Source organism: Pseudomonas sp. 4CAES_32.4 (genome assembly GCF_058136335.1).
The window spans coordinates 2,275,222-3,197,967 of sequence record NZ_CM176882.1; the positions used below are offsets into that span (position 1 = coordinate 2,275,222).

The following is a 922,746-nucleotide window of genomic DNA, read 5'->3' on the forward strand; positions in this document are numbered from 1 at the left end:
CGTTCAGCACCACCAGGCGCTCGTCGCCATTCTTCACGCCAGAACGTTCGTGTCTGCCACCAAAGTCAGCCGGGATCAGGAACACGCTGGTACGGAGCTCCGGCACCGAAATCTCCCATTCCCACCTCAGCTTGCAAACTTCCTGCTCGCGACAGCCAGTGTTCACCTTGAACAGCAGCCCTGAATCTGCGGCATGTGTTCCTCGGGCATGCCCTCCAGCCAAGTCCTGACGTGTATCGCCTCGTTGAAAGGGCACTTTGATTCGGTGCCGCCGTCGTCGTTGATCAGGCCGTCTGGCGAGCATCCGCTCCGCTGGTTGCCGTTGGGCGCGGAGGGGAGTGCATTCGGGATTGGTCGGGGAGATTGATGACTAGCTGCGCGGACTCATTGCGGTACGACACGCAGAAAAAAGCCCGCGAGAGAGGCGGGCTTCAGTGGGCAGTCTTCAGAGGCAGTCGGACTTGCCTATCTGAAACTCAACTATCGGTGAGCTGGTTGAATCCTTGTACAGAAGGTTTATGGAAAGACCCGTTTTTACGAACTGTCCTAAACCTTTTTCATTGCAGAATGCAGAGACTGCAAGCGCTTTAGCGTCCTTGGTGAACTCATCGGTATCGATTTCGTCCTTCGCTACTTTTGTGAGTGTGTAAGAGATACGCATGACCTCATCGCTGTAGGTCACCGAGTCGATGCGAGTTGAGTCATCAGATGCTTTTCCGGACTGAACACTCATGATTAGCGCGAGACCTTTTAGCTGGCGTTCACGCTCCTGCATTTTCTCTTCCGGAGCTGTCTTCGCATGCCATACCTGTACCAAGATGAAGAGCAAAGTCATTGCCGAGAAAAATATGATTCTTCCGCGATTCTGTTTCAACTGAGTTACCGTAGCAAAAAGCCATTACTTATTTGACCATGCCGCTAGGAGCATCTCAAGCTTGCGGAGCTGCCGGTTACGTTTCCGGCGCCGAGTTCCACGGCCGTGTTCAATTCGCCAGCGCTCGATAGCAACCGATTCTGGGATTTGATGCAGGTGGGCGGTTATAGGCCGCAGTTTCGTCCGCATCGGGGTGTGATCTGGCAGGTGCCAATCCCTGCATCAACCCGTGTTCATTCCTCCGGGTCTCGGCAGCGCGGACTTGCAGCGCCGGGATCACGATGGAGCGCATATTGCCAACGGTGCGCCTACGAGCAGGAGCGCCCGACGGTGGTGATCTCCAACCTCGAAGCCAGCCAGTTGTCGTCCGCGATGGATGATGGCCTGCTCATGAGCATGGCTATTCGCAGTGATCACGCTCTCGGCTGCCCCGGTTATTACGACCAGAAAGGGCTTGGCAGGCCGAACAACGGTGTGAGCCACGCCCGCATGCTGGAGTGTGCTCTCATGTACGACGCGAAGGAAACCAGTAAGCGCCGAATTGTGTTCGAGGCGCTGATCTGTGGATCGCTGAGCTTGGTCGCGTCGAGTCTTATTGAGTGGATGGCCTGGCCTTCCAGTTTGTCGGTCGCTGCCGGCGGCACGCTCGGCTTCCTTGGCGTGACAGGCATTCGCGAGCTGGTGACCCGCTTCCTCAGTCGCAAGGCGGATGCCGCATGAAGGCCTTCGCTGCTGCAATCATCATCGCCCTGGTTGGCCTGCTCCTCATTGGGATTCAGCAGTCGCGCGTCGTCGCCCTTCGCGGGGAGGTGGCATTCGAAGCCAGCGAGAAGAAGAAGGCGGTGGACGCCAACCTCGAAAGCCAGGCCACGATCACCACGCTGCGCGCCGAAGCCCAGCGCAACGCCGATTACCAGAAAGACCTGAACAAGCGGTTACAGGCAAGCCAGGCCAAAGCCAAAAAGGCGGAGAAGAACTTTGAAGAACTCAAGCGCAACAGCAAGCTTGTTCGTGATTGGGCTGCTCAGCCTCTGCCTGACGGCCTGCGCGGGAAAGCCGCCAGTGGTAACAAAGACAGCGGCGGTAAGGGTCGAGCCCCCTGAGCTGGTGCTATGCGAGCGGGTAGCTGATGAAGACCTCGCCGACAACGGCCAGCTGTGGGAGCTGAAGAACCAAGCGATCAACCTGCTCGACACCTGTGCAGACCAGGTGGACGCACAGATCAAGCGCAGTCAGAGCAAGTAGGTCGCGACACGTTTCCGAGTCAGCAAATTGTGTCGCATCAAATGAAAGACGTTAGCCGGTGTGCCACCTGCGTCAGGCTCTTTGCCTTTTCAACGTAACGGCGAGCATGGCTGTCGAGACTATTCCAGGCATTAGGAATATGCACGTGAGTTCGGGAAGCCCGCGCAGGTGGTAGGCGAGAAACATGCCCCAGATCATGGCTACCACAGCAGCCAATGCAAGTGATCGAGGGTTGCGTACGTTTGGTGAGGCTGCCATCGCAAGAGCATAAATTTTCCAGGCTGACCATATCCCAAGCAGCGAGATGATAAATGCGCCTATACCTCCCAGCAGGACTAGAGGGTGCTCTTGGATGAGAAGAAAGAGTGGAATGAACAAAGCCGCGATGCCAACTGCGAAGAGGAGGGTGATCGGCAGAAGCCCGACAAGTGCTCCGATTGTCAGCGCGACTCGCAATTTTGCTAGGTTTTCCATTTTCTACCCTTAGTTCTGCACCGTTGGTTGCGCGGACTTAATACCGGCAACAAGCCATTATTTCAAGCTCAAAGGGGACTATGGGCAGGCCATGATGATCGCTATGCTGGTGTGCATCCGGAGTGCACTGTATGCACTGACCCTCATGGGGCCGAAAGGCGAAGTGACGCTGTTCGGGCTTGGCCCCCAAGTGCGACGACGTGCAATGCCTGGGTGCGATGCGTCTGGGTGAGCAGAAGCTGATTGATGTGCTGCTTGATGGAGGGGAAGGGTAGGTAAGCCGCAGGATTAGTGCGGCTTTGGCTTAGTTACTTGTATGCGAAGGTAATCTTAGCGCTGACTAGAGCCTGTCCATTGATTGTTACCTTGCAGAATTTCACGGGGGTGGACTTTTCCCCGTCGGCCTCATCTGGCTCGCATTCAAGAAGGCCCGTCTTGTCACCGAATGGCAGTTGTTCGCCCTTTGTGGCTTTGCTGAGGTCTATTCGGAACGGTTGACGGTAATTCGCCCCTGCGAGAACTTGTGGCTCGCCATCGCTCAGGAAGCCCGAGCGCGGAGTGGCGCACAGAGTGCCTACAACCCGTTTGCCATCAATAATGTTGGCATCTGTGTAGCAAACAATTTTTCCAGCCTCGGTGACGAGATTAGACGGACCCAAGTTGGTCCAGGTCTCTTCTGGAATAGCGACGCATCCGAAAAGAGTTGTGGCAGCAAGCAGGCAGGCTGCAGCGGGGCGAACATGAGCAAAAAACATGCGGATAAGTGTCCTTACGAATAAAAAGGCGCACACAAATACAGGCAATTAGCCACTATTTCAAGCTAAGGGTGATCCATGGATAGGCCATACCCTCCCTTGTCGCTTATCGAATTATCAGAGCAATCGGACTTTGGTATTCGCCTGACCCCGGCTCCCGAGGTGTGGGAGTGGCTGCAGTCCCAGATCCTTGCTGACACCGGCAGCATTCACAATGAAGAATACGCCCGTCTGATCGACGCGGACATTCGTGTGATGTGGGCGTCTGCCGCCTTCACGAAGAAGGGTCGCACGGTAGTCGGCCAGGCTGAGCAGGTAGCGTTCCGCGCTGGAGGTTGGCAGAAAGCCCGGATGGAGCAGCAGATGCTGGATTGGTTCGGCGACGTGCCGGCCTACATCATCACCCTGGCTGCTGCCTGTCGACGATCGTCTGCAAGAGCATGGAGCACCCGCACCGCATCGTCGGCTTCAACATCGCTCATGCGTTGGTCGACGAGATCGACTGCATGGCGATCAAGAAGGCTGACAGCGCGTGGAAGAAGATCATCGCGCGGATGTCCACGGTGTGGCCGACCCGAGCCATGAACACCATCGACGTCACCACAACGCCGGAGGGCTTCAACTGGGTCTATCGCAAGTTCGTCAAGGAGCTTGTCGCCAAAGCGCAACGACCGGCTCTACGAAATTACAAGGGCTAAGCACGATCTTGCCGAGCTAAAAAAACTGTTCGACGTTGCGAGCTCTAAAAACGGGAAGTCCCCAGAATAGAAAAAACATCGATCCATTTCCTAGATCGCTTATATAAAAAACGAACCTCGGCCATGCCGGGGTTTTTTTATGCCTGCAAAGCGGGCAAACCATACCCAAGGGGTGCACCAAGGTAAGGTGATCGCCGCGAGGGTTCCTGCCTCGAATGAACCCAGAACTTTCTTCTCACTCATTTGATGCTCCTTGCGTTATTCGCGCCGAAATTGGCGCAATCCCAGTCCTTGGGCTTGCAGGCAAAGGACCGAGTGGGTTCCTCCATCCTCTAAATTGAGCTCATTTTTGCTAAGAGCAGAATTTGCTCTAGTCGTTCAAGAGTTGCCTCTTTCTTTGAGCTCGGAAGCATTGAATCTTCGGTGTTGGCTATTGCATGAAGCCATTCTCTAGTTTTTTGCGAGACGAGTGTTGTCGAAGGAATAGCGTGTGTGTTGCCAGTTGGCATATGAAGGCGTGCTACATCCCACTTTTCTACCGGCCAATCGATTAGTACTGCGATCAGCCCGTCTCTGAGGTTCTGAAATTCTTGGTATTTACTAGAGTGCGTTTGGTTAAGCGCGATCTTCAGTTTCACAGTGCGATGTGGCATTGCCAATCCTTTGTCGTATGCAAGGCATTGCGCTACTACGCAACAGTGCCAGCTCGCCACTGTCCTTCCATCCACGCTGGATGCCCGGACAGTGGCAATGGCCAGGGCAAGCTTTACCGGTATGATGGGAGACTATCTTCAGTAATCGGAAAGCAGTTGATGCGTCAGTTTCTTGTGTTTGCTTTGGTGTGCGTCTTATCTGCCTGCACCAAAGTCGGGCGGCCTATATCCCATGCGGAGACTGATCAAGTAACTAAAGGGGTTACCACTCGCGAAGAGCTTCTGAATCGTTTAGGACCACCTTATCTACTGAGCGAGGACGGGAACGGAAACGGTATGGTTACCTGGGTCTATGTTCGGTCGAGTTTTTTAGGGTTCGGCTATAAAAGCCAAGCGTTTACCGCGAGGTTTGATTCTTCAGGCAAAGTCATCGACTCATTGTTGACAGAGAAGTCGGAGCCCACCGCACGCAGGTGAGACGCATTGCCGATCCCTGTCTAACGTTGGGCTTTTTGCATCGGTTCATCGGGTGCTTTACATTGCCCGCATTTCCACAGGAGTGACCTGCATGAAACTGATCTTAGTAGCGGTTACTGCGGTGACTGCACCACCTGCCTCGTCATCGGGGGCGTAAATGGAGCTGTCTCGCCTCAATGAGCTCTTTTTCGAGAACAACTGCGTGGCTTCGATGCAGCTCGAAGTGGTGGATTTAAAATACAACCTCACGCTGTCCATGACTTCTGCCTATGATCCTGAAACCGAGGGTGTGACGGCTGTTTTTCATGACATCAGCACACTGAACCTAAGCGGCTTCGGTGGCGGGCTAACCCAATTCATGGATCTCGTCGTGACTCGCATCGATGACGGTCTGGATAGAATTCGGTACGAGCTGAGGGATAGTGAGGACGAAAAAATCTCGTTTTATTTCTTCACCTTCAGTGTGCCAGTCCACAAAGAGTAAATATGCGGATTTTGATAGGAGCGCTGGCGTTAGCGCTTTTGGCGGGGTGTGCGACTTCGCCAACGCCTTCCAATGAAGCCAAGCAGGCGCCGGCCAGTCAGCTTTCGGCCTACCAGGCCACGCCCTCAGGGGCATACACTGCAGTGATCCGCGACTCTGGGCAGACTGGAAGCCTTTGTTCAATGGCCGTTTTCATCGATGGAAAGCAGGCCGCCAAGCTCGACCCAGGCCAGAAGGCATCGTTCTATCTACCGCCTGATTCGGTTTCAGTCGGTGCGGCTCACACTGGATCTGGAATTTGCTCCGTGGGCGCAGCCCGAGTGGAGCGGGAAGCGATAGTGAAGACGGCGCGGTCAGGAAATACCGAGTTTTCACCGGGGCGATTGACATACTGCCCACGACTCTCTGAACAGACCGCCTCCGGGCGGTTTTTTATTGCCTGGAGAATGGCATGTGCTCAGCAATTATTTACACCCAAATGACCAAAGTGATGCTCTCCGGATCGCTTGCAAAGAAATTTTTTCGCAGCAAGCAATTCCGCCTTTTTACGTTTTTTGACTTCAGAAGTTTGAGCATTCTGCCTCTCTACCTGCTCCCGACCACTTCTCCCCAAAAAAAACAAATATTGCGTAGCGCGGCTGAGCATTAGGCCAAAACAACAAACCGATCAGTCAGATCGGCTTTTTTGTGCTCGCACAAAACCCGCGCATCAGGCTCAGCCCTTCTTTGCAGCCCTTTCAAGTACCACGACGCAGGCACCATAAAAGTTCTTGTGAAACTCGAATATGGTCTTCTCTCGCGTCGCTTCATCCGAATACTGCGGAATGGCGTACGCCTGTTCGATCAACGTCTTGTACAAACCGCCCACATACTCGTTTTGTTTTCCTGCCTCCTCGGCCATTTTGTGCAGTTCGGAGATGGGCAGGCCTCCTTGCCTGGCCTTCATTACCGCTTTGGCCGAGTTTTCTACACGTGCGCATTCTTCGAGACCATCTTTCGAGACATCGGCACTGTGTGCTGAAAGGCTGATGAACATCACTGCTAATGCCGTAAAACTACGTTTGATCATGACGCGTCATCCCTGATTTTGAGCGCGAACTTTAACATTCATGGCTCAGCGCCACCATCCGATGCGTTTTGGCAGCACTCCAAGTCACTGCCCGGATTTTTTAACATCCCCCGAATCACTTGAGCCGGCTGCATCCTTCTGCGTTTCGTGGGTTTCTGCTCCGGAGTTCGAACCCGACGCTTCTTCGCCTTTCTTGTCGGCCTTGTCCTCATTAGAAGCCGATCCGCCCTGGTTCACCCCGGGGATAGCCGTCGGCGGAGCCGAAGACGCACCGGTTTTTTCTGCAGCGAGTGAAAACAGCGGGCAAACGGAAACAAGACCAGCGAGCCCGAGCGCAACTATTTTCTTGTTCATAACGTCGATTTCCAATGTCGGGGGATGTACTGCTTTGGAAGCGCGCGTGTGCGGAACGTGCGGGACATCAGACCAGCGGCCTCTGAGCAAAGGCTCGGTCGGCGGCGAAGGTGTGTGGCAGCTGAGGATTTGCCTTCGCAAAAAACCACTGAAAGGCGGCAAATTGCTGGCCCCCGAGCCGCGCTTTCAACGGCAAACTCGCCTTTTTTCAAAAGGTTAGGTTGGCACCATGCGGACGATTGTCATCACCGTTGCAACGCTTTCCCTGGCTGTTCTCGCCTCGGGAGTTCAGGCGAAGGAATTAAGTAAGGGTCATCGCTTTGCGTGCACTTGGGGTTCGGATATTGCAGCCGGTGCCCAGCAATCGAAGCTGTCCGGCGTCTCACTGTACGGCGCGCGCAAGCAATTGCAGGTGCGCAGGTTTCAGCAGCCGTGGATGCGCATGACGGCGATGGGTATCACCGAACAGACTTACAACAGCAGCTCGAAACTCAAGCCTGCAGCGGTCAAGCAGACGTATTACGAGCAGTGCGTCAGACACGAATTGGCGCAGCGTTAAGATGCCAAAAGCCCAATCCGAAACGGTTGGGCTTTTCTATGCCCGAGCCTAGCGTTTCGTCACGTGGCTCCATTCAATCCCGAAGCGCCCAAGATACTTGCGCAAGCGATCCGCATCATTGGGTTTGGCCTTGGCCTGGCGCGACACGCCAAACAAGCGGCGGCCAGCGTCCGATAAACTCTCCGCCTGACGGCAAACCTCGAGCACGGCCTTGAGTTGCAAGCGGTCAAACAGATCCAGGCTGTCGCCGTCTCCCGGTAACACCTCGGCACTGCTGTCTGGCTGGCCCAAACCCCATGCGTAGCGCAGACGGTCAATTTCCTCTTGCACCTGCGCTTCATCAATCCGCCCGTTGTCCGCCAGGGTTGCCATCCGCGTAATCGACGCTGACAGTTCCCGGAAATTACCCAGCCATGCCGCCTCACGGGAACTGGCGAAGGTGAGATAGCGTCGGCGTGCCTCCAGGTTGAATCGCACACACTGTCCGTGTTCGCGGGCATGGCGCTGCAGTTCAAAGTCGATGTTGGGTTCGATGTCCTCGCGGCGACCGGCCAGGCCGGGCAAGTCGAACGTCCACAGGTTTATGCGTGCGTACAAGTCTTCGCGGAACAGCCCGTCGGCGACACGGCTGCGTAAATCGCGGTGGGTGCCGGCGATGATCAGGAAATCGCTGTCGACTTCCTTGTCCGAACCCAGCGGGAAGAAGCGTTTTTCTTCAATCGCCTTGAGCAGCATGGCCTGTTCGTCCGCACCCAGTTCGCCAATTTCGTCCAGGAACAGCATGCCGGCATCGGCTGCGCGCAACAGACCGTCGCGGGCGTTCTGTGCGCCGGTGAAAGCACCTTTGACATGGCCAAACAATGCGGACATCGCGCCGTCGCCGCGCAAAGTAGCGCAGTTCACTTCGACAAAGCGCCCCTGCATCTGATGGCGACTGCGCTTGAGTTCAAAGATGCGTCGGGCGAGGAAGGATTTGCCGGCACCGGTCGGGCCAATCAGCAGCATCGGTGCTTTCGAGCGCACTGCCACACGTTCGATCTGCTCAATGGAGCGATTGAACGCGGCGTTGCGCGTGGCAATACCGGATTTCAGGAACTCCAGACCTTCAAGGCGTTTGGTGGCGAAGCGCGAGGCGATGCGATCGTAACGGGACAGGTCGAGGTCGATCAGGGCGTGAGTGCCGGTGGCGTGAGCGTCTTCGCTTTTGCGCTTGGCGGGGGAGGTCTGGATCAAGCGCGCTGGCAGGTAGCGCGCCTCTGTGAGCAAAAACCAGCAGATTTGCGCAACGTGGGTGCCGGTGGTGATGTGGACGAGATAATCCTCGCGGTCGGTGTCGAAAGCGTAGGCCGCGGTGAAGTCGTGCAGCGCCCCATACACCTCTTCGAAATCCCAGGGATTGCGCAATGCCATCGGATGCAGGCGCACTTCGGTGTCGGGAGAAACCTGCTGGATATCTGCGCGAACTCGTTCGGCGAGGCTGACGTCGCGGGCGTCGATACCGTGAATCAACTCCAGTCTGTTGATCAATACATCCGGCTGTTGGCATAAGCCCACGCTCGGGCGCCAGTGGCTCCAGCGGTTGGCGCCCTTGCCGACACGATCGAGGGTGGCGCCGATAAAACCGATGGCTACAGTGCGCTTGTTTGGCATGTTTATCTCAAGGGATAAAAAACGATAGCCAATGATAAATCTGTTCTGAATTTTTTGTCGCCGATGCTTTGCCGGAATTCATAAAAATCAAGAAAATGCTTTTAAATCAAGAAGATATAAATAATTTCGTTGGAAAATAAAAAGCTGGCACAGCGGCTGCAATACTTTTCCCAGCGAACATGACAACACAGCATTGCGCAATAACGCCCATCACTGGCCAATGAATAAAGAATAGAAAAATGAAAGAACACACTTACCAACTGCTCGAAGTCGCTAACGGCAAACCGATCAAACTCTGGACCGAAGGCGTGCCGGTCGAAAAAGAGGCCCGCGAGCAGTTGATGAACACCGCGAAAATGCCGTTCATCTTCAAACATCTGGCGGTCATGCCGGACGTGCACCTGGGCAAGGGCTCGACCATCGGCAGCGTGATCCCGACAGTCGGCGCGATCATTCCGGCGGCGGTCGGCGTCGATATCGGTTGCGGCATGATCGCCGCACGCACGTCGCTGACGGCCGCCGATCTGCCGGATAACCTGCACGGTCTGCGCAGCGCCATCGAGCAAGCGGTGCCCCATGGCCGCAGTTCGACTCGTTCGCGGCGCGACAAGGGCGCCTGGGACGAAATCCCGCAACAAGCCGATCAAGCCTGGGTAGGGCTGCAACCACGGTTCAAGTTGATCACCGACAAGTACCCGAAACTGGCCAACACCAACAATCGCGGACATCTTGGGACGCTTGGCAGCGGCAACCACTTCATCGAGGTGTGTCTGGATGAAGCCAACCGGGTCTGGTTCATGTTGCACAGCGGTTCACGTGGCGTCGGTAACGCCATTGGCAACCTCTTCATCCAGATGGCTCAGGCGGACATGCGTCAGCACATCGCCAACCTGCCGGACCGTGACCTGGCCTACTTCGAAGAAGGCAGCCAGCACTTTGATGATTATGTAGAAGCGGTGGGGTGGGCGCAGGACTTCGCCAGGCAAAACCGTGAACTGATGATGCGCGCGGTGATTCAGGCGACACGGCAGATTATTCGCAAGCCGTTTGAAGTGGCGCTGGAGGCGGTCAACTGCCACCACAACTATGTGCAGAAAGAACGGCATTTTGGCGAAGAAGTGCTGGTCACTCGCAAAGGCGCGGTGTCGGCGAAGAAGGGCGAGTTGGGGATCATTCCAGGCTCGATGGGTGCCAAGAGTTTCATCGTGCGCGGCCTGGGCAACGAAGAGTCGTTCAGTTCCTGCAGCCACGGCGCCGGCCGCACCATGAGTCGGACCAAGGCGAAGAACACCTTCACCGTCGAAGATCAGATTCGTGCCACTGCCCATGTCGAGTGCCGCAAGGACGAATCGGTGATCGACGAAATTCCGATGGCCTACAAGGACATCGACAAAGTCATGCACGCCCAGCGTGAGCTGGTGGAAGTGCTGCACACCTTGCGTCAGGTGGTGTGCGTCAAAGGATAAAAGTAGAGCAAATCATGACATTGAAAGAGCGCCACCCGCTGTGCAGCACGATGCGCGCGCGGGTGCGGGAAGAACTCGCGTGCATCAACGCATAAGGATTGAAATGAAACAGGAAGTGATAGAGCTGGACGGCGCCATGGGTGGCGGCCAGGTGTTGCGCAGTGCCTTGAGCCTGTCGATGGTGACGGGCCGGGCGTTCCGCATTAAACAGATTCGCGCCAGACGCAGTCGTCCGGGATTGCTGCGTCAGCACCTGACGGCGGTGATGGCCGCAGCCGAAGTGTGTGGGGCAAAAGTCTGCGGCGCAGAGTTGGGTTCGCAAGCCTTGAGCTTTGAGCCCGGTGCGATTCGCGGTGGCGACTTTCAGTTCGCCATCGGCACGGCCGGCAGTTGCACGTTGGTGTTGCAGACGTTGTTGCCGGCGCTGTGGCGGGCACCGCAAGCGAGTCGTGTGAGGATCTCCGGTGGCACGCATAACCCGTTGGCACCTCCGACGGATTTCCTCGTTCGCAGTTGGTTGCCGCTGTTGCGCCGCATGGGCGCCCAGGTTGAACTGGACCTGTTGCGGCATGGCTTTGTCCCGGCAGGCGGCGGTGAAATCGAGGTGAACGTGCAGCCGTCGAGCCTGACTCGACTGGACTTGTGTGAACGCGGCGAGGCGATTTCGCAACACGCTTTTGCGTTGACCGCCGGGCTTGCATCGACCGTTGCCCAGCGTGAGCTCAACCACGTCGCCAAGCGTTTGGGCCTGCCGCCTGCGGCGCTGCAACATGTGACGCTCGATCCGGCACGCGGACCGGGCAACGTATTGCTGCTCGAGTATGTTTTCGAGCATCTGACCGAAGTGTTCAGCGCGTTCGGCCAAGTGTCACTACGCGCAGAAACGGTTGCCGATGCCGCAATCAATCAGGCGACCGACTGGTTGCGCAGCGGTGCCGCGGTGGCCGAGCACCTTGCCGATCAATTGCTGCTACCGATGGCGCTGGCCGGTGGCGGGTCGTTCACGACTCCGCGAATGACCGATCATCTGCGCAGCAATATCTCGGTGATCAAGCAGTTTTTACCGGTTCGCATCGATTGCCGGGAGGAGGGCACAGACCGGTTGCGGGTTGCCGTCAGCGCGAACTGATCGATGTACAGGACAGTGAATTTCATCATGAGATTCCACTGTCCTTTTTTTGCCTGACGCAAAGTCAGGTTTATTTTTCACTCTCGCAATTGACCATCCACGACACCCCAAAACGATCCACCAGCATGCCGAAGCGTGCGGCCCAGAAGGTCGCTTCCAGCGGCATGTCGACGCGACCGTCCTTGGCCAGCGCGTTGAATACACGTTCGGCCTCGGCAATGCTGTCGACGTTGAGCGAGATCGAGCATCCGCTCATGCCTTGAGTCGGCCGGTCGGGCGTGGTGTCCGAGGCCATGATCATTTGATCGCCGACTTTCAGGCAGGTGTGGATGACCAGATGATGGTGCTCTTTGGGGACATGCTCGGCGGCGGGCGTTTCGCCGAAGGTCATCATCGCCTCGAGTGTTCCTTGCAGCGCTTGCTCGTAAAAAGTGAAAGCCTCGCGGCAGTCGCCGTTGAAGATCAGGTACGGGTTGATTCTCATGTCTGTGCTCCCAGGCAGTCGGGCGCGGAGCGTGGCGGGTGGTCGCCGGGTTCCGCATTGGGCGGTTAAAACATAGCAGAGCGTTGGACGCCGGAAAGGGCAAAGCTTCCCAGACGGTTTTGTTCTGAAAAACGCAGGACTTAGCACAGCATCCGGCCGAGGAACCCTCACCGTGTGAAATTCACACAGGGCGCTGGAGTACCATGACCTACCGTCATCACCAGCCGAGCCCTGCGCCCCATGCCCGATCTATCGCGTTTCACCTCCTTGTTCGATCAGGCGCAGCGCGCCTTGCGCTTGGTCTGGGGGACGTCGCGAGGTTTGTTTCTGGGGCTGGTGCTGGCAACGCTGGTGGCCGGTTTGCTACCGGCACTGGCGGCATGGTTGGGGCAGCGAATTGTCGACGCCGTGGTGGCAGCCATGCAGTTACACGCGCAACACGGCAGTGCGCCGCTGTGGCCGGTGTTGCGTTATGTGTTGCTGGAAGCTGGGGTGTTGGCGCTGTTGTCCGGCACACAGCGGGCGCTCTCGGTGCAGCAGTCGCTATTGCGGGTGCAGCTGGGGCAGAAGGTCAATACGCTGATTTTGCAGAAAGCGCAGACCCTGTCACTGGTGCAGTTCGAGAACTCCGAGTTCTACGACAAACTCGTGCGCGTGCGTCGCGAGGCTTCGACCCGCCCTCTGGCGCTGGTCATGAAGTCGCTGGGCTTGATCCAGAACCTGATCATGCTGATCAGCTTCGGTGTGCTGTTGGTGCACTTTTCCCCGTGGGCGCTGGTGTTGCTGGTGGTCGGTGCGTTGCCGGTGTTCTTTGCCGAGGCGCATTTTTCCGGTGACGCCTTTCGCCTGTTCACCCGCCGCGCGCCGGAGAGCCGGCAGCAGAGCTACATCGAAACCTTGCTGTCCCACGAAACCTATATCAAAGAGGTCAAGCTGTTCGGTTTTGCCCCACTGTTGCTGCAACGCTACCGCGACACGTTTGCCAAGTTGTATGCCGAAGACCGGCGCCTGACGTTACGGCGCGATGGCTGGGGTTTTGGCCTCGGCCTGCTCGGCACTGCGGCATTTTACCTGGCCTATGCCTGGGTGGTGATCGATGCCGTGCATGGCCAGATCAGCCTCGGCCAGATGACCATGTATCTGGTGCTGTTCAAGCAAGGCCAAAGCGCGGTGAGCAGCAGTCTGAGTGCAATCAGCGGCCTTTACGAAGACGGCCTCTACCTGACCAGTCTTTATGAATATCTGGCCGAGCCAGTGCAGGTCGATGCCGGCCACCTGACGGTCGGAGCCCTCCCGGGCGATGGTTTGCGCTTCGAAAACGTCGGTTTCCGTTATCCCGGAGCCAGTCGACCGGCCCTGGAAAACATCGACCTGCAACTGCTGCCGGGCCAGAGCATGGCGCTGGTCGGCGAGAACGGTTCTGGCAAGACCACGCTGATCAAACTGCTGACCCGGCTCTACCGTCCCGATCAAGGGCGCATTCTGCTCGACGGCAGCGATTTGCAGGACTGGCAGGAAACCGCGTTGCGTCGGCGCATTGGCGTGATTTTTCAGGATTACATCCGCTACCAGTTCAGCGTCGGCGAAAATATCGGCGTCGGCGATACTTTGGCATTCAACGATCAACAAAGGTGGCAGGAGGCTGCTATCCAAGGCATGGCGGCACCCTTTATCGAAGGGCTCGACAAGGGTTATGCCACGCAGTTGGGACGCTGGTTTGCCGGTGGCCAGGAATTGTCCGGAGGGCAGTGGCAGAAGATTGCCTTGTCCCGCGCGTACATGCGCCGTGATGCCGACCTTCTTATCCTTGATGAGCCAACTTCGGCCCTCGACCCCGCGGCGGAGGCGGCGGTGTTCGAGCATTTCAGCCAACACAGCGAAGCGCGCATGACGCTGCTGATTTCCCATCGGTTTTCCAGCGTGCGCAATGCCGACCACATCATCGTGCTGCAACAGGGGCGAATTCTCGAGCAGGGTGGCCACGAGCAACTCATCGCCGCTGCCGGGCATTACGCACAACTGTTCGATTTGCAGGCGCGTGGCTACCGCTAGGTGTCCCGCGCGCTGCGAACGGTCGCAGGCCCGGCCACCCGAGGCGGTGGTTTGCTGTGCATCAAGCTGTCGAGCGCCTTGCGATAGTTCTGCCCGCCGAGCGCCATGCTGTTGTTGTGCGTGGCACCGGGTACCAGCAACAAGCGTTTGGGTTGCTGAGCGGCGTTGAACAACTGCTCGCTGAAGCGCGGCGGCACGAAGGCGTCAGCCAGACCGTGCACCACCAGCAAGGGCATATGGATGTCAGCGATTTTGTCGATGGAATCAAATTTCTGCGACAGCAACCAACGCACCGGCAACGACGTATCGGCTACAGCGGCGGCAACATCGGCCAGGGACGTGAAGGTCGACTCGATCACCAGACCCCGCACCGGCAGTGGTACATTTTTACGCGCAGCATCCTGGCCCAGCTCTGCAGCCAGATCGATCGCCACAGCGCCACCGAGTGAATGGCCATAGATCAGTCGTTTGCTCGGGTCGGGCTGCAGCAACTTGAAGCGTTCCCAAGCCACCCGCGCATCTTCGTAAACGCTGCTTTCGGACGGCAGATCACCCTTGCTCTGGCCGAAGCCACGGTAATCGATGGCCAGCACCGAATAGCCCGCTGCGCGCAGTTGTTCGATGCGGAACAGCTGTCCGGTGAGATTCCAGCGTACGCCGTGCAGATACAGGATGGCCGGGGCATTGGGTTTTTCCGCCGGCCACCACCAGGCATGGATGTTTTGTCCGGCCTTGAAACTCTTCGGTTGCAGATCGAGTTCCTGCACGCTGCCGGGCAGGCCGCGATACCAGCCGGCCGTGCCCGGTTCAATGCGAAACAGCAGCTTGCGTTCGGTGTGTTCGAGTACGGCACAACTCGTCGGCACGCCGATAATCAGCGCAGCCATGAAGGCGAACGCCAAGCGGCGGCGACGCAGACGGGTCATGAAGGCAAGGAACATTAAACGTTTCACCAAAGGTCGGGCAAAGAACGCTTTTTACCAGATGCCTTGGCCTTCGCGTGACATTTTCGACCACCGTAACGGCGCAACGATTACAAAATGCTGCAACAACTCAACTGACCTTCAACACGATCTTGCCGATATGGTCGCCGGCCTCCATGTGCGCATGGGCCTGGGTGGCGTCGGCGAGCGGGTAGACCTTGTCGATGAGTGGCAGGCAGCGTCCGGCAGCCAGCGCTGGCCATACGTGCTTGAGAAGTTGGTCGGCAATCTCGGCCTTTTCCGCAGCTGTGCGGGCCCGTAGCAACGATCCAGTAATAACGGCACGTTTGGCCATCATCGCTAATAGATCAAAGTCGTTGGCCTTCGCGCCGCCAAGGAAACCGAGCATCACCAGCCTCCCGTCCATCGCCAGAGCACTGACGTTATCGTTGAGATAAGAGCCGCCCATGATGTCGAGAATCACATTCACGCCCTGACCATCGGTTTTATCGGCGATGACTTTGGCGAACTCTTCTTCGCGGTAGTTGATCGGCTGACCACCGAGCTTGCTGATTGCTGCGCATTTGTCGGGGCTGCCAGCGGTAGCAAAGGCCTCGATACCGAATTCGCGGCAAAGCATCAGGGCGGTGGTGCCGATGCCGCTGGTGCCGCCGTGAATCAACGCGCGCTGGCCTTTGCTGGCGCCACCGAGGCCAAACAGGTTGGCCCACACGGTAAAAAACGTCTCCGGAATCGCGGCGGCTTGCACCCAGTCGATTCCCTGCGGAATCGGCAGCGTCTGGCCGGCCGGCACGGCGGCGTATTCGGCGTAACCGCCACCATTGGTCAGCGCGCAGACGCGGTCACCGACGGCGAACTGGCTGACGCCGTCGCCAAGGGCCACAACCACCCCGGCAACTTCCAGGCCGGGAATCGGGTTCATGCCCGGTTTCATCGGGTATTTACCGGCGCGTTGCAGGGCGTCCGGGCGATTGATCCCGGCGGCGTGCACGTGGATCAGCACTTCGCCCTCGGCGACGTCGGGCAGCGGCACGCGCTTGGCTTGCAGAACCTCGGGGCCACCGGGTTCGGTGATTTCGATGCGGGTCATTTCGTGGGGTAAGGACATAGTGCTTGCTCCTGATAAAAGTGTGTGTAGATGGGAGTCGTGCATCCCTCGATAAATTCAGGTCAATCCCGATAACCGTGTGGGAGCGAGCTTGCTCGCGAAGGCGCCGGGACGGTTAGCGCAGGGTTGTCAGATAAAGCGCTTTCGCGAGCAGGCTCGCTCCCATCTTGGTTTATGCGTGCCCAGATGTTCATGGCTTGTTCCAGGAGCAATGCCACGCCAATCGCGCCGCAGGCAATGATGAACAGCATCGCGTGGTGGCCACCGTTGGCGTTGAACAGCGCCGAATAGCCGAACCCGGCCAGCGCCTGAAACGTGGCAAACGATACCGTGGCGCGGCTCCAGGCGATTTGCTGGCGAGCGTGCTCCGGCACCAGTTCATGCACCCGCGCCAACGCCAGCGGCACGATGCCCGGCGGGAACGAGCCGAGAATCACCGCGAGCAACGCCAGCGCCAAGAATGATTGGGAAACCGCCAACAGCCCGAGGGCAATCGCCTGAATCACCAGCACCAAACGGATGCTCAAGCGTGCGCCGAGCTTGTCGGCGAGAAAGCCATAACTCACCGGGCCGACAATTGCGCCCAAGCCGTACATCACCCAGACCAGCGCGCCGACGTGAGCCCCGGCGCCGAGGCCGCGCGCCACGTAATCCACGAGGAAGACCATGGCCGGCACCAGTCCAGCGGCCATAAAGGCGTATTGGGCGAACAACACATAAACGCCGGCAGGTGTCGGTGCAATCATGGTGTTTTGCGCAACAATCGGCGCCGGCAGATCAGCGGGCCAGCCAAACCAGCTCACCGCTGTGAGCAACAGCGCGATGGCTCCGAGCCCGAACCAGGTGGCTTGCAGACCGAGACTCAACAGGGGCGGCACAATCGTGCCGGAACCGGCAATGCCGAGGCCGATGCCAAGGAAAATCGCGCCACTGGCCAACCCTTTACGCGCCGGCGGAACATGCGGCAGTACCGTCGCCGCGACCAGCACCATGATTGCACCGCCAGCGATGCCGGACAGCAAGCGCCAGCCGAAGAACCAGCTCACGGACAACGGATACGCACAAGCGAAAAACGCCGCAGTCACCACCAGCATCATCAGGCGCAGGGCGTTTTTGTTGCCGAGATGACGCGCCATCGGACGGCCGAGCAGGGCGCCGATCAAGTAGCCAATCAGATTGGCCGCGCCGAGATACACCACATCGTTGGCAGAAAACCACTGCGCCTGAATCAGCGCGGGAATCAGTGGCGTGTAGGCAAAGCGTGCCAGTCCGATGCTGACCAGGCTGGCGCAGAGCCCGGCGAAGATCGGCAGCCAGAGAGCACCGGTAGTTTGAGTGCGCATGATATTGACGTTTCCGAGGAAGGTTTATGGCGCCCAGCATATCGGCTATCGTTGCTGCGTTTATGCAGCGAATTTTCATTGTTGTGATGCGTAATTGCATCACCAGGAGGCAGAGTGAATTGGGATGATGCTCGGGTGTTTCTCGCGGTTTGCCGCGCGTCGACACTGCGCGGGGCCGCGCGTGTTCTGAATGTGGATCAGGCGACTGTCGGGCGGCGGATCAGCGCGCTGGAAAAGTCCCTCGGCGCGACGTTGTTTCTGCGTACCTCCGACGGCTACGCGTTGACGGCGGTGGGCGAGGCGGCGCTGAAGAATGTCGAGAAAATGGAACATTCAGCACTGGAACTTGAGCGGCAGATCCAGGGGCTCGATGATCGCCTGACAGGCAGTGTGCGGGTCAGCACCACCGATTCGCTGGCCATCGATTTCCTGATTCCGGCCATGGCTCGCCTGCATGAGCAGCATCCCCAGGTCCAGGTGCAACTCGATGCCTCTACGCAAATTCTCAGCCTGGCCAAGCGTGAGGCGGATATCGCGGTGCGCAATACGCGGCCGGACAATCCAGATTTGATCGCCCGGCGAATTGCCCGTTGGCCCGTAGGACTTTTCGCAGCTCAGGCGTATGTCGATAGCAATGGCGCGCCGGAGCCGGGCACGGCGTTTGAAGGCCATGATCTGGTGGTCTATCAACCGTATCTGCAGAATAAAAAGGATCTGACGCTGGTCTCTGAGCCAATGAATCGCGGGCGAATCGTCGCCAGTCTCAGTTCCAGTCTGTTGGTACGCCGCTCAATAGCGGCAGGTCTGGGCGTCGGAGAAATCCCGGTGTACATGGGCGAGCGTGACGGTCTGGTCAGGCTCTGGCCAGAGCGAACCCGGCCAGAGCCTTATGAAGTGTGGCTGGTGACCCATGCGGATTTGCGCCATACCGCACGGGTGCGGGCGGTGATCGAGCAGATCGTCGAGGCGTTTGTACTGGAGAACGAGTAGGCGCAAGGGCGGTTTTGGCAGGGCTACAAGGTCTGACGAAACGGCCTACATCCGGGTCAGAATCCGCTGGCTTGTGGGTCTGCGGGGACAAATATATCGTTGACGCCAATGGCCACGGAAGGTCTCGGTAACCCAAAAGGTGTCGAATTGAACGTCAGGGAAGTGCTTCAAAATCCAGTGTGTGACACGTCAAGCGAAAGTCGGAATAGCCAAGCCATGAGTGACATCAGACGCGAAGAGTTCAATGCCAGGATCGAGACCATCGAGGCGCGGATGGATGCTCGGATCAGCGAGGTATCGACAAAAATCGATACCCGGGTGTGTGAAGTGTCGGCAAGAATCGATGCGTTTCTCGTCGCTCAGGCTGAGCGGGACAAATGTCACATCGAACGAGACAAACGTTATGACCTGCTTTCAAGAGAAATGCGAGAGACGGCCAGGAGAACCGAGGAGGCAGCCAGGCAAGGCGCTACGGTAAAGGCCAATGTCTGGGCGGCCACCGCCGTGCAGTTGGTTGGCATCGTGGCGATCGTTGTCGGTGCTTACTATGCCAACCAGGCCAACATGTATGTCGCGATGCAAACGACACTGGCAGCGATTCAGGCGGGCAAGGAGTTCAGCGTACCCAATCCCTTCGAGTTTTCATTGCCTATATCGCCGCAATAAAAAAACGGCCTTCAGTGAAGGCCGTTTTTTGTGGGCGTTAACAAGCTGCATCATGGCATCTGCGGCAACTCCTGGGGCCGCAAGTCAAACACCAGCACTTCGGCATCCACGCCATTGCTCAAGGTCAGTGCCTGTTCTTCACGAACCCGCACCCCGTCACCTTCGCGCAATTGCTCGCCGTTCAGTTCGACACTGCCCCGTGCTACATGCACATAGGCGTAGCGGTTGGCTGGCAGTTCCAGGGTGGCGCTTTCCTTGCCGTCGAACAGCCCGGCATAAACCCGCGCATCCTGACGAACTTTCAGCGATCCGTGACTGCCTTCCGGCGAGATGATCAGTTGCAGACGACCGCGTTTTTTCTGCGCGCTGAAATGCTCCTGCTGGTAACGCGGTTTGGCACCGCTGACTTCCGGCACGATCCAGATTTGTAGGAAGTGCACTGGCTTGCTCGCCGAGTGGTTGAACTCACTGTGCGCCACGCCGCTGCCGGCGCTCATCAGTTGCACGTCGCCAGGGCGGATGACGGAACCGGTGCCCAGGGTGTCCTTGTGTTCCAGCGCACCTTCGAGCACGTAGGAGAAAATCTCCATGTCGCGATGCGGGTGCTGGCCAAAACCTTTGCCGGCCGCTACGCGGTCATCATTGATCACCAGCAGGTCGGAGAAACCCTGCTCACGAGGGTCGCGGTAGCTGGCGAAAGAAAAGGTGTGGAACGACTTCAACCAGCCATGATTGGCGAGGCCACGATCGGAGGCTTTGCGAAGGGTCAGCATGATGAAATCTCCTGGCGGGACGTGAATTCGTCCGAGTGAGGAGAAGGTTACTGTTTACCTCGCTGCACAATAAGTAGATGGAAATTGAAAGACTGTCCTGATCAGGTTGACAGTTTTGCGGCGCTGTTCACGCATTTTCTTGCCCTGGCATCGTTTCACTTGGCCATAATGTTCAGCCTGTCTGAAGCGTTTAACTTTTTTGATCTCAGTGATGGTTCCCATGAAAACCGTGGCAATGGTGCTGTTCCCCGATTTTCTGCTGCTCGACATGGCCGGGCCGATGGAAGTGTTTTCGGTGGCCAACCGTTTCTTGCAAGCCGATTTGCACTATCAACTGGTCACCCTTGGCACCGAGCAGGGGCCGTTGCGCGCTTCCAACGGCGTGCGAGTCCAGGCCGACCGGTACATTGATGACGCCAATGATCACTATGACTTGCTGCTGGTGCCAGGCGGGCCGGGCGCCTACAACGAAAGATTTCCGCAGTTGTTCGCCTGGCTGCCCGGCGCGGTGCAGCGTGCGACTTGCTACGGCTCGATCTGCACCGGCGCTTTCGTGCTGGGGCATGCCGGATTGCTCGACGGCTATCGCGTGACCACGCACTGGAACTACACCGAGCGTTTGATCAAAGGTTTCCCCAAGGCCAGTGTCGCGACCGATCAGATTTTCGTCGAGGATCGTAATCTGATCACCTCGGGGGGAGTCACCGCCGGGATTGACCTGGCACTGGCCGTGATTGCCCGGGATCACGGCAAGAAACTGGCGCAGGACGTGGCCAAGGTGCTGCTGGTGGTGATGAAACGTCAGGGCGGTCAGGCGCAGTTCAGCCCATTGATGGCTGCCGTGGCCCCGCAGGAAACGCCCATCACGCGGGTGCAGAACCATGTTCTGGAACACCTTGACGAAGCCTTCACCGTCGAGCGCATGGCGGCTCTGGCGAATATGAGTGCGCGACACTTCGCGCGAGTGTTCGCCCGTGACGTCAACATGACCCCGATGGAGTTCCTGCAAAGTGCGCGCATCGACTGTGCGCGAAACCTTCTCGAAACCAGCGATCTGCCGCTGAAAACCGTGGCCTACAAAAGTGGCTTTGGCAGCGTGCGGCACATGCGTTCGCTGTTCGCCGAAAAGCTCGGCCTGACCCCCGCACAGTACCGCGAACAGTTCAGCTAGAGCGGTTCTGTCCGTCTGGCGCACCCGGATGTCCGTGCTGCGCCCTGCGTGGTGGTTGTTCCGTCACCTGAGACTGCCAAGATACTTGGCATGAACAGCCATCACGATTTGAACCCGGCGTCGGTGCTGCGTTTCGGCCCTTACGCGTTTCATTTGCGCCAGCGGTTGATCCTCGACGGGGATCGGCAATTGCGCATGGGCGGCCGTGCGCTGGACATTCTGCAAGTGCTGGTCGAACGCGCCGGGCGAGTGGTCAGCAAAGAGCAGTTGATCGCCCTGGTCTGGCCGACGTCAGTGGTCGAAGAGATCAACTTGCGTGTGCACATCGCTGCGTTGCGCCGTGCATTGCGCGACGGCGAAAACGGTCAGCGTTACATCGTCAACGTGCCGCAATGCGGTTACAGCTTCATTGCGCCGGTGCATTACGACAGCACGGCGCTATTGGTTTTCGAGCACCTGCACGCGCCGCAACACAACTTGCCCGCCCGACTGACACCGGTCACCGGCCGTGATGCGCTGGTCGGCAGCCTGGTGCGGCAACTGCCACTGTGCCGGATGATGACAATCACGGGCCCGGCGGGCGTGGGCAAAACCACCGTGGCACTGCGCGTGGCCGAACTGTTGCTGGAGCATTTTTGCGATGGTGTATGGCGGGTCGATCTGGCCTCGTTCGACGACAGCACGCCACTGCTCGAAGCCGTGCTCAACACCCTTCAAACCGATTTCGCCACACTCACGCAGCGCCATGCCTTGTTGGTGCTGGATAACTGCGAACACTTGCGCGAACGCTGTCAGGCGCTGGTGCAACACTTGCTCGACGCCGCACCGCGCCTGTCGGTACTGGCAACCAGCCGCGAGGCGTTGCAGGTCAACCTGGAAACGCTGCAGCCGTTGCGGCCGCTCACGGTGCCAAAATCGTCCGAGTTGATCAGTGTCGAAGAGGCGATGAGTTACTCGGCGGTGCAGTTGTTCGTCAGCCGCGCACGCACCCGTCAGCAGGGGTTCATGCTGCGTGAACAGGATCTCAAAGCGGTCTGCGATATTTGCCGGCGGCTCGATGGTTTGCCTTTGGCGATTGAATTGGCGGTGACGCAGATTGATGCGTTGGCGCTGGTCGGGTTGCAGGCGCAACTGGGCAATTGTCTGCAGTTGCTCAGCCATGGCCGACGCACCGCCGTGCCGCGTCACCAGACGCTCAAGGCTGCGCTGGACTGGGGTTATCAATACCTCAATGACACGGAAAAACTGGCTCTGCAGCGGCTCTCGGTGTTCCCCAAAACCTTCACGCTGGATCAAGCATTGGCCGTTGTCACCTCTACCGATCTGCCGCCGCAAGTGCTGGTGGCCGTGGTTGGGCAACTGGTCGCCAAGTCGTTGCTCTGTGTCGAGCGGGGCAGTGGATTGGCGCGTTACCGGATGCTCAATACCACGCGCAGTTACGCTCGCGAGCAATGGTGTTCACCTGCGGAACGGACAGATGTCGAGCAGCGCTATGCGCGTTATAAAAGCCGCGCTTCAGAGCTTCAGCTGGCGGTTTAAATCATCCAGCAGCCTGCGCACTGTGCGCAAGTCAGGGGTCGCGTAGCCTTCGGTGAAACGTTGATAGATCGGCGTCAGCAGGTCGAGCGCTTCGCGATAGCGATGTTGCCGTTGCCACAGTTGCGCCAGTGAAGTGGCGGTGCGCAACTCCCAGGCCAGCGCGCCTTGGGAGCGGGCGATGGACAGGGCTTGCTGGAGGATCTTCTCTGCTGTCTCAAGGTTATCGCTAGCTGAACTGACGCCATCGCTGGCAAGCCAGCTCCCACAGTGATTTGCAGTTGAATCCAAGTCTTCGGAACACCTCACAATCCTGTGGGAGCTGGCAAGCAAGCTCCCACAGTGATTTGCAGTTGAATCCAAGTCTTCGGAACACCTCACAATCCTGTGGGAGCTGGCAAGCAAGCTCCCACAATGATTTGCGGTAGAGCCCAAATCCTCAGCGCACTTCAAAACCCTGTGGGAGCTGGCTTGCCAGCGATGGGGGCCTGGCGGACTGTCCCGATCCAAAGCCACCAGCCGATCCGCCTGCGCCCGCAAAATCTCCGCCGTGCTCCAACCCGCTTCGCCACTTCGCGCTCGTTCGACCAGCGCCTCGTCGACGAACCGGTCATCCAGCGTGACCATGATTTCCCGGATCAAGCCACTGTCCTGTGCCTGCACCGGTCCAGCGTTTTCGGCATCGATCACCTGCGCGTAATGCCGCGCCCACGTATGGAACAGCAGCACCGAATGCTTCTGCGATTGCTCTAGCAGCAGCTGCACCAGTGCGCGGGCGTTCTGCTGGTCACCGTTGTAATGAGCGATCAGGCACGTGGCCAGCGCCAGCGTGTAACAGATCGACGTGCCGTGGTTGATCTGCACGGCGATGTCCAGCGCCTGCCGCGCGGTTTTCCAGGCCTGCTCGGGGAAACCTTGCAGCCACAGCACCCGCGCCAGCACCGTCAGCGAGGCAACGCTCTGGTCGTATTGCACGCCAAAGCCATGGGTAAACCGATTGAGGTGGCCGCTGTGGGCCATGCGCTCGATCACCTGTTCGGCGTGCTCGCGGGCCTGCGGCTGGTCGCCGGCGTAATGCAACGCCAGCACCCGCAACCGGTGGGTGCTCAGGGACAACAACGGATCGCCGTGAGTGCCGAGCCGGTCGAAGTGTTCGCTCTGTGCCAGCGCCTTGCGGTAATGCCCGCAACTGAGGTTGACCGCCATGTGTCCGGACACCGCGCGCAATTGCCCGGCGACATCGCCATGTGTTTCTGCCAGTGCGTGAGCCTTGACGAACGCTTCAACGGTTTCCGGGGTGCCGCCCCACGTGTGATAGCAAGCGCTACCGAGGGCCAGTTGCAGCGCAATGTTCAGGTGCGGGCAGGGTGGCTGAATACCTTCCAGCAGACGCAAGGCCTGGCGCACGTAGCCGCCGTACTCCTTGAGCAGCGACAGCTCCTGCCAGAGCGGCGCCGAGGCTGCCGTCAGGCGAATCCCCAGGTCGTCCGGTCCTTCATCGTTCAAACACCAATCCAGTGCTGCGCGCAAATCTTCCAGACCTCGGGCGTAGCGCTCGATCCACAGCGTGGTCGGGGTGTTTTCCCAGTCCGCCTGCGCCAGATGCATCAACGCCAGACAGCGTTCGGCATGGCGTTCGCGGGTTTCAGTCAGTTCGGCAGCCTGTTCGAGTTTTTCCAGGGCATAGCGGCGCGTGGTGTCGAGCAGACGGTAGAACACCTCTTCATCACCGACCTCCACGCTGAGCAGCGACTTGGCGACCAACTGCGTGATCGAAGCAAACACCGCCCCGGGTTCGATCTGCGGGCCAACAATCACCGCCGCCGCAGATTCCAGAGTGAAGCCGCCACGAAACACACTCAAACGGCGCAGGCCGGTCTGCTCACAGCGGTTGAGCAGATTGAAGCTCCAGTCCAGCGTGGCGCGCAGGGTCAGATGCCGCTCCAGGCTGGTCTGATTACCCGGTGCCAAGGGCGGCAGACGCCCCTGCAACTGGCTCAGCAAACCCTCCAGCCCCAACTCGGCGACCTGCGCCGCCGCCAGTTCCAGTGCGAGGGGAATACCGTCCAGCCGATGGCAGATTTCAATCGCCAAGGGCAACTGAGCGTCGCCTAATTCGAAATTTTCCTGTGCCGCCGTGGCCCGTTCGGCGAACAGTTGCACGGCAGAAAACGTCAGTGCCTGTTGGCGATCCAGCACAGTCGCCGTTGACGGGTAATCGAGGGAATCCAGACGCTGCACATATTCGCCTTCTGCGCGCAGGCTTTCACGGCTGGTGGCGAGGATATGCACCTTCGGCGCCCCGCGCAGCACGCTTTCGCTGAGTGCCGCGACGGCATCGATCAAGTGTTCGCAGTTGTCGATCACCAGCAACATCTGGCGTTGGCCCAGACCACTGACCAGACTTGCCAGTGGATCATTGTCGACCGACGTCAGATCGAGCAGGGCAGCCACGTGCGAGCAGATCAATCGAGGATCATTGAGCGGTGCCAGATCCACCAGCCGAATGCCGTCGCGATACTGACCGATCAATTGCTCGGCGACGCGCAGGGCCACGGTGGTTTTGCCGATACCGCCGGGGCCGACCAGCGTGATGCAGCGCTGGCGCGGCAGTTGCGCCATCAAATTGTCGACCAGCGCCTGGCGTCCGATCATCCGCGTGCGGCGCAGCGGCAGGTTGTGCCCGGCCGCGTTGGCGACTGTGCGTTGTTCAATGGCTTGCGAAAGAATCGGCGCGACGAAACTGTAGCCGCGTTGCGCCACGGTCACGATATAGCGCTGGCCGGCCTGCCCATCGCCAAGCGCCTTGCGCAGCGCCGCCATGTGCACACGCAGGTTGATCTCTTCGACCACGCTGTCCGGCCACACCGCCGCCATCAGTTGCTGCTTGCTCAGCACTTCCCCGGCATGCGCGAGCAGCGTCAACAGGATGTCCATTGCCCGACGGCCCAGCCGCAAGGGTTGCTCGCCTTCGAGCACCAAACGCTGAACAGGATCAATCCGATAGGGGCCGAAACCGATGGCCTGATTCGGGGAAAGACTCAACAGCTCGCTCCTGCGGTGATGCGGCGGACAAGACGAATCAGGGCCGGGCGCGCGCGCAGGCCTTCTGATCCGGGGTGTCCCGGCATAATCCTCAGGTTTGGGCGTCAGCGCAACGGCTGGCGCAGAAGCGAACGTCAAAACCGGGCAGGTTGTGGGCGGTGGGTCTTCAATTCACGCATGGCCTGACAGCGCCAGGCGAACGGGTTGATGCCTTCACTGCGGGTGAACATGTGGCAGAAATGCGCCTGATCACAGAAGCCGCATTCCAGGCTGATCTGCGTCAGGCTCAGGTCGGTGTGCTGGATCAGCAGCTTGGCGCGGGCGAGGCGCTGGGTGCGGATCCAGTCCTGCGGTGACACTCCGGTGCTGCACTTGAAGGCGCGGGAGAAATGGCTGCGTGACAGCGAACAGGCGCGGGCCAGTTCGGTCACCTCAAGGCTTTCGCCCAAGCGCTCGAGGATCAATTGTTTGACCTGTCGTTCGCGTTGCGGGCTGAGTCCACCAATGGCGCTTTTGCGCGGTTCGCAGGCAGGGGCGAGGGCGACGGTTTGCTGCAAATGAGCCATGGCCAAGGTCCGTGTCGGTGGGGAAGGCGCGGGGGAGCGCGTTCCCACAGGTCAAAATCAACGCTGCGCAGAGGGACTCATTGTTGGACGGGGCGCAGTGACTGACGAGTTAATCGTTGTTAATTTCGCTCTGGCTCCGCGTTCACAGGGCCGTGGATCGCGTACAGTGCGCAGCACTTGCGTCTGGTTGGCTATAAGGAATCCGTGCCCATGAACCGTAACGATCTGCGCCGCGTCGACATGAATTTGCTGGTGATTTTCGAAGCGCTGATGTTCGAGAAGAACCTGACCCGCGTCGCCGAAAAACTGTTTATGGGCCAGCCCGCGGTCAGCGCGGCGCTCGGGCGTTTGCGTGATCTGTTCGACGATCCGTTGCTGTTGCGCAACGGTCGCGGCATGGAACCGACGGCCCGTGCACTGGCCATCCTCAAGGAGCTGCAACCGGCGATGGACGTGATTTCCGGCGCCGTCAGCCGCGCCAAAGAGTTCGAACCGGAGAGCAGCTGCGACGTGTTCCGTATCGGTTTGTCGGACGACGCCGAATTTGGGCTGTTTCCGCCGCTGTTACGCCAGCTTCAGCAGGAGGCACCGGGGATTGTCGTGGTCGTGCGTCGCGCCAACTATCTGCTGATGCCGGCACTGCTGGCGTCGGGGGAAATCTCCGTCGGCGTCAGTTACACCACCGATTTGCCGGCCAACGCCAAGCGCAAAAAACTCCGTGACATTCCCTGCAAAGTCCTGCGTGGCGACGACCGTCCGGGGCCGCTGACCCTCGACGAATATTGCGCGCGCCCGCACGCGATGGTGTCGTTCTCCGGCGACTTGAGCGGCAACATCGACATGGACCTGGCCAAGGTCGGACGCAGCCGCCGCGTGGTCCTCGGCGTGCCGCAATTCAGCGGTCTGCGCGCCTTGCTCGCTGGCACTGAAATGATCGCCACCGTGCCGGATTACGCCGCGTGTGCGCTGGTCGAAGGTTGTGCGCTGCGCGCCGAAGACCCGCCATTCCCGATTGATGCGGCGCAGTTGTCGATGGCCTGGAGCGGGGTGCATGACAACGACCCGGCGGAGAAATGGCTGCGCGCGCGGATCAGCCAGTTCATGGCGGCGCCACTGGATATCCCGGCGATCTGAGTCCCCACCTCCATCTCCGAACCAAAACCAATCCCTTGTAGGAGTGAGCCTGCTCGCGATGGCGTCGTGTCAGTCAACATTTATGTCACTGGAATATCGCTATCGCGAGCAGGCTCACTCCTACAGCGATCGGTGTGAACCTCGAGTTGTCGGTGGTTTAAACACTGCTGTTTAAGCAACACCCTCAGACACTCTTTCAGGCTACGCAACCTTGCGCCTTTGCCTACAGCTACGCCAGAATCCGCCGGCTTGTGCGCTGGTGGTCGGGTCTTTATCGTTTGCTGGTCGCTGAAAGGTTCAGTGATCGGGTTTAGCGACTCGGACCAAAAAAGTGCACCAGTGCTCATGCTTCGTTGCAGGCAATCGTCTGCACTTCGCTATGGCGGCTGTATGCGGGAGACCCTCGGGTCTACCGGGTTGCCTTTTTTCCGGTTCGCTAACCTGCATACGGTCGCCACCCATCCTGTTTAGCGACAGGACGTGGTGATCTCAGCACTAAAAAGGAGATTCACCATGTTCAAAGCCACACCCAACCCTCCGAACATCGATCCCGCATCCGCCTACGAATCCATTGATTCCAGAAAGCTCCACCAAGCCGCCGACCGCGCCCTCGACCATTACCTCTGCCCACCCGGCTCCACGCCACCGCCTCGCAAAACCCGCGGCATTTACGCGGTAACCGCCGACACCAAAAACGAAGCACTGCTGACCGACGCCAGCGAAACCTTGGCTTCTGCCAAAACCATCGCCCAGGACGTCGCCCACCTGTTGCCCGCGCCGCAGCGCCGGGCGTTGTTGGGGATTGCACAGTTGATCATGCTGGGGGAGTTGGCGGTGAATCGGGCGTTGGATAACCTCGATCTCCCTGCCTGAACATGATCGTTCCCACGCTCCGCGTGGGAATGCAGCCCGGGATGCTCCGCGTCCCCTCCAGAGCCGAACGCGGAGCGTCCGGTGATGCATTCCCACGCAGAGCGTGGGAACGATCACTGAGCAATACTCACCGCATCACCATTCATCGGAAACCACCCCGCACCTGTCAACTCTGACAGGTGCGCCATCTACAAAAACGCGCTCTGATCAAACCTGCCCATTCCGCTGCGCAGGAGCGCCGTTCATGACCCTATCCGAGACCGCCGACAACACCGTCCTCGTGCTTTTCCCGCCCATGGTCAATGGCCAGACCGAATCAGTGATTGGCGCGCACATCGGGGTGCCTTTGGTGGCTTACGATCTGGTAACCGACGGCCTGGGAGCGCAAGTGATCGTTGATCCGCCACCGGTGGGCGAGGTCGAGGTGGGGGATGTCTTGTCATTGTGGCTGGAGGGCGAATCGTCAGTGCTGGATGTGCAGACGATTCAGGACCCCAACGCGCGCTGGACGCTGCGCATCCCACGGGGCCGTCTGCATCCGGATCGGGTCAACCTGTTGACCTACACCGTCACGCGCGGCAGCAACAACAAAGGTAAGTCCGAACCGCCGCTGCAGATTCTCTATAATCGCATCCGCCCCGGCCTGCGCGACGAAATGGACGTGCCCGGCGGCCACTCCGAACTCAAACTCGAATTGCCCGACGCGATCAAAAACGGCGTCGGCGCGGATTTTGTCAGTGCGCAGGTGTGCGTCTCCTACCCCTATTGCCGGGCCTACGACGACATCATCCTCAGTTGCAATGGCGAACTGCTGCCACCCGTCACCGTCAGTCGCGACCAAGCCCCGCAACCGCCAAATCCCGGCTCGGAAGTACCGATCACCATTTGCTTCACCGTTACCCGCGCCTATCTGGAGCAAGCCAAACGGCTGGATAAAAAACTCAATTTCCGCTTCACCGTCACCGACCAGATCGGCAACGGCCCGGACACCAATGAGCCATGGTCGCCGGTGCAGCGTGTGGACGAGGATCTGGACGGCACGCAATTGCCGATGCCGATTCTGCTGGAGCGCATGGAAGATTTTCCGGGGGATGACGCGAGCATCATTGACCTGGAAAAACTGGCGGGGGGACCGTTGCTGGTGGTTGTGGTGACTTCAGATAATCGCTTTCAGGTAGGCGACAAAGTAGAGGCCACCTACACAGCGAAACTCGCAGGGCAGCCGGATGTTGTGGTGGCGGTGAGTGGGACGGTCGAAGGGGATCCGTTTGGCGTCAAGCAAACCTGCATCCTGAGAGTGCCTAACGACAAGATCGTGGCGAACAGCGATGTCGCCGTGAGTTATCAACTGAGCAAGCCAAACGGCGATCTGGTCGGCGGTTCCAAAACAGCCAATGCCAAGGTCACGGGCGAGGCCGCACCGGACTTGAAGGCACCGAGCATCAAGGAGGCGTCGGGCAGCAGCCTGGATCCGCTGGCGGCGCTGAACAGTCTGACGGCAGTGGTGGACGCCGGGCTGAAAGTCGGTGACATCATCACCGTCACCTGGATGGGGGCAGCAGGCACAGCGGCGGGTGGGTCGCACACGGCGCCACCGAAAACCGTGCAGGCGGTGGGGCCGCAGGAAATTGCGCTGCCGGTGTCAGTGTTGGCGTTCAATCTGGGCAAAACGGTGACGGTGGCGTACACCGTCACTCGCGCAGGCCAAACCACACCATCGCCGCCGCTGACACTGAGCGTACAAAGTTTGCCGCAGCATGTGCTGGTACAGCCGACCATCATCGAGGCAGCCAACAATGGCGAAGGCGCCGAGCTTGATGTCAGTGGTTTAACCGCCAATGGCACGGCGCGGATGGGCGTTTGGCCGTTCATTGCGCTGGGGCAACCGGTGTGGCTAACCGTGACCGGGACCAATGCGGACGACAGCAGTTACCAAAAAGTGCTGTGGAAAGTACCGGGTGCCTCCACCAATCAGGTGTGGATCAATCAGGGTTTTTTCACCGCTGCGATTCCGCTCGCTGAACTGCAGAATCTTAAACATGGCAGTGCGTTGAGTATGCAGTTTAAAGCGGGGTTGGGCGGGAGTCAGGTTGAGAGTGAGGCGGTGAGTTTTCCGGTGCGGAGTTACAAAGTTCTAGCTGTCTTGGAAGAGGAGACCACTATTAGCGCAGTAACGGCGAGGCCTAGCGGGACTGATGTTCCAGAGGGCGGCAAGATCCGAGAAACTTCAGTCGAGCTGGTAGGGAAGGCGACGCCTGATTTTGAAGTAGAAATCTTTGATGGTGAGATTTCGCAAGGTAAAGCCACAGTGAATGCAAATGGCGAGTGGCGGAAAACTATTTCAGATCTTTCGGTTGATGATCATGTTTTTATAGCCAGGTCGACTTACGGAACGCAGCCAGTGTCGTTGCCTCGAAGGTTTGCTGTTGTTGTTAGCAAGTTGTTAATTAATTCAGTAAAAGGGCTTGTTTATAATACTTGGGCGCAACCAGAAGTGGTTCATGACTCCACAGTCGCCTTTGCATGGCTTAATTTGTATGGGAGTGCTGACTCACAAAGCGTGTTGTTGTACGACGGTTCGGTTTTGATTGAAACAATGGTGGTGATAGACGGATTTTGGTTCTCAAAGAGAGTGAATTTGAGTGTGGGAATTCACGAGTTTGTTGTAAAAACATCCGCTGCTGGAGGTGATGTGTCTGATGTTTTTCGTGTTACTAAAACGAAGAACCCTCCACTGCGTATAACGGGAGGGGGGAGTGCCTATACTGTATTTTTTCCTGCCTGTCCTTTTCCTCGTGTAATCATTGCAAGTTCACCTGTCATTTCTGCGTGGCCCGTTGCGCCAGCGGGATCTACTCAAGTCACGTTGAACACCCCTCCGGGCTATTATTATAGTCAGGCGACTGATCCAACGTTCGATGGGGGAAGTTATTCTATGGAAGTATGGTGAGTTCTAGTGGTGTTGGTTGATTTGGTTGTTTTAAGAATAACTAAATTGATCTCAATTGATCTCCAGGTTTTTCGCCCTTTGGTTGGTAGTCGAACGCCGCTCCCACAGTGAAGCGGTGTGATGCTTAAACGGTGTTTTTAAACAGCGCCGTTTAAGCAACACCCTCAGACACTCTTTCAGACTACGCAACCTTGCGCCTTTGCCTACAGCTAAGCCAGAATCCGCCGGCTTGTGCGCTTGTGGTCCGGTCTTTATCGTTTGCGGGTCGCTGACAGATTCAGCGATCGGGTTTAGCGATCCGGCTTCGACTACAGACGCAACAACGCTCCGCTCTCGATTGTGGGTCTCTGCAATGCAATCGCGTAATGGTGGCTGTGCGTGGGAGACCGAATGGTCTACCCGGGGTTTCTGTGACCCGGATCGCTAACCTGCGTACAGCCGCCACCCTCAACTTGTTTAGCGATAAGTCGTGGCGGCTCAGTCCTTCACGGAGTTTCACCATGATCAAACCAACACCCAACCCTCCGAACATCGATCCCACATCCGCTTACGAATCCATCGATTCCAGAAAGCTCCACCAAGCCGCCGACCGCGCCCTCGACCACTACCTCTGTCCCCCCGGTTCCACACCGCCGCCCCGCAGAACCCGCGCCATGTACGCGGTCACCGCCGACACCAAAAACGAAGCTCTGCTGACCGACGCCAGCGAAACATTGGCTTCTGCCAAAACCATCGCCCAGGACGTCGCCCACCTGTTGCCCGCGCCGCAGCGCCGGGCGTTGTTGGGGATTGCGCAGTTGATCATGCTCGGCGAATTGGCGGTGAATCGGGCGCTGGATAATCTCGATCTCCCTGCCTGAACATGATCGTTCCCACGCTCCGCGTGGGAATGCAGCCCGGGACGCTCCGCGTCCCCTCCAGAGCCGAACGCGGAGCGTCCGTTGATGCATTCCCACGCAGAGCGTGGGGACGATCACTGAGCAATACTCACCGCATCACCATTCATCGGAATCCACCCCGCACCTGTCAACTCTGACAGGTGCGCCATCTACAAAAACGCGCTCTGATCAAACCTGCCCATTCCGCTGCGCAGGAGCGCCGTTCATGACCCTATCCGAGACCGCCGACAACACCGTCCTCGTGCTTTTCCCGCCCATGGTCAATGGCCAGACCGAATCAGTGATTGGCGCGCACATCGGGGTGCCTTTGGTGGCTTACGATCTGGTAACCGACGGCCTGGGGGCGCAAGTGATCGTTGATCCGCCACCGGTGGGCGAGGTCGAGGTGGGGGATGTCTTGTCACTGTGGCTGGAGGGCGAGTCGTCAGTGCTGGATGTGCAGACGGTTCAGAACCCCAACGCGCGCTGGACATTGCGCATCCCACGCGGCCGTCTGCATCCGGATCGGGTCAACCTGTTGACCTACACCATCACGCGCGGCAGCAACAACAAAGGCGAGTCCGAACCGCCGCTGCAGATTCTCTACAATCGCATCCGCCCCGGCCTGCGCGACGAAATGGACGTGCCCGGCGGCCACTCCGAACTCAAACTCGAATTGCCCGACGCGATCAAAAACGGCGTCGGCGCGGATTTTGTCAGTGCGCAGGTGTGCGTCTCCTACCCCTATTGCCGGGCCTACGACGACATCATCCTGAGTTGCAACGGCGAACTGCTGCCACCCGTCACCGTCAGTCGCGACCAAGCCCCGCAACCGCCAAATCCCGGCTCGGAAGTACCGATCACCATTTGCTTCACCGTTATCCGCGCCTATCTCGAGCAAGCCAAACGCCTGGATAAAAAACTCAATTTCCGCTTCACCGTCACCGACCAGATCGGCAACGGCCCGGACACCAATGAGCCATGGTCGCCGGTGCAGCGTGTGGACGAGGATCTTGATGGCTCGCAATTGCCGATGCCGATTCTGCTGGAGCGCATGGAAGATTTTCCGGGGGATGACGCGAGCATCATTGACCTGGAAAAACTGGCGGGGGGGCCGTTGCTGGTGGTTGTGGTGACGGCGGATAACCGGTTTCAGGCGGGTGATGTGGTTGAAGCCGTTTACACCGGGAGACTGGCAGGGCAGCCCGATGTGGTTGTGACGGTCAGCGGCACTGTGGAGGTTGATCCCTTCGGGCAGAAAAAGCCCTGCGTTTTGAACGTACCCAACGACAAGGTCGTCGCCAGCAGCAACGTGACCGTGACGTATGCATTGCGCCGATCCAATGGCGATCCGGTCGGCAACTCCAGAGTAGCCAGCGCCAAAGTCACCGGCGAGGCCGCGCCGGATTTGAAGGCGCCCACTATCAAGCAAGCGTCGGGCAGCACCCTCGACCCGCTGGCGGCGCTGAACAGTTTGACAGCAGTGGTGGACGCCGGGCTGAAAGTCGGTGACATCATCACCGTCACCTGGACGGGAGCCGCAGGCACGGCAGCGGGTGGGTCGCACACGGCGCCACCGAAAACCGTGCAGGCGGTGGGGCCGCAGGAAATTGCGCTGCCGGTGTCAGTGTTGGCGTTCAATCTGGGCAAAACGGTGACAGTGGCGTACACCGTCACTCGCGCAGGCCAAACCACACCATCGCCGCCGCTGACACTGAGCGTACAAAGTTTGCCGCAGCATGTGCTGGTACAACCGACCATCATTGAGGCAGCCAACAATGGCGAAGGCGCCGAGCTTGATGTCAGTGGTTTAACCGCCAATGGCACGGCGCGGATGGGCGTTTGGCCGTTCATTGCGCTGGGGCAACCGGTGTGGCTAACCGTGACCGGGACCAATGCGGACGACAGCAATTACCAAAAAGTGCTGTGGAAAGTACCGGGTGCCTCCACCAATCAGGTGTGGATCAATCAGGGTTTTTTCACCGCTGCGATTCCGCTCGCTGAACTGCAGAATCTTAAACATGGCAGTGCGCTGAGTATGCAGTTTAAAGCGGGGTTGGGCGGGAGTCAGGTTGAGAGTGACGCGGTGAGTTTTCCGGTGCGCAGTTATGGCGTTAAAGTTGTGGCGGATATGAAGCCGACCATTGAGTCGGTAATTGGCAGGCCGAGCGGTGAGATTATAAAACCAGAGGGTACGACTTTTGAAACTGCGGTTACGTTAAGTGGAACAGCGACGAAAGGTCAGCGTATTGAAGTATTTGATGGTGTGGTTTCTATAGGGCAAGAAACTGCAGATGCGGAAACAGGCACCTGGGTGTCGGATCTGTCAGGGCTGAGTGTTGCGAGGCATAGCTTTACAATTAAGGCTCTTTACGGCAGTGGGCATGTTTCGGAACCTCCAAGGACTTTTTCAATATTAGAGAGTGATGTTGTAATTGATTATTTCGGCCCCGAAACATATTTTGTGTCTGGCGTGCCTCGTGATGTTGGCGTTGCGACATTGACATATGTTCGTATGAGTGGAAATCCTAATGTCTTAATCGGCGGTTCGCCATTGTGGTTAGTAAATGGTGCGAGTGGAAACGGAGGATACGGACAGCATAGAATATTGTTTGACTTGAAGGGGCGTTCCTTTAAATCAGCTTTATTGAATATTACTTGTAATACAGGTCCGGGCGATGGAAGCGGTGAAGGAGTCGGAGCGGTTGTAGGTGAAATAAATTTCTTTGGAAAGAACGGTAGTATTTGTTCCCAGCCACTAGTTAGTGTTAACGACAGTACAGTCATAAAGATTCGCATGCCAAATGATCAGTTTTTTGGTGGATTTAATATTGTTCAGCTTACTGCTAGGCAAGGTTGGGGTGCTATGTGCGTAATTCATAAAATTGTGTGTAGCACTGAATGAGATGTGAATACATGGCAGTCCACGTTGCCGAACCACAGTCTCGGTAAACAGCGGCGCGGGCAACGGCGGCTGATTCCAAGTAGGTTGATCATTTTCACGCGCTGTATCGGAATGCCTCAAGGCGCGCACAACGCGTGAACAATCAACGTTGCAGCAAACACTTGGACCCTATGGGAGCAGTGTGATGCTTGGTTTGTCGGCGCTTTAAACAGCGCCGTTTAAGCAACACCCACAGACACTCTTTCAGGCTACGCAACCTTGCGCCTTTGCCTACAGCTACGCCAGAATCCGCCGGCTTGTGCGTCTGTGGTTGGGTCTTTATCGTTTGCTGGTCGCTGATAGGTTCAGTGATCGGGTTTAGCGACTCGGACCAAAAAAGTGCACCAGCGCCCATGCTTCGTTGCAGACAATCGTCTGCACCTCGCTATGGCGGCTGTATGCGGGAGACCTTCGGGTCTACCGGGTTGCCTTTTTTCCGGTTCGCTAACCTGCATACGGTCGCCACCCATCCTGTTTAGCGACAGGACGTGGTGATCTCAGCACTAAAAAGGAGATTCACCATGTTCAAAGCCACACCCAACCCTCCGAACATCGATCCCACATCCGCCTACGAATCCATCGATTCCAGAAAACTCCACCAAGCCGCCGACCGCGCCCTCGACCATTACCTCTGTCCCCCCGGTTCCACACCACCGCCTCGCAAAACCCGCGCCATGTACGCGGTCACTGCCGACACCAAAAACGAAGCACTGCTGACCGACGCCAGCGAAACCTTGGCTTCTGCCAAAACCATCGCCCAGGACGTCGCCCACCTGTTGCCCGCGCCGCAACGTCGGGCGTTGTTGGGGATTGCGCAGTTGATCATGCTGGGGGAGTTGGCAGTAAATCGGGCGCTGGATAGCCTCGATCTCCCTGCCTGAACATGATCGTTCCCACGCTCCGCGTGGGAATGCCGCACGGGACGCTCCGCGTCCCCTCCAGAGCCGAACGCGGAGCGTCCGTTGATGCATTCCCACGCAGAGCGTGGGGACGATCAAGCGTTGGCGTCAGCTCAGCCAACAGCGGCGGCGTCTGACACTTCGCTATCGCTGGCAAGCCAGCTCCCACAAGGGGCTGCAGTGTTCTGAATATTCCGGTACGCCGGCGAACTAAGCACACGTATCCAATTTCCTTTCACCCATCCCCGGCATGATTCCCCCCAATAACTATTCAAGGGTGGGCCCATGCACGTTTCTCCACGGGATGAACAGGCGCGCGACATCGGTTTGCTGTTTCTGCGGATGGCCGGTGGGTTGTTCCTGCTGTGGGTCCACGGTTTGCCCAAGCTGCTGGATTTCACCGCGCAGCTGCAACTGATCGAAGACCCGTTCCACCTCGGTGCTCACCTCACGTTGATCCTGGCGATTTTCGCCGAAGTCGTCTGTCCGCTACTGATCGTCGCCGGGTTACTGGCGCGATTGGCCTGCGTGCCTATTCTCTTTGTGCTGCTGGTGGCGCTGCTGGTCGTGCATCCGCAATGGAGTGTGGCCGAAGGGCAGTTCGGCTGGTTGCTGTTGATCCTGTTTACCACTGTGTTGATCGCCGGGCCGGGACGGCTGGTGATTCCTGTTCGTTTGCCCGGAGTGCTGCGTTATGCCTGAAGTCCTCAATTCACAAGCACCGGGGGCCGATGAGACCGTCACGTTGATCATCAAGCACCGGATCAAGGCCGGTTTCGAGTCAACGTATGAAGCCTGGCTGCGCAATATCGTCCGCGTGGCGAGCCAGCGTGAAGGCCATTTGGGCGTAGACGTGGTGCGTGGCAAACGCGGCCGTCTCGATTTCTACACCTGTGTGCTGCGTTTCAGCTCCACTGAAGCGATGCAAGGCTGGCTGGAGTCGCCGCAGCGTCAGGCACTGGTCGCCGAAGCCGCGCCGATGCTGGCTGATGGCGATCAGACCGAAGTTGCGCCGATCAAAGAATTCTGGTTCTCGCCGCTGGCCGATGCCGCTTCGCCGCCGCCACGCTGGAAGCAGGCCGTGGTCACGCTGCTGGTGATTCTGCCGCACACCTTGCTGGTGCCGCTGATCTGGGGGCCGCTGCTGGGGCTGCATCCGATCCTTTCCAATTACGTGGTCGCCACGTTCCTGATCACCCTGACCATCGTCCTCTCGGTGGTGTACGTGGTGATGCCGCCGGTCACCCGTTTGTTTACGCCGTGGCTCGAAGCCAGCCAGGCCCATGAACACCTCGATTCCCAAGAAACCTCGCCACGCTGAGCGCGCGGGGTTTGCTTCTTTTTACTTTGCTTGAGGAACTGCGATGAGCGCCGATCTGATTCTGTTCAATGGCCAATTTCATACCGTCGACCGCACCAAGCCGCTGGCCAGTGCCGTGGCGATTACCGATGGCCGCTTCGTGGTCGTCGGCAACGACAACCAGGCCATGGCCCTGCGCGGGCCGAACACGCAAGTGGTCGATATGCATGGCCGCTGCGTGATCCCTGGCCTCAACGACTCGCACTTGCACCTGATCCGTGGCGGTTTGAACTACAACCTCGAACTGCGTTGGGAAGGCGTGCCGTCGCTGGCTGACGCGTTGCGCATGCTCAAGGATCAGGCTGACCGTACGCCGACCCCGCAATGGGTGCGCGTGGTCGGTGGCTGGAACGAATTCCAGTTCGCCGAAAAACGCATGCCGACCTTGGAAGAAATCAACCAGGCCGCGCCGGACACCCCGGTGTTCATCCTGCACCTGTATGACCGCGCCTTGCTCAACCGCGCCGCGTTGCGCGTGGCCGGTTACACCCGTCACACGCCGAACCCGCCGGGTGGCGAGATCGTCCGCGACAGCAACGGCAACCCGACCGGCATGCTGGTCGCACGGCCGAACGCAATGATCCTGTACTCGACGCTGGCCAAAGGGCCGAAGCTGCCGCTGGAATATCAGGTCAACTCGACCCGCCAGTTCATGCGCGAACTCAATCGCCTTGGCCTGACCAGTGCAATCGATGCCGGCGGTGGTTTCCAGAACTACCCGGACGATTATCAGGTGATCGAGCAACTGGCCAAAGACGACCAGTTGACCGTGCGCATCGCCTACAACCTGTTTACCCAGAAGCCCAAAGAAGAACTGAGCGACTTCCAGAACTGGACCGGCAGCGTCAAGTTGCACCAGGGCGACGACTTCCTGCGCCACAACGGCGCCGGCGAGATGCTGGTGTTCTCCGCAGCGGACTTCGAAGACTTCCTCGAACCGCGCCCGGACCTGCCGCAAACCATGGAAGAAGAGCTGGAGCCGGTGGTGCGCCACCTGGTTGAACAGCGTTGGCCGTTCCGTTTACACGCGACGTACAACGAATCGATCAGCCGCATGCTCGACGTGTTCGAGAAGGTCAACCGGGACATTCCGTTCAACGGTCTGCCGTGGTTCTTCGACCACGCCGAAACCATCACCCCGCAAAACATTGAGCGGGTGAAGGCATTGGGCGGCGGTATCGCGATTCAGGATCGCATGGCGTTCCAGGGCGAATACTTCGTCGACCGTTATGGCAAGCAAGCCGCCGAGGCGACCCCGCCGATCAAACGCATGCTCGCCGAAGGCGTACCGGTCGGCGCCGGCACCGATGCCACGCGGGTCTCGAGCTACAACCCGTGGACTTCGCTGTACTGGATGGTCAGCGGTCGCACCGTCGGCGGTCTGGCCTTGTACGAAGAGGGTTTGCCACGCACCACCGCGCTGGAACTGTTCACCCACGGCAGCGCCTGGTTCTCCTCGGAGCAGGGCAAGAAGGGCCAGATCAAGGTCGGGCAACTGGCGGATCTGGCGGCGCTGAGCGCGGACTTCTTCCATGTCGAAGAAGAAGCGATCAAGTGGATTGAATCGGTCATGACCGTGGTCGGCGGCAAGATTGTCTACGCCGCTGGCGACTTCGAAGACCTCGGCCCACGCTCGATTCCAGTGCTGCCGGACTGGTCGCCGGTGGTGAAGGTCCCGGGCCACTGGCGACCGAATTCGCCGTTACAGGCGCAGGTTCACCAGTGCAGCGGCCCGTGCGCGGTGCACACCCACAGCCATGAAAAGGCACGGATGTCGAACGCACCGGTCAGCGACTTCGCCGGTTTCTGGGGCGCGTTCGGCTGCTCCTGCTTCGCTTTCTGATTTCCGTCACAAGCGCCGGCCATCCGGTCCGGCGCTTAACGCTTCATCCATCCGTCCATCAGGAGTTTTCCCATGAGCGTTCCTTACACACGTCTGAACAAAGATGACGCAGTCGTACTGCTGGTCGACCACCAGACCGGCCTGATCTCGCTGGTCCAGGATTTCACCCCGAACGAATTCAAGAACAACGTGCTGGCGCTGGGCGACATCGCCAAGTTCTTCAAACTGCCGACCATCCTCACCACCAGTTTTGATGCCGGCCCTAACGGCCCGATCGTGCCTGAGCTGCGCGAGCAGTTTCCGGATGCGCCGTTCATTCAGCGTCCAGGCCAGATCAATGCCTGGGACAACGAAGACTTCGTCAAAGCCATCAAGGCCACCGGTCGCAAGCAACTGATCATCGCCGGTGTGGTGACGGACGTTTGCGTAGCGTTCCCGACCTTGTCGGCGATTGCTGAAGGCTACGAAGTGTTTGTGGTGACCGACTCGTCAGGCACCTTCAACACCACCGTGCAGCAAGCGGCGTGGGCGCGGATGTCGGCGGCGGGTGCACATCTGCTGAACTGGTTCTCGGTGGCGTGCGAGCTGCAGGGCGACTGGCGCAACGACATGGAAGGCCTGGCGCATCTGCTGTCGGAGCGTCTGCCTAACTACCGCAACCTGATCAACAGCTACACCAAGCTCACCGCCAAGTAAGATCAAAAGATCGCAGCCTCCGGCAGCTCCTACAGGGAGATGCTATGCAGGCTGCGATCTTTTGCTTTCAGCGCTTCTGCAACCACCCCAGAAACCCACCTTTCCTCACCGCCACCGGCTTGGCCATCAACGCGAGGCGACTGTTCTGCTGACGCACCGCCTGCAATTTATTCAATGCCCGACCCACCTCCGTGCGCTGTTCCATGCACTGACGGGTGAGGCCCTTGTCGAGTCGATAAATGATGCTCGACGTCAGCGCCGTGAACGTCGCCTGCGACGGCGTATCCGCCAGAATGCTTTGTTCTCCCATGACCTCGCTCGGCCCCATCCGTCCCGCCTCGATTTTGCTGGCGCCGTCCGGCACGGTCGCGCTGACCACGCCTGTGGCGATCACAAACAAACTGTCCGGCACCTCATCCAGATCCAGCACCACTTGGCCTGCAGTGTATTGCTGCGCAACCATCGATTCGGCGAGGCGATCGCGTTCTTCGCTGCTCAGCGAACGGAAGATTTTCACTTCATCCAGCAGCGCACGGGCGCGGGTCGAGGGTTCGATCACGCCGTCCGGGTGCCGGGAAATGCCGGCGGCTTCGAGATGCCGGTGAGCGAGGTCGAACAGTTGATTGCGCACCTCGCTTTTTTTGCCCAGTTCAGCGATGAAACCGCTGGCGACGTATTCCGAGGTGGTTTCGCCGGCCTCTTTCAACACAGCTTTTGGCGCGGGGCTGAGCAACAACGAACTGCTGCCCTGCAAGGTGCGGTCGAGCGCATCGAGCACCCGGCGCGGACGAATGTGGTTCGGTACTTTGATGCTGATCGACACGCCGTGCATGTTGTTCGGGCGACTGAGGTTGACGATTTTCGCCTTGGCCGCCACCGAGTTCGGCACCACGGCCATGGTGCCGGCGCTGGTCAGCAGGTGTGTGGCGCGCCAGTCGATGTCGAAGACCTTGCCTTCGACGCCGTCGATCATCACCAGATCGTCCACTTGATAAGGCTTGGTGGTGTTGAGCACGATCCCGGAAAACACATCGGCCAAGGTGCTTTGCAGGGCCAGACCGACGACGATGGCGACCACGCCGGAAGTCGCCAGCAAGCCTTTCACCGGCAGCTCCAGCACGTAACCCGCTGCCGCGACCGTGGCGATGAGAAACACCAGGGCGCCGATCACGTCCTGCAACAAGCGACCGCTGTGGCCGATGCGACGCATCAGCGCCAGGCCGATCACTTCGGTCAGCACCCGTGCGGCGTACAACCACCAGAGAATTCCCAGCGCCGTTGCACCCAGTTGTGCGACCCGGTCATCGACGAACACCGGCGCTTGCAACGGACTGACACCGGCGTTGATCACCAGCGCCGTGAATGCCAGAAACAGCACCAGCCGCACACCCACTCTCGGGGCGCGATGGGTGAAGGGCGAGAAGTGCCAAAGTACCGCGTCGAGCAGCAGCAGGGCGGCGCTCCAGGACAGCAGGTGGGTGTAGAAAAATGTCATGACCGAAGCTCCGCAGTGTCTGCCAATAAAAAGATCGCAGCCTGCGGCAGCTCCTACAGGGAAATGCATTCCAATGTAGGAGCTGCCGAAGGCTGCGATCTTCTGATTTTAAGGATTCAAATGAGTCTTCAGCTCAGCCGCCGCCTGACGCACGGCCGCTTTCACCTCAGGAATCTGGCTCAGCGGATTGAGCAGGCCGAAGTCATGAATCATCCCGTTGTAACGCACCGAGGTCACCGCCACGCCGGCCGCATCGAGGTGCCGCGCATAGCCTTCGCCTTCGTCACGCAACACGTCGAACTCGGCGGTCTGCACCAGTGCGGCGGGCAAGCCCTTGAGCTGTTCGGCGCTGGCGTTCAGCGGCGAAGCATGGATCTGCGCACGCTCGGCCGGGTTGGTGGTGTATTTGTCCCAGAACCACTGCATCATGCCTTTGGTGAGGAAGTGACCCTCGGCAAATTGCTGGTAAGAACCGTCATCGAACTGCGCGTTGGTCACCGGCCACATCAGCAACTGGAAGCGCAGCGCCGGGGTTTTCTGTTCCTTGGCCATCAGCGCCACGACCGCCGCCATGTTGCCGCCGACGCTGTTGCCGGCCACTGCCAGGCGCTTGCCGTCGACACCGATGTCCTTGCCGTGCTCGGCCACCCATTTCGTTGCGGCGTAAGCCTGATTGATCGCGGTCGGGTACTGCGCTTCCGGCGACGGCGTGTAATCGACGTACACCGCCACGGCGCCAGAGCCCACTACCAAGTCACGAATCAAGCGCTGGTGCGTCGGGTAATCGCCGAGCACCCAACCGCCACCGTGGAAGAACATGAACACCGGCAACTCGCCTTTGACCTTGGCCGGACGCACCACTTTCAGGTTGATGGTCTGGCCATCGACCTTGATCGCCTTGTCGCTGACTTCAACGCCGGACAAGTCGACCTTCACCGAAGCCTGCGCGCCGGTCAGCACCGCACGGGCGTCTTTCGGGCTCAGTTGCTCCAGCGGTTTGCCACCCCCGGCGGCGAGAGCGTTGAGGAAGGCCTGGGTGTTGTGTTCGACACCGCTGCTTTCGGCGGCGAAGGCGTTGCCGATGGACAGGGCGAGGAGGGAAGCGGTGAGGGTTTTTTTGACGATGTTCATGGTGGAAATCCTTTTGAATGTTTTTGATTTTTTATGCCTGGGTTGCGGGCTGCTGTGGCGCTGGGCTTCAGGCCTCAGCAACACCGTGAGCACAGATTAATGAGCTGCTCGAAAGTGAAAAAGCGGCTATAAAGCGTTTAACTGTCCACCAGAGAGTGACAATGAACCCGTTCGAAGACATGCGTATTTTTTGCCAGGTGATGGAGTCCGGCAGCTTCACGTCGGCGGCTGATCAATTGGGGCTGTCCAAGCAGTTCGTCAGCCGCCGTTTGATGCAGTTGGAAGAGCGTCTCGGCGTGCGGTTGTTGAACCGCTCGACCCGGCGCCTGGACGTCACGCCGCTGGGGCAGAGTTATTACGAATCGGCCTTGCGTTTGCTGGGCGAAGTCGAGCAAGTGGAGCAGGGCATCGCCGGGCAAACCGCCGAGCCACGCGGGACAATTCGCCTGAGTGCGCCGCTGTCGTTTGCCGTGGCGCATCTGGGGTGTCTGCTGCCGATGTTTTTGCAGCGCTATCGCGAGGTCACGGTGGAAGTGGATCTGAGTGATCGGCCGGTGGATTTGCTCGGCGAGGGCTACGACTTGGCGTTGCGCATCGGCGTGCTGGAAGACTCGACGCTGATTGCCCGGCGCATTGCGTCGATCGAACGGGTGTACTGCGCCAGCCCGGCGTATCTGGCCGAACGGGGCACGCCGCTTGAGCCGGAAGACCTGCACCGCCATGACTGTTTGCCTTATGGGCATAGCCGTTCGGTGCAGTGGCGCTTCAACGCGGGGCAGGGCAAGCCTGTGTTGGTCAATGTCACCGGGCGCATGCGCGTGAACAACGGCGAACTGCTCAGGGATGCGGCGGTGCAGGGGATGGGGATTACCTATCTGCCGACGTTCATTGTCGGCGCGGCGTTGAAGGATGGCCGACTGGTGCCGGTGCTGGATGACTTGCGCCCCGAGCCGCTGACGTTGTCGGCGGTGTACCCGCAGCATCGCCAGGCCTCCCGACCGGTGCAGGCGCTGGTCGAGTTTCTGCGCGAGCGCCTCAACGAAAGCCACGTCGACCTCTGATCTTTGCATCAATTCAAATGTGGGTCGTCTGCGGAATCTGCGAACACCACAAACCCCTGTGGGAGCTGGCTTGCCAGCGATGGCGGTGTGTCAGGCAACACAGCTGTGCCTGACCCAGCGCATTCGCGAGCAGGCTCACTCCTACAACTGATGGTGGTTGCCTGCGGAATCTGCGAACACCACAAAACCCTGTGGGAGCTGGCTTGCCAGCGATGGCGGTGTGTCAGGCAACACAGCTTGGCCTGATCAGCCCTCATCGCTGGCAAGCCAGCTCCCACAGGTTTTGTGGTGTTTTCTATAACTCAGTTGGCGCGTTTGTCATCGCCGGGTTCGCCGCCAATATGCACGCCGCGATCATCGCCGACTTCGCCGGCACGATGAACGCCGTGGTCATCGCCGACCTCGCCGGCACGATGAACGCCGTGGTCATCGCCGACTTCCCCTGCGCGATGCACGCCATGGTCATCCCCAGGTTCAGCATGGGTGCCATTGCGGCCGGAGGAGGCGGTGTTGCCTGAGTGGCCAGTGCCGTGGTCGCTGCCGCTGTGGCCACTGTTGCTGCCACCGCCACCGCCGCTGTTGCCTCCGCCGCCGTGACTACCACCGCCGCCGCTTCCGCCCCCACCATTTCCACCGCTGCCACCACCGTTGCCACCGTGACCGCCACTTCCTCCACCTCCGCCACCCCCACCGCCGCCTCCGCTACCACTGCCTCCACCACCGCTCCCACCATCCTTGGCATAAGCACTGGATACCCCGGACAAACTGTCTGGAACGAGTACCGTTGACGCCGACAGAACCGCGCCGATGGCCATTGCGAGCGCGAGCTTTTTAATGTGCATATCGTTCTCCGTCTTTGTGGTTTTGTTGGGAACGTTGATGAACGTTGTTGCTTGGGTCCGACCCGTTCCCGAGGTCAGTGAATACTCGAAGCCAGTTCGAAAATCGGGATGTACATCAGGATCACGATGACCCCGATCAGCAGGCCGATGAAGGTCATCAGCAGCGGCTCGAACAATTTCACGAACCACTCCAGCCAGCGGCTGATTTCTTCGTCGTAGAAGTCGGCGCTGCGTTCCATCATCTGCCCGAGATTGCCGGACTGTTCGCCGGCCCGGAGCAGTCGTAGCGACACCGGCGTCACCAAGTGATTGAGTTCCAGCGCGGTGGACAACGACTGCCCCTCGCGCACCCGCTCACAGGCCTGATCCAGGCGCACCCGCGAGGCCACGGTGAGCAAGCCGCGCACCATGCTCATGGCGGTCACCAGCGGAATCCCACCTTGCAGCAGAATCCCCAGCGAACGGTAAAACCTCGCCAGCTCATACATGAAAATCCGTTGATGCACGGCGGGCAATTTCTCCACCAGCCGATCCAGCCCCCGGCGAAACCCCGGCTGCTTTTGCAGCACGGCGAGGGCGATGACCAGCGCCGCCAGCGCGCCAAAGAATTCAGCCTGATGCGCATGCAGAAACATCCCGCTGTTCATCAACACCTGCGACAGCCACGGCAGGTTATCGCCCAAGCCTTCAAACACCAGGCTGAAGCGCGGCACCACATACCCCATCAAGAACAGCACCACGCCACCGCCAACGATCAGCAACAACATTGGATAGATCGATGCGCTGATGATCTTCTGGCGCACCTCGTCCATGCGCTGGCGATAGCTGACGTAGCGACCCAGCGCATCACCGACCGCGCCGGTCTTCTCACTGGACTGTACCAGCGCCACGTACAGCGGCGGGAACACCGCCGACAACTGGCCCAACGCCTGCGAGAACGATTTGCCCTCGTACAGCAGGCGCACCAGCTCGCTTAGGGTTTTGCGGGCAGCGGGGGCGGTTTCTTTTTCGGCGAGGCTTTCCAATGCATCGATCAACGGTAGGCCGGCGTTCAGCAATGTGGTGAGTTCCTGGCTGAATAACACCAGGTTGAAAGTCTCGCGCTGGCGCAGTTTCAACGAACGCCAATGCTTGTCGGCGTGCGAGCTGAGCACGCGCAAACCCTGATCCTCGGCGATGCGCCGCGCCTCGCTGTCACCCGGCGCTTCGACGCTCAAGGACACCACGCCAGCCTTGCCGACCGCTTTCAAATGAAATCGCATGGGCCGCGCTCCGCTCACTGCCAGTTAGTCACTTCGGCATTTTCGCCTTCGCCGCCGGGCTGGCCGTCCTTGCCCATCGACAGCAAGTCGTACTCGCTGTTTTCGCCGGGGTAGCGGTAGGCGTAATTACGTCCCCACGGATCCTGCGGCAGCTTTTTCTGCAAGTACGGGCCGGTCCATTTCGCCTCGTCGCTGGGTGCGGTGACCAAGGCCTGCAAGCCCTGTTCGGTGGACGGGTAATGGCCGACTTCCAGTCGATAGATGTCCAGCGCTTTGCTCAGCCCTTCGATCTGCGCCTTGGCGACTTTTACTTCGGAGCGACCGAGTTGAGCGAAGTATTTCGGCGCGACGATCCCGGCCAACAGACCGAGCACCACCAGCACCACCAGCAATTCGAGCAGGGTAAAACCGCGTTGGCCACGCGGACGAAATTGCAGCTTCATGATGACCTCCCGTGAGTGGCAGCCGTGTCGCCTGAAGGGCTTATGCAATTGCCATGCTCAGCCCCCGGTTAAAACCCGAACGTGCGCTGCACGCCTTGAAATACGGGCCTTTGAATAGTCGGCACAGTGCTTGCGTATGGCTCCAGCGTGATCGGCCATTGGGGCATTTCCCCCAATTTATCGGGGTCGATCCGGGGAGGCCCGACATGAAATTTCTCGCCAGCGGATTGCTCGGATGTGTGCTGCTCAGCGGCGCCGCGCAGGCCGATGTGTTCATCTCGGTGGACGCCAAGGGCAGCTACGTACTGTCCAACGTGCACCGGCCCGGACGCACCTACGAACGGGTGATCCACGAGGCTGAAGCCACGGTGGTCAGCCTCGATCAACAGCCGCAAATGATCGCCAATCAGCCCTACGCGGAACTGGTTTCGGCGGCGGCCAAAGTCAATCAGTTACCTGAAGCATTGCTGCACGCGGTGATCAACGCCGAGTCCCATTACAACCCCGGCGCAACCTCGCCCAAAGGCGCCGGCGGGCTCATGCAATTGATGCCCGATACCGCACGGGAGTTGGGGGTGACCGACGTCTACGACCCCAAGGCCAACATCCAGGGCGGAGCGAAATACCTCAAGCGCCTGATGACCCTGTTCGACAACGACATCGCCCTTGCCGTGGCGGCCTACAACGCCGGCCCCGACGCGGTACTTAGCCGTGGTCGGGTGATTCCGCCGTTCGCCGAAACCCAGCGTTACGTACCGAATGTGTTGCGCCAATACCGGCGCCTGCAAGGGTTGGCGATGGACGCGCCGTTGTGACCCCAACCCGGTTTCCCCACTTTCGGGGCAAACCGGATAGGCCCGAAAAGTGGGGAATAGGGGTGGGGAATATCCCCCGGTTTCTCAAATGGTCGCGCTAACTGATTGAACGGCAATGCAATTTTTTGTGGCACGCGGATTGCTCCTAGGCATTTGTCGAGAAGTGTTCCCAAGAGCACCCACTACGAGGTTACTGATCATGGTTGGCATTCATCACGCTCCGTCCCTTTTGAACTGGCTGCTGATTCTGGCCTCGATGCTTAGCGTCGAGCTGGCCAGCGCGGCCGTGCGTTGCGAGCGCAACCTGGTGGCCAACGTCGTCGCCTTCGATCAACCGCTGATGTTCAACCGCCTCGGTGCGCAGAACATCAACGGCATGATGTTCGCCTTGCGCCGCGATGTCGTTGATGAAAATGAGCAGTCGCTGGCTTACGGTGGCGCCGCGGTGCCGGGCAAAGTCTCGTTGCGCCCGGACAAGCGTCCTCGGCCATTAGTGTTGCGGGTGGCGGCGGGTGATTGCCTGACGATCAATCTGCAAAACCTGCTCGACTATCAGGCCAACCCGAACAAGCATTTTGAAAACGAGGGCGAAGAAGAGGGCGCGGAAAACGCCAACGGCGCCGAAGACTTCAAAGTCGATGAGCAAGTGGCTGATCGTCACGTCGGTTTCCAGGTCAACGGCCTGCAAGCGGTGAACAGCATCGATGATATTTCTTCGTTCACCGGGCGTAACGCCAACAGCCTGGTGCCACCTGGCGCGAGCCGTTCCTACACCCTGTACGCCGAGCGCGAAGGCGCGTTTGCCGTCAGCAGCCGTGGCGCAACGTTTGGCGGCGAGGGCGCGGCCGGCAACGTCGCCAATGGCTTGTTCGGCCAGGTTGTCGTCCTGCCCAAGGGCGGCCGCACCTATCGCAACACCCTCACTGAAGAAGAAATGCGCCTGGCCACGACTGGCCGCGCACCCACCGGCCAACCGATCGTTGATTACCAGGCGCGCTACCCACAGCGCGAACCGTGGCTGCGTGAAGGCAAGGCTGGCACGCCGATCATCGGCATGGTCGATGGCAATGAAATCATTTCCAGCGAAAGCGATGCGATTGTCATGGGCAGTAACGCCGACGGCAGCTTCCCACCCAGCACCTATCCGCTGGAGTCGATGGGCAAACGCAACCCGGCAATCCCCAACCGCCTCGAAGCGTTCCGCGATTTTGCTTCGCAATTTCAGGACGAAACTGCAGCTACCCAAGCGTTCCCTGCGTACTGGGCTGATCCGGTGATGGCCCATGTGCTGGAGCCGACCCGCGACTCGTTCATGATCAACTACGGCTCCGGCGGCATGGGCGCCGAAGTGGTCGCCAACCGCTTGGGCGTGGGGCCGATGCACGACTGCCTGTCATGCGCCTACGAAGAATTCTTCCTCAGTTCGCACACCGTCGGCGATGTGGCGATGCTGGTGGATGTGCCGGCCAACACCGGGCTTGAGAACATCGCCCCTGGCCAAATACCGCGCGCCGATCAGATCGGGGTGAAAGCCACCATGGCCCTGTATCCGTCGGAGCCGTCGAACGTCAACCACAGCTACATCGGTGACTTCGTCAAATTCCGCAACACCCACAATGGCCACGAGCAGCACATCTTCCACCTGCACGGCCATCAGTGGCTGTTCAACCCCAACGACGACAACTCCGATTACGTCGACGCCCAAGGCATTGGCCCGGGCGCCGGTTACACCTATGAAATCGCCAACGGCGGGTCGGGCAACCGCAACCGCGTGGCCGGCGATGCGATCTATCACTGCCATTTCTATCCGCACTTTGCCCAGGGCATGTGGGCCATGTGGCGGGTACATGATGTGTTCGAAGAAGGCACTCGACTCGATGTTTCGCAGCAGGGCGCCGACGGCTACCACAGTGAACCGTTTGCCTTGCGCAGCGGTAAACCGGCGGCCGGCGCACGCGCCTTGCCCGATGGCGAAATCGTTGCCGGTACACCAATTCCGGCCATCGTGCCGCTGCCCGGCAAAGCCATGGCGCCGATGCCCGGCAAAGTCGTGGTGGTGCCGAAAATCGGCGACACCCTGGTCGCCGGCAATGATGACGACGATGACGAAGAAGAGGGCGATGACGACGGTGAACACCATGGCGGCAACGCCGGTGGTCAAGCCATTGGCTCACTGGCGCTGGTCGATCGCAGTGAAGCCAATCGCAATGCCGACGGCAGCCTGAAAAATCCTGGCTATCCGTTCTGGATCGGCGGCATGGAAAGTTCGGTTGGGCAACGTCCGCCAACCCCGCCGCTGGACATGCTCGACGCCGCCACCGCGCAAGCGCTCAAGGCCAGTGGCAAAGCGCTATGGGCCAACCTCGACCCGGCGCAGTCCGGCGGTTGGAACGGCGGTTTGCAGCGGCACGCATTGGATGGCGTCGCGGCCGGTGGCGAAGCGCACACCGTGACCACTTCGCTCGACTTCTCCAAGGAAGTCACCCGCGCCAAACCGATTTACCTGCCGGAAGAAGGCACCGAAGTCGAACAAGCGGCGATGGCTTTCCATGCGAAAAAAGACCACCCAAGCTATGCCTTGCTGCCCGGCAATCAATTGGTGGCCAAGGCGTTCCGCACCAACGGTGCCTTGCCAATGGCCGGCGCGCCGTACTACGAACCGTGCATGGACGACCGGCAAAAGCGCCTGACCAGCAACGCCGGCAGCGGCGAGTTCGCCAGCGGTGAGCGCGTCGACGGCATGTCCTTTGTCGGTGCCTCGACTTTCACCGCCGACCGGCCACGGATCTACAAAGCCGCCAACATCCAGTTTGATGCGGTGTACAACAAAGTCGGCTATCACTTCCCGCAGGCGCGCATTCTGGCACTGTGGGAAGACGCCTGGCCGGTGATCACCAAGCAGCGTCCACCAGAGCCGCTGGTGATGCGCATGAACACCTTCGACTGCGTGCAATACCAGCAAACCAACCTGGTGCCGGCCACTTACGAGATGGACGACTATCAGGTGCGCACGCCGACCGACGTGATCGGCCAGCACATTCACCTGCCGAAGTGGGATCTGACTTCGGCGGACGGCTCATCCAACGGCTGGAACTACGAGGACGGCGTGCTCTCGCCCGGCGCCGTGCAGGAACGTGTGCATGCGATCCGCGAGTTCAACCAGTGCGAAGGCACTGACCCGCGCGACGGCACTCAGGCCTGCCCGAAAGCCAAGAACCATCCGTTCTTCGGCCAGTACGGTCGCGCCGATTGGGTCGGTGCGCGCACGGCGATGCAGCGCTGGTTCGTCGATCCGGTGGTCAACGCCAAAGGCGTCGATCGCGGCCTCGGTACCATCTTCACTCATGACCACTTAGGCCCATCGACGCACCAGCAGATTGGTCTGTACGCCACCGTTCTTGCAGAGCCGGCCGGTTCCACCTGGTTCCACGCCGAAACCGGCGAGCCTCTCTATAGCGGCGCGCGTCAGGACGGCGGGCCGACCTCGTGGCAAGCGGTGATCAACACCGGTGACCTCGACGGCGACGGCAAGAACGACAGCTTCCGCGAGTTCTTCCTCGAATACAGCGACTTCCAGCACGCCTATGAAGCCGGCGTCTATGTCGGTGCCGGTCCTAACGGTGTGCCGAATGCGCAAGCGTTCCCGGCGACTGCCGACAGCTTCCGCTACGCGATCAACCCGCCAGTGCGCAACAACGCCAGTAACCTGCTTGAAGGCGTGCTGGAAGTGCAGGGCGGTCAGGTGCCGGGCTGCCCGAGCCGGCCATGTCCGCAGGCGATCTCGGTGGATGATCCGGGCATGTTCGTCGTCAACTATCGCAACGAGCCGCTGGCCCTGCGCGTGTACGACCCGAACAAGGTCGGCCCGGACGGCAAGCGTGGCATGCAGGCTGACGGCCTCGGTGGCGATCTGTCGTTCGCCATGCAAAGCCGTACCGACCGGGCGATCCCGGCGATGAACCTGGCGCCAAATCTGCTCACCTCGGCGACCGGACCCACCGGCGGCACCACGCTGTTTCCGCCGCACATCAACAAGGGCGGCGCCGAACCCGGTGACCCGTTCACGCCGATGCTGCGCACCTATACCGGCGACAACGTGCGGCTGCGGGTGCATGCCGGCGGCCATGAGGAAGAGCACAACGTCACCCTGCACGGTGTGAAATGGCTGCAGAGCGGTTCCGGTTTCGGCAACAGCTCCAACTCCGGCTGGCGCGCCTCGCAGATGATCGGCATCTCCGAGCAGATGGGCTTCATTGCGCCGGTGTCGATGCTCTCCAGTTCGGCGGCGACCACGGGCGACTATCTGTACTCGATGGACGCTTCGATCGAAGGCTACTGGAGCGGTATCTGGGGCGTGATGCGCAACTACACTGCCAAACGCGCCGACCTGTTCGCCATCCCCAACAACCCGAATCCGGCGGGCATGCGCAACACCGTGGCGTTCGAGGGCAGTTGTCCACGGATCAGCGCCAACCCCAACGGCATCGGCACGCGGCCGACGGTACAGCGCAACTACGAGGTGGTCGCGGCGCTGGCCAACGACATTCTCGGCAATACGCTGGGCCTGACCATCGGCGATCCCGAAGGGCTCGGACAGCATGTCGGCGGGCCGCTGAATCCAGCGGGTGGCACCCTGGTGCTGAACTCGCGCACGGTGAGCATTCCACAAGTCACCGTGACCGATCCGGAGGATGGCGAAACCATCACCATTGGCGGGCAGAGTGGGCCGTTGCATGATCCGACCGCGATCCTCTATGTGCGCAAATCTGATCTGGATCCACTCAGCGGCAAGCTCAAACCCGGCATCCCGGTCGAACCGCTGGTGCTGCGTGCAGCGGCGGGGGATTGCATCAACATCACCCTGGAAAACCGTCTGCCGAGCGTGATGCCCGACCTGACGCAAACCGCGGTGATGCAAGGCATGGTCAAGCGTGATCGCAACAGCGGTCTGGGTTCGACCACCTTCAGCAACAACCTGATGCGGCCCTCCAGCCACGTCGGCCTGCACGCGCAATTGCTGGCGTATGACATCACCAAATCCGACGGCGCCAACGTCGGCGGCAACCCGATCCAGACCGTGCCACCGCGCGTTGGCAACAGCGGCGCGTACCCGACCCGTACCTATCAGTACTACGCCGGGCACCTGGAGCGTGAAGGCAAACCGGTGACGCAACTGGGCCGTAGCGTCGACAACATCAATGCCACGGCGGTCGAGTTCGGCGGTTTGAACATCACCCCGGCGGACGTGATCAAGCAGCCGCAAAAAGGCCTTGGCGGGGCGATGAGTATTCTGCCGATCGGTGCGACTTGGGTTGATGATGCGCGCAAGGTCAACGCCACGGTGACGGCGCCAGGGCAAACCAGCTACCGCGATTTTGCGATGGTCTGGCACAAGGCGTTGAACACCCGTTGGGCCAATGGCCGGCCGGTGGAAGGGATTGCAGCTGAAGGCTTCGGCGTGCCGACCGATCCGCAGGACAACTCGAGCATGGCGATCAACTACAAGACCGAACCGCTGTGGTATCGCTTCGGCCTCGCCCCGGACGCACCGTTTGGTCATGCCGATGGCGCGGGTTATGGCGACATGACCAATGCGCACATGGCTTACAGCAATGCGCTGGTGGGTGGCGATCCGCAGACGCCGGTGCTTTACGCCAAACCGGGGCAGCCGTTCCGTACGCATATTTTGATGCCGAGCGGTGGCAGTCGCGGCACCACGTTCCAGCTCGATGGGCATGTCTGGTCGGTGAATCCGTTCCTGGCCGAGAAGAGCGACACCGGTGGTTATCCGATGGGCTCGCCGGGCGTGGGCTCGGTGCGCTTCGGCTACAACCCGATGTCGATGTACATCGGCGCCCACGAAAGCGTCCTGCCGGCCGCGCACTTCAGCTTCATGATCCCGAGCGCCGGCGGCAGCAACGCGATCCCGGGGGATTACCTGTTCCGCGACTACGCCGCCTACGGCAACACCTCCGGGTTATGGGGACTGCTGCGGGTAACCAACGAACCGGAACCGGCGCCGCCAAGCCAGTAGGCACAAACGCAAGACCTGTAAATGCAAAACCCTGTGGGAGCTGGCTTGCCAGCGATGACGGCGGCACAGGCGCCATTGATGTGACGGAAAGGACGCCATCGCTGGCAAGCCAGCTCCCACAGGGTCTGCGGTGGGCAGTGAGGGAGTGGGATGTATGCAAATCCCTTGTGGGAGCGAGCTTGCTCGCGAATGGGGGCAACTCGGTTTTTAAGGGTGAGGTTGAAGACGCCATCGCTGGCAAGCCAGCTCCCACAGGGTCTGCGGTGGGCAGTGAGGGAGTGGGATGTATGCAAATCCCTTGTGGGAGCGAGCTTGCTCGCGAATGGGGGCAACTCGGTTTTTAAGGGTGAGGTTGAAGACGCCTTCGCGAGCAAGCCAGCTCCCACAGGGACCGCGTCGTTTGGACTGAATGTGTAGGGGAGTGCTAGATGAACAGGATCATCAACATCATTGGTATTTGCACGCTGGCCATGGCCGGGGCGGTGCTGACGCTGAGTGAGATTGCACTGGCGCAAACCGTTGCCGAGCAGTCGCTGAAGCGTGACGGTGTGGCGGTGGATTTCAACCTCAAGCCACTGGCCGCCGACGGCAAGCTGCGCGAAGGCGAGTTCGCCGATGTGCAGTTCCGCATCAGCGACAGTGCTTCCGGCCAGCCGCTGTCCGGCGTGGCGCCGGGGGCCTGGGTCGATCCGCAAACCCTCGCCGCCGATCAGGCTCAGGGCCGCGACCAGAGCTGCAAAGCCCGGGTCGGCGTGTTCCTCAAATCCAACATCGGCGCGCGACCGTTGCTCGACCTTAACAGCTATTTCCTGCTGGTGATGAACCGCGACGCGAGCATCGCCGTGGTCGATCCATCGGTCTCGGTCGGCGGTATCACCAGCACCCTCGCGCGCATCGAACTCAAGCAACCGCCGATGGACTGGGTCACGCCCAAAGACAACAAACGCGTGTTCGTCTCGATGCCGACTGCCGGTGAAATCGCGGTGATCGACAGCGAACAATTCAAAGTCATCGACTCGATCAGCGCCGGCAGCCAACCGTTTCGCGTCGCCCTGCAGCCGGACGAACGCCTGCTCTGGGTCGGCAACAACGCCAGCAAACCTGCAGACTCCGGTGTCACGGTGATCGACAGCCAAAGCCTCAAGCCCCTCAAACATTTGCAGACCGGGCGCGGCCACCACGAAATAAGCTTCAGCAAGGACAGCCGTTTCGCCTTCGTCAGCAACCGCGACGACGGCACGTTAAGCGTGGTCGACATCGCCAGCCTGACCATCGTCGAGCAAATCAAAACCGGCTCCCACCCGTTGTCAGTCGCCTATTCGGCGCTGTCCGGCGCGGTTTACGTGGCCGATGGCAAGGACGGCACCGTGACGGTCATCGACGCCAGCACCCATGCCATCCGCCAGGTGCTCAAACTGCAACAAGGCCTCGGCCCGATGGGCTTCAGCGCCGATGGCCGCTTCGGCGTGGTGCTCAACACCGTGGAAAACCGCGCCACGGTCATCGATGCCGCCACCAACAGCGCCATTCATGATCTGGACGTCAGCGCCGAACCCTACCAAGTGGTGTTCACCCAGGCTTACGCCTACATTCGCGGACTCGCCTCGCCGAAAGTCACCATGATCAACCTGTCGTCCCTCGGCGAAGGTCGCCAGCCGATCAGCCAGGGCTTCGAAGCCGGCCCGCAAGCGCCGCGTCTGGCCGGTGATTTGCCGCTGGCCTCAAGCCTGGCGGTTTCGCGCGACGACAACGCGGTGTTCGTGGTCAACCCGGTCGACAACACCACCTATTTCTACGCCGAAGGCATGAACGCGCCGATGTCCGGTTACCCCAACCGTGGCCAGATCGCCCGTGCGGCCATGGTCATCGACCGCAGCCTGCGCGAAGTCTCGCCTGGGCTGTACAGCGCGCGGGTGAAACTGCCGGCGGCGGGGCGCTTCGACGTGGCGTTCCTGCTCAATCAACCGAACATCATTCACTGCTTCACCGCGCAGATTGATCCTGACGGCAAACCGCAAAAACACCTCGGCCAGCCGCAAGTCGAGTTCCTCCTCGACAAGACTGCCGTCGCGCTCAATGACCCCTACGTCGTGCGTTTCCGCATCGTTCAGGGCAAAGACAAAACCCAGCGCAGCGGGGTTAAAGACGTGCAATTGCGCTACTACCTCGCGCCCACTTCGCACCCCCGCCAAGTGGCGGCGCTGGAAGTCGCCGACGGCGTATACGAAGCACCGATCACCCTCGACCGCAGCGGCGCCTGGTATTTGCACGTGCGCGCCGCCTCGCTGGGTGCCGGTTTCGATGACAAGACCTTTGCCAGTGTTCGGGTGACCCCCGGTCAGGCCCGTTGAAGAGGAGTTTCGACATGAACCGATTTGCATCCAGTGGCCTGCTGACCCTGTGCCTGTTGAGCCTCGGCATTCAACACGCCAACGCTCATTCAGCGGATGAACACGCCGGGCACAAAGCCCCGGCCAGCAGCACGCAAGAGCACACGCAAGTGAAGTTTGCCAACGTGCCGCTGCTCGACCAGACCGGTAAAACCGTGCGCCTTGAACAAGACCTGGTGCAGGGCAAAATCGTCGTCATGAGCTTTATCTACACCAGTTGCACCACGGTGTGCCCGGTGGTTTCGTCGATCATGGGCAAGGTGCAGAAACAGCTCGGCGCGCGCGTCGGCAAGGAAGTGCAACTGGTCTCGATCAGCATCGACCCGCAGCGCGACGACCCGAAACGCCTGCAGGATTACGCGCGTACGTTCCAGCGTGGGCCGGGCTGGAGCTGGCTGACCGGTTCACCGCAATCGATCACTGAAACCCTCAAAGGCCTCGGCAGCTTCAGCGGCGACTTCAAGAATCACCAGCCACTGATCCTCGTCGGCGACGGCAACAGCCGCCACTGGATGCGCTACTACGGCTTCACAGACCCGGCGTTGCTGGCCAAGGAAGTCGAGAAACTCAGCGGCCTGCGCACCCACGCCAAGCACACCGCCATCGCCATGGAGCAACAGCCATGAGACTGCTCGACTGGATCTCCCTGACCGCGTGTTTCTGGATTTTCAGCAGCGTGGCCCTGGCCCACGAAGGCCATGCGCCTGAGGCACCAGCGACGGTTTCCGCCGCGCCGGCCACAGGCACCCACGACGCGAGAACCTGGTTCACCGACACGCCGTTGCAGGACCAGAACGGCGAGACCCTGCGCTTCTACAGCGATGCCCTGCAAAACCGCATCGTTCTGCTCAACGTGATCTTCACCAGTTGCAACGATGCCTGTCCGCTGATCACCCAGAAGCTCAAGGAAGTCCGCGAGCTGCTGGGCGACAAGGCGCCAGACATCACCTTCATTTCCCTTACCAGTGACCCGCTGCGCGATACGCCGGCGGTGCTCAAGGCTTACACCTTGAAGCAGGGTTCCGATGACCCTCATTGGCTTTTTCTCACCGGCGACAAGGCACAGATGGACCTGGTGCTGAGCCGTATCGGCCAGATCGTGCCGACCCCCGAGCAGCACTCCACGCAGTTGATCGTCGGCGATGTCGCCAACAAACGCTGGAGCAAAATCCGCCCCGATGCCCCGGCCGCCGCCATTGCCCAGCGCTTGCAGTTGCTGACAATGCCCGTGGCCGGTCGCTGAGCCCGCGCCATGAAACGCTGCCGCGTCCTCGCCCTGTTCCTGCTCGCTGGCCTCAGCCTTGGCGCGAGCGCTGCGCCACTGACCCCGGAAGAGGCGGCGGGCAAGCGCCTGTACCGCCAAGGTCTGTCGGCCAGTGGCGAAGCGATCATGGCGCGGGTCGGCGCGGCGGGTGTGTTGCTGCCGGCGACCAGCCTGCCGTGCGCCAATTGCCATGGCGCCGATGGCCTCGGGCGCCCCGAAGGCGGGGTGCGTCCGCCGCCGCTGAACTGGGCGCGACTGACCAGCACTTACGGCCAGCAACAGGTCAACGGTCGCAGCTATCCGGCGTACACCGAGAGCAGTCTGGCCACCGTTATCGAGCAGGGCCGCGACCCCGGCCACAATCGCCTCGACCCGAGCATGCCGCGCTTTGTGCTGTCGATGAAGGATCAGCGCAACCTCACCGCGTACCTCAAACGCCTGGCCGATGAACGCGACCCCGGCCTCGATGCCGAGACCTTGCACCTCGGCACGCTGCTGCCCAGCCAAGGCCCGTTGGCGGAGGAGGGCTTGACCATTGCGGCGGTGCTCAACGGCAGCGTGGCGCGGATCAATCAGGCTGGCGGCATTCATGGCCGGCAACTGCGCTTGACGGTGGTTGACCCAGGCCCGGATCGCAGCAGTGCCGAACAAGCCTTGCAACAGTTGATCGATCAGGAACAGGTTTTTGCGTTGATCGCACCGCTGGCGCCGGCCCTCGACGGCGAACTGGCGAACCGCTTGGAGCAGTCCGGCGTACCGCTGATTGGCGCCTTGTCGTCGCTCGGATCAATGCAGGCCAGTCCGCAGATTTTCGAGCCGTTGCCGGGCTTGCGCGAGCAACTGATCGCGCTGGCCGATTACGCCACCGCCAGCCTGCGCGTGCTGCAAGGGCCGACGCTGATTGCCTATCCCGATGATCCGTTGCAGGCGCAAGCGGCCACTACCCTCAGCCAATATCTGCAGGATCACGGCTGGCAGAACGTCCATCTGCAAGCCTATGACCCCACAGCGGAGGCTTTGCCACTGGGTTCGCGCTCGGTGTTTTATCTAGGCAATGGCGGTGGTTTTGGTCGCTTGGCCACACGCCTGCAAGGCGCCGGGCAGGTGCCGTATCTGTTCGCCGCCTCAAGTCAGGTGGCCGGTGAATTGCTGCAAGTGCCGGAAGGCTTTTCCCGGCGGGTCTTCCTCGCCTATCCGTTTGTGCCCAGCGATTGGACCCAGGCCGGGCGCATGGCCCTGACGCTGCTGCGCGAACACCAAGGCCTCGGCGCCCAACATGCGGTGCTGCAAGTCGGCGCCTATGCCTCGATGCTGCTGCTCAGCGAGGGCATGAAACAGGCTGGCCGCGATGCCAGCCGCGAGAAACTGGTGGCGGCGCTGGAAGGCCTGCACGATTTCGACACCGGCCTGACCCCGCGCCTGAGTTTCGGCCCCGGTCGACGCCTGGGCTTAAGTGGCGCCCATGTGGTCACCGTGGATTTGCCCGATCAGCGCTTCTATCTGGTCGCCCCTTATAAACCGATTGTTGCCAGCCCCTGAACGGAGGGCCCGATCATGAAACTCAGAATGCTGATCTTGCTGCTGACCTGTTGGCTGCCACTGACGTGGGCCAACAACGAACCGGCCGTGGCGCGGGTCAATGGCGAGGAAATCTCCGGGTTTCGCTTTGAGCGTTTCTTCGTCGAATACCTTGAAGATCAGGGCCGCGCGGTGGCGAGCATTCGCAATCCCAAGGCGTACAAACAGCTGCGCCAAGCGGCGCTGCAAACGCTGATCGACAAGGAACTGCTGTGGCAGGAGTCGCAAAAACGCGGGGTGCAGATCGACGAGCAAGCGGTGCTTGCGCAAGTCGAGCAGACCCGCAGCGCCATCGGCGGCACGGACAAGTTTCTCCGTCGTTTGCAGGACGCCGGTTTCGACGAGGCGTCTTTCAGCGAATACACCCGCCGCGAACTGGCGGCGCAGCAGACGTTCGCCGCGTTGATTCGGGCCAATACCCTGCAACCCCGGCACCTGCTGGTCCGCGTGCCGTTGCAGGCTGACGCGGCCAAAAATGCGGCAGCGCGTCTACGCTTGATGCAGATGCGCGCCTCGATCATCAGCGGGGCGACATTCGCCAGCCAACCGGTGCGTTCACCGTTCGGCTGGCATGTGATTTATTTGCAGAACCACTTGGAGGCAGCCGATGTCCCAGATTTGCAGGGGCTGGACACAGTCAGGGCAGAGCTCGCCCGACAGCAACAGACCCAGGCTCGTCGCCAAGTGCTCGCGCAATTACGGGTGCAGAACAGGATCGAACGAATTGACGACGACTGAAGGTTCCCCCCCAATAGTGGGGAATGGCTTCGATGCCCATTCAGGTGCTTCCCCGTTTCTGGGGAACGGGGTACCGGGACGAGCGGGCATTGTCATTAATTTCAAGGACATGAAGACTTAAAATTACCGGCACTCAGCCTGGCATGAAGTGTGCGTTACCCCTGGTAAGGCGCACTCTAAGGGCGGGGTCATCGGACCTGCTGTTTCAAGGAGTCGACCTTGGTTAACAAAGTACTGGTTGTCGAAGACGAGCAGCTGCTTGCACAAAACCTTCAGGATTATCTGTCGGCGCAAGGGCTGGACGTCCGGATTGCACATGACGGAGCGACGGGTATCGGTTTGGCCGAAACGTTTGCCCCCGACGTGCTGGTGTTCGATTACCGCTTGCCCGATATGGAAGGCTTTGAGGTGCTCGACGCGGTCCGCCAGAACAGGACGTGCCATTTTGTGCTGATAACGGGTCACCCGACCGCTGAAGTCTGTGAGCGGGCGCGGCAACTGGAAGTCAGCCACATCCTGTTCAAACCGTTTCCATTGGCGGAACTGGCCCGAGCTGTCTGCGACCTTCTTGGCATCAAGCGCGAAGCGAAACCCGGTGCGAGCCCTTCAGAAGGCTTTGTCGAACGACGCCAGAGCAGGACCGAGAGCTTCCCGTTGCAGTTGTACGATGGCAGTTGGGTGTTGGCGGATCGGCGACGGCAGTCGCAATCCATGGCGCCGGACGACGATCAAATGCTCACCGGGGAGTAATGGCGCGATCAGACGTTCCGGCTTTTGCCGCCAAGGTTTGCCGCGCCGACAGGGCTCTAAGCCCCGGTTGGAGAGCAAGCCATGGAACGTCTGTCCGTTGTCGTCGAACCGCTGCCGGCCGAAAGCGCCCCCGAGCGCTTTTCCAGTGAGCAGCTTGCCCAGGCCCGGGCGCGGGCCGCCACCTCCGGCGAACGCGTACTTGAAGCCCTCGGCGTACTCTGTGAACTGGCGCCGATGCCGTTCATTCAGACCCTTGGCGCCACCCTGCATTACCCGGTGCTCGACACCGACAGCCTGTTTCAAGCGACGCCGGTGTTCGACCGCGTCACCCTCGCACAATGCCTGAAACGTGAATTCATTCTGCTGCGCCACAACGACGAAGTCATTGGCGTGTTCGCCGACCCCTTCGACCCGGCGCGGCTGGCCTGGATCGACGATTGCCTGCACGGCGCGCCGCTGCATCTGGTCCACGCCGATGACCTCAAGGCCTATCTGGCCCGCCACGAAGAAAGCTTCCACGCCGTTGAATCGCTGAACGCCCAGGGCGACACCCACAGCGAAATCGACACCCTGCAAAGCCTGTCGCTGACCAGCATCAGCGAAGACGCCAGCAGCGTGGTGAAACTGGTCAACTCGACCCTTTACGACGCGCTGAAAATGCACGCCAGCGACATCCACCTCGGCACCACCGGCAGCGGTCTGGTGATCAAGTACCGGATCGACGGCGTACTCAACAACATCAGCAAAGTCCAGGGTGCCGAGTTTTCCGAGCAGGTGATCTCGCGGGTCAAGGTCATGGCTGAACTGGACATCGGCGAGAAACGCGTCCCCCAGGACGGTCGCTTCAAGATCGGCATCAGCGGCCGCCAGATCGACTTCCGCGTATCGATCATGCCGAGCATCTTCGGCGAAGACGCGGTGCTGCGGGTGCTCGACAAACAGGATCTGGCCGACAAGGTTTGCGGTGTGCAATTGCAGGCGTTGGGCTTTGAAGACGAAACTCTGCGCCAGTTGCGCCGCCTCGCTGCCGAACCCTACGGCATGGTCCTTGTGACCGGCCCGACCGGCAGCGGCAAGACCACCACGCTGTACGCGATGATCACCGAGATCAACCACGGCGTGGACAAGATCATCACCATCGAAGACCCGGTCGAATATCAATTGCCGGGGGTGCTGCAGATCCCGGTCAACGAGAAAAAAGGCCTGACCTTCGCCCGAGGCTTGCGCTCGATCCTGCGCCACGACCCGGACAAGATCATGGTCGGCGAAATCCGCGACCCGGACACCGCACAGATCGCCGTGCAATCGGCGCTCACCGGTCACCTGGTGTTCACCACCATCCATGCCAACAACGTTTTCGACGTGATTGGCCGCTTCACCCAAATGGAAATCGACCCCTACAGCCTGGTCTCGGCGCTCAACGCGATTCTCGCCCAGCGTCTGATTCGCTTGGTCTGCGCCAGCTGCAGCGCGCCGGTCAATCCGAGCGATGAAGAGCTGCGCGCCTCGGGCCTCGATCCGCAGAAAGTCGACCACTACCACTTCGTCCACGGCAAGGGCTGCGGCCACTGCCGGGGCAGCGGTTATCGCGGGCGCACGGCGATTGCCGAGCTGCTGCACCTGGACGACGAACTGCGCCAGATGATCGTCGAGCGCCAACCGATCACCCAAATCAAAGCCCTGGCCTGCGCCCGTGGTTTGCGCCTGCTGCGCGAATCGGCGCTGGAGCTGGTGGAACAAGGTCGCACCACGCTGGAGGAGATCAACCGTGTCACATTTATCTCGTGAGCGTTTTGTCGCCGTGCTCGGCGCCAGCGGTGTTGGCCTCGGTCAGCGGCGTGGCAGCGACACCCTGTGGCTGGGCAGCGTCGGTTACATCGACGAAGGCTTCCAAAGCTACGCGGTGGCGCTGGACACCCTCGACCGCCTGCTCGGTGAGCACGCCCGGGCCGGTGCCGAATTGAGCGTGGTCATCTCCGGGCATTTCAGCCGCTTCTGCCTGGTGCCGTGGAGCGCGCAGATCAGCAGCCCTGAAGAACTGCGCGGCTTTGCCCAACTGTGTTTTGAAGACCTGTTCGGCGCGCCGACTCAAGCCTGGAGCCTGGTGCTGTCCGCCGAACCGGCCGGTTACGACCGCATCGCCAGCGCTTTGCCGCAGGATTTGCTCGAACGCCTGCGTGTGCTCGTCAGCGGTCGTGGTTTGCGTCTGCGCTCGGTGCAGCCGTACCTGATGGCCGCGTTCAACCGCTTCGACAAAAGTCTGGATGCCGGCGACTTCCTGTTCGTTGTCGCCGAGCCGCAACGCAGCGTGTTGTTGCTGGCGAGGGAAGGGCGTTGGGCCGGTGTGCGCTCGGTGGGCGGCAGCGACAGCGATGCGGCGCTCAGTGCGTTGATCGGTCGCGAACGGCAGCTGCAGGCCTCGACCAGCGAACGCGCCTTCAACGTTTATCTGCATGCGCCGGCGCGCCTTGATGCGCATCCGGACGTGGCGGGGGTGCAACTGCGCACCCTTGAAGACGCCTCGATGACCGTGCGTGACGGCTTGTACGTCATGTCCCGGGCGGTGGCCTGACATGCGCGCGCTCAATCTCGACTTTCAGCCACGCCCTCGTTCCGGCCCATTGGGTTGGAGCCTGCTCGGCGCCGGCGTACTGCTGGCGCTGCTGTGCTTCGGCGTGCAACAGCACCTCGACGCGCACACCGAACAGCAACAAGGCCACCTGCAAACCACCCAGCGTCAGCTCACCGGCGACAGCGGTGCCAAGTCCACCCTGAGCCCGGCGGAAACCCGCGAGCAAGCGGCGAACCTCGCCGAGATGCGCAAGGTCTCGCAGCAATTGCGCCGGCCGTGGGAACGCCTGTTCGCCATGCTCGAAGCGATGCCGCGTGATGACGTCGCGCTGCTGACCCTGACCCCGGATGCGCGCAAAGGCCAGGTGCGGATCAGCGCCGAAGCGCGGGATCTGCAAGCGATGCTCGATTTCCACAAACGTCTGGAAGCCAGCGACGAGCTGTCCGACGTGTCGCTGCTGAGCCACGAAATCGTCGTCAAATCGCCGGAACAACCGGTGCAATTCAATCTGTCGGCGACTTGGGAGATGGGCGATGCGAATCCCTAGACTGATCGTCCACGAATACCTGCAAGGCCTCGGCGTTCCGGGCCTGGCCGGGCTGGCGCTGCTGCTGGTCACTGCGGCTTGGGCACTCGGCGGCTTGCTGCCGGGCTGGCAATCGTTGCAGCACTTGAGCCAGCAGACTCAGCAAGCCACCGAGTACCTGGCCAAGGTTGAAGACGGCAGCATCGCGCCGCCGGTGGTGCCGCAGCGTCAGCTCGACGACTTCCGCAACAAACTGCCGGCGCAACCGCAAGCCACCGTCGCCATCGACCGCATCTACGCCCTCGCAGCGCAGGAGCACATCACCCTGGCGCGTGGCGAATATGCCCTCGGTGTCGACCCGAAAACCCATCTGGCCCGCTATCAGATTCTGTTGCCCGTACGCGGCAGTTATCCGCAACTGCGCCGTTTCGTACACGCCTTGCTCGGTCAGTTGCCGGCGGTGGTGGTGGAAGACCTCGAATTGCAACGCAAGAAGATTGGCGACACCGACCTCAATGGCCGGATCCGTATGACCCTTTTCCTGTCGAGGTCGTGATGAATACCAAGCGCGTGACAGGCTGGGTAGCGTTCTTCGGCGTGGCGGCCGCGCTGGCGTGGTTGCCGGGGTATTTCTCGCCGAGCGAAGACGCCGATTCGAACGAGGTCGCCGTCGCCACACCGGGGAAAACCCGTGGCGCGCTGCCGGCCAGCACCGCCAAGGCCAAGGATGCGCCGATCAAAGACTTGAGCCCGGCCGGCGACCTGTTCGCGGCCAAGAGCTGGAAGGCCGCGCCGACCCTGGCCACGGTCACCGAACAAGCGATCAACCCGGCCACAGTGGTGCAAGCCCCGAGCCTGCCACCGGTGCCGTTTCAGTTCGTCGGCAGGCTGCATGACCGCAGCGATCTGCAAGTGTTTTTGCAGAACGGCGAAAAGATCTACGTCGTGCGCAACGGGGATGTGATCGACGACACCTGGAAGATCACCGGCATTTCCGATGTGGAATTGAGCCTGGTCTACCTGCCTTTGCATTTGTCGCAGACCCTGTCTGTGGGGAGTACGCAATGAACCGTTCCCGTTTGCTGATGAGCCTGGGCCTGTGTGCCGGGCTGGCCGCGTGCAGTTCCGCACAAGTGGCCAACAAGGAAGCCGCCGACCTGATTGAACAGGGTCAGTACGAGGCGGGGCTGGCGCGGATCGAGGAAGGACTGCGCGAAAACCCACGGGACACCGAACTGCACCTGCTGCTCAACAGCGGTCGGGCCAAGGCAATCACCGCGCTGCTGACTTCCGGTGATACCGATCGCTCGCGCCGCGATTTCGCTTCGGCGCGTGTCGCCTACAACCGTGCGTTGACCATCGAGCCAAACAACCGCCGCGCTCAGGATGCCCTGCGCCAACTCGACTACCTGCGCAGCATGGACGAGAAACTCGAGCTGGCCCGTGGCGACTTGCGCCGGGGCGACATCTACGGCGCTGATCGGCAAGTCAAACAGATCCTCGAACTCGACCCGAACAACGAGGGCGCGCTGGAGCTGCAAGGCAACATTCGTCTGGTGCAGAGCCGCAACGTCATTCCTTATCCGCAACTGCGCACCAAGCTTGATCGCCCGGTGACTCTGGAATTTCGCGACGCCAATCTGAAAACCATTTTCGAAGTGCTGTCGCAGGTCGCCGGACTCAATTTCATCTTCGACAAAGACCTGCGCCCGGACATGAAAGCGACGATCTTCGTGCGTGACGTACGCATCGAAGACGCCGTAACCCTGCTGCTGCAACAGAACCAATTGCACCAGAAAGTGGTGAACGAAAACACCTTGCTGATCTACCCGGATTCACCGCAGAAAGTGAAGGATTACCAGGAGCTGGTGATGCGCACTTTCTACCTGACCAGCATCGACGCCAACACCGCGCTGAACATGGTGAAAACCATGCTCAAGACCCGCGACGTATTCGTCGACGAGCGCCTCAACACCCTGACCATGCGCGACACCGAAGACGCCGTGCGCATGGCCGAAAAACTTCTGCAGTCGCAAGACCAGTCCAACCCGGAAGTGGTGCTTGAAGTCGAAGTCATGGAAGTCGCCACCCAGCGCATCCTCGACCTTGGCCTGCAATGGCCGAACACCTTCGGCGTGGTCAACAGCGACGGTTCGGCGGTGACCATTCTCGATCAGCTGAAAGGCATCAACTCCGGGCGGATTTCGATTTCGCCATCGCCGCAAGCCAAGATCAACGCTCAGGACAACGACATCAACACCCTCGCCAGCCCGGTGATTCGTGTGAGCAACCGCGAACAGGCGCGCATCCACATCGGTCAGCGGGTGCCGATCATCAGCGCCACATCGGTGCCGTCAACTCAAGGCCCGGTGATCACTGAAAGCGTCACGTACCTGGACGTCGGTCTGAAACTTGAAGTGCAACCGACCGTGCACCTGAACAACGAAGTGGCGATCAAGATCGCCCTGGAAGTGAGTAACGCCACGCCGCTGGAACCGACCCGTCAGGGCACGATCCCGGTGCAGGTCGACACCCGCAACGCGCAAACCTCGTTGCGCCTGCACGACGGCGAAACGCAGATCCTCGCCGGCCTGATGCGCAACGACCACGGCGCCACCGGCAACAAGATTCCGGGCCTTGGCGATATTCCCGGGATTGGCCGACTGTTCGGCAGCAACAAGGACACCGTGGGCAAATCCGAGCTGGTGCTGTCGATCACCCCACGGATCGTGCGCAACCTGCCGTACCAGAGCCCGTCGGACATGGAGTTCTCCACCGGCACCGAAACCAGCATGCACATCCAGGCGCCAGATCGCTCGATGCAGACCTACACCATGCCGTCGCCGTCCGCACAGCCTCGTGGTGTCGGTGAATCGGCCGTGGCCACCACCCGCGTCAGTGTCGAGAAGCCTTGATCATGAACGCCTCCCAACGCGGTTTCACCCTGATCGAAGTGGTGGTGACGCTGGCCCTGATCGGCCTGTTGGCGAGCATGGCTGCGCCGCTGACGGAGACCCTGGTGCGGCGTGGCAAGGAGCAGGAATTGCGCAGCGCGCTGTATCAGATTCGCGACGCCATCGACGCCTACAAACGGGCGTTCGATGCCGGTTACATCGAGAAGTCGCTGAACAGCAGCGGCTACCCGCCGAACCTGAAAGTGCTGGTCGAAGGCGTGCGCGACGTGCGCAGTGCCAAGGGTGCCAAGTTCTACTTTTTACGCCGCATCCCGCGCGATCCGCTGGTGCCGGTCAAACGTGATGACGAAGGGGGTTGGGGCGTGCGCGCCTACAACAGTTCGGCTCAAAACCCGCGCGATGGCGAAGACATCTTTGATGTCTACTCCCACGCCCGGGGCAAGGGCCTCAACGGCATCGCCTACCGCGAGTGGTGAACCTCATGCGCCGGGAAAAAGGTTTTACCTTGCTGGAGCTGATGGTGGTGATGGCGATCATCGCCACGCTGATGACCATCGCGCTGCCGCGCTACTTCAACAGCCTCGACGCGTCGAAGGAAACCACCTTGCGCCAGAGCCTGTCGGCCATGCGCGAGGCGCTGGATCACTTCTACGGTGACACCGGGCGCTATCCGGATTCCATCGAGCAACTGATCGAACAACGTTACCTGCGCAATGCGCCCATTGATCCGATCACCGAACGCAAAGACCAGTGGGTGCTGATCGCGCCACCGGACGGTGTCGCGGGCGGCGTGGCCGATATCAAAAGCGGTGCTACCGGGAGGGCGCGTGATGGCAGCCAGTATTCCGAGTGGTAACCGCGCGCAGCAGGGTGGCTTCACTTACCTGGGCGTGCTGTTCCTGATTGCGGTGATGGGCATGGGCCTGGCCAGCGCCGGCGAGTTGTGGTCGACCGCCTCGCGCCGCGACCGTGAGCGCCAATTGCTCTGGGTCGGCACCCAGTATGCCCAGGCGCTGCGCAGCTATTACCGCAGCTCGCCGGGGCTGGCGCAGTACCCGAAAGAGTTGGCAGACCTGCTTGAAGATCAGCGCTTTCCCGAGGCGAAACATCATCTGCGTCAGCTCTATCCGGACCCGATCGGTCAGGGCGAATGGGCACTGCAACGCGGTTTCGACGGGCGCATCACTGGCCTCAACAGCCCCTCGACCGAGCTGCCATTGAAGCAGGCGGACTTCCCGACGCAGTGGTCGGATTTCGACGGCATGCAGCGTTATTCGGACTGGCAGTTCGTTGCCGAAAAAGCCTTCCTCGACGGCACCAATGGTCCAGCGAAAAACCAGTCGAATTTGCCGCAGGCGTTGCAGCCATGACTCGCCAATGGTGGTGCGCGCTGGTGCTCACCGTGGCGTCGTGCTGCGCCCATGGCGGTGAAGAAGACGAAATGATGGGCTTCATCGTCGACGACACGATCTCGCACATCGGCCACGACTTTTACTACTCGTTCAGTGAACGCCTGCGCGACACCAGCCCGATGGATTTCAACCTGGTGGTGCGCGAGCGACCCGACGCGCGCTGGGGCAGCCTGGTGACCGTGGAATATCAGCAACGCCTGGTTTATCGGCGCTTCCTGCCGCCGAACACCGTGGAACTGAAGGACGAGGCCTACGCGGCCGCCGACTGGGTTCGACGCCAGGTTGTCCAGCGCAAGCTGGAAGCTCTGTTGCAGGACACCACCGACCTTGAGAAGGACGAACTATGAACAGCACAACGTTCTCACGGCGCAGCGGATTCTGGATCTCGGGGTTGTTGATCGGGCTCGCCAGCGCTGCCGCTGTCCAGGCCACTGAACTGGTCTACACGCCGGTCAACCCGTCGTTCGGCGGCAACCCATTGAACGGCACCTGGTTGCTCAACAACGCCCAGGCACAAAACGATCACGACGACCCGGACATCCAGAGCCGTTCGGCAGTGGCCGGGACGTCGGCACTGGAGCGCTTCACCAGTCAATTGCAATCGCGGCTGCTAGGGCAGTTGCTGGACAACATCTCCACCGGCAACACGGGGAGCCTGTCCACCGACTCTTTTATCGTCAACGTCATCGACGACTCCGGGGCACTGAGCATTGAAGTGACCGATCGAGCGAGCGGTGAGGTTTCGGAAATTCAGGTGAACGGCCTCAACCCATGACGGGCTGACAGTTCCGGGGAGTGATGGACATGAAAAAAATAATCGCGCTAGGGCTGATGTTGGCGACATTACAAGGGTGCAGTCTGCGGGAGCCGATGTCGGCCGAGCAGGACACCGAAACCCCGACCCTGACTCCAAGGGCTTCGACTTATTACGACTTGCTGAAGATGCCTCGACCCAAGGGCCGGTTGATGGCGGTGGTGTACGGCTTCCGTGACCAGACCGGGCAGTACAAACCGACGCCGGCGAGTTCGTTTTCCACCAGCGTGACCCAGGGCGCGGCCTCGATGTTGATGGACGCGATGCAGGCCAGTGGCTGGTTTGTCGTGCTGGAGCGGGAAGGGCTGCAGAACCTGTTGACCGAGCGCAAGATCATTCGCGCCTCGCAGAAGAAGCCGAACACGCCGGTGAATATCCAGGGCGAGCTGCCACCGTTGCAGGCGGCGAACATGATGCTCGAGGGTGGGATCATCGCGTATGACACGAATGTGCGTAGCGGTGGGGAAGGGGCGCGGTATTTGGGGATTGATCTGCAGCGTGAATATCGGGTGGATCAGGTGACGGTGAATTTGCGTGCGGTGGATGTGCGCAGTGGGCAGGTGTTGGCGAATGTGATGACCAGCAAAACGATTTATTCGGTGGCGCGCAGTGCCGGGATTTTCAAGTTTATCGAGTTCAAGAAGTTGCTTGAGGCTGAGGTGGGGTACACGACGAATGAGCCGGCGCAGCTTTGTGTGTTGTCGGCGATTGAGGCGGCGGTGGGGCATATGGTGGCGCAGGGGATTGAGCGGCATTTGTGGCAGGTGGCGGGGGACGCTTCTACGCCTGGGCAGGATGATGTTCTGAACAGGTATTTGACCCAGAACAAGATTGATCCTGAGGCGGAGTGAGGTTTTTGCTGTTGAGCTTGGCGGCCTGACAGCCGACCAGGCTCTGGCTGATGTACTCAGTTCCACTGTGGGAGCTAGCCCTGCTGGCGATGGCTTATTGTCAGGCGATGGGGTTCTTTTTGACTGAGTACATATCCGTTTCTGCGGCAACGGCGGCTTAGGGTTTCGCCCTTACGGCGACTCACTTTTTTTACAAACGCCTAAAAAAAGTAAGCAAAAAAATGCTTGCTCCTACGTACGGCCCGCTCGCTAAAGCTCGGGGTTCCTTCGCTCCGGGATCGATCCGGGCGCAGCGCCTACGGTTTGCTTCGCTGCACCTCCTCTCGCTGTATTTGGCTGCGCCAAACGGTCGCTGCGCTCCCACGCCCGGATCAATCCCTCCACTCAGCCTTCCGACGTCGCCCGTGGATCAAGATCAAGAGCAGGCGAGCTGACACTCGGCCTATTGAGTGGTGAAGAGCACGGCGTGCTTGGCTTGCTCGCGAAGGCGGCCTGACAGCCGACCAATCTCATGCTGACAGCACGCGATTCAATTGTAGGAGTGAGCCTGCTCGCGATAGCTATCTCTCAGGCACAGTTGCCATTGCGGATGTACCCAAATCCTTGTGGGAGCTGGCTTGCCAGCGATGGCGGCCTGACAGCCGACCAATCTCTGGCAGATGTACTCAGCTCAAACTGTGGGAGCTAGCCCTGCTGGCGATAGCTATCTATTGGGCACTGAAGATATTGCGAATGTACCCAGACCCTGTGGGAGCTGCGGTGCGAGGATTCGACTTGCCAGCGATGGCGGCCTGACAGACGACCAATCCCTGCCGGTTGCACCCGCTCACTGTAGGAGCTGCCGAAGGCTGCGATCTTTTGACTTTGATTTTTTAAGATCAAGATCAAAAGATCACAGCCTGCGGCAGCTCCTACCCGTGCGTATTTCAATTCGGGATGTTTAAAAGATGTTTCGATTTTGCAGAACCTTCCCACAAGGTTTTCAGGTTGTCCGTCGGACGTCCGGTCTCTAGCCTGTGTTCGTCGCTGCCAATTCAGCGACCGGGCATGGAAACCCGAGGACACGAGAGAGCAGATACGCCTTTCATAACGTATGCTTGCGCACTTCATTGTGTGCACTCTGTTATGGCGGTTGTGCGCGGGAGACATTCGTGTCTGCCGGGTTGCTCTCTCCCGGATTTCCAGCCTGCGTACAGCTGCCACCCATTTTTCCTGGAAGTCGAATGGACCAGCTGCAACTATCAATGAGAGAGAATCACCATGAAAAAACCAACACCCAACCCCCCAGAACCAGACACCAACACCACATCCCCCTACGCCTCAGTCGACAGTAAAAAACTCCACGAAGCCGCCGACCGCGCCCTCGATTTCTACCTCAATCCCACCGCCCATATCATGTCCAGCACCAACGAGCCGGAACCCATGTACCTCGCCAATCCCAGGTACAACACCGAATCCCTGCTGGCCAACGCTAGCGAAACCCTCGGCTCGGCCAGCGAAATGCTGATCAACTTCGCCGCCTCGCTGGAAACCTCACAGCGCAAAACCGCCTTGGGCATCGCTCAAGTCGTCATGCTGGGCGAACTTGCGGTGAATCAAGCGCTGGATCACGTCGAGTTGAAGGATGGCTGATTGATCGTTCCCACGCGCAGCAAAGGAATGCAGCCCTTGACGCTCTGCGTCAAATTCGCGAGCTGGAACGCGGAGCGTCCCGAGAGGCATTCCCACGCAGAGCGTGGGAACGATCAAATGGTATTTTCATGCCTGCGGATTTTTAGGCAATGCTTGAAGGAAACACGGAAGCGCACTATGACAAGAAAAACGTATATAAAAAGTAAGTTGGTTGCCGTTTTGTTGGTTGTTTCAGTGTTTGTGAATATCGCAGTGCTGATGTTTGTCATGTTTAATGGTTTTTCGAGAACCCAAGGCATGAAAATGATTAAGACTAGAGAGCCTATGTTGATTGGTGGGCAGAACGGTGATGAAAATTACTATCTGCTGCCTATGGGGGCTACTGTTTACTATGACAAAAGCTTCTCGGAAGGATTTAGTCGGTACATGGTTTATTTCAATCACCATGGTCCCATTGTTGGTGATGAGGTTCCAATGGAGCCAAAACATCAAGGTTCACTTGTTGATCCCCTTTGGTTGTCTGATGTTGATGCAGATACGTTGAAAGAAATTTTCAAGCGTTTCCCCCTTTCCAAAAAAGACATTGCCGCCGCTATTAAGTCTAATGAAGTAACCAAGGATGATCTGGCCGACATTATTCGCTCGATGCCAGATTGACCAGTTCCATAGGGCCAAAAAAAACCGCGACCCCCCTCACCAGAGAATCGCGGCCCATCAACACCCAACCCCTACTGCTGCAAAACCGTCGCCTGGTTAGCCGACCCAAACTGCTGAATATTCGCCGTCTGCGTCACGCCACTCTGATCGACATTGGCAATGTTCCCCGTGCCGCCCTGGGTCACATACGCCACGTTCATCGTATCTGCCTGCTTAACAGTGATCATGTTGTCGCTGCCGTACAGCTGCGCGGTGTACGCCTGGTTACCCGTCCCGGATTGATCAAACTCAGCACTGTTGCCGGTGCCATTCGAAGAACCCTGCACCATGTTGCCGGTGCCGCGTTGATCGGAAATCAAAATGTTGTCGCTGCCATTCTGATCAAAGTACAGCTCGTTATAGGACTCAGCCTGACTGACCGTGGTCTTGTTGCCTGTCCCGGTTTGATTGGTGGTCATCACATGCCCGACGCCGTCCTGAGTGAAGCTGGCGATGTTGCCACTGCCTGCCTGAGTCACGGTTGCGCGTTGGCCGCTGCCGAATTGGCCGCCGTGTTGCGGGCCTTTCCAGTTGCTGGCGTAGACCTTGTTGTCGTTGCCCACGGAAGTGGCGTTGAGCACGTGGCTGTCGCCGTTCTGGTAGGTGAAGTGCACGTTGCCGTTGCCCACCTGGTACAGCGCCAGCGTCGAGTTGACCGATTCGAACTGGTCGGCGTAGATCGCGTTGGTGTTGCCGACCTGGGTGACGGCGGCGGCATTGTTTTCGCCGAAGCTTTGGTCGACCACGGTTTCGTTGCTGTCGCCGTATTGGTTGACGGTGGCCTGGCTGGCGAGTTGCGAGTCTTGCCAGATTTCGCTGCCGTTGAGGTTGCCGAACTGGTTGATGGTGATGTTGCCGCCGGTGCCGTTGCGCTGGTCGCCGTAGGCGTAGTTGCTGTCGCCGGCCTGGTTGATGCCGATCTGGCCGCCGTTATGCAGCACTTGTTCGGCAGTGCCGTAGTTGGCGGTGCCGTATTGGGTGATCACGGCGCTGTTGCCGGTGCCTTCATAGAGTTGCTCGATGTTGGCTTCGTTGCTGTCGCCGAACTGGAAGGTTTTGCCTTCGCTGCCGTTCTGCGAGTCCTGGTAGACGAACGAGAAGTTGCCGGTGCCTTGCTGCTGTTGCAGCGCAGTGTTCGGTGAGCCGAAGCCCAATGACTGGCTGGCGTGGGTGGTGTTGAAGGCGCCGACCTGTTGCTGGGTGATGGTGCCGTTGTCTTCGTAAAGCTGTTCGGCGTAACCGGCGTTGTAGTCGCCGACGGCGTCCTGGGTGATCACGCTGCTGGCGTGGTCTTGCACGGCGGCGGCGTCGTTGCCCTGGCCCAGTTGGGTCTGGGTGGCGCTGCTGAACGGTGCCTGGGTCTGTTTCACGTCAGCGATGTTGGCCGTACCGGCCTGACTCTGGGTGGACAGGCTGTCGTCGGCCATGGCCTGGGCACTGATCATGACCAGGATGGCGGCGGTGAGGGGCGTCAGTTTGAACATGATGAACTCTCCGATGATTTTGCAGTGCTTAGCGATATTGCTTGACCGAAACGCTCATGCCGTTGCCCGACTGGGTCACGGCGCTTTGCAGCCCCGCGCCGGCCTGCTCGATGCTGGCGTCGTTGTTGTTGCCGTTTTGCGAAATCTGCGCGCGGTTGTGGCTGCCGTTCTGAGTGATCGAAGCGGCGTTGCCTGAACCGTTCTGGTTGATCAGCGCCATCAGGTCGCTGCCCTGTTGCAGGATGTAGGCTTCCTGATTGCTGCCCGACTGCACGATCTGCCCGAGCAGTGACTGACCGTTCTGTTGCAGCAGGGCGACGTTGGCCTGGCCGAGCTGCTCGATCAGGGCTTGCTGACCCACGGGTGGGGGCAGTTCGCCGAGGTCGCTGCTGGTCGGGGCCAGGTCGTCGTTGTCCATCAGGTCGTCGGCACGCACGCCCGCACTGCTGCACAGCAGAAGCAGGCAAAGCAGGGCGGCGGTCGGCGTGTTCATGGCTCTCATCCTGTCAGGCGTTAACCGGTTTCAATTCAGCCCCCAGCCACCCGAAAGTGGCTGGGGTGCTGGCTTACAGCGTGGTCACCGAGACCGTGCGCACGGTGCCCTGGGACGAGCGGATCGTCGCGGTCGGGTTGGCCGATGGCACCACCGTCGTGTTGTTCAGCGTCAGCCGCCAGCGCCCGGTCACCGGTACGGTGGTGGTGCCGAGGGTGACCAGCCCGGTCGGGGTGGTGACCTGCACGGTGATGGTGTTGCCGGTGGTCACCGACGAGGTGCCGGTGAAGTCCCAGTTGAAGCGCCCGCCGGAGCGTGCCTGCACCGTCGATGCGGTCACGGCGAAGGTTTCCGCCGCTGGCCGTGGCGACACTTGCACCGTGACCGTGGCCGGCGTCGACAGGGCGCCGAAGCTGTCCCGGGCGATGTAGGTGAAAGTCGTGGTGAACGCCGTGGTCACGTTGGCCGGTGGCGTGTAGGTGATCACCGTGCCGTCAGTGCTGACCGTGCCACGGCCGGCGGCCGGTTGGGTCAGGCTGGCGACGCCCAGCGGCACGTTGCCTTCCGGATCGGTGTCGTTGGCCAACACGTTGATCGGGATCGCTACGCCCAGGGTGGCGACGCTGTCGGCGACGGCAGTCGGTGACCGGTTTGGCGCGACGGTAATCGTCACGGTCGCCGGGTTGGCCGAGGCCAGGCCTTTGGCGTCTTGCGCCTTGTAGGTAAAGGTCGTGGTCAGTGGCGCGTTCACCACCGCTGGCGGCGTGTAGACCACGGCAGCGGTGCCGCTGAGGGCGACGGTGCCTTGGCCGGCAGCCGGTTGGGTCAGTGCGGTGATGCCCAGCGGATTATCACCATCAGGATCGCTGTCGTTAGTCAACAGACTCAGGGTGATCGGCACGCCGAAGCTGGTGCTGCCGACGTCAGCATTGGCAATCGGTGCCTGGTTCTCACCGGTGTCCGGCGCAGTGCCGACCACGACGACAGACTCGGTGTCACTGCCACCGGCGGCGGATTTCACCGTCACGGTGGCCGGTGGCTGGGTCAGGTCGGCAACGGTAATGCGCTGCAGGGTGCCGGTCTTCGACAGACGTCCGTAGCCTTGGGCAACCATGTCCGGGATCGCCACTTCATCGGTCGATGTGGCTTCGATCAGCAGACTTTTGTTGGCCCAGTTGTAGCGCGCGGTCTGCACTTTCACCACGTCGGTGAGTTTGGCCGAGACAGCGGTCGGACGTGTGGTGCCGGCCGGGTTGGTCGCGGTCACGACCACCACTGGCGGCACCGCACCGTTGCTCAGGCGTTGGCCGAAGAACAGACCGGTGTTGTCACCCAGCAGGTTGGTCTGGCACGGCGTTGGTGGTGGGCCGGGCAGCAGCGCGACGCTTTCGCGGAAGCACAGGGTCGAGCTGGTGTCAGCCTTGGCGAACACTTCGGCACGCACACCCGCTGAGGTGCGGCGATAGGTGGCGCGATCGATTTCGACATGAGTTTGTTGACGGTTGTCGAGCACCTTGCCGGCGACCGTGAACAGGCTGGTCTGAATGGTGCCAGCGCCGGACGGCCCGACGATCCGCACGAAGTTGGTATCGAACGGGCTGCCGGTCACGGCTTCAGTGAGATTCGGGTCGCCGACGAAGGTTTCGACGCTACCGGTGTCCGGATTTACTTCGGTGTAGGGACCGTTGATGCTGCGCAGGAACGGGCCGATGGCACCGTTGAGTGTGCCTGTGAAATCGCCCGGTGCACCGATGCCGATGTCTTTGGTGATGTTGATCGCACGGCGCCCAGGGGTGGTGACGTTGACCGTTTCCACGCCATACGGGTGAGTGATGACGTAGGTGCCGGCCACGGGAACGTTCACCCGGATGCGGATCCGCGCAAAACTTTGCTGATCGCCATCCGCAGGGTTTTCCGAGGCGAACGCCGCTTCGATCCCGGCGACATACGCGTCCATGCCAAAACCGGCACCGTTGTTGGGGATAGCGGTTTCGGCGAGGAACCAGAAGGCTTCCGGCGGCCAGTTGTCGGGGAACACCATCGGCAGGCTGTCGTCGTAGATGCCGGGTTCCGGCAACAGAGTGCACATGTAGGCCGGTGGCGTGGTGACGCCGACGCGCGAACTGGCGGCGCGGGACTGGCACAGTTCCATCGACAGATTATTGTTGTCCTGATACCACATCGGGAATTTCCCGGTGGCGAAGGTGTAGGGGCCGGGGTCGACGGCGGCGAGTTGCGCATAGGCACTGCCGGTCAGCGAGAGAGCGAGCCCGAGCGCGTTGAGCGCGAAGCGTGGCCACTTGTTCATGATGCCTCCTGATGCGGATCTGGGCATGTGAGCGTTCATTGCACGATGACCACTTCTTCGGTATCGCTGCCGCCGTTGGACGACGTCACGCGCACCTTGGCCGGTGGTATCGGCGAGATCCCGGTGGCCAGGCTTTTCACCGCGCCGTCGCCACTCAGCGCACCAATCGCGGCGCCGCTGATGGAGGTGGCGGTGAGCACCGGCGGCGAGGTTTCGTCACTGGTCGACGCCACCAGCGTCAGTTGCCCGGAACTGAGGCTGTACTCGGCGCGCGAAATCACCACCAGGTCAGTCAGGTTCATGGGCAGGGTGGTCGGCGTGCTGCTGGCGATGGCCAGGTGGTTATCAGCGGTGACTTGCAGAACGCTTGGCAAGGTCGGGTTGGCCGACGATTGCGCGTACCAGCTGCCGGTGCTGTTGGCTTCGGTCATGTTCAGCACTGGGGTGGTGCTGGTCACGGCGACGGTGCCCGGCGCTGGTGGTGCAAGGACGAACACGTCTTGCTGCGCCACGGGTGCGCTGTCGCCGGCCTTGCGTGAGTAGGTGCTGCGCTGGGTGATCATTGGCGTTGGCCGCACCACTGTCGACAACTTGCCCGACACGGCAAATGTGGTGGAACGCAGATCCAGCCCGTTCGGGCCTTCGATGCGCACGTAGTTGGTGTTGAACGGGCTGCCAGTGACCGCCTCGCTGAGATTCGGGTCGCCGACGAATTGTTCGGCGGCACCGGTCAGCGGGTTGGTCTCGGTATATGGGCCGTTGACGCTGCGCAGGAACGGGCCGATATCACCCTTGAGCGCGCCGTCGTAGGTTTTCGGCGTGCCGATGCCGATGTCGCGGGTCATGTTGATTGCGCGGCGGCCGGGGGTGTCGATGTTGAACACGTCGACGCCGTACGGGTGGGTGATCACGTAGGTGCCGGCGGTCGGCACATCAACGCGAATACGGATGCGCGCGAAGCTGACTTGATCGCCCTCGACCGGTTCTTCGGCAGCGAATGCGGCTTCGATGGCGCTGACGTAGGTCAGGTCGATGCCGCGTGCGGCGTCGACGAGTGTGGTCTCGCCGGTGAACCAGAACGCTTCATCGGGGAAGTTGCTCGGGAAGACGATCGGCTGGGCGTCATCGAACACGCCGGGGGTTGGCAGCAGCGAGCACATGTACGACGGCGCGCCGGGAGCGCTGGGCACCCGCGAGCTGAGTGCTTTGGACAGGCACAGATCCAGCGTGCGACCGTGGGTGTCCTGATACCAACTGGCGAAACCGCCGTTGGCTGGCGCGTACGGACCGGGGTCAACAGCAAATAGAGCGGCCTGGGCAATGCCCTGGGCCAAGGCGCTCACGACCAGGACGGTCGCGGTTTTGGACAGTAAAGGGTGCATGAGTTAATCCCTCTATCAAAGTACCTGCCCCTTGGGGTTGGGTCAGTTGCACAGGGCCTGTACACCTTCCATGCCAAGGTGTGGTGGATGGGCGGGAGAGGGCCGGGGTAGAGGGGTTTTGCGATTGGGAAGCGCTGGATGGGATGGCTGGGGAAAGGGCGTCATTCCCCAGAATCGGGGACGGTGGGGATCAACACTGAATATCTGTCGATACAGAAACTGTGGGAGCTGGCTTGCCAGCGATGAAGGCGGATCAGTCGACATCCTCGGCACAGACCGACCGCCATCGCTGGCAAGCCAGCTCCCACAGGGATTTGTGGTGGTTTGGGAGGTGTACATCGGGTCGATATCCCCGCAACCGGGCAAACCCCCACCCGTGGGCTATAACCCTATAGGGACGTATCGGGAAGTCGCCGCCATGAACATGCAGTCAAAATCGCTACCGGTCGAGGATGGCAATCTCCGATTGAGCTCGCGCAAGCAGTCGTTCAACCTGCTGCGCTGGTTTTCACTGATCAGCATGGCGGTGATCGGCACCGTCGCTGTGGCGCTCGGGGCGGTCTCTACACGATTCGTCATCGAGGAAAGCGTGCAGCGCGATGCCTTGCTCACGGCGCAGTTCATTCAGGCCATCGCCTCCGCCGAGGTGCGCCACGTCTCCATCCCCAATGTGCGAACCATGGGCGAATTGCTCGACCCGCGTCAGGACAAGCATTTCCCTGACGTCAGCCCGCAGGCACGGGCCGATGCCCGTGGCGAATTTCTCGATCACATCGAACACTTGCCGGACGTGATTCTCGCCAACATTTATGCGCCTGACCGCCAGGTGATCTGGTCGACCAATCCCGCGCTCATCGGCACCAGCATTCATGCCGACGAAGACCTCGATCGCGCCTTCAACGAAAAAATCCCCGTTTCCGCCAGTTACCACGACGTCGACAAGGCCCGTGAAGAGCAGAAGTTCATCACGCCGCCGGACTACATCTTTATTGAAAACTACATCCCGCTGTTCGACGCCGAGGGCAAGAACGTCACGGCGATGGTCGAAATCTACAAAGAACCCAAAGACCTGATCGCACGCATGGAGCGCGGGCTGACGCTGATCTGGCTGGCCACCGCACTCGGCGGCGGGCTGATTTATCTGGGGCTGTACTGGATCGTGCGGCGCGCGGCGATTTTGCTCGCGGCCCAGCAAAAGCAACTGATTGCCAATGAAACCTTTGTCGCCCTCGGCGAGATGTCTTCAGCGGTGGCGCACAGTTTGCGCAACCCGCTGGCGACCATTCGGTCCAGTGCCGAACTGGCGCTGGAGTTCGATGCCGGCCCGGCAGAGAAAAACATCAAAGACATCATCGGCCAGGTCGATCGCATGTCGAAATGGGTGCGCGAGCTGCTGCAATCGCTACGCCCGCTCAACGATGACCCGGAACCGGTGAACCTGGTGGCGACGTTGCACGAAAGCCTCGTTGCCTTCGAGCAACAGATCGCCAGGGCCGGCGTGCAGGTGGTGTTCCACCCACAAAATACGCCGATGGTATTGAGCCAACCGGTGCAGCTGACGCAGATACTTAACAGCCTGCTGGCCAATGCGCTGGAGGCGATGGACAAGGGCGGCACGCTGACCGTCAGCCTGGAACCGAGCGACGACCGGGGCGTGTGCGTGGTGCTCAGCGACACCGGCAAAGGCATGAACGAAGAACAACGCACCATGGCGTTCCGGCCGTTTTTTACCACCAAGTCCGGTGGCCTGGGCGTCGGCCTGGTGCTGGTCAAACGCATCATGGAACGCTTTGGTGGCGGCGTGACGCTGGACAGTCGCGAAGGCGAAGGCACCACCGTTCGTCTGGCGTTCCAGCTCGTTCCGTAATTCCGCGGAAATCCTCTGAACTTCCCCCACCAGTGGGTGTCAAGCCCCGGTCACCGGGGAGTGGGGAAACCCACAGCGTCCTCAAGTCTCTGTTACAACTGGAAATAATTTCTTGGCGCAGTAGTTGCAAAACACCATCACCCCTTCCTTGATGAGGCGGCTGGTGATGGACAAAACAACGCGTGACCCAAGCAACACCTTTCTGCTGACGCCTCTGAGCGTCTTTCTGATGTTGACCCTCGGCACTATGGCCGGCGTTCGCGCCAGCCCCATCGATGACGAGCGACAGCCAGAAACTTCCGACCCGTCGGCGTACTACGACGAACCGGCCGACCGCGCCGGTGCGCTCAACAACATCCTGACCCTGCCCGAGGCCAACGAAGATTCCTTCGACTTGCCTGACGGCGTCAAAGGCAGCCGCGACTCGACTCGCTCGGAAAACATTCTGCCGCCGACCGTGCAGACCAGTTTCAACTACCCCACCAACGGCAAGCCGAGCCCGCTCTATGGCGCGCAGCCGTTCACCCAGCAGTTGACCCTGTTCGAAGAGTTCGGCCCGGAAAAACTCGACCCGACCACGCCGGCCGCGCCGCTGCCATTCCCGCCGGCCGCGATTGGCCCGGCGCCCGCGCAAGACCCGAACAACGTCGCCCGCAGTGCGCCACCCGGCACTGCCCTCGATGCGTTCCTGCGCCAGCCGGGACTGACGCCGTTCCCGAGCCAGTTCTCCAACATCGTCGACCGCAACCCGTGGCAGGCGCAGATCGAAGTGTTCCTCAACCGCCACATCGGCTCATCCGCTGAAGGGCGACCACCAGGAAAAGGCTGGGCGCATCAGCGCTGGAACGAGTTCTACCCGCAAGCGGCCTACAAAACCGTGCAGACCGGTGCGCGCCTCAACGGTGGTCTGCGTGACAGTGTGCAAATGCACCATTACGCCGTCGGCGAATTCGGCCCCGGCGGCCTGTACCACAACGTCGCTGGCGTACCGCTGACCGATGGCACTTCCAAGGGCGTCGACCCGCGCTTTCACCCGGCAATGCCCGTGCAAAACCACAACTCGGTGTGGACCTTCGATGGCACGCTACCGCCGAAACTGTTGATGGTGCGCTATGGCCAACCGGTGATGATGCGCCACTACAACGGCTTGCCAATCGATCCGTCGGCCAACCACGGTTTCGGCCTGCACACCATCAGCACCCACGAGCACAACGGTCACGCGCCGGCAGAAAGCGACGGCTATGCCAACGCCTTCTTCTTCCCCGGCCAGTTCTACGACTATCGCTGGCCGATCCAGCTCGCCGGTTACGACAGCATCAACACCAAGGCCGAAGACCCGCGCGCAGCGTTCCCTTGCGCGCCGGGCGAAACCCTGTGGGTCAACGACCTGGCGCCGGCGAAGAAGACCTGTGACAACGGCACCATCAAGATCCGCGGCGACTGGCGCGAGACCATGAGCACCCACTGGTTCCACGACCACATGCTCGATTTCACCGCGCAGAACGTCTACAAGGGCAACGCGGCGATGATGAACTACTACAGCGCGCTGGATCGCGGCAACGAGTCGGTGAACGATGGGGTCAACCTGCGTTTGCCGAGCGGCAGCGCCTTGCCGTGGGGTAACCGCGACTACGACGTCAACCTGGTGCTGGCCGACAAGGCCTGGGATCAGGAAGGGCAGTTGTGGTTCAACCCGTTCAACACCGACGGCTTTATCGGCGATCAGATGCTGGTCAACTGGCAGTGGAAACCGACCCTCGACGTGCGTGCGCGCAGTTATCGCTTCCGCATCCTCAACGGCTCGGTGTCGCGCTACTTCAAACTGGCGCTGGTACGGGAAATCAAAGGCAGCGGCGGCGAGTTCCAGGGGCCGAAAAATTCCGGCCTGACGTACAGCCGCGTGCCGTTCCACATGATCGCCAACGACGGCAACATTATGGAACACAGCGTGCCGTTCGACGGCTCGATGGACCTCGACGCTGATGGCGATAAGCAGAACCACAACGCGATCCTGCCGACGCAGGGCATCGCCGAGCGCTTCGACATCATCGTCAACTTCTCGAAAAACGGTATCAAGCCTGGCGATAAGCTGTTCTTCGTCAACCTGCAATCCCACGACGACGGCAAAGGCCCGAAAGACGTGATCTCGCTGGCCGACGTGCTCTCGGAGAAATACCTGCCGGTGATCAAGCAGACCAGCAAAGGCCCGCAGTGGGACAAGGGCGACCCGGTGGTCGGCAAGTTCCTGCAGCTCAACGTCAAGGCTTACACCGGCCAGGATCTGGCGATGAATCCGGCAGCGTATGAACCGGCGAAACCGGGCAAGGCTGAAGGGCTGGTGATGATTCCGCTGAAGCTCCACCGCGACAACGCCGCCGACAAAGCCGTGCTGGCCAAGGCCCGTCACCGTACGTTCACCTTCGGCCGTTCCGACGGCACCGATTTGGCACCGTGGACGGTCAAGACTGACGGCGGTTTCGGCTACCACATGGACCCGCGTCGCCTGAACGCCTCGACCCAGTTGTCCAGCGGCCCGACCGACGCCGGTGTGACCGGATTCGGCACCCTCGAAGTGTGGAATATCAAGGCTGGCGGCAAGGGCTGGAGCCATCCGGTACACGTGCACTTCGAAGAGGGGATCATCCTCAGTCGCGGCGGCAAGGCACCGCCAGAATGGGAAAAATGGGCGCGCAAGGACGTCTATCGCATCGGTTCGGAAAACGATGGGCTGGACAGCGTCGAGATGGCGATCAACTTCCGCGAGTTCGCCGGGACCTACATGGAGCACTGTCACAACACTCAGCATGAGGACAATTCGATGCTGCTGCGTTGGGACCTGGAGAAACCCGGCCAACTGCAATTGATGCCAACCCCTCTGCCGAGCTGGGACGGTGTGCGCTACGTCAACTCCGCCGCGCTGCCGACCTTCCGCAACGGCGACGGCACCGGTCCACAAGTGGTAGTCAAGCCATGAACCGCCGCCATGGCGACAGCCAACCGCTGCATACCCCGCGCTCCCGGGCGCTGGGCATGCACCTGGTGCTGCTGCTGGTGGCCTGTGTGCTCGGCAGCCGCGTGCTGCTGGCGCATCAGGCCAGCGTCGGCGCCCCGTCTGCGGCCAGTGAATCCGCCACCCCGTGGGGTGGCGACTACTTCCCCAACACGCTGCTGACCGATCAGGACGGTCGGCAGGTGCATTTCTTCGATGACCTGATCAAAGACAAAGTGGTGGTGATCAACTTCATCTTCACGTCGTGCAGTGACTCCTGCCCACTGGAAACCGCACGCCTGCGCCAGGTGCAGAAACTGCTCGGTGACCGGGTCGGCCAGGACATCTTTTTCTACTCGATCAGCATCGACCCGCTCAGTGACACCCCCGAAGTGCTCAAGGCCTATTCGCAGCGCTTCAAGGTCGGCCCCGGCTGGAAGTTTCTCACCGGCGAATTCGAGGATGTCACCGACCTGCGCAAGAAGCTCGGGCTGTTTATCGACGGCGTCGACAATGGCCGCACCAAGGATCACAACCTCAGCCTGATCGTCGGCAATCAGACCACCGGGCGCTGGATGAAAGCCTCGCCGTTCGAAAACCCGTGGATCCTCGCCGATCAACTGGCCAACACCCTGCAGAACTGGAAGCAGCCGAGCATCGAAGAAAGCTACGCCAATGCCCCGGACATTCGTCCGCCAAGCACCGGCGAAGAACTGTTCCGCACCCGTTGCGCCTCGTGCCACAGCCTCGGCCCGCAGGACGGTCAGGGCATCGGCATGCGCAGCATCGGCCCCGACCTGATCGGCGTGACCCGCAACCGCGACGCCAAGTGGCTGAATCGCTGGATTCGCGAACCGGATCGCCTGCTCGCGGAAAAAGACCCGATTGCCCTGCAACTGTACGAGCAGTACGAGCAAATCCCGATGCCCAACCTGCGCCTCGACGAGCAGTCCGCGCAGTCGATCATCGACTTCCTCAGTGACGAAACCGAGCGCCAGCATCCGTCCACCGCTGCCGTGGCCGACGGGGCGTTGACGCCAGTAAAACCGGGCGATCCAGCCGCAGCGGTGAGTCGTATGCAGTAGCGGCGAAATAGCATCATTGAACCGTGTGTCACGGCCAGAGCCACCTACACTGATGGCTGTAACTGGCTCGATACAAAACTCCAGGGCACTCCCATGCAGCGACTGGAAGGACAAAAAACCACTGCACCGAACGCCTCGGTCGCAGGCAAGGGTTGGCGCGAGCAGTTCAATCTGCTGCGCTGGTTCTCGCTCGCCAGTTTTTTCATCATCGCGGCGGTGGCGCTCGGCCTCGGTTACATCTCCACGCGCTTCGTTGTCACCGAAAGCGTGGAGCGCGATGCGCTGCTGACCGCGCAATTCGTTCAGGCCATTGGCGCGGCCGAGATGCGTCACGCCAAAATCAATACGAACCGGACGATGGGCGAGATGCTCGACCCTCGTCAGGACAACCAATACCCCGATGTTGATCCGGCGCTACAGGCGTCGGCGCGCACCGAGTTTCTCGACCACGTCGAACACTTGCCGGACATTTTGCTGGCCACCGTGTACGCATTGGATCGCACGGTGATCTGGTCGACCAACGCCGAACTGATCGGTGTGCACATCGATGATGATGACGAACTCGACGAGTCGTTCGAGATGAAGGTGCCGGTGTCCTCCAGCTACCACAAAATCGACGACGAACGCCCCGAACAGCGCCTGCTGCGCGAGCCGAAATACCTGTTCATCGAGAACTACATCCCGATGTTCAATGCCGACAAAAGCAAAGTCATCGCCATGGTCGAGATCTACAAGGAACCGTCGGATCTGGTCGACCGCATCGACCGTGGATTCGCGTCGATCTGGGCGGCGACGTTTTTTGGCGGCGCGGCGATCTTTCTCGCGTTGTTCTGGATCGTCCGCCGCGCGGCGAAATTGCTGCAGAGCCAGCAACAGCAACTGATCAGCAACGAAACCTTCGTCGCCCTCGGCGAGATGTCCTCAGCGGTCGCACACAGCCTGCGCAATCCGCTGGCGACCATTCGCTCCAGCGCCGAACTGGCCCAGGAAATTGCCAGCCCCGGCGCGCAACGCAATATTGGCGACATCATCAGTCAGGTCGACCGCATGTCGCGTTGGGTGCGCGAGTTACTGGTGTCGCTGCGGCCGATGAATGACGACGGTGAGGCCGTCGATTTGATGTTGGCGGTGGAAGACACCTTTGGCGCATTTGATGCATTAATCAAACGCAGCGGCGTCGAAGTGCGATTCAGTCCGCAAAACTGCGCGCCAGTCGTCAGTCAAAAGGTGTTGCTCACGCAAATACTCAATAGCCTGTTTGCCAACGCCCTCGAAGCCATGCCCAAGGGCGGCGTGCTCACCGTTGAATTTGAATCGCCGCACCCCGACAGCGTGCGCATGACCCTGAGCGACACCGGCAAGGGCATTAGCGCGCAGCAGCAACTGTTGGTGTTCAAGCCGTTTTTCACCACCAAACAGGGCGGCCTCGGGGTTGGCCTGGCGTTGGTCAAACGAATCATGGAGCGTTTTCAGGGCTCGGTCGTCTTGACTAGCCGCGAGCAGGAAGGAACCCGCGTCAGTCTCAACTTCAAAGTGGCATCGGGAGGGGAATATGGAACACAGCATTCTGCTGGTCGAGGATGACGAACTGCTGGCCGAAAATATTCAGACCTACCTGGAGCGCAAGGACTTCGAGGTGACGGTCTGCCATTCGGCGGAGGACGCGCTGGGGCAACTGGAAACCTTCATGCCCGACATCGTGCTGACCGACAACTCGCTACCGGGCATGAGCGGTCACGACCTGATCCAGAAGCTGCGCGTCAGCGCGCCGGATCTGAAAGTGATCATGATGACCGGTTACGGCAACGTCGAAGACGCGGTGGTGGCGATGAAGGAGGGCGCCTTTCATTACGTCACCAAACCGGTGGCGTTGCCGGAACTCAAGTTGCTGCTGGACAAGGCGTTGGCCACTGAACGGATGGAGCGCACGTTGTCGTTCTATCAGGAACGCGAGGCGCAAAAATCCGGGGTGCAGGCACTGATTGGCGACTCGGCGCCGATGCAGTATCTGAAGAACACCATCGGCCAATTGCTCGACGCCGAACGGCGCATGGCCAACACCGATTTGCCGCCGGTGTTGGTGGAAGGCGAGACCGGCACTGGCAAAGAGTTGGTGGCCCGCGCACTACACTTCGACGGCCCGCGCAGCAAAGGCCCGTTCATTGAATTCAACTGTGCGTCGATCCCGTCGAATCTGGTCGAGTCGGAACTGTTCGGCCATGAGAAAGGCGCGTTCACTGACGCCAAGGACCGCCGCGTCGGGCTGGTGGAAGCGGCGGATGGCGGCACGCTGTTTCTCGATGAGGTTGGGGAAATGGACTTGCTGTTGCAGGCCAAGCTGCTGAAGCTGCTGGAAGACCGGACGATTCGTCGGGTCGGTTCGGTGAAGGAACGCAAAGTGAACCTGCGGGTGATCAGCGCGACCAACTGCAACCTTGAACAGATGGTGCAACAGGGCAAATTCCGCCGTGACCTGTTTTTCCGTCTGCGGATCATTTCGATCAAAGTTCCGCGTCTGTATGCGCGGGGCGAAGATATTCTGCTGCTGGCGCGGCATTTCCTCGCCAGCCATGGCAAGCGTTACGGCAAACCGAATCTGCATTTCAGCGATCAGGCCGAGGAGTTGCTGCTCAGTTACACCTGGCCGGGCAACGTGCGCGAACTGCGCAACATGCTTGAACAAACCGTGCTGCTGGCGCCGAGCGATACGATTGCTGCGCATCAACTCAACGTGTGCATGAGCCTGTGCGACGAGTTGCCGCCGCAGCATCAGCATCAGCATCACGAACCGGCGCCGCACTACGAACCGCGTCCGGCGAGCAATATGGAGTCGATGAACCTGCCGGAAGTCGAACGCGACATGGTGCGCAAGATGCTCGACAAGACCGACTGGAACGTCACCAAATCCGCACGCTTGCTGGGCCTGAGCCGCGACATGCTGCGCTACCGCATCGAAAAACTCGGCCTGGCCCGGCCGGATAAACGGCAGTGGTGAAAATTGAGATGGTTGATCCAACACAAATCCCTGTGGGAGCGGGCTTGCCCGCGATGACGGAGTGTCAGTCGCCAAATTTACAGGCTGACGGGACGCCATCGCGGGCAAGCCCGCTCCCACAGGGTGATTCAGTGTATGCAGATTATGGGTCCAACCCGGATCAATGCTGCTGCCGGCTCAAACACTCCAGCAAACAACCCGGATCCAGCACCTCGTCATTCACATAAATCCCGCGCTCGGCGTCATACGTGCGGATAAACACCCGCACCGTCGCATCCGCCACCGTGGGCAGTTGCGAATCGTAGAACACATGGTCATCCGGAATGACCACAAAATCCTGCGGCGCGGTATCGTCGTAAGACTTGGGCGGCGTGGCGCTCAACGAATACGGGGCAGGGTGGGCGAAGGGCTGGTTTGGCCCGTAGTAAACAAAATTGCTGTCCAGCGCTTGCGCCTGAGTGGCAGCGAGCAGACAACCCATCAACAACAGCCGATCGAACATTTGCATGGCGGCACCTGCGAGTGCGTTTTTCCCCAAGGCTATTAACTATAGCTGCCCAATGTTCAAACAACCGGGTGATTGATCGCATGCCCTGGCTGAGCGCAGGCCTTGAGCACGTAGCCGATTGCGCGAAGAAACTCCTCGTTATCCCCGTCTGCAAGAACCTGGGACAGGTATTCGATGATGGCTTCGTCACTGTCCAACAGAGCTATCACGTCGAAACTCGTCAAAGTCTGGCTCATGGTTAAACCTCCTTAGCCATTTTTTGTGCGCGTCGGATGTCTGCGCTTTGTGAGGGTATCCACGTGAGCAGAGTTGAATAGTCAGCCGTGTCCTTTATCTGTTTTGATAATTCGCCGACATTTGTAGGCCGGAATACCCTGATATGTAGGAGCTGCCGCAGGCTGCGATCTTTTGATCTTGATCCTTAAAAACAAGATCAAAGGATCGTCCGAACGCGGCCCGAGCCTTCGGCAGCTCCTGCAGGGATTGGCTTACAAGTTTGCAACAACCGGGATTGGCAGGGTGATCTAGACTCGGTTTCGCTCAATCACGAGCATCGTCCGGAGTGCGCCATGGAAGTGCCCGATAACAAAACCGCCGTCGAGAGCAATCGACAGGCGTGGAACGATTCCGCTCGTCATCACCAGGATTCGCCTGACTGGCAGGCTTTGCTCAACGAGGTCGCGCAGGCGGATTTCTCTTGTCTTGATGAGACGTTGAGCGGGTTGCTGGAGGTCGACGGCAAGGATGTGATTCAACTGGGCTGTAACAACGGCCGCGAGAGTCTGTCGCTGTTTGCCCTCGGTGCGAAGAGTGTGGTCGGTGTCGATCAGTCGGCGGCGTTTCTTGAGCAGGCGCGCGAGCTGAACAGCCGCTCACCGCACAAAGCTGAATTCATCGAGACCGATATCCATCATTTGCCGACGTCTTTGCACAACCGTTTTGATGTGGCGCTGATCACCATCGGCGTTCTCAACTGGATGCCGGACATCGGCGAGTTCTTCCGCCATGTCGCTTCGACCCTGAAGCCGGGGGGCAAACTGGTGATCTACGAAACCCATCCGTTTCTGGAAATGGTCGACCCGGATGCGGAAGATCCGTATCGCCTCGCCAGCTCGTACTTTCGCGCCGAGCCGTTTGTGCAGGAGCAACCGATTGTCTATGTCGGCAAGGTTGAACAGCAGGCGGCGAAGTCGTATTGGTTCGTGCATAACCTGGGCGCCATCTTCAGCGCTGCCATGGCGGCGGGGCTGAATATTGCGCACTTCAAGGAGTATGCGCATTCGAATCGGGAAGAGGTGTATGACCGCTATTTGAATCAGGAAGCACAGTTGCCGATGTGTTTTACCCTGGTCGCCATCAAGACCTGATTGATCGGTGCGGCTACCGGCCTCATCGCGAGCAGGCTCACTCCTACAGGGGAATGCATTTCAAATGTAGGAGCGAGCCTGCTCGCGAAGGCGGCCTCATGACCGCCACAATATTTAGAACTGACTCAAGCCTGCGCCGCCGCACTCACCACCGGCCGTCCCGGTTTGCGCAGCGGTTCCAGGCGCGAACCTTCATAGCGCGTTTCGCGGAAAAACTTCCAGCGGCCAAACAGGCAATACACGTGCATCACACGCCCCTGTTCGTGATAGCCCATGCGCAGATGCAGCTTCAGCGCCGGAATATTGTGCGTCTCGCACACGTCCACCACCTTGGTGCAACCCTGCGCCGCCATGGCTTCCCATAGCGCTATTTGCACATCCACCGACAGGCTGCTGCCAAAATACGCGCGAATCATTTCACCGCCGAACTCGAAAAACTCACCCGGCTTCACCGGGAAGGTGCAGCCGTAATAGTGACGGTCGTGATAGTCGCGAATGCTGCCCCAGATAAACCCCACCGCATGCCCGTCAGCATCAACGTACATGTGCCCGGTGTGACCCTCGGCGGCAAGCTCCGCCATGGTCTCGACGCGGTCGCCAAAATGCTTGCTGAAGGCGACGGCATTCTCCGCGGTGATGTCGACTTTGCGCAGGCCATCGTAAGGACGCAGCTTGTGCGGCGGTACCGGGCTGACCAGGTCACGCTCCATCCACAACAGTTCCCAATGGAAGAACACGTAGCGTTTCCACAGCGTGCCGAAAGTGCGGCCGAGGCCTTTTTGCCGGATGCGATCTTGTAGTTTTTCGATGACGCTCATGATGCCCTCCGTGGCCGAAGCCCGGGTGTTGTGGATGGTGCTTTTGTGGGTATAGATCACCTGAGCAAACTCATTCCAAAGTGCCATCTTGGAAAGTATTGCAAGGTATGTAAGTCAATCGAGTGCCGTGGCACCGCGTAGAAAATCCTTGTTCAAGTCGGTGTAGGAAACCCGTGGAATACCGCTCAGCCGCCGCTCTAGCACGCGGCTCAGGGATTCATCGGCATTGAGATAGGCATCCCCGAAATCGGCGCCGAGTTGGGTGGGATGGGCGACGATTTCCAGCACGCCGTCGGTCGGCGCGATGTCGTTACGCAAGTCGATCGGCGTGCACACATAGTCGGCGGTGACACCGGCCAGACTCTGCAGACGCCAGTTGAGCAAACCCTTGAACACGCGCTTGGGCAGATTGAGGTTTTGCCCCAGATTGCGTGCCAGCCGGATCGGTACACCTTGTTGCGCCGCGAACCGCGCGACGATCTCGCCAATCGGCCAGATGTTGTGCACGTGCTGGTGCGAATCGATGTGACTGGGGCGCATGCCGTGATCGACGCAACGCTGCCACTGCGCCTGCAATTCATCCTGCACCGCCTCGCGATCCTCGCGCCCAAGCCATACGCTGTGGCGCGGCAGGCTGAGGTCGAATACGCCGTGGTCGTCGCAGAACGTGCGGCGGGCCAGAATCGCCTGGCTCAACGGGCGCCCGTAGGTCAGGTTGAAGTGCAAACCGACCCGGCCTTGCAGCGTCGGATGCCGCGCCATGGCGCACGCCGCTTCGAACGCCGGCATGTTGGCCATCGCCGTGGCAGAGCTGATGACCCCGGCCTGAAAAGCACCGAAGATCACCGCATTTTCATTTGCGCTGAGGCCGAAATCGTCAGCGTTGACTATGACTTGGCGAGGCATGTTCGCCCTCCGTGGTGATCGCGACAGGTTTCAGTGTGGGTTTCGCTGGTTCGGCACGTCGTGCCCGCCAGGCCTGGACATGGGGTTTGAGTCGATACCACAGGCGCAAGCCCAGACCGAGGATCAGGCCGCTCGGGCGCCACGAATAGAAACTCCAGCGCCAGTGCTCCAGTTGCCCGGTCATGCGTTCGTGCAGTTGATGGCTGGAATTTTCCAGGCTGACCCGCGAGGCGTCGATCCAGCGCCAGTTATCGTCCAGCCCCCAGCGAATCCATTCCTCCAGCAACACCCGGCCGCTGCCCAGATCAGCGTATTGCGGCAGGAACGCGAGGTTGTAATCGTAGAGTCGACCTTGTTCGAGCAGGCCAAGCCGATAGCTGATGCAACGGCCGTTCAGCTCCAGCGTGACCACGCGCACCAGACCTTGGCCGGCGAGGGCGATGAAGGCGCGTTCGATCAATTGCCGGCTGCGGTCGCTGGCGAAAATCCCCACGCCTTCGTCACCTTTCCAGCTCAACGCTTCGACTTCGCTGATGACCTGCAACAACGGCCCCATGCTCAGTGCATCGGGAGTGATCCGGCGCACCTCGGCACCGCACGCGGCGATGCGTTTGCGTGACCGGCGCAACTTGTAGCGCGGGTCGCCGGAGACTTCCTGGTGATCGGCCTCGCTGATCAGATGCACCGGCGTCCGACAACTCAAGCGGCGTTCACCGGTGGAGCTGCGCACCATCCATTCGGTCAGCGCACTTTCTTCGCCGACGGGTTCGGACAATTCATTCAGTTGCAGCAGTGCGTGGGGCACGCGTTGACGGATCAGGCTCAACGCCTGGCGCATGTCCTCACTGCCGAGCACAGACAACAGCGCCAAGCGATCCGCCAGCGGATAACCCAAGTGATGCAACACCTGAAACGGCACACCGGCAAAGCGCTCGCGACTCGCCACCAGCGGCAGACACAGACGCAATTCCTCCGCCTCCCAGCCCAGCAGAATGTGCAGACGCTCATCCTCGCCAAGGGCCTGCTCGGCCGCACACAACCAACCGAGGTTGTTGAACGGCGTGTGATCCGTCACCCGCAGGCGCAGCGCTTCATACGCTGCTTCGGGGAAATCGGCAGCGCACAGGGAAGTGCGCCATTGGAATCGCGTTGCCATAGGCTCAGGCCGCCGTTGCTGTTACGGGTGGACGGGACGGTTTGCGCAGCGCATCCAGACGCGAGCCGCTGTAGCGGGTTTCGCGGTAGAAGCGCCAGCGACCGAACAGGGTGTACACATTCATGATGCGGTTTTGCTCGGTATAGCCCATGCGCAGGTGCAGCTTGAGCGCCGGGATGTTGTGGAATTCGCAGACGTCGACGACGGTGTCGCAACCCTGCGCCGCCATGGCCTTCCACAGTTCCAGTTGCAGGTCGACCGACAGCTCGGTGCCCCAATAAGAACGCGTCAGCTCGCCGCCGAACTCGAAGAACTCACCGGGTTTCACCGGGAACAGGCAACCGTAGTAATGGCGGTCGAAGTAGTCCCGCGAACTGCCCCAGATAAACGCCACGGCATCGCCATGATCGTCCAGGTGCATGTGCCCGGTGTGACCTTCGTTGGCCAGTTCGGCCATGGTGCCGACGCGGTCGCCGAAGTAGCGGGCGAAGGCACTGGCGTTGTCCGGCGTGATCTTCACCACCCGCAGCGGCGGGTAGGGTTTGAGGTTGTGCGGCGGCACCGGGCTGACCAGGTCGCGTTCCATCCACAGCAGCTCCTGGTGGGAAAAAACGTAGTGCTTCCACGCTTTGGCAAAGGTGGCCCGCAGGCCTTTCTGCTTAATGTGTTGACTGAGTTTTTGCACAATGCTCATGGTCTTGGCTCCTGATGACGATGCATCGCGCGGCCACAGGCCTGCGCGGCGGAACATCAACGGACGGTTCATGACGCGTTCCAGCTGAGAGTGAACAGGGTTTGCCCCGGCAGCTCGAAACGCACACGACCGTCCTGGCAGGTAAATGGCGCATCGCGACTGCGGTTGTCCGCGCCAAAGTAGCGCAAGGCGCCGTTGTTCAGCGGGCACTTGGCGCCGCTCAAGTCGACACGTTGTAAACGCGTGCCTTTGTTCACTCCCAACAAGCCACGTTGATCGTCGCCGGCCATTGCCAGCACATCGACTTCGAACGCATCGTTCTCCAGCCACAGCACTTGATGCAGCCAATGCCGGGCGATGAATTGCTGAGCCAGGCCGACCGGTTTCAGCTCGAAACGTTGTTCATCCGGCGAAACCCGCAACATGCCCTTCGGGTACTGCGGCTCATCAGCGGCCTGAAACCAGTTGAGCATGCTCAGCAAGCCATCCTGCGAGGCGTTGATCACCACCGATGCCCACCATAGCGAAGCGTAGTGGGTTTCCTGATCGTAGGGGCTGAGGCTGGAGCCGCTGGACATGTTGGTCTGATCGAGCAGCAAGGCTTTGCGCGGCTGGCCTTGGCTGTCGAGGCCAACGAGGTCGGCGGCACGGCGCACGCTGTCGCGGTAGACGCGGGTGGCGAGCAGGTCGCGGATCATCCATTCGTGCCACGCCAGCGCATCGACCTGATCGCCTGATTCACTGAGCAAACGCCGCGCCCAATCGATCCCGCGCTTGCCCGCTGCGTTGTCGGCGAAAGGTCCGTTGACCAGCCGCGAACTGGCCGGCATGGCAATGCGCACGCCAGCCTTGGCATTCGCTGGATCGCTGCGCACCTGGCGGGCCATGCTGGCGAAAATCGCCTGATACTGCGCGTAGCTGGAATAGTTGAGGTTCGGCTCGTCGGCAAAACCGATGTAGTGCGTGCCTTTGCCACCCAGCTTACGGGTGCTGGCCAGCCAGGCATCGAGGCCGCTGTTGCTTTGCACATCGGCGCGCAGATCGGCCTGACGCTGACTGCCGGCCAGCAGGGTGATGTCCTGCCTGATGCCGAAGCGCTCCTGGTAAACCTGGCGGAATGCGTCTTCGAAATGCGGATTCTTCGCCATCACATCGACAAAGCTGTAGTAACTCGCAGCGGTCGGTTTCAGCGCATCGAGTGCGGCATGGCTGGCTGGCGGTGGCATCACGTAGGGCAGGGCGATGCCCAGATCCGGCGTGCGCCCGAGGACTTTGTCATGCAGGGTCAAGCGGGTTTGCCCGGCGTCTTCGCGCAACGCTTTCAGTTGCTGTGGGTTCTGTGCAAACAGATTGGCCGTGCCATCGAGCCAGAACGCCGCTTTGCCACTGCCTTGCAAACGCAGGCGCCAGATCTGTTCGCGCTCGCTGACGGGCAGCGCCACTTGATCGAACTGCCAATAAGCACGATAGGGTTTCAGCGCCAATGTCAGTGGCTGATCATCGCCGACCCGCTGCGCCTGCAGGCCGCTGACGCCGCCATGAAACTTGCCGGCCAGCACCGCGTGCTCACCCGGTGCGACTTTGAAGTACAGTTCGTCGCCGTTATGGGTGTCAGCGCTGAAATGCACTTTCGCCGGGGCGAACAACGCCACCGTGCGCTCGTCATGTTCGATTCGATAATTGCGGAAGCTGTAGCCGGGAATTTCCAGCCGATAACTGGCCGCACCGGGCAGCAACGGCCAGCTCTGACTGCCGCGAGTTTCACTGGCTTTGATGAATCGATCGCCGGCCAGTTTGCCCTGGCCATCGAGCAGATACACATGCTCTTCATTGGCATCCGCCTGCCAGGCGGGCGTCCAGCGCACGGTCAGCGTGTCCGGGCGCTCTGCTTGCAGGAACAGACTGCCGTCGCGAATCTCGCCCCAACGCATCGACGCGGCAAAGGCGTCCAGCGACAGGCCGAGACCGAGCAGCAGGGCCAGGGCTTTCATGCAGTTTTCCGGCGTTGCAGCATCAGCCACATCGGCGTGACGTCGCGGGGCAGGATGATCAGCACTTGCCAGAACGGCACGCCGCTCAATCGGCAATAGAGCACCAGCATTGCCAAGGTCACCGCCAGATAGGCAATCGACGAAGCCGCCGCCGCGCCGACGATCCCGTAGGCCGGAATCATCACCAGGTTCAACGCCAGATTCAGCAATGCACCCAATCCCATCAGAAACGACACCGTGCCGGGGCGATTCTTGCCGAGCAGGTCCAGACGCAGAATGCTTGCGTAGCAGAGGCCCAATAGCCCCGGCAACAAGGCGAGCAACGCCGGATACGCGGGTTGGTAAACCGCGCCGAACAGCGTGACGATCAGCCATTCGCCAATCACCGCCATGGTCAGGCAGGCGCCGAGCATCACCGTGGCGGTCAGGCGCAGGGCCAGTGGCGTGACTTTGTCCATGCCTTCGTCTTGCTGCAGCAGGCGTTTCATCAGCGGTGTGGTCACCGCTTCCGGGACGATCAGCAGCAGTTCGGCGGCAGCGCTGGCCATCGCGTAATGACCGAGGGCGGTGCTGCCGAGCAGGGCGCCAATGAACAGATAATCCGAGCGCAAAATCACCTGCTGGAAGAGCAGATCCGGATGACTGCGCGCGCTGTAGCGCAGCAGTTCATTCTGGCTGGCGCGATCCCATTGCAACTGCAATGGCTGCGAGCGTTTGAGCCAGACCCAACCGGCCAGCACCACCAGACTGATCCCGGCCAGCCAACTGATCAGCGCCGCTTCGAGGGCAGCGCTTTTCCACATCCAGAACAACGCGACAAACAGCAGCAGCGGCGCCAGCGATTCGACCAGGCGCAAGGCATTGAACGCGACCACGCCACCCGAGGCGTTGTGCAAAGTCAGCAAGCCGCTTTTCAACACGGTCAGCGGCACCGCCAGCAGCAACAGCCAGGCGAGCAAGCCGAGCTGCATCGTTACATCGAGTTCGCTGCCGAACTCACGCACCAGTGCCACCACCAGCAAGGTCAGCAACGCCGCGAGCAAACAACCGAACACCAAGACCTGACTGAGCAACACACCCATGGGCCGCTGCTTGGCAGCCTGATAACCCACCGCCGAATTCAAGCCGCCACTGGTGGCCGCGCTGATCAAGTCCGGCAGGGTGCTGAGCAAGGCAAACAAGCCGCGCTCACTGGGCCCGAGAATCCGCGCCAGCAGCACGTTGCGCAGCAAGCGCAAGGCGATCATCGCCAATTTGGTGCCCATGCTCAGCGCCAAATGCTTGAGGTAGTTGCCTCGGCTCATGGCCGCGCCCCGCGAAAGATCCGCCACGACAGCAGTTCTGGATTGCGCGCGGTGCGTTGGCTGACACCAAAGCGCGGCAGGTTCAGCGGGTCGCCTTCACCACGGTAAATCCCGGTGCCGGTGCCCAGCGCAAATGGATAGTCGTGATTGGCAATCTGTTGGCGCACGCGTTCGTCGTTGTCGCCATTGGGGTAGCAATACACCGGCAGCGGGCGGTTGCAGCCGTTGTGCAAGGCGTCGCGACTGCGGGTGATTTCTTCGTTCAGGCGCACATCGTCAAGGCCCGTGAGGATCGCGTGACTGGCGCCGTGCGGGCCGAAACGCACCAGTCCGGAAGCTTCCAGCGCGCGCACCTGATGCCAGTCCAGCGCTTGCGGTTGCGACTCTGGCGGGCATTCGTCGGTCAGGCGTTCAAGCTCCTGCGGGTCAATCGTTTTCAAACCTTGCAGGTAGTGCAGCAGCGCCAGGCTACGGCGGTCGACGTCAATGTCATCGAGCAACACTGGCAAGGGGTGATGCAGGGCGTGCAGGCATTCGATCAAATGCATCCGCGCCTTTTCGCCGTGGCTGCCCCACAGGGTTTCACCGAGGCTTTCCCACCAGAAACGCTGACGGCTGCCGATGAAATCGGTGGAGAGGAAAATGCTCGCCGGCACCTGATGTTTTTGCAGCAGCGGGAAGGCGTTGACCGCGTTGTCGCGCCAGCCGTCGTCGAAGGTCAGCGCCACCCGTGGGCGTTCGGTGCGCAGCGAGTTGGGCTGAAGAATTTCCATCAACGGCACGCAATCGAAATGCTTGCGCAACCACACCAGCAAGTGTTCGAAGGCTTTCGGCCCGACGCACAGTTCGTTGCGGTGCGGCAGGTTGGCGGCGCGGTCATTCGACAGCACCCGATGCAGCATCAGAATCACCCCGGCGCCGTGCAGCTGGTTTCGGCCCATGGACGAGTTGAGATAGAGCCAGCCGCTGGTGCGCTTAATCAGTTGTTTGATCGCCATGGCTTCGGTCCTCTTAACGGTTCTGTTCAGGATTCCACTGGGCATACCGCTGACCACGCAGGAACTGCCACAGACCGAGACTCATCCCGGCGAGGGTGACCAGCAGAAACGCGGCGAGGCGGAAGGGCTTGGGCAAGCGGTGTTGCGAATCCAGCAGCCCGGCAATCGCAATGGCGTAGCCGAACAGTTGCGCGATCAGGGCGAGGCGATAGAAACCGTGCTCTTCCCACAGCCAGAAATTGCTCAGCAGCAGCGGCAACAACAAGATCGGCGCGAGGCGGCGGATCAGTTTGTGGCTGATCAGCGCAATCGAGTACAGGCCATATTTCAGCGGATTGAGCAGCTCGCGGCGCTGGGCGAGGCTTTGCAGGCCACCGACGGTAACGCGTTGACGACGGCGGAATTGCTTGTCCGCCTCATCCACGCCGTGGTCGATCACTTGCGCTTCGGGCACATAGACAATGCGTTTGTGCGCGACCGGCGCGCAGGTGCTGATAAAGAAGTCGTCGTTGACCTCCGCCGGCACGTTCTGGAACAACTCGCGGCGCAGGGCGAGCAGGGCGCCGTCGGCGGAGACCATGCAGCCGGTGCGGTTCTCGACCCGGCGCAGCCAGCCTTCGTAATGCCGATAGAGGCTGTCGCCAACGCTCAAACCACCGCCGGTGACCGGGATCACCATGTGCCCGGCGCAGCCGCCGACCTGCGGATCATTCAGCGGCGCCAGCAGATAACCGAGGGTTTCGCGGGACCATTGGTTGTCGGCATCGGTGAACACCAGAATGTCCCCAGTGCTCAGGGCCACGCCGGCATTCAGGGTGGCGGCTTTGCCCTGGCGTGGCAGGTCGAGGACGGTAATGCGCGGATCGACAACCCTGCGCGCGCAGGCCACGGTGTCGTCGGTCGAACCGTCGCTGGCGAGGATGATCTGCAGAGTGGCCGGCTGATAATCCTGCGCCAGCAACGTGCGCAACTTGTGCTCGATGTGCCGCGCCTCATTGTGCGCGGCAATCACGATGCTGACGTTCAGCGGCGGCGCCGGGGTGTGACGCCAGGCCGGGAACAGCGGCGCGACCAGCGTCAGCAGCAGCGGGTAGCCGACGTAGGCGTAGACCGGTAGCAACAAGCATGTCCAGAAAATGAATTCAGCCACGGGCAGGCCTCCTGGCGTTCCAATGACACAGACTCAAAATGAATGCAGCGCCGGCCAGATGCAGGCGTACGTGATGCAGACCCCACAGTTGCACGGTCAGGCAGACGTTACGGTGCTTGGCGCTTTGCCGCACACTGAGCGCCAGCCCCGGAACCAGTGTCAGCAGCACCATGACGGCCGCGTGATGCGGGAAACCATCGAGCAGCGCGGAGATCGCCAGAAAGTCCAGCAGCCAGACCAATAGAGAGAACATCGGGAAACGCAGCAAACGCAGGCTGAAGCCGTGGCTGCGCAGCAGTTGCAAGTGACTGCCCTGACGCCAGAGCTCCTTGCCCATCCACTCGCGCCAGTTCATTTCGTAGCCCCAGTGCAGCGCGACGCTCTCATTGACCGACAGTAGCCGAGCCCCGTGTTCGCGTAGGCGCAGGGTGAATTCCTTGTCTTCGCCGGTGCGCAGGGTTTCGTTGAAACCACCGATCTTGTCGAACCAGCGCCGCAACATCAGCAGATTGGAGCTGGGCAGCCAGTCGACCAGATGGCTGGTGTGGGTGGACGGGCGCAAAGTGCGGCGCTGCCACGCGGTGGCGTACCACGGCGCTTCGGCGGGGGTGTGCAGATCGAGGCCGAAGACATCGGCCTGGCCGGTGCCCTCGATGTCGAACAATTGGCTCAACCAGTCTTCCGGCATCTCAATGTCGGCATCGATGAACGCCAGCCATTCGCCCGTGGCAATCGCCGTACCGCGATTGCGCAGGGCGCCGATCAGCAATCCTGGCAACACCAACACTTGCGCGCCGAACTGGCGGGCAATGTGCGGGCCCTGATCGGTCGAACCGTTGTCGACCACGATCAGCTCGCATTCGACGTTGGCCGCGTGCGCGGCTTTTTGCGCGGCGAGCAAGGTCCGGCCAATGTGCCGGGCCTCGTTGAACATCGGGATGACGATGCTGATCCGGCTCATGCGCGGGCCTCCGTGGTCAGTGGTGCCTGTTCGGCTTTCAGGCGCAGGACCCAGGTCAACGCCAGCATGATCCACACGTATTTCTGGTTCGGCGCACTGAGGAACATCAGGAACAGCGTCAGCGACAGGAAGCTCACGCCCAGGTGTGTCATCAGATCTGCCTGATACGCATCGCGGCGCAGCAACCATGCAGCGCGTGCGCGAATCAGGTTGTACAGACCGAGGCCGAGCATGCCGACGAACAACAGACCGGCAGGAACCCCGAGTTCGCTGAAGATTTCCAGATAGGTGTTGTGCGCGCGGCGATACAGGTCGCCGATCTTGCGGTTGGCCGAGAATGCCTTGGCGTAACCGGTGGTCGCGTAATGCAGCGGGAACGTGCCGGGGCCGGAGCCGAGGAGCGGGTTCTCGCGGATCATCTGGCTACCGACCACGATGTACGAGGCGCGGCGACCGAGGGATTCGTCCTGCGCCTTGGAACCGGCGCTGAGAATGCTCAGAGACTGGATGCGCGCCATGTAACCGGCCGGCATCGCGTAGATCGCCAACGGAATCACGATGGCCGCGCCGAGCATGGCGAAACCCAGATGCCGTGGCCGAATCCGCGTCAGTTGCGAGCGGTAATGCCAGCAACCGATCAGCAGACTCAAGGCCAGCACCACCAGCCCCGAACGCGATTCGGTTTTGGTCATGCCGCCCAACAGCAGCAGGCAGCAACCACCCCAGAACAAACGGTGCAGCAGGTTCGGGCTGCGGATCACCAACAACAGCCCCATCGGCACGGCAAACGCGATCAGCATGGCAAACGCGTTGGGGTCTTCAAGCAAACCCGCCGCGCGACCCTGATCCTGGAATTTCGCCGAAAACATCGCCATCGCACAGGTGGTGCTGACGGCGAGGGTGACGAGGCGGGCGAACAGATCGAGGTTCAGATCGCGGCCAATCAACAGGGTGATGACAAACAGAATCAAGCCAACGCTGAGTTCACGCAGATGCCCCAGCGACATGCCCAGGTCATCGGTGTTGAGCAGGCTGAGGAAATACAAAACCATGAACCAGACGAGATAGCGCCAGATATTGCTGCGCAAACGTTCGGATGGAATCTGGTGCAGCGCCAGTTGCAGCATCAGGATTACTGCCAGCGAGGCACCGATGAGTTTGCTGCCGGAAAACGACGTGTCCTTGAAGAAGCCTTCAAATGGCACCAGCGCGGCAATCCCGAGCAGGCCCCAGGTCGGCTTGCGGTACAACAGCGCAAAACCGACCAGGCCCAGCACCGCCCCCGGCGCCAGATACGGATAAGGGCTGGCCAGCAAAGCGATACAGGCCAGACCGAGAAAACTGACGATCGAGAGCGGGAAAATCATGCGCGTGCCTCCCGTGCCGTGCGGATGTACAGCTGCGACCAGCGTTCGGCCAAAGCCTTGAGGTCGTAGCGATCCTGTTGCGTGCGTTTTGCGTTGTCGCGCAGTTGCCGGGCCAGTTTCGGCTCGCTCAACAAGGTGTCGAGCTGGCGGGCGAGGTCAGCGCTGACGGCCGGTGTGGCGAGTAAACCGTTGTGCCGGTGTTCGAGCACATCGGGAATCCCGCCGACGCCGAACGCCACCACCGGCACCCCGGCCTGCATGGCTTCGAGCAAAATCATCGGCGTGCCTTCGGTGCGCGAGCTGATCACCAGCGCATCGAGTTGCTGCCACCACGGTTGCATGGCGATCTGGTAACCCGGTAAACGAATGCGTTGCTGTAAACCGGCGCCGTCGATGCGCGCTTGCAACACCTCGCGCTCCGGGCCATCGCCGAGCATCACCGCATCCAGTTGCGGATGCTGATGACACAGCGGGATCAGCGCATCGAGAAACAGATCCGGGCCTTTTTCACTGCTCAAACGCCCGACGTAACCGGCCAGCCAGCGCTGCCGATCCGCGTCCGGCACCATGGCCGCAGCAGCCGGCAAACCGTTGGGAATCACCTGCAGTTTCTCCGCCCGCACGCTGGCCTGACGGTGCAGCGCGGCAATGCTTTCCGCCACGCACACCACCCGATCCACTGACGCGGTGCGGCACAGCTGCAAGCTGAGCCAGGTGTAGAACTTCTGCTTGCGACTGCGCGGGGTGAAGCCGTGCTGGGTGATCACCAGCGGCAGGCGCAACAACGTCGCGCCGACCCAACCAAACAGCAGCCCTTTGAAATTGTGCGTGTTGATCAACGGCTTTTCAGCGCGCCGCTGACGCAAGTGCCGGAGCAATTCCCCAAGCCCGGCACAACCCCGGCAGTCCACCCCGGCCTCGCGAAAGCGCGCGATCAGTTCTGGCGGCGCGTCGAGGAACAGCACCTGATGCTGTCCCGGCGTCGCCAGACAATGATCCAGCAACATCCGCTCGGCCCCATAGAAGCCGCCGCTGCTGAGCAAATGCATGATCGGCAGCGCGGCGTTCGGGGAGGACGCGGTGCTCAATTGCGCACCCAGTGCATCAGGCTTGGCACGCTCCAGCTCTTGTGCGGATTGCTTGGCAGGGCGTTCTGATCGTTGATCACCAGCAGCACCGGCACGCCCAGCTCGTGGCTGATTTGCGCTGGGTGCTTGAAGCGGTGATCGAAGAACTCACGCACGTAGACAAAGGCAATCGCCAACAGCAACCCGGTGAGCATGCCGAACGGAATGATCAGGCCCGGTTTCGGGAACGCCGCTTCGGTCGGTTCGAACGGCGGGCTGAGCACCCGGGCGTTGGACAGGTCGTCGCTGAGCGAACGGGTGGTGCTGCTTTCGGCGAACCGCTGGGCGTAGGTCGAGAACGCGGCGTGCAGCGCATCGATCTCGGTGTCCATCTGGCGCAGCTTGCTTTGGGTCTGCTGCAACTCGTGGATGCGGTTCTTGAACTCGGCGATGCGCGCGGTTTTCTGATCGATGACCTGCTTGACCACCGTCAGATCGTTGGTGCGTTCCTGGATGCGATTGCTCACCACTTTGAGGAACTGCTGACGGGTGCGGGCAATTTGCTCGCGGGTCAGCAGCATGGGCTCGCTGCCTGGCTGGAACACCGCCAGATCATTCATGTAGCGGCTGACCTGAGTGGTCAGTTGCTCACCCATCTGTTTGATTTCCCGATCTTCGAACGCCACGTTGTCGACGGTGGTGGTGAAGGTGTAGGGGAAGGTGTAATCGTTGAGCTTGTTGGTGCTCGCGGCGGCCAGTGCGGTTTTCAGGTATTCGAGCCAGCGCTGGCTTTGCAGCAGGCGATCCTGATACAGGTTCAGCGCTTGCTCTTCGGTGTTGATCGCGTTGAGGCGGAAGGTGATTTCTTCCTTCGGATCCGACGCGCCGACGCTTTCCAGCAAGGCCTGACGGTTACCTTCCAGGCCATCGAGACGCACTTGATACAGGTGCTTCTTGGTTTCGTAGAAAGATTGCGGCAGGTCGATCGATTGCAGCGCCTGACGGCTGACCAGATAGTTCTGCAGCAGGGCGCTGACAAACGTCGTGCCTTGATGCGGATCGGGGAAGCTGTAGACGATCGAGATCACGTTGGAGCCCGGCAGCGTCTCGATTTTCAGGCTGTCGATGGCTTGCTGGGTCAGGGCATCGAGCGCGGTGTCACGCACCGGATCGGTTTCCAGCCCAAGCACGTTGCGCGCCGGGTTGATCACGTACTGGCGCAGCGGCGAACTGACGTAGCGCTTGAACGGCTCGGCCACCAGTTTGCTGAAGATGCCCGGCGAAGGTGTGTATTCACCTTTGTCGCGCAGCTCACTGATGGTCTGCCGGATCAGCGCCGGCGAGCGGAGGATATTGCTCTCGGTTTCCATGTCCGCCAGTGACGGCGGAATGAACGTGGCATTGTCCACGGTGAGCGACGTGGTGGCGTCACCCTGAGAGAGTTTTTTCGACTGCACGATGACCTGCGCGGTGATATCGAAGCTCTGTTTGAGCAGCAGCGGCAGGAGCAGGGCGATCACTGCAAAGATCAGGAAGACCCGTTTCACCAATTGCTTGTTGGCGAAGAAGATCCTGAAGAACTCGTGCAGGTAGTTTTCCTTAGGGTTCATGTCGGTCACCTGAGAGTTAGTTGCTGTCACTGTCTTTGTTGTCGACGCGGTAGCCGAAGCTGAACCCGACGCCCTGGAACAACACCACGTCGGCCAGTTGACGGGCGAGTTCGCCGGCGCTGGCCAGTTTGGTTTTCGGCACGTAAAGCATGTCGTCCGGTTGCAGATAGGCGATTTGCGGCGCCTCGCCCGACAGAGCCTTCTCGACGTCGTAACGCACGGCCTTCACCTGATTACCGTTGCGGCGCATGATCACCACCGAATCCAGGCGTGCCTTGACGTTGGTGCCACGGGCCAGAGTCAGCGCTTCAAGCACCGAGACTGGCCGGCGGATCGGGTAGGAGCCCGGTTGACCGACTTCGCCCAGCACATAGATTTCGTTGCCGGCAGTGGACTTGAGCAGCACGTCCACGGTCATGCGGCCCGGCAGTTGCGCGTACTTCTTGTTGAGGAAGCTTTCCAGTTGATTGACGGTCATGCCTTGCAGCGGCACGGCGCCGATCTCCGGGAAACTCGCGTAGCCGTCGGTGCCGACGGTGATCTCGCGGCTCATGCCGGTGGCCGGGTGATTCAGCGCGCTTTTCAGGTTTTGCTCGTTGGTCAGCGGGCTGATGATCTGCACGGTCAACTGATTGCGGTTGGGCTGGAACAGTTGCTTGCGCTGATAGGCGCGCTGGATTTCTTCGCGGGCCTGATCACTGGTCAGCCCGGCGATTTTCACCGAGGTGTTGGCGCCCGGCAGTTCGATGGTGCCGTCGGGCAGCACCAGTTGATTGCCGTTGAGCTGGCTGGCAGCGGTAAAGTTCAGGCCGATCTGGTCACCCGACTGCACGCGGTAAGCGTCCGAGCCGCTGGTGCTGATGTGGAAGATCACGTCGAGCACATCCTGCGGGCGCAGGGTCTGTTCGATCTTCGGCATATCGGTTGCCTGGGCGTTGGCCGGGGTGGCGGTGAGGATATTCACCGGCATGTTCTGGGTTTCGGAGGTGCTTGAGCAGCCTGCAAGCGGCAGCATCAGCAGCACAAGAATCTTGGCGTTCATGGCGTCTTCCTTCGCGTTCGCTTAGAGGTTTTTGTAAAGCCATTTGGGCATGTAGTACTTGCGCCGGTTGAACACGCTGCCGACCACTTTCGCACCAGCCTGAGTCAGGCGTTGCACGGCGGCCTGGGCGACTTCCCAGCGCGTGTCCTCGGCGCGGACGACAAACACCACGCCATCGACCTGAGTGCTGATCACCAGCGTGTCGGCGGCGGAGTACACCGCATCGCCGTCAATGACCACGAAGCGGTACTGGCTGCCCAGTTGATCGAGCAACGGGCTCAGGCGCTCGGCGGTCAGGTGTTCCATGGTGCGGATCGGCCGGCCGTTAGGCAGGACGTGGAAGGGCAGGCTCGACACCTGCACCAGACAGTCCTGCAACAGCGGCGGGTTGTCCGGGCTGAACAGCAAGTCGCGCAGGCCGCGCTCCTTGCTTAAATTCAACTGCTGCGTGAGGTTGCTGGCCGACTGGCTGGCGTCGACCAGCAGCACTTGGCCGCTGCTCATTTGCGCCAGTTGGCTGGCCAGCGCCAGTGCACTGGTGGTGGTGCCTGCGCCGGGGTTGGCGGCGGTCAGGAACAGGATCCGCAGATCGAGATCCAGCACGGTCGAGGTCAGGTTCGATTCGCTGGGATTGGCGATGCTCAGGCTTTTGTTGGTTGAACCGTCCATTAGCTTGCTCCGTGGCCGCTGAATACTTTGAAAGGGGTTTTCAACAGAATCTTCAGATCAAGCAGGAGGCTCTGCTCGGCGATGTAGCTGAGGTCCAACTCAACGCGCTGGTCGAAGTCGATATTGCTGCGTCCGGAGATCTGCCACAGGCCGGTCATGCCGGGGTAGATCGCCAGACGGGCGAGATGATTGTCCTTGTAGCGATAGGCGTTGAACGAGGTCGGACGCGGGCCGACCAGGCGCATGTCGCCAGTCACTACATTGATCAGGTTGGGCAGTTCGTCGAGGCTGGTGCGCCGCAGAAAACCACCAATACCGGTGATGCGTGGGTCCTTGTCGATCTTGAAATCGATGGCGTCGGCACCGTGTTTGTTCAGGTGACGCAGCGACTCTTTCAGTTCTTCGGCGTTGGCGACCATGGTGCGGAATTTGTACATGCCGAATTTGCGCCCACGGTAGCCGGTGCGTTTTTGCACGAACATCACCGGGCCCTTGCTGGAGTATTTGATCGCCAGCGCCAGACCGAGCAACAGCGGCGAAATCAGCAGCAAAATGGTCAGTGCGCCGAGGCAGGCGACCACGCGGTTGGTGCGCGACAGTTGCCATGGACGACCGCCGTCACGGCCCGTGAACCAGCCGCGACCCTGGCGATGGATCGCCGCGTCGAGGCGCATTCGCTGTTCCGGATCCATGCGCTTGTCACGCTGCAGTTGTTGGATCGGTACACCTTTCTCATGTCCAGTCATGGAATCCTCCGCATTACTTCAGCCGCGCGCGGCGCTTGGGCGATAGGCAGTGGGTAGTAGTCGCGAAACCACGCGACGAAGCGTCCGAGCCCTTCGTCCAGCTCGATGCGCGGCTGGAATCCGGTGGCTTGGGCCAAGTCACTGGCCTCGGCGCAGGTGTTGAGCACGTCGCCCGGTTGTAGCGGCAGCAGCTCGACCATGGCTTTCTGGCCAAGATGTTTTTCCATCAGGGCCAGATAGGTTTTCAGTTCCACCGGGTGCTGCCCGCCGATGTTGAACAACCGCCACGGCGCCATGCTGCTGGCCGGGTCGGGTTGCTCGCGATCCCACTGCGGATTGACCTGCGGTGGCTGCTCGATAAGGCGGGCGATGCTTTCGATGATGTCGTCGATGTAGGTGAAGTCGCGTTGATGCTCGCCGTAGTTGAACAGCTTAAGCAGCGTGCCTTCGCTGATCGCCCGGGCAAACTGGATCGGCGACATGTCGGGACGACCCCACGGTCCGTACACGGTGAAAAAGCGCAGACCCGTGCAGGGAATGCCGAACAGATGGCTGTAACTGTGCGCCATCAGCTCATTGGCTTTTTTCGTCGCGGCGTACAGCGACAGCGGATGATTGACGCCGTCCTTCACAGAGTAGGGCGTGTGCTGGTTCGCGCCATACACTGAACTCGACGAGGCGTAGATCAGATGCTCGACCGGGTGATGCCGGCAGCTTTCGAGAATATTCAGGAAACCGTTGAGGTTGCTGTCCAGGTACGCCCGTGGATTGTCCAGCGAGTAACGCACCCCGGCTTGCGCGGCGAGGTGGATCACCACTTGCGGGCGTTCGCGGACAAACAGTGCGTCGATGGCCGAGGCATCGGCCAGGTCAACCGTGGCGAGCTGGATATCGCCAACCTGCTCGCGCACCCACTGCACGCGATCATGCTTGAGTTGTGGGTCGTAGTAGGCGTTGAAATTGTCCAGGCCGATCACTGAATGCCCGTCGCGCAGCAGCCGCAACACGCAATGGGCACCAATGAAACCGGCGGCACCGGTGACCAGAATCTTCATGGCCGCACGCCTTCTGGCGCGATATGACGCAGGCCGATGCCGCTGTAGTGCAGGCCGGCGGCGGCCACTTGTTCCGGGTTGTAGAGGTTGCGGCCGTCGATGATCACCTTCGAGCGCAGCTTTTCCGAGAGCAGTTCGAAATCGACCACGCGGAAATTTTTCCACTCGGTGCAGATCACCAGTGCGTCGGCGTCCTCCAGCGTGTCGTCACGGGTCGCACACAGGTGCAGATCGTTGCGATAACCGTAGATGCGCCGGCATTCGGACATGGCTTCCGGGTCGTAGGCCTGCACGCTGGCACCTTCGGCCCACAGGGCGTCCATCAGATAGCGGCTTGGCGCTTCGCGCATGTCATCGGTGTTCGGCTTGAACGCCAGACCCCAGATGGCGATGGATTTGCCGGCCAGGCCTTGGGGGAATTGTGCTTTCAGTTTGCTGAACAGAATGTGCCGCTGCAGGTCGTTGACGTCGGTGACGCTGCGCAGCAGTTTCAGCGGCATGCCGTTGTGTTCGGCGGTGTGCAGCAACGCGCGCAAGTCCTTGGGGAAGCACGAACCGCCAAAGCCGCAGCCCGGATAGATGAAGTGGTAACCGATGCGCGGATCAGAGCCGATGCCTTTGCGCACGGCTTCGATGTCGGCGCCCAGCAGTTCGGTGAGGTTGGCCAGTTCGTTCATGAAACTGATGCGGGTGGCGAGCATCGCGTTGGCGGCGTACTTGGTCAGTTCGGCGCTGCGGTTGTCCATGAACATGATTTTTTCGTGGTTGCGGCAGAACGGCGCGTACAGCTCGCTCATCTGCTCGCGGGCTGCGTCATCGTGAGTGCCGACGATGATCCGGTCCGGACGCATGCAGTCGGCGAGGGCGCTGCCTTCTTTGAGGAATTCGGGGTTGGAGACCACACGCACGGTGAGGTTGCCCTTGTCGCGGCGCTGCAATTCGCTGCTGGCGGTGGCCAGCACTTGATCCGCCGTGCCGACTGGAACCGTAGACTTGATGATCAGGGTGCGATCAGCCTCCATGAAACTGGCGATCTGCCGGGCGACGTTGAGCACGTGGCTGAGGTCAGCGGAACCGTCTTCGTCCGCTGGGGTGCCGACGGCGATGAAAATCAGCTCGGCGTGTTCGACCGCATCACTGGCCTGGGTGCTGAACAACAGACGACCCGCCTTGATGTTTTCCTCAAGGGTGCTGGACAAACCTGGCTCGCTAATCGGCGGCACTGCTTGTTGCAGTTGTTTAATCTTGTTCGGGTCAATATCAACACATAAAACCCGATGCCCGACATCTGCAAGTGCGGCGGCTTGTATTAATCCAACATAGCCTGTGCCAAATACGCTCACGTCCATCTGCGCACCCTCGATAGAGCGAAAAGAAGAAGTTCGGAAGGAAACTGTAAAAGGGGTATAGCGCAGCGTTTGGAAAGCGTGTCAGCAAAATGACATGTTGCATCTGTATAACAGTTGAGCCGTTTTTGGCGATTGGCCATCAAGTCATTGCTGCGATTGGATTTGTTGGTTTTTTTCAGATTTGTTCAGATTCAAAATAAGCGATAAACGGTCGTAAGCCTTTAATTTAAAGGCTTTCAGCGTCTCGTGTGTGTCAGATTTGAGTCACCGGTTTTTTGACGCTTTTCAGAAAAAACAGTCAATTCTTGCGCTTTGATGGCAGGGTGCTAGTGTCAGATTCTGACCGACAAACCTTTGACTTCCTGCCTTTTCGGACGCCCGGTATCGCCATGTTCAAATATGCTAAAGAAGTGCTTTTAATTATCTATTTGCTTCTTTATGCCGAGAATTACATTGATCGGTTAAATGCTATCGGCCTCGGTTTTCCTGTACTTCTTTTTGGCGCGATGTTTTTGGCGCTTACTTTGGCGTTATATCTAACTGCCTATATTCGCCAAGCATTCATTCGGCATCTATTCGCATTGGCGATGTTTGCCTCGGCGGTTTTTTTCGACGTTTACACGCGGGTCACGGCGGATTACCTGAGCTACAGCAGTTTTGTCTCACTGGTGTACTCGGGCGGTTTCATTCAGGAAGCCGCTTACCAGTATCGCGATGCGATCATCCACGGTGCGCTTTGCGGTCTGTTGCTATTGTTCGGCATCGGTCTCAAACCCAGGCATGCGCTGTTTGTGCCGAACGCATTGCGCGTGGCAGCTCCGGTGTGCGGTGTGTTGTTGCTCAGCGCGGTGCTGTTTTTGCGCGCGGGCGAGGGCGCTCGCGGTTTGCCGATCATGTACACGCCGCTGGCGTACCTGAACCTGTTTGCCTATGAGGCGCTGCACAACACTGTCGGTCCGCGTGAACCGGTGACGCTGGCACGCACCTCGCCAGCGGTCGGCCACGACATTGTGCTGATCATCGACGAAAGCATTTCCGGCAATTATCTGGATATCAATGCACCGTTCGGCGTGCACAGCAACCTCAAACAGGCGCCGGCAGGTGTCGATATTTTCAATTACGGCTACGCGGCATCTATCGCCAACTGCAGCGCCGATACCAACGTCACCCTGCGCTACGGCGGCACCCGCGCCGATTACATGCGCATCAACAGCACGTTGCCGTCGATCTGGCAGTACGCAAAAAAGGCCGGTCTGCGCACGGTGTACATCGACGCCCAGCGCACCGCCGGCAATCTGCAGAACCTGATGACCGACACCGAGAAAAAGGACATCGACGAGTTTGTGCAATTCGACCAGACCAGCGTGCGCGATCGCGACATGGCGGCAGCGGCGAAGCTGATCGCATTGCTCAACGATGACAAGGCCGAACTGGTGGTGATCAACAAGGTCGGCGCACATTTCCCGGTACACGACAAATACCCGGATGCGTTCATGGCGTACCGCCCGACCTTGCCGCGCGGGCAGTTCACCGAAGTCGCCGACACCGGCGAGCGCCCTGGCTTCAATGGCCAGCCGGACGACTGGGTGCTGTACCGCAACGCCTACAAGAACACGGTGTTATGGAATGTCGGCGAGTTTTTCTCGCGGGTTTTCGCTCAGGGCAATCTGAATAACGCGTCGCTGATCTACACCTCCGATCACGGCCAGGATCTGCATGAGCGCGGCAATCCTGGATTGAATACCCATTGCGGCGGCGACCCGGTCGAGGAAGAGGGACTGGTGCCGCTGGTGGTAATCCAGGGCAGCCAGTTGAAGACGCTGGACTGGTCGGCGCAGCTGGCGGCGAACAAGGATCGCTCCAGCCACTACAACATCTTCCCGACACTGCTGCAGTTGATGGGCTACGACCTGGCGGGAATCGAGGCGGTGTATGGCAAGCCGCTGACGGTGCCGACGGCGGATGAGTTCACCTTCAACTACCGCTTCAATGCGCGGCTCGGCGCCAAGCCTGAGTGGAAGCATATTGATCTGGGCAGCATTGTTACGCCGACGCAGGCGCCGGCGAGTGTCGCGGCTGGTCAGTAGATTTTGGGTGGGCAGGACTGGCCCCATCGCTGGCAAGCCAGCTCCCACAGTGTTTTAGGGTGAATTCAATTTGTGTGAACAACCTCATTCCTTGTGGGAGCTGGCTTGCCAGCGATGAGGCCATTGAGTTCACTGCAAGATTCAGGTCTGTCACCGCCATCCGCTATCCTTGCCACACACTGACCAATCAGGTGGCGGCATGCTTCGCGTTGAAAACGTCTTCAAAAGTTACCTCACTCCCCAAGGCCCACTGCCAGTACTGCAGGGCGTCGACCTGACGCTGACCGCCGGCAGCAGCCTGGCGCTGATGGGCGAATCCGGCAGTGGCAAGAGCACCTTGCTGCACTTGGTCGCTGGCCTGGACAAGGTCGATCGCGGCAGCATCCGCAGCGGCGAGCATCGGCTGGAGGAGATGAACGAGGCGCAACTTGCCAATTGGCGACGCACGGAAATCGGCCTGGTGTTCCAGCAGTTCAACCTGATCGGCAGTTTGCGCGTCGAAGACAACCTGGCGTTTCAGGCCCGTCTGGCCGGGCGTCATGAACCGCGCTGGCAGGCGCATCTGGTGCAGCGCCTCGGACTGGGCGATTTGCTCCAGCGCTATCCGGAACAGCTTTCCGGTGGCCAGCAGCAGCGAGTTGCATTGGGTCGGGCGCTGGCCTCGCAACCGAAATTGCTGTTGGCCGATGAACCCACCGGCAGCCTCGATGAAGCCACCAGCGACGAGGTGCTGCGGCTGTTGCTCGAATTGCTCGATGACACACCGACTACGTTGTTGATGGTCACCCACAGTCAACGGGTCGCCGCGCAATTGGCTCAGCGTGTGGTGCTGTCCAAAGGACGGCTGACGTGATGGTTTTTCGCCAGACACTGCGCGCGCTGCTCAGTCATTGGCGACGGCATCCGGTGCAGTTTTTCAGTGTGCTGACCGGGTTGTGGCTGGCGACCAGTTTGCTCACCGGGGTCGAAGCGCTGAACAGTCAGGCGCGTGACAGCTACGCCCGTGCCAGCCAGATGATCGGTGGCGAACCGCAGGCCAGCCTGAGCACGCCAAGCGGCGCGACGTTCACCCAGCAATGGTTTGTCGATTTGCGCCGTCAGGGCTGGCCGGTGTCGCCACTGTTGCAGGGGCGCCTGCTGCTCAAGGATCACGACAATCAGCGCCTGCAATTGATGGGCATCGAACCGGTGTCGCTGCCTGCCGACTCGGCGGTGGCCGGGCAGGCGTTGCCGATCGAGCGCATCGTCGAATTCTTCACGCCGCCGGGCAGTACGTGGATTTCTCCGGACACCTTGCAGGCACTCAACCTGCGCGAAGGCGACACGCCGCAGACCGTGAATGGGCTGCCGTTGCCGCCGTTGCGCGTGCAAAAGGACATGGCACCGGGCGTTTTGCTGGTGGACATCGGCGTCGCGCAAACCCTGCTCGAACAACCGGGGCAACTGTCGCGGTTGTTATTGCCGAAGGATTTTCACGCTGAGTTGCCGGCCTCGTTCAAAGGCCAGTTGCAGCTTAAGAGCAGCGGCGAAGAAAACAATCTGGCGCGCCTGACCGAGAGCTTTCACCTCAATCTGGATGCCTTGGGCTTTCTCTCGTTTCTGGTCGGGTTGTTCATCGTCCACGCCGCCATCGGCCTCGCGCTGGAACAGCGCCGCGGCTTGTTGCGCACGTTGCGCGCTTGCGGTGTCAGTGCGCGGATGTTGATTGTTTGCCTGATCGTTGAATTAGGTGTGCTGGCGCTGATCGGCGGGCTGTTCGGCGTGATCAGCGGCTATTGGCTGGCCAGCGTGTTGCTGCCGGACGTCGCCGCGAGCCTGCGCGGTTTGTACGGCGCGGAAGTGGCGGGGCAGCTACGACTGAGTCCTTGGTGGTGGTTCAGTGGTATCGGTTTGAGCTTGCTCGGTGCGTTGCTCGCGGGCGGCAACAGCCTGTTGCGCGCGGCACGTTTGCCGCTATTGGCCGTGGCCGATCCGCAAGCCTGGCATCAGCAATACGCCCGATGGTTGCGTCGCCAGGGTTGGTTGGCAGCGGGATTGGGATTGATTGCGTTGGCAGCGTTGATCGGGGGCGACAGCCTCGCCAGCGGATTTGTGTTGATGGCTGGGCTATTACTCGGCGCCGCGCTGGCGCTGCCGGTGTTACTCAGCGCGATATTGAATCAGTTGCTGGGGCGCAGTCGTTCAGTGCTCGGCCAGTGGTTTCTCGCCGATTGCCGTCAGCAGTTGCCCGCGCTGAGTCTGGCACTGATGGCGTTGCTGCTGGCCCTCGCCGCCAACATCGGCGCCGGCAGCATGACCGCCGGTTTCCGCCAGACCTTCGATGACTGGCTCGAACAACGTCTGAGCGCCGAGTTGTATATCAACCCGACCAACCCGGCGCAGTCGCGGGAAATGTACAGCTGGCTTCGGCAGCAGCCGAACGTCGCGGCGGTGTTGCCCAACTGGCAGGTGTCGGTAACGTTGCAAGGCTGGCCGGCGGACGTATTCGGGGTGATCGACCATCCGTACTATCGCCAGCACTGGCCGTTGCTCGATTCCAGCGGCGCTGATCCGTGGGGGCATCTGGCGACGGATGATGCGGTAATGCTCAGCGAACAACTCGCCCGGCGCCTGAAACTGCACGCCGGCGAACACCTGACGATTCCCACGCCAAACGGCGCATGGTCGCCGCGTATCGTCGGTATCTACGCCGATTACGGCAACCCGAAGGGGCACGTGATCGCCAACGTCAATCATCTGCTGCGCGGCTGGCCGCAACTCACGCCGAACCGCTTCAATCTGCGCATCGATCCGCAACATATTCCGCCCCTGCTGAGCGCATTGCAGGCACGGTTTCAGCTGGAGGACAGCCGCATCGTCGATCAGGCGCGGCTTAAAGGCTGGTCGGTTCAAGTGTTCGAGCGCACCTTTGCGGCGACGGCAGCACTGAACAGCCTGACGCTGGCCGTCGCGGGTGTAGCGCTGTTTATCAGCCTGCTGACCCAGAGTCAGAGCCGCCTCGGCCAGCTCGCACCTCTGTGGGCATTGGGCGTCACGCGCAAACAATTGATGCTGCTCAACCTCGGCCAGACCTGGCTGTTGGCGGTGCTGACACTGATACTGGCGCTGCCATTGGGGATTGCCTTGGCGTGGTGTCTGGATGCGGTGATCAACGTGCAAGCATTTGGCTGGCGCCTGCCGTTGCGGGTGTTCCCGTGGCAATTGCTGCAATTGATGGGGTTGGCGTTGCTGGCGACCTTGTTGGCTTCGGCGTGGCCGTTGTATTCGTTATACCGCACGCAACCGGCGGATTTACTCAGGACGTTTGCCCATGAGGATTAACGCTGTGGTGTTGGCGCTGGCGCTGTTGCTGCTCGGAGGCTGCGATCAAGCCGCGCCTGAGCAGAAGGGTTTTGCCGGTATGGGGGATCAGGCGTTGGCGTACACGGCGGTGGTGCCGGGGCGCGTGTTCAGTTTTCCCGCCGATCATGGCGCGCATGATGGCTTTCGCATCGAGTGGTGGTACGTCACCGCCAATCTGAAGGATGCGCAGGGCAATGAGTTCGGCGTGCAATGGACCTTGTTTCGCAGTGCGTTGAAACCCCTGGCAGAGCAGACCGGTTGGGCCAATCAGACGATCTGGCTGGGGCATGCGGCGGTGACCTCCGCGTCGGTGCATCACGCCGCTGAGCGTTATGCCCGCGGCGGAGTAGGGCAGGCTGGTGTGCGGCTGGCGCCGTTCGAGGCGTGGATCGACGATTGGCGCTTTGCCAGTCAGGCGCAGGATCCGTTGCGCGATCTGCAACTCAGCGCGCGCGACAAAGACTTCGCCTATCAACTGCACCTGACGTCCAGTCGTCCGCTGGTGCTGCAGGGTGATCACGGGTACAGCCAGAAATCCGAGGAAGGGCAAGCGTCGTATTACTACAGTCAGCCGTTTTTTCAGGCCAATGGCACCCTGCAGATCGACGGCCAGACCTACACCGTCAGCGGCCCGGCATGGCTCGATCGCGAGTGGAGCAGCCAACCGCTGACCGCCAATCAGACAGGCTGGGACTGGTTCTCCCTGCACCTGGACAGCGGCGAGCACGTGATGCTTTACCGCATGCGCCAGAAGGACGGCGCGCCGTATCTGACCGGGACCTGGATCGCGGCCGACGGTCAGACGCAGACCTTGCGCAGCTCACAGATTCAACTCACGCCACATGACACCGCCAAGGTTGCCGGGCGACCGATGCCGGTGAAATGGACAATCAGCATCCCCGACAAACACCTCGACATTAGCGTCGACGCGCTCAATCGAAATGCCTGGATGGATTTGCGGATTCCGTACTGGGAAGGGCCGGTTCACATCACGGGCAGCCATCCCGGTCGGGGTTATCTGGAAATGACCGGGTACTGACAGCCGCCCACCAACCCCTGTGGGAGCTGGCTTGCCAGCGATGGCGGCAGCCACGTCACCACTGATCAAACTGCCGGAACTCTATCTCCCCCACAACCCTCTACCCAGAAACCGGCCTATTTCTGGACTCAACCATGAGCGACGACCTGCAACCCCCAGACCTGAGTGCCTGGCAGCGTCTGTTCGACGACGAAACCTACTGGCAGCAATCGCCCGACGCTCACTATTTCGACCTGCAGCGCATCGCCGACGACCTGCTGGGCCAAGGCGCCATCGACCTGGAGCAATGGCAGATCCTGCGCGCCAAGGCTGATGATCTGCACAAGGATTCCCCTGCCGTAAACGTCACCCGCGAACTCGACGACCCCGAAGCCTGAGGACAATCACCATGAAACCCATCACCCAAGGCGAACACCCCGACGAACCCCGGCCTGCGGGGGAAACCGAACGCGACAACGATGCCCTGCGGCCGACCAATCCCAAACAGCGCGAGAGCAGCGGCAAAGGCACGCCCAGCGGCGAGTCCACCGCGCAGGAAACCGCCAAGCCCCACACCACCTCGCAGCCCGGCAAAGCCAAGCCCTGAATAGCGTCTATGCTCAGTGGCACGTCCGCCGCCGAAGCCGCTTCGGCGCGGGCGCTGCCATTCATCACAGGGAAAGTATTGCTTATGAAGCTCCAAGCAATCGCCAAAGCCATCACCCTCGCAACCGTACTGTCCGCCACCAGCTTCGGCGCCTTTGCCGCCGACATTCCGCTGTCCGCCACCATCGAAGCCGATCAGGTCACCACCAAAGTGCTCTCCGTCGATGCCGCCAAGCATCAGGTCGTGCTGGAAGGTGCCGAAGGTCGTCAGGTTCACGTTCAGCTCAGCGACAAGGCGAAAAACCTCGCCAATCTCAAGGTTGGCGACCAGGTAAATGTCGAAGTGCAGCGTTCCGTCGCCGCTTACCTCGACACCGATGTGGATAAAGGTCTGCCTGGCTCTACTGAACGTACCGGCGAACTGCGCAACGCACCGGGCAGCGATAACCCCGGCGGCGAGGCGTTCCGTCAGGTTCAGGTGCAACTGAAAATCACCAAAATTGATTTGAAGAAAAACCAGGTGACCTTGCAGAACCCGGCGGGTGTATCGAAAACCCTCGAGGTGAAAAAGCCTGAAATTCAAGCCAAACTGAAAGACTTGAAAGAAGGGCAGAGCGTCATCGTCACTTATACCGATATCTTAAAAGTGACCAGTCAACACGAAAGTTGAGCATTAACTCTACAGGGTGATTGTTCTTGTACAGGTTTGAGTATGAGAACAATCATATAAAAGTGCAGTGTCGGAAGTTTCCCGGCAAATATCGGCGACACACACTTTTTAACTTTCCAGTACATAAATTTCATCATTATCAATGACGACATAACCGACAACTTCTATTAAAATCCCCTCCGTTCGCCCAGTGTCAGGGCTCTTTACCGGTGCATGGATTGCCAGGCCATTACACTGGGCGAACACCTCTTCAGAGTGATGTATACAAATTCTGCAAACAAAAAGGGCGACTCAAGAGTCGCCCTTTTTGTGGTCCCGATTTTAAGCGGCCACGCCTACGCTTGCTGCCCCTGAAAGCGCTTGAGCGACGCCTGATACATTTTCGTGCGCCGATGATCCTTGCCGTAAGTGCCTGCTGCCGCAACGGTTCCGGACTGGATGTGATCCAGATAATGGAAAATCTTTCGCGGCGACAGGAACTTGATGCCGTAACCCAGAGCCGACATCCGATCCTGCAACGTATAACCCGGCACCCGATCATCCATACAGAAGTGCAGGCCCTCGGACTTCATCAACCGCGCATTCCACAACGTGCAGAAACTCTTCAGATGGGTTTCTCTATAAGGTTTTGGCTCTTTGGTTTTCAGCTCCAACTGTGTTTTCGCACGGCGAACATAGTGCTTGCAGAAGCGCGAAGTTAAACGCCAAGTATCACGCAGCGCACCGCGATTGATCTGCTCGACACAACCGACGGCGGCGATGTCCGGCGTTTTAGTGCACTCGCGCATCATCATCGCAAACACTTCCTTGTCGTAAACGAAAGTGTCGGTGTGCAGCAGAAACAGATAGTCAGTGGCAACTTGCTCCAGCGCCAGATCCAGCGCTTTGCCGTGTGCAATATGACCCGCTTCTTTGCCCGGCGAAGGCCGTTCGATGAGGTTAATCCAATCAAGTGAACGCAGGTAATCGAGACTGCCGTCGGCCGAATCGTTGTCTACTACCCAGACGGGAATCTGGTTTTGCGTAACGTGCTCGCGCAACAGCTCCAGGCACATGCGGGTCAGGTCCAGGGTTTTGTAATTTACCAAGACAAGGCTGAAATTCGACGCTGGCTGGGTTGGTAAATCAAACGCTTTCATGACGGAAGGACTCATCTGCGGTTCAAGGGCGACAGGGTTTCGTGGCTGGAATCGTAACGAGGCAACCTTAGGCGAACCTTAATTTGCGGATTTGGCGGTGGGGCGGAGTGTGTCGAGGTGAGACTGCTGAGCCTGTCTGAAAATGCCCAGGGTGCTGCAGATCATTAGCGGCTAAAATGCGCACCCCCTTTACAGTTCAAGGAAGAAACGGCAATCGTCGATCTGTCACGGATGAAACCACTTTCTCTCTACCACCCAGCCCTTTACTGGCTGCGCGTGTGGCAAAAAAGACTGTTCCGCCAGATTGCCTGGCGCTGTTCCGGCAAATGCTACGCACGGCCCGTCGCGGCGGCCGAGCGGCTGCCCTTTCGCTACCTCAAACACACCTCGAAACTCATCCGCAAACTCGGCGACTCCGACCCCGCCTTGCAACACAACAAAGTCATTAACCTGAAACTCGCCGTCGCCGCCATCGACGGCGTCATCATCGCTCCCGGCGAACACTTCTCCTTCTGCCGCCTCGTCGGCCGCCCGACGTTGAAGCGCGGCTACGTTGAAGGCATGGAACTGTCTTTCGGCGAGGCACGACGCGGTGTAGGCGGCGGAATTTGCCAACTGAGCAACCTGATTCACTGGATGGCGATCCATTCACCGCTGGTGGTGGTAGAGCGCTCCAACCACAGCTTCGACCCGTTTCCGGATGAAGGGCGTGTGCTGCCGTTTGGGTCTGGGGCGGCGATTTTCTACAACTACGTTGATCTGGTACTGCACAACCCGACGGATCGGCACTTTCAGCTGAAGTTGAACGTCGGCGAGACACAACTCGAAGGCGAGTTGTTGTGTGATCAGGTGAGGGAATATCGCTACCACGTGTTCCAAGAGGCGCATCGGTTTGTGCGGGAGGGCGCGCGGGTGTATCGGGAGAATGAGATTTGGCGGGAGGTGCGGGAGAAAGGGCAGGTTGGGGAATTGGTGGAGAGGGTTAGGTTGTATCGGAATCGGGTGGTGGTTAAGTATGAGGTTGACGAGCAGATGTTCGAAGCGAGCTAGTATTTTTCCGCAAGAGTTTCATTGGATTTTTTAAGCCACAAGGAAGTAACAAATGAGCAATCGTTTCAAAACTGTCGGTACGGCGAGCACTGCACTTTTTTCAATGTTCATCGCCTGTAATACGTGGGCACAAGCGCCACGTGATTACTACGACGGTATGAAGGCAGGGAAGTGCGCGCCGAATTCTGAGCGGCTGCATGAACAAGCGGTCGCAGGTGATCTTGACGCGCAGACGCAGTTTGGCAAAGCCATTCAGGAGAACCTCTGCGGGGTGGTTGAGCAGTGGTCTCCGGGCATGCCGGAAGTGTGGTTTCGCAAAGCTGCAGAGCACGGTAATGCCGAAGCGCAAGTCGGACTGGCTGAGGAACTGAGTTGGGATAGAAGCGTTGAGGGAGAAGAAGCGGGTGTTTACTGGGATCTGAAAGCTGCGGAGCAGGGGAACGCCAAGGCTCAGTTCAGTTTGGCGCAGATTTACCACAGAGGTGGTCGATCAATTAAGAATCTGAAAGATATGGACAAGGCAGTAGCGTATTACCATCAGTCCGCCGAGGGAAGATATTCCCTAGCCTACATGTTACTCGCCAGCATCTATGAAGAAGGCGATGGGGTCGCGCAGGATGATGTTGCAGCGGCGAAGTGGTATCGAAAATACGCTGAGACTGGTGATAAGTCAGGGCAGTTCTACTTCGCGAAAATGCTGGCTTCAGGGCGTGGCATAAAACAAGACGACGCCCAAGCGTTTAGCTGGTTCGGTAAATCGGCAGCTCAAGGCGATAAATATGCGCAGTATGAGATGGCGCAGATGGTGGAGCAGGGACGCGGTACAGCGCGAAACGAGCGTGAAGCGGTCATGCTTTACCGCAAGTCTGCTGATGCAGATTTCGGCAATGCGCAACTGGCACTTGGGAAAATGTACGCACAAGGACGCGGCGGGTTGCCAAAAAGCAAATCCAAGGCCGAGTACTGGATGCTTAAAGCAATTGATCGTAGTGCACCGGGAGCTAAAGAAGAGCTGCAAAAGCTTTAATGTGTAAAAGAAGGGTATCTTGATTTGAAAAAGGGCGATCATGGGATCGCCCTATTTTTCATTCCCCACCAGCACGCTTTGTAATCATGATCGGCAGAGGACTGGTGAAATCCTTCGTTGAGGATTAACTACCTACGATAGGTGACACGATTCTGAGCGGACTATTTTTACGTGTTGATTTACTCAGTCCACAAATTAACAAAATCATTAGAATTTTTAGCAACGAAATGGGGTTTACTTGAGTTTGGATCAAATACTTCAACAGCAGCCAGGGGCGATTCAGTTTTAGGTTTTTATATGGTGGTCTGATTTTTTTGTTTTAGTTCCAATCTATAGATAGCTTGTCTGGTCGTTCGAAGGGTATCGATACTGTGGTTCCGTTTGATGAAGTGACTACGATTAGGTCATCTTTTATATCGATACTCTCAAAGGGGTTTGTTTCACTCAGAACCAAGAGCCAGACTAGTTCGTTGGTTGACTTTCTAGTCAAGGCGACGAAGCCGTCATCTCCAGAGGCTAAGCATTCACCACATTCAACAAAAGCATCAGCTAATAGTTCTGTTTTTATTATTATCGCGAGTCCTTCACACGTTTCACTGTCGTCAGCCAATAGATCCGCGATGGGAGACCATTTTTTGTTAGTTATTTTGTTTTCTTTTTGTAATAGTTCAAATAAGCAGTAGAAACTCTTATTAAAGGTTCTAGAGTTCTGGCGGACGTATAGACATTAAAATTTTGAGTTGAAAGCTATTATGAAAAAAGGGGCAAAAAAAGGGGGAAAGATTTATTTTCAGTTTGTAGAAGATAAATTTGTCCCCTGGTTTGATGCTTGCTATCTACAGTTGGAATTTGTACTCGTTCTTGTTTGCGCCAAAGTAAAAAACGTCACCTACCCAAGTTTGCGCCAGTTTTTGTTTTAGTCTAGTGGATACTCACAAGTCCATGGGGGTGTGAAAAGTTCGGGGTTTATATTGTGTTCATGAAGGAATGAGTTTATTTCTTCCTCTGTCTCAAAGGTTTCCCATTTAGTTATTGTTGTGTCGTTGGCGCCAATGCTATCTCTTGTTTCAAGAATATGAATTGGAAGGGTGAACTCTACAATAGCATATTTAGAATGCTTTGCATTTTCTAGGAACTTGTAGTAAAGCTCTCCGAGGTGCCTATCTTCGAAGTTTAAATGATAAACAGCGTAGATTGCGATCCACTTTCGAAGTGACTCATCCTGCGTCGGAAGCTCTTGAGCAATTTCTGTATATGATTTTGCCTCTAGGCCCCACCACAATTTTCTAGAGATAGTTTTGGGAGTGTTCATTATGTCCTTCAAACTGGTTTGCCAATAGATTCTTGTTATTCAGGGACAGACCGCGATAAATAGCGGGAAAGAGGAGAGTTTCCAGAGGGTAGATTGTAGGCACAAAAAAGATATCGTATCTGTCTCCTTGTTATTCCAAGTAAATAGCATTTCGGTCAAGCATGGCGTAAGAAGTATGCATTCAGGCAGGCGAATGGTCCTCACCAAAAATAAAGGTCCATTTTTTTGTTTGAGATTGAACATGTCAATATTTTTACTGTCTCGTCAAAGACTTAAAAAAGAAGACGTGGTCTGTCCCTGATTACACCGCTTAGGGTGAGTTTTCTATTCTTGATGAGCGTTGGCTGAAATTTAATTATGCGTCTCTAAGGTTTTGGGAAAAATCAGGGTTAGACCACTTTCTGAATAATAAACCGTAGTCTGTCCCCATTTACGCTATTGTTGTTTAAAGTGGATAATCGCATCGCCATGGGGCAGCAAACAATTCCGGATCGATTTTTAATGTGGCTAGAGATGTGTTGATTTCTTCCTCAGAATCCATGGTTTTAATTTCAGATATGATGATGTCTCTGTCGTCGAGTCCGTCGTTTGTATTGATTTTTTCGATGGGTATCGTAAATATTATTAGTGCATATTTGGAATTTTTTGAGTTGTGAATAAAATCGAAATATTGGTGCGCATCTTCCGTGAATTGATATTTATAAATGGCGTATATTGAAACCCATTTTCTCATTAATGGGTCTTCGGATGCTATTTCTTGGGCGATATTGTCGTAACCGGTTCCATCAAGACCATACCATACACTTCGTGGGATTTTTTTCTGTTCTGTCATTTTTGACCTTCAAATGGGTTTGGCCAATAGATTCGAATTACTTTTCCATCTTTCGGATGCAGTTGCAAGTGTGGCATGGCCGCATGTGGGTCAGTAGGGCTATGATTTGCCATATAAACTTTTCGAGTCTCCAAATTTGATACCGGCGTATCATCCCAATGGTAATAGGACTCTTTGCCTTGAGGGGTTTGAAAGTAATCCTTCGCGGTTACCGGGTTGAATTCTTCGGCATTTCTATATCCTTGACCTACGTATTTCCCTTTGAATAGTTCTTCAGCTTCTGCTCGACTGTTGACGGTTACGTCTTTAGCGCCTTGATCAAGCTGCGCCGAGGCTCTTTTAACGCTAGGACTTGACCAGTCTACATCCGGTGAAGCTGGCTCCTTAGTGTCAATTTTTGCATTTTCAGTCGGTGCCGTGGAGTTTCCTTTCCCTTCACCATCTGGTGGACACCCATTCAACCCCAACGGGTCCACCCACCCCGTAGGGTTAGGCACGTACTGGTAGCTGTTCAACCCACCCGCAAGCTTGATCGGATCCGGCGTCAAAAACCGTCCAGTTCTCGGATTGTAGTAGCGGTGGCGGTTGTAATGTAACCCTGTTTCGGCATCGAAATACTGACCCTGGAAGCGCAACGGGTTATCGATCTCGCTGACATCCAGCGCGGCGAGATTACCGTAGGCTCGGTACTTCGCCGACCACATGATTTCACCGCTGTAGTCGGTGAGCTCTTGCGGGGTGCCGAGGTGGTCGAGTTGGGAGTAGAACGGTGTGGCCTTGCGTGGGCCTTCGCCTTCGAGCATTGCCAACGGGAGGAAGATGCCCGGTTCGTAGAGGTAGATGCGGTAAAGATTGTCGGCGCTTTCTGCGATCAAGCATTCGCCTGCCACAGATACTCGGTGGTGTGAACGTTGACGATATTTTCGCTGCGGCGGTCAAAGGCAGAGGATTCAGGGCCAAGCCATACGTCAAACGTGGTTTTTGTCCTGTTCAGCCGGATGCTGCACTCTGAATTGCTTCCAATGAGTACTCTCGCTGGTATGAACGCAGTCATGATCATCCATATAGATTGGGACTCTCAAATTTCGTCGCCTATCCGGAATGGTAATCAGGTTATTGTGGAAAATAGCGTTTTAAGATTTGTAGATGTTCATGGTTTCCATGTGGATGTGCTGCCTGATCTAAAAAAATTCTTTAAATTATAACGAACAAGACCCCTTATTTCAGAAGCAATAACTAAGGTTGTCAGCTTGGCTGTCAATTCGGAAATTTCTCTCGCTTAGTTTTTATGCTCTAGGGCTTGTTGCGTTGATATTGAATCGATGTCTATTCCAATTATTTGATTGGTATTTAATCGTGGTTCTTGGTTTTTCTTAATAGTCTCGCAAGCTCTGGATAAGAATCCGATTCTTCCGGTGGGAGTAGGTCTATGATTTTTTGTATTTTTACCGTGTATTCTTGTTCAATCGCTGCTTCTGTCCAGTCCAATTCCGATGCCGCAGCGATAGTTACCTCGGGAAATTTCGAGTCAAGGAGTGCTTTTAAAATCGCTATTGCGTCATGAGATCGTAGCTCTCCGAGCGCAGCAGTACTTCGTTCCTGCCAATACTCCTCTTTTGAAAGAATTGTTTCTCGAAGAAGTTTCCAGTCTTCGGAGTCAAATTTTTGCAAAACTCCGTGGGCTACCTGCTCGGTGATGTACTCGTTCCAATTCGAGTCGTCGCTCTGGCCAAGCCAGCAATTGTATTCGTCATAAGTCTTGCTGTTCATTTTTTTCTCGACTTAAGTTGGTGGTGACATTGGGTCGTCGTCTGCTGAGGAAGAAGATGTCACTGCTGCATTTGTTTGCTCTTGGTTGTAGGGTCAGATGGTGTTAGGTTTTAGGTTGTTGTCTTTTCATTTCATGCAGTGCGTTTGTTATCGCTTGGTATAGATCAGTCCAGGTCTTTGCGGTTTCGCAATAAATGGGTGATTCCCAATTCCGATTTGAGATTAGCGAAACCCTAAATGCCCCTTGTTCACTAAACTCCGGATACCACCCTATATCTAATATTTGCCCAAGTCGAAAGGAAGCTTGTAGAAGATCTTCTTTCAGCTCATCGGTGATGAGTGAGATGTCTAATCCGCTTAGGTGAGTAAGGTTATCTAGTGTTATCGTTCCGCCAAGGGCGGTTATGGGCTGAATATTCATAAAGTAATCGGAGACGAGCAAACTTAAAGGGGCGAAGGGCAGAGATAAGTCATAGATCCCATGCATCTGGAAAAAGAAACTGTGATTCTTCGTTTCAATACTTTAGTAGTCATGTGTTTAGAGTTTTAGATCCGTAATTTTTCTGTATCGTGCAAAGATTCCGATTTGCCGCTCTTCACCATTATGCAGTTTTCTGTTGGTGGCCCACTCATAGAGCGTTATTGTGCTTTCTGGGCGCGTACTTGCTTCACCATTAATGCAAAGTTGCATAAGGGGGGCTTAGGGGGGCGGCCGCGTTTAAGATAGCGAGCGAAACTGGCCCAAGCCGTAATCTCTAAATTTTACAGCTGTGGTTTTCTGTCCCTGTGGGCAATCAAGTTTAAAGTTAAAGTTTTTAAGCTTCTATCATAAAAGATTCAATTTTTTGGATAAATTCATGTTTGTGTCTGGTTCGAAATTCGCTAAGGAATTTTTCAGAGTTTTTAATTGGTTTCCCTTTATGGTCGTAGTTAATTATTAGAAAGTCAATTACAAACTCTCCATTAGGATCCCCCTCGGGCTCGACTCTGAAATCAAAACAATGTCCAGTGCTGCGCCGAACTCCACCAATGAGCACTGAGCTGGAGAACCAACTGCTTGTTTCCGGCGTCAGCTCTACCTCAAACAGGTTGTTGATTGTAATCGTCCAGCCGCTTGGAACTCGGATGGGCTGAAGTTCGTACTCTAGTTTTGATCTCATTTCACATTGCCCATATATTTTTTAACTTGTTCAGGAGCTGCTGGAAAGCTATGGATGGCGGAGCCTATGTTGATCTGGCGGAGCAGGTTACCTGCCGGGTCGTAGTGATCTTCGGTTGCCTTTACGGCTGTCATCGATGCCGGCGAGGAGCTGTAGTGGATTTCCTCGCCGTCGGCCAGGGTTTTGACCAGCAGCCGACCAGCAGCATCGCGCAGAAACTCAGTGACCAGTTCGCTACCATCGTCACCGAACTCGGTTTTCTTCAGCAGTCGGCCGTTGAGGTCGTACTAGTAGGCGGTGCGACGACCGTCGAAGCCGGTTTCCTGCTGGATCAGGCCGTTGGCGTAATAGTCGAGGTGGTAATGCCGCGCTCGTTTTCAATTTCGGTCAGCAGCAGGCGCGAGTTGTGATAGCGATAGCGCAGTTGGCTGCCGTCGGGACTGATGCGGCGACTGACCAGATGCAGGTTGTCGGCGTACTCGTAGCGGGTGATGCGACCGAGTTCATCGCGCTCGGCGGTGACATATCCGTAAGCGTTATAGGTAAACGCACGGGTAGCGCCGCCCGGCAGTGTGACTTGGGCGAGACGATTAGCGGCGTCCCACTGGTATTGGGTAACGGCGCCGGATTCTTCCTGGCGGGTGATCTGCCGACCCAGTGCGTCGTAGCGATATTTGCGCTGGCCGCCATCGGGCAGGCGTTCTTCCAGCAACTGGCCGAGGTTGTTCTATCCGATCTGTATCCAAATACCATCGATAATTCGTCCATATTTCATTTTTATCGAGCTTATTTTGATATCAGTATTTTGCATAGATGTATGTGATTCGTTGATAAAAAGTTGGAGAAGGTATGGCGTTTATTTTAGTTGATAGATAATACGATTTCAGCTGTTTTAGGTTTTTATATGGTGGCCTGATTTTTTAGTTTTAGTTCCAATCTATAGACAGCTCGTCTGGTCGTTCGAAGGGTATCGATACTGTGGTTCCGTTTGATGAAGTGACTACGATTAGGTCATCTTTTATATCGATACTCTCAAAGGGGTTTGTTTCACTCAGAATCAAGAGCCAGACTAGTTCGTTGGTTGACTTTCTAGTCAAGGCGACGAAGCCGTCATCTCCAGAGGCTAAGCATTCACCACATTCAACAAAAGCATCAGCTAATAGTTCGGTTTTTATTATTGTCGCTAGTCCTTCACACGTATCACTGTCGTCAGCCAATAGATCCGAGATGGGAGACCATTTTTTGTTAGTTATTTTGTTTTCTTTTTGTGATAGTTCAAATAGGCAGCAGAAACCGTTGTTAAAGGTTACAGAGTTTTGGCGAACGTATATTTCCTCGCTCCAAAGTTCCTGTGTCTTAATTTTGTCGTTGTTGAACATCTTGATTTTTCCTAGTCATTGATCTTTGGTTGATCTTTAAGGCCCGTTGGAGGTACCGGTTTCCCATCGACCCAGTTTCGTTTTTCATTCCTTCTTTGGTTGAAGGCTTTTTCCCATGTTTTTTTCGATCCAGGCATGATGTCTTCTGCTAAGACAATTTCGATTGGAATTTCTTTGAGCTCGGCCAGTTGTGCTGCTCGTAGACGTCTATTGTCATACGATACAAGTTGACCGTCGACCTCCATCACCCGAATTGGGCCAGAGCGCTGCCAGTCCCAAGAGCCGTTACGCATATCCTGCTCGTAGTTCTGTCCGTTTTTATTCACGCCAGGTTGTGTAAAATTTACGTCTTTGGGATTTGCTCTGGCCGCCCCGGGTTTATATTTTCTTCCATACGCGTCCGGCGCTTGTGCTTCTCCTGGGTCAACGCTTGAGCCGGCAGGGCTACTCGGTTCCTCAACGGGAAGTCTGCATTTTTCTGAGTCCGGACACTCTCCGCTTAGACCTAGCGGATCCACCCACCCCATAGGGTTAGGCACGTACTGGTAGCTATTCAACCCACCCGCAAGCTTTATCGGATCCGGGGTCAAAAACCGTCCAGTTCCCGGGTTGTAGTAGCGGTGACGGTTGTAATGTAACCCTGTCTCGGCATCGAAATACTGACCCTGGAAGCGCAACGGGTTATCGATCTCGCTGACGTCCAGCGCGGCGAGATTACCGTAGGCTCGGTACTTCGCCGACCACATGATTTCACCGCTGTAGTCGGTGAGCTCCTGCGGTGTGCCGAGGTGGTCGAGTTGGTAATAGAACGGTGTGGCCTTTCGGGGGCCTTCGCCGTCGAGCATTGCCAATGGGCGGAAGGTGCCCGGTTCGTAGATATAGCTGCGGTAGCGGTTCTCAGCGCTTTCTGCGATCAAGCGTTCGCCTTGCCACAGGAACTCAGTAGTGTTGCCGTCGACGGCTTTTTCAATACGACGGCCGAAGGCGTCGTACTTGTAGGTTGCAATGCTGCCGCCCGGCAGGCTGACGCCGATCAGGCGGTGCTGGCAGTCGTAGCGATATTCGGTGACGAGTTTCTGTCCTGTACCGCGGCGCTCGCGACTTAGGTTGCCATACGCGTCGTACTCATAATGACGATCACCCTGCATCAGCAGGCGGTTGCCTTTGACGTTGGCGAGGTTGGCGGTGCCTTCGTTGTTTTGGCCAAGCAAGTTGCCCGCCGGATCGTGGGCAAAGCTTTCTGGGGTGGCGCCGCGCACGCTGATCAGTCGATCGAGCGGGTCGTAGTGGTAGCTGCGGTTGCCTTTGCGGCTGTCGTCGATACCGGCGAGGTTGCCGTTGGCATCGTAGTTATAACGCCGTTGGAACAGGCTCTTGTCTCGCTGGCCGACGGTGTGTGCTTGCAGGCGACCTTGTTCGTCGTACTGGTATTGGCTGAGCAGTAAACCTTGCTGACGCTGTTGTTCGCGACCGGCGCTGAACTGGTGAGAGGTCAGACGTGAGCCGTTAAGGTCGATGCTGCTGAGTTGCCCGCCTGATTTGTGACGGTAATCAAGTTTGCTGCCGTCAGGCAGGCGGCAGTGTTTTAGTTGGCCGACGCTGTCGTACTCGTAGCGCAGGGTACCCCAGCCTTGGTGTTCTTCGATGAGGCGGTCTTGCAGGTCGTATTTGTAGGCGAGCGGCCAGTGGCCGTCGTCGACGTTTACGAGACGACCGAGGGCGTCGTAGCTGTAGTGGATTTCCTCGCCGTCGGCCAGGGTTTTCACCAGCAGCCGGCCAGCAGCGTCGCGCTGATACTCAGTGACCAGTTCGCTGCCATCGTCGCCGAACTCGGTTTTCTTCAGCAGTTGGCCGTTGAGGTCGTACTCATAGGCAGTACGACGACCGTCGAAACCGGTTTCCTGCTGGATCAGGCCGTTGGCGTAATAGTCGAGGTGGTAATGCTCGCCGCGCTCGTTTTCGATTTCAGTCAGCAGCAGACGTGAGTTTTCATAGCGATAGCGCAGTTGGCTGCCGTCCGGGTTGATGCGACGGCTGACAAGATGCAGATTGTCGGCGTATTCGTAACGCGTGATGCGGCCGAGCTCGTCGCGCTCGGCGGTGACACGACCATATGCGTTGTAAGTGAATGTTCGGGTCGCTCCTCCGGGCAGAGTGATCTGGGCAAGGCGATTTGCAGCATCCCATTGATACTGGGTGATAGCTCCGCTTTCTTCCTGACGGGTAATTTGCCGGCCAAGTGCATCGTAGCGGTACTTGCGTTGACCCCCATCTGGAAGTCGCTCTTCCAGTAGTTGGCCGAGATTGTTCCAGCCCAATTGATGACGGCTGCCATCGCAATGGCCAATCTCCAGCAGACGGCCCTGACGGTCATAGCTGTAGTGGGTAGTGTTGCCGTCAGGATCTGTCTGTTGGGTGATATCACCCTGATTGTTTCGTTGATATGTCCAGACCGCTTTACCGCGACATATCTTGGTTACGAATCCATTGTTATATTCATAACCTGTTGGTTCGTCTTCTGGAGGTATTACGGCTACAAGATTTCCGGATTTGCTGTATCGGAATTCGGTGATCGCACCGAGCGGGTTTTGCTCTGCAACCAAGCGGCCCTTTTTATCGTAAGCCTTGAGGTTTTCGGCTCCGTCAGGGTCTACTTGTGCAATAAGTCGAGCCTGATCGTCGTGGGTGTAGACCTCTTCGCTGCCGTCGGCGTTGGTGACGGTAACGCTACCTTTATCATCCCAAACGTAGTGAGTATCCATCTGCGAGAAATTCGCCCAGTGACGAACACAGCGTGCTGACTTGCCCTCTTTTTCCCACTCCCAGTAAAAACTGGCCCCACCGGCTAACTGGCGTTCAAGAATTACGTTCTGATCGTTGTAGGCATAACGCTCGGCTTCTCCTGCTGCGTTTTTTGCTTCGATCAGGCGATATTGTGAGTCATAGGCATAGCTGACAACTGTTTGGACGGTGCTCCATGCTTCCTCCATATTGTCTGCCGGGCTGAACTGTTGATAGTCGACTGCCACGATATGTTTGCGGTCGTAGCGCAATAGCAAGGCACGACCAGCACCATTGTCGATGCGTTTGATTCGACCGTGAATGTCGCGCGTGATATGAAGTCGATTATCGTACTTGTCACTGATGGCTATCAGTGTTGCGCCTTTTCGATCGTAGCGGAAGTGATAGAACTGAGCATGCCCACCGGCCTGAGTGAGAATAAGTTCTGAAGGATCTTCACCGATGAAAATGGCCGCTTCCGAAAGACTATTGGTAATCGCTGGGCGTTGGATGCTAGGAAGCGGGAATGTGATCACCCGATTCTCATGATCAGTCCAGACTACTTCATCGGTATTGATTTCTATCCGCTGTGACAGCGCATGGCTCCAGCCAAAACCAAGGCCACAATCGATTTCCGCTGCGCTGGTTCGATAGAGGCGAGTCCAGCTAAATGGTGCGAGACCTCCAAGTTCACCATCGGTCAAAGTCAGTAACTCTTCACCTGTGACCATCGAAACAGGGCAACCGTTGGTACACGTTTTTTTAGCGCAAGTTGCGCTTTTGTCATCCGGTGTTTTGGATTGTGCAGGGGCATCATGGTGGGCTTTGGGCGTTTCGATGGTAGTCACTCGCTTTCCATCAAACCGCAACTCGGAAATCCCGTTTCTCACCTTGGCCGTCACGCCACGCGCCGCAACAGCGGTGTATTTCGCGACGTATTCCATAAAGCCATTAATGATCTTGAACAACGACTTCACGAAACCGACGACGGCGTTGAGGACAAGCTCGCCGTATTTCTTCAAGCGGGCGATCAGGTAGATAACGCCGGTGCCTTCAGCCGCAATGGTGAGTACCACGCCAATCACGATGTCTATGGCGATACCGACCACCATTGCCGTGGTGGCTTTCGCGATGTCGCCCGCCATCTTCATCGGCGGCAGGCCTGCCAGCCAGATCACGGCGCTGCGTACCAGCAGGAACAGCGCGGCTTCGTCACTGGCCAGCAACATGGCCTTTTTCATGATGTCCGGCGAGCTTTTGGCAACTTTGATCAGTTCATCTGCACCCGCGCCAAGATCCTTCGCAAACTTGCCGGGGTCCTGCAGGATATCAAGCACTTGGTTGATGCCATCCCATACACCCTTTATCGCCTCCCAGCCACCTTCAAGAATGCCGGTGCCAATCGCCATCGCGGTGCCCGAGGTGGAAAGGTTCGACCATTGCGGTTTGAATCCGGCCCACTCTTTGCGAAGAAAACCTTCCAGGTCTGCGGTCACGCCGCTGTAGGAGCTGAAGAGGGCATCGATTTGTGCCGGCGTCACTTCGTTATGAACGCGGATCTCGTAGAACTTGCCTGGAATACCGCCGGTCCAGGCGGCTTTGCCTTGAGCATCGAGTTTGACCTTGCTGACTGCACCACCCTCAACGGCGACGATCTCGACTTCGATTTCGCCGATAGGAATGTCGTAAACAGACTCGAATTTGCTTTCGATCAGCAACGGCCCCTTGAGCGGGCACTGCGCCACGTTCGAGGTGAAATTGCCGTCGGTCATGCTCACCGCTTTGCTCGAGTCACCAACCTTGATTACTCGCTCCATGCCCAGCAGGGAAGGCAGGTCAGCGGCCCGGCTGGCCTTGTCAGCGACGCGCGCGTACCAGGTTTTGGTTTGTTCCTGATACAGCTTCAGACTGTCCTTGAAGGTGTTCAGTTGGTTGTCAACAAAGGCAACGCGATCCATCAGCCTTGCTCCAGAATCAGGTGGTTTAACAGTGCTTCTTTAAGGTTTTTCGGTGCGTCCGGACGGCGCACGAAACGGCTGACTTTCAGCTTCAGGTTGCTTTCGGGCCAAGCGGTGTAAATGTCCGGACGGTCTTCTTCCAGCCACTGCATCAGGTTGCTGATCAGCGTCGTCGGATTTTCCTTCGCCAAGCCATCCAGTAACGGCTTCGGCACCTCCCACCACGGCCAATCCTTCACCTTCGGCACAACCCGCGTACCAACCTCCAGCGCTTGCCCATTAATCAAATACCGCTCAAACATCGGCAGCACTTCCCCAGCCTTTTCCCCAAGCCCATGCAGAATCGGGTAGATATGCCGGCCATCCCAGAAGCGGAAAAACACTTCGGTCCCATCCGGCATCTTCACCTGCGTCAGGCTGCGCAGATGCTCGAACACTTCGCTCGGCTCCGAGCGCGATACCGCCAGCCAGCCCCAATCGAGGGCGTCGGTTTCGGCGATCCATGGCAGGAATGCCGAGTTGCCCTTGAGTTCGGTGACGTAGGGCATCACCGGTTGCCAGGTGGAGTAGGGCGTGCCGCCCCAGATCGGCAGGAGCTGGGCGGTGGGTTCGGTGAGGTAGAGGTTTTTCAGTGCGTCGGAATCGCTGGCTGCGCTGATGATCAGGTACAGGCGTTCGCCGCTTTGCAACGGCTGTCGCGCCAGCCAATCCTTAGGCGTAATTCGATCAGATGGCACAGGCACCTGCCTTGCATTTTTCGCATTCTTCGCAGAATGGCGCGTTACGTTTGAGGGTGTTGATCTGGGCCGGGGTGAGGACTTGGCCGGCCTTGTCGGCGTCGGCTTGTTTCAGGATGCCGGGTATCAACGGCGCGGCACCGGTGCCGCTGCCTGGACTGCCGCCGGAATTCATATTGATCACCGGCCCGCTCATGGTCACGCCACCGGCATCGATCTTGATAAAGCTGCCACCGCCAATCAGGGTCAGTTCGGCGCCAGCCTCCATCACCACTTTCATGCCGCTGCTGAGGTGGATTTCCTGGCCTGCGTCGATGAACTGGCCGGTGCCGATTTTGATGTGCTGGTTAACGCCGACGGTGAGGTGGTCGTTGGCGCGGGCTTCGACTTTGCGGTCTTCGTAGACGGTGTGGTGTTCTTCGGCTTTGAATTCGCTGTAGCTGTTTTGCTCGACGGTGTCGTGGCGTTCGTTGCCGACGCGGATTTTCTGGTCGTGTTCGATGTTTTCGTCCCAGTCGCGCTGGGCGTGCAGGTAGATCTGCTCCTGACCTTTTTTGTCTTCGATGCGCAGTTCGTTGTAGCCGCCACCGCCCATCGAGCTCAGGGTCTTGAAGGTGCTGCGGGTCTTGTTTGCCGGCAGTGCATACGGGACGGTGTTTTCCTTGTGGTACAGGCAGCCGCTGATCAGCGGTTGATCGGGGTCGCCCTCAAGGAAGGTCACCAGCACTTCCATGCCGATGCGCGGGATGGCGATGCCGCCGTACTGGGCGCCGGCCCAGGCGCTGGAGACGCGCAGCCAGCAGCTGGTCTTGTCGTCGGCCTGGCCTTCGCGGTCCCAGTGGAACTGGACTTTGACGCGGCCGTATTCGTCGCAATGGATCTCTTCGCCTTTCGGGCCGGTGACCACGGCGCTCTGGCTGCCGAGGATGCGCGGTTTCGGATGGCGCAGGGGCGGGCGGTTCGGCACCTCCCACGGCGTGGCCTGGAAACGGTTGCGGTAGCCCTGATGGAAATCGTCTTTCAGTGCGGTAGTGTCGCTGGTCATCGACTCTTCGAGGACTTGCGGCTGCTTGCCTTCATGGTGGACTTCCGTCAGCAGCCAGAGGTCATTCCACTTGGCTTTCGGGTGCGCGGTCAGGGCAAGGAAATGGCCGCTGACCAGCAATGGCTGATCGCTTTTGCCTTCGGCCAACTGGAAGTCACTGCGATGGCGTTCGAGTGCGCGTTTGGCCAAGTGCTTGCCGCGTTCGCGGTCGATGAAACGCCCTGGGTAGTCGTAGTCTTCGAGGTCGGGCAGGGCGTCGCCACGGTTTTCGCTTTCGAGGGTGATGCGCGGTTTTTCGAAATCGTAATCGCGGCGGGTGGTGCGGCTGGTGCGGGTTTCCAGGCGCAGGTCGAAACGCTTGATCACCGGGTCGCTGGCGACCATGCCGGAGTCTTGCTGATAGGCCACCGGCGCCAATTTCGGGAACACCGTCTGGTCATCGCCGAACACCAGTTTGTGCGCGGTGGCGCTGTGCTGGAAGTGGTAGTGAATACCTTCTTCCTCGCACAGGCGCTGGATGAAGTGCAGGTCCGATTCATCGTATTGCACGCAGTAGATGCGCTCGGGATAAATCGAACCGGTCTTGAATTCGTAGGCGTCGCTTTGAATGCCGTGCTCTTCGAGGACCTGGCCGATGATTTTCGGCACCGTGAGGTTCTGGAAGATGCGTTGATTGACGCGGTGCGCCAGGTAGGACAATTGCGGTCGCAGGGTCACCGAATAACGCGTCAGGCGCTTGCCGGAATCGCCTTGCGCGGCGCGGTAGATCTGGCCGTGAATGCCGCTGCCATCGGGCGACAGTTGCAGGAACGCCGGTTTGTGCAGCAGGGTTTCGAGGTCCAGCGACGGCTGCTCACTGACCAGCTCCACCTCGAAGACAAAAGGCTGGCTCACGGCTTCCCGGCCTTGCAGGGTAAACACCTGAAAGTCAGCGGAAAGACCTTCGATGGTCAGGGCAAAGTGGGTTTCATTGGCCGGCGCGAACATCCCTTGTTCCTCGTGCTGTCACAAAAATCTGGAGTTGCGAAAACAACATCGACCAGCAGAGCTGGCCGATGCTTGAAACGATCAGCCGTAATTAAACGACTGGAGCACGCCAGTCATCGGAACCCGAAGTACCGGATACTTCGTGGGTCCAGGTGATTTTGCGGTAGGTGAACTGCACTTCTTCCAGGTGAGTGAAGTGCGCGTTGCCTGGATCCTGGCAGTTGTGCATTTTGTTGTTGATGGCGACGATGATCGCGTCTTCCAGTTTGGTGGTGTAGTAGTGCTCTTGGGTGCCTTGCGCCGAAGTGCGGTACCACTGGATAACGATTTCGCTCATGCGCTCGCCGGAGGTCAGAGCGGCTTGCAGCAGAGGCGAAGCCTTGTCGTAGACCTTGGTGATCACAACTGGCTTGTGAACGCGCTGACCGGTTGGCTGACCGGATTGCGGGTCACGCGGGATGATCACGTCGTGGGTGAAAGCCTGAACCATAACCTGGTCTTCGTGGCCTTCCTGGTAGGTGTTGCCTACGGAGTCAGCGGTGAAAGCGCCTGCAGTGATCAGGCCTTGTTTTTCGCCGGTAACCGACATGTACGCTGGTGTTGCCATGGGGTGCTCTCCTTGCGGATAAAGTTAGGGTGCCCGGGGCGAGATCGCCCGGTGGGTGGCTGACTGTTATCAAGGAGCGTGCCAACAAATGTGCCGCCCTTATGGGCCGGGGTGATGGCGGTTTTTTGCGGGCGGATTGGCGAAAAAAACTGAAAGGCCAAGGCGAAAGTGCGCAAGAAGTTGCGCAGTACTGCGCAACTTCTTGCGCACTTGGCTGCAGGCCTTGAGCGGCGAGGGTTTCAGCGGTGTTGGCGGTGTTTTTCTCGATGCAACTGCGCAACTTCTTGCGCAGTATGGCTCAAGGCCTTGATTGAGCCGAGGCGCCCGCCTCACGATCAAACGATCGCAGCCTGCGGCAGCTCCTGCATTTGGAATGCATTTCTTCTGTAGCTGCGATCTTTATGGCTGTTAGCGGGAAAGCGCGGCCAGACATTCCTCAATCGAACGCCGCTGCGTTTCGGCATACAAGCCCAACTCATCAATGGTCGTCCGCCCCAGCGCCTTCTCGAAGGTTTGGCGATTGGAATGCTCGCCATAATGCGTTTGCGCCGCATCGCCAAGGTTCGACTGAAAAATCCCCGCCGCACTCACCGGGAGGAAATCTTCGTACACCAGCGGCTCTGCTTTCACATAGCCGTCGCGTAATAAATCCTCCAGCGAAGCGTCACTCAGACCACTCGCGACCAGACCTTTTTCCGTGGCGAAATAGCGAAAATACGCCAGCCCTTGTTCGCGCATTCCTTCGACGCTGTCAGGGAATTCGCCAAAGTGTTGCGCCATCAGCGCGTTGTAGCGTGCGGCATTGCCTTCATTGGGAAATGCGCCCAGTTCATCCCGCGCCGCGTTCAGCAAACGGTCATACAGCGCGCGGCCCTTGGGCGTCAGGGCCGCGCCACGTTGTTCGATTTCGCCGAAACGCGCGCTGTGGCTGCCGCGTGTTTCGCTTTGGTCGGTGAAGGCGATCGGCTCGTCCAGTGCTTTGAAACTGGTCTGGCGCAGCAGGATCGGGCATTGCCGGCGCGGCGGCCCTTCGATCACGGCTTTGGGGGTGATGCCATTTGCCGGCATTTGCTCCTGCACGCGGTCGATGTCCAGCGTGCGCGGGGTCAGGTGATTGATGTGCGGGCCTTTGAACGCCACCACGTCGGCAATCAAGCGATGTTGCGCGCTCAGCGTCTGGTACTGCGCGGCGGTGACGGTTGCGCTGTGGTGCCAGCGAAAAGTCTCCAGTGCCTGTAAGACGAATTCCGTGGCGTCGGCCTCGTTCAGGCCGCCGGCTGTTTCCGCCTGTGCGATCAGTCGCAACGCCGCTTCAGTAAAAATTGAGCGCTTGGCCAATACCGACTCGGCAAAGGCGCGCAGTTCAGGATCTTCAATCAATTCCAGACGCAGCAACGAGGTGAAAACCCGAAACGGGCTGATCTGCAGCGCATCCTCATGCACCGCACGAAACGCGGTGGAATGCACCGGCACACCCGCCGGGGTCAGGTCGTAATAACCCACCGGTTGCATGCCCATCACCGCAAACAGGCGGGCGAGGGTGGCCAGTTCGGTGGCGGTGCCGACGCGGATGGCGCCATGGCGCTCCATGTCCAGCCGTTCGATTTCGCCGGTGCTTTTCAATTGTTGGGCAATGTCTGTGTCGCGGTCGAGGACGCTGCGGTTGGTCTGTTCCACCAGTTCCATCAACGCGCCGTACAGCGGCACTTCTTCGCGGTACATGTCGGACATTGCTTTGGAAAAGCGTTGGCGGATCAGGTCAGGGCTGACAAACGGCTGCACGGTCATGAAAAAAATTCCTGCCACGGTCACGGAATGGATAGACGAAAAGATCGCAGCCTTCGCCCACGCGGGCAAACGAAGAATCCTACGAACTTCATTCTGCCAACGACTGATCCACCAGTTCGATCCAGTGCCTGACCGGTGTGCGCCCGGCGCTGGCCAGATGGCTTTGGCAGCCAACGTTGGAGGTGACGATCATGTCAGGACGGCCGCTCTCCAGCGCATTGAGGCGGTTGTCGCGCAGTTGCCGGGCCAGTGCCGGTTGTGTCAGCGAATAAGTCCCGGCCGAGCCGCAGCACAAATGCCCGTCCGGCACGGCTGTGAGGTTATAACCGAGGCGCGTCAGCAGCGCTTCTACCGCGCCACCGAGTTTCAACGCATGCTGCAAGGTGCACGGGCAATGCACGGCAATCCGCCGTTCACTCGCGGCGCAGATCTGTTCCAACGGTTCCTGCGCGAGAATCTGCACCAGATCAACAGTCCGCTCGCTGATCAACTTGGCTTTCGCGGCGTAGGCCGGATCGTCCTCCAGCAAATGCCCGTAATCCTTGATGAATGCGCCGCAACCGCTGGCCGTCTGCACGATGGCTTCGGTGCCGTTTTGCAGGTGCGGCCACCAGGCGTCGATGTTCTGCCGGGCGCGATCGAGGCCTTTGGCCTGGGCGTCGAGGTGATAGTCGAGCGCCCCGCAGCAGCCAGCCTCGCTCACCGGCGTGACGCTGATCCCCAATCGATCGAGCACCCGCGCCGTCGCATCGTTGGTATTGGGCGAAAGCCCCGGTTGCACGCAGCCTTCGAGCAACAACACGCGGCGAGCATGCCGAACGGCAGGGCGCAACCCGCTGATCGGCAAGTGCTGCGGCAGTTTGCTTTCGAACAGCCGTGGCAGCAGCGGGCGAAACGTTGTGCCCATGCGCAGCAAGCCTTTGAACAAACCCGGATTCGGCGCCAGTGCCCGTAAACCTTCGCGCAACAGCCGCTGGGCAGCAGGGCGCGGCACCGCTTGATCGACCACTGCGCGGCCAATGTCGAGCAGGTTGTGATAGTCGACGCCGGACGGGCAGGTGGTTTCACAATTGCGGCACGACAGGCAGCGATCCAGATGCAATTGGGTTTGCGCCGTCGCCGACGCACCTTCGAGCACCTGTTTGATCAGGTAGATACGTCCGCGTGGCCCATCGAGTTCATCGCCGAGCAATTGATAGGTCGGGCACGTCGCGTTGCAAAAACCACAGTGCACGCAGGTGCGCAGAATCTTTTCCGCCTCGGCGGCGCGGGGTAGCTGTCGGGATTGCTCGCTGAGGGTGGTTTGCATGGCTAGACCTCCGCGTACATCCGACCGGGATTGAACAGCCCTTGCGGGTCGAGTTGCGCCTTGAGTTGGCGGTGATAGCGCAGCAGCGTCGGCGCCAATGGCTGGAACGGTAAATCGGTTGCAGCGTGACTGAAACAGGTCGCGTGACCGCCGAGTTCATGGGCCAGAACGTGGATATTCTCGGCATCGGACTTCAGCCAGCGTTGCGCGCCCGCCCAGTCGATCAGCTGCGCGCCGGGCAAATCCACTGGGCCGAGATTGTTCGGCAACGACAATCGCCACAACGGCAGACCCTCATCGAAAAAGCTCAGGCGCTGCTCATTAAGATCCCGCCAGAATCCCGAGTCCAACGGTTCACCGCCGAGGCGTTGATGCGCTGCGGTCACCGAACCTTCGCCGCCCTCGAGACGCAGATAGAGACTGTCACCATCGTGGCACGCGGCGCTGATCGGCAGCGGTTGCTGGCCCCACTCAGCGAGTCTGGCCAAGGCGCGGGCGCAATCGATGTCGAGGCGGATGCTCAGGCACTGACGCGGTTTGGGCAGGACTTTCAGCGACACTTCGGTGATCACGCCGAGGCAGCCGAAACTGGCAGCCATCAGCCGTGACAGGTCATAACCGGCAACGTTTTTCATCACTTCGCCACCGAAACGCAGGTGCTGGCCGAGCCCGGTGATCACGCGCGTACCCAGGACGAAATCCCGCACCGACCCCGACCATGGCCGCCGAGGCCCGGACAACCCGGTGGCGATCATGCCACCGACGGTCGCACCTTCAGAAAATGACGGCGGCTCGCACGGCAACATCTGTCCGGCGCCATCCAGTGCCGCGAGCAGCTCGGACAGCCGCGTGCCGGCGCGCACGCTGACCACCAATTCGGTCGGCTCATAACGGACGATGCCGCGATGGGCGCGGGTGTCGAGCACTTCACCGGTCACTGCTCGGCCGATAAAGGCCTTGCTGTTGCCGCCCTGGATTTTCAGCGGCGTGGCGTTGGCGCGCGCCGCGTTGACTTGTTCGATGAGGGCGCCGCTGGCATCGAAATCCGCCATCAGAAACGCTCCAGCTCGGGGAAAGGCAGTTGCCCGGCGTGAATGTGCATGGCACCGAATTCGGCGCAGCGGTGCAGGGTCGGAATGTTCTTGCCGGGGTTAAGCAGACCTTGCGGGTCGAACGCGGCTTTCACCGCGTGAAACAAGGTCAGTTCATCGCTGTTGAACTGCGCGCACATCTGATTGATTTTCTCGCGGCCCACGCCGTGTTCGCCGGTGATGCTGCCGCCGACCTGCACGCACAGCTCCAGGATCTTGCCGCCGAGGGCTTCGGCGCGGTGCAGCTCGCCGGGCTGGTTGGCGTCGAACAGGATCAGCGGGTGCATGTTGCCGTCGCCGGCATGAAAGACGTTGGCCACGCGCAAGCCATATTCTTTGCCGAGGCGCGCAATGCCTTGCAGGACGCCAGGCAATTCGCGGCGCGGAATGGTGCCGTCCATGCAGTAATAATCAGGTGACAAGCGGCCGATGGCGGGGAAGGCATTTTTGCGCCCGGCCCAGAAGCGCACGCGCTCGGCTTCGTCCTGGGCCTGGCGCACTTCGGTGGCGCCGGCCTGATTCATTACTTCGCGCACCCGTTGGCAGTCGTCGTGGACATCGGCTTCGACACCATCGAGTTCGCACAACAGAATCGCCTCGGCGTCGACCGGGTAACCGGCATGAATGAAGTCCTCGGCGGCGCGGATGGCAAGGTTATCCATCATTTCCAGTCCACCGGGAATGATCCCGGCGGCGATGATTTCGGCCACCGCGCGACCTGCCTTTTCCACGGAATCGAAACTGGCCAGCAGGACTTTTGCCACCTGCGGCTTGGGCAGCAGTTTGACCGTGACTTCGGTGATGATCCCCAGCAAACCTTCGGAGCCGGTGAACAATGCGAGCAAGTCGAAACCTGGCGAATCGAGGGCGTCGGAACCCAGTGTCAGGCGTTCGCCTTCGATGGTCAGCACGTCGATTTTCAGCAAGTTGTGCACGGTCAAACCGTACTTGAGGCAATGCACGCCGCCAGCGTTTTCCGCGACATTGCCGCCAATCGAGCAGGCGATCTGTGAGGACGGATCTGGCGCGTAATACAGCCCGAACGGCGCCGCGGCCTGAGAAATCGCCAGATTGCGCACGCCCGGTTGTACTCGCGCGGTGCGGGCGGCGGGGTCGATGTGCAGGATATTGTTGAAGCGTGCCATCACCAGCAGCAGGCCTTTTTCCAGCGGCAACGCGCCGCCGGACAACCCTGTGCCGGCGCCACGGGCAACCACCGGCACGTTTTGCTGATGGCAAAGTTTGAGCAGGGTTTGCACCTGTTCCAGGCGCCGGGGCAGGGCGACCAGCATCGGCGTAGTGCGGTACGCGGAGAGGCCGTCGCATTCGTAGGGTTTGAGTTCGTCCTCGCGCCACAGGATGTCGAGGTCGGGCACGGCTTGTTGCAGGGCTTTGAGAAACTCGGCCTTGTTCACCTCGGGCAACGGCCCGTCGAGGCGCTCGTCGTAGAGGATGTTCATCGCTGATTTCCCAGAAACTCCCGGTACAGCCGTGCGGTGCTGGCGGGTTGCTCGACCATCGGCATGTGCCCGACGTGGTCCCAGACGTCGACCTGCAGGTTGGCGATGCCCTTGCTCCAGACCGGTACGCTGCTGACATCAATCAAACGATCCTTGCGCCCCCAGAGCAACAGCGCCGGGCACTTGATGTCAGGCAGTTTCGGCTCCATCGGCGGACTGGCGCGGAAGTCGCGGAAGATTTCTTCCAACTCATCACGTTGCTGCTCGTAGCGTTGGGCGATGGCGTCCAGCACCAGATTGGGCACCCACGGCGGCGATTCCATGGTCATCGCGTAGAACTGGCGAAACTCCTCGCGGGAGTTGATCAGAAACGGGTTATGCCCACGGGCCAGATGCCGCTCCATGTCGCTGACTTCGGGCGCGGTAACGCCGGCCGGATCGATCAACGCCACCGAGGCAATGCGGTCTGGATACGTCGCCGCCAGCCACGCGGCAATGTAGCCGCCCATGGAATTGCCGATCACATGGACTTTCTCCACACCGCAGACATCGAGCAACTGGATCATCCGTTTGGCCTGCACCGCAATGTCGTAGCCGCCGCCCGCCTTGAAGCCGGTTTCACCATGGCCGGCCAGATCCGGGATGATCACCCGATACTGGCGGACAAAGTGCCGCGCGCAGCGCAGCCACAGGTTCTTGTCAGCGCTGTAGCCGTGCAGCATCAGAATCGCGCTTGAGGCCTCATAAGGCCCGCCTTGCCAGGTCGACACCGTCATTTCGGCAATCGGCACTTCGATCTTGTGCAATTTGTACAACTTGGCCTCGATGGCCATGTTCAGGTCATACAGCCAATGGCCGACCGCCGGATAACTCAACCAGCTCCAGGCTACGAAAACCGCGAGGGCGACAAACAGCAAAAGCATCGACGTCTTCCTTTTACGTGTTCAGGACAAAATGTGGTCGGCGGGTTTCAGCGCCCGAGTCAATCGGTAGTAGCTGAAACTGAAGCCGGGAAACATCGCGCTCACATGACCGCTCTTGCTTTGATACCAACTGTGGCAACCGCCGGACTTCCACACCGTGCGTTCCATCTCCCGGTGGATCATTTCAGTGTAGGTACGTTCCGCTTCGGGGCGCACTTCGATGCTGCGCAGGCCTTTGACCTGCACGGTGCGAATGCAGTCGATGATGTAGTTCATCTGCGATTCGATGATGAACAGCGCTGAAGTGTGGCCAATTCCGGTGTTCGGGCCGGTGACGATAAACAGGTTGGGAAAGTCCGGCAGGCTGGTGCCGAGGTAGGCACGCGGGTATTGCTCCCAGACATCTCTGAGTTGTACGGCGTTTTTTCCGCTGACCGGGTAGGAAATCACCCCGTCGGTGGCGTCGTAACCCGTGGACCAAATGATCAGATCAACATCGATGTGCTCGCCGTCTGCCGTGTTGATTCCGCTCTCATCGAGCGATGCGACACCTTGCTCGCGGGTGTGCAGCGCGACATTGGTGCGACTCAACGCCGGGTAATAGGTGTTGGACATCAGCACCCGTTTGCAGCCGATCAGGAAGTCGGGTGTCAGTTTTGCCCGCAGCACCGGATCCTGCACCTGACGCTCGAGCCAGCGCAGGGCCTGACGCTGCACCATGCGGATCGCCGGTTTCGAATATTTGAACGCGATCACCCGGGTTTCGAATTGCCAGTAGATCAGCCAGCGCAGCAGCTTATAGGCCGGTTTCAAACCGAGCAGCCAGCGCTGGAATGGCCCGAAGCGCCGATCGGGACGGGGCAATACCCAATGCGGTGTGCGTTGAAACACATGCAACTGTTCGACCTGTGGCGCAATCGCCGGGATCACCTGCACCGCGCTGGCGCCACTGCCGACGATCGCCACGCGTTTACCCTTGTAGTCGTAGCTGTGATCCCAATTGTTTGTGTGAAAAGTCTTGCCCTGAAAGCGATCCTGGCCGGGGATTTGTGGGATCACTGGCTGGCTTAATGGCCCACTGGCGTTGATGACGAATTGCGCATGGAAGATGCCTTTGCTGTCGGTGTGCACGACCCAGCGTTTCTCGATGTCATCCCATTCGATGCGTTCGACGTTGGTGTGCAGTTCTACCCGTTCGCGCAGGCCGAATTGCTCGATCACCTGTTCGGTGTAACGCTGCAACTCAGCCTGTTCGGCAAACATCTGCGACCAGCGGTACGAGGCGAACGACAGCGAATACAGCGGCGACGGCACGTCCACTGCCGCGCCGGGGTAGGTGTTCTGGCACCAGGTGCCGCCGAAGAAATCCCGTCGTTCCAGCAGGCGGAAATCATCGATCCCGGCCTTGAGCAGGTTGACCGCCGCGCATTGGCCGCCAAATCCGCTGCCGATGATCAACACTCGGTAAGTCTGCATGGGGCTCCTTCTTATAGTTGTTTTTCCGTTTTGCTCCTTTCATGTATAGCCAAATATTCGCACTGCGTGCAGCCCTGATGTCGCTCTATTCAGCCCGCTGGCCGGTGATGGCTATTTAACGTTGCCCTGATAGACTCCCAACACATCCGTCCTACGGTGCATCCAGGTTCCGTCGAGAGATCGAGGCCCTTATGGGAAACACGGGAGGAAAAGGACTTTCATTGGCCAGGAGGCTTTATACGTCGCGCACTCTGGGGCTGGCCTTGGGGCTGCTGTGTGTGGGCGTAGCGATGTTTCCGCTCGATCCGCCGCTGTGGGTCTGGGCGCTGATGATCTTCAACGGCCTGCTCTGGCCGCATCTGGCGTTCCAATGGGCGCGTCGTTCCAGCACGCCGTATCACGCTGAACACCGTAATTTACTGATCGACGCCTTTCTCGGCGGCTTCTGGGTCGCCGCCATGCATTTCAATCCGCTCCCCAGTGCCACGACCGTGTCGATGATGGCAATGAACAACGTGGCTATCGGCGGCATACGGTTTTTGCTGGCCGGTCTGGCCGCGCAGATTCTCGGGATTGGCGTCGGTCTGGTGGTGTTCGCGCCGGCGTTCATTCCGCAAACCTCGCCGCTGCAACTGTATGCGTGCCTGCCGATGTTGATGCTCTATCCATTAGCGTTGGGCTTGCTGTGCTTCCGGCAGGCGCACACCCTTGGTCGGCATAAACGCGAACTGCTGGCCTTGAGCCGCACCGACAGCCTCACTGGCCTGCTCAACCACGGCGCGTGGAAGGATCAACTGGAGATTGCCTTTCAGCGCTGCAAACGGCAGAAGCAGGGCGCGGCGATTGCCTTGATCGACATCGATCATTTCAAGGCGATCAACGACACCTACGGCCACGTCGCCGGCGACATCGTCTTGCGCCAACTGAGCAAAATGCTCAAGCAGAACCTGCGCGCGACCGACGTTGCAGGGCGTTATGGCGGTGATGAGTTCTGCGTGATTCTGCCAGAGCTGCCGCTGTTCAATGCCGCGCAGGCGATGGAAGCGCTGCGCGAGCGTTTTGTCACGCTGGGCTATGAGCAGAATCCGACGTTGAAGGTCAGTTTGAGTATTGGTCTGGCGGCGTACGATCCGTCCCATGGCGACGCGACGCGCTGGCTCAACGACGCCGATCAGGCGCTGTATGAAGCCAAGGCGGGCGGGCGCAACCGGGTGATCTGCAATTGCGACAAGCCCCGGCACGAGTTGCTCGACTCGGTCTGAGCCTTGCCACGAAGCCCTTTGTAGAAGCTAGCCCTGCTAGCGATAGGGCCGGCACATCCAGCCATTGTGTCGACTGACCCACCGCTATCGCCAGCAGGGCTGGCTCCCACAGGGATGTGTGTAGAAATTCCCATTGTGGGAGCTAGCCCTGCTAGCGATAGGGCCGGCACAGCCAGCCATTGTGTCGACTGACCCACCACTATCGCCAGCAGGGCTGGCTCCCACAGGGATGTGTGTAGAAATTCCCATTGTGGGAGCTAGCCCTGCTAGCGATAGGGCCGGCACAGCCAGCCATTGTGTCGACTGACCCACCACTATAACCAGCAGGGATGTGTGTTGATCTGGTTGATCAGTGTCGCATTCGGTGTAGAGCCTTGCGCTGATGTCGGGTACGGTTAAATCCCCCCGACGCGAAACAAGGATCGCTTCATGACGTTCTCATTTCCCCGCTCCCTGTTGGCCGCCAGCCTCGGCCTGTCTCTAGCCTTCGCCGCTGCCGGCGCCTTTGCCGAACCGCACAAACAGGTGCTCGCCGATGCCGAGCAGTATCAGCCCGAAGCGCTGAAGCTGCTGGAGCGTCTGGTCAATATCGACTCCGGTTCAGGCTATGAGCCGGGCCTCAAGCAGGTCGGCGACATCGCCATCGACGAGTTGAAAAAACTCGGCGCCACCATCGAGCTTGTGCCCAACACACCGGAAAAATCCAACCATGTGCTGGCCACGTTCAAAGGCACCGGCAAGGCGAAAATCCTCCTGATGGCGCACATGGATACGGTGTTCAAGGAAGGCTCGGCTGCCGAGCGGCCATTCCACATCAAGGACGGTCGCGCTTACGGGCCGGGGGTGATGGATGACAAGGGTGGCATCGTCGCCGGGATCTACGCGTTGAAAGTCCTGAAAAACCTCGACTTCAAGGACTACGCGCAAATCACTTTCCTGCTCGACGCCAGTGAAGAAACCGGCTCGGACGTCGCCACTGACCTGATCAAGAAAACCGCCAAACAGCACGACGTGACCCTCAATCTCGAGCCGGGTCGCCCGGCCGATGGCTTGGTGGTGTGGCGCAAGGGCAGCGCAACGGCGCTGGTAGAGGTCAAGGGCAAAGCTGCCCACGCCGGCGTTGCGCCGGAACTGGGGCGCAACGCCGCAATGGAGGCGGCACACCAGATTCTGCAACTGGGCAAACTCGGCGACGAGGCGAAGAAAACCACCATCAACTTCACCGTGCTCAAGGCCGGTGACCGCACCAACGTGATTCCCGATCAAGCCACGGCCAAGGCTGACGTGCGCGCGGCGGTGCCGGAAGAATTCGACCGCATCGAGAAGGATCTGGCGCGGGTGTCTCAGGACAAGCTGATTCCAGAAACCGAAGTGAAGACTTCACTGCAGCGCGGTTTGCCACCAATGCCGCAGACTGCCGAATCGGATCGTTTGATGGCCATGGCCCAGGGGATTTATGGCGAGATTGGCCGCAAGTTGACCGAGGAAGGCAGCGGTGGTGCAGCGGATGCCAGCCTGTCCGCCGGAGTCGGCACGCCGACGCTGGATGGTTTCGGGATTGTCGGCGGCAATATTCATACGCCGGAGGAATACGCCGAGGTGGCGAGCGTGGCGCCACGGATTTATCTGTTGTCGCGGATGATTATGGAGTTGGCCAAGTAGCCGTGAGCAGAGCCTGATTTGGCGTTGCGGCGGCTGGCCTCATCGCTGGCAAGCCAGCTCCCACAGGGTTTGGTGTGAACCATTAAGTCATGGTTAGCCGCATAAACTGTGGGAGTCTGGCTTGCCAGCGATGGCGTCAGCCCGGTCAATCGATCACTCCTTGACGCTCATGTATTCCTTGGCCCAGAGAATGTATTCCTCCGGCTGGGTATAGGTGTGCGTCAATTCAGTCGCGCTCAGGTCGGACGCCTGAGTGAAGATCTGCCGTTGTTCGCGCAGGCTGTCGTACGTGGCTTTGATCGCGGCAAAGTAAGCGCCGTGGCCATCGATGGTCACGCGCACGCCGAGTTCGGCCAGGCGTTTGTCGTCGCGCAGCGCCGGGTTGCCGTAGGTCACCAGCATCAGCGGCACGGTCAAGTGTTCGGCGATTTGTTCGAGCTGATCAAAATCCTGAATCCCGACCATGCAAATACCATCCGCGCCTGCGGCCTGATACTGGCGAGTGCGGCTGATGATTTCCTGATTCGGCAGAATGCCGGCGTTGGTGCGGGCGATGATCGCCATTTCCGTATCGACGCGGGCTTCCAGCGCTGCACGGATCTTGCCGACGCCTTCGGCAACCGTGATCAAGTCGGTCGATTTGCGGCCGAATTGCGCTGGCAGCAAGGTGTCTTCGATGGTCAGGGCGGCGACGCCGGCGCGCTCCAGTTCAACGATGGTGCGCATCACGTTGAGGGCGTTGCCGTAGCCGTGGTCGGCGTCGGCGATCACCGGCAACTGGGCGACGCGGCCGATGCGGGTGGCCTGTTCGGCGAACTCGCTGAGGGTGATCAGGGCAAAGTCCGGTGCACCCAGCACCTGCAACGACGCCACCGAGCCACCGAGAATCCCCACTTCAAAGCCCAGGTCAGCGGCAATGCGGGCGGACATCGGGTCGAACACCGAAGCGGTGTGATAACAGGTGTCGGAAGCCAGAAGCTGACGGAAATTACGGCGCAAATCTTGATGAGAAAGCCTGGTCATACGAGTTCCACCAATACAAAGGAATGGAACGGCTTGAGCAAATGTGTCAACGCCGAAGAATGAAAAGGCTATCACGCGAATGGGTCAAGGATCATGACGAATTTACGCCGTGACGCTCGATGCGCTGAAAGGGTTCATCCAAAGCGGCGCAGTCAGGCCGCAACGGCCTGTTGCTGTTGATTCGGCAACATCACCGCCCGGACCGAGTTGCCCGGCTGCAATTGCAGACGCTGCGCGGTTGAGCGGTCGATCGCCAGGCTGCTGCCGACCCGTCGGGCGCGGGCGACGGTGATGCGGCAATTCTCCAACCGGCGATTGTGGATCAGCCACAGTGGCGCCTGTTCATCCGGACTGCCAAGGCTCAGGGTCAGCTCCAGGCTATCGCGGACGGTGCGGATATTGCGCACGGGCGCTTCGATCACCGGCCCACCGTCGAAGATGTCGATGTAGCCTTTGTGGGTAAAACCCTCAGCCTGAAGAATTTTCAACGCCGGCTCGGTATTCGGGTGCGCCTGACCAATCGCCGCTTGCGCCTGTTCGGTGAGCAGGCAGGTGTACAGCGGCTGACGCGGCATCAGTTCGGCAATGAACGATTTGTTGCCCAGCCCCGACAAATGATCGGCATGGCTGAAATCCATCTGGAAGAAGTGCCGGCCCAGGCTGTCCCAGAACGGAGAACAACCTTGTTCATCGGCGCTGCCGCGCAGCTCGGCGATCATTTTCTCGCCAAACAGATGGGGGAATTCGGCGACGAACAGCAAACGCCCCAGCGACAGCAGGCGGCCGTTGCTACCGTGACGATGGTCATGGCCAAGAAACAGCGAGCACAGTTCCGATTGGCCAGTCAGTTCATTGTTGAGGAACAGCGTCGGGATCTGCCGTTGAATGCCCAAGTCCGGTGCCGAACTCACGGTCAGTCCGACACGATAGTTGTACCAGGGCTCACGCAGGCCCACCGCGCCGGATAATGCGCTGACACCGACCACGCGCATGTCGTCGTCTTCGAGCACGAACAGGTAATCGGCATCGGCGCGCTCCACCTGCTCGGCGAATGCCCGTTGCGCCCAGCGCACCCGATGGGCGAGTCGATCTTCGTTGCCCGGCAGGGTGGTGAACCCCGGGCCGGCCTGTTGCACCAGCGTTATCAAGGCGGGCAGGTCGCTGACTTTGACCGGACGGACAATCATGCTGGAACTCCTTCTGCGCGCCTGTTCGGGCACTGTCGTGGGGGGCAGAACCTTGCGCGGTTCATAACGCAATCAGCCGGATCGGGTTGCCATCGGTCACGTTCAGCGCCGCACACATTGCAGGGGTGAGGGACAGCGGTTGATCGAGTTGGTAATCCAGTTCGGCGACGGTGGCGCGATAGCCATGCAACGCATCGTTACTCAGCAGAAAGCGACCTCGGCTATTGTTCACCGAGTGCTCGCGGACGGTGACGGTCTGGCTGCGGGCGATCGAACGAATGTTCGCCGTGCGCGCATACAACGTCGGGCCGGCGTCGAACAGGTCGATGTAGCTGTTGGTTTCAAAGCCCTCGCGTTCAAGGATGTCGAAAGCCTCCTGACCGTCCGGGTGAATCCGCCCGATGCATTCCTGTGCGGCCAGGGGCAGCATCGGCACGTAAATCGGGTATTGCGGCATCAATTCGGCGAGGAAACTGCGGCTCTGCAACCCGCACAGACGCTCGGCTTCGACATACGGCAAGTCGAAGAAATGTTTGCCCAGCGCATCCCAGAACGGCGAGTGGCCGTTCTCGTCGCTGTAGCCGACGATCTCGGTAATCACCGCTTCAGCGAAGCGCGACGTATGGGCGGCGATGAACAACAGGCGCGCGCGTGACAGCAATTCGGAAAACGCGCTGCCGACCAGCGCCGCATCAATGTGAAAACCGCGCAGCAGAGTGTGGCCGCTGAGGTCATGGCACAGCGACAACGCCGGCACGCCGTGTTCGATGTTGAGCTCGCGCGACGTGCTGGTGAAGTGGCGGTTGCGCAGGCTATAGAACGGCTCGTCGAAACCGGCAGTGGCGAGGATCTCCGAGCAGCCGACCAAGCGTTGGCTGTCGAGGTCTTCGAGCACGAAGAAGTAATTCTCCGGGCCGTGCGCCGCTGCCACGCTGTCGAACGAGGCGACGGAGGCGGCGATTTTCGCTTGCAGACGTTCGCTGTCATCCGGCAGCGACGTCACGCCGACCAGGCTGTCACGGGCCAGCTGTTGCAACTGCGGCAGGTCGGTTGGCTCAACTGGGCGTAAGACCAGCATGGATGCACTCCTGTATCAAAGGGTTCGGCCTCTTGGCCGAACCTGACTATCACTGTCGGTTTCCACGCGTTAAATCGGCGGTCGCCTGATTTGTTGTCAGACGCCGCTCTTTTTCTTGTCAGCCATTGCTCGGGTCAGGCAGCGCGGTACTGGCGCCGAGCTTGTTGAGGAAGAACAGGTACACCAGGCCCAGGGCGATCCAGATCAGGCCGAGTTTCTGTGCATCGACGCCCATGTTGTACATGATGGCCGCGACGATGATAAAACCGATCACCGGGCAGATCAGATGGCGTACCACCTGACCGGACTTTTGCCGACGCCAGTAGTAGTTGATCACCGTCAGGTGCAGCAGCATGAAACCGCTGAGGGCGCCGAAGTTGACCAGCGAGGTCAGGGTGTCGACCGAGTTGATGAACAGGTAGCAGATCACCAGCGACAGCACGGCAACCAGATAAATGCTCAGGTATGGCGTGTTGTGTTTCGGGTGCACTTTGGCCAGCACCTTCGGCAACTTGCCGTCGCGGGCCATGCCGAACAGCAGGCGCGACACCGCCGCTTGCGAAGTAATCGCCACGGCCACGCCCCAGGCCAATGCAGTCGCCACGCCGGTGACGGTGGCCAGCCAGCTGCCGGCGGCAATCTCAGCGATTTCATAGAACGCCGTGTCGGCAGACTTGAAGCCCATACCCGCCGCCAGATCGGTGGCGATCCAGGTTTGCGCCACGAAAATTACGCCCATCACCACCAGTGTGATCAACGCGGCTTTGCCGACGCTCTTGCCCGGATCACCTTTGATTTCTTCGGCGAGCGTCGAGATCGCATCGAAGCCGAGGAACGACAGCACGGCAATCGACACCGCTTGCATCAGCAGCGCGAAATTGAACGTTTCAGCGTTGTACAGCGGCGCCAGGGTCAGCTCGCCGTTGCCGCCACCGTTGTGCAAAGTGTTCCAGGCGTAGAACAGGAATATGCCCAGAACGACCAGCTGCGCCAGCAGGAAAATGATGTTCATCCGTGCGGTGAAAGTAATGCCGCGCAGGTTGACGAATGTCGCGCTGACGAGGAACGCCAGAATGAAGCCAACCTTGGGAATGTCCGGGTACAAATGGTTGAGCGCCATCGCCGCGTATACATACAGCAGCGGCGGAATCAGCAGGTAGTCGAGCAGCATCAGCCAACCGGCAATGAAGCCGACATGTTGATTGAGGCCCCGTTGCGCGTAGGAATACACCGAGCCTGCAATCGGAAAAGCCTTGGCCATGCTGCCGTAGCTCAACGCGGTAAACAGCATCGCCACCATGCCGATGATGTACGCCAGCGGCACCATCCCCGGCGCTTCGGCGTTGACGTAGCCATACACGCCGAACGGGGCGATGGGGATCATGAAGATCATCCCGTACACCACCAGGTCGGTGAGCGTCAGGCTACGTTTCAACTCTTGCTTGTAGCCGAATTCTTCAATTTCCATGAAGCGCAACTCCTTGTCAGCCAATCGGTCGTTTTAGTTGTTATATCGGTCCATCGTTTACAGCTTCAGCCATCTTCGTTACAGCAATGGCGCGAGGTATCCGGCCCAGCGCGAGATATCTTCGGGACTGCGCAGCAAGTCGTTGCGCACCTCGATCAGCACTGAGTCCAGACCACGGGCATCACCGTGCACTGGCACGGTCATGTCGCCCAGCGGGTCGATCTTGTACGGCTGATTACCGGCAACCTTCAGCGGATGCTCGCCGAGACCATCGAGCAGGCGCTGCGCGTAGTCTTTCGCCTGACCGAACAGCACGCCGATTTCCAGTGCTCGCGGCTGGCCGTAATACACCGGGGTAAAACTGTGAATTCCCACCACTCGCACGGGTTGACCCTGAGCGATGCGCTCGTCGATCAAGGTCTGCAAGCGGGCGTGAAACGGTTTGAACAGGGTCTGACGGCGGTATTCGCGTGTCGCTTCATCCAGTTCACGGTTGCCTGGAATCTGGTAAATCTCGCTCTGCGCCGGGATGCTGTCCGGCGCATGCCGTGGCCGGTTCAGATCGATCAGCAGGCGCGAATAATTGGCGCTCAGCAGCGTCGCACCGAGTTGTTCCGACAGTTGTTCGGCCAATTGCAAAGCGCCGATGTCCCAGGCGATGTGCTCACGCGCGGCGGTATCGTCCAGGCCCAGATTGTTCAGGGCCTCGGGGATGTAGCGACTGGCGTGCTCGCACACCAGAATCAACGGGTGCGTCGAGTCGGCGCGGCTCAGGTTGTAGACCGGACGGGTGTACAACCCCAGCTCGGCGGATTCAGTACAGGCGTGCATAGTGCTCACACAAGTCAGCGGGCGAGAGCTGTTCCGTCAGCGCCAGTTCCTCGGTTTTAAGGGCGTAATAGGTGTCGAGCAACGGCTTGGGCAGCCATTCGATCAAGGCTGCACTGTCGCGCAGGCAATCCAGTGCCTGGTTCAGCGAGACGGGCAGGGCGACGATGCCCCGCGCCTTGCGTTGTTCGTCGTTGAGTGAATCGGGAATTTCATCGGTGATCGCGTTCAGCGCCAGACGCTGCTCAATGCCCAGGCGCCCGGCGATCAATAGCGCGGCCATGGCCAGATGCGGCGAGGCGGTGGCGTCCATGGCACGGAATTCCAGGTTGAACTGGTTCGCCACGGATTTGCCGCCGAGGGTCACGGTCGGGCAGATGCGCAGCGCCGCTTCACGGTTCTGTTGGCCGAGGCAGGCGTAAGAGGCGCTCCAGTGGTGCGGCTGCAAACGCTCGTATGACACCGGCGTCGGCGCGGTGAACGCGCACAGCGCCGGCAAGTAATGCAGGATGCCCGCTGCCCAATGCTGGCCAAGCGTCGACAGACCATTGCTGGTGCCCGCGTCGTAAAGCATCGGCACACCGCCCAGATCGAGCAGGCTGACGTGCAGGTGCACGCCGTTGCACACCGCGTCGGCGGCGGTCTTGGGGGCGAAACTCAGGTCCAGGCCCATTTGTCGGGCGATCTCGCGGGTGATCTCGCGCACATTCACCGCGCGATCCGCCGCCGCAACGCCAAGCGTCGGGCGGCAGGTGATTTCGTATTGGTGCTTGCCGTATTCGGGCAGAAACATTTCCGGCTCGACCCCGCCGGCGCGCAAGGCGCTAAGCAACCAGCCACCGAACTCGGCGCCTTGGCGTTGAGCTTCGAGGGAGAAGGCCAAATGCTCGGCGAAACCGGCATGCAGATTGAATTCGTGCTCGAACGCAGCGTTGACCTGCAAGCCCAACGTGTCGCGATAACGCTCGATTTCATCACGCAACAGCGTGCGCGGGCAGGCGCCCCACGGACGGCCATCGGTCTCGCGGATGTCGCCGTGGATGAAATCCAGCGCTGGCGCATTGGCGTCCGGGCCATTGCTGACGGTGACGCGGCTGCCTATGTCGGGGATCAGGCGCAGATCGCCATAGGCGCCCCATGGATTGGTCGAGGCAATGATGTCCTGCGGCGTCAACGCGCTGTTGGCCGGCACCCAACCACCTCCGGCGGCTTGATAGTTTTCCAGCTCATCGGTGGGAAACGAGCGGCCCCGGGTAATGCCGATCAGGTCAGTGGTGACCAGCGTGGTCATCGGCAGCGGCGTCAGGCGTGCGCTCATGGCTGCATCTGCTGCAAGCGACCGAGCACGGTGTCGGTGTCGGTGATCCAGCAATAACCCTTGATCGCATTCAGGCAGGCGTGATGACGCTCGGCGCTGTAGGTGGCGCAGGCGTCTTCGACCAGCGTGACCAGATAACCGCGATCGGCGGCGTCGCGCACCGCCATGTCGACGCACTGGTCGGTGACGATGCCGGCGATGATCAGATGACGGGTTTCCAGGTTGCGCAGCACGTAGTCGATGTTGGTCGAATTGAACACGCCGGACGACGTCTTGGGCAGGACGATTTCGTTTTCCACCTGGGTCAGCTCGGCAATGACCTGCGCCTGTGGGCTGCCCTTGGGCAAGTGCATGTCCGACAGTTTGTGGTCGAGTGAGCGGTCGCGGCCGTCGGCGGTCAGGCTTTCGATAATCGTGTGCAGCACGTTCTGCCGCGCCTCGCGAAAAGCGCTAAGCAGGCGTTGTTGATTGGGGATCACCTGCGTGCGGGCGCGGTGGAGGAAATACTCGGCGTCAGGCCCGGTGAGGTGCGGGTCGAACTGCGGTTCAAGCCAGGCCCGCTGCATGTCCACCAGCAGCAGAGCGGTGTGGTCAGTGACAAACGGCAAGTTCCGCGGCGAGCGGTGGGGAAGGCTGAACATCCTTATTTATCCTCCAGCAGGTGAGTGGCGAAGTCGTTGCGCAGGGCATCGATGCCTTCCAGGCGATCCGCCAGATCCGGGCCGCGCAGGGTCAGGCAGGCAATCAGCGCCTCGACCTGAGCCAGCGCCGGCACCATGGTGTCGAACGCGGAGGCCGATTCCACCGGGGCACTGATGATCAGGTCGGCCAATTCGCGCAGGGGCGAGGCGTAGATGTCGGTAAACAGCACCACGCGCGCGTTATTGCTTTTTGCCGCGCTGGCCACGCGCAGGGCCTGAGTCTGGTAGCGGCGATAGTCGAACACCAGCACGACGTCCTGGCGTTGCAGGTCAAACAGGCGATCGGGCAGCAGCGCGTTGTCTTCCAGGGCAAAGCAGCCGGGGCGCAGCAGGCGCAGGTGATTGAGCAGGTAGGTGGCCATCAGGCTGCTGAAGCGTCCGCCAAAGCAGTAAACCTGATGCCGGGTGTCGAGCAGCCAGTCGGTGAGGATGCGCACATCCTCGGGTTGGGTCAGCGACTGGGTTTCGGCCAGCAGGCGATGACTTTCGCCCAGATAATGGCCCCAGGCATCATCCTTGTTTTGATGCGCGCGTGGTTGCAACAGCGTGCGCGGAGAGCGCAGGCGATGATCCATGTCGCTGAGCAGGGCGTCCTGGAATTCGGCATAACCGCCGAAACCGAGTTTCTTCACCAGCCTGACGATGGTCGGGTCGCTGACGCCAGCATGCTCGGCCAGACGTGCCATCGGGCCCAAACCATTGCGCGGGTACTGATCCAGCAAGGCGCGAACGACTTTGCGCTCCGACGGGGTTAGATCCAGGCCGGGATCGGTAATCAGGTCTCTGAGAGGGGGCATCCGGGCTCCTGCTGGATGGGGTGTTGAATTCGCTTCACAATCCGTTAAAACAGTATTTATGTAACTGGCGCTACATGTCTAGTTAATTTTTTCGGTTGTTTATGAGGCGCCGATTTGCAGCGAGACGCCCGTGTAACAAGGGCTACGCGGAAGTCGATGCGTCTTGTAGTCCGTTGCCCGTGGCAGTGTCAGACATTGCCGATTTTCTGAAGGATCAGGCGGATTTAGTGCTACAGCTGAACGCCCTGAAACCTGCGGTTTACGGCACAATTGCCGGCAGAGCGGCAGTGCGCCGCTGTGTTCAAGACTCTCGACAGAGTGATTCCCCAGTGCAAACCACCCGTTTGACTCTTATTTGCCATGCGCGAACCGTCGCACAAAAATTGGCGCGTTTTCCTACGAATGAGCCTGTTGAAGATTTGTCTCTGGCGTCTGACGCGTTTGGCACGCGTTTTGGCTCTGAGGTACGCCTGGTCTGCGGCCCGGAATTACGCACACGACAGACCGCTGCGCGGTTCGGCACCAATGCCGAGGTCGATGAGGCGTTGCGCGATTGCGATTGGGGGCACTGGCACGGCAAGGCGATCAAGGATTTACAGCGCGAAGAAGGTGAAGCGCTAAACGCCTGGCTCGGCGATCCGCAGGTTGCGCCGCCGGGTGGCGAGTCCGTTGTGCAGCTTGGCGCGCGGATGGGCGCATGGCTGCAGACGTTGCAGGCTGTGCCGGGCCATGTGCTCGCCGTGACGCATCCGTTCGTGATTCGCGCAGCACTGATGCACGTGATGCAAGGCGCAGCTTTCAACGCCATCGATGTCGAGCCGCTGTCGCTCATCGAGTTACGCTTCAACGGCATCTGGCGACTACGCTTGCCCGGTCTCGAACGTGAGGGTGCTGTCTGATGAAAAAGTTACTGGTGATTGGTATCGGCGCCGGCAATCCGGACTACATCACGATGCAGGCCGTCAAAGCGCTGAACCGCGTCGATGTGTTCTTTCTGATGGATAAAGGTCAGCGCAAGGACAAACTGATCGATCTGCGCCGCGATATCTGTGAGCGCTACATCGACGATCCTGCCTATCGCTTTGCCGAAGCCCACAGTCCGGAGCGCGAGCGAGGCGATGTCGACTACGCGGCCAGCGTCGATGACTTGAACCGCGCCAAACAGCAGACCTTCGAACGGTTGGTCAATGACGAATTGTCTGACGGCCAGTGCGGCGCTTTTCTGGTGTGGGGCGATCCGGCGTTGTACGACAGCACGGTTCGGATTCTGCGGGCGATTCTCGATTCCGGTCGCTGTGCGTTCGAGTTTGAGGTGATTCCGGGGATTACCAGCGTTCAGGCGCTCGCCGCGCAGCATAAAGTGCCGCTGAACACGATTGGTCGCTCGGTTGAAATCACCACGGGGCGGCGTTTGGCGGCCGGGCAGGTAAGTGATGCGGACAGTCTGGTGGTGATGCTCGATGCCGAAGACGCTTACCAGCACGTGGCCGATCTCGAGACCGAGATTTATTGGGGGGCTTATCTGGGCACGCCGGATGAGATTCTGATCAGCGGCAAACTGGGCGATGTGGCGGATGAGATCGAGCGGGTGCGCAAGGCAGCCCGGGCTGAGCATGGGTGGATTATGGATACCTATTTGTTGCGCAAGCCTTAGGTTTGCGACGTCCCGACTGGCCCCATCGCTGGCAAGCCAGCTCCCACAGGTTTTTGCGCTGTTTGCAGATGTCGTAAACAACACAAATCACTGTGGGAGCTGGCTTGCCAGCGATGGGGCCCTGAAGAACAACTCAGGTACTGGCACTAACTCCACGCCCAAACCGCTCCCGATACACCGACGGCGGCACGCCGACCACGCTGCGAAACGCCACGCGAAAACTCTCCGCCGAGCGATACCCGCAACGCTCGGCAATCTGCTCGGTATGGTCCGCCGTGCTCTCCAGCAACTCCCGCGCCCGCGCCAGTCGTTCATGTTGCAGCCAGGCCTTGGGCGATTGGCCGCTGGCTTCGCTGAAACGCCGCAAAAACGTCCGCTCGCTCATCGCCGCTTCACTGGCCAAGTCGCGCACTTCCAGCGGTTCATGCAGCCGTTCACGGGCCCATTGCATGACCCGCGACAGATCGTTGCGCGGCGTCGGGCTGACCGGTGTCGGAATGAACTGCGCCTGACCGCCGGTGCGTTGCGGCGACATCACCAAACGCCGGGCGACGGAATTGGCCACCTGAGTGCCGAAATCCCGCGCCACCAGATGCAGGCACGCGTCAATGCCCGCCGCGCTGCCCGCTGAAGTGATCAACTGCCCCGAATCGACATAAAGCACATCCGGATCAACCTCAATCGCCGGAAAGCGCTGCGCCAGTTCGGTTGTGTAGCGCCAATGCGTGGTCGCGCCATGGCCATCGAGCAAACCGCTGGCGGCCAGCACAAATACTCCCGAGCAAATCGACAACAACCGCGCACCCCGGGCGTGGGCCTGGCGCAGTGCGTCGATCAGTTCTGGTGGCACCGGCGCATGACGGTCGCGCCAGCCGGGAATAATGATCGTGCGCGCCGCGCTGAGCAGGTCCAGGCCACCATCGGCGAGCACCTGAATCCCGCCCAAGGCGCGCATCGGCCCTTGATCGACGGCCACAATTGCGTGTTCGTACCACGGAAAATCGAACTCCGGCCGGGCGAGGCCGAAGATCTCCACGGCGATGCCGAACTCGAAGGTGCAGAGGCCGTCGTAGGCCAGAATCGCGACCAGACCTGGTGAAGTCGGCATTTGGCGGAAAGTTCCCGGTGAGTGTCTTGTGCGCCACTGTAGCGATTTGCGGCGTCTCGATAAAGTCTGTTCATCCCCAACGAGACACAGGAGCAACACCGCATGCCTAGCCTGGTTCGCAACATTCCCGCAGCCCCTTCGGCCATCGCCCTCATGCACTTTAGCAACCGTCTGACATTCGAAACCGATTGTTCCGACGTCTACAGCAGCCATGAGGCCGGCGAAATCGACTTTGTCTTGATCGACGTGCGCGGGCCGCTGGCTTACGAACGCGGGCATGTGCCGGGCGCGATCAACATTCCGACGCGGTTGCTGACGCTGGAAAGTCTGGCGAGTTATCCAATGGGCACCCTGTTCGTGGTGTATTGCGCCGGCCCGCATTGCAACGGTGCGAACAAGGCGGCGGTGAAACTGGCGGCGCTGGGTTACCCGGTCAAGGAAATGATTGGCGGTGTCACCGGTTGGCTGGATGAGGGTTTTCAGTTGAGCGTGCCACAGGGTTCTCAAACCCCGATCGGCTGCGCGTGCTGACACGTTTTTCAGCGATTTCCTGAGCAAAAAAGAAGCCTGTCCTACAGCCTTTGCACCACCACGGCGCAGCTGTTGACCTCGGTCAACGGCTGCGCCGATCTTTCATAAGTATTTGTCGCTTAAACACAATTTACCCTGTGCGCGCCGCCATAGACTGCCGGCCACTTCGGTTTTTGTAGCCAATTGGCCATGACCGAACGCTGAATCGAAAGCTGCCAATAAAAGCCTCCGCACACAGGAGTTATAAATGAAGAAGCTAGTGATGTTTGGTGCCTTGGCACTGTCGATGTTGTCCCTGACCGCTGTGGCCGAAGACGCCAAACCGATCCGCATCGGTATCGAAGCCGGTTACCCGCCATTCTCGATGAAAACCCCTGACGGCAAACTCACCGGTTTCGACGTGGATATCGGCGATGCGCTGTGCGCGCAGATGAAGGTCAAATGTACGTGGGTCGAGCAAGAGTTCGATGGCCTGATCCCGGCGCTGAAAGTGAAGAAAATCGACGCGATCCTGTCGTCGATGACCATCACCGACGACCGCAAGAAGAACGTCGATTTCACCATCAAGTACTACCACACCCCGGCGCGCTTCGTGATGAAGGAAGGCTCCGGCGTCAAAGACCCATTGACCGAGCTTAAAGGCAAGAAAGTCGGCGTGCTGCGTGCCAGTACCCATGACCGTTACGCCACCGAAGTGCTGGTACCAGCCGGGATCGACCTGGTACGTTACGGCTCGCAGCAGGAAGCCAACCTCGACATGGTCTCCGGCCGTATCGACGCGATGCTGGCCGACTCGGTCAACCTCAGCGATGGCTTCCTGAAAACCGACGCCGGTAAAGGTTTCGAATTCGTCGGTCCGACCTACGAAGACGCCAAGTACTTCGGCGGTGGCGCCGGGATTGCCGTGCGCAAGGGCGATACCGCGCTGGCCGAGCAATTCAACAAAGCCATCACCGAAATCCGCGCCAATGGCGAGTACAAGAAAGTCCAGGACAAGTACTTCGACTTTGACGTGTACGGCCATTAATACGCCGTAGAAAAAGTGGCCCCGTTACGCGGTGGCCACTTTTTTTGCGCTCTAATTGTGGTGAGACCCTTGTAGGAGTGAGCCTGCTCGCGATAGCGGTGTGTCAGACAACTATTATGTTGAATGTTGAACCGCTATCGCGAGCAGGCTCACTCCTACAGGGGATCTTTGTGATCCAGATATTGAGGAGGTACCCATGCAACGCATCGACCACATTCTGCCCTGGAGCCACTTGGGCAGTGAGCGCTCCCTCAGCGTGTTCCGTTACGGCGCCGGCTCACGCAAGGTGTACATCCAGGCCAGCCTGCACGCCGATGAACTGCCGGGCATGCGCACCGCGTGGGAACTCAAGCAGCGTCTCAACCAACTTGAAGCGCAAGGCCGTTTGCAAGGTGTGATTGAACTGGTGCCGGTGGCCAATCCGATTGGTCTCGATCAACACGTGCAAGGCGCGCACATGGGCCGATTCGAGCTGGGCAGCGGCAAGAATTTCAACCGCGCGTTTGTCGAACTCAGTACGCCGGTTGCAGCGCTGATCGGCGAGCAGCTGGGTGCCGATGCGGACGCCAACGTGGCACTGATCCGTCAGGCCATGGGGCAGGTGTTCGATGCGTTGCCAGCGCCGGCCTCGCAACTGCAAGCACTGCATCGTCTGTTGTTGCGCCATGCCTGTGATGCCGACATTACCCTCGATCTGCATTGCGATTTCGACGCTTCGATCCACCTTTACGCTTTGCCGCAGCACTGGCCGCAGTGGCAGTCGTTGGCGGCGCGCCTGAAGGCTGGCGTGGCCTTGCTGTGTGAAGACTCTGGCGGCAGTTCGTTCGACGAATCCTGCTCGACGCCGTGGCTGCGTCTGGCCAAAGCATTTCCCGATGCAGCGATTCCAGCGGCCAACCTGGCGACTACGCTGGAACTGGGCAGCATGGGCGACACCCGCGTCGATCAGGCGCAGGCCAATTGCGAAGCTATTCTCGGCTTCCTCGCCGAGAATGGCTTCATCAGCGGTGAATGGCCGGCGGCGCCAGACGAGTGCTGCGAAGGCCTGCCGTTCGAGGGCACCGAATACCTGTTCGCGCCGCACCATGGCGTGGTGAGCTTCCTGCGCAATGCGGGGGAGTGGGTGGAGAAGGGCGACGCGTTGTTCGAGGTGGTTGATCCGCTGCAGGATCGCGTGACCACTGTCTGCGCCGGGACCAGCGGGGTGTTGTTTGCCATCGACCGTGGCCGTTACACCGAGCCTGGGATCTGGCAGGCGAAAGTGGCGGGGCGGGTGCCGTTTCGTACTGGGAAACTGACGAACGACTGATCGATCTTCGCTGAATCTAATGGCCTCATCGCTGGCAAGCCAGCTCCCACAGGGTGAATGGGTGTACACAATATCGGTGATCACCATCAATCACTGTGGGAGCTGGCTTGCCAGCGATGGCGGCATCAGCAACGCCCTTACATTTGGATCCTTCACCGAGGATGTTAGGCTCCCCCCGAACCCGACACCCTGAAAAGGAAGGCTCTATGTTGAAGGTCTTTGCCCTGCTGACGCTCTTGGCGTCCACCGCCGTCCACGCGCAAACCTCGTTGCAATCCGATCTGCCGCTCAAGTACATCGAACAGGTTCACCCCGACGCCGAGCCGCGTCCGCTGGTGATTTTCCTGCACGGCTACGGCAGCAACGAAGCCGATCTGATCGGTATGAAATTTCAGCTGCCGGCGCAGTACAACTATCTGTCGGTGCAGGCGCCGATGGCGTTGGGTGAAGGACGTTATCAGTGGTTTCGCAAAAAGGGCGAAGGTGCCTACAACGGCGAGACCGATGATCTGCAGGTCAGCAGCCAGAAGCTGCGCGACTTTATCGCCCAAGCCGCGAAGAAATATCACGCCAGCCCGGACAAGGTGTACCTGATCGGCTTCAGCCAGGGCGCGATGATGAGTTACGAGGTGGGCCTGCGAGCGCCAGCCGCTGTCGGTGGGTTTGCGGCGTTGAGCGGGCGTTTATTGCCGGTCTTGAAGAAAGAGCTCAAAGCCGAGCAACAACCACTGCCGTTGAATATTTTCATTGGCCACGGCACCGCCGATGATCCAGTGCCGTACCGCAATGGCACGGACGCCAATGCGCAGCTACAGAAACTCGGTTACAAGCCGCAATTCCATGCCTATCCCGGCGTCGGCCACAGCATCAGTGCGGCCGAACTGCGGGATTTGAATGGCTGGTTGCAGCAGCTCAATCCTTGAGGATGGTTTTCACCAAGGCATCGTGACCTTTCTTGTCGCTGGCGCGGGAGATCACCTGAACCAGCGCCATTTTCGTCCCGGAGCCGGCCATCAGCGTGGTGTTGAGGGTCTGGCCACCGCCCTGGGTGGCGGTGCTGTCGACCTGACGCAGACCGAGGCCGGTGCCTTTCTGGGTCAGACTTTTCTCCGTGAGCTTGTTGAAGTCCGGCAAGGCTTTGCGTTGGTCTTCGATAAAGCTCGAGACGCTACCGTCGAGAAATTCGCCGTCGTTGTCCTTGACGTTCTGACCTTGAGGAATCTGGTTTTCGGCGGCGATGACCACGGTCTTGGTGGTTTCGTTGGTGTACATCGTGCCGGTGGCGCCGCCCGGGCTGGCCGGTAACGGATCAGCAACGAAGCCTTTAGGCAGAGTGAAGGTGAACTTGCCGCCGAGCAGCGAGACGTGCTCGCTCGTGGCTTTTTCCTTGGCTTTGGCAGCCTGAGCGTTGATGGCGCCGAGACCGGCGACGGCCGCCAGCAACACGATGACGGCTTTCTTGCTCAACAATGACATTCGAATCTCCGAGGGATGGACGCGCTAGGCGGGCGATCATCCCACGCAGCGCGCCGTCACTCCAGCGCGGTTCGTCAGGGTTACTGCGCTTGCGGCTGTTTCGCCACCGGCCGGGCCAGCAATTGGCGGGTCACACCGAGCATGGCCACCGAGACGGCGACACCCACGGCAAATCCGCTGAGTCCCATGGTCGGCAGCGTCAATGCCGACACCAGACAGAACGCCGAAAACGAATACATCCCTGTCGCCGTCGCCCGTAACAGCACGGCGGTAAATGCCGCGCCTCGGGTTTGCTGGGAAAACACCGCCATCACGCTGCCGAGCACCGGGAATACCGCGAGCAGACCGCTCCAGCGCTCGCCGACGGTGCTGGCCAGCATCGTGACCACCAGCGTCAGCGCGGCGCCGGCGATCATCCGCCAGATCAGTTTGTCTGACTTCGGCGTTGGGCCGTTGAGCACTGGCTGCACCTTGGGAAACAGGTACGGCGAAGACAGCAAAGCAATCGCTGCTGCTGCGACTGAGAACGGCAATGACGGCGGAATCAACGACAGTAGCAGCGCCAGCACCGCCCACACTGCCATGGAAGTCGCCAAGGCCCACGGCCAGTTCGCTCGCTGGGCGACCTGCGCATAGGTGATGCAGAAGGCAATCATCGCAAACATCGCCGATAAAGCCGCCACTGCCGACTGTGCGGCAAACGTCGGCCCCTGTTCGATGGCGAGGAAAAACAAAATCGGCCCGACCACCACGGGCAACCCCGACAGCCACCCGGCCACGCTCGGCCCCCAGCGCTTGCCCGCGAGGGAAATCAGCAGCAGAAAACCGGGAATCAACAGCAATTTGAGGATCAGCACGCACAGGTCTCCGTCGAGTGGTGACGGCCACGTTAGCATCGCTGACCCTTGATTGCTGCAAATGTGTGTGGATTTTGTATACAAAGTGCTGATCGCGATAGCCGACTATGCTCTGACTATCAGGGCTAGCCGGAGTCGATACCGCCATGAACAGAGCACCGAAGGTGTTGCGCGGATGCTGCGGAATCGGCCTGTGGGCGCTGTTGCTGACGCCGACCTGGGCCAATTGGCAGGACGCGGTGCCCGGTGCGCAGATCATCGGCACCGGCGATTTCAGCGTATTCGGATTCGATGTGTACAACGCACGGTTGTGGAGCGCCGCCCGACCGCTGGCGGACGGTCAGCCGTTTGCGTTGGAGTTGATCTACCGCCGCAGCATCTCCCGCGAGGATCTGGTCAAGGCCAGCGTCGACGAAATCAAGCGCTTGGGCGGCGCCACGGTGAGCCCCGCGCAACTGGCCGGTTGGCAGATTCAGATGCAGCAATCGTTCGTCGATGTGCAGGCCGGTACGCGGATCACCGGGGTATATCTGCCGGGGCAGGGCGCGCGGTTTTTTGTCGGTCAGCAGTTGCAGCATGAAATTGATGATCCGCAGTTTGCCCGAGCGTTTTTCGACATCTGGCTGGATCCACGCACGCGCAGTCCCGAGTTGCGTGAGCAGTTGTTAGGTGTGAGTCGATAGATTTTTTTACGCTTCAAGGCTCCGACTGAAACGTCTAAGCTGCGTCTTTCCGACTTGTTTCTGGATGTGTGCGTGAAATTCAGTTTGCCCAAAATCGCCACCGCGCCGTTTTGTCCGCCGGAAGTCGCCGGCAGTGTCGCGGTGGATCCGAGTGCCCCATTCTTCAAACGCGTGCTGCGTTTCGCCGGTCCCGGATTGCTGGTGTCGATCGGCTACATGGACCCTGGCAACTGGGCGACCGCCATCGAGGCCGGTTCGCGTTTTGGCTACAGCCTGTTGTTTGTGGTGTTGCTGGCGAGTCTGGCGGGCATGGTCGTGCAGTGCCTGTGTTCGCGGCTGGGCATCGCGACGGGACGCGACCTGGCGCAATTGTCCCGCGAGCGTTACAGCACACCGACCGCGCGCCTGCAGTGGGTGCTGGCGGAAATTTCAATCATCGCCACTGACCTTGCCGAAGTGCTCGGTTGTGCGCTGGCGTTTCACTTGTTGCTCGGTTGTTCGTTGACCTTTGGTATTGCCCTGACCGCGTTCGACACCTTGCTGGTGCTGGCCCTGCAAAATCGCGGCTTCCGCCGACTCGAAGCGATCATGCTGGTGCTGGTGGCGACCATCGGCGTGTGTTTCTTCGTTGAGCTGGTGCTGATCAAACCGTATTGGCCGGACGTGTTCAGCGGCTTCAAACCCTCGTTGTCGGCGATCAGCGATGCCGCGCCGTTGTACCTGGCCATCGGCATTCTCGGCGCGACGGTGATGCCGCATAACCTCTATCTGCACACTTCAATCGTGCAAACGCGGATGATCGGCAAGGATCTGGCGAGCAAGCAGGACGCGGTGAAACTGGCGCGCATTGACACCATCGGCTCGCTGGCGCTGGCTCTGCTGGTCAACGCGGCGATCCTGATTCTCGCGGCGGCAGCGTTTCATCAGTCCGGGCACACTGAAGTGGTCGACATTCAGGACGCCTATCACTTGCTCGATCCATTGGTCGGCGGCGCACTCGCCAGTGTGCTGTTCGGCGTGGCGTTGCTGGCGTCCGGGCAGAGCTCGACGTTCACCGGCACCATCGCCGGGCAGGTGATCATGGAGGGTTATCTGAACCTGCGGATCCCTTGCTGGCAGCGGCGCTTGATCACGCGCGGGCTGGCGCTGATTCCGGCGTTCATCGGCGTGTGGCTGATGGGCGATAACGCGGTGGGCAAGTTGCTGGTGATGAGTCAGGTGGTGTTGAGTCTGCAACTGCCGTTTGCGCTGTACCCGTTGATTCGCATGACCAATGACAAGCAACTGATGGGGCCGTTTGTGAATCGTTTGCCGACGCGGGTGTTGGCTTGGGGATTGTTTGGGGTGATCAGCGGGGCGAATGCGTGGTTGATTTTGCAATTGGCTGGCTGAAAATTTTGTGCTGACTGGGCTGGCCTCATCGCTAGCAGGGCTAGCTCCCACAAGGGATTTGTGAACCCGATCCACTGTGGGAGCTGGCTTGCCAGCGATAGGGCCATTGAAAGCAACACAAAATCCAGACCAAAAAACACCCGGTGCAACGCAAGTCGCACCGGGTTTTTTGTTGCCAGCATTCAGCGGATGTCGTGGATCCGCCGCCTGCCGTTGAACCTCTTGCTTAACCGCGTTCCAGCGCCAGCGCTACACCCTGACCGCCACCAATGCACAAGGTCGCCAGACCCTTTTTCGCATCGCGTTTGATCATTTCATGCAGCAGCGTCACCAGCACGCGGCAGCCCGATGCACCGATCGGGTGGCCCAGGGCGATGGCGCCGCCGTTGACGTTGACCTTGTTCAGATCCCATTGCAGATCCTTGGCCACCGCCAGCGATTGCGCGGCAAAGGCTTCGTTGGCTTCGATCAGGTCGAGCTGGTCGATGTTCCAGCCGGCCTTGTCGAGGCACCGACGGGTGGCCGAGACCGGGCCGATGCCCATGATTGCCGGATCAACACCCGCGTTGGCGTACGCAGCGATTTTCGCCAGCACCGGCAAGCCCAGTGCTTTGGCTTTTTCCGCGCTCATCAGGATCACCGCGGCAGCGCCGTCGTTCAGCGACGAAGCGTTGCCGGCGGTGACGCTGCCGTCCTTTTTGAAGGCCGGACGCAGTTTCGCCAGGGATTCAGCGGTGGTGTCGCCGCGTGGTTGCTCATCAACCTTGAACGCCACCGGATCGCCTTTGCGCTGCGGGATCAGGATTGGGGTGATTTCATCGACAAAGCGACCGGCCTCAATGGCAGCGGCGGCTTTCTGCTGAGACGCGGCAGCGAAAGCGTCCTGCTGCTCACGGCTGATCTCGTACTTGTCGACCAGATTCTCGGCAGTGATGCCCATGTGGTAGTCGTTGAATGCATCCCACAGGCCATCGCTGATCATGGTGTCGACGATTTGCGCGTGACCCATGCGCAGACCGGTGCGTGCGCCCGGCATCACGTAGTTGGACAGGCTCATGTTTTCCTGGCCACCGGCGATGATCACGTCAGCGTCGCCGCAACGGATTGCCTGTGCACCCAGGTGCAAAGCCTTGAGGCCCGAACCGCAAACCTTGTTCAGGGTCAGCGCCGGCACGGCGTGAGGCAGGCCAGCCTTGATCGCCGACTGACGTGCCGGGTTCTGGCCGGCACCGGCGGTCAGCACTTGGCCCATGATCACTTCATCGACCTGTGCACCGTCCAGGCCGGTCTGCTCAAGCAACTGACGGATCACCGCCGCGCCCAGATCGACGGCGGACACGCTGGCCAAGGAGCCCTGGAAACTGCCGATCGCGGTACGCGTGGCGGCAACAATTACGACGTCTTGCATTTTCGAATTCCTCACTGGGCAGCGAACTGCATTTCCGGTACATGATCCGGGACGATCAGTTTACCAGCGGTTTTGGCGACGATTTCCTCGACGCTGACGCCAGGTGCGCGTTCCTTGAGGACAAAAGCGCCATTTTCGATTTCCAAATAGGCGAGGTCGGTCAGCACGCGCTTGATGCAACCAGCGCCGGTCAACGGCAGGCTGCATTTGGACAGCAACTTCGACTCACCGTCCTTGGAGGCGTGGGTCATGATCACGATGATGTTGTCGGCGCCGGCCACCAGGTCCATTGCGCCGCCCATGCCCTTGACCAGTTTGCCGGGGATCATCCACGAAGCGATGTTGCCCTCGACGTCGACTTCGAACGCGCCCAGTACGGTCAGGTCGACGTGGCCACCACGGATCATCGCGAAGGATTCGGCGGAGTTGAAAATCGACGCACCGATGCGCGCAGTCACGGTCTGTTTGCCGGCGTTGATCATGTCGGCATCGATGGTTTCTTCAGTCGGAAACGGGCCCATGCCGAGCAGGCCGTTTTCCGATTGCAGCATGACTTCCATGCCTTCGGGGATGTAGTTGGCGACCAGGGTCGGAATGCCGATGCCGAGGTTCACGTAGAAGCCGTCCTGCATTTCGCGGGCGACGCGCTGAGCCATTTGTTCGCGGGAAAGTGCCATGTTTTTATTCTCCGTCAGCCTGAATTATTTGCGGATGGTGCGCTGTTCGATGCGTTTTTCGAACGTGCCGCAAATGACCCGATCGACGTAGATGCCCGGGGTATGGATCTGCGAGGGGTCGAGTTCGCCGGGCTCGACGATTTCTTCGACTTCAACCACGGTGATCTTGCCGGCAGTGGCGGCCAGCGGGTTGAAGTTCTGCGCGGTGTGACGGTAGATGACGTTGCCGAAATGGTCGGCTTTCCAGCCTTTGACGATGGCGAAGTCGCCAGTGATGGATTCTTCCATCAGGTACTTGCGGCCCTTGAATTCACGCACTTCCTTGCCTTCGGCAACCGGAGTGCCGACGCCGGTGGCGGTGAAGAAGGCCGGAATGCCAGCGCCGCCTGCGCGCATTTTCTCGGCGAGGGTGCCTTGCGGGGTCAGGATGACTTCGATGTCGCCTTTGAGCAGTTGCTCTTCGAACAGCTTGTTTTCGCCGACGTAGGAGGCGATGACTTTGCTGATCTGGCGATCGGTGAGCAGCACGCCGAGGCCGAAACCGTCGACGCCGCAGTTGTTGGAGACGACGGTGAGGTCGCGGGTGCCTTTGCGCTTGATCTCGGCGATCAGGTTTTCCGGAATGCCGCACAGACCGAAGCCGCCGGCGATAACGATCATGCCGTCCTCAAGCCCGGCCAGGGCTTCCTCGTAGGAACTCACGCGCTTGTCGAAACCTGCCATATGCACCTCTTTTATTATTTGCGGGCGGCTGGCTAGCCGAATGGTTGGAGTGTCTCGCTGAAGGATATATTTGTTAAGTTGATTTTTAAGGTTGATTGATTGATAAAGCTCAATAGTCGCGTTATGTCTTGCCGCTTAACGCTTGTAGCTTAGAACTGGAGCGCAGCGACCATGACCATTAAGCAAATCCGCGCCTTCCTCGCCGTAGCTCACAGCCTGAGTTTCGCCGTGGCCTGCGAGCGTCTGCACCTGTCGCAATCGGCGTTGAGCCTGACCATCAAGGCGCTGGAGGAAGGTTTGGGCGGACGCCTGTTCAGCCGCAACACGCGCAACGTCGCACTGACCCCGGAAGGTGAATCGCTGTTACCGCTGGCGCGACGGTTGATCGCCGACTGGGACAACGCCGAAGACGAAATGCGCCAGCGCTTCAGCCTGCAACGTGGGCGGGTGACGCTGGCGGCGATGCCGTCGTTTGCCGGCAATCTGCTGCCGCCGATCCTCAAATCCTTTCGCGCGCGCTATCCGAACGTCAGCGTCACGGTCAACGACGTGATCAACGAGCAAGTGTTGGAGATGGTCCGCGATCGTCAAGTGGAGCTGGGCGTGGCGTTCGAACCGATGCAAAACACCTCGATGACATTCACCCCGTTGTACATCGATCGCTTCGTCGCAGTGGTGCCCAAGGATTCACCGCTGGCGGTGCGCAGCGAGATCGACTGGCAGACGCTGTTGTCGGAGCCATTCATCACCTTGCAGCGTCCGTCCACGGTGCGGGTCATGCTGGAGGAACACTTGCAGACCCGCGGAATGAAACTGCCGGTGGAGTTTGAAAGTCATCAACTGGCGACGGTTGGGCGGATGGTTGCCAGTGGACTCGGGGTCAGCGCGGTTCCAGCGCTGTGTGCCAAGCAAATGCAGGAGTTGGGCGCGCATTGTCTGACCCTGAGCGATTCGGTGGAGCGGGCGATTGGCGTGCTGACTGAACCTGGCAATGAACTGTCGGCAGCGGCGCAGGCGTTGTTCGATATCCTTCAGGCAGAACACTGACCCTGTGGGAGCCAGCCCTGCTGGTAAATGCTCGAACGCCATCGCCAGCAGGGCTGGCTCCCACAGGGGGGGGGCGTGTTCAGGTAGTGAGGCGTTGTGTCAGCAGAGGCAGCAGTTGTTCGCAGGATGCTTCGATTTTCAGACTGAGCAGATCATCCGCCCGGGTCTTGCCCAGATTGATCGCGATCAACGGTTTGCCGCGATCAACCATCACCCGACACAAACGAAACGCCGAATACGCCATCAACGATGACCCGACAACCAGCATGCCGGCGGCATTCTCAGCGGCGGCCATGGCTCGGGCGGCTGTCGGTTGCGCAACGTTCTCCCCGAAAAACACCACGTCGGGTTTCATCCGCTCGCCGACGCAATACGGGCAGCGAGGCACCTGAAAGCGTGCCTCGAAGGCGGGGTCGAGCAGGGTATCGCCATCCGGCGCCTGCACCGCGTCAACGCCAGCCAGATAGGGGTTTTGCGATTCCATCAGGCGCTGGATCGCATCGCGCTCACTGCGCTGACCGCAATCCAGGCACAGCACCCGATGCAGACTGCCATGCAATTCGATCACGTCATGACTGCCGGCCTGGTCGTGCAAGGTGTCGACGTTCTGCGTGATCAAATGGTTGATCAATCCATGACTCTGCAAACTGGCCAGCGCCGCGTGCGCCGCATTCGGCTGCGCTTGCCGCACCCGTGGCCAGCCAAGCATGGCCCGTGCCCAATAACGGCGACGTGATTCCGGCGCTGCGAGGAACTCCTGATACATCATTGGCTGCCGGCCACGGCGTACGCCGTCGCTATCGCGATAATCCGGAATGCCCGAGGGCGTGCTGATGCCGGCGCCGGTGAGCACCAGAAAATCGCCGTCGGCCATCGCCTGTTGCAGGGTGTCGAGGTGTGCGCGGGTCGGGCTGTCGAGCATGGTCAGCGCTCCGGAGGGGACGGTGCCAGCAGGTTAGCACGCGACCCGCGCAGGTTACTTGCGCGCCTCCAGAATCAGGTTGAACGGTGTTTGCGTGGCGCGGCGAAAGTGTTTGAACCCAGCCTCCGTGAACACTTTGCGCAGACGCAATTCACCGGCCTGCGCGCCCAAGCCGAGGCCGACTTCCTGGGACAGTGAGTTTGGCGTGCAGATAAACGTCGATGCTGCGTAAAACAACCGTCCGACCGGGTTGATGTTGTCGTCCAGCGTGTCGTTGGCGAACGGCTCGACCAGCAACACCGTGCCGTCATCCTTCAGTGATTCGTAGGCATGCCGCGCAGCGCCGACCGGGTCGCCCATGTCGTGCAGGCAGTCGAAATAGCAGATCAGGTCGTAGTCATTGCCAGGATAGTTTTTCGCCGAGCCCTGAAAGAACGTCGCCCGATTGCTCACGCCACCTTCTTCGGCACGCTGCGTCGCCACAGTGATCGACGGCGCGTGGTAATCGAAGCCGACGAAGCGCGATTTTGGAAATGCCTGAGCCATGATCACCGTTGACGCACCATGGCCGCAGCCGACGTCGGCCACTTTGGCCCCGGCTTCGAGTTTGGCGACGACGCCTTCCAGCGCCGGCAGCCATTCGGCGATCAGGTGACCTTTGTAACCGGGGCGGAAAAACCGTTCGGTGCCGGTGAACATGCACGGGTGATGATCGCCCCAAGGCAGGGCGCCGTTGCCGCGCATGGCTTTGACCAGTTTGTCCTTGTCGTGGAAAAACGACGCCACTACGCCGAGGCCGCCAGCGACGTAGACCGGGGAATCCTCCACGGCCAGCGCCAGGGCTTGTTCCTCGGGCAGACGGAACTGGCCGTCGCGATGCTCCATGTAGCCGGACGCCGCGTGGGCGCTGAGCCATTCGCGAACCAGTCGGGGGTTGCAGGTGGTTTTTGCGGCGAGGGCTTCGGGGCTGATCGGTTGGCTGTCGGCCATGGCTCGGTAGAGCCCGAGTTCTTCGCCGACGATGACATTGGCCAGCATCGCCGCGCCGCCCATGTCGTTGACCAGTTTGCCCATGAATTCGTTAAGTCGGGCCTCATCCATCACGTGTGCTCCTGAAACAGGATCACCGTCCGGCGGCGTTAAGGGTCGAGGCAGGCGCCACCGGGCGGTGGTCACGGATATGGGCAGGGCACAGCAGGAGTCCTGCGTCCCCCTCGACTGGGTAATGACTGAGTTTAGCCCGACTCTGGCGGGCTGCAGGCTTTCACACTACCCCTTTGGGAGCGGTAATTTGAGTTCCGCACACAACCCGCCACCCTCGCGGTTGCTGAGGGTCAGTGAGCCGCCGAGGGCGAGGGCCAGTTGCTGGGCGATCGCCAGGCCCAGACCGGTGCCGCCGGTGCTGCGGTTACGCGAATTTTCCACGCGGTAAAACGGTTCGACGACGCGGGCCAGTTCATCGTCGGCGATGCCCGGGCCGCGATCCATGACTTTCACCGACAGACTGTCGCCCTGGGCCTCCACCACGAGGTGTGCGGCACCGGCGAACTTCAACGCGTTGTCGGTCAGGTTCACCAGCACCCGCCGCAAGGCCTGCGGACGCGTATCGATCACGGCGCGGCTTTTACCGCTAAGCAGCACGTTCTTGTCCATGTCCTGATAGTCAAACACCAGGCTGTCGAGAAATGCATCCAGATCGGTACGCCGACTTTCTTCGGTGGCGCCATGAACGCTGCGCGCATAAGCCACGCCTTCACGCACCAAGTGCTCGATCTCACCGAGGTCATTGCACAGTTTGTCCTTCTCGGCTGATTCATCCATGAATTCTGCACGCAGTTTCATCCGCGTGATTGGCGTTTGCAGGTCGTGGGAAATCGCCGCCAGCAACTGCATGCGTTCCTTCAGATACGCGGCAATGCGCGCCTGCATCGCATTGAATGCTCGCGCCGCGTAGGCCACTTCGCGCGGACCGTGCTCGTCGAGATGGATCGGGTGGGCGTTGGGGTCAAGGCTTTCCACGGCGCTGGCGAGTCGGCTCAGCGGGCGCAGGGCGATGCGCACGGCCAGCCAGGTGCAGGCGATCAACAACGCCAATTGTCCGAGCAGCACCACGGGTAACCACGGTGACAGCGGCGCCATGGCCGGACGCACATCGATGGTCACCGGGCTGCCGTCACTGAGGCGCAGATGCCCTTGAAAATGTTTACTCGGCCCGGGAATGTCGCTGAAGCTCAGCGGGTAGCGGTCGCCAAGGGACTCGTTGATCGAGGTGACCGCCACCGGCGCATCGCGCAGGTTGATCGGTGTGCCGGTTTCGCCTTCGTTCAGCAGATAGCCGTAATTGGTTCGGGCCAGACGCTTGAGCCAGTCGGGACGCTCGGCGGCGGGCAAGCGATCGAGGATCGCGATGGACGTCAAAACGTCGGTTTCAAGGGTGCCGAGCATGGTGTTTCTGGCGCTTTGGTAACGCTCGTAATACTGCGCGCCGAACGACAGGGCCTGGGCGAGGATCAGCCCGATCAGAAAAATCAGCGACAATCGTGATGCCAGCGTTCGCGGCCAGTGCAGCTTGAAACTCATGCCGAAGCCCCGAGGATCTCCACGGGCAGCGAAAACACATAACCTTCGCTGCGCACGGTCTTGATGCAAGCCGGCTCGCGGGCATCGTCGAGCAAGCGCTGACGCAAGCGGCTGACCAGCAGATCAATCGAGCGGTCGAACAGATCAGCCTCGCGGCCCTGGGTCAGATTGAGCAATTGATCGCGACTGAGTACCCGCTGCGGATGATCGAGAAACACCCGCAGCAAGCGGTATTCGGCGCCGCTGAGGGCGACCAGGGTGCCGTCGCTGTCGAGCAGATGGCGGGCCGAGGTGTCCAGCTTCCAGCGGCCGAAAGCCAGCAATCGGCCGGCCTCGGTGACCACCAGATTGGGCGGCAACATCCGCGTGCGCCGCAGCACGGCACTGATCCGTGCGAGCAGTTCGCGGGCAGAAAAAGGTTTGGTCAGGTAATCGTCGGCGCCCATTTCCAAGCCAATGATGCGGTCGGTTTCATCATTGCGTGCGGTGAGCATCAGCACCGGCGTGGCCTTGTGTTTGCCCACACGCAATTCGCGGCACAGCTGCAAGCCATCGTCGCCGGGCATCATGATGTCGAGCACGATCAGGTCAACGGTGTTGGCGTCGAGAAAGCTGCGCATCTGCCGGCCATCGGCGACCACCGTGGTGCGCAGACCGTTTTTCTTCAGGTAATTGCCGACCAGCTCGCGGATCTCGCGGTCGTCGTCGACGATGAGAATGTGATCGACATGTTCCATCGGTTCAAACCTCTGACAAAGGGGGAATGCCGCCCAGTCTATAGCGCCGTTAACCGCACGCCTGCCTGCCTTTGTATTGCAGTGTATCTGCTGCAACGGCGGATACACGCAGACGCAAAAACATGATTTTTTCGGGTTTTGTATCCCTGTGTATCTACAGGCAGGGTGGATACACGGCGATTGATTCTCGGCCTTTCCTGACACAGACGCGATACCTCAAGGGCCTCAAATAGGCTCCATCGAGGCACACACACATGTCGCCTCGGCTCAAACCCACTGAAGCCTTGAGGACACCACCATGAACAACATTTCGCGCTTTCTGACCGCTGTGGCTTTTTCCTTCGCCGGTGCGGCGGCCCACGCCAATAGCTCCGTCGAGCACAGCAGTTGTGCCAGCAGCACCTGCTTCCAGCTGACGCCGGTGGCGAAGGAGGGCAGAGATGCATTGATCGCTGCCGATGGTTCCAGCCGCACACCCCAAGGCCAACTCGTCGCGGAAAACGGTGCAAGCCGCACCCCGCAAGGGCAATGGCTGGCCAGCCAGAGTTCATAAACCCATGCGTAAGCCAGACACGGTAGCGAGGGCGCGTGGCCCTTCGCTGCCCGGTCGAGTGCCAGCTCACATATCAAGGTGATCCCTATGTATCTCATCGCATTTCTTGGCGGTCTGCTGACCGTTCTCAGTCCCTGCATCCTGCCGGTGGTGCCGTTCCTGTTCGCTGGCGCCAACCGCACACGTTCCTCCATCCTGCTGACGCTGGGCGGCATGGCCCTGACTTTTGCGCTGATTTCCAGTCTGGCGGTGGTCAGTAGTGAATGGGTGATTCAGGCCAGCAACACCGGCCGCCACGTCGCGCTGGTCGTCATGGCGCTGTTTGCCCTGTCGCTGATCTCGGCTCGTGTCGGCGATTGGCTGACCCGGCCTTTTGTAGCGCTGGGCAATCGCCTCGATCAGGACACCCGCAAGCATGCCGGACCCTTGGGTTCGATCATGCTTGGCGTGGCCACCGGGCTGCTGTGGGCACCCTGCGCCGGGCCGATTCTCGGGGTGATCCTGACCGGCGCCATGCTGCAGGGCGCCAATGCCCAGACCAGCCTGTTGCTGTTGGCTTATGGCGCGGGCAGTGCGCTGCCGCTGGGGGCATTGATTTTTGCCGGGCGCGGTTTGGTCAATCGGCTGAAACCATCGATCCCTTTCACCGGTTGGTTGCGCCGCAGCGCGGGTGTCGTGGTGCTCGCCACCGTGGCGGTGATCGCGACAGGCGCGGATAAAGTCCTGCTGGCCAGTACGTCCTCCGAAGGTGTTGCCAGCGTCGAAAAAGGCGTGCTGGAGAACGTACCGAAAGTGGTCGACTACTTTGTCAGCAAAGTCCGCGCCGACTCGATGATGGACGAAGTTCAAGGCGTGATGCCTTCACTGGCGGGAGCTGTGCAATGGCTCAACTCACCAGAGCTGAGCGCCGAGTCGCTGCGTGGCAAAGTGGTGCTGGTGGACTTCTGGACCTACGATTGCATCAACTGCCAGCACACGCTGCCATACGTCAAAGAGTGGGCGAAGAAGTACGAGAAGGACGGCCTGGTGGTGATCGGCGTGCACACCCCCGAGTACGGTTACGAGCGCATCATCGACAACGTCAAGGATCAGGTGAAAAAGCTCGGCATCACCTACCCGGTGGCCATCGACAACGACTACGCGATCTGGCGCCACTTCGATAACCAATACTGGCCGGCGCATTACCTGATCGATGCCCAAGGGCAAGTGCGCTATAGCCACTTTGGCGAAGGACGCTATGAGGCCCAGGAGCAAATGATCCGGCAATTGCTGGACGAGGCCAAAGCTCCAGCCGCCTGAATGTACAAGCATTGGCTCAGAGGTCGCGCTCCATCAGCCAATGTTCATTGTCCCAAGCGCGAAAACGCTCCAACACCTGCCAGCCGCGTTTGGCGTAGTAATCCTGTTTGCTCTGGGTATGCAGATACAAACGGGCAAAGCCGCGACGTTTGGCTTCCTGACATACCCCTTCGATCAACTGTTCCGCCAGGCCTTGACCACGCGCCTCGGGGCTGACGAACACGCACGCCAGCCACGGGCCGAGGTCGGGCCGATGGGCCAGATCATCACGGGCCAGTGCCGCACCTCCCACCAGCCGTTCACCGTCCATGGCGATCAGGCATGACCAGTCTCCATTGCTTTGCCCGTCGGCAAATTCGCGCTGCCACTCAGCCAACGGTTGATGCGCGTATTCGTAGTGAAACTGTTGGTGGATCCACTCGGCATAGCGGTCGCTATGGTGCAGATGCGCGGCAAGCCAATCCAGATGCGGTGACATCAGTCGAGTCCGTTGCAAAACGTGAGCGAGCATCAGAAACCATTCCACGCAGGCTGGCAATGCGGTGGGTGTTGCAACGGCTTTACAGATTCCCGCCACTCATCGGCAAAGCCGCTGTTTTAGGGGCTTGCCGGACGATCGGCAGGGACGCCGAGCGGGCTTGGGCGCGATAGTGACCGAGCAGGGTCACTGTCGACTCTGTCACATAACAAGTTCGCGAGGTTGCTATGCCGAAGTTCGTGATTGAACGCCCGATTCCGGTGATCAACCCGACTACCGCCGAATGACAGCTGATCCAACCTGTAATGGAGCGCTTGCATGAGTACGCCGATTGACCTCACTGCCTTGAAAGAACGCCAGAAAGTCGCCTGGGCCAGTGGCGACTACGCCGTGATCGGCACCACCTTGCAAATCGTCGGCGAAACCCTCGCCGAAGCTTGCGACCTGCGTTGTGATGAAGAGGTGCTGGACGTCGCGGCGGGCAATGGCAATGCGACGCTGGCGGCCGCGCGGCGTGGCTGTCAGGTGACGTCCACCGATTACGTCGCCGCGCTGCTGGAGCGCGGACAGGATCGGGCGCGGGCCGAACATCTGGACGTGATCTTTCAGGTCGCCGATGCCGAGGCCTTGCCGTTTGCCGATGAAAGCTACGATGCCGTGCTGTCGACCTTCGGCGTAATGTTCGCGCCGGATCAGGTAAAAGCGGCAGCGGAGCTGGGACGGGTCTGTCGGCGCGGCGGGCGAATCGGTCTGGCCAACTGGACCCCGGAAGGTTTCGTCGGGCAAATGTTCAAGACCCTTGGTCAGCACTTGCCGCCGCCGGCGGGTGCTCAGCCGCCCGCGAACTGGGGCTCGGATGCGTGGCTGCACAAACACTTCGATGACCGTGATTTTCTGGTGCGGGTGACCCGCCGCGAGTTCAATTTCCGTTATCGCTCGGCCGCCCATTTCATCGATATTTTCCGCCACTGGTAGGGCCCGGTGCACAAGGCTTTCGCGGTGCTGTCGCCGGAAGTCGGGCAGGCACTGGAGCGTGATCTGACGGATTTGCTCAACCGAATGAATCGCGCGGGGGAGGGCTCGCTGGTGGTGCCGAGTGAGTATCTGGAGGTGGTGATCAGCAAGCGCTGATCCGGAACTTAAGCCGACCCCCTGTAGGAGTGAGCCTGCTCGCGATAGCGGTGTGTCAGCAAACTATCCGTCAACGGACACACCGCTATCGCGAGCAGGCTCACTCCTACAGGTATTGTGCAGGCCGCCCTTATTTCAGAGGCGTCCGATCAAACCACTCCAACGCCGTGCGCCAGATGCAGATCCCCAGAAAGTAAGCCGACATCAGCAGCCACAGTCCCATCACCAGCGGGTTGATCACTGGGTGGTTGAGCACCAGCGACAAACTGCACAGCAGCCAGATCGCCGTCACTGCAATGTTGATCGGCATGAATCGACGTACGCGGAACGGGTGCAGGAATTTCATCCGCGTCACCGTCAGCAGCGCCAGACCGATGACGGTCAGGAAGGTAATCCAAGGACCCGGGCCGATGATGTAAAGACACAGCGCCACCACGTTCCACGCCGCCGGGAAGCCAACGAAATAGTTGTCCTTGCTCTTCATGTTGACGTTGCAGAAACAGAACAGCGACGACACCAGAATCAGCGACACGGTCAGCAGCAGGGTGTAATCGGGCAGCGGGATGTAACGATAGATAAACAGTGCCGGGATGAATACATACGTCAGGTAATCGATCACCAGATCAAGGATCGAACCGTCGAAACTCGGCAGCACCGATTGCACGTTGACCTTTCGCGCCAAAGCGCCGTCGAGGCCGTCGACGATCAGCGCCACGCCCAGCCACATCAGGCAATGGGTCGGCTGATTTTCCAGCAGGGCGAGGGTGGCCAGGAATGCGGTGACCACGCCGGTCGCGGTAAAACCATGGGCGCCCCATGCTTTGAGCCTGGCGATGTGTACGGTCGATATCACGGGGGCGTTCTCCAGAAAGTGAAGCAAGCCGGTTATCACCCTTGAATGGCAAGGGCGCCGGCAAACCGGGTCGGGGTTGCAGCTATCGACCGGTCTGGCCGGGATAAGGTTCACCACCCTTGAATCTTAGCTGGCCCATGGAAAAAATCGCGGGCCGCTTCCCACAAGGTCTCGGATGTCGGCCAAACGGTGCTGGCGCTATGGCCGCAGAGGTCTAGAGTTGCCAGACGCAGTCACTGCCAGCCTTGAGGATGACGCCATGAACACCACTGATTTGCTCGAACAACTGTTAAGAGGCCAAGCCTCGGCGGGACAACAAAGCAGCGCCTCCGCCGGTGGCGGTCTGGGCGGGCTCGGTGGCTTGCTGGGCGGATTGCTCGGGGGCGGCTCGGGCGCGGCCAGCAGCGGCGGATCCGGCGGTGGGCTGGGTGGTTTACTAGGCGGCCTGCTCGGCGGCGGTGGCGGTGGTGGGTTGGGCGGCGCATTGGGTGGCGCACTGGGCGGCGGTGGCGGCACGCAAAGTCGTTCCGGCGGCGGCACCAATTACGCAGCGCTCGCGTCGCTGGGGATGATGGCGTACCAGGCCTATCAAGCCTGGCAACGCAGTCAGGCCAGCGCGGCGCCACAACAGATACCGCAAACCGCCAACCTGCTCGCCGGCCCTGAAGTCGAAGAGCACAGCCACGCCGTGCTGCGCGCCTTGATCGCTGCGGCCAAGGCGGACGGGCGTATCGATGAGGCGGAGAAACACCTGATCAGCAGCGAGATCGGCAAGCACACCGATGACCCGCAATTGCAGCAATGGCTAGATGCCGAGGTGGCCAAACCGCTGGACCCCGCCGAAGTCGCCCAGTCGGCCCAAGGCGATCCCGCCGTCGCCGCCGAAATGTACCTGGCCAGCGTGATGCTGGTGGACGACCAGCAAGACGCCGAACGCAGCTACCTCGACGAACTGGCGGCCGCGTTGCAGATCGATCCGGATCTGCAGGTGCATCTGGAGCAGCAGGCCAAAGGGCAGGCATAAACCGCAAAAGATCGCAGCCAGTGGCGCGTATACAGGAAGCGCTGCCGCTGGCACATATGGCCGTCCGTCCGGGCAATTTTCACGTCGATTGAATTTTTCGCAGGCGCTGCGTCTCTGCTGCTGTAGAGGCGTACGAAACAGCGCCCTGTCAACCGACCGAGAACATTGCCATGACTGTCCTGACTCGCCTGCAATCCGCGCCGGCCCTACCCAAAGCAATCGATCCCTCGGGGAATTTCCGTGGCATGTATGAAAGCCTGCTGCGTGAGGATGATGCGCGGGCGCGGGCGCAATCATTTTTGAATGAACAGCTGCAGCTCGCCGCAGCATTGCCTGAAGAACTGCCGCAGGACCCCTCCACCTGGCACGAGTGGGTCGCTGCGCATTGCGCCGATGTCGCCCGTCAATACGCCGACTATTTGCAACAGCGCAAGGCCGGTGGGCCACGGCAATTTTTCGCCAGCAAGGCGCAGGCGTTGTATTTCCTGCAAGCCGTTGCACCGACCAAACTGGTGGATGGCGCCTGGTTGTACGGCTTGCTGCAACACTGGCGGGATCCACGCTTCAGCGGCCTGCTTTGCACTTATCTGGAAGAACTGGGCGAAGGCAATCCGGCGCAAAATCATGTGGTGATCTACCGCAAACTGCTGGCCGAACATGACCTCGACCACGCCAGCCCGATCCCCGATGAACGTTACCTGCAAGGCGCGCTGCAACTGGCGCTCGGCGCTTGTGGCGATGAAATGTTGCCGGAGGTGATCGGCTACAACCTCGGTTATGAACAACTGCCCCTGCACCTGCTGATCAGCAGTTACGAACTCACTGAACTGGGCATTGATCCGTACTATTTCACTCTCCACGTCACCATCGATAACGCCAGCACCGGGCATGCCCAGAAAGCCGTGCAAGCCGTGCTCGACCTGCTGCCGCTTGAGGCTGATCGCGCCGATTTTCTACGGCGGGTATCACAGGGTTATCGACTGAATGATTTGGGGCAGGGCAGTCGCGCGATCATCGAAGGCTTTGACCTGGAGCGCGAGTTGCTGGCGATGCTTGAACGCAAATGCCCGTTCGCCCAGCACATGCACTCGGACTATTGCCGTTTCGAAGGCAAAACCGTCAATCACTGGCTGGCCGAGCCCGAGCATTTGCCCGGTTTCCTGCAGGCCCTGCAAAACAAAGGCTGGATCAAACGCCACGAAGACCCTCAGGCGAGTCGCTTCTGGCAGTTGATCGATGGCGACGGCGCGGCAATGTTCGGCGTGTTCAGCGCCTACGAAAAACAATTGGTGCATGACTGGATTGCCGGCGATTGGCAACCCGCGAAGAAACCCGCTGCGCTGCGTCGCCACGCTACGACGAACGCACCGATCGAGGTGCCGGAGCAGGACCCCGACGTGCAAATCCTCAACGCCGCTCTGCAAGGTCAGGACACGCACGCACAAATGGCCACGCTCATACCGTGGCTCGCTCCGGCCAGACATGCGCATCCGGCCGGGTTGCTCGCCACTCGCCGGTTCATCGAACTCAAATCTCGTTTGCCTTAAGGAAATCCTCAATGAGTCAGGAAGAACCGCTGTCCACCCATGACCTTGCGCTGTTGCAATTAGGCCGGCGCCTGCAGGCTGATGGCTACCGGTTTATCACGCCGACGCCGCTGACCCATCAGCGAGTCAACGAGCGGGATGAAGGCCAGTTCGCCGATTCCTTGCGCGATGTGTTCGGCTGGTCACGTCTTTTCGAGCCGGGCCTGTTATCGGCCGACGAACAACGCCAATTGGAAGACGCTCAAGTCATCGATTCGTACGCAGGCCATCTGAAGAGCCGGGTGCGCTGGTCGAGCCTGGATGATTTGCTGTTCGTGCATTCGGCGTTTCCGACCGATGCCGCCGACTCGGTGTTTTTCGGCCCGGACACCTACCGGTTCGCACAATTGATTCACAGCCATCTGCAGCAAAACTTCGCCACGATCCGGCGCGCAGTGGACATCGGCTGCGGCGCCGGCGTCGGGGCGATTTTGATTGGCCGAGCACGTCGCGAAGCGCAAGTGCTGGCGTTGGACATCAATCCTGCGGCGTTGCGCCTGACCCGCGTCAACGCCGCACTGGCGGAGGTCGCCAACGTCGAAGTGCAAACCAGTGACCTGCTGCAGGGGGTCGACGGCGAGTTCGACCTGATCGTCGCCAACCCACCGTACATGGCCGATCCTGCCGAGCGCGCCTACCGGCATGGCGGCGGAACACTCGGCGCCGGATTGTCGTTGCGCATCGTCGAGCAGGCGCTCAATCGGCTCGCACCGGGCGGTTCGCTGCTGCTCTACACCGGGGTGGCGATGGTCGATGGCCGTGATCCTTTCCTCGACACCGTGTTGCCCCGCCTCGATGAGCAGCGCTTCGGCTGGACCTATCGGGAAATCGATCCGGATGTGTTCGGTGAAGAGCTACTCAACCCCGGTTATCAACGGGTCGACCGAATTGCCGTGGTCGCATTGACCGTGACCCGTATAGGCTGAAGCAAGGCAGGTGCGCGATGAGCAGAAACCTCGATGACTACAACCGCATGCGCGATTTTTCGGCGACCTCAGAACCGGCCGCAGTCAAACGCGCCGGCAAGAAAAAAGCCACCGATTCCGCCTTGCAGTTCTGCATCCAGAAGCATGACGCTTCACACCTGCATTACGACTTTCGCCTGGAACTCGATGGCGCGCTGAAGAGCTGGGCGGTGCCGAAAGGGCCGTCGCTCGACCCCAAGGTCAAGCGCCTGGCCGTGCATGTCGAAGACCATCCGCTCGATTACGCGACCTTCGAGGGCAGCATTCCCGAAGGGCATTACGGTGCTGGTGATGTGATTGTCTGGGATCGCGGCGTGTGGATTCCGCTGGAAGATCCGCACGAGGCGTACGCCAAAGGCAAGCTCAAGTTCGAACTGCAGGGCGAGAAGCTTGGCGGGATCTGGAACCTGGTACGCACGCACATGCCGGGCAAAAAGGAGAACTGGTTCCTGATCAAACATCAGGACAACGCCGCACGACCGCAGGACGATTACGATGTCTTGGTTGCGGAACCGGACAGCGTGCTCAGTGAACGCACTTTGGTCGATAAACCCAAACTTGCCGCCAAGCAGGTCAAACCGCTGGACAAGCCTGCTGCCAAGCCACGCAAAAAAGCTTCGGGCACGCTCACTGGCGCGCATAAAGCTAAAATCCCCGCCCAGCTCAAACCGGAATTGGCGACGCTGGTCGACAGTGCGCCGGAAGGTGACTGGAGCTACGAGATCAAGTTCGACGGTTATCGGATCATGGCGCGCATTGATCATGACCAGGTGCAACTGTTCACCCGCAACGGCCATGACTGGACGCACAAATTGCCGCAGCAGGCCGAAGCGCTCGCCGCGCTGGGGCTGGAGTCGGCCTGGCTTGACGGCGAAATGGTCGTCGCCAACGAGCATGGCGTGCCGGACTTTCAAGCCCTGCAAAATGCTTTTGAGGTCGGGCGCAGCGGCAACATCGTCTATTACTTGTTTGATCTGCCGTATCTCAACGGCGTTGACCTGCGCGAGGTGCCGGTGGAAGAACGCCGCGCCGCACTGGCGACGATTCTCGGTACTCAGAAAAATCCGTTGTTGCGCTACTCCGAGGCGTTCGACGAAACCCCGGATGCGCTGCTAAACAGCGCTTGTCAGATGCAGATGGAAGGCCTGATCGGCAAACGTCTCGGCTCCCCATATGTGTCACGGCGCAGCGGCGACTGGATCAAGCTCAAGTGCAAACATCGGCAGGAATTCGTGATCGTCGGCTACACCGAGCCGAAAGGTTCGCGCAGTGCATTCGGCGCGTTGCTGCTGGGCCTGCATGATCGCGACAGTGGCGAATTGCGCTATGCCGGCAAGGTCGGCACCGGCTTCAACGAAGCGACGTTGAAAAGCATTCTCGCGCAGTTGAAACCGTTGCAGGCGAAGAAAGCCGCGGTGGTCAATCCGCCCAGCGGCTTCGAAGCCAAAGGCGTGCACTGGTTGAAACCCAAACTGTTGGCCGAAGTGGCGTTCGCCGAAATGACCAAGGACGGCTCGGTGCGCCATGCCGTGTTTCATGGTCTACGCGATGATAAACCGGCCAAGGACATCACTGAGGAGCGAGCGAAATCCGTGAAGACTTCAGCGCCGAAATCCGCTGCAAAGAAACCGCCGAAAAAAGCTGCAGCGAGCAAGGCTGAAGCGGCGCCGTCGCAACTCGGACTGGCCGACGGCAAAGTGCGCATCACTCACCCGGATCGGGTCATTGATGCCGTCAGTGGCACCACCAAAATGCAACTGGCCGAGTATTACGCCAGCGTCGCCGAATGGATTCTGCCGCAGCTCAAGGATCGTCCGGTTGCGTTGGTGCGTGCGCCGGATGGTATCGCTGGCGAGCTGTTCTTTCAGAAAAACGCCGAGCGCCTGGCAATCCCCGGCATCACGACACTGGACAAAGATCTCACCGGCCAACCGGTGATGCTGATCAACAACGCCGAAGCGCTGATCGGCGCGGTGCAGATGAGCACTGTCGAACTCCACACCTGGAACGCCACCACCGTCGATCTCGACAAGCCTGACCGCTTCGTTCTCGACCTCGACCCGGATCCGGCATTGCCGTGGAAAAGCATGGTCGAAGCCACCGCGCTGACCCTCACGGTGCTCGATGAACTGGGGCTCAAAGCATTTCTCAAAACCAGCGGCGGCAAGGGCATTCACCTGGTGGTGCCGCTGACCCGCAAGCATGGTTGGGATGAGGTGAAGGACTTCAGTCACGCGATTGTCAGCCACATGGCCAAGCTGTTGCCGGATCGGTTCTCGGCGGTGTCCGGGCCGAAGAATCGTGTCGGCAAGATCTTCATCGACTACCTGCGCAACGGCTTGGGCGCAACCACGATTTGCACTTACTCGGCGCGTACACGCGAAGGCTTGCCGGTGTCGGTGCCGGTGTTCCGTGAGGAGGTGGCCGAGATCAAGGGTGGCAATCAGTGGAATGTGCACAACGTGCACGAGCGTTTGGCGGAAGTCGGCGACGAGCCGTGGGCCGACATGAAGAAAACCCGCCAGAGCATCACGGCAGAGATGCGCAAACGGGTCGGTATGAAAAAGTGATCAGGTGTCGCGCAGCAAGTCGTGGGCGTTGAGCAATTCGAAGGCGATTTGCTGGTTATTTTCCAGACCCCGGCGGATCGCCGCCGGAATCGCCGCCCGGGTCTTGCGGCACAGGCCCGGTAACTCATCGATCTGAATGGCGATGCCGCGCATGGTGCGCACTTCGTTGAAACCGGGAGCGACGTCCACGCGAATGCCCAGTTGCTCGAACATGCGCTGTTGCAAGTGCTTGAGGTCGTCGAGATCCTTGAGCAATTCCAGGCGCGCGAGCAGGCGTTTTTCCTCTTCGCGCGTCAGGCGCAGGATGCGCAAATCCGCGCCGGGCGTCTCCAGCAACGGATCGCGCCCGCAGATGCAGGCGCCGGGCGGGCAGGGGGAGCGCAATGGCGCAGAAGTCGTCATGGCCTCCATCATAGAGGCCGTGGGACTGTTTTGCCTATCAGCGTTCAGCGGCCGTCCATCGGCTGCCAAGTCCGTGAGCGCTACTGATTCAGGCCTTCGTAATGCACCAGAATCGCGTTGGCGAGATCTTCGTCGCTGGCGTTGATGCCAGGGTTGTCCTGACGAACCTGTTGCAGCACCGATTCAAGATAAACCCCACGAATGGCCCCGCCACTGGCGACAAATGCAGATAAGTCGTCACGGGCCGGAATCACCATTTTGTGATCCTTGAAGGTCGAGTACAGCGACGCGGAGACACCCGCCGAGGTGGCGACATCACCCGCATCGACGCGGGCCAGCGCCGAACCGACTGGCAGGCATAAGAGTAAAGAAGAAACGAGCACTAACTTGCGCATGACAGTGTTCCTCCACAGGCGCGAAGCAAAAAGGAAGTACTACATAATGTGAGAGGGGCGTGGAAGGCGGGAGTTCCGTGTAGCGTTGATGAGGCAGGCGCAGGCAACCTCGTGGCGGGTTGCCTGGTCTTGCAATTGAGGGGATCAGATCACCCCGCAAGCCATGCGATCACCGCCACCGCCCAGCGGTTTGGGCATGTCGGAGTGGTTGTCGCCGCCAGCGTGGATCATCAGAGCATGGCCTTTGATCTCGGAGATTTTCTTCAGGCGCGGTGCGAGCACCGGATAGTTGGCGACGCCGTCGGCCGTCACGTACACCGCCGGCAAGTCACCGAGGTGGCCGTCGCCGTAGGGGCCGAGATGCTTACCAGTCTTTTGCGGATCGAAGTGCCCGCCAGCGGCCAGTGCCGCACCTTTCACACCGTCCTTCATGCCCGCTTCGCAGCTGCCGTTTTCATGGACGTGGAAACCATGGATGCCGGCCGACAGGGATTTCAGATCCGGCGTGAACAGCAAACCATATGGCGTCTCACTGACGGTGATCGAACCGATCGCCTGCGGCGCGCCGTCGGCGCTGACCAGATTGATTGCGACTTTCTCGGTCGCTGCCTGAGCGGAGCCGATGGCGAAGGTGCCGAGCAAACCCAACCACAATGCGCGTTTCATAAGCGTTTCCTTTAGCTGCATGAGTGTTCTGACGACGGACTCAATAGCCGTTGAGCATTAATCGGCGATGAAGGCGTGGCCGTCTGCGTTGCAAAGTGAGACTTGCCGCTCAATCCGAAAGTTTTACCGCTGTTGCTTCTGGTGCCGACACCTGCGGACACGTTCTGGCACTGCAGACCTGCGCAAATAGGCTTAACTGAAGGTCTGACAGGCGTTTACGGGCGAAGCCAAGGAGGAAAACCCGGTGTCAATCAAACTGCGTTTAGTGTTGCTGATTGTTACCAGTCTGCTGACGGCAGTTGCCGTGAGCGTGGTCAGCTATGTCGGCAACCTGCACATGGCCTCAGCGGTGAGCGAAAACGCGGTGAGCATGAGTGCACTGCGCAACCACATGGAAGCCGACATGATGCACGACGCTCTGCGCGCCGATGTCTACTCGGCGATACTGGTGGGGCTGGATAAAAGCACGAGCACAGCGGAAGAGGTGCGCGCTTCAATCGACGAGCACGCGGGGCATTTTCGGCAGGTGCTGGAGGCGAATCTGAAACTGCCGATCAACCCGACGTTGCGCACGGCACTGGAACAGATCAAGCCGAGTCTCGATACCTACATCGATGCCGGTGAGCGGATTGTCGGGCTGGCGCTGGGCAACCCCGACGCCGCGCAAAAAGAGCTTGGCACGTTCAATTCGGCCTTCGCTCAGCTCGAAACGCAGATGGCCGCGTTGAGCGAGCTGATCGAAACCAATACCCGGCAAACCAGTGAGGGCACTGAAGCCGCTACCCGCAACGCCAACATCGCGCTCGGTGTGGTGTTGCTGGCTGGTCTGTTGCTGTTGTTGGTGGAAGGGCGCTGGGTGATGCGCAGCATCATGGGCCCATTGAAAACCGCCAGCCGCATCGCCGAGAGCATTGCTCACGGCAATCTCAGCGAGCCGATTACCGAGCCAACTGGCAAGGATGAGGCCAGTGCCCTGATCCGCACGCTGGCGACCATGCAGCGCGATCTGCGCAACATGATCGACGTGGTGCGCAGCAATGCCCATGGCGTCAGTGGCATGAGCGAGCAATTGAGCCACGGCTGTCATCAGGTCGCCGACAGCAGTCAGCAACAAAGCGTTGCCGCCAGCACCATGGCCGCCGCCGCGAGCCAGATGACGGCGAGCATCGAGGAAATCACCCGCCATGCCGAACGCGCCCTGAGCATGGCCAATCAGGCGGAAACCCTCGCCAAGGAGGGTGGTGGCGTGATTCATCAAGTGGTCAGCGACATGGATGACATCGCCCGTTCGGCGCAGCAATCCGCGCAGGTGATTCGTACGCTCGACCAGGAATCCGAAGGCATCTTCAACATCATCCAGGTGATCAAAAGCATTGCCGATCAGACCAATCTGCTGGCCCTCAACGCGGCGATCGAAGCGGCGAGGGCGGGGGAACAGGGGCGGGGTTTTGCCGTGGTGGCGGATGAAGTGCGCAGTCTGGCGGCACGGACCAGCGCTTCAACTCAGGAAATTGCTGCAATGGTCGCGCGGATTCAAAACAGCACACGCGAGGCGGTCAGCAGCATGGAGGCCGGTGTGGCGCAGGTCGACAAAGGCATGGCGGTGACGGCCGACGTCGAGCGAGCGATTCGCGAAATTCTCGATGCGACGTTGAGCACCACGCAATTGGTCAACGACATCACCCGCACAATTGGCGAGCAGAGTCAGGCCAGTAATGAAATCGCGCATCAGGTGGAGATGATTGCCGGGATGTCCGAAGGCAACAGCCGGGTGATCGGGCAGACGGCGAATACCACGGACAAGTTGTCGAGTCTGGCGGGGCAGTTGGCGCAGTCGGTGGATCGGTTTCGGTTGTGAGGGTGAGGCCAGTCAGGCCCATTGGTGCTGGCCGGACTGCCGCCTTCGCGAGCAAGGTCGCTCCCACCTTTGGAATGCGTTCCCCTGTGGGAGCTGGCTTGCCAGCGAAGGGGCCAGATCAGGCGACATCAACTTTGAATTGATTTACAACCATCAGAACTTGAACGCTTGCCGTCCCACCAACAGCCACTTGCCATCCTGCTTCTGCCAGATCTGGAAGTTCTCGATCTCGGTCGGTATCACTTCAGTCCCCTTCAGCGCCTGCGCGGAAAAGTGGTGACGCACCAGCGCAGTGTCGCCGGACAAGGTGATGGTCTGCTTCTGCATCTCCAGCGTCTTGAAAGCGCTCTTGCCGGTTTCGATGTCGGCGATGAACTCTTTCTTGTCCTGAATCTTGCCGCTGGAGTGGCCATAAGTGAGGTTGGGCGCGGTGAGCGCATTCAGTTCGGCGATGTCTTTGTGCAGCATTGCCTGAGTGAGATGGTCGACTGCCTGGGCGACATCTTTTTCTGCCGGGGCAGGGGCGGCAAGGGTGTAACCGCTGAAGGCGCAGAGAAAACCGATCAGAAGGCGAGTGTTGTTCATTGAAGGTGTTTCCTTGTTGTTATGGGTGGATGGCTGATTAATTCAAAATGTGAATTCGTCAGTCATCGTACAACGTAGCAGATTCTTTAAGGGTTGGGCAGCGACTGCAGGCTCGGGATCAACCACATAAACAGGCTGAAACCCTGGAAGGCTTCAGTCAGAGCCTTTGGCGGTTCATGTTCGGCGATTGACGGCCGATAAGTCCCTGAGCGGAAAAAGACTCTCAAGTCGGGAACAGACGCGCGGGTTTGCCCTGACGTGATATTCTGCGCGCCAACTTGGTTTGACCTAATTCAGTTTGCTTGCCCTCGGGCGAGCTGACGGAATCCCTGTCGCTCAAGTAGCTGAAGCCAATAATGATAAAAAGTCAGTTCAGAAGGGACATTAACTGAGGTCGATGCAACCTGTCGGCCTTGTGTGCCCACCCGTCAAAATTGAAGTGTGCCGGAATCTGCGACGCTAGCCTGAGCGTCACCAAAGCGGATCGCATACCGATAAAAGAGGCGGGCGGAAGGCGTTTTATCATAGGTGCTACAGATGTTTAAGAAAGTGAACACAGCCCTGCTGGGTCTGGCTTTGGCGATGGGGATGACGTCCGCCAATGCTGACGAAGCAAAGAAAGTCGACGTCCTGCTGATCGGCGGCGGCATCATGAGCACCACCCTGGGTGTGTGGATCAATGAGCTGGAGCCAAGCTGGTCGATGGAAATGGTCGAGCGCCTCGATGGCGTCGCCCTCGAAAGTTCGAACGGCTGGAACAACGCCGGTACCGGTCACTCGGCTCTGGCTGAGCTGAACTACACCCCGGAAGATGACAAAGGCAACGTCACGATCCCGAAAGCCGTCGAGATCAACGAAGCGTTCCAGGTCTCGCGTCAGTTCTGGGCCTGGCAGGTTCAGCAAGGCGTTCTGAAGAACCCTCGCTCGTTCATCAACACCACGCCGCACATGAGCTTCGTGTGGGGCGATGACAACATCAAGTTCCTGAAAAAGCGCTACGAAGCCCTGCAGGCGAGCCCGCTGTTCGCCGGCATGCAGTACTCCGAAGACCCGGCTGTGATCAAGAAGTGGGTTCCGCTGATGATGGAAGGGCGTGACCCGAACCAGAAAATCGCGGCCACCTGGAGCCCGCTGGGTACCGACATGAACTTCGGCGAAATCACCCGCCAGTTCGCTGCCCACCTGCAGACCAAACCTAACTTCGATCTGAAACTGTCGAGCGAAGTCCAGGACATCACCAAGAATGCCGATGGCACTTGGCGCGTCAGCTACAAAAACCTGAAAGACGGCACCAAAACCGAAACCGACGCCAAGTTCGTGTTCATCGGCGCGGGCGGCGGTGCACTGCATCTGCTGCAGAAGTCGGGCATTCCTGAAGCCAAGGAATACGCTGGCTTCCCGGTAGGCGGCTCGTTCCTGGTGACCGATAACCCGACCATCGCTGAACAGCACCTGGCCAAGGCTTACGGTAAAGCTTCGGTTGGCGCACCACCGATGTCCGTTCCGCACCTGGACACCCGTGTTCTGGACGGCAAGCGCGTCATCCTGTTTGGCCCATTCGCGACCTTCAGCACCAAGTTCCTCAAAGAAGGCTCGTACCTGGACCTGCTGACCAGCACCACCACCCACAACATCTGGCCTATGACCAAGGTCGGCATCAAGGAATACCCGCTGGTCGAGTACCTGGCCGGTCAACTGATGCTGTCGGATGAAGACCGCATGAACGCGCTGAAGGAATACTTCCCGAACGCCAAAGCCGAAGACTGGCGCCTGTGGCAAGCCGGCCAACGCGTGCAAATCATCAAGCGTGATGAAGCCGCTGGCGGCGTGCTGAAACTGGGCACCGAAATCGTTGCTGCACAAGACGGCTCCATCGCCGGCCTGCTGGGCGCATCGCCAGGCGCGTCGACCGCTGCTCCGATCATGCTGAGCGTGCTGCAGAAAGTCTTCAAAGACAAAGTGGCTAGCCCGGAATGGCAAACCAAGCTGCACCAGATCGTGCCAAGCTACGGCACTCAGCTGAACAGCGATCCAGCCAAAGTGGCTGCAGAGTGGGCTTACACCGCCAAGATCCTCGAACTGCCGACACCACCAGTGATCGGTCAGGTTGCTGCCCCGGCCGCACCTGCAGCTGAAAAAGCTGAAGCGCCGAAGGAAAACGCTGCACGTGACATGGCTCTGTAACTAGATCCCTGACACACAAAACCCACTGAACCGGCGACGGTCAGTGGGTTTTTTTGTGCCTGTTTATCAGGCTTTGGCGGAGGCCAGATATGCACCAAGCCTGCGGCCCATCTCTTCGCCCAGCGCCTGCAACCCGCTCAGCGGCCGCACCATCACTTCAAACTCGACAATCTTGCCGTGCTCGTCAAAGCGAATCATGTCGATGCCTTTGAGCTCTTTCGAACCGACCTTGGCGCTGAACTCCAGAGTCACATTCAAGCCGTCGGCCGTGGCCAGTTCGCGGTGATATTTGAAATCCTCAAACACCTCGAACACAGTGTTGAGGATCATCGACACCACCGGTGCGCCGGGGTAGGGCGTGTGAGCCATTGGCGAGCGGAACACGGCTTTGGGGTCGAGCAACTCGGGCAGGGCGCTGAGGTCACCGGTACGGATCATCTCGTGCCAGCGGTTCAGGGACTCAGCGACGGGGGGCTGCAGGTTCAGATCAGTCATGTCCACTCCAGGATTTTGTTGTTCTTCTCGCGACGATCAAGACTCTAGATCAACCTCACATAATTGAAACCCTTCAGTGTGTCGCTGAATATTCAAACATCGCGGAAGCGGATCAGATGCGCATCTGATCCGTATTTTTCTGTTCAATCTGCCTCTGTAACCGGCGCAGTCATCGGCTCAGAATAGCCCCGCAGTTCGGTGTTTCGCGGCAGTCCTTCATTCCGAAGCGCCCCGTGCACCGCAAGCTCAGCATTGAGGAGAGCTAGATGAACAAGATGGCGATTTTTCTGGGTGGATTTCTGACATTGACCATTCTGATCGGCTTGCTCGCGACCATTTCTCCGGTCTGATCACCCGAGCGCATCAGCCGACGGCCAGCCACTGACCCGCGCCGCCGGCCCACCGGTGGGATCTGCCGGGTAAACAATCAACGACTGGCCCGTGCTGGTTTCGGCGATGAGCTGGCTCGCCGGGCCGAACATCGCGGCGCGCTCTTGCGCTGTGCAGGTCGGCAGGTAAACCCGCAAGACTCGGGGATCATAAAAACGGAACACCAGCAGGTTGCCATCCGGGTCGGTCACTCGCAGCAGCGTGCGAAAGTGGCTGCGCAATTCGTCCAGCGAAACCTGCGCGGGGGCGACGACGAAACTGCCCCAACTTTGCCCCCAGCCTTCTTCGAACAGTCGCCATGTGTAGGGCTGCTGCGGGTCAAGGCGCAGCAGATAGGGGCCGCTGCTGACAGGCTCGGAGCCAGTTCACCGGCGTACAGGCAGGAAAACTCCGCCTCGCTGTTACGCACCAACGACTCGATACGGGGATCACGAGCACCATCGAGCAAGGCGTAAACCCTGGGGGCGTCCGGGCGCGAGCCGTGGGGCCAGAACTCGCTGGTCAACCACTCGGTGAGGCTGGGTCGAAACTGGCTCATCGGTTACAGATCTCACAAAAGGGCACGCCGGTTTTGGCGGCAGCGACCAGTGTTTTTGCTTGCAGGTTCTGTTGGATGAGTCGGGTTTCTGCGCTGGTTGGTGCGGCGGCAGACGCCGGCGTGGCGAGCGGTGCCGCGGTTGTTGGCGTATTGATAGGTGCCGCGCGGAGGGTTTTACCGGCCGCGTCGGCGTCGGCAGGCGTCAAGGCAATCGGCAGCTTGATCGCGATGCCGGTGCCGGATCCTGGGGAACCGCCGGAGTTGGTTTTCACCTCGGCACCGCTGATGGTCACCCCGCCGGCATCCACTTTTACAAAACTGCCGCCAGCCTTGGCGGTGAGTTCCATACCACCTTCGACCACGACTTTGCTGCCGGCGTAGTAGTGGATTTCCTGGCCTGTTTCGACAAAGAACGCCGTGCCGACTTTCAAATGTCGAGTGGTGCCAACCGTGAGGTGGTCATCGGCACGTACTTCGGTTTTGCGATCCAGATGGGTAATCCGGTGCTCCTCAACCTTGAACTCACTCAGCGTATTGGCTTCAACGGTGTCGTGCCGTTCATTGCCGACACGAATTTTTTGGTCGTGCTCGATGTTTTCGTCCCAATCACGCTGGGCGTGGATGTAGATCTGTTCGACGCCTTTCTTGTCTTCGATGCGGAATTCGTTGTAACCCTTGCCGCCCGGTGAGCTCAGGGTCTTGAAGGTGCTGCGGGTCTTGTTCGCCGGCAGGTCGTAGGGGACGACGTTTTCCTTGTGGTACAGGCATCCGGTGACCAGCGGCTGGTCGGGATCGCCTTCGAGGAAAGTCACCAGCACTTCCATGCCCACACGTGGGATGGCGATGCCGCCGTACGCCGCGCCGGCCCAGCCGCTGGCGACGCGCATCCAGCAGGTGGTTTTGTCGTTGGACTGACCTTCGCGGTCCCAGTGGAATTGCACTTTGATGCGGCCGTATTGGTCGCAGTGGATTTCTTCGCCTGCGGGGCCGGTGACGACGGCGGTCTGGCTGCCGAGGACTTTCGGTTTCGGGTGTTCGAGGGCAGGGCGGTAGTGCGCGTCCCACGGGGTGGCGAGGAAGCTGTTGCGGTAGCCCTGGTGGAAATCGCTTTTGTTGTCGGTGACGTCGCTGGTGACGTTTTCGCCGAGCACTTGCGGTTGTTTGCCTTCGTGGAAGACTTCCAGCAGCAACCACATATCGTTCCATTCGCCGCGCGGGTGTTCGGCCAACGTGAGGAAATGGCCGCTGGTCAGGGTCGGTTCGTCACCTTTGCCTTCAGCGAGTTTGTAGTCGCTGCGATGACGTTCCAGGGCGCGAGTGGAGAGGAATTTGCCGCGCTCACGGGTGGTGAAACGGCCGGGATAGTCGTAGTCCTCAAGGTCCGGGGCGAAGTCGGATTTGACTGCGCCTTCGGGAAGGATCTTTGGTTTTTCGAAGTCGTAATCGCGGCGAGAAACGCGGGTGGTGCGGGTTTCCAGACGCAGGTTGAAGCGCTTGATCACCGGTTTGTCGGCGCTCATGCCGGAATCTTGCTGGTAAATAACCGGTTTCAACTTTCGGAAAACCGTCTGGTCATCACCGAACACCAGTTTGTGCCCACTGCTGCTGTGCTGGAAGTGGAAGTGAATGCCTTCCTCTTCGCACAGACGCTGGATGAAGTGCAGGTCGGACTCGTCGTACTGCACGCAGTAATCGCGCGGCGGGTACTCGGCGCCGAGCTGGAAGTCGTAAGCGTCAGCCAGAATGCCGCGATCCTCAAGCACGTGGCCGATGATTTGCGGCACCGTCAGTTGCTGGAAAATCTGCTGATCGTGGTTGTGGCGCAGGTAGGCGAGTTGCGGCACCAGGCTGATGCTGTAGCGGGTCAGGGTCTTGCCGGAATCGCCTTGCTCGATGCGATAGACCAGGCCGTGGATCGTGCCTTCGCCGGTGGCGCCGAAGGTCAGCACGCCGGGTTTGTGCAGGAGTTCTTCGAGTTTCAGGTCGGGGCGGGCGCTGACCAGTTCGAGGTCGAAACGGAACGGCTGGTTGATGGCTTCGCGGCCAACAAAACTCAGCACCTGCAGGTCAGTGGAAACGGCTTCGAGCGAAAAGGTAATGTGGGTAGAGTTTGCGTCCAGCATGCCTGACTCCTTCCGTGGAAAAGCTTCGCCGATGGTGCAGGAATACCAAAGTGCTATCAAGGGGTTTTAAACGCGTTTTGCGGGCGGGTTTAAACTCAATTTCACGGCTGTTTAGCGGAGTGTCCACGACGATGAATGCACCATGGATTCGCTGATTAATGCCGCAGGCCGGGCGCTGGCTGGCGGCGATCCGCTGGCAGCATTGAAGCTTGTGGCATTGCGTGAAGATCCGCCGGCGCTGGCGTTGCGCGGCATCGCCATGGCTCAGCTCGGCGACTTTCCTCGGGCGAAAGCCTTGTTGCAGCGGGCGGTGCGAGCGTTTGGCGCGAATGAGCCGCTGTCGCGGGCGCGCTGCGTGGTGGCGCAGGCCGAAGTGGCACTGGCGGCGCGGGATCTGGGCTGGCCGGTCAAGACGTTGGCGACGGCGCGACAGTTTTTACACGCACATGGCGATGTTTTAAACGCAGCGCACGCCGGTTATTTGCAGATTCGCCGGTGGCTGTTGATTGGTGAACTGGACGAAGCGGAGGCGCTGCTCGGCCAACTGGCCCCGACAGTGCTGCCGCCGGTTCTGCGCGCAGTGCATGAGCTGATGGCCGCCGGCATCGCCCTACGACGGGTGCAGGCGCACACAGCCCAGATCACGCTGACGCGTGCGCAACAAGCCTCCGAGTCGGCGGGCATCCCTTCGCTGAGCGCCGAAATCGAACACGCCTGGCAAATCCTCAAGGCCCCTGCAGCCTGCTTGACCCAGGCTGGTCAGTCGCAATTAGTGACGCTGGCCCAGGTTGAAGCCCTGTTTACCTCGCCAACACTGGTCATTGACGCTTGTCGCAACAGCGTGCGGGGCGCTGGCATGCGTGTGACGCTGGCATCCAGGCCGCTGCTGTTCAATCTCGCCCGCAGCCTCGCTGAGGCCTGGCCCGCCGATGTCTCACGGGAAGTGCTGATCGCCAAGGCGTTCCGTTTGAAGCTCAGCGACGAATCCCATCGCGCACGCCTGCGGGTCGAAATCGGCCGGTTGCGGGCGGCGTTGCAACCGCTGGCGAAGATCACCGCGACCCGTCGGGGTTTTGCGCTGGAGGCCGATGATGTGGCGCTGTTGACCCTGCCCGCAGAGGACAAACACGCCGCGCTGCTGGCCCTGCTCGGCGACGGCGAATCTTGGTCTAGCTCGGCCCTGGCGCTGGCGTTGGGTAGCAGTCAACGCCAAGTGCAGCGGGCACTGGAGACACTTTCATGCGAAGAGAAAGTGCAATCGTTTGGACTGGGCCGGGCACGGCGCTGGATGACGCCGCCGGTGCCGGGTTTCGCGACGATCTTGTTACTCCCGGTGTCGCTGGGTAATGGCTAGTCTGGCCGCTCACACCTTTGAGGATGTCACCATGAAACAGGCAAACGCAGAAGTGCTTCGTGAATACGGGCCGTTCGACGGCGTTGGTAATGTCCACGGCGTCACGTTTGATGGCCAGCAAGTGTGGTTCGCCAGCGACGGTCAACTCAACACGCTCGATCCGGCCAGCGGCGAAACCGTGCGCACGATCAAGGTTGGCGCCGATGCCGGCACCGCGTTCGACGGCAAGCATCTGTTCCAGATCGCTGACAGTCGTATCCAGAAAATCGACCCGGCCACCGGGCGGGTGCTCAACACCATTGCGGCACCGGGCGGCGGCAATGATTCGGGCATGGCGTGGGCCGAGGGTTCGCTGTGGGTCGGGCAGTATCGCGAGCGCAAGATTTATCAGATCGACCCGGATAGCGGCGAGATTCTGCGCACGCTGGAATCCAACCGTTTTGTCACCGGCGTGACTTGGGTGGACGGCGCGCTGTGGCATGGCACCTGGGAAGGCGATGAAAGCGAATTGCGGCGCATTGACCCGCAGGATGGCGAAGTGCTGGAAAGCCTGAAGATGCCCGACGGGATTGGCGTATCCGGATTGGAGGCCGATGGTGGCGAGCGGTTTTATTGCGGTGGCGGCGGTAGCGGGCGGGTGCGAGCGGTGCGTCGGCCCAAGTGATTCATTGCGCCTGAACTGGCCTCATCGCCAGCAGGGCTGGCTCCCACAGTTGGAATGCATTGCCCTGTGGGAGCTGGCTTGTCCGCGAGTGGGCCGTGCCAGACAACATCCATGTTGAATCACACACCGCCATCGCCAGCAGGGCTGGCTCACACAGTTGGAATGCCTGCCCTGTGGGAGCTGGCTTGCCAGCGATGGGGCCGTGCCAGACCTGCACAATTTGTCTGGTGAACGCCGAACCCATGTGGGAGCCAGCCCTGCTGGCGATAGGGCCTGCGGCATCACCTCGAAATCAAGGCGCTCCAAACACCATCGTCCAGTAAACCCCTTCATCACTGCGCGACTCGCTGGCGAACCCGGCGCCGAACTGGGTGAACATCGGATTCATCAGATTGGCGCAATGCCCGGGGCTGGCCAGCCAGCCGGCCATGGCTCTGCCCGGCGAACTCTGTCCGGCGGCGATGTTTTCGCCTACCTGGCGGCCTGGACTTGGTTCAGGGGCAATAGAGAGGCTTTTGTGGCGGGGCGACGAAAAGTGCGATCTGGCAGAATTATAGTTGCGCCGAAAGACGCTATCGCGAGCAGGCTCACTCCTACATTGGAATGCATTTCAAATGTAGGAGTGAGCCTGCTCGCGATGGGGCCGTTGAAAGCGCCGCATTACTCAAATGCAGAACACATCAGCGGTTCAACACATCCCCCATCCACTCCAAATACTGCGGTTGGTCTGAAATCGAGTTATGCCCCGAACCTGGCACCACCTTGAGCAGCGCCACGCCCTTGGGGAAATTTTCCAGCAAGCGCTGCGTACTGTCCCGCGCAATCACCTCGTCATCGCTGGCCGCCAGCAGCAACGTCGGCACGCGGATATGCGCGGCATATTTGCCCGATTCAAAACGATCCTTGAGCAACCACTGCACCGGCACCCACGGATATTGTTTCGCGGCGATTTCTTCGAGGCTGTTGTAAGGCGTCACCAGAATCAGATTTTGCACTGGCCGCTGACTGGCCAGACGCACCGCCACACCGGAACCAAGACTGCGCCCGACCACGGCAATTTGCGGATGACTGACAGCCACTTGATCGAACAGCGCCAACGCATCCTCGGCAATTGCCTCTTCGGACGGCGAACCGCCGCTGCCGCCAAAACCCCGGTAGTGCAGCAGATACAGCGCGTAATCGGGAAACGCCTCGGCAAACTCCGGCAGGTTGCGCGACACGTCCTCGGCATTGCCGCCGAAATAGATCAGCGCCCGCGGCCCCGAACGCTCGCGGGTGCTCACCCACACTTCGGCATCCGGCATCGACAGCTTCAACCGCGAGTCCGCCGACGTCACGGCAGCGGGTTGTGGAAAGTAGATCAGCGAACGCTGAAAAAAGAACAGCGCCGCACACAGCAGCAGGTACACGGCCACAATCAAAACGACGAGTGACATCAGGGTTCGGGACATTCGGCTACTTTTAACGGGGTGAGAAGGTTCGCTGTCGCAGTGTAGTCCAGCGATTCGCTGGGGCAGCCTGCGCACACAACATGCAACAGATTCACGCAGCAGGGGAACCAGCATGAGCCACACTGAGGGTTACTCCCGTCGCCGATTGCTCTCGCTGGCTGCCGGGGTTTCGGCGGTCTTCACCATGAATCGGGCGTTGGCCACTGCCACGCCACCCGCGACTACCCGAGGCCAAGCCATGCAGACCCGCGCCATTCCCTCCAGCTCTGAATCGTTGCCCATGGTGGGGCTGGGCACTTATCGCGGTTTCGACGTCGCGCCGGGCGATCCGGTCTATCGGCAGTTGCCGGCAGTGCTCGATGAATTGTTCACCAAGGGCGGCACGGTAATCGACAGCTCGCCCATGTATGGCCGCGCCGAACAGACCACCGGCGAATTGCTGTCGATCCACGAACCACGGTCGCCGGCATTTCTCGCCACCAAAGTGTGGACCCGCGGCCGCGAGGCGGGCATCGCGCAGATGGAGCAGTCGTTCAGCCTGCTGCGCACCGAGCGCATCGACCTGATGCAGATCCACAACCTGCTCGATTGGCAAACCCACCTGCCGACCCTGCGCGAATGGAAAGAACAGGGGCGCATCCGCTACATCGGCATCACCCATTACACGGCCTCGGCCTATGACGAAGTCGAAGCAGTGCTGAAGGCCGAGCAACTGGATTTCCTGCAAATCAACTACGCCCTCGATGACCGTGGCGTGGAGAAGCGCATCCTGCCGTTATGCCGCGAGCGCGGCGTGGCAGTAATCTGCAATCGACCGTTTGGCGGCGGCGATCTGCTCGCCCGGCTCAAGGGCAAACCGCTGCCGGCGTGGGTGTCGGATGTACAGGTCAACAGCTGGCCGCAACTGGCGCTGAAATTTCTCCTGGCACATCCGGCGGTGACGTGCGTGATTCCGGGGACGAGCAATCCGCGTTACATGGCCGACAACGTCAAGGCCGGGTTCGGGCCGATGCTCACCGATGCGCAGCGGCATCAGTTGATTGCGTTGGTGGGCTGATCACCCGACGGTTAGGCCGGATTCAACGGCTCACTATCTCCAAAGGTTCTGAGAACCTGTCAGATCTGACAGTTGGCGCAATCCTCGCTGCGATCAATCATTGAGGTCTTCGGGTTAGACAAGGAAGACTCTCCATGAACATGGCCAGCCAAACGTTGACCGGCGGTGTCGCTGCCTGCCTGTTGGCGATTTGCCTCAACGCGCGGGCCGAAACGGAGTACATCTGTCTAGGGCAGGAGCGCGGACAAGAGGCAACGGTGCTTGCACCATCTGAGCTACAAGCCGCCGCGCTGGCGAAGGCTCACTGGCGGACCGCTGGTTGTTATAAAAAGTGATCGTTGTGATCAACCGCGATAACGCAACGCCTCCAGCAACAAAGCAAACGCCGGTGCCGCCTGGCGCCGGCTCGGGTAATACAGGTGATAGCCGGCAAATGTCGGGCACCAGTCTTCGAGCACCTGCAGCAAGCGTCCATCGGCCAGATACGGTGCGACGATGTTTTCCGGGATGTAACTCAGACCAAAGCCATCCAGCGCGGCATCCAGCAACGGATAGACGCCGTTGAGGGTGACTTGCCCGTTCACGCGCACTTTCAGGCTTTCGCCATCCTTCTCGAACTCCCAGCTGTAGAGCCCGCCGTTGGTGGGCAGGCGCAGGTTGTTGCAGGCGTGATCTGTCAGGTCGCGCGGGGTTTGCGGGGCAGGGCGGCGGGCGAAATAGCCCGGCGAGCCGACCACCGCCATGCGCATGTCCGGGCCGATACGGGTGGCGATCATGCCTTGGGCGACGTCTTCGCCCAGACGAATGCCAGCGTCAAAACCTTGCCCGGCGATGTCGACGAAACCGTAATCGCAGCTGACTTCCACGGAGATGTCCGGGTACTTGGGCAGGAAGTCTTTGAGCACCGGGCGCAGCAGCCAGTCCAGCGAATGGTCGGTGGCGTTGATGCGGATCTTGCCTGCCGGTGTTTCGCGCAGGTTGCTCAGGGCGGCCAGTTCCACTTCGATCTCTTCGAAGCGCGGGCCGATGGTTTGCAGCAGGTGTTCGCCAGCCTCGGTGGGGGAAACGCTGCGGGTGGTGCGGGTCAGCAGACGCAAGCCGAGGCGCGCTTCGAGTGCGCGAATGGTATGGCTCAGCGCCGATTGCGAGACGCCGAGTTTGGCCGCCGCTTTGGTGAAACTGCGTTCACGGGCTACAGCGAGGAAGGCGAGCAAATCGGTGGCGTTTTCCCGAAGCATTGATGAGTGTCCTGCATAAGTTTTTTCGAATTCTAGTCGATTATCTAAATAGTGCGGGTGGTTAAAGTGGAGCCATTCATAAACTGGAGGACATCCCATGAATCCGATTGCTGCTTCTGCGTTGACCCTTTCCCTGCTGGCGGGTGAGGTGCAGGCCAATGACCAACCGCGCGTGACCGTGACGCCCAATGGCTCGCAACCTTCGGCCCGTGGCCAGGCAGATTGGTTCACCGGCACGGTGCGCGTCGATGCGCCGTTCAAGGGTTCGGATGAAGCGCGGGTCAGTGGCGCCACCGTGACGTTCGAGCCGGGTGCGCGGACGGCGTGGCACACGCATCCGCTGGGGCAGACATTGATCGTCACGGCTGGCTCAGGGTTTGTGCAGGAATGGGGGCAACCGGTTCGCGAGATTCGTCCAGGGGATACGGTGTGGATTGCGCCGGGCGCCAAGCATTGGCACGGGGCCGCGCCCACCACCGCGATGACGCATATCGCGATTGCTGAAGTGCTTGATGGCAAGGTAGTGGATTGGATGGAGCAGGTGAGCGCCGAGCAGTATCCGAGGACAACTGAATAGCTGCCAGGTGGGGCACTAGCATCCCATGCTAGTGCGCTACTTAATTTCCCTTACCCAAGCCTTTCCCGTTGGGAAAGGTCAGGGAGGGATTTTTTCAGATCATTTCCGGCAACGACGAAAGAATCTTGTCCAGCGTGATCGGATACTCCCGCACCCGCGCTCCGGTGGCGTTATAGATTGCATTGGCCACCGCCGCACTCACCCCGCAGATCCCCAATTCCCCAACACCCTTTGCCTTCATCGGCGAAGAAATCGGGTCGGTTTCATCGAGGAAAATCACCTCCTGATGGGGAATGTCGGCATGCACCGGCACTTCGTATCCGGCCAGGTCGTGATTGACGAAAAAGCCAAGCTTCTTGTCCACGGCCAGCTCTTCCATCAACGCCGCGCCGACGCCCATGGTCATCGCACCGATGACCTGACTGCGCGCCGCTTTCGGGTTGAGAATCCGTCCGGCCGCGCACACCGCCAACATCCGCCGCACCCGCACTTCACCCGTCGCTGCATCCACCGCGACTTCGACAAAATGCGCGCCAAACGTCGACTGCTGATACTGCTCGGCAAGGTCGGCAAATTCGATGCTGTCCTCGGCCGTGATCGCGCCGTTTTGCGCGGCGTTGCGCAGCGGCACATGCTTGTCGCCAACGCGCACCTGGCCGTCGACAAACTCGGCTTGATCCGCCGCCAATCCTAACTTCCCGGCCACCGCCTCGCGCAGTTTCATGCACGCGGCGTAGACGCCAGCCGTCGAGCAGTTGGCGCCGAATTGTCCACCCGAACCGGCCGAGACCGGAAAATTCGAATCGCCCAGATGCACCGTCACATCCTTCAGGCCCACGCCCATCATCTCGGCGGCGGTCTGCGCAATGATCGTGTAGCTGCCGGTGCCGATGTCGGTCATGTCGGTTTCCACCGTGACCTTGCCGTCGCGCTCCAGGCGCACTCGCGCGCCGGATTTGACCAGCAAGTTATTGCGAATCGCCGCTGCCACGCCCATGCCGATCAGCCAACGACCTTCGCGACGGCTGCCGGGTTTAGCATTGCGTTTGTCCCAGCCGAATTTCTCGGCGCCGGTCTGCAGGCATTCGATCAATCGGCGCTGGGAAAAGGGCCGTTCGGTTTTCACCGGATCGACTTGGGTGTCGTTGAGAATGCGGAACTGGATCGGGTCGAGTTTGAGCTGCTCTGCCATTTCATCCATGGCAATTTCCAGCACCATCAGCCCTGGAGTTTCACCGGGTGCGCGCATGGCGTTGCCTTCCGGCAGATCCAGCGGTGAGAGACGCATGCTGACCAAACGATTTTCCGCGGCGTACAACAATTGGCTCGGCTGCGCGGCGACTTCGACCTTGCCTTCGGCGAGGTTGCCCGACCAGCCTTCATGAGCAATCGCCGTGAGTTTGCCGTCCGCCGTCGCGCCCATGCGAATGTGCTGAATGGTGGCTGGACGGTGGGTGGTGTTGTTAGCCATTTGCGGGCGGGCGAGGGCAACTTTCACCGGTCTGCCGGCCATCCGCGCGCCGAGGGCGGCGAGAATGGCGTCGGCGCGCACGAACAATTTGCCGCCGAAACCGCCGCCAATGTACGGCGAGATCAAGCGCACCTTTTCCTTGGGCAAACCGAGGGTGGTGGCGATGTCGCCGACGCTCCAGGCGATCATCTGATTCGACGTCCACAGGGTCAGTTGATCGCCTTTCCAAGCCGCCAGCGTAGCGTGCGGTTCCATCATCGCGTGGGACTGATCCGGCGTGGTGTAGGTCTGGTCGAACTGCACCGGTGCGGCGGCGAAGGCCTTGGCGAAATCACCGTGTTTGACATCGGGCAACTCGTCTTTCGGCTCAACGCCTTGATCGCGCACGCTGGCCAGATCGAACTTGCCTTCGGCTGTGACGTAATCGACCTTGACCATTTGCGCGGCAGCACGAGCCTGCTCGAACGTTTCCGCGACCACCAGCGCCACGGCCTGGTGATAGTGCTGAATCTCCGGCCCGGCCAACAACGGCGCGGCGTTGTATTTGCCCTTGCCGAGTTTGCCGGCGTTGGCGGCGGTGACGATGGCGAGTACCCCGGGCGCGGCTTTGGCGTCATCCAGATCGATGTTGTTGATCCGCCCTTTGGCGATGGCCGAACCGACCATAAAACCGTATGCCTGATTGGCCACTGCCTCATGCTGCTCATAGGCATACGGCGCCTGACCGCTGGTTTTCAGCGGACCTTCGATGCGGTCAGTGGGTTGGCCGACAACCTTCAACTGGTCGATCGGATTGGTGGTGGCGGGCGTGTCGAATTTCATGCTTCATCCCTCGCTTGCGCCAACACCGAACCGAGCGTGCGCTCGACCAGGGTCAGTTTGAATTGGTTGTCATGGGTCGGCGTGGCACCGTCGAGCAGGCGTTCGCTGACGGCTTTGGCGCCTTTGGGCAACAACGCTTCGGCGGCTTCGACGCGCCATGGTTTCGGCGCAATACCGCCGACGGCGATGCGGCCGCTGCCGTCCTTTTGCAGAATCAGTCCGACCGAGACCAGCGCAAAGGCGTACGACGAGCGATCGCGCACCTTGTGATAAATGTGCGTACCGCCGAGCGGCGCAGGCAGGGTCACGGCGGTGATGAATTCGCCGGACGTGAGGCTGGTTTCGATGTTCGGCGTAGTGCCCGGCAACTGATGGAAATCGGCCATGGCGATGCTGCGCGTGCTGCCGTCAGGTTTCACCGTTTCGATCTGCGCATCGAGTGCGCGCATGGCGATGGCCATGTCGCTCGGGTGCGTGGCAATGCACGCGTCGCTGACGCCGATGATCCCCAGTTGTCGACTGACGCCGCCAATTGCCGAACAGCCGCTGCCGGGTTGGCGTTTGTTGCAGGCCTGATTGGTGTCGTAGAAGTACGGGCAGCGCGTGCGTTGCAGCAGATTGCCAGCGGTCGTCGCCATGTTGCGCAACTGGCCGGAAGCCCCAGCAAGCAAGGCGCGGGAAAGCAGGGCATAGTCTTTTCTGACGCGCTGATCCGCCGCCAGATCGGTGTTGCGCACCAACGCGCCGATGCGCAAACCGCCCTCGGGTGTCGCGTCGATTTGATCAAGTCCCAGATGATTGACATCGATCAGGTGCAGCGGGGTTTCGATGTCGAGTTTCATCAAGTCGAGCAGATTGGTGCCGCCGGCAATGAACTTTGCGCCTTCAATCTGTGCCGCTTGTGCAGCAGCGGCGGGGGAATCAGCACGGCTGTAATTGAACGGTCTCATGCCGGCACCTCCGCGACTTCACTGATGGCTTCAATGATGTTCGAGTAGGCACCGCACCGGCAGATATTGCCGCTCATGCGCTCTTGAAATTCACGGGCGATCAACTGCGGCGCCTCGGTGAGGCTTTCACTGACGTGGCTCGGAATGCCGTCGCGAATTTCCTTGATCACGGCGACTGCCGAGCAGATTTGCCCCGGCGTGCAATAACCGCACTGATAGCCATCGTGCTTGATGAACGCGGCCTGCATCGGGTGCAGCTTGTCGGGCATGCCGAGGCCTTCGATGGTGGTGACCTCGCTGCCTTCGTGCATCACCGCCAGGGTCAGGCAGGAATTGATCCGCCGACCATCGACGATCACTGTGCAGGCACCGCATTGGCCGTGGTCGCAGCCTTTTTTGGTGCCGGACAGTTGCAGCTGTTCGCGCAGGGCATCGAGCAGGGTGGTGCGGGTGTCGACATCAAGCGCACGCGGCTTGCCGTTGACGTTGATCGTCACTTTGCTCATGGCCGGTTGCTCCAGGTTGGCCGCGTAGGCCTTGAGGCTGATAAACGGCGGCATCGCGAACGCCGTGGCGGTCACGGCGCCGAGGATCAGAAATCTGCGTCGGGAAATCGTCATGGTTCGATTCCTTTTCTCTCTTCATCAGGGCAGCTAGGGGTGAACGGCCCAAGCGGGCAGCCAGCGTGATCGCCGGTCTCGTTAAGGAGTGACCGCCGGAAAGAGGAAAAGGTTTTTGCGGATTTTCGCTATAGAGTTATGCGTGTGGCTCATTAATCGCAGGTAGAGCACAACTCCCCTGTAGGAGTGAGCCTGCTCGCGATAGCGTCTTGTCAGCCAACATAAGTGTCGAATGCCATGACCCCATCGCTGGCAAGCCAGCTCCCACAGATATTTGTGGTGTGAACACAATCTCATGCACAACATGCAACCCTGTGGGAGCTGGCTTGCCAGCGATGGGGCCAGCGCATCCAACTTCAATGCCCGCCAACCACCATCGAAGTAAACGGCGCCACATACGCCTGCAATGTCACCAACCCGCCGACCAGTATCGCCAGCACAATCGAGTGGAAGAACACGTAGCGCAGAATTTCGCCCTCATGTCCGTACCAGCGGGTTGCGGTAGAAGCGACCACGATCGATTGCGCATCGACCATTTTGCCCATCACCCCACCCGAACTGTTCGCCGCCGCCATCAATACCGGACTGATCCCGAGCTGTTCCGAGGTGACTCGCTGCAAGCCGCCAAACAACACGTTCGACGCGGTATCCGAACCGGTCAGCGCTACGCCGAGCCAGCCGAGCAACGTGCCGAACATCGGATAGAAAATCCCCGTCGCCGCAAACGCCAGACCCATGGTCGCGTCGAGTCCCGAATAACGCGTGAGGAACCCCAGCGCCAGCATCGCCGCAATGGTGATCAGCGAAAACCGCACCACCCACAGCGTGCGCAGGTATTGCTTGATCAATTGCGGGATCGAGTAGCCCATCAACAAACCACCGACAATCGCCGCCAGCAAAATCCCGCTGCCCGTCGCGGTGAGCCAAGTGAATTTGTACACCGCTTCTTCCGCTTTCGGCGCGGCGACCACGGGCGGGACTTTTTCGATTTGCAGGTGCAGGCTGGTGAATGTCACGGCCGGGGCAAAAATCGGGTTGGCCTCACGCAGCGGTTTGCCTTGCGGATCAAGCTTGGCTGATTGAGTGACGGGATCAAGCGCCGGGCGGGTGTCGAACATGTTCTTGAAGCCCTGGGTGCCCCAGGCAAACACGAACACGGTGAGGATGATCCACGGCATCCAAGCACGCATCACTGCCGGGCGCGCCTGATCGCTGAAAGCCGCGCTGGCGGTGACTTTTTCCTCTTCGACCTTGGAGTTATCGACACGCCCAGACAGCGCCGCCGACGTGTGAATGGTCGCCGGTTTCCACACCTTCAAAAACAGGGTCAGGCAGGCCATGGATATCAGCGCGGCGATCACATCCACGAGCATCGGCCCGTGGTAGTTCGACACCAGAAACTGCGGCACAGCGAAACTCACCCCGGCCACCAGAATCGCCGGCCAGATCTCGAGCATTTTGCGCCACCCGGCAAACGCCCAGATCAACCAGAACGGCACCAACACCGAGAAGAACGGCAACTGCCTGCCGACCATCATCGACAGCTCCATCTCATCCAGCCCGGTGACTTTGGCCAAGGTGATGATCGGCGTGCCGAGTGCACCAAATGCGACCGGCGCGGTGTTGGCGATCAGCGCCAGACCGGACGCCGCCAACGGCGAAAAACCGAGACCGATCAGAATCGCCCCGGTCACCGCCACCGGCGTGCCGAACCCGGCGGCGCCTTCGAAGAACGCACCGAAGCAGAAAGCGATCAGCAGCAACTGCAAACGTCGGTCATCGGTGATCCGCGCAAGGGAGTCCTGCAGCACTTTGAACGAACCGTTCTCGGTGGTCAGGCGATGCAGAAAGATGATGTTGAGGACGATCCAGCCAATCGGCAGCAAGCCGTTTGCCGCACCAAACAACGCCGCCGAACCGGCCATGCTCGCCGGCATGCCGAAGGCGAAGATCGAGATCAACAGCGCCGACGCCAGCGCCAGCAACGCCGCGAGGTGCGCCTTGACGTGGAAGAACGCCAGCGCCGCGAGCATCACCACCACCGGCACTGCGGCCATAAGTGTAGAGATCACCGGGTTGCCGAACGGGTCGTAGATTTGCTGCCAGACCATGGTCCACCTCTGCTTGTTTTTATTGAGGGCGCAGATCCATTGCGTGGGGCTTGGTTGCAAGGAGTATAGGTGGCATTTCGCCGCCGTCCGCGCAGGGGCGACGGGGCGACAAACGGTCGCTAGTGGCCAGGGAATCAACACCGATTTGCCCGGTCGTATCTGCGGCTGCGCGCACCGCGTCCTGAAGGCGCGGGCAGCGTGGCCGATTCCGTCGTCAAGACCTTGGTTTTAGGGAAGTGTTGAATGAAGCGCACTACAACGATGCTGCTGACCGTGACCGCCGCCGTATTGCTCGGTGGCTGTGTGGCGGATTTTGATGATGACCACCGCCATGGCCGGCATTACGACCGCGATCATGGCCGTGATTACGACCATGACCGGCGCTGGGATGATCGCGATGATCGTCGCGACGGGCGCCGCTATTGCCGTGATCGCGACTGACTGAATAAAGAAGAGGGCGTTCCCGAAAAGGAACGCCCTCTGTCATTGCCCTCGATTAAAAGTGAGCGCTCGCCCGGACGCTGGATCGCGCAGGCACGGAGGCCTCGATGTCCAGCAAATGGGTGGCGAGAATGTCGCTCAGAAAACGGAACTGATCGTTGATGCCGACCACTTCATTGCTGAAGTGATTGCTCGCGGCAGGCATCAGCAGATCTTCGAAATCTTCGTTGAACACCAGCGCCTGAGCCTTGTGCGACACGGCGTGCTGATCGTAATAGTTGCTGCCGAAAACCGGGAAACTCACGGAGAGTGTGACGTGGGTGTGAATCATGTTGTGAACTCCTCGTTGTGTTTCGGATGGGGTAATCGTGCCTTCGATGGGCGGTGGGCGGAAGGCAATCGTGGCGATGGTGAATATCGATGGCAGTGATGGTTTGGGGTTTTGTGATGAATTTTCTGGCCCCATCGCTGGCAAGCCAGCTCCCACAGGTTCTGAGGTGATCATAAAATCTGCGGTCGCTGGAAATCCCTGTGGGAGCTGGCTTGCCAGCGATGAGGCCGGTGCATCCAACATCAGGCTGAATTGACCCACCTATACTCAAATCTGCATCGTCCCAATTTGAAGGAAACCCCTACCGTGAACCCGCGTGCGCTGCTCCTCGCCGCTCTGTTGCTGCTGGCCGGTTGCGCCACCTCGGCGCGGGCACCGGTGGCAGCGCCGCAGGCCGTGTTCGTCTCGCCAGCGACCTGGCAGCAGATCGACCGCGAAATCGTCAGCGCTTCGCAGCAGTCCACCGAGCAGGTCAAGCTGTTCGCCCGTGGTTCGATGGAACATTGGCGCACTCGCGTCTATCAGCAAACTGAAGAAAATTTCATCCCGTGGTTTAGCAGCTACTGGACCCAGGAATGGCTGTCGATGAAGGTCAGTTGGTACACGATCAATGCCGGCGGCGAACAGGACGCCTCGGCCAAACGGCTGGCGACGTATCTGCTTGAGCAATATCAGGAAAAGGTCCTCGCGCCGGTGGCGGTGGAGGTCGACCCGGACGCGATTCTCGGCCAGGCCACGGCGTTCTATGCGCAGTTGATGGCCCAGCAAATGCCGCTCATCGCTCAGCGCCATGGCGTGCCCATTGGTCAGCTCAACGGGCATTTGCAGAGAGTCCCGGCCATCGCTCTTGGCCCGCCGCCGGCACGCGATGCATCGCTGTTTCAAGTGATCAGCACAGAGCCGTTGAACACTTTGCCGGCCTACGCGGCGCTGATCGATAAGATCCACACCGAGGGTGGCGCCAAGGGCATTGCTTCGACTGACGCTGGCATGGCACCGGTGGCCAAGCGCGCGAGCCAACGGATGGAAGCGGAAATGGCCCCGCGTGGTGCGGCCAGTGCGGTGGCCGCCGCTGCCGGCAAGCTTGCCGGCGGTTTGATTTCGGTCGGCGTGGCGGGGGTTCGCGCGATCATCCAGGCCAATGACCGGCCTGACAGTGAGGCGCTGATCCGCAGCAGTCTGGGCAATACGTTCGACAAAGCCTGGCTGAAACTGGTGCAGAACCCGACCACCGGGGTCATGGCCGGCACGCTGCACATGGCCGGGCAAGTCGAACGCCATCTCGCGGGAAGCGAAGGACCGTCGGTCGGGTTCGGCGTGGACCCTGTCGAATGGCAACCGCCGCAATCGACCAATCAGCAGATCGAACCCAACGTACAAGGAGAATGATCATGGCTTACATCGATATTTTTGTGGCGCCGGTGCCAACCGCCAATCGCGAGCAGTACAAAAAGCACTGCGAAATCGCCGCGAAATTGTTCAAGGAATACGGCGCAGAGGACGTGGTTCAGTGCTGGGGCGATGACGTGCCGGACGGCAAAGTCACGTCATTTCCGCTGGCGGTCAAACTCAAGGAGGGCGAAACCGTCTCGTCCGGCTGGCTGGTCTGGCCCGACAAAGCGACCCGCGACGCCGGCATGGCCAAAATGATGGAAGACCCGCGCATGCAACCGGACGTCAACCCGATGGGGTTTGACGGGCAGCGGATGATCTTCGGCGGCTTCAAGAACATCCTCGAATCCTGACGCCACCGCAAATCTCTTGTAGGCCTTCGCCTGCTCGCGATGGATTAGGCAATTTCAACAACATTATTGACTGACCCACCGCCATCGCTGGCAAGCCAGCTCCCACAGGTATTTGTAGCGGGACACAGATACCGCAAACATTCGAGAAACCTGTGGGAGCTGGCTTGCCAGCGATGGCGTCAACACATCCAACACTGCATTGGTTGATGCACCGCAATCGCTAGCAGGGCTAGCTCCCACAGGGTTTGTGTTTACTCGGTAGTTGGCGTGATGCGGCAGCTTTTACGCTCGCGAATCTGTTCGTCCGTGGGTCGTTCGCGGACGAATTCGAAACGCGGCTCGCCCTCGCTGTAATGCACCAGCCAGCCCCATTCCAGTTCGGTTTCGTTCTGCCCAGGCTGCGGTGGCCGGGCCCACCAGGGTTCTTTGCTGAGGATCTCGCGCATGGCGACCTCCGGTTGATGGCAATCCTTGAACTATAGCTGCCTGCCACGAGTCGTCAGATCAGGCTGTAGAATCGGCCCAATCAGGATGAACAAGGGAGCAGGGCCATGACCGATGAACCGTTCAAGCGATTGTTCTTCGCACTGGATTGCCCGCCGACGCAGCGCAAGGCGATTGCGCAGTGGCGCGCGGAGCTGAGCCTGAGAACCGGCAAACCGGTGCCGGCGGATAACTTTCATCTGACGCTGTTGTTTCTCGGCGCTGTACCGCTGGCGCAGATTAACGAAGTCTGCGAGGCCGCCGGGCAAGTGCGCACGCCGGGTGAGCCGTTGAAGATTGCTCTGGATCGTCTGCAGGTCTGGCATCGCGCCGGGGTGTTATCGCTGGCGCCCGAGCAGGCACCGCAGGCCTTGTTGCGCCTGGTCTATGCGCTGGAACAGGCGATGCTGCCGTTCCGATTCGATGAGACACCGCGCGAGTTTCGTCCGCACCTGACCCTGGCCCGCGACTACCGTGCGCCGGAGCCGGAGTCCGTTACGCCACCGGAATTCTTCCTGCGTGCCGAACGCTTCGCCTTGTTCGAATCGCACAAGGGGCGTTATCGGATTCTTCAGGATTGGTCGCTGAGCTGAAGGCACAAAAAAAGGCGCCCGAAGGCGCCTGAGAATTCACCTGAGCCGAGGGAGCCAGGTGAGGCCGTTCAGAGAGAGGTTGCAGCGGTGGTAAGGCGCTGCGCGAACGGGAAATTTTCAGCACTGCATTGCTTTACTGTGGGAGCTAGCCCTGCTAGCGATAGCAATTTGTCAGTCGACATCTCTGCTGATTGACCCACTGCAATCGCTAGCAGGGCTAGCTCCCACATGGGATCGCGCTTATCAATTATTTACCGAGCTTCACCCGGGTCCAGCCGCGAGTCATGATTCGCTGCGTAGCGATCGGCTGATCCGGCACCGCATACAGCGTCGCCATCACCGCTTGCGACGGGTACGAGCCCGGGTCGTTGCGGATCGCTTCATCCACCAATGGCGTGGCCGCCGCGTTGGCGTTGCTGTAGCCGTTGCTGTTGGTGATCTCGGCGATGATGTCCGGGCGCATCAGGAAGTCCATGAACAGGTAAGCGTTCTCGACGTTGGCGGCATCACGCGGGATGGCGACCATGTCGTAGAAGCTGCCGGCGCCTTCCTTGGGAATGCTGTAATCGATCACCACGTTGTTGCCCGATTCCACCGCGCGGGCCTTGGCCTGCAGCACATCGCCGGAGTAGCCGACCGCGACGCAGATGTTGCCGTTGGCCAGATCCGAGATGTATTTCGAGGAATGGAAGTACGCCACGTTCGGGCGGATCTTCATGAACAGCGCCTCGGCTTCCTGGATATGCGCGGTGTCCTTGTCGTTCACCGGGTAGCCCAAGTAGTGCAGGGCGGCCGGGATCATCTCGGTGGGCGAATCCAGGAAACTGATGCCGCAAGCTTTGAGCTTTTCAGCGTTCTCCGGCTTGAACAGCAAGTCCCAGGAGTTGGTCGGGGCGTCGGCGCCGAGCACTTCCTTGACCTTGGCCGGGTTGAAACCGATGCCGATCGAGCCCCACATGTACGGAAACGCGTGGGCGTTGTCCGGATCACTGGCGGCGGCGTTTTTCAGTAGCACCGGGTTGAGATTCTTCCAGTTCGGCAGCTTCGATTTGTCCAGCGTCTGATAGACGCCAGCCTTGATCTGCTTGGCCAGGAAACTGTTCGACGGCACGACCAGGTCGTAACCGGATTTGCCCGCCAGCAAGCGCGCCTCAAGGGTTTCGTTGCTGTCGAAAACGTCGTAGGTCACGCGGATACCGGTCTCGTCTTCGAACTTCTTGACGGTGTCCGGCGCGATGTAATCGGACCAGTTGTAAACACGCAGCACCTTGTCGTTGGCCTGGGCGCCCATGACCATTGCGCCCATTAAGGACAGTGTCAGCAGAGTCCTGCCAAACATTTTCATCGGTACAACTCCATTCTTTTTATTCAAAAAACACAAAGCCAAAACTCGGTTAACAGCGCCTGCTTATTTAGGAGCTGTCGAGTGAAACGAGGCTGCGATCTTTTGATCTTTCACATCAAGATCAAAAGATCGCAGCGTGCCGCAGCGCCTACAGGGTTATGCGGTGGCGGCTTGTTGCGGCTGCTGCCACGACTCGTTCGCGGTCTGATCCATCGCTTCCTGAATCGCCCGTTTGCGGTTGGCTTCTGCCTTGCGGCCGAAGTACCAGACCAGGAAGGTCACCAGCGACACCGCCAGCAGAATCAGGCTGGCCACGGCGTTGATTTCAGGCTTCACGCCCAGACGCACCGCCGAGAACACTTCCATCGGCAGGGTGGTCGAACCTGGCCCGGAAACGAAACTCGCCAACACCAGGTCATCCAGCGACAGGGCAAACGACATCATCCCGCCCGCTGCCAGCGACGGCGCGATCATTGGAATGGTGATCAGGAAAAACACCTTGAACGGCTTCGCACCGAGATCCATCGCCGCTTCTTCTATCGACAGATCCAGCTCCCGCAGGCGCGCGGAGACTACCACCGCCACATAGGCGGCACAAAACGTGGTGTGAGCGATCCAGATCGTCACGATGCCACGTTCCTGCGGCCAGCCGATCAGCTGCGCCATCGCCACGAACAGCAGCAACAGCGACAGACCGGTGATTACCTCAGGCATCACCAACGGCGCAGTCACCAGACCACCAAACAAGGTGCGACCCTTGAAGCGCGTGACGCGAGTCAGCACGAACGCCGCCAGCGTACCCAGTGCAACAGCGGCAATCGCGGTGTAGCAGGCGATTTCCAGCGAGCGCACCACCGAGCCCATCAGTTGCGTGTTGTCGAGCAAACCGACGTACCACTTCACCGACCAGCCGCCCCACACCGTCACCAGTTTGGATGCGTTGAACGAGTAGATCACCAGAATCAGCATCGGCAGATAAATGAACATCAGACCGAAGATCAGCATGAACTTGGAAAAACCGAAGCGTTTCATCCCCGTGCCTCCATCTCTTTGGCCTGGCTGCGGTTGAACAGCAGAATCGGCACAATCAGGATCAACAGCATCACCACCGCCAGCGCGGACGCTACCGGCCAGTCGCGGTTATTGAAGAACTCTTGCCACAGCACGCGACCGATCATCAGCGTCTCCGGGCCACCCAACAATTCCGGAATCACGAACTCACCGACCACTGGAATGAACACCAGCATGCAGCCGGCAATAATGCCGTTCTTGGCCAGCGGCACAGTGATTTTCCAGAAGTTGTTGAAGTTGCTCGAACCCAGATCAGACGCGGCTTCCAGCAGGCTGCCGTCGTGCTTGACGAGGTTGGCGTAGAGCGGCAACACCATGAACGGCAGGTAGGCGTAAACCACGCCTATATACACGGCCGTGTTGGTGTTGAGGATCTCGATCGGGTGATCAGTGAGCCCCGTCCACATCAGAAACGCGTTAAGCAAACCGTTGTTGCTGAGGATGCCCATCCACGCGTAAACGCGGATCAGGATCGCGGTCCAGGTCGGCATCATGATCAACAGCAGCAGGACGTTTTGCGTTTCCTTGCCGGTCTTGGTGATCGCGTAGGCCATCGGGAAACCGATCAGCAGGCACATCATCGTGCTCAGCGCCGCAACTTTCAGCGAACCGAGATAGGCCGACAGGTACAGCTCGTCTTCGCCGAGCATGGTGTAGTTGCCGATGTTCAGCAGCAGCTGGAATTTCTGTTCGGCGTAGGTGTAGATCTCTGAGTACGGCGGGATCGACAGCGCGGCTTCCGAGAAACTGATCTTCATCACCAGGAAAAACGGCAGCATGAAGAACAGGAACAGCCAGATGAACGGGATACCAATGACCAGTTTTCGTCCGCTGGGCACCAGGCGCAGGAATTGCTGATTGAAGGTTTTCATGAGCGCAGTACCACGCCGCTGTCGTCTTCCCACCACACGTAGACCTTGTCGTCCCAGGTCGGACGTGCGCCACGGCGTTCGGCGTTGGCCATGAACGACTGGACGATTTTGCCGCCCGGCAGTTCGACGTAGAACACCGAGTGGCCGCCGAGGTAGGCGATGTCATGCACCTTGCCTTCGGACCAGTTGTAGCGGAACTCGGGTTGGGTGGTGCTGACGAGCATTTTTTCCGGACGGATCGCGTAGGTGATCGACTTGTCCTGCACCGAGGTGCTGACACCGTGACCGACGTAGATCTTCTGCTGCAAGTCCGGGCTGTGGATGATTGCGTGACCTTCAAGGTCTTCCACCACGGTGCCGTCGAAGGCGTTCACGTTGCCGATGAACTCGCAGACCATACGGCTGACCGGCGCTTCATAGATGTCGACCGGGCTGCCGATCTGGGCGATCCAGCCGAGGTGCATGATCGCGATGCGCTCGGCCATGGTCATGGCTTCTTCCTGGTCGTGGGTCACCATCACGCACGTCACGCCGACGCGCTCGATGATTTGCACCAGCTCCAGTTGCATCTGCGAACGCAGCTTTTTATCCAGCGCACCCATCGGTTCGTCGAGGAGCAACAGCTTCGGACGTTTGGCCAGCGAGCGGGCGAGGGCGACGCGCTGACGCTGGCCGCCGGACAGTTGATGCGGCTTGCGTTTGGCGTATTGGGTCATGTGTACAAGGCGCAGCATTTCATCGACACGGGCGTCGATTTCGCTGGCCGGCAAACGGTCTTGCTTGAGGCCGAAGGCGATGTTCTGCGCAACGGTCATGTGTGGGAACAAGGCGTACGACTGGAACATCATGTTGATCGGCCGCTCGTAGGGCGGCATGTCGGTGATGTCCACGCCGTCGAGCAGAATCCGCCCTTCAGTCGGGCGCTCGAAACCGGCGAGCATGCGCAGGAGGGTCGATTTGCCCGAACCGGAGCCGCCGAGCAGAGCGAAGATTTCACCCTGATGGATCTCCAGGGACACATCGTCCACTGCTGTGGTTTCGTCGAACTTCTTGGTGACACGATCGACTTTCACCAGAACCTTTTTCGGTTGCTGATGACCCTCAAGAGCCTTCCTGTAAGTGCTGGAGGCGTTTGCCATGTGAAACTCCCAACATGTTTCAGTCGCCTGGCCAACGTGGCCGGGCTTAAGTGGATTGCAAGCCTGTAAGCGCTGCTCCGGTCGAATCGCCGCAATACCCTGTGGGAGCTGGCTTGCCAGCGATGGCGGTGGGTCAGTCACCATTAATGTTGAAGGTGATGGCCTCATCGCTGGCAAGCCAGCTCCCACAGGGTTTTGCATTGTTGTGACAGGTATTGCACTTACCGATCCGGCTTGTTCGGCGCCGCCGTCCTGGCTGCCTGGGTCGTACTTGTTGTTATCACGGGTGTTGTTGTTCTCGGATGCTGGATGTGCGCAGGCACACCCGACGTCCGTGGGGGCAGTAAATCGTTAGGTATTCTTCGCTGGGGTCAGCGCTGGTTGCGCCGCGCCGCCCGCTGCCGGCATGCCGCGCCGAACGCCTGGAAAATCTTCAGGTAGTTCGGGTTGTCCAGCACTTGCCATTCCGGGTGCCATTGCACGCCGAGGGCGAAGGTCGGGCTGTGCTCGACCGAGATCGCCTCGATCAAACCGTCCGGCGCCACCGCTTCGGCACGCAGGCCGGGAGCGAGGCGGTCGATGCCCTGGCTGTGAATCGAGTTGACCTGGAACTCGCCCGGCAACTCCAGCGCCTCGAACACGCCGCCGCCCAATACCGTCACGGCGTGGGCCGGTGCGTATTGCACAGCGAGTTCCGGGCTGTCGGCTTCGCGATGATCAAGCATGCCCGGCAACTCGTGCACCTTCTGATGCAGGCTGCCGCCGAACGCCACGTTCATCTCCTGGAAGCCACGGCAAATGCCGAGCACCGGAACGCCCGCCGCGATGGCTGCACGCAATAAAGGAAGGGTGGTGGCATCCCGCGCCGGATCGTGATCCGTGCCGGGGGCGCTGGCCGGGCCTTGATAGTGGAAGGGTTCCACGTTCGAGGGCGAGCCGGTCAGCAGCAGACCGTCGAGTTGACCGAGCAGGTCTTCGATTTCGGTCAGGTTGCCAAGGGAAGGAATGACCACTGGCAACCCGTTAGCGCCAACGCTGACAGCACGTACGTACTTGTCGCCGCTGATGTGATAGGGGTGCAGGCCAATCTGTTTGACGCACGCAGTAACGCCGATCAATGGCTTGAATGCCATTTTTATTCACCTCGAAGTTTGACACTTGAACGAGCTTTTCCGGAGCTTATCCGCGTTTATTTTAATTAACAACTGCCATGTAAAAAATTCTAAACGCCGTTCATCATATCTTCATGATTCTCGGGGCTTTGGCGCCTGTATTGGCACGCAGGTGTTAAAAAAAGCCCGGAAAATAAACCTTTGGCGGTCATCTGTTCGCTATTGACTTCACTTTGCCGTTCGGGTTGACTGGCTCGGCGAAACAGCAGTGAACATAATAATTAACAGCTAAATAGGTGCATCATGTCGGTCCCTCTGCGTACCGTTCAACTCAACGAAGCAAACGCATTCCTTAAGAAATATCCTGAGGTTTTGTACGTCGACCTTCTGATTGCGGATATGAACGGTGTGGTGCGCGGCAAGCGCATCGAACGCACCAGTCTTCATAAGGTTTACGAGAAAGGCATCAACCTGCCGGCCTCGCTCTTCGCCCTCGACATCAATGGCTCCACGGTGGAAAGCACCGGCCTGGGTCTGGACATCGGCGACGCTGACCGCATCTGCTACCCGATCCCCGGCACCCTGAGCATCGAGCCGTGGCAGAAGCGCCCAACCGCACAACTCCTGATGACCATGCACGAGATCGAAGGCCAGCCGTTCTTCGCTGACCCGCGTGAAGTGCTGGCTAACGTCGTGCGCAAATTCGACGACCTCGGCCTGACGATTTGTGCAGCGTTCGAACTTGAGTTCTATCTGATCGATCAGGACAACGTGAACGGTCGTCCGCAGTCGCCGCGTTCGCCGGTCTCCGGCAAGCGTCCGGTGTCGACTCAGGTGTACCTGATCGACGATCTCGACGAATACGTCGATTGCCTGCAAGACATCCTCGAAGGCGCGAAAGAGCAGGGCATCCCGGCTGACGCGATCGTCAAGGAAAGCGCCCCGGCGCAGTTTGAAGTCAACCTGCATCACGTCTCCGACCCGATCAAAGCGTGCGACTACGCCGTCCTGCTCAAGCGTCTGGTGAAGAACATCGCCTACGACCACGAGATGGACACCACCTTCATGGCCAAGCCGTATCCGGGCCAGGCGGGCAACGGTCTGCACGTGCACATTTCGATCCTGGACAAAGAAGGCAACAACATCTTCGCCAGCGAGGATCCCGAGCAGAACGCCGCATTGCGTCACGCGATCGGCGGTGTGCTGGAGACCCTGCCTGCGCAAATGGCGTTCCTGTGCCCGAACGTCAACTCGTACCGCCGTTTCGGCGCGCAGTTCTACGTACCGAACTCGCCGAGCTGGGGCATCGACAACCGCACCGTGGCCGTGCGTGTACCGACCGGTTCGCCGGACGCCGTGCGCATCGAGCACCGTGTCGCCGGTGCCGACGCTAACCCGTACTTGCTGATGGCTTCGGTGCTGGCCGGTATTCACCACGGTCTGACCAACCAGATCGAGCCGGGCGCCCCGGTTGAAGGCAACAGCTACGAGCAGAACGAACAGAGCCTGCCGAACAACCTGCGCGACGCACTGCGCGAGTTGGACGACAGCGAAGTCATGGCCCGCTACATCGACCCGATGTACATCGACGTGTTCGTCGCGTGCAAGGAAAGCGAGCTGGCCGAGTTCGAAAACTCGATCTCTGACCTTGAGTACAACTGGTATCTGCATACCGTTTAACGACTCATTGCGATTCCTGATGCACACCACCAATACCTGTGGGAGCGGGCTTGCCCGCGATGGGGCCGTCACCTTCAGCATTGAAGGCGACTGACCCACCGCTATCGCGGGCAAGCCCGCTCCCACAGGGTTTTGGACAGGTCGTGAAGATTGTCGGCATTTCGGCAATCACCCAATTTCTCCCCCCTTGTCGAGCCACAACAATGACAACGACCCGCAACGACTGGGAACAACGCTTCCAGTCCCTGACCATCGAAGCCCGCGCGTTCATCAACGGTGAATACCGCCCGGCCATCAGTGGCGACACGTTTGAATGCTTGAGCCCCGTCGACGGCCGTTTCCTCGCCTCCGTGGCCAGCACCGATGAAGCCGACGCCAACCTCGCCGTTGAAGTCGCGCGTCAGTCTTTTGAATCCGGCGTATGGGCGAAAAAAGCCCCGGCCGAGCGCAAGCGCATTCTGATTCGCTTCGCCGATCTGATCCTGCAGAACCAGGAAGAACTGGCGCTGCTGGAAACCCTCGACATGGGTAAACCGATCAGCGATTCGATGAGCATCGACATCCCGGCGACCGCCAACGCGATCCGCTGGAGCGCCGAAGCCATCGACAAGATCTACGACGAAGTCGCCGCCACACCGCACGACCAACTCGGCCTCGTCACTCGCGAGCCTTCCGGCGTGGTCGCGGCCATCGTGCCGTGGAACTTCCCGCTGATCATGGCCAGCTGGAAGTTCGCTCCGGCGCTGGCAGCAGGCAACTCGTTCATCCTCAAGCCTTCGGAAAAGTCGCCGCTGACGGCGATCCGCATCGCCCAACTGGCGCTGGATGCCGGTATTCCGAAAGGCGTGTTCAACGTCCTGCCAGGCTTCGGCCACACCGTTGGCAAGGCGCTGGCGTTGCACATGGACGTCGACGTGCTGGCCTTCACCGGCTCCACGGCGATCGCCAAGCAACTGATGATTTATGCCGGCCAAAGCAACATGAAACGCGTCTGGCTCGAAGCAGGGGGCAAGAGCCCGAACGTGGTGTTTGCCGACGCACCGGACTTGCGCGCGGCAGCACAAGCAGCGGCCGGCGCCATTGCGTTCAACCAGGGCGAAGTCTGCACTGCGGGTTCGCGCTTGCTGGTCGAACGTTCGATCCGCGAGCAGTTCATTCCGCTATTGGTGGAAGCGCTGCAAGCGTGGAAACCGGGTCATTCACTGGATCCGGCGACCACCGTCGGCGCCGTGGTCGATCAGCGTCAACTCGACAACGTCCTGCGCTACATCAGCATCGGTCGCGAGCAGGGCGCCGAGCTGATTGCCGGCGGCCAACGCACCCTCGAAGAAACCGGTGGCCTCTATGTGCAACCGGCACTCTTCGACGGCGTGACCAACGCGATGACCATCGCCCAGGAAGAAATCTTCGGCCCGGTGCTGTCGCTGATCACCTTCGACACCGCGGAAGAAGCGTTGCAGATCGCCAACGACAGCATCTTCGGCCTCGCCGCCGGCGTGTGGACCAGCAACCTCAGCAAGGCGCACACCTTCGCGCGTGGCCTGCGTGCCGGTAGCGTCTGGGTCAACCAGTACGACGGCGGCGACATGACCGCACCGTTCGGTGGCTTCAAACAGTCGGGCAACGGCCGCGATAAATCGCTGCACGCGTTCGACAAGTACACCGAGCTGAAAGCGACCTGGATCAAGCTCTAACTCTTTTTACAGCGGCGGTCGCCAGCGTCTGGCGGCCATCGGAGAATCGTATGAAACAGCAACACGTGAACAGCTACTACGCAGCGTCCCGCAACGAAGTCATCGACTTCCCGGTTCTGGAAGAAGCGGTGGATTGCGATGTCTGCATCATCGGCGCCGGCTACACCGGTCTGTCCTCGGCGCTGTTCCTCACCGAGGCCGGCTACAAAGTGACCGTGCTCGAAGCCGCGAAAGTCGGCTACGGCGCCAGCGGTCGCAACGGCGGTCAACTGGTCAACTCCTACAGCCGCGACGTCGATGTGATCGAAGAGCGCTATGGCGACAAGACTGCGGAAATTCTCGGCAGCATGATCTTCGAAGGCGCCGACATCATCCGTTCGCGCATCAAGGAATACGACATCAAGTGCGACTACCGCCCGGGCGGTATTTTCGCAGCGATGAACAAGAAACAACTCAACGGTCTGGCTGAGCAAAAGCGCAACTGGGAACGTTACGGCAACCGCAATCTGAAGATGCTCGATGAGGCCGACATCCGTCGCGAAATCGGCTCTGACGCCTACGTTGGCGGCTTGCTCGACATGCAGGGCGGTCACGTTCACCCGCTGAACCTGGCACTGGGTGAAGCCGCCGCCATCGTGCGTCTGGGCGGCAAGATCTACGAACAGTCCGCTGCCGTGGAAATCACCTACGGCGAGCCGATCACCGTGCGCACCGCCAAAGGCCTGGTGCGCGCCAAGTACCTGCTGATCGCCGGTAACGCTTACCTGCCGCAAGGTCTGGACAACCGCGTCACCGCGAAAAGCATGCCGTGCGGCTCGCAGATCGTCGTCACCGAACCGCTGACCGAAAAGCAGGCGCGCAGTCTGGTCACCAACAACTACTGCGTCGAAGACTGCAACTACCTGCTCGATTACTACCGCCTGACCGCCGACAACCGCTTGCTCTACGGCGGCGGCGTAGTCTACGGCGCGCGTGAACCGGACGACATCGAACAACTGATCCGCCCGAAGATCCTCAAGACCTTCCCGCAGCTCAAAGACGTCAAGATCGACTACCGCTGGACCGGCAACTTCCTGCTGACCATGTCACGCATGCCGCAATTCGGTCGCATCGAAAAAAACGCCTACTACATGCAGGGCTACAGCGGTCACGGCGTCACTTGCTCGCACCTGGCCGGCAAACTGATCTCGGAAATGATCCGTGGCGACGCCGAACGCTTCGACGCTTTCGCCTCGCTGCCGCACATGCCAATGCTCGGTGGCCGCACGTTCTCCGCCCCACTGACCGCCCTCGGCGCCGTGTACTACTCGCTGCGCGACCGCTTCGGCATTTAAGTTACCTCCCCGGCGGCGGCCCCCAAGACCCCGCCGGTTTTTCTTATCGCAACACCCCAGATATTCAAATGTGGGAGCTGGCTTGCCAGCGATGGCGCCCGTAAAGGCGCTATCACACCTACTGACACACCACAAAACCTGTGGGAGCTGGCTTGCCAGCGATGGCGCCCGTGAAGGCGCTATCACACTTACTGACACACCACAAAACCTGTGGGAGCTGGCTTGCCAGCGATGGCGGTCTTTCAGCAAAAGGGATGTTGAATAGGCCAACCAATCGCTGGCAAGCCAGCTCCCACAGATTTTGTATTCAGCCCAGATTTACCACCGGCAGGCTCATTTCACCCACCGTCCATCGAACCTGCTGAGCAACACCGGCAAACGTGATTTAATAGCCGCCTTTCACGGTTCCGGGACACGGGAGCAACGTGATCCGCGCCCTCGGCGCGTCACCCGCCACCCACCCCCATCGCCCTTAAGTCGTTCTCACATAAGGCTGTCATGGATACGGGTTCTCGACTCAAACTAGTACGCGAAAGCTACAAACTCTCCCAGCGCGAGCTGGCCCGGCGTAGCGGCGTGACCAATGCCACCATCTCCCTGATCGAACAGAATCGCGTCAGCCCTTCCGTCAGCTCCCTGAAAAAGCTGCTCGAAGGCATACCGATGTCCCTGGCCGACTTCTTCACCTTCGACCAACCGCCGCGCGAACACCAATACGTTTTCCGCGCCAACGAACAACCCGACCTCGGCCGCCACGGCCTGCGCCTGCTGCTGATCGGCGCCTCCGTGCCCAGCCGGCAGATGCGCTTGCTGCGCGAGCAATACGCCCCCGGCGCGAGTTCCGGGGAAGAGCCAATCGTTCACGCCGAGGGCGAGGAGTGTGGGCTGGTTACGCGTGGTACGGTGGAGTTGACCGTGGATGGGTCGGTGAGTGTGTTGAATGCGGGGGATGGCTATTACTTTCCGACCACGCTGCCGCATAAGTTCCGCAATATCGGGGCGGATGAGGCTGAGATTATTAGTGCGAATACGCCGGCTAACTTTTAAAAGCTCCATGGAATGATTGAGTTTTATGCTTGAGCTTCATTCGCCGTTCACAAATACCTACAGTGCTGGCACAACTTTGTTGAATGCCTGGCGGTGGTGTTATGCCGACCTGAAATCGCCAACCATGCGCGGTAATCTGGCGGAATACCTGGTCTACCTGGCCTTGAGTTCGGACAGAACTTTGGCGGCGAACTACCAGACTCGTAAAGATTGGGATGTGGTCGATCTGACGTACGGAAGGGGTATCAGGGAGTTTTCCGCGCACTTTCAACCGCATTGCCACAGCACCCGCTTCGGCTGGGGTATTGAAGTTAAATCTACGTCCAGCAGTAGCAAGCAGGTAGTGTTTGATTTAGAGCCTCGCCAAGGATACGTGTGGAATAACTACGTAACCAAGCAGTATGGAAAAGCGGTCGAACTCTACCGGCGCTGGTCTGATTTTTACGTCCTTGCTCACTTCAAGGACGACGCCCAGGAGACCCGGGAAATTCGAGATTTGAATAACTGGGAGTTTTTCGTCCTGCCAACATGGGGTGTAAAGCAGAACACGATCACCTTGCGCTCCTTAAAGAAGAAACATCCGTCCGTGCATTTTTCTCGTTTGAAAATCACCCTGGATCGATTGATTGCCGAGGATTCTCGTGACGAGGAATTGACGCGTTACAAGTTGGAAAATGATGCGGCTAAGAGGATGTATTGCTCAGGGAAAATCCAATTGGCCCAAAAAAAGTGGTGCCTGCGAGCGGCCAAAAGAGAGCGCCAAATGGCAAACGCCAACCAGATTCCCAATAGAGGCTTGGTCATTTCATAATGTCCTGCGAAAGGCCAATGCTATGTGGGCGTTTTTGATCCCTTCGCACGAGCTATCCAGTGAGTCTATGCCCGAACAGGCCTGGGTTTTATTCCATTAAACCATGACCATTCATCCGATACACCGCACCTTCACGCGAGCCGCTCTTCCAATGCTGTAACTCACCCAGCAAAGGAAAAGCCACCATGCTGAACCATAAAATTGCGGTGTTTACACTCGCGGCGCTCCTCTCCGGCAGTTCGCTATATGCAGTTGCGGCTGGGGAGACGTCCACTCCAACGGCGAACGATGGCAGCAGCCAGACGCGTGAGCCAGCTTCGCCCTCTACCAATGCCGATCCGGACGCCAATGCGCTGCCCCCAGGCGCGGATGGCGGTAAAACCGATAATGGGCCGGTGCCAGCTGGTTCCAAACCAAGTGGTGCGGGTCAGGGCGGAGGCAGTAGCAGCGGTGGCGGCAGCGGAGGCGGCAGCTAGTTAATGGCGTGCATCAAACAGCCCGGCCTTGAGCCGGGCTTTTCATGCATGCCAGATGTTCACTTCGCCTTCCAATGCCCGCCACCATTCTCACAATCAATCCGCGCTTGAGCCAAATGCTCCACGTCGTAGTAATACGTGGTCACTTGAGCGTTGTCAGGGATGTTTAGCGCTTTGGCATTCTTGTCTTTGCTGGTGGAGTGCGGATTCGCCAAGGACTCCTGGGTGATGGTGGCGATGCACGAGGCCTGATAGTGGTCGGCGCAATGTTCGACCTTGTTCTTGGTGCTACTGAGCATGTCTTTGCTCTCGTTGCTGCACGACCAGTCAATCGAGTTCACCGGCATGCCTTCGTATTCATAACAGCTGTGACTTTCGACCGACGGCACGGAGGCGCTGGAGGATTGGGTCTGCACGTCGCAGCCTTCGGCCATGACGCAGGTGGGGATGACGGCGAAAGTGGCGATCAGAAGCAGGAATCGAATGTTCATCGGGCTTTCCTCTCCAATGGCGCCGTGTCTGATCGATGATTTGGCGCTGATACAGTTTCGAGATTGTGCGGAGCAGGGAGGTTCCATCGGGTTTTTGATTTGCTCCCGTCGCATACACTGCGAAACAATCGGAAATATTAAGCGCCCAAGGAATGGAATATTGCCTATGACCCAAACCCTCGAACGCGCTATCGCCATCGCCGCCACGGCCCACGCCGGGCAGGTCGACAAGGGCGGTGTGCCGTACATTCTGCATCCGCTGAAAGTCATGTTGCGCATGAGCACGCTGGAAGAGCGCATTGTCGCCGTGCTGCACGATGTGGTTGAGGATTGCGGCATCAGCCTCGAAGATTTACGCAAGGAAGGCTTCAGCGAAGAGGTTCTGAGCGCTATCGAGTCCGTGACCAAAGTGCCGGGCGAATCCTATGAAGACTTCGTTGACCGCGCCGCGCAGAACCCGATTGGGCGAGTGGTGAAGCTGGCGGATCTGGAAGAGAACAGCGATATCTCGCGAATTGCCTCGCCGAGTTGGGAGGATCTGGAACGGATCGAGAAATACCGTCGCGCGATTGGACGGTTGCGCGCATAAATTACCCGTGTAGGAGCTGCCGAAGGCTCGGGCCGCGATCGGACGATCTTTTGATCTTGCTTTTAAAAACAAAAGTCAAAAGATCGTCCGATCGCGGCCCGAGCCTTCGGCAGCTCCTACGCGGGGTTGTGGTGTGTCAGGTAAATAGCCAGGAAGGCGACTATGAAATCCATTCTATGTGTGTTGATTGCCGCCGGTTTCGGCGCGTTGTTGCAGTTCGAGGGCGTACCCCACGGTCTGCTGTTGGGCTCGATCATCGTCACCGCAGTGTTCGCCAGTAAAACCGGTATCGCACCGGCAACTCCCTATGGACTGGGCTTCATCCAGGTCACACTCGGCATCGCCACCGGGCTGATGTTCGAAGCGTGGGACAGCGCGACAGCCTCGACCATGTTGCCGAGCCTCGGCGTGTTGCTGATCTGCCTGACCGTGCAAATCGCGCTCGCAGCATGGTGGCTTACACGCGGCGCTGGCTGGAATCGCACCGATGCGCTGTTGGCGGTTTACCCCGGCGCACTGGCGGCGGTGTTCGATTTGCTTGAGTCTGAAAAGGCTTCAAGCAAGGTCATCATCGTGCACCTGATGCGCTTGCTGCTGATCACCGTGCTGGTGAGTTTCCTGATTCCTGGCCAAGCCGCAGCGGTGGGCGTTGCCGATGGTGATCCATTGACCACGGGCATGGCACTGACCGCATTTTCGGTGATCGCGTTGAGCGTACTGCTCGGACGCTTGCTGCTGGTGATCGGCGTCCCGGCGCCGTTCATGCTCACGGCGATCATCATCACGGCGGTGTTTGTGAAATCGGGATGGCTACACGGCTTTCACATGCCCGACTGGAGTTTGAATCTCGCGGCGTTGATTCTCGGTGTGCGGATAGGATCACGCTTTCAAGGCCTGGGCTTCGCGGAACTGGGGCGGCATGGGCGCACGGCGCTGGTTTCAGTCAGTGTGATGATCGTGGTTGCTGCGGTATTCGCTGAAGTGGCGGCGCGCTGGTTGGGCAGTGATCCGCTGTCGCTATGGCTGGCGTACATGCCGGGGGCGATTGAAACGATTGCGATCGTCGCGTTTGGTGGTGGGCTGAATGTGGTGTTTATCCTGACGCATCATTTGAGCCGGATGGTGTTGCTGCATTTTGCGCCGGCGTTGTTGGTGCAGGTGCGGCGGGCGCGGGAAGAGGTGTAAATCGCAATTCATTCAGGTTCGATGAGCCGAAGAGATCTGAATATCAAATCATTCGACAGCTAATGCTGCTGAAGTAGGAGGAGGCGTAATGCTTACCAAACCAGTGGCGATATCAACCGCAATTTGGAAAGTACCATCTGTTTCAGGCTTCAAACCTTTTCCTGAGCAAGCTTCAGCATTGAACATGATGATTTTGTAATTTTCTTCCAAAGCGTTGCTGCGCAGCTTTTTTAAAGCTGTGCGCTTTTTGTTGGGGAAGAAGGACGGTGCTGCATTAAATGCTTCACCCGCCAAGCTTAAATTTTGCGTATTCGCGCAAATATCGAATCTGTTTCGGTTCTCATTGCCAAATTCAACAAGGTATTCATCGAAAGGGAAGTATTTGTCCTTTAGAAGGGCTGCAATGCCATGAAGGATCACTAAGTCAGACATAATTCTGTTGGCTGCTTCGAACAAAGAGACGCCCGGATAAGGACCGTGGCCCAAGCGATCTCTCTTTAACGCCAGCATCAATGCCACGCCCGTTTTTCCTGCGATTGACTCTCCGATGACGGCAAGTTCTTGATGAAAAACTGTCGTTATCGAATCGATATTCTCCAGTGTCAACTTGCGGACGGGTTGTCGCATTACCTTCTCCTTGTTAGCGGTGAGACGTCCAAACTAATTATTTGCTGACCTTCTGTCCATTAACCCATTACGCGTGCCCCAACGCCACCGCAAACGACACAACGATCATGCACGCAAACGCAAAATTGAGATTCATGAGGTGTCCATCCTGAGCCTTTAGAAGTGCGGCCATTCTGAACAGGTTGAAAGCAAAGAAAAAATTCGGCTTGTTGATTCCAATGATCGAAACAATTGATGTCCGCCGGTTTGTGTTTGGCAGAGGCTTTCGCTAGTCTCGCAGAAACCTGCAATTACAAGCATAAACAGGCATAACCATGCACGATCATTCCGCAGTCGAACTGCCATCCCTGCGCCGGCAGAAAATCCTTTTGCTCCTCGAACGTGACGGCAAAGTCATGGCGTCGGAGTTGAGCCAGCACTTTGCAGTGTCCGAAGACACCATCCGCCGCGACCTCGCCGAACTGGATACCGCAGGCCTCGTGCAGCGCGTGCATGGCGGGGCGTTGCCCCGTCCGAAGGATTCCGGCAAGGATTACTTCACGCGGCTGGACGAGACCGATGAGGTGAAAATCCGCCTGGCGCAACGGGCGGCGCAGGAGATTGAGGACGGGCAGATTGTGCTGTTCGATTCCGGCTCGACTACTTTGCAGGTCGCGCGGTCGTTGCGTGCAGATATCAGCATCACGGCGGTGACGGCTTCGCCGATGACGGCGATTGCCCTGTCGGAATTCAAAGGCGTGAAGGTGATTCTTGCCGGCGGTCAGTTGAACCCGCGAACGATGGCGGCGGGTGGGCATGAGGCGTTGCGTTTACTGGCGGGGATCCGGGCGGATCTGGCGATCACCGGGGTCTGCGCGATTCATCCGGAGGTGGGCATAACCTCGGTGCATTTCGATGAAGTGCCTGTGAAGCAGGCGATGCTCGAGGGTGCCGCGCGAGTGATTGCGGTGACGTCGGCGGACAAGCTCGGAGCCGTGGAGCCGTTTGTGGTGGGGCCGTGCACGCGCTTGCAGATGCTGATTACCGAGCGGCATGTAGCGTCGGGGAGTGTCGAGGATTATCGGCGGTTGGGGATTGTGGTCGAGCAGTTGGCGGATTGAGGTTTTGTGGTGGATTTGAGGGCCTCATCGCTGGCAAGCCAGCTCCCACAATGTCCGTGGCGGACACGAAATCCCTGTACACCACTAAAACCTGTGGGAGCTGGCTTGCCAGCGATAAGGCCAGTGCAATCAACGCAACTTTTCGAGCATCTGGTAATACCACATCCCCGCTGCCAACAACGGGTTCCCCAGCAAATCCCCCATCGGCACGCGAATGTGCTGGCACTGGGCAAACGTGTCGAACTGCTCCATCTGCCCGGTGATCGCCCGGCTCATGATTTCACCCATGATGTGCGTCGTCGCGATGCCGTGCCCCGAATAACCCTGGCAATACCAGACGTTGTCGGAGAGCTTGCCCAGTTGCGGAATGCGGTTGATGACAATGCCCATCGCGCAGCTCCACTGGTAGTCGATCTGTACGCCTTTGAGCGCCGGGAAAGTTTGCTCGATGCACGGGCGCAGTTCGGCGGCGATGTCCCGTGAATCCTTGCCGCTGTAGTTGGCGCCGCCACCGAACAACAAACGGCCATCGGCAGTGAGGCGGTAGTAGTCGAGGACGAAGCGGCAGTCGTACACCGCCAGATCCTCCGGGTTGATTTGCCGCGCCAGATCGCCGAGCGGCGCGGTGGTGACGATGCCGCCCATGGCCGGGAAAATCTTGCCCTTGAGTTTTTCGGGTTCGAGCTTGTGATAAACATCACCGGCCAGCATCACTTGCTTGGCGTCGATCTGCCCGTGAGCGGTGCGCACGCCCGGTGTCTCGCCGTGAATGATCTCCAGCACTTCGCTGTTTTCAAAGATCAACGCACCAAGACTTTCTGCCGCCCGTGCCTCGCCGATGCACAGGTTGAGCGGGTGCAAATGCATGTTGCGGGTGTTCTTGATCGCACCGTGATACAGCTCGCTTTGCAGCAAATCGCGCACCTGGCTGCGGTCGAGCAGGCTGACCTCATCGCCCAGCCCGCGGCGTACGGCTTCTTCGTAATCCTTGCGCAAATCGGCCATGTGGCTGGGCTTGTAGGCGGCGTGCAGGTGACCGTGTTTGAGGTCACATTGGATGGCATATTTCTCAACCCGTTGCTTGATGATTTCGTGGCCGCGCCAGCGCAGGTGCCAGATGAAGTCATCGACCTGATCGCCGAGTTTCGCGCGCATCTGTTTGCGCATCGCGCCGTCACCGGAGAGGCTGCCGGTCACTTGGCCGCCATTGCGCCCGGTGGCGCCCCAGCCGATCTTGTTGCTTTCGACGATGGCGACTTTCAAGCCTTTTTCGGCGAGTTCTACCGCCGTGGCGACGCCAGTGAAACCGCCGCCGATGATCACCACGTCGACACTGTGCCGGCCTTGCAGGGTCGGGTAGTCGGTGTCCTGGTTGAGGGTGGCGGTGTAGTAGGAATTGCAGCGTTCGGTCATTTTATTTTCCACACAGAATTCGAATTCGGAGTGCAATCCCCTGTGGGAGCTAGCCCTGCTAGCGATGAGGCTCTGTCAGTCACATGGTTGGTGAATGACACACCGCAATCGCCAGCAGGGCTAGCTCCCACAGGGTCTAAGTTGGTTCTCAGGCCTCGGTGAGATACCACCGCCAATCCTGCTCACCCACCTCAGCCATGAACTGCCGATACTCGGCACGCTTCACCGCCAAATACACTCCGAGAAATTCCTGCCCCAAGGCATCCCGCGCCCACACCGAATTTTCCAGCGCCTGCAGCGAGGTCAGCCAATCGGTCGGCAACAATTCCTTCGCCTGCGCATAGCCATTGCCCTCGACCGGCGCTCCAGGATCAAGGTCTTCACGAATGCCGCGATGAATGCCGGCCAGAATTGCCGCCGCCGCCAGATAGGGGTTGGCATCGGCGCCGCAGATACGGTGCTCGATGTGGCGAGTGTTGGCCGGACCGCCCGGTACACGCAGGCTGACGGTGCGGTTGTCGACGCCCCAGGTCGGCGCCAATGGCGCATAGCTGTTGGCCTGGAAACGGCGATAGGAGTTGGCATTCGGGCAGAACAGCAACAACGTATCGAGCAAGGAAGCGAGCATGCCGCCAATCGCCGTGCGCAGCAGTGGGGTGCCGGCCGGGTCTTCCGAGGCGAACAAGTTACGACCTTTGCTATCGGCCAGACTCACGTGCATGTGCATGCCGGTGCCCGCCAGGTCATCGAACGGCTTGGCCATGAATGTCGCCTGCATGCCGTGCTTGTGCGCCACGGCTTTGACCAGCCGCTTGTAGCGCACCGCTTGATCCATCGCCTCCAGCGCATCACCGTGTTCGAGGGTGATTTCGACCTGGCCCGGCGCGTATTCGGAGATCGCCGTGCGCGCCGGAATACCGTGCAGTTTGCAGGCGCTGTAGAGGTCGGCGAGGAACGGCTCGATCTGCTCCAGCTCACGCAAACCGTAGACCTGAGTGTGTCGCGGTCGGCCACCGTCGGCGTCCAGCGCCGGTTGCGGTCGGCCGTTGTGATCGCGTTTGGCGTCGAGCAGATAGAACTCCAGCTCGCAGGCCATTACCGGGTGAAAACCCTCGGCTTTGAGGCTATCGATGACTTTGATCAGCAAGTGCCGTGGGTCGGCGATGCTTGCCGGCATGCCCTCGGTGGGGTGCATGCTCACTTGCACGGCGGCGGTTGGAATCTGCCGCCATGGCAGACGTACCAGGCTGCCTTCCAGTGGATAGGCGCGGCAGTCGATATCGCCGACGTCCCAGACCAGACCGGAGTTTTCCACGTCTTCACCTTGCACGGTCAGGCCGAGGATGGTGCTTGGCAGGGGGCGCCCGCTTTCATACACGGCGAGCAGTTCTTCACGGTGCAACAACTTGCCGCGTGGCACGCCGTTGGCGTCGAGAATGAACAACTCGATCATGTCGATGTCGGGGTTTTGCTCAAGAAACAGGCGTGCGTCTTCGATGGCTGCAAATTTCATAACGATCACTCACGATGGCGCCGCACAGGCGCGCAGATTCGGGCCGGACACGACGCGGCAAAGGCGTGGCTGTCCTGGCAGGGATATCAAGAAGTGGGAGACTGTCGCGGCTTTTTTAACGGGCGCGATCAGACGGGCAGGACGATATCCGGCGGGCGTGCGGAGTGACGCAGCTTGGAACGGCGCAGGGCCATGGGGAGATTGACGATGCGATTCATGCGCGACCCCTGTGACAGAGGGCGCACACAGCGGAGACGTTCAACGATTTTGATTGTTGTGGTGACGTGCTCATAACGCGTGTTTCCGTTGGCGGAAAACGTCGGTGGCGGGATGGTTACCGCCGACCGGTGTGCACGGATAGTAAGGGGGAATTCGCGGACATGTAAACGATCAATGTGAATTATCTTGAACACACAATTTGGTCGATCAGCCGGGATGGGTGTTGGCTGTTCAGGCCTCATCGCTAGCAGGGCTAGCTCCCACATTGACCGGAGTGAACGCCAAACCCTGTGGGAGCCAGCCCTGCTGGCGATGGCGGTGGGTCAGGCATGCAGATGCTGGCTGTGCTGGCCAAATCGCTAGCAGGGCTAGCTAGCTCCCACATTGGCCGGAGTGAACGCCGAACCCTGTGGGAGCCAGCCCTGCTGGCGATGGCGGTGGGGCAGTCATGCAGATGCTGGCTGTGCTGGCCAAATCGCTAGCAGGGCTAGCTAGCTCCCACATTGGCCGGAGTGAACGCCGAACCCTGTGGGAGCCAGCCCTGCTGGCGATGGCGGTGGGGCAGGCATGCAGATGCTGGCTGTGCTGGCCAAATCGCTAGCAGGGCTAGCTAGCTCCCAAATTGACCGGAGTGAACGCCGAACCCTGTGGGAGCCAGCCCTGCTGGCGATGGCGGTGGGTCAGGCATGCAGATGCTGGCTGTGCTGGCCAAATCGCTAGCAGGGCTAGCTCCCACAGGGTTTTGGGGTGTTTGGAGAGCTAAGGATTAGCTCAGGACATAGTCCACAGGCTTCAGCGGTGGCGGTACTTCGGCGCCGAGTTCGGCGAGGATGTCGCGTTCGATGGTGCGCACCAGTGCATCGGTGGGCAGGTCGTTTTCGTCGCGGCCGAAGGGGTCTTCGAGTTCGTCGGCAATCGCATCCAGACCAAAAAACGTATAGCTGACAATCGCTGTAAACAACGGCGTCAGCCAGCCCAGCGGTTCAGCCATGGCGAACGGCAGCAGGATGCAAAACAGGTAAATCGTGCGGTGCAGCAACAGCGTGTAGGGAAACGGCAGCGGTGTGGTTTTGATCCGCTCGCACACCGCTTGGGCCTGGGTCAGGCTGGTCAGGTGATTGGCCAGCAGCATGTAGCGCCACTCGCTCAGCTCGCCGCGTTGATGCAGATCAGAACACTGCTGACCCACCGTTTGCAGGATGCGTGCGCTGTAATCCGGGGTCTGCGGATCGGGTTTCGGCATGATCCATTGACTGCTCGCATCAGCCTCGCTTTCCTTGTGCAACCGCGCGTTCAGCGCATGAGCAAAGCCACACAGATTGAGCAGCAACGGCTTGCGTTCGGCCGACTCGCGAATCACATGGGTTTCGCGAATCACCGAGCGGATATGCACGATCACCTCACCCCAGGCTTTGCGCGCTTCGTACCAGCGGTCATAACAGGCGTTGTTGCGAAAACTCATGAAGATCGACAGCGACAACCCAAGCAAGGTAAACGGCGTGGCGTTGACCTTGGTGAAGCTGCTCGGATGGAGGATCTCTACCAGCACGATGGCCGAGGCGAGCAGGGTGACCATCAGCGTGCGCATGGCAATGCGTTTGGCGATTGAACCCTTGAGGGTGAAGAGAATGGCGAACTGATTGACCTTGGGTCTGATGATCATGCTGTGCAGTTCCGATAACCCATGGAGGTGGCGGATCAGCCGCCGGTCATGTTCATGAAGCGCACGACCTGAACGTCATCGTTCACTTCGAAATTATGTCGATACGGCTTGAGTTTCATCGCCTCGACGATGGCTTTCTCCAGCCGCTGCGGTTGCCCCGGATGGGCGCGCAGCACCGCTTTCAGATCCACCGAATGCTCGTTACCCAGACACAGTAGCAGGCGACCTTCGACGGTGAGCCGCACCCGGTTGCAGGTGCCGCAAAAGTTGTGGCTGTGCGGCGAGATGAACCCCAGGCGAATCTCCGGCGCCTCGGCCAGCCGCCAGTAGCGCGAAGGGCCTTGAGTGGATTCCGCCGAGTCGATCAAGGTATAGCGCTCAGCAATCTTTTCCCGCACCTGCGCACTGGAGAAAAACGACTCCGCACGGCTGTGTTCGCTGATGATCCCCAGCGGCATCTCTTCGATGAAAGAGACGTCGAGCTGACGATCAATCGCGAAGCTGACCAGGTCGTTGATCTCCTGATCGTTGCGGCCCTGCATCACCACGACATTGAGTTTAGTGCGGGTAAAACCAGCCTTGCGCGCGGCATCGATGCCGTTGATCACCTGCGCCAGATCGCCAGTTCGGGTCATTTCTTTGAAGCGTTGCGGATCGAGGCTGTCGAGGCTGATGTTCAGGCGTTTGACACCGGCATCGAACAGCGGCGCGGCGAGTTTGCCGAGCTGCGAGCCGTTGGTGGTCATGCACAGTTCGCGCAGGCCGGGCAGGGCGGCGATCTGCTCGCACAACTTGACTACGCCCGGACGGATCAGCGGTTCGCCACCGGTGAGGCGAATCTTGCGCGTGCCGAGGGCGACGAAGCTCTGCGCCAGCTGAAAGATTTCTTCCAGGGTCAGAATTTTTTGCCGTGGCAGAAACTGCATGTCTTCCGCCATGCAATAGACGCAACGGAAGTCGCAGCGATCGGTCACCGACATGCGCAGATAGTCGACGCGGCGGTTGTAACCATCGATCAAGACGCGCTCTGACAAGAAAGCCTCGCAGGAATGAAAACCGCTGTGGAAAGAGTTGGGCAACGTAGGTTATGGGCAACGTTCCATGACGTCCAATCACTGTTAGTGACTGATCGATTGACGCCGTCGATGACTCGATTGGTGGTTGGCACGGATGATTGGGAAGCACCGCCAATGGAGATGTTGACTGAACTGGCCTCATCGCTAGCAGGGCTAGCTCCCACAGTTTTTGTGTGGGCCGGGGAATATGAGAACACCCCCGAACATTGTGGGAGCTGGCTTGCCAGCGATGGCGGTGGGTCAGTCGATGGAGATGTCGACTGAACTGGCCTCATCGCTAGCAGGGCTAGCTCCCACAGGGATTTGTGTTGGTCGGAGAAGGTAGCGACACCGCCGAACATTGTGGGAGCTGGCTTGCCATCGATGGCGTTGGGTCAGTCGATGGAGATGCTGACTGAACTGGCCTCATCGCTAGCAGGGCTGGCTCCCACAGGGTTTTTTGTGGGCCGGGGAATATAAAAACACCGCCGAACATTGTGGGAGCTGGCTTGCCAGCGATGGCGGTGGGTCAGTCGATGGAGATGTTGACTGAACTGGCCCCATCGCTAGCAGGGCTAGCTCCCACGGGGTTTTGTGTGGGCCGGGGAATATAAAAACACCGCCGAACATTGTGGGAGCTGGTTTGCCAGCGATGGCGGTGGGTCAGTCGATGGAGATGTCGACTGAACTGGCCTCATCGCCAGCAGGGCTAGCTCCCACAGGGATTTGTGTTGGTCGGAGAAGGTAGCGACACCGCCGAACATTGTGGGAGCTGGCTTGCCAGCGATGGCGGTGGGTCAGTCGATGGAGATGTTGACTGAACTGGCCTCATCGCTAGCAGGGCTAGCTCCCACGGGGTTTTGTGTGGGCCGGGGAATATGAGAACGCCGCTGAACATTGTGGGAGCTGGCTTGCCAGCGATGGCGTTGGGTCAGTCGATGGAGATGCTGACTGAACTGGCCTCATCGCTAGCAGGGCTAGCTCCCACGGGGTTTTGTGTGGACCGGGGAATATGAGAACACCGCTGAACATTGTGGGAGCTGGCTTGCCAGCGATGGCGTTGGGTCAGTCGATGGAGATGCTGACTGGACTGGCCTCATCGCTAGCAGGGCTAGCTCCCACAGGGTTTTGTGGTGTGTTTGAGATTGGGTTACTGCGCGCCGAACATGGCGGTCCAGTAGATGCCGGCGTTGCTTTTCGGGTCGGTGGCGTAGGCGGCGCCGAGTTCTTTGTATTGCGGGTTCATCAGGTTGGCGCAGTGGCCGGGGCTGGCGAGCCAGCCTTCGACGACTTTGTGCACGGTGTCTTGCCCGGCGGCGATGTTTTCGCCGACCAGTTGGCCGCTGTAACCGGCGAGTTCGGCGCGGTCACCGGGAGTGCGGCCGTCGCGGTCCTTGTGATCGAAGTAGCTGTTGTTGGCCATGTCGCGGCTGTGATCCTGAGAGATCGTGCCCAGCGTCGCGTTCCAGGCCAGCGGTGCGGCAGCCGTGAATGCCTGGTCACCACACTGACGCGGTTGGCTGCGGGCGACGTTGAGTTCGCTGAGCAGCTTTTGCCCTTCACTTTGCGCATCGCCCAACTTGGCCGACAGCAGCGGCCGCGCCAGCACAATGCGCCAGTCACGGTCCTCGCGGCTGACACCGACGTCAACAAACTGCGGATCGAGCACCACCTGACAGAAACTTTCCTGTATCGCCTTCATCGCCGACGCCGCATCACGCGGGCCGTTGAGGGTGATCGCCTGCACATTGACCATCGGATAACTGGCGCTGGCCATGGCTTGTTGAAGGTCGACAGCACCGCTGGCCCGCAGCCGCAACCGTGGATCAGCCGACAACGGTGGCAGTTCATTGGAAGCCTGCGAACCGCAACGTTGCGGCTGACTGCGGTAGCTGTTGATCGACTCGATCAATTGCGACTCATCGCTGGCCAGCGCCGGGATGGCAAACACAACGCCCACGGACAACGCGGCAAGACGCAAAACGGATGGCATGAAGCGCATGGAAATCTCCCTTGAGCTGAATGCGCCCATGATGCGCGAAAGGCCCCGGGTGGATGCAATGTCTTTTTCTTCCTTCGTCGGTTTTTTCTGCGCAACTTTATCGGGCGATTTGCCGTCTACACTCACCGAAGACCCCGGGAACCGGGCGTCTCCCCGACGTAACACCTTGCCCGACTCGGGCGCTGCCGGAAGAACAGACATGGGATTGAAAGGCTTGGCGGGTTGTCTCGTATTGACCTTGTTGGCAGGCTCCGCATGGGCCACCGATCAGGCCCCGATCAAAGCGAAGGCGGAAGAGAAAGCCCAGGTGCTGGAGGAAAAAGCCGCCGACCAAGTCAGCGCCGCGCCTGCACCGAAATCCGAAGCCATCACCCCCACCGAAGCGCAAGCGGTAGACCCGGCCGGCGCCGCGCCGCTGGACGATCCGCTCACCTGTCTGGCGCGCAGTATCTACTGGGAAGCCAAGGGCAGAGACACCCCGGAAATGGAAGCCGTGGCCAGTGTGGTGATGAATCGCCTCGGCCATGAAGGTTTCCCCGACACGGTCTGCGCGGTGGTCAAACAAGGCTCGGAAACCAAGAGCTGCCAGTTTTCCTGGTGGTGCGATGGCAAGGCTGATCAGGTCAAAGAGGATGCCGAATATGCGCTGGCCAAGGAAATCGCCGGCAAGGCGCTGAACCGCCAGCTCAAGGATCGCACCAACGGCGCACTGTATTTCCATGACCGCAACGTTCATCCGAGTTGGGCCAAGGAATACCGCAAGACCGCCGAAACCGGCAAATTCCTCTTCTACAAACCTGCTGGCGGGGATGCGCGCTAGGCGCAGACTTCCCGCACGCAATCGCGCAACCAGCGATGCGCCGGATCGGCGTCCATGCGCGGATGCCAGAGCATCGACACACTGATGTCCGGCATCGCGAAGGGCAGGGCGAAACTGTGCAGGCCCGTGCGCAGTTTGCTGGTGTGGCGCTGCGGGACCGTGGCGATCAAGTCGGATTCGCGCACCAGCGTCAGGGCCGCCGAGAATCCGCCGAATGAGGTGACGATGTCCCGCGTCAGCCCGAGCGCGAGCAATGCCTCATCGACCGGGCCGCTGCTGCGCCCGCGTCGTGAAATGAGAATGTGCTCGCCGCCGGCAAAACGCTTGCTGGTGACTTTTCCCGAACTCAAAGAATGCCCCTCACGCACCACACCGATCCACTGATCCCGAAACAGGATGCGGCTGTGCAGGGTCGGATCGGTCGTGTCGTCGACCACACCGGTTTCCAGATCGACGCGGCCTTCGCGCAACGGCATGCTGTCCTTGTCGGCTTTCTGCACAAAGCGCAGGCGGACGCCGGGCGCCTCTTGAGCGATGCGCGCGAGCAGGGCGGCGGCAAAGGTTTCGACAAAACCGTCGGTGTTGCGCAGGGTGAAAGTGCGTTGCAAACGGCCAGGATCGAGCACCTCGGCCGGACGCAAAACCGCCTCGGCGTCCTGCACCAGATGACTGACCCGCTCGCGTAACTCCAATGCGCGCGGCGTTGGCACCAGACCTCGTCCCGCCCGAACCAGCAACGGATCGCCAGTGGTTTCGCGCAGACGGGCGAGGGCACGACTCATCGCCGACGGGCTCAACCGCAGGCATTTGGCGGCGCGGGCGACGCTGCCTTCGCGCAGCAAGACGTCGAGGGTGATCAGCAGGTTCAGATCCGGGGCAGTCATGACATGGCGTTCCATGCAGGTATGGAGTGCAAAGCATGCGTCTTGCGCCGTGTGTTGTCGAGGCTCAGGCTATGGCGGGTCACCTTTGCACTGTGAGCCCGCCATGCCCCGAGAATCCCTGAGCACTCCCGCCCGCTGGGCGCTGACCAGTCTGGCCTTGTCGATGTTGATGCCGTCACTGGACACCAGCATTGCCAACGCCGGGTTACCGATTCTCGCATCGGCGTTTGAAGCAACGTTTCAACAGGTGCAGTGGATCGTTCTGGCGTATTTGCTGGCGGTCACCACGTTGATTGTCAGCGTCGGACGTCTGGGGGATGGCGTGGGGCGGCGGCGCTTGCTGCTGATCGGGATTGGTATTTTTTCCAGCGCTTCGTTGGCCTGCGCGTTGGCGCCGGGGCTGGGTTGGCTGATCGGCGCACGGGCGGTACAAGGCGTCGGCGCGGCGATCATGTTCGCGTTGACCGTGGCACTGGTGTCAGACGCCGTGCCCAAATCGCGGGCGGGCAGTGCGATGGGGCTGCTGGCAACGATGTCGGCGACGGGCACCAGTCTCGGGCCGTCGCTGGGCGGGCTGTTGATGACGCATGTGGGTTGGCAGTCGATTTTTTTGCTCAACGTGCCATTGGGCTTGCTGAATATCTGGCTGGTGTACCGCTTTCTGCCGGCGGATCGGGCGACAGGCCCGCGTGCCGCGTTCGATTTTTCTGGCAGCGCAGTGTTGGTGCTGACGCTGACGGCTTATGCGCTGGCGATGACGCTTGAAGGTCTGCTGTTACCGCTGCTGCTGGCCAGCCTGTGCGGCGCGGGATTGTTTATCGTGGTCGAGATGAAGGCCAAATCGCCGCTGATTCGGTTGTCACTGTTCAGCGATGTGCGACTGAGCAGCAGCCTGGCGCTGACATTGCTGGTGACCACGGTGATGATGACCACGCTGGTGGTCGGGCCGTTTTACCTGCACCGGGGATTGGGCCTCAGCAGCACGATGGTCGGAGTGGCGTTGTCCGTCGGGCCGTTGTTGTCCGCGCTGAGCGGCGTGCCGGCGGGACGTCTGGTGGATCGCTTCGGTGCGCACCGGATCGTGCCCGGCGCATTGCTTGGAATGGCCTGCGGTTGCGGATTGTTGGCGGCCGTGCCGATGACGCTCGGATTGCCCGGTTACGTGCTGCCGATCATGGTGGTTGCTGTCAGCTACGCGCTGTTCCAGGCGGCCAACAACACCGGATTGATGGCCGGTGTCAGTCAGGATCAGCGTGGGGTGGTTTCGGCGATGCTCGGTCTGGCGCGCAACCTTGGCTTGATTACCGGCGCGGCGGTGATGGGGGCGGTGTTTGCGCTGGCGGCGGGGGATCCGACGCAGGCGCCTGCTGCTGTTATCGGCAGCGGTTTTCACATGACTTTCACTGTGGCGGTGGCGTTGATGCTGATAGCGCTGATCATCAGCCGAGTGCAGTTCAAAGGTGCGAGCGATAGCGAACTATCTGCCGACGAAGGTGTTGTAGGTGCTGGCCTCATCGCTGGCAAGCCAGCTCCCACAATGATCGGCGCTGAATCCAGGTCTCTGGCCAAACCAAAACCCTGTGGGAGCTGGCTTGCCAGCGATGACGGCGGAACAGTCGATCAAGATCATTGGCGGGCGGGGAAGTAGAGTTCAAAGCAAGTAACGCCATCCTCGCTGCTGACGCTGTAGCGCCCCTGATGCAACTGCATGATGGTCGCGACGATCGACAGGCCCAGACCGTTGGATTGCGCCGAGCGCTCGCGGGATTGGTCGACGCGGTAGAAGCGCTCGAACAACCGCGCCAGATGTTCCGGCGCAATCGTCGCGCCGTGGTTGCGCACCCGCAAATAACTGCCGTCCGGCTCGGCAATCGCTTCCACCTGCAGCGTCGAATCCGCCGCGCCGTACTTGATCGCATTCGCGCACAAATTGGCCAGCGCCCGGCGCAATAGCATCGGCTCGGCCCAGATCACTCCGCTGCCGCGCGCCTCAATGCTCACGCCGACGTCCGCCGCCAACCCTTCAAAGTAATCGGCGATCCGCTGCATCTCTTCCGCCGCGTCCAGTTCCTGACGCTGGCTCAAGGCGCTCGCCGGGTCGGTGCGCGCCAGAAACAGCATGTTGTCGAGCATACGCGTCAGCCGCTCCAGCTCTTCGACATTGGAGGCGAGCAACTGCTGATAAGCCTCGACGCTGCGGTTCTGATGCAGGGCGACCTGGGTTTCGCCGAGCAGGTTGTTGATCGGCGTGCGCAGTTCGTGAGCCATGTCGGTGGACACCTGGCTCAACTGCGCAAAGCCCTTACCGAGGCGATCAAGCATGGCGTTGAAGGCGTCGATCATCGGCAGCAGTTCGCGAGGCGCACCGTGGCTGTGGAGGCGTTCGCCGAGGTTGCCGACGCCGATGCCGTGAGCGTGTTTGGCCAACCGGCGCAGCGGCAGCAAACCGCGATACACCAGCAGACAACCAATCACCGCGAGCACCAGCGCCGCCAATGTCGCCAGGCCATAAACGCTCAAGCGGTAGTTGGCGAGCATCGCCGTGCGTTCGCTCATCAGTCGTCCGGTGGTCACTTGCAGATTGCCCAGTTCGCCGGAATCGATGGCCGCAGCGACGGCAGAAAACGGCACACCGTTGACGCTAGGCAAGTGCTGCACGTCGTTCAACGTCATCGTGTGGTTGATCGGCACGGCGGGCAGTTGCGGCGTGCTCAGATTACCGGGATTGACTACCAGCAACGGCGGCTGCCCCGGTGCGCCAATGGTCAGCAAGGCTTCGCGGTTGCCGAGCATGTTCTGGAACAGCGCCGGTTTGTTCTTGATCAGCTCCAGCGTGTTGCTGTCGTTGAGGAACGTGCGCAACTGATCGACGCGACTGACCAGCGAGATGTCATCGCGCCGAATCAGTTGCTCCTCCAGTTGGCCGTACAGCGCCGCGCCGAGGCCGGCCAGCGAAGCGAAGGCGAGCAGGGCGAACACCAAGGCCAAACGCAGGGTCAGGGAGTAGGTTTTTTGAGTATTCATGGCTGAGTATCAAAGCGGTAGCCGATGCCGCGCACGCTGTGGATCAACTTGAGCTGGAACGGATCATCGATTTTTGCGCGCAAGCGGCGCACGGCGACATCGACCACGTTGGTGTCACTGTCGAAATTCATGTCCCACACCCGCGAAGCAATCAGCGAGCGCGCCAGCACTTGCCCGGTGTGGGTGGCGAACAATTGCAGCAGGGCGAATTCCTTGTTGGTCAGAGTGATGCGCACCCCGGCGCGGGTCACGCGGCGTTTGAGCACGTCGATCTGCAGGTCGGCCACTTGCAGCTGCTCGTCCTCATGGATCGGGCCACGACGGGTCAGGGTGCGCAGGCGCGCCACCAGTTCAGCAAACGAAAACGGTTTGATCAGGTAATCGTCGGCGCCCAGTTCCAGGCCTTTGACGCGGTCGGCGATGTCGTCGCGGGCGGTGAGGAACAGCACCGGCGTGTCGGCTTCCTTGCGCAGCCGGCGCAGGACTTCCCAGCCATCCATCTTGGGCATCATCACATCGAGCACGATCACGTCGAAGCTGTGTTCCAGCGCCAGGTGCAAACCATCGGCGCCGTTGCGCGCCAGACTGACGCTGTAGCCCAATTCCTGCAAACCGTTGAGCAGGTAATTGCCAGCCTTGGGCTCGTCTTCGACAACCAGAATATTCATCGATCAGTCTCAATTGTCATTGATGCAGCCGCTGCCTTGTACCTGATAGTCCAGCACATGTTCGCGGCCCTGATGGTCGAGGTAATTCAATTGCGCCGGCATCACACCGCACGCTTGTGAAATATCAGTGCTGGACAGAACTTTGTCGACATCCAGATGCACATAGAAGCCGGTTTTGTCATGAATCACCGCGGTATCGGGCATGTTGGCGGCAAACGCGGAACCGGTGGCGAGGAGGGCGGTGAAGGCGAGCAGGAGGGTTTTCATGGTCAGTCACTCAGTGGTCGGAGTTGATCGGCATTGGCGCCGGGACAACTTCAGGCTACCGAGCGATCCGCACGGCAAACCGACAGCTGAATGACAAAGTTGTAATGAAACGGTGTGCGAAGACTTTGCAGACTCAACGCTAACCCTGTGGGAGCTGGCTTGCCAGCGATGAGGCCGGCACAGTCAAAGTTTTCATTGACTGATCCACCGCTATCGCTGGCAAGCCAGCTCCCACAGGGTTATAGGGTGTGCCGTTAGCTAGCGTGCGTACTGAGAATGCTCGCCACCTGCTGCGGCTGGCAGTTCAAATATGGCGAGGACTTCAACCAGCGCTGATCCGGATACCACGAAAACATGAACTGGCCATTCTTCAGGCGATCGATCACCTGTTTGGCAATCTGCGGACGCACCGCCGGGCAGCCCTGGCTGCGACCGATGCGCCCCTGTTTTTTGCTCCACAGCGGATTCACGTAACTGGCGGCGTGAATGACGATGGCGCGATCGCGAGCCATGTCATTGAAACCCGGCTCCAGACCGTCCATGCGCAACGAATAGCCGTGGGCGCCGCTGTAACTTTCCTGGGTGCGGAACAAACCGAGACTGGACTGATAACTGCCTTCACGGTTGGAAAACTGCGTGGCGAAGTTTTCCCCGGAATTGGAACCGTGGGCGACCAGATCGCGTAGAACCAACTTCTGTTTGCTCAGGTCGAAAATCCACAGGCGACGTTCAGTCGACGGTTGCGAATAATCGATGATCGCCAGGTGGCGCGACGGTTTCGCCCCGTTGTTGACCGCACACTGCATGGCGTTCAGAGCACCTTTCAGCGCCTGGGGATTGAGTTCTGGCGCGGCGTGCGCGAGGCTGGTGTAGAGAACCGGCGATAGATTGCCGGCGGCAAAAACTGGACTGGACACAACGACGAGGGTCGCGGTGGTCTGCAGAAGTCGGCGCAAAAACGTCAACATTTATAAAGTGTCCTCACTTGCTACTTATTTGGCACTTTGGCTCCTGACTCCCAGTCGTTACCCGCAAGCTCGTAGATCGAACCTGACTGTTCAGCGCACCTGATGTAAGGTTGACCGTCATCTGGACGGCCATGGATTGGAGTAAAGCAGTTGTTCAAAAAGTACGCATGCTACTTGAGCATTTGTCTGATCGCTGCGCCGTTTGTCGCTTGTGCCGATGAGCCGCTGCCGCCCTTGCAGACGCTGCCGACGCCACCGGCCGAAATGCCCGTCGAGCCGCAAAGTCCGTTGCAGGCGGTATTGATCAGCCTGCCTCAGGCCTGCCCGGCAATTGGCACGCAGCTAAACGGCCCGGCGCTGACCCAGTTGCAAGCGTTCTATGAACAGCAGGACTGGATGCCGGTGTGGGCGAGTGAGACTGCACGTTTGCCGGCCTTGCACACGCAATTGCAGCTGTTGGCCGACGATGGCCTCAATCCGAAACGCTACCCGGTCGCCGCCGTACCGCCGCAGGACGGCGAGTTGTGCGCCGACATCGAAATCAGTCGCTACTACCTCCAGGCCCTGCAGGATTTGCATTACGGCCGTCTGTTGCAATCACACTTCGAACCGCTTTGGCATGCCGACACGACCCCGCGTGACCGTCAGGCGGAATTGTTGGCTATTGCCGTGCCGGGCATGCATGACATTACGGCGGCGTTCGATCTGGCCCGCCCGCGTCTGGCGCAATATCAAAACCTGCGTCAGTTGTATGCCGCGCAACGCCAGAAAGCCCTGCCGCAATGGCAATCGGTCGGCGACGGCCCGTTGCTGCGTCCTTCAATGGAAGACAAACGCGTGCCGCAACTGGCCCAGCGCTTGTTCAACGAAGGTTACCTGACCCACGCCATCGGCACGCCGGACAATGCCTACAGCGGTGTGCTGGTGGACGCAGTGAAAAACTTTCAGGCCAATCATTCGTTGCAGGCCGACGGCGTGGTCGGGCCGGGGACGATTGCTGAACTGAATATCAGCCCGCTGACCCGCCGCGAACAGTTGCGGGTCAATCTCGAGCGCTTCCGCTGGATGGCTCAGGACATGGAGCCGGACGGCTTGCTGGTCAACGTCGCCGCTGCCGAATTGAGCCTCTATCAGGGCGGCCAGGTGGTGTGGCAGACCCGCACTCAGGTCGGTCGCGCCGAGCGCCAGACACCGCTGCTCAAATCCCGTGTTACGCGCCTGACACTGAACCCGACCTGGACGGTGCCGCCGACCATCTGGAAAGAAGACAAGCTGCCAGCCATCCGCAAGGACCAGACGTTCCTCAGTCGGCAGAACCTGCAGGTGCTCGACGCTAACGGTCAGCCCATCGCGGCGGCAGACGTCGATTGGGACAATCCCGGCAACATCCTCTTGCGTCAGGACGCCGGGCCGCGCAATCCGCTGGGGCAAATGGTCATCCGTTTTCCCAACCCGTTCTCGGTGTACCTGCACGACACGCCGAGCAAGGCGCTGTTCGACAAAGGCCCGCGCGCGTTCAGCTCCGGTTGCGTGCGCGTCGAGCATCCGCTGCAGTTGCGTGATCTGCTGCTCAGCCCGGCGGAGAAGGCCCGCACCGACACGCTGCTGGCAACCGGCACCACCCACGAATTTCGCCTGTCAGCACCGGTGCCGATCCTGATGACCTACTGGACCGCGCAGGTCGGCAACGACGGCCACGTGCAATACGCACCGGACATCTACAGCCGCGACAGCGCCGTGCTCGCCGGCCTCGACCGCGCGCACTGACCTCCAGCCAATCACCATTCCCCTGTGGGAGCTTGCCCTGCAAGCGATGGCGGTCGTTCAGTCGCAGCCGTAGTATCTGACGCTCCGCTATCGCCAGCAGGGCTGGCTCCCACAGGTTTATGTGTCGATTACAAAATCCGAGTACAGCGCGGATCAGTGTGGGAGCTTGGCCTGCAAGCGATGGCGGTCGTTCATTCGCATCCGTGGTGTCTGACACGCCGCCATCGCCAGCAGGGCTGGCTCTCACAGGTTTATATGTCGATCACAAAATCCGAGTACAGCGCCGATCAGTGTGGGAGCTTGCCCTGCAAGCGATGGCGGTCGTTCAGTCGCATCCGTGGTGCCTGACACGCCGCCATCGCCAGCAGGGCTGGCTCCCACAGGTTTATGGGTAGATCACAAAATCCGAGTACAGCGCGGATCAGTGTGGGAGCTTGCCCTGCAAGCGATGGCGGACATTCAGTTACATCCGTTGTGTCTGATACGTCGTCATCGCCAGCAGGGCTAGCTCCCACAGGTTTATGTGTCGTTCACAAAAGCTCCCACTGGGGCATTTGTAGTGTCATGAGGTGTGATTCGATTCCCCCGCGCAGCGTCTAGCCCCAGTGTCCCCGCGATCCCTTGGGGCGAGACCTGGAACCCGGCATGCAAGCGCTGTTGAACGAGATCCTTGACGCAGTCCGGCCCCTGATCGGGCAGGGCAGGGTGGCTGACTACATTCCTGCCCTCGGCACCGTGCCGGCCAATCAATTGGGCATTGCCGTGTATGGCAACGACGGCGAGATGTATTGCGCCGGTGACGCTGAAACGCCGTTTTCGGTGCAGAGTATTTCCAAGGTGTTCAGCCTCGTGCAGGCCATCGATCATTCCGGTGAGGCGATCTGGGAGCGGCTCGGCCATGAACCTTCCGGCCAGCCGTTCAACTCGTTGGTGCAATTGGAATTCGAACGCGGCCGCCCGCGCAATCCGTTCATCAACGCCGGCGCGCTGGTGATCTGCGACATCAACCAATCGCGCTTCGCCGCACCGACCCTGTCGATGCGTGATTTCGTCCGGCGGCTCTCGGGCAATCCGCAGATCATGATCGATGGCAAAGTCGCCGACTCCGAATACCAACACCGTGCGCGCAACGCGGCGATGGCCTATCTGATGCAGTCCTTCGGCAACTTTCACAACGATGTCGAAGCGGTATTGCGCAGCTATTTCAGCCACTGCGCACTGCGCATGAACTGCATCGATCTGGCCCGGGCGTTCTGCTTTCTGGCCAACGATGGTTTCTGTAAACACAGCGGCGAGCAGATTCTGACGCGCCGTCAGACTCAACAGGTCAACTCGATCATGGCCACCAGCGGGCTGTATGACGAGGCGGGCAACTTCGCTTACCGCGTGGGCTTGCCAGGCAAGAGCGGGGTCGGCGGCGGGATTGTCGCGGTGGTCCCGGGGCAGTTCACCGTGTGCGTGTGGTCGCCGGAATTGAATGCGGCGGGTAATTCGCTGGCGGGGATGGCGGCGCTGGAAATGCTCAGTTCAAGGATCGGTTGGTCGGTGTTCTGAACACGACACCGCCCCCCTGTAGGAGTGAGCCTGCTCGCGATAGCGGAGGATCAGAAAGATCTGTATCGACTGACACGACGCTATCGCGAGCATGCTCACTCCTACAGTGAAAGCGTTACGTCGCGCACAAAAAAACGCCGCTCATCTCACGATGGGCGGCGTTTTTTATTGCGTTGTAACGTTAGGCTTGAACGACCGGGATATTGGCGTTCGCAGCAGCTTCACGGAACTCGGCGATCTGGTCGAAGGACAGGTAGCGGTAGATATCGGCCGCCATGCTGTCGATCTTGCCAGCGTATTCCATGTACTCCTCGACGGTCGGCAGGCGACCCAGGATCGAAGCCACGGACGCCAGCTCAGCCGAAGCCAGGTAGACGTTCGCGCCGTCGCCCAGACGGTTCGGGAAGTTACGGGTGGACGTGGAAACCACGGTCGCGTTCGGCTCTACACGTGCCTGGTTACCCATGCACAGCGAGCAGCCTGGCATTTCCATGCGTGCGCCAGCCTTGCCGTAGATGCCGTAGTAGCCTTCTTCGGTCAGTTGGTGAGCGTCCATCTTGGTCGGCGGCGACAGCCACAGACGGGTTGGCAGCTGACCCTTGACCTGATCCAGCAACTTACCGGCAGCGCGGAAGTGACCGATGTTGGTCATGCACGAACCGATGAACACTTCGTCGATCTTCTCGCCAGCAACGCTGGACAGCAGACGGGCGTCGTCCGGATCGTTCGGCGCGCACAGTACCGGCTCGCTGATCTCGGCCAGATCGATTTCGATGATTTCGGCGTATTCGGCGTCGGCATCGGCTTCCATCAGTTCCGGGTTGGCAACCCAGGCTTCCATCGCTTGAGCACGACGTTCCAGAGTACGCGCATCGCCGTAGCCTTCGCCGATCATCCAGCGCAGCAGGGTGATGTTGGAGTTCAGGTACTCGGTGATCGACTCTTTCGACAGCTTGATGGTGCAACCGGCAGCCGAACGTTCGGCCGAGGCGTCGGACAGTTCGAACGCTTGCTCGAGGGTCAGACCTTCCAGACCTTCGATTTCCAGGATGCGGCCGGAGAAGGCGTTTTTCTTGCCTTTCTTCTCGACGGTCAGCAGACCGTTCTGGATAGCGAAGTAAGGAATGGCATGAACCAGGTCACGCAGGGTGATGCCAGGTTTCATTTTGCCTTTGAAGCGCACCAGGATCGATTCCGGCATGTCCAGCGGCATAACGCCGGTGGCCGCAGCAAACGCAACCAGACCGGAACCGGCAGGGAACGAGATGCCCATCGGGAAACGGGTGTGCGAGTCACCACCGGTACCGACGGTGTCTGGCAGCAGCATGCGGTTCAGCCACGAGTGGATGATGCCGTCGCCCGGACGCAGGGAAACACCGCCGCGGGTCATGATGAAGTCAGGCAGGGTGTGGTGGGTGGTCACGTCGATCGGCTTTGGATACGCCGCGGTGTGGCAGAAGGACTGCATCACCAGATCAGCCGAGAAGCCCAGGCACGCCAGGTCTTTCAGTTCGTCACGGGTCATTGGACCGGTGGTGTCCTGAGAACCCACGGTGGTCATTTTCGGTTCGCAGTAGGTGCCAGGACGGATGCCTTTGCCTTCTGCCAGACCGCACGCCTTGCCGACCATTTTCTGCGCCAGGGTGTAACCCTTGGTGCTTTCGATCGGTGCATCAGGCTTCTTGAACAGGTCGAACGGTGGCAGACCCAGTTCGGCGCGAGCCTTCTCGGTCAGGCCACGGCCGATGATCAGCGGGATACGGCCGCCAGCGCGAACTTCGTCCAACAGCACCGGAGTCTTCATTTCGAAGGTGGTCAGGACTTCGTCGGTGCCGTGTTTGCAGACTTTGCCAGCATGCGGGTACAGGTCGATCACGTCGCCCATGTTCATGTTGGAAACGTCGAACTCGATTGGCAGTGCGCCGGCATCTTCCATGGTGTTGTAGAAGATCGGAGCGATTTTGCTGCCGAAGCAGAAACCGCCAGCGCGCTTGTTCGGCACGTAAGGAACGTCGTCGCCGAAGAACCACAGTACCGAGTTGGTCGCCGATTTACGCGACGAACCGGTACCGACCACGTCACCGACGTAGGCGATCGGGAAGCCTTGACCGCGCATTTCTTCGATCTGCTTCATCGGGCCGATGGCGCCCTGCTGATCAGGAACGATGCCGTCACGGGCCATTTTCAGCATGGCCAGGGCGTGCAGCGGGATGTCTGGACGCGACCAGGCATCAGGAGCAGGGGACAGGTCGTCGGTGTTGGTTTCGCCGGTCACTTTGAACACGCGCAGGCTGATCTTGTCGGCCAGGGTCGGGCGGTTCTTGAACCACTCGCCGTCAGCCCAGGATTGCAGCACGGCTTTAGCGTGAGCGTTGCCGTTCTTGGCTTTTTCCGCGACGTCGTGGAACGCATCGAACATCAGCAGGGTGTGCTTGAGTTGCGCGGCAGCGACTGGCGCCAGCTCGGCGTCGTCCAGCAGGTCAACCAGGGTCACGATGTTGTAGCCGCCCTGCATGGTGCCGAGCAGTTCTACAGCGCGCTTTTTGTCCAGCAGAGGGGAGGAAACTTCGCCCTTGGCCAGTGCAGACAGGAAGCCGGCTTTTACATAGGCCGCTTCGTCCACGCCTGGTGGAATGCGATTGGTGATCAGGTCAACGAGAAATTCTTCTTCGCCAGCCGGAGGGTTTTTCAGCAGCTCGACCAGGCCTGCTGTTTGTTCGGCGTTAAGCGGCTGGGGAACGATACCCAGGGCTGCACGCTCTTCGATATGTTTGCGGTAGGCTTCAAGCACAGTTATTACCCTCATCAGTGGTCCCAAATGGGTGTCCGGGACGCTCATCCCGAAATGGTCGTACTCATGCGCTGCGCGGCGTTGTGGGCCACTTAGCCAGAATTACCGACCATTCCTTACAGAAGCTGCTTTCAAAGTTTTACGCCTGCAGAACGGGGAGCTGATGAGGGTTGGCGATGGGCTTTTCCCCGCTGGAAAAACCCTTCGCCAACACCGCTCTGAAGGAACGACTGTGCTCGTGACGCTTTGAAAACAGCTTCTAACGGACATTGGCGCCTTAAAAGGCTGGCTGATTCTACGGCAAAAAAAATTTAAAGGTAAGTTCGTCCCTGAAGTTTGAGGGGTGATGAATGTTAGACAAAGGGCTAACATGCCGACCTGTTCCGCGTTTCAGTGCCTTTGCCTATCTTATGCCCAATCAGACCATCAAGACCCCCTGCGTCGGCCTCTGCTCCACTGTTTACGGCGATCTGGTGTGCCGTGGCTGCAAGCGCTTCCACCACGAAGTGATCCATTGGAACGGGTACAACGAGGAGGAAAAACGTGCGGTGTGGTTGCGACTGGAGCAATTGCTGTCACAAGTGATGGCGGGCAAAGTCGAGATTTTCGATTCGGCGCGTCTGCGCGAACAGCTCGAACAGCGCAAGATCCGCTTCGTGCCGCATCAGTCGGAATATTGCTGGGCTTATCAGCTGATCGCTCGCGGTGCGCGGGTGATCATTAATCTGGAAGCCTACGGCATGGTGTTGCTGCCCGAGTTTCGCGACTGGAACCTGCCGGAACTGCGCGATGCCATTGATCGGGAATTCTTCCTGCTGTCGGAAGCGCACTACCAGCGCTACATCGCCCCCGGATTTCTCAAGGACGCCTTCGGCGCCTGAAGGTCAAAAGATCGCAGCGTGCCGCAGCTCCTACAGAGACGGTATGGCAATGCCATTTATGTGAATGGCAACTGCACCTGTGGGAGCTGGCTTGCCAGCGATAGCGGTAGTTCAGTCAATATTGATATTGCATGTGCCGGCCTCATCGCTGGCAAGCCAGCTCCCACAGGTTTGTGTGACGCGTTCTACCTGTAGGAGCTGCCGCAGGCTGCGATCTTTTGATCTTTAATGCTTCACCGCCAACTCCACCAAATGATCCTCAACCTCCTGCGGTTTTAGCACCAGCACATCGCTCTCCAGTTCATCCAGCACGACTTCCGCCGTATTACCAATCAAAGCCCCCGACAACCCCGTCCGCGCCACCGTGCCAATCACCGTCACCGCCGCCTGCAGCTTGTGCGCCATAAACGGAATCAACACATCCGCCGGGCCTTCCTCGATGTGCAGATGTTCATCATCGACATCAAATTCCGCCTGGAACGCCCGGCACTGCTCGCGATAACGCGCTTCGATGGTTTCGCTCAGTTGCAGCGTCGGGTCCGCCGCCGACAACATCGGTGACGGATGCGCCGCGATCACATGCAGATGCGCCTTGGCCAGACTGGCAATGTCGTAGCCGTGATCAATGATCGTCGTGTGCAAATGCCGGTGCTCGCCATCGGCATTGCCGACGTCCACCGCCGCCAGAATCACCTTGTCCTTCCACGAACCGGGAGTTTTCACCAGCAGCACCGGGGTAGGGCAGTGGCGCAACAGTTTCCAGTCCGCCGGGGTCAGCAGGGCTTTTTTCAGTGAGCTGTCGGGGAAATGCTGTTTGATCACCAACCCGCAACCCTCGGCCTGCTGCACGTCGATGATGGTTTCGTGCAGGCTCTCGTTCCACGCCTGCTCGGTGGTCACGCTGTAACCGTCCGCCAGCAGCGCGGATTTGAGCACGCCGAGCATCCCGGCGTGGTCGTGCTTCTTGTCGCACACCAGCAGGTGCAGATGAGCCTGGGTCACACCCGCGATCAACTTGGCGCGCTTGAGCGCCAGGCTTTCCGAATGTTCGGGTTCGATGACCACCAGAATGCTGCGAATGGCTTGCATGAGCGGAGTCTCCAGCAAAGAAAAGGCACGGCGTTGCACAACTATAGTTGCTGCCCGAACGTGCGCGACTTGACGCATATCAACGCGCGCGGCTGGTGGTCTGCGGGCAGGCCGGTATAATCGGCGCCCTTCGCTCGAACACCATTAGCCGTGAGCCCCATGATCCTTCCCGAAATCCACGAATTCCTTGGCTGCCGCACCCCCGACGCCTGGGTCCAGGCCGCACTGGCTGATCAGGAAACCCTGCTGATCGACCACAAGAACTGCGAATTCAAAGCCGCCAGCACCGCCCTGAGCCTGATCGCCAAGTATCACTCCCATGTTGACCTGATCAACATGATGTCGCGCCTGGCCCGGGAAGAACTGGTGCACCACGAACAAGTCATGCGCATCATGAAACGCCGCAAGATCGAACTGCGCCAACTGCACGCCGGGCGCTATGCCTCCGGCCTGCGCAAAGTGGTGCGCAGCCACGAACCGGTGAAATTGGTGGATACGCTGGTGGTCGGCGCGTTTATCGAAGCGCGCAGTTGCGAACGCTTTGAAGCGCTGGTGCCGCACCTGGATGAGGAACTGGGCAAGTTTTACTTTGGCTTGCTCAAGAGCGAGGCGCGGCACTTTCAGGGCTATCTGAAGCTGGCCTACCAGTACGGTGACGCGAAGGACATTGCCCAGGTGATCGACAAAGTCCGCGCCGCCGAGCAAGAGCTGATCGAATCACCGGACGAAGAGTTTCGCTTTCACAGTGGTGTCCCAGCGCAGGGCTGACAGCGAAAAAGCGCAGCGCCTGAAACCACAAAACCCGCCGTCCCGGTTGCTTGGGATGGCGGGTTTTTTCTGCCTGGTGAATGATCGTTCCCACGCTCCGCGTGGGAATGCAGCCCGGGACGCTCCGCGTCCCCTCCAGAGCCGAACGCGGAGCGTCCGTTGAGGTATTCCTTTACTGCGCGTGGGAACGATCAGCGATCAGTGACTGTTCACAGCCCCCACCAACTCCAGATTATCCAGCGCCCGATTCACCGCCAGTTCCCCGAGCATGATCAACTGCGCAATCCCCAACAACGCCCGGCGCTGTGGTGCGGGCGCCGTGTTGGCGAAATCCTGGGCGATGGTTTTGGCCGAGGCGAGGGTTGCGCTGGCATCGGCCAGCAGCTCTTCGTTTTTTGTGTCAGCGGTCACGGCGTACATCGAGCGGGTTTTACGTGGCGGCGGCGGGGAGCCGGGTGGGCAGAGGTAATGGTCGAGGGCGCGGTCGGCGGCTTCGTGAAGTTTGTTGGAATCGAGGGATTGGTAGGGGGAGGTGGGGTCGGTTTCGGGTGGGTTGGGTGTTGGTTTGATCATGGTGAAGCTCCTAGAGTCGATGGAGCCGCCACATTTCGCTGCGATACGAAAGGAAGGTGGCAGCTATACGCGGGTCGCAGACCGGGACTCTAGAACCGGCAGACCCTAAGGTCTCCCACGTACAGCCGCCATAAAAAACGCGGGTGTTGTGCGTCCAGAGATCGACGGGCTGCGAGACCCGATCGCTGATTCATCAGCGACCGCCCCACAATAAAACCCGACTCCAAGACGCACAAGCCGGCGGATTCTGGCTTAGCTGTAGGCAAAGGCGCAAGGATGTGTAGCCTGCGTGCGTATCAGCAAGTTTCCGCTAAACAGGGGTGTTTAAAATCAAAAAGTGCCTGATTGTTAAAAACTCTTAAGAGTATGAAACATCACAAGAAACCGGCCCCAGCGGCCGGTTTTTGCTGCCCGCTGTAAACGCCTTGTCGGCAATTGCCGCCATAATGCCGACCTCTTTACACACGGTTGGCAGACGGTCGTTATGGATAACCTGGGTTTTGGCAAAGTCCTGCTGGTGGAAGACGATGAGCGTCTGGCGGCGTTGATCGCGCACTTCCTCGCACAACACGGTTACGCGGTGCGCACGGTGCATCGCGGGGATCTGGCGGTGGCAGCTTTTCTGGAGTTCCAGCCGAAAGTGGTGGTGCTCGACCTGATGTTGCCGGGGCAGAGCGGTTTGCAGGTGTGCCGCGAGATTCGCAGTGTGTCGGACACGCCCATCGTGATTCTCACGGCCAAGGAGGACGACCTCGACCACATTCTGGGTCTGGAATCCGGGGCCGATGACTATGTGATCAAACCGATCAAACCGCCGGTGTTGCTGGCCCGATTGCGTGCGTTGCAACGCCGCCAGGTGCCGGACAGCAGCGTGGTAAGCATTCTTGAATTCGGAAACCTGAAGATCGACCGCAGTTGCCGCGAAGTGCGTCTGGCCGGGGAGGTCATCGAAATGACCACCATGGAATTCGAGCTGCTGTGGTTGCTGGCGAGTGCGGCGGGCAGCGTCCTGTCGCGTGATGAGATCCTTAACCGTATGCGCGGCATTGCCTTCGACGGGCTCAATCGCAGCGTCGACGTGTACATCAGCAAGTTGCGCAACAAACTCAAGGACAATCCCCGCGAGCCGGTGTGCATCAAGACTGTGTGGGGCAAGGGTTATCTGTTCAATCCGTTCGCGTGGGAGTTGTAGATGCTGCGGTTATTTTTCGGCCTGTTTCTGGTGATGACGGTCGGCTTGGTGTTGGCGCTGCAGACGGTCGAGCGCACGTTCGATGCGTTGCTCGATTACCAGCAGCGCGATTACAACCGTGAAGCGGTGCGCGGTCAGGCGTGGACATTGACGCAACAACTGCGCGACCTCGACGGTGCGGTGCGGGAACAACAGCTCGCCTCGATCCGCCCGCACTACGGCTTGGGCCTGACGCTGGTTGATAGCGCTCAACTGAACCTCAGCGATGCGGAAAAATCCGAGCTGGCCCAAGGGCTGCTGGTGATCCGCGACAAGTACACCCAGTACATTTCCGCGATTGACGACGGCCCGCAACTGCTGAGCATTCGCTTGCCGGCCGAACCGAGTCTGATGCCGTTCTACATCGTCGGTGCGTATTTGATGATTGCCGTGGTGATCGGAATCGTCCTGTTCTTCTGGGTGCGTCCGCACTGGCGCGATCTGGAAAAGCTACGGCTGGCGGCGGAGCGCTTTGGCGATAACGATCTGTCGGCGCGCATTCAGTTGTCCAAGCGCTCGAACATCCGCGACCTGGCTGAACACTTCAACCTGATGGCGGCGCGCATCGAAGGCTTGATTGCCAATCAGCGCGAACTGACCAACGCCGTGTCCCATGAACTGCGCACGCCGATTGCGCGGCTGTCGTTCGAACTCGATCAGCTCAAGCAGCAGCCGGATGCGAGCCAGAGTCGTGAACTGATTGCTGACATGTACGCCGATCTTGGCGAGCTCGAAGAGATGGTGTCCGAGCTGCTGACCTACGCCAGTCTTGAGCGCGGCGCGACGGTGATCAAACGCGAAAACATTCAGGCCGCCAATTGGCTCGACAGCGTGGTCGGCAGCGTGGCGCTGGAGGCGGAAGCGGCGGGCGTGCAGTTGTTGATCGGCGATTGCCGGCTCGACACGGTGCGCATCGAACCACGCTTCATGGCGCGGGCGGTGATCAATCTGTTGCGTAACGCGATTCGCTACGCCGAGCAGCGGGTAGAAGTGACGCTGGTGCGCAACGGCGATTATTACCAGGTGCAGGTCAACGATGATGGGCCGGGCGTACCGGTCGATGGGCGGGAGAAGATTTTCGAGCCGTTTTCGCGACTGGATGCCAGCCGTGATCGGCGTACCGGTGGCTTTGGTTTGGGGCTGGCACTGGTGCGGCGGGTGTCGCAGTCCCATGGCGGGCAGGTTGAAGTGGGTGATTCGCCTTGGGGCGGGGCGTCGTTTCGGATGACTTGGGCGCATCTGGATTGATGAGGGTGTCGGTGCTGGCTCTATCGCTAGCAGGGCTAGCTCCCACAGTGTTTTGCGGTGTTCACAGAACCTGTGGGAGCTAGCCCTGCTAGCGATGAGGCCATCAAAACCACTGCAGTTTCCTGCCTAACGAACCAGTCCGAGGCGCTCATGCCACTGGGCAATGGACTCTTCGGGATACACATCAAACTGCTGATCTTTGGCTTTCGCCTCCACCTCAACCCACGGCGCTTTTGAGCCAAGCATCAAATGGGTGTGCTCCGGCGGTACTGGCAGCGGGGTGTCAATGGCTGAGGCGAACGGGTGGATCAGCTCTGGCCATTGCGGGCTGAACAGCCACAAACCGCTGCCGCACAGGGCACAGAAGTGTCGTTCGGCGCTGCTGCGGTGGGCGCGTTTGTCGCCTGCTTCTTTCATCTTGGCGTGGTAGATCGTGATGTTCTTGCGCCCCTGAACCTTGAGCGTGGTCGCGTCGCCGCCGAGGTTGATCGCATAACCGCCACCGCCCTGGGTCTTGCGGCAGATCGAGCAATAGCAGCGTTGATACGGGTAGGGGTGGGCGCTGGTCAGGGTGAATGTCACGGCGCCGCAGTGGCAGGAGCCTTCGAGGTGCATGGGGGCCTCCGGTTGGCTGATTGGGTTCGGTTCAGCCTAGAAGATTTGCGGTGAATATGCTGACCCCATCGCTAGCAGGGCTAGCTCCCACAGGGGTTGGTGTCGAACGCAGAATCTTCATTCCACACAAAACCTGTGGGAGCCAGCCCTGCTGGCGATGGCGGCGGGTCAGTCGATGAAGATGTTGGATGTGCTGGCCCCATCGCTGGCAAGCCAGCTCCCACAGGGGTTGGTGCCGAACACAGAATCTTCATTCCACACAAAACCTGTGGGAGCCAGCCCTGCTGGCGATGGCGGCGGGTCAGTCGATGAAGATGTTGGATGTGCTGACGCCATCACTAGCAGGGCTAGCTTCCACAGGGGTTGGTGCCGGACACAGGATCTTCATTCCACACAAAATCTGTGGGAGCCAGCCCTGCTGGCGATGGCGGCGGGTCAGTCGATGAAGATGTTGGATGTGCTGGCGCCATCGCTAGCAGGGCTAGCTCCCACAGGGGTTGGTGTCGAACGCAGAATCTTCATTCCACACAAAATCTGTGGGAGCCAGCCCTGCTTGCGATGGCGGCGGGTCAGTCGATGAAGATGTTGGATGTGCTGGCGCCATCGCTAGCAGGGCTAGCTCCCACAGGGGTGGGGGGCGGACACAGAATCTTCATTCCACACAAAATCTGTGGGAGCCAGCCCTGCTGGCGATGGCGGCGGGTCAGTCGATGAAGATGTTGGATGTGCTGGCCCCATCGCTGGCAAGCCAGCTCCCACAAGGATTTATGTCGCTCACAGATCTTGTAATCAACACCTAACCTTGTGGGAGCTGGCTTGCCAGCGATGAACGATAACGCGGTGCTACTGGACGCCCACCGCCCATGCGGTCAGCATGTCCGGCTAAAAACAGGGATCAACACCCATGCGCCGATTACCCTCACTGGCCGCCCTCAGAACCTTCGAATGCGCCGCCCGTCACGCGCATTTCGGCCGTGCTGCCGCCGAATTGTGCGTCACCGACAGTGCCGTCAGCCATCAGATCCGCCAGCTCGAAGAACAACTCGGCGTTTCGCTGTTCATCCGCGAGGGCCGGCAGATCCGTCCGACCATCGCCGCCGGGCGCCTGATGCAAAGCCTGCAACAGGCCTTCGAACTGATCGGCGATGCCTGCGACGAACTGCGCGATCCGTCCTCGCTGGCCGTGCTCAGGCTCGCCGTCACCGCCGAACTGGCGCAGAAGTGGCTGATGAGTCGCCTCAGCGATTTCTACGCGCGCTACCCGCACATCACGCTGCACCTTTACGAACAGCCGATCGATGCGAGCGCGCCGGGCGAGGACATCGACCTCGCCATCACCTACGGCACCGGCCCGGTCGACAGCAGCGCCTATTTCGTCCGGCCGTTGCCGGCGCTGCAATTCTTCCCGGTGTGCAGCCCCGGCCTGTTCAACCAAGGCACGCTGAAAACCCCAAAGGACCTGGCCCGCCATTGCCTGCTGCACGACGATCAGGATGGCAAGACCTGGACCGCGTGGCTGACCAGCCATGCCGGCGATCAACGCCCCGAGCGCCAATTGTATTTCGCCCATGCCGGGCTGGCGCTGGAAGCCGCCGCGCAAGGGCAGGGCGTAGCGATGGGCGACAACCTCACCGCGCAGGAAGACTTGCAGAGTGGTCGTCTGGTGCGGCCATTCACCTCCAGCATGACCGCGCTCGGCCAATACGCGTTGGTCTGCGAACGCGTGCGCATGGAGCGCCCGGCGGTGGCGCAGATGCTCGAATGGTTCAACGATCAACTGGCCGATTGATGAATTTAATTCAACTGTTCCGCAATAATCATCGTTGGCTGGCCTGCCGCCGCTGACCGTAGCCTGTGGTCATTCCCATCCCCAAGACGAGGTTTGACCATGGCACGTTCGCTCGACTCCACCCCAAAACAAGACGGCTTCCGTCTGCCCGGCGAATTCGAAACCAAGTCCGGCTGCTGGCTCGGCTGGCCGGAGCGCACCGATGTCTGGCGCAACGGCGCCAAGCCTGCGCAGAAAGTCTGGGTGCAGATCGTCACCGCCATTTCCCACAGCGAACCGGTCACCGTGTGCGCCTCCGCCGCACAATTCGCCACCGCCCGCCGTCAATTGCCGCCGCAAGTGCGCGTGGTGGAAATGACCTGCAACGACACTTGGTTTCGTGACAGCGGCCCATGCTTCGTGGTCAACGACCAGAGCGGTGAAGTGCGCGGCGTCGACTTCGAGTTCAACGCCTACGGCGGCCTCGACGGCGGCTTGTACTACCCGTGGGACAAAGATGATCAGATCGCCAGCAAGATCCTCGAAATCGAACGTTTCGACCGCTATCGTGCACCGTTGATTGCCGAACTCGGCGGCATCCAGAGCGACGGCCAGGGCAGCATCCTCACCACCGAACAATGCCTGCTCAATCGCAATCGCAACCAGCATCTGGGCAAGGACGAAGTCACCCGCCGCCTGACTGATTACCTCGGTGCCGAACAAGTGATCTGGCTGCCACGTGGCTGCAAGTTCGACGAAACCGACGGCCATGTCGACGATCTCGCCTGCTTCGTGCGTCCCGGCGAAGTGGTGCTGCAATGGACCGACAACCGCGACGATCCGCAGTGGGAAATCTATCAGGAGGCCTACGACATTCTGCGCAGCACCCGCGACAGCCGTGGTCGCGAGCTGATCGTGCACAAACTGCCGCAACCCGACGTGCTCGAATGGACCGCCGAAGAAGCCGACGGCCTCGATCAGCAGGACAGCACTCACACCCGTCAGGCCGGCACGAAAATCTGCGCCTCGTACATCAACTATTACGCCGGCAACAGCTCGATCGTCGTGCCGCTGTTCGGTGATCGCAACGACAAGGTCGCCATGGCGACGCTGGCCGAACTGTTCCCGCAGCACAAGATCGTCGGCATCGAAAACTCCCGGGAAATCCTTCTCGGCGGCGGCAACGTCGCATGCATCACCATGCCGCAATACGCCGGCCTGAAAAAAGGAGCCTGAGCATGCGCCTGCACAAACTGACTCAAGCGTTGTTGCTGGTGCTTGCACCCTTGTGTGTGCAGGCCGCCGACAGCGCGAAACCGGTGGTGAATCTGTACATCTGGGGCGAGTACCTGGCCCCGGATACCTTGAAGAATTTCGAGGCGAAAACCGGCATTCATGTGGTCGCCGACCACTTTGATTCACTGGAAACCGTCGAGACCAAACTGCTCACCGGTCGCAGCGGCTACGACCTGGTGCTGACCGCCGGCCAGCACCTGTCGCGGGCCATCGAAAGCGGTGCGATCCAACCGCTGGACAAGGCCCGTGTGCCGCACTTTGCCGGGGTCGGCGAAGAGTTCCGGCAGCACATGGCGGTGTTCGATCCGGGCAATCGCTACGCCGGCATCTACGCTTGGGGCACCACCGGAGTGGGCTATCAGGAAGAAGCGATCAAGCAGCGCCTGCCGGATGCGCCGAGGGACAGTTGGGCGATGCTGTTCGACCCGGCGGTGGTGTCGAAATTTGCCGATTGCGGCGTGAGCCTGCTCAACGATCCCAACGAAGTGTTTGCCGCCGTGATGAAGTACATGGGCCTGGACATAAACCGGCAGAACCTCGACGACCTGAAACTCGCCGAGCAGCAATTGGCGAAGATCCGCCCGTATATCCGCTACTTCGATAACGACCTGAACATCAGTGACCTGGCCAATGGCAATACCTGCGTGGCAATGTCGTGGAACGGCAACGTGGCGATTGCCGCCGGTCAGGCCGAGGCGGCCAACAAACCGTTTAAATTGAGCTACCGGATTCCCAAGGAAGGCACGTTGATCTGGTTCGACGCCATGGTCGTGCCCAAGGACGCACCGCATCCGCAGGCGGGTCTGGCGTTGATGGATTACCTGATGACGCCCGAGGTCATTGCGCCAATCACCGACACCATTCACTACGCCAATGCGATCACGGCGGCGGATGGCTTGGTTGACGCGTCGATTCGCAATGATCCGGGGACGTATCCGTCGGCACAGGTGCGGGCTTCGCTGTACAGCAAGAACGACAATGGCAAGGCCTTCAACCGCGCGTTGATCCGGGCCTTCAGTCGGTTGAAATCAGGTTTGTGAGCGTCTGCGGGGAAGTATTTTGAATTGGTTCCGCTGCGCGGGCAGATCAGGCCGGTGGTATTTTTTCCGCCGCTGGGTCTCTCGCTGCAGGGGCCGATTCAAGTTCCATTCAAGGACGAATGATCCATGGGAAACAAAACCCCCGGTAAAACCACCGGCACTGTCGATGTTCACACCCACCCCGGATCGCCGGACGCTGTTCCGACGCTGCGCCCCGACGGCCCGCCACCCCTGATGGCGGACTCGCACTTGCTGCGTACGCCGGATTCCGTCGGTGCGCCCCGCGTGGCGGATGGCACCGTTCCTGAGACGGCCGCGCCAGCCGTGGAAATTGGCGATGTCACAGCAGCTACCCCGCCCGCTGTTGCCGCGCCGCCGAAAGGGCGGCCGCTGAGGTATTACCGGATTCCCGCCGGCATCCACCTGCCGGATGTCGATGCACAGGGATTCAGGGTGTTTCAGGGGCGGCAGTTTGCCGAAGTGCAGGAGGGCGGCTACGTCCAGGTTGGCATTGATGCCGAGACCGGCCTGTTACGTGCCCGACTCGCCCGTGAGTCGACGCCGTCGGGCCCGGTATTGATACGCAGCCAGGACAGTCGACTGTGGCGCGCGCTGGAAGAGTCCGATACCCAGGTCTATCGCACCGCCGCCGAAGCGGGCACCGACACCCGCCATCCCAAAGAGCGGGAAATGGAGACGGATCACATCGACGAAAGGTTTTTCATGGCCTCCGAATCGATGCCATTCGTGCCTTATTCACCCCATGAACTGGCGTTCATGCGGCAGGTGTCGGGCCACTCGTTCCGCGACAATCAATTGGGTACTTACAACCGCGCCAACAATGGCCGTTATCCCTTGCGCGACAGCCAGGGCCGGCCGATCCGCATTCGCAAGATCGAGTCCACGGTCAGGTCGCACTCCGGGATGACCTACAAGGCCGCCGCCATCAAGCCCTACATCAAGTTCGAAGGCTATGACGAGGTCGCCAGGCTTTACGAAGACAAGCTCGAGGTCCGCCATTTCACCGAGGCCGACGCCAAAGTGCCGCAGGAGCGCACGATGATCGGGCAGATGATGGTGGCGGCCAACCAACGACTGGCCAAGGGTGAAGCGTTGGGCGTATATGGCGGCACGGTCATGCCGGTGAAGTACATTCGCCGTGAAGAGCAGACTTTCACCATGTTTGTCGGCCAGACCTTCCGTTACGGCGTGGGCAAGCTCATCCCCGAAACGATGGTGATCGTCGGTGACAACGCCACCTCGAGAATCAACTCCAACTTCGAATATGACGCCACGGGCAAGCCAATCCGCCAATCGCACGCGGGTTTCAACGTCGAGACCGTGGCGTTCAATGTCGAAGCGCAGCTGATGATCGGTGACACGCCGACGCTCAAGCCCTACGTGCTGACCGCACTGTTTGCCACGGAGGACATTCCGGCGGGCACGGAGCTGCGCATGGATTACGACTATTCCGATCAGGAGATGGGCTGGGTATTTCCGTGAAGGATCGAGCGCGTGGCCCGTTCAGCGCATCCGCCACAGATACCACGCGGCAACAGTGCGGAACGGGCGCCACGCCAGGCCGAGGTCGATCATCTGTTTGCGCGTTGGCTGCACTTCCAGGCCTTTGAGACGTCGATAACCCTCGCGCACGCCAAAGTCGTCCGCGGGCAGAATGTCCATGCGTTCCAGGCTGTAGATCAGCAGCATTTCGACGGTCCAGCGGCCGACGCCGCGCAGGCTGATCATGCGCTCGATCAGCGCTTCGTCATCCATGGCCAGCGCCGTGGCGTAATCCGGCACCACGCCATCCAGCGTGGCTTGGGCAATGCCTTGAATGGTCGCGATCTTGCCGGCGGAAAAACCGCAGCTGCGCAGGCGCTCGAAATCGCTCGCGACGATCTGTTCGGGGCGCGGAAACGATTGACCGGGAAACAATCCGACCAGCCGCCCGACAATCGCATCGCCGGCCTTGGCATGCAGCTGTTGATAGGCAATCGCCCGCACCAGCGACTCGTAAGGATCGCGGGCCGGGTGGGGCTGGTGCAGGCACGGGCCGACCGCGCTGATGTGGCGCTGCCAATCGTCATCGAGTGCGGCCAGGTATTCGCTGGCCGCTTGATAGCGTGCGGACATGCTATTTCAACAGGCCGTTGATATCGCCGTAGCTGAACGCCTTGAGGTCATGGGTATCGAGTTTGCCGGTGGCGAGAAAGCTCTTCACCAGCCCGCCCATCGCGCCATACAGGAATTCGGCGATACCGGAACCGGCGCTCAGGCGACGCACGCCCAGAGCCTGCAGTTCTGCTGGCGACGGCAGGCAGTCGAAGCCGAGGACATTGACCGGCAGCGAGGTGCCTTTGCAGATGGCTTCGATTTCGTAAGCGGAGGTCACACCCGCCGCGAACAAGCCATCCGTGCCGGCGGCCTGATACAGCGCAGCGCGGTGCAGGGTTTCGGCGACGCGATCTTCGGCAGGCACCAGCCCGCGCAGGTAAACGTCGGTGCGTGCGTTGATGAACAGTTTCACCTCGCGTTTGCTGGCGACGTTGCGAGCCACTTCGATCTTGCGTGCCAGCAGCTCGGGATCGGCAGAGCCGTCCTCGATGTTGATGCCCACAGCACCGGCGGCAATCACCGCATCCAGCACTTCGGCGACGCGGCCAAGGTCATCGGAGTAGCCAGCCTCGATGTCCACGGTCAACGGCACGCTGATCACTCGGGCGATGGATTCCACGGTGGAAATCAGCCGTTCGAGGGGCAGGGTGTTGCCGTCGCGGTAGCCGTGGGCCCATGCCACTGCCGCGCTACTGGTGGCGACGGCGGCACCGCCGAGGTGTTCAACCAACCGCGCACCCGTGGCGTCGGCAACGTTGGTCAGAATCAACAAACCTTGTTGATGCAACTGGTGAAACCGAGAATCGAGCGTGCTCATCGAAATTCCTTCTTGTGGATTATCGCTTGCGTCAGAAAGCCAGTGATTGCGTGAGCTGCACTGCGGCGTTTTCCAATCGCAGCAGAAATGCTTTGCGCGGCTGTCCACCACCATAGCCGGTCAGCGAGCCATCGGCGCCGATCACCCGATGACACGGCACCACAATCGCCAGACGGTTTTGCCCGTTGGCCAGTCCTACCGCGCGACTGGCGGCCGGTTTCCCCAGACCTGCCGCGAGCGCGCCGTAGGTGCTGGTATGGCCGTAGGGGATTTGTAACAACGCTGACCAGACTTGCCGGGCGAATTCGCTGCCAGGCAGGTGCAGCGGCACAGTGAACTCGCTGAGGGTGCCGGCGAAATACGCTGTCAGTTGCTGTTCGATCTGTTGCAAATGCGCGTTGTGTCCCGGCGCGACCACATAGCCGTGGCGGTTCTGCAGTTCTTCGACCTCGCGGGTCAACGCCGGTCGGTCGAGAAACTCCAGCAGCACCAGACCCCGGCGTTCAGCCATGGCAATCATCGGCCCCAGCGGTGTGGTCAACCGGGTGAACAGCAGCGGTTCGCTCTGCGCGGCACGCCCCGGCGTTATATGAAACGACTTCTGAAAGGCATCACGAAAACCACTGAGGGATTCATAGCCGGAATCGAACGCGGCGTGATCGATCGACGTGCCTTGCTTGATCCCGCCCAGCGCCATGCCGAGGCGCCGGGTGCGCAGCCAGGCATGGAAGGTCATGCCGAAATGCTGTTTGAACCAGCGCCGCAGTTTCAGTGGTTCGATGCCCTCGGCGAGCAACTGCGCATCGCTCCAGCGCATGTCCGGATCGGCATCGACGGCGTTGAGCAGCCGCTGCACCCAATCCGGGGCGATGGCCGCTGCGTCCAGCGGTTTGCAGCGCAGGCAGGCGCGATAACCGGCGGACAGGCATTCATCGGCATGGGCGAAGAATTCGACGTTCTCCGGTTTCGGCTTGCGCGCGGTGCAACTGGGGCGGCAGAAGATCCCGGTGGTTTTCACCGCCGTGAAGAACACGCCTTCATAGGCAGTGTCGCGTTCGAGCATGGCGCGCACCATCTCGGCGTGTGGGGGCAGGACAACGGTTGGTATGTTCATGGCTTGAGGTTAAAACCAGTTTCTCGATGGCTCCACCGAAAAATCGACAGTGAATTTTTTCCGATTTGCAGCACAATCACCAGGTCGCTGAATTCAGGGAGGCAAGCCCATGCAACCGTTCACCGTTCAACACATCGATCACATTGTCCTGCGCGTCAACGACCTGCAGCGCAGCATCGAGTTCTATGGCGAGGTGTTCGGCGCCGAAGTGGTCAAACTCAACGAACCGCTGGGGCTGGTGCACCTGCGCGCGGGCACGTCGCTGATCGATCTGGTCGACCTGCAAGGCGAACTCGGCCGAAAGGGCGGCGGTGCAGCGGGGGCCGAGCGGCGCAATGTCGATCACTTCTGCCTGCGCATCGAACCGTTCGACGAAGAGGCGCTGATCCAGCACCTGCAAGGCTTCGGCCTCAGCGTCGACAAAGCCGCGACCCGCTTCGGCGCCGAGGGCAACGGTTTGTCGCTGTACTGCTTCGACCCGGACGGCAATCAGGTCGAACTCAAAGGCCCGAGCGCTGCGTAGTGCTTACGCCCGCTTGGCCAACAACAACACTGAAGCCGCTGCCGATAACAGCCCCGCGCAGCAGCGGTTGAAGATCCGTTTGCCGCGCGGCTCGGCGAACCAGCGGCGCATATGCAGGCCCATCCAGGCATAGGCGCTGATGGCGATCCATTCCAGCAGCAGGAACAGCGTACCGAGTACGGCGAACTGGGCCGGCACCGGGCGTGCCGGATCGACGAATTGCGGCAGAAACGCAGTAAACAACAGAATCGCTTTCGGGTTGCCCGCCGCGACCAGAAACTCCTGCCGCGCCAAGGCAAAGAAACCCACCGCTGTGCTGTTTGCCTGTTGCTCGGCCGCCGTGTCGGCGCGCCACAATTGCCACGCCAGGTACAGCAAATACGCCGCGCCAATGACCTTGATCGCATGGAACAGCCATTCCGAGGTCTGCAACACCACCGATAAGCCGGCGCCGGCCAGCGCAATCATCCCGGCAAACGCCAGAATCCGCCCGATACCAGCGGCACAGGCGCGTTGAAAACCGTAGCGGGTGGCGTTGCTCACCGACAGCAGGTTATTCGGGCCGGGGGCCATGTTCAGGGCGAAGCAGGCCGGGAGAAATATCGACAGGGCAGCGAGATCCATGGTGCGGGCTCCAAAAGCACAGAGCGTATTTTTAACACGACAACCCAGCGGTTTGACCCATACAGTCAGGCGGCGCTGTCGCGGTACAGCGGCGGTCAATTCGCGTAGAACTTTTTTGATATCACGCAACTCAGAAGCTGTCATTGGGCAGAAAAAGCTAACTGCCCGGTCAGTACCGATTCTTGCCGTGATAAATTTGTCCCGGTACTACCGACCCCGACTGGCCCCAGGCGGCCCCACCAAGAGCGATTTACATGCAAGCAAAGGCCCGTGAAGTTTATGTGCCACCGGTGCTGCAAGATCTGCGAGCCGGCACTGCCGAACTGCACATCGCACTGGAAAAACGCCTTCCTTTTTTCTCCGATTCCCTGGATACCCCCGCGTTCGCCCGGCTGATGCAGGCCTATTTCGGCTTTTACCAGCCGCTGGAACAGGCGTTGCTCAACAGTCCGATCCCCGCCGATTTTGATCTGATGCCGCGTCTGAAAACCGCCACGTTGCGCCTCGACCTGCAAGCGCTAGGCCTCTCGGGCGAAGCGCTGCAAGAGCTGCCGATCTGCGCGCAGTTACCCGAAATCGACAGCGCCGCCGCGAGCCTCGGCGTGCTCTATGTGCTCGAAGGCGCGACCCTCGGCGGGCAGATCCTGCGCCGCGAAATTGCTTCTCGCCTGGCGCTGGATGCCGACAACGGCGCCGCGTTTCTCGATGTCTACGGCGCCAGCACGGGCCGCCGCTGGCGCGACTTCATCGAATACCTGAGCAGCCGCCCGCTGGACGCCGCCGAACGTGCGGCCGTCGTTATCGCAGCGCAAACCACATTCAGTTGTTTCGAGCGCTGGCTCGAAAGCCGGGAGGTACTGGCATGACTCCGCAAGACCAACAAGCCTTTGAAGAACTGCTGGCCAACTGTGCCGACGAGCCGATCCGCTTCCCCGGCGCGATTCAGCCGCACGGTTTGCTGTTGACCCTGAGCGAACCAGCGCTGGAAATTATTCAGGTCAGCGCCAACGTTGAAACCTTGCTCGCCCGCACGCCGGACACCTTGATCGGCCAGCCGTTGCACGCGTTGATGGGCGCGGAACAGGCGGCGCAAATCCAGCAAGCGCTGCAACAGCCGTCGCTCGCGGACAATGCGCCGCTGCGGTTGCAACTCAACGGCACCGCGTTCGAAGGTCTGCTGCATCGCCATCAAGGCGTGCTGATTCTCGAGCTGGAAATCCACGTCGAGAACTTCCAGCCGCGCAACGTTGCCGGCAATCAGACCCATCTGGGGCGCATGCTCCAGCGTCTGCAAGCGGCCACTTCGCTGCAGGCGCTGTACGACATCAGCGTCAAGGAAATCCAGGCGATGACCGGTTACGACCGGGTGCTGATCTACCGTTTCGAAGAGGAGGGTCACGGTCAGGTTATCGCTGAGGCGTCCGATCCATCGATGGAAGTGTTCAACGGCTTGTTTTTCCCGGCTTCAGACATTCCGGAACAGGCCCGCGAGCTGTACCGCACCAACTGGCTGCGGATCATCCCCAACGCCGATTACCAGCCAGTGCCGCTGGTGCCGAAGTTGCGCCCGGATACTCAAACGCCGCTGGACCTGAGTTTCGCCACCCTGCGCAGCGTGTCGCCGATTCACTGCCAGTACATGAAGAACATGGGCGTGCTGTCATCAATGAGCATCTCGTTGCTCAAGGGCGACAAACTCTGGGGCTTGATCAGTTGCGGAAATCGTCAGCCGCTGCACGTGCCGCATGAGTTGCGCATGGCCTGCCAGACCATCGGCCAGGTGCTGTCGTTGCAGATCAGCGCGATGGAAGCGCTGGAACTGAGCCGCCAGCGAGAGGAAAAAGTCGACGCGCTGGCGCTGCTCAATCAGGCGATGATCGATTCCCCGCAAAATGTGTTCGACGGCCTCGCCGGACAACCCGAAGTGCTGATGGCGCTGACCCGTGCCGGTGGCATCGCGATCATCGAAGACAAACAATTGCACCGCTTTGGCAACTGTCCCGCGCCGGAACAGATTCGTGCGCTGCACAAGTGGTTGCAGGACAGCGGCGAGGCAGTGTTCGCCAGTCATCATCTGGCCAGTGTCTATCCGCCGGCCGCCGATTTTCAGCAAGTGGCCAGCGGCGTGCTCGCCATGAGCTTGCCCAAACCGGTGGAGAACGGCGTGCTGTGGTTCCGCCCCGAGGTCAAAGAGAACATCAACTGGAGCGGCGACCCGCGCAAACCGCTGGACCTGGAAAACTCCGACGCCGGCCTGCGGTTGCGTCCGCGCACCTCGTTCGAAATCTGGAAAGTCGAGATGGCGGGGATCTCCACCAAGTGGAGCCACGGCGACCTGTTCGCGGCCAACGATCTGCGCCGCTCGGCGCTGGAAAACGATCTGGCGCGCCAGGTGCGGCGCGAGCAGGAAGCGGTGCGCGCCCGTGACGAGTTGGTGGCAGTGGTCTCCCACGACTTGCGCAACCCGATGACGGTGATTTCGATGCTGTGCGGCATGATGCAGAAGGCCTTCAGCTCGGATGGCCCGCACACCTCGCGGCGAATCTCCACGGCCATCGACACCATGCAGCAAGCGGCGGGGCGCATGAACACGCTGCTGGAAGACTTGCTCGACACCTCGAAAATCGACGCCGGGCGCTACACCATCACCCCGCAGAAACTCGATGTCAGCCAGATGTTTGAGGAGGCGCAAGCACTGCTCGCACCGCTGGCGCTGGACAAGGACATCAGCATTTCCTTTGATGCCGACCCCGACCTGCGCATCCATGCCGACCCCGAGCGGCTGTTTCAGGTGCTGTCGAATCTCGTCGGTAACGCAATCAAGTTCACCCCGCGCCTGGGCACCGTCGGTGTGCATGCGACGTCGGTCGGTGATGACATCGTCTTCACCGTAAGAGACAGCGGCGAAGGCATTCCCAAGGAAAACCTGCCCCACGTGTTCGACCGTTACTGGACGGTGAAGGAAGGCAATCCAACGGGTTCTGGATTGGGTTTGTACATCACCCAAGGCATCGTCGAAGCCCACGGCGGGCGGATCGTCGCCGAAAGCGAACCGGGGCAGGGCAGCGAGTTCCGCTTCACCGTACCGCGCCTGGACTGACCTCAAGCCTCACAGGGATTTGTGGGGTGACTGAGATTGATGGCATTCCACAGAAACTGTGGGAGCCAGCCCTGCTGGCGATGGCGGTGGGTCAGGTGATGAAGATGTCGGCTGTGCTGGGGTAATCGCTAGCAGGGCTAGCTCCCACAGGGGGTTGTGGGGTGACTGAGATTGATGGCATTCCACAGAATCTGTGGAAGCCAGCCCTGCTGGCGATGGCGGTGGGTCAGTTGATGAAGATGTCGGCTGTGCTGGCGGAATCGCTAGCAGGGCTAGCTCCCACAGGGGGGTTGTGGGGTGACTGAGATTGATGGCATTCCACAAAAATGTAGGAGCCAGCCCTGCTGGTGATGGCGGTGGGTCAGGTGATGAAGATGTTGGCTGTGCTGGCGAAATCGCTAGCAGGGCTAGCTCCCACAGGGATTTGTGGGGTGACTGAATTGATGGCATTCCACAAAAGTGTGGGAGCCAGCCCTGCTGGTGATGGCGGTGGGTCAGGTGATGAAGATGTCGGCTGTGCTGGCGAAATCGCTAGCAGGGCTAGCTCCCACAGGATTCGCGTTCAAACGGGGCACTTCGCAACCACTGAAATCCCTGTGGGAGCTGGCTTGCCAGCGATGAGGCCAGCACTTGCAACATTCCTGTTGCCTGAGCCACCGCTATCGCTGGCAAGCCAGCTCCCACACTGATCAGCAGTGTTTCCAGTTTTTCTGACCAACCACAGACCCCTGTGGGAGCGAGCCTGCTCGCGAAAGCGGTCAATCATTCACTGAGATGTTGATTGCCTGTCCTCAGGGGCATTTTCTTCAATACCGATGAACCGGCGCTGGTTACCGTGGGCGCCTTGTTCCTCGATTTGAAGCAGGTGTGCAATGAGTCTGATTGTTTCGATGGCGGCGTTTGCTCTGGCAGCGTCGATCACGCCGGGGCCGGTGAATATCGTGGCGTTGAGTTCGGGGGCGCAGTTCGGTTTTCGGGCCAGTCAGCGGCATGTCGCCGGGGCGACGCTGGGCTTTGTGTTGTTGCTGGTGTTGATGGGATTGGGACTGCACGAAGTGCTCAAGTTCTGGCCGTTCATGACGCGCGTGGTGCAACTGGCCGGGGTGACGTTCCTGTTGTTCATGGCGTGGAAACTGGCCACGGATGACGGGCAGTTGAACGCCGCTGATTCAGCGCGCGCGCCTTCGATGCTGTACGGCGCGGTGATGCAATGGCTCAACCCGAAAGCCTGGCTGGCCTGCGTGGCGGGCATGGGCGCGTTTGTCGCTGATGGCGAGACGCGGCTGGTTTGGCAGTTTGCGGCGGTGTATCTGGTGATCTGCTATCTGTCGGTGGCGTGCTGGGTGTACGCCGGGACGTTTTTACGCGGATACCTCGGTAATGCGTCGGGGATGCGCGCATTCAATCGGCTGATGGCGGGGTTGTTGACGGTGAGTGCAGGCTATCTGCTGATTGCCTGAGCCCGGCAGCAACCCGTACGGCGAAAGGTACGGGTTGCTTGGCTCCAGGTGTTAAACGGTCAAGCCATGCCGCTCAACAGATTGAATACATGTTTGGGGACAGGTTGAAAGCGGCCTTCACGCAGTTGGCTGATTGAGAACAACGCACTGGCAGTGCGGCCGTTGCCGTCGCCGAATCCCTGAAAACCGACAACGGTTGCCAGCAAATGCTTATCAAAATGGGGATGAGCGATATCCAGCGTCTTCAAGTGCTGCTCCATCAATGCAAAACCGGTGATGCTGCTACCGTACCTGGTCGGCGCCCCCGCTTCGCGAATCGAGTCTGCGAGATCAGGTACCAGGCGACGGTGAATTTCCTTGATGACGCTCGGATCAACCAACGATTTCTGGTTACCCGCATATTCGCGCAGGAGGCCCACGACGTTGTCGAAATCATTACCGCTGGACGTCGAACCGTTCAGCATCCAGGCACCGGCCCTTTGTGCGTGATCGGTGAAACCCGTGGGGTTGAATAGGGCTTCCGGCATCAGGTCAGTGTAAGGCGCGCGGCCCAGATCCTGTTTCAGAACCCTCTGCTGGTAATCCTTCAAGTACGCGACTTTTTTCGTTTCGATCTGAGAAACCACACCCAGAATCTCCGAATAATCCTGCGCCGCTGTGGTGAAACGTCCGTCGCTAAAACGCACCGGCCTGGACTTGATGTAAGTCGTCAGCAGTTGATCCAGTGCGGAAGTGTCAATCAACTTTTCCAGCGCCTGCACTGCCTGAAGATCAAGGGCATTGTGCTTGACCGCGTTCCCGTACAAATGCCCGAGTTCCAGTTCACTCACGCCCTTGGGCAAGACAATTTTTTTCTCGCTCAGGCGCGCCACAACCTGCTGAATGGAAGTGATGCTGTCATCCTGGAACAGCGCTCGAGCGTGATCCAGCGCATCCAGCGACATGCGAATGCGCGGGGCTTCACCGGTATGGTTCAGTGCCTTGAGCAGGTCGTAGCTGCTGGAACCGGTAATGCTGCGCAATTGATGTCGGGCCGCACGGGCCACCGAACTGCCCCCACGCCACACCAGCTTGCTGGCACCCTTGAGCAACTGGCCGCTGCCACTCAGAGGATTGAACAGACTGACCACGGTCGAGGCAACCACCCGCGAACCCGACAGCAATCGAGTAAACACATGGCTGGACTTGCTGACACTGGCGGCGATGCTTCCGGGCAGGAACGCAATGGTCATGGCAATGACGGCAACGTCCATCAAACAACCCGTCAGGGCACCCTGGCGTTTGTCCGGATCACTCGAAGACAGTTCCTGAACGCAGCCCTTGAACGGGATCACTATGTTCAGAAAAATGTCCTGGAAGCGTTCATACGTGGCATCACGGCTTTCACGCTCCGTGCGGTCGATGCCGATTTCCTGCAGTTCCGCGACGGTGAGGTGAGGGCATTTCCCGGCGATCGACCGCGCAATGGCCTCCTTGTGCGGGGAGCGAAAGTAGCGGTTCGGATAACCCGGAATCTTTTCGTGACTGCGCGGCGAAAACGCTTCCATCTTTTCCACGTAAATGTCTGAAGTCCTGCCTGCTTCAGCGACGTTGTTCTGCAGGAAGGCAGCGATATCAACGGGTGCGTTGGCGATGATCCCACTGTCGTTGAACCTGATCGGTTCAGCTGATACCAGCGAAGCAAAGTGCGCTTCAAGTGGCGAGTTGCGTTTGCATTCGAGACGAAGTGGAAACAGTTCATAACAACGAATATTCAAACCGTTGGCCGCGCAGAGAATAAAACCGAATCGGCCACTTTCGCCGTTGACTGGCCTCAGTTCTTCACGCACGTCGCGGCCTTCATTAATGAAATGTGTCTGGACTTTCTTTATGCGATAGATGGCCAGTGCAGCGTGTTCGATCAATAGCGCATCTTCGATAGGCAGTTGGGAAAGTGCCACGACCATGTTGTTTTCCAGTGCTTCAGTCATGGCGAGGTGGTACTGGCTGACTTTATCCTCGTAAACAGCATTGATGTCGGGCAGGTCGATCAGCGCCGGGAACTTTTCATGAACGCTTCCTTGATGGGTCCACAGTCCATCGGACAGTCGGCGCTCCATATAAAGGTCAACTAACGCGGTGGGCGGGAAGGGCGACTGATGGAATTGCATCTGCGGATCAATGCCCGGGACCCGTGCGCTCAGCGCCTCCCGTGCCAGGGTTTTGCGGTGGGGGGCAGGGGTGCTGAGTATCTTGGCCGCATCAAGGGTCAGTTGGGTATAACGCTGATATTCCTCGACTGCCAGGGTCACGGTCTCCTGGTCGAGGCTGCCTTCGGCATTGCGCGAGATGATCTGGTTCATCAAGGCCCAAGTGACGATCGGGTCGCCAGCGTTGACGCTGTGTATGGCCGCCAGTTGCGGGGCGCTTTGCACAGACTGGCCCAGTCCCAGCACATGCGGGTAGGTCATTTGCCGAGTGACACCGGGTGCAAGCCCTTCGGCAAAGTGCACGGCCTGCGTGGCGACCACCCAGGCCGGCGTGCCCAACAGCAGGTCGGTCGGCCAGTCGGCAAACAGATATTCCGGCGCCATGCCAGCCAGTACTATTTCCGCGAGCAACGGAGCGAGGACCCTGTTGACGTTGGAGAAACCGCTCAGATGCGCTTCAAGGCGTTCGCGCACATACGCCGGGCTGCGCCGCAGGAAGTGCGATGAGTACAGGTCAAATCCGGCAAAAGAAGTGCTCGTGCTGTCGATGGCCGGATCAAGGTCGAGCAACATCGCCGCAATCACCAGTTGCTCGATGACCTCGGGAGACTCATCGGCCTGCCAGCCCAGCGCGTTGAGGTAGGCATCCGCGTAGTCTGTGCCATGTTCAATAAGCCTCTGTACAAGATAACTGCGGCTTTGAAACAGACCGTCCGGCGAACCGCCTTCACTGATCAGGCCTTCGCCAAACTGATTGGCCAGAACACCGTCACCGAACAGCGCCCGTGTCGTTTGCCGAATCGTCCTGCGCACCTGCTCCGTCAATGCCAAAGGTGAATCTTCGGGGGCGTCCAGCAGTTGCCAGTAATTTCCAAACCGGGGTGGTTCGGGCAAGGTCGCGAAGTTGAGCAGATCCAGCAACGCCCGCGTGTCTTGTTCATTGCTCGGGTGCGGCAGCTCGTTGAAACGCAGCCATTGGCCGATGGTGATCTTGTCGCCGGTGATGATCCAGCCACCCGTCAATCCGGCCATGGTCGCCAGCAGATTCACGTCTTCCTGAGGGCTGGCAACCCCGGCAATTTGAGCCGTGATGTCATGGGGCAGGAAAAAAGACGTGGTTAGATGCCCCTCCGTGATGCCGTTGTTGTAGGAGTAAAAAACACTCCCGCTGGCATCCACCAGAAAAGTCGATTCTTCGGGAATTGCCCGCAATCTGCGAACTTCCTTGAAGGCTTGTTCTTTTACCATCCGTGACAGACAAAGTTTCGCCGCGTGTTGCAGTTGCTCAAGGCTCGATCCGCCGATGCAACTGACGGCAATCCTGTCCCATGCCCAGCCCAGATCCGCCATCGCACTGCTGTTATTCAAATAGTCGGTGATGGCCATCACGACCGCTTCTTTTTGACGCTGATCGGGCGAATGATATTGCTCAGTGAAAGTCTGCATGGCGAATACTTCAATCCTTGAATAATTAAGTGGCAATTGTTCTGTTCAGCGCTTATGAAGGGCGGTGATTCGGCGCAACTTAATTGAACGGCGATTGGAGTGTCGGGAGGGTGTGTTGCTGTTTGTTTTGATTGGCAGGTGTGGGGCGGTAAAGCGCAGGTTTTCAATGCTGCAATGGCAAAGGTCAGATATGTATCCGGTTATTTGAAAGTTGCTGGTTATTCGTTTTTTTCAACCGCGATATTGTCCGGGTGTTGCCGCCAAGTGCTGTTTGAATACTCGCTGAAAGTGCGCCTGATCGGCAAAGCCAGCTTCAAGTGCAACATCGGCGATCAACTGGCCACTGCGCAAACACTCTCGAGCAAACTGAATGCGCTGATTGATCAAAAAAGCGTGGGGAGTCATGCCGTAATGCTGTTTGAAGGCGCGAATCAAGTAAGACGGGGACAGTTGCGCCGCCGTGCAAATGGCATCGAGGCTGAGCATGGCAGTGCAATGTTCACGAATGAATTCGGCCGCTCGCTCCAGTTTCAGGTTGGGCTCTCGCAGCGGCGTTTGCACCGGGTTCAGGCGCAGTTGCAGGTCACTGAAAAACTCCACCGCCGCGCTGTGTTTACACAACGTATCCTGCTGATCGTCGACCAATATTTCATAAAGCCCCAACAGGTCGCCAAACAGCTTGGGATCTTGCACTTGGGTGGCGCTGAAACGGCGAAATTCAAGCTCGGCACTGAAGCCCAACTGATGCTGTAAATCCGTCAGCCAGGGCGTTTCGACATACAACATCACATACGACCAGGGTTGATCATCAATCGGATTGCACGCATGCACATCGCCCGGATTCATCAGCACCACGGTGCCCGCCGATATTTCGCAGTGCGCCTGCTCGTTCAAGTAAGTGCTGCGCCCGGCGGTGATCGCCCCAATGGAAAAGTGCGCGTGGGAATGCCGGGTATAGCAGACTTCGCGGCCATCGGCGATGGCCCGCGCCTCAATGAAGGGCAGGGCGTCGTCGCGCCAGAAACGCGGGGCTTTCTCAGGATTTTTGGCAGCGGCGTGTTTCATTGTTTTGATTCCCGGCAGACCTGCGCGCCAGTGTATTAGCTCTGGCCGGCAAAGGCCCGTTCGAGTTCGGCGATATCGAGTTTTTTCATCTTGAACATCGCCTGCATCGCTCGTTGCGATTTGCTGGTGTCCGGGTCTTGCATCATGTGCATGAACGCCACCGGGATGATCTGCCACGACACGCCGAACTTGTCCTTGAGCCAGCCGCATTGCTGCGCCTCTACCGGACCGCCTTCCGACAGGTTGCCCCAGAAGTGGTCGACCTCTTCCTGATTCTGGCAATTGACCTGAAACGAAATAGCCTCGCTGAACTTGAACACCGGCCCACCATTGAGCCCGGTGAAAGTCTGGCCGTCGAGCTCGAAACTGACGGTCATCACCGCACCTTCCGGCTGGCCGTGAAATTCCTGACCGACCTTGCTGTAGTGGGTCAGACCGGTGATTTTTCCGTGATCGAAGATCGAGCAGTAGAACTTCGCGGCGGCCTCGGCCTGATCGTCGAACCACAGGCACGGTGTAAGTTTCTGAAAGCGTTGCATGGCAGTCGTCCTCGGCAGGTTAGACACGCTGGACTATCAGCGTAGTCAGTCCTTGGTCGAATGGCGGTGCCGTAGATCGACAAGTGCGCTGGATGGGGCTAGTCGAATTGACTCGTCATGAACGCGGTACAGCCCCCCCATCTCAGCGTTGCCCTGCCACCATCAGCAATGACTGCGGCAGCGAACTTTGCGGATGTTGCGGTTCCTGCAGCGCGATCAACTGGAACCCCGCCATGTCCAGCGCATTGAGCCAGCTCGACAACGTGCGGAAATACCACGGCATCGGCTGCCATTCCCCTTTCAAAGCGGCGAAAGATTCTTCCCGCCAGCCATCCTGATAATCGCCTGCAGCGACGGCCCACGGGTGCAACGTCTGGATGATCAGGGCGCCACCGGGGGCGAGCAAAGCATTCATTGCGCCAAGCAATGGGATGATGTCCTGGTGCAGCAGCGAGAAATTGGCGCAGATCAAGTCGTAGTCGCGGCCGATGTCGACCTCCGCCGCAACCAGCGCTTCATAACGGGCGACATGCACCTGCGCGGCCCCGGCCAGACGCGCCGCGTCGACCAGCGTTGCATCACCGTCAACACCCACTGCATCGATTCCGCGATCCGCCAGCGCCCGCAACAACCAGCCTTCGCCACAACCGAGGTCGAGCACACGTTCGGGTTGACGACCCATGATCGCCAACAGCATCGCCTGATCGGTGACCTGTTGGCGGCTTTCTATAGAGCCGCTGCGGATGGCTTCGATCCAGGCGTCGGCGTTGTGCTGCCAGCTCTGCAGCAGGACGGATTCGGGGGAGGGCATGACAGGGTTCCGGCGGCGAAAAATTCAGTATGGACGTCGAACTGCGGATCGCCACCTGTCGATTCGCAGCGCACGTTCACGTCGGCGTGTTGCCCTAATATTTCCCGGGATTCTTCTGGAAAAAGTCAGTGGAGGTGCGACATGGATCAATTGATCGGCGGCTGCCTGTGCGGCGGTGTCCGTTTCGAAGTGACAGGCCAGCCTTACCGCGTCGGCATCTGCCACTGCCTCGATTGCCGCAAACGCCACGGCGCGCTGTTCCACGCCTCGGCGATATTCCCTGAGGGCGCGTTGAAGGTCACCGGCGAAACCCGCGACTACAACGGCCGATTCTTCTGTCCACGCTGCGGCTCACCGCTGTTCACGCGTTCTGCGGATGAAGTTGAAGTCAACGTCGGATCGCTTGATAAGCCGAACCAGTTCAAACCCACTTACGAACTCTGGACCATACGCCGCGAATCGTGGCTACCGGCGCTGCCACTGGCTCACCATTACCAACGTGACCGCGAAAGCACCGGGCGAACCGAAGAGTAATTGCAGCCCACATCTTCATCGGCTGACCCACCGCCATCGCTGGCAAGCCAGCTCCCACAGGTTCTGTGGAATGCCAACCATCCCAGCCACACCCAAAGCCCCCTGTGGGATATTGTGGGATGCTGACAATCCCGGGCACACCGAAAATCCCTGTGGGAGCTAGCCCTGCTAGCGATTTGGCCAGCACAGCTAACACCTCATCGACCGACCCACCGCCATCGCTGGCAAGCCAGCTCCCACAGGTTCTGTGGAATGCCAACCATCCCAGCCACACCCAAAGCCCCCTGTGGGATATTGTGGGATGCCGACAATCCAGGACACACCGAAAATCCCTGTGGGAGCTAGCCCTGCTAGCGATTTGGCCAGCACAGCCAACATCTCATCGACTGACCCACCGCCATCGCCAGCAGGGCTGGCTCCCACAGGTATTGTGGAATGCCATCAATCCCAGCCATACCCAAGTACCCTGTGGGAGCTAGCCCTGCTAGCGATTTGGCCAGCACAGCCAACATCTCATCGACTGACCCACCGCCATCGCCAGCAGGGCTGGCTCCCACAGGTATTGTGGGATGCCATCAATCCCGGCCACACCCAAAATCCCTGTGGGAGCTAGCCCTGCTAGCGATTTGGCCACCTCAGCCAACACCTCATCGACTGAGCCACCGCCATCGCCAGCAGGGCTGGCTCCCACAAGTATTGTGGGATGCCGACAATCCCGGGCACACCGAAAATCCCTGTGGGAGCTAGCCCTGCTAGCGATTTGGACAGCACAGCCGACATCTCATCGACTGACCCACCGCCATCGCTGGCAAGCCAGCTCCCACAGGTTCTGTGGAATGCCAACCATCCCAGCCACACCCAAAGCCCCCTGTGGGATATTGTGGGATGCCGACAATCCAGGGCACACCGAAAACCCCTGTGGGAGCTAGCCCTGCTAGCGATTTGGCCAGCACAGCCAACACCTCATCGACTGACCCAGCGCCATCGCCAGCAGGGCTGGCTCCCACAATGGGAAGTACACAATGCCTGCAAATTTAGCCGCGAATAAAGGCCAGAAGATCAGCGTTGATGGTGGGCGCCTCCGTCGTTGGCATGCCGTGCGGGAAGCCCGGATAGGACTTCAGCGTGCCATTGGGCAGCAATTTCGCCGACAACGGCCCTGAGTTCGCATACGGCACAATCTGATCATCCTCGCCATGCATCACCAGCACCGGCACGGTGACCTTTTTCAGATCCTCGGTGAAATCCGTCTGCGAGAACGCGACGATCCCGTCGTAATGCGCCTTGGCCCCGCCAATCATGCCCTGACGCCACCAGTTTGCGATGATCCCCTCTGAAGGCGTCGCCCCCGGCCGGTTGTAGCCGTAGAACGGGCCGGTGGGTATATCCCGATAAAACTGCGCGCGATTCGCCGCCAATTGCGCCTGAAAATCATCGAACACCGATTTCGGCAGTCCACCGGGATTGCTCTCGGTCTGCACCATCAGCGGCGGCACCGCACTGATCAGCACGCCTTTGGCGACGTTGTCCTGACCATGCCGGGCGATGTAATGAATCACCTCACCGCCACCGGTCGAGTGACCGACATGCACAACGTTCTTCAGACCCAAATGATTAACCACCGCCAGCGTATCGTCGGCGTAATGGTCCATATCGTGCCCGTCCCAGACCTGACTCGAGCGCCCATGCCCACGGCGATCATGGGCAATCACCCGAAAACCCTTGCCGAGGAAGAACAGCATCTGCGCATCCCAATCGTCCGAGCTGAGCGGCCAGCCGTGGTGGAAGTGGATCACCGGCGCGTCTTTCGGGCCCCAATCCTTGTAGAAGATTTCGACGCCGTCTTTGGTGGTGACAAATCCCATGTTCGCGACTCCAGACCAATGTGATGGATAACCCGCGTGGTAAGCGCGGACCGGTTTTGCTCAGGATGGATTTCTGCTGCGCTGGCTCAGTGCGAGCCGTTATCAACTGTAGGAGCAAAGCCGACATCTGCATGACCGGTGGTCGCAACATCTGGCTTGAAGCGCAAATTAGGCTTTGCTGAAAGGGATAAGCCGAGGCGCGCACAGGCATTGATGGCCGTAGCGACGCCCCTTCAGAACACCGTGAGTCTGAGGAAATTCCCCGATGCTGACCTTGAATATCAATGGTAAGGATCAGGAGCTCGATGTCCCCGCGGACATGCCGTTGCTCTGGGTCCTGCGCGATGTCGCGCACCTGACCGGGACCAAATTCGGCTGTGGCATGGCCCAGTGCGGGGCCTGCACCGTGCACGTTGACGGCGCGCCGTTACGCGCCTGCATCACCCCCGCGACGGCCGTGGCCCACGGCCAGAAAATCCTCACCATCGAAGGCCTGTCCACGGACGGTTCGCACCCGGTGCAGCAAGCTTGGGCCGAACTTGACGTGGTGCAGTGCGGTTACTGCCAATCGGGCCAGATCATGTCCGCCGCCGCGTTGCTGGCGAAAATCCCCAAGCCCACCGACAGCGATATCGATCAGGCGCTCTCCGGCAACATCTGCCGCTGCGGCACCTATCCCCGGATCCGCGCAGCCGTGAAGCGCGCATCGGAAATCGGCTGATTCAATCTGTGGGAGATAGTCGATGAACAGTCCTGTATCGCGTCGCGGTTTTCTCAAGGGCAGCGCCATGTTGGGCGGCGGCCTGGTGGTGGCGTTTGTCGTCCCTGGCGGGCACAAGTTTGCCTATGCGGCAGAGAATGAAGGCAAGGTGTTTGCGCCCAATGCGTTCTTGCGCATTGCTGCGGACAACAGCGTCACCGTGCTGCTCGGACATTCGGAAATGGGCCAGGGCATCTGGACCGGCCTGACCATGTTGATTGCTGAAGAGCTGGACGCCGATTGGTCGAAGATCCGCGTTGAACATTCGCCCGCGTCGGCGGCGGATTACGGCATGCCGGGGTTTGGCGGCATGCAGATTACCGGCGGTTCAACGTCGACGTGGATGGAGTTTGATCGTTATCGGCTGGCCGGCGCGACGGCGCGGCAGATGTTGGTGGAAGCGGCGGCGAAGCGCTTCGAAGTCGCGCCGTCGGCGATTCGCACTGAGTCCGGCGTGGTCATCGCTGGCGATAAACGCGCAACCTACGGCGAACTGGCCGACACTGCCGGGCAACTGCCGGTGCCGGATCCGAAGTCGATCACCTTCAAGGAAGCCAAGGACTGGAAAGTCATTGGCAAACCGACCAAGCGTCTCGACACGCCGGAGAAAATCACCGGTCGCGCCAAGTTCGGCATGGACGTGCAGTTTGAGGGCCTGATGACGGCGATGGTCGCCCGCCCACCGGTGTTTGGCGCCAGCGTGAAATCCTTCGAAGGCGCCGAAGCCTTGGCCGTGCCGGGCGTGCACAAAGTGGTGCAAGTGCCGAGTGGCGTCGCGGTGATAGCCGAGCATTACTGGGCAGCAAAACTGGGCCGTGATGCGCTGAAAGTCGATTGGGATCTGGGCCCGAATGCGGACATGAGCAGCGCGAAACTGCTGGAGAGTTTCCGCAAACTGGCCGCGACACAAGGTACATCAGCGAGTCAGGCCGGCGATGCCAAGGGCAATTTTGGGCAAGCGGCGAAGAAAATCGACGTCGAGTACAGCGTGCCGTATCTGGCCCATGCGCCGATGGAACCGCTCAATTGCACGGTGAAGATCAGCGCCGAAAAATGCGAGATCTGGACCGGCACGCAGTTTCAGACCCTCGATCAAATGGTCGCCGGCAAGATCACCGGGCTGAAACCGGAGCAGGTGGAAATTCACACTGAGTTTCTGGGCGGCGGGTTTGGGCGCCGCGCCAACCCGACCTCGGACTTCGTTGCCGAAGCGGTGCAAGTGGCGAAAGCCGCCGCGATGCCGGTGAAAACCGTGTGGTCCCGCGAGGATGACATTCGTGGTGGCTATTACCGTTCGATGTTTTTGCATCAGGCGAAGATCGGTCTCGGGGCCGACGGCCTGCCGTCGAGCTGGCAACACGTGCTGGTCGGGCAATCGATCATGACCGGCACGTTGATGGAGGCGATGATGGTCAAGAACGGCATCGACCCGACCTCGGTCGAAGGCGTTGCCGACAGTCCTTATGTCAAAGGTCTGGCCCATCATCAGGTCGATCTGCATTCACCGCAGACCGGGATCAATGTGCTGTGGTTGCGCTCGGTGGGCCACAGCCACACCGGGTTTGTCATGGAATCGCTGATCGATGAAATGGCTACGGCGGCGGGCAAGGATCCGGTCGAATACCGACGAACCTTGCTCAAGGATCATCCTCGGCATTTGGGCGTGCTTAATCTGGCGGTGGAGAAAGCCGACTGGAAAGCGCCGCTGCCGGACGGCCATGCCCTCGGTGTGGCAGTGCACGAATCGTTCGGCAGCTATGTGGCGCAGGTCGCCGAGGTGTCGCAGGACAATCTGGCGATTCGCGTGCATCGGGTGGTGTGCGCCGTTGACTGCGGGATTGCGGTGAACCCGCAGAGCATCGCCGCGCAGATGGAGTCGTGCATCACCTTCGGCCTCGGCATGGCGCTGCACAGCAAGCTGACGCTCAAAGACGGCGCGGTGGTGCAGTCCAACTATCACGATTATCAGGTGTTGCGGCTCAACGAGATGCCGGTGGTGGAAGTGCACATCGTGCCCAGCACTGACAAACCCGGCGGCATCGGCGAGGCCGGTGTGCCGCCGACTGCGCCGGCGGTGGCCAACGCGGTGTTCGCCCTGACCGGGCAACGCTTGCGCGAGTTGCCGCTGCAACTGTCGGGGGTGTGAGATGAAACGACATCTAGTATTGGGTACGGTCATTTTGCTGGGCTTGGGCGGTTATGCCTCGGACTTGTTTGCCGATGATCAAGAAGCCCTGAAAGCCTTCGGCACGGTGCAGAAAGTGTTCCAGAGCCCGCGCTGCCAGAATTGCCACATTCCCGGTGATTCGCCGCTGCAGTTCGACGCTGGCATTCCCCATGCGATGAACGTGGTGCGCGGCATGGACGGCAAGGGCGCGGCCGGTTTGCCCTGCGCAACCTGTCACGCGGAGAACAATCCGCCGGCCAGTTACGGCCCTCACGCGCCGCCGGGTGCGCCACACTGGAGCCTGCCGCCGGCGGCGCACAAGATGGCCTGGATCGGCCTGCCGCCAGACAAACTCTGCGCGATGATCAAGGATCGCTCAAGCAACGGCGACCGTGATTTCGCGGCGCTGATCAAACACGTCAGCGAGGACAAACTGGTGCTCTGGGGCTGGAATCCCGGGGCAGGGCGCGCACCCGTGCCGGTGCCGCACGATATTTTTGTCGCGCAATTCAAACTCTGGGCCGATGCGGGCGGGCCGTGTCCGGTGGCGGGGATCTGATGGGTGAAGCCTCGCTGATTTGCGCTACGCTCAAGTGCATTGATGACAACGGAGTGTGCGAATGCTGGTTCCAGGAAAACCCGCCAATGAAGCTGCGCGAATTCAGGTGTTGCACGGCCTCGACCTTCTCGACTCGGCGCCCGAAGAGCGTTTCGACCGACTGACGCGGCTGGCCAAGCGCCTGTTCAATGTGCCGATTGCCCTGGTGACGCTGGTCGACACCAATCGCCAGTGGTTCAAGTCCTGCGTGGGCCTTGAAGCCACGGAAACGTCGAGGGATGTGTCGTTCTGCGGCCACGCGATCCTGCAGAACGAACTCCTGCTGGTGCCCGATGCCCGCGAAGATGTGCGCTTTCATGACAATCCGCTGGTCACCGGCCACCCGAACATTCGCTTCTACGCCGGCTACCCCCTGACCGTGCCCAACGGCAACAAGATGGGCACGCTGTGCCTGATCGACACCAAGCCCCGTGAGCTCGACGACGAAGAACGCGCGCTGTTGCGTGATCTCGCGGAGATGGCCGAGCAAGAGCTGACCGCCGTGCAGATGGCGAGCATGGACGAGTTGACGTTGCTGTCCAACCGACGCGGCTTTAAGCAACTGGCCCAGCATGCCCTGGACGCCTGCGCCCGCCTGGAACGACCGGCGACGTTGCTGTTTTTCGATCTGAATGACTTCAAGCAGATCAACGACCTTTACGGGCATGCCGAGGGCGACAGTGCGCTGAAGACTTTCGCCGATGTGCTGCGCATCGCCTTTCGCGAGAGTGACGTGGTCGGGCGTTTGGGCGGGGATGAGTTCGTCGCGTTGCTGACCGGATCGAGCCACATTGAAACCACCAGGATCATGGCGCGGCTCAAGGAGATTCTCGAAGAACGCAACGCGACGCTGCACCGGGGGTATGCGATCCGCTTCAGTGTCGGCCAGATTGAATATGATTCGAAACGCCATGAAACCGTGGATCGCCTGCTGGCGGATGCGGATGGCGCGATGTATGCGCACAAACAGGCGCTGAAGGGCTGTTAGCGCAAGCCTCATCGCTGGCTGCCAGCGATGAGGGCTGCGCAGCCATCTGCTGATCGACAACCTCTGATGTGCTCGCGCGCTACGTCACTGCGTGAACGGGCTCAGGTTGCGGTAAAACGCCAGCCATGTCTCGTGGCAGGTCTCGGCGTCTGTCAGTTCGGGCGCAGCCAAGGCTCGCTGCAAGGCGGCTGCTTCGTAATGTTTGAACAGGTGATGGGCGGCGGTCGCGGCGATAGCGTTGACCTTGCTGGAGGCAAACGTGTCGGGAACCAGCTGCCTGGTTTGCGGTGCCAGCGCTGCACCTGCGATGTCCAGGCGTGTGATCACCGCGTGGCAGGTTGCCTTGGGCTTGATCGGGGTTCCCAGTCGATAAGCTTCGGCGTCGAAGGGTAATTGCTGCGCCGGCGTGCCAGGAGATGAAGGCGTCAACAGGTTGATGTCGACGTCACGGCGATAGTGAACACTCGCATGGCGGACGGACACTTCGTACACCCTCGATGTCAGGCCTCGCAGCAAGGCAATGATGGCGAAGGGGCCCGGGTCGGAAACGGCCTGAGTGCCCGCTGCAGCGGCCCCGGATGCCTGCGGGTGCAAGGCAAACAATTCCAGCGTGTAGTCTTCGACATCTTCCCACTGTGCGACCGGCAGTCGGCAGAAGGCTTCTTTGATCAGCGCAATGCGCGCGGCTTTCATCAGGCTCAGACGAGCCGTCAGCACGGCGTGAAATTGCCCCGCCACGGCGGTAAGCCTGGAGAACTTCGGCGCCACCGCCGGAAGATTGAAGCCCGCCACGGTCGAGCGCCAGCCCGTCATGTCGGCAGACAGTTTGCCGGCCAGGTGAAGTTCTGCCAGTGAGTAGTAGGTTGCGGAGTTTGCAGTAGCTGGCGTGGGTGTGCCGGATGCGTCCGTACCGAGCCTCGGGGCCAGCAGGATCTTGGCTTCCAGGTGTGGATTGTCGCCGAGTATTTTTTGCAGATCCGTCACGGCGATCGTGTAAGGCGTGGCAAATGTGCGTTGGAACGCTGGCTGGTACAAGCCCTTCATCAACTGGATGTGTGCCTGGAAAATGCTGTCGGCTTTTTTCAGTGTGGCGGCCGTGTATTGGGTGATTTGTCGTTGCGGCTCGCGCTGGATCAGCCCACGGGCGATGGCCCAGTCAAGCCCGACAGCGGCGCTGGCGGGTTTACGCAGAAATGCCTGAACCGTTGACGTGAAGGGGGTCTGGGTCAGGTTCATCAATTGTTTGAAGGTCATGAGGCGTGTCGCCCCCGGCATGAAATCCTCGATGTACAACACCAGTTGTTTCAGCCTGACCCACTGGTACGGGCCCATGTAGGTGAACGACGACGGAATGTCGCGAATCAGGAACTCCGGCGCGATGCCCGAGAGCAGCAGATGAGTGGCCAGTGTCTTGTTGTTCACACTCGCCAGATCGAACTGATGGTCGATGAAGCGACGCACTTCGTCGTAGCTTTCGCCCCAGAAAAAACGATCGTTGAGGGCTTGGCCGACCACCCACTCGTTACGCTCCCCGGCCCGTGAATCGAGACTGAGAAGCAGGGCGGCCAGCAGCAGGCGCTCGCGATTGTTCGCCAACAGCCCCGGGGACGTCTGGAGCGGGGTCAATTTGCTCAGCAGTTGATTGCCCAATGCATGAGCTCGTGGCGTGATCAGAATCCGGCTGATCAGATAGTCGGCCCTGGCCTTGAGAGTGGCGACGGGCAGGTCGGTGTCGATGTCTTCGCACAGATAGTCAATCAGCGGAGCAGAGTCCGGTGGCAGAAACGCTTCGACGGTGTCGATGATGATTTTGCGTTGGGGCGCGGTGAGGCGTTGCGCCTCGCCATCGGGGCGTCCCAGCAAATACCAGTGATCCATCTGACTGGGGCGTATCAGCAGGAACACTTTTTCCCATTGCGCGATGACACGCGCGTCACGGGCATCTGCCGGCGTGGGCATTTCGTAGAAGTTCAGCATTTGTAACAGGCTGACCTGGCCATTGGTGCGCAACGCTCCACCAGCCTGCGTTGCCAGCGGTTTGAGGGTTTCGCGCAGCGCCCTCAGCGCACTGTATTTCTCCACGGCTGCCGTCAGCGCTACCCAACCGGTTTTGCCGGGCGCGCCGACGTGGCCGGTTTCGCTCAATAGCAAACGGCTGTCGGCCGGCAGTTTCTCTTGCTTCAGAATCGTCTGAAAGGCTGGGTGGGATCTGAATTTCAGCAGTTCCGGGGTACCGTTTTTAACCGCCTCGCCTAAAGACGAGGCTTGGTTCGGTTCGTTGTACTCATCCAGCTGCAGCGTTTCGCCTGGCTCTTTGTTCCAGCTCAGAGCCTCGAGGCGGCTGATCGCGTAGCGACAGTCTTCGATATCGCCAAATGCCAAGCGGTAGCGCTGGATGATGTCCGCGGTCTGCACGTATTCATTGACATAGGGCAGCGCTGACCAGGCATGTTCGCGCAAGCGCTGTACCAGGGCTTGGGCATCCATAAGGCTGGCGGGCATGGCGAGTTGATAGCGGGACATGAGCTGGCCCAGCTTCAGCACCTCGTCGCCCGTGGCCAAAGTGGAGCTGGAAGTGAGTAACACGGCCTTGTTGACGAGGGTTGTCGAGTCGAACGCGTTGTGGCGCTGCTCGCTGGCCTGCAGCGTCTGCTCGATTTTGAGGGCGATGGTTTTAAAGTCTTCGAGTTGCGCGTTACGCTCGCTGACCAGTTTGGAGGTGGTATGGCCGTTTTCGTCGATTGTGGCGAAACCGCTGAGGTTCAACTCATCGATGATCACCTGCGCCTGCATCGCATTCTGCGGCTCGGGGTAGCCATAAAACGCCAGAATCACCGAGCGTGGAAACAGGTATCGCGGATTGGCGGACTTGCCGCCAATGTACGGCAGGCCCAGTTCTGCCGGATCGATGCGCTGTGAGATCGACAGCAGCATGGGTGCCATCTGCCACCATCCGGAATCGTCTTCCAGGGTGAACGTTCTGTCGACCGGTGCGCCGTCGGTGAGGATGCGGGCATGGAGTTTTTCGCCCTTGAGGCTGAAGGTGTCGAAGTCGATGTTGAAGGCGCTCGCCCAAGCCAGGAACTCTGTGCGCTCGAGGGCGTTCCAGTACAGCTCGGTCCATTCGCGCAGTCGGCACCTGCCGGGCACTTCGAGTGCCGGCCGGGGTTTTGTGGGGCTAGCGACAGGGGCGGCGGTCAACTCCTTGACGAGTATCTGGACCAAGGCCCGTTCGCGTGGATCGATTATTGGGGCGGAAGGAGTGTTTTTCATCGGCGTTGTCCGTGGTGATCGAAAATCGGTGAGTGCCGATTGTCGAGCGACGCACTTGAACGCAGGCGGTACATATGTAGTGCCAGAATGTTTTTTTCGGCAATAAAAAACCCGCCTGAAACGGCGGGTTTTTTTATTGGCTAAGCGAAGATCACTCTTCGATGTTGCCCATGGCGGTTGTGTTGAAGCCGCCGTCGACGTACATGATTTCACCGCTGATGCCCGACGCCAGGTCGGAGCACAGGAAGGCGCCGGCGTTGCCGACTTCGTCGATGGTGACGTTGCGGCGCAGCGGGGTTTGCGCTTCGTTGGCGGCCAGCATCTTGCGGAAGTTCTTGATGCCGGAAGCTGCCAGGGTACGGATCGGGCCAGCCGATACGCAGTTGACGCGGGTGCCGTCCGGGCCCAGGGAGCCGGCCAGGTAACGAACGCCAGCTTCCAGCGAAGCCTTGGCCATGCCCATCACGTTGTAGTTAGGCATGGTGCGCTCGGCGCCCAGGTACGACAGGGTCAGCAGGCTGCCGTTGCGGCCTTTCATCATTTCGCGGCCGGCTTTGGCCAGGGCCACGAAGCTGTAGGCGCTGATGTCGTGAGCGATGCGGAAACCGTCACGGGTGGTGGCTTCGGTGAAGTCGCCGTCCAGTTGGTCGCCCGGGGCGAAACCTACGGAGTGGACGATGCAGTCCAGGCCGTCCCACTTCTTGCTCAGCGCTTCGAAGACCTTGGCGATTTCTTCATCGCTGGCCACGTCGCACGGGAAGCACAGCTCAGGGCTCGAACCCCAGCCTTGGGCGAATTCTTCAACACGACCTTTCAGTTTGTCGTTCTGATAAGTGAAGGCAAGCTCAGCGCCCTCGCGATGCATGGCGGCAGCGATGCCGGATGCGATGGACAGCTTGCTGGCGACACCGACGATCAGTACGCGCTTACCGGCGAGAAAACCCATGTGTTGCTCCTCTTTCAGGTTATTGCGCAGTGGCTGGTGCCAAAAAAGCGGCTTCCAGCAACTGCTGTGTATACGGATGTTGGGGGGCGGCAAAAATACTTTGCGCGTCTCCCTGTTCGACCACTTGGCCATGCTTGACCACCATTAACTGGTGGCTCAGCGCTTTGACGACAGCCAAATCATGGCTGATAAACAAATACGTCAGGTTGTACTTGGCTTGCAGTGAACGCAACAGCTCCACCACTTGCCGCTGCACTGTCCGGTCGAGCGCCGAAGTCGGCTCGTCCAGCAGGATCAGCGCCGGTTTCAGCACCAAGGCCCGGGCAATGGCGATTCGTTGCCGTTGCCCACCGGAAAATTCGTGGGGGTAGCGGTGCCGGGTTTCCGGATCCAGACCTACCTCCTTCAATGCCGCAATAATCGCCGCCTCTTGTTCCTCGGCGGTGCCCATCTTGTGAATCCGCAGGCCTTCGCCAACGATGTCACTGACACACATGCGCGGGCTCAGGCTGCCAAACGGGTCCTGAAACACCACCTGCATCTCCCTCCGCAACGGGCGAACCTCGTTCTGCGTCAGGCAGTCTAGCTGCTTGCCTTCAAAGCGGATCGCGCCTTTGCTACCGATCAGCCGCAAAATCGCCAGACCCAGCGTGGATTTGCCGGAACCGCTTTCCCCCACAATCCCCAAAGTCTGACCCTGAGGCAGGCTGAAATTGATGCCGTCCACTGCCTTGACGTGATCCACCGTGCGCTTGAGCAGGCCTTTCTTGATCGGGAACCAGACTTTCAGGTCCTCGACTTCAAGCAGCGGCGCGCCGATTTTATTGCTCGCCGGGCCTCCGCTGGGCTCCGCGCCGAGCAATTCCCGAGTGTACGGATGCTGCGGCGAACGGAACAGCTCTTCGCACGATGCCTGTTCGACGATGCAACCGCGCTGCATGACACATACGCGATGCGCAATTCTTCGCACCAGGTTCAAATCGTGACTGATCAGTAACAGCGACATACCCAATCGGGCCTGTAGTTCCTTGAGTAAATCGAGGATTTTCAGCTGAACGGTCACGTCCAGCGCCGTGGTCGGCTCGTCGGCAATCAGCAGTTCCGGCTCGTTGGCCAGGGCCATGGCGATCATCACCCGCTGACGCTGGCCGCCGGACAATTCGTGGGGCAGGGCCTTGAGACGTTTGTGCGGCTCGGGGATGCCGACCATCTCCAGCAGCTCCAGCGTGCGTTTGGTCGCGACTTTGCCGGTCAGGCCCTTGTGGATGCCGAGGACTTCGTTGATCTGCTTCTCGATCGAATGCAGTGGGTTCAGCGAAGTCATCGGTTCCTGAAAGATCATCGCAATGCGGTTGCCGCGAATGTGGCGGATAGTCTTTTCACTGAGGCCCAGCAGATTTTGCCCGGCGTAGTTGATGGTGCCGGCCGGATGGCGGGCCATCGGGTAGGGCAGCAAACGCAGGATCGAGTGCGCGGTCACCGATTTGCCCGAGCCGGATTCGCCGACCAGCGCGAGGGTTTCGCCACGCTTGATGTCGAAACTCACGCCTTCAACGACCCGGTGCACGCGCTCGCCGAAACCGAATTCGACGGCGAGGTCGCGCACTTCGATCAGATTGTCCTGATTCATTTCACTTCCTCGGGTCGAAGGCATCGCGAGCGGACTCGCCGATAAACACCAGCAAACTCAACATCAACGCCAGCACGGCAAAGGCGCTCATGCCCAGCCACGGCGCTTGCAGGTTGGATTTGCCCTGGGCGACCAGTTCACCCAGCGACGGACTGCCGGCGGGCAAGCCGAAACCGAGGAAGTCCAACGCAGTGAGGGTGCCGATGGCGCCGGTGAGAATGAACGGCATAAACGTCATGGTCGAGACCATCGCGTTGGGCAGGATGTGGCGGAACATGATCGCGCCGTTCTGCATGCCCAGCGCCCGCGCCGCGCGCACGTATTCGAGGTTGCGGCCACGGAGGAACTCGGCGCGCACCACGTCGACCAGGCTCATCCACGAGAACAGCAGCATGATCCCCAACAGCCACCAGAAGTTCGGCTGAACGAAACTGGCAAGAATGATCAGTAGATACAGCACCGGCAGTCCCGACCAGATTTCCAGAAAACGCTGCCCGGCCAGATCGACCCAGCCGCCATAGAAGCCCTGCAGCGCGCCGGCAATCACGCCGATGATCGAACTCAACACGGTCAGCGTCAGTGCAAACAGCACCGAAATACGGAAACCGTAAATCACCCGCGCCAGCACATCACGACCCTGATCGTCAGTACCGAGCAGATTGTCCGCCGAAGGTGGCGCCGGGGCCGGGACTTTCAGGTCGTAGTTGATGCTTTGGTAGTTGTAGGGAATCGGCGCCCACAACACCCAGGCATCCTTGGCCTTGAGCAGTTCGCGGATGTACGGGCTCTTGTAGTTGGCTTCCAGCGGGAACTCGCCGCCGAAAGCGGTTTCCGGGTAGCGCTTGATCGCCGGGAAGTACCAGCTGTTGTCGTAATGCACCACCAGCGGCTTGTCGTTGGCGATCAACTCGGCGCCGAGGCTCAGGCCGAACAGGATCAGAAACAGCCAAAGCGACCACCAGCCACGCTTGTTGGCTTTGAACAGTTCGAAGCGGCGGCGGTTGAGAGGGGACAGGTTCATCTCAATGCTCCCGGCTTTCGAAGTCGATGCGCGGATCGACCAGGGTGTAGGTGAGGTCGCCGATCAGTTTCACCACCAGCCCGAGCAGGGTGAAGATGAACAAGGTGCCGAACACCACCGGGTAATCGCGATTGATCGCCGCTTCGAAACTCATCAGGCCGAGGCCGTCGAGGGAGAAGATCACTTCCACCAGCAAGGAGCCGGTGAAGAAGATGCCGATGAACGCCGACGGGAAACCGGCAATCACCAGCAGCATGGCGTTGCGGAACACGTGGCCGTAGAGCACGCGATGACGGGTCAGGCCTTTGGCCTTGGCGGTGACCACGTACTGTTTGTTGATCTCGTCGAGGAAGCTGTTTTTGGTCAGCAGGGTCATGGTCGCGAAGTTGCCGATCACCAGCGCGGTCACTGGCAATGCCAAGTGCCAGAAGTAATCGAGGATCTTGCCGCCGAAGCTCAGCTCATCGAAGTTGTTCGAGGTCAGTCCGCGCAACGGGAACCAGTCGAGATAACTGCCGCCGGCAAACACCACGATCAGCAGGATCGCAAACAGGAACGCCGGGATCGCATAACCGACGATGATCGCCGAACTGGTCCAGACGTCGAAGTGGCTGCCGTGTCGCGTGGCCTTGGCGATCCCCAGCGGGATCGACACCAGGTACATGATCAGCGTGCTCCACAGGCCCAGCGAGATCGACACCGGCATCTTTTCCTTGATCAGGTCGATGACCTTGGCATCGCGGAAAAAGCTGTCGCCGAAATCCAGGGTCGCGTAGTTCTTGACCATGATCCACAGGCGTTCCGGGGCCGACTCGTCGAACCCGTACATGTGCTCGATTTCCTTGATCAGCGCCGGGTCCAGCCCTTGCGCGCCGCGATAGGACGAACCGGCCACCGACACCTCAGCACCGCCGCCGGCAATCCGGCTGGTGGCGCCTTCGAAGCCTTCGAGCTTGGCGATCATCTGTTCCACCGGCCCACCGGGCGCGGCCTGGATGATCACGAAGTTGATCAGCAGAATGCCGAACAGGGTCGGGATGATCAGCAGCAGTCGCCGAAAAATATACGCCAGCATCTGATTACTCCGTGCCCGCAGGGTCGGCTTGCAGTTTGGTTTCGACTTCTACCGCCGGTTTCGCGTCAGGCTTGACCCACCAGGTATTGATGCCGATGTCGTACTTGGGTGAGACCTTCGGGTGGCCGATGTGATTCCAGTAAGCCACGCGCCAGGTCTTGATGTGCCAGTTGGGCACCACGTAGAAGCCCCACTGCAGTACGCGATCCAGCGCACGGGCGTGGGCCACCAGACTGATGCGCGAATCGGCGTTGATCAGGTTCTCGACCAGTTGATCGACGATCGGATCCTTCAGGCCCATGGTGTTGCGGCTGCTGGCCTTGTCGGCAGCGGCGCTCATCCAGTATTCGCGTTGTTCGTTGCCCGGCGAGTTGGACTGCGGGAAGCTGCCGACCATCATGTCGAAATCCCGCGAACGCACGCGGTTGATGTACTGCGAGACGTCGACGCGGCGGATCACCAGATCAATGCCGAGGTCGCTGAGGTTGCGCTTGAACGGCAGCAGAACCCGTTCAAATTCGGTCTGCGCCAGCAGGAACTCGATGACCACCGGTTTGCCGGTGGCGTCGACCATTTTGTCGTCGACGATCTTCCAGCCGGCCTCTTGCAGCAGTTGATAGGCCTCGCGCTGCTGGGTGCGGATCATGCCGCTGGCATCGGTCTTCGGATTGTCGAACGCTTCGCTGAACACCTGCGCCGGCAGCTTGCTGCGGAACGGCTCGAGGATCGCCCGCTGATCGGCATCGGGCAGGCCGGTGGCGGCCATTTCCGAGTTTTCGAAATAACTGCGAGTGCGGAAATAGGCGCCGTTGAACAGTTGCTTGTTGGTCCATTCGAAATCGAACAGCAGACCCAGCGCCTGACGCACGCGCACGTCCTGGAACAGCGGGCGGCGCAGGTTGAAGACGAAGCCCTGCATGCCGGTCGGGTTGCTGTTGGCGATCTGTTCCTTGATCAACCGGCCCTCGGTGACGGCGGGGATGTTATAGGCGTTGGCCCAGTTTTTCGCGGTCATCTCCAGCCAGTAATCGAACTGACCGGCCTTCAGTGCTTCGAGGGCGACCGTGTTGTCGCGGTAGTAATCGGTGGTCATCGTGTCGAAGTTGTAAAAGCCACGGTTGACCGGCAAGTCCTTGCCCCAGTAATCCTTGACCCGCTCGTAGCGCACCGAGCGACCGGCCTTCACTTCGGCGACCTTGTACGGGCCGCTGCCGAGGGGGATTTCCAGGTTGCCCTTGTTGAAATCGCGATCGGCCCACCAGTGTTTCGGCAGCACTGGCAACTGGCCGAGGATCAGCGGCAACTCGCGGTTGTTGCTGTGTTTGAACTTGAACAGTACTTTCAGCGGGTCTTCGGCGATCACTTCGGACACGTCGCTGTAGTAGCCGCGAAACATCGGTGAGCCTTCCTTGGTCAGCGTGTTGAAGCTGAACACCACGTCGTCGGCGCGTACTGGGTGGCCGTCGTGGAATCGCGCTTCGGGACGCAGGTAGAAACGCACCCAGCTGTTGTCCGGGGCCTTTTCGATTTTGCCGGCGATCAGCCCGTATTCAGTGAACGGCTCGTCGAGGCTGTGTTTGGTCAGGGTGTCGTAGATCTGCCCGATGTCATCGGCCGGCACGCCTTTGCTGATAAACGGGTTGAGGCTGTCGAAGCCACCGAAACCGGCCTGACGGAAGATCCCGCCCTTGGGTGCGTCGGGGTTCACGTAATCGAATTGCTTGAAATCGGCCGGGTATTTCGGCGGCTCGTTGTACAGGGTCACGGCGTGTTGCGGGGCGGCGCAGGCCAGCCCGGCGAACAGCAAACCGCCGGCCTGGACGAGCAGGGTGCGGATAGGGTTCATCGATCTTTCTCCGAAGACTTCAGCCACCACGCGCTCAGGCCCAAGGTGTAGGGCGGTGTGGTGACGAAGGCCAACCGATTGCGGTAGGCCAGGCGGTGATAATTCAGATACCAGTTGGGAATGCTGTAGTGCTGCCAGAGCAGCACGCGGTCGAGCGCCTTGCCGGCGGCGACCTGTTCGTCGCGAGTGCGCGCGGCGAGCAATTGTTCGAGCAGGTGATCGACCACCGGGTTGGCGATGCCCGCGTAATTCTTGCTGCCCTTGACGTTCACTTGGCTGGAGTGGAAGTACTGCCACTGCTCAAGGCCCGGGCTGAGGGTCTGGTTAAGCGTCATCAGGATCATGTCGAAATCGAACTGATCGAGGCGTTGTTTGTACTGCGCGCGATCGACCGTGCGCAGACGCGCGTCGATGCCGATGCTGTTGAGGTTCTCGATGTACGGCTGCAGGATCCGCTCAAGATTCGGGTTAACCAGCAACAGTTCGAAACTCAACGGTTGGCCATTGGCGTTTTGCAGACGCTGACCGTTGAGCTTCCAGCCAGCCTCGGCGAGCAGGGCCAAGGCCTTGCGCATGGTTTCTCGCGGGATGCCGCGACCATCGGTTTGCGGCAGAGTGAACGGTTCAGTAAACAGCTTGGCCGGCAGTTGCTCTTTATACGGCTTGAGCATCAGCCATTCATGGCCGACCGGCAGACCACTCGCGCGGAATTCGCTGTTCGGGTAGTAACTGGTGGTGCGCTTGTAGGCGTCGCTGAACAGCGCACGGTTGGTCCACTCGAAGTCGAACATCAGGCCCAGTGCTTCGCGGGTTTTCACGTCAGAAAACGTGGCGCGGCGGGTGTTCATGAACAGGCCCTGACTCTGGGTCGGGATCTGGTGGGGGATCTGCGCCTTGATCACGTCGCCACGGCGTATGGCCGGGAAGTTGTAGCCGTTGGCCCAGTTCTTCGCCTGATGCTCGATGTAAATGTCGAACTCGCCAGCCTTGAACGCTTCGAAGGCGACATCGCTGTCGCGGTAGAACTCGACTTCCATGCGATCGAAGTTGTACTTGCCGCGATTGACCGGCAAATCCTTGCCCCAGTAATCCTTGACCCGTTCGAAGATCAGCTGCCGGCCCGGCGTCACCGAGGTGATGCGATACGGCCCGCTGCCCAGTGGCGGCTCGAAAGTAGTGGCTTTGAAGTCGCGGTCCTTCCAGTAATGCTGCGGCAATACCGGCAGTTCACCGAGGCGCAGGATCAACAGCGGATTGCCCGAGCGCTTGAGTACGAAGCGAATCCGCTGTTTGTTGAGGATGTCGACCCGCAGCACTTCCTGCAGCGCGGTGCGATACAGCGGATGGCCGTCCTTGAGCAGCGTTCGATAGGAGAACGCCACGTCGTAGGCAGTGATCGGCGTGCCATCGTGGAAACGCGCCTCGGGACGCAGATTGAAGACGACCCAGCTGCGATCTTCGCTGTATTCCACCGACTGCGCGATCAGGCCATAGCTGGACGCTGGCTCGTCACCGGACGGCGAGTACTGGCCGGTGCCGACCATCAGCGGCTCGTTCAGCTCGTTGATGCCGTACTGGAGAAAATTCGCTGTGGTGACCGGGCTGGTGCCCTTGAAGGTGTACGGGTTGACCGTATCGAAGGTGCCGAACGCCATCACCCGCAACGTACCGCCCTTGGGCGCTTGCGGGTTGACCCAGTCGAAGTGGGTAAATCTGGCCGGGGACTTGAGCGTGCCGAACTGCGCATAACCGTGACTTTCGGTAATCGTCGCGCTTGCCGTTGAGCTCAAGGCCAGGCTGATCAGGAGCAGGAGGAGGGGACGCTTCAAGTCAGATCCGATCCAGGCGGCTTGGGCTTTGTGGGCCGTACAGTAACAGCTTGTCTGGACAGGAAAAAGATGCGGGTTAATGCTGTGTTAATGCAAAAAAAAGATCGCAGCCTGCGGCAGCTCCTACAGTGATCGATGTAGGAGCTGCCGCAGGCTGCGATCTTTTGATTTTACAATCAGTGCGGCTGATAAACCGTGAGCATCTGCCCCGGCTTCAATGCCTTGCCCGCACCTGGATTCCAGCGCTTGAGATGCTGCATCTCGACGTTGAATCGCTTGGCCACGACGTACAGCGTGTCGCCGCGTTTGACCTTGTATTGGGTCTGCTGCTCGCTGTCGCTCTTGCCTTTGGTCTTGCTATTGGCCGCCACCACGGTGTTGACCCGACCGGACTTGCGCGCCGGGGCCCGCTTGGTGTTGTCCTGCATCACCAGGGTCTGGCCGATCTTGAGGTTCTTGCCGGTCAGCTTGTTCCAGCGCTGCAGATCCTTCACTTCGACCTTGTTGGCCTTGGCGATGGAGCCGAGGTTGTCGCCGCGCTTCACGCGATAAGCACGCTTGAGCTTGGCCACTTCCGACGGATCAGCGCCTTCAAACACCGGTTTCAGCGAGCGCGGGCTGATCAGCTCGTCAGGGCGCATGGTCTGCAAACTGGCGGTGAGCAATTGCGCCTTCGACGTCGGCACCAGCAAATGCTGAGGGCCGTCGATGGTGGTGCGTTGCTTGAACGCCGGGTTGAGCTGGAACAGTTCGTCTTCGTCGATGTTGGCCACCGCGGCAACCTTGGACAGGTCCATGCGCTGGTTGATTTCGACGACCTGGAAGTACGGTTCGTTGGCGATCGGGTTGAGGTTGACCCCGTAGGCTTCCGGCGCCAGTACCACTTGCGACAGTGCCAGAAGTTTCGGCACGTACGCCTGGGTTTCCGCCGGCAGCGGCAGGTTCCAGTAGTCGGTGGGCAGGCCAAGCTTTTCGTTGCGTTCGATGGCGCGGCTGACCGTGCCTTCACCGGCGTTGTACGCCGCCAGGGCCAGCAGCCAGTCACCGTTGAACATGTCGTGCAGACGGGTCAGGTAATCCATCGCTGCGGTGGTCGAAGCGGTGATATCGCGGCGGCCATCGTAAAAGCGGGTCTGACGCAGGTTGAAGTAACGCCCGGTGGAAGGAATGAATTGCCACAGACCCACAGCATCGGCCCGGGAATAGGCCATCGGGTTGTAGGCGCTTTCAATCACTGGCAGCAGGGCCAGTTCCAGCGGCATGTTGCGTTCTTCGAGGCGTTCGACGATGTAGTGGATATAGAGACTGCCGCGTTCGCCGGCATTCTCGAGGAAAGAAGGATTGCTGGCGAACCACAGGCGCTGTTGCTCGATGCGCGGGTTCACGCCGAGGCCTTCCTGCAACTGGAAGCCCTGGCGCATGCGTTCCCAGATATCCTGGGGAACCTGTGGGCTGGGCTTCTCGGTCAGCCAGATCGGCTTCTGCTTGGCTCGCGCAGCAATGTTCGGCGTATGGGTCGCTTCAGTCTGCGGAGCATGGCTTGAACAGCCCGCCAGCGTGGCGGACACAGCCACCGCGATGGCTTGCGCCAGGCGGGTCAATGCGTCTGAATTGACGGACTTACGTATGGATGACGACATTGGCTGGAAGTAAGTTCCGGGCAAAAATGTCGGGCGATTCTAGAAAGCACACCCCCCGAGGTCAACCATTCAGAATTTTTGTACCAAGCAGAGGGGGGCTTAGAACTTATCTTTCCAAGCCCGCAGAGCCGCAAAAACCTCACTCGGCGCCCGGTTTTGAGCGCCTGCCCGTTCGTCCACTTTTTGTGTAACTAATGTTTCACCGGTTCGCAAAAACGGATTTGTGAGCTTTTCCAGGGCAATGGTCGACGGCAGGGTCATGACGCCGTTTTGCCGTTGCTGGGTGACTTTTTCCAGACGGGCGGCAATGTTCGGGTTGCCCGGTTCGACGGCAGCGGCAAACTTCAGATTGCTCAGGGTGTATTCGTGGGTGCAATAAACCAGCGTATCTTCCGGCAAAGCGGCCAGACGACTGAGCGAGTGATGCATCTGCTCCGGCGTGCCTTCGAACAGTCGGCCACAACCGGCGGCGAACAGGGTGTCGCCGCAGAACAGCAGACCATGGTGGTAATAGGCAATGTGCCCGAGGGTGTGACCGGGCACCGCATAGACAGCGAAGTCCCAGCCGAGCACGCTGACACTGTCGTTGTCCTTGAGCGCCACATCACGCGCCGGGATGCTTTCGCTGGCCGGGCCATAGACTTTTGCGCCGCTCGCCGCCTTCAGGCGTTCGACGCCACCGACGTGATCATGGTGATGGTGGGTGATCAGGATATCGCTCAACACCCAGCCCGGATTGGCTTCCAGCCATGCCAGAACCGGCGCGGCATCGCCCGGATCGACCATCGCGCAGCGTTGGGTACGGTGGTCTTGTAACAACCAGATGTAGTTGTCGGTGAACGCGGGCAGGGCACTGATCTGTATCATCGTCGGAATTCGCCAAGCGGAAAACATTGGCGCATCTTAGTAGTTCCTGGCGCGTTGGAGAATGACATGACCGATAAAGCGTTCGCTCAGGCTGATCCGGACTGGCTGGCGTTGATCAGCGCCGCCCGTGAATGGCTGTCGGGGCCGCTCGGGCAATTTCTGCTGGATGAAGAGCGGCGCATGCTCGACGACGAGCTGGGCCGCTTCTTTGGTGGTTATCTGGTGCATTACGGGCCGTCGGCGCAAACCCCACCGTCAGCGCCGCAGGTGCAGCGCAACGTGCGTCTGGGCGCGCCGCTGCCGGGGGTCGAGATCGTCTGCGAAGAGCAAGCCTGGCCGCTGAGCGAGCATGCGGCGGACGTGGTGGTGATGCAGCATGGTCTGGATTTCTGCCTGTCACCCCACGGTTTGCTGCGTGAAGCGGCAAGCAGCGTGCGCCCCGGCGGGCATCTGTTGATCATCGGCATCAATCCGTGGAGCACCTGGGGATTGCGTCATGTGTTCGCCCACGACGCGTTGCGCCAGGCGCGTTGCATCTCGCCGTCGCGGGTCGCCGACTGGCTCAATCTGCTGGGCTTTGCGCTGGAGAAACGCCGCTTCGGGTGCTATCGTCCGCCGCTCGCGTCGCCCAAGTGGCAGGCCCGTCTGGCCGGCTGGGAACGCAAGGCCGGTGACTGGCAACTGTCGGGCGGCGGCTTCTATTTATTGGTCGCGCGCAAGATCGTGGTCGGCCTCAGGCCATTGCGCCAGGAGCGCCGCGAGCCGATGGGCAAGCTGATTCCGCTGCCGATGGCCAAGGTCAATCGCCGCCGCATCGAACCGTAAACCTTCTTTTTATATGTGGCCGGACTTGCTCCGGCCTCGGCCATTGTCGATCCGTGATCGGTGGGGCAAACATCAATTCTGGATAGAGTGGCATGAGCGAAAGCGTTGAAAGCGTCGACACCGTAGAACTGTTCACTGACGGCGCCTGCAAAGGCAACCCCGGCCCGGGCGGCTGGGGCGCCTTGCTGGTGTGCAAGGGCGTTGAAAAGGAACTGTGGGGCGGCGAAGCCAATACCACCAACAACCGCATGGAACTGCTCGGCGCCATCCGTGGCCTCGAAGCCTTGAAACGTCCGTGCGACGTGCTGCTGGTGACCGACTCGCAATACGTGATGAAGGGCATCAACGAGTGGATGGCCAACTGGAAGAAGCGCGGCTGGAAAACGGCGGCAAAAGAACCGGTGAAAAATGCAGACCTGTGGAAAGAGCTGGACGAGCAGGTCAATCGCCACAAAGTCACCTGGAAATGGGTGCGCGGGCACATCGGCCATCACGGTAACGAGCGGGCTGACCAGTTGGCTAACCGTGGGGTGGATGAAGTGCGCGGTTACAAACAGAGCTGATTTCCCCGATAACCGTGGTGCCTTCAATCGCCAGCAGGGCTGGCTCCCACAGGGGATTTGTGGAAGCCACGGATCCAGTGTCGGAGCTAGCCCTGCTAGCGATTGAGGCGACACGGTCTGACTGAAACACCCCGCCGAGCGTGTTAACATCCGCGTTTTTTGCAAGATCGACCCGTTGAGAGCTGAGCACTGATGGCCACCAGATCCGTTGTACTCGATACCGAAACCACCGGCATGCCGGTGACCGATGGTCACCGGATCATTGAAATCGGCTGTGTCGAACTGATCGGTCGGCGCCTGACGGGCCGGCATTTTCACGTTTACCTGCAACCGGATCGTGAGAGTGATGAGGGCGCGATTGGCGTTCACGGCATCACCAATGAATTCCTCGTCGGCAAGCCGCGTTTCAACGAAGTCGCCGATGAGTTCTTCGAGTTCATCAAGGGCGCACAGCTGATCATCCATAACGCGGCGTTCGACGTTGGCTTCATCAACAACGAATTCGCGCTCATGGGCCAGCAGGATCGTGCTGACATCACTCAGCATTGCTCGATCCTCGACACCTTGATGATGGCCCGGGAACGTCACCCGGGTCAGCGCAACAGCCTCGATGCCTTGTGCAAACGTTACGGCGTCGACAACTCTGGCCGTGAACTGCACGGCGCCTTGCTCGACTCGGAGATTCTTGCCGACGTCTACCTGACCATGACCGGTGGCCAGACCAGCCTGTCGCTGGCCGGCAACGCTTCTGACGGCAATGGCACCGGCGATGGCGCGGACAACTCGGCCACCGAGATTCGCCGGCTGCCGGCGGATCGCCAGCCTGCGCGGATCATTCGTGCGACTGAAGATGAGTTGGCGGCGCATCTGGTGCGGTTGGAGATTATCGCCAAATCGGCGGGCGGCCCGGCGATGTGGACGCAGATTGCTGAGGCTGACGCGCAGGCCTGAAGAGCAAAAGATCGCAGCCTGCGGCAGCTCCTACATGAGAATGCGTTCCCTGTAGGAGCTGCCGCAGCCTGCGATCTTTTGCTTTATAAGGACATGAAGCCAACTGGCCACCCTCGCCACATTCGCTGCAACCCTCTACCCTGAGTGCATTGGCAGATTCAAACCTGCCGCCTCAGGACACTGAGCCTCATGTACAAAGATTTGAAGTTTCCGGTGTTGATCGTCCATCGCGACATCAAGGCCGACACGGTCGCCGGTGACCGCATCCGTGGCATCGCCCGGGAGTTGGAGCAGGAAGGTTTCAGTATCGTTTCGGCCACTGACTACACCGAAGGGCGGTTGGTCGCGTCGACCCATCATGGCCTCGCGTGCATGCTGATTGCCGCCGAAGACGCCAGCACCAACTCCCATCTCTTGCAGAACATGGCCGAACTGATCGGTCTGGCGCGGGTGCGTGCCCCGGATCTGCCGATCTTTGCCCTGGGCGAACAAGTCACATTGGAAAACGCCCCTGCCGACGCGATGGCCGAGCTCAATCAATTGCGCGGCATTCTCTATCTGTTTGAAGACACCGTGCCGTTTCTCGCCCGGCAGGTCGCTCGGGCGGCGCGCAAGTATCTGGACGGTTTGCTGCCCCCGTTTTTCAAGGCGCTGGTGCAGCACACGGCGGACTCCAATTATTCCTGGCACACCCCCGGCCATGGCGGAGGCGTGGCGTATCACAAGAGTCCGGTGGGGCAGGCGTTTCACCAGTTCTTTGGCGAAAACACCCTGCGTTCGGATTTGTCGGTGTCGGTGCCGGAACTCGGTTCGCTGCTCGATCACACCGGGCCACTGGCTGAAGCCGAGGCGCGGGCGGCGCGTAATTTTGGTGCCGATCACACCTTTTTCGTGATCAATGGCACCTCGACCGCCAACAAGATTGTCTGGCACTCGATGGTCGGGCGCGATGATCTGGTGCTGGTCGATCGCAACTGCCACAAGTCGGTGTTGCACGCGATCATCATGACCGGCGCGATCCCGTTGTACCTGTGTCCGGAGCGCAATGAGCTGGGCATTATCGGGCCGATTCCGCTCAGCGAATTCAGCCGCGAATCGATCCAGGCCAAGATCGACGCCAGTCCGCTGACCAAGGGCCGTGAGCCGAAAGTCAAACTCGCGGTGGTCACCAACTCTACCTATGACGGCCTCTGCTACAACGCCGAACTGATCAAGCAAAGTCTGGGCAACAGCGTCGAAGTCCTGCATTTCGACGAAGCCTGGTACGCGTATGCGGCGTTTCACGAGTTTTTCGCCGGGCGTTACGGTATGGCCACTTCGCGCAGCGACACCAGCCCGCTGGTGTTCACCACTCATTCCACGCACAAACTGCTCGCGGCATTCAGTCAGGCTTCGATGATCCATGTGCAGGATGGCGGGGCGCGGCAACTGGATCGCGACCGTTTCAACGAAGCATTCATGATGCATATCTCGACCTCGCCGCAGTACAGCATCATCGCCTCCCTGGATGTGGCGTCGGCGATGATGGAAGGCCCGGCCGGGCGTTCGCTGTTGCAGGAGACCTTCGATGAGGCGCTGAGCTTCCGTCGTGCGCTGGCCAATCTGCGTCAGCACATTGCCGCTGATGACTGGTGGTTCTCGATCTGGCAGCCGCCGGGCGTCGAAGGCATCGATCGCGTACAGACCGAAGATTGGTTGTTGCAACCGGATGCCGATTGGCACGGTTTCGGCGAGGTCAGCGACGATTATGTGTTGCTCGACCCGATCAAAGTCACGCTGGTGATGCCGGGCCTGAATGCCGGTGGCGCGCTCAGCGAGAAGGGCATTCCGGCGGCGGTGGTCAGCAAATTTCTCTGGGAGCGTGGGCTGGTCGTGGAAAAAACCGGCCTGTATTCATTCCTGGTGCTGTTCTCGATGGGCATCACCAAGGGCAAGTGGAGCACGCTGCTCACCGAATTGCTGGAGTTCAAGCGCAGTTACGACGCCAACGTGCGCCTCGATACCTGCCTGCCGTGCGTCGCGCAACAAGACACGGCGCGTTATCGCGGCATGGGCCTGCGTGACTTGTGCGATCAACTGCACGCCTGTTACCGCAGCAATGCCACGGCCAAACACCTTAAACGCATGTACACCGTACTCCCGGAAATCGCCATGAAACCCGCCCACGCTTACGATCATCTGGTACGCGGCGAAGTCGAGGCGGTGCCAATCGATGAGCTGGAAGGCCGCATCGCTGCAGTGATGCTGGTGCCGTACCCGCCCGGCATTCCGTTGATCATGCCCGGCGAACGCTTTACTGAATCGACTCGCTCGATCATCGATTACCTGAAATTTGCTCGCACGTTCGATAGCAGCTTCCCCGGTTTTGTCGCGGATGTGCATGGGTTGCAGCACGAAGATGAAGGCAATGGGCGGCAATACACCGTCGATTGCGTCAAGGAATGAGGAGCTTTGCGAGCATGCGACCGGTCATGAATCCGAAATACCCAGGGCTATCGGTGCGGGTCGCCGATGAAGGCTTCGCGCCGTATATCTGGGGCAGCGATTTCAGTTTCGAAGTCGCCGCCTATGGCGCCGCCGTGATTGGCCAGCCGGTCGAGCAATGGCGAGTGACGCCGATCGTGCCGTACCGCAAGTGCTATGGCATCGATCCGGAGGAATTCAGCGCGTTTCACAACGCACCCGATAGCGCGATTTTCATGGCGTATCTGGACGACGAACCGGTCGGCCATCTGGTGATCAGCACCAATTGGAACGGCTTCGCTCATATCGACGAGTTAGCGGTGCATGCACCGGCGCGGCGGCACGGTGTGGCGAAAGCCTTGCTCGATGTCGCGCAGTTCTGGAGTCGCAAGAAAAAGCTGCCGGGGATCATGCTCGAAACCCAAAACAACAACCTCGGTGCCTGTCGCTTGTATGAGCGTTGTGGCTATGTGATTGGCGGTGTCGACCAGTTGCGCTATCGCGGTATCGACCCGAACACCGCTGAAGTGGCGTTGTTCTGGTATCGCTTGTTCGATAACCCGCTGGAGAACTCCCTCAGCTCGCCAACATCGCCTCGGCTTGTTCCGTGATGATTGCGAGTAACGCCTGAATCGCCGATGACTGCGCGGCGTGCTTGAAGGTCAAGGCATAGAGACTGATCGGCACGGCGGGCGACAACGGACAAACATCCAGCCCGCCTGCGCGCGCGCCCAACGCAGTGAACGGGTCGACGATGGCCAGGCCTTCACCGGCCTCGACCATGCTGCGCATCATCTGATGGGTTTGCACGCGGGTCTGGATGCTCGGCGCCGGGCGCAGGGCCTGGAGCTTGTTTTCCAGCGCCGGGCTCAGCGGGTCTTGGCCTTCGAGGCCGACCATGGTCTGACCGGCCAGATCCGCCAGGGAAATGTATTTCTGTTTCGGTTGCAGCCAACCGTGGGGCGCGAGCAGTTGCAGCTTGCCCTGGGCCAGTGGCCGGCAATCGATGTCGGGATGTTCGGGGTCGTGCAGGCCCAGGCCCAGATCGCTTTCACGCAACAACAGGCTGCGGACGATATCGCGGGTCGGCGCGCTGAGCAGGCTGCACGGTGCATCGGGCAGGCGTCGGCGCAGGGCGGCGAGACTTTGTGGGAGTAATTGTTGCGCCAGCGGCGGGGTGCCGATGATGCGCAGAGGCGGGGCGAGGTATTGTTTGAGGCTGCTGGCCAAACGCTGCACTGGCTCCAGCGCTTCGTAGACGTGGGCGATTTCAACCTGCAATGCCCGCGCTTCGGGCGTCGATTGCAAGCGCCCGCGCACACTGGCGAAGAGCATGAACCCCAACTGACTCTCGGCTTCGCGCAAACGCTCTTCGACCTCGGTCACTGGCAACTGCAGCCATTCGGCGGCAGTGCCCAGGTGACCGGTCTGCAAGAGCGCCTGAATCACTTCGATATGACGTAAACGCATGCGTGAAGTCCATGTTCAGCAGGTGGGGTCAGTGGCTGAATCCTACCCCAAGTCTGCGCATATGACTTCTGCTCATAACGACGAGTTATGAAGCGACGGTTGGCTCAGGTTCGCGGATCAGGGTGATGCCTGATTGAACCAGAAGAAACTCGTTGTCACTGACTTTGTTGACGCGATCGCCAATGGCCAGCTTGTAAATCGGCTCCGAGCCAGTGAGACCGTCCGCCGACGGGTTGGATTCCTGGAATTCATGCACGGAATAAACGCGGCCTTCCGCATCTCTTGCATGGAACTGACCGACGAGTACTGCTGCCATCTGCTTAGAACCTCTGGAGATAAAACGCTTGATTTGCGGCTTGGTAGACCGTCATCAAGGCCTGTAAGTTTTCCTACAGGAAAAAAATAATCAACACGCGGGTATTTCCCTCGGGTGCTGGTGGAATCGTCACCGGATCATCTATAACTATTGGCTCCTCCCACGGACAATCGAGAGTCTTCCATGAGCAATGTCTACAACGTCGCGGTAGTGGTCGGTAGCCTGCGCAAAGCATCGATCAATCGCAAGGTCGCCCTGGCACTGGCGGAGCTGGCCCCGGCGAATCTCAAACTCGAGATTGTCGAGATAGGCGATCTGCCGCTTTACAACGAAGACATCGACGGTGATTCACCGCCGGCAGCCTACAGCACTTTCCGGCAAAAAGTGGGTTCTTCCGACGCGGTGCTGTTTGTCACGCCCGAGTACAACCGCTCGGTGCCCGCGCCATTGAAGAACGCCATCGACGTTGGCTCGCGGCCTTATGGCAAAGCGGTGTGGAGTGGCAAGCCGGGAGCGGTGATCAGCGTCTCGCCCGGCGCCATCGGCGGTTTCGGCGCCAACCAGCATTTACGCCAGTCGTTCGTGTTTCTCAATGTGCCGTGCATGCAGCAGCCTGAAGCGTACCTGGGTGGTGCGGGTTCGGCGTTTGATGAGGCGGGCAAGTTGAGCGAGTCGGTGAAACCTTTTCTGCAGAGTTTTATCAATGCCTACGGACAATTCGTAGAACAACACAAAAAATAAGCCATACACGGAACAATGTAGGAGTGAGCCTGCTCGCGAAAGCGGTATGTCAGTTGCCGATCAGTCGACTGACACGCCGCTATCGCGAGCAGGCTCACTCCTACAGGTTTTTGTGTTGGCTTCAATACTCCATTCCGATTTAAGGCTGCTGTGGATGCTCGCTGCGTCGCTGATTTTCCTGCTGACCATTACCCTTGTCATCTGGCAACCCAAAGGCCTCGGCGTTGGCTGGAGCGCGACGCTTGGCGCTGTATTGGCGCTGATCTTCGGCGTCGTGCATCTAAGCGATATCCCGCTGGTCTGGCAGATCATCTGGAATGCCACCGGCACGTTCGTTGCGCTGATCATCATCAGTCTTCTACTCGACGAAGCCGGGTTCTTCAACTGGGCCGCGCTGCATGTGGCGCGTTGGGGGCGGGGCAGTGGGCGCAAGCTGTTTGCCTTCATGGTGCTGCTCGGTGCGTTGGTTTCGGCGTTGTTTGCCAATGACGGCGCGGCGCTGATTCTCACGCCAATCGTGATTTCGATGTTGCTGGCGCTGCGTTTTTCCCCGGCCGCGACCCTGGCGTTCGTCATGGGCGCCGGATTTATCGCCGATACCGCGAGCCTGCCGCTGGTGGTGTCGAACCTGGTCAATATCGTTTCGGCGGACTTCTTCCACATCGGCTTCAATCGTTATGCGGCGGTGATGGTGCCGGTCAACTTCGTCAGCGTGGCGGCGACGCTGGGCATGCTGCTGTGGTTCTTCCGCCGCGACATTCCCAAGGCCTACGACCCGGAGCAGCTTGAACACCCGGAAACCGCGATCCACGACAAAGCCACGTTCTATGCCGGTTGGGCGGTCTTGGCGATTCTGTTGATCGGCTGTTTTGCCCTAGAGCCGCTGGGCATTCCGATCAGCGCGATTTCTGCCGTGTGCGCCGCGCTGCTGTTGGGCATCGCTGCCCGTGGCCACAAGATTTCCACGCGCAAGGTGATGAAAGAGGCACCGTGGCAAATCGTGATTTTCTCGCTGGGCATGTATCTGGTGGTCTACGGTCTGCGCAATGCCGGGCTGACCGGGTATCTGGCCGGTTGGCTGGATGTCTTCGCAGGTCACGGCGTGTGGGGCGCGGCCATGGGCACCGGTGTGCTGACGGCGTTGCTGTCGTCGATCATGAACAATTTGCCGACGGTGCTGATCGGGTTGTTGTCGATTGATGCGAGCCAGGCGAGCGGAGTGATCAAGGAAGCGATGATTTACGCCAACGTGATCGGCAGCGATCTGGGGCCGAAGATTACGCCGATTGGTAGCCTGGCGACGTTGCTGTGGCTGCATGTGCTGGAGCGCAAGGGGATTCACATTGGCTGGGGGTATTACTTCCGGGTCGGGATTGTTTTGACGGTGCCGGTGTTGTTGGTGACGTTGGCGGCTTTGGCGGTGCGGCTGTCGCTTTAGACCGAGTCGGCCTCAATCGCTAGCAGGGCTAGCTCCCACAAGGATCTTGTGAGCACCTCAGATCCAGTGCGGGGGCTAGCCCTGCTAGCGGTATGGTCGGTGACTCACCGCTACCGCCAGCAAGGCCAGGTCCCAGAAGTTTTTGCGTTGGGTCATTCGGTGCTGCGTTCGGCATCTCGGGTGATGACGAGGCTTAGCAGCACCGACCCGAAAATCACCGCACCCACCACCGCCAGCGACCACTCCACCGGCATGTGCAGCCACGGCATCAGGACCATCTTGCCGCCGATAAACACCAGCACAATCGCCAGCCCATACTTGAGCAAATGAAAGCGGTCAGCCATGTCGGCCAAAAGGAAATACAGCGCGCGTAATCCCATGATCGCGAAGATGTTCGAGGTGAAGACGATGAACGGATCGGTGGTGACGGCGAAGATCGCCGGGATGCTGTCGACCGCGAACATCAAGTCGCTGGCTTCGATCAACACCAGCACCAGGAACATCGGTGTCGCCCAGCGCACGCCGTTTTGCAGGATGAAAAAACGCTCGCCATGAAAGCCGCTGGTGATGCGCATGTGATTGCGTACCCAGCGCAGCAAGGGGTTGTTGTCGAGATCCGGCTGCTGCTCGGCGAACACCAGCATCTTGATCCCGGTGATGATCAGGAACACCCCGAAGGCGTACAGCAGCCATTCGAACTGCGACACCAGCCAGACGCCGGCGAAGATCATCACCGCGCGCATCACGATCGCTCCTAGCACGCCGTACAACAGCACGCGGCGCTGCAGTTCCGGCGGCACAGCGAAATAGCTGAAGATCATCACGAAGACGAACATGTTGTCGATCGACAGCGATTGCTCGATCAAATAGCCGGTGAGGAATTCGAGGCTTTTCTGCCGGGCGATGTCAGCACCGAACTCACCGTGCAGATACCACCAGAGCAACCCGGCGAAACTCAGGGCCAGCAGGCACCAGGCAATGACCCAGGACAAGGCTTCGCGCACTGACACGCGATGCGCCTTGCGCCCGCCGAAAACAAACAGGTCCAATGCCAGCATGGCAAGAACGAAAACGATGAAGGCGCCCCACATCCACGGCTCGCCGATATTGATGTTCGTGGCTGGCATGTCACGCTCCCTGTCTTATTGGTTTAGAGTCAGACGAGGTCATGCTAGCGACGACATTGCGGCAAAGAAAAATCGTTTATTTCTGCGCAACAGTTCGAAAAAAACGAAGTGTCGGGCGGTAATCGCGCACCGAACCTTTCTCATCCATCTCTTGTAGAGCGGCCATTTCAGCGATGAGCAACGACCCTTTGGAACCTCAAGCCGTCGGCAGCCCGATCACCAGCAGCGCGATTTTCATCGTCGCAACGCTGAACCCAGGCGCCGATGCAGCGCAAACAGTGAAGGGCTGGTGCGGTGATGTTGCCGGGCTGGTGCGTTCGGTCGGCAAGCGTGTCCCGGCGGGCAACCTGACGTGTATCTGCGGGTTCTCGTCGAATGCCTGGGATCGTTTGTTTGGCAGTCCGCGACCGGCGTCATTGCACGGTTTTCGCGAGTTCGGCGTCGAAGGGCGTCACGCACCGGCCACGCCGGGTGACCTGTTGCTGCACATCCGCGCCGAGCAAATGGACCTGTGTTTCGAGTTGGCCACACAGATCATGGCCGTGCTCGGCGACGCGGTGACGGTGGTCGACGAGGTTCAGGGTTTCCGCTATTTCGACATGCGCAGCATCATCGGATTTGTTGACGGCACGGAGAATCCGGTCGGGCGCAAAGCGGTAAATTTCACCATCGTCGGTGACGAAGATCGGGACTTCAGCGGCGGCAGTTACGTGTTGGTGCAAAAGTATCTGCACCACATGACGGCGTGGAACGGTTTGAGTGTCGAGGCTCAGGAGCGAGTGATCGGTCGCACAAAACTGTCGGATATCGAATTGGCGGAAGACGTCAAACCGAGCAATTCCCACAGTGCGCTGACCACGATCACCAATGCGGCGGGCGAGGAAGTGAAGATCCTGCGCGACAACATGCCGTTTGGTCGGCCGGGAGCGGGGGAGTTCGGTACGTTCTTCATCGGCTATGCGCGCTCACCGGAACCGATGGAGCAGATGCTGGAAAACATGTTCGTCGGTAAACCGCCGGGCAATTACGACAAGTTGCTGGATTTCAGCACCGCCGTCACCGGTGGTCTGTATTTCGTGCCGTCAGCCGATCTGCTGGAAGAGTTGGCGGATCGATAACGGCAAACGGGGTCGAGACTGAACAGTCCCCACCCCGTTTTGTTTCAGGACAGCGGCGGCGTGCGCGGTGACACCAGGCGCTTGGAGCCCGTCGATTCAAACGCCGAGGCCAGGCGCAGCAGCGTCGAATCGTCATAGGCGCGACCGGCGAAGGTCAAACCGGCCGGCATGCCGATGTCAGCCATGACGCCCATCGGCACGGTCACGGTCGGCACGCCGAGGTGACGAATCGCGAGGTTGCCGTTGGCGACCCAGACGCCGTTGCTCCAGGCGATGTCGGCTGATTGCGGATTGACATCGGCATCCGCCGGGCCGACGTCGGCCACCGTCGGGAACAGCACCGCGTCGAGTTTCAGCGCGTCCATCCAGTCTTCGAGATCGAGCTTGCGGGTTTTCTCCAGGCCACGCAGACCGTCCGGCAACGTCGGAATCTGATCCCACGGCGTGATGCCGCGCTCGGCCATGCGCACGTATTCGTCCATGCCGGCGGCCAGATCGCCTTCACGGTTCGGCAGCGTGCCTGGGTCGTGGGGGAAGATTTTCGGCCCATCGACATCAACCAGACGATTGAGCTTCGGGTCGCCGTTGGCGCGCAGGAAGTCGTCAAACGCCCAGGCCGACAGATCCCACAGTTCGTGGTGCAAAAACTCTTTGGAGACAATGCCGCGATTGAACACGGTCGGCGCGCCCGGGCGGTCGCCTTCGCAGTTGGACACCAGCGGGAAATCGACTTCGATGACTTCGGCGCCGGCCGCTTCCAGCGCGGCGCGCGCCTGCTTCCACAGGTCGATCATCGACTCGCGGGTGTTGATGCGTTGCCCGGTCGGGCCGCCGATGCCAGGTTCTGCGCTGGTGCCGGCCTCGGGGTCAGCGTTGATGTACATCTTCGGCACGCCCAGGCGCTTGCCGGCCAAGGCGTCGGCCTTAACCGCCAGTTCGGCATAGGACGCAGGGCGCACGGACGTGACGCTCGGGATCGGCACCCACGGTTGCAGGCGCCACAGATCGCCACGGCTGTCGGTGTCTTCGGCGACCACAACGTCGAGCACTTCGAGCAGGTCGGCCATGGTGCGCGCGTACGGCACCACGACGTCCATGGTCGGGGTCAGCGGCCAGTTGCCGCGCACCGAAATCACCCCGCGCGACGGCGTGTAGGCGCACAAACCGTTGTTCGACGCCGGGCCGCGCCCGCTCGACCAGGTTTCTTCAGCCAGACCGAACGCGGCGAAACTGGCGGCAGTGGCGGTGCCGGCGCCGTTGGACGAGCCGGAGGCGAATGGCGCCGTCAGGTAATCGGCGTTATACGGACTTTCGGCGCGACCATAGACGCCGCGCTGCATGCCGCCATTGGCCATCGGCGGCATATTGGTCTTGCCCAGGCAGATCGCTCCGGCAGCGCGCAGACGCTCGATAGTGAATGCATCGCGATGGGCAACAAGGTCGACAAATGCCGGGCTTCCGGAGGCTGCCGTCAGGCCCTTGACCAGGTAGCTGTCCTTGGCGGTGTAAGGAATGCCATCGAGCGGGCCGAGGGTTTCGCCCTTGGCGCGACGCGCGTCGGCAGCCTGCGCTTCTTTCAGCGCATCAGGGTTGCGCACCACCACGGCGTTGAGCGCGGTGGCAGTGTCAGCACCGTCGTAGGCATCGATTCGCGCCAGATAAGCTTGCACCAGCTCGACCGAAGTGGTCTGGCCGGCTTCCAGCGCAGCGCGCAATTGGGCAATGGAAACTTCAGTGACTTCGATCATGTCATTACCGCCGTCAGGTTCTCAAAAAGGTTTTTATTGTGGAACGTGCGAAAGATTTTCGATGGGTGTAACTCTACCCTGAACTTTGAGCAAAGGCATGTGCAAGTTCGATAATTATCGGGTTATTCAGCGGAAAAACTCTCCCGGTGTCTCTCCGAACTGTTGGCGGAACGCTGAAATAAACGCCGAAGTCGAGTCATATCCGCATGCTAACGCCACGTCGGTGACGCGCTCGCCACGCTCCAGCGGTGTCAGTGCACCGAGCAGGCGCAAGCGTTGACGCCAGGCGCGGAAGGTAAGCCCGGTGTCACGCAGAAACAGACGGGTCAGGGTTTTCTCGGTGACGCCGAATTTTTCGCTCCAGTGGCTGAGCGTGGTCTGCTGTTCCGGATGTTGCTCCAGGCTCTGGTAGATCTGCTTCAGGCGGGCGTCTTGCGGCAGCGGCAGCATCAGGTCGATTTGCGGTGCATCGGCCAACTGGTCGAGGATCACCTGCGCCAGCCGCCCGTGCGCGCCGCTCTGGTCATATTCCACCGGCACCAGACTGAAGGCGCGGATCAACTCCCGCAGCAGATCGCTGACACCCAGCACATGGCAACGCTCGAGCGCCCAACCGGCGACGCTGCAATCGATGTACAGGCTGCGCATCTCGGTGTGCGGCGAACTGAACACCCGATGCGGCACACCCGCCGGAATCCACACCGCGCGCTCGGGTGGCGCGACGAAGCGCCCGGCGCTGGTCTGCACTTCGAGCACGCCCTGAATCGCGTAGGACAATTGCACCCACGGGTGACTGTGGCGTCGGGTCAGCGCACGATTAGGCAGCGATTCGGTGCGTCCGTACAGCGGACGCGGCAGGCTGGGCAGCCCGGGAATGCTGCGTCTGACGCTTTTGTCGTGTCCTTTTGGCGGCATCTGGAGGATCTTCGGCGTTAGTCGGTAATTTGCAGTCACGTTAGAGTCGCTGTCACGTACTGGCAACCCCCCGGATGAGTAAACCATGACGCGCCCACGATTCCTCCCCGACAACTTCACCCTGACCCTGATCGGCGTCGTGCTGCTCGCCAGTTTTCTGCCGGCCAGCGGTCAGGTAGCGGTCGGCTTCGGCTGGCTGACCAACCTCGCCATCGCGCTGCTGTTTTTCCTGCACGGCGCCAAGCTGTCCCGCGAATCGATCATCGCCGGCGCGGGCCACTGGCGACTGCATTTGCTGGTGTTTGGTTTGACCTTTGTGCTGTTCCCGATTCTGGGGCTGGCGCTCAAGCCGCTATTGTCACCGCTGGTCGGCGACAAGCTGTACATGGGCATGCTCTACCTCTGCGCGTTGCCAGCCACGGTGCAATCGGCGATTGCCTTCACTTCGTTGGCGCGAGGCAACATTCCGGCCGCAATTTGCAGCGCAGCGGCCTCGAGCCTGTTCGGGATTTTCCTCACGCCGTTGCTGGTGACGCTGTTGCTCAACGTTCACGGTGACGGCGGCTCGACCCTCGATGCGATCCTGAAGATCAGCGTGCAATTGCTCCTGCCGTTTATTGCCGGGCAGATCGCCCGTCGCTGGATCGGTGCGTGGGTGGGGCGCAACAAGAACTGGCTGAAGTTCGTTGATCAGGGTTCGATTCTGCTGGTGGTTTACGGCGCGTTCAGCGAGGCGGTCAACGAAGGCATCTGGCATCAGATTCCGGTGGTCGACCTGCTCGGCCTGGTGGTGGTGTGCTGCATTCTGCTGGCGTTGGTGCTAGTGGCCGCGACGCTGCTGGGCAAGGCTTTTGGTTTCAATCAGGAAGACCGCATCACCATTCTGTTCTGCGGTTCAAAGAAGAGCCTGGCCACCGGCGTGCCAATGGCGCAGGTGCTGTTTGCCGGTAGCACGATTGGCGTGTTGATTCTGCCGCTGATGTTGTTCCATCAGATCCAGTTGATGGTCTGCGCGGTGCTCGCTCAGCGCTACGCGAAACGGCCGGAATCGGTGCCGGAGCTGATGGCGCGGGTTGATCCATAACATGATGGTGTTGTAGGAGCTGCCGCAGGCTGCGATCTTTTGACTTTGTGTTAAAGACCAGATTAAAAGATCGCAGCCTTCGGCAGCTCCTACAACATTCCTGCGTATTTCACCGCCGCTGCAGCCCGCGAAGGCACGTTCAGCGTGCGCAATAAAGAAGACACATGAATACGCACCGTGAACGGCGAAATATCCAGTTCACGGGCGATTTCCTTGTTGGTCTTGCCTTGGGCGATCAGCCGCAGCACCTCTTGCTGGCGCGGGGTGAGGGCGGTTCCGGTTTCCAGCGGCAGCAAACCCGACGGCGTGAATTTCACCAGCACCTCGCCTTCACGAATCGCCAATATCGCTCGGCCGATTTCATCGGGGGCGATGTTTTTGCCGACGAATCCGTCGATGCCGACGGCCATCACTTCATTGATCAGCGCTTCATCATCGACCATCGACACCGCAATCAGTGTGGTGCGCGGCAGGCGCCGGCGTAGCTCGGCGAGTTGGCTGACGCAGGTCAGCCCGGGAAAGCGCAGATCGAGAATCAGCGTATCCGGCTCATCACCCAATGGCAGCAAGGCTAGCACCGCAGCAAGGTCCCCGGCTTCTTCGATCACGGCCAGGGGTAGCAAACGCTGCACCGTGCGCAGCATTGCCTCGCGAAACAGAGGGTGATCGTCGGCTATGATAATTCGGCATGTCATGGCGTGACCCTCCCTGGGTCAGGCGTTGCTCAGGGGTTGCACATTAGCACCGGAAGCGAACGTTGCCTGCAGGTTGATTCAGAATCTGACGATTGCCGCACAAGGACGTTTTACGATGAAGTTCGAGAAAAATACCGAGCTCGACCAAGCCAATCTGCGCATTATCATCGCCGCGATTGCCGTGGTCTACATGGTCATCATGGGGTTTGTGCCGGGGCAGCGCTTCGATACCTATCTGCCGGTCGTCACCTACATCACTCTGTTTTTATTGGCTTCGATTGTGTTTCGTCAGGCCATTGCGCGCTGGCCCGGGCATTATCCGGCGCGGCGGATTTTCGCCATGGTTCATGATTACACCGGGACCTGTTTCGGGCTGGTGGTCGGCGGCGAGGCGGCACTGCCGCTGTATGCGGTGATCATCTGGGTCAACCTCGGCAACGGCATGCGTTACGGCTCGCGCTATCTGGCGATTGCCACGGCGCTGGCGTTGCTGGCGCTGTTGTGTGTGTATCGCCTGACGCCGGTCTGGCAGGCGCAGCCGTACATGGTGTTGATGCTGATGATCACCAGCACGGTGATCCCGTTTTATGCGCATCTTTTGCTGGAGCGTACCCGCAAGGCGTCGGAAGAGGCCGTGGCGGCGAATCTGGAAAAGTCGCGGTTTCTGGCGCAGGCCAGCCATGATTTGCGTCAGCCGATTCACTCGATTGGTTTGTTTACCGCGTGCTTGCGCGAGTCACGATTGGGCGAGGAAGAACGGCGTCTGGTCGACAGCATTGATCGCTCGCTGCTTAACGTGTCGCAGTTGTTTCGTTCGATTCTGGATCTCTACACCCTCGATAACGGACGGATAGCGCCGAAGCTGCAAGCCGTGAATCTGGGCGAGTGGCTCGCGGATCTGGTGCGCCAGAACGCCGAAGCTGCGCGCTGGGCCGGGGTAGAGTTGCGCCTGCGCCCCTGTGAATACTGGGGGCGCACCGATCCAGCGTTGCTGGCGACCATGGTGCAGAACGTGCTTTCCAATTGCTTCAAATACGGTGCGCATCGGCCCGTGCTGATTGGCGTGCGGCGGCGCGGGGCAGGGCTGGCGATCATGATTTATGACCGCGGCAACGGTATCGCCGAAGAGCATCTGGCCAAAGTGTTTGAAGAGTTTTATCGAGTGCGCCAGGTTCGTGACAAAGACGTCGAAGGCGTGGGCCTGGGGCTGGCAATCGTCAAGCGTCTGGGCGAGTTGATGGGTGTGGGTGTGACTTTGCGCTCGCGGCTCGGGCGGGGAACGACGGTGGTCCTGAACGGATTGCCCATCGTTGCGCCACCGGTGGTGGCGAGCACGCGTGACGAGGCTCGTCAGGTTGGTCTGCTGACCGGGTTGAAAGTGTGTCTGGTGGAGGATGATCGCAATGTGCTGCTGGCGACTTCAGCGTTGCTCGAGCGCTGGGGTTGCGTGGTGCAGGCCGAACTGTCGGCGCGGGATCTGCTGACCGACTGCGACATCATCGTCGCCGACTATGATCTCGGCACCCACGCCACCGGCATCGAATGCATTGACGACGTGCGCCGGCAGCGCGGTTGGGCAGTGCCGGCCATGATCATCACCGGCCACGACATCGAAAAGATCCAGGCCGCGCTGCACGATCGCGACATTGCCATTCTGTCCAAACCGGTTCGCCCGGCCGAGCTGCGCGCGACCCTCCGAGCCTTGCGCGACCGGCAAAGCGAATCCTGTGAGAGCTAGCCCTGCTAGCGATTGGGCCGGCACAGTCAACATCTTCATTGGCTGATCCACCGCCATCGCCAGCAGGGCTGGCTCCCACAGGTTTTGTGGAATGCCATCTACCTCAATCACACCACAACCCTCTGTGGGAGCTAGCCCTGCTAGCGATTGGGCCGGCACAGCCGACATCTTCATTGGCTGATCCGCCGCCATCGCCAGCAGGGCTGGCTCCCACAGGTTTTGTGGAATGCCATCTACCTCAATCACACCACAACCCTCTGTGGGAGCTAGCCCTGCTAGCGATTGGGCCGGCACAGCCAACATCTCCATTGGCTGATCCACCGCCATCGCCAGCAGGGCTGGCTCCCACAGGTTTTGTGGAATGCCATCTACCTCAATCACACCACAACCCTCTGTGGGAGCTAGCCCTGCTAGCGATTGGGCCGGCACAGCCAACATCTCCATTGGCTGATCCGCCGCCATCGCCAGCAGGGCTGGCTCCCACAGTTATTGTTGGGGGGCCAGTCATAGCTCGGTGTAGGCCATCAGCGCTGGCAGAGGTAATCCTGGGTAATGGTGGTTTGCAGGCAATTGTATTTGCCCATGGTGCGGCAGATGTTTTTCTCCGAGCCGGTGACCTCGGCGTTTTTATAGCCCCAGGTCTTGCAGCGTTGGGCGGCGACGGTCAGGCCCTGTTCGGCGTTGGTCTGGCCGCTTTCGAACTGGCCCAGTTCGTAAGAGACCTGCACGACGCCATCGTTTTTGCTGCCGCCGGTGGCTTCCCATTGTTTCGGCGTGGCGCAACCGGTGAGGAACAGGGCTGAAAGGGTGAGTGTGGCGATGAGGTATTTCATGGTGTCTCTTCCTTGGTGTTGTTCTGATTTCCAGGCACAACGATCCCGCACGTAGCAAAAGCTCCACGTTGGGGAACATCGGGGTTGCGGGGGAATATAGCGCCGAAGGGCGGGGTGGTCGATTAGCACAAATGTACTAGTAGGCGGCTCGGGCGAGCCGCCTACTAACAGGGAGAAATTACTGAGGACTGTTGAACTGGTCGGAATAACTGCCGGTCATCAGCGCAGAAGCAACGCGGTCTGATCCCACACCCACTCGTGAATAGGCAACCCGGTTGACGCCGGTACGATCAGCGCCATCTGAAGCCAATGCACCTGCACCAACATGCTCCGAACCATCAGAAGCAACAGCATTCGCGCCAACGTGATCGGCACCGTCAGAAGCTACCGCGTTCGCGCCAACGTGATCGGCACCATCAGAAGCAACCGCATTCGCGCCAACGTGATCGGCGCCGTCAGAAGCTACCGCGTTCGCACCGACATGATCGGAGCCATCAGAAGCCACCGCCCCGGCACCGACATGATCGGCGCCATCGGAAGCCACCGCCCCCGCACCGACATGATCGGAGCCATCAGAAGCCACCGCATTCGCGCCAACGTGATCGGCGCCGTCAGAAGCTACCGCGTTCGCGCCGACGTGATCGGCGCCGTCAGAAGCCACCGCCCCGGCACCGACATGATCAGCGCCATCGGAAGCCACCGCCCCAGCACCGACATGGTCAGCACCGTCAGAAGCCACCGCACCCGCGCCAACATGGTCAGCGCCGTCAGAGGCCACGGCAGAAGCGCCAACATGATCCGCTCCATCTGCAGCCACTGCCTGCGGCTGTCCCGCCCAGGCACCGGGCATCACTACAGCGGCCGTGAAAGCAATTACCACGCCTGACAAAAACCTGTATTTCATGATTTTCTCCACGTCCCGGCAGCCGCGCGGCGAAAAAGCTTCGTGCGCCGCACAGTCGCTGGCGCCACGATTCATCGGCTCGGGTCAGTCTGGTTGGCGAAAGGCACGGGCGCACCGTCAGGCGCACGGGTGTCGACGTAATCAGTATCGAACTGATCCAGTATAGATCGCTGTCTGGACGCGGTAGGGCGGGGGGATCGACGGGCGTTAGGCGTTTCTTTTCCTTCACCCGACGGGCAAAGTTGAATTCAGTCTAAAAACAGCCAAACGTGGCGGCGAGCCTTTGCTAGGCTCAAAGGTGTAGGCGAAGACGCAGACTGATGCGCAATCGGATAGCAAGGGGGCGTGGGGCGCGCTCCGAAAGGTACACGGTTAGAAAGATCTCCGCGCTGAGATCCAGCCCTTATGCCGTGTGAAGCAGCCGAGGCACTAACTTTCAATTTGACCCGGTACTGTGGGAAGCCCGATAAACCTTGTAAGCCAGAGACCAGCACTGGCCGCCTACTCGAACACCAAAGCCCGCCTCGTGCGGGCTTTGTCGTTCTTGTCAGGTCAGATCGATTGCAGGGCCTGCGCCAGATCGGCGCGCAGGTCTTCGACGTCTTCAACGCCCACTGACAGACGCACCAGTCCATCGCCGATCCCCAGTTTTGCGCGGGTTTCGGCAGGAATGGTCGCATGGGTCATGATCGCCGGATGCTCGATCAGGCTCTCCACGCCGCCGAGACTTTCCGCCAGGGCGAAGATCTTCACGCTCTCGAGAAAACGCCGCGCGCCGGCCAGATCGCTGTTCAGATCCACCGAAATCATCCCGCCGAAACCGCGCATCTGCCGCTTCGCCAGTTCATGCTGCGGGTGCGAGGCCAGCCCCGGGTAATAAACCCGTTTGACTTGCGGTTGTTGCTCCAGCCACTGCGCCAGATCCAGCGCATTGCTGCAATGGCGCTCCATGCGCAGCGCCAGAGTTTTCACCCCGCGCAACGTCAGAAACGCATCGAACGGCCCGCTGATCGCGCCCACGGCGTTCTGCAGGAAACCGAGCTTTTCCGCCAGTTCAGCATTCTGCCCAACCACGGCAATACCGCCGATCACATCGGAGTGACCGTTCAGATACTTGGTGGTCGAGTGCAGAACGATATCGAAGCCCAGCTCCAGCGGACGCTGGATATACGGGCTGGCGAACGTATTGTCGGCCACGCAGATGATCCCGCGTGCACGGCAGATCCGCGCGATGGCTGCCAGATCCGACAAGCTCAGCAGCGGGTTGGTCGGCGTCTCGACCATGACCATGCGCGTGTCATCCTGCAACGACGCCTCGAATGCCGACAGATCGGTCAGGTCGACAAAGCTGAACCGGTGCCCGGCGCTTCGCTGACGCACCTTGTCGAACAGGCGAAAGGTGCCGCCGTACAAGTCGTTGCCAGAGACGATATGCGAGCCGGCATCGAGCAATTCCAGCACCGTCGAAATCGCCGCCAGTCCCGAGGCAAACGCAAACGCGCGGGTGCCGCCTTCAAGGTCCGCCACGCAACGTTCCAGGGCAAAACGCGTCGGGTTGTGCGAGCGCCCGTAATCAAAGCCTTTGTGTACGCCGGGGCTGTCTTGCAAGTACGTGGAGTTGGCGTAGATCGGCGGCATCAGCGCGCCAGTGGTTGGGTCTGGCGTCTGTCCGGCGTGGATCACCCGGGTCGCGAAGCCTTGGGATTTATCGTCGTGCTGACTCATGCGAGGGATCTCCGTAATTGGTTGAGCATGTCGGTGCGGGTGATCAGGCCATGGAAGCCTGAGGCGTCGGCGATGATGGCGACGAGGCCACGGCTGAGCACCGATTCCAGCTCGGAAAGGCTGGCGCCGGGGGCGAGGGTTTGCAGTTTGTCGGTCATCACACTGGACACCGATTGACTGAAGCGTGCGGCGTCTTCGTGGACGGCCAGAAGGATGTCCGACTCGTCGATCACTCCGACCAGTTGTTTGCCTTCTACCAGCACCGGCAATTGCGAGACATCCGCCAGGCGCATGCGCTGGAACGCGGTCAGCAGGGTGTCGTCGGGGCCGCCGCTGATCACGCGGCCATCCTCGAAACGTCGAGCGATCAGATCGCGCAGGTCACCGTAACCCTTGCGCTGCAACAGGCCCTGATCGGTCATCCACTGGTCGTTGTAAACCTTCGACAGATAGCGCGTGCCGGTGTCGCAGACAAAGCTCACTACGCGTTTCGGCTCGGTCTGTTCGCGGCAATAACGCAGCGCAGCGGCGAGCAGGGTGCCGGTCGATGAACCGCCGAGAATGCCTTCGGCCTTGAGCAACTGGCGGGCGTGATCGAAGCTTTCTTCATCGCTGATCGAATAGGCGTGGCGCACGCTGGAGAGGTCGGTGATCGACGGGATGAAGTCTTCGCCGATACCTTCCACCGCCCATGAACCGGGCGTCGGCAGCGTGCCGTCGCGGCTGTATTGCGCCATGACCGAGCCGACCGGATCGGCCAGGACCATTTCCAGATCTGGCTGCACGCGTTTGAAGAAGCGGCTCAAACCGGTCAGCGTACCGGCCGAACCGACACCGACGACAATGGCGTCCAGATCATGCTCGGTCTGCGCCCAGATTTCCGGCGCGGTGCTGCATTCGTGGGCCAGCGGGTTGGCGGGGTTGTTGAACTGGTCGGCGAAAAACGCGCCGGGAATGTCCTTCGCCAAACGGGCGGCGACGTCCTGGTAATACTCGGGATGGCCCTTGCCGACATCGGAGCGGGTGATGTGCACCTCGGCGCCCATGGCCTTCAAGTGCAGGACTTTCTCGGTGGACATTTTGTCCGGTACCACCAGTACCACGCGATAACCTTTGGCGCGACCAACCAGTGCCAGGCCCAGACCGGTGTTGCCGGCGGTGGCTTCGACAATCGTCCCGCCGGGTTGCAGGCGACCATCGCGCTCGGCGGCGTCGATCATCGCCAGACCGATGCGGTCCTTGATCGAACCGCCGGGGTTCTGCGATTCCAGTTTGAGAAACAGCGTGCAGGGCCCGGTATCGAACCGGGTGACTTGAACAAGCGGAGTGTTGCCTATCAGCCCAAGTACCGCAGGGCGTGATTCCTTTGACATTTCTTCACCTCTTAGTGGTGTTGATCGCGTTCCATTCGCGGGGAAAAGACTCGGGTGCAACATAGGCTCAGACATCTTCTGTCGCAACCATTAGTCCGCCGGAAATACAGCCAATTCGATCTAACGATAGAACGAAATCAAATCGCTGCAGGCCGGGTTTGGCCGCGTTTATAAGGAGGCGCCATTGAGTATCCAAAGAGCGTCTTCACCGATGACAATGGCTTGATCTGTGAAGAGATTTCCTGCAGCGAAAACGGGATCCGTTTTCCAGGCCAGCGATCATTTGACTGAAATACAAACCCTGTGGGAGCCAGCCCTGCTGGCGATGGCGATGTGTCAGTCGAAGGAAAGGTTGGTAGTGCTGGACCAATCGCTAGCAGGGCTAGCTCCCACAAGGATTTGCGGTGTTGCCGGGATTGATGGCATCCCACAAAACCTGTGGGAGCTGGCTTGCCAGCGATGGCGGTGGGTCAGTCGATGGAGATGTTGGCTTTGCTGGCCCAATCGCTAGCAGGGCTAGCTCCCACAAGGATTTGCGGTGTTGCCGGGATTGATGGCATCCCACAAAACCTGTGGGAGCTGGCTTGCCAGCGATGGCGGTGGGCCAGTCGATGAAGATGTTGACTGTGCCGGCCCAATCGCTAGCAGGGCTAGCTCCCACAAGGATTTGCGGTGTTGCCGGGATTGATGGCATCCCACAAAACCTGTGGGAGCTGGCTTGCCAGCGATGGCGGTGGGTCAGTCGATGGAGATGTTGGCCCTGCTGGCCCAATCGCTAGCAGGGCTAGCTCCCACAAGGATTTGCGGTGTTGCCGGGATTGATGGCATCCCACAAAACCTGTGGGAGCTGGCTTGCCAGCGATGGCGGTGGGTCAGTCGATGGAGATGTAGGCCTTGCTGACCGAATCGCTAGCAGGGCTAGCTCCCACAAAGGGTTGTGGTGTGACTGAGATAGATGGCATTCCACAAAACCTGTGGGAGCCAGCCCTGCTGGCGATGGCGGTGTGTCCGAGATTGTTGGCATCGCATAGGGGCCAGTTGTTAAGGTGGCCGTCCGCAGTCCAGGTGTTTGCCGTTTCATGACTCATCAACCGATCATTCAGACCGTCTCCGACACAGATATTGCTGAGGTATTGGATTTCGCTCTCAAGGCCCGTGCCGAGCTTTTTCCAAAACTCAGCGCAACGGGCATGCCTGATGACCTGACGCGTTTTGCCGAGGTGTATCTGCAAGGCGAAGGGCGTTTTCTGATTGCTCGCCATGAGGGCCAGGTCGTTGCCTCGATTGGCTACCTGCCCTATGACCGACGCTTCCCGCACCTCGCCTATCCCGGACGCAAGGTCGTGGAAATCGTGCGTCTGTTCGTCCTGCCATCGCAGCGGCGTTCGGGGTTGGCCGGTGCGCTGTATCGAGCGCTAAAACAACAAGCGTTCATCGACGGAGTCGAGGTGATCTACCTGCACACTCATCCGTTTCTGCCGGGCGCGATCGCGTTCTGGCAACGGCACGGTTTCGCGATTATTGATGTCGATTCTGACCCGGTGTGGCAGACCACTCACATGCAAAAAATCATCCGTGAAAACGCAGGATCTGCGCGCCATCAAACGGGTCCGTCAGGTAATGCGCCCTGACCCCGAAGGTTTCCTGTAACCGCTCGGGTGTCAGCACTTCCAGCGGCTTGCCCAACGCGACGAGGCGCCCGCGCTCCAGCACCGCCAATCGATCGCAGTTGAGCGCCTGATTCAGATCATGCAGCGCGATCAGCGTGGTCACCGGCAGCGCTCGCACCACCTTGAGAATGCTTAATTGATGCTGGATGTCGAGGTGGTTGGCCGGCTCGTCCAGCAACAGGATCTGCGGTCGCTGAGCCAATGCCCGGGCGATGTGAACTCGCTGGCGTTCACCGCCGGACAAACTGCGCCAGAGACGATTGCGCAGGTGCAGAGCGTCAACATCGATCAGCGCCTGCTCGACGATGGCATCGTCCGCCACGGACCACGGTTGCAATGCCGACAGCCAAGGCGTGCGCCCCAGCGCGACGGCGTCGAACACGCGAATGCCATCGTCGGTGTCGGCCTGCTGCTCGACCACCGCCAGTGTCTGCGCAATGCTGCGGCGGGCCATTTTGCTTAGGCGCTGGTCGTCAAGCAGCACCTCGCCAGCGCTCGGTTCGCGCAGCCCGGCGAGCAGTTTCAGCAGCGTCGATTTCCCCGAACCATTCGGCCCGACGATGCCGAGGGTTTCGCCGCGTTGCAGCGCAAGGCTGACACCGTTGAGCAGCTCGGCGCCGCGCACTTTGAAGGCCAATCCTGAGCAACTCAAAACACTGCTCATCGCGCGGACCTGCGGCCAACCAGAATCAAGGCAAACACCGGCGCACCGACCAGCGCGGTAATCACCCCGACCGGAATCACCTGGCCCTTGATCAACGTGCGCGACAACACGTCAGCGGCAATCAGAAACACCGCGCCGCCCAAGGCACTCGCCGGCAACAGACGTGCATGGCCGGTGCCGAGCAGCAGGCGCGCGGCATGCGGAATCACCAGCCCGACAAAGCCGATCGAACCGACAATCGATACCATCACCGCCGTCACCAGCGCTGCGCAACCGATCAGCAGAATCTGCACGCGCCGCACTGCAATCCCGAGGGACGCCGCCGAATCCGCGCCAAAGGTAAACGCATCCAGCGCACGCCGATGCCACAGACACACCGCCAACCCCAGCAATGCCGCCGGCACCGCCAGCCACACCGAAGGCCAACGCACGCCGCCGAGATTGCCGAGCAGCCAGAACATGATCCCGCGCGCCTGTTCGGAGCTGGCCGAGCGGGTAATCAAAAACGCTGTCAGTGCATTGAACAGTTGCGAACCGGCGATGCCCGCAAGAATGATCTGCCCGGTGCCACTGGCCGAGCCACTGACCCGCGCCAGCAGAATCACCAACACAAACGCCATCACGGCACCGGCGAAAGCACCGACCGACAGCGAGATGACGCCGGCGCCCACGCCGAGCAACGCGACCATCACCGCACCGGTCGAGGCGCCCGCAGAGATTCCCAGCAGATACGGATCGGCCAACGGATTGCGCAGCAGCGACTGCAAAATCACTCCGCAGGTCGCCAGCCCGGCACCGCAGGCAGCGGCGACCAGTGCGCGGGTCAGGCGGTAGTTCCAGACGATCCCTTCGTCAATGGGGTCGAGCACATAACCGGCGTCCCACAGTTTGTTGGCCAGCACTTGCAGGACCACGTCCGGTTTGATCGAGGTTTCACCGATGGCGACGCCGGCGACCACTGCTATCAACAGTGTCACCAAGGCCAGCAACGTGCGGATCAGGCTAGAACTCATTTCGACAGGTCATAGCCGTTGATGGCCGTGGCCAGTTGTTCCAGACCGTCGAACATGCGCAGGCTGGCCTGCATGGCCATGGCGTCCAGAATAATGATGCGGTTGTTTTTCACCGCGTCCATGTTGCGCGTCACCGGATCGCTGCGCAGGAAGGCGAGTTTCTTTTCATAGTCGTCAGCCGGGAAACGGCGGCGATCCATGCGGGCGATCACCAGGAACGTAGGGTTGGCTTTGGCGATGGTTTCCCAGCCGACGGTCGGCCATTCTTCGTCGGACTGCACGACGTTGCGCACGCCGAGGGTGCTGAGCATGAAATCGGGAATGCCTTTGTGCCCGGCCACGAACGGCTCGATGTCCATTTCGGCGCTGGAGAGCCAGACCAGGGCGCTGACGTCCTTGAGCTGTTTGCCTTGGGCGGTGGCGATGGATTTGGCCAGGCTGGCCTTGAGCTGATCATTGAGCTGCTGCCCGCGATCCTGCACATCGAAGATCTGCGCCAGTTGGCTCACGCTTTTGTAAATGCTATCGATGCTGAAAGGCGCCAGCCGCGTGCCGTCGGCACCAACCAGATTGTCCTTGGCTTCGCAATCGGAAGGCAGCAGATAGGTGGGGATTTTCAGTTCATGAAACTGCTCACGGGTGCCGACCGCACCTTGTGGGCCGACCATCCATTCCAGCTCCACGGCGACCAGTTCCGGGCGCTTGCCGATGACCGCTTCGAAACTCGGTTCGTTGTCGGCGAGGCGCTCGATCTGGTCGTTCTGCGCCTTGTACTTGTCCAAGACATTGTTGAACCACAGCGAGGTGCCGACGACTTTGTCCGCCAGACCCATGGCGTAGAGCATTTCCGTGCCGGCCTGGCCGATGGTCACGGTGCGCGCCGGCGCGTGCTGAAAGGTCAGGTGGCTGCCACAGTTTTCGATGGTCAGCGGGTATTGAGTGGGTGCCGCATGGGCCAGCGTGCAAAGACTCAGACCGGTAATGAGGGTGGCAACGCGAGGCAGCAGCATGGGGCAGTCTCCAATGGATCCGTACGGGGAGCGGGGAGGGTACGGATTGGAAACACACCATCGAACGCGGTTGGGGAAAACTGCGCAAGGCCGGCATTTGATCAAGAGACGCGCGGCACGATGTCCTTCCCGGACACCCCGCCGGTTAGTCAGTCACTGTGCCGGCAGGTCTCCTGACTGATGCGTCATCGCCTGGCTCCGGCCTTCCCGGGAGTCATCCCAGTGGCAGTCGTGGAGCAGGCTCAGCACCTACAGTTGCGGGGGCAGTTCCGATTGATGCTGTGCAAGCATTTCGGATTCCCTATTAATCCCGTGTGGAAACCGGCGGCGGCATGGTAGTCGATCAGGCCGCCGAAGGGGAGACGAATCTGTCGGGGCGAGGATTAATGCTGACTCATCAAACCGTGCAATACGCCCAGGCGCAGGCCCGGTTCGGACGGCACCATCTGCGCGATGCCGAACACTTTGAACGCCGCCAGCATCAGCACCAGCCCAGCGGGCAAGATGCTTTGGCGGTGGGGTTGCAGGCCGGCGAGCTTGAGTTGCCGGACGTTGTTCACTTTCAGCAGCAGCAACGACAGGCGCAGCAATCCACCGTAGGTAATGCCGTCCTGGCCGTAGTCGTTGAGACGATTGGCCTTGAGCACTTTGGCCAGCATGCGTGCGGTGCCGGAAGAGCCGATGGTCTGCTGCCAGCCTTGAGCGCGATAACGCCGCGCGACGTGTTCGAATTGCAGGATGGCGAAGCGTTCGGCGGCTTGCAGCGCGCCAGCGGATACTTCGCCGCCGCGAAAGAAGCGCGTACTCAAGGTGCCGCTGCCGATGGCGATGCTTTCGGTGAGCAACGGTTGTGAACCCTGACCGAGGATCAACTCGGTAGAGCCGCCGCCGATATCGACCACCAGGCGCATGTCCGCGTCGCTTGGCAGGGCGTGGGTCACGCCGGCGTAGACCAGCCGCGCCTCTTCATGGCCGCAGATGACGTCAATCGGAAAACCCAGATGCCGCTCGGCGCTGGCGAGAAACAGTTGAGCGTTATCGGCCTCGCGCACTGCGCTGGTTGCCACCGCGCGCACCCGACCCGCCTCGAAGCCGCGCAGCTTCTTGCCGAACCGCGCCAACGCCTGCCAACCGCGATCCAGTGCCAACGCATCCAGCGTGCCACCGTCAAAACCTTCGGCCAGACGCACCGGCTCTCGCAGGGTTTTCACTTCCTGAATCAGCAGGCCTTTGCGGCTGCGCACCGATTGGCCGATCATCAGCCGGAAGGCATTCGAACCCAGGTCGATGGCGGCGAACAGCGAGGCGTCTTGTTTCATGGGAATCCTTGCACAACATCCGCCCGAAGGCTCAAGACGGTTTGCGAGGATTCTGCCGTGATCTTGATGACATCCTGATGACGGGGCAGGGGCGGTTCAATGAATGTGTGACTGTCATGACACTGTCATTATCCGGTGTCTATGCTGAGGCCAATACATCGCGTGTTCTTAAAGTTTTTGCTGCCATTTTTGGCAGCTTTTTTTGCCTGCGATTTAGTAGCTGATCGTTCCCCTGCTCTGCGTGGGAATGCCTCTTGGGACGCTCCGCGTCCAGTGACGCGGAGCGTCACGGGCTGCATTCCCACGCGGAGCGTGGGAACGATCAGGGGTAGGGGGAATGCGTTAGCAGGCTTGCGGGGTTTCGCCCCGGGCCAGACGCGCATTGATGTCGTCGATCACCTCGGGCAACTCAGCAATGGTGTCGATCAGATAATGCGGGCGCGAGGGGGCGAACATCTTGGCTATCCGCGCACGTTCTTCCGCCAGTCGATCCGACGGCAATGCCTTGTATTGCTCATAGGTCAGGCCCAGTGCATTGCCGGAACAGGTTAGCGCCACTGTCCACATGCCTGCGCTGCGCCCTTCGAGAATCCCCGGCCAGGTGTCGTCGACCTTGACGCATGCCGCCACATCATCAATGCCCAAGGCAATCACGTTAGCCAGCGCCTGCGCGGGATGCGGCCGGCCATTCGGCACTTCATCGGTAGCGACGACATGGTCAGCGACGTAACCATTTTCCCGCGCCAGTTCGACGACCTTGGCCATCACCACCGCCGGATAGCCCGAGCACGAACCGATTTTCAAACCCTTGTCACGCAACGCGGCAATCGCTTCCAGCGCGCCCGGTATCAGCGCCGAATGCAAGGCGATTTTCTCGATCTGCAACGGCATGAAGCGCTCGTAGATCGCCGTTACATCGTCGTCACTCGGCAAGCGACCAAACGCTGCACGATAGCGTTCAGCAATCTGCGGCAGGTTGCACAACGTGCGGATGTGATCCCACTTGCCCATGCCCATCGGCCCGCGCGCTTCCTCCAGCGACACGGCGACGCCGAACTCGGCAAAGGCTTCGACGAAAATCTGCGTCGGCGCAAACGAGCCGAAATCGACAACGGTGCCGGCCCAGTCGAGGATCGCGGCTTGCAGGTGAGTCGGTTGTTGGTACTGCATGGTCAATCTCCGTTTTCAGGTAAGCGTTGGCCGTCCCTCGGTAATGAGGTAGGCGGTTTCAAGGGGCAGTGCTGATCAGGTCAGCGGTGGATTCGCATCAAACAGTTCGGCAATCACTGGCCGGTTCCGGCGGATGCCGAGGCAGCACAGGTGGTATTCGATAAAGAACGGGTGATCGACAAAGGTGATCGGTGTGGTGCCCGGGGTTTCGGCGTACTCGACCGCCGAGACAAAACCGATGCCGATGCCTTTGACGATGGCGTGCACGATGGCTTCGCGGCTGTTGAGTTGCATGACGCAGTTGAGGTCGATGCCGAGGCGCTTGCAGCTTTCTTCCACCAGTTGCCGGGTGCGCGCACTTTGCTCGCGCATCACCCATTTTTCGCGGCTGATTTCGCTGATATGAACCTGCGACTGGCTGGCCCACGGATGGTCATCGCGCACCACGGCAATAATCGGATAGCGGTGATACAGCAGCGTGTGGAAGCGCTCATCGAATTCCGACAGCGCCAGAATCGCCACGTCGATATCGAAGTTGAACAGCCGCGCCAGGGTTTCCTTTTCCGAGGAAAACGAAGTTTCCAGTTCAATGTCCGGGTGCCGCTGCATCAGCTCGTAGGTCAGGTTCATCGCAATCGGCGGCGACACCGCGCCGAGGCGCAGCATGCCGTTTTTACGTTGTTTGAAACTCTGCAGCAGTTGCACCGCTTCATCCTCCTGGCCGAACAGACCTTGAGTGATTGCGTAGAGCTTGTGCCCGGCGGCGCTCATCTCGATGTAGCGCCCGCGCCGATGGAACAGCTCCACCGAGAAGGTTTTTTCCAGTGCGTTGACCTGCTCGCTGACGGTCGGCTGACCGACGCTGAGGTACTCCGCCGCGAGGGTGAAGCTGCCGGTTTTGGCCACCGCATGAAACGAACGCAACCACTTGTGATACTGGTACATGCAAGCCCCGTCAGCGTCGAATGAACAATGCCACTGCCGCGCTGCACAGGCAGGCGCTGGTGACCACTATGAAGATGAGAGACGTGTTTGCCGTGGTGTCAAGCAAACGACCAATCAAAGGCTCGGCCAGGCCAGCAAACAGATAGGACGAGAAGTTCATGATCCCGGTCGCGGTACCGGCGCGTTTGGCACCGACCAGATCCGGACACAGCGCCCAGAAACTCGACGCCGGGCCGTAGACGAAGAAGCCGCAAAGGAACAGCGCCACCAGACCGATCACGCTGTGCGGCGGCAGGCTCCACATCCACAGACTGGTTGCGGCGCCGAGGAACATGTAGAGCATGATCGCCAGATAGCGCTTGGAACCGAACAGCTTGTCCGACACCCAGCCGTTGCTCAGTGCCCCGACCGCCATGCCGACGGGGAGGGCGACGGTGATCCATTTCGGATCGATCATGCCGTCACCGCTTTTCCAGTCGGCGCCGAGAAAGTGCACCGGCACCCAGACGATCAGGCCGTAGCGCGCCGCGTTCTGAAAGCCCAGTGACAGCGCGGCGATCAGCAGGCGCGGATTCTTCAGCACGGCTTTATAGCGTTGCGCCGAGGTCTCGACTTCGCCATGCGCGGCTTCCTGATGTTTGTCGTCAGCGTTGGCCACACCGGTGTCGCCCACCGGTTCGAAGCCCAGATCCTGCGGGCGTTCGCGGGCAACCAGATAAAAAATGATCCCGCCGGCGAGCATCAGCAGCACTGGCAAACGGAAGATCCAGCGCCATTCCAGTTGCAGCACTTCGAGCACGACGATAGAGGTGACGTACGACAGAATCGACGCACAACCGGCGGCGAAGGTGTAGAAGCCATAGACCTTGCCGCGCTCACCTGCGGCCCACCAATTGGCAATCAGCCGACCGCCCGGTGCCCAGCCCAAGGCCTGGAAGTAACCGTTGACGCCCCACGGCAGGATCAGACTGGTGAAACCGCCGGCAAAACTGGTCACCCAGTTGGCACCGCAGGACAACACCGCACCCAGCGTCATGATGCGCCGGCCACCGAACTTATCGGCGAGGTTGCCGTTGATCGCCTGACCAATCGCATAAGCCCAAAGCATTGCAGCAGATGCCCAGCCGAGGGTTTCCTTGCTCAAGCCAAACTCAGCCTGAATCCCCGGAATGGCGAAACCGAAGGTCTGCCGTCCGGTGTAGAAAAACAGGTAACAGAACATCGCCGCCAGCAGCATGCGCCACTGCGCGACCCGGAACGAGGCAGAACGTACGGCGAGACCAGGCATTGTTTCGGCACGATTCATGATCTTTTCCTTATTGTTGTGGGTTCCCGCCGGGTGTCGTCGGCGGGTGCACTCTTTTTTGGTGCGACAGGAAATCACCGCAGCGCTTTGCGCCACCGGCTGTGCGTGGGGTGTTCAGGCGTCAGGTGACGTCAGGCGGCTTGGCAACCAATGAAGTTCTTGCCGCGTGCGCCCTGCATCGCCAGATGAATGATGTCTTCGGCGTCCTTGGCCGAGACGCCATAGTCGGCAAACTCGGTTTTCACGCCCAGGGCATGGAGGAACTCGCGCAACTGCTGTTGAGCCTTGGGCAGGTCTTCGCCGAACACCCGCTGCAAGACGCGGTCGCGGGTAGCGTCATGCCCCCATGCCAGACCAAGCACCAGCGGCAGGGTGAAGGAGCAGGCAATGCCATGGGGCAGGCCGTGGCGTAAGGTCATCTCGTAGGAAATGGAATGCGCCAGCGCGGTTTTGGTGTTGGAAAACGCCAGGCCGGCCTTGAGCGCCGCCAGTGCCATGCGCGTGCGCAGTTCCTGACTGGACAGGTTTTCGTGCAGACTCGGCAGGCACTCGAGAATGTCTTCGATCGCCGAGATGGCGAAGGTGTCGGAAACCGGATTGGCGTTGACGTTCCAGATCGATTCCAGCGCATGGGAGAGCGCGTCGAGGCCGGTGGAAACAGTGACGGCGGCGGGCACGGTCAGCATCAACTGCGGATCGATGATCGCCACGCGTGGCCAGGTGCAATCCAGGTGCAGCGAGTATTTCTTCTGGCTGGCGCTGTCCCAGATCGTCGCCCACGGCGTGACTTCGCTGCCGGTACCGGCGGTGGTCGGTGCGGCGATCAGCTGTTTGCAGCGCGCCGGGGTAAACGGTTTGCCGCTAGCGAGCAGCGCCAGCAGTTCATCGAAATGCCCGGACTCGGTGCCGACGATCAACGCTTTGGCGGTGTCGATCGCGCTGCCACCCCCGACCGCGAGCACCACATCGCAATCGCCGGCCTGCTGCCAGAACTGCTCGTAAGTGCTGCGCAAATGCGCGACATCGGGGTTGGGTTGAACGTCTTCGAACACATAGACCAGGCGTTCACCGAGCAAGGTTTGCAGGCGATCGACCAGCCCCAGCCCACGGGCCTCAGGGAAGGTGACGAGGGCCACGGTTTGCAGCTCGGTGATGGCGGCGAGGTCTTGCAGGCTGCCCCAGCCGAAACGGGTATCAACTGGGTTCTGGAAGCGGGCAGTCATGGTGGATCCTTCTTGTTGTTGTCGTGTGGCGCCATACTCAGCGCCCGTCGACAACGGCTCAAATCGATAATTCGCAGGTTTGAATCGGCTCAGCCGATAGCGGCTTGACGTCAGTGCGCCGAACCGCTCTGGATCGCCGCGCGCAGGCGACTGGAGATGGCGTCGGCGACGATCACCATGAAAGTGATGACGATGATGCAGGTTGCGGTTTCCTGATATTTGAACAGCTTGAGACTGCTCACCAGTTCGAACCCCAGGCCTCCGGCCCCCACCATGCCCAGCACCGTGGCCGAGCGCAGGTTGACTTCGAAGCGGTACAAAATCACCGCAATCCACGCCGTGATCACCTGCGGTAAAACGCCAAACACGATCACCTGCAACGGTCGTGCACCAGTCGCTTGCAGCGCTTCAATCGGGCCTTGGTCGATCTCTTCAATGCTCTCGGCGAAGAACTTGCCGAGCATGCCCAGACCATGCAGCGCCAGCGCCAACACGCCGGGGAACGGGCCGAGGCCGACGGCGGACACGAAGATCAAGGCGAGGATCAGTTCGTTGATGCTGCGGGTGAAATTCAGCGCCTGACGGGTGATGTGAAACACCCAGCGATTGCGGCTTAGGTTGCGCGCCGCGAGGAAGGACAGCGGGATCGCCAGCAACACGCCGAGCAGGGTTCCCCAAATGGCGATCTGCAAAGTCTCCACCGCTGGTGCGACCAGACGCGGCAGGATGCTCAGATCCGGCGGAAAGGTGCGCGAGAGAAAATCGCCGATCTGCGGCAATCCCGCCGCCAGTTCCCCGAGGCTGAGCTGCGCACCTTGCGCGCTCCAGTTCAGTGTCCACAGCACGATCAGGACGATGGCGCCGGTGGTCAGCCAACTGCGCGTGCCGCGAGGGCGGTCACCGACCCACTGATAATTTTGCGATTGCATGCTCAAGCCCTCGAAGCGGCGCGATAAGTCAGGGTTGGCGTCGGGATGGCTACGGAAGACTCCGCAGATTGCCCCGGATAGATTCGCGCCAGATCGGCGTCGGTCATGCTCGACGCTTTGCCATCGAACACCAGACTGCCGTGAGCGAGGCCGACCACGCGGTCGCCGAACTCGCGGGCGTATTCGACCTGATGCAGGTTGCACAGCACGGTGATGCCCAGCTCGCGGGTGGCATCGCGCAGGTACTGCAACACCAGGCGCGCGGTCTTCGGGTCGAGGCTGGCGATCGGTTCATCGGCCAGAATCACCTGCGGTCGTTGCGCCAAGGCGCGGGCAATGCCGACGCGCTGCTTCTGCCCGCCGGACAGTGAATCGGTGCGCTCACCGGCCTTGTGCGCCAGTTCGACGCGCTCCAGGCATTGCATCGCCAGCGCCACATCGTCACGGCGGAACAGTTGCAGAATCGAGGCGAGGGTGCCGACGGAACCGAGGCGACCGGTCAGCACATTCTTCAACACACTCAGGCGCGGCACGACGTTGTGGTGCTGAAAGATCATCGCCACTTCACGGCGCAAAACGCTGGTGTCCGGGCAGGCGAGGGCGTCGATGCCCGCCACGTTCAACGTGCCGCTGTCGGCCTGCGCCAAGCGATTGATGCAGCGCAGCAACGTCGATTTACCCGCACCGGACTGGCCCAGTACCACGACGAATTCGCCCGCAGCGACTTCAAGGTCGATGCCGCGCAACACCGGGTTGCTGCCGTAGTGTTTGGTCAGTTGGCGGATGCTGATCATTTCATGCTCCGCAAATCGAGATCGAGCACCTTGGCGGTTTCGCGCACCACGTCATAGGACGCGTCGGTGGTGGGCTGGAAGCCGTTGAGCACGCCCTGATCGCCCCACGGCACGTCCTTGATCGAGGCCAGTGCCTCAGCGACTTTCTTCTTCAACTCCGGATCCAGCGCTTTGCGCCAGACCATCGGCGATTCGGGAATCGGCTTGGAGCTCCAGACGATTTCAAAGTCATCCTGCTTCACCACACCTTTGGCCACGGCGCTGGCGAAGATGCGGTCAGCCACGGCAGCGGCGTCAACTTTCCTGTTCTCCACCGCGAGGATGCTGGCGTCGTGGGAGCCGGAGAAAATCACGCGTTTGAACAGCGTGTCCGGCACGAATCCGGCCTGCTCCAGACCTGCCTTCGGAAACAGATGCCCTGACGCCGAGCTTGGGTCGACGAAAGCAAACGTGTGGCCCTTGAGGTCAGCCAGCGAGTGAATGCCGCTGTCCTTGCGCGCCAGAATCACGCTTTTGTAAGCGCTCTGGCCGGTCTTCTTGGTCACTGCCACGGAGAACGCTTCGACATCGGCCACCGAGGTCGCCAGCACGTAAGAGAACGGCCCAAGGTAGGCGACGTCGAGTTTGCCCGAGCGCAGCGCTTCGATGATGCCGTTGTAATCGGTGGCCACGAACGGCACCACCGGCATGCCGATTTTGGCTTGCAGATCGTCGAGCACCTGTTTGCTCGATTCGATCATCGCCTGGGAATCTTCGGAGGGGATCAGGCCAATGGTCAGTTTGTCCTTGGCCCAGACCTGGCTGGCACTCAAGGCAAGTACGGCAAGGCTGGCGGCACGCAGAAACTGGTTAATTGTTTTCATGGCATTCCACGGTGTGGTTGGGAGTTGCCACAGGCTAGGTCTGTCACGTGACAGTCATTCAATCAATTCAATATGGGAAACCGCAGCTAACTATTGATGGAGTCTATGGATGTCGAGCGCCAAATTGCGGGCCTTTCTCGCCGTTGCCCGCCACGGCAGTTTCAGTGCCGGGGCGCGGGCGTCGGGGTTGAGCCAGCCGACGCTGACCACGCAGGTGCAAAGCCTGGAACGGCAGCACAACGTGGAGCTGTTCCATCGGCGTGGGCGGCGGATCGAGTTGTCGGATGTGGGTCGGCAACTGCTGCCTATCGCTCAGCGCATCGCCCTGCTGGAACTGGAAGCGCATAACCTGCTGCGTGATTCCGGGCGGCTCGACAGCGGCCAGCTCAAAGTCGGTGCGGTGGGGCCGTTTCACGTGATCGAGATGGTCGACAGCTATCTGCAACAACATCCAAATATCGACGTGTCGATCCGCGTGGGTAACTCGGCGCAAGTGCTGTCTGATCTGGAAAACTACGTGACCGATATCGCGGTGCTGGCCGGGCGTCAGGATGATCTGGCGTTGTGTTCGGTGCGTTATGCGCGGCACGCGATCATCTTGTTTGCCCACCATGAGCATCCATTGGCTAATCGCGGCAGCGTGCGGTTGGAGGAGTTGGAAGGGCAGCGGCTGCTGCAACGTGAGCCCGGTTCGACCACGCGGCTGGTGCTGGAGCAGGCACTGAATGCGGCGCAGGTGAAACCGAGGATCGCCATGGAAATTGGCAGTCGTGAAGCGTTGCGTGAGGCGGTGGTGCGTGGGCTCGGGTTGGGCGTGGTGTCGGAAGCGGAGTTTATTGCCGACCCGAAAATTCGCACGATCAGAATCGAGGGCGAAGAGTTGTTTACCGAAACTTATCTGTACTGCTTGGCCGAACGTCGCTCCAGTCGGCTCATTTCGTCGTTTTTTGATGCGGCGCTTGGCTGAGGGTTTGCAATCTTCGGCGAGGCTTGGCTAATATACGATCCATATACACATCGTATCGGAACCATATATGGGCATCGTAAAGATTTCAGAGGACATGCACGAGAACCTGCGGATCTCCAGCAACGCGCTCAGCCGCTCGATCAACGCGCAGGCCGAGCACTGGATGCGCATCGGCATGCTCGCCGAACTGCACCCCAACCTCGACCACAGCGCCATTTGCCGCTTGCTGATCCGTGCCGAACAGAACGGCGGGCTGGATCTGCATCAACTGACTCAGGAAGCCGTCAGCGCATGAGAAACCAGATCAAGATCAACACTCCGGCCGACATCGCTCAATCGCGCGCCGCCGGCAAATTGGCCGCCGAAGTGCTGGCGATGCTGGTGCCGCACGTCAAGGCTGGCGTCACCACGGATCAGCTCGATCAACTGTGCAACGACTACATCGTCAACGTGCAGAAAGCGGTGCCGGCCAACGTCGGTTATCACGGCTTTCCGAAAACCGTCTGCGCCTCGGTCAACGACGTGGTTTGCCACGGCATTCCATCGGGCACACCGCTGAAGGATGGCGACATCGTCAACCTCGACATCGCAGTGATCAAGGACGGCTGGTTCGGTGATACCAGCCGCATGTACGTGGTCGGTGAGGCAACGCCTGAGGCGCAGCACCTGATCAAGACCACCTATGACGCCATGTGCGCGGGGATTCGCGTGGTGAAACCGGGCGCGACGTTGGGCGACATCGGCCACGCGATTCAGAGCCTGGCGGAGAAGGAAGGCTTCAGCGTGGTGCGCGAGTATTGCGGGCACGGGATCGGCAAGGTCTATCACGATGAGCCGCAGATTCTGCATTACGGCTTTCCCGATCAAGGCATGAAACTCAAGGCCGGGATGATTTTTACCGTAGAGCCGATGCTCAATGCTGGCAAGCGCCATGTGAAGAACATGCCGGATGGCTGGACCGTGCTGACCAAGGATGGCTCGTTGTCGGCGCAGTGGGAGCATATGGTGGCGGTGACGGAGACCGGGTTTGAAATTCTCACCGCCTGGCCGGATCAGATCGAAGGTCTTACCCCGATCGTCTAGCGCCACCAAACCCCTGTGGGAGCGAGCCTGCTCGCGAAGAGGCCGTGTCAGTCAACATCAACATTGAATGACACAGCGCATTCGCGAGCAGGCTCGCTCACAGTTGGAATGCATTCCTGTAGGAGCTGTCGAGTGAAACGAGGCTGCGATCTTTTGATCTTGTTTTTAACGGCAAGATCAAAAGATCGCAGCCTGCGGCAGCTCCTACAGGGGTTTTCAGTGGGAGCCTGCGGCTTTGTTCAGGTCGCTTTCGGTCCATTCGGTGTAAACGCAGGCGTCAGCCGTCGCCCAGCGTACTTGCACCGGGTCGCCAGCCTTGAGCGGCATGCCGGCGGCTGACAGTGCTTTCACCGTCATCGAAGTGCCGCCCGAGGTGACCACGCTGCAAGTCTGGCTCTCACCGAGAAACAACACCTCCACAACCTTCGCTGAAACCTCATTCCAACCCGACGGCAACGGTTCGCTGATCGCCTGCGAGACGCTCAACGCCAGTGCCTTTTCCGGGCGCACCATCAGCAAAACATCCTGATCGGTGCGCAACCCAGCGGTCAGGCGAATCGACAATGACTGCCCTTCAAACGAAGCCGCCGCATTGCCCTGCGCCTTGAGCTTGAGGAAGTTCGAGTTGCCGAGGAACGACGCGACAAACGCATTCGGCGGGTTCTGATAAAGGTCGTAACCGCTGCCCAATCCAACAATCTTGCCATGGCTGAAAATCGCGATGCGCTGCGACAAACGCATGGCTTCTTCCTGGTCGTGGGTCACGTAAACGATGGTGATGCCCAGACGGCGATGCAATTGGCGCAATTCATCCTGCAAGTCTTCGCGGAGCTTTTTATCCAGCGCGCCGAGCGGTTCGTCCATCAGCAGAATGCGCGGCTCGTAAACCAAGGCGCGAGCGATGGCGACACGTTGTTGCTGACCGCCAGACAGTTGCGAAGGGCGGCGATGGGCGAATTGCTCAAGCTGCACCAGCTTCAGCATCGCATCGACACGCTTCTCGCGTTCGGCGGCAGCGAGTTTGCGAATCGCCAACGGGAACGCGATGTTGTCGCGCACTGACAGGTGCGGGAACAGTGAATAACGCTGAAAGACCATGCCGATGTCACGCTTGTGGGGCGGCACATTCACCAGCGATTCACCGTTGACGAGGATCTCGCCACTGCTCGGCGTTTCAAACCCGGCGAGCATCGACAGGGTCGTACTTTTGCCCGAGCCGCTGGAACCGAGGAAGGTCAGGAACTCGCCGTCCTTGATGTCCAGCGAGATGTTGTCGACGGCGGCAAAGTCGCCATAGTGTTTGTTGAGATTGCGCAGGCTGACCAGGGGTTTGTCATTCTGCTGGGAAGCGTCTTTGATCACGGCACTCATGTCGTACTCCTGGCGCTCACGCGCTGATTTCGTTGCGCCGGCGCAGTGCGGCGGCGATGACCATGACCAAAACAGACAAGCCGATCAGCAGCGTCGAAGCGACGGCGATCACTGGCGTCAGGTCTTGGCGCAGAGTGGTCCACATTTTCACGGGAAGGGTTTGCAGGGTCGGGCTCGCCATCATCACGCTGAGCACCACTTCATCCCACGAAACCAGGAAGGCGAAGAGGGCGCCGGCGACCATGCCCGGACGAATCGCCGGAAACGTCGCCTTGAACACCGCTTGCAGGCGCGAGGCACCGCAGATCACCGCCGCGTCTTCAATCGACTGATCGAACAGCTTCAGCGAGTTGATGATCGAGATGATGGTGAACGGCAGTGCGACGATCACATGGCTGACGACAAAGGCGAACATCGTCCCGGTGTAACCGAGCTTGAGGAACAGCGCGTACACCGCTACGGCGATGATCACCAGCGGCACGATCATCGGCAGGGTGAACAGGCCGTAGAGCATTTCCCGGCCGGGAAAACGTCCGCGCACCAGCGCAAACGCCGTCGGCAAACCGAGGGCCACGGCAAAGATTGTCGTCAGCACGGCGACCTTGAGGCTGGCAGCCGCAGCGTTCATCCAGTCAGGGTTCGAGAAGAACTGGCCGTACCATTTCAGCGTCCAGCCCGGCGGCGGGAATACCAGCCACTGCGACGAACCGAACGACAGCAGCACGATGAACACTATCGGCAACAGCAGGAACAGACCGATCAGCCCGGTGGTGGTGTAGAGGCCGAAGCGCATGCGGCGGCTCATCGCATTGGGAGTCAGGAGCATGTCGGCTTACCTCGCGTTACTGGCGCCAACCGGGGATTCCGGCTGAAGCTTCAGGTAGAAGTAGAACAGCACCAGAGTGATCGCGATCAGCAACGCGGCGCCGGCACTGGCCAGGCCCCAGTTGAGGAACGATTGCACCTGCTGAATGATGAACTCCGGCAGCATCATGTTCTGCGCCCCGCCGAGCAGCGCCGGGGTGACGTAGTAACCGAGCGACATCACGAACACCATCAAGCCACCGGAGGCCAGACCTGGCCGGCACAGCGGCAGGAACACCCGGAAGAAGTTGGTCCACGGACTGGCGCCGCAGATCGAACCGGCCTGCAGGATCATCGGGTCGATGGCCTGCATCGTTGCCTGCAACGGCAGGACGATGAACGGGATCATGATGTAGCTCATGCCGATCACTACGCCGGTGAGGTTGTGCACCATTTCCAGCGGCTGATCGATGATGCCCATCGCCATCAAAGCCTTGTTGATCACGCCCGAGGCTTGCAGCAGCACCAGCCACGAATAGGTGCGGGCGAGCAGGCTGGTCCACATCGACAACAGCACGATGTTGAGGATCCAGCGACCCCAGCCGCGCGGCACCAACGTGATCGCCCATGCCAGCGGGAAGCCCAGCAGCAGGCTGAACAGCGTCACCAGCCCGGCCACCGAAAAGGTGTTGAGCAACACTCGGGCATACGCCGAGTTGGCGAACAGTTGTTCATAGTTGCCAAGGCCAGGCGTCGGTTCGAGCACGCCGCGCAACAGCAGGCCAATCAACGGCGCCAGAAAGAACAGGCCGATGAACAGCAGCGCCGGGGCGAGGTTGCCGGCGCCGCGCCAGCGTTGTCTGAGGGACGGGGTTTGCTGCATCGCAACCGCCTGTGTTCCGTGGGCCGAGCCGGCAGCGCTGGTCGCGCTCCCGGTGGCAGTGGAGGGACGGGACGCGGTGGCGGCCATTTTCATTTGACCAGCCATTCGTTCCACCGTGTCGCGATGGCCTGGCCGTTTTTGGCCCAGTACGCGAAATCAAGAGTGATCTGATCCTTAGCGTAGGCAGTCGGCAGGTTGGGAGCCAGCGTCGAATCCAGACGCTCCACACTGTCGAGGTTGACCGGGGCGTAAGCGGTCAGGTTGGAGAAGTCGGCCTGGCCTTTGGCGCCACTGGCAGCAGCCAGAAACTTCATCGCCGCGTCCTTGTTTTTCGAGCCTTTCGGGATGACCAGAATGTCGGCCATGACCAGGTTCTGTTTCCAGCTCACGCCGACCGGGGCGCCGTCCTCTTGCAGGGCGTGAATGCGGCCGTTCCAGAACTGGCCCATGCTCGCTTCACCGGAGGCCAGCAGTTGCTGCGACTGCGCGCCGCCGCCCCACCAGACGATGTCTTTCTTGATGGTGTCGAGTTTTTTGAAGGCGCGATCGAGATCTAGCGGGTAGAGCTTGTCGGCGGCTACGCCATCGGCCAGCAGCGCCAGTTCGAGCACGCCAGGGCTAGGCCATTTGTACAGGGCACGTTTGCCGGGAAAGGTTTTGGTGTCGAACAGGGCGCTCCAGTCCTGCGGCTTGTTGGCGCCGAGTTTGCCCTCGTTGTAGCCGAGGACGAAGGAGAAGAAAAACGAGCCGACGCCGTGATCGCTGACGAATCGCGGGTCGATCTTGTCGCGCTGAATCACTTTGAAATCGAGGGGTTCGAGCAGGCCTTCAGCGGCGGCGCGCAGGGCGAAATCGGCTTCGACATCGACCACGTCCCACTGCACGTTGCCGCTCTCGACCATGGCTTTGAGTTTGCCGTAGTCGGTCGGGCCGTCCTGCACGACGGTGATGCCGCTGGCCTTGCTGAACGGATCGGCCCAGGCCTGTTTCTGCGCATCCTGGGTGCTTCCGCCCCAGCTGACAAAATTCACGCTTTCGGCAGCCATTGCAGCCTGGCCGGTGACGCTGAGCAGTCCCGCAAAAAAGATCGCGGTTGCAGCTTTGTTCAACACCATTTTCACGCCCTCATTGTTGTGTTTTTGAGCGGGCTTGCGTTGTGGCCCGCCTATCGGGAGCAGTAGATGGACGTTCGTTGGAGTGTCCGGTCTATGGAATATCATATTATGGTATTCCAAACTTTGTGCAAGCACTTTGCCTTACCGGTTATCTGGCGGCTGTCCTTTTTTGTGGTTCGAAGAAATCAATCTGAAATGCAAAACCCCTGTAGGAGTGAGCCTGCTCGCGATTGCGGTGTATCAGCCAACATCATTGTTGAATGTCACACCGCAATCGCGAGCAGGCTCACTCCTACATTTGGATTTGTGTTTGGCGCGGGTTATTCGCTGAACGGGATGCTTTCGACCACTTCCAGGTCATACCCGGTCAACCCGGCGTACTTGAGCGGCGGGCCAAGATGCCGCAGCTTGCCAACCCCAAGATTCTGCAGAATCTGCGCCCCAGTCCCCACCTCCGAATAAATCCGCGATTGCGAACGGCTGAATTGCCGTGGCGGCTGGGTCAATTGCGGCACCCGCTCCAGCAGCGCCTGCGACGATTCATGATTGGCCAGCACCACGACAACCCCATGCCCCTCAGCCGCGACCCGTTGCAGCGCCGCCCACAACGTCCAGTTGGTCGGCCCGCTGTACTCGGCACCAACCAGATCCCGCAGCGGATCGATCACGTGCACGCGCACCAGCGTTGGTTCTTCGCGACGCAAATCGCCCATGACCATCGCCATGTGCACGCCGCCCTCGATGCGGTCCTCAAAGGTGATCAAACGGAACGTGCCATGCACCGTCGGCAGCTCGCGTTCGCCAATCCGCTCGATGGTGTGTTCGGTGCTCAGCCGGTAGTGGATCAGGTCAGCGATGGTGCCGATCTTGATCCCATGCTTGCGCGCAAACACTTCCAGATCCGGACGACGGGCCATGGTGCCGTCATCGTTCATTACCTCGACGATCACCGAAGCCGGGGTGAAACCGGCCAAGCGCGCCAGATCGCAACCGGCTTCGGTGTGCCCAGCGCGAGTCAGCACGCCACCTTCCTTGGCGCGCAACGGGAAGATATGGCCCGGCTGCACCAGGTCTTCAGCGCGGGCATTCGGCGCGACGGCCGCTGCCACGGTGCAAGCGCGATCCGCCGCCGAAATGCCGGTGGTCACGCCGACCGCCGCTTCAATCGACACGGTGAACGCGGTGCTGAACACGCTGCCATTGGCCGGCACCATTTGCTCCAGGCCAAGACGCTGGCAGTGGTCGTCGGTCAGGGTCAGGCAAATCAGCCCGCGCGCCTCTCGGGCCATAAAGCTGATCGCCTCAGGCGTGCAACGGTCGGCGGCCAGCAACAGGTCGCCTTCGTTTTCGCGGTCTTCGTCATCGACCAGCAAAACCATTTTGCCGAGGCGATAATCTTCGATGATTTCTTCGATGCTGTTGAAGGCCATGCTGGACTCTCAGGGTTCGTTGGAAATATATTGGTATACCATAATACAAAATCAACAAAGAGGTCACTATGAAGGCGTACTGGATTGCTCATGTCGATATAGCCGATGCCGATCACTACAGCCAATACACCCAGCGTGCACCGGCGGCGTTTGCCGAGTTTGGCGCGAAGTTTTTGGCAAGAGGCGGGCGCAGTGAGGCGATGGAAGGGCGCCAGACGCCGCAGCGCAGCGTGGTGATTGAGTTCGAAAGTTACGAGAAGGCCGTGGCGTGCTACCACTCGGCGGCGTATCAGGATGCGAAAAGTTATCGCGAAGAATGGGCGAGAGCAGAGATCATCATCGTCGAAGGCATCGCCCCACTCTGAAGCCTACTGATCGTTCCCACGCTCTGCGTGGGAATGCCTCTTCGGACGCTCCGCGTTCGGCTGTTGAAGGGACGCGGAGCGTCCCGGGCTGCATTCCCACGCGGAGCGTGGGAACGATCAGGCAGGGGGAAACGTAATCTTCAGCGGATAAAGTGAATCTTGCCGGTGTCATCATTGCCCATGTAAATCCCATACACCCCAGCCTGGCGCTCTTCGATATAGCGCTCAAGAATCTGCCGGATCGCCGGGTAATAAATCTGCTGCCACGGAATGTCTTCAGGCGCGAAGAACTTGTAATCCATGGTCTCCGGCCCGTACTGCCCGGTGATCTCCAGCGCGATGGCGCGGAAGATGATGTACACCTCGCTGATCTTCGGCACGCTGAAAATCGAGTACGGCGAGACGATTTCCGCGCGCACGCCGCTTTCTTCCCAGACTTCGCGAATGGCCGCTTGCTCGGTGGTTTCGCCGCTTTCCATGAAACCGGCGGGCAGCGTCCAGGTGCCTGGGCGCGGAGGAATCGCCCGTTGGCACAAGAGGTATTTGCCGTCCTGCTCGATGATGCAGCCGGCAATGATCTTCGGATTGATGTAGTGGATGTAGCCGCAGCCGCGGCACATCAGGCGCTCGTGCGTATCGCCCGCCGGTATCTGCTGACCGAGGTCAGGGCCACCGCATTTCGGGCAAAAGCTCGGGCTGAACATGTCATTGACCTATGCGCGGTTCTTTCAGCGCGATGGGCAGGGTGATCGCAGGCGTCGCGCCTGTTTCTTCCTGTTTGCGCTTGAGATAGTCGAGGGCCACGGCAGCCGCTGCGCGAACGTGATCGACACAGGCCTGATGCGCCACCAACGGGTCGCCGCTCTTGATTGCCGCGACCATTTTTTCCATTTCCTGATTGCTCGCGCCGCGACGGTTTTCTTGAGAAACCGAAGTCGCGCGCAGGTAACTGATGCGCGCCTGCAACTGACGCAACTGAGTGGCCGCGACATGGTTGCCTGAGCCTTCGAGCAGCACGTCGTAGAAGCCTTGCACCGAGTCGATCACCTGTTGCAGTTCGCCGTCCTTGAGCGCCTTGCGGTTGTCGTCGAGGGCTTTTTCCAGGGCTTTGATGTCCTTGGCCTTGGCGCGCAGGGTGAACAGCTGAACGATCAGGCCTTCGAGCACGCAGCGCAGCTCGTAGATATCGACGGCATCGGCCAATGTGATGATGGCGACACGCGGGCCCTTGGCATCGGCGAATTCCACCAGGCCTTCGGATTCGAGGTGACGCAAGGCTTCACGCACGGAGGTGCGGCTGACGCCTAGGCGATCGCACAGATCGCGCTCGACCAGGCGATCACCGGGCATGAGCTGGAAATTCATGATCGCGCTACGCAGTTTATCCAGCACGATTTCGCGCAGGGTAACGGGGTTGCGATTGACCTTGAAGCTGTCGTCGAGTGGCTGGCGTTTCATGGGGTCCGCTCTTTCGGTTGGCTGTCCATGCCAGACGGGCATCTAAACAGCCGAGGGGTTAACTGAGGCTTCGGCGTCGGCTTCGGCAAAGGCTTCACGGGCCAGCCGGAAACTGTCCACGGCTGCCGGAACGCCGCAATAAATGCCGACCTGAAGCAGAATTTCGCGTATTTGCTCACGACTCAGGCCGTTACGCAAGGCGCCACGCACATGCAGCTTGAGTTCGTGCGGGCGGTTGAGCGCCGAGATCATCGCCAGGTTGATCATGCTGCGCTCCTTGAGCGACAAGCCTTCGCGACCCCAGACATGGCCCCAGCAGTATTCGGTGACCATTTCCTGCAGGGGGCGGGTGAAGTCGTCGGCGTTGTCGATTGAGCGCTGGACGTAGGCTTCGCCGAGCACCTGGGTGCGGATCTTCAGGCCTTTTTCGTACTTTTCGTTATTCATATTCTTTGCCTCAACCTTTATTCCTGTGGGAGCTGGCTTGCCAGCGATGACGGCGTCACAGTCGAAACCGATATTGACTGACCTGACGCCATCGCTGGCAAGCCAGCTCCCACAGGGTTTTGTGTTGTTCTGTCAGGCCAATGTCGGCAACGGCCCAAGCTTGCCCTTGTGGTAAATCATCGGTGTCACCGGTTGCGCCGGGAGGATCAGATTCTTCACCGCACCGACGATAATCGCGTGATCGCCACCATCGTATTCCCGCCACAACTCGCACTCGATGATCGCAGTGGCTTTAGCGAGAATCGGGTTACCGAGTTCGCTCAAATGCCACTCGATACCGGCGGCCTTGTCCTTGCCTTTACCGGCAAAGGCGTAGGCCTCAGCGGTCTGGTCAGCGGACAGCAAATGGATCGCAAACTTCTTGCTGTCACGCAGAATCGGATAGGTGTCGGAAGCATAGTTGGGGCAGAACAGCACCAGCGCCGGGTCAATCGACAGCGCGCTGAAGGCGCTGGCGGTGATGCCGACGATCCCGCCCTCCGGGTCAACGGTGGTCACCACCGTGACGCCGGACGGGAACGAGCTCATGACGTCTTTGTAAATGCCGGGTTCGATCATTTCGCAGGACTCCTAGCGCATCACAAAGGGATCAGGCATCGGTGCCTGAGACAGGTTGATCCACACCGTTTTCAGTTCGGTGTAGGCCAGCACCGAATCGATGCCGCTTTCGCGTCCATAGCCACTGTTCTTGAAACCGCCGATCGGCGCCATCGCCGAGACCGCGCGGTAAGTGTTGACCCAGATAATCCCCGAACGCACATCGCGAGCGAGGCGATGGGCGCGACCGAGATCGCGGGTCCAGATGCCGGCCGCGAGGCCGAACTGCGAGTCGTTGGCAATCGCCAGCGCTTCGGCTTCATCTTTGAAGCGAATCACCGAAGCCACCGGGCCGAAAACTTCTTCCTGCATGATCTTCATCGAATTGCGGTCGCATTCGAACAGCGTCGGCTCGTAGAACCAGCCGTCGCCGAGATCCGCCGGGCGCTTGCCGCCAGTGCGCAAACGCGCGCCTTCAGCGATGGCATCGGCGACCAGACCTTCGACCACCGCCAATTGCTGCGCGGTGGCCATCGGGCCCATTTCACTGTTGTCTTCCTGCGGGTTGCCGATGCGAATGCGCTGGGCGCGCTCGACCAGTCGGCTGACGAATTCATCGTAGATCTCGTCCTGCACCAGCAAGCGCGAACCGGACACGCAACTCTGCCCGGACGCGGCGTAGATCCCGGCAATCGCGCCGTTGATCGCGCTATCGAGATCGGCGTCGGCGAAAATGATGTTAGGCGACTTGCCGCCGAGCTCCAGCGACAGTTTGGCGAAGTTCTCGGCGCTGCTGCGCACCACATGCCGCGCCGTGGCTGCGCCGCCGGTGAAGGCGATCTTGCGGATCAGCGGATGGCGGGTGAGGGCGGCGCCGGTGCTCGGGCCGTAACCAGTGACGACGTTGACTACACCCGGTGGAATCCCGGCTTCGAGGGCCAGACGCGCCAGCTCAAGAATCGTCGCCGAGGCGTGCTCGGACGGCTTGATCACAATGGTGTTGCCAGCGGCGAGGGCCGGGGCGAGCTTGATTGCCGTCAGGTACAGCGGGCTGTTCCACGGAATGATCGCCGCGACCACGCCCATCGCTTCGTGCACGGTGTAGGCGAACAGATCCGGCTTGTCCAGCGGCAGCGTGCCGCCTTCCAGTTTGTCGGCGAGGCCGGCGGTGTAGTGGAAAAACTCCGGCAGATAGCTGACCTGGCCACGGGTTTCGCGGATCAGCTTGCCGTTGTCGCGGCTTTCAAGCTGCGCCAGTTGTTCTTTGTTTTCGGCGATCAGGTCACCGAGGCGACGCAGCAATTTGCCGCGCGCGGTGGCGGTCAGGCCACGCCACGCCGGGCTGTCGAAAGCGGCTTGTGCCGATTGCACGGCGCGTTCGACGTCCGCTTCATCGGCGTCAGGCAGTTCGGCCCAGGCTTGCGCCGTGGCCGGGTTGAGGCTTTCGAAGGTCTTGCCGGAGAGGGCGTCGACCCATTCTCCGCCGATGCACATCTGGAAGCGTGCGAGTGTCATGCAACGATCCCCTTTATATGGTTTTGTCGGGAGTGTGCGAATTGGAGAAATTCCAGCAGCGTCTGGTTGACCAGTCGCGGCGACTCTACGGGCATCATATGCCGTTGCTCGGGCAGCACGGCAACCTTCGCACCGGGGATGCGTCGGGCCAGTTGCTCGGCCATTTCCGGGGTCGAACCCGGATCGAGTTCACCGGTGGCGATCAGCGTCGGTGCCTGAATGCTGCCCAGGTCGTCGGCGCGGTACATGTCTTGGGTGGCGAACAATTCGTAGGTGGTCAGGTAACCCTGCGGATCATTATTGGCCAGGGTCTGGCGCAACGCGGCGATCTGCGCCGGGTTGGCCGCCTGATATTCGCGGCTGAACCAGCGTGACAATGCGGCTTCAGCGTTGGCATCCGGGCCGTGTTCGGCTGCTTGCGCGGTACGGGCGATGACGCCGGCACGCTGTTCTTCGCTGCGGTTGAACACGCTGTTCAACACCACCAGGCTTTGCAGGCGCTCCGGGTAATGCAGGGCAAAGGCCCGCGCGACCAGACCGCCCATGGAAAAACCGATCACCGCTGCCTGTTGCAGATTCAAGTGATCGAGCAGCTCCAGCAACTGATCGGCGTAACCGAGCAGGTTGGTGCCGCTGGCCGGTCGCGGGCTGGCGCCATGGCCGAGCATGTCGTAGGCGATCACTCGGTACTGGCTGGACAGGCCGACAATCTGGCCGCCCCACATTTCTTTGTTCAGGCCCACGCCGTGGATCAAAACCACGGGCTGGCCTTGGCCGGTCGCCAGGTAACTGGTGCCAGCCGGGGTGAGTTCAGCGGTGAGCCGAATCATGGAGCGCTCCTGCAATGCCTTTTTATTGTGATTACTGGGCTTTTTCGGCGGCCAGTTCTTCCAGATCGATGTAGCGGTTACCGATGCGCGGGTGCAGGCGACCACCGTCGGCGCAACCCAGCACGACAACGATTTCGTCGGCGCGCGGCGCGTCTTCGATCTGCATTTCCAGGGTGATGTAGTGCGAACGCTGACCTTCGTCGTCCTTGTGCATCATCGGGATCTGGATCGAAGTGCCCGGGCCGCCGCGCTTGTTGGTGAAGCTCAGGTAGCTCTTGGCGTTGACGGCTTCGCGGTAGTGGTTGCCGAAGCGCAGGGTGTGGATCACCGCAGAGGCGTGTTCGATCTCGCCATCGGCACCCACCACAGCAGCTTTGCCGTAGGCCTCGATTTTGTCCGCACCGCCGATAATGCCGACCAGACGCTCAACCATCAGCGCACCTAGGTCGGAGCAGTTGGCGCGGATCTGCGGCTTGAGGTCTTCAACGAAACCGTTGCCCACCCAAGGGTTTTTCATCACCACGGCGAGGCCGACCATGGTCACTGGCTTGTCAGAGGCCTTGCCGCCTTCGATGAAGGTTTCTTCGACATAGCTGACGATCTTGCGAATTTCGAAACTCATGAGCTGCTCCGTTGAGGGATTGAGAGTGTCTGTGCGTCTGATGGTATACCATAATACCAATCGTGCAAGCCCCCTCGATAACTTTTGCCGCATCACCCCGGCGAATGGTCATGTATTCAAATCCCGCAGCCACCAACACCCCCCTGTAGGAGTGAGCCTGCTCGCGATAGCGGTGTGTCAGTCAATGTATTCATACCTGATACACCTCTATCGCGAGCAGGCTCACTCCTACAGGGGGATTTGCCAGTCATGTGGTTAACAAAAGATAACGTGGCGCCGATTGTCAGACGTTTCGAAAGCCCGATAGGATGAGCCAGCTTCCGAAGTGGCTCTGGATTGCGGGTTTCAGGACTATGCTCCTGAGCAGCCATCAGCGGAGCACACTTGCGGCGCCCTTGAAGGCCAGATGGCCTAACAATAATAAATAGGGGAAGGTCTATGAGTCGTTGCCGCCCGCCGGCGTTACGCAACACCGCGTTGCTGGCCACAGCACTCTCTCTGCTGGGCTTTGCCACGTTGTCGGCACCTGTGATTGCCGCCGAGGCGCCCGCCGACGTGGTCTATGCCACCGAATCCAGCAAAGCCGCGAAAAGCCTGATTCTTGATGTCGTCCACGCCGGCACGCGCCTGGTCGCAGTCGGGGATCGCGGGCACATTCTCTATTCCGATGACCAGGGCAAAACCTGGACCCAGGCCAAAGTGCCGAGCCGGCAACTGCTGACCGCTGTGTATTTTGTCGACGACAAGCACGGTTGGGCGGTCGGCCACGACGCACAAATCCTTGCCAGCGCAGACGGCGGTCTGACCTGGACCAAGCAATTCGAAGACCTCAAACGTGAATCGCCGCTGCTCGACGTCTGGTTCAAGGACGTCAACAGCGGCATGGCCGTGGGCGCGTACGGTGCGCTGCTGGAAACCACCGACGGCGGTAAAAACTGGGAAGACGTCAGCGACCGCCTCGACAACGAAGACCAGTTCCACCTCAACGCCATCGCTGCTGTGAAGGACGCCGGGCTGTTCATCGTCGGCGAGTCGGGCAGCATGTTCCGCTCCGCCGATTGGGGCCAGACCTGGGAAAAACTCGAAGGCCCGTACGAAGGCTCGCTGTTCGGCGTGATCGGCACGGCGCAACCGCAGACCCTGCTGGCCTACGGCTTGCGCGGCAACCTCTACCGCTCCACCGATTTCGGCAGCAACTGGGAGCAGGTCGAGCTGAAAGCCGCGCGCGGTGCGCTGGAGTTCGGCCTGTCCGGCGCCACCTTGCTCCCGGACGGCTCGATCGTGATCGTCGGCAACGGCGGTTCGGTGATCAGCAGCAGCGACAACGGCGAGACCTTCAGCGTGTTCAACCGCCCGGATCGCATTTCGCTGTCTTCCGTCACCGCTGCCGGCGACGGCAACCTGATTCTGACCGGGCAGGGTGGCGTTCACACCACTCAGCCAAACGGCGCCGAAGTTAATAATAAGAAGGCGGGGCTATGACTTCCTTGATCACTCCTCAGCAGGAAAAGGCGACGGTACTTGAGCGTCTGATCTTCAACAACCGCCCGGCAGTGATCCTTATCTGTCTGGTGGTGAGCGTTTTCCTGTTCTGGCAGGCCACGCTGATCCGCCCGTCGACCAGTTTCGAAAAAATGATCCCGCTCCAGCATCCATTCATCGAGAAGATGATGGAGCACCGCAACGATCTGGCGAACCTGGGCAACACCGTGCGCATTTCGGTGGAAGCCAAGGACGGTGACATCTTCTCCAAGGAGTACATGGAGACCCTGCGCCAGATCAACGACGAGGTGTTCTACATCTCTGGCGTTGATCGTTCCGGCCTGAAGTCATTGTGGAGCCCGAGCGTACGCTGGACCGAAGTGACCGAAGAGGGGTTCGCCGGCGGTGAAGTGATTCCGCAGAGCTACAACGGCTCGCAAGACAGCCTCGATCTGCTGCGCAACAACGTGCTCAAGTCCGGCCAGGTCGGGCGTCTGGTGTCCAACGACTTCAAATCGAGCATCGTCGACATCCCGCTGCTGGAGTCCTATCCGGACCCGGAAGATCAGGGCAAGTTGCTCGCACTCGACTACCGCAAGTTCTCCCATGAGCTCGAGGACAAGATCCGCAACAAGTTCGAAGCGCAGAACCCCAACGTCAAGATCCACATCGTCGGTTTCGCCAAGAAGGTCGGTGACCTGATCGATGGGCTGGTGATGGTGGTGATGTTCTTCGGCATCGCTTTCGTCATCACCCTGATCCTGCTGTTGTGGTTCACCAACTGCCTGCGCAGCACCATCGCGGTGTTGAGTACGACGCTGGTGGCGGTGGTCTGGCAGCTCGGATTGATGCACTTCTTTGGCTTCGGGCTCGATCCGTATTCGATGCTGGTGCCGTTCCTGATCTTCGCCATCGGTATTTCCCACGGCGTGCAGAAGATCAACGGTATCGCCCTGCAATCCAGCGAGGCCGACAACGCACTGACCGCCGCACGACGCACGTTCCGCCAACTGTTCCTGCCGGGGATGATCGCGATTCTTGCGGATGCGGTGGGCTTCATCACGCTGCTGATCATCGACATCGGCGTAATCCGTGAATTGGCGATCGGCGCATCCATCGGCGTGGCAGTGATCGTGTTCACCAACCTGATTCTGCTGCCGGTGGCGATTTCCTATGTCGGCATCAGCAAGCGTGCGATTGCCAAGAGCAAGAAGGACGCGAACCGCGAACACCCGTTCTGGCGCCTGCTGTCGAACTTCGCCAGCCCGAAAGTCGCCCCGATCTCCATTACCCTGGCGCTGATCGCCTTCGGTGGCGGCCTCTGGTACAGCCAGAACCTGAAAATCGGTGACCTCGACCAAGGCGCGCCGGAACTGCGTCCGGACTCGCGCTACAACAAGGACAACAACTTCATCATCAACAACTACTCGACCAGTTCCGACGTGTTGGTGGTGATGGTCAAGACCAAGTCTGAAGGCTGCTCGCGCTACGAAGCCATGGCGCCGATCGACGAGCTGATGTGGAAGATGCAGAACACCGAGGGCGTGCAGTCGGCGATCTCGCTGGTGACCGTGTCCAAGCAAATGATCAAGGGCATGAACGAGGGCAACCTGAAATGGGAAACCCTGTCGCGCAACCCGGACGTGCTGAACAACTCGATTGCCCGCGCCGATGGTCTGTACAACAACAGTTGCTCGCTGGCGCCGGTGCTGGTGTTCCTCAACGATCACAAGGCGGAAACCCTGGATCGTGCGGTGCATGCGGTGCAGGAATTCGCCAAGGACAACAACAAGGACGGTCTGGAATTCATCCTCGCGGCCGGTAACGCCGGGATCGAAGCGGCCACCAACGAAGTCATCAAACAGGCTGAGCTGACCATCCTGATTCTGGTGTACATCTGCGTGGCGGTGATGTGCATGATCACCTTCCGTTCGTGGGCGGCGACCCTGTGCATCGTCCTGCCGCTGGTGCTGACCTCGGTGCTCGGCAACGCGCTGATGGCGTTCATGGGCATCGGCGTGAAAGTCGCGACCTTGCCGGTGGTGGCGCTGGGTGTGGGGATCGGTGTCGACTATGGCATCTACATCTACAGCCGCCTGGAGAGTTTCCTGCGCGCTGGCCTGCCGTTGCAGGAAGCCTATTACCAGACGCTGAAATCCACCGGTAAAGCGGTGCTGTTCACCGGCCTGTGCCTGGCGATCGGCGTGTGCACCTGGATCTTCTCGGCGATCAAGTTCCAGGCCGACATGGGCCTGATGCTGACCTTCATGCTGCTGTGGAACATGTTCGGTGCGCTGTGGCTGTTGCCGGCACTGGCGAAGTTCCTGATCAAGCCGGAGAAGCTGGCGGGGCAGAAGGGTAATTCGCTGTTTGCGCATTGATCTGAAGGGCTGAAACGACAAAGCCGCAACCTTAGGGTTGCGGCTTTTTTTGTCTCTCGAAAATCACACTAAACCCCTGTGGGAGCTAGCCCTGCTAGCGATAGCGGTGTGTCAGTTGGCAGAGAGGCCATGGACAGATCGCTATCGCTAGCAGGGCTAGCTCCCACAGGGGAATTGCGGTGTATTAGGAGAGTTCGGTACCTAGCACAACGCTGAGCGCACTACGCGCATCATCCAGCTGTACGAGCGTTGCGTGGCGCGCGCCCAAGGCATCACGGTTTTCGATGGCGGTCAAAATCGCCTTATGCCGTGGCAATGCCAACTCATGCAGATTCGGCCGCTGATTCGAATGCTTCAACGCCTCGGCAATCGCCACCGACAACATGTTGCACAGGTTCGCCAGCAAATCATTGTGCGTCGCGTCAGCGATCCGGCTATGGAAATCCAGATCCGGCTGCAACAAAGCCTCCGGGGTCGGCGCCGCTTCCATGCGTTGATACGCTTCACCAATCGCCGCGATATCGGCATCGGTTGCATGCTGGGCGGCGAGGGCGGCAGCGGCGGGTTCGATGATGCTGCGCACGCTGGTCAGCACATTGAAGAATTCATTCTGCGGGCTGCTTTGCATCAGCCAGTGCAACACGTCCGGGTCGAGCATGTGCCACTCGCGGCGCGCCTTGACCACCGTGCCGACGCGGGGTTTGGAGTACACCAGACCCTTGGCCACCAGCACCCGCGTGGCTTCGCGCAAAACCGGCCGGCTCACTGCGTACTCCTCGCAGAGCAAGGCTTCGGCGGGCAGTTTGTCGTCGGGCTTGAAGCGTCCGGAGACGATCTGCATGCCCAGTTCCTGGACGATGCGCGAGTGCATGCTTTTACGGTCGGAGGGTTTGCGGTAATCCATGGGGAACGGCGCGATCCTGAGCGATGGAGATGCCGCGCATCATAGCAGGCACCAGACAATCTTGAGGGAGTACACAAAACCAAATGTAGGAGTGAGCCTGCTCGCGATTGCGGTGTGTCAGCTGAACAATTGCTGACTGACACACCGCAATCGCGAGCAGGCTCACTCCTACAGGGGAATGCATTCCAATGTAGGAGCTGCCGAAGGCTGCGATCTTTTGCTCTTAATGGGAATGGCGCGGGACCTCGGCGCCTCGGCAACCGACCAAGAAATCAAAGTCGCAACCCTGATCCGCCTGCAGCACATGGTCGATGTACAGTTGACGATAGCCGCCCACCAACAACTGCTGCGGTGGCTGCAGATCGGCCATGCGCGCCGCCAGTTCGGCATCCGGAATATCCAGGTGCAAGCGCCCGGTGGCGCAATCCAGCTCGATCCAGTCGCCTTCCTTCACCGTCGCCAAAGGCCCGCCGGCCGCGGCTTCCGGCGCCACGTGCAAAACCACTGTCCCGTACGCCGTGCCGCTCATACGCGCGTCAGAGATGCGCACCATATCGGTCACACCTTGGGCCAACAGCTTGGCCGGCAAACCCATGTTGCCGACTTCCGCCATGCCCGGATAACCCTTCGGCCCGCAATTCTTCATCACCAGAATCGAGTCTTTATCGACATCCAGCTCTGGATCGTTGATCCGCGCCTTGTACATGTCGAAGTTCTCGAACACCACCGCGCGACCGCGATGCTGCATCAGCTCAGGCGTTGCGGCGGACGGCTTGAGCACCGCTCCGAGCGGCGCAAGATTGCCGCGCAATACGCAGATGCCGCCATCGGCGCGAATCGGGTTGTCGAGCGTGCGGATCACCTCGTCTTCGCCATAGATCGGCGCGTCCTTGGTGTTCTCGCCGATGGACTTGCCGTTGACGGTCAGCGCATTCGGGTTGGGAATCAGATTGGCTTCACCGAGACGGCGTAGCACCGCAGGCAAACCACCGGCGTAATAGAACTCTTCCATCAGGAAACGCCCCGACGGTTGCAGGTCGACAATGGTCGGCATGCCCCGGCCGATGCGCGTCCAGTCGTCCAGATCCAGCTCGACGCCGATACGCCCGGCGATGGCTTTCAAGTGAATCACCGCGTTGGTCGAGCCGCCGATGGCCGCGTTGACACGGATAGCGTTTTCAAAGGCTTCCTTGGTCAGAATCTTCGACAGTTTCAGATCTTCACGAACCATCTCCACCGCACGCATGCCGGACATGTGCGCCAACACATAACGCCGCGCGTCCACCGCCGGAATCGCCGCGTTATGCGGCAGCGAAGTGCCGAGTGCTTCAGCCATGCAAGCCATGGTCGATGCGGTGCCCATGGTGTTGCAGGTGCCCGCCGAACGCGACATGCCGCCCTCGGCGGCGAGGAAATCGTCGATGGTGATGGTGCCGGCCTTGACCTGTTCGCTGAGCTGCCAGACCACAGTGCCGGAACCGATGTCCTTGCCTTTGTGTTTGCCGTTGAGCATCGGCCCGCCGGTGACGACGATGGCCGGTACGTCGCAACTGGCCGCGCCCATCAGCAGCGCTGGGGTGGTTTTGTCGCAACCGGTGAGCAGCACCACGCCGTCAATCGGGTTGCCGCGAATCGCTTCTTCAACGTCCATGCTCGCCAGGTTGCGGGTGAGCATGGCGGTCGGGCGCAGGTTCGATTCGCCGTTGGAGAACACCGGGAATTCCACAGGAAAGCCACCAGCCTCGATCACCCCGCGTTTGACGTGCTCCGCGATCTGGCGGAAGTGCGCGTTGCATGGGGTCAGTTCCGACCAGGTGTTGCAGATGCCGATGATCGGCTTGCCGTGGAACTGGTGGTCGGCGATGCCCTGATTCTTCATCCAGCTGCGGTACATGAAGCCGTTCTTGTCGGCCGTGCCAAACCATTGGGCGGAGCGCAGGGTGGGTTTCTTATCAGACATGATCGATTCTCTTATTGTATGACTATAGTGTTCCAGCTACGGCTTAATCTAAGCTCAAAATCCTTGGTTTGGAAGTGTTGTTGGTGAATTAGTATTACTATATAGTCGTTTTCGACGGAGGGATGGCCCTGGCGGTTTTCCGTGAGAGGCGTCCCCCGAGGTTCTATAAAAACAACAATCGGAGACCGATCTCATGAGCCAGGAACTGCGGCTGATACGGCGCATTACGTTGAAACTGATTCCCTTCCTGATCCTGCTGTACCTGATCGCCTATGTGGATCGCTCCGCCGTCGGCTTCGCCAAGCTGCACATGGGCGCCGACATCGGCATCGGCGATGCGGCTTACGGCCTCGGCGCCGGGCTGTTCTTCATCGGTTACTTCCTTCTCGAAATCCCCAGCAACCTGATGCTCGAACGCTTCGGCGCACGGCGCTGGTTCGCGCGAATCATGATCACCTGGGGCGCCATCACCATCGGCATGGCCTTCGTCCAGGGCCCGCACAGTTTCTACGTGATGCGCTTTCTGCTCGGCGCGGCCGAGGCGGGGTTCTTCCCCGGCGTTCTCTACTACATCACCCAATGGTTCCCGGTGCGCCATCGCGGCAAGATCCTCGGCCTGTTCATCCTCTCGCAACCGATTGCGATGATGATCACCGGCCCGGTGTCCGGCGGTTTGCTTGGCATGGACGGCGTTCTCGGTCTGCACGGCTGGCAGTGGCTGTTCATCGTCATCGGTACGCCGGCGATCCTGCTGACCTGGCCGGTGCTGCGCTGGTTGCCGGATGGCCCACAACAAGTGAAATGGATGGATCAGGCAGAAAAAGACTGGCTGACCGGCGAGCTGAAAAAAGATCTGCAGGAATACGGCCAGACCCGTCACGGCAATCCGCTGCACGCGCTGAAAGACAAACGCGTGTTGCTGCTGGCGCTGTTTTACCTGCCGGTGACGCTGAGCATTTATGGCTTGGGCCTGTGGTTGCCAACGCTGATCAAACAGTTTGGCGGCAGTGATCTGGTCACCGGTTTCGTCTCGTCGGTGCCGTACATCTTCGGCATCATCGGCTTGCTCATCATCCCGCGCAGTTCTGACCGCTTGAATGATCGCTACGGGCACCTCGCCGTTCTCTACGTGCTGGGCGCGATTGGCCTGTTCATGAGTGCCTGGCTGTCGATGCCGGTGGCGCAACTGGCGGCGTTGTGTCTGGTGGCGTTCGCGCTGTTTTCCTGCACGGCGGTGTTCTGGACGCTGCCGGGGCGGTTCTTTGCCGGCGCGAGCGCGGCGGCGGGGATTGCGCTGATCAACTCGGTGGGCAATCTCGGCGGGTACATCGGGCCGTTTGTGATCGGGGCGTTGAAGGAATACACCGGCAATCTGGCTTCAGGTCTGTACTTCCTTTCCGGGGTGATGGTGTTCGGCTTGATTCTGACGGGTGTGGTTTATCGCGTGCTGGAACGCAAACACGTTCTGCCGGCAGACCAGTTCGCCGCCAGTGCCAGAGGCGCAACCCGCACCTGAAACCCAACCACCAATCACCACTAAACCTGTGGGAGCTGGCTTGCCAGCGATGACGGCGGCACATCCAACATGGGTGTGTCAGACAGATTGCCATCGCTGGCAAGCCAGCTCCCACAGGGTTTTGCAGTGTTTCGAAGTTTTGTAGACAGGAGAGGACATATGCATCTGGTTCAATTCGAATTAAGCAACCGCGAGCGCCGTGTCGGCGTCGTCGACAACGGTCTGGTGCGCGAAGTGCAGGACGCCCGCAGCGTGCGCGATCTGGCGTTGGCCGCCATCGAGGCCGGGGTCACCCTCGAGCAGCAAGTGCAAACCCTCGGCCTCGGCATCAGCCACGACTACGCCGAACTGCTGGCGCAACTGCGCATCCTGCCGCCCCTCGATCACCCGGACCCGGCGCACATGCTGATCAGCGGCACCGGCCTGACCCATCTGGGCAGTGCCTCGGCGCGGGACAAAATGCACCAGCAGGCCGGTGATGAAGCGACGATGACCGACACCATGCGCATTTTCAAATGGGGCGTGGAGGGCGGTAAACCGGCTGCGGGGCAGGCCGGTGTGCAACCAGAATGGTTCTACAAAGGCGACGGCAGCATCGTCGTTCGTCCAGGCCAACCCTTCCCGGTGCCACCGTTTGCCGAAGACGCCGGTGAAGAGCCTGAGATGGCCGGCCTGTATATCATCGGCAACGACGGCAAGCCTTATCGCCTGGGCTTTGCGGTCGGCAACGAATTCTCCGACCACGTCATGGAACGCAAGAATTACCTGTACCTCGCGCACTCGAAATTGCGCAGTTGCAGTTACGGCCCGGAACTTCGCACCGGTGAATTGCCTCAACATCTGGCAGGCAGCAGTCGCATCCTGCGTGACGGTGAAGTGCTCTGGCAGAACGAGTTTCTCAGCGGCGAGGCGAATATGTGCCACAGCCTCGCCAACCTCGAATACCACCACTTCAAGTACAGCCAGTTCCTCCGTCCCGGCGATGTACACATTCACTTCTTCGGCACCGCAACCCTGTCGTTCGCCGATGGCATCCGCACCCAACCGGGTGACGTGTTTGAAATCAGCCAGGCCGAATTCGGCGCGCCGCTGGTCAATGGCATCGTTCCGGTTCCAGCGGCATTTGAACCGGACAGCATCGGCACCCTTTAAGGAGATCCCATGACTCAGATTCTCGGTCACAACTACATCGGCGGTCAGCGCAGCGCCGCTGGCAACGTCAAACTGCAATCCGTCGACGCCACAACGGGCGAACAGTTGCCCCACGATTTCATCCAGGCCACGGCGGAAGAGGTCGACGCTGCCGCCAAAGCCGCCGCTGCTGCGTACCCGGCCTATCGCAGCCTCAGCGCCGAACGTCGCGCACAGTTTCTCGACGCGATTGCCGATGAACTCGATGCTCTCGGTGATGATTTCGTTGCCGTGGTCTGCCGCGAAACCGCGCTGCCGGCCGGACGGATTCAAGGCGAGCGCGGGCGTACCAGCGGGCAAATGCGCCTGTTCGCCAAAGTCCTGCGCCGTGGCGATTTTTACGGGGCGCGGATCGATCAAGCGCTGCCGGATCGTCAGCCATTGCCACGCCCGGATCTGCGCCAATACCGCATCGGCCTCGGCCCTGTCGCAGTGTTCGGCGCGAGCAACTTTCCATTGGCGTTTTCCACCGCTGGCGGCGATACCGCCTCGGCGCTGGCCGCCGGTTGCCCGGTGGTGTTCAAGGCTCACAGCGGTCACATGGCCACGGCTGAACTGGTTGCCGATGCACTGATCCGCGCCGCAGAAAAAACCGCCATGCCTGCCGGTGTGTTCAACATGATCTACGGTGGTGGCGTCGGTGAATGGCTGGTCAAGCATCCGGCGATTCAAGCGGTCGGCTTCACTGGTTCGCTCAAGGGTGGTCGCGCACTGTGCGACATGGCCGCAGCGCGCCCGCAACCAATCCCGGTGTTCGCCGAGATGTCGAGCATCAACCCGGTGATCGTTCTGCCACAGGCACTCGCCGAACGTGCAGAAACCATCGCCCGCGATTTGACCGCTTCGGTGGTGCAAGGCTGTGGTCAGTTCTGCACCAATCCGGGCCTGGTGATCGGCATTCGTTCGCCAGAGTTCAGCGCGTTCGTGCAGCAGGTTGCGGGTTTGATCGGTGATCAACCGGCACAAACCATGCTCAATGCCGGCACCCTCGGCAGCTACGGCAAAGGCTTGCAGAAGCTGCTGGCGCATTCCGGTATCGAGCATCTGGCCGGTAATCCGCAGCAGGGCAATCAAGCGCAGCCGCAGTTGTTCAAGGCTGATGCCAGTCTGTTGATCAATGGCGATGAAGTGCTGCAGGAAGAAGTCTTCGGCCCGACCACGGTAATCGTCGAAGTGGCGGACAAGGCGCAACTCAGTGCTGCGTTGCAGGGGCTGCACGGCCAACTGACGGCGACGATCATCGGCGAGCTGGCGGACTTCGAACAGTTCGCTGAACTCACTCCACTGCTGGAACAGAAGGTCGGGCGGATTCTGCTCAACGGCTATCCGACCGGTGTCGAGGTGTGCGATTCGATGGTCCATGGTGGCCCGTATCCAGCGACGTCCGATGCTCGTGGCACTTCGGTAGGCACGCTGGCCATCGACCGCTTCCTGCGTCCGGTGTGCTTCCAGAACTACCCGGACAGCTTGTTGCCCGAGCCGCTGAAAAACGCCAACCCGCTGCGCATCCAGCGCCTGGTCGACGGCAAACCCTCCCGCGACACCCTGTAAGCCACACCCAATCCCTTGTGGGAGCTAGCCCTGCTAGCGATGGCGGTCATTCAGTCGACATATCAGTCGCCTGGCACGCCGCCATCGCTAGCAGGGCCAGCTCCCACAAGGGTTCTGCGTCGTCAATGAGCTATCATTGCCGGTTTCCCCCTGAAAGACTTTACTGCCATGACTGCCCAAACCCTTCTCTACGCCCTCGAACACTGCGGTATGGTCGAAATCGACGGCCTGCATGCCTTCGAATTCGCCCTCGATGAAGACGACAACCTGCACATCGAATGCATCGACGGTCGCGCGGCCAAGCATTGGGAATTCACCCCGGCGCAGGTTGCAGCGGCGACGTTTGACGAAGACCTGCAGAGCTGGCTGGTGACTGGTTTTGCCAGCGACACCAAGACCACCGGCGAACACCGCCTGGTCTGCCTCGGCGATGTAGTCAGCAGCAGCGATGATGAGGATGACACTGATGAAAATGCGTAAATTCTGGCCGCTGCTGATGGCCGGCAGCGTCGGCGCCATGGGCCTGTCCACGGCGTCCGCAGAAAGCTTCCAGTTGCTGGTCGGTTCCTACACCGCTGGCACCAGCCAAGGCATCTATCGAATGAATTTCGACAGTGCCACCGGCCAGATCAACGCCAAACCGCTGCAAGTGGTGAAGAGCGAAAACCCGTCCTGGCTGACCCTGTCCAAAGACCAGCATCGCCTGTTTGTGGTCAACGAAAACGGCCCGGGCCAGAAAGACCCGGTCGGTCGCGTCAGCAGCTATTCGATCGATCCGAAAACCCACGCTCTGAGCCTGATCAATCAAGTGCAGAGCCTTGGCAACGAGCCAACGCATTCGAGCCTCAGCGCTGATGCCAGCCACCTGTTCGTCAGCAACTATTCAGTCGTGGAAGATCCGGGTGGAACCCTGGCGGTGTTGCCGGTCGGCGCTGACGGCAAACTCAAACCCGTTGTGCAGATGAGCGCGCACCCGGCGAGCCGGGTCAATCCTGAGCGCCAGGCTTCGAACCACGTGCACTCGACGGTCTCTTCGCCGGACGGTCGCTACGTGTTCTCCAATGACCTGGGCGCGGACAAGGTGTTCATCTACCAATTCGACCCGAAAGCCAATCCTGAGCTGCCGCTGACCCCGGCGAAAACCGCCTCGGTGGCCTTGCCGGCCGGCAGTGGCCCGCGTCATCTGTTGTTCAGTGCTGACGGCAAACATGCCTGGCTGACCATGGAAATGAGCGCGCAGGTTGCGGTGTTCGATTACCACGATGGCGTGCTGACCCAGACGCAACTGGTCGATCTGGCCGCCGGTCAGCCGACCTCGGACAAGGCCGGTGCGGCATTGCACACGTCTGCCGATGGCAAATTCCTTTACGTCAGCAACCGTGGCACCGCCAATCAACTGGTGGTGTTCAGCATCGACCCGGCGACCGCGCAGCTCAAAGAGCTGCAAAAGCGTTCGGTTGAGGGTGATCACCCGCGTGAGTTCAGCCTCGATCCAAGTGGCAAATTCCTGCTGATCGCCAACCAGAAGAGCAACCAGATTGTCGTCGTCGAGCGCGACGCCAAGACTGGTCTGCTCGGCAAAACCGTGCAAAAACTGCCGATGGACGCGCCGAGCGACCTGAAGTTTCTGGTGCGACAATAAGCCACAGGCCCCGGTTTGCGGGGCCTGTCTCTTTGTATCAATTGCACTGATAACCGGTAATGCTACAAAGCATTTCAAGCGATCTACCCTCGAGCGTTAAGTTTGCTTCACGGCCCAACCGGGCAAGCAAGCCAACCGAACACGAGGGTTACCGCCATGAACTTCAATCTCTTCTCCGTCATCGCCGCTTCCGCCATCTCCGCCACCGTTGTGCTGCCAGCCAGCGCCAACGTTGAAATCGCCAGCAAAAAATCCCACACCCAGAGCTACACCCAGAAATACCTGCAACAAAGCGCCAACTTCTACGCCGCCCTGGATCATAAAGCCCAACACTGAAATGCCCATTGCGCACAACTCCCTGTAGGAGCTGCCGAAGGCTGCGATCTTTCGATCTTGTTTTTTAAAAGCAAAATCAAAAGATCGCAGCCTTCGGCAGCTCCTACGTTTTTGCGCACGTTGATCGTTCCCACGCAGAGCATGGGAACGATCAAAGATCAAAAGATCGCAGCCTTCGGCAGCATCATAGGTTTTCCCGAACACGCAGATAGACTGGCTAAATAATCAACGAAGCTGATGTTCACTATGGCAAACCCTGAGTGGTTACCCCGGCTTTTTTGATCGATCCTGTGGTCATCGAAACATGCCCACGGGAGAACACCATGGCCAGCGCAATCATCACTTCAGCCAAACGCGGCGCCTACCTGGCCATCGGTCTTTACCTGGCCGTGGTGCTGTTTGTCAGCATCGCCGCACAAATGGAACACAGCTTCGACGCACCGATTGACGTCGCCCATCCTGGTATCCAGTTCGAAGTCCGCTCGCACAGCGTGATGGTCGACCGGGCCGAACTCGCGGGAGTCGGCGGCGCATGAAAGGCTACAGACTCTGGGTGATTGCCGGTTTGGCGTTCTTCACCAACGGCGCTTCATTGTTGGGTATCGGCCAAGGCTCGGTTGGCGCATTGGCGCGGGCCATAGAGGCCAACCACAACATCGCGCACAACATTGAACGGGCGAATACGTTGGGGCTGATGGCTGGCAATCCACCGGTCAAAGTCTCGGCGGATTTTCTCGGTCCGTTCGAAGTGGATTGCATGGCCCTCGGGATGTGCAACGCGCTGGCTTAGACGACGCGATTGATCGTTCCCACGCTCCGCGTGGGAATGCAGCCCTGGACGCTCCGCGTCCGATTGGAACGCAGAGCGTCCCTTGAGGCATTCCCACGCAGAGCGTGGGAACGATCAAAGATCAAAAGATCGCAGCCTTCGGCAGCTCCTACATGAGTTACTTCTTCATAATTGAAGTGAAAAGGTCTGATTCGAGGAAACGCTCCAGCCAGGCCTGTAAGCGAACATAAGGTGTCTGCGCAAACCACTCGCGATCAACATGGGCAAACTGCCGAACGAAGGGCAGCAGGGCGATATCGGCCAGGCAAGGATGGTCGGCTAACAGGTAATCGCGATCGTTGAGCAACGCTTCCAGTTTCTGCAAATACACCGCGCCTTCAGCCCGATAAACCTCCATCGGCTGCTCGGGATAACGCTCGGCATACTTATAGCGATTCAACTGCATCTTGAATTCCTGATCATTGGCTTCGATCAGCTCGGCAATCCGTGAATCGCCCCCCAGCAACCAATCATCCGGATCATTCTGCGCCAACGCCCAACGCATGATCTCCAGGCTCTCATCGATCACCCGTCCACCGGCATCCAGCACCGGCACCGTGCCTTTTGGCGAGATCGCCAGCATCTCCGCCGGTTTGGCTTTGAGGCTGACTTCAACGATCTCTACCGGCACGCCCGAATAGCGCAGCGCCATCCGCGCGCGCATGGCGTATGGGCAGCGGCGGAAGGAGTACAGCGTGTTCATTTCACCTCCAGTGTGCTCAAGCCATTGCCCTGACGCTGCACCTGAATCTGCACCGGGATCCGCTCGTGCATTTCCTGCACGTGGGAAATCACCGCGACTTTGCGACCCTGCGCCTGCAAGCCATCCAGCGCATCCATCGCCAATTGCAGCGACTCCGGATCGAGGCTGCCAAAGCCTTCGTCGATAAACAGCGATTCGATTTTCAGCGTACTCGACGCCATCGACGCCAGGCCCAATGCCAAGGCCAGCGACACGAGGAACGTTTCGCCGCCGGACAGCGAATGCACCGAGCGCAGTTCATCGCCCATTTCGGTGTCCATCACCAGCAAACCGAGCATGCTGCCACCGCGTTTCAGGCGGTAGCGTTTGACCAGTTGGCGCAATTGCACGTTGGCGTGGTGCACCAGCAAGTCGAGGTTGTAGGCCTGGGCGATCTTGCGGAAGGTGTCGCCAGTCGCGGAACCGATCAGCGTACTCAGCCGCGCCCAGCGCTGATATTCGGCGTAAGCATCGGCAATCTGCTGGGCCAGCGCCTGATTGGCGTTCTGCCGGCGCTGATCCTCGACTTGCTCGGCGCGCAGTTCGGCGCATTGCTGTTCGCTGACGTTGGACTGCTGTTGCAGATCGGTCAGGGCTGTGGCGAGTTGTTCGGCGTCGAGATTGCCGTTGCTGTGCGCCTGATGGTCGACCAATAACCGGTCACGTTCCTGCAACAAGACCGTGGCTTGTTCGATGGCTTTTTCATTCTGCTGCAAGCGCTGGCGCAGTTCGCCGAGTTGCGTGTCATCGACCCGCAGCAAGTCTTCGAGGCCTCCGTCATCCAGCTCGGGGTGACGCGCGCGCCAGTCGGCAATCTTCGCCGCCAGATCCTGTTCTTCGCCTTCCAGCGCCTGCAAACGTTGCTGCTGCGCCTTGAGTTCAGCGGCGATCTGCACACGTTGCGTGCGCACGCTTTGCAGTTCCTGCGCCGTGCCGGTTTCGGCGTTGCGCGCCTGTTCCACCTGCTGCTCAAGCTGCTGTTGCCAGTGCTCGGCGCTGCTGTGTTCGCCAAGCAACTGCGCGAGTTTCCGCTGGCAAAGTTGCTGTTGCTCGGCCAACGCGGCGAACTGCTGCTGCGCCGTCTGCGCTTGCTGCACGCGGGTCTGCTGACGATCCTGTTCCTTTTCCAGGGTCTGCTGGCGTTGTTGTTGCTCGCTCAACTCTTCCTTTCGTTGATCCACTTGCGCCAAGCGCTCGGCGATCTGCCGGTCGAGCTGCATGAAGGTTGCCGCCGGTTCCTCGCGCAAAGCTTCAAGGGTGTCGGCCGGGAGCAGGGTAGCGAACGCCGTCAGTTCTTCGTCGAGGCGCTGGCGGTCGCTGCTCAATTCGCGTTGCTGATTGCTCAGCTGTTGCGCGGCTTGCTGATGCGCATTTTCCGCCTGACGCAATTGCTGAGTCAGGCGCGCAGCATCCTGTTGCAAGGTCAGCAGGGCGCTCTGACGTTGTTCGTCCTGAGCGATGCTCTGGTTCAGCTGCTCGTTCTGGCGGTTGAGCCAGGCGTCGCGCTTTTCGGCATCCTGATTCAGCAACTGTGCAGACAATGGATGCGCGTCAATGCTCGGCGCGAGGGCTTGTTGCTGGGTTGCCAGTTGTTCCTGTTGTTGCAGCAGTTCTTTCTGCTGCGCAATCACGGCACCCACGTCGGCACGTAACTCGCTGAGCTTTTCCTTGAGCTGATCGACCACTTGCTGGGCGTTGGCCTGTTCGCTTTCGTCGTGGCGACCGAGGCTTTGCAGCAGTGCTTCCGGCTGGTGATAGGGATGTTCGTTGCTGCCGCACACCGGGCACGGCTGATCGTCCTGCAACTGCGCACGCAGCTCCTCGACACTGGCACTGCGCGCCAGACGCTGACGCTCGAGCAGTTCGCGGGTGACGTTAAGGGTTTGTTCGGCGATGGTCAGTTCGGCTTTCGATTTAACGCCGTCCTGGGTCAGCCGTTCACGTTCCTGCTGGGCGCTGAGTTGGCGTTGTTGAAGCTCGGCGCCACGCTTGTCGAGATCCTGTTGGCTGGCCCACAGACGCGACAAATCTTCAAAAGCGCGCAGTTGCTTGCGGTTGTCCTGCAACAGCGTGCCGAGGATGCCGATCTGTTCAGCGACGGCATCCGGTTCGGCGCCGGCCTCTTTGAACAGCACTTCCAGTTGTTGCTTCTGCTGGGTCAGTTCTTCGGCGCTGCTGGCGGCGTTCTGTTCAAGGGAGGCCAATTCGGCCTGGCCCTTGTTCAAGCGATTGCCGATCAGCATCAGCTGTTGCAGGCGATCGCGGTAGGCATTCCAGGCATCGCTCAACGGCGCCAGATGAGCACTTTGCTCAAGCTCGGCGGCAATGCGCTGCAGACGCTCAGCCACTTGGTTTTGCTTTTCCTGCAAGGTTTGAATGGCACTCTGGCCGTCGCTGCTGGCCTGTTGCGCGTTGGCTTTGGCGTCAGCGCAAACGGCGACTTCCTTAGCCAGACGGGCGAGGGTGCTTTGCTCTTCAAAGGCCTGACGCAATAACGGCGCATTTTCCGACTGACGCTGCTGCGCGTCGCTCAGTGCGACTTTCGCCGCGTCGAGATTCTGCTCGAGTTGGGTCTGACGTTCCGTCAGTTCGCCATGCTGCCGGGTGTGTTCGGCAATTTGTGCTGCCAACGGCGTCAGCAGCGCATCGAGTTCGGTTCTACGCGCGAATTGATGCCGTTGCGGACCGAGCTGCTCCAGTCGCGTCAGTTTCAGCCGCTCGCCGGCCAGACTTTCCGATTGCTGCCGCGCACTGTGCAATTGCTCGGTGGCGGCCTGTTGGGCGTCCTGCAACACACGCAAATCCTTGAGCCAGCCGTGCTGCTGCTCCAGCTGTTTGAGCTGCGCCTGCTGCAATTTCAACTGTTGCTGCGCGGCGTTGAAGCGCTCATTCAGTTCGGCGCGAGCCTCGGGCGGCAACGGGGTGACGCCGGTGGCTTGATCTTGCAACAGCTTGTGCGCTTCGCGGGCCTCTTTGGTTTTGTCGAAGGCGCGACGGCCGAGGCGGGTGTACAGGGCGGTGTCGGTGAGCTTTTCCAGCAGTTCGCTGCGGTCGTTGTCGTCGGCTTTGAGGAACGCGCTGAACTCGCTCTGCGCCAGCAGCACGGCGCGGGTGAACTGTTCGAAGTTGAGGCCGAGCGCGGCTTCGAGCTGAGTTTTGTACTCGCCTTTCTGACTGGCGAGCAGTTGATCCTGATCGATGTCGCGCAGGCTCTGACGGCTGGCCTGCAACTTGCCGCCAGCCTTCTCGCGGGCGCGATTTGCTTCCCAGCGCGCCCGATAACGACGGCCATCAACGCCGACAAAATCCACCTCGGCATAACCTTCGCCGGTGCCGCGCCGCAGCAGAGTGCGCGGATCACCCGTGGCGATTTCGCCGTCGGCATCGGGGACTTTGGCGTCGCGGCCCGTGTTGTTCAGACGCGGTACGGCGCCGAACAGCGCCAGACATAAAGCATCGAGCAGGGTACTTTTGCCGGCGCCGGTCGGGCCGGTAATCGCGAACAAACCGGCGCTGGCCAGCGGTTCAGCAGTGAAATCGATTTCGAACGGGCCGGCCAGCGAGGCGAGGTTTTTCAACCGAATGGCGAGAATCTTCATGGCTGCTCGCCCTCCAGTTGCACGTCTTGCAGCAGTTCGGCGAAGTCCTTCAGCGTCTGCTCATCGACCTCGTTGCCGTAGTTGTCGAGCCAGGCGCGGCTGAACAATTCCTGCGGAGTGAGTTGATCCAGTTCGATCAGCGCAGTGCCGTCATCGCTGCCGTCAGCGCCACGGTTGCCGGCGTATTCGGCGGCGATGCGCACCAGTCGCACGGCTTTGCCTTGCAGGGCGTTTTCCACTTGGTGGCGCAGATCCGGTTGCGGCTCGTCGAGGGTTACGCGCACTTCGAGCCACGGCTGGCGTTGGGTTTCGGCGAGCAGGTCGATGTTCGGCAGGTCTGCCAGTTGCAGCAGGATCTCGGCCAGCGGTGCCGGGCCGATGCGTTGGAGCTGGACCGATCTCGGAATGTGTTTCGACTCGACGCTGATCAGGGTTTCACCCTCAAGCAGGACGTCGAGAATCTGATGTTCATATTTGATCTCGGAGAACGACAACGGAATCGGCGAACCGCTGTAGCGAATGCGCTCCTCACCATTGACCTTCTGCGGCTTGTGCAAATGGCCGAGGGCGACGTAGCTGATGCTCGGCCCGAACAGACTGGCTGGCAGGGCCTCGGCGTTGCCGATGATCAGGCTGCGCTCGGAGTCTTCCGAGACGGAGCCACCGGCCATGTGCGCGTGACTGATGGCGATCAGCGCCTGACCGGGTTTGCGCTTGGCGTTGGCCGCTTCGATCAGCCATTCATGCACTTGGCCGATACCGCGCAGATAGTTGTCGCCCAGATGCGCGCCAGTCACCTCCGCCGGACGCAGAAACGGCAGCGCCAGGCACCATGCGGCGACTTCGCCTTGGGCATTTGGCAGCGGCAGCAGCAGACGCTCGGCATCGAGTTGGCCGTCATCCAGCCACAACACCCGACCCAGCGCGTGCGTACGCAAACGGCGCATCAACGGCGCGGGCAACTCGATCCGCGAGCCGGAATCGTGGTTGCCGGCAATCATCACGATGGTCAGCAACGGCTGCTGCTCGTGAGCGCTGACGATGAAGTCGTAGAGACGTTCCTGCGCTTTGACCGGCGGATTGACCGTGTCGAAGATGTCACCGGCAATCAGCAGCACGTCCGGCTGCGCCAGTTGCAATTGGCGCAGCAGCCATTCGAGGAAGCACGCATGCTCGAAATCGCGCTCCTGGCCGTGCAGGTTTTGCCCAAGGTGCCAGTCGGAGGTGTGAAACAGACGCAAGGCGGACTCCGCAACAATTAAAGAGGTGATGGCCGCGAGGAAATGATGGGCGGCGAAAGAGGGGAGAGTTTACAGATTATTGCGCGGGTGGGGCTTGTCCGGGAGCAGGACGCGCGCGATCACGTCGATTTCTAAAATTGACGCCCTGACGTCCGCTGCCTACCATTGCGCCACTATATTGATATCGTTTTCGCTGCTTGCGAATTACCGCTGGTTGACCCGGAGTAGAACGGAAATGCGCGTTGAAAGCTTGTTCAATCAGGCCAGAGGCATGGTTAAAGGGCTTTATTCTCTGGCAATGGATGACTGGGGATTTCGTGCGGAGCAAGCGTTTGCCTATGCCCAGGACGAACTGGAGCGCCTGATGCGCAAAGACGCACATGGCCCCAATGCAATCCTGCAGACTGCGATTTATATGGAAGGCCACCGACGAGGCCTGCAGTTATCGAAAGACAGTCCCTACGCGGTTGATATGTTGGCTATTTTGATCGATACGTACGGGCAGTGCAGTGTTGAGAGTCTGGTTAAAGCCGGGGCCGATGACGAAGAACTGAAAGCCATTCAGTCGGACATGGACACCGTGCGCAATGTGTTTCTTTCTTAAGAGCCACGGTGAGTCAAAAGACAGCGCTTGAACAGAAAAGGAAGCTTCAGTAGCCATGCCAAAGTTTGCTTGTGTATGCGGTCACGTCATTAACCTGTCGCGAGGGACGTCCGAGTTTGAAATGTCTCTGGTGGCTGAACAGAAGATAGATGAAATTGGCTATGCGCTAGCAAATCGCTGGCTGTCTGAAGAAGAATTCTACGAAACGATAGACCAAGGGGCTGTTACGGTTTATCGATGCCAGCCGTGCGGGCGGATGCATGTGGATCAAGGGGGTGGAATGTTTACTTCTTATATAAAGGAAGTAAACGAGTCGTCTGAGGCTTGATATGACGACACAGAGCGCGTTGGATAACGCTGTGCGACGTTCTTTTGATTGGGGAGTAGAAATGAATGTTGGCGGTCGTGTTGACTTGCAAGGTTGGCTTGTAATTATAAATCATAGTTTGTTCCTCGTTCCGGAGAACTACTCCGAAAACTATGAGGAGGGTGATCGCTATGAGATTTCAAGGCCAGAGATAATATTTGCTATTGCGGAGTTAATACTTCCACTCGGTGGAGGGAAGAGCTTTATATTTCACAGGTCGAATTTGTCGGGAGTCGTGGTAGGCGACTCTCCGACCAAAATAGATCCCGTGTCTCTGTCTGTTGAGGAGAGAGGGCGTGGATATATTTGCATAGACGTTGCAACTGCTTCTATAGATAGATACAGAGAGCGATATGAGGCTTTTTGTGAAAAGGGGTATTCGGTTAATTCAAATGACTGGTTGGATTATTTATAAGAATGTAATCGTCTGTCCTCTGGAAATGACAGGTAAACTTTAAATCTGCGCATCAATCTGCGTGCCGTCGATTGCCTTCAGTCTTTTTTAATCTTTAGCAAAATCAAAAGATCGCAGCCTTCGGCAGCTCCTACACGGGGAATACACTCCCCTGTAGGAGCTGCCGAAGGCTGCGATCTTTTGATCTGTTACTTCGGATAAAGCGGCGGCAAGCCGCTATCGCCCACCGGATCCTGCACGCGCTCCAAGGCCGGAATCGTACGGATCGCTCGCCACAAATCTTCACCTTGCCAATGCTGGCCGGTTTCGCTGTACAGCGCACCGTTGAGCCCGTCGAGGGCATCTGACAGCGGCACAAACCGCGCCGCCATGTCCGCCAGGGTTTCCGGCTGTTGACGTGCCCACGCGTCCAGCGCCTGTCGTGTCGCTTGCGGGTCGTTGGCCTGACTCGCGCGTTTGATGTCGTCCATCAAGGTGCGCGGGCTCGGGCCGGTTTGGGCGGCGCGATGCACCGCCGGTTGCCAGCGCGCGCGCCACCACAGGCCGAAGCCGAGCAGGGTGGTGCAGGCGAAGATCAGCGTGCTGAGTTTCCACCACCACAACACATCGTTATCGACGACGCTCGGTTGCAGATTGCCGGCCGGGGTGTCGACCTGCAGGCTCGGATTGTTGGCCACTTGCAGCGTGCGCGCCGGCAGGCTGCTGTGCTCCAGGTGGTCTTCGAAGGTGTTCCACCAGACCACATCCACCGTCGGCAAATCGATGGCGCCGCTACGGCTCGGCACCAGGGCTTCGCGTTCTTCGCGGCTGCCGACGATGCCCCGGTCAGTGCTCTGGTTGTTCAGCACGGGTTGGTCGGGGTAGCGGCGCAGGCCGTTGACGTCGGTGGCGGGCAGGGCGGGCAGTTGCGAGGCGGCGAGGCCTTCGACTTTCAATGTCAGGCTGCGGGTCAGCGAGTCGCCGACCTGGGTGTGCTCCGGTTCCGGGTTCCAGCTCTCGCTCAGGGTCAGACTGCGCGCCGGCAGCCACGGCGCATCGGCGGGATAGGTCAGCGGTTTGGGTTTGACCGTCAGCGACATCTGCGCCGAGCTGACGCGCATCAGTTTGCCGGGTTTCGGCCCCTGCGCGGCGGCGTCCTGCGCCGGCTGAGTGTCGACTAGCGTGGCACTGAATGTCTGTGGCGCGATGTTGAGCAAGCCGCTGTGCTGCGGATAGATCGCATAACGCATCTCGATGACGCCGTGGCGCACACCCTTGATGTCTTTTTCATAGGTGCGGGTGTCGCCGAGCTGCTCAATGCGCGCATCGGCCATTTGCAACGGGGTCAGGCTGCTGTCGTCGTACAGCGAAACCGAGTGATAGATGCGCAGGGTCAGGATGGCCTGGGCCTGCACGTAGACGCTGGTCTGATCGAGGCTGGCTTCGATGAACACCGGATCAAGGCTGTTCTTGTCTTCGCGGGCATCGCTTTCGACCACTTGCACAGTGATCGGCTCACTTTGCGCGTCGCCCAGTTGCAGCGGCGCAATCACCACGCTGCCGGTCTCTTTCGGCAGCAGGGTGACGATCCAGCGCGTGGTCGCGCGGTTGTCACCATTGAGCGTGTTCAACTGGTTGACCTGCCGCGTGCCACGCACTTCGAACAGCGGCTCCAGCGGTGTCAGGTCAGGTTTGCCGAACTGGGTGACGTCGCTTGTTTCGAGAGTGAGCTCGACCGTCTCGCCGGAGTTGAGGCGACTGCGATCCACGCTGGCGGTCAGCTCGGCCGCCTGAGCGGTGGCCGTGCAGAGCAACAGGGGCAGCAAGAGAGCGGTGAAGCGGGTCATCGAGTGTTTTCCTGATCCTGATGTTGTTGCTGTTCGTACCAGAATTTGCGTCGCAGCAATTCGCCCGGATCGTCCGGGATCTTGCCCAGCCATTGTTCCAGTGCCTGCCGTTGTTCGCCTTCGAGGTTGTCCTCAGTGGGGCGCAGGGTGGGCACGGTGTCGGTTTCCTCTTCCTCGTCGCTGCCCGGAATTTCATTGGGGCCCGGTTGCGGCGGCGTGGTCGGTGGCGGTTCGTTGGCCGGTTCGGCGGGCTGCGTGTCGCCCTGAGCTTCACTTTTCACTGCGGGCGGTGGCGTGGTCGCCGGTGGCGGCTCATCGCCGGGCAAGCTTTGCTCGGTCGGTTTCTGTTCCGGCTCAGCGGGCGGCGGCGTGTGTTTCTGTTTCAGCAGGTTTTCCACCAGGGCCTTGTTGGTCTGTGCCGGGCGCAGATCCGGTTGCAGTTCCAGCGCCTGCTCGTAGGCATCGATGGCGGCGTCCAGCTCACCGCTTTTTGCCAAAGCGTTGCCACGATTGTAGTGGGCGCGGGCGTCACTGCCTTCGGCAAAGCGCTGGGCGGCGCCACTGTAGTCGCCGGCCTCGTACAACGCCACCCCTTGCCATTGATGATCGTCAAAATGCGCCGCCGCTTCGGCCGGGCGTTTCTGTTTGAGCAGATGCAGGCCTTGTTGATCGGGGCGCAGCCACAGGTCTTCGAAGTCGAAAGCGTAGCTCGGCTGCGGCAGGCAGAACAGTAATGGCAGGCAAAACAGCCAGCCACGTCGGCCGGCGCAGGCGGCGAGCAGCAACAGCGGCAACAGCAGCCAGTAACCCTGATCGGCCCAGGTATCGAGGCGCACGGTCTGACCGTCGTCACGCAGGCTGCGCGGGCCATTGAGCAGGCCGAGTGCGCCGAGGTCAGCTTCGTCCAGTCGTGCCGGGTGGTATTCGCCGCCGATGCTGTTAAGAAACGCCGCGAGGCCCGGACTGTCGAGTTGCGGCACGCGGATCGCACCTTGCTCATCCTTGAGGAAACTGCCGTCCTCTTGGGCAATCGGCGCGCCTTCGGCGGTGCCGATGCCGAGCATCAACAGTTGTGCGGATTCACCGCTGAGCGCGCGGCGAATGCCTTGGCGTTCCTGTTCATCAAGCGACGAACCGATCAACAGAATCCGCCCCTGACCGAGCGCGCCTTGTTTGAGCAAGGCCAGCGCTTTGATCACGGCCAGATCGGCACGATGGCCGCTCTCCGGCATCAGCGACGGTTTGAGTGCGTCGAGCAAGTTGCGACTGGTCGCCAGATCATCCGACAGCGGCACCAGTGTGTGCGCGCTGCCGGCGTAAACGACGATGGCGGTCTGCGCATCGCTGCGTGCCTGCAACAGATCGAAGAGCTTGCGCCGCGCCTGCTCCAGTCGCGTCGGCGGCGAGTCGGTGGCGAGCATTTCCGGGGTCAGTTCGAGCACCACCACAAGAGGGTCGGCGGGTTTCTGGCTGGTCTGTTCGACACGCTCCCAGCTCGGCCCAAGCAGCGCGAGAATCGTCAGCAGCCACGCAGCGCCGAGGGCGATCCACGGCAGTTTGCTGTCGCGACCATTACCGCCGCTGAGCAAGGCAGCATGAAACGCCGGCGGCAGAATCATCTGCCAGCGTCCGGCGCGTTTCTGCCGATGCCAGAGCTGCCAGATCAGCCAGCCGAGCAGCGGCAACAGCAGCAACCACCAAGGACGGAACCAGTGCGGCCAGAGCGCGATCATCGACGCCTCCGCAAACGCAGGCGTTTCAAACGATCACGCCAGTCGGGCAGCGGACTTTGCAGATACAGCTCCTTGGTGAACAGGCGTTGCAACGGGTTGTCCGGCCACAGTTCGCGGGCCACCAGCAACAGGCTCAGCCACAAGGACAGCGCCAGAGGCCAGTGATACAAGGCTTGCGCTGGGCGGGCCTGAGTCGGTTGCTGGGTCACCGGCTCGAGTTGATCGAGGGTGTCCTTGATCGCCTGCAGTTCTTTGCCGTCGTGGGCGCGGAAATACTGGCCACCGGTGACTTCGGCGATGGCTTTGAGCGCCGGTTCGTCGAGATCCAGGCTCGGATTGACGCCAAGCAGGCCGGTCGAACCGCTGTCTTCAGGATTGGCGCCGATGCCGATCGGGTAGATCTTCACGCCTTCGCTGGCGGCCAGTTTCGCGGCGGTCAGCGGATCGATTTCGCCGCCATTGTTGGCGCCGTCGGTGACCAGAATCAGCACGCGGCTTTGCGCTGGGCGCATGCGCAGGCGTTTCAGGCCCAGACCAATGGCGTCACCGATAGCGGTGTTCTTGCCGGCAATGCCGATGCGCGCTTCATCCAGCCAGACCCGCACGGTGCGGCGGTCAAAGGTCAGCGGTGCTTGCAGGTAGGCCTGGCTGCCGAACAGGATCAGGCCGACGCGGTCGCCGTCACGGCTTTCAAGGAAATCGCCGAGCAAATGCTGCACCAGCGCGAGGCGGCTGACTTCTTCGTCCTGCCACTGCATGTCGGGGAAATCCATCGAGCCGGAAACGTCCACGGCCACCAGCAGATCACGGCCACTGGCGGCAATCGGCAGCGGTTCGCCGAGCCATTGCGGGCGGGCGGCGGCGGTCAACAGCAACAACCACAGAAGCATGAACGGTGCTTGTTGGCGCCACGCCGGCAGGTTGGCGCGGGCGCGACGGCGGGCGAGGCCTTCGAGATCGGAAAGGAAGCTGACTTTCAGCGCCGGCTCGCCGCTGTCGGCCACTGGCAGCACCAGGCGCATCAGCCACGGCAATGGCAACAGCGCAAAGATCCACGGCCAGGCGAACTCAAACATGTTTGCGAATCCACGTGTCGACGGCTTGAGTCAGGCCAGCGATGGCCTTGTCGTCGAGTTTGCATTCCGGTTTGTACGCGCCTTCGACCAGCACCATCCAGCGCGTCAGGCCCGCGGCCGGGCAGCGGTTATCGAGGAACGCCAGCCATTTGCGGCCATTGAGTGTGTGGCTCTGGCTGTAGGGATAGTGGTTGCGGCACAGGCGTTTGAGCAGGCCGTTGAGTTGTTGCAGCCAGGCACCAGCCGGCGCGCCGTCGTAGGGTTTGGGCATTTGCGCCAGTTCCGCGAGGGCGGCAATGCGCACCGGATCCAGCGGTTGCTCGGCGCGGATGATCGGGCGTTTCTTCATCGGAATAAAGCGCCGCAGCCGCCACACCGCGTAACCGAGCAGCGGCAGCAACAGAAGCAGCAGCCACCAACCCGGGGCCGGTGGCCAGAAGGCAATCGGTGGCGGCGAGATCAGTGGCTGCAGTTGTTCGAGGCCGTTCATCGACCTTTCCCCGGACGCTGCGGATTGAGGAATTCGCGCATCTGCTCAACCATTTCACTTTGCGTACTCAGCGGCATCAGCAGTACCCGCAGCTTTTGCGCGAGCAATTCCCAGCGGGCGATACGCGCTTCGGCCTGCGCGCGGTAGGTCTGGCGCAGGTCGAAGTTCAGCGTGTCGAGTTCAAGCTGCGCACCACGCTCGGCAAATCTGAGCAGGCCGGCAGCGGGGAGGGCGTGATCCAGCGGATCGGAAATCGGCAGCATCAGCAGGTCGCAATGGCGCGACAGCAAGCTCAACTGTTGCTCGGCGCTGTCGGACAACGCGCGCTCATCGCAAATCACGATGGCCAGACTGCCCGGACGCAGCACTTCCCGGGCTCGGCGCAGGGCTACGCCAAACGCATCGCGATCCGGTTCGCGCTCGCTGTGCAGCGATTGATTGACTTTGACCAAGCGGTTGAGCAGTTGCAGCAGGCTCTGTTTGCTGCGCCGTGGCTTGATTTCGTAGTGCTCGTTGTCGCCGAACACCAGCCCGCCGACCCGGTCGTTGTGACCGAGCGCGGCCCAGCCGATCAGCGCTGCGACTTGCGCCGCGAGTACCGATTTGAACATCAGCCCGGAACCGAAAAACAGTCGTGTGCTCTGCTCGACCATGATGAAAATCGGCCGCTCGCGTTCTTCATGGAACAGTTTGGTGTGCGGCTCCTGGGTGCGTGCGGTGACGCGCCAGTCGATGGTGCGCACGTCGTCGCCCGCCTGATAAACGCGCACCTGATCGAAGTCGACGCCACGGCCACGGAATTTCGAGTGGTGCAGGCCGATCAGCGGGCTGCGCTGGCTCGGCGTGGAAAACAGCTGCACTTCGCGCACGCGGTGGCGCATCTCGATCAGCTCGGCGAGGCTGATGCGGATGCCCGGTTCGGATGGCAGAGGGGCGTTCATGGGGGTCAAGCGACGGCTACGACGTCGAGAATCCGCTGCACCACGCGATCCTGATCGATGCCAGCGGCTTCGGCTTCAAACGACAAAATGATGCGGTGGCGCAACACATCGAACAGCACCGCTTGAATGTCTTCCGGGCTGACAAAGTCGCGACCGGCCAGCCATGCATGGGCACGGGCGCAGCGGTCGAGAGCAATCGAGCCGCGCGGGCTGGCGCCGTAGGCGATCCACTCGGCCATTTCCGGGTCGAACTTGGCCGGGTTGCGCGTGGCCATGACCAGTTGCACCAGGTATTCCTCCACGGCATCGGCCATGTACAGACCGAGGATTTCCTTGCGCGCGGCGAAGATGGCCTGCTGGCTGACCCGGCGCTCGGGCTTGGTCTCACCGTTCAGCGCTTCGCCACGGGCCTGCTGGAGGATGCGGCGTTCGACGGCGGCATCGGGGAAACCGATTTTCACGTGCATCAGGAAGCGGTCGAGTTGCGCTTCCGGCAGCGGGTAGGTGCCTTCCTGCTCGATCGGGTTTTGCGTGGCCATCACCAGAAACAGCGGCGACAACTCATAGGTACTGCGACCGACACTGACCTGACGTTCGGCCATGGCTTCGAGCAGTGCCGATTGCACCTTGGCCGGGGCGCGGTTGATTTCGTCCGCCAGTACCAGGTTGTGAAAGATCGGCCCTTGCTGGAACACGAAACTGCCGGTTTCCGGGCGATAGATCTCGGTGCCGGTGATGTCGGCAGGCAACAGGTCAGGGGTGAACTGGATGCGATGGAACTGGGCTTCGATGCCCTCGGCGAGTTCTTTGATCGCTTTGGTCTTGGCCAGACCCGGAGCGCCCTCGACCAGCATATGGCCGTCGGCGAGCAGGGCGATGAGCAAACGCTCGATGAGTTTTTCCTGGCCGAGAATCTGCGTTGAAAGAAAGGTTCGCAGCGCCAGCAGCGCTTCACGATGTTCCATCGGTGACTGTTCCTGGAAAGGGGTGGCCACAGGCGTTCGGATAACGCCGGGGCTGGGGGCGTTACTTTAATCCATCGCAGGGGGTGGCGACTAACGGCATTTTGCGCAAAGTGCGGGAAATGACTGGGGGAATTGTTGGATTTTTGTAGCCGGGGAGTATTGAAGTGGCAGTTCTGGCCTCATCGCTGGCAAGCCAGCTCCCACAGTGATCGAGGTGTTGCACAAATCGCATGCACGACGCTGAAACCTGTGGGAGCTGGCTTGCCAGCGATGAGGCCAGTCCGGACACCATCAAACCTCGTTAATGAACGTGCCAGTCCCGTCAAGGATATTCTTGAGGGTCTCAACAACCTCATCCATATCCACCATCTCCGGGTTAAAGCTGATTTCCAGCACATCATCACCATTCAACGCATCAGCATCCGCCGCCGCAATTTCGATCTTCAGCAGAGTCGAGGTCAGGGTGACTTTTACGCCGTCGAGGGTCGACGGCTCGCCATCCAGCGTGATCTCCAGCTCATCCTCGTCCGGGTAGCGGCTCATCAGGAACATGTCGCCCTTGTCGCTGTGGCAGCAGAGCATGGCCATGTTGTCTTCTTCGTCATCGCACGGGTTGACGATGAGTAGGGCGGTGGTCATTTGCATGGGGGATTCCTGTCTCGACGGGCGTGTTGGTCGCAATTGGGCAGGATTTTGCCAGCCTGGAAGAATTTCTGCTCCTACATCTTGGCGGCCGTTGTTTAGCCTTGGTTACGCGTATCGGAAGAATTGAACAAAACAGGAGTATTCCGAAGGCGCGATCCACTGCTGCTGTATGAAAAATCCGACAACCGTGTAGGTGAGTGGATGCGGAGTCGCTTTCCTGCTGTTATCAAAGAAAATGGCTTGTTTTCGCGATATTTCTGGAACTATTTTTACAATCCGACGCAAAGGAGTGCGCAGACAAAACCCGAGAACAAGGAGTTTTCAATTGAATCAGCATTTCGAGCGCAAAGACGAAATTCGGCATCTCAGCGAGGCGCAAATCGAGCAGATCTACAAGCGCTATCTGCACGGCGAAAAAAGCGCCGACCTGATGGCCGAATTCCAGATTCCCGCGACCGTGCGCAGTTTGTTGCAGGTGCTGCCGCCGATTGTCAGTCCAGAGCTGACGTGTCCTTACTGCTGCCAACCGATGTGGGTTCGTCGACATGCCAGGGGAACGCCGGCCGCGTCGCGCAAACCTTATCAATGCGTCAGTTGCGAGCATCAATACCGGCCTCCCGGCCCCGGGCGGCGCACACCGTGCACGTGCAGCGCGTGCAACAGTGTCCGGCAATTGCAGGCCGCGGCTCGGGCAGAACGCCTGTCCGACCTTTCGCAGGTGTTTTGCCGGGAGTGCGACTCTCCCAATATCGACGTCAGCATGAACAAACAGACGTTGCGGACGTCGTGCTACGACTGCGCCACCATCAGCAAATTCAGAGCCTACGAAGAGTTGCCCGACTGATCCGCGTCAATCGCCGGTGCTGAACCCAATGCCACGCTCAGGGTCGATTAAACGTCCCTGGGCGTTTTCGTTTATGGATATGTAGCGTCGCGTAGGCTGTTTCTGGCACGAAAGTCCCGTCAAACCGGGCACTCGGGCCGTCATTTTTCCTCATGGCTGCTAGTGTTTATCGTTGCACAGGCCTTTGTTTACGTGCCAATGACCGAATATGTCGCAGCACCGCAAGCAGACACATTGTCGCACCCTTTAAGCTGCGCAACGGATGAGCACCCGTAAAGGCATTGTCGGCAACCCTGACAGTCGCTTTTGCAGATGCTCATTCAATGGAAGGTGAATGTGACCTCAGTGTCTCGTCCAGCTTCACCCACCTGTCTCCCTGTTTCCTCTGCCCGAGAATCAGGAACAGGGCGACACAAGCCCCGAAAGGGGTGTTGCACGCGACGCTTTCCATCAATAACAAGCTTAAGCGGAGTACCACAGATGGCGTTCTTCACCGCAGCCAGCAAAGCCGACTTCCAGCACCAACTGCAAGCGGCACTGGCGCAGCACATCAGTGAACAGGCACTGCCACAAGTGGCGCTGTTCGCTGAACAATTCTTCGGCATTATTTCTCTGGACGAGCTGACTCAACGTCGCCTCTCCGACCTCGCTGGCTGTACTCTTTCCGCGTGGCGCCTGCTTGAGCGCTTCGATCACGCGCAACCGCAAGTGCGCGTCTACAACCCTGATTACGAGCGTCATGGCTGGCAGTCGACCCACACTGCGGTCGAAGTTCTGCACCATGACCTGCCATTCCTCGTCGACTCGGTTCGTACCGAACTGAACCGTCGCGGCTACAGCATCCACACCCTGCAAACCACCGTGCTCAGCGTGCGCCGTGGCAGCAAGGGCGAGCTGCTGGAAATCCTGCCGAAGGGCAGCACCGGCGAAGGCGTTCTGCACGAATCGCTGATGTACCTGGAAATCGACCGCTGCGCCAACGCGGCCGAACTGAATGTGCTGAGCAAAGAGCTGGAACAGGTTCTCGGTGAAGTCCGCGTCGCGGTCGCCGATTTCGAGCCGATGAAAGCCAAGGTGCAGGACATCCTCACCCAGCTCGACAACAGTGCATTTGCCATTGATGCCGACGAAAAGAACGAGATCAAAAGCTTCCTGGAATGGCTGGTGGGCAACCACTTCACCTTCCTCGGCTACGAAGAATTCGTGGTTACCGATCAGGCCGATGGCGGCCACATCGAGTACGACCAGAACTCCTTCCTCGGCCTGACCAAACTGCTGCGCACCGGCCTGACCTACGAAGACCTGCGCATCGAAGACTACGCCGTTGCCTACCTGCGCGAACCGACTTTGCTGTCGTTCGCCAAGGCTGCGCACCCGAGCCGTGTCCACCGTCCGGCTTACCCGGATTACGTGTCGATCCGCGAAATCGACGCCGACGGCAAAGTCATCAAGGAACACCGTTTCATGGGCCTGTACACCTCCTCGGTGTATGGCGAGAGCGTGCGGGTCATCCCGTTCATCCGCCGCAAGGTCGAAGAAATCGAAACCCGTTCCGGCTTCCAGTCCAAGGCTCACCTGGGCAAGGAACTGGCGCAGGTCCTTGAAGTACTGCCGCGTGATGACCTGTTCCAGACCCCGGTCGACGAACTGTTCACCACCGTGATGTCGATCGTGCAGATCCAGGAACGCAACAAGATCCGCGTGTTCCTGCGCAAAGACCCGTACGGTCGTTTCTGCTACTGCCTGGCCTACGTGCCGCGCGACATCTATTCCACCGAAGTTCGCCAGAAGATCCAGCAAGTGCTGATGGAGCGCCTGAAGGCCTCCGATTGCGAGTTCTGGACGTTCTTCTCCGAATCGGTACTGGCGCGCGTGCAGTTGATCCTGCGTGTCGACCCGAAAAACCGTCTCGACATCGACCCGGTGCTGCTGGAAAAAGAAGTCGTGCAAGCCTGCCGCAGCTGGCAGGACGATTACGCCGCACTGACCGTCGAAAGCTTCGGCGAAGCCCACGGCACCAACGTGCTGGCGGATTTCCCGAAAGGCTTCCCGGCCGGCTACCGCGAGCGTTTCGCTGCACATTCGGCCGTGGTCGACATGCAGCACCTGCTGAGCCTCAACGAAAAAAATCCGCTGGTGATGAGCTTCTATCAGCCGCTCGGTCAGGTCTCCGGCCAGCGCGAGCTGCATTGCAAGCTGTACCACGCCGACACGCCGCTGGCGCTGTCCGACGTGCTGCCGATTCTGGAAAACCTCGGCCTGCGTGTACTGGGTGAATTCCCGTATCGCCTGCGTCACACCAATGGCCGCGAGTTCTGGATTCATGACTTCGCGTTCACCGCCGCTGAAGGTCTGGACCTCGACATCCAGCAACTCAACGACACCCTGCAGGACGCGTTCGTCCACATCGTTCGTGGCGACGCCGAGAACGATGCGTTCAACCGTCTGGTGCTGACCGCCGGCCTGCCATGGCGCGACGTGGCGCTGCTGCGTGCTTACGCGCGTTACCTGAAGCAGATTCGTCTGGGCTTCGACCTCGGTTACATCGCCAGCACCCTGAACAACCACACCGACATCGCTCGCGAGCTGACCCGGTTGTTCAAGACCCGCTTCTATCTGGCACGCAAGCTGAGCGACGAAGATCTGGAAGACAAGCAACAGCGTCTGGAACAGGCGATTCTGACCGCACTGGACGACGTCCAGGTGCTCAACGAAGACCGCATCCTGCGTCGTTACCTCGACCTGATCAAAGCCACCCTGCGGACCAACTTCTATCAGACTGATGCCAACGGCCAGAACAAGTCGTACTTCAGCTTCAAGTTCAACCCGCACGCGATCCCTGAACTGCCGAAGCCAGTGCCGAAGTTTGAAATCTTCGTCTACTCGCCACGCGTTGAAGGCGTGCACCTGCGCTTCGGTAACGTCGCTCGTGGTGGTCTGCGCTGGTCCGACCGTGAAGAAGACTTCCGTACCGAAGTCCTCGGCCTGGTAAAAGCCCAGCAAGTGAAGAATTCGGTCATCGTGCCAGTCGGCGCGAAGGGCGGCTTCCTGCCGCGTCGCCTGCCACTGGGCGGCAGCCGTGACGAGATCGCGGCCGAGGGCATCGCCTGCTACCGCATCTTCATTTCCGGTCTGTTGGACATCACCGACAACCTGAAAGACGGCGCACTGGTGCCGCCATTGAACGTGGTTCGCCACGACGATGACGACCCGTACCTGGTAGTGGCAGCGGACAAGGGCACTGCAACCTTCTCCGACATCGCCAACGGCATCGCCATCGACTACGGCTTCTGGCTGGGTGACGCGTTTGCGTCCGGTGGTTCGGCCGGTTACGACCACAAGAAAATGGGCATCACCGCCAAAGGCGCGTGGGTCGGCGTACAACGTCACTTCCGCGAGCGCGGCATCAATGTTCAGGAAGACAGCATCACCGTAGTGGGCGTCGGCGACATGGCCGGTGACGTGTTCGGTAACGGCCTGTTGATGTCCGACAAGCTGCAACTGGTCGCAGCCTTCAACCACTTGCACATCTTCATCGATCCAAACCCGAACCCGGCGACCAGTTTTGTCGAGCGTCAGCGCATGTTCGACCTGCCGCGTTCGGCCTGGACCGACTACGACACCAGCATCATGTCCGAAGGTGGCGGCATCTTCTCGCGCAGCGCTAAGAGCATCGCGATTTCCCCGCAGATGCAGGAACGTTTCGACATCAAGGCTGACAAGCTGACCCCGACCGAACTGCTGAACGCCTTGCTCAAGGCACCAGTGGATCTGCTCTGGAACGGCGGTATCGGTACTTACGTCAAGGCCAGCACCGAGAGCCACGCCGACGTCGGCGACAAGGCCAACGACGCCCTGCGCGTGAACGGCAACGAGCTGCGCTGCAAAGTCGTGGGCGAGGGCGGTAACCTCGGCATGACTCAACTGGGTCGTGTCGAATTCGGTCTGAATGGCGGCGGTTCCAACACCGACTTCATCGACAACGCCGGTGGCGTGGACTGCTCCGACCACGAAGTGAACATCAAGATCCTGCTGAACGAAGTGGTTCAGGCCGGTGACATGACCGACAAGCAACGCAACCAGTTGCTGGCGAGCATGACCGACGAAGTCGGCAATCTGGTGCTGGGCAACAACTACAAGCAGACTCAGGCCCTGTCCCTGGCGGCGCGTCGTGCTTATGCGCGCATCGCTGAGTACAAGCGTCTGATGGGCGATCTGGAAGGCCGTGGCAAGCTGGACCGTGCCATCGAGTTCTTGCCGACCGAAGAGCAGATCAACGAGCGCATTGCCGAAGGCCACGGTCTGACCCGTCCTGAGCTGTCGGTGCTGATTTCGTACAGCAAGATCGACCTCAAAGAGCAGCTGCTGGGCTCCTTGGTGCCGGACGACGATTACCTGACCCGCGACATGGAAACGGCGTTCCCGCCGAGCCTGGTCAGCAAGTTCTCCGAAGCCATGCGTCGTCACCGTCTGAAGCGCGAGATCGTCAGCACCCAGATCGCCAACGACCTGGTCAACCACATGGGCATCACCTTCGTTCAACGACTCAAAGAGTCGACCGGCATGAGCCCGGCGAACGTGGCCGGCGCTTATGTGATCGTGCGCGACATCTTCCACCTCCCGCACTGGTTCCGTCAGATCGAAGCGCTGGACTACCAAGTCAGCGCTGACGTACAGCTGGAACTGATGGACGAACTGATGCGCCTGGGCCGTCGCGCTACGCGCTGGTTCCTGCGTGCCCGTCGCAACGAGCAGAACGCTGCCCGTGACGTCGCGCATTTCGGTCCGCACCTGAAAGAGCTGGGTCTGAAACTCGACGAACTGCTGAGCGGCGAAATCCGTGAAAACTGGCAGGCGCGCTATCAGGCTTACGTCGAAGCCGGCGTGCCGGAATTGCTGGCGCGTATGGTGGCGGGCACCTCGCACCTGTACACGCTGCTGCCGATCATCGAAGCTTCCGACGTGACTGGCCAGAACCCTGCCGAAGTGGCCAAGGCCTACTTCGCCGTGGGCAGTGCGCTGGACATCACCTGGTACCTGCAACAGATCAGCGCGCTGCCGGTTGAAAACAACTGGCAGGCCCTGGCCCGTGAAGCGTTCCGTGACGATGTCGACTGGCAGCAACGTGCGATCACCATCTCCGTCCTGCAACAGGGCGACGGCACTCAGGACGTGGAAGCACGTCTGGCGCTGTGGATGGAACAGCACGAAAGCATGATCTCGCGCTGGCGCGCCATGCTGGTGGAAATCCGTGCGGCAAGCGGCACGGACTACGCCATGTATGCGGTGGCCAACCGTGAACTGCTGGACCTGGCGTTGAGCGGGCAAGCGGTAGTGCCTGCTGTGACTGCGAATGCCGAGCTTGAATTGGCCTAAGTAGTCGCTGAATGAAAAAGCCCCGGTGTCGTGAGATGCCGGGGCTTTTTTATGTCTGAGGTTTTTTGCTGGCTGTTATGGCCTCATCGCTGGCAAGCCAGCTCCCACAAGGATCGGGTGCACCACGATACCTGTGGGAGCTGGCTTGCCAGCGATGAGGCCCTTACATTCAAAACAACTTCTGACCTTGTTTGTTATCAAGCATCGACACTTTATCCGCAGGCCTTGCCACTAAATTGTTGAGCGATTGGTCAAACTTCTGCAGCGCCCGAACTTGCACATCCTGCTGCTGATTAATATCCGCAACAATCTCTTCCGAACGTTTGAAGTCCGCCCACACCGGCGTCAATTCCCGTGCATCCGAACCTTTCGCCGTACCGATATAGTTCAACTGCGCATCATAAAAATCGGCACTGACATCGGCCTTGATATCGGAGCTGCGCGAGGTGATCAATTGGCTGTGAGTGTCGATGATCGCCGTCACGTCCGGTCTGGCCGCACGCAGGCTTTGCATATCTGGATACACCGTCACCGAGCCGAACTGGCGTTGCAGCGAAGCATTCACCCATTCCACGGCCATGTCCGGTTTCGAACTGGCGACGTAGGCGTCGTGGATCGGCTGCACTAGCAGGCTCTGGCCGAAACCGGTGCCGGCGTTGACCTGATAGTCGCGCAGGTATTCGCGGTTGGTCTGGGTGCTGGGGCTGTAGACCACGCCGAGCGATACGCCGGGACCGCTTTTTACAAGGGTGGCGCTGCTGCGGCCGGTTGGATGAGGCAAGAGAATATCGAGAGAGGAGACGGCTGTTGGCGCCGTCGGTACTGAACAGGCCGAGAGGGTTAGAACCGATATCGCCAATACACTGGTGAGTGCAAGTTTCATGGTGTTTCTCCGGTGAAACAACATCAGTCGGAAAGTTTGAATTGCCGCCAATTGACGACAGTTAATTCAGACTAACCCTGCGCAGCGGTCATTAACCTGACAATTTGCTGTCTTGTTTGGTGTTGGATAGTTTTATTTGCAGTAACCGGAGTCGGTTAATTACGCGGGGAAATAAAAAGGCGCAAATCGATGATTTGCGCCTTTTTATTTATGGCTGGTGAAACATCCATCAGTTTTTCAGCGGGATCAGCACTTGTTCATCGGGCGACAGCACCATGAACACCAACAACTTGGCCGGTTTGGTTTGGCTGGCGTTTTTCGAGACCAAATGTTCTGAGCCGGCGGGTTCGTACCAGAACTGACCCTTTTTGTAGGTGATCGCCTGTTCGCCTTTGACCTGAGAAATGATTTCGCCTTCGAGCACGTAAGCCATCGCGGTGCCGTCGTGTTTGTGGGCGATGGAGGACTGGCCAGGTTTGTAGTCGACCTCGATCATCATGGCTTTTTTGCCCGGAGCGTTTTTCAGCATCTGGTCCTGGAGGACAGTGATTTTTTCCGAGGGGTCGTGGGCAAAGGCAGCTGGGATGCAGAGGCTGAAGGTGAGGGCGGCGGCGAGCAATGACAGAGCTTTCATGGCGGGTTACCTGTGATGATTGAGGGTGCAATCACAGTAGTCCGCGCGGTTGCGCATTCAAACGGCCAATATTCGGGAAGATCAGGTGACCAATTGGAAGTTATTCAGCGTGTTTGAGTACGCCATCGCTGGCAAGCCAGGCTCCCACAGGGTTCAGCGTCGTTCGATAATTTAATGAACGACACAAAACCTGTGGGAGCTGGCTTGCCAGCGATGGCGCCAGATCAGACGATGGGAAAGCTGTTGAAGTCCACACTGTTGGCCAACCGGCTATCAATCAAATCAATAAATCCCTGCGCCTCGGGCCGGTTGAAATGCGCCTGCATCGCCGCTTCCGACTGCCAGCGTGCACTGACCGTCCAGCGGTGGCTGTCCTCGGGGCAGCGGTCGACCAGGTAGGAATCGCAGCCCGGCGTTTCGCGCAGGGTTTCGACGATCTTCTGCAGTTGCCTGCCCAGTTCCTCCGAGCGGCCCGTGGCAGCCTGCACCTGTACCGTATTGATCACTTCGTTGGACATTGCTCACACTCCTGAATCAGGCCGGACGAATCCTGCTCACTGAGGGATAACGCCTGTGCAGAATAGGCCTGCACCCCCGGAACACCAATAACCAATCGGCGGTTAAATCTTTAGGCCAATCATTCAGGCAACTTGTTGCAGGATGTCGCGCAGACGATCCAGCGCTATATCGATGTCGAGGGTTTCGATGGCGCCGAAGCCGAAATACAAACCGTCCTTGGCCGGCTGCTGATAATAGAAGCCGTTGATCGAGTACAAACCAACTTCGACCTTCTTCGCCAACTCGATCAGCAGCGGCAGGTCGATCGGCACCTTGCAAAACACCGCCATGTGAAATCCGGCGCTGGCCGGCACGGCTTGCAGCCACGGCGACAGGTCGGTTGCCATCCGCGCCAGAATCCGCTCGCGGCGCTGCGCGTAAATCGCGTGGCAGCGGCGGATATGCTTGAGCAGGCAACCCTCGGCGATGAACTTGGCCAGCGCCCACTGCGGCAGGGTCGAGGCGTGCAGATCGGTGAGCTGTTTGGCGCGAATCACCGCTTCAATGATCGCCGGCGGCAGGATTCCATAGCCCAGGCGCAGCTCGGGCAGCAGGGTCTTGGAGAAGGTGCCGACGTACGCGACGATACCGCGTTGATCGAGGTTGTACAGCGAATCGGTCGGTCGGCCTTCGTAGCGGAATTCGCTGTCGTAATCGTCCTCGATGATGATCGCGCCCAGCTCATGGGCGCGGGCCAGCAAGGCTTCGCGGCGTGCGTGGCTCATCGGCATGCCCAGCGGAAACTGGTGCGATGGCGTCACATAAATCAGGCGCGTGCCGTCGGGAATGTGCTCGACCTGAATGCCCTCGGCATCCACCGGAATCCCGACCACCTCGGCGCCATGGGTGCCGAATAGCAGGCGCGCCGGCGGATAACCCGGATCTTCCATCGCCACCCGACTGCCGGGGCGAATCAGCACGCGGGCGATCAGGTCCAGCGCCTGTTGCGCGCCGTTGCACACGACGATGTCCTCGTCCTGACAATTGATCCCGCGAGAAAACGCGATGTGCCGGGCAATCGCATTGCGCAGCGCCGGCAGGCCTTCGGCCACACTGTAGAAACCTTTCGATTGGGTCATCTGGCGCATCGCGTGGGACACGCAACGCCGCCAGTCATCCTGCGGGAACTGGCCCTTGCTCGTGGCGCCGCCGATAAAGTCGTAGCGCAGCGAGCCTTCCAGGGTCGGGTGACGCAGGAACACCGGCAGATTGCGCCAGCTCTCGATCACTTCGGCACCGGCCAGTTCGGTGTGGCTTTGCTTGCGCTGGATCTGCGCCGGGCGCGCATTGACGTAGGTGCCTTTGCCGATCACGCCGGTGAGGAAATTCTCGTAGGTGAGTTGCGCGTAGGTGTCGGAAATGGTCTTGCGTGAGATCCCCAGTTGCTCGGCGAGCAAGCGGCTTGGCGGCAATTGCGTGCCAGCGGCCAGGCGCCCGCTTTCGATGGCCCCGCGCAGTTGCTGATACAACTGACCGGCAAGATCCTTGCGGCCGTTGATCACGACATGAAGTTCCATACCGACGAGGCTCCCAAGGCTGTTTGGCGTGCCCGCCAGATTACCGCTGTTGCGCGATCGGCAATAGTTGCGTGGAATAAATATCCGAAATTGGCGCAAACCCCCTGTGGGCGCTAGCCCTGCTAGCGATGGCGTCGGCACATCCGACATAGCGTTGACTGACACACCGTCATCGCTAGCAGGGCTAGCTCCCACAGGGTTTTGTGTTTGGCAGGGAGATTATTGGTGTGGCGGTTTTTCGTGGGATTTGATCGTTCCCACGCTCCGCGTGGTAACGCCTCCCGTGACGCTCTGCGTCACAGTGGACGCGGAGCGTCCATGGCTGCATTCCCACGCGGAGCGTTGGAACGATCAGTTAGCGGGGTGAGTGGTGTGGTGGCTTTTCGTGGGATTGGGGCTGTAATGCGTCGGCACCGGCGTTTACGGTGAACTCATTATTCCGTCTACCGAGACCTGCCCATGTCCCCGCGTCTGGATTACTACAACGCGTCGCCCAAGGCGATGAAAGCGATGATTGCCATGGAGGCGCTGACCAGCAATCTCAGCATCGAGCAGCCGCTGCTGCAGCTGATCCGTGTCCGCGCCTCGCAGCTCAACGGCTGTGCGTTTTGCACCGATATGCATTCGGTCGATGCGCGGCGGGCCGGGGAGAGTGACCGGCGCTTGTATGCCATTGCAGTGTGGCGCGACAGCAACTTCTTCAATCCCCGCGAACGTGCGGCGCTGGGCTGGGCCGAGGCCGTGACGTTGTTGGCGGAGAGCCGCGTGCCCGATGACGTTTACGAGCAAGCGCGTGAGCAATTCAGCGAAGGGGAACTGGTTGATTTGACCATGGCCGTCAGCGCCATCAACAGCTGGAATCGGTTGGCGGTGAGCTTTCGCCAAACGCCAAGCGATTGAGCCCCCCATGATCGTTCCCACGCTCCGCGTGGGAATGCCTCAACGGACGCTCTGCGTTCGGCTTTGGAGGGGACGCAGAGCGTCCCGGGCTGCATTCCCGCGCGGAGCGTGGGAACGATCAAAATCATTGCGGCGGCCGTTGCGGTTTCACCGAGGTGCCAAAGGTATTGCCCATCCGCGTACTGGTCGCCGCCGGTGTCGCCAGCCCAACCTGATTCGGCGGACGTTTATGCACCGGCACATTCAACGCCTCCTGATTTTTCTCGGCAGCCGCTGCACCGTCAGGGTTATTGCCCATCTGCTGACTCAGGCAATCGTAATTCGGCGCCTTGTAAGCGCCCACCGTCACGTCCACACACCCCAGCGGCTGCTCGGCGTGCGCGCTCGCGAACAGCGTCAGCAGCATCCCGCCCAAGGTCAATTTCCACAGTGTTTTCATGCAGGCCTCCTGGCCGGCCCGAAGGGGCCGCGCTATGCCTTGAGTCTAGTGCAAGCCGTGCGCAATTCCCGTGATGGTTTTTTTGCACCGGCCGTCACACCAGATTCATAAACAGCCCTCAGGATGACGATTTCCAAGGATTCGTCAGCCGTGCAGCGAGGCAATTCCACGGACGGTTTTCAGCGTTCAACGAGGCTTGTGCGCCGGATGTGTCTGGGGTGGCTGCTCGGCTGTGCGGCGAGCCAAGCCATGGCCGACGCGGTGCCGGCAGACTTGCGCATGACGCTGCACATTCCGGCACAGGATCTGGCCCGGGCACTGGATCAGTACAGCCGCGCCACCGGCGTTGCGGTGCTGGTCGACAGTCAGTTGAGTCGCGGCAGACGCTCGCTCGCGGTGGACGGCGAGTTCACCGCTGCCGATGCCCTGCGCCGGTTACTCGGTGGCAGCGGCTTGATGGCGCGTTATGCGCGCAACGACGCGTTCACCCTGCAAGTCGCGCAGGTCGAAGACGTGCCGACGCCGACGCAAAAGCAGTCGCCGGAAAGCGCAGCCGTCAGCCGCAGTTACGCCACCGCCGTGCAAGCGGCGATCGAGCAGAACCTGTGCCGCTCGCCGCTGACCCGTCCGGGCAGTTATCGGGCGGTGTTGCAGGTCTGGGTCGGCCGCGACGGCGTGGTGCAGCACAACCGGTTGGTCACTTCGACCGGTGATGTACGGCGCGACACCGCGCTGGTGGAAAGTTTTCGCAATCTCAAAATCGAGCGGCCGACGCCCAGCGCCTTGCGTCAGCCGGTCACGTTGCTGTTGTTACCGGAGTCGTCAGGGAAACGCATGGAATGCACGAAATGGGAAGGAGTTTCCGGGGGATGAAAGACACCGGACAAGGCTCGATGAGTCAATTGTTCCTGACGTCCTACGAGGACTTTCGGGTGCGTTTGCGCAGGCGTCTGGGCTCAGAGGATCTGGCCAACGACGTGCTGCACGAAACCTGGCTGCGGGTCGACCGCATGGAGACGCCGCCCAATCTGCTGCGGCCCAACGCCTACCTGTATCGCATCGCCCTCAACATCGCCGCCGACCGGCGCCAGGCCGACGCACGCCTGCTCACCGGCAGCGAGGTCGAAGAACTGCTGCAAATCAGCGACGAGGCGCAGGACCCAGCGCGGGTCGTCGGCGGGCAGAAGGAAATCCAGTCATTGCTCAGCGCCCTCTACGAACTGCCGGCACGGCGTCGGCGGATCTTCATTGCTGCGCGCTTGGAGGAGGCGCCACACCTGGAGATTTCCCAGCGTTTCGGCATTTCCACGCGCATGGTCGAGAAGGAAATCAAAGCCGCGTTGGGCTATTGCGCGGCGAAACTGGAAAGAAAAGTGTTTCAGCGGTTCGGTCGCGGGGCCGGAAAACCGTCTTCAGAGTAGTGTCCCGATTAATCCGTTGAGAATCTGCGCGTTTGAACATCTTTCGACTGAGACCTGCCGAACCATCGGCCAGCGAAAATCTGCACAGCGAAGCCCGCGACTGGCTGATCCTGCTGACGTCGGGCCGCGCCACCGTGGCCGACGCTCGTGCATTACGCGAGTGGTGTGCGCAGAGTAACGAACACGCCCGGGCATTCGAAGACGCCAAGGTCCTGTGGCAGCACCTGAAGCCTGCGGCTGAGGCGTTGCAGGCACCTCGCGGCTTTGGCCGGCGCGCATTTCTTGGCGGCGCGATTGCCGCGTCGGCAGCATTTTTTGTGGTACGCGGCACGATTCCCGGTGGCTTCGAAGGGTTGGGCGCCGATTACATCACCGAAGTCGGCCAGCAGCGGCGCATCGAGCCAGCGGACGGCGTGAGGCTGGAGCTCAACACCCAGACACGGATCAACCAGCGTGCCGTCGACGAAGGCGTCCAAGGCTTTGAATTGGTCAGCGGCGAAGTCGAAGTGCAGACCTCACGTTTGCCTCTGGCGATGCAGGCGGGAGGAGGGTGGTTGCGTGCCAGTCAGGGGCGTTTCAACCTGCGCAATACCGATCAACAGGTGTGCGTGACGTGCCTCGATGGCGCGGTTGAAGTTGACGTCGAAGGGCGTAGCTTGCGCCTGCAACCGGGGCAGCAATTGACCTACGACGCGCGGCAGGTTGGCAATGTGCAAACTGTCGATACCGCTGCCGTGGTGAGCTGGCGTCAGCAAATCCTGGTATTCAACGGCGCAACCCTCAGCCAGATGATCGACGAGATCAACCGCTACCGCCCCGGCATGTTGCTGCTGCTCAACCGCGAACTCGGCCAACGCCGCGTCCAGGCCCGCTTCAGTCTTGACCAACTCGCCGGCGTCGCACTGCTGATTCGGGATGCCTACGGCGTCAAGTTCACTGAGCTGCCTGGCGGGGTCGTCGTCCTTAGTTAATCCATTCCCGCCAACACCACCAACGCCTGTGGGAGCGGGCTTGCCAGCGATTGCGGCCTACCATCCAGCAATTCTCTAACTGACTACATTCAATCCCACTGTAGGAGCTGCCGAAGGCTGCGATCTCTTGATCTTGGCTTTTTTGCGGGGATGACCGAGTACATATCCGTTGCTGCGGTAAAGGCTGCTTAGGGTTTCGCCCTTACGGCGACTCACTTTTTTTACAAACGCCTAGAAAAAAGTAAGCAAAAAAACGCTTGCTCCTACGTCCGGCCCGCTCGCTGAGGCTCGGGGTTCCTTCGCTCCGGGATCCATCCGGGCGCATCGCCTACGGTTTGCTTCGCTGCACCTCCTCTCGATGCATTTGGCTGCGCCAAACGGTCGCTGCGCTCCCTGCAGTGGTCAACTAATTCCGGACACCTCGATAGGTGGTTTTGACGCCATCGCCCGCTCATAGACGGTCGGTGGCAGATATCCCAGTTTCGAGTGAAGCCGTTCGTTGTTGTAATACCCAACGATGTACTCGGTGATGTCGCGGATCGCTTCGGTATGATTGGCATAGTCACGTCGCCATACCCGCTCCATTTTCAAGCTCAGGAAGAAGCGTTCCATCACCGCATTGTCCCAGCAATTACCTTTACGGCTCATGCTCTGCTGCATGTCGTTTCTTGCCAGTAAATCTCTGTAAGTTGCACTCGCGTATTGGCTGCCACGATCCGAGTGGGCAATCAGGCCTGGCGGCGGTTGGCGCTGTGCGATGGCCAGTTGCATCGCAGTGCACACCAGCTCTGCCGGCATGTTCGGAGCCATCGACCAGCCCACGATCTTGCGTGAAAACAAGTCCAACACCACGGCCAGATACAGCCAGCCACTGCGGGTGCGGATGTAGGTGATGTCTGCCACCCAAGCCTTGTTTGGCGCCGCCGGATCAAATTTTCGGCTCAGTACATTTTCGGCAATCGGCAGATCATGATTGCTATCGGTCGTGTGCACAAACTTGCGCTTCCAAGCCGAACGTAGCCCATTGGCACGCATCAAACGGCGGATTTTATACAGTCCAACAGACAGGCCTTTGCCGCGCAAAGCGTCGCGCAAGGGCCGGCTGCCGTAGCAGCCACCACTCTCGGCAAAAGACGCCTTGAGTTGCACAACGACAGGACAACTCTGCCGGACGGGCGCATCAGCACGCTTTTGCGACTCATAGAAGCCCGAGCGACTGATGCTCAGTAACCGACAGACATGTGTCACTGAATAGGCCTTCTGTTGCAGCTGCCGAACCAGTCGATACCTTACTTCAGCTCGCGGGCAAAGAAGGCCGTAGCCTTTTTTAAGATGTCGTTATCCATCTTGAGCTGGCGATTTTCCTGTTCCAATTGCCGGATGCGCTGTTGCTCTGCCGTCAATGGCTTGCCGATTCCGGCCTGCCCCAGTTGCTCTGCCTCGTACTGTTGAACCCAGCGTCGAACGGCTGTCTCACCAATGTTCAGATCTTGGCAAACCTGCATAACGGTTAGCCCCTGATCCTTGATCATCTTCACGACTTGCAGCTTGAAGCTGTCGTCGAATGCTCTGCGTTTTTTGGTCATGAATAACTCCTCGATAGATGTATTTTCCACCTATCGGGGTGTCCGGGGAAATTAGACCACTGCACCCACCCCCGGATGAATTCCTCCACTCAGCCTTCCGATGTCGCCCGTGAATCAAGATCAAGATCAAGATCAAGAGCTGCAGCCGAGCTAACGCTCATCCTGTTAAGTGGGGCGGCTTTGCCGCTTGGGTTGTACGCAAATTTAAAACTGTGGGAGCGAGCTTGCTCGCGAAGACGGCCCACCAGCCAACCAATCTCTACCAGACTGCATACGATCCACTGTAGGAGTGAGCCTGCTCGCGAAGGCGGCCCACCAGCCAACCAATCTCTATCAGACTGCATACGATCCACTGTAGGAGTGAGCCTGCTCGCGATGACGGCCTACCACGCAATCACCCTCCAACTGACCGCAACCAAATACCACTGGAGCTGCCGAAGGCTGCGATCTTTTGATCTTAAAAATCAAAGTCAAAAGATCGCAGCTTTCGGCAGCTCCTACAGTGACATCCCATACCCCTCACTCCAACAACCCAATCACCTGCCGATACCGCTCCACCCCCTGCGCCGTCTCCCGGCTCAACCGAATCTCCAACCCCAACGGATCCTCCCGCCGATTCCCACTCAACTGCCGCCACCCCTTATCCACCTCCCAAACCCGCACCTGCACATCACTCACCCCATCCAATACCGCTACCCCAGCCGTAGGCGACGGCAACGGATACCGACTCCGCGCCTCCGCCACCGCCCGATACAAAGAGTCCCCCTTGACCCACCAGCGCACCCGCTGCAAAGCCCCCGGCTGATCCGCCGCCGTGCGAATGATGTCCAGCCGAAAACCCTTACTGTCGCTACTGCGCACAGTAATCGCCGGCGGCGCCGTCAGCGGCTCATCATCCACGCCAACCTTCTTCGGCTCCGTCAGCTCAATCCCCCCGCGCATATCCACATCCCGCTGCAACTGATTCAACGCCCGCAACAAACTGTCACTCTGCTCACCACTCGCCTGCAAATGACCATCAGCCCGCGTCACACTGTCCAACCCCCGCCAGGCAATCAAACTCACCACCGCCATCAGCAGAATCGCGACCATCACCTCAATCAAAGTAAACCCATGCTGATTCTTCATTGGATACTGATCCGCCCAGCGCCATCGCGCACCACGCTCAACCGATTCAACCCATCCGACAACGTCAATTGCAGCGGCGGATTGATCCACTCAGCATTCAGCACAACCCGCTGCTTCGGCTCCACCCGCACATCAATTTTCGGACTCTGCCAGGCACGCGGACGCAACTGCTGATCCTGCGCAAAATGATCAAACCCCTTGCCACCGTCGCCACGCCGACTAAAGCGAAACCCCTTGGCATCGCTCACCCACACAATCGCCCGACCATCCGCCCGCGCCTCAGCCTGCGCGACCTGCAGCAACTGCGCCACACGATCGGCATCCTTGCGCAGCAACTGCAGCGGATCCGGTTTGATACTCAGACTGATCGCCGCACTGGCGATACCAATGATCACCAGCACCACCATCAGCTCAATCAGAGTGAAGCCCTGCTGCTTGCCCACGTTCATCGATTGCGCGCTCCTTTGCGTCAATTTCCAGAGTGCACGGCGAACATGTAAGGCGTGTGAAATAAAACGGAGAGAATTGCCGCGTAGGCTGAACGCAGGGATAAAAAGGAGATTCAGCCCATGAAATTCGCCACACGCATTTCCCCACCCCAAACGGTCCAGGCCCTGGCCCTGCTCGCCGCACTGATCGGCGTCGCGACATGGTCGTCGCTGCTACTGACCACCGCCGAATCCCACACCCCGGTAGTGGCTCCGCAATTGCTGGCGGCGCGCAGTGATAGCCCGGCGTTGCAGTGGTTTTCCAATCAAATGGCGCCGGTGGATATCAAGGTGAGCGGGGTGATGGCAGGTGGTTCGGCGGCGGTGGCGATACTGAGTCTGAACGATGGGCCGCCGAGGAGTTTTTTGCCGGGGGAGAGGGTTGGGCCTGGGGTGAAGTTGGTGGCGGTGGAGGGGGGTGGGGTGGTGATTGAGCGGGGTGGGGAGAGGGTAAGGTTGGTGCCAGAAAAGCTGCCGGACGGGGTGGTTTTGCAGAGTTTGGTGAGGCCGTAAATTCTGGGGGGAATTCTTTGTTTTTGCGGTTTGATCAAGTGCCATTTATTTCGCCTCTGCACAAAATAGGGAGGAACAATAATTAGATCCCGATATCCTTTAAAGAATTGGTAGCCGTGATGTCGGCTATCGTCTAAACACTGCGGAGAAATACCTCCTTAGGTGAGGCCGATGCTGAGCACTTAGAGTCGTAGCCATAATCCGCGAACTGAATAAAAAATATTAAGTGTAGTGGCTCTAATTCAACGGGGTGGTGAACATCGGGGGCAGATATAAGATTTGCCAAAATTGTAGATGGCTTCGTCGATTGGATCAATAATGTATCGCATTACTTTAATGCATGTGTGATCGCCTAGATGGTGGGCTGGGAGCCCACCAGTGGCTGCAAAGAAATCCTACCCTAAGGTAGCTTCAAGATGCTCAATTTCATTTGGAAAACACTCTGCGCTTAATGCGGGCCATCTTCTGTATTTAAAGAATAACCCAGCATCCATATCCATTTTTTTCTTTATTATGCGCCTGGCATCTGCTGATTGGTCTAATAGTGAGAATGCGCATATTTTTACATCGTCGGAATTGCTTTGTGCACTTAAGTTTCTGAGCAGCACCTCGTTAAAAAGCGAGTGTCCAGATTTTTTTGCCGCGCATTGAATGTTGATGTGGATGGATTCTGTGTCATTTGCATCAAGTTTTGTAGCATGTCGAGTAGCTAAACTAATGATCTGTGGGTAGTTCTGAGTTAGTAGCAATAGATAGGTCTTGCTCGCCAAGTATGATTTAAGTGACATTCCTTCTTGATGCGCTGACTCTAAATGCTGGTCCGCTAAATCATATTCTTTTTTGAAGACATATAGATCGCTGAGTGTGTCGTGGTAGTAGCTTTTTCTTAATTCAGATCTGTCGTTTTGCAGTTTATCTTGAAGTGTGTTTATGGTTTCATTTGTAAAATTGATTGGTAATTTCAAAATGTCGCTAACATGAGAGCCTAGATTTTTACGTTTAAGCAGTCTATCCAACTCAGCTATGGCTAGATCTTGTTTTTCCGCCACGCTAGCCCAGTATCTGATCCGAGCCAAAGATATGTGAATGCTTTTAGTGTCAAACTCCAGGGACCCATCTATAAAAGCTTTCAGCTCTAGCATTAAAGAGGCGTTGTCGGCGATTTCGTATGCATGATCAAAGCATTGAGCTATCAAGGAGTTGATTTTTCTCCGCTTTACTATTGTAGAGTTTTCTGCAAGTTTAAATAGGAAATCAATAAATCCTTTTAGTTCTGATTTTTCACAGGAGATATTAAGTTGTTGTCGTGTGATGTCCAGAGTTTGATGGTGCTCTGGGTGACGGGTTCTAGCGAGTTTTACGTGATCGGCGACAGTTTCTTTAATGGCTGTTTTTTTCTCGGTTTCGTAGGATTGAAAATACGCATAGTTGAGTATCTCGATCTTTAGGGTCCATGCTGGGTTGTCGAGACTTGGATCTATATTGAGGCTCCTTTCCACATATTCCTTTGCAGACTCTATTCTTAGTTCGGCGTCAGTTTTTTCTTCTTGCTGGGCAACGTGCAACAAGTTGGTGGTGATGGAGTTCAGCAAAGGAGTACTATATTTGTACGACTGAATAGTTTCGGCAAGATATTCAATCTTGTCCGGCAGTCTGCCAATAGACCTGGCTTTTTTTAAGTGGTATTCAATATTGTTCGGATCAATTTCAAGAAGCTTGTCGCACCAAAAACTGACTTTTTGGTCTGTCCCAGTTTTTTGATAAATGTCGATATATTTTTCTATATATAGTCGCTTGTCATCAGATTTAGTGGCTGACTCATAGTACATGCTGCATATTTCTTCTGCTTTCTGAAGTTCTCCACTTTCGACAAGCGCGTCAATTTCTAGGAGGTTTCTAACATCTGTCATCCCTACTTTTGAGGATTCGTTAGCGCTAGATATTTGCTTAATAAATTCCGATATGTCTTTTGAGTCTCCATCATTTTTAATGGATAGTATTTCTTTTGATATTGTCTCATTGTTTGAAAGTTGATATTTATCGCCAATAATATTCTGTATCGTTTGGTGTAGCTTCGATTGTCTTTTGCTGGAGTTTAGTTTTAATTCGCCTTGAACGGTCTGAGCATGTATTTCGGCGAATAATTCGTCAAATCCATCTATGAGAACTGGATATACCTTGTCTTTCCATATAAGGTTTCTAAGTGTGTGGCAAACTTTGTCCGTGCGTCTCAGGCACCAGTATACGCCATTTTTTAAGTAGTTCTCCTGCCGAGCAAGAAACTCGAAAACATCCATGATTGAACGGTCACTACCAGAATATCCAACTACGATAAGTCCATACTCTTTGCAAAACTCTACGAACTTATCCTTTGTGTTCTGCTCTAAGGACTCCGTTTCCCGAAGTGTGCTCTTGATGTCGTCAAACAAATAGTCTCCATGAAGCTTCACAATTTTCGGGCGTTTTGATGTGATGCTTATAGAGTGGATTGAAGAATCATGGGCGCAGACAATCGGGCGGGTATTCGAAAATAGATAAAAAGCTTCGTTTATTAAGTCGTCAAAATTTGTAGTAAACATCGTGTTGAAGTAATTTTTGTCAACGAGGGATGCTAAATATGCATAACCTATCGACGGGAACTTTCCATCAACTTCTTGCTCGACGAATCGCCTACGTTGAGTTGGGAGATCAAATTTTTTTTCGAATAATGATGAGTACGGATTGTCTGGGCTATACCAACTTGAATGTTTATTTTCAAAATACTCTCGCGCTTCGTCTGCGCTGTTTGTGGTTTGGCCATCGCAGAAACGCTCATACAGTTCTATGGCCCACTCATCAATAAGTTGAGTGGCTGTTCTAATGCCGGAGGTGACTGATGCTCCCGCGCCTAAAAATATGCTGTAATTAGCGGGGCTACTGTTTTCCTTTGTCTTTATATGTCTGATTAGGTCAGCAACAGTGCGCAACTTATGAGAAAGCTCGCCACTTTTCCCATCTTTATTACTGAAAATCTCTTCGGCGTTCATTTTTCACCTCTTTTTATGGTTTTTCAGCAAGGTGGAGAACCTGTGGTGCAGAGGTCGGCTCTTCCGTGTGCTTGATAGAAATGATGGCCATATGATTGCATTTCTGTCTAGATGATTTTTTGGCCAAACCAGAAGCAGCGCATCGCAACGAACTCCAACCGCAGCAGTCGCTAGACGCCCGTCAACAAGCAGGGCTTAAACGTCTTAGAAATTTTGAACTGCAGCTGTTGACGGCTTGCTAAAGCTGAAGAATGGTGGTTGTTGCTGACATCGGACGTTGCAAGTGAATGAGCATCCGAAAGGAAACCGTCGGTATGTCGCATGCAATAACGGGTGCTTCATTGGGAGGGCCACCCTGGAAATCATTGGCCAAGAAGAGTGTCAAGGTGTGGGAGGACGTCTCGGCGTCTGACGGCAAACACGTGGTGGTAGTTAAAGAATTGAAAACCTCCAGATGACGCAGAGATGTGCCGGAAGAATAGAACCCATTATTTGGCCAAGGTTGTCAGTCACACCTGACAACCTCGGCCATTTTCTTTTCCGCTATTGAGATTCAACGATCAGCCAATCAAGCCTTCACCTCAACATGATCCAACGCCTGGTTCACCGCCAATTCCCCCAGCATCACCACCTGCGCAATCCCCAGCGCGGTTTTGCGGTGGGAGTTGGGGAGGATGGCGGCGAAGTTGTTGAGCATTTCGGTGGCGGAGCTTAGGGATTCGCTCGCGTTGGCGAGTAGGGATTCGCTGTCGTAGGCGGCGTTGGCGAGGAACATGGGGTCATGTTTTTCGTCGCTGCCCATGATGCGTTCGGCGGGAGTGAGGTAGTGGTCGAGGGCGCGGTCGGCGGCCTCGTTGAGGGTTCGGGAACCGGGGAACAGGTAGGGTGAGACCGGATCGGTTTCGGGGGGATTGGGTGTTGGTTTGAACATAGATGAAGCTCCATATGGGACTTAAGGAGCCATCACCTTCGCTACCAAACGAATGGTGGTGGCCATACGAAGGTTGGTAGACCGGCCCATATGGAAAATCCGGCGCGCCCGAGGACGCCCTGCGCATGGCCACCATAAGACAAATGCTGAATGAGCATCTGCGCAAGGTGACGTTATGCGTCATATGGAGAACGGGCTACCAAACCCGATCACTGTTTTTCAGTGACCCGGAAACAATAAAACCCGCACTCCAGACGCACAAGCCGGCGGATTCTGGCTTAGTCGTAGGCAATGGCGCAAGGCGTTGTAGGCTTGAGGAGGTAACGGTGAGTGTCTTTAAACAGTCTTGAGAAAATCATTTAAACAAGAGGCAGAAGTGCCCCTTAGCCGAGAGCCCGTTGGCTCTCGAAGTCAGCATTTCAGCCGCGATAAATATCAAGAAGCTGTTCGCGCCTCGGTTACCCGCGAATGGCGGGTGGCTTTCTTTGCATCAATCGACTGCCAGATTGTCCCGAGCCCACTGTTCAGCCGTAGTCACCTCAATCGTTTGCTGTTCGTTGAAAGTCCCCGCTTTAGGCCACGACACGCCTCTGCCTTGGGCAAATACGGCGCGGTATTTTTTGATGTGGTGGGTGGGGTCTTTTTCCAGTTCCTGCATCAGGTACGGAACCGTCCAGACGTTACGCTTGAACGGCCGCCCGAGCACACGTTCAAGCAGGCTCGCCACCTGCCCATACGTCACCGTGTCGCCAGACAGGTAGACGATCTCGTTGCGAAAGCGCGGTTGGTAGAAAACGATTTCCGCTGTCAGCTTACCGATGTCCTCTGGTGTCGTGAGCGTCACGCTGGTTTCCAGGCTGCCCAAGGCGTTGACGGTGGAGTTCTCAAAATCGACGACCTCGAATATCGGCTCGAACAGAAAACTGGTGAACATGCCGGTCGAGATGATCACCCATTCGGTTTTATCCTGAGCGCGGAGCAACTCGCGCACGTCGAGTTGCGCATCGAACAAGTCCTGCGGACTGCCCCGGCCAATCACTTCGAAATCGACGCCAAACTGCCAGGGGAAGTAGCGCTTCACGCCGGACCTGAGCGCTGCTGTCGCCAGTTTCATCGGCGTTTCACGGCCCGCGACCATGCCTGCGCAGCCTATGACGGTGTCGAATGCTGCGAAGACTGTGGCCAGTTGATCGATGGAGTCGTTAACCAGGTCTGCAGCGACCAGGTGGATGCCCAGACTGCGCAGTTCATCGATTTCCAGTTGTTTCTCAGTGACTTGCGTGTTGATGGTTGAATCCCTGAGCAGGACGCTGATCGTGTTGCCAGGCGAGCGCTTGGCTACCCGTGCAAGATTGCGCAGCACCGGCAGGCCGAGTTCTCCGGCGCCGAGTACGAGAATGGATTGTGGGGAAGGTTGGGTCGCTTGGGTCATGATGTCTCCTGAGATCCGTCGTCTGTATGATTTGTCGATGCTGGCACGATTGCGCAGCGCTCAGAAGAAGGCACACGCGTGATACCAGGAGGACACATGACCGATGAGGAAGCCCTTAGCCAGGCAGAAGCGATCTGCCAAACGCTAAGACGAGACGATGATGGCGTGCGGCGCGAAGTCCTGGCTCACGCCGGTAGCCGCTGGTCACTGGGTATCCTGCATGCCCTCGGTGTGTACGGCACGATGCGTCATGCCGAGATCAAGCGGCAGATGACGGGCGTGACTCAGCGCATGTTGACCAAGACGCTGCGTGCGCTGGAACGCGATGGTCTGCTGATACGGCGCGAGCTCGATCAAGTGCCGCCCCATGTCGAGTACGAGCTGACGGCGTTGGGGATGGAGCTGTTGGTTCGCATGTCGCCGATTTGGACTTGGGTTGTGGAGCATGTCGATGATTTTCGCGAGGCGCGTCGGGTGTTTGATAGGCAGAGTGGTAAGAAACCCTCATGGCAAATTCCGGTGGTGGGGCTGGGTGATTCGGATGCGTCCGATTGAATAGTTTGATCGGGTGTTCATGCTGACGCCTTCGCGAGCAAGCTCCCACAGGGTTTTGTGGTGGGCACAGGTATTGTGTTCGGCGGCGGGATCTGTGGGAGTTTTGCTGGCTGGGAGGGCGGTGGCAGATGCGCTGGTTGCGGTGGCTGATCGTTCGCTATCGCTAGCAGGGCTAGCTCCCACAGGGTTTTGGGGTGCTCACAGATGTCTTATAGAACGCTGGGAATTGTAGGAGCTGCCGCAGGCTGCGATCTTTTGATTTTGTTTTTTGAAGGGCAGGGTCAAAAGATCGCAGCCTGCGGCAGCTCCTACATTGGGCGGCTGAGCAGGGTTTCGAGTTTGGCCAGTGGCGGGGCGTCTTGGTTGCGGTCGAAGACCTGGATGGCGATTTTGAGGAGGCGGCCATTTTCGGCTGTGCCAATCACTTGTTCGCAGCGCAACAACAAGCGGCCCTGATCGCAATCGATGGCCTTCATTCCCATCGGCAATTTCCCCTCCAACCGCAACTCCGCCATCCGACTCTGCGCCGCAATCAGCGCCACCGACCGATCCCGTAAAACCCCGCTGCTCTGCGTCATCAACCCCGCCACCCGCACAGCCGCCGACATCGCCACGGCAATAATCGCCAGCGCCACCAGCACTTCAATCAACGTGAAACCTGCTTCTCGGGAACGCGCACGCATAAGTGGCCCAAAGCCAAAGCACAGCCCTCGACGCTAACCCGCGTCGTTGACGGCTTGACGACGAAAACTCCCGAGGATTTTCAACATCCCTGACATATCTTCTTGCAACACTGCGCGTCGAATCGGATCTAGCCAGGGAATGTCGAGATGGATATCGCACCGTGCACTTTGCTTCAACCATTGCCGCGCAAGCCCCGGGGTCAGCGGGGTTTTACCCTGATCGAGATCATGGTGGTGGTGGTGATTCTGGGGATTCTGGCGGCGATGGTGGTGCCCAAGGTGCTCGACCGGCCGGATCAGGCGCGGGCGACGGCGGCGAAGCAGGACATTGGTGGGTTGATGCAGGCGTTGAAGTTGTATCGCCTCGATCACGGCACTTATCCGTCGATGAATCAGGGTTTGAAAGTGTTGGTCGAGCGTCCGGCGGATGCGAAGAACAGTAACTGGCGTTCGTATCTGGAGCGTTTGCCGAATGATCCGTGGGGTCGTCCTTATCAATATCTCAATCCGGGTGCCAACGGTGAGATCGACATCTTCAGTCTCGGTGCCGATGGTCAGCCTGACGGCGACGGCGTGAATGCCGATATCGGTTCCTGGCAGTTGTAAGGCCGGCCATGAACAGCCGTTCGCCGAACCGGGCGAAGGAAGAGGGCATGGCGATTATCAGCGCGTTGCTGATCGCGGCGGTGGTGGCGGTGATCGCTGCGAGCATGCTGACGCGCCAGAGCATTTCGACGCGCAGTCTTGAGGCCGATCAGCAGCGAGTGCAAGGGCGTTGGGTGGCGTTTGGTGGGTTGGAGATCAGTCGGCAAATGTTGTGGGATGCACGTCGGCGCGATCCGTTGACTCGACTCGACCAGCCGTGGGCGCAGCGCTTGAGCGCGCAGGGTTTTGAAGGGCGGCTGGAGGATGAGCAGGGCAAGTTCAACTTGCGCAATCTGGTGGCCAACGAGCGCGTCGATGAGGCGCAGGTGCAGGCGTTTCAGCGTTTGTGCGAGTTGCTCGGGGTGAATGGCGGATTGAGTGAGCGCATCCGTCAGCGGGTCATCGCGTCTTATCCGCGCTTGTTGAATCCGCAGATTGCCGAGAGCAGTAATCCGGGTTTCGACAGCGGTCGTGCGACGTCGCCGACTGCTTCGCACAAGCCGCAAAAGCCAACCTTGCCGATGCTGCGCAGCCTCGATGATTTGCGCAGCGTTGACGGCGTGAATGATGCGGTGATCGGCAAACTCGCGCCATATATGACGGTGATTCCGGCGATGACGTGGCTCAACGGCAACACCGCGACTGCGCCGGTATTGGCGGCTTATGTGCCGGGGCTGTCGCTGGAGCGTGCGCAGGCGATGATCAATGAGCGCGATGCCGGGCGCTGGTTCATCAACCGTGGCGATTTCGTTAACCGTTTGCGCATGCCGCAGTTGGAGCTGACCAGCGTCAAGGTCGGCATCACCAGCGACTGGTTTCGTCTGCGTGGCGAGGCGCGGCGTGATCAGCGCCGGGTCAGTCTTGAGGCGTTGCTGCATCGCAGTCAGGATCGTTTGCCGCAAGTGATCTGGTCGCGGGTGGGCGTATGAGTCAGCTCAGAATTGCTCTGCCGCCGCTGGCCGAACTGGATTTGCACAGTGAGTTGAGCTGCGCGTGGCTGGATCGTCAGGGCCAGGTCAGCCGTGAAGCGCGACAGAGTTTGAATCAACTGAGTCAGACGCCGAAACAGCCGCCGCTGGTGTGCTTTCTCCATCCGAGTGACAGCCTGTTGGCGAGCCTTGATTTGCCACCGTTGCCCGCCAACAAAACTGCGGCGGCGGTGCAATGTGCGGCGCAGGCGTTGATGCTTGGCGACAGCAATGCGATGCACATCGCTCACAGTCCACGGGACGAAACCGGACAGGTACAGATTGCCTGGGCGCCGCGTCAGGATTTGCAGCGACTGGGGCAGATGCTCAAGCAAAGCGCTCTGAACCTGCGCGGTTTGTACCCGGCGGCGTACAGCTTGCCGGTGCTGCCAGGCACGGTGGCGTGCGTGCAGGACGGGCATCTGATGTTGCGCGACAGCGTGCAAGCGGCGCGGGTGCAGCCGTTGTTCGAGGACGGCGTCGACAGCGTTGTGTGGGAACCGGGGACAACGGTGCACTGGATTGGCGATCAAGCGCCGTCCAGCGCTGAACTGCCGATAGCCGAGGCGCAGCGCTGGACCGGGCCGTTGCCGGGTTGGGGTTTGCATGGCGCGGTTCAACAGCCGCGCAGCGAGCATCGCGGTTGGGGCAGGGCGGTCGGTTTGTCGGCACTGGCCGTGGCGGTGTGGGTGATCGGTTTGAATCTGTATGCGGCCCGCGAAGCCAGCCAGGGTCAGCGGCTCAAGACGCAGATGAACCTGCGGGTTAAACAAGCCTTTCCCGAATTGCCGGTGATCCTCAATCCGCTGCAACAGGCCCGTCAGCAATTGGCCGCGCGGCAGAAAGGCGCGGCGGATGACCCGACCCAGAACTTCAATCGCTTGGTGTTGCAGGCCGGCAGCGGCATGCCGTTTATGGCCGGCAGCGTTGAGCGGCTGGCCTTTGTTGGCGACACCTTGCAGTTGAGTTTGCTCAGTGAGGCGCGCCGCACCGGTGGCGACAAGGAATGGCAAAGCACTTTGGCCCAGGCCGGCATCAGCGTCACCGCCGATGACGACGGCTGGACCTTGCGTCCGTCCGGCGAAACCGCCGCCACCGAGAGCGACGACAGCAGCGGAGCAGACGATGAATAAGGCAGCGCTGGCGGTTTATCGCGCCCGGTGGCAACGCTTCAGCGCTCAGTTGCAGGCGCGCTGGCAGCCCTTGGCATTGCGCGAAAAACGCATGGTCGCGGGCATGGCGATCGCGCTGTTAAGCCTGTTGGTGTGGATTGCGCTGATCCAGCCGCCGCTGAAAAAAATCGCTTACTGGCAGACCGAAACGCCAAAGCTGCGCGCGCAGACCGAAGCACTGGAAGTGTTGCTGCGTGACGTTAGCGTGCGCCCGGCAGATCAAAGCATCGGCCAAGCGCTGGAGCAAACCCTGCAGGCCAGTGGCCTCGCCGGGCATTACCAATTACAGGCGGCGGACGCCGGCGCATGGCAGTTGAGTATCGACGCCGCGCCGGCCGATGCGCTGCTCGACTGGCTTTTGAGTCAGCCATCGCAACTTTCTCTGCAAGTGGTCGAGGCGCAGTTGCAACGGAGCGAAAACGCTTCGACTGAAGTCACTGCCGGCACTTTGTCGGGCACCGTTCGCATGGATCAGGCGCTGGGCGCTAAGGAAGCTTCATGAAGGGGTCAGGATCCAAACCGGCACGTCTGGCATTGCCGATGCTGCTGATGGCGTTGAGCGCGTGCAGCAATACCAGCACGCCACAGAATCAACCGCCGTTGCTGGTCGACAGCGAACTCGGTCGGCCACTGGCCAACACCCAGCGCAACGGCGACGCTGTGGCCGATCGCGAACGGGCGCAGGCCCAGGCGCGGCCAGTGCCGAAGCAACTGCACAACATCACTAAAAGTGCGCGCACGGGCGCGGCGGCAGCGAGCAGTCCGGCGCTGGGCAATCCGTTGGGCACCCAACCGGTCACGCTGAATTTTGTCGACGCCGATATTCAAGCGGTGGTGCGCTCGTTGTCACGCTCCAGCGGCCAGCAGTTTCTCGTCGATCCACGGGTCAAGGGCACTTTGACGTTGGTCTCGGAAGGTCAGATTCCAGCGACACAGGCGTACGACATGTTGCTGGCGTCGTTGCGCATGCAGGGTTTCAGTGTGGTTGATGTCGGCGGTGTGGCGCATGTGGTGCCGGAGGCTGATGCGAAGTTGCTTGGCGGGCCGGTCTACAGCCCGGGCAAACCGGCGGGCGGCGGCATGCTTACGCGCACCTTTCGCCTGCAATACGAGAACGCGGTGAACCTGATTCCGGTGCTGCGCCCGATCGTCTCGCCGAACAACCCGATCAACGCCTACCCCGGCAACAACACCATTGTCGTCACTGATTACGCCGAGAACCTCAACCGCGTGGCGCAGTTGATTGCCAGCATCGATACCCAGAGTGCAATCGACACCGATGTGGTGCAGATCCAGAACGGCATCGCCGCCGACATCGCGCCGATGGTCGCCGAGTTGCTGGATGCGCCGGGCAATGATCCGACGCAGAAAATCGCGGTGATCGGCGACCCGCGCTCCAACACCATCATCATCCGTTCCGGCAGCCCCGAGCGCACGGAGCTGGCGCGCAATCTGATCTACAAACTCGACAATGCGCAAAGCAATCCGAGCAATCTGCATGTGGTGTATTTGCGCAACGCGCAGGCGGCGAAACTGGCGCAGGCGTTGCGTGGGTTGCTCACGGGTGAGAGCGATAGCGGCAGCAGCGACAGTGCGCGATCGGTGCTGAGTGCGATGGGCAGCAACAGCAATTCCAATGGGCAGAGCGGCCAGACTGGCAGCCAGACCAGCAGCGGCACGACATCCACGACCAACAGCGGCAGCACGGGCGGCAGTTATGCGCAGGGCAGCAGCGGTTCGACCGGCAGCGGCAGCACGCAGAACACCGAGCAGAACGTCGCGTTCAGCGCCGGCGGCGTGACGATTCAGGCGGATGCGACCACCAACACCTTGCTGATTTCCGCGCCGGAGCCGGTGTATCGCAACCTGCGCGAGGTCATCGACTTGCTCGACCAGCGCCGTGCGCAAGTGGTGATCGAAAGCCTGATCGTCGAGGTCGGCGAGGACGATGCCAGCGAATTCGGCGTGCAGTGGCAGACCGGTAATCTCGGCGGCAACGGCGTGATCGGTGGCGCCAATCTTGGTGGATCGGGGATCAATCTCAACGGCAGAACCAGCCTCGACGTGTTGCCGCAAGGGCTGAACCTCGGCTACGTCAACGGCACCGTCGATATCCCCGGGATCGGCAAGATTCTCGACCTGAAAGTGCTGGCCCGAGCCTTGAAGAGCAAGGGCGGCACCAATGTGTTGTCGACGCCGAACCTGCTGACCCTCGACAACGAAGCGGCGAGCATTTTTGTGGGGCAGACCATTCCGTTTGTCAGCGGCAGTTACGTGACTGGCGGTGGCGGCACCAGCAACAACCCGTTCCAGACCGTGACCCGTGAAGAGGTCGGCCTGAAGCTCAATGTGCGCCCGCAAATTTCCGAGGGCGGCACGGTGAAGCTGGATATCTATCAGGAGGTCAGCAGCATCGACGAGCGCGCTTCGAACAGTGCGGCGTCGGCGGGCATCGTCACCAACAAACGCGCGATCGACACCAGCATCCTGCTGGATGACGGGCAGATCATGGTGCTTGGCGGCTTGCTTCAGGACGGCTACAGCCAGAGTAATGATGCGGTGCCGTGGCTGGGCAGCCTGCCGGGGATCGGCGCACTGTTTCGCAACGAGCGCCGGGCGATCACCAAGACCAACCTGATGGTATTTCTGCGCCCGTACATCATTCGCGACAGCGAAGCGGGGCGCAGCATTACCCTGAACCGCTACGACTTCATGCGCCGCGCGCAAGGCGGTTTGCAGCCGGAGCGCAGCTGGGCGATGCCGGACATGCAGGCGCCGCAATTGCCGACAGCGGCGCAAGGTGTGCCGGCGGTGTTACCGGCCACCGGTCCACGCGCCACCATCAAAGCGGTGCCCGTGCAATGAACCCACTATCTCCTGTAGGAGTTGCCGAAGGCTGCGATCTTTTGATCTTGCTCTTCGACGGATCCAAACGACCAAAGATCAAAAGATCGCAGCCTGCGGCAGCTCCTACAGGGGTTGGGGAGGGCTTTAGATGAGTGTGTTGCCTTACGCCTGGGCGAAGGCGCAGCGGATTTTGTTGTGTGATGGCGTGTTGACCGTGTGCCCGTCGACGCCGGGTTGGTCGATCAGTGAGGCGCGGCGGCAGTTTGGTGCGACCACGATTCAGCGGGTGCGCGATGACGAACTCGACGGTTTGCTCGCCGCCGCCTACGCCGACACCGGCAGTGCGGCGGCGGTGGTTGGCGCCGCTGAAAACGAAGTCGACCTCGACCGCCTGATGCAGGACATGCCGGAAATCACCGATCTGCTCGACACTCAGGACGGCGCGCCGGTGATCCGCATGATCAACGCCTTGCTCACCCAAGCCGCGCGCGATGAGGCCAGCGACATTCACATCGAACCGTTCGAAACCCATTCGGTGGTGCGCTATCGCGTCGACGGCACCCTGCGTGATGTGGTCTCGCCACGCAAGGCCTTGCACGGTGCATTGGTGTCGCGGATCAAGATCATGGCCCAGCTCGACATCGCTGAAAAACGCTTGCCCCAGGACGGCCGCATCGCGCTGCGTGTGGCCGGGCGGCCCATCGACATCCGCGTGTCCACGGTGCCCACCGGACACGGCGAACGGGTGGTGATGCGTTTGCTCGACAAGCAGGCCGGGCGTCTGCATCTGGAAACCTTGGGCATGGACGCGCAAGTGCTGGCCAAACTCGACCATTTGATTCGTCAGCCCCACGGCATCGTCTTGGTCACCGGCCCGACCGGTAGCGGCAAAACCACCAGCCTCTACGCAGCACTGGCGCGGCTGGACGCGAGCACCAGCAACATCCTCACCGTTGAAGATCCGGTGGAATACGACTTACCGGGGATCAGCCAGATTCAGGTCAACGCCAAGATCGACATGACGTTTGCCTTGGCGCTGCGAGCGATTCTGCGGCAAGACCCGGACATCATCATGATCGGCGAGATCCGCGATCTGGAAACCGCGCAAATCGCCGTGCAGGCGTCGCTGACCGGTCACCTGGTGCTGGCGACGTTGCACACCAACGACGCGGTGTCGGCGGTCAATCGCTTGATCGACATGGGCGTCGAACCGTTCCTGTTGGCCTCCTCGATGCTCGGCGTTTTGGCGCAGCGCCTGGTGCGGCGTCTGTGCAATCAGTGCAAACAGGAGGACCCGGCGACACCGGGCACTTGGCGCCCGGTCGGTTGCCCGGCGTGCAATCAAACCGGTTACAGCGGCCGCACCGGCATCCACGAATTGTTCTGCATCGACGACGACATCCGCACCCTGATTCACCAAGGGGCAGGGGAGCAGGCCTTGCGTGCATCCGCCGCGAAAGCCGGGATGTTCAGCCTGCGCGAGGACGGTGAACGCTGGATCCGCAGCGGCGCCACCGCGCCTGAAGAAATCCTTCGTGTGACACGGGACGCCTGATGAATCGCTATCGTTTTGAAGCCGCTGACGCCAGCGGCAAAATCGAATCCGGGCACCTCGAGGCGGACAGCCAGAGCGCCGCTTTCAGTGCGTTGCGCACGCGGGGTTTGACTGCGCTGTCGGTGCACAAGGAAAGCAACGTCGCCCAGCACGGCGGCGGTGGATTGTTCAGTGCCAAACTCTCCGACAACGACCTGGCCTGGGCCACGCGTCAACTGGCGAGTTTGCTTGGCGCCAGTCTGCCGCTGGAGGCTGCCCTTAGCGCCACGGTTGAGCAGGCCGAGAAAAAACACATCGCCCACACCCTCAGCGCCGTGCGCGCCGATGTGCGCAGCGGCATGCGTCTGGCCGAATCGCTGGCGGCGCGGCCTCGGGACTTTCCCGAGATCTATCGCGCCTTGATTGCGGCGGGCGAGGAGTCGGGCGATCTGGCGCAGGTGATGGAGCGGCTGGCCGATTACATCGAGGAGCGCAACAACCTGCGCGGCAAGATTCTCACCGCGTTTATCTATCCGGGCGTGGTTGGGCTGGTGTCGATCGGCATTGTGATTTTCCTGCTCAGCTACGTAGTGCCGCAGGTGGTCAGCGCGTTTTCTCAGGCGCGCCAGGATTTGCCGGGGCTGACGTTGGCGATGCTGACGGCGAGTGATTTCATTCGCGCGTGGGGCTGGTTGTGTGCGGCGATCATCGCGGGGGCGTTCTGGAGCTGGCGCCTTTATCTGCGTAATCCGGCGGCGCGTTTGCGTTGGCATCATCGGGTGCTGAAGTTGCCGCTGTTCGGGCGGTTTATCCTCGGTTTGAACACGGCGCGGTTCGCCTCTACCTTGGCGATTCTCGGTGGCGCGGGCGTGCCGTTGTTACGCGCACTGGAAGCGGCGCGGCAGACGCTGTCCAACGATCGCCTGAGCCTGAGCGTCAACGAGGCCACGGCCAAGGTGCGCGAGGGCGTCAACCTGGCGGCGGCGTTGCGCGTTGAGAACGTGTTCCCGCCGGTGCTGATTCACTTGATCGCCAGTGGCGAAAAAACCGGCTCGCTGCCGCCGATGCTCGAGCGTGCAGCGCAGACGTTGTCGCGGGATATCGAGCGCCGGGCGATGGGCATGACCGCGTTGCTGGAGCCGCTGATGATTGTGGTGATGGGCGGGGTGGTGCTGGTGATTGTGATGGCGGTGTTGTTGCCGATTATTGAGATCAATCAGTTGGTGCAGTAGGGGCGTGTCTGTTGGTTTGATGTTGTCTGTTCGGGCCCTATCGCTGGCAAGCCAGCTCCCACAGGGAGCAGTGTTGCTAATGCGACCTGTGTCACAACACAAAAACCTGTGGGAGCTGGCTTGCCAGCGATGAGGCCAGTCAGAACAACAAATAATCCAAACTTTTTTTCTGGACTTCAGCATCACCCGACCCTCATTTTTCCCATCCTCGGGTTCTCCTTTCTGTCATCTGCAACGGCCCTTCAAGGGCTGTGGCCGGTTCCCCCGAAATGCCCGGCGCAGACACTCCGCACAACCGCGAGAACACCCGAGAAAATCCCTCGAAAATCACCGCGCAGCTCCCGAGGTTTTTTCCTTTATCTGTCACCGGAAACTGCGAATTTCTCAGTGCGACTTAACCAGCCAGCGCTAGCGAGGGCCTGTTGAGTCCTCCCAGTGTCATGCAAGCCATCCGAAAACCTGTGTTCACAACCTAGTTGAAAAGGAGATTCTTCATGTTCAAGCGCACTCTGATCGCAGCTTCCCTGACCGTCGCCGCTCTGGCCTCCGCCCAGGCCATGGCCGTAACCGGTGGTGGCGCTTCACTGCCTGCCGCTCTGTACAAAGGTTCTGCCAACAGCATCCTGCCTGCCAACTTCAGCTACGCCGTGACCGGTAGCGGCATCGGCAAAAGTGCTTTCCTGACCAACACCGCCGCACAGTTCAGCACCACTGGCACTGTGCACTTCGCCGCTAGCGACTCGATCCTCAGCGCTTCGGAAATCAGCACCTACAACACCAGCTTTGGCGCTTCGTTTGGTCCGCTGATTCAACTGCCATCAGTCGCCACTTCGGTTGCCATCCCTTACAAAAAGGCCGGCAACACCACCCTCAACCTGACCAGCGCTCAACTGTGTGATGCCTTGTCGGGCACCAAGACTACTTGGGGCGCGCTGTTGGGTACCTCCGACACCACCGCGATCCGCGTTGTTTATCGCACCGCTTCGAGCGGCACCACCGAAATCCTCAGCCGTCACCTGAACTCGATCTGCCCGACTCAGTTCGCGGTCAACACCACCTTCACCAACGCACGTCTGCCAGCAGGTTCCGCTGTGCCGTCGAACTGGGTCGGCGTGGCCAATACCGCTGACGTAGGCCCGGCAGTCAACGCGGTTGACGGTTCCATCGGTTATGTCGGTCCGGACGGTGTCAACGCTGCGAGCAACGCTGTTGTTGCTCGTATCAATGGCGTTCAGCCAACCAGCGCCAACGTCAACACTGCTCTGGCTTCGGCTCCACTGCCAACCAACGCGGCCAATCCGGCGCAGTGGTCCCCTGTGGTTGCCAACCCGTCCAGCGGTTATGCAATGGCGGCTTACACCAACTTCATCTTCGGCCAGTGCTACAAGGACGCAGCCGTGGCTGCTGACGTCAAAGCGTTCCTGACCCAGCACTACAGCACTCCGGGCAACGCCGTGGCCACTGCCGCTCACGGTTTCATTCCGGTTCCAACCAACTGGAAAACCGCTGTAACCGCCAACTTCGTCACCAACTCCACCGGCAACAACCTGGACATCAACAACGCCAGCGTCTGCAACGCTGTCGGTCGTCCTTTGTAATACACGCCTAAAGCGTCAGGAAATGGCAGCAGCCTTCGGGTTGCTGCCATTTTTTTTGCTCGATTTACACCTCAATCATGAAGTTTGTGTGACATCCGTTCGGTCGCGCCCTTCGCCAACTGCCTATGTCGTAACAGCAGGTTTTAGCTGGCCTGCAGCTTTGTGTGGCAATCAAAAAGGATCTCGTAGTGATGCTCGCTCGCCCATCCCGTCGCAGTACCCGTGCCCAGATGCTCAAGCGTGAGGTCGCCGATCCGGCGCTATGGCTGCTCAAGCCACTGGCGCACGCGGTGGCGTTGTGTCTGGTGGCGGGCAGTGCGCAGGCGCAAACGGCGTTCAGCTCCAACTGGTTCGCCGCTAAGGGCGCCGCACAACAAGCGGCGGCAGCGCGGCCGGGTGTTGGCGGGTTGCCGGGGATGACCCCTCCACTGGCCCAGCAGCAAAGAGCCAATCAGCAATTGCAGCGCTCGTTGCAGACCCTTAACAACACCGTGGCGGCGATTGCTGCGCAGCAGGCGGCGCAGGCAGCCGGGCGTGCGGTGGCGTTGGGCAGTGTGCAAAGCGTGCCGGATGGATTGGGCGAGGGCGGCTTGAAGGTCGACAACAGCCTTAGCCAGGGTTGGCTGAACGCCAAGGGACCGCAGCAGGCTCAGGCTGACGGCAAGACCACGGTGAAGATCGAGCAGACCGCCGACAAGGCGATTCTCAACTGGGAAACCTTCAACGTCGGCCGCAACACCACGGTCGAATTCGCTCAGCAATCCAACTGGGCAGTCCTCAACCGGGTCAACGACCCAAGCGCGCGTGCCAGTCAGATTCAGGGCCAGATCAAGGGCGACGGCACGGTGATGCTGATCAACCGCAACGGCATCGTGTTCAGTGGCAGCAGCCAGGTCAATGTGCGCAACCTGGTGGCGGCGGCGGCCAACATCACGGATATTCAGTTCCGCGAACGGGGTCTGTACTTCGACAGCACCGCGACTCAGCCGACCTTCACCGACGCGGCCGGCAAAGTGCTGGTGGAACGTGGCGCCACTATCCAGACCCATGCGCCCAAGGCGTCGACGGATGCGGGTGGCTACGCCTTGCTGTTGGGCAACGAGGTGCAGAACGATGGCAACATCAGCACCCCCAAAGGCCAGACCCTGCTCGGTGCAGGCGATCGCTTTTACATCCGCAAAGGTTCGGGCACCGATGGCAACGCCGTGTCCACGACCTTCGGCAATGAAGTGACGCCGGGCTTCAAGACCGGCGCCGTGGCCGGCAAGGTCAGCAACAATGGCTTGATCCAGGCCGCCACCGGCGACATCACGCTGACCGGCCATGAAGTGCTGCAAAACGGTGTGTTGCTGGCAAGCACCTCGGTGGCCACGCGCGGCACTGTGCACTTGCTCAATCCGGCGACCGATAACACCGGCAGCGTCACGCTCGCTCAGGGTAGCGTCACCGCGATCCTGCTCGATAGCAGCGACCTCACCGCGCTCGACAGCCAGCGTGATGCTTCGCTCCAGGCCGTCAGTGCCGCCAACCGAATTCGTGGCGATCAGTCGCGTGTGGAGATTGCTAGCGGCGGCAGCGTCGAGTTTCAGAACGGCTCGATCACCCTTGCCACCGGTGGCCAGGTCGCGGTATCGGCGGGGCGTCGCAGCCTGGTGCGCGACGGCGCCGTGATTGATGTGTCCGGCGCTGTCGGGGTGAAGGTGGCGATGGAAGCCAATAACATCAAGATCAACGTGCAGGGCAACGAGCAACGCGATGCGCCGGTCAACCGCGAGGGCGGCGCGCTCAACAGCAACGACATCTGGGTCGATGTGCGTGAGTTGGTGTACGTGCCGGCCGGCACCAACGGCTACGCTACAGACCGATGGTACACGGCCGGAGGTCTGCTGGAAGTCGGTGGCTATCTCGGCACTCAGGGCCACGGCATCGGTGAATGGATGGCGCAGGGCGGTTCCGTGAATTTTGCCGGCAACGACGTGGTCACCGAGAAAGGCTCGCTGATCAACTTGTCGGGCGGCACCCTCGACGTGCAGAGCGGCGCGATCCGACAGAGCTGGTTGCGAGGCGCCGACGGGCGTTTATACGAAGTCTCACGGGCGCCGGGGGATCTGCTTTATACCGGGTTGTACAAAGGCTATGAAGACAGCAGCGAGCGCTGGGGCCAGACGCAGTTTTTCTACAACCCGCTGATTGCGCCGAGCTCGCGTCAGGAATCGGGCTACACCGTCGGTCGCGATGCCGGCCAATTGGTGATTGCCACCCGCAACGCGCTGGTCGATGGCCAGATTCTCGGCGAAGTGTTCCAGGGCGAGCGCCAGACACAAGCACCCCGCGCGGTGCTGGATGGCTATGAGCAGAGTCAGATCGCACGGGCTCGCCGGGCGCAGTTGATCGTGGGTCAATACGATCCGGCCTGGTCGGCGACCGCCGGTGGCCTGCAGTACCTGCTCGATCCGCTACTGGACCAGGTGCAGATCGGCGGCACTCACGCAGCGGCGCTCACAGCGCCCGGCCTGGCGGATGCCGTGGCGCAGGAGCGGGTCGGCAAGTTGTTTCTCGACAGCGATATGCTCAACGGCTTTCAGCTCGGTGCGTTGAAGGTCTCTGCCGCGAAAACCATTGTTGTCGATCAGGCGCTGACCGTTGCTTCTGGTGGTGATATCACCTTGTTCGCCCCACAAGTGCAGGTCAATGCGAACCTGACTGCGCGTGGCGGTAGCATGAATGTGGGGGATGTCCTGACCGGCAATTCCGCGCTGCTGGCACCGGCCGGGACGGCTGTCGGCGTCACGGTGGCCAAAGGCGTGCAGCTCGATGCCCGCGGACTGTGGAGCAATCTGCGTACCGATCCGGACGACGTGAACAGTCTGGCCTACCTCAATGGCGGCGTGGTGTCTGTGCGCAGTACCGGCAGCGTCAACCTGGGCAGTGGCAGTCTGCTTGACGTGTCGTCCGGCGGAGCGCTGTTGGCCAATGGCAAGACGCGCGGCGGCAAGGGCGGCGACATTACGCTGGAGTCGAGTCCGCTGACCCGTTCGGCGTCGTCGCAATTGATGCTTGATGGCGACGTGCGTGGCTACGGTGTCACTGGTGGCGGCAGTCTGACGATTCAGTCCGGCAACGTTGTGATCGGTGGAACTGGCGCCGCACACGGCGACAATACGCTGCAACTGGCATCGAGTCTGTTCAGCACCGGTTTTGCCAGTTACAGCGTCACCGGCCTGACCGGGCTGGAAGTCGCTGATGGTGCGCAGGTCGATGTGGTGATGCCGGTCTACCGTTTCGGCGATGCGGCGCCGATCCAGTCCAGCGGCGTCGATCCGCGCACGGCCCTCGAATTGTGGACCCCCACGCTGTTTCAGGAGAACCCGGCCAAAGGCGTTCTGACCCAGCGTGGCGGCGCCAGTCTTGCGCTCCAGGCCGGTTCCAGCGAGTTAGCGCTGATTGACCCGGCGAGCAGTCCGTTGTCCATTGGCCACGGTGCACGGATCAGTGTCGACCCGGGGCAGCGCATCAAACTGCGCGGTGCCGGACAGATTACGGTCGACGGGCAATTGAACGCCTGGGGCGGCACTCTCGATATTCGTCAGCAACAGTTTGGCTCGCTGGACGTGGCGACCAAGCTGCAGAACGCCGACCCGCAGGCCCACAACCGCTCGATCTGGATCGGCGAAGATGCGGTGCTGGATGTTGCCGGTCGCGCCTACACGGCCGTGGATGCGCTGGGTCGGGTGTACGGCCAGATCGGCAAAGGCGGCAGCATTATTCTCGGCGGCGAGATTGATTCGAAGAAAATCACCGCGACGTCGGCCGATGCTTACGTGATTGTACGCAACGGTGCACGCCTGGACGCCTCCGGTACGCACGCGGTTCTGGATGTCGCCGGGGGCGGACCGACCGACGTCGCCACCGATGGCGGGCGCATTGCCTTGAGTTCTTACAATGGCGTGTTCCTCGACGGTCAGTTGCAGGCTGCAGCGGGTGGCGTCGGTGCGTCGGGTGGACGTCTGGAGATTGTTCAGGACGCGCCGCTCTACCAGATGAATCTGGCGAGCAACGAAGTGCGTGCGCCCCGCGAAATGATCATCAGCCAAGGCTCGGATGGCTCGCTGCTGCCGGCGCATCTGCAGGCCGGCGAAGGCGCGGCGCAGTTGCGTTACGGTCAGACCCGCTTGAGCGCGGAGCGTTTGATGTCGGGTGGTTTCGATCACCTGAGCCTGTTGAGTAACGGCTTGCTCACATTCGCCGGCGACGTCGATCTGCGCATGAATCAAAGCCTGAATCTTTACACCGGCTCGATCTCATTGGCGCAGGCTGCCAGCGACACGACGCGGATCAATCTGGCCGCGCCATACATGCGCTTGTCGGGGCTGGGTCTGTACGTGCCTTCGGATGTCAGCATGCGTCCACGGCTGCTGGCCAACGCGACCACTGAGCTGTCGAACGCCCGCTTCACCGCCACCGCTGACCTGCTCGATCTGAGCAACACCTTGTCGTTCGGCACCGAAGGGACGATCGCGCAGCTCGCCGCGCCGGCCGCTGCCGTCAGCCGCCGTGGCTTCGACCAGGTCACCCTCGACAGTCGTGGCGACATGCGTTTTCTCGCGCCGAACGATAACGAGCGCAGCTCGCGGTTGTGGACGCCCGGTGATCTGAACTTGCGCGCTGCGCAGATTTATCCGGCCACAGGTGTTTCGGCCGATGTCCGTGTTGGTTATCAGGGCTATACGGCCGTCCCGGAACTTGCGCGTACCTTGCGTATCAGCGGCCATGGCGAGGCACCGCAGGCCTTGCCGTATTCCGCGTTCGGCAACTTGCTGCTGGTCGCCGGGAAGATCGAGCAGGGCGGCGTTATCCGCGCCCCGTTGGGATTGATCAGATTGGGCGAGAACTCCCTGGGCAAAACCCAGGAGCTGCGCCTGTTGCCCGGCAGTGTCACGTCGGTCAGCGGTGCTGGTCTGGTCATGCCGTATGGCGGTACCACCGACGGTATCGACTATCGCTACGACGGCAAATCCGTGGTGTTGCACGGGATCTCCAGTGCCCTGGATGGCGTGATCCTCACCGGGCAGTACGTCGATGTGCAGGGCGGCGCGTTGATTGACTTGTCGGGCGGCGGCGATCTGCGCGGCGCCGGTTTTGTCTCCGGGCGCGGCGGTTCCACCGATGCCCGATTCAATCCGTTGGTGCGCAACGCTGCCGATGGCACGTTCAGCTTGCCGGGTCTGAGCAGTAACCCGGTGTACGCCATTGTGCCGGGCAACCAGAGTGCCTTTGCACCGGCACTCGCTGAGGCCGGTGCAAGCGATCCGCGCATTGGCCAGCAAATTACCGTCGGCGCGGGTGTTCCTGGCCTGGCCGCCGGCACCTACACCTTGCTGCCTTCAACCTTTGCCTTGCTGCCCGGCGCGTTCCGGGTCGAGGTCAATGGCCAGGCGACGCCGGGCGTGACCAGCAGCGCGTTGAAAATGCGCAATGGTTCGTGGTCCAGTGCCGGACTGATGTCGATTGCCAACAGCGGTGTGCGCGACAGTCTGCCGAGCCAGGTGATCCTGACGTCGGCCGATGTTCTGCGCCGCTATTCGCAGTACAACGAAACGAGCTTCACCCAGTTCATCGAAAGCGATGCGGCTCGTCGGGGTGTGCCACGTGCGTTGGCGCCAATGGATGCGAAATCCCTCAACGTGCAATTGGTGGCCGGTGGCAAGCACGACATCGACATGAACTTTCAGGGTCAGGCCCTGTTTGCCCCAGACAAGGGCGGCGTGGCCGGGAGCGCTGTCGTGTTGGCCCAGGACCTGGAGGTGCTCGGTGAAGGCCGGTTGCGTACGCCGGGGTTTACCGGAATTTCGCTGTATGCGGACAGCCTTGACCGGCTCGAAGCCGGACGGCTGAGCCTTGGCGCCACGCCGACGGTTGAATACGGCTCGGCGGGTAACTTCATTCGCTTTGATGGTTCGGCTGCCAACATCACTCTGCGTGAAGGCGCAGTGTTATCGGCACCGGAAGTGCTGTTGCGCACTGACAAAGTCAACGGTGGCATCACGCTGGAAGCGGGCGCCGGTATCAACACCCTCGGCCGCGGTGATGCGCCTTATGACTCGACCGACGGCTTCATTTATCAGCCGGGTTCCGCCAGTCTGTTGGTCGTGTCCAACGGTTGGACCAGCACGCTCGCACCGACGGTCGCCACGTATTCTGAAGGCGCGGGCAGCATCCGCATCGGTACGTGCGTTGCGCAGCCGTGCGCTCAGCCAACGTTGCTCTATTCCAATGGCAGCATTACCGCTGCCACCGATAACCAGTTCGAACTGAACGAATCCGTGCGCTTCGGCACCCGTCACCTGGCGCTGGCCGTCGGCGCGGTCAATGCCGGTAGCGCCGAGGCGCTGGCCGCGGCAGGTCGCGTACCGAGTGGCCTGACCTTGAACCAGAACGTGCTCGATCGCCTGCTGCGCGGCGACACGCAGTTCGGCGCTCCGGCACTGGAAACCCTGAGTCTGACCACTCGCGACTCGTTCAACTTCTTCGGCAACGTCAGCCTCGATACGCTTGACCCGCAGACCGGCGTCAGTCGCTTGCAGAACCTGTTATTGGCCACGCCCGCCGTCTATGGCTGGGGCGAGGCTGGCGATGTGGCGACCATTCGCACCGCCAACCTGATCTGGAACGGAGCGACCCAGGCGCCGGGCGCGGTAGCCAGTGGTGGCGCCGGGACAGGACGCGGCACACTGGACATTCAGGCGCAACGCATCGAGTTCGGTTATGGCCCGAATCCGCAGCCCAACGGCCTGGATCAGAACAACCGATTGGCGTTGGGTTTTGCCAACGTCAACCTCAACGCCAGCGAGCGTATTACCGCCAACCACAAGGGCAGTCTTGCGGTGTATCTGGCGCAAGGGGCTTACGACCCGATTTCCGGCTACGTCTACAGTGGCGGCAACCTCAATCTGCGCACGCCGTTGCTCACTGGTGAAGCGGCCTCGGTCAACCTGCTCAAGGCGGGCGACGACCTGACGGTGAGTGGCGTTGCGAATGCTGCGGTGGCCGATGCCTTGGGTGCGGAGTTGACGCTTGAAGGGCGCAATGTGCTGCTCGACGGTCGCATTGCACTGGCCAGCGGCAAACTGGTGGTCAAGTCCGAGGACAATCTGACCCTGACCAACGCCGCGCACCTGGACCTGGCCGGGCGTACCTTGCCGTTCAATGACGTCAGCAAATACAGTTGGGGCGGCGATGTGGCGCTGTACAGCAGCCACGGCAATATCCGCCAGGCTGCCGGTTCACGTATCGATCTGTCGGCGCACAACAACCAGGCCGGCAATCTCAGTGCGGTGGCGCTGGCAGCGGATGCCGGGGTAGTCGATCTGCAAGGCGAGATCCTCGGTGCCAGCAGCGGTTACTTCGATGCCGGTGGCACGCTGGTGCCGTACAAGGCCGGTGGCGTGGACATTCGCGCACAACGGCTGGGCGGCGATTTGAACCAGGACTTCGCTGCGTTGAACCAGCGCTTGAACGCCGGGCGGGTGTTCGGCAGCCGCAGCTTCCAGCTCAAGCAGGGCAGCCTGGTGATCGGCGACGGGTTCAAGGCCGGTGAAGTCAATGTCTCGGTGGACAACGGCAGTCTGACCGTGGCCGGCCTGATCGACGCCAGTGGTGAGCGGGTCGGCAGCATTCGTCTGTCCGCCAATAACGGTCTGACTCTGACTGGCAATGCCGTGCTCGATGCCCATGGTCGCGTGCTGCGTGTCGACAGCTACGGCAAGATCATCGATGCCCCCAACCGCGCCATGGTCGAACTCGATTCCGGCAATGGTTTGCTGACGCTGGCGCCGGGCGCACGGATCGATTTGCGCCACGGCACCGACGCGCCGCCGGGCAGTGGGGCAGGGCACAACGATGGTCTGCCGCGCGGTACGCTGGAACTCAATGCACCGCGTATCGGCGGTGGCGACATCGCCATCGATGCCAGCGGTGTGTTGAACATTCAGGGCGCGCGTTCCATCGGCCTGAACGCCATGCGCCGCTACACCGATGCAGCGGACGGCACCGATGCTGCCGTCAGCGGGCGCCCGTATCAGGTGATCGATCAGGCTTATCTGGACGTTATCCATGGCGACAGCACGGCGTTCATCGATGCGGCGCTGGGCAACGGCGATTTGCTGCAACGCAAACTGGCCGGATTGAATAACGCAGCTTATAGCGATGCGTTCCATCTACGCCCGGGCGTCGAGATCGCCAGCAAAACTGCCGACGGCGATCTGGTCGTGCGGGGCGATCTGGACCTGTCCGCTTACCGTTACGCCAGTCTGAATCCGCACACGCAAAAAACCGCTGTTTATGGTTCGGGCGAATCCGGCAGCCTGCTGATCCGCGCCGGCGGCAATCTGGATATTTACGGCAGCATCAACGACGGCTTCGCGCCGCCGCCGGAAACCGTTGACGACGCCGGTTGGAAACTGGTGCCGGGCATCCAGCCTTTTGGTGGTGACCTGATCGTTCCGGGCGCCGGGGTGACGCTGGCAGAAGGCACCTCGTTCCCGGTCGGCACGACGCTCAATTACGACTTGCCGATACAGAGTGCGACGCTGGCCAGCGGCACGCTGCTGCCAACCCAGGGCATCCTCGCCGGGCCTTACACGCTGACGGCCGGTACAGTCTTGGCCGGTGCGGTGCATGACGCCGGCGGCAACCTGCTGTACGCCGCCGGTACCTTGCTCAGCGACAACGTGACCTTGCCGGCGGGCAGCCGCCTCGGGGCCGGGACGCGGTTGAACGCGGCCACCGACATGCAGGCGATGCTCTGGCCCAAGGGCGTGCCATTGCCTGGCACGTTTGCCGACAACAAAATCGCTGGCGTGAAATTAAGCGGTGCATTGGCGTTGTTACGCGGCTCGCTGATTCCGTCGATGACCGACGTGGTGCTGGCCGACGGCACAGCGTTCATCGATTTGCGCCCGTTGAACGGCACGCAGCAGGGACGCAACTGGGCCCTGGCGAGCATGCTGCCGTCGGGCAGCACCTCGTGGTCGATGCGCGTAGTGGCGGGTGCGGATCTTGATGCTGCCGACAGTCGCACCGTGAAACCGCTCACCAGCGAAGGTCACTTGCGACTGGCGGATACGCATTACGGCATGGTCGTCACCACGAAAACCCTCGACACCACCTGGGCGGTCGACAATGCGTTGGGGTACCCGGCCGGGGAGGTGGTGAAGGAAGATGAAATGTTCTGGTGCGACGCGATCCCGGGTGTCTGTGTCGCGCCCGCCAAATTCCTCTGGGCGGATGGCAACTGGTTGGGTATGCCGACGGGTACACCGGTTTCCGAGGACGATTTGTTCTGGTGCGACATCGATCCGAACTCGTGTAAACCCAATGTCGGCGGCACCACGGTGGCCACGCACACGCAGATGTTCAGCGTACTGCGTACCGGAACCGGTGACCTCGATGTGCTGGCCGCTGGCAACCTGAGCATGGAATCGCCGTTCGGCGTTTACACGGCGGGTACGCAGTCCAGCGACGTCGAGGCACGTTACAACCAGCCACGCGGTCGTCTGTCGGATGACGGTTCGGTGCTTGGCAGTGCAGGCAGTGATAACGAGAAATGGGTCGATGGCGGCAGCGACAGTTTGTATCAAGCCTGGTATCCGCAGCTGGGTGGCAATCTGACGATAGGCGCGGGCGGGTCAGTGTCGGGGGATGTCATCGGGCAACGTGCCTTGAACAAAGATTTCGATACCCGCCAGCAAGTGTCGAGCGTGGCCGTGGGCAACTGGTTGTGGCGTCAGGGCACGGGCAACGGCGAAATACCGACCGCCTGGTGGATCAACTTCGGCAGCTACACAACGCAGCCGTTGTCAGGCGAGACCGCTACGGTGCCTTATCTGGTCGGTTTCACCGGCTTCGGTACCCTCGGCGGCGGCAACATCAATCTGCGCGCCGGTGCCGACGGCGGCATGCTCGATCCGGTTGGCGATGGCCGCGCCAATCTCTATCCGCGGGGGCAGGGGCTGGTCGTTGCCGTGGGCAGCACCGGCCGGGTGGGTAGCGACGGCAGCCTGCAATTGACGGGAGGTGGCGATATCGACATGCGTCTGGGCGGTGCGCTCAACCCGTCGCTACTGGCCCGGGCGCGGGAAACCGGAACAGAAGCGCCACGCCACGATCTGCAAGGCGCGGTGATCAACCTGCGCGGCGCGGCGCAAGTCAGCGCGAGTGCGGTGGGCGGCGTCAATCTGCAATATGGCGCGTTCTCAAAGGATCAGGATCCGCGCGAAGTGCGCGCTTACGACCCGTTCAGCTCAACCCTGAGCAGCGCCAGCGGCGGGCTGGTGTTGATTCCCGGTGACTCGGGCATGCGCCTGAGTACCCGTGGCGATCTGGTACTGGGCGGTGCCGCAGATCCGGGGCGTGTGCGCCTGCAAAATTCCACGCCATTTACCGACGGCAGTGGCGTGGCCCATGCGGGCGGCGGTTTGACCGGTTTCTCGCTGTGGACCGATCACACCGCGATCGATCTGTTTTCGGCGGGGGGCAACCTGACGCCGAGCACGCAATTGGCTGAAAGCGATCTGCTGACGGGTGCCAGCTATAACGTCTCACCCACTGACGGGCGTTTCGTTTATCCGTCGATCCTGCGTGCGGTGGCCGCCCAGGGTTCCATCTATGCCGGTCCCTCGGCCGTCTACAGTCCGGGCAATGCGCCGCCTGCGTCGGGCTACTCGTTGTTGCTGGCACCGTCCGCTGCGGGTCAGCTGGAACTGCTGGCTGGTGACTCGATCTATGCCGGTGGTTACGCGATCAATCAATCGGGCGCCAGTCCTTCGGCAATCACTACACCGTTTGCGCCATCCTTCAACGGCTATGAAAGCAACACTACAATCCGGCCGATCCTGACCAATAACAGCCCGGACGGCGTTGCGACGAGAGCCAACGCGCTGTATCCGTTGTTTACGTTCGGGGCCAATAGTTATTCGGGACTCAGTGGTGTGCAGGAACCTGCGCGGTTCTACGCATTGACCGGGGACCTGGTGGGTGTGCGCAGCGGCGAAACGCTGACATTCAGCCGATTCGGCGTACCGCAGCGCACCTGGTACGAAGCGGCCGGCCCGGTCTGGATGCTCGCCGGTCGCGATATCGTCGCGTCCGGGACCTATCTGGGCCAGCCAGCCAAAGCACCCAGTGAAGGGTTGAGCGCCAGCAACGAAGACATCGCTTCCACCGGCAACCTGTTCATTCACAACCGGCCCAACGATGTGTCGCGGGTTGCGGCCGGGCGCGACATTCTCTACAGCAGCTTCGACATCGCCGGCCCAGGTGTGCTTGACGTCACCGCGGGGCGCAACATCCTGATGGAGGACCGTGCCAGCATCACCAGCATCGGGCCGGTGCTGGCAGGCGATAGCCGACCGGGTGCCAGTGTGGTGCTGCAGGCCGGTGTTGGTGCGCAAGGGCTGGATTACTCACGGTTCATCGCGCGCTACCTGAACCCGCAGAACCTCGCTGATTCGCAGGTCTCTCTCAACGGCCAACCGGGCAAAGTGGTCAAGACGTACCTGGACGAGCTGCAGAGCTGGCTGACCCTCGGCTATGGCTTCAGCGGCAATGCCGAACAGGCGCAAGCGTTCTACGCCGCGCTGCCGAGCGCTGAACAGGCGATCTTCGCGCGGCAGGTGTACTTCGCCGAACTGCGCGCCGGTGGCCTGGAATACAACGATGTCGACGGTCCGCGTCAGGGCAGTTATTTGCGCGGTCGCAACGCCATCGCGGCGTTGTTCCCGACCAGCGATGTGGCGGGCAATGCCATTCGTTATGACGGCGACATCACAATGTACGGCGGTGCCGGGGTCAAAACCCTGTTCGGCGGCGATATCCAGATGCTCACGCCGGGTGGCGGTCAGGTGTTCGGCATCGAAGGCGCGGCGCCACCGTCGACAGCGGGGATCATCACCCAAGGCTCGGGCAACATTCAGCTCTATTCGCAGGGCAGCATTCTGCTGGGGCAGAGCCGGATCATGACCACGTTTGGCGGCTCGATTCTCGGCTGGTCTGCCGAGGGCGATATCAACGCCGGTCGCGGCTCGAAAACCACCGTGGTCTACACCCCGCCGAAACGGGTTTACGACACCTGGGGCAACGTGACCCTGTCACCGTCGGTGCCGAGTACCGGCGCCGGTATCGCCACGCTCAACCCGATCGCCGAAGTGGCGCCGGGCGACATCGACCTGATCGCGCCGCTGGGCACCATCGATGCCGGCGAGGCGGGGATTCGTGTGTCGGGCAACGTCAACATCGCCGCCCTGACGGTGGTCAACGCTGCCAACATTTCGGTGCAGGGTAAATCGACCGGGGTGCCGGTGGTATCGGCGGTCAACACTGGCGCGATCACCTCGGCCAGTTCGGCGGCATCTTCGGCCACGCAAGCGGCGGAAGACGTGGCGCGTCAGCAGCAAGCGGCCTCGCGGCAGAATCAGGCCTCGGTGTTTACCGTGCAGGTGCTGAGTTTCGGCAACGAACAACTCGCCCCAACCCGCGATGGCGCCACCCGCACCCCGGCCCCGGGCTACAACCCGAACAGCCCGGTGCAGGTGCTGGGCGCAGGGGCGCTGGACGAACAGGCGAAGCAGCAGTTGACCGAAGAGGAGCGCGGGCAACTTAAGCTGTAAAAGACTCTCGTGTAGTACGTTTGGGCGGCCATTTGGCCGCCCTTTTTTTTGCCCGGAAAAACTTATGAATATGTCGCTATTTCTTGTGGGAGCTAGCCCTGCTAGCGATTGGCCAACACAGCCAACATCTTTATTGCCTGACCCACCGCCATCGCTGGCAAGCCAGCTCCCACAGGGATTTGGGTGTGGTTGAGATTGATGCACCCCACAGAACCTGTGGGAGCTGGCTTGCCAGCGATGGCGGTGGGTCAGTGGATGGAGATGTTGTTGGTGCTGGTCGGATCGCTAGCAGGGCTAGCTCCCACAGGGATTTAGGTGTGGTTTAGATTGATGCACCCCACAGAACCTGTGGGAGCTGGCTTGCCAGCGATGGCGGTGGGTCAGTGAATGGAGATGTTGTTGGTGCTGGCCGGATCGCTAGCAGGGCTAGCTCCCACAGGTGGTTGGGGGTGGTTTCAGAACGCATACGGAATACTGACTTTCGCCCAGAGCATTTCCCCCTCAGGCCGGTTCTCCACGTCAAATTCCTTGGCCCAGCGAATCTCCGCGCTGGCGTATTTGAGGAAGGTGAAGTGCAGCGCCGGGCCGATCGCGAACACCTTGCCGCGCACGCCGTCGTCCACGTCCTGACCGAGAAACTGCACGGTGTGGCCGAACTGTTTGTCGTCGGTGGTTTGCTTGAGGTAGTAGCCGTTGATGCCGAGCATCAGGTCGTCGGTGATCTTGTAGCTGGCCGAATAATCGAAGTGGAAGATCTGCCCGGATTTGTAGTCGGTGTCCTTGTTCTTCTCATTGAAGCTGTAGGTGGTCTTCATCGAGACTTCGGTTTTTTCGGTCGGCAGCCAGGTGAACGAGAACAACGGCTTGTAGGTATAGAAATTGTTGCTGGTGTTGGCCAGCCGGTCGACGCTGTATTCGCCGGTCGGCACGGTGATTTCCAACGCGGCGCCGAGGGTCAGGTTCTTGCCCATGTCCCACAAGATGATGGGCGCCACCGTGGTATCGCCCATGCCTTCGCGGGTGTCGTCCAGACCGAATACCGAGACTTCCTGTTTCAACCACGGCTGCGCGATGTACCCGGCCAGGCGCCCGCCAAAGACGCGCACCGGGCTCAAGTAGTCGAGGCGCGGAATCACCGCTGTCGATTCGATTTCGACATCGGGCACTTTGCCGCCGAGTGAACTGATATTGAGTTTCCGCGACTTGTAATGGTTGTAGTAGAGGTTGAACGCGACCATGTTCTCCGGAAGGCTGTCGACTTCCAGCGGCAACATGAAGAAGCCGTCGGTGCCGGGGCCGATGTTGTCGACGCCGGCTTCGGTGGCCAGCGCCGGGAGGGTCACGGCGCAGCCCAGCAAAGATAGGGCCAGGCGCAGGGGCAAAGTCGCGCGGTTCGGGTGCATATCCGTCCTCATTATTATTGTGTTTGGGCGCAACGCCGGCATGCGGGACGCCGGGCACCATAGAAATAAGCGCTTGGCGCCCGGCGGGGCAGGGTTTTCGCGGCCATTGAGGGGGGCTTCTGCGGACAGTCGTCCAAGCCTGTGCTAACTTCCTTCGACATAACCGGTAACAAAAATAACAATCAAGCATGATCCGGAATGTCAGCCGCCATGAACGTAAAAGTCCAAGACCCGACCTTTGAATTGGCGCTGGTGTCGCCATTTCTCCTGCAAACCCTCGCCGAAGTCGTGCAGAACAAAGGTATCGACCCGCAAAGCCTGTGTCGTGGCTTGGGGTTCGCCCTTGAAGATTTGCAGGATCCGGCGCAACGGATTTCCTATCGCCAGGCGGTGGCGATGATTCAACGCGCGCTCAAAGTGCTGCCCAATCAAGGCTTGGGGTTGTGGGTCGGCGCGCAGAACGTGCTCGGCACTCTGGGTTTGCTCGGGCATGTGCTGTCGCTGTGCAAGACCTTGCGCGATGCTTTTGCGCTGGGGATTCGTCATCAGCACACCTCTGGCGGGATTGTGGTGTCGAGCGTTGATGTGGTCGGTGCGCAGGTGCATCTGGATGCTGAATGCCGCCTGCCATTCGCCGATGTGCAGGTGTTTGCCGTCGAGGAGTTCTTCGCCAGCCTGCTGGTGTATGGCCGCGCGTTGGTCGGGGAGTCATTCAAAGCCATTGCTGTGGAATTCGTGCATGCCGCGCCGAGTTATCTGAGTGAATACCATCGCCTGCTGGGCCCGCAGGTGCGTTTCGGTTGCCTGCACAATCGCATGCTGATCGATGCGCAGTGGCTTGACGTGAACCTGCCCAATCACCATTCGCTGGCGCTGCGTCAGGCGGTCGCCTTGCTGGAGCTGGAAGCCGCGCAGGTCCATCAGAAGCTCGATCTGATTCAGGCGGTCGAGCGGGCGATTGCCAGGGATCTGACCTCTGGCAGCCATATCGAAAAGATTGCCGGTGACTTGAACATGAGCAGCCGCACCTTGCGTCGGCGCTTGACCGAGCATGCACTGACGTTTGAAGCGTTGCTGGAGCAGGTGCGTCAGGCGCGGACGATGAGTTTGCTGGCCAATCCTGATATGCCGATCGAGCGCATCACCGAAGAAGTCGGCTACAGCGATGTGCGCAGTTTTCGCCGGGCGTTCAAGCGCTGGACAGGGTTGAGCCCGAGTGCGTGGCGCCAGGAAAGCGTTACAGCTGTTTAAAAGATCAAAAGATCGCAGCCTTCGGCAGCTCCTACCCTGATCCCTGTAGGAGCTGCCGAAGGCTGCGATCTTTTGATTTGCTTCAACCCCACAAACTGTCCGGCCACAGGTAAACTCCGCGCACTTTTTCAAGGAGTTCACATGAGTTACTACCAGCCGGGCATTCTCGCTACCCCTGTTCCGCCACAAGCACGTCACCTGTTTTTCGCCCTGGAATCAGTTGAAGCGCTGCCGCAGGCGTTCGACAACCTGATCAATCAGGTGGACGGCAAGTCGGCAGTGGTTGGTTTCGGTGAGTCCCTGGTCAAGGCCCTCAACGTACAAATCGAAGGCCTGCGCAGTTTCCCGGCCATGTCTGGCGTCGGTGTGGAAAACCCGTCGACCCAACACGCCTTGTGGGTGTGGTTGCACGGCGTCGACCGTGGCGAACTGCTCAACCGCTGCAACGCCCTCGAAGTCGCGCTGGCGCCGGCCCTGCGTCTGGTCGAGATGCAGGAAGCCTTCCGCCACAAGGACGGCCACGACCTGACCGGCTACGAAGACGGCACCGAAAATCCCCACGACGAAGCCGCCATCGCCGCTGCCCTGCAAAGCGCAGGCACTGACGGCATGGTCGGTGGCAGCTTCGCGGCGATCCAGCAGTGGCAGCACGACCTCAAGGGTTTTCACAAACTCTCGGCGGACGACAAAGACAACATCATGGGCCGTCGCCTGAGCGACAACGAAGAAATCGACGACGCGCCAATCTCCGCCCACGTCAAACGCACCGCGCAGGAAAGCTTCGCGCCGGAAGCGTTCGTGGTCCGTCGTTCGATGCCGTGGATCGAAGGTGATCGCGCCGGTTTGATGTTCCTCGCCTTCGGCTTCTCGCTGGACGCTTTTGAAGCACAATTGCGTCGTATGAGTGGTCTGGAAGACGGCATCACCGATGGCCTGTATCGCATCAGCCGCCCGATCACCGGTGGCTATTACTGGTGCCCGCCGCTGCAGGACGGACATCTTGATCTGCGCGCCTTGCGCGTCGGCTGAAGGAACAGACATGGACGTGGTGCGCTGGGGCATGATCGGTTGTGGCAGCGTCGCCGAACGCAAGAGCGGGCCGGCCTTTTACAAGGCACCCGGTTCGGCGCTGGTGGCGGTGATGGGCCGACGTCTTGAGGCGGTCAGCGATTACGCCGCGCGCCACGGCATCGCTCGGGTCTACACCGACGTCGATGCGCTGATCAACGATCCCGAGGTCGACGCGGTGTACATCGCCACGCCACCCGAAAGTCACCACGCCTACAGCCTCAAAGTCGTCGCCGCCGGCAAACATTGCTGCGTCGAAAAACCGATGGCGCTGAGCGCCGGGCAAAGCCGCGAGATGCAGCAGGCGTTCGCCGAGGCCGGTTTGCACCTGTTCGTTTCTTACTACCGCCGTTCGTTGCCGCGTTTTGCGCAAGTGCGGCAATGGTTGGCGGAGGGGCGAATCGGTGAGGTTCGCCATTTGAGCTGGACGCTGACCAAGGCGCCGTCAACGGCGGATCTGGAAGGGCGCGACAACTGGCGCACCGATCCTGCGGTGGCCGGTGGCGGCTATTTTGCTGACCTGGCCAGTCACGGGTTCGATCTGTTCCAGTATCTGCTCGGCGACATCGTCGAAGTGGCCGGATTCACGGCGCGTCAGGCGGGACTGTATGCGGCGGAAGATGCCGTCAGCGCCAGTTGGCGGTTCGCCTCCGGGGCGCTGGGCATGGGCTGCTGGAGCTTTGTCGCGGATCGGCGCGAGGATCGGGTCGAGATCATCGGCAGCCTCGGGCGGATTGGTTTTTCGGTGTTTGATGAGCATCCGGTTGAGCTGCATGCCGATGAGCGCATCAGCCTGGAAATCCCCCAATCACCAACACATTCAGTGGCATCACGTGCTGGGCATGAATGCGCACATTCGTGGCGATGCACAACATCCCGCCGTCGCTGAACAGGCCCTCAAGACTGACTGGGTCATGGACCAGATCCTCAAACGCCACTGATCCTCCGGACCTGCACAATCCCCTGTGGGAGCTGGCTTGCCAGCGATAGCGGTGGTTCAGATAGCCAATCAGTTGGCTGACAGGACGCCATCGCTGGCAAGCCAGCTCCCACAGGGAACAGCGTGTGCCATGCATCTAAGGTTATGCCCAAACATTATTTCTCACCTTGTCATAACAACTCTAAGATCACGTCATAACTCGTTATAACAAGTGATCCCGTGATGACCGATAACGTTCTCTCTCTTGGCAGCGTCCCGCTGCACACCCAACTGCGCGACGTCCTCCGTGCGCGGATTCTCGACGGTGAATACCCGCAAGACAGCCAGATGCCGTCCGAAAGCGAACTCGGTGCGCTGTTCAAAGTCAGCCGCATCACCGTGCGCCAGGCCTTGGGCGATCTGCAAAAAGAAGGGCTGATCTTCAAGATCCACGGCAAAGGCACCTTCGTCGCCAAGCCGAAAACCTTTCAAAACGTCAGCAGCCTGCAAGGCCTCGCCGAGTCGATGACCGGGCGCGGCTACGAGGTGATCAACCGCCTGCGTAGCTTCAAATTCATTGCCGCCGACAAGCGCGTGGCCGAACGTTTGCAAGTCGCCGAGGGTGAGACCGTCGCGCAGATCAAGCGTGTACGTTTGATCAACCGCGAGCCGATTTCGCTGGAAATCACCTACCTGCCCAAAGCCGTCGGCGAGCGGCTGGAGAAGGCTGATCTGGTCATCCGCGACATCTTCCTGATCCTCGAAAACGACTGCGGCATCGCCCTCGGCCACGCTGATCTGGCCATCGACGCGGTGCTCGCTGACAGCGATCTGACTCAGGCGCTCAACGTCGAGGCCGGCTCACCGATCATGCGCATCGAGCGCCTGACCCACGACGCACAAGGCCAGCCGCTGGACTTCGAACACCTTTACTACCGTGGCGATGCGTTCCAGTACCGCCTGCGGATCGACCGGCAAAAAGGGGAGCAGGCATGACCCGCAACGTTCTCGAACAGGAATACGACATCGTCGTCATCGGCGGCGGCACCGCAGGCCCGATGGCCGCGATCAAAGCCAAGGAAAAGAACCGCGACTTGCGCGTGTTGCTGGTCGACAAGGCCAACGTCAAACGCAGCGGCGCGATCAGCATGGGCATGGACGGCCTGAACAACGCGATCATTCCCGGCCACTCGACACCCGAGCAGTACACCAAGGAAATCACCATCGCCAACGACGGCATCGTCAATCAGGCCGCCGTCTATGCCTACGCCACGCACAGCTTCGAAACCATCGAGCAGCTCGACCGCTGGGGTGTGAAGTTCGAGAAGGACGAAACCGGTGATTACGCGGTGAAAAAAGTCCACCACATGGGCGCCTACGTGCTGCCGATGCCGGAAGGGCACGACATCAAAAAGGTCCTTTATCGTCAGTTGAAACGTGCGCGGGTGAGCATCACCAACCGCTTGGTTTGTACGCGTTTGCTGACCGACGAGGAGGGCGCCGTCAACGGCGTGATGGGCTTCGATTGCCGCACCGCTGATTTCCATGTGATCAAAGCCAAAGCGGTGATCCTCGCCTGCGGCGCTGCCGGCCGTCTCGGCTTGCCGTCATCGGGCTACCTGATGGGCACCTACGAAAACCCGACCAACGCTGGCGACGGCTACGCGATGGCCTATCACGCCGGCGCCGAACTGGCCAACCTCGAGTGCTTCCAGATCAACCCGTTGATCAAGGACTACAACGGCCCGGCCTGCGCCTACGTCACCGGCCCGTTGGGCGGCTACACCGCCAACAACAAGGGCGAACGCTTCATCGAGTGCGACTACTGGAGCGGGCAGATGATGTGGGAGTTCCACCAGGAACTGGAGAGCGGCAACGGCCCGGTGTTCCTCAAACTCGACCACCTCGCCGAAGAAACCATCCAGAACATCGAAGAGATTCTGCACAGCAACGAGCGCCCGAGTCGCGGCCAGTTCCACGCCAATCGCGGCACCGATTACCGCACGCAGATGGTCGAAATGCACATCTCCGAGATCGGCTTTTGCAGCGGTCACTCGGCGTCCGGCGTGTGGGTGAACGAACGCGCCGAGACTTCGGTGAAAGGCTTGTACTCGGCCGGCGACATGGCCGCCGTGCCGCATAACTACATGCTCGGCGCGTTTACCTACGGCTGGTTTGCCGGGCATAACGCGGCGGATTTTGTCGCCGGACGCGAGTTCACCGAGCTGGACGCCGAGCAGATTGAAAAGGAAAAGGCCCGGGTCTACGCACCGCTGGATCGCGAACACGGTCTGCCGCCGGCGCAGGTCGAGTACAAGCTGCGGCGCTTCGTTAACGATTATCTGCAACCGCCGAAAGTCACCAAGAAAATGCAGATCGGCCTGCAACGCTTCAGCGACATCGAACGCGATCTGGATCAGATGAAAGCCAACAACGCCCACGAACTGATGCGTGCGATGGAAACCAGCGTGATCCGCGACTGCGCCGAAATGGCCGCCCGCGCTTCGTTGTTCCGCGCCGAAAGCCGCTGGGGTTTGTACCACTATCGCGTCGACCACCCGCAACGCAATGACGGTGAATGGTTCTGCCATTGCCATCTGAAGAAGGGCGACGACGGCCAGATGACCAGTTTCAAGAAAGCCGTCGAACCTTACATCATCCCGCTCGATGCCGAAGAAATGCAGGCTTACGACCGCTTGCGGGTTGGCGCTTTCGCCGCTTGATGCACCACTAAAAGAGAGTCCGAACCATGGCCTATCAAGCTCAGGAAATCTTCTTCCGCTCCAACGCCCCCGTCACCGTGGACGAGGACAAATGCATCGCCGAAAAGGGCTGCACCGTGTGTGTCGACGTCTGCCCGATGGACTTGCTGGCGATCAACCCGGCAACGCAGAAGGCCTATATGGCGTTCGACGAATGCTGGTACTGCATGCCGTGTGAAAAGGATTGCCCGACGGGTGCCGTCAAAGTTGACATCCCTTATCTCCTGCGTTGAAACGCTATCCCCTGTAGGAGTGAGCCTGCTCGCGATAGCGGCGGGTCAGATGTAGATGTGCTGGCTGACACACCGCTATCGCGAGCAGGCTCACTCCTACATTTGAACTGTGACAACCCAAAGCCATCCGGAAACACCCGGACGCTGGATTCACCGAAAACCCCTCGTTTCCCACCGCGCCCTGATCGCGGCGGAGACGAACTCAAATAAATGATTCGAGGGGAAACAATCATGTTGCGTGCAGCAATTGCCGGTCTGGTACTGGCTTCGTTAACTCTGTCGGCCTCGGCCGAAACCATCCGCATCGCCATCGGCACCCAGGACACCACCATCAACTGCGCCGCTGGCGGCTTGTTGATTCGTGAGCTGGGGCTGCTCGACAAATACCTGCCCCACGACGGCGCCTACAAAGACGCCCAGTACGACGTGCAGTGGAAGAACTTCACCAGCGGCGCACCGCTGACCAACGAGATGGTCGCCGGCAAACTCGACTTCGGCGCCATGGCCGATTTCCCCGGTGCGTTCAACGGCGTGGCGTTTGAAACCGCCGGCAAGCACAGCCTGTTCATCAGCGTTTTGTCGGGGAGTATCAAAGGCAGCGGCAACGGCATCGTCGTGCCGAGCGCGTCGGGCGTGCAGTCGCTGAGTGAACTCAAGGGCAAGACCATTTCCGTGCCGTTCGCCTCCACCGCCCACGGCATGTTGCTGCGTGCCGTGGCGGCGCAGGGCTGGGATCCGCTGAATGATGTGAACATCATCGCCCAGCCGCCAGAGGTCGCCGGCTCCGCGTTGCAAGCGGGCAAGATCGACGCCCACGCCGATTTTGTGCCGTTCGCCGAACTGTTCCCGAGCCGGGGTTTCGCCCGCAAGATCTACGACGGCGCCCAGGCCAATGCGCCGACTTTCCACGGTGCGCTGGTGGATCAGGCTTATGCGAAGAAGTACCCGGAAGTCGTCGTCGCGTATCTGCGCGCCAGCATTGAAGCCAATCAACTGCTCGCCGCCGAGCCTGAGAAGTACAGCGAACTGATCGCCAAAGTCACCGGCGTCGATGCCGAGGTGAATTATCTGTTCCACGGCCCGCTCGGCGTGCAGACCCGTGACCTGAGCTGGAAGCCTGAGTATCGCCAGGCAGTCGGCACCGCCATCGATACGTTGAAGCTGCTGAAGAAGGCTGATCGCGGCCTCGATCTGAACAACTTCATCGACGATCAATACATCCGCGCGGCGTTCAAGGCGTCGGGTCTGGATTACACCGCGCAATTGGCGAACTACGCACAGACGCCGTTAAAGGGCACGGACGCGGCGACCGGTAAAGCCATCACTGACTTCAGTCACGTTGCGGAAATCTGGGTGCGCGGCGAGGACAAGGTGCGCCAATACGCCTCGGCGGAAGAAGCCTTCACCGCGCTGGCCGCGTTGAAGCAAGAGGGCAAAACCATCCGTGCGGTGTATGCGCAGGCCAGTGACAGCGGGATCAAGTTGTTGGCCGAACAGGCGTGGTTTGCCAGTGATGCGAAAGGGCGTCTGAGCGCGTTTCTACTCAAAGGTCAGGCCCAGCAATACGCCTCGGCACAGGGCGGCAAAGTCCTCGACTTCACCGACGCCACCACTCAGGCAGTCGCCGCCCGCTAATTTCTGGCAAGCCACATTCCCCTGTGGGAGCGGGCTTGCCCGCGATGAGGCCAGCACATCAAACATCATTGTTGAATGTAAGTCCGTCATCGCGGGCAAGCCCGCTCCCACAGGGGGGTGTGATACAGAGGAGGAGCTATGTTCATATTCATCACTCGCTGGATCCCAAGAGCCGCCTCGCTGCTGCTCTGCCTACTGTTCTGGCAACTCGCCGCCAGCCATCACTGGAACCTCGGCCTCGTCACCTTCGCCAATGTGCCAACGCCTTTGGCCGTGATCGAAGCCGCGCTGGGCCTCGGCGACTCCGGCAAGCTCCTGCAACATCTCACCGCCAGCCTCAGCCGCGTCTTCGCCGGTTATCTTGCGGCGCTGCTGATCGGCATCGCGTTGGGTCTGGCCATCGGCCGCTCGGAATGGGCCGAAGACCTGCTGCTGCCACCGCTGGAAGTCCTGCGTCCAATCCCCGCCGTCGCCTGGATTCCACTGGCGATCCTGATGTTCCCGTCCTCGGAACTGTCGATGGTCTTCATCACCTTCACCGGCGCACTGTTCCCGATCCTGCTCAACACCGTGCACGGCGTCGAAGGTGTCGATCCACGCCTGATCGCCTCGGCGAAAAGCCTTGGAGCAGGGCGCTCGGCGATCTTGCTGGAAGTGATCCTGCCCGGCGCTGCGCCAAGCATCATCACGGGGCTGGCCATCGGCATGGGCACCTCGTGGTTCTGCCTAGTCACGGCGGAAATGATCTCCGGCCAGTTCGGCATCGGCTATTACACCTGGGAGTCCTACACCATTCAGAACTACGCCGACATCGTCGTCGGCATGTTGCTGATCGGCGTATTGGGCATGGGCAGCAGTCTGCTGATCAAACGTCTCGGCGGGTTGTTCACGCCCTGGCATCGACCGCGAGGAAAAGCCTGATGAGCGCGATGCAAACCCCGGAAGGGCGGATCGATATCCGCCAATTGTCCATCGTCCTCGGCCAAGGAAGTGAAGCGTTCGAAGCGGTGCGCGAACTCGATTGCCAGATCGAACCGGGCCAGTTCGTGTGCATTCTCGGCCCGTCCGGTTGCGGCAAGTCGACTTTGCTCGGCGCTTTGGCCGGGCATCTGAGCGCGCATGCCGGCAGCCTGAAGGTCGATGGCGGCGAAGTGTCCGGGCCGTCACCGCAGCGCGGCATGGTGTTCCAGCATCACACGTTGTTCCCGTGGCGCACGGTGCGTGACAACGTCGCCTTCGGCCTGAAGATGCGCGGCATCGGCAAGGCTGAACGTCATCGCGCCGCCGATGGCATCCTCAAACTGGTCGGCCTCGACGGCTTTGCCGAGCGCTGGCCCGATCAGCTTTCCGGCGGCATGCAGCAACGCGTCGAGATCGCCCGGGTGCTGGTCAATCGTCCGCGCCTGTTGCTGATGGACGAGCCGTTCGGTGCGCTGGATGCGCTAACCCGGCTGAACATGCAGGAACTGCTGCTGGACATCTGGACGCGTATCCGCACCACCGTGGTCTTCGTCACTCACGACATCGACGAGGCGCTGTTCCTCGCCGACCGCTTGCTGGTGATGAGCGCACGGCCGGGGCGCATCATCGAAGATTTGCGCCTGGATTTCGCCCGGCCGCGCACCAGCGAACTGGTCACCAGCGCCGAGTTCTCGCGCCTCAAACGCCACTGCCTCGACCTGCTGCGCCACGACAACGACCGACCGCTGCCGCGCCTCAATCCGCTCGGCCTGCCTCCTGAAAACCCTTTGCCGCGATTTGCCCTATGACCTCTATTTTTGCTGTGACCGATAACGACGACATCCTCGCCCTGCAACCGCGTCTGACCGCCGAAGACGCTGGCGTGCGGCGCATTGCCCTGATTGATCTGGCCGACCTCGAAGAGCCGGATGGCTTGCTCTGGCTGGTTGATCGGCTGGGGCAGGATCCCGCTGAAGAAGTCCGCGCTGAAGCCGCGCGCTTGCTCGAAGCCTGGGAAGATCAGCCGGTTGTGCACGCCTTGTGCGAGGCGCTGACCGATTCGTCATCCGCCGTGCAATCGGCTGCCGCGCAGAGCCTGAGTTTGCTCAAGACTGAAGCGGCGGGGCGGGTGATTCTGCCGTGGACCGATCACGCCGACGTCAGCGTGCGCATTGCCGCGTTTCGCGCCCTGCGTGAACTGCGTTTCGCTGACGCCGCACCGGCTGCCGTCGCCGCATTACATGACGCCGACGCTAACGTGCGCCGCGAAGCCGTTGGCGTGCTCGGCTGGCTCAAGCAGCTCGACGCTCTGCCAGCCCTGGCGCGATTGGCCAGCGCCGACCCGGACACCGAAGTCCGCCGCGCCGCCACTGGCGCCTTGGGTTTGGCCTCCAGCGCCGAAGTCCTGCCGGCCCTGCGTGACGCCTTGCAGGACAACGCCTGGCAAGTGCGCGAAGAAGCCGCCACGACCTTGGGCAAAGTCGGCCACCTCGACGCCGGCCCGGCACTGGTTGAAGCCTTGAACGATGACTATTGGCAAGTGCGCCTGCGCGCCACCCGCAGCCTTGGCCGTTTGCGTTTCGCCCCGGCGCTGGACGCCTTGATCGAAACCCTCGGCCATCGCATCAGCAACCTGCGCAAAGAGGCCGCGCTGGCCTTGGGTGAACTGAATGATCGTGGCGCCGTGGCCGCGTTGCAGGCCGCGCAGGACGACGGCGACCCGGAAGTGCGCAAAGCCGTGCGCATCGCCTTGAGTCAGCTGCAATGAACCCGCTGTCGGTGGGAAACTCGCAGAGCGAGCAGACGTTGCGGCTGCGCTGGCCCGATGGCCGCGAGCAACAACTCAACCACGCCGAACTGCGCCGCCAGTGCCCGTGCTCGCAATGCCGCGCCTTTCGCCTGAAAGGCCTGACACCGATGGTCGATGAACGCGTGCGCCTGATCGAACTCAACCCCCAGGGCTACGGCGTGCAATTGGTGTTCAGCGATGGCCACCAACGTGGCATCTATCCCTGGCAATACCTGGCACAAATCCATGCTTAGCTTCATCACGAACAACTGTGGGAGCTGGCCCTGCTAACGATGGCGGTGTGTCATTCAACAATGCTGTTGCCTGATTCACCGCCATCACCAGCAGACTGGCTCGCACAGATTTTCAGTCTTTAAGAATGTCGCGATCCTTGGTTTCCGGCAGGAAGAACGTGCCCAGTATTGCCGTCATCACCGCGATGACAATCGGATACCACAGCCCGTAATAGATATCCCCGGTGGCCGCGACCATGGCGAATGCCACTGTTGGCAAGAACCCGCCAAACCAGCCGTTGCCGATGTGATACGGCAGCGACATTGAGGTATAGCGGATGCGCGTCGGGAACAGCTCGACCAGCCACGCGGCGATGGGGCCGTACACCATGGTCACGTAAATCACCAGAATGGTCAGCAGGAGCAACACCATCGGGTAATTGGTTTTCGCCGGGTCGGCTTTCTCCGGATAACCGGCCTCTTTGAGCGCGCTGCCCAGGGTGGCGGTAAAGGCGTCGTTGCGCGTCTTGAAGTCGGCCGCCGGCAACGCACTGCCTTCAAAACTCTCGACGACTTTGTCGCCGATGCGCACTTGCGCGACGGTGCCCGGTTCGGCGATCACGTTTTCATAAGGAATCGCCCGTTTTGCCAGCAAGGTTTTCGCCAGGTCACAGGAACTGGTGAATTTGGCCTTGCCCACCGGATCGAACTGGAACGAGCACTGGTCGGGGTTGGCGATCACTTTGACCGGGTTTTTCTCCTGAGCAATGAACACGTCAGGGTTGCCGTACTGGGTCAGCGCATGAAAGATCGGAAAGTAGGTCAGCGCCGCCAGAATGCAGCCGACCATGATGATCGGCTTGCGCCCGATACGATCGGACAGGCTGCCGAAAATCACGAAGAACGGCGTGCCGATCAGCAGCGAACCGGCGATCAACAGGTTGGCGGTTTGCGGGTCGATCTTCAGCGTCTGCAACAGAAAAAAAAGCGCATAGAACTGCCCGGTGTACCAGACCACCGCTTGCCCGGCTGTACCGCCAAGCAACGACATGATCACCACTTTGAGGTTGTCCCAACGAGCGAAGGATTCGGTCAGCGGTGCTTTGGAGACCTTGCCCTCGGCTTTCATTTTCTGGAATACCGGTGACTCGCTCAGTTGCAGACGGATGTACACCGAAACGATCAGCAGCAGGATCGACAGCAGAAACGGAATCCGCCAGCCCCAGGCTTCGAAGGCTTCGGCACCCAACGCGGTGCGGCAGGCGAGGATCACCAGCAACGACAGAAACAGGCCGAGGGTTGCGGTGGTTTGAATCCATGACGTGAAGAAACCACGTCTGTTGCGGGGCGCATGTTCGGCGACGTAGGTAGCCGCGCCGCCGTATTCACCGCCCAGCGCCAGACCTTGCAGCAAGCGCAGGGTGATCAGGATCACCGGTGCCGCGACGCCGATGGTCGCGTAGCCGGGCAACAGACCGACGATCGCGGTCGAGACGCCCATGATGACGATGGTGATCAGGAATGTGTGTTTGCGTCCGATCATGTCGCCGAGGCGGCCAAACACAATCGCGCCGAACGGGCGCACGGCAAAGCCTGCGGCAAATGCCAACAAAGCGAAGATGAACGCGGTGGTTTCGTTGACGCCGGCAAAAAAGTGTTTGGCGATGATCGCTGCCAGTGAGCCGTACAGGTAAAAGTCGTACCACTCGAAAACCGTACCGAGCGAGGAGGCGAAGATGACCTTGCGCTCCTCCTTGGTGATGCCGCCGCTGCGCGGTGGAGTGCCGGTGGATGCTGTGTCAATTGTGGCCATGGGTGTTCTCCGTCGTGCTTATTGTTGTAGGCCGGAGTCCCCCGTTACTGCTTACCGCACTCTGGCCTTGTGGCAGATGCCGTGATTGTTCCCGCGTGAAGCTTGCACAGTCTGACCGCCGCACTGATGTGCGAGGTTTCCTTGAGCATAATCAGCTTTTGCCAGATATCCACTGACGCCTACGCCTTGACCCAACGCTGCCGGCTCCAGGCACTCAACCAGTCGACCATGAACACCAACACCAGCATCGCCAGAATCACCGTGCTGGCCTGTGCTTCCTGAAACAGGCTGAGGCTGACATAGAGCATCTGCCCAAGCCCGCCGGCACCGACAAAACCCAGTACGCTGGCCATGCGGATGTTGTTTTCCCAGCGGTACAGGATGTACGCGAGCAGCTGCGGCGCGAGGTTTGGCAGGGTGCCGTAGCAGAAGGCCAGGAGCGAATTGCCGCCCTGCAAACGAATGGCTTCGGCCGGTTGCGGCGGGGTGTTTTCCAAGGCTTCGGCGAACAGACGACCGAGCACGCCGGTGGTGTGCAAGGCGAGGGCGAGTGTGCCCGCGTTAGGGCCAAGGCCGGCGGCGAGCACCATCAATGCCGCCCAGACCAGTTCCGGAATTGCCCGCAAGGCGTTCAGCAGTAACCGCGAAACGCTCTGCAGCGGCCAGCCGAAACGCCCGGCGGCCGGCAAGGCGATCAGGATGCCGGCCACAGCCGCGAGCAAGGTGCCGAGGGCCGACATCGCCAGGGTTTCCATTGAACCGTGGACGATGGCTTTGAGGTAGTCAGCGCTCAAGTCCGGGCTGAGAAAGCGCTGTATGTACGCGCCCATCTGCTTGAGGCTGTTGGCGCTGCCCAGTTCTTCGAGATCCAGGCCCAGATAGGCAAACGAGGCGACGACGGCAACCGCAATGCCCGCAATCAGCAGCAGATTAATCATGCGATTCATGTCAGCCTCCAGCGCAGCAAGCGGCTGAGTTGATCGGCGCCCAGCACCAGCAGCAGAAACGTCAGCAACATGCTGGCGACTTCACCGCCGGCGAACATACGGATCGACAAGTCGATCTGCTGCCCCAAGCCCCCGGCGCCGACAAACCCCATCACCACTGAAGCGCGGATCGCACATTCCCAGCGATACACCGTGTAGGAGAGCAGTTCCGCGCCGACATTGGGTAGCGTGCCGTAGGCAAATGCCGCCAGCCGACCACTGCCTGCCTGCAACAGCGCGTGCGTCGGGCGCTGATTGGTGGATTCGAAAATCTCCGCGTAGACCTTGCCGAGCATGCCGCTGTAAGTGATGGCGATGGCCAGCACACCCGCCGCCGGGCCGAGCCCGACCGCTCGGACAAACAGCAGCGCCCAGACAATTTCCGGCACGCTGCGCAGGAAAATCAACAGACCGCGAACCGGCCAGCGCAGCAAACGTCCCAAACGGCTGGGCACGCCACCGCGCGAGGCGGCGGACAGCGACAAGGCGCGGCTGGCGATCAGGCTGGCCGGTACGGCCAACAACAACGCTAAAGCCATCCCTGCGGTGGCAATCGCCAGGGTTTGCAGGGTGGCTTTGAACAGGATCTGCAGAAAACTTTCGTCGTGCGCTGGTGGCCAGAATTGCGCAACAAACCGGCCCATTTCGTTTTGGCTACCGGGCAGCAGTACGCCCAGATCCAGTTCGCTGAGCTGGATGCCCGGCCACAGCAAGGCAATCGCCAACACCGTCAGCAGCAGTCGTGGCCATGCAGCGGGATCCCGTGAATCGGCCTTCAGCATCGTGGAATCTGCACAGTCAGAGGCGCCACCGCAGCGGTCGGCGATTGCAGTTTTTCGTTGGCGTACAGCGCGTCGAGCATCTCGGGGCTGACTTGCCCGGACGGGCTATCGAAGAGTATTTGTCCGTCACGTAAGCCGATGATGCGTGGGAAGTGCGACAACGCCAGATCGACCGCATGCAGGCTCGCCACCAGGGTGACGTTGTGCTCACGGGCATGTCTGGAGAGGATCGACAACGTGTGCCCGGCCATGACCGGGTCCATCGCCGACACGGGCTCATCGGCCAACAGAATCTCCGGCGCCTGATACAGCACCCGGGCGATGCCGACACGTTGCAGTTGGCCGCCGGACAGTTGCTGGCAATGAGCGAACAGCTTGTCGCCCAGATCCAGCCGCGCCAATGCCGCACGTGCACCAGCGACATCCAGCGGATGCAGCAGATTCAACAGACTTTTGCCCAGGCTCCACTGGCCGAGTTTGCCGGCCAGCACCGCCGTGACCACGCGCTGACGCGGTGGAATGGGTGGCGCCTGATGCACCAGGCCTATACGCGCACGCAGGCGTTGGCGTTGCCGGGCGGACAAGTGCCAGGCGCGCTCACCGAGCACTTCGATTTCACCGCTGCTGGGCCGCAACGCGGTGGCCAGCAGGTTGAGCAGACTCGATTTGCCGGCCCCGGACGGGCCAATGATGGCGAGCTGTTCGCCAGCGCCGATGTGCAAGTCGACACCGCGCAGGGCGTCGACTCCATTGGCGTGACGCAAGCCGCCCTGGTTGAGGCTCAGGGTCATTTCAGCAGTTCGGCGGCGCGGGCGGCTTCCTCGATGCCCTTGTAATTTTCAGGCTTGGTGTCGATGAAACGGCTGGCGGCTTGCAGATCAAGAATCTTCTTCTGCTCAGGGTTGGCCGGGTCGAGAGCGAGGAAGGCTTTTTTGATCTTCGCCGCAAGCGCCGGATCAAGGGTGCCGCGCACGGTCCAGTTGTAATCGAAGTAGGTCGGGGTGGTGGCGAAGACTTTGACCTTGTTGGTGTCGACCTTGCCGGCGTCGACCAGTTTCTGCCAGACGCTGGCGTTGAGTACACCGGCATCGACCTTGCCGGCCTGTACCCAGGCGACGGTGGCGTCGTGGGCGCCGGAATAGGCGACACGGCTGAAATAGGCTTCAGGCTTGATGTTGTCGTTCTTCAGCATGAAATAGCGCGGCATCAGGCTGCCTGACGTCGACGATACGGAGCCAAAGGCAAAGGTCTTGCCTTTGAGGTCGGCGAGGCTATGCACATTCGGGTCAGCGGTGATGAATTTGCTGGTGAACTGCGCATCCTGCTCCCGCTGTACCAGTGGGATCACTGGGGTGGTGGCGTCGGTTTTCAAACGGGCCTGGACGAAGGTGAAACCACCGAGCCACGCCATATCAAGGCGATCGGTAGCGAGGGCTTCAACCACTGCCGGGTAGTCGGCCACCGGGACGAACTGCACCTTCATGCCCAGTTGCTGCTCCAGATAAGCACCCAGCGGTTCGAACTTGCGCAGCAGTTCGGTCGGCGCTTCATCGGGAATTGCGCTGACGCGCAGTACGTCGGCAGCTTGTGCAGCCAGTGCAGAAAAAGACAGGGCCAGGCCGGCGGTCAGTGCCAGAGTTCGTTTGAACATGGAAATCTCCGTTTCAGGGGCGTCGATAGAGCTGAAATTACGAGGTGAGGCGCAAACTCAGGGTAGACGAATCGGCGAGGGTTATACGGACTCACACGTACAAAGGCCAGCACCGTGGATGCGGCGCTGGCCTTTGATCTTGGGCGGTTATGCAAACAGACGAGCGTCGCGCTGGCAACCGCTGGGGTATGTCTGGATATGATTTTGGGCAGTGGACGCTTACTTGGTCGCCTCAAAGGCGTCGTGGTACTTCACTTCGCCCGCCGGCAGATCAGCACCGAATGACAGCACTTGAAAGTATTCTTGCGGCACGCCGGGCAACGTCAGCCCCGGGTGATTTTTGAAGCCGAAACGCCCGTAATAGTCGGGATTGCCCAAGACCACGCAGCCAACGCCACCGAGGCTTTGCAGTTGCGCCAGCGCAGCTTTCATTAACGCCGAACCGATCCCTTGGTGCTGGCGATCCGGCCATACCGAGATCGGGCCAAGGCCGTACCAACTGCTGACGCCAGATGAAATCGTCACCGGTGAAATCGCCACGTGGCCAACGATCTTGCCGTCTTCCACGGCGACCAGGGAAACGCTCAACTGGCCAGCGTCGCGCAGTGCGTTGACGATGAACTGCTCGGTATGGCTGGAGTGTTCTTCGTGCTGAAATGCGGCTTCGGTGAGTTGGGCGATGGTGTCGATGTCGTCGCTGTGTTCGTTGCGAATGGTCATGTTCATGTGGATTCTTTCCTGGGTGTCCTGGTCGATCAGCGCGCGCAGCGCTGCGAAGATCGGTTCGGCCTCGGTGTGTTTTTTGCCGTAACTCAGATTGAATTGATAGTCGAAACCCGCCGGGTTCAGGCCCTGAGTGTGTTGCAGCAAGGTCTCCAGCTTATCCAGGGCCTTGACCGCTTTGGCCTCGGCGGACCGGGCGTTTTCGTAGTCGTCCCATAAGGCGAGAATGTCGTTTCTCAGGCTGTCATCCAGGGCGCGGGTAAGCAGCAGAAGGTCGTTGCGCTCCTGTTCGCTCTTGTCGGGAAAAGAAGCTTGATCGACTGCCGGGATGTCGCCATTGATGGCTTCGCCCAAGTCGTGGATCACGCACATCTTGAGGACTTTCAGCAGGTCGAGACCAGCCAGTTCATCGGCGAAGACAATCGCCATCAGACACAAGCGCCAGCTGTGTTCGGCGGTACTTTCGGTTCGGCCGCTGGAGGTATGTGCACTGCGCAGGACGTCCTTGAGCTTCTCTGCTTCGCGCAGGAATTCGAGGCGTCCGCTGATTTTTTCGAGGTTCATGAACTTGCCCGGTGGTGGAGCCGAGAAGCAAGCCTAGAACCGATGAGGGTGGGCGTCCACGCATAAAATATGCATTCAGAGCGTCTCGACCAGCCGCGCCGCTGTGCCGTCGGATAGCGGAATGCGGGTCCAGCGGCACAGGCTCTGGCGGATCGGCACCAGGTTGGAATCGTTGCTGCCGGTGACGAATTCCAGCGCCGGTGGTGCCTGCATTTCGCGCCAGCCCAATGTGTCGAGCGCCAGTTCGTTGCTGGCAATCTCCGCGGTCACGAACCGCCACAGCGATTGCCCGAGCAACTGGCTCAGCGGACTGGCGAATTGCGCGGCGCGGGCCGGGGAGCAGGCCAGCAAGCGGTGGGTCAGGTCGCAGACCAGATGCACCGGGCGTGCGCTTTCGCACACCAGCCGGGCGAGGGCTTGGTCGGCAGCCGTGTCGAGACGCGCGGCCAACAGTTGCTCAAGCTGTAGATGTGCAGCCGGATCCATCGCCAGCACGCCGCTTTCCCAGCGGGAAATAGTCGATTGAGTGACGTTGAACATCTGCGCGGCGTGGCTTTGCTTGACGCGATGCAACAAGCGCCAGCGCCGCAGGGCGATGCCGGGCAGGGCAGGTTTGAGCAATGAATCAGACATGACGGGTGTCGAGAAGGACTGAAGGGCCGACAGTCTGAAGACTGCCGGCCCACGCTGCAAATCGAGCTGACGATCAGGCCGCTTCGGGCAGCCTGGCAATCACCTTGATCTCGACATCAAACCCATACAGCCACGTCACGCCAACAGCGGTCACGGTCGGGTGCGGGGCATCGCCCCAGAATTCCGTGAGCACGACATCCCAGATCGTCTCGAATTTCGACTGTGGGTCAACGATGAACACGGTGACATCGACCACGTCGGCGAAGCTGCCACCGGCCTCTTCAAGGATTGCATTGAGGTTAGTGAACGCCTGACGCACCTGGTTTTTCAGGTCCGGCTCGGGCGTGCCGTCCTCGGTGCTGCCGACCTGTCCCGAGACAAACAGAAAACCGTTGGAGCGAATGGCCGGCGAGTAACGATGACGTTCATACAAGGTGCGGCGGGCGGGTGGAAAAACAACATCGCGCTGAGTCATGGGAGTGTCTCCTTCAGTTGAGTTGATGGAGCCACTGTAGGTATTTGCAGGCGGGTGATAAACGCGCAAGCTTGGCGCTCACTGTTTGTGAATCCCAAACAATCGAGGCGCGAACATTGGACCGATTCGATGCAATGCAGGCCTTCGCTCGAGTGGTCGAGGCGGGGAGCTTCACCAAAGCGGCGGAAACCCTGCACATGAGCAAAACCACCGTGACCCAGTTGGTGCAGCAACTGGAAGCACGATTGCGCGTGAAATTGCTCAACCGCACCACGCGCAAGGTCAACGTCACGGCTGACGGCGCCGCTTACTACGAGCGTGTGGTCAAGTTGCTGGCCGACATGGAAGACGCCGAAACCAGCCTGCCCGGTACGGCGGCGGTGCCCTCTGGCCGATTGCGGGTGGACGTGCCCAGTCCATTGGCGCGGTTGATCCTGATTCCCGCATTGCCCGACTTTCACGCGCGCTATCCGCACATCCAGATCGACATGGGCGTCAGCGATCGCATCGTCGACATCATCGATGAGAACGTCGATTGCGTAGTGCGAGGCGGGGAATTACTCGATCAATCGTTGATGGCGCGCAAGGTCGCCGATCTTCAGTTGGGCGTGTTCGCCGCACCGGATTATCTGGCGCGCGCCGGAATACCTGTGCATCCACGCGAACTCGAAGACTCCGATCACCGCGTGGTCGGTTTCCTTTGGGCGCGCACCGGCAAACCGCTGCCGTACGCGTTGCACAAGGCCACTGAACGCCTGCGCATCAAAGGGCGCCACGTGCTCGCGGTCGATGATGGTAATGCCTACCTCGCGGCAGGTTTGGCAGGCATGGGCGTGCTATGGCTGCCCACTTATATGTCCGATGCCCATGTGGCTTGCGGCGAACTGGTGCCACTGTTCAAGGACTGGCAACTCGACCCTATGCCGCTTTATGTGGCGTATCCACCGAACCGGCACGTCAGTCTGAAGTTGCGAGTGTTTATTGATTGGATTGTGGAGTTGATGTCGCATTAGAAAGGTGGTGCGCTTATTGCTTCCCTGCGCGGTAATGCCGTCAAAAAACCAACTCGAGCGGCGACTTGAAAGCTTGCAGTGATGAGATGCATGACTTTCGAACCCAGGAGCTTCCCTTGCAATGAATATGTACATCGATATTGTCGGCGCCTGTAACCTGAGCTGCCCCTCTTGCCCAATGGGCAACTCGGAAAATCTCAACTTCAAAAAAGCCATGCAGATCGACATGTTCAAACAGATCGTCGAAAAGGCCCGCACAGAAGGGGTCAAGTCGATCTATCTGTACAACTGGACTGAGCCTCTGGTTCACCCAAAAATTGGCGAATTCATCGAGATCATCAACGCCGCCGGTATGGGCAGCGGTATCAGTACCAACCTCAATCTCGCCAAGAATATGGAAAAGGCCTTGTTGGCCGAGCCGGGTTATTTCCGTATTTCGCTGTCAGGCTTCTATCAGGAAACGTACGAAAAGGGCCACGTAGGCGGTGATATCGAAGTTGTAAAACAGAACATGATTGCCCTGCACGAGATCAAGCAGCGACTGGGTTTGAATACCCGTGTCGACGTCTACTATCACCGCTACCTCGATAACATCGAAGAGGAAGCGCTGATGCGTGAGTTCAGCGAGCGCCTCGGCTTCAAGTTCACCACCGGTTATTCGGTGATGATGCCGCTGGAGAAAACCCTGGCGATTATCGAGCGCGACCCTTCTGTCACCGATACCGATTATGAAACCTTGAAAAGACTGGCTCTGCCGCCCTATGACGATATTGTCAATGTTGCCCAGCAGTACCCTCAGCAAGAATGCCTGCTCAAAGATGACTGGCTGGTCATCGACTGTAACGGCAACACGATCTTGTGCTGCACGATCTTCAATCAGAGCGAATATCAGGTCGGCAAGTACCTCGATATGCCGGTTGCGGAACTGATGCAGCGTAAAAACACGCAGAAAAACTGCGTCGACATGTGCAGCCGCTGCGCCAAGAAGGGCATGCATATCTACTCGATGTTCCCCAACCAAGGGGTGCTGGAGCGACATGCAGTCAATCGCATCATTGACTTCGAGAATCTCAGCAGCATGGGATTTGCTGTGGACAGCGAGTTACTGGGGCGTACGGGCGAAGTCAGTGCTGAAAACTTCGACGAGGCCCAGTATTTCCGATTGAACGAGGATGTGAGGCGCGCAGTGTCCACCGGTGAATTCTCAAGTGGTTACCAGCACTACGTGCTTCATGGTCGACTGGAGGGAAGATTGGGCGCTGGCGTGTTCTCGGTGGTTTGATCAGCACTCAGATTGGCTGACAACCAAGCAGTAAAGCTTTTCGCCAGCGGATCATGCTCACTGTCGCGATGAGTCAGCAACGCCCAGTTCGGCCCGCGAATGGTGTCCTCCACCAGCGCTTGCAACACGCCGTCAGCCCGCGCCTGACGGCTGAGCAATTGACTGACCAGCGCAATGCCAAGCCCGGAACAGGCAGCGTCGAGCAGCAGGCCGGGATCGGAGAAATTCAGCCCCTGATCCTGCTGGCCGACGTCGATTCCGGCCTCGACTGCCCAATGGCTCCAATCCATTTCCCGCTCACCATGCAATGTGGTGCGGTGTGCTGCCGGCAAGGCTAAAACCCTCGGGTGGCACGCGGGATACAGGCGATCGGCATGCAGCACTTTGAAGCTGCATTCGGCCTGGGAACTGATGTCGTCACGCACGGCGATGTCGATGGTTTGCGTGGTCATGTCCGGCACTTCATCGGTGCTGTAGATCCACAGATCAACGTCCGGATGTTGCGCGCGAAAGTCCGCCAATCGCGGCAGCAACCAATGGCGGGCGAACGCCGGTGTGGTGTTGAGCACCAGTTGATTGGGCTTCTGATACTGGCCTAAACGCCGAATCCCTACGGCCAGTTGCTGCAGCATTGCTTGCGTGGTGCTGAGCAAATCGTGGCCGGCATCGGTCAGCGTCACACTGCGTCCGCTGCGGAAAAACAGCGGTTGCTCCAGATACGCCTCAAGGCTGCGGATCTGCTGGCTGATCGCCGATTGCGTGAGGCTCAACTCTTCCGCCGCCTTGTGAAAACTGCCGAGGCGGGCGGCGGCTTCGAAGCCGCGCAGCGAGCTGAGCGGCGGCCAGTGTTTAAGCATATCGATAAGCTCCTCTAATCAGTTGTCCGCAAAATCCATCGTTTGTTTGCCGTTTTCATGGCTCGTAGCATAAGCGCATTGAACACAACGGCTTAACTGACGAGGCTTATCATGCAGCACAACGACAATAAAAACAGCGCCTGGATGATGCCGGCAGAGTGGGTGACCCATGCCGCAACGTGGATGGTCTGGCCGCACAACAAAACCTTGTGGGAGTCGGGATGGCGCGTGACCTTGGCGCAGGTACAGGAAGATTTCGCTCGAGTCGCCAATGCCATCGCCCGTTTCGAACCGGTGAAACTGGTAGTCGACCCATCGGCCATCGCCAGCGCCAAAGCCCTGTGCGGGCCGAACATCGAGCTGATTGCCCTGGCCGTGAATGACAGTTGGTGCCGCGATTCCGGCCCGACCTTTGTCTGCCATCCGCAACAGGGTTTGGCCGGTGTGAGCTGGCGCTTCAACGCCTGGGGCGGCAAGTCGGCCCATGATCTGGATGAAAGCCTGGCGCGCCGTGCGCTCAATCACCTCGGCCTGGAATGCTTCGGCACGCCGCTGAGCAACGAGGGCGGGGCGATTCACGTTGACGGCGAAGGCACGCTGATCACCACCGAATCGGTGCTGCTCAACCCCAATCGCAACCCCGGCCTCGGCAAAGCCGAGATGGAAGAAATCTTCAGTCGTTTGCTCGGCGTGAAGAAAACCATCTGGCTGCCGGGCGATCCGGATTACGTCACAGGCGACATGACTGACGGCCACGTCGATGGCGTCTGCGCCTTTGCCCGTCCCGGCGTGTTGCTGGTGGACGCCACCCACGACCAGTCTTCGGTGTACGCCGAAGTGGCGCGCGAAAATCGCCGGGCACTGGAACTGGCCACCGATGCCAGCGGGCGCAAATTCGAGCTGATCGAACTGTTCGAAGCCACCGACGCCGTCGACACCGAGGCCGAAGTGTTCTGCGCCTCGTACACCAATTTCTACATCGCCAACGGCGCGATCATCATGCCGGCGTATGGCATCGAGGCGGATAACGTCGCCGCCAAAGTCCTGGAGCAAACCTTCCCCGGCCGCGAAGTGGTGCCGGTACGTATCAATCATCTGGCGCACGGCGGCGGCGGGGTGCATTGCATCACGCAACAGCAGCCTGCCTGGCCGGTGAGAGGTTGAAGCCATGACGATTTTGACCATCGCCGCTACGCAGATGCCGTGTACCTGGGATCTGCCGGGCAACCTTGATCGCGCCGAGCAGCTCGTTCGCGATGCGGCGCAGCAGGGCGCGCAAGTGATCCTGTTGCAGGAGCTGTTCGCCACACCGTACTTCTGCATCGAGCAAAGCCACAAACACATGGCGTTGGCCGAGGAGTATCGCGACAGCCGTGTGCTCGCGCGCTTCGCCGCGCTGGCCCGTGAACTTGGCGTGGTGTTGCCACTGAGCTGGTTCGAAAAGGCCGGCAACGCCTACTTCAATTCGCTGAGCGTGGCCGATGCCGACGGGCGCCTGTTGGGCGTGTACCGCAAGACGCACATCCCCAACGCCATCGGCTATCAAGAGAAGGAATATTTCAGCCCCGGCGACACCGGTTTCAAAGTCTGGGACACCGCGTTCGGCCGTCTCGGCGTGGGTATCTGCTGGGATCAGTGGTTCCCGGAAACCGCGCGCTGCCTGGCCTTGATGGGCGCCGAAGTGCTGCTGTATCCAACCGCCATCGGCTCGGAGCCGGGGTGCGCGGCGCTGGATTCTCGCGATCACTGGCAGATGACCATGCGCGGTCACGCCGCGGCCAATCTGCTGCCCGTGGCGGCGTCGAACCGCGTCGGTCGAGAAACCGCGACCACCGATTCGAGTCTGCAAATGAGCTTCTACGGCTCGTCGTTCATCAGCGATCACAAGGGCCAATTGCTCGCCACCGCTGACCGCGACAGCAGCGGTGTTTTGCTGCACAGCCTCGATCTGACGGCCATGCGCGAAGAGCGTTTGAGCTGGGGCATCTATCGCGATCGTCGTCCGGAAATGTACGGCCCGCTGCTGAGTCAGGACGGTCGCCACCTTCATGCACGCTGGAACACCCAAGGGGTTTGACATGGCTTTCCATCACAAACGCTTGCGCGGCGCGATCGGCCTGGCGCTGATCTGCTTGATACCGTCACTGCACGCCGAAGACAAAACCCTGCGCCTGTACAACTGGGCCGATTATTTTGCCGAAGACACGGTGAGCCGCTTCACCGCCGAAACCGGAATCAAGGTGATCTACGACGTCATGGACGGCAGCGAAACCCTTGAAGCCAAGATGCTTTCCGGCGGCAGCGGTTACGACCTGATTTTCCCCGGTGACACCGTCGCCGAGCGCTTGATGCGCGCCGGCAGCCTGATGCCGCTGGACCAATCGAAGCTGACCGAACTGGCCGATATCGAACCCGGTTTGCAGAAACTGCGCGGCCATTACGAGCACTCCAGCAAAGCCACGGTGCCCTACACCTGGGGCACCATCGGCCTGACCTACAACGAAGAGCAGATCAAACAACGCATGGCCGATGCACCGGTCAACAGCCTCGACATGCTGTTCAAACCGGAGCTGGCGGCGAAGTTTGCCGATTGCGGCATCTCGATGATCGACTCGCCAGACGAGGCCTTGGCGGTGGTGCTCAATTACCTCGGTCGCGATCCGCGCAGCGGCAAAGCCGAGAATCTCGCCGCCGCCAGTGAATTGCTGATGAAACTGCGTCCGTACATCCGCAAGTTCCAGTCGCAACCCGTGACCGATCTGGTCAACGGCAATCTGTGCCTTTCGCTGGGTTACAGCGGCGACATGACCCAGGCCCAGCGCACCTCGGACAGTGCCGGTAAGCACACGAAGTTTCAGTATCGGGTGCCCCGCGAAGGCACTACGGTGTGGATGGACACCATGGCCATTCCGATCGACGCCAAACACCCGGAATACGCCTATGCATTCATCAACTTCGTTATGCGCCCGGAGAACATGGCGGCGATCAGCAATTTCACCGGCTATCCGACTTCCAACGCCAAGGCGCGGGCAAGTGTCGATGCCAGCATGCGCGACAACCCGGATATCTACCTCGACGAAGCGACCTATGCTCGATTGATTGCGGGCAAGGATATTCCCCAGGCCGACATGCGCGCACGCATGCGCACCTGGACCAAATTCAAGACCGCCACTGGCAAATGATCCACGGCCGGCATTCGTGTCGGCCCTCGTTTTTACAGGAATACACAGCATGTCGACTCGTCGTGAGTTCATCAAACAAGTAACGGTTGCCGCGAGTGTTGGCGCTGCATGCATGGGCCTCGGCCTGTCGCCGGGCAAAGTGCTCGCCGCCGCGCAAGGCCGCTGGTTCATGCCCGACGAGGGCGACAAACATGAGCGCGCCTACATCGCCTTCGGCGCGCAAGACGCGATCTGGGAAGACTTCACCGAAGACGTCCAGGAAGCCCTCGGCCGCATCGCCCGTGCCATCGCCCGTTATGAGCCGGTCACGGTGTTCTGCCGCAAGAACGAACGCAGTATTGCCGAAGAATTCTGCGGCACGCGCAACATCACCTACGTCACCGCCGCACTCGATGACATCTGGATGCGCGACATCGGCGCCAACTTCGTCATCGACGATAAGGTTGGTCTCGGCGCGGTGGACTTCAACTTCAACGGTTGGGGTGGCAAACAGCAGCACAGCAAGGACGCGAAAATTGCCGCGCTGGTCGCCGACGACGCGCAAGCCACTTACATTCGCACCGAGTTGGTGGGCGAGGGCGGCGGCATCGAAGTCGACGGCCACGGCACCGGGATCATGACCGAAAGCAGCTGGATCAACAGCAACCGCAACCCTGACTGGAGCAAGGCTGACGTCGAAGCGGAACTGAAAGATCGCCTCGGCCTGCGCAAAATTATTTGGTTGCCGGGGATCAAGAACAAGGACATCACCGATGCCCACGTGGATTTCTACGCACGTTTCATCAGGCCCGGCGTGGTGATCGCCAACCTCGACACCGACCCTGAATCCTACGATCACAAGGTCACTTTGGCGCACTTGGAGATCCTCAAGAACGCCACCGACGCTGACGGTCGCAAACTGCAGGTCCACACGATTTCGCCGCCGCTGAAGCCGCGCAAAAGCAAGTTCAATCAGGACAACCCGGACTTCGCTGCCGGTTACATCAATTACTTCGTAATAAACGGTGCGGTCATCGCCCCGGAGTTCGGCGATAAAGCGGCAGACAAAAAGGCCTACGACCTGCTGTTCGAACTGTATCCGCAGCGCGAAATCGTCCAGCTCAACATCGATGCGATTGCCGCTGGCGGGGGTGGAATCCACTGCGTCACCAGCCATCAACCGCAGGCGTGATTGACTCTGACGCGGATCAAGCCAACTATCGGCGCATAACAACAGACCGATGGACTCGAACTTGATCGAACGACGCCAATTCAGCGGAGGCATGAAGGGGAAAAACCTTCGCTATCTGAATGAACACAGCGCTGCTGACCCGCTGCTGACCCGCACCGGTTTTCTGCTGCTGGAACACTTTTCACTGCCAGCATTTACCCAGGCGCTGGACACGGTGGTCACCACTAATTTGCTGCGTCCGGGATTGTTTTCCTCGCGCACGTTTGGTTTGGGCGACGGTGAAGTTATCAGTGATCTGGGACTGGTCATCCGCCCCGATGCACGGCTTGAACTGTCTGCGCTTGATGAACTGGATTTGCTGGTGGTGTGTGGCGGTTATCGCACCGAGTTGCGCGCCAGTGACGAATTCATCCATTTGCTCAAGGCTGCGGCGGAGCGCGGTATCAGCCTCGCCGGGTTGTGGAACGGCTCGTGGTTCCTCGGCCGTGCCGGATTGCTCGACGGCTATCGCTGCGCGATCCACCCGGAACACCGCCCGGCACTGACCGAAATCGCCAAAACCACCCACGTCAGCAGCGAACCCTACGTGATCGACCGCGACCGCCTCACGGCGTCGAGCCCGTCCGGGGCGTTTCACATGGCGCTGGACTGGATCAAAAGCCTGCACGGCAAAGCCTTGGTCGAAGGCATTGAAGACATCCTCGCCTTCGAGGAATCGCGTTACCGGCGGATCAAACCGGACGAGAACATCTGCGTCAGTGCGCCGCTGCGGGAAGTGGTGAAACTGATGGACGCCAACCTGGAGGAGCCGCTGGAACTGGAGCAACTGGCGGTATACGCCGGACGCTCTCGCCGGCAGTTGGAGCGTTTGTTCAAGGAACAACTGGGCACCACGCCGCAGCGCTATTACCTGGAACTGCGGATTACCGAAGCGCGGCGTTTGTTGCAGCACACCGAATTGTCGCAGGTGGAAGTGCTGGTGGCTTGCGGGTTTGTTTCGCCGAGCCATTTCAGCAAGTGCTACAGCTCGTATTTCGGCTACAGGCCTTCCAAAGAAAAACGGCTGGTGAAATAACACCAGCCGTTTACCGAAGGGTTCTTAAACACCTATGCGCACACGCGTTTAAGTTACACGCACTGTTACGCCACAACGGCTACAACACCTTGCGCCGTTGCCTACGCGTACGCCAGAATCCGCCGGCTTACGCGCCTTGAGGCGGGCTGTATCGTTTCCCGGTCACTGCAAAACAGTGATCGGGTTTGGTAGCCCGTTTCTCGACAACCGTATGGCGTCACACCTTATGCAGTCTCTTTTTTGGGGCTCAGTTTTTATATGGTGGCCATGCGTGGGGCCCTTTCGGGGGCGCCGGGTTTTTCCTGTCTTGACCGGTCTACCAACCCACGTGTGGCCGCCACCCTTCGTTTGGTAGCGAAAGTGACGGCTCTTCAATTCTTTCAAGACAACGAGTCCTTTATGTTCAAAGTCACGCCAAACCCGCCAGAAACCGATCCAATCCCCTACGACGCTTCGCTCGAACCTCAGAACATCAAAGAGGCCACCGAACGCGCGATCAACTTCTACCTCAGTCCCGGCTCGCAGAAGCTCTCGATACCGAACCGCAAGAGCGGCAGGATCTACGTTATCGACCCCACGGTGGATAACGAGACGTTGCTGGTCGAGGCGTCTGAAACCTTGTCTTCCGCCAGTGACATGGCCCGTGAGCTGGCTGATTCGATCGACAGTTCCCAGCGCAAGAAGATGCTGATCCTGCAACAGGTGATCATGCTCAGTGAGCTGGTGGTCGGTCGAGTGCTGGATAACCAGCGCTTGCCGCACTAGTTGCGCTGCAGATGAGTGAGGGGGGCGTGCCTCTCTCATTGCACAGAGGCGTCCATGCTCGCGACGCCTCACGCCTTCTATCAAAGTACCTTCTTGTCTGGAGTTTCAGCTGATGTCACCGCTACCCGAACCGCCGGTCACCGATCCGGCATCGCCTTACGTATCACCTCATTCAAGAAAGCTTCACGAAGCGGCAGAACGAGCCCTTGACCATTACCTTCTGCCTGCCGCGATCATGGCCGAGCCCTATACGGCCAGCACGCTGTTCATGGTCAATCCGCAGTCGGACGCTGAATCTTTGCTGACCAATGCCAGCGGATCGTTGGCATCTGCTACGGTCATGCTCGGTAATTTTGCAGGCGTACTGGAGGGGTCAAACCGCCATGCCTTGCTCGGCATTGCGCAAGTAGTGATGTTGGGGGAGTTGGCCGTGAACAAGGCGTTGGATCTTGTGGTGCCAACGGAGTAATCGCAGACGTTAATAATCAAGCAGTCAGCCTTGGCGGCTGACTGCTTTTTTTTCTACAAATGGTCGGCGTCGATCACAGCCTTGGCAAACGCCTGCGGATCTTCCTGCGGCAGGTTGTGGCCAATTCCGCCATTGATCAAACGGAACTGATACTTGCCGGTAAAACGCTTGGCGTAATCCTCCGGCGCCGGATGCGGTGCACCGTTGGCGTCGCCGTCGAGGGTGATGGTCGGTACGCTGATCGACGGTGCGGTGGCGAGTTTCTGCTCCAGTGCGGCGTATTTCGCTTCGCCCTGCACCAGGCCCAGGCGCCAGCGGTAGTTGAACACGGTGATGTCGACATGATCGGGGTTTTCCAGTGCCTTGGCGCTGCGATCAAAAGTAGCGTCGTCGAACTTCCATTGTGGGGAAGCGGTTTGCCAGATCAGTTTGGCGAAATCGTGGGTGTTCTTCTCGTAACCGGCGCGGCCACGGTCAGTCGCAAAGTAGAACTGATACCACCACTGCAACTCAGCCTTGGGCGGCAGCGGGTTTTGCCCGGCAGCCTGATTGCCGATCAAATAACCGCTGACCGAGACCAACGCCTTCACCCGTTCCGGCCACAGCGCCGAGACGATGTCCGCCGAACGCGCGCCCCAGTCATAACCGCCGAGCACCGCTTGCTTGATCTTCAGCGCATCCATGAAGTCGATCACATCACTGGCCAGCGCCGCCGGTTGGCCGTTGCGCAGGATGTCTTTGGAGAGGAACTGCGTATCGCCGTAACCGCGTGCATACGGCATCAACACCCGATAACCCTTGGCCGCGAGCAACGGCGCGACTTCGTCGTAACTGTGAATGTCGTAAGGCCAGCCGTGCAGCAGGATCACCACCGGGCCGTCTGCGGGGCCAGTCTCGGCATAGGCCACGTCGAGCACGCCAGCCTTCACATGCTTCAACGGGCCAAAGGGCGAGGGCGCGGAATAGCTGACGGCCGCAGGTTCCACAGCTTGCGCTTGAACGCTAGCGACAGCGCCGAACAACGACAAAGCCAGAATCGACAAACCGAACGCGGTGTTGCGGGTATGCAGTGCCTTTTTCATGCTGACGTCTCCTGTGCGAACCTTTGGCCGAGGGGTCTTCGTGAACCCTTGAAACCTTGGGTGCATTTGAGCGTGGGGACGTATCCGGGCTGTGTCGAAAACGGGCGTTGTTGAAAGGAGATGTATCGGTAGGGAGCGTGTACACACTGTGATACATGACGGCAAAACGGGCCCGCTGACGGGAGCCATTCAGGCAAAAATAATAAGTAGCTGTTTTAAAACAAAAAATATTTCACTCCGCGCTTCCCAAAGCAAAAAAACCTTGGTAAATTGCGCCCCGTTCTCACAGCGAACCTAACGAAGTAGCTGGAAAGAGCAGTAGGGGCGTCGCCAAGCGGTAAGGCAGCAGGTTTTGATCCTGCCATGCGTTGGTTCGAATCCAGCCGCCCCTGCCATATTCGAAAAAAACGCCAACTTCTCAAGAAGTTGGCGTTTTTTTATGCCTGCGATTTGGCCTGGCTTGGTGATATAGGCGTGCGCGGCGCCGAAGCACCGCGCACGCCGTCCACTCAGTGCGGTGCGCGCGGAATGGTTTTCATCAGGTCTTCGGGGCTGATGTGGCCGACCACGCTGCCCGGTTGCGGCAGGTTGAGGATGTGGCCTTTCATCTTGCCGATGATGTGCATCTCGCACGGCTTGCAATCGAACTTCAGCGTCAGCACTTCATCGCCGTGGATCAACTGCATCGGTGCAACCTTGGTGCGTACGCCTGTCACGCCTTTGGCCTGCTTCGGGCACAGGTTGAAGGAGAAGCGCAGGCAGTGCTTGGTGATCATCACCGGCACTTCGCCCGGCTCTTCGTGCGCTTCGTACGCCGCGTCGATCAGCTTCACGCCGTGACGGTGGTAGAAGTCGCGCGCCTTCTGGTTGTAGACGTTGGCGAGGAAGGTCAGGTGCGAATCCGGGTACACCGGCGGCGGGCTGGTTTCGGCTTTACGACCGCCACGCGGGTGAGCGGCAACACGGGCGGCGGTCAGGTTCTCGATCACTTCACGGCGCAAGGCTTTGAGCTGCGAGTTGGGGATGAAGAACGCCTCTGGCGCATCCAGTTTGATGTCGGTGGCGTGGTACTGCGTGGTGCCGAGCTGGCCGAGCAGATCGCGCAGCTGTTCCAGCGCTTGCTCAGGTTTGTTGGCCACACCGAACGGACCGGGCAGGGTGATGCTGGCACTGATGCCTTCTTCACTGGTGGCGGTGACTTCCAGCTGCTCTTCACGCAAACGCGCGACCCAGCTCAGGGCCACGCGACGCTCGGAAGAAGTCTTCTGCAGCGCCTGTTGCCAGTTGTGATCGAGGTTGCGATTGAGCGGGTGATTCGGGCGCAGCTTGAACAGGCCTTCGGGCATTTCGTTCGGCTCGACGCGGTAGCGGTAGCGCTTCTCGCCGTCTTCTTCGAACTCGCCTTTGGCTTCGGCGATGTTGGCGCGGAAACCGACCACTTCGCGTTTCACCAGCACGTTCAAGCCGTCACCGTTGGACAGCGGCTCCTGGGTGACGACCTGCATATCGCGTTTGCCGACTTTCTCGACGGTGCCCACTGGCAGACCGGTGAAGGTCGGCGAGTCGAAAGCGCCGATGTCGATCTTGCGATCAGTGACGAAGTAATCAGTGCTGCCACGGTGGAAAGTCTTTTCCGGGTCGGGCAGGAAGAAGTGCGCAGTACGGCCGCTGGAGGCGCGGGCCAGGTCTGGGCGATCTTCCAAAACTTCGTCGAGGCGTTGGCGGTAATAGGCGGTGATGTTCTTCACATAGCCCATGTCCTTGTAGCGACCTTCGATCTTGAACGAGCGCACACCGGCTTCAACCAAGGCGCGGATGTTGGCGCTCTGGTTGTTGTCTTTCATCGACAGCAGGTGTTTTTCGTAGGCGATCACGCCACCCTTTTCATCTTTGAGGGTGTACGGCAAACGGCAGGCTTGCGAACAGTCGCCACGGTTGGCGCTGCGGCCGGTTTGCGCGTGAGAAATGTTGCACTGGCCGGAGAAGGCTACGCACAACGCGCCATGGATGAAGAACTCGATGGCGGCGTCGGTTTCGTCGGCGATTGCGCGGATTTCCTGCAGGTTCAGCTCACGGGCCAGAACAAGCTGCGAGAAACCGGCCTGATCGAGGAACTTCGCTCGCTCCAGGGTGCGGATGTCGGTTTGGGTCGAGGCGTGCAGTTCGATCGGCGGGATGTCCAGCTCCATCACGCCCAGATCCTGAACGATCAGCGCGTCGACACCGGCGTCGTACAACTGATGGATCAGCTTGCGCGCCGGCTCCAGTTCGTTGTCGTGCAGGATGGTGTTGATGGTGGTGAAGATACGCGCATGGTAACGGCGGGCAAACTCGACCAGCTCAGCGATTTCGCCGACTTCGTTGCAGGCGTTGTGGCGCGCACCGAAGCTCGGGCCGCCGATGTACACGGCGTCGGCGCCGTGCAGGATGGCCTCGCGGGCGATGGCGACATCGCGGGCAGGGCTGAGCAATTCCAGATGATGCTTGGGCAAGGACATAGTTTTTTTAGTCAGGCTGTCACGGTTAGGCGCGCATTCTAACCGCGAAACGCGCGCCCGGCACGCCTGCGCTGCCCGATGGCATTGCCGGGGTTATGTGGATGCCGATCCCCTGTGGGAGCTAGCCCTGCTAGCGATTGGGCCAGTGCAGCCAACATCTTGATTGCCTGAACGACCGCTATCGCCAGCAGGGCTGGCTCCCACAGGGTTATGTGGCGTGCCATCAATCTCAGCTACACCGTGAACCCCTGTGGGAGCTAGCCCTGCTAGCGATTGGTCCAATGCAGCCAACATCTTGATTGCCTGAACGACCGCTATCGCCAGCAGGGCTGGCTCCCACAGAGTTATGTGGCGTGCCATCAATCTCAGCTACACCGTGAACCCCTGTGGGAGCTAGCCCTGCTAGCGATTGGGCCAGTGCAGCGAACATCTTGATTACCTGACCGACCGCTATCGCCAGCAGGCTGGTTCCCACAGGGTTATGCGGTGTGAAATCAGGCCTTGGCGGCCATCGCAGTGACTTCCACCCGCATACCTTCAACGGCCAGCGCTGCAACACCTACGGCAGCCCGCACCGGCCACGGCTTGGCGAAGAAGCGCTTGTACACCGCGTTGAACGCGGCGCGGTCGGCCATGTCGGTGAGGTAGATGGTCAGGTGCATGACGCGATCCATCGAACTGCCGGCGCGTTCCAGTGCGACTTTCAGCGCTTGCAGGGTGCATTCGCTTTGCGCGGTGATGTCGCCCAGCTCCAGGCTGCCGTCGGCGCGGGTTGGAATCTGCGTGGAAACCATGATCCCGTTGAAGGTCGTGACGTCCGAGGAAATCGAGTCCACGTCTGGATCCGGGGTGAAGGTGATGTCTTGGTTGGCCATGCCGATCCCTTGTTTGAGCAAGTAAAGAGGGCGGCAGTTTACAGGTTCGTTGGCGCAATGGCCCGTTTGCACAATCGATACCATACTCCTGCGCGCAAGGACCGTCTTTTCAATTCATTTGGCTCAGGCAGACCCCCGATGCTTGCGATTCGCACCGATCAACTCTCTATTCTTGAACAAGAATGTCGTCGTCAAATCGCCCAGTCTGTGCTTGCCGAACTGCGACGTACGACGCCACATGCCGTCGCGGGGCTGTCGCCACGCGAAATCGATGATCGGCTGGAAACCGCGATCGCCAAATCCATCGTGCAGCAACTGGACGCCCGTGATGATATCGAAGCGTTCGTACGCGTTTCCTTCATTGTCGGATCGCACTTTGACGAGTACCCGCCGTTCAGAAAGACGCTGGCCAGTCATGACAGCCAATACCGGATTCCAGCGTTGTTTTCTCTTGCCTGCGCTGAGGACTGGAACAACGCTAGCCAGTTCGACATCGTCAGCCGTTACCGAAAGATGCCGGACCGTGTGGCGGTGTCGCTGACGCCTCTGCATGAACGTCACGCCGAGCCATATTGGCGCCAGGCAATGCATCCCGATGTCTGGCGACTCGGCCGGATGAAACCGATGATCGGTGTCGAAGACGTGCTGCAAAAAATTCGTGACCTCGATTCCAGCTCAACGATCGGGTTTGCCATCGTTGATCGAAAGGACCAATTGTTGGGCGCCATTTTTGCGGAGGGCGGTAATGAGGTCATTGGCGTTTCCTACTGGGTCGCGCGGCCAGCATGGGGGCAGGGCATTGCCAGTCAGGCACTGATCCAATTAAAGGCTATAAAGAACAGTGAAAAGCTGATGCTGACCATCGACCCCGGCAATTCACCGTCAGTTAAAGTCGCCACAAACTGTGGCTTTCATCAAACCGGTTTACTCACGTTCGTGGCTTGAAAAATGGAAAGAAGAGTTGAAACGACCCTCACGGATGATGTCGCTGGCCTTGTTAAAAATTACTGGGGCAAAAAAGATAGTGATCCCAATGCTAGTCAACTGAAAGCGCTGTTCAAACAAATGGACGGTGCCGCTGAGAAAGGCGCCTTGCCTGTCAGCAAGCAAATTTCCATTACCATCGAAGAGTGCCCCGATAAGGTGGCGAATGCCAAACGGCTTGAGGCTCTGATTGCGAAACAGAAGAGCCTCTATGAAGAGGCTTGTGCCATTCGCGATGAGGCGCGTGGTCAGGCCCGCGCGATCCGCAACGCAGCGCGCAAATTGCGGGATAAGGAAACGCTCGATGCATGCCCGGACATGTGTATTCAATTCCAGGATCTGGACTGGAGTATCTATTACCCATCAGGCACCAATATCAAATACCCGGATGTTCGCCAGATCCAGCCCAAGGTCTGCGGGGCAGGACTGGTTGAATACATGAAGCTTTTTGACCTGCTGCAAAGTCATCGCGAGCAATCTTGTTCATTTGATCCGCTTGAGTTGCCTGACTTCACAGCACTGATGGAAAAGTTTCCAACCTTGCCCGCCATTCTTATTCCCTCAAGCGGCAAGAATCGGGCATGGCTCGACGGTGTCAAAGATAACCCTGAGGAGTTTTGGTGGTATCGATTGGCGGGACAGGTGCCGGTTATATTTCTCGTTTCAAATGTGGAAATAGCCAATTACCGGGATTTCGAGAACGTTGGTGTCACGCTCGTTGGTTACGATGGTTTTGGCATGGGTTGTGGGCGAGCGGCGGGCGTCCGTGTGGCTGAGCGGCTCAATCGCCTTTGTTTCATGACCGATGATCGAACCCGGAATCTTTTTTATGGGGCGTTCGAGCTACCCGTCAATCTCGGTTATCTTCAGGATGTGGAGGAGTTGCAGGCGTTGCAGGCGCTGCTTCCCTGGATCAGCGGCGTTGCTCCCAAAGGCGAATTGAACATCCTGACTATCATCAATCCCCGGACGAGTGAAAAAGTAAGAGTCGGTTTTCCGAAATATTTCATCGCATCGAAAGAAGACAAAGCGCTCGCTCGCTATTGTGAAATCCTGCGGCTATTTGTCGGCAAATCGCGCGTGGGCCTGGATACCGGGCTGATGGGGGTCGAGTCGGAGGTCAAGGGGCATCAAGATTTCCCGTTTCATTTTCGAGTCGAGTTCGATGCCAACAATCCTGCGTATGTAAATGCCGCAGATACCTTTACTGGCGTGAAAGGCGACGAAATAAATAGCATGCTCAAATGCAACCACTACCAATCGCTGGGAGGCAGCCACGTATTAGATTGGACTTACCTCAACACTCATCAGCATTTCCTCAACCGATGGGACGCGATCAAAATGCAGGATTCTGCGATGTACCTGCTATTGGCGGAAATCTGCACCCAGTTGAAAGCCAAAAAAACTGCCAAAACGCTGAGCCCAGCGGACGGGAATGACGTCAAAAAGTACATCACGCCTTGGTTCAGTTGAAACCCGACTCAGTTCAGGACCTGGCTACTGACGCAGTGCCAGGGCGGCGAGTCGTTTGTATAAGCGTGTATCCAGACCCGCCCTGTACACACTTGAATAACCAACGGCGCTTCGGCGACACAATCTGCGTACACGCCGCGCTCAAAGTAGGGGCCATCACACCACTACGTTTGAGAGGGCCACACCGTGTACCGTCGATTGATTCTCGCCAGCGCTGTTGTATTCGCATCCCTGAGCAGCGTCGCCCACGCCGCCGATACCCAAGCCATGAGCTGGCAGCAAGGGCTGAGCCGCTCCGATCTGATTCGTCAGGATCTCGGCGCTGCCGACCGTGAGGTGGTTCAGGCGCGCATCGATTTCGACGCGGGGGTGGCGGCGCCCCGGCACGCGCACCCTGGGGTTGAGGTGGCCCATGTCATCAGCGGCGTCTTTGAGTATCAACTGGAAGGGCAGGCGCCGGTCACGCTGAAGGCCGGCGATTCGCTGTTCATCCCGGCAGGTGTCGCCCATGTGGCGAAAAATATCGGCAGCGAAAAGGGTGCGGAACTGGCGACTTACATCGTCAAGAAGGGCGAGCCGCTGTTGATTCTCAAGCCCTGAGTTGCCAGCAAACCTCAGGGCTTACGCTGCCAGACCCGCACGTAATCCACCCGAAATACCGAAGGCAAATCCCCATCGTCGACCACGCCAAACCAGTCCCACATCGCCTCGCTGTCGAAGACGATTTGCATGGGGAAGTGCCAGTGAGTGTTTTTCGCTTCCCTGACCAGCACGCCATCGACGTACCAGCGCAGCGTCTCGGGTTGCCAGTCGAAACCGTAGACATGAAAAGTGTTCGCCAGGCGCCACGGTGCTATCCAGGTGCTGCCGGCGCTCAGGTGTTCGCTGCTCTGCGGTGTGGCCCAGACGTGGGCGTTCATGTTGTAGAGGCGGTCGAAGGCTTCGTTTTTGGTCTTGCCGCCGATTTCGAAAATATCGATTTCGGTGGCGTTGTCCGGCAGGCCGGTCCAGGCCAGCCAGAAGGCGCTGGAGCCAGCGGAGTTCATCGGTTTGGCGCGGGCTTCGTAGTAACCGTAGAGGCCGCGTTCTTCGGTGCGCACCATGGCTGAGCTGTAGTCCTTGTAGCCCAGGCGCACGTATTTGTCGGGCAACGTCTGTTTGCGGAACGTGATGTTGAGGTTGCCGCTGCCGACCTTGGCATTCTCCGGCAGAAACAGCGCCGGTTTTCGGCCCAGTGAGTCGGTGCCGGTGGCATCGTTGACGTGCCAGCGAGCGGCGTCGAGTGTGGTGCCGTTGAACTCGTCGGACAGCCGCGTATCGCGCTGCCAGCGCCCGACGTTGGCTTGATCCGATAGCGGCAAATCAGCGTGGGTCGGCGTCGGCGTGGGGCCGAGCGCGCCGACGCGGGTCCAGGCATCGGCCTGTGGCGGGATGGCGATTGCCCATTTCTTCGCCAGGTATTCGAACACGCTGCGGCGCTCATCCTGGCTGCTGAACGGGCGGTCATACACCAGCACTTCGGCGATATCGCCACGGAGGATTTCCGAGGTGCCGACGACATTGCGCGCCACCGCGAACGGGCCAATCGGTACATCCTGGCTCTCCAGAAAGGCCAGGGTCGGCTCGTACGCCGTGGTCTGTTGCACGCTGATGCCGAAGTTCGGCGCGACGTTGTCGTTGTCGGCCAGCTGCGGTCGCGAACTGAATAACCGTTGCCAAGCCTTGCCGCCGGCCTGCTCGGGCAAACGCCGTGACACTACGAACACCGTGACCGGGCCTTTGGCGGTGCGAATCGCTTTGCCGAGAAAAGCCGCCGTGCCATTGAAACGCACGACGGCTCGACCGTTAAGGGCATCGCTCACGCGCTGCGGCAAGGTCGCAGCCTTGGGGTTGTCGACGTCGACATCGTGGCCCTTCGCCGATTTATCGCGCCAGCGCACGATCTGATTCTGCGCGTCGAGGGTCATGCCTGCCGGGTCGTCAGCATCCAGCCACAGCACCAGGCCAGCGGCAGTCGGTCGCTCAAGCGCCGCATGCGCACCGGTGTTCAGCACAATCAAGGCAAGCAGCAACCACGGTAATCTGCTCATAAGTCATTTCATGCCAACGGCGAGCAGCGGCGCCGGCTGCGCGCTGTAGCCCCGAGGGTTGTTGGATTGCCAGCGCCAACTGTCGATCAACATCTGTGTCAGATCACGCTGGGCGCACCAGCCCAGTTCGCGCTCGGCCTTGCCGGCATCGGCCCAGCATTCGGCCACGTCACCGGCGCGGCGCTCGGCAAAATGATAGGGAATGCTGATGCCGGTGACGTCTTCAAACCCGCTGATGATTTGCAGCACGCTGTAGCCGATGCCGGTGCCGAGGTTCCAGATGTGCAGGCCTGGCTCAGCCTGCAGCATCTGCAAAGCCTTGAGATGACCTTCGGCCAGATCGAGCACATGAATGTAATCGCGAACGCAGGTGCCGTCCGCCGTTGGATAGTCGTTGCCGTACACGGTCAGCGCGGACGACAGGCCCATCGCGACCTGCGTCAGGCAGGGCAGCAAATTGGCTGGCTGACCGTTGGGCGCTTCGCCGAGCTGGCCGCTCGGGTGGGCGCCGATCGGATTGAAATAGCGCAGCACCGCGATGTTCCAGCGCGAATCCGCGAGCGTCAGGTCAGTCAGCAATTCTTCGATCATCAACTTCGAACGTCCATACGGGTTGGCCGGTTTGCCGGTTCCCAAGGCCTCGACGATGGGCGTTGTCGCGGGCTCGCCGTACACCGTCGCCGAGGAACTGAATACCAGATTGAACACATGCGCCCGGGCCATCGCCTGACACAGGTTGAGGGTGCCGACGACGTTGTTGGCGTAATACTCCATCGGCCGTCGTACGCTTTGCGCCACCGCTTTAAGCCCGGCGAAATGCAGCACCGCATCAATGTCGTACGTGCTGAAAATCTCGTCGAGCAGCGCCGCGTCGCGGATATCGCCTTCGATGAAATCGATGTTCGAGTGACTCAACTGCGCCAGCCGCGCAATCGACTCGCGACAGCTGTTGCTCAGGTTGTCGAGGATCACAACCGAACGCCCGGCCTCGACCAGTTGCAGGGCCGTGTGCGAACCGATGTAACCGGCTCCACCAGTGATCAGAGTGGTTTTGCGCATGACGACGTGCTCCAGTGTGGAAAAGGCAGGTCAGCGGGCGGTGAACACCAACTTGAATTCTTGCGGCCAGCGCGGATGCAACAGGCTGTAGACCAGCGCGTAGGTCAGCGTGCCGACAGCGACGTCGCCGGCCAGATGCAGGTAACCGGACAAGCCCGAATGTGCGGACGTCCAGACCACGGCAGCGGCCATCACCGAGGAGGCGACCATGCTGCGGTAACCGGATGCGAAACAGGTGCGCCAGTGATAGCCGATCGCGGCGTGCAGGCCGCGTATCTGCAGCGGCGTAATCAACAGCATGCGCAGCAGCAGCGCCCATGCCGCCGCGATGCCGCCAAATGGCCCACCGAGCAGGTACACCAGCGCCAGCGCCAACAGCGTGGTGAAGACCTCGGCTTTAAGCGTCAGGTGCGTGCGGTTGACCGCCACCAGCGCGGTGGTCGCATACAGCGCCAGATTGCCCAGCGCCGCGGTGCAGGCCAGCACTTGCAGCATCGGAATCGCGTCGGCCCACTTGGCACCGAAGATCAACAGGATGATGTCATTGGCGGTCAGGGCGATGCCGAAAAACAGCGGCGTGAGGACAAAACCGCTGATGGCCGTTGAGTCGCCGATCACCCCGATCAACCGCGCGGGCTCGGCACTGCGCCGGGCAAACACCGGCAGGGCATAGCTCATCAAACCGTTGTAGATCGCCGAGCGCGGCAGGTCGATGATGCGCATGGCCAGGTTGAACATGCCCACCGCGTGGGCGCCGGCGGTGATGCCCAAAATCACATTGACCCCGCGCTGCAGAGTCTGCGAACTCATGACGTTGATCGCCACCGGCGTGCCGGCGCGCAGCAGTTCACCCAGGACCTGACGGTCAATGTGCATGGGGATGCGCTGGCGGGCGTTGCGCATCAGCACCACGGTCGAGATGCAGTCCATGATCAATGCCTGGGCAATCACCGCCCATGGCCCGAAACCCAGCAGTGCGACAGCCACGCCACCCACGCCGCCGGCAATTTTGCCGAGCAAGGTGCGCGAGGCCAGCAACTTGAAGTTGCCGCTGCGGCGCATCTGCGCCACATAGACCCGCGCCATCAGCGTGAACAGAATCTTCACCGACGCCACCGCCGTCATCCAGCGCAGCTCGGTGGACGTGGTGTAGAGCAGTGCGCCCAGCGCGATCAGCAGAATCGACGCAAAACTGACCAGCACCGCGAACCAGAACACGCTGCTGACGTGTTTTTCTTCCAGGCGCTGCAAGCGCACCAAGGGATCTTCGAGCATCGAGGAAAACAGGATGCCGACCACTTCGACGATGGCGATGATCACCGTGCCGACGCCCAACTCCGTGGGGGTCAACAAATGCGCGTAGACGACGAAAGTGATCATCGAGAGGAAAATCAGGCCAAATTTTTCGGTGAAGATCCAGATCAGCGTCATCAAACGGTGATTGGCCATGGGGCAAGACCTGTGCGAAAGGACGGTGGCTTCAGGCGTTTCGGCGCAAGGTTTTTACCCGTGCGTAGAGGTAGCGCAGGGTCGGTTTGCCATGGGCCAACAGCAACGTCTGCCATGAGTGCGCAAGCATCTGCCGAAATACCTCGATGACCCGCGCATGGTCGCCGCGCCGGGAAAACGCATTGAGGAATTCGGCGTGATTGCTCAGCACGAAATGAATGCGTTGTTGCTGGCTCAGCCGCGCGCCGTAGCGGCTCAGATACAGTTCGATAAAGCGGATCTTGTGCGGGTAGTACTTTTCCGGCTGCGCGGTAATGTTGGTGCTGCTGACGGCCCGCCAATGCAGAATCTGCGGCACGGTGTGGATCTCGCGCAGCTCGGCAATCCGCGTCCACAAAAGGCGATCCTCGGCAAAGCGCAGGCGCTGGTCGAAGCCGCCGATGGCAACCACGGTTTCGCGCAATGCCAACACGCCCGAGGTGCCATTGATCATGTTCTCGCGCATGAAATCGGCAAAGTGATCACCGTTTTTGCGGCGATCTTCCAGTTGTCGTTTACCGTCATCGAATTCACTCATCTGATAGCAATCGATGAGGCCGACCTGATGACCTTTTCGGGCCAGTTCGGCGTACAGCGCCAATTGCTTTTCCAGCTTCTGCGGGTGCCAGCGGTCGTCGGCGTCGAGGAAGGCAATGAAGGTTTCCTGCGCCGCGAAAATCCCGCGATTGCGCGCCGTGGCCGGGCCCTGGTTGGCCTGTTGCAACAGCTGCAACGGGAACGGCGCCACATAGTCTTTGACGATTTGCGCGCCGGCATCGCTGGAGCCGTCATCGACGACGATCACTCTGTCCGGCAGACGGGTTTGCTCGCACACCGAATCCAGCGTGCGGGCAATGCTCGCGGCGGCGTTGTACAGCGGAATCACCACGCACACCGTGACGGGCATCTTCGGAGGGTTGTTCAGCATGGTCGTTGCTCCTTGAAGGCGCTGCGCAAAGGGCGGGCGTCCACGGCGACGGGGCGCTGCGCCGTGCGTTTGATCTGCTGATGACGGAACGTCAGGCTCAACACGCAAAACAGCAGAAACTCGCCCGAGCGGTAGTTGGGGATCACGTAGGCGACGTAGTTGGTGACGACGAACAGGCCGATGATCACCAGCGCGCAAGCCTGATAGCGGGCGGATTGATCGGCGGTGGTGATGGCGCGATAGCGTTTGACCAAGGCCTGGGCAAACAGCAGCAGCAACGCGATGAGCTGAATCATTCCGCCATTGAGCAGCGTTTCGACGTAGCCGCTGTGGGCGTTGCCGATGTAGCCCCAGCGATTGATGAACGCGTCGGCATCGGCACTGGCCCAGAACGCACCAAAGCCGTAACCCTTGATAAAGCGGTCATCGATCAACGGCTGCAGCAATTCCCAGATCAGCGTGCGGTCGGTGAGCGACGGGTCGCGCCCGACCAGTTCCAGCAGCAGCGCGTAATTGGCGTAGAGCAGCAGGCACAGCAGAAAGAACACGATCGTCGCGGCGAACAGCGTGGCCATCGAGCGGTTGATGCGCAAGCGGATCAACAGCAGAAAATAGCCATAGCTGACGCCGCCCGCGACGATCAGCGCAATTGCCGTCGCCGATTGCGCCAGGCCAATGGCAATCAACGCGCATAAGCCATAGAACATCGCCAACGGGTTGCGTTGGCGAATCATCGGCAGCAGCAACAGGATCGCGATGGCATTGAGGCGTGCCCCGGCGTTCTTTTCCGCGAAGATTCCGCGAAAGGCGCCGTCGCGAATACCGCCGGCAATAAAGGCGATGTCCGGTCGAATCAGGGCAAAAATCAGCCCGACCAACGCCGCCGCGCCAATCACGCAACCGAACAGGAAAGCAATGCGCTCCAGGCTGTAGCGATAGGCAATGAAACCGGCAAAAAACACCACGCTGAGCAGGGCCACGAAACGCTTGAAACTGAGCATCGGCTCGCTTGACCAACTGATCGACGCCGCCACGCAGGCGAGAAACAGCAACAGGAAGAAATTCTGTCGGTAGAAGCTTTTGCTCAGGAAGATTTTCTGGCGGACGAAGAAGAACAGTGGCACCAGCAACGTTAACAACCCGCAAACCTGATTGGCGACGTTGCCTTCCAGATCCTGCTGCGCATCGTCCAGCACGCTGACGTTACCCAAGCGCAGAAAGAAGCTGATCACCTGGGTGTAAAACAACACGCCGAACAAGGTGAATGCATCGCCCAGCGTTGAGTAACGCACTTGCAGCCGGTTCATTGCTGCGGCCTCCCAAGCAAGGCTTGCAGATAGGTCTGCACGGCGCGTGCATTGATAAATCGGGCGGCCGCATTGATGCGCTGTTGTCGATTCAGCGCCCGAGGACTGGCCAATTGCGCGCGGATGGCTTCGGCGAGTGCCACCGGGTCATCGACGTCAACCAAAGGCGCGACGCGGCCATCGGCAAGGATTTCCTGTGGGCCATACGGGCAACGTGTCGCCACTACCGGCGTGCCCGTCGACAGGGCTTCGACCAACGCATTGGGGCTGCCTTCGAAGCGTGACGACAAAACAAAGCAATCGGCCCGGGCGATTTCGGCGATGGGGTCGGCGGCGTAGCCGGGCAGGTCGAAACGTTGCGCCACGCCAAGCGCCGTGGCCCGTGCGAGCAAGTCACTGCGCAGCGAGCCTTCGCCGAAAATGATCAGGCGCACCGTGGGATCCGGCAGACGCGCAAAGGCGTCGAGCAGGGTGTCGAAGCCTTTTTGCCGGGCCAGTCGTCCCACCGCAACAATCATCGGTGTGGCTTTGTCCCGCAGCCACGGATGGCGAGCGGCGGCGGGCGGGCGCTCGCGAAAATCATTGTCGAGTACCGGGTTGTCGGCGGTGGTGACGTCTCGCGGGCGGGCGATGGTGCTGTCGACAAGATCCTGAGCGACGCCCTGTGAAACGCAGATCACCGGGTTGGGAATCAACCGATACAGCCACGGCGCCAGCCAATAGGCGAACCGCACCGACAGGGCCGGGTTGACATGTTTGTCTCGGGAGAACGCGTTGCGCTCGCTGACGTGCAGGCGTTTCAGTGTGCCGGATAACGTCGCGGCGGCAATGGCCACGACGTTGACGTGGGTGAGTGCGGCCAGTTGCGCATCGAAACGGTTGGCGCGCAGGAAGCGTGTCAGCGCCGGCACGGCAGCGGCGCTGCGGGGACTTTGCAACCGCACTTGCCGCACCCGTGGATCGAGCGCGGCGAGATTGACGCCATCGCCCGTAAGCATCAGCAGCGTCACTTCATTGCCGGCCTCGACCAGTGCGCTGGCCAGACGCACCATCATTTTCTCCGCGCCGCCAGCACCGAGGTCTTGCAGAATGATCAGCAGATTTTTCATCGCTGCCACACCTGATAGTAGGCTTCGGCGGCGTATTGGCTGGTGTAGGGGCGGATCGCCTCGCTGACGGAATGCCGCGCGGGTGTGGCGTTGTCGAGGCTGTCGAGCAGCGACTCGGCCAGCGCCGGCACATCATCGACGTTGACCAAACGCCCGAGGCGACCGTTATCGAGCAGCTCACGCGGGCCGCTGCCGCAATCGGTCGAAACCACCGGCGTGCCCAGCGCCAGCGCCTCAACCAGCACCGTCGGCAAGCCTTCGTGCAGCGAGCTGAGAATCAGCAGGCGCGCCTGACGGATCAGCGGATAGGGATTGCGCAAATGCCCGGTGAAATGCACCTGGCGTTCGATGCCGAGCCTGACAGCCTGTTCTTCAAGCGCGGTGCGCATCGGGCCGTCGCCAGCAATCACCAGATACGGCAACGCCCGTTGCTTCGCCGCCAGCGCATAGGCTTCCAACAGCAAATGAAAACCCTTGGGTTGCACCAGCCGACCGATGCCCAGCCAAAAATGATGGGGCACGCCGCCGGGTAACGGCGCTTGCGCGGCCCGCAACAATTGCTCGGTGATCACCGCGTTCGGGCAGTAACGAATGCGCGGTTGCCCCCACGGCATGAGCCGCGTCAGCGATTGGCGCAAGCCCTGCGACACCGCAACGACCTTGCCGCTGCCGCACAGGTACAGCGCGTACAACAGGCGCAGGCTGGCGAGGCCGGTTTTCTGCTCGGCACAATCGAGCGCGGCGTGGCGGCTGTAAATGACTTTGCAGGGGCTGCCGAGCGTGGCGAACCACGTGCACAGATTCGCTTGCTCCTTGGCGCCGATCAGGTGCGTGACGCCTTCGCGACGAATCAACCGGCGGAGCAACACAATCGAGCTGAGCAATCCACGCAAGCCGCTGCCGCCGCCGGCACTGCTCGGTGCGCCGTCGACGTCGGGTGAATCGCCGTTCATGACGAAGAAACTCACCCGGCGACCATCCTGCAGAAACTGCTCGGCCAGCCGTTGCTGCACGCACTCGACGCCGCCGCCAGTCTGGTAATCCTTGAGGGTGAACAGAATATGCATCGGCGTGATCCTCACGGGGCAGTGACATCGATGGCGACCTGACGACGCAAAATCAATTCGGTCAGGCGCAGCGCGTTGCTCGGGTAATCGAGCAGGTAACGTTTGATCGTGTGGGGCTCGCGGTACATGCGATAGAACGCGCGCAAGTGCAGGCGGTTGATGGCGTCGGGGTAGTAGCGCTCGCTGGCGTCGGCTTCCTGGCGAATGAACCCGCCGCAGGTAAACGCCACGCCGCTGAAACCGCCTTGCAGGGCTTGCAGCACAAAGCGTTCCTGCAAACCGGCGCCGAGGCCGACCAGCAGCACGTTGGTCCGACAACGGCGAATGTCGGCCTGCAGCGCCACAGCTTGTTCGGCGTCGAAATAGCCGTTGTGCGTGCCGACCAGATGCAGGCGCGGGTACTGCTTGCCGAGTTTTTCGACGAAGCGTTCCAGTTCAGACTGACGAGCGCCGACGAGGTAGACCCGCTTGCCGCGTTGCTCGCACTCGCGCAACACCGGATCGGCGATGGAGGTAAAGTCGAAACTGACCCGTTCCACCGCACGCCCGGTGATGCGCGACATGAAACCGGACATCAGCATGCCGTCGCAAAAGTACGCCAACGACTGCGCGGGCTGGTGCATGAAGCTGCCGATGGAGGCGAAATTGATAAACGAAAAGGCCCGGTTCGAATCCAGCAAGGCCGGCGAATAATGGTCCACCAGTTCCAGACGGATCATGATGCGAGGCCTTGTGCCTGGGCGTCGTGGGTCGGGCGACCGACGCTGATGTAGGTGAACCCGCGGCTGCTCAGGCGCTGCGGATCAAACAGGTTGCGGCCATCGAAGATCAGCGGTTGTTTGAGCAAGCGCGCGAGCAGTTCGAAATCCGGGGCGCGAAACGACGACCATTCGGTGACGATGACCAGCGCATCGGCGTTTTTCAGCGCGGCTTCCTTGGTCCCGGCCAACGTCAGGTCTTCACGGGCGCCGTACAGTTGCTGGGTCTGTTCCATCGCCTTCGGGTCGAACGCCTGCACGCTGGCGCCGGCGCGCCACAGCGCTTCCATCAACACGCGACTGGGTGCCTCGCGCATGTCATCGGTATTGGGTTTGAAACTCAGCCCCCACACGGCAAAGGTCTTGCCTTCCAGCGCGCCGTTGAAGTGATCGGCGATCTTGTGAAACAGCGTGGTTTTCTGCTCGTTGTTGCGCGACTCGACGGCTTTGAGCATGCGCGCATCGATGTCGACGCCTTGGGCTGCATGAATCAGCGCCCGTACATCCTTGGGAAAACATGAGCCGCCATAGCCGACGCCGGGGTAGATGAACTGATAGCCGATGCGCGGATCCGAGCCGATGCCGTGGCGGACCATTTCGATGTCGGCGCCGAGCTTTTCGGCGAGTCCGGCCATCTCGTTCATGAAGCTGATCTTGGTCGCGAGCATGCAGTTGGCCGCGTATTTGGTCAGCTCGGCGCTGCGCACGTCCATGACGATGATTTTTTCGCGGTTGCGATTGAACGGCTCGTACAACTCGCGCATCACTGCTTCGGCGTGCGGGCTGTCGGTGCCGATGATGATCCGGTCCGGGCGCAGGCAGTCTTCGACCGCGCAGCCTTCCTTGAGGAATTCCGGGTTGGAAACCACATCGAACGTCAGATCGCTACGGCCGGACTCCAGCAACACTTCATGGATGCAGTCGCGCACCCGGTCCGCAGTGCCCACCGGCACCGTCGATTTGTCGACGATGATCTGCTCGCCGCGCAGGTGTTGGCCGATGGTACGGGCGACACTGAGGACGTGTTTGAGGTCAGCCGAGCCGTCCTCATCCGGCGGTGTGCCGACGGCAATCAGGAGCACCTCGCCGTGAGTGACGGCGCTGGCCAGATCGCTGCCAAATTGCAGGCGCCCGCTCTGGTGATTGTCGCGCACCAGGCTTTTCAGACCCGGTTCATACAAGGGCAGGGTGCCGTCGTTCAAGGCCTGAACCTTGGCGCTGTCGACATCCACGCAGAGCACGTTGTGGCCGACCTCGGCCAGCGCGGCGCCCTGGACCAGTCCGACATAACCGATACCGAATACACTCACATTCATGGGAAAACCTCATGCGCGGTGGGGCGGGCCAGCGAGGTGGCCGCTGTCAGTAGATGTTTTTCGAGAACAGGGTGAAGGGCGTCTTCAGCAGGATCTTGATGTCCAGCCAGAGTGACCATTGGTTGATGTAGTTGAGGTCTTGGGCGACCCGTTGCTGCATCTTGTCGAGGGTCTCGGTTTCACCCCGGTGGCCAGTGATCTGCGCCAGACCGGTGATGCCGGGTTTGAGGCGGTGGCGCGCCATGTAGGCGTGCACCTTGCCGGTGTAGTAGATGTTGTGAGTGACGGCGTGGGGCCGTGGCCCGACCAGCGCCATGTGGCCGAACAGCACGTTGAACAGTTGCGGCAGCTCATCGATGGAACTGCGCCGCAAAAAGCGCCCGAGCGGCGTCACGCGGTCATCGTCACGGGTGGCCTGGCGCACTTGCTGATCGTCGTGCTGGCGCATCGAGCGGAATTTCCACACCCGGATCACTTCGCCGTCGCAGCCGTGGCGGTTCTGCTTGAACAGCACCGGGCCCGCCGAGGTCAGCTTGATCGCGATGGCGACTCCCAGCAGCAAAGGGCTGAGCAGGATGATCGCCACGGCAGCCACGCTGCGTTCGAACAAGTCTTTGCAGAACAGGCTGCCGGGGTGCGAGGTGAGCAGGCTTTCGTTGAGGTAGATCGCCGGCATCCGCTCGATTTCCGAGATCGAGTGATTGAGCAGCACCATGCTGCCCAGATCCGGAATCCACACCACGTCGACGTTCATGTCGAGCAAGTTGATGTACAGCGCTTCGATCGTCGCCGCCTCGGCCATCGGCAAGACGATGTAGACCCGGCGTGCCTGCAGGCGCGTGATGATTTCGCGGATGTCTTCGACTTGGCCGAGCAACGGCAGAATACTCGGCGCCGGGCCGCTGTCCGCCGTGCCGACAAAGCCGAGCAGCATCGGCCGTTCCGGATCGAAGAGTTTTCTCGCCAGTTCATGGGAGGTCGGGCAGGTGCCGATGATCACGGCGCGGCGCTCGTTGCAGATCTTGCGCGTGTACAACCGCACAAACAGATGCAACGGCAGAAAACTCGCGGCCTGAGCAAGAAATCCCGCGACTGCCCAGACGATGATCACCTGGCGGGAGAACAGCGCGCTGGTCTGGGTCACGAAGGCGATGCTCATCAGCAACCCCAGCAGGATCAGCCAGCCAGCGAGCAAGCGGCTTAGCCCGATCAGTAAGCCGTGGCGCTTGTGATAGACCTGCACCAGGCTGTAAACCGGCAGCGAGCCGAGCACCGTCAGGCTCATCAGCACCCGGTATTCACTGGGCAAGTCACCGACGCGCCAGTGCACCAGCACAATCAGCAACAGGTTGACCAAGGTCATCGCGCACAACCATTGCCCCCAGAACGTGAGGCCACGGCGTTGTGCCATTTGCGCGGAATATTGCGATGTCATCGGCTCGATCTCCGATTCGACAGACGGGGGAATGCAGCGTTGGCGGGCGGCACGGCCCGCGAGATCAGCGCGCTGCGAAGTCGTATTCGTAGAAGGATCGGGAGTGGCCGTGGCCGTACTTGCGCGCCTTGCGCAGATCGACCTGATTGAGTACCACGCCGAACAGCGGCGCCTGGCTCTGCTGGAGCATGGCGATGCTTTTGCGCACCTGGCCGACCGGAGTGCTCTGCGCCTTGACCACGTAGATCACCGCGTCCGAATGCTTGGCCAGGAGCAACGCATCGCTGACGATTTCCGCCGGTGGCGAATCGATGATGATGTGGCGATAGCGGGTCTTCAGCACTTCGAGCATGCGTCCCAGTCGTGGCGAACTGAGCAAGTCCTGCGCCGGCGGTTGAGCAACGGCGTAGCGCCCGCCGCTCGGCGATCTCAGGCGTGGGGTGTCAAACGGGTCGAGTGCCGAGGGCGTCAGGCAACCGGCCGGGAGCATGTCGAGATTGCCGACGGTGCGGATGCAGTCTTCGAGGCGCGCAGTGCCGGCCATCAGGTTGGCCAGCCCTGGGTTTTCCGCCGGGAAATCGAAGTTCAGCGACAGCGTCGGCTGACGCATGTCGGCGTCGATCAACAACACCCGTTCAAGCGAAGCAAGGGAGCACGCGAGGTTGTTGGCAATGGTGCTTTTGCCTTCGCCCGACACCGAGGACGTCACCAGCACCACTTGCGACGGCGCTTCGCTGCTTTGCAGCATCAACCAGGTGCGCAGGTTGCGAATCGTCTCGCAGAATCTCGGGTGGTCGTTGTCCTCGAACAGCCGGGCCAACTGGCGACGGCTTTTTTTCACCACCAGCGGCACTACGCTGAGCAACGGTACGTTCAGCAGGCTTTCGACGGTGTCGTCGGTTTTGAAGGTGTTGCTCAGCGTATCGAAGAGGAAGGCGAGGGCGATGCCGATCACGGCGGCGACCAGTGCAACGATCGCGACGATCAGGGATTTGCGCGGTTTGCTCGCTTCCAGCGGCATGATCGCCGGATCGACGATGCGCGCCTTGGCGGAATCCATGTCAGAGGTGGCGGCGGTTTCTTTCAGGCGGGTGACGAAGGTTTCGTACAGTGCACGGTTGCTGTCGACTTCGCGCTGGAACTCGCGGAGCTGGAATTCCTTGCGCGAAATGTCCTGAATCTGCGCCTTGTTGCTGTTGAACGATTTGCGCAGGGCGTCCTCGCTGGCCACCGACAATTGATATTGGCGCTCGATGCCGGCCACCACTTGCTGCACTTGCAGGCGCAGGCTGTTGGCGGCGGTGCGCTGTTCCGAGCGGGCGGAAATCAGCGCCGGGTGTTTCGGCCCATACCGGCCCGACAACTCTTCGACTTTGGCCTGCGCCTTGGCCAGATCGGCCTGGAACTGCTGGATCAACGGATTGCTCAGCACCGCCGGAACACTGGACAGACGACTGATATCGCCATTGCTCAGGGACTGCGCCTGACGGAACTGGCTCTCGGCTTCGGCGCGATCCCGCCGCGCATCGATCATGCGGTTGCCGGTCATTTGCAGTTCGTTGGCGCTGATGGTGGCGACGCCGTCGACGTCCACCAGGCCTTGCTCTTCGCGGTACGCCTGCAGTTTGTTCTCGGCGACGCGCAGGTTGTCGCGCAACTCGACCAAGCGCGTGTTCATCCAACTGGTGTTGTTCTGCGAGGACTTCAGGCTGGTGTCCTGCTGGCTATCGATGAAACCTTGGGCGAGGGCATTGGCGGCAGCGGCGGCGAGGGCCGGGTCGGGCAGTTCGACGTCGATTTCCAGCAGTTGGCTCTTGCCGACGAATTTGACGCTGGTGTGCAGCATGAGGTTTTGCGTGACGTCGTTGAACACGTCCTCCTCGGTCGGCGCGGGTTTGGGCGGCGGCAGCAGATCCAGCCACGGCAGCCACTGACCGGCGTTGAGGTCCGCCAGCCATTGGCGCGGCGCGAACCAGCGTTTGGGTTGTTGGCGCGGGTCGGTCAACGGATGGGTGGTCAAGCCAAGTTTGCGCACCGCGCGTTCAGCCAGATCCCGCGATTGCAGAAGTGCCTGCTGGGTTTGCAAGTAATCCGTGGTGGTGCCGCCGTCTCTGGAATCGGCGGCTTGCTGAAAGCTGAGCACCGGCGGCGTCTTGTCCTTGATCAACAGCGTCGCGCTGCCGACGTATTGCGGCGTGATGAAGGACAGAATCACCACGGCGAGTGCGCAACTGATCAGCACCAGCCAGGCAATGTTCCACTTGGCGGACCAGACGACGCGCCACAATTGCAGGAGATCAAGGGTGTCCGACTCGTCACCGGACGCTTGCGCCTGGTGTGTCTGGAGTGGACGTTCGAGGTAGGTGCTAGGGCTGTTGTCCATGATCAGAAAAAGCCTTGTGCAATGGAAATGGTGTCGCCGGGGGCGATGACGGTGGTGCGCGAAATGTTATCGGTGACCGGTGGCCCGCCGCTGCCGCGCAGGATCGTTACGCGTTTCATCGAGGCGCGTTCGGTGAGGCCGCCGCCCAGCGCAATGGCTTTTTCCAGGGTCAGGCCCGGCTGGAAGGGATAGCTGCCGGGTTTTTGCACCTCGCCATTGATGTAGAAGGGGCGGTATTCGATCTGGGCGAGGCTGACTTTCGGATCGACGAGGTAGCCTTGCTTGAGGCCATCGACGATTTTCTGTTCGACCTGATTGGGCGTCAGGCCCATGGCAACGATTTCGCCTAAAAACGGATAAGAGAAGGTGCCGGAATCATTCAGGCGGATCTTCTTGAAGCTCAACTCGGGCTCGCCGAACACGGTAATGCGCAAGACATCACCGGCGGCCAAACGGTAATTGGTGCCGGGGTCTGCGGCCTCGACAGTCGGTGTGATCCATAGCAATAACAGCAGCAACATCAGGCGCGTGTTCATGGCCCAACCCTCTTACAGACTGACGTCGAAAGTGATCTGGAACACATTGCGGGTGAAGCTTTCGTTTGCCGCATCGGAGTCGTTATCGCGGTGGCGATAGGCGGCTTCGATATCCAGCCAGCGGCGCATCTTGTAGATCACGCCGAGCTTGTAATCCTGCAGATCGTCGCTGCGGCTCTGGCCTTCGTAGACGTAATGGCCCATGCCGGCCTCGGCGACGGTGGTGATACGCTCGGTCCAGCCATGGCGCCAGCCGATCTGGGTGAAGGTGGCTTTCACTGCGTCCGAGCCGTCATCGCCCTCGGCCATGGCTTGGCGGGCGAGGAACGAGAAGGTCGAGTAGGTACGCGGTTTCCACGCCAGATCCACTTGCCAGGTCGGATTGCTCAGGTCATCCGAACCGCTTTCATCGAAGTTCTTGCGCTCGTAACCGACGCGCACCTTGCCGGTGGTTCTCGCCGTCAGGTCCCATTCGGCGCCGGCGAGCACGGCATCGGAGCGGCTGCTGCGCGGGCTGTTCGATTGCAGGTAGTCGAAGCGGGTGTGGTCGTATTCGAGCAAGCCTCGGGTTTTGCTGCCGAGCCGGTGATACCAGGTGGTGCTCAGGTTGCTGGTGTTGCGTTCCTTGTCGTCATTGATGCCGTCGCCGTTGTCGTAGCGCAGTTGCGCGTAATTGGCACCGAAGTCGATCTGGTTGGCGGCGCTGCGGGCACCGAAGGTGTAGACGCCACCGACACGCGTGCTCTCGATCTTGTCGTTGATGCCATCGACGGCGGTCGAGGTAGTGCGCTCGTATTTGCGGGCTTCGGCTTCAAGTTTCAGGCGATGGCGATCTGTGAACTCCATGATGCTGTCGGCCCGCAGACGCTGGGCGGTATTGGAGGCGTCGCTGGCCTGGTGATAGATGTAGCGGGTCGGCTCCCAGATCACCCGGGTGGCGCTGTTGCGATCCTCGGCCTTGAGTTCGAAAGCGGGGGCCAGGCGAGTGACCATGGTCGACTCGACGTCGTGTTCCACTTCGCGAAAGTTGTCGTCGTAGCTTTCCGACAACGCGAAGGTCGGGGTGAAGTCGAAGCCATACACGTTGATGGCTTGCGGGTCCGTACTCCACGCCGCTTCGGGAAACAAACAGGCCACGAACAGCGCGGCGGGACAGCGAGACTTCAGGGCCATTGGCGGCTGCTCCTGAACGGGGATGTCGATGTCAGGCTTGGCGGGGTTGGAGGCTATTGCCGCTGACGTTCGAGGTGTCGCAGCGGTACGCAGACATGCTGCTGCCGGTTGAGAAACTGCAGCAGGAGCATCACGCGCTCGTCGCCTTGCATGGACATGAACACGCCTTCCAGCGGCGACAACGGGCCCTGGATGATTTGCAGCGGCTCACCGGGCTCAAGGGCGTGATCGGCAGGAAAGCCAATCGACTCTAGGCTGCGGTCACGCAAATGCGCGATCACCTGTTCCTCGACCATGGCGGGAACGTGATTGAACTCGACGATGCGGCTCACCCCCCGTGTGGAACGGATCGGCGCCCAATTGTCATCGCGGCTCAACTGAATAAAAACATAACCGGGAAACAGCGATTCAAGCACCCGGTGACGTTTGCCACGGACACTTCGTTCGCTCATCAGCTGCGGACGAAAGGTCATGTAGTTTTGTTGCTGTAAGTTGAGTTGTGCCCGTTCATCCTGGCGGGGCTTGCACTGCAATAAGTACCAGTTAGAACCGTTGCGGCAAACTGTTAGCATGCTGGAGTACTCCATACATAGCGATCGTTTCAGCAGGGCGGCCGATAACTTCGGACGTGCCGTCGTGCTGGCTAGTAGGTAGTAGGCTGATCAAGGCAAAGTGGCCAAGCCAGATGCATCAATGTCTTTATTGGCAGGGGGAAGTGTTTCAAATATGAATCACTTGAGGCGCATTATTGTTATATGCAACGGTGTTTCGGATATTAATCTTCGGCGGTTTTTGTTTAAGCAAAGCTACCGCACGGTCCGCATTCGCGACCTTGAAGATTTTTGGTTACATAAGTTGCCCAGTGTTGGGGGACATGAACAGGTGTGTCTGCACTGTCACCCGTGAGCAGGAAGTAGTTATCGGCCAGTCTTCGCAAGCTGTCAATTAATAACAGTCAAAAAGATTGCCTTTTATCCATTTTTTAATCGCTATGCACTTAACGTATTGTATTTGCTAAATAAAAAAATATGTTTTTAAGTTTTAAACTTTTTCAATGATCGGTGGTCGGTGCGAGTTAGTTGCTACAAATGATATCAAATTAGTTGCATTGCCAGTGGTGGGCGTCACTTGCTGTAGTGCGCGCAACGCGTTGTTATGCATGCGCTATTGGCCAATAGCGCAACTAGAGAAGTGCTGATAGTTGTCTTGTCACAGAACTAGGTCCAAGCTTCATGCGCCAAGGCCGTTGCCGGATGATCACATCGTCCGTGCTTGCCTGATTGCCGGCGATGCAGCCTTTAATCACCGATATGGTGTTGCACAGGAGTTTCTGTCATGACCCTTCTGATAACGGGCGCGGCTGGATTCATTGGATATCACACGGCTCTGCGTTTATGCCTGGAAGGGGTGGACGTCGTCGGCATCGACAACCTCAACCACTACTACGATGTGACGTTGAAACAGGCCCGTCTGCAAACATTGCAGGCGACGGACAACTTTCACTTTTACCCGATCGACATCGTCGACAAACCTGCGCTGGCGGCGCTATTCCAACGGTACAACTTCGATCACGTCATCCATCTGGCTGCACAGGCTGGCGTGCGCTATTCCCTCGACAACCCGGATGCCTACTCGCAGTCCAATCTGTTGGGGTTTCTCAACATTCTGGAAGCCTGCCGGCAGTTTGCGCCAGCGCACCTGATTTACGCCTCAAGCAGCTCGGTGTACGGCGCCAATCGTCACATGCCGTTCCGTGAGAGCGACCAGGTCGACTCGCCGGTTTCGCTGTACGCCGCGACCAAACGTGCCAACGAACTGCTCGCTCACAGCTATTGCCATCTATACGGATTACGCGCGACGGGCCTGCGTTTTTTTACCGTGTATGGCCCGTGGGGCCGGCCCGACATGGCGTTGTTCAAATTCACCGCAGCGATGCTCCAGGGCCGCGCCATCGACCTGTTCAATCAGGGCGAGATGTCGCGGGATTTCACCTACATCGACGACATCGTCGAAGCCATTTACCGATTGCACGACCAACCGCCAGCGCTTAGCGGCGAGCGCGGGACGAATCGTCTCTTCAATATCGGCCGTGGCAGTCCCGTGGCTTTGCTGAGCTTTGTCGAGTGCCTGGAAGCGGCGCTGGGCATCAAGGCGCAGCGGCGGTATTTACCGATGCAGGAAGGCGACGTGGTCAAGACTTGGGCCGACGTTTCCGCGCTTTCGGATTGCATCGGTTTCAGCCCGCAAGTGCCGGTCGAGCAGGGGGTGAAGGCGTTCGTGGATTGGTATCGGGAGTTTTATCGAGTCTGAATCTGGCGCATCAATGCAGCGTGACGACCCGCCGGCTTTCGCCAATGCGAATTCGGTCGAGCGCGCGGTTCAGTGCGTCCAGCGCATCGATCAGAGCCTTGGCTTCTGCTTCCCGACCTTCGCCCCAGAGGCGCTCGGCCATTTTGTTCAAGGCCTGGATGGAGCGTTCGATGTCGGCGGCGGTGGCGGGGGCTTCGTTGGGTGGCGATTTCCTGGGCATTGAAAGACCTGTGGGTGAAAGGGATGGATGGCTGAAAAAGTGGCTAAGTGCTAGCATTCGCGACCTCGTTGGAATTTACACTCTCAAGGATCTTTGAATGACTTATCTGCGCCTGCTGTTAGCTTCTGCCCTGATCGCACTCTGCACTGGCTGTGCCACATCCGCCCAAATTTCCGGCATGACGGTCGCGGCTGATCAAGACAAGGCAAGCACCTATGATGCACAACTAAAGAATAACGTGCGGGTTTCGGAGGTAAATGGCGGGGATAAAACCAATCCGCTATGGACTTCGGAAATCGACAGCCCTGACTTCGGCGCTGCACTCAAGCAATCGCTCGCTAACGCTGATCTGCTTGGCAACGAGTCCGCCTCTTATGCACTGCGGGCGAACTTGCTGCGCGTTGACCAGCCTCTGTTCGGCCTCAACTTCGAGGTGACCAGCGAGGTGGAATACACGTTGGTGGAAGCAGTGACCAACAAGGTTGTCCTGCGTGAAGTCATCCGTACGCCTTTCACGGCAGGCTTCGGCGATTCCGTCATTGGCGTGAAGCGTCTGCGCTTGGCCAACGAGGGCTCCGCTCGCGTGAACATCATCGCAATGCTCAAGCGTCTCAGCGACCTGAAAATCGAGGCCAAACAGGTTTCGTTGAAGAACTAGGCAATTGCTGAGATTGATTCAGGTATGACCTCTGGATGGGCGGCTCAAGTAGCTGCCCGTTTGTTTTATCTCTCTAGCGTTCGCAGTAACCCTTCACAAACCCCGAAGAGAAAAGCCGAACTTCGTTGCTGAAAAAGCAATAGTCATTTGCGATTGCGACGGATTGTTGCCGTCAGGCTCGGAAGTTAGCATCGATCCATCGTTGCAACTCAGGGCCGTTGGCGCGAGTTCAAGACAGTCCGCATGGTCAACCTGTCGCTCCCGCTGATCGTCGTCACACTCGATCTACTTCGGAAACTCCAATGTCCAGACTCTTCAATGAATTCCCGTTGGGCGACATCACGCTCAAAAACCGTATCGTCATGGCACCGCTGACCCGCTCGCGTGCAGCCAATGATGCTGCCGATGAGCGCGTGGCGTTGTATTACGCGCAACGCGCCACCGCAGGCTTGATCGTCAGTGAAGGCACGCCGATTTCCCGTGAAGGACAGGGCTATCTGTTCAATCCCGGTATCTTCACTGCCGAGCAGATCGCTGGATGGCGCCTCACCACCGACTCGGTGCATGCGGTAGGCGGCAAGATGTTTGCGCAAATCTGGCACGTCGGTCGCGTCTCGCACCCATCGATCCAGGAAGGCGCAAAGCTACCGGTGAGCGCCACGTCGAAGCAGGCGGTGGGCGCGACAGCGTTCGGTTACGACGCTGACGGCAAGCCGGCGCTGGTAGAGCCGCCGGCGCCACGCCAACTGGAAACGGCCGAGGTTTCGCGCATCGTCGGTGAGTTCGCGCAGGCTGCAGAAAACGCGATCGAGGCGGGTTTCGATGGCGTGGAAATTCACGGTGCCAATGGCTATTTGTTCGAGCAGTTCATGAATCCGCTGGTCAATGATCGAACCGATCAGTATTCGGCCGATCAACTGGAAAATCGTCTGCGCTTCACCCTGGAAGTGATCGATGCCGTCGTCGCGCGGATTGGCGCGGGCCGGGTGGGCATCCGTATTTCGCCGTACGGCCAGCTGTTCGATATGCCGCTGTATGAGCAGATCGATGAAACCTACACCGCGCTGGCAGCCGAGATCGGCGCGCGGCGACTGGCTTACGTGCATGTGATGGATCAATCCGGATTTCCAGCGCCGGGTACCGAAAGCAGTGGCGGCGGGCCGAAGGCAACCTTCCTCAATCTGCTGTCGACCATAAAGGCGAAACTGCCTGCCACGGCGTTGATTCTGGCGGGCGGCATGTCGCGCCAGCGTGCCGATGATCTGATCAATGACGGCATCATCGACCTCGCCGCGTTCGGCACCGCGTACATCAGCAACCCTGATCTGGTGGCGCGGCTGCAGAACAACTGGCCGTTGACCGACGCCAAGCGCGAAACGTTCTACGGCGGTGGCGCCGAAGGCTATATCGATTACCCGCCTTATCGAGGCTAACCAGTCACTGAAGAATTGGCAGCCGTCACCGTTATACGGGGCGGCTGCTTTTTCATGTCTGCTACAAACAGCCCTGAAAAGATCTCGCAACGGGACAAGCAGACGAAGTTCTGCTGTAGTGCCAATCAACTGCTATTGATGATCGGGATTTTTATGCACCTCAAAGCGCACCGGTACTTCGCCATGGTCGCCGTGACGGGAAGTTTCTCGGCGACGGCTCGGCACTTCCGCGTGCCGGCGTCCTCCGTTTCGCGGTTTATCGCGGCGCTTGAGCGAGAGGTGGGTCAGCAACTTCTGTATCGAAATACCCGAGCAGTGAAACTGACGGATGCGGGCGAACGTTACTACCTGCAAATCCGTGAAGTGCTGGAACTGCTTGATGCTGCCGATGAAGAAATATCCGGAAAGGGTGGCGAGGTTCGTGGACTTGTGCGGATCAACGCGCCGGTCGCGTTCGGCAGCCTGCACATCGTGAAACTGTTGAATGGTCTGTACGACAAGTATCCCGAATTGACCGTCGAACTGACGGTTACCGATGCCTTTATCGACCCGGTTCAGGAGGGCGCCGATATCATCTTCCGGGTGGGACACTTGGGAGACTCCGGATTGATCGGCCGGAAAATCTGCGAACAGCATTACGTTTTGTGCGCCAGTGCGGAGTACATCGCGAAGCACGGCAAACCTGCGTCACCGGGGGATCTGCAGAACCATGCCTGCCTGGTCTACAAGGGAACCGGCGGGGCGCAGCGCTGGTATTTCAGAAAACCTGGCAGCGACAAGGCCGACATCATCGATGTCCAGGGTCCGCTCAGAAGTAACAATGGTCAGGTCTTGGTCGAGGCCGCGCTGGCGGGCAGGGGCATCGTATTTTTCCCGTCCTGGCTCTTTAGCCGCGAAAGTTTCGTCAGCCGGCAGCTCATTCGGCTGTTACCGGATTGGCAAGGATCGGTGGAGCAGACGCCTAGCCAGATCCATCTGCTTTCCCCGGAGAATCGTCTGCGCTCGCAGAAGGTACGCGCGGTCTGGGATTACTTCATTAAAGCGATCGGCACTCCGCCTTATTGGGATGATCTGGGTGATTCTTGAGCTGAGCATGCCGATCGCTCGCGCCACGCTATAACCCCCGCTCTGCCACGCTCTGTTGGATTCTTTTGGCTCCCCGATAAGAAAAACCGATACCCGCTTAAAGATTTCCCAGAGGCGGGCGGGATACCTGCGGCTTTACAGTCACCTCCATCGTTCGGTATGGACGGCCTGCTTCCAGGCCTTGTTCATCGGAACTCTTACAACAATAAGAAGGTGAGAGCATGACTAGTGAAACGGTCGATATCAAAGCGTGGATCGACAACCGGCCAGTGGCCCGCTATCAGTGGCTGATCATGGGCCTGTGTTTTTTCATTGTGCTTTTCGATGGCTTCGACGTCGCCGTAATGGGGTTTATCGCACCTTCGTTGATCCAGGAATGGGGGCTGTCGAAAGCGGCATTTGGCCCGGTGATGAGCGCGGGCATGGTTGGGCTGGCGATTGGTGCGCTGACGGCAGGCCCATACGCCGACCGACTCGGGCGAAAAAAAGTCTTGCTGACGGCGGTGACCGGTTTCAGCGTGTTGAGCCTGGCCTGCGCGTTTGCGCGCAACCCGTATGAACTGGCCGCCTTGCGGCTGCTGACCGGTGTGGCGCTCGGCGCCGCATTGCCCAACACCACTACGTTGCTTTCCGAATATCTGCCGGAGCGTAATCGGTCGTTGTTCATCACGATCATGTTCACCGGTTTCAATATGGGCTCGGGGTTGGGCGGGTTTCTTGCGGCGTGGCTGATTCCCCATCACGGCTGGCAGTCGGTGCTGCTCGCTGGCGGGATTCTGCCGATGTTGCTGCTGCCGCTGATGTGGTTGCTGTTGCCGGAATCGGCACGTTTTCTGGCTGCGCGCAATGCGCCCGCCAGCCAGATCGCCAAAGTATTGAACAAGCTGGGCGGTACGTTCAGCGCGGCGACGACATTCGTCATCGCCGAACCTCAGGCGCAGCAGAAAGCCCCGCTGCGGTTGTTGTTCACCGAGCAGTATCGCTTTGGCACGCTTGCGCTGTGGGCGACGTACTTCATGGGGTTGCTGGTGATCTACCTGACTATGGGGTGGATGCCGACGCTGCTGCGTGAAGGCGGGCTGTCCATCGAACGCGCCGCGACCATCACCGGCCTGTTCCAGATTGGCGGCACCGTCGGCGCCATTGTGGTCGGCTGGGCGATGGACCGACGCAATCCGAATGCGGTGATTGCGACGTCTTATGCGCTGGGTGGCGCTTTCATCCTGCTGCTGGGCGCCTTCAGCCTGGAATCGAGCCTGTTGGCGATCGGCGTCGTAGCCGCAGGTTTCTGCATGAGCGGGGCGCAAACCGGTCTCAATGCTTTCGCACCGGGCTACTACCCGACGGACTGTCGTGCCACCGGCGTCAGCTGGATGCTGGGTATAGGCCGCTTCGGGGCTATCTTTGGTTCACTCATCGGTGGTGCGGTGCTCAGCCTCGGGCTGGGGTTGCCGCTGCTGTTCGCCCTGTTGAGCGTGCCTGCCTTTATCGCCGCGCTGGCGATCCTGGCCAACGGTCATGCACGGCGCCGAGTCAGTCGGGCCTTGCTGGCGCATTAATCTTTTTCGACAAAGGAACTCGTTATGGCACGCATCATTGGTGGCCTCGCTGTATCTCACACCCCGACCATCGGTTTCGCGGTCGATCACGATAAACAGCATGAGGCTGCCTGGGCGCCGATCTTTCGCGGCTTTGAACCGATCAAGGTGTGGCTGAAGGAGCAGCAGCCGGACGTGTTGTTCTACATCTTCAATGATCATGTGACGTCGTTTTTCTTTGATCACTATGGTGCGTTTTCCCTGGGTGTCGATGAGCGTTACGAGGTTGCCGATGAAGGTGGCCACCCGCGCGAGTTGCCGGGGATCGGCGGCCACGCGGCCTTGTCGCGGCATATTGGCGAGAGTCTGGTGGCGGATGAATTCGACATGAGTTTCTTCCGAGACAAACCCCTCGACCATGGCTTCTTCTCGCCGATGTCGGCGTTGTTACCGTACGAGCCAGACTGGCCGGTGGAAATCGTGCCGTTGCAGGTCGGCGTGTTGCAGTTCCCGGTACCGAGTGCGCGCCGTTGCTACAAGTTGGGCCAGGCCCTGCGTCGAGCGATTGAGAGCTATCCGGAGGATTTGAAGGTGGCCATCGTCGCCACCGGCGGCGTGTCCCATCAAGTGCATGGCGAGCGCTGCGGTTTCAACAACCCTGAGTGGGATCAGCAGTTCATTGATCTGCTGGTCAACGATCCTGAGCGCCTTACCGAAATGACCCACGCCGAATACGCCACGCTGGGTGGCATGGAAGGTTCGGAAGTGATTACCTGGCTGATCATGCGTGGCGCACTGTCGGCCACGGTGAAAAACCTGCATCAGGATTACTACCTGCCGTCGATGACTGGCATCGCCACGCTGTTGTTGGAAAATCAGGAGCGCCCGGTTCCTGCCGACCTGAACGCACGGCATTTGCAGCACATGCGTCATCAGTTGGCAGGTATTGAAAAGCTCGAAGGCACGTATCCATTCACGCTCGAACGTAGTGCAAAGGGCTATCGGTTGAACAAGTTTCTGCACCGTATGATCGAGCCGCAGTGGCGTCAGCGTTTTCTCGATCAACCCGAAGCGCTGTTTGACGACGCCGGGTTGAGCGATGAAGAGCGCGATCTGCTGCGCCGCCGTGACTGGCGCGGGTTGATCCACTACGGGGCAATATTCTTCGTACTGGAAAAACTCGCCGCCGTGGTCGGGGTTCCCAATTTGCAGATCTACGCGGCGATGCGCGGACAAAGTCTGGAAGAGTTCATGAAAACCCGTAACCAGCAGGTGCTTTATTCGGTGTCCGGCAAGGCCCCGCGCTAACGTCTCAACGTCATCAGCGGCTCGTTTCGAGCCGCTTTCGCAAGACCCTTGAATGATTTCACTGCGCCCGGTTCATGCGGGTGTAGCGGACTGCTTCATCCCAAAAAAAACGGATAACAATAACAATGAAAATCACCGCCAATGCCCGAGTAGTCTTCACGCTGTCCGCCGTTTGTGTTTTGCCTGCGCAAGTTGTTGCCGCAGGCTTTGTGGAAGACGCCAGCACCAACCTCAACCTGCGCAATTTCTACATCAATCGCAATTTCACCAACCCGGCCTACCCGCAGGGCAAAGCCGAAGAGTGGACGCAGAATTTCATTCTCGATGCCCGCTCCGGATTTACTCAGGGCACGGTCGGGTTCGGTGTCGATGTGTTGGGGTTATATTCGCTCAAGCTCGATGGCGGCCAAGGCACAGGCGGTACGCAATTGCTGCCGTTGGACAGTGATGGTCGTCCTGCAGATGAGTTTGGTCGTCTCGCCGTCGCCGGGAAGATGAAACTCGGTAAAACCGAAATCAAGCTCGGCGAGTGGATGCCGGTGCTGCCGATCCTGCGTTCCGACGACGGTCGCTCGTTGCCACAAACCTTTCGTGGCGGCCAGGTCACGTCGCAGGACATCGCCGGGTTGACCCTGTATGGCGGCCAGTTTCGACAGAACAGTCCGCGCAACGATTCGAGCATGGAAGACATGTTCCTGCAGGGCAAAACGGCGTTCACCTCTGACCGTTTCAACTTCCTTGGCGGTGAATACAGTTTCAATGAAAAACGCACGATGATTGGCGTCTGGAACGCTCAGCTCAAGGACATCTACCAGCAGCAATACCTGCAACTGGTTCACAGCCAGCCATTGGGTGACTGGACGCTGGGCGCCAACCTTGGCTACTTCTGGGGGCGCGAGGAGGGTAGTGCCCGCGCCGGCGATCTGGACAACCGTACCTTTTCAGCACTGCTGTCAGCACGCTACGGCGGCAACACTGTTTACCTCGGCTTGCAGAAACTCAGTGGCGACGATGCCTGGATGAGGGTCAACGGCACCAGCGGCGGAACCTTGGCCAACGACAGCTACAACAACAGCTACGACAATGCGCGAGAGAAATCCTGGCAACTGCGTCACGATTACAACTTTGTTGTCCTCGGCGTCCCCGGTCTGACCTTGATGAACCGTTATATCAGCGGCGATAACGTGCACAGCGGGGCTATCACCGATGGCAAGGAATGGGGGCGAGAGTCCGAGTTGGGCTACACGTTGCAAAGCGGCACATTCAAGAATCTCAACCTGCGCTGGCGCAACTCGAGCATTCGCCGCGATTACAGCAGCAATGAGTTCGACGAGAATCGCTTGATTATCAGCTATCCGTTGAGCCTGCTTTAACGCCGTCGTCGGCCTGCGCCTGGATCACCCGGCGGATCATCTCCATCAGAGCCTGCGCGACCGGTGAGTGCAGGCAACCGCTGCGGTAGGTCAGGCCGATTGCCCGCGCGGTCTGTTTCAACTCCAACGGCAAAATGCACAACTCGCCGGAAGCGATTTCCTGCTCCAGTTGATGCGCTGACACGGCCGCGAGCATGTCGGAGCGCAACAGCAGTCCGCGAATGATCGCCATGTCGGCGCTTTCCACCACCGGTCGAGGCGCTGCGATGCCGAAATCGGCAAAGCAATCATCGAGCATTTGCCGGGCCGGTGAACCTGCGCGAGGCAAGACCCAGCGCGCGTCGTCAAGATGATCCTGCAAATCGTTTTTACCGTAGAGCGGGTGATCACGCCGTGCGAGCACGACCATTTCTTCCGTCAGCAACGACTCGCCGATCAGATCGCTGGCATACGCGGCTGAGCGCAGCGCGCCAAAGATAAAATCCACATCGCCTGCCCGTAACTCCGTCGCCAGCAAGTCGAAGGGGCTTTCGTTAGTGATGACTTGAATGCCCGGATGTTCTTCCACCAGGCTGACGATGGCTTCGGGCAGGATGCGCGTGCGCCCAAGGGGCAGGGCGCCGACGTGGACGATACCGCGCAAGGCGCCGCGTATGGCGGTGATGTCGGTTTCGATATGCCGAAGTTCGTTGAGCGCACGGCGGATCGCGAACAGGATGTCATGACTGGCCCGGGTCGGTTGCAAGCCTCGTGGCGTGCGCTCGAACAGCGAATGCCCACAGCCGTTTTCCAGCACTTTCAGCGTCGAACTGACCGCCGGCTGGCTCAGGCCCAGCAGGCTGGCCACGGTTTGCATATGGTGGGTTTCACAGAGTTTGACGAACACTTGCAAGCGTCGCGCCTGGAACAGATAAAGCGGCTCGACCGCTGTTTTGTCGCCGTCAGCGAGCAATTTCGGCACCGCCTCAAGCTCTGCCAGAACCCGACGCGCACGGGGTAGCAGGCGCTCGCCAAAATCCGTCAGGCGCATGCCGTTAGCGTGGCGTTCGAACAGCGTCACGCCAAGGCGTTCTTCGAATTCGGAGATGGAACGGGTGACCACCGATTGCGCCCGGAACAGCGCGACAGAAGCCTTGGAGACACTGCCGTGATCAGCCACGCGGACGAACGCACGCACGTGCATCAGGCTCGGCAGTTCAGTGGTTTCCATGGGGCAAGGGCTCTGTGGCGGGTCGATTCAGGCGACTATGCCGCCGGCATGTTCGAGTGGCAATAAAAAAAACGCATACCTCAACCACTCGAACGCATTACTCCGTCGGCAGGGTGCGATGCGATGCTTTGTCGCAACGCAGGAGGAGTATCCGCAATGATCGAATCAACCAAAAGCGCGCTGGTTGTCAGCGCCCACTCTGCCGATTTCGTCTGGCGCGCCGGTGGTGCGATCGCACTGCATGCGCAGCAGGGTTACAACGTTCACATTGTCTGCCTGTCATTCGGCGAGCGCGGCGAATCCGCCAAGCTGTGGCGCCAGGGCGAGATGAGCGAAGACAAGGTCAAGGCCGCACGCCGCGAAGAGGCCCAGGCTGCCGCGGATATCCTCGGGGCCAGCGTCGAGTTTTTCGATATTGGCGATTACCCGATGCGCGCCGACAAGGAAACCCTGTTCCGCCTGGCCGATGTGTTTCGCCGGGTGCAACCGGAATTTGTCCTCAGTCATTCCATTAAAGACCCGTACAACTACGACCACCCGCTGGCGATGAACCTGACGCAGGAGGCGCGCATCATCGCTCAGGCAGAAGGCTATAAGCCGGGCGAGAAAATCGTCGGTGCGCCGCCGGTCTACAGTTTCGAGCCGCATCAGCCCGAACAATGCGAGTGGCGTCCTGATGTGCTGCTCGACATCACCGATGTCTGGGACAAGAAGTACGCGGCTATTCAGTGCATGGCCGGTCAGGAGCACTTGTGGGAGTACTACACGCGCGTCGCCTTGCAACGCGGTGTGCAAGCCAAGCGTAATGTCGGCATCACCTCGACCCGCAACATCGTCTATGGCGAGGGTTACCAGAGTATTTTCCCGCGCGTCACGGGGAATCTGGCATGAGCCAACACATCGGCAAAACCGGCATTGTCGTGCGCAATATTCAGCGCGCCGAAGCGACATTGATCGATGAATTGAAACGCTTCGGCGTGGCAACCATTCATGAAGCTCAGGGTCGCAAAGGTTTGTTCGCCTCGTCGATCAGGCCGATTCAGCAAGGCACGGTGATCAGCGGTTCAGCGGTCACCGTGCTGGTCGCACCCGGCGACAACTGGATGTTTCATGTGGCGGTGGAGCAATGCCGCCCCGGTGACATTCTGGTGGTGGCGCCGAGTTCACCGTGCACCGACGGCTATTTCGGCGACCTGCTCGCCACCTCGCTCAAGGCCCACGGCGTCCGTGCGTTGGTGATCGACGCCGGGGTTCGCGACACGCACACCTTGCGGGAAATGGGCTTCCCGGTCTGGTCTCGCGCAATCAGTGCCCAAGGCACGATCAAAGAAACGCTGGGGTCGGTCAACTTGCCGCTGGTGTGTGGCGGTCAGTTGGTCTATCCGGGCGACGTTGTCGTCGCCGACGATGATGGAGTTGTGGTCGTGAGGCGCACAGAGTTGCCGCAGGTCGTCGAAGCCAGCCGCGCAAGGGCCGACCTGGAGGAGCAGAAGGCACTGCGTCTGGCCAATGGCGAGCTGGGCCTGGACATCTACAACATGCGCAAACGCCTCGCCGAAAAGGGCTTGCGCTACATCGACAGCCTTGACGAACTGGGAGACTGAGCATGCCGCAGACCCGCATTCCCTGCCTGTTGATGCGCGGGGGTACATCCAAAGGCGCTTACTTTCTGGCCGATGATCTGCCGCAAGAGCCTGCGCTGCGAGACCGCGTGCTGCTCGCGGTCATGGGTTCGCCAGATGCGCGGCAGATCGATGGCATCGGCGGCGGTGACTCGCTGACCAGCAAAGTAGCGCTCATCAGACCATCGAAGCGTGCAGGTGCGGATGTCGATTACCTGTTCGCCCAAGTGCTGGTAGAGGAGCCGCGCGTCGATTACGGACAGAATTGCGGGAATATTCTTGCGGGTGTCGGCCCGTTCGCCATTGAACGCGGGTTGGTGCCGGTGACGGCGGCGGTCACGCCAGTGCGTATTTACATGGAAAACACCGGCCAGATCGCCATCGTCCATGTACCCACGCTCGACGGCCAGGTTGACTATCACGGTAACGCCCGGATTGACGGCGTGCCCGGCCAGGCCGCTCCGCTGATCGTCGAATTCGCGGACGTCGCGGGTGCCAGTTGCGGCGAACTGCTCCCGACCGGCAACGCGCTCGATGTGATCGACGGGGTCGAAGTGACCTGCATCGATAACGGTATGCCCGTTGTGCTGATCCGCGCGCAGGATGTCGGCTGCAGCGGCTATGAATCCCCCGCGCAGCTCGACGCCGATGCAGTTCTGAAAGAGCGTATGGAATCCATTCGCCTGCAAGCGGGGCCGCGCATGAATCTGGGCGATGTAAGCCAGCGCAACGTGCCGAAAATGTGCCTGATCGCACCGCCCCAGGCGGGTGGCGCAATCAGCACACGCAGCTTCATTCCGCATCGCTGCCACACCAGCATTGGCGTGTTCGGCGCCGTCAGCGTAGCCGCGGCGTGCCTGATCGAAGGCAGTGTGGCGGCGGGTATGGCGGTTGCGGGGAAGGGCGAGGTGAAACGGCTGTCGATCGAACACCCGACAGGCGAGTTCACGGTGGAGCTGCAATTGCAGGATGGGCAGCTTGTCGGTTGCGGGTTGATGCGCACGGCACGGTTGTTGTTCGACGGCTTTGTGTGCATTCCTTCGGCGGTGTGGAGCGCTGTAGCAGTGGGTTGATGCCTGGTTGGGAACAGGCAAACCTCAGAAGCGCCAAAGCCCCGAATGAGCGGGGCTTTGTCGTAGATGCTATCGGGTGATTCTCAGGCCGCAGCTTTGGCATCCGCCTTGATAGCTGTTTTGCGATACGTCAGCAGCACGATGCCGGTCACCACAATCACCCCGCCGAGAATCTGCCCCGCACCGAGCATCTGATCCAGCACGATCCAGCCCATCAGCAACGTCGCCAACGGCTCGATGTTCATGACCGGCGCGTTGCGAGGCATGTCCAGGCGGGGCACGGAAATGAACAGCACGATAAAACCGGTGCCGTAGAGCACCACCAACGTGGCGAGGGCCAGCCATCCGGTTGAGCTCGCGGGCAGATTCAGGCCGCCGGGCAGGGCGCCGGTCAGTCCCGCCAGATTGACGCTGCTGAAGACGATGAAAATGGTCAAGAGACTGCGCGCCGTACCCCGTACCTGCGACAGCTTGTGGTCGGTGATCCACAGTGCGCAGGCGAACACGCTGGCGGCGCAAAACGCGAGCGCGATGCCCAGCCACCATTGCGCGCCGACCTGGGTCGCGCTCGCCAGACGCCCGGGGACATCCAGCACAAACACCAATCCCAGCAGAATCAAACCCATCAATGCCGCGGTGCGTGCGGTCGGTCTCGGGCCGCCGGTCGCCCAAGTGAGCAACGCCAGCAGAATGGGAAACACGTTGGCCACCAACAGCGCCACCGCCACCGGAACGCGAGCGACGGCGGAGTACAGGCACAGACTCTGCGCGGTAATCAGCAAACCCAAGAGCAATTGCCAGCGCCAGGCACCTGCCGGCAAGCGCAGGCTTTGTCTTTGCCACAGCACGAGGATGGCGAGCACCAGCAAGGTCCCGCCAGAACGCAGCAAAATCGCCAGCAACACACCGGCGCCATCATCGAAAGCGACTCGCGCCGCGACATGATTGCCGGCGAACGCACAGCCCATGCATAAAAGAATGATCACCGCGAGGTGACGGGGGAACGGCGGCGGTACGGTTTGCGCAACGGTAGGACGGGACATGGCAGTTCTCAAGCAATGCCAGGCCATTCGGCATGGCGGGGGAATTTTTATTATGTTGTCGTACAACTTCGCCAGTTTTTACCGCATTGGGCAACGTCGGGCAAGTCAGGTTTTGATGGCGAGGCCGGAGGAAGGCGTGTTGAGAGCGTTTGCAGGGGTGCAGATTTAGGTGTGGAGATCGTATGACTGGGCACGCCTGCGTGGCGAGCCAGTCCTGCGCTGGGCGCAGGACTGGTGTCTTTACGCCGACGCCTAACGCATGTGCAGGATGATCGGGCTGCTGCTGGCCGGATCGGTGTGTTCACGCAGCTTGCCAACTGCCTGTGCCTCGACCGCACTGCCCTGATTGCCCCAGGTGCTGCGCATGAAGGTCAGAACCTCGGCGATCTGCTGATCCGACAATTGCTCGCGGAATGCCGGCATGCGGTAGGCGTCCGGCACACCGGCAGCCACGATACGCTGCGAACCATTGAGGGTGATGTTGATCGCCGAGGCGCTCTCTTTGGCCAACGCCGAGGTCGCGCCGGCCAGCGGCGGCATCCATTCTGATTGACCTTTGCCGTCCAGCCCGTGGCAAGAGGCACAGCGTGTCACGTAGGTGTGCGCACCCGGTGAATCCAAACGCGTCGCTGCCGAAGCCTCCTGGTATTGCCACGGCTGGCCGTCGCGCTGCGGGTCGCCGGGCAACGACTTCAGATAACGGGCAATGGCCGTCAGGTCTTCGTCGCTCATGAACTGCGTGGAGTTGTTGAACGCTTCAGTCATCGAGCCGTAAACCACCGCATGTTGGTTGCGTCCGGTCTTGAGGAACTGCACGATTTCCGGCTCGCTCCAGCGACCCAAGCCGGTGTTGTGGTCATCGCGCAGGCTCGGCGCGTACCAGCCATCGAGGAGGGCGCCCGCGAGGAACGGCAGGCCGGATTCGTCCAGTGCCTTTTCGTTGAGCGCCAGACCCCGCGGCGTATGACAACTGCCGCAGTGCCCGGCGCCCTGCACGAGGTAAGCGCCACGATTCCACAATGGGTCCTGCGACGACGTGGACACATAAGGCTCGGCGTCGACAAACACGCCGTTCCACAAAGCAATTGGCCAACGCAGATTCAACGGCCAGGGAATTGCACTGGGGATGTTCGCCTGCTTCACCGGCGCCACGCCTTTCATGAAGAATGCATACAGCGCACGCACGTCGTCGTCACTGAGTTTAGCATAGGAGGGGTAGGGCATCGCCGGGTACAAACGGCGACTCTCAGGTGCTACGCCATGGCGCACGGCACGGTCGAAGTCCGCCAGGCTGTAGGCGCCAATCCCGGTTTCGGGATCCGGCGTGATGTTGGTTGCATGGATCGCGCCCAACGGTGTGGCCATCTCCAGCCCACCGGCGAATGGGGCGCTGCCCGGCACGCTGTGGCAGGCCACACAATCGCTGAGCCGGGCGACGTATTCGCCACGCGCGATCAGCGCTGGGTCGATGTCGGCCGCAGTCAACGTGTTCTCTTCCAAATGCGAGACAGGCTCGCGTGTGACATACCAGGCCAGCAGGCCTGCCGCGACCAGGCACGGCACCGCCAGCCAGCCAGCGGTTCTTGCGAATCGGCTGTTATTCATGGACGCTCCGGCGCTGATCAGGTGAATGTGTGTCGGCTCATGGGCAGGCTGCGAACCCGTTGTCCCGTCAGTGTCGCCACTGCGTTCGCGACAGCGGGGGCGACGGCAGGCAACGGTGGTTCGCCGATGCCGCCCATTTTTTCCCCGCTCTCGACGACACGCACATGGACCCGTGCCATCCGCGCAGGCGGCAGGATCTGATACAAGTCGTAGTTGCGCGCCCGAGGCTTGCCATCAATCCACACGGCTTCTTCCACGAGTGTCTGGGACAGACCCAGCGCCACGGCGCCATTGACCTGCGCCTCGACAATCGCCGGGTTGACGATGCTGCCGGGGTCAATCGCCTGCCAGATGTCGTGCACCCTGACCTGTCCGTTCTCGATCGACACCTCGGCGATCACCGCGGTCTCGGTACCGAACGGCGAAGCCATCGCCACGCCTCTTGCACGTCGGCTGCCATCCTCGGCGGTAAACGGCCCGCGCTTCCAGCCCCCTGACAACTCAGCCACCGCCTGCAACAGCGTGGTCAGGCGCTGGTTGTCGCGCAGCAAATGCAGGCGCAGTTCGAAGGGGTCCTTGCTGCCCTTGTCGGCCAGTTCGTCGAGGAACGATTCATAGAAAAAGTCGTTGAGCGAATTACCCACCGAACGCCAGTAACCGAGCATCGCCGGACCTTTCACATAGATCTGCGCGATGCGCTTGTTGGGGATCGCGTAGGACTTGCCCGACAAGCCTTCAAGCGCCGTGGGGTCGAGCTTCTCACCCTGTTTGCCGGCGATGGCCTCGGTCGGACCTTCGGTGGCACTGATCGCTTCGATTGCCAGCGGCCAGCCGTCCTTGTCCAGCGCGGCGCGGAAGTTCACCGCGGCAACCGGACGGAGCACATCACGCAAAAACTCTTCCTCGCGACTCCAGATCATTTTGACCGGGCGGCCAACGGCCTTGGACAGCTCGATCGCCTGCGGATAGGGACTGGCTGAGTCGTAGAGGAAATGCCGCCCGAAGAACCCGCCCAGTAATGGCGAATGCAGGGTAATGCGCGATGGATCCAGACCCGTGCGTTTGGCGATATCTGCGCGGTACATGTCCGGCGCCTGATTGGGCAGCCAGACTTCCAGCGAACCGTCCGGATTGAATCGGGCCAGCGCCGAAGGCGGTTCCAGTTGCCCGTGGTTCAGGTATTGGTTGTGGTAAGTAGCGTCGATTCGGGACTTGGCATCACCGAGCAGCGCAGCGACGTTGCCCTCATTCTCGTCATCCCTGGCTGGGCCCTTGTGTTCGGCGAGTTGCTTGAGCCAGTCATCGCTGGAAAAGTCTGCCGGCATCGGTCGCACTTTGCTCTCGCTCGTGGGTGCCTGCCAGTCGACCTGAATCGCTTCGACCGCACGTTTCGCATGCCACCAGCGTTCGGCGACCACCGCCACCGCGCCCTTCAGGCGATGCACGGAATGTACGCCTTTCATGGCCTTGACCTGATCTTCGTTGCGCAAGTTGCCCACCGTCATAGCCAAACGCGGGGCATGTTGAACGGCCGCATGCAGCATGCCGTCGACCTTCAGGTCGATGCTGTAAAGCGCCTTGCCCGTGGACTTGTCGTAGGCATCGAGACGCTTCACGGGTTTGCCGATCCAGCGGAACTGACTCGGATCCCGCAGTTGCACGCTGGCTGGATCGGGAACCGGTAGATCCATCGCGCGCTCGGCCAATTCACCGTACGCCAACGAGCGGCCCGACTTGGCATGCACGACTTTGCCGGGCTCGGTGCTCAACTCGCTGACTGGCACGCCAAATTGTTGCGCGCCCGCTTGCAGCAGCATGGCGCGGGCGAGCGCACCGAGGCGGCGCATGACCGGGTAACTCATGCGCACCGACATGCTGCCACCGGTGATGCGCATGCCGTTGTCCATCACCACATAAGCTTCGCCGGGCGGCGCGGCTTCGACCAGAAAGGTCGATGGGTCGGCGTCCAGTTCTTCACCGACGATCTGTGCCATCGCGGTGAACGTACCTTGGCCGCCTTCCATGAACGGGCAGAGCAGACGCACGCGGTTGTCCGGGCGGATCTCCAGAAACGCCGGCACCTGCGTACCACGCTCGGCGCTTGTTGCAGTCGCCGCCGCTTGCACGCGTGTCGAACCGAGTGGCAGACCGAAGCCAAGAACCAATGCGCCCACGGCAGTTCCGGTCAGAAAGCGTCGGCGCGACACGTTGACCGGATCGTGCAGTGCAAACGCGGAGGCCTCGTGGGAAGGATCGATACGGACGCTCATCACGCGTTCCCCTTGCCGGCCAGCTCATGCACGGCGGCATGAATGGCGTTGTAAGTACCGCAGCGACACAGATTGACCATCGCGGCCTCGATCTGCGCATCACTCGGCGCAGGGTTTTGTTTGAGCAGCGCCGTAGCGGCCATCACCTGCCCGGACTGGCAGTAACCGCACTGGGCGACTTGCAGATCGACCCACGTCGAGACAACGCGTTTGCCCACCTCATCGTCTTCGATGGCCTCAATGGTGGTGATCTCGCGGCCGACCACACCGGCCACCGGTGTGACGCACGAACGCACCACATTGCCGTCCACCAGCACCGAGCAGGCGCCGCATTGCGCCAGACCGCAGCCGTACTTGGTGCCGGTCATGCCCAGATCATCGCGGATCACCCACAACAAGGGCGTATCCGCATCGGCATCGACCTGATAGGTCTTTTGGTTGATTTTCAGTTCCATGGCTCACCCGCTTGATCATCGGTTGACTTGCATTGTTATGAGCGGTGACACGCGGCGAGGCGCATCAGCGTTTTTCGTTCAATTCGCTGCGGTGCTGGGCGCTTCTGCCTCGAATGGCTGCCCGCGCATAAGGGCAATGTCGCGACTCGGCGCGGTGCCGAACAGGCGGCCATATTCGCGGCTGAATTGCGAAGGACTTTCATAGCCGACAGCGAACGCCGCCCGCGATACGTCGAGGCGTTCCATCAACATCAATCGCCGCGCCTCGTTCAGGCGCATCCATTTCTGGTACTGCAGCGGACTCATGCCGGTGAGCTGGCGGAAATGATGGTGAAAGGTCGGCGCACTCATCTGCACCCGCGCGGCCAGATCGTCAATGCGTAGCGCGCCGGTGTAGTTGACCTTGAGCCAGTCGATGGCTTTGGCGATGCGATAACCCTGACCATCGACGGCAGTGATCTGCCGCAGCCGTGCGCCTTGATCGGTATTGAGCAGTCGATAGTGGATTTCTCGCAGAATCAGCGGCGCCAGCACCGGGATCCCCTCCGGCTCATCGAGTAGCGCCAGCAGCCGGTCGAGCGCGCCTTCCAGTGCGCAGGACATGTAGCCAATGCCTGCGCCCGTGCCCGTTGATTGCTGGCGCTTCGCAGGCAAGCCGCTCTGGGTGATGACCTCGGCAAGCATGCCGACATCCAGTTTCAGCACCAGGCCGACACAGGGCTGATCGGGGCTGGCAAGCACCACTTCCGAGTTGGCGGGCAGATCCAGTGAAGTGACCAGAAAACGCGAGGGCTCATAGCAATAGCCCTCACCACCGACCCACAAGCGCTTTTGCCCACGGGCCACCAGAATCAGGCTCGGTTCGATCATGCACACAGCGGGGGGCGCTGGCTGGTCGCGCCGAAACAGCGACAGACCGGCAATGGTTGTGGCGAAGTCACCCGGTGCGCTCACGCGCGGGTCGATGTTCAACGCCAACGATGATTCCTGGCGCGGGGGGATATGAATCATGGTGGGTCGCTCCTGTTGAGCGAACTCTAATCCGCCGGTCAGAGGTTTCATATCCATCACCCTGCATCCTCAGAGGATCAGGCAAGCATTCAAGAGGAATGCGCTAGAGCGGGGGCGGATCGACCGGGAGAATGTGTCTAGCTGTTACAGGAGGAGCACCCGCTAGGGCGCAAAAAGGTTTGTCCTCCTGCGCATGAACCCACGCTTTTCGCATCACAGGTAATTCCCATGACTGTTTCATCTACAGACCTTTCTTCAGAAAAACGCGGCTGGAGCGCGGTGCTGGCCATGTCGCTGGCCGCATTTGCTTTGGTTGCCTCCGAATTCATGCCCGTCAGTCTGCTGACGCCCATTGCGGCCGATCTGCACATCACCGAGGGCCAGGCAGGGCAGGGCATTTCCGTGTCCGGTGCCTTTGCATTGATCACCAGCCTGGTGATTGCATCGATTGCCGCGCGCGTCGAACGCAAGAAACTGCTGCTGTCTCTGACCTTGCTGATGATCGTGTCAGGCACAGTCGTCGCCCTCGCGCCGGGCTACCCTTCATTCATGGTCGGGCGTGCTTTGATCGGCATCGCGATCGGTGGTTTCTGGTCATTGTCGGCAGCGACCGCCATGCGTCTGGTGCCGCGCGATCAAGTCCCCCGAGCGCTGGCCATGGTCAACGGCGGCAATGCGCTCGCCACGGTCATCGCCGCACCAGCCGGTGCATTCCTGGGCTCGCTGATAGGCTGGCGCGGCGCGTTTTTCTGCGTGGTCCCAGTCGCCGCGCTGGCCGCCGTCTGGCTGATGATCAGTCTTCCGTCCTTCAAGGACGAACGCCCAGCGCGCAGCGGCAACGCCTTGCAGCTGATGAAGCGGTTGCCGGTCGCGTTGGGCATGATCGCGGTCAGCGCATTTTTCATGGGCCAGTTCATGCTGTTCACTTACTTGCGCCCGTTTCTGGAGGGCGTCACGGGCGTCAGCGTTTCAACACTGTCGTTCATGCTGCTGGGGTTGGGACTTGCCGGTTTTATCGGCACCTTTTTGATCGAACGATTTATGGGCAACGGCCTCTATCGCACGCTGACCATCATCCCTCTGATCATGGCCGTGATAGCGCTCGCGTTAGTCAACTTTGGCGCGTCGCCGCTGCTGACTGCCGTGCTGCTCGGGCTGTGGGGACTGGTCGCCACTGCTGCTCCGGTCGGATGGTGGACGTGGCTGGCGCAAACTCTGCCAGACGATGCTGAAGCCGGTGGCGGCATGCTCGTCGCCATTGTCCAGCTGGCTATCGCCGGCGGCGCAATCGTGGGGGGGCTGGCGTTTGATTTGAGCGGTTACAAGGCGACCTTCGAGCTCAGCGCGGCGGTTTTGGTTGCTGCGTCTTTGCTCGCGTGGCTGGCGGGGCGCAGTGCCACTGAGGTTCATCTTGTCGAGTCGAACGTGACTGCTTGATGACAGTCCATGGGTCATATATATCAATGCCTCAGGTTGGCTTCGTTTCCGCTGGTCAGTATTCATTAATGCTCTGGAGTCCTCTGAAATCAAAGGGTGGAAGCTTATTTGCAGAAACGGATTTGGCCGGTTCTCTGGCGTTCTGGGTGGGCTCATGATCGTGCAGCAATGAAATTCAGGGACTCATGTTGAGCTGATCGACGGTTGCTGTTGCGTTGCGCAGTGAATGGTTCCTCCGCCACTGGCCAGCCCGTCCGTGGAAATCTGGATGACCACATGATCCGGATAAAGGCCCTGCAACGTATTGAAGGCAATCAGGTCACGCTCCGCATCGCCGAACTGTCCCATGATGATGCAGCCGTTGCCATGGGTGTATCCGACGTAGCCTGGCGCGGTGGTTTCAATGAATTCTTCCAGTGAGCGCTCGGTAATGGGTCGCTGAGCGTTACGCGCCTTGAAGGACTGGTAAATCTTCTTGCTTCGCGGCAGAGGTAGCGGATGGAGCGTCAGCTTTGCATCGGCGCGTCCCAGGTATTTCGCCCTCAGCGCCTCAGGCAAGGCGTTGACTTCAGCCACAGCCGCATTCAGGGCTATTTCATTTCGATTGTCCTGTGGCTCGAAATTCCGGTCGAAAGCAAAAACCATTTGGTTTTGTGAGGCGAACTTAGCGGTGAAATCCACATGCCAGTCGGTCAGTTCCTCACCCTTGACGCCCGGCATCCACAACACCTTTTCAACACCAAACACCCGCGCAAGCTCCGCTTCGATTTGCGCCTTGTCCTTACCCGGGTTGCGGTTGTCGTTGATGATGCAGCTCTCCATGGCCACTGCGAGCCCTGCACCGTTGACCTCCAGCCCACCGCCTTCCATTGTCAGCCAGGTGGGCACGCCGGCAATCCCCTTGTTCTTGAGGATGAAACTGGCAATGTGCTTATCACCGTCGACCGGCTGGTCCATGACGCCGTTGCTGGTCTTCTGCGGATCTTTGGCCCAATTGCACAGCCCCGTGCTGATTGGCCACTGGCCCCAGCCGTTGAAGTTGGTGTCCACCCCGTACAGCTTGCCCTCGGCATCCTTGACGAAGACCGGGGCGGTATCGCGGGTCCACAAATCGTTGATATGAGTTTGCAGAAAGGTGATCGGGAACGTATTGATCGCCGGTAGATCGGCCGGTTTGCGTACTTTACCGATATAGATCCGTCCCGAATTATCAAGCTGGCCGCCAAACTGGTTTTTAGCCGAAGCTTGCGCGGTGATTTCCCCCAGAAAGCCACGCGCCTCTGCCTCGTCCGCCGCGGTGTCCACCAGCATGTACACCGCCTGAAACCGTGACAGGTTGGCAGCAAGGCGCATCAAGTCCTGCCGTGCGACGAAGCGACTATTGCTCAAATCGCGGCCGAAAGGGGTTTCCTGCTCCTCACCCCAGGCATGGGGAGTTGCGCCGTAAGCCATCCAGGTCGCACTTTGGTGAGACCATTCGGCGGGCATCAGCAAGGACGTTGTGTCAGCCGGACGAGTTGACTCAATACAGGTCTCACCTGCTGCCGTTTCCTTGGTTTGCGCAGCCAGCGCTCGGGAAGACCAGACCGAACCGGCGCTTCCAAGAATGGTCAGTCCAGCCATCAGCTTCAACACGTTTCGTCTGCTGCTCATCGTTCTTGTTCTCCTGTTCACTGCTGTTGTTCTGGCAAGAGCGGGCAAATTCTTACCCATGCACGGTTGGCGTTTTGCGTTTGATTTGGGTCATTGGCGGCCACCCGATTGGGGGGCGACGCGTTTGGCTAACCGACTACATAATGTCCAGCGGATAGGACGTAATGATCAGCACTTCATCGACATCCCCACCCGAGTTGATGCTTGCATCGCGGTTACCGCGATAGGTGGCTTGCAGCAGGGTGATGGACAGATCCTTCGCCGGCCCGGCCTGCACCACATAGGTTGCCTGGGCATCGCGCTCCCACTCCTTGCCATCCTGCATGTCGATATAGGGTGTATAGGCGCCGGCAGCGTCGGCGTGCCGGCCATCACCACCGGTTCCCTTGACGTAGCGGGTGGAAAGGGTCAGCCCCGGAATGCCGAAGCTGCTCGCGTCCAGATCGTATTGCAGCCGATAAGAACGCTGGCCGGGGGCGGTGAAATCCGCCCATTCAGAGGCGTTGGTGAGCCAGATGGAACCCTGACCGTTATAGGCACCGCCCTGGCGTTCGTTGCCGCTCTGCCCGCTGATCGCCAAATAGTCAAAGGGCGTATCGCCGTCGATCTGCTGATGAGCGAGAGTCAGGGTGTGCGCACCATGGGTCAGCGCCAGCTCAACGCTGAAAGCGTCATTGTCGATGTCTCCGGCAATGGCATCGCCTGCATCCCTGGTCTTGTAGTAATTGAAACGGCTGTGCATCGAGGTATCGTCATCCAGGCTCAGAGTGTGCTGCAACTCAAGGAAATACTGGTGCCACACGTCTTCGAAACGGGCAACATGGACGCGCGCCGAGAGCGTTTCGCTGAAGGCGTAGTCGGCTCCCGCAAAGTCGGCACTGTCGACTCGGGTTGTGCCATAGGTGGTGCCGAGATCGCCATCGCGATTACTGCTGTTTTCCGAATTGCCTGAGGTGAAGTGACCACCCTGCAACACAAGGTTGTTCACCTCCTTACTGTTGATCATCACGCCGCTGGCGTGAGCCGGCATCAGATAGCCGTCCCACGTGGCGAACACCGGGCTTTGCGGCATCAGATCGCCGGCCTTCAGTTCGGTTTGCGACATCCGTATTTTGACCGCGCCGCCGGCCAGACCATAGCCGGCTTGTCCCTGGCATGTACCGCTCAAGGCGCTGCAATGACTGCCGTCGACCGGCAGCAACGGACTGCCCCCTGTGCCGGCTCCGCTGTTAAGACGCATCGCGCCATTGGCAAAGGCATCCACACCAAAGCCGATCACGCCTTGCGTATAGCCTGAGTCAAACCGGAGCATGACCGCCTGTGCCCATTCATTGATGTAGTTCTGGCTGGTGTTCTGAGCAACGCCGGATTCGGCAAGGTTGGCCGCCGCATTGTTGTTGTTCTTGTTGTTCACGTAGTAGGCGTAGGAGCGATGTTCGAGGCTCAGGGAACTGTCGTCGACAAACCCTCTGGACTGCGCCTGAACCAAATCCTGCCCTGCCGTCGACTGCTCGTCTTTATCACCGGCCAACTCCTGGTCAATGGCAAAGACCGGTTGCGTACCGGCGATGACGATGGCCAATGCCGGTACGCTCAACGTTTTCATGTGCATCTGCATCAACACTACTCCTCGTTTTTTCTTGTTTTCGGGTGAGTGGTTGCTCGGCGCACGACTTGACCGCGCAGCCGAAGACGTACCGACGAGGCTTGCAAGCCGGAGCGTTAAAAGCTTTTTTCAAATTGACTGGGGGGGCAGACAACATCCAGACCAGGCAACCATTGCGATTGTGCGGTCTTGGCAAATGAAGACGTTGAGTCCAATTATGCAAGGGTTGGCCGACAGCGGTTCCTGGCGGTTTTCAAGTCGGCCTTACTGCATAAGTACTGCACGTGAGTTAAGGCATTGTGTTCAACGAAGGCTGCCCCGGTGCTTGTGATATCTAATGCTACGGGCTAAAAACCGGGCAAACAAACAATGGATTTTGCAGGTATTTGATTAGCTGAGCTAATCAGTGTGCTCAGCCCTGGGCCGAAGGCTGCTGCTCGCGAACGACTACTTTCGGCCAAATGAGGATGTTGTATTCATGGTTGAATTAACGGAAATGTAGCAGTGAACGTGGTGCCGCTTTCCAGTGTGGAATGCACTGCGACATCACCTCCATGGGCCGTGACGATTTCTCTGACAATGAACAAGCCGAGCCCCACGCTGCGCAGGTCACTGTCTTTTTCTGTTGCGCGGGTCATCGGTTCAAAAAGTCCCGGGAGCGCAGACTCGGAAATTGCAGGCCCGAAGTTGTGAATCGATAGGCTCGCTTGATCGCTGTTGATGTGAGATGTAACGGTGATCGCTCGTTGCAGATCGCCGTAAGCCACGCTGTTAGCGATCAGATTACCGATGATTTGCTGAATGCGATCTGCGTCAAGTTTCAGAGATCCGGTTCCAACCGTTTGATGGATCAGCGTTGCTTCGGGAAAGGCCACCCGCAGTTCGGCGATGCTTTGGGCCGTTACGGAGTGCAGTTCGATTGTCGAGGCGCAAATTGATATTCCTCGCCCCACTCTTGCCAGTGCGAAGTCCAACAAGTCCGCGATCATTCGATGTGCTCTATCCGCAGAACTACTGATATGACTTAGCATCAGCGCGTCTTTGCCGGCAGGTAATCTACGATTGAGAATTTCCGTGGCCATTTTTATGGCTGTAAGAGGATTTTTAAGGTCGTGACTAACAATTGCGACCATTTGCTCCGCGAACAATGCCCTGCGCTGTGATTTTTCATAAGCATCATTCAGCTTTTCCTGCGCTTGGGACAAAGCTGCGTCAGCTGCCAACTTTTCCGCCAAAAGTTCTTCCGCCAATTTTCGAGCTTTCAGCAGTTCGCGTTCGTATTTGTCCCTGTCCGCGGTACAGAACAACGCCAACTCATAGAAAACGCCCGCCCCGTGCTCTCGACGCACACCATTGAGCAGCATTGAAACAATGGTTTTGTCGCGGTGGATCAGGTCGAGCTTTACCTCGGCCACTGAACCCTGCATACGCATCAACGGCGACCAGTGAGTTTGATGAAAGATGCGTCCACCCATCGTCAGCAAGTCTTGAAAGCGCAAACCATCCAATTCGTTTGATTCACGGCCTATCCAAGCGCTGAAGGTTTGATTCGCGCGCAGGATGGAGCCATCTTCCTGGGTGATGATCAATCCGCAGGGCGCGCCGTCAAAAAGTGACTGGAACCCGGGTAGAACAGGTCTATCAACTGCCATTGCCGCCTTCCGTCCAAGGTAACAGGAAGCTGTCCATCGCTTCCGAGCAGGCGCTCGGTGCACTCATGTGCGGACAGTGACCAACATTCGCAACCAGACACAGTGTGCTATTAGGAAGCACTTGATGCAGGTATTCACCGACAGCAACGGGAGCGATGATGTCGTCAGTGGATTGCAGAATGAGTGTCGGCGTCGTCAAACCACTTATATCCGCGCGGTTGTCAGACATGAAAGTCACCCGGGCAAACTGCTTCGCGATTTCCGGGTCAGTACGGCAGAAGCTGTTGGTTAGCGACTCGCCCAACGCAGGTTGGCCAGGCGCGCCCATGATGACCGGGGCCATCGTGCTAGACCAGCCGAGATAGTTGCTGTCTAGGGTATGCAACAGTGATTTGATGTCATCGAGCTTGAATCCCCCAACATACTGACCTGAATCGACATAGCAGGGCGAAGGGCCAATCATCACATGCGCAACAATACGATCGTGTTGGCTACGATCGGCCAAAGCGCCAATCATCGCGCTGACTGAGTGACCGACCAGAATGACCGGGCCTGTAGTAAATTCGTCGATGATTTCAACCAGATCCTGAGCGTAGCCATCCAGTGAGTTGTACTTGTTGGCATCGTACTCACTCAGTTCAGATTGTCCGGCCCCTACCAGGTCATAAAGAACCACTTTGAATCGGCTCGTGAAGTGGTCAATGAGGTACGACCACATGGTTTGATCGCAGCCAAAGCCGTGGCAGAAGATCAGCGTGGTAGCGCCGTCACCCACTACGCTTACATTGTTGCGGCTTTGAACAGACATACTTGGACGCTCCCGATGTCCCAAACGAAGAATTCAGGCGCAGCACGCAGTGTAGAGAGTGGCGTCCGGTGCGTCACCGGTAGGATGCGGTAGTTACGAAAATTCAGATCCGGTGGTACAGCTTTTTGAGGAGCATGCTGCTCAAGTAAACGCGTCTGTGGCATTGAATCTGGCAATTGAAATTGACCGGAGGAGGGTGTCTGAAAAGCAGGGTTGCGGAAATTGCTGAAAAGATGCGGAAACGATCCACAAAAAGAGGAGCAAAATTTCTGAATGCCAGAAACGACAAAGCCCTGAATAATCAGGGCTTTGTCGGTACAAAATATGGCGGAGGCGATGGGATTCGAACTCATGGACCTGTTACAGTCGACGGTTTTCAAGACCGTTGCCTTAAACCACTCGGCCACACCTCCGTTGCGTTGCGGGCGCCATAATACCTGAATGAAACACACTGTCAAACTCTCTGCATGGCTTGTTACAGAGCGTCTGTTATGATCTTTGCGACTGAACGTTTCAAACCAACAGGAGTGTCGCCATGCGCGAACAGGATTACGCAGTTAATAACAGCGTGCAGGCTGAGCAGCTAGAGGTTAGCCGCGTCCTGCGCAACACTTACGGCCTACTGGCTCTGACCCTCGCATTCAGCGGCGTGATGGCTTTCGTGGCTCAGCAGATGCGCGTCGGCTATCCGAACATCTTCGTCGTGCTGATCGGCTTCTACGGGCTGTTCTTCCTCACCAACAAACTCCGTGACTCCGCGTGGGGCCTGGTGTCCGCGTTCGCGCTGACCGGTTTCATGGGTTTCCTGCTCGGCCCGATCCTCAACCGTTACCTGGGCATGCAGGGCGGCGCTGAAGTGGTCAGCTCGGCATTCGCCATGACCGCACTGGTGTTTGGTGGTCTGTCGGCTTACGTGCTGATCACTCGCAAGGACATGAGCTTCCTCGGTGGTTTCATCACCGCCGGTTTCTTCGTCCTGCTGGGTGCAACGCTGGCGAGCTTCTTCTTCCAGATCAGCGGCCTGCAACTGGCGATCAGCGCAGGTTTCGTGCTGTTCTCGTCGGTGTGCATCCTGTTCCAGACCAGCGCCATCATCCACGGCGGCGAGCGTAACTACATCATGGCGACCATCAGCCTGTATGTATCGATCTACAACCTGTTCATCAGCTTGTTGCAGATCTTCGGCATCATGAGCCGCGACGACTGATAGTCCCGCGTTTCAACAAAAAACCCGCTACGGCGGGTTTTTTGTTGTCTGGCGAAAAGCGTAGTGGCCTTTTGCCGACAAAATGATCTGTAAATAGTGGCGTCTTTTTGGAAATCACCTACACCTAAACATCAAGGAAGAGCAGTAGCCTGATCGACAGGAGTCGGTAAGCAGTACCTCTCGTGTAATCCCTCGTCCCTCGCATTCACTTCCCTTGCTTTAGATCGCCTGACCTTTAGGTCGGGGGCGACCGCATCCGTTCGTCCAGTGAAAACCAGGAGGTGATCCACGCCAAACCCGTGCCACCGTGAGCATATCCCGGCGAACGACCGGGACTCTGATACCAGAAAAATAATGGAGGTCCTGCATCAGCAGGCGTTGTCCCAATCAAGGAGATCATCGATGAACCAGCCCCAAGGAAAACTGGCTGTACTGGCCGTCACCACTGCGCTGTTCAGCGCGTCGACCTTCGCCGGCGTCTATCCGGACTTCGGCTATGAACCGCCTTCCAGTCAATACTCCGGCCCACTGTTTCAGTTGAGCCAGGATTACCCGGTCAAAGCGCCGCAAGTACCGCTACCGGCGTTTTTCAAGAAACTGCCAACCAAGCCGAGCAACGACTTTGAAACCTGGCGCGCATACATGGAGGAGGTCAAGACCTATTGCCTTGAGGGCAACGTCGAGGTCGATTGGAATGTGCAGAAAAACAAGCTGCGCCAGTGGTATCACATGCCGTGGCAGCATTACGGCCCACTGGGACGTGAAGGGATTCACGGCTTGACCAAAGAAGCGCAGATCCAGGTCCAGCAACTTGCCGCCACGCAGACCGCCACCGGCCAGACCTACGCCGTGGGCATCTATAACGACATCGGTGCCTACACCATCGGAGAGGTCTGGAAAGACCCGAACAACCCCGATCCTCAATTCACCTCGGCACCGAACAGCTTCCCCGACGGCACGGTGGTCTGCAAAGCACTGTTCGCCGATATCGATCGCAGCACCGTGCCGTTCCTGGTCAACCCGGTGTTGTGGAAGGGCTACATCACCGAAACCTTCACGTCGGCCAATCGCAAGGTCAAGGATGTCGCCTTGATCCAGATGGACATCGCTGTGCGCGATAAGCGCATGAGCGACACTGGCTGGATCTTCGGCACCTTTCAGTACAACGGCGCGAAAACCGGCAAGCCTGGTTGGGACAACCTCGTCCCGGTGGGGATCATGTGGGGCAATGATCCGCAAAACACCGGCAATGACCGCACCAATCCGCAGCCGACGGTGACCAAGATCAACACCGGCCTGAACCAAACCGCGATCAACGCCAACACCAAAGAACTGCCGCCGACGCACTTGGGCTGGAACGGTCGCCTCAATGGTCCGGTGGACAACCCCAACAGCTCCTGTCTGAGCTGCCATGCCACCGCCGAAACGCCGCAAGTGGCGATCATGAACCCGACGTTCCAGGCCAATGCCCCGCAACCGGGTACACCGGAGTGGATGAAGTGGTTCCAGAACATTCCGGCCGGCCATGCCTTTACTCCGGGCGCGCAAAGCACCGACTACAGCCTGCAATTGTCGGGCGGTCTGGTGAATTACTTTGACTGGAAGTGCGACATGAGCGGGATCTACGCCGACGGCAAGAACGCGTGCAGCAAAGCGTCGGACATGAAGCTGAAAATGCTCAAGTCCACCAACAACGCCACGCCGCAGCCAATGCAGAAAGTCATGCGTGACCCGAGCCTGCAGCAACTGCTGGAGTAAAAAGCAAAAAGCCTGCGCACGTTTCAGCGTGCGCAGGCTTTTTTCAATTGATCACGATGCTGCCTTCCGTGTGTTGTTTGTAGACGGTGTAGGGCAGCAACAGCGTATCGAGCGCCCCGGATACTACGGCGTCGATCAACACCACCGGTATCGCGGCGTTTTTGTAATCGTCGGCATCCACGCCTTTGGCCAGAGGGGCATGCAGACTGCAAAAGTCGTAGGCGAGGCCGCTGTAGATTCTTGGCACCGCCCCGCAGTAACTCTTCTGCTCCTTGAGGCTGTCCACCGCGACCTGATCATTGCGCACCACGGTCTGTACCGTCCCGCAACCGCCGAGCATCATCGCCGCGAGCACCATCACCTGAATTCTCATTACCGCCAATCCTTCGCCGGAAAAACCTCAATCTACGCCGAACTTGCGAGAAAAGCACTCAGGCCATGGGTGGCAAACGGCGTTTGACCGGGGTCTTCTTGACGATCGCGGTATTGGTCTCCGCCAGGGTATTGAGGCGGTCGAGCAGGGTGTCCAACTGTTCCATCGAGCGCACATGCAAGCGGGCGATAAAACAGTCCTCGCCAGTGACCTTGTCGCATTCGGTGAACTCGGGAATCGCCAGGATCTGCCGCTCGACTTCCTGCAGTTGCCCCGGCAGCGGGCGAACCCGGACGATGGCCTGCAACTGATAGCCAAAGAATTTCGGATCGATCTCCACGGTGTAGCCCTTGAGCACTCCGCGTTCCTCCAAACGGCGCAAACGCTCAGCCACACTCGGCGATGACAAGCCGCTGATCTGTGCCAGCGCCTTGAGCGAGCGCCGCGAATCCTCCATCAATGCGCCGATGAGGATCTGGTCAATGTCGTCGGTCATGAGAAATCTCCAGCATTAGGTGATTCATGAAAATCACCCTCGATAAAAAAGGCAGAAGCCGAGTTTAGCCTGCTTTTAGCGCTGGAAGGCCCCTGCGACAGATCGGCATACTTTTGTCACAAAGACAGGAGATCAATGATGGACAAGACACTGCGCCACGGCTCGTTTGAAATGACCGCCGCCATGCTGATATCCGGCACAATCGGCTGGTTTGTGCTGGTCTCCGGGCAACCGGTGCTGGACGTGGTGTTCTGGCGCTGCGTGTTCGGGGCCGGCACCTTATTTCTGATTTGTGCGGCATTCGGATTTCTGCGTCCGGGCATTCTGACCCGCACGACGTTTCTGCTCGCGGTGCTCAGCGGGATGGCGATTGTCGGCAACTGGGTGTTGCTGTTTGCCTCGTATTCGCGGGCGTCGATTGCCATCGGCACCGCGGTGTACAACGTGCAGCCGTTCATGCTGGTGGGATTGGCAGCGTTGTTTCTTGGCGAAAAAATCACCTTGCAGAAGCTGTTCTGGCTGGCGATTTCCTTCCTGGGCATGTTGGCCATTGTCAGTGCCCACGGCACCCAGGGCGAGAGCGGCAACGATTATCTGCTGGGCATTGCCTTGGCCTTGGGCGCGGCGTTTCTGTATGCGATCGCGGCGTTGATCATCAAACGCCTGACCGGCACACCACCGCACCTGATCGCGTTGATTCAGGTGTGCACCGGCATCCTGTTGCTGGCGCCGTTCGCGCACTTCAGTGCATTGCCGCAAGCACCAAGTGCCTGGGCCAGTCTGCTCACCCTGGGCATCGTCCACACCGGTTTGATGTACGTGCTGCTGTACGGCGCGATCCAGAAACTGCCGACCGCGTTGACCGGTGCACTGTCGTTCATCTACCCGATTGCAGCGATTTTCGTCGACTGGTTCGCCTTCGGCCATCGTCTGGAAACCCTGCAGTGGGTGGGCGTGGCGGCGATTTTGCTGGCGGCTGCCGGGATGCAACAGGGCTGGGGTTACAAACCTCGGGCCGGCGCTGTCGCGCGGCCCTAAATGTCCTTGGGCACCGTCTTGAACAGGTCCTTCAATTGCTGGTTGCCGGCATCGACCAGATGATTGTCATCAAAGTACAGCGGCACGCCGTTCCGGGAGCCCATGCATTTGCCGTCAGGGCAAAGATACGGCGTCGGATCGATCACCGTAGCGTTGCAACGCTTGGCAGCCGCTTCGATGGTGAAGTTGGCGAGCCTGTTGCGTTTCTCATAATCAACCAGCGGAGTCGAAATGTCGGCGGTCTGCTGGAACAGGCGCTGATTCAGATTCAGGCCTTTGTAGACGCTGAACGGCATTTCCGGGATCGGCCGGACAATATAGACCGGATGGTTTTGCGCAATCGAACAAACGGTTGTGCTGTATTCGGCAATGTAGGCATCGATAAATGCTGCATCGCCGACTCGCGGGTTGTCGGCAAAGTGAATGCGGTAGCTGTTGTTGCGTCCCGGATCTGCATACAGCGCCGCGCGGCTGAACAGCACTACGGGGACGCCGGAGTATTGGGTCTTCAGCACTTGGAGTTTTTCGTCGTTGAAGGCCAGGCACTTGTCCTGAAGATCCTTGTCGCGCATCTCAAAGTTCTGCAAGCTCGGGCAGCCACCGAGCGACCAGGACAATGCGGCGTTGGGATTGCTCATCTGAACGGCCGCCGCAGTCGATTGGGCATGACTGTCACCAAAGAGAATGACCGAAACTTCGCCCGTGCCCAACTTGCAGTCAGCGGCCGCATAGTTATTCGGGTAGCACTCTTGCGAGTACAGTTTGCTTGTGTATTCGGGCTGTCCCAAGTCGACAAATGCCAATCGCGCATCCGGGTATTTCTTGACCAGGGAAGCGGTAGCGGCCGACAAAGCGATAACACCGATGACCAGCGATGCAAATTTGAACAGGGTTCTTGGCGCGCTTGTCATTCGCGCGACCTTCGCTTCTACCCGATAGTACGAAAGCGCTCCCAGCGCAAACGACAGCAGGATGCCGGCCACCACATACGGCCAACTGCCAAGCAAACCGCAGAGGTATAAGAGCACCACTAGCGGCCAGTGCCACAGGTAAACCGAATAGGAAATGCTGCCGATGAACTGCAAGGTATGGCTGCGGCTGAAGATCGATTGGCTGTTGCCGTAGATCACCAACATGGTGCCAATCACGGGAACCAACGCCAGGTAACCGGGCCAGAGGTCTTCCTGCGAGAAAATCACCACGCTGATCAGAATGGCCAGAAGCCCCAGACCTTCAAAGAGCATGCTGTTGCGACGGCTCAGCGTCAGCGGAAACAGAAACACCAGGCCGCCGGCTATCATCTCCCAGGCTCGGGTAGGGAGCATGTAAAACGCAAAGACCGGGTTGGTTTCACTAAGCAAAACCGATGCGGCGAGAGAGATCAGCGCAAACGCGAGCAAAGCGATTTTGCTTCTGCGAATACCGAGAAACCTGTACAGCCCCATCATTAGCACGGGGTAGAGCAGGTAGAACTGCCACTCCACCGACAGTGACCAGGTGTGCAGTAACCAGTTTTCGTGCAGAGGTGCATCGAAGTAGTTACCGTCTTTGGCAAACAGGAAATTCGAGCTGAATAGCAGACTGCTTTTGATCGTGCGAATCGATTCTCGAAAGTCATCCAGCGGCAGATAGACGTAACCAAAGATCAACAATGCCACGCACAAAATGGCCAATGCCGGGATGATGCGTCGAGCCCGCGACGCATAGAAGCCAAGCAGGGAAAACCGCTGCTGGTGCAGGCCGGTGAAGATGATGCCGGTCATCAGGAAGCCTGAGATGACGAAAAACACATCGACACCGATAAATCCGCCCGAAAATCCCGGGATTCTGAAATGAAACAGCACCACCGAGAGCACGGCGAGTGCGCGTAACGCGTTGATATTCTTCCTGAACTGCATCTAAGCATCCATGTCACGTCCATTGCGAAGACGCATTGTAATGATCATGTCGGCTTTGTTACATGGGAATTATGGCAACCCGTTCATATCTTCCAGCGAGGCGCGGTTTTCGCCAGACGCTGGCGCATCTCGGTAATATTCGTCGCCAGTTGTCGGGTCAACAAACGATAGCCGTCCAGTGCGCTGTAAACAGGCGAATCAAGGCTTGCGTCCGGCAGTTCCAGAGGCCGGTCGAGGCGCTGCACTGCACCGGTTTTCAAGGCGCGGGCCATGCCGATCAACTGCACGCGAATCTGCCGGTGCTCGGCTTTCAGCGCGGATTGCAAATGGGCCATGGCCTCTGGGTCATTGGCATCCGGTCGCGTGTTGCCGAGGATCTCCAGCGTGCTGATGCACATGCGCAAATTACGCTGGATCGCATCCAGTTCGGTCATGGAAATCTTCACTTCCTTGGACACCGACGGCATCAGCGAGCGCAGTTGCACCATCACCGCGCCGAGGCGCCCCATCAATTTCAAATGATCATCGGCGCCCACCGGTTGCCCGCTGATGATCCGACCATAAACGGTGGCGCAGTCGCGCAAGGCGTCGGCGAGGTTGTAGCGCCACGAATACACCGCATACAGCGGCAAAGCGAAAGAGAAGGCCAAGGCCAGGGCGATGCCGATCAGGATGTCGACGCCGCGCCACAATCCATCGGTGATCGGGTTGTCGCCATGCCCGGCGACGATGAACACGGTGATCGCCGAGAGCAGGGCGGTGTACCCACCCTTGCCGATGGCGTGATAGGAAAAGAATCCGCAGACCACCGCCATCGCAAAGTAAGTCAGCCAGGGCATGCCGAGCCACGCCTGCTGCGCCACCAACAAAAGCCCGACACCGGCACCGATCAGGGTGCCGGTGGCGCGTTCGGCGGCTTTCTTGCCGATGTTGCCGTGGTGCTGCAAACCGCCAATCACCACCAGCATGGTCACCGAGGCCCACTCGCCATGCGGCAGATTGATGCCGGTGGTCAGCAGGATCGTCGCCAGCAAACCCAGTGCTACACGCACCGCATGGATCAGTCGGGCGTGGCGATAACGTCGATAAGGATCAAGCAGCGGGCGCAAGACACGGCGCAGCAGGGGCGGAAGACGATGGGTGCTGTGAGTACTCAGTGCGGGCCTCTCAGGTTCAGATCAATGGAAAGGAAAAATGTAATTCATCCATGCTGCCATACGCAGGAGGATTTTGCGCATCGCGCCGATGTGGTGGAAATGGTGGCTGTACAGCGCTGCCTGCCCGTAGGCGCCGCCCGGCATCAATTTGCTGTACTGAGCGAAATCGGGATCGGTGATTTCAATGATCACCGGCACCCGTCCGGCCGGCGGCGAACCGGTATAGCTGATCAGCGTGCCGGAAGGCTGCACCTGACCTTCGGCGATCACGCCGATGACGCTCTTTACCCGGCCCTCGAAAACTTTGCCGGGAATACCATCGAAGGCCACTTCCGCTTCATCACCCACGGTCAGGCGCAACAGGCTGTTCTGACGCATCCACGCCGCAAAATACTGGCCTTCCTCGGGAATGAACACCATCGACGGACGCAGCGGCAACTTGCTCGCCATCATTCCGGGTCGCAAGGACACATGGGTGACGAAGCCTTTGCTCGGTGCGCGTACGGTGGTGTTGTCCAGTTCGAACTGCGCGTTGTCCAGTTGTGCCTGAAGGTCGTCGGTGCGGGCAATGGCGGCATCCAGTTCGCGCTGGGTGCCGAAATTGCGTCGGATCAGTTCGGTGATGCGATAGCGATCGCCCTTGGCGGCGACCAGTTGTGCCTTGAGCGATTTCAGCCGGTTTTCAAACGGCGTGGGGTCGATGCGAAACAACACATCGCCTTTCTCCAGTGGCTCGTTGCCGTGTACCGGCACCTCGATCACCTGGCCGCTGACAATCGGTATCACCGGTACGGAAACGAAATAGGAGCGCGCGACTTCGGAATACGGGTGGTTGTAGTTCATCGTGAAAATCAACGCGCCGATGATCAGCACCCCGCCCAGAACTGCCGTGGGCACGGTCCATTTATTCAAGGGAATACGGAAGATTTTGAACAGGGCGACGCAGAACGCGGCATACGTGAGGATGAGGAGCAGATCCATGCTCAGTGCTCCTGCTTGTCAGGTGCAGATATAGCCTGCGCTTCCAGTCGCTCGATGCGACCTTGCAGCTCAATGACCTGTTGCTCCAGACGCAGAACATGGTTTTGCACGGGTTTGCCGTCACCGAAACCCCAGCCGCGATCTTCGCGATAGGCCATCGCCCAGATCCACAGAAACGGCCAAAGCGCATGCAAGGTGAACAAACTGACCCAGCCAGTCGCATGGATCGCATCCTGGTGCGGGTGTTTACGGTGAACGGCAATCTCGTACGGAATGTCATGCAACACGATGATCCCGTAAAACAGCACAAGCCCTACAAACACCAACAAACCCAACGCGAAGTAATCAAGCATGATCCACCCCCGGCATCCAGCGCAGCGCTGGGATCAGTGTAGACACTGAATGGCCGGGGGCTTCACGGTTTTAGACTCGAAGCTGATGACGTCCTCTTCGGTTATTGCCAATCGGTCAGAAAATATAGTCGGTGGTCAGGAAGCTCGAATCACGCCCGCGAATGATCTCGCTGATCAGGTCCTTGTTGCTGTCCTGGAACTTGGTTGCCACCAGTGTGCGGATCGAAAACACCCGCAGCGCATCGTGTACCGACAGCGTGCCTTCGGCGGAGTTTTTGCGCCCGTTGAACGGGTAGGTGTCCGGGCCGCGCTGGCATTGGGCGTTGAGGTTGATGCGTCCGACCTGGTTGGCAAAGGTATCGACCAGTCGCCCGACCGCTACCGGGTTGGTGCCGAAGATGCTCAACTGCTGACCGAAATCAGATTCGAGCACGTAATCGATCACCGTATCGAGATGACGGTACGGCACGATCGGCACCACCGGCCCGAACTGTTCTTCCTGATACACGCGCATCTGCGGATTGACCGGGTACAGCACCGCCGGATAGAAGAACGACTCGCGGGATTCGCCACCGTTCGGGTTGACCACTTCGGCGCCTTTGCTGCGCGCATCCGCGACCAGTCCGTGCAGATAATCGACCTTGCCAGATTCCGGCAGCGGCGTCAGCGACACACCGCTGTCCCACGGCATGCCCGGTTTCAGCGTGGCCAGTTTGGCGTTGAATTTCTCGATGAAGCTGTCCACGACATCTTCATGGACGAAGAGGATTTTCAGCGCGGTGCAGCGCTGACCGTTGAACGACAGCGAACCGGTCACGGCCTCGCTGACGGCATTGTCCAGATCGACTTCCGGCAACACGATGCCGGGGTTTTTTGCGTCCAGACCCAACGCCGCGCGCAAGCGGTGCGGTTTCGGGTGGAGCTTCTTCAGGTCGCTGGCGGCTTTGTTGGTGCCGATAAAGGCGAAGATGTCGATCTTGCCGCTGGCCATCAGCGCGCTGACGGTTTCGCGGCCGCTGCCGTAGATGACGTTGATCACGCCGGTCGGGAAGCTGTCGCGGAACGCCTCCAGCAACGGACGAATCAGCAGCACGCCGAGCTTGGCCGGTTTGAAAACCACGGTGTTGCCCATGATCAGCGCCGGGATCAGCGTGGTGAAGGTTTCGTTCAGCGGATAGTTATAAGGGCCCATGCACAAGGCGACGCCGAGCGGCACGCGGCGGATCTGGCCGAGGGTGTCTTGTTCCAGCTCGAAACGGCTGGAGCGGCGGTCGAGTTCCTTGAGCGCATTGATGGTATCGACGATGTAGTCGCAGGTACGGTCGAACTCTTTTTCCGAGTCCTTGAGGTTCTTGCCGATTTCCCACATCAGCAACTTCACCACGGCATCGCGCTGTTGGCGCATGCGCCCGAGGAAGGCTTCGACGTGTTGAATGCGTTCGGCTACGCGCATGGTCGGCCACAGGCCCTGGCCACGGTCGTAGGCACGCACGGCGGCGTCTAGGGCGGTAAGGGCGGTGTCGGCGTCGAGCAGCGGCGTGCTGCCGAGGATGACTTGTTCGTCGCCGTTTTCACCGTGCAGATAAACCGGGCTGCGCACGGTGGCGAGCGGGCCGTCCCAACGCCGCAACTGGCCATCGACGAGGTATTCACGTTGCTCGACTTGACCGTCGAGGCGGTATTTTTCCGGGATGTCGCTGACAGAAGGGAACAGATTGCCAAGGATGTTTGCTGTGGTCATGTCGCTACCCCGTGTTGATGTCCGCATGCAGATCAAAAAGTCTGTACAGGTTATACGCCTGAATGCGCCGCAATTTAAACCCGCAAATGTCACCCGAATGTCACGCAAAGGCGCAGAGCAGAGGGGGCTGGCAACACTGCAAACCCTGTGGGAGCTAGCCCTGCTAGCGATATCGGTCTTTCAGTCACACTGATGTTGAATGTGACGCCGTCATCGCTAGCAGGGCTAGCTCCCACAGGGGTTTTGTGTTTACAGCCGATTACCACGGCGAATCCTGGCTGGCCCCGTTTGCCCCCCTCACTGTCCCGCAATGCCCTCAACCCGCTGACCCGGCTGCCTTAAGGTGTGCTGACAACAATAAGCGAGGCCGTTATGCGGGCAATTCGACTCACTCTACTGATGGCGTTATCCCTCACGCTGCCCGGCTGCGGCGAAGACCCCAAACCGCCGGCCACCATCGATCACCGCGCCATGCCCAAAGACCCGGCACTGGCGCAGATCTACGCCAACAGCTGCCAACTCTGCCACGCCAACCTGGCCGCCAACGCGCCGCTGACCGGCGACCGCAAGGCCTGGGAACCGCGCATCCAGCAGGGCACCGACACGCTGCTCGACCACGCCATCAATGGCTACAACGGCATGCCGCCGATGGGCCAGTGCGTCGAGTGCTCGGAAGAACAGTTCCTGCAATTGATCGGCTTCATGGCCGACCAGCCCCTCCCTCAATAAGGTGCCCGGCATGACGATGGATCTGACACGGCGTCAGTTGTTGCAACGGGCAAGTATCGTCGGCGCGTTCAGTGCGTTGGCGAGCCATCCGGCATTGGGCCAATTGATGCGCGCCCCCCGGCTGATTCCGTGGCGCAACTGGTCGGGCGCGCAGAGTTGCCTGCCAGCAGCGCGGCTGGCACCGAAGAATCTCGATGAACTGGTCAGCGCCATCCAGCAGGCCCAAGGCAAGATCCGCCCGGTCGGCTCGGCGCATTCCTTCAGCGCGTTGGTGCCCACCGATGGCACGCTGTTGTCGCTGAGCTATTTCAACGGTTTGCTTCATCACGACGCGAAAACCCTGCAAGCCGAATTCGCCGCCGGCACACCGATGTCACGCATGGGCCTACCGCTGAAGGACATCGGTCAGGCCCTGCAGAACATGGCCGATATCGACTACCAGACCCTGGCTGGCGCGATCTCGACCTCGACCCACGGCACCGGGAAAAACTTCCAGTCCTACTCGGCCCACGTCTGCGGCCTGCAACTGGTGACGGCCAGTGGTGAAGTGCTCGACTGCGATGCTCAGCGCCATCCAGAAGTGTTCAACGCCGCACGGGTTTCCCTCGGCGCCCTCGGTGTGGCGACGAAAATCCGCCTGCAAAACCGCCCGGCCTATCGCCTGCGCGAACGCCAGTGGATCGCCAAGACCGAAGAACTGCTCGAAGACCTCGACAGGAACACCAGGGAAAACCAGCACTGGGAAATGCTCGTCGTCACCCATTCCGACTACGCCTTGTCCATCGCCCTCAACGAAACCGACGACCCGGCCACGCCGCCGATCCCGCCGGAAGAAGAGGGCGGCAACGAGTTCGTCACCCTGATCGAGAAAATCGACAAATACGGCAGCGACTTCCCCGACCTGCGCCGCACGCTGCTCAACAGTTTGCGCCATCTGGCCAGTTTCGATGATCGCGTCGGCGACTCGTTCGACATCTACGCCAACGTGCGCACCGTGCGTTTCAACGAGATGGAATATTCGGTGCCGGCCGAGCACGGCCCGGCCTGTCTGCGCGAGATTCTCAAGCTGATTCAGGACAAGGACCTGCGCACCTGGTTTCCCATCGAGTATCGCTACGTCAAGGCCGACGACATTCCGCTGAGCATGTTTGAAGGGCGCGACAGCTGTTCGATCTCGGTGCACCAGCATTACCAGATGGATCATCACAATTTCTTCGCGGCGGTTGAGCCGATTTTCTGGAAGTACAACGGCCGCCCGCACTGGGGCAAGTTGCACACGCTCAACGCGAAAAACCTGCAATCGTTGTACCCGCGCTGGCGCGAATTTGTCGACGTGCGCCAGGCCCTCGACCCGAGCGGACGCTTTCTCAACGCGCATTTGTCGTCGATATTGGGGGTGAACTGATGGCGGTCAATCGACGCAATTTCCTGCTCGGCACGTTGGGTGTTGGCGCTTTGCTGGTGGGCGTCGGCGCATGGTTGCGGCCAGGCGATCGCGGTGGGCCGTACAGCGAATACTTCCGCGCGCTGAACAAAGAATTGAAGGACAAAGGCCCGATGCGTCCGGTGCTGGTGATCGATCTGGATCGCCTCGATCACAACGTCGATGTAGTGATGCAGTCGGTCAGGCGCGGCGGCAAACAATTGCGTCTGGTAGAGAAGTCGCTGCCGTCACCGGGGTTGCTCAGTTACATCGCCCAGCGCGCCGGCACGCAAAAACTGATGTCGTTCCACCAGCCGTTTCTCAATCACGATGCGCAGGTGTTCCCGCAGGCGGATATTTTGCTCGGCAAGCCGTTACCGGTACGTTCGGCAGCGCTGTTTTATCAAAGCCACACAGGGCCGTTTGATCCGTCGAAGCAGTTGCAATGGCTGCTCGACGGCCCGGAGCGCTTGCAGCAATACCTTGCGCTGGCGCAGGGGCTGGGCACGCGGATGCGCATCAACATCGAACTGGATGTCGGCCTGCATCGTGGCGGGGTCAGTGAACTGACGATGCTGGGGCAAATGCTCACGCTGATCAGTGCCAACCCGCAGCATCTGGAGTTTGCCGGGTTCATGGGTTACGACCCGTTCGTGGGCATGGGCGTGCCAGGGATTCTTGGTTCGCCTGAGGAGCTGTTTGCCAAGGTCATGGTGATTTATCAACGTTGCGTGGATTTCACCCGACAGCAGTTCCCGACCTTGTGGCATGACGACTTGTGCCTGAACACCGCCGGCAGCCCGAGCTATCGCATGCATGAAAACGAGAAACTCAGCACCGAGGTTTCGGTGGGCACGGCGATGCTCAAACCGACCCACTATGATTTGCCGTCGCTGGTGGAGCACGAGCCGGCGGTTTACATCGCCACCCCGGTGTTGAAAAGCACCGGCGCGGTAAACATCCCGGCACTGGATGACAAGTCGAAGCTGTTTTCGTGGTGGGATCCGAATCAGCGGCAGACTTACTTCATTTATGGCGGCAACTGGATGGCCGAATTCGAATCGCCCCAGGGTTTACAGAGCAACAGCGTTTACGGGCGCAGCTCCAATCAGGAAATGGTCAACGGCTCCAACGCCGTTGGCCTGACCATAGAAGATCAAGTCTTCCTACGCCCGACCCAGACCGAAGCCGTCCTCCTGCAGTTCGGCGATCTACTGGCCGTGCGCGGCGGCAAAATCATCGACACCTGGCCGGTCTACACCTGACCCAAAATCACCCAAACACCGCAAAACCCTGTGGGAGCTGGCTTGCCAGCGATAGCGGTCTGTCAGCGAAGTAAAGGGTTGCTGACATGACGCTATCGCTGGCAAGCCAGCTCCCACAGGGTTATCGGTGTCTGTCCCACCTCATTGCCAAATTCGGTAATGAAGCTTTTATGACAAAAGTTCGGTAGCACATCGCCAGTCCGGTCATGCCTATGTAACGCGCTTGAGGGGCCCAACGGGGCGCTTTTCACAAGCCGAGGCGGGACGCCGGGAGTGAGGCAATGGGGACTATGGAACGCTACTCGAAAGTGGGCATGCAGGAACTCGATCAACGCCTGTCGAAGATCGTCGAAGCCGCGCGCAAGAAGCCGGTTTCGGTGTATCGCTACGGCGCGCCGTGGGTCTGGATCGTCTCGCAGGATGACTGGCAGGGCGCCTTGAAAGAGGTGTCGAGCTACATTCCGCCGGGGCATTCGCTGGTTCTGTTGCGCCCGCAGATCGACGACCTGCTCGACGCCCATCGTGATCTCATGCACGACCTCAATGCCCAGCCCGGCATGCTGATTCCTGCGCAAACGGTCATGCATATTTTGCTCCTGCAACTGCTGTATTCGGTGCCCAGCGAGCAGCAACTGTATGAACAGCTCAATTACAACCTGTTGTTCCGCTGGTTCGCAGGTCTTGGCCTGAACCAGAAAGTCTGGAGCTTCAACGCCCTCAGTCGCGACATCACCACGTTGCTCAACGAGCCACGGGCGGTGCTGCTCATTCAAAAAATCATCGGCGAAGTGTTCTGCGGTGCCTTGCTGCAAATGCCCGAGTTCTCGCTGAACTTCGCGCTTTTGCACACGTGGCTGGGCAAACACGCCTGCGCCTCGACGGCCAGCAATTGACGCCATACACGCGGCGTTCGAAACGCCAACAGGTCATCGCGAATTCAGGGGGTAGTGTGGAACCGATTTTCAAGTCACGGCTGGCGCTGTGGGGCTGGCTGCTGGTGACGGCGGGCGCGCAGCCGGCATTGGCCGAAGAGGCTGCCGATAACGCAGCGGCGCAGCGCCTGGTCGATGTCAACGAATACTTCGTGCGCGGCAACACCGTGCTCGATGCGCGGGCGATTGAAGAAGCGGTGTATCCGTTTCTTGGCCCGCAAAAAGCCCTCACGGATATCGAAGGTGCGCGCGATGCCTTGCAGAAGGCCTATCAGGAACGCGGCTATCAGTCGGTGTTCGTCGAGCTGCCGGAACAAGCCGTCGCCGACGGCATCGTCTATCTGCAAGTCAGCGAAACCAAGGTCGGCCGCGTGCGTGTGGTCGGCGCCAAACACTATTCACCGCTGGACATTCGCAACGACGTGCCGGCGCTGAAAGAGGGTGAGGTGCCGGACTTTGCCAAGGTTCAGGGCGAACTGGCGCAACTCAACAAAACCCCGGGTCGGCAAGTCATGCCGCTGGTGCGCGAAGGTCAGCGCCCCGGCACCATGGACGTTGATTTGCAGGTCGAAGACCAGAACCCATGGACCGCCAGCGTCGGCCTCAACAACGACTACAGCGCCGACACCGAAAAGCTGCGCACCGTCACCAGCCTCGGCTACAACAACCTTTGGCAGCTCGGCCACAGCGTCAACCTGACGTTCTTTACCGCGCCGCAGGAAACCGACAACGCCAAGGTCTGGTCGGGCTCCTACAGCGCGCCGCTGACCGATCGCTGGAGCGTGCAGTTCTCCGGTTACCAGTCCGACAGCAACGTCGCCACCATCGGCGGCAGTAACGTGCTCGGCAAGGGCCACTCCTATGGCGTCTCGGCGATTTACACGCTGCCCTCCAGCGGCAATTGGTCGAACTCACTGTCGGCCGGCATCGACTTCAAGGACTTCGACGAACGCCTGACCCTGTCCGGCGAGAGCGACAAAGTCCCGCTGCAATACGCGCCGTTCACCTTCGCCTACAACGGTTATCGCTACAGCGAAAAGAGCCAGCTCGGCCTCGGTCTGAGCCTGGTCGCCGCCACCCGCAGCATCTTCGGTTACGGCAGCTCCGACGAAGATTTCGACTACAAACGCTACCGCGCCAAGCCGAGCTTCGCCGTGGTCAAGGGCGATACGAATTACACCTGGACCTTCGACAGCGACTGGCAGAGCGCAAGCAAAGCCGCGTTCCAACTGGCGTCGGGGCCATTGGTTTCCAACGAACAATTTTCCGCCGGTGGCGCCACCTCCATACGCGGCTATCTGGCCGCCGAACGCACCGGCGATGACGGCGTGCTGCTCAGCCAGGAAGTGCGCACGCCGTCGCTGGCCAAGTACGCCGGCACATGGATGCAGGACTGGCGCTTCTACGCCTTCGCCGAAGGCGCGCAACTGTATCTGCGCGACGAACTGCCAGATCAAGACGCCAATTACGCCTTGGCCAGCGTCGGCCTCGGCACCCGCGCCAGCCTGAGCAAATGGCTGTCCGGCAGCCTCGACTGGGGCTACCCGCTACTCGAAGGGCCGAACACCTCGAAACAGGAATCGCGCCTGCACTTCAACCTTCAAGCCACTTTCTGACCAAGGAGCACGTTCATGCAGCGCCTCTTCCTTTCGTTGTTGATCTGCCTGGGCTTCGTGCTCCCGGCCACGGCCCAGGCCTGGTGGCAGGACGACTGGCACTACCGCAAACAGATCGCCGTCGACACCACGCCGCAGGGTGCGGCCATCAATCAGGCCCTCGGCCGCACCGCATTACTGGTGCGCCTGCACACCGGCAACTTCACCTTCGACGGCGTGAAAGAGGACGGCTCTGATCTGCGCTTCGTAGCCGCCGATGACAAAACCGTGCTCAACCACCAGATCGAAAGCTTCGACGCGCTGATGGGCATGGCGTTGATCTGGGTCGATGTGCCGAATGTCGAGGGCGGCCAGCGTCAGGACATCTGGATGTACTACGGCAATCAAAAGGCCCCGGCGACCGGCAACGGCCAACTGACTTTCGATCCGAATTACACCGCGCTGTATCACTTCGACGGCGCTACTGGCACCCCGGCCAAAGACACCACCGCCTATGGCAACACCGCGCAAAGTGCGACCGGTGCGGCGATTGATGGCGTAGTCGGGCGCGCCTTGCAGTTCAGCGGTCAGCCCTTGTTGCTGCCAGCCAGTCCATCGCTGCAACACAACGCTGGCAGTGCCTTCACCTTCAGTGCCTGGTTGCGTCTGGATCAGGCCAGTGGCGAGCAACTGATTCTCGCCCGTCGTGAAGGCGCCAATAGCCTGCTGGTCGGTGCGAACCAAGGTGTGCCGTTTGTAGAAATCGACGGCCAACGTGCCGTTGCCACACAAGCGCTGAACCCCGGCCAATGGCAGCACGTCGCGCTGACCGCTGAAGGTGCGGAAGTCACGCTGTACATCAACGGTCGCGAAGGTGCCACGCTCGCTCAGGCGATGCCGGCCTTCAACTCGGTCATGGCCATCGGCGCCGACGTGCACGAAGGACCGTTCCAGCCGTTTGTGGGCGCTATCGATGAATTACGCCTGTCGAAAGTCGCCCGTCCCGCGCCGCTGTTGCTGGCCGACGCCACCTCGCAAGGCGCCGAGTCGAAACTGGTCGCCTACGGTGTCGATGAAGAACAGTCCGGTTTCGGCTTCGGCAGCCTCGGGTTCCTGCTCAACGCGGTGCCAATCGACGCCTGGGTGATCATCGCCGTGCTGGTGCTGATGATGTTCCAGTCGTGGATCATCATGCTGCGCAAGAACCGTACCCTCAGCCGCGTCAGCGCCGCCAACGAAGATTTCCGCGTGCAGTTCGCCAAGGTCGGCACACGTCTGGAGATGTTCGCCGACGACGCGCAACTCGCCCAGCGCCTGCAGCATTCGTCGCTGTGGCGCCTGTATTTGGTGGCGGTGAAAGAGATTCGCACCCGGCGCGAGCAGGGCGCCGATACCTCGTCGGTTTCAGCGGCGACCATCGAAGCGATCCGCTGCTCGATGGACGGCGTGCGCACCCGCGAAAACCAGCAACTCAGTTCGAAACTTTCGACTCTGTCCAACGCCATCGCCGGCGGCCCGTACATCGGCCTGCTCGGCACGGTGCTGGGGATCATGGTGGTGTTCCTCGGCACGGCGATGGCCGGCGACGTCAACATCAACGCCATCGCTCCCGGTATGGCTGCGGCGTTGCTCGCAACCGCCATGGGCCTGTTCGTCGCGATCCCGGCGCTGTTTGGCTACAACCGCCTGATTACCCGCAACAAGGAAGTCAGCGCCGACATGCGCGTGTTCGTCGACGAGTTCATCACCCGGCTGGCGGAGATGCACGGCGAGAGCCAGTTCAGTGAGGCGTCGCACCAGCGCGGCCATCACGCCAACCACTCCGTACCGGCCTGAGGAGCACTGACATGGCGTCTGTAAATGCCTCCCACGACGATGACGAAGATGCCGCGGTGGACAGCATCAACATCACCCCGCTGGTCGACGTGCTGATGGTGGTGCTGGTGATGTTCATCCTCACCGCCACCGCGCAGGTCTCGGGGATCCAGATCAACCTGCCCAAGGCCAGCGCTTCGGTGTCGCTGTCCGAGGCCAAGACCAAGGCGATCTCGGTCAACGACGGCGGTCAGGTGTTCCTCGACGCTTACCCGGTGACGTTGGCCGAGCTGGAAGAGCGCCTACGGATCGAGAAGGCGCAGAGCCCGGATTTCCCGGTGATCGTGCGCGGGGACGCGACGGTGCAGTACCAGAAAGTCATCGAAGTGCTGGATCTGTTGCGCCGGCTCGAACTGTCCCAGGTCGGTCTCGTGACCGGCAAACCGAGTCAGGGCTGAGTCATGACCGCACAACTCCCGATCGAGCCGCTGCCGGTGAAAAAACCGGCGCTGCGTTATGCGAAGTGGGCCGCCGGATTGCTCATCGGCGCACTCGCCGCGTGGTTTCTCTGGCAGTGGGCCAACGACATGAGTGGCATCCGCCGCGAAGCGCCGAAGGTGCCGACGATCATTCCGTTGCCGCCACCACCACCTCCGCCGCCAGAAAAACCTCCGGAGCCGGAAACCCCGGTGGAAGAAAAAGTCGTCGAGCCGGAACCGACGCCTGAGCCCGAAGAGGTCAAGCCTGAGGAAGAAGCGCCGCCATCACCGGCGGACGATCTGGCCAACCCGATGCAGATGGACGGCGATGCGCAGTCCGGCAACGACGCGTTCAACATCGGCGCGGGCAAGGGCGGCGGCATGGCTGGCACGGGCGGCGGACGTTTGGGCACCGGCACGTACAGCCAGTTTCTGGCGTTCACCTTCCAGCGCTTGCTGCGCGAGAACCCCGAGCTGCGCAACCTCGCGTTCTCGCTGCAGGCCGATGTGTGGCTGAGCAGCGTCGGCGAGATCACCCGGGTCGAGCTGATCAAGTCCAGCGGCAATCCCGAAATCGATACGCAAGTGCTGGCGGCGCTGCGCGGTGCCCCGGCCCTGAGCGAACGGCCTCCGGCCTCCATCACCTTGCCTGTGCGCCTGTCCCTGCAGGGGCGGCGTCCGGGTTAATTCAACCTATTTATTGCCAAGCATTAAAGCTTTGCCAAAAGGAGTTGTGTGCAGATGATTTCCAACGTGAATCGATTGTCCCTGGCGGTCGGCATGGTCATTGCGACCCTGGTCGGTCAGGCCGTGGCAGCGCCTGCGCCCTCGGAGAACGCCACGATCAATCTGATCCGCTTGCTGGTCGAGCAGGGCATTTTGAAACAGGACAAGGCCGACGCACTGATCGCTCAGGCGCAGAACGAAGCGGCGCAGGCCAAGCAGGCTGCGGCGTCTACCGCTGTGGCTGCCGGACCGGTGGCCGCGCCGGGCGATGTCCGCGTGCAGTACGTACCGGCAGCAGTGCGTGACCAGATCCGCGATCAGGTCAAAGCCGAAGTCATGGCCACCGCCAAACAGGAAAACTGGGCCGCGCCCAACACCTTCCCGGACTGGGCGTCGCGCATCAGTTTCGACGGCGACATTCGTCTGCGTGACGAATCGCGCTACTACTCGGATAACAACAGCAACGAAATCGTCGACTTCGCCAAGCTCAACAACAACGGCCCGTACGACGTCAACCCGAACAGCAGCACCAGCCTGCCGCCGCTGCTCAACACCCGCGAAGACCGCACCAACCAGTTCCGTATTCGCGCACGGTTGGGCATGAAAGCGGTAATTACACCGGAATGGACCGCCGGCATTCGCATCGGCACCGGCTCGGACAACAACCCGGTGTCGACCACACAAAGCCTCGGCGGTGGTTTCGCCAAGAAAGACATCTGGCTCGATCAGGGTTACCTGAACTGGAAGCCGACGGACGAGTTGACCCTGACCGGCGGGCGCTTCGCCAACCCGTTCATGTCCACCGACATGCTCTATTCCAACGACCTGAATTTCGACGGCGTTGCGGCGATTTTCGACCACAAGCTCAACCGCGATTGGGGCGTGTTCGGCACCGTCGGCGCGTTCCCGGTGGACTACACCAACGACACCGCCAGCAGCAACGGTTTCGACAAGGAAGAGAGCGACAACAAATGGCTGTACGGTGCGCAAATCGGCGCCAAATGGGCGTTCAACAGCAACAACCGCTTGAAAGGTGCGTTGGCTTACTACCGCTTCGACGACATTCAGGGCGAACGCTCCAGCCCCTGTGAACCGTGGGCGGGCGCGCCGGGTTGCGACAGCGACGGCAGCCGCACAGCGTTCATGCAGAAGGGCAACAGCGTGTTCCTGCTGCGTGACATCACGCCGAACCCGCTCAACCCGAGCACCACGCCGCAACCGCAATACGTTGGCCTGGCCTCCGAATTCAACCTGCTCGATCTCAACGTGGTGTGGGACGCCGACCTGCCTGATGACTTCAAGCTGCGCAGCCAGGGCAACTATATCCACAACCTCAGCTACGACGAAGGCGACATGCGCAAACGGTCCGCCGGGCAGATCGTCAACAACCTCGACAGCAACGGCAACATCGAAAGCGGCGCCAATGCGTGGATGGTGCAGTTCACCCTCGGCAGCGCGCTGGAGCTGAAGAAGCAAGGCGACTGGAACCTGTTCGCTGGCTACAAATACATCCAGCCGGACGCCTTGCCGGACGGCTTCAACGATTCGTCGTTTCACCTCGGCGGCACCAACGCCAAGGGCTATTTCATGGGCGGCAACTACGGTCTGGCGAAGAACGTTTACGCCACCGGTCGCTGGATGAGCACCGAAGCGGTGTACGGCGCGCCGTTTGACATCGACGTCTTGCAGCTTGAGATCAACACGCGCTTCTAAGGCGCCGGGAGAGGGTGATGAAAATCCGCTGTTTATGGCTTGGACTCGGCATGTTGGTGGCCGCCGGGGCAAGCGCCGAAGGCATGGAAGAACGCCTGCGCACGCAATTGCGCAGCACCGCTCAGCAGCTGCAGGCCCTGCAAAGTCAGCAGGCCCAGGCCAGCGCTGCGCAACTGGCGGCGCAAAACGAAGCCAAGGCTGCGCAGGCGCAAATCAAGCAATTGAGCGCTGAACTGGCCAAGGCCAAAGGCGTTGCCGAGCAACTCGCCGGGCAGCAGCAGAGCGTGCACAGCCAGGCCCAGGCGCAAGTGGCGGCCAGCGCCGAGCAGACCGGCAAGTTCAAAAAGGCCTATGACGACTTGCTGGTCATGGCCCGTGCCAAAGAGGCAGAACGGTCTAAGCTTCAAGCGCAATTGGCAGAACGTGACACACAAGTGCAGCAATGTTCAGTCAAGAATCAGCAGATGTACGGCGTCGCCAAACAGATCCTCAGCGCCTACGAAAACATCGACGTGGCCGAGGTGATGAAGATCCGTCAGCCCTTCGCGGGCAGTGCCCGGGTCAAGTTCGATGAACTGGCCCAGGGGTTTGGTGACGAGCTCTACAAGACTCAATTCGACGCGCCGCAAGCCGCGCTCTCGCACTGATTAAAACGCCTGTTGAACAAGGAAGAAACAATGACTCAATTGATCACCCACGTATCGCCAAAATCCCTGACCGAAGTCCTGCAAGCGGCGGGTTATCGCGTCAACGAAACCGAGCAGAACGGCATTGTCCAGTTGCTCAGCGCCAGCCAGGGCATTGGCTACGCCGTGCGTTTCGGCAACCCGGCGGTGGAGCAGGGCAGCTACGTCGATTTCACTTTCAGCTGTGCGCTGCGCGTGCAGGGTGAGTTGCCGCAGGGTGTGGCCGAGCAGTGGAACGCGAGCCGCCGGTTTGCGCGGTTGTCGTTGCAGGGCGAGTTTCTGGTGATGGAAATGGACGTGGTGGTGGCGGCGGGTGTGAGCAACGATCACTTGCGCGGCAACCTTGAATTGTGGGATCGCCTGCTACAGGAATTCATCGTCTACCTGCGTGATTTCACCCAGAGCAACGGTGCGGCGCAGACCGCCAAAGTCGCCGTCGCCGAGCAAGAGGAAGTCGCGCTGTGAAAAAACCTGCCATGGTGATCGGCGCCGGAGCAGTGGCGCTGTTGGTGGTGGCCGTGGCGCTGGTGGTGCGACCGGGCAGTGACCCGGTCGCCGCTCAGCAATCGTCGCCAATGGCGGCGGTTGCCGGGGGGCCGGCGGTGGCGCGGTTGGGCAATCAGCAGGTTTCGCCTGAGGAGTTGCAGGCGTTGCTGGCGACGGTGCCGGCGGAAACTCGCGAGCAACTGCGCGGCAATCGCGAAGCGCTGGAGCGCTGGATTCGCACGCGTCTGGCCGAGAAAGCCGTGCTGGAGCAGGCCGACGCCCAGGGTTGGGCGCAGCGCCCAGAGGTTGCGCGGCAGACTCGGGCAGCCACCGAGCAGATTGTCTTTCGTGATTATTTGCGCTCGGTCAGCGAAGTGCCTGCGGATTACCCGAGTGCGGCCGAATTGCAGCAGGCCTATGACGCTGGCAAGGCGAACTGGCAGACCCCGGCGCTGTATCGGGTCAGTCAGATTTTCCTCGGCGTCAATGATCCGCAGAGCCTTGAAGCAGTGCGCAAGCAGGCGCTTGAGCTGAGCAAGAAAGCACAGTCGGCACCGGCGGAATTTGCCGCGCTGGCCACTCAGTATTCGCAGGATCGGGTGACCGCCGAACGGGGTGGCGATACGGGCCTGCAACCCTTGCAGCAGTTGGTACCGGAAGTACGCGGCGCTGTGGCTCGGCTGAAGGTCGGCGCGGTGTCCGATCCGGTGCAAAGTGCGGCCGGGTTCCATGTGATCAAACTCACCGAGCAACAACCGGCACGCACCGCGACGCTGGATGAACTGCGCGATCAACTGACCCAGGCGCTGCGGGCGCAGCGTCAGGAGCAGATTGCCCAAGCGTATCTGGACGGCATGCTCAACACTGCGACGCTGAGCATTGATGGCGCGGAGCTCAACAAAGTCCTCGAGGAAAAACTGTAACCCGATTCACCACAAAACCTGTGGGAGCTGGCTTGCCAGCGATGAGGTCGGCACATCCAACTTCACAGTTGACTGACACACCGCTATCGCTGGCAAGCCAGCTCCCACAGGGGTTCTCCACTGGGTTCAGAAAATAATTGAAAGTGCTGGAAGCCATCAAACAACAAAGATCGACAGGGAGTCATCGATGTCATTCACCGAACCCGCAGGACGACAGGGCAGCTCCGATTACCGCTGGTCTCAGGACAAAAGTGAACCCTGGCTGGCGCAAGCCGCGACGATTGAGGCCGACGTCGCGCAATACTTCCTGGTCAGCGCCCGTTGCGGCTGCTTCATGCAAGCGGCGCGCAGCCTTAACGTGCGTTCGACCCTGCTGCGCAAACAGTTGGCGCAGCTTGAACACGACCTGCAGCATTCGCTGTTCAGCTTTCAGGGCAGCGCCTTGAGCCTGACCCGCGAAGGCCAGCAATTGCAGGCCAGACTGGTCGCGCTGGCGAATGAACGCAAACTGCCGGTGGTCGAGCAGCCGCTGATTCGCCTGGCCGTCGCCGAATCGATCCTGCACGACATCCTCGGTCGCGACTTGATCGCATTGCTGCGCCGTAATGCCAGCGTGCGCCTGGAGATCATCGCACTCGACAGTGAATTGTCACTGCGCGCCGTCAGTGCCCATGTCGTCCTGTGGCTGGCCCACAGCGACACACCGCATCCCGGCCCGACGTTTGCCGTTTCCCCGCCGCAACGACTGGCCTCTCTGGATTACCTGCCGCACATCGCCAAACGCTATTCGCGCGTCACCGCACGTCCGGACAGCGCCGATGACCTCGCCGATTTCATGCTCGTGCAATGGCAGCACGACCGGCAGATCGACAGCTTTCGCCCGTGGAACGAACTGGTCGAACAGCGCCTGGCTGGCGTGGTGCAGATGCAATCCTATGAGTTGATGCTGGAGATGATCCGCTGCAGCGCCTGCATCGGTTTGCTGCCGGCGTACATGAGTCGCTTCGACCGTGGCCTGATCGCGCTGCCAGGGCTGTTCGAGGAGCCGATGCAATTGCAGGCGTGGCTGGCGGTGAATGCCGAGTCGCAAGGGATCGCCGAGGTGCAGACTCTCATAGAACTCATCCACCACACCTTCAGTGAACGCCAGGAATGGTTTGAGTGACTGACACACCGCGATCGCTGGCAAGCCAGCTCCCACAGGTTTTGTGTGATGTCAGTGATCTCGGAGCCACCGCTAATCCCCTGTGGGAGCTAGCCCTGCTAGCGATGGCGGCGTCATGTTCAATATCATTGTCGGCTGACACACCGCTATCGCCAGCAGGGCTGGCTCCCACATTTTTGATCCTCGCCAGACAGAGGTTCAGCGGTTTAGAGTGATCGGCCACACATCGATCCAGGAAGGATCAACCATGCCTGAGCACAACCCCGCCATTCACCTCGAACGCTTCAACGAATCCCACGTCGAGGGCATCACTGCGCTCTACAACGACCCGGCCGTGGCGCGGCAGGTGTTGCAGATGCCGTTTCAGTCCGCTGAAGTCTGGCGCCAACGGCTGCTGGCGGACAACGAGCGCGCGGTGAAACTGGTGGCGCTGCATCAAGGTGTGGTGATCGGCAATCTCGGGCTTGAGGCCCATTCGCGGGTACGCCGCGCTCACGCTGGCAGTTTCGGCATGGCGGTTGCAATTGCGTGGCAGGGCAAAGGTGTCGGCTCGACCCTGTTGGCCGCCGCCCTCGACGTCGCCGACAACTGGATGAACCTGCACCGCGTCGAGCTTACGGTGTACGCCGACAACGAAGCGGCCATCGGTCTCTACCGCAAATTCGGTTTCGAGACCGAAGGCCTGTTACGCGATTACGCGGTGCGCGACGGGCAATGGGTCGACACCCTGAGCATGGCCCGTCTGCGCAGCCGCGCCACCGTCTGACTCAGTCGTTCAAGGCGAACGCCACCGCCGACTGCGCATGCAGTTCGGTGGTGTCGAGCAGGGGCAGGGCGCTGTGTTCGGGTTTGATCAACATGCCGATTTCCGTGCAGCCGAGGATGATCGCCTGCGCGCCACGGGCGGTCAGGGATTCGATCACCCGTTGATAGATTTGTCGCGACTGCTCGCTGATTACGCCGACGCAGAGTTCGTCGTAGATGATCCGGTGCACGTCCTTGCGTTCGGCCTCATCCGGCACCAAAACCGTCAAACCCTGAGCGATCAGGCGTTGCTTGAGAAAGTCCTGTTCCATGGTGAACGCGGTGCCAAGCAGGCCGACTGTCTGCGCGTCGATCTCCAGCGCTGCCTGGGCTGCCGGTTCGGCGATGTGCAAAAACGGAATACTGATCGCCGCCTGAATCTGCCCGGCAACCTTGTGCATGGTGTTGGTACACAGCACCACGCATTCGGCCCCACCGGCCTCGAGCTTGCGTGCGGCATCCACCAGAATCGCCGCGGCATCGTCCCAGCGCCCGGCGTGCTGGGCCTGTTCGACCGGCCCGAAGTCGACGCTGTGCATCAGCAGTTGTGCAGAACGCAATGGACCAAGGCGGTCGCGGACCTGTTGATTGATGAGTCGATAGTATTCGGCGCTGGACTCCCAGCTCATGCCGCCAATAAGGCCGATGGTGCGCATTGGATTTCCTCGGGCAAATGACCTGTGTCGAGAATTCAGGTTTGTCCGGAGTTTCCTTCGGTTTTCGGCGCGATACCAGCAGCAACTGACTGTACCGCTGATCTTTCGCGCAAGTGTCATGGTGTTTCTGACCGTACAGAGAAGCTCCGATCTGCCACTATGGTGTTTCGCAGGATCCTTTCCGAGGCACACCGCAATGAGCGACGTTCAACAACTGGGCGAGATGCTTCGTCACTATGCCGAAAGCGAAGCGCACAAGAAGCAGGTTTTCGAAACGCAGTCGCAAATTTGGGCGACACGGATCACCGGGTTGTTCGCGGATATTCAGCAATGGCTGGAGCCAGTGCAGGCGCCCAATCTGCTGGAAGTCAGCCGCGAAACTTACGTCGCATTCGGGCCGAGCACTCCGGTTGAGACATCGACCTTCAAGACCGAAAAACTGAGCATTGTCATTGCCGGCAAACCGGTGGAGTTTGTGCCGGATGTGATGGGCAGCGCGGGACAGATCTCGCTGGCGGTGATGGGGCTGACGGCGGCGCGCTATGGCAGCATTTCTCTGGTGGGCCTGCCGGACGGCGCGTGGCAGTGGCGCAAGACCAATGGCCTGAAGGACCCGGATACGTTTGCCTTCGACGCGAATTTCCTGGCCCAGCAACTGCAAAGTCTGATCCCCCGCGACCGCGCCTAGATCGCCAGGATTTTCGCAATGATCGTTCCCACGCTCCGCGTGGGAATACCTCTACGGACGCTCCGCGTTCGGCTTTTGGGACGCAGAGCGTCCCGGGCTGCATTCCCACGCAGAGCGTGGGAACGATCAAAAGATCGCAGCCTTCGGCAGCTCCTACAGGGGCCGGGATTTACATATCGAGGTTGATCCAACCCGGTTTTGGCGCTTCCGGCGCCACGGCTTTCACGGTTTTACCCGTGGCCAGTTCCACCCGCCGCGCCACTTCCGGATCATCGGCAAACGGCACCATGCTGGCCTCATCCAGACTGTCCGCCGTTTCCCGCCGCAAGCAGTACTCCACCGCCAGCCACAGAAACACCACGCCCAGCGCATCGAAGAAAATTTCCATCATCACCGGCTCCCTGCTTCAGGCGATCTGCGCTTCACGGTGGGCCAGCGCGACGTCGGCGACCCGCACCGTGCGCCACACGTTGTAAGCCATCAACAGCATCCCCGTGAGGAAGAACACCCCGCCGGCAAAGCGCACGATAAACCCTGGATGACTGGCCTGCAGCGCTTCGACAAACGAGTAGGTCAGCGTGCCGTCCTCGTTGATGGCCCGCCACATCAGGCCTTGAGTGATGCCGTTGACCCACATCGAGGCGATGTACAACACCGTGCCGATGGTCGCCAGCCAGAAGTGCAAATTGATCAGCGGCGTGCTGTACATCTGCTCGCGGCCAAACACTTTCGGCACCATGTGATACGTCGCGCCGAAGGTGATCATTGCCACCCAGCCCAACGCTCCGGCGTGCACGTGGCCGATGGTCCAGTCGGTGTAGTGGGAGAGGGCGTTGACGGTCTTGATCGCCATCATCGGCCCTTCGAACGTCGACATGCCGTAGAACGCCAGCGACAGCACGAGGAAGCGCAAAATCGGATCGGTGCGCAACTTATGCCAGGCGCCGGACAAGGTCATCATGCCGTTGATCATCCCGCCCCAGCTCGGCGCCAACAGAATCAGCGACATCGCCATGCCCAGCGACTGCGCCCAGTCCGGCAGCGCGGTGTAGTGCAAATGGTGCGGGCCAGCCCAGATGTACAGGGTGATCAGCGCCCAGAAGTGCACGATCGACAACCGATACGAATACACCGGGCGATTGACCTGTTTCGGCACGAAGTAATACATCATCCCGAGAAAACCCGTGGTCAGAAAAAACCCGACCGCGTTGTGTCCGTACCACCATTGCACCATCGCATCGGTGGCGCCGGAATACAGCGGATAGGACTTGAACCAGCCCACCGGAATCGACAAGTGATTGACCACGTGCAGCAGGGCAATCACCAGAATAAACGCACCGAAAAACCAGTTGCCGACGTAGATATGCTTGGTCTTACGCTGTACCACGGTGGTAAAAAAAACAATGGCGTAGGCGACCCAAACGACGGCCATCCACACCGCGCCGGTGAACTCGATCTCGGCGTATTCCTTGGTGGTGGTGTAACCCAGCGGCAGGCTGACCAGCATGATCACAATCACCGACTGCCAGCCCCAGAAGGTGAACGCGGCGAGGGTGTCGGAATACAGCCGCACCTGGCAGGTGCGCTGCACCGCGTAGTAACTGGCGGCAAATTGCGCACTCCCGGCGAAACCGAAAATCACCAGGCTGGTGTGCAGCGGTCGCAGTCGGCCGAAGGTGGTCCACGGCAGGTCGAGGTTCATGTCCGGCCACACCAGTTGCGAGGCGATGAAAACGCCCATCGCCATGCCCACCACACCCCAGAAAATCGTCGCGATGACGAATTGGCGGACGACCTGGTAGTTGTAAGCCTGTCCGATTGTTGCTGTGCTCATGGTCAGTTCATCCACGGTTGCAAAGTCTTGCCAGGCCACCCGGTCTGGCATGAGCTGCACTGTAGGAACCGCGCCAGAAACAAAACAGGCTCAGGAATTGTTGATTTGTGCGGATCAGATGGGAGTGCTGACTGCGGCGTGCTGCCGCGTGCTGATATGGTTTTTATCGCTTCAGGTGAATCCGTTGCGTGCTGCGCTGTAGCGCCATAGTGCGGTCAAAAACTGTAGGAGTGAGCCTGCAGAAAAGCAGCGGTAACAAGGGAAACCCTTACAAGCCTGCCCAAACGGGGATTTTCCCTTGGGTCGATGGTGGCCTTTTGGTAGAGTCGCCCTCGCCAGCGGGTTTTCGGCTGGACGATGGAACCGAAGAAGGGAGTCTGATCAGTGAGTCCGGGCAAAAAAATTCTCGGTCTCACAGCGTTGCTGCTGATGGTGACGCTGTGGGCCAGTTACTTTTATATATTCAAAGAGAACAATGGCGGCCAGCTCGGCGGTGTCGGCGAAAGTACCGCGTGGTGCGGCACGCCGCCGACCAACGAAGCGGCGTTGCTGGGCAAGGATCAACTGACCTTGCGCGTCACTAACAACCTGCGCGGCGAGTTCATGCTCAGCGGTTCGCTGGTGGTCTCCGAGCGCACTTTCAACCGCTACGACCTGGCCCGCAACGAACTGCGCCTGCGCCTGGAACCGTTGCAGTGGTCTTACGGCGTCACGCCGATTTTCCTTGAGCAGGTCAAGGTGCAGCCCCTGAGCCGCAATCTCTCCGCGACCAACAAAAGTGCTTACGCTGAACTTGAACCGCGTCCGATCGGCGTGCAGGGCCAGGTCACCGAATTCCCTTTCGACACTTATCGCTACGGCTACAAACCGGTGCTGTATTACCTCAAGGGCAGCGAGCGCATCGACCTGCGCTTCAAGAACATCACCACGTTGATGGAGATGTCCAACACCTTCACGCCTATCCAGAAATACAACCGCGTCGACTACATCAACGAGAAGACCTCGATGATTCGCGACGAGGATTTCAAGGCGTACGGGCCGCACGAATGCGCGTTCAGTGTCGAGCGCAAGGGCTCGTTCAAAGCGGTCGTGCTGATGCTCCTGCTGGTGCTTTGCCTGCCGCTGCTGTTGGTGTTCTACCGCAACGAACCGGGGATCGACTTCCTCGCCACACTGGTCGGCGCCGCGATCGTGCGGGTGCTGCTGATCGGACCGGTGCAGGACTTCCAGCTGTACAACATCGACTTCCTGTTGGGCGCGGCGATTCTGCTGGTGGGCACGGTGTCGCTGATCAAAGCGATGCACATCAACAGCCGACGCGAGATGGCGTTGCGCAGTGGTGAGACGTCGTCCTGGTAAGGTTGAAAACCAGAGCACTGCTCCCACACTGGATTTTGTGACCCTGCAAAACCCTGTGGGACACCCCCAATCCCAGCAACACCACAAATCCCTGTGGGAGCTGGCCCTGCTAGCGATTAGGCCGGCACAGCCAGCATCTTCACTAACTGACCCACCGCCATCGCCAGCAGGGCTGGCTCCCACAGGTCTTGTGGCATGCCGGCAATTCTGGACACACCGCAAATCCCTGTGGGAGCTGGCTTGCCAGCGATTGGGCCAGCACAGCCAGCATTTTCATAGCTGATCCACCGCCATCGCCAGCAGGGCTGGCTCCCACACTTTTGTGGAATGCCATCAATCTCAGTCACCCCACAAATCCCTGTGGGAGCTGGCTTGCCAGCGATTGGGCCAGCACAGCCAACATCTTCATCAACTGACCCGCCGCCATCGCCAGCAGGGCTGGCTCCCACAGGTTTTGTGGCATGCCGGCAATTCTGGACACACCCCAAATCCCTGTGGGAGCTAGCCCTGCTAGCGATTGGGCCGGCACTGCCAGCATTTTCATAGCTGATCCACCGCCATCGCCAGCAGGGCTGGCTCCCACAGGTTTTGTGGCATGCCGGCAATTCAGAACACACCACAAATCCCTGTGGGAGCTAGCCCTGCTAGCGATTGGGCCGGCACTGCCAGCATCTTCACTAACTGACCCACCGCCATCGCCAGCAGGGCTGGCTCCCACAGGTTTTGTGGCATGCCGGCAATTCTGGACACACCACAAATCCCTGTGGGAGCTGGCTTGCCAGCGATTGGGCCAGCACAGCCAGCATCTTCACTAACTGACCCACCGCCATCGCCAGCAGGGCTGGCTCCCACAGGTTTTGTGGCATGTCGGCAATTCAGGACACACCACAAATCCCTGTGGGAGCTGGCTTGCCAGCGATTGGGCCAGCACAGCCAGCATTTTCATAGCTGATCCACCGCCATCGCCAGCAGGGCTGGCTCCCACACTTTTGTGGAATGCCATCAATCTCAGTCACCCCGAAACCCCCTGTGGGAGCTAGCCCTGCTAGCGATTAGGCCGGTACGGCCAGCATTTTCATAGCTGATTCACCGCCATCGCCAGCAGGGCTGGCTCCCACAGGTTTTGTGGCATGCCGGCAATTCAGGACACACCACAAATCCCTGTGGGAGCTGGCTTGCCAGCGATTGGGCCGGCACAGCCAACATCTTCATCAACTGACCCACCGCCATCGCCAGCAGGGCTGGCTCCCACAGGTTTAGTGGCATGCCGGCAATTCAGGACACACCACAAATCCCTGTGGGAGCTAGCCCTGCTAGCGATTAGGCCAGCACAGCCAGCATCTTCACCGCCTGACCCACCGCCATCGCCAGCAGGGCTGGCTCCCACAGGGGATCGGTGCTGGCCTCTCAGTTTATTTGAGTGCCGGATCCCCCATATTCATCTTCTTCCAGCCCTGCAACAGCACCTGCGCTTTAGGCTCTTGCCCGCTGTCGAGATACCACTGGATCAGCGACAGCCGCGCATTGCGGTTCGCCGGTTGTACCTTGAGCAAACCTTCGAGAATGGCGCAGGCTTCATCAACCTTGCCATTGCCATGCAACGCCACGGCCAGCACATAGCCGTACTGCGCGTTCTGCGGTTCCAGTTGCGCGGCTTTTTTCAGCGGCGCCATGGCCTCCGCAGTCTTGCCGGCGCGGATCAGCGACAGTCCGCGCGTGTGCTGCAATAGCGCGGCATCCGGGTGTTCCTTGAGGCTGTCGTCGAGCAACTGCTGCGCTTCCTGCCCGCGACCATTGGCTTCCAGCCACTGCACCAACGTCACCAGTGCCGGGTAGAAGTCCGGGTCACGTTTCAGCGCTGAACGCAGCAAGCCCTCAACTTCGCCGCTGCGACCACTGGCCTGATAGAGCATCGCCAGATTCAGATTGGCCTCGGCGCGCTCCAGCAGACTTTTCTGCACGTCTTCGTACTCGGCAATCGCCGCGTCCCAGTTGGCTTGCGCCGCGCCAAGTCCGTTATTGCGCGCGACGCTGAGCACATCCCGCGCCGCGACGATGCGCACGGCTTTCACCGGGTCACCCAGCAGCGGCGCCAACAACGGCGCACGCTCTGGTGGCGGCAGGAACGCGCTGATCGCCCGCACGGCGCTTTCGCGAACCTGGGGGGATGGATTTTTCAGATCCTGAGTTGCCAGTTTCAATGCCTGTTCGCTTGGATAAAGCGGCAGTTCTGCAAGCAACGTCGCCCGTTGGATCGCCGGCAGGTTGCTGCGCTGCAACTGCGCATACAACGCATCCGCAGCGCCGGGCTGGCCGTTGCGGATCAGCCACAGGCTTTCGTCATAACGTGGCGCTTGCGGCGCGGTGGAAGCGCTCCACAACTTGAACTGCGCGGTGACCTTGTCGCCGGCTTTGCCCTGGTGGCAAGTGAGGCAGGCATCCGGTGTGCCGAGCTTCTGCGCGCGTTCCGGGTTGGGAATGCTGAAACTGTGGTCATGGCGGAAGTCGTTGACCATGTAGAACTTGCCGGGCATGTGGCAATCCACGCACTGCGAGCCAGGCTGGCCCATGGTGTGGCGGGTGTGTTCGATGGAATCGTAGTTCTTCGCTTGCAGGCCTTTGCCGTCAACGCCTTCGACCGAAGTCTTGCCGGCGGTGTTGTGGCATTGCAGGCACACCGCGTTGCCCGGTGCTTTCAGTTCGCTACTGTGCGGGTTGTGGCAGTTGCTGCAGCGCACGCCCTTGTCGAACATTTTGCTTTGCAGGAACGAGCCGTGTTCGAACACCTCATCCTTGATCTTGCCGTCCAGCGCGTACAGTTCGCGGGTGAGGGTGCTCGGCAGGTAATCGTCCATCAAGCGCTTGCCGACGGTATAGCCGTCGCCCAACGGCGCACGGCGCGCGTGGCAGCGAGCGCAGGTTTCGATCTCGACAGTGGCGTTCTTGTCCTTGAGATCGACATCGAAACCCAGGTGAATCAGATCGCCTTTTTTCTGCGTCCATTCCAGGTGATTGGACGCCGGACCATGGCAGGCCTGACAGCCGACACCGAGGCTGTTCCAGTGACTGTTGAAGGTGTTGCTCGCCGCGTCGAAATTACGCTTGAAACCAGTGGTATGGCACTCGACGCACATGAAGTTGGCGTTCTGGCTCGGCTTGCTCCAGTGCAGCGGGTTCTTGAAGTTGACGCCCTGGCCGGGGTAGAGGTGGAACCAGCGATGTTTCTCGGTATCCCACGCCACGCCGAGCGCCTGCAAGCGACCCTCACCGACTTCGATCAGATACTGCTGCAGCGGCGCGATGCCGAAGGTGTAGGCGACTTTGAAATCAGCATTCTTGCCGTCGATGCCGGGGGTATTCACCCAGAATTCATCGCCCTTGCGCGAGAACCGCGTGGTTTCGTTTTCCGCTTTGAAGGTGATGTTATTGAAGTCGCCAAGCATGGTCTCGGCGTTGGCCGGTTGCATCGCCAATTGGTGATGCGAGCCTTGCCAGTCCTTGACCTGTTCGGTGTGACAGCCCTGGCATTGTTGTTCATCGACCATGGATGCCGGTTTCAGCGCGACCGGTTGTGGCTTGGCCGCTGCGGATGCAGGTGCAGGTGCAGGTGCAGGTGCAGGTGCAGAAGCGGCGGGGACGGTGCTCGGCGCGGTGGTCGGCGCAGGGGTGAACAGAAACCAGCCGATCCCGGCAACGGCGGCCAGCAGCACGCCGATGGTGATCGGGAACAGGTATTTCGAAAATGAAGGTTGCGACGAATCAGGGTCAGGTTGTACTGCTTTATTTTTATGCTTGGGCATTACGACTTCCGTGGTCCAGGTGCATTTGCCGTCTGGCGTGCGTGCAAGCTCGATGCAGCTTTGCCGGATGGCCGGCGTCTGTCAAATGACGGTTGTGATCTGTCGCTCAGGCTTACGTGAATTTTGTAATTTGCAATCGCAAACGCTGAGGTTTTAGCTATACCTGTAGCTCCCGTTCCAAAAAAGTTTTCGGCCTTCCTGACAGGAGTTACAGCATGAAGCTAGCAGTAATGATGGGCACGCTGTGTTTTGCGACCCTCGCCGTAGTGGGTTGCTCCAGCAAAACCGTCGACCCGAAAGAGTACTCGGGCTTCCTCAAAGACTACAGCCAACTGAAGGAGGCCAAATCACCGTCCGGTGCCGAGGTGATGCGCTGGATGGACCCGAAACTCGACATCAATAAATTCAGCAGCGTGTATGTCGAACCGAGCCAGCTCTATCCGAAACCACAACCGACCGCAAAAATTTCCCAGCAAACCCTCAATGGCATCACCAGCTACTACGACCAGGCACTCAAGCGTGAGCTGAGCAAATCGTTGCCACTGGCCTCAGGGCCTGGGCCTGGCGTGATCGTGGTGCGTCCGGCGATCACAGCCGTGAGCAGCAAGACCGAAGGCCTGCACGCCTATGAAGTGATCCCGATTGCACTGGTGGCTGCGGCAGTCAGCACCGCCAGTGGTATCCGCGATCAGGAGACCACGCTGGCCACCGAAGCGGTGTTCATGGATGGCGCCAACAACCATGTGGTGGCTCAGGTTGTGCGCAAAGGCACTGGCAAACCGCTGGAAAACGACACTCAGGCCTTGAAGGCCGATGATGTCAAAGCCGTGATCGATGGCTGGGCGACGGACATGCACCAGATGTACCTGAAGCTGAAGTCCGAATCCAAATAATGCACCGGGGCTAATAGCCCCATCGCCAGCAGGGCTGGCTCCCACAGGGGATTTGTGGCGTTCACATGTTCCCTGTGAGAGGCCAGTCCGAATCCAGATAATGCACCGGGGCTGATAGCCCCATCGCCAGCAGGGCTGGCTCCCACAGGGGATTTGTTGCGTTCACATTTTCCCTGTGAGAGGCCAGTCAGAATCCAAATAATGCACCGGGGCTAGTAGCCCCATCGCCAGCAGGGCTGGCTCCCACAGGGGATTTTGCGAACACTGCAAAACCCTGTGGGAGCTAGCCCTGCTAGCGATAGCGGTGTATCAGGCGCTGAATCATTTGCCGGTAAACCAACGGAAATACGGATTCGCACCATCCCACTGCATCACCTCGCGCATATCCCGTCCCCACGCATCCCGATCACCGTCGTAGGCATGCAGGCTCGCCCGATAAAACTGCATCAAGCGCTGGCGATGGGTTTCCATGCGCTCGGTGAACCCGGCATCGGCATTGACCAATGACGGTGGCTGATACAGATCGAGCAACGCTGGCAGCACCCGAGTGATTTCCTTGCTGCGCACCCAGGGCGCGTATTCGATGCGTGGCTGATCGTCGGTCACCGCCGGGGCGTCGGCGGCGAAGCGTTCAAGACCTGCGCGATCGGTCACCCAAGTGGCGAGCAGGGCAGCAGCGGAGCCGATGCCGACATCCTGCAAGGTGCTGCGCACGCTGTCCTGCTGAAACCGCTCGGTGATTTTCGCGGCATCCAGTTGCATCGGCTGCATCGACCCGACCAGCAACATCTCGTGGAACTCACTGGTCCACAACGACGCGTACGGGAACACATCGAGGAAGCTGCGCACCAGCGAGCGCGAGTCGTCGATGTTCTGCGTCGGCAGTGGCAGCCACTGCGCGACGATGCCTTGTTGCTCCAGACGGCTGGCGGCCAGTTGGTAGAAGTCCCGGGAATACAGATTGACCACGCCAGCAGCAGACGGCGGTGGCGGCTCGAGGGTGATCAAATCGTAGGTTTGCGCACTGCGCAGCAGTTCCTGACGGCCATCGCGTAGACGTACATCGACGCCGGGGTCGCTGGCCGCGTTGAAGTTTCCTTTGAACAGCGGCGCAGCCTTGACCACTGACGGCAGCAGTTCGGCCACCACGCGATGTTCCAGCCCCGGATAACGCAGCATCGCGCCGGCGGTGATGCCGGTGCCGAAACCGATCACCAGCGTCGAGCGCGGTTCGCCGTTGTGGATCAGCAGCGGCAGCAACGCCTGGATGCGCATGTAGCGCAGTGACGGCATCGCGTCGCCCGTATTTGAGACGCCCTGAATGTACAAACGGTGGAAAATGTTTTCGCCACGACCTTGCGCGACCACCGCGACGGTGCCGCCACGACCTTCTTCATAAAACGAAAGAGTGCCGTTGCGCGCGCCGGGCAACAGGCTGGCGAGCTTGTCGACCGGTGTAAACACGGCCAAGGCCACTGACACCAGACCCAGCGCGACCACCGCCTGACGCCGGCCTTTCTTGACATGGTGTCCTTTGCGCACGGCGAAATAGCCGATGCCAGCAGCGATGAGCGCCAGCAGACCCAAAGTGCGCACCAATCCCAGTAGCGGAATCAACAGGAAACCGCACAGCATCACGCCGACAATCCCGCCCAGCGTATTGAAGGCGACCACGGCGCCGACATCGCGCCCGACACGCTCCTGACCGACGCTCAAACGCAGCGCCAGAGGAAACGCCGCGCCGAGCAGTAAGGTCGGCACAAACACGATGCTCAGCGCCGCCACGGCAAAGCGTGCGCTCATGCCGGCCAGATCACTGGCGCCCAAGCTCAGCAGCCACATTTCGGCCTGGGTTTGGGCGAGGATCAACCAGCGCCCGAGCACGGCGATCTCCAGCAACGCGATCAGCCCGGCGCCGGCAATCAGCAAACCGAACACACCCCACGGATCGCGAATCCGTTCAACGCGGCGGGCGAGCAGGGCGCTACCGATAAACAGCCCGGTGAGGTAGGTCGCCAGCACCACGGCAAACGCATAGGTACGGGTGCTCATGAACTGCACGATCGATTGCGACCAGACCACTTCGTAGCCGAGGGCGACGCCGCCGGCGATGGCGTACAACCAGAGCGCGGTGCGATCCGGGGCTGTTTCGCTGTGATGTTCGACGGTGATTGTCACAGGCGCCGGCTGTTGCCGGGCAAACCATAACGCGCCGACGGCGGCCAACAGATTGAGCATCGCCGCAAACAACGCACTGCCGCGCACGCCGAGCGTGGCGATCAACACAAACGCCGCCAACAGGGTGCCAACAATCGCGCCCAAAGTGTTCGCCGCATACAACTGACCGCCGGCCTTGCCGGGATCAGTCGCCAGCGAACGCACCAGCACCGGCAGTGTGCCGCCCATCAGTACGGCGGGGATGCCGACCAAAGCGAACGGCAGCAGCCAGGCGAAGATCCCGACGTGTCCTTGCAGCCAGGCAAACGGACTGGCCGCCACGCTCATGGCAACCGTTGCGCCGACGCCGAGAAGTGCTACCAACACTTCCAGTCCGGCGTAGAGCAGAACCGGTTGCTGCAAGCGATCTGCCCAGCGCCCGAACAGCCAGCCACCGATGGCCAGCCCGGCGAAAAATGCGCTGATGCCGGTGGTGATCGCGTAGACCTCGACGCCGACCACCAGCGACAGCTGTTTGATCCACAGCACTTGATACACCAATGCGGCAGCACCAGAGATGCACAGCAACAGAGCGGGAATGAGCAGGGCTGCAGAGGTGGATTGCGGAACGGGTATGGCCGAGGGCTTGCTGGCGATACGTGAGGACATTGCGGACGCCTTAGTTCAAAAGTCATTGTGACTGTGCGGGCCTCATCGCTAGCAGGGCTAGCTCCCACAGGGAACGGGTATACGCCACAAATCCCCTGTGGGAGCCAGCCCTGCTGGCGATTGGGGCCGACACGGTCCCAAGTCAACAATAAGTCCACCCGCCGGTGACGGCGGGCGGCAGTCTTGCGGTGTTACTCTGCAGCTTTCATTTTTTCTGCAATTTTGGCGTCTACCGCAGCACGGATCTGGTCAATGCTGAAGCTGGCCGGTTTCTGGCTAGGTGGGTAATCGACGAAAGTCTGCAGGAATGCGGCGGACTTCATCACGGCGACCTCTGTCAGGTAAACGTTCTTCGTCGTCCAGTCAGAGTACTGGTCGGAAACGACGTCCGCACGTTCATACGGATCCATGCGCAGGTTGAAAATTTTCGGTACGCGCAGGCATACGAACGGTTCGCTCCAGACTTTGAAGCCGCCCGGTTCACGCTGTTCGCAGAAGACCGCTTTCCAGTTGTCGTAACGCATCGACACCAGCACGCCATCGTCGTTGAAATAGTAAAACTCTTTGCGTTCACCCTTTGGTTGCTGACCGGTCAGGTACGGCAGTTGGTTGTACCCGTCCAGATGCACCTTATAGTTGGCGCCGCCGGACGCCGGTGCCCAACCTTTGAGCAACTTGTCTTTCACACCCGCATCACCGGCAGCGGCGAGTAGCGTCGGGAACCAGTCCAGACCGGAGAACATCTCGTTGGAGACCTCGCCCGGTTTGATCTTGCCTGGCCAGCGCACCATTGCCGGAACCCGGAACGCACCTTCCCAGTTCGAGTTTTTCTCGTTACGGAAAGGTGTAGTTGCGGCGTCCGGCCAGGAGAACTGGTTCGGACCGTTATCGGTGGTGTAGACGACGATCGTGTTGTCGGTGATTTTCAGGTCATCGAGGGTTTTCAGCAGTTTGCCGACGTCGCCGTCGTGTTCAATCATGCCGTCGGCGTACTCGTTGCCGGCCATCCCGCTCTGGCCTTTCATCGAATCACGCACATGGGTGAACAAGTGCATGCGCGTGGTGTTCATCCACACGAAGAACGGCTTGTCCGCCTTGGCCTGCTTCTCGATAAAGGCTTGGGCTGCAGCGGTGGTTTCGTCGTCAATGGTTTCCATGCGCTTGGTGGTCAGGGCGCCGGTGTCTTCGATCTTGCCATCGGCAAAACTGTGAATCACGCCGCGCGGCGTAAAGGCCTTGGTGAACTCGGGGTTGTCCTTGGGCCAGTTCTCGCGTTCCGGCTCTTCTTCGGCGTTAAGGTGGTACAGGTTGCCGAAAAACTCGTCGAAACCGTGGTTGGTCGGCAGATATTCGTCGCGGTCACCGAGGTGGTTTTTGCCGAACTGGCCGGTGGCGTAACCTTGCGATTTCAACGCTTGAGCAATGGTGATGTCACGTTTTTGCAGGCCGACAGTTGCGCCCGGCAGGCCCACTTTCGAAAGGCCCGTACGCAGCGGCGTCTGGCCGGTGATGAACGAGGATCGTCCAGCCGTGCAACTGTTCTCCGCATAGTAATCGGTGAACATCATGCCTTCTTTGGCGATGCGGTCGATGTTCGGGGTCTTGTATCCAACCACGCCCATGGAATAGGCGCTGATGTTGGTCTGGCCGATGTCATCGCCGAAGATCACCAGAATGTTGGGTTTTTCAGCCGCTGTGGCAGTTGCCGACAGCGCCATCACCGAGGTTGCCACCAGGGCGAATTTCGGTAGCCACTTGCGTATGCGAGTCATCTGACTTGCTCCTTTTCGCGGGGGTCGTTTATTGCGACTAACGTTTATTGCCGTCCTGCATCACGCTTTTCTTATTGCACCTGCTCGGTGACCGCTGGCTCGAACGGGTAGATCCGGCGCCATTCGCTCGCCATATCGACCACGGTCCAGCCACGGGAATTTGCTTCGTCGAGCGCCTTGTCGAGCCGCCCGATATCGGATTTGCGGTCATAGGCCCACTCGCGCTTGGCGTCGGTGTGATGCACCAGACCCATCAGGCGTTTGCCGGAACCTGCCGCCGTCCACTGCAGCATCTGCAGGTCGCCGTCGGAGTTGCCGAAGGCGAGGATCGGCCGGCGGCCAATCACCGCATCGATGCTCTCCGGCTTGCCGGGGCCGTCGTCGTTGTGCGCCAGTTTCGGCGTGCGCACGATCGAGGCCTTGCCGTCCTTGTATTGGAATGAAGTGATGAACGTAGTGCCGATCACCTGTTCCGGTGGAATGCCGTAAACCTTCTCGGCAAAGGCGCGCATGAACCCGGTGTCGCCGCCGGACACGATGTAGGTCTTGAAGTCCTGTTTGCGCAGGTAATCGAGCATTTCCAGCATCGGCTGGAAGATCATCTCGGTGTACGGCTTGCCGGTTTTCGGATGGCGCGCCTGACTGAGCCAGGTCTTGGCGTAGTCATCGAAAGCTTCGGTGGTCATGCCGGTGTGGGTCGCGCCGACGATTTTCAACAAGCCGTCCATGCCCGACGCCGCGAGGGCCTTGTGGTCGTTTTCCAGCACCGCTTTGAACGGCTGGGTGGTTTTCCATTCGGGGTGCTGCGCCGCCGTCCGTTTGACCTCGTCCAGCGCAAACAGCAACTCGAAATACATCGGCTGCTCGCTCCACAGCGTGCCGTCGTTATCGAACACGGCGATGCGCTCGGCCGGTTTGACGAAATCCTTGCTGGTCTGGTCGGTGACGGCCTGGACGAATTCAATGATGCTTTTCTTCGCCGGTCCGTCATTCCACGACGGTAGCGGCTCGCTGGCCTGCGCAAGCAGGGGCAATGCCAGGCTGAACAGCAGGGCGAGTCCGAAACGTTGGCGGTACAGCATCGGGTTCGTCATGGGAAATCCTTCTCGTGAACGGGATTGAGCGGGCGCAGGGCTGACGCCGGTTTTACCTGCTGCTGTTGGACCTGACTGTGAAGCGTAGTCAAGGATTCGCGCAGTTGAACGAGTGTTTGCTCGGCGGTTGGCTGGCGACCGTAAAGCCCGCGTAACAGCCCCTGCAGACGCGGCCCGGCGTCTACCAGTTTCAGGCCCAGCCGACTGCGGCGTAGCCAGAGATACAGCGCCGTCAGTTGCGCAGGTTTGGCTTGCAGTTCGGCGTTGATATTTCGCCAGGCGTAGTCGGGTGATTGCTGCCAGGCCAGTTGCCGCGCGTGTTCGCGCGCCTGCCAGCGTTGCCAGCCACGGGTGAGGGCCGGGCGGCTCAGATAACCGACGCCGATCAGCGCCACCAGCAGACTCACCCACACCAGCCAGCGCGTGGACAAATACAGACGACTCTGGCCGAGCTGTTTCAGGTCTTCGCTGATCGAGAACACCGGTTTATAAGCGCTGTTGGCCACTGCTTCGAACGTTACGGCGGGCACCTGCGTGGTGCGGGTCTGTTTTGCAGCAGAATCCCACCACTTCACCGCGATCGCCGGCAGGGTGTAGGCGTCGGCCTTGTCGATGCGATAGCTGACACTGTCAATGCGCTGACCGCCGAGAATGTCGCCGCGACCGTCATCGAGGCTGGTGACTTGCGGGGTTTTCACATAACGGCTCAGGCCGGCGACATCGTCCAGCGCTGGAACGGGCAGGGCCATCGCCAATGCACCGTTGGCTAGCAGGTTCAGTTGACGGGTGATGCTGTCACCGACTTTCAGCGGGGTGGCCGAATTGACGATGCTTTGCGTGAAGCGCAGGCCTGTGGCGACCAGTGGCGTTTCTCCGGGTTTGAACCCCGGTGGCTGGGCGGCGCTGAACTGCACCGGTTGGCTCTGCGCGCTGATCTCGGTGCTGGACTGGCCGGGCGTGGCGCGCACAGTCAGCGCTGGAATGTTGAAGCTGCGCGCGACATTCGGGGTGATCAGGTAGCTGTAGCGCAAGCCGTTAAAGGATTGCCCATCAATGGTCTGGTTGAGGTGCTGGGCCTGACCGTTCGGTGGCATGACCTGAGCGCCGTCGAGTTTCAGCTCGGGCAGGGTGGCGGCACTGGTGAACCAGGTGTCGGTGAGGACGTCGAGTTGCAGTTCGACCAGACCGCCGACCATCGCGCCTTCGGCGGGTTGCAGGTGGGCCTGGATTATGAGTTGGGGTTCGGCGGCGAAGGTATTGAGGCTGAGCAGGCTGGTCAGCAACACAATGCTGATTTTTGTGCTGACTGCTCGGGCCCCATCGCTGGCAAGCCAGCTCCCACAGGGGAGATGCGGTGAACGGAGATCCACTGTGGGAGCTGGCTTGCCAGCGATGGCGGCAGCAGGGTTTCGATGAATCATGGCTTGGCCCCAACCTGATCCTGCAAGCTGAACTTCTGCTTGAGAAATTTCGCCGGCGATGTCGTCAGATTCTGCAACCACAGCGCATCGGACGCGGCCTGCTCGGACTCGACTTTCTTGCTCTGGCCCTTGCCCGGCGCCTTGTCGAATTTCACTTCGTCCGGTTTGGTTTCCGGTGCGTTCTTTTCCGCGCTTTCTGTGTCTTTCAACAGAGCCTGGGCCAGCGCCAGATTGGCGGTCGCCTCGGGAAATTGCGGTTGCAGTTTCAGGGCTTGGGTGTAAGCGGCAATCGCCTGATCGAACTTGAAGCGACGCACGTAAATATTGCCCAGATAGAAATACGCCTGTGGTGTGTCCAGACGCGCAAAGGTCGCCAGGGCGAGGTCGTAATCTGCCGCGTGATAGGCCGCGACCCCTTTCCAGTAGGGGTCGACAAACAGCGCGGCGGCCTGCGGCCAGTGTTCGTGCTCAAAGGCCCAGCGACCTTGCTGGTCTCGGGTGAAAAACGCGTCGGTCAAGGCATTGGCCTGCGCCGGTGCCGATGGCCAGCCAAGGCCGGCGGCCAACAGCAGCGCCGGCATCCAATTGACGCTCCAGCCCTTGCGCACGCTGAACAGCGCCAGCAATAGCAGCGGCCAGCACAGCCAGTAACCGGCGTCCTTCCAGTGCAGTTCACGTTGTTCGGCGCTGGCACTCTGAAAATGCTGCTGGGCGTGCAGGTCGATCCAGTCCAGATCATCGTCGTTGAGGGTCAGGCTGCCGAGCGGCGCGTCGGTTGCCGAAGCCAGTTGCTTGAGCGCCGCTTGATCAAAACTGCCGACGATCGGCCGCCCGTTACTGTCGATTTTCGGTTGGCCGCTAGCGCTTTGAACAATCCCGCCGTCCTCGCTGCCCACCGCCAGTACCAAGACTTGCAACTGACTGCCGCTGAGGCGTTTGTCGAGGCTGTCGAGTTGCGCGGTCTCGGCGCCATCAGTGATCAGCAGCAGGCTGCCCGGCGTTTTCTCGGCACTGAGCAAGCGTTTGGCTTGATCGATGACCGCGCCGACATCCTTACCCGGTTTGTCGATCAGGCCGGTGCCCAACGCTTGAATGAAGGTGTCGAGCAGCGCGGGGTCATCGGTCGGCGGCAGCACCAGGTGCGCGCTGCCGGCGTAAGCGATCAACGCGGTGCGTGCGCCAGCCCGCCGCTGAATCAGGTCGTGCAGCTTGTGTTTGGCGGCTTCCAGACGCGTCGGCTGGACATCGCTGGCGTCCATCGATGGCGACAGATCCACGGCGACGATCAACGGTGCGCGGTTTTCGAGGAAGTCCGGTCGATCCTGTTCCCAGGTTGGCCCGGCCGCAGCCACCGCGCCGAGAATCAACAAGGCGCAAAGCAGATGCACTGGCCGCAGCCGTTGATGATCCTGCGGGGTGACTAGCAGGTGTGGCAGCAGATGCTCGGCGATGTTGCCGCGCAGGCTTCGCTGAAGGTCGCGACTGCGCCGCCAGATCAGCGGCAGCAACGCGCCGAAAAGCGCCAGCAGCAGCCACAGTGGACGCAGGAAGTGGAAGTCGCTGAGGTTGATGTCCATCTCAGGCCTCCTGTCGCTGACGGGCGAGTGACAGGCGCGGACGCAGCAGTGCGCCGAGTTGATACAGCGCAAGCAGCACCAGCGCCGCCCCCAGCGGCCAATGGAACAATTCGCGCTGGGGCTGATGGCTGAGGGTTTGCACCTGATGCGGGGTCAGTTGATCGAGGGTGCTGTAGACCCGGTCCAGCGCGCTGCGGTCTTCGGCGCGGAAGAACTGGCCGCCTGTGGTTTTGGCGATCTGCTCAAGTCCTGGCAGATTGACCTTGGCTTCGCCGTCGGCACTCGGGTCACCAATGCCGATGGTGTGAATGATCACGCCTTTGTTGGCGGCCATTTCGGCGGCGTGATCGGGGGTAATCGCGCTGCTGGTGTCGTTGCCATCGGTCAGCAGAATCAGGACTTTTTCCTGTTCGTGGGCTTTGTCGAGCAACTTCAGGCTCAGGCCGATGGCGTCGCCGATCGCGGTGTTGGGCCCGGCCATGCCAATGCCGGTGTCAGCCAACAGCAGTGACAGACTGGCGTGGTCGAGGGTCAACGGTGCCTGCGGGTATGCGCCGCTGCCGAACACGATCAGGCCGAGGCGGTCGTCCTTGCGCTTGTCGATGAAACCTTGCACGACCTCTTTGACGGCAGCGAGGCGGTTGATTTTCTCGCCGTTGGCGTTGGTGAAATCTTCGGTTTCCATCGATTGCGAAATGTCGATGGCCAGCATCAGGTCGCGCACCGGCTGCTGGCGTTCGATCGGTTTTTCGACGAACACCGGACGGGCCACCGCCAACAGGATCAGCGCCCAGACCAGCAGATTGAGCAGCAACTGCCAGACATTGCGGCGGCTGCCGGCGTTGCTCGGGGCTTCACCGACTGCACGACTCATGGCGCTGAAAAACGGTACGCGCACCGCACTGCGCGCCTCTTTGTAAGCGGGCAGGTAACGGTAGGCCAGCCAGGGCAGTGGCAACAGCAGCAACAGCCACGGGTAATCAAGCTGCCACATGATGATGCTCCACCCAATGTTGGCAGGTGTCGAACAGTGCCTGGCGCTGGGGTGCGGGGAGGGCGCGCAGGGTGTCGTCGGGGGCGTAGGCGAGTTGTGCGAGTTGGGCGCTGAAGTCGGTCGGCAGTTGCTTCTTGCTGTGCTGCTGCAGGAAAACTTGCCAATCCTCTTTCCCAAGCGCCGCCGGTCCCTGTGGGAGCTGGCTTGCCAGCGATGGCGTCCTGTCAGCCAACGCAGATGTCGGATGTGATTGCCTCATCGTTGGCAAGCCAACTCCCACAGGTTCCGTGTTCCACCAATGATGTTTCTGTTTAGGCATCGAGATCGCCACGCGTTTGAGCAGCTCCGGCAATTCGCGCAGCGCATTCAAATCATCACTGCGACCGCGCAACTGCGCCAAACGCGCCAAAGCCTCACGCCGATAAGCATCCCGCCGCCATTGCAGATACCGCCGCGTGCCAATCAACACCGCCGCCAACACCAGCAACGCCAGCAACACCCACCAGCCCCACGTCTGCGGCGCATAACTGACCGGCGCAGGCAGGCCCAACTCCTTGAGTTGGTCGATGCTCGGGATATTCGGATTCAACGCCGTGCTCCGGTACTTCTGCCCAGTTCGGCGCGCAGTTGCGCATGAGCTTCTTCGGCGGTGCTGATCATCATTAGTGGCACCTGGCTGCGGCGCAGCAGGGTGGCGACGTCCTTGAGCCGACCACTGAGAAAATCGCCCAAGGGTTGGTGCACGTTGCGTTTTTCGATGGCCAATTCCACCTGCAACTCACCCTGGGTGACCAGCAAGCGACCGTTGGTTGGCAGCTTCAAGGCCAGCGGATCGTAGACTTGCAGGGCAATCACATCGTTGTGCGCCGACAGTTGCCGCATCAGTTGCAAGGTGCGCTCACCGGCTCCGGCGAAGTCGCTGATGATGCAGATCAAGTGGTCATGTCCGGCCAGTGCGAGGCAGCGCTGCAAGACCTTGTCCAGTTGGTCTTCGTCCTCGGCATCCGGGTTGCTCGCGTCCAGCGCGCGGTTCTGTTCGGCGATACGGCTGAGCAGCGCTTCCACGCGTTTGCGGCTGCGCAGCGGGGCGACGCTGTCGATGCGTTGATCGTTGAACACCAGTCCGCCGACCCGGTCGCCGGCATGGAACACCATCCATGCCGCCAGTGCTGCTAGTTCGGCCGCCACCGCGGATTTGAAACTGCGCTGGGAGCCGAAGAACATCGACATGCGCTGATCGACCACGATCAGCGCCGGGCGGTCACGCTCTTCGGTGAAGGTGCGCACCACTGGTTTGCCGGTGCGCAACGAAGCGCGCCAATCGAGGTGGCGCAAATCATCACCCGGCTGATAGCGGCGCAGCTCGTCAAAGTTCAGGCCGCGACCGCGCAGGCGCGAGGCGTGATTGCCGGCGAGGATGCTGCCCTGCGGCTGGCGGGCGAGAAAACTCAGGTCACGGGCCTTGAACTCCAGCGCCATCAATTGCGCGAGAGAGACGTAGACCAGGCCTTCATCGTTCATGCCGGAATCGCCACTTTGTCGAGAATCCGGTCCAGCACCTGATCGGCGCTGACCCCATCGGCAACCGCGTCGTAGCTCAGCTGCAAACGATGACGCAGCACCGGATGCACCACCGCCCGCACGTTGTCCGGTGAAACGAAATCCTGGCCCTGCAACCACGCATCGGCACGCGCGCAACGATCCAGACCGATGCCGCCACGCGGGCTCGCGCCGATGCTGATCCAGCGCGCGAGGTCTTCGTCATAGTCGCCGGGGTGGCGGGTGGCGTTGATCAGGTCGATCAGGTAGCTGTCGATGGCCGGCGACACATGCACCGCGCTGACTTCTTTGCGTGCGGCGAAGATCACGTCCTGCGACAGGCTGAAACCCTTGGCCGGCGTGGTGCTGGCGCCCTGAGCGAACTCTTCGTTGCGCAACAGACGCAGCACCTGGCTCTCGTTCTCAGCGCTCGGGTAGTCGAGCAATACTTTCATCAGAAAGCGATCCATCTGCGCCTCGGGCAGCGGATAGGTGCCTTCCTGTTCAATCGGGTTCTGTGTCGCGACGACGATGAACAGATCCGGTAGCGCATGGCTGTTGCCGGCCACGGTGATCTGCCGTTCTTCCATGGCTTCGAGCAGCGCTGCTTGCACTTTCGCCGGGGCACGGTTGATTTCGTCGGCCAGAATCAGGTTGCCGAACAACGGGCCGGGCTGAAAGCGGATCTCGTTTTTGCCTTCGACCTGATGCAGCACCTCGGCACCGGTGATGTCCGACGGCAGCAGATCGGGGGTGAACTGGATGCGGCTCATCTTCGCGTCCAGATGCTTGGCCAAGGCTTTGACCGTGCGGGTCTTGGCCAGCCCCGGCAGACTTTCCAGGAGCAAATGCCCGTTGGCCAGCAGGCCCAGCAGAATCTGCCGGATCACTTTATCCTGGCCGAGCACCGCTTCGGCGATGCTCGCTTGCAGGGCGTTGAGGTCGGTAAGTGCAGTCATCGCAGCAGTCCTTTGTGTCCGGTCTAGAAAAACGCCAGGGTCAGGTTGACGCTGAAGCCGTTGCCTTCAGGGCGATTTTTGGTGTCGAACTCCGGCACCCAGCGCGCACTGATGTTGGCTTGGGCGTCGGCGAATTTTCCGCTCCAGCCGATCACGGGGCCGGCACCGACCGAGCGTCCGCGATAGCCGTTGAACGTATTGGCGGTCTGGCCTTTGTCGTCGGTCAGTTGCTGGATATAACCGGCGGCGACACCGGCACTCCAGCCCTCACCGAAGCCGAGCGTCCACAGGGCGTCGAGGCGGAAGATGTTGCCGTTGCGATAGTCGGTTGCATCGTTTTCGGTGTAGCGCTCGAACGCGCTCATCAGGCTGAATTCGCCGCCCTTGCCGTCCAGATGGGTGAACGCCACGGTCGGCATGAACGTGTAGTTGTTCTGCCCGGGGTTGGCCAGGCGATCCTTGTTGTAGGCGCCAGTGGGGACGTAGATCGGCAGCGAAAACGAGATGTGGTTGAACTCGTCGAAGTGATAGCCTGCGGCAATCGGCGTGATCAGGGCGTCCGCGAATTGCGTACCGGAGTCGCTGTCGCCCAGGGTCCGACCGCGCGGGCCGGTGATGCTGGCCTTGATGTCGGTGTATTGCACCGGTACGCCAATCGCCGAGGCATAGTTCCAGCGACCTTTGCCGGTGTCCCAGACATGGGTGAAGTTACCCATGGTGTAAGACACTTTCATGTCGATCCCGCCGCTGACGGCGCCGGAAATCGGTGCACCGTCACTGCCCTTGAGCGAGCCGTCGTACCAGATGCTGGTCAGCGACATCACCCAGCCGGGCTCGGGCGGCACGATCCCGGCGTTGGAAAACACCTGTTGACCGGTAATCGGTCGGCCGACGCCGCCCTCCGCTGCGTAAAGCAGAGGACTGCCGATCATGCACAGCGCCAGTAACGGGCGCACAACGTTAGGCTTGACCATCAATCAATGACTCCGCTTATTGTTTTGGGTTGACCGGGGTCAGTGGCGGCATTTTCCATGCGCCGCTGGCGACTTCCGGTTTTGGCAGGTACAGACGCAAGATCCCGTAGAACGGCCCGTTCGGCGCTGGCAGCCAGTTGGCCTGTTTGTCCTCGCCGGGGTTGTTGTGCTGCACATACAGGGTCAGGCCGCCGTCGGCATCCAGCGCAAGATCCGGCAGCATTCGCGAGTTGGTCAGGTAGCGATTCAGCGGGTTGGCCGCCAACAGTTTGGTCTTGCCGTCGTACATCGTCAGCGACCAGAACGCATCTGCCGGGGGCAGGGCGCCCTTGTCGAAATGCAGGGTGTAATCGTTTTTCGAGGCGTCGACAGGCTGGCCGTCCTTGTCGACGAAATAGCCGATGTAATTCGCTTCTTCAGCGGAGTTGCCAAAGATGCCCATGTTGGCGCCAGCGTAGCGGTACAGGTAATTGCCCTTGAGGTGATCGCGGGTGCCGAAGAAATCCCCACTGGTCACTTGATGGGTGTCGACCTTGTCCTTTTTGAACGCGGCAAATTCGGCTTTGGCATCGCTGATGCCGTCTTCGAGCGCTTTGCGCTGCTCGGCTGAGAGTTTCTTCAGGTCGAACGGCTGGCCAGCGCCGATGCCGATTTTGCCGAATCGTGCGAGCAGATCCTTCTCGACATCCTGCGGCGGCGTGAACGCCAGCATGAAATTCAGGTAACGAAACAGCTCCGGGGTTTCGCTCATGGTCGGCGTGGGTTTCGGCCAGTTGACCTTGGGTGCCGGGGCCGGGGCTTTTTGTTTGAGGTAGTGGCTGAGGGTTTCTACTTTGTAGCCTTTCTGGATCTGCTTGACCTTGGCCAGGTCCTTTTCATCGAACAACTGCGTGCGGTACAGCGCGTAGGTGATGTTGCTTTCGCTGCGCAGCAGGCGGTCGATGTTGACCGGTTGCTGACCTTGCCAATCCGGCCCGGCAATCATGAAATGCCCACCGTTGTTGCCGGTGCTGCGCGTGCCCAGATAGGCGAAATTCTGCGTGTAGGCGTCGATCAGTTGCACCGAGTAATAGCGATGTTCTTCGATCGGTGGCAGCGTCAGGATCAGTGGTTCGGCGCGTAAATCCATCCAGACGAAAGAGTAGGGCGTGTCGGCGTTGGGCGTAACAAACGCGGTGTCCTTGGCGGTGAAGGCTTTGGCCGTGTTGCCGATCTGGTTCAGCGGCGCCTTGTAGTTGGGGCTTTTACTGTCGATGGCCTGGGTGTAGAGGGTTTTGTACATTTCCACCACCGGGAAGCCATACAGATAGGCTTCCCTGGCAATGCCCCGGGCTTCGTCAGGGCTGGCGCTGAAGTCGGCCAGGACGCTGGTGCTCAGAGTGAGGGTCAGGCTGGTCAGCAACAGAATGCGTGTGTGCATGATGCGTCCTTATTTATTGCGCGAGCGTGATGTCGTCGAGTTTCCAGCTCTTGTCGAAATACGCTTCAGTCGGCGCATATAGACGGAAATAACTGAACCAGTGTTTGCCGGGCAGGGTTTGTACCCAGTTGCTTTCCAGGCCCTTGGGCGCGGTCGGGCCGAAGTACAGGTCCACCGAGCCATCGGGGTTCTTCTGCAAATCCTGACGCGAAGAAAGGTCGGCCTTGCGCTGCGGATTGTCGATCAGGCCGCGGCTGGTGATGTCGTAAACAGTCATCGACCAGAATTGTTTGGCCGGCGGGTTGGCGCCAACGTGCAGGCGATAGCTCTTGCCACCGTCGAGCCAGTCACCCTTGGCGTCGGTGTAGGCGCCGAGGTAGGTCTGACCCAGCCCCGGCGTTTTGGAAACCATGCCCTTGGTGTTGGTGACCGCCTCGTAGAACCAGGCACTGCGTTCCCACAACTGGTCGTAATAGGCCACGCGTTGGGATGGCTCGGCGATGTTCAGCACCGTGTCCCAGTGCCGGTCGGGCCAATACTGTGCGTCAGGAAAACGCTTGGCGAAGGTGTTGGCCTTGGCAATCAGTTCGCCGACCTGCGCACCTTGCTCAAGGGCCTGACGTTGATGGGTATTGGGGTTGAAGGGTTTGTCCTTTTCGATACCGAGGCTGGCAAGCATCGCCATGTAGAACCGGTCACGCTCGTTGACCGGTTCCTTCTGAATGATCTGGTGCAGGCGTTCCCAGTAGGCGATGCCTTGAGGTTGCGTGCCGGACCAAGGTTTGCCTTGCGGCGAAAGCAGGCGAGTGTCGCCCGGCTTATTGCGTTGGGCGTACGGGTACATCTTGAACTTCTCGACCAGTGCCTTGCCCTTGGCCGGGTCCGGATCGAGCACACGGAAACCCACCAGCACGTTCATGGTTTCCGATTTGGCCAGGTAATACCGGCCGTCATCTGCTGGTGGTTCGGCTCCGGGTGGCAGAACCAGGTATTTGCCGCCCTGACCCTTATCGGGACCGGTCTGCCCCATGTCGATGATAGCCCGCTGCCAGAAATCACCGATGCCGCCAGCGGTCGGCCCCGGCGGCAACTCGATCACCAGTGGCCCGGTTTCGCTCAGATCAACGAATCCGAGAATGTAAGGCGTGGTGGCATTGGCGGTGATCACCCCGAGCTTGTCTTCGTAGCTGTTGAGCACCATCAGATCGCCGCTGCGCGCGCCGAGCTTGTTGCGAAACTCTTCCTGCCACTGGGCGTAGGACACCAGCGGCAAGGCCCACAGATAACTCTGGGTCGCCTGCTGGAAATCCAGTTCGGCGTACAGTTTGGCAATCGAGTCATGGCTCGGCAGCTCGCCCTCCATAGCGATCTTGCCGATAGGGGTATCGAGGTCCTGGGCGCCGACGCCACAACTGACAAACATCGTCATCAAACTGAAACCGGCGGCTTTGAGGGCTACGTGCATAGCGATTTCCTTACTTGCCAAACGTCACGTTGAGGCCGGCATAGAGGGTGAATTGCGGCAGGCCATCGCCCTTGCGATCAACCGTCCATTGCGGCTCGACGAAGGCGTTGAGGATGTTGCTGCCGGACTTCCAGGCCTTGCCGACGCCCAGGCCGATCGGGATGTAGTGGGTGTCGTTTTTCAGGTCGAAGGTCCAGGTGCCGGTGGAACGCAGATACCAGCCTTTGTCCAGGTTGTGGATGATGAACGGCTGCATCGTTGCGCTTTCGACGTGCGGGCGGTCGTTGTCGCCGGCAAAGGAACTCTGATACTGCACCAGCGCGCCGAGCAGGCCGCGCGGCGAGGAGTCGATGGCCACAGCGGCCAGACCTCCTTGCCACTTGCCGGTGCCGAGTTCGTCCTGCTCGGCGGTCGGCGCGGTGATCAGCGGGCCAATGCCCAACTGCACGCCGTCGGTTTTCAGAATGAAGATATCGAACAGGTTCAGATCGCCAATGCCGGTGCTGTAACCGTTGTGCGGATCGGGGCGGGTGCTGATCGGCAGCGTGGCGCGAACCAGTTGCGGCACACCGATGAAATCGTTCGGCGCGATCGGCAGGGTGCCGCGCAGCAACACGTCATTGGTATGCGCGTTGCTGTCGTAAAGTTTGGGGGTGTAGTAATCCTGAAGATTGGCGCCGGGCGCGACGTTCAACGGGTTGTTGCTTTTGTTCGAGTCCTCGGCGTTGTCCGCCTGCGCGCAACATGCCGCCGCGAACGAACCCGCCAGAAAAAGGGCCTTCCCCACTCGATTGCGCATCATTCCCCGATCCCTTGGTGGCTTATAGACAGCTCGGCGTTGGTCGGCCGTTACGGCGTAATCCCTTTCTTATCAAGCCTGTAGGACACGTCCGATTGACGCTAGCAGCTTATCGGGAGTTAGCCAGTCGAATGGATTAATTCTTTGGTTTTGTGTACGGGTTCACGGGGGATTGTGTACTGAAACGGTTGTGCCGGGGGGGAAGGTGGGTACTGGGGATATTTACACCCTGTCAGGTATGACAGTTGTGGGCGGTGGGGGGGTGGGTGTTTGATTGGGGAAAGGCGTATTGCTGGAGGTAATACGCCATCACTTGGAGGAGCACACAGATGGCTACTGGAACACTCAGGTGGTTCAACGTTAAAAAGAATCTCGGATTCATCACTCAAGACTTAGGGGGAGAGGAGGTTGTACTAGATTTAAAATTTTTCACTTGGAAAGAACTTGACACATTGATCGTTGGCGCAAGAGTGGAGTACACATACATAGAAGACATAGGCATTTGCGTCGCCACATCTGCTCGTCTTATCTAGCGGAATGCAGACCATCGGGCGAGGGAAAGTTCTCCCTCGCCGTTTCAGGGAAGCATCAGCGTTTTTTCGCCATCTCCCGAATCCGCTCCTCCTGCTCCCGCGCCTCCGGCGTGAACTCAGCACCAAAATCCTCCGCCGAAAAGATCTGCCGAATCTCGATCTCGGACTCAGTCCCCGGCATCGGATTCGGACACCGCTTGACCCACTCGATCGCTTCTTCTTTCGACTTCACGTCCCAGATCCAGTAACCGGCGACCAATTCCTTGGTTTCAATGAACGGCCCGTCGATCACCGTGCGATTTTCACCGGAGAAACGCACGCGGGCGCCTTTGCTGCTGGGGTGCAGGCCATCGCATTCCACCAGGATCCCGGCCTTGGCCAGTTCTTCGTTGAAGTTGCCCATCTCGGTAATCAATTCTTCGCTGGGCATGATGCCGGCTTCGGAATCGGCACTGGCTTTGACAAAGATCATGAATCGCATGGCGTGTACTCCGTGAATTAAGGGGATTCGTGAAGTAGTCGAACGGGCTGCACGTGAATCGACAGGGTCTCTGGTAAAAGAGGCGGAGAATTTTCACACCGCAGATCCAATTGTAGGAGTGAGCCTGCTCGCGATGGGGGTGTGTCATATAAGCAGATGTTGACTGACACACCGCTATCGCGAGCAGGCTCACTCCTACAGGGGAATGGCGGTAGTTTTGTATACAATTTTTCGCGCAGGCACCCAACAATTTCAAAACAGGGCATAGGTCGGCGGCCCATTTCGTGGTTAACTTCGGCCTCTTGCATGCTTTCCAATCAAAACACTAGAAGGACTCAAGTCATGGCTCAAGTCACCCTCAAAGGCAATCCGGTTCAAGTCAACGGCCAATTGCCACAAGCCGGTTCCAAGGCGCCAGCCTTTTCTCTGGTTGCCGGCAATCTGTCCGACGTCACCCTGAATGACTTCGCCGGCAAGCGCAAAGTCCTGAACATTTTCCCAAGCGTTGACACGCCGACCTGCGCGACTTCCGTGCGCAAGTTCAACGCTCAGGCCAACGACATCAGCAACACCGTGGTGCTGTGCATCTCCGCTGACCTGCCGTTCGCCCAGGCACGTTTCTGCGGCGCCGAAGGTCTGGAAAACGTACAGAACCTGTCGACCCTGCGCGGCGCCGAGTTCATCGAGAATTACGGCGTGGCCATTGCTGACGGCCCGCTGAAAGGCCTGACCGCCCGTGCGGTGGTGGTGCTGGACGAAAATGACAACGTCCTGCACAGCGAACTGGTCAAGGAAATCGCTGAAGAGCCTAACTACGAAGCGGCACTGTCCGTTCTCAAGTAAGCGCTTTTACAATTGTTAACGGCCTGGCCCTGTCCAGGCCGTTTTCATTTGTGTATCAGTGTTTTGCCTCACACCTTGAAACGTAAGTTGAAGGTAAATTGCCGGTAAAGCTGCTTTGCTAATGTCCCACCAGTGCTTATCGTTCAGCCTCCCGTAAAAGAAGCCCACGCGCCCAATGGTTAATCACTCCATGCAATCGTCTCCCCGCAAGTCCCGTCGCTGGCTGATCAGCCTGCTTGTCCTGTTGGTTATTGCCGTCCTGTGCTGGAAATTCTGGCCAGCCGGTTCGGCCCACAAGGAGGGCGGCGATAAAGCGGCGGCCGGGCATACCGGGCGCTCGGGGATGATGCGGCCGGGCTTCGGTGGTGGCACCGGGCCGATTCCGGTGCGCGTGGCTCCGGCGGTCACCGGCGACTTCCCGCTGTATTACAAGGCGCTGGGCACGGTGACTGCGCTCAACACCATCAACGTGCGCAGCCGCGTCGGCGGCGAACTGGTGAAAATCAATTTCGAAGAAGGGCAGATGGTCAAGGCGGGCGACCTGCTGGCCGAGATCGATCCACGTCCGTACCAGAACGCCTTGCTGCAGGCCGAAGGCACGTTGCTGCAAAATCAGGCGCAGTTGAAAAACGCTCAGGTCGACGTCGAGCGTTATCGCGGCCTGTTTAAAGAAGACAGCATCGCCAAACAGACCCTCGACACCGCCGAAGCGCTGGTCGGCCAGTATTTGGGTACGGTGAAAACCAATCAGGCGGCGGTCAACGACGCCAAGCTCAACCTCGAATTCACCAAAATCCGCGCGCCGATTGCCGGCCGTGTCGGCCTGCGTCAGGTCGACGTCGGTAACCTCGTAACCGCTAACGACACCACGTTTCTTGCGGTGATCACCCAGACTCAACCGATCAGCGTCGCCTTCACGCTGCCGGAAAACAGCCTCGACACCGTGCTTGCGCGTTATCGCAGCGGCGCCAAACTGCCGGCTGAAGCGTGGGATCGTGGCGACACCAAACTGCAAGCCTCCGGCGTGCTGCAAAGCCTCGACAACCAGATCGACGTTGCCACCGGCACCCTGAAATTCAAGGCCCGTTACGAAAACCGCGATCAGGCGCTGTTCCCCAATCAGTTCGTCAACGTTCACCTGCTGGCCGATACCCTCAAGGGTGTGGTGCTGGCACCGTCGGCAGCGATTCAGTTCGGCACCAACGGCACCTTTGTCTATGCGCTGGACGGCGACAAGAAAGTCACTATCCGCCAATTGAAGATCGGCGCCAGTGACGGCGAAAACACTGTTGTCACCGAAGGTCTGTCCGCCGGTGACCGCGTCGTTCTGGAGGGCACCGACCGCCTGAAAGAAGGCAGTGAAGTGGAAGTGGTCAACGACAGCAACCAGGTCCCGACCACCCCGACGGAACACCTGCAAGGCAAATCCGCCGCCCAGACGCCAGACGCTGCGGTCACTGACAAGGCCAAGAAGGGCGCATGAACATTTCGCGGCTGTTCATCCTCCGTCCGGTAGCCACTACCCTGAGCATGCTGGCCATTGTCCTGGCCGGCCTGATCGCTTATCGCTTGCTGCCGGTATCGGCATTGCCGCAGGTCGATTACCCGACCATCCGTGTCATGACCCTGTATCCCGGCGCCAGCCCGGATGTAATGACCAGTGCCGTCACCGCGCCGCTTGAGCGCCAGTTCGGGCAGATGCCGGGCCTGACGCAAATGGCCTCGACCAGTTCCGGCGGCGCGTCGGTGCTGACCCTGCGCTTCAGTCTCGACATCAACATGGATGTCGCCGAGCAACAGGTGCAAGCCGCGATCAACGCCGCGACCAACCTGTTGCCGACCGATCTGCCGGCGCCGCCGGTGTACAACAAGGTCAACCCGGCCGACACCCCGGTGCTGACGTTGGCGATCACCTCGAAAACCATGCTGCTGCCCAAACTCAATGATCTGGTCGATACGCGCATGGCGCAGAAAATCGCCCAGATCAGCGGCGTCGGCATGGTCAGCATTGCCGGCGGCCAGCGTCAGGCCGTGCGGATCAAGGTCAATCCGGAAGCGCTGGCGGCCAACAGCCTCAACCTGTCGGATGTGCGCACCCTGATCGGCGCCTCCAACGTCAACCAGCCAAAAGGTAACTTCGACGGCCCGACCCGGGTGTCGATGCTCGACGCCAACGACCAACTGACGTCGCCCGAGGACTACGCCAACCTGATCCTCGCCTACAAGAACGGCGCACCGTTGCGACTCAAGGACGTGGCGGAAATCGTCGATGGCGCCGAGAACGAACGCCTCGCCGCGTGGGCCAACCAGAATCAGGCCGTGTTGCTGAACATTCAGCGGCAGCCCGGCGCCAACGTCATCGAAGTGGTCGACCGCATCAAGGCGTTGTTGCCGAGTATCACCGACAATTTGCCTGCAGGCCTTGAAGTCAACGTGCTCACCGACCGTACCCAGACCATTCGCGCCTCGGTGACGGACGTGCAGCATGAACTGCTGATCGCCATCGCGCTGGTGGTGATGGTGACGTTTCTGTTCCTGCGTCGGGCCAGCGCGACGATCATCCCGTCGGTCGCCGTGCCGCTGTCGTTGATCGGCACCTTTGGTGTGATGTATCTGGCTGGATTCTCGGTCAACAACCTGACTTTGATGGCGCTGACCATTGCGACCGGTTTCGTGGTCGACGATGCGATCGTGATGCTGGAAAACATTGCGCGTTTCATCGAAGAAGGCGACAGCCCGATGCAAGCCGCGCTCAAAGGCGCGAAACAGATCGGCTTTACCCTGATTTCCCTGACCCTGTCGCTGATCGCGGTACTGATTCCACTGCTGTTCATGGCGGATGTGGTCGGGCGGCTGTTCCGCGAATTCGCCATCACCTTGGCGGTGGCCATCCTGATTTCGCTGGTGGTCTCGCTGACCCTGACGCCGATGATGTGCGCGCGCTTGCTCAAGCGCGAACCGGAAGAACACGAGCAGGGCCGTTTCTATCGGGCCAGCGGTGCGGTCATCGACTGGATGATCGCGGCCTACGGGCGCAAGTTGCAGTGGGTACTCAAACATCAGCCGCTGACTTTATTGGTGGCCGTCGGCACGCTGGCACTGACCGTGTTTCTTTATATGGTCGTACCGAAAGGCTTCTTCCCGGTGCAGGACACCGGGGTGATCCAGGGCATTTCCGAGGCGCCGCAGTCGATTTCCTTCGCGGCAATGGGCGAGCGTCAACAGGCGCTGGCGAAAATCATTCTGGAAGACCCAGCGGTGCAAAGCCTGTCTTCCTACATCGGAGTCGATGGCGATAACGCCACGCTGAACAGCGGTCGTTTGCTGATCAACCTCAAGCCCCACGGCCAGCGTGATCTTTCCGCTAGCGAAGTGATCGCCCGCTTGCAGCCGCAAGTGGACAAGCTGGTCGGTATTCGGCTGTTCATGCAACCGGTACAGGATCTGACCATCGAAGACCGGGTCAGCCGCACGCAGTATCAGTTCAGCATGTCTTCGCCGGATTCCGAACTGTTGAGCCAGTGGAGCGGCCGACTGGTCGAGGCGCTGGCCCAGCGCGCGGAACTGACCGACGTTGCCAGCGATTTGCAGGACAAGGGCCTGCAGGTTTATCTGGTGATCGACCGCGATGCGGCTTCACGCCTCGGCGTTTCGGTGTCGAACATCACCGATGCGCTGTACGACGCTTTCGGTCAGCGGCAGATTTCGACGATCTACACCCAGGCCAGCCAGTATCGCGTGGTGCTGCAGGCGCAGTCCGGGGAAAAAATCGGTCCGCAAGCGCTGGATCAGATCCACGTCAAGACCACCGATGGCGCACAGGTACGCCTGTCGAGTCTGGCTCACGTCGAACAACGTCAGGCGCAACTGGCGATTACTCACATTGGCCAGTTCCCGGCAGTGATGATGTCGTTCAACCTCGCCCCCGGCGTAGCGTTGGGGCACGCGGTCGAAGTGATCGAGCAAGTGCAGAAAGACATTGGCATGCCGGTCGGCGTGCAGACTCAGTTCCAGGGCGCAGCCGAAGCCTTCCAGGCATCGCTGTCGAGCACCTTGCTGCTGATTCTGGCGGCGGTGGTGACCATGTACATCGTGCTCGGCGTGCTGTACGAAAGTTACATTCACCCGATCACCATTCTCTCGACGTTGCCATCGGCGGCGGTTGGCGCCTTGCTGGCCTTGCTGCTCAGCGGCAACGACCTGGGCATGATCGCGATCATCGGCATCATTCTGTTGATCGGTATCGTCAAGAAGAACGCGATCATGATGATCGACTTCGCCCTCGACGCTGAGCGTACCCAAGGCATGGCGCCGGAGCAGGCGATCTATCAGGCGGCGCTGTTGCGTTTCCGGCCGATTCTGATGACGACATTGGCGGCGCTGTTTGGCGCCGTACCGTTGATGCTTGCCACCGGTTCTGGGGCTGAATTGCGTCAACCGCTGGGTCTGGTGATGGTCGGCGGTCTGCTGGTGAGTCAGGTGTTGACCCTGTTCACCACGCCGGTGATCTACCTGTATTTCGACCGCCTCGGTCGTCGCTTTGGCAAAACCGAAGCCGACAGCGAAGAGGTGTCGGTATGAAAGCAGCTTCGAGCTTCAAGCTTCAAGCTTCAAGAGAAAAGCAGCAAGAACTCAGCTACCCGGCTTTTAGCTTGAGGCTTGAAGCCTGGAGCTCGAAGCTATGAATTTATCTGGTCCTTTCATCAAACGCCCGGTCGCGACCATGCTGCTGAGCCTGGCGATCATGTTGCTGGGCGGTGTCAGCTTCGGTCTTTTGCCGGTTTCGCCACTGCCACAAATGGACTTCCCGGTGATCGTGGTGCAGGCCAGCCTGCCCGGTGCCAGCCCGGAAGTCATGGCCTCCACGGTCGCCACGCCGCTGGAGCGTTCGTTCGGTGCCATCGCTGGCGTCAACACCATGAGCAGCCGTTCCAGCCAGGGTTCGACGCGGGTCATTCTGCAATTTGACCTCGACCGCGACATCAACGGCGCGGCGCGGGAAGTGCAGGCGGCGATCAACGCCTCGCGTAACCTGTTGCCGAGCGGGATGCGCAGCATGCCGACCTACAAGAAGGTCAACCCGTCGCAAGCGCCGATCATGGTGCTGTCGCTGACCTCGGACGTCCTCGAAAAAGGTCAGCTCTACGACCTGGCTTCGACCATTCTGTCGCAGAGCCTGTCGCAAGTGCAGGGCGTCGGTGAAGTGCAGATCGGCGGCAGTTCGCTGCCGGCGGTGCGCATCGAGCTCGAACCGCAGGCACTGAATCAGTACGGCGTAGCGCTCGATGATGTGCGCAAGACCATTGCCGACGCCAACGTGCGCCGGCCCAAGGGCTCGGTCGAAGATGACCAGCGCCTGTGGCAGATCCAGGCCAACGACCAGTTGGAAAAAGCCAAGGACTACGAGTCACTGATCATCCACTACGCCGATGGCGCGGCACTGCGCCTGAAGGATGTGGCCAAGGTCAGCGACGGTGTCGAAGACCGTTACAACAGCGGCTTTTTCAACGACGACGCTGCGGTGCTGCTGGTGATCAACCGCCAGGCCGGCGCCAACATCATCGAGACGGTCAGCGAGATCAAGGCGCAATTGCCAGCGCTGCAAGCGGTGTTGCCGGCCAGTGTGAAACTCAATCTGGCCATGGACCGTTCGCCGGTCATCAAGGCGACGTTGCATGAAGCCGAGATGACCCTGCTGATCGCCGTGGCCCTGGTGATTCTGGTGGTGTTCCTGTTCCTCGGTAACTTCCGCGCCTCGCTGATTCCGACACTGGCAGTTCCGGTTTCGCTGGTCGGTACTTTTGCGGTGATGTACCTGTACGGTTTTTCGCTGAACAATTTGTCCTTGATGGCGCTGATCCTCGCCACGGGGCTGGTGGTGGACGATGCCATTGTGGTGCTGGAGAACATTTCCCGGCACATCGACGAAGGCGTCAAACCAATGAAAGCCGCGTATCTCGGCGCCCAGGAAGTCGGGTTCACCTTGCTGTCGATGAACGTGTCGCTGGTGGCAGTGTTCCTGTCGATTCTGTTCATGGGCGGGATCATCGAGAGTCTGTTTCGTGAATTCTCCATTACCCTGGCCGCAGCCATCGTGGTGTCGCTGGTGGTATCGCTGACGCTGACACCGATGCTCTGCGCACGTTGGCTCAAGCCCCACACGCCGGGCCAGGAAAACCGTCTGCAACGCTGGAGTCGCCGCACCAACGACTGGATGGTCGGCAAATACGCCAGCAGCCTCGACTGGGTGCTGCGCCATCGACGCCTGACCTTGCTCAGCCTGCTGATCACTGTTGGCGTCAACGTCGCGCTGTACGTGGTGGTGCCGAAAACCTTCATGCCGCAGCAGGATACCGGCCAGTTGATCGGTTTTGTCCGGGGCGATGACGGTCTGTCGTTCAATGTGATGCAGCCAAAAATGGAGATTTTCCGCCGCGCTGTGCTCAAGGACGAAGCGGTGGAAAGCGTGGCCGGATTCATCGGTGGCACCAACGGCACCAACAACGCGTTCATGCTGGTGCGCCTCAAGCCGATCAAGGAACGCAACCTGTCGGCGCAGAAAGTCATTGAACGGATGCGCAAGGAAATGCCCAAGGTGCCCGGGGCGCAGTTGATGCTCATGGCCGACCAGGATCTGCAATTCGGCGGTGGCCGCGAACAGACCACCTCGCAATACAGCTACATCCTGCAAAGCGGTGATCTGGGCGAGTTGCGCAAGTGGTATCCAAAAGTCGTTGCCGCACTTCGCGCCTTGCCCGAACTGACCGCTATCGATGCCCGCGAAGGTGCCGGTGCGCAGCAGGTGACGCTGATTGTCGACCGTGATCAGGCCAAGCGTCTGGGCGTGGACATGGACATGGTCACCTCGGTGCTGAACAACGCCTACAGCCAACGGCAGATTTCGACGATCTACGACAGCCTCAACCAGTATCAAGTGGTGATGGAGGTCAATCCGAAATATGCCCAGGATCCGATCACGCTCAAGCAAGTGCAGGTGATCACTGCTGACGGCGCACGGGTGCCGCTGTCGACCTTTGCCCATTACGAAAACAGCCTGGAGGACGACCGCGTCAGCCACGAAGGCCAGTTCGCCTCGGAAGACATTTCTTTCGACATGGCCGAAGGCGTGACGGTCGAGCAGGGCAGTGCGGCGATTGAGCGGGCGATTGCCAAGGTCGGCTTGCCAGAAGGTGTCATCGCCAAAATGGCTGGCACCGCTGATGCCTTTGCCGCCACCCAGAAGAGTCAGCCGTTCATGATCCTCGGCGCGCTGCTGGCGGTCTATCTGGTGCTCGGTGTCCTGTATGAAAGCTACATTCATCCGCTAACGATTCTGTCGACCCTGCCATCGGCCGGGGTTGGCGCGTTGCTGTCGATCTATGTGCTGGGCGGCGAATTCAGTCTGATTTCGTTGCTTGGGCTGTTCCTGCTGATTGGCGTGGTGAAGAAAAACGCCATTCTGATGATTGACCTCGCGTTGCAACTCGAACGCCACCAAGGCATGACGCCACTGGAATCGATCCGCAGCGCCTGTTTGCAACGTCTGCGCCCGATCCTGATGACCACGCTGGCGGCGATCCTCGGGGCCTTGCCATTGCTGCTCAGCCGTGCCGAAGGCGCGGAAATGCGCCAGCCGTTGGGCCTGACCATTATCGGCGGGCTGATTTTCAGCCAAGTGCTGACGCTTTACACCACACCTGTGGTTTACCTTTATCTCGACAAGCTGCGCCATCGCTTCAACAAATGGCGTGGCGTGCGTACTGACGCCGCTCTGGAAACTCCGCTATGACTGACCGTTCGCTTTTCAATCTGGCCACTGTGCGCGGTTCGCGTTTGTTGAGTCTGTCGCTGTGCGTGGCGATGCTCAGTGCCTGCGCTGTCGGCCCGGACTATCAGCGCCCGCAAACCGCCGAAATCGCCCAGTACAAGGAAGCTGAGGGCTGGCGCCAGGCCAATCCCAGCGACTCACTGGCCCGTGGTGCCTGGTGGGAGCTGTATGGCGATCAACAGCTCAACGGGCTGATCGAAAAACTCAACAGTGCCAACCAGACCGTTGCGCAATCGGAAGCACAGTTCCGTCAGGCCCAGGCCTTGGTGCGCAGCGCGCGCGGCGCGTTTTATCCGAGCGTCGACCTGAGTGTGGGCAAAACCCGTTCCAGTCAGGGCACCGGCAGCAGCAGTTCGAGCCTGAGCAGTTCCTCGAGCGGCATTCGCGACACCTACAACGCGCAGTTGGGCGTCAGCTGGGAAGCGGATGTCTGGGGCAAGTTGCGTCGTGGGCTGGAGGCCGATGAGGCCAGCGCTCAGGCGAGTTTTGCCGACCTGGCGGCGATGCGTTTGAGCCAGCAGTCGGAACTGGTGCAGAACTATCTGCAATTGCGCGTGATCGATCAGCAGAAGCGTTTGCTCGAAGCCACCGTCGTGGCCTATGAACGTTCGCTGAAAATGACCCAGAACCAATACAACGCCGGCGTTTCCGGGCGTGACGCGGTGGCTCAGGCGCAGACGCAACTGAAAAGCACCCAGGCCGATCTGGTCGATCTGATCTGGCAGCGCGCGCAGTTCGAGAACGCTATTGCCGTGCTCACTGGACAGGCGCCGGCGGATTTCAACATTGCCGAGTCGCAGAGCATTCCGAACTTGCCGCAGATTCCGTTGAGCCTGCCGTCGCAGTTGCTCGAGCGACGCCCGGACATCGCCTCGGCGGAGCGTTCGGTGATCGCCGCCAATGCCAATATCGGTGTGGCCAAAGCGGCTTATTACCCGGACCTGAGCCTGAGTCTGAGCGGCGGTTACAGCAGCAGTACTTCACAAGATCTGATCAGTTTGCCGAATCGCTTCTGGTCGGTCGGGCCGAAGCTGTCATTGCCGCTGTTTGACGGTGGCATCCGCTCGGCGGAAGTCGACCGCACCGAAGCGGTGTATGACCAGACCGTGGCCAAATACCGCCAGACCGTGCTCGACGGTTTCCGTGAAGTGGAAAACTATCTGGTGCAGTTGAAGGTGTACGAGGATGAGGCGGCAGTGCGTCAGGAAGCGCTCGATGCCGCCCGTGATTCCCTGCGTCTGACGGAAAATCAGTACAAGGCCGGATTGATTGCCTACATCGATGTGGTCGTGGTGCAAGCCACGGCACTGAGCAACGAACGCACGGTGCTGAATATTCTGCAGAGTCGGCTGATCGCCAGCGTGCAGTTGATTGCGGCGCTCGGTGGCGGTTGGGATGGGCAACTGGATGTAACTGACACCCAATAAGTTTTTCTCCTGATCATTCCACGCTCCGTGTGGGAATGCAGCCCGGGACGCTCCGCGTCCCATTCACGGCCGAACGCGGAACGTCCGTCGAGGCATTCCCACGCAGAGCGTGGGAACGATCAAATGGAACTGAGAATCCCGAAATAGAGCCTTGTAGGACGATCGAACAAGCGTTTCATCGGCTTGATGGCAATTTGGTCACTTTGTCAGTGCGTTCTTCTGCGCAATCAGTACAATCGCCGCATTTGCCCGGCCGAGAACGGACGCAGTACGGTTTGGGTGGTCACGAGAATTCCCATGCTCATCGGTAGCTATTCTTTCACGCTGGTATTCATTTCCTTGTGTGTGGCGATCCTCGCGTCATACACCGCGCTCGACCTGACCGGGCGCATTGCCACCGCCAAAGGGCGTGCCGTGCATTTCTGGACGGCGGGCGGGGCGCTGGCCATGGGCGTGGGGGTCTGGTCGATGCACTTTATCGGCATGCTCGCCTTCAAACTGCCGATCGATCTGGGCTACGACATCAGCATTACCGCGCTGTCGCTGCTGATTGCCGTGCTGTCCTGCGGCTTTGCCTTGTGGCTGGTCAGCCAGCCAAAGCTACCGCTGTTACAGCATGCATTCGGTGCCTTGATCATGGGCGCCGGCATCAGCGCGATGCATTACACCGGGATGGCGGCGATGCGCATGACGCCGGGCATCGACTACGATCCGGCGCTGTTCGGCGCCTCTCTGCTGATCGCGGTCGGCGCCTCGGCGGCGGCATTGTGGATCGCGTTTCGTCTGCGTCAGCACTCACCTTATGTGCGGCTTATACGCGGTGGTGCGGCGATCATCATGGGTATCGCCATTGTCGGCATGCACTACACCGGCATGGCCGCCGCGCAGTTTCCTGACGGCAGTTTCTGCGGCGCCACCGTCAATGGCTTGAAGGGTAATGGCCTCGACAGCCTGGTGCTGATCACCACGCTGGCGGTCTTGTCGATTGCCTTGCTCACCTCGATTCTCGACGCTCGTCTCGAAGCGCGCACGGCTGATCTGGCGCACTCGTTGACCGTGGCCAACCGCGAACTCACGCAACTGGCCCTGCACGACACCCTGACCGGCCTGCCGAATCGCATGTTGCTCGATGACCGGATCAATCAGGCGATGAAAAAGGTCCATGAACAGGGCGGCTGTTTTGCCTTGATGTTCATCGATCTGGATGGCTTCAAACCGGTTAACGATGCCTTCGGCCATCACATGGGCGACCAGTTGTTGCGCGAGGTGGGTGTACGTCTGCGCGAAGACCTGCGCAGCCTGGACACCTTGGCGCGGATTGGCGGCGACGAGTTTGCGCTGTTGGTGCGCCTGGCCGAACCCAACGATGCATTGAGCCTGGCGGCGCGTCAGGTGGGCCTGATTGCGCGGCCGTTCCGTGTTGCCGAACATGATCTGCAGATTTCCGCCAGCGTCGGCATCGCCCTGTACCCGGGCAATGGCCTGAACGCGCAGGAACTGCTGATGAACGCCGACGCGGCGATGTATCACGCCAAGGGGCTGGGCAAAAACGGTTACAGCTTCTTCGACGCGTCGATGAACAGTAATGCCCGCAAGCAACTGCAATTGCTTCAGGATCTGCGCGCGGCGCTGGAACACAGCCAGTTCAGCCTGCATTACCAACCCAAATTCGATGCGGCCAACGGCCGGCCGGTCGGTGCCGAAGCACTGCTGCGCTGGCAGCATCCGCTGCACGGCATGATGATGCCGGACAAGTTCATCGATCTGGCGGAGAAGACCGGTCTGATCATCCCCATTGGTGAGTGGGTGCTCAACGAGGCCTGCCGGCAGATGCGCGAATGGTATGTGCTGGGCTATACCGACTGGCGCATTGCGGTGAATCTCTCGGCGTTGCAGTTCTGCCACGCGGGGCTGGTGCAGAGCGTGGCCAAGGCGTTGGCCACCCATCACTTGCCGGCCAACAGCTTGACCCTGGAAATCACCGAAACCACGGCGATGAGCGACGCCGACGCGAGCATGACGGTGTTGCAGGAGTTGTCGGACATGGGCGTCGACCTGTCGATCGACGACTTTGGTACCGGTTATTCGAGCCTGATGTACCTCAAGCGTCTGCCGGCCAATGAGCTGAAAATCGACCGTGGCTTTGTCCGCGATCTTGAGCATGACAGTGATGATGCGGCGATTGTTTCGGCGATTGTCGCGCTGGGCCAGGCACTCGGGTTGCGTATTGTTGCCGAAGGTGTCGAAACCGGTGTGCAGCAGGACTTCCTGACGCAACTCGGCTGTGACTCGTTGCAGGGCTATCTGCTGGGGCACCCGATGCCAGCGGATCGCTTTATGCAGGACATTGTGCGGGGTGAAGCGCTGGCGGCGGTCTGAACGACCGCGTTATCGCTATTCACGAGCAGGCTCGCTCCACATTGACTGTGTGAACGACACAGAACCTGTGACAGCGATCTTGCTCGCGCATGCAAAACCCGCCAATGGCGGTTATTCTTCCCCCCGACTGTTACGTGTGCATTTGGGGGAAGGGCCAGCATGGATAAAGTCATTGTGATCACCGGTGGCGGGCGCGGGATCGGCGCCGCTACGGCGCTGTTGGCTGCCGAGCAGGGCTATCGGATCTGCATCAACTATCAGTCGGATGAACAGGCCGCGCAAAGCGTGCTCGAACAAGTCCGTGCCTTGGGCGCACAAGCCATCGCGGTGCGCGCCGACGTCAGCATCGAAGATGAAGTCATCGCACTGTTTCACCGGGTCGACACCGAACTGGGCCGGGTCACTGCACTGGTGAACAACGCTGGCACCGTCGGACAAAAATCGCGGGTCGATGAAATGTCCGAATTCCGCATCCTCAAAATCATGAAAACCAATGTGCTGGCGCCGATTCTCTGCGCCAAGCATGCGATCCTGCGCATGTCGCCCAAGCATGGCGGGCAGGGCGGCAGCATCGTTAACGTTTCGTCGGTGGCATCGCGCCTCGGCTCGCCGAACGAGTACGTCGATTACGCCGCCTCGAAAGGCGCGCTGGATACCTTCACTATTGGCTTGTCCAAGGAAGTCGCGGGCGAGGGGATTCGCGTCAACGCGGTGCGCCCGGGGTATATCTACACTGATTTCCACGCCTTGAGCGGCGACCCGGATCGGGTCAGCAAACTGGAATCGGCCATCCCGATGGCCCGAGGCGGGCGCCCGGATGAAGTGGCGGAAGCGATTGTCTGGTTGCTGTCGGACAAGGCTTCGTATGCGACGGGGACGTTTGTTGATTTGGGGGGCGGGCGCTAACTTTCTAAAGATGTGTGGGAAGTGCCGGCCCCATCGCTGGCAAGCCAGCTCTCACAGGTTTCTTGGTAGCCCACACTATTTGTGTACGCTGATGATCCCTGTGGGAGCTGGCTTGCCAGCGATGGGGTCATTAGAGGCCCATCAATCTGTCAGAACGACCGCACAATCCGCCCCAACGTCTCCATGGCCTTCTCCGAATCCTCGGTCCACGGGCTGCCATAGTTCAGGCGAATACAATTCCTGAACCGCTGGGTCGGCGAGAAGATCGGCCCCGGCGCGATGCTGATGCCTTGCGCCAATGCCATCTGAAACAACTTCAGCGAATCCATCTGCGCCGGCAATTCCAGCCACAGAAAGTAGCCGCCCGCCGGTTGGCTGACCCGCGTCTGCGCCGGGAAATAGCGGGCGATGGCGGCGAGCATGGCGCTCTGCTGTTCTTCCAGCGCATAACGCAACTTACGCAGATGCCGATCGTAGCCGCCGTGTTGCAGGTAATCGGCAATCGCCGCTTGTGCCGGCATCGAAGCACACAGCGAGGTCATCAGTTTTAATCGCTCGATTTTCTGCGCGTAACGCCCGGCAGCCACCCAGCCGATGCGATAGCCAGGAGCGAGGCTTTTGGCGAACGAGCCGCAGTGCATCACCAGACCTTCGGTGTCGAAAGCCTTGGCCGGTTTCGGCGCGTGTTGGCCGTAATAGAGTTCGGCGTAGACGTCATCTTCGATCAACGGAACCTGATGGCGGCGCAGCAGTTCGACCAGTTCCTGTTTTTTCGCCTCGGGCATGGTCGCGCCCATCGGGTTCTGGAAACTGGTCATGCACCAACAGGCCTTGATCGGGTGGCGTTCGAGGGTTTGCGCGAGCACGCCGAGGTCGATGCCGTCGCGCGGGTGCACGGGGATTTCCACGGCTTTGAGTTTCAGTCGCTCCAGCACTTGCAGGCTGGCGTAGAACGCCGGAGCTTCGATGGCGACCAGATCGCCGGGCTCGGTCACCGCTTGCAGGCACAGGTTCAACGCTTCAAGCGCGCCGTTGGTGATCAGCAGTTCTTCCATCGGCAACATCAGGCCGCCGACCATGTAGCGCAGGGCGATCTGCCGACGCAGTTGCGGGTTGCCCGGCGACATGTCGGTGACGACCATGCGCGGGTCCATCTCGCGGGCGGCGCTGGCCAGTGAGCGCGACAGCCGTTGCAGCGGAAACAGCGTCGGGCTGGGGAACGCCGAGCCGAACGGCACAGTGTTCGGATCCTTGATCGATTCCAGCACCGAGAACACCAGTTCGCTGACGTCGACTTCGGTGGAGTCGTTGACGTGGCTGCTGATCACCGGCTCCGAAAACGGGCTCGGCGCGTGGGTGTTGACGAAGTAACCAGAGCGCGGCCGCGCGCGAATCAGGCCGCGACGTTCGAGCAGGTAATAGGCCTGAAACACCGTGGACGGGCTGACGCCGTAGGTCTGGCTGGCGTAGCGCACCGAAGGCACGCGCTGGCCAGGGCCAAGCACGCCGGAGCGGATCAGTTCAGCGATGTCGTCGGCGAATTTTTCGTAGCGTTTCATCTTGGGTCCGGGTTGGTTTCATTCTGGGAGACCGGGTCGTCTGTATTCGCGAGCAAGCTCGCTCCCACATTGCAATGCATTCACCTGTGGGAGCGACGACTCGACTTGCTCGCGAATGGCCGCGCCGCAGTCTAAGGGATCAACGATTCATCGGCGCCACAAACCTGCTGTTCGCCACGCTATAAACCTCTGGCTCATCGCTGTCGGCAATCTTGAAACTCAAGGTCTGCGAACTGTTGGCCGCGCGTTCTGTAGTCATCGCCACCGACACCGGCACATCGACAATTTCGCCGGGCGCCAGGCTCAGCTCGGTCTTGCCTTGCAGTTGGAAACCATCGCCATCGACCAGACTCAAGCGGTAATCCTGGCGCTGCTGGGTCTTGTTGATGACTTTGAGGGTGTAGATGTTCTCGATCTGGCCCTGACCGTTTTCGCGGAACAGACCGCGATCCTTGGTCACGTCCAGCGAGACCATTGGCCGTTCGACCAGCGCCAGGGCCAGCGCACCGATCATTGCCAGCAGCACAAATGTGTAGCCAATCAGCCGCGGTCGCAGCAGGTGCGTTTTGCCACCCTGCAATTCGCGCTCGGAGCTGTAACGGATCAAACCGCGCGGGTAGTTCATCTTGTCCATGATCGAATCACAGGCGTCGATGCACGCGGCGCAACCGATGCATTCCATCTGCAAACCGTCGCGGATGTCGATGCCAGTCGGGCAGACCTGCACGCACAGCTGACAATCAATGCAATCACCCAGGCCGGCTTCGAGCGGTTTGACATCGCGTTTGCGCGGGCCACGGTTTTCGCCACGGGCGACGTCATAGGAAATCGTCAGGGTGTCCTTGTCGAACATCACACTCTGGAACCGCGCATACGGGCACATGTGCATGCACACCGCTTCGCGCAGCCAACCGGCGTTGATGTAAGTGGCGGCGGTGAAAAACAGCACCCAGAACAGACTGACACCGCCGATTTGCAAGGTCAGCAGTTCTTCGGTCAATGGCCGGATTGGCGTGAAGTAGCCGACAAAGGTCAGGCCGGTCAGCACACTGATTGCCAGCCACAGCGTGTGCTTCGCGGCGCGGCGGGCCATTTTGTTCAGGCTCCACGGTGCGGCTTGCAGTTTGATTCGCTGATTGCGCTCGCCTTCAGTGACTTTCTCGCACCACATGAAAATCCATGTCCACGAACTCTGCGGGCAGGTGTAGCCGCACCAGACCCGTCCGGCGAACACGGTAATGGCGAACAAACCGAACGCGGCAATGATCAGCAGCGCCGAGAGCAGAATGAAATCCTGCGGCCAGAACGTCGCGCCAAAGATGTGGAATTTGCTTTCGGACAGATCCCAGAGCACCGCCTGACGTCCGCCCCAGTTCAACCAAACCGTGCCGAAGAAGAGGAGAAACAGAAACCCCGCGCCGCTCATGCGCAGGGTGCGAAACAGGCCGGTGAAACTGCGGGTGTGGATCTGGTTGTCGCTGGATTTCGCCGTCGCCTTCATTGGGCGTGCGGGAATGCTTTTTATAGTGGGAGATGCTTCAACGGTTCGGACGGGGATTTGTTCGCTCATGGTCATTCGCTCATCAGCCTCCATCAGGCCAGAGCACTATGAGCGTCGATCTGTTTGCATAACAGACTCAGGTATTTCAATAAAAAGCGGATCAGATGGGATTTTGCGCAGCGCCTGCGACAACTTGAAGCAGCCCGCAGGCAAAGGCGCAAACGCCTATCGCAGGCGTTTGCGCGGGGTGTTGATCAGGGTCAGTCAAATCACCGAATCACTCTCGTCGGCCTTCAAGTGCTTGCGACCATCCTTGGCCCCTGCGACGGTCAATGCGTCAGCTTCGGATTCGGTGATGTAAACGCGCCGGCCTTCGATTTCCACGAATGACATGGATTTTTCGCTATCCGTCCGGACTTCCAGGGTGTCGCAGATGCGAATTTCCTCGCCATTCTCGACCGTGAAAAAACACACTTTTTGTTCGGGGTTGGATTCATCGACTCGAAGTGACATGGGGTTCAGTCCTTTTTTAGGGGTGCCTGAAAGGTTAGGGCGCACGCTGCGCTGATCGTTCTGCGCAACTGATTAATGGTCGCCGCTGTCCATCGTCTATCGAGCCAAAAACAAGGACTGCACGATGAATGCGTGGTGGCAAGAAGTCTGGGCAACCCTGCAAGCGGAATTCGCCGATGTTGGCGATGCTTCGCAGATGACACGGATTACCGTGCGCCTGCTGATGGCGGCGGTGCTCGGCGGGATTCTGGGTTTTGAGCGCGAGCACAAAGGCAAAGCCGCCGGGGTGCGCACGCACATGCTGGTAGCGCTCGGCGCGGCATTGTTTGTGCTGGTGCCGCAGACTTCCGGTGCCGAATCCGACGCGATGAGCCGTGTGGTGCAGGGCGTGATTGCCGGGATCGGCTTTCTCGGCGCCGGAACCATCCTGAAAAATCATGAAGGCGATGAAGGGCATGTCAAAGGCCTGACCACGGCCGCCGGGCTGTGGATGACGGCGGCCATAGGTGTGGCGGCGGGATTGGGCAAAGAGGCGACGGCGTTGCTGAGTACTTTGCTCGCGCTGGGAATTTTCAGCGTGATGCCACGCGTCGTAAAACTCTTTGAAAAAGAAGAAGAGAAAACTGACGACCACTAAATGATCGTTCCCACGCTCTGCGTGGGAATGCCTCAATGGATGCTCTGCGTCCGCTTTGGGACGCGGAGCGTCCCGGGCTGCATTCCTACGCGGAGCGCGGGAACGATCAGTTAAACGATGACCGGGGGCATGGTGCTCGGCGGTTCTTCTTTCGGTGGTGGTGTGGTGCCCGGTGGTTCCTGCTCGGGAATCGGCTGCGGTTCGGTCTCGGGCAAGGTGGGTTTGTCGATGTTCGGATCGGGCGTTTCCGCCGGGATCGGGATATTCATCTGATGACCTCCGTGTGGCACATGGCGTGAGAAGTGCTTAAGTGGATTGACCACCTCATGGCGAATTCGATCCGCTTTTCTGACACGGTAATTTCATCTGAACTTTTCCCGGCGGCGGTCGCTCGGAACCTAAGTGAGTTCATTCCGGGCAGGTGCTCGATTGCGAACGCTGAACCGGCACAAGAGCGTCCTTGGGGCGTTAAGGAGAGATGCTCAATGACTGCTGAAAAACCCTCAGAACTAAGCTACAACCCGCATATGCCACTGTCGCAGGCGTTGCTGTTGCCACGCATTGCCATCGAAAACACCATGCCGACCCTCGATGGCGGGCAGTTCGCCGTCAAGTCGATTGCCGGGCGCGAAGTGGTGGTCACCAGCAAAGTCTTCGCCGATGGCCACGACAAGCTCGCCGTGCGTATCCGCTGGCGCGAGGAGGGCGAAGAAGCCTGGCAAAGCGAAGTCATGGCCGATCAGGGCAACAACGGCTGGCAGGGCCAGTTCCGCCCCGAACATCAGGGCCGCTACGTTTATTGCATCGAAGCGTGGATCGACCACTTCGCCAGTTTCCAATATGAACTGGAGAAGAAGCACACCGCCGCCGTCCCCGTCTCGCTGGAGCTGCAGGAAGGCCGGACGATGGTGCAACAAGCCGCTGAACGCAGCGAAGGTCAGCTCAGCGAGCAACTGGCTGCCCTGCACCATGAGCTCTCGGGGCTGCTCGAAACCGAGCAGGTCGCGCTGTTTCTGCACTCGCGCAGTGCGCAGTTGATGGCGGAGGCCGATCACCGCGCGTACTTGAGCGTCAGCGCTGAATTCCCCATGGACGTCGAGCGTGAGCTAGCCGAGTTTGCCAGTTGGTATGAACTGTTTCCGCGCTCGATCACCGACGATCCACACCGTCACGGCACTTTCAATGACGTGCACTCGCGTCTGCCGATGATTCAGGACATGGGCTTCGACGTGTTGTACTTCACGCCGATTCATCCAATCGGTCGCGCCCATCGCAAGGGCCGCAACAATTCCCTGACCGCTGGCCCGGATGATCCGGGCAGCCCTTATGCCATCGGCAGCGAGGAGGGCGGGCACGAGGCCATTCACTCGCAACTCGGCACCCGCGAGGACTTCCGCCGACTGGTCGCCGCCGCTGCCGATCATGGTCTGGAAATCGCCCTCGATTTCGCCATTCAGTGTTCGCAGGATCACCCGTGGCTCAAGCAGCATCCGGGCTGGTTCAACTGGCGCCCGGACGGCACGATCAAATATGCGGAGAACCCGCCGAAGAAATACCAGGATATCGTCAACGTCGACTTCTATGCGCCGGACGCGATTCCGAGTTTGTGGGTCGAACTGCGTGACATCGTCATTGGTTGGGTCGAGGAGGGCGTGAAGATCTTTCGCGTCGACAATCCGCACACCAAACCGCTGCCGTTCTGGCAGTGGCTGATTGCCGACGTGCGCGCGCTGCACCCGGAGGTGATCTTCCTTGCCGAAGCCTTCACCACGCCGGCGATGATGGCGCGTCTGGGCAAGGTCGGTTACACCCAGAGCTACACCTATTTCACCTGGCGCAACACCAAGGCAGAGCTGGCGACGTACTTCACTGAGCTGAATGAGTCACCGTGGCGTGAGTGCTACCGGCCGAATTTCTTCGTCAACACACCGGACATCAATCCGGCGTTCCTCCACGAATCCGGGCGTCCGGGGTTTTTGATCCGCGCGGCACTGGCGACCATGGGCTCGGGCCTGTGGGGCATGTATTCGGGGTTTGAACTGTGCGAAGCGGCACCGGTGCCGGGGAAGGAGGAATACCTCGATTCGGAGAAGTACGAGATCCGCGTCCGCGACTTCACTGCGCCCGGCAACATCATCGCCGAGATCGCCCAACTCAACCGCATCCGCCGGCAAAACCCGGCGTTGCACACGCATTTGGGCCTGAAGGTCTACAACGCCTGGAACGACAACATTCTGTATTTCGGCAAGCGCAGCGCCGACGGCAGCAATTTCATTCTGGTCGCGGTCAGTCTCGATCCTCACAACGTGCAGGAAGCGAATTTTGAACTGCCGCTGTGGGAAATGGGCCTGCCGGACGATGCGACGACCCACGGTGAGGATTTGATGAACGGGCATCGCTGGGACTGGCACGGCAAATACCAGTTCATGCGCATAGACCCGGCGTATCAGCCGTTCGGGATTTGGCGGATTACCGCCTCCCAAGGCTGACGAATTTCAACTGTGGGAGCTGGCTTGCCAGCGATAGCGGTGGATCAGCACTGAAGATGCAAGCTGACAGGACGCTATCGCTGGCAAGCCAGCTCCCACAGTGATCTCCGATTTTTTAAGAAGCAGGTTCGGCTTCAACGAATTCAACAGGAGTTTCACATGGCGAAGAAACCCAAGGCAGCCACCTTTATCAAAGACCCGCTCTGGTACAAGGACGCGGTGATCTATCAAGTTCACGTCAAATCGTTTTTCGACTCCAACAACGACGGGATCGGCGACTTTCCTGGCCTGATCGCCAAGCTCGATTACATCGCCGACCTTGGCGTCAACACCATTTGGCTGTTGCCGTTCTACCCGTCGCCCCGCCGCGACGACGGCTACGACATCGCCGAATACCGTGGCGTACACAGCGACTATGGGACGATGGCCGACGCCAAGCGTTTTATCGCCGAGGCGCACAAGCGCGGTTTGCGAGTGATCACCGAGCTGGTCATCAACCACACCTCCGACCAGCACCCGTGGTTCCAGCGTGCGCGCAAGGCCAAACCCGGCTCAGCGGCGCGAGACTTCTATGTGTGGTCGGATGACGATCAGAAATACGACGGCACGCGGATCATTTTTCTCGACACGGAAAAATCCAACTGGACCTGGGACCCGGTCGCGGGCCAGTACTTCTGGCACCGTTTCTATTCGCACCAACCCGATCTGAATTTCGACAACCCCCAAGTAATGAAAGCCGTGCTTTCGGTGATGCGTTACTGGCTGGATATGGGCATCGACGGCCTGCGCCTGGACGCCATTCCGTACTTGATCGAACGCGACGGCACCAACAACGAGAACCTCCCCGAAACCCACGACGTTCTCAAGCAGATCCGTGCCGAGATCGACGCCAACTATCCCGACCGCATGTTGCTCGCCGAGGCCAATCAATGGCCGGAAGACACCCAGCTGTACTTCGGTGACACCGACGCGGCCGGCCTCAACGGTGACGAATGCCACATGGCGTTTCACTTCCCGCTGATGCCGCGCATGTACATGGCACTGGCCCAGGAAGACCGTTTCCCGATCACCGACATTCTGCGGCAGACCCCGGAAATTCCTGCGAACTGCCAGTGGGCGATTTTCCTGCGCAACCACGATGAGCTGACGTTGGAGATGGTCACCGATAAAGAGCGTGATTACCTGTGGAATTACTACGCCGCAGACCGTCGCGCGCGGATCAACCTCGGTATTCGTCGACGTCTGGCGCCGTTGATGGAACGCGACCGTCGACGCATCGAGTTGCTTAACAGTCTGCTGCTGTCGATGCCCGGCACGCCGACGTTGTATTACGGCGACGAAATCGGCATGGGCGACAACATTTACCTCGGCGACCGCGATGGCGTGCGTACGCCGATGCAATGGTCGATCGACCGTAACGGTGGCTTCTCCCGCGCCGACCCGGCCAGCCTGGTGCTGCCGCCGATCATGGACCCGCAATACGGTTATCTGTCGGTCAACGTCGAAACCCAGTCCGGCGATCCGCATTCGCTGCTGAACTGGACCCGACGTTTGCTTGCCGTGCGCAAACAGTCGAAAGCGTTCGGTCGTGGCACCTTGAAAATGCTCTCGCCGAACAACCGTCGCGTACTGGCCTACACCCGCGAATTCACCGACGCCGACGGCAAACACGAAATCATCCTCTGCGTGGCCAACGTCTCGCGCAGTGCGCAAGCAGTGGAGCTGGATCTGTCGGCCTATGTCGGCATGGTGCCGGTGGAGATGCTCGGCGGTAACGCGTTTCCGCCCATTGGCCAGTTGAATTTCCTCCTGACCCTGGCGCCGTACGGCTTCTATTGGTTCGCACTGGCTGCGGAAAACCAGATGCCGAGCTGGCACGTCGAACCGGCGCAGAGCCTGCCGGACTTCACCACGCTGGTGCTGAAAAAACGCATGGAAGAACTGCTCGAAGCGCCGTCGCGCACGACGCTGGAACAGAGCATTCTGCCGAGCTGGCTGCAGAACCGTCGCTGGTTCGCTGGCAAAGACGCTGGCATCGACAAGGTGCACATGGCCTATGGCGTGCGATTCGGCGACGCACAGCATCCGGTGTTGCTCAGCGAAATCGAAGTCACCAGCGCGGGGCAGACCAGTCGCTATCAACTGCCGTTTGGATTCATTGCCGAGGACCAGGTCGGCCCGGCGTTGCCGCAGCAATTGGCGTTGTCCCGTGTACGAAGAGTGCGACAAGTCGGTTTGATCACCGATGCGTTCAGCCTAGAAGCTTTTGTTCGTGCAGTGCTGCAAGGCATGCAGAACAACACGGTGCTGGAGTCCAGCGAAGGCGAAATCCGTTTTGCGCCGACCGCGCAACTGGAAAAACTCGGCCTCGGCGCCGAATCGGAAGTGCGTTATCTGTCCGCCGAGCAATCGAACAGTTCGGTGGTGATTGGCAACAGCCTGGTGCTTAAGCTGATACGCAAAGTCGCTTCTGGCGTACACCCGGAACTGGAAATGAGCGCTTACCTGACCGAGGCCGGATTTGCCAATATCTCTCCGCTGCTCGGTTCGGTGATTCGCCGCGATGCCAAGGGTGAAGACAATCTGTTGATGATCGCGCAAGGCTATCTGAGCAATCAGGGCGACGCCTGGGAATGGACGCAGAACAACCTCGAACGGGCGCTGCGTGACGAGCTCGCGGATGCCATGTCCGAGCAGGAACAGCATTACAACGCCTTGGGCGAACTGAAGGATTTCGCCGGCATGCTGGGCCAGCGTCTGGGCGAGATGCACAACGTGCTCGCCGCGCCGACCGACAACGCCGACTTCGCTCCGCAGGTTTCGACCGCCAAGGACATGCAGGCGACGGCCAAGGATGTCGCCGCGCAGGTCGAACACGCGCTGAAACTGCTCAAGCAACATCAGGGTGAGCTGAATGCAGCCGATCAGAAACTGGTCAAGCGCCTGATCGATGAGAAGAAAACCATCCTCGCTCACGTGCAGGATCTGGCGAAAAAAGCCACGGGTGGTTTGCGTATCCGCGTCCACGGCGACCTGCATTTGGGTCAGGTGCTGGTGATCAAGGGTGATGCCTATCTGATCGACTTCGAGGGCGAACCGGCGCGGCCATTGAGTGAACGCCGTGGCAAGCACAGCCCGTACAAAGACGTCAGCGGCGTGCTGCGCTCGTTCGATTACGCGGCGGCGATGACCATCAACGTGCACAACGTTGACCACAGCGCTGAGTCTGAAACTGCGCGGCGTCTGGTAGCCGAGCGCTATCTGCGTGAAGCCCGTGAGGCATTTGTTCAGGCATATCGCCGGGCGGCAGCTAGTCTTGAGCATGCTTGGCAAGATCCTGAAGGGGCCGACGCTGCGCTGGCATTGTTCGGTCTGGAGAAGGCGGCCTATGAAGTGGCCTATGAAGCCGAAAATCGCCCCACGTGGCTGCCCGTGCCGTTGCACGGTTTGTATGGGTTATTGACGGGGCTTAAACCCTTTTCCGATCTTGGTGGAGAGTAGTCATGAGTTTCTCGAACAAGGAACAGGGTGCGGTCAAAGAAGCGTTGCTGCCCTCGGCAAAAGATATCGATGCCTTGGTCCGCGCTGAACATCACGATCCTTTTTCCATTCTTGGTCCGCACGGCGATGGCGCTGGCGGGCAGTTCATTCGCGCTTATCTGCCCGGTGCGTTGAGCGTCGTGGTGCTGGACAAGGACAGCGGCGAAGAACGCGGCCCGCTGGAGCAAACCGAAACGCCGGGGCTGTTTGTCGGCCATTTCGATCAGGCGCGCCCGTATCAGTTACGCACGCGCTGGGCCGGTGGTGAGCAAGTGGCAGAGGACCCGTATAGCTTCGGCCAATTGCTCGGTGAAATGGATCTGTATCTGTTCGCCGAGGGCAATCACCGCGACCTCAGTGCCTGCCTCGGCGCGCAGCTGAAAACCGTGGATGGCGTCGACGGCGTGCGGTTCGCCGTGTGGGCGCCGAATGCCCGACGGGTGTCGGTGGTCGGTGATTTCAACGTCTGGGACGGTCGCCGCCATCCGATGCGCTTGCGCCATCCGTCCGGGGTCTGGGAGTTGTTCATTCCGCGCCTGCAGGCGGGCGAGCTGTACAAATACGAAATCCTCGGCGCCCACGGCATCCTGCCGCTCAAGGCCGACCCGATGGCGCTGGCCACCAGTCTGCCGCCGGACACCGCGTCAAAAGTCGCCGAACCGCTACAGATCGACTGGCAGGATCACGACTGGATGAACAGTCGCCGCGACCGCCAGAAACATTCGGCACCCCTGTCGATCTACGAGCTGCATGCCGGTTCGTGGCAATGCGAGCTGGATGATCTCGGCGAAGTGTCGCGCCAGTACACCTGGCCGGAACTGGCTGAACGGCTGATTCCTTACGTCAAGGAACTGGGTTTTACCCACATCGAATTGATGCCGATCATGGAGCACCCGTTCGGCGGTTCCTGGGGTTATCAGTTGCTCTCGCAATTTGCCCCGAGCGCGCGCTATGGCACGCCGGCGCAGTTCGCCGAATTCGTCGATGCCTGCCACCGCGCCGAGATTGGCGTGATTCTCGACTGGGTGCCGGCGCATTTCCCCACCGATGCTCACGGCATGGCGCAGTTCGACGGCACCGCGCTGTACGAATACGGCAACCCGCTGGAAGGCTTCCATCAGGATTGGGACACGCTGATCTACAACCTCGGGCGCACCGAAGTGCACGGCTACATGCTCGCGTCCGGGTTGCACTGGCTGAAGCATTTCCACGTCGATGGTCTGCGCGTCGATGCAGTGGCCTCGATGTTGTACCGCGACTATTCGCGCAAGGCTGGCGAATGGGTGCCGAACCGTCATGGCGGTCGCGAGAATCTCGAAGCCATCGACTTTCTCCGGCATTTGAACGACGTGGTCGAACTGGAAGCGCCGGGCGCACTGGTGATCGCCGAGGAATCCACAGCGTGGCCGGGCGTCAGTCAGAGCACGCAGCAGGGCGGCCTAGGCTTTGCTTACAAGTGGAACATGGGCTGGATGCACGATTCGCTGCACTACATTCAGCAGGATCCGGTGTACCGCGCCCACCATCACAACGAATTGAGTTTCGGCCTGGTCTACGCCTGGTCCGAGCGCTTTATCCTGCCGATCTCCCACGATGAAGTGGTACACGGCAAGCATTCACTGATCGACAAGATGCCCGGCGACCGTTGGCAGAAATTCGCGAATCTGCGGGCTTACCTGAGTTTCATGTGGACGCACCCGGGCAAGAAACTGCTGTTCATGGGCTGCGAGTTTGGCCAGTGGCGCGAGTGGAATCACGATCAGCAGCTCGATTGGTATCTGCTGCAGTATTCCGAGCACAAAGGCGTGCAGAAACTGATCGGCGACCTCAATCGGTTGTACCGCGAAGAACCGGCGCTGCACGATCAGGACGACGCGCCGCAGGGTTTCCAGTGGTTGATTGGCGATGATGCGATCAACAGCGTTTACGCGTGGCTGCGTTGGAGCAAGGACGGTAAGCCGGTGCTGGTAGTAGCCAATTTCACCCCGGTGCCGCGTCAGGCGTATCGGGTTGGCGTGCCGTTTGCCGGGCGTTGGACCGAGTTGCTCAACAGTGATGCTGACACCTATGCCGGTTCCAACTACGGCAATGGTGGCGGGGCGTTTACCGAGGAAGTGCCGAGCCATGGCCAGTCGTTATCGCTGGAGCTGAATCTGCCGCCGCTGGCAGTGTTGATCCTCAAGCCTGAGGGTTGATCGGGAACCGAGGTGCTTTCAATCGCTAGCAGGGCTAGCTCCCACAGGGGTTTTGTGCACGACACAGATCCAATGGGAGCTAGCTGTGATCCCACAGGGGTTTTGTGCACGACACAGATCCAATGTGGGAGCTAGCTGTGATCCCACAGGGGTTTTGTGCACGACACAGATTCAATGGGAGCTAGCTGTGATCCCACAGGGGTTTTGTGCACGACACAGATTCAATGGGAGCTAGCTGTGATCCCACAGGGGTTTTGTGCACGACACAGATCCAATGGGAGCTAGCTGTGCCCACAGTGGTTTTGTGAACGACACAGATCCAATGTGGGAGCTAGCCCTGCTAGCGATGGGGCCCTCACCAGCGCATCCGCACCCCGAGGCTGCCAATGATCCCGTTCAGGTCATTGTCATCCACATCACTGCTGTAATCGGCACTCACATACAGACTCACCGCCGGCGTCACCCGCGCCACCAGCCCCAGTCCCAATTCCACGGTCGATGACTTGCGGCTGCTGCTGATCTTGTCGACCTGATCCAGCGTCACCGTGTTGCCGGTGTACACCGTGTGCCAGAGGTTGGTGCGCACGTAAGGTTCGACCGGCAGACCATTCAAGTCGTAGCTACCTTTCAACCGTGCGCCGACGCGGCCGCTCCACGCGGTCAGGTCCGTCGATGAAGCATTACCGGAACCGGCGTAAGGGGTGTCGAGGGTGATGCGCTGGTTGATCAATTGCGCTTGCGGTTCAACCACCCAGTTTTCGCTTAAGCCAATCGGATAGCCACCTTCCACCGAGAAGGTCATGGCGCTGCCTTCGGTGGCTTGTCGCGCGCCTTGTTCGTTGCGGCTGAAGCCGGCGACCCGACCGCCACTGGCCGACAGATCGACGTGCCAGCCCTGGGCGCCGGTGAGGCTGTAATAGGCGCCGAGGCTTTGGCCTTGCAGATTGAGGGTGTCGCTGTTCGGGTCAGCCAGCGCGCGGCTGGTGATCGGGCCGTTGCCGTTGGCCTGAATCTGGTTGAGGCCGCCGATCAGGCCGATGGTCTGGGTGTGGCCGCTGCCGCTTTGCAGGGTCAGCACGGCCGGGCCTTTGAATTCGCCGCTGCCGGGTGTCGCAAAACCCGAGGACAACACGTCGCTTTGCGCTTGCCGCGAGCTGAGGCCGTAGAGCTGATCCCAGGCGTTGGGGGCAAGATCCTCGGTGATCAGATTGGCGCCGCGCAGATCCGGCCGTGGGCTGAAACGTTGCGAGTCGGGAGTGATGACAGTTGCGGGCAAGGTCATCACCGGTACGTCCGCGCGATACCACGGCAGGGTTTCATCCGCCGCAGGACCGGCCTGCGCCTCCATGGATGAGCACAGCAAGATAGAACTCGAGACTGTGCAGAATGTGATTTTGATCTCGTGTGGGGTAATTGAAATTCTCATGGAGGTCTACCTTGCAGGCGCATGCATTCTCTCTGTGTGGCGTCTCTCCTACCCCGAACGAGGGGCGACCGAATGGAGCGGGGCGAACCGTGGCCGCTCGATTTCGCGAGTGTCCGAAGGCTCGTCCCGGGTAGTGTTTCCGGGGGTAGTAAGGTAGAGATAAGAAGAGCGAGCGGCGCCCGTCAAGAAATTGAACGATGAGCGGTAGTAGTAAAACAGGATTGGCAAGCGTTTGTTTTTCTGCACATAACTAAGTGGTTGTTTGTAGGGCGAATCGCTGTGCATGCCCCGTGTTAGAGCCGTTTTATCTCCGACGGAAGGTCTACCAACTGATGCGCACACCGAGATTGCCGACCACGCCGCGCAGGTCATTGCTGTCAATATTGCGGCTGTAATCGGTACTGGCGTACACACTGACGGCGCGGTCGAGGGTTACCACTACGCCGAGACCGATGTCGGCGGTCGATGATTTTTGCTCGGTGCGGATCACGTCACTTTCGCCGAACGTCACCGAGTCGTTGCCGGAAAAGGTGTGCCACAGGTTGGCGCGCAGATACGGTTCCACCGGCAAACCACTGACTTGATAACGACCCTTGACCCGCGCGCCCAGGCGCCCGGTCCAGGCACCGTCGGAATCGAACGAGACCCGTGAGACCCCATCGTCCTGGCTGTCGAGGGAAATTTTCTGGTGGATGACTTGTGCTTGCGGCTCGACCACCCAGGTGTCGTTGATCGGCAAGGGATAACCGGCCTCGGCGGAAACCGTCAGGGCATGCCCGCGGTTGTCCAGTTTGAGTCCGCGATCAGAGCGGTTATCGCCATCGAAGCGGGTGCCCATGACGACCGTATCGATGTACCAGCCGTAGGGATCGGTCAACGTCCAGTACAGGCCGTAGCTGTCGCCTTCAAGTTTGATCTTGCCGGCGCTGTTGTCTTGAAATCCTTCGTTGAAACCGTCGACGTCGCCTTGCAAACGGCTATGGCCGACGAAGAAACCGAGGCGTTGCGTCTGCCCGCCAGAGGTGAGGGAACTGTACAGGTCATTGCCGACCTGGAAGCCGTTGAGCGATCCGTCCAGGCGCGGCGTGACCGTGCCGGCCCAGGTCTGATCGAAATTCTTCCCGTAGACCCGCCCCCAACCCGCGCCGAACGCACCGGTTTCACTGAGCAGACGCTGATCGCCCTGACGGTCATGGAATGTGCCCAAGGCGTTCAGGGTCAGTTGCGCGGCAGCGGGCGGCAACACCGACCACGTCGGCACTTCGGGGCGGTACAAGGGAATCGGTTCGGCCCCGGCGAGCGCTGCCGGCAGCACTGGCAATGGCGGGCTGCCCGCAGGGGCGATTGCCGCGACCGGAGCGGCGACCACCGGCACCAGAATCGGCGGCAGGCTCGGATCGGGGTTGGGCACGCTGACGACTTGCGGAGCGACTATCGCGGAACGCAGATACCAATTGTTTTCCGTGCCCGCCGTGACGCCGCCCTTGAACAGATAGTAATCGTAAGCACCGGCGGAGACCGGGCCGTTGAGGGTGAACGCGTTGTCGGTGCTGACCGTGCTGCCCTGGGCCTGCACCAGTTGAATGCCGTTGGCTTGCGTCAGTCCGCCGACGCCGCCGAGATTGCTGACACTGATCACCGTGGCGCCACTGAGGCTGCCGTTGTTGACCACCAGTTTGTCGCTGGGCGAGTCATCGGCACCGACCACGCTTTGCAGCAACAACTGGCCGTTGTTACCGACGTAATTGCCTTGCACGGTCAACGTATCGCCAGTGCGGCTGTTGTTGCGCGTCAGGTCGATAATCCCCGCGTTGTTGAAGGTCACGGCTTGTCCCGCGACTGCCGGCAACACCGAGCCCTGCGTCGAAAAAACGCTACTGCTGGCATCGACATTCAGCACACCGCTGCCTGTGCCTGCATCACCCAAGGCCAGATTGCTCGAACCCATATCCAGTTGGGAGCCGTTGCTCAGGTTCACTGTTTCCCAGTTTATGAAGCGTGCGGGAAGGGCCGTGCGGACATTGTCGAAGGTCAGAGTGTCGCTGCCGACACCGCCATCGATGCTGGGTGTTAACGCGAAAATGTTGTCATCGAGGTTGCGCAGGGTGGCGCTGTCATTGCCGACATCCATCAGAATCGCCGAGCGGATGATGCCGCCGCCGTCCCAAAGCAAACGGTCATCGCCGACACTGGCGCGGATCTCGCCAACGATTTCGCCGCCAGTCACGGTGATGCTGTCGTTGCCCCCGCTGACACTGATGTTGCCGCCAATCCGCCCGCCGGAGACGATGATGGTATCGGTGCCAAATCCGGTGACCAGGTTGCCGATGATCTGACCGCCAGACAGGTCGAAGATATTATTGTCGAGCTTCATGTCGACACGGCCAATGCTGCCGCCGGTCATGCGCGCGACATCACCGTCCTCGAACGCGCCGACGATGGTGCCACCGGTCATCAGGAAGGTGTCGCGGCTGTCGCCCTGAGCGAGGGAGCCGATCGAGCCACCGCTCATGACGAAATCATCGATGCCGTTGCCTTGGCTGACCGCACCGGTGATCACTCCCGAACTCATGTCGATCCGATCAGTACCACCGCCAAAGGTCACGTTGCCATTGATCTGGCCGCTGCCGGTAGCGGGGAAGGTCAGGCTGTTATTGCCGGACAAGTCGGTCAGCGAGCCACTGGTGCCACTGTCGCAGGTGAATGCGTCGTTGCCCGGACCGGCGACGAGGTTGCAGGCGGCGGAGGCGGGCGAGCTATGGAGTATCAAAAGAGAGGCAGGCAGGAAAATAACGTGCGGCAATAGCCGCCGGAATTTGGCGTAGCGCGTCATGGCAATTCCCTACTACAAAATTCGGGGAATTCATCCTTGTGCAGGCCATGAGACGGACACCAACTGCAGCTGATGCCTTACCTCAGAATCATGGCCTAACGGATTGAATGCGCTACTCCTTGAGCTGATTTAGGTGTAGTTGCTTTTGCCCATGGTTCAAGCAAGGCTGACCAACGGTCTGGTCAAAATCGCGATCAGAGATGCACTTCCACCGCCAACGGCAAGTGATCCGACAGGTGCGTCCACGGCTTGTTGCCGAGTATCTGCGGGTCATGGCTGCTGGCGTTGCGCAGGTAGATCCGGTCAAGTCGCAACAATGGGAATCGTGCCGGATAGGTCTTGGCCGGACGGCCATGATGACGTTCGAAGGCTTCGTGCAGGTAGTCGCGCCGGGCGAGGGCGGCGTTGCCCTGCAATTGCCAGTCGTTGAAGTCGCCCGCGATGATCACTGGCGCATCGTCCGGCAACGATTCGAGCAACTGACAGAGCAATTGCAGCTGCAACTGGCGATGGCTTTCGAGAAGGCTCAAGTGCACGCAGATCGCATGCACTTCCGCGTGCCCCGGCACATCCAGCACACAGTGCAGCAGGCCCCGGCGTTCAGGGCCGGTGATCGACACATCGAGGTTGCGGAATTCGCGAATCGGGTATTTCGACAGCAGCGCATTGCCGTGATGGCCGTCGGGGTACACCGCGTTGCGTCCGTAGGCGAAATCGCTCCACATGCTGTCGGCGAGGAATTCGTACTGCGAGGTCTGCGGCCATTCGTTGTAGCGGCTGGAATGGCGCTCGTGTTCGCCGACCACTTCCTGCAAGAACACCAGGTCGGCCGAGGTGCTGCGGACTGCCTCGCGCAGTTCGGGCAGGATGAAACGCCGGTTCAGCGCGGTGAAGCCTTTGTGGGTGTTGACCGTCAACACGCGCAAGCGATGAATGACGGGCGCGTCGACGGGATGACGCTTGGGATCGCTGGACACGTTCACTCCTCTGAATCCTGACTGCTTATTCATGCGACTGATGCGATGTGGCGACAGTTCCTTCCGAAGACTCAGTGAAGAACAACACAAACCCTGTGGGAGCTGGCTTGCCAGCGATGGGGCCATAACATTCGGCTTCTCAATCGCCTGATCTATTGCTATCGCTGGCAAGCCAGCTCCAACAGGGGTTGTGGAGATTCACACGAAGACAATTTCATACGGCAAGCGCATCCGCTCCAGAAGCACTGGCGGCAGCATCGGTGCAATGCCGATCGCCGGCTCTCCTTTGAGCTGGCTGGCATAAGCATGGGTGGCGTGGCTTTTGCGCGCGACGGTCCAGCTGTCGAGGCGCAGTTTGCGGGCGCGATCCCACGGGATCAGTGGCTGCTCACGTTCCGGCCAGTGCCAGGCCCAGACCGGCACATCATGGAAGGTCGCACCGACCCTTTCCGCCGCGAGCGCACTGGCGCGACCCACGGCTTCGTGGTCATCGATGCCGTCGCCGCGCCAGGTGCTGAACACCACGTCTCCGGGGCGCAGGTAGCGGCTGATGAACTCGGTCACTTGCGCTTCCTGCTCGGCCAGTGCGGTATCGGTAAAACCGCCGCGCACCCATTTCAGGCTGTGCATCGGCAAGCCGAGACGGCGCAGGGCTTCGACGCTTTCCTGCGGGCGGAACACGCTCAGGCGTTTTTCCGACCATTGCCGCGAACCCGGATGGCTGGCGCTGCCGTCGGTGATGGAGAGTAATTGCAGGGGGTGGCCGAGGCTGGAGAGTAATTGCAACAGGCCACCGCAGGTCACCACTTCGTCGCCGGGGTGGGGCGCGATGACCACCGCACGCGCACCTTCAGGCACCAGACTGCGGGTGTTGATGACGGGAATGTTGTCGAGTTGTGCCGCGCTGTTCCAGATTTGCCCTGGCAGGCTGCTTTCGCTGAGAGATGACAATTTCATGGCGGTGACGTCCTTGTTGTGTCTTGCCCTCAGTCATGTGCCGAAACGGCTGTCCACGACCCGTGAAGGCGGAGTGATAGCAACTGTGCGGCGCTCCAACCCTTGGATTACCGCGTGGCAGAGTATTGCTCAAGACACAGGATTCGTCGCGTCACAGATCAATCTGATCCGTATTTTTTTGTTCCAGCTGCGCCATATTTCGCAAAAAATCACCGAAACCGCCCGGCGCCCGACTGTCGAGGCGGGCACTGGTGTGCACCTGCGGTCGATGGCTCCAGGCAATGTTGGCACCGCAGGCTTCCAGTTGCCGCACCAGCTGCACGTCTTCGTGGCAGGTCAGCGGTTCAAAACCGCCGGCCCAGCGATAGGCGTCAGCGCTGACGCCCAGATTGGCGCCGTGGATATGCCGATGACCGTCACGCGCCTGATAGTGGCTGTGATAGCGGATCTGCGCCGCTTCATCGAAGGATTCATGCCAGCGCTCAACGGTCACGGTGCCGCACACCGCATCGGCGCCAAGGCCCAATTGCGCCACCAGCCAATCGTCGGCCACGCGGCTGTCGGCGTCGGTGCAGGAGATCCAGCGTGCGCCGCGTTCCAGCAGCACGTGCGCCCCGGCAGCGCGGGCCTGACCGACATTGCGTGCGGCGATCTCAAGGCTCATGACGGGATAGCCAGCGACGATTTGCGCCGAGCGATCGGTGCAACTGTCGAGCACCACCAGCACTTCGACGCGCTCGCCCGCGAGCAAGCCGTGCCTCGCCGCCCGCAGCGCCGCGCTCAGGCATTCGTCGAGGTGTTCTTCTTCGTTGTGCGCCGGGATCAGAATGCCGATCATCGCAAGCCCTCCAGCGCGGCCACCGAACGTGGCTCGCGGCTCCACACTTCAAGGATGAAATCCGCTTCCTGATGCAGCACCAGACGCGGCAGGCCCAAGCGTTCTTGGATCAGGTCGTGAACCTGTCGGGCATTCAGCGGGCAGTCGTCGATGGGCGGGCGCCAGTGACAGGCGAGCAATTGGCCGTCCGCAGTCAGGCTATCACTGGCCCGACGGATCATCTCTGTCAGATCATTGCCATCGAGGTAGTAGCCGATCTCGCTAAATACAATCAGGTCGAATTTTTCCTCCGGCCAGTCGCCCGGCAGGCGACTTTGGCGCACCTCCGCGTGGTCGAACAGGCTGAGCCGGGTCCGCGCCAGATTCGCCGCCGCCGCTGCGGTATCGCAGCACAATAGACGATCGCAGCGACTCGCCAGTTCGGCGCTCAACTCGCCATTGGCGCAGCCAGCCTCGAAGATTGCCCGATAGTGCGCACGCGGCAGCGCGGCGAGGGTGATCGCGCGTTTGCGTTGCTCGTACCAGCGCTGGCGGAATGCCCAAGGATCGTCGTTGCCAGCGAACAAGCCTTCGAAATAACGGTCCTCGACGCTCATAGAAACACCACCTCAAAAGGCTGCAGCAGACGATCGATCACATACGGCGCGAGCACTGGCGCGAGTCCGACGTCGGGATCGCCTTCCAACTGGCTGGCGAAGGCATGCACCGCGTGGCGTTTGCGGGCGATCTGCGCGGGTGACAGGAGAATCTTGCGCGCCCGTTGCCACGGCACCACGGCGTCTTCCGGCGTTGCCCAGTGCCAGGTCCACACCGGCAATTCGTGGCAGATAGCGCCGCCGCGTCGCGCAGCTTCGGCACTGGCGCGGCCCACGGCTTCGTGATCACTGTGGCCGTCTTCGCGCCACGTGGTGAAAACCACATCGCCGGGGCGCAGATGGCTTTCGATGAAGGCGCAAAGGGCTTGTTCCTGCGCGCCGACTTGGGTGTCGGTAAAGCCTCCCCGCAACCATTTCAGACTGTGCATTGGCAGGCCGAGACGGCGCAGGGCTTCGGCGGACTCTTGCGGGCGCACGATGCTCAGGCGCTCGACCGGCCAACGTTCAGAGCCAGGATGGCTGGCGCTGCCGTCGGTGACCGAGATCAGCTGCAACGGTCGCCCGGCCGCCGCGAGCAATTGCAGCAAACCACCGCAACCGAGGATTTCATCGTCCGGGTGCGGCGCAATAATGACTGCCCGTGCATTCGCCGGTACGAGGCTGAGGACGTCGATACTCTCCAGCTGCGCCAACTGCCGCGAACCTTGCCACTGCTGCAGCGAGGTGCCTTGGCCGACAATCGGATTGTCGTTCATAGCGACCAGACCTCTGCGGCTTGGCTGGCCACTGTCTGGCCGAGAGCGGCGAGGTCGCGTTCAGCATGGCTTTGACGCAGGAACACCGGCAAATCGGCGATCAACCGGGCGAACTGGCGATCCTTGCAAAAGGGCCCGGCACCGAGGGCGCGACCGACTTCACGCATGACCTGTTCGGCGGATTGCTCTACCACCGCACGGGCGCGGCGGGCGAGTAATTGCGCATCGGCGTCGGGTTGCGCATCAATGTGCAGGGCACTGCAACGCAACACATCAGCCGCCGCTTGCAGAGCTGCGTCAACCGCGCCGAGATGGGCGAGGGAGTGGGGTTCTTCGCGTTGCCCGCACTGTGCGCGCAAGCGTTCGGCGATCTGCTGGGCGGCGCCATACCAACACGCCGCAATGCCGATTCCGCCTTGCCAGAAACCCGGCCGTTGCAGGTAATCGCCGGGATTGCCGATGGCTTGGGCTTCGGCGTTGTCGAAAAGCACTTCAACGCTGCCGGTGGCGCCCATGCCGACGGCTTGCCAGCCTTGATCGGTGACCGTCACGCCGGGTTGGTCGAGCGCCACGGCGACCAGTTGTTGCTGATCGTCCGCGTCCCATGCTGTGAGCAATGCATGACTCAACACTGCCGCGCCGGAACACCACGCTTTGCGCCCATTCAGCGCGACCATATGCCCGACCGGCGTTACTTTCACCCGCGCCTGCGGCGGTTCCGCCGCCCACATTCCCCACGTACTGCCGGGGGTTGGCGAGCCGCCGAGTTGCTCGATGATCGCCAGCGCGTCGGTGTGGCCCTCATACAATTTGCACAAGCCGAGATCGTGGCCGCCGACTTCTGCCAGCCGCTGAAAGCGTTCCAGCGTATAGCCGCTGCCGGGCAACGGCAGGCGATCCAGCCCGGCCTCGACCAGTGCCCGCAGGCAACTGCCGAGAGCGGCAGTGTCGGCGTAGTCCGGCGTTCGGCGGGCGAGATAACTGTGCAGGTCCATATCAATCTTCTTCATCGCGTTGCAGTTCGAACAGCAGCAACGAGCGTCCGGTGACCGAGTATTCGTGCCCGAACTCGAAGCGTTCCTGACCACGGATCGCCGGCTGATTGGTGTCGATCATGCAGGTCCAGAAACCGCCGTCCGGCACTTCCGGCAACGTGAAATTGACGATGTCGTGGTGCGCGTTGACCACCAGCAGCAGCGTCGCGTCGCCACCCTTGCGGCGAATCCCGGTTTCCTGGGCGCGGCCATCAAGCAACATGCCGAGGCAGCGATTGTGCGCGTCGTGCCAATGCTCGGTGGTCATCTCGGTGGCGTCGGGCGCCAGCCAGGTCACGTCTTTGACGCCGATGTCCTCGTTGTACTCGCCGACCAGGAAGCGTCCGCGCCGCAAAATCGGATAGGCCAGACGCAACTTGATCAGACGTTTGACGAATTTCAGCAGCGCCTTGCCGTCTTCGCTCAGGTCCCAGTTGACCCAACCGATTTCACTGTCTTGGCAGTAGGCGTTGTTGTTGCCGTCCTGGGTGCGGGCGAATTCATCACCGGCGACGATCATCGGCGTGCCCTGAGAGAGCAGCAGCGTGGCGAAGAAATTGCGCATCTGCCGATGACGCAGCTCATTGATTTCGGGGTCGTCGGTCGGGCCTTCGACGCCGTGGTTCCACGACAGGTTGTTGTTGCTGCCGTCCTGATTGTTTTCGTCGTTGGCTTCGTTGTGCTTGTCGTTGTACGAAACCAGATCGTTAAGGGTGAAACCGTCGTGGGCGGTGATGAAGTTCACCGACGAATACGGCCGGCGTCCACGCTGATTGAACATCTCACCGGAGGCGGTCATGCGGCTGGCGAAATCTGCAACCTGACCGTCATCACCTTTCCAGAAGGCGCGCACGGTGTCGCGGAACTTGTCGTTCCATTCGACCCAGCCCGGCGGGAAGTTGCCCACCTGATAGCCGCCGGGGCCGCAGTCCCACGGCTCGGCAATCATTTTCACCTGACGCAGCACCGGGTCTTGGCGGCACGCGACGAGGAAGCTGTGGCGCTCGTCGAAACCGTCGTGATAACGCCCGAGAATGGTTGCCAGGTCGAAGCGAAAACCGTCGACGTGCATCTCGCTGGCCCAATAGCGCAGGGAGTCAGTGACCATTTGCAGCACGCACGGGTGGCTCAGGTCGAGGGTGTTACCGGTCCCGGAATCGTTGATGTAGAAGCGTTTGTCGTCGGGCATCAAACGGTAGTACGAGGCGTTGTCGATGCCGCGCATCGACAGGGTCGGGCCTTGTTCGTTGCCCTCGGCGGTGTGGTTGTAGACCACGTCGAGGATCACTTCGAGATTGGCTTCGTGCAGGTGCGCGACCATCTCCTTGAACTCGGCGATCTTGCCACTGGCCAGATAACGCGGGTCCGGGGCGAAGAAGGCGATGCTGTTGTAGCCCCAATAGTTGGTCATGCCTTTGTGCAGCAAATGCTGGTCGTTGACGAAGGCGTGAATCGGCAGCAACTCGACCGACGAAACGCCGACGCTGCGAATGTGTTTGAGCACATCGTCATTCATCAGACCGGCAAAGGTGCCGCGCACGTTTTCCGGCACCGAGGGGTGACGCATGCTGATGCCGCGTACGTGGGTTTCGTAAATGATGGTCTTGTCCCACGGCACGCTGACGCGCTGGTCGTTGCCCCAGGTGTGCGCAGGGTCGATGACTTTGCACTTGGGCACGAAAGGCGCGCTGTCGCGTTCATCGAAACTGAGGTCGGCGTCGGGGTGGCCGATGGTGTAGCCGAACAGCGCTTCCGACCATTTCAGTTCACCCACAAGTTGCTTGGCGTACGGGTCGATAAGCAATTTGTTGTGGTTGAAACGGTGCCCATTGGCCGGGTCGTACGGGCCGTAGACGCGGTAGCCGTAGATCAGCCCCGGATGGGCATCGGGCAGGTAGCCGTGGTAGATCTCGTCGGTGTATTCCGGCAGTTCGATGCGTTCGAGTTCAACTTCGCCGGCATCGTCGAAGATGCACAGTTCAACCTTGGTGGCGTTGGCGGAAAACAGTGCAAAGTTGACCCCCAGACCATCCCAGGTCGCACCGAGCGGGAAGGGCAGACCTTCACGGATTCTCGACGGTTCGGCGTGCGCGGCGGGCTCGGCTTTCTTTGGACGGGTCATGATTGCTCCTGCAAATCGGGTGAATTCTGGGCTGACACAACACCCTGTAGGAGTGAGCCTGCTCGCGATAGCGTTCTGCCAGTCGACATCAGTGCTGGATGTCAGATCGCAATCGCGAGCAGGCTCACTCCTACAAGGGACTTGTGGGTTTCTTGAGGACGAAGGCGTCCCCGGTGGCGAGCAAGCCCGCCACACATTCATTCAGTTCGATAATCCGGTTAGCGTCAGATCGCCGAAGGCTTTCGCGGCGACTTGGGCTTTTTCTCAGCGGCTTTTTCGCCCGGGGGAATCACTTTTGCAGCGCCCGCGGGTTTGGCTTTGGCCGGCGGTTTTGGTTTGGCGGCCGGGGCCTTGGGCTCGGCGGTCTTGCCCGCAGCTTTGCTGCCAGCGGCTTTCGGCGGCTTCTTCGGTGCCAGGGCTTCAGCCTCTGCCAGCTTGCGCGCCATCTCCCAGTGGCGCTCCTCCTGGCCAGCAGGCTGACCTTCCGATTCCCAGATTTGATAGGCGAATTCGCGAATGCGTTTATCGTCGGTACTCATCGCAATGCTCCTGAACTGAACTCGTGCTTACGTTAAGTGTTGGATAAAGAGATTGACCGGGACATCCCCCAGCGCGTCGCTGATATTCAGCTCCCTGTTTTTTGTGACTGCTGCAGTTGAAAAAAGTCCCTTCAGGTTTGTGTCAGAGGCGGCGAACGGTAAAACCACTCGCGTATCGCCCCAGCGCAGCGCATCCACCTGAGGTACAGCACTGTTTTCCAGCAGCGTGGCGCAACGGATCGGCACGATCACGATGGCCTGTTTCCCCTCGTGTTCGCGGGCAAACGCGAGCACGTTGTGCGCCTGATTGCCCAGCACCTCCAAAGGCTGGTAAGTGCCACGCCGAAACAGCTCGGCGTGTTCAAGGCGCAGGTTCAGCACAGCGGCGATCAAGACTTGCTTGATGCGCCCGTCACGCCAGTCCGGCAGCAGCTGTGCAATCGGCAGTGCCTCGTGCAGTGCCTGCTCACGGGCGGCGTAATCCACCGGCCGGCGATTGTCCGGATCGACCAGGCTGAAATCCCAATACTCATTGCCCTGATACAGATCCGGCACCCCCGGCACGGTCATGCGCAGCAAGGTTTGCGCCAAGCCGTTGAGCGCGCCAGCCGCAGCGATGCTGTTGACGGTCTTGCTCAGCGCGGCGCGCAGCAGTTCGCCTTCTTCGCCGGTGAGCAGTTTTTCGGTGAACGCTTGCGCGGCGTTTTCATAGGCTTCGTTCGGTGCGCTCCAGCTGCTTTGCAGCTTGGCTTCACGCAGGGCTTTCTGTTGCCACTGCCAGATGCGTTTGGCGTAGTCGGCGAACCCGGCCTGATCGTCATCGCGCAAATCCAGCGGCCAACTGCCGAGCAAGGCTTGATAGAGGATCAGTTCATCGCCGCTCGACGGCTGTTGGTCATCACTGCGCACAGGGCGGGCGAGGGCGCGCCACAGTTCGATCTGCTCGGCGTACCAGTGACTGCGTTCGCTGAGCACGGCGAGCCGCGCACGGGTGTCTTCGCCACGTTTGTGATCGTGGGTGGCGGTGGCCAGCAGGTTGTCCGGGAACTCGGCGAAGCGCTGCTGGTTGACCTCATGGAAGTCGCTGACCGGGGCGCTGAACTGCTCGGTGTTGTAGCCGACGTCATTGCGCGACAGCAGCACCGCCGAACGATACAGCGCAGTGTCTTCGACGGCTTTGGCGGCGGCGGGCGAAGTCAGTTGCTGAAAACGCACGCAGGCATGCTTGAGGATCTTGCGCGAGCGACCGCGCGGTTTGCGCCGCCACGGCGTGCCACCGAGCCAGGCGGCGACGCAATCGAGCACCGGCCAGTCGGCTTCGCCCAAGGTTTGCCGGGCACCGTCCATGGCCTGCTGGAAAAACCCCTCGTCCTGCGCCGAACGGCCCATGGCGCTGATGTAAGTGCGGTAGACCGGGAAGTGCACGATCAACGCCTGCAACACCCGGCGGATCGCACCGAGCGTCAGGTCGCGGGTCATCAAGTCATCGCGAGCCACTTGCAGCAAGGCTTGGGCGACGCTTTCGCAATCGCTGGCCAGCGAGCCGTTGAGGATTTGCTGACGTGCCAGTTGTGCTTCTTCGATAAACGCCGCCGGGCGTTCGGTGCGCCGTTGCCACAAGTCGCCGAGGACATATTCGCCATCGGGATCGTGTTGCAGCAGCGACAACTGATTCATGAATTCATAACCGGTGGTGCCGTCCACCGACCAATCGCGATGCAAGGTTTCGCCAGCTCCAAGGATCTTCTCGACATAGATCGGCAAGTGCCGTCCCGGTGCCAGCGAATCCACGCGCCGGCGCAATTTGCGGCAGTAGCCGCGCGGGTCGGCGAGGCCGTCAATGTGGTCGATGCGCAAACCGTCGACCAGACCTTCTTCAATCAGCTGGAAGATTTTGCCGTGGGTGGCCTCGAATACCGCCGGACGTTCAACTCGCAGACCGCCGAGTTCATTGATGTCGAAAAAACGCCGCCAGTTGATGTCATCCGCCGCCGTGCGCCAACTGGCGAGGCGATAGCTTTGGCGCTCCAGCAACTGATGTAGCGCGTCGAAGCCTGCTTCGGTGGTCGAGTCGAAGTGCTTCAGGTTGCTTTCGATCGCCTGGAGCACCTGCGGATCCTTCGCCGAGTCGCGCAGTGCTTCCTTCAGCGGCATTGCCAGCGAGTGCGCATCGGATTGATAGCTGAGCGTGCTGAAGCGGTCGGCAAGCGGCTTCAGCGTTTCTTCGTGCTTGAGGATCTCGCCGTAGTCGCTCGGGCAGATCGGGAAATGATGGTCGTAGTGCTCGACGTAAAAGCTCCCGGTCTGCGGATTGAAGCGCAGTTGCAGCGTGGCGTCCTGCAACGCGACGCCGTAGTCGCTGCCAAGGAACGGCAGCAGCAACTGACCTTCCATCAACGGGTCGGGCGAGTGCCACTGAATGTCGAAGAACTCGCCGTAGGGGCTCAGTCGTCCCCATTCCAGCAGGTCCAGCCACCACGGATTGTCGTTGCCGCCGACGGCCATGTGATTGGAGACGATGTCGAGGATCAGCCCCATGTTGTGTTCGCGCAGTGTGCTGACCAGATGGCGCAGCGCCGTTTCGCCGCCGAGTTCCGGGTTGACTTGGGTCGGGTCGACCACGTCGTAGCCGTGCATTGAACCCGATCGCGCGGCCAGCAGCGGCGAGGCGTAGATGTGGCTGATGCCCAATTGGGCGAAATACGGCACCAGCGGCACCGCTTGTTCGAGGGTGAAACCTTTATGGAATTGCAGGCGCAAGGTCGCGCGCAGCGGCTGGATAAGCGTTTGGTTCATTGGTCACGCTCGGCAGCCTGAAGCCTTGCACAGGCGAGTAATTCCAAACGGCGCGCCGCATCGGCGTCATCCAGCAACGCTTCGCTGGTGCCGGGCAACCGCCGCGACCAGTTCGGGTGAGTGTCGATGGTTCCGGGGAAATTCGCTTGTTCGTTGATGCCCAGCGCGTCTTCCAGTGGCAGCAGCACCAGCGGCGCACGGGTGTGACCGAGGAAACGCACGGCGGCATCGACCACTTGATCGGCCTCGTGGGATTCCTCGCGGAAGTTCTGCGGGTCCTGACTCAAGGCACTGCGCAAGCCTTCGCGTTCACGCTGGCGATGCTGGCGCCATTCGATTTCACCGTTGGCATCGACAAAACCCAGGCGTGCATTCCAGTCGATGTCGCGCCCATGCCACCAGCCGTTGAGCGTCGGCAGATCGTGGGTGCTGGTGGTCGCCAGTGCATTGTCCGGCCAGTCGAGGATCGGTTTGAAATGGGTGTTGTCCTGTTCGAACAGCAGCACGCGCATGCCGAGCATCGAGCGCGCGATGAGTTTTTCACGCAGGCCGTCGGGTACGGTGCCGAGGTCTTCGCCGAGGACGATGGCTTGGTGGCGATGGGATTCGAGGGTGAGCAAACGCAGCAGGTCGTCGACCGGGTAATACAGATAAGCGCCATCGGCAGGCGCCGCGCCATTGGGAATCACCCACAGGCGTTGCAGGCCCATCACATGGTCGATGCGCAAACCGCCGGCATGGGCGAAGTTGGCGCGCAGCATGTCGATGAAGGCACGGAAGCCATTGCGGATCAGACCTTCCGGCGAGAACGCGGAAATCCCCCAGCCTTGCCCGGAGCGGTTGAGAATGTCCGGCGGCGCACCGACCGTGAGCGAGGCGAGCAATTCATCCTGAAAACTCCAGGCCTGACTGCCGGCACCATCGGCGCCAACCGCCAGATCAGCAATCAGGCCAATGCCCATGCCCGCGCTGCGAGCGGCGGTTTGCGCACGTTCGAGGCAACGGTGGATCAGCCATTGGCAGAATGCAAAGTAGCCGATGCGCTCGGCATATTCTTCGGCAAACGCCTCGAGTGCCGCACCGCGCGGGTCGTGCCAGTGTTCCGGCCAGTGGCGCCAATCGAGGTTCTCGCCACGGGCGGCGCGCATCTCCTGGATCGCTTCAAAGCGGCAATGGTTTTCCAGTGCTTCGCCACCGGCATGGCGGAAACTGGCGAAGTCTGGATGCAACGGGTGATCACCCGCGATAAAGCCCTCGTACAAGGCCTGCAGGAGTTTCTGTTTGGCATCGGCTGCACTTGGCCAGTCGATCAGCTTGAGGTCTTCGAGTTGGGCGAACTGTTCGGCCAGACCTGTCGCGTCGATGGCGTCACGCAATGCACGTTCGCCGAGGATCGCGCCGGGGGCGGCGTACAGGGAATTGAGAAACAAGCGACTGGACGGTGAATAAGGGCTGTAGCGCCCGGTGTCGGCGCTGAACATCGCGTGCAACGGGCTGATCGCCAAGGCCTCGGCGCCGCGTTCACCGGCCACGCGCGCCAGCTCTTCCAGCGCTTGGGTGTCGCCGAAGCCGCCATCGCCAGGGCGGCGCAATGAATACAGTTGCACGCTCAGGCCCCACGCGCGCGGGATCGGATTGTCCACGGCATCGCCGACACTGAAGCAGCGCTCCGGCGCCACGGCCAGGGTGAAATATTGATCGGCGATGTGTACTTGTTGGTAGCCGACCGGAATCAGCCCGGGGAGTACCGCCTCGCTATCGAGTTTGAGGTTGAGTCGCGAACCGTCCTCAAGGTGGATTTCGCACGGAGTTTCCGGGGCGAAGTATCGCGCCAGATCAACGCCGACGCCGACATCGCTGGTCAGCAGCGGCGGCAGATGGCGGTCTTGTTGCACCGCTTGCAGTTCCAGCAGGCTGGCGTCGATTTCCTGCGCCGTGCTCGCCGGGTGGCCAAGCCCGATGAGGACATTGCGCAGCACCGCCGGGGCGACTTTCTGCTGACGCCCGTTGGCGTCGATCCAGTCGACGGCGAGGCCGGCTCGGCTGGCAAGAATTTCCAGTTGCGCATCGCTCATAGGCGCTCTCCATCCAGAGGTTGCAAAGGGGTTGCGGCCGTGAGGCTGACAAGCGCGCAATACGCGGGCAGTTCGCCCGATTCCGATAGATCGGCGGTGGGTGGCTGCTGAAACAACCACACAGCCTCGGTCTGTGCAGGGTTGACCACTGGCGTGTCGCTGAGGTTCAGGTCAATTCGCAGCTCACTGCCATTGCCCAGACGCCAGCGCGCGCTGACCGCACCATAACCGAGCATGTGCGCACCCAGTGCCTGGGTGCCGGACAGATGGGGAATGATGTATTGATGGCGAAATTGCAGGAGCTTCTGGTACAGCGCGAGGGTTTCCTGCTGTTTTACGCTGCCATTGCCGATCAGCCTTGGCTGTGAATCGTGGAAGGTTTTTTCGCCATTCGGATCAGGAATCTGCTCACGCTTGTGCGGGTCGGTGAAAGCGCTGAACGCAGCGAATTCATTGCGGCGACCCTCACGCACCAGTTCGGCCAATTCGCCGTGATGGCTGGTGAAAAACAGGAACGGTTGCTCGGCGGCAAATTCGTCGCCCATGAACATCAGCGGAATCATCGGTGAAAGAAGCAACAGCACGGTCGCGGCCTGCACCGCGCGCGGATCGGCCAGATGATGCAAGCGTTCGCCGAACGCACGGTTGCCGATCTGATCGTGGTTTTGCAGGAACAGCACAAACGCCGTAGACGGCAAGTGTTCGCTGGGCTCGCCGCGCGGTTCGCCGTGGCGGGTGATGTGGCCCTGGAAGACAAAGCCCTGACTCAGGCAGCGCACCAATTGTTCGGTGGGTTGCGCGGCGTAGTCGGCGTAATAGGCGTCGGTTTCGCCGGTGAGCAGGACGTGCAGGGCGTTATGGCCGTCGTCGTTCCATTGCGCGTCGTAGTCGTATTCCAGCAGGCTCGACTGGTTGAGTTCGTTTTCCACGGTCAGCCAGACATGACGGCTCGGGTCGATCTGTGCGCGGATGCGCTGGGCCATCTCTGTGAGGAAATCCGGGTCTTCGATGGCATGCACCGCGTCGAGGCGCAAACCGTCGAAGCGGTATTCGAGCAACCACATCAGCGCGTTTTCGATGAAGAACTCGCGCACTTCGTCGCGGCGAAAATCGATCGCCGCGCCCCACGGCGTGTGTTTGTCCTCGCGGAAAAAGCCTTTGGCGTAACGATGCAGGTAATTGCCGTCGGGGCCGAAGTGGTTGTAGACCACGTCGAGAATCACCGCCAGGCCGTGGCCGTGGGCGCTGTCGATCAGGTGCTTAAGTTGTTCCGGGGTGCCGTAGGAGGCTTGCGGCGCGTAGGGCAAAACACCGTCATAGCCCCAATTGCGATCACCGGGGAACTGCGCCAGCGGCATCAGTTCGATGGCGGTAATACCAAGGCCGGCGAGGCGCGCCAGATGCTGTTCGACTTCAGCGAAGCCGCCGAGTGCACCGACGTGCAACTCGTAGATCACCGCTTCGCTCCACGGCCGACCGTGCCAGGCACTGTGGCGCCATTGATAGGCGTGTGGATCAACCACCACGCTGTGGCGGTTGAGGTCGCCGTCCTGCGCCCTGGAGGCCGGGTCGGGCACCTCCAGTTCGCCGTCGATGTTGTAGCGGTAACGCGTGCCCGCCGGACAGCGGGCCTTGATCACGAACCAGCCATCTGCCTGAGGCAGCATCGGCAGAGACTCGCCGTTGGCGAGTTCGACGCTGACGTAAAACGCATCCGGCGCCCACAACGCAAATTGCGTGTGCTCGGCATCCAGCATGATCGCGCCGTGTGGCCAGATTTCAGTAGACCGTAACGGCATTGCTGACCTCCCTGTTACTTGTGAATCGCTTTACCCAAGGCCTTGGCCACCAGTTGTTCGTAGAGTTCGGCGTACGGTTCAACGGCTTTGCACCAGTTGAACGGCGCGGCCATTGCCCGGCAACGCATGGCATTGAGCAGTTCAGGATAAGCGAAGACCTTGAACGCACGGCTCAGGGCTTCTTGATAGCTTTCGGCGGTGGATTCGTCGAAGAGGAACCCGGTGATACCGTTTTCAATGGTGTCGGCCAAGCCGCCGGTGTTGCGTGCGACCGGTAGCGAGCCGAAACGCTGGGCGTACATCTGACTCAAGCCGCAAGGCTCATAACGCGACGGCATCAGCAGGAAGTCGCTGCCGGCGAACATGCGGCGGGCGTCGGTTTCATTGAAGCCGATGCGCACACCGATCTGACCGGGGAAGCGCAGCGCCAGATCACGCATGGCTTGCTCTTCTTCCGGCTCACCGCGACCGATGATCGCGATCTGGCCGCCGTTCTCCACGATGTACTCGGACACCGCTTGGGTCAGGTCGAGACCTTTCTGGTACACCAGACGCGATACCACCGCGAACAGCGGACCTTCGGAATCATTCAGTTCGAACAGCTCGCGGACATGGGCGGCGTTGACGGCTTTGCCTTCCCAATCGCCAATGGCGAACGGCGCAAACAGGTGCGGGTCAGTGGCAGCGTCCCAGCTCTCATCGATACCGTTAGGGATACCGCTGAGCAAGCCTTGCTGGGTCTTGGCGGCGAGAAAGCCGTCTAGGCCGCAGCCGAAATCCGGGGTGGTGATTTCTTGCGCATACGTCGCGCTGACCGTCGTGATGTGGCTCGAATAGGCCATGCCGGCCTTGAGGAACGACATCTTGCCGTAAAACTCCATGCCTTCCTGTTGCAGGGCATGGTTGGGAATACCCAGCTCCGGGCAGGAACCGAGGCTGGTCACACCTTGATACGCAAGGTTGTGAATGGTGAACAGCGTCGGCGTGCGCTGCCCGCGCCAGTGCATATAAGCCGGGGCCAGACCGGCCGGCCAGTCATGGGCGTGCACCAGATCCGGGCACCAGTGGATTTGCGCGAGGTTGGCGGCGATGTCGGCAGCGGCCAGACCGAGGCGGGCGAAGCGGATGTGGTTGTCCGGCCAGTCGCGGCCGTTGTTGGCGCCGTAAGGCGAACCTTCGCGCTCGTAGAGTTCAGGGCAGATCAACACGTAGATCACCAGGCCGTCCGGCATGTCCATACGGCCGATCTTGCACGGTGGCAGTGCAGCGTGGCCGCCGAGTTCACCGATGATGTGGATCGGGTTCTCGCTGTGCATCACTTGCGGGTAACCGGGGATCAACACGCGCACATCGTGCAGATGCGCCATCGCGCGGGGCAGAGCAGCCGAAACGTCACCGAGGCCGCCGGTCTTGACCAGGTCGGCGATTTCCGAGGTGACAAACAACACTTTCTTCTTGTTGGGATTCTGGCTCGCTACTGGAGTCAGCGTCTTGGTGCCGGGGACGTTGATCTGTCGGCTGCCGGGAACGCTGACGGTGCTCGATTCGCCAATCGACTGTTGAGCACGCTCTCCCTGAATATCCAATGCCGCACTGATCATATGACTCTCCCGTGTTGTTGATCTGATTCTTGTCTTTAACAAGCGATGTCCGTGGCCAAATCCTGTGGCCGGGCGCAAACGCGCCACGCATCGGTGAGCAAACGCTACCCAACACGCGCAAGCAGAATGGGTGATTGGGCTGTTGCAAGGATTGCACCAGTCGCTTCGGCCCTGCCTTTCAGATGACCCGCCGCTCTGCGCAAAAGTTTCGACTTTTTTTCGCCAATGTGACCGGCAGGTCTTACCCCGAAAAAACCAGTCTAGGCCAGATCCTAGAGCGGGCCAGAGCAAATGGGTAAATTGTTCGACAATCGGTTTGCCGTTAACGGAAACCCCGGACTTTCGAGGCAATCGCACCGACGAAGTGCAGGTTTTTTGTAGGGGAAGGGCCAAAACGGTGACCGGGCGGTCACGATTTTGTGCTAGCGAGGAGGGCGCTCGCACTGTTGTGGTGCGAACAGTTTGTTGATGGGATGACAGTTAAAGCCACATCGCCAGCAGCGCTAGCGTCTACATTGGATATTGATCGTTGCAAAATCCCCTGTGGGAGCTAGCCCTGCTAGCGATGGCGATGGCCGAAACACCACCGCAATCATGAAATATCTCAGTTCATCAGCCGAATCGGACTCCCCGCCGCCCAAGCCTGAATATCCTCGATCATCTGCGAAAAGAACTGCTCGTAGTTCTGCCGACTGACATACCCCACATGCGGCGTCGCCAACACATTGTCGAGTGTGCGAAACGGGTGCATGGCCGGCAACGGCTCCTGCTCGAATACGTCCAGCGCCGCGCCGGCGATCTGTTGTTTCTGCAATGCCTTGATCAACGCCGCTTCGTCAACGATCGGCCCGCGCGCGGTATTCACCAGCAGTGCCGTCGGTTTCATCCAGGCCAGCGCCTGCGCATCGACCAGCCCGCGACTGCGCTCGCTGAGCACCAGGTGCACCGACAACACATCGGCCTGCTCGAACAGTTCCTGCTTGCTGACATACGTCACGCCGGCCTGTTCGGCCCGTTCAGCGGTAAGGTTTTCACTCCAGGCGATCACCCGCATGCCAAACACCTGCCCGAACTGCGCAACTTTCTGGCCGATGCTGCCGAGGCCGAGGATGCCCAGCGTGCGACCGTGCAAATCACCGCCCAGGCCTTGCTGCCACTGACCCGCGCGCAAGGCATTGGCCTCATTTACCAGATTACGCGTGGCCGCCATGATCAGCGCCCAGGTCAGTTCCGGTGCCGCGTGCTTGTAGCTGTCCGTGCCGCAGACCTGGATGCCCAGACCGGCTGCCGCCTGCATGTCCAGCGCCGCGTTGCGCATGCCGCCGGTCACCAGCAGTTTCAGGTTGGGCAAACGCTTGAGCAGGTCTTCATCGAACCGCGTGCGCTCGCGCATCACGCAAATCACCTGATACCGGCCCAGGCGCTCGGCCAGTTCGGCGTTGTCCGCCGGGTAGTCATGGACAAAAGTCACGTCACCGAGGCTATCGAGGGCTGACCAGTCGACCACGTCGCGGGCGACGTCCTGCCAGTCATCGATTACTGCAATCTGCACCGCCATCAGCCTTACCTCATCAAGGAACGGGATTGGATTTGCTCAGCCAGCCAAGCAGAGCCTGATGGAACTGCGCCGGTTCTTCCATTTGCGGCGCGTGGCCCATGCCGGGGAATTCCACCAGCGTCGACTGCGGGATCAGCTTGGCCACTTGTTTGCCGAGCACTTCATAGTGGCCGATCTTCGCCTTCACCTCCGGTGGCGCGAGGTCCTTGCCGATGGCGGTGGTGTCGGAGGTGCCGATCAGCAACAGCGTCGGCATCTTCAAGTCCTTGAACTCGTAGTACACCGGCTGGGTGAAAATCATGTCGTAGATAAGCGCCGAATTCCATGCGACTTGGGTCTTGCCCGGGCCCTTGCTCAGACCGGCGAGCATGTCGACCCAACGATCGAATTCAGGCTTCCAGCGACCGTCGTAATAGGTGGTGCGCTCGTATTCGCGAATACCCTGGGCGCTGACTTTCAGCTCGCGCTGATACCACTGGTCCACCGTGCGATAGGGCACACCGAGGGCCTTCCAGTCTTCCAGGCCGATCGGGTTGACCAGCGCCAGTTGATCGACCTGTTCCGGGAACAACAACGCATAGCGGGTGGCGAGCATGCCGCCGGTGGAGTGGCCGAGCAGGGTGGCTTTCTGAATGCCCAGTGCTTTGAGCAGTTGCTGCGTGTTGGTCGCAAGCTGCTGGAAGCTGTACTGATAATTGTCGGGTTTGCTCGAGGTGCAGAATCCGATCTGATCCGGCGCAACCACGCGATAACCGGCTTCGCTCAGGGCCTTGATCGAGCTGTCCCAGGTCGCGCCGCAGAAATTCTTGCCGTGCATGAGCACCACGGTGCGGCCATTGGCTTTGCCATGCGCGGCGAAGTCCATGTAACCCATCTGCAGGGACTTGCCCTGGGACTGGAAGGCGAAATGTTTGAGGGTGTAAGGGTATTCGAAACCTTGCAGCTCCGGGCCGTACGCCGGGCCTTCGGCGGGCGCGGTATCGGTTGCCGCGTGAGCAAGCAGCGGCAGGGCGGCGCTGAGCACCAGGCCGGGCAACCAACGGGAAACAGGGACGGGCATAAGGACAAACTCCATTTCAAAATTGGACTGATGCTGGTGCGGCTGGATTACGTCGACGTTAAACACAGGCAATCGCTGCGCCTGATCGTTCAACCTAGCCAGCCGAGCGTCAACAGGGCCACCACGGCATAACGTGCGCCTTTGGCGAGGGTGACGATCAACAGGAAGCGCCCGAGTGGTTCACGCATGACCCCCGCAATCAACGTCAGCGGATCGCCGATCACCGGCAGCCAACTGAGCAGCAGTGACCAATGCCCGTAGCGTTCATAGTGTTTGCGCGCCAAGGCCATGTGCCGCGGACTGACCGGAAACCAGCGTCGATCCTGAAACCGTTCGATCCCGCGGCCCAGCCACCAATTGACCAGCGAACCGAGGACGTTGCCCAGTGTTGCCACCGCCAGCAAACCCCACAGCCAATAACGGTCGCTGACGATCAAACCGACCAGCAACGCTTCGGACTGCAACGGCAACAAGGTCGCCGCGCCGAACGCAGCAAAGAACAGCCCGAAATAAGCCGCGCCCATCAATGGGCCGGGTAATCCGCCACCACCACGCCACTGCCGTCCTTCTTCAGGCCGATCACTTGATAGGCATCGCTCATGCCGTCCATCTCCATCCCCGGCGAGCCCATCGGCATGCCCGGTGCCGCGACGCCGAGCAGATCGTTGCGTTTGCTCAAGGCCAGCACCTGATCGGCGGGTACGTGGCCTTCAACGAATTTGCCGTTGATGATTGCGGTGTGACACGACGCCAGACGCGGTGGCACGCCGTGTTGCTGTTTGAAGCTGCTCATGTCGCTTTCGACGTGGTCTTCGACCTTGAAACCATTGGCTTCGAGGTGGCTGATCCACTTTTTGCAGCAACCGCAATTGGCATCGCGGTGGACTTCGATCGGGATCAGGTCGGCGGCCTGAGCCAGGGAAGAGATGAACAGGGCGCTCAAGGCGAGCAGACGCAGGTGGGTTCGCATAACGGGCTCTCGACTCGGATGGCGATCAAAAAGAACGCATTTTGACCGGTTTTTCCTACCCGGCATCAACGGAGTGTTTCCAGTTGCTACAGGGAGGACTGGCAGGATGATCGTAGATCACGGCTGACAATTGACTGAGTGCGAGATGACAAATGTGTCAGGAGGTCGTCCGCTGATTCTGTGAACACCGCTGAATCCTGTGGGAGCTGGTTTGCCAGCGATGGGGCCCGGTCAGGTGAAACTGTTTTACCTGATGCACCGCTATCGCTGGCAAGCCAGCTCCCACAGGAGGAGTTGTCTGCTGGTACGAGGTTGCCTCAAAGAATCAGCGAACCTTGAAACGCCCCATGATTGCACTCACGCGACTATTGGCTTCAAGCAATTGCCGTGTGTTGAGTTCGCTGGCCTGGCCGCTTTGCACCAGTTCATCAACCATGTGGCGGATCTGCACCATGCTGCGGTTGATCTCTTCGGTCACCGCGCTTTGTTGCTCGGCGGCGGTAGCGATTTGCGTGCTCAGGCTGTTGATGTGGCTGACCGAACCGGCCATTTCATCGAGGCCGGTGTTGACCCGGGCGGTGGCGTCGGCGGCGGATTTGCAGCTCGCCTGGGTGTTTTCCATGGCGCTGACCGAAGAGCTGACGCCTTGGGTCAGGCGGCTCAGCATTTCGTTGATCTCCGATGTGCTGGCCTGGGTACGTGCGGCGAGCGCACGGACTTCGTCCGCCACCACGGCAAAACCTCGTCCTTGTTCACCGGCACGGGCGGCTTCGATGGCGGCATTGAGTGCGAGCAGGTTGGTCTGGCCGGCAATGGCACCGATAACACCGAGAATCTCGGTAATGCGCTGCGCGTCCTGTTGCATGTTTTCAACTTTATGGGTGGCGCTGGCGACTTCATCGATCAACGCGACCACGCTGTTGGTGGCTTCACCGACCACCACCCGCGAACGGTCGGCGTTTTCGTTGGCGCGCTGGGTGAACGCAGCGGTTTCAGCAGCGTTCTGCGCCACGCTTTCTGCGGTCGAACTCATTTCGGTGATGGCGGTAACGGTCTGATCGGTTTCCGAGGCATGGCGCAACAGAATCTGGCTGGTGTGCGCCGAGGTGCGTTGCAGGTTGTCGAGGCTCGAGGCCATGGCGCCGGTGGCCTGGGTGACTTCGCCGATCATGTTTTGCAGGTAGGCGATGAAGGTGTTGATCGAATGGCCAATGGCGCCCAGTTCGTCTTCGGCCCGAATGGTGATGCGCCGGGTCAGGTCGGCATCACCGCTGGACAACGAATCGATGTTGGCTTTCAACGCCTTCATGCGTTGCACCAACTGGCGGATTGCGTAGACCTGCAACAACACCAGCAGAATCACCAATGGAATCTGCAACAGGCTCAGGCTGCTCAACACATCGTCGCGTTGGGCAGTGAGCATTTTGGTCGGCAGGGCGGTGGCGAGGAACCACGGCGTGCCCTCGATCGGGCGCATGAAGAAGGTGCTGGCTTCGCCGTGGTTGTCGAATTCGACTCGTTGCGCCTGATCGCGGTTTTGCAGACCGGTTTTCACCTGGCTGGCAAACGTCGAGGTGCTGGCCAGATCACTGATGTTTTTCAACACGATCGGCCCGCTGATGCGCGAACTGTTGCTGATGATCTTGCCGTCAGCCTCGACGATCAGCATTTCGGCGTTGAGGTCTTTTTCCTTGCGTGCAACCAGGTCATTGAAGAAGCCAAGGGTCACGTCGATGGTCGACACGCCCCACGCCGAGCCGTTTTTCTGGATCGCCATGGCGCAGTTGGTGCGCGGTTCGGCGCTGGCGTCGTCCTTATAGGCCGCCGCCCAGGCGCACTGACCACGCGGGGTGGCCATGCCGCCCTTGTACCAGCTCTGGTCGTAGTAATTGGGTGCGGCGTCACTGTTCCAGAACGTGTTCACGGCGAGTTTGCCCGAGGCATCGCGATGCCAGAACGTACTGAATTTGTTGCGCCCGGCCTCGCGTTGGCCCGGCAGCGGCCAGATCCCGCCGCCGAACACCTTGAGTTCACCGTACTGATCCACCAATCCCGGCAGCACCGTGTCGATGGCTGCACTGTCCAGCAGCGGGATGGTCTGGGTGATGCTGCGTTGCTGGGACTGAACCTTGTTCAGTTCGCCCTGAATCTGCTCGGCGACTTCGGCGATGCGGTTGAGCACGACCTGCTCTTCGGTTTGCCGCAATTTGGGAGCGACCAACTGGCTGATACCGACCACGGTCAGAACCGACAGCAGCAGGATGAACAGAACCAGAAACAAGGTGTAGCGAGCCTGAATGGTGCGGAATGCGGGCATGGAAACCGGTCCTTGAGCAGCGTTTCTTATTAGGGGGCGGGGGGCGGAACAGTGCGGGTGTCACCAGCTTATCGTCGAGTAAAAGAGAACCTTTAGGTACTTTCGTTCTAAAAGGAAACGGCGCGACGAAGGGTGTGTAACAAGCCAGGTACATTCAAACTAACCAGCTCGTTCGTTAGAGTGATTGGCCTGATGATCAGAAGGATTGGAAAGCGCTCTGGCCCAGTCTTTACGGGGGGATACCGGTTTGTATCGCAAATGTACGGAATTTGTAAAAAAGTGCAGAAATAGATTGGTGCCATCAGTTTGCCGACCGATACTCGCGCCCATTGAAAACGCTGAACAAGGATCTTTTCATGGGCATTTCTCAGGGACTTCTCTCATGACTATCGGCTATACCGGTGCGTGGGAAAGCAAGGCCGGCGTCCTGGTGCGCAATACCGGAGCCAAGAAACAGGTCGCGCAAAGCGTCAAAGTGCAGCAGATGCTAACCACGGTCGGTAATGATCCGAATGCACTGAACACGGCGGAGATGGACAAACAGGGTTTGCGCAAGCAGATCAAAGGTTTCAACCCCGCCGATGTGTCGGTCAAACAAATGGGCAAGCTGAGCGTGTTCCTTCGTGAGCGTGGCTTGATTTCCGAGGTCACCTCTTTCACGCTGCTCAATGCAGGCGAAAAGTTCGACCGTTTCGGCGTGCAGAAAGACCCCGACGCGCGCTTCAACGCCCTGGAATATTTCGCGACTCAGCTAGATGCCATTCAGACCAATGGGCTCAATGGCAATGCTTACGGGAAGAATCTGATTCCGGAATTCAAAAAAGCCATTTATGTCCTGCAGAACCTGAAACTCTACGGTGAAGGCAATGCGCCGATACCGACGGACAAGGGCGTGAAGGCCAAGGCCTGAATTGACAAAGTGGCCCGTTCCATCTGGAACGGGCCACTTTTTATTCAAGTGCACTGCACTGGGCCTGATCGTGTAGCCGTTGCATATGCGGACAATGCAGCGTCAGTGAGCGCCGCCGATAGCCGCGGTGGAACAACGCCAGCCAGCCTTCACCCCCTTCATCCGGGGCAATACCGGTAAATGCGAATCCGATGCTTGCCAGCTTGTTCAGTGCGCCGGCAAAGCCGTGGGCGAGTCTGAGCCTGATGGACACCGTCCAGTGCCTGGGCAACCGTTGCAATTGTTTCAGCAAGCGGTTGTCGAGTTTTTTCAGATAAACGTCGTGGCGCCCCGCATGCTGTTCGAACACCAGCGACGGCCCGGTCCAGCGAGTGTCCTTTTCCTGTGTCCCGAACACACTGCATAAATGCTGCATGAAACCGTGGCAGCTCTCGGGCCATTCCAGTGCCGGCAGCGGCCGCTGATAACTGTCGATTGCGGTGTAACCGATAACGATTGATTCCGGCAGAGGCTCGCCGAAGGGTGAAGGCACATAGTCGAGCATCAGCCCGGTGCTGACGAAACCCAACCGGTCGGCCATGCGTTGCGTGTAAAGGTGTTGCGTCACTTGTTTGATCGCCACGCCACGGCAACTCAAGGCCTGTGCGTGTATCAACAATTGCCGGCCCAATTGCGTGGCGATGTTCTGTCCGCGAGTGGCTGGATGGACCACGCTCAATGCCAGTTCTGCAATGTGCATCCCTTTATTTCTGAACAATGTCGCATGCCCGAGCATTGTGCTGCCCGCCACGGCTACCAGCGAATGCCAGCGACCGTCGCAATGATTCTGATTGATCATCAAGGGCAGATAAACATGCGGTTGAACGTAGTGATCCCCGTAAATGGCCCGGAACAGCCGACTGACTGCCGTCGCGTCGGTAGGGCGATAACTTCGTAGCGTCACCTCGTCCATGGGCGTTGCTCCAGGCTGGGCGCATCATAACCACGCAGGTCCCGTACGCGTTGGCGCTTGCCGGAGCGCGGGTGGCAGGCGAGATCCGCTGCGCTACAGCCGTCTACGAGCAGGTCGAGCCGATGCTCTGCAGCGAGTTGCGCGATCTGCGGCTGATGCTCGATCAGCGCCGCGCGCAATGCCGCGCTGATTGAACGAGCGTCGGCAGTCGTGATATCGACCCGCCATTTGAGGGTCAGGACATCGCGGTTGCCTGCCTGTTCGATGACCAGTTGCCAGTCGTCACTGCCCGTGATGCGTTGCACGATCGCGGCAATGTCGTCGGTCATCAAGGTCAGGCTGGCAACCCTCACCCGCGAGCTGTTTGCGCAGCGTCCCTGCAAGGCGAATTTGCGCGCCGGCGCGCTTGCGGGCTCTCGCCAGCAGGCGCGGTCACCAACCGGATAGCGAATCAACGGCATCAATCGCCGCGTCAGATTGGTGACCACTAACCGTCCGGTGACTCCGCAAGCGTCGATCACTTCGCCGGTTTGCTCATCAAGGATCTCCAGCACGCTGTGGCGTTCGAGCATGCGGTGTTCACCCAGGGCACAGTCGCGCGCCGTGGCGCCAATAAAACCGGCGTCGACACTGGCATAACCGATGGAGGCGAACCGGGCATTGGGGAACACCCGGTGTAACTGTTGCAGTTGCGGCGCGAACAGACTCTCACCGCCATAGAGCAGCGTGTCGACACCCTCGAGGACGCGCGAATGGCTGTGGAGCCAATCGGCAAAACTGAGTAAATGCGCGGGTACACCCGCGAGCACGTTGATCCGGTGTTGAACAATCGAGTCGGCAAGGACGCTTGAGTCGACATGCCCGGTGAACGGGTATTCGGTCACGCCGGCCGTTTCATGTGCCAAGGCGTCGTGGATGAAAATGAAACTGGCGTACAGGTCACCGACGAAGAACAGATTGGCGACGCGATCACCCGGATCGAGTTGCGACGTCAGCTGACTGCCGAAGTCTTTCACCAGTGTCTGCCACTCCTCGCGGGTGAACACTGAAAGCCTGCCGGCGCTGGTGGTGCCACCGGTTTTGAACACCAGCGCGGGGCCGACAACTGTTGTCAGCACCGGCCATTGTTCGAGGTTCTGGCTGGTTTGCCAGTATTGCTGAGGATCCACCACGGGAAGTTCACTGAGTATGGAAACGTCGGGGGCAACCCCGTGCAAGTGCCTGGCGTAATACTCGGAATGCTGCCGCGCAAAGGCGATGAGGTTATTGAGTGCTGGGGAAGTGTTCAAAGGTTCTCTCCTGAGAGGCGGGCGCGGTCAATGACGCGCATCGATCAGTTCCGGGATCTTTCCGCTGTGTCGGTTTTTGCTGAATTGCATCGGCTTACAGCGTTCAACTTCCACGCAAAGCAATCCGCTGCGCAGCAAAGTCGTCAGTGTCGTATAGGGTTGAAGTCGGGCGAGGGCGTCCGCCGGGTGCCTGTCGCAGCGCAAACGCAGGCGCTCCAGGCCATCGGGCGCGTGATCCAGAATCAACTGAAATGGCGTTTGCAGGTATCTGGCCAGTTGCTTGAGGCAAATGAAGTCGGTGCCGATACGTACCAGTTGACCGTGTCGCTGCAACAGTTCGAAGCGCGGCGAGGTCAGCCCGCAAGGGCAGGGGGCGCTCAGCCAGCGGCCTGTATCGCCGACGGCATAACGTTGGACGGCTTGGCTTTCGCGGGATTTCGCCGTGAACAACAGCCGCCCGACTTGATGGCCGGACACCGCCACGTCGTCATCCAGCGCGACAATCTCCAGGTGTTGAATCTCGCTCATCAGGTGAAACACGCCGTCGTCGCTGGCGGTGCAGGCATGTCCGAGTGGCCCGGCATCGACGCTGCCGTACACCGCCGAACGCAGCGTGCGCACACCACAGCGCTGGAGCAAGTCACGACACGGATCGCTAATGTGCTCACCGCCGAGAAAGACCTTGTCGATGCCGCCATAGTCGCGCAGGCGTTGCTCCTCGTTGAGGAACAAACGGTGCACGGTGCTCGGCATGCCAATGAGGACGTTGACGCGCTGTTCGACGATCAGTCGGGCGATCTCGCTGTAATCATCGTCGGCGGGTGCGGCCATGGGCAGATGCGCGACGTCGGCCAGTTCCAGCACCTTGGCAAAACTGTAAAAGCCGCCGTAGAGCCCGCCGCAAAAAAACAGGTTCATCACTTTGTCCCGTGTGACGTCCAGCCCGGCAGCGAACAGACCGTCGGCGGTTGCGCGCATCTGTCGCTGAAAATCGCGATAACTGTAAGCGGCCAAAGAGGGTGTGCCACTGCTGCCGCCGGAACGGAAGAACAACTGTGCCGCAGGCGACGGCGCACGCTTGATAAACGCGTCTTTGTCCATGATCGGCAAACCGCTCGGAGGCAGCGCAGCGGGTGGCCGGTCGAGCGTCGCATGCGTGGGCAAATCGCTCGCTGACAAACTGACCGAGACGCGTCGGCTCAAGCGCTGCAGCGCGTAAACACCGTCATGAGGTTCGCCCGCGTAACCGTCGTGAATCGCCTCTACCGGTGCGATGCGCGTCACGCCCGCCGCAATCAGCGTTCGCGACAATTCGCCGATCTGCGCCGGCAGGCACGCCAGCGCACAACTTTGCAGCACATTGCGCCATGGCAGCAGCGTTTGGCTGATCAGTGCGCGGGGCAACGGTTTGAGCAGGAGCGTGCGGAACAGCGGGGACGGTGTGAGTTGCCGGTCATGGCTCCAGATCAGTCGCCAGCCCGGCGCGCTCCATACCTCGCCGGTCAGCCCGGAAAAGCTCTTGCTCAGCCGCGCCATCGCGGTGTGTGTGGTGATCTGCGCCGCTTCCTGATCCGTCGGCACCAGCGCTGGCCAGCGTGCGCAGCGGCGTTCGAACGCGTTGGCCAGGGCTGCGCCGATTGCGCTGAGCACCTGCGGATCATCGCTGTCCACCAGCAACCATTGCGGGCTGGAACAGGCTTGCTGATCGAGACGACAGACTTCATCGGCCACGGCATCCAAAACTTCATCGCCAACGGCGTCCGGCGTCAGGTAGACGAAACTGATGCGGTGGCCCCAGTCAATCCAGCGGCATCCTGGCGGAATCTGCCTGTGAATGTCCTGGAGCGTCGCCTATGCGCCCCAGGCCGAGACGCCATTGGCCAACCGACAGAGGCGGCCGATGTGCGCGGTCTTGACCGGCAGCACGGCGAGGAAATGACGCAGTTGCCCGCTCGGATCGCATTGCAGTAATCCGTTGAGCAACTGTGCGGTCAGGCCGTGATCGCTACTGCTGGGACGCAGCCAGTTGATATTGCCGGCGAGCAGGCTTTCAATCACTGCGCAGAATGCCAGCAGCGGCGCGTTGCCCGGCGTGATGTGCACGACCAGGCCCAATGGCGCCCAGCGTTCGAAACGCGGCTGGCGGTAGTCCAGACGTCGCAGGGAATCCGGTTGGTCGCCCAGTTCACGTTCGAGCTTGGTGCGCAGGGCGTCAGGCTGACAGAAGGCGATCAATGCCTGGCGCTGTTCATCCTCCAGTGCCAGCCATGTCGCATCGACCTGCAACCGTTGGGCAAAACCCCACGCTGCGCTGATGAGCGTGGCACTCTCCAATGGGGTGCCGAGGTGCTGCGGCAATGTTTGCTCAAGCAGGTCCAGGGCTTTGTCGAAGCTGAACTGCGGATGCAGTTGTCCATCGATCAAATACATATCAATGCCTCCCCAGCAGTTCGGCGGCGGCCATGGCGCAGCTTCTGCCCGCGTCGGTGCCGGCACGTCCATGCAGTTCGAACCAGTCGCTGCTCAGTCCGCAACCGCAAGCAGCGCCGGGATGCAGCGTCGCCAGATCACTCATGATCACTGCATGGGCCGGACTGGACGAGATGTACGGCGACACGAGTCCCAGCAGGCCGCGCTGGCCATAACCGAGGACGGATAGATCCGCGGTGTCGCGGATGAAGACTTTGGCGTAGACCGGCACGTGAAAATGATGCTGAGCGCATTCGATATACGGCACTGCGTGTTCCACCGCGCCGTAACCGTCGCGGCAACGGGCGGGATCAATGCCCAATTGCATTTGGATGCGGGCATAGAACTGCGCCTTGGCAATCTCCTGTGCCGCTTGGGTTTTCCAGCCACCGCCAAAAAAGGCCAGCGAACCTGTTGGCAATTGCAAGTCGGCGACCCCGGTGGCCTGCATGTGTTGCAGGGCCTGCCAGAGGAGCGCCGGGAAACCGAAAATCCGCACCGGCAGGCCTTCTTCAGCAAAGGATTGCAGCGCGGCGATCACGCCGAAGACGTCGAATTGGTGGCCGTCGCCGGTGCTGCGTAACGCGTAAGCGACGCGGTTGGCCGGGGCAAAACGGCAGAGAAATTGATCGGTGTAGGACGTGCCCACGGTGATTGCACCCTGCGGCTCATAGCTCAACAGCAAATAGTTGCAGGGCGTATCGGGGGTGTTCCAGCGGTAATGGCAGAAAATCCGCTCAACCATGAACTGCGCGCCACTCAGGCTGCGTTCGTCATAGCGCATACGGCTTGTCTGGCCGCTGGTGCCCGATGAGGTCAATTCCAGCGCGTGTTCGGCTGTTCGGCTGAGGATCGGTTGTTGTTTAAAAAAATTGGCAAAGATCGGCGGCAGTTGTGACCAGTCTTCAAGACTGTTCAGGTCTTCAGCGTGAAATCCGTTCGCCGTTAGCCAGTGTTCGTAACCCGGTGTGTGCTGGCTGTGGAAGTGGCAGATTTCACGCATGGCCCGATCAAACAGACCGGGTGGCAGGCGCTTCGCGCAGTAGGGATGCGGTAAAGCGCAAAGCGCGTCACCGTAAGGGAATGAAGTCATCGTCAATAGTCCGTTATTGAGTAGAAGAGAGGGAGTCAGGCGTACACGAGCCGTCGCGCAACACCCGATGTAGAAAGGGCAGGCACAGCAAACCGGCGGCGGTTACCGACAGGGCAAAAACCTGCAGGCTGTTGCCACCGCCGAGGCTGGCAATAAGTGCTCCGCCAGCGCCCATGACGGCAATGGAAAGCATGCCGATCATGGCCGACATCAGGCCTTTGCTGTCATCGCTGGCAAAGAGTGCCAATCGGTACAGCGCGGCATTGCTCATGCCCAGACCCACCGCGTAAACCGCCAGCGCGGCAACCGTCCAGCTAAACGAATCGCCGGCAAAAGCACTGGCGAGCAGTAACAGCAAACCGCAGCAATAAGGCCACAATGCCAGGCGAATCAACCTGGGCAGGGAACAGCTGGACAGCAAGCGATGCAGAATCAGGTTGCCGACGATCACCGCTGAAAACACCGGGATCTGCCACAGCCCGTACTCCATCGCGGTCACGCCATGTAAATGCATCAACAGCAAGGGGGCCAGACCAATCCAGGCGATCAGCGGCAGGCTCATCAGCCCCAGAGCGAGGCTGGCACACACAAACAGCGGATTACGCAACAAGGCGCAGTAGCGCTGTCGCAGGTGTTTGAAGGCGAAGGCAACGGGAGCCAGCACTCGACCATCTCGGCGTGGCGTGCCGACGGTTTCCGGCATGCTGATAAACAGGCCGAGCCATGCCAATGTGGCGGCGACGCTCAAACCGAGGAACAACTGACGCCAGCTCAGCCATTCCAGCAGCACACTGCCGAGCAGCGGAGCCAACAGTGGCGACAAAAGCGCAACGTTGCCGAGCAGCGCCATGAGTCTGACGGCGTCGGCTTCGCAGAAAACTTCCTGCAATGCCGGATAGCTGACAGCAACCACAAAACCCAGGCCCATGCCTTGTATCAGGCGCAGCACGTTAAAGGCTTCAATGGCCTGGGTCAGCAGCACTGCCGCACAGGCCAGGGCAAACAGTGCGCTGCCTAACAGCAACATGGGGCGTCGGCCGAAGCGGTCCGACAGAGGGCCTATCAGCCATTGCAGGCAAATGCCCCCGATCAGATAAAGATTGAAAGCGTTCGGCACGTGGCGTGTATCCGCGGCGAACTCATCGGTGATCAGCAACATGGCGGGCATGATCATGTCACTGGCCATGTACGTCAGTAATTCAAAGAGGGCGACGGCCAGGCAGAAGCCGACGGCATGCCTTCGTTCGATGTTTATCAATGTCCTCTGCATATACGTCCCTGTGTTTAACAATCCATGAAGGTCGTACAGAGACTAGAGGCACAGGCAGATGGAATCTAACGCCGTGCTGCGACATTAGATTTCAAATACTTACAGCGTGTTTATAAAAATCAATCTGAATATGAGCAGAGTTCTCAGACGCCGGATTGCACGCAAAAAAAGCCCGCCGGGTGGCGGGCATCGTCAGGGCTTTGCAGGGGCTATCGGAGCCTTGCGCCCAGCTCATCATCCATGGCGCAAAGCGAACAATTCTGTTCTATCGATGGTAATAACCAGGCCCGCCACCGTAGTAGCGGTGATGGTCACCATGCCAGCCGCCGTGGGGGAAAATGATACAACCACTTAAAGTGAGTACGGCCAGCAAGGGAATCAGCCAGGCGATTCGACGCAGCATTTCAAAAATCCTCATGGTTACGCCGCCATGAAGCAAAAACTCTCCAGCGGCTGTAACATGAGACCCCGTTTGTGCCGGCGCATCCCCGTGAAACGGTAAGTGCATGGCATGCAAATCGATACAAACCGGATACATTTCAAAGTTTCAGGAAGCCGCAATGACCCAAAAGCAACGCTTGATATATTCGATTCTGATTGCCCTATGCGTACTGGCGACCATGCTCGGCCTGTCCTGGCTGCAAAACGCCGGGATGATCAGTCAGAAGACGTTTCAATACGTCGCCATCGGTGTAGCGGTGGTCGTGGTGGTGATCAACGCTGTAATGCGCCGCAAGGTCAAGCTCTGACGGCGATCATCACGCACCTCAGTCGTTACTGAGGACGGCTGCAGCCTGTGGGTGCAGGCTGTAGCTCTTGTCCGCATTGAAGGTGATCACACCTTCAGCGCACAGACGCTTGAGCACTTCGCGCACACTGAGGAAGGACAATGGAATGTCCAGATCCAGCAATTGGCTGTGTACGCCACGGACGCCCAATCGACGGTCGCTCTGAGCGGCGACCAGCAGCGCATCGATGACCTTCAGGCGAATCAGGCTGGTGCGCAGACCAAAGCTCTTGAGCAGCAAACGGATGCGTTCATTGCCATGACGCTCGACGTGTTGCCCGAAATCGCTCGCGTGGTTGCTCATCGAAGCTCCTTGTGGGGCCTGGCTACCTTCCGTTGGTAGTTGCGAGTTGTACATGCGGTTACTCCTTTTCAGAGCCTGATCAGGAAAGGTTTTTTCGTGCTCTCTCATAACAAGACGTATCAGCTCGACAAATCATGAAAGAAAAGATGTAGAAAATTTGTCGCCAATTCGTCCTTTCCCTGTAATCCGCCGCTATTTCGGGCTTTGGCGGGCTAATTTTTTTTCCCCTGATTCGTTTACCGGAGAGGCCCTCTGCGCGTGTTCGCGCGGGCATTTGTAATGGCGGCGCAGACCTGCGCGCCTTTGGTATTTCGATCAGGAGCTCGAGCGTGATTATTTCAAGGCAGCTAACCGGGCTGGCACTTGCCGGTATGTTTCTCGGGCTGAGCCTGTCGGCGCATGCATTGAGCCCCGCCGCGCAAACCGGTGCAGACATTCGCCGCACCCAGTTTGGCGTCCCGCACATTCGCGCCCAGGATGAACGAGGCCTGGGATTTGGCATTGGCTACGCCTATGCGCAGGACAATCTGTGCTTGCTGGCCAACGAAATCGTCACGGTCAACGGCGAGCGTTCGCGGTTTTTCGGGCCGGACCAGTTCACCGTCGAGGAACGTGAAAACCGCGTCAGCGATGTGTTCTTCACCTGGCTCAACACCCCAGAGGCGGTAAAGTCGTTCTGGCAGGCGCAACCGCTGGAAGTGCGCAATCTGGTGGAAGGCTACGCCGCCGGTTACAACCAGTTTCTCGCCGAGCGCCGGCAACAGGGTTTGCCGCAGCAATGCCAGGGCGAGTGGGTGCGCGACATTGCAGCCGAAGACCTGGTCAAGCTGACCCGTCGTCTGCTGGTGGAAGGCGGCGTCGGGCAGTTTGCCGAAGCGCTGGCCGGAGCCACGCCACCGCAAGCCACGGCGCAATCAGGCAGCGCTGCACGCGCTTATCAATTGGCTGACGCCCGCCAGCAACGCTTTGCGCTGGATCGCGGCAGCAACGCAGTAGCCGTCGGCAGTGAGCGTTCCTTCAATGGTCGCGGCATGCTCCTGGCCAACCCGCACTTCCCGTGGGTCGGCGGCATGCGCTTCTATCAGATGCACCTGACCATTCCCGGCAAACTCGATGTGATGGGTGCGGCATTGCCCGGCCTGCCGATGATCAACATCGGTTTCAACCAGCATCTGGCCTGGACCCACACCGTCGATTCCTCCAAGCATTTCACCCTGTATCGCCTGCAACTCGATCCGAAGGATCCGACGCGTTATATGCTCGACGGCAAGTCGCTGCCGCTGAACAAGCAGACGGTCACCGTGCAGGTGAAACAGCCTGACGGCCAGGTGGTTGCGGTCAAGCGAGACATCTATAGCTCACAGTTCGGCCCTATCGTGCAGTGGCCCGGCAAACTCGACTGGGACAACCAGTTCGCTTACAGCCTGCGCGACGCTAACCTGGACAATGATCGCGTGCTCAAACAGTGGTATGCGATGAACCAGGCCTCGACACTCAAGGACCTGCAGGATTCGGTGCACACGATTCAGGGCATTCCGTGGGTTAACACCCTGGCGGTGGATGACAAGGGCCAGACCCTGTACATGAATCTGTCGGTGGTGCCGAACGTCAACGCCGAGAAGCTGGCCAAATGCAGCGATCCGCGTGCCGGTCTGCGCATGATCGTGCTGGACGGTTCCAACAGCGCTTGCGCTTGGGACATCGATCCGCAGGCGGCGCAAAAGGGCATCTACGCTTCCAGCCAATTGCCGCAGTTGTTGCGCAAAGACTTTGTCCAGCACTCCAACGACTCGGCGTGGCTGGCCAACCCGGCGCAACCGCTGACTGGCTTCTCGCCATTGATCAGCCAGGACGGCCAGCCACTCGGCTTGCGTTCGCGTTTTGCTCTGGATCGTCTGAGCGCGTTGAGCCAAAAAGACACGCTGGCGGTGAAGGACCTGCAACAGATGGTCATGGATGATCAGGTTTACCTGGCTAAACAAGTCATGCCGGATTTGTTGAAATTCTGCGCAGCGGATCTGGGCGCCGACGCTTCGGCGTTGAAACCGGTGTGTGTCAGCCTCAAGCAGTGGGATGGCCGGGCGAACCTCGATGCTGGTCCGGGGCTGGTGCATTTCCAGAACATCATGCAAGCGCTGCAGGAATCGCCGGATGTATGGCGAGTGGCATTCGATCCAAAGGATGCGCAGAACACTCCACGCGGTCTGGCGGTTGAGCAAGTGCCAGTCGCGAAGGCCTTGCGCGAGGCGATGCTGGCGTCCGTGGCGACTGCGGAAAAAATGGGCCTGAAGGCTGACACCCGTTGGGGCGACATTCAGGTCGTCAGCAGCGGCGGCCAGCAGACGCCGATTCACGGCGGGCCGGGAACCCTGGGCATCTACAACGCCATCCAGAGCGTGCCGCGTGAGGACGGCAAACTTGAAGTGGTCAGCGGCACCAGTTATCTGCAAGTGGTGACGTTCGATGACAAGGGACCGCACGCACAGGGCTTGCTGGCGTTCTCGCTGTCCAGTGATCCGGCCTCGAAGTACTCTCGCGATCAGACTCAGGCGTTCTCAAAGAAACAGTGGAGCGTGCTGCCGTTTACCGAGCAGCAGATCAAGGCAGATCCGCAGTATCAACTGCAAACAGTGCGCGAGGCGCTGAACAAGAAGGGCGAGGTGGCAGCGCAATAAGCACTGACATCAACCGAGACAAATAGAAGGCCGCTCCTCGCAAGAGGCGCGGCCTTCAGCTTTTGGAGGGTTGTTGCGGCATCGAGTTGATCACCGGATTGCCTTCCTTGTTGCGCGTCAGATAGACCGGCAGCACTTTGGGCAATGTTTTGACCAGGTTATTCAGCTCTTTGATGTTGTAGACACCGCCGACGCGAAGTCCGCCAGTAGCGTTGTCGGCCAGCATCACCGGTGTCTCGAGATAGCGATTGATCAGCGGCATGGCTTCGTGCAAAGACAGATTGTCGAGCACCAGTTTGCCGCTGCGCCAGGCAAGCGCGCTGTCGTTGGGGTAGGTCTGGCTGATCTGTGGCATGTAGTCGCCATGCTGGTAACGCGCCTGCATCGACGGGCCCAAACGCAGGCCATCACCGGGCAACGCCGAGTTACTGGTGACCAGCACCGAACCTTCGACCAGATTGACCCGTACCTGATCTTCATACATCCAGACATTGAAGCGGGTGCCGGTCACGCGAATCTTGCCTTCGCCGGCACGGACAATGAATGGATGGCTTGCGTCATGACTGACCGTGAAGAACGCCTCGCCCTTTTTCAGGGTGACGCGGCGTTCGTCCTTGTAATTGCTGAAGCTCAGCTCTGTGTTCAGGTTCAGTTCGAGCTGGCTGCCATCCGGCAGGGTGACCTGACGAACATTGTCCGAGGCCTCGAAATGCTCATAGCTGTTGGGCAGCCATCCCAGGTTCCAGCCGGTGTAGGCCGCCAGAGGCAGGGCCAGCGCCAAGACGCCGGCCGCTACGGCGTACTGCCGCCATGGGCGAGCAGGCTTGCCGATCGCCACCCCATTGGCAGGGGCATTCGCTCCAACCGGGCCAGCGTCCGGGCGCGGCAAGTGTTCGGCGACGTCCCAGATTTCCAGCATGGCTTCGAACTCGAACGCATGCAGCGGATGCGCATCACGCCACTGTTCGAACTCCGCACGCTCTTCAGCAGAGCAATCGACGGCGTGCAGACGCATGCACCAATGCGCGGCGGCATCGGTAATGGCATCGTATTCAGCTTCCGAAAGGGTGTCTTGGGTCATCGACTCGTCCTGATTTCGCGCATTCTAACCTTTGCAAGTCTTTGCCGAGAACAGTCGTCATGGCATTTACCCATCAAAGTGAACTTATTTTCACCGACGGCGCCCAAAAAACAGGACGCGAATGCCTACTATCCACAAATGGAGTGAAAAAATGATCAAGAAAACGTTTGCGGCGCTGATTGCTACCGCCAGTTTGCTGAGTGCCGGTGCCGCGATGGCGGACAAGCCGGGCGCCGGTTGGGTCACCATCGAAAAGGCCATCGAGATCGTCAAGACCAAGGCAGGTTACGTCGAGGTCTACGAGATCGAAGCCGACAACAACGGTTACTGGAAGGGCGAGGGCCGCAAGGCCGACGGCGTCGTTTATGAATTCCGCATTGATGGCGCCTCGGGCAACGTGTTGCGCGATCAGAAAGACTGATCACCCACACGCCAGAATGCGCAGCCTTGGCTGCGCATTTTTTTTGCCTGTTCGAGCGTCTACGAATCGAGCTTCCTGCCCATTTCGCAGATCAGCATTGCCAGTGAGTCGGCATTGAGCAGGATGGTCTTGATCCGCGCATCCGGAGTGTTCTGATCGAGAAAGGCGTTGCGCGCTTCGGCCAGTGACGAACTCGAGGTTGCCGCCAGAATCCCCTTGCAGGCCGCCGCTTCAGCAACCCCCTCGAGTTTGTCGAAACTCACCCAGGTTTCATCTTCACTGTCCCAGCGCCTGAACAACTGATCGCGCGGCGTCGCCAGTGACAAGGCCCCGCGCTGGAAATCCTGTTGCGCTTGCTTGAGCTCCAAGCCTTTGGGAGTGGTGGTGGAAATCAGATCAACGAACGGCCGGCGGGCCTCAAGCATGGTGATGTCTTCTGCGGCGCAGGCGATGTGGGCAAACTCATGGATCAGTAACGCCGCTTGGGCGTGCCCCTCAACGTTGAACGGCTCCGTCAGGCCGGTCTTGTACCAGTCCAGGTGCGACTCGAAGAACAGCTCGGTGAAATGCACTTTTTTCTCGGCATCGTCGTCGTAAACGAACGCCGACATTTTCCCCTGCGGGTATTTGTTCGAACCGATGACAAAACGATCGGTGTTCATCAGATCTTGCGTCGGGTCCACCAGTGCATTGCAGATCGGCACCATTGCCTTGTGGATTTTCTCCAGCAGCGGTGTGTCCACGCTTGTTACGTCGAAGAAGCCCTTGAGGAACGTATCCACACGGGGGTTGGGCACCTTGTTCTTCAGCTGTGCGAGGTTGTGCAGACCGTTAAAGGCGTAGTAGCGGGCCAGATCGACCGCTTGCACCAGCATCCAAGCCTTGAGCGGGTGTTTGCGCCGAATCTCGGTCATGCCCCGCGCTTCAATATTCAGCGCCTCACGGGAATCACTGCGTGTGGCATCACGGCGACTGAGTCTGGAAAACACTTTGCCGGTGCGCAGGGGATGCAGGTCAGGGTCGAGCACCAGGGTGTCATCGCGTTTGCGCAAGCTCGGGCCGGATTGGCTGCCGTCGTGCAGGCGCCAGTCAGCGCCGTTTTTCTTCACCCGCAGCACCTGACCGTCAATCGCGGCGTAGGTTTTCTTGCTGGCAGCGTCCTCATAAATACCTTTTTTCGCATCGTGGGTCAGGTCCTTGAGCGCGACGGTGGGAGCTGCAAAGGCTTGCCGTGGGGTACGCAGGGGCGAGGTCGGTTTGATGTCCTTCCAGTCAGGGACGAATTTCTTGCTTGGTTCGGCGGGCTTCTTCGGGCCGGACACCGGTGCTTCTGGGGTTTTCCGGGTGGCCGTCGTCTTGCGCGGCGAATCATCTTCGAGCGCCAGCCAGCCGAGGCTGACCATCTCCACCGCACCGTTGATGAACGACCGCAAAGCGCGTCGCCAATGGTGGTTTTGCAGATGCTCGGCAGAGTCCTTGAAGTCGTTGTAGGCGCGCCAGAGAAACGGCAAATAGGCAAGTTTACCGGGCAGCAGGTTAGCCAGGCGCTGGATGCCGACCCTTAGCAGACTTTTCGCCACGTCCCAGTCCGGCTGCGCTTTGCTCTTGGACTGGGCATTCAGGAATTGTTTGATCAACGCGGTGTTGTCGCTGAAAAACTGCGCGAACCATTGGCCGTCGAGCGCTCGCGTGGCCAGGGTCATTTCGCTGGTTTCGCCGACACTCGATTGCAACAGGCTGCGGAACACCGCTTGCTGCGCGGTGGGCAAGCGGCGCAGCAACAACTCTTGCAAGGCGCCGGGCGTGTTGAGGGCGTCGATCAGCTTGGCAGCGCTTTCAAACTCGTGGAATACCGGGTCGGCGTAAGGCGTGAACAGCACCAGAGGGCCTGCCTGGCCACCACCGGAACTGACGACATACAAACCCTGCGCCTCCACTGCCTGGGCGCCCACGGTTTTGATCAACGAGAGCGGCGCGATGATGGCGGTGGCATGGGTCACGCTCGCCCGTGCAGTGCCATCGGGCATATCCAGCACCTGCGTGAGGCTGTCGAACGCTGCGGCGGACAGTTCGCCTTGCAGCTTCAAAGCGTGGGCGTGCTGCATCAACTGCCACGGCAACTGGCGGAAAAACCGCCGTTGGCGCTCGCTGCCTTCGGCGTCCGTGGCAGACAATTTTTCGGCCACTTTGCTGGCGTAGGTCGAGCCGATGTTCAACGACAACAGGAGTTGCTTGACCGCGTTTTGATCCAGCTCTTTTGGCAACGCCTTCGGGGTTTTCGAGGCGATTTTAAACCCGGTGCCCTGGGCGGTGTTGACGTGATTGAGGGCGAACTCGGTCAGGCTGCGCGGCGGACCCGCCAACGCCAGATTGGGGGTGATTTCGATCAGTCCCGGGTCAAGCTCCTGTGCCGGGAAGCGCGCGTTGAGCAGCGTCTTCAAGCGTTGCTGCACGAACGATTTCAACGTCGGTATGCCGTCGAGGTAGTCCTTGTCATCGCTGACGCTGTTGTGCCATTGCTCGAGCAGTTCCAGATGCAGCTTCTGTTCCTCGATCGGCGCCATGCCGAGCCACGCCGGAAGCGTTTGTTGCTGGTAAATAGCGTCTGACAGACCGGTCGCCCGAGGCAGATTGGTAAACCCCGCAGTCAGCGTCAGGCGTTTGAGCGCCGCAGCCTGTTTCTGCGTGTCCTTGATGTGCTTGCGTAGCGAGTCAGCGTGTGCCAGGCAATGATCGATCGCTGACTGAATACGGTTTTGCAGCACATCCTCCTCAATCAGCCAAAAAGGTCCCAGGCTGTAGTTTTCGTGAGGTTGCCATTGTTCGGGCGTGAGGTTTTCCAGCAGTGACTGGCGTTTCACGCTGTCGGCCAACCGGCGACCCAGCGCTTGGCGCGCTTCGGCAAGGTTATCGAATGGCTCCAGACCCATCGCCGCCGTCCACAGGATGGCTCTGCCGGAGTGTTGATCATCGAGACCGCCGCGTTCGGTCAGCAGGAAACTCCCGGCCAGCGGCAACCGCTGTTTCTTGTGCGAGTCCAGAACGGTGAGGGCATAAGCATCCGGGCGAAAACCGTTGAGCGCCCCGCGTTCGCGGCGGCTGCGGTCAGCACCGTTCAGCACGGTGTCGACAATTGCCTGGTCGTTTGCCGACAGGCTGCCCTGCAAGCGCCGCATCCGCGCTTCGCCTCTGACGCCCACTGACAAGGCATCGACCCATTTCGCGCGCAGGCCTTCAAGGTAGGCGCGTTGTGCAACCGTTCCACTCAGGGGCTGGGCGCTGAATTCGCTGTCGAAGCGGGACGCCACACTGGCGTAGCTTTTGCCCGCCAGAGCCGCTGCGTCAGCCAGTACACTGGACGGTTGCTGACCGCCGGCGAGCACTGGCCGAGTGCTCCAGCGACCTTGACTGGCAAGCGTCAGCAGGCGCTCGTGGAGCATGGCGCGGATGTCCAGCGCCTTGTCGAACAGCGCGTAGATGTCAACGCTGCCTTCGCTGTGGCGAAACACCTGCAAGGCATACAGCAGATTTTCCCGTTGCTTGGTCAGGATGGCTTCGAACAGCACCTCGAAGATCTCGCCGGCGATCATTTCCCCGGAGACATTCGGTTTATCGAAGCCTAGAAAACGCCCTTGCTCATCAAGGCTCAACAGCGCATACATTTCGTCTTCGTGGCCGCGCGTGCTGAATTTGCTCAGCAGGGTTTTTTTCAGATCCTGGTAATCAGCGAGCACTTGCAGGCCGGAGAAGGGCGTGTACAGAAACGCGTTGCTGTCACCGATCATCAAGGACCCGGCGGGCTCGACGTAATTGGCTTGATGCTCCCAGAGCTGCACGGTTTCGATGGTCGGACGGCGGCTGCCGGCATTCTGTTTGACGATCTGATGCACCGTGTTGAACTGACTGGCAGTGATGATGTTGCTTTCGCGTTTTTGCAACAGATCGGTTCGCGCCTGACTGGCCAGCGCTTGGGCGAAAAAGGTGCGGCGGTTGGCGCCGTCGGCGGACGCTGCGTCCCAGTACGCCTCCAGTTGTTCGAACAGCAGTGCCGGCAGCTTGCTCGCCGCCGTGGCAACGGCGTTGTCCCAGGTCTGCTGATCGGCATCCAATGGCGTGCGCCCCGGATTGGAAAACTCGTGCTGCTGATCGGCGGGCCAGTGTGGGTGGCGATAGAAGCGCAACACCGCGTCGCTGAGGCTCATGGAGTCGAGCCAATAGCGGGCAAGCGAGGGCTGCGGATCGTTGTCGCTGGGCGCCAGGGTATAAAAACTGACGCGGGTATTGCGCTGGGCGAGTGCCCCGAACGATGGCTGCAGCAGCTTGTCCAGTGCGCGCTCCAGCAGTTCGTTGAGCGAGGGCAGTTGTTTCAATTCATCGGCCATGGCCTGGGCGTTGAGTTGTTGCGCCTGTGACAACGCAGCTGTTTGCGCCTCGAAGACGTCGCCCTTGATTGTTTGCAGAGTCAGGGTGATGGAAGCGGCATCGACCACGCGACGGCGCTGGGCAAACGCCAGAAATGCCAGCAGGTTGTCCTCTTCATCCGCGTCTTGCAGGCGCTTGATCAACGCCGTTTCGAGGGCGGCGCGGCTGTGGTGTTTTTTCAGGCCGTCGTAGGGGGTGTACAGCAACCAGGCTTTTTCATCAGGTGTGGCGCTAAGAACAAACGCGCCGGCAAGCTCCACCGGCGTACCGGTGCCGAGCTCAATCAGAATGCGTTCGGCGAGCAGGGGTGGCGTCTGTTCGCTGCGCAACGTGTCGGTGGCCAGATTAATGTGCGCTAGCCAGTTGAAGTCCTTTTCTGACAGACCATGGGTTTGTCCCAGATCCTTCCATAGCCCGGGGGCATTCAGTATTTGCGCAAACAATAGCGGTGACGCAGGAGTCATTGTGGCGTCTCGAGCAGTGCGCCCGCGCGGGCGCTGATGGGTGAGGGCTCAAGATTGAAGAACGGCGCAGGGCGCCAGGTGGTATCGGGATATCGCACAGACGACCTGCAAGTGTGTCAACGTGCCCATCGCCGACGCCAGGGTTGACAGGCTACCGACAAGCCATGGTTAATCGGAGCGCGGTTGTCCGTACGCTGTTGTTCCCTCCAATAATCATTCTGGAGCTTCAGATGTCTGCGCCACACGACGCTGTTCCTGCTGCTGTTTCACCTGCTTTATCATTCGATGCGCTGACGCAACTGCTCGAAACGATTTTCCTCAATCACGGCACCTCCGCCGAAGTCGCCCGTTCGCTCGCGGCCAACTGTGCCGGTGCCGAGCGCGATGGTGCGCACAGCCATGGTGTTTTTCGCATCCCCGGTTACGTCTCGACACTGAAAAGTGGCTGGGTCAATGGCCAGGCGATTCCGCAGGTCGAGGATGTCGCACCGGGTTTTGTCCGCGTGGACGCGGGCAACGGTTTTGCGCAACCCGCGCTGGCGGCAGCGCGAGCGCTACTGGTGGAAAAGGCCCGGCATGCCGGAATCGCGGTGTTGGCGATCCGTAACTCGCACCACTTCGCCGCACTCTGGCCCGATGTTGAGCCGTTCGCCGAAGAAGGCCTGGTGGCGTTGAGCGTGGTCAACAGCATGACCTGCGTGGTGCCCCACGGCGCCGACCGGCCGCTGTTCGGCACCAATCCGATTGCCTTCGCCGCGCCGCGTGCCGGTGGCGCGCCGATTGTGTTCGATCTGGCGACCAGCGCCATCGCCCATGGCGACGTGCAGATTGCCGCGCGCAAGGGCGAGCGACTGCCACCGGGGATGGGCGTCGACAGCCTCGGTCAGCCGACTCAGGATCCCAAGGCGATTCTCGAAGGCGGGGCACTGCTGCCGTTTGGCGGGCACAAAGGCTCGGCGTTGTCGATGATGGTCGAGTTGCTGGCGGCAGCACTCACGGGAGGCAATTTCTCCTTCGAATTTGACTGGTCGAATCATCCCGGGGCGAAAACCCCGTGGACCGGACAGTTACTCATCGTCATCGACCCGAGCAAATCCGCCGGACAGAGTTTTGCCGAGCGCAGTCAGGAACTGGTGCGGCAGATGCACGGCGTCGGGCTCAAGCGCTTGCCGGGTGACCGTCGGCATCTGCAGCGCGCCAAATCGCTGGCCGACGGTATCGACCTCGACGAACAAACCTTGGGCCAACTGCGCGAACTGGCCGGGCAATAGGTTTTCGCCAGGCAAGAAAAAGGCGAGCCCAATGGCTCGCCTTTTTCATGTGCATTTGCGCTTAACGGCGACCAAGCAGCAGCCCGACAACCAGACCGAAACCGGCCGAAATCGCCACGGTCTGCCAAGGATGGCCACCGATGTAGCTTTCAGTGGCATCGACCGCCGGTTTGGTGCGATCGCGTACGCTCGACACCGAATCCAGCGCCTGTTGCAGCTTCAGCGCGATTTGACCGCGCAGGGTCTCCGCTTCTTCACCGACCAGTGAAGCGCTGCTCTTCAGCAGTTTGTCCGATTCTTCGATAAGAGCCTGCAGCTCGCTGAAAGCTTGATCCTTGATTTGATCCTGAGCGGCTTGCACGGCGGATTTACGGGCCATTGGGTAACTCCTTGCTGATGAATGGACAGTGATCAATGGAGTGCGACGTTGCGCGAAAAGTTGCACTGAATTTAGGCCAGAAAGAAAAACCTGCGCGGGAGATTTCCGTCGAGCGTGTAAGATGTCGCCATTTTACGCAGCAGGATAATTCCCCATGAGTTTCAATCTGGCCGACAAATCCCTCGCAGAGCGCGCTGCGCTGGAAGACGAGAAATCCCGTCTGTTCGAACTCTGGCAGAACAATCTGGGCAAAGCCAAAGGCGAGGCCGCGCGGTTGTTCGGCGAGCGCGGCAAGCGCAAGGGCAAATGGGCAGAATGGGTCCGCGCGGAACTGGACGGCATGTCGCCGCCGGAATTCGCCAACATGGTGCGCAGTGAAGTCAATCGACTGATGGCAGCGAACAAGTAAGCCTTCAGCGGAAACTGGCGGCAATCGCCTCGCGCACTTTCACCACCACCGGATCGATCTGCGTGCTGGTCCGCCAACCCAACTCGATCGGGTAGCGCGGCAGGGCCAGCGGGCAGGGCAGCAGACTCAAACCGCTGAGTGCGGCGATCCCCTCGGCGGCGTGCGCCGGGATCGTTGCCACCGCGTCGCTGCCCTTGAGCAGCCAGGGCAATGCGGCGAAATGCGTGGTCGAGGCGCACACCCGCCGACTCAGCCCGAGCGCCGCCAGCCCTTCATCGGTGATCCCGATAAAACCGCCCGACGACACCAGAATGTGTTCGCGGGCGACGAACTCTTCCAGACTGATCTGCCGTTGGCCGGGCGCCAGACTCGCCGGGTCGACCAGACACGCATAACCTCCTTCACCCAATACTTGACGACTGAGCAGACGCTCGGCAAATCCACCGGCGGTGATCGCCAGGTCGATGCTGCGCTCCATCAATGCGCGAGCGACGATCTGGCTGTGGGTCTGGCGGAAGATCAGCCGCAGTTTGGGCGCGCTGCGGGCGATTTCTTCGATCAAGCGACGTCCGTAGGCAATTTCAAAATCATCCGAGAGGCCCACGGTCACCGAGCGTCCGTCGTAGTGGTTGGCCGCCGGATCGACCATCGCCAGGCTCTGGCGACACTTGTCGAGGGCGTCGCTGACCACCGGTTTCAACTGGTTGGCCCTAAGCGTCGGGGCCAGGCCGCGTCCGGTGCGCACAAACAACGGGTCGCCGTACACCTCGCGCAGCCGCCTCAGTGCGGCACTCACCGCCGATTGCGTCACACCCAGACGCAATGCTGCGCGGCTGGCGCTGGATTCTTCATGCAGGGCTTCGAAGACTTTCAGCAGGTTGAGGTCGATGTTGGCGATATTCATTTGGTTCATATCATTCAGCAGTGATCTGGGCTTTATTCATGATCGCGTGGCGCCGCAGAATCGGCAACATCTGAATCGGACGGAGTGAATGCAATGCCCAAGTCAATTGTTGCTGCCCTGCAAATTGGCGCCTTGCCCGGTGGCAAAGGCGAAACCCTGGAACAGATTCTCAGCTGGGAAGAAGCGATCATCGAAACCGGCGCGGCGCTGGTGGTCATGCCGGAAGCCTTGCTCGGCGGCTACCCGAAAGGCGAGGGCTTCGGCACGCAATTGGGTTATCGCTTGCCGGAGGGTCGCGAGGCCTACGCGCGGTATTTCGCCAATGCGATTGATGTGCCTGGCGCGGAGACCGAAGCACTGGCCGGTTTGTCTGCGCGCACCGGGGCCAATCTGGTCATCGGCGTGATCGAGCGGGCCGGCAGCACGTTGTATTGCACGGCGCTGTATTTCGACCCGCAAGCCGGGCTGCTGGCCAAACACCGCAAACTGATGCCCACCGGCACCGAACGCCTGATCTGGGGCAAGGGCGATGGCTCGACACTGCCAGTGCTCGACACCCAGGTCGGCAAGCTCGGCGCGGTGGTGTGCTGGGAAAACATGATGCCGCTGCTGCGCACGGCGATGTACGCCAAAGGCGTCGAAGTGTGGTGCGCGCCGACTGTGGACGAACGGGAAATGTGGCAGGTCAGCATGCGCCATATCGCTCACGAAGGACGCTGCTTTGTGGTCAGTGCCTGTCAGGTGCAGGCATCGCCTGAAGAACTGGGCGTAGAGATTGCCAACTGGCCGGCGGATCGCCCGCTGATTGCTGGCGGCAGCGTGATTGTCGGGCCGATGGGCGATGTGTTGGCGGGACCGTTGCGCGGGGAGGCGGGGTTATTGACCGCCGAGATTGATACCGATGAGTTGATTCGCGCGCGTTACGACTACGACGTGGTTGGCCACTATGCGCGGCCGGATGTGTTTGAGTTGAGCGTGGATGAACGTGCGAAACCGGGGGTGCGTTTCAACACCTGACCTGAGGCTTTACACAAAACCTGTAGGAGTGAGCCTGCTCGCGATGGCGTCCGATCAGTCAACATCGATGTTGAATGACATACCGCTATCGCGAGCAGGCTCACTCCTACAGGGGGAAATCACAGGGTTTGAGATTAGCGCCGCTGCAGCCATTCCTCCCGAGTAATTTCCCAAATCTCCCGAGGAAACCGCCCACCCACAAAATCATCCTCATCCGTGCGAATCAAGCGCATGCCAACCCGCTCGGAAAGCCTGCGCGAGCCAATGTTCGGCGCCGCTTTCGGCACGCGCATCAGCGGGCGATTCAGTACGTTGAACCAGTAATCGGTCACTGCTGCGCTTGCTTCGGTCATCAGTCCCTGACCTTGCCACGCCGGCGTGAGCCAGAAGCCACGGTTGTTGTCTGGCTGATCCATCAGGCTGACATTGCCGATCAACTGCTGCGGTGCCGATTTCAGGCGAATCGACCAGTGCCACTCTTTACCCGCCGCCACTGCCGGCAGGGCAATGTCGCGCAAGTAGGTGAGGGCGCCGTCATCCGGATACGGCCATGGCACGGCGGCGTTGAGATAGCGCACCACATCCCAGTGCGGGAACATTTGTTGTACGGCCTCGGCGTCGGCCAGTTCCATCGGGCGCAATATCAGCCGTTCGGTGTGTAACGTGGGTGTGTCTTCCATAACCTGCGGCCTCCATGAGTGTCCTTATAGAACGCTGGAGGCTAACGCATTTTTACCAGGTCGCGGCAGTGGCCTTGGGCAGGCTCAGCGTGCCACTGTCGACAAAGCGCATGGTGCCGAACAAGCCGCCGGCGAGTTTGCCGCGCAACACGTAGGGCAGATTGTCGAGGGTTTGCGTCTGGCTCAGGCCAAGGGTCTGGCGCAATACCGAGAAAGCGGAAACGCTGACCGGGACGCTGACAATGGTTTCGGAAAAACGCGGGATCGAACCACTCTGATCGCTGACACCTGAGGCCAGGGAATGGCCATTGACGTCCAGATCCAGGGCGATGCCGTTGTAATCGATGGCCGTTTCATTGGGGTTCTGCACGCGAAGCTTGATCGCGAAACGCACTTCCAGATCCTGGCTCGGCAATGGTTCGAGGCCAACCACGTTGATGTTCACCGGATCACGGTTGGGAAACAGCGCGCAGGCACTGAGCGACAATAACAGTAACGACAGAATCACGGCTTGGACGCGGCGCATAAACAGTCTCTCAACAAAAAAGGGCTGAACCGTCACCGGCGCAGCCCTTTTCTGCAACGCAACGTTTAACGGTTCAACTGTGCGACAGCCGCTGGCTGGGCTGGTTCACCCTTGGCCGGCATGTCCGGGTTTTCCATGACCTGAAGAATGGAAGCTTCCGGGTCGAAATCGTCTTCTTCCAGTTCGATGAATTCTTCAGGCAGGAAGATGTTCAGCACGATAGCGCACAACGCCCCGACGGTGATCGGCGATTCGAAGATGTTGCGCAGCGCTTGCGGCAGTTCGCGCAGCACTTCCGGCACCGCCGCGATACCCAGGCCCATGCCGAGGGAAATGGCCACGATGAGCATGTTGCGCCGATGCAGGCCGGCTTCGGCGAGGATCTTGATCCCGGCCACGGCGACGGTGCCGAACATCACCAGCTCAGCACCACCGAGCACTGGTTTCGGCATCAGTTGCAGCACCGCACCAATCATCGGGAACAAGCCCAGCAGCACCAGCAGGCCAGCAATGAAGAAGGCCACATAACGGCTGGCCACGCCAGTGAGCTGGATCACGCCGTTGTTCTGCGCGAAGGTCACCATCGGCATGCTGTTGAAGACCGCCGCCATCGCCGAGTTGAGGCCATCGGCGAGCAGCCCGGACTTGATCCGGCGGATGTACAACGGGCCTTTCACCGGTTGCCGCGAGATCATCGAGTTGGCGGTCAGGTCACCGGCGGCTTCCAGCGGCGAGACGAGGAAAATCACCGCCACCGGCACGAACGCCACCCAGTCGAAATTGAAACCGTACTTGAACGGCACGGGCACGCTGACTAGCGGCACTTCTGGCATCGAGGCGAAATCCACAGTGCCCATCAACCAGGCCACGACGTAGCCGAGGGTCAGGCCGATCACAATGGCGCCCAGACGCAGGAACGGCACATCGACGCGGTTCAGTACAACGATGGTGCCAATCACCAGCGCCGCGAGGAAAACATGGCCGGCCGCGCCGAGATCCGCCGCGCCGAAACCGCCGGCAATGTCGGTCATCGCCACTTTGATCAGCGACAGGCCCATCAGCGTGATGATCGTGCCGGTGACCACCGGAGTAATCAGCATGCGCAATTTGCCGATGAACTGGCTCAACACCACTTCGATGAACGCGGCGAAGAAACACACGCCGAAAATCGTCGAGAGAATTTCATCGGTGCCGCCGCCCCGCGCCTTGACCATGAAACCGGCGCTGAGAATCACGCTGATAAAGGAAAAACTGGTGCCTTGCAGGCACAGCAATCCCGAACCGACCGGGCCGAATCGCTTGGCCTGCACAAACGTGCCGAGGCCGGAGACGAACAGCGCCATGCTGATCAGGTAGGGGATTTCACTCTGCAGACCGAGGGCGCCGCCCATGATCAGCGTCGGCGTGATGATCCCGACGAAGCTGGCCAGCACGTGTTGCAGCGCGGCGAAGACGGTGGCGGTGAGGTGCGGACGGTCGTTGAGGCCGTAGATCAGATCGTTGTTGCGCGGGACTTTTTCAGAGGCGGTCATGGTGATTTGCGTGCCGCGAGGCGGTGCCGGGTCAAAAAATGGACGCGCAGAATGCCGCAAGAGGACGGCGAGGGCAACGAGCAATAACTGCCTGAAAGGTCAGGTTTTATTGGGGTGAGGAGCTGAACCGATTCTGTAGGAGCTGCCGAAGGCTGCGATCTTTTGATTTTGTTTTTTTGGATCAAGATCAAAAGATCGCAGCCTCCGGCAGCTCCTACACAGGTTTGAAGGCAGCCAATAAGTCCTGTTCAAAGGCTTTTTGCGCATCCCCCGGCACCTGCGCCCGATGCCGCGCCAGATGAAACGCCACCTCAAAGCTCAACGCGCCTTCACGCACGGTGCGCAGCAAACCTTTGTCCTGCCAGCCGCGTGCGTAGTGATCGGGCAGATAGCCGACGTGTTTGCCCGACAGGATAAACGCCAACGTGCCCTCGACCTGCTCCGAACGCGCCGAACAGACCTTGCCCTGAAACGGCTCGTCGCTGCGCAGAAAACGGTACGGATGATCGACTCGGTCGCACGCCTCGAGCGCCGCGTCACTGGGCGCCGGATCGCTGAACAACGGATGGCCCGGCGCACAATACAAATGCTGGGTTTCGCTGAACAACTGACGGTAATCGAAGGCGCTCTGCACTTGCGAGAAATAGCCGATCGCCAGATCCAGCCGTTGTTGCAACAGCAGGCGCTCCATTTCGCCGGGCATGGCGCTGATCAACTCGATCCGTACCGACTCGTCGCGCTGACGAAAACGTCGAATCGCCTCGGCGACACGTTGCAGCACCGACTGATCGACCGACTCGGAAATCCCCAGACGCACTTCACCGATCAAGCGCCCGGCGACGCCGTTGGATTGATGTCGGAACAGTTCGATCGATTCGAACAGCGCGCGCACCGCGAGCAGCAATTGCTCACCCTTGGGCGTCACGCTGAATCCGCCCTTGCCTCGGCTGCACAGGCGATAACCCAAGCGGGTTTCCAGTTTGGCCATTTGCTGGCTGATGCTCGACTGGCTGAGGCCCAGATCACCTTGCGCGGCACTGAAGCCACCGCACTCGACCACCCGCACAAACAGGCGCAGCAACTGTAGATCCAAATCGTGGAGTTGCCCCAACATCACATTACTCCGGGATAAAGTCAGGATGATTATTGCGCTATTTTTCTAATGTATCCGACGGCGCATCCTGCAACCACTTCCTCTGGTCAGGTGTTCGTCATGGCTCCCGTGTTCAAGCTGTGTTTCCCCGCGCTGTTGTTGTCCGTGGCCATCCAGGCCCAGGCCGAGGACAGAACCCTCAACCTTTACAGCTGGGCCGATTACGTGCCGGCGCAAACCCTGCAGCGTTTCGAACAGGAAACCGGCATTCATGTGCGCTACGACACCTTCGATACTTCCGAAGTATTGGAAACCAAGCTGCTTACCGGTGGCAGCGGTTATGACGTGGTGGTGCCATCGTCCAGCGTGCTGGCCCGTGGATTGGCCGCCGGCGCGCTGAAGGAAATTCCCCACGACGGGCTCAAGGGCTACGCCAATCTTGATCCGGACTTGCTGGAGAAACTCGCCGCCGTCGACCCCGGCAATCGCTACGGCGTGCCGTATACCTGGGGTACGTTGGGGCTGGGCATGAACGTCGAAGCGGTGAAGCAGCGTCTGCCGGACGTGCCGCTGAACAGCCTCGACCTGCTGTTCAAACCCGAATACGCCAGCAAGCTCAAGGACTGCGGGATTGCGATTCTGGATTCGCCGCAGGAAGTCATCGGTCTGGCCCTGCATTATTTGGGCAAAGACCCTTACAGCACCGACAAACAGGACCTGGCGGCGGCCGAGGCACTATTGCAAAAACTCCAACCGTCGGTGCTCTACGTCGCTACCGGTCGACAGATCAACGATCTGGCCAGCGGCAATGTGTGTCTGGCGCTGACTTACAACGGTGATGCGAGCATGGCCGCCGATCAGGCACGCAAGGCCAACAAGCCGTACGAAGTCGCGTATCGCATTCCCAAGGAAGGCACGCTGATCTGGCAAGACAATCTCGCCATTCCGAAAGACGCGCCGCACCCCGACGCCGCCCGAGCGTTTATCGAGTTCATGTTGCGCCCCGATTCGGTGGCCGAGCTGACCAACACGCTGTTTTTCGCCACGGCCAATCAGGCCGCGACGCCGTTGGTGGACGAAGCCGTGCGCAGCGATCCCGACATCTATCCGCCGAGCGATGTGCGCGCGCGGCTATACGCCGACCGCAGCATGAGCCTCAAGGACATGCGCCAGCGCACGCGCCTCTGGACCACGTTCCGTAGCCACCAATAGCCCTGAACACAATAAGAAGGAGCACTCCGATGGACGTGCCAATGCAAAACGACCAGGCGATTACCCGTGACAGTCTTTACGGCACTGCTGCCGAAAGCACCTACGCCGGCATCACCAGTTTCATGCGCCGGCGCTACAGCCGAGATTTGCGTGGGGTCGATGTCGCCGTCAGCGGCGTGCCGTTCGACACCGCGACCAGCAACCGCCCCGGCGCACGTTTCGGGCCGCGCGGGATTCGTGCAGCGTCCACCGGGATAGCCTGGGAGCGCCACTGGCCGTGGGCGTTCGACCCGTTCGATCATCTGGCGGTGATCGATTACGGCGACTGCGATTTCGATTACGGCTCGCCGCACAGCATTCCGGAAAGCATCGAGGCCCATGCCGAGCGCATTCTCAATGCAGGCAGCGCCATGCTCACCTTCGGCGGCGACCACTTCATCAGCTACCCGCTGCTCAAGGCTCATGCGCGCAAACACGGCACGCTGTCGCTGATTCACTTCGATGCGCACAGCGACACCTGGCCGGACGAGGAGGGCAAGCGCGTCGATCACGGCACCATGTTCTGGCATGCCGCGCGGGAAGGGTTGGTCGATCCGGCGCGCTCGGTGCAGATCGGCTTGCGCACCACCAATGACGACCCGATGGGTTTTCAGATTCTCGATGCGCGGCAAGTGCATCGGCGTGGCTGCGAAGCGATTGTCGAAGCGATCCGCGCGCGGGTCGGCGATAACCCGGTTTATCTGACGTTCGATATCGACTGCCTCGACCCGGCCTTCGCGCCCGGCACTGGTACGCCAGTGTGCGGCGGCTTGAGCACGGTGCAGGCGCTGGAGATTCTCGGTGGTTTGCGCGGGATCAATCTGGTCGGCATGGACGTCGTCGAAGTCGCCCCGGCCTACGATCATGCCGACGTCACTTCACTGGCGGCCGCCACGCTGGCCATGGAAATGCTCTGCCTCTACGCCGCCCTACACAAAGTCGATTGTTAAAACCCGTGTGCAGAACCCCTGTGGGAGCGAGCTTGCTCGCGAAGGCGTCAGATCAGCTAACCGCTGTACTAGCTGACCTGACGCCTTCGCAAGCAGATCCCCAAACCCTCACGCCACCGGAAGCTTAGGCAAATCGAGAGTCTGCGAACCGGTAAAACGCGGCGTCGAGCTGACAATCGTCTCGTGTGGAACTCCCGCCGCCGTGCTGCTGATGCCATCGAGCCGCGCCAGTTGCGCGTCATCCAATTGCACGTCGAGTGCACCCAACGTCGCGTCAAGTTGTTCGCGGGTGCGCGATCCAAGAATCGGAATCAGTGCGGTGGTCGAGCGTTTGGCTTTTTCCCGCAACCAAGCAATGGCGACGTGGGTCGGGCTAACGCCGATTTCGCTGGCGACCGCCAGCAAAGTATCGAGGAGGGCGGTTTCCCGGGCGCTCTTTTCCGCATGCACCAACATGCCAAGTTTGGCGGCACGGTTGTTGTCATCGCTGTTGCGATACTTGCCGGTGAGGAAGCCGCCGCCCAGGGGTGACCACAGCGTGGCAGCCAAGCCGAGGGCTTCCGCCATGGGCAGCAACTCGCGTTCGGCGCTGCGCTCGGCCAGGCTGTATTCGACCTGAATCGCCGCAATCGGCGCGAAGCCACGCACCTCTGCAAGCACGTCGGCGCGGGCGATGCGCCATGCCGGGAAATTGGACAATCCGGCGTAGTGAATTTTCCCCGCGCGTACCAGGTCATCGAACCCGCGCAAGATTTCTTCCATCGGCGTCACGCCATCGCTGATATGCGCCCAGAACAAATCAATGTGATCGGTGTTCAAGCGTTTCAGGCTTTCTTCGACGGCGCGCACCATGTTTTTACGGCTGTTGCCGGTGTGGGAAATGCCGTCCGCCGGCGTAGTCCCCATGCTGTATTTGGTGGCGATTACCAGATGGTCACGCTCCGGGGCGATGAATTCGCTGAGCATCGATTCCGATTGCCCACCCTGATAGCCATTGGCGGTATCAATGAAATTGCCCCCGGCTTCGAGATAGCCATCAAAGATGCGCTTGGCCTCATCGCGTTCCGCGCCGTGGCCCCAACCGGTGCCGAAGTTGCCCGCGCCCAACGCCAATTCCGAAACACGCAGGCCGGTTTTACGGCCGAAAACCTTGTAGTGCATGGCAATGCCCTCGATGGATATCGGTTTAAGGAACTAAAATTACGGTCGAAATATGGCGCCAATATGATGCTGGTAATATTGACTGTCAAGACGCTTCGCGCTCAACGGTCAGCCGGTTACGGCGGGACGCTAGGCAGGAGTTGTCGATGCCTTAAACGCCACTGTTTAAGCAACACCAGTAGACACTCTTTCAGGCTACGCAACCTTGCGCCTTTGCCTACAGCTAAGCCAGAATCCGCCGGCTTGTGCGCTTGTGGTCCGGTCTTTATCGTTTGCGGGTCGCTGACAGATTCAGCGATCGGGTTTAGCGATCCGGCTTCGACTACAGACGCAACAACGCTCCGCTCTCGATTGTGGGTCTTTGCAATGCAATCGCGTAATGGTGGCTGTGCGTGGGAGACCGAAAGGTCTACCCGGGGTTCCTGTGACCCGGATCGCTAACCTGCGTACAGCCGCCACCCTAAACTTGTTTAGCGATAAGTCGTGGCGGCTCAGTCCTACACGGAGTTTCACCATGATCAAACCAACACCCAACCCTCCGAACATCGATCCCACATCCGCTTACGAATCCATTGATTCCAGAAAACTCCACCAAGCCGCCGACCGCGCCCTCGACCATTACCTCTGCCCACCCGGCTCCACGCCACCGCCGCGCAAAACCCGCGCCATGTACGCGGTCACCGCCGACACCAAAAACGAAGCTCTGCTGACCGACGCCAGCGAAACCTTGGCTTCTGCCAAAACCATCGCCCAGGACGTCGCCCACCTGTTGCCCGCGCCGCAGCGCCGGGCATTGTTGGGGATTGCGCAGTTGATCATGCTGGGGGAGTTGGCGGTGAATCGTGCGCTGGATAACCTCGATCTCCCAGCCTGAACTCAGATCGTTCCCACGCAGAGCGTGGGAACGATCAAATCGAGCGGCTGGATATCTCCGGTGAGCATCGTGGCATACTGCCGCGCATGACTTTCGACTCCCCTTTAAGTGCCTGGCAACACGCCGTGCAACACAAGGGTTTCATCCAGGATGAAGCCCAGGAACACGCGGTCTGGGCGTTGCAAAAATGCCACGAAGCCTTGCATGCCGGTGCCCGTTCGGTCACCGGCGTTTATTTGTGGGGCCCGGTCGGGCGCGGCAAGACCTGGCTGATGGATCAGTTCTATCAGAGCTTGCGGGTGCCGGCGCGGCGTCAGCATTTCCATCACTTCATGGGCTGGGTACACCAGCGTTCGTTCCAGTTGACCGGGATCGCTGATCCATTGCGGGCGCTGGCCAAGGAGTTGGCCGCCGAAGTGCGCGTGCTGTGTTTCGATGAACTGTTCGTCAATGACATCGGCGACGCGATCATTCTTGGCCGGCTGTTTCAGGTGATGTTCGACGAAGGCGTGGTGGTGGTCTGCACATCGAACCTGCCCCCGGACGATCTGTACGCCGACGGTTTCAACCGCGACCGCTTTACCCCGGCGATTGCGGCGATCAAAGCGCATATGCAAGTTGTCCCGGTCAATGGCGCCGAGGACCATCGCTTGCACCCAGGCACCATCGAGCAACGCTACTTTGTCGCCACACCGGATTCGGCCAGCGCACTGAGCACTGTGTTTCAGGCTCTGACACAAGGGCAGGCCGCCAGCAGCGAACCAGTACCGGTCGGGCATCGGATTTTGAACGTGGTGCAGGCCAGTGAGTCGGTGCTGTGGTGCCGCTACGCTGATCTATGCGAGCAACCCTTTGCCGCCATGGATTTCATCGCGCTTTGCGATAGCTACCGGGCTATCCTGATGAGCGACGTGCCCAATCTCAGCGCCCGGAAACGCGAAGGGCGCATTGCCCGAGGCACCGAAGACGGCGCTGAACGGGTGATCGCCGGGGATCGCGAGCTGCCACAATTGTCAGTGCATGACGACGGCGTGCGTCGCTTCATTGCGCTGGTCGACGAGTGCTACGACCGCAAAGTGCCGCTGTACATAGAAGCGCAGGTGCCAATGGACGCGTTGTACACCGAGGGTTACCTGGAATTTCCCTTCCGCCGGACCCTTAGCCGCTTGCAGGAAATGCAGCTGCAGCGCTTTGCCGACGCTTGAGTGAAGAGGGCGCCACCATGAGTCATCCGCTATCCCATCACTTGCTGACCATGGCCTATCAAAATGCCTGGGCCAATCACCGCTTGGCCAAGGCTTGGGCGCAACTCGACGACGCCGAGCTGGCCGCGCCCCGGGTGAGTTTCTTCCCGAGCATTCGCCTGACCCTCAATCATATTCTGACCTGCGACTGGTTCTACGTTGACGCACTGGAACGCGAACTGCGCGGCGCCGAGCCGCATCCCGACTGCTACGTGTTTTTCAATCAGGACGAGCCGATCACCGAAGCTGCTGCGTTGCGTGAACAACAAGCGCACGTTGATCGGCGTCTGATCGCCTACTGCGAGCAATTGCGCGACGCGGACCTCACGCGCCTGGTCACCATCGCCCGCGACACACCGCAGCACGACAGCCGTTTGCGCATGCTCTCGCACCTGTTCGAACACCAACTCCATCACCGTGGCCAAGTGCACGCGATGCTCAGCGGTACGTCGGTCAAGCCGCCGCAACTGGACGAGTTTTTTTGTGCCGGTGAAAGTGCCCTACGTGCGCAGGACTTCGCCGAGCTCGGCTGGACTGAAGAGTTGATTTGGGGGCATTGATAACAGCAAAAGATCGCAGCCTTCGGCAGCTCCTACAGAGAGTACGGTATTTCAATGTAGGAGCTGCCGAAGGCTGCGATCTTTTGATCTTTTGCCGTGGCGGGTTGCCCACCAGATCACCCTCGCGCTAAGGTCGAGCGGCCTATCAGCGCGTACTTTGCGCGCCGGGGCTTGTGTTTGATCGGGGATGGAAATGGATTCCGCAGAGATTCTGGTACTTCAGGCCAGCTACACCAATCCAGTGCACGCCGAGGCCATCGGCATCGTGCTCAATCATTACGCCGAAGACCCTATGGGTGGCGGTCATTCGCTGGATCCCGTTCTGCTTCGGCGTCTGCCGGAAGAGTTGGCCCGTCGACCGCACGCGTTCAGTGTGCTGGCCTTCGTCGGTGGCGAACCGGCAGGGCTGGTAAATTGCTTTGAAGGATTTTCCACGTTTGCCTGCAAGCCGCTGGTCAACGTGCACGACGTAGCGGTGGTGGGCAAATTCCGCGGCCTCGGCCTAAGCCAGAAAATGCTGCGCAAGGTCGAAGAAATTGCCCGCCAGCGCGGCTGCTGCAAGATCACCCTCGAAGTGCTCGAAGGCAACGCCGTGGCGCAGAACGCCTACAGCAAGTTCGGCTTCGCGCCTGGCATGTTCAATCCGGAGCACGGGCGCATGCTGTTCTGGATCAAGGATCTGCAGGCATAAAAAAAGGCGCCCGAAGAGGGCGCCCAACTGTCTTCTCCCAGGCCAGAGCGAAGCCATGGGAGGTCCATCGGTTGCTCGGTCAATCTCAGTTGCGATAGAACTCGGTCACTTGCGCGGTCTGATCGGCGGGAACGCGAATTTCTTTCGCGTTGGCGTCGCTCTGCTGCTCGCTCTGGGCGTGGTGAACCGGGAAGTTGTCGTAGTAATAACGCATGCGCTCAGCGCCGCCTTCGGCAAAGACGCTGGCAGAACCCAGGGCGAATAGCCCGGCAAGGATTACGGTAGTGATTTTCATGGTGCCTCCTACTGAACAAGTGGGAGCCGTTCGTCCATGAAGCAGATCTCGGAAGAGAGTCTGTGTGGCGCGAATTAACACGGGGTTAACGCCTGTTCAGTGTAGGTTTTGCAGCATGTTGCAGGGCGATATCTGACAGACGCGGCGCCCCTCAAGCAAAGGCGCACCGCATCAATGGGAAGGGATCAGAGCTTCCAGTCCAGGCTAAGCGTGACCGTGCGCGGGTCACCCCAGTACACGCCGTTATAGAAGCCGACGTTGTCGTAATACTTCTTGTCGAACAGGTTGTTGACGTTCAGCGATGCCGACAAGTGCTTGTCAAATTGGTAGCGCGACATCAGGTTGATCACGGTGTAAGCGTCTTGGCTGATTCGGGCGCGTTCGGTGATGATCCGGCCATTGGCGCCGCGTCCGACCGGGCGGTTGGAGTTGCCATAGACGTCACTTTGCCAATTCACCGCGCCACCGACGGTCAGCGCATTCCACTGGCCGGGCAGGCGATACGCCGTGGACAGGCGGAACATGTTCAGCGGTTGATTGGTGTTGCTGCGTTCCTTGTCCCCGTTGGCCGAATGGGTGTAGGTGTAACCGGCGGTCATGTTCCAGCCGGCAAGGACTTCACCGGAGACTTCGGCTTCGAAACCGTTGACCTTGTTGCCCTTGCCGCCGCTTTTGTAGAACTCCTCGCCGGTCACTGGATCCGGCGCCACCGAATCGTCGACTTCGGCCACGTTGTCCTGTTTGCTCCAGAACAGCGCGGTCGACAGGTTCAGGCGTTCTTCCAGCAGACTGCCCTTGAGCCCGAGCTCATAGTTGCTGCCGACCACGGGATCGAGGTAGTTGCGACTGCTGTCCCGGTTGCTCTGGGGTTTGAAGATGTCGGTGTAACTGACGTACGCGGTGTATTCCGGAGTCAGGTCATAGAGCAGGCCGGCGTAGGGCGTCCAGATGTCGTTCTGGCGCTGACGGGTTGCGTCGACGCTGCTCAGCTGCAATTGGCTGTCGTAGCTGTTGTCGCGACTTGATTCGTCCCAACTGCCATAGCGGCTACCGAGCACAGCATGCAATTGGTCGGTGAAACTCAAGCGGGTGGCGAGGTAACCGGCCTTTTGCCGGGTCTGGCTTTTCGAGCCGCTGAGGCCGGTCACGGTGTCGGGGAATTTGCCGATGTCGCCCATGTATTTCCAGTCACGAATGTTTCCGTAATCCGCTGCAGTCGCGCCGTCAACGGTATACGGCGAGTCGGAACGGTATTGGGCCTCGCCATAGCCGACCATCAGTTCGTGTTCGCGACCGAACAACGAGTACGGCCCGGACAGGTTGAAGTCGTAAGCCTTCATGCTCTGATCGCCGATCATGTGCCCCATGTACGCGACCATTCCGCTGCGATCGGCCTCAGGAAAACCGCCACCGCCATAATACGTCTTGCCGTCGGTATCGCTGTTGCGATGGGTGTACGCCGCTTTCAAGTGCCAGCCACCAGCCAGTTGCTGATCCAGCGTGGCGAAGGCGGTCTTGTCACGCAGCGGCCAGGAACTCCACGAGGTCGCCATGTTGGTTGAGCGACCGAGCCCGGCCTTGCTGCCATCGGCGTTCCAGTACGGCACCGTGCCCCAGGAGGTGCCTTGCACTTGTTTATCCTGGTAGTCGTAACCCACGGCCAACACGGTCGATTCGGTCAGATCCGCTTCGAGAATCCCGTAGCCGACCTCGCGCTGCAGCGCGTATTTGTCTTTGTAAGATTGACTGTCGCGATAGGCCAGAACCGTGCGCCCGCGCAAACGACCGTCGAAGGCCAGCGGCCCGCCAACGTCGACGTAGCTGTAGTAATCGTCATAACTGCCGCCGCTGACCCCGGCCAGGGCCTGCAATTGTGCCGTCGGACGCTTGCGCACCATGTTGATGGTCGCTGACGGATCGCCCGCGCCCGTCGTCAATCCCGTGGCACCGCGTACCACTTCGATGCGATCGTAGATGATGGTATCGGCGTCGGATTTCATCCGGCCAAAGGTATTGAGCATGCCGTCAATCTGGAAGTTGTTGATCGTGTAGCCGCGTGACGAGTAGCTGACCCGGTCGGAATCAAGATGCTGCACCACCACGCCGGTGGTCTGTTGCATGGCTTCGGTCAATGTACCGAGCTTGAAATCATCCATTTGCTGGCGGGTAACCACGGACACCGATTGCGGGGTTTCCTTGATCGACAGGTTCAGCCGCGTCGCCGTGCTCATGGCGCCGGTGGTGTAGGCATCGGTGTTTTCGGTGGCGGTGCCCAGGCCTTGGGCGGTGACGTCGGTCGCTGCGAGTTCCAACGGTGCAGCGCCGGTGTCTAGCGGGTTTTCGGCATCGTTTTCAGCCAGCAGATCAGCGCTGAACGCCGCACTGCACAGGCCGAGGGTGAGGGTCATGGAACGGGTGATGGGCGCGAACATCGCAGCCGACTCCTTGTCTTCGAGGGAAAAATTCCGTTTGTTCAAAGACGAAGCGAGGATCTGCGATTTAGTATCAAACGAGAAATATTGTTATTTGGAGATGTTGTGGGCAGAAAAAAGGGGCCTTTAACGGCCCCTCGTTTTTACTGCTCTGTCGCGTCGGCGACTGCGTTATCAGGCTTTTTCGGCTTCATCAGGCTGAAGTCGATCAACGCCCGTTGTTCACGTTCGTAGGGGTTACCGATCATCAATGGACGAGGTTTGAAGCTGTCGCTGACCAGGCTCTTGCTGCGATCCAGTTCATCGAAACTCAGCCCGGCCATGTCAGCCCAGGTGTGGATCAGGTGCGAACTGCTGTAAGGCCGCCCCAGGTCGCCGGCGAAGTTCCAGTCGTGGGATTCCTTCCATTTCGGCGACGCCCAGGCCATGAACGGAATGGTGTACATCGGCGCGGTCGGCTTGTTTTCGTTACGCCCCAGGGTTTTGTGACCGATGGAATCGAAGACGTCTTCGCCGTGGTCGGACAGGTACAGCAGGAAACCATTCGGGTCAGACTTGGCGTAGTCCTTGATCAGGCTGGACACCACGAAGTCGTTGTACAGCACCGCGTTGTCGTAGCTGTTGTAAGTCGGCACCTGGTCATCACGCAAACCGGCCGGAGCACCTTCACGATCCTGGAACTTGTCGAAGCTCGGCGGATAACGGTACTGGTAGCTCATGTGCGTACCGAGCAGATGCACGACGATCAGTTTGCGCTGCGCCGGATCGGTCAGCGCCTTGTTGAACGGCTCGATGACGTCGCCGTCGTACTGCGCAGCATTCTGGTTGCGGTTGTTGTTCAGGTAGACCTGCTCGTCCGCCTGCTCGGAGAACGTAGTGAGCATGGTGTTGCGCTTGGTCATGGTCTGCTGGTTGGTGATCCAGAAGGTCTTGTAGCCTGCCTGTTTCATCATGCTGACCAGCGACGGCGTCGACAGGTACAGGTCCGGGTTTTCCTCGTCGGCGAACGTCAGTACCTGCTGCAGAGCCTCGATGGTGTAAGGGCGCGGGGTGATGACGTTGTCGAATACCGACAATTGATCCTTGAGCTTGTCCAGTTCCGGCGTGGTCTTGCGCGGGTAGCCATAGAGGCTCATGCGCTGACGGTTGGTCGACTCACCGATCACCAGCACCAGTGTCGAGGGCTGATTGGCCCCGGCATCCTTGAGGTTGTGCAGCGGCGGGATCTGGTTTGCGCTGTGCAGCATGCCCTGCATTTCTGCCAGCGTGTCGAGGTAGCGATGGTAGGCCACCGCCATCTGCCACGGCACGGCGGGCTCGATACGGGTTTCGAACTTCTCGAAACCGCCGGCGAAACTGCCGGTACGCATCGTCTGTTTGACCAGCGGATAACCAACGACGGCGACAACGATTGCCGTCGCTGCCACGAGGGCGCGGCCACGGGGCAGATACACCGGGCGCAGGCGTGTCCACAGGAAGTAGGCGAACAGGGTGTGAGCGAGGAAGGCGGGCACCATCCACCAGGCAAAGTACTGCGTCATGTACTCGCCAGCTTCAGAGATGTTCGACTCGAACATGATGAAAATCACGCTCTGCGAGAACTCTTGCTGGTAGATGAAGAAGTAACCCAGGCTGGCCATGGAGCAGGCCCACAGCACGATACCGATCACGGCAGCGAGTACTTTGGTGCGTTTGGGGAACAACAGCATCGGCGCCAGCCAGATGGCGCTCATGACGAACGCCTGACGGAAGCCAGTGAAACCGGAAGTGCCGGTCAGTTGAATCAGCAGTTGGGTGATACCCGAGAAATACCAGAAGAACACGAACAGCCAGAGAAAACCGGCCCAGTCGAATCCTGCCGCAGTCGTTTTGCTGCGTTTGAACAATGCCATTCAGCACTCCAGCTCGATCGTCACAACCACCGCCGGAATGCATCCATGAAGCCGACGAACGGAGGCCGAACGCGTGCGCCCGGCCAGAATGCGCCGGAGTATCGCCAAGCGAATGTGAAAACTTTGTTAGTTGCGGATTACAGAAATGGCTGGATCATGTCGGGAACGACACAGGTCGCTCCCGAAGCAGGCGGGGCAGGTCAGGCGTGCGGATGACGCTGAACAACCGGCAGAGGCTTGGGCTGGGCGCCCTGAGTCAACGCGCGCAATTGCGCCAGCTCCTGCTTGAGTTGGTCGCGCTCGTCTTTCAACTGGCGCAATTCATCGCGACGGATTGTCACGTACAGGGTTTGTGGCGGCATTGCTGTGTGTACTGTGCCCATTGCTCACCTCGCAAATGGCGTGCATCAACTGTAAGTAGCGACCATTTTTGGCCGCTGACTTACTATCGGCGCCAATTTTGATTTCTTTTGCCTGGGAATGGAACTTTTTTATTTTTCATGGTCGGTGTGTCTTCGGCACGATTCGGGGCGTTATCAGTCAGGATCGGGCACAATGCCCGGAAACTTCATCGCAACGCTCTGGACTAACCTCCATCAGCAGCGTTGGGCTATAACCAATGACACACATTTATTTGTAGTAAGGAGCATCAGCACATGCAACTCGGGATTATTGGACTGGGCCGCATGGGCGGCAATATTGCACGGCGTCTGATGCTCAACGGTCACACCACCGTTGTTTACGACCGCAATACCGCTTTCATCGATAACCTGGTCGCCGAGGGCTCCACTGGCGTCGCCGACTTGCCGGCTCTGGTTGCCGGTCTGGCCAAGCCGCGCGCGGTCTGGGTCATGCTGCCGGCCGGCGCGCCGACCGAAGACACCATCAACACCCTGAGCACTCTGCTTGAAGCCGGCGATACCATCATCGACGGCGGCAACACCAACTATAAGGATGACATCCGTCGCGCCAAGACCCTGGCCGAGAAGGGCCTGCACTACATCGACGTCGGCACGTCCGGCGGCGTCTGGGGCCTCGAGCGCGGCTATTGCATGATGATCGGCGGCGACGCTGAAACCGTGCAGCGCCTCGACCCGCTGTTCGCCGCACTGGCGCCGGGCATGGGTGACATCCCGCGCACCAAGGATCGCAAGTCCGACGACCATCGCGCCGAGCACGGTTATATCCACGCCGGTCCTGCCGGTGCCGGTCACTTCGTGAAGATGATTCACAACGGCATCGAGTACGGCATGATGGCCGCGTTCGCCGAGGGCTTCGACATTCTCAAGACCAAATCCAGCGAACGTCTGCCGGAAGATCAGCGTTTTGATCTGAACGTGGCCGACATTGCTGAAGTGTGGCGTCGCGGCAGTGTGGTGTCGTCGTGGTTGCTCGACCTGACCGCCGACGCGCTGGCCAGCGATCCGAAACTCGACGGTTTTTCCGGTTCGGTTGCCGACAGCGGCGAAGGTCAATGGACCATCGAAGCGGCCATGGAACAAGCGGTGCCGGTACCGGTGCTGTCGAACTCGCTGTTCTCGCGCTACCGCTCGCGCGGTCAGGGCACCTTTGGCGACAAGATTCTTTCGGCCCAACGCTTCGGCTTCGGCGGCCACGTGGAGACACCGAAGAAATGACCCATACGATCCGCAGAAAATCCAAGGCAGAACCCGCACCACCGACCACGCTGTTCCTGTTCGGTGCCCACGGCGACCTGGTCAAGCGCTTGCTGATGCCGGCGCTGTACAACCTCAGTCGCGACGGCTTGCTTGACGAAAACCTGCGGATCGTTGGCGTTGACCACAACGCCATTACCGATGAGGCCTTCGCGCAAAAGCTCGAAGACTTCATCCGTACCGAAGTGGCGGCGAAGGTCGGCAAGGGCGATCAGATGCTTGATCCGGCCTTGTGGGCCAAACTCGCCAAAGGTATCAGCTACGTCCAGGGCGACTTTCTGGACGACAGCACCTATTCAGCCCTGGCGGCGAAAATCGCCGACAGCGGCACCGGCAATGCGGTGTTCTACCTGGCCACCGCGCCGCGTTTCTTCAGTGAAGTGGTGCGCCGGCTCGGCAGCGCTGGCTTGCTCGAAGAAACCCCGGAAGCGTTCAGAAGGGTGGTGATCGAAAAGCCGTTCGGCTCCGATCTGCAAACCGCTGAAGCGTTGAACGCCTGCTTGCTCAAGGTGATGTCCGAGAAGCAGATCTATCGGATCGACCATTACCTGGGCAAGGAAACCGTGCAGAACATTCTGGTCAGCCGGTTCTCCAACAGCCTGTTCGAAGCCTTCTGGAACAACCATTACATCGACCACGTACAGATCACCGCCGCGGAAACCGTCGGCGTCGAAACCCGCGGCAGTTTTTACGAACACACCGGCGCCTTGCGTGACATGGTGCCCAATCACCTGTTCCAGTTGCTGGCCATGGTTGCCATGGAACCACCGGCGGCGTTCGGCGCCGACGCAGTGCGCGGTGAGAAGGCCAAAGTCGTCGGCGCGATCCGCCCGTGGACGACTGAAGAGGCGCGGGCCAATTCGGTTCGTGGCCAGTACAGCGCCGGCCAGGTCGACGGCAAGTCCCTAACCGGTTATCGCCAAGAGCCCAATGTCTCGCCGGACAGCACCACGGAAACCTACGTCGCGTTGAAGGTGATGATCGACAACTGGCGTTGGGTCGGCGTGCCGTTCTATCTGCGCACCGGCAAGCGCATGAGCGTGCGCGACACCGAAATCGTCATCTGCTTCAAACCGGCGCCGTACGCGCAGTTCCGTGACACCGAAGTCGATGAGTTGCAGCCGACGTACCTGCGCATCCAGATCCAGCCGAACGAAGGCATGTGGTTCGACCTGCTGGCCAAACGGCCGGGGCCGGCGTTGAACATGGCCAACATCGAATTGGGATTTGCGTATAAAGACTTCTTCGAGATGCAGCCGTCGACGGGTTACGAAACCCTGATCTACGACTGCCTGACCGGCGATCAGACGCTGTTCCAGCGCGCCGACAACATCGAGAACGGCTGGCGCGCGGTGCAACCGTTCCTCGACGCCTGGCAACAGGACGCGAGCGTGCAGACCTACGCCGCTGGTGAAGATGGCCCGCAAGCCGCCGAAGATCTGCTGACTCGCGATGGTCGCGTTTGGCATGGCCTCGGATGAGTGACTTGCCGAAACAATCCATCCGTTTTCTACTCAGTGACATGGACGGCACGCTGTTGCTGCCCGACCACACGCTGAGCCAGCGCACCATTGATGCTGTGCGTTCGCTGCGCGAGGCCGGCGTGTTGTTCAGCCTCGCCACCGGGCGACCGCCAAAAGCCATGTTGCAGCAGATTGAAGCCTTGGGTGTCGATCTGCCGACGGCGGCGTTTAACGGTGGCACCATCGTTAACCCGGATGGCAGTTTGCTGGTCGCGCATTACTTGCCGGCCACCACGGCGTTGATTGCGCTGGCGACGTTCGCCGATCAACCGGATGTTGAAATCTGGGTATTCAGCGGCGGCGACTGGCTGCTCAAGGATCCACATGGGCCGATGGTGCCGCGCGAGCAGCATGGCCTCGGCTATCCGCCGGTGGTGGTCGAGAGTTTCGAGCCGTATCTGGAGCACATCGACAAGATCGTTGCGACCAGTAACAACACCGAGCTGTTGATCGAACTGGAGGCGCGCTTGCTGCCGAAGGTCAACGGCATGGCGCAAGTCTCGCGCTCGCAACCGGTGTATCTGGACGTGACCGCGCTGGAAGCCAACAAAGGCACGGCGCTGGCGACATTGGCCGAGCACTTGGGGGTGCCGCTGGAGCAGACGGCGGCCATTGGTGATGGCGGCAATGATCCAGCAATGTTCCATTGCGCCGGACTGTCGATTGCCATGGGCCAGGCGGAAGAGGCAGTCAAGCGACAAGCCGACGTCGTCACCGCGCCGAACACCGAAGACGGCGTCGCCCAAGCGATCGAAAAATACATCCTCCCTCGCTGAGGCAACCCAAAACCAATGTGGGAGCTAGCCCTGCTAGCGATTGCGGAGTGTCATTCAACCAATAAGTTGTCTGACACACACTCATCGCCAGCAGGGCTAGCTCCCACAGGTTTATTCCGGTGTTGCCGCAAAAAGTGGTGTCATCCAAGCGATCGAAAAAGCACATCCGCCCAGACTGAAAACACACAATTACCCATGTGGGAGCTAGCCCTGCTAGCGATTGCGGAGTGTCATTCAACCAATAAGTTGTCTGACACACCCTCATCGCCAGCAGGACTAGCTCCCACAGGTTTATTCGGTGTTGCCGCAGAAAGTGGTGTCACCCAAGCGATCGAAAAAGCACATCCGCCCAGACTAAAAACACACAAATACCCATGTGGGAGCTAGCTCTGCTAGCGATTGCGGAGTGTCATTCAACCAATAAGTTGTCTGACACACCCTCATCGCCAGTAGGGCTAGCTCCCACAGGTTTATTCCGTGTTGCCGCAGAAAGTGGTGTCACCCAAGCGATCGAAAAGCATATCCGCCCAGACTGAAAACACACAAATACCCATGTGGGAGCTAGCCCTGCCAGCGATTGCGGAGTGTCATCCAACCAATAAGTTGTCTGACACACCTAATCGCCAGTAAGGCTAGCTGCCACAGGTTTATTCCGCGTTGCCGCAGAAAGTGGTGTCATCCAAGCGATCGAAAAGCACATCCGCCCAGACTGAAAACACACAAATACCCATGTGGGAGCTATCCCTGCTAGCGATTGCGGAGTGTCATTCAACCAATAAGTTGTCTGACATAGCTTCATCGCTAGCAGGGCTAGCTCCCACAGGTTTATTCCGCGTTGCCGCAGAAAGTGGTGTCACCCAAGGGATCGAAAAAGCACATCCGCCCAGACTGAAAACACACAAATACCCATGTGGGAGCTAGCCCTGCTAGCGATTGCGGAGTGTCATTCAACCAATAAGTTGTCTGACACACACTCATCGCCAGCAGGGCTAGCTCCCACAGGTTTATTCGGTGCTGGTCAGAGCCAGTAGCTGACTGCATACCAACCCAGCAGGCCCATCACGAAGGTGTACGGCAGCGCCATCCACACCATCCGCCCGTAGGACAAACGCACCAGCGGTGCAATCGCCGAGGTCAACAGGAACAGGAATGCGGCCTGACCATTTGGCGTGGCCACGCTCGGCAAGTTGGTGCCGGTATTGATCGCGATCGCCAATGTCTCGAAGTGTTCGCGGCTCATGTGTCCGGCGAGGAACGCTTGTTTGACTTCGGTGATGTAGATCGTCGCGACAAACACGTTGTCACTGATTGCCGACAACAAACCGTTGGCAATGAACAACATGCCCGGTTGTTGTTCGACCGGCAGGGCCAGCACCCACTGGATCAACGGCGCAAACAGCTGTTGATCGTGAATTACCGCCACCACCGCAAAAAACACCACCAGCAACGCAGTGAACGGCATGGCGTCCTTGAATGCACTGCCCAAACGATGCTCGTCAGTGATGCCGGTAAACGCGGTGATCAACACAATCACCATCAAACCGATCAGACCGACTTCAGCAATGTGAAAGGCCAGGCAGCCGATCAGGATCAGTGCCGCCGCGCCTTGCACCAGCAGCGCCGCGCGTTGGCGCGCTGTGCGTTCGGCGTCATCTTCGGCGGCATAGTTGGCCAGTACGGCGCGAACATTGTCCGGCAGCAACGTGCCGTAGCCGAACCAGCGCAGTTTCTCCAGCAGCACGCAGGTCACCAGGCCCGCCGCCAGCACCGGCAGCGAGACCGGCGCTACCTTGCTGAAGAACTCGCCAAAGTGCCAGCCCATTTCATGGCCGATCAACAGGTTCTGCGGCTCGCCCACCAGGGTGCAGACACCGCCCAATGCAGTACCGACAGCGCCGTGCATCAACAGGCTGCGCAAAAACGCGCGGAATTTCTCAAGGTCGTCGTGATGCAGCTTTGGCAGATTCTGGTCGTCACCGAATTCGCTGTCCTGGCGCGGATCATTACCGGACGCGACGCGGTGATAGACGGAATAGAAACCGACCGCCGCACTGATGATCACCGCTGTCACGGTCAATGCATCGAGAAACGCCGACAGAAATGCCGAAAGAAAGCAGAACATCAGGGACAGCGCCGCTTTCGAACGCACGCCCAGCAATAGCCGTGAGAACAGATACAGCAGCAAATCCTTCATGAAGTAGATGCCGGCCACCATGAACATCAGCAGCAGAATCACCGGGAAGTTGTGCACCAGTTCATCGTATAGCGCTTGCGGCGTGGTCATCTTCAGCAGCAGCGCTTCGATCAACAGCAAACCGCCGGGCATCAGCGGGTAGCACTTGAGCGCCATGGCCAGGGTGAAAATGAATTCGATCACCAGCAACCAGCCGGCAGCCACCGGGCCAATGGTGAACAACACCAACGCATTAAGGATCAGAAACCCGACGATGGTTGCCTTGTACCAGCGTGGCGAGTGTCCGAGAAAGTTTTGCGCGAACGCCTGGGCCATTGAACCGGACATCGGTTGCTCCTTGTATTAAGAAGGGCGCAAGTTGCCGGATGTGTCGAGGAAGATCAAGTGTGGGAGGTTTCTCATTAGGAGGAGAGATAACGCGCAACAACGGCGCGATAGTTACCGTCGAGCAAAAAACCGCCTACGACAATTTCTCCGCCGGCCTGCAGATCGACACAGGTCGCGGTGTCCAGGCTGCGGCCCAGACGTGTGCGCAACCAGCCGTCACCATTGCCGAACTCGCTGTCGAGGCGGCCATCGGGGTCGTAACGAGCGACGATGAAGTCGGCTTCGACACCGCCAATAGTCGATCCGACCGCGACCAGTTCACCATGCGCCGTGCGCTGCGCGGCGTTCCATTGGCAGCCGCTATGGCCGATATCGAGTGTTTGAGGATGGCCGGCGTTGCAATGCAAGTCGGCGCGGCCATTGCCGTGCAGTCTCAGGCTCAGGCAGCGGATTGGATCACGGCTGCTGCCGAAGCAATGCAGATGTCCGTCGGTTTCTAAAACCTGGCTGACCAGCACGCTGTGACCCTGTGCCCTGAAAGCCATGAAGCCATCGATGGCAAAGGTTTCATCGAGCCGGCCATCCGGCAGATAGCGCGCCAGCAAGCCTTCTTGTGGGAAATCGATCGAACCACTCACCACGATCCGCCCGTCCTGCTGCAACAGCAGGCTGCTCAGCCAGGTATTGAGCAGCAGGTGTCGGATCATCACGAAGCCACGACCATTGAATGTCTCGTCGAGGCTGCCGTCAGGCTTGAGCCGAATCAGCATGCCCGCATGGTCGGCGAGTTCGAAATGATGATTGGCGATGAGCAGAATGCGACCGTCATCCTGCACCGCGATGTCGCAGGCTTCGGCACCCGGGACGCCGGGCGGCAGCCACGTGTCGCGGGTGCCCATCGACAGCTCACCGGGCAAGCGCACGACGAGAAAACCGTTGTCGCCAAACGACGGGTCCGGTTGTCCATGGGCATCAAACAGGGCGAGGGCAGGCAGGGTGCGCAGGGCGGTTTCGTAATGCAGGCCGGCAATCAGGATTCGACCGTCCGGCAATTCCCGGACTTTGCCGGCCATGCCTTCGAAACCGGGAGAAAACTGGCCAATGACGCTGCCTTGATGACCGAACTGCAGGTCAGCGGAGCCGTCTGGCAGCAGTCGCGCGAGACCAAAGCAGCTGCCATTCGCCGTGGTGACCTTGGCGGCAACGAGCACGCGGCCTTCGCGGTCAAGGGTGACGCCCTGAGCCATGCTGCCAAGGCTGTCGGCAAAATACACCTGGGCCACGCCGCTACCGGCGAAACGGGGGTCGAGTTGGCCGGCATTGATCACCGGTTGCGGCAACGCAATCGCATTCTGGGTAGACATGCACGCATCTCCTTGCGAGTCGACCGAGTCCCATAATGGGTGGCAACTGCATGAGCCGAACATTCAATCCCTATAAGCGATTTAGTACAACGGGCTGAACTAATGGACGGTGCGTCGCACTGTGCCAGAACAATGTCTTTTTGACCCAGTCGCAAGCGTGCCAAGCACTTGAAGTAGGCAAGGGCTGCGTAAAGTTAAAAATATTGAGGAAATATAAAAGCGCTGGGCAACTAATAAAAGCAGGGCGGATAACACTGAGGTTATCCGCAAGTGCCCGCTCTTAATGTGGCATCGACCACGATTGCAGGCTGTAACCCTCTTCGCTGAGTTCAGCGCGGGCCTGTTGCAGCAATTGCTCAAGTTGAGCGGGATCAGAATAGGCGCTGCTTGGAATCTGCTTGCGACCGATGTGCGAATTGGTCCGGTCGACAACGGTCAGGCTGAGCTCGCCATTACCGTCTTGTGGCGCCCAGGCCACGCATTGAAAGGGTTTGAAGGCGTGGTTGGCAATCAAAAGAGCTTCGTTGATACGGAGCGGGGCGGTCATGGGGTCTTCTCTCTGTCGTGCCCAATCAAATGATCTGCCGTCGGTTGGGCTTACCGTTCGGCTGGTTACTTGTACTGATGCACGCAACCCGGGGGCAGGTCACACATGAAATAAAGAAATTTCAACTTTCTTTCGTTTATTCGCTTTTCAGACAGGTTTTGAAAGCTCCACGAAAGGTTGAAAAGAGCAGAAAAATCGATAGCTAACTAATAACCCGAGTTCTTATAACGTATTTGCCTGTACACCTATAAGCAATCGATACAAGGCCATGTCAAAATCTTGCTAATGTTACAGTCGGGTCTGCCAAATGACTGTTTTTACAATCATTTCTAATATTTGGCGCCAAGGAACAGTCATGAGCGAAGCGCCTGCGTTAAGACGTTTACTGGTAGTCGACCCTTGCGACGATTGTCATCGCTTACTGCCCGGATTAAGAGCCGTCGGCTGGGATGTCGACAGTTGCACACTCGAGAATGCCGCCGACCGCAGTTGTGATGTCGGCTTGTTGCGTTTACAGCCTTTTCATCTGGAACGCCCCGAGGCGGTCAAAGAGTTGATCAGCCGCAGCGGCACCGAATGGATTGCCGTGTTGAATCAGGAAGTCCTGCGTTTACAAAACGTCGGCGACTTCGTTTGTGAATGGTTTTTCGATTTCCACACTTTGCCGTTCGATGTCTCGCGGGTGCAGGTCACCCTCGGTCGCGCGTTCGGCATGGCGCGCCTGCGCGGGCAGGGCACGATTCACGTCGACCAACCGGAACACGAACTGCTCGGCGACAGCAAACCTATTCGTGAACTGCGCAAACTGCTCAGCAAACTGGCGCCGACCGAATCGCCGGTCTTGATTCGCGGTGAAAGTGGCACTGGCAAGGAGCTGGTCGCACGCACCCTGCATCGTCAGTCGCAGCGTCACAGCAAACCTTTTGTGGCAATCAATTGCGGCGCGATCCCCGAACATTTGATCCAGTCGGAACTGTTCGGCCATGAAAAAGGTGCGTTCACCGGCGCCCATCAGCGCAAGGTCGGGCGTATCGAAGCGGCCAACGGCGGCACATTGTTTCTCGATGAAATCGGCGACTTGCCGCTGGAGTTGCAAGCCAATCTGCTGCGTTTTCTCCAGGAACGGCATATTGAACGGGTCGGCGGCAGTCAGCCGATTCCTGTCGATGTGCGGGTGCTGGCGGCGACCCACGTCGATCTGGAGGCCGCCATCGAGAAAAAGCGCTTTCGCGAAGACCTGTATTACCGCCTCAACGTGCTGCAAGTGGTAACGGCGCCACTGCGCGAGCGGCACGGTGATCTGTCGATGTTGGCTAACCATTTTTCTCACTTCTACAGCCATGAAACCGGGCGCCGCCCGCGCAGTTTCAGTGAAGATGCGCTGATTGCCATGGGTAAACATGACTGGCCCGGCAACGTGCGCGAATTGGCCAACCGCGTACGGCGCGGTCTGGTGCTGGCCGAAGGGCGGCAGATCGAGGCCCGCGATTTGGGGTTGATCAGCCAGCATTCGATCGCCACGCCGATGGGCACGCTGGAAGATTACAAAACCCGTGCTGAACGCCAGGCGCTGTGCGATGTGTTGAACCGCCACAGTGACAACCTCAGCATTGCCGCCAAAGTGCTTGGCGTTTCCCGCCCCACGTTCTATCGCCTGTTACATAAACATCAGATTCGCTAGTTGGCTGAAGACCAAAAGATCGCAGCCTTCGGCAGCTCCTACCGGGATTACCAACATCCGAGGTAGTAGCTGCCGAAGGCTGCGATCTTTTGCTTTTGCTCTGCTTAGAAGTAGTACGGGAATTTCAGGCTGAAGGAGAAGTCCGGGGCATCGTCGGTCATGCCGATGGACAAGTTGGGCACGATGGTCAGGTTGTCGGTGGCCGCAATGGTCATGCCGACGTTGAAGTAACCGGCGTTGGCGTCGCTGGACACCACCGATTCCCAATCGCCGCCATCCTGTTTCAGCTTGCTCTTGCGTTGCACCAGGTCAGACACCGAGAACGACATACTCATCTTTTCGTTCAGTGCAAAGGCGATACCCGCGCCGATCTGGAAGCTGTCGCCAATGCGTACCTTGCCCGGGGTTTTCTGGTTGACGGTCGAACTGATGTCGTCGAACGATTCCTCGAGGTTGTGGGTGTAGGACAAGCTGCCGAACAGCACGGCCGGATCAAACGTCTTGACCAGCGAAACCCCCGGGGTGATCGACCAGACGCCGTTACCGGTAGGCAGGGTGTCAGGTACGAACAGGTTCGAGTTGGCGTCGGTCTGGCGCAGCTTGATGCCGAACGGATCCTTGCCGGTTGGCGCCTTGACCCGCAAGGTAACCACGGCGTCTGGCGTATTGACCGATTCATCCATGAACTTGTAAGCGACACCGAAGTTGACGTCGCCAATGGTTGGGTCGCGGTCGACATCCTGTTCAGTGGTGACGTTGGAGGCGCCACCGTTGCCGCCACCGGATTGATACGTCGAGTTTCGGTAGACCACCGGCACGTTCAGGTCGAACTGCCAGCGATTGTCGAAGTTGTAGCGGCCGGTGAGGTCGAGGGTCCAGGTGTCGGCCTTGATCCGGTCAAGGTTGATGTTGCCGAGGAAGATCGAGTCGAGCGCAAGGAAGCCGTTGAGGATCAGCTGGCGCGTGTCATAACGCGAATAGGTGACACCGGTTTCAAAGCTGAACTTGCCGCCGCCGAAGAATCCGCTGGCTTCGTCATACAGGTTGGACACACTTTGGGCCGGTTGCGAATCGTCGGCCAGCGATTGTCCGTAAGATGCACCACTTCCCCCGGCTGCGCCCCCCGACGCTGCTGCGGCACCGGTGCCGGTGGCCACTTTTGGATTGCCTTTCATATCCGACGGCGACTTGGCCAAACGTTTCGGTTGCGGTGCCGCCGGTTGATCTTCGACCTGACGAACCCGTTGTTCGAGTACCGCCAGGGCTTTTTGTTGTACTTCGTATCGTTGCTTCAGCTCCAGAAGTTCTTGTTTCAGGGCCTCTACATCCGCGTTCGGTGCCGCTTGCAGCATGGCTGCGGGTAGAAGGGTACTCAAACATACAGCGGCACGCAGTGATACTGATCGATACATGAAAAAGCCGTCCCTTTAAGCCCAATGATCGAGACTCAGCGTAGTTCAATATCCAATATTTCGTAGGGCCCTGAGTTGCGTCAGGTTGCAGTCCAGTGCGCCGGCGCTCATGCCGTTATTGTTCAGTACGACGTTGAGTTGAGTCATGTTGTTGACCACGTTGGCGCTGCCGAGCAAACGGGTGTTCTGCAGTAAGCCGCCTTGGGCAACTTGTTGCAGGGAAGTGCCCTGATTGCCGGAGGCCTGAATGGACATTTGGATGCCACTGCCCGTCGCAGCAACCGCCACGCTGCCCGCCGCGTTACTGCCGCCGATAGTTTGCCCGGCCATTAGCGCTTGCCCTTGTGAAGGCATCAGCGCCGGTGCCTGACTGGCTTCGGAAACGTTGATCGCGACGTTGTTATAGGCAGTGTTGCGATCGCCGGCGGCGCGCACGCTTTGCGTTACGCCTTGGCTGCTGTTGAGCCCGGCACCACCGGTCACCGTGCCGTTCCCCGTTTGCACGGGGTTGCCGTTGCCGGTTTCCTTGATGGTTGAAACATAGAATTCCGGTTTTACCGTTGCTGCCTGAAGTTGCATTGAAGTGGCAGCCCCGATCAGATCTCCACTGGCATTGCGCCAAGTACTGCTCATGACAATGCCGAAACTGATAATCCGCCCCGGCATGACATAACGACCACGTAGTTCGGACAGTTCCTGGTCCTGTATTTCGATAGGTTTGAATCCTGCATTGGCATAGCCTGACGCACTCGCTGCCAGGCAGGCGGCGGCCAGCCAGTATGAGGTTTTCATTTGCTGCTCCCGGGACATCCGGTCCCACTCTTATAATCGGCGATTAAAAGAAGTCGCTCTGTATGAACCCGAAATCCATCAATTCAGCATCTCTGACAGGGTTGAAGCCATCCAGCTTGTTCTTTGCAGTCAGTGGCACCGGAGGGCTGCGCAAGGCGTTGGCCTTGTCGTATCCGGGACCGACGATAGCGAAAACAATGCCGTTCCAACCTTTGACAAAGTCATCGTGTTTGTAGCGTTTGTGGCCTAAAACCGGGTCTCCGATGTAAACCCAATCCTTGTCCGAACGCTGCAAGACCACGAAATGCTTGTAGCCGCGAATTTCCATCAGTACCACCACCGGGATTGTTACAGCGTCGAGTTTTTCCGGCGGAATCTTGTAGCCCCTGGCGCGCATGCCGATGCTTTCTATGTAGCGCTTCATGTCCAGCATGGAAAAACCCTGAGTACGAACAAGGTCCTGGTCAGCGTTGACCAGCATGCCTTTGATGATGTGCTCCTCATCGACGTCGAGCCAATAAGCCTGGCGTAATACCGTGGCCAGTGCAGCAGCGCCGCAGCTGAAATCGGTTTTCTGTTCGACGATGTCGGCAAACTTGCGCTCACGAATGCTTTGCACGTTTTTGTAGACGAGTACGCCGCCGGGAAGGGCAGCGACTGGCATCTGGGCGGCCTGGGTCAGGCCAGACAGGCAAAGCAGAGCGAAAAGGGCAGTCTTACGCATGATCGATACGCCTTTGCGGACTGAGGAAAAGCCCCGTTTCCGGGGCTTTCGTTTCGATCGCGATTACATGCAGGCTTTGCAACCTGCAGCGATGGACAGCGAGTTGCTTTGTTGGTTGCCCACACCGGCGGCGTTGTTGAACCCAGCGTTGCCGGAGAAGTTGTTGCCAACGTTGCTGACCGCAGCATTGTTGGTCACAGGGTTTTTCCAGCCGTCTGGAGTCATCACTTGTTGAGTGGTTACGCCAGCCAGACCGAAGACACCCACAGCTTCGAAGGTTGCTTTCTGATCTTTGCTGCCACCGTGGCCACCGTTGCCGCCACGATCGTTGTTGCCATAACCGCCACCGCCGTGGCTGTCATCTTTGATAGTAGCTTCACCCACGGCGCCGAACACGCCGACGGCGGCAACAGTGCCAGTGAGGGTGTTGGTTTTATAGGTCTGAGTGCCGTAGTTGCCGACGTTCAGGCCAGTGGAGCTTTGGTTGGCGGATGCAGCAGCCTGGGCCACACGGCCACCGGATACGGCGATTGCCAGGTTGTTTTTCTGTTGGTTGAAGTTGCCGGCACTGTTGTTCACGCCAATGTTGCCCGAGCCGTTGTTACCAACGTTGTTCATACCGGCAGTGTTGGTGGTGGAGTAGTTGGCAACAGAGTTGCCGTTGTTGACCTGAGTTGCGCTGGAAGCAGCAACAGCGGTGCCGAAGATGAAGCTTTCGTCAGCGGTTGCCAGAGCAGCGGCGTTATCTTGCTGGTTGCCGTCACCGGCAGTGTTGTTCATCCCCAGGTTGCCGTTCGAGCCGTTAGCGGAGTCCTGGACACCGGCACTATTTTTTGTGCCTTGGTTGCCGACGACGTTGCCATCGCTGTTTTGAACGTCGAGTACTGCAGCACCGGCGCCTGCGCCGATTTGCAGCAGCTCTTCAAGGCTTGGACCCTGTGGCTGATTGTGCCCGCCATTATGACCATGATCGTCATTGCGACCGCCTGCCTGTGCTGCGATTGCCATCACTGCTGCAAGTGCGAAAACCAGTGGTTTGAGAGCCATTGTAGGTTTCATGGTGTTTCTCCATCGTGCTTATTAGTTGGTTAAGTGTTGGTACTTTCTAATTGCACTGCTTTTGTTGTTTGGGTCAGTCAGCGACCCGGATGCTGAGGGTGTTAGCCATTCGGTTCCCCACCCCAGCACTCTGGTTCACCTGGATTACCCCGCGGCTGCCGGTGAAGGCCTGATCACTTGTCGTGACCTGGCGACTGCCGGGTGAGGTACCAGTTGCTCCTGAGCTCGGTAGAAACGCCACGTTCTGTTGTGAAAGGGCGCTGTCGTCAACGCTCTGCGGGCCGGCACTGATGCTGACGCGCGTGACGTTGGCCATCTGGTTGTTGGCCCCGGCGCCCTGGTTCACGCCCAGGATCCCGTTGCCATTACTGAAAGAGTTGCCGCCGATGGTCGCGCTGGCATTGGTCGCCGGATTGGCTGGCGTATCGATGTGCTGGCGCACATTCGTGGTGGCACTGGCCGACGTGCCAATGGCGATCGCTTTGGTGTTGGTCTGCTGCATCTGGTCACCAGCGGCCTGGTTGATGTTGTAATTGCCGCGGTACTGGATGCCGGTGTCCTGAATGTTCGCGTTGTTCACTGAGCTGGGGTCGGCGGCCATAGCGTTGGCGCAACCGAAAAGGGCAAGCAGGAGCAGAGTGCGATTCATCTTATTGGCCTCCAGCCATGCGGGTCAGCGGAGCGAGGCCAGCGCCCATTGCACGGTTGACGGTGTTGGAGATGGAGCTGCCACCGCCGCCGCCGTGACCTGAACTCATGCCAGGCAGGCCGCTAGGGTTGGTCAGTGTGTTCAGGCCAGGTACGTTCGAGTTGGGGGTGATGATGTTGCTGCGGATGGACGAGCCGCTGGCGATGGCGGCAAAGTCACCGTCATCGAGTTCAGTGCTGGCCATCGCTTGGTTGATGCGTGCAGAAGGGTTGGCGTTGACGGTGGTCGGGTAGGGGTCTTTACCGCCGCTGCGACCGATAGGGATAGGTTGAACGTCGCGATTGAGGACGATCACACCGTTGCCTTCTGCCTGCACGTTGAAACTGATGAATGTGCTGGCTGCTGATCCGATCAGCAGAAGGCAGGTCAAACCTTTTTTGATATTCCCCACGGCTGCAATTCCTTCTTCAGTGGGCTGGCCCTAGTCAGCGTTGTGAAGGAGAGAGCGAAAGCTGTGCCGCTTTTTAAATCTTGTGTAATTTCAAATGGTTACGTAAATGGAGCGGACATTTGAAACACCCACTGTTTCATGGCTGAAACACACGCTATGCCGCCGACCTGTCTGTAGGCTGAACAATGCTCTGGAATGGGGGTTCACGAGGGTGTGTATCAGCAGCTTAACAATTGACATGACAAAGCCATGAAGGGCGCTTAGACGGCCACTTTGCACTCGGATGGCTGTAACAGGAACGGACACTTTGTCCCCAGAACAGGGGAAATCGGGTGGGGCAGAGCACCCAATAGTCCGATTATTCGGCGAGTAGTTGCTCTACCAACGAAAACGCTTTTGCCTGGCGTTCAAGCCAATTGCCCTGAATGACTTCGAACGGCTGTCGATGCGCAACCAGCCAATCGCGGGTGGCCTGGAAAAACGCCAGGCGTTCGCTCAGATCCGGTTGGCAGCGCTGGCCGTCATCGGTCCAGTCGATCTGTTCTGGCGACAATAAAAGATGCAGGTCGTAATGACGGGCCAGCAGTTCGGTTTCCAACCCGTGCGGGCAGTCACCGAACAGGGTCTGGCTCCAGAGAATATTGCTCAACAGATGAGTATCGAGAATCAGCAGGCGCGGTTGTTGCGCGCGCGCCTGATCTTCCCACTGCAACTGGCCACGAGCGATCTCGGGAATATCCGCCAGGCAGGTATCACGAGGATTCAGTTCGATGAACCGGCGCACGTACTCATCCACGCGCAACCCGCCGAAGCGTTGCTGAAGACCCGCCGCCAGCCAGCTTTTACCCGTTGACTCCGGACCGGTGAGAACCACGACTTTCATGGGCGCAACGCCGGATCGGCACGCCATTCGCGCCAGCCTTGCACCGCGATCAGCGTGAACACGCCGTAGAGCGCTGCTGTGAGATACAGGCCTTTATAGATAAACAGGCCGACAAAGATCACATCCAGCACGAACCACAACGCCCAGCACTGCAGGCGCTTCTGCGCCATCCACAATTGCGCGACCAGACTGAAACCGGTGAGTGCGGCATCGAGCCAAGGTTGCGCCGCGTCGGTCCAGTGCGCCATCGCCGCTCCGAGCAACAGGCTACCGACCGCGCCAACACTCAGGCCAAGCAGTATCGAGCGCTGGTCGAGGCGGGTCACTTCACGCCCGTCATGCATCGTCCCGGCGCGGGTCCATTGCCACCAGCCGTAGATTTGCAGCGCGGCGTAGATCACTTGCAGCAACATGTCCGAATACAGCTTCACTTCAAAGAAGATCCAGCTATAGAGCAACACCATGACCAGACCGATCGGCCAGCACCACGGGTTCTGTTTGACCGTCAGCCACACGGCAATCACGCCGAGAGCGGCAGCAAACAGTTCAAGCCCGGACATGTGGGTTCCTTGGGGAGATAAAACAGGGGAGCGGATTGTACTGCATTCGCCCAAACACTGAAGAACCCTGTGGGAGCTGGCTTGCCAGCGATGAGGCCGAAACATTCAATATTAATATTGGATGATCCACCGCCATCGCTGGCAAGCCAGCTCCCACAGGGGATTTGAGTCAGACGCGGAACTGGCGCAGCAGGCCGTTCAGTTGTTCGCTCAACTGGCCAAGCTTCAGGCTCGCCGCACTCGACTGCTCCGCCGCCATCGCCGTGCTGTGCGAAAGGCCTGCCGCTTGGGTGACATTCTGATTGATGTCTTCGACCACGTGCGCTTGTTGCAGCGTGGCGTTGGCAATCGAGGCATTCAAGCCATTGAGATTGCGCAGGGCCTGGCCAATGGCATTCAAACTGGCGCCGGCCAGTCCGGCCTGTTCGATGGTCAATTGCGACGCCTTGCTGCTGTCACCAATGACTTTGACCGCCGCCTCGGAATGATTCTGCAGGCGCTCGATCATCGACTGGATTTCTGCCGTCGATTTTTGCGTACGTTGCGCGAGCAAACGCACCTCGTCCGCGACCACGGCGAAGCCGCGACCTTGCTCGCCGGCCCGTGCCGCTTCGATGGCAGCGTTAAGCGCGAGCAGGTTGGTCTGTTCGGCAATCGAGCGAATCACTTCAAGCACGCTGCCGATTTGCGTGCTTTCTGCTGCCAGGGTGCGAATCACCTCCACCGCCTGATCGATGGTGCCCGAGAGCTTGTCGATCTGTTGCAGACTGCCGTCGATGTTGATCTGGCCCTGTTGCGCTTGCGCCTCGGCGTCGCGCATTTCACTGGCCGCATGCTCGGCATTTTTGGCCACGTCCTGCACGCCATAGGTGACTTCGTTGATCGCCGTAGCCACCAGCTCCATTTGCTGCGATTGCTGCTGGCTGCGTTGCTGGGCCTGCGCGGCATCGTTACCCAGTTCGCTGGAGGATTGGCCGAGGGCGCTGGCCGAGACCTGCAAGTCGCCGATCACCCGGCGCAATTTGGCCGTGAACGCGTTGAAGTGATGCGCCAGTTCGGTCACCTCATCCTTGCCATGGGTATCGAGGCTGCGGGTCAGGTCGCTTTCGCCGCTGGCAATATTCGCCATGGCGTTCACGGTTTCCTGCAGCGGTCGGACGATGCTGCGGGCGATCAGAATCACCAGCAGCGCCATGATCACTGCAATCACCAGACCGATCGCGGAAGCCTTGATCACCTGGCCCTGGAATTCGGCCTGCACATCGTCGATATACACGCCCGAGCCGATCACCCAGCCCCAGGGTTCGAACAGTTTGACGTAGGAGGTCTTGGCCACAGGTTCACTGGCACCAGGTTTCGGCCAGCGGTAATCGACCATGCCGGCGCCTTTGGCCTTGGCGATGGCGACCATTTCGTTGAACACCGCGAAGCCGTCCGGGTCGCGAATGGCCGAGAGGTTTTGCCCTTCCAGCTTGGGATTGGTCGGGTGCATGACCATCACGGGCGTGAGGTCGTTGATCCAGAAGTAATCGCTCTGGTCATAGCGCAAGCCACGAATCGCGGTCAGCGCCTGTTTTTGCGCCGCGTCTTTGCTCAGCGTCCCGGCGGTTTCGAGGTCGTGATAATAGGTGAGCAGGCCGCTGGCGGTTTGCACCACATGCTGGGTTTTCTGTGCTTTGGCGTGATACAGGTCATCGTGGATCTGCTTGAGCATCAACACGCCCAAGGTCAGCAACATGACCACCGCCACAATCAAAATGAGCCACAAGCGTCGGCTGATCGACACACTGCGCAAGCTGTTCATAACGCTGTCACTCCGGATTCTTGTTCTTGTAATAAACGACCGCCAGCATCCAACCACGATTATGTGGGCAGGCATACGCGACCCAAGTCGTATAACGCAGCAGCGCTATTAAGGCTTGTCTGATAGGATTTCGGCCCCGCGCGTAAAAACCTGAATCCAAGTTGATATTTCACGGAATTTTGACTGTTTGGTCTGGATCCTGTGTGCGCGGAATCGGTACAGCATTTACCAGCTACGCTGATCGCAGTGAACGTAAAAAAATACTATCGGGGCATGCCGGCGCGCATCGCTCTTTGGGGGATTGATGGATCTTTGGACGGCCTTGCAGGCACTGATACTAGGAGTTGTAGAGGGGCTGACGGAGTTTTTGCCCATTTCCAGTACCGGACACCAGATCATCGTTGCCGACTTGCTCGACTTCGGTGGTGAGCGGGCCATGGCGTTCAACATCATCATCCAGCTCGGCGCGATCCTCGCGGTGGTCTGGGAGTTTCGCCGCAAAATTTTCGACGTGGTCATCGGCTTGCCGACGCAGCCCAGCGCACGGCGCTTTACCGCCAACCTGCTGATCGCCTTTCTGCCCGCCGTGGTGTTGGGCGTGATCTTTGCCGATCTGATTCACGAATACCTGTTCAATCCGATTACGGTGGCAGCGGCATTGGTTGTCGGCGGCGTCATCATGTTGTGGGCGGAAAAGCGTCAGCACGAGGTGCATGCCGAAACCGTTGACGAAATCACCTGGAAAGATGCATTGAAAGTCGGCTTCGCTCAGTGTCTGGCAATGATTCCCGGCACCTCGCGTTCCGGCTCGACCATCATTGGCGGCCTGCTGTTTGGCCTGTCACGGAAAACCGCCACGGAGTTTTCGTTCTTCCTGGCGATGCCGACCATGGTCGGTGCAGCGGTCTATTCGGGTTACAAGTATCGCCACTTGTTCGTGCCAGCAGACTTTCCCGTGTTCGCCATCGGTTTCATCACGGCGTTCATCTTTGCGATGATCGCCGTGCGCGGCTTGCTGAAGTTTATTGCCAGCCATAGCTATGCGGCGTTCGCCTGGTATCGGATCGTGTTTGGCCTGCTGATTCTGGCGACCTGGCAGTTCGGCTGGGTGGACTGGGCGGCGGCCAAACCATGAGTGATTCCCGCGCACGCCGGCCTGAAGGGCGACCTTCGGGCGGCAACAACATCCAGAATCTGAAACTGAAACTGGTCGTTCTGCTGATCGTTTGTGCATTGCCGCTGTTCGGCTCGCTGTCGATGTGGCTGCGCGGGATTTCGTGGCTGCCATTGGCGGCTTACGGAGTCGTCAGTGTGCTGGCGTTCTTCATGTATTGGGCCGACAAGCGCAAAGCGCGCGCCGATGCCTGGCGCACGCCGGAGAACATTCTTCATGCGGTGGAACTGGCCGGCGGCTGGCCGGGCGCGTTGATCGCCCAGCAGGTTTTCCGGCACAAGACGCGCAAGGTGTCGTTTCAGATTCTGTTCTGGACGATTGTATTGCTGCATCAAGTGTTCTGGATCGACCAGTTGTTTCTCGGCGCGAACTTGCTGGCGCTAGTCTAAAGAAACACCCAAAACCTCTGTGGGAGCTAGCCCTGCTAGCGATTGCGGTGTGTCATTCAACACATGAGTTGCCTGACACTCCCTCATCGCTAGCAGGGCTAGCTCCCACAAGTAGATTGGGTTTACAGCAATAAACCGATTTGGGTTTTCTTCGGCAATTTGCTCACCACCAACTGGTGCGATCGCTGCAACAACCCCTGCAACTCCTCGGCAGCCAACGGGTAGGGCGGGTGCATGATGATCCACTGCGCCCGCGCCAGATACGGCGCCGGGTGAATGCCCGGGCGGTCGCAATGACCGAGAAACAGATCTTTGTCGACCTTGAATGCCAGTGAATCGCCGCGCAGTCCCTGCAAGGCAAACATCTTGTTGCCGGCAATCGAAAATACCCGCACGCCGCCCCACTTGTAATCTTCTCGCGCGCCCGGCAACGCCAGACAGAATTCAGCGACGTCCGCTTCGCTCATCTTTCCCTTCTTCATAACAACCGCTCCCCACAGGCATTGAACGATTCGACCAGGTGATCAATCCAGGCGCGCACCGCCGGCATCACCCCGCGTCGATGCGGATACACCGCTTGCAGCCAGCCGCCGGGCAGTGACCATTGCGGCAGCATCTGCACCAGCGTGCCGTTTTCCAGCTCCGCCTCGCAATACATCATCGGCAACAGAGTAAACCCCTGGCCCGCCAGGACGCAGGCCTTGCGTACGACAAAATCGTCGATGCCCAGCCGCGCCTCCATGCTCAACTCGAAAGGGTTGCCCTGTTGATCGAGCAGGCGCACATGCACCATGCGGTCGGCCTCCAGCGCGCCAAGCACCGGCAGGTTTTTCAGGTCTTGCGGATGCTGCACGGTATGGCCCTGAAGGAACGCCGGGCTGCCAACCACGACCATCTGCGCCTGACGCAAGCGTCGGGTCACCAGCAACGGATCTTCATCACCGTGCTCACGTACGCGCAGTGCAACATCAAAGCCTTCGCCGACCAGATCAACGCGACGGTTGAGCAAAACCACCTCCAGCTGCACTTGGGGGAACTTGCCAAGGAATTCACTGATCACCCACGGCAACATTTCCCGCGCCAGACCGGTAGGGCACGACACGCGCAAGCGGCCGCGCGGTTCACTGGACATGCTCGCCACGGCCTCATCGGCCATTTCCGCTTCCAGCAACATCGCCTGGCAGTGACGCAAATAGCGCTCGCCGACGGCCGTGAGGTTGAGTTGCCGGGTGGTGCGTTGCAGCAAACGCGCGCCGAGGCGCTCTTCCAGTTCGGCAATACGCCGGGACAAGCGCGACTTGGGAATGCCCAGCAATCGCCCGGCTGCCGCGAAGCCGCCAGCCTCGACGACTTTGGCGAAATAGTAGAGATCGTTGAGGTCTTGCATCGGCAGAATCCAATTGTCCTATCAATGGGACAAACTATCGCATTGCAGGCGGCTAATCATCCATTGGTTTCTTGCGTAGGATTGTCTCCATTCCGTCGCCACCGGCGATTCATTCCAGGAGAACCCACATGAAACTGCTGCATATCGATTCGAGCATTCTGGGCGACAACTCGGCTTCCCGTCAGTTGAGCAGCGAAGTCGTCAAAGCCTGGCAAGTCGCCGAGCCGAGCGCTGTGGTGACTTACCGTGACCTGGCCGCCGACGCCATCAGCCACTTCTCGTCGACTACCTTGGTAGCCGCCGGCACTACCGCTGAGCTGCGCAACGCCGCACAACAGCACGAAGCCGAATTGAGCGCCTCGACGCTGGCCGAGTTCATCGCTGCCGACGCCATCGTTATCGCTGCGCCGATGTACAACTTCACCGTGCCGACACAACTGAAAGCGTGGATCGACCGCGTTGCTGTCGCCGGTCAAACCTTCCGTTACACCGAAGCCGGCCCTGAAGGCCTGTGCGGCGGCAAGAAAGTGGTGATCGTTTCGACTTCCGGTGGCATTCATGCCGGCCAGGCCAGCGGCATCGCACACGAAGAATATCTGAAGCTGGTCTTGGGCTTCCTTGGCATCACCGACATCGAAATCGTCCGTGCCGAAGGCCTGGCGTATGGCGACGAAGTGCGCAACAACGCGATGACCGCTGCGCAGGCGAAAATCAGCGAGCAACTGTTTGCCGCTGCGTAAGGCTTGCGTAAACAACAGCTGATGTTCAGGTAACACCCAAAAAACTCTGTATTCTGGTTCTGCAAGGGCCAAATACGGAGTTTTTTGTTTCCGGCTGTTACATAATCTGGCCCGGGTTATGCAATCACACAATCAGCGTCTGAATGCATTGTCGTACCGAAACGCCGAATCCCCGGTATTTCAGGCCCGCAACGCAACGGATCTTTCGATTGAGTAACAACAGGGTGAGGCATCCCATGATGCGTCTTTGTGCAACGTTACTGATTTGCCTGCTCGGCAGCCTGAATTCAGTGCAAGCTGCGCCTGGACGTCATCCTGTGTGGAGCGTCGGTTATCACGAGATGACCTTCCTCGATCCACTGGACCTGCAACCGATGCGCGCCATCGCGTTCTATCCGTCCAGCGACCGCGAGCACATGAGCCTGCTTGAGGGCTACTCAGTCGAGGCCGGCGAAGACACCAAAGTCGCCATCGGCCGCTTTCCAATGTTGATGCTCTCCCACGGCAACACCGGCACGCCGCTGGCGTTGCACGATCTGGCAACCTCGCTGGCGCGCAAAGGTTTTGTCGTGGTGGCGGTGATCCATCCCGGCGACAACTCCAAAGACCACAGCCGACTCGGCACCCTGAGCAACCTCTACGGGCGGCCGATCCAGATTTCCGAAGCGATTACCGCAACCCTGGGCGACCGCATGCTCGCGCCTTACGTCAACGCCAATCAGGTCGGTGTGATCGGTTATTCGGCGGGGGGCGAAACCGCGTTGATTCTTTCCGGTGCGCAACCGGATCTGGATCGCCTGCGTCGTTATTGCCAGGAGCGTCCGGATGATCGTGATGCCTGTAATACGCAGGGTGAATTGATCGTCGATCGCGATGACCTGCAACCGGTGGCCGATCCGCGTGTGCATGCGCTGTTGTTGATGGCGCCGTTGAGCCTGAAATTCGGCCGGCACACCTTGGCCGACGTCCACGTGCCGGTGCTGCTCTATAGCGGGGATGGCGACAAACTGGTCGCGTTCGATAAAAACGCTGCGGCTCTGGCGCGCAAACTGCCGACCGCGCCGGATTTCAAATTGTTGGCCGGGGCAGGGCACTTCGTGTTCATGGCGCCATGCAATGAAGAACAGATTCTCGCCATGCCGGCGCTGTGCACTGACGCCGATGGCGTTGATCGCGAGGACATTCACCGCAATCTGATCTCCGAGGCCGGTCGGTTTTTCTCCCATGCGCTGGGCCAATCAACGCGTGCGGGTATGCAAACCGCCGATCAATAGATCAAAAGATCGCAGCCTTCGGCAGCTCCTACATGGGAATGGCGTACATCCTGTAGGAGCTGCCGAAGGCTGCGATCTTTTGATCCTGTTTTTTCAATCCTTCGCTCGACGCATCAGCATCAGGGTCAACCCCAACCCAATCACCGACAACAACGCCGCACTGAAGAATATCCACGCATACCCCAGATTCAACGCCACCGCGCCCATCAACGGCCCGGCAATCGCCAGCGCCAGATCAAAGAACACCGCATACGCACCCAGCCCCGAACCGCGACTGGAACTCGGCACCTGTTTGATCGCCTCGACCCCAAGCGCCGGGTACACCAGCGACAGGCCAAACCCGGCCAGCCCCGCGCCGATCAGGGCGAAGGCCGTGGAGGGTGCCAGCCACAGCAGCACCAGACCGACCGTTTCGATGGTCATGCAGGCAATCGCCGAGCGAAAACCGCCAAAGCGGCTGATCGCCGAAATGAACAGCAGTCGCGAGAGGATGAAGCACACGCCGAACACGGTCAGGCAATAAGCCGCACCGGTCCAGCCGCGATTGAGGTAATAAAGGGTGATGAACGTGGTGAGCGTTCCATAGCCGATCGAGGCCAGGGTCAGACTGGCGCCATAAGGTGCAATTCGGCCGAACACTGCCCAGAACGGCAGACGTTCGCCACGAATCACCGGCACCGAAGGTTTGTTACGAATCAACAGCAGTGCGCCCGCCGCCAACACCGAAAGGGTAATGCCAAGGCTGGTAAATCCGTAATCAGCCACCATCACCACACCCAGCGGCGCGCCAATGGCAATCGCACCGTAAGACGCGATGCCGTTCCAGCCGATGGATTTCGCCGTGTGTTCAACACCGACCTGGCCCATGCACCAACTGATCGTGCCGACCCCGATCAAGCCCTGCGCGATCCCGAGCAACAAGCGCCCGACGATCAATATCAACAGACTGGTCAGCGGGAAGCTTTGCAACAGGGTCGATAGCAGCGTCAGCGCCCCACTGAGGACAATGCCCCACAAGCCATAAATGATCGCCCGTTTGGTCCCGACAGTGTCGGACATGCGTCCGGCCATCGGCCGGCTGAGCAAGGTCGCAAGGTACTGCGAGCCGATTACCAGCCCCGCGATGATCGCGCTGAAGCCCAATTGTTCGTGGACATAACCGGGCAACACCGCAATGGGCAAGCCGATGCAGAGGAAGGCAATAAAGGTATAGAAAACGATGGAGACGATCTGCAGGGTGATCGCCATGGAGCTTTGCGGTGGCAGTTGCTGCGCAGACATGAGAACTCGTTCGCGGGCGGCGGTGGGAGAGTTCGCATGATGGCTTGGGTGTTGGATAAAAGAAAGCAGGCTAACTACTTTCCTTCACTGATCGTTCCCACGCTCTGCGTGGTAACGCCGCCACGGACGCTCCGCGTCCGGCTCGTGTGACGCGGAGCGTCACGGGATGCATTCCCACGCAGAGCGTGGGAACGATCAGCGTCCTGAATGCAAAAAGCCCCGTCACATGGACAGGGCTTTTCAGATTGCAGCAGCGTTTTAGAACACGACGCCTTGACTACGCAGGTAGTCATCGTACGTGCCGCTAAAGTCAGTCACGCCATTCGGGCTCAGCTCGATGATGCGCGTGGCCAGGGACGATACGAACTCACGGTCGTGGCTGACGAAAATCAGCGTGCCCGGGTAGTTTTCCAGCGCCAGGTTCAGCGCCTCGATCGATTCCATGTCCAAGTGGTTGGTTGGTTCGTCCATGATCAGCACGTTCGGCTTCTGCAGGATCAGCTTGCCGAACAGCATGCGACCTTGCTCACCACCGGAAATCACTTTGACCGACTTGAGGATTTCGTCGTTGGAGAACAGCATGCGGCCCAAAGTACCGCGAATCATCTGCTCGCCCTGAGTCCACTGACCCATCCAGTCGAACAGGGTGACGTCGTCTTCGAAGTCGTGCGCGTGGTCCTGAGCGTAGTAGCCCAGTTCCGCGGCGTCGGTCCACTTGACGCTACCGGCATCCGGGGTCAGTTCGTTGACCAGGGTGCGCAGCAGCGTGGTCTTGCCGATACCGTTCGGGCCGATGATCGCTACGCGCTCGCCAGCTTCAACCTGGAAGCTGAAGTCCTTGAACAGTGGCTTGCCGTCGAAACCTTTCGCCATTTTTTCGACCATGACCGCCTGGCGGTGCAGCTTTTTGTTCTGCTCGAAACGGATGAACGGGCTGACACGGCTGGAAGGCTTGACTTCGGCCAGCTGGATCTTGTCGATCGCCTTGGCACGGGAAGTGGCTTGCTTGGCTTTCGAGGCGTTGGCCGAGAAGCGGCTGACGAACGATTGCAGCTCGGAAATCTGCGCCTTCTTCTTGGCGTTGTCCGACAGCAGTTGCTCGCGGGACTGGGTCGCCACGGTCATGTACTCGTCGTAGTTGCCCGGGAACAGGCGCAGCTCGCCGTAATCCAGGTCAGCCATGTGCGTGCACACGCTGTTCAGGAAGTGACGGTCGTGAGAGATGATGATCATCAGGCTGTTACGCTGGGTCAGGATGTTTTCCAGCCAGCGAATGGTGTTGATGTCCAGGTGGTTGGTCGGTTCGTCGAGCAACAGCACTTCCGGATCGGAGAACAGTGCCTGCGCCAGCAATACGCGCAGTTTCCAGCCTGGCGAGACTTCGCTCATCGGACCGAAATGCTGTTCCAGCGGAATACCCAGACCCAGCAACAGCTCGCCGGCACGGGATTCGGCGGTGTAGCCGTCCATTTCGGCAAATTCGGTTTCCAGCTCGGCCACGGCCATGCCGTCTTCTTCAGACATTTCCGGCAGCGAGTAGATGCGATCGCGCTCGGCCTTGACCTTCCACAGCTCTTCGTGACCCATGATCACGGTATCGATCACGGTGAATTCTTCGTAGGCGAACTGGTCCTGGCGCAATTTACCCAGACGCACGTTCGGCTCGAGCATGACCTGGCCTGCGGACGGATCAAGGTCACCGCCGAGGATTTTCATGAAGGTCGACTTACCGCAACCGTTGGCGCCAATCAGGCCATAGCGGTTGCCCGCGCCAAATTTGACCGAAACGTTTTCGAAGAGTGGCTTGGCGCCGAACTGCATCGTGATGTTAGCTGTAGAAATCAAGAGTTTTTCCTGCGAAGCATTCGAGTAGCGAGGGTGCGGCTGGAGCGCTTGGCCCGAGTCAAAGTGCGCTGAAGCGGGAAAGACCCGTCATCAACCAAGGGGGGCGCGTAAAGTTTGGCGGCGATTGTACTGGTCTGGCTCTTTAAACGATAGGGTGATGACGTCTGCAATGCCGATTGGCGCAAACGCGGGACAGTTTTTCACAGTTCAAGGTTCACTATCGGTTACAAAGTGTGGCTAAAATGCCATCCATTCAACTCAGCGCCCTGTAATGGCGTGGGCTCAAGGACGTGCCATTTGTATTCAGACCGCTGCATAAGACGCGGGGCTAGAGCCGCCCGGCGCGCAGTTTGTTCATTTCTGACGTGTGACGATCTCCGTGAAACTCATCATTGCTGCTATTTATGTCATTTCGATTGCATACGTTCATCTTCGTGGCCGTGTGCGTCACAAACTGGGTCGGCAACTCAGCGACCATTCGTCTTTTCTTGCGCCGATCAATTGCTTCCTTTATCTGTTTTCGAAAAAGCCCAACAAGCCGTTTCTCGATCCAGCGGAATTTCCTGATCTGAGCCCCTTGCAGGCGCATTGGCAGGAGATCCGCGAAGAAGGCCAGAATCTGCTGCGTGCCGGTGAGATCAAACGCTCGAACCAGTATGACGATGTAGGCTTCAATTCCTTCTTCAAAACCGGCTGGAAACGCTTTTACCTGAAGTGGTACGGCGACAGCCACCCGTCGGCGATGAAACTGTGCCCGCGCACCACCGAACTGGTGCAGAGCATCGGCACCATCAAAGCGGCGATGTTTGCCGAGTTGCCGCCGGGGTCGAAACTGGTGCGTCATCGCGACCCCTACGCTGGGTCCTACCGTTATCACCTGGGCCTGGAAACGCCGAATGATGCCGGTTGCTACATCAACGTCGACGGCGAGAACTATCACTGGCGCGACGGCGAAGCGGTGATGTTCGACGAGACGTTCATTCATTACGCGGAAAACACTACCGACAAAAACCGCATCATCCTGTTCTGTGACATTGAGCGTCCGATGAAGTATCGCTGGGCGGCAGCGTTCAACAGCTGGTTCAGCCGTACCGTGATGTCAGCGGCAGGTGCGCCAAATGATGCGGGGGATAAAACGGGTGGAATCAACCGTTTGTTTACCAGGATCTACAAGATCCGTCTGCGCGGCAAAGAGCTGAAAAAGCGCAATCGCAAGCTGTATTACATGGAAAAGTGGGCGATCTTTGGTGGTTTGCTGGCGATCTTCATTCTGATCTGATTTTTGCGGCGCCTGGCGTGACGCCTTAGCGAGCAAGCTCGCTCCCACTGGATCTCGGTTGAATCCACTGTGGGAGCGAGCTTGCTCGCGAAGGGGCCTTAAAACGAACCAAGAAACTTCAGGACGCTTTCTTGGCCTTCTTCGCCGGCGCAGCTTTCGCCGGTTTCTCGGCCTTCGCTTTCGGCTTCGCCGGCGCTTTCCCACCCAGACTGCGTTTAAGCAGTTCGGTCAAATCGATCACATCAGCCGATTTACGCTCTTCCTCGCCACCCACCGTCTCGACGTCCTCGATTTTGCCTTCATGGGCCTTCTTCTCGACCAGCGCCATGATCTTGTCTTCAAACTCGTCGTTGTAATCCTCGGGCTTCCAGTCCGCGCTCATGTCCTGTACCAGCCGCTTGGCCATGTCCAGCTCACCTTTGGCCAGTTTCGGCTCGGTCACTTCACTGCCCAATTCGAGTTGATCGAGGCTGCGAACCTCCTGCGGCCAGCGCAGCTTCACCAACACCAACGCCGACTCCAACGGCATCAACGCCGCCAGGTATTGGCGTGTATGCAAGACCACGCGGGCGAGGGCGACCTTGTTGGTTTTGCTCAGGGTTTCGCGCAGCAACGCATAGACCTTGCCGCCACGCTTGTCGGGGGCCAGGTAATACGGCGTATCAATGTTCTGCAGCGGAATTTGCTCGGCATCGACAAAGGAAAAGATGTCGATGGTTTGCGTTGAAACCGGGTGCGCCGAGCGGATTTCCTCTTCGCTGAGCACCACATAGCGGCCCTTTTCATAAGCCACACCTTTGACGATGTGTTCCTTGGTGACTTCCTTGCCGGTCACCTTGTTCACGCGTTTATAGCCCACCGGATCCATGCTGCGACTGTCGAGCCAGTCGAAATCCACGCCTTGCGACGAAGTCGCCGAGACCAGCGCGACGGGGATGTGTACCAGTCCGAAACTGATCGCGCCTTTCCAGATTGCCCGAGCCATGGTGAGTTCTCCGAGTGATGATCAGGTGACCTGTGGCGCAGCGCGAAAGTTTCCAGGGATTGCGGCGGCTGCCCGTGACTCGGTCAAGCCGTGTTACATGTTGTTTAAGTGCTGTGACTTAACAAATCCGAACCCTCGGCGTAGCGTGGACTCGAAGGCTCCATCCCTGGCGCATCGAGAGGCCGCTCCATGAAACGAATTCTCTGGGTCATCGCTTTCCTGAGCTTCGGCGCGGGCTGGGCTCACGCGGACGAGCCGACTGCAACGCTGTTGCTCGCACAAAGTCCCACCGGCACCAGTAACAACCCTTACAACAGCCCGATCCGCCGGGCTAACCCCAACAGCATGCAGGGCACTCAACCCAGCAGTCCGCCCATGCGCGCTCCGAACACCGTGCCGACGCCACGTCAGCCCACGGTCGAAAACCGCGGCATTGGCAATGGCCATCCGATCCGATCGGTGCCGAGTACACCGCCAACCTTCATTCCCAACCCACCTTCGCGAAGCACCGGTACGACCCGTTGAACGGCAGGATTGATGCCTGCCAGTCTTTGAAACGAACAAAAGGAATCGTGAATGTTGCGTAAAACCCTTCTAGCCAGCCTGTGTGCGGGCGCGTTGATCAGCGTGCCGGCATTCGCCGCAGCGCCCAAAGAACTGCAAAGTGAACAGGGCACCCTTGAAGTCACCACCATCACACAAGGGCTCGAACACCCATGGGCGCTGGCGTTTCTGCCGGATCGCCAAGGCATGCTGGTGACCGAGCGCCCCGGCAATCTTCGGGTTGTCGGTGTCGATGGCAAGTTATCCGCGCCGATCACAGGAGTGCCGCAGGTCTGGGCCAAGGGGCAGGGCGGCTTGCTCGATGTGGCGTTGTCGCCGGACTTCAAGCAGGATCGGCTGGTGTACTTGTCTTACGCCGAGGGCGGTGGTGCCGGCGACAAGGCCGGAACAGCGGTGGGACGAGGGCGAATGTCGGACGACTTGAAGACACTCAAGGACTTCAAAGTGATTTTCCGTCAGGAGCCGAAGCTTTCGGTGGGCAATCACTTCGGCTCACGTCTGGTGTTCGACCGTGACGGTTATCTGTTCATCACCCTTGGCGAAAACAACGACCGGCCCACCGCGCAGGATCTCGACAAGCTGCAAGGCAAAGTCGTGCGCATCTACCCCGACGGCAAAGTGCCGGACGACAACCCCTTCGTCGGCCAGTCCGGTGTCCGTCCGGAGATCTGGTCCTACGGCCATCGCAACCCGCAGGGCGCCGCGCTTAATCCATGGACTGGCACGCTCTGGGAGAACGAACACGGGCCCCGTGGCGGCGACGAAGTGAATATCGTTGAGCGTGGCAAGAATTACGGCTGGCCGCTAGCGACCCATGGCATCAACTATTCGATGCTGGCCATTCCGGAAGCCCAGGGCAAAACCGTTGAAGGCACCGTCAGCCCGCATCATGTCTGGGAGAAATCACCCGGAGTCACGGGCATGGCGTTCTACGATGGCGATCGCTTCAAGCCATGGCAGCACAACGTGTTTATCGGTGCATTGGTCACGCAGGAATTGATCCGCCTGCAATTCGATGGCGACAAGGTCGTGCATGAGGAGCGTTTGCTTGGCGAACTGAAGCAGCGGATCAGAGATGTTCGGCAAGGGCCGGATGGTTATCTGTATGTGCTGACGGACGAAGAAAAGGGCTCACTGTACAAACTGGGCCTGAAATAATCATTTCCCACAGGGCGCTCGGATTTACTTTGGCATCGTCGCCAAGTCGAGAACCCTGTGGGAGCTGGCTTGCAGTCAATCACTCCACTTGAGCCACATTCGTCTCTTTGCGACGCTCCCGAACCCCGCGCACCACCAGATACAACAACGGCCCAATCGACACAAAAACCGCCGTCAGCAACAAATAAGGCACTACCGACCAAACCGTCTGCCCGCGAGAGCGCGCATCCTTGACCATCCACACTCCAGCCAGAGTCGCCAACAGGTACAAGTCGATCACCACCTGTGCCGTATCCGGGCGGGACATCAGGCTGATGCCAAAATCAATCAACGATTGTTCAGCCTGGAGCATCACTGAAACCGTGTAACCGGTAAACGCAAGCAGGGCCGTAAGAGGCAGGGCGACAGACATCATGCATTCCTTCCTTGAAGTGATGAGCAGAATCGCCAGCCTACAGCCGTCGAGCGAAATTGACCATTGACTTGCCCGCCGCGCTCAGGCTAATTTTCAGCCCATGACTTTCACCGTATTGCGCTGCCAGCCAAGCATTATTACCGCCATTCCTCATTTGGCGGGCTAGCTCACGACTGCAGCACCCAACCCGCCCTAGAGGCGGGTTTTTACTTTCTGTCTCCGGGGTTCTGAACAAAAACGTCAGGAGACGACCATGCCGTACACCGCCGACCAGCAAACCCTGCTTGAGCACTATGTAAAGAAGATCCTGGCTGCGCCGGTGTATGACATTGCCGTGCGTACACCGTTGCAAGCGGCGCCAGCACTGTCTGAAGCGCTGGGTAACCGGATCTTGCTTAAACGCGAAGACCTGCAGCCGACGTTCTCCTTCAAGATTCGCGGTGCTTACAACAAACTCGTCCAACTGAGTGACGAGCAGAAAGCACGCGGGGTGATCACCGCATCCGCCGGCAATCATGCGCAAGGTGTGGCATTGGCGGCACGCGAACTGGGCATCGGCGCCACGATTGTCATGCCTTCCACGACACCCGAGTTGAAAGTCATTGGCGTGCGCAGTCGCGGCGCCGAAGCGTTGTTGCACGGCGAAAGCTTTCCGTTTGCCCTGTCCCATGCCCTGCAATTGGCCGAGCAGACTGGACGCACCTTCGTGTCACCTTTCGATGATCCTGAGGTGATTGCCGGGCAGGGTACGGTGGCCATGGAAATTCTGCGTCAGCATCAAGGCGCCCTGGATGCGATCTTCATTCCAGTGGGCGGTGGCGGTTTGATCGCGGGCATCGCGGCGTACATCAAATACCTGCGTCCCGAAGTACGGATCGTTGGCGTGGAGTCCGAGCATTCGGCGTGTCTTAAAGCCGCCATGGAGGCTGATCAACGCGTGGTGCTGCCCAATGTCGGCACATTCGCCGACGGTGTGGCGGTGGCGCAGATTGGCGCATTCGGATTTGAGGTGTGCCGCTTCTGCGTGGACGAGGTGATCACTGTCAGCAACGACGACCTCTGCGCGGCGATCAAGAACATCTACGACGATACCCGCTCGATTACCGAGCCTTCCGGTGCTCTGGCGGTTGCCGGAATCAAGCAGTACGTGACGCGGACCGGCGCTCGCGATCAAACCTTCGTTGCCATCGACTCGGGCGCCAATATCAACTTCGACAGCCTGCGCCATGTCGCCGAGCGCGCGGCGGCATGCGGCGCACCGGCGTAGGTGAATTATTGCTGAAGTGCGGTGCCGACTTTGTCCGAGGCTGACCAAATGCGATAACGCACTTCAACGTCCGAGGGTGCGTACACCACGACGGGCAATTTGCTGTTGTAACGCAGCATGAAGCCATCGCCGACGACGGGTACAAAGGCGCGTTTCTTCTGGCTACCAGGCGGGCAGGCCATCATCGTGCTCATCGGGCCGATGACTTTTTCCAGGCGATAGAACGGATAGCCCCAGCCCTCGAGATTTTTTTCATCGAGCACGCCGCCCAGACGTTGACGGTTGCAATCCACCTCAAGGGTTTTGCCGGCGAGGATTTCAACCTGGAAGTTCTCTTCCTGCTCTTGTTTGGGCAGGTGGATGACCAGGCGGCTGAAACCGGCTTCGGCTTTCGGAAACGGTGCGACGTCTTCGAGCTTGGCCGCATTGGCGAGATTGGACAGGCTGGCGATGATCAGGCCGGTGGTCGCGTAGACGCGTAAAGAACCCATGGGTGCCTCCGTGCGGGTGTAGGGTGAGTGAGCGGCATTCTTACTGTCATGGTAGATGATTGCAAACCGCTGTCGACTTGCAAATTGCAGTGCTGCAAAGGGTTGATCTTGCATTTTGCAAATAGCAAAACGCTGGCAACTTCGCCAAGTGCTTGATTTTTCGAGGGTCAAAATCAACCGATGAGAGGCACGTTTTATGCGTTGTTTTAGTGCGGCGCACCGGGTTTGTGCGCCTACACTCCAATGGGCATTTCGCAGTACAACCGCTTGTCGCACCCAGGGAAACAGCGGGGATACACCCGTGCAGGGGCTGCAACGGTCAGCGTGAATACTTGATTGGCAATCTCACAGTAAGGAGAGGGTTCGCCATGTTTCTGTCTGCCTTGGAACTACGCAATATCATTGAAAGCAGTTTTCTGCCTAAACGCTGCCAGTGCACGTTGTCGCCGGATCTGTCGATGACCGTCAAAGTGTTCGGCGATCATCAAACCGATCAGGTCGATTTACTGGTCAGTGGAATCGACGCCAGCCACCTCAATGGCTGTCGTGAAATAAACGAACTGATCGCAGGGTTGCGATCGGACCTGAACAAGCAGACTGCGCAACAGCACTACAGTCCGCGATCCAGAGCCGTTTAACGCACCGTTTCACCCAGTTCGACCGTCACGCGCCGGGCCTGCACAAAACCAAGGCCCAGCGCGAACTCGACCAGCACCGCGAGCAAAATCCCGGGGCCGGCATGACCGTTGAGCCACTCCGCAAAACCCAACACCGCCAAACCGAAACAACCAACGATAAAGCCGTTGCTCAGCGCATTGCGGCCCAGCGACGGCGGCGCGTTGCGCACCAGATAAAACATCAACCCCAACGCTGCAAACAGGACCGCACTGCGCCGCGCGACAAACCCGGCACCCTCTGAATACTCGATGCTCCAGATTGCCAAGATCATTTCGGGGACAAATCCCCAGCCCAATGCGAGCAGAAAACAAAGGGACGCGGTAATACCCGACAACGTGCGAAACGACAACTGCATGGCCAATCCTTGCGGCAGTGAAGAGGGCCCCGAGCATAACCGCCGAAACCCTCCACGCCTACCGCAAACCGGCAAATCAGAGCTTTCTGTCAGTTCTGGTAGCTGCACGCGTCAGACAATTTCCGATAGCTGATTTCTCCAGGCTTACCGTTATCGTCGATGTACTTCATGTCGGCTGTGATCACCTTGCAGTCCAGAGTGGGCGGCTCGGTCAACGCCACCACTTTTGCCACATGCAACGGCATGCCGTACTCATAAGGCACCGCTTTGGAGGTGGCGGACGTGTCATTGGCCTGGGCCAGCCCGGCAAATGCAGTGCAGGCGAGGGCGGCGCTGAGCAATAAAGGACGAATGTTCATGAAAGGACTCCCGAGTGTCGGTTCTAGAGTTCGGCGTGATTCAGCCGAACCTGCCGCACTGGGCGACAGCCAGGATGGCTGAGGGCGTGCGGTTCAGTACATTTTTTGACCACAGCGTTAAGCGATGGTTAACCGAGCTGAACGCCGGCTGTCAGGGAGTGGGGTGGTTTTCTTCGGAAGGTTTGGCGAATTCCTACAAAGGCCGGTGCCTTGTCTGCTTTCGGCGGGTAGAGCGGGGCGGTTATTGTCGGTTGCCGCTGCAAAATCAGTGGTTCGGGTTTGGTCACCTGAGAATAGTCGATTGCATATGTAACTGCCGACGCAGGATGGGAATGATTTGCTGCAGGTGGCGAAGCAGCGGATGCTGGATTGAAAGACGCCGGCTTAAAGTCTGAGCACAGGATGGAAGAGGCGTCGCGCGCGACTCCCCCCTGTTCAATTACCAAGAACCATACGGCACGCCAAACTTTTCAACGTAGGCCTTGGAAACATCTGAAAGTGAATCGTACTGACCATCGGACTTGCCTTCGTACGGACCTCGGGGGTCTACTTCAGCCTTGATACTTGCGATCTCGATTGGCGTCATACAAGGCCCACCAACCCAGACTTTAGCGATACCACCAGGTACTAGCCGCACGGCAATTGATTGACGATAACCAGTGATCCATTTTCCGTCAGCTGCGCAAAATGCTTTTTCTTCTTTGCGCATCAGCTCTCGAGTTGATTCAGATATATCAATTTCCATTTTGTAGGTCTGGGGCTCTACCAACGACTGCCACCGTACGAAGATTTTTTTCGGCAAGTCTGCGCCGGTCACATATTTGCCGCTTCCAATACCAATTCTCTTCGGCCAGCCGCGTGGGTCGCCGGAGTTGTTGGGGGGCGTTTGTAATGAGGCCACTCCGCTCATTGCCCGTCTGAAAACTTGGCCTTGAACATCGATTATATCCGCTGTCTCTATCCAGACTTCCATGTAATCGGGGGCAGAAAAACCCAGATGCCATGATTTATAAGGCAACGGTTCGCTATTGACAGAGGCACAGCTAATGGCCAACAGGGCTGCGAGAGTGAAGCGTATAAATCTATGCATTTAGATCTACCCTACGCAAAAAATACGCTTTCATGCTCACACGGATATTGGTCCAAATTAGCCAAAAGGGGACGTCGATTTGGACGTCCCCCTATTCAGAGTGCCGTACCCTTGAGTGGTGGCACATTCGTACTATGTTACGCGGTCCTCAACTTAGCGCTGTTCGCTTGAGGGATCATGGCAATTTGAACCTCGACAGTGTTTTCTTTCTTCGCCATCCAGCGCTCAACATTCTGATCATGTTCCGGCGCTTGGATGGAAGAACCGTAGATATCTTCTGGCGCGAGTTTGAGAAAGGTAAGCGTGTGAAGGCGCTGCCGAGAGGTATCAAGTCGTCCGATTTCGGCCCTTAATACATTTACCTGCTGCTGAGCTTCTCGACGGTCGGATTGGTAGGATTGGCTCAACTCAATCTCTTTGGACTTCAATCGATCCTGCATTTCCTGCAGCTCGTAGTAGATCTGATCGTATTCAGTTTTTGTCAAAACCGTACGACCGCTTTCCTGGGTTTGCTGCCAGCGGCGCAACGTAGCCCAAGCGTTGGGAATATACGAATCAATCATAAAGTGATGTTTCATTTGGAACAGCTGTTGAATAAACAGGGCACGGTCAGGCAGATCTCCAAATTTTTTCACAGCCCTTGTACAGGCTGCTTCTTCGATGGATTCGCAGCCTGGATTCCAGAGAATTGACGAGTGTTCGCGACCTTTGAATTGCACCGGCATGAAATGGTGCAAAGCACCTTGGTGTTCGTAGGGAGACCCGCCCGTACGTGTTAGCCCCAAAGCAAAGATCAGAGCTCCTATCGGTGCAGTAATAAAGCTCAGGGCTACACCAGACATCCAGACACTTTTTCGAGTGTTCATCCATGGTGCTGGCACACTTGGAATCGGATCGTTGTCGTTGACCATACGATGGTGCGCTAAGGCAGCAGCGCCTTGTACGAAGTCTGCATCGCCTGCTCTTGGGGAGCCGTAGGTGTAGAGCAAGACGTCGTATTTATTAGTGCCTTGTCTAAGCGCTTCGGCGAGCAAGGTTGCAATGGCGCCTCCCAGGCTATGACCGCAAATAATAACTTTCTGATCAATATGGAATCTGTTGAGGTAAGTTTGAATGAAAGTATTGATTGCTTCGTAGGCCAAGTAGAAACCTTGGTGAGCTTTTCCGACGCCAACCTTGACAGGAATTTGCTCTGCATCAGCGTCCCGAAGAAAATCCACCCCCTCTAAAGTTCCGCGTATAGATATAAGAATAATTTCGTCGTGATGTGTAATGAAACCTTGAGTGTTGGTTCCACTTTCCTCTTCGGTATCATCAAAGAAATGCAGCTTCGCAGGGTGCTCCTGTTTAGTGCCGAGCTCTGGTTTGTTTTGGTCATATAGAGCCGGATCGAATGGCAGTATTTCGAAACGTTTCGAGTACGGCACGTCTTCGTAAAGTGGATAATAAGCAGTGGGCTGTTGCGGGTCGATTTTCCCTAATTCTTTATAACAAGCCATACCCTCTCCGAACATATTTCCAACGGTGGCGTCGAGAGGAAAAGACACTGTGTCGGTGATTGGATTTTTATCGGGGGATTGGCCAAAATTTCGATAGCTAAGAGCTGCAAATAATGACAATTGATACAAGTTCAAGGCGCTGAATTTGTTGTCTTTGGATAGCATCGGTCGAAATGCTCGAAGAGGTCTTACTTCGAGAACCGAATGTTTGTTCGGTAGCAGCGCAATGCCTTGAAGCAGCGACTCGTCGGGACCAAAGCCCAAATCTCCCATAATCTTGAGCAGGCTGAAATTGGGAGGATATTTTCTTGGGGAGTAAGGCGGCAGGTGTGCTGACTTGCTGACCAGATCTCTGACTTCAATTTGAAAAAACTGATCAGCTTTTTCCTTGGCCGGATTTTTTTCTACGCGCGCGCCATCCTTCCGAATAAACCGCGTGTTTTCAGCTTTCACTTGCAACTCGGAAATTGGCAGCGGATAGCTTTCTCGCTGGGTAAGAGCTTTATAAAAAGCTTCGGCCCCTTGGTACGGTTCGTCTATCGTGAGGACGACAGGCCCTTGGTAATGGTTGACGACTTTCGCTGAACCATCGGGTCCGAGTACACCGGAATATGTTTGATGGGCACTGTCCTGAAGAGCGTAAGACAAGCCAGCATAAGGTTTCCCATCGCCATTCTCGTCGACTAATTGAAAACTAATCCAGTCGCCACGCAAAGGGCATGCTTCAGATTTTCCATTGAGTAAGGGATCGCAAGGTGTCTGCAATGGCATCAAAAAATATCCTTATTCATTACAGGTCGGGTAAACGGTGCAACTCCGCCCGTCGGGCATCTTGAACGGCTTGAAGTCAGTAGTATTGCCATTGCAGAAGGCATATGGGTCGTCCAAGCTTTTACCCATGCAACGCTTCCATCCTTGTGGAAATTTGACCCAGTTATCACCCATGTAAGGACGTTCCTCTTCTTTGACGACGAAAGAAACGTTCAACGTCTTTCCATGTAGTTGGGATCGTTTTAAAGGTCCCTTTGCTACAGCACCAATAGTCTGTTCCGGTGTTGCCTTAGCGGTGCACTTGAGAATTTTGGCGATAATCCGATCTGGCCCCATCGTACGAAACAACCATTCACACTCTCGTTGCAGAGTGGTCGGCGTAGGAAGTTCCAGGTTGTCAGCCGCACCCTCCTCAAAAGCGATTCCTGTGTGGTCTCTTCCGACTTGATCAAATCCGGATGCATACTTGGCATCAACTTCATAATCAAAGCTGTCTAAAACTAAAGGGCAGCCTCCTTCCACGCTACTCAACGGGACTTGAAAATGCGCAGTCTCTGCCTTTTCGCTGAACTCTTGCTTGAAGAACTTGAAACCTGGATGATCTCGTCCTTTCTTTGCAGGAACACTGCAAGTTTCTCCGGCCCGGGGTACATATTGTGCCTCGCCTCTAATTTTGAATCCTGGAGGAAGCTCAGTAACGAGAGTAAAACTTTCCTGCTGCGCAACTGAGCAGCCTGTCACACTAATCGCCCCCAGACCGATCAGCAGGCTACGGACAAATCCAGTGAAAATTTTGTGGTACCGCATTCGATACTCCTTGTCCGGCGTAAGCTTCGAGCGTGCCGCGCTCTATTAAGATTGTTCTCAACCACGAGCCAATTCGTTTGATTGCGTTGCGAAAAAACGCTCGCATCTTCCGTAATGCTGATCCGGTGTCTCTCCCGGCAGGGGCTCCCAAGCGACATCCTGTACGCACTGAGCGTCTAGGCGCAGGGTCAACATGAACTGCCGCTGTTCCGGAATACTCCATTGCCAAGCTTCGAGCAGGTCAATCTGTTCTTCGAGCCATTCGAGGATGCCGCGGGTTTCCGAAAGCTTCGCGGCGGCTTCGGCGTGATACACCAGCAACCAGCGTTTCAGGTTAGTGCTCAAGATTTCGCGGGTGCGTTCTGGTGGGGTGGGGACTTGTAACCACGGTGCGGGATTCGGCACCGCATACATTCCTGGCTTGCTGTTATCTGCGCTTTGCCATTGATCCTCATCCCAATACAGCACGCTGCTGATGGGCCCGAGTAGCAGCGGCCATTCACTCTCCTTCATATTGCCGAGGCAACGAGCAAGGGCGCGGTTGTCCTGGAAGCGGAACAGCGAGCGTTCACCATCTTCGTCGATGACCATGCGTGCGATCCAATGCTGCGTCAGGCTGTCGAGATCAGGCTTGTCCATGCTGCCGATCCAGCCCCAGTTGCGCTGTGGGTCGTCCAGCAGTTTTCGAAACTCTTCATTGCCTGAGTTCTGCAGTTCAGCCAGCCACGGGCTGATGGCAGCGAACTGAGCGAACTCGGTGCGGCGGTAGAGCTGCACAGAGCGCTGCATGACTCCGGCGCTGTACAGCGGAGTGACCGGATTGGGCTCGGCAAGGCTGTCGACGATCAGGATCAGTACGCGATTGAGCCGTGCCTGTTCACCTAGCCAATTGTTAAGGGTATCGCTCATGCGGTGGCTCCCAGATCACATTTCCCCTCACGGCAGGCTTCGCAGATCGGGCAGCGGATATCGCCAGCTGCACGAGCCGCTTTGGCCATGGCCATTTGCACGGCGGCAGGAACGAGTAGAGCGCCGGCCTTGTCTTTCGCGGCAGCCCATGGAATGACCGGTTCGAGAATGGCGATACCCGTACCCGCGCCCGGAGCACCACCCGAGTTTGTTTTCACCTCGGCACCGCTAATGGTCACACCACCCGCATCAACCTTCACAAAACTCCCACCAGCCTTGGCCGTGAGCTCCATCGCGCCTTCGACCACAACCTTCTCGCCAGCGTGGTAGTGAATCTCGGTCCCCGCCTCAACAAACTGCGCAGTCCCGACCTTCAAATGCTGCGTCACACCCACCGTCAGGTGATCATTCGCGCGCATCTCGCTGATTCGATCCAGATGGGTAATCCGGTGTTCTTCAACCTTGAACTCGCTCAGCGTGTTGGCTTCAACGGTGTCATGCCGTTCGTTGCCGACACGGATTTTCTGGTCGTGCTCGATGTTTTCATCCCAGTCGCGCTGGGCGTGGATGTAGATCTGTTCGACGCCTTTCTTGTCTTCGATGCGGAATTCGTTGTAACCCTTGCCGCCCGGTGAACTCAGGGTCTTGAAGGTGCTGCGGGTTTTGTTCGCCGGCAGGTCGTAGGGGACGACGTTTTCCTTGTGGTACAGGCATCCGGTGACCAGCGGCTGGTCGGGATCGCCTTCGAGGAAGGTGACGAGGACTTCCATGCCGATCCGCGGAATGGCGATGCCGCCGTAAGCCGCGCCGGCCCAGCCGCTGGCGACGCGCATCCAGCAGGTGGTTTTGTCGTTGGACTGACCTTCGCGGTCCCAGTGGAATTGCACTTTGATGCGCCCGTATTGGTCGCAGTGGATTTCTTCGCCTGCGGGGCCGGTGACGACGGCGGTCTGGCTGCCGAGGACTTTCGGTTTCGGGTGTTCAAGGGCAGGGCGGTAGTGCGCGTCCCACGGCGTGGCGAGGAAGCTGTTGCGATAGCCTTGGTGGAAATCGCTTTTGTTGTCGGTGACGTCGCTGGTGACGTTTTCGCCGAGCACTTGCGGTTGTTTGCCTTCGTGGAAGACTTCCAGCAGCAGCCACAGATCGTTCCACTCGCCGCGCGGGTGCTCGGCGAGGGTGAGGAAATGGCCGCTGGTCAGGGTTGGCTCGTCACCTTTGCCCTCGGCGAGTTTGTAGTCGCTGCGATGGCGTTCGAGGGCGCGAGTGGAGAGGAATTTGCCGCGCTCGCGGGTGGTGAAACGGCCGGGGTAGTCGTAGTCCTCAAGATCCGGGGCGAAGTCGGATTTGACTGCGCCTTCGGGGAGGATCTTCGGTTTTTCGAAGTCGTAATCGCGGCGAGAAACGCGGGTGGTGCGGGTTTCCAGGCGCAGGTTGAAGCGCTTGATCACCGGTTTGTCGGCGCTCATGCCGGAATCTTGCTGGTAAATAACCGGTTTCAACTTTCGGAAAACCGTCTGGTCATCGCCGAACACCAGTTTGTGCCCGCTGCTGCTGTGCTGGAAGTGGAAATGGATGCCTTCCTCTTCGCACAAGCGCTGAATGAAGTGCAGGTCGGACTCGTCGTACTGCACGCAGTAATCGCGTGCCGGGTATTCGGCGCCGAGCTGGAAGTCGTAGGCGTCGGCCAGAATGCCGCGATCCTCAAGCACCTGCCCGATGATTTGCGGCACCGTCAGTTGCTGAAAAATCTGCTGATCGTGGTTGTGGCGCAGGTAGGCGAGTTGCGGCACCAGGCTGATGCTGTAGCGGGTCAGGGTCTTGCCGGAATCGCCTTGCTCGATGCGATAGACCAGGCCGTGGATCGTGCCTTCGCCGGTGGCGCCGAAGGTCAGCACGCCGGGTTTGTGCAGGAGTTCTTCGAGTTTCAGGTCGGGGCGGGCGCTGACCAGTTCGAGGTCGAAACGGAACGGTTCGTTGAGGGCTTCGCGACCGGTGAAGCTGAGGACTTGCAGGTCGGCGTTGGCGCCTTCGAGCGTGAGGGTAATGTGGGTTGCGTTGGCGTCCAGCATGCCTTGAATTCCGTCCGTTGAATAAGCAGGGGGCGGATGTTGCAGGATTAAGCCGCCTCGTTCAAGGCGCAAAAGCCGTATGCATGGGCAACAGGTGGTATAGGGAAAACCCCTAGATGGCGCGTTTCGCCCAATGAAATCGGGCATTTGATAAAGTCTGAAGGCTGCCTGTGACGATCATTCCTACAAGCGTGGATTGAGGAATCGCCAGTCAGATTCAGACTAAAGTCGCCTGTAGCACGTCAAAGCCATCTGCCATCATTGTCATTCACCCCCGCGTGGTTCTCTTCCTCCCGGCTTATCAATGAGCTGGGACGGGAGCTATTTTTCGTTTGTTGCGCGCTTGCGCAAACGCTGCAATGTTGGAGTTTTTCATGCGTCCCCCATTTCCCCTCATCACCCCGCGCCAGTCGTTTGGCTTCGGAGCCTTTGTGCTGTGCGCAGGTTTTACCGCACAGGTTCAGGCCAGCGGATTTCTTGAAGACACCACGGCGAAAATCGAATCGCGCACGGTGTATTTCAACCGCGATTTCCGTGATGGGCACACCTCAAGCGATCAGGGCGCTTCCAAGCGGGAAGAGTCGGCACAGGGCTTTATTCTCAACCTGCAATCGGGCTACACCGAAGGCACGGTCGGCTTTGGCATTGATGCACTGGGCATGCTCGGCTTCCAGCTCGATTCCAGCCCGGATCGCAGCAACAGCGGCTTGCTGCCATCGAGTGGTGAAAACCCGCGCGGCTCGAAAGGTCAGTACGCGAAAATGGGCGTCACGGCGAAAGTGAAAGTCTCGGACACGGTACTGAGGTACGGCGCGCTGTTGCCTGATCTGCCGCTGTTGAAATACAACGACGGCCGTCTGCTGCCGACCATGTTCAACGGTGCCATGTTGACCTCTAAAGAGGTAAAAGACCTGACCTTCATGGCCGCGCGCCTCGACAAGTACACCGCACGCGACTCCACCGATTCGCAAGACATCCGCGTGCACTGCAAGAACAAGCGCTACGCCTGCAACACCACCGCCGATCATTTCGACATGTACGGCTTCGACTACAAGATCAATGACCGCCTGACCGGGCAATATCACTACGCCGAGCTGGAAGACATTTATCGCCAGCATTTCGTAGGTCTGTTGGCCAATCAGCCAATGGGCGGCGGCGTATTGAAAGCCGATCTGCGCGTGCTGAAAAGCGCCGACAGTGGCGACGCGAAAGCTGGCTCCATCGATAACCGTGCCTTGAGCGGCATGCTGTCCTATGCGCATAGCGGGCACACCTTCAGCGCCGGTTGGCAGCGCATGAACGGCGACAACTCGATGCCGTACCTCGATGGCAGCAATCCGTATCTGGTCAACTATGTGCAGGTCAACGACTTTGCCGCCGCGCAGGAACGTTCGTGGCAACTACGTTATGACTACGACTTCAAAGCCATCGGCATCAATGGTTTGAGCTTCCTCACGCGCTATGTGAACGGTGACCACATCAAGGTACTGGGCAGTGATCAGGAAGGGAAAGAGTGGGAACGCGACAGCGAACTGAAGTATGTGATTCAGACGGGGACCTTCAAGGATGTGAGCGTGCGCTTGCGCAATGCGACGTATCGCACCAACTACGAGAAGTTTGCGCGGGATGTGGATGAGACTCGGCTGATTGTGAGTTACAACTTTTCGGTGTTGTAAGGCATGCAGTTTTAGCGCCTGATCCATTGCTATCGCCAGCAGGGCTGGCTCCCACAGGAGATCTTGGAACGCCGAAGATCTCCTGCGGGAGCTAGCCCTGCCAGCGATAGCGGTCTTATGTTCGCCCTTACAACCAATGCCAGAACCGGCTCCAGAACCCGCGATTCAAATCCTCTTTGCACCCGGCATACTGCTGCGCATACATGTCCGAACGATTCTGCACTTTGCGCGCCGTTGGCATCAGCCACGCCTTGCTGGCGTAGGTCTTGTTGCGGAACCCGCCCCAGCCTTCGTGGTAGTTCAGGTATTGGTTAAAGGCGTCGTACTTGTAGACGCCGTTGATCGAATAGGTCTTGTCCATGTACCAGCCAACGAAATCGATAGCGTCATCGAAGTCTTCGCGATCGGCCCAGTTACGCCCGGTGCTCTTCTGGTAATCAGCCCAGACTTCATCCTTGGCTTGCGCATAGCCCGAGGCGGTGGACACACGGCCCCACGGGATCACCCAAAGCAGATATTTGCGCGGGGTCTTGGCGTCGTAGCGATAGCCGGATTCCTGATACATGATCGCGAACGGCACCTGAATCGGCACGCCCCAGCGTTTTTGCGTGACCTGTGCGGCGTCGTACCAGTCGCTTTTCTCGCGAAAAATCTCGCAGATGTCTTCCGGCGAACGGGGCGGCGAGGTGCCGCACCCGGTCAGTAGCGTTGCCAGTGTCAGTAGTCCCAGCGTCTGCCCGTATTTCAAAAGCCGTTATCCCGTCGTGCGCAAAAAGGCCGACAGTCTACGGCTTAGCTCAATTGGTGACGATAGGGCAGATCCGGACCGGTTTTGCTGCAGGTCAGCGCAGCGGCTTGTACCGCGAACTTGAGCATGCTATCGATCTGTTCGCGAGCGAGTTGCTGCACGCCTTCTATCGAATCCAGACCTTGTTCGGTCAACCAGGTAATCAGCGCCGCCTGGAAGGTATCGCCGGCGCCGACGGTGTCAGCGATCTTCACCGCAGCGGCCGGCACAGACCATGCGCCATGGTTGCGGCTGAACACGGTCGCGCCGTCGCCACCACGGGTGAGAAAAACCAGTTGGCAGCGATGTTCGAGCCAGCCTTCGATCACGTTTCGTGGATCCTGCTCGGGGTAGAGCAGGCTCAAGTCTTCGTCGCTGACCTTGATCAGATCCGCCAGTTGCACCAGCGTGGCAATACGCTCGCGCCACAGGTCGATGTTCGGTTCGGGATTGAGGCGTACGTTCGGATCGAGGCTGATCAGGCGTTTGCCGCTTTCGCGCTGGACCAGTGCCAGCAGGGTGTCACCGATCGGCTGCACCACCAGCGAGAACGAGCCAATGTGCAAACCACGCACCTCAGGGCCAAGCGGCGGCAGATGCGCGAGGCTCAGTTGCCGATCCGCACAACCTTCACCGCGAAAGCTGTAGTGCGGCGAACCATTGGCGCCGACTGCAACCATCGCTAGCGTGGTCGGTGCGGCGAAGTCCACCAGATAGTCCGGGCGCACACCTTCAGTCTGTAGCACTCGCTGCAAGCGGCGGCCGAGGTAGTCGTTGGACAGACCGCCGAACAGCGCCGAGTCCACGCCCAAACGACGCAAACCCACGGCGACATTGAACGGCGAACCGCCGGCAATCGCCTTGAAATTCACTTTCGAGGCCAGACCGCTGGCATCGTCTTCGCTGAAGAAATCAAACAGGGCTTCGCCACACACCAGGTACATAGTTGTTTGCTCTTTATAGGGTTGCGACATGCTGTTGATAGCGTTCATAAGCCTGCTGGAACGCCGCGACATTGGCGGCGATCGGCAGGGTTTCACTGCTCAAATCGAGCTTGACGCAGCGCTGGCACAGATCGGCAAGTGTGTCTTCGTGGCCGTTCGACCAGGATTTGCACCACGCTGCCTGAATCGCTGCGCCGAGGGCTGCGGCTTCGCTTTGCTCGGTGCAGATGACCGGGGTGTTCATGATGTCGGCGACGATCTGCCGCCATACCGCACTTTTCGAACCGCCGCCAATCAAGCAAATGCTGCGGCTTTGTAAACCATTCTGCCGGAGTAAATCCAGCCCAAAGCGCAAACCGAACGTGGTGCCTTCGACGGCGGCGCGGCACAGATTGGCCTGGGTCAGATTGTCCAGCGTCAAACCGTGGAGGCTACCGGTGGCATGGGGCAGGGCAGGCACCCGTTCGCCGTTGAAGAACGGCAGCAGGCTCACGCCTTGGGCGCCGATGGGGGATTGCGCGACGAGGTGGTTGAACTGATCCAGATCGAGGTTGAACAGTTCGCGAATCGCGCCGGTGGCGTTGGTCAGGTTCATCGTGCAGATCAGCGGCAACCAGCCGCCGCTGGACGAACAGAACGTCGCCACCGAGGCATCCGGACTGACTTTCGGCACCTCGCTGTACGCGTACACCGTGCCGGAGGAGCCGAGGCTCATGGTGATCGCGCCGGGTTGAATATTGCCAGTGCCGATCGCGCCCATCATGTTGTCACCGCCACCGCTCGACACCCGCGCGTTGGGGTTGATGCCGAGGTGTTCGGCAATCGCCGGCAGAATCGTGCCGACGCTTTCGTGGGCATCAATCAGCTCCGGCAATGCTGCTTGCAGGCGTCCGCTGGCATCGATATCGCGCAGCAACTGCAAGTCCCACTGGCGGGTGCGCACGTTGAAATAGCCGGTGCCGGAGGCGTCGCCATATTCGCTGCAGGCGCGGCCGGTCAGCCAGAAGTTGAGGTAGTCGTGGGGCAGCAGGATCCGGGCGATGCGCGAGAAGACGACCGGGTGTTGTTCTTTGGTCCATAGCAGTTTGGACACGGTGTAGCCGGGTGCGATGACCACGCCCAAGCGATCAAGCGAACCTTTTTCACCGCCGAGATGAGCCAGCAGTCGGTCGTTTTCAGGTGACGTTTCGGTGTCGCACCAGAGTTTGGCAGGGCGGAGAACCTCGCCTTGATCGTCGAGCAAAACCAAGCCGTGTTGCTGGCCGGACACGCCGATACCGAGGATGGATTGGCCGTCGACATCGGCTGCCAGCAACGCGTCGCGGGTGGCAAGCGCGAAGGCGTCCAGCCATTGCTGGGTGTCTTGCTCGCGCCGGCCATTGGCGCCGCTGTTCATCGTGTGCGCAGCGGCGCCCTGGCCGAGGACTTCGCCGTTGGCGGCGTCGAGGATGATCGCTTTGGTGCCTTGGGTGCCGCAGTCGATGCCGAGGAAGAGTTGTCGGGTTGTCATGAGGACTCCACAAGCTGATCGTTCCCACGCTTAGCGTGGGAATGCCTCAATGGACGCTCTGCGTCCGCTGTTGAATGGGACGCGGAGCGTCCCGGGCTGCATTCCCACGCAGAGCGTGGGAACGATCAGGCTGCCAATATTTTTTCCAAAGTGCGCGTCACACCCTCTTCGCGCAAGCTGTTGCAGCACCATTCAAACGCCGCCACAAACTCCGCCGAACGCGGGATCGCCGTGCCGAAAATCTCCTCAACCGCCAGCAACCGCTCAGTGATCAGCGCATCATCCGCCACCAGCGCCTGGCAAAATGTCGCCCGAGGATCGGGGATCGAATAGGTATCGCCGTTCTCATCCACACCCTTCAAATACAACGCCCAAGCGGCCACCACCAGCGCGGCACGCTTGGTCTCGCGGCCATCGGCAATCAACCGGTTGATCGTCGGAATGGTGAACTTGGGAAACTTCGACGAACCGTCCGAACACACCCGTTCAAGCTGATCGGCAATCGCCTGATTGGAGAACCTTGCGACCAGCGTGTTCTTGTACTCGGTCAAATCGATACCCGGAACTGGCGCCAGTTGCGGCGTGACGTCCAGATCCATATAAGCGCGCATGTAACGCACGAACAGCGGGTCATTCATGGTCTCGTGAACAAACCGATAGCCCTTCAAAAAGCCCAGATACGTCAGCGCCAGATGGCTGCCGTTGAGCAGTTTGATCTTCATCTCTTCATACGGTGAAACGTCGTCGGTGAACTGCACGCCGACCTTTTCCCAGGCCGGGCGGCCGTTGACGAATTTGTCTTCCAGCACCCATTGCACAAACGGTTCGCACACCACCGGCCAGGCATCGTCGACGCCGTGCTTGTCGGCCAGTTGCAGGCGATGCGCGGTGCTGGTCATCGGCGTGATGCGGTCGACCATGGCGTTGGGGAAACTGACGTTGGCATCGATCCAGCTGCACAGATTGCTATTGCGCAAAGAGGCAAACGCCAGCAGTGCCTTACGGGTCACTGCGCCGTTATGCGGCAGGTTATCGCAAGACATCACGGTAAACGCCGGAATGCCCGCCGCCCGGCGTTTTTCCAGGGCTGCACACAAAAAGCCGAACACGGTTTTCGGCGCATCGGGATTCGCCAGATCATGTTGAATCTGCGGCAAGTGCGCCATGAATTCGCCGTTGCTGTCATCGATGCAGTAACCGCCCTCGGTGATGGTCAGCGAAACGATGCGAATCTGTGGATCGGCGAGTTTGTCGATCAACGCCTGAGCGCCGTCCTCGGCCAGCAGCATGTCGCGAATCGCGCCGATCACGCGCACTTCGGTGTCGTCGCTGTCACCGAGTTCGAACAGGGTGAACAGGTAATCCTGTTCCTTGAGATCGTCGCGGGCGCGGCGGTCTTCGGCACGCAGACCGACCCCGCAGATCGCCCAGTCGAGGGCTTCGCCGGTGTTCATCAGCGCGTCGGTGTAATACGCCTGATGCGCGCGGTGGAAGCCGCCGACGCCAATGTGCGCAATGCCTTGGCGGGTATCGCTGAGGCTGTAGGCCGGCAGTTTCACTTCCGCCGCCAGGCCATGGAGATTCTGTTGGTTGAGTTTCATTGGGCAAGTCTCTTCAAATCAGGCCGCAGCACGCAGCGGACGGGTCAACGCCACGCCTTCGGCATCGAATAAATGGCAGTGAGCCGCATCCAGATGCAGGCTCAGTTGTTCGCCGTAACGGCTGGCCAGATCACCACGCACGCGCATGGTTAGGGCTTCGCCGGCACTGGTCTTGACGTGGCAGAAGGTGTCGCTGCCGAGGCGCTCGCTGACGTCAGCGGTGACTTGCAGCGAGCAATCGCCCGGTTGCGCCAGTTCCAGATGTTCCGGGCGAATGCCCAGGGTCACGGCGCTGCCGACACTCAGGTTGGTGGTATTGAAGGGCAGGGTGATGCGCGTGCCGGCGTCCAGCGAGACTTCGCAGCTCTGGCCATCGACGCGGGCGATCTTGCCCTTGAGGAAGCCCATTTTCGGTGTGCCGAGGAATCCGGCGACGAACAGGTTCGCGGGGTTGTGATACAGGTCCAGGGGTGAGCCGACTTGCTCGATCTTGCCGCCATTGAGCACCACGACTTTGTCGGCCATGGTCATCGCTTCGACTTGATCGTGGGTCACGTAGATCATCGTCGCTTGCAGGTCCTTGTGCAGGCGCAGCAGTTCCAGACGCATCTGCACGCGCAGCGCGGCGTCGAGGTTGGACAGCGGTTCGTCGAACAGGAAGATTTTCGGATTGCGCACAATGGCGCGGCCAATCGCCACGCGCTGACGCTGGCCGCCGGAGAGCTGTTTTGGCTTGCGCTCAAGCATCGGGCCGAGCTCTAGAATGCGCGCGGCCTCGCCGACTTTTTTCTCGACTTCGGCTTTCGGAACACCGGCCAGGTCGAGGGCGAACGACATGTTCTTCTTCACCGTCATGTGCGGATACAGCGCGTAGGTCTGGAACACCATCGCCAGATCGCGTTTGGCCGGGCTGACCTCTGTGATGTCGCGGCCATCGAGTTCGATGGTGCCGCCGCTGACTTCTTCGAGGCCGGCGATCAATCGCAGCAGGGTGGATTTGCCGCAACCGGACGGGCCGACGAAGACCACGAACTCCTTGTCATTCACCTCAAGGTCGATGCCTTTGATGATGGAGAAACCTTCGAAGCCTTTTTGCAGATTCTTGATTTTCAGGTTGGCCATGATGATGGGCCTCCGCATTGTTGTTTTTTTAAGATCAAAAGATCGCAGCCTGCGGCAGCTCCTACAGGAGAGATATGCCGATACGACATTCCGTGTAGGAGCTGCCGAAGGCTGCGATCTTTTGCTTTTCAATGTTCATTTCACGGCGCCAAACGAGAGGCCGCGCACCAGTTGTTTCTGGCTGATCCAGCCGAAAATCAGAATCGGCGCACACGCCAGGGTCGAGACCGCCGACAACTTGGCCCAGAACAATCCCTCGGGACTTGAGTAGGAGGCGATCAACGCGGTCAGTGGCGCGGCTTTCGACGAGGTCAGGTTCAGCGACCAGAACGCCTCGTTCCAGCACAGGATCAGCGACAGCAGCACGGTCGAGGCGAGGCCACCCTTGGCGATCGGCAGCAGCACCCGGACCATTTCCTGCCACAGCGTCGCGCCGTCGAGACGGGCGGCTTCGAGGATGTCTTTGGGGATGTCTTTGAAGTAGGTGTAAATCATCCAGACCACGATCGGCAGGTTGATCAGCGTGTAGATCACGATCAGCGCGATGCGCGTATCGAGCAGACCAAAGCTCTTCGCCAGCAGGTAGATCGGCATCAGCACGCCCACCGGTGGCAGCATTTTGGTCGAGAGCATCCACAGCAGCGTGCCTTTGGTGCGCTGGGTTTCGTAGAACGCCATGGAGTAAGCGGCGGGCACTGCGATCAACAGGCACAACGCTGTGGCGCTGAAGGAAATCACCACCGAGTTCCAGGCAAAACTGAAGTAATCGCTGCGCTCGTTGATGTGCAGGTAGTTCTCCAGCGTCGGCGCGAAGATGAACTGCGGCGGCGTGGCGAACGCGTCAATTTCGGTCTTGAAACTGGTCATCACCATCCAGAAGATCGGAAAGAAAATCACGATCGCGATGGCCCAGGCCAAGGTGCCGAGCAGCAGACTTTGCAGCCGGCGGGATTGTTGGAGAGTCATGGCAGGCCTCAGGCTTTGTCAGTCAGGTTTTTGCCGATCATCCGCACCAGAATGATCGCCGCGATGTTGGCGATGACCACGGCAATCAAGCCGCCCGCCGAAGCCATGCCGACGTCGAACTGCACCAGCGCCTGGTTGTAGATGAGGTAAGCGAGGTTGGTCGAGGCGTAGCCGGGGCCACCGTTGGTGGTGGTGAAAATCTCGGCGAACACCGACAGCAGGAAGATCGTTTCGATCATCACCACCACGGCAATCGGCCGCGCCAGGTGCGGCAAGGTCAGGTGCCAGAAAATCGCGATCGGCCCGGCACCGTCGAGGCGCGCGGCTTCTTTCTGTTCCTGGTCGAGGGACTGCATGGCGGTCATCAGGATCAGGATCGCGAAGGGCAGCCATTGCCACGAAACAATGATGATGATCGACAGCAGCGGGTAGTGCGCCAGCCAGTCCACCGGTTGTGCGCCGAACAACTTCCAGATGTAGGCGAGGATCCCCGAGACGGGATGGAAAATCAGGTTCTTCCAGATCAGCGCACCGACGGTCGGCATGATGAAGAACGGCGAGATCAGCATGACCCGCACGATGCCACGCCCGAGGAATTCGCTGGCTTCAAGCAAGGCACTGATTAGCACGCCGAACACCACGCTGATCAGCAACACGCTGCCGACCAGTAACAAGGTGTTTGTGGCGCCGGGCAGGAAACCCGAGTCGGTCAGAAAGTAGCTGAAGTTTTCCAGCCCGACGAACTGGTTTTCCCCGGGATACAGCAGGTTGTAGCGGATCAGCGAAAAGTAGATGGTCATGCCCAGCGGCACGATCATCCACAGCAGCAACAAGGCCACGGAAGGGCTGACCAGAAACCAGCCGGGGTTGCGTACGCGAACCTTGCGCGCAGGTGGCGACAGGTCGAGGTGGGCTTTGGCAGTTGAAGTATTCATGGTGATCACAACCAATTGGGTGCAGAAACATGTTCAGGAGAGACAACATTCCTGACATCGGCGCGGACCGCTGTGGGAGCGGGCTTGCCCGCGATGGCCATGGTGCAGCCGACATTCATGTCGAATGTGTCGGCCTCATCGCTGGCAAGCCAGCTCCCACAGGTTTAGAGGCGGTTACTTGGGATAACCGGCGCGCTTCATCTCGCGTTCAGTGGATTGCTGAGCGGCGGCGAGGGCTTGATCCACCGTGGTCTGGCCGATCAGCGCGGCCGAGAACAGCTTGCCGACCTGGGTGCCCACGGCCTGGAATTCAGGAATGGTCACCAGCTGAATGCCAACGTACGGCACGGGTTTCAGCGTCGGTTTGCTCGGATCGGCAGCCTTCAGCGATTCCAGGGTGACCTTGGCGAACGGCGCGGCTTTCATGTAGGCATCGCTGTAGGTCGAGGCGCGAGTGCCGGGCGGCACGTTGGCGATGCCGTCGGTCTTGGCTACCAACTCGCCGTATTCCTTGGACGTTGCCCACGCGCTGAATTCTTTCGCGGCGTCTTTGGCTTTGGAACTGGTCGGAATCGCCAGCGCCCACGAATACAGCCAGGCCGAGCCTTTATCGGTGACTTGATGCGGGGCGAAAGTGAAGCCGACGTGATCAGCCACTTTGCTTTGAGTCTTGTCCGTCACGAACGAACCGGCCACGCTAGCGTCGACCCAGATTGCGCACTTGCCGCTGTTGAACAGCGCCAGGTTTTCGTTGAAACCGTTGCTCGAAGCGCCCGGCGGGCCAGACTTCTTCATGGTGTCGACGTAGAAGTTCAGCGCGTTTTTCCACTCGGGGCCGTTGAATTCCGGCTGCCACTTCTCATCGAACCAGCGCGCGCCATAGGCGTTGGCGACGGTGCTGATCAGCGCCATGTTCTCGCCCCAACCGGCCTTGCCGCGCAGACAGATGCCGTACTGCTCTTTGTCCTTGTTGGTGAGTTTTTCAGCGAACCCGGCGATTTCCTCCCAGGTCGGACGCTCTGGCATGCTCAGGCCGGCGTCCTTGAACAGGTCGGTACGGTAATAAGTGATCGAGCTTTCCGCGTAGAACGGCAGGGCGTACAGCGAGCCCTTCACCGACAGGCCTTCGCGCACCGACGGAAACACATCGTCGAGGGCGTAACTGGCCGGCAAGTCCTTCATCGGTTCCAGCCAGCCTTTGGCGCCCCACAGTGCAGCTTCGTACATGCCAATGGTCAACACGTCGAACTGTCCGCCCTGGGTGGCGATGTCGGTGGTCAGGCGTTGGCGCAGCACGTTTTCTTCCAGCACAACCCAGTTGAGCTTGATGTCCGGATGCTCGGTCTCAAAAGTCTTCGAGAGCTTTTGCATACGGATCATGTCGCTGTTGTTGACGGTGGCGATGGTCAGGGTCTGGGCGCCAAGGCTGACGCTGCTGAGGGTCATGCAGGTGAGGGCAAGCAGAGCTTTTGCAGTGGGTTGCATCGTGCACTCCTTTTCTGCTCCGGGGGGAGGCAGAAGGACAGTTATTGTTTTTGTGTCTTCCGACGACTGGAAGAATGTGCACTGATTACAGCCTTCAATCGCAGGGCTGACAAATCATCCCTAGCACTTTTATCGATACTTTTTTGCACTTGGCTTTTGTTGGTGGAACGCAGGGAAGGGGTTTTCAGCGGGGAAGGCTAATCGGATGTGTACAGGTTTCCTCGCGAATCGGTTGAACCCTGTGGGAGCTGGCTTGCCAGCGATAGCGTTAGACCCGTCGACGAAGAGGGTGATGGCACTGACCTAATCGCTGGCAAGCCAGCTCCCACATTTGATTCGGGTTGTCAGGCGTGGTTCTGTTCGGTAAGGCGCTGTACTGCGAGCCGGCGATAGTGCGAAGGCGTCATGCCTTTGAGCTGCTGAAAGCGTCGATTGAAATTGGAGATATTGTTGAAGCCCGATTCGAAACACACCTCGGTCACCGGTTTGTCACCGTCAGCGAGCAGTTCGCAGGACTTGCTGATGCGCAGACGATTGACGAACTCGATGAAATTACGCCCCGTCGCCTGCTTGAATACGCGGCTGAAATAAGTCGGCGTCATCCCAAGATGCTCGGCAACTTCCTCCAGGGAAATGTCCCGGGCGTAGTGGCTGAAAATGTAGTCGACCGCGCGGTTGGTGCGGTCGATGTTGTGTTCGTCCGCCAGCTGCGGTGTAGTCGCGCCTGACAACAACTGGAAGTCGTCACTGGCGGCGAGCAATTCCATCAGGATGAAAAAATGCCCGAGACGGGTGATGCCCTTGGAGTCGGCGATCCGTTGCATCAACGTCATGGCCTGGCGGATGGTGCGCTTGCAGCGAAATTCGATGCCGTATTGCGCACGCTCCAGCAGCGGCGCGAGGGTTTTCAGCTCGGCAAAGACCTGATGGCCACTTTCAAATAACTCATCGGTGAAGTTGACCAGCATGTCGCGTTTTTCCACGACTTCATCTTCGGCGACCTGGCTTATCCAGTTATGCGGCAGATTGGGGCCGGTGAGGAACAGGGTTTCCGGGAAGAAGTTGCCGATGTAGTCACCGATGAACACCTTGCCCGAGCTGGCGACGATCAGGTGCAGTTCGTACTCCTTGTGAAAGTGCCAACGCACCAGCGGGCACGGAAAGCCGTGCTGGCGGTAAATGATGGACAAACCGTTATGGTCGTCCATCAACTCGTAGGAAGGATCGGTCACGCGGGCAGTTCGGGTCATGACGGCGCACTTTTTTTGTTATCGCAGGATGATCATGCCTCTTTCCGAAGGCATCCGACCAGCCTGTGATGGGCGAACCTCAGGCAGGTTCGAACAACGATGCCCCGTGAACGGCGTTCTCACTGCACGCGACCCAGCAGTTGCGAACGATCTGTGACTCCTCGAAAAAGTCGATATTGATGATGCTGCAGCGATTGATCAGGCCAAGAGAGGCGTGAAACCACTGATCGATCTGTTCCTCAAGATGTGAGGGGCCGAACAGTGGCGTATAGCCCGTGACCGACAGTGACCAGAGGAAGCTGTGGGGAGCCTTCGCCAGTTGGGTGGTGATGTGTCTGCTCAGGTCTTCGGGATTGGGAAAGGAGGAGCCTTGCCATTTATGCGGAATACGCGGCCAGTAAATATCGTCATCCAGTTCGCGTCTGGCAGGCACTGCCGCGATCACCCGGCGTTTGGAGCTGGCCTGCTTCAGTTGCTGGACGGTGAGTGGTGCCTGGGTCGAGGCAATCAAACGCTGCCCGAGGCCCTGTATCAGTACGTCATGGAACCGTGCGTAATCGAACGACTTGTCGCCGTCACCCAGGTGATGGAAGTCGAGCAGAATGAACTCGTCAGGGTTCCGATCGAGGAACGCATTCACGGCATCGATCAGTTCGTCGAAGGTCCGGTTGAATTTGAATCCATTGTGATGAAAGTAAAACGCTGAAGCCGTAGTACCTGAATTGAAGCCGAGGCGAATGTCCAGCGCCCTGGCGCCGTTGGCCAACTGGGCGGCGAACGAGTCGTTCTGGCACGCCGTCCAGTTGCCCAGCACAGGGTCGTAGCCGGGGGCTTTTTTATCCATCCCGCAATTGTGGGAACCGGGCCAGACGATGTCGGTCAGTTTCAAGCGACCGACATCGAGGATGTGACTCATCCATGTCTTCGTGTTGAATGCAGGTTGCGGCATGACAAACTCCTTGTCGTTGCACTCGCCCCGTCCGTAGGGCGACTCATGATCGTCAAAAGGCGACATTTGTCGTCTCTGGGTGAAGCATCAGCGTAGAAGTGACGGGAGAAGTTGCCAAGCCCTGGAAACATTCGCACAAAGATAGCTATTTAATGGCGGGTTATTACTTTGCAGCCTTTGCCAGATTGGCCATGCGGCAATAACTGACTATTTTCGACTCTTCAATAAAATCAACATTGATGATGTTGCAACGGCTGGCCCAGTTGCTTTTTTCCGGGTTGAACCAGACGTCGAGTTCTTCATGCAGGTTAGTCGGGCCAAAAGGGCCGAAGAAAGTTGCGGCGGATAACGACCATGGCGCCCATGAACTTGGCGGATTTGCAACGACGCGCTCAATAAACCCTCTCAGTTTGGCGGCAGTGGTCGAGGAAGCTTCCTCCCATTTGTGCTGGATTTTGGAACAAAAGAGCTGTTCGTCAAGCTCTTCATGAGAGGTGGCGGCGACCAGAATTCGTTGCTTGGAGCTGATGCGTTTGAGTTCTCCAAGGCTCAAGTGAGCGTATTTGGCCGGGATAATCCTGGGGCCGAGATACCCCATGATATGGGCATTGAATTCTCTGAAATCGAACGGACCTTCGCTGTCCGCCAATTCATGGAAGTCCAGAATGACGAACTCGTCGGGACTGGCTTGCAGAAACGCTTCCAGGTCGCGCACGAGGTCATGCAGGGTCCGTGAAGAAAGAAAACTGTTGTGTCGAAAGCGGTAGCGGGTGATGTCTTTTTCTTTGCTCTTGCAGGCCAGACGCAAGTCCAGGGCGCGGGAGCCGTGATTCAGTTGGGCGAGAAAACTGTCACGTTGGCAGGCCAGAAGATTCTTGCCCGGTATCAGGGCGTAAGAGGCCTTCCAGTCGCTGCCAGCGTTGTGCGTTCCCGGCAGGCTTAGTTGAAGTAACGATAAGTGGTCAATGGCCGGCGAGGCAGCCATCCAGTTGCTGTTTGGAAAACTATTGCTCATAAAATCATCCTTGTTTTGATGTGCGCCATTTCTTCATCGGAAGTGGCGCATGGGGGATGTTTTTATAACGCGTATCAGAGGCTATTCCAATGAGCTGATTAATGCTGAATGTATAGTGAGTTATATGTTTTTGTTTTTCGCTTCAATCCATTGGGACATGTATTGCGTACTCTTGTGAGCATGATGTCGCAACATACTTCCGGTGAAATTGCTGTTTCTTAAGCTTTGCAAGTTGGACCGGCAATGGTTCAACTTTTCAATCAGAGCCGGAGCATGTTCCGACACGGCATAGCGATCTTGCAGTAACGCGGTTCCATGGCCCTGTGCCTGCGCCCAGCGGTGTGGGTCCTGGTAAAGCCGTACCGCTTCATCGGCGAGCTTCTGAGCACTGTTGGCCACCGCGCCCGGCCATGGATGTTCGCCGTGCATGGCCTCGGCACCGATCGGCGTGGTGATGCTGGGCGTACCGCACAACATGGCATCGATCAATTTGCCCTTGATGCCAGCACCGAAACGCAGCGGCGCCAGACAGATCCGCGCGGCGGACATCACCTGCAAGGCGTCCTCGGCCCAGTTCATGATGTGGAAGCCTTGCGCGACGTTATGCAAGGCGGCGGCTTTGGGCGGTGTGTAGGCGCCGTAAATATGCAATTGGGCAGTCGGAAGTTGCGCGCGAATAAGCGGCCAGACGCTGTTTTTCATCCAGAGCACGGCATCCCAGTTGGGCGCGTGGCGGAAGTTGCCGATGCTCAGAAAGTGCGCACGCTCGGCAAATGAGCGGGGTGGTTCGGCAGGCGGGGTAATCATCAACGGGCACCAGTGCAGGATCTGGCGCGGCAAACCGAATTGCGTGGTCAGCAATTCGATCTCGACTTCGGAAATCATCAGGTTCAGGTCGCAGCGATACAACGCAGCGATTTCACGTTTGGCCAGATCGGATTCGGCCATCAAGGCGAACTCTTGTGGCAATGCCGGGGAAAACAACTCGCTGAAGTCATTCTGATCGTCACTCTGCTTGAGTCGCTCCTTGAGGCGCTGATGGCGGGCATGACGCAGACTTTGCAAGTCTGAGGTTTCGAGAACGCGCAACGCATCCGGGCAATGCTTTTCAACCCGCCAGCCGAACTGTTCTTCCATCATGAATTGATCGAACAACACGATATCCGGGGCCAGTTCGCTGATAAATGCATCGAAACTGCTGCTGTTCAGCTCGATCGGCACTTCGCGAATGCCAAGGCTGACCAGATCCGCCTTGTGTTCGCCGTCACCGGCCGGGCTGCTGAAAGTAATGTCCCAGCCCTGCTGCAGGAACGCGTCAAGGATCTGCATCACATGCCCGCTGGCCGCCGAGGACTGCGGTTCCGGCCATACGTAGCCGATGACCAGAACTTTGGTGGCGGGGGACTGACTCATGATGGAAATCCTTGATGCGCGGGGTGGGCCCGGAAAAAGGCGCAATTAAACCATATCGCTGACAGCCCCGCCCGCTGCTGGAGCTGTGTTCAGACACGGCTCCGATGCTGCGTCAGACCGGGTTCAAATGCACCAGCACCTCCCAGTCGATGGTTTGGCTGGAGGCTTTTTGCAGCGCAATCCGCATGGCCTCGATGTTGCGACGGAACATCACTGGATCCCGGGTTTGCTGACTGAGCAGCGTGGTCGCCATCATGAATGATTCGGCGTTATCGAACGGCTCGAATTTCTTGAGGGTTGCAGGATCTTTGATATGGCCTGACGCCAGGTTCAGCAGGTTGCGGACATCCAGCCGTTGATACTCACCCATTCGACCGCTCCGGGGCAGGCTGGCATAGGCGTGATCAAGGGTGTGAGGAGCGCCGTGAAACAACTCGTGAAGAATGTCATCGGCCAATACGCCGTGGCTGTAACCTTCGACGCGGAACTGGTTGTTGAAGGTCTTGGTATAGATGCGGATGAACTTTTTCCTGGCGGCTTCAGTAGCGGGCAGATTAGTCCACTCCCGGTAGGCGCGGGTATTCAATGATGCAATGGTGTCGCCACGCTTGGTATCCATCAGAAAATTATCAGGCGAAACGTGGCTGAGGTCTTTTTTTACATCCTGCAGGTGCCGCAGAAACTTGCTTTTGCCCTGCGGCGAGTGATCACCCATGAGCAGTTTCAAAACCCACCCTGAATCGTTCTTCAGACTTTCATCGGCAACCACTTTGATCGCATCGTCGAGTTTAGTCCGTGAGATCGGCAGCGCATCCTTGAGCAACTTTCGGGTGTAACTGGCTGGCATGATCTTGTCGAGCTTGAACAGGCGCCAGACCTTGGCGGGTTCAAAGTCATCAAGTTTCGCCCCCCACGGTTTACCTTGGCGATTGAGTGCATACCAATGGCCGTTATGGCGAATGCCCCAGACGTTGAACAGGTCTGCCGACTGACCGGCCTGACGCCATTGGCCCAAACGGATGACATCCGGGTCGGCGGCGCTCAGCCAGGCATTCTTCGGGGCAGTGCCGGTCAATGTTCGAAGATCTGTAACCGCCGTTGTCAGCAAGTTGACCTTGCCACCGCGCAAAATGCCTTGGTGAATCAACCGGACGCCGCCGCGCAACAGATCCTGCACGCCATCCAGTGGGTTGAACAGGCTGTTGAGCAACATGGCTCCCGCCTTGGCCATTTGCACGGCCTTAACGGTAATCGTGGCTGACTTGGCGGCAATCACCGCGATCTGGGCAATGACACCCACCACCAGCAGGAGTGTCATTGCACCGTCGAGCACACACATTCTTAGGCCATCGTGTTGGCGCTGCGGATCATCGGAATTGATGTCTTCGATGCAGGATTTGAACGGCACGATGATGTTCAGGAATGTGTCCAGTTCTTCCTCGCGATCGGCGCGGCGTTTCTCCAGTGCGGTTTGGCCCCAGCATTCGTTGGACAGCTCATCAAAGGTGGCGATGGGGCGGTGCTTCAGAACGAAGTTTGCCAGGCGATCGAGTTCGCCGCTGTGCAGACTCTGGTAGTAGCCTCTCTTGTGTTGCGGGAAATCAGTGTTCGCCGCCAGCACAGCGAGCTTTTCAATAACGCCTTCACTGGTGGCAGCCAGCCCGGGTGGAACGCCATGGGTGTAGCACTCGAGATCGGTGGGCAGTTGATACAGCGGAGCCGGCCTCACATAGCGGCTCATGCTGCCGGTAAAGTCTGCGCGGGCCGGCTGATTCAGAAGATCCTTTTCGAGGATCAGTTTTGCCAAGTGCGGGTTTTCCCGACATTCACCGTGTAACGTAAACATCTCGTAGCAATACAGTCGGTCTTCAAAGCGCGTGCACATCGCCACGCCATAACGCCCCGTCGCCGCATCTTTGCCCTTTTGATTTTCCTGAAAGATCAGATCGGACAGGTCTTCCGGGAAATCCACGACCAGCGATAGTGGATCTGCGGGCATCAACGTGGCGGCCGAGGGGCGCAGGGTGAAGCAGGTCACTTCGCCTTCAAGCAGGCGTGTTCGATCAAGCAGCGGCAACGACGACAGCGTCTGTTTCAGGTGAGCCGTCATCGACGCGGCGTACGTCACATAGGCACGCTTGAAAAGTATACGGAACACCCCATCCGGTGGGGCGAGGCGTGACTGCATGTCAGGAAATTGTGCATAGACACTGCCACCGTTCTTCAGGTCCCAGTCGCCGCTGGCCAGATCGTTCGACATGTGCAGGTCAAGCAAGGACATGTGCAATGGTTCAGCAAACATATCCTGCTCACTTCGGTTGCGCTTCTGTACCAGCAAGTCGTCCGCCAGATAGTTGCACTCCGGGGCGGCGAATTGCAGAAGATCCAGAGCGACGTCTTTTCGGGTGGGCAAGGGACGGGAGAGCGCTTGCGCGGTGTCGTTGCGGTATTGGTTGTATTGCGCGTGAGCGGTCAGCGCTTTTTCCAACGCATGCGGTATCGATGCCGTGACGTCTTGCATTGTTGCAATGCCGTGGAGCAAAGCCCAATCGATCATCGGGTCCCCGGCGGCCAGGGCATTGAGCGTCTGTTGCGGTTCACTGACCGCATCGAACTGTTTCAAATGCTGCAATTGTGCATAGGTGGTGACACAGGACGATCCGGGTGCATTGAGTTCCATCACCGTCACGGCGCGACAATGATCGATCCACTCCGGAGTACCCAGCCGCAACCCGGAAGGCAGATTCCGGATCAGGAATGCCGGTGCGGTCTCCGCCAGTAGCAGGTGTGCCGCCAATGCAACGTACTGCGCATCGAAGCCATGCTGTTCGACCAGGTGTTGTTCAAATTGCGAATGAACGAAGGCGGGCGACTGTTCGACGTATTCGGCCGCATAGAGGTTGAAGCCAAGTACATGATTGCGCGGCGCTGGCTCGCCAATGCTCGGGTGCAGGTCCAGCAGAATCGCCGTGAGCAGAGCCTGAGCAAGGTCGGCGGCGAACTGCGGGGCTTCACCGTTGGCGCCGTACCAGTCCAGATCGGTGATGAACGTTTGCGCCCAACGCCGCCCGATCGGACTGGCGGCCAGCCGGGCCAGTGCGTCGTGGGCTTCTGAATGCTGAAAAGCTTGCGTGCGGCCACCGAAAACAATCTTTGCCAAATGCTGTAGAAGACGCTCGCCGCGCAGGTAACCATGGGTCTGCGCTCTGATCTGGTTGCGTTGTGTGGGGGACAGGACAACCGGGCTGTCTTCGTCGCCCGAAAGCAGCTCCCAGTAGTGGGAGGGCGCAGGGCCGGCTGAAAATGGCAGCATCAAAAACCCGATGAGCCTTTTTCCTTCCTCGACGTTGCCTGGAACGTGGAACCGATGAAAGTTGAGCCACTGCAGCAAACGAACCTGCTCACCTGAAGTAACGGCACCCCCGGTCACGACTGCCAGCTCCATGAGAACGTCAAGGTCTTCATTCATCCCGGGATCGCGTTTCAATGCGTTGGTCAAGTCGATCCAGTTTCCCGACATTCGTACGCTAAGCCGTCCGTCGTCTGTCACTTGGATGTCGGTGTAATCCGACAACATCAATTTGCCGAGCATTGTTTTGAATTCGGCCTTTTGCGCCAGCATTTTCAAGATGGCGACGCCCGGTTGCAGGGCTTGGTGCAACGACGAATCGGATTCAAGGGATATTCGTACGGTCGCCAGTTGTAACTGTTCGGTATCGGCAAGATCCGCAGTGAGGTGAGTCAACCGGTTGATGACTTCGAGTCTTTCGCTTCGATCACTGGCGGCGCTGTTATCTTCAAAGGCAGTGGTAAACAGCGGGCGCGACAAAGGTTTTTCATGCGTGGCAATGAAATCGTTATTCATAAAATCCATTTGAGACTTATAAGACATATCAGGCGTGAGAAAGCTCGCGCTACCCATGGCGTGGTAGCGCGGTTCTTGGATTTAAGGTTTGAGTTTTTTACGTGGAGGTGTTGATGATCGCCGACACTCCGCTTAGCCCGTCCTCAATAAAACCCAACGTTAATTCAATGCTCTGCAGATTTCTGGCGAATCCGGCTTTATCGTAATGTCGCTGATCGAGGAGCGAGACCATTACACTGGTCGAGTGCGCATTGATCAGTGCGGGGTGCTGGCGCACGATTGCCGGCATCGTATCTTTTACTTTATTGAAGGGGGCAATGTGCCGGGCGGGATTGTTACCAAATTGCATCAGTGGGGTGATATCGATGTTTCCCGGCAATGTACTTTTCAAAGGCAGGCTCGGAAATACCAGCCCCATAGTACGAGGATCGGCATAAGACATTTCGCGGATCAATTCATCTGCTATTCGCCCATCATGGTATTTCGCCTTACGGTAAAAGTGGCCAATTTCATTCGAGTGAATGGTTAGGAATTTGGTGTCGCCAGCATTGAACGTTCGATACTTGAGCCACAAGTCATAGGACTCACGAGACAACTCGGCGAGCGCTCCGCTGTCAGCGTTTGCTTTGAAAAGTATATTGTCCATCGTCAGCGATTCCATATCGTGAAGCATGTTGCTGAGCCCAGCCTTGAAATAGCTGATGGTTTCGGGTGAGTGACTGCCAAACAGCGATTTGAACAGTGTGCGCACTTCCGGATCATCTCGATGTTGGCGCAAATGTTTATAGGCAGTTTCGAGCTTGCTGCGCGCAATCGGCAGGCTTCTGTTCACGAAATTGCGCGCGTAGCTGTTGGGCATGACTCGGCCCCAGCCGCTGACGACGCTTAAATCGTAGAGTTTGTATCCGGTCAGTCGGGGGCCCCATGCTTTACCGCTTCTAAGATTGAGCGCGTACACATGAGCCGCGTGCTGAACCGCAAAGATGTCGACAGCCTTACCGTTCAACGTTAGCGCGGGAACACGCAAGACATCCGCCTGGTTCACCGCTCTGGCCAAGTCGTAAGTTTGTGTGCTGCGCGTCAGGTAGCGCATTTGACCAATGGCCGTTTCCAGGTTGGCGATGCCCTTCGGGCTGAGCAGCAGCCGGCCTTTTTGCAGCAGTTTGTAACCGCCCGCTATCAGTGAGGGTACGCCGTCCGCCGGATTGAACAGTGAAATGCCGGCGCTCACGGCAGTTTTGGCAATGCTGATCATTTTTGAAGCGGCGGACGCTGTCTTTCCGGCAGTGCCGGCTATTTTCGCGCCGGCACCCATCACCGTGCCAATGATCGCTACGCCGTCAAGCACGCAGCCACCGACACCTTCGTTGAATCGTTCGGGATCACCGGAATTCAGGTCGACGATGCACTGCCTGAACGGCACCAGAACATTGACGACCGCCGTCTGCAATTTTTCATCCTTGGCTCGCAGTCTCTCCATCTCGGTAACGCCAAAACCGGCGTTATAAAGTTGTTCCCGAGTGGCAACAGGATGGTGCTTGAGCAAAAACTGCGCGAAGTGAATCAGACGCGCAGAAAAGAACGTTTGCGCCGAACCATAGTGGCGTGGTTCGCCAGCGAGCGGCAAAGCTTCGTAAAGCTTCTCCACAATCACCCGAGAGGTTGCACCGGCTCGAGGTTGACGTCCTTCCAGGTAGGCCTTGGCATCGATGGGCCACAGTAGCGGTTCGACTTTTTCCTGGAATGCGTGGATGTCGCCGACAAACCCCAGGCTCGGATTCTCATGATAAATACCGGTGGAACGTAACAGTGGCGCGAGTTCCGGGCGGGCCAGACAAAGTCCCTGCAGAGGAAACAACTCGTAGCTGTGCAGTTGCGATTGATAGTTGGCGCACAGGATCAGGCCAAAGCGCCCCTTTGCCGCGTCGCGCTGCTTTTGGGTCTCCTGCGAGCTGATTGTGTCGACGATGCCATCGGCTTTTTCGCGAACGGTAAATACGTCGATATAACCGTTTTCAAACGCCACTCGGTCAGCATCCGGCATTTGCGAAAACGCCAGTTTCACTAGCGTCAGCAGACCGGCCTGCAAGTTGTCGTAATAAGGCGCAAATGCTTCCTCGAAGAGCGTCTTGGGATCAGGCAATTCGTGCAGACGGTTAAACGCTTCGGCCGGAACATCATAACGGTCGTCAACTTCCAGCTTGGGCGAGAAGCGTCCATCCATCATGAGGTCGCCGGACATATGAAAATCCACCAGCGATTGTCGGACGAAACCCAATCCAACGGTTGGCAATTCGGTGATGGCGAAAATGGTTTTGAATTTGAGGTTTTCCTGCTCCAGGTAATCCCCGGCGGGAACGACTTTGCGCATGGCGTTGACGGTCAGTTCCCGGCGAGAAGGCGCAGGGGTGCTCAATGCCGTTAGCGCGCTCGCCAAACCTTCGCTAAAAGACTTGAAATGCTCGTGGGCAGTGGTGAAGTCTTTTTCGCCATATTCACCATTCGGGTCGTACGCGATGATCCCGTTGAGGCTGGCCCAATCCAGAATCGGACTGATCGTCAGGAATTCGCGCAACTGCTGGTGCGCAGCCGTGACGGCACCGATCTCGCCAAACTGGCTCAAGGACGGATAACCCATCACGCGCGACACCCCAGGCAGGCAATGTTCGACAAACTGCGCGTCACAGCGCAGGGCGACCCAACTGACGGAGCCGATTAAAAGCGAGTCTGGTAGGTCCTCGACGAGGAATTCCGGCGCTGACAACGCCAGCAACAGATGCGCGGCCAATGGCACGGCATTGCCGGAGGCAAACCCGGTGGTACTTAGATGATGTTCGACGTCGACCCGGACGTCAGCGAACGAGCGATTGAAATTAGCGGTTTGATACAAGTCGTATCCAGCGACCAGATGCTTGGCGGCCTTCTCGGGTTCCGGAACCAGATCGAGCAGGATGGCGATCAATAGAATGTCGGCAAAACTCTTCTGAGCGTCTTCGACCTCTTCGGTCGCCGAGCCGAACCAGCCCAATGCGTCGATGTAGCGCTGCGCCCACTGTTGGCCGACATGGCTGTTCAGCAGTTGATGCAAGGTTTCATCGGGATAATCCTTGACGGCCTCGGCAGACATTCCGCCGACGCTCTCGGACATCAACACATCCAGCAGCCGCTGATCGGCAACCAGTCCGCGAGTCACGTTGCGTATGGCCGTGCGGTGTTCGGCAGAGCAAGAAAACGAATGCTGTTCCTCTAGCAGTGGCGACCAATAGTTGCCGTTCACCGGAGCATCAGGGAACGTGAAGTTCAGGAAAGACCAGAGGTTTGAAGTCTGCTCGTGAGTCTCGGGCACTTCGAGGCCATTGAATAACAACCACTGTTCGACACTGATCGTAGCGTCAGGAAAAATGGCGCCGCCACTTGACTGTGCGAGGTCGGCCAGAACACTTAAAGTTTCACCCAGCGATGGATGTCTGGAGGCTCCATAGGTTGCCCATCCATGTTGTTCTTTTATATGAAGTTTGCTTTGGCCGTCGACATACATAGTGCTGTTAACGGGTACTCGCAGGCGGGAACACAGGTCGATGAATTCAGGCGAACTGCGCATACGCTGAAACAGCTCTCGGCCAGGTTCCAGGATCAGGTCCAGGGAAGAGTTTGGCGAAACATTGAACAGCAGATGGGGATAGTCCGGCGAGTAACCACCGCTAACAATGGCTGTCGCGTCTTTGAGAACGGTGCAGACATGCTGTTTTTCTATCAAGTCGCTCGTGCGTGTATCTGGGGTATTTGTAGTTGCCATGGGTCCATCCGCTGTCGATCAAAGAGGCAGAAACTCTGTTGCAGAGTCTGCGTCGGTCGCGGATCAGATTATTGGAAAGGCCGGAAAATTATAGTTGATATATCTTTCCAGCTATTTCGAGAGTGGCGGCTGCAATAAGTACTGACAAGTAGGGTGAAATTAAAGTTGATGCCGGTAATATCAATTCATTTAATTGTTCAGCACGCTTTTGACTTTGTCTCTAAGTTGATCAATCGAAAACGGCTTGCCAATCACATGCATGTCTTGTGGAACGTCAATGTTTTCTGCATACCCGCTGGCAAACAGGATCGGCAGAGTGGGACGAACCTTGCGTGCTTCCGTCGCCAGCTCACGGCCATCCATGCCTGGCAGGCCCATGTCAGTCATCATCAGGTCAATCGCTTGGTTCGAATCATTGACGATCTTCAAGGCTTCCTCGGCGTCGCTCGCTTCCACTACCTTGAAATCCAGCTCCTCCAGCACATCAACAATCAGCATGCGCACGATGTCATCGTCTTCGACGACAAGGATGATGGAGGCGTTGGCAGACATAATAAAATTCTCGAAAAGAAAGGGCAGGGGTGGCACGCCGGTCGATCAGAATTGCCGGCCTCTTGCATGAGTAAGTGGCGCAGTGCCACAAGTTCCCCGCAGCTACAAAAAAAAGCATAGCCGCAGTCAGAGCGGCAAGGATAACCGTAGCCATTCGCCCTGACACAGGCAAATGCAGGAAATTACTGCTAAAGCTGTAGGAAAAATGGATCCATGCCGTAGTTTTCGGGCAAACTCTCAGGTTTTCAACAGTTCGACAAGGCTGCCCCATGTCCTCTCCGTCTTCGGTTGATGAGCAACGGTTTCGTAAACTCCTGAGTCGCAACATCGGTCTGCCCTTGGGCGTCGGTCTGCTCAGTGCCGTGTTTTTCGTGTCGCTGATCACCTATTTGCTGTCGGTCATCCAATGGGTGGAGCACACCGACCGGGTGATCAATAACGCCAATGAAGCGGTGAAACTCACCGTGGACCTGGAAACCGGTATGCGCGGGTTCCTGCTCAGCGGCGACGAGCATTTCCTCGATCCCTACGAGACTGCCAAGCCGCGCATTGCGGTTGCGCTGAAAACCCTGACCGAACTGACGATCGACAACCCGGTGCAAACCGATCGCTTGCGTCGCCTTGAGGCGCTGCAGACCGAGTGGGCTAACTACGCGCAATCGATGATCGATCTGCAGCGAAGCAGTGGTGATTATCGCGGCGCGGTGAAGGCCGGGCGGGGCAAGCGCCTGACGGATGAGATCCGCAAACAGTTTGAAGACGTGATCGAAACCGAGCAGGTCTTGCGCACGACGCGCAATGAGGAAGTCCGTCGCACAACGATCTGGAGCATCAGCCTCTACCTGCTGTTTATCGCCGGTATCAGTGGCTTGCTGGCCTACATTGGCCGCCGTGACCTGCTCAATCTGTCGAGCAATTACAGCGCCAACCTCGCCGCGCAACTGGCCAGCGCCGAGCGTCTGGAAAAACAGGCGTGGCTACGCAATGGGCAGACACAACTTGCCGAACAAGTGCTGGGGCAACTGACCCTCAACCTGCTGGGCCGCAACATTCTGCAATTCTGTGCGCAATACCTCGGCACCGCTGTCGCGGCGCTGTATGTGCGTGAGGAGCACGGCGGCCTCAAACGCGTGGCGACGTATGGTTTCTCGCGCGAACAGGAAGAACAGGATCAATCGATTTACAGCGGCGAAGGCATCGTCGGCCAAGTCGCGCAGCAAGCGCGCCTGATTCGTCTGGATTCGGTGCCGGCCGATTACTTCAAAGTCAGCTCCGGCCTCGGCGAAGGCCTGCCGCACAGTGTGCTGGTGGTGCCCACCAGCGACGACGACCGCGTCAACGGCGTGATCGAACTGGGTTTCCTGCGTCCGCTGACCGAGCGCGACATCGACCTTCTCGAACTGATCGCCGGCAACATCGGCATGTCCATTGAAGCGGCGCGCTATCGCCAGCGTCTGCAGGAAGTGTTGGCCGAAACCCAACAGCTCAACGAAGAGTTGCAAGTGCAGCAGGAAGAGCTGAAAACCGCCAACGAAGAACTCGAAGAGCAGTCGCGGATTCTCAAGGAATCCCAGGCGCACTTGGAAACCCAGCAGGTCGAGCTGGAGCAGACCAACGAGCAGCTCGCCGAACAGGCGCAGACGCTGGCGGAACAGCGCGATGCGATGGATCTGAAAAACACCGAACTCAATCAGGCGCAGGTGCAACTGGAAGAACGCGCCGAAGAGTTGCAGCGCTCGAGCAAGTACAAATCCGAATTCCTCGCCAACATGTCCCACGAACTGCGCACGCCGCTCAACAGTTCGTTGATTCTGGCCAAGCTGTTGGCCGAGAACCCGCAGGACAACCTCAGCGCGGAACAGGTCAAATTTGCCGAATCGATTTATTCGGCGGGCAACGATCTGCTCAACCTGATCAACGACATTCTCGATATTTCCAAGGTAGAAGCCGGCAAACTGGAGGTGATTCCGGAGAACACCAGCGTCGCGCGGCTGGCCGAAGGTCTGCGCGGTGTGTTCGAGCCGCTGGCATCTGATAAACAGCTGACGTTCACCATTGATTTACAGCCGGGCGCGCCGGCCATGATGTTCACCGATCGCCAGCGCCTGGAGCAGGTGATCAAGAACCTGCTGTCCAACGCAGTGAAGTTTACCGAACACGGCACAGTCAGTCTGACCATCGCCGGGCAACCGGATGATCGCATTGCCTTCATCGTTCGCGATTCGGGCATCGGCATTGCTCAGGACCAGCAGGAAAGCATTTTCGAAGCCTTCCGTCAGGCAGACGGCACCACCAACCGCAAATACGGCGGCACCGGCCTGGGGCTGTCGATTTCTCGGGATCTAGCGACGTTGCTGGGCGGTTCGATCAGCGTTAGCAGCACGCCAGGGCAGGGCAGCGTGTTCACGCTGGTGTTGCCGTTGCAATACAGTGAGTCGGACGAGGCCTATGCCGCACCGCTGACGCTGACGCCTCCCGCCATAACCCCGGTGATTCCCGTTGTCACTTCGCCGGCTTCGACCGCGCCAGTGGTCATTCCGCGTTTCGCCGACGATCGTGGTAAAGCGCCGTTCGCCACCCGCTGCATTCTGGTGGTTGAAGACGAACCGAACTTCGCCCATATCCTCTACGACCTGGCCCACGAGTTGGGTTATCAGTGCCTGGTCGCTCACGGCGCGGACGAAGGTTATGACCTGGCCAAAGAATTCGTCCCGGACGCCATCCTGCTCGACATGCGCCTGCCGGATCATTCGGGCCTCACCGTACTGCAACGCCTGAAAGAACACGCCGAAACCCGGCATATTCCGGTTCACGTGATCTCCGTTGAAGACCGCGTCGAAGCCGCAATGCACATGGGCGCCATCGGTTATGCAGTCAAACCGACCACCCGCGAAGAGCTCAAGGACGTGTTCGCCCGTCTCGAAGCCAAACTGACGCAGAAGGTCAAACGCGTGCTGCTGGTCGAAGACGACGATTTGCAGCGCGAGAGCATTGCGCGACTGATCGGCGATGACGACATTGAAATCACCGCGGTCGGTCTGGCGCAGGACGCGCTCGAGCTGCTGCGTACGACGATCTACGATTGCATGGTCATCGACCTGAAGCTGCCGGACATGCTCGGCAACGACTTGCTGAAGCGCATGTCGACCGAAGACATTTGCTCGTTCCCGCCGGTCATCGTCTACACCGGGCGCAATCTGACCCGCGATGAAGAAGCGGAGCTGCGCAAGTATTCGCGCTCGATCATCATCAAAGGCGCTCGCTCGCCGGAGCGCTTGCTGGACGAGGTCACACTCTTTCTGCACAAAGTCGAATCGCAGTTGTCCCATGAACGGCAGAAGATGCTCAAGACCGCGCGCAGCCGCGACAAGGTTTTCGAGGGTCGCAAGGTGCTGCTGGTGGACGACGATGTGCGCAACATTTTCGCCCTGACCAGTGCCCTTGAGCACAAAGGCGCAGTCGTGGTGATCGGCCGTAACGGTCGCGAGGCGATTGATAAACTGAATGAAGTCGAGGACATCGACCTGGTACTGATGGACGTGATGATGCCGGAGATGGACGGTTTTGAAGCCACCATCGAAATCCGCAAGAATCCGCGCTGGCGCAAGCTGCCGATCATTGCGGTAACGGCCAAGGCCATGAAGGATGATCAGGAGCGCTGCCTGCAGGCGGGCGCCAACGATTACCTGGCCAAACCCATCGACCTTGATCGCCTGTTCTCGCTGATTCGCGTGTGGTTACCGAAGATGGAACGTATTTAGTGGAACGTAGCAGTCCGGCCGAACGAAGCAGCGAGATCGAATTACGCTTGTTGATCGAGGCCATTTACCTCAAATACAGCTACGATTTTCGCGATTACTCCGGCGCGTCGATCAAGCGCCGGGTGCAACACGCGCTGGGTCAGTTCGAGTGCGCAACCATTTCGGCGCTGCAGGAAAAAGTCCTGCACGACCCGACGGCGTTCATGCAGCTGCTGCAATTGCTGACGATCCCGGTCAGCGAGATGTTTCGCGATCCGTCGCATTTTCTGGCGATTCGCAAGGAAGTGGTGCCGTTGCTGCGCACCTATCCTTCGCTGAAGATCTGGATCGCCGGGTGCAGCACGGGCGAGGAGGTGTATTCGATGGCGATTCTGCTGCGCGAAGAAGGCCTGCTCGACCGCACGATCATTTATGCCACCGACATCAACCCGCGCTCGCTGGATAAGGCCAAGCAGGGGATTTTCTCCATGGAGAATGTCCGGGCTTACACCGCCAACTATCAGCAGGCTGGCGGTCAGCGCTCGTTCGCTGACTACTATACGGCTGCCTACGGTTACGCGATTTTCGACAAGAGCCTGTGCGAGAACGTGACCTTTGCCGATCACAGCCTGGCGACTGACAGCGTGTTCTCGGAAACCCAGCTGATCTCTTGCCGGAATGTTTTGATCTACTTCAACAAGAAGCTGCAGGATCGCGCGTTTGGCTTGTTCCATGAATCGTTGAGCCATCGCGGTTTCCTGGTGCTTGGCAGCAAAGAGACGCTGGATTTTTCCGGTTTTTCCAACCAGTTCGAGCCACTGGTGAAACAGGAACGGATTTACCGCAAATTATGAACGGCGCTACGGATTTACCTCGGATCGAGGCCGTTGTGATGGGTGCTTCCGCCGGTGGTGTGGAAGCGTTGCTGAGCCTGCTCGGGCCGCTGCGCCAGGGTTTTGTGTTACCGATCATTATTGTCTTGCACCTGCCGGAAGAGCGCCGCAGTCAACTGGCCGAGGTGTTTGCCCGGCGTCTGGCGATTCCGGTGTTGGAGGCCGTCGACAAACAGGATATCCAGCCCGGCACGGTGTATTTCGCCGCGCCCGGTTATCACCTGTCGGTGGAGGAAGATCGCAGTCTGTCGCTGAGTCTTGAGGATCGGCTGCACCATTCTCGACCGTCGATCGATTTCCTGTTTGAGTCCGCCGCCCACGTTTACGGTCCCCGATTGGCGGCTGTGCTGCTGACTGGCGCCAACCACGATGGCGCGAAGGGCCTGGCCGAAGTCAAACACTACGGTGGCCTGACCATCGTTCAGGAGCCCGGCGATGCGCAAGTCGCCACCATGCCGCTGGCTGCGCTGAAGCTTCAGCAGCCGGATCATGTCTTACCCATTCACGGCATCGGCCGTCTGTTAGTCGAGCTGGAACGAATCGCATGCTGAGTAATATCCAAGCCAAACTGCTGATCGTTGACGATCTGCCCGAGAACCTGTTGGCGCTCGAAGCGCTGATCAAGCGCGAAGACCGCACCGTCTATAAGGCGCTGTCGGCGGACGAAGCGCTGTCGCTGCTGCTGCAACACGAATTCGCCATGGCCATTCTCGACGTGCAGATGCCCGGCATGAACGGCTTCGAACTGGCCGAACTGATGCGCGGCACCGAGAAAACCAAGAACATCCCGATCATTTTCGTCAGCGCCGCTGGTCGTGAGCTGAACTACGCGTTCAAGGGCTACGAAAGCGGCGCGGTGGACTTCCTGCACAAGCCGCTGGATATCCACGCGGTCAAAAGCAAAGTTAACGTCTTTGTCGACTTGTACCGCCAGAGCAAGGCGATGAAGCAACAAGTCGAAGCGCTGGAGCAGGCCCGTCGAGAGCAGGAAGCGCTGCTGCAACAATTGCAGAGCACGCAACTGGAGCTGGAGCAGGCTGTGCGCATGCGCGATGACTTCATGTCGATCGTCGCCCACGAGGTGCGCACGCCGCTTAATGGTCTGATTCTCGAAACCCAATTGCGCAAGATGCACCTGGCGCGAGATAACGCTGCGGCGTTCACCCTCGACAAGATGCACGCGATGGTCGACCGCGACGAGCGTCAGATCAAAAGCCTGATCCGCTTGATCGAAGACATGCTCGATGTCTCGCGGATCCGCACCGGCAAACTCTCGATCCGCCCGAGCCGGTTCGACCTGGTGCAACTGGTGAGCACTCTGCTGCAGAACTTCGCGCAACAGATCGAAGCGGCGGAGACCGAAGTGTCTTTCACTGCGACTGAAGCAGTTGAAGGCAATTGGGACGAGTTCCGTATCGAGCAAGTGGTCTCCAATCTGATCACCAATGCCTTGCGCTATGGCGGTCGCAGCCCGATTCAAGTGCGCGTCTATCGCGAAGGCGACGAAGCGCGGGTTGAGGTGCAGGATCGTGGCATCGGTATCAGCGCCGAGAACCAGAAGCGTATTTTTCAACAGTTCGAACGGGTCTCCGCCAAGACGGTGGTCGCCGGTCTCGGCCTGGGTCTGTTCATTTCCGAGCAGATCGTCGCCGCCCATGGCGGCTCCATCGTCGTCGAGAGTGAAATCAACGAAGGCGCCCTGTTTCGCGTTTGTCTGCCAATTCAGGAAAACGGCAAATCCGACGCAACCTCTGAGTGACCACACGGTCGTATCAGCAGCTATTGACCGAACAAAGGCTTCCCATGAGCGTAGATGCGCAAGATGTAGTACTCGTCGTCGAAGACGAACCGGTTATCTTGATGGTGCTGGCGGATTATCTGTCGGGGCAGGGGTATCGCGTGCTGCAAGCGGAAAACGGCGAACAGGCGTTCGAGATCCTCGCCAGCAAACCGCACCTGGACATGTTGATCACTGATTTTCGCCTGCCGGGTGGCATCTCCGGCGTGCAGATCGCCGAACCTGCGGTAAAGCTGCGACCGGACCTGAAGGTCATTTTCATCAGCGGCTATCCGCAGGAAATTCGCGAGACCGGCAGCCCGATCACCCGCAAGGCACCGATCCTCGAGAAACCGTTCGATCTGGATGTGTTGCAGGAAAAGATTCAGGAACTGCTGGCCTGATCGACACGGACTGACGCAAATTTGTAGGAGCTGCCGCAGGCTGCGATCTTTTGATCTTTCAAGATCAACATCAAAGATCGCAACCTGCGGCAGCTCCTACAGTTGTTTCAGGGGTCAGTTCTTGATCATTTCCCGCACTTTGGCGGTCAGCAGATCGAAGGTGAACGGCTTGGTGATCATCTGCATGCCGGAATCGAGGAACCCGCCGCGTACCGCCGCGTGTTCGGCGTAGCCGGTGATGAACAGCACCTTCAAGCCCGGCCGGTATTGTCGGCCCACTTCCGCGAGTTGCCGGCCGTTCATGCCTGGGAGGCCGACGTCGCTGATCAGCAGATCGATGCGTTGCGTCGAGTTCAGGATCGGCACAGCGCCGTCAGCATCGCTGGCCTCGACGAACGCATAACCCAACTCACTGAGCACAGCGCTGACCAATATGCGCACGGCTGGGTCGTCCTCGACGATCAGCACGGTTTCACCATCCATTGCCTCGGGTGCCTGTTGAATGTCGGTGTCCGGCCCTGGCAGCTCTTCACCGCGAAAACGTGGCAGGTACAGTTTGACCGACGTGCCCTGATCGATTTCGCTGTCGATCGACACATGACCGCGCGACTGTTTGCTGAACCCGTAGATCATCGACAGGCCCAGCCCCGTGCCCTGGCCGATCGGTTTGGTGGTGAAAAACGGATCGAATGCGCGATTGATGACACTTTCCGGCATGCCGCTGCCGTTGTCGGTGACGCTCAACATCACATAATCACCGGGCTCAAGATTGCTATAGGCGTCGGTAAAATCGCGGCGCAACACTTGATTACTGGTCTCGACCACCAGTTTGCCGCCATCGGGCATGGCGTCGCGGGCATTGATCACCAGATTGAGCAGGGCGCTTTCCAGTTGATTGGGGTCGGCTTCGGCGACCCACAATTTGTCGTTCAGGCGCATGTCCAACTGGATGCTTTCGTTGAGGCTGCGTTCCAGCAATTCGCCCATCGACAGCACCAGGGTGTTCATTTGCACAGCTTTGGAGTCGAGCGACTGGCGACGGGAAAACGCGAGGAGACGATGAGTCAGACTGGCCGCGCGATTGGCCGAGGTCACGCCCAGATCGATCAGGCTGTCGAGATCTTCGGTGCGGCCACGAGCGAGACGTCGGCGCAATAATTCCAGGCTGCCGATAATCCCGGTCAGCATGTTATTGAAGTCGTGGGCGATCCCGCCGGTGAGCTGGCCGACCGCTTCCATTTTCTGCGACTGGCGCAGCGCTTCCTCATTGTGGCGAAGTTGCGCAGTACGTTCTTCGACCTGCTGCTCAAGGGTTTCCAGCGTCGATTGCAGGCGCCGTTCACTTTCACTCAGATCGATCAGCCGGTCACGGGCCTCGTATTGTCGTCGGCGCCCGCGCAAAGCGGCGGACACCAGACTGATCAGGGTCGCGGGATGAAACGGCCGTTCAAGAAACGTCACGTTGCCGAGCAAGTGACTGAGTTGCGAGGAGGGGCCTTGTTCCTGTCCGCCATGATGGGTCAGCAGCACAATCGGCAAGTCGGACCACGCCGGTTGCTGCTCCAGATGCAGAAACAGGCTTTCCAGTTCCTGACCGCGTAAGGCCTCGGCAGCGATCAACAACAAGCCTGCACCGAGTTCCAGCTCTTGGCACAACGGGCCAAGGCCTGGGGTGACCAGACCGCCGTAACCGGCCTCGTTGAGAATCATCAGGGCAATTTGGCTGTCGCGACCCACGGGCGCAAGAATCAGCGCCCGTTCGGCCAGCGGTACGGTGACCGTCACAAGAGCTCTTCCTTGAGCAGCGGATTGCTGGCGCCCAAGTAGGTCGGTACGCCGCGCAATACCCCCTGAAAGGCTTCCAGCGGTTCGCCAATGGTCATGCCCTGAGTGGAAATGCGGTATTCGCGAATGGTTGATTCGTGACTGCCGGTACGTTTCTTGATGATGGAAATCGCCCGCCGCACCTTGCCGATGGCCTCGAAGTAGCGCAACAGAATCACCGTGTCCGCCAGATAAGTGATGTCCACCGGCGCTTGCATATCTCCGACCAGACCATGCTGGGCAACGGTCATGAACGTCGCGGCACCCTTGCGGTTCAGGTAGAGCAACAGTTCATGCATGTGCAGCACCAGGGCGTTTTCCTCCGGCATCGCGGCTTGATAGCCGTTGATGCTGTCGATCACTACCGTCTTGATTTCGCCCTGATCGACGCAGCGGCGCACGCGGTGGGAGAACTCGCCGGGTGACAGTTCCGCAGCGTCGACCTGCTCGATCAGCAGGTTGCCAGTCGCTTGTAGCGCCGGCAGGTCAATGCCGATGTTGCGCATGCGCTCGAACAGCAGACCCAACTCTTCATCGAAAATAAACAGTGCAGCCTTTTCGCCGCGCTTGACCGCTGCTGCAGCGAAGATCATCGAGATCAGCGATTTGCCGGTCCCGGCCGGGCCGAGGATCAGCGTGCTGGAACCGGTCTCGATGCCGCCGCCGAGCAGGGCGTCCATTTCCGGAATGCCACTGCTCAGTTGCAGGCGTGCATAGTCGCCGCGATGTTCCGCCGCCACCAGACGGGGGAACACATGCACGCCGTCGCCCATGATGGTGAAGTCGTGAAAACCGCCACGGTACTTCTGCCCGCGGTACTTGATGACCCTGATCCGACGACGCTCGGCGCCATAGTTGGGCGTCAGCTCTTCCAGGCGAATCACCCCGTGGGCGACGCTGTGAACGGTTTTGTCGAGGGATTCAGTAGTCAGGTCGTCAAGCAGCAGTACCGTCGCTTCATAGCGTACGAAGTAATGCTTGATCGCCAGAATCTGCCGGCGATAACGCAAAGAGCTTTGCGCCAGCAAGCGGATCTCCGACAGGCTGTCGAGCACCACGCGAGTCGGCTTGAAGCGCTCAACCACTTCGAAAATCTGTTTGGTGGCTTCGCCCAATTCCAGATCGGAAGAGTAGAGCAAGCTCTGCTGGTGCTCGGCATTGAGCAGGCTTTCCGGGGGCGTCAGCTCGAATATCTCGATGTTCTCGTTAAGCTCCCAGCCGTGGGAAAGCGCCCCTTGGCGCAGTTCGCGCTCGGTTTCTGACAGGGTTATATACAAACAGCGTTCGCCGGCGCGGGCGCCAGCCATTAGAAAATGCAAAGCGCACGTCGTTTTGCCGGTTCCTGGTTCACCTTCGAGCAAAAACACATGCCCACGAGACAAGCCACCGGCCAGGATGTCGTCCAGACCTTCAATGCCGGTAGCGGCTTTTGCACTGATCAACGCATTGGATGTAGACAAAAAATGCCCTCTCATGACTAGGGGAAGCGAGGCTGCCAACTAAACCGGGCGACCTGAATTACTTGACCCTTGGCCGTGATGGCAGTTCCGATCTTTCTGCCGAAATGTGTCTGGATGTTGTTGCTTAGAGGCCTTGTTGCAGGGCCGGATCGTCCGGATTGAGCTGTTCGAGTTGCGCCAGCAATACCTGCACATTCTGCAATTGACCACTTTCTTTCCAGTAGTTGATCAACAGAACCCGCGCTTTGCGGTCAGCGGGGTGGCGCTGAACGATCTCCTGAAGTTGTTTTTGTGCGGCTTCCAGCTCTTCGGCGCTGTGCAGCGTCGTAGCGAGGTCGTAGCGATAATCCTTGTTGTCCGGCTCAAGTTCGACGGCTTTGGACAGGCCGAGCAGGGCATATTCGCGCTGACCGTGATGCAGCAACCACAGTCCGAGCGCGTGTTGCAGGTAAGCGGAATCGGGCTGGGCCTTGAGTTGCTGGGCCAGTAACTGGCGTGCGGCATCACTTTGGCCCTGGCGGTCGAGCACATCGATCTGCATCACCAACGCCTGCAGATTGCCGGGCTCCAGTCGCAGGGTATTGTCCAAGGCAACCTGGGCTTCTTTCAGTTCGACGTTATGTATATAAAGCCGCGCCAGTTGCGCGTAAGTCGCGGCGCTTTCCGGTTGGCCTTTGAGCACCTGCTCCCAGGCATCGATGCCTTGTTGCAATGGACCGAAATACAAGCCCAGCTCATCCGGCGTCAGACCGAGCAGGGCATTGATCGCGGCGAAACGTACGGTTTGATCTTCATCATCGAGCAGCGGCCCCAACAACAGGCTGCGCTGACCGCCGGGAACCAGGCCGATGACACTCTTTATCGCGGCAAGGCGCACTTCGGGGGCCTCGTTCTGCAAATCGGCATCGGCCAGCTTCAGGGCTTGCGGGCTCGGGTAGTTGGGAAGTTCGGCGTGCAGCCAGACACGCCGTTTCACCGACAGGTCCGGACGGCCCAATTGCTGATACAACTGACGCGCCGCGCCAGGCTCACCGGTGCGCGCGGCGGACAGTGCTTCGCTATAGCCATGCTTGATTGCTTCAGGCACAACCGGAGCCGTGCTGCGAAGGGACAACCAGCCAACGAGGATGACGAGTACCAGACCCAGGCTGATCAACAAATAGCGGCGTGACTGAGGCATGCGGTTTTCCGGAAACAGGCGTACTTGAGCAGAGCGGCAAGCTTCGGTCAGCTTGGGACCTGAGTCAAACCCAATGCCAGCGAATCGTCCTACGAGTCGCGTCGACTGTGAAACCCGTCAGGCTTTCGATGCAGTGTCTACGCTTGCAGGAGTCGTCAGAATGAGTGAGTCCATGCAAGCCCTGTTCAATTATTTCAAAGCGGTGATCCATCCCGGTCAGGCCGTTCTGCTGTTTGCCTTACGCACCATCGCGGCGGGGTTGTTGACCCTGTATCTGGCGTTTCTGTTTGATCTCGATCAGCCCAAGTGGTCGATCATGGCCGTGGTGATTGTCAGTCAGCCCTTGGCCGGCATGGCGCTGGCCCGCAGTTTCGGCCAAGTGATCGGCACCACCCTTGGCGCCGCAGTGGCGGTGCTGATCATGGCGATCTTCCCCCAGGCGCCGTTGCCGTTCATCACGACGCTGGCGTTGTGGCTGGCGCTGTGCACGGCGGGCGGGACTTTGCTGCGCTACACCAGTTCGCAAGCGTTTGTGCTCAGTGGCTACACCGCCGTGGTGGTCGCCTTGCTGGCGATTCCGGATCAGGACGGCACGTTTCTGCTGGCCGTCACGCGTGTCACGGAAACCTTGCTGGCTGTGGCGAGCGTTTGCGTGGTGAGCTTGCTGACGGCCCGACCGGAAGCCGTGGCCAAGGGATACTTCGCCAAAGTCGATCAGGTGATCAAACTGGTCGCCAATCATGCAGCGGCGGTGATTCGCACCGAAGAAAGCGAGGCCGAATTTCAGCGCAGACAAATGCAGCTTCTCGGTGAAATCAGTGCGCTGGAGGGGCTGCGCCGGCACTTGTATTTCGATGCGCCGCGTCTGCGCAGCGCGAACAACCTCGTGCTGCTGTTGGGCAACCAGTTGATGTTGCTGACCTCACGGTTGACCGCGTTGCGTCATCAGCGGCAATTGCTGACCGAGCGCTGGGAGGGGGACTTGCCGCTGGAAGTCCAGCGCCTGCGCGCCGAGGAACTCGCGTTGCTTGACCAATTGGCGGCGCAGGGCCGCTCGCTGCCCGCCGATGTTCGCCAGCGTTTCGTCACCCTGCAACAGCAGTTCGACGACCTCGCCTATGAAGCCGAGCAGCTGACCGAAGAGATGAGCGCCACCCTGCGCTCGCTGGCATGGGCGCTGCGCTGGGAGCAGGCGCGGCTGCTGCAGCAAATCGAGCAGATCCTGGAGTTGAGCGATGCCATTCAGGAGGGCCGCGAAGCCAGTTGCCTCCATCGCGGCCAGGCCAGCCCGCTGCACCTGGATTTCACCTTGGCGTCGATGAATGCCATTCGCGCATTTACCGCGTTATTGGTGGCCGGACTGATCTGGATCGAAACCGCTTGGGACGGTGCGCGGGGTGGAATGATCCTGGTGGGTATTCTCTGCTCATTGATGGCGACGTTTCCCCGACCGCTGATGGCGGCGCAGAGTTATGCGCGGGGATTGGGTCTGGCGCTGCTGGTGTCGGCGCTCTATCAATTCATGCTGGTACCGTCGGTCAGTGATTTCGAGCCATTAGCGTTGATGCTCGCGCCGTTGCTGTATGTCATCGCGGTGGGATTGGCGAGCCCTGCGACGGCCGGCATTGGCATGGGCCTGGGCCTGTCGAGTTTCCTGATGATCGGCCCGCAGAACGTCGGCACCGGGCAAAACACTGCGATCCAATGGTTCGAGTTTGCCGGGGCTTATGTCAGTGCCGCCATGCTGGCCCTGATTGTCTACGCGTGGATATTCCCGTTCCGCCCGGCGCTGCGTATTCGACGCTTGTATAACGAAGCGCGCGAGCAGGTGTATGAGCTGACCAAGACGCCAGCGACCGATGCCCAGCAATTCGCTTTTGAAAGCCGCATGGTTGATCGTCTGACCAGCATGCTCGGCTTGCTGCCGGCAGCCAATGAGCGAGGGATGCAGCAGCTTTATGAAATCAGTCTCGCCTGCGTGGCCGTTGGCGTGGCGATGCATCAACTTCGCCAGCAAGCGCAGAACAACACCTTGCTGACTGAGGCCTACAGTCAGCAATTGTCATCTGCCTTGCGCAAGACCGGGCGATTTGTTGCCGGTCGCACGGATGTAAGCCTGACACCATTGCTGGCCACGCTGCACGCCTTGGGCGATGAGCTGGATGATTTGCACGTCGCCAGCCACGAGCATGTGTGGTCGGTATTTCGTATGCGGGTAGCGCTGCTGATTGTCGTCTCATTCCTCGAGCGCCACGGCGAACATTTGCAGCCTGTTGTCCTGGAAGGAGAGCCAAGCCTTGCCCATTGATTTCGAAATCGGCGGTGTCTACCTGCCGCCCATTGCCCAGGCGCTGTTATTGGCCATACCGATATTCATGTTGCTGGATTGGGTTTTGCGGCGCGTGGGGGTGTTGCGCCTGGTCTGGCATGAGGCGTTGTTCGAGGGTGCCCTGTATGCCTGCGTTTGTGCCACGCTGATTTTGTTGATGGGAGCCTGAGGCCTTGAAAGTATTGATCGCACGCTTGACGACATTGGCTGTGGTGATTCTAGCCATCGTGCTTGGCTGGTTCGCCTGGGAGCATTACACCCGGGCACCGTGGACTCGGGATGCACGGGTGAGGGCGGATGTAGTGACCCTGTCGGCGGATGTCTCGGGGCGCATCGTCAGTCTTAAAGTGCAGGACAACCAGCATGTCGACAAAGGCCAGTTATTGATGGAGATCGACCCAGCGCGCTACCAACTGGCGGTGGAGCATGCGCGGCGTTCAGTCGAGGTGTCCAAAGCGACGCTCGGGCAGTCGCAAGCGGCGATTGTGGCCAGTGAAGCGTTGCTCAAGCAGCGGCAAAGCGAAGAGCGCCGGCGGCGCACGCTCAAACAGGGTTTTGCGATCTCCGGTGAAGAATGGGAAAAATCCAGCACCGATGTGGCGGTGGCGCAGGCTGATCTGCTGCGCAATCAGGCCAACCTCGGGCTCGCCGAAGCCAACGTGCAACTGGCAATTGCCGCACTGACTCAAGCCGAGTTGGATCTGCAACGCACCCGCGTCGAGTCGCCGGTCAGCGGCTACGTGACCAATTTGCTGACTCGTGAAGGTGATTACGCGGTGAGCGGTGGCGCCTTGTTGGCTCTGGTCGACAGCGATTCGTTCTACATCAGCGGCTACTTCGAAGAAACCAAACTGCCACGGATCGAAGAGGGTGATCGGGTTCGCGTCCAGTTGATGAGCGGTGAAACCTTCGGCGGCACCGTGCAGAGCATCGCGTTCGCCATCGCTGACCGCGAAAACGCGCCGGGCAGTCGTCTGCTGGCCAACATCAACCCGAGTTACACCTGGGTCAAACTCGCGCAGAGGGTGCCAGTGCGGATCGATATTGATAGCGACTATGCCGGGAAGAACCGCTTGCGGGCGGGTACGACCGCCACGGTAACCGTGCTGGAACAGCAAAAACCCCAAGAGCACCACTGACCCTGCTTTCTGTAGGAGCTGCCGCAGGCTGCGATCTTTTGATTCTGCTTTCAAAAACCAAGATAAAAAGATCGCAGCCTGCGGCAGCTCCTACATAAATTTTGGGGGGGCGAAAATTTGGGGAGGCACAAAAAAGCCCCGCGACCGAATGATACGCGGGGCAAAGAATTTGGTTGGTTGCGGCCAACCAAAGGAGCTCTTTAACAAACCATTACTGGCTGGCGACAGTCTCCGGTTGCCAGCCGCCGCCAAGGGCTTTGTAGATCGCGACAATGCCGCGATACAGATCGACTTCGGCCTGCGCTTGCGTGTCTTCAGCGTTCAGACGTTCACGCTGTGCGTCGAGCAGCACCAGGAAGTCCGTGGTGCCTTCGCGATAGCGAATTTCAGCTAGATCGGCAGCCTTGCGGCTCGATTCACTCTGACGGATCAGCGAGATCAGGCGTTGCTGACGTTTGCCGTAATCGCTGAAAGCGTTTTCCGACTCTTCGAGTGCCAGCAGCACTTGCTGCTCGTAAGTCGCCAGCGCGCCTTCGGCATCGGCATCGGCGCCGCGCAAGCGGGCACGCACACTGCCCAGATCGAACGCGGCCCAAGTGATGCTCGGGCCCAGCGCCCAGGCGTTGGCCGCCGAGGAACCGATCTGCGAACCGCGTCCGGCCGTCCAGCCAAGGAAACCGCTGAGGCTGACCCGTGGGAACAGATCGGCTTTCGCCACGCCGATGCGCGCCGTGGCCGAGGCCAGTTGGCGTTCAGCACTGAGGATGTCCGGGCGACGTTGCAGCAGCTCACCGGGATTGCCGATCGGCAAGGCCTTGGCAATCGCCGGCAAGTCTTTTGGACTCAGGTCGACGGTCAGCTTGTCCGGACGTTCACCGAGCAGGGTGGCGATACGGTTTTTCTGCCGAACCTGTTCTGCCTGCAACTGCGGCACGCTGGCTTCGACCGAGGCCAGACGCGCATCGGCACGTTCGACATCGAGTTGATCGCCGACGCCGGCGTCACGCAGGCTGATGGTGATCTTGCGCGACTCCTGCTGGTTGTTCAGGTTGGCCACGGCGATCTTTTCCCGCAACTGGGCGCCGCGCAATTGACCGTAAGCATCCACCAGTTCGGCAATCATGGTGACTTGCAACTGGTACAGATCGGCTTCGGCAGCTTGCTGGTCGGCGTCGCTGGCTTCCAGATTGCGCTGGATACGCCCGAACAGATCGAGCTCCCAAGCCATGTCCAAGCCGAGGTCGTAGCGTTCGCTATTGACCCGGTTGGTGGTCTGGCCAGGGATTTGCCCCTTGGCCAGATCACTGCTGGCGCGGCTGGTGATGGTCGGCATCGCATCGTTGCTGGCGTCGTCGCGGATAGCGCGGGCGGCCTTCCAGCGAGCGAACGCCACGCGCAGATCACGGTTGCCTTGCAGCGACTGGGTCACCAACTGGTTGAGGGTTGGGTCGTCGAACTGCTGCCACCAGATGCCTTCGAATTTCGAACGGTCGAAGTTCTTTTGCCCGGCGGCGCCATCGGTGGCGGCCGTGATGTTGGCCGCCTCCGTGGCTGGGGTCTTGTAGTCGGGGCCGACGGCGCAGGCGCTGAGGGCCAACACCAGCAGACTCGGCAGGAAGACTTTCAGACTCATTGTTGCGCCTCCAGTTTCAGAGCTTTGGCCGCTTTGCGGGCTTCACTGCGTTCAACAAAGTTGCGGATCAGTACGTAGAACACCGGTGTCAGCAACAGACCGAAGAAGGTCACCCCAAGCATCCCGGAGAACACCGCCACACCCATGGCATGACGCATCTCGGCACCGGCACCGCTGGAGAACACCAATGGCACCACACCCATGATGAACGCGAAGGAGGTCATCAGGATCGGCCGCAGACGCAGGCGGCAGGCTTCCAGTACCGCCGCGAGCGGGCCGAGACCTTCTTCCTGTTTGTCCTTGGCAAACTCGACGATCAGAATCGCGTTCTTACACGCAAGTCCCACCAGTACGATCAAACCGATCTGGGTGAAGATGTTGTTGTCACCGCCCGAGATGATCACGCCGGTAATGGCCGAGAGCAGGGTCATCGGTACGATCAGGATCACCGCCAGTGGCAGGCTCCAGCTTTCGTATTGCGCCGCGAGTACCAGGAACGCCAGCAGTACGCAGAGCGGGAACACGAACAGCGCGGTGTTGCCGGACAGAATCTGCTGATAGGTCAGGTCGGTCCATTCGTAGGTCATGCCGTTCGGAAGTTCTTCCTTGAGCAGTTTCTCGATGGCTTTTTCGGCCTGGCCGGAGCTGTAGCCTGGAGCTGCGGCACCGTTGATTTCTGCGGTGATGAAGCCGTTGTAGTGCATCACGCGATCCGGGCCCGAGGTGTCGCTGACCTTGATGAAGGTCGCCAGCGGAATCATTTCGCCCTTGTTGTTGCGTACTTTCAGCTGACCGATCTGATCGGATTCGAGGCGGAACTGCTGCTCGGCCTGAACGTTGACCTGATAGGTGCGACCAAAGCGGTTGAAGTCGTTGGCATACAGCGAACCCAGATAAATCTGCAGGGTGTCGAAGATGTCGCTGACGGCCACGCCGTGGGTCTTGGCTTTTTCACGGTCGATGGCGGCATCGACCTGTGGCACGTTCACCGTGTAACTGGTGAACAGGCCTGCCAGTTCCGGCACGTTGTGGCTCTTGTTGATGATGTTCATGGTTTCTTTGTACAGCTCGTCGTAGCCCAGGTTGCCCCGGTCTTCGATTTGCAGGCGGAAACCACCAATGGTGCCCAGACCTTGTACCGGCGGAGGCGGGAAGATCGCCATGTACGCTTCTTGAATGTTGGCGAACTGACCGTTCAGGGCCCCGGCGATTGCACCGGCGGACATGCTCGGGTCTTTACGCTCGTCGAACGGTTTCAGGGTCACGAACACGATGCCGGCGTTCGGGCTGTTGGTGAAGCCGTTGATCGACAGGCCCGGGAACGCTACGGCGCTTTCCACGCCTGGCTGTTTCAGCGCCATGTCGGACATGCGTTTGATCACGTCTTCGGTGCGATCCAGGCTCGAGGCGTCCGGCAGTTGCGCGAAGGCTACGAGGTATTGCTTGTCTTGGCCGGGTACGAAACCGGTCGGTGTATTGGAGAAACCGAAGAAGGTCAGCACCATCAGGCCTGCGTACAGCAGAAGGGCGATGCCACTGCTGCGGATAACCCGGCCCACCGTACCGACGTAGCCATGACTGGCGCGGTCGAAGAAGCGGTTGAACGGACGGAACAGCCAGCCACCGAAGATCTTGTCGAGCACCTTGGAGAAGCGGTCTTTCGGTGCGTCATGGCTTCTCAGCAACACAGCGGCCAGCGCTGGCGACAGGGTCAGCGAATTGAACGCCGAGATAACAGTCGAGATGGCGATGGTCAGTGCGAATTGCTTGTAGAACTGCCCGGTGAGACCGGAGATGAAGGCCGCCGGAATGAACACCGCACACAGCACCAGGGCCGTGGCAACGATCGGGCCGGTCACTTCACGCATCGCTCGTTTGGTGGCTTCGACCGGCGTCAATCCGAGTCCGATGTTCCGTTCGACGTTTTCCACCACCACGATGGCGTCGTCCACCACGATACCAATGGCCAGTACCAGTCCGAACAGCGACAGCGCGTTAAGCGAGAAGCCAAACAGGTGCATCACCGCAAACGTACCGATCAACGATACCGGCACCGCCACCAACGGAATGATCGAGGCACGCCAGGTTTGCAGGAACAGGATCACCACCAGAACCACGAGGATCAGGGCTTCGAAGAGGGTGTGAACCACCGCTTCGATCGAGCCACGCACGAAGATCGTCGGGTCATAGACGATGCTATAGTCCATGCCTTGCGGGAAGTTTTTCTTCAGCTCCTCCATCTTGCCGCGAACATCGTTGGAGATGTCGATGGCGTTGGAGCCTGGGCGCTGGAAGATCGGGATGGCCACTGCCGGCTGGTTGTCCAGCAACGAGCGCAACGCGTATTGGCTGGAACCCAACTCGACGCGGGCGATGTCCTTGAGGCGCGTGATTTCTCCGTCGTCGCCTGCGCGAATGACGATGTTCTCGAATTCCTCTTCGGAGACCAGACGGCCCTGAGTGTTGACCGACAGCTGGAAGCTCTGGGCATTCGGCGCAGGAGGCGCGCCCAATTGACCGGCAGCGACCTGACGGTTCTGTTCACGAATGGCGGTGACCACATCGGTCGCGGTCAGATTGCGCGAAGCGGTTTTGTTCGGGTCGAGCCAGACACGCAGCGAGTAATCGCCCATACCGAACAGTTGCACGTCACCGACACCGTTCAGACGCGCCAGCTCATCCTTGATGTTTAGGATGGCGTAGTTCGACAGGTAGAGCATGTCGTAGCGTTTGTCCGGCGAGGTCAAGTGCACAACCATGGTCAGGTCGGGCGAAGCCTTGTCGACGGTGATACCGATGCGCGTCACTTCCTCGGGAAGTTTCGGCTCGGTACGGGTCACCCGGTTTTGCACCTGCACCTGCGCGTTGTCCAGGTCAGTGCCCAGAGCGAAGGTGATGGTCAGGGTGATCTTGCCGTCGGCGGTCGACTGCGAGGACATGTACAGCATGTTCTCGACGCCGGTAATGGCTTGCTCCAGCGGAGCGGCCACGGTTTCACCGATGACTTTAGGGTTGGCACCCGGGAAGTTCGCACGGACCACTACGGTCGGTGGCACGACTTCCGGGTATTCGCTGATCGGCAACTGGAACAGCGAGATCGCGCCGGCGATCAGGATCAGCAGCGACAGCACCGCTGCGAAGATCGGCCGTGAAATGAAGAATTGGGAAAAATTCATCGGAGTTGTCGTCCCTTAACCGCGTGGGGTCGTGGCGGCCAGCTTCACAACCGCACCGGACGCGCCTTTGGCAGGGGCGACTTTAGGCAGGTTGCTGGCTTCCAGCGCTTGACGTTGTTGAGCGAGTGCCGCGATGGTTTGTTCGCTGGCCATCGGCACCACTTCTGGAGTGACCGGTGAACCAGGACGAACCCGTTGCAGACCCTTGACGATGATCGTGTCGTCCTTGTTCAGACCGGTGCGCACAATACGCAGGCCTTCGATTTTCGGGCCGAGTTCGACGGCGCGGTACGCGGTGTTGTTGTCCGCATCCATCACCAGCACGAACTTCTTGCCGAGGTCAGTACCAACGGCTTCGTCATTGATCAGCATGGCGTTGTAAGTGCCGCTACCAACCAGCTTCAATCGTGCGTACAGGCCCGGGGTGTAAGTGCCGTCGCTGTTGTCGAACACCGCACGACCACGGATGGTGCCGGTTTTCGGGTTGACCTGGTTGTCGACGAAGTTCATCTGACCAAGGTGCGGATTGCCGTCTTCGTTGGACAGGCCCATGTACACCGGGGTGGTTGCGCCGCGCTGACCGTTACGGGCCAGTTGCGTGTATTTGAGGAATACGCGCTCGTCAGCGTCGAAGTAGGCGTAGACGCGGTCGGTGGAAACCACGCTGGTCAATGGCGTGGTGTCGGCGGTGACCAGGTTACCGGCGGTGATCTCGGCACGGCTGACGCGGCCAGTGATCGGCGCGGTTACGCGGGTGAAGCTGAGGTTGAGTTTGGCCAGATCCAGTTGCGCTTGCAGGGCACCGACGGCGGCGCGGGCTTCTTGTGCAGCGCTGGTGCGCGAATCGGCCAGTTCGGCAGAAATCGCGTTGCTGGCACGCAGACGTTCACCGCGACCGGCTTCGTTTTCACTGCGGGTGGCATTGGCGCGGGATTGGGCGACCAAGGCTTCGAGGCGGCGAACCTCTGCCTGGAATGGACGCGGGTCGATCTGGAACAGCAGGTCGCCTTTTTTGACCAGAGCACCTTCGGTGAAGGCAACATCGTCGATCTGGCCGGAGACCCGTGGACGAATTTCAACAGTTTCCGGCGCTTCAAGACGTCCGGTGAATTCGTCCCACTCGTTGACCGGTTGCTCGATCACCTTGGCCACGCTGACTTTTGCAGCAGGCGGGGTGGCGGCAGTCTCCGGAGTCTTGCCGCAGGCGCTCATCACCAGTACGGCCAACAAGGCCAACGGGAAGCGCAAATGTTTGAGTGACTGTTCCATGGATGCATCCGCCAATGTATTGAAGATGGGCGGATGATGCTCGGCGGGGTGTGATGGCACGAATCGAATGAAGCAAAGATAACTATCATTCGGAATGATATAAGACCGAATCGAGCCCTCTAGCATGCACCTTTCGTTAGGGTGCTATCAATATCCATAATGAAAGTTTCATGATGGGCCGCGTGGCAGGCAACGGAAAAAGTCCGAATGCCAGAAACGAAGAGACGGCCATGAAGGCCGTCTCGATCAGCTAGATGCCGAGGTGTTTCAGTTGATGCCTTTGCGGTTCGCACCGAAGCGGTTCGGGCCCGGCTGGCTATCTTGTGCCAGGAACACGATGTTGACGATCGGTAGCAGCAACCACCAGCCGCTGCGATCCGTGTCGTGCATACGGCGGACACCGACGGCAATGCTCGGTACCAGCAGCGCCAGATTATAAAGAAGTTGCAGAACCCCGCCGGTTTGGAAAAAACCGTCAATGAAGCCCATGACAAACGCGACACCCATGTTGATCAGGAAGAACAACCAGTATTCACGACGCGTAGCACGACCATTGAATACCGCGTAGTTCTTCAATGCCTCAAGGTAAGGATTACCTGTTGTGATGGCAGGACCGCTTGCGTAGGACTGCTGTGCTGCCTGGGGTGCCTGAGGTGCGCCGCACTGAGGGCAGGCCAGCGCCAGCGTACTTATTTCTTTGGCGCAACCGCGGCAGAAAACCATGCTCATAATTTTTTCCCTAAAATTTATTCAATCGATAGACACAGCAAAACCAGCGCGGTAAGGCCAGACAAAATGATGCCGGCGATCGCGAGGTTTCTTCCTGAGTGTTTTTGGTTGATGCAAATGATGCCGCAGGCGAGACCGGCGATGCTGAAAAAGCCAACACCGAGGAGCGTGTCAGCGTCCCATTCGGAATCATCAAACAGCGTGAGTGCGCAGATGATTCCGAGGATCATCGAGACGATGGCCAGCCAGGGTACTTCGGCTTGCGTTTGCGGCACGAAGGCCTGTTGGCTGGCCCCGCACTGGGGGCAGGTGAGCGCCGATTCGTGTAGCTCCTTGGCGCAAGCACGACAATAGACCATTGCCATCGTTTTCCTTAACTGAGTTCGAAAGCCCGACTCTCCAGCGGTCGAGGCGGCGACAAAGTAAACTGTATTACCAGATTTGTCATTATCACTTTGCCATCATGGCTGTTATTTGGACGACACAGGCGCGCTGGATCGGCAGAATAGCCATGCAAGACAACCCATAGAGGGCACAGATCGAGTGCCCGCGATCAGCCAAGAGTAAAACGACGTTTAAATGAGTAATTCTACGACTACAACCGGCGGAAACTGGTACGCAGTGATTACCCTGGCCCTTGCCGCATTTGTGTTCAACACCACCGAGTTTGTGCCTGTCGGTCTGCTGAGTGCGATTGGCGGCAGCTTCGACATGTCGACGGCGCAGGTCGGCCTGATGCTGACGATTTATGCGTGGGTAGTGTCTCTGACTTCGCTGCCCATCATGCTGCTGACGCGCAACATCGAGCGGCGCCGGCTGTTGATCGTGCTGTTTGGGATGTTTATCGGCAGTCACATTCTGTCGAGTCTGGCGACCAATTTCGGTGTACTGATGGTGAGCCGTATCGGTGTGGCGTTATCGCATGCACTGTTCTGGTCGATCACGGCGTCGCTGGCGGTGCGGTTGGCGCCAGCGGGCAAGCAGGTTCAGGCCCTGGGGTTGCTGGCAACCGGTACTTCGCTGGCGATGGTGCTGGGAATTCCCCTTGGCCGGTTGCTGGGCGAGGCGATGGGCTGGCGCACGACATTTATCGTGATCGCAGCGTTCGCGGCCATGCTGGTTTTGTGTCTGGCGAGGGTTCTGCCGTTGCTGCCCAGCCAGAACTCCGGATCCCTTAAAAGTCTGCCTGTGTTGTTGAAGCGACCAGCGCTGGTGGCAATCTATTTCCTGACCGCCATGGTCGTGACCGCACAGTTCACCGCCTACAGCTACATCGAGCCGTTCATTCTGAGCGTGGCGGGCATGAGTGGCGAGATGGTGACGCTGATCCTGTTGTTATTCGGCGGCGCCGGTATTTTCGGTTCGCTGCTGTTCAGCTACCTGCACAGCTATAACCCTCAGCGCTTTCTGATTATCTGCGTGTCGTTGCTCGCTCTGTGCCTGGCCTCGTTGTTGCCCTTGAGCGGCAACGTCTCGTACCTCGGCGTGCTAAGTGTGTTCTGGGGCATGGCGATCATGGGGTTCGGGCTGGCGTTGCAGTCGAAAGTCCTGGTGCTGGCGCCCGATGCCACCGACGTGGCGATGGCGCTGTTTTCCGGGATCTACAACATCGGCATCGGCGGCGGCGCGCTCGTCGGGAGTTGGGTCGGCAGCCAGTTCGGCTTTGCTTATATCGGCGCTGTCGGCGGAATGCTGGCGGCGTTGGCGCTGGCGTTTTACTGCCTGTCGATTTATCGCTTCAGCCGGCCCCAGGCCGGCGTTTGAAAGGTATGGCTGCCCGCTTAATTCGCAGGCAGCTCAAGACTGTCCGGATCGCCAAAGAACATCTGAATCCGCGATCGTAACCAGCGCTCCCCCGGATCATTATCCTGCGAGCCGCGCCAAGCCATGTGCAGTTCGAACGTGCGCGTCGGCAACGGTGGATCTTCCGCCCGAACACCGCCGGCAGCCGTCAACGCTTCGGCGGTGTAATCCGGCACTGTCGCCACAATGTCGGTGCCGGCGAGCAACGTGCTCAAGCCATTGAACTGCGGCACCGCCAATACGACGTGGCGCTTGCGCCCGAGCTTCTCCAGTTCTTCATCGATGAAGCCACTGAGATCGCCAGCAAATGACACCAGCGCATGCGGTCGGGCGCAGTAATCATCCAGGCTCAGCGGCCCCGGCACGGTGTCGGCGCGCAGCAGTTTCGGCGCGCTGCGGCGCAAGACCTTGCGCTTGGCGTTGGCCGGCAAGTCGGTGGTGTAGCTGACACCGATGGATATCTCACCGGAGGCCAACAGGCCCGGCATCAATATGTAATTGACGCGACGGATCACCAGCACGATGCCCGGCGCTTCGGCGCGCAGGCGCTTGAGCAGCATCGGCAGCAGGGCGAATTCAACGTCATCGGACAAGCCGATGCGGAACACCGAAGTGCTGGTGGCCGGATCGAATTCCGCCGCGCGGCTGACTGCCGTGGAGATGGAGTCGAGGGCGGGCGAGAGCAGGGCGAAGATTTCCACCGCGCGGGCGGACGGTTCCATGCTGCGCCCGGTGCGGACAAACAACGGATCGTCGAACAGGCTGCGCAGGCGCGAGAGCGCCGCACTGATCGCCGGTTGACCGAGAAACAGCTTTTCCGCCGCCCGGGTCACACTGCGCTCGTGCATCAATGTTTCGAATACGATCAACAGGTTCAGGTCGACACGACGCAGGTCATTACGATTCATCTGGAGTCCTGGCAGAGTCATCAAGCTTGACGAGAGCGGCCATATGAGAACAATGGCCGGCATGAATCTTACGGGGAAAGGCTGGTACTCTGCACCGGAAAATTCAGCTTTACTGAGACGGTGGCAACAGTTTTTCATCGTTTTTGCCAATGCCGCCGCTGCTGCGGAATCAATGACAGGCATGTCGACTATTAATAGCCACTGATAGTCTTGGGTTAAAAGCCCAGATAGAGTTCATGGCATTAGAGGTTACTTTGACGAGGTTTGCGATGTCCCGCACGATCCGTTTTCACAAGTTTGGTCCGGCCGAGGTGCTCAAATGCGAAGAGCATGCGGCCGCTCAGCCAGGTCCTGGCGAAGTGCAGGTACGTGTCGAAGCGATCGGCATCAGCTGGTATGACACACTCTGGCGTCAGAACCTGGCCTCTTCTCAGGCACGACTGCCTGCGGGCCTTGGTCATGAGATGGCTGGCGTGATCACCGCTGTCGGTGACGGTGTCGATGATCTGGCAGTGGGCGACAAGGTCGCCAGTTTCCCGGCCGAGAGTGCGAACGATTATCCGGTCTACGGCGAGTCCATCGTGCTGCCACGTACCGCGCTGACCCGTTATCCAGACGTACTCAGCCCGATCGAAGCCAGCGTGCATTACACGCCGCTGTTGATCGCTTACTTTGCTTACGCCGATCTGGCACGGGTCAAACCGGGGCAATTTGCGCTGGTGACTGACGCCAGTCACTGCGCCGGCCCTTCGTTTGTCCAGTTGGGCAAGGCCATGGGCGTACGGGTGATTGCCGCCACCAAAGAGGCGGAAGAACGCGAATACCTGCTGTCCCTTGGCGCCGAAAAGGTGATTGTCACCGAGGAAGAAGATCTGCTGATGCGGATCAACAAGATCACCGACAATCGCGGCGTCGACGTGGTATTCGATGGCCTTGGCGGTCCACAGATGTCGTTGTTGGGCGATGTCCTGGCACCGCGTGGCAGCCTGGTGTTGTATGGCTTGCAAGGTGGCAACCAGACGCCGTTCCCGGCCTGTGCAGCGTTCCAGAAGAACATTCAGTTCTTCGTGCACTGTATCGGTAACTTCACCGGCAAGCCGGAGTTGGGCATCACCCAGGATCACGTCGCTCTGCAACGTGCGCTGCGTGACATCAACCAGTTGACGGCCGATCGCGTGCTGCTGCCACTCAAGACACGTGTGTTTGCGTTCAACGAGTTTGTCGAGGCTCACCGCTACATGGATGAATGTCCGTGTCGTGAACGGGTTGCCCTGCAAGTCGAACCGGCCTGATTCCGAACCGGTTACCCAAGAGTCCGTGATCTCACGGACTCTTTTGCGTTTAATCCCCCCTGAAAACGAGATTGCCTGGGTGCGTTGCCCGGGTGGTTCAGCATCTGAACCGGTTTTTCCTCTCGATCTGTATCTTCTAATCGCCCCATAAGCCCTGATAATTGAATGATTACTTTCATCTCAAGGAATGAGCTATGGCTGTGCATTCTATTTGTAGCGCTCGATATAAATCGACTATTGGCGTTGATATCGAATACTTCTGTTTAAAGGCTGTAGTCCTATTCCGAAGTTGCGTCTTTTTTTCTTGTACTCACTTGTCCCGAGGTCTTGTGGGAAGTTTCCTAGGGGATTTTTTCTGCTCAAAAATACCTATTGGAACCAATGGTTTGCGAGCAATTATTGAAGTGTGGCCAAGTGCCCTGCGGGTTAAGTGTTTCAAATAACTACGCATTCGCAAGTGTTAGCATCTGAACGTCTATATCTATTGCTAATGAATTTTTACGGGCCCCGCTATTGGGGTGCGTGATATGAACATTTTGATACCGGGTGAAGTACTGATGAGCACAATCCATGATCAGGCAATGAACTACGTCTACCAACAAGTGCTGCAACGATTGATGAGCTTCTTTTCTCGTGCCGAGCGCACGGCGTTGCAGCTATTGATCCATAGGCTCGTGGTGGCGGCCGGGGGCATGGAGCGCATCGGTGACTTCAAGGTGATGGTGGTGCAATCCGGCTCCCGAGACAGCTGCTACAGCCTGGCTTTGCTCCGGGCTGCACAGTTGAGTCTGGCCGGCCGTGCGCCAGCGACCTTCCAGTTACGGGTGGCTACCTTGCGCTGGAATGCCAATGATGTCGCGGCCATGCAAAACCTGCATCGCAGCTACAGCGCGTTGTTTCTCTATGACGACCCGCGCGTCGAGTTGTTGATGGTTGATAATCGGGAAGTATTGCCCTTTGATCACCAGGCGCCTGTGGGCGAGGTCAGCCGCGAAGCCAATCGCGTCAACCTGCTGATGGTCGCGCATCGCCGCGACCGTAGCGAAAAGCTCGAACTCTGGGATGACGTGTACCTCGCCACCGCCGGGCTCTACGGCCAGGTTGCCCGCTGGAACAACGGTGTCGACGCTTTGGTAAGCGGTGAGCCGCTACGACGCCAGAAACATTACCTCGAGGGGCTTGGTCGCGCCTTGCATAAAGCCGGCGTGGGAGGGCTGCCGTCCAATTCAGGCACGTTCGAGGAATTGTTCGCGTTGCTTGACGGGCAGGAAGGGGATTTCTACCGCGGGTTTTATACCGAATCCGAGCTAACGCCCTGGCGCCCGGAAGGTCAGTTCGAGGCCTGTCGACGCACGTGTTTTATCGATATCCACGACATGGTCGTGGGCAATCTCGAAGAGCGGTGGCCGTTGCTCAGTGACTTCCTCGGATTTCAGCCGGGCGAACTCATGCAGCAACCCAGCGAAAACGAGTTCGCCGATCCACTGATCACGGCTTACCTGGAGGGCTTGCAAGCGGTTTCCCTTGAGGGACGCACGTACGAGGCCGGGGTTCGCGACTTTCTCCAGCGCAACCTTGAACTGATGCAGCAAAAGTCTTTGCCGGAACCTGTTCGTGAACAATGGCTGGCAACGTTTGGTCATCATGCAGACCTTGAACCGTGCCGACAGCATGCACGCAGCGCGTTGCTGGCCGGATTCGACATAAGCGAAGCCCAGTTGATCTGCCTGCTGTATGCCCCATTCGTAAATGGCGGGGCCGAGCTGGAGCCATTCCTGCGCAGCTGTCATCCCGGCATGCTCGTGGCGTTGCCGGAACTGCATCGGGCCATGCAAGGCCTGCATGCGCCGGAGCAGGTATTGAAATGGATGACAGATGTCAGCGGGTTGCCGGTACGACTGATTGCTCGTCTCTACGCGATGGAGGCCATGCAGGTGCAGATACCGGCCTCGCCTGAGGGGCAAACCAGTGGCGGCGCAATGGGCAGCGATCGCTCGGCGGAAGGTTGACCGTGGATGTTCACCCGGCAGACAGCGCATCGACTCGGGGTTGCCGCCGATGAAAACCTTGCGAGAAAACGACTTTGCCTATCAAGCGGTGTATCGCTATCTGAACCAGTTGATCAACGAACCCGGCGGCAACGAACCGGTGCGTTTGCCGTCGCTGCGACAACTCGCCGAGCGCTTGAATGTTTCGATCTCGACCATCCAGTACGCTTATTCACTGCTGGAAAAGGAAGGGCGGGTGTATTCGGTGGCAAAATCGGGTTATTACGCCCGAGCGCTGACGCCGTTGATGACGCCGGGAAGCGGTGAGGATTTGCTCGAAACGCTGTGCGTTCATGCCAGACGCCCCGATATGTGCGTGTTGAGCCACGATGATCCGGCTGCAGTGCAGCCGCTCGACGGCCCGCTGCTGATGCTGGAACGCGAACTGTTGCGGCAATATCCGCGTCAGTCACCGATCACGACACAACCCTGCGGCGAGCTGGAACTGCGCACAGTCCTCGCCGCACGCTACACGACATCCGCCACGCGTTGCTGGCATGCCGAGGATGTTTACATCGGTGCCGACCTGCGTGGCGTTCTGGAGATATTGATCAGCGTGCTCGACTTGCGGCGCGCCACGATCGTGGTCGAATCACCTTGCGACTGGACCATCCTGCGCCTGCTGCAAGCCAACGACGTGCGCGTTATCGAACTGCCGCTTCAGGCGCTTGGAGAGTTGGATACACAGCGACTTGAGGCATTGCTTGAAACCGAACCGGTACGCCTGATCCTGTTGTCGTCAGCGCTGAACATGCCTCACGGCAGCCCGGTGTGCGCGGACAATCGGCGCATCATTGCCGACCTGCTTGCACGCCGGGGCACCTGGGTACTGGAAAACGACTGTTACAGCGAACTGGATGAGCGACTTGACGGCCAACGCCTGCGAAATTGGCTCGATCCGGAGCGCTTGCTGGTGTTTTCAAGCTTTGAGCAGATCATCGGCGCTGAAGCACCTTACGGGTTTGTGTTATCGCGTCAGTGGCGCAATGAGTTGCACCGACACTTCCTGTTGCGTTCATTTCGCATGTCGCCGATTCGCCAGAAGGCCATCGCCCGGCTCTACGCTGGCGGACGCATTGATCACCACTTGCAGGTGCTGCGACGTCTGCTCAAGGAGCGCCGCACCTATTTGATTCAGCTACTGCGCGGGCGACTGGGTGAAACCCTGCACATTGTCGAACCGCTCGGAGGCGCGACAGTCTGGGTGCGCTCATTGCGCGCGGTGGACATGAGCGCGGTGTTTCAGCGACTGCTCAAGCAGCAAGTGCTGATCGCACCGGGCGAACTGTTCAGCCTCAATGGCTTGCACGCCCACCATCTGCGCTTGAGCGCCCTCGGGCAGGGTGATCATGATCTGCCGACTGTGGTCGGAATGCTCGGTGATGCTTTGCGCCTTGCTCCCGGTGACTGACGTTAAAAAACATCTGATATGTCCCGGATACATCCCATCGCACTGCGGTCAAACTGCCAGTAAACTGCGCTGTATTTCCTGAACCACTCTTTATCAGAGGTTTTGCATGACACTCAGTCCTTTTGCGGGCAAACCGGCACCGGCAGAATTGTTGGTCGATATCCCGCGACTGGTAACGGCCTATTACACCGGCCAGCCTGATGCATCGGTTTCCACTCAGCGCGTGGCGTTCGGCACGTCCGGTCACCGGGGCAGCTCCTTCGACTTGAGTTTCAATGAATGGCATGTTCTGGCGATCAGCCAGGCGATCTGCCTGTATCGGGAAGCCCAGGGCATTAACGGTCCCTTGTTCGTCGGCATCGATACCCACGCCTTGTCGACCCCGGCCGGGGCGAGTGCGCTGGAAGTGCTCGCCGCCAACGGCGTGACCGTGATGATCGCCGAGGGTGACGAATACACGCCCACGCCGGCGATCTCCCACGCGATCCTGTGCTACAACCGTGGTCGCACCTCGGGCCTGGCCGACGGCATCGTCATTACGCCTTCGCACAATCCGCCACAAAGCGGCGGCTACAAATACAACCCAACCAACGGTGGCCCGGCCGATACCCACATCACCAAGTGGATCGAAGCCAAGGCCAACGAACTGCTGGCCAACAAACTGGCCGGGGTCAAACGCATCAGTTACGAGCAGGCGCTGAAGGCCAGCACCACGCATCGTCATGACTACCTCAACACCTATGTCGCCGACCTGATCAATGTCATCGATTTCGATGCCATTCGTGACGCCAAACTGCGTCTGGGTGTTGACCCATTGGGCGGAGCAGGGGTGCGCTACTGGTCTGCCATCGCCGAGCATTACCGTCTGGACCTGGACGTGGTCAATAAAGCGGTCGATTCGACCTTCCGTTTCATGACGGTCGACTGGGACGGCCAGATCCGCATGGACCCGTCGTCCAGCCACGCGATGCAAGGGCTGATCGGCTTGAAAGAGCGTTTCGACGTGGCTTTCGCCTGCGATCCGGATCACGATCGCCATGGCATCGTGACCCCGTCCGGTGGTTTGCTCGCGCCGAACAATTACCTGGCAGTGTCCATCGACTACCTGTTCCAGAACCGTCCGCAATGGCGCGCCGACGCTGCCGTGGGTAAAACCGTGGTCAGCAGTGGCCTGATCGATCGCGTGGCCAAGCGCCTGGGCCGGCGTTTGTACGAAGTGCCGGTCGGCTTCAAATGGTTCGCCGACGGTCTGTTCGACGGTTCACTGGGTTTTGGCGGGGAGGAGAGCGCTGGTGCATCGTTCCTGCGCAAGGATGGCGGCGTCTGGAGCACCGACAAGGACGGCCTGATTCCGGCCTTGCTGGCTGCCGAAATGACCGCACGCACCGGTCGCGACCCAAGTCAGGCCTACAACGCACTGACTGCAGAACTCGGCGAGCCGTTCTCGGTACGCGTGGATGCCAAGGCCAATCCTGAACAGAAAGCGCTGCTGAGCAAGCTGTCGCCGGCACAGGTCACGTCGACCGAACTGGCAGGCGAAAAAATTCAGAGCATTCTCAGCCACGCACCGGGCAACGATCAGGCCATTGGTGGCTTGAAGGTGATGACCGAGAACGGCTGGTTCGCCGCGCGCCCGTCGGGCACTGAGGACATCTACAAGATCTACGCCGAAAGCTTCGTCAGCGACGACCACCTCAAGCAACTGGTGGCCGAAGCGCAAACCTTGGTGGATGGCGCTATTTCCAGCAAGTGATGCGCAATCGGACGGTATGAAAAAGGGCAGCCAATGGGCTGCCCTTTTTTTATCCGCTGTCAGGCCAGATCGACCAAAACGATTTCACTGTCCTCAATCGCCGTGACGGTCAGCACGCGTTCCTGCGCGACGGCAACACCATCGCGAGCCTGGGCGCGCACACCGTTGACTTCAATTACCCCCGTGGCCGGCACGAGGTAGGCGCGACGACCTTCATCCAATCGATATTCGGCGGTTTCGCCGGCCTTGATATTGGCCGCCACCAACCGTGCATCGGCGCGAATTCGCAGGCTTTGATCATCACCATCCTTGCCGCTGGCCAATGTGACAAAGCCTTCGCGCTGGCCTTTCGGGAACGGTTTTGCGCCCCACGACGGTGGCGCGCCGGTTTCGGTGGGCAGAATCCATATCTGGAAAATCCGTGTTTCCGTGGCTTCCAGGTTGTATTCACTGTGAGCAATGCCGGTACCGGCGCTCATCACTTGCACGTCGCCAGCCTCGGTACGGCCCTTGTTGCCGAGATTGTCCTGGTGAGTAATCGCGCCCTCACGCACATAGGTGATGATTTCCATGTCGCGGTGCGGGTGCTGGGGGAAACCGGTGCCCGACGCAATGATGTCGTCGTTCCATACGCGCAAATTGCCCCAGTTCATGCGCTGCGGGTCGTAATACTCGGCAAACGAAAAGTGGTGGTGGGCATCCAGCCAGCCGTGATGGGCGCCGCCCAGCGAGCTGAAAGGTCTGAGTTCAAGCATGATCGTCTCCTCAATAGGCTCGTCATGGGGCGCGATGACTGCGCACGCGGCGAAACCGGTGGTTTATGGCGACGATCATCTATCAAGCGATTATCGATAAAAAGCGTAAAAACTGCGGCATCATGATCGAATAAATCGATGCAATAGCGCGAGAAGATCATCTTGTCCCACCTTCAATTCATCGCCTAAACCAATGACCCACAAGCATTTCGCTAGAACTCGGCGACGAATCCAGACACCATAGACGTCAACAGCCTCACACACTGGAGCCCCTCAGCGTGGCGCAACACACTCCCGATCTTCCTCCTGAACTCCGTCCTCTGGCCGAGATGCCTTGGTTCAAGCGCTTGGCCGCGCGTTTTTTTGGCCATGGCCTGACGCGCTTGCGCGCCCAGCATCGTGCTTCCTGGCTGCATGGCCAGGCCGATGGTTTTCGCAGCGGCCATACGGCTGGCGTCGAATATGGATTCAAGGAGGGCAAGCTCGAAGGGCTGGAAGAAGGTCGGCAGGTGCTGTTGATCCGCGACAGTCGCAACACCGAGCATCGTCCGCCCAGCGTCGACAACCACCTGTTCGATGACTGGCGCCTGCCGCTCAACGCCGAGTTGAAAAAACGCATGAAGGCAGACGTCGCCCGTTTATTGCCGGAACATGCCCAACCGAGCGCCGCGCAATGGAAGATGATTTTCAGCGATACGCCGTCCACCTCGGTGGTTGCAGGCGCCGGTGCCGGCAAATCCACCACGCTGGTGTTGCGAATCCTGTTGCTGACGCATTATCTGGGTTTTGAACTCGATTCGATGACCGTAGTGACCTTCACCCGCGAGTCACGCAAGGATTTCATCAACAAACTGATCGAACTGTTCGCGCTTTGGGGGCGAGCATTGAGCCTGAAACAGGCGCGGGAAATGGTGCGAACCTTCCACTCGCGCATCCTGCCGATGGTGCGCAGCCTGCCGGGTTTCGAACGTCTGCAAGCCTTCGAGAATCTCAGCCATCGAACCCCTGGCACCGACGAAGACATCGACAGCAATCCTTTCGACCTGCGAATCAATGATGCCCAACGCCAGCAGCTCAACGGCTGTTATCACCGATTGTTTAACGAGGACGAACGTTTCCGCGAACTGATTCAACCGTTGTCCCGAGCCGGGCTACAGCTAAAGGAGCTGGAGCGCGAGCATCCGGATGTGCAAAAGCGCATGGCCGTGACTGAACTGGCCGCCAAGCGGGATGAAGAGCTGTGCGATGCGATCGAGGATCTGTGGCTGCGAGCCGGTGCCTGGCCAATCAAGGGTATTCAGCCAAATCGCCAGACGTTCGAAATCAACGGGGCCAAATTTCACTGCCATGGCTACATCCCCAGTCTCGATGCCTGGGTGGTACTCGGTTTCGATTCGCGGGAAAACGCGCAGATCTGCCGACCGAATGCCAAGCTTAGCATTCGCGCCGAGTGGGCCGTAAAGCGCACCCTGTTTCAAGCTTTCTGTCGTAAGCCATTGATCTGGCTGGATAGTTACGATTCAGCCAAGCGTGTTCTCGCCTCGTTGGCTGGGGATGCCAGCGCCGGTCCGGGCTTCGATTACAAGGTCAAAGGCGAACTGGCGTCCGCGCCATTGCTGGACTGTTTCGTCGCCGCCGCAGGCTTCATCGAGAACCTGGGCCTGGACGTTCCCGATGCCGTAGGCCGCATGAGCTTTGCCAAGGATGATCCGGACCGGTTTTTCTTTGAGGCTTTGAGCCTGTTCTGGCGTGCCTTCGAAGATCACTTGCTCGATCAGAAACCGCCGGTGATGACCTACAACCGCATGTTTGCATTGTTCAGCGAGCATTCGCCGGAGAACCTCAAGCTGTTGAGCGATGACTTGCTCAGGCCTATGTCACACCTGATGATCGACGAATTTCAAGACGTATCCCCACAGATCGTTTCGTGGATTCGCGCCAGCCTGACTGAGATCCGCAGTCGCGGGCCCGCCATGCACGTGGGGCGCGGCGCGCAAAAGTCTTCACTGCTGTGCGTCGGCGATGATTGGCAATCGATCTACGGCTGGCGCGGCAGTTCGCCGAGTTACTTCATGGAGTTCAACAAGGAATTCCCGTCCCCAAGCACCACGCGGGTGATGCTCAGCGACAACTACCGTAGCCATCAACACATCATCGATGCTGCCGAGCATATCGTTCGCGCCGCGCCGGCCATTCCTGGCAAGAAGGCCAAGGCCAGCGGCGAACCCAAACCCCTGCAGCCGGTCAACGTACTGGAACGCGATGATCAAGCACTCGGTCAACGACTTGCCGATCACTATCGGCAGGGCCATTCGATCCTCATGCTCTATCGAAAAAGCAGCGATAAGTTATTGATTGAAGAGCATATTCAGTCAGTTGTTAATGTGGATTCGAGCTTGCCGTACGAGGCTCGGCGCCTGAAGCAACTGACTTATCACAGCGCCAAGGGCTTGCAGGCTGATGCGGTGTTTTTGCTCGGCGATTGCCAGCACCTCACCAGCTCACCCTATAAAAATCAGGTTTATCGCATGGCCGGATTGGGCAAGAGCGGCGACAGTGAACCGTACGATAGCGCCCAGAAAGACGAGATCCTGCGTTTGGCCTATGTCGGTATCACCCGCGCAGTCAGTCATTGCTATTGGTACGTCGAGCCGCAGGAAGCGCAGGCAGTCAACATGCCGCGTGCGTCTGATCGAGTCGCCAAAGGCGAAGCGTTCTTTGTCGATCATCGTACAGACAAGCAAAGCGCATAAACAAAAAAGCCCGCAGCAATGCAGGCTTTTTCTTTATAAATCAAAAGACTATGCGTAACTCCTCAAGGATTGTGGAGGAATGAAAGCTTCCAGTTCATCCTCTACCGCTTCGATCATCCGCTCGACATCGGCCGCATTCATCACCGTGGCACACGGAATGCCCGCAATGGCGATCACCGTCTCGCCAGTCGCGCGGTCGAACAGGCGGGCGATCATGCTGCCGGGGGCATCCATCGTCGCCTCGAAACCCATGGGATGAAAATGCCAGCGCATCAGCTGGCAAGCGTTGGGAAACGTGACTTTGCTTGAACCTTTATTCATGTGTTGCCCGCCTTCTTCATCGAGCGCTTCCATTTGCTCATGGTAGGTGGGAAGAGCCTTCATTGGCTCAACCGGTCATAGACATTAAAAGTAGCATCCGCATGTGAAAATACTGTGAGATTTTTCAGTCCGTTTTGCGATTGCTTCGCGTTTTTTGATGTAAGTCACGGCCTACGCAATCGTCGCCAAAATGCCACTACGGATTTTTCATTGAAGCCTGTGCTGAACTTGGGCAAGCTCGATTCTTTTTCGCCGAGCCTTTTATGCACGCCGACCACGACGGCCCGGAACAGACCCAGGCCACGGCCGCTACGGTCATGCGCTATCACTTGAGCTGGAAACACCGGGATCTGGATGCGGTGATGGCGCTGTATCACCCGGACATTCAATACAACGATTTCTTCCAGAACCGTGTGCTCGGCCTCGATGAGCTGCGCGAGTACGTGCGTGTGAGCATGCCGCGAGAATCCGACGAACTGCTGGAGCATTGCGACCGTATCCGCGTCGACGGCAATACCGCGTTCATCCAGTACGAAGTCACCTTGCGTGGCGGCGAAGGCCTGGTGTCGTTCCGCTCCAGTGAAGCGATCACGGTCAGGGACGGCTTGATCTGGCGGGTCAACGAATACGCCTCGCTGGTGCGCACGCAAACCGGCGCAACGACGGCGGCGAGTCAGCGCCCGGCAGCCAGTCGCCTCGGTTTGTCGCCACGGCAGTTGAGCTTCATGGCCGAAGATCTGCAGCAGTACTTCGAAAAGCAGCAGCCGTATCTCGACCCCGAGCTGGATCTGCAGCGGGTGGCGAAGGAGTGCGGTTACAGCCGCAATCAGATTTCCTACCTGTTGAATCAAGTGCTGGGCCAAAGCTTCTATCGCTACGTCAATCAGGCGCGTCTGCAACATCTGTTGCGCTCACTGGACGAAGCGACGCCACCGTTGCGCATCGATGAGCTGGCGTTCGCCGCCGGTTTCAATTCGCTGTCGGCGTTCTACAGCTGTTTCCGCCAGCACACCGGCCAGTCGCCGAAGGCTTACGCTAAACAAATTTCTTTGCGGGCACGCGCGCAAGACTTCTCCTGAGCCCACGCACTAGGATCGACGCCATCGAAGGTTTTCAGTGGCGGAGTCTTGCATGCCGGCGTGGCGCACTATCAGTTTGTGGATGGATCAACTCGACGAGCCGCTGACCGCGCGGCCCGAGCTGACGCAGGATCTGGATGTCGACGTGGCCATCATCGGCGCCGGTTACACCGGGTTGTGGACGGCGTACTACTTGAAGAAGCTCGCGCCGGGGCTCGACATTGCGATTGTCGAAGCACAGACCGCCGGTTTTGGTGCTTCCGGGCGCAACGGTGGCTGGCTGATGGGCAATATTCTCGGCGAGGATCGCTTGCTGGCCGGGTTGTCTCCCGAGCAACGTCGGGCCTCGTTCGATCTGTTGCACAGCATCCCTGACGAAGTGGAAATCGTCCTCGAAAAGGAAGGCATCGCCTGCGATTACCGCAAGGGTGGTGTCCTTTATTGCGCCGCGCGCTATCCAGAACAGGAAGCCACCCTGCGTGAATACCTGGCCAAGCTGCACGCTCAAGGCCTGACGGATGACGATTACCGTTGGCTCAGTCCCGAGCAACTGGCGCAGCAGATTCGCATCGCCAAGCCTTACGGCGGCATTTACGCGCCGCACGTGGCGACCATTCATCCGGCGAAACTAGTGCGTGGCCTGGCCCGAACCGTGCAGAACATGGGCGTAAAGATCTACGAAAACAGCCCGGTCACCCAATGGCAGTCGGGCAGCCTGCGCACCGCGAAGGCCAGTGTGCGCAGTCGCTGGATTGTCCCGGCGGTCGAAGGTTATTCGGTCACGTTGCCGCCGCTGGGTCGTTATCAATTGCCGGTGCAAAGCTTGATCGTCGCGACCGAACCGTTGTCTGCCGCGACCTGGGACGAAATTGGTCTCAATCGCGGGCAGGCGTTCAGCGAATTCAGTCGTCAGGTCACCTACGGTCAGCGCAGCGCCGACAATCGACTGATCTTCGGCGCCCGTGGCGGCTACCAATTCGCCGGCAAGCTGCGTCACAACTTCGATCTGACTCGCGATGAAGTCGAGCTACGTCGCTATCTGTTCGGCGAGCTGTTCCCGCAGTTGAAAAACGTACAGATCACCCACGCCTGGGGCGGCAACCTCGGGATGTCTCGCCACTTCAAACCGCACATGCTTTGCGACCGTGCCAACGGCATTGCGTTGTCTGGCGGTTATGGCGGGGAGGGCGTTGGTGCCAGCAACCTTGGCGGGCGCACGCTGGCCGATCTGATTCTTGAGCGCGATACCGAACTGACGCACCAACCGTGGGTGCTTCAGGACGGTGGGATTAATGCGTTGCGCGCCTGGGAGCCGGAGCCATGCCGCTGGCTCGGGTACAACGCGATCATCAAAAGCTTCGTCCACGAAGACCAGACCCTGGCCAACCCGGCAACCGCGCCATGGCGGCGCAAACTCGCCAGCCAGGTCGCGGGTTTCATGGAAGGGTTCATGCACTAAACGCCGATTTACTTTGAGAACGCCCAAAAGACAGGTCAGACCATGAGCATTACCCAGTTCAAGAACACCGCAACCCTGCAACTCGACGAATCCAACCCGGTCGCCGTGCCGCTCGGCGAGCCTATCGCGATTGCTTCGACCACCAGCGTCGAGCGCGACGACGGCGTCGAAACCGGCGTCTGGGAATGCACCCCGGGCCGCTGGCGTCGGCAGATCACCGCTCAGGAGTTTTGCCATTTCATCTCCGGGCGCTGCACGTTCACCCCGGACGGCGGTGGTGAAACCCTGCACATACAAGGTGGCGACGCACTGATGTTGCCGGCCAACTCGCTCGGTATCTGGGACATCCAGGAAACCGTGCGCAAGACCTACGTGCTGATTTTCTGATCGTTTGATCCTTTGATTGCCTGCCAACAAAAAAACCTACACAGGAATCGACCCATGATCCGCAAGACCTTCGCTCTGGCACCGCTGATGCTGGCCGTTTCCCTCGCTCAGGCGGCGGAAACGGTCAAGGTGTACAACTGGTCCGACTACATCGCACCGGACACCACCAAGAATTTCGAGAAAGACACCGGCGTCGGCGTCACCTATGACGTCTACGACAGCAACGAAACCCTCGACGGCAAGTTGATGACCGGCAAATCCGGTTACGACGTGGTGTTTCCGTCCAACCATTTCATGGCGCGACAGATTCAGGGCGGGGCGCTGAAAAAACTCGACAAGAGCCAGTTGCCGAACTGGAAAAACCTCAACCCGGTGTTGCTCAAGGCGTTGCAGGTCAACGACCCGAACAACGAACACGGCTTCCCGTATCTGTGGGGCAGCACCGGCATCGGCTACAACATCGCCAAGGTCAAGGCTGTGTTGGGCGAAAACGCGCCGGTGGATTCCTGGGACTTGATCTTCAAACCCGAGAACATGGAAAAGCTGCAGAAATGCGGTGTGGCAATCCTCGACAACGGCCCGGAACTGCTTCCGGCGGCGCTCAACTATCTGGGCCTGCCGCATCACAGCAAAAATCCCGAGGACTACAAGAAGGCCGAAGCGCTGCTGATGAAAGTGCGGCCGTACGTCAGCTATTTCCATTCCTCGAAATACACCAGCGATCTGGCCAACGGTGATATCTGCGTGGCCGTCGGGTTCTCCGGCGACATCCTGCAAGCGGAAAACCGCGCCAAGGAAGCCAAGAACGGGGTCGACATCGGCTACAACATTCCCAAGGAAGGCGCGGCAATCTGGTTCGACATGGTTGCCATGCCCGCCGACGCCCCGGACGAGAAGGCCGGTTACGCCTTCATGAATTACCTGTTGCGTCCAGACGTCATGGCCGGCATCAGCAACTATGTGCACTACGCCAACGGCAACGAACAGGCCGACAGCCTGATCGACCCAGCGATCAAGAACGATACCAAGGTCTACCCGAGCCCGGAAATGATGGGCAAATTGTTCGCGCTGGAAGCCATGCCGTTGAACATCGACCGGATTCGCACGCGGGTGTGGAACAAGATTCGTACAGGTAGCTAACTCGCTATTCCCCTGTAGGAGCTGCCGCAGGCTGCGATCTTCTGATCTTGCTTTTGAAAGGCAAAGTCAAATGATCGCAGCCTCGTTTCACTCGTCAGCTCCTACAGTTTGGGTGAGCCGTTTGGTTGATATCAATACACTGGCGCGCACTAACAACGCGCAGAAAAGTGAGACGCATCTAACAAAAAACAACTTACCGATATTTAATATTTAAATAGAAAATCGTCAGACAATTAGGCAAACGCCTACAACTTCAAACATTATTTCGACCCCCGCACGCTTTGTTTACGGCAGTTTTACGAAACAGCGCAGTTTGATCTCAAAAAAATCCTTTACGTCAGATTTCAAATTGTGTCAGGTTTCTTACGCCTTCATTGGGCGAGTGATAGGACGATCTCGCCAGAGATTGTCGCTATCGGACAAAAACTGTTCCATTGCTAAACAAGGAAGTGTGTTTATGTCGAAAGTTAAAACTAACGCTATTGATACCGCCGAACAGGCTTTGCTGCTGTCCGCGGCGCCGCAACCTCTGGCGGCTGCCAGCTCGGCGGTCAACCAGATCAATAGCTTCAGCCATCAGTACGATCGTGGCGGCAATCTCACGGTCAATGGCAAACCGTCCTTTTCCGTCGATCAGGCTGCAACCCAGTTGCTGCGCGACGGCGCTGCCTACCAGGACAAGGATGGCAGCGGCAAGATCGAACTCACCTACACGTTCCTGACCTCGGCATCGTCCAGCACGATGTACAAACACGGGATCACCGGGTTCAGTCAGTTCAGTGCGCAACAACAAGCCCAGGCCAAGCTCGCCATGCAATCCTGGGCCGATGTGGCCAACGTCACCTTCACCGAGAAAGCCTCGGGCGGCGACGGTCACATGACCTTCGGTAACTACAGCGGTGGCCAGGATGGCGCTGCAGCGTTCGCATATCTGCCAGGCACCGGCGCCGGTTATGACGGCACTTCGTGGTACCTGATCAACAGTGGCTACACACAGAACAAGAACCCGGATCTGAACAACTATGGTCGCCAGACCCTGACTCACGAAATCGGCCACAGCTTGGGCCTGGCCCACCCTGGCGACTACAACGCCGGTAACGGCAACCCGACCTACAACGACGCGTCCTACGGCCAAGACACCCGCGGCTACAGCGTCATGAGTTACTGGAGCGAGAGCAACACCAGCCAGAATTTCAGCAAGGGCGGCGTAGAAGCCTATTCTTCCGGCCCGCTGATGGATGACATTGCTGCGATCCAGAAGCTCTACGGTGCCAACACCACCACCCGTACCGGTGACACCACCTACGGCTTCAACTCCAACACTGGCCGCGATTTCCTCAGCGCTTCGTCGTCGAGTGACAAAGTGGTGTTCTCGGTGTGGGATGCGGGCGGCAAAGACACCCTGGACTTTTCGGGTTTCACCCAGAACCAGAAGATCAACCTCAATGACGCCTCGTTTTCCGACGTTGGTGGCATGGTCGGCAACGTGTCGATTGCCAAGGGCGCGATCATCGAGAACGCCATCGGGGGTTCCGGCAACGATCTGTTGATCGGCAATAGCGTGGCCAACGAGCTGAAGGGCGGTGCCGGCAACGACATCCTCTACGGCGCCGGTGGTGCCGACAAGCTGTGGGGCGGCGCAGGCTCGGACACGTTTGTGTTCGCCGCCAGCTCGGACTCCAAGCCAGGTGCGATCGATCAGATCCTCGATTTCGTCAGCGGTCTGGACAAAATCGACCTGACCGGGATCACCAACGGTGCCGGCCTGCACTTCGTCAGCAGCTTCACCGGGGCCGCCGGTGACGCGATCCTGACGTCGTCGGGTGGCAACAGCCTGCTGTCGGTGGACTTCTCCGGGCACGGCATTGCTGATTTCCAGGTCAGCACCGTGGGCCAGGCGGCGTACGCCGATATCGTGGCGTGATGTAAGCATGGAAAGCGGTGCGTGATGCGCCGCTTTCTCTCCTTGCATCGTGTTGCTCTGTAAGCAAGGCTACACGCCGGAGCGAATATTCCCATGATCTACAAAGCTTTTCCCTACAAGGCAATGGCGTGGCTCGCGGCGGCGCTCATCACGATTTCTGGAGAAACCAGCATGGCAAGCAGCCTCAGACTCGAAGAACCCTCGGTGTTGGCCGGCCACTGGCAGGCAACGTTGTCTACCCGGGGTGAAGACCTGCAAGCGCAAAAGCAGCAGGACAAGCCTTCGAATACTTGCGTCGTCGAATTGCAGGCAAACAAGACATTGGGCCAAGGCGCCGACTGCCTGGGCGCATGGCTTGATGAAACCCCGATCGGCTGGTTTCCCGATCCTGACGGCCTGTCGATCACCGGTAAGGAAGGTTCAAGAATCCAGTTCTTCAGCCGACAACGTGACGGGCTTTATCTGGCTACTTTGAAGTCCGGTCTGGTGATTAATCTCGAACGCAAAGCGCAATAGTTGAACGGCCTGCTTGCGACCCCTTTTTAATATAAAGCGACACGATAAGGTTATAAAAAACGCTAAATGGCAACTGCACCGTAGTTAATTGCGTCAGTTGTTATGAAAGTGTAAGCGGGTACTTGCAAGTCATCTTTCGCAGGTAAGCGGAACATTAATTGAAATCTCGCCCAATGGTGGCGGGATCGATCATTTCAGGACGAATCAATGAAGATGGCGAAGGCACCGGCCACCGCTCCCTTATTCAAGGCTTTGGGTGACTATAAAAGCATTCTGATCAGCGTCGGCTGCTTTACAGCGCTGATTAACGTGCTGATGCTGGTGCCCTCCATCTATATGCTCCAGGTTTATGACCGGGTGCTGTCGTCGCAGAACGAAACCACCCTGGCGATGCTGTCGCTGATGGTCGTCGGCTTCTTTGCCTTCATCGGCCTGCTGGAAGTGATCCGCAGCTTTATCGTGATCCGCATCGGCAGCCAGTTGGAGCGGCGCTTCAACCTGCGGGTTTACCAAGCGGCGTTCGAACGCAACCTGTTCAAGGGCGAAGGTAACGCCGGGCAATCCCTGGGCGACCTGACCCACATCCGTCAATTTGTCACCGGGCCTGCGCTGTTCGCGTTTTTCGATGCGCCGTGGTTCCCGGTGTATCTGTTCGTGATCTATCTGTTCAACGTCTGGCTCGGCGTGCTCGCCACGGCGGGCGCGTTGCTGTTGATCGCGCTGGCCTGTCTCAACGAATACATGACCAAAAAGCCGCTGGGCGAAGCGGCGGGTTTCTCGCAGAAGTCCAGCCAATTGGCGACCAGTCATCTGCATAACGCCGAAACCATTCAGGCGATGGGCATGCTCGGTTCGCTGCGCAAGCGCTGGTTCCAGGTGCACTCGCGGTTCCTTGGCTTGCAGAATCAGGCCAGCGATACCGGAGCGGTGATCAGCTCTCTCAGCAAAACCCTGCGCCTGTGCCTGCAATCGCTGGTGCTGGGTCTCGGCGCTTTGCTGGTGATCAAGGGCGACATGACCGCCGGGATGATGATCGCCGGTTCGATTCTGATGGGCCGCGTACTCAGCCCGATCGATCAGTTGATCGCGGTGTGGAAACAGTGGAGCGGGGCGAAGCTGGCTTACCGCCGTCTCGATGCACTGCTGCAAGCGTTCCCGCCGAGCGACGAGGCCATGGCGCTGCCGGCGCCGAAAGGCCAGATCACCTTTGAGCAAGTCAGCGCCGGCCCACCGGGACAACGCGCGGCGACTCTGCAAATGGTCAATTTCAATCTGAATGCCGGCGAAGTGCTCGGCGTGCTGGGGGCTTCCGGTTCCGGCAAATCGACGCTGGCCCGCGTACTGGTCGGCGTATGGCCAACCCTCGGCGGCACGGTGCGCCTCGATGGCGCGGATATTCATCGCTGGAATCGTGATCAGCTTGGCCCCTACATCGGCTACCTGCCGCAAGACATCGAGCTGTTCAGCGGCAGCATCGCCGAGAACATCGCGCGTTTCAGCGACGCCGATGCGCAGAAGGTGGTTGCCGCTGCGCAACAGGCCGGGGTTCACGAAATGATCCTGCGTCTGCCGCAGGGCTACGACACGCAACTGGGCGAGGACGGCAGTGGTTTGTCTGGCGGTCAGAAACAGCGTGTGGCACTGGCGCGTTCAATGTATGGCACGCCGAGCCTGGTGGTGCTGGATGAGCCGAACTCCAACCTCGACACCGTTGGCGAAGCGGCACTGGCCAGTGCCATTGCGCAATTGAAGGCGCAAGGCACCACCGTGGTGCTGGTGACCCATCGTTCTTCGGTATTGGCTCAAGCCGACAAGTTGCTGGTGCTCAATGACGGTCGCCTGCAGGCATTCGGCCCGAGTCAGGACGTGCTCAAGGCGTTGTCCGGCAATCATGAACAACAACGCGAGAAGCCTGCGCAGGCACCGGGCGGGCTCAGCATGAGCCGACAGTATCAGCCCTCGACAAGGAATTCGGGTGTATGAGCAGCACAAGCATGGACACTGCAAACGAAGCGAGCATGGAACACGCTTACATCACTGAACGCCCCGAGCGCGACGCTAAATTCTTTGCGCGCATGGGCTGGATTCTGGCCATCGTCGGTGCCGGCAGTTTCTTCACCTGGGCGGCGTTGGCGCCACTCGATCAAGGCATTCCGGTGCAAGGCACGGTGGTCGTCTCCGGCAAGCGCAAAGCCGTGCAGTCGATGAGCAGCGGTGTGGTCAGCCGGATTCTGGTGCGCGAAGGCGAAATCGTGAAACAGGGCCAACCGCTGTTCCGCCTCGACCAGACCCAGGTCGCCGCCGACGTACAGTCGCTGCAAGCGCAGTACCGCATGGCCTGGGCCAGTCTCGCGCGCTGGCAGGCCGAACGAGACAATCTTAAGCAAGTGACGTTTCCCGCCGAGTTGAGCAACGACCCGGACCCGCGTCTGGCGCTGGTGCTGGAAGGGCAGCGCCAATTGTTCAGCAGCCGTCGCGAAGCGTTTTATCGTGAGCAAGCGGCATTGCGCGCGAGCATCGAAGGCGCCACCGCGCAACTGGCCGGCATGCGCCGCGCGCGCAGCGATCTGAATGCCCAGGCCGATTCGCTGCAACAGCAGTTGCGCAACCTGCAGCCACTGGCCGACAACGGCTACATTCCGCGCAATCGCCTGATGGAATACCAACGGCAGCTGTCGCAAGTGCAGCAACAACTGGCGGAAAACATCGGTGAAAGCGGCCGGGTCGAGCAGGGCATCCTCGAGTCGCGGCTGAAGCTGCAACAGCACGGCGAGGAATACCAGAAGGAAGTCCGCACGCAACTGGCCGACGCTCAGTTGAAAAGCGTGACGCTGTCGGAGCAACTGACCTCCGCCGGTTTCGACCTGCAGCATAGCGAAATCATCGCCACCGCTGACGGCGTGGCGGTCAATCTTGGCGTGCACACCGAAGGCGCCGTGGTGCGTCAGGGCGAAACCCTGCTGGAAATCGTTCCGCAAGGCACCACGCTGGAAGTGGAAGGGCACCTGCCGGTCAACCTGATCGACAAGGTCGGCACGCATTTGCCGGTGGACATCCTGTTTACCGCGTTCAACCAGAGCAAAACCCCGCGTGTACCCGGCGAAGTCAGCCTGATTTCCGCCGACCAGATGATCGATGAGAAAACCGGCGTGCCGTATTACGTGCTGCGCAGCAGTGTCAGTGATCAGGCCATGGAAAAACTCAACGGGCTGGTGATCAAGCCCGGCATGCCGGCAGAAATGTTCGTGCGCACCGGCGAACGTTCACTCCTCAACTATTTGTTCAAACCGCTGCTCGACCGGGCCGGCTCCGCGTTGACCGAGGAATAAGGATGTTCGGCTGTATGAATAAGCTTTCCATGCTCGGGGCGGCAATGCTGCTGCTCGCGAGTCACTCAGCGGTAGCGGCGATGGGGCCGTTTGAGATTTACGAGCAGGCGCTGCGCAATGACCCGGTGTTCCTCGGCGCGATCAAGGAGCGCGACGCGGGTCTGGAAAACCGCGCCATTGGCCGCGCCGGTCTGCTGCCACGCCTCGGTTACACCTACAACAAGGGTCGCAACTCGTCGAAAGCCACATCCCTCGATGACCGCGCGCGCAACCGCTCCGACGACCGTAACTACAGCAGTTACGGCTCGGCCTTGACCCTGCAACAACCGCTGCTCGATTACGAGGCTTATGCCGCGTATCGCAAAGGTGTCGCGCAGTCGCTGTTTGCCGACGAAAACTTCCGTGGCAAAAGCCAGGAATTGCTGGTGCGCGTGTTGGATAACTACACCAAGGCGCTGTTCGCACAGGATCAGATCGACATCGCTCAGGCGAAGAAGAAAGCCTACGAGCAGCAGTTCCAGCAGAACCAACACATGTTCAAGCAGGGCGAGGGCACGCGTACCGACATTCTTGAAGCCGAGTCGCGCTATGAGCTGGCCACTGCCGAAGAGATCGAGGCGCGCAACGAACAGGATGCTGCGCTGCGTGAACTGGGCGCACTGGTCGGCGCGCCGGCGGTGGATATCGGCGATCTGGCACCACTGGATCAGAACTTCCAGACCTTCGCCCTGCAACCAACCAATTACGATACCTGGCACGAGATGGCGGTGAGCAACAACCCGAATCTGGCTTCGCAACGTCAAGCCGTGGAAGTTGCGCGCTACGAAGTGGAGCGCAATCGCGCCGGGCATCTGCCGAAAATCAATGCCTATGCCTCGATGCGCCAGAACGAATCGGAAAGTGGCAACACCTATAACCAGCGCTACGAAACCAACACCATCGGTTTCGAAGTCAGCGTGCCGTTGTATGCCGGTGGCGGCGTGTCGGCGTCGACGCGTCAGGCCAGCCGCACCATGGAACAGGCCGAATACGAGCTCGATGGCAAAACGCGCGAGACGCTGATCGAACTGCGCCGTCAGTTCAGCGCCTGCCTGTCCGGGGTCAGCAAACTGCGCGCTTACCAGAAAGCGCTGAGCTCGGCGGAAGCGCTGGTGGTGTCGACCAAGCAAAGCATTCTCGGCGGCGAGCGTACCAACCTCGATGCATTGAATGCCGAGCAGCAACTGTTCACCACCCGCCGTGATCTGGCGCAGGCGCGTTACGACTATCTGATGGCCTGGACCAAGTTGCATTACTACGCTGGCACCTTGAACGAGCAGGATCTGGCGCGGGTGGATGAAGCGTTCGGGCAGGGCCCGAAGACCCAATAACGCGGTAAATCCCTGTCGGCGCATCCTGCGACAGCGCCGACATAACATCAAGAAACAAAGTGGTGAACATGGACGTACACATCAAGCCGATTGTGGTCGGCACCCTGCTGCTTGTGATTTCTGCAAATCAGGTTCAGGCGCAATGCCTCGAACCCTGCAAACCCGGCGACGCCAACAAGAACGCCAGGCCCCCATTCCCTTTACTTGATCGTTCCCACGTTCTGCGTGGGAATGCCTCTAGGGACGCTCTGCGTCCGGTGACGCGGAGCGTCACGGGCTGCATTCCCACGCGGAGCGTGGGAACGATCATTGCTCTGCGGGGCAACGATCAGGATTTTTCGCAACATCACTAAGGAAGGTCGCTGGATGAATAACAACAATACCCCCGCGCAAACGGGTGGCCGCTTTGCCCTGCAAACCCTGACATTGGCCGTACTCTGTGCCATCGGCACCGCGCAAGCCGCGCCCTATGTGGAAACCGGGCGCAGCGGTGATGCCGCCAGTTGGCGCAGTACCGAATTCCAGGCCGATTGGGGCCTGCGCGCCATTGGTGCCGATTACGCCTACGCCGCTGGTTACACCGGTAAAGGCGTGAAACTGGGGATCTTCGATCAGCCGGTGTACGCCGCTCACCCGGAGTTTTCCGGCAGCAACAAAGTCATCACGCTCGTCACCACTGGCATTCGTGAATACACCGACCCGTACATCCCGGTGAAGGCCGGCGATGCGTTCCGTTATGACGGCTCGCCCTCGGTCGGCTCCGACGGCAAATTGGGCGCCCACGGCACTCACGTTGGCGGTATCGCTGCCGGCAGTCGCGATGGCGGACCGATGCATGGCGTCGCGTTCGGTGCGCAGATCATCAGCGCCGACAACGGTGACCCGGGCCCGGAGGACGGCATCGTGCGTGGCAACGACGGCGCGGTATACAAGGCCGGTTGGGACGCCCTGATCGCCAGCGGCGCGCGGATTATCAACAACAGTTGGGGCATCGGCATCACCGACCGTTTCGACCTCGGCGGCCGCGACCCGGCGTACCCGCACTTCACGGTCAATGACGCGCAGTTGCAGTTCAATGAAATCCGCACCTTGCTCGGAACCAAACCCGGCGGCGCCTATGATGGCGCGATTGCCGCCGCGCGCAGCGGCATCGTCACCATCTTCGCCGCCGGCAACGACTACAACCTCAATAACCCCGATGCCATCGCCGGCCTCGGTTATTTCGTTCCGGAGATCGCGCCAAACTGGATCACCGTCGCCGCGTTGCAGCAGAACCCCGACCTGGCCAGCGCCAATCCCTACATCATCAGCACGTTCTCTTCGCGCTGCGGTTACACCGCGAGTTTCTGCGTCTCGGCGCCGGGCACGAAAATCTACAGCGCGATCATCGAAGGCATCAACGCCGACAACCTGACCACCGGCTATAAGAATTACAACGGCACCTCCATGGCCGCGCCGCACGTCGCCGGTTCCATGGCTGTGCTGATGGAACGCTTCCCGTACATGAGCGGCGATCAAGTCGCCACGGTGTTGCGGACCACCGCGACCGACCTCGGCGCACCGGGCATCGACGCCTTGTACGGCTGGGGCATGATCAACCTGCGCAAGGGCATCGATGGCCCGGCGATGTTCGTCACCGAACAGGACATCCCCCAAGAATTCCGCATTCAGGGCGCTTATGGCTCCGGCCAGTTTGTCGCGGATTTACCCGGTATCGGCGCGATCATCGATCAAGGCAAACCGACCGAACGTCTGTGCAGCGACATCACCTGCGGCCTCGACACCTGGCGCAACGACATTTCCGGCCACGGCGGTTTGACCAAACAGGGCATCGGTACGCTGGTGATGACCGGCAACAACAGCTACACCGGCCCGACACTGGTCAATCAAGGCCGACTGGCGATCAACGGTTCGCTGGCCTCGGCGGTCACCGTGAATGACAGCGGCATCCTCGGCGGTAACGGGCGCATCGGCGCACTGTCGGTGAAAAACGGCGGTACGGTGGCGCCGGGCAACTCTATCGGCACCCTGAACGTTGCGGGTGACGTGACCTTCGAGCCGGGTTCGACCTATGCGGTGGAAGTCTCGCCGACCGCCAGCGACAAAATCGTCGCCGGTGGCAAGGCTGTGATTGACGGTGCCACGGTCAGTCTGTCCCTGGAAAACAGCCCGACGCTGTTGACCACCAGCGAAGTGAAAAGCCTGCTCGGCACGCAGTTCAACATCCTGCAAGCGGCGGGCGGCATCGAAGGGCAATTCGGTCAGGTGCTGCCCAACTACGCCTTTCTCGGTGGCACGCTGGCGTATTCGGCCGGTGGCGTTCAATTGGACGTCGGGCGCAACGGTGCTTCGTTCGCCAGCGTCGGTCTGACGCCGAACCAGCGTGCGGTCGGTGCCGCAGCCGAACGTCTCGGCGCTGGTAATGCGTTGTTCGAAACCTTGCTGCTGTCACCCAACGCGGCCTCGGCGCAACAAGCCTTCCAGCAACTGTCCGGCGAGATCCACCCGGCCATCGGTACGCTGCTGATCAACGACAGCCGCTATCTGCGCGAAGCCGTCGGCGAGCGCCTGCGCGAGCGTGATCTGTTCAACGCCGATGCACCGACTGACGATCGCAGCAATGCCTGGGTCAAGGTGCTGGGTTCGTGGGGCAAGAGCGATGGCAGCAGCCAATACGCTGATTCCACCAGCTCGATCGGCGGCTTGCTTGCCGGTGTTGACGGCTTGATCGCTGAAGATACGCGCCTCGGTTTCGTCACCGGTTATAGCGACAGCTCGTTGAGCATGGGCAGCGGCACGCATTCGTCGGCGTCGGTCGACAGCTACCATTTGGGTGCTTACCTGGGACATGAAATCGATGCCCTGCGTCTGACCGTTGGCGGCGCTTACAGCTGGCACCGCATCGACGCGAAACGTGATCTGCAATTCGGCGATGTCAGCGGCAAGCAAAAAACCAAACGCGACGCGACCACGGCGCAATTGTTCACGGAGGCTGCTTACGATCTGCGCTTGCAACCGATGAACCTGGAACCGTTCGCCAACCTGTCCTACGTCCATCTCAACACCGACAGCTTCACCGAGAAGGGTGACGCCGCCGCACTGAAAGGTGGCGAAGACAACCGTGACGTCGTGCTGTCGACCCTCGGCGTGCGCGCCAAGCGTACCTTTGCCCTGTCGGAGCAGCATCAACTGGAACTGGGCGCGAGCCTCGGCTGGCAGCACAACCTGAGCAGCGTCGATGCTGACAGCCATCTGGCCTTCGCCAATGGCAACAGCGCGTTCACGGTGCAGAGCGTGTCGATGGATCGTGATGCCGCGGTGGTCGGCGTGCGTGCCGGTCTGGCGCTCAATCGCGATGTACGGGTGAACCTGGATTACAACGGCCTGATCGGTTCGAACGAGAAGGATCACGGCGTGGGTCTGACCCTGGATTGGCAATTCTAAAAAGCCCCGGCAGCTCTAAACGGAGCTGCCGTTTTTGAAGGAAGAGAGAGCACAACATGGGATTGTTCGATTACAAGCATGCCGATGGCAAAGCGTTGTACAGCGACGCCATCGCCCTGACGCTGTACGCCTACACGCCTACACGCCGACCGGCCGGCCATTGCCAGCGACCGCATGGGCACCGGTGGCGGCGACGGCGCTGGGTTATCAAGGCAAGGTTGGGGCGCAGGGTACGTTCTTCGGCGAGAAGGACGGGTTCACCAGCGCCGAAGCCGAAGTGCTCGGCAAGTACGACGCGGCGGGCAAGTTGATCGGTATCGGCATTGCCTTTCGTGGCACCGGCGGGCTGGGCTACAGCGACACCTTCGGTGACCTGAAAAACAACCTGCTGGCGGCGATCGGGCCGTCGGATTACGCCAGCAACTACGCAAAAAATGCCTTCGATAATCTGCTCAAGGCTGTCGCCGCGTTCGCGATTGCCAACGGCATCGCTGCCAAGGACGTGCTGATCAGCGGCCACAGCCTCGGTGGGCTCGGGGTCAACAGCGTTGCCGAACTGAGCGCGGGCAACTGGGGTGGTTTCTACAAGGACGCCAACTACATTGCGTTCGCTTCGCCAACCCAGAGCAGCACCGGCAACAATGTGCTGAACATCGGTTACGAGAACGACCCGGTGTTCCGCGTGCTCGACGGCACCACGTTCAGCACCGCGTCGATGGGCAAGCACGACAAACCGCACGATTCGACCACCGACAACATCGTCAACTTCAACGACAACTACGCGTCCACCGCGCAGAACCTGGTGCCGTTCAGCATCATCAATCCGCTGAGCTGGTCGGCCCACGGCTCGCTGGGTTATGCCGACGGCCTGAATCGGGTGATCGATTCGACGTTCTACAACCTCACCAGCAAGGACTCGACGATCATCGTCTCCAACCTGGAGGAGGCTTCCCGGGGCAAGACCTGGGTCGAGGATCTCGGGCGTAGCGGCGAGCCGCACACCGGCAGCACGTTCATCATCGGCACGCAAAGCAACGACTGGCTCAAGGGTGGGGCGGGCAACGACTTTCTTGAAGGCTTGGGCGGCGATGACCGTTTCCGCGATGACGGCGGATTCAATATTTTGCTAGGCGGCCAGGGCCATAACGTTTTCGAGCTGCAAAAACCGTTGCAGAACTTCAGCTTCGCCAACGACGGCGACGGCACCCTGTATGTGCGCGACGCCTACGGCGGCATCAGCATGACCCGCGACATCGGCGCGTTGGTGAGCAAGGAAGCGGGCTCGTGGTGGGGCAGCAAGGACATCACCTGGAATGTCACCGCCAAAGGCCTGAGCAATGGCAACGAGCTAACCCAGTACAACCATTCGCTGAGCGGGGACGGTTACGGCAACGCGCTGCATGCCACGGCCGACGGTGACTGGCTGTTCGGTCTCGGTGGCGACGACAGACTGATCAGCGACAAAGGCCACGTGACCTTCGTCGGCGGCGCGGGCAACGATGTGATGACCGCGCTGGGCGGCAACAACACGTTCCTGTTCAGCGGCGCGTTCGGTTTCGATGCCATTAACGGCTATCAGGGCAGCGACAAACTGGTGTTCATGGGCGTCGAAGGCGCGGGGCAGGGCTATGACTACAAGCAGCACGCGTCGCAGGCTGGCAGCGATACCGTGCTGAAGGTTGGCGACTATGCCGTGACCTTGATCGGGGTGGGAGTGGCTAACCTGTCGGATTCGGCGTTCGTTTTCGCCTAGGTAATGATCTTTCTCTGTAGGAGCTGCCGCAGGCTGCGATTTTTTGATCTTGAAAAGCACAATCAAAAGATCGCAGCCTCGTTGCACTCGTCAGCTCCTACAGGGGGGATGTGCAAGTAGTAGAAATGCTCCGGAGCGTTCCGCGAGGGGCGCTCTGGCTGTGAGCTATCTCTGAACAATTCCAACAAAGAGAGAGGCAATGGCAATGGGTGTGTATGACTACAAGAACTTCGGCACGGCCGATTCCAAGGCGTTGTTCAGCGATGCCATGGCGATCACGCTGTATTCCTATCACAACCTCGATAACGGCTTTGCCACGGGTTATCAGCACAACGGCTTCGGCCTCGGCCTGCCTGCCACGCTGGTGACTGCGCTGATTGGCGGCACGGATTCGCAAGGCGTCATCCCCGGCATCCCGTGGAATCCCGACTCGGAAAAAGCCGCGCTCGATGCGGTCAAACAGGCCGGCTGGACCCCCATCACCGCCGCGCAACTGGGCTACGACGGCAAGACCGATGCGCGCGGAACCTTCTTCGGCGAAAAGGCCGGCTACACCAGCGCACAGGTGGAAATCCTCGGCAAGTACGACGCTCAGGGCCATCTCACGGAACTCGGCATTGCCTTTCGCGGCACCAGCGGCCCACGGGAAATCCTGATTGGCGATTCCATCGGCGACGTGATCAACGACTTGCTCGCGGCATTTGGCCCGGCGGACTACGCAAAAAACTACGTCGGCCAAGCCTTCGGTAACCTGCTCAACGACGTGATGGCGTTTGCCAAGGCCAACGGTCTCACCGGCAAAGACGTGCTGGTCAGCGGTCACAGCCTCGGCGGCTTGGCGGTGAACAGCATGGCGGACTTGAGCGGCGGCAAGTGGGGCGGTTTCTTCGCCGATTCCAACTACATCGCCTACGCCTCGCCGACCCAGAGCAGCACCGACAAAGTGCTCAACGTCGGCTATGAAAATGACCCGGTGTTCCGCGCCCTCGAAGGCTCGACGTTCACTGCGGCGTCGGTAGGTGTGCACGACGCAGCGCACGCATCGACCACTGACAACATCGTCAGCTTCAACGACCATTACGCCTCGACGACGTGGAATCTGCTGCCGTACTCGATCCTCAATATTCCGACCTGGATTTCGCACCTGCCCACCGGTTACGGCGACGGCATGACCCGCGTGCTCGACTCGAAATTCTACGACCTGACCAGCCGCGACTCGACGATTATCGTCGCCAATCTGTCCGACCCGGCGCGGGCCAACACCTGGGTGCAGGATCTCAATCGCAACGCCGAAACCCACAAGGGCAGCACGTTCATCATCGGCAGCGACGGTAACGATCTGATTCAGGGTGGCAGCGGCAACGACTACCTGGAAGGCCGCGCCGGCAACGACAGCTTCCGCGACAGCGGCGGCTACAACATCATTTTGGGCGGGCAGGGCAGCAACACCCTCGACCTGCAACGGACAGTGAAGAACTTCGACTTTGCCAACGACGGCGCTGGCAATCTGTACATCCGTGATGCCAATGGCGCAATCAGCATCACCCGCGACATCGGCAGCATTGTCACCAAGGAGCCGGGGTTTCTCTGGGGCCTGTTCAAGGACGACGTGACCCACAGCGTCACGGCCAGCGGTTTGAAAGTGGGCAACAACGTCACGGCGTACGAGTCCAGCGTCAAAGGCAGCAGCGGCGCCGACACGCTTAAGGCCCATGCCAGCGGTGACTGGCTATTTGGCCTTGATGGCAATGATCATTTGATCGGAGGGGCGGGTAACGATGTCTTCGTCGGCGGCGCCGGCAATGACCTGATGGAGTCGGGCGGCGGGGCGGATACGTTCCTGTTCAACGGCGCGTTCGGTCAGGATCGGGTAATCGGGTTTAATGCCAACGACAAACTGGTGTTTCTCGGTGTGCAGGGCGTTCTGCCTACCGACGACTTTCTCGCGCATGCGTCAACGGTCGGGCAGGACACCGTGCTGACGTTTGGCAATGATTCGGTGACGTTGGTGGGGGTTGCGTTGAATAGCCTCAGTGCTGATGGAATCGTGATCGCCTGATGTTGATGTGGCGCCTTTACAGGCGCCATCGCTAGCAGGGCTAGCTCCCACAGGGAATGTGTGAACGCCGCGGATCCCTTGTGGGAGCTAGCCCTGCTAGCGATTGGCAGCAGCTCGGTCTCAAAAGTGACTCAGCAGCCACTCCCTGACTCAAATCCCTGCGAAAACAGCAAATGCGGCCTAAAGCCAGCACGTGCAGGCACGTTCTATAGCTAGCCGCCATTGAGTACAGGAGATTCAAACGTGAAAGGTTTCAAGGGGTATGTCGGCATCGTGGGCCTGGCGTTGTATTCAGCCCATGCCTGGGCCGATCTGCCTCAAAGTTCGATTCTGAGCCGTTACGGCATCACCACCGATCAATTGCCTGCGCCGGCGAAAGCCGAAGTGACTGAACCAGTAGAAGAGCAAAGCCGCTTTCAGATTCAGCCCGAACAACCGTTCGTGACCCTCCGCCTGGGGGACGGCAAGCAGCCGCAAACCACCGGCAATCTGAGCATTGATCGCATGGCCCAGCAGGATCTGGAGCGTTGCCAGCGTTTGCAGGGTGAAGTGGTCAAGCGCGGCGGCACTTACATGCCTTGTGACGGCAGCATTCCGGGGATGCCGGCCTTCGAATGATTGATCGTTCCCACGCAGAGCGTGGGAACGCGCGAGATAAACCTAGTCTTCCTTGCGAACCGTCGCGACCTCATCGGCGCGAACCTTTACCTTGGCCCCGGAAATATCCTCAAACTCATAGAAACCATCTTTGGTCTCGGTTTTCGGCATGTCCTTGGTCAGGTACTGGGTGCCGTTTTGCAGGGTCACCACCGTCTGGGTCGAGCATCCGCCCAGTGCCAGCAGAGCGGCTACCGCGAAAGGAATGCCCAGTGCCTTGATTTTCGTACCCACGTTGAATTCCTCATGCGATGTGATGACGGGCATTGTCCGCCCTGTAACGCGGTTGGTGCCATCGACAAGGGAAAAGTTCGATACACCGCCGAAAAAATGCCATTGATCTTTTTCCGTTTGCACCGGGCGGGGCAGAGCTGGTATCTGTACGCATAACCAGTATTCGCTCGCCATGGCCCTGAATTACCGTGACTGCCAACCCCCTCGACGACCCGTTCTATTACCTCAATAACTTCCGGCAAGTGCTTGATTGGCTTGAGCTTCGTTACGCCGATGTGATGAGTGAAGCTGAACATGGTTTTATCCGCACCTTTCATGCCGTGCCCCGCGCCTCGCAAGGTTTGCTGGTGCGCATGGTGATGCGCAAGGGTGTGCATTTTCGCGCCGGCAAACTCAGTTACCTTGAAATCGGCGACATCGCTGACGCCGCGCAACCGCTGCTCGAGCATGGCTGGATCGAAGAACACGCGCCGCTGGCCATTGCAGAACTGTTCGACGTGTTGCTCAAGGCCGAAATCCTCCAGGCATTTGGCGCGACCATCGAACAGCCCAAGGGCCGCAAGGATGACTGGCTGCCGCTGCTGGCCGAGCAGTTCAACGAACCGCGAGCCCTGCGCGAATGGGCGCCGTCACTGAATGAGCGGCTGTTCAGCCTGACCATCATGGATCTGTGCGACCGTCTGCGCCTGATGTTCTTCGGCAATCTCTATCAGGACTGGTCCGAATTCGTGCTCGCCGATCTGGGGATTTTTACCTACGAAAACGTCGAATTCTGCGCGGACTCGCGAGGCCTGCGCAGCCGCGAGGACGTCGACGCCTGCCTGTTCCTGCACAACTGCCAATTGCGTTTCGAGGCTGGCGAGCCGCTGGACATCATTGCCGAACAAGTCACGGCACTGCACTTCGACAACCCGTGGCTAGAACGTCGGCGCGGCAAAGTGCTGTTCCAGATCGGCCAGTATTGCGAACGCATCGGCGAGTTTGCCCTGGCCCTGAGCATCTACCGCGACTGCGCCTATCCCGGCGCCCGGTTACGCATGATCCGCGTGCTGGAACGCTGCGCGGAATACGCATTGGCGCTGGAACTCGGCACACTCGCCGAGCAGACACCAGAAAGCGCCGCCGAGCAGCAAGGTCTGCAACGGATGTTGCCGCGACTGCGGCGCAAACTCGGCGGCCCACCGCTTAAACGCGCGATCGCCAGGCCGGTCGAACGTCTGGATTTGCAGTTGCCGCGCAGCGATCCCGCGCTGTCGGTGGAGTTTTACGTGCAGGCCCATCTGCACGACGACGAGGGGCCGGTGCATTACGTGGAAAACAGCCTGATCAACTCCTTGTTTGGCCTGTTGTGCTGGCCGGCGATTTTCGCGCCGTTGCCCGGTGCGTTCTTTCACCCGTTCCAGCGCGGGCCGGTGGACTTGCTCAATGAAGACTTCCAGCAGCGCCGCGCCGAGCTGTTCCAGGCCTGCCTCGACGAACTCGACGATGGCCGTTACGCCGCGACCATTCGCCAGCGTTTTGTCGACAAGTGGGGCATCCAGTCGCCGTTCGTGTTCTGGGGCGCGCTGAATGAAGATTTGCTGGACCAGGCGCTGGCCTGTCTGCCGGCCGAACACCTCAAGCATTGGTTCAAGCGTTTATTGCTCGACATCAAGGCCAACCGCACCGGCATGCCCGACCTGATCCAGTTCTGGCCGCAACACAAAACCTACCGAATGATTGAAGTCAAAGGCCCCGGTGACCGCTTGCAGGACAATCAATTGCGCTGGCTGGAGTTCTGCCACGAGCATCAGATGCCGGTGGCCGTGTGTTACGTGCAATGGGCGGAGCAGAGCGCTTGAGCTACAGCATCGCCGTGCGCGCGCTGTGCGAATTCACCGCCAAGACCGGTGACCTCGACTTGCGCTTCACACCATCACCCACCGCACTGGAAGGCATCGTCGGCCATCGCACGGTGGCATCTCGACGCAATGACAAGTACCAGAGCGAAGTGGCACTGGAAGGCGAGTTCCTGCAATTGAAGGTAAAGGGCCGGGCGGACGGCTACGACCCGGCGCAAAACTGCCTCGAAGAAGTCAAAACCTACCGAGGCGATCTGAGCAAACAACCGGCCAATCACCGCCAGCTGCACTGGGCGCAGGCGAAGATCTACGGCTGGTTGATGTGCCGCAAACTCCAACTTGAACAGATCAATCTGGCGCTGGTGTATTTCGACATCGTCAGCGAGAAGGAAACCTGTCTGGTTGAACACTTCAGCGCCGATGCGCTGCAGGCGTTTTTCCAGCAACAATGCACATTGTTTCTGCAGTGGGCCGAGCAGGAAATGGCCCATCGCGAGGCGCGCAATCTGGCGGCGCAGCAACTGACGTTCCCCCACGCCGATTTCCGCCCCGGCCAGCGGCACTTGGCCGAGTCGGTGTTCAAAGCCGTCAGCACCGGTCGTTGCCTGATGGCAAAGGCACCCACCGGCATCGGCAAAACCCTCGGCACGCTGTTCCCGATGCTCAAGGCTTTGGCGCCGCAGCAACTGGACAAGGTGTTTTTCCTCACCGCCAAGACACCGGGGCGCAAACTGGCGCTGGATGCCAGCCAGGTCTTGTTCGACCAGTCGCCGACCTTGCCGCTGCGTGTGTTGGAAATGGTCGCCCGGGACAAATCCTGCGAACACCCGGACAAAGCCTGTCACGGCGAATCCTGCCCGTTGGCCCAAGGCTTTTATGATCGTTTGCCCGCCGCCCGCCAAGCGGCCAGTCGCATCAATCTGCTCGATCAAGCCGCCATGCGCGAAGTCGCCGCGCAACACTCGGTGTGCCCGTATTACCTGAGCCAGGAAATGGCCCGTTGGGTCGACGTGGTCATCGCCGACTACAACTATTACTTCGATTTCAGCGCGCTGCTGTTTGGACTGGCGCAGCTCAATCAGTGGAAAGTCGCGGTGCTGGCGGACGAGGCGCACAACTTGGTCGAGCGCGGTCGGCAGATGTACAGCGCCAGTCTCGACCAGTTCACCCTGGCCAGCGTGCGCAAGACTGCCCCCCAGCCGCTGAAAAACGCCCTGCAACGGGTCAACCGCGAATGGAATGCGCTGCATGCGCCGCAACTGGCGGCGTATCAGGCTTACGACAAGGCGCCGGAAAAACTACTGCAAGCGATTTCCCTGTGCTGCGCGGCGATTGGCGATTACCTCAACGACCACCCGCAAGGGCTCGACAGCGCTCTGCAGAATTTCTATTTCGACCTGCTGCAATTTGCACGGGTGGCGGAACTCTACGACGAGCATTACCTGTTCGACATCAGCAAACGTGACCTTGATCGTAAGAAACCACTCTCGCAACTGTGCCTGCGCAACGTGGTGCCGGCGGCGTTCATTGGTCCGCGACTGACCGCGGCGCGCAGCAGCGTGCTGTTTTCCGCGACCCTCAGCCCGCGAAATTACTACGCCGATCTGCTGGGCACGCCGGCCAGCACCGTGTGGATCGATGTCGAATCACCGTTCGCTGCCGAGCAATTGCAGGTGCACATCGTCAGCCAGATATCGACGCGCTTCAATCATCGCCAAGCCTCGCTGGAACCCATCGTCGACTTGATCGCCCGTCAGTTCAGCGAGCGACCGGGCAATTATCTGGCGTTTTTCAGCAGCTTCGATTACTTGCAGCAAGTGGCGACATTGCTCGCCGAACGCCATCCGCAAATCGCCCAGTGGCTGCAATCACGGGGCATGGCCGAAGGGCAGCGCCAGGCCTTTCTCGATCAGTTCACCGCCGAGAGTCAGGGCGTGGGGTTTGCGGTGTTGGGCGGGGCGTTCGGTGAAGGTATTGATTTGCCCGGCGCGCGATTGATCGGCGCGTTCATCGCGACGTTGGGGCTGGCGCAACTCAACCCGGTCAACGAGCAGATGAAGCGACGTATGGCAGCGATCTTCGGTGCCGGTTACGACTACACCTATCTGTATCCCGGCGTGCAGAAAGTCGTGCAAGCCGCCGGGCGTGTCATTCGTACCCGTCAGGATCGCGGCGTGGTCATGTTGATTGACGACCGCTTTGCCGAAAGCCGCATCCAGCAACTGTTGCCGCGCTGGTGGGCAATCAAAAACCGCCCTGATGGCTTTTCAATTCCACGGATTGACGCATACTCCAGCGCATGACCCTGTGCAGTGACTGTAATGAGCGAAAACACCAAGACCGCCGCGATCGAAGAAATGCGTTTCAGACTGTTGATCGATGCGGTGGTCGACTATGCGATCTACATGATCGACCCTGACGGCATCATCACTAGCTGGAACTCGGGCGCCAAGCGCTTCAAGGGTTACGAAGAAGCGGAAATCCTCGGCGAGCATTTCTCGCGGTTCTATACCGCCGATGACCGCGCGGCCGGTTTGCCACAGCGGGCGCTCGACACCGCTATCCGCGAAGGGCGTTTCGAAGGCGAAGGCTGGCGGGTGCGCAAGGACGGCACCAATTTCTGGTCCCACGTGGTGATCGATCCGATCATCGATCCCAACGGCAAACTGCTGGGTTTCGCCAAGATCACCCGTGATCTGACCGATCGCAAGATGGCCGAAGAAACCCTCAAGCAAAGCGAGCAACAATTCCGCTTATTGGTGCAAGGCGTTACCGACTACGCCATCTACATGCTCAGCCCCGAAGGCCGGGTGAGTAACTGGAACCAGGGCGCGCAGCGGATCAAGGGTTACCTGCCGGAAGAAATCATCGGCCAGCATTTTTCGATTTTTTACACCCCCGAAGATCGCGAACTCGGTGAGCCGCAGCGGGCGCTGGATACAGCCACCCGTGAGGGCCGCTTCGAAAACAAGAGCTGGCGGATGCGCAAGGATGGCACGCGTTTTCTTGCCCATGTGGTGGTGGATGCGATTCGCGGCGATACCGGCACGTTGCTGGGTTTCGCCAAGATCACCCGCGATGTCACCGAAACTCATCTGGCGCAACAGGCCTTGGAGAAAACCCGTGAAGCGTTGTTCCAGGCGCAAAAGATGCAGGCCATCGGGCAGCTCAGCGGCGGCATCGCCCATGACTTCAACAACCTGCTGACAGTGATCCTCGGCAATCTGGAAATTCTGCAAAAGCGCACCGGGGATGATCCGAAAATCAGCCGTCTGCTGGAAAACGCCACCCAGGGTGCCCTGCGTGGCGTGTCGTTGACCCAGCGCATGCTTGCATTCGCTCGGCGTCAGGAACTCAAGACCGAATCGGTCAACATCGAACGGCTGGTGCAAGGCATTACCGGGCTGCTGCGCAGTTCGCTGGGGCCGGGGATCCGCATCGACACGCAGTTTCCCGACGATCTGGAAGCGGTGATCGCCGACACCAACCAATTGGAACTGGCCATCCTTAACCTGGCGACCAACGCCCGCGATGCCATGCCCGAAGGTGGCAGCGTAGTCATCCGTGCTCAGCCGGAAGTGGTACTCGAACAAACTCAGGCAACGCTCAGTGCCGGGCGCTACGTGTGCCTGAGCCTGACCGACACCGGTGAAGGCATGGACGCGCAAACGCTGGCATCGGCTCGGGATCCGTTTTTTACCACCAAAGGTCTGGGCAAAGGCACCGGGCTGGGGTTGTCGATGGTGCATGGCTTCATCGAGCAACTCGGCGGGCGTTTTGTCCTCAAGAGTGAAAAGGGCACAGGCACCACCGCAGAGTTGTGGTTGCCAGTGGCGGTGGATGGCGCGACGGTGAAACCGCTGTATCCGGCGGTCGAGCCGGTTTCGGTGCCGCGACTCAGCGTGCTGGTGGTCGACGACGACTCGCTGGTGCTGACCAGCACCAGCCTGCTGCTCGAAGACCTCGGCCATCGGGTGATCAGCGCCACTTCCGGCGCCCAGGCGCTGGCGCTGTTCGATCAGGCTGAGGTGATCGACCTGATGATCACCGATATGGCCATGCCGCAGATGAGCGGCGCGCAACTGGCCCATGCCGTGCGGCTGCTGAAACCGGATTTGCCGATCATCCTCGCCACCGGTTACGCCGAACGCCTGGAAGGTTTCGCCGCGCAACTGCCGCGCCTGCCCAAGCCGTTCACCCAATTGAATCTGGTGGAGATCATTGCGCAATCGATGAAATGAGCCGTCGGTACATTCGCCTGAACCAGTACACGCCGGGGTGCCTCTAAAGGTTTTACCCACCCCGGAGCGCGTGTCCCTTGCCTCGCATATTGACCCAGCCAACCGCTGAAGAAACCCTGACCGAACATAACGCGAAGATGTTCGGCTCACCCAAGGAACGGCTGGATTTCTATCGCCGGGAAATCCAGTACGAAACCAGCATTCTCGCCAACCGCACCGACGCCTACCTGGCGGCGCAGTCTTTTCTGGTGATTGCGTTCGCCTCATGCATGGCCAACGTCAACCCGGAGTGGGGCAAGTTGTTCACCATCGTGGTGCCGCCGTTTCTGGCGCTGTTGGGCCTGCTCAGTTCGTTGAATGCCTGGCCGGGGATTCGTGCGGCGTACCAGATCATCGATCACTGGCATTTCAAGCAGAGTCATTTGCTGCATAGCGAACCGCTGATGGGCCTGGCCTATGATGAATCGCCGCTGTTCAGCGAAATGGAATCCAGCCACAAGGGCTACCGCAAATCCCTGCTGTTTTCCCTGCGCACACCGTGGATCTTCGCCACGTTTTGGGTGCTGCTGGGCAGTTACGCGGTGTATATCCAGGTGACCAATCCGGGCGGTTGATCGACAGGCAAATAAAACCCGGCTCAGATGGCCGGGTTTTTTGTGCAGCGAATTCAGACTGTGGCTTCAAGCTGCCGACGCGACTCAACTGTCTTCTGCGACGACATTGGAATGGGCGGGAAGTCTTCGTTCAACACACACAAATGGTCGATGGCGTCTTCAAACATCAGATCAGCTTTCTTGCGCAAGGCTCGATAGTGCTCGAATTGTTCGAAATCCAGGTTTTCCACCTCAAGCGCCGCATTCGCCGCTCGATTGAGGGCGTGAGCGTTTTCGAACAGTTGGCGATTGCGTTCCAGAGCCAGTGCTCTGCAAGCCTTGATTTGCGCAGGAGTCGAGCATTCTTTCATGACCGTAACCTTATTTGTCAGAGATTCCTTTTCATAGGCCAGAAGCCGCAGGGGAACCGAACCTGCCGGGCCCCGCCGGACGAACTCAGCGGGGGGTTATGCTTGTGACTGCCGACGGTTACGCAGGGATCCATTTTTTTTCACAAAAATGTTCGATGAATGCGCGCTTGAAAATGCCAGATAAAAATCAGGTTTTTTGTTGCTTGAGCAGTTCGTAACGCGCGAGGATCGGTTGCGTGCTGATGCCGTGCAGCAAAATGCTCAACGCCACCACCGACAGCGTCAGGTCGGTACATGTCGTGGCGAGCGCATCGCTCAAGCCATGATTCAACGCGTAAAACAAATAGAACAGACTGCCGATCCCACGAATCCCGAACCAGCCGATCAGCATGCGCTGACGTGTTGCCAGCAGCGTTCCCCAGGGCATCAGCGCGACACAGGCCGGGCGTATCAGGCAGAACAATGCACCGCCGACCAGCAGCGCACGCCAATCCCAGTGCGCGATCAACACAACGCCGAGCAGGGTAACCAGAAACACTTCCATGGCCCGTTCGACCAGTCCGCCGAATGACAACATATCGCCCATCATGATCCCGGCCGCCACCTGACCACTTTCCAGCCGCTCGGTATCGCCGTGCACGGCGTGCTGCGGTTCGACATTCTGGTGACCGACCACCGGCTGCACCAAATGCTCGGCGGGCGGTTGGCTGGCGCCGGTGGATTTCACTTCGACCTGGCGCAAGCCCAGGCCAGCGGCGAACACCGAGAGAAAGCCGTAGCCGCCAATCGCCTCGGCGACCACATACGCCAAGGCGATCAGCGACAGCGCCAGATAATCGTTCGGGCTCAACGTGCTGTCGTCATTACGAATACGCAGCGACAGGGTCACCCGACCGATGCCACGGCCCATCCAGTAACCGGTGAGCAATCCGGCGGGCACCGCCCACAACAGACTGCGCAGCACCCAGTCCTGCCATTCGCCTGCCGTGCCTTGTCCGTGAATCAACAACAGCCCGAGGATCACGAACGGGAAAGCCACCCCGTCATTGAGGCCCGCCTCGCCGGACAGGCCAAAACGCACACTGTCGACATCTCGCGCATCGTTGACTTGCACCAAGGCTGCGAGCACCGGATCGGTCGGCGCCAACATCGCACCAATCAACAACGACGGCCCCCATGGCAACTGCAGTGCCCAATGCAGGAGCAGGCAAACCCCGGCGATGGTCACCACCATGACCGGCCCGGCCAGCCCGAAAGCGATCCGCCAGTGCTTGTCGCGCAGTGGCAAACGCAATTTCAATCCGCAAACAAACAGCGAAAACAGCACCGCAACTTCCGTCAGGTGCTCCATCCACAAGGAAGCGTCTTCCAGTGGCAGCTGCAGCAAATCGAGGCCGCTGGGGCCGATGCCGATGCCCAGCAGCAAACAAACCGCCGAGGTCGTCACCGGCATCCAGCGCAGGTAGGAGGAGGTCAGTGCCAGGGTTAACAGCACGGCGCCGAGCACCGCTACCCATACGACAAAACTCATGATTGGCCGCCCTTAAGTGTTCGATGTGACGGCAATGGCACCGTGGTTACAGAAATTGTAGGAGCTGACCCGAGCCTGCGACAGCTCCTACAGGGACCGAGGTGGCCGCGGATCAGAGCATCGGCTTACCACCGGTCACGCCGTAGCGCTGGCCGGTGATGTAGCTGGCTTCATCCGAGGCCAGCAACACGTAGATCGGCGCCACTTCCACGGGTTGGCCGGGGCGGCCGAGCGGGGTTTCGGCACCGAAGTTCTGCACTTCTTCGTCGGGCATGGTCGAGACGATCAGCGGCGTCCAGATCGGACCCGGCGCCACGCAGTTCACGCGAATCTCTTTCGGCCCGAGCATTTGCGCCAGACCACCGGTGAAGTTAGCAATCGCACCCTTGGTGGTGGCGTAGGCGAGCAGGGTCGGTTTGGGCAAATCGGAGTTGATAGAACTGGTGTTGATGATCGAGGCGCCGGCGCGCATGTGTTTGATCGCAGCTTGGCACAAGCGGAAAATCGCGGTGATGTTGACGTCGAAGGTCATCACCCATTCCTCGTCGGGGATTTCCTCGAAGGTTTCGTGGGTCATCTGGAACGCCGCGTTGTTGACCAGCACATCGATGCGGCCGAAGCGTTCGACGGTCTTGTCGACCAGCGCCTGGCAATGGGCTTTCTGCGCAATATCGCCGGGCAGCAACAGGCACTGGCGGCCGGCCTGTTCGACCCAGCGGGCGGTTTCTTTGGCGTCTTCGTGTTCATTCAGATAAGCAACGGCGACGTCTGCGCCTTCACGGGCGAAGGCAATGGCCACGGCGCGACCGATGCCGCTGTCGGCGCCAGTGATCAGGGCGATTTTGCCGGCGAGACGCCCGGAGCCGACGTAACTTTGCTCGCCGCAGTCTGGATAGGGCTCCATCTTGCGTTGCGAACCGGGAACGGCTTGGGCTTGTGTAGCAAAGGGTGGTTTCGGGTAGTCGGTCATCGCGGGTCTCCGAGTTTTCAGGGCAGGTATGGGCGGTTGACCCGGTGCGTTTGCCGTGAGTTCGATCGGATTTACGACGCGTTTTTTGTCAGGAACACTCAACCCCTGTGGGAGCTAGCCCTGCTAGCGATGGCGATTTGTCGGTCGACATCAATGGTGAATGTCAGACCGCTATCGCTAGCAGGGCTAGCTCCCACAGGGTTTAGTGGCGGTTTCAGGTATTGCGCTGGGTCAGCGCGCGCTCCATCCGGGCGATACCTTCTTCGAGCATCGAGCGCGGGCAGCCGAAGTTCAGGCGCACGTATTGCTGATGTTGATCGCCAAAATCCAGACCCGCGCTGAGCCCGACTTTGCCGTGTTCAAGGAAGAAGCGTTGCGGGTCGTCCAGATCCAGCGCCGAGCAATCCAGCCACGCCAGATACGTGCCCTGCGGCACGTTGATGATCACCCCCGGCAAGCGACTGCGCACTGCTTCCACCAGCCAGTCACGATTAGCCTGCAGATAGGTTTTCAGTTCGGCCAGCCAAGGCGCACCTTCGCAGTAGGCCACGCGAGTGGCTTCCATACCCAGCGGATTGACGCTGTCGACCATGCCGCAACGGGCGTGGTTGACGCGTTCGCGCAAGGCCGCGTCCTGAATGATCATGAACGATGTCTTCAGGCCGGCAATGTTGTAAGCCTTGCTCGCCGACATCAGGGTGATGGTGCGCTGGGCAATTTCCGGACTCAGCGAGGCGGTCGGAATGTGTACGCGGCCGTCGAAGCACAGCTCGGCGTGGATTTCATCAGAGATGATCCACGCGTCCTGCGCCACGCAGATATCGGCCACGGCTTGCAGTTCTTCGCGGGCGAACACTTTGCCGAGCGGGTTGTGCGGGTTGCTGAGCAGCAGTGCACCGCCACCGTTCAGCGACTCACGCAGCACGTCCAGCGGAGTCAGGTAAGTGCCATCGGCCTGCGCGTCGAATGCCAGCTCGACCTTGTTCAGGCCCCAATGCCCCGGTGCGTGGCGCAGTGGCGGATAGTTCGGCACTTGCACCACAACGTTTTGCTGCGGCTGTACCAGCGCTTTCAAAGCCATGTTGAAACCGGATTCGATGCCCGGCAGGAAAATCAACTCTTGCGGTTTGACCTGCCAGGCGAACTTGTTCCAGAGATCGGCAACGATGGCTTCGCGCAGGTTGTCCTGGGCGACGCTGTAGCCCACCAGCGGATGCAGCAGGCGCTGTTGCAACGCCTCGATGATTACCGGCGGCGCGGCGAAATCCATGTCAGCGACCCACATCGGCAGCACGTCAGCCGAATAGCGGCTCCACTTGGTGCTGCCAGTGTTGTGGCGGTCGAATACCTGATCAAAATCGAAAGTCATGCGCGGTCTCGTGAAGGCGGGGTTGGTCCTGCCGGGCATTCTAAGCCCATGGCCAGGTGGGAGCACACAAAACCTGTGGGAGCTGGCTTGCCAGCGATGGCGTCGGCACATCCAATAAAGATGGTGGCTGATCCACTGCTATCGCTGGCAAGCCAGCTCCCACAGGGATTGCGGTTGTTAGTGGGAGAGCCGACAAATGGCCGACGGTCGGTTTTCACACAGATCGTGTGGTCATTGTCTACAGTGAAAAGGTCGGCACTCGTTTGCCGCAACCGTGATTGTCCAGATAAAACCCGGCACAAGTACCGGGTTCCACCTGATCAGGAGTGCACGATGGATCTCAGCCGTCGTCAGTTCTTCAAGGTCGCCGGTATCGGCCTTGCAGGCTCTAGCCTGGGCGCGTTGGGCATGGCCCCGACGCTGGCCTTCGCCGAGCAGGTGCGCCACTTCAAGCTTGCCCACACCCATGAAACCCGCAACACCTGTCCGTATTGCTCGGTCGGCTGCGGTTTGATCATGTACAGCCAGGGCGATGGAGCAAAGAACGTAGCGCAAAGCATCATTCACATCGAGGGCGACGCCGACCACCCGGTCAATCGCGGCACTCTCTGCCCGAAAGGCGCAGGCCTTCTCGACTTCATTCACAGCCCCGGCCGTTTGCTCTACCCGCAAACGCGCAAGCCGGGCAGCAGCGAATGGACGCGAATCAGTTGGGACGAAGCGCTCGACCGCATCGCCGACCTGATGAAAGCCGACCGCGACGCCAACTTCATCGAGAAAAATGCCAACGGGCAAACGGTGAATCGCTGGCTGAGCACCGGTTTCCTCGCGGCGTCGGCGGCGTCCAATGAAGCCGGCTACATCACCCAGAAGGTGATTCGCAGTCTCGGCATGCTGGGGTTTGATAACCAGGCGCGTGTCTGACACGGCCCGACGGTGGCAAGTCTTGCCCCGACGTACGGCCGTGGTGCCATGACCAATACCTGGACCGATATCGCCAACGCGAATCTGATCCTGGTGATGGGTGGCAACGCAGCAGAAGCGCATCCGTGCGGCTTCAAATGGGTGACCGAGGCCAAAGCGCACAACGCTGCGCGGCTGATCGTGGTTGATCCGCGTTTTACCCGGACCGCTTCGGTGGCCGACTACTACGCGCCGATCCGCACCGGCACCGACATCGCCTTCATGGGCGGGCTGATCAATTACCTGCTGACCGAGGACAAGATCCAGCACGAATACGTGCGCAACTACACCGACATGTCGTTCATCGTCAGATCAGGCTACGGCTTCGAAGACGGTATTTTCAGCGGCTACGACGCGGAGAAACGCACCTACACCGACAAGTCCGGCTGGGGTTACGAGATGGGCGACGACGGCTTCGTCAAAGTCGACCCGACCTTGCAGGATCCGCGTTGCGTCTATCAATTGATGAAGGTGCATTACAGCCGCTACAACATCGACCTCGCCAGCCAGATCTGCGGCATGCCGGTCGACGCCATGCAGAAAATCTGGGAGGAGATCGCCACTTGTTCGATTCCGGGCAAGACCATGACGATTCTCTATGCCCTCGGCTGGACTCAGCACTCGATCGGCGCGCAAATCATTCGCAGCGCGGCGATGGTGCAACTGCTGCTGGGCAACGTCGGCATGCCCGGCGGCGGGGTCAACGCCTTGCGCGGGCACTCCAACATTCAAGGCCTGACCGATCTTGGCTTGCTCTCCAACGCGCTGCCGGGCTACCTCACCTTAGGTCAGGACAGCGAGCAGGACTACAACACCTTCATCCACAAACGCACACAAGTCCCGTTGCGTCCTGGGCAACTGTCGTACTGGCAGAACTACAGCAAATTCCACGTCAGCCTGATGAAGTCGTGGTACGGCGCCAACGCCACGGTCGAGAACAATTGGTGCTACGACCATTTGCCGAAACTCGACATCCCCAACTACGACGTGCTGAAGATGTTCGACCTGATGAGCCAGGGCAAGGTTAACGGTTACATGTGCCAGGGCTTCAACCCGATTGCGGCATTGCCGGACAAGAACCGCGTAATGGGCGCGCTGGCCAAACTGAAATGGCTGGTGGTGATGGACCCGCTGGCCACGGAAACCTCCGAGTTCTGGCAAAACGTCGGGCCGTACAACGACGTGAAAAGCGCCGACATCCAGACCGAAGTCATACGCCTGCCGACCACCTGTTTTGCCGAAGAGGACGGCTCGCTGGTCAACAGCAGTCGCTGGCTGCAATGGCACTGGAAAGGCGCCGATGGCCCGGGCGAAGCGCAAACCGACATTCGCATCATGAGCGAATTGTTCCTGCGCCTGCGCAAGCGTTATCAGGCCGAGGGCGGCAAATTCCCCGATCCGCTGCTGAAACTGTCGTGGCCATACAAGATCCCCGACGAGCCTTCGCCGGAGGAATTGGCCAAGGAAATCAACGGCAGCGCTGTCAGCGATTTCACTGATGCCACGGGCGTCGCGGTCAAGGCGGGCTCGCAACTGGCCGGGTTCGGCTTGCTCAAGGATGACGGCAGCACCGCGTCCGGTTGCTGGATTTTCGCCGGCAGCTGGACCGAGGCTGGCAACCAGATGGCCCGTCGCGACAACAGCGATCCGTTCGGCATGCACCAGCATTTGGGCTGGGCGTGGGCCTGGCCGGCCAATCGGCGGATTCTCTACAACCGTGCTTCGGCGGATGTCGCCGGCAAGCCGTGGGATCCGAAAAAACGTCTGGTGTGGTGGAACGGCAAGGCCTGGACCGGCACCGACGTGCCGGACTACAAGGCCGACGTGCCGCCGGAAGCCGGGATGAATCCGTTCATCATGAACCCCGAAGGCGTGGCGCGGTTCTTTGCCGTCGACAAGATGAACGAGGGCCCATTCCCCGAGCATTACGAGCCGTTCGAAACGCCGATCGGCATCAACCCGTTGCACCCGCAAAACAAGAAAGCCACCAGCAACCCGGCGGCGCGGATCTTCGATTCGGTCTGGGAAACCCTCGGCGAGGCCAAGGACTTCCCTTACGCCGGCACCAGTTACCGGTTGACCGAGCATTTCCACTTCTGGAGCAAGCACTGCAAGTTGAACGCGATTGCCCAACCGGAACAGTTCGTGGAAATCGGCGAAGTGCTGGCGAAAGAGAAGGGCATTGCTGCCGGAGATCGCGTGCGGGTCAGTTGCAAGCGTGGCTTTATCGAAGCGGTGGCAGTAGTGACGAAAAGGATCCGGCCGTTGCAGGTCAACGGCCAGGTCGTGCATCAGATCGGCATCCCGCTGCATTGGGGCTTCACCGGCCTGACGCGCCACGGTTACCTGACCAACACCCTGGTGCCGTTCCTCGGCGATGGCAATACGCAGACCCCGGAATCCAAGTCATTCCTGGTCAACGTGGAGAAGCTCTGATGGAGAATCTTTAAATGGCCAGCCAAGACATCATTGCCCGCTCGGCCACTACCACGGTGCCGCCGTCGGTGAGGAATCAGGAGGCGGTGGCCAAGCTGATCGACACCACCAAATGCATCGGCTGCAAGGCCTGCCAGGTCGCCTGCTCGGAATGGAACGAGTTGCGCGACGAGGTCGGCCACAACCACGGCACTTACGACAACCCGCAGGATCTGAGCGCGGAAACCTGGACGTTGATGCGCTTCACCGAGCACGAAACCGATGCGGGCAATCTCGAATGGCTGATCCGCAAGGACGGCTGCATGCACTGCGCCGAGCCCGGTTGTCTGGCGGCGTGCCCGAGCCCCGGCGCGATCATCAAGCACGCCAACGGCATCGTCGATTTCGATCAGGATCACTGCATCGGTTGTGGCTATTGCATCACCGGTTGCCCGTTCAACATTCCGCGCATTTCGCAGAAAGATCACAAAGCCTACAAGTGCACCTTGTGTTCGGATCGCGTCGCGGTAGGGCTGGAGCCGGCCTGCGTGAAAACCTGCCCGACCGGCGCCATCGTCTTCGGCACCAAGGAAGACATGAAGGAACACGCCGCCGAGCGCATCGTCGATCTGAAAAGCCGTGGCTTTGAAAACGCCGGTTTATATGACCCGGCAGGTGTTGGCGGCACCCATGTGATGTATGTGTTGCATCACGCTGACACGCCGACGATCTACGCCAACCTGCCGCAGGATCCGGCGATCAGTCCGTTGGTGGGCCTGTGGAAAGGCATCAGCAAACCGCTGGGCCTGTTGGCCATGGGCGCGGCGGTGCTGGCCGGGTTCTTTCATTACGTGCGCATCGGTCCGAACCGGGTCGAAGAAGATGAACATCCAACGCCACCTGATACCTCGGTGCACGTTGTCGATCCGGCGGTGCACACCTTCGATCCACGCGGGGAGGACCGGCCATGAGCAACAAGACGATCCTGCGCTACACCGCCAACCAGCGCACCAATCACTGGCTGGTAGCGATCCTGTTTTTCATGGCCGGGCTGTCGGGGCTGGCGTTATTTCATCCATCACTGTTCTGGTTGAGCAACCTGTTCGGCGGTGGGCCGTGGACGCGGATTCTGCATCCGTACATGGGAATCGCGATGTTTGTGTTTTTCCTCGGTCTGGTGCTGAGTTTCTGGCGCGCCAACTTCTTCATCAGCAACGACGGCAAATGGCTGCGGCGCATTGACCGGGTGCTGGTTAACGACGAAGAAAGCGTGCCGCCGGTGGGCAAATACAACGCCGGGCAAAAGCTGCTGTTCTGGACTTTACTGCTGTGCATGCTTGGGTTGCTGTTCACCGGGCTGGTGATCTGGCGCGCCTGGTTCAGTGCTTATTTCGGCATCACGGTGATTCGCTGGGCGATGCTGTTGCATGCGCTGGCCGGATTTATTCTGGTGCTGAGCATCATCATTCACATCTACGCCGGGCTGTGGATCAAGGGGTCGGTGGACGCGATGCTGCATGGCTGGGTCAGCCGCGCCTGGGCGAAGAAACACCATGAACTGTGGTATCGCGACATCACCCGCGACGAACGCAATCCGGACGTGCCGGAGCGACCGATCACCAAAAAGGGCTGACTTTTGCCAACCATTCTGGAACCTGGGGAAATCGAAGCGGCGGCCAGTTCGCCGCCGTTTCTGCATCTGCCGCCGCATAATCTGTTTTCACTGCGTGCTGATCGGCTGGAGCAACTGGCCGAGGGGCATGCGCTGGCCGAGTATCTGCGCTTGATTGCCGGATTGTGCCGTGTTCAGCAGCAGGTGTTCGATGATCCACCGCTTGTAGCGCCGTTCGATCAACAACGGATCGAAGCGTGTCAGCAGCATGGTTTGCCGCCGTTCGCGGCGGATACCTTGGTGCGCGAAGAGGGTTGGCAGGCGTATCTCGGCGCTTTTCTTCAACGTTATGAGCCTTCTGCTCAACCCGCCGTCGTTGACGCGGTGGACACGCTGCGCGCCGCCAGTTCCGGGCAGTTACGCTCATGGGCCGTGGCGTTGGTCAGCGGTCAATATTCGATGGTGCCGGCGCAACTGGTGCCGTTTCTCGGCGCGGCGCTGCAAACGGCCTGGAGCCATTGGCTGCTCAGCGCGCCGGATCTGAAACTGAAACCCGGCGACAGCCTCAGCCAATGCCCGGCCTGTGGATCACCGGCGATGGCCGGGGTAATCCGCCATCGCGGCAAGCACAACGGTTTGCGTTATCTGGTGTGTTCACTGTGTGCCTGTGAATGGCATGTGGTGCGGGTCAAGTGCGTGTATTGCGAGTCGAGTAAGGGGCTGGATTATTTCAGCCTTGAGGATGATCGCCATGCGGCTAATCAGGCGCCGATAAGGGCGGAAGTCTGTCCGGGCTGTAACAGTTATCTGAAACTGGTGTATCTGGAAAACGATGCCGATGCGGAGGCATTGTCAGCGGATTTGAGCAGTCTGCTGTTGGACATGCGTCTGGCGCAGGACGGCTATCAGCGCTTGGCACCGAATCTGTTGCTGGCTCCGGGAGACGAGTGACAGCAGGGTCTACACTCTTGCGCAGTGATCTGTCTCCAGGAGTGGCTGATGTCCCTGCGGTTACCTTCCATTGATGGTTTGTTGCGTCATCCGGCGAGTGTGCCTTTGCTCGAACGCCACGGTCGTGAGTCGCTGCTGGCGAATTTGCGGCAGTTGCTCGATGAACTGCGGCCCGGCGTGGTGAACGGGCAATTGTCGGCGGTAGAAATCAGTCCCGAAGTGTTGGCCGGTCGCGTCGGCGAACGCTTGGCGCAACAGCAACGTAGCAACGTGCGCCGGGTGTTCAATCTCACCGGCACCGTGCTGCACACCAACCTTGGCCGCGCGTTGTTGCCTGACGAAGCCATCGAAGCGGTGCAAATGGCTGCACGTTATCCGCTCAATCTGGAGTTCGATCTGGCCAGCGGCAAGCGCGGTGATCGCGACGATCTGATCGAAGGTCTGATCCGCGAACTGACCGGCGCCGAAGCCGTCACCGTGGTCAACAACAATGCCGCCGCCGTGCTGCTGACGCTCAACAGTCTGGGCGCGCGCAAGGAAGGCATCATTTCCCGTGGCGAGCTGATCGAGATCGGCGGCGCCTTCCGCATCCCCGACATCATGGCCCGCGCCGGCGTGCGCCTGCATGAGGTCGGCACCACCAATCGTACCCACGCTCGCGACTACGAAGCGGCGATCAACCCACGCAGCGGTTTGATCATGCGTGTGCATGCGAGCAATTACAGCATCGAAGGCTTTACCGCTCGCGTGCCGACTGCGGAACTGGCCGAGTTGGCTCATCGACATGGTTTGCCGCTGCTGGAGGATCTCGGCAGTGGCAGTCTGCTCGACTTGACTCGTTGGGGCTTGCCGGCAGAACCGACGGTGCGTCAGGCGTTGCTTGATGGTGCGGATATCGTCACCTTCAGCGGTGACAAATTGCTTGGTGGGCCGCAGGCGGGGTTGATTGTCGGGCGTAAAGAACTGATTGCGAAGATCAAGAAGAATCCGCTGAAACGCGCATTGCGGGTCGATAAATTGACCTTGGCGGCGCTGGAAGCGGTGCTCGGTCTGTATCGTGATCCGGATCGTCTCGCTGAGCGCTTGCCGAGTTTGCGCCTGCTGACGCGCCCGCAGGTCGACATCTTCGCGCAGGCCTCACGCTTGCAACCGGCGCTGGCTGACGTGCTGGGGGAAACCTGGACGGTCAGTGCCGTACACGCCTTAGGCATGATCGGCAGCGGCAGCCAACCGGTGGCGCGCCTGCCGAGTGCGGCACTGTGTTGTCGCCCGCAGGTTTCGAAGCGGTTGCGCGGGCGTTACCTGTTAAATCTGGAAGCGGCGTTGCGTGGGTTGCCGATCCCCGTGCTCGGGCGTATCGACGACGATGCGCTGTGGCTCGATCTGCGCCAACTCGACGACGAACCAGCATGGGTCGCCCAGCTGTCGCACTTGCAGGTCGATCAGTGATCGTCGGCACAGCGGGGCACATCGACCACGGCAAGACGTCGCTGCTGCAAGCCCTGACCGGACAAACCGGCGACCGCCGCCCGCAGGAACGCGAGCGCGGGATGACCATCGACTTGGGTTATCTGTATGCCGAACTTGAACCGGGCGCCGGACTGACCGGGTTTATCGACGTGCCCGGCCACGAGAAATTCACCCACAACATGCTTGCCGGAGCGCAGGGCATCGATCTGGTGTTGCTGGTGGTCGCGGCGGATGACGGCGTGATGCCGCAGACGCGCGAGCATCTGGCGATTGTCGAATTGCTCGGCATTCCCCGAGCGCTGGTGGCGATCACCAAATGTGATCGGGTCGAGGCGGGCAGGGTGGAAGAGGTACAGCGCCAGGTTCTCGATTTGCTGGAGCCGGGGCCGTTTGCCGGGGTGCCGATCATGGTGGTCTCCAGCGTGACCGGGCTGGGCATCGATGGGTTGCGCAACGCGCTGTTGCAAACACAACGGGAAGTGCTGGAGCGCAATCGGGAGGGCGGTTTTCGTTTGGCGATTGATCGGGCCTTCAGCGTGGCCGGCGCGGGGATTGTGGTCACCGGGACGGCGTTGTCCGGGGTGGTTTCTGTTGGCGATAAACTCACCCTCGGACCTTCCGGGAAATCGGTCAGGGTTCGCGGTTTGCACGCGCAGAATCAACCTGCCGAACAGGCTTTCGCCGGACAACGCGTGGCGTTGAATATCAGCGGCGAACGCCTTGAACTGGCGCAGATTCATCGCGGCCAGTGGTTAGTGTCCGAGTGGCTGCATGCACCGACCCGGCGCATCGACATCGAATTCCAACTGTTGCCCGGCGAACGCACCTTCGAGCACTTTCACCCGGTGCATGTGCACCTTGGCACACAGGATGTGATTGCCCGCGTCGCGTTGCTCGAAGGCCCGCGCTTAAGCCCTGGTGAACGCATGTTCGCGCAGCTGCTGATCAACGCGCCGGTGCACGCGGTGAAGGGCGATCGTTTGATCCTGCGCGACTCCAGCGCCCAGCGCACCCTCGGCGGCGGGCGCGTACTTGATCCCTTCGCTCCGGCCCGCCAACGCCGCAGCCCGGAGCGTCTAGCACAACTGCACGCGTTACTGAGCAGCGACAGCCTCGAGCAAGCCTTGCCCGTGTTGTTAAATCACAGCGCCGGCGGCCTCGACCCACAGCGACTGGAACGCCAATTCAATCGCCCGCGCTCGACGTGGTCGTTAGCGGAAAACGTACGCCTGATCGACACCCGCCAAGGCCCGGTGCTGTTCAACCTGCAGCGCTGGGGACAGCTGAAATTCACCTTGCTGGAGCAACTGGCAAAGTTTCATGAGCTGGAACCCGACCAGATGGGCCCGGATCGCGATCGCTTGCGCCGCTTCAGCGGTTTGGCGCTGGAGCGTTCGACGTTTGTCAGCCTGCTCGACGAATTACGCGAAGCGGGTTCGATCAATGCCAGCGGCCCATGGCTGCATTTGCCCGATCACCAAGTGCGCTTGAACGCCGAAGACGAAACCCTGTGGCAGCAGATGCAACCGCTGTTTGAAAACGCCGGGTTCGATCCGCCTTGGGTACGCGATGTGGCGAAAATGCTTTGCCAGGACGATGCTGTGGTGCGCCTGCTGTTGCGCAAACTGGCGCGGCTGGGATTGATGCACCAGGTTGTGCGCGACCTGTTTGTCAGCCACACGGTGTTGCGGCAAATGGCCGCCGTCTTGTTGAAACTCGCCGAGGAAAATCCGTCGATCCAGGTGACAACGGTCCGCGATGCGCTAGGCTTGGGACGCAAACGCTGTATTCAATATCTGGAATATTTCGACCGCCTCGGCCTGACCCGACGCACCGGCGAATCCCGCCAGATCCGCCCCGACAACGCGCTGGCCCACGCCGACGCACACTGAGTTCAAGGAAGGCAATCGCGCCCGGTGGCGCGGCCGGGCTTCAAACCCGGTTGGGGACGGCATCCGTTCCCGGGCAGGTTCGACTCCGGCTGCCTTCCGCCAATCACTTCGAACATCCATTCACCTCTGACTCGCTGCAAGCGATAGCGGGCTGGCGGTGCCGAAAGTGTTGCCTGACCCATCGCCATCGCTTGCAGGGCAAGCTCCCACAGTGATTCACGTTGCACACAAATTTTATGACCGGCACAAAACCCTGTGGGAGCCAGCCCTGCTGGCGATAGCGGGCTGGCGGTGCCGAAAGTGTTGCCTGACCCAACGCCATCGCTTGCAGGGCAAGCTCCCACAGTGATTCATGTTGCACACAGATTTTATGACCGCCACAAAACCCTGTGGGAGCCAGCCCTGCTGGCGATAGCGGACTGCCTGTGCCGAAAGTGTTGCCTGACCCAACGCCATCGCTTGCAGGGCAAGCTCCCACAGTGATTCACGTTGCACACAGATTTTGTGACCGCCACAAAACCCTGTGGGAGGCAGCCCTGCTGGCGATAGCGGACTGCCTGTGCCGAAGATGTCGACTGATCCGCCGCCATCGCTGGCAAGCCAGCTCCCACAATGATTTGGTATGACCACGTATTTCGTAACCGACACAAACACCTGTGGGAGCTGGCTTGCCAGCGATGGCGATTTGGCTATGCAGAAGAAGTTCGCTGACCCACCGCCTTCAAAACCCCAACGGGTACTGCACCACCACGTAAATCCGGTCAATATCATCCCCGGCCTGCGCCTCATTCGCCCGATGCGAAACGTGCGATAGCTGCACTGACAGATCCTTCGCCGCGCCCGATTGCACGATGTATTTCAGATCAATATCCCGTTCCCAATGCTTGCCGCCATCACCTTGCTGCGGCTGATACTCGCCGCTGTCGGCATCGAACGGGTTGTAGGCGCCGCCCTGTGGCGCGTGGGTGCCGTCGATGTGGCTGCCGGTGACGTAGCGGGTCATGAAGGTCAGGCCGGGGATGCCGAAGGCACCGAGGTCGAGGTCGTAGCGCGCTTGCCAGGAGCGTTCGCCGGCGCCGTTGAAGTCGGCGTATTTGATCGAGTTGGCGAGGTAGATCGAGTCGCCGCCGACGAAATCGAACGGTGTGTCGCCATCGATCCGTTGCCAGCCGAGCATCACGCCGTGGGCGCCGAAGGTGTACTTGCCGGCGAGGCTGAACGCTGTGTTGTCGATGGCGCCGGCCAAGGCTCGACCGGTGTCGCGGGTGTGGTAGAGGTTGGCGTCGAGCAGTACGCCGGATTGCTTGAAGTGCAGATTGCCGTAGTACTGGTGCCAGGTGTCGCTGAGTTCCGAGGCATACAGCGAACCGCCGACGGGGCTGTCGCCGAACAGATCCGCGCCGAGGAAGCTGATCCCGCCGGCTTCGGTATTGGCGCCGTAGCCATAGAAATCGCCACGACCGGAGGAACTGTCCTGGTTCTTGAAGGCGGTGAAGTGCCCGGCGACGAGATTAACGTTGTCGATTTCACGGCTGTTTGAGAGAAACCCGGTGGCGTATTCCGGTTGCAGGCGTTTGTCCGAGGTGTCGAAAACGGGCGTTTCCACGGTCATTTCGCCGAACGCCAAGGTAGTGCGCGACACCTTCAATTTGAACGAGCCGCCTGCGTCGGAGTAATTCGATTCGCTGCGACCGCTGCTGTCGACCGGTAGCAATCCGGTGCCGGAATGTCCTTTGCCGCCATCCAGTTTCAGGCCGAGAAAGGCGTGGGCATCGACGCCGAAACCGACGCTGCCCGGCGTGAAACCCGAGGTGAAGGTGCCGATAAAGCCCTGAGCCCATTCCTGCTTGTAGTTTTTGCCGGCGGGCGATGGCGAGCGGTAGTCGTTGCTCAGGAAGAAATTGCGGCTGAGCACTTCGGTTTTCGAATCGTCGAGAAAACCGCTGGCACTGGCGGTTGCCTGCAGACCGCAGAGCAAGGTGAGCAGGCTGAGACGCGAAGGGGCACGGTCGATCATGGTCAGTGGCCAGCAATTAAGTTGGCTGAATGATCGAGGGATATCCGCTGACAAGATTGAGCCGATGTGCTGAATTGCACTGACGCCATCGCCAGCAGGGCTGGCTCCCACAGGGTTTTGTGTGGGTCACAATCCGGAGGCAATCCAAATCATTGTGGGAGCTGGCTTGCCAGCGATGGCGGTGGGTCAATCAATGGAGCTGTTGACTGTGCTTGCCTCATCGCTGGCAAGCCAGCTCCCACAAGTTTCTGTGCTGACCAGTAAAGTCATGTACAGCACTGATCACTGTGGGAGCTTGCCCTGCAAGCGATTGCGGTGGGTCAGTCGGCATCTTTGGTACAGAAAGTCCGCTATCGCCAGCAGGGCTGGCTCCCACAGGGTTTTGTGTGGGTCACACAATCCGGGGGCAACCCAAATCATTGTGGGAGCTGGATTGCCAGCGATGGCGGTGGGTCAATCAATGGAGCTGTTGACTGTGCTTGCCTCATCGCTGGCAAGCCAGCTCCCACAAGTTCCTGTGCTGACCACTAAAGTCATGTACAGCACTGATCACTGTGGGAGCTTGCCCTGCAAGCGATGGCGGTGGGTCAGTTGGCATCTTTGGTACAGAGAGTCCGCCATCGCCAGCAGGGCTGGCTCCCACAGGGTTTTGTGTCGGTCACACAATCCGGGGGCAAGCCAATTCATCGTGGGAGCTGGCTTGCCAGCGATGGAGGTGGTTCAGTCAATGGAGCTGTTGACTGTGCTTGCCTCATCGCTGGCAAGCCAGCTCCCACAAGTTTCTTTGCTGACCAGTAAAGTCATGCACAGCACTGACCACTGTGGGAGCTTGCCCTGCAAGCGATGGCGGTGGGTCAGTTGGCATCTTTGGTACAGAGAGTCCGCCATCGCCAGCAGGGCTGGCTCCCACAGGGTTTTGTGTGGGTCACAAAATTCAGTGGGTAACCCAAATCATTGTGGGAGCTGGCTTGCCAGCGATGGCGGTGGTTCAGTCAATGGAGGTGTTGACTGTGCTTGCCTCATCGCTGGCAAGCCAGCTCCCACAAGTTTCTTTGCTGACCAGTAAAGTCATGCACAGCACTGATCACTGTGGGAGCTTGCCCTGCAAGCGATGGCGGTGGGTCAGTTGGAATCTTTGGTACAGAGAGTCCGCCATCGCCAGCAGGGCTGGCTCCCACAGGGTTTTGTGTTGGTCACACAATCCGGGGCAAGCCAAATCATTGTGGGAGCTGGCTTGCCAGCGATGGCGGTGGGTCAGTTGGCATCTTTGGTACAGAGAGTCCGCTATCGCCAGCAGGACTGGCTCCCACAGGGTTTTGTGTTGGTCACACAATCCGGGGGCAACCCAAATCATTGTGGGAGCTGGCTTGCCAGCGATGGCGGTGGGTCAGTTGGCATCTTTGGTACAGAGAGTCCGCTATCGCCAGCAGGGCTGGCTCCCACAGGGTTTTGTGTCAGTCACACAATCCGGGAGCGACTCGAATCACTGTGGGAGCTTGCCCTGCAAGCGATGGCGGTGGGTCATGCAACAGGAATGTCACTGATCCAGCGCTATCGCGAGCAGGCTCACGGCTACATAAGTTACGGGTTACAGGATGCCGTACTCACGGGCGGTGCGGTCTACGGCGATGCGGGTCTTGTCGATCAGTTCGTCCAGCTCGGCGCGGGTGGCGATCAATGCCGGGGCCATGATCATTCGGCCCAGCGTCGAGCGAATGATCAAACCTTCTTCAAAACCAATCGTACGGCAACGCCAGGCGATGTCGTTCTCGTTGGCGAAACGCTTGCGGGTTGCCTTGTCCTCAGCAAACTGCAACGCCGCTACGAGTCCCACGCCCTGAATCTCGCCCACCAACGGATGGTTGCCGAACACTTCGCGCAGGCAGTTCTGCAGATACGGGCCGGTGTCGTTTTTCACCTGAGTGACCACGCCTTCATCGCGCAATGCCTTGAGGTTGGCGATGGCCACCGCAGCGGCAACCGGGTGGCCAGAGTAGGTGAGGCCGTGAGCAAACACGCCACCTTTCTCGACCAGTGCTTCCGCCATGCGCCGCGACAGAATCAAGCCGCCCATAGGGATGTAGCCGGAGGTCAGGCCCTTGGCGATCGACAGCGTGTCCGGTTCAAAATCGAAGGCCTGATGGGCAAACCATTCGCCGGTGCGACCGAACCCGCCAATCACTTCGTCAGCGCACAACAACACATCATATTTGCGGCAGATCCGCTGGATCTCCGGCCAATAAGTCGCCGGCGGAATGATCATGCCGCCCGCGCCCTGGAACGGTTCGGCAACAAACGCGGCGACCTTGTCGGCGCCCAGTTCGAGAATCTTGTCTTCCAGTTGCTGCGCAGCCTTCAGACCGAATTGCTCCGGCGTCAGATCACCTTCGTGAGCAAACCAGTACGGCTCATCAATGTGCGCAACATCCGGGATGGTGCCGCCCATCTCATGCATGAACTTCATGCCGCCCAGCGCCGTCGCGGCGAGGGTCGAGCCGTGGTAGCCGTTCCAGCGGCCGATCATGATTTTCTTCTCGGGCTGACCCATCACTTGCCAGAACTTGCGCACGGTGCGGATCAGCACTTCGTTGGCTTCGGAACCGGAGTTGGTGTAGATCGCGTGGCTGTAGTGCTTGGGCAGCAGGCTGAACAGCAGCTCCGACAGCTCGATCACCGCCGGGTGAGTGGTGTGGAAGAACATGTTGTAGTAGGGCAGTTGCTCGAGTTGTTTCGTGGCCGCAGCGGCCAGATCCTTGCGCCCGTAGCCGAGATTGGTGCACCACAGGCCAGACATGCCGTCCAGATAACGATTGCCGTCGTTGTCCCACAGCGCCAGGCGATCACCGCTGACCATCACCCGCGGGCCTTCCTCATTGAGGGCTTTCTGATCGACGAACGCGTGGATGTGGTGGGCGGCGTCGGCATCCTGATAATCACGGGTACTGCGAGTCGGATCGAATTCGGCGGACATGGCTGATCTCCAGAAATGGGCGAGTGAGTGCGTTCATACCAGCGGAGCACGGCTAATATTTGTCACTTTAAAATATTTTTGTAAAGAAAATATTTGTCGATGAAAAAAGATATCCGTAGGCTGAGCAGCATTGGCCACGATCATCAGAGGCAACATGAGCGGACTCAGAGAGCGGCAAAAGGAACAGCGCAGGCAGGTGATCGCCGAGGCGGCGCTCGAACTGTTCAAACGCAATGGCTTTGCCGCAACGACGCTGGATCAGATCGCCGTGCAGGCCGGGGTGTCCGCGCCGACGGTGGTGAATTATTTCGGCGGCAAACAGGAAATACTGCTCGCGTTGCTCAAACAACCCGACGAACAGGCCATGCGCGAGGCGCGGGAAAATCTGGACGATGACAGCGATCCGCTCGAAGCGCTGTGCGAGTTCGAGCAGTTGATGACGGATTACCAGTTGCAAGCCATGCCGGCCTCGCTATGGCGGGAACTGGCACCGTTTCTGCTGACGGGCGAATTGGCGGAAGCGTTGAGCCCGTGGAATGCGGCGGTGATCGAAGAAACCAAAGCATTGGTCGGGTACTTTCAGCAGGCGGGGAAAGTGCGCGATTCGATCGATCTCGACGTGGTTGCGACGCTGTTCAACCAGTACGCGAACATGGCGTTCATTCGACTGGCGACGCAGGAAACCCCGGACAGGGCGGCGCATGCGTTGCACATGCGCGGTGTTCTTAATCTGCTATGCCACGGCATGCTGGTGAGTTGAATACGGCCAAAAGCCTTTAAAACCGCCAGGTCACCCCACCACCAACAATGTGCAACGCACTGTTGGGGTAACTCCCCGACAACGTCTGCCCATTGCGTTTGGTCTGCTGCACGTCCATATCACCGAGCCAGACCAAGGTGTAATTGAGGTTAATGTCGGTGTCTTCGGCCAGTTTGTAGCTCAGGCCGGTCGCCAGTCGCCAGGTCTCGTTCATCGGGTTGTCGACGGTGCGATCCTTGTCTTTGACGGGGGAGCTGTCATAGCCGATGCCCATGTTCCAGCGCAGTTTCGGGCTGATCTGGTTTTGCGCACCGAACGACAGGTGCCAGGTGTCCTGATACTTGCGGTCCACCGATCGCGAGACATTGCCGGCGGCAGAATCCAGCGACACGCCGATGTCGGCAAAGTCGCTCCAGTCCTGCCAGTTCACCGAACTGAGCAGCGTCCATTGCTCGTTCAACTGATGGGCGATGCTCAACGTTGCGGTCTGCGGGATGTTCATGTCGACTTCCAGCTGATCGACGTCGAGCCGCGACAGCGCCAGATTGAGCAGCGGATTGCGCACGTCATGCACCGTCGGCGAATCCTTGAACTCCAGTTTCACCTTGCTGGTGTAGGCGAAACCCAGCGTGGTACGCGGGTCGAGCTGATAGCGCAGACCGAGATTGATCCCCACCCCGGTGTCGGTGTCCTTGTATTGCAACTTGCCATCCTGCTGGAACGGTTCGCCGGGGAGGAAGGCGTTATTGTCGATGGCCATTTTGTCGTAGAAATAGCCATAGACCAGACGCGGGCCGATGCCCATCGACAGGTCATTGGTGATCTTGTAGGCGAAGGTCGGTTGCATCGAGATGCCGATCAGCGTCGATTCCTGACTGAAATAGCGCCCGGCCCAGTCATCGTCGTATTTCACGCTGAGGCCGAAGTTGCCGTACATACCGAAGCCGATACTGGCGCGGTCGTTGACCTCATGACTGATGAACAGACTGGTGCCCGGCAGGATCGGCAGCGGGTTGCCGCCTTCGTTGCCGGAAAAGTCGTTGCCACTGTCGCGATCAAAACCCAGACCACCGAGTACCGCCTGACCGGTCAGGGTGACCTGCGTACCTTTGAGCGCCGCGATGCCCGCCGGGTTGCTCATCAGCACGCTTGGATCGGTGGCCAGCGCGGCCGAGCCGGCGTTGGCCAACCCCGCACCTTCCTGACCCGCTTCATACAACTGAATGCCGCCCGCCAGGGCCTGACCGGCGCAACCCGCCAACGCCAGCATCATCAATGAACGCGTGGACCTCATCCTTTACTTCCTTATAAAAACAGCGACGAGTATGAGTTTTAGTCGTGAATCGACGTTGGCACCAGTTGAGGCGCGGGATAAAGACGAGTGGACGATTGTGATCTAGGCTCAGAACGGCTTGATGCCACCGCCATGCGTCCAATAAGGAGAGCCCGAATGGAAGACAAACCGCTCATTGCCTTCAACAGTCCCCGAGCCCTGCTGGACGTGCTGATTCGCGCCGGTCTGATCACCATTCTGGTGTTGTTCTGCTACGACATCTTTCACCCGTTTCTCAACGTGATGCTGTGGTCATTGATCCTCGCGGTCACCCTGTATCCGCTGAATCAGAAGCTCGGCGCCAAACTGGGCAACCGCTACGGTTGGGCGGCGATTATTCTGGTGCTGCTGGGCTTGCTGATTCTGATGGTGCCGCTAAGCCTGCTCGGAGCTTCCGTGGCCGATTCGGTGAAAGTCGGCATGCACACGATGGAGGAGGGGGCATTCGAGATCCCGCCGCCACCGGCCAGCGTTGCGGACTGGCCATTGATCGGCGCGCCGCTTTTCGGCATCTGGCAGCACGCCTCGCAGGATTTGAGCTGGGCGTTCAAGGAGCTGGCGCCGCACCTGTCGAACTGGGGCAAAGTGCTGCTGCATCAAGCCGCCGGCGTCGGTGCGGGGATCGTGGTGTTTGTGATTGCGCTGATCGTCGCGGGATTGATCATGACCCACGGTGCTCGCGGCCACCGCACGGCCGTGGCGATTACCACGCGAATCTCCGGACCGGTGCGCGGCCCGCAGATCGCCGAACTGTGCACTTCGACCATTCGCGCCGTGGCCCAAGGCGTGGTGGGGATAGCCTTTATCCAGATGCTGCTGATCGGTGTCGCGCTGGTGATCATGGGCATTCCGGCGGCTGGCATTCTGGCCTTGATGGTGTTGCTGCTCGGCATCATGCAATTGCCGGTGCTGCTGATCACCATACCGGTGGTGATCTATGTCTTTGCGCACGACGGCGTCAGCGCCGGCACCGTCATCTTTACCGTGTGGATCATCATTGCCGGGCTTTCCGACAACGTGCTCAAACCGCTGTTGCTGGGTCGTGGTGTTGCGGTGCCGATGCCGGTGGTGTTGATCGGTGCGCTTGGCGGCATGGTCACCAGCGGCATTATCGGGCTGTTCACCGGGCCGGTAATTCTCGCCGTCGGCTACGAATTGTTCATCGGCTGGGTGTATCAACCGGCGGATGTCACCCGCGTGCTGGATGACGGGAACGAAGAAACCCTGCCGTAATCTGACAACCATTCATCGCTCGACTACGCTGGCTTACGTATCCATCTCTGACACTTGGGCGTAAGGAAAAAGGCGCATGCGAAGCAGGCTGCTGGCGGTATTGATGGTGGTGTTCGCAGCGCTTTGGAGCGGGCTCGGCTGGGCTGCCGATGAAGCGAGCAAAACCGCCGATGAAGCGGTGGAACTCAAGGTCGCCAACCGCAGCATCATGCTGTTTCGCGCGACGATCCTTGGGGAAGCGCCGGCGTCGCGAGTCAAGCGGGCGAAGATGGTCATCAGCGAGGCGCTGGACGAGAACGGTGGGCTAAACATCACCACCGACTCGATCCAGAAAAGCTACATGGTGCTGATCGGCGACAAGCGGGCCTTTATCGTTGCGCCGCAGGATGTCGACAGCCTGGCTTATTCCTCTGTGCAACAGGCAGCCGAAGGCGCGGCGGAGAAACTCCGTCAGGTGGTCAGCGAAACCCGCGAAGCGCGCAACCTCGACATGATGGTGCGCTCATTGGCGCTGGTGGCCGTGGCCACGCTGATTTACCTCGGCCTGCTCTGGTGCCTGGCCTGGCTGCGACGCAAGTTGCTGGCCAAACTCCCGGCATTGATGGATCGCCACACCCAGGCGCTGAAAGTCGGCCGGGTGCAACTGATCGACTCTAATTTTCTCTATCCGCTGGTCAGCCGCTTGCTGTTGCTGCTGCGCTGGCTGGTGATTCTGCTGCTGACCTATGAATGGCTCGGCTTCGTGCTGTCGCGGTTTCCCTATACCCGGCCGTGGGGCGAGAGCCTCAATAATTACCTGTTCGAACTGGCCGGCTACCTGTTGCAAGGCATCGTCGGCGCGATTCCCGGGCTGGGCGTGGCGCTGGCGATTTTCTTCATTGCCCGTGGCGTGACTGCGTTTACCCGACGCATCCTGCGGCGCATGGCCATGCCCGGCACCTTCAGTTGGCTGAATCACGAAACCCTGCAACCGACTCAGCGCCTGACGGCTTTGGCAATCTGGCTGTTCGCCCTGGCGATGGCTTATCCGTATCTGCCCGGCGCGGGCACCGATGCCTTCAAGGGCCTGTCGGTGTTGATCGGTTTGATGATTTCCCTTGGCGCCACCAGCGTCGTCGGGCAGGCCGCTGCCGGGCTGATCCTGACCTATACGCGCACCTTGCGCCCCGGCGAGTTCGTCAAGATTGGTGACTACGAAGGCACCGTCACCGAACTGGGCATGTTCACCACGCGCATCCGTACCGGGCTGGGTGAAGTGCTGACGCTGCCCAACTCGATGATCACCGGCACTGTCACGAAAAACTATTCGCGCACCGTGCAGGGCCCCGGTTATGTCGTCGATACGGTGGTGACCATCGGTTACGACACGCCGTGGCGGCAGGTCGAGGCGATGTTGCTGGAAGCGGCCAAGCGCACACCGGGAATTCTCGAAGATCCGCCGGCGCAGGTGTTCCAGACTGCGCTGTCGGATTTCTACCCCGAGTACCGCCTGGTCGCACAGGCGATCCCCAGCCAGCCACGTCCGCGCGCGGTGCTGCTGAGCATGCTGCACGCCAATATTCAGGACGTGTTCAATGAGTACGGTGTGCAGATCATGTCGCCGCATTATTTCGCTGATCCGCAACAAGACAAGTGGGTGCCAAGGGACAAGTGGTACACCGCGCCGGCTCAAGAACCGAAGGATCAGTGATCGCTGCACAAGGGAGTTCGCCCCATGCTGGAATTCATCCTCCACGCTTTACGCACTGATCCTGAAATCGCGGTGTTCCTGGCCATTGCCTTGGGCGTGTTCGTCGGCCGGATCCATATCGGCAGCTTTCATCTGGGCTCGGTGGCCGGCGCGTTGTTGATGGGATTGCTGATCGGGCAGATTGGCCTGGAAGTGCCGGCCGGTCTGAAGTCGGTGTTTTTCGTGATGTTCATCTATGCCGTCGGTTTCAAGAGCGGGCCGGAGTTTTTCGGCAGCCTCAATCGCGGCACGCTGAAACTGGTGCTGCTCTCGGTGGTGCTGTGCGCCACGGCGCTGGGGGCGATTCTGCTGATGTACTCGCTGTTCGATTTCGACGCCGGCTTCACCGCCGGGCTCGGCGCCGGGGCGTTGACCGACACGGCGATCATGGGCACCGCGACCAGTGCGATCAATCAACTGACGATCGACGCGGCCGCCAAGGCGCAGCTCAACAGCCACATGGCGATTGCCTATGCGATCACTTACCTGTTCGGCACGATTGGCTTGATTGTCTTCGTCGGCAGCATCGCGCCGAAATTGCTCGGCGTGAACCTGCGCGAATCGGCCCGTGAGCTCGAACTTGAGCTGGGCATCGCCAAGGAAGAAGACGCGATCACTGTGCCGTACACGCGCATGGTGGTGCGCGCCCATCAGGTCGCGGAGAACGGTCAGGCCAACGGGGTGCGCATCATTGATCTGGAAAAACCCCACGAATCGCTGACCGTCGAGCGCGTCATGCGCGCCGGAAAAATCATCGAACGTGACGAAGACTTCGTGCTCATGGCGGGCGACGTCATCGGCGTTTACGCGTTGCGCGATGCGGTGGGCAACCTCAGCCACTGGGTCGGGCCGGAGATCGATCATCCCGAGGCGCTGTCATTTGCGACCCGCCAGGTGGATGTCGTGCTGACGTCGGCAGAGTTCGCCGGCAAAAGCATTCATCAGGCGAAGACCCGGCTGAGCACTGACCGACGCCTGGGCTGCTTTGTCAACAACATCACGCGTCAGGGCTACGACTTGCCGTTGCTGCCCAATACCGTGCTGCGCCGTGGTGATGTGATTACGCTGACGGGCCGCACCGCCAGTGTCGAAATGATCGCCAAACGTCTGGGCCGCATCCGCAAGAACAACTACAAAAGCGATATCGCCATGCACACCCTTGGCATGGTGCTCGGTTCACTGTTGGGATTGTTGTCGACCCACATCGGCATGATCCCGGTGGAACTGGGCATTGGTGGCGGGGTGCTGGTCGCTGCCCTGGTGATCGGCTGGTACAACTCGCGCCATCCGGAAATCGGCGCACTGCCGCCGGCGGCGCAATGGGCGTTTTCCGAGTTCGGCCTGACCGCGTTTGGCGCCGTGGTCGGTTTGCTGGCAGGGCCGGCGGCGTTTGCCGCGATGAAAGAGCAGGGCTTGGCGCTGTTGCTGTCCGGCGCGGTGGTGACGATTTTACCGCCGCTGGTGGCGCTGTATTTCGGCCGCTATGTGCTGCGCCTGCATCCGATGATTTTGTTTGGCGCACTGGCCGGTGCTCAGACCGAAGCGGCCTCAATGAACAAGATCATCGAACAGTCCGGCAGCAACACGCCGGTGATTGGTTTCACCGTGTGCTACGCGATTTCCAACGTGCTGCTGGCGGTGTGCGGGCCAATCATCGTGTTTGTCGCCGCTGGCTAAAAGCACAATTCAGAAGCCACTTTCACGCATCAACACCGCCAACACATGGGTCGCACCGTCGCCCAGCAAGCTGCGCCGTTCGCCCTCGATCTTCAGATGCCCGCGCGTCTCGCGCAGGCTCGGCAGCGGCTCATCCAACTGAATCAACACCTGAAACAGCGCGCTGCTGGGAATCAGTGAGTGTTCGGCATTGGTCGTCGGCACCGGGCCACCGAAGCGTGAAGACAGCATGCGATGCGACAACTGACTGGCGCGGGTGCTGCCGATCTGCACGACACGCCCGGAGCGCGGCGTGGTCTGGCCGTCCGGGTAGAAGCGCACGTGATCACCGGTGGCCATGCGGTGCACTTGATCCTGCGCAACATAGGCGTCGACCTGCCAACTGCGCGGATCGATCAGCATGCCCAGCGATTCTTGCCGACCGACCCATTGCCCGGGTTTCCAGTCCGGATTGACGTCCAGCCACACCCCGGCGAACGGTGTTTGCAGGTTCAACCGGGCGATTTCCGAGCGGGCGGCGCGAGCCTCTTCGAATTGCACGTTGAGGCGCTGGCGGGTCACCGCGTCTTCGGCCAAACCACCGGGGTCGGCGATCAGCCCGGACAGCCGCGCCTCATAGCTACGGGCGCTGGCTTCACTGGTTTGCAAGCGCGAGGCGATGTCCGGCTCGTCGAGGGTGATCAGCGTTTCGCCAGCCTTGACCGGACCGTCCGGGTGAATCGATTGCAGGCGTGCCGGGTAGGGCGCATACACCCGCAACTGGTGCTCGGCACGGGCCACGCCAACCGCATCGATCTGCGTGCGCCACGGGATCGCCAAGCCCACCAGAATCGCCAGCAGCACGGCATAAAATGCCACTTTGCGCCGGCTCGGAATCGCCGCGCGGTTTTTCCACCAGTGACCTAGCTCGCGCATTACCGGCATCGCGATAAACCACGACAGTTCGACCATGAACAGGAAAATCCCCAAAACCTTGAAGAAGAACAGATAGACCGCCAGCGCGATCCCCAGAAACAGCACCAACCGATACAGCCAGGTAATGATCGCGAAGGTCACCAGCAAACGTCGCTGACCGGTCGGGAATGTTTCTGGCCAGTCTTCCTGCAAACCCAGCAGATTGCGCCGCAGCGTCACCCGCGCAAGCGCCGAGGCGCGTTCGTGCAGGTTGGGGAAATCCAGCAGGTCGGAAAGAATGAAGTAACCGTCGAAACGCATAAATGGACTGGCATTCAGCGCCAGTGACAGCAACCAACTGGTGGTCGCCAGATACAACAGGGCATTGCGCAACGCGCCCGGATCGCACAACGCCCAACCCAGCGTCGACAACCCGGCCAGCGACAGTTCGGTGACGATCCCCGCCGAGGCAATCGCCAGGCGTTGCCGCGAGCGACTGAGTTTCCAGCTCTCGCCGGTGTCGGTGTAAAGCATCGGCCACATCACCACAAACGCGATACCCATGTGCCCGACACGCAAGCCCAGGCGCGTAGCGACCAAGGCATGGCCGAGTTCATGCAGGGTTTTCGCCACGATCAGCGCCAGGGCAAAACTGAACAGGCCTTCGGTGGAAAACGACTCGACCACGGCGCTGGTGAACACGTCCCACTGCTGCAACACCAGAATGATCCCGAGCAAACTCAGGCTCAGTACCAAAATCCCCGTCAGTGGATGAAACAGCCAACCCAGCGCCCGCATCAGGTATTGCAACGGTTGTTGCGGGCGCAGCAGCGGAATGCGGAAAAACAGATAGTGATGCAGCCACCAGCGCCAGGTCAGCCAACTGCCTTCTTCGCCTTTACTCTTGAGGCGCTCAAGGGCAGCGGGGCCGGCGCGCAGCAACTGGTGCTGTTCGAGAAACTGGCGAAAATCGAGCACCTGTTCGACATCCGGTTTCAGCGCTGTGCCCTCAGCGATCTGCTCGCTGATTTTGCGTGGCGACTGGCCCCAGCGCAGCAGGCATTCGAATTCCAGCCAGCCAATGCGGTAGAAACGGTTGATCACCGTGTCCTGAATCACCCACGCCGGTTCGCCATTACTGCCATGGGCCGCTTCGCTCAGGCGCAAGTCTTCGCGCAGGGGCGGTACGGGCAGATCGGCCGGGTCGAGCATTACCAGCCACTCCAGGCACGCAGCGTCGCCAGCGGTCGGCGCAGCAGGTAATAACCGAGCATCACCCGCCCGCCGTAGATTTTCGCCGTGCCATGCAGGCCGAGGCGCGCATGTTCCGGTGCGCCGTCAATGCTGGCGAGCAGGCGATAAGCGACCACACCTTCATCGCTGGGCCGCGCCTGATAACTGGTTTCGAGGATCTGCCCCTTGAGCGGCGTCAGCGGGTACGCGGTGAGGAACAAAGTGACCTCGGCGCCCGGTTCCAGAGCGATTGCATCGGCGACGGCCAATTGAATGAGCATGGCCGGTTGCGTCGGGTCGGCCACTTGCATGATGCGTTCGCCGGTTACCACGGGTTTGCCCAGCCAGTCGTTGGGATCGCTGAACACCGCGACGCCGCCGCGTGGCGACAGCACTTGCGTACGTTTCAGTTGCGCCTGCACCGCCGCCAGTTCCGCCCGACGTTGTTGGGCACGACCGGCGAGCAGGGTCAGTTCACTTTTGCTTTGCGGGTTGTCGAAGGCCCGTTGGCTGGCCGCTTGCAACTCGGCGTCGGCCACCGCGACTTCCTTGCCGAGCACTTCGGCGCGGCTGCGCAGGGTGGTTTCATCGAGCGAAAACAGTGGTGTCCCGGCATCGACGGGTTGATTCGGACGCACCTGAATCTTTTCGATTACACCATCGATCGGCGAGCTGATGATCTGCGCCTGTCGCGAGACGATTTCCGTCGGTGCCAATGCCGTTTGCCGCACCGGCAACAACAGCAGCGCAGCGAGCACAATCGCCACCAGCAGCAGCTGTTTGCGATTCGGCCGCCAGCGACTGAAACGCTTGCGCCGGGTCAGCGCCGACCAGCAATACGCCCACGTCGCCACCAACCCTTTGAGGTGTTGCCACAACACGGCCGGCGGTTCCTCCTCCAGCAAGATGATCAGCAGGCCCAGTCGTTGATTGTCACGATCCTGCACCGGCACGCACCACAGCCCCGACGGCCACCATTCGTTCCAGCCTTCGCCAATGTCTGCTGGTGGATTGGCGCTGTCCTGAGCGATCCATACCGGCTCGGCGTCTGGCACCTGCGCCGCGACCCAGCGACTGGCGCGGCGCAGCCAGACCAGATACGGCGAATCCTCGCTGGGCCGCGACAGCCCCGAGACGTTGAGCAATTCCAATGAGGATTCACGCTGGGCAAACACCAGCGCCTGATGGAACTGCAGCAACGGGTACAAGTCGTTGGCCATGCTGAACGCCAGGCTGTTCAGCGAGTCGGCGGCCATGGCTTTGTCTCGCAGCGCATCGAGTTCGAGCAGCAGGTGAGGGTGCGGCAGCGGCTCGTTCATCGTCATGGGCGTGCGACTTGATCGAACTGTGCGGTGCCGCTCATGCCGGCCATCAGGTCGGGGTATTTGTTGTCGAGCCGGGCTTCCAGTTCAACGGTTTGCGCCACTGCATCGACCCGCGAGTTGATGCCGCTGACATGGGCCGGGTAGGTCTTGCCGGTTTCGTGGATGCTGACCTGCAGCGGCAGGCCCGGTTTGAGGTCTTTGAGCAGGTTGGACGGCACGTTCAGGCGCACTTTCAAGGCGCCGTCGCTGACCAGATCGAACAACGGCGTGCCCGCCGTGACGGTCTGATACGGCTTGACGTAGACCTTGGCCACACGCCCGGAGAACGGCGCGAGCACCTGGCAATAACCACTCTGCGCTGCGCCCATGGCCCGTGCGCCGTCAGCCTTTTGCACTTCGGTGTTGGCCATCGACACTTCGATGTCGCCGACCGCATTGAGCTGGCGCAGTTGCTGTTTCGCTTGCAGGTTCTGTTTGGCCATGGCCAGTTCGGCTGCCGCGACTTTCGCCCGCGCTTCGGCTTCATTGCAGTTGAAGCGTGCGAGCAGTTCCGACTTGCTGACCTGTTCGCCGAACCCGGCTTTCAATTCACCCAAAGTGCCGGCCATCTGGCTGGAGAGGGTGGTTTCCAGTTCGGCGGCAAGCAACACACGGATCGCACTGGCACTTTCCAGAGCGGGGGCCGAAGGGCTGTCTTCGGCGTGGACGGGCAGGATCAGACTGGCCAACAACAGGGCCCCGAAACGGGACTCAAGGGCGATTTTGCGCATTCGGCGTTCCTTGCGAAGTGGCAGCGAGCAGACGTTGTTGTTCCTGCTCATTCAAGGTGCGCTGGATTTCCCGGGCCAGGGTCTTGATGTCGTGTTGCGAGATTTCTTTCGGCAGCACGTCCAGGCCCACCGAGTTGTACATCCGCCCCCACGCGGCTTGAGCACTGGAAAACGCCGCTTCACGCTGATACCGCGAGAGCAGATAACGGCCCTCGGAACGGATCACTTCCAGTTCCGAGCCCAGCGCGCCGGTTTTCGCCGCTTGCGCGTAATCGAGCAGGCTGCGGTCGACGCGCAGGCTGTCTTCGGCGAACTCGACTTCCTGGCGGGCCAGTTGATAGCGCAGGGTGCCGACGCGTACCTGCGTGAGGATCGCCATCGACAGCGCCACGCGACGGGTGTCGTCGGTTTCGCTCTGGGATTTTTCTGCGGCGTTCAACGACGGCAATTGCAGCAGGCGAATGAGGTTCATCGACACTTGCAGGCCGGTGCTCATCCAATCGTTGTTGTAGAGGTATTTGTTGGAGTCGTACTTGTAGCCGAAATCGACGCTGACGTTCGGCCACAACTGCGCCTTGGCGATCTCCAGATCCTTTTGATTGACGCGTTTGCGGTACCACTCTTCCATGATTTCCGGGCGGTTCTCCAGCGACAGCTGTTCCAGCCGCGCCATGCTCTGGCGCACTTCCGGCAGCGCCGGATCGGGCACATCGGCAAGCACCATTTTTGAGCCCGGCGGCAGCGACATCAGCGCCGACAGCTCAGCCTGGGCGAATTCCAGATCCTGGCGGCGTACGGTCAGCAGGTAGATCGAGTCGAGGAGGGCGCGTTGATAGGCGAGGATTTCCTGACGCGGCAGCAGGCCACGGGTTTCGGCTTCGCGGGCCGAGGTCAGGGCGGTGTGGGTGCGCATCAGCAGCTTGTCGACTTCCGGCATCAGGCGCTGAGCGCCGAGTGCGCGCCAATAGGCGTTGCGCACGTCTTGGAGAACGTTCTGCGCGACTTTGCGCCGGCGTTCTTCGGCCATCAGGATCTGGTCGGATTTCTGCTGGGTGCGGTAATAGGCGACGCCGAAATCCAGCAGGCTCCAGCTCAAGCCCAGGCCATAGACTTCGCGATAACGCTCTTCCGAGGTCGATGGACGCAAGCTGACCTGACGATCGTCAATGCCGATCGAGGTGCCGCCGGAATCGTTGTCACGTCCGGCATAACCGGCCGAGGCGACGAGACGCGGGAGCATTTCGTGGCTCGAAACATCGCGCAGGTCCGAAGCCAGTGCGCTTTCCATCAGCTTGAGGCGGTAGTCGAGGTTGTATTTCAGCGCCCGTGCCGCCGCCTCGTAAAAGGTGATCGGCGCGGTGACCGGCTCCTGGCCGGAATACATGCGTGACTGGTCAGCGATGATGCGCTGACGGTTTTCTTCATCGGTGGAGGGTTTGGGCTCCGTTGACGAGCAAGCACTGAGCAACAGTGCAGAAGCGATGGCGGTACTGAGAAGCCGGGTCGCATTTATACGCATGTTCATTCCTTTGCATTCTTGGAATTTTTTCAGTTCGACTGCATTACCGTGGTGCTCGCCGCTGCGCTGCATCGCGCAATTGCGCGCTGAAGCCCTTGGCCCGTGGTTTTTCCTGTTGTTGTTCAACGTGTGCCGGACTGTGCGTCAGATCGGCCGGGTTCAAAGTGAACAACGACGGATCGCTCAACAGCCCATCGGCACTCAACCCGGTACGGCCCTGGCGCCCCTGAATCCACAGCAGATCCAGTTCGCTTTCCAGGCGACTGGTGCGCACCGCTTGCTGGACGAATTGCCCCGGCACCAGCCCCAGACCATTGCCCACCGACTCACTGGTGAATTCACCAACCGCCGCCAGACGCAGGTTGCTGCCATCGACGCCCCAGGCCGACAGCTCGGAAATTTCCGCCACGCGTTCAACCACGGGTGTGACAAACACCGCCGGTTGCGGATCGGGAATGAGGAAGTTGCGGTTGAGGGTGTTCGGGTCGCGCTCGAAGTTGTTGCCGCCCGGCGCCGGAATGAATGGCGTGGCGATGTCGAGGGTGATCGCCAGTTCGGCCTGATCGCTCGCGCCGTTGCGGTCGTTGATGGTGTAGGTGAACACGTCGCGCAGGATCTGCCCGAGACCGGCAGCAGCCAGCACCGCTGGATTGTTTTGATCGATGGTGTAGGTGAAGCTGCCGTCAGCGTTCAACACCAGCGTGCCGTAGAGACCGATGACCGGCTGACCAATCACGCCAGCAGTCCCGGAATCAGCCTCGGCACCCGTGCGAATCCCGACCACCACCAGACTGTCGTTATTGTCGACATCGCCATCGTTGGGCAACACGTTACCGGTGGTTTGCGGCGCCGGCGCCTGATCGCTGGCGAAACCGCTGTCGTTCTGCGCAACCGGCGCGTCGTTGGCGCCTTGAATCACCACGGTCAAGCGCGCATCCGACGTCGCGCCGGCGGTGTCGACCATGCGATAGGTGAAGGTTTCGCTGAGGGTTTCACCGGCAGTGCGCAAGGCCTGCACCACGGGATTGTTGTTGTCGATGACGTAGGTGTAGCTGCCATCGGCGTTCAGCGTCAGTTGCCCATAGAGGCCGATCAACACTTGCCCGGCGCCGGTGGACTGTCCGGCCTGATTGCTCACGCTCTGCACCTGTTTGCTTTCGCCATTGGCCACGCTGTCGACGTCAGTGTCGTTGTCCAGCACATTGCCCGTGGCGTTGCTGCCCGGCGTGCCGTTATTGACGCCGCCGGCCTCGAGCGCCGTGGCGCTGTCATCCACGGCAACCGGGGTGTCGTTGCGCCCGTCGACGGTGATGCGCAACTCGGCGGTGCTGGTATCGCCCCAGCGGTCGACGATGGTGTAGCTGAACACTTCGTTCAGGGTCTGGCCGCTCTGGCGCAAGGCCTGGACGGCGGCCAGATTGTTGTCGACGGTGTAGGTGTAGCTGCCGTCGGCGTTGATCAGCAGGTCACCATAAAGTCCGCGCAACGACGTGCCGACGCTGCCCACCGTACCGATGTCGCTGACCGTGCCGGTGTGAATGCCAATCACCGACAGCGGGTCGCTTTCGGCATCGGTGTCGTTGTCCAGGACATTGCCGCCGGGATTGATCCCCGGTTGACTGTTGTTGCTGCCGCCGGCCTCGACCGCTGTCGCCGTGTCGGTGTTGGCCTCCGGCGCCGAGTTGCGCCCGCGAATGATGATGTGGATTTCCGCCAGATCGTTCTGCCCGCCACGGTCGCTGACCTGATAGGTGAAGCGTTCGTTGAGAAATTGCAGCGGGCCCAAGGCCAGAACGGTCGGATTGCTCGAGTCGAGGTTGTAGGTGTAGCTGCCGTCGGCGCCAATGATCAGTTGCCCGTAGAGGCCGTTGATCAGCTTGCCGTTGCTGTTGTCGGTGCCTGCGCTGACCCCGGACAGACTGCCGCCAGCGTCTTCGGTGCCGAAACGGATGCCGGTGACGGTCTTGCTGTCGCCCTGATCGACGTCGGTGTCGTTGGGCAGCACATTGCCGCTCGGATTGACGCCATTGCCGTTGCCATTATCGGCCACGGCGAGCGCCGTATCGTTGGCCGCCACCGGCGCATCCCAGGCGCCATCGATGCGGATGCTCAATTGCGCGTTGTCGGTGGCGCCGGCGATATCGCGCATGCGATAGGTGAAGGTTTCCACCAACGAATCGCCGACTTTCAAGGCCTGCACAGCCGCCAGCGTGTTGTTGATCACGTAGCTGTAAGTGCCGTCGGCATTGATCGTCAGGGTGCCGTACAAACCATTGAAGCTCTGCGCGACACCGACGTTGGTGAAGGTGCCACCCGCCGCTTCGCTGCCGGTGCGAATCCCGGTGACGACTTTCACGTCGTTGGCATCGACATCGGTGTCATTGGTCAGCACGTTGCCGCTCGGATTGACCCCCGGCGTGCCGTTGAACGTGCCACCGGCCTCAATCGCCACGGCACTGTCATCGCTGGCGACCGGGTTGTCGTTGGCCCCGCGAATGGTGATGGTCAGCGTTGCGCTGCTGGTGGCGCCGGCGAGGTCGCGGATCTGGTAGGTGAAGGATTCCGTCAGCGTGTCGGCATTGTTTCGCAAGGCCTGGACCTGCGGGTTGAGGTTGTCGACCAGATAGCTGTAACTGCCATCGGCGTTCAGGGTGAGGGCGCCGTAAGTGCCATTGAAACCGCTGCCGATCAGGCCCACCGAGGAGCCCTGATTAACGCCGATCACGCTGAGCACTTCGCCGTTGCCATCGACGTCAGTGTCGTTGCTCAGCACATTGCCGCTCGGATTGATGCCCGGCGTGGCGTTGTTCGCACCGCCGGCTTCGACTGCGGTGTTGCTGTCGTTCTGTGCGACTGGCGTGTCATTGCGTCCCTGAATGCTGATATTCAACGTGGCGCGGTCGGTGGCCCCGGCCGCGTCGATGACCTCGTAACTGAACGCGTCGAGCAGGGTATTACCGGCGCGTAAGGCCTGAACCGCCGCCATGCTGTTGTCCAGACGATAGCTATAACTGCCGTCGGCGTTCAGGGTCAGCCAGCCATACGTGCCGCGCAACTCCGTGCCAAGGGCGCCGGCTGTGCCGGTTGCGGCTTCGCTGCCAGTTCGCACCGAGGACACCGCGCGGGTTTCGCCATAGTCGTAGTTGGGCAGGTCGCCGGGGACTTCGCCACCATCGACATCCGCGTCGTTGTCCAGCACGTTGCCGCTAGGATCCTGCCCAGGCTGGTTGTTGTTCAAGCCACCGGCCTCGATGGCTACGCCGGAGTCATCGCTGGCAATCGGGTTGTCGTTCTGCCCGCGAATCAACACGATGATTTCCGCTGTGTCGATTTGCGGGGTCGCACCGACGCCATCGCTGACGGTGTAGGTGAAACGTTCCGAAAGCAGATCGACGCTGCGGCGCAGGGCCTGCACGTCGGGGTTGCTGTTGTCGACTTCGTAGACGTAGCTGCCGTCGGGGAAAATTGTCAGCGTGCCGTACAGCCCGGCAATCACCGTGCCGCCGAGATTGACCGCAATCGGCGTGCCTGGATCAGCAGTGGCGCCGGACTTGATCAGCGTCACCGTCAGTGGGTCACCGTCGGGATCGGTATCGTTGACCGTGACGTCGCCCGAAGGGTTGACGCCCGGCGTAAGGTTGTTGATCCCGCCGGCTTCGGTGGCCACCGCGACGATGTTCTGCGCAACGGGTGGATCGTTGACACCATGCACGGTAATGACCAGTTGCGCGGTGTCGGTCAGGCCGGTGGTGTCGGTGACGCGGTAGGTGAAGAACTCGGTCAGGGTCTGGCCGGGAGCCAACGCTTGAACCAGTGCATTGGTGCTGTCGACGTCATAAAAGAACGAGCCATCGGCGCCGATGCGCAAGGTGCCGTAGAGCCCGGCCACCACGGTGCCGTTGGCGGAGGTGGTGCCGGTTGCCACGCCACTGAGCGTGTCGACGGCCGGGTTGTAGGTGGCCTCGCTTTTGTTGATCACGCCATTGACCAGCAACTGGCTGCTCGGCTGGTCGTTGGCATCAACGTCCTGATCGACGCCATTGCCACCCGGTTGAGTGATCGGCCCGGGACGGCTGGGAAACTGGATGACGTTGCCGCTCGGATTGCTTTCCGACGCAGTGCCATTGGTTGATGCCGCTTGCGCCGAAGCCGCGTCATCGCTGGCCACGGGATTGTCGTTGGCGCCCTGAATGACGATGCGCAATTGCGCGACATCATCGAGCCCAGCGGTGTCGGTCAGTCGATAGCTGAAGAACTCCACCAGTTGTTGCCCGGCGCTCAGGCGCTGGACTGTTGCATTGCTGTTATTGACCACATAGCTGTAGGTGCCGTCAGGATTGATGGTCAAAGTGCCGTAGAGCCCGGAAATCGCCGTCGCGCCGCTGACCGCCGTGAAATTGCCGGCGCCCGCTTCGGCCACCGGACGAATGCCGGTCACGGTGCGGGTTTCGCCATTGGCAGCGCTGTCGACGTCCTGGTCATTGGTCAGCACATTGCCTCTGGCATCGCTGCCCGGTGTGCCGTTGTTGACGCCGCCAGCCTCGATGGCCACACCGTCGTCATCGATACCTTGCGGCGTGTCGTTGGCCCCCTGAAGGGTCACGCTCAACGTCGCGGTCGAAGTCGCCCCTTCAAGGTCAGCGAGCACGTAACTGAAGTCATCCCGCAGGGTCTGGCCCGACAGGCGCAGCGCCTGCACGGCAGCGTTGTTGTTATCGACGACGTATTGATAGGAACCGTTGCTGCCAATCACCAACTGGCCGTACAAGCCATTGATCACCGTGACGCCCAGCACTGGCGTCTGGATGCCGGCGCCGGGGCCGACCGAGACCACGTGCAGGCGATCGGCGTTGGTGGCGATGTCGACGTCGGTGTCGTTGGTCAGCACGTTGCCGCGCGGATCGACCCCGGCAGAAGCGTTGTTGAGGCCGCCGGCTTCTACCGCTGTGGCGCTGTCGTTGACCCCGAGCGGGTTGTCGTTGACCGCCGCGAGGATGATTTGCAGGGTGTCGGTGTCGGTCAGCGCATCGGCGGCGGTGCCGGGAATCCCGTCGCCATCGGCATCGCCATAGTTGCCACGGTCATTGCTGAGCACGGTCAGGGTGTCGGTGCCGTTGAAGTTGGCGTTGCCCAGATATTGCAGGCTGGCGAGCGCGGCGTTGATGTCGGCGAGGTTGCCGGTCAGGGTCAGGCTCGCGGTGTTGGCCCCGCTGACCGTCACGCCCGGCACGGTGGCGCCAAGGAACAGCGTGCCGTGGGTGACCGTCAGAATCACGCTGATGGCACGGTCGTTGACGTTCGGATCGCGGTCAGCATCGACATCGGCGACGCTGATCCCGCCGATATTCAACACCGTGTCTTCCTGGCCGTTTTGCGTGCCGGGGAGGGTGTTCACTGGCGCGTCGTTCTGTTCGACGTAACCGGCGTTGGCGCTTTGCGTGTCGGCATCGCCCAAGGTGATGGTGACCTGGCCAAGAGTGCCGGCATCGCTGTCGACCCGTACGCGCAAATCCCCGATCGGTTGCGGATAACTGACCAGCCCGGCGGGTACGTCGATGCGGAACACGCCCAGTGGCAACACGCCGAAGCGGTACTGGCCGTTGGCATCGGTTGTGGTGGTGAATTGCAGATTGTCGGCCGTGGTGTCGAGGCGTCCGTCGGCACCGGCCCAGGTCAGGGTCACGGTTTGCCCGGCCAGACCGGCGCCATCCGGCGTAACGCTGGCGGTCGGGCTGGCGGTGTCGTTCCACAACGTGCCGCTGATCACGCCGAGTCCGGCGTTGTCGCGCAAGATGTACTGGTTCGGCCCGACGGCGCTGCCGTCACGCTCGCCGGTGGTGGTGCCGTCGACGCCCACCGTGTTGCCGCCCCAACTGGTGAAATCTTCCGGCAGGCTGCTCCAGGTCAGCGTCGCGTTGCTGCTGGCGACGATGGTCGAGTTGGGCAGATCCACCGAGTAGCGCACCTGAACCTGCGCGCCGACGTCCAATTGATCGAAATTGACGCTCAAACCGCCGCTGGTGCTGAAGCTGATGCCCGCCGGCAGATTGCCCGGGCCGTACGTCACGCCATTGATGCTGACGCTGAGCAAGGTGTAGTTGCTGCCGCCGGCAAAGTTATCGCTGACTTGCGCATCGAACGCCGGTAGTCCGCCGTTCTGGGTGAAACTCAATTGCACCGTGGCGTTGCCAACGGTGCCGCTCGGGTTGGGGTTGAAGTTGATGATCTGCTTGTCGAGGCCGCTGAAGCCTGGCTCGACCACGCGCTCGAACACCGTGTCACTGACCGCACGCCCCGCGCCATTGACGACTTCCAGCGCGGTCACCGCCAGTTGCGCGCCGGCAACGTTGGCGGCGATGTTGGTCACGCGCACGTTGAATTCGATGGAAATGCCTTCGAGGTCGTCATCGTTGCCATTGCCATTGACCACGTTGCCCAGGTTGAACGTCACCACCTGGCTGCCATCGGGATTGGTGATGACGGTCAAGCGGCTCGGGTCGAAGATGCCTTGTGGCGCCAGCCCGGACAGGTCGGAGGTAATTGGCAGGGCTTCGGGGCTGTTTTCGTTGCCATCGATGTCCAGCGTGCCGCCGACGATCAGGTTGGCGTCGCTGGTCAGGCCGCCGTTGGAGATGAAAGCAATGCGCAGGGCATTGACCAGTGCATCCGGCGAAATGAACTGCAAGCCGTTGGCCAGGGTGATCTGTATCTGATAGTTGGGGTTGTTGCCCTCGGGCACCAGCACCACGACGCGGTAGCGGATCACTTCGCCGACGGTGACTTGCTCGACGGCTGCGGTGGTCGGGTTGGGCGCCGCGGTGTCAGGCAGGCCACCCACGCGAGAGATTTCGATGGCCTGAGCCACCGGAATCAGCAAGGTCGACAGGTTGCGATAATCGTTGAGCGCGCCGCCATTGAGCACGCCGTCGACGCCGCTGCGTTCGCCGGCATTGCCGCCGTCGAGGCTGGTCCATTGCACGCTGGCGACGTTGGCGATGTTCGACAACGCTGCGGCACTGGCGTTGACCACGCCACTGAGCTGCAAGACGATGCTGCCGCCCTTGGCGATATCGATATTGGCGCCGCTGGCGGTGCGCAACTGGCCGCCGACGATTTCAAACGCCACGCCGCCGTTGTTGGTCGCGCCGTTCTGATAGAGCACGCCGACCAGCGTGACGTTGCTCAACTGGGTGGGCAGGGTGTCGAGGAAACTGATGTCGAACGCACTGAAATCGGTGGCGCCATTGCCGTTGCTGATGGTGATGGTGAACGTCACCGTATCGCCCTGATCGTAACCGCCAAGGCCGGAGGTTGAAGTAATCACTTGATTGACCTGAAGGGTCGGCTCGCGCACGGTCACCGTGGGCTGGCCACCCGTGAGTGCGACGGTGCGATCCACGGCCACTGCGCCATTCGGCGTGTCGCCATCCGGATCACTGAACACCAGTTGCGCATTGTTCTGCAGCGAGACATTGGCCTGGTTGGCGATAACGTTGTTGGCCACCAGTTGCAGGCGAATCACGAAGGTGTTGTTGCCGGTCTGGTTGTCCGCCGAGACGCTGGAGACGCTGAACGTCCAGCGCCCGTCGACGCCATCGCCGCCCAACGTGCCGCCAATCCCGGCGAAACCGCTGACCAGCACGTTGCCGGCAAAGTCAGCGCCCAGTGCGCCGCTGCCGGCACGGGTGGTGATGATCTGGTAGCCGAGGCCGTTATTGAAGCTGGTGTCGAGGCGCATGCCCGGTGGAATCAGGTCTTCGATGCGCAGGTTCTGCGTGGTGCCTTCAGGCAGCGTGACGACAATGTCGTAACGCATGCTTTCGCCGATCACCAGATCGCTGCCGGTGGTATGGGCGGCGCTGGAGTCGCCATTGTCTAGGGTGCCGTCGGCGAACACTTTGCCGATCACTGGCGCGGCCACTTGCTGCGTGGCCAGATCGGTAAGGTCGGTCGGAGTAAAATCGGTGCCGCCGTTGACGCTGGCGTAATTGCTCAAAGTGGCGGTGGTCTGCAGGCTGCGGCTGGCCTCGATGGTGGCGCTGACCACCACGTCATAACTGATCACCACGACATTGGCGCCGCTGGTGTCGGCGGCGGTGCCGCTGCGTCCGGCGAGGAGCGAGGCCTGACCGCCAGCATCGAGAAAAGTGATCTGGTTGCCGTTGACGCTGTAGTCGGTGCCCAACACCAGCAGCGTGCCGTCACCACGATAAATCTGCAGATTGGCCGCCGCCAGGCTGCCGCCGACAAAACTCAAACCGGAGGGCAGGGTGATGCTGGTGCTGACATCAAAGGCGCCGCCGCCACCGCTGTTCTCAATCGCAGTGACCAGACGCAAACGGTCGGCGCCGTCGATGTTGTTGATGTTGCCGTCGACCGCCGACAGGTCGGTGACGCTGCCATTGAACGGCACGCCGGTGCTGCCCGGCGGGTTCCAACTGCCGGTGGTGCCGGAGACCGTACCGTTGGAGCCCGAGACCACGCCATGTTTGATGTTGAGCACCGGCTCGGCGACGGAAACAATCGCCACCACGTCGGAAGAAATCAGCGTGCGGTCGGTGAGGGTGGTTTGCTGGCTCGATTGCGCGAGCACGTCCAGCGAACGCTGGTCGGCAAACGGCTGATCGCCGACGCGCACAGTGAAGCGAATGACGATGCGGCTGCCGGTGGTGGTGTTGGTTGCGAAGCTGCCGAAGTCGAAGACCACCGAGTTGCCATCGGCACTGGTCACGCTGACCACGCTGCCAGCATTGGTGTTGCCCGCGCCCAGTTGCCACTGGCCGATATCACTGCCCGAACTCCAGGTAATCCCGTTGACATCGAACAGCGGCAACGGCAGGTACGCCGTGAGTTTGAATTGCTCGTAATCGCCGGTCACCAGGTCGTAACTCAGCTCGAAGGTCACCTCATCGCCGGGGCGCAACTCGCCGTTGCCCGGTGGTGCGCCGTTGTTGACCTCGACCAGATTGATATCGACGTTGCTGGTCGGAATCACGCTGGTGGTGGTTGAACCATCGGTTTCACTTTCGCCGGTCAGGTTGAACTGATCCTGCAACAACGTGCCGTCCACGGTGGCGGTGTTGCCGAGTTCATCGCCTTCGTTGATGTCCGGGTGCGGGTCGCCCGAAGGCGGCTTGTAGGTCTGGCCGACGATGGCTGAATAGCTCAACACGGCGACCACCGCGCCTTGCAACGTGTCGTCGAAGGCCAGATCACCATTGAGCCAGCCACGAATATTGGAAAACGCATTGCGCAACGATTCGGCGATGTCGAACACCATCGAAGTGCTGCCGTCGGCGTTGTTGACCACGCTGGTGACCAAAGTGATGGTTTGCACCACGCCATTGATGGTCACGGTGAGCGTAGGCGTGCCGCTGAGGGTCTGGCCGTCGCTGAGTTGATCGCGGACGACCAGTTGGCCTTCGTTGAAGAAGTCCTTGCCGAAGGCGAAGTAGTCGGAAATCGCCAGGTTCAGGGTGTATTGCAGGGTGTCGCCGGGGCTGATGCCGGTGTGGCCGACGTCGTTTTGCATCGTCGCGGTTTTCAGCAGTGTGATCGACTTGGCGATGAACTGCGTGCCTTGGCCGGTGCCGCTGAAATCGATGGTGGTGTTCGGCGCGGTCAGGTCGCGCGGGTCGAGCGGCACCCATTGCCCCGAAGCTGTCGGGGGGCCAAGGGTCAAGGTGACAGCATCGCCGGTGACCGGGTTGATCACCGGTTGGCCGTTGGCATCGACTTCCGGCACATAGAAGGCCACCACGGTGTCGGTCTTGCCGCTCAGGTTGTCGTACGCGACGGTGAACGAGTTGATGTAAACGTCATTGGCCGCAATCAATATGGCGATTTCCGCCGGATTGGTCACCACGGTGCCGTCGTGCAACGTGATTGAGGTCAGCCGTCCGCCGGGGCCGGGGGTAATCGAATTGACCTGGATATTGTCCGGCAGCGGTTGGGTGATGACGACATTGGTCAGCGTCTGGCCCGGTGCCGGCGTGGCCGAGAGGGTCAGCGTGCGCACATAGTTGGGGCCGGTGGCGGTTTCGCCTTCCGGGGTATTGATCGTTTCGCTGACGGTAATCACCGTCGGGTGCACGACGAAGGCGGCGGTGCCGGCCTGAATCAGGCTCGGATCGTTGGTCGGGTTGTCCAGTGCATCATTGCCGAACTCGAAACCGCCGCTGGCGCGGATGGTCAGGTCGGGCGTGCCGTTGGAAAACGCGGTGTCGGCCAGATTGCTCAGGCTCGCGGTGACCTGCACGCCGATCACCGGTTGCTGATTGGTCACGCTGGCGAACGGCAGTTCAATCACCACCAGTTTGTCACCGGCGCGCATGCCGTAAGTCGCGGCGTTGATGATCAGGAAATTGCCGTTGGCGTCCTTGGCGAGCGGATGCGTGGCGTTGCCATTGGCGTCGAATGTCACCACGTGGCTGATCAGGTTTTGCCCCAGGTACGTGGCCGAAATGAAATTGACGCCGTCGTCGCCGTCCTTGCCGGTGGCGGGCATTGCCAGGTTGATGAACGGTGCGTAACCGACCTGGGTCGAGGTATTGCTGAAATTCGCGGTGAAGGTGAAACGGTCACCCAACAACACATCGCTGCCGCCGGTGGATACCGTGGCGGTCGGTGCCGCATCGGCGAGCAAACCGTCGAAATGCGCCATGGCGAGGCTGCTGATAGCGATGCTCTTGTCGATGTCGCCGACTTTGGTTTCCAGCGTCCAGTCGCCGCCGGCCTTGCTGCTGCCGGTGTCATTGCTGGAGGCGCCGACATCGGCCCCGGTCCAGCGGGCCAGTTCGCTGACCAGCGTCTGCCCGGCGGCACCCGCGCCGACGTCACAGCCGTACAGCTGAATGTCCGCGCCTTGGGTGAGGTTGCCGCGCCATTGTTCGAGGGTTTTGCCCAGTGAATCGATGTTGTCCGAGGTGACCGTGCGGCTGCCAAGGGTGAATTGTCCGGCGGCGCCGTGGGACATGATCTGGATCGAGTCGACCTTGCCCAATTGCGCCAGCGCGGCGGAGATCGCCGCCAAACCGTCTTCACCGACGTTCACCACAATCGCCGTGACATTGCCCGGTAATTGCGCGAGCAACTGGTCGCGGTTTTCGATGCGGCTGTCGATCACCAACAGGCTGCGTGCCGCCGACGGTGCCTGCTCGGTGGCGGCGCGACCTTCAGTCGGCGTGGCGTGGGGAACTTGCGCATCCACCGCAGCGGGCGGGGCAGCGGGGTCCGAGTGATGTTGCTCCACGGTCGCCGAAGCGGCGGCGCCGTCGAACAGAATTCTTGGCTCCAAAGCCAATGCCTGACGCTGCGGACGCAAATGCGCACCGCCGAATCCACTCCGTGAACCTTGCATGACCGGCCCTCATACTGCCTGCTGAATCCTTCCATTGAGTGCCGGCGCCAAGCGACGGACAAATTCAGCGTAGGTCGTTTCCTACGGTTTTCCAGCGCTGCGGCGGCTATTTCAGGGGCTTGGATCAGAAGGGAAGCGCAGCTGGATAGCAGCCTCTGGCCATCAATGCACGAGGGATTTGTGCGCATTGGCGCAGCCCGATACTGGCGTCTAGGCTGGACAGTCAGTCGCCCATTCGGGCGTCACGCCCAACGCAGGGACAGGAGCGGAACCGATGAAAGCCCCAGTCAGTATGGTCTGCCTGATGTTCACGCTGGTTCTCGCGCCGGGAGTCCGTGCCGATGATCCACTCGCGACACCGGCCACACCGGCAACCGATGCGGCGGATGACACGCCGCTGGTCAACCCGCAGGTGGTCGACAAGCTCATCGACATGGGCGATTACCTGCGCAGCCTGGCGAAATTCCAGGTCGACGCCCAAGTCTCGCGGGACACCGTTCTGGAATCGGGGCAGAAGATCAAGACCGAGTCGGTCAACACCCTGAAAGTGGTCGGCCATGACCGTTTGTATGCGAAAAGCGAAGGCGATGTGCGCACGCGCGAGTTCTTCTACAACGGCAAAAAACTCACCCAGTATTCGCCCTATCTGAAGTACTACACGACGGTGGACGCACCAGCCACCGTCGCGGAAACCCTGCACAAGGTCGAGAACTACTATGGCGTGCAGGTGCCGATGGAGGATCTGTTTCTGTTCGGCAGCGACCAAGCGCAGATCGATGCCTTGAAAGCCGCGCTTTACGTCGGGCCGTCGATCATCAAGGGCCAGCTCTGCGACCACTTGGCGTTCCGCCAGGAGGGCATCGACTGGCAGTTGTGGCTGACCCGCTCGGACAAACCGTTGCCGTGCAAACTGGTGATCACCACCACTGACGACAAGACCTACCCGGAATACAGCGCGGTCTATCAGTGGAACCTCAAGCCGACGATCCCGGAATCCCAGTTCACCTTCAAACCGGGCAAGGGCGATGTGGCGATTGCGATGAAAAAAACCAGCGATCAGGGAGGGCAGTGACATGCACAAGTCAATGACGTGGAGTCTGTTGATCTCGCTGGCCACCGCAATGCTGTTGACCGCAGGTTTGGTCGCTGAGGCGGACGCCCGTGGGCAACGTGCCCAGGGCCATGCCCGTGCCAACGTCAACCGTGCGCCGGCGCCCCATGCGCAACGGGCACAGCGCATCAATGCGCCGCAGCGCGCCAATCATGTGAACGCCGGTAATCGGGTCAATTCGGGCAATCGGGTGAATGCCGGCAACAACGTCGGCAACCGTACCTACGTCAACAACAGCAATCGCAACGTCAACCGCAACCGTAACGTCAATATCAACAACCATCGCGACGTCGACATTGATGTCGATGGGCATGGTCGTTATGGCTACGACGATCACTATCATCCGATCGCGACCGCCGCCGCTGTGACGGCAACGGTTGCAGTGACAGCAGCGGTGGTCGGCTCGATTTTTACTCCGGCGCAAATGCCCAACGAGTGTGTGCAGGTGATTCGCTACAACGTCGCCTACATGCAGTGCGGTTCGACCTGGTACCAGCCGCAATATCAGGGCAGCGATGTAACGTATGTGGTAGTCAACGCGCCGTGATCAGGCTTTCGGCACCCAGGGTTGCATCAGCGCAAACATGCCGCGACCGCCACGGCGCAACCCGGTGGCCAGGGTCGGCCACGACAGTTCGGTGACAATCACTTCACTGGCGGGCACCAGTCGGACTTCACCGGAGGTGCCGCCGGCAGGTCCGCCGTCGGGCATGAAGATGGTCAACCAGTCATCGACGCTTTCGACGATCAGGCACGGACGCCAGCCTTCGCCTTCAGCAATGATGCCGACCTTGGAACCGTCCTCGTTCTCCAGACCGGCAAAGCGCGCCGTGGTGTCCTTGAACAACTGGTAGCCTGGCAAGTTGCTGAGCAATTTGTTTTCCGTGGCTGCCATGGCCCGCGCCGCCACTGAAGTGCGCGCCAGCAACCCGGCAAGAAAACACAGCACGATCAGGCCGATCAACGTCGCCAGACTGATCAGCGTGACGCCAGCCACGTCTGAGTCCTTGAACATCGGCAGCAGCTTTTCCACAGGGCCGCGCAGCAGGTGAATGGCTTTTTCGACCAGCACGACGATCAGTACCAGCGGCAGGATGAACAGCAGACCACCGATCACGGTGGTCTTGATGAACTTGAACATGACGGCTCCTTGAATGACGTGCGATGCGGATTCAAGGCTAGCTGATGCTCAGCAACGTGCTGGCGATGTGTCAGTCGATTCGCGGGTGCTGTTGCGCCAGTTCCTGGCGTTTGGCTTCCAGCGCGGCGATTTCGGCGTCGATGTCTTCGATTTTCTGTTCGATATTGTCGTGGTGTTCCTGCAGCAGTTCCTTGGCTTCTTCTAGGTCGGAAGCCGCCGGAGCCGCACCACGCAGGGGTTTGTTGGCGGTTTCCTTCATGGTCACACCGGTGACCAGACCGACCACGGCAATCACCATCAGGTAATACGCCGGCATGTACAGGTCGTTGGTGCTTTCCACCAGCCAGGCCACGGCAGTCGGGGTCAGACCGGCGATCAACACCGAGACGTTGAAGGCACTGGCCAGCGCGCTGTAACGAATGTGGGTGGGGAACATCGCCGGCAGGGTTGAGGCCATCACACCGATGAAAAAGTTGAGCAGCACGGCGAGGATCAGCAGCCCGGAAAAAATCAGGCCGATGCTGCCGCTGTTGATCAGCATGAACGCCGGGATGGCAAACAGGAACAGGCCGATGCTGCCGACGACGATAAACGGCTTGCGGCCAATCTTGTCGCTGACAAAGCCAATCAACGGCTGCACAAACAGCATGCCGACCATGATCGCGATGATGATCAACACGCCCCGATTTTCGCTGTAATGCAGGTTGTGCGACAGGTAACTTGGCATGTACGTCAGCAGCATGTAGTAGGTGACGTTGGTCACCGCGACCACGCCGATACAGGTCATCAGGCTGCGCCAGTGTTTGGTCGCCACTTCCTTGAACGAGACTTTCGGGCCACGGGCCAGGCCTTCGCGGTCACCTTGTTCGAGTTTTTCAACGTGTTGCTGGAAGGCAGGGGTTTCTTCGAGGGCGTGACGCAGATAGAGACCGATCATGCCCAGCGGCAGGGCGAGGAAGAACGGCAGGCGCCAGCCCCACGATTCGAATTGCTCCTCACCGAGCGTGGTCGAGATCAACACCACCACGCCGGCACCGAGGACGAAACCGGCAATCGAGCCGAAATCCAGCCAGCTGCCGAGAAAGCCGCGTTTGCGATCCGGCGCGTATTCGGCAACGAAGATCGAAGCGCCGGTGTATTCACCACCGACCGAGAAGCCTTGGGCCATTTTCGCCAGCAATAAAAGGATCGGCGCCCAGATGCCAATCGAGGCATAGGACGGAATCAGACCGATGGCGAAGGTGCTCAGCGACATGATCACAATGGTCGCGGCGAGGACTTTCTGTCGTCCGTACTTGTCGCCCAATGCGCCGAAGAACAGACCGCCCAGCGGCCGGATCAGGAACGGCACGGAGAATGTCGCCAGTGCGGCGATCATTTGCGTGCCAGGGTCGGCGCCGGGGAAAAACACCTTGCCGAGCACATAGGCGACGAAGCCGTAGACCCCGAAGTCGAACCATTCCATGGCGTTGCCCAGTGCGGCGGCGGTAATTGCCTTACGCATCTTGGCGTCGTCGACGATGGTGATGTCGTCCAGGCCGATTGGCTTGACGGTTTTCTTGCGTGATTTCATCCGGTTTTTCTCTTTGCTAATCCATCTTGCCGCGTAGATGCCATCGATTTGATGGCGCGTACTCTTTGGCTCAGATACATGAGGTCACGAAATAATTCACTGCTCGGCGCTTTTTTTCCCTGAGGAGAGTGTAGGAGCTGCCGCAGGGATTGCCTTGAGCGCGGAACTGATCGTTCCCTCGCTCTGCGTGGGATTGCAGCCCGGGGCGCTCCGCGTCCCAAGATCAAAAGATCGCAGCCTGCGGCAGCTCCTACACAGCTGCCTGCATCCGCCGGTGGAAAGGATTGGCTGAAATATCTCTGCAACACTTTGAAACATTCGCGAATCGCGGGTGGTCAACCGGTCACATTCTGCAATAAGAAGCGTCCATGAAAACCCCGCGTCCCTCCGCACGCCTTGAACCGTTGTCTCAACTGCGCAATCTGAAAATGGCCCGATCGGCGCACGCTTATGTGCGCGGCAGCACCGTGCAGTTCTACGAGTGGCTGCACAGCCAACCGGGGCGCAGCCTGCCCAAAGGCCCGGCGGTGTGGATCTGCGGCGATTGTCATGCCGGTAATCTGGGCCCGACCGGAGATTTGAAAGGGCAGATCGACATTCATATTCGCGACCTCGATCAGACCGTCATCGGCAACCCGGCGCATGACCTGGTGCGTTTGGCGCTGTCGCTCGCCACAGCAGCGCGCGGCTCGGATCTCCCCGGCGTGGCGACCGCACGGATGCTCGAAGAAATGATGCGCGGCTACGAGCAAGCCTTTGCCGGCGATCTTGATGAAGATCCTCCGCGGCCAGCGCAAGTCAAAGCCGGAATGCGCAGCGCTGTGCAACGCACGTGGAAGCATTTGGCCGAGGAACGCATCGAGAGCACCAAACCGACCATTCCCCTGGGCAAGCAATTCTGGGCGCTGTCACGGGATGAGCGTGCCGCGCTGAAGACCCTCTGCGCCACGCCGGAAATTCACACGCTCGTGACATCGTTGAAGGGCCGTTCCAAGGATGATCGGGTGAAAATGCTCGACTCGGCCTATTGGGTGAAGGGCTGTAGTTCATTGGGCTTGAAGCGTTATGCCGTGCTGCTCGGCGTGGGCAAGGGCGCTGACGAGGAATATTGCCTGCTCGATATCAAGGAAGCCGTTGGTGCCGCCGCACCCCGTGCCGCCCGAGCGGGCATGCCGCGTGACAATGGCAAGCGCGTGGTCGAAGGGGCGCGGTTTCTATCACCAGGGTTAGGCAACCGAATGCTCGCGACACGTATGCTCGATCACGGTTTTTTTGTCCGCGAATTGTTGCCGCAGGACATGAAGCTGGAACTCGATCAGTTGAGTCAGCGCGATGCCATGCTCGCGGCCGGATACCTGGCGCGGGTCGTCGGCGTGGCGCATGCCCGGCAAATGGATCTGGCCACACGATCGGAGTGGATGGCGGATCTGCAAAACTGTCGGTCGAAGCGTCTGGATGCGCCGTCCTGGCTGTGGACCAGTGTCGTTCAATTGGTCGGCAATCATGAAAAGGGTTATCTGGAACATTGTCGACGTTACGCGCTACAGCAATGAGCCGCGCAGCTGCCCTGGCTGCGCGGGTGAACACACGCAGGAGCGGAAACCGTGTTGCCTGCGTGAAATTAATCCGGTAGATTTTCATGAAATTATAAAAAGATAATTTCATGAGGTCGCGAATGTTTCAGCAGTCCCGCCAGCACGTCGACAGTTATTACGCCCACAGTTGCGCCGATATCCTGCGCGATCGACCGGCGCTGGAAGGCGAACAGCACAGCGATGTGGTGATCATCGGCGCCGGTTTCAGCGGGCTGCACACTGCGTTGCGACTGGCGCTGGCGGGCAAGCGTGTGACCTTGCTTGAGGCCAGCCGCGTGGCGTGGGCGGCCTCGGGGCGCAATGGCGGGCAGGCGATTCTCGGCTGGTCTTGCGACATGCCACCGCTGGAAGCTGCGCTCGGCCATGAACGGGCCAAGCAATTGTGGGATGGCATGCGTTGGGCCGCGGAAGAATTGCGCGAGTTGCCGGGTCGGCATGGCTTCGATTGCGATTACCGGCCCGGGCACTTGTGGACCTCGGTGATGCCGCGCCGGGTCAGTCTGTTGACCGAATGGCAACATGAGGCCAGCCACAAGTGGGGCCACGATGATTTGCAGTTCATTGCCCGTGAACAATTGTCCGACTGGGTCGCCACAGATCGCTATCAGGCCGGGCTCTTCGATCCGCACGGTGCGCACCTCAATCCGCTGAAACTCGCGCTAGGCCTGGCCGCCGCCATCGAACAGGCCGGCGGGCACATTTACGAACAAAGCAAAGCGCTGAGTTACGCGGAGGAGGGTGCAGGCTTTCGGGTCAATACCGAACGCGGTTGCGTCCGCGCCGATGTGCTGGTGCTGGCCTGCAACGCCTACCTCGATGAGCTCGACCCGCAACTGTCCGCCTGCATCTTGCCGGTGGGCACTTATCAAGTGGCTACCGCACCGCTGACGCCGGAGCAAGCCACCGCACTGTTGCCGAGCAACGTCTGCGTGACCGACAACCAGTTCGTCCTCGATTACTTCCGGCGCACACCAGACAACCGTTTGTTGTTCGGCGGCGGCTGCACCTATCTGGGCGGCATGCCCAAGGACATCGCCGCCGCGACGCGACCGTTTCTTGAACGCGTGTTCCCGCAACTCAAAGGTGTTGGCGTCGAGTTTGCGTGGGGCGGGCACATCGACCTGACGCTCAACCGCACACCCGACATCGGCGGCGAGAACAATCGCTATTGGCTGCAAGGTTATTCCGGCCACGGCGTGCTGCCGACGCTGGCGGCCGCGCGTGCAGTGTCCGACGCGATTCTCGGCAACGCAGATGAATTGGCGTTGTATCAGGGCCTGAGCAATGGCCGTTTCCCCGGCGGCAAGCATTTCGCCGCACCGCTGGAGGCGATCGGCAAAGCCTGGTATCGCCTGCGCGACAGCATTTGAACAGGCCTTTTCTGGATACCCGACCATGAACAAGCAAGAAGAAATCGCCGCGCTGGCGATCCTCATCCACGACCTGCGCAAGCACAAGAAGTGCACCCTCAAAGAACTGGCCGACAAGATCGGCCGTTCGGTGGGGTTTCTTTCGCAGGTCGAGCGCGGCTTGTCGCGACCCACGGTGGCGGATCTGACCGCGATCAGCGAAACCTTGGGCGTGCCGACCACGTATTTCTACAGCCTGCCCAAGCCTAAAGAGTTGCCGTGGGTCACCCGCCCGGACGAGCGCCGCACGCTGTATTACGCCAACGGCATCACCGACATTCTGGTGTCGCCGCAGATCCGCGCTTCGTTCTCGATGCTCGAAAGTCATCTGGAAGCCGGCGCGAGCAGCGGCGACCGCCATCTGACCGACAGCTCGGAGCAGGGTGGTTACGTCCTTGAAGGCGAACTGACGCTGTGGCTGGGCGACGACGAAGACCCGGTCACCCTGAAGGCTGGCGACAGTTTCCAGTTCGACAGCCATACCCGTTGCCGCTACGGCAACCTTACCGAGCAGCTCACCCGAGTGCTTTGGGTTTACACCTGAGAACAATAAAAGGATCAACACGATGGACGCTGTCTGCGCTGATGTGCTCGCTGAAGTACGCGCGTTTCGCCAACGCTACCCCGAGGTGCGTTATGTCGACCTGATCTCCCTGGACATTCCCGGGCACTTCTATGGCAAACGTTACCCGATCGACATGCTGGAAAAAGTCGTCGCCGGCAGCGCTCTGAAACTGCCGCAAAACTGCGTATTGCTGGGCGTGCAGGGTGGGTTGTTCAAGATCGGCGATTACTGCTTCAACGACGGCGACCCCGACGCCGTGCGCCGCCTGGTGCCCGGCACCCTCAAACCGGTGACGTGGGAAGCGCAGCCGTTGGGACAGATGCTGATTACCTCGGACGGCACCGAAAAGCCGATCGAATTCGAACCCCGCGAAGTCCTCGCGCAAGTGCTCAATCGTCTGGCACGCAAAGGCATTCACCCGGTGGTCGCATTCGAACTGGAGTTCTACCTGTTCGACAAAAAACTGCGCGACGGCTTGCCGCAATTCCCCCGCGATGAATTGAGCGACGATGCCGACGATCAGCCCAACATGCACATCGAACGCCTGTCGCGCTTCGCCCCGGTGCTCGACGAAATGGTCGAAGCCACGCGCGCCCAAGGCATCGACGCCACGGTGATCACCGCCGAACTCGGCCCCGGCCAGTTCGAAATCAACTTCGGTCACCTCGACGACGGCTTGCGCGCCGCCGATTGGGCCGCATTGTTCTGCCGCAGCACTCGCGGCGTTGCCCTCAAACACGGCTACCGCGCCAGTTTCATGGCCAAACCGTACTTACAGCATCCGGGTAGTGGCATGCATGTGCATGTCAGTTTGTACGACGCAGACGGCCACAACCTGCTCGCTGCCAACGATCAGCAACCGCTACGCCACGCCGTCGCCGGCTGTCTGGAATTGCTGCCGCACAGCATGCCGATCTTCGCCCCGAACCAGAACGCCATGCGCCGCTTGGGTGGCACGGTGAACACCGCGACCAAAGCCAGTTGGGGGTTTGAGGATCGCGATGCGTGTCTGCGGATTCCGGAATCAGACGCCAAAAACCTGCGGGTGGAATACCGCCTCGCCGGCGCGGACGCCAATCCGTATCTGGTGTTGGCGGCGATTCTGGTGGGCCTGGAGCATGGACTGGACTCGGGCAAGGAACCGATTGCGCCGCTGAACGAAGATCGCAGCAGCGGCATTGATTTCCCCAAGGAAATGTTCGAAGCCGTGCGCGCGATGCAGCATCAGCCGCAGTTGCGTGAGGGGTTGGGCGCTGAGTTCGTCGACGTGTATTGCGAGAACAAACGCCAGGATCATCTGGCGTTCATGCAGGAGATCAGTGCGCGGGAGTATCGCTGGTATCTGTGATGTGACTGAAAAGCCTGCACTGCGCGCAGTGCAGGCCAATCACTCATCACGGGTTCGAGAGTTCTCTGCGAACGATTTCGGCGCCTGCACTCAACGTATTCAACTTGCCGCTGGCAATACGTCGAGGCAGGGGCGCCATGCCGCAGTTGGTGCAAGGATAGAGTTTGTCGGCATCTACAAACTGCAGCGCTTTGCGCAGTGTGTTGGCCACTTCCTCGGGCGTCTCGATGGTGTGGGAGGCCACATCAATGGCGCCGACCATGACTTTTTTGCCGCGAATGAGCTCTAGCAGATCCATTGGCACATGGGAGTTGTGACATTCCAGCGAGATGATATCGATGCTGGATTTCTGCAGTTTGGGGAACGCCGCCTCGTATTGCCGCCACTCGGACCCCAGCGTCTTCTTCCAATCGGTATTGGCCTTGATGCCATAGCCATAGCAAATGTGCACAGCGGTTTCACATTTAAGGCCTTCAACAGCGCGTTCGAGGGTGGCCACGCCCCAATCATTCACCTCATCAAAGAACACATTAAAGGCCGGCTCATCAAACTGGATGATGTCAACGCCCGCAGCCTCCAGTTCTCGTGCTTCCTGGTTGAGGATCTTGGCAAATTCCCACGCCAGTTTTTCGCGGCTCTTGTAATGGTTGTCGTAAAGCGTGTCGATCATGGTCATGGGGCCAGGCAGCGCCCATTTGATCGGTTGCTTGGTTTGCTGACGCAGGAACTTGGCATCTTCGACAAAAACCGGCTTTTGCCGAGTCACTGCACCCACCACCGTCGGCACGCTCGCGTCGTAGCGGTCACGAATTCTGACGGTCTCACGTTTCTCGAAATCAACGCCGTCGAGATGTTCGATAAACGTAGTCACGAAGTGTTGGCGCGTCTGCTCACCGTCACTGACGATATCGATGCCGGCGTGTTGCTGTTCTTGCAAGGCTAAACGCAAGGCATCTTGTTTGCCCTCGATCAGTTCCTCGTCTTGCAGTTTCCAGGGTGACCAAAGTGTCTCGGGCTGCGCGAGCCAGGAAGGTTTCGGCAAACTGCCAGCCGTGGAAGTGGGCAATAATTTTTTCATGGGTAACAACCTTGTATGTTTAATGCGTCAAAGCGCGTAACTGGCAGACCACTGCTCAAGAATGGCTTGGTAGGGCTTGATAAAGTGCTCTTCGACAAACTTTCCCTGTTCGATAGCCAAGCGGCTACGTTCTTCGCGGTCATACACAATGCGGGTCAGAGAATAATCTTCGTGCTTGAGGCTCGGTTGATAGGATTTACCGGCCACCGAATTCGCATTGTAGATTTCGGGGCGATAAATCTTCTGGAACGTGTCCATCGTGGCGATGGTGCTGATCAGTTCGAAATTGCTGTAATCACCGAGCAGGTCACCGGAAAAATAGAACGCCAACGGCGCAACACTGTTTGGTGGCATGAAGTAGCGAACTTGCAAACCCATTTTCCGGAAATATTCATCCGTTGGAGAATATTCATCCTGCTGGTATTCGATGCCCAGCACCGGATGCTGATTTTCGCTCCGGTGATAGGTCTTGCTGCTCGACACGCTCAAGCAGATCACTGGTGGCTTGTCGAAATGCTCTTTGTAAGCCGCCGAATTGACGAAGCACTTGAACAGCTTGCCGTGCAGCTCGCCAAAATGCTCTGGCGTACTGAATTCGGATCGACTCTGGTTGTGCGCCTGCAGCAGCACACTGAAGTCATAATCGCGTACATAAGAGGAGAAGTTATTGCCGACAATGCCTTTGAAACGCTCATTGGTTTGGCGATCGACAATGTTCGGCTTCAATATTTCGATCAGAGGAATGGCATTGCCCGAGTTTCCAGTACCGATATTCATCTCGGCTGAAATGATTTCAAGCTCGACGGAATAACGATCACCATTGGGGTTATCCCAATGCGCCAAAGCATTAAAGCGATTGTCGATCATCCTTAATGTATTGCGCAGATTCTCCTGGCGATTCGTGCCCCGAGCCAGGTTGGCAAAGTTGGTGGTCATGCGCGTACTTTCGGAAGGTTGATAACCCTCGTCAAAACGAATGCTCTTGATGGTGAAGGTAAAGTCTTTGCTCATTTTGATCCGACGCCCTGAATCCTGAAATAAAGCGCTGAAGGCAGACTTGCCTTCAGCGCTTCCAATTCCTTTAATCTTTATGCTTGCAGCCAATAAGACGTAGTTTAGGCAGGGCGGTCGCTTGAACAAAAACGAATTGGTTTCATTGAACTCGTTAGTGCTACTCATGTTGCTCTGTAAGGTAACGCGCAGGGAGTCACGACCCTCTCGGTGGACACACACTTTTTCACAAAGACCTCCTACGCACCAATCAATGGCAAAATCCCCCTTTGATCGGTTTGGAGACTACCCATGCTTCGTGTGTTCGAACGAAGACTCGACCCTTTCCCACCTGACGAGGTGCCGCCACCGCCCACCGGCCTGGCGCGGTTCCTCTGGGCTTGCACCCGTGGCGCGCGTGGTTATGTGCTGGCGTTGGCGTTGCTGAGTGCCGCGGTGTCGATTTATGAGGCGTGGCTGTTTTCCTTCCTCGGGCAGGTGGTTGATTTGCTCTCGACCTGGCAGGCCGGCGGGGAAGCGGCGGCGCAGGAGACGCGGGTGTTGTGGGGCATGGGCATTGTCATGGTGCTCAGTGTCGGACTGGTGGCGTTGCGCACCATGGTGCAACACCAGATTCTGGCGATTAACTTGCCGCTGCGGCTGCGCTGGGACTTCCATCGGTTGATGCTGCGGCAGAGCCTTTCGTTTTTCTCCGACGAGTTTTCCGGTCGGGTCACGACCAAGGTGATGCAGACCGCACTGGCGGTGCGCGATGTGTTGTTCACGCTGATCGAAATCCTGCCGGGCATCGGTGTGTACTTCATTGCGATCATCGCGTTGGCCGGCGGCTTTGCGCTGAAGCTGATGTTGCCGTTCCTCGCCTGGGTGATTTTGTTCGGGCTGGCCATGTGGTACTTCGTGCCGCGTCTGGGCAAGGTCGGGCAGGAGCAGGCCAATGCGCGGTCGATGATGACCGGGCGAATTTCCGATGCTTACACCAACATCACCACGGTGAAACTGTTCTCGCACTCCAATCGTGAAGCGCATTTTGCGCGGGCGGCGATGGAGGATTTCAAGCTGACGGGATTTCGCCAGATGCGTCTTGTCAGCCTGTTCGAGATCGTCAATCAGGCCCTGGTGGTGGCGTTGATCATGTCGGCGGGCGGTTATGCGCTGTGGCTCTGGCATCAGGGAGAGGTCGGCGCCGGTGCGGTCGCGGCCATCACGGCCATGGCGTTGCGCATCAATGGCATGTCGAACTGGATCATGTGGCAGATGACGTCGCTGTTCGAAAGCATCGGCACCCTGCACGACGGCATGGAGACGCTGACCCAAGGCACCAAGGTGCAGGACGCGCCGGATGCCGACGTACTGAAAACGTCAGGCGGCGCGGTGACGTTCGACAACGTGAGCTTCAATTACAACGGCGAACGTCAGGTGCTCGATGGCCTGAACCTGAGCATCCGTCCGGGGGAAAAAATCGGTCTGGTGGGCCGCTCCGGCGCGGGTAAATCCACGCTGATCAACTTGCTGCTGCGCTTTTATGACGTCGACCGTGGGGAGATTCGCATCGACGGCCAGAATATCGCAAAGGTGACCCAAGACAGCCTGCGCAGTTGCATCGGCATGGTCACCCAGGACACTTCGTTGCTGCACCGTTCGATTCGCGACAACATTGCTTACGGCCGGCCCGATGCGACCGACGCGCAAATTCGCAGCGCAGCGGTCAGTGCGCAGGCCGATGAGTTCATCAGTCAACTCAGCGACCGCCAGGGCCATACCGGTTACGACACCCTCGTCGGTGAGCGCGGGATCAAGTTGTCCGGTGGCCAGCGTCAGCGTGTGGCGATTGCCCGGGTGATGCTGAAGAACGCGCCAATCCTGTTGCTCGACGAAGCCACCAGCGCGCTGGATTCGGAAGTCGAAGTGGCGATTCAGGAAAGCCTCGATGACATGATGCAGGGCAAGACCGTGATCGCGATTGCTCACCGCTTGTCGACGATTGCAGCGATGGACCGCCTGATCGTCATGGACGAAGGGCGCATCATCGAACAGGGCACCCACAGCGAACTGCTGGAGAGGAACGGCGTGTACGCGCGGCTCTGGCAACATCAGAGCGGCGGCTTCCTCGGCGAGGATCAAGGCGTGGTGGAGGCTGTTGATCAGGCCTAATGGTCAAACACAAAAAAACCGGCATTGCGCCGGTTTTTTTGTGCCTGCAAACCTGAGGGTTTACAGCGACGCTTTCACCTGAAGACCAAACACCAACGCATTGTCGATGTCCTGCCCGGAGAACGCGCCGGGCTCGATGATGTATTGCATGTTCGGACGCAGGGTCAGCCATGGCGTGGCTTGATAGCCGTAGCCCAGCTCGATCAGCTGTTCAGCGCTGTCGAGGTTCGGGAACGCGGCGCCGTTGTCCAGCGCGGCGTCTTGCTGAACGTCGCGGCTGCGTGGGTTTGGCACGGCGCGACCGTAACCCAGAGCGACGGTGTCACGCGGGCGACCTTCGAACGGTTTGTACAAAACCACGCCGGTGCCGTACCACGTGCTGAACGGCGAGGCCGCTTCGCTGGCCGCCGAGTATTGGCCGAAGGCATGCAGGCTGCGGCCTTCGGACGACTCCGAGCGCCACACGGCTTGATCGACCAGCAGATAATGACCACCGCGACCGGACACTTCTTTGCTGCTGCCAATGCGTTTCACGTCGGAGCTGTCGTAGTAATAGCCGATCTTGTATTCACCCGGCAGCTCACCGGCGTGCTTGTACACCAACTCAATCGGCACCACGGTGCCGGTGGTGTGTTTCGGGCCCAGGTGCCAGGCACGGCTGGAGTTGCCGTTGCTTTCCGGATCGACGTTGAACGCTGCCACGCGCAACTGCCAAGCCGGCGACAGGTCGTATTTCACCCGTACACCCAAGTGCGCGTTGGGGTAGTTAGTCCAGCCGCTGCCCCCGGACATGTTCAGCGGGTGGCCGCAGAAACCGGCGTTCATGAAGTTGCAGAGGATGCCGCTGTCGAGGCCGCCAAGGTCGTTGCCCATGGCCATGTAACCGAGTTTCACGTTGAGTGCCGGGGTGAACAGGCTGCGCTCGTAGCTCAGTTCGGTCAGGCGCGTGTACAAGCCACCGTAGTTTTCCTGAATCGGCAAACGGTTGCCGACCAGATCTTCCGAAGCGCTGTTGCCGCGACGGTCATTGATGGTCAACTGGACCTTACCGGCGTTGTCGACGCCATACAGCTTGCTCAGATCGAACTGCACGCCGAGCTTGATGTTCTGCGAGTAGCGCGCCGAGCGATGCAGGCCGCCGTCAGCGTTGTAAGCGGTTTCGCCGCTGTAGTCGCCAGTGAACTTGACGCCTTCTTCGTCCATCTGGTGACGCAAGCCACCCCAGTCACCGGTGAGGGTGCTGCGGGTCAACAGATCGGAATCGTTGTCGGCCAGGGCGGGGAGAGTGGTGGTGCAAGCGACGCCCAGCAACAGGCCTTTGAACAGGTCGGAACGGGAAAAACGAACAGCCGATAGCATGTAAATCTTCCTGCAGAAAACTTGAGCAATAGGGGGAAAGCAGCGCGGCACCCGAAGGTGCCGCGCTCAAAGCAAGCGTCCGCGCTTAACGTGGACGCAGGGGATTACGGCAGGGCGTAAGCCATCACGTAGTCGCCACGATCAGTCGACTGACGCGCGCCGCCCGCAGTGATGACGATGTACTGCTTGCCGGTTTTCGGCGAAACGTAGGTCATCGGGCCGCCCTGGCTGCCGACTGGCAGACGCGCTTTCCAGACTTCTTCACCGTTGCCGCTGTTGAAGGCGCGCAGGTAGAAGTCCTGGGTGCCGGCGATGAAGATCAAGCCACCTTGGGTCGACAGGGTGCCGCCGAGGGTTGGCAGACCGATCTTGATCGGCAAGTGCATGCGGATGCCCAGTGGACCGGTGTCTTCAACGGTGCCGACCGGAACCTGCCAGGCGACTTTCTGGGTTTTCATGTCGATGGCGGTCAGCGTGCCGAACGGCGGTGCCTGGCAAGGAATGCCGGCGACCGACAGGAAGCGGTTTTTGTTCACCGCGTAAGGCGTGCCTTTCAGCGGAACGGCGCCCATGCCGGTGTTCAGCGCTTCGCCACCGCCAGCGGCCTGGCCTTTGTTCTGCGACGGGATCATCTGAATCCACAGACCCAGACGCATGTCGTTGACGAAGATGAAGCCGTGCACCGGGTCAGTGGAGATGCTGCCCCAGTTCATGCCACCCAGCGAACCCGGGAAGCTCAGCGACTTATCCATGCCCGGCGCGGTGTACAGGCCGTCGTAACGCATGCCTTTGAAGTCGATACGGCACAGCAACTGATCGTACGGCGTGGCGCCCCACATGTCCGACTCGGTCAGGTGCTGAGCACCGATCTGCGGCATGCCGACCGATTTCGGCTGGGTAGGGGAGTACGGTTCGTTCGGGATGTTCGCCGCTTTCACCGGGACTTCTTTGACGTCGGTCAGCGGTTTGCCGGTGGCACGGTCGAGCACGTAAATCTGCCCGGCCTTGGTGCCGATGACCAATGCCGGAACGGTTTTGCCGTCCTTGGTGAAGTCGATCAGACTCGGCTGCATCGGCAGGTCGAAGTCCCAGAGATCGTTGTGTACGGTCTGGAATACCCAGCGCTCGTCACCGCTGGTAGCGTCCAGCGCGAGGATCGAAGCACCGTAGGTGTGATCGAGTTTGCTGCGTTCAACACCATAGATGTCGGTCGACGAACTGCCCATCGGCAGGAATACCGTGTTGGTGGCCGGGTCGTAGGACATCGGCGCCCAGCTGTTCGGCGTGCTGCGCACGTAGGTGCTGCCGTCGGCCGGAGCCTTTTTATCCTGCGGGTTGCCCGGGTCGAACGCCCAGCGCATCGCGCCAGTCATCACGTCGAAGCCACGGATCACGCCGCCCGGCATGTCGGTTTGCACGTTGTCAGCCACGCGACCGCCGACCACAACAGTGGTGCCGGCCATCAGTGGCGCGGAGGACAACTGATAGTAGCTGTCCGGGACATTACCCAGACCCGCCTTCAGATCAACCTGACCGTTGTTGCCGAAACCCTGGCAGAACTCGCCGGTGTCGGCATCGACCGCGATCAGACGGGCATCGATGGTGTTGGTCAGCAGACGACGCTGGCAGTTGGCGGCCGGCGCAGGCTTGGCTTCGATGATTGAGGAGTTGCTCGGCTGCGCGATGGCTTTGGTCGCATCGAAATACGCCATGCCACGGCAGCGCTGCCAGACTTTCGACTGGGCGTTGATCGCGTTTTTCCACAGTTCTTTGCCGGTGTCGGCATCGAGGGCGATCAGGTTGTTGTGCGGGGTGCAGATGAACACTTTGTTGCCGACTTGCAGCGGGGTCAGCTGGTCTTCAGCGCCGTTGCCATCGCTCTCGGCGACGTCACCTGTGTGGTAGGTCCACGCGACTTTCAGCTTGTCGACGTTGTTGCGGTTGATCTGGTCCAGCGCGGCGAAGCGGCTGCCACCTTCGGTATTACCGTAGTGCGACCAGTCTTTTTGCGCCTTGTCCGGCTCGACCGGAGTCAGGCCCGGGCCAGTGCCGGTTGCAGCAACGGTAGGGTGGGCGACGAACATGTTGCCGGCCGCGACAACCACGCCGACCGCCAGCACTGCAGCCACGGCGTAAGCGCCACGACCGCCAACGCCACCGCTGGCACGTTTGAGCAGCGGATAGACCAGCGCCACGACCAGGCCGATCACACTGAACATGAACAGGCGCGAGAACACCGGCCAGAACACCAGGCCGGCATCGCTTACCGCCCAGATCGCGGTGCCCACCAGAAACGCGGCGAACAACCACGCACCCGCCGGCTTGAAGCGAGCGATCAACAGACCGGAAACGGTCATGACCACGCCGCCCACCAGGAAGTACCACGAGCCTCCCAGGCTAACCAACTTCACGCCGCCTGCAGCCAGCGCCAAGCCGAGCAGGGCGATGACGATGCCCAGCCCGATCAGAATGAATTTTGATATGCCCGAGAGGCGTTGACTCTGCTTCACGTTGAGTGTCCCGTTGAAATGAGGCGCGCATTATATAGTTAGGTAACTACCTAGTTAAAACACAATTTCAGTTTGAAGCGTAGTTCGCGGTTTTGGCCCGTGCCTGAGGTGAAGCTTAGACGCTGAAATGTCTGTCGAAATGCGCAGAAAATCGCGGTTCTGTCAGACTGATTAAGATTTCTGACAGTTATCAATTGGCGCGCCGTTAGGCGTAATTCATTTGCGCCAGGTTGTAAATGCGACGAATAACCGCCCAATAGCCCGATACAGAGCGGTCAGCTGCCGCGTAGAGCTATATGGATATGCTTTTTTAATCTTGGAGTTCGCCGGGTTTTACCGCTCAACTGGCGCCTTTTTGATAGGTGGCTATTTATGTCCGAGCGATGTGAGGTGCTGGTCTTAGGCTTGGGTGCGATGGGCGCGGCCACGGTTTATCAGTTGGCGAAAGCGGGGGTGCAGGTTGTCGGTATTGATCGGCATCACCCGCCGCACAACCTCGGCTCCAGCCATGGCGACACGCGCATTACCCGGCTTTCGGTCGGCGAGGGCGCGCAATACGTTCCGATCGTGCGCAACTCTCATCGTATCTGGCGAGAACTGGAGTCGCTGACAGGAGAGTCGCTGTTCGAACAATCGGGACTGCTGGTCCTGACGTCGAGCGCCGAGTTCGACCCTGAAGATCAATCCGACTTCACCTTGCGCACCATCGGCCTGGCGCAGACTTACGGCATTGAGCACGAAGTCTTGTCCGCCGAACAGATTCGCCAGCGCTTCCCGCAGTTCGCCCATGTGCACGACTCAGCCATCGGCTACTTCGAGCCAGGCGGTGGTTTCGTCCGCCCCGAGCGCTGCATCGATGTACAGCTCAAATTGGCGGAGCAGCACGGTGCGATCCTGCATAAAGGCGAGACCGTCACCACGATCACTTCGAGCGAGGAGGGTGTCACCGTCACCACCGACCGCCGCACGCTGTTCGCCGACAAACTGGTGATCAGCGCAGGCAACTGGAACGGCGAGTGGCTCGGTGCGCCCTTTGAAAATCTGCTCAGTGTCTACCGGCAGAAACTGTTCTGGTTCGAACTGGAAGACAACGCCGGACTGGTGGGCCATTCGCCGACGTTCATCCTCACCCACGGCCGTGGCGACGACAACATCAACTACGGTTTCCCCGCGTTACCCGGCGAAAGCAGCATGAAGATCGCCACCGCGCAGTACCACACAGCAACGTCGCCGCAGGCCATCGACCGTACGGTTTCAGCGGCCGAAGCGCGGGACATGTACGAGCATCAGGTGCATAAACGCATCGCCGGCGTGACCGCGAAAGTCGTCAAGTCCGCCGTCTGCGCCTACACCGTCACGCCGGATCGCCATTTCATCATCGACAAGCACCCGTCGCTGCAGCACACGCTGTTCGTCTCGGCGTGTTCCGGACACGGTTTCAAGCATTCCGCTGCACTCGGCGAGGCGTTTGCCCAGTGGTGCATGCGCGGCTCGACCGACCTGGACCTGTCCTCTTTCTCCCTCAAACGATTCGAAGGAACACTATCGTGAAACGTGTCGCGCTCTCCGTCGCACTGCTGGTCGCCGTCATGGGCAATGCCTACGCCGAAACCCTGAAAATCGCCGTGGTGCCTGTGCCCCATGCCGAGATTCTGGAATTCTTGAAACCTGAGCTGGCCAAGGAAGGGGTGACGCTCGAAGTCAAAGTGTTTTCTGACTATATCCAGCCCGACCGCCAGACCGATGAAGGCTTGCTCGACGCCAATTACTTCCAGAGCAAACCGTATTACGAGGCCTACAAAAAGGATCGTCCAAGCAGCGACCAAATGCCTGTCGTGGCGGTGCACATCGAGCCGTTCGGCGCCTATTCGAAGAAGATCAAATCCATCAGCGAACTCAAGGATGGCGCGACCATTGCCATTCCCAACGACCCGACCAACTCCGGTCGTGCGCTGCTGCTGATCGCCAAACAAGGCCTGATCACCCTGAAGGATCCCGACAACATCATGGCCACGCGTCTGGACATCGTCAGCAATCCCAAGCATCTGAAATTTCAGGAACTGGAAGCCGCCATGCTGCCGCGGGTGCTGAATCAGGTCGATCTGGCGTTGATCAACGCCAACTACGCGCTGGAAGCCAAATTGGTGCCGCACAAAGACGCGCTGTTTATCGAAAGTTCGGAGTCGCCGTACGCCAATTACCTGTACGTGCGTCGCGACAAGGCCAACACCCCGGCGGTACAGAAGCTCGGCGCGCTGCTCAATTCACCGCAGGTGAAGCAGTTCATTCTTGAGCGTTATCACGGCGATGTGGTGCCGGCGTTCTGATCGAGTCGGGAGCCGCCAGAAATGCGCACGGCTCCCGACATCTTCAAGCGTTCTCTTCAATCCGGCGCACATCACCCAGCGAATCACGCTGCATCGACTGCAGGTTCTTCTCGATGGTTTCGCACAATGCCTCCATCTGAATCTGGTGCTCACTGTGGCGAAACGGGCTTTGCAGATCGGTGCCGATGCGCTCGATGGCCAGCAGCATGAAACCGACCACGGTCGAGGCCAACGGCGTAAACCAACCCAGTGACTCGACCAGACCGATCGGCACGATCAGGCAGAACAGTGAAATAAACAGCCGCGGAAAATACACATAAGGGTAGGGCAGCGGCGTATTGGCGATCCGCTCCATGCCGCCCTGGCTGTTCGAGAGATCCACCAGCGTTGACTCCAGCCGCGCCAGGCGAATGCTGTCCAGACGGCCGGCCTTGTATTCCCGGGCCAGCAGCGCTGCGGAGCCAGTGAGGATGTCGTTGGCGAAGTTATTGGTGGTGCCACTGCGGGCGAACTCGTCAGCCGGAATGAACGCCCGGACTTCCTCGGGGCAAGGCTGACCTTGCAGATGCGCCGCGAGACAATTCACATAGGCTACGTGACGGCGCAACAGCGTCGACTTGACCGGATTCACCTCACTGCCCGGATCATCCAGCAACGTCAGCACTTGCCGGGCAAAGCTGCGCGAATTGTTGATCATCGAACCCCACAGCGTCCGCGCTTCCCACCACCGGTTGTAAGCGCTGCTGTTGCGGAAACTGATCAGCACGATCAATGCCGAACCCAGTAACGTCAACGGCATCAGCGGCAAATTCAGCTTGGCGTTGAGAAACAGCATGAAGTCGACGGTAACGGCAATGTCCCACAGCAACAGCCAGAACAACGCCCAGCCGACATAGCCCAGGGTCTTGATGATCAAACGGTATTTTCTGACGATGGCTGCTTTCAAACGGAAACCTCGTGGCGAGCGGGAAGCATTGATGCCTTAGCTCGGACGGTGTTTCCGGGGGAAAGGTTCGGCGATCGCTTTACACGATGTGTCCGGGACGCCGGGCGGTCCGCGTCACATCAGTCAACAATCACCTCATCCAGCGCCTGCTCAAGCGTACTCACCGTGCGCTCGATATTCTGCAGCTTTTCCAGCCCGAACAGGCCGATGCGGAAGGTCTGGAAATCTGCCGGTTCGTCGCATTGCAACGGTACGCCGGCGGCGATCTGCAAGCCGTGGTCGGCAAATTTCTTGCCGTTCTTGATGCCGGCATCTTCGGTGTAACTCACCACCACGCCGGGGGCCTGGAATCCAGCAGCGGCCACGCTTTTAATGCCTTTGCCGGTCAACATGGCGCGCACTTGATCGCCAAGAGCCTGTTGTTCGTCGCGGATCTTGTCAAAACCGTAGGCTTGCGTTTCTTTCATCACCTCGTTGAACCGGGCGAGGGAATCGCTGGGCATGGTCGCGTGGTAGGCGTGTCCGCCCTGTTCATAGGCCTGCATGATCTGCAGCCATTTTTTCAGGTCGCAGGCGAAGCTGCTGCTTTGCGTCTGCTCGATGCGTTCGAGGGCCAGAGAGCTGAACATCACCAAGGCGCAGCAAGGCGAGGCGCTCCAGCCTTTTTGCGGGGCACTGATCAGCAGGTCGACGGCGCATTTTTGCATGTCCACCCAGATCGTGCCGGAGGCGATGCAGTCCAGCACGAACAGGCCACCCACCGCATGCACGGCGTCGCCGACGGCGCGCAGGTAGTCGTCGGGCAGAATGATCCCTGAAGAGGTTTCAACGTGAGGAGCGAAGACAATCTTCGGCTTGTGCTCGGCAATGGCAGCCAGCACTTCGTCGAGAGGCGGCGGGGCGTAGGCCGCTTGGTGACCGGTCTCGACGGGGCGGGCTTTCAGCACCGTGGTAGCCGCCGGGATGTTGCCCATGTCGAGAATCTGGCTCCAGCGATAACTGAACCAGCCGTTGCGGATCACCAGGCACTGCTGGTCGGTCGCGAACTGTCGCGCCACCGCTTCCATGCCGAAGGTGCCGCTGCCCGGCACCACCGCAACTGCTTCGGCGTTGTAGACCTGTTTCAAGGTCTTGGAAATGTTCTTCATCACCGCTTGAAAGGACTGCGACATGTGGTTGAGCGAGCGGTCGGTGTAGACCACGGAATACTCGACCAGCCCCTCGGGATCAATACTGGGATAGAGCTTTGACATGGATGACTCCTTTGGCAGAGATCTGAAGGTTATTGGCAAGCAAGTGTAGGCAAAGGGCAGGGATGGGCTCATTGAATAACAAAAATGCGGGTAGAGTGCTCACCAATGTCTCAATCGTTGCGCAAACCATGAATCTCCCGCTGTTTATCTCCCTGGATGGGCCCAAAGGCACCGGCAAAACCACGCTATTGGAAGCCATCACGGCAGCACTGCGAGCAGATCAGCATAAAGTCATCCGGCTGTGCGAGCGAAAAAGCGATCCCAACCGGGGTGAAACCATGACCTTGGTCAACCAGCTCGCCCGACATCCTTCCCGGGATCTGGAGTGGGCAGTGTGTCAGCGCTTTGCCGATAGCCGAAGCTGGATCTCTCAACATGTACTTCCGAAACAACCGTCGGACAGCATTATCCTGATTGATCGCTGGTATCCATCGGAGGCCGCGTTTCGCCACACCGTGCCCTTTGCCGAGATCCTCCAGATGAATCTGGAGCGAGGCGTGCAGGTGCCGGATCTGCATGTCGGAGTGGTCACCGCGCCGGATATTTCCTGGGCGCGGGCCACGGCACGCTCGCGGGGGCTGGGCGGCACGGTGATCCAGAAACACGCCGAGCATGTCGCGTGTAGTGAGATGTTCGAGCAAGCGGTTGCCGATCAGGGCTGGGTTTTATGCCGCAACGAAGGAACGATCGAAGCGGCAACGAGGCAGGTGGTCGCGGAGATTTATAAAGTCCTTGGCTGAGTGTTCAGCTTCAGATTACCGACCTCGGCCGAACGACCGATTGATCGCCAGCAAACACAGGCCCACCAGCGTGGCGGCACCCGCGACCAGTAGCGCAGAAGGTTGTATTGGCGGGCGCAGCCGTTGCGGTCTCGCCGTCGGTGGGGTTGAAGCGATCGTTTCAACCAGCGGCCGAGGCGGCGTAACGGTTGAGTCCTCATAGGGCACGGCTTCGATGCCCAAGCGCAGGCCATCGGCCAATTCCAGTGTCAACCCGGTGATCGTCCCGACGACTCTGCCCGGATAAACCGGTTCACCATTGGGATCGAGCTGGTCATAAAAGAAACTCTGTCCTTCGAGCCAGCCGACAGCGGTCTGCAACTCGGGACCGAGATAATATTTCCCGTCGAGAAAAAAGCCCGGGAATTGCGGCGCGCGCTCCACGCTTTCAATGCTGTAACGCTCACCCGGTTTCATACCGGTTGCAGGGGCAATCATGGTGAATCCCTCCTCTAGTGGTTTTGCGATAGAGAACAGGGATTCATCAGGGTTCGATGCAATGGAGGAAAGGTAGTCGCCACCCGCAGCGAGCAGGTCATCCCTTCAACGACATCGGTCTGTCCCCACCCGGAGGCAGGCCAAACAACTTGCGCACCGCGTTGAGAAACGCGCCATAGGGTCGCCCCAGAACGAGCATCATCATGGTCGCGCCCAGCGTGCCGCGCACCAGGCCGGCGCCGGAAGCGCCGCTGAAAGCAATGATGGCGGCGTAAATAGGCACCTGGAAACTGACTAGCGCCATGCTGTCCCAGAGCAACCTCGACATGCGACCCTCGCTGGCTCGCGTCATCACCCAATCCCGCCACAGGCCGTAGGGTCTCGCGACCGGTATCATCAGCGCCGCGCCCAAAAGACGTGCATGCAGGACCTGATCCCAGGTCATGCCAGCGATGAACCGTTCATTGATCACACCAGTGGTGGTGAAAAACACAATCAGCGCCGCGGTGTCTGCGAAAAACGCAGTCCGACGTGATGGCTGTTGCTGAGGGCGCGGCACTTCAGGGTCTCTGTTCATCGTGGTGTGACAGCGGCAACACTGCGAGGTGCGAAGAGGAACGACTCACCGCTGAACACAGTCAACCATGAACCCTTTTATTGGCCTGTAAAACCCTGACGGATCTCACGCTGCCCATGCTCACCAACCTTTGGTATGTCGTTTCTCCATCGTCGCAGCTGGCTGACGGACTGATGCCGGTTCGATTGCTCGGACAGCCTTTCGTAGCGTTCCGCGACGGGGCCGGCGTCGCCCACGTGCTGTCGGATGTCTGTGTGCATCGCGGCGGTTCGTTGTCTGCCGGCCGCAAGGTCGGCAACAGTGTGCAGTGTCCTTATCACGGCTGGCGCTTTGGCGGGGATGGCGTGTGCACGCAGATACCGGCGCAACCCGATCTGCGGATTCCGGCAAAGGCCCGCGTCGATGCCTATCCGACGCAGGAACGCTACGGTTGGATCTGGGCTTTTCTGGGTGACCTGCCGGAGGCTGAGCGTCCGCCACTGCCCACGCTCGACTGGATCGACGATCCTGCCGTCCGGGTGGTATCCGGTCATTTCGATTGGCAGGCCAGTTGGGACCGGATCATCGAAAACGGCCTCGACTTCGCCCACGCACCGTTTGTGCATGGCTCTACCTTTGGCGACCCGGATCATCCCGAGATTGAATCATTCGAGGTCGACAGCGATGCGTGGAGCGGCAGCGCACAGATGCTCATGCGCAGGCCGGCGCGCAAAGGGCTGCTGCGGCGCAAGTCATCCACCGAGTTTGTCAGCGTGGTCACTGTTCCGGGTTTTCATTTGTCCGGGCCATGTACAACGCTGGAGCTCGAATTACCCAATGGCTGGCGGATCTACATCGTCTCGGCCCACGTGCCGATTGACGCCAACCGCACGCGAACCTGGTGGATGATGGGCAGAACATTTCTGCGCTCGCGACTGCTGGATCGCCGGTTCATTGCCAGCAATATCCGCATCTTCGAACAAGACCACGCCGTCCTTAAGAACGTGCGGCCCGAGCGCGTGCCGGACTCCTTTCAGCAGGAGGTTTCGTTGAAATCCGACGCACTGCAGATCGCCTTTCGCAAAGACGTGCAGGCACTGGAACTGCGCGGCTGGCGCATCGATGAAGACCGTCTCGCGCGAATCTTCACCGGGCGCAAGGCCTGTGCAGTGCCCAGCCCTGAACGTCGTCAAATCCGTGGGTGGGCAATCGAGCCGATTCCGCTTTTGGACATCACCGAAGAACAGGACTGACTGCTCCTGAGGGCATACATCTTGCTTTGCTAACAAAATCTATTTCGATAGCTAGCAAAGAGAGAGCCTGCAACCATGATCGCAACCTCCAGCCGTGCGGTGATCTGTACGCCTCATGCCGAAGCCAGCGCCGCCGGCCTGCGGATTCTTGAAGCGGGCGGCACGGCCATCGATGCCATGCTCGCGGCCAGTGCCATGCTCGCTGCGGTGTTCCCGCACATGACCGGGCTGGGCGGCGATGCCCTATGGATGATCCACGACAAACAGGTGCGCACCATCGTGGGGATTGGTCAGGCCGGGCAACGTTTGCCGGAGGGCGGAGCCATTACCGTGCGCGGCCCGGAGTCGGTGGCCAGCACCGCAGGCGCGCTGGCGAGTTGGCAGACCGCCGCCAACATCAGTCGTCACGAGTGGGGCTCACGACTCGGTTGGTCTGATCTGTTAACAGACGCCGCGAACGTGGCCGATGCCGGCATCGAGGTTTCGCGATCGCAATTGTTCTGGCAAACCCTGCGGCGCCCGCTGATCGAGCAGTTGCCGGACCTGCATCGGCTGTGCAAACACGATGGGCAGTGGCTGCGCGAGGGCGATACCCTGCGCCAGCCCAAACTGGCCAACACCCTGCGGCATCTGGCCAGACATGGCGTCGAAGATTTCTATCACGGCGAACTGGCCGAAGCGTTTGGAGCAGCCTTTGATCGCTTGGGCTGCGGCTTGACGGCGGCTGATCTGGCGGCGACCCGAGCGCCGGAAGTCGCCCCGATCTCGGTCCGTTATCGCGAGGGCCGACTCTACAACGTCGCGCCGCCGAGCCAAGGCTTGTACACGCTGCAGGCCATGGCCGCGCTGCAACACAAGCCGCTGGCGGACGTTGGCAACGGCAGCGCGCTTTACTATCACTATCTGGTCGAAGCCATCAAACAAGGCTTGCTGCGGCGCAATGCGCAGCTGTGCGATCCGCTGAGCAAAACGTGGGATTTTGCCGCCAGTCTCGAGGACGCACAGGTTCGAGCGTATGCCAATGCCATTGACGATCAACGTGCCGCGCCGTGGAACGAGCCGGGGCGACCCGCCGATACCGTGTGGATGGCCGCAACCGATGCAGAAGGGCGGACGGCTTGCCTGATCCAGAGCCTGTTCCATGACTTCGGTTCGGGCTGCATACTCGGCGACACCGGCGTGTTGTGGCAGAACCGCGCGGCGGGGTTCAACGGCAACCCCGCACACGTCAACGGCTGGGCCCCCGGCAAGCGTCCGGCGCACACACTCAATCCGTCCTGCTATCTGGCGGATGATGGCCGCCGCTGGTTCTTCGGCACCCAGGGCGGCGATGGTCAACCGCAGACGCAAATGGTCCTGGCGACGCAGTTGATCGACTTCCAGCAACCGATTGATCAGGCGCTGCTGACCCCGCGTTTTCTGTTGGGGCGCAGCTTTTTCGACAGCACGGACAATCTCAAACTCGAAGGCGATATGAGCGCCACCACCATTGAAGGCCTCGGCATGCTCGGGCATGCGGTGGAGATCATCCCGGTGCGCAGCCCGATGACCGGCCACGCCGGGATTATCGCCATTGATGCCGAAGGACAGCGCAGCGCCATGCATGATCCACGGGGCGAGGGCACGGGGCTCGGCCAGTTGGACTGACCTTTGCAGTGGGCATTTGCCGGGCTCCGGCGGCTGGCGGATAATGCCGGCCATTGCCCGCCAACCGCAGCTGTGTGGATTGGCAGGCTTTCTGGACAACAGAGGTAAGGATGGGCTTGAGCACTGTCACCGCCAAACAGCTTGAAGTGCAACGCATCGTCGATGCGCTGTTCAGCGCTATCGCCCAGCATCGCCTGCCGCCGGGCACTCGCCTGATCGAAGCGCAAATTGTCGAAACCCTGCAAGCCAACCGCAACCATGTGCAGGTGGCGTTGCAGCGTCTGGCGATGCAAAAAGTGGTGACCATCGAAGCCAATCGCGGCGCGATGGTTGCTCAGCCGACGGCTCGGGAGGCGCGGGATATCTTCAGTGCACGCCGCGCCATTGAGCGGGCAATCGTCGAGGGCATCACGCCGGCAACCATGCGCAAGCAACGCCAGCGCATTGCCAACCACATGAAGAACGAACGCAAAGCCACCAATGACACCGATCGACGGGCCATCGTCCGAGAGCTCAGCGAGTTTCATCTGCTGCTCGGCGAGATCAGTGGCAATGCCGTGCTCAGCGACATCCTCGCCAACCTGATGGTGCGCAGTTCATTGATCGTTGCGCTGTATCAGCGCAATGACGTGCCTTCCTGCGCGTCCGATGAGCACCAGGAAATCATCACCGCGCTGGAAAATGGCGATAACGAAAAAGCCGTGGCGGTCATGATCGAGCATCTGGATGAACTGGAAGCACAGTTGGCGCTGGATGAAAGTGTGCCTGCCGAGTTCAACCTCAAGCAGGCATTGATTGATTAAGTCGCTTTCAGCAACGTTGCCGCCGGCCGGCTGAACGTCTGGCGTCCGCCCTTGAAACCCATCAGCGGTGCGCTTATTTCGGCGATCACCGCCGCCGGCGAAGGCGCGTCGAACACAATGAAATCGGCGCGGCAACCCGGGCGCACACCGTAATCCTTCAATCTGAGCAGCGCGGCCGACTCGCTGGACACCCACGCCAGGCATTGCAGCAATTGCGCCACCGTACCCATCTGACTGACGTTGGCGAACAGGTTAGCCTGACGGATCAACGACGCATCGCCATACGGTGTGAAGGGATTGCCGATGTTGTTGGTCGAGACCGAACACCTCACGCCGCACGCGTGCAGATGCGCCAGTGGCGCCAGCCCTCGGGGTTTGTGGTGAAACGTCTCGCGGCCCATCAAGAACAGATCGGTGCTGGGCAGGCAGGTCACTTGTACGCCAGTTTTCGCCAGATGCAGGGCAAGCACCGTCAGTGGCTCCTTGGGCAGCGCCGAGAGTTTGGTCGCGTGGCCGATGGTGACCCGTCCGCCCCAGCCGTGCAGTTGCGTGCAGCGCGCCACTTCCATGACCGTCATGCCTTCGCTGTTCAGGTCGAAATCCAGATGCAGATCCAGGTCGCAGTCGTAGCGCACCGCCAGTTCGAACAGACGCTGGATCTGCCTGTGCGGGTCGCTGTCCATGTAGGGGCAGCCACCAAGTACGCTGGCGCCGCTTTCCAGCGCCTGGCAGAGCAGCGCTTCAGTCCCCGGATTGTTCAGCAGGCCCTCTTGCGGAAATACACAGATTTCCAGGCTGATGGCCCAGGCGTAATCCCGCTGCAAACGGCGAATGGCGTTGAATCCCGTCAGGCCAATCTGCGGGTCAAGTTCAACATGGGTGCGCATGTGCGTCGTGCCTTGCACGATCGCCTTGTCCAGCACTTGCGCACCGCGCTGATAGACATCGTCTTCGGTGAACTCGGCTTTCGCCGCGCGGGTTTGCGCGACGGCTTCGGCCAGCGTGCCTTCCTGCAGATGGCAGCGCTGCATGATGCAGGCCTTGTCCAGATGGATATGGGTTTCGACCAGCCCCGGCAGGATCAACCGGCCTTGCAGGTCGAGGGTTTGCCAATCGCTGGCAGCCGGGCTGAAGGCGTCGACGAAGTAGCCATCCTCAACGTAGAACTCGCTGAGGCGATGATCACTGCCCAGACGCGCATTGATGATTTTCAGCGCGCTCATGCGCTGGCCCCTTCACCGAGATAAGCGGCGGCCAGCGCTTTGTCGGCGCGCAGTTCGGCGGAGCCGGCGGCTTTGACAATGGTCCCGGTTTCCAGAACATAGGCGCGATCCGCCACTTGCAGCGCGAGGTTGGCCATTTGATCCACCAGCAGGATGGTCACGCCCTCGTCGCGCAGGGCCGCCAGTGCGTCGTACAACTCGCCAATCATCGCGGGCGACAAACCCAGTGACGGCTCGTCGAGCAGAAGGATGCTGGGCTTGGCCATCAAGCCACGGCCCACGGCGACCATTTGTTGTTCGCCCCCGGAAAGCAGGCCTGCCGGGTTGTCGATGCGGTCGCGCAGGCGTGGAAAGCGCTTGAGGATGGCCTCGATTTCAGCCTCGGCATCGAAGGGCTCGCGACGCGAATAGCCACCCAGCAACAGGTTGTCGCGCACACTCAGATAAGGGAATACCTGGCGGCCTTCCGGCACCAGGGCCAGACCTTTGGCCGCGATGGTGCTGGCGCTGGCCAGTTCGATATTTTCGTTGTCCAGGACAATGCTGCCGCTGGTAGCGCGATGCAGGCCGGCCAGACACTGGAGGATGCTCGATTTACCCGCGCCGTTAGCGCCGAGAATCGCCACCAGTTCACCGGGATTGACCAGCAGGTTGACCTTGTCGACCACCGCTGAGGCGCCGTAATCGATGACCAGATCCTGCACGTACAATCGCGCATCACGGCTGCCGTTCCAGGCCTGCGCGCGCGGTGTGGCTTGATACTCAGTACCGCCCAGATACGCGGCGATAACCTGCGGGTTTTGCCGGATTTCCGCCGGCGGCCCCGACGCAATCGGCTTGCCGGCGTCGAGCACCAACAGGTGTTCGGACACCGCCATGACCAGCGCCATGTCGTGCTCGACCAGAATCACCGTCAGACCAAAGTCCGCCAGCTTGCGCAGCAGTAACGCCAGATCATCGGTGTCACGACGGCTGAGACCCGCCGCCGGCTCATCCAGCAACAACACCGCAGGCGCGGTGGCCAGTGCGCGGGCGATTTCCACCAGCCGTCGATCGACGTGAGGCAGATCTTCGGCGGCAATATTCACTTCGCCGCGATAGCCGACCAAGGCCAGTAGATCCAGCGCCAGGCTGCGTTGCTCGGCGGTGGACAGGCTGAATGGCAGGCCCATGCTTCCTTGCTGCATCGCCACCAGAAGGTTGTCCATGACCGACATTTCGCCGAACAGCAAAGTCGTCTGATAGGTGCGAGCAATGCCGGCCCGGGCGCTCTTCCAGGCCGGCAGCCCCGCCAGCGGTTGTTGCAATTCGATCTGGCCACTGTCCGGCACGTAAAAACCGCTGATCATATTGAGCACAGTGGTTTTACCGGCGCCGTTAGGGCCGATGATGCTGGTGATGCTGCCGGCCGGGGCATGCAGGCTGACGTGTTGCGCCGCCTGCACGCCGCCGAAGCGAATGCCGATATCGCTGACGCGCATGCCGGAATTCGGGCCACGGCTACGCAGATGCGCGGCAATGCGCTGCTGATTGAACTGCTTCGGCGGCAGCAAGCGAACCGGTTTGCTCCAGCGTCGGGCGAGGGCGCCCAGCAGACCATTGGGTGCAATCCACAGCACCAACAACAGCAGCGTGGAGAAGATCAGCAAGCGATATTCGGCAAAATCCGAGAGCAACTCCGGCACCAGCACGATCAACAGCGCGCCAATCAGCGGCCCGAACAGCCGGCCGCTGCCACCGACAATCACCGCCAGCACAAACAGAATCGACTGCGAAAACGGAAAGGACTCAGGATTGATGAACATCAGCAGCGGCGCGAGCAAGCCGCCCGCCAGTCCGGTCAATGCCGCCGACACGGCAAACGCCAGGGTCTTGCTGATCACCGGATTGAAGCCTAGCGAGCGCGCGGCAATTTCCGAGGCTTTCACCGCGAGCATGGCTTTGCCCCAACGGCTGTGGCTCAGGCGCTGAAAGAAGAGCAGGGCGCCAATCATCAACGCGGCGGCCAACAGGGCGAGGAAAATCGACGGATCGAGGCCGGCAAACTCCGGCATCGGGATGCCCATCAAACCGTTGGAGCCGCCGGTGACATCACGCCATTCGATCAGGCTGTGATGCACGACAAATGCAAAGGCAATAGTGATCATCGCCAGATACGGGCCGCTAACGCGAAGTGCAGGAATCGCCAGCAGCGCGCCGATGACTCCGGCCGCCACGCCCGCTATCGGCAGGGCCAGCCACAACGGCCAACCCGCCAAAGTCAGCAGTGCCGAGACGTAGGCACCGATCGCGTAGAAGGCGATATGGCCAAAGGAAATCTGCCCGCTGAGGCCGATCAGAATATTCAGGCTCACGCCGACCACTGTCGCCAGCGCGCACAGGGTAAACACCAGCAATGAGTAGCTGTCGAGTGTGAACGCCATGACGCCACAGACGACAGCGAGGAGGGCGATGAGCAGAGTAGGAAGGCTTTTCATACTTTCACCAATGCCCGGCTGCCGAACAGACCGTTGGGACGAATCGCCAGTGCGACGATGACCAACGCAAAGGTAAAGATCTGCGTGAAGGCCGAACCGAAATACATCGTGATCAACGCTTCCGTCAGGCCAAATAACAGGCCCGCCGTGAAGACGCCGCCGGCACTGGTGATGCCGCCGAGAATGGCCACGGCAAAGGCCTTGAGGCCGAACAACATGCCCATTTCCGCGTTGACGCTGAACAGCGGCGCAATCAACAAACCGGCCACGGCTGCAAATACCGTGGAAACCGCAAAGGCAATGGCGACCACCCGGTTGACGTTGATCCCCATCAGCATCGCTGCGCGGGGATTCTGCACGCAGGCCTCCAGCACTTTGCCCAGTCGGGTGTAACGCCGCACCAGATACAGCGCCAGGGCAATCGCCGCGCCCGCCAGTGGAATTAGCATCTGCAGGGCGCCGACGTTGCTGCCAAACAGCTCGACATTCAGGTTGGCCAGACTGCTTTCAAACTGGCGCGGTTCCTTGCCGAAGGTGAACAGGGCGAGGTTGTCCACCAGAATCCCTCCCGCGACCGTCGCCATCAGCCAGGCCTGTGATCCACGGCTGTGGAAGGGCCGTACCAGCCAGCGTTCAATTGCCAGACCATAGAGCGCACAAAGGAACAGTGTCAGCGGCAGGGCGAGCCACAGCGACCATCCCCAGTTAATGCAAAAGGTGTAACCCAGCACCGCGCCGACCATCATGGCGCTGCCTTGGGCAAAGTTGACGGTGCGCGAGACGACGTAGGTCAGGTGAAACCCTAACGCCAGCAACGCGTACATGCTGCCGAGGCCGAGCCCAGAGATGATGGCGGCGGTGTACATGGCTTACTCCTCAGGCTTGAGCGGAACGATCTGGTCGTTGACGAAGTGCGTGAACAGATAATCGTCCGGGCCTAACGCGTCATGCTTTGCTGGGGTAAAGGGTTGCTGGTAGTGCTTGATCAAGCCGTCGTAGTCGCTGATGGCGTAAAAGCCGTCGCGGATCGCCTTGCCGTCGGTGCTGCCGGCTTTTGCCATCGCCAGCGCGGCGAGGTGTAGACCGTCGTAAGCATTGGCAATGCCGACCGCTGGCGTCACGTCGGCCAGCGTCTTGATCTGCGGGTAAGCCGCTTTCAATGCGGCCAATAAGTCATCGCCCTTGGCGCTGTTGTGCTCGGTGAACACGTAGGTCTGGATGAAGTGCACGCGCGATGCATTCGGCCCGGCCAGTTCGCCAAAACGACCACCGGCCGGCCCCCAATGCGAGACGACCGGCACGTCCCAACCCATGCGATCCAAAGATTTCACGACTTGCGCGGAAGGGCTGACGTTACCGACGAGGAGGAGGGTGTCTGCACCGGCGTTTTTCAAGCGAGTCAGCTGCGGCACGACGTCGAGATCGCTGTCCTGAATACGCTCGACGCCGGCGCTGGCCATGCCACGTTTTTCCAGTGCGCGTTTGAGGCCCGCCTCGTTGGACTCGCCCCATGGATTGTTGATGAGGATCATCCCCGGCTTCTTCATGCCCCGATCTGCGCCGTATTTCACCAACGCTTCATCGACCAGTTCATCGACGGCGGAAACCCGGAATACGTAGTTATCGGCGGCGCCGTTCTCGGTGATTTTCGTGCCCGCCGCCCAGATGCCCATGAACGGCACTTTCATCTGATTGACCAGGGGCACGATGGCCAAGGAAACGGGCGTATCCAGACCACCAAACAGCACGGCGACTTTTTCGCGCTGGACCAGTTCGCGAGCGGCGAGAATGCCCTTGGACGGGTTGCTTTCATCGTCGCGACGCACCAGTTCCAGTGGACGCCCGAGCACACCGCCGCTGGCATTGACCTCATTGATGGCCATGGTCAAACCGCGAGTCAGGGCTTCGCCGGACTTGGCCGATTGCCCGGAAAGCGCGGCGACCAGACCGATCTTGATCGGCTGCTCGGCCGCTTGCGCGCCACCGAACATGGCCAGGTTGAGCGTGACTGCCGCAGCCACGGGAAACAGTAGACGCTGCAGGTTTTGAAGCCGAGTAGCCATAGTTGATTCTCCTGATTGCTAGCAGTTATAAAATTATTGCTAGCAAGTAGGGTGCCACTCGGTTTGGCGATCAAAACTCCGGCTTTTGCAGTGTTCTGTGGCGGGTTGGCGCTCCAAATGAAGGCGGTCTGCACCACTCGGAAGCGCGTTTATGGCTGCGGCGAAGGTTCTCCGCTCAGCGCATCGACCATGGGCGGGTGTTCCTGCACGGCCTGACGCAAATCTTCGGTCACCCGCAGCTCCGCACCGGTCGGCGAGAACGTGGCCGCCGCTGCAAACGGCGCGGGATTGGCCGGAACCGGGCGCTTGCCGCGTCGCCAGAGGAAGAACGTGACCATGCACAGATTGACCAGGGCAAAGACCCAGAACAGACCATTGGCGCCGAACGAATTCATGACTGGCGAGATCATCATCGGGCTGATCGCCGAGCCCAGTGAATTGATCAGCAGCAAGCCCTGAATCATCGGCACCAGGGCTTCAGCCGGGGCACGGTCGGCGGCATGGCTGACGGCAACCGGGTACAGCGCAAACACGCCGCCGCCGAGCAAAAACAGCGTCGCGGCGAGCATCGTCGAGGACAACGGCAGCAAGACGATCACCAGCGACAGTACGGTGCACGCCACCGTCAGAAGGGTCAGCACCTGCAAACGATCCTTGCGATCAGACCAGCGTCCGACCGGGTATTGCAGGAGCATCGCGCCGAGAATCGTCCAGGCCATCATGCTGCCGACTTCGCCGACATTCAGGCCGGCGCGTTGCAGGTAAAGCGGCAGCAACGTGTAGATCGCCGCGATGGTGATACCCGAACCAAAACAGCCCACCAGCCCGGTGGGCGTCACGCCCAGCAGTTGCCGTGGCTTGAGTGGTTCAACCTGATCGAGCAATGGCGACACGCGCGGCAGGATCACGATCGGCAGCACCGACAACGACGCGAGCATGCCGGCAACCATGAACGGTGCGCTGTCGCTCAAACCGGTGATTTTCCCCAGCGTGGCCTGGCCCAACACACCGGCGCCGTACAGGACGATCATGTACAACGCGAGCAAGCGCCCGCGAATCTTCGCGTCGCCCGCCAACAACAGCCAGCTCTCGATCACCAGAAACACACCCACCGTCGCCCAGCCATTGATCAGGCGCAGCGCGAACCAGCCCCAGGTGTCATAGAACAATCCCTGCAGCAGAATGGTCACGGCGATCAGCGAGGCAAAGCTGCCGTAAGCGCGGATATGGCCGATGCGCAGAATCAAGCGATCGTTGAACACAGCACCCAGCGTCAGACCGATGAAGTAAGCCGAAGAAACGATGCCGATCATCGTGGTCGACGCCCCGGCGGCGTCCAGTCGAAGGGTGGTCAGGGAAGACAGGAAACCGTTGCCCAGCGCAACAATAAACAGCCCGAGCAGGGGCGCCAGCGCCATGGCCAGCAAACGCGGAGACATAAAAACCTCTAGAGATCCAACAGCAGAACGTGCGCCTCTGCGCATGCGATTGCCAAGCCGAAGTGTGTGGTTGTGCGAGTGCCTGCCGAACGGGCAGGGCGGTAGAACAGGACACACGTCAGCGAGGTGTGGCCAGCCATTCAGGTACGCGTTGTGGGTTCAGTGATGCTCAACTGTCGTCGTTAGCGCCAGCAAGAGCGCGCGGGATTCTACGGCTTGTGCGGAATTTGCCAATAGCTGTCTGCTGCGACGTTAGGACGCAGGCAGCCCAAAAGCTTATGACTTAACGGGTAGCTGCTGGCGGGTATCTTGCTTTATGGTTGGCGCCAAATAAAAAGCGAGTCACCGCCGTGAAATTCCATCAGATCAAAGCGTTGGTTGCGATCAACCAATGCGGCAGCATCAATGAAGCCTCGCAGATGCTGCACGTCACCCAGCCCGCGCTGAGCCGTTCCATCAAGGATCTGGAGCGCGAGTTAGGCCTGACCCTGCTGCAGCGTTCCTATAAAGGCATGTCGTTAACCGACGAAGGCCGGCGAATCATCCGTCATGCGCACATGGCGGTCGAGAGCATGCGGCGCCTGCAGATCGAAGCCGACAATATTCATGACATGGCCGTGGGCGAGGTGGCCGTCGGCGTCACGTCACTGACCGCGATGTTGCCGGGTTTTGAAAAGTGCATCACTGATTACCAGGCCAAGAATCCCCGCGTGCGGATCAAACTCATCGAGTCGCGCCCCAGCCACATCGTTCAGCGTTTGCGCGACGGCACGCTGGACTTTGCCCTGACATCGCAACAGAACACTCAGCGCTTGAATCTCGATTGGGAAGCCCTGCATCGGATACAGGGCACGGTGGTGTGCGGGCCGAACAATCCATTGCGCCATTCGCCGTCATTGCGGCAATTGCAGTACGCCAACTGGATCAGTCTGGACGAAGTCGACGACCGCTCTTCGCAGTTCTACCAAATGTTCGAAGTCAACGATATTCATCCGCCGCAGAAGGTCATCGAATGCGCGTCGTTGCTGCTGGCCTTGCGTTTGGTGGACAGCGCCGATGCTTTCATGACGCTGAGCAATCTGGCGCTGGGCAACGCGTTGCCGCCGGGACGGGCGCCGGAGCTGGTGCACGTTGAGGTCGAAGAAGTGATTCCCGAGTACCCGATTTACCTGGTGTGCATTGACCGGCACTCACTGACGTCACCGGCCAGGGATCTGTTCTACGGTCTCAAATCCAAACTGGCCGCTGAGTCATTGGCAGAACCGGCGTACTGACTAGAAGTGGTAGTACATGCCGACCGCCACGTTACTGGGATCGTCACCGGTTTTCTCAAAGCGACGAAAATGGTCATTTTTTGGATGGTTATGCCCAATGGTTAATTTGCTTGGCAATGGCCACCGCGTTAAGGGCCGCAGGCGAGCGCTACAAGCTCGGAAAACCAGTATTCGCTCCGATGTGGTGGCCGAATCGAGCGCAATCCATGGCGGGCATTGGTGCGCTGCTTGTCTTGAGGCAGTCATGCGGCACTGTTATAGGGCGCATTCAAAGGACCAGGCGCGACTTGATTAACCATTGGTTAATTGCCTGCAAAAAGCGCAAGTGATTCGTCTTCGGAGTTACCCGATAGTTGGCGTCGAATAACGCGAATAACAATTCGGAGAGTTCCCATGACGACCGTGCACTCGGACACTTCCCTGGCCACCGGAACGATGCGTTCCAGTCCGGCCACCACCGAATCGAGAAAGGCCACTGTGGCGTGTGCTCTGGGCAATGCCCTGGAGATGTACGACTTCACGATCTACAGTTTTTTTGCCGTGATCATCGCGAGGAATTTTTTCCCCGCGCAGTCGCCGGTAGCGTCATTGCTCATGTCGCTGACGGCGTTTGGGGTGGGCTTTCTGATGCGTCCGGTCGGGGCGATGGTGATTGGCCGGTTCGCCGATAGAAAAGGGCGCAAGGCCGCACTCACCCTGACCATTGCCCTGATGACATTGGGCACAGCGCTGATCGCATTTGCCCCGACGTATCAGCAAGCCGGGGTCTTGGGCACCATACTGTTGGTGCTTGGGCGGCTGACTCAAGGGTTTTCTGCCGGGGGAGAAATCGGCACCGCTTCGGTGTTGATGATGGAGTCATCGGCCCCCAACCGCCGCTGCCGCAACGTCAGTTGGCAGGCTGCGAGCCAGGGTTATGCGGCCCTGGTGGGGGCGGGCATCGGTCTTCTTTTGAGCAGTGTCATGAGCACGCCGGATCTGGAGGCGTGGGGCTGGCGCATCCCTTTCGTTATCGGTTTGCTGATTGGCCCGGTCGGCTGGTACATCCGCCGCTGCCTGCCGGAAACCCTTGAAACGCCCGCGATCAGCCCCGTGCCATCCACGGTCCGCAAACCTGGCTGGCGCGAGGTGATCGATCTGCGCAACACCGTCCTCGCTACAGGTCTGATGGCGAGCGCCACCATCGGCATGTACCTGTTCATTTTCTACATGCCGGCGTATCTGGTCACCACCCTGCATTATCCGCAGCGCAGCGCCCTGGCCATTGCCTGCGTTGCAGCTGCGTGTCTGGCAATCATCACGCCCATTGCCGGGCGCTATGCCGACCGCAATGGTCTGCGCAAAAAACTGTTGGTGTGGACGATCACCCTGCCAGTCATTGCGGCCTGGCCAGCGCTGTGGCTGTTGTCGCATACCACTGACTTGTACCTCGCCATGTTGATCGTCGCACTTCTGGTATTGCCCGGTTGCGTGGGCTCGGGAGCGTTTTTCGCGATGATCATGGAAGCCTTCGCCAAGCCGCATCGCGGGCTCGGCACCTCAGTGAGTTACAGCTTTGGCGTAACCCTGTTTGGCGGCTTCTCACCTTTGATCGCCACTTGGCTGACCTCGGCACTGAATACCCCCACGGCCCCGGCGTTCTACTTGCTGGCCGGCGGCGTGGTCAGCCTGTGCTGCCTGAAACTGTTCCCGGAAAACATTGGAAGAGACTAAATCATGCGCAATCCATACATCGAAACCAGCCTCAGCGACGCCGAACTGCAAACCTTCACTGCACTGCGCCAGCAGATTCATGCGGCGCCTGAACTAGGAGGCGAAACACCCAACACCGCTGAACTGGTCGCCGCCAAACTGACGCAATGGGGCTATCAGGTGCATCGCGGCATCGGCGGTCATGGACTGGTGGGCGTGCTGCAAAGAGGAGAGGGCACACGCAGCATCGGACTGCGCGCCGACATGGACGCGCTGCCCATGCAGGAAAAAAACACCTTCGCGCACGCTAGCCAGATTGCCAATCGCATGCACGCCTGCGGACACGACGGCCACACGGCGATCTTGCTGGCGGCGGCCTATCGCTTGGCGTCCGACGTCGAATTCAACGGCACCCTCAACCTGATTTTCCAGCCCGACGAAGAAGGTTTGTGCGGGGCCAAGGCGATGATCGACGATGGCCTGTTCCTGCGTTTTCCCTGCGATGCGATTTTCGCGCTGCACAACATGCCCGGCGCGCCCGTGGGCACCGCCGTGGTTCAAGCGGGACCGACCATGGCGTCGTCCGAACGGGTGTCGCTGCGCATCACCGGTCAAGGTGGCCACGGCGCCATGCCGGAAAAAGCGGTTGATCCGCTGTCTGCGGTCGCCAGCCTGATCAATGCGATCCAGACCATCAAGTCGCGAAACCTCGGCCCTGAGGAATACGCGGTGATCAGCATCGGCATGCTGCAGGCCGGCAGTGTCTACAACATCATTCCTGACGAAGCCAGCATGCTGATCAGTGTGCGTACCGACACGCCGCACACTCAGCAAAAAATCAACCAGCGGCTGGAACAGATCGTCCGTGGCCATGAACAAACCTTCGGCGTGAGCATTGAAATGGAGATCACCTCGCTGGCGCCGGCGCTGATCAACCACGAGACCGAAACGCAAAGGCTGCGCGAAAGCCTTGCGCCGATCTTTGCGCCTGGCCAGTTGCACAGTCGCGGGCCGAAGGTGATGGGTACCGAGGATTTCGCCTGGATGCTGGAGCAGGTGCCGGGGTGCTATTTCATGCTGGGCAATGGTGAGGGCGAGTTTCACGGCTGCTCCGTGCATAACCCGCATTATGACTTCAACGACCAACTGATCCGGTTGGGCGCTGATTGCTGGGTAAAACTGGTGAAAGATTTTCTCGTCTAGACGCTGGCCGATGTCGTTTCTAGCCAGACGTTGCTGCACGTGCGCCCGTCAGCGCCCGTGCAGACTACGAAGGGATATGGCTTAAGTCCCCGCTTACCAGTTGTAACTCACCTTTGCGGTAATTTCGCGACCCGGGTTGTAGAAGTTCGCTGTGCCGGAACCGACTACGTGCTGCTCATCCAGCAGGTTGCTGACGTTCACCGCAAGGTCGGTGCCCTTGGCGATCTTGTAGTTGAAGGCGGCGTCGAACAGCGTGGTGCCATCGCTTTTGTCGGAGTTAGCGGCATCGAAGTAATAAGAACCGACGTAGCGCGCACCCAAGCCAACGCTGACATCGGTGTTTGGCACGTCGTAATAACTCCAGAGCGAAGCGGAATGCTTGGGTGCCGTGGCGAACTCATTACCCTTCAGGGAACTGCCGTCGTACAACGAGCCGCGCTGTACCTCGGACTCCATGTAGGAATAGCCACCGATCAGGCTGAGGTTCTGCGTCAACTGCGCCTTGGCCTCCAGGTCGAGGCCTCGCGCCCGCGACTCGCCCACGGTCTGTTGCTCAATGATGCCGCTCGGCAGCACCACGGCGATGGTGACGTTTTCCTGGGTCAGGTCATAAACGGCGGCGGAGAACAGCGCGTCGATCGCCATAGGCGAATACTTCACGCCCACTTCGTACTGCCTGCCCGTCTGCGGTGTCACGCCAACCTGCGGCGGCGAAACGGATTCGACCATGCTCACATAGGTGGACACCTCATCGTTGACGATATAGGTCAACGCACCTCGATAGGAGGTTTCGGAGAAGGTGTCTTTCTCAGTGGACGCCAAGCCTTTGCTGGTCAGGTCCATCGAGTCGTTGCGCACACCCCCGGTGACGATGAAACGCTCGTAGAACGACAGGTTCTGCTGCAGGAATACAGCCTTGGTGGTCGCGTCACGCTTGTTGACGGCATACGGCGCGATTGAGCGTGAAACGCCAGTAAACACCGGGTTGGCGATGTCAATCGAGGTCGTCGGAGAGTAGATCGAGCTTTCCTTGGTGGTCGAATCGAGGTACTCCACGCCCACCAGGCTGCTGCTGTCGATGTTCTCGAAGCGGGCATCGTATTGCAGCATCAGATTGCCGTTGAACTGGTCGGCTTCGCTGTCTGTTCCGAACTGATAGCGGTCAACGGTGGTACCGACACGTGCGGCGCTGTCACTGAGGTAAACGTAGCCAAAATCATCGGTCAACTTGCTGTAACGCAGATTGCTGCGCAGTACGAAGCCGTTGTCGAAGTCATGGGTGATGTTACCGCTGAGGCTGGTGCGCTCAACGTCGTGAAAGTTGTAGCTGGGCTCGCCGTAAAACTTGCTGCGGTCGTATTCCCTGTCCAGCGGATAGCCACCGCTGTTTGGCGAACTTTCGGTTTTCAGGTAGTCCAGAATCATCGTTGCCGACGTGTAATCCGTCGGCGCCCAGGTGAGGCCACCCATAAACAACTGGTTGTCGTCCTGCGAGTGATCGTATTCGCGGTCACTGTTCTGGCCTTTGGCCGTAAAGCGGCCAGCCAGGGTTTTCTCGTCGTTCAGCGCATCCCCGACATCGATGCCTGTCTCGACATGGTCAAAGGAACCGTAGGTCACATAGCCCTGGCCGAACTTTTCGAAGCGCGGCTGTTTGCTCACGAAGTTCACCGAACCCCCCGGATCCGCCGGGCCAAACAGCGTGGAGTTGGCGCCACGCAGAATCTCGATACGCTCATAAGCGAAGGGATCTTCGCGGACGCCGCGCATCGAACTCAGGGTCAAGCCGTCACGGTAAGTGGTGGCCTGGAAGCCACGGATCTGGAAGTAGTCGTTGCGGTCGTCCGTGCCGTAGAAGTCAGTGATCACGCCTGGCGTGTATTGCAGCGCTTCTTCCGTGGTGCTGACGCTGCGCTGCTCCATTTCCTTGCTCGTCACAACTGACACCGAGGCGGGGGTGTTGAGAATGCTGGTTGCCACTTTGCCGCCAACCCAGAGTTCCTTGGCGACCACCGAGTTAGCGTCGTCGTCGGCACTAACCTTGACCTTGGCATTGATGATCAGGGGCGCGAGGCGGTAGTCCTCGATGTCGGTTGAACCGAGTTCCAGCGGGCCGGCCGGCTTTGGTTGAGGTATGAGTTGGTAAGCGGTCGGGCCTTGCTGTTCGATCTGCAATTCGCTTCCCTGCAACAACGTTGTCAGGGCTGCCGATGTATCGAAGGCGCCTTTTACGCCTGCTGTTGTGCGGTTCGCTACGCTGGAGGCATCGAAGGAAAGACTGATGCCAGCCTCGCGCGCAAAGCGGTCAAGCGCCGGCGCCAACGGACCGGCATCGATATTCCATTGCTGGAGCTGATTGCGGTGTTCAGCGCTCGAAGATTGCGCCAGCGAGGGAAGGGCGTAGCTGCTGACGATCAAACCCAGAATCACACCGTGTACGGCGTGGCTCAATGGGTTGCGCTGTATAACCGGGGACGGACTCATTCTCTCGCTCCAAGGAAGGGTATCGGCAGATTGGCCTGTAAAGTCGGCCTTCCTTACAAGTCGAGCGAGAATGAGAATTCACCTCATTAAATTTCTCAAATTCGAGAAAAGTGCGAATGGACTCAGCTGGCGGCGGTTAACGTCACCCAGTAACGGGTCCGATAATCAATGTGCAAGTGCAGTGATTGCGCAACCAATGCCAGTACCTGATCGTTGTCGGCGAGCTGAAAGGTGCCGGAAATTCGACGATCAGCTACCTCTTCGGCGCATCGCAATACCCCGGGACGGTAGCGCGACAACTCGTCAACAAAGTCCCTGAGGCGCATATCGCGCACGCTGATTACCCCGTCACTCCAGCTCCAGAGATCAAGGCCGTTATCCCTGTACTCACGTGCGCCGCTTGATGTGAACAGCAACTGATTCTTGGCCTGGACACTGCTGCCAGCAGCCAGAGGTTGACTGGCTCCCGGAAATACCGCGACGGTACCTCCTTGAACCGAAAGCAGGGTGCCGTCGTCACGCTCCCACGCCAAGAACCGGGCGCTCTGAGCACGCATGACCCCATCGCGTGTTTGTACCCAAAAAGGACGTGCTTGCGCCGCGTGTTCATCGGCGCCGACATTCACGATGATTTCACCACGCCGCAGAATAATCAGGCGTCGCTGTGCGTCAAAAACGCTGTCGACGGCGCTGTCGCTATTGAGCTGGATAAGGCTGCCATCATCGAGCTGGACGCGTCGTTGCTCGCCGGTACTACTGCGCTGCTGCGCGAGCATCGCCGGCACGGGTGTGTAATCCCGACCGAGCCAGGCGGCTGCGCCGACAGTGGCCAATAGGCCGAGCAGTTTCAGGCTTTCTCGTCGTTGTATGCCATGGTGGGCGCCATTCAGGGTGTGTCGGGACAATTGCGCTGGCATGCCGGCGAACTCATCCCCAAGCGCTTTCACACGCTGCCATGCCAACACATGCTCTGGGCGCTGCTGCAGCCAGTGCTCAAAAGCGCGCTGTGTTTGCTCATCTGGCTGATTGAAGCCAAGGCGCACTTGCCAATGGATCGCCTGATCAACCACGGCCGGATCCAGCGCCTGCGACTCACGCCTCGACATAACGCAAGCGATAGCAATGTTGCAGGGCCGTGGCCAGGTCGCGTTCCACCGTCGCCCGGGAAACACCGAGCTTTTCGGCAATTTGCGGGCAGGTCAAACCGTCGAGTCGGGCAAATAAAAATGCCTGGCGAACTCTCGGTTTAAGCATGTCGAGCATGCGGTCTATCCGCTCGAGCGTATCGAGAATCTGCAGTCGGCTTTCTTCCGAGGGCACTTCGTGTTGAGGCAGCAACGCGACGCTCTCCAGGTAGGCGCGTTCGAGTTCGCGACGACGGTACTGATCAATCATCAGTCCGCGGGCGATGCTGCTCAGATAAGCACGGGGTTCACGCAGCGGGCTTGACTGACGGGACTTGAGCAGACGCACGAACGTGTCCTGGGCCAAATCTGCGGCGTTATCGCGACAGCCAATGCGTCGGCTTAGCCAGCCGTGTAACCACGAGTGATGGGTGCGATAGAGCAGCCCTAGATCTGCAATAGCTAATGGATCGTCGCTGCGCATCGGCATCCCGGAAAGCACGTGATTGATAATGACTCGCATTCTATCCGTGCGATAGGTCTCAGGCAAATGTGATGTTGATCGGCGCTTCTGGCCGAACAAACTCGCCACCGGAGCCTCCCAGTGCTACCGCAAACACTTCGGAATCGGCGTGGTTGAATGGCAGATGCTGTCAATGCTGGCGGTTGAATCCGGCATCACCGCCAATTGTCGTTGCGGTGCGATTCTTTGCACGCAGTGGTTGCTTCTATTGGCTGATGATTGCTGATGAGCCAAGCACTTGAAGTTGTGCGGATTCAGATGCGGTAGTGGTGATGGTAAACAACATTTTTCGTGTCGCGCCTGGAACTGACCATTCGTAGGAAAGGGTCTGAGTTCGCCCATTTGGGGGTGATTCCGTTCGGTCGTTTTTTACCAGCGTTGAGGAAAACGGAGGTGGCGGATTTGCGACCATTCCAGTGAACAGCTTGATAGCGGTCTCCGTATTTGCTCGGCGGACATGCAAGGCACAAAAATTCTTGCCGCTAGGAAGCGTTAACACAAACGTTCCGTACTTGTCTGGAACAGACCAAGCGTCGCCAGGATCACCTGCCAGAAACAGCGCAGCCTTTTCGGGAGGAAGGCTAGGGATCGGCCTGAGCTTTTCTCGGAGTGCTTCCAGGTTTGGAAGGTTCTTCATGCAGAGCGCTGCGTAAATTTTGGCGAACGAGTTGGCTTGGTCATCACCTTCGCTGCCAAGGCAAACATTCGTACTTAGCGTGAAAATGAGTAATGTTGCGAAAAATTTGGACATGCGAACCTTCCCTGGAGATATCACGATCAAGCTAAGCATTGTTTCACAAAGTTGGCATCCAAATCATTTGTCCCCCTATAAATGCAGAGAGCAGGAAGGTTCGAAACTCAAATTAAAGCGTTCGCTTCTGGCGGAAAACTGTCGATACGATGGCCCGCTCATGCAGGCTGCCGTGCGCTTTCAACGACCTATTACCTGGCCATGACTGCCCACAACTGATCAACCTTCGTTGTGTAGCTCTGACTCATCAACTCCCGGCGCATAGCCCAATCCGGCGCCGCCGGCACGCTGGCCAGGCGAAGAACTCCCTTACCCCAACGGCCATTGATTTCATCCAGCACGGTCATCACCTTGTCCGCCGTAACAGGCTGGGAATGCGCAAACAGGTCATCAGTGAATTCCCCCGGCTGGCGCAAATCCATCAGCAGAACCTCCGCCTTGCTGTACTTGAAGCCTGGGCGGAAGAGGCGATTGACCGCTTCGGTTGCAGCCTTGGTCATGAGTCGAACGTCGTTTGTCGGGTAGGGCAGTTCGACGAGTGCGCCGTTCGCGTACTTCGCTTCTTCGGGATTGAACATTCCTGTTCTGATGCTCACGCGGATCTTCTTGCACAGCGAGTTCTGCGCTCTGAGCTTTTCCGCCGCGCGTTGGGTGTAGGTGGCGACGGCCTCCTTGATCGGCTCGATCAGCGTGAGCCGGGTGCCGAACATCCGGCTACAGCAGATCTCTTGCTTGGGAGGGTCAGCTTCACCCAGTTCCAGACAGGAGGTGCCGGCAAGCTCCCGAGCAGTCTTCTCGATTACCACACTGAATTTCTGCCGAAGCATCCACGGATCGGCTTTCGCCAAATCCATGGCCGTCTTGATGCCCATCGTTTCCAGGTTTACCTTCATACGCCTGCCGATGCCCCAGACCTCGCCGACATCGGTGTTGCGCAGCGTCCAGTCGCGTTTGAACGGGTCGCACAGATCCACCACACCACCGGTGATATCCAGCAGCCGCTTGGCGGTATGGTTGGCGAGCTTCGCCAGGGTTTTGGTGCGGGCAATACCCACCCCGACTGGAATCCCCGTACGCTTGAAAAGAGTGGAACGCATATGCCGCCCAAAAGCACATAGATCGCCTGGGACGCCGGTCAGATCGGCAAACGCCTCGTCAATGCTGTAGACCTCGAGCGCTGGCACCATCGATTCGATGATCGTCATGACGCGTTCGCTCATATCGCCGTACAGAGCGTAATTACTGCTGAAGGCCACGACTCCATGCCGGCGAAGGTGATCTTTGATTTGAAAGTACGGCTGGCCCATTTTCACGAAAGGCTTGGCGTCGTAGCTGCGCGCGATCACGCAGCCGTCGTTGTTGGAAAGCACCACGATAGGTGTCTTTGCCAGGTCGGGTCTGAACACTCGCTCGCAGCTCGCGTAGAAGCTGTTGCAGTCAATCAGGGCAAAGACTGGCTCAAGTGTTTTCATGATTGCGCACGCTGTATTTCACCACACCCCAGATCACCAGCTCATCGCCCTCCATGACATGCCTTGCCGGGTATTTTGAATTCTCTGACAAAAGCATCACGGCGTTCTCGCGCAGAAGCAGACGCTTGCAGAAGGGCTCGGAATTGAGTGCTGCGATGACAATATCGCCGCTGACCGCATCGATGCTCCGATCAACGACCACCAGATCCCCTGAATAGATGCCGGCGCCTTGCATGCTGTCCCCATCAATTCTCACCAGGTACACGTGTGGCGCGCGGATATCGAACAGCTCATCAAGGGAAATGTGCTTTTCGATGTGATCAGCTGCAGGGGAGGGGAAGCCCGCCGGCACCCTGGATGAATAGAAGGGCAGCTTCCTGCCGCCAGACGCGAGAGGGCCGAGGATGGTGATGCTCATGATGCAAGCCTTAGAAGGGTGACTGTACGTATATACAGTTAACGATTTGCTTCGCTTGCGGTCAATCTTGTAGGTAGGACAATTCGACGGGTGACACCCTGTGCGGGCGCTACTCGATCTACGAATCGATGGCTCACTACCTCAAGGAGCTTGCGCCAAAGCAGTTGGTGACACTTTGGCCAGCCGAGCGGTACAACATTGCGCCTTCTACGATTGCCCGAGCTCGATCCAGGACGTGTTTTAACCAACCTTGGCGGGCGTGTGAACTGCCGACATTTGGAACGACCCACTGTGCCCGTAAGTCTACCTGTCTCTGCTTATTGGTAAGGTACAGCGCAATGGATAAGACAATCACCGTCGATCAACTGGCTACCACCGACCTGACATCAATCAACGAGATATGGCTCGGCGAGACTCATACCCAGCTATGCCTATGGCGTGGTGAACAAGTCTTCACCCACGAGATGATGAGCGAGGGCACCCACGATCAGAATGTTCGACGCCTGTGCTTGCAATTAGTCGACCCTGACGATCAAGCCGCCGTTGTAAGCGTTGAGTTGATCGTGCGCGAACAGCTAAAAAGGATGGGCAAGGAGGGCGAGTTTTATCCGGCTGAGGCGGCGGATACTCATCAATAAAAAAGGGAGCATCGGCCACTCACAGGAAATCAATTCGGGGCCTATTGTCTGTCGCTTGGAAACAGATATTAATATCGGATGTCAGTCTGAAAGACTTCAGGTGCTACTCCTTATACGTGCTGGCCGTGATTTATCGTGTAACCTTCTGCTATTACTCACATCGAGAATTTCTTATGTCTAAACTCGCCGAATTCCGTCAGCTCGAAAAACATCTCGCCGAACAACTCCAAGCGCTCGAGGCGCTCAAGGGTGATGCTGGTCTCAAGAAAGAAATTGAATTCGAAACCAAACTGCGTGATTTGCTCGCGAAATATGGCTACAGCCTTAAGGACGTGGTCAACCTTCTTGATCCGCAAACAGGTCGTCGCGCTCCAGCCGCTGAGTCCAAAACCGGTACTCGCAAGCCTCGCCAGTTGAAGGTCTACAAAAATCCGCACACCGGCGAAGTTGTTGAAACCAAGGGTGGTAATCACAAGACGTTGAAAGACTGGAAAGCTGAACATGGCTCTGCGACTGTCGAGTCCTGGTTGGCCAAGTGATTTTGGTTTAAATACAAAAAGGGCCTGACAAGGCCCTTTTTAGTTATCGTTTTTTAGTCAACTCACTGACGGGAAGCAACCTCGTCCAAGTGCTGCAGCAGTGCCAGAGGATCCTCGTAGACTCGGAGTGCACCTGCACGTTCAAGCTCTCCTGTGTCATAACCGCCTGATAGCAGCCCTATACCGGTGGCCTTACAGCGTCGTGCGGCAAGCATGTCCCAGATGGCGTCGCCGATTACCAAACAATCTTCGATGGGTACGTTGAGTTTGCTTGCGGCGGCGAGGAAAAGGTCTGGATCGGGCTTGCCATACTTCACGTCATCACGAGTGATGAGATTGACCTCCGCGATATCCAGTCCTAATGCCTTCAGATTTATCGCCGCAGTGTCCATGCCACCGCTGGTCGCAATACACCACTTGAGCTGATCGCGGTTTAGAGTATCGAGAAGCTCTACAGCGCCAGGGAGAGCAGTTATCTGGCCTTGCAGATCCTTGTAGGCTTTATCATGCTTATCGCTCAGCCTTTTAGCCTGATCCGGTTTGATCTCCAAGCCGGTCTCACGGGCTAACATCTTGAGCATCAGCCCGCCGCTCATACCGATTTTTCTGTGAATTCGCCACATGGCCAGCGGTATGTCTTCTGAATCCAGCGCAGTTTTCCACGCAAAGACATTCTGGTAAACGCTGTCTGTCAACGTGCCATCCAGATCAAATATGAATGAGGTTTGCTGGCGCATACGTGACACCTCCATTAAGCAAATTTCAGGTAGTAGATGTCGCGTCCTGGAAATATTGGTCGCATCGAATACCAAGAGAGCTGACGTTAATCCTTGAGTCTTTCCAAGTCGGCTGGGCCGGGTTCGACACGTGGTTCGTCGCCAAGGAACTCATCTTCCCCGAGATTCGATGCATTCAATTTTTCGAAAGCATAGAACCTGAGTCGTTCAGTCTTTCGCAAATCTCGAAATGCAGGAACTACAACGCATGAATACCACTGCGGTCACCCGATCCATTGAGCCCGGGGTCCACTGAAGTTGACCGATGAAGGAGGAGGGGATTGACGAACTGCCGGATAACGAAGGTGAGCGTCCGCTTGATCGAGACACTGATCTCTTTGTGCGTCACAAAAAAAGACCCGCGATGGGGGCGCGGGTCAGGAAATACTAAAGGAGCTGTCACAACCGTACACTCGCCAATGTGAAATTATCGTGATGGGACACGACCTAAGGTATCAAGCGCATCTCGCGAAGTTTGTCGAACACGTCGAAAAATGCCTGATCGCTTGCTTGATACGCAGTGAAGCCCATTGCACGGCTTTTCGACATATCCGTGACAACTTCGATGGGTCGACCGAGATCTGCATCTGTGTGCCATGGGGACACCAGGCGATCAATATCAGGTTCCTTCAAGCCGTGTTCCGCAACCATTTGCGTCCATGCAGCCTGGTCGTTATCCATCTGCTTCTCGAGCGGCGAAAGTGAAGCGGGATAATCGGCAGCAGGCAAGTCGAAGTAGTCGGCAATTCGGCTCCACATCCATGTCCAACGGAATACATCGCCATTAGTGACGTTGAATGCTTGATTAGCCGCAGCCGGCGTGGTGGCCGCCCACAGTTGTTGTTTCGCCAACTGCCGGGCGTCCGTCATATCGGTAAGGTTGTCCCACTGAACTTTTGATCCTGGAAAAACAAATGGGCGATTGGTCTGTTTGCAAATAGAGGCATAGACGGCGAGGGTGGTTGCCATGTTCATCGCATTGCCTACAGCAACCCCGGTGACGGTATGCGGGCGATGAACGCTCCACGTGAAGCCGTCTTTTTCAGCAGCGGCGAAGAGTTCGTCTTCTTGGGCGTAGTAGAAATTCTCGACATCCAGACGACCCTGATCTTCGCGAAACGGTGTCTGCGGAAGGCTGCCCTTACCATAGGCTTCGAATGGGCCGAGGTAGTGTTTCAGGCCAGTCACCAGTGCTACGTGCTTAACACTCTTGGCAGGACGAATGGCGGCCAGCACATTGCGAACCATGGCGGCATTGACACGAATGTTCTCGGCCTCCGTGGCTTGCCGTGACCATGTGGTAATGAACACATGAGTGGGTTTCAAATCTGCCAGCGCCTGTGCCAGCGAAGCAGGATCCTGAAGGTCTGCCGCGACAGGTATCACGCCTTGCACTGGCGACGGGTGCCTCGAGAGCGCGGCGACCTGCCACTGGTTCTCGATGAGTAACTGAGTGATGGCGCTGCCGACGATGCCGCTGGCGCCGACGACCAAAGCTGTCTGGGTCATACGTTTCTCCTGGATTTAGGTTTGGGAGTCCACGTAAGCAACAGAGGTTCAACCTGAACCGGATCCGCATTAGCCTGGCGAGTTGCGCTCAACGACAAGAAGGTGATCGAGTCCGCCTCATTAGTTTTGAAACTCGAGAGTCACGAGGAGCTTTAGGCTATTCATGTCTGTTCCCACTAACCTACGCAATTTTCCCAACCCTTTGTTTCCCGTCACCCTCCCCACGTAATCTCACAAACTACCGATTTTTAGAAAAGCAAATTTCACAGGTTTGTGAAATGAAAACGTGATGATTTTCATGAAAAACAATAGCTTATAAACCTACGAAATTTCCAGTGGCGTCCCCATTAAATACTGCTAAACCTTAAGGGTTACTAATCACCTGAGGTGGGCTGCCATGAGCTATGTCGGTGCATTCGCCACACATGGAAATGATCCTGAGCTCTGTCTAATCATCGGGAAGGAGTCACTAGGCGCTCGCGTCAGGATCCGCAAATGGAGCAATGGCATCGTCAGGACTGCCAAAGAGGACAACGTATCAGTGATACCAGCACTGGAAGGGGTGGAACGACTGCGTGCGTTGATCGTGGCAGCCACTTCGAACAGGAATCACGATGTCCTGGATGGTAGAGAGGATTTGGTGGCAGCAGCTTACGCCTACATTTCTTGCCACGAGTCAGGAGTCTATTCCGCAGAAATGGCTCGTCGTTTAAGCCAGGGCACGGGCCGGTTCAGCTCAACCCCCACGCCCCCTTTGATCAAAGGGCCCCGCCAAACCCAACTGCAAAGACAGTCCCAATCAACCAGCCCGCCACCTACCCTGCCATCATCGCCATCCAAGATTTTCCCCCATGAGGAAGATTTCATCAGGGAGGGTGTCATCACCGAAATGGTGGCAACGAACTTGGTTGTCACTGATACAGGTCAAATTGATGTATTGGGCACCAAGGTCGACCTATGCCGGCTAATCCAAATCTATTGCGCGACAGCGGGGGTGAGTGCACCCACGAAATCCCTAATGCTCCGCCGGATCCGAGACATCACATCGTTCCTCTCAAAGGAAGCCCCTGAGCAAACCGTATTCGCCACTCCGCGTGGACTGATGTTTGACATCAAGGGGATGGAGCCATGAACGCCAGGGTGCATATTGGTGATCTGGTGACGGTCGACGAAGCCAGTGAAGCCGTCGACGCGAAGGTCATGAGTTTGCCGGGGGATTTTGTACCAAGTGAAGAGGAGGATCCTGTGCAGGGCATTGGCATTCCTAGCATCAATGACCCAACGACCGCTCAAGAAACTTCAAACCCTATTCCTTTGCCATCAATCTATGAAGTGGTCAGCTACAACCTCCCAAGTAACACCTTCAGGCTCAAGTCCAGAATCGGGATGGAAACCTTCCGCACGGTTTCCCACAAGAACGTCATAAAAATTGATAGCCATTTAGACAAAGCGGCCACCGCAGCGCTGGCCGAACACTACGAGCACTCCCCAGCAAGTCTGGGAGACTATGAGCCAGTGCCGATTACTCAGGTTGCTAGCGAAGCTGAACTCGAGGCCCAACGGCGAACGGAGATAATGAGCAGGCATTACGCGAAGATCGATCCGATTACCAAAAGCCAGGCCATGGCGGAATTGAAGGTCTCCTCGACAATCTTTCATAAAATAAAACGCATCTTCCGCCTTAACCCTGACTGGAAGGCACAGGTAGCCGGGCGAGATGGCAGACGCCCAGGCGAGAAGCGCATTGACCCAGATGTGGATGCGATAATCACTGCAGTGTTTAAGACTCATCGCGTGGGATATGGAGCCAATGACGTCGAAGCGCTGGACGAAATACAGCTGCAATGCAAAAAAATTAACAAACGTCCACCCAGTCGCACGACTGTCTGGAGACGCTGGCATGAGCTGTCGGAGAGAGAGAGGCTAAAGGCAACTGATGGGCCGGAAGCAGCACAAGCAAGGTTTGGCCATTTTCCGACGCCCACCGTGGAAGAATTCTATCCAGGAAGAATCCACGATATTGACCACACGCCATTGGACTGTCATGCGATTGATTCAGTCACTGGCGCCGCGTTGGGCAGAGCACATCTCACGCTCGTCCGTGATCGAGACACTGAGGGCATCATGGGGTTTGCGCTATTATTCAACGCTCCCAAACGCGCCAGCATATCCGCAGCCATACATATGGCCTTATGTCCGAAGGCAGCACTGTTGGCAAAGTTCGGACAGTCTCATCTCCACTGGCCTTTATATGGAAAGCCAAGGCAGTACGTCGTAGATCATGGATCTGATTTAATGGCCGAGAGCTTCAAGGTTGCGTGCGACCAAGAAGATATCAAGCACATCCCTAGATTGCGCCCAGAGTCGGGAGGCGGTGTGGAACGGGGCTTAGGGATATTAAACCGCAGCTTTGTCCAAACCTTAGATGGTGCCACAGCTTCAGCACCCAAGAAGGGGCCCGGTTATAGACCTCATAAAAAAGCTGTGTATACCCTAGAGGGGCTCACTGAGCTGATCATCGGCTGGATATGTAAGTTTAATAACCGAAAAAGTCGCCGAGATCAGTTATCACCGAACCAGCGTTTCGAGCGCAAGTACGGTCTGCATAACGGCGTGATAATTTCACCACCGACAGTCTCTGACCCTAGCCGCTTTGTCATAGATATTCTAGAAGGGCGCGAAATAACCGTAGCGCGCAATGGCGTTGTTACTCGCGATTTGATTTATAAGTTTGGCCCATTTGCCAAGATGGTCGGCGAAAAGATTTTTATAAAGGTTGACCCGAATAATCTTCACAGAATATGGGGGCGTCATGAAGATCGCTGGCATCCGCTCTGGTTGGTCAACAAGCACACTCAGCCACTCACTTTGGCTGAGCAAAAGATGATCCTTAAATCACGCAGTCTAAACCCAGACGCGGATGACAAGCGTCTGGATGCCCAAGAGCAACTCAACCGTGTCAAGGCAGAGGGCAAGAAGCAGGCAAAGGCCATCCAACGTGCTCAGGAGGATGTCGCCCAAAACGAACGTATGGCGCATTTCGGGCCTACCCAAGAGCCCAGTGAACCCAATGCGTCCGGCAATACCAAATCAACCATGCCCATGCCGATTATCATCGCCGAGCTGGATGAAGACATATGAACCATCATCTGACCAAGAAGACCCGCGAATATCTACTGCTTCCACCCGAAGAACGCGCGCTCCAGTGCTACCGAGATGTGTGGGTACCGCATCCTTACGGCATAGCATTGACCGAGTGCGCCAAGCTGCTGGTTTCGTTGCCTAGGGTCAAGGCGAACCCCGGGATGGCCGTTGTCGGTGCTCCTGGCGTTGGTAAAAGCAGGCTCGCCCAGCGGTGGAGCGAGGAGAGCTTTTCTGACACGGGAGGTTGGGCAGGAAAGGTCATGTACATCGACCTATCCAATCGCAAGAAGGGCGTCGATCTGGAAAAACGGTTCCTACAGGAATTAGGGATGATAGTCCGTGGTAAGGCTTACACCTTCAGCCCCAGGGACTATGCAGAAGCGCAGCAAGCTGTGCGAAGGCTCAACATCCGTGCGGTCATTTTTGACGAAGCTCACGGCCTCGACCGGCGAATGACGAGCCAGCGCCTGCACAACATGTTCGAGGCCTTGAAAGGCTTCTCCAACCAAGCCTGGGGATTGAATGTGATCCTGTGCGGCATCTTGGAGCTCCGGGACATGTTGGAGATTGATGACCAGATTCAATCACGGTATGGACATCGTACTACCGAGTTGCCAGAGTGGGAGAATGACAACCTGCTCGCGTCCTTCATCGCGTCCTTTATGTGCTACATGCCTTTGCAGCTCCCTTCCGAGGTTTCATCCACCATTTTTCGCGACGAACTGTACAGCTTGGCGTCACCTGCTAATTTTGGAGCAAAGAAACTTGATGGAAAAAAATACCGTGTTCGGAGCAAAAAAAGCTCGCTGAGAACCATGGTCGACATTCTGATGGAGGCATGTCGTTACGCTATTGTTTCTGGGGAGGAATACATTGATGTCGTAAGCATCAGAACCGCCGTGGCCAGGCTTTCTGGAAAGATCAATGGGCCCGAGGCTCAGGCACTACTGATCCAGAACGCGCGCGTTACCTTGGCCACAAGTGAATAGCGAATGCGAGCTATCAGACCTGTCGTGGACTCTTCCCCGTGGATTGCGACTACCTGCAACGATTCAATCTTACGAGATTGTCTAGATTCGATCGCAATGCATAACGGGACAATTCCTCAAGCCCTCTGCATCTCCGGGCTGTCAGGGTCTGGTGCAACAACGTTGATGCATAGAACAGCCGCACGGGCTCGCAGGCTTGGAAAGCGGGTGCTGATTTTGGACGATGCCCCCTTCCCCGGAAACAAATACATGCACGCCAAGTTGCTCCACTGTCTGGGTGTGGGTACTTCGAGCTCCTTACCGTGCTACGACGGTCTATCTACTCTATGCGCCGGCATCCTGGCGTTGCGGCAGTACGACGTACTGATGATGGAGGATGTGCAGAAATACAAGGACGTTGAATGGCGGGGCGTCGAGCCCAACATGGCGACACTTTTAGCCATCTCCGGCCTGCGACGCCCTCCGTTGATTATCCTGAGTGGGCTCACAGATGGGGTGGAGTACCACCATGCCAGATTCGTAGATGCTGGCATTCCCAGTGAGTTGAAGGTGCTGCAACCCATGAAACTTGGAGACGACTACGACGCCCTTGTGGGAGATATCTGTCGAGCTTACTCGTTAGGCGAAGACTTCATCGCCGCGCTCGACATCCTTGAATTGTATCGCGAATCACATGGCCGGATAGGGCTCACAGTCAGGGTCATTCAGTGGCTCAATTTGCAGGGAGGGGCTATCGCTCGTGCATCGCGGAGCAAGATTTACCAGCAACTGTTCGTCGAGAACGAATACGACGAATATTCCGACGACGGGATTGGCGATCCGCCACCCGCGACTCGCGTGTAGCGGGCCCAACAGTGCGTGCTTTTTCAGGGCTACTGAAGCCACTGCGCGATGAATCTTTAGCATCGTGGCTGAGCCGCATGTACCACAAGCACCACGTCGATTCGAGTTTCGAGACGGAGATTCTGCGTCTTGTTGTTCGAGACCCTAATGTGAAGGGCGATCTAGACCTGCTGTACAAATCAACCGCATTTATGGATCTGTTCAGCCGTACTCAACGGCCCCAGATCCTTGCTCAGTTTGGGATGGTGGAATCAAACACAGTCCCCTCTGGCGTAAACGATAAATATTGCCGGTTGTGTTTCCAGAACGACATCAGAGCTTGCCTTACACCCACTTGGCGGAAGTCATGGCGGATGCGCGGCGCATCTGTGTGCGTGCTTCATGATCATCCTGTACTACTTTCGAGGCTCATTGAGCGGCCAAAGGATTTACGTGATCGGGGGTGGCAAGGTTTCCAAGAATATCTGGACAGCCCCTTGTCGCGATTGGACGTTGATTTTGCCTTGCGCAGGACGTCACCCCATGGAGCGATAGCGAATAACAGGAAGCTCTTGGTGCTGACTCACCGGGTTCAGAGTTGGTACCAACGTGCCCTCGGCGATAAATCCGGTGAAGAAACTGGGGATGGTCAAGTGGGCAGGGGCATACAGTTTCTGATGGGCTTATGGCTGCACCCACCCGTTTTTAATCAGTTGAGTCCAGGGGTTGCGCGGGTGTATTTCCATGCTTCGACTGGCAGGTATCCCAGGATTGGTGTGGATCAGAACTTCACATCACCCCAAGTATCTATCGACACCGCGAGCCCGCGGGAAATCGCTGTAGCGTACTGGCTGATTGGCATCGCTTATGGGGTGATCACGCAGGAGGAGGGCCAGCTTATAAACCAGATCACGCGATCAGAAATCGTCGAATTTCCAACGACTAGGCTGCAGGTGGCGGCGGCAACTACCCGAAATTATCAGGAAGCTGGGTTGGCCAGGATGCTAAAGGAAGCGAAGGAGTCGCTGGCCCCTAAAGAGTTTCAGGCAATATCATGGGTGTTTGTTCGGCTGCTCAGGGCGAAAGACGCGCCTTAGCCTGCTCGCGCACTCACAATCGTTGCGCATTCAAGAGAATTCACTGCCGACCCGCCGGCATAGGCGCTTTTGAATGATTGATCCAGGTCGTGCCGGCTTTCCACGTTCACACCGGCTGTACATCACTGCGGCTGTTTGGGCGACGAATGCTCAGTGACATACGTGACAAAGGCCACATGCGGCTGTCTCGCGACATCCCATCTTTTGCTCGCCGATATTCCCGCAGGGCGTTGCCTCTGATTCGCAGTGGTAATGATCAGACGATCTTTCGCTCGAGACACTGCGACAAAGAATACCTGTCGCTCATCCCCAATTTTGCCGCGAAACGTTTGCTGCTCAACCCCGTAGATGATCACCGAATGAAACTCCAGCCCTTTGCTTTTGTGCATGGATAGGAAGCGGACAGCGTTGTCGTCCGAGAACCGGGCAAGTGCCCTTGGCAGGTCGGGTTCTGTCAGCAGTAGGGTGGTGATGTGGTCACGGGTATCGCGAATGATCTCCTTCAGGCGTCGCTTAGTTTCGTAGTCTGAAGATAGGGTTGTCATGACGGCATGCCCCAAGATGTCGAAGAACCCCCTCGCGAGCTCCCACCAGTCGACGTAGGGGGTCGTTGTCTTCGCTGCTGCCTTCACCTGCTTCTGATGCTGTTTGTAACAAAGCTCGAAAGATTTGTGAGTCCGGTCGCTGTTACCCTCGTCATCAAACGGCGCGAAAAGATCCATCAGCCGTGACCAGGCTTTGTTGGAGCCTCGCGTATAGAGGCAGGTTAAGTAGTCGATCATTAGCCTGGCTGCAGGCTCCTTGAGCAAGTCCTGAAGGCTGTTCTCATTGCGAAAGGGTATGTTCCGAAGCGTCAGCTGCTCCATCAGTTCTTCGCCATACAAATCGATCTCGCCGCGGAAAAGAACGGCGATTTCGGCTGGTCGCAAATCTTCGACCTCGATCCATTTCTGGATAAGGTTCGCCAGGGAAACGGCTTCAGCGGCGCTCGAGGAGAAATTCCCTGCGCGGATCACGCCATCGTCTCCCACGATCATTTCGTCAGGCATGATGGCTAAAGGGTCGATGTCCCGGATAACGCTGTTCTGCATACGGAGCAGGCGTGGCTTGGATCGGAAATTTCGGTACAGCCGTAGTGGCCGGGCGGCGAAGTCATCGGCGTAAAGCTTGAATATGCCATCCAGTGCGCCCGCCCACCCCATGATGGTCTGCTTGGTGTCACCGACGGCAGTCAGAAAAGCCGGTGTTCCTTCAAACAGAAGCTTGATCAGTTGGTACTGGTCAGAGGTGCAGTCCTGAAATTCGTCGAGAAATACGTGAGCATAGGTCTGACGGATAGTGTTTCGGGCGATCTTGCTCATACGCAGAATTTTGAGCGCCATGGGAAGCAGTTGCATGAAGGTGATCTGCTCGCCTGGGATGGCCTCTTTGCCGATTGAGTAGTCGGGTTTGAGAACGTCGGGGCCGGTCAATAAGACTCGGAAGCGACTGACGATTCGATTGGCGAAAGAGTGGAACGTAAAGCTGTCGAATCGCGTGGCCTGTTCCCACCCACACCGCACGCTTACACGGTCTTTGAGATTTCGGCTCGCGTCGGATTTGAAGGAAATCGCCAGGATTCGCTTGGGATACCGGCAACTGCCCGTGCTCAGGAGGAAGTCTGCCCGCTGAGCCAATATTTCAGTTTTGCCAGCGCCAGGCCCCGCCAGAAGGACGAGCGAGTGCTCGGTGTCCTTAATGGCGTGCCACGCATTCGCTTCCAGAGTGAGCCCAGGTGAGTGCATCCAACGGTCAGGGTGAATCACTCGGGTGACTCCTCTAAAGCTGCTATGACTGCATTGGCTAGTCGATCCAGTGCGGGTGGCAGGCCTGCGAGCAGTTCTGCGTCAGAGAGGCTCGACAGCGCGGTGAGATGGGTCGCGGGTTTGCTGCCGAGTTTGAAGAGATGGTGGTAGGAATCGAACCAAGCTTGCTCTTGAGGGGTGTATTGATCGGCGCCTTGATGGCTCTTTCCGAGAACCGCCTTCTGGCTCTCTGGCGTGGACACGGCAGGCAGCGCGTTGAATGCTAGAGGGAAGGAGGTCAACATGGCGAAGTCCAGATCCAGTGGTGCCGAGAAGAACACGCCTCGCTCCTCAAGGAGGTCGAAGAGGGTCTCTGATGATGTAGACGAGACGCCGTTGTGGATTCTGACTTTAAACTCATGGCTGTCCCAGGCCGGGATCGTATAGGGCAAAACCTTGGAGGGCTCGAAAAGCGCCAGCTGGTCATTGACGTATTTCAGCCGTCCCCAGCCTCCTTGATACCGTGCGAGATCCAGGTCAAGCAGGGTGATGTACGGCGTGCCCAGCTGGGAAAGCAAACGCCAGAAGTGATTCACGTGACGGCCACCTAGCGGCGCGATGGTCACCGCCGATTCGTCAACTGCCGCTCCTTTGGCTTGGAGAATCCTCGGAAGAACGATCTCCTCGCTATCACCTTCGCCCAGCACGACCAACCGCGAGAAATATATCTCAGGAAAGGCCTGGACGGCTTCTCGAACGAATTTATGGGCCACATCTTCCTTGGCTGGCAGCGCGATGCCGCTGACGAGAGAGCACCGGTTCGAGCCGAGCCGTAGGTAGCGGATGTTCTCAGGATCAACCCGGCGCAGCATCGAAGGCGCGTGTGTTGCGATCAGCGCCTGCGCATCCACACCGATTGATCCTTTCAGGGCGATCACGATCCGGCCAAGGTAGTGAGGCGACAAGCTATTCTCGGGCTCCTCCATGGCCAGTATGGTGAAGGCGGGTGGTTTCAGCTTCGCTGGATCAATGGCCGTGTTTTTACCTGATCTCACGTCACGGTTGATCGAGTGGGCCGCCAACACAAGCGAGAGATAGAGCATTGATTTCTGCCCGTCACTCAGTCGTGAAAAATCGACTTCATTCTCACCATGCCCCGGCGTGAATGACACCGACATGTGCCGCAACAGCATCTCGATGTCGGAATTGACGAAAGTAAGCTTCGGCTCAGCGAAGAAGACTCCCTTATGAAGACCTTTCCATGACGCGTTCAGGCTTTGTCCGAGCGCTGTGACCGAAGCATTGCCTGCTAGGCAGCTGGTGATCTGGTCGGTTAAATCCTTGACCGTATCTCGGTCGCCACCCCACTGTGTTGCGCGAAGCAACCGCCCGAGCAATGCGGTTGCGCCGTAGGCGATGTGGTCGGATGGGTCACGTCGAGCCGGGATGTAGTGAAGGTGGATCTGGTTGCGCTGATGCTTGGGGACGATGGAGCTGACTGTTGGGTTTCCATCGGCATCTGCCTGCGTGACGTAAACCAGCGTCTCTTCGACGTCACCTTCGTCATCAACAGTGGCTGTTAGACGATAACGTACTCGCGGCACATCGCCCGCAGCTTGGAGGCGCATGTGGTCGAAGTGCGGCGCAACCGTATCGTTGTCCTCGTCATCTTCTGTCTCTGGGAAGGAGAACTCGGCCTCCAGCCATAACGTGGTACCACCCTCAGCATTGCTGAGGCCAACTGGAACGTGAAAGTCAGAAGGCCGGACGCGTCGCAATCCTGGCTCAAATGCAAATAGCCTGCACAGCGATTGGAGGACAGCGGTTTTGCCCGCGCCATTCGGGCCTAGGAGATACGTTATGTCTTCGAATGTGATCGGAGTAGGTTGAGGGCCAAACGACTGGAAATTGCATACCCGCAGACTGCACAGCTTCATTGCTAGCTTTCCTTATCTGATTAAGGTGTCTTTCCGAAGGCACGCAGAAATTACTGACTGACGGCCCTAGCTATCCCTGTCCGTGTGCTGCGCGCAGGATTGAAGAATACTGTGCCTGCTCATGCGGCAGTAAGGCCCGCTGGAAAAATTTTTACGGTGTTTTGAGCCTGTGGAGCTAGTCTTGCCGCTTTATGTGTGGGTGGCAATAAACATCAGAGTTATCGGCAAGGGGGGTCATAAGCGCTTTGTATTAACGATATCAAAAGGGATAGGGATTGAATTTTGGCCATTTACATCTTTCACGGTGAATGCTGTTTTAATTGGTGCGCTATGAATATGCTTGCCAGGTAGCCAGGTTTCAATGTTGGCATGAGTGCGGATAGGATCTTGCTCTGTCTCAGTTGCTATTTGAAATCAAAGGTATGCATAAGAGCTTTTCTTCTTTAATAACGTCCAACTAATTTCTAAATACATGTAGGACACGCTTTTGGCTCTGTGTGACATAGACCACGATGGCTAATTCTGCAAATGCCGAAGTCTCATACGGCTGAATCGAATCAAGGCTTAGGAGTGGGGGCATCTGCGTGCCGATTTCCTGCAGTGCCACTCCCTGGCATGCTGTATGTGACTCATCGCCTAGGCACCGTACCCTCAGGGAAATCCAGCCAACCAAGCGCAGATGACAGTGAGTTTGAGCTATTTATTAGGCCTCCCCGAAATCCTGTGAGGCGGAGAGCCCCGCGTTAGAGCTGTTGTAAGCCGGGAATGGATTTCGCCTAAATTGATCAATGAAACGATTTGAGTCTATATTGATTTGAGCGCTAATCAATTCGCTGAAAGGTGGCCATCATCTATGTGAGGATTGTTTGGTTTTTACGAATGATCCATCCTCCTTGCTTCTCGTCAGTCGTTTGCCTCCCCAGGAATAATAATGCTCACATGCTTTCGAACACTGCTGAGGCCAGCCAAAATATTGACGAAAGGGCGCCTGGTACAGGCCTTTCCCCAGTGTCGTTATCCGTCAGAATAGGTTTCTTCATAAGGGTACGTCAGCTACAATCAGCGAAGATGGCTCACTCAGCGCGGATTGGTGGATGATATGAGCAGGTCACATACCCTAGTCGAATTACGGCTAGCTGAGCATCAGCTGGCCACGATGCTGGTCGCCCTTTCGAAGAAGAAGGATAAGCCTGACTATTTGCTGGATATCGAGTTCCACACCCAGCTCAAGGCACTGATGAGCGATTTTGGTTATTCCGCGCCTCAAGTGGTCAAATTACTCTGTGCTCGCGACAAATTTTCACAGCGAGGTGTAAATCCTTTGCTGGATCTAATTCCGAATGAAACGACTGAGAACACTCTTGTCGATGCCGCAGAGCTGGCTCAAAAAAAGACATCAAAAAGTGAGCGATCTCAGGCAGCGGAAACTTCTTATGCCTGATCGCTTCTATTACATAGAGTGAGTACGCCATGGACAAGTTGATTGAGCTACTTGAAGTAAACGATCGGCTTGCGAATGAGTGCTCTACGGCAATGCCACTCGTTAATGATCCTGAAGTGATCAAGGCATTTAATTTTTTAACCCGCCTGGAATCACTTGCCGATAAGTATCAGTTTGCTCCCAAGGACATAGTTCTGCTCCTTGACCCTAGTCTTGGGTTCAAAGAACTTTCTGATGGGTCGGAGGGGCAACTGAAGTCAGCTCCTAAGAAAAGGAAGCCTCGTCCGCTTAAGAGCTACCTCAACCCCCACACCGGTGAAGTAGTGGAGACTCGTGGTGCTAATCATAAACTCTTGAAGCAGTGGAAAGCATTACACGGCGCCGCTGTTGTCGAGAAGTGGGCAAGTTAGAACCGATCAGTATTTTACTGCCCTAAGCCATACCTCAAGCACTATTTCCACCTATCGCAGGTTGGGTTGGAAGCGTTTCTGCCGCAATGGGTGCGAGGCATGGGTAAACGGAGGATTCTGGTAGCGATACGCTGACCCAAGGTCAGCTCCTCCAGCGAAAAGATCATTCCTATTCGCGCCAGAAACGACTGATAGTCATCTTGCTCACGCCAAGATTCTGGGGCGTCTGTCCCCGCGTAATCGCTTGAGCTATTCATGTTTCGATCGATGCCTTTGGGCCTCCAGCAATGACGCGGCCGGCAGGCCCGCTGCGTAGCTCCCATCTTCCAACTCAGCTCGCGCTGCCACAAGTGCGCCGGCGGCATCTAGCTCGCGCATCTGTTCTGCGAATTTCTCTACGATCGCATCAATAGTGATGTCTTCCTGGATCAGGGTGGCTACGTCAACCATCAAAAGGGGAGGCGCCCCGTAGGCTTCTGATAAGTCCTGCAGCATGTGCAAGGTGAGGCTCGACTTGCCGTGCTTTAGCTGTGTGCGCGAGCTGATCGGTTCGTTTGGTACGCGTTGCGTTCAGGGTGGCAGGGAAAGAATCCTGATAAGACGCTGTGGATCAGCCCAGCATGGGATATCGATGTGCGGTGGTTGCTTCGTGACGATAGTCACACAGCTGCAACGCCAGTTTCCTGAACTCGTCTGGAGTCGTGAATATTGATCGGTGGGGTCTAAAAGAAATCGTGTGGCGGGAATAGCGGCTGATATGACCGTTGAGGCGTGTTACCAAGCCCGATGCCCAGCGATCAATCAAGCTGCGCATCGAGGTTTTCAAAGATTATCGCGAGAGCGATACCCGGACATCGTCGTGACGTTGGACTCGCCTTCGGGGGGGGTTGACGCGGAGTATCGCTGCGCCCGCGCCAGCGTCTTAGATGCAATGGCGTCAGCGCACATTTATCGCGACAGTCTCCGGTGGAAGGGCGTCAAGCCCGGCGTTTCATTGCTTCTAACACCTCGGGCAGACGAAGTAACACCGCTTGTCAGCCCAATCTATCATGAGGACTATGGGGCGGGAGCTTGGCAAGTTGGGGCTGAATCAGAAGGGGAGGCGCCGGGAATCGAGCTCAAAGTATTCTGACTGCAGTACCAATCGCGTCCGCTCCGGCGCGTTCAATTGCTACTGGAAAAGCGAAGTGATCGATTGCGTCCGCAGCCTGAGTGCAAATTCCTTCCGGCTCTCGCGAGAGCTCAGAACTGGAAAGGGGTCTCAATTGAGTGTTCCGCCGATAAGTGCCACTACGAGCGGGGAAGGCGCGACTGCTGGAGCTGTTGTACGGGTCAGAGTCTAAACGCAAATTGGATCGACCACCTCGCTAAGCGCAAGCTGAGCTATGGCATGTCAATCTGGCGTTCTGGCTCCGTGGTCGGGCATTCGAAGCGTTGCGCAAGTGTCCGGTAGCTAACTTCTCGAAGCGGTGGAAATGTTGCGCAGAACGTTATCGCGCTATGTGATTCAGCTCCGCGGCGGACGACAGTGAGCAATGGCCTGATGAGGTAGCGGGTGCCGCGCGGATGGCCAAGCACTGTTGATAAGCATCTACTGAGGCTCCGTATGCGGCAACGTTTCAAGACTCACAGGGGCGGCACGGGCGGCCAACCCCCCAAATGAAACGCCCGCATCGACATAACGAAGCGCCGACTTCATATCCTTCCAGCCCACATAGCTCATCAGCCCTTTGATGTCCCAGCCATTGGCCGACGCCCAGTTTGCAAAGCCCCTTCGCATTGAGTGCGCGCTATACAGTTCTTCGGGCAGCCCGGCTTCCTTGAAGATCCGGCGCAGCATGGGAATCAAACTGTGAGGTTGGATGGCCTTGTCCGCCAAGTTTCCCCAGCGATCCAGGCGGCGGAAGACAGGCCCCTTCGTGAATCCTGCTACGGTAACCCAGTTGATATAGGCTTCGACCGGACACAGCGTTGTCAGCGCCGGCGTCTGAAAGGTTGTCCCTTCGTGCAGGCGATCACCCTTGGTGTGAGCCAGGAAAAACGTGATGCCTTCACCGCTATGGGCTTTAGTGTTTTCCACTGTGAGCCTGGCCAGCTCATCCCCGCGGAATCCACGCCAGAATCCGATCAGCACCATTGCCACCGAGCGGCGGTGGCGAAGCAGCGTCTTGTAGTCACCACGATCGAGCGCAGCAGCGGCTTCCGCTTCAAGCCATTTCACAGCCTGCTCGAGATGCCTAAGTAAAAGGGGAGCGGCTTGCTTGACCTGCGCGGGATGCACGACACGGATACCCTTGATCATCTGGCGAACGTCAGGCGTCTTTGTCGGATCAGGGAAGCCCTGAGTGATGTGCCATTGCGCAAGAGCTGCCAGACGCTGCTTCAACGTGTTGATTGAAAGCTTGCCGGCGTATTCCGCTAGGTACCGAACAACGCCCACACCAGTCGTGGGCAAGAACCCGCCCCAAGTCACCTCGAAGTGGTCAATCGCCGCCCGGTAGCTCTTTCGCGTGTTCTCCCGGGTGCCGGCGCTCAGGTATCGATCTGCCTTTTCCATCGTACTTTCCCTTCAAAATCGGAGCGTTTCTGACTACCTGCGCCACATGGAGATTTTCTGGGCGCCAGAATGAGTCAAGAAGCCATAAGTCTCCATTATTTATTCATAGAAATTGAGATTTTGTGACTACTTTCTTAAGCTATTGTAATATGTAACTACATAAAACGTTTTACACTACGATATCGTAGGAGACGGCATGGCACGCGGCGGCATTAACAAGGCAATTGTCCAGATAGCGCGAGACGCGCTGATCGCGCGGGGTGTAAATCCCAGCATCAACGCTGTGCGCGTCGAGCTTGGTAATACTGGCTCGATGACAACCATTGCCCGGTATCTAGGTGAGCTCGGAAAAGGGGAGTCGCGCCCAAAGGAGCGCCACGAACGCTTGAGCGACGAGATCACCGGGCTAGTCGGCCAATTGGTGGATCGATTGCTGGAAGAAGGTGCCGAAGAGGTGGCCGAGGCGCGAGCTGAGCTCGATAAACACCGAGCATCAGTCGATGAGCAGCTGGCGCAGGCACAAGCTGCCATGGCGGATTTGCAGCGCCGGCACGATAGCCTTCAGACCGCCCTCGGCGTCCAAGCAAGTGAATTGAGTACGAGCCAAAGCAGCTTGCAGTCTGAGCTCACGCGCAACGCTCGTCTGAGCCAGAGCTGTGCTGATCTCGAAGTACGGGTGCGTGAGAAGGATGAGCAGATTCGCTCGCTGGAAGAAAAGCACCTGCATGCCCGTGATGCACTTGAGCACTACCGCACAGCCGTGAAGGATCAGCGCGAACAAGAACAGCGCCGGCATGAAGGCCAGCTCCAGCAAATCCAGGTTGAGCATCGTCAGTTGCAGCAGACCCTTTCACTAAAACAGGACGAAATTAGCCGCCTGAACCGAGACAACGAGCGCTTACTTACCGACTCCCGCCAACAGGTCAAGCTGATGTCTACCCAGGACGACGCCATCGCGCGGCTCACTGGCGAGCTCAATGCTTTGGCCTTAGCGTCGGCTAGAGAAGAAGGGGCCAAAGAACAGCTTGTCGATCAGCTTGCTCAATCCCGCGAAGAGTCCGCTTCCCTACGCGAGTCCGCCAGCCAAGCAGATGCGCGAGCCAAGAACTCACAGGTGCTGCTGGAAGCGACTAAGAGCGAGGTCGAACAGTTACGCGATGAGCTGAAGCGGCTCCAACATGAAACCAATCCATCACGTAGGGAACGAGAAGATGATTCACGCCAAGAGTGATATGCATCGGGATGAATTGCGCGTTGCTGGATATCGGGATGCCCTCCAGCGATTGAGGGAATATGCGGTTGCTGGACATCCGCAAATATTGGGAACACGGTGCTCAGGTAAACACTTTTCGAAGGGCGGAGCCGTGGCGAGTTTGCGTGAGAGATAAATCGACGATCCCCCTGCCTGTTATGCCGGCCCCGATGCCAGTTAATACTTTCGGAATAACGCTGGTCAGTCCTGTTCCTCAGGTAGGCGCAATTCACGGAGCTACACTGAAGAATCACTGTGATGGATGAAGGGCTGTGATGAATTCAGATGATGCACTAGAGCTTTATGCTCAGGATCAGGGCCCCTAGGAAGAGGCTCGTATGTCTGCTCCATTCAAATTTTAGACTTCCCGTCCTGATCCGTCATTTTCCAAAGGTCATGAACCGTAGATTTTGGAAGCCCCAGCTTCTCCATCGTCGCTTTTTGCGTGAGACCTGCTCGCTTGCACTCCTGGACGGCAGCCAACTTGCGTAGCTGTTCACTGGCGCGGGATTTGAGTACGCCGCTTTCCATGCTCTCGGCCAATTTCTTTGTACCGCCCATACTCTCGAATTCAGCGAGTTCTTTCTGAACCCGCTGAAGGACATCGGATGGCGAGACGTTATCGCGTGTTGCTACACACAGGGCAAGCAACGTAACGGGATCAAATTGAAGCGCCTTTGAAAGCTTTTCGAACTTGTTGAGCGTTGGAGATGATCTTGCATTTTCGATTTGCCAGAAGTGTTTGCGATCACTGACATCTCCCAGATCCTGCTGAGATAAGCCTCGTAACGCCCGAGCAGTCCGTAGTACGGCCGCAAACCCTTTGCTTAAGGACATCAGAGTCTCTCGAAAAACGAGGATGTAGCCATGTTGCTCAGTCCGGCGCGACGGTATATAGTCCTCCTGCCGGATTTTTCGGTAGGTCTACCAAGCTGAAGAAACAAGGCAACAGCATCTGCGTCTGCTTCGCTGGCACGCATGTCCATACGGTCATACTGACTTATCAATTTAGCTGTAAATCGAGATCAGGCCATTGACCAAACTTCACGTGCTGTCAGATCTGCACAACGAATTTTCGTCCTATCAGCCCGTATCCCATGGTTATGACCTGGTGATATTGGCCGGTGACATCGACTTGAAAGGACGGGGAGTAGAGTGGGCGAATGAAACGTTTGATCGCCCTGTGATTTACGTGTGTGGAAATCATGAGTTTTACAAAGGACACATCGATCACACCCTGCACAAGATGAAGGAAACCGCCTTACCGCACGTTCACGTATTAGAAAATGAGACATTTATTTGGAATCAAACGCGGTTTCTTTGCGCCACCGGCTGGACTGATTTTTCGTCTACCGGAAACGCAGCAGCGGCGACCCAAATAGCATGGGATTGGATGAATGATTTTTGTGTCATTCGCACTGGAGAAAACCATCGCCCGCTGCGTCCGCCCGATCTCATCAGTCGAAATCACGCATCGTTTGCTTGGTTCGCCAAGGAACTCGATAAGCCATTCGATGGCCACACGGTCGTTGTGACGCACCACGCACCTATACCCGAAGTCATGGGTGATAAACACGAAGGACATTTGAGTGCTGCCTACTCAAACCGCTGGCACTCGCTTGTGGATAAGGCGGATCTATGGATTTTTGGGCATACACACCGCGCGGTTGATATCACGATGGGTAGATGTCGGGTGGTTTCGAATCCTCGAGGTTATCCAGGTGAGCGCACGGGTTTTAACCACGGCTTTGTAATTGATCTTCCGTGAGAAGCCCACTCCACTGGAGAGTTATGGGGTCTTGCGCAGCTCTGTGTTGATAGTTGAAGAGGGCTGGGAGATGTATGGAGCAGACAACGAAACACGATCGCCAGCCGCCAGTTCAAGCGAGCTACTAGATGACTGAGCGACAGCACGCATCGTCTCTTCCGGCAGAGGTCGCGGCGGCGATGGAAAAGGATTTTGGTGTGAGCATCACGGCGTTCCTCTTCGCAGCCGTCGACAGTCCACCCGTCATCATGGGAACAATTTATGGCGATACCACGGGCCGTTTCCGAGAGGGTGCGAGTATGCGAACGTCCCGCATAACGGGCGTCACCTTCATTGACGGTTATGCATTATTTCAAACCGTGGCAGGTAGCAGGTACGTGATCGTCAGTTGGGCATTTGGCGGCGGTAATCTCTACATGAATCGCATCTATCACTGAGCGAACTGCGAGTATGGATGCGCGGATCGAAAATCCTCTCGGGCTCTCCAGATGACAACGGGTATAGGGAAAAAAATTCCTGTCTGGTACTCACAGGAAGAGCAGGTTAAAGCGAAATTATGAATACAACCGTTACGGATATAGACCTGCTAGGCGATTTACTTTTTGGGCCAGCACAACCTCTCGGCGGATCAAATCTGAGCAACGATGAGTTGATCGAACTAGCCGCTGATAGCTTCACAGAAAAGGCATTTTGCATCGTAAGACGATGGATGGTTTTGGATGTGATGCTCCCAGAATTTCAGGAGCGAAAAATAAAAGCTCAGGGGCTTGAGGCGACTCTTTTGTATGCCCAAGCAGCTGAGTTCGACAGCGAGAACACGTACCAGCCTGGCGACAGCATTCTCAGTGATTTCCAGCGCGAATTTGATGGCTGCATTTTTGAAAGCAAAACCACGATTTTTATCTTGGCCGGCCGAGGTGCGCGCAAGCATGTGAGTTTGCCCACTGTAGAGGCATTGGCCGCTGACATAATGCGAGTAGAGAAAACCTATGGTTGAAAATCTATTGCCGATCCTGCGCGATCGCTATCCAGAGTTTTTCTCCGACGCGCCCCTACGCGAAATCGGATGTCTGCCAGGCTGGCTGGATTTGCTGGATGAACTGTGTGGCGCGCTGAAAACTTACCTGATAGCTCACCCCGAGGTGCCTCAAGTGCGGGCGCGTCAAGTGAAGGAAAAATTCGGAGGGTTGCGGTTTTATTACTCGGGTGGCGATGCGACGTGCCGTGAGTTGATCGCTCGCGCAGAAGAAAGGTCTTTGTCGCTTTGCGAGGTCTGTGGGCGGGCCGGGATGTTAGGAGGGGAGGACTGGCTGCGCGTACGATGCCTCGATCATGTGCACGGCAGCCCTCAGTTGACCGCTCGATAAGCTGAAACATGGAATCCCCAGGCGAAAGGTTTCCCTTCTGCAAGGGAACGAACACGGGATTGAAAAGGGTAGGCGAGCGGTTCGGATTGGCCTAATGTGCGTTTCAGCTTTACCCATGATGGCCTTGAGGCTTTCCCACGCACGCAGGGCTAGCGCGCTAAGTCGGCTTGCTTGCAGGGAAGGGAGGCCGCGCAGTAGCTGTGGGCGCGCTAAAATCAACTTTGCTTTTCTTGGCCGCTGCTTCGTTGAGATCTATCGGACTTAGGTGAGCCAAGCTTATCTGAAGGCCGAATTTATTGAACACAGCTTCCAGGGTTGAGAGAGTCGGATTCCCGCTATCGACCTCCAGCTGCGACAGTGCCCGCTTTGAAATTTTGCTGGCCAGCGCGAACCGCTCTTGGCTCACACCCAACAGATTTTCGCGAAGACGCTTAACTGCGCCACCAAGCGTCAGTTTCCCTTTGGCGACTTCATCGGCCACTGCTTGAATGTAGGCCCTGCGTTCTCCTAGGGTCATCTCCTTCATTTCTACCCTCACTTCTTCAATTGAATATCCCGACTGTTGATAAGACTGCCCTTTGTGCTGCGGACTCTAAACATCTTGCTAGGGGCCCATCAGCCCATTGGACGGTGGTTTCTAAGCCATAACCAACAATGGCTAGCGCATTATAATGCACTAATACATGAGTAATGAAGAGTGGCGGCGCATTAAAATGTGCTGAGTGCCTGCATCGCCTTCTCGTTGGTTTGTTATATACAACGATAACCCCAGGCACTTCTGGCTAGGGCTATTCACATCTCAGCCAAAGGACTTGTGCCAAGCTGGGGTTTAGTAAGCATTGCTGCAGTCGCGAACCAAGAGGCAGGTCATGAGAGGCGGTGAGCCGCTAGATGCTCCATGTCTCTTAGCCAGCCTCTCAGAAATCGACGCCAGTCATGGGCATAGCTACCTTCCGGAAAACGCTCAGCAAGTGCGGTGGCGGCTTCGAATCTTGTGCGCCAAACTTCCGGGATATGCTGATCTAGAACGATCACGAAACAGTGCCCATCGCTGCTTTTGTATGGCGTTTCCGGCACAGAGTCTCTCAACTCCTCAATCGTCATAAGCGAAGCATGCCCATGAGGATGTTCGAGGTCTTGTCGATCAATTTCATCGAGAATGCTTAGGTGAGGCTTTGCGCGATCATCACCCGGTCGCAAGTCTTCCAGCCCCCACAAAGCCGCCCGCCGTGCGCGCTCTCGCTGCCACAGACTTTTCAAATCGATCGCCATCAAGGTTCCTTAATACATCCACGTTCTGCGCAACGTCATCGGCAGGTGGGGTTACAACTGCAGCCAAAATCCTTCCTGGACGACCTGGGACGCTTCAACAGGGAACGTCATTGTACGCTGTTAGACGTGTTGATCCGATTTCACGCACTGCGCAATCTCCAAACAAATCGAGTGTGGAGGCCGTGCTGACTGCGTGAGGGGCGAGTCAAGAAAAATATATTTTCAGAAGGCCCCTTGAAAAATTTTTTGAGCGACGGATCTTTATATTTGAGGACAACAGAAAAGCAGCGATCTCCGCGCCCCATCGTCCACCGATCCTACTGTGGAAAACAGTGTTGTTTTTTGCTTTTGCACTGCTTCTGCTTCTGGCCTTTTCTTACGATTTATCCTGCTGACGCGGATGTGTGACTGCCCTATGGGCATAGCAAAATCGGCACTTAGCGGCGTAAGCCGCTGCTATCCAGTTTGATTGCAAAGAACGAGTCATTTTTTGAAAAAATACCCGTGCCGGGCAACTTCGTGCGAGTCAGTCCGCAGATCAACTGGAGAGAGCAGATGGAAGACGAGATTGAGTTTAAGGTTTGGCGCTCGGCGCAGCAGGCAGGTAGCAAGGTGTCGTTTGCGCGACTGCTTGAAGAGGCAGTCTCCTGTTTCAAGAGAAACCCGGGGCTTGATCCTATCGTGCGGCTTCACGCGTCAGGGATCGGCGCTGAGAGCGTCCGGGTACTACGTGAAGCTCTGAAACGGCATGATATCGATGCGGGCCCATCAGCGGCTTACGTCGAGCTTAGGTCTCTTCTGAGAATGCATTTACGCGATCATCTGCAATCGCACCTGATGAAGACCGGCTTTGCTTCTGACGCGATGAAAGCGGATCAGTTGGAACGGGATATGGGGCTGTAAGGTGGGCGCAGATCCCATCAGCAAAGCCTAAATCAGCTTCCGACAACGGGGATTCCGAAAATGTGGTAAATGGCAAAGAGCTGTTATTGGCTAAGTCTGATTGTCGGCAAAAAGGGCACTCAATCAATACATGGAGCGCTTAAAAATATCGCCGGTGCGGCTCATGGTTGGGTGAATTAGCGTAGGGACGAGCTGCCGGTAGCTGCGCGTAGAGGTTGCCTCAACTGGCTGTTCCCGGCCAGGAGCGGACGTTAGCGTTTTCACCAGTCTTGATGAGCCCTCACGCAGAAAGGCGCCGAAGCGCCCATCTGTCTAATCTTAAATGAAACCAAATAACGGCGGTAAAGGTTCAGATCTCGATTGCGGCTATTGATATTTATCCAGATGGGTCTCGGGGCCATCCTTCACTACCGCTTGAGCTTTCCCAAAACTCTCCATCAGGCACTTGTATTCCGGACACACGTGATCCGCAAGAATTTCCGCAAAGCGCGAACCCTCCGGACGATTCCATGTTTGCATCAGCTCGGCGACGATAGCGAAAGTATCGGTGGGAATCGCTCCAGCCTGGGTTACGCGGGCGATTGTTGTGTCGGTTGCTAACTTACTCCAGTTCCCTGAGGCATCAACCACGCAATAGGCCTTGTAACCTGCTTGTACGGCGCTCACGGCAGGAAAAGCCATGCATACGCTTGTGAGCGTGCCCGCGATGATCAGCGTCTTCCGGCCGGTCTTCTCGATCTCTTTCACAAATAAAGGGTTGTCCCAAGTATTGATCTGCCCAGTGCGAGGCACATACACCGCGTGGGGAGCATGTTGATGGATTTCTGGAATAAGTGGGCCATTAGGCCCGTCAGGTACGGAGGCGGTGGTGATAACAGGAATGTTCAGCAGTGTCGCCGTCTTTGCGATAGCTATTACATAGTTACGAAGGTCAGGAATTGGAACATCACGAACGGTGTTGAATAAACCGCTTTGATGATCGATTAGCAATATGACTGCATCGTTCGGGTCTAACATTCCATTGAGGGTCGACATGTTTTTACCTCGTAGGTCGTAGGTTTAACACCGATGGCCCCGAGAATTGCTCAGGGCGAGTCAATTCTAGACCATGTAACCACGTACGCCCCGTCGCTAAGCCAACTCTTCTGTGAGCGTCGCTATTTGCCCGAAAGCTACCGTTCACAGACGGCGGCTTTCGGCCACAAATGAGCATTCGCAAGAGCCGAAATATCTACTATGGTCTATTCGATACTCACGCAGTAGTTAGAATAAGGAGGCTTCGATGCAGGATATTCGCGATCCTTCCAGTGATGGATTTGTCCCGCATTTCTTGCGCAGCGCTTTGCTGTTGGCGCTGGCGAACACCTTGATTGTATCGGAGGCTCACGCTGCGTGCGGTTCGTTAGCTGCTGGCGCTTATAACGTATCGCAGACCTGCTTGCCGGCCGCCGGTGTCGACGCCGCAATCAGCACTCAGGCGGGCACGAGCATCACCACCACGGCGGGTTCCTCAGTGCTCGCTCGCGGCAACAACAGCAACTCGGCGCTGAACCTCAGCGGCACGACGGTCAACAGCACACCACCAACCGCCGCCAACGCGGTGTTTTCCAACGTAATAGGCACTACCGGGAACGCGGTGTTGAATGTCGATGGCGGCACCAGCACCGTCAACCTCGGCGGCAGCGGGCTCGATGCGCTGGCGATCACCAATGCCGGCAGCGGTGTGTCGACGGTGACGGTGACGTCCGGAACGACCCTTAACATTCTAAACACGGTGGTCGGCAACGAGCACGACGGCATCGACGTCAATGGCAGCGGCGGCGGGGCGATCAGCGTCAACCATCAGGGCAGCGGGCAAATCACCTTGTTGGGCGGTAATGGAGTCTGGACGAAGGCCACGGGCAGCGCGGACAACAACGTCAACGTCGGTGCCGGGGTGAGCATTCTGGTGAACAATGACGACGCGTTGTCGGCGGGGCCACCGATTCCCGATGACACCTTGCCGACCGCCGGGGTCGGCAACCATGCAGGCGTCCACACCCGAGCGATCAATGGCAACACCACGCTTGTGAATGCCGCGTCTATTCAGGCGATCGGCATGAACGCATTTGGCCTTTTTAGCGAGGGCGGTGCCGGCACCACCAGCCTGATCAACAACGGCACGATTAGCACTAACGGTCTCAACGGTTTCGGCATCCGGTCACTGGCCACGGTTGGCAGTATCGCGGTCGTCAATAACGGCGCGATCACCACCACCGGCGGGGGCGGTCACGGGATCTATGCCAACGACAATGTCGGTGGACTGGGTTCGATCAGCATCGAAAACAATGCGCCGATCATTGTCGGCAGCACCGCCAATACCGCGGGCTCCAGGGCGATCTACATCATCAAGCGCGGCACCGGTGACGTCTTGGTAACGGGCAGTGGTGATCTCACCGTGCTCGGCGCTCAGAGCACCAATCGCGCTTACGGCATCATCGTAAGCGCCGAACAGAATAATGTGCTGATCGATTATTCCGGCAACATCACCGCCAGTGGTTTTGGCGCGGGCGGCATTCGGGTGGACTCAACGGGGGGCAATGTCCGGGTCAACTATTCTGGCGATCGCATCGAAACCTTCAACAGCAATGCCAACGGCATTTACGCTTCCACGCAAGCGCCAACGGGCACGGTCGACATCAGTGCCAGCGGCACGATCATCACGCACTCCGACGCGGGGACGGGCGACGGCAGTGGCATTGGCTCCTTTGGTTTGCAGGCGCTGACGCTGGGCGGAAATGTCAGCGCGGTGTTCACCGGCACGCTGATTGACGTCAACGGGGCTGGCGCGGCGATTCTCGCCGGTAGCGCGTTCAACGGCGGCACGGGCGCGGGCACGGTGAATATCAGCAATAGCGGGCAACTGATCGCTCGCGGTGATCAGCAGCGTGGCATTCGCACCTTGTCCGGCGATGGTACGCAAACCATCGTCAACACCGGCTCGATTCAAACGCAGGGCGCCAGCAACAGTCAGGGGGTTCTGGCCGAAGGGTCGGGTGCGGCGAATGTTTCGGTCACGAATAGCGGAGCGATCACCTCTCGAGGGACGAATTCGTCGGGCATCGCCGCGTTGACCGAGGGCGGCGTTGCCAATGTCAGCAACAGCGCAACGATTCAGGGGGGCTGGGCCGACAGCAGCGGTATCGCCTTGGGTGGTGCGACGCAATCGCTCAACAACACCGGGGTCATTGGTGCGCTCAGCGATGTCGCTGTGCGTGGCGATGCGACCACGCCCGGCACGACATTTACCCTCGACAACATTGGGCAGATGACCGGCTCGGTGAACGCAGTGAGTGCGGCGAGCACGGTGGCCAACAGCGGCACCTGGACGCTGCGCAATTTTACCGATTCAACCGGCGGCGGCACGCGGGACACGTGGGGAGTGGCGGCCAGCAACCTCGGTACTTCGGGCGCCAACAGTATCGACAACAGCGGCGTGATCCGTCTGGCAGAGCAACCGGCAAACGGCATCGTTAATTTCAATAGCAGTGGTGCGTATCTGCCGTTTGGGCAGACGTTCAACACGCCGACTGCGGGCGGTGCGGTGCAGGGGCAGTTGCTTGGCGTTAATCGCTTCACCAACAGCGGCACCCTCGATCTACCGGGCGGCGGCAACACCGTCGGTAATGTGCTGCTAATCAGCGGCGCATCCACGCCGGGCACTAACGGTGGCGGGGTGTTCGTCTCCAATGGCGGCCGTTTGCTGCTCAACACTACGCTGAATGCGGGAGGTGCCGACAGTCGTTCTGACATGTTGGTGGTCGACTCGATCGCGACCGGTAGCGGCGGCGCCACGGGGCTTGCGGTGCGCAATGTCGGCGGGCAGGGCGCGGTGACGCAGGGCAACGGTATCGCCGTGGTCGAGGCGCTCAACAACAGCGCCGGGGCCGGTGATGCCAACGCGTTTCGCCTGGCGAGCCGCGTGGTCGCCGGGCCGTATGAGTATCGCCTGCAGCAGGGCGGCGATGATGGCAGTGCGCGCAACAGCTGGTTTCTGCGTTCCGATGCGCCCGTGCCGGATGGCCCGCCACAACCACCGACGCCACCGACGCCACCGACACCACCGACACCACCGACACCGCCAGACCCGGATCCAACGCCCGATCCTGACCCGACGCCAGACCCCGATCCAACGCCTGCTCCGGCGCCAGCCCCCGTGCCCAACTATCGCCCGGAAGTTTCTCTGTACGGTGCGGTACCCGCATTGGCGCTGGTTTACGGTCGGACGATGGTGGACACCCTGCACGAGCGCGTGGGCGAAGAACGCCTGAACGCCGGCGATCCACTGCCCAAGGAAGACGAATCGACGGCGACACCGTCCATGGGCTGGGGCCGAGTGATTTATCGCAGCGGCAAACAGGATGGCGATCGCAAAAATGCCTTGGGCAACACGCCGGAATACAACTACGACCTGACGGCGTTTCAGGTCGGCACCGACCTCTATCGCAAGGTCAGAACCGACGGCAGTCATGAGCAGGCCGGTATCTCGCTATCGGCGGGCAGCATCGACGCGGGCGTCAGCCACTACACCCGTCGGAACGCCGGCGAAGACACCTTGCGTGCTTATGGTTTGGGCGCCTACTGGACGCACTTCGGCCCGTCGGGCTGGTATCTGGATGGTGTGTTCCAGGTCAATCGCTTCGACGTTGAAGCCAAGCCTAGCAACCTGCCGAAACTGAAAACCCGGGGCTGGGGCTACACCGCGTCGCTGGAGAACGGCTATCCGTACGAGTTTGATAAAAACTGGTACGTCGAACCGCAATTGCAGGCGATCTACAGCTACGTCGACCTGGACAGCAGCGACGACGTCGGCGCAAAAATCCGCTTTCGCGATGTCGACTCCCTGATCGGCCGCGCCGGTGTACGCATCGCCAAGGATTGGGGCACCGAAGGCGTCGACAAAAGCGCGCGGCGCACTAATGCGTGGATTCGTCCAAGTGTGTGGCATGAATTCAAGGGCCAGCCGAAGACCGAGTTTTCCTCGGAGACGGGTTACATCCCGTTCGAGTCGGATATTCAGGGCACGTGGGGCGAGGTGAATGTCGGTGTGGATTATCAGGCGAACCGGCGAACGACGTTTACCGCTTCGGCAGGGTATCGCCAAGGGTTTGATGGCGACAGTCATGGGTATGACGCGATGCTCGGGTTTAAAATCAACTTTTAGGGGTTCTTTGAACAGCAGTAATGTCGGCTAAGGAGCGTTTTCTGTCTATGGTGACCGACAGAAAACGGCCAGAAGCAGCCGCTTGAGCTCGAATACTTTTCGACTTATTGCCGCACCTCATTGGAGCTAATGAGTCGTTCAGAAGGACGCCTCAATCCTTGGAATTAAATAGTGAAGTCATCTTTCAATAAGCGGCGAAGCCGCGACCGAACTTTCATTGGTGGCGTATGGGCTGGGCCAGGTTTCGATAGCAGGTAGAATTTAAGCGGACTTGGACAGCTCAATTCGTCCAATGGGATCAACTGCCCGTTGAACGCATCCAGAGAGTGAATTGCGGGATTCCAGAGTGCGATACCCAATCCAGCAATGGCGGCTTCGATGGCTTGAGCGTAGTCACCCATAACCCTATCGCTGAGCTTTGGGGTGAGACGTTTGCCGTGATGGCTCATCCATGCTCGCCATAAGGTTGTGTCGCCGGTGTGTAGCAATGGGGTTTCCTGCACGAGGGATACCGCTTGCGTGTGCATGGCGAGCAACTCTGGTTTCGCGACCGGACAAAGTGACTCGTCGAACAAGGATTCCTCCTCTCCGTCATTCCATTGTCCACGACCGTATCTGATGGCCAGATCGACTTCACCTGAGGTAAGGCTGGCATTCAGTGCAGATGTGACGAGCTCAATACGTAAATCTTGAATCGTACCTTCCAGTTCTGTCAGGCGCGGAATCAGCCAGAAACGAGCAAAGGATGACGTGGTAGCTAATTTCACGATGGGCAGGGTTTCGCTGACAGGCCGAGATTGGCGCGCTTGTTTTAGATGGTTAAAGGCATAAGCGACTTTGGCGAGCGCCATTTGTCCACTCGCGGTAACGGTGACGCCGCGTGCATGGCGATCAAACAAGGCGCATTGAAACCATTTTTCAGCCATTTCAACGCGTCGGCTTATAGTCGCGTGAGTAACGTCTAGTTCCGCTGCAGCAGCCGTAAAGGAGCCCGTTCTGGCGGCGGACAGGGCAGCCTGAAGCGCTTCGAATGGAGGGAAAATATCGTGAGAGCTGTACGTCATGCGTACAGCTTATGAATAAGCGGCGCTCTAGGTCAACAGCTTGACGGCTTTTATGCTGCGCTGCCGTACTCATGAGATATCACCATGCTGAATTTCAAAGCGCTTATTTTGCCGTTAGTGTTCATCGCTCAATCGGTGCTGTGGCCTGGCTATTATTGCAACGCCGCATCCAGCGTAGAAAAGCCGATCGTACGATGTTACGAAGGTAATGGAGGCGTCACCGTCGAACTAGCTGTGTCCGGGCCGCCTGAAAACGAATCGGCATTAATCAGGATTCAGGGAGCGGAACCAAGAGCGTGGGAAGTGGTGCATCGAGCAAGCGTTCAGCGCTCACCTGAATCGACCAAATTTATAGAACGTATCAACGGGGTCAATCGAACAGTTTTTGTAGTAAGAATGCATCAGGGGTTTCTTCCTATTCCAGACCAAGAGCCTTACGCATTAGGCGAGAGCGCCCGCTTGGAGCGACAGAGTAGTATCGGTGCCGAACTTCAGAGGTTTGAAGCTGAGGCATTTGCAGCTCACCACGCAGGAACGGAAACCGCGCAGTCCGAACGGGTGACCAAAACCCGTCCATAACCGAATTACTGCTTCTGGCCGGTAACGGTCGCTTGCAGACGTCCGCTACCGGCCTGATTGTTGCCGGTCGGGACAGTCTGAAAACGGCCAGTTACGGTCATTGAATAGGGCGGTGATTACATAGCGAACCTGAGCTATCTTGTTACGCAACCCACCTCTATCAGGTGAGCACCTTCAAGTAAGGACGCTTCATGAACCGTTTGCCCGGTCGCCATGCCCTCTTCGCACTGACTTTTGTCAGTACTGTCGTAGCTACTTCCGTGCTAGCAGCCCAGACTCCTGCGAGCCCAACAATCAGCATTCCCGGCCCAGTCGCCAACACGACAGTCACCGAGCCCTACGTGCGGATGATGGCCCGTGAGGCGTATTTCTGGGGTTGGCCGATGGCCAATATTTTCAACCGTCGCCAAGCGTTCAAGGATCTCCCTGAACCTGGCTTGATGGGCGGAATTGTTCCGGTCGCGCCTATCAATCGGCTGTCGATGCTTAGCGATTACATTGATCCGGCCGAACGCCTGGTGGCGTGTCCGAATCAGGACGTGGTCTACGGCGCGGGCAGCATCGCGCTGGATCTGGAACCGGTGGTGTTGCAGGTGCCGGATTTCGGCAGCCGTTTCTGGGTGTACCAAGTGGTGGATTTGCGTTCTGACAGCTTTGCTGAGCTCGGCAAAATGTATGACACTAAGCCCGGTTTCTATCTGTTGGTCGGCCCTGACTGGAAGGGCGAAGTCCCGGCCGGGATCACCAAGGTCTTCCGCTCGCGCACCAACACCGGATTCGTGATTCCCCGGGTGTTCCAGGACGATAGCGCTGTCGATCGCGCGGCCATTCAGCCATCGTTGTCGGGCGTCGACATGTACCCGCTGTCGCAATTCGACGGCAAGGTCAAACATCGCGACTGGGCGAAGCTGCCGAAATTCCCGGCGCAGGCCGCCGGCAGTGGCGAAACCAAATGGGTGATGCCGGAGAAGTTCTTCGACGAACTGCCCGCGCTGCTCAAGGACGCCAAACCGTTGCCGGGCGAAGAAGCTCGCTACGCACAAATGGCCGCACTGGCCGCCATTGCCAAGGCCGATCCTCAGCTCAAAGCCGCGATGATCGATGAAGCGAAAAAAGCCGACAGCGAAGTGATCGACCCGCTGTTGCAGTTCCGTAATTACGGCCTGCAACTGCCGGATCACTGGAGCACCATCAGCAACGGCGCCGCGTTCGGCACCGACTATTTCAGCCGTACCGCCGTCGCGCGCTCGAATATCTTCGTCAACCAGCAGAAAGAAACCAAGTACTTCTATCAGGATCTGGACAAGACCGGCACGCGCCTCAACGGGCAAAACGGCTACGCCGTGACCTTCGCCAAAGGGCAACTGCCACCGGTCAAAGGCTTCTGGTCGCTGACCCTGTACAACGAACAGCACTTCTTCTCGCCGAACGACCTCAAGCGCTATTCCATCGGCACCAAAAACAAATCCCTGCAAGCCAATGCTGACGGCTCGCTAACGATTTACGTGCAGAGCGACTCGCCGGGCAAGGACAAGGAAACCAATTGGCTGCCGACGCCTGAAGGTGCGGATTTCTCGCTCTACATTCGCGCGTACTGGCCTGAGCCGGCTGCGCTGAACGGCCAATGGGTGCCGCCCGCTGTTGTCAAAGCCAATTGAACGAGACAAGGACGTTTACGATGAACACGTTTGCAAAATCACTGACAGCGCTGAGCCTGGCCGTATCGATCAGCGCCAGCGCCCACGCCGCCAGCCATTACCAGCAATTGGCCGACCTGCCGTTCGCTGGCGGTTACCCGACGCTCGAAGGCGTGGCGCAACTGCAAAACGAATTGCTCTTCCAGCGCGCCGTGCAGTCGTACATCTGGGCTCTCCCGGCGTTGAACATGTACGCCATGAAAGAGGGCTCGGAGAAAGCTTTCGGCGCCGGTTACAACGTGCTGCCGATCTGGAAGGATCGCCTCAACGCCAAGACCCGCGTGACCACGCCCAACTCCGACGTGATCTACGCCATGGGCTATCTGGATCTCAAGCAGGACGGCCCGATGGTGATCGAAGTGCCGCCGGGTTTGCAGGGCATTCTGGATGACTTCTTCCAGCGGCCGATTTGCTCCGAGGGCCAGATTGAAGGCCGCCAGTGGTGTGGCGATGTCGGTCTGCCGGGGCCGGACAAAGGGCAGGGCGCCAAATATCTGGTGTTGCCGCCGGATTTCAAGGGCGAGGTACCGCCGGGCTATCTGACGTATCGCTCGCGAACGTACGGCGTGTTCGTGTTCTGGCGTGGCTTCTTCAAAGATCCGAAACAGCTCGATGCGCCGGTCGCGGTCATGGAGAAAACCCGCATCTATCCGTTGGGTAAACAGGCCGCGGCCAAAGCGATGGTGTTTCCCAACGCCTCGAACACCCCGGTCAACATGTTGTACCCCACCGATGGCAGCGCTTTCGACATGCTGTCGCGGTTTATCGAACACGAATACGTCGACCCGCAGGACATGGAAATGCGTGGCATGCTCGCCGCACTGGGCATCATCAAGGGCAAGCCGTTCCAGCCCAACAAGGCCAGCCGTGACCTGCTCGACAAAGCGGCGAAAACCGCCAGCAAGATCGGCCATGCGATCTCTTACACGCCGCAGACGATTGTCGCCAACGGCACGTGGTACCCGGATCGCAAATGGCTGAATGTATTCCCCGGCAACGCGACGTTTACCGCCGACACGTTCAACTACATCGACCCGCGCACCGGCTTCTTCACCAACGCCTATTCAGCCAGCCCGGGCATGGCCGTGAACATGGAAAACGTCGGCGCCAAGTACCCGGCCACGTTCGTCGATGCCAAGGGTGAATTCCTCTCCGGCAGCAACAGCTACACGTTGAACCTGCCCAAAGGTATTCCTGCAGCGTTGTTCTGGTCGGTCACCGCGTACGACTCGATCACCGCGTCCGGCCTGGACAACGGCCAGCCGTTTCCATCGATCAATACCATGGACAAACCGGTCGCCAATGCCGATGGTTCGATCGATGTGCATTTCGGCCCGGACTCACCCGGCGCCGGTAAAAACTGGATCAAAACCCTCCCGGGCGAAGGCTATTTCGTGATTCTGCGCCTGTACGGCCCGACCAAGGCGTTCTTTGCCAAGGCCTGGAAGCCCGGAGATTTGATCAAGCAATGATTTTGAGATGTTCTTAAAGGGTATGGGTACATCACAGTGCACTCATACCCTCAATATTTTAACCGACTGCTATTGTCGATAGCTGTCGGCGCGGAACGGCAGCTATCGGCCAAAAGCGGACATTTAGAAACATCCTTAGCCATCCATCAGATCTTCACATCCCAATATCTGCCTTGGCCGAAAGTCGACCTCATGCGCTATCCTTAGAGCTATCTCCTTTCGACGTGTTCACGTGCTGCACATTGTTGGATCGCAATGGACAATCGTAGCTGAAAGGCTAGTTCCGAAGGTGACCTTCTAAACCGCGCGACCACGACAGGACTTACGTGATGAACACTGAAAATGAAGCGGGCCCAGATCGTCCTCAACGGCAGGATATTCAGCCGAGTCACTTGAATTTTCCGGTAGTAGGTATCGGAGCTTCCGCAGGCGGGTTACAAGCCGTTCAGCAATTCTTCGAGCACATGCCAACCGACAGCGGAATGGCGTTTGTGGTGGTTTTGCATCTATCTCCGGATCATCAAAGCAGTGCAGGGAAGTTGATTGCTAACCGAACCAAAATCCCGGTCACGCAGTTGGCTACTGCAATGCCCATTGAACGCAACCATGTTTATGTGATTTCTCCCGCACAGCGCCTGTCGATGAATGACGGCTACCTTCGTAGCTTGGCCCCAGAGCCAAGAAACGGTCGGCATGTAACCATCGATCTTTTCTTTCGTGATCTCGCCGACGCTCATAAAGAACACGCCTTCTGCGTGGTTTTATCAGGTACTGGATCTGATGGAGCCGTTGGCTTGTCACGTATCAAGGAGCAAGGCGGTGTCACCCTAGCGCAGCATCCCGAGGATGCTCAGTTTGACGGAATGCCGCAGGCAGCGATCAATACTCATAAAGTCGATTTCGTACTACCGGTTGTTGAAATGCCGCAAAAAATTCTGGATGTATGGCACAACGCCCAACGTATCCAACTTCCAAACGCCGCCAACCTCCAGCCCAACCCTGGGCAAAAGCTCGATGAACGGGCTGTCGAACAGGCCGAGCAAGCACTGCTTGATATTCTCGCCAAACTGCGCGCGTCCACTGGCCACGATTTCAGACACTACAAGCGCGCCACAGTCTTACGTCGTATTGAGCGACGCATGCAGGTAACGACGCAACCCGATTTGCCCACCTATTACCGCTACATCTGTGAACATGTTGATGAGACCAAGGCCCTGCTCGATGACATGCTCATCGGCGTGACCAATTTCTTTCGCGACCGTGAGTCTTTTGAATCATTGGAGCGCGAGGTCATTCCCCAGTTATTCGCTCGTCAAAACGACACCGATAGTGCCCATGAGATCCGAGTCTGGTCGGCTGGTGCATCTACAGGGGAAGAAGCCTATTCACTCGCCATTGTTCTGAATGACTACAAAGCTGAAACGTCGTCAGATATCAAGATCCAGGTGTTCGCCAGCGACATCGACGACCGTGCCATAAGTACCGGTCGTACAGGACTGTATTCTGAGGCAATCATCACTGACGTCTCACCCGCACGCTTGCGGCAATACTTCGTCAAAGAAGATGCGAACTATCGCGTCCGCAAGGATATTCGTGAGCGAGTGCTGTTCGCCAAACACAGCCTGCTGGCAGATCCGCCTTTCTCTCAGATCGACCTGATTGTCTGCCGCAATCTGCTTATTTATCTCGACCGCGATATTCAGCGCGAAATTCTACAGATGTTTCATTTTGCGCTGCGAGCAGGTGGCTACCTCTTTCTCGGCACCTCTGAATCAGCGGATGCTTGCCCTGAACTTTTCACCACCGTCGACAAAAAGAATCGCATTTTTCGTGCTCGCGGCGGCCCCAATACAAATCGACTGCCTGCCATGCCCCGTGGCGGTTACGCGCGTACCATTTCATCGTCTCTGCCTAGCGATATGCGACCGGTAAAAAAGCCGTCCACCGTCGAACTTTATCAGCGGGCTGCAGAACGCTTTTCTCCACCTAGCATCATCGTTAACAGCGAAGCCGACGTGCTCTACATCAGTCAGGGCGCGGGCCGGTATCTGCAGCATATGACCGGCGAGGTCAGCAATAATCTCCTATCACTGGTGAGCGGAGATCTGCGCCTAGAACTACGCACTACCATCTACCAAGCCCAACAATCCGGACAGTCCGCTCGGGCCCGCCCGATCAATCATAAACGTGACGGACAGTATTACCAGGTGCAGATCGAGGTACACCCGTTCACTGATGCTGAAACAGAGCTGAGCTGTCTGTACATCTCGTTCACAGAGGAAGAAATAGACGCACAAAACGTCAGTTCCAACGCATCCGTACAGTCTGAAAATCAGATGCTTTCCAACCTCGATAGGGAGTTGCAACGTACCAAGCTGCAACTTCAGGACGTTATTGAGCAGTCGGAGGTCTCGAGCGAAGAGTTGAAGGCCTCCAACGAGGAAATGCAGGCAATCAATGAAGAGCTTCGTTCAGCGTCTGAAGAGCTCGAAACCAGCAAGGAAGAGTTGCAGTCGATCAACGAAGAGCTCCTCACTGTAAACCACGAATTGAAGATCAAGGTTGAAGAAACAGACCAGGTCAACGACTACCTGAGCAACCTGATCAGTTCCACCGACATTGCCACTGTTTTCGTTGATCGAGAGCTGCGAATCAAATGGTTCACCCCTCGAGCAACGGATATTTTTAGCATGCTGGCGGTAGACGCCGGTCGGCCCTTGCTGGATATCACTCATCGCCTCAAATACGACGGAATGGCCGAGGATGCCATGTCAGTATTCGAGACTCTCAAGGGCATCGAACGCGAAGTCGCGAGTTCCGATGACCGCTGGTACATCGTGCGAATCTTGCCCTATCGTTCCAACGTGGATCAGATAGGCGGTATCGTTCTGAGCTTTATTGATATCACCTCACGTCGCGAGGCTGAGCAAGAGCTTCGTTTGAGCGAAGAACGAATGCGCCTGGTCACAGAAAGCACCCATGACTACGCGATCATCGTGCTTAATGAAGAGGGCTTCATCACTGACTGGAACGACGGGGCGAGGAACACTTTTGGCTTCAGCCGTGACGAGGCGGAAGGTCAGCATTTTCGCTTCATCTTTTCCGCCGAGGATCAGCGCGCAGGAGTTCCAGAAATGGAGCTTGAAACGGCGCGCACCAAAGGTCGTAGTGACGATGAGCGCTGGCACGCACGCAAGGATGGTACCAAGTTTTATTGCAGCGGCGAGGTCACGGCATTGGCGAGCAAAGGCTTCCAAGGCTTTGTCAAAATAGCGCGCGATCTGACTGACCATATCAAGTTGCACGAAGAGCAGCAGCGGAACCTTACGGCATCGCAAAATTTCAGCCAGCAAAAAGATCAGTTCTTTGCGGTCATGTCACATGAACTCAAACATCCGTTGAACCTCATTCAACTAAACGCCCAATTGGCACGTCGGCTTCCTGTTTCAAAGAAAGACCCGACGCTACAAAAAGCGATCACCACCATCACTGATGCGGTAGCCAGCCAAGCGCGCATCATCGATGACCTGATGGACGTCGCGCGGGTACGCAATGGCAAGCTGCAGTTGCAATGCAATCCGCTGGATCTCGTGGTGGTACTCAATGAAATTCAACAAGTCGTGCTGAAAGCAGAACCCGGATGCAAGATTCACTTCAGAACACCTGAACAAAGTCTATTCATCGATGCAGATCAGACCCGTATTGAACAGATCATTTGGAACCTGATCAGTAACGCCATTAAGTTCACCCCCGCTGAAGGGACAGTGCAAGTTGTTACGACGAAGCTGGAGCAGTCGGTACGTATCGATGTGATTGATACCGGCCCGGGTATCGAGAAGGATCAACTGGAACGAATCTTCGAAATGTTCGGACAGGCCGACCATCGCCCTTCTGGCCAGCATCGAGGTGGCTTGGGAATTGGCTTGGCATTGGTCGAACAACTGGTTGAAAGCCACCATGGCAGCATCCAGGCGTATTCCGAGGGCGCGGGCAAAGGTTCACGTTTTACCGTAGAGCTGCCACTCACCGAAGCGCCAAATCAGCATGCCAGTAACGATCCTGATAACGACCAAGGTCATTTGGCTGGGATTCGCATACTCCTCGTCGATGATTCGCCCGAGGTACTGGAAACACTTCAGTTGCTGCTCGAGTTGGAGGATGCGCACGTTCTGGCATTCGATCATCCTTCCAAAGTTCTGGCAGTAGCGCAGACGCAACGCTTCGATATCATTATCTCGGACATCGGACTGCCGTACATGGATGGTCATGAGCTACTCGTTGCGCTACGTAAACTGCCGGATTACACATCACTTCCAGCAATCGCGCTGACAGGTTACGGCGCAGCCGAAGGTGTGGGTTACCAAGGGGAAGGCCGTTTTGATGCTTCTGTTGGTAAACCAGTAGCCATGGATGAGTTGACGACAATAATTCGCGAATTGGTTGAAGGTCGTTGAAGGAGAAGTATCGGCAGCCATAATTGCCGACTAATGGCCTGGAAAATCCAGAGCGTGTATGCCTTACTCTAAAGCCAACTCGCGGAGGACGGTGTATGCGTCGTAGAGGCCCACAGTTCTGGCATTGGGTGAATAAACAATTTCCTACACTGATCCATGAAGAAATGCTCAAGGATGGGCGGCACGTGGAAGTACAAGCACGTCTTACGCACAACAAAGAAGTGCAAGTATTTGTCGGTATCTATCATGCAAATGGCGCCCCGATGCATGAGGAATTCCACGAACGAGAATGTCTCGAACAGCTAATCAGCGCACTGAGTTGGGGGCTTCAGCGTGCGCGTACAATCCTGGTTGAGAGCGAACCCTTCTGCGCTCCCCATCGTTCGCAGTTCACGCTGAGCCCAGTGATCACCGACGACGCAGTCCTTGCACTCAGGCGTCGGGAGATGACGGAACATGAACTGCGTAAACTAAATACGATGGATGCGAATGCGGAATACGCTTCTGCCGAGTTGGCAATGTTGACTCTGATGCGTTCTACCTCCTGCGACGCCGACGTTTGGGATGCGTATCGCGTCCGTTTACAGCAGGCTATCGACCGCAGAGTTAGCCTGCTGCGCACTCACTTGCTTTAGGCGTTGCAATAGTTGAGGTTCCCGTAAATACAGAAGGCACTGCCGGGCAATGAGCGAGCGAGGGAAAAGTTCTGAGCGACTGCAAATGGCCGTAAGCAGTCGGTCTATATCCCGCCAACTAAATTGCGGTCAGTTTATGCCTGTCTGCTGTCGAGCCACCGCCCAGAGCTGATCAACCTTTATCGTATCGCTTTTGCTTATCAAATCCCTCCGTCTCGCCCAACTAGGTGCCGCCTACACGCTTGATAATCGGAGAAATTCCTTTCCCTAGCGACCCTTGACTCCATCAAACACGATGCCTTCGTCTCCCTGCGCCGCACCTGCGCGCCTTGAGGTTTTTTCTTCATAAGGTGAAGAGTGCCCGTTCACACTGTTACCTATCCAGCGCGTGATCCATTTCCTGGCATAACTGGTCGAACATTTCGTGGCTGATCATGCGTTCGATCAGTAGGGCAGTGAAGTAACCTGTCATGGTCATCGAAGCGACGTAGTCGTTGTTAAGTGCATCGATGCGCCGCACCGTCCTAACCATCTGTCCCCGTGCTCGTTCGATTACTTCGGGGCGGTCGCTCACTATTTCCGTCATTGGCATATCGGAGCTCCTTTCGGTTATCGACGTTCTTCTTGCCCCACCGCAACACCGAATTCGGGCGTAAGATGCCGCTGTATATCGTTTGCCTATTACTGGCAGAGCTCAGCCAGCCTAGGGCTTAAGCTCCCGCACAACGAAACCTTCGTTGCATCGCCCATCACATGGAACGTATCCATCACAGTTTTAAGCGAATTCGCCTATTGCAGACACGATGAGGTCGTAAGCAGCACTTACAACTAAAGCGTCAAGCGTCATTTCAGTTTTTTTCACGTGGCAGTACTGCGCTACTTTAGCGTTTCCCACGACTAGAAAATGCTGTGGTTAAATTCCTCTATGTTCTTTTACCATTCATTGGAGAAGGGCAAACCTACGAAGACTGATTAAGCTTGGACGTTTTACCCTGGGTGCACTGCTCGATCGCTTTTCCGGATCCGGCCGGAAGTTACGATTAACCATGGCGGCTCACCTTTGAATCATGTGTGCGTAGTTGGCTTTGCTGTCCCGCTGGCCGTCATTATCACTATGTCTCTATGCGTGTGGAGCACGGTCGGACATGGAGTACGCCTAGGTGCGCAGAAAACGGATAAGACATTTCACACGAATGGATGGATGTGCGACACCGAACTGCACCTTTTCGTCGATGACCGGAACTAAAACGTTCAGCCTTCGTAGAGCATACCGTTGGAAGTTAAGGGAAGTTTGAACATAGTGATTCCATCGGATAGAGAAAGCCTGCTGTTGGTTCAATGTCGTATCGGTTTCTGCACGCCTCCCAGCACAGCGCCCATTAACTGTACGGCGTCTCCTGCGTCCTGCATTGCTCTCAAAGCTGTCGCCCTAGCTGAAGCGTAACTCAAATCACCCAACTGATCGGATTTCTCCAAAAAGGCTAATGCGACTTCCAGCCGCGAAAGCAGGCTGGCTAACTCACGCGTAGCGTCATTGACTGAATGAGTACTCATTTCTCAACCTTGTTGGTTTGGGGGAAAGGAAATGCGATCGCACGTAACATTTTGGCTGGAACTCAGGGAGCTATCTGTCTCTGGAAGGTCTGATAGTCCCTATCTGTACATACATTGACCATAGCTTGCAAAGGCAGATTTCCTCTGCACGCACTACATTCGGATCAATCAGATAGTAAGACGATAGGATAGACGGGCTGTCCATTTCTGCCTGGCGATTTCATTCATTCAATGCCTTGGATTGGCAGTGGAATGCGTTGATCGGCGATACGAACCAGCACAGGAGGTGCGATTGCGACAGGTACGTAAAGCATCATCGGCGGTAACGAAAAATTTCCAGTTGGCCGTAGGCATTTCTAGCGCTCAACCTTTTGATGGACAGCCCGCCTTGTAGGAAATGACAAGATGCCGGCAGTGTGAACATCTTCTTGCGCAAAAATGTAAGAGGTGTATCTCGGGTCTCAGCGATGGAAGGAGTGAAGGTGAAGCAGGGAGCTGGAAGGCGTATGCCGCCGACTTTGAGGCCTCCCATTGCTGTCCGGCAGGGCACAGGATCGCAGCTTTTTCTAAAGACTGATTAAAATTACTGATTGAACATTACGGTGGAGAAAGTCAGAAAGCTTGCCCCGGGCAGCGGCCTAGGCGGCCTGTGCTACGCCCATTGCTGCCCCTGTGTAGCTGCAGTTAGCAACCACGAAGAGAGTCGGATAAAACTTTAGTGTAATCGGGAGGGTCATCCATAGGCAGCCACCTCATCAGAGTGTTGGTCATCAATTACGTGGAGAATTCAAATGAGCTTGTTCAGCACGATATTGGAAAAACTCGGAATAGGTAAGCACGCTTCTTCGTCAGCCCAAGCAGCTCCCGCAGCGCCAACCAGTGGCACCACCGGCGAGATAACACAGAACCCGCCTTCAACGCCGACCGCTGCGATCAGTGAAGTGGATGTGGCCTCTAAGCTGGAGGCCTTGGCAAGCCAGCAAACCGAGCAGCTCAATTGGCGTACTTCGATTGTTGATTTACTCAAATTATTGAGTATCGATAGTAGCCTTGCCGCCCGCAAGGAACTCGCTGCAGAACTGCATTACACAGGTTCAACAGACGATTCGGCAACCATGAACACCTGGCTGCATTCCGCAGTTATGAAAAAACTGGCGGAAAATGGTGGGAAGGTTCCGGCAGATCTGCTGGATTAAATACGCCTTATTCATTCATAACGTGCATCGGACGCCTACCGTGTTCCTAGGTTGCCATCTAGGAACGACGGTACGCACGAATTACCGCACAACGTTTGAATCTATCTCGTCACGCCATCGCGTCATATAAACATTCGGAGGCTTGTGGATGAGAGGTCGTTGGCGCATGGCGATCTGCTTGCAGGGAGAAAATGTTGCCCGCTTAAACAGAAGGACACCATCGCCCTAAGCGATGACAGTCAGTACGGCATTTTTGCCGAACGGTGATCGTGAAAGGCGGGGTTGAACTGCCGAGACCTGGAACGACCCTTGTGCCCGCAAGTCTATCTGTATCTACTCATTGGTAAGGTACGGCGCTATGGATAAGACAATCACAGTCGATCAACTGGCTACCACCGACCTTCGATCAATCAACGAAATATGGCTCGGCGGAACGCATACCCAGCTTTGCCTATGGCGAGGTGAACAAGTCTTCACCCACGAGATGATGAGCGAGGGTACCCACGATCAGAATGTCCGACGCCTGTGCTTGCAGTTGGTTAACCTTGACGATCAAGCCGCAGTCGCCAGCGTTGAGATGATCGTGCGCGAACAGCTAAAAAGGTTGGGCAAGGAAGGCGAGTTTTATCCGGCTGAGCAGGCGGACACTCATCAATAGGAATTGGAGCGTCGGTCAGCCACAGAAATCAATTCAAGACCTATTGTCGCTTGGAAGCAGATCTTCAAATGAGGATCCTGGAGCGCTTAGGATTACTCACTCTGTTCAGTAGGAAAAATGGGGCAGACCACGATATATGGATATTGAGTTGCACTGGGCCGGGGGGATTAAAAACTTAGTCTTCAGGTATTAACCACATCGAGAATTTTTTATGTCAAAACTTGCCGAATTCCGCCAACTCGAAAAACACCTTGCAGAACAGCTCCAGGCGCTTGAGGCCTTGAAAGGTGATGCAGGTCTTAAGAAAGAAATTGAATTCGAAACGAAACTGCGCGATTTGCTCGCAAAATACGGCTACAGCCTGAACCACGTGATCAACCTGCTTGATCCGCAGGCAAGTCGTCGCGCTCCAGCCGCCGATTCCAAAACCCGTAGTCGCAAACCTCGTCAGTTGAAGATTTATAAAAATCCTCACACTGGTGAAGTCGTTGAAACTAAAGGTGGCAATCACAAAACATTAAAGGACTGGAAAGCTGAGCATGGCTCCGACACGGTCGAGTCTTGGTTAAAAAAGTGATTGGATTTGAATACAAAAGGGCCTAAAGAGGCCCTTTTTTTTATCGATTTTTTCTATGTGTCGCAGATTCCGTTGCTTAAATCCACTTGTAGGGGCTGCGCCTTCTGCCCGTCACGCTGATAAGTTGTGTGAACTTTCGTCATGCGCGAATTTCCATTGCTTGAGATTAATGCACCTAGCGATCAGCCGGGAATTGGCTGTTGCAATCCCAAGCCAGGAAGTTGAACGTGAAGACCTTGACCCCCAAGACCTCGCTGCGTCGCGCCGTTACCGGCCCGATGCTTTTTCTATTCATTCTCGGTGATGTTCTCGGAGCGGGCGTTTATGCACTTGCCGGGACAATTGCGGGGGAGCTAGGTGGAGCAATATGGGTGCCTCTGCTCATCGCTCTGTTTTTCGCGATGCTTACTGCAGGTTCCTACGCAGAGTTGGTGACAAAATATCCTCACGCGGGCGCCGCTTCGGTTTTCGCAGAGAAGGCGTTCCGGTCTCCGCTCATTTCTTTTCTCGTTGGCTTTTGCATGCTATCTGCAGCTGTCACGAGCGCGGCGGGTTTATCCCTGGCGTTTGCGGGTGATTACCTGGCGGCGTTCATCCAAGTACCCCCTCACATTGCGGCGCTGCTGTTCCTTGTCGTTATCGCGCTCCTGAATGCCAGGGGGATTAAAGAGTCCTTGGGAGCCAATCTGGTGATGACAGTTATTGAGCTCACAGGTCTTCTTTTGGTCGTTGTTGCCGCTGCTTGGTATTTCCGTACTGGTGAAGCGGATTTGGGTCGCAGTCTGGAGTTCAAACCGGGGATCAGCCCGATGTTAGCCGTTTTGGGCGCGGCATTAATCGCCTTCTATTCTTTTGTGGGATTCGAAACATCCGCCAATCTTGCGGAAGAAATCCGAGACGTTCGAAAAGTTTACCCGCGCGCATTATTTGCCGCATTGCTAACCGCCGGAGTCCTCTACATGGCTGTCGGCATCGCGGCATCTTCGGTACTGCCCATGGAAAAACTTGTGGCAACGTCGGCTCCTCTTCTGGAAGTGGTTCGGGCGTCAGGTTTAAACATTCCGCCTCGTGTCTTCGCCTTCATCGCACTGATCGCGGTAGCCAACGGCGCACTGTTAACCATGATAATGGCGAGTCGCTTGACCTATGGCATGGCCTGCGTTGGACTTTTGCCACACGCCTTGAGCAAGATGCTGCCTCGGCGACGTACCCCCTGGTTGGCGGTCATCGCTACCACCCTTGTAGCAATCGCACTCACGCTGACGGGAACGCTAGCTACATTGGCCGAAACCGTAGTCCTGCTCCTGCTGTTTGTGTTTCTCAGCACTAATTTGTCCGTGTTAATCCTGCGCCGTGACGAGGTTGCGGAAAATCACTTTCGGGTGCCGACGTGGGTTCCGGTACTTGCTATCGTCTCGTGCCTGGTACTGCTCAGTCAGCAAAGTCTGGAAACATGGATGCGGGGAGGGGGGGTTGATCCTGATAGGCATGCTGCTTTTTGTGTGTTCAAGAGTGGCACTGCCGGCGCGAGTGGAGCCTAGCTGATCCTGTAAGCGCGTCGCCTGTCTATCACAGCGTAAAACGGGTCGAAGTCATAGGAGTGCGGGGTGGGCGCAGTTGTATCGGGTGCGTCCAATGCCTCGAATCGTCGATTCTGAGGAACACTGGATCACCACCCTATCAATCGTCTGGCATGACTGCATGCGTGAACGTCGCCGCGAGCAGGGAGCACACCGACTCAATCCGCGTGCTTACAGATTGCTCAGGGACGAGAAGCAACCTCGTCCAGGTGCCGCAGCAGTGCCAGAGGATCCTCGTAGACGCGGAGTGCACCAGCACGTTCAAGCTCTCCTGTGTCGTAGCCACCTGAAAGCAGCCCTATACCGGTGGCCTTACAGCGGCGTGCGGCAAGCATGTCCCAGATGGCGTCGCCGATCACCAAGCATTCTTCGATGGGTGCATTGAGCTTGCTTGCAGCGGCAAGGAAAAGGTCTGGATCGGGTTTGCCATTTTTGACGTCATCACGGGTAATAAGATTGACATCCGCGCTATCCAAGCCTAATGCGTTCAGATTTATTGCTGCAGTGTCCATCCCACCGCTGGTAGCAATGCACCACTTGATCTGATCGCGATTTAAAGTATCTAGAAGCTCGACAGCGCCAGGCAGAGCGCTTATCTGGCCCTGTAGATCCTTGTAGGCTTTGTCATGTTTATCGCTCAGCCTTTTGGCCTGGTCTGGTTTGATCTCCAGGCCTGTCTCACGGGCTAACATCTTAAGCAGCAGCCCACCGCTCATACCTATCTTTCTGTGAATTCGCCACATGGCCAACGGTATGTCCTCTGAATCGAGCGCGGTTTTCCACGCGAAGACATTCTGGTAAACGCTGTCAGTCAATGTGCCATCTAGATCAAATATGAATGAGGTTTGCTGGCGCATGCATGTCACCTCCATGAGCAGTGTTCAAGTAGTAGATATCGCGTATTCGAAATATTGGTTTCATCGAATACCAAGCGATACCTGCTTCAATTCTTAAGTCTTTCCAAATCGGCTGGGCCGGGTTCTACACGTTGTTCGTCGCCAAGGAACTCATCTTCCCTAACGACCCGTTCGTCGTCTGTTAAACCTGTTTCTGCCACGTCTGGGACGACAGCAGAATCCTCCAGTTTTTTGCTTTTTTTTGATGAAGCTGAGCTTTTTTCAGCCATGAGAGTTCTCCTCGCTTCTCGAAATTAGAAGCGCTCAAGTTTTCGAAAGCATAGGTTTTGAGTCGTTCCGTCTTTCGCAAATCTCGAAACGCTGGAGCCGCAGAGCATGAATGACACTGCTTTTCCTTCGCCTAACTTCCGCCTTCTGGCGAGGGTTTTCGGCGCTAACAGATTTTGTTTTAGGTACAAAAATGGCCCTCAAAGGTCTTTTTTTATTAGCCGGCAGCGTTTATTGGAAAAACTTCGTAAAGCGCGTCCTCGTCCCTGGCTGCGAGTATTAGTCGCACGCCTGCACGCAAAAGCCTCAGCGGTAGCTCTGCCTACACCACTCAATACCCCAGCAATGACAACAAGCTTTCCGCTCAACGGCCCGGTGTGTAACTTCTTTGGCTCATTTGAAGCTACGAAGAGTTTCAGCGAAGCCGGTGAATCCATTTAAGCAGCGGCAGGCTGTAGAGTTCCCCAGATACCAAGGTCAAGATGAGGTCGTAGATCGTGCCGGCGAAACAGCCTGGAAATAGGGGCTTCCTGTCGAGTCCAGGTCGTCTCAGACGATTTTTTGGCCTTCGAACCAGCCGACCGCGCTCAATCGCTCAGGGCCGAGAATAATACTTTCCGTCGAGAAAAAATCTAGTAATGGGATGCGTGTCGCCTATTTGCTCTACCGAGGAGCGCTCTCCCATCTTCATGCTTGCAGTTGGGTTGATCACAAAGGCTTCCTCCTCTGGATGGTTTGCCGTAAAGGGCGGTTTCGTTCCGTCGAGTTGCTGAGCGGAAAACGGTGTTAATTGTCCGTATCCAAGACGGCCTATGCCCCGTCGTTTCATAAATGAAAGCTCTCCGGCCCGGCGCAGTAGTGATGTGATGCGCCCGCATACTCCAAGAAATTTGGGTGAACTTTCTTTAATAAAATCGCTTCCTTATTAAAATAGGGTCGAAGGCAGACTCTCGCTTACTTACACAGAGGTACTCGCCATGGCACGTGGAAGCAAAGACAAGTACACCGACGAGCAAAAGCGAAAAGCCGAGCACATTGAAGAGAGCTACGAGCGCAAGGGTACGCCGAAAGACGAAGCGGAGGCGCGCGCTTGGGCAACCGTAAACAAACAGTCAGGAGGGGGTGAAAAGGCTGGCGGTTCGGTTAGAAAAACGTCGCACTCTAAGAAGGAACAGGCCAAATCTGACTCGGGCAAGAGAGCGGCGCAAACACGCAGCGGCCATGGGCATGACTCTAAAACTTCACTTGAAACGCAGAGCAAGGAAAGCCTGATGAGTGAGGCCCGTAGTCGGGATATTTCTGGCCGTTCGAAGATGACTAAAGCTGAGTTGATCGAAGCGCTCAAAAAGAAGTGACTGCAAACCAACTGGCTCTGGAGCAGAGTAATGCATACAGACTCCCTTGGTCATGATCTGGGTTTCAAAAAGCCTGTGGAGGTCAGATGAATCTATTCCAGCGCAGTACCCCTGTGTTTACCGGCGCGCTGGTGGCGCTCGTTGGATTAATCCTGTTTGGCGGCGGTATCTGGCTGATGGTGCTGCACGGGTCGCCCTATTACTTGCTGGCAGGGTTAGCGTTACTGATAACTGGTCTCGGTTTGATCAGGGGACGTCGGTGGTCGCTCTGGGTTTACGGTCTGGCCTGGTTGGGGACGGTTGCCTGGGCCTTATGGGAAAGCGGCCTGGATGCTTGGGCCCTGGAGCCAAGGCTTCTCATTCCGACCTTGCTGGGTCTCTACTTGCTGCTTCCTCGCATTCGTCGGCGGCTGCATCCAGGTAAGAGCATCTCATCTGCAGGCAACGTGATTTTCCCTCTGGTTGGAGTGCTGCTCGTTGGTCTGCTTTTCTTGGCGCATCCCTATCCAAAAAATTTTCCAGATCAGGCTCAATCCGCAGTGACGCAGCCTTCATCGTCACGCGAAGATGCCGACACTGACTGGCGTTACTACGGCCGCACGCCTCGCGGTGAGCGGTGGTCTCCGCTCACGCAGATCGATCGGCAAAACGTCGACCAACTTCAACCTGCCTGGGAATACCGAACGGGTGACGTTGCGCGACCCGGAGAAAACAAAGATGGTTACGAATTCAATTTCGAGGTCACACCCATCAAGGTGGGCGATACACTTTACATCTGCACGCCGCACAGCCAGGTTATCGCGCTGGATGCCGTATCGGGTGCTGAACGCTGGCGTTTCGATCCCAAACCAGAAACAGGGAACAACGCTTATCTAGCCTGTCGTGGTGTGGCTTATTACGAGGCCCCGGCAGGTACTGAATGCTCGCAACGAATCATTTCTCCCGTGGCCGATGCCCGCTTGGTCGCGCTGGATGCGAACACGGGCAAGCCCTGTGCGAACTTTGGAGAACAGGGCTTCGTTTCTTTGAGGCAGCATTTGGGTGATGTGCCCAAAGGCTTTCATTTCGTAACGTCGCCGCCATTGGTCGTCCGTGACCGAGTGATCCTTGGCGGGTGGATATATGACGGCCAGAAAACCAACGAGCCTTCGGGCGCGGTGCGTGCCTTTGATCCGATTACAGGTCAAATCGCCTGGGCATGGGATGTGGGGCGTTCCGAAAGTGTTGTCAGCCACCCCGCGCCCGATGAGAATTTCACTCCTGGCACCCCAAATGCTTGGGGTGTATACACCGCCGACGTTGAACGCGGCTTGCTGTATCTGCCGACTGGCAATGCAGTGCCGGACTACTACGGTGCTAAACGCCGGCCATTCGATGAGAAATATTCGAGTTCCGTGGTTGCGCTCGATATCGAAACAGGTGCACCCCGGTGGTCTTTCCAAACCTTGCACCATGACCTTTGGGACATGGATGTGCCCATTGGCCCGACCCTGGTAGATTTGCAGGATACCAACGGCAAAAAAGTTCCCGCTCTGGTGCAAACCACTAAACGCGGCGAATTGTTTGTCCTTAATCGCGAAACTGGGGAGCCTGTTGCCCAGGTTTCAGAGAAGCCCGCCCCTCAAGGCGGCTTGCCTGGTGAACCTGTGTCCGCAACGCAACCTTACTCAGTGGGCATGCCTTCCTTTGCACCACCTCAAATAGAGGAGAAAGATACTTGGGGGGTAACTCCCATCGACCAGATGCTATGCCGAATAGAGTTTCGCAGCCTAGATTACAAAGGCGCGTTTACGCCGTTCGTCTTAGATAAGAAAACGTTGGTGTATCCAGCATTCGATGGCGTCATTGACTGGCATGGAGCATCAGTCGATCCTGAGCGCAAGCGCTTATATGCGAACCTGAGCTACATCCCTTTTGTTGCACAGACTCTGGAACGGTCTGATGCGGAGAAAAAAGGTCTGGTCGAGCCATGGGATGGCAAAGGACAGCCTCCAAGGCCCAAAAAATTCGCCATCAATCCTCAATACGGCACGCCTTATGTGGTCAAGGTCGATCCGTGGCTTGGGTTATTGGGCGCACCTTGCAAAGCTCCACCGTGGGGGCAACTCGCAGCAATCGATCTGCGCACTCGCTCCATCGTCTGGAAACACGATGTAGGCACAACCCGTGACATGGGGCCCATGGGGCTGCACGTCAACCTGCCTTTTCCAACAGGGATCTTCAATATCGGCGGCACTGTCACTACTAGATCCGGGCTCATATTTATGGGAGCAACTGCGGACGACTATCTGCGCGCATTTGATGCGCGCAACGGCAAAGAACTCTGGAAGACTAGGCTGCCAGCGGGAGGGCAGGCAACGCCAATGACATACCTTGGTAAGGACGGCAGACAATACGTCGTAATTGCCGCTGGGGGTCACGGTGGTTTGCAGACTAGGTCAGGCGATTACGTGGAGGCGTTTGCGTTACCAAAAAGAGAGGCACCATGAGCAAAAACATCCGCCGTCGACTTGAACGTTCATTTGGGTAAAGACGATGAGCAGTATCCCTGTAGCGCTTCGCCTAACTCCGCGAGTGAATAATGATGAAGCGCTCTCACCATAACAATCTAACCTGGTTTTTGGCTGGCTTCGCAAGCCTGTGTGCACCGGCCGGCTATCGCACGACCAAGGTTCAGTTGGCCGACCCGGCGGTACAAGACCAGGATCCGAACCAATGTTGCAGCGACTCAAACCTCAATACTCCTGAGAACACTCGTCTAGCTGCACAGTACAATCGCTGAGGATTACTAAATGAGCCTATGGTCATTCACTCTTGATTCGTTTTGCGAACAAGTCGCCTCAGTGGCTGCTGTACCAAGCTGCGGTGCCACCGCATGCGTCATAGCGAGTTTGGCGCTAGCGCTTCTGCAAATGGCGATTCGCAAATCCTGCGATCAGGAAGTGGGAAATACTGCGCTAGGTATTGCCGCCGAAGTAGAGCAGTTGCTTGATGTGATGAAAGCGCATGCCGACAATGACATGCGAACTTTCGGTGCCTTTACTGAGAACGCTGCGGCAGGATCTTCTCGTCCCAGTCGGCAGCATGCGCTTGACATAACCTTAGGTTCATTAGCCGCTGCCCGGTCGTGCTATGAGGGTATCGCGCTTGCGCAAAGCGCTATATCAAAAGTAAAGAGAACACTGCAGTGCGACGTGGTCTCCTCTGCTTTAATGATGCACGCAAGCCTTTCTGCGCTTCTCATAAACGTTGAAACTGATGCCGCCAACTTTACTCCTTCTACCCACACAGAGGAGCTGACGCGAACCCGTGCCGAATTACAGTCACAGGCCGATGAATTACTGGCACGTCTACGGAGCATATCGACTATGGCCGCTGTGTCCGACTCCGTCGAGCTTGGCTCTCTGGGGCATGACGCCCATGGAGAATGAAGGAGATTACTCCAGCTTCCTTATGAAAATAGCCCGTGTAATTTCAGTAGCTCAACGTTGTGGGGCTTCACCGATACAGATTTCAACTCAGCGTGAGTGAACCACCGGCACTCGACGATTTCTGCGCCTGGACGCGGTTGGTCAGCATCTCGGACAGTTAGTCGATAAAGGTGATGTTCTTCTCGATCAAAAACATGATGCCCCAGAAATTCGGCGTCCTTGAGCTCTAAGCCCGTCTCCTCCTTCAGTTCTCGACGAGCGCCTTCGACAGGTAGTTCGTTCGCTTCAACCTTTCCACCGGGAAGTGACCATTCAGGGTTCTCCTTACGGACGAACAGGATTTTCTCTGCGAATTGGCAGATGACGGTTCCATGTAATTCTTTTGAGCCGCTCATGATCTCCACACCTCCTTTGAGAGTGGTGATTGCAGTAGCGACAAAGTTCAATGGTTCCACTCAACTGTCCAGACCATCAGATATGCCGCTGTATTTGGGTCAATTCCACGACGAGCTGCATGCGTTCGACTACGAAGTTGTGCCGCACGTCCTCATTAAGCGAAGGATACGAAGGTCGCCATTGGGTTCCTTTGACTGCATAACAGCGACCTTCAAGGGTTGTTGGATGCCTCTTCGTCACAATTCGCGTCACATTTCAAAATGTCATTGCGCGGGCCCGTTGAGGCCCGTTAAGAGGTATCGTTTTAGGCGGTGCGAAACGGTAGCGCTTGGTGCTTGGGTAAGCGCTTATAACGCGCTTGAGCGACAGCATTGCGCTGAGCAAGAGGATGGTGCCGGCGGGCGATGCGCAGTACTCCCCACAACATGGAAATTGCTATCGCCGTCCAAGCGGCAATCATGCTGACGATGGTCATTGCAAGGCTCATAAATCTCTCCCATTGCTTTGTCGTCTGTAATCTCTATTTAGGTGACCTTGAGATGCGATGGCGATTCAAATTATTTGGGGATATCGAATGGAATTCGCTGGTTAACAATACAGCGGAAATTTACCCAACGAGGGAGCAGGAGGGCGCTCTACGAAAATGAATACAGGCGAGAAAGCGGCGCGGCGCCAGGCTTGGGCGGGTAGAGAGCACGTGTATTAGCCGGTGGAGGACGACCCGTAGGATCTTGCGTGACAAGCTCCGATAGCCCGACTTGCGAAGGTAGGTTTCTGGACAAAGCCTTGCTCACTGGAAGATCGCGCTGCGCACGCGATGCAGAGGCTTCTTTACACCGACCATTTTTTGAGGGCAAAAAAAGACCCGCGATGGGGTGCGGGTCGGTAAACACTAAAGGAGTGACACAACCGTACACCCGAAAATGTGAAATTATCGTGAAGGGTGCAGCAGCGCTTTCTCTGAAGGAATTTCAGACAGTGTTACCGATGACGTCTTCTGCGCTCGACCCCCAAGCTGATCTTCAAGCTTTGGTAGAGAAGTATCTGTGTTAGGCCAATCGGTCAGGAGACTGAGCTCATGGCTAGGGGGGGAGAGCTTCTGGTGCAAATACGCGATCTGTTGTCCTACAAACTGAGCAGAGTAAGCGGCGGTTGAGATCATTACCGCAAATCCGAGACTGGCGATCACCCTGAAGACTGACATGGCGCTTCCTTATCGACCTACATCGGTTAAATCATAATGCGTCCATTGAGCGCATCGAGCAAGTTCCCAGAAGACCATAGGTAGGCGGGTCATAAGCGACGGACGAACTGAAGACGATGCCTATGAGCGACGTAACTGCATGATGGCATCCGTAATGCCTTGGGCGTTTTTGTCTAGAGTTTCCATGGCTGCAATTGCGTTGGCAACGGCATCCCTCGCTCCGCTATCAGAAATCCATTTAGTCATCTCTTCGATGGCTGCACATATCGCGTGTTGATTGTGCAGCAGCAACGTTAGAGCATCGGCCGTAGCGATTTTTGCTTCAAAGCATTCAGGCATGGGTATCGTCCTTGAGTGTGAGATAGGAGACCGACTCATCCCGGCTGCCGAGTCCGCTTCTTAGGAGGAGACTTCTGACGAGTCGGGATAAGAGAGCTCTTCGGTTGAATTGAGAAGAATCAGCCAGTGACTCGCAGGCTGTGAGCCCGGCCAGCGGTACAAAGTGAGCTTGAAGATGCTCGAATTCAATCGGTTTCTGCGTGTCCTTCCAAAATCCCAAATCCATCGTCACGCGGGGCATATCCAACGACCCGCTTGGTTTTTTCGATAGCAAGTCGCTTGTATCTGTTGTCCGAGACACCATGAACAACGTTGAACCCGCTCATCTCGGCTTCAACGCAGTTGCGCAGTAACGCGACAACATCCCTCACACTGATAAAAGCAGCGACGTCCCTGGGGCTGTGAACTTCACCTGGATGAAATTCTGCTACGTTGGCAATACGCACAGCGACGGTCGTCATCTCGCCATCGTTTGCGTACAACGACGACAGTGCTTCCCCAAACGCTTTGCCGACGCCGTACATATTTCCGGGCTTCGGCGCCATGCATTCGTGAACTTGCACATCCTTTGGATAGCCTTCGACGGCCTGAGCGCTGCTGGCAAATATGAAGCGCTTGCAGCCTTGCGTCTTCGCGGCGAGCAACATGTTGTAGGTGCCGACGATATTCACGGGCAGCACAGAGGTCATGAAGTCAGCATTCGGATTCGGATCAGCCGCTAGATGAATCACGGTGTCGATACCTTCACAGGCTTCAAGGCAGCGGGACAGATCGGTGATGTCGAGAGAGAAGTTTTTTTGCGAGTCGGGGAACTGCGTCACGCTGACATCGGCTAAACGCAAATCGAGTTCATCGCCATACGCCGAATAAAAAGCGTTGCCGATTTTGCCCGCAGCCCCCGTCACTAGAATCTTTCCTGCGCTCATTTCCGTATGTCCTCAGGGGTGAGATTCCATTCAGGCATCTCGTATCCGATGAGTATCACCCTTACCCGCTGAGCATCAAGGCGTTTTACACAGCCGCACGTAAAACCTGCTTTCAATCGAGTCAATGCCAAACTCAGCGTCATTGAGTAGGTGGATACAACCGCATTTAGGCTTGCCGAGATTGCTGGTTATCGGAATTTACCATTCCCTCGGTCTGACCCTTCACGCTGTGATCCATAGTTACCAACCGATGAATAAGGAGGAGAGTCTGCGGTGAGCACCGAGCCTCTCGCCCTTTGCGCTTATTGACGGATTTATGTAGTCAACACTGCTGCGCTGGTATCGCTCTCCGGCATTGCGATGTGACTATCGCCAGGTGTGAGAATAACCTTTCGACAGTCCTCTTCTTTTTTATCAAAAATCTTGTAACCCTCGGCAGCCTGCTCCAGCGACATGCGGTGGCTGATGATCACTTCCGGAGAGAGGCGACCCGTCTCGATGTGATCGAGCAGCTCAGGAAGGAAACGATGCACATGGGTCTGCCCCATTTTGAAGGTCAGGCCTTTGTCGAACGCGTCGCCGAAAAGGAAGCCATGAATAAATCCAGAATAAACTCCAGGTACGCTAACAATACCTCCGCGTCGAACAGCCGCGATGCATTGACGTAGAGCTTTGCCGCTGCTGCCTTCGAGCTTGAGGGTGGCGAGAACCGTCTCTGTCGTACTGCCTTTGGCTTCAAAACCAACCGCGTCCACCACGCCGTCCACGCCCCGCATCCCTTTAGTTTGCCGAATAATCGTGTCCGCAGGATCGTCGTCTTCGTCAAAGTTTATAGGAATTACGCCGTACGTTTTCTGTGCGTAGGCCAAGCGGTAAGGATGGTGATCGACCATGAAAATTTGGTCGGCTCCGAGCATCCTTGCGCAAGCTGCGCTTAACAGTCCGACGGGCCCTGCACCATAGATGGCAATGCTTGAGCCATTGCCAATTCCAGCGTTTGTTACAGCTTGATATGCAGTCGGCAGAATGTCTGAGAGGAACAATACTTTTTCATCTGACAGTGTTCCAGGCACCTTGAAAGGCCCGGTATTGGCTTTTGGTACGCGCACGTATTCAGCCTGACCACCTGGTATCCCGCCGTACATATGACTGAAGCCGAAGAGAGCAGCGCCAGGTGGGATGGCCTTTTTGTTTATGATCGCGCCCCGTCCCGTATTAGTTGTTTCGCATGCTGCAAACAGATCCATCGCGCAGAAAAAGCAGCTGCCACAGGCAATGACAAAAGGAATGACAACTCGGTCACCCGGCTGGACAGCAGTCACCGCTGAACCAGCCTCTTCTACGATTCCCATGAACTCATGGCCGAAGATGTCACCATGCTCCACGGTTGGTATTTTTCCTCGATAGAGATGAAGGTCAGATCCACAAATCGCCGTCGCGGTGACTCGTAAAATGATGTCGTCAATATCCTCGATGACTGGATCTGGAACGGTATCGACTTTAACGCTGTGCGCGCCGTGATACGTGAGTGCTCTCATGACGTCTTACCCCTAACTTTCGCTGGATGTCAGTGGGAGATGAGTCTCGAGTGAAGTAAGTTCAGAGAGAAATAGGTGCAGATGACTAGCGGTCTGCGTTTATACACCCACGCTATTTTTTAAACTTATTGTTGAGGAGGAGTGTCGACCACGAGAGCTTGTAACTCTGGTGGCTGGGAGGCCGCGTTTATGATCGGTGTTGTGATACCTGCCCATAATGAAGAACGCCAAATTGATGCATGCCTTGCCTCCGTTTTAGTGGCTGCCGAGCATCCTGCTTTGGGCCAGCCGGTCTCGATAGTCGTTGTTCTAGACGATTGCTCCGACCAGACGGATCAGATCGTTTCAGCTTTCGATATAAGCGCAATCGAGGTGTGTTATCAGAACGTGGGCCAATCGAGAGCTGTTGGCGCCGATCACTTGCTAACCGCAGGCGCGAAGTGGCTTGCCTTCACCGACGCGGACACTGTCGTTCCGCACGATTGGTTGGTGAAGCAGATTGAATTCCATGCCGATGCAGTTTGTGGGACGGTTGAGGTGGACAGCTGGAATGAACACGTTGATCTGGTTCGCGCAAAGTACATGGAGCTTTACCAGTTCATAGAGAACCATCGGCATATCCACGGCGCTAATCTCGGTATCAGTTTCGAAGCCTATCGGAATGCTGGCGGGTTTCAGCATCTGACTGCTCACGAGGATGTCCATTTAGTCGCAGACCTTGAAAGGATCGGCGCGCATATCGTGTGGACGGCAACCAATCCAGTGATTACCAGCGCGCGTAGAACCTACAAATGTCAGGGTGGGTTTGGCGAGTATTTGGCCAATCTTGGTGCTTCACTAGGATTACCTGCACTTAATTCGCAAGTCAGCGCGGGTGTTTCTCTTTGATACCCAGTATGTCAAGGAGATTCAATTTGGAGTACATCAATTACATACAATGGCCCGCCATGGTAGTGACGGTGGTCTCAGCTTGGTTCATCGGTTCGCAACGACCCTACCGACGCATGGTTGCCTTTTGGGGGTTCATTACGAGTAATGCCTTATGGGTTATCTGGGGACTTCACGCTGATGCCTACGCCCTGATCATGCTTGAGTGCATACTTTTAGGCATGAATGCCCGTGGCTTTAAAAAGAATTTCGACGGCCACCGTCAGAGCTGAGATTTTCCTCCTGCTTTCCCTTCAGATTTTTTTTAAGACCCCGAAAGTTCATGAGGAACAGGCAGAGCTGCAGGACGATCAACGCATACGCCTGTGCATGCAAACCCCATATCACCCAGAGTACGTTGCTCACGCTAAAGCATACGAATCCGATCATCCGTCGTCGTGGCCGCTGTGATCCGATCAACCATGCGGCGAGCACGGTTACCGCCATCGCTGGCCATTGAACCCAATCCAGATAACCCAACCTACCTCCTTACGCAGTGTCGTGAGCTGATACGCAAATGTTAGTGGTGAGCTAGTTAATCGGACTTCTGCCCATCGGGGGAGCCCTTCGATTTAGCCAGGATGTAGCAAGGATGAAGCTGGCCGTTAGGATGGGTTGTGACGACCACAGATATCAAAGACCAACCTTCATGAAGCTTCAGGTTTGCTTCGTTCGCTGACAGTGCTTCCATCACTTGGCTTGTTTCAGATATATGCATCTCGTTTTCTCGTCCTCAGGGTTCAAACATTTTGTCGCCGCACTCGAGTAAGAGTTCATTTATCCCTGATTTGCTTTTCCGGATCGTTCGTGGAAGGTCAGGGTCTAGATTTACTGTTGAAACCATGGCTGCGGGGTTGCACGCGTGAGCAAAGCGCACATGACTTGCAGATCGACTTTGAAGGTGGAAGAAAGCCGGGCTTTGCGGATGGTTGAGTGCCAGTTTCCTCACGGGCAAAAGAATTCAAAGCGCAATTGCCGCTAGCGCGTATGAGGTGATTGTCGAGCGACGCCAACGCGATATACCGCAAAAAATTTACGTTGCAGCCATCGTCGGTTGGTAGTCATGCTAGGTGAGTGGCCACAACCTATGTTACGACGAGGCCACGGCGTCGCGATTAATGGCGTCGGCAAGCAAGCTAAACGATGACTACGACGCCAAGGTGAGCAACATCGTGAAAGCGAGCGCTGATCGTCGGGCATTCGAGAAAAGCTTGTCTGAATTCGAGGTGTAGGGCCAAAGGCTATCGAGATTTTCGTGAGGGAAGCAGCCGCTGGTTTGTTCTGAATGTCCCTAGCCTGATCAACAGAATATTCGCGTTCTTATCCACCGCAGCCTTTCAAGTTAGCGCAGCAAGGGGGAAACCATGACAACGCGAAAACTGACGATCAAAGACTTGCAGTTGAACGTTTCAATCTGTGGTACAGGGTCGCCGTTGCTGTTGCTAAACGGACTTGGAGGATTGATTCGCTCCTTCGATTTACTGCGGGAGGAGCTTGCCGACTACACGACTATTGCGCTGGATGTTCCTGGGGTCGGGAAATCACAAACGCCTCGCTGGCCACTGCGTCTTTCGCGTCATGCCGATTTGATCGCCAAGTTGCTCGAGCAATTGGGGTTCGAACAGGTAGATGTCTTTGGCGTGAGCTGGGGCGGCGCATTGGCCCAAGAGTTCGCTCTACGTCATCCAGGCATGGTACGCCGGCTGATCCTCGCAGCGACGTCCGCCGGCCCATTAGTACTGGTAAAACCTGCCGATATCCTAGATTTTTTCGGCAAGAGCAAAGGCGGTCAAATACGCAACAAAAAAAGTGATGGCAGTTCGATAAAGACATTGCTGCACTTTGGCGCGGTGAAGGGCATGCTCTCAGTCAAACCGCGCTCGTATTTTCACCAGCTCGCTGCCCTGATCGGTTGGACAAGCCTGTTACGGCTATTTCGTTTGCGCCAACGCACACTGATTCTCTCCGGCGACCGGGACGCGTTGGTGCGACTTTACAACGCGCAGATTTTGCACCGCGTCATTCGCCGTTCTGATCTGCACATCCTACAAGGAGAGGGGCATTTTTTCGTGGTGACCAGTGCAAGGCAAACTGGCCATTTGGTGCGTGAGTTCCTATCGCAGCGGCATGACGACAAACCCACACTCATGCGTACGACAACGTAGCCAAGCCACACGGTGTAAAGTTTCAACTGGAGTTAATCCTTGATCCCTATGAGGCGCGCTCTTTTATGAAGCGTCAGCCATCACCGGTAGAATTGGTTGAGGGCAAGCATTTGGAACGTCGACCAGCGGCCCGGCAATGAATTTGATGAGGGAAGGAACCACCGACCACCGGGCAGCAGCGGCCTGGCACGTCCGTCGAAGAGCCTTTAGTGATCGCGGCAGCATCGCTTGGAAGACTAGTGAATGATGTCTAACATTCATTAACCCAAAATGTTCAGGTGCAGGCCTGTTTGCTCTTGCCTCTGATCTACGCGGCACTCATGATCCGCCATTCATCAAAATGATAAGGTTCTATGAACAAGCGACTCGCAGGCCTATCTTTTCTGGTGACCTTGGTATGGGTGACCATTGTCTTATCTGTCATGTATTGGATGTCGCGTTGAAGGTCGTAGCGATGCACGATGTAGTACTTAATGAAAAGATGAAGCGGGAGGCAGACCGACTCCTCGTGCAGATTATGCGCGCTGATTCGATGATCGTTGCGGTAAAGGCCGGGGCGAGGGCGGATGGGTTCGTTTTGGGCATGGAGGTCGCCGGTGGGCTGAGAGCTGGTGACGCCGAACGGCTCTACATCGTTTTTGATCATGCGCTTGAAGAGCGGCTGAAATCGCTTGCTTCTGTCTAAACCGACTTACCGCTTTGATTGGAGTGGGTCGATTCGATCAAATCCGGGCCCTGGTTTCGCACATTGCCTATTGCTCAATCCGGCTTGAACCATTCGGATGATTTGTGCGGGGCTCCTTGCAACGAGAGCCATTGAAAAACTGAACGCCATTGAAAATATTGACCCTGTCTTGATGGATATCATGGTGCCGGCAATGGACGGTTACGAAGCCACCGCGCGGATTCGGGAAAATCCTGCGCTCCGTAGATTGTCCAGTATCGCTGTGACTGCCCAAGCCTCGAAGGATGATCATGATCGGTGTTTAGCCGCTGGCGCGAACCATTGTTTAGCCAAACCGATTGATCTTGACCGGCTTTTTCACTGATTTGCGTCTGGATTCCCAAGATCTAACGGCTCAGACGATCAGCAGTGCTACTTCGATGACTTCGTCGAAATACTCCGGGACGCTTAGATGGATTCGGGGCGCAACGTAGAGCAATTTGGTCATGTCGTTCCTGGTAGGCGACTTGCCCTTCATTGATATTCAGTGGGTTGGGGCGTGTGAAGATCGTTTTTCAAATTCCTTGACGTCTTGCGTCATGCTAGATAATTGCTCAGATCCGACCAGAATCACGGCGCTCTGGTCGGTCTCTTGGCACGCGGCGATTCTCGGCGAAATTCGGGACATAGCGAGCCGTGGAAATGATCGATGGCTTGATAGTTTTTAAACGAGTACGTCCTACCATTATGCATTCGAACTCCCCCTGTCCGAAGGCGACTCACGTCCAAGATGCCCGCTGTTCTTCGTGTCAACTAGTAAATGCAGATTCACTTTGTTATATAATATTAGGATTTTATTTTCGGAATACCTAACGGAGCGATCTGAAGAGGATTGTGTAACGGCGGTAGTTACTGTTATTGCCATTGCAAACTTTATTGGCGACACTTTTGCTTGTGCGTAATTCTCTCGCTTGAGTTTAGCTTTCGGGATTGATTTTTTCGAGTAATGATACGCTAAAATCATAGCTTGATATTTGCGGAACCGTATTTTCCAACCGCGCACGTCCCAACCAAGCTCGGGTGTTTGAAATATTGAATCCCTTTTTTATTGAGTAAAGGCGCTCTGCCAAATTGGTTGATATTCGGAAATTACCACATCCGCCATTGCAGTACGTTTCGACCCATTTGCTTGATTTCACTTGGATGTGCGCATCAGAATTACAGATTAAACATTTCATGCTATTTCTCCGTGATTGCTTGCCAAGTGTAGTCGGCAAAGAAAGGAGAAGGTCAGCAAAGTCGAAGTAAAACAAGCTGGGCTTATGCCTTTATTGATATTAAGATTTCTAACGGCCGTTTCGCAAGAGAGATTCGTTGTTTTGGCGGTTAAAAATTCATCTGTAAGAAACGTTGACGGGGCACAGCACGAGGATATCAAGGCAGGAATACCCTAGACAATTTAGGCTCTTCCCTTATATTGGTTGAATGTCGCAATCCGGGTTACTGTGCACCGACTATTTATTTCCAGTTCGCCATTGATTAGCTATTGTGCCGCCACTGCATGGGACGCTTCAATGCGAATCGATCATGTTGCGAACTTTGGCTAGCAACTCACTGATCTGGAATGGTTTAGTAATCATCTCCATTCCGGCGCCGAGAAACGCTTGACGATTGGTCGCTGTTTCAGCATATCCAGTCATGAAAAGTATGGGTAAACGTGGACGCCATCCGCGCGCCACATCCGCCAAGTCGCGTCCGCTCATGTCAGGTAAGCCAACGTCCGTGAGCAGCAAATCGATTGTGGAATCGTTTTCCAGTTGATCCAGAGCCGTTTTGATATCTGGGGCAAGAGTGCAGTGATAACCGGCGTCCTGCAGTACTTCGGCGACAAACATCCGCACCGAAGGCATGTCCTCGACGATAAGCACGTGTTCGCCAGCCCCTTGCGGATCGACAATCGGCGCAACATTGTCGACGTGCTTAGGTTCATAGGAGGCTGGCAACATGATCGTCACTTCGGTACCACGTCGAGCGACGCTGCGGATGTGAGCACCACCACCTGACTGTCGGGCGAAACCGTAAATCATTGATAAGCCGAGGCCGGTACCTTGACCGAGCGGTTTGGTGGTGAAGAATGGGTCGAAAACTTTGTCGATCACACTGTGTTCAATGCCGGTGCCGTCATCCCGAACCGACAGTGCCACATATTCCCCGTCCTTTAAGTTCGGATCACCATGGGTGGACGCGGCGTACGTATGAATCCAGATATTGCCACCCTCAGGCAACGCGTCTCGGGCGTTGATTACCAGATTGAGCACCGCACTTTCCAGCTGCACCGGGTCGACCAACGCGATTGCTGTTTTATTTGTCAGTTCCAGTTTAAGGCTGATGCGTTCGCCAATAGTGCGTGTCAGTAAATCTTCCAGCGAGCGCACATGCTCGTTGACATCTACCGGACGCGTGTCGAGCGGCTGTTGGCGTGAAAAGGCCAGCAATCGGTGGGTTAAGGCAGCGGCGCTCATGGCAGAGCTCAGGGCCGCTTTTGCATAATACTGAATCTTTTCCGGTCGCCCATCAGCGACACGTCTCTCGATTAATTCGAGGCTTGTTATGATCCCGGTCAGCAGGTTGTTGAAATCGTGGGCTATTCCGCCGGTGAGCTTACCGAGCGCGTCCATTTTTTGCATTTGGAGTAATTGGGATTCGGCGCGCACGCGCTCGGCGACTTCTTTGGCCAGTTGCGTGGTGGTGTCGTCCAGTCGTGCCAAATTAAAGCGTTCTCGGTGGCGATACTCCGTGACATCTTCAATAAAAACCAGGCTGAGTTTCGGCGTGCGATAGGGTGAAATCTGCCACTCGGTCTCGCGAATCTCGCCGAACACTTGCATGTTTAGCGTGCCTTTCCAGCGCTCGCCATCGACTAGCCCCAGGCGCAGCTCGTTGAGGATTGCGCCTTGATCGTCGGCGAAGCATTCGCGCAAAATCTGTGGATCCTGATTATCGAGAATCAGTTGGGCAAACGCATGATTACACTCGTGCACCTTGAGGCTTGCGTCGAGCACCGCTATTGGTGCCGACACGTTGGCGAAAATCTCGCGGAAGCGCGCCTCGCTCTCACGCAGGGCGTTTTCGGTGTCGCGCACTCGCAGCAGCGTGCGCAGGGTCGCTAGCAACACGTCCGGGTCGACTGGATGAATGAGATATGCGTCGGCGCCCGCATCGAGGCCAGTGATAATATCTCCGGTCTGGATTGAGGCAGCCGACACATGGATGATCGGTAGTAAGGCCATAGCAGGTATAGCGCGCAGGCGACGGACAATGTCGAAGCCGCTCATATCTGGCAAGTTGACATCCAGAATCAGTGCATCCAGCGGTTCACTCGCGATCAGCGCTAAACCATCGCCACCGGTGCCGGCCTCTAGTACTTCGTAGCCATGACGTTCCAACTGTCGACGCAGGGCGTACCGCGTGGCGATGTTATCGTCGACGATGAGCAATCGAATTTCATGTTTCATCGACGTTCTCCAGAGCGATGGCAAGTGGAATTATCACGAAAAAGGTTGAACCGACGCCCGGCGTGCTTTCCAGCCCGACTTCGCCGCCCAGCAGGGCCGCGAAGCGTTTACACAAAGACAAGCCAAGACCCGTGCCACGTAGACGTTTCTGCAACGGCGAGTCGACTTGGGAAAAGTCTTCGAACAATGCGCCATGCAGCTCGGCAGCGATACCGACACCGGTGTCGCTGACAGCAAAGCGCACGCTAGTAGCTCCTTCTAGGCGCGCGGACACTCGCACTTCGCCACGGGTGGTGAACTTCAGCGAGTTGGAAATGAAATTGCGCAGGATCTGCGCGAGTTTTTTGTCGTCTGTAAAAAGGCGCGGTAGGCCAACCGGTTGCTCGAAAATCAGATCGACCGCCGAGGCATCGACAATCGGCCGAAACATGCCCCGCAACGCAGAGAATAGATCGAACATGTCGAACCATCCCGGATAGATAGTGATGCGCCCAGCCTCGATTTTCGCCAAATCGAGCAAGTCATCCACCATATCGCTAAGTTCGCGGGCTGCCGTGCTGACAAACGCCACCTGCTTGTGTTGTTCGCAGCTAAGGGGGCCGTCGAGCTCGTCAGAAAGCAGCCTGTTAATACTGAGAATGGAGCCCAATGGTGTGCGAAATTCGTGGCTCATGTATGCCAGAAACCGGCTTTTCAGATCCGAAGCCTGGCGCAGTTCCTCCGCTTGCATATCGAGTTCGGCGTACAGGGCCAACACGCCCTGATTGGTTTCATCGAGCTCTTCGCGCAGCGCCGTGGTTTCGCTTTGCAGCTGTGTAATCAGCGCGGTCTGCTCAGCGCTGTTCATAGCGGGCGACTCAGCCATGGGCGGCCTCCAGGGCAATGACCAACACCGTTACATCGCGAAAGAAATAGCGGTGCAGGACGTTGACTGCTAGATGGCGATATGCCAAGCCGGGTCGGTCTTGAAGGTTCCAGCGGGACTGCAAACCATCGGTGTACATGATCAATAGATGTCCGTTCACGTGAGCATAGTCAAAGGGTCGGGCTTTTCGGTATTGCACACCGACGATGCCTGGATGCGAGGCCAATCCACGGGACTTGCGGCGGCGATCAGGCTGGCGCCGATGTTGCCGATGCCGCCAAGGTAAGGCTGGCGCGCCCGGCATCGAACTGGGCAGACGCAATGGCACCGTCACGGTTTTCGATCATGTCGTGGTGTATATCTTCCATTAGCATCAACAGTTTGGCGAAGGTTTTCAGGGCAAATGTTTCGGCGCCTGCAAGACCGGCACGTTCGGCTTCTTCACCATGGCCCAGGCCGTCGATGATCAACGCGCTGATGTTGCCGTCTTCATAGGCCAGCTGCCAGACATCGCCGCACGCATGATCGTTGTGCAGTGAATGCTGGCTGACCCCAAAACGAATGTCCGTTGCACGATCTGAGCGCGGATGCACCGCGCCACGGGCATCGGCGTAGACATCAAAGACTTCGGTAGGGCGCGAAATCGAGCCGAGGCCAATGCCTTGGGTGCCACCAGTGGAGAATCCGTCGGCCCGACAAGCCTCCAGATCAAAACCGTGGGGCCGGTCAACGGCGAGCATTTCTGTGCCAAAGCTATTTGGGCGCGGCAACACCTGAAGGTGCATTTCACCGTGGCGGCCATGATTGAGTATGTTACTGGCAAGCTCTTTTGACACCGGTGCCACGCGTCCGCCATCACCATCAAAACCATGAAATTCTGCGAGTTGCTGCGAGGAGCGTTGGGGATAACCCATCTGACTGCAATCCTGAATGGGCAAGACGTTTATCGACTCAGCAGTACTCATGTCCATCGGGTGATCGTTATTCGAGTGCCTTTGCCAGGCTCGGTGTCCAGTTCAAACTCTTCGACCAGCCGTTTTGCGCCAGTCAGACCCAGACCCATTCCGCTGCCGGATGTCCAGCCGTCGGTCATCGCCAGTTTGATATCGGCGATGCCTGGGCCTTCATCGCGAAACGTCAGACGCAGACCGACCTTGTGATCCTCATCGAGTATTTGCCAGTCCATGTCGCCGCCACCGCCGTACACCATGGTGTTGCGCGCCAGCTCGCTGACGGCCGTGACCATTTTGGTCAGGTCGATCAGGCGCATGCCGCAGTCGGTGGCGAGCTTGCGCGCGGTCTGACGCGCGAGTACCACGTCTTGCTCGATATGGATCGGTTGAGTACCGCTACTGCGCACGGTCATTGCTGCAAGACTCGTTCCTGCAACAGTTTCATTCCGCGCTCGACGTTCAAAGCGGTACTGACGCCTGGCAAGGTCATGCCGAGTTCAACCAGGGTAATCGCGACCGCTGGCTGCATACCGACCAGTACAGTCTCGGCGTCCATGATTTTCGACAGGCCGGAAATCGTGCCGATCATCCGGCCAATGAACGAGTCGACCATGTCCAGCGCCGAGATGTCGATCAACACCCCGCGCGCCGAGGTTTTGCTGATGCGTTCGGACAAATCGTCCTGCAGGGTGAGGGCGAGTTGGTCGTGCATGTCGACCTGAATCGTCACCAACAGGAAGTCGCCCATCTGAAGAATCGGTATACGTTCCATGCTCAAGCCGTCTTGACGAAGGTGGTACCCAAACGGGTCAGTGCCAGCTTCAGCGCATCGGCCAGATTGGCTTTGGTCACCACGCCTTGCAGGTCGAGGCCAAGGTGCACGATGGTTTGCGCGATTTGCGGACGCACGCCGCTGATGATGCAGTCGGCACCCATCAGGCGAATCGCCGTCACGGTTTTCAGCAGGTGTTGCGCAACCAGGGTGTCGACGGTTGGCACGCCGGTGATGTCGATGATGGCGATTTCCGAGCCGGTGTCGACGATGCGTTGCAGCAGCGATTCCATCACCACCTGCGTGCGCTGGGAGTCGAGGGTGCCGATCATCGGCAGTGCCAACACGCCGTCCCACAGTTTCACCACCGGGGTCGACAGCTCCAGCAATTCTTCCTGCTGACGCTTGATCACCGCTTCACGGGATTTCTGGAACGTGCGGATGGTGTGCATGCCGAAGGCGTCGAGCAGCTCGGAGACTTCCCAGAGTTGTTGGGCGAGCAGCGCCGGTTGTTCTTTGTAGTGAGCTTGCAGCAGGTTAAACAGCGGGCCTTTGAGGGAGAAAATGAAGCTGGCGGTTTGCTGCGAATCCTGGCCGAGCAGGGCGCGGCTGTGCGACAGCTTTTCGAGGAACTGGCGGGTGGCTTCCCAACCCGGCGTGTTGACGTTGGTGCCGTTGTCGTTATCGAGGCCGTTGACCACCAGTTGCAGGAACTCACTGGTTTGTTGCTGCACGTCATGGTCTTTCAAATTGCGCGTGGCACCGCTGGCTTGCAGGCCGTTGATCCATTCGCTCAGCAGTTGTGTTTGCTTGTTTTTCATCGCATCGAGTGTGCTGTTCTGCAGTGCTGCCATGTGTCTATTGCTCCGTAGCGAAATGGGGGGCCGAGCGATTGGTGTGTGGAAAATGACATCGGCATTCAAATTTTTTTCAGTAAGGTGAGATTTTACATCTTCACCTTGCTCCTAGCTTTTGATTTTTCAAGCATCGGTTCAACCAGCATTAATACTCGGGCATTGCGGTGCAAGCATTTCGTCGAAGGTTTCTCGCCTTCGAGATGAGGCTAGATTACTGTGTTTATATACAGTGTCTCGCAGCGAGCTCTTACTCATGAATTTCGAAATGGCTAAATCGATCAGACTGCAGCGATGGCACACAACCATTGCTGATAATGACTTTCGAATGCAAAACCCCGAGGGTCATCGGGAAACCCTCCTTGAAATGGCAGCGACACTGCTGAGGGAAGGACTGATAAATCCGCTCGAGCAATTCGACTTGAAGGAAATGGCTGATGCCGCTTATTGGCATGCGGTGGAAGAGCTTCAGCATTCTCCAGACCACTACCGAGGTGCGTCGACTTACAACGTCGTACAGCTCGACAACGGAAAATTGCTGGGAACAATTAGACGTTCAATTTTCAATTATGCAAGTGATGCGCCGAGAGGGGCGTCATTTTCGTACGACGGTAAGGTCTACACCGACTCGGAAGGTGCTCGTCTGACTATGTGTCTTACTCAAAAAATCGGAACGATCACCGGGCTGATTTTGCAATTGTCAGGTAGAAAATACCGATTGATTGAAACTGAGCGGATGATCGAAGGGGTGACGCACCATCCTCTGTCTGACGGTGATACATACCGACTCTTTATAGATGTCGCCCAAATCGCTCAGGAAGCTCGTGATTTACGAGTTTTTCAAAGAGTTCGACCTCACATTGAATCAGCAGTCTTCTGCATTTGTCCCACCTGCCTCGATCGATTTGGCGATCGCGATGATTGTCAAAATTGCGCCGGCAAAGGTTTCTTGACGCGGACTTTCCCCCCGGTTCAGCGTTGAAAGCGTGTTGCACTGACGCTCTCACAGGACTTGAGTTGAAGAATTTTAGCCAATCTGCGCATAACATTTTGAAGCACGACGCTTTGGATTGGGGAGAAGGTAGACGTTTGAGTGATTCAGGCTAACCAGCTGCGTTTTTGTACGTAGTGAATAGAGCGGAATAACAGACATATAGCCGATACGTGCCATAAACCTGAGAGATTTTGGCGGACAATTGAATGCATGGGCATTTCTAGCTGTGAACATAAAAATTGACGAAGCGAAATGCTCTGCTTAGCTAAAGCGAACATGGCTTATAGAAGGCCAGCCATTATGTTCAACAGACGCAGAGGACAGCAACATGCCTGATGACCTAAGCAAAACCGGAAAATCGGATCGCGACAAGATTAACGTTAATCAGCCGCACGAGCTGCGAGATTGGGCGAAAAAATTCGGCGTAACTGAACAGCAGCTCAAAGACGCAGTAAACCAGGTAGGAGTGCAAGCTGAGGACGTTAAAAAGCATTTAGGTAAATGAGAACGACGCGCCTGCGGCAGGAGTCAAGGGCAGCCACAGACGGGGGCTGTCTCAGAAACGGGTCACATTCCGCTCGAGTCGGACATTCAGGGCTCGTGGGGCGAGGTGAATGTCGGGGTGGATTATCAGGCGGATCGACGCACGACGTTTACCGCTTCGGCGGGGTATCGCCAGGGGGGCCATGGCGACAGTCTGGCTACGACGCCATGCTAGGGTTCAAAATCAACTTTTGAGAAAGCATACGAGCCGGGCGCCCGTCACACGATGGAATGAGCGGAAATTTAAGCGATTTTTGAATCGTACTGTTGATGGGTCGTCGCCAGATTCATTTCGGACTCGTTCTGGGTCTCGTAGAAAACCGACCATTTTTTTGTTTCAGAGAAGGAAAATCGCGCCATCAGGCAGTGAGAAGGGCTTTAACGCTTGCGATGACTACATCAATCTCGAATGGCTTTGAAAAAACGTCTACGAAAAGGTCGGCTCTCTGTCTACCTAGATGAGCCTGAGCGCCGCTCATCAGCATCAAGGGAATTGTTTTAAATTTATCTTGAGCTTTGACCGCTTCAGCAAATTCCAACCCTGTCATCCCGGGCATCATGTAGTCAGTAATAATGAGATCTGGCCGTTCTCTTTCGAGGATTTCAAGAGCTCTCAAAGCACTCCCGGCCGTAACCGTTAGGAACCCCTCATCCTCCAAAGCGAAGCTCAAGATGTCGGCGATGAGATACTCGTCGTCAATTATTAGAATTGTGGTCATTATGTTCTTTCTTCCCAAGTGAACGCCACGCACCGTACGCGTTGGGCATACCCTGGTCGCCGTCTCATTGCCATTCGCATTGTTCAGACCTTTTTCAAGACGATCCCGGTGTCGCTCATTACGATCTCAAGTCGGGAAGGGTCGTAAGCGCAGTCTCTAATCTTGAGAATCGAGAGCTGACGTTGAAGTTCAGTCTCATGCTGCCCAAATTGGATCAACAGAAGGTTATCCATGACCCCGGAAAGCTCCGGCGCAGAGCCATCCGACTGATCGTTCAGCAGTCGTTGAATTTCCCATGCAGCAATAACGGTTACTCCTCGCGCACGCAGTTCTGCCATAAGCGCAGAAAAAATTCCGTGCACTCGACTCTGGTCATAGGCGACCCTTGCCATGGCTACTAAATCATCGATGAAAACGCGCTTAATATGCTTTCGCTCAACGATCTCAAGAAGCTCATAAGCCAGACGGTCAATCAGGCCTGTTGATGCGGAGTTCCATACGAGGTGTAAGGCTCCAGTTTTTTCCAAAGCTTGGAAGCTAAAACCAAGCGCTTGTGCCTTGAAGCGCATTCTTTGAGGTGATTCGTGAAATCCGAAGAAAAGACCAGGGTGCTCAGGCGTGCACCCAGTTAGAAATTGCGCGCCGAACGAAGTCTTGCCTGCGCCGGACGGGCCCATGATCAAGGTGACAGACGACGACAACAAACCACCGCCAATCTGCGCATCAAGTGTCGAAATGCCGCTACTAACGGTCGTGAAATGATCACTGTCCATGAGCGCGGATCTTGTAAGGACGCTTTCTATCCTTGGATAGATGGAAATTCCATTTTCATTAATCTCAAATTCATGCCCCCCGGAAATCGCTGCACTCCCCCTGGTTTTGCGAAGTCGGATTTTTCTAACGGTCTTCGATTTTATTGACTCTTCACCCATCTCGATGACCCCGTCAACCATCGTATGCTCCGGGCTTCCATCATCAAGTTGTGAACTGGTCAGGAACAGTACGGTGCATCCAGCAAAGGCTGCATGCCCTTGCAGTTCTGAAATGAATTGCTTGGTATCCAGCGGTGATTCTGCCTTCGATCGAGCGTTTAGCAGTCCATCCAATATAAGAAGGCTCGATTTTTGACGGCTAATTTCTCTTCGTAAAAGCTTCACTACCGCGTCCAGGCCATCATTTTCCAAGGTGTCAAAAGCACTGACGAACTGGATGTTCTGATTTACCTGAGCTTTATCGTAGAAGCTCAACGTGGACAAAAACTCAAAAAGTCTGTCATGTGGCTCCGCTAGCAGTGTCGCAAATAAGACGCGACCTTCCTGCGCGATGTGGTTAAAACCAATCTGGTTGGCCAAGATGGTCTTGCCCGAGCCGGGTCGTCCTTGAATGATATAAGACGCACCCGCAATCAACCCCCCCTTCAGCAGGGTATCGAGCCCCTTGATTCCACTTTCAAGGCGTTTAAGCTGATTCAAATCGAGTCCCTCTGCTGATGTTCATCAGGTCTAAAGATTAGGCGAGCCTTCCTAGAAAGCGTCTATCAGCAGCATCCGCCGCGCTCGGTTATGTCGCAACGTGAGTACTGCATGACTGTCCATACCGTTACCGGACAGCAAGCGTCCTGGAGATTTCGGAGTGCCCCAAGTTTACTTCAACAACCGGGCGTTGCCGATTGCTTTCGGAATCAGCTAGCGAGTATCAGGATCTTATCGCCTAACTGCCCATTATTGGGGGCGGAAATTTGGCGGAGAGAGGATAGGAATGACCGAAATCCAGATTTTTAGGTAAACGATACGGATATTTTGGAGCGCACCCGAGGTCATCCTTATGTGGATAAATCCAGCATAAATACCAATCAGGAGGTGACGCTAATGCTTAGCTATCTATTCATAGGAGCCTCCGATGTAAACTTATCAGCGCGCTTCTACGAAGCTGTCCTTTCGCCACTGGGTTATCAGAACGAGTTAGCGGAGGGACATTTCTGCTTTTCGCTTCCTAGCACCGCTGACAAATGCAATGGCCCCGGAAGCGTACATATCGCCAGTCCCTTGGATGGTCGCCCTGCGTCAGCAGGTAATGGAATGATGCCTGCTTTTCGGACGAAATCTCGCAAACTGGTGGATGAAATCTATGCCGCAGGCATCGCTTGCGGCGGGACGGATGAAGGCAGGCCAGGAATACGTGAAGCCTATACAGATGACTTCTACGTCGCATATTTACGCGACCCCGTCGGAAATAAGATCGCTTTCTTTTGCAAAGGTTGAACTCAGCTGCGCATAAAGCAATCGGTATAAACCGCTAGATTTTAGGGGCGTTCAGAGCCAAATGCATGGAGGAAGTCCCTGTTTGGTTTGCGAAACCCACATCACAGGCTTTAGCGCAAAAGCGTGTGATTGAAGCTGGCGTGTATGGCTTGGAGATAAGTCAGTGCGTGTGCGGTGTATTCGTTGGATCCAAAATCTGAATGACATTTCCCTTGCTCCAAGCATCCGCTCCTGGCGCTATGGCCGGAGAAGGAATATCAGCTCGCGCCTTCCTTCGTTCAGCGCTATCGACCCCTAGTCGAAGGTCTCTTTCGGCCACCAGCTTTGGATCGACCTGGCCTTCAGCTGTGAAACCCATCATTAGCTGAGGAACACCTAGTGGGAGGTTTTTATTGAGGTCTGTGTGCCACGTATGCCAGGTTTTTCCGTATGTGTGGATCAGCTTTTGCATCAATGCATGTTCAGCAATCTGCGGAATGCCGGGAGCGACTAATTGACCCGACTTAACTTCTTGAACGTGACTATGCCATAGCGCTTTCTCAGGTTCGGGCAGAGTAGCAAATAACTGCTCGCTGATGATGTACTCAACCCCCATCAGCTTCGCATCCTTGCGATTGCCGTCATAAATAACGCACTGAATCACTTCCTCATTAAGAATGGCGCAATAATGATGTGCCTCCATCTGAGCATCGATGTGGCCATTGTAGAAATGGAAGCCGTCAAGATAGGCATTCAAGGCGTCCACTGGGGGGCGTGATTGAAGCAGGGCCGCCCCTGCATCTAAGGTTTGAGTGGAAGGGCTTTCAGCGGTGCCCGGCGCCCTCACTTTTGAGTCCGTGTTGTTCCCTGCGCACCCGGAAAGAGCCGTCAATAAAGTGAGTAGCGCTGTGAAATGTAGAGGTCTGAATGCGTTAAGGCCTGTCGCATCATAAACGTAGCGTTCCATAGTATTCTCCATGCTACCTTTGATATGGCAAAAGCAACCCTACAACGAAAAAGCAGCGAATTTCGGACGTTCCGGAATGCAATGATCCCTCGGCCCGAACAACCGCCGAGGGAGGCGCATTCATTGATTACAGCCTTTTTTTGCCAAGCGAGTTATTTCTACGTTTTAGTGCAAGCAGTACGCCACCCAATACAAGTGCGCCGATCGCAATGACTATCGGGGAATGGTTCGTGGGGGCGCGCCAGCCACCCTCGATACGACGTTGCTCGTTTGTAGGGGAGTATAAATTTCCCGCAGATGAATGAGCTTGAGGGCGGTGTCGCAAAGCTAAACGAGTAAGCCAGCCAGAAATCTGTGGAAAACCTGGTATCAGGAAATGGGCTATCCGAGCCAACGTCGCGGCTCTGCCAACTGTCACGCTTTGTTTTGGACGTAACGCGCAGCGCACCATGGCAGCTGCGACAAGGCGAGGGTCATACACTGGCGGAGGCGGCTTTAGAGTATGGCCGGTGAAATTTCCACCATCACGAAAGCCTGGGGTATCCATAACGGCTGGATAGATATCGCATACATGTATGTCGGGAGATCGGTGAAGCTCCCCACGAAGAGCTTCACTCAATCCACGGAGACCATATTTACTAGCAGAGTAGGCTGCAGCGTAGGGTTGGGCAACCCAGCTACCTAACGACAACGTGTTGATTAATATGCCGCTTTTCTGCGATTTGAAATACGGCCAAGCTACGTATGCTCCACGCAAATATCCCAGAAGATCTGTTTGCAGTACCTGTTCGTGCGCTTCAAGGGGTGTTTCCTCGAAGCTGCCGACTGCACCCACGCCGGCGTTGTTAATCCATATGTCTATTCTTCCATCGCCATAGGAAGCGGCTTTTTTTGCCAAAGCGCGCATTTGGTCGCTGTTCGTGACATCCGTTGGCACAGCCATTGCCGACGCACCACGTTCCACGCATTCCCCAACTACATCGCTTAGTGCTTTATAGTCTCGAGCCGCTAAAACCAGCCTGGCACCTTCAATAGCAAACGCGTGCGCCGCTGCTCGGCCTATCCCACTGGAAGCACCGGTGATGACCACCAACTTATCGTTCAACGCGTTAAACGACTTCTGGGGGGCAATCGCTGCAGACAAACTGGACTCGTCTGCGAGCGAAGCTTCCTTTGAGTGAAACTCGATTTCGTTCAGTTGCAAACGAGCACCGTCTGCCAGGGTTAACGTCAGGTTTTCTATCGTGCCTGCGAGACTCTCTGGAAAAATAGGATCTCCGTAAATATCAAGTTCATCATAAAAAAAACGCGTGCCCTCTAGCCAGCCGATGGCCGTCATCAACTCTGGGCCGAGGTAGTATTTACCGTCGAGAAAAAATCCAGGGAAGTGTCGAGTACGCTCAAGGCTTTCAACGACGTAGCGTATACCTGGCTTCATACCGCTCGAAGGGTCGATCATGGTTTTATCCTCGGTTTCGCTGGTGTAGCAATAGAGGACTGGCACCACCTAGCGTTCCATCAAAATGACGAGCAGTCCGATATGATCCGAAGCAAAACCAATCCTATCTTTATAAAATTAATTTTTGCATGATGAGTAGTGGGCTAAAAATTGAACTCCATTGAGAAACTAATGGTTCTCTAGTTATAAGAAAAATGAAACTGACCGTTAAAAAGGACGCCTCTGTTTAACTCTTTGCATCCTGGATTAAATTGGCAGACTCTCTCTCCGACTTTACTCTCTTCACTGTATAGGTTGATGATAAAATCTTAACGGCTTAACAGAGAACCAAACCCAGTCTTTATCACGCAACATTCCAACCGGTTGACTAT

Annotated in this window: 756 protein-coding genes, 3 tRNA genes, 19 pseudogenes and 1 riboswitch (2 of these 779 cut by a window edge); of the genes and pseudogenes, 359 read left to right on the forward strand and 419 right to left on the reverse strand. The window is 59.1% G+C overall.

The window, feature by feature from the left end; translation table 11 throughout:
* The 3 genes and pseudogenes from AC3Y64_RS10305 to AC3Y64_RS10315 form a co-directional block, all read right to left on the reverse strand.
* Positions 1 to 175 (reverse strand): annotated as a pseudogene (locus tag AC3Y64_RS10305) (tyrosine-type recombinase/integrase) (its annotated part extends 394 nt beyond the left edge of the window); the annotation flags it as partial.
* A complete protein-coding gene (locus tag AC3Y64_RS10310) occupies positions 163 to 351 on the reverse strand; it encodes a YqaJ viral recombinase family protein (RefSeq protein WP_489987945.1) in 189 nt (62 codons plus the stop codon). The pseudogene AC3Y64_RS10305 and the gene AC3Y64_RS10310, both read right to left, overlap by 13 nt.
* Positions 352 to 445: 94 nt before the next feature.
* Positions 446 to 874: a hypothetical protein gene (locus AC3Y64_RS10315; RefSeq protein ID WP_489987332.1), complete on the reverse strand. Its 429-nt coding sequence runs from the start codon at positions 872 to 874 to the stop codon at positions 446 to 448.
* Positions 875 to 1,204: 330 nt separating this feature from the next.
* On the opposite strand from AC3Y64_RS10315, the gene AC3Y64_RS10320 reads away from it, so the two are divergent.
* From AC3Y64_RS10320 to AC3Y64_RS10330, 3 genes are read left to right on the forward strand one after another with little or no spacing between them, the layout of a single operon-like run.
* On the forward strand, positions 1,205 to 1,594 hold the full coding sequence (locus tag AC3Y64_RS10320; protein WP_489987333.1) for a phage holin, lambda family: 390 nt from the start codon (positions 1,205 to 1,207) through the stop codon (positions 1,592 to 1,594).
* The gene (locus AC3Y64_RS10325) at positions 1,591 to 1,977 is read left to right on the forward strand and encodes a hypothetical protein (protein WP_489987334.1); all 387 of its coding nucleotides are present in this window, start codon (positions 1,591 to 1,593) and stop codon (positions 1,975 to 1,977) included. The genes AC3Y64_RS10320 and AC3Y64_RS10325 overlap by 4 nt, the downstream gene beginning before the upstream one ends.
* Positions 1,937 to 2,119: a hypothetical protein gene (locus AC3Y64_RS10330; protein WP_489987335.1), complete on the forward strand. Its 183-nt coding sequence runs from the start codon at positions 1,937 to 1,939 to the stop codon at positions 2,117 to 2,119. The genes AC3Y64_RS10325 and AC3Y64_RS10330 overlap by 41 nt, the downstream gene beginning before the upstream one ends.
* A gap of 72 nt (positions 2,120 to 2,191) precedes the next feature.
* Here AC3Y64_RS10330 and AC3Y64_RS10335 read toward each other — a convergent pair whose 3' ends face one another.
* Positions 2,192 to 2,593, reverse strand: a complete 402-nt coding sequence (locus AC3Y64_RS10335) for a hypothetical protein (RefSeq protein WP_489987336.1) — start codon at positions 2,591 to 2,593, stop codon at positions 2,192 to 2,194.
* Positions 2,594 to 2,686: 93 nt separating this feature from the next.
* Here AC3Y64_RS10335 and AC3Y64_RS10340 point away from each other — a divergent pair.
* Positions 2,687 to 2,868: pseudogene (locus tag AC3Y64_RS10340) on the forward strand (hypothetical protein); the annotation flags it as partial.
* Between the two features lie 33 nt (positions 2,869 to 2,901).
* Here AC3Y64_RS10340 and AC3Y64_RS10345 read toward each other — a convergent pair.
* On the reverse strand, positions 2,902 to 3,348 hold the full coding sequence (locus AC3Y64_RS10345; protein WP_122597474.1) for a hypothetical protein: 447 nt from the start codon (positions 3,346 to 3,348) through the stop codon (positions 2,902 to 2,904).
* A gap of 78 nt (positions 3,349 to 3,426) precedes the next feature.
* Here AC3Y64_RS10345 and AC3Y64_RS10350 point away from each other — a divergent pair.
* Together AC3Y64_RS10350 and AC3Y64_RS10355 are read left to right on the forward strand one after the other, a co-directional pair.
* Positions 3,427 to 3,762: pseudogene (locus AC3Y64_RS10350) on the forward strand (putative metallopeptidase); the annotation flags it as partial.
* A complete protein-coding gene (locus tag AC3Y64_RS10355) occupies positions 3,720 to 4,046 on the forward strand; it encodes a terminase large subunit domain-containing protein (RefSeq protein ID WP_489987337.1) in 327 nt (108 codons plus the stop codon). The pseudogene AC3Y64_RS10350 and the gene AC3Y64_RS10355, both read left to right, overlap by 43 nt.
* Before the next feature lie 99 nt (positions 4,047 to 4,145).
* Here AC3Y64_RS10355 and AC3Y64_RS10360 read toward each other — a convergent pair whose 3' ends face one another.
* Positions 4,146 to 4,289, reverse strand: coding sequence for a hypothetical protein (locus AC3Y64_RS10360; protein ID WP_489987338.1), 144 nt, complete (start codon positions 4,287 to 4,289; stop codon positions 4,146 to 4,148).
* Between the two features lie 1,044 nt (positions 4,290 to 5,333).
* Between AC3Y64_RS10360 and AC3Y64_RS10365 the strand changes: the two genes are divergently transcribed.
* On the forward strand, positions 5,334 to 5,660 hold the full coding sequence (locus AC3Y64_RS10365; protein ID WP_489987339.1) for a hypothetical protein: 327 nt from the start codon (positions 5,334 to 5,336) through the stop codon (positions 5,658 to 5,660).
* A gap of 715 nt (positions 5,661 to 6,375) precedes the next feature.
* On the opposite strand, the gene AC3Y64_RS10370 is transcribed toward AC3Y64_RS10365, so the two are convergent.
* Positions 6,376 to 6,729, reverse strand: coding sequence for a hypothetical protein (locus AC3Y64_RS10370; protein WP_489987340.1), 354 nt, complete (start codon positions 6,727 to 6,729; stop codon positions 6,376 to 6,378).
* 84 nt (positions 6,730 to 6,813) lie between these two features.
* Positions 6,814 to 7,083, reverse strand: coding sequence for a hypothetical protein (locus tag AC3Y64_RS10375; RefSeq protein WP_489987341.1), 270 nt, complete (start codon positions 7,081 to 7,083; stop codon positions 6,814 to 6,816).
* A 229-nt stretch (positions 7,084 to 7,312) separates the two neighbouring features.
* On the opposite strand from AC3Y64_RS10375, the gene AC3Y64_RS10380 reads away from it, so the two are divergent.
* Entirely contained in the window at positions 7,313 to 7,642 is a 330-nt protein-coding gene (locus AC3Y64_RS10380; RefSeq protein ID WP_489987342.1) for a hypothetical protein, read from the forward strand.
* A 48-nt stretch (positions 7,643 to 7,690) separates the two neighbouring features.
* Here the strand turns inward: AC3Y64_RS10380 and rtcR are convergent, their stop codons facing one another.
* Positions 7,691 to 9,292, reverse strand: a complete 1,602-nt coding sequence (gene rtcR, locus AC3Y64_RS10385; protein WP_489987343.1) for an RNA repair transcriptional activator RtcR — start codon at positions 9,290 to 9,292, stop codon at positions 7,691 to 7,693.
* Between the two features lie 239 nt (positions 9,293 to 9,531).
* On the opposite strand from rtcR, the gene AC3Y64_RS10390 reads away from it, so the two are divergent.
* Both AC3Y64_RS10390 and rtcA read left to right on the forward strand, forming a co-directional pair.
* Positions 9,532 to 10,758, forward strand: a complete 1,227-nt coding sequence (locus tag AC3Y64_RS10390; RefSeq protein ID WP_489987344.1) for an RtcB family protein — start codon at positions 9,532 to 9,534, stop codon at positions 10,756 to 10,758.
* Positions 10,759 to 10,861: 103 nt separating this feature from the next.
* On the forward strand, positions 10,862 to 11,887 hold the full coding sequence (rtcA, locus tag AC3Y64_RS10395) for an RNA 3'-terminal phosphate cyclase (protein ID WP_489987345.1): 1,026 nt from the start codon (positions 10,862 to 10,864) through the stop codon (positions 11,885 to 11,887).
* A 70-nt stretch (positions 11,888 to 11,957) separates the two neighbouring features.
* On the opposite strand, the gene AC3Y64_RS10400 is transcribed toward rtcA, so the two are convergent.
* Positions 11,958 to 12,371: a VOC family protein gene (locus tag AC3Y64_RS10400; RefSeq protein WP_489987346.1), complete on the reverse strand. Its 414-nt coding sequence runs from the start codon at positions 12,369 to 12,371 to the stop codon at positions 11,958 to 11,960.
* A 240-nt stretch (positions 12,372 to 12,611) separates the two neighbouring features.
* Between AC3Y64_RS10400 and AC3Y64_RS10405 the strand changes: the two genes are divergently transcribed.
* The gene (locus AC3Y64_RS10405) at positions 12,612 to 14,423 is read left to right on the forward strand and encodes an ABC transporter ATP-binding protein (RefSeq protein ID WP_489987347.1); all 1,812 of its coding nucleotides are present in this window, start codon (positions 12,612 to 12,614) and stop codon (positions 14,421 to 14,423) included.
* Here AC3Y64_RS10405 and AC3Y64_RS10410 read toward each other — a convergent pair.
* The 3 genes from AC3Y64_RS10410 to AC3Y64_RS10420 form a co-directional block, all read right to left on the reverse strand.
* A complete protein-coding gene (locus AC3Y64_RS10410) occupies positions 14,420 to 15,364 on the reverse strand; it encodes an alpha/beta hydrolase (protein ID WP_489987348.1) in 945 nt (314 codons plus the stop codon). The two genes, AC3Y64_RS10405 and AC3Y64_RS10410, sit on opposite strands and share 4 nt — an antisense overlap.
* Before the next feature lie 112 nt (positions 15,365 to 15,476).
* Positions 15,477 to 16,475, reverse strand: coding sequence for an NAD(P)H-quinone oxidoreductase (locus AC3Y64_RS10415; RefSeq protein WP_489987349.1), 999 nt, complete (start codon positions 16,473 to 16,475; stop codon positions 15,477 to 15,479).
* A 62-nt stretch (positions 16,476 to 16,537) separates the two neighbouring features.
* Positions 16,538 to 17,818, reverse strand: a complete 1,281-nt coding sequence (locus AC3Y64_RS10420) for a YbfB/YjiJ family MFS transporter (RefSeq protein ID WP_489987350.1) — start codon at positions 17,816 to 17,818, stop codon at positions 16,538 to 16,540.
* A gap of 114 nt (positions 17,819 to 17,932) precedes the next feature.
* Between AC3Y64_RS10420 and AC3Y64_RS10425 the strand changes: the two genes are divergently transcribed.
* Both AC3Y64_RS10425 and AC3Y64_RS10430 read left to right on the forward strand, forming a co-directional pair.
* Positions 17,933 to 18,808 (forward strand): LysR family transcriptional regulator, encoded by an 876-nt coding sequence (locus tag AC3Y64_RS10425; RefSeq protein ID WP_489987351.1) that lies wholly within the window; start codon positions 17,933 to 17,935, stop codon positions 18,806 to 18,808.
* A 216-nt stretch (positions 18,809 to 19,024) separates the two neighbouring features.
* Positions 19,025 to 19,474: a hypothetical protein gene (locus tag AC3Y64_RS10430; RefSeq protein WP_489987352.1), complete on the forward strand. Its 450-nt coding sequence runs from the start codon at positions 19,025 to 19,027 to the stop codon at positions 19,472 to 19,474.
* A 50-nt stretch (positions 19,475 to 19,524) separates the two neighbouring features.
* Here the strand turns inward: AC3Y64_RS10430 and AC3Y64_RS10435 are convergent, their stop codons facing one another.
* A complete protein-coding gene (locus AC3Y64_RS10435) occupies positions 19,525 to 20,247 on the reverse strand; it encodes a pirin family protein (protein ID WP_489987353.1) in 723 nt (240 codons plus the stop codon).
* Between the two features lie 220 nt (positions 20,248 to 20,467).
* Here AC3Y64_RS10435 and AC3Y64_RS10440 point away from each other — a divergent pair, with 220 nt between their 5' ends.
* Together AC3Y64_RS10440 and AC3Y64_RS10445 are read left to right on the forward strand one after the other, a co-directional pair.
* The gene (locus tag AC3Y64_RS10440) at positions 20,468 to 21,418 is read left to right on the forward strand and encodes a GlxA family transcriptional regulator (RefSeq protein WP_489987354.1); all 951 of its coding nucleotides are present in this window, start codon (positions 20,468 to 20,470) and stop codon (positions 21,416 to 21,418) included.
* 90 nt (positions 21,419 to 21,508) lie between these two features.
* The gene (locus AC3Y64_RS10445) at positions 21,509 to 22,957 is read left to right on the forward strand and encodes an ATP-binding protein (protein ID WP_489987355.1); all 1,449 of its coding nucleotides are present in this window, start codon (positions 21,509 to 21,511) and stop codon (positions 22,955 to 22,957) included.
* Here the strand turns inward: AC3Y64_RS10445 and AC3Y64_RS10450 are convergent.
* Both AC3Y64_RS10450 and AC3Y64_RS10455 read right to left on the reverse strand, forming a co-directional pair.
* Positions 22,934 to 25,999 (reverse strand): ATP-binding protein, encoded by a 3,066-nt coding sequence (locus tag AC3Y64_RS10450; RefSeq protein WP_489987356.1) that lies wholly within the window; start codon positions 25,997 to 25,999, stop codon positions 22,934 to 22,936. The genes AC3Y64_RS10445 and AC3Y64_RS10450 overlap by 24 nt on opposite strands.
* A 134-nt stretch (positions 26,000 to 26,133) precedes the next feature.
* Positions 26,134 to 26,565, reverse strand: a complete 432-nt coding sequence (locus AC3Y64_RS10455; protein WP_489987357.1) for a helix-turn-helix domain-containing protein — start codon at positions 26,563 to 26,565, stop codon at positions 26,134 to 26,136.
* 210 nt (positions 26,566 to 26,775) lie between these two features.
* Here AC3Y64_RS10455 and AC3Y64_RS10460 point away from each other — a divergent pair, with 210 nt between their 5' ends.
* From AC3Y64_RS10460 to ycaC, 10 genes are all read left to right on the forward strand, one after another.
* Positions 26,776 to 27,699, forward strand: a complete 924-nt coding sequence (locus tag AC3Y64_RS10460) for a LysR family transcriptional regulator (RefSeq protein WP_489987358.1) — start codon at positions 26,776 to 26,778, stop codon at positions 27,697 to 27,699.
* A 513-nt stretch (positions 27,700 to 28,212) separates the two neighbouring features.
* Positions 28,213 to 28,572: a DUF6124 family protein gene (locus tag AC3Y64_RS10465; RefSeq protein ID WP_489987359.1), complete on the forward strand. Its 360-nt coding sequence runs from the start codon at positions 28,213 to 28,215 to the stop codon at positions 28,570 to 28,572.
* Positions 28,573 to 28,816: 244 nt separating this feature from the next.
* A complete protein-coding gene (locus tag AC3Y64_RS10470; protein ID WP_489987360.1) occupies positions 28,817 to 31,522 on the forward strand; it encodes a hypothetical protein in 2,706 nt (901 codons plus the stop codon).
* A gap of 500 nt (positions 31,523 to 32,022) precedes the next feature.
* A complete protein-coding gene (locus AC3Y64_RS10475; RefSeq protein ID WP_489987361.1) occupies positions 32,023 to 32,382 on the forward strand; it encodes a DUF6124 family protein in 360 nt (119 codons plus the stop codon).
* 244 nt (positions 32,383 to 32,626) lie between these two features.
* Positions 32,627 to 35,305, forward strand: coding sequence for a hypothetical protein (locus tag AC3Y64_RS10480; protein ID WP_489987362.1), 2,679 nt, complete (start codon positions 32,627 to 32,629; stop codon positions 35,303 to 35,305).
* Between the two features lie 560 nt (positions 35,306 to 35,865).
* A complete protein-coding gene (locus AC3Y64_RS10485; protein ID WP_489987363.1) occupies positions 35,866 to 36,225 on the forward strand; it encodes a DUF6124 family protein in 360 nt (119 codons plus the stop codon).
* A 303-nt stretch (positions 36,226 to 36,528) separates the two neighbouring features.
* Complete coding sequence (locus tag AC3Y64_RS10490; RefSeq protein WP_489987364.1) at positions 36,529 to 36,945, forward strand: DoxX family protein; 417 nt, start codon at positions 36,529 to 36,531, stop codon at positions 36,943 to 36,945.
* Positions 36,938 to 37,564: an antibiotic biosynthesis monooxygenase gene (locus AC3Y64_RS10495; protein WP_489987365.1), complete on the forward strand. Its 627-nt coding sequence runs from the start codon at positions 36,938 to 36,940 to the stop codon at positions 37,562 to 37,564. The genes AC3Y64_RS10490 and AC3Y64_RS10495 overlap by 8 nt, the downstream gene beginning before the upstream one ends.
* 43 nt (positions 37,565 to 37,607) lie before the next feature.
* Entirely contained in the window at positions 37,608 to 39,446 is a 1,839-nt protein-coding gene (locus AC3Y64_RS10500) for an amidohydrolase (protein ID WP_489987366.1), read from the forward strand.
* 72 nt (positions 39,447 to 39,518) lie between these two features.
* Positions 39,519 to 40,142: an isochorismate family cysteine hydrolase YcaC gene (ycaC, locus tag AC3Y64_RS10505; protein ID WP_489987367.1), complete on the forward strand. Its 624-nt coding sequence runs from the start codon at positions 39,519 to 39,521 to the stop codon at positions 40,140 to 40,142.
* Positions 40,143 to 40,209: 67 nt separating this feature from the next.
* Here ycaC and AC3Y64_RS10510 read toward each other — a convergent pair whose 3' ends face one another.
* On the reverse strand, positions 40,210 to 41,637 hold the full coding sequence (locus AC3Y64_RS10510; RefSeq protein WP_489987368.1) for a mechanosensitive ion channel domain-containing protein: 1,428 nt from the start codon (positions 41,635 to 41,637) through the stop codon (positions 40,210 to 40,212).
* A 108-nt stretch (positions 41,638 to 41,745) separates the two neighbouring features.
* Complete coding sequence (locus AC3Y64_RS10515) at positions 41,746 to 42,768, reverse strand: alpha/beta hydrolase (RefSeq protein ID WP_489987369.1); 1,023 nt, start codon at positions 42,766 to 42,768, stop codon at positions 41,746 to 41,748.
* 161 nt (positions 42,769 to 42,929) lie between these two features.
* Here AC3Y64_RS10515 and AC3Y64_RS10520 point away from each other — a divergent pair, with 161 nt between their 5' ends.
* On the forward strand, positions 42,930 to 43,829 hold the full coding sequence (locus tag AC3Y64_RS10520) for a LysR family transcriptional regulator (protein ID WP_489987370.1): 900 nt from the start codon (positions 42,930 to 42,932) through the stop codon (positions 43,827 to 43,829).
* A 302-nt stretch (positions 43,830 to 44,131) separates the two neighbouring features.
* Here the strand turns inward: AC3Y64_RS10520 and AC3Y64_RS10525 are convergent, their stop codons facing one another.
* From AC3Y64_RS10525 to gspG (AC3Y64_RS10535), 3 genes are all read right to left on the reverse strand, one after another.
* A complete protein-coding gene (locus AC3Y64_RS10525; RefSeq protein ID WP_489987371.1) occupies positions 44,132 to 44,671 on the reverse strand; it encodes a hypothetical protein in 540 nt (179 codons plus the stop codon).
* A gap of 74 nt (positions 44,672 to 44,745) precedes the next feature.
* The gene (locus AC3Y64_RS10530; protein WP_489987372.1) at positions 44,746 to 45,933 is read right to left on the reverse strand and encodes a type II secretion system F family protein; all 1,188 of its coding nucleotides are present in this window, start codon (positions 45,931 to 45,933) and stop codon (positions 44,746 to 44,748) included.
* Positions 45,934 to 45,947: 14 nt separating this feature from the next.
* Positions 45,948 to 46,376 (reverse strand): type II secretion system major pseudopilin GspG, encoded by a 429-nt coding sequence (gene gspG / locus AC3Y64_RS10535; RefSeq protein WP_007913548.1) that lies wholly within the window; start codon positions 46,374 to 46,376, stop codon positions 45,948 to 45,950.
* Positions 46,377 to 46,582: 206 nt separating this feature from the next.
* Between gspG (AC3Y64_RS10535) and AC3Y64_RS10540 the strand changes: the two genes are divergently transcribed.
* From AC3Y64_RS10540 to AC3Y64_RS10645, 22 genes are all read left to right on the forward strand, one after another.
* Complete coding sequence (locus AC3Y64_RS10540) at positions 46,583 to 47,191, forward strand: lytic transglycosylase domain-containing protein (protein WP_489987373.1); 609 nt, start codon at positions 46,583 to 46,585, stop codon at positions 47,189 to 47,191.
* A 199-nt stretch (positions 47,192 to 47,390) separates the two neighbouring features.
* The gene (gene mnxG / locus AC3Y64_RS10545) at positions 47,391 to 53,225 is read left to right on the forward strand and encodes a manganese-oxidizing multicopper oxidase MnxG (protein ID WP_489987374.1); all 5,835 of its coding nucleotides are present in this window, start codon (positions 47,391 to 47,393) and stop codon (positions 53,223 to 53,225) included.
* A 428-nt stretch (positions 53,226 to 53,653) separates the two neighbouring features.
* The gene (locus AC3Y64_RS10550) at positions 53,654 to 55,576 is read left to right on the forward strand and encodes a YncE family protein (RefSeq protein ID WP_489987375.1); all 1,923 of its coding nucleotides are present in this window, start codon (positions 53,654 to 53,656) and stop codon (positions 55,574 to 55,576) included.
* A 14-nt stretch (positions 55,577 to 55,590) separates the two neighbouring features.
* Complete coding sequence (locus tag AC3Y64_RS10555; protein WP_489987376.1) at positions 55,591 to 56,241, forward strand: SCO family protein; 651 nt, start codon at positions 55,591 to 55,593, stop codon at positions 56,239 to 56,241.
* A complete protein-coding gene (locus tag AC3Y64_RS10560) occupies positions 56,238 to 56,858 on the forward strand; it encodes an SCO family protein (RefSeq protein WP_489987377.1) in 621 nt (206 codons plus the stop codon). Before AC3Y64_RS10555 ends, AC3Y64_RS10560 begins: the two co-directional genes overlap by 4 nt.
* A gap of 9 nt (positions 56,859 to 56,867) precedes the next feature.
* Positions 56,868 to 58,418 carry an ABC transporter substrate-binding protein gene (locus AC3Y64_RS10565; RefSeq protein ID WP_489987378.1) on the forward strand — a complete coding sequence of 517 codons (1,551 nt, stop codon included), beginning with the start codon at positions 56,868 to 56,870 and terminating at the stop codon, positions 58,416 to 58,418.
* 15 nt (positions 58,419 to 58,433) lie between these two features.
* On the forward strand, positions 58,434 to 59,195 hold the full coding sequence (locus tag AC3Y64_RS10570; RefSeq protein ID WP_489987379.1) for a peptidylprolyl isomerase: 762 nt from the start codon (positions 58,434 to 58,436) through the stop codon (positions 59,193 to 59,195).
* A 219-nt stretch (positions 59,196 to 59,414) separates the two neighbouring features.
* On the forward strand, positions 59,415 to 59,945 hold the full coding sequence (locus AC3Y64_RS10575; RefSeq protein ID WP_158959448.1) for a response regulator: 531 nt from the start codon (positions 59,415 to 59,417) through the stop codon (positions 59,943 to 59,945).
* Positions 59,946 to 60,026: 81 nt separating this feature from the next.
* Positions 60,027 to 61,733, forward strand: a complete 1,707-nt coding sequence (locus AC3Y64_RS10580) for a GspE/PulE family protein (RefSeq protein WP_489987380.1) — start codon at positions 60,027 to 60,029, stop codon at positions 61,731 to 61,733.
* Positions 61,714 to 62,517, forward strand: a complete 804-nt coding sequence (locus AC3Y64_RS10585) for a hypothetical protein (protein ID WP_489987381.1) — start codon at positions 61,714 to 61,716, stop codon at positions 62,515 to 62,517. The genes AC3Y64_RS10580 and AC3Y64_RS10585 overlap by 20 nt, the downstream gene beginning before the upstream one ends.
* Position 62,518: 1 nt before the next feature.
* Entirely contained in the window at positions 62,519 to 63,064 is a 546-nt protein-coding gene (locus AC3Y64_RS10590; RefSeq protein WP_158959445.1) for a PilN domain-containing protein, read from the forward strand.
* On the forward strand, positions 63,051 to 63,599 hold the full coding sequence (locus tag AC3Y64_RS10595; protein WP_463557598.1) for a GspMb/PilO family protein: 549 nt from the start codon (positions 63,051 to 63,053) through the stop codon (positions 63,597 to 63,599). The genes AC3Y64_RS10590 and AC3Y64_RS10595 overlap by 14 nt, the downstream gene beginning before the upstream one ends.
* Positions 63,599 to 64,111: a hypothetical protein gene (locus AC3Y64_RS10600; protein WP_463573464.1), complete on the forward strand. Its 513-nt coding sequence runs from the start codon at positions 63,599 to 63,601 to the stop codon at positions 64,109 to 64,111. The genes AC3Y64_RS10595 and AC3Y64_RS10600 overlap by 1 nt, the downstream gene beginning before the upstream one ends.
* On the forward strand, positions 64,108 to 65,958 hold the full coding sequence (locus AC3Y64_RS10605) for a secretin N-terminal domain-containing protein (RefSeq protein WP_489987382.1): 1,851 nt from the start codon (positions 64,108 to 64,110) through the stop codon (positions 65,956 to 65,958). Before AC3Y64_RS10600 ends, AC3Y64_RS10605 begins: the two co-directional genes overlap by 4 nt.
* A 2-nt stretch (positions 65,959 to 65,960) precedes the next feature.
* Positions 65,961 to 66,434: a type II secretion system protein gene (locus tag AC3Y64_RS10610; protein WP_489987383.1), complete on the forward strand. Its 474-nt coding sequence runs from the start codon at positions 65,961 to 65,963 to the stop codon at positions 66,432 to 66,434.
* A 5-nt stretch (positions 66,435 to 66,439) separates the two neighbouring features.
* On the forward strand, positions 66,440 to 66,814 hold the full coding sequence (locus tag AC3Y64_RS10615) for a type II secretion system protein (RefSeq protein ID WP_489987384.1): 375 nt from the start codon (positions 66,440 to 66,442) through the stop codon (positions 66,812 to 66,814).
* Complete coding sequence (locus AC3Y64_RS10620) at positions 66,789 to 67,328, forward strand: type II secretion system protein (protein WP_489987385.1); 540 nt, start codon at positions 66,789 to 66,791, stop codon at positions 67,326 to 67,328. The genes AC3Y64_RS10615 and AC3Y64_RS10620 overlap by 26 nt, the downstream gene beginning before the upstream one ends.
* Entirely contained in the window at positions 67,325 to 67,717 is a 393-nt protein-coding gene (gene csgE, locus AC3Y64_RS10625) for a curli production assembly/transport protein CsgE (protein ID WP_489987386.1), read from the forward strand. Before AC3Y64_RS10620 ends, csgE begins: the two co-directional genes overlap by 4 nt.
* Positions 67,714 to 68,145 carry a curli assembly protein CsgF gene (locus tag AC3Y64_RS10630; protein WP_064392641.1) on the forward strand — a complete coding sequence of 144 codons (432 nt, stop codon included), beginning with the start codon at positions 67,714 to 67,716 and terminating at the stop codon, positions 68,143 to 68,145. The genes csgE and AC3Y64_RS10630 overlap by 4 nt, the downstream gene beginning before the upstream one ends.
* A gap of 29 nt (positions 68,146 to 68,174) precedes the next feature.
* Positions 68,175 to 69,035, forward strand: coding sequence for a CsgG/HfaB family protein (locus AC3Y64_RS10635; protein WP_489987387.1), 861 nt, complete (start codon positions 68,175 to 68,177; stop codon positions 69,033 to 69,035).
* 1,260 nt (positions 69,036 to 70,295) lie between these two features.
* Complete coding sequence (locus tag AC3Y64_RS10640) at positions 70,296 to 70,667, forward strand: DUF6124 family protein (protein ID WP_489987388.1); 372 nt, start codon at positions 70,296 to 70,298, stop codon at positions 70,665 to 70,667.
* Positions 70,668 to 71,324: a hypothetical protein gene (locus AC3Y64_RS10645; protein WP_489987389.1), complete on the forward strand. Its 657-nt coding sequence runs from the start codon at positions 70,668 to 70,670 to the stop codon at positions 71,322 to 71,324.
* A 71-nt stretch (positions 71,325 to 71,395) separates the two neighbouring features.
* Here AC3Y64_RS10645 and AC3Y64_RS10650 read toward each other — a convergent pair whose 3' ends face one another.
* The 4 genes from AC3Y64_RS10650 to AC3Y64_RS10665 all read right to left on the reverse strand — a co-directional run bounded on the left by AC3Y64_RS10650 (position 71,396) and on the right by AC3Y64_RS10665 (position 77,030).
* Entirely contained in the window at positions 71,396 to 72,847 is a 1,452-nt protein-coding gene (locus AC3Y64_RS10650; protein ID WP_489987390.1) for a curlin, read from the reverse strand.
* 28 nt (positions 72,848 to 72,875) lie between these two features.
* Complete coding sequence (locus AC3Y64_RS10655; RefSeq protein WP_489987391.1) at positions 72,876 to 73,340, reverse strand: curlin; 465 nt, start codon at positions 73,338 to 73,340, stop codon at positions 72,876 to 72,878.
* Positions 73,341 to 73,413: 73 nt separating this feature from the next.
* Positions 73,414 to 75,648, reverse strand: coding sequence for an Ig-like domain-containing protein (locus AC3Y64_RS10660; protein WP_489987392.1), 2,235 nt, complete (start codon positions 75,646 to 75,648; stop codon positions 73,414 to 73,416).
* Positions 75,649 to 75,683: 35 nt separating this feature from the next.
* Complete coding sequence (locus tag AC3Y64_RS10665; RefSeq protein WP_489987393.1) at positions 75,684 to 77,030, reverse strand: hypothetical protein; 1,347 nt, start codon at positions 77,028 to 77,030, stop codon at positions 75,684 to 75,686.
* 418 nt (positions 77,031 to 77,448) lie between these two features.
* Here AC3Y64_RS10665 and AC3Y64_RS10670 point away from each other — a divergent pair, with 418 nt between their 5' ends.
* The 5 genes from AC3Y64_RS10670 to AC3Y64_RS10690 all read left to right on the forward strand — a co-directional run bounded on the left by AC3Y64_RS10670 (position 77,449) and on the right by AC3Y64_RS10690 (position 85,966).
* Positions 77,449 to 78,897, forward strand: a complete 1,449-nt coding sequence (locus tag AC3Y64_RS10670) for a sensor histidine kinase (RefSeq protein ID WP_489987394.1) — start codon at positions 77,449 to 77,451, stop codon at positions 78,895 to 78,897.
* A 166-nt stretch (positions 78,898 to 79,063) separates the two neighbouring features.
* Entirely contained in the window at positions 79,064 to 81,871 is a 2,808-nt protein-coding gene (locus tag AC3Y64_RS10675; protein ID WP_489987395.1) for a multicopper oxidase domain-containing protein, read from the forward strand.
* Entirely contained in the window at positions 81,868 to 82,971 is a 1,104-nt protein-coding gene (locus AC3Y64_RS10680; protein WP_489987396.1) for an SCO family protein, read from the forward strand. Before AC3Y64_RS10675 ends, AC3Y64_RS10680 begins: the two co-directional genes overlap by 4 nt.
* Before the next feature lie 93 nt (positions 82,972 to 83,064).
* Positions 83,065 to 84,555, forward strand: a complete 1,491-nt coding sequence (locus tag AC3Y64_RS10685; RefSeq protein WP_489987397.1) for a sensor histidine kinase — start codon at positions 83,065 to 83,067, stop codon at positions 84,553 to 84,555.
* The gene (locus AC3Y64_RS10690; protein WP_158959230.1) at positions 84,524 to 85,966 is read left to right on the forward strand and encodes a sigma-54-dependent transcriptional regulator; all 1,443 of its coding nucleotides are present in this window, start codon (positions 84,524 to 84,526) and stop codon (positions 85,964 to 85,966) included. Before AC3Y64_RS10685 ends, AC3Y64_RS10690 begins: the two co-directional genes overlap by 32 nt.
* 160 nt (positions 85,967 to 86,126) lie before the next feature.
* Here AC3Y64_RS10690 and AC3Y64_RS10695 read toward each other — a convergent pair whose 3' ends face one another.
* Both AC3Y64_RS10695 and AC3Y64_RS10700 read right to left on the reverse strand, forming a co-directional pair.
* On the reverse strand, positions 86,127 to 86,474 hold the full coding sequence (locus AC3Y64_RS10695) for a hypothetical protein (protein ID WP_489987398.1): 348 nt from the start codon (positions 86,472 to 86,474) through the stop codon (positions 86,127 to 86,129).
* 56 nt (positions 86,475 to 86,530) lie between these two features.
* Positions 86,531 to 86,710, reverse strand: a complete 180-nt coding sequence (locus AC3Y64_RS10700; RefSeq protein WP_489987399.1) for a helix-turn-helix domain-containing transcriptional regulator — start codon at positions 86,708 to 86,710, stop codon at positions 86,531 to 86,533.
* A gap of 333 nt (positions 86,711 to 87,043) precedes the next feature.
* On the opposite strand from AC3Y64_RS10700, the gene AC3Y64_RS10705 reads away from it, so the two are divergent.
* On the forward strand, positions 87,044 to 87,841 hold the full coding sequence (locus AC3Y64_RS10705) for a class I SAM-dependent methyltransferase (protein ID WP_489987400.1): 798 nt from the start codon (positions 87,044 to 87,046) through the stop codon (positions 87,839 to 87,841).
* A gap of 125 nt (positions 87,842 to 87,966) precedes the next feature.
* On the opposite strand, the gene AC3Y64_RS10710 is transcribed toward AC3Y64_RS10705, so the two are convergent.
* The 17 genes from AC3Y64_RS10710 to AC3Y64_RS10790 all read right to left on the reverse strand — a co-directional run bounded on the left by AC3Y64_RS10710 (position 87,967) and on the right by AC3Y64_RS10790 (position 106,724).
* Positions 87,967 to 88,659 (reverse strand): GNAT family N-acetyltransferase, encoded by a 693-nt coding sequence (locus AC3Y64_RS10710; RefSeq protein ID WP_489987401.1) that lies wholly within the window; start codon positions 88,657 to 88,659, stop codon positions 87,967 to 87,969.
* Positions 88,660 to 88,773: 114 nt separating this feature from the next.
* Positions 88,774 to 89,565, reverse strand: a complete 792-nt coding sequence (locus AC3Y64_RS10715) for a ChbG/HpnK family deacetylase (RefSeq protein ID WP_489987402.1) — start codon at positions 89,563 to 89,565, stop codon at positions 88,774 to 88,776.
* Positions 89,537 to 90,721, reverse strand: coding sequence for a GNAT family N-acetyltransferase (locus tag AC3Y64_RS10720; RefSeq protein WP_489987403.1), 1,185 nt, complete (start codon positions 90,719 to 90,721; stop codon positions 89,537 to 89,539). Before AC3Y64_RS10720 ends, AC3Y64_RS10715 begins: the two co-directional genes overlap by 29 nt.
* 4 nt (positions 90,722 to 90,725) lie before the next feature.
* Positions 90,726 to 91,415, reverse strand: coding sequence for an N-acetyltransferase (locus tag AC3Y64_RS10725; protein ID WP_489987946.1), 690 nt, complete (start codon positions 91,413 to 91,415; stop codon positions 90,726 to 90,728).
* A 68-nt stretch (positions 91,416 to 91,483) separates the two neighbouring features.
* Positions 91,484 to 93,406 (reverse strand): hypothetical protein, encoded by a 1,923-nt coding sequence (locus tag AC3Y64_RS10730; RefSeq protein ID WP_489987404.1) that lies wholly within the window; start codon positions 93,404 to 93,406, stop codon positions 91,484 to 91,486.
* The gene (locus AC3Y64_RS10735) at positions 93,403 to 94,710 is read right to left on the reverse strand and encodes an oligosaccharide flippase family protein (protein ID WP_489987405.1); all 1,308 of its coding nucleotides are present in this window, start codon (positions 94,708 to 94,710) and stop codon (positions 93,403 to 93,405) included. The genes AC3Y64_RS10730 and AC3Y64_RS10735 overlap by 4 nt, the downstream gene beginning before the upstream one ends.
* Positions 94,707 to 95,708 carry a polysaccharide deacetylase family protein gene (locus AC3Y64_RS10740; RefSeq protein ID WP_489987406.1) on the reverse strand — a complete coding sequence of 334 codons (1,002 nt, stop codon included), beginning with the start codon at positions 95,706 to 95,708 and terminating at the stop codon, positions 94,707 to 94,709. Before AC3Y64_RS10740 ends, AC3Y64_RS10735 begins: the two co-directional genes overlap by 4 nt.
* Before the next feature lie 13 nt (positions 95,709 to 95,721).
* The gene (locus AC3Y64_RS10745) at positions 95,722 to 96,858 is read right to left on the reverse strand and encodes a glycosyltransferase family 2 protein (RefSeq protein ID WP_489987407.1); all 1,137 of its coding nucleotides are present in this window, start codon (positions 96,856 to 96,858) and stop codon (positions 95,722 to 95,724) included.
* Positions 96,851 to 97,819 carry a glycosyltransferase gene (locus AC3Y64_RS10750; protein WP_489987408.1) on the reverse strand — a complete coding sequence of 323 codons (969 nt, stop codon included), beginning with the start codon at positions 97,817 to 97,819 and terminating at the stop codon, positions 96,851 to 96,853. The genes AC3Y64_RS10745 and AC3Y64_RS10750 overlap by 8 nt, the downstream gene beginning before the upstream one ends.
* On the reverse strand, positions 97,816 to 99,186 hold the full coding sequence (locus tag AC3Y64_RS10755) for an O-antigen ligase family protein (protein ID WP_489987409.1): 1,371 nt from the start codon (positions 99,184 to 99,186) through the stop codon (positions 97,816 to 97,818). Before AC3Y64_RS10755 ends, AC3Y64_RS10750 begins: the two co-directional genes overlap by 4 nt.
* Positions 99,183 to 100,274 carry a glycosyltransferase family 4 protein gene (locus AC3Y64_RS10760; RefSeq protein WP_489987410.1) on the reverse strand — a complete coding sequence of 364 codons (1,092 nt, stop codon included), beginning with the start codon at positions 100,272 to 100,274 and terminating at the stop codon, positions 99,183 to 99,185. Before AC3Y64_RS10760 ends, AC3Y64_RS10755 begins: the two co-directional genes overlap by 4 nt.
* Complete coding sequence (locus AC3Y64_RS10765) at positions 100,271 to 101,863, reverse strand: GumC family protein (protein WP_489987411.1); 1,593 nt, start codon at positions 101,861 to 101,863, stop codon at positions 100,271 to 100,273. The genes AC3Y64_RS10760 and AC3Y64_RS10765 overlap by 4 nt, the downstream gene beginning before the upstream one ends.
* 16 nt (positions 101,864 to 101,879) lie before the next feature.
* Complete coding sequence (locus tag AC3Y64_RS10770) at positions 101,880 to 102,905, reverse strand: polysaccharide biosynthesis/export family protein (RefSeq protein ID WP_489987412.1); 1,026 nt, start codon at positions 102,903 to 102,905, stop codon at positions 101,880 to 101,882.
* A gap of 21 nt (positions 102,906 to 102,926) precedes the next feature.
* Positions 102,927 to 103,574 (reverse strand): CpsD/CapB family tyrosine-protein kinase, encoded by a 648-nt coding sequence (locus AC3Y64_RS10775; RefSeq protein WP_489987413.1) that lies wholly within the window; start codon positions 103,572 to 103,574, stop codon positions 102,927 to 102,929.
* The gene (locus AC3Y64_RS10780) at positions 103,574 to 104,320 is read right to left on the reverse strand and encodes a sugar transferase (protein ID WP_489987414.1); all 747 of its coding nucleotides are present in this window, start codon (positions 104,318 to 104,320) and stop codon (positions 103,574 to 103,576) included. Before AC3Y64_RS10780 ends, AC3Y64_RS10775 begins: the two co-directional genes overlap by 1 nt.
* Positions 104,317 to 105,375 (reverse strand): NAD-dependent epimerase, encoded by a 1,059-nt coding sequence (locus AC3Y64_RS10785; protein ID WP_489987415.1) that lies wholly within the window; start codon positions 105,373 to 105,375, stop codon positions 104,317 to 104,319. The genes AC3Y64_RS10780 and AC3Y64_RS10785 overlap by 4 nt, the downstream gene beginning before the upstream one ends.
* The gene (locus tag AC3Y64_RS10790) at positions 105,372 to 106,724 is read right to left on the reverse strand and encodes a UDP-glucose dehydrogenase family protein (protein ID WP_158960793.1); all 1,353 of its coding nucleotides are present in this window, start codon (positions 106,722 to 106,724) and stop codon (positions 105,372 to 105,374) included. The genes AC3Y64_RS10785 and AC3Y64_RS10790 overlap by 4 nt, the downstream gene beginning before the upstream one ends.
* Before the next feature lie 389 nt (positions 106,725 to 107,113).
* Here AC3Y64_RS10790 and AC3Y64_RS10795 point away from each other — a divergent pair, with 389 nt between their 5' ends.
* The 7 genes from AC3Y64_RS10795 (at position 107,114) to AC3Y64_RS10825 (ending at position 114,447) form a co-directional block, all read left to right on the forward strand.
* Entirely contained in the window at positions 107,114 to 108,811 is a 1,698-nt protein-coding gene (locus AC3Y64_RS10795; RefSeq protein ID WP_489987416.1) for a sulfatase-like hydrolase/transferase, read from the forward strand.
* Between the two features lie 199 nt (positions 108,812 to 109,010).
* Positions 109,011 to 109,664 (forward strand): ABC transporter ATP-binding protein, encoded by a 654-nt coding sequence (locus AC3Y64_RS10800; RefSeq protein WP_489987417.1) that lies wholly within the window; start codon positions 109,011 to 109,013, stop codon positions 109,662 to 109,664.
* Positions 109,661 to 112,132, forward strand: a complete 2,472-nt coding sequence (locus AC3Y64_RS10805; protein ID WP_489987418.1) for an ABC transporter permease — start codon at positions 109,661 to 109,663, stop codon at positions 112,130 to 112,132. The genes AC3Y64_RS10800 and AC3Y64_RS10805 overlap by 4 nt, the downstream gene beginning before the upstream one ends.
* Entirely contained in the window at positions 112,122 to 113,192 is a 1,071-nt protein-coding gene (locus AC3Y64_RS10810) for a lipocalin-like domain-containing protein (RefSeq protein ID WP_489987419.1), read from the forward strand. The genes AC3Y64_RS10805 and AC3Y64_RS10810 overlap by 11 nt, the downstream gene beginning before the upstream one ends.
* Positions 113,193 to 113,326: 134 nt before the next feature.
* Positions 113,327 to 113,569 (forward strand): hypothetical protein, encoded by a 243-nt coding sequence (locus tag AC3Y64_RS10815; RefSeq protein ID WP_489987420.1) that lies wholly within the window; start codon positions 113,327 to 113,329, stop codon positions 113,567 to 113,569.
* An 11-nt stretch (positions 113,570 to 113,580) separates the two neighbouring features.
* On the forward strand, positions 113,581 to 113,778 hold the full coding sequence (locus AC3Y64_RS10820; RefSeq protein ID WP_489987421.1) for a hypothetical protein: 198 nt from the start codon (positions 113,581 to 113,583) through the stop codon (positions 113,776 to 113,778).
* Between the two features lie 84 nt (positions 113,779 to 113,862).
* Positions 113,863 to 114,447 carry a hypothetical protein gene (locus AC3Y64_RS10825; protein ID WP_489987422.1) on the forward strand — a complete coding sequence of 195 codons (585 nt, stop codon included), beginning with the start codon at positions 113,863 to 113,865 and terminating at the stop codon, positions 114,445 to 114,447.
* 335 nt (positions 114,448 to 114,782) lie between these two features.
* Here AC3Y64_RS10825 and AC3Y64_RS10830 read toward each other — a convergent pair whose 3' ends face one another.
* A complete protein-coding gene (locus tag AC3Y64_RS10830; protein ID WP_489987947.1) occupies positions 114,783 to 115,586 on the reverse strand; it encodes a glycosyltransferase family 2 protein in 804 nt (267 codons plus the stop codon).
* Positions 115,587 to 115,817: 231 nt separating this feature from the next.
* On the opposite strand from AC3Y64_RS10830, the gene AC3Y64_RS10835 reads away from it, so the two are divergent.
* Positions 115,818 to 116,636, forward strand: coding sequence for a VanW family protein (locus AC3Y64_RS10835; RefSeq protein WP_489987423.1), 819 nt, complete (start codon positions 115,818 to 115,820; stop codon positions 116,634 to 116,636).
* A gap of 52 nt (positions 116,637 to 116,688) precedes the next feature.
* On the forward strand, positions 116,689 to 117,663 hold the full coding sequence (locus AC3Y64_RS10840; RefSeq protein WP_489987424.1) for a tetratricopeptide repeat protein: 975 nt from the start codon (positions 116,689 to 116,691) through the stop codon (positions 117,661 to 117,663).
* 916 nt (positions 117,664 to 118,579) lie between these two features.
* Here AC3Y64_RS10840 and AC3Y64_RS10845 read toward each other — a convergent pair.
* The 16 genes and pseudogenes from AC3Y64_RS10845 to AC3Y64_RS10920 all read right to left on the reverse strand — a co-directional run bounded on the left by AC3Y64_RS10845 (position 118,580) and on the right by AC3Y64_RS10920 (position 140,278).
* On the reverse strand, positions 118,580 to 118,975 hold the full coding sequence (locus AC3Y64_RS10845; protein WP_489987425.1) for a hypothetical protein: 396 nt from the start codon (positions 118,973 to 118,975) through the stop codon (positions 118,580 to 118,582).
* Positions 118,976 to 119,420: 445 nt separating this feature from the next.
* A complete protein-coding gene (locus AC3Y64_RS10850; RefSeq protein WP_489987426.1) occupies positions 119,421 to 119,807 on the reverse strand; it encodes a hypothetical protein in 387 nt (128 codons plus the stop codon).
* Positions 119,804 to 120,750: pseudogene (locus AC3Y64_RS10855) on the reverse strand (RHS repeat domain-containing protein); the annotation flags it as partial. The gene AC3Y64_RS10850 and the pseudogene AC3Y64_RS10855, both read right to left, overlap by 4 nt.
* A gap of 407 nt (positions 120,751 to 121,157) precedes the next feature.
* On the reverse strand, positions 121,158 to 121,577 hold the full coding sequence (locus tag AC3Y64_RS10860) for a HEAT repeat domain-containing protein (RefSeq protein WP_489987427.1): 420 nt from the start codon (positions 121,575 to 121,577) through the stop codon (positions 121,158 to 121,160).
* A 1,309-nt stretch (positions 121,578 to 122,886) separates the two neighbouring features.
* A pseudogene (locus AC3Y64_RS10865) lies at positions 122,887 to 123,464 on the reverse strand (type IV secretion protein Rhs); the annotation flags it as partial.
* Positions 123,465 to 123,663: 199 nt separating this feature from the next.
* On the reverse strand, positions 123,664 to 124,116 hold the full coding sequence (locus AC3Y64_RS10870; protein WP_489987428.1) for a hypothetical protein: 453 nt from the start codon (positions 124,114 to 124,116) through the stop codon (positions 123,664 to 123,666).
* A gap of 11 nt (positions 124,117 to 124,127) precedes the next feature.
* Complete coding sequence (locus AC3Y64_RS10875; RefSeq protein WP_489987429.1) at positions 124,128 to 128,855, reverse strand: RHS repeat-associated core domain-containing protein; 4,728 nt, start codon at positions 128,853 to 128,855, stop codon at positions 124,128 to 124,130.
* A complete protein-coding gene (locus AC3Y64_RS10880) occupies positions 128,855 to 129,592 on the reverse strand; it encodes a DUF4123 domain-containing protein (RefSeq protein ID WP_489987430.1) in 738 nt (245 codons plus the stop codon). The genes AC3Y64_RS10875 and AC3Y64_RS10880 overlap by 1 nt, the downstream gene beginning before the upstream one ends.
* On the reverse strand, positions 129,582 to 131,624 hold the full coding sequence (locus AC3Y64_RS10885) for a type VI secretion system Vgr family protein (protein ID WP_489987431.1): 2,043 nt from the start codon (positions 131,622 to 131,624) through the stop codon (positions 129,582 to 129,584). The genes AC3Y64_RS10880 and AC3Y64_RS10885 overlap by 11 nt, the downstream gene beginning before the upstream one ends.
* A gap of 91 nt (positions 131,625 to 131,715) precedes the next feature.
* Positions 131,716 to 132,231, reverse strand: coding sequence for an Hcp family type VI secretion system effector (locus AC3Y64_RS10890; protein ID WP_007949952.1), 516 nt, complete (start codon positions 132,229 to 132,231; stop codon positions 131,716 to 131,718).
* A gap of 408 nt (positions 132,232 to 132,639) precedes the next feature.
* On the reverse strand, positions 132,640 to 134,019 hold the full coding sequence (gene hglS, locus AC3Y64_RS10895) for a 2-oxoadipate dioxygenase/decarboxylase HglS (protein ID WP_489987432.1): 1,380 nt from the start codon (positions 134,017 to 134,019) through the stop codon (positions 132,640 to 132,642).
* Positions 134,020 to 134,107: 88 nt separating this feature from the next.
* On the reverse strand, positions 134,108 to 135,328 hold the full coding sequence (gene glcF / locus AC3Y64_RS10900) for a glycolate oxidase subunit GlcF (protein WP_489987433.1): 1,221 nt from the start codon (positions 135,326 to 135,328) through the stop codon (positions 134,108 to 134,110).
* A 2-nt stretch (positions 135,329 to 135,330) separates the two neighbouring features.
* Positions 135,331 to 136,380, reverse strand: a complete 1,050-nt coding sequence (gene glcE, locus AC3Y64_RS10905; RefSeq protein ID WP_489987434.1) for a glycolate oxidase subunit GlcE — start codon at positions 136,378 to 136,380, stop codon at positions 135,331 to 135,333.
* Positions 136,380 to 137,879: a glycolate oxidase subunit GlcD gene (gene glcD / locus AC3Y64_RS10910; RefSeq protein WP_489987435.1), complete on the reverse strand. Its 1,500-nt coding sequence runs from the start codon at positions 137,877 to 137,879 to the stop codon at positions 136,380 to 136,382. Before glcD ends, glcE begins: the two co-directional genes overlap by 1 nt.
* Positions 137,876 to 138,802 carry an alpha/beta fold hydrolase gene (locus AC3Y64_RS10915; RefSeq protein WP_489987436.1) on the reverse strand — a complete coding sequence of 309 codons (927 nt, stop codon included), beginning with the start codon at positions 138,800 to 138,802 and terminating at the stop codon, positions 137,876 to 137,878. Before AC3Y64_RS10915 ends, glcD begins: the two co-directional genes overlap by 4 nt.
* A gap of 21 nt (positions 138,803 to 138,823) precedes the next feature.
* Positions 138,824 to 140,278, reverse strand: a complete 1,455-nt coding sequence (locus AC3Y64_RS10920; RefSeq protein ID WP_489987437.1) for a flavin-containing monooxygenase — start codon at positions 140,276 to 140,278, stop codon at positions 138,824 to 138,826.
* Positions 140,279 to 140,469: 191 nt separating this feature from the next.
* Here AC3Y64_RS10920 and AC3Y64_RS10925 point away from each other — a divergent pair, with 191 nt between their 5' ends.
* Positions 140,470 to 141,540, forward strand: a complete 1,071-nt coding sequence (locus tag AC3Y64_RS10925; RefSeq protein ID WP_489987438.1) for a diguanylate cyclase — start codon at positions 140,470 to 140,472, stop codon at positions 141,538 to 141,540.
* Positions 141,541 to 141,969: 429 nt separating this feature from the next.
* The gene (locus tag AC3Y64_RS10930; RefSeq protein WP_489987439.1) at positions 141,970 to 143,202 is read left to right on the forward strand and encodes a M20/M25/M40 family metallo-hydrolase; all 1,233 of its coding nucleotides are present in this window, start codon (positions 141,970 to 141,972) and stop codon (positions 143,200 to 143,202) included.
* 153 nt (positions 143,203 to 143,355) lie between these two features.
* On the opposite strand, the gene AC3Y64_RS10935 is transcribed toward AC3Y64_RS10930, so the two are convergent.
* The 8 genes from AC3Y64_RS10935 to AC3Y64_RS10970 all read right to left on the reverse strand — a co-directional run bounded on the left by AC3Y64_RS10935 (position 143,356) and on the right by AC3Y64_RS10970 (position 151,602).
* Positions 143,356 to 144,225, reverse strand: coding sequence for an isocitrate lyase/PEP mutase family protein (locus AC3Y64_RS10935; RefSeq protein WP_007919546.1), 870 nt, complete (start codon positions 144,223 to 144,225; stop codon positions 143,356 to 143,358).
* 152 nt (positions 144,226 to 144,377) lie between these two features.
* Positions 144,378 to 145,412 carry an arginine N-succinyltransferase gene (astA, locus tag AC3Y64_RS10940; RefSeq protein ID WP_489987440.1) on the reverse strand — a complete coding sequence of 345 codons (1,035 nt, stop codon included), beginning with the start codon at positions 145,410 to 145,412 and terminating at the stop codon, positions 144,378 to 144,380.
* A gap of 61 nt (positions 145,413 to 145,473) precedes the next feature.
* Positions 145,474 to 146,490, reverse strand: a complete 1,017-nt coding sequence (locus AC3Y64_RS10945; RefSeq protein WP_489987441.1) for an arginine N-succinyltransferase — start codon at positions 146,488 to 146,490, stop codon at positions 145,474 to 145,476.
* A 118-nt stretch (positions 146,491 to 146,608) separates the two neighbouring features.
* Positions 146,609 to 147,958 carry an APC family permease gene (locus AC3Y64_RS10950; protein ID WP_489987442.1) on the reverse strand — a complete coding sequence of 450 codons (1,350 nt, stop codon included), beginning with the start codon at positions 147,956 to 147,958 and terminating at the stop codon, positions 146,609 to 146,611.
* A 78-nt stretch (positions 147,959 to 148,036) separates the two neighbouring features.
* Complete coding sequence (locus tag AC3Y64_RS10955) at positions 148,037 to 148,789, reverse strand: N-formylglutamate amidohydrolase (protein WP_489987443.1); 753 nt, start codon at positions 148,787 to 148,789, stop codon at positions 148,037 to 148,039.
* On the reverse strand, positions 148,773 to 150,104 hold the full coding sequence (locus AC3Y64_RS10960; RefSeq protein ID WP_489987444.1) for a type I glutamate--ammonia ligase: 1,332 nt from the start codon (positions 150,102 to 150,104) through the stop codon (positions 148,773 to 148,775). Before AC3Y64_RS10960 ends, AC3Y64_RS10955 begins: the two co-directional genes overlap by 17 nt.
* Positions 150,101 to 150,745 (reverse strand): cysteine hydrolase family protein, encoded by a 645-nt coding sequence (locus AC3Y64_RS10965; RefSeq protein WP_489987445.1) that lies wholly within the window; start codon positions 150,743 to 150,745, stop codon positions 150,101 to 150,103. Before AC3Y64_RS10965 ends, AC3Y64_RS10960 begins: the two co-directional genes overlap by 4 nt.
* A 2-nt stretch (positions 150,746 to 150,747) precedes the next feature.
* Positions 150,748 to 151,602, reverse strand: a complete 855-nt coding sequence (locus tag AC3Y64_RS10970; protein WP_489987446.1) for a MurR/RpiR family transcriptional regulator — start codon at positions 151,600 to 151,602, stop codon at positions 150,748 to 150,750.
* Positions 151,603 to 151,931: 329 nt separating this feature from the next.
* Here AC3Y64_RS10970 and AC3Y64_RS10975 point away from each other — a divergent pair, with 329 nt between their 5' ends.
* Both AC3Y64_RS10975 and cobF read left to right on the forward strand, forming a co-directional pair.
* The gene (locus AC3Y64_RS10975; RefSeq protein ID WP_489987447.1) at positions 151,932 to 152,501 is read left to right on the forward strand and encodes a histidine phosphatase family protein; all 570 of its coding nucleotides are present in this window, start codon (positions 151,932 to 151,934) and stop codon (positions 152,499 to 152,501) included.
* On the forward strand, positions 152,501 to 153,256 hold the full coding sequence (gene cobF, locus AC3Y64_RS10980; protein ID WP_489987448.1) for a precorrin-6A synthase (deacetylating): 756 nt from the start codon (positions 152,501 to 152,503) through the stop codon (positions 153,254 to 153,256). Before AC3Y64_RS10975 ends, cobF begins: the two co-directional genes overlap by 1 nt.
* Before the next feature lie 133 nt (positions 153,257 to 153,389).
* On the opposite strand, the gene ftrA is transcribed toward cobF, so the two are convergent.
* On the reverse strand, positions 153,390 to 154,364 hold the full coding sequence (ftrA, locus tag AC3Y64_RS10985; protein ID WP_489987449.1) for a transcriptional regulator FtrA: 975 nt from the start codon (positions 154,362 to 154,364) through the stop codon (positions 153,390 to 153,392).
* 102 nt (positions 154,365 to 154,466) lie between these two features.
* Here ftrA and AC3Y64_RS10990 point away from each other — a divergent pair, with 102 nt between their 5' ends.
* From AC3Y64_RS10990 to AC3Y64_RS11005, 4 genes are all read left to right on the forward strand, one after another.
* Positions 154,467 to 154,895: a rhodanese-like domain-containing protein gene (locus AC3Y64_RS10990; protein ID WP_489987450.1), complete on the forward strand. Its 429-nt coding sequence runs from the start codon at positions 154,467 to 154,469 to the stop codon at positions 154,893 to 154,895.
* Positions 154,896 to 155,142: 247 nt separating this feature from the next.
* Positions 155,143 to 155,922: an ABC transporter substrate-binding protein gene (locus AC3Y64_RS10995; protein ID WP_016775210.1), complete on the forward strand. Its 780-nt coding sequence runs from the start codon at positions 155,143 to 155,145 to the stop codon at positions 155,920 to 155,922.
* Between the two features lie 196 nt (positions 155,923 to 156,118).
* On the forward strand, positions 156,119 to 157,231 hold the full coding sequence (locus tag AC3Y64_RS11000) for a succinylglutamate desuccinylase/aspartoacylase family protein (protein ID WP_489987451.1): 1,113 nt from the start codon (positions 156,119 to 156,121) through the stop codon (positions 157,229 to 157,231).
* 206 nt (positions 157,232 to 157,437) lie between these two features.
* Positions 157,438 to 158,154 carry an alpha/beta hydrolase gene (locus AC3Y64_RS11005; RefSeq protein WP_489987452.1) on the forward strand — a complete coding sequence of 239 codons (717 nt, stop codon included), beginning with the start codon at positions 157,438 to 157,440 and terminating at the stop codon, positions 158,152 to 158,154.
* Here AC3Y64_RS11005 and AC3Y64_RS11010 read toward each other — a convergent pair.
* Complete coding sequence (locus AC3Y64_RS11010) at positions 158,144 to 158,707, reverse strand: DcrB/PsbP domain-containing protein (RefSeq protein ID WP_489987453.1); 564 nt, start codon at positions 158,705 to 158,707, stop codon at positions 158,144 to 158,146. The genes AC3Y64_RS11005 and AC3Y64_RS11010 overlap by 11 nt on opposite strands.
* A gap of 80 nt (positions 158,708 to 158,787) precedes the next feature.
* Positions 158,788 to 159,564 (reverse strand): hypothetical protein, encoded by a 777-nt coding sequence (locus AC3Y64_RS11015; protein WP_489987454.1) that lies wholly within the window; start codon positions 159,562 to 159,564, stop codon positions 158,788 to 158,790.
* 146 nt (positions 159,565 to 159,710) lie between these two features.
* On the opposite strand from AC3Y64_RS11015, the gene AC3Y64_RS11020 reads away from it, so the two are divergent.
* Together AC3Y64_RS11020 and AC3Y64_RS11025 are read left to right on the forward strand one after the other, a co-directional pair.
* Complete coding sequence (locus AC3Y64_RS11020; protein WP_489987455.1) at positions 159,711 to 160,247, forward strand: chalcone isomerase family protein; 537 nt, start codon at positions 159,711 to 159,713, stop codon at positions 160,245 to 160,247.
* 72 nt (positions 160,248 to 160,319) lie between these two features.
* Positions 160,320 to 161,639: an Nramp family divalent metal transporter gene (locus AC3Y64_RS11025; protein WP_489987456.1), complete on the forward strand. Its 1,320-nt coding sequence runs from the start codon at positions 160,320 to 160,322 to the stop codon at positions 161,637 to 161,639.
* A gap of 226 nt (positions 161,640 to 161,865) precedes the next feature.
* Here AC3Y64_RS11025 and AC3Y64_RS11030 read toward each other — a convergent pair whose 3' ends face one another.
* Genes AC3Y64_RS11030 through AC3Y64_RS11040 form a run of 3 tightly spaced genes read right to left on the reverse strand, consistent with a single transcriptional unit; the run spans position 161,866 to position 164,447 of the window.
* Positions 161,866 to 163,047, reverse strand: a complete 1,182-nt coding sequence (locus AC3Y64_RS11030) for an acetyl-CoA C-acetyltransferase (protein ID WP_489987457.1) — start codon at positions 163,045 to 163,047, stop codon at positions 161,866 to 161,868.
* 11 nt (positions 163,048 to 163,058) lie between these two features.
* Positions 163,059 to 163,724 carry a CoA transferase subunit B gene (locus AC3Y64_RS11035; RefSeq protein ID WP_122594424.1) on the reverse strand — a complete coding sequence of 222 codons (666 nt, stop codon included), beginning with the start codon at positions 163,722 to 163,724 and terminating at the stop codon, positions 163,059 to 163,061.
* 24 nt (positions 163,725 to 163,748) lie between these two features.
* On the reverse strand, positions 163,749 to 164,447 hold the full coding sequence (locus AC3Y64_RS11040; RefSeq protein WP_489987458.1) for a CoA transferase subunit A: 699 nt from the start codon (positions 164,445 to 164,447) through the stop codon (positions 163,749 to 163,751).
* Between the two features lie 171 nt (positions 164,448 to 164,618).
* On the opposite strand from AC3Y64_RS11040, the gene AC3Y64_RS11045 reads away from it, so the two are divergent.
* Positions 164,619 to 165,494, forward strand: a complete 876-nt coding sequence (locus tag AC3Y64_RS11045) for a LysR family transcriptional regulator (RefSeq protein WP_489987459.1) — start codon at positions 164,619 to 164,621, stop codon at positions 165,492 to 165,494.
* Positions 165,495 to 165,573: 79 nt separating this feature from the next.
* Here AC3Y64_RS11045 and AC3Y64_RS11050 read toward each other — a convergent pair whose 3' ends face one another.
* The 4 genes from AC3Y64_RS11050 to AC3Y64_RS11065 all read right to left on the reverse strand — a co-directional run bounded on the left by AC3Y64_RS11050 (position 165,574) and on the right by AC3Y64_RS11065 (position 169,733).
* A complete protein-coding gene (locus AC3Y64_RS11050) occupies positions 165,574 to 166,416 on the reverse strand; it encodes an NAD-dependent protein deacetylase (protein ID WP_489987460.1) in 843 nt (280 codons plus the stop codon).
* Positions 166,417 to 166,470: 54 nt separating this feature from the next.
* Positions 166,471 to 167,517: a class I SAM-dependent methyltransferase gene (locus AC3Y64_RS11055; RefSeq protein WP_489987461.1), complete on the reverse strand. Its 1,047-nt coding sequence runs from the start codon at positions 167,515 to 167,517 to the stop codon at positions 166,471 to 166,473.
* A 168-nt stretch (positions 167,518 to 167,685) separates the two neighbouring features.
* Positions 167,686 to 168,996, reverse strand: a complete 1,311-nt coding sequence (locus AC3Y64_RS11060) for a sensor histidine kinase (RefSeq protein ID WP_489987462.1) — start codon at positions 168,994 to 168,996, stop codon at positions 167,686 to 167,688.
* Positions 168,993 to 169,733: a response regulator gene (locus AC3Y64_RS11065; protein ID WP_489987463.1), complete on the reverse strand. Its 741-nt coding sequence runs from the start codon at positions 169,731 to 169,733 to the stop codon at positions 168,993 to 168,995. Before AC3Y64_RS11065 ends, AC3Y64_RS11060 begins: the two co-directional genes overlap by 4 nt.
* Before the next feature lie 298 nt (positions 169,734 to 170,031).
* Here AC3Y64_RS11065 and AC3Y64_RS11070 point away from each other — a divergent pair, with 298 nt between their 5' ends.
* The gene (locus AC3Y64_RS11070; protein ID WP_489987464.1) at positions 170,032 to 170,286 is read left to right on the forward strand and encodes a hypothetical protein; all 255 of its coding nucleotides are present in this window, start codon (positions 170,032 to 170,034) and stop codon (positions 170,284 to 170,286) included.
* A gap of 87 nt (positions 170,287 to 170,373) precedes the next feature.
* Positions 170,374 to 171,585, forward strand: a complete 1,212-nt coding sequence (locus AC3Y64_RS11075) for a cytochrome c biogenesis protein DipZ (RefSeq protein ID WP_489987465.1) — start codon at positions 170,374 to 170,376, stop codon at positions 171,583 to 171,585.
* A 16-nt stretch (positions 171,586 to 171,601) separates the two neighbouring features.
* Here AC3Y64_RS11075 and AC3Y64_RS11080 read toward each other — a convergent pair whose 3' ends face one another.
* Entirely contained in the window at positions 171,602 to 172,063 is a 462-nt protein-coding gene (locus tag AC3Y64_RS11080) for a GNAT family N-acetyltransferase (protein ID WP_489987466.1), read from the reverse strand.
* Between the two features lie 318 nt (positions 172,064 to 172,381).
* Between AC3Y64_RS11080 and AC3Y64_RS11085 the strand changes: the two are divergent.
* Positions 172,382 to 173,194 (forward strand): annotated as a pseudogene (locus tag AC3Y64_RS11085) (class I SAM-dependent methyltransferase).
* Between the two features lie 130 nt (positions 173,195 to 173,324).
* Here AC3Y64_RS11085 and pcsA read toward each other — a convergent pair.
* Positions 173,325 to 174,047 carry a phosphatidylcholine synthase gene (pcsA, locus tag AC3Y64_RS11090; protein WP_158955648.1) on the reverse strand — a complete coding sequence of 241 codons (723 nt, stop codon included), beginning with the start codon at positions 174,045 to 174,047 and terminating at the stop codon, positions 173,325 to 173,327.
* Between the two features lie 259 nt (positions 174,048 to 174,306).
* Here pcsA and AC3Y64_RS11095 point away from each other — a divergent pair, with 259 nt between their 5' ends.
* The 4 genes from AC3Y64_RS11095 (at position 174,307) to ligD (ending at position 180,192) form a co-directional block, all read left to right on the forward strand.
* Positions 174,307 to 175,071 (forward strand): tellurite resistance TerB family protein, encoded by a 765-nt coding sequence (locus AC3Y64_RS11095; RefSeq protein ID WP_489987467.1) that lies wholly within the window; start codon positions 174,307 to 174,309, stop codon positions 175,069 to 175,071.
* Positions 175,072 to 175,241: 170 nt separating this feature from the next.
* On the forward strand, positions 175,242 to 176,618 hold the full coding sequence (locus tag AC3Y64_RS11100) for an iron-containing redox enzyme family protein (RefSeq protein WP_489987468.1): 1,377 nt from the start codon (positions 175,242 to 175,244) through the stop codon (positions 176,616 to 176,618).
* An 11-nt stretch (positions 176,619 to 176,629) separates the two neighbouring features.
* Positions 176,630 to 177,583 (forward strand): methyltransferase, encoded by a 954-nt coding sequence (locus tag AC3Y64_RS11105; protein ID WP_489987469.1) that lies wholly within the window; start codon positions 176,630 to 176,632, stop codon positions 177,581 to 177,583.
* Between the two features lie 17 nt (positions 177,584 to 177,600).
* Positions 177,601 to 180,192, forward strand: coding sequence for a DNA ligase D (gene ligD, locus AC3Y64_RS11110; protein WP_489987470.1), 2,592 nt, complete (start codon positions 177,601 to 177,603; stop codon positions 180,190 to 180,192).
* Here ligD and AC3Y64_RS11115 read toward each other — a convergent pair whose 3' ends face one another.
* From AC3Y64_RS11115 to sodC, 3 genes are all read right to left on the reverse strand, one after another.
* On the reverse strand, positions 180,193 to 180,594 hold the full coding sequence (locus tag AC3Y64_RS11115; RefSeq protein ID WP_489987471.1) for a hypothetical protein: 402 nt from the start codon (positions 180,592 to 180,594) through the stop codon (positions 180,193 to 180,195).
* 80 nt (positions 180,595 to 180,674) lie between these two features.
* A complete protein-coding gene (locus tag AC3Y64_RS11120; protein WP_016983279.1) occupies positions 180,675 to 180,989 on the reverse strand; it encodes a DUF2388 domain-containing protein in 315 nt (104 codons plus the stop codon).
* 144 nt (positions 180,990 to 181,133) lie between these two features.
* A complete protein-coding gene (sodC, locus tag AC3Y64_RS11125) occupies positions 181,134 to 181,655 on the reverse strand; it encodes a superoxide dismutase [Cu-Zn] SodC (RefSeq protein ID WP_489987472.1) in 522 nt (173 codons plus the stop codon).
* Positions 181,656 to 181,899: 244 nt separating this feature from the next.
* Here sodC and AC3Y64_RS11130 point away from each other — a divergent pair.
* Both AC3Y64_RS11130 and AC3Y64_RS11135 read left to right on the forward strand, forming a co-directional pair.
* Positions 181,900 to 182,655, forward strand: a pseudogene (locus tag AC3Y64_RS11130) (MCP four helix bundle domain-containing protein); the annotation flags it as partial.
* 132 nt (positions 182,656 to 182,787) lie between these two features.
* On the forward strand, positions 182,788 to 183,513 hold the full coding sequence (locus tag AC3Y64_RS11135) for a methyl-accepting chemotaxis protein (protein ID WP_489987948.1): 726 nt from the start codon (positions 182,788 to 182,790) through the stop codon (positions 183,511 to 183,513).
* A 153-nt stretch (positions 183,514 to 183,666) separates the two neighbouring features.
* Here the strand turns inward: AC3Y64_RS11135 and AC3Y64_RS11140 are convergent, their stop codons facing one another.
* Positions 183,667 to 184,098: a nuclear transport factor 2 family protein gene (locus tag AC3Y64_RS11140; protein ID WP_158956087.1), complete on the reverse strand. Its 432-nt coding sequence runs from the start codon at positions 184,096 to 184,098 to the stop codon at positions 183,667 to 183,669.
* 537 nt (positions 184,099 to 184,635) lie between these two features.
* Here AC3Y64_RS11140 and mqo point away from each other — a divergent pair.
* Complete coding sequence (mqo, locus tag AC3Y64_RS11145; RefSeq protein WP_489987473.1) at positions 184,636 to 186,282, forward strand: malate dehydrogenase (quinone); 1,647 nt, start codon at positions 184,636 to 184,638, stop codon at positions 186,280 to 186,282.
* A gap of 66 nt (positions 186,283 to 186,348) precedes the next feature.
* On the opposite strand, the gene AC3Y64_RS11150 is transcribed toward mqo, so the two are convergent.
* The 3 genes and pseudogenes from AC3Y64_RS11150 to AC3Y64_RS11160 form a co-directional block, all read right to left on the reverse strand.
* Positions 186,349 to 186,777, reverse strand: coding sequence for a nuclear transport factor 2 family protein (locus tag AC3Y64_RS11150; RefSeq protein WP_489987474.1), 429 nt, complete (start codon positions 186,775 to 186,777; stop codon positions 186,349 to 186,351).
* 350 nt (positions 186,778 to 187,127) lie between these two features.
* Positions 187,128 to 187,705 (reverse strand): annotated as a pseudogene (locus AC3Y64_RS11155) (DUF4123 domain-containing protein).
* Positions 187,702 to 189,828, reverse strand: a complete 2,127-nt coding sequence (locus AC3Y64_RS11160; RefSeq protein ID WP_489987475.1) for a type VI secretion system Vgr family protein — start codon at positions 189,826 to 189,828, stop codon at positions 187,702 to 187,704. Before AC3Y64_RS11160 ends, AC3Y64_RS11155 begins: the two are co-directional and overlap by 4 nt.
* Before the next feature lie 142 nt (positions 189,829 to 189,970).
* Between AC3Y64_RS11160 and AC3Y64_RS11165 the strand changes: the two genes are divergently transcribed.
* Together AC3Y64_RS11165 and AC3Y64_RS11170 are read left to right on the forward strand one after the other, a co-directional pair.
* Positions 189,971 to 191,182, forward strand: coding sequence for a helix-turn-helix domain-containing protein (locus AC3Y64_RS11165; RefSeq protein ID WP_489987476.1), 1,212 nt, complete (start codon positions 189,971 to 189,973; stop codon positions 191,180 to 191,182).
* A 31-nt stretch (positions 191,183 to 191,213) separates the two neighbouring features.
* The gene (locus AC3Y64_RS11170) at positions 191,214 to 191,846 is read left to right on the forward strand and encodes a Vgb family protein (protein WP_489987477.1); all 633 of its coding nucleotides are present in this window, start codon (positions 191,214 to 191,216) and stop codon (positions 191,844 to 191,846) included.
* 292 nt (positions 191,847 to 192,138) lie between these two features.
* On the opposite strand, the pseudogene AC3Y64_RS11175 reads toward AC3Y64_RS11170, so the two are convergent.
* Both AC3Y64_RS11175 and AC3Y64_RS11180 read right to left on the reverse strand, forming a co-directional pair.
* Positions 192,139 to 192,429, reverse strand: a pseudogene (locus tag AC3Y64_RS11175) (CAP domain-containing protein); the annotation flags it as partial.
* A gap of 97 nt (positions 192,430 to 192,526) precedes the next feature.
* The gene (locus AC3Y64_RS11180) at positions 192,527 to 193,297 is read right to left on the reverse strand and encodes an alpha/beta hydrolase (RefSeq protein ID WP_489987478.1); all 771 of its coding nucleotides are present in this window, start codon (positions 193,295 to 193,297) and stop codon (positions 192,527 to 192,529) included.
* 112 nt (positions 193,298 to 193,409) lie between these two features.
* Here AC3Y64_RS11180 and AC3Y64_RS11185 point away from each other — a divergent pair, with 112 nt between their 5' ends.
* Both AC3Y64_RS11185 and AC3Y64_RS11190 read left to right on the forward strand, forming a co-directional pair.
* Entirely contained in the window at positions 193,410 to 194,354 is a 945-nt protein-coding gene (locus tag AC3Y64_RS11185) for an aldo/keto reductase (RefSeq protein WP_489987479.1), read from the forward strand.
* 134 nt (positions 194,355 to 194,488) lie between these two features.
* The gene (locus AC3Y64_RS11190) at positions 194,489 to 194,689 is read left to right on the forward strand and encodes a hypothetical protein (protein ID WP_489987480.1); all 201 of its coding nucleotides are present in this window, start codon (positions 194,489 to 194,491) and stop codon (positions 194,687 to 194,689) included.
* Positions 194,690 to 194,698: 9 nt separating this feature from the next.
* Here the strand turns inward: AC3Y64_RS11190 and AC3Y64_RS11195 are convergent, their stop codons facing one another.
* The gene (locus AC3Y64_RS11195; RefSeq protein WP_489987481.1) at positions 194,699 to 195,592 is read right to left on the reverse strand and encodes a LysR family transcriptional regulator; all 894 of its coding nucleotides are present in this window, start codon (positions 195,590 to 195,592) and stop codon (positions 194,699 to 194,701) included.
* A 97-nt stretch (positions 195,593 to 195,689) separates the two neighbouring features.
* Here AC3Y64_RS11195 and AC3Y64_RS11200 point away from each other — a divergent pair, with 97 nt between their 5' ends.
* Complete coding sequence (locus tag AC3Y64_RS11200) at positions 195,690 to 196,169, forward strand: (R)-mandelonitrile lyase (protein ID WP_489987482.1); 480 nt, start codon at positions 195,690 to 195,692, stop codon at positions 196,167 to 196,169.
* A 94-nt stretch (positions 196,170 to 196,263) separates the two neighbouring features.
* Here AC3Y64_RS11200 and paoC read toward each other — a convergent pair whose 3' ends face one another.
* From paoC to AC3Y64_RS11220, 4 genes are all read right to left on the reverse strand, one after another.
* Positions 196,264 to 198,462, reverse strand: coding sequence for an aldehyde oxidoreductase molybdenum-binding subunit PaoC (gene paoC, locus AC3Y64_RS11205; RefSeq protein ID WP_489987483.1), 2,199 nt, complete (start codon positions 198,460 to 198,462; stop codon positions 196,264 to 196,266).
* The gene (locus AC3Y64_RS11210; RefSeq protein ID WP_489987484.1) at positions 198,459 to 199,412 is read right to left on the reverse strand and encodes an FAD binding domain-containing protein; all 954 of its coding nucleotides are present in this window, start codon (positions 199,410 to 199,412) and stop codon (positions 198,459 to 198,461) included. Before AC3Y64_RS11210 ends, paoC begins: the two co-directional genes overlap by 4 nt.
* Positions 199,409 to 200,032 carry an aldehyde dehydrogenase iron-sulfur subunit PaoA gene (paoA, locus tag AC3Y64_RS11215; protein WP_489987485.1) on the reverse strand — a complete coding sequence of 208 codons (624 nt, stop codon included), beginning with the start codon at positions 200,030 to 200,032 and terminating at the stop codon, positions 199,409 to 199,411. Before paoA ends, AC3Y64_RS11210 begins: the two co-directional genes overlap by 4 nt.
* A gap of 356 nt (positions 200,033 to 200,388) precedes the next feature.
* Positions 200,389 to 202,143 carry an L-lactate permease gene (locus AC3Y64_RS11220; RefSeq protein WP_489987486.1) on the reverse strand — a complete coding sequence of 585 codons (1,755 nt, stop codon included), beginning with the start codon at positions 202,141 to 202,143 and terminating at the stop codon, positions 200,389 to 200,391.
* A gap of 243 nt (positions 202,144 to 202,386) precedes the next feature.
* Here AC3Y64_RS11220 and AC3Y64_RS11225 point away from each other — a divergent pair, with 243 nt between their 5' ends.
* Complete coding sequence (locus AC3Y64_RS11225; protein ID WP_489987487.1) at positions 202,387 to 202,584, forward strand: hypothetical protein; 198 nt, start codon at positions 202,387 to 202,389, stop codon at positions 202,582 to 202,584.
* A 55-nt stretch (positions 202,585 to 202,639) separates the two neighbouring features.
* On the opposite strand, the gene AC3Y64_RS11230 is transcribed toward AC3Y64_RS11225, so the two are convergent.
* The gene (locus AC3Y64_RS11230) at positions 202,640 to 202,915 is read right to left on the reverse strand and encodes a hypothetical protein (RefSeq protein WP_489987488.1); all 276 of its coding nucleotides are present in this window, start codon (positions 202,913 to 202,915) and stop codon (positions 202,640 to 202,642) included.
* A 306-nt stretch (positions 202,916 to 203,221) separates the two neighbouring features.
* On the opposite strand from AC3Y64_RS11230, the gene AC3Y64_RS11235 reads away from it, so the two are divergent.
* Entirely contained in the window at positions 203,222 to 204,304 is a 1,083-nt protein-coding gene (locus AC3Y64_RS11235) for a hypothetical protein (RefSeq protein WP_489987489.1), read from the forward strand.
* 2 nt (positions 204,305 to 204,306) lie between these two features.
* Positions 204,307 to 204,660, forward strand: a complete 354-nt coding sequence (locus tag AC3Y64_RS11240; protein ID WP_489987490.1) for a DUF1428 domain-containing protein — start codon at positions 204,307 to 204,309, stop codon at positions 204,658 to 204,660.
* A gap of 251 nt (positions 204,661 to 204,911) precedes the next feature.
* On the opposite strand, the gene AC3Y64_RS11245 is transcribed toward AC3Y64_RS11240, so the two are convergent.
* The gene (locus tag AC3Y64_RS11245; protein ID WP_489987491.1) at positions 204,912 to 205,106 is read right to left on the reverse strand and encodes a hypothetical protein; all 195 of its coding nucleotides are present in this window, start codon (positions 205,104 to 205,106) and stop codon (positions 204,912 to 204,914) included.
* A 105-nt stretch (positions 205,107 to 205,211) separates the two neighbouring features.
* Between AC3Y64_RS11245 and thpR the strand changes: the two genes are divergently transcribed.
* A complete protein-coding gene (gene thpR, locus AC3Y64_RS11250; protein ID WP_489987492.1) occupies positions 205,212 to 205,736 on the forward strand; it encodes an RNA 2',3'-cyclic phosphodiesterase in 525 nt (174 codons plus the stop codon).
* A 247-nt stretch (positions 205,737 to 205,983) separates the two neighbouring features.
* Here the strand turns inward: thpR and AC3Y64_RS11255 are convergent, their stop codons facing one another.
* From AC3Y64_RS11255 to AC3Y64_RS11275, 5 genes are all read right to left on the reverse strand, one after another.
* Complete coding sequence (locus AC3Y64_RS11255) at positions 205,984 to 207,081, reverse strand: polyamine ABC transporter substrate-binding protein (protein ID WP_489987493.1); 1,098 nt, start codon at positions 207,079 to 207,081, stop codon at positions 205,984 to 205,986.
* Between the two features lie 156 nt (positions 207,082 to 207,237).
* Positions 207,238 to 208,113, reverse strand: a complete 876-nt coding sequence (locus tag AC3Y64_RS11260; RefSeq protein ID WP_034155531.1) for an ABC transporter permease subunit — start codon at positions 208,111 to 208,113, stop codon at positions 207,238 to 207,240.
* The gene (locus tag AC3Y64_RS11265; RefSeq protein ID WP_163005261.1) at positions 208,110 to 208,991 is read right to left on the reverse strand and encodes an ABC transporter permease subunit; all 882 of its coding nucleotides are present in this window, start codon (positions 208,989 to 208,991) and stop codon (positions 208,110 to 208,112) included. The genes AC3Y64_RS11260 and AC3Y64_RS11265 overlap by 4 nt, the downstream gene beginning before the upstream one ends.
* A gap of 29 nt (positions 208,992 to 209,020) precedes the next feature.
* Complete coding sequence (locus AC3Y64_RS11270) at positions 209,021 to 210,163, reverse strand: ABC transporter ATP-binding protein (RefSeq protein ID WP_158957210.1); 1,143 nt, start codon at positions 210,161 to 210,163, stop codon at positions 209,021 to 209,023.
* A gap of 371 nt (positions 210,164 to 210,534) precedes the next feature.
* On the reverse strand, positions 210,535 to 211,296 hold the full coding sequence (locus AC3Y64_RS11275) for a gamma-glutamyl-gamma-aminobutyrate hydrolase family protein (RefSeq protein ID WP_489987494.1): 762 nt from the start codon (positions 211,294 to 211,296) through the stop codon (positions 210,535 to 210,537).
* A 282-nt stretch (positions 211,297 to 211,578) separates the two neighbouring features.
* On the opposite strand from AC3Y64_RS11275, the gene AC3Y64_RS11280 reads away from it, so the two are divergent.
* From AC3Y64_RS11280 to AC3Y64_RS11300, 5 genes are all read left to right on the forward strand, one after another.
* Positions 211,579 to 212,955, forward strand: a complete 1,377-nt coding sequence (locus tag AC3Y64_RS11280) for a glutamine synthetase family protein (RefSeq protein WP_064120847.1) — start codon at positions 211,579 to 211,581, stop codon at positions 212,953 to 212,955.
* A gap of 203 nt (positions 212,956 to 213,158) precedes the next feature.
* Positions 213,159 to 214,649 (forward strand): aldehyde dehydrogenase, encoded by a 1,491-nt coding sequence (locus tag AC3Y64_RS11285; protein ID WP_064389317.1) that lies wholly within the window; start codon positions 213,159 to 213,161, stop codon positions 214,647 to 214,649.
* A 50-nt stretch (positions 214,650 to 214,699) separates the two neighbouring features.
* A complete protein-coding gene (locus AC3Y64_RS11290; protein WP_489987495.1) occupies positions 214,700 to 215,983 on the forward strand; it encodes an NAD(P)/FAD-dependent oxidoreductase in 1,284 nt (427 codons plus the stop codon).
* A 498-nt stretch (positions 215,984 to 216,481) separates the two neighbouring features.
* A complete protein-coding gene (locus AC3Y64_RS11295; protein WP_007950154.1) occupies positions 216,482 to 217,030 on the forward strand; it encodes a cupin domain-containing protein in 549 nt (182 codons plus the stop codon).
* Positions 217,031 to 217,055: 25 nt separating this feature from the next.
* Positions 217,056 to 217,841: a hypothetical protein gene (locus tag AC3Y64_RS11300; protein WP_489987496.1), complete on the forward strand. Its 786-nt coding sequence runs from the start codon at positions 217,056 to 217,058 to the stop codon at positions 217,839 to 217,841.
* A gap of 535 nt (positions 217,842 to 218,376) precedes the next feature.
* On the opposite strand, the gene AC3Y64_RS11305 is transcribed toward AC3Y64_RS11300, so the two are convergent.
* Positions 218,377 to 218,808 (reverse strand): hypothetical protein, encoded by a 432-nt coding sequence (locus AC3Y64_RS11305; protein ID WP_158956947.1) that lies wholly within the window; start codon positions 218,806 to 218,808, stop codon positions 218,377 to 218,379.
* 166 nt (positions 218,809 to 218,974) lie between these two features.
* Between AC3Y64_RS11305 and AC3Y64_RS11310 the strand changes: the two genes are divergently transcribed.
* Both AC3Y64_RS11310 and AC3Y64_RS11315 read left to right on the forward strand, forming a co-directional pair.
* Positions 218,975 to 219,397, forward strand: coding sequence for an HD domain-containing protein (locus AC3Y64_RS11310; protein ID WP_489987497.1), 423 nt, complete (start codon positions 218,975 to 218,977; stop codon positions 219,395 to 219,397).
* A gap of 162 nt (positions 219,398 to 219,559) precedes the next feature.
* Positions 219,560 to 220,582, forward strand: coding sequence for an AbrB family transcriptional regulator (locus tag AC3Y64_RS11315; RefSeq protein ID WP_489987498.1), 1,023 nt, complete (start codon positions 219,560 to 219,562; stop codon positions 220,580 to 220,582).
* A 48-nt stretch (positions 220,583 to 220,630) separates the two neighbouring features.
* Here the strand turns inward: AC3Y64_RS11315 and AC3Y64_RS11320 are convergent, their stop codons facing one another.
* Positions 220,631 to 221,209 carry a hypothetical protein gene (locus AC3Y64_RS11320; RefSeq protein ID WP_489987499.1) on the reverse strand — a complete coding sequence of 193 codons (579 nt, stop codon included), beginning with the start codon at positions 221,207 to 221,209 and terminating at the stop codon, positions 220,631 to 220,633.
* 314 nt (positions 221,210 to 221,523) lie between these two features.
* On the opposite strand from AC3Y64_RS11320, the gene AC3Y64_RS11325 reads away from it, so the two are divergent.
* Entirely contained in the window at positions 221,524 to 222,309 is a 786-nt protein-coding gene (locus AC3Y64_RS11325) for a DeoR/GlpR family DNA-binding transcription regulator (protein ID WP_489987500.1), read from the forward strand.
* 129 nt (positions 222,310 to 222,438) lie between these two features.
* Here the strand turns inward: AC3Y64_RS11325 and AC3Y64_RS11330 are convergent, their stop codons facing one another.
* From AC3Y64_RS11330 to AC3Y64_RS11350, 5 genes are all read right to left on the reverse strand, one after another.
* Complete coding sequence (locus AC3Y64_RS11330) at positions 222,439 to 223,722, reverse strand: NAD(P)/FAD-dependent oxidoreductase (RefSeq protein ID WP_489987501.1); 1,284 nt, start codon at positions 223,720 to 223,722, stop codon at positions 222,439 to 222,441.
* A 148-nt stretch (positions 223,723 to 223,870) separates the two neighbouring features.
* Positions 223,871 to 225,235: a glutamine synthetase family protein gene (locus AC3Y64_RS11335; RefSeq protein ID WP_489987502.1), complete on the reverse strand. Its 1,365-nt coding sequence runs from the start codon at positions 225,233 to 225,235 to the stop codon at positions 223,871 to 223,873.
* A gap of 985 nt (positions 225,236 to 226,220) precedes the next feature.
* Positions 226,221 to 227,117, reverse strand: a complete 897-nt coding sequence (locus AC3Y64_RS11340) for a bestrophin family protein (RefSeq protein WP_489987503.1) — start codon at positions 227,115 to 227,117, stop codon at positions 226,221 to 226,223.
* 35 nt (positions 227,118 to 227,152) lie between these two features.
* The gene (moaA, locus tag AC3Y64_RS11345; protein ID WP_489987504.1) at positions 227,153 to 228,151 is read right to left on the reverse strand and encodes a GTP 3',8-cyclase MoaA; all 999 of its coding nucleotides are present in this window, start codon (positions 228,149 to 228,151) and stop codon (positions 227,153 to 227,155) included.
* A gap of 1,171 nt (positions 228,152 to 229,322) precedes the next feature.
* Positions 229,323 to 230,174, reverse strand: a complete 852-nt coding sequence (locus tag AC3Y64_RS11350; protein ID WP_489987505.1) for a CAP domain-containing protein — start codon at positions 230,172 to 230,174, stop codon at positions 229,323 to 229,325.
* Between the two features lie 199 nt (positions 230,175 to 230,373).
* Here AC3Y64_RS11350 and AC3Y64_RS11355 point away from each other — a divergent pair, with 199 nt between their 5' ends.
* On the forward strand, positions 230,374 to 230,994 hold the full coding sequence (locus AC3Y64_RS11355; RefSeq protein ID WP_489987506.1) for a cell wall hydrolase: 621 nt from the start codon (positions 230,374 to 230,376) through the stop codon (positions 230,992 to 230,994).
* Here AC3Y64_RS11355 and AC3Y64_RS11360 read toward each other — a convergent pair.
* Positions 230,991 to 231,878 carry a LysR family transcriptional regulator gene (locus tag AC3Y64_RS11360; RefSeq protein WP_489987507.1) on the reverse strand — a complete coding sequence of 296 codons (888 nt, stop codon included), beginning with the start codon at positions 231,876 to 231,878 and terminating at the stop codon, positions 230,991 to 230,993. The genes AC3Y64_RS11355 and AC3Y64_RS11360 overlap by 4 nt on opposite strands.
* Positions 231,879 to 231,981: 103 nt before the next feature.
* Here AC3Y64_RS11360 and AC3Y64_RS11365 point away from each other — a divergent pair, with 103 nt between their 5' ends.
* A complete protein-coding gene (locus AC3Y64_RS11365) occupies positions 231,982 to 233,526 on the forward strand; it encodes an MFS transporter (RefSeq protein WP_489987508.1) in 1,545 nt (514 codons plus the stop codon).
* Here AC3Y64_RS11365 and AC3Y64_RS11370 read toward each other — a convergent pair.
* From AC3Y64_RS11370 to AC3Y64_RS11385, 4 genes are all read right to left on the reverse strand, one after another.
* Positions 233,505 to 234,902 carry a heavy metal sensor histidine kinase gene (locus AC3Y64_RS11370; protein WP_489987509.1) on the reverse strand — a complete coding sequence of 466 codons (1,398 nt, stop codon included), beginning with the start codon at positions 234,900 to 234,902 and terminating at the stop codon, positions 233,505 to 233,507. The two genes, AC3Y64_RS11365 and AC3Y64_RS11370, sit on opposite strands and share 22 nt — an antisense overlap.
* Positions 234,899 to 235,570: a heavy metal response regulator transcription factor gene (locus tag AC3Y64_RS11375; protein WP_150647273.1), complete on the reverse strand. Its 672-nt coding sequence runs from the start codon at positions 235,568 to 235,570 to the stop codon at positions 234,899 to 234,901. The genes AC3Y64_RS11370 and AC3Y64_RS11375 overlap by 4 nt, the downstream gene beginning before the upstream one ends.
* Before the next feature lie 9 nt (positions 235,571 to 235,579).
* The gene (locus AC3Y64_RS11380; protein ID WP_489987510.1) at positions 235,580 to 235,837 is read right to left on the reverse strand and encodes a DUF2790 domain-containing protein; all 258 of its coding nucleotides are present in this window, start codon (positions 235,835 to 235,837) and stop codon (positions 235,580 to 235,582) included.
* 254 nt (positions 235,838 to 236,091) lie between these two features.
* The gene (locus tag AC3Y64_RS11385) at positions 236,092 to 236,805 is read right to left on the reverse strand and encodes a murein L,D-transpeptidase catalytic domain family protein (RefSeq protein WP_489987511.1); all 714 of its coding nucleotides are present in this window, start codon (positions 236,803 to 236,805) and stop codon (positions 236,092 to 236,094) included.
* Between the two features lie 150 nt (positions 236,806 to 236,955).
* Here AC3Y64_RS11385 and AC3Y64_RS11390 point away from each other — a divergent pair, with 150 nt between their 5' ends.
* Both AC3Y64_RS11390 and glsB read left to right on the forward strand, forming a co-directional pair.
* Positions 236,956 to 238,572, forward strand: a complete 1,617-nt coding sequence (locus tag AC3Y64_RS11390) for a L,D-transpeptidase family protein (protein WP_489987512.1) — start codon at positions 236,956 to 236,958, stop codon at positions 238,570 to 238,572.
* 645 nt (positions 238,573 to 239,217) lie between these two features.
* On the forward strand, positions 239,218 to 240,126 hold the full coding sequence (glsB, locus tag AC3Y64_RS11395; protein ID WP_489987513.1) for a glutaminase B: 909 nt from the start codon (positions 239,218 to 239,220) through the stop codon (positions 240,124 to 240,126).
* Positions 240,127 to 240,307: 181 nt separating this feature from the next.
* On the opposite strand, the gene acnB is transcribed toward glsB, so the two are convergent.
* On the reverse strand, positions 240,308 to 242,917 hold the full coding sequence (acnB, locus tag AC3Y64_RS11400) for a bifunctional aconitate hydratase 2/2-methylisocitrate dehydratase (protein WP_489987949.1): 2,610 nt from the start codon (positions 242,915 to 242,917) through the stop codon (positions 240,308 to 240,310).
* Between the two features lie 410 nt (positions 242,918 to 243,327).
* Here acnB and AC3Y64_RS11405 point away from each other — a divergent pair, with 410 nt between their 5' ends.
* Positions 243,328 to 243,798, forward strand: a complete 471-nt coding sequence (locus AC3Y64_RS11405; protein ID WP_038366489.1) for a DUF1289 domain-containing protein — start codon at positions 243,328 to 243,330, stop codon at positions 243,796 to 243,798.
* A gap of 225 nt (positions 243,799 to 244,023) precedes the next feature.
* Here the strand turns inward: AC3Y64_RS11405 and AC3Y64_RS11410 are convergent, their stop codons facing one another.
* A complete protein-coding gene (locus AC3Y64_RS11410) occupies positions 244,024 to 244,887 on the reverse strand; it encodes a universal stress protein (RefSeq protein WP_489987514.1) in 864 nt (287 codons plus the stop codon).
* 159 nt (positions 244,888 to 245,046) lie between these two features.
* Here AC3Y64_RS11410 and AC3Y64_RS11415 point away from each other — a divergent pair, with 159 nt between their 5' ends.
* Positions 245,047 to 245,655: a MiaE family protein gene (locus AC3Y64_RS11415; protein ID WP_489987515.1), complete on the forward strand. Its 609-nt coding sequence runs from the start codon at positions 245,047 to 245,049 to the stop codon at positions 245,653 to 245,655.
* A gap of 198 nt (positions 245,656 to 245,853) precedes the next feature.
* On the opposite strand, the gene AC3Y64_RS11420 is transcribed toward AC3Y64_RS11415, so the two are convergent.
* Positions 245,854 to 246,228, reverse strand: a complete 375-nt coding sequence (locus tag AC3Y64_RS11420) for a DUF6124 family protein (RefSeq protein WP_489987516.1) — start codon at positions 246,226 to 246,228, stop codon at positions 245,854 to 245,856.
* Between the two features lie 484 nt (positions 246,229 to 246,712).
* Between AC3Y64_RS11420 and AC3Y64_RS11425 the strand changes: the two genes are divergently transcribed.
* Positions 246,713 to 247,420, forward strand: a complete 708-nt coding sequence (locus tag AC3Y64_RS11425; RefSeq protein ID WP_489987517.1) for a winged helix-turn-helix domain-containing protein — start codon at positions 246,713 to 246,715, stop codon at positions 247,418 to 247,420.
* Positions 247,421 to 248,707 carry an ATP-binding protein gene (locus AC3Y64_RS11430; protein ID WP_489987518.1) on the forward strand — a complete coding sequence of 429 codons (1,287 nt, stop codon included), beginning with the start codon at positions 247,421 to 247,423 and terminating at the stop codon, positions 248,705 to 248,707.
* Positions 248,708 to 248,833: 126 nt separating this feature from the next.
* Here the strand turns inward: AC3Y64_RS11430 and AC3Y64_RS11435 are convergent, their stop codons facing one another.
* Positions 248,834 to 249,322: a GFA family protein gene (locus AC3Y64_RS11435; RefSeq protein ID WP_489987519.1), complete on the reverse strand. Its 489-nt coding sequence runs from the start codon at positions 249,320 to 249,322 to the stop codon at positions 248,834 to 248,836.
* 904 nt (positions 249,323 to 250,226) lie between these two features.
* Between AC3Y64_RS11435 and AC3Y64_RS11440 the strand changes: the two genes are divergently transcribed.
* From AC3Y64_RS11440 to AC3Y64_RS11455, 4 genes are all read left to right on the forward strand, one after another.
* Positions 250,227 to 251,111, forward strand: coding sequence for a LysR substrate-binding domain-containing protein (locus AC3Y64_RS11440; protein WP_489987520.1), 885 nt, complete (start codon positions 250,227 to 250,229; stop codon positions 251,109 to 251,111).
* A 99-nt stretch (positions 251,112 to 251,210) separates the two neighbouring features.
* Positions 251,211 to 252,326: an agmatine deiminase gene (gene aguA, locus AC3Y64_RS11445; RefSeq protein ID WP_489987521.1), complete on the forward strand. Its 1,116-nt coding sequence runs from the start codon at positions 251,211 to 251,213 to the stop codon at positions 252,324 to 252,326.
* A 2-nt stretch (positions 252,327 to 252,328) separates the two neighbouring features.
* Complete coding sequence (locus AC3Y64_RS11450) at positions 252,329 to 253,426, forward strand: extracellular solute-binding protein (protein ID WP_489987522.1); 1,098 nt, start codon at positions 252,329 to 252,331, stop codon at positions 253,424 to 253,426.
* A gap of 126 nt (positions 253,427 to 253,552) precedes the next feature.
* Positions 253,553 to 254,929 (forward strand): hypothetical protein, encoded by a 1,377-nt coding sequence (locus AC3Y64_RS11455; RefSeq protein ID WP_489987523.1) that lies wholly within the window; start codon positions 253,553 to 253,555, stop codon positions 254,927 to 254,929.
* A 21-nt stretch (positions 254,930 to 254,950) separates the two neighbouring features.
* On the opposite strand, the gene AC3Y64_RS11460 is transcribed toward AC3Y64_RS11455, so the two are convergent.
* From AC3Y64_RS11460 to AC3Y64_RS11470, 3 genes are read right to left on the reverse strand one after another with little or no spacing between them, the layout of a single operon-like run.
* Positions 254,951 to 255,562: a DNA-3-methyladenine glycosylase family protein gene (locus tag AC3Y64_RS11460; protein WP_489987524.1), complete on the reverse strand. Its 612-nt coding sequence runs from the start codon at positions 255,560 to 255,562 to the stop codon at positions 254,951 to 254,953.
* A 1-nt stretch (position 255,563) separates the two neighbouring features.
* Positions 255,564 to 256,361 (reverse strand): isocitrate lyase/PEP mutase family protein, encoded by a 798-nt coding sequence (locus AC3Y64_RS11465; protein ID WP_489987525.1) that lies wholly within the window; start codon positions 256,359 to 256,361, stop codon positions 255,564 to 255,566.
* Between the two features lie 31 nt (positions 256,362 to 256,392).
* Positions 256,393 to 257,475: a bifunctional transcriptional activator/DNA repair enzyme AdaA gene (locus tag AC3Y64_RS11470; protein ID WP_489987526.1), complete on the reverse strand. Its 1,083-nt coding sequence runs from the start codon at positions 257,473 to 257,475 to the stop codon at positions 256,393 to 256,395.
* Positions 257,476 to 257,584: 109 nt separating this feature from the next.
* On the opposite strand from AC3Y64_RS11470, the gene AC3Y64_RS11475 reads away from it, so the two are divergent.
* A complete protein-coding gene (locus AC3Y64_RS11475) occupies positions 257,585 to 257,998 on the forward strand; it encodes a VOC family protein (RefSeq protein WP_489987527.1) in 414 nt (137 codons plus the stop codon).
* Between the two features lie 3 nt (positions 257,999 to 258,001).
* Here the strand turns inward: AC3Y64_RS11475 and AC3Y64_RS11480 are convergent, their stop codons facing one another.
* On the reverse strand, positions 258,002 to 258,622 hold the full coding sequence (locus AC3Y64_RS11480; RefSeq protein WP_489987528.1) for a LysE family translocator: 621 nt from the start codon (positions 258,620 to 258,622) through the stop codon (positions 258,002 to 258,004).
* A gap of 254 nt (positions 258,623 to 258,876) precedes the next feature.
* Here AC3Y64_RS11480 and AC3Y64_RS11485 point away from each other — a divergent pair, with 254 nt between their 5' ends.
* The 3 genes from AC3Y64_RS11485 (at position 258,877) to AC3Y64_RS11495 (ending at position 263,182) form a co-directional block, all read left to right on the forward strand.
* Entirely contained in the window at positions 258,877 to 259,488 is a 612-nt protein-coding gene (locus tag AC3Y64_RS11485; protein WP_489987529.1) for a biliverdin-producing heme oxygenase, read from the forward strand.
* A complete protein-coding gene (locus AC3Y64_RS11490; RefSeq protein ID WP_489987530.1) occupies positions 259,485 to 261,722 on the forward strand; it encodes an ATP-binding protein in 2,238 nt (745 codons plus the stop codon). The genes AC3Y64_RS11485 and AC3Y64_RS11490 overlap by 4 nt, the downstream gene beginning before the upstream one ends.
* 872 nt (positions 261,723 to 262,594) lie before the next feature.
* Positions 262,595 to 263,182 carry a LysE family translocator gene (locus AC3Y64_RS11495; protein ID WP_489987531.1) on the forward strand — a complete coding sequence of 196 codons (588 nt, stop codon included), beginning with the start codon at positions 262,595 to 262,597 and terminating at the stop codon, positions 263,180 to 263,182.
* A 59-nt stretch (positions 263,183 to 263,241) separates the two neighbouring features.
* On the opposite strand, the gene AC3Y64_RS11500 is transcribed toward AC3Y64_RS11495, so the two are convergent.
* The 4 genes from AC3Y64_RS11500 to AC3Y64_RS11515 form a co-directional block, all read right to left on the reverse strand.
* Positions 263,242 to 266,817 carry a hypothetical protein gene (locus tag AC3Y64_RS11500; protein ID WP_489987532.1) on the reverse strand — a complete coding sequence of 1,192 codons (3,576 nt, stop codon included), beginning with the start codon at positions 266,815 to 266,817 and terminating at the stop codon, positions 263,242 to 263,244.
* 231 nt (positions 266,818 to 267,048) lie between these two features.
* Positions 267,049 to 267,882 (reverse strand): AraC family ligand binding domain-containing protein, encoded by an 834-nt coding sequence (locus tag AC3Y64_RS11505; protein WP_489987533.1) that lies wholly within the window; start codon positions 267,880 to 267,882, stop codon positions 267,049 to 267,051.
* A gap of 35 nt (positions 267,883 to 267,917) precedes the next feature.
* The gene (locus tag AC3Y64_RS11510) at positions 267,918 to 268,421 is read right to left on the reverse strand and encodes a VOC family protein (protein ID WP_489987534.1); all 504 of its coding nucleotides are present in this window, start codon (positions 268,419 to 268,421) and stop codon (positions 267,918 to 267,920) included.
* Positions 268,422 to 268,563: 142 nt separating this feature from the next.
* Positions 268,564 to 269,232: a class I SAM-dependent methyltransferase gene (locus tag AC3Y64_RS11515; protein ID WP_489987535.1), complete on the reverse strand. Its 669-nt coding sequence runs from the start codon at positions 269,230 to 269,232 to the stop codon at positions 268,564 to 268,566.
* A 141-nt stretch (positions 269,233 to 269,373) separates the two neighbouring features.
* Here AC3Y64_RS11515 and AC3Y64_RS11520 point away from each other — a divergent pair, with 141 nt between their 5' ends.
* Positions 269,374 to 269,766 carry a GFA family protein gene (locus tag AC3Y64_RS11520; protein ID WP_489987536.1) on the forward strand — a complete coding sequence of 131 codons (393 nt, stop codon included), beginning with the start codon at positions 269,374 to 269,376 and terminating at the stop codon, positions 269,764 to 269,766.
* 1,034 nt (positions 269,767 to 270,800) lie between these two features.
* Here AC3Y64_RS11520 and AC3Y64_RS11525 read toward each other — a convergent pair.
* Entirely contained in the window at positions 270,801 to 271,631 is an 831-nt protein-coding gene (locus tag AC3Y64_RS11525) for an alpha/beta fold hydrolase (protein ID WP_489987537.1), read from the reverse strand.
* Between the two features lie 265 nt (positions 271,632 to 271,896).
* Between AC3Y64_RS11525 and AC3Y64_RS11530 the strand changes: the two genes are divergently transcribed.
* The 4 genes from AC3Y64_RS11530 (at position 271,897) to AC3Y64_RS11545 (ending at position 276,144) form a co-directional block, all read left to right on the forward strand.
* On the forward strand, positions 271,897 to 272,352 hold the full coding sequence (locus AC3Y64_RS11530) for a (2Fe-2S)-binding protein (protein ID WP_003224136.1): 456 nt from the start codon (positions 271,897 to 271,899) through the stop codon (positions 272,350 to 272,352).
* A 22-nt stretch (positions 272,353 to 272,374) separates the two neighbouring features.
* Positions 272,375 to 274,537, forward strand: coding sequence for a xanthine dehydrogenase family protein molybdopterin-binding subunit (locus AC3Y64_RS11535; RefSeq protein WP_489987538.1), 2,163 nt, complete (start codon positions 272,375 to 272,377; stop codon positions 274,535 to 274,537).
* A gap of 1 nt (position 274,538) precedes the next feature.
* Complete coding sequence (locus AC3Y64_RS11540) at positions 274,539 to 275,117, forward strand: hypothetical protein (protein WP_122599556.1); 579 nt, start codon at positions 274,539 to 274,541, stop codon at positions 275,115 to 275,117.
* A 61-nt stretch (positions 275,118 to 275,178) separates the two neighbouring features.
* Complete coding sequence (locus AC3Y64_RS11545; protein ID WP_489987539.1) at positions 275,179 to 276,144, forward strand: GGDEF domain-containing protein; 966 nt, start codon at positions 275,179 to 275,181, stop codon at positions 276,142 to 276,144.
* Between the two features lie 84 nt (positions 276,145 to 276,228).
* Here the strand turns inward: AC3Y64_RS11545 and AC3Y64_RS11550 are convergent, their stop codons facing one another.
* The 9 genes from AC3Y64_RS11550 to gloB all read right to left on the reverse strand — a co-directional run bounded on the left by AC3Y64_RS11550 (position 276,229) and on the right by gloB (position 290,271).
* On the reverse strand, positions 276,229 to 279,294 hold the full coding sequence (locus AC3Y64_RS11550) for a hypothetical protein (protein WP_489987540.1): 3,066 nt from the start codon (positions 279,292 to 279,294) through the stop codon (positions 276,229 to 276,231).
* Positions 279,295 to 279,568: 274 nt separating this feature from the next.
* Complete coding sequence (gene fabI / locus AC3Y64_RS11555; RefSeq protein WP_007910591.1) at positions 279,569 to 280,363, reverse strand: enoyl-ACP reductase FabI; 795 nt, start codon at positions 280,361 to 280,363, stop codon at positions 279,569 to 279,571.
* A gap of 19 nt (positions 280,364 to 280,382) precedes the next feature.
* The gene (locus tag AC3Y64_RS11560) at positions 280,383 to 281,993 is read right to left on the reverse strand and encodes an ABC transporter ATP-binding protein (RefSeq protein ID WP_489987541.1); all 1,611 of its coding nucleotides are present in this window, start codon (positions 281,991 to 281,993) and stop codon (positions 280,383 to 280,385) included.
* 1 nt (position 281,994) lies between these two features.
* The gene (locus tag AC3Y64_RS11565; RefSeq protein WP_160040741.1) at positions 281,995 to 283,014 is read right to left on the reverse strand and encodes an ABC transporter permease; all 1,020 of its coding nucleotides are present in this window, start codon (positions 283,012 to 283,014) and stop codon (positions 281,995 to 281,997) included.
* Between the two features lies 1 nt (position 283,015).
* A complete protein-coding gene (locus AC3Y64_RS11570; RefSeq protein WP_489987542.1) occupies positions 283,016 to 284,089 on the reverse strand; it encodes a microcin C ABC transporter permease YejB in 1,074 nt (357 codons plus the stop codon).
* Positions 284,090 to 284,093: 4 nt separating this feature from the next.
* On the reverse strand, positions 284,094 to 285,935 hold the full coding sequence (locus tag AC3Y64_RS11575; RefSeq protein WP_489987543.1) for an extracellular solute-binding protein: 1,842 nt from the start codon (positions 285,933 to 285,935) through the stop codon (positions 284,094 to 284,096).
* Positions 285,932 to 287,764, reverse strand: coding sequence for an extracellular solute-binding protein (locus AC3Y64_RS11580; RefSeq protein ID WP_489987544.1), 1,833 nt, complete (start codon positions 287,762 to 287,764; stop codon positions 285,932 to 285,934). The genes AC3Y64_RS11575 and AC3Y64_RS11580 overlap by 4 nt, the downstream gene beginning before the upstream one ends.
* A gap of 176 nt (positions 287,765 to 287,940) precedes the next feature.
* On the reverse strand, positions 287,941 to 289,404 hold the full coding sequence (locus AC3Y64_RS11585) for a transglycosylase SLT domain-containing protein (protein ID WP_489987545.1): 1,464 nt from the start codon (positions 289,402 to 289,404) through the stop codon (positions 287,941 to 287,943).
* Positions 289,405 to 289,503: 99 nt separating this feature from the next.
* Entirely contained in the window at positions 289,504 to 290,271 is a 768-nt protein-coding gene (gloB, locus tag AC3Y64_RS11590; protein WP_489987546.1) for a hydroxyacylglutathione hydrolase, read from the reverse strand.
* 66 nt (positions 290,272 to 290,337) lie between these two features.
* Here gloB and AC3Y64_RS11595 point away from each other — a divergent pair, with 66 nt between their 5' ends.
* The 5 genes from AC3Y64_RS11595 to AC3Y64_RS11615 all read left to right on the forward strand — a co-directional run bounded on the left by AC3Y64_RS11595 (position 290,338) and on the right by AC3Y64_RS11615 (position 295,684).
* On the forward strand, positions 290,338 to 291,096 hold the full coding sequence (locus AC3Y64_RS11595; protein ID WP_489987547.1) for a class I SAM-dependent methyltransferase: 759 nt from the start codon (positions 290,338 to 290,340) through the stop codon (positions 291,094 to 291,096).
* A 92-nt stretch (positions 291,097 to 291,188) separates the two neighbouring features.
* The gene (gene rnhA, locus AC3Y64_RS11600; protein ID WP_123441684.1) at positions 291,189 to 291,659 is read left to right on the forward strand and encodes a ribonuclease HI; all 471 of its coding nucleotides are present in this window, start codon (positions 291,189 to 291,191) and stop codon (positions 291,657 to 291,659) included.
* Between the two features lie 192 nt (positions 291,660 to 291,851).
* A complete protein-coding gene (gene dnaQ, locus AC3Y64_RS11605; RefSeq protein ID WP_489987548.1) occupies positions 291,852 to 292,610 on the forward strand; it encodes a DNA polymerase III subunit epsilon in 759 nt (252 codons plus the stop codon).
* Between the two features lie 189 nt (positions 292,611 to 292,799).
* A complete protein-coding gene (locus AC3Y64_RS11610; protein ID WP_489987549.1) occupies positions 292,800 to 295,055 on the forward strand; it encodes an Orn/Lys/Arg family decarboxylase in 2,256 nt (751 codons plus the stop codon).
* 14 nt (positions 295,056 to 295,069) lie between these two features.
* Complete coding sequence (locus AC3Y64_RS11615; protein WP_122594327.1) at positions 295,070 to 295,684, forward strand: GNAT family N-acetyltransferase; 615 nt, start codon at positions 295,070 to 295,072, stop codon at positions 295,682 to 295,684.
* Here AC3Y64_RS11615 and AC3Y64_RS11620 read toward each other — a convergent pair.
* Entirely contained in the window at positions 295,650 to 296,543 is an 894-nt protein-coding gene (locus AC3Y64_RS11620; protein WP_489987550.1) for a LysR family transcriptional regulator, read from the reverse strand. The genes AC3Y64_RS11615 and AC3Y64_RS11620 overlap by 35 nt on opposite strands.
* A gap of 85 nt (positions 296,544 to 296,628) precedes the next feature.
* Positions 296,629 to 296,859: a hypothetical protein gene (locus AC3Y64_RS11625; protein WP_489987551.1), complete on the reverse strand. Its 231-nt coding sequence runs from the start codon at positions 296,857 to 296,859 to the stop codon at positions 296,629 to 296,631.
* A 183-nt stretch (positions 296,860 to 297,042) separates the two neighbouring features.
* Between AC3Y64_RS11625 and AC3Y64_RS11630 the strand changes: the two genes are divergently transcribed.
* Both AC3Y64_RS11630 and AC3Y64_RS11635 read left to right on the forward strand, forming a co-directional pair.
* Entirely contained in the window at positions 297,043 to 297,600 is a 558-nt protein-coding gene (locus AC3Y64_RS11630; protein ID WP_038366013.1) for an NADPH-dependent FMN reductase, read from the forward strand.
* A gap of 154 nt (positions 297,601 to 297,754) precedes the next feature.
* Entirely contained in the window at positions 297,755 to 299,038 is a 1,284-nt protein-coding gene (locus AC3Y64_RS11635; protein WP_150707268.1) for an arsenic transporter, read from the forward strand.
* Positions 299,039 to 299,190: 152 nt separating this feature from the next.
* Here AC3Y64_RS11635 and AC3Y64_RS11640 read toward each other — a convergent pair whose 3' ends face one another.
* On the reverse strand, positions 299,191 to 300,165 hold the full coding sequence (locus tag AC3Y64_RS11640; RefSeq protein WP_489987552.1) for a TerC family protein: 975 nt from the start codon (positions 300,163 to 300,165) through the stop codon (positions 299,191 to 299,193).
* 173 nt (positions 300,166 to 300,338) lie between these two features.
* Here AC3Y64_RS11640 and AC3Y64_RS11645 point away from each other — a divergent pair, with 173 nt between their 5' ends.
* Positions 300,339 to 301,283 carry a Dyp-type peroxidase gene (locus AC3Y64_RS11645; RefSeq protein WP_489987553.1) on the forward strand — a complete coding sequence of 315 codons (945 nt, stop codon included), beginning with the start codon at positions 300,339 to 300,341 and terminating at the stop codon, positions 301,281 to 301,283.
* 44 nt (positions 301,284 to 301,327) lie between these two features.
* On the opposite strand, the gene AC3Y64_RS11650 is transcribed toward AC3Y64_RS11645, so the two are convergent.
* The gene (locus tag AC3Y64_RS11650) at positions 301,328 to 303,031 is read right to left on the reverse strand and encodes an amidase (protein ID WP_489987554.1); all 1,704 of its coding nucleotides are present in this window, start codon (positions 303,029 to 303,031) and stop codon (positions 301,328 to 301,330) included.
* Positions 303,032 to 303,157: 126 nt separating this feature from the next.
* The gene (locus AC3Y64_RS11655; protein WP_489987555.1) at positions 303,158 to 303,946 is read right to left on the reverse strand and encodes an AraC family transcriptional regulator; all 789 of its coding nucleotides are present in this window, start codon (positions 303,944 to 303,946) and stop codon (positions 303,158 to 303,160) included.
* 85 nt (positions 303,947 to 304,031) lie between these two features.
* Here AC3Y64_RS11655 and AC3Y64_RS11660 point away from each other — a divergent pair, with 85 nt between their 5' ends.
* Positions 304,032 to 305,030, forward strand: coding sequence for a bile acid:sodium symporter family protein (locus AC3Y64_RS11660; RefSeq protein WP_489987556.1), 999 nt, complete (start codon positions 304,032 to 304,034; stop codon positions 305,028 to 305,030).
* 89 nt (positions 305,031 to 305,119) lie between these two features.
* On the opposite strand, the gene AC3Y64_RS11665 is transcribed toward AC3Y64_RS11660, so the two are convergent.
* Positions 305,120 to 305,725, reverse strand: coding sequence for a LuxR C-terminal-related transcriptional regulator (locus tag AC3Y64_RS11665; RefSeq protein ID WP_489987557.1), 606 nt, complete (start codon positions 305,723 to 305,725; stop codon positions 305,120 to 305,122).
* A gap of 115 nt (positions 305,726 to 305,840) precedes the next feature.
* Here AC3Y64_RS11665 and AC3Y64_RS11670 point away from each other — a divergent pair, with 115 nt between their 5' ends.
* Positions 305,841 to 307,463: an ATP-binding response regulator gene (locus tag AC3Y64_RS11670; protein WP_489987558.1), complete on the forward strand. Its 1,623-nt coding sequence runs from the start codon at positions 305,841 to 305,843 to the stop codon at positions 307,461 to 307,463.
* 524 nt (positions 307,464 to 307,987) lie between these two features.
* Here AC3Y64_RS11670 and yecR read toward each other — a convergent pair.
* Positions 307,988 to 308,296 (reverse strand): YecR family lipoprotein, encoded by a 309-nt coding sequence (gene yecR, locus AC3Y64_RS11675; RefSeq protein WP_158957859.1) that lies wholly within the window; start codon positions 308,294 to 308,296, stop codon positions 307,988 to 307,990.
* Positions 308,297 to 308,621: 325 nt separating this feature from the next.
* Here yecR and AC3Y64_RS11680 point away from each other — a divergent pair, with 325 nt between their 5' ends.
* A complete protein-coding gene (locus AC3Y64_RS11680; protein ID WP_489987559.1) occupies positions 308,622 to 309,182 on the forward strand; it encodes a hypothetical protein in 561 nt (186 codons plus the stop codon).
* Between the two features lie 570 nt (positions 309,183 to 309,752).
* On the opposite strand, the gene AC3Y64_RS11685 is transcribed toward AC3Y64_RS11680, so the two are convergent.
* Positions 309,753 to 310,925 (reverse strand): cystathionine gamma-synthase, encoded by a 1,173-nt coding sequence (locus AC3Y64_RS11685; protein WP_489987560.1) that lies wholly within the window; start codon positions 310,923 to 310,925, stop codon positions 309,753 to 309,755.
* Positions 310,922 to 312,298 (reverse strand): pyridoxal-phosphate dependent enzyme, encoded by a 1,377-nt coding sequence (locus AC3Y64_RS11690; protein ID WP_489987561.1) that lies wholly within the window; start codon positions 312,296 to 312,298, stop codon positions 310,922 to 310,924. The genes AC3Y64_RS11685 and AC3Y64_RS11690 overlap by 4 nt, the downstream gene beginning before the upstream one ends.
* 1,079 nt (positions 312,299 to 313,377) lie before the next feature.
* On the opposite strand from AC3Y64_RS11690, the gene AC3Y64_RS11695 reads away from it, so the two are divergent.
* Positions 313,378 to 313,929 (forward strand): GNAT family N-acetyltransferase, encoded by a 552-nt coding sequence (locus tag AC3Y64_RS11695; RefSeq protein WP_489987562.1) that lies wholly within the window; start codon positions 313,378 to 313,380, stop codon positions 313,927 to 313,929.
* Here AC3Y64_RS11695 and AC3Y64_RS11700 read toward each other — a convergent pair.
* The 11 genes from AC3Y64_RS11700 to phnD all read right to left on the reverse strand — a co-directional run bounded on the left by AC3Y64_RS11700 (position 313,868) and on the right by phnD (position 325,204).
* On the reverse strand, positions 313,868 to 314,632 hold the full coding sequence (locus AC3Y64_RS11700) for an ABC transporter ATP-binding protein (protein WP_489987563.1): 765 nt from the start codon (positions 314,630 to 314,632) through the stop codon (positions 313,868 to 313,870). The genes AC3Y64_RS11695 and AC3Y64_RS11700 overlap by 62 nt on opposite strands.
* On the reverse strand, positions 314,629 to 315,645 hold the full coding sequence (locus tag AC3Y64_RS11705; protein ID WP_489987564.1) for a FecCD family ABC transporter permease: 1,017 nt from the start codon (positions 315,643 to 315,645) through the stop codon (positions 314,629 to 314,631). The genes AC3Y64_RS11700 and AC3Y64_RS11705 overlap by 4 nt, the downstream gene beginning before the upstream one ends.
* Positions 315,642 to 316,655 (reverse strand): ABC transporter substrate-binding protein, encoded by a 1,014-nt coding sequence (locus AC3Y64_RS11710; RefSeq protein ID WP_489987565.1) that lies wholly within the window; start codon positions 316,653 to 316,655, stop codon positions 315,642 to 315,644. Before AC3Y64_RS11710 ends, AC3Y64_RS11705 begins: the two co-directional genes overlap by 4 nt.
* A gap of 146 nt (positions 316,656 to 316,801) precedes the next feature.
* Positions 316,802 to 316,996: riboswitch (cobalamin riboswitch) on the reverse strand.
* A gap of 42 nt (positions 316,997 to 317,038) precedes the next feature.
* A complete protein-coding gene (locus AC3Y64_RS11715) occupies positions 317,039 to 317,974 on the reverse strand; it encodes a Ppx/GppA phosphatase family protein (protein ID WP_489987566.1) in 936 nt (311 codons plus the stop codon).
* Between the two features lie 342 nt (positions 317,975 to 318,316).
* Positions 318,317 to 319,144: a phosphonoacetaldehyde hydrolase gene (gene phnX / locus AC3Y64_RS11720; RefSeq protein ID WP_489987567.1), complete on the reverse strand. Its 828-nt coding sequence runs from the start codon at positions 319,142 to 319,144 to the stop codon at positions 318,317 to 318,319.
* Between the two features lie 75 nt (positions 319,145 to 319,219).
* A complete protein-coding gene (locus AC3Y64_RS11725) occupies positions 319,220 to 320,089 on the reverse strand; it encodes a LysR substrate-binding domain-containing protein (RefSeq protein ID WP_489987568.1) in 870 nt (289 codons plus the stop codon).
* 10 nt (positions 320,090 to 320,099) lie between these two features.
* Complete coding sequence (locus AC3Y64_RS11730) at positions 320,100 to 321,395, reverse strand: MFS transporter (RefSeq protein ID WP_489987569.1); 1,296 nt, start codon at positions 321,393 to 321,395, stop codon at positions 320,100 to 320,102.
* 131 nt (positions 321,396 to 321,526) lie between these two features.
* On the reverse strand, positions 321,527 to 322,618 hold the full coding sequence (gene psrA, locus AC3Y64_RS11735) for an iron-containing alcohol dehydrogenase PsrA (RefSeq protein WP_489987570.1): 1,092 nt from the start codon (positions 322,616 to 322,618) through the stop codon (positions 321,527 to 321,529).
* A gap of 110 nt (positions 322,619 to 322,728) precedes the next feature.
* Positions 322,729 to 323,547, reverse strand: a complete 819-nt coding sequence (gene phnE / locus AC3Y64_RS11740; RefSeq protein WP_489987571.1) for a phosphonate ABC transporter, permease protein PhnE — start codon at positions 323,545 to 323,547, stop codon at positions 322,729 to 322,731.
* A gap of 2 nt (positions 323,548 to 323,549) precedes the next feature.
* Positions 323,550 to 324,341 (reverse strand): phosphonate ABC transporter ATP-binding protein, encoded by a 792-nt coding sequence (phnC, locus tag AC3Y64_RS11745; protein WP_158957831.1) that lies wholly within the window; start codon positions 324,339 to 324,341, stop codon positions 323,550 to 323,552.
* On the reverse strand, positions 324,338 to 325,204 hold the full coding sequence (phnD, locus tag AC3Y64_RS11750; protein WP_489987572.1) for a phosphonate ABC transporter substrate-binding protein: 867 nt from the start codon (positions 325,202 to 325,204) through the stop codon (positions 324,338 to 324,340). The genes phnC and phnD overlap by 4 nt, the downstream gene beginning before the upstream one ends.
* A 109-nt stretch (positions 325,205 to 325,313) precedes the next feature.
* Here phnD and AC3Y64_RS11755 point away from each other — a divergent pair, with 109 nt between their 5' ends.
* The 3 genes from AC3Y64_RS11755 to map all read left to right on the forward strand — a co-directional run bounded on the left by AC3Y64_RS11755 (position 325,314) and on the right by map (position 327,254).
* Entirely contained in the window at positions 325,314 to 326,171 is an 858-nt protein-coding gene (locus AC3Y64_RS11755) for a LysR substrate-binding domain-containing protein (protein ID WP_489987573.1), read from the forward strand.
* 67 nt (positions 326,172 to 326,238) lie between these two features.
* The gene (locus tag AC3Y64_RS11760; protein ID WP_003225727.1) at positions 326,239 to 326,466 is read left to right on the forward strand and encodes a ParD-like family protein; all 228 of its coding nucleotides are present in this window, start codon (positions 326,239 to 326,241) and stop codon (positions 326,464 to 326,466) included.
* Entirely contained in the window at positions 326,463 to 327,254 is a 792-nt protein-coding gene (gene map, locus AC3Y64_RS11765; RefSeq protein ID WP_489987574.1) for a type I methionyl aminopeptidase, read from the forward strand. The genes AC3Y64_RS11760 and map overlap by 4 nt, the downstream gene beginning before the upstream one ends.
* 216 nt (positions 327,255 to 327,470) lie before the next feature.
* Here the strand turns inward: map and AC3Y64_RS11770 are convergent, their stop codons facing one another.
* From AC3Y64_RS11770 to ribBA, 5 genes are all read right to left on the reverse strand, one after another.
* Complete coding sequence (locus AC3Y64_RS11770) at positions 327,471 to 328,625, reverse strand: ABC transporter ATP-binding protein (protein ID WP_489987575.1); 1,155 nt, start codon at positions 328,623 to 328,625, stop codon at positions 327,471 to 327,473.
* Positions 328,626 to 328,641: 16 nt separating this feature from the next.
* Entirely contained in the window at positions 328,642 to 329,451 is an 810-nt protein-coding gene (locus AC3Y64_RS11775; protein ID WP_489987576.1) for an ABC transporter permease, read from the reverse strand.
* A 6-nt stretch (positions 329,452 to 329,457) separates the two neighbouring features.
* Positions 329,458 to 330,405: an ABC transporter permease gene (locus AC3Y64_RS11780; protein ID WP_489987950.1), complete on the reverse strand. Its 948-nt coding sequence runs from the start codon at positions 330,403 to 330,405 to the stop codon at positions 329,458 to 329,460.
* Complete coding sequence (locus tag AC3Y64_RS11785; RefSeq protein WP_489987577.1) at positions 330,402 to 331,427, reverse strand: ABC transporter substrate-binding protein; 1,026 nt, start codon at positions 331,425 to 331,427, stop codon at positions 330,402 to 330,404. The genes AC3Y64_RS11780 and AC3Y64_RS11785 overlap by 4 nt, the downstream gene beginning before the upstream one ends.
* Before the next feature lie 320 nt (positions 331,428 to 331,747).
* Positions 331,748 to 332,857, reverse strand: a complete 1,110-nt coding sequence (gene ribBA / locus AC3Y64_RS11790) for a bifunctional 3,4-dihydroxy-2-butanone-4-phosphate synthase/GTP cyclohydrolase II (protein WP_440095121.1) — start codon at positions 332,855 to 332,857, stop codon at positions 331,748 to 331,750.
* Between the two features lie 68 nt (positions 332,858 to 332,925).
* On the opposite strand from ribBA, the gene AC3Y64_RS11795 reads away from it, so the two are divergent.
* Entirely contained in the window at positions 332,926 to 333,222 is a 297-nt protein-coding gene (locus tag AC3Y64_RS11795; protein ID WP_489987578.1) for a DUF1330 domain-containing protein, read from the forward strand.
* Positions 333,223 to 333,362: 140 nt separating this feature from the next.
* Here the strand turns inward: AC3Y64_RS11795 and AC3Y64_RS11800 are convergent, their stop codons facing one another.
* From AC3Y64_RS11800 to AC3Y64_RS11830, 7 genes are all read right to left on the reverse strand, one after another.
* A complete protein-coding gene (locus tag AC3Y64_RS11800) occupies positions 333,363 to 333,926 on the reverse strand; it encodes an NUDIX hydrolase (protein ID WP_489987579.1) in 564 nt (187 codons plus the stop codon).
* Position 333,927: 1 nt separating this feature from the next.
* Positions 333,928 to 334,680 (reverse strand): GntR family transcriptional regulator, encoded by a 753-nt coding sequence (locus AC3Y64_RS11805; RefSeq protein ID WP_463557803.1) that lies wholly within the window; start codon positions 334,678 to 334,680, stop codon positions 333,928 to 333,930.
* A gap of 42 nt (positions 334,681 to 334,722) precedes the next feature.
* Positions 334,723 to 335,127: a carboxymuconolactone decarboxylase family protein gene (locus tag AC3Y64_RS11810; protein WP_150730906.1), complete on the reverse strand. Its 405-nt coding sequence runs from the start codon at positions 335,125 to 335,127 to the stop codon at positions 334,723 to 334,725.
* 132 nt (positions 335,128 to 335,259) lie between these two features.
* Entirely contained in the window at positions 335,260 to 335,745 is a 486-nt protein-coding gene (locus tag AC3Y64_RS11815) for a flavin reductase family protein (RefSeq protein ID WP_053121178.1), read from the reverse strand.
* Between the two features lie 12 nt (positions 335,746 to 335,757).
* Positions 335,758 to 337,239, reverse strand: coding sequence for an aldehyde dehydrogenase (locus AC3Y64_RS11820; RefSeq protein WP_489987580.1), 1,482 nt, complete (start codon positions 337,237 to 337,239; stop codon positions 335,758 to 335,760).
* Positions 337,236 to 338,069, reverse strand: coding sequence for an alpha/beta fold hydrolase (locus AC3Y64_RS11825; RefSeq protein ID WP_158957805.1), 834 nt, complete (start codon positions 338,067 to 338,069; stop codon positions 337,236 to 337,238). The genes AC3Y64_RS11820 and AC3Y64_RS11825 overlap by 4 nt, the downstream gene beginning before the upstream one ends.
* A gap of 31 nt (positions 338,070 to 338,100) precedes the next feature.
* The gene (locus AC3Y64_RS11830) at positions 338,101 to 338,691 is read right to left on the reverse strand and encodes an amino acid synthesis family protein (protein ID WP_489987581.1); all 591 of its coding nucleotides are present in this window, start codon (positions 338,689 to 338,691) and stop codon (positions 338,101 to 338,103) included.
* A gap of 438 nt (positions 338,692 to 339,129) precedes the next feature.
* On the opposite strand from AC3Y64_RS11830, the gene AC3Y64_RS11835 reads away from it, so the two are divergent.
* Together AC3Y64_RS11835 and AC3Y64_RS11840 are read left to right on the forward strand one after the other, a co-directional pair.
* Entirely contained in the window at positions 339,130 to 340,173 is a 1,044-nt protein-coding gene (locus AC3Y64_RS11835) for a WD40/YVTN/BNR-like repeat-containing protein (RefSeq protein WP_489987582.1), read from the forward strand.
* On the forward strand, positions 340,170 to 342,554 hold the full coding sequence (locus AC3Y64_RS11840) for an efflux RND transporter permease subunit (protein ID WP_489987583.1): 2,385 nt from the start codon (positions 340,170 to 340,172) through the stop codon (positions 342,552 to 342,554). The genes AC3Y64_RS11835 and AC3Y64_RS11840 overlap by 4 nt, the downstream gene beginning before the upstream one ends.
* 184 nt (positions 342,555 to 342,738) lie before the next feature.
* Here AC3Y64_RS11840 and AC3Y64_RS11845 read toward each other — a convergent pair whose 3' ends face one another.
* Positions 342,739 to 343,458: a FadR/GntR family transcriptional regulator gene (locus AC3Y64_RS11845; protein WP_016984384.1), complete on the reverse strand. Its 720-nt coding sequence runs from the start codon at positions 343,456 to 343,458 to the stop codon at positions 342,739 to 342,741.
* A gap of 223 nt (positions 343,459 to 343,681) precedes the next feature.
* A complete protein-coding gene (locus tag AC3Y64_RS11850; protein WP_007917984.1) occupies positions 343,682 to 345,418 on the reverse strand; it encodes an IlvD/Edd family dehydratase in 1,737 nt (578 codons plus the stop codon).
* A gap of 193 nt (positions 345,419 to 345,611) precedes the next feature.
* On the opposite strand from AC3Y64_RS11850, the gene AC3Y64_RS11855 reads away from it, so the two are divergent.
* The 8 genes from AC3Y64_RS11855 (at position 345,612) to AC3Y64_RS11890 (ending at position 352,444) form a co-directional block, all read left to right on the forward strand.
* Complete coding sequence (locus tag AC3Y64_RS11855) at positions 345,612 to 346,934, forward strand: MFS transporter (RefSeq protein WP_489987584.1); 1,323 nt, start codon at positions 345,612 to 345,614, stop codon at positions 346,932 to 346,934.
* A gap of 159 nt (positions 346,935 to 347,093) precedes the next feature.
* A complete protein-coding gene (gene araD1, locus AC3Y64_RS11860) occupies positions 347,094 to 348,086 on the forward strand; it encodes an AraD1 family protein (RefSeq protein WP_489987585.1) in 993 nt (330 codons plus the stop codon).
* Positions 348,087 to 348,095: 9 nt separating this feature from the next.
* Positions 348,096 to 349,676, forward strand: a complete 1,581-nt coding sequence (locus AC3Y64_RS11865; RefSeq protein ID WP_489987586.1) for an aldehyde dehydrogenase (NADP(+)) — start codon at positions 348,096 to 348,098, stop codon at positions 349,674 to 349,676.
* A 168-nt stretch (positions 349,677 to 349,844) separates the two neighbouring features.
* A complete protein-coding gene (locus tag AC3Y64_RS11870) occupies positions 349,845 to 350,156 on the forward strand; it encodes a DUF5629 family protein (protein WP_489987587.1) in 312 nt (103 codons plus the stop codon).
* The gene (locus AC3Y64_RS11875; protein WP_489987588.1) at positions 350,143 to 351,318 is read left to right on the forward strand and encodes a lactonase family protein; all 1,176 of its coding nucleotides are present in this window, start codon (positions 350,143 to 350,145) and stop codon (positions 351,316 to 351,318) included. The genes AC3Y64_RS11870 and AC3Y64_RS11875 overlap by 14 nt, the downstream gene beginning before the upstream one ends.
* Before the next feature lie 156 nt (positions 351,319 to 351,474).
* Positions 351,475 to 351,654 carry a hypothetical protein gene (locus AC3Y64_RS11880; protein ID WP_122594286.1) on the forward strand — a complete coding sequence of 60 codons (180 nt, stop codon included), beginning with the start codon at positions 351,475 to 351,477 and terminating at the stop codon, positions 351,652 to 351,654.
* A gap of 323 nt (positions 351,655 to 351,977) precedes the next feature.
* A complete protein-coding gene (locus tag AC3Y64_RS11885) occupies positions 351,978 to 352,190 on the forward strand; it encodes a hypothetical protein (RefSeq protein ID WP_158956051.1) in 213 nt (70 codons plus the stop codon).
* Positions 352,187 to 352,444, forward strand: coding sequence for a hypothetical protein (locus AC3Y64_RS11890; RefSeq protein ID WP_016984393.1), 258 nt, complete (start codon positions 352,187 to 352,189; stop codon positions 352,442 to 352,444). The genes AC3Y64_RS11885 and AC3Y64_RS11890 overlap by 4 nt, the downstream gene beginning before the upstream one ends.
* Positions 352,445 to 352,601: 157 nt before the next feature.
* Here AC3Y64_RS11890 and AC3Y64_RS11895 read toward each other — a convergent pair whose 3' ends face one another.
* The 3 genes from AC3Y64_RS11895 to AC3Y64_RS11905 are packed head-to-tail and all read right to left on the reverse strand — an operon-like array spanning position 352,602 to position 358,065.
* Positions 352,602 to 353,186, reverse strand: a complete 585-nt coding sequence (locus AC3Y64_RS11895; RefSeq protein ID WP_489987589.1) for a glutathione S-transferase — start codon at positions 353,184 to 353,186, stop codon at positions 352,602 to 352,604.
* Complete coding sequence (locus AC3Y64_RS11900; protein WP_489987590.1) at positions 353,183 to 356,824, reverse strand: AAA family ATPase; 3,642 nt, start codon at positions 356,822 to 356,824, stop codon at positions 353,183 to 353,185. The genes AC3Y64_RS11895 and AC3Y64_RS11900 overlap by 4 nt, the downstream gene beginning before the upstream one ends.
* Complete coding sequence (locus AC3Y64_RS11905; RefSeq protein ID WP_489987591.1) at positions 356,821 to 358,065, reverse strand: exonuclease SbcCD subunit D C-terminal domain-containing protein; 1,245 nt, start codon at positions 358,063 to 358,065, stop codon at positions 356,821 to 356,823. The genes AC3Y64_RS11900 and AC3Y64_RS11905 overlap by 4 nt, the downstream gene beginning before the upstream one ends.
* A 235-nt stretch (positions 358,066 to 358,300) precedes the next feature.
* Here AC3Y64_RS11905 and AC3Y64_RS11910 point away from each other — a divergent pair, with 235 nt between their 5' ends.
* From AC3Y64_RS11910 to AC3Y64_RS11920, 3 genes are all read left to right on the forward strand, one after another.
* A complete protein-coding gene (locus AC3Y64_RS11910; RefSeq protein ID WP_489987592.1) occupies positions 358,301 to 358,669 on the forward strand; it encodes a hypothetical protein in 369 nt (122 codons plus the stop codon).
* Between the two features lie 55 nt (positions 358,670 to 358,724).
* Positions 358,725 to 358,997 (forward strand): DUF8617 domain-containing protein, encoded by a 273-nt coding sequence (locus AC3Y64_RS11915; RefSeq protein ID WP_489987593.1) that lies wholly within the window; start codon positions 358,725 to 358,727, stop codon positions 358,995 to 358,997.
* Between the two features lie 61 nt (positions 358,998 to 359,058).
* On the forward strand, positions 359,059 to 359,451 hold the full coding sequence (locus AC3Y64_RS11920; protein ID WP_489987594.1) for a hypothetical protein: 393 nt from the start codon (positions 359,059 to 359,061) through the stop codon (positions 359,449 to 359,451).
* Between the two features lie 188 nt (positions 359,452 to 359,639).
* On the opposite strand, the gene AC3Y64_RS11925 is transcribed toward AC3Y64_RS11920, so the two are convergent.
* The 7 genes from AC3Y64_RS11925 to AC3Y64_RS11955 form a co-directional block, all read right to left on the reverse strand.
* Positions 359,640 to 361,277: a BatD family protein gene (locus tag AC3Y64_RS11925; protein WP_489987595.1), complete on the reverse strand. Its 1,638-nt coding sequence runs from the start codon at positions 361,275 to 361,277 to the stop codon at positions 359,640 to 359,642.
* Entirely contained in the window at positions 361,274 to 363,010 is a 1,737-nt protein-coding gene (locus AC3Y64_RS11930) for a tetratricopeptide repeat protein (RefSeq protein ID WP_489987596.1), read from the reverse strand. Before AC3Y64_RS11930 ends, AC3Y64_RS11925 begins: the two co-directional genes overlap by 4 nt.
* Positions 363,007 to 364,086: a vWA domain-containing protein gene (locus tag AC3Y64_RS11935; RefSeq protein ID WP_158956038.1), complete on the reverse strand. Its 1,080-nt coding sequence runs from the start codon at positions 364,084 to 364,086 to the stop codon at positions 363,007 to 363,009. The genes AC3Y64_RS11930 and AC3Y64_RS11935 overlap by 4 nt, the downstream gene beginning before the upstream one ends.
* A complete protein-coding gene (locus AC3Y64_RS11940) occupies positions 364,079 to 364,576 on the reverse strand; it encodes a DUF4381 domain-containing protein (RefSeq protein WP_489987597.1) in 498 nt (165 codons plus the stop codon). Before AC3Y64_RS11940 ends, AC3Y64_RS11935 begins: the two co-directional genes overlap by 8 nt.
* Entirely contained in the window at positions 364,573 to 365,517 is a 945-nt protein-coding gene (locus tag AC3Y64_RS11945) for a DUF58 domain-containing protein (RefSeq protein ID WP_489987598.1), read from the reverse strand. Before AC3Y64_RS11945 ends, AC3Y64_RS11940 begins: the two co-directional genes overlap by 4 nt.
* A gap of 5 nt (positions 365,518 to 365,522) precedes the next feature.
* Positions 365,523 to 366,482: an AAA family ATPase gene (locus AC3Y64_RS11950; protein ID WP_007913915.1), complete on the reverse strand. Its 960-nt coding sequence runs from the start codon at positions 366,480 to 366,482 to the stop codon at positions 365,523 to 365,525.
* Between the two features lie 291 nt (positions 366,483 to 366,773).
* Positions 366,774 to 367,127 carry a hypothetical protein gene (locus AC3Y64_RS11955; RefSeq protein ID WP_489987599.1) on the reverse strand — a complete coding sequence of 118 codons (354 nt, stop codon included), beginning with the start codon at positions 367,125 to 367,127 and terminating at the stop codon, positions 366,774 to 366,776.
* Between the two features lie 325 nt (positions 367,128 to 367,452).
* Between AC3Y64_RS11955 and AC3Y64_RS11960 the strand changes: the two genes are divergently transcribed.
* Complete coding sequence (locus AC3Y64_RS11960) at positions 367,453 to 367,971, forward strand: hypothetical protein (RefSeq protein WP_489987600.1); 519 nt, start codon at positions 367,453 to 367,455, stop codon at positions 367,969 to 367,971.
* A 480-nt stretch (positions 367,972 to 368,451) separates the two neighbouring features.
* A complete protein-coding gene (locus AC3Y64_RS11965; RefSeq protein WP_489987601.1) occupies positions 368,452 to 373,347 on the forward strand; it encodes an NAD-glutamate dehydrogenase in 4,896 nt (1,631 codons plus the stop codon).
* Between the two features lie 169 nt (positions 373,348 to 373,516).
* Here the strand turns inward: AC3Y64_RS11965 and AC3Y64_RS11970 are convergent, their stop codons facing one another.
* From AC3Y64_RS11970 to pdxR, 4 genes are all read right to left on the reverse strand, one after another.
* Complete coding sequence (locus tag AC3Y64_RS11970; RefSeq protein WP_489987602.1) at positions 373,517 to 374,230, reverse strand: ATPase; 714 nt, start codon at positions 374,228 to 374,230, stop codon at positions 373,517 to 373,519.
* 229 nt (positions 374,231 to 374,459) lie between these two features.
* Complete coding sequence (locus AC3Y64_RS11975) at positions 374,460 to 374,864, reverse strand: cupin domain-containing protein (protein ID WP_489987603.1); 405 nt, start codon at positions 374,862 to 374,864, stop codon at positions 374,460 to 374,462.
* 224 nt (positions 374,865 to 375,088) lie between these two features.
* Complete coding sequence (locus AC3Y64_RS11980) at positions 375,089 to 375,382, reverse strand: putative quinol monooxygenase (RefSeq protein WP_489987604.1); 294 nt, start codon at positions 375,380 to 375,382, stop codon at positions 375,089 to 375,091.
* 123 nt (positions 375,383 to 375,505) lie between these two features.
* Positions 375,506 to 376,939 (reverse strand): MocR-like pyridoxine biosynthesis transcription factor PdxR, encoded by a 1,434-nt coding sequence (pdxR, locus tag AC3Y64_RS11985; RefSeq protein ID WP_489987605.1) that lies wholly within the window; start codon positions 376,937 to 376,939, stop codon positions 375,506 to 375,508.
* 459 nt (positions 376,940 to 377,398) lie between these two features.
* Between pdxR and AC3Y64_RS11990 the strand changes: the two genes are divergently transcribed.
* Positions 377,399 to 377,839 carry a carboxymuconolactone decarboxylase family protein gene (locus AC3Y64_RS11990; protein ID WP_489987606.1) on the forward strand — a complete coding sequence of 147 codons (441 nt, stop codon included), beginning with the start codon at positions 377,399 to 377,401 and terminating at the stop codon, positions 377,837 to 377,839.
* 124 nt (positions 377,840 to 377,963) lie between these two features.
* Here the strand turns inward: AC3Y64_RS11990 and AC3Y64_RS11995 are convergent, their stop codons facing one another.
* Positions 377,964 to 378,278 (reverse strand): hypothetical protein, encoded by a 315-nt coding sequence (locus tag AC3Y64_RS11995; RefSeq protein ID WP_489987607.1) that lies wholly within the window; start codon positions 378,276 to 378,278, stop codon positions 377,964 to 377,966.
* A gap of 207 nt (positions 378,279 to 378,485) precedes the next feature.
* On the opposite strand from AC3Y64_RS11995, the gene AC3Y64_RS12000 reads away from it, so the two are divergent.
* The 3 genes from AC3Y64_RS12000 to AC3Y64_RS12010 are packed head-to-tail and all read left to right on the forward strand — an operon-like array spanning position 378,486 to position 380,670.
* Complete coding sequence (locus AC3Y64_RS12000; RefSeq protein ID WP_158956015.1) at positions 378,486 to 379,151, forward strand: secretin and TonB N-terminal domain-containing protein; 666 nt, start codon at positions 378,486 to 378,488, stop codon at positions 379,149 to 379,151.
* Positions 379,148 to 379,699 carry an RNA polymerase sigma factor gene (locus AC3Y64_RS12005; RefSeq protein WP_158956013.1) on the forward strand — a complete coding sequence of 184 codons (552 nt, stop codon included), beginning with the start codon at positions 379,148 to 379,150 and terminating at the stop codon, positions 379,697 to 379,699. The genes AC3Y64_RS12000 and AC3Y64_RS12005 overlap by 4 nt, the downstream gene beginning before the upstream one ends.
* Positions 379,700 to 379,731: 32 nt before the next feature.
* On the forward strand, positions 379,732 to 380,670 hold the full coding sequence (locus AC3Y64_RS12010) for a FecR family protein (protein WP_489987608.1): 939 nt from the start codon (positions 379,732 to 379,734) through the stop codon (positions 380,668 to 380,670).
* A gap of 402 nt (positions 380,671 to 381,072) precedes the next feature.
* On the opposite strand, the gene AC3Y64_RS12015 is transcribed toward AC3Y64_RS12010, so the two are convergent.
* From AC3Y64_RS12015 to AC3Y64_RS12025, 3 genes are all read right to left on the reverse strand, one after another.
* A protein-coding gene (locus AC3Y64_RS12015) for an IS3 family transposase (RefSeq protein ID WP_489984471.1) occupies positions 381,073 to 382,256 on the reverse strand; the annotation gives its coding sequence in 2 pieces (ribosomal slippage) (positions 381,073 to 381,992 and positions 381,992 to 382,256; 1,185 coding nt in all).
* A 519-nt stretch (positions 382,257 to 382,775) separates the two neighbouring features.
* Entirely contained in the window at positions 382,776 to 383,384 is a 609-nt protein-coding gene (locus tag AC3Y64_RS12020) for a type II secretion system protein GspJ (RefSeq protein WP_489987609.1), read from the reverse strand.
* Positions 383,381 to 383,833 (reverse strand): GspH/FimT family pseudopilin, encoded by a 453-nt coding sequence (locus tag AC3Y64_RS12025; RefSeq protein ID WP_489987610.1) that lies wholly within the window; start codon positions 383,831 to 383,833, stop codon positions 383,381 to 383,383. The genes AC3Y64_RS12020 and AC3Y64_RS12025 overlap by 4 nt, the downstream gene beginning before the upstream one ends.
* Before the next feature lie 120 nt (positions 383,834 to 383,953).
* On the opposite strand from AC3Y64_RS12025, the gene AC3Y64_RS12030 reads away from it, so the two are divergent.
* Positions 383,954 to 384,385 carry a type II secretion system protein N gene (locus AC3Y64_RS12030; RefSeq protein ID WP_489987611.1) on the forward strand — a complete coding sequence of 144 codons (432 nt, stop codon included), beginning with the start codon at positions 383,954 to 383,956 and terminating at the stop codon, positions 384,383 to 384,385.
* Between the two features lie 395 nt (positions 384,386 to 384,780).
* Here the strand turns inward: AC3Y64_RS12030 and AC3Y64_RS12035 are convergent, their stop codons facing one another.
* The 3 genes from AC3Y64_RS12035 to AC3Y64_RS12045 all read right to left on the reverse strand — a co-directional run bounded on the left by AC3Y64_RS12035 (position 384,781) and on the right by AC3Y64_RS12045 (position 389,774).
* Entirely contained in the window at positions 384,781 to 387,411 is a 2,631-nt protein-coding gene (locus tag AC3Y64_RS12035) for an SIR2 family protein (RefSeq protein ID WP_489987612.1), read from the reverse strand.
* Between the two features lie 568 nt (positions 387,412 to 387,979).
* Positions 387,980 to 388,342 carry a DUF6124 family protein gene (locus tag AC3Y64_RS12040; RefSeq protein ID WP_489987613.1) on the reverse strand — a complete coding sequence of 121 codons (363 nt, stop codon included), beginning with the start codon at positions 388,340 to 388,342 and terminating at the stop codon, positions 387,980 to 387,982.
* Between the two features lie 490 nt (positions 388,343 to 388,832).
* Entirely contained in the window at positions 388,833 to 389,774 is a 942-nt protein-coding gene (locus AC3Y64_RS12045) for an aromatic alcohol reductase (RefSeq protein ID WP_489987614.1), read from the reverse strand.
* Between the two features lie 96 nt (positions 389,775 to 389,870).
* Between AC3Y64_RS12045 and AC3Y64_RS12050 the strand changes: the two genes are divergently transcribed.
* Positions 389,871 to 390,329, forward strand: a complete 459-nt coding sequence (locus AC3Y64_RS12050; RefSeq protein ID WP_489987615.1) for a winged helix-turn-helix transcriptional regulator — start codon at positions 389,871 to 389,873, stop codon at positions 390,327 to 390,329.
* Between the two features lie 308 nt (positions 390,330 to 390,637).
* Here AC3Y64_RS12050 and gspI read toward each other — a convergent pair whose 3' ends face one another.
* Complete coding sequence (gene gspI / locus AC3Y64_RS12055) at positions 390,638 to 391,012, reverse strand: type II secretion system minor pseudopilin GspI (protein ID WP_489987616.1); 375 nt, start codon at positions 391,010 to 391,012, stop codon at positions 390,638 to 390,640.
* A gap of 147 nt (positions 391,013 to 391,159) precedes the next feature.
* On the opposite strand from gspI, the gene gspG (AC3Y64_RS12060) reads away from it, so the two are divergent.
* The 9 genes from gspG (AC3Y64_RS12060) (at position 391,160) to AC3Y64_RS12100 (ending at position 413,673) form a co-directional block, all read left to right on the forward strand.
* Positions 391,160 to 391,618 carry a type II secretion system major pseudopilin GspG gene (gene gspG / locus AC3Y64_RS12060; protein WP_158955986.1) on the forward strand — a complete coding sequence of 153 codons (459 nt, stop codon included), beginning with the start codon at positions 391,160 to 391,162 and terminating at the stop codon, positions 391,616 to 391,618.
* Between the two features lie 8 nt (positions 391,619 to 391,626).
* Positions 391,627 to 392,586 (forward strand): type II secretion system minor pseudopilin GspK, encoded by a 960-nt coding sequence (gspK, locus tag AC3Y64_RS12065; RefSeq protein WP_489987617.1) that lies wholly within the window; start codon positions 391,627 to 391,629, stop codon positions 392,584 to 392,586.
* Positions 392,583 to 393,758, forward strand: a complete 1,176-nt coding sequence (gene gspL, locus AC3Y64_RS12070) for a type II secretion system protein GspL (RefSeq protein WP_489987618.1) — start codon at positions 392,583 to 392,585, stop codon at positions 393,756 to 393,758. The genes gspK and gspL overlap by 4 nt, the downstream gene beginning before the upstream one ends.
* Positions 393,751 to 394,299 carry a type II secretion system protein GspM gene (gene gspM, locus AC3Y64_RS12075; RefSeq protein WP_489987619.1) on the forward strand — a complete coding sequence of 183 codons (549 nt, stop codon included), beginning with the start codon at positions 393,751 to 393,753 and terminating at the stop codon, positions 394,297 to 394,299. Before gspL ends, gspM begins: the two co-directional genes overlap by 8 nt.
* On the forward strand, positions 394,296 to 396,662 hold the full coding sequence (gspD, locus tag AC3Y64_RS12080) for a type II secretion system secretin GspD (RefSeq protein ID WP_489987620.1): 2,367 nt from the start codon (positions 394,296 to 394,298) through the stop codon (positions 396,660 to 396,662). Before gspM ends, gspD begins: the two co-directional genes overlap by 4 nt.
* A gap of 130 nt (positions 396,663 to 396,792) precedes the next feature.
* The gene (gspE, locus tag AC3Y64_RS12085) at positions 396,793 to 398,199 is read left to right on the forward strand and encodes a type II secretion system ATPase GspE (RefSeq protein ID WP_489987621.1); all 1,407 of its coding nucleotides are present in this window, start codon (positions 396,793 to 396,795) and stop codon (positions 398,197 to 398,199) included.
* The gene (gene gspF, locus AC3Y64_RS12090) at positions 398,199 to 399,410 is read left to right on the forward strand and encodes a type II secretion system inner membrane protein GspF (RefSeq protein ID WP_489987622.1); all 1,212 of its coding nucleotides are present in this window, start codon (positions 398,199 to 398,201) and stop codon (positions 399,408 to 399,410) included. The genes gspE and gspF overlap by 1 nt, the downstream gene beginning before the upstream one ends.
* A gap of 494 nt (positions 399,411 to 399,904) precedes the next feature.
* The gene (locus tag AC3Y64_RS12095) at positions 399,905 to 401,008 is read left to right on the forward strand and encodes a substrate-binding domain-containing protein (protein WP_489987623.1); all 1,104 of its coding nucleotides are present in this window, start codon (positions 399,905 to 399,907) and stop codon (positions 401,006 to 401,008) included.
* A gap of 191 nt (positions 401,009 to 401,199) precedes the next feature.
* On the forward strand, positions 401,200 to 413,673 hold the full coding sequence (locus AC3Y64_RS12100; protein ID WP_489987624.1) for a filamentous hemagglutinin family protein: 12,474 nt from the start codon (positions 401,200 to 401,202) through the stop codon (positions 413,671 to 413,673).
* A 455-nt stretch (positions 413,674 to 414,128) separates the two neighbouring features.
* Here AC3Y64_RS12100 and AC3Y64_RS12105 read toward each other — a convergent pair whose 3' ends face one another.
* Positions 414,129 to 415,076, reverse strand: a complete 948-nt coding sequence (locus tag AC3Y64_RS12105) for a SphA family protein (RefSeq protein ID WP_489987625.1) — start codon at positions 415,074 to 415,076, stop codon at positions 414,129 to 414,131.
* Between the two features lie 210 nt (positions 415,077 to 415,286).
* On the opposite strand from AC3Y64_RS12105, the gene AC3Y64_RS12110 reads away from it, so the two are divergent.
* From AC3Y64_RS12110 to AC3Y64_RS12160, 11 genes and pseudogenes are all read left to right on the forward strand, one after another.
* Complete coding sequence (locus AC3Y64_RS12110; RefSeq protein ID WP_489987626.1) at positions 415,287 to 416,327, forward strand: AraC family transcriptional regulator; 1,041 nt, start codon at positions 415,287 to 415,289, stop codon at positions 416,325 to 416,327.
* A 141-nt stretch (positions 416,328 to 416,468) separates the two neighbouring features.
* Complete coding sequence (locus AC3Y64_RS12115; protein ID WP_489987627.1) at positions 416,469 to 417,356, forward strand: Dyp-type peroxidase; 888 nt, start codon at positions 416,469 to 416,471, stop codon at positions 417,354 to 417,356.
* Positions 417,357 to 417,366: 10 nt separating this feature from the next.
* Positions 417,367 to 418,336, forward strand: a pseudogene (locus AC3Y64_RS12120) (Gfo/Idh/MocA family protein).
* 221 nt (positions 418,337 to 418,557) lie between these two features.
* Positions 418,558 to 419,310 carry a GntR family transcriptional regulator gene (locus tag AC3Y64_RS12125; protein WP_489987628.1) on the forward strand — a complete coding sequence of 251 codons (753 nt, stop codon included), beginning with the start codon at positions 418,558 to 418,560 and terminating at the stop codon, positions 419,308 to 419,310.
* Positions 419,307 to 421,037 carry a fumarate reductase/succinate dehydrogenase flavoprotein subunit gene (locus AC3Y64_RS12130; RefSeq protein WP_489987629.1) on the forward strand — a complete coding sequence of 577 codons (1,731 nt, stop codon included), beginning with the start codon at positions 419,307 to 419,309 and terminating at the stop codon, positions 421,035 to 421,037. Before AC3Y64_RS12125 ends, AC3Y64_RS12130 begins: the two co-directional genes overlap by 4 nt.
* Positions 421,038 to 421,063: 26 nt before the next feature.
* The gene (locus AC3Y64_RS12135; RefSeq protein ID WP_003225615.1) at positions 421,064 to 421,309 is read left to right on the forward strand and encodes a 4Fe-4S dicluster domain-containing protein; all 246 of its coding nucleotides are present in this window, start codon (positions 421,064 to 421,066) and stop codon (positions 421,307 to 421,309) included.
* Between the two features lie 228 nt (positions 421,310 to 421,537).
* Positions 421,538 to 422,944, forward strand: a complete 1,407-nt coding sequence (locus AC3Y64_RS12140; RefSeq protein ID WP_489987951.1) for an ABC transporter substrate-binding protein — start codon at positions 421,538 to 421,540, stop codon at positions 422,942 to 422,944.
* A 138-nt stretch (positions 422,945 to 423,082) separates the two neighbouring features.
* Positions 423,083 to 423,865, forward strand: coding sequence for an ABC transporter permease (locus tag AC3Y64_RS12145; protein WP_489987630.1), 783 nt, complete (start codon positions 423,083 to 423,085; stop codon positions 423,863 to 423,865).
* Positions 423,865 to 424,713 (forward strand): ABC transporter ATP-binding protein, encoded by an 849-nt coding sequence (locus AC3Y64_RS12150; protein ID WP_489987631.1) that lies wholly within the window; start codon positions 423,865 to 423,867, stop codon positions 424,711 to 424,713. The genes AC3Y64_RS12145 and AC3Y64_RS12150 overlap by 1 nt, the downstream gene beginning before the upstream one ends.
* Positions 424,710 to 425,672 carry a HEAT repeat domain-containing protein gene (locus AC3Y64_RS12155; RefSeq protein WP_489987632.1) on the forward strand — a complete coding sequence of 321 codons (963 nt, stop codon included), beginning with the start codon at positions 424,710 to 424,712 and terminating at the stop codon, positions 425,670 to 425,672. The genes AC3Y64_RS12150 and AC3Y64_RS12155 overlap by 4 nt, the downstream gene beginning before the upstream one ends.
* Positions 425,669 to 425,947 (forward strand): DUF971 domain-containing protein, encoded by a 279-nt coding sequence (locus tag AC3Y64_RS12160; protein ID WP_489987633.1) that lies wholly within the window; start codon positions 425,669 to 425,671, stop codon positions 425,945 to 425,947. The genes AC3Y64_RS12155 and AC3Y64_RS12160 overlap by 4 nt, the downstream gene beginning before the upstream one ends.
* Positions 425,948 to 426,059: 112 nt before the next feature.
* Here the strand turns inward: AC3Y64_RS12160 and AC3Y64_RS12165 are convergent, their stop codons facing one another.
* From AC3Y64_RS12165 to AC3Y64_RS12205, 9 genes and pseudogenes are all read right to left on the reverse strand, one after another.
* The gene (locus tag AC3Y64_RS12165; RefSeq protein WP_489987634.1) at positions 426,060 to 427,739 is read right to left on the reverse strand and encodes an MFS transporter; all 1,680 of its coding nucleotides are present in this window, start codon (positions 427,737 to 427,739) and stop codon (positions 426,060 to 426,062) included.
* Between the two features lie 179 nt (positions 427,740 to 427,918).
* Positions 427,919 to 428,686 (reverse strand): phosphonate ABC transporter, permease protein PhnE, encoded by a 768-nt coding sequence (gene phnE, locus AC3Y64_RS12170; protein ID WP_489987635.1) that lies wholly within the window; start codon positions 428,684 to 428,686, stop codon positions 427,919 to 427,921.
* Positions 428,683 to 429,507, reverse strand: coding sequence for a PhnE/PtxC family ABC transporter permease (locus AC3Y64_RS12175; protein WP_489987636.1), 825 nt, complete (start codon positions 429,505 to 429,507; stop codon positions 428,683 to 428,685). The genes phnE (AC3Y64_RS12170) and AC3Y64_RS12175 overlap by 4 nt, the downstream gene beginning before the upstream one ends.
* A complete protein-coding gene (locus AC3Y64_RS12180) occupies positions 429,501 to 430,298 on the reverse strand; it encodes a phosphonate ABC transporter ATP-binding protein (RefSeq protein ID WP_489987637.1) in 798 nt (265 codons plus the stop codon). The genes AC3Y64_RS12175 and AC3Y64_RS12180 overlap by 7 nt, the downstream gene beginning before the upstream one ends.
* On the reverse strand, positions 430,295 to 431,158 hold the full coding sequence (locus AC3Y64_RS12185) for a putative selenate ABC transporter substrate-binding protein (protein ID WP_158957282.1): 864 nt from the start codon (positions 431,156 to 431,158) through the stop codon (positions 430,295 to 430,297). The genes AC3Y64_RS12180 and AC3Y64_RS12185 overlap by 4 nt, the downstream gene beginning before the upstream one ends.
* Before the next feature lie 219 nt (positions 431,159 to 431,377).
* Positions 431,378 to 431,884, reverse strand: a complete 507-nt coding sequence (locus tag AC3Y64_RS12190) for a GNAT family N-acetyltransferase (protein ID WP_489987952.1) — start codon at positions 431,882 to 431,884, stop codon at positions 431,378 to 431,380.
* A 3-nt stretch (positions 431,885 to 431,887) separates the two neighbouring features.
* A pseudogene (locus tag AC3Y64_RS12195) lies at positions 431,888 to 432,445 on the reverse strand (HD domain-containing protein); the annotation flags it as partial.
* A 75-nt stretch (positions 432,446 to 432,520) separates the two neighbouring features.
* On the reverse strand, positions 432,521 to 433,078 hold the full coding sequence (locus tag AC3Y64_RS12200; protein WP_489987638.1) for a helix-turn-helix domain-containing protein: 558 nt from the start codon (positions 433,076 to 433,078) through the stop codon (positions 432,521 to 432,523).
* A gap of 73 nt (positions 433,079 to 433,151) precedes the next feature.
* Entirely contained in the window at positions 433,152 to 433,553 is a 402-nt protein-coding gene (locus AC3Y64_RS12205; protein WP_489987639.1) for a RidA family protein, read from the reverse strand.
* Positions 433,554 to 433,669: 116 nt separating this feature from the next.
* Here AC3Y64_RS12205 and AC3Y64_RS12210 point away from each other — a divergent pair, with 116 nt between their 5' ends.
* Both AC3Y64_RS12210 and AC3Y64_RS12215 read left to right on the forward strand, forming a co-directional pair.
* Positions 433,670 to 434,566, forward strand: coding sequence for a LysR family transcriptional regulator (locus AC3Y64_RS12210; protein ID WP_489987640.1), 897 nt, complete (start codon positions 433,670 to 433,672; stop codon positions 434,564 to 434,566).
* 121 nt (positions 434,567 to 434,687) lie between these two features.
* Positions 434,688 to 435,848: a radical SAM/SPASM domain-containing protein gene (locus AC3Y64_RS12215; RefSeq protein WP_489987641.1), complete on the forward strand. Its 1,161-nt coding sequence runs from the start codon at positions 434,688 to 434,690 to the stop codon at positions 435,846 to 435,848.
* Here AC3Y64_RS12215 and AC3Y64_RS12220 read toward each other — a convergent pair.
* Entirely contained in the window at positions 435,797 to 436,705 is a 909-nt protein-coding gene (locus AC3Y64_RS12220) for a LysR substrate-binding domain-containing protein (RefSeq protein ID WP_489987642.1), read from the reverse strand. The genes AC3Y64_RS12215 and AC3Y64_RS12220 overlap by 52 nt on opposite strands.
* Positions 436,706 to 436,816: 111 nt before the next feature.
* Here AC3Y64_RS12220 and AC3Y64_RS12225 point away from each other — a divergent pair, with 111 nt between their 5' ends.
* The 7 genes from AC3Y64_RS12225 (at position 436,817) to AC3Y64_RS12255 (ending at position 443,367) form a co-directional block, all read left to right on the forward strand.
* The gene (locus AC3Y64_RS12225) at positions 436,817 to 437,869 is read left to right on the forward strand and encodes an agmatine deiminase family protein (RefSeq protein ID WP_489987643.1); all 1,053 of its coding nucleotides are present in this window, start codon (positions 436,817 to 436,819) and stop codon (positions 437,867 to 437,869) included.
* 4 nt (positions 437,870 to 437,873) lie between these two features.
* Complete coding sequence (aguB, locus tag AC3Y64_RS12230) at positions 437,874 to 438,782, forward strand: N-carbamoylputrescine amidase (RefSeq protein ID WP_489987644.1); 909 nt, start codon at positions 437,874 to 437,876, stop codon at positions 438,780 to 438,782.
* Position 438,783: 1 nt separating this feature from the next.
* On the forward strand, positions 438,784 to 439,887 hold the full coding sequence (locus AC3Y64_RS12235) for an extracellular solute-binding protein (RefSeq protein WP_489987645.1): 1,104 nt from the start codon (positions 438,784 to 438,786) through the stop codon (positions 439,885 to 439,887).
* A gap of 49 nt (positions 439,888 to 439,936) precedes the next feature.
* The gene (locus AC3Y64_RS12240; RefSeq protein WP_489987646.1) at positions 439,937 to 441,058 is read left to right on the forward strand and encodes an agmatine deiminase family protein; all 1,122 of its coding nucleotides are present in this window, start codon (positions 439,937 to 439,939) and stop codon (positions 441,056 to 441,058) included.
* A 49-nt stretch (positions 441,059 to 441,107) separates the two neighbouring features.
* A complete protein-coding gene (locus tag AC3Y64_RS12245; RefSeq protein ID WP_489987647.1) occupies positions 441,108 to 442,133 on the forward strand; it encodes a GlxA family transcriptional regulator in 1,026 nt (341 codons plus the stop codon).
* A 399-nt stretch (positions 442,134 to 442,532) separates the two neighbouring features.
* Positions 442,533 to 442,898: a DUF6124 family protein gene (locus AC3Y64_RS12250; protein ID WP_122595685.1), complete on the forward strand. Its 366-nt coding sequence runs from the start codon at positions 442,533 to 442,535 to the stop codon at positions 442,896 to 442,898.
* A 112-nt stretch (positions 442,899 to 443,010) separates the two neighbouring features.
* Complete coding sequence (locus AC3Y64_RS12255; RefSeq protein ID WP_489987648.1) at positions 443,011 to 443,367, forward strand: DUF6124 family protein; 357 nt, start codon at positions 443,011 to 443,013, stop codon at positions 443,365 to 443,367.
* 53 nt (positions 443,368 to 443,420) lie between these two features.
* Here AC3Y64_RS12255 and AC3Y64_RS12260 read toward each other — a convergent pair whose 3' ends face one another.
* A complete protein-coding gene (locus tag AC3Y64_RS12260) occupies positions 443,421 to 444,449 on the reverse strand; it encodes an alpha/beta fold hydrolase (RefSeq protein ID WP_489987649.1) in 1,029 nt (342 codons plus the stop codon).
* Between the two features lie 320 nt (positions 444,450 to 444,769).
* Between AC3Y64_RS12260 and AC3Y64_RS12265 the strand changes: the two genes are divergently transcribed.
* Positions 444,770 to 444,844: transfer RNA gene (locus tag AC3Y64_RS12265), tRNA-Gln, on the forward strand.
* 114 nt (positions 444,845 to 444,958) lie between these two features.
* Here the strand turns inward: AC3Y64_RS12265 and AC3Y64_RS12270 are convergent.
* Positions 444,959 to 446,947, reverse strand: a complete 1,989-nt coding sequence (locus tag AC3Y64_RS12270) for a peptidase U32 family protein (protein ID WP_489987650.1) — start codon at positions 446,945 to 446,947, stop codon at positions 444,959 to 444,961.
* A gap of 494 nt (positions 446,948 to 447,441) precedes the next feature.
* Positions 447,442 to 447,822 carry a RidA family protein gene (locus AC3Y64_RS12275; protein ID WP_489987651.1) on the reverse strand — a complete coding sequence of 127 codons (381 nt, stop codon included), beginning with the start codon at positions 447,820 to 447,822 and terminating at the stop codon, positions 447,442 to 447,444.
* A gap of 138 nt (positions 447,823 to 447,960) precedes the next feature.
* Between AC3Y64_RS12275 and AC3Y64_RS12280 the strand changes: the two genes are divergently transcribed.
* The 3 genes from AC3Y64_RS12280 (at position 447,961) to AC3Y64_RS12290 (ending at position 450,879) form a co-directional block, all read left to right on the forward strand.
* The gene (locus tag AC3Y64_RS12280) at positions 447,961 to 448,767 is read left to right on the forward strand and encodes a GNAT family N-acetyltransferase (RefSeq protein WP_489987652.1); all 807 of its coding nucleotides are present in this window, start codon (positions 447,961 to 447,963) and stop codon (positions 448,765 to 448,767) included.
* A gap of 3 nt (positions 448,768 to 448,770) precedes the next feature.
* Positions 448,771 to 450,279, forward strand: coding sequence for a hypothetical protein (locus tag AC3Y64_RS12285; protein ID WP_489987653.1), 1,509 nt, complete (start codon positions 448,771 to 448,773; stop codon positions 450,277 to 450,279).
* Between the two features lie 186 nt (positions 450,280 to 450,465).
* The gene (locus tag AC3Y64_RS12290) at positions 450,466 to 450,879 is read left to right on the forward strand and encodes a cupin domain-containing protein (protein WP_489987654.1); all 414 of its coding nucleotides are present in this window, start codon (positions 450,466 to 450,468) and stop codon (positions 450,877 to 450,879) included.
* Between the two features lie 14 nt (positions 450,880 to 450,893).
* On the opposite strand, the gene AC3Y64_RS12295 is transcribed toward AC3Y64_RS12290, so the two are convergent.
* From AC3Y64_RS12295 to rfaH, 14 genes are all read right to left on the reverse strand, one after another.
* Positions 450,894 to 452,369, reverse strand: a complete 1,476-nt coding sequence (locus AC3Y64_RS12295) for a family 16 glycosylhydrolase (protein WP_489987655.1) — start codon at positions 452,367 to 452,369, stop codon at positions 450,894 to 450,896.
* Positions 452,370 to 452,372: 3 nt separating this feature from the next.
* A complete protein-coding gene (gene galE, locus AC3Y64_RS12300; protein ID WP_489987656.1) occupies positions 452,373 to 453,428 on the reverse strand; it encodes a UDP-glucose 4-epimerase GalE in 1,056 nt (351 codons plus the stop codon).
* A 30-nt stretch (positions 453,429 to 453,458) separates the two neighbouring features.
* Positions 453,459 to 454,877, reverse strand: coding sequence for an oligosaccharide flippase family protein (locus AC3Y64_RS12305; RefSeq protein WP_489987657.1), 1,419 nt, complete (start codon positions 454,875 to 454,877; stop codon positions 453,459 to 453,461).
* Between the two features lie 31 nt (positions 454,878 to 454,908).
* Positions 454,909 to 455,844, reverse strand: coding sequence for a glycosyltransferase family 2 protein (locus AC3Y64_RS12310; RefSeq protein WP_489987658.1), 936 nt, complete (start codon positions 455,842 to 455,844; stop codon positions 454,909 to 454,911).
* Positions 455,838 to 457,151, reverse strand: a complete 1,314-nt coding sequence (locus AC3Y64_RS12315; RefSeq protein WP_489987659.1) for an O-antigen ligase family protein — start codon at positions 457,149 to 457,151, stop codon at positions 455,838 to 455,840. The genes AC3Y64_RS12310 and AC3Y64_RS12315 overlap by 7 nt, the downstream gene beginning before the upstream one ends.
* The gene (locus AC3Y64_RS12320; RefSeq protein ID WP_489987660.1) at positions 457,148 to 458,260 is read right to left on the reverse strand and encodes a glycosyltransferase; all 1,113 of its coding nucleotides are present in this window, start codon (positions 458,258 to 458,260) and stop codon (positions 457,148 to 457,150) included. Before AC3Y64_RS12320 ends, AC3Y64_RS12315 begins: the two co-directional genes overlap by 4 nt.
* Entirely contained in the window at positions 458,257 to 459,327 is a 1,071-nt protein-coding gene (locus AC3Y64_RS12325) for a glycosyltransferase (RefSeq protein WP_489987661.1), read from the reverse strand. The genes AC3Y64_RS12320 and AC3Y64_RS12325 overlap by 4 nt, the downstream gene beginning before the upstream one ends.
* A gap of 11 nt (positions 459,328 to 459,338) precedes the next feature.
* Positions 459,339 to 460,046 (reverse strand): WecB/TagA/CpsF family glycosyltransferase, encoded by a 708-nt coding sequence (locus tag AC3Y64_RS12330; protein WP_489987662.1) that lies wholly within the window; start codon positions 460,044 to 460,046, stop codon positions 459,339 to 459,341.
* On the reverse strand, positions 460,043 to 461,401 hold the full coding sequence (locus AC3Y64_RS12335) for a UDP-glucose dehydrogenase family protein (RefSeq protein ID WP_489987663.1): 1,359 nt from the start codon (positions 461,399 to 461,401) through the stop codon (positions 460,043 to 460,045). Before AC3Y64_RS12335 ends, AC3Y64_RS12330 begins: the two co-directional genes overlap by 4 nt.
* Positions 461,402 to 461,447: 46 nt before the next feature.
* Positions 461,448 to 462,836: an undecaprenyl-phosphate glucose phosphotransferase gene (locus tag AC3Y64_RS12340; RefSeq protein WP_489987664.1), complete on the reverse strand. Its 1,389-nt coding sequence runs from the start codon at positions 462,834 to 462,836 to the stop codon at positions 461,448 to 461,450.
* Between the two features lie 64 nt (positions 462,837 to 462,900).
* The gene (locus tag AC3Y64_RS12345; RefSeq protein ID WP_489987665.1) at positions 462,901 to 465,219 is read right to left on the reverse strand and encodes a GumC family protein; all 2,319 of its coding nucleotides are present in this window, start codon (positions 465,217 to 465,219) and stop codon (positions 462,901 to 462,903) included.
* Positions 465,220 to 465,221: 2 nt separating this feature from the next.
* A complete protein-coding gene (locus AC3Y64_RS12350; protein ID WP_489987666.1) occupies positions 465,222 to 465,755 on the reverse strand; it encodes a polysaccharide biosynthesis/export family protein in 534 nt (177 codons plus the stop codon).
* 12 nt (positions 465,756 to 465,767) lie between these two features.
* Complete coding sequence (locus AC3Y64_RS12355) at positions 465,768 to 466,928, reverse strand: outer membrane beta-barrel protein (RefSeq protein ID WP_489987667.1); 1,161 nt, start codon at positions 466,926 to 466,928, stop codon at positions 465,768 to 465,770.
* A gap of 53 nt (positions 466,929 to 466,981) precedes the next feature.
* The gene (gene rfaH, locus AC3Y64_RS12360; protein WP_489987668.1) at positions 466,982 to 467,515 is read right to left on the reverse strand and encodes a transcription/translation regulatory transformer protein RfaH; all 534 of its coding nucleotides are present in this window, start codon (positions 467,513 to 467,515) and stop codon (positions 466,982 to 466,984) included.
* Positions 467,516 to 468,263: 748 nt separating this feature from the next.
* Here rfaH and AC3Y64_RS12365 point away from each other — a divergent pair.
* Positions 468,264 to 469,238 (forward strand): NAD-dependent epimerase/dehydratase family protein, encoded by a 975-nt coding sequence (locus tag AC3Y64_RS12365; RefSeq protein ID WP_489987669.1) that lies wholly within the window; start codon positions 468,264 to 468,266, stop codon positions 469,236 to 469,238.
* Between the two features lie 10 nt (positions 469,239 to 469,248).
* Here the strand turns inward: AC3Y64_RS12365 and AC3Y64_RS12370 are convergent, their stop codons facing one another.
* Positions 469,249 to 469,458, reverse strand: coding sequence for a hypothetical protein (locus tag AC3Y64_RS12370; RefSeq protein ID WP_489987670.1), 210 nt, complete (start codon positions 469,456 to 469,458; stop codon positions 469,249 to 469,251).
* Between the two features lie 97 nt (positions 469,459 to 469,555).
* Here AC3Y64_RS12370 and AC3Y64_RS12375 point away from each other — a divergent pair, with 97 nt between their 5' ends.
* The 6 genes from AC3Y64_RS12375 (at position 469,556) to AC3Y64_RS12400 (ending at position 476,854) form a co-directional block, all read left to right on the forward strand.
* On the forward strand, positions 469,556 to 470,116 hold the full coding sequence (locus tag AC3Y64_RS12375; RefSeq protein ID WP_489987671.1) for a hypothetical protein: 561 nt from the start codon (positions 469,556 to 469,558) through the stop codon (positions 470,114 to 470,116).
* Positions 470,117 to 470,418: 302 nt separating this feature from the next.
* Positions 470,419 to 471,549 carry an alkene reductase gene (locus AC3Y64_RS12380; protein ID WP_489987672.1) on the forward strand — a complete coding sequence of 377 codons (1,131 nt, stop codon included), beginning with the start codon at positions 470,419 to 470,421 and terminating at the stop codon, positions 471,547 to 471,549.
* Between the two features lie 54 nt (positions 471,550 to 471,603).
* The gene (locus tag AC3Y64_RS12385) at positions 471,604 to 472,635 is read left to right on the forward strand and encodes a LysR family transcriptional regulator (protein WP_489987673.1); all 1,032 of its coding nucleotides are present in this window, start codon (positions 471,604 to 471,606) and stop codon (positions 472,633 to 472,635) included.
* 221 nt (positions 472,636 to 472,856) lie between these two features.
* Positions 472,857 to 474,194, forward strand: coding sequence for an MFS transporter (locus AC3Y64_RS12390; protein WP_489987674.1), 1,338 nt, complete (start codon positions 472,857 to 472,859; stop codon positions 474,192 to 474,194).
* 24 nt (positions 474,195 to 474,218) lie between these two features.
* Entirely contained in the window at positions 474,219 to 475,481 is a 1,263-nt protein-coding gene (locus AC3Y64_RS12395; RefSeq protein ID WP_489987675.1) for a gallate dioxygenase, read from the forward strand.
* A 125-nt stretch (positions 475,482 to 475,606) separates the two neighbouring features.
* A complete protein-coding gene (locus AC3Y64_RS12400) occupies positions 475,607 to 476,854 on the forward strand; it encodes an OprD family porin (RefSeq protein ID WP_489987676.1) in 1,248 nt (415 codons plus the stop codon).
* Here the strand turns inward: AC3Y64_RS12400 and AC3Y64_RS12405 are convergent.
* On the reverse strand, positions 476,829 to 478,064 hold the full coding sequence (locus AC3Y64_RS12405; protein ID WP_489987677.1) for a LysR family transcriptional regulator: 1,236 nt from the start codon (positions 478,062 to 478,064) through the stop codon (positions 476,829 to 476,831). The two genes, AC3Y64_RS12400 and AC3Y64_RS12405, sit on opposite strands and share 26 nt — an antisense overlap.
* Positions 478,065 to 478,220: 156 nt before the next feature.
* Between AC3Y64_RS12405 and galB the strand changes: the two genes are divergently transcribed.
* From galB to AC3Y64_RS12420, 3 genes are read left to right on the forward strand one after another with little or no spacing between them, the layout of a single operon-like run.
* Positions 478,221 to 478,955, forward strand: a complete 735-nt coding sequence (gene galB, locus AC3Y64_RS12410) for a 4-oxalmesaconate hydratase (protein ID WP_489987678.1) — start codon at positions 478,221 to 478,223, stop codon at positions 478,953 to 478,955.
* The gene (locus AC3Y64_RS12415) at positions 478,952 to 479,668 is read left to right on the forward strand and encodes a 4-carboxy-4-hydroxy-2-oxoadipate aldolase/oxaloacetate decarboxylase (protein WP_489987679.1); all 717 of its coding nucleotides are present in this window, start codon (positions 478,952 to 478,954) and stop codon (positions 479,666 to 479,668) included. Before galB ends, AC3Y64_RS12415 begins: the two co-directional genes overlap by 4 nt.
* A gap of 2 nt (positions 479,669 to 479,670) precedes the next feature.
* On the forward strand, positions 479,671 to 480,759 hold the full coding sequence (locus AC3Y64_RS12420) for a 4-oxalomesaconate tautomerase (protein ID WP_489987680.1): 1,089 nt from the start codon (positions 479,671 to 479,673) through the stop codon (positions 480,757 to 480,759).
* An 83-nt stretch (positions 480,760 to 480,842) separates the two neighbouring features.
* Here AC3Y64_RS12420 and AC3Y64_RS12425 read toward each other — a convergent pair whose 3' ends face one another.
* From AC3Y64_RS12425 to AC3Y64_RS12445, 5 genes are all read right to left on the reverse strand, one after another.
* On the reverse strand, positions 480,843 to 481,802 hold the full coding sequence (locus AC3Y64_RS12425) for an EamA family transporter (RefSeq protein ID WP_158957382.1): 960 nt from the start codon (positions 481,800 to 481,802) through the stop codon (positions 480,843 to 480,845).
* Between the two features lie 252 nt (positions 481,803 to 482,054).
* Positions 482,055 to 483,407 carry a c-type cytochrome gene (locus AC3Y64_RS12430; protein WP_489987681.1) on the reverse strand — a complete coding sequence of 451 codons (1,353 nt, stop codon included), beginning with the start codon at positions 483,405 to 483,407 and terminating at the stop codon, positions 482,055 to 482,057.
* Between the two features lie 17 nt (positions 483,408 to 483,424).
* Positions 483,425 to 485,677: a xanthine dehydrogenase family protein molybdopterin-binding subunit gene (locus tag AC3Y64_RS12435; RefSeq protein WP_489987682.1), complete on the reverse strand. Its 2,253-nt coding sequence runs from the start codon at positions 485,675 to 485,677 to the stop codon at positions 483,425 to 483,427.
* Positions 485,677 to 486,132, reverse strand: coding sequence for a (2Fe-2S)-binding protein (locus AC3Y64_RS12440; protein WP_158957389.1), 456 nt, complete (start codon positions 486,130 to 486,132; stop codon positions 485,677 to 485,679). Before AC3Y64_RS12440 ends, AC3Y64_RS12435 begins: the two co-directional genes overlap by 1 nt.
* A gap of 78 nt (positions 486,133 to 486,210) precedes the next feature.
* The gene (locus AC3Y64_RS12445) at positions 486,211 to 487,143 is read right to left on the reverse strand and encodes an AraC family transcriptional regulator (RefSeq protein WP_489987683.1); all 933 of its coding nucleotides are present in this window, start codon (positions 487,141 to 487,143) and stop codon (positions 486,211 to 486,213) included.
* A gap of 228 nt (positions 487,144 to 487,371) precedes the next feature.
* Between AC3Y64_RS12445 and AC3Y64_RS12450 the strand changes: the two genes are divergently transcribed.
* On the forward strand, positions 487,372 to 488,580 hold the full coding sequence (locus tag AC3Y64_RS12450; protein ID WP_489987684.1) for an MFS transporter: 1,209 nt from the start codon (positions 487,372 to 487,374) through the stop codon (positions 488,578 to 488,580).
* Between the two features lie 183 nt (positions 488,581 to 488,763).
* On the opposite strand, the gene AC3Y64_RS12455 is transcribed toward AC3Y64_RS12450, so the two are convergent.
* The 6 genes from AC3Y64_RS12455 to AC3Y64_RS12480 form a co-directional block, all read right to left on the reverse strand.
* Complete coding sequence (locus AC3Y64_RS12455; protein ID WP_489987685.1) at positions 488,764 to 490,233, reverse strand: agmatine deiminase family protein; 1,470 nt, start codon at positions 490,231 to 490,233, stop codon at positions 488,764 to 488,766.
* A gap of 136 nt (positions 490,234 to 490,369) precedes the next feature.
* Positions 490,370 to 491,851 (reverse strand): OprD family outer membrane porin, encoded by a 1,482-nt coding sequence (locus AC3Y64_RS12460; protein ID WP_489987686.1) that lies wholly within the window; start codon positions 491,849 to 491,851, stop codon positions 490,370 to 490,372.
* A 464-nt stretch (positions 491,852 to 492,315) separates the two neighbouring features.
* Positions 492,316 to 493,491, reverse strand: coding sequence for a PAS domain-containing sensor histidine kinase (locus AC3Y64_RS12465; protein WP_489987687.1), 1,176 nt, complete (start codon positions 493,489 to 493,491; stop codon positions 492,316 to 492,318).
* Positions 493,481 to 494,299: an alpha/beta fold hydrolase gene (locus AC3Y64_RS12470; RefSeq protein ID WP_489987688.1), complete on the reverse strand. Its 819-nt coding sequence runs from the start codon at positions 494,297 to 494,299 to the stop codon at positions 493,481 to 493,483. Before AC3Y64_RS12470 ends, AC3Y64_RS12465 begins: the two co-directional genes overlap by 11 nt.
* Positions 494,272 to 494,652 (reverse strand): hypothetical protein, encoded by a 381-nt coding sequence (locus AC3Y64_RS12475; protein WP_489987689.1) that lies wholly within the window; start codon positions 494,650 to 494,652, stop codon positions 494,272 to 494,274. Before AC3Y64_RS12475 ends, AC3Y64_RS12470 begins: the two co-directional genes overlap by 28 nt.
* A tRNA-Ser gene (locus AC3Y64_RS12480) sits at positions 494,625 to 494,712 on the reverse strand. The genes AC3Y64_RS12475 and AC3Y64_RS12480 overlap by 28 nt, the downstream gene beginning before the upstream one ends.
* Before the next feature lie 122 nt (positions 494,713 to 494,834).
* Between AC3Y64_RS12480 and AC3Y64_RS12485 the strand changes: the two genes are divergently transcribed.
* Positions 494,835 to 495,506: a Bax inhibitor-1/YccA family protein gene (locus AC3Y64_RS12485; RefSeq protein WP_008081508.1), complete on the forward strand. Its 672-nt coding sequence runs from the start codon at positions 494,835 to 494,837 to the stop codon at positions 495,504 to 495,506.
* A 402-nt stretch (positions 495,507 to 495,908) separates the two neighbouring features.
* Complete coding sequence (locus AC3Y64_RS12490) at positions 495,909 to 497,264, forward strand: hypothetical protein (protein WP_489987690.1); 1,356 nt, start codon at positions 495,909 to 495,911, stop codon at positions 497,262 to 497,264.
* Between the two features lie 43 nt (positions 497,265 to 497,307).
* On the opposite strand, the gene AC3Y64_RS12495 is transcribed toward AC3Y64_RS12490, so the two are convergent.
* Together AC3Y64_RS12495 and AC3Y64_RS12500 are read right to left on the reverse strand one after the other, a co-directional pair.
* Positions 497,308 to 497,637 (reverse strand): YceK/YidQ family lipoprotein, encoded by a 330-nt coding sequence (locus AC3Y64_RS12495; protein WP_489987691.1) that lies wholly within the window; start codon positions 497,635 to 497,637, stop codon positions 497,308 to 497,310.
* Positions 497,638 to 497,695: 58 nt separating this feature from the next.
* The gene (locus AC3Y64_RS12500) at positions 497,696 to 498,133 is read right to left on the reverse strand and encodes an Lrp/AsnC family transcriptional regulator (protein WP_311880879.1); all 438 of its coding nucleotides are present in this window, start codon (positions 498,131 to 498,133) and stop codon (positions 497,696 to 497,698) included.
* Positions 498,134 to 498,271: 138 nt separating this feature from the next.
* On the opposite strand from AC3Y64_RS12500, the gene AC3Y64_RS12505 reads away from it, so the two are divergent.
* Entirely contained in the window at positions 498,272 to 499,171 is a 900-nt protein-coding gene (locus AC3Y64_RS12505; RefSeq protein WP_489987692.1) for a DMT family transporter, read from the forward strand.
* Here the strand turns inward: AC3Y64_RS12505 and AC3Y64_RS12510 are convergent.
* The 5 genes from AC3Y64_RS12510 to AC3Y64_RS12530 form a co-directional block, all read right to left on the reverse strand.
* Positions 499,168 to 501,069 (reverse strand): acyltransferase family protein, encoded by a 1,902-nt coding sequence (locus AC3Y64_RS12510; protein WP_489987693.1) that lies wholly within the window; start codon positions 501,067 to 501,069, stop codon positions 499,168 to 499,170. The two genes, AC3Y64_RS12505 and AC3Y64_RS12510, sit on opposite strands and share 4 nt — an antisense overlap.
* An 83-nt stretch (positions 501,070 to 501,152) precedes the next feature.
* Entirely contained in the window at positions 501,153 to 502,193 is a 1,041-nt protein-coding gene (locus tag AC3Y64_RS12515) for an FUSC family protein (RefSeq protein ID WP_489987953.1), read from the reverse strand.
* 54 nt (positions 502,194 to 502,247) lie between these two features.
* Positions 502,248 to 503,207, reverse strand: coding sequence for an HlyD family secretion protein (locus tag AC3Y64_RS12520; protein ID WP_489987694.1), 960 nt, complete (start codon positions 503,205 to 503,207; stop codon positions 502,248 to 502,250).
* A gap of 2 nt (positions 503,208 to 503,209) precedes the next feature.
* Positions 503,210 to 503,560: a DUF3302 domain-containing protein gene (locus AC3Y64_RS12525; protein WP_489987695.1), complete on the reverse strand. Its 351-nt coding sequence runs from the start codon at positions 503,558 to 503,560 to the stop codon at positions 503,210 to 503,212.
* 115 nt (positions 503,561 to 503,675) lie between these two features.
* Positions 503,676 to 505,301 carry an NADP-dependent glyceraldehyde-3-phosphate dehydrogenase gene (locus tag AC3Y64_RS12530; RefSeq protein WP_489987696.1) on the reverse strand — a complete coding sequence of 542 codons (1,626 nt, stop codon included), beginning with the start codon at positions 505,299 to 505,301 and terminating at the stop codon, positions 503,676 to 503,678.
* 372 nt (positions 505,302 to 505,673) lie between these two features.
* On the opposite strand from AC3Y64_RS12530, the gene AC3Y64_RS12535 reads away from it, so the two are divergent.
* The 14 genes from AC3Y64_RS12535 (at position 505,674) to AC3Y64_RS12600 (ending at position 520,004) form a co-directional block, all read left to right on the forward strand.
* The gene (locus AC3Y64_RS12535) at positions 505,674 to 506,030 is read left to right on the forward strand and encodes a c-type cytochrome (RefSeq protein ID WP_489987697.1); all 357 of its coding nucleotides are present in this window, start codon (positions 505,674 to 505,676) and stop codon (positions 506,028 to 506,030) included.
* A gap of 76 nt (positions 506,031 to 506,106) precedes the next feature.
* The gene (locus tag AC3Y64_RS12540; protein WP_489987954.1) at positions 506,107 to 507,435 is read left to right on the forward strand and encodes a D-arabinono-1,4-lactone oxidase; all 1,329 of its coding nucleotides are present in this window, start codon (positions 506,107 to 506,109) and stop codon (positions 507,433 to 507,435) included.
* A 74-nt stretch (positions 507,436 to 507,509) separates the two neighbouring features.
* A complete protein-coding gene (locus tag AC3Y64_RS12545; RefSeq protein WP_489987955.1) occupies positions 507,510 to 508,718 on the forward strand; it encodes a DSD1 family PLP-dependent enzyme in 1,209 nt (402 codons plus the stop codon).
* Positions 508,719 to 509,008: 290 nt separating this feature from the next.
* Entirely contained in the window at positions 509,009 to 509,611 is a 603-nt protein-coding gene (locus AC3Y64_RS12550; protein ID WP_158957436.1) for a transposase, read from the forward strand.
* A 56-nt stretch (positions 509,612 to 509,667) separates the two neighbouring features.
* On the forward strand, positions 509,668 to 511,266 hold the full coding sequence (locus AC3Y64_RS12555; protein ID WP_489987698.1) for a ShlB/FhaC/HecB family hemolysin secretion/activation protein: 1,599 nt from the start codon (positions 509,668 to 509,670) through the stop codon (positions 511,264 to 511,266).
* A 15-nt stretch (positions 511,267 to 511,281) separates the two neighbouring features.
* On the forward strand, positions 511,282 to 513,081 hold the full coding sequence (locus tag AC3Y64_RS12560) for a DUF2341 domain-containing protein (RefSeq protein ID WP_489987699.1): 1,800 nt from the start codon (positions 511,282 to 511,284) through the stop codon (positions 513,079 to 513,081).
* A gap of 11 nt (positions 513,082 to 513,092) precedes the next feature.
* The gene (locus AC3Y64_RS12565; RefSeq protein ID WP_007915482.1) at positions 513,093 to 513,518 is read left to right on the forward strand and encodes an ExbD/TolR family protein; all 426 of its coding nucleotides are present in this window, start codon (positions 513,093 to 513,095) and stop codon (positions 513,516 to 513,518) included.
* A 3-nt stretch (positions 513,519 to 513,521) separates the two neighbouring features.
* Positions 513,522 to 514,226, forward strand: a complete 705-nt coding sequence (locus AC3Y64_RS12570; RefSeq protein WP_489987700.1) for an energy transducer TonB family protein — start codon at positions 513,522 to 513,524, stop codon at positions 514,224 to 514,226.
* A 54-nt stretch (positions 514,227 to 514,280) separates the two neighbouring features.
* Positions 514,281 to 515,978 carry a putative porin gene (locus AC3Y64_RS12575; RefSeq protein WP_489987701.1) on the forward strand — a complete coding sequence of 566 codons (1,698 nt, stop codon included), beginning with the start codon at positions 514,281 to 514,283 and terminating at the stop codon, positions 515,976 to 515,978.
* A 17-nt stretch (positions 515,979 to 515,995) separates the two neighbouring features.
* The gene (locus AC3Y64_RS12580) at positions 515,996 to 516,625 is read left to right on the forward strand and encodes a DNA repair protein (protein WP_489987702.1); all 630 of its coding nucleotides are present in this window, start codon (positions 515,996 to 515,998) and stop codon (positions 516,623 to 516,625) included.
* Between the two features lie 30 nt (positions 516,626 to 516,655).
* The gene (locus AC3Y64_RS12585; protein WP_489987703.1) at positions 516,656 to 517,129 is read left to right on the forward strand and encodes a YbjN domain-containing protein; all 474 of its coding nucleotides are present in this window, start codon (positions 516,656 to 516,658) and stop codon (positions 517,127 to 517,129) included.
* Positions 517,126 to 518,073 carry a peptidylprolyl isomerase gene (locus tag AC3Y64_RS12590; RefSeq protein WP_489987704.1) on the forward strand — a complete coding sequence of 316 codons (948 nt, stop codon included), beginning with the start codon at positions 517,126 to 517,128 and terminating at the stop codon, positions 518,071 to 518,073. The genes AC3Y64_RS12585 and AC3Y64_RS12590 overlap by 4 nt, the downstream gene beginning before the upstream one ends.
* Positions 518,074 to 518,260: 187 nt before the next feature.
* Positions 518,261 to 519,238, forward strand: a complete 978-nt coding sequence (locus tag AC3Y64_RS12595) for a LysR family transcriptional regulator (RefSeq protein ID WP_489987705.1) — start codon at positions 518,261 to 518,263, stop codon at positions 519,236 to 519,238.
* A 247-nt stretch (positions 519,239 to 519,485) separates the two neighbouring features.
* Positions 519,486 to 520,004 (forward strand): GNAT family N-acetyltransferase, encoded by a 519-nt coding sequence (locus tag AC3Y64_RS12600; protein ID WP_489987706.1) that lies wholly within the window; start codon positions 519,486 to 519,488, stop codon positions 520,002 to 520,004.
* A gap of 1 nt (position 520,005) precedes the next feature.
* Here the strand turns inward: AC3Y64_RS12600 and AC3Y64_RS12605 are convergent, their stop codons facing one another.
* Positions 520,006 to 520,698, reverse strand: coding sequence for an aspartate/glutamate racemase family protein (locus AC3Y64_RS12605; protein ID WP_489987707.1), 693 nt, complete (start codon positions 520,696 to 520,698; stop codon positions 520,006 to 520,008).
* Positions 520,699 to 520,894: 196 nt separating this feature from the next.
* Here AC3Y64_RS12605 and AC3Y64_RS12610 point away from each other — a divergent pair, with 196 nt between their 5' ends.
* Positions 520,895 to 521,386, forward strand: a complete 492-nt coding sequence (locus tag AC3Y64_RS12610) for a hypothetical protein (protein WP_489987708.1) — start codon at positions 520,895 to 520,897, stop codon at positions 521,384 to 521,386.
* 169 nt (positions 521,387 to 521,555) lie between these two features.
* Here the strand turns inward: AC3Y64_RS12610 and AC3Y64_RS12615 are convergent, their stop codons facing one another.
* Positions 521,556 to 521,774, reverse strand: a complete 219-nt coding sequence (locus AC3Y64_RS12615) for a cbb3-type cytochrome c oxidase subunit 3 (protein WP_489987956.1) — start codon at positions 521,772 to 521,774, stop codon at positions 521,556 to 521,558.
* A gap of 18 nt (positions 521,775 to 521,792) precedes the next feature.
* Positions 521,793 to 523,220 (reverse strand): cytochrome-c oxidase, cbb3-type subunit I, encoded by a 1,428-nt coding sequence (gene ccoN, locus AC3Y64_RS12620; protein WP_489987709.1) that lies wholly within the window; start codon positions 523,218 to 523,220, stop codon positions 521,793 to 521,795.
* 384 nt (positions 523,221 to 523,604) lie between these two features.
* Between ccoN and AC3Y64_RS12625 the strand changes: the two genes are divergently transcribed.
* Positions 523,605 to 524,579: a hypothetical protein gene (locus AC3Y64_RS12625; RefSeq protein WP_489987710.1), complete on the forward strand. Its 975-nt coding sequence runs from the start codon at positions 523,605 to 523,607 to the stop codon at positions 524,577 to 524,579.
* A gap of 343 nt (positions 524,580 to 524,922) precedes the next feature.
* On the opposite strand, the gene AC3Y64_RS12630 is transcribed toward AC3Y64_RS12625, so the two are convergent.
* On the reverse strand, positions 524,923 to 525,060 hold the full coding sequence (locus AC3Y64_RS12630; RefSeq protein WP_489987711.1) for a hypothetical protein: 138 nt from the start codon (positions 525,058 to 525,060) through the stop codon (positions 524,923 to 524,925).
* A 931-nt stretch (positions 525,061 to 525,991) separates the two neighbouring features.
* Positions 525,992 to 528,379 carry a tetratricopeptide repeat protein gene (locus tag AC3Y64_RS12635; protein WP_489987712.1) on the reverse strand — a complete coding sequence of 796 codons (2,388 nt, stop codon included), beginning with the start codon at positions 528,377 to 528,379 and terminating at the stop codon, positions 525,992 to 525,994.
* Positions 528,380 to 528,594: 215 nt separating this feature from the next.
* On the opposite strand from AC3Y64_RS12635, the gene AC3Y64_RS12640 reads away from it, so the two are divergent.
* Positions 528,595 to 529,272, forward strand: coding sequence for a DUF3313 domain-containing protein (locus AC3Y64_RS12640; RefSeq protein ID WP_158957467.1), 678 nt, complete (start codon positions 528,595 to 528,597; stop codon positions 529,270 to 529,272).
* 321 nt (positions 529,273 to 529,593) lie between these two features.
* On the opposite strand, the gene AC3Y64_RS12645 is transcribed toward AC3Y64_RS12640, so the two are convergent.
* The 13 genes from AC3Y64_RS12645 to AC3Y64_RS12705 form a co-directional block, all read right to left on the reverse strand.
* A complete protein-coding gene (locus AC3Y64_RS12645) occupies positions 529,594 to 532,098 on the reverse strand; it encodes a fused MFS/spermidine synthase (RefSeq protein WP_489987713.1) in 2,505 nt (834 codons plus the stop codon).
* Positions 532,099 to 532,289: 191 nt separating this feature from the next.
* Complete coding sequence (locus tag AC3Y64_RS12650; protein ID WP_489987714.1) at positions 532,290 to 533,870, reverse strand: arylsulfatase; 1,581 nt, start codon at positions 533,868 to 533,870, stop codon at positions 532,290 to 532,292.
* A 71-nt stretch (positions 533,871 to 533,941) separates the two neighbouring features.
* Positions 533,942 to 534,964, reverse strand: coding sequence for an HAD family hydrolase (locus AC3Y64_RS12655; RefSeq protein ID WP_489987715.1), 1,023 nt, complete (start codon positions 534,962 to 534,964; stop codon positions 533,942 to 533,944).
* A complete protein-coding gene (locus AC3Y64_RS12660) occupies positions 534,961 to 536,385 on the reverse strand; it encodes a BatD family protein (protein WP_489987716.1) in 1,425 nt (474 codons plus the stop codon). The genes AC3Y64_RS12655 and AC3Y64_RS12660 overlap by 4 nt, the downstream gene beginning before the upstream one ends.
* Positions 536,382 to 537,962: a VWA domain-containing protein gene (locus AC3Y64_RS12665; RefSeq protein WP_489987717.1), complete on the reverse strand. Its 1,581-nt coding sequence runs from the start codon at positions 537,960 to 537,962 to the stop codon at positions 536,382 to 536,384. Before AC3Y64_RS12665 ends, AC3Y64_RS12660 begins: the two co-directional genes overlap by 4 nt.
* A gap of 1 nt (position 537,963) precedes the next feature.
* Positions 537,964 to 538,956, reverse strand: a complete 993-nt coding sequence (locus tag AC3Y64_RS12670; RefSeq protein ID WP_489987718.1) for a vWA domain-containing protein — start codon at positions 538,954 to 538,956, stop codon at positions 537,964 to 537,966.
* The gene (locus tag AC3Y64_RS12675) at positions 538,943 to 539,545 is read right to left on the reverse strand and encodes a DUF4381 domain-containing protein (protein ID WP_489987719.1); all 603 of its coding nucleotides are present in this window, start codon (positions 539,543 to 539,545) and stop codon (positions 538,943 to 538,945) included. The genes AC3Y64_RS12670 and AC3Y64_RS12675 overlap by 14 nt, the downstream gene beginning before the upstream one ends.
* Positions 539,542 to 540,477: a DUF58 domain-containing protein gene (locus AC3Y64_RS12680; protein WP_489987720.1), complete on the reverse strand. Its 936-nt coding sequence runs from the start codon at positions 540,475 to 540,477 to the stop codon at positions 539,542 to 539,544. Before AC3Y64_RS12680 ends, AC3Y64_RS12675 begins: the two co-directional genes overlap by 4 nt.
* On the reverse strand, positions 540,474 to 541,454 hold the full coding sequence (locus AC3Y64_RS12685) for an AAA family ATPase (RefSeq protein ID WP_489987721.1): 981 nt from the start codon (positions 541,452 to 541,454) through the stop codon (positions 540,474 to 540,476). The genes AC3Y64_RS12680 and AC3Y64_RS12685 overlap by 4 nt, the downstream gene beginning before the upstream one ends.
* A 23-nt stretch (positions 541,455 to 541,477) precedes the next feature.
* Positions 541,478 to 542,428 carry a SphA family protein gene (locus AC3Y64_RS12690; RefSeq protein ID WP_489987722.1) on the reverse strand — a complete coding sequence of 317 codons (951 nt, stop codon included), beginning with the start codon at positions 542,426 to 542,428 and terminating at the stop codon, positions 541,478 to 541,480.
* 16 nt (positions 542,429 to 542,444) lie between these two features.
* Positions 542,445 to 543,848, reverse strand: a complete 1,404-nt coding sequence (locus tag AC3Y64_RS12695) for a DUF1254 domain-containing protein (RefSeq protein WP_489987723.1) — start codon at positions 543,846 to 543,848, stop codon at positions 542,445 to 542,447.
* A 13-nt stretch (positions 543,849 to 543,861) separates the two neighbouring features.
* Complete coding sequence (locus tag AC3Y64_RS12700) at positions 543,862 to 545,313, reverse strand: DUF1254 domain-containing protein (protein WP_489987724.1); 1,452 nt, start codon at positions 545,311 to 545,313, stop codon at positions 543,862 to 543,864.
* A 10-nt stretch (positions 545,314 to 545,323) separates the two neighbouring features.
* On the reverse strand, positions 545,324 to 546,112 hold the full coding sequence (locus tag AC3Y64_RS12705; protein WP_489987957.1) for a hypothetical protein: 789 nt from the start codon (positions 546,110 to 546,112) through the stop codon (positions 545,324 to 545,326).
* A gap of 329 nt (positions 546,113 to 546,441) precedes the next feature.
* Between AC3Y64_RS12705 and AC3Y64_RS12710 the strand changes: the two genes are divergently transcribed.
* Positions 546,442 to 546,645, forward strand: a complete 204-nt coding sequence (locus tag AC3Y64_RS12710; RefSeq protein ID WP_489987725.1) for a cold shock domain-containing protein — start codon at positions 546,442 to 546,444, stop codon at positions 546,643 to 546,645.
* A gap of 55 nt (positions 546,646 to 546,700) precedes the next feature.
* On the opposite strand, the gene AC3Y64_RS12715 is transcribed toward AC3Y64_RS12710, so the two are convergent.
* The gene (locus AC3Y64_RS12715) at positions 546,701 to 547,126 is read right to left on the reverse strand and encodes a YciI family protein (RefSeq protein ID WP_489987726.1); all 426 of its coding nucleotides are present in this window, start codon (positions 547,124 to 547,126) and stop codon (positions 546,701 to 546,703) included.
* 342 nt (positions 547,127 to 547,468) lie between these two features.
* On the opposite strand from AC3Y64_RS12715, the gene tpx reads away from it, so the two are divergent.
* From tpx to AC3Y64_RS12750, 7 genes are all read left to right on the forward strand, one after another.
* On the forward strand, positions 547,469 to 547,969 hold the full coding sequence (tpx, locus tag AC3Y64_RS12720; protein ID WP_489987727.1) for a thiol peroxidase: 501 nt from the start codon (positions 547,469 to 547,471) through the stop codon (positions 547,967 to 547,969).
* 175 nt (positions 547,970 to 548,144) lie between these two features.
* Positions 548,145 to 549,452 carry an MdtA/MuxA family multidrug efflux RND transporter periplasmic adaptor subunit gene (locus AC3Y64_RS12725; RefSeq protein ID WP_489987728.1) on the forward strand — a complete coding sequence of 436 codons (1,308 nt, stop codon included), beginning with the start codon at positions 548,145 to 548,147 and terminating at the stop codon, positions 549,450 to 549,452.
* Positions 549,449 to 552,550, forward strand: a complete 3,102-nt coding sequence (locus AC3Y64_RS12730) for an MdtB/MuxB family multidrug efflux RND transporter permease subunit (protein ID WP_489987729.1) — start codon at positions 549,449 to 549,451, stop codon at positions 552,548 to 552,550. The genes AC3Y64_RS12725 and AC3Y64_RS12730 overlap by 4 nt, the downstream gene beginning before the upstream one ends.
* A 100-nt stretch (positions 552,551 to 552,650) precedes the next feature.
* Positions 552,651 to 555,758 (forward strand): efflux RND transporter permease subunit, encoded by a 3,108-nt coding sequence (locus AC3Y64_RS12735; protein WP_489987730.1) that lies wholly within the window; start codon positions 552,651 to 552,653, stop codon positions 555,756 to 555,758.
* On the forward strand, positions 555,755 to 557,224 hold the full coding sequence (locus AC3Y64_RS12740) for an efflux transporter outer membrane subunit (RefSeq protein ID WP_158956264.1): 1,470 nt from the start codon (positions 555,755 to 555,757) through the stop codon (positions 557,222 to 557,224). Before AC3Y64_RS12735 ends, AC3Y64_RS12740 begins: the two co-directional genes overlap by 4 nt.
* A 297-nt stretch (positions 557,225 to 557,521) precedes the next feature.
* Positions 557,522 to 559,603 (forward strand): putative bifunctional diguanylate cyclase/phosphodiesterase, encoded by a 2,082-nt coding sequence (locus AC3Y64_RS12745; RefSeq protein ID WP_489987731.1) that lies wholly within the window; start codon positions 557,522 to 557,524, stop codon positions 559,601 to 559,603.
* A gap of 159 nt (positions 559,604 to 559,762) precedes the next feature.
* Positions 559,763 to 560,509, forward strand: a complete 747-nt coding sequence (locus AC3Y64_RS12750; protein WP_038368973.1) for an SDR family oxidoreductase — start codon at positions 559,763 to 559,765, stop codon at positions 560,507 to 560,509.
* 149 nt (positions 560,510 to 560,658) lie between these two features.
* Here AC3Y64_RS12750 and mapR read toward each other — a convergent pair whose 3' ends face one another.
* From mapR to AC3Y64_RS12765, 3 genes are all read right to left on the reverse strand, one after another.
* Complete coding sequence (mapR, locus tag AC3Y64_RS12755; protein WP_489987732.1) at positions 560,659 to 562,068, reverse strand: GntR family transcriptional regulator MpaR; 1,410 nt, start codon at positions 562,066 to 562,068, stop codon at positions 560,659 to 560,661.
* 139 nt (positions 562,069 to 562,207) lie between these two features.
* Positions 562,208 to 563,638: a cytochrome c oxidase accessory protein CcoG gene (gene ccoG, locus AC3Y64_RS12760; protein ID WP_489987733.1), complete on the reverse strand. Its 1,431-nt coding sequence runs from the start codon at positions 563,636 to 563,638 to the stop codon at positions 562,208 to 562,210.
* A 195-nt stretch (positions 563,639 to 563,833) separates the two neighbouring features.
* Positions 563,834 to 564,082, reverse strand: coding sequence for a DUF3203 family protein (locus AC3Y64_RS12765; RefSeq protein ID WP_158956256.1), 249 nt, complete (start codon positions 564,080 to 564,082; stop codon positions 563,834 to 563,836).
* A gap of 124 nt (positions 564,083 to 564,206) precedes the next feature.
* On the opposite strand from AC3Y64_RS12765, the gene AC3Y64_RS12770 reads away from it, so the two are divergent.
* Positions 564,207 to 564,719, forward strand: coding sequence for an MgtC/SapB family protein (locus tag AC3Y64_RS12770; protein WP_489987734.1), 513 nt, complete (start codon positions 564,207 to 564,209; stop codon positions 564,717 to 564,719).
* A 110-nt stretch (positions 564,720 to 564,829) separates the two neighbouring features.
* Here AC3Y64_RS12770 and AC3Y64_RS12775 read toward each other — a convergent pair whose 3' ends face one another.
* Complete coding sequence (locus AC3Y64_RS12775) at positions 564,830 to 564,988, reverse strand: hypothetical protein (protein WP_016985118.1); 159 nt, start codon at positions 564,986 to 564,988, stop codon at positions 564,830 to 564,832.
* A gap of 216 nt (positions 564,989 to 565,204) precedes the next feature.
* Between AC3Y64_RS12775 and AC3Y64_RS12780 the strand changes: the two genes are divergently transcribed.
* The 3 genes from AC3Y64_RS12780 (at position 565,205) to glgB (ending at position 572,943) form a co-directional block, all read left to right on the forward strand.
* The gene (locus AC3Y64_RS12780; RefSeq protein WP_489987735.1) at positions 565,205 to 567,208 is read left to right on the forward strand and encodes an alpha-1,4-glucan--maltose-1-phosphate maltosyltransferase; all 2,004 of its coding nucleotides are present in this window, start codon (positions 565,205 to 565,207) and stop codon (positions 567,206 to 567,208) included.
* A 159-nt stretch (positions 567,209 to 567,367) separates the two neighbouring features.
* Complete coding sequence (gene treS, locus AC3Y64_RS12785) at positions 567,368 to 570,709, forward strand: maltose alpha-D-glucosyltransferase (protein WP_489987736.1); 3,342 nt, start codon at positions 567,368 to 567,370, stop codon at positions 570,707 to 570,709.
* A 2-nt stretch (positions 570,710 to 570,711) separates the two neighbouring features.
* Positions 570,712 to 572,943 carry a 1,4-alpha-glucan branching protein GlgB gene (gene glgB, locus AC3Y64_RS12790; RefSeq protein WP_489987737.1) on the forward strand — a complete coding sequence of 744 codons (2,232 nt, stop codon included), beginning with the start codon at positions 570,712 to 570,714 and terminating at the stop codon, positions 572,941 to 572,943.
* A gap of 355 nt (positions 572,944 to 573,298) precedes the next feature.
* Here the strand turns inward: glgB and AC3Y64_RS12795 are convergent, their stop codons facing one another.
* From AC3Y64_RS12795 to AC3Y64_RS12890, 20 genes and pseudogenes are all read right to left on the reverse strand, one after another.
* A complete protein-coding gene (locus AC3Y64_RS12795; RefSeq protein WP_489987738.1) occupies positions 573,299 to 574,369 on the reverse strand; it encodes an autotransporter domain-containing protein in 1,071 nt (356 codons plus the stop codon).
* 322 nt (positions 574,370 to 574,691) lie between these two features.
* Positions 574,692 to 577,202: an autotransporter family protein gene (locus AC3Y64_RS12800; RefSeq protein ID WP_489987739.1), complete on the reverse strand. Its 2,511-nt coding sequence runs from the start codon at positions 577,200 to 577,202 to the stop codon at positions 574,692 to 574,694.
* A gap of 194 nt (positions 577,203 to 577,396) precedes the next feature.
* Positions 577,397 to 578,179 (reverse strand): endonuclease/exonuclease/phosphatase family protein, encoded by a 783-nt coding sequence (locus AC3Y64_RS12805; protein WP_489987740.1) that lies wholly within the window; start codon positions 578,177 to 578,179, stop codon positions 577,397 to 577,399.
* Positions 578,180 to 578,377: 198 nt separating this feature from the next.
* A complete protein-coding gene (locus AC3Y64_RS12810; protein WP_489987741.1) occupies positions 578,378 to 579,136 on the reverse strand; it encodes a PIG-L deacetylase family protein in 759 nt (252 codons plus the stop codon).
* A gap of 151 nt (positions 579,137 to 579,287) precedes the next feature.
* Positions 579,288 to 579,974, reverse strand: coding sequence for a glycosyltransferase family 2 protein (locus AC3Y64_RS12815; RefSeq protein WP_489987742.1), 687 nt, complete (start codon positions 579,972 to 579,974; stop codon positions 579,288 to 579,290).
* Positions 579,971 to 580,570 carry an SAM-dependent methyltransferase gene (locus tag AC3Y64_RS12820; RefSeq protein WP_489987743.1) on the reverse strand — a complete coding sequence of 200 codons (600 nt, stop codon included), beginning with the start codon at positions 580,568 to 580,570 and terminating at the stop codon, positions 579,971 to 579,973. The genes AC3Y64_RS12815 and AC3Y64_RS12820 overlap by 4 nt, the downstream gene beginning before the upstream one ends.
* A complete protein-coding gene (locus AC3Y64_RS12825; RefSeq protein WP_489987744.1) occupies positions 580,567 to 581,325 on the reverse strand; it encodes a PIG-L deacetylase family protein in 759 nt (252 codons plus the stop codon). The genes AC3Y64_RS12820 and AC3Y64_RS12825 overlap by 4 nt, the downstream gene beginning before the upstream one ends.
* Complete coding sequence (locus AC3Y64_RS12830) at positions 581,322 to 582,320, reverse strand: acyl-CoA dehydrogenase (protein ID WP_489987958.1); 999 nt, start codon at positions 582,318 to 582,320, stop codon at positions 581,322 to 581,324. Before AC3Y64_RS12830 ends, AC3Y64_RS12825 begins: the two co-directional genes overlap by 4 nt.
* A 1-nt stretch (position 582,321) precedes the next feature.
* Positions 582,322 to 584,481 (reverse strand): glycogen debranching protein GlgX, encoded by a 2,160-nt coding sequence (gene glgX / locus AC3Y64_RS12835; RefSeq protein WP_489987745.1) that lies wholly within the window; start codon positions 584,479 to 584,481, stop codon positions 582,322 to 582,324.
* Between the two features lie 224 nt (positions 584,482 to 584,705).
* A complete protein-coding gene (locus AC3Y64_RS12840; RefSeq protein WP_489987746.1) occupies positions 584,706 to 585,020 on the reverse strand; it encodes a DUF2934 domain-containing protein in 315 nt (104 codons plus the stop codon).
* Between the two features lie 27 nt (positions 585,021 to 585,047).
* Positions 585,048 to 587,816 (reverse strand): malto-oligosyltrehalose synthase, encoded by a 2,769-nt coding sequence (locus AC3Y64_RS12845; protein WP_489987747.1) that lies wholly within the window; start codon positions 587,814 to 587,816, stop codon positions 585,048 to 585,050.
* The gene (gene malQ, locus AC3Y64_RS12850; protein ID WP_489987748.1) at positions 587,813 to 589,891 is read right to left on the reverse strand and encodes a 4-alpha-glucanotransferase; all 2,079 of its coding nucleotides are present in this window, start codon (positions 589,889 to 589,891) and stop codon (positions 587,813 to 587,815) included. The genes AC3Y64_RS12845 and malQ overlap by 4 nt, the downstream gene beginning before the upstream one ends.
* Positions 589,888 to 591,690, reverse strand: a complete 1,803-nt coding sequence (gene treZ / locus AC3Y64_RS12855; RefSeq protein WP_489987749.1) for a malto-oligosyltrehalose trehalohydrolase — start codon at positions 591,688 to 591,690, stop codon at positions 589,888 to 589,890. The genes malQ and treZ overlap by 4 nt, the downstream gene beginning before the upstream one ends.
* 14 nt (positions 591,691 to 591,704) lie before the next feature.
* Positions 591,705 to 593,291, reverse strand: coding sequence for a glycogen synthase GlgA (glgA, locus tag AC3Y64_RS12860; RefSeq protein ID WP_489987750.1), 1,587 nt, complete (start codon positions 593,289 to 593,291; stop codon positions 591,705 to 591,707).
* A 604-nt stretch (positions 593,292 to 593,895) separates the two neighbouring features.
* A complete protein-coding gene (locus AC3Y64_RS12865) occupies positions 593,896 to 594,849 on the reverse strand; it encodes a D-2-hydroxyacid dehydrogenase family protein (RefSeq protein ID WP_489987751.1) in 954 nt (317 codons plus the stop codon).
* 13 nt (positions 594,850 to 594,862) lie between these two features.
* Positions 594,863 to 595,909, reverse strand: coding sequence for an alpha/beta fold hydrolase (locus AC3Y64_RS12870; RefSeq protein WP_489987752.1), 1,047 nt, complete (start codon positions 595,907 to 595,909; stop codon positions 594,863 to 594,865).
* A gap of 89 nt (positions 595,910 to 595,998) precedes the next feature.
* On the reverse strand, positions 595,999 to 596,433 hold the full coding sequence (locus AC3Y64_RS12875) for a YqaA family protein (protein ID WP_489987753.1): 435 nt from the start codon (positions 596,431 to 596,433) through the stop codon (positions 595,999 to 596,001).
* On the reverse strand, positions 596,433 to 596,879 hold the full coding sequence (locus AC3Y64_RS12880; protein ID WP_489987754.1) for a DUF411 domain-containing protein: 447 nt from the start codon (positions 596,877 to 596,879) through the stop codon (positions 596,433 to 596,435). Before AC3Y64_RS12880 ends, AC3Y64_RS12875 begins: the two co-directional genes overlap by 1 nt.
* A 325-nt stretch (positions 596,880 to 597,204) precedes the next feature.
* Positions 597,205 to 597,732 (reverse strand): annotated as a pseudogene (locus tag AC3Y64_RS12885) (methyl-accepting chemotaxis protein); the annotation flags it as partial.
* Positions 597,733 to 598,065: 333 nt separating this feature from the next.
* Positions 598,066 to 599,196 (reverse strand): annotated as a pseudogene (locus tag AC3Y64_RS12890) (HAMP domain-containing protein); the annotation flags it as partial.
* Positions 599,197 to 599,578: 382 nt separating this feature from the next.
* Between AC3Y64_RS12890 and AC3Y64_RS12895 the strand changes: the two are divergent.
* Positions 599,579 to 600,106, forward strand: a complete 528-nt coding sequence (locus AC3Y64_RS12895; protein ID WP_489987755.1) for a hypothetical protein — start codon at positions 599,579 to 599,581, stop codon at positions 600,104 to 600,106.
* Positions 600,107 to 600,146: 40 nt separating this feature from the next.
* On the opposite strand, the gene AC3Y64_RS12900 is transcribed toward AC3Y64_RS12895, so the two are convergent.
* From AC3Y64_RS12900 to AC3Y64_RS12920, 5 genes and pseudogenes are all read right to left on the reverse strand, one after another.
* The gene (locus AC3Y64_RS12900; protein WP_489987756.1) at positions 600,147 to 601,058 is read right to left on the reverse strand and encodes a GNAT family N-acetyltransferase; all 912 of its coding nucleotides are present in this window, start codon (positions 601,056 to 601,058) and stop codon (positions 600,147 to 600,149) included.
* Entirely contained in the window at positions 601,046 to 602,347 is a 1,302-nt protein-coding gene (locus AC3Y64_RS12905; protein ID WP_489987757.1) for a phenylacetate--CoA ligase family protein, read from the reverse strand. The genes AC3Y64_RS12900 and AC3Y64_RS12905 overlap by 13 nt, the downstream gene beginning before the upstream one ends.
* A gap of 27 nt (positions 602,348 to 602,374) precedes the next feature.
* Positions 602,375 to 604,777: pseudogene (locus AC3Y64_RS12910) on the reverse strand (acyl-CoA reductase).
* Between the two features lies 1 nt (position 604,778).
* A complete protein-coding gene (locus AC3Y64_RS12915; protein ID WP_489987758.1) occupies positions 604,779 to 605,909 on the reverse strand; it encodes a LuxE/PaaK family acyltransferase in 1,131 nt (376 codons plus the stop codon).
* Positions 605,910 to 605,922: 13 nt separating this feature from the next.
* Positions 605,923 to 607,179, reverse strand: a complete 1,257-nt coding sequence (locus AC3Y64_RS12920; RefSeq protein ID WP_489987759.1) for an MFS transporter — start codon at positions 607,177 to 607,179, stop codon at positions 605,923 to 605,925.
* Positions 607,180 to 607,739: 560 nt separating this feature from the next.
* Between AC3Y64_RS12920 and AC3Y64_RS12925 the strand changes: the two genes are divergently transcribed.
* Positions 607,740 to 607,928: a hypothetical protein gene (locus tag AC3Y64_RS12925; protein ID WP_489987760.1), complete on the forward strand. Its 189-nt coding sequence runs from the start codon at positions 607,740 to 607,742 to the stop codon at positions 607,926 to 607,928.
* Positions 607,929 to 607,946: 18 nt separating this feature from the next.
* On the opposite strand, the gene AC3Y64_RS12930 is transcribed toward AC3Y64_RS12925, so the two are convergent.
* A complete protein-coding gene (locus AC3Y64_RS12930; RefSeq protein WP_122595798.1) occupies positions 607,947 to 608,324 on the reverse strand; it encodes a fe2+ zn2+ uptake regulation protein in 378 nt (125 codons plus the stop codon).
* 275 nt (positions 608,325 to 608,599) lie between these two features.
* Between AC3Y64_RS12930 and pvdQ the strand changes: the two genes are divergently transcribed.
* Positions 608,600 to 610,945: a bifunctional acylase PvdQ gene (pvdQ, locus tag AC3Y64_RS12935; protein WP_489987761.1), complete on the forward strand. Its 2,346-nt coding sequence runs from the start codon at positions 608,600 to 608,602 to the stop codon at positions 610,943 to 610,945.
* Between the two features lie 55 nt (positions 610,946 to 611,000).
* Here pvdQ and AC3Y64_RS12940 read toward each other — a convergent pair whose 3' ends face one another.
* Positions 611,001 to 612,026 carry a FecR family protein gene (locus AC3Y64_RS12940; protein ID WP_489987762.1) on the reverse strand — a complete coding sequence of 342 codons (1,026 nt, stop codon included), beginning with the start codon at positions 612,024 to 612,026 and terminating at the stop codon, positions 611,001 to 611,003.
* 151 nt (positions 612,027 to 612,177) lie between these two features.
* Here AC3Y64_RS12940 and AC3Y64_RS12945 point away from each other — a divergent pair, with 151 nt between their 5' ends.
* Positions 612,178 to 612,447 carry a PepSY domain-containing protein gene (locus tag AC3Y64_RS12945; protein WP_122595801.1) on the forward strand — a complete coding sequence of 90 codons (270 nt, stop codon included), beginning with the start codon at positions 612,178 to 612,180 and terminating at the stop codon, positions 612,445 to 612,447.
* A 59-nt stretch (positions 612,448 to 612,506) separates the two neighbouring features.
* Here the strand turns inward: AC3Y64_RS12945 and AC3Y64_RS12950 are convergent, their stop codons facing one another.
* On the reverse strand, positions 612,507 to 617,333 hold the full coding sequence (locus AC3Y64_RS12950) for a dermonecrotic toxin domain-containing protein (protein ID WP_489987763.1): 4,827 nt from the start codon (positions 617,331 to 617,333) through the stop codon (positions 612,507 to 612,509).
* A gap of 230 nt (positions 617,334 to 617,563) precedes the next feature.
* On the opposite strand from AC3Y64_RS12950, the gene AC3Y64_RS12955 reads away from it, so the two are divergent.
* Positions 617,564 to 618,604 carry an Ldh family oxidoreductase gene (locus AC3Y64_RS12955; protein ID WP_489987764.1) on the forward strand — a complete coding sequence of 347 codons (1,041 nt, stop codon included), beginning with the start codon at positions 617,564 to 617,566 and terminating at the stop codon, positions 618,602 to 618,604.
* A gap of 61 nt (positions 618,605 to 618,665) precedes the next feature.
* Here the strand turns inward: AC3Y64_RS12955 and AC3Y64_RS12960 are convergent, their stop codons facing one another.
* Positions 618,666 to 618,983: an ElaB/YgaM/YqjD family protein gene (locus tag AC3Y64_RS12960; RefSeq protein ID WP_122595804.1), complete on the reverse strand. Its 318-nt coding sequence runs from the start codon at positions 618,981 to 618,983 to the stop codon at positions 618,666 to 618,668.
* Between the two features lie 154 nt (positions 618,984 to 619,137).
* On the opposite strand from AC3Y64_RS12960, the gene AC3Y64_RS12965 reads away from it, so the two are divergent.
* The gene (locus tag AC3Y64_RS12965) at positions 619,138 to 619,392 is read left to right on the forward strand and encodes a hypothetical protein (protein ID WP_007917411.1); all 255 of its coding nucleotides are present in this window, start codon (positions 619,138 to 619,140) and stop codon (positions 619,390 to 619,392) included.
* Positions 619,393 to 619,396: 4 nt separating this feature from the next.
* On the opposite strand, the gene AC3Y64_RS12970 is transcribed toward AC3Y64_RS12965, so the two are convergent.
* A complete protein-coding gene (locus tag AC3Y64_RS12970; protein ID WP_489987765.1) occupies positions 619,397 to 620,305 on the reverse strand; it encodes a LysR family transcriptional regulator in 909 nt (302 codons plus the stop codon).
* Positions 620,306 to 620,389: 84 nt separating this feature from the next.
* On the opposite strand from AC3Y64_RS12970, the gene AC3Y64_RS12975 reads away from it, so the two are divergent.
* Entirely contained in the window at positions 620,390 to 621,313 is a 924-nt protein-coding gene (locus AC3Y64_RS12975; RefSeq protein WP_489987766.1) for a carbon-nitrogen hydrolase family protein, read from the forward strand.
* A 134-nt stretch (positions 621,314 to 621,447) separates the two neighbouring features.
* Here AC3Y64_RS12975 and AC3Y64_RS12980 read toward each other — a convergent pair whose 3' ends face one another.
* The 4 genes from AC3Y64_RS12980 to AC3Y64_RS12995 all read right to left on the reverse strand — a co-directional run bounded on the left by AC3Y64_RS12980 (position 621,448) and on the right by AC3Y64_RS12995 (position 625,165).
* Entirely contained in the window at positions 621,448 to 621,993 is a 546-nt protein-coding gene (locus tag AC3Y64_RS12980; protein ID WP_489987767.1) for a GNAT family N-acetyltransferase, read from the reverse strand.
* A gap of 52 nt (positions 621,994 to 622,045) precedes the next feature.
* On the reverse strand, positions 622,046 to 622,519 hold the full coding sequence (locus AC3Y64_RS12985) for an LEA/WHy family protein (protein WP_489987768.1): 474 nt from the start codon (positions 622,517 to 622,519) through the stop codon (positions 622,046 to 622,048).
* Between the two features lie 65 nt (positions 622,520 to 622,584).
* The gene (locus AC3Y64_RS12990) at positions 622,585 to 624,051 is read right to left on the reverse strand and encodes a nucleobase:cation symporter-2 family protein (RefSeq protein WP_489987769.1); all 1,467 of its coding nucleotides are present in this window, start codon (positions 624,049 to 624,051) and stop codon (positions 622,585 to 622,587) included.
* Positions 624,052 to 624,265: 214 nt separating this feature from the next.
* Positions 624,266 to 625,165, reverse strand: a complete 900-nt coding sequence (locus AC3Y64_RS12995) for a LysR family transcriptional regulator (protein WP_489987770.1) — start codon at positions 625,163 to 625,165, stop codon at positions 624,266 to 624,268.
* A 99-nt stretch (positions 625,166 to 625,264) separates the two neighbouring features.
* On the opposite strand from AC3Y64_RS12995, the gene AC3Y64_RS13000 reads away from it, so the two are divergent.
* Together AC3Y64_RS13000 and speB are read left to right on the forward strand one after the other, a co-directional pair.
* Positions 625,265 to 626,356 carry a polyamine ABC transporter substrate-binding protein gene (locus AC3Y64_RS13000; RefSeq protein ID WP_489987771.1) on the forward strand — a complete coding sequence of 364 codons (1,092 nt, stop codon included), beginning with the start codon at positions 625,265 to 625,267 and terminating at the stop codon, positions 626,354 to 626,356.
* Positions 626,357 to 626,385: 29 nt separating this feature from the next.
* Positions 626,386 to 627,345, forward strand: a complete 960-nt coding sequence (gene speB / locus AC3Y64_RS13005; protein ID WP_489987772.1) for an agmatinase — start codon at positions 626,386 to 626,388, stop codon at positions 627,343 to 627,345.
* 108 nt (positions 627,346 to 627,453) lie between these two features.
* Here the strand turns inward: speB and AC3Y64_RS13010 are convergent, their stop codons facing one another.
* Positions 627,454 to 628,506 (reverse strand): aldo/keto reductase, encoded by a 1,053-nt coding sequence (locus tag AC3Y64_RS13010; protein WP_489987773.1) that lies wholly within the window; start codon positions 628,504 to 628,506, stop codon positions 627,454 to 627,456.
* A gap of 514 nt (positions 628,507 to 629,020) precedes the next feature.
* Between AC3Y64_RS13010 and AC3Y64_RS13015 the strand changes: the two genes are divergently transcribed.
* From AC3Y64_RS13015 to AC3Y64_RS13030, 4 genes are all read left to right on the forward strand, one after another.
* On the forward strand, positions 629,021 to 629,380 hold the full coding sequence (locus AC3Y64_RS13015) for a DUF6124 family protein (RefSeq protein ID WP_489987774.1): 360 nt from the start codon (positions 629,021 to 629,023) through the stop codon (positions 629,378 to 629,380).
* An 86-nt stretch (positions 629,381 to 629,466) separates the two neighbouring features.
* Positions 629,467 to 630,585: a cell division protein ZapE gene (gene zapE / locus AC3Y64_RS13020; protein WP_489987775.1), complete on the forward strand. Its 1,119-nt coding sequence runs from the start codon at positions 629,467 to 629,469 to the stop codon at positions 630,583 to 630,585.
* 17 nt (positions 630,586 to 630,602) lie between these two features.
* Positions 630,603 to 631,184, forward strand: a complete 582-nt coding sequence (locus AC3Y64_RS13025; protein ID WP_489987776.1) for a DinB family protein — start codon at positions 630,603 to 630,605, stop codon at positions 631,182 to 631,184.
* Between the two features lie 193 nt (positions 631,185 to 631,377).
* Positions 631,378 to 631,875: a GNAT family N-acetyltransferase gene (locus AC3Y64_RS13030; protein WP_489987777.1), complete on the forward strand. Its 498-nt coding sequence runs from the start codon at positions 631,378 to 631,380 to the stop codon at positions 631,873 to 631,875.
* Between the two features lie 85 nt (positions 631,876 to 631,960).
* Here the strand turns inward: AC3Y64_RS13030 and AC3Y64_RS13035 are convergent, their stop codons facing one another.
* The 4 genes from AC3Y64_RS13035 to AC3Y64_RS13050 all read right to left on the reverse strand — a co-directional run bounded on the left by AC3Y64_RS13035 (position 631,961) and on the right by AC3Y64_RS13050 (position 636,877).
* A complete protein-coding gene (locus tag AC3Y64_RS13035; RefSeq protein ID WP_489987778.1) occupies positions 631,961 to 632,170 on the reverse strand; it encodes a hypothetical protein in 210 nt (69 codons plus the stop codon).
* A 185-nt stretch (positions 632,171 to 632,355) separates the two neighbouring features.
* Complete coding sequence (locus AC3Y64_RS13040) at positions 632,356 to 634,602, reverse strand: TonB-dependent siderophore receptor (RefSeq protein ID WP_489987779.1); 2,247 nt, start codon at positions 634,600 to 634,602, stop codon at positions 632,356 to 632,358.
* A 143-nt stretch (positions 634,603 to 634,745) separates the two neighbouring features.
* Entirely contained in the window at positions 634,746 to 636,494 is a 1,749-nt protein-coding gene (locus AC3Y64_RS13045; protein ID WP_489987780.1) for a phosphoethanolamine transferase CptA, read from the reverse strand.
* Between the two features lie 200 nt (positions 636,495 to 636,694).
* Positions 636,695 to 636,877, reverse strand: a complete 183-nt coding sequence (locus tag AC3Y64_RS13050; RefSeq protein WP_064391122.1) for a DUF6026 family protein — start codon at positions 636,875 to 636,877, stop codon at positions 636,695 to 636,697.
* A 273-nt stretch (positions 636,878 to 637,150) separates the two neighbouring features.
* Here AC3Y64_RS13050 and gnd point away from each other — a divergent pair, with 273 nt between their 5' ends.
* From gnd to AC3Y64_RS13065, 3 genes are read left to right on the forward strand one after another with little or no spacing between them, the layout of a single operon-like run.
* The gene (gene gnd, locus AC3Y64_RS13055) at positions 637,151 to 638,131 is read left to right on the forward strand and encodes a phosphogluconate dehydrogenase (NAD(+)-dependent, decarboxylating) (RefSeq protein WP_007914838.1); all 981 of its coding nucleotides are present in this window, start codon (positions 637,151 to 637,153) and stop codon (positions 638,129 to 638,131) included.
* The gene (gene zwf / locus AC3Y64_RS13060) at positions 638,128 to 639,651 is read left to right on the forward strand and encodes a glucose-6-phosphate dehydrogenase (RefSeq protein WP_489987781.1); all 1,524 of its coding nucleotides are present in this window, start codon (positions 638,128 to 638,130) and stop codon (positions 639,649 to 639,651) included. The genes gnd and zwf overlap by 4 nt, the downstream gene beginning before the upstream one ends.
* Positions 639,648 to 640,469 carry an HAD family hydrolase gene (locus tag AC3Y64_RS13065; RefSeq protein WP_489987782.1) on the forward strand — a complete coding sequence of 274 codons (822 nt, stop codon included), beginning with the start codon at positions 639,648 to 639,650 and terminating at the stop codon, positions 640,467 to 640,469. The genes zwf and AC3Y64_RS13065 overlap by 4 nt, the downstream gene beginning before the upstream one ends.
* Positions 640,470 to 641,487: 1,018 nt before the next feature.
* Here the strand turns inward: AC3Y64_RS13065 and nhaB are convergent.
* The 3 genes from nhaB to AC3Y64_RS13080 form a co-directional block, all read right to left on the reverse strand.
* Complete coding sequence (gene nhaB, locus AC3Y64_RS13070) at positions 641,488 to 642,990, reverse strand: sodium/proton antiporter NhaB (protein ID WP_489987783.1); 1,503 nt, start codon at positions 642,988 to 642,990, stop codon at positions 641,488 to 641,490.
* Positions 642,991 to 643,064: 74 nt separating this feature from the next.
* On the reverse strand, positions 643,065 to 644,354 hold the full coding sequence (locus AC3Y64_RS13075; protein WP_489987784.1) for an NHL repeat-containing protein: 1,290 nt from the start codon (positions 644,352 to 644,354) through the stop codon (positions 643,065 to 643,067).
* 280 nt (positions 644,355 to 644,634) lie between these two features.
* Positions 644,635 to 644,901, reverse strand: coding sequence for a hypothetical protein (locus tag AC3Y64_RS13080; protein ID WP_116030401.1), 267 nt, complete (start codon positions 644,899 to 644,901; stop codon positions 644,635 to 644,637).
* A gap of 355 nt (positions 644,902 to 645,256) precedes the next feature.
* On the opposite strand from AC3Y64_RS13080, the gene AC3Y64_RS13085 reads away from it, so the two are divergent.
* A complete protein-coding gene (locus AC3Y64_RS13085) occupies positions 645,257 to 646,582 on the forward strand; it encodes a sigma-54 dependent transcriptional regulator (RefSeq protein ID WP_158956154.1) in 1,326 nt (441 codons plus the stop codon).
* A 104-nt stretch (positions 646,583 to 646,686) separates the two neighbouring features.
* Here the strand turns inward: AC3Y64_RS13085 and fapF are convergent, their stop codons facing one another.
* The 9 genes from fapF to AC3Y64_RS13130 all read right to left on the reverse strand — a co-directional run bounded on the left by fapF (position 646,687) and on the right by AC3Y64_RS13130 (position 654,916).
* Positions 646,687 to 647,994 (reverse strand): fibril amyloid transporter FapF, encoded by a 1,308-nt coding sequence (fapF, locus tag AC3Y64_RS13090; RefSeq protein WP_158956152.1) that lies wholly within the window; start codon positions 647,992 to 647,994, stop codon positions 646,687 to 646,689.
* A gap of 45 nt (positions 647,995 to 648,039) precedes the next feature.
* Positions 648,040 to 648,786 (reverse strand): fibril amyloid subunit FapE, encoded by a 747-nt coding sequence (gene fapE / locus AC3Y64_RS13095; protein WP_158956296.1) that lies wholly within the window; start codon positions 648,784 to 648,786, stop codon positions 648,040 to 648,042.
* Between the two features lie 43 nt (positions 648,787 to 648,829).
* Positions 648,830 to 649,510: a fibril amyloid maturation endopeptidase FapD gene (gene fapD / locus AC3Y64_RS13100; RefSeq protein WP_158956150.1), complete on the reverse strand. Its 681-nt coding sequence runs from the start codon at positions 649,508 to 649,510 to the stop codon at positions 648,830 to 648,832.
* Between the two features lie 63 nt (positions 649,511 to 649,573).
* The gene (gene fapC, locus AC3Y64_RS13105) at positions 649,574 to 650,569 is read right to left on the reverse strand and encodes an amyloid-like fimbrin subunit FapC (protein WP_158956148.1); all 996 of its coding nucleotides are present in this window, start codon (positions 650,567 to 650,569) and stop codon (positions 649,574 to 649,576) included.
* Positions 650,570 to 650,642: 73 nt separating this feature from the next.
* Positions 650,643 to 651,218 carry a fibril amyloid subunit FapB gene (gene fapB / locus AC3Y64_RS13110; protein ID WP_489987785.1) on the reverse strand — a complete coding sequence of 192 codons (576 nt, stop codon included), beginning with the start codon at positions 651,216 to 651,218 and terminating at the stop codon, positions 650,643 to 650,645.
* 1 nt (position 651,219) lies between these two features.
* On the reverse strand, positions 651,220 to 651,669 hold the full coding sequence (gene fapA / locus AC3Y64_RS13115; protein ID WP_158956145.1) for a functional amyloid chaperone FapA: 450 nt from the start codon (positions 651,667 to 651,669) through the stop codon (positions 651,220 to 651,222).
* Positions 651,670 to 652,027: 358 nt separating this feature from the next.
* Positions 652,028 to 652,552, reverse strand: a complete 525-nt coding sequence (locus tag AC3Y64_RS13120) for an AAA family ATPase (RefSeq protein ID WP_489987786.1) — start codon at positions 652,550 to 652,552, stop codon at positions 652,028 to 652,030.
* A complete protein-coding gene (gene pnuC, locus AC3Y64_RS13125; protein WP_158956141.1) occupies positions 652,549 to 653,112 on the reverse strand; it encodes a nicotinamide riboside transporter PnuC in 564 nt (187 codons plus the stop codon). Before pnuC ends, AC3Y64_RS13120 begins: the two co-directional genes overlap by 4 nt.
* A 169-nt stretch (positions 653,113 to 653,281) precedes the next feature.
* Positions 653,282 to 654,916, reverse strand: a complete 1,635-nt coding sequence (locus tag AC3Y64_RS13130; protein WP_489987787.1) for a methyl-accepting chemotaxis protein — start codon at positions 654,914 to 654,916, stop codon at positions 653,282 to 653,284.
* A gap of 304 nt (positions 654,917 to 655,220) precedes the next feature.
* Between AC3Y64_RS13130 and AC3Y64_RS13135 the strand changes: the two genes are divergently transcribed.
* Positions 655,221 to 656,051: an undecaprenyl-diphosphate phosphatase gene (locus AC3Y64_RS13135; protein ID WP_489987788.1), complete on the forward strand. Its 831-nt coding sequence runs from the start codon at positions 655,221 to 655,223 to the stop codon at positions 656,049 to 656,051.
* On the forward strand, positions 656,048 to 656,479 hold the full coding sequence (locus AC3Y64_RS13140) for a DUF1294 domain-containing protein (RefSeq protein WP_489987789.1): 432 nt from the start codon (positions 656,048 to 656,050) through the stop codon (positions 656,477 to 656,479). The genes AC3Y64_RS13135 and AC3Y64_RS13140 overlap by 4 nt, the downstream gene beginning before the upstream one ends.
* Positions 656,480 to 656,601: 122 nt before the next feature.
* On the opposite strand, the gene AC3Y64_RS13145 is transcribed toward AC3Y64_RS13140, so the two are convergent.
* Positions 656,602 to 656,961, reverse strand: coding sequence for an MmcQ/YjbR family DNA-binding protein (locus tag AC3Y64_RS13145; RefSeq protein ID WP_236429783.1), 360 nt, complete (start codon positions 656,959 to 656,961; stop codon positions 656,602 to 656,604).
* Positions 656,958 to 657,866, reverse strand: coding sequence for a LysR substrate-binding domain-containing protein (locus tag AC3Y64_RS13150; protein ID WP_158956294.1), 909 nt, complete (start codon positions 657,864 to 657,866; stop codon positions 656,958 to 656,960). Before AC3Y64_RS13150 ends, AC3Y64_RS13145 begins: the two co-directional genes overlap by 4 nt.
* Positions 657,867 to 657,994: 128 nt before the next feature.
* On the opposite strand from AC3Y64_RS13150, the gene AC3Y64_RS13155 reads away from it, so the two are divergent.
* Together AC3Y64_RS13155 and AC3Y64_RS13160 are read left to right on the forward strand one after the other, a co-directional pair.
* Positions 657,995 to 658,606, forward strand: coding sequence for an FMN-dependent NADH-azoreductase (locus AC3Y64_RS13155; protein WP_489987790.1), 612 nt, complete (start codon positions 657,995 to 657,997; stop codon positions 658,604 to 658,606).
* 236 nt (positions 658,607 to 658,842) lie between these two features.
* Positions 658,843 to 659,880: an alpha/beta hydrolase family protein gene (locus AC3Y64_RS13160; protein ID WP_158956128.1), complete on the forward strand. Its 1,038-nt coding sequence runs from the start codon at positions 658,843 to 658,845 to the stop codon at positions 659,878 to 659,880.
* Positions 659,881 to 659,973: 93 nt separating this feature from the next.
* On the opposite strand, the gene AC3Y64_RS13165 is transcribed toward AC3Y64_RS13160, so the two are convergent.
* Both AC3Y64_RS13165 and AC3Y64_RS13170 read right to left on the reverse strand, forming a co-directional pair.
* On the reverse strand, positions 659,974 to 661,161 hold the full coding sequence (locus AC3Y64_RS13165) for an MFS transporter (protein ID WP_489987791.1): 1,188 nt from the start codon (positions 661,159 to 661,161) through the stop codon (positions 659,974 to 659,976).
* Between the two features lie 258 nt (positions 661,162 to 661,419).
* Positions 661,420 to 663,006, reverse strand: coding sequence for an ABC-F family ATPase (locus AC3Y64_RS13170; RefSeq protein ID WP_126363634.1), 1,587 nt, complete (start codon positions 663,004 to 663,006; stop codon positions 661,420 to 661,422).
* A 379-nt stretch (positions 663,007 to 663,385) separates the two neighbouring features.
* On the opposite strand from AC3Y64_RS13170, the gene lpxO reads away from it, so the two are divergent.
* Positions 663,386 to 664,285: a lipid A hydroxylase LpxO gene (gene lpxO / locus AC3Y64_RS13175; RefSeq protein WP_489987792.1), complete on the forward strand. Its 900-nt coding sequence runs from the start codon at positions 663,386 to 663,388 to the stop codon at positions 664,283 to 664,285.
* Positions 664,286 to 664,403: 118 nt separating this feature from the next.
* Here lpxO and ku read toward each other — a convergent pair whose 3' ends face one another.
* Positions 664,404 to 665,270 carry a non-homologous end joining protein Ku gene (ku, locus tag AC3Y64_RS13180; RefSeq protein ID WP_489987793.1) on the reverse strand — a complete coding sequence of 289 codons (867 nt, stop codon included), beginning with the start codon at positions 665,268 to 665,270 and terminating at the stop codon, positions 664,404 to 664,406.
* Between the two features lie 189 nt (positions 665,271 to 665,459).
* Between ku and AC3Y64_RS13185 the strand changes: the two genes are divergently transcribed.
* Positions 665,460 to 665,795 carry a hypothetical protein gene (locus AC3Y64_RS13185; protein WP_489987794.1) on the forward strand — a complete coding sequence of 112 codons (336 nt, stop codon included), beginning with the start codon at positions 665,460 to 665,462 and terminating at the stop codon, positions 665,793 to 665,795.
* Between the two features lie 51 nt (positions 665,796 to 665,846).
* Positions 665,847 to 666,992, forward strand: a complete 1,146-nt coding sequence (locus tag AC3Y64_RS13190; RefSeq protein ID WP_489987795.1) for a PQQ-dependent sugar dehydrogenase — start codon at positions 665,847 to 665,849, stop codon at positions 666,990 to 666,992.
* A gap of 79 nt (positions 666,993 to 667,071) precedes the next feature.
* Here AC3Y64_RS13190 and AC3Y64_RS13195 read toward each other — a convergent pair whose 3' ends face one another.
* Positions 667,072 to 667,407, reverse strand: a complete 336-nt coding sequence (locus AC3Y64_RS13195) for a DUF2834 domain-containing protein (RefSeq protein WP_489987796.1) — start codon at positions 667,405 to 667,407, stop codon at positions 667,072 to 667,074.
* A gap of 253 nt (positions 667,408 to 667,660) precedes the next feature.
* Between AC3Y64_RS13195 and ilvA the strand changes: the two are divergent.
* Positions 667,661 to 668,650 (forward strand): annotated as a pseudogene (ilvA, locus tag AC3Y64_RS13200) (threonine ammonia-lyase, biosynthetic); the annotation flags it as partial.
* A 29-nt stretch (positions 668,651 to 668,679) separates the two neighbouring features.
* Here ilvA and eco read toward each other — a convergent pair.
* A complete protein-coding gene (gene eco, locus AC3Y64_RS13205; RefSeq protein ID WP_489987797.1) occupies positions 668,680 to 669,165 on the reverse strand; it encodes a serine protease inhibitor ecotin in 486 nt (161 codons plus the stop codon).
* Positions 669,166 to 669,533: 368 nt separating this feature from the next.
* Here eco and AC3Y64_RS13210 point away from each other — a divergent pair, with 368 nt between their 5' ends.
* Positions 669,534 to 669,803 (forward strand): DUF1652 domain-containing protein, encoded by a 270-nt coding sequence (locus AC3Y64_RS13210; RefSeq protein ID WP_122595853.1) that lies wholly within the window; start codon positions 669,534 to 669,536, stop codon positions 669,801 to 669,803.
* Here the strand turns inward: AC3Y64_RS13210 and AC3Y64_RS13215 are convergent.
* From AC3Y64_RS13215 to AC3Y64_RS13245, 7 genes are all read right to left on the reverse strand, one after another.
* Positions 669,800 to 670,198: a hypothetical protein gene (locus tag AC3Y64_RS13215; protein WP_489987798.1), complete on the reverse strand. Its 399-nt coding sequence runs from the start codon at positions 670,196 to 670,198 to the stop codon at positions 669,800 to 669,802. The genes AC3Y64_RS13210 and AC3Y64_RS13215 overlap by 4 nt on opposite strands.
* An 89-nt stretch (positions 670,199 to 670,287) precedes the next feature.
* Positions 670,288 to 670,557, reverse strand: a complete 270-nt coding sequence (locus AC3Y64_RS13220) for a DUF2790 domain-containing protein (RefSeq protein ID WP_489987799.1) — start codon at positions 670,555 to 670,557, stop codon at positions 670,288 to 670,290.
* A 439-nt stretch (positions 670,558 to 670,996) separates the two neighbouring features.
* The gene (locus tag AC3Y64_RS13225) at positions 670,997 to 671,647 is read right to left on the reverse strand and encodes a DUF2931 family protein (protein ID WP_489987800.1); all 651 of its coding nucleotides are present in this window, start codon (positions 671,645 to 671,647) and stop codon (positions 670,997 to 670,999) included.
* 137 nt (positions 671,648 to 671,784) lie between these two features.
* Positions 671,785 to 673,917 carry a lipase family protein gene (locus tag AC3Y64_RS13230; RefSeq protein WP_489987801.1) on the reverse strand — a complete coding sequence of 711 codons (2,133 nt, stop codon included), beginning with the start codon at positions 673,915 to 673,917 and terminating at the stop codon, positions 671,785 to 671,787.
* Between the two features lie 12 nt (positions 673,918 to 673,929).
* On the reverse strand, positions 673,930 to 674,724 hold the full coding sequence (locus tag AC3Y64_RS13235) for a hypothetical protein (protein WP_489987802.1): 795 nt from the start codon (positions 674,722 to 674,724) through the stop codon (positions 673,930 to 673,932).
* 57 nt (positions 674,725 to 674,781) lie between these two features.
* Positions 674,782 to 675,633: a DUF4123 domain-containing protein gene (locus tag AC3Y64_RS13240; protein WP_489987803.1), complete on the reverse strand. Its 852-nt coding sequence runs from the start codon at positions 675,631 to 675,633 to the stop codon at positions 674,782 to 674,784.
* Entirely contained in the window at positions 675,630 to 677,702 is a 2,073-nt protein-coding gene (locus AC3Y64_RS13245; protein ID WP_489987804.1) for a type VI secretion system Vgr family protein, read from the reverse strand. Before AC3Y64_RS13245 ends, AC3Y64_RS13240 begins: the two co-directional genes overlap by 4 nt.
* Before the next feature lie 374 nt (positions 677,703 to 678,076).
* On the opposite strand from AC3Y64_RS13245, the gene AC3Y64_RS13250 reads away from it, so the two are divergent.
* On the forward strand, positions 678,077 to 679,378 hold the full coding sequence (locus AC3Y64_RS13250) for an OprD family porin (RefSeq protein ID WP_489987805.1): 1,302 nt from the start codon (positions 678,077 to 678,079) through the stop codon (positions 679,376 to 679,378).
* A gap of 127 nt (positions 679,379 to 679,505) precedes the next feature.
* Here AC3Y64_RS13250 and AC3Y64_RS13255 read toward each other — a convergent pair whose 3' ends face one another.
* The 15 genes from AC3Y64_RS13255 to AC3Y64_RS13325 form a co-directional block, all read right to left on the reverse strand.
* Positions 679,506 to 680,126 carry a transglycosylase SLT domain-containing protein gene (locus AC3Y64_RS13255; protein WP_489987806.1) on the reverse strand — a complete coding sequence of 207 codons (621 nt, stop codon included), beginning with the start codon at positions 680,124 to 680,126 and terminating at the stop codon, positions 679,506 to 679,508.
* Between the two features lie 44 nt (positions 680,127 to 680,170).
* Entirely contained in the window at positions 680,171 to 681,109 is a 939-nt protein-coding gene (locus tag AC3Y64_RS13260; RefSeq protein WP_489987807.1) for a carbohydrate kinase family protein, read from the reverse strand.
* Between the two features lie 13 nt (positions 681,110 to 681,122).
* A complete protein-coding gene (xylB, locus tag AC3Y64_RS13265) occupies positions 681,123 to 682,619 on the reverse strand; it encodes a xylulokinase (RefSeq protein ID WP_489987808.1) in 1,497 nt (498 codons plus the stop codon).
* Between the two features lie 125 nt (positions 682,620 to 682,744).
* A complete protein-coding gene (locus AC3Y64_RS13270; RefSeq protein WP_489987809.1) occupies positions 682,745 to 684,220 on the reverse strand; it encodes a mannitol dehydrogenase family protein in 1,476 nt (491 codons plus the stop codon).
* Positions 684,221 to 684,238: 18 nt separating this feature from the next.
* Entirely contained in the window at positions 684,239 to 685,342 is a 1,104-nt protein-coding gene (locus AC3Y64_RS13275; RefSeq protein ID WP_489987810.1) for an ABC transporter ATP-binding protein, read from the reverse strand.
* A 135-nt stretch (positions 685,343 to 685,477) separates the two neighbouring features.
* Entirely contained in the window at positions 685,478 to 686,308 is an 831-nt protein-coding gene (locus tag AC3Y64_RS13280; RefSeq protein ID WP_489987811.1) for a carbohydrate ABC transporter permease, read from the reverse strand.
* An 8-nt stretch (positions 686,309 to 686,316) separates the two neighbouring features.
* A complete protein-coding gene (locus AC3Y64_RS13285; RefSeq protein WP_489987812.1) occupies positions 686,317 to 687,243 on the reverse strand; it encodes a carbohydrate ABC transporter permease in 927 nt (308 codons plus the stop codon).
* A gap of 174 nt (positions 687,244 to 687,417) precedes the next feature.
* A complete protein-coding gene (locus AC3Y64_RS13290; protein WP_489987813.1) occupies positions 687,418 to 688,728 on the reverse strand; it encodes an ABC transporter substrate-binding protein in 1,311 nt (436 codons plus the stop codon).
* A 344-nt stretch (positions 688,729 to 689,072) separates the two neighbouring features.
* Entirely contained in the window at positions 689,073 to 689,978 is a 906-nt protein-coding gene (locus tag AC3Y64_RS13295) for a helix-turn-helix domain-containing protein (RefSeq protein WP_489987814.1), read from the reverse strand.
* 79 nt (positions 689,979 to 690,057) lie between these two features.
* On the reverse strand, positions 690,058 to 690,927 hold the full coding sequence (locus tag AC3Y64_RS13300; RefSeq protein WP_489987815.1) for a phosphatidylinositol-specific phospholipase C domain-containing protein: 870 nt from the start codon (positions 690,925 to 690,927) through the stop codon (positions 690,058 to 690,060).
* 163 nt (positions 690,928 to 691,090) lie between these two features.
* Complete coding sequence (locus AC3Y64_RS13305; RefSeq protein WP_489987816.1) at positions 691,091 to 691,942, reverse strand: phosphatidylinositol-specific phospholipase C domain-containing protein; 852 nt, start codon at positions 691,940 to 691,942, stop codon at positions 691,091 to 691,093.
* A gap of 120 nt (positions 691,943 to 692,062) precedes the next feature.
* Positions 692,063 to 693,355, reverse strand: a complete 1,293-nt coding sequence (locus AC3Y64_RS13310; protein ID WP_489987817.1) for a glycosyltransferase — start codon at positions 693,353 to 693,355, stop codon at positions 692,063 to 692,065.
* Between the two features lie 112 nt (positions 693,356 to 693,467).
* Complete coding sequence (locus AC3Y64_RS13315) at positions 693,468 to 697,220, reverse strand: hypothetical protein (RefSeq protein WP_489987818.1); 3,753 nt, start codon at positions 697,218 to 697,220, stop codon at positions 693,468 to 693,470.
* Positions 697,221 to 697,317: 97 nt separating this feature from the next.
* On the reverse strand, positions 697,318 to 701,016 hold the full coding sequence (locus AC3Y64_RS13320; RefSeq protein ID WP_489987819.1) for a hypothetical protein: 3,699 nt from the start codon (positions 701,014 to 701,016) through the stop codon (positions 697,318 to 697,320).
* 189 nt (positions 701,017 to 701,205) lie between these two features.
* On the reverse strand, positions 701,206 to 701,568 hold the full coding sequence (locus AC3Y64_RS13325; RefSeq protein WP_489987820.1) for a response regulator: 363 nt from the start codon (positions 701,566 to 701,568) through the stop codon (positions 701,206 to 701,208).
* Between the two features lie 269 nt (positions 701,569 to 701,837).
* Here AC3Y64_RS13325 and AC3Y64_RS13330 point away from each other — a divergent pair, with 269 nt between their 5' ends.
* The 5 genes from AC3Y64_RS13330 to AC3Y64_RS13350 are packed head-to-tail and all read left to right on the forward strand — an operon-like array spanning position 701,838 to position 708,382.
* On the forward strand, positions 701,838 to 705,329 hold the full coding sequence (locus tag AC3Y64_RS13330) for a response regulator (RefSeq protein ID WP_489987821.1): 3,492 nt from the start codon (positions 701,838 to 701,840) through the stop codon (positions 705,327 to 705,329).
* On the forward strand, positions 705,329 to 706,162 hold the full coding sequence (locus tag AC3Y64_RS13335) for a CheR family methyltransferase (RefSeq protein ID WP_489987822.1): 834 nt from the start codon (positions 705,329 to 705,331) through the stop codon (positions 706,160 to 706,162). The genes AC3Y64_RS13330 and AC3Y64_RS13335 overlap by 1 nt, the downstream gene beginning before the upstream one ends.
* The gene (locus AC3Y64_RS13340; RefSeq protein WP_489987823.1) at positions 706,159 to 706,752 is read left to right on the forward strand and encodes a chemotaxis protein CheB; all 594 of its coding nucleotides are present in this window, start codon (positions 706,159 to 706,161) and stop codon (positions 706,750 to 706,752) included. The genes AC3Y64_RS13335 and AC3Y64_RS13340 overlap by 4 nt, the downstream gene beginning before the upstream one ends.
* On the forward strand, positions 706,746 to 707,960 hold the full coding sequence (locus tag AC3Y64_RS13345; protein ID WP_158959548.1) for a hybrid sensor histidine kinase/response regulator: 1,215 nt from the start codon (positions 706,746 to 706,748) through the stop codon (positions 707,958 to 707,960). Before AC3Y64_RS13340 ends, AC3Y64_RS13345 begins: the two co-directional genes overlap by 7 nt.
* Positions 707,961 to 708,004: 44 nt before the next feature.
* Positions 708,005 to 708,382, forward strand: coding sequence for a response regulator (locus AC3Y64_RS13350; protein ID WP_158959547.1), 378 nt, complete (start codon positions 708,005 to 708,007; stop codon positions 708,380 to 708,382).
* A 114-nt stretch (positions 708,383 to 708,496) separates the two neighbouring features.
* Here the strand turns inward: AC3Y64_RS13350 and AC3Y64_RS13355 are convergent, their stop codons facing one another.
* From AC3Y64_RS13355 to AC3Y64_RS13365, 3 genes are all read right to left on the reverse strand, one after another.
* Entirely contained in the window at positions 708,497 to 710,167 is a 1,671-nt protein-coding gene (locus AC3Y64_RS13355; protein WP_489987824.1) for an ATP-binding protein, read from the reverse strand.
* On the reverse strand, positions 710,164 to 711,666 hold the full coding sequence (locus AC3Y64_RS13360) for an ATPase domain-containing protein (protein ID WP_489987825.1): 1,503 nt from the start codon (positions 711,664 to 711,666) through the stop codon (positions 710,164 to 710,166). Before AC3Y64_RS13360 ends, AC3Y64_RS13355 begins: the two co-directional genes overlap by 4 nt.
* Positions 711,667 to 711,790: 124 nt before the next feature.
* Positions 711,791 to 712,846 carry a HEAT repeat domain-containing protein gene (locus AC3Y64_RS13365; protein ID WP_489987826.1) on the reverse strand — a complete coding sequence of 352 codons (1,056 nt, stop codon included), beginning with the start codon at positions 712,844 to 712,846 and terminating at the stop codon, positions 711,791 to 711,793.
* Between the two features lie 172 nt (positions 712,847 to 713,018).
* On the opposite strand from AC3Y64_RS13365, the gene AC3Y64_RS13370 reads away from it, so the two are divergent.
* The 3 genes from AC3Y64_RS13370 to AC3Y64_RS13380 are packed head-to-tail and all read left to right on the forward strand — an operon-like array spanning position 713,019 to position 716,314.
* Positions 713,019 to 715,154: an FUSC family protein gene (locus AC3Y64_RS13370; protein WP_489987959.1), complete on the forward strand. Its 2,136-nt coding sequence runs from the start codon at positions 713,019 to 713,021 to the stop codon at positions 715,152 to 715,154.
* Positions 715,144 to 715,344, forward strand: a complete 201-nt coding sequence (locus tag AC3Y64_RS13375) for a DUF1656 domain-containing protein (protein WP_489987827.1) — start codon at positions 715,144 to 715,146, stop codon at positions 715,342 to 715,344. The genes AC3Y64_RS13370 and AC3Y64_RS13375 overlap by 11 nt, the downstream gene beginning before the upstream one ends.
* 4 nt (positions 715,345 to 715,348) lie before the next feature.
* Positions 715,349 to 716,314 (forward strand): HlyD family secretion protein, encoded by a 966-nt coding sequence (locus tag AC3Y64_RS13380; RefSeq protein ID WP_489987828.1) that lies wholly within the window; start codon positions 715,349 to 715,351, stop codon positions 716,312 to 716,314.
* 211 nt (positions 716,315 to 716,525) lie between these two features.
* On the opposite strand, the gene AC3Y64_RS13385 is transcribed toward AC3Y64_RS13380, so the two are convergent.
* From AC3Y64_RS13385 to AC3Y64_RS13405, 5 genes are all read right to left on the reverse strand, one after another.
* Positions 716,526 to 717,947: an efflux transporter outer membrane subunit gene (locus tag AC3Y64_RS13385; RefSeq protein ID WP_489987829.1), complete on the reverse strand. Its 1,422-nt coding sequence runs from the start codon at positions 717,945 to 717,947 to the stop codon at positions 716,526 to 716,528.
* Positions 717,944 to 721,123: an efflux RND transporter permease subunit gene (locus AC3Y64_RS13390; RefSeq protein WP_489987830.1), complete on the reverse strand. Its 3,180-nt coding sequence runs from the start codon at positions 721,121 to 721,123 to the stop codon at positions 717,944 to 717,946. The genes AC3Y64_RS13385 and AC3Y64_RS13390 overlap by 4 nt, the downstream gene beginning before the upstream one ends.
* A gap of 15 nt (positions 721,124 to 721,138) precedes the next feature.
* Positions 721,139 to 722,392 (reverse strand): multidrug efflux RND transporter periplasmic adaptor subunit MexE, encoded by a 1,254-nt coding sequence (gene mexE, locus AC3Y64_RS13395; protein ID WP_158959540.1) that lies wholly within the window; start codon positions 722,390 to 722,392, stop codon positions 721,139 to 721,141.
* Positions 722,393 to 722,659: 267 nt separating this feature from the next.
* Complete coding sequence (locus AC3Y64_RS13400; RefSeq protein WP_158959539.1) at positions 722,660 to 723,121, reverse strand: DUF805 domain-containing protein; 462 nt, start codon at positions 723,119 to 723,121, stop codon at positions 722,660 to 722,662.
* A gap of 17 nt (positions 723,122 to 723,138) precedes the next feature.
* Positions 723,139 to 723,486, reverse strand: coding sequence for a DUF4190 domain-containing protein (locus AC3Y64_RS13405; RefSeq protein ID WP_489987831.1), 348 nt, complete (start codon positions 723,484 to 723,486; stop codon positions 723,139 to 723,141).
* A gap of 214 nt (positions 723,487 to 723,700) precedes the next feature.
* Here AC3Y64_RS13405 and AC3Y64_RS13410 point away from each other — a divergent pair, with 214 nt between their 5' ends.
* Complete coding sequence (locus AC3Y64_RS13410; protein WP_489987832.1) at positions 723,701 to 724,885, forward strand: sugar transporter; 1,185 nt, start codon at positions 723,701 to 723,703, stop codon at positions 724,883 to 724,885.
* 17 nt (positions 724,886 to 724,902) lie between these two features.
* On the opposite strand, the gene AC3Y64_RS13415 is transcribed toward AC3Y64_RS13410, so the two are convergent.
* On the reverse strand, positions 724,903 to 725,832 hold the full coding sequence (locus AC3Y64_RS13415; protein WP_122595888.1) for a LysR family transcriptional regulator: 930 nt from the start codon (positions 725,830 to 725,832) through the stop codon (positions 724,903 to 724,905).
* A 269-nt stretch (positions 725,833 to 726,101) separates the two neighbouring features.
* On the opposite strand from AC3Y64_RS13415, the gene AC3Y64_RS13420 reads away from it, so the two are divergent.
* The 4 genes from AC3Y64_RS13420 (at position 726,102) to pgm (ending at position 732,336) form a co-directional block, all read left to right on the forward strand.
* Positions 726,102 to 727,124: a zinc-dependent alcohol dehydrogenase family protein gene (locus AC3Y64_RS13420; RefSeq protein ID WP_489987833.1), complete on the forward strand. Its 1,023-nt coding sequence runs from the start codon at positions 726,102 to 726,104 to the stop codon at positions 727,122 to 727,124.
* A 557-nt stretch (positions 727,125 to 727,681) separates the two neighbouring features.
* Positions 727,682 to 729,133 carry a hypothetical protein gene (locus AC3Y64_RS13425; RefSeq protein ID WP_489987834.1) on the forward strand — a complete coding sequence of 484 codons (1,452 nt, stop codon included), beginning with the start codon at positions 727,682 to 727,684 and terminating at the stop codon, positions 729,131 to 729,133.
* Positions 729,134 to 729,182: 49 nt separating this feature from the next.
* A complete protein-coding gene (locus AC3Y64_RS13430) occupies positions 729,183 to 730,583 on the forward strand; it encodes an aminotransferase-like domain-containing protein (RefSeq protein WP_489987835.1) in 1,401 nt (466 codons plus the stop codon).
* Between the two features lie 106 nt (positions 730,584 to 730,689).
* On the forward strand, positions 730,690 to 732,336 hold the full coding sequence (gene pgm / locus AC3Y64_RS13435; RefSeq protein ID WP_489987836.1) for a phosphoglucomutase (alpha-D-glucose-1,6-bisphosphate-dependent): 1,647 nt from the start codon (positions 730,690 to 730,692) through the stop codon (positions 732,334 to 732,336).
* 59 nt (positions 732,337 to 732,395) lie between these two features.
* Here pgm and AC3Y64_RS13440 read toward each other — a convergent pair whose 3' ends face one another.
* Positions 732,396 to 733,091, reverse strand: coding sequence for a pirin family protein (locus tag AC3Y64_RS13440; RefSeq protein WP_489987837.1), 696 nt, complete (start codon positions 733,089 to 733,091; stop codon positions 732,396 to 732,398).
* A gap of 278 nt (positions 733,092 to 733,369) precedes the next feature.
* On the opposite strand from AC3Y64_RS13440, the gene AC3Y64_RS13445 reads away from it, so the two are divergent.
* Complete coding sequence (locus tag AC3Y64_RS13445; protein ID WP_489987838.1) at positions 733,370 to 735,844, forward strand: UvrD-helicase domain-containing protein; 2,475 nt, start codon at positions 733,370 to 733,372, stop codon at positions 735,842 to 735,844.
* A gap of 48 nt (positions 735,845 to 735,892) precedes the next feature.
* Here the strand turns inward: AC3Y64_RS13445 and AC3Y64_RS13450 are convergent, their stop codons facing one another.
* Positions 735,893 to 736,165, reverse strand: coding sequence for a DUF1652 domain-containing protein (locus tag AC3Y64_RS13450; RefSeq protein ID WP_489987960.1), 273 nt, complete (start codon positions 736,163 to 736,165; stop codon positions 735,893 to 735,895).
* Positions 736,166 to 736,428: 263 nt separating this feature from the next.
* Here AC3Y64_RS13450 and AC3Y64_RS13455 point away from each other — a divergent pair, with 263 nt between their 5' ends.
* The 14 genes and pseudogenes from AC3Y64_RS13455 (at position 736,429) to AC3Y64_RS13520 (ending at position 755,243) form a co-directional block, all read left to right on the forward strand.
* The gene (locus tag AC3Y64_RS13455; protein WP_489987839.1) at positions 736,429 to 737,244 is read left to right on the forward strand and encodes a helix-turn-helix domain-containing protein; all 816 of its coding nucleotides are present in this window, start codon (positions 736,429 to 736,431) and stop codon (positions 737,242 to 737,244) included.
* A 52-nt stretch (positions 737,245 to 737,296) separates the two neighbouring features.
* A complete protein-coding gene (locus tag AC3Y64_RS13460) occupies positions 737,297 to 738,703 on the forward strand; it encodes an NAD(P)/FAD-dependent oxidoreductase (protein ID WP_489987840.1) in 1,407 nt (468 codons plus the stop codon).
* 42 nt (positions 738,704 to 738,745) lie between these two features.
* Positions 738,746 to 739,090, forward strand: coding sequence for a cupin domain-containing protein (locus AC3Y64_RS13465; protein WP_122595897.1), 345 nt, complete (start codon positions 738,746 to 738,748; stop codon positions 739,088 to 739,090).
* A gap of 54 nt (positions 739,091 to 739,144) precedes the next feature.
* A complete protein-coding gene (locus AC3Y64_RS13470) occupies positions 739,145 to 740,230 on the forward strand; it encodes a polyamine ABC transporter substrate-binding protein (protein WP_489987841.1) in 1,086 nt (361 codons plus the stop codon).
* Between the two features lie 457 nt (positions 740,231 to 740,687).
* Positions 740,688 to 742,154 (forward strand): serralysin family metalloprotease, encoded by a 1,467-nt coding sequence (locus tag AC3Y64_RS13475; protein WP_489987842.1) that lies wholly within the window; start codon positions 740,688 to 740,690, stop codon positions 742,152 to 742,154.
* Positions 742,155 to 742,247: 93 nt separating this feature from the next.
* On the forward strand, positions 742,248 to 742,670 hold the full coding sequence (locus AC3Y64_RS13480; protein ID WP_489987843.1) for an AprI/Inh family metalloprotease inhibitor: 423 nt from the start codon (positions 742,248 to 742,250) through the stop codon (positions 742,668 to 742,670).
* A 207-nt stretch (positions 742,671 to 742,877) separates the two neighbouring features.
* A complete protein-coding gene (locus AC3Y64_RS13485; RefSeq protein ID WP_489987844.1) occupies positions 742,878 to 744,653 on the forward strand; it encodes a type I secretion system permease/ATPase in 1,776 nt (591 codons plus the stop codon).
* Positions 744,650 to 745,999 carry an HlyD family type I secretion periplasmic adaptor subunit gene (locus tag AC3Y64_RS13490; protein WP_489987845.1) on the forward strand — a complete coding sequence of 450 codons (1,350 nt, stop codon included), beginning with the start codon at positions 744,650 to 744,652 and terminating at the stop codon, positions 745,997 to 745,999. Before AC3Y64_RS13485 ends, AC3Y64_RS13490 begins: the two co-directional genes overlap by 4 nt.
* Before the next feature lie 2 nt (positions 746,000 to 746,001).
* Positions 746,002 to 747,369 carry a TolC family outer membrane protein gene (locus AC3Y64_RS13495; RefSeq protein WP_489987846.1) on the forward strand — a complete coding sequence of 456 codons (1,368 nt, stop codon included), beginning with the start codon at positions 746,002 to 746,004 and terminating at the stop codon, positions 747,367 to 747,369.
* 68 nt (positions 747,370 to 747,437) lie between these two features.
* Positions 747,438 to 747,722, forward strand: a complete 285-nt coding sequence (locus AC3Y64_RS13500; RefSeq protein WP_489987847.1) for a hypothetical protein — start codon at positions 747,438 to 747,440, stop codon at positions 747,720 to 747,722.
* Positions 747,723 to 747,735: 13 nt separating this feature from the next.
* On the forward strand, positions 747,736 to 750,813 hold the full coding sequence (locus AC3Y64_RS13505) for an autotransporter domain-containing protein (protein ID WP_489987848.1): 3,078 nt from the start codon (positions 747,736 to 747,738) through the stop codon (positions 750,811 to 750,813).
* 56 nt (positions 750,814 to 750,869) lie between these two features.
* Positions 750,870 to 752,566, forward strand: a pseudogene (locus tag AC3Y64_RS13510) (polyurethane esterase).
* Positions 752,567 to 752,771: 205 nt separating this feature from the next.
* Complete coding sequence (locus tag AC3Y64_RS13515; protein WP_489987961.1) at positions 752,772 to 754,625, forward strand: polyurethane esterase; 1,854 nt, start codon at positions 752,772 to 752,774, stop codon at positions 754,623 to 754,625.
* A 243-nt stretch (positions 754,626 to 754,868) separates the two neighbouring features.
* Positions 754,869 to 755,243, forward strand: a complete 375-nt coding sequence (locus AC3Y64_RS13520) for a hypothetical protein (RefSeq protein WP_489987849.1) — start codon at positions 754,869 to 754,871, stop codon at positions 755,241 to 755,243.
* A gap of 42 nt (positions 755,244 to 755,285) precedes the next feature.
* Here the strand turns inward: AC3Y64_RS13520 and AC3Y64_RS13525 are convergent, their stop codons facing one another.
* The gene (locus AC3Y64_RS13525) at positions 755,286 to 755,516 is read right to left on the reverse strand and encodes a YgdI/YgdR family lipoprotein (RefSeq protein ID WP_489987850.1); all 231 of its coding nucleotides are present in this window, start codon (positions 755,514 to 755,516) and stop codon (positions 755,286 to 755,288) included.
* Between the two features lie 188 nt (positions 755,517 to 755,704).
* Between AC3Y64_RS13525 and AC3Y64_RS13530 the strand changes: the two genes are divergently transcribed.
* The 4 genes from AC3Y64_RS13530 to AC3Y64_RS13545 all read left to right on the forward strand — a co-directional run bounded on the left by AC3Y64_RS13530 (position 755,705) and on the right by AC3Y64_RS13545 (position 762,212).
* A complete protein-coding gene (locus AC3Y64_RS13530; protein WP_489987851.1) occupies positions 755,705 to 757,357 on the forward strand; it encodes a VRR-NUC domain-containing protein in 1,653 nt (550 codons plus the stop codon).
* Entirely contained in the window at positions 757,354 to 759,660 is a 2,307-nt protein-coding gene (locus tag AC3Y64_RS13535; RefSeq protein ID WP_489987852.1) for an ATP-dependent DNA helicase, read from the forward strand. The genes AC3Y64_RS13530 and AC3Y64_RS13535 overlap by 4 nt, the downstream gene beginning before the upstream one ends.
* Positions 759,661 to 759,678: 18 nt before the next feature.
* Positions 759,679 to 761,598, forward strand: coding sequence for a hybrid sensor histidine kinase/response regulator (locus tag AC3Y64_RS13540; protein WP_489987853.1), 1,920 nt, complete (start codon positions 759,679 to 759,681; stop codon positions 761,596 to 761,598).
* A gap of 77 nt (positions 761,599 to 761,675) precedes the next feature.
* The gene (locus AC3Y64_RS13545; protein WP_489987854.1) at positions 761,676 to 762,212 is read left to right on the forward strand and encodes a hypothetical protein; all 537 of its coding nucleotides are present in this window, start codon (positions 761,676 to 761,678) and stop codon (positions 762,210 to 762,212) included.
* Positions 762,213 to 762,265: 53 nt separating this feature from the next.
* Here AC3Y64_RS13545 and AC3Y64_RS13550 read toward each other — a convergent pair whose 3' ends face one another.
* The 4 genes from AC3Y64_RS13550 to AC3Y64_RS13565 all read right to left on the reverse strand — a co-directional run bounded on the left by AC3Y64_RS13550 (position 762,266) and on the right by AC3Y64_RS13565 (position 766,432).
* Entirely contained in the window at positions 762,266 to 762,562 is a 297-nt protein-coding gene (locus AC3Y64_RS13550) for a hypothetical protein (protein ID WP_158959516.1), read from the reverse strand.
* Positions 762,563 to 762,749: 187 nt separating this feature from the next.
* Complete coding sequence (locus AC3Y64_RS13555) at positions 762,750 to 764,093, reverse strand: cation:proton antiporter (protein WP_489987855.1); 1,344 nt, start codon at positions 764,091 to 764,093, stop codon at positions 762,750 to 762,752.
* Between the two features lie 112 nt (positions 764,094 to 764,205).
* Entirely contained in the window at positions 764,206 to 765,063 is an 858-nt protein-coding gene (locus AC3Y64_RS13560) for a glucose 1-dehydrogenase (RefSeq protein ID WP_489987856.1), read from the reverse strand.
* Positions 765,064 to 765,277: 214 nt separating this feature from the next.
* The gene (locus AC3Y64_RS13565; RefSeq protein ID WP_489987857.1) at positions 765,278 to 766,432 is read right to left on the reverse strand and encodes a MalY/PatB family protein; all 1,155 of its coding nucleotides are present in this window, start codon (positions 766,430 to 766,432) and stop codon (positions 765,278 to 765,280) included.
* A 333-nt stretch (positions 766,433 to 766,765) separates the two neighbouring features.
* On the opposite strand from AC3Y64_RS13565, the gene fdnG reads away from it, so the two are divergent.
* The 7 genes from fdnG (at position 766,766) to AC3Y64_RS13600 (ending at position 775,837) form a co-directional block, all read left to right on the forward strand.
* On the forward strand, positions 766,766 to 769,831 hold the full coding sequence (gene fdnG, locus AC3Y64_RS13570) for a formate dehydrogenase-N subunit alpha (RefSeq protein ID WP_489987858.1): 3,066 nt from the start codon (positions 766,766 to 766,768) through the stop codon (positions 769,829 to 769,831).
* A 14-nt stretch (positions 769,832 to 769,845) separates the two neighbouring features.
* Positions 769,846 to 770,781, forward strand: coding sequence for a formate dehydrogenase subunit beta (gene fdxH, locus AC3Y64_RS13575; protein ID WP_008082738.1), 936 nt, complete (start codon positions 769,846 to 769,848; stop codon positions 770,779 to 770,781).
* Entirely contained in the window at positions 770,778 to 771,443 is a 666-nt protein-coding gene (locus AC3Y64_RS13580) for a formate dehydrogenase subunit gamma (RefSeq protein WP_489987859.1), read from the forward strand. Before fdxH ends, AC3Y64_RS13580 begins: the two co-directional genes overlap by 4 nt.
* Before the next feature lie 3 nt (positions 771,444 to 771,446).
* The gene (fdhE, locus tag AC3Y64_RS13585) at positions 771,447 to 772,373 is read left to right on the forward strand and encodes a formate dehydrogenase accessory protein FdhE (RefSeq protein ID WP_489987860.1); all 927 of its coding nucleotides are present in this window, start codon (positions 771,447 to 771,449) and stop codon (positions 772,371 to 772,373) included.
* 45 nt (positions 772,374 to 772,418) lie between these two features.
* Complete coding sequence (selA, locus tag AC3Y64_RS13590) at positions 772,419 to 773,822, forward strand: L-seryl-tRNA(Sec) selenium transferase (RefSeq protein ID WP_489987962.1); 1,404 nt, start codon at positions 772,419 to 772,421, stop codon at positions 773,820 to 773,822.
* Positions 773,819 to 775,735, forward strand: coding sequence for a selenocysteine-specific translation elongation factor (selB, locus tag AC3Y64_RS13595; RefSeq protein WP_489987963.1), 1,917 nt, complete (start codon positions 773,819 to 773,821; stop codon positions 775,733 to 775,735). The genes selA and selB overlap by 4 nt, the downstream gene beginning before the upstream one ends.
* A 6-nt stretch (positions 775,736 to 775,741) precedes the next feature.
* Positions 775,742 to 775,837, forward strand: a tRNA-Sec gene (locus AC3Y64_RS13600).
* A gap of 619 nt (positions 775,838 to 776,456) precedes the next feature.
* Here AC3Y64_RS13600 and AC3Y64_RS13605 read toward each other — a convergent pair.
* Together AC3Y64_RS13605 and AC3Y64_RS13610 are read right to left on the reverse strand one after the other, a co-directional pair.
* On the reverse strand, positions 776,457 to 777,752 hold the full coding sequence (locus tag AC3Y64_RS13605) for an OprD family porin (protein ID WP_489987861.1): 1,296 nt from the start codon (positions 777,750 to 777,752) through the stop codon (positions 776,457 to 776,459).
* Between the two features lie 1,588 nt (positions 777,753 to 779,340).
* A complete protein-coding gene (locus tag AC3Y64_RS13610) occupies positions 779,341 to 780,723 on the reverse strand; it encodes an aspartate aminotransferase family protein (protein ID WP_489987862.1) in 1,383 nt (460 codons plus the stop codon).
* A 154-nt stretch (positions 780,724 to 780,877) separates the two neighbouring features.
* Between AC3Y64_RS13610 and AC3Y64_RS13615 the strand changes: the two genes are divergently transcribed.
* Complete coding sequence (locus tag AC3Y64_RS13615; RefSeq protein WP_489987863.1) at positions 780,878 to 781,483, forward strand: TetR/AcrR family transcriptional regulator; 606 nt, start codon at positions 780,878 to 780,880, stop codon at positions 781,481 to 781,483.
* Between the two features lie 16 nt (positions 781,484 to 781,499).
* Here AC3Y64_RS13615 and AC3Y64_RS13620 read toward each other — a convergent pair whose 3' ends face one another.
* Entirely contained in the window at positions 781,500 to 782,777 is a 1,278-nt protein-coding gene (locus tag AC3Y64_RS13620) for an OmpP1/FadL family transporter (protein ID WP_489987864.1), read from the reverse strand.
* 156 nt (positions 782,778 to 782,933) lie between these two features.
* Here AC3Y64_RS13620 and AC3Y64_RS13625 point away from each other — a divergent pair, with 156 nt between their 5' ends.
* The 3 genes from AC3Y64_RS13625 (at position 782,934) to aspT (ending at position 787,455) form a co-directional block, all read left to right on the forward strand.
* On the forward strand, positions 782,934 to 784,049 hold the full coding sequence (locus tag AC3Y64_RS13625) for an AI-2E family transporter (protein ID WP_489987865.1): 1,116 nt from the start codon (positions 782,934 to 782,936) through the stop codon (positions 784,047 to 784,049).
* A gap of 76 nt (positions 784,050 to 784,125) precedes the next feature.
* Positions 784,126 to 785,739 carry a mechanosensitive ion channel family protein gene (locus AC3Y64_RS13630; RefSeq protein WP_489987866.1) on the forward strand — a complete coding sequence of 538 codons (1,614 nt, stop codon included), beginning with the start codon at positions 784,126 to 784,128 and terminating at the stop codon, positions 785,737 to 785,739.
* Positions 785,740 to 785,763: 24 nt separating this feature from the next.
* On the forward strand, positions 785,764 to 787,455 hold the full coding sequence (gene aspT, locus AC3Y64_RS13635) for an aspartate-alanine antiporter (RefSeq protein ID WP_489987867.1): 1,692 nt from the start codon (positions 785,764 to 785,766) through the stop codon (positions 787,453 to 787,455).
* Positions 787,456 to 787,464: 9 nt separating this feature from the next.
* Here the strand turns inward: aspT and AC3Y64_RS13640 are convergent, their stop codons facing one another.
* The 5 genes from AC3Y64_RS13640 to AC3Y64_RS13660 are packed head-to-tail and all read right to left on the reverse strand — an operon-like array spanning position 787,465 to position 804,555.
* The gene (locus AC3Y64_RS13640; protein ID WP_489987868.1) at positions 787,465 to 789,561 is read right to left on the reverse strand and encodes a site-2 protease family protein; all 2,097 of its coding nucleotides are present in this window, start codon (positions 789,559 to 789,561) and stop codon (positions 787,465 to 787,467) included.
* The gene (locus tag AC3Y64_RS13645; protein ID WP_489987869.1) at positions 789,561 to 790,907 is read right to left on the reverse strand and encodes an efflux RND transporter periplasmic adaptor subunit; all 1,347 of its coding nucleotides are present in this window, start codon (positions 790,905 to 790,907) and stop codon (positions 789,561 to 789,563) included. Before AC3Y64_RS13645 ends, AC3Y64_RS13640 begins: the two co-directional genes overlap by 1 nt.
* Entirely contained in the window at positions 790,904 to 791,677 is a 774-nt protein-coding gene (locus AC3Y64_RS13650; RefSeq protein WP_064389929.1) for an efflux RND transporter periplasmic adaptor subunit, read from the reverse strand. The genes AC3Y64_RS13645 and AC3Y64_RS13650 overlap by 4 nt, the downstream gene beginning before the upstream one ends.
* A complete protein-coding gene (locus AC3Y64_RS13655) occupies positions 791,658 to 793,196 on the reverse strand; it encodes a TolC family protein (protein WP_122596021.1) in 1,539 nt (512 codons plus the stop codon). Before AC3Y64_RS13655 ends, AC3Y64_RS13650 begins: the two co-directional genes overlap by 20 nt.
* 43 nt (positions 793,197 to 793,239) lie before the next feature.
* The gene (locus AC3Y64_RS13660) at positions 793,240 to 804,555 is read right to left on the reverse strand and encodes a cadherin-like domain-containing protein (RefSeq protein WP_489987870.1); all 11,316 of its coding nucleotides are present in this window, start codon (positions 804,553 to 804,555) and stop codon (positions 793,240 to 793,242) included.
* A 274-nt stretch (positions 804,556 to 804,829) separates the two neighbouring features.
* Here AC3Y64_RS13660 and AC3Y64_RS13665 point away from each other — a divergent pair, with 274 nt between their 5' ends.
* Both AC3Y64_RS13665 and AC3Y64_RS13670 read left to right on the forward strand, forming a co-directional pair.
* On the forward strand, positions 804,830 to 805,627 hold the full coding sequence (locus AC3Y64_RS13665) for a DUF2092 domain-containing protein (RefSeq protein ID WP_489987871.1): 798 nt from the start codon (positions 804,830 to 804,832) through the stop codon (positions 805,625 to 805,627).
* Position 805,628: 1 nt separating this feature from the next.
* Entirely contained in the window at positions 805,629 to 806,213 is a 585-nt protein-coding gene (locus tag AC3Y64_RS13670; RefSeq protein WP_158953629.1) for a hypothetical protein, read from the forward strand.
* Here the strand turns inward: AC3Y64_RS13670 and AC3Y64_RS13675 are convergent, their stop codons facing one another.
* Together AC3Y64_RS13675 and proP are read right to left on the reverse strand one after the other, a co-directional pair.
* On the reverse strand, positions 806,214 to 806,807 hold the full coding sequence (locus tag AC3Y64_RS13675; protein ID WP_489987872.1) for a hypothetical protein: 594 nt from the start codon (positions 806,805 to 806,807) through the stop codon (positions 806,214 to 806,216). It lies immediately after the preceding gene.
* Between the two features lie 70 nt (positions 806,808 to 806,877).
* The gene (gene proP, locus AC3Y64_RS13680) at positions 806,878 to 808,380 is read right to left on the reverse strand and encodes a glycine betaine/L-proline transporter ProP (RefSeq protein WP_489987873.1); all 1,503 of its coding nucleotides are present in this window, start codon (positions 808,378 to 808,380) and stop codon (positions 806,878 to 806,880) included.
* A 368-nt stretch (positions 808,381 to 808,748) separates the two neighbouring features.
* On the opposite strand from proP, the gene AC3Y64_RS13685 reads away from it, so the two are divergent.
* The 4 genes from AC3Y64_RS13685 (at position 808,749) to AC3Y64_RS13700 (ending at position 813,297) form a co-directional block, all read left to right on the forward strand.
* Entirely contained in the window at positions 808,749 to 809,933 is a 1,185-nt protein-coding gene (locus AC3Y64_RS13685; RefSeq protein WP_489987874.1) for a DUF2252 family protein, read from the forward strand.
* 122 nt (positions 809,934 to 810,055) lie between these two features.
* The gene (locus tag AC3Y64_RS13690; protein ID WP_489987875.1) at positions 810,056 to 811,345 is read left to right on the forward strand and encodes an NAD(P)/FAD-dependent oxidoreductase; all 1,290 of its coding nucleotides are present in this window, start codon (positions 810,056 to 810,058) and stop codon (positions 811,343 to 811,345) included.
* Positions 811,346 to 811,370: 25 nt separating this feature from the next.
* The gene (locus AC3Y64_RS13695; protein WP_489987876.1) at positions 811,371 to 811,928 is read left to right on the forward strand and encodes a helix-turn-helix domain-containing protein; all 558 of its coding nucleotides are present in this window, start codon (positions 811,371 to 811,373) and stop codon (positions 811,926 to 811,928) included.
* 22 nt (positions 811,929 to 811,950) lie between these two features.
* Positions 811,951 to 813,297, forward strand: coding sequence for a glutamine synthetase family protein (locus AC3Y64_RS13700; protein WP_489987877.1), 1,347 nt, complete (start codon positions 811,951 to 811,953; stop codon positions 813,295 to 813,297).
* A 46-nt stretch (positions 813,298 to 813,343) separates the two neighbouring features.
* On the opposite strand, the gene AC3Y64_RS13705 is transcribed toward AC3Y64_RS13700, so the two are convergent.
* A complete protein-coding gene (locus tag AC3Y64_RS13705) occupies positions 813,344 to 814,375 on the reverse strand; it encodes a methionine synthase (RefSeq protein ID WP_489987878.1) in 1,032 nt (343 codons plus the stop codon).
* Between the two features lie 27 nt (positions 814,376 to 814,402).
* Positions 814,403 to 815,386: a DUF1852 domain-containing protein gene (locus AC3Y64_RS13710; protein WP_489987964.1), complete on the reverse strand. Its 984-nt coding sequence runs from the start codon at positions 815,384 to 815,386 to the stop codon at positions 814,403 to 814,405.
* Positions 815,387 to 815,677: 291 nt separating this feature from the next.
* Here AC3Y64_RS13710 and AC3Y64_RS13715 point away from each other — a divergent pair, with 291 nt between their 5' ends.
* The gene (locus AC3Y64_RS13715) at positions 815,678 to 817,537 is read left to right on the forward strand and encodes an ABC transporter ATP-binding protein (RefSeq protein ID WP_489987879.1); all 1,860 of its coding nucleotides are present in this window, start codon (positions 815,678 to 815,680) and stop codon (positions 817,535 to 817,537) included.
* 60 nt (positions 817,538 to 817,597) lie between these two features.
* Here the strand turns inward: AC3Y64_RS13715 and AC3Y64_RS13720 are convergent, their stop codons facing one another.
* Together AC3Y64_RS13720 and AC3Y64_RS13725 are read right to left on the reverse strand one after the other, a co-directional pair.
* Entirely contained in the window at positions 817,598 to 818,896 is a 1,299-nt protein-coding gene (locus AC3Y64_RS13720) for a carbohydrate porin (protein WP_489987880.1), read from the reverse strand.
* A 104-nt stretch (positions 818,897 to 819,000) separates the two neighbouring features.
* Positions 819,001 to 821,406, reverse strand: a complete 2,406-nt coding sequence (locus AC3Y64_RS13725) for a glucose/quinate/shikimate family membrane-bound PQQ-dependent dehydrogenase (protein ID WP_489987881.1) — start codon at positions 821,404 to 821,406, stop codon at positions 819,001 to 819,003.
* A 372-nt stretch (positions 821,407 to 821,778) separates the two neighbouring features.
* Between AC3Y64_RS13725 and solA the strand changes: the two genes are divergently transcribed.
* Both solA and AC3Y64_RS13735 read left to right on the forward strand, forming a co-directional pair.
* Positions 821,779 to 822,957 (forward strand): N-methyl-L-tryptophan oxidase, encoded by a 1,179-nt coding sequence (solA, locus tag AC3Y64_RS13730; RefSeq protein ID WP_489987882.1) that lies wholly within the window; start codon positions 821,779 to 821,781, stop codon positions 822,955 to 822,957.
* Positions 822,954 to 823,733 carry a MetQ/NlpA family ABC transporter substrate-binding protein gene (locus AC3Y64_RS13735; protein WP_489987883.1) on the forward strand — a complete coding sequence of 260 codons (780 nt, stop codon included), beginning with the start codon at positions 822,954 to 822,956 and terminating at the stop codon, positions 823,731 to 823,733. The genes solA and AC3Y64_RS13735 overlap by 4 nt, the downstream gene beginning before the upstream one ends.
* Positions 823,734 to 823,776: 43 nt before the next feature.
* Here the strand turns inward: AC3Y64_RS13735 and AC3Y64_RS13740 are convergent, their stop codons facing one another.
* Together AC3Y64_RS13740 and AC3Y64_RS13745 are read right to left on the reverse strand one after the other, a co-directional pair.
* Positions 823,777 to 824,679, reverse strand: coding sequence for a bestrophin family protein (locus tag AC3Y64_RS13740; RefSeq protein ID WP_489987884.1), 903 nt, complete (start codon positions 824,677 to 824,679; stop codon positions 823,777 to 823,779).
* A 119-nt stretch (positions 824,680 to 824,798) separates the two neighbouring features.
* A complete protein-coding gene (locus AC3Y64_RS13745) occupies positions 824,799 to 825,932 on the reverse strand; it encodes an aminotransferase class V-fold PLP-dependent enzyme (RefSeq protein WP_489987885.1) in 1,134 nt (377 codons plus the stop codon).
* Positions 825,933 to 826,060: 128 nt separating this feature from the next.
* Here AC3Y64_RS13745 and AC3Y64_RS13750 point away from each other — a divergent pair, with 128 nt between their 5' ends.
* Positions 826,061 to 826,672, forward strand: coding sequence for a dTMP kinase (locus AC3Y64_RS13750; protein ID WP_489987965.1), 612 nt, complete (start codon positions 826,061 to 826,063; stop codon positions 826,670 to 826,672).
* A gap of 15 nt (positions 826,673 to 826,687) precedes the next feature.
* On the opposite strand, the gene AC3Y64_RS13755 is transcribed toward AC3Y64_RS13750, so the two are convergent.
* A complete protein-coding gene (locus AC3Y64_RS13755) occupies positions 826,688 to 827,149 on the reverse strand; it encodes a short chain dehydrogenase (RefSeq protein WP_489987886.1) in 462 nt (153 codons plus the stop codon).
* 97 nt (positions 827,150 to 827,246) lie between these two features.
* The gene (gene alaE / locus AC3Y64_RS13760; RefSeq protein ID WP_489987887.1) at positions 827,247 to 827,708 is read right to left on the reverse strand and encodes an L-alanine exporter AlaE; all 462 of its coding nucleotides are present in this window, start codon (positions 827,706 to 827,708) and stop codon (positions 827,247 to 827,249) included.
* A 134-nt stretch (positions 827,709 to 827,842) separates the two neighbouring features.
* On the opposite strand from alaE, the gene AC3Y64_RS13765 reads away from it, so the two are divergent.
* From AC3Y64_RS13765 to AC3Y64_RS13775, 3 genes are all read left to right on the forward strand, one after another.
* Positions 827,843 to 828,958 carry an aromatic ring-hydroxylating dioxygenase subunit alpha gene (locus AC3Y64_RS13765; RefSeq protein ID WP_489987888.1) on the forward strand — a complete coding sequence of 372 codons (1,116 nt, stop codon included), beginning with the start codon at positions 827,843 to 827,845 and terminating at the stop codon, positions 828,956 to 828,958.
* A gap of 75 nt (positions 828,959 to 829,033) precedes the next feature.
* Positions 829,034 to 830,605, forward strand: a complete 1,572-nt coding sequence (locus AC3Y64_RS13770) for a gamma-glutamyltransferase family protein (RefSeq protein ID WP_489987889.1) — start codon at positions 829,034 to 829,036, stop codon at positions 830,603 to 830,605.
* Between the two features lie 110 nt (positions 830,606 to 830,715).
* Positions 830,716 to 831,408, forward strand: a complete 693-nt coding sequence (locus AC3Y64_RS13775; protein ID WP_489987890.1) for a GntR family transcriptional regulator — start codon at positions 830,716 to 830,718, stop codon at positions 831,406 to 831,408.
* On the opposite strand, the gene AC3Y64_RS13780 is transcribed toward AC3Y64_RS13775, so the two are convergent.
* The 5 genes from AC3Y64_RS13780 to AC3Y64_RS13800 form a co-directional block, all read right to left on the reverse strand.
* The gene (locus AC3Y64_RS13780; RefSeq protein ID WP_489987891.1) at positions 831,405 to 832,631 is read right to left on the reverse strand and encodes an amidohydrolase family protein; all 1,227 of its coding nucleotides are present in this window, start codon (positions 832,629 to 832,631) and stop codon (positions 831,405 to 831,407) included. The genes AC3Y64_RS13775 and AC3Y64_RS13780 overlap by 4 nt on opposite strands.
* Positions 832,628 to 835,108: a branched-chain amino acid ABC transporter ATP-binding protein/permease gene (locus AC3Y64_RS13785; protein WP_489987892.1), complete on the reverse strand. Its 2,481-nt coding sequence runs from the start codon at positions 835,106 to 835,108 to the stop codon at positions 832,628 to 832,630. The genes AC3Y64_RS13780 and AC3Y64_RS13785 overlap by 4 nt, the downstream gene beginning before the upstream one ends.
* Positions 835,105 to 835,974, reverse strand: coding sequence for a branched-chain amino acid ABC transporter permease (locus AC3Y64_RS13790; RefSeq protein ID WP_489987893.1), 870 nt, complete (start codon positions 835,972 to 835,974; stop codon positions 835,105 to 835,107). Before AC3Y64_RS13790 ends, AC3Y64_RS13785 begins: the two co-directional genes overlap by 4 nt.
* A 3-nt stretch (positions 835,975 to 835,977) precedes the next feature.
* Entirely contained in the window at positions 835,978 to 837,171 is a 1,194-nt protein-coding gene (locus AC3Y64_RS13795; protein WP_489987894.1) for an ABC transporter substrate-binding protein, read from the reverse strand.
* Between the two features lie 149 nt (positions 837,172 to 837,320).
* Positions 837,321 to 838,610: an MFS transporter gene (locus tag AC3Y64_RS13800; RefSeq protein WP_489987895.1), complete on the reverse strand. Its 1,290-nt coding sequence runs from the start codon at positions 838,608 to 838,610 to the stop codon at positions 837,321 to 837,323.
* Positions 838,611 to 838,960: 350 nt separating this feature from the next.
* Here AC3Y64_RS13800 and AC3Y64_RS13805 point away from each other — a divergent pair, with 350 nt between their 5' ends.
* The 3 genes from AC3Y64_RS13805 to AC3Y64_RS13815 all read left to right on the forward strand — a co-directional run bounded on the left by AC3Y64_RS13805 (position 838,961) and on the right by AC3Y64_RS13815 (position 842,779).
* Positions 838,961 to 839,884: a LysR family transcriptional regulator gene (locus tag AC3Y64_RS13805; RefSeq protein WP_489987896.1), complete on the forward strand. Its 924-nt coding sequence runs from the start codon at positions 838,961 to 838,963 to the stop codon at positions 839,882 to 839,884.
* A 393-nt stretch (positions 839,885 to 840,277) separates the two neighbouring features.
* A complete protein-coding gene (locus AC3Y64_RS13810; RefSeq protein WP_489987897.1) occupies positions 840,278 to 841,597 on the forward strand; it encodes an MFS transporter in 1,320 nt (439 codons plus the stop codon).
* Between the two features lie 3 nt (positions 841,598 to 841,600).
* Positions 841,601 to 842,779: a M20 aminoacylase family protein gene (locus AC3Y64_RS13815; RefSeq protein WP_489987898.1), complete on the forward strand. Its 1,179-nt coding sequence runs from the start codon at positions 841,601 to 841,603 to the stop codon at positions 842,777 to 842,779.
* Between the two features lie 93 nt (positions 842,780 to 842,872).
* On the opposite strand, the gene AC3Y64_RS13820 is transcribed toward AC3Y64_RS13815, so the two are convergent.
* From AC3Y64_RS13820 to AC3Y64_RS13830, 3 genes are all read right to left on the reverse strand, one after another.
* Entirely contained in the window at positions 842,873 to 845,263 is a 2,391-nt protein-coding gene (locus AC3Y64_RS13820; protein ID WP_489987899.1) for a TonB-dependent siderophore receptor, read from the reverse strand.
* Between the two features lie 122 nt (positions 845,264 to 845,385).
* Complete coding sequence (locus AC3Y64_RS13825) at positions 845,386 to 846,369, reverse strand: FecR domain-containing protein (protein ID WP_489987900.1); 984 nt, start codon at positions 846,367 to 846,369, stop codon at positions 845,386 to 845,388.
* Entirely contained in the window at positions 846,356 to 846,871 is a 516-nt protein-coding gene (locus AC3Y64_RS13830) for a sigma-70 family RNA polymerase sigma factor (RefSeq protein WP_158953679.1), read from the reverse strand. Before AC3Y64_RS13830 ends, AC3Y64_RS13825 begins: the two co-directional genes overlap by 14 nt.
* Positions 846,872 to 846,956: 85 nt before the next feature.
* Here AC3Y64_RS13830 and AC3Y64_RS13835 point away from each other — a divergent pair.
* Positions 846,957 to 847,094, forward strand: a pseudogene (locus AC3Y64_RS13835) (MarR family winged helix-turn-helix transcriptional regulator); the annotation flags it as partial.
* 21 nt (positions 847,095 to 847,115) lie between these two features.
* Here the strand turns inward: AC3Y64_RS13835 and AC3Y64_RS13840 are convergent.
* From AC3Y64_RS13840 to AC3Y64_RS13850, 3 genes are all read right to left on the reverse strand, one after another.
* Positions 847,116 to 847,661 (reverse strand): NMCC_0638 family (lipo)protein, encoded by a 546-nt coding sequence (locus AC3Y64_RS13840; RefSeq protein ID WP_489987901.1) that lies wholly within the window; start codon positions 847,659 to 847,661, stop codon positions 847,116 to 847,118.
* A 191-nt stretch (positions 847,662 to 847,852) separates the two neighbouring features.
* Positions 847,853 to 849,133: a translesion error-prone DNA polymerase V subunit UmuC gene (umuC, locus tag AC3Y64_RS13845; protein WP_489987902.1), complete on the reverse strand. Its 1,281-nt coding sequence runs from the start codon at positions 849,131 to 849,133 to the stop codon at positions 847,853 to 847,855.
* Complete coding sequence (locus AC3Y64_RS13850) at positions 849,120 to 849,551, reverse strand: LexA family protein (protein WP_489987903.1); 432 nt, start codon at positions 849,549 to 849,551, stop codon at positions 849,120 to 849,122. The genes umuC and AC3Y64_RS13850 overlap by 14 nt, the downstream gene beginning before the upstream one ends.
* A gap of 338 nt (positions 849,552 to 849,889) precedes the next feature.
* Between AC3Y64_RS13850 and AC3Y64_RS13855 the strand changes: the two genes are divergently transcribed.
* Both AC3Y64_RS13855 and AC3Y64_RS13860 read left to right on the forward strand, forming a co-directional pair.
* The gene (locus tag AC3Y64_RS13855; RefSeq protein ID WP_489987904.1) at positions 849,890 to 850,189 is read left to right on the forward strand and encodes a hypothetical protein; all 300 of its coding nucleotides are present in this window, start codon (positions 849,890 to 849,892) and stop codon (positions 850,187 to 850,189) included.
* Positions 850,190 to 850,362: 173 nt separating this feature from the next.
* Complete coding sequence (locus tag AC3Y64_RS13860; protein ID WP_489987905.1) at positions 850,363 to 850,728, forward strand: histone-like nucleoid-structuring protein, MvaT/MvaU family; 366 nt, start codon at positions 850,363 to 850,365, stop codon at positions 850,726 to 850,728.
* 62 nt (positions 850,729 to 850,790) lie between these two features.
* Here AC3Y64_RS13860 and AC3Y64_RS13865 read toward each other — a convergent pair whose 3' ends face one another.
* Together AC3Y64_RS13865 and AC3Y64_RS13870 are read right to left on the reverse strand one after the other, a co-directional pair.
* On the reverse strand, positions 850,791 to 851,465 hold the full coding sequence (locus AC3Y64_RS13865; protein ID WP_489987906.1) for an HAD family hydrolase: 675 nt from the start codon (positions 851,463 to 851,465) through the stop codon (positions 850,791 to 850,793).
* A gap of 486 nt (positions 851,466 to 851,951) precedes the next feature.
* A complete protein-coding gene (locus AC3Y64_RS13870) occupies positions 851,952 to 853,013 on the reverse strand; it encodes an SDR family oxidoreductase (protein WP_489987907.1) in 1,062 nt (353 codons plus the stop codon).
* Between the two features lie 397 nt (positions 853,014 to 853,410).
* Between AC3Y64_RS13870 and AC3Y64_RS13875 the strand changes: the two genes are divergently transcribed.
* The 5 genes from AC3Y64_RS13875 (at position 853,411) to AC3Y64_RS13895 (ending at position 859,065) form a co-directional block, all read left to right on the forward strand.
* Positions 853,411 to 854,145, forward strand: coding sequence for a hypothetical protein (locus AC3Y64_RS13875; RefSeq protein ID WP_489987908.1), 735 nt, complete (start codon positions 853,411 to 853,413; stop codon positions 854,143 to 854,145).
* Positions 854,142 to 856,154 (forward strand): TnsB C-terminal domain-containing protein, encoded by a 2,013-nt coding sequence (locus AC3Y64_RS13880; RefSeq protein WP_489987909.1) that lies wholly within the window; start codon positions 854,142 to 854,144, stop codon positions 856,152 to 856,154. The genes AC3Y64_RS13875 and AC3Y64_RS13880 overlap by 4 nt, the downstream gene beginning before the upstream one ends.
* Positions 856,151 to 857,146 carry a TniB family NTP-binding protein gene (locus AC3Y64_RS13885; RefSeq protein WP_489987910.1) on the forward strand — a complete coding sequence of 332 codons (996 nt, stop codon included), beginning with the start codon at positions 856,151 to 856,153 and terminating at the stop codon, positions 857,144 to 857,146. The genes AC3Y64_RS13880 and AC3Y64_RS13885 overlap by 4 nt, the downstream gene beginning before the upstream one ends.
* Before the next feature lie 249 nt (positions 857,147 to 857,395).
* A complete protein-coding gene (locus AC3Y64_RS13890) occupies positions 857,396 to 857,989 on the forward strand; it encodes a hypothetical protein (RefSeq protein ID WP_489984108.1) in 594 nt (197 codons plus the stop codon).
* 11 nt (positions 857,990 to 858,000) lie between these two features.
* Positions 858,001 to 859,065: a TniQ family protein gene (locus AC3Y64_RS13895; RefSeq protein WP_489984109.1), complete on the forward strand. Its 1,065-nt coding sequence runs from the start codon at positions 858,001 to 858,003 to the stop codon at positions 859,063 to 859,065.
* Positions 859,066 to 859,187: 122 nt separating this feature from the next.
* Here AC3Y64_RS13895 and AC3Y64_RS13900 read toward each other — a convergent pair whose 3' ends face one another.
* Both AC3Y64_RS13900 and AC3Y64_RS13905 read right to left on the reverse strand, forming a co-directional pair.
* The gene (locus tag AC3Y64_RS13900; protein WP_489984110.1) at positions 859,188 to 860,870 is read right to left on the reverse strand and encodes a UvrD-helicase domain-containing protein; all 1,683 of its coding nucleotides are present in this window, start codon (positions 860,868 to 860,870) and stop codon (positions 859,188 to 859,190) included.
* Positions 860,867 to 862,786, reverse strand: coding sequence for an ATP-dependent nuclease (locus AC3Y64_RS13905; protein ID WP_489984111.1), 1,920 nt, complete (start codon positions 862,784 to 862,786; stop codon positions 860,867 to 860,869). The genes AC3Y64_RS13900 and AC3Y64_RS13905 overlap by 4 nt, the downstream gene beginning before the upstream one ends.
* Before the next feature lie 1,099 nt (positions 862,787 to 863,885).
* Here AC3Y64_RS13905 and AC3Y64_RS13910 point away from each other — a divergent pair.
* Positions 863,886 to 864,227 carry a hypothetical protein gene (locus AC3Y64_RS13910; RefSeq protein ID WP_489984112.1) on the forward strand — a complete coding sequence of 114 codons (342 nt, stop codon included), beginning with the start codon at positions 863,886 to 863,888 and terminating at the stop codon, positions 864,225 to 864,227.
* Between the two features lie 29 nt (positions 864,228 to 864,256).
* Positions 864,257 to 864,637: a histone-like nucleoid-structuring protein, MvaT/MvaU family gene (locus AC3Y64_RS13915; protein WP_489984113.1), complete on the forward strand. Its 381-nt coding sequence runs from the start codon at positions 864,257 to 864,259 to the stop codon at positions 864,635 to 864,637.
* Between the two features lie 249 nt (positions 864,638 to 864,886).
* Here the strand turns inward: AC3Y64_RS13915 and AC3Y64_RS13920 are convergent, their stop codons facing one another.
* Positions 864,887 to 865,138: a hypothetical protein gene (locus AC3Y64_RS13920; RefSeq protein WP_489984114.1), complete on the reverse strand. Its 252-nt coding sequence runs from the start codon at positions 865,136 to 865,138 to the stop codon at positions 864,887 to 864,889.
* A gap of 1,090 nt (positions 865,139 to 866,228) precedes the next feature.
* On the reverse strand, positions 866,229 to 867,194 hold the full coding sequence (locus AC3Y64_RS13925; RefSeq protein WP_489984115.1) for a tyrosine-type recombinase/integrase: 966 nt from the start codon (positions 867,192 to 867,194) through the stop codon (positions 866,229 to 866,231).
* Between the two features lie 196 nt (positions 867,195 to 867,390).
* On the opposite strand from AC3Y64_RS13925, the gene AC3Y64_RS13930 reads away from it, so the two are divergent.
* On the forward strand, positions 867,391 to 868,425 hold the full coding sequence (locus tag AC3Y64_RS13930) for a DNA-binding protein (protein ID WP_489984116.1): 1,035 nt from the start codon (positions 867,391 to 867,393) through the stop codon (positions 868,423 to 868,425).
* A gap of 372 nt (positions 868,426 to 868,797) precedes the next feature.
* Here the strand turns inward: AC3Y64_RS13930 and AC3Y64_RS13935 are convergent, their stop codons facing one another.
* Positions 868,798 to 869,283, reverse strand: coding sequence for a helix-turn-helix domain-containing protein (locus AC3Y64_RS13935; RefSeq protein ID WP_400645082.1), 486 nt, complete (start codon positions 869,281 to 869,283; stop codon positions 868,798 to 868,800).
* 196 nt (positions 869,284 to 869,479) lie between these two features.
* On the opposite strand from AC3Y64_RS13935, the gene AC3Y64_RS13940 reads away from it, so the two are divergent.
* The 4 genes from AC3Y64_RS13940 (at position 869,480) to AC3Y64_RS13955 (ending at position 871,581) form a co-directional block, all read left to right on the forward strand.
* A complete protein-coding gene (locus AC3Y64_RS13940; RefSeq protein WP_489984117.1) occupies positions 869,480 to 870,214 on the forward strand; it encodes a metallophosphoesterase in 735 nt (244 codons plus the stop codon).
* Positions 870,215 to 870,342: 128 nt separating this feature from the next.
* On the forward strand, positions 870,343 to 870,651 hold the full coding sequence (locus AC3Y64_RS13945; protein WP_489984118.1) for a hypothetical protein: 309 nt from the start codon (positions 870,343 to 870,345) through the stop codon (positions 870,649 to 870,651).
* Positions 870,652 to 870,770: 119 nt separating this feature from the next.
* The gene (locus AC3Y64_RS13950) at positions 870,771 to 871,211 is read left to right on the forward strand and encodes a DUF6957 family protein (protein ID WP_489984119.1); all 441 of its coding nucleotides are present in this window, start codon (positions 870,771 to 870,773) and stop codon (positions 871,209 to 871,211) included.
* Positions 871,204 to 871,581 carry a hypothetical protein gene (locus AC3Y64_RS13955; RefSeq protein WP_489984120.1) on the forward strand — a complete coding sequence of 126 codons (378 nt, stop codon included), beginning with the start codon at positions 871,204 to 871,206 and terminating at the stop codon, positions 871,579 to 871,581. Before AC3Y64_RS13950 ends, AC3Y64_RS13955 begins: the two co-directional genes overlap by 8 nt.
* Positions 871,582 to 871,738: 157 nt before the next feature.
* Here the strand turns inward: AC3Y64_RS13955 and AC3Y64_RS13960 are convergent, their stop codons facing one another.
* Together AC3Y64_RS13960 and AC3Y64_RS13965 are read right to left on the reverse strand one after the other, a co-directional pair.
* Positions 871,739 to 872,107, reverse strand: a complete 369-nt coding sequence (locus AC3Y64_RS13960; protein WP_489984121.1) for a helix-turn-helix domain-containing protein — start codon at positions 872,105 to 872,107, stop codon at positions 871,739 to 871,741.
* Positions 872,108 to 872,448: 341 nt separating this feature from the next.
* Entirely contained in the window at positions 872,449 to 872,853 is a 405-nt protein-coding gene (locus tag AC3Y64_RS13965; protein WP_489984122.1) for a hypothetical protein, read from the reverse strand.
* 555 nt (positions 872,854 to 873,408) lie between these two features.
* Here AC3Y64_RS13965 and AC3Y64_RS13970 point away from each other — a divergent pair.
* Entirely contained in the window at positions 873,409 to 873,756 is a 348-nt protein-coding gene (locus tag AC3Y64_RS13970; protein WP_489984123.1) for a hypothetical protein, read from the forward strand.
* Between the two features lie 366 nt (positions 873,757 to 874,122).
* On the opposite strand, the gene AC3Y64_RS13975 is transcribed toward AC3Y64_RS13970, so the two are convergent.
* Entirely contained in the window at positions 874,123 to 874,791 is a 669-nt protein-coding gene (locus AC3Y64_RS13975; protein ID WP_489984124.1) for an isochorismatase family protein, read from the reverse strand.
* A 247-nt stretch (positions 874,792 to 875,038) separates the two neighbouring features.
* Here AC3Y64_RS13975 and AC3Y64_RS13980 point away from each other — a divergent pair, with 247 nt between their 5' ends.
* Positions 875,039 to 878,959 (forward strand): autotransporter outer membrane beta-barrel domain-containing protein, encoded by a 3,921-nt coding sequence (locus tag AC3Y64_RS13980; protein WP_489984125.1) that lies wholly within the window; start codon positions 875,039 to 875,041, stop codon positions 878,957 to 878,959.
* A 164-nt stretch (positions 878,960 to 879,123) separates the two neighbouring features.
* On the opposite strand, the gene AC3Y64_RS13985 is transcribed toward AC3Y64_RS13980, so the two are convergent.
* On the reverse strand, positions 879,124 to 880,023 hold the full coding sequence (locus AC3Y64_RS13985; protein WP_489984126.1) for a LysR substrate-binding domain-containing protein: 900 nt from the start codon (positions 880,021 to 880,023) through the stop codon (positions 879,124 to 879,126).
* 84 nt (positions 880,024 to 880,107) lie between these two features.
* Here AC3Y64_RS13985 and AC3Y64_RS13990 point away from each other — a divergent pair, with 84 nt between their 5' ends.
* From AC3Y64_RS13990 to AC3Y64_RS14010, 5 genes are all read left to right on the forward strand, one after another.
* Positions 880,108 to 880,602 (forward strand): hypothetical protein, encoded by a 495-nt coding sequence (locus tag AC3Y64_RS13990; RefSeq protein WP_489984127.1) that lies wholly within the window; start codon positions 880,108 to 880,110, stop codon positions 880,600 to 880,602.
* A gap of 191 nt (positions 880,603 to 880,793) precedes the next feature.
* A complete protein-coding gene (locus tag AC3Y64_RS13995) occupies positions 880,794 to 882,260 on the forward strand; it encodes a DUF1254 domain-containing protein (RefSeq protein WP_489984128.1) in 1,467 nt (488 codons plus the stop codon).
* Between the two features lie 20 nt (positions 882,261 to 882,280).
* Positions 882,281 to 883,771 (forward strand): DUF1254 domain-containing protein, encoded by a 1,491-nt coding sequence (locus AC3Y64_RS14000; RefSeq protein ID WP_489984129.1) that lies wholly within the window; start codon positions 882,281 to 882,283, stop codon positions 883,769 to 883,771.
* A gap of 329 nt (positions 883,772 to 884,100) precedes the next feature.
* Positions 884,101 to 888,225, forward strand: coding sequence for a CheR family methyltransferase (locus AC3Y64_RS14005; protein ID WP_489984130.1), 4,125 nt, complete (start codon positions 884,101 to 884,103; stop codon positions 888,223 to 888,225).
* 95 nt (positions 888,226 to 888,320) lie between these two features.
* Complete coding sequence (locus AC3Y64_RS14010; RefSeq protein WP_489984131.1) at positions 888,321 to 888,860, forward strand: hypothetical protein; 540 nt, start codon at positions 888,321 to 888,323, stop codon at positions 888,858 to 888,860.
* Between the two features lie 373 nt (positions 888,861 to 889,233).
* Here the strand turns inward: AC3Y64_RS14010 and AC3Y64_RS14015 are convergent, their stop codons facing one another.
* Positions 889,234 to 889,452 (reverse strand): hypothetical protein, encoded by a 219-nt coding sequence (locus AC3Y64_RS14015; protein WP_400645106.1) that lies wholly within the window; start codon positions 889,450 to 889,452, stop codon positions 889,234 to 889,236.
* Positions 889,453 to 891,205: 1,753 nt separating this feature from the next.
* Here AC3Y64_RS14015 and AC3Y64_RS14020 point away from each other — a divergent pair.
* The 4 genes from AC3Y64_RS14020 (at position 891,206) to AC3Y64_RS14035 (ending at position 894,386) form a co-directional block, all read left to right on the forward strand.
* The gene (locus AC3Y64_RS14020) at positions 891,206 to 891,610 is read left to right on the forward strand and encodes a DUF3597 domain-containing protein (RefSeq protein WP_489984132.1); all 405 of its coding nucleotides are present in this window, start codon (positions 891,206 to 891,208) and stop codon (positions 891,608 to 891,610) included.
* A 358-nt stretch (positions 891,611 to 891,968) separates the two neighbouring features.
* Positions 891,969 to 892,268: a hypothetical protein gene (locus tag AC3Y64_RS14025; RefSeq protein WP_489984133.1), complete on the forward strand. Its 300-nt coding sequence runs from the start codon at positions 891,969 to 891,971 to the stop codon at positions 892,266 to 892,268.
* A 211-nt stretch (positions 892,269 to 892,479) separates the two neighbouring features.
* Positions 892,480 to 892,845: a histone-like nucleoid-structuring protein, MvaT/MvaU family gene (locus AC3Y64_RS14030; protein WP_489984134.1), complete on the forward strand. Its 366-nt coding sequence runs from the start codon at positions 892,480 to 892,482 to the stop codon at positions 892,843 to 892,845.
* A gap of 227 nt (positions 892,846 to 893,072) precedes the next feature.
* Positions 893,073 to 894,386: an APC family permease gene (locus tag AC3Y64_RS14035; protein ID WP_489984135.1), complete on the forward strand. Its 1,314-nt coding sequence runs from the start codon at positions 893,073 to 893,075 to the stop codon at positions 894,384 to 894,386.
* A 221-nt stretch (positions 894,387 to 894,607) separates the two neighbouring features.
* Here the strand turns inward: AC3Y64_RS14035 and AC3Y64_RS14040 are convergent, their stop codons facing one another.
* Both AC3Y64_RS14040 and AC3Y64_RS14045 read right to left on the reverse strand, forming a co-directional pair.
* Complete coding sequence (locus AC3Y64_RS14040; protein WP_489984136.1) at positions 894,608 to 895,282, reverse strand: HAD family hydrolase; 675 nt, start codon at positions 895,280 to 895,282, stop codon at positions 894,608 to 894,610.
* Positions 895,283 to 895,368: 86 nt separating this feature from the next.
* Positions 895,369 to 895,551 carry a hypothetical protein gene (locus AC3Y64_RS14045; protein WP_489984137.1) on the reverse strand — a complete coding sequence of 61 codons (183 nt, stop codon included), beginning with the start codon at positions 895,549 to 895,551 and terminating at the stop codon, positions 895,369 to 895,371.
* A gap of 106 nt (positions 895,552 to 895,657) precedes the next feature.
* On the opposite strand from AC3Y64_RS14045, the gene AC3Y64_RS14050 reads away from it, so the two are divergent.
* The 4 genes from AC3Y64_RS14050 to AC3Y64_RS14065 all read left to right on the forward strand — a co-directional run bounded on the left by AC3Y64_RS14050 (position 895,658) and on the right by AC3Y64_RS14065 (position 900,335).
* Positions 895,658 to 895,990, forward strand: a complete 333-nt coding sequence (locus AC3Y64_RS14050; RefSeq protein ID WP_489984138.1) for a hypothetical protein — start codon at positions 895,658 to 895,660, stop codon at positions 895,988 to 895,990.
* A gap of 536 nt (positions 895,991 to 896,526) precedes the next feature.
* Positions 896,527 to 896,904, forward strand: coding sequence for a termination factor Rho (locus AC3Y64_RS14055; RefSeq protein WP_489984139.1), 378 nt, complete (start codon positions 896,527 to 896,529; stop codon positions 896,902 to 896,904).
* 86 nt (positions 896,905 to 896,990) lie between these two features.
* Entirely contained in the window at positions 896,991 to 899,393 is a 2,403-nt protein-coding gene (locus AC3Y64_RS14060) for a membrane-bound PQQ-dependent dehydrogenase, glucose/quinate/shikimate family (RefSeq protein ID WP_489984140.1), read from the forward strand.
* Between the two features lie 303 nt (positions 899,394 to 899,696).
* Positions 899,697 to 900,335 carry a cyclodeaminase/cyclohydrolase family protein gene (locus tag AC3Y64_RS14065; RefSeq protein WP_489984141.1) on the forward strand — a complete coding sequence of 213 codons (639 nt, stop codon included), beginning with the start codon at positions 899,697 to 899,699 and terminating at the stop codon, positions 900,333 to 900,335.
* Positions 900,336 to 900,355: 20 nt separating this feature from the next.
* Here the strand turns inward: AC3Y64_RS14065 and AC3Y64_RS14070 are convergent, their stop codons facing one another.
* The 5 genes from AC3Y64_RS14070 to AC3Y64_RS14090 form a co-directional block, all read right to left on the reverse strand.
* Positions 900,356 to 900,790 carry an NUDIX domain-containing protein gene (locus tag AC3Y64_RS14070; protein WP_306109857.1) on the reverse strand — a complete coding sequence of 145 codons (435 nt, stop codon included), beginning with the start codon at positions 900,788 to 900,790 and terminating at the stop codon, positions 900,356 to 900,358.
* A gap of 245 nt (positions 900,791 to 901,035) precedes the next feature.
* Positions 901,036 to 901,218 (reverse strand): hypothetical protein, encoded by a 183-nt coding sequence (locus AC3Y64_RS14075; RefSeq protein WP_159811729.1) that lies wholly within the window; start codon positions 901,216 to 901,218, stop codon positions 901,036 to 901,038.
* A gap of 837 nt (positions 901,219 to 902,055) precedes the next feature.
* Entirely contained in the window at positions 902,056 to 902,274 is a 219-nt protein-coding gene (locus tag AC3Y64_RS14080) for a hypothetical protein (RefSeq protein ID WP_159811728.1), read from the reverse strand.
* A gap of 185 nt (positions 902,275 to 902,459) precedes the next feature.
* Positions 902,460 to 903,200 carry an NAD-dependent epimerase/dehydratase family protein gene (locus AC3Y64_RS14085; RefSeq protein WP_489984142.1) on the reverse strand — a complete coding sequence of 247 codons (741 nt, stop codon included), beginning with the start codon at positions 903,198 to 903,200 and terminating at the stop codon, positions 902,460 to 902,462.
* Positions 903,201 to 903,514: 314 nt separating this feature from the next.
* Complete coding sequence (locus AC3Y64_RS14090; RefSeq protein ID WP_400645135.1) at positions 903,515 to 904,738, reverse strand: zinc-dependent alcohol dehydrogenase; 1,224 nt, start codon at positions 904,736 to 904,738, stop codon at positions 903,515 to 903,517.
* A gap of 189 nt (positions 904,739 to 904,927) precedes the next feature.
* Between AC3Y64_RS14090 and AC3Y64_RS14095 the strand changes: the two genes are divergently transcribed.
* Both AC3Y64_RS14095 and AC3Y64_RS14100 read left to right on the forward strand, forming a co-directional pair.
* On the forward strand, positions 904,928 to 905,626 hold the full coding sequence (locus AC3Y64_RS14095) for a glycosyltransferase family 2 protein (protein WP_489984143.1): 699 nt from the start codon (positions 904,928 to 904,930) through the stop codon (positions 905,624 to 905,626).
* Positions 905,627 to 905,634: 8 nt separating this feature from the next.
* Positions 905,635 to 905,898, forward strand: a complete 264-nt coding sequence (locus AC3Y64_RS14100; RefSeq protein ID WP_489984144.1) for a hypothetical protein — start codon at positions 905,635 to 905,637, stop codon at positions 905,896 to 905,898.
* Here AC3Y64_RS14100 and AC3Y64_RS14105 read toward each other — a convergent pair.
* The gene (locus AC3Y64_RS14105) at positions 905,864 to 906,145 is read right to left on the reverse strand and encodes a hypothetical protein (protein WP_400645141.1); all 282 of its coding nucleotides are present in this window, start codon (positions 906,143 to 906,145) and stop codon (positions 905,864 to 905,866) included. The genes AC3Y64_RS14100 and AC3Y64_RS14105 overlap by 35 nt on opposite strands.
* 884 nt (positions 906,146 to 907,029) lie before the next feature.
* On the opposite strand from AC3Y64_RS14105, the gene AC3Y64_RS14110 reads away from it, so the two are divergent.
* The 3 genes and pseudogenes from AC3Y64_RS14110 to AC3Y64_RS14120 all read left to right on the forward strand — a co-directional run.
* Positions 907,030 to 907,830: an alpha/beta fold hydrolase gene (locus tag AC3Y64_RS14110; protein WP_489984145.1), complete on the forward strand. Its 801-nt coding sequence runs from the start codon at positions 907,030 to 907,032 to the stop codon at positions 907,828 to 907,830.
* A gap of 454 nt (positions 907,831 to 908,284) precedes the next feature.
* A complete protein-coding gene (locus AC3Y64_RS14115) occupies positions 908,285 to 908,515 on the forward strand; it encodes a hypothetical protein (protein ID WP_489984146.1) in 231 nt (76 codons plus the stop codon).
* A 127-nt stretch (positions 908,516 to 908,642) separates the two neighbouring features.
* Positions 908,643 to 908,905, forward strand: a pseudogene (locus AC3Y64_RS14120) (response regulator); the annotation flags it as partial.
* A 1,160-nt stretch (positions 908,906 to 910,065) separates the two neighbouring features.
* Here AC3Y64_RS14120 and AC3Y64_RS14125 read toward each other — a convergent pair.
* The 6 genes and pseudogenes from AC3Y64_RS14125 to AC3Y64_RS14150 form a co-directional block, all read right to left on the reverse strand.
* Positions 910,066 to 912,009, reverse strand: a complete 1,944-nt coding sequence (locus AC3Y64_RS14125) for a response regulator (protein ID WP_489984147.1) — start codon at positions 912,007 to 912,009, stop codon at positions 910,066 to 910,068.
* On the reverse strand, positions 911,999 to 912,874 hold the full coding sequence (locus AC3Y64_RS14130) for a sensor histidine kinase (RefSeq protein WP_489984148.1): 876 nt from the start codon (positions 912,872 to 912,874) through the stop codon (positions 911,999 to 912,001). Before AC3Y64_RS14130 ends, AC3Y64_RS14125 begins: the two co-directional genes overlap by 11 nt.
* A pseudogene (locus AC3Y64_RS14135) lies at positions 912,867 to 913,839 on the reverse strand (ATP-binding protein). Before AC3Y64_RS14135 ends, AC3Y64_RS14130 begins: the two are co-directional and overlap by 8 nt.
* Positions 913,836 to 914,240: an anti-sigma regulatory factor gene (locus AC3Y64_RS14140; RefSeq protein ID WP_159811726.1), complete on the reverse strand. Its 405-nt coding sequence runs from the start codon at positions 914,238 to 914,240 to the stop codon at positions 913,836 to 913,838. Before AC3Y64_RS14140 ends, AC3Y64_RS14135 begins: the two are co-directional and overlap by 4 nt.
* Positions 914,237 to 914,599, reverse strand: a complete 363-nt coding sequence (locus AC3Y64_RS14145; RefSeq protein WP_159811725.1) for an STAS domain-containing protein — start codon at positions 914,597 to 914,599, stop codon at positions 914,237 to 914,239. The genes AC3Y64_RS14140 and AC3Y64_RS14145 overlap by 4 nt, the downstream gene beginning before the upstream one ends.
* A 2-nt stretch (positions 914,600 to 914,601) precedes the next feature.
* Positions 914,602 to 915,453, reverse strand: coding sequence for an STAS domain-containing protein (locus AC3Y64_RS14150; protein WP_159811724.1), 852 nt, complete (start codon positions 915,451 to 915,453; stop codon positions 914,602 to 914,604).
* Positions 915,454 to 915,709: 256 nt separating this feature from the next.
* Between AC3Y64_RS14150 and AC3Y64_RS14155 the strand changes: the two genes are divergently transcribed.
* Complete coding sequence (locus tag AC3Y64_RS14155; protein WP_489984149.1) at positions 915,710 to 916,435, forward strand: hypothetical protein; 726 nt, start codon at positions 915,710 to 915,712, stop codon at positions 916,433 to 916,435.
* A gap of 340 nt (positions 916,436 to 916,775) precedes the next feature.
* The gene (locus AC3Y64_RS14160) at positions 916,776 to 916,952 is read left to right on the forward strand and encodes a DUF3606 domain-containing protein (protein WP_159811722.1); all 177 of its coding nucleotides are present in this window, start codon (positions 916,776 to 916,778) and stop codon (positions 916,950 to 916,952) included.
* Between the two features lie 397 nt (positions 916,953 to 917,349).
* On the opposite strand, the gene AC3Y64_RS14165 is transcribed toward AC3Y64_RS14160, so the two are convergent.
* Positions 917,350 to 917,709: a response regulator gene (locus AC3Y64_RS14165; RefSeq protein ID WP_400645201.1), complete on the reverse strand. Its 360-nt coding sequence runs from the start codon at positions 917,707 to 917,709 to the stop codon at positions 917,350 to 917,352.
* A gap of 83 nt (positions 917,710 to 917,792) precedes the next feature.
* Positions 917,793 to 919,181, reverse strand: coding sequence for an ATPase domain-containing protein (locus AC3Y64_RS14170; protein ID WP_489984150.1), 1,389 nt, complete (start codon positions 919,179 to 919,181; stop codon positions 917,793 to 917,795).
* Positions 919,182 to 919,535: 354 nt separating this feature from the next.
* On the opposite strand from AC3Y64_RS14170, the gene AC3Y64_RS14175 reads away from it, so the two are divergent.
* A complete protein-coding gene (locus AC3Y64_RS14175) occupies positions 919,536 to 919,970 on the forward strand; it encodes a VOC family protein (protein WP_400645207.1) in 435 nt (144 codons plus the stop codon).
* A gap of 160 nt (positions 919,971 to 920,130) precedes the next feature.
* Here the strand turns inward: AC3Y64_RS14175 and AC3Y64_RS14180 are convergent, their stop codons facing one another.
* From AC3Y64_RS14180 to AC3Y64_RS14190, 3 genes are all read right to left on the reverse strand, one after another.
* Positions 920,131 to 920,916, reverse strand: a complete 786-nt coding sequence (locus AC3Y64_RS14180; RefSeq protein ID WP_489984151.1) for an OBAP family protein — start codon at positions 920,914 to 920,916, stop codon at positions 920,131 to 920,133.
* Between the two features lie 127 nt (positions 920,917 to 921,043).
* The gene (locus AC3Y64_RS14185) at positions 921,044 to 922,375 is read right to left on the reverse strand and encodes an SDR family oxidoreductase (protein WP_489984152.1); all 1,332 of its coding nucleotides are present in this window, start codon (positions 922,373 to 922,375) and stop codon (positions 921,044 to 921,046) included.
* Between the two features lie 282 nt (positions 922,376 to 922,657).
* Positions 922,658 to 922,746, reverse strand: the end of a protein-coding gene (locus AC3Y64_RS14190; RefSeq protein ID WP_400645215.1) for a hypothetical protein. 199 nt of this gene lie beyond the right edge of the window; 89 of the gene's 288 nt are visible here — the last part of the coding sequence; the start codon falls outside the window, past its right edge — the gene reads right to left on this strand; its stop codon occupies positions 922,658 to 922,660.

What these genes read in the sequence shown, in the direction of transcription:
- AC3Y64_RS14015 (WP_400645106.1), bottom strand. Translation starts at nt 889,452, where the DNA reads ATGCCAATGACGGAAATAGTGAGCGACCGCCCCGAAGTAATCGAACGA.
- AC3Y64_RS10590 (WP_158959445.1), top strand. Translation starts at nt 62,519, where the DNA reads ATGCGCGCGCTCAATCTCGACTTTCAGCCACGCCCTCGTTCCGGCCCA.
- AC3Y64_RS11630 (WP_038366013.1), top strand. Translation starts at nt 297,043, where the DNA reads ATGAGCAATGTCTACAACGTCGCGGTAGTGGTCGGTAGCCTGCGCAAA.
- AC3Y64_RS13645 (WP_489987869.1), bottom strand. Translation starts at nt 790,907, where the DNA reads ATGACGATGAACGAGCCGCTGCCGCACCCTCACCTGCTGCTCGAACTC.
- AC3Y64_RS13350 (WP_158959547.1), top strand. Translation starts at nt 708,005, where the DNA reads ATGAGCGTAGATGCGCAAGATGTAGTACTCGTCGTCGAAGACGAACCG.
- AC3Y64_RS13220 (WP_489987799.1), bottom strand. Translation starts at nt 670,557, where the DNA reads ATGAACATTCGTCCTTTATTGCTCAGCGCCGCCCTCGCCTGCACTGCA.
- AC3Y64_RS12645 (WP_489987713.1), bottom strand. Translation starts at nt 532,098, where the DNA reads ATGTCCTCACGTATCGCCAGCAAGCCCTCGGCCATACCCGTTCCGCAA.
- AC3Y64_RS12025 (WP_489987610.1), bottom strand. Translation starts at nt 383,833, where the DNA reads ATGAACGTGGGCAAGCAGCAGGGCTTCACTCTGATTGAGCTGATGGTG.
- AC3Y64_RS13640 (WP_489987868.1), bottom strand. Translation starts at nt 789,561, where the DNA reads ATGCTCGACCCGGCCGATCTGCCCGTACCGCCCCTGCGCGAAGACTTG.
- AC3Y64_RS12985 (WP_489987768.1), bottom strand. Translation starts at nt 622,519, where the DNA reads ATGCGCCGCGTCCAAGCCGTGATTCTGTCGTTACTGTTATTGTCGCTC.
- AC3Y64_RS13490 (WP_489987845.1), top strand. Translation starts at nt 744,650, where the DNA reads ATGAGCAGCACAAGCATGGACACTGCAAACGAAGCGAGCATGGAACAC.
- AC3Y64_RS10790 (WP_158960793.1), bottom strand. Translation starts at nt 106,724, where the DNA reads ATGGACGTGAGCGTATTTGGCACAGGCTATGTTGGATTAATACAAGCC.
- AC3Y64_RS12225 (WP_489987643.1), top strand. Translation starts at nt 436,817, where the DNA reads ATGCAGCACAACGACAATAAAAACAGCGCCTGGATGATGCCGGCAGAG.
- eco (WP_489987797.1), bottom strand. Translation starts at nt 669,165, where the DNA reads ATGGGTTCTTTACGCGTCTACGCGACCACCGGCCTGATCATCGCCAGC.
- AC3Y64_RS13550 (WP_158959516.1), bottom strand. Translation starts at nt 762,562, where the DNA reads ATGAAAGAATGCTCGACTCCTGCGCAAATCAAGGCTTGCAGAGCACTG.
- AC3Y64_RS11785 (WP_489987577.1), bottom strand. Translation starts at nt 331,427, where the DNA reads ATGGTGTTGAACAAAGCTGCAACCGCGATCTTTTTTGCGGGACTGCTC.
- AC3Y64_RS13555 (WP_489987855.1), bottom strand. Translation starts at nt 764,093, where the DNA reads ATGAGTTTTGTCGTATGGGTAGCGGTGCTCGGCGCCGTGCTGTTAACC.
- AC3Y64_RS13840 (WP_489987901.1), bottom strand. Translation starts at nt 847,661, where the DNA reads ATGTCCAAATTTTTCGCAACATTACTCATTTTCACGCTAAGTACGAAT.
- AC3Y64_RS12375 (WP_489987671.1), top strand. Translation starts at nt 469,556, where the DNA reads ATGACTTATCTGCGCCTGCTGTTAGCTTCTGCCCTGATCGCACTCTGC.
- AC3Y64_RS11450 (WP_489987522.1), top strand. Translation starts at nt 252,329, where the DNA reads ATGCGCCTGCACAAACTGACTCAAGCGTTGTTGCTGGTGCTTGCACCC.
- AC3Y64_RS13860 (WP_489987905.1), top strand. Translation starts at nt 850,363, where the DNA reads ATGTCTAAACTCGCCGAATTCCGTCAGCTCGAAAAACATCTCGCCGAA.
- AC3Y64_RS11725 (WP_489987568.1), bottom strand. Translation starts at nt 320,089, where the DNA reads ATGTACCAGTATCACAAGTGGTTGCGTTCGTTTCATGCGGTGGCCAAA.
- AC3Y64_RS10485 (WP_489987363.1), top strand. Translation starts at nt 35,866, where the DNA reads ATGTTCAAAGCCACACCCAACCCTCCGAACATCGATCCCACATCCGCC.
- AC3Y64_RS12095 (WP_489987623.1), top strand. Translation starts at nt 399,905, where the DNA reads ATGTTCAAGCGCACTCTGATCGCAGCTTCCCTGACCGTCGCCGCTCTG.
- AC3Y64_RS12285 (WP_489987653.1), top strand. Translation starts at nt 448,771, where the DNA reads ATGGAAAGAAGAGTTGAAACGACCCTCACGGATGATGTCGCTGGCCTT.
- AC3Y64_RS13050 (WP_064391122.1), bottom strand. Translation starts at nt 636,877, where the DNA reads ATGGGCACAGTACACACAGCAATGCCGCCACAAACCCTGTACGTGACA.
- AC3Y64_RS10935 (WP_007919546.1), bottom strand. Translation starts at nt 144,225, where the DNA reads ATGACCAGGCTTTCTCATCAAGATTTGCGCCGTAATTTCCGTCAGCTT.
- ycaC (WP_489987367.1), top strand. Translation starts at nt 39,519, where the DNA reads ATGAGCGTTCCTTACACACGTCTGAACAAAGATGACGCAGTCGTACTG.
- AC3Y64_RS13945 (WP_489984118.1), top strand. Translation starts at nt 870,343, where the DNA reads ATGACTGAGCGACAGCACGCATCGTCTCTTCCGGCAGAGGTCGCGGCG.
- AC3Y64_RS13935 (WP_400645082.1), bottom strand. Translation starts at nt 869,283, where the DNA reads ATGTCCTTAAGCAAAGGGTTTGCGGCCGTACTACGGACTGCTCGGGCG.
- AC3Y64_RS10465 (WP_489987359.1), top strand. Translation starts at nt 28,213, where the DNA reads ATGTTCAAAGCCACACCCAACCCTCCGAACATCGATCCCGCATCCGCC.
- AC3Y64_RS11385 (WP_489987511.1), bottom strand. Translation starts at nt 236,805, where the DNA reads ATGTTGACGTTTTTGCGCCGACTTCTGCAGACCACCGCGACCCTCGTC.
- AC3Y64_RS13970 (WP_489984123.1), top strand. Translation starts at nt 873,409, where the DNA reads ATGGAAGACGAGATTGAGTTTAAGGTTTGGCGCTCGGCGCAGCAGGCA.
- AC3Y64_RS13215 (WP_489987798.1), bottom strand. Translation starts at nt 670,198, where the DNA reads ATGCAGTTGTCGTTTCGCACGTTGTCGGGTATTACCGCGTCCCTTTGT.
- AC3Y64_RS12105 (WP_489987625.1), bottom strand. Translation starts at nt 415,076, where the DNA reads ATGCACCCGAACCGCGCGACTTTGCCCCTGCGCCTGGCCCTATCTTTG.
- AC3Y64_RS11890 (WP_016984393.1), top strand. Translation starts at nt 352,187, where the DNA reads ATGAAAGGCTACAGACTCTGGGTGATTGCCGGTTTGGCGTTCTTCACC.
- AC3Y64_RS11295 (WP_007950154.1), top strand. Translation starts at nt 216,482, where the DNA reads ATGGATACGGGTTCTCGACTCAAACTAGTACGCGAAAGCTACAAACTC.
- AC3Y64_RS12825 (WP_489987744.1), bottom strand. Translation starts at nt 581,325, where the DNA reads ATGAACGACAATCCGATTGTCGGCCAAGGCACCTCGCTGCAGCAGTGG.
- AC3Y64_RS12725 (WP_489987728.1), top strand. Translation starts at nt 548,145, where the DNA reads ATGGTTAATCACTCCATGCAATCGTCTCCCCGCAAGTCCCGTCGCTGG.
- AC3Y64_RS13620 (WP_489987864.1), bottom strand. Translation starts at nt 782,777, where the DNA reads ATGAGGTCCACGCGTTCATTGATGATGCTGGCGTTGGCGGGTTGCGCC.
- AC3Y64_RS10965 (WP_489987445.1), bottom strand. Translation starts at nt 150,745, where the DNA reads ATGTTCAGCCTTCCCCACCGCTCGCCGCGGAACTTGCCGTTTGTCACT.
- AC3Y64_RS12975 (WP_489987766.1), top strand. Translation starts at nt 620,390, where the DNA reads ATGCCCAAGTCAATTGTTGCTGCCCTGCAAATTGGCGCCTTGCCCGGT.
- AC3Y64_RS12830 (WP_489987958.1), bottom strand. Translation starts at nt 582,320, where the DNA reads ATGGACCTGCACAGTTATCTCGCCCGCCGAACGCCGGACTACGCCGAC.
- AC3Y64_RS10515 (WP_489987369.1), bottom strand. Translation starts at nt 42,768, where the DNA reads ATGAACATCGTCAAAAAAACCCTCACCGCTTCCCTCCTCGCCCTGTCC.
- AC3Y64_RS11855 (WP_489987584.1), top strand. Translation starts at nt 345,612, where the DNA reads ATGAGCCAGGAACTGCGGCTGATACGGCGCATTACGTTGAAACTGATT.
- glcE (WP_489987434.1), bottom strand. Translation starts at nt 136,380, where the DNA reads ATGGCGGATTTCGATGCCAGCGGCGCCCTCATCGAACAAGTCAACGCG.
- AC3Y64_RS12940 (WP_489987762.1), bottom strand. Translation starts at nt 612,026, where the DNA reads ATGACCCAAGACACCCTTTCGGAAGCTGAATACGATGCCATTACCGAT.
- AC3Y64_RS12145 (WP_489987630.1), top strand. Translation starts at nt 423,083, where the DNA reads ATGTTCATATTCATCACTCGCTGGATCCCAAGAGCCGCCTCGCTGCTG.
- AC3Y64_RS11460 (WP_489987524.1), bottom strand. Translation starts at nt 255,562, where the DNA reads ATGTCCGCACGCTATCAAGCGGCCAGCGAATACCTGGCCGCACTCGAT.
- AC3Y64_RS12570 (WP_489987700.1), top strand. Translation starts at nt 513,522, where the DNA reads ATGACCGCACAACTCCCGATCGAGCCGCTGCCGGTGAAAAAACCGGCG.
- AC3Y64_RS13485 (WP_489987844.1), top strand. Translation starts at nt 742,878, where the DNA reads ATGAAGATGGCGAAGGCACCGGCCACCGCTCCCTTATTCAAGGCTTTG.
- AC3Y64_RS11700 (WP_489987563.1), bottom strand. Translation starts at nt 314,632, where the DNA reads ATGAGCAGTGTTTTGAGTTGCTCAGGATTGGCCTTCAAAGTGCGCGGC.
- AC3Y64_RS10390 (WP_489987344.1), top strand. Translation starts at nt 9,532, where the DNA reads ATGAAAGAACACACTTACCAACTGCTCGAAGTCGCTAACGGCAAACCG.
- AC3Y64_RS13930 (WP_489984116.1), top strand. Translation starts at nt 867,391, where the DNA reads ATGGCACGCGGCGGCATTAACAAGGCAATTGTCCAGATAGCGCGAGAC.
- AC3Y64_RS12595 (WP_489987705.1), top strand. Translation starts at nt 518,261, where the DNA reads ATGTCATTCACCGAACCCGCAGGACGACAGGGCAGCTCCGATTACCGC.
- AC3Y64_RS11990 (WP_489987606.1), top strand. Translation starts at nt 377,399, where the DNA reads ATGTCCCCGCGTCTGGATTACTACAACGCGTCGCCCAAGGCGATGAAA.
- AC3Y64_RS13710 (WP_489987964.1), bottom strand. Translation starts at nt 815,386, where the DNA reads ATGAGCAAAGACTTTACCTTCACCATCAAGAGCATTCGTTTTGACGAG.
- gnd (WP_007914838.1), top strand. Translation starts at nt 637,151, where the DNA reads ATGCAACTCGGGATTATTGGACTGGGCCGCATGGGCGGCAATATTGCA.
- AC3Y64_RS13460 (WP_489987840.1), top strand. Translation starts at nt 737,297, where the DNA reads ATGCCGGCGTGGCGCACTATCAGTTTGTGGATGGATCAACTCGACGAG.
- AC3Y64_RS11870 (WP_489987587.1), top strand. Translation starts at nt 349,845, where the DNA reads ATGACTGCCCAAACCCTTCTCTACGCCCTCGAACACTGCGGTATGGTC.
- glgA (WP_489987750.1), bottom strand. Translation starts at nt 593,291, where the DNA reads ATGATCAGTGCGGCATTGGATATTCAGGGAGAGCGTGCTCAACAGTCG.
- AC3Y64_RS12380 (WP_489987672.1), top strand. Translation starts at nt 470,419, where the DNA reads ATGTCCAGACTCTTCAATGAATTCCCGTTGGGCGACATCACGCTCAAA.
- AC3Y64_RS11755 (WP_489987573.1), top strand. Translation starts at nt 325,314, where the DNA reads ATGTCGAGCGCCAAATTGCGGGCCTTTCTCGCCGTTGCCCGCCACGGC.
- AC3Y64_RS10955 (WP_489987443.1), bottom strand. Translation starts at nt 148,789, where the DNA reads ATGCACGCCTGTACTGAATCCGCCGAGCTGGGGTTGTACACCCGTCCG.
- AC3Y64_RS10920 (WP_489987437.1), bottom strand. Translation starts at nt 140,278, where the DNA reads ATGCAGACTTACCGAGTGTTGATCATCGGCAGCGGATTTGGCGGCCAA.
- AC3Y64_RS11270 (WP_158957210.1), bottom strand. Translation starts at nt 210,163, where the DNA reads ATGGCAAACGCCTCCAGCACTTACAGGAAGGCTCTTGAGGGTCATCAG.
- AC3Y64_RS12840 (WP_489987746.1), bottom strand. Translation starts at nt 585,020, where the DNA reads ATGAGTACCGACGATAAACGCATTCGCGAATTCGCCTATCAAATCTGG.
- AC3Y64_RS13165 (WP_489987791.1), bottom strand. Translation starts at nt 661,161, where the DNA reads ATGTCTGCGCAGCAACTGCCACCGCAAAGCTCCATGGCGATCACCCTG.
- AC3Y64_RS11105 (WP_489987469.1), top strand. Translation starts at nt 176,630, where the DNA reads ATGAGTCAGGAAGAACCGCTGTCCACCCATGACCTTGCGCTGTTGCAA.
- AC3Y64_RS14045 (WP_489984137.1), bottom strand. Translation starts at nt 895,551, where the DNA reads ATGGCTGAAAAAAGCTCAGCTTCATCAAAAAAAAGCAAAAAACTGGAG.
- fdxH (WP_008082738.1), top strand. Translation starts at nt 769,846, where the DNA reads ATGGCCAGCCAAGACATCATTGCCCGCTCGGCCACTACCACGGTGCCG.
- glcF (WP_489987433.1), bottom strand. Translation starts at nt 135,328, where the DNA reads ATGCAAACCACCCTCAGCGAGCAATCCCGACAGCTACCCCGCGCCGCC.
- AC3Y64_RS13910 (WP_489984112.1), top strand. Translation starts at nt 863,886, where the DNA reads ATGAGCAGGTCACATACCCTAGTCGAATTACGGCTAGCTGAGCATCAG.
- AC3Y64_RS11875 (WP_489987588.1), top strand. Translation starts at nt 350,143, where the DNA reads ATGAAAATGCGTAAATTCTGGCCGCTGCTGATGGCCGGCAGCGTCGGC.
- AC3Y64_RS11310 (WP_489987497.1), top strand. Translation starts at nt 218,975, where the DNA reads ATGACCCAAACCCTCGAACGCGCTATCGCCATCGCCGCCACGGCCCAC.
- tpx (WP_489987727.1), top strand. Translation starts at nt 547,469, where the DNA reads ATGGCTCAAGTCACCCTCAAAGGCAATCCGGTTCAAGTCAACGGCCAA.
- fapC (WP_158956148.1), bottom strand. Translation starts at nt 650,569, where the DNA reads ATGAAACCTACAATGGCTCTCAAACCACTGGTTTTCGCACTTGCAGCA.
- AC3Y64_RS11625 (WP_489987551.1), bottom strand. Translation starts at nt 296,859, where the DNA reads ATGGCAGCAGTACTCGTCGGTCAGTTCCATGCAAGAGATGCGGAAGGC.
- AC3Y64_RS10705 (WP_489987400.1), top strand. Translation starts at nt 87,044, where the DNA reads ATGGAAGTGCCCGATAACAAAACCGCCGTCGAGAGCAATCGACAGGCG.
- AC3Y64_RS10690 (WP_158959230.1), top strand. Translation starts at nt 84,524, where the DNA reads ATGGAACACAGCATTCTGCTGGTCGAGGATGACGAACTGCTGGCCGAA.
- AC3Y64_RS11225 (WP_489987487.1), top strand. Translation starts at nt 202,387, where the DNA reads ATGAAGCGCACTACAACGATGCTGCTGACCGTGACCGCCGCCGTATTG.
- AC3Y64_RS10435 (WP_489987353.1), bottom strand. Translation starts at nt 20,247, where the DNA reads ATGCTGACCCTTCGCAAAGCCTCCGATCGTGGCCTCGCCAATCATGGC.
- AC3Y64_RS11100 (WP_489987468.1), top strand. Translation starts at nt 175,242, where the DNA reads ATGACTGTCCTGACTCGCCTGCAATCCGCGCCGGCCCTACCCAAAGCA.
- AC3Y64_RS12330 (WP_489987662.1), bottom strand. Translation starts at nt 460,046, where the DNA reads ATGATCCGTCTGGAACTGGTGGACCATTATTCGCCGGCCTTGCTGGAT.
- AC3Y64_RS12305 (WP_489987657.1), bottom strand. Translation starts at nt 454,877, where the DNA reads ATGGCCAATCACCGTTTGATGACGCTGATCTGGATCTTCACCGAAAAA.
- mqo (WP_489987473.1), top strand. Translation starts at nt 184,636, where the DNA reads ATGTTTAAGAAAGTGAACACAGCCCTGCTGGGTCTGGCTTTGGCGATG.
- AC3Y64_RS13330 (WP_489987821.1), top strand. Translation starts at nt 701,838, where the DNA reads ATGTCCTCTCCGTCTTCGGTTGATGAGCAACGGTTTCGTAAACTCCTG.
- AC3Y64_RS10595 (WP_463557598.1), top strand. Translation starts at nt 63,051, where the DNA reads ATGCGAATCCCTAGACTGATCGTCCACGAATACCTGCAAGGCCTCGGC.
- AC3Y64_RS10835 (WP_489987423.1), top strand. Translation starts at nt 115,818, where the DNA reads ATGAAACCACTTTCTCTCTACCACCCAGCCCTTTACTGGCTGCGCGTG.
- AC3Y64_RS11055 (WP_489987461.1), bottom strand. Translation starts at nt 167,517, where the DNA reads ATGGATGAGGCCCGACTTAACGAATTCATGGGCAAACTGGTCAACGAC.
- AC3Y64_RS11970 (WP_489987602.1), bottom strand. Translation starts at nt 374,230, where the DNA reads ATGAAACTTGCACTCACCAGTGTATTGGCGATATCGGTTCTAACCCTC.
- AC3Y64_RS10740 (WP_489987406.1), bottom strand. Translation starts at nt 95,708, where the DNA reads ATGGCGATCAAACAACTGATTAAGCGCACCAGCGGCTGGCTCTATCTC.
- AC3Y64_RS11320 (WP_489987499.1), bottom strand. Translation starts at nt 221,209, where the DNA reads ATGCGACAACCCGTCCGCAAGTTGACACTGGAGAATATCGATTCGATA.
- umuC (WP_489987902.1), bottom strand. Translation starts at nt 849,133, where the DNA reads ATGAAAACACTTGAGCCAGTCTTTGCCCTGATTGACTGCAACAGCTTC.
- AC3Y64_RS11075 (WP_489987465.1), top strand. Translation starts at nt 170,374, where the DNA reads ATGTATCTCATCGCATTTCTTGGCGGTCTGCTGACCGTTCTCAGTCCC.
- gspM (WP_489987619.1), top strand. Translation starts at nt 393,751, where the DNA reads ATGAATAAGGCAGCGCTGGCGGTTTATCGCGCCCGGTGGCAACGCTTC.
- AC3Y64_RS11500 (WP_489987532.1), bottom strand. Translation starts at nt 266,817, where the DNA reads ATGCAGACTTTCACTGAGCAATATCATTCGCCCGATCAGCGTCAAAAA.
- AC3Y64_RS13890 (WP_489984108.1), top strand. Translation starts at nt 857,396, where the DNA reads ATGCACGCCAAGTTGCTCCACTGTCTGGGTGTGGGTACTTCGAGCTCC.
- sodC (WP_489987472.1), bottom strand. Translation starts at nt 181,655, where the DNA reads ATGAAACGCGCATTGTGGTTGGGTTTGCTCGGCACCTTCGCCATCGGC.
- AC3Y64_RS11365 (WP_489987508.1), top strand. Translation starts at nt 231,982, where the DNA reads ATGCCCCGAGAATCCCTGAGCACTCCCGCCCGCTGGGCGCTGACCAGT.
- AC3Y64_RS12735 (WP_489987730.1), top strand. Translation starts at nt 552,651, where the DNA reads ATGAATTTATCTGGTCCTTTCATCAAACGCCCGGTCGCGACCATGCTG.
- AC3Y64_RS12270 (WP_489987650.1), bottom strand. Translation starts at nt 446,947, where the DNA reads ATGTCCTTGCCCAAGCATCATCTGGAATTGCTCAGCCCTGCCCGCGAT.
- AC3Y64_RS11645 (WP_489987553.1), top strand. Translation starts at nt 300,339, where the DNA reads ATGAGCAACGACCCTTTGGAACCTCAAGCCGTCGGCAGCCCGATCACC.
- AC3Y64_RS13540 (WP_489987853.1), top strand. Translation starts at nt 759,679, where the DNA reads ATGAGCGAAAACACCAAGACCGCCGCGATCGAAGAAATGCGTTTCAGA.
- gspF (WP_489987622.1), top strand. Translation starts at nt 398,199, where the DNA reads ATGAATCGCTATCGTTTTGAAGCCGCTGACGCCAGCGGCAAAATCGAA.
- mapR (WP_489987732.1), bottom strand. Translation starts at nt 562,068, where the DNA reads ATGAAACGCTACGAAAAATTCGCCGACGACATCGCTGAACTGATCCGC.
- AC3Y64_RS11065 (WP_489987463.1), bottom strand. Translation starts at nt 169,733, where the DNA reads ATGGAACATGTCGATCACATTCTCATCGTCGACGACGACCGCGAGATC.
- AC3Y64_RS13770 (WP_489987889.1), top strand. Translation starts at nt 829,034, where the DNA reads ATGATCGCAACCTCCAGCCGTGCGGTGATCTGTACGCCTCATGCCGAA.
- AC3Y64_RS13455 (WP_489987839.1), top strand. Translation starts at nt 736,429, where the DNA reads ATGCACGCCGACCACGACGGCCCGGAACAGACCCAGGCCACGGCCGCT.
- AC3Y64_RS12435 (WP_489987682.1), bottom strand. Translation starts at nt 485,677, where the DNA reads ATGAGCGTCCGTATCGATCCTTCCCACGAGGCCTCCGCGTTTGCACTG.
- AC3Y64_RS12485 (WP_008081508.1), top strand. Translation starts at nt 494,835, where the DNA reads ATGCGCGAACAGGATTACGCAGTTAATAACAGCGTGCAGGCTGAGCAG.
- AC3Y64_RS13405 (WP_489987831.1), bottom strand. Translation starts at nt 723,486, where the DNA reads ATGGCAATGGTCTATTGTCGTGCTTGCGCCAAGGAGCTACACGAATCG.
- AC3Y64_RS12650 (WP_489987714.1), bottom strand. Translation starts at nt 533,870, where the DNA reads ATGACTCGCATACGCAAGTGGCTACCGAAATTCGCCCTGGTGGCAACC.
- AC3Y64_RS13650 (WP_064389929.1), bottom strand. Translation starts at nt 791,677, where the DNA reads ATGCGCAAAATCGCCCTTGAGTCCCGTTTCGGGGCCCTGTTGTTGGCC.
- AC3Y64_RS10960 (WP_489987444.1), bottom strand. Translation starts at nt 150,104, where the DNA reads ATGAGCGCACGCCTGACGCCGCTGCCGATGACCACGCTGGTCACCACT.
- AC3Y64_RS11515 (WP_489987535.1), bottom strand. Translation starts at nt 269,232, where the DNA reads ATGCCCTCCCCCGAATCCGTCCTGCTGCAGAGCTGGCAGCACAACGCC.
- AC3Y64_RS11190 (WP_489987480.1), top strand. Translation starts at nt 194,489, where the DNA reads ATGAACATGGCCAGCCAAACGTTGACCGGCGGTGTCGCTGCCTGCCTG.
- pnuC (WP_158956141.1), bottom strand. Translation starts at nt 653,112, where the DNA reads ATGTCCGGGCTTGAACTGTTTGCTGCCGCTCTCGGCGTGATTGCCGTG.
- AC3Y64_RS13785 (WP_489987892.1), bottom strand. Translation starts at nt 835,108, where the DNA reads ATGAAAAGCCTTCCTACTCTGCTCATCGCCCTCCTCGCTGTCGTCTGT.
- AC3Y64_RS12475 (WP_489987689.1), bottom strand. Translation starts at nt 494,652, where the DNA reads ATGAGTTCGAATCCCATCGCCTCCGCCATATTTTGTACCGACAAAGCC.
- AC3Y64_RS10840 (WP_489987424.1), top strand. Translation starts at nt 116,689, where the DNA reads ATGAGCAATCGTTTCAAAACTGTCGGTACGGCGAGCACTGCACTTTTT.
- speB (WP_489987772.1), top strand. Translation starts at nt 626,386, where the DNA reads ATGGACGTGCCAATGCAAAACGACCAGGCGATTACCCGTGACAGTCTT.
- AC3Y64_RS12420 (WP_489987680.1), top strand. Translation starts at nt 479,671, where the DNA reads ATGCCGCAGACCCGCATTCCCTGCCTGTTGATGCGCGGGGGTACATCC.
- AC3Y64_RS10655 (WP_489987391.1), bottom strand. Translation starts at nt 73,340, where the DNA reads ATGAACACGCCGACCGCCGCCCTGCTTTGCCTGCTTCTGCTGTGCAGC.
- AC3Y64_RS10685 (WP_489987397.1), top strand. Translation starts at nt 83,065, where the DNA reads ATGCAGCGACTGGAAGGACAAAAAACCACTGCACCGAACGCCTCGGTC.
- AC3Y64_RS12400 (WP_489987676.1), top strand. Translation starts at nt 475,607, where the DNA reads ATGAAAATCACCGCCAATGCCCGAGTAGTCTTCACGCTGTCCGCCGTT.
- AC3Y64_RS11405 (WP_038366489.1), top strand. Translation starts at nt 243,328, where the DNA reads ATGCCCAATCAGACCATCAAGACCCCCTGCGTCGGCCTCTGCTCCACT.
- AC3Y64_RS11120 (WP_016983279.1), bottom strand. Translation starts at nt 180,989, where the DNA reads ATGCGCAAGTTAGTGCTCGTTTCTTCTTTACTCTTATGCCTGCCAGTC.
- AC3Y64_RS13140 (WP_489987789.1), top strand. Translation starts at nt 656,048, where the DNA reads ATGAGTGATTCCCGCGCACGCCGGCCTGAAGGGCGACCTTCGGGCGGC.
- AC3Y64_RS11040 (WP_489987458.1), bottom strand. Translation starts at nt 164,447, where the DNA reads ATGGCAGGTTTCGACAAGCGCGTGAGTTCCTACGAGGAAGCCCTGGCC.
- psrA (WP_489987570.1), bottom strand. Translation starts at nt 322,618, where the DNA reads ATGACTGCCCGCTTCCAGAACCCAGTTGATACCCGTTTCGGCTGGGGC.
- AC3Y64_RS14010 (WP_489984131.1), top strand. Translation starts at nt 888,321, where the DNA reads ATGCGTCGTAGAGGCCCACAGTTCTGGCATTGGGTGAATAAACAATTT.
- AC3Y64_RS13505 (WP_489987848.1), top strand. Translation starts at nt 747,736, where the DNA reads ATGAATAACAACAATACCCCCGCGCAAACGGGTGGCCGCTTTGCCCTG.
- AC3Y64_RS12870 (WP_489987752.1), bottom strand. Translation starts at nt 595,909, where the DNA reads ATGCCCGTCCCTGTTTCCCGTTGGTTGCCCGGCCTGGTGCTCAGCGCC.
- thpR (WP_489987492.1), top strand. Translation starts at nt 205,212, where the DNA reads ATGACCGATGAACCGTTCAAGCGATTGTTCTTCGCACTGGATTGCCCG.
- aspT (WP_489987867.1), top strand. Translation starts at nt 785,764, where the DNA reads ATGCTGGAATTCATCCTCCACGCTTTACGCACTGATCCTGAAATCGCG.
- AC3Y64_RS10870 (WP_489987428.1), bottom strand. Translation starts at nt 124,116, where the DNA reads ATGTTCAACAACGACAAAATTAAGACACAGGAACTTTGGAGCGAGGAA.
- AC3Y64_RS13665 (WP_489987871.1), top strand. Translation starts at nt 804,830, where the DNA reads ATGAAAGCCCCAGTCAGTATGGTCTGCCTGATGTTCACGCTGGTTCTC.
- AC3Y64_RS10635 (WP_489987387.1), top strand. Translation starts at nt 68,175, where the DNA reads ATGAAAAAAATAATCGCGCTAGGGCTGATGTTGGCGACATTACAAGGG.
- AC3Y64_RS11915 (WP_489987593.1), top strand. Translation starts at nt 358,725, where the DNA reads ATGCCAAAGTTTGCTTGTGTATGCGGTCACGTCATTAACCTGTCGCGA.
- AC3Y64_RS11380 (WP_489987510.1), bottom strand. Translation starts at nt 235,837, where the DNA reads ATGAAAACCCTCCTGCTCGCCTTCACCGCCCTCCTCGCCACCGGTTCC.
- AC3Y64_RS13560 (WP_489987856.1), bottom strand. Translation starts at nt 765,063, where the DNA reads ATGACCGACTACCCGAAACCACCCTTTGCTACACAAGCCCAAGCCGTT.
- gspE (WP_489987621.1), top strand. Translation starts at nt 396,793, where the DNA reads ATGAGTGTGTTGCCTTACGCCTGGGCGAAGGCGCAGCGGATTTTGTTG.
- AC3Y64_RS11530 (WP_003224136.1), top strand. Translation starts at nt 271,897, where the DNA reads ATGCTGACCTTGAATATCAATGGTAAGGATCAGGAGCTCGATGTCCCC.
- AC3Y64_RS14145 (WP_159811725.1), bottom strand. Translation starts at nt 914,599, where the DNA reads ATGGAACGTATACCGATTCTTCAGATGGGCGACTTCCTGTTGGTGACG.
- AC3Y64_RS14025 (WP_489984133.1), top strand. Translation starts at nt 891,969, where the DNA reads ATGGATAAGACAATCACAGTCGATCAACTGGCTACCACCGACCTTCGA.
- AC3Y64_RS11430 (WP_489987518.1), top strand. Translation starts at nt 247,421, where the DNA reads ATGCTGCGGTTATTTTTCGGCCTGTTTCTGGTGATGACGGTCGGCTTG.
- AC3Y64_RS11240 (WP_489987490.1), top strand. Translation starts at nt 204,307, where the DNA reads ATGGCTTACATCGATATTTTTGTGGCGCCGGTGCCAACCGCCAATCGC.
- AC3Y64_RS11185 (WP_489987479.1), top strand. Translation starts at nt 193,410, where the DNA reads ATGAGCCACACTGAGGGTTACTCCCGTCGCCGATTGCTCTCGCTGGCT.
- AC3Y64_RS12580 (WP_489987702.1), top strand. Translation starts at nt 515,996, where the DNA reads ATGAAAATCCGCTGTTTATGGCTTGGACTCGGCATGTTGGTGGCCGCC.
- AC3Y64_RS12730 (WP_489987729.1), top strand. Translation starts at nt 549,449, where the DNA reads ATGAACATTTCGCGGCTGTTCATCCTCCGTCCGGTAGCCACTACCCTG.
- AC3Y64_RS10400 (WP_489987346.1), bottom strand. Translation starts at nt 12,371, where the DNA reads ATGAGAATCAACCCGTACCTGATCTTCAACGGCGACTGCCGCGAGGCT.
- mexE (WP_158959540.1), bottom strand. Translation starts at nt 722,392, where the DNA reads ATGGAACAGTCACTCAAACATTTGCGCTTCCCGTTGGCCTTGTTGGCC.
- AC3Y64_RS12110 (WP_489987626.1), top strand. Translation starts at nt 415,287, where the DNA reads ATGAACGTAAAAGTCCAAGACCCGACCTTTGAATTGGCGCTGGTGTCG.
- AC3Y64_RS13325 (WP_489987820.1), bottom strand. Translation starts at nt 701,568, where the DNA reads ATGTCTGCCAACGCCTCCATCATCCTTGTCGTCGAAGACGATGACATC.
- AC3Y64_RS11360 (WP_489987507.1), bottom strand. Translation starts at nt 231,878, where the DNA reads ATGACTGCCCCGGATCTGAACCTGCTGATCACCCTCGACGTCTTGCTG.
- AC3Y64_RS12425 (WP_158957382.1), bottom strand. Translation starts at nt 481,802, where the DNA reads ATGTCCCGTCCTACCGTTGCGCAAACCGTACCGCCGCCGTTCCCCCGT.
- AC3Y64_RS13410 (WP_489987832.1), top strand. Translation starts at nt 723,701, where the DNA reads ATGAGTAATTCTACGACTACAACCGGCGGAAACTGGTACGCAGTGATT.
- AC3Y64_RS10725 (WP_489987946.1), bottom strand. Translation starts at nt 91,415, where the DNA reads ATGAGCATTGTGCAAAAACTCAGTCAACACATTAAGCAGAAAGGCCTG.
- AC3Y64_RS13400 (WP_158959539.1), bottom strand. Translation starts at nt 723,121, where the DNA reads ATGAGCATGGTTTTCTGCCGCGGTTGCGCCAAAGAAATAAGTACGCTG.
- AC3Y64_RS11715 (WP_489987566.1), bottom strand. Translation starts at nt 317,974, where the DNA reads ATGAAACAAGACGCCTCGCTGTTCGCCGCCATCGACCTGGGTTCGAAT.
- AC3Y64_RS12550 (WP_158957436.1), top strand. Translation starts at nt 509,009, where the DNA reads ATGGAACGCTACTCGAAAGTGGGCATGCAGGAACTCGATCAACGCCTG.
- AC3Y64_RS12035 (WP_489987612.1), bottom strand. Translation starts at nt 387,411, where the DNA reads ATGAACGCCGAAGAGATTTTCAGTAATAAAGATGGGAAAAGTGGCGAG.
- AC3Y64_RS11355 (WP_489987506.1), top strand. Translation starts at nt 230,374, where the DNA reads ATGGGATTGAAAGGCTTGGCGGGTTGTCTCGTATTGACCTTGTTGGCA.
- AC3Y64_RS12205 (WP_489987639.1), bottom strand. Translation starts at nt 433,553, where the DNA reads ATGACTCAGCGCGATGTTGTTTTTCCACCCGCCCGCCGCACCTTGTAT.
- treS (WP_489987736.1), top strand. Translation starts at nt 567,368, where the DNA reads ATGGCGAAGAAACCCAAGGCAGCCACCTTTATCAAAGACCCGCTCTGG.
- AC3Y64_RS10670 (WP_489987394.1), top strand. Translation starts at nt 77,449, where the DNA reads ATGAACATGCAGTCAAAATCGCTACCGGTCGAGGATGGCAATCTCCGA.
- AC3Y64_RS13480 (WP_489987843.1), top strand. Translation starts at nt 742,248, where the DNA reads ATGATCTACAAAGCTTTTCCCTACAAGGCAATGGCGTGGCTCGCGGCG.
- AC3Y64_RS11770 (WP_489987575.1), bottom strand. Translation starts at nt 328,625, where the DNA reads ATGAGTGCCGTGATCAAAGACGCTTCCCAGCAGAATGACAAACCCCTG.
- AC3Y64_RS13865 (WP_489987906.1), bottom strand. Translation starts at nt 851,465, where the DNA reads ATGCGCCAGCAAACCTCATTCATATTTGATCTGGATGGCACGTTGACA.
- AC3Y64_RS13625 (WP_489987865.1), top strand. Translation starts at nt 782,934, where the DNA reads ATGGAAGACAAACCGCTCATTGCCTTCAACAGTCCCCGAGCCCTGCTG.
- AC3Y64_RS12455 (WP_489987685.1), bottom strand. Translation starts at nt 490,233, where the DNA reads ATGAGCAGCAGACGAAACGTGTTGAAGCTGATGGCTGGACTGACCATT.
- AC3Y64_RS13990 (WP_489984127.1), top strand. Translation starts at nt 880,108, where the DNA reads ATGCTGAATTTCAAAGCGCTTATTTTGCCGTTAGTGTTCATCGCTCAA.
- AC3Y64_RS10540 (WP_489987373.1), top strand. Translation starts at nt 46,583, where the DNA reads ATGAAATTTCTCGCCAGCGGATTGCTCGGATGTGTGCTGCTCAGCGGC.
- AC3Y64_RS11655 (WP_489987555.1), bottom strand. Translation starts at nt 303,946, where the DNA reads ATGCCGCCAAAAGGACACGACAAAAGCGTCAGACGCAGCATTCCCGGG.
- AC3Y64_RS12560 (WP_489987699.1), top strand. Translation starts at nt 511,282, where the DNA reads ATGCAGCGCCTCTTCCTTTCGTTGTTGATCTGCCTGGGCTTCGTGCTC.
- AC3Y64_RS13790 (WP_489987893.1), bottom strand. Translation starts at nt 835,974, where the DNA reads ATGTACACCGCCGCCATCATCTCTGGGCTCGGCCTCGGCAGCATGTAC.
- AC3Y64_RS13475 (WP_489987842.1), top strand. Translation starts at nt 740,688, where the DNA reads ATGTCGAAAGTTAAAACTAACGCTATTGATACCGCCGAACAGGCTTTG.
- AC3Y64_RS11690 (WP_489987561.1), bottom strand. Translation starts at nt 312,298, where the DNA reads ATGTCAAAGGAATCACGCCCTGCGGTACTTGGGCTGATAGGCAACACT.
- fapF (WP_158956152.1), bottom strand. Translation starts at nt 647,994, where the DNA reads ATGTATCGATCAGTATCACTGCGTGCCGCTGTATGTTTGAGTACCCTT.
- AC3Y64_RS12450 (WP_489987684.1), top strand. Translation starts at nt 487,372, where the DNA reads ATGACTGTTTCATCTACAGACCTTTCTTCAGAAAAACGCGGCTGGAGC.
- AC3Y64_RS13580 (WP_489987859.1), top strand. Translation starts at nt 770,778, where the DNA reads ATGAGCAACAAGACGATCCTGCGCTACACCGCCAACCAGCGCACCAAT.
- AC3Y64_RS12875 (WP_489987753.1), bottom strand. Translation starts at nt 596,433, where the DNA reads ATGGGCGCGGCTTATTTCGGGCTGTTCTTTGCTGCGTTCGGCGCGGCG.
- AC3Y64_RS11340 (WP_489987503.1), bottom strand. Translation starts at nt 227,117, where the DNA reads ATGATCATCAGACCCAAGGTCAATCAGTTCGCCATTCTCTTCACCCTC.
- hglS (WP_489987432.1), bottom strand. Translation starts at nt 134,019, where the DNA reads ATGACCGTGCAGCCGTTTGTCAGCCCTGACCTGATCCGCCAACGCTTT.
- AC3Y64_RS14005 (WP_489984130.1), top strand. Translation starts at nt 884,101, where the DNA reads ATGAACACTGAAAATGAAGCGGGCCCAGATCGTCCTCAACGGCAGGAT.
- AC3Y64_RS10360 (WP_489987338.1), bottom strand. Translation starts at nt 4,289, where the DNA reads ATGAGTGAGAAGAAAGTTCTGGGTTCATTCGAGGCAGGAACCCTCGCG.
- AC3Y64_RS13315 (WP_489987818.1), bottom strand. Translation starts at nt 697,220, where the DNA reads ATGAATAACGATTTCATTGCCACGCATGAAAAACCTTTGTCGCGCCCG.
- araD1 (WP_489987585.1), top strand. Translation starts at nt 347,094, where the DNA reads ATGCATCTGGTTCAATTCGAATTAAGCAACCGCGAGCGCCGTGTCGGC.
- AC3Y64_RS10735 (WP_489987405.1), bottom strand. Translation starts at nt 94,710, where the DNA reads ATGAGCCGAGGCAACTACCTCAAGCATTTGGCGCTGAGCATGGGCACC.
- AC3Y64_RS12335 (WP_489987663.1), bottom strand. Translation starts at nt 461,401, where the DNA reads ATGAATGTGAGTGTATTCGGTATCGGTTATGTCGGACTGGTCCAGGGC.
- zapE (WP_489987775.1), top strand. Translation starts at nt 629,467, where the DNA reads ATGACTTTCGACTCCCCTTTAAGTGCCTGGCAACACGCCGTGCAACAC.
- AC3Y64_RS12370 (WP_489987670.1), bottom strand. Translation starts at nt 469,458, where the DNA reads ATGCCCAGGAAATCGCCACCCAACGAAGCCCCCGCCACCGCCGCCGAC.
- AC3Y64_RS11780 (WP_489987950.1), bottom strand. Translation starts at nt 330,405, where the DNA reads ATGAAAATGGCCGCCACCGCGTCCCGTCCCTCCACTGCCACCGGGAGC.
- AC3Y64_RS12810 (WP_489987741.1), bottom strand. Translation starts at nt 579,136, where the DNA reads ATGAAATTGTCATCTCTCAGCGAAAGCAGCCTGCCAGGGCAAATCTGG.
- AC3Y64_RS11335 (WP_489987502.1), bottom strand. Translation starts at nt 225,235, where the DNA reads ATGAAATTTGCAGCCATCGAAGACGCACGCCTGTTTCTTGAGCAAAAC.
- AC3Y64_RS12915 (WP_489987758.1), bottom strand. Translation starts at nt 605,909, where the DNA reads ATGACTTCATTCCCTTACGGTGACGCGCTTTGCGCTTTACCGCATCCC.
- csgE (WP_489987386.1), top strand. Translation starts at nt 67,325, where the DNA reads ATGACTCGCCAATGGTGGTGCGCGCTGGTGCTCACCGTGGCGTCGTGC.
- gloB (WP_489987546.1), bottom strand. Translation starts at nt 290,271, where the DNA reads ATGATACAGATCAGTGCCCTGCCCGCGTTCACCGACAACTACATCTGG.
- AC3Y64_RS10335 (WP_489987336.1), bottom strand. Translation starts at nt 2,593, where the DNA reads ATGGAAAACCTAGCAAAATTGCGAGTCGCGCTGACAATCGGAGCACTT.
- AC3Y64_RS12500 (WP_311880879.1), bottom strand. Translation starts at nt 498,133, where the DNA reads ATGACCGACGACATTGACCAGATCCTCATCGGCGCATTGATGGAGGAT.
- AC3Y64_RS12340 (WP_489987664.1), bottom strand. Translation starts at nt 462,836, where the DNA reads ATGACATCGCAATATTCCGCGCAAATGGCACAACGCCGTGGCCTCACG.
- AC3Y64_RS11135 (WP_489987948.1), top strand. Translation starts at nt 182,788, where the DNA reads ATGGCCGCCGCCGCGAGCCAGATGACGGCGAGCATCGAGGAAATCACC.
- AC3Y64_RS11885 (WP_158956051.1), top strand. Translation starts at nt 351,978, where the DNA reads ATGGCCAGCGCAATCATCACTTCAGCCAAACGCGGCGCCTACCTGGCC.
- AC3Y64_RS13470 (WP_489987841.1), top strand. Translation starts at nt 739,145, where the DNA reads ATGATCCGCAAGACCTTCGCTCTGGCACCGCTGATGCTGGCCGTTTCC.
- AC3Y64_RS10750 (WP_489987408.1), bottom strand. Translation starts at nt 97,819, where the DNA reads ATGAGCCGGATCAGCATCGTCATCCCGATGTTCAACGAGGCCCGGCAC.
- AC3Y64_RS10675 (WP_489987395.1), top strand. Translation starts at nt 79,064, where the DNA reads ATGGACAAAACAACGCGTGACCCAAGCAACACCTTTCTGCTGACGCCT.
- AC3Y64_RS11825 (WP_158957805.1), bottom strand. Translation starts at nt 338,069, where the DNA reads ATGATTCGGCTCACCGCTGAACTCACCCCGGCTGGCACCAGTTACCTG.
- phnX (WP_489987567.1), bottom strand. Translation starts at nt 319,144, where the DNA reads ATGCAGTACCAACAACCGACTCACCTGCAAGCCGCGATCCTCGACTGG.
- AC3Y64_RS13280 (WP_489987811.1), bottom strand. Translation starts at nt 686,308, where the DNA reads ATGACTCTCCAACAATCCCGCCGGCTGCAAAGTCTGCTGCTCGGCACC.
- AC3Y64_RS11795 (WP_489987578.1), top strand. Translation starts at nt 332,926, where the DNA reads ATGAAGGCGTACTGGATTGCTCATGTCGATATAGCCGATGCCGATCAC.
- AC3Y64_RS11465 (WP_489987525.1), bottom strand. Translation starts at nt 256,361, where the DNA reads ATGAGCACGCTCGATTCTCGGTTTCACCAGTTGCATCAACAAGGTTTG.
- AC3Y64_RS12235 (WP_489987645.1), top strand. Translation starts at nt 438,784, where the DNA reads ATGGCTTTCCATCACAAACGCTTGCGCGGCGCGATCGGCCTGGCGCTG.
- AC3Y64_RS10525 (WP_489987371.1), bottom strand. Translation starts at nt 44,671, where the DNA reads ATGCACATTAAAAAGCTCGCGCTCGCAATGGCCATCGGCGCGGTTCTG.
- AC3Y64_RS11200 (WP_489987482.1), top strand. Translation starts at nt 195,690, where the DNA reads ATGAATCCGATTGCTGCTTCTGCGTTGACCCTTTCCCTGCTGGCGGGT.
- AC3Y64_RS12765 (WP_158956256.1), bottom strand. Translation starts at nt 564,082, where the DNA reads ATGTCACTTCGAGTCGATGAATCCAACCCCGAACAAAAAGTGTGTTTT.
- AC3Y64_RS11275 (WP_489987494.1), bottom strand. Translation starts at nt 211,296, where the DNA reads ATGGCATTCAAGCCATTGATCGGCGTTACTGCGTGCGTCAAACAGATT.
- AC3Y64_RS11930 (WP_489987596.1), bottom strand. Translation starts at nt 363,010, where the DNA reads ATGATCGCGCTCTGGCCGCACTGGTTCCGTCCTTGGTGGTTGCTGCTG.
- AC3Y64_RS11435 (WP_489987519.1), bottom strand. Translation starts at nt 249,322, where the DNA reads ATGCACCTCGAAGGCTCCTGCCACTGCGGCGCCGTGACATTCACCCTG.
- AC3Y64_RS12530 (WP_489987696.1), bottom strand. Translation starts at nt 505,301, where the DNA reads ATGACCACAGCAAACATCCTTGGCAATCTGTTCCCTTCTGTCAGCGAC.
- AC3Y64_RS12200 (WP_489987638.1), bottom strand. Translation starts at nt 433,078, where the DNA reads ATGTCTGATTCATTGCTCAAACCTGCCCTGCCCGGCATCGCCCTGCGG.
- AC3Y64_RS10445 (WP_489987355.1), top strand. Translation starts at nt 21,509, where the DNA reads ATGAACAGCCATCACGATTTGAACCCGGCGTCGGTGCTGCGTTTCGGC.
- AC3Y64_RS13925 (WP_489984115.1), bottom strand. Translation starts at nt 867,194, where the DNA reads ATGGAAAAGGCAGATCGATACCTGAGCGCCGGCACCCGGGAGAACACG.
- AC3Y64_RS10600 (WP_463573464.1), top strand. Translation starts at nt 63,599, where the DNA reads ATGAATACCAAGCGCGTGACAGGCTGGGTAGCGTTCTTCGGCGTGGCG.
- AC3Y64_RS11000 (WP_489987451.1), top strand. Translation starts at nt 156,119, where the DNA reads ATGCAACGCATCGACCACATTCTGCCCTGGAGCCACTTGGGCAGTGAG.
- AC3Y64_RS10375 (WP_489987341.1), bottom strand. Translation starts at nt 7,083, where the DNA reads ATGAACAAGAAAATAGTTGCGCTCGGGCTCGCTGGTCTTGTTTCCGTT.
- AC3Y64_RS13995 (WP_489984128.1), top strand. Translation starts at nt 880,794, where the DNA reads ATGAACCGTTTGCCCGGTCGCCATGCCCTCTTCGCACTGACTTTTGTC.
- AC3Y64_RS14075 (WP_159811729.1), bottom strand. Translation starts at nt 901,218, where the DNA reads ATGAGCCTTGCAATGACCATCGTCAGCATGATTGCCGCTTGGACGGCG.
- AC3Y64_RS13660 (WP_489987870.1), bottom strand. Translation starts at nt 804,555, where the DNA reads ATGCAAGGTTCACGGAGTGGATTCGGCGGTGCGCATTTGCGTCCGCAG.
- AC3Y64_RS11730 (WP_489987569.1), bottom strand. Translation starts at nt 321,395, where the DNA reads ATGAATCGTGCCGAAACAATGCCTGGTCTCGCCGTACGTTCTGCCTCG.
- AC3Y64_RS13765 (WP_489987888.1), top strand. Translation starts at nt 827,843, where the DNA reads ATGCTCACCAACCTTTGGTATGTCGTTTCTCCATCGTCGCAGCTGGCT.
- gspL (WP_489987618.1), top strand. Translation starts at nt 392,583, where the DNA reads ATGAGTCAGCTCAGAATTGCTCTGCCGCCGCTGGCCGAACTGGATTTG.
- AC3Y64_RS12460 (WP_489987686.1), bottom strand. Translation starts at nt 491,851, where the DNA reads ATGCAGATGCACATGAAAACGTTGAGCGTACCGGCATTGGCCATCGTC.
- AC3Y64_RS13775 (WP_489987890.1), top strand. Translation starts at nt 830,716, where the DNA reads ATGGGCTTGAGCACTGTCACCGCCAAACAGCTTGAAGTGCAACGCATC.
- AC3Y64_RS13425 (WP_489987834.1), top strand. Translation starts at nt 727,682, where the DNA reads ATGAGCACAATCCATGATCAGGCAATGAACTACGTCTACCAACAAGTG.
- AC3Y64_RS10665 (WP_489987393.1), bottom strand. Translation starts at nt 77,030, where the DNA reads ATGCACCCTTTACTGTCCAAAACCGCGACCGTCCTGGTCGTGAGCGCC.
- AC3Y64_RS12135 (WP_003225615.1), top strand. Translation starts at nt 421,064, where the DNA reads ATGGCCTATCAAGCTCAGGAAATCTTCTTCCGCTCCAACGCCCCCGTC.
- AC3Y64_RS12795 (WP_489987738.1), bottom strand. Translation starts at nt 574,369, where the DNA reads ATGAGAATTTCAATTACCCCACACGAGATCAAAATCACATTCTGCACA.
- AC3Y64_RS13025 (WP_489987776.1), top strand. Translation starts at nt 630,603, where the DNA reads ATGAGTCATCCGCTATCCCATCACTTGCTGACCATGGCCTATCAAAAT.
- AC3Y64_RS10630 (WP_064392641.1), top strand. Translation starts at nt 67,714, where the DNA reads ATGAACAGCACAACGTTCTCACGGCGCAGCGGATTCTGGATCTCGGGG.
- AC3Y64_RS12155 (WP_489987632.1), top strand. Translation starts at nt 424,710, where the DNA reads ATGACCTCTATTTTTGCTGTGACCGATAACGACGACATCCTCGCCCTG.
- AC3Y64_RS12030 (WP_489987611.1), top strand. Translation starts at nt 383,954, where the DNA reads ATGAAATTCGCCACACGCATTTCCCCACCCCAAACGGTCCAGGCCCTG.
- gspK (WP_489987617.1), top strand. Translation starts at nt 391,627, where the DNA reads ATGAACAGCCGTTCGCCGAACCGGGCGAAGGAAGAGGGCATGGCGATT.
- AC3Y64_RS11425 (WP_489987517.1), top strand. Translation starts at nt 246,713, where the DNA reads ATGGATAACCTGGGTTTTGGCAAAGTCCTGCTGGTGGAAGACGATGAG.
- rnhA (WP_123441684.1), top strand. Translation starts at nt 291,189, where the DNA reads ATGAGCGAAAGCGTTGAAAGCGTCGACACCGTAGAACTGTTCACTGAC.
- AC3Y64_RS12585 (WP_489987703.1), top strand. Translation starts at nt 516,656, where the DNA reads ATGACTCAATTGATCACCCACGTATCGCCAAAATCCCTGACCGAAGTC.
- AC3Y64_RS10415 (WP_489987349.1), bottom strand. Translation starts at nt 16,475, where the DNA reads ATGTCCTTACCCCACGAAATGACCCGCATCGAAATCACCGAACCCGGT.
- AC3Y64_RS10825 (WP_489987422.1), top strand. Translation starts at nt 113,863, where the DNA reads ATGAAGCTCCAAGCAATCGCCAAAGCCATCACCCTCGCAACCGTACTG.
- AC3Y64_RS11850 (WP_007917984.1), bottom strand. Translation starts at nt 345,418, where the DNA reads ATGTCTGATAAGAAACCCACCCTGCGCTCCGCCCAATGGTTTGGCACG.
- AC3Y64_RS12995 (WP_489987770.1), bottom strand. Translation starts at nt 625,165, where the DNA reads ATGTTGGGGCAACTCCACGATTTGGATCTACAGTTGCTGCGCCTGTTT.
- AC3Y64_RS11170 (WP_489987477.1), top strand. Translation starts at nt 191,214, where the DNA reads ATGAAACAGGCAAACGCAGAAGTGCTTCGTGAATACGGGCCGTTCGAC.
- AC3Y64_RS11220 (WP_489987486.1), bottom strand. Translation starts at nt 202,143, where the DNA reads ATGGTCTGGCAGCAAATCTACGACCCGTTCGGCAACCCGGTGATCTCT.
- AC3Y64_RS11670 (WP_489987558.1), top strand. Translation starts at nt 305,841, where the DNA reads ATGAAGTTCGAGAAAAATACCGAGCTCGACCAAGCCAATCTGCGCATT.
- AC3Y64_RS14130 (WP_489984148.1), bottom strand. Translation starts at nt 912,874, where the DNA reads ATGGCTGAGTCGCCCGCTATGAACAGCGCTGAGCAGACCGCGCTGATT.
- AC3Y64_RS13120 (WP_489987786.1), bottom strand. Translation starts at nt 652,552, where the DNA reads ATGAAAGTCGTGGTTCTCACCGGTCCGGAGTCAACGGGTAAAAGCTGG.
- AC3Y64_RS13030 (WP_489987777.1), top strand. Translation starts at nt 631,378, where the DNA reads ATGGATTCCGCAGAGATTCTGGTACTTCAGGCCAGCTACACCAATCCA.
- AC3Y64_RS11665 (WP_489987557.1), bottom strand. Translation starts at nt 305,725, where the DNA reads ATGACATGCCGAATTATCATAGCCGACGATCACCCTCTGTTTCGCGAG.
- AC3Y64_RS14160 (WP_159811722.1), top strand. Translation starts at nt 916,776, where the DNA reads ATGCCTGATGACCTAAGCAAAACCGGAAAATCGGATCGCGACAAGATT.
- paoA (WP_489987485.1), bottom strand. Translation starts at nt 200,032, where the DNA reads ATGACGATTTCCCGACGCAGATTTCTGATCCTCGGCGCCGTGACCGCC.
- AC3Y64_RS11635 (WP_150707268.1), top strand. Translation starts at nt 297,755, where the DNA reads ATGCTCGCTGCGTCGCTGATTTTCCTGCTGACCATTACCCTTGTCATC.
- AC3Y64_RS12045 (WP_489987614.1), bottom strand. Translation starts at nt 389,774, where the DNA reads ATGACCCAAGCGACCCAACCTTCCCCACAATCCATTCTCGTACTCGGC.
- AC3Y64_RS12320 (WP_489987660.1), bottom strand. Translation starts at nt 458,260, where the DNA reads ATGAAAAATCTGCTGATCATTCTGCAAGACCTCGGTGCTGGCGGCGCG.
- pdxR (WP_489987605.1), bottom strand. Translation starts at nt 376,939, where the DNA reads ATGGAACTTCATGTCGTGATCAACGGCCGCAAGGATCTTGCCGGTCAG.
- AC3Y64_RS10405 (WP_489987347.1), top strand. Translation starts at nt 12,612, where the DNA reads ATGCCCGATCTATCGCGTTTCACCTCCTTGTTCGATCAGGCGCAGCGC.
- AC3Y64_RS13385 (WP_489987829.1), bottom strand. Translation starts at nt 717,947, where the DNA reads ATGAGTCTGAAAGTCTTCCTGCCGAGTCTGCTGGTGTTGGCCCTCAGC.
- AC3Y64_RS10950 (WP_489987442.1), bottom strand. Translation starts at nt 147,958, where the DNA reads ATGGAAATTGAAGAATTCGGCTACAAGCAAGAGTTGAAACGTAGCCTG.
- AC3Y64_RS12430 (WP_489987681.1), bottom strand. Translation starts at nt 483,407, where the DNA reads ATGAATAACAGCCGATTCGCAAGAACCGCTGGCTGGCTGGCGGTGCCG.
- fapE (WP_158956296.1), bottom strand. Translation starts at nt 648,786, where the DNA reads ATGAAAACCTCATACTGGCTGGCCGCCGCCTGCCTGGCAGCGAGTGCG.
- AC3Y64_RS12325 (WP_489987661.1), bottom strand. Translation starts at nt 459,327, where the DNA reads ATGCATATTCTGTTCACCCTCAAGGATTACCAGACTGGCGGCGGCGTC.
- AC3Y64_RS13885 (WP_489987910.1), top strand. Translation starts at nt 856,151, where the DNA reads ATGAACCATCATCTGACCAAGAAGACCCGCGAATATCTACTGCTTCCA.
- AC3Y64_RS13260 (WP_489987807.1), bottom strand. Translation starts at nt 681,109, where the DNA reads ATGTACCTGGTGTGTGGCGAAGCCCTGTTTGATTTCTTCAGCGAAGAC.
- AC3Y64_RS12615 (WP_489987956.1), bottom strand. Translation starts at nt 521,774, where the DNA reads ATGGAAATTTTCTTCGATGCGCTGGGCGTGGTGTTTCTGTGGCTGGCG.
- AC3Y64_RS10325 (WP_489987334.1), top strand. Translation starts at nt 1,591, where the DNA reads ATGAAGGCCTTCGCTGCTGCAATCATCATCGCCCTGGTTGGCCTGCTC.
- AC3Y64_RS10815 (WP_489987420.1), top strand. Translation starts at nt 113,327, where the DNA reads ATGAGCGACGACCTGCAACCCCCAGACCTGAGTGCCTGGCAGCGTCTG.
- AC3Y64_RS11060 (WP_489987462.1), bottom strand. Translation starts at nt 168,996, where the DNA reads ATGAGTTTCAAGCTGCACTGGCCGCGAACGCTGGCATCACGATTGTCG.
- AC3Y64_RS13720 (WP_489987880.1), bottom strand. Translation starts at nt 818,896, where the DNA reads ATGCTATCGGCTGTTCGTTTTTCCCGTTCCGACCTGTTCAAAGGCCTG.
- AC3Y64_RS12390 (WP_489987674.1), top strand. Translation starts at nt 472,857, where the DNA reads ATGACTAGTGAAACGGTCGATATCAAAGCGTGGATCGACAACCGGCCA.
- AC3Y64_RS10455 (WP_489987357.1), bottom strand. Translation starts at nt 26,565, where the DNA reads ATGGCTCATTTGCAGCAAACCGTCGCCCTCGCCCCTGCCTGCGAACCG.
- AC3Y64_RS11290 (WP_489987495.1), top strand. Translation starts at nt 214,700, where the DNA reads ATGAAACAGCAACACGTGAACAGCTACTACGCAGCGTCCCGCAACGAA.
- AC3Y64_RS11910 (WP_489987592.1), top strand. Translation starts at nt 358,301, where the DNA reads ATGCGCGTTGAAAGCTTGTTCAATCAGGCCAGAGGCATGGTTAAAGGG.
- AC3Y64_RS14100 (WP_489984144.1), top strand. Translation starts at nt 905,635, where the DNA reads ATGTCAAGGAGATTCAATTTGGAGTACATCAATTACATACAATGGCCC.
- AC3Y64_RS11315 (WP_489987498.1), top strand. Translation starts at nt 219,560, where the DNA reads ATGAAATCCATTCTATGTGTGTTGATTGCCGCCGGTTTCGGCGCGTTG.
- AC3Y64_RS13985 (WP_489984126.1), bottom strand. Translation starts at nt 880,023, where the DNA reads ATGACGTACAGCTCTCACGATATTTTCCCTCCATTCGAAGCGCTTCAG.
- AC3Y64_RS12950 (WP_489987763.1), bottom strand. Translation starts at nt 617,333, where the DNA reads ATGACTCCTGCGTCACCGCTATTGTTTGCGCAAATACTGAATGCCCCC.
- AC3Y64_RS11035 (WP_122594424.1), bottom strand. Translation starts at nt 163,724, where the DNA reads ATGGCACTTTCCCGCGAACAAATGGCTCAGCGCGTCGCCCGCGAAATG.
- AC3Y64_RS13950 (WP_489984119.1), top strand. Translation starts at nt 870,771, where the DNA reads ATGAATACAACCGTTACGGATATAGACCTGCTAGGCGATTTACTTTTT.
- AC3Y64_RS10345 (WP_122597474.1), bottom strand. Translation starts at nt 3,348, where the DNA reads ATGTTTTTTGCTCATGTTCGCCCCGCTGCAGCCTGCCTGCTTGCTGCC.
- AC3Y64_RS13305 (WP_489987816.1), bottom strand. Translation starts at nt 691,942, where the DNA reads ATGAGCAATAGTTTTCCAAACAGCAACTGGATGGCTGCCTCGCCGGCC.
- AC3Y64_RS11490 (WP_489987530.1), top strand. Translation starts at nt 259,485, where the DNA reads ATGACTCCGCAAGACCAACAAGCCTTTGAAGAACTGCTGGCCAACTGT.
- AC3Y64_RS10490 (WP_489987364.1), top strand. Translation starts at nt 36,529, where the DNA reads ATGCACGTTTCTCCACGGGATGAACAGGCGCGCGACATCGGTTTGCTG.
- AC3Y64_RS13745 (WP_489987885.1), bottom strand. Translation starts at nt 825,932, where the DNA reads ATGTCAAAGCTCTATCCCAGTATTGATCCCGAGGGGCTGGTCGAGTAT.
- AC3Y64_RS11150 (WP_489987474.1), bottom strand. Translation starts at nt 186,777, where the DNA reads ATGACTGATCTGAACCTGCAGCCCCCCGTCGCTGAGTCCCTGAACCGC.
- AC3Y64_RS11650 (WP_489987554.1), bottom strand. Translation starts at nt 303,031, where the DNA reads ATGATCGAAGTCACTGAAGTTTCCATTGCCCAATTGCGCGCTGCGCTG.
- fabI (WP_007910591.1), bottom strand. Translation starts at nt 280,363, where the DNA reads ATGGGTTTTCTCGCCGGTAAGCGCGTACTGATCGTCGGTGTCGCCAGC.
- AC3Y64_RS13655 (WP_122596021.1), bottom strand. Translation starts at nt 793,196, where the DNA reads ATGCGTATAAATGCGACCCGGCTTCTCAGTACCGCCATCGCTTCTGCA.
- AC3Y64_RS12160 (WP_489987633.1), top strand. Translation starts at nt 425,669, where the DNA reads ATGAACCCGCTGTCGGTGGGAAACTCGCAGAGCGAGCAGACGTTGCGG.
- AC3Y64_RS12005 (WP_158956013.1), top strand. Translation starts at nt 379,148, where the DNA reads ATGAAAGACACCGGACAAGGCTCGATGAGTCAATTGTTCCTGACGTCC.
- AC3Y64_RS13225 (WP_489987800.1), bottom strand. Translation starts at nt 671,647, where the DNA reads ATGCATAGATTTATACGCTTCACTCTCGCAGCCCTGTTGGCCATTAGC.
- AC3Y64_RS10715 (WP_489987402.1), bottom strand. Translation starts at nt 89,565, where the DNA reads ATGCCTCGCCAAGTCATAGTCAACGCTGACGATTTCGGCCTCAGCGCA.
- AC3Y64_RS11260 (WP_034155531.1), bottom strand. Translation starts at nt 208,113, where the DNA reads ATGAAACGCTTCGGTTTTTCCAAGTTCATGCTGATCTTCGGTCTGATG.
- AC3Y64_RS14055 (WP_489984139.1), top strand. Translation starts at nt 896,527, where the DNA reads ATGGCACGTGGAAGCAAAGACAAGTACACCGACGAGCAAAAGCGAAAA.
- AC3Y64_RS11820 (WP_489987580.1), bottom strand. Translation starts at nt 337,239, where the DNA reads ATGACACTCGCACGCTTCCAGATGTGCATCGGCGGAGAATGGGTCGAC.
- AC3Y64_RS12920 (WP_489987759.1), bottom strand. Translation starts at nt 607,179, where the DNA reads ATGCAGAGGACATTGATAAACATCGAACGAAGGCATGCCGTCGGCTTC.
- galE (WP_489987656.1), bottom strand. Translation starts at nt 453,428, where the DNA reads ATGCGCAAAACCACTCTGATCACTGGTGGAGCCGGTTACATCGGTTCG.
- AC3Y64_RS11805 (WP_463557803.1), bottom strand. Translation starts at nt 334,680, where the DNA reads ATGAAACGCCAGCCACTCGACGACAGCTTCAAGGTCAATCGCAACCCC.
- AC3Y64_RS10620 (WP_489987385.1), top strand. Translation starts at nt 66,789, where the DNA reads ATGGCAGCCAGTATTCCGAGTGGTAACCGCGCGCAGCAGGGTGGCTTC.
- AC3Y64_RS13015 (WP_489987774.1), top strand. Translation starts at nt 629,021, where the DNA reads ATGATCAAACCAACACCCAACCCTCCGAACATCGATCCCACATCCGCT.
- AC3Y64_RS14125 (WP_489984147.1), bottom strand. Translation starts at nt 912,009, where the DNA reads ATGAAACATGAAATTCGATTGCTCATCGTCGACGATAACATCGCCACG.
- AC3Y64_RS11835 (WP_489987582.1), top strand. Translation starts at nt 339,130, where the DNA reads ATGAGTCGTTGCCGCCCGCCGGCGTTACGCAACACCGCGTTGCTGGCC.
- AC3Y64_RS11680 (WP_489987559.1), top strand. Translation starts at nt 308,622, where the DNA reads ATGCTCCGAACCATCAGAAGCAACAGCATTCGCGCCAACGTGATCGGC.
- AC3Y64_RS12175 (WP_489987636.1), bottom strand. Translation starts at nt 429,507, where the DNA reads ATGCTGAAGGCCGATTCACGGGATCCCGCTGCATGGCCACGACTGCTG.
- AC3Y64_RS13465 (WP_122595897.1), top strand. Translation starts at nt 738,746, where the DNA reads ATGAGCATTACCCAGTTCAAGAACACCGCAACCCTGCAACTCGACGAA.
- AC3Y64_RS11020 (WP_489987455.1), top strand. Translation starts at nt 159,711, where the DNA reads ATGAACAGAGCACCGAAGGTGTTGCGCGGATGCTGCGGAATCGGCCTG.
- AC3Y64_RS10780 (WP_489987414.1), bottom strand. Translation starts at nt 104,320, where the DNA reads ATGACTGGACATGAGAAAGGTGTACCGATCCAACAACTGCAGCGTGAC.
- AC3Y64_RS13345 (WP_158959548.1), top strand. Translation starts at nt 706,746, where the DNA reads ATGCTGAGTAATATCCAAGCCAAACTGCTGATCGTTGACGATCTGCCC.
- AC3Y64_RS10460 (WP_489987358.1), top strand. Translation starts at nt 26,776, where the DNA reads ATGAACCGTAACGATCTGCGCCGCGTCGACATGAATTTGCTGGTGATT.
- AC3Y64_RS11525 (WP_489987537.1), bottom strand. Translation starts at nt 271,631, where the DNA reads ATGGGATTTGTCACCACCAAAGACGGCGTCGAAATCTTCTACAAGGAT.
- map (WP_489987574.1), top strand. Translation starts at nt 326,463, where the DNA reads ATGAGAAACCAGATCAAGATCAACACTCCGGCCGACATCGCTCAATCG.
- AC3Y64_RS12695 (WP_489987723.1), bottom strand. Translation starts at nt 543,848, where the DNA reads ATGCACACACGCATTCTGTTGCTGACCAGCCTGACCCTCACTCTGAGC.
- AC3Y64_RS10430 (WP_489987352.1), top strand. Translation starts at nt 19,025, where the DNA reads ATGAGTGACATCAGACGCGAAGAGTTCAATGCCAGGATCGAGACCATC.
- AC3Y64_RS13980 (WP_489984125.1), top strand. Translation starts at nt 875,039, where the DNA reads ATGCAGGATATTCGCGATCCTTCCAGTGATGGATTTGTCCCGCATTTC.
- AC3Y64_RS12610 (WP_489987708.1), top strand. Translation starts at nt 520,895, where the DNA reads ATGAGCGACGTTCAACAACTGGGCGAGATGCTTCGTCACTATGCCGAA.
- AC3Y64_RS11160 (WP_489987475.1), bottom strand. Translation starts at nt 189,828, where the DNA reads ATGCTGGACGCAAACTCTACCCACATTACCTTTTCGCTCGAAGCCGTT.
- phnE (WP_489987635.1), bottom strand. Translation starts at nt 428,686, where the DNA reads ATGAATCGCATGATTAATCTGCTGCTGATTGCGGGCATTGCGGTTGCC.
- rtcA (WP_489987345.1), top strand. Translation starts at nt 10,862, where the DNA reads ATGAAACAGGAAGTGATAGAGCTGGACGGCGCCATGGGTGGCGGCCAG.
- AC3Y64_RS13285 (WP_489987812.1), bottom strand. Translation starts at nt 687,243, where the DNA reads ATGAATACTTCAACTGCCAAAGCCCACCTCGACCTGTCGCCACCTGCG.
- gspI (WP_489987616.1), bottom strand. Translation starts at nt 391,012, where the DNA reads ATGCGTGCGCGTTCCCGAGAAGCAGGTTTCACGTTGATTGAAGTGCTG.
- AC3Y64_RS11560 (WP_489987541.1), bottom strand. Translation starts at nt 281,993, where the DNA reads ATGAATCAGGACAATCTGATCGAAGTGCGCGACCTCGCCGTCGAATTC.
- AC3Y64_RS11595 (WP_489987547.1), top strand. Translation starts at nt 290,338, where the DNA reads ATGACCGATAAAGCGTTCGCTCAGGCTGATCCGGACTGGCTGGCGTTG.
- AC3Y64_RS13800 (WP_489987895.1), bottom strand. Translation starts at nt 838,610, where the DNA reads ATGTCTCCGCGTTTGCTGGCCATGGCGCTGGCGCCCCTGCTCGGGCTG.
- glgX (WP_489987745.1), bottom strand. Translation starts at nt 584,481, where the DNA reads ATGACCCGTCCAAAGAAAGCCGAGCCCGCCGCGCACGCCGAACCGTCG.
- AC3Y64_RS14090 (WP_400645135.1), bottom strand. Translation starts at nt 904,738, where the DNA reads ATGAGAGCACTCACGTATCACGGCGCGCACAGCGTTAAAGTCGATACC.
- AC3Y64_RS13065 (WP_489987782.1), top strand. Translation starts at nt 639,648, where the DNA reads ATGAGTGACTTGCCGAAACAATCCATCCGTTTTCTACTCAGTGACATG.
- AC3Y64_RS11165 (WP_489987476.1), top strand. Translation starts at nt 189,971, where the DNA reads ATGGATTCGCTGATTAATGCCGCAGGCCGGGCGCTGGCTGGCGGCGAT.
- AC3Y64_RS12705 (WP_489987957.1), bottom strand. Translation starts at nt 546,112, where the DNA reads ATGCGCAATCGAGTGGGGAAGGCCCTTTTTCTGGCGGGTTCGTTCGCG.
- phnC (WP_158957831.1), bottom strand. Translation starts at nt 324,341, where the DNA reads ATGATCAGCATCCGCCAACTGACCAAACACTACGGCAGCAACCCGGTG.
- AC3Y64_RS10820 (WP_489987421.1), top strand. Translation starts at nt 113,581, where the DNA reads ATGAAACCCATCACCCAAGGCGAACACCCCGACGAACCCCGGCCTGCG.
- AC3Y64_RS12575 (WP_489987701.1), top strand. Translation starts at nt 514,281, where the DNA reads ATGATTTCCAACGTGAATCGATTGTCCCTGGCGGTCGGCATGGTCATT.
- AC3Y64_RS11470 (WP_489987526.1), bottom strand. Translation starts at nt 257,475, where the DNA reads ATGAACATACCAACCGTTGTCCTGCCCCCACACGCCGAGATGGTGCGC.
- AC3Y64_RS12510 (WP_489987693.1), bottom strand. Translation starts at nt 501,069, where the DNA reads ATGCAGTTCAGGAAGAATATCAACGCGTTACGCGCACTCGCCGTGCTC.
- AC3Y64_RS12395 (WP_489987675.1), top strand. Translation starts at nt 474,219, where the DNA reads ATGGCACGCATCATTGGTGGCCTCGCTGTATCTCACACCCCGACCATC.
- AC3Y64_RS13085 (WP_158956154.1), top strand. Translation starts at nt 645,257, where the DNA reads ATGAGCGAAGCGCCTGCGTTAAGACGTTTACTGGTAGTCGACCCTTGC.
- AC3Y64_RS11195 (WP_489987481.1), bottom strand. Translation starts at nt 195,592, where the DNA reads ATGCTTCGGGAAAACGCCACCGATTTGCTCGCCTTCCTCGCTGTAGCC.
- AC3Y64_RS11760 (WP_003225727.1), top strand. Translation starts at nt 326,239, where the DNA reads ATGGGCATCGTAAAGATTTCAGAGGACATGCACGAGAACCTGCGGATC.
- AC3Y64_RS14185 (WP_489984152.1), bottom strand. Translation starts at nt 922,375, where the DNA reads ATGATCGACCCTTCGAGCGGTATGAAGCCAGGTATACGCTACGTCGTT.
- AC3Y64_RS10660 (WP_489987392.1), bottom strand. Translation starts at nt 75,648, where the DNA reads ATGAACAAGTGGCCACGCTTCGCGCTCAACGCGCTCGGGCTCGCTCTC.
- glsB (WP_489987513.1), top strand. Translation starts at nt 239,218, where the DNA reads ATGCAAGCGCTGTTGAACGAGATCCTTGACGCAGTCCGGCCCCTGATC.
- AC3Y64_RS13250 (WP_489987805.1), top strand. Translation starts at nt 678,077, where the DNA reads ATGCGTCCCCCATTTCCCCTCATCACCCCGCGCCAGTCGTTTGGCTTC.
- AC3Y64_RS10410 (WP_489987348.1), bottom strand. Translation starts at nt 15,364, where the DNA reads ATGTTCCTTGCCTTCATGACCCGTCTGCGTCGCCGCCGCTTGGCGTTC.
- AC3Y64_RS13495 (WP_489987846.1), top strand. Translation starts at nt 746,002, where the DNA reads ATGTTCGGCTGTATGAATAAGCTTTCCATGCTCGGGGCGGCAATGCTG.
- AC3Y64_RS11640 (WP_489987552.1), bottom strand. Translation starts at nt 300,165, where the DNA reads ATGCCAGCCACGAACATCAATATCGGCGAGCCGTGGATGTGGGGCGCC.
- AC3Y64_RS12820 (WP_489987743.1), bottom strand. Translation starts at nt 580,570, where the DNA reads ATGAGCGTCGAGGACCGTTATTTCGAAGGCTTGTTCGCTGGCAACGAC.
- AC3Y64_RS10560 (WP_489987377.1), top strand. Translation starts at nt 56,238, where the DNA reads ATGAGACTGCTCGACTGGATCTCCCTGACCGCGTGTTTCTGGATTTTC.
- AC3Y64_RS10565 (WP_489987378.1), top strand. Translation starts at nt 56,868, where the DNA reads ATGAAACGCTGCCGCGTCCTCGCCCTGTTCCTGCTCGCTGGCCTCAGC.
- AC3Y64_RS12185 (WP_158957282.1), bottom strand. Translation starts at nt 431,158, where the DNA reads ATGTTCAAACGAACTCTGGCACTGACCGCCGGCCTGGCCCTGTCTTTT.
- AC3Y64_RS11010 (WP_489987453.1), bottom strand. Translation starts at nt 158,707, where the DNA reads ATGTCATTGTTGAGCAAGAAAGCCGTCATCGTGTTGCTGGCGGCCGTC.
- AC3Y64_RS13615 (WP_489987863.1), top strand. Translation starts at nt 780,878, where the DNA reads ATGAGCGGACTCAGAGAGCGGCAAAAGGAACAGCGCAGGCAGGTGATC.
- AC3Y64_RS13975 (WP_489984124.1), bottom strand. Translation starts at nt 874,791, where the DNA reads ATGTCGACCCTCAATGGAATGTTAGACCCGAACGATGCAGTCATATTG.
- AC3Y64_RS12800 (WP_489987739.1), bottom strand. Translation starts at nt 577,202, where the DNA reads ATGACGCGCTACGCCAAATTCCGGCGGCTATTGCCGCACGTTATTTTC.
- mnxG (WP_489987374.1), top strand. Translation starts at nt 47,391, where the DNA reads ATGGTTGGCATTCATCACGCTCCGTCCCTTTTGAACTGGCTGCTGATT.
- AC3Y64_RS12465 (WP_489987687.1), bottom strand. Translation starts at nt 493,491, where the DNA reads ATGGCAGTTGATAGACCTGTTCTACCCGGGTTCCAGTCACTTTTTGAC.
- AC3Y64_RS14115 (WP_489984146.1), top strand. Translation starts at nt 908,285, where the DNA reads ATGCACGATGTAGTACTTAATGAAAAGATGAAGCGGGAGGCAGACCGA.
- AC3Y64_RS10990 (WP_489987450.1), top strand. Translation starts at nt 154,467, where the DNA reads ATGCCTAGCCTGGTTCGCAACATTCCCGCAGCCCCTTCGGCCATCGCC.
- astA (WP_489987440.1), bottom strand. Translation starts at nt 145,412, where the DNA reads ATGATTGTCCGTCCGGTCAAAGTCAGCGACCTGCCCGCCTTGATAACG.
- AC3Y64_RS13150 (WP_158956294.1), bottom strand. Translation starts at nt 657,866, where the DNA reads ATGCAAGACCTCAACGATCTCTACTATTTCGCCAAAGTCGTCGAGGCT.
- proP (WP_489987873.1), bottom strand. Translation starts at nt 808,380, where the DNA reads ATGAAATCACGCAAGAAAACCGTCAAGCCAATCGGCCTGGACGACATC.
- AC3Y64_RS10700 (WP_489987399.1), bottom strand. Translation starts at nt 86,710, where the DNA reads ATGAGCCAGACTTTGACGAGTTTCGACGTGATAGCTCTGTTGGACAGT.
- AC3Y64_RS11415 (WP_489987515.1), top strand. Translation starts at nt 245,047, where the DNA reads ATGATCCTTCCCGAAATCCACGAATTCCTTGGCTGCCGCACCCCCGAC.
- AC3Y64_RS14095 (WP_489984143.1), top strand. Translation starts at nt 904,928, where the DNA reads ATGATCGGTGTTGTGATACCTGCCCATAATGAAGAACGCCAAATTGAT.
- AC3Y64_RS14180 (WP_489984151.1), bottom strand. Translation starts at nt 920,916, where the DNA reads ATGGAACGCTACGTTTATGATGCGACAGGCCTTAACGCATTCAGACCT.
- AC3Y64_RS10890 (WP_007949952.1), bottom strand. Translation starts at nt 132,231, where the DNA reads ATGGCAACACCAGCGTACATGTCGGTTACCGGCGAAAAACAAGGCCTG.
- AC3Y64_RS12660 (WP_489987716.1), bottom strand. Translation starts at nt 536,385, where the DNA reads ATGATTCATCGAAACCCTGCTGCCGCCATCGCTGGCAAGCCAGCTCCC.
- AC3Y64_RS11005 (WP_489987452.1), top strand. Translation starts at nt 157,438, where the DNA reads ATGTTGAAGGTCTTTGCCCTGCTGACGCTCTTGGCGTCCACCGCCGTC.
- AC3Y64_RS12165 (WP_489987634.1), bottom strand. Translation starts at nt 427,739, where the DNA reads ATGGCCACAATTGACACAGCATCCACCGGCACTCCACCGCGCAGCGGC.
- AC3Y64_RS11535 (WP_489987538.1), top strand. Translation starts at nt 272,375, where the DNA reads ATGAACAGTCCTGTATCGCGTCGCGGTTTTCTCAAGGGCAGCGCCATG.
- gspG (WP_007913548.1), bottom strand. Translation starts at nt 46,376, where the DNA reads ATGAAGCTGCAATTTCGTCCGCGTGGCCAACGCGGTTTTACCCTGCTC.
- AC3Y64_RS12930 (WP_122595798.1), bottom strand. Translation starts at nt 608,324, where the DNA reads ATGTACAACTCGCAACTACCAACGGAAGGTAGCCAGGCCCCACAAGGA.
- paoC (WP_489987483.1), bottom strand. Translation starts at nt 198,462, where the DNA reads ATGAAATTCGACACGCCCGCCACCACCAATCCGATCGACCAGTTGAAG.
- AC3Y64_RS13130 (WP_489987787.1), bottom strand. Translation starts at nt 654,916, where the DNA reads ATGAACAGCTTGCGCAGTGTGTCGATCAGCCGACGCTTGTGGCTCATT.
- AC3Y64_RS13035 (WP_489987778.1), bottom strand. Translation starts at nt 632,170, where the DNA reads ATGAAAATCACTACCGTAATCCTTGCCGGGCTATTCGCCCTGGGTTCT.
- AC3Y64_RS11140 (WP_158956087.1), bottom strand. Translation starts at nt 184,098, where the DNA reads ATGAACAACACTCGCCTTCTGATCGGTTTTCTCTGCGCCTTCAGCGGT.
- AC3Y64_RS13390 (WP_489987830.1), bottom strand. Translation starts at nt 721,123, where the DNA reads ATGAATTTTTCCCAATTCTTCATTTCACGGCCGATCTTCGCAGCGGTG.
- AC3Y64_RS11895 (WP_489987589.1), bottom strand. Translation starts at nt 353,186, where the DNA reads ATGAACACGCTGTACTCCTTCCGCCGCTGCCCATACGCCATGCGCGCG.
- AC3Y64_RS10845 (WP_489987425.1), bottom strand. Translation starts at nt 118,975, where the DNA reads ATGAACACTCCCAAAACTATCTCTAGAAAATTGTGGTGGGGCCTAGAG.
- AC3Y64_RS12355 (WP_489987667.1), bottom strand. Translation starts at nt 466,928, where the DNA reads ATGGCCCTGAAGTCTCGCTGTCCCGCCGCGCTGTTCGTGGCCTGTTTG.
- AC3Y64_RS12740 (WP_158956264.1), top strand. Translation starts at nt 555,755, where the DNA reads ATGACTGACCGTTCGCTTTTCAATCTGGCCACTGTGCGCGGTTCGCGT.
- AC3Y64_RS11980 (WP_489987604.1), bottom strand. Translation starts at nt 375,382, where the DNA reads ATGTCCAACGAAGTGATCAATACGGTACAGGTGCAGGCTGCCACGGGC.
- AC3Y64_RS13605 (WP_489987861.1), bottom strand. Translation starts at nt 777,752, where the DNA reads ATGATCGACCGTGCCCCTTCGCGTCTCAGCCTGCTCACCTTGCTCTGC.
- AC3Y64_RS13610 (WP_489987862.1), bottom strand. Translation starts at nt 780,723, where the DNA reads ATGTCCGCCGAATTCGATCCGACTCGCAGTACCCGTGATTATCAGGAT.
- AC3Y64_RS13145 (WP_236429783.1), bottom strand. Translation starts at nt 656,961, where the DNA reads ATGAAGAAGGGAAAGATGAGCGAAGCGGACGTCGCTGAATTCTGTCTG.
- AC3Y64_RS12405 (WP_489987677.1), bottom strand. Translation starts at nt 478,064, where the DNA reads ATGGAAACCACTGAACTGCCGAGCCTGATGCACGTGCGTGCGTTCGTC.
- AC3Y64_RS12960 (WP_122595804.1), bottom strand. Translation starts at nt 618,983, where the DNA reads ATGGCCCGTAAATCCGCCGTGCAAGCCGCTCAGGATCAAATCAAGGAT.
- AC3Y64_RS12925 (WP_489987760.1), top strand. Translation starts at nt 607,740, where the DNA reads ATGACCCAAAAGCAACGCTTGATATATTCGATTCTGATTGCCCTATGC.
- AC3Y64_RS11585 (WP_489987545.1), bottom strand. Translation starts at nt 289,404, where the DNA reads ATGTCGTCATCCATACGTAAGTCCGTCAATTCAGACGCATTGACCCGC.
- AC3Y64_RS12945 (WP_122595801.1), top strand. Translation starts at nt 612,178, where the DNA reads ATGATCAAGAAAACGTTTGCGGCGCTGATTGCTACCGCCAGTTTGCTG.
- AC3Y64_RS13320 (WP_489987819.1), bottom strand. Translation starts at nt 701,016, where the DNA reads ATGGCAACTACAAATACCCCAGATACACGCACGAGCGACTTGATAGAA.
- AC3Y64_RS11180 (WP_489987478.1), bottom strand. Translation starts at nt 193,297, where the DNA reads ATGTCCCGAACCCTGATGTCACTCGTCGTTTTGATTGTGGCCGTGTAC.
- AC3Y64_RS13440 (WP_489987837.1), bottom strand. Translation starts at nt 733,091, where the DNA reads ATGCTTGAACTCAGACCTTTCAGCTCGCTGGGCGGCGCCCATCACGGC.
- AC3Y64_RS11575 (WP_489987543.1), bottom strand. Translation starts at nt 285,935, where the DNA reads ATGAACCCTATCCGCACCCTGCTCGTCCAGGCCGGCGGTTTGCTGTTC.
- AC3Y64_RS13340 (WP_489987823.1), top strand. Translation starts at nt 706,159, where the DNA reads ATGAACGGCGCTACGGATTTACCTCGGATCGAGGCCGTTGTGATGGGT.
- AC3Y64_RS12240 (WP_489987646.1), top strand. Translation starts at nt 439,937, where the DNA reads ATGTCGACTCGTCGTGAGTTCATCAAACAAGTAACGGTTGCCGCGAGT.
- AC3Y64_RS13000 (WP_489987771.1), top strand. Translation starts at nt 625,265, where the DNA reads ATGGCTCCCGTGTTCAAGCTGTGTTTCCCCGCGCTGTTGTTGTCCGTG.
- AC3Y64_RS13245 (WP_489987804.1), bottom strand. Translation starts at nt 677,702, where the DNA reads ATGCTGGACGCCAACGCAACCCACATTACCCTCACGCTCGAAGGCGCC.
- AC3Y64_RS12670 (WP_489987718.1), bottom strand. Translation starts at nt 538,956, where the DNA reads ATGTGGCAGCTTGATTACCCGTGGCTGTTGCTGCTGTTGCCACTGCCC.
- AC3Y64_RS13630 (WP_489987866.1), top strand. Translation starts at nt 784,126, where the DNA reads ATGCGAAGCAGGCTGCTGGCGGTATTGATGGTGGTGTTCGCAGCGCTT.
- AC3Y64_RS13230 (WP_489987801.1), bottom strand. Translation starts at nt 673,917, where the DNA reads ATGCCATTGCAGACACCTTGCGATCCCTTACTCAATGGAAAATCTGAA.
- AC3Y64_RS11615 (WP_122594327.1), top strand. Translation starts at nt 295,070, where the DNA reads ATGCGACCGGTCATGAATCCGAAATACCCAGGGCTATCGGTGCGGGTC.
- galB (WP_489987678.1), top strand. Translation starts at nt 478,221, where the DNA reads ATGATCGAATCAACCAAAAGCGCGCTGGTTGTCAGCGCCCACTCTGCC.
- AC3Y64_RS11070 (WP_489987464.1), top strand. Translation starts at nt 170,032, where the DNA reads ATGAACAACATTTCGCGCTTTCTGACCGCTGTGGCTTTTTCCTTCGCC.
- AC3Y64_RS12150 (WP_489987631.1), top strand. Translation starts at nt 423,865, where the DNA reads ATGAGCGCGATGCAAACCCCGGAAGGGCGGATCGATATCCGCCAATTG.
- AC3Y64_RS12955 (WP_489987764.1), top strand. Translation starts at nt 617,564, where the DNA reads ATGTCTGCGCCACACGACGCTGTTCCTGCTGCTGTTTCACCTGCTTTA.
- AC3Y64_RS12445 (WP_489987683.1), bottom strand. Translation starts at nt 487,143, where the DNA reads ATGATTCATATCCCCCCGCGCCAGGAATCATCGTTGGCGTTGAACATC.
- rfaH (WP_489987668.1), bottom strand. Translation starts at nt 467,515, where the DNA reads ATGGAGTACTCCAGCATGCTAACAGTTTGCCGCAACGGTTCTAACTGG.
- AC3Y64_RS11330 (WP_489987501.1), bottom strand. Translation starts at nt 223,722, where the DNA reads ATGACCGAACGCTGCAATTCCTACTACACCGCCACCCTCAACCAGGAC.
- AC3Y64_RS10640 (WP_489987388.1), top strand. Translation starts at nt 70,296, where the DNA reads ATGAAAAAACCAACACCCAACCCCCCAGAACCAGACACCAACACCACA.
- AC3Y64_RS10500 (WP_489987366.1), top strand. Translation starts at nt 37,608, where the DNA reads ATGAGCGCCGATCTGATTCTGTTCAATGGCCAATTTCATACCGTCGAC.
- AC3Y64_RS13515 (WP_489987961.1), top strand. Translation starts at nt 752,772, where the DNA reads ATGGGTGTGTATGACTACAAGAACTTCGGCACGGCCGATTCCAAGGCG.
- AC3Y64_RS11045 (WP_489987459.1), top strand. Translation starts at nt 164,619, where the DNA reads ATGACCATTAAGCAAATCCGCGCCTTCCTCGCCGTAGCTCACAGCCTG.
- AC3Y64_RS12770 (WP_489987734.1), top strand. Translation starts at nt 564,207, where the DNA reads ATGAATGCGTGGTGGCAAGAAGTCTGGGCAACCCTGCAAGCGGAATTC.
- AC3Y64_RS11695 (WP_489987562.1), top strand. Translation starts at nt 313,378, where the DNA reads ATGACTCATCAACCGATCATTCAGACCGTCTCCGACACAGATATTGCT.
- AC3Y64_RS11705 (WP_489987564.1), bottom strand. Translation starts at nt 315,645, where the DNA reads ATGAGTTCTAGCCTGATCCGCACGTTGCTGGCCTTGGTGACACTGTTG.
- AC3Y64_RS11620 (WP_489987550.1), bottom strand. Translation starts at nt 296,543, where the DNA reads ATGCGTTTACGTCATATCGAAGTGATTCAGGCGCTCTTGCAGACCGGT.
- AC3Y64_RS12490 (WP_489987690.1), top strand. Translation starts at nt 495,909, where the DNA reads ATGAACCAGCCCCAAGGAAAACTGGCTGTACTGGCCGTCACCACTGCG.
- AC3Y64_RS11865 (WP_489987586.1), top strand. Translation starts at nt 348,096, where the DNA reads ATGACTCAGATTCTCGGTCACAACTACATCGGCGGTCAGCGCAGCGCC.
- AC3Y64_RS13855 (WP_489987904.1), top strand. Translation starts at nt 849,890, where the DNA reads ATGGATAAGACAATCACCGTCGATCAACTGGCTACCACCGACCTGACA.
- AC3Y64_RS12415 (WP_489987679.1), top strand. Translation starts at nt 478,952, where the DNA reads ATGAGCCAACACATCGGCAAAACCGGCATTGTCGTGCGCAATATTCAG.
- AC3Y64_RS10885 (WP_489987431.1), bottom strand. Translation starts at nt 131,624, where the DNA reads ATGTTCGCGCCGGCCAATGAAACCCACTTTGCCCTGACCATCGAAGGT.
- zwf (WP_489987781.1), top strand. Translation starts at nt 638,128, where the DNA reads ATGACCCATACGATCCGCAGAAAATCCAAGGCAGAACCCGCACCACCG.
- AC3Y64_RS10420 (WP_489987350.1), bottom strand. Translation starts at nt 17,818, where the DNA reads ATGCGCACTCAAACTACCGGTGCTCTCTGGCTGCCGATCTTCGCCGGG.
- AC3Y64_RS11095 (WP_489987467.1), top strand. Translation starts at nt 174,307, where the DNA reads ATGAACACCACTGATTTGCTCGAACAACTGTTAAGAGGCCAAGCCTCG.
- AC3Y64_RS11955 (WP_489987599.1), bottom strand. Translation starts at nt 367,127, where the DNA reads ATGCAAATGACCACCGCCCTACTCATCGTCAACCCGTGCGATGACGAA.
- AC3Y64_RS12250 (WP_122595685.1), top strand. Translation starts at nt 442,533, where the DNA reads ATGTTCAAAGTCACGCCAAACCCGCCAGAAACCGATCCAATCCCCTAC.
- AC3Y64_RS11950 (WP_007913915.1), bottom strand. Translation starts at nt 366,482, where the DNA reads ATGGAACATCGTGAAGCGCTGCTGGCGCTGCGAACCTTTCTTTCAACG.
- AC3Y64_RS12845 (WP_489987747.1), bottom strand. Translation starts at nt 587,816, where the DNA reads ATGAACCAAACGCTTATCCAGCCGCTGCGCGCGACCTTGCGCCTGCAA.
- cobF (WP_489987448.1), top strand. Translation starts at nt 152,501, where the DNA reads ATGAAAAAGTTACTGGTGATTGGTATCGGCGCCGGCAATCCGGACTAC.
- AC3Y64_RS10365 (WP_489987339.1), top strand. Translation starts at nt 5,334, where the DNA reads ATGGAGCTGTCTCGCCTCAATGAGCTCTTTTTCGAGAACAACTGCGTG.
- AC3Y64_RS13500 (WP_489987847.1), top strand. Translation starts at nt 747,438, where the DNA reads ATGGACGTACACATCAAGCCGATTGTGGTCGGCACCCTGCTGCTTGTG.
- AC3Y64_RS10580 (WP_489987380.1), top strand. Translation starts at nt 60,027, where the DNA reads ATGGAACGTCTGTCCGTTGTCGTCGAACCGCTGCCGGCCGAAAGCGCC.
- AC3Y64_RS10380 (WP_489987342.1), top strand. Translation starts at nt 7,313, where the DNA reads ATGCGGACGATTGTCATCACCGTTGCAACGCTTTCCCTGGCTGTTCTC.
- AC3Y64_RS10440 (WP_489987354.1), top strand. Translation starts at nt 20,468, where the DNA reads ATGAAAACCGTGGCAATGGTGCTGTTCCCCGATTTTCTGCTGCTCGAC.
- ccoG (WP_489987733.1), bottom strand. Translation starts at nt 563,638, where the DNA reads ATGAGCGAACAAATCCCCGTCCGAACCGTTGAAGCATCTCCCACTATA.
- AC3Y64_RS14020 (WP_489984132.1), top strand. Translation starts at nt 891,206, where the DNA reads ATGAGCTTGTTCAGCACGATATTGGAAAAACTCGGAATAGGTAAGCAC.
- AC3Y64_RS12385 (WP_489987673.1), top strand. Translation starts at nt 471,604, where the DNA reads ATGTCTGCTACAAACAGCCCTGAAAAGATCTCGCAACGGGACAAGCAG.
- AC3Y64_RS14030 (WP_489984134.1), top strand. Translation starts at nt 892,480, where the DNA reads ATGTCAAAACTTGCCGAATTCCGCCAACTCGAAAAACACCTTGCAGAA.
- AC3Y64_RS13290 (WP_489987813.1), bottom strand. Translation starts at nt 688,728, where the DNA reads ATGCAACCCACTGCAAAAGCTCTGCTTGCCCTCACCTGCATGACCCTC.
- AC3Y64_RS13850 (WP_489987903.1), bottom strand. Translation starts at nt 849,551, where the DNA reads ATGAGCATCACCATCCTCGGCCCTCTCGCGTCTGGCGGCAGGAAGCTG.
- AC3Y64_RS12020 (WP_489987609.1), bottom strand. Translation starts at nt 383,384, where the DNA reads ATGAAGAATCAGCATGGGTTTACTTTGATTGAGGTGATGGTCGCGATT.
- AC3Y64_RS12815 (WP_489987742.1), bottom strand. Translation starts at nt 579,974, where the DNA reads ATGATCGGCATTCTGATCCCGGCGCACAACGAAGAAGAACACCTCGAC.
- AC3Y64_RS13135 (WP_489987788.1), top strand. Translation starts at nt 655,221, where the DNA reads ATGGATCTTTGGACGGCCTTGCAGGCACTGATACTAGGAGTTGTAGAG.
- fapB (WP_489987785.1), bottom strand. Translation starts at nt 651,218, where the DNA reads ATGAATCGCACTCTGCTCCTGCTTGCCCTTTTCGGTTGCGCCAACGCT.
- AC3Y64_RS11800 (WP_489987579.1), bottom strand. Translation starts at nt 333,926, where the DNA reads ATGTTCAGCCCGAGCTTTTGCCCGAAATGCGGTGGCCCTGACCTCGGT.
- AC3Y64_RS13810 (WP_489987897.1), top strand. Translation starts at nt 840,278, where the DNA reads ATGACGACCGTGCACTCGGACACTTCCCTGGCCACCGGAACGATGCGT.
- AC3Y64_RS12685 (WP_489987721.1), bottom strand. Translation starts at nt 541,454, where the DNA reads ATGACTGCACTTACCGACCTCAACGCCCTGCAAGCGAGCATCGCCGAA.
- AC3Y64_RS12345 (WP_489987665.1), bottom strand. Translation starts at nt 465,219, where the DNA reads ATGGACAACAGCCCTAGCACCTACCTCGAACGTCCACTCCAGACACAC.
- AC3Y64_RS13160 (WP_158956128.1), top strand. Translation starts at nt 658,843, where the DNA reads ATGATGCGTCTTTGTGCAACGTTACTGATTTGCCTGCTCGGCAGCCTG.
- AC3Y64_RS11480 (WP_489987528.1), bottom strand. Translation starts at nt 258,622, where the DNA reads ATGGATCTCGCTGCCCTGTCGATATTTCTCCCGGCCTGCTTCGCCCTG.
- AC3Y64_RS10720 (WP_489987403.1), bottom strand. Translation starts at nt 90,721, where the DNA reads ATGGCAACGCGATTCCAATGGCGCACTTCCCTGTGCGCTGCCGATTTC.
- AC3Y64_RS11660 (WP_489987556.1), top strand. Translation starts at nt 304,032, where the DNA reads ATGACGCGCCCACGATTCCTCCCCGACAACTTCACCCTGACCCTGATC.
- AC3Y64_RS11505 (WP_489987533.1), bottom strand. Translation starts at nt 267,882, where the DNA reads ATGAAACACGCCGCTGCCAAAAATCCTGAGAAAGCCCCGCGTTTCTGG.
- AC3Y64_RS11495 (WP_489987531.1), top strand. Translation starts at nt 262,595, where the DNA reads ATGAGTCTGATTGTTTCGATGGCGGCGTTTGCTCTGGCAGCGTCGATC.
- AC3Y64_RS10915 (WP_489987436.1), bottom strand. Translation starts at nt 138,802, where the DNA reads ATGCTTTTGCTGTTTGTCGCCCTCGCGGTTTTCGTAGCCTGGAGCTGG.
- AC3Y64_RS12525 (WP_489987695.1), bottom strand. Translation starts at nt 503,560, where the DNA reads ATGCTTGATTACTTCGCGTTGGGTTTGTTGGTGTTTGTAGGGCTTGTG.
- AC3Y64_RS13080 (WP_116030401.1), bottom strand. Translation starts at nt 644,901, where the DNA reads ATGACCGCCCCGCTCCGTATCAACGAAGCTCTTTTGATTGCCAACCAC.
- AC3Y64_RS12745 (WP_489987731.1), top strand. Translation starts at nt 557,522, where the DNA reads ATGCTCATCGGTAGCTATTCTTTCACGCTGGTATTCATTTCCTTGTGT.
- AC3Y64_RS13240 (WP_489987803.1), bottom strand. Translation starts at nt 675,633, where the DNA reads ATGAGCGATACCCTTAACAATTGGCTAGGTGAACAGGCACGGCTCAAT.
- treZ (WP_489987749.1), bottom strand. Translation starts at nt 591,690, where the DNA reads ATGCCGTTACGGTCTACTGAAATCTGGCCACACGGCGCGATCATGCTG.
- AC3Y64_RS12655 (WP_489987715.1), bottom strand. Translation starts at nt 534,964, where the DNA reads ATGACGAACCCGATGCTGTACCGCCAACGTTTCGGACTCGCCCTGCTG.
- AC3Y64_RS12245 (WP_489987647.1), top strand. Translation starts at nt 441,108, where the DNA reads ATGGACTCGAACTTGATCGAACGACGCCAATTCAGCGGAGGCATGAAG.
- AC3Y64_RS12365 (WP_489987669.1), top strand. Translation starts at nt 468,264, where the DNA reads ATGACCCTTCTGATAACGGGCGCGGCTGGATTCATTGGATATCACACG.
- xylB (WP_489987808.1), bottom strand. Translation starts at nt 682,619, where the DNA reads ATGACAACCCGACAACTCTTCCTCGGCATCGACTGCGGCACCCAAGGC.
- aguA (WP_489987521.1), top strand. Translation starts at nt 251,211, where the DNA reads ATGGCACGTTCGCTCGACTCCACCCCAAAACAAGACGGCTTCCGTCTG.
- AC3Y64_RS12865 (WP_489987751.1), bottom strand. Translation starts at nt 594,849, where the DNA reads ATGGCGGTGCAGATTGCAGTAATCGATGACTGGCAGGACGTCGCCCGC.
- AC3Y64_RS13870 (WP_489987907.1), bottom strand. Translation starts at nt 853,013, where the DNA reads ATGACCCAGACAGCTTTGGTCGTCGGCGCCAGCGGCATCGTCGGCAGC.
- AC3Y64_RS11325 (WP_489987500.1), top strand. Translation starts at nt 221,524, where the DNA reads ATGCACGATCATTCCGCAGTCGAACTGCCATCCCTGCGCCGGCAGAAA.
- AC3Y64_RS11305 (WP_158956947.1), bottom strand. Translation starts at nt 218,808, where the DNA reads ATGAACATTCGATTCCTGCTTCTGATCGCCACTTTCGCCGTCATCCCC.
- AC3Y64_RS13270 (WP_489987809.1), bottom strand. Translation starts at nt 684,220, where the DNA reads ATGAAACTCAACCAACAGAATCTCCATGGCCTGGCGGCGGAAGTGAAA.
- AC3Y64_RS13795 (WP_489987894.1), bottom strand. Translation starts at nt 837,171, where the DNA reads ATGGCTACTCGGCTTCAAAACCTGCAGCGTCTACTGTTTCCCGTGGCT.
- AC3Y64_RS13235 (WP_489987802.1), bottom strand. Translation starts at nt 674,724, where the DNA reads ATGCGGTACCACAAAATTTTCACTGGATTTGTCCGTAGCCTGCTGATC.
- AC3Y64_RS13045 (WP_489987780.1), bottom strand. Translation starts at nt 636,494, where the DNA reads ATGGCATTGTTCAAACGCAGCAAAACGACTGCGGCAGGATTCGACTGG.
- AC3Y64_RS11815 (WP_053121178.1), bottom strand. Translation starts at nt 335,745, where the DNA reads ATGATCGAACCCGGCATTTACAAAGACGTCATGAGCTCGTTCCCGTCC.
- AC3Y64_RS12880 (WP_489987754.1), bottom strand. Translation starts at nt 596,879, where the DNA reads ATGCGAACCCACCTGCGTCTGCTCGCCTTGAGCGCCCTGTTCATCTCT.
- AC3Y64_RS10995 (WP_016775210.1), top strand. Translation starts at nt 155,143, where the DNA reads ATGAAGAAGCTAGTGATGTTTGGTGCCTTGGCACTGTCGATGTTGTCC.
- AC3Y64_RS12505 (WP_489987692.1), top strand. Translation starts at nt 498,272, where the DNA reads ATGGACAAGACACTGCGCCACGGCTCGTTTGAAATGACCGCCGCCATG.
- AC3Y64_RS12600 (WP_489987706.1), top strand. Translation starts at nt 519,486, where the DNA reads ATGCCTGAGCACAACCCCGCCATTCACCTCGAACGCTTCAACGAATCC.
- AC3Y64_RS13905 (WP_489984111.1), bottom strand. Translation starts at nt 862,786, where the DNA reads ATGAAGCTGTGCAGTCTGCGGGTATGCAATTTCCAGTCGTTTGGCCCT.
- AC3Y64_RS10800 (WP_489987417.1), top strand. Translation starts at nt 109,011, where the DNA reads ATGCTTCGCGTTGAAAACGTCTTCAAAAGTTACCTCACTCCCCAAGGC.
- AC3Y64_RS11685 (WP_489987560.1), bottom strand. Translation starts at nt 310,925, where the DNA reads ATGAGTCAGCACGACGATAAATCCCAAGGCTTCGCGACCCGGGTGATC.
- AC3Y64_RS11610 (WP_489987549.1), top strand. Translation starts at nt 292,800, where the DNA reads ATGTACAAAGATTTGAAGTTTCCGGTGTTGATCGTCCATCGCGACATC.
- AC3Y64_RS12190 (WP_489987952.1), bottom strand. Translation starts at nt 431,884, where the DNA reads ATGAACATGACCATTCGCAACGAACACAGCGACGACATCGACACCATC.
- glgB (WP_489987737.1), top strand. Translation starts at nt 570,712, where the DNA reads ATGAGTTTCTCGAACAAGGAACAGGGTGCGGTCAAAGAAGCGTTGCTG.
- AC3Y64_RS11570 (WP_489987542.1), bottom strand. Translation starts at nt 284,089, where the DNA reads ATGCTGGCGTATATTTTTCGGCGACTGCTGCTGATCATCCCGACCCTG.
- AC3Y64_RS13700 (WP_489987877.1), top strand. Translation starts at nt 811,951, where the DNA reads ATGGACGCTGTCTGCGCTGATGTGCTCGCTGAAGTACGCGCGTTTCGC.
- AC3Y64_RS11775 (WP_489987576.1), bottom strand. Translation starts at nt 329,451, where the DNA reads ATGCTCCTGACTCCCAATGCGATGAGCCGCCGCATGCGCTTCGGCCTC.
- AC3Y64_RS11965 (WP_489987601.1), top strand. Translation starts at nt 368,452, where the DNA reads ATGGCGTTCTTCACCGCAGCCAGCAAAGCCGACTTCCAGCACCAACTG.
- AC3Y64_RS10755 (WP_489987409.1), bottom strand. Translation starts at nt 99,186, where the DNA reads ATGATTTTCCCGCTCTCGATCGTCAGTTTTCTCGGTCTGGCCTGTATC.
- AC3Y64_RS11545 (WP_489987539.1), top strand. Translation starts at nt 275,179, where the DNA reads ATGCTGGTTCCAGGAAAACCCGCCAATGAAGCTGCGCGAATTCAGGTG.
- AC3Y64_RS12690 (WP_489987722.1), bottom strand. Translation starts at nt 542,428, where the DNA reads ATGGTCAAGCCTAACGTTGTGCGCCCGTTACTGGCGCTGTGCATGATC.
- AC3Y64_RS13010 (WP_489987773.1), bottom strand. Translation starts at nt 628,506, where the DNA reads ATGCACTACAAGGTTTTCGGCCGTAAAACCGGCCTGCGTGTTTCGGAA.
- AC3Y64_RS12315 (WP_489987659.1), bottom strand. Translation starts at nt 457,151, where the DNA reads ATGAACCGGCTGCAAGTGCGTTACTCAACGCTGGGCGATGCATTCACC.
- AC3Y64_RS13210 (WP_122595853.1), top strand. Translation starts at nt 669,534, where the DNA reads ATGTTTCTGTCTGCCTTGGAACTACGCAATATCATTGAAAGCAGTTTT.
- AC3Y64_RS14155 (WP_489984149.1), top strand. Translation starts at nt 915,710, where the DNA reads ATGAATTTCGAAATGGCTAAATCGATCAGACTGCAGCGATGGCACACA.
- AC3Y64_RS10970 (WP_489987446.1), bottom strand. Translation starts at nt 151,602, where the DNA reads ATGCCCCCTCTCAGAGACCTGATTACCGATCCCGGCCTGGATCTAACC.
- AC3Y64_RS12775 (WP_016985118.1), bottom strand. Translation starts at nt 564,988, where the DNA reads ATGAATATCCCGATCCCGGCGGAAACGCCCGATCCGAACATCGACAAA.
- AC3Y64_RS13750 (WP_489987965.1), top strand. Translation starts at nt 826,061, where the DNA reads ATGAATCTCCCGCTGTTTATCTCCCTGGATGGGCCCAAAGGCACCGGC.
- AC3Y64_RS14140 (WP_159811726.1), bottom strand. Translation starts at nt 914,240, where the DNA reads ATGACCGTGCGCAGTAGCGGTACTCAACCGATCCATATCGAGCAAGAC.
- AC3Y64_RS10615 (WP_489987384.1), top strand. Translation starts at nt 66,440, where the DNA reads ATGCGCCGGGAAAAAGGTTTTACCTTGCTGGAGCTGATGGTGGTGATG.
- AC3Y64_RS13815 (WP_489987898.1), top strand. Translation starts at nt 841,601, where the DNA reads ATGCGCAATCCATACATCGAAACCAGCCTCAGCGACGCCGAACTGCAA.
- AC3Y64_RS13670 (WP_158953629.1), top strand. Translation starts at nt 805,629, where the DNA reads ATGCACAAGTCAATGACGTGGAGTCTGTTGATCTCGCTGGCCACCGCA.
- AC3Y64_RS10770 (WP_489987412.1), bottom strand. Translation starts at nt 102,905, where the DNA reads ATGAACGCCAAGATTCTTGTGCTGCTGATGCTGCCGCTTGCAGGCTGC.
- malQ (WP_489987748.1), bottom strand. Translation starts at nt 589,891, where the DNA reads ATGAGCGATGCGCAACTGGAAATTCTTGCCAGCCGAGCCGGCCTCGCC.
- AC3Y64_RS11420 (WP_489987516.1), bottom strand. Translation starts at nt 246,228, where the DNA reads ATGATCAAACCAACACCCAACCCACCCGAAACCGACCCCACCTCCCCC.
- gspG (WP_158955986.1), top strand. Translation starts at nt 391,160, where the DNA reads ATGGATATCGCACCGTGCACTTTGCTTCAACCATTGCCGCGCAAGCCC.
- AC3Y64_RS13875 (WP_489987908.1), top strand. Translation starts at nt 853,411, where the DNA reads ATGAGCTATGTCGGTGCATTCGCCACACATGGAAATGATCCTGAGCTC.
- AC3Y64_RS13040 (WP_489987779.1), bottom strand. Translation starts at nt 634,602, where the DNA reads ATGTTCGCGCCCATCACCCGTTCCATGACCCTCACCCTCGGCCTGTGC.
- AC3Y64_RS10520 (WP_489987370.1), top strand. Translation starts at nt 42,930, where the DNA reads ATGAACCCGTTCGAAGACATGCGTATTTTTTGCCAGGTGATGGAGTCC.
- AC3Y64_RS13420 (WP_489987833.1), top strand. Translation starts at nt 726,102, where the DNA reads ATGTCCCGCACGATCCGTTTTCACAAGTTTGGTCCGGCCGAGGTGCTC.
- AC3Y64_RS12980 (WP_489987767.1), bottom strand. Translation starts at nt 621,993, where the DNA reads ATGGAAGACACACCCACGTTACACACCGAACGGCTGATATTGCGCCCG.
- AC3Y64_RS11925 (WP_489987595.1), bottom strand. Translation starts at nt 361,277, where the DNA reads ATGACCCGCTTCACCGCTCTCTTGCTGCCCCTGTTGCTCTGCACGGCC.
- AC3Y64_RS12000 (WP_158956015.1), top strand. Translation starts at nt 378,486, where the DNA reads ATGTGTCTGGGGTGGCTGCTCGGCTGTGCGGCGAGCCAAGCCATGGCC.
- AC3Y64_RS10830 (WP_489987947.1), bottom strand. Translation starts at nt 115,586, where the DNA reads ATGAAAGCGTTTGATTTACCAACCCAGCCAGCGTCGAATTTCAGCCTT.
- AC3Y64_RS13075 (WP_489987784.1), bottom strand. Translation starts at nt 644,354, where the DNA reads ATGTCTACCCAGAATGCGATTGCGTTGCCGCAACCGGTGATCAATGCC.
- AC3Y64_RS13675 (WP_489987872.1), bottom strand. Translation starts at nt 806,807, where the DNA reads ATGTTCAAGTTCATCAAGACCACCGTGATCGGTGGTCTGCTGTTCATC.
- AC3Y64_RS10370 (WP_489987340.1), bottom strand. Translation starts at nt 6,729, where the DNA reads ATGATCAAACGTAGTTTTACGGCATTAGCAGTGATGTTCATCAGCCTT.
- AC3Y64_RS13705 (WP_489987878.1), bottom strand. Translation starts at nt 814,375, where the DNA reads ATGAAAAAATTATTGCCCACTTCCACGGCTGGCAGTTTGCCGAAACCT.
- AC3Y64_RS10510 (WP_489987368.1), bottom strand. Translation starts at nt 41,637, where the DNA reads ATGACATTTTTCTACACCCACCTGCTGTCCTGGAGCGCCGCCCTGCTG.
- AC3Y64_RS11945 (WP_489987598.1), bottom strand. Translation starts at nt 365,517, where the DNA reads ATGAACGCCCCTCTGCCATCCGAACCGGGCATCCGCATCAGCCTCGCC.
- AC3Y64_RS11475 (WP_489987527.1), top strand. Translation starts at nt 257,585, where the DNA reads ATGCAACCGTTCACCGTTCAACACATCGATCACATTGTCCTGCGCGTC.
- AC3Y64_RS11280 (WP_064120847.1), top strand. Translation starts at nt 211,579, where the DNA reads ATGTCGGTCCCTCTGCGTACCGTTCAACTCAACGAAGCAAACGCATTC.
- AC3Y64_RS12565 (WP_007915482.1), top strand. Translation starts at nt 513,093, where the DNA reads ATGGCGTCTGTAAATGCCTCCCACGACGATGACGAAGATGCCGCGGTG.
- AC3Y64_RS11210 (WP_489987484.1), bottom strand. Translation starts at nt 199,412, where the DNA reads ATGAGACCGTTCAATTACAGCCGTGCTGATTCCCCCGCCGCTGCTGCA.
- AC3Y64_RS11840 (WP_489987583.1), top strand. Translation starts at nt 340,170, where the DNA reads ATGACTTCCTTGATCACTCCTCAGCAGGAAAAGGCGACGGTACTTGAG.
- AC3Y64_RS13300 (WP_489987815.1), bottom strand. Translation starts at nt 690,927, where the DNA reads ATGCCGCAACCTGCATTCAACACGAAGACATGGATGAGTCACATCCTC.
- AC3Y64_RS10610 (WP_489987383.1), top strand. Translation starts at nt 65,961, where the DNA reads ATGAACGCCTCCCAACGCGGTTTCACCCTGATCGAAGTGGTGGTGACG.
- AC3Y64_RS11455 (WP_489987523.1), top strand. Translation starts at nt 253,553, where the DNA reads ATGGGAAACAAAACCCCCGGTAAAACCACCGGCACTGTCGATGTTCAC.
- AC3Y64_RS11975 (WP_489987603.1), bottom strand. Translation starts at nt 374,864, where the DNA reads ATGAAAGCTCTGTCATTGCTCGCCGCCGCCCTCACCTTCAGCCTCTGC.
- AC3Y64_RS13695 (WP_489987876.1), top strand. Translation starts at nt 811,371, where the DNA reads ATGAACAAGCAAGAAGAAATCGCCGCGCTGGCGATCCTCATCCACGAC.
- AC3Y64_RS11030 (WP_489987457.1), bottom strand. Translation starts at nt 163,047, where the DNA reads ATGCAAGACGTCGTAATTGTTGCCGCCACGCGTACCGCGATCGGCAGT.
- AC3Y64_RS12310 (WP_489987658.1), bottom strand. Translation starts at nt 455,844, where the DNA reads ATGCTGAACAACCCTCCGAAGATGCCCGTCACGGTGTGCGTGGTGATT.
- AC3Y64_RS10530 (WP_489987372.1), bottom strand. Translation starts at nt 45,933, where the DNA reads ATGCGATTTCATTTGAAAGCGGTCGGCAAGGCTGGCGTGGTGTCCTTG.
- ftrA (WP_489987449.1), bottom strand. Translation starts at nt 154,364, where the DNA reads ATGCCGACTTCACCAGGTCTGGTCGCGATTCTGGCCTACGACGGCCTC.
- AC3Y64_RS10875 (WP_489987429.1), bottom strand. Translation starts at nt 128,855, where the DNA reads ATGGATCGCGTTGCCTTTGTTGACAACCAACTGAACACCTTCAAGGAC.
- AC3Y64_RS11255 (WP_489987493.1), bottom strand. Translation starts at nt 207,081, where the DNA reads ATGAAAATGTTTGGCAGGACTCTGCTGACACTGTCCTTAATGGGCGCA.
- ku (WP_489987793.1), bottom strand. Translation starts at nt 665,270, where the DNA reads ATGGCTCGGGCAATCTGGAAAGGCGCGATCAGTTTCGGACTGGTACAC.
- ligD (WP_489987470.1), top strand. Translation starts at nt 177,601, where the DNA reads ATGAGCAGAAACCTCGATGACTACAACCGCATGCGCGATTTTTCGGCG.
- AC3Y64_RS11350 (WP_489987505.1), bottom strand. Translation starts at nt 230,174, where the DNA reads ATGCGCTTCATGCCATCCGTTTTGCGTCTTGCCGCGTTGTCCGTGGGC.
- AC3Y64_RS13275 (WP_489987810.1), bottom strand. Translation starts at nt 685,342, where the DNA reads ATGGCCAACCTGAAAATCAAGAATCTGCAAAAAGGCTTCGAAGGTTTC.
- AC3Y64_RS12895 (WP_489987755.1), top strand. Translation starts at nt 599,579, where the DNA reads ATGACTATCGGCTATACCGGTGCGTGGGAAAGCAAGGCCGGCGTCCTG.
- aguB (WP_489987644.1), top strand. Translation starts at nt 437,874, where the DNA reads ATGACGATTTTGACCATCGCCGCTACGCAGATGCCGTGTACCTGGGAT.
- AC3Y64_RS11080 (WP_489987466.1), bottom strand. Translation starts at nt 172,063, where the DNA reads ATGTCACCGCATCTGGATTGGCTTGCCGCGCATCTGCACCATAGCGAC.
- AC3Y64_RS13450 (WP_489987960.1), bottom strand. Translation starts at nt 736,165, where the DNA reads ATGAATAAAGGTTCAAGCAAAGTCACGTTTCCCAACGCTTGCCAGCTG.
- AC3Y64_RS11920 (WP_489987594.1), top strand. Translation starts at nt 359,059, where the DNA reads ATGAATGTTGGCGGTCGTGTTGACTTGCAAGGTTGGCTTGTAATTATA.
- AC3Y64_RS13755 (WP_489987886.1), bottom strand. Translation starts at nt 827,149, where the DNA reads ATGATTGCCCCTGCAACCGGTATGAAACCGGGTGAGCGTTACAGCATT.
- AC3Y64_RS11485 (WP_489987529.1), top strand. Translation starts at nt 258,877, where the DNA reads ATGCAAGCAAAGGCCCGTGAAGTTTATGTGCCACCGGTGCTGCAAGAT.
- AC3Y64_RS11995 (WP_489987607.1), bottom strand. Translation starts at nt 378,278, where the DNA reads ATGAAAACACTGTGGAAATTGACCTTGGGCGGGATGCTGCTGACGCTG.
- AC3Y64_RS12275 (WP_489987651.1), bottom strand. Translation starts at nt 447,822, where the DNA reads ATGGCCAACCAAGACATCACCTTCACCCCGGATCCAGACGTGGACTCG.
- AC3Y64_RS12050 (WP_489987615.1), top strand. Translation starts at nt 389,871, where the DNA reads ATGACCGATGAGGAAGCCCTTAGCCAGGCAGAAGCGATCTGCCAAACG.
- AC3Y64_RS13565 (WP_489987857.1), bottom strand. Translation starts at nt 766,432, where the DNA reads ATGACTTTCGATTTTGATCAGGTATTCGACCGCCACAACACTGGCAGC.
- AC3Y64_RS13830 (WP_158953679.1), bottom strand. Translation starts at nt 846,871, where the DNA reads ATGCGCAGCGACGATCCATTAGCTATTGCAGATCTAGGGCTGCTCTAT.
- AC3Y64_RS11940 (WP_489987597.1), bottom strand. Translation starts at nt 364,576, where the DNA reads ATGAACGGCCTCGAACAACTGCAGCCACTGATCTCGCCGCCACCGATT.
- AC3Y64_RS12215 (WP_489987641.1), top strand. Translation starts at nt 434,688, where the DNA reads ATGAATATGTACATCGATATTGTCGGCGCCTGTAACCTGAGCTGCCCC.
- AC3Y64_RS12635 (WP_489987712.1), bottom strand. Translation starts at nt 528,379, where the DNA reads ATGCCCAAGCATAAAAATAAAGCAGTACAACCTGACCCTGATTCGTCG.
- AC3Y64_RS11370 (WP_489987509.1), bottom strand. Translation starts at nt 234,902, where the DNA reads ATGAATACTCAAAAAACCTACTCCCTGACCCTGCGTTTGGCCTTGGTG.
- AC3Y64_RS12350 (WP_489987666.1), bottom strand. Translation starts at nt 465,755, where the DNA reads ATGAACACGCGCCTGATGTTGCTGCTGTTATTGCTATGGATCACACCG.
- AC3Y64_RS10570 (WP_489987379.1), top strand. Translation starts at nt 58,434, where the DNA reads ATGAAACTCAGAATGCTGATCTTGCTGCTGACCTGTTGGCTGCCACTG.
- AC3Y64_RS14165 (WP_400645201.1), bottom strand. Translation starts at nt 917,709, where the DNA reads ATGACCACAATTCTAATAATTGACGACGAGTATCTCATCGCCGACATC.
- AC3Y64_RS10730 (WP_489987404.1), bottom strand. Translation starts at nt 93,406, where the DNA reads ATGAAAGCCCTGGCCCTGCTGCTCGGTCTCGGCCTGTCGCTGGACGCC.
- AC3Y64_RS12710 (WP_489987725.1), top strand. Translation starts at nt 546,442, where the DNA reads ATGGCTACTGGAACACTCAGGTGGTTCAACGTTAAAAAGAATCTCGGA.
- AC3Y64_RS13820 (WP_489987899.1), bottom strand. Translation starts at nt 845,263, where the DNA reads ATGAGTCCGTCCCCGGTTATACAGCGCAACCCATTGAGCCACGCCGTA.
- AC3Y64_RS11880 (WP_122594286.1), top strand. Translation starts at nt 351,475, where the DNA reads ATGAACTTCAATCTCTTCTCCGTCATCGCCGCTTCCGCCATCTCCGCC.
- phnE (WP_489987571.1), bottom strand. Translation starts at nt 323,547, where the DNA reads ATGCAATCGCAAAATTATCAGTGGGTCGGTGACCGCCCTCGCGGCACG.
- AC3Y64_RS14060 (WP_489984140.1), top strand. Translation starts at nt 896,991, where the DNA reads ATGAATCTATTCCAGCGCAGTACCCCTGTGTTTACCGGCGCGCTGGTG.
- nhaB (WP_489987783.1), bottom strand. Translation starts at nt 642,990, where the DNA reads ATGTCCGGTTCAATGGCCCAGGCGTTCGCGCAAAACTTTCTCGGACAC.
- AC3Y64_RS12900 (WP_489987756.1), bottom strand. Translation starts at nt 601,058, where the DNA reads ATGGACGAGGTGACGCTACGAAGTTATCGCCCTACCGACGCGACGGCA.
- AC3Y64_RS13415 (WP_122595888.1), bottom strand. Translation starts at nt 725,832, where the DNA reads ATGAATCGTAATGACCTGCGTCGTGTCGACCTGAACCTGTTGATCGTA.
- AC3Y64_RS11410 (WP_489987514.1), bottom strand. Translation starts at nt 244,887, where the DNA reads ATGCAAGCCATTCGCAGCATTCTGGTGGTCATCGAACCCGAACATTCG.
- AC3Y64_RS14080 (WP_159811728.1), bottom strand. Translation starts at nt 902,274, where the DNA reads ATGCCTGAATGCTTTGAAGCAAAAATCGCTACGGCCGATGCTCTAACG.
- AC3Y64_RS11510 (WP_489987534.1), bottom strand. Translation starts at nt 268,421, where the DNA reads ATGCAACGCTTTCAGAAACTTACACCGTGCCTGTGGTTCGACGATCAG.
- AC3Y64_RS11845 (WP_016984384.1), bottom strand. Translation starts at nt 343,458, where the DNA reads ATGGATTACCGCAAACCCTCCGACCGTAAAAGCATGCACTCGCGCATC.
- solA (WP_489987882.1), top strand. Translation starts at nt 821,779, where the DNA reads ATGTCCGAGCGATGTGAGGTGCTGGTCTTAGGCTTGGGTGCGATGGGC.
- AC3Y64_RS13690 (WP_489987875.1), top strand. Translation starts at nt 810,056, where the DNA reads ATGTTTCAGCAGTCCCGCCAGCACGTCGACAGTTATTACGCCCACAGT.
- AC3Y64_RS14040 (WP_489984136.1), bottom strand. Translation starts at nt 895,282, where the DNA reads ATGCGCCAGCAAACCTCATTCATATTTGATCTAGATGGCACATTGACT.
- AC3Y64_RS11710 (WP_489987565.1), bottom strand. Translation starts at nt 316,655, where the DNA reads ATGCTGCTGCCTCGCGTTGCCACCCTCATTACCGGTCTGAGTCTTTGC.
- AC3Y64_RS11900 (WP_489987590.1), bottom strand. Translation starts at nt 356,824, where the DNA reads ATGAAGATTCTCGCCATTCGGTTGAAAAACCTCGCCTCGCTGGCCGGC.
- AC3Y64_RS11230 (WP_489987488.1), bottom strand. Translation starts at nt 202,915, where the DNA reads ATGATTCACACCCACGTCACACTCTCCGTGAGTTTCCCGGTTTTCGGC.
- AC3Y64_RS10470 (WP_489987360.1), top strand. Translation starts at nt 28,817, where the DNA reads ATGACCCTATCCGAGACCGCCGACAACACCGTCCTCGTGCTTTTCCCG.
- AC3Y64_RS11830 (WP_489987581.1), bottom strand. Translation starts at nt 338,691, where the DNA reads ATGAGTTTCGAAATTCGCAAGATCGTCAGCTATGTCGAAGAAACCTTC.
- AC3Y64_RS13195 (WP_489987796.1), bottom strand. Translation starts at nt 667,407, where the DNA reads ATGATGTCTGTCGCCCTGCCTCTTACGGCCCTGCTTGCGTTTACCGGT.
- AC3Y64_RS13780 (WP_489987891.1), bottom strand. Translation starts at nt 832,631, where the DNA reads ATGAGCGCGCTGAAAATCATCAATGCGCGTCTGGGCAGTGATCATCGC.
- AC3Y64_RS11520 (WP_489987536.1), top strand. Translation starts at nt 269,374, where the DNA reads ATGGATCAATTGATCGGCGGCTGCCTGTGCGGCGGTGTCCGTTTCGAA.
- AC3Y64_RS12990 (WP_489987769.1), bottom strand. Translation starts at nt 624,051, where the DNA reads ATGACCGCCTCTGAAAAAGTCCCGCGCAACAACGATCTGATCTACGGC.
- AC3Y64_RS12040 (WP_489987613.1), bottom strand. Translation starts at nt 388,342, where the DNA reads ATGTTCAAACCAACACCCAATCCCCCCGAAACCGATCCGGTCTCACCC.
- AC3Y64_RS13825 (WP_489987900.1), bottom strand. Translation starts at nt 846,369, where the DNA reads ATGTCGAGGCGTGAGTCGCAGGCGCTGGATCCGGCCGTGGTTGATCAG.
- AC3Y64_RS10775 (WP_489987413.1), bottom strand. Translation starts at nt 103,574, where the DNA reads ATGGACGGTTCAACCAACAAAAGCCTGAGCATCGCCAATCCCAGCGAA.
- pgm (WP_489987836.1), top strand. Translation starts at nt 730,690, where the DNA reads ATGACACTCAGTCCTTTTGCGGGCAAACCGGCACCGGCAGAATTGTTG.
- AC3Y64_RS13880 (WP_489987909.1), top strand. Translation starts at nt 854,142, where the DNA reads ATGAACGCCAGGGTGCATATTGGTGATCTGGTGACGGTCGACGAAGCC.
- phnD (WP_489987572.1), bottom strand. Translation starts at nt 325,204, where the DNA reads ATGAAAACAATTAACCAGTTTCTGCGTGCCGCCAGCCTTGCCGTACTT.
- AC3Y64_RS10785 (WP_489987415.1), bottom strand. Translation starts at nt 105,375, where the DNA reads ATGAAGATTCTGGTCACCGGTGCCGCCGGTTTCATTGGTGCCCATTGC.
- AC3Y64_RS12295 (WP_489987655.1), bottom strand. Translation starts at nt 452,369, where the DNA reads ATGAGCAGATTACCGTGGTTGCTGCTTGCCTTGATTGTGCTGAACACC.
- AC3Y64_RS12255 (WP_489987648.1), top strand. Translation starts at nt 443,011, where the DNA reads ATGTCACCGCTACCCGAACCGCCGGTCACCGATCCGGCATCGCCTTAC.
- AC3Y64_RS10930 (WP_489987439.1), top strand. Translation starts at nt 141,970, where the DNA reads ATGACGTTCTCATTTCCCCGCTCCCTGTTGGCCGCCAGCCTCGGCCTG.
- AC3Y64_RS14110 (WP_489984145.1), top strand. Translation starts at nt 907,030, where the DNA reads ATGACAACGCGAAAACTGACGATCAAAGACTTGCAGTTGAACGTTTCA.
- AC3Y64_RS10765 (WP_489987411.1), bottom strand. Translation starts at nt 101,863, where the DNA reads ATGAACCCTAAGGAAAACTACCTGCACGAGTTCTTCAGGATCTTCTTC.
- AC3Y64_RS12965 (WP_007917411.1), top strand. Translation starts at nt 619,138, where the DNA reads ATGAGTTTCAATCTGGCCGACAAATCCCTCGCAGAGCGCGCTGCGCTG.
- AC3Y64_RS10795 (WP_489987416.1), top strand. Translation starts at nt 107,114, where the DNA reads ATGTTCAAATATGCTAAAGAAGTGCTTTTAATTATCTATTTGCTTCTT.
- AC3Y64_RS12605 (WP_489987707.1), bottom strand. Translation starts at nt 520,698, where the DNA reads ATGCGCACCATCGGCCTTATTGGCGGCATGAGCTGGGAGTCCAGCGCC.
- AC3Y64_RS13965 (WP_489984122.1), bottom strand. Translation starts at nt 872,853, where the DNA reads ATGGCGATCGATTTGAAAAGTCTGTGGCAGCGAGAGCGCGCACGGCGG.
- AC3Y64_RS13155 (WP_489987790.1), top strand. Translation starts at nt 657,995, where the DNA reads ATGAAACTGCTGCATATCGATTCGAGCATTCTGGGCGACAACTCGGCT.
- gspD (WP_489987620.1), top strand. Translation starts at nt 394,296, where the DNA reads ATGAAGGGGTCAGGATCCAAACCGGCACGTCTGGCATTGCCGATGCTG.
- AC3Y64_RS11115 (WP_489987471.1), bottom strand. Translation starts at nt 180,594, where the DNA reads ATGACGACTTCTGCGCCATTGCGCTCCCCCTGCCCGCCCGGCGCCTGC.
- AC3Y64_RS12125 (WP_489987628.1), top strand. Translation starts at nt 418,558, where the DNA reads ATGACCGATAACGTTCTCTCTCTTGGCAGCGTCCCGCTGCACACCCAA.
- AC3Y64_RS10550 (WP_489987375.1), top strand. Translation starts at nt 53,654, where the DNA reads ATGAACAGGATCATCAACATCATTGGTATTTGCACGCTGGCCATGGCC.
- ribBA (WP_440095121.1), bottom strand. Translation starts at nt 332,857, where the DNA reads ATGGCCTTCAACAGCATCGAAGAAATCATCGAAGATTATCGCCTCGGC.
- rtcR (WP_489987343.1), bottom strand. Translation starts at nt 9,292, where the DNA reads ATGCCAAACAAGCGCACTGTAGCCATCGGTTTTATCGGCGCCACCCTC.
- AC3Y64_RS10650 (WP_489987390.1), bottom strand. Translation starts at nt 72,847, where the DNA reads ATGTTCAAACTGACGCCCCTCACCGCCGCCATCCTGGTCATGATCAGT.
- AC3Y64_RS12680 (WP_489987720.1), bottom strand. Translation starts at nt 540,477, where the DNA reads ATGAACGATGAAGGCCTGGTCTACGTCTCTCTCGCGCAATTGATGGCG.
- AC3Y64_RS12665 (WP_489987717.1), bottom strand. Translation starts at nt 537,962, where the DNA reads ATGGACATCAACCTCAGCGACTTCCACTTCCTGCGTCCACTGTGGCTG.
- AC3Y64_RS12495 (WP_489987691.1), bottom strand. Translation starts at nt 497,637, where the DNA reads ATGAGAATTCAGGTGATGGTGCTCGCGGCGATGATGCTCGGCGGTTGC.
- AC3Y64_RS11540 (WP_122599556.1), top strand. Translation starts at nt 274,539, where the DNA reads ATGAAACGACATCTAGTATTGGGTACGGTCATTTTGCTGGGCTTGGGC.
- AC3Y64_RS12750 (WP_038368973.1), top strand. Translation starts at nt 559,763, where the DNA reads ATGGATAAAGTCATTGTGATCACCGGTGGCGGGCGCGGGATCGGCGCC.
- AC3Y64_RS13185 (WP_489987794.1), top strand. Translation starts at nt 665,460, where the DNA reads ATGAAACGAATTCTCTGGGTCATCGCTTTCCTGAGCTTCGGCGCGGGC.
- dnaQ (WP_489987548.1), top strand. Translation starts at nt 291,852, where the DNA reads ATGGCCACCAGATCCGTTGTACTCGATACCGAAACCACCGGCATGCCG.
- AC3Y64_RS13685 (WP_489987874.1), top strand. Translation starts at nt 808,749, where the DNA reads ATGAAAACCCCGCGTCCCTCCGCACGCCTTGAACCGTTGTCTCAACTG.
- AC3Y64_RS13430 (WP_489987835.1), top strand. Translation starts at nt 729,183, where the DNA reads ATGAAAACCTTGCGAGAAAACGACTTTGCCTATCAAGCGGTGTATCGC.
- AC3Y64_RS13960 (WP_489984121.1), bottom strand. Translation starts at nt 872,107, where the DNA reads ATGAAGGAGATGACCCTAGGAGAACGCAGGGCCTACATTCAAGCAGTG.
- AC3Y64_RS13310 (WP_489987817.1), bottom strand. Translation starts at nt 693,355, where the DNA reads ATGAGTCAGTCCCCCGCCACCAAAGTTCTGGTCATCGGCTACGTATGG.
- AC3Y64_RS10925 (WP_489987438.1), top strand. Translation starts at nt 140,470, where the DNA reads ATGGGAAACACGGGAGGAAAAGGACTTTCATTGGCCAGGAGGCTTTAT.
- AC3Y64_RS11285 (WP_064389317.1), top strand. Translation starts at nt 213,159, where the DNA reads ATGACAACGACCCGCAACGACTGGGAACAACGCTTCCAGTCCCTGACC.
- AC3Y64_RS10945 (WP_489987441.1), bottom strand. Translation starts at nt 146,490, where the DNA reads ATGCTGGTCTTACGCCCAGTTGAGCCAACCGACCTGCCGCAGTTGCAA.
- AC3Y64_RS14065 (WP_489984141.1), top strand. Translation starts at nt 899,697, where the DNA reads ATGAGCCTATGGTCATTCACTCTTGATTCGTTTTGCGAACAAGTCGCC.
- fapD (WP_158956150.1), bottom strand. Translation starts at nt 649,510, where the DNA reads ATGCGTAAGACTGCCCTTTTCGCTCTGCTTTGCCTGTCTGGCCTGACC.
- AC3Y64_RS12715 (WP_489987726.1), bottom strand. Translation starts at nt 547,126, where the DNA reads ATGCGATTCATGATCTTTGTCAAAGCCAGTGCCGATTCCGAAGCCGGC.
- AC3Y64_RS12260 (WP_489987649.1), bottom strand. Translation starts at nt 444,449, where the DNA reads ATGAAAAAGGCACTGCATACCCGCAACACCGCGTTCGGTTTGTCGATT.
- AC3Y64_RS11245 (WP_489987491.1), bottom strand. Translation starts at nt 205,106, where the DNA reads ATGCGCGAGATCCTCAGCAAAGAACCCTGGTGGGCCCGGCCACCGCAG.
- AC3Y64_RS11050 (WP_489987460.1), bottom strand. Translation starts at nt 166,416, where the DNA reads ATGCTCGACAGCCCGACCCGCGCACACCTCGACACCCTGCAACAGGCG.
- AC3Y64_RS11440 (WP_489987520.1), top strand. Translation starts at nt 250,227, where the DNA reads ATGCGCCGATTACCCTCACTGGCCGCCCTCAGAACCTTCGAATGCGCC.
- AC3Y64_RS13955 (WP_489984120.1), top strand. Translation starts at nt 871,204, where the DNA reads ATGGTTGAAAATCTATTGCCGATCCTGCGCGATCGCTATCCAGAGTTT.
- AC3Y64_RS12520 (WP_489987694.1), bottom strand. Translation starts at nt 503,207, where the DNA reads ATGGATCTGCTCCTCATCCTCACGTATGCCGCGTTCTGCGTCGCCCTG.
- AC3Y64_RS14050 (WP_489984138.1), top strand. Translation starts at nt 895,658, where the DNA reads ATGAATGACACTGCTTTTCCTTCGCCTAACTTCCGCCTTCTGGCGAGG.
- ccoN (WP_489987709.1), bottom strand. Translation starts at nt 523,220, where the DNA reads ATGAGCACAGCAACAATCGGACAGGCTTACAACTACCAGGTCGTCCGC.
- AC3Y64_RS13295 (WP_489987814.1), bottom strand. Translation starts at nt 689,978, where the DNA reads ATGACCCGAACTGCCCGCGTGACCGATCCTTCCTACGAGTTGATGGAC.
- AC3Y64_RS10480 (WP_489987362.1), top strand. Translation starts at nt 32,627, where the DNA reads ATGACCCTATCCGAGACCGCCGACAACACCGTCCTCGTGCTTTTCCCG.
- AC3Y64_RS12970 (WP_489987765.1), bottom strand. Translation starts at nt 620,305, where the DNA reads ATGAACCAAATGAATATCGCCAACATCGACCTCAACCTGCTGAAAGTC.
- AC3Y64_RS10555 (WP_489987376.1), top strand. Translation starts at nt 55,591, where the DNA reads ATGAACCGATTTGCATCCAGTGGCCTGCTGACCCTGTGCCTGTTGAGC.
- AC3Y64_RS10680 (WP_489987396.1), top strand. Translation starts at nt 81,868, where the DNA reads ATGAACCGCCGCCATGGCGACAGCCAACCGCTGCATACCCCGCGCTCC.
- AC3Y64_RS10810 (WP_489987419.1), top strand. Translation starts at nt 112,122, where the DNA reads ATGAGGATTAACGCTGTGGTGTTGGCGCTGGCGCTGTTGCTGCTCGGA.
- AC3Y64_RS10475 (WP_489987361.1), top strand. Translation starts at nt 32,023, where the DNA reads ATGATCAAACCAACACCCAACCCTCCGAACATCGATCCCACATCCGCT.
- AC3Y64_RS10605 (WP_489987382.1), top strand. Translation starts at nt 64,108, where the DNA reads ATGAACCGTTCCCGTTTGCTGATGAGCCTGGGCCTGTGTGCCGGGCTG.
- AC3Y64_RS13715 (WP_489987879.1), top strand. Translation starts at nt 815,678, where the DNA reads ATGCTTCGTGTGTTCGAACGAAGACTCGACCCTTTCCCACCTGACGAG.
- AC3Y64_RS14000 (WP_489984129.1), top strand. Translation starts at nt 882,281, where the DNA reads ATGAACACGTTTGCAAAATCACTGACAGCGCTGAGCCTGGCCGTATCG.
- AC3Y64_RS12180 (WP_489987637.1), bottom strand. Translation starts at nt 430,298, where the DNA reads ATGACCCTGAGCCTCAACCAGGGCGGCTTGCGTCACGCCAATGGAGTC.
- AC3Y64_RS13365 (WP_489987826.1), bottom strand. Translation starts at nt 712,846, where the DNA reads ATGCCTCAGTCACGCCGCTATTTGTTGATCAGCCTGGGTCTGGTACTC.
- yecR (WP_158957859.1), bottom strand. Translation starts at nt 308,296, where the DNA reads ATGAAATACCTCATCGCCACACTCACCCTTTCAGCCCTGTTCCTCACC.
- AC3Y64_RS12280 (WP_489987652.1), top strand. Translation starts at nt 447,961, where the DNA reads ATGCTTGCGATTCGCACCGATCAACTCTCTATTCTTGAACAAGAATGT.
- AC3Y64_RS11935 (WP_158956038.1), bottom strand. Translation starts at nt 364,086, where the DNA reads ATGTTTGAGTTCGCCTGGCCGTGGATCTTTGCGCTGTTGCCATTGCCG.
- AC3Y64_RS13370 (WP_489987959.1), top strand. Translation starts at nt 713,019, where the DNA reads ATGCAAGCCCTGTTCAATTATTTCAAAGCGGTGATCCATCCCGGTCAG.
- AC3Y64_RS11375 (WP_150647273.1), bottom strand. Translation starts at nt 235,570, where the DNA reads ATGAATATTCTGGTTGTCGAAGACGAGCCCAAGGCTGGCAATTACCTG.
- AC3Y64_RS13190 (WP_489987795.1), top strand. Translation starts at nt 665,847, where the DNA reads ATGTTGCGTAAAACCCTTCTAGCCAGCCTGTGTGCGGGCGCGTTGATC.
- AC3Y64_RS12640 (WP_158957467.1), top strand. Translation starts at nt 528,595, where the DNA reads ATGAAGCTAGCAGTAATGATGGGCACGCTGTGTTTTGCGACCCTCGCC.
- AC3Y64_RS10710 (WP_489987401.1), bottom strand. Translation starts at nt 88,659, where the DNA reads ATGAGCGTCATCGAAAAACTACAAGATCGCATCCGGCAAAAAGGCCTC.
- AC3Y64_RS11810 (WP_150730906.1), bottom strand. Translation starts at nt 335,127, where the DNA reads ATGAATAACGAAAAGTACGAAAAAGGCCTGAAGATCCGCACCCAGGTG.
- AC3Y64_RS11300 (WP_489987496.1), top strand. Translation starts at nt 217,056, where the DNA reads ATGCTTGAGCTTCATTCGCCGTTCACAAATACCTACAGTGCTGGCACA.
- AC3Y64_RS10850 (WP_489987426.1), bottom strand. Translation starts at nt 119,807, where the DNA reads ATGACAGAACAGAAAAAAATCCCACGAAGTGTATGGTATGGTCTTGAT.
- AC3Y64_RS12535 (WP_489987697.1), top strand. Translation starts at nt 505,674, where the DNA reads ATGCGGGCAATTCGACTCACTCTACTGATGGCGTTATCCCTCACGCTG.
- AC3Y64_RS12780 (WP_489987735.1), top strand. Translation starts at nt 565,205, where the DNA reads ATGACTGCTGAAAAACCCTCAGAACTAAGCTACAACCCGCATATGCCA.
- AC3Y64_RS12700 (WP_489987724.1), bottom strand. Translation starts at nt 545,313, where the DNA reads ATGCACGTAGCCCTCAAAGCCGCCGGTTTCAGTTTGATGACGATGTTT.
- AC3Y64_RS12100 (WP_489987624.1), top strand. Translation starts at nt 401,200, where the DNA reads ATGCTCGCTCGCCCATCCCGTCGCAGTACCCGTGCCCAGATGCTCAAG.
- AC3Y64_RS12115 (WP_489987627.1), top strand. Translation starts at nt 416,469, where the DNA reads ATGAGTTACTACCAGCCGGGCATTCTCGCTACCCCTGTTCCGCCACAA.
- AC3Y64_RS14085 (WP_489984142.1), bottom strand. Translation starts at nt 903,200, where the DNA reads ATGAGCGCAGGAAAGATTCTAGTGACGGGGGCTGCGGGCAAAATCGGC.
- AC3Y64_RS12470 (WP_489987688.1), bottom strand. Translation starts at nt 494,299, where the DNA reads ATGTCTGTTCAAAGCCGCAACAATGTAAGCGTAGTGGGTGACGGCGCT.
- AC3Y64_RS12130 (WP_489987629.1), top strand. Translation starts at nt 419,307, where the DNA reads ATGACCCGCAACGTTCTCGAACAGGAATACGACATCGTCGTCATCGGC.
- AC3Y64_RS12440 (WP_158957389.1), bottom strand. Translation starts at nt 486,132, where the DNA reads ATGGAACTGAAAATCAACCAAAAGACCTATCAGGTCGATGCCGATGCG.
- AC3Y64_RS13915 (WP_489984113.1), top strand. Translation starts at nt 864,257, where the DNA reads ATGGACAAGTTGATTGAGCTACTTGAAGTAAACGATCGGCTTGCGAAT.
- AC3Y64_RS12220 (WP_489987642.1), bottom strand. Translation starts at nt 436,705, where the DNA reads ATGCTTAAACACTGGCCGCCGCTCAGCTCGCTGCGCGGCTTCGAAGCC.
- AC3Y64_RS10495 (WP_489987365.1), top strand. Translation starts at nt 36,938, where the DNA reads ATGCCTGAAGTCCTCAATTCACAAGCACCGGGGGCCGATGAGACCGTC.
- AC3Y64_RS10860 (WP_489987427.1), bottom strand. Translation starts at nt 121,577, where the DNA reads ATGAACAGCAAGACTTATGACGAATACAATTGCTGGCTTGGCCAGAGC.
- AC3Y64_RS11565 (WP_160040741.1), bottom strand. Translation starts at nt 283,014, where the DNA reads ATGAACCTGTCCCCTCTCAACCGCCGCCGCTTCGAACTGTTCAAAGCC.
- glcD (WP_489987435.1), bottom strand. Translation starts at nt 137,879, where the DNA reads ATGAACATCCTCTACGACGAGCGCCTCGACGGGCCGTTGCCCGAGGTG.
- AC3Y64_RS14150 (WP_159811724.1), bottom strand. Translation starts at nt 915,453, where the DNA reads ATGGCAGCACTGCAGAACAGCACACTCGATGCGATGAAAAACAAGCAA.
- AC3Y64_RS10695 (WP_489987398.1), bottom strand. Translation starts at nt 86,474, where the DNA reads ATGCAAATGTTCGATCGGCTGTTGTTGATGGGTTGTCTGCTCGCTGCC.